A 907520-nucleotide genomic window follows, 5' to 3' on the forward strand; every position below is an offset into this window, starting at 1 on the left:
CGGTACGAGAACGGCTGTGCCATCAGCACCAGCGCTTCGTAGCACGCGCTGTCGCCATGCGGGTGGTACTTACCGATGACGTCACCGACGGTGCGCGCGGACTTCTTCGGCTTGGACGCGGCATTCAGGCCCAGCTCGCTCATCGAATAGATGATGCGGCGCTGCACGGGCTTCAGGCCGTCGCCAATGAACGGCAGGGCGCGATCCAGGACCACGTACATCGAGTAGTCGAGGTAGGCGCGTTCGGCGTACTCGCGCAGCGGCAGTTGTTCGAAACCGTGGAACACGGGGCGGGCAAGATCGGTCATGCGGCGTTGTTACCTATGTCGGGAGGCGGTGACGGCGGTCGCCGCTCTCAATCCAGTGATTATCCGGATGCGGCGGGGGATGCCAAGCCGCGTGCAGGGTCAAGGCCCGGTTCCAGGCCGTGGCCGGCCCGTGCCAGGTAGCGTCCGGGCGGTAGCCCGAAGTGTCGCCGGAACACGGTGACGAAGGCGCTGGCGCTGCTGAAGCCCAGTGCGTGGGCGATATCGGCCACGCTGCGGCCCTCGCTGAGCTGCCGCAGCGCCTCGGCCAGCCGCGCCTGCTGGCGCCATTGCGCGAAGCTGAGGGTGGTCTCGTCGCGGAAATGGCGGGTCAGGCTGCGCGGCGACAGGCCGGCCCAATGCGCCCACTGCGCCAGGCCGCGCTCGTCGGCCGGGTCGGCCAGCAGCTGCGAGGCGATCTTCAGCAGGCGCCGGTCACGTGGCATCGGCAGGTGCATGCGCTGGCGCGGCGCGGCGCGTATCTCGTCCAGCAGCACATTGATGATGTGCTGCCGTTCGCTGGTGCTTTCGTAGTCCTGCGGCCAGTCACAGATGCGTTCGGCCACGGCCTGCGCCAACCGCGAGATGCCCAGCACGCATGGGTCGGCGGGCAGTTCGGCGCACAGCGGTGCGGCCAGCACCATGCCCCAGCCGCGCAGGGGGCCATCGATGTGGACCGTATGCGGCTCGGCCGGCGGCATCCAGCCCGCCGAACCTGGCGCCAGCGACCAGGTGCCATGGGAGGTGCGGGTGGTCAGCAGGCCGCGTTCGACGCAGATCAGCTGCGCGCGGACGTGGTGATGCCAGTCCACTTCGCGGGCCAGCCCCTGCGGGCTGTCGAAGCGGAAGGCGATGACCGGCGGGCCGTCATTGCGCTCGAACCAATCCAGTGCTTCTTCGCGCAGCAGGGTGGCAGGGCCGGGTTCGCCCGCCTTTACGTGGGCCAGGGGTGGCTTGAATGTGACATTCATTGGCTGGATTGTACTACCGGGCCAGTTGGGGGCGCCATTAAGGTGGCGCCTTCACCTGATCCAGCCCACTGCTGCAACACAGCATTTGATGCCAGATCGAATATTTCCATTGAGAAATATTTTTTTTGGAAGAGAATGCTCCCCCATGATCTGTCCTGCAACCACTCCCCCCAGCTTCGGCCTGCTGCTGCGCCAGGTGCGCGACGGCCTGGTCCGCCAGCTCGACGCGTCCATGGCCGAAGAAGACCTCGGCATCGGCTTCACCCACTACATCGGGCTGAAGGTGCTCTCGAACATGGCGCCGTGCACGGCCAACGAGCTGGCCCAGGCCATCGACCAGGTGCCCAGCGCGGTCACCCGCCTGCTGGACAAGCTGGAAGCGCTCGGTTGCGTGCGCCGTGAGCCGCATGCGCAGGACCGGCGTGCACTGCAGATCGTATTGACCGATGAAGGCCGCGCGCTGTGGGCGCGGTTGAAGCTGCGCGGCGACGCGGTGATGGATTACGCCCTGCGCGATCTGTCCGCCGACGAACGCACGCAGCTGCTGTCCCTCCTGACCCGAATCCGCGATTCCCTGACAACCCCATGAACCCGATCCCGCATCCCACTCTCCGCCGCTCCGGGCGCGCGCTGCTGGTTTCAGCGCTGGCCCTGGCCTTGGCCGCCTGCGCAAGCAGCCGTGGCCTTGACCCGCAGGGCCACGTGCTCGACGTGGACAGCCTGCACAGCGAACGTACCCTGGCCGACAGCGACCTGAGCGCAGCCGGTTTTCCTGCCCAGGACTGGTGGAAGGCACTGGGCGATGCGCAACTGGATGCGCTGATCGCCGAAGGCCTGGCCGGCCATCCGAGCCTGGACGCCGCCGACGCGCGCCTGCGCCAGGCACAGTCGCAGGTCGGCACCGCGCGCGCCGATCGCCTGCCCAGCCTCTCCGTGTCCGGTGGTTACACCGGCCTGCGCCTGCCCGAATCGATGGCTGGCGATGAAATCGGCGGCCACTACGCTGGCAGCAGCCAGATCGCGTTCGACTTCAGCTACGGCATCGACCTCTGGGGCGGCAAGCGCGCCGCCTGGGAGGCTGCCGTGGATGGCGCCCACGCCGCGACTGTCGAAGCCCAGGCCGCGCGCCTGAACCTGTCCACCGGCATCGCCCAGGCCTATACCGACCTGGCCTACGCCTGGCAGCTCAACGACGTGGCCGAAGAAGAACTGGCGCGCTCGCAGAAGTCGCTGCAGCTGACCCGGCAGCGTCGTAGTGCCGGCATCGACAGCGATCTGCAGGTGCGCCAGGCCGAAGCCCGCGTGCCGGCCGCACAGCAGCAGTTGCTGGCGGCGCAGCAGCGCATCGATGCCGGGCGCACGGCGCTGGCCGCGCTGGTCGGCAAGGGCCCGGACCGCGGCCTGTCGATCGAACGCCCGCGGGCGATGAACCCGCTGGCCCTGCAGCTGCCGGGCGTAGTGCCCAGTGAACTGCTCGGCCGTCGCCCCGACATCGTCGCCGCGCGCTGGCGGGTGGAAGCGGCCGACAAGCAGATCAAGGTCGCCAAGACCCGGTTCTACCCGAGCCTCAACCTGACCGCGCTGGCCGGCGTGGTCGCACCGAATGTCGGCGACCTGCTGCAGAGCAGTTCCAGCTTCGCCTACATCGGCCCGGCGCTGAGCCTGCCGATCTTCGAAGGCGGCAAGCTGCGGGCCAACCTGGCCAACACCGATGCGCAGTACGACCTGGCCGTGGCGAACTACAACCAGGCGGTGCTCGATGCACTGCGCGACGTGGCCGACCAGGTCAACGCGGTGCGCTCACTGGCGCAGCAGGCGCAGTCGCAACAGCAGGCGGTGGATACCGCACGCGCTGCGTTCGACCTGGCCCAGCAGCGCTATCGCGCTGGCATCGGCAGCTACCTGGACGTGTTGACCGCGCAGTCCACCCTGCTGCAGTCGCAGCAGCAGCTGGCCGGCCTGCAGTCGCAGCAGCTGCAGACCTCGGTGCGCCTGAGCAAGGCGCTCGGCGGTGGTTTCCAGCCCAGTGACGCTGATGCCGCACCGCTTGCTTCCCATTCCGATTCCTCGCATTCCTGAAGACCCCTGCCATGAGCCAGACCCAAGACACTGCGGCCCCCGCCGCCCCCAACCGCCGCGGCAAGCTGTTGCGCGGCCTGTTCGTGATCGTCGTGCTGCTGCTGGCGGCACTGGCGCTGTGGTACTTCATGTTCGGCCGTTGGTTCGAAGAGACCGACGACGCCTACGTGCAGGGCAACCAGGTGCAGATCACCCCGCTGGTGGCCGGTACCGTGGTCGCGATCAACGCCGATGACGGCATGCGCGTGGAGCGCGGCCAGCTGCTGGTGCAGCTGGACCCGGCCGATACCTCGGTGGCCCTGCAGCAGGCCGAAGCCAACCTGGCCAAGACCGTGCGCCAGACCCGCGGCCTGTACCGCAGCGTCGAAGGTGCGCAGGCGGACTTGAACGCACGCCAGGTGACCCTGAAGCGCGTGCGCGACGACTTTGCACGCCGCAAGGACCTGGCCGCCACCGGCGCCATCTCCAACGAAGAACTGGCCCACGCCCGCGACGAGCTGGCAGCTGCCGAAGCGGCCGTGGCCGGTTCGCGCGAGACCGTCGAGCGCAACCGCGCACTGGTCGATGACACCGTGATCGCCACCCAGCCGGATGTGCAGGCTGCCGCCGCGCAGCTGCGCCAGGCCTTCCTCAACAATGCGCGTTCGGGCATCGTCGCGCCGGTCACCGGCTATGTCGCCCGTCGTTCGGTGCAGGTCGGCCAGCGCGTGCAGCCGGGCAATGCGCTGATGGCGGTGGTGCCGACCGAGCAGATGTGGGTCGAAGCCAACTTCAAGGAAACCCAGCTGCGGCACATGCGCCTGGGCCAGGAAGTGGAGCTGAAGTCGGACCTGTATGCCGGCGACGTCAAGTACAAGGGCCGCATCGACAGCCTGGGCCTGGGCACCGGCTCGGCGTTCTCGCTGCTGCCGGCGCAGAACGCCAGCGGCAACTGGATCAAGATCGTGCAGCGCGTGCCGGTGCGCATCGCCATCGATGCCAAGCAGCTGGCCGAACACCCGCTGCGCATCGGCCTGTCGATGAAGGCCGAGGTGAGCCTGCGCGACCAGAAGGGCGAAGTGCTGCCGAGCGCAGCCGCCAAGGGCACGGTGTTCGACACCGACGTGTATGCCAAGCAGCTGCACGATGCCGATGAGGTGATCCACACGATCATCCAGGGCAACCTGCCGCAGCAGTCCAAGGCGAGCTGAGGTCGGCCATGTCCGCACAAGCTCCAGCTGCGCCCGGCTCTCCGGGCGCACCGGCGGCGCCGGGTGCGGCCGCTGGCTTCCTGCCACCCAGCGTGGCCCTGTGCACCGTGGGCCTGGCGATGGCCTCGTTCATGCAGGTGCTCGACACCACCATCGCCAACGTCTCGCTGCCGACCATCGCCGGTAATCTTGGCGCCAGTTCGCAGCAGGCGACGTGGGTCATCACCTCGTTCGCGGTCAGCACCGCGATCGCGCTGCCGCTGACCGGCTGGCTCAGCCGTCGCTTCGGCGAGCGCAAGCTGTTCGTGTGGGCCACGCTGGCCTTCGTGATCACCTCGCTGCTGTGCGGTCTGGCCCAGAGCATGGGCATGCTGGTGCTGTCGCGTGCACTGCAGGGCTTCGTCGCCGGCCCGATGTACCCGATCACCCAGTCGCTGCTGGTCTCGATCTATCCACGGGAGAAACGCGGGCAGGCGCTGGCGCTGCTGGCGATGATCACCGTGGTGGCGCCGATCTGCGGGCCGATCCTCGGTGGCTGGATCACCGACAACTACAGCTGGGAATGGATCTTCCTGATCAACGTGCCGCTGGGCATCTTCGCTGCGCTGGTGGTGGGCAACCAGTTGAAGGGTCGCCCCGAGCACGTCGAGAAGCCGAAGATGGACTACGTCGGCCTGGTCACCCTGGTGATCGGCGTGGGCGCATTGCAGCTGGTACTCGACCTGGGCAACGACGAAGACTGGTTCTCGTCGATGAAGATCGTGGTGCTTGCCTGCGTGGCCGTGGTGGCGCTGACCGTGTTCCTGATCTGGGAGCTGACCGACAAGGACCCGATCGTCGACCTGAAGCTGTTCCGGCACCGGAACTTCCGTGCCGGTACGCTGGCGATGGTGGTGGCCTACGCGGCGTTCTTCAGCGTGGCCCTGCTGATTCCGCAGTGGCTGCAGCGCGACATGGGTTACACCGCGATCTGGGCCGGTCTGGCAACAGCCCCGATCGGTGTACTGCCGGTGATCATGACCCCGTTCGTGGGCAAGTACGCATCGCGTTTCGACATGCGCATGCTGGCCACCATCGCGTTCGTGGTGCTGTCGATGACCAGCTTCCTGCGTTCGGGTTTCAACCTGCAGGTGGACTTCCATCATGTGGCCGGCGTGCAGCTGATCATGGGCATCGGCGTGGCGCTGTTCTTCATGCCGGTGCTGCAGATCCTGCTGTCGGACCTGGATGGTCGTGAGATCGCGGCCGGTTCGGGCCTGGCCACGTTCCTGCGTACGCTGGGCGGCAGCTTCGCGGCGTCGCTGACCACCTGGCTGTGGGCACGTCGCACGCAGGTGCATCACGCGGACCTGACCGAACACATTTCGGCCTATCAGCCGGGCATGCAGGATCAGGTGGCGGCGATGGGGCAGGGCGACCTGCAACATGGCGCGGCGGTGCTGAACAACATGATCAACCACCAGGCATCGCAGATGGGCTTCAACGACATCTTCTTCCTGCTGGGCTGGATCTTCCTGGCGATCATCTCGTTCCTGTGGCTGGCCAAGCCGCCCTTCGGTGCGGGCGCGGGTGCTGCCGCCGGTGGCGGGCACTGATCGATCGCTGTTGCTGAAAAACAAAACCCCGCCGGAAGGCGGGGTTTTTGTTTGCAGTGCATCCACGCATGCATGCGAATTCCAGTAGATCCACGCCATGCGTGGATGGACTGCCGCGCAGGCGATCGCGTTTCGAATGCTGGACATGAAAAAACCCGCTTGCGCGGGTTTGATCATTGTCTGAGTCATGGTGCCCAGGAGAGGACTCGAACCTCCACGAAGTTGCCCCCGCTAGCACCTGAAGCTAGTGCGTCTACCAATTCCGCCACCTGGGCGACTCAGGAGGAGAATTCTGCAGGAAGGCTGGATATGTGTCAACACCATTTCACACATTTTTTTCTGCACCGGCTTCCGCGTCCACATCCAGATGCAGCAGCAGGCTACGCATCGGTGGCGAGAGCGATGTCCAGTCGGCGAACGCGGCGCACAGCCGGCGTTGTGCCCATGCGTTGCCGAGTGCAACGGCGACGATGCCGGTGGCCCGCCGATGTTGCCGCGCGATCGTGCGCGGCGCGATGCCCACACCGATGCCATGGCCCACCATCGTGCACAGGCCTTCAAAGGTCTTCATGCGAATGCGCACGTCGAGCGTGCGTCCGGCCTCTGCCGCCAGCTCTTCAATATAGGTCTGCAGCGCATTGCCGTCGGCCAGGGCAACGAAGGTCTCGCCCAGCACATCGCTGAAGTCGAGCGAGCGCCGCGCGGCGAAGCGGTGGCCGGCCGGCAGCAGCATCATCAGCGGGTCTTCGGCAACGACATGGCGGTGCAGTCCATCGGCGGGAACGGCATCACTGATGATGCCGGCCTCTGCCTGGCCGGCACGGATCGCGCGCACGACTTCATTGCTGGTGCGTTCGTGCAGTTCCACGCGCAGGCGAGGGCGCTCTGCCAGCCATGGGGCCAGCCGCGCGGGCAGGTAGTTGGTCAATGCCGCGGTGTTGGCGTACAGGTGCAGCGTGCCGCGCGCACCGTGGGCGAACGCCTGCAGTTCGCCGCGCAGCTGCGCCTGCTGCTGCAGGATCAATCGCGCGTGATGGGCCAGCGCGGCACCCGCTTCGGTGAGGCTGATGCCGCGCGGGTGACGGGTCAGCAGCGCCGTGCCAGCGTCGGTTTCGATGGCGCGCAGGCGTTCGCTGGCCGATCCCAGTGCCAGATTCGCCTCCACCGCGCCGGCGGTGATGCTGCCGGCTTCGGCCACCGCCAGGAACAGGCGCAGATCGGCAATGTCCAAGCGCATGTCGTTTGCTCCGCTCGGCCCTGCCTTCGGCTGGTCCGAAGGCGCAGGCGGGAAGACCGCATTGTGCGCGCCTGCGGCGCCGGCTCCAATGGCGGCATGAACGAGACGACATACTTCTATGGGTTGCTGGTGGTGGTGTTCGTGCTGGCCGGGGTGGTCAAGGGCGTGACCGGCATGGGCCTGCCGACGGTGGCGATGGGACTGCTGGGCGGCGCGTTGTCGCCGGTGGCGGCGGCCTCGATGCTGTTCATTCCCACCTTCGTCACCAATGCCTGGCAGTTGCTGTCCGGGCCATCACTGGGCCGCACCCTGCGGCGGCTGTGGCCGATGATGCTGGCCGTGGTGGTGGTGACGCTGGGTTCGGCCGCGCTGCTGGTGCGGGTGGATCGTGACGCCTCGCGCGCCGCGTTGGGCGTGGCGCTGGTGGTGTATGCGCTGTACGCACTGGTGGCGCCGGTGTTCCGCGTACCACAGCGGCGCGAGCGCTGGCTGGGGCCGCTGGTCGGGGCGGTGTCCGGCGTGGTCACCGGCGCCACCGGCGTGTTCGTCATGCCGGCGGTGCCGTACCTGCAGTCGCTGGGGTTGCAGCGCGAGGAGCTGGTGCAGGCGCTGGGCCTGGCGTTCACCGTATCGACGATCTCGCTGACCACCGGACTGGTGCTCAACGGTGCGTTTGGCGTGCAGCAGCTGGGGTTGAGCGCGCTGGCGGTGCTGCCGGCGCTGCTGGGCATGTGGCTGGGGCAGGTGATCCGCCAGCGCATCAGTGCGCGCGTGTTCCGCGCCTGCTTCCTCGGCTTCCTGCTGCTGCTGGGCCTGGAGCTGATGCTGCGTTCGTGGTGGTGATGCCGGCCGGACGCCAGACAAGAAAAAACCCGCTTTCGCGGGTGTTTTTCATTCTCGACATGGTGCCCAGGAGAGGACTCGAACCTCCACGAAGTTGCCCCCGCTAGCACCTGAAGCTAGTGCGTCTACCAATTCCGCCACCTGGGCGTCGAGGAGGAGAATTATGGGGTGCCGTGACGGAGGTGTCAACACCCTTCTGAAATTCCTGCGTCCAACGCGCTCAGTAGATCCACGCCATGCGTGGATGGGTGCGGCAGCCGGATTTCAGGCAAAAAAAATCCCCGCCGGAGCGAGGAGTTTTTTCGTTGGTGCCCAGAAGAGGACTCGAACCTCCACGGTTTTACCCGCTAGTACCTGAAACTAGTGCGTCTACCAATTCCGCCATCTGGGCGTTCCAGAGGCGCAATTGTGAAGATGAACACGCAGGCTGTCAACGATTTCGTGAACGTTTTTCACCCGATTGTTCAAAGACGGGCGCTGACCCGTTCTGCACGCCCACAGCGGCTACCATGGAGGGCGATGACTACCAAAAAACCAAGCAAGGGCGGGAGCAAGTCCCGCAGTGAAGCCCCCAACAAGGGCACCAAGCAGGGCACTGCCCGCAACAACAAGCCGGGCAAGCCGTTGCCGGGCTGGCTCCCCGCACTGGCCGAAGGCGGTGCACCGCCTCCGGGGCGTGGCCGCCGCAACGCCGAGCCGCCGGGCCCGGCAACGGGTCGCAAGCTGCCGCCGGCGGGCAAGGTGATCGATGATCCCTACGCCTCCCGCGAAGCGGAAAAGTACGAACAACCCATCGCCAGCCGCGAGGCCATCCTGGCCCTGCTGGAACGCTGCGAAGGGCCGCAGACGGCTGAGGAACTCGGCGCGCGCCTGGGCCTGACCGCACCGGACCGTGCCGAAGCGCTGTCGCGCCGGCTCGGCGCCATGGTCCGCGACGGCCAGCTGGTGCAGAACCGCCGCGGCGGCTTCGCGCCCATCCAGACGTTGAACCTGGTCACCGGCGTGGTGATCGCCAATCCGGAAGGGTTCGGCTTCCTGCGCCCGGTCGAAGGCGGTGACGATCTGTTCCTGCCGCCCTATGAAATGCGCAAGGTGATGCACGGCGACAAGGTGCTGGCACGTGTCACCGGCATTGACCACCGCGGCCGTCGCGAAGGCAGCATCGCCCGCGTGCTCGAGCGCGGCATGACGCGCCTGATCGGCCGCTTCAGCGTCGAGATGGGCATCAACTACGTGGTGCCCGATGACAAGCGCATCCAGCGCAACGTGCAGGTACCGCCGGACCAGACCGGCGGCGCGAACGATGGCCAGCTGGTCGTCTGCGAACTGACCCAGGCACCGGACAGCCGCCGTCCGCCGATCGGCCGCATCATCGCCGTGCTCGGCGACAAGCTGACTGCCTCGCTGGTGGTGGAAACTGCGATCCACGGCCACGAGCTGCCGTTCGAGTTCCCGCAGGAGGTGCTGGATGAAGCCGCCTCGGTACCGCTGGTGGTCGAGCCGGCGATGATCGGCGGCCGCGTCGACCTGCGCAGCACGCCGCTGGTGACCATCGATGGCGAGGACGCCAAGGACTTCGACGACGCGGTGTACTGCGAGCCGAACGCCGATGGCTTCCGTTTGGTGGTGGCCATTGCCGATGTCTCCAATTATGTCCGTCCGGGCACGCCGCTGGACGATGAAGCACAGAAGCGCGCGACCTCGGTGTACTTCCCGGGCTTCGTGGTGCCGATGCTGCCGGAAACGCTGTCCAACGGTATCTGTTCGCTGATGCCGAAGGTTGACCGCATGTGCTTTGTCTGCGACATGCAGATCGACCGTGAGGGCCAGGTGACCGGCTCGCGCTTCTACGAAGCGGTGATGAATTCGCATGCGCGCCTGACCTACACCCAGGTGTGGCAGGCGGTGGGCGAGGACGATGCCGGTGCCAAGGCCTTCATCGGCGACCTGCTGCCCCAGGTGCAGCGCCTGCACCAGCTGTACAAGGTGCTGTCCAAGGCGCGCAGCAAGCGTGGCGCGATCGAGTTTGAAAGCAGCGAAGTCCGCTTCGTGCTCGACAACCGCGGTGAAGTCACTCAGGCCGGCATGCTGGTGCGCAACGATGCGCACAAGCTGATCGAGGAATGCATGATCGCGGCCAACGTGGAGGCGGCCAAGTACCTGCTGTCGCGCCACGTGCCCGCGCCTTACCGCGTGCATGAGAAGCCGCCGGAGACCAAGTACGCCGATCTGCTGGAATTCCTCAAGGAGTTCAAGCTGAGCCTGCCGCCGTGGTCGAAGGTGCGCCCGGGTGATTACACCAAGCTGCTGAAGAAGATCCGCGACCGCCCCGATGCCACGCTGCTGGAATCGGTGTTGCTGCGCAGCCAGAGCCTGGCCGTGTACAGCCCCGACAACAACGGCCACTTCGGCCTGGCGCTGGAAGCGTATGCGCACTTCACCTCGCCGATCCGTCGTTACCCGGATCTGCTGGTGCACCGGGCGATCAAGCATGCGCTGTCGGGCAAGCCGCTGGACAAGTTCACCTACACCGCCCGCGAGATGGCAGCACTGGCACTGCAGTGTTCCGAGCGTGAGCGTCGCGCCGATGAGGCCGAGCGTGAAGTGGATGAGCGTTACCGCGCGGCGTGGATGGAAAAACACGTCGGTGGCCAGTTCGACGGCGTGATCAGCGGCGTGACCAGCTTTGGCCTGTTCGTGGAGTTGGCCGACTCGAAGGTGCAGGGCCTGGTGCACGTGACCCAGTTGCCGCAGGACTATTACAAGTTCGACGCGACCCGCAAGACGCTGACCGGTGAGCGCCGCGGCAGCAGTTACCGGCTGGGTGACCAGGTGCGCATCCTGGTGCTGAAGGCCAGCATGGAAGAACGCAAGATCGACTTCCGCCTGGTCGAGCACAAGGGCGAGGAAGAGGAAGCAGGCCCGGCCCCGCTGCCCGAGCGCGGCAAGCCAGCCAAGCGCGCGAAGAAGAAGTATTGAAAGCTGTGCCGACCAACGGTCGGCACCCACCTCACCCGGTAGGTGCCAACCGTTGGTTGGCACGAGGTTCCGGAGGAATGCAGCAATGCAGGGCCAACCCGAATACAGCGGCGGCTGCCAGTGCGGCGCGATCCGCTTCCAGGCGCGGGGCGAGCTGACCGACAGCTCGATCTGCCACTGCCGGATGTGCCAGAAGGCCTTCGGCGCCTACTACGCGCCACTGGTGTCGGTGCGCGGTGTGCAGTTCAGCTGGACCCGTGGCCAACCGCGCTATTTCCAGTCGTCCAACGTAGTGCGGCGCGGCTTCTGCGCCGATTGCGGCACGCCATTGACCTATGAGGCCCCCGATGGCGTGGCGGTGGCCGCCGGTGCGTTCGACCAGCCTGAACGACTGCCGCCAACCCTTCAGTACGGCGTCGAGCGCAAGCTGCCCTTCGTCGATGGGCTTGGCCGGCTGCCGGCACGCCGCACGGAACAGGACATGGCCGCGCTGGAATTCCTGGCCACGGTTGTTTCCCACCAGCATCCCGACCACGACACCCCGCACTGGCCGCCGCGCTCGCGCGGGTAGCGCCGGGCCTTGCCCGGCGGGGGCGACGGACAACGGTCGCCGGGCATGGCCCGGCGCTACCGGCCAGCCGCCGCAGCGCCACGTCCGCCGATGCTCTACCATAGCCACCCCCTTTCCGGTCCTGCCCGCATGAGCAAGAACAGCCAGTGGATCGTCGGCGTCAACGCCGTCGCCTCCTCCATCGAGAACGACGCCGAGAACGTCCGCGAAGTGCTGGTCGAGGCCGGTGCGAAGAACCCGCGCCTGGTCGAAATCGAGGAAAACGCCCGCCGCAAGGGCATCGACGTGCGCAAGGTCAACAGCCAGGCGCTGGACGGCGTGGGCGGTTCGGTGCGCCACCAGGGCGTGGCTGCACGCTATGCCGCCGCCCGCACCTACAACGAGAACGAGCTGGAAGGCCTGGTCACGGCTGCGGAAGGCAAGGCCCTGCTGCTGGTGCTGGACGAGGTGCAGGACCCGCACAATCTCGGCGCCTGCCTGCGTTCGGCCGCCGCTGCCGGCGCTACCGCCGTGATCATTCCCAAGGACAAGTCGGCCACGGTCAACGCCACCGTGCGCAAGACCTCGGCCGGTGCTGCCGACCTTATTCCGGTGGTGGCGGTGACCAACCTGTCGCGCTGCCTGAAGGACCTGCAGAAGCAGGGCGTGTGGATCTACGGCCTGGCCGGTGAGGCGACTGCGTCGCTGTACCAGCTGGACCTGAAGGGCAACATCGCCCTGGTGCTGGGCGGCGAAGCCGACGGCCTGCGCCGCCTCACCCGCGAAAACTGCGATGGCCTGGTCAAGATTCCGATGCCGGGCGAGATCGAGAGCCTGAACGTCTCGGTTGCTGCCGGTGTCAGCCTGTTCGAGGCCGTGCGCCAGCGCGGTTGATCGGCAGCGATCGGGGGCGTGTCACGCGCTCCCGGTAGCGCCGGGCCATGCCCGGCGATCGTGCAGCGCGGTACACGTTGTGCTGCCGCAGGGAATCGCCGGGCATGGCCCGGCGCTACCGGCTACATGCATGACGCAGCGCCTTACCCCGCACTGCCTCCCAGCGCCTTGAACAGCGTCACGTCGTTGTTCAACTGGCTCTGCCGCACCCGTGCCAGTGACAGTTCCGCGTCGCGCCGGGTCTGCTGCGCTTCCAGCCAGGTGCGCAGATCGGTGGCGCCCACGCGATAGCGCACTTCCTGCGCACGTTCCACTTCCACCGCTTCATCGTAGGACGCCTGCGACGCGGTTACCTGGCGCAGCAGCTGCTCGCGTGCGGACAAGGCGTTGTCCACCTCCGACAGCGCGGTGTACAGCGTCTTGCGGAAGTTGGTGGCGGCGATCTGGTAGTTGGTGCCGGCCACGTCCGTATCCAGCTGCGCGCGCTGCAGGTTGAGGAAGGGCAGCGACAGCCCAGCCCCCAGCGTCGCCACCGGATTGCGCAGCACATCGCCCAGCGAGGTGGCGCTGGAACCCAGGCTGCCGGTAAGACTCAGTGCCGGGTAGTACTGGGTGGCGGTCACCCGGATCGTCTTCAGGCTGTTGCGCAGCCGCAGTTCGGCCGCGCGCAGGTCGGGCCGGCGGCCGAGCAGGTCGGCGGGCAGGCCTTCGGCAATGCTCGGGCTCTGCACCTCCTGCAGGTTCTGCGGTTCGTCCTGCTGCGGCCACGGCGTGCCATCCAGCAGCACGGTCAGCGCGTTGCGCACCTCCACCCGCTGTTGTTCCAGCGCGCTCTGCGCCGAACGCTGCGACTGCAGGTTCTGCAGTGCCTGGCGTACTTCCAGGCGCGAAACCGCACCGGCATCGAAGCGCGCCTGTACCAGTTCGTGCGTGCGCTGCAGCCGCTCAAGGTTGGCCTGGCCGGTGGCGATGGATTGGTTGAGGTAGGCCAGTGCCCAGTACTGGTTGATGACATCGCCGATCACCAGCAGGGCGGTGTTCTGCCGGTCTTCTTCGCTGGCGTCGGCCTCCCAGCGGGCGATGTCGCGCTGGGTGCGCAGGCGGCCCCACAGATCGATCTCCCACCCCAGCGACACGCCGGTGGAATAGCTGCGGCGCCAGTCGTCGGCCTGGTCGGTGGCGCGGCTGCCGCTGCCGCTCACGCCGGACGACGAAGGCTGCGGCCACAACGCGTTGCTGGCCAGCCCGGCCTGCAGGCGTGCACGCTGCACCGCCAGCCCGGCCGCACCGAGGTCGCTGTTGGCGGCAAGCGCCTGCGCGACGAGGCGGTCGAGGCGCTCGTCGCCGAAGCCGGTCCACCAGTTGTCCTGGCGGACGTCACGGGCCGGGGTGTCCAGGCCACTGCGTGGGTCGTCGGCCGGTGCGTTGAGGGTCGCATCGCCACGACCATAGGTGGCGGCAACGCTGGGGTCTTCGACCGGATAGCGGCCCACGGAAGCGCAGGCGGAGAGTGCAAGCAGCACGGCGCCGGACAGCAGCAGGCGCGAGGGAGCGGGGAAGGGCAGTCGGGTCATCATCTTCATTCGCGGGCCAGGGCCTCCACCGGGTCGAGCTGGGCGGCACTGCGTGCCGGCAGGAAGCCGAACGCCACGCCGATCAGGGTCGAGCAGGCGAAGGCGGCAATGATGGAAGCGGTGGAGAACAGCACCTGGAAATCGCTGGCGAACCGGCCGATCAACACGCCCATCAGCAGTGCCAGGCCGATGCCAAGCAATCCGCCGAGCAGGCATACCAGCACCGCTTCGATCAGGAACTGCTGGCGGATGTCGCTCTGCCGCGCCCCCACCGCCATGCGCACGCCGATCTCGCGGGTGCGCTCGGTCACCGAGACCAGCATGATGTTCATCACGCCGATGCCACCGACCAGCAGCGCGATGGCGGCAATGGCGCCGATCAGCAGGGTCATCGTGCGCGTGGTCTGTTCGATGGTGTCGCGGATCTCGGCGCTGTTGCTGAGGAAGAAGTCCTCGGTGCCGTGGCGCATGGTCAGCAGCCGGGTGATCGCTTCCTGTGCCGCATCCATCGGCGTTTCATCGTTCACCCGCACGGTGATGCTGGAAACGTGGCTCTGCCCGAGCATGCGCGACATTACCGTGGTGTAGGGCACGAACACGCTCAGGCTGGTGCTGCCGCCGAAACCGAAGCTCTGCTTCTTGGCCACGCCGACCACCCGCACCGGCACGTTGCCAAGCAGGATCACCTGGCCGATCGGATCGCTATCGGGGAAGAACTGGGTCCGGGTGTTCTCATCGATCACCGCCACCTGGCCCAGCCCCTTCACCGCGTCGGTGTCGAAGAAGCTGCCGCTGAGCAGGCTCACGCCCTTCACCCGGAAGTACTGCTCGCCGACGCCGCTGATCTGCGCGGTGGCCGACTGGTTGCGGTAGCGCGCGGTGACCGAACTGGACACGCTGGGGGTGGCGCTGTCGACGTAGCTCTGCCGTGACAGGGCATCGGCATCGCTGGCCTTGAGGGTCTGCACCCGCGCCGAGCGCATGTCGCCGAAGCCGCGACCGGGGTAGACGTCGATGGTGTTGGTACCCAGCGCGCTGATGTTCTGCAGGATCTGCTGCTGCGAACCGTTGCCCAGTGCCACCACCGAGACCACCGAAGCGATGCCGATGATGATGCCGAGCATGGTCAGGAAGGTGCGCAGGCGATGGGCGTTCATCGCCAGCAGGGCCATCCGGAACGCTTCGGTGAAGCGGTCGCGGGCGGCCTGCCAGCTGCTGCCATGGGCCACGCCAGCGCTCGGCTCGCGTTGCGCACGGTAGCTGGGCGCGGCCGGATTGGCACGGTCGGCGATGATCTCGCCGTCGCGGATCTCGATGATGCGCTGTGCGTGCTCGGCCACGCTCATGTCGTGGGTGACGATGATGATGGTGTGGCCTTCGGCATGCAGTTCGCCGAGGATGGCCATCACCTCTTCGCCGGATTTCGTGTCCAGGGCGCCGGTCGGTTCGTCGGCCAGGATCACCTCGCCACCGTTCATCAACGCGCGCGCGATCGACACGCGCTGCTGCTGGCCACCGGACAGCTGCCCGGGTTTGTGGTGCATGCGGTCGGCCAGGCCCAGCCGTTGCAGCAGCTGCTCGGCACGGGCGGTGCGCACCGGGCCGGGACTGCCGGCATACACCGCCGGCACGGCCACATTGCCGCGTGCGTCGAGATCACCCAGCAGGTGGTAGCGCTGGAAGATGAAACCGAAGTGCTCGCGGCGCAGCTCGGCCAGCTCGTCGGGCGCCATCTTCCCGGTCTCGCGGCCCGCCACCTGGTAGCTGCCACGGGTCGGGCGGTCCAGGCAGCCGAGGATGTTCATCAACGTGGACTTGCCCGACCCGGACTGGCCGACGATCGCCACCATCTCGCCGGCATGGATGTCCAGGTTGACGTCGCGCAGCACGGCGATGACATCCTCGCCGGCCGGGAATTCGCGCCGCAGGTCGCGCAGGCGCAGCAGTGGCGCCGTCATGCTCATCGGCGCCCCATGCCCGGGCCGCCGACCCGCATCTGCATGCCGCCACGGTTGCCGCCGCCCGCGGCTGCCGCAGCGCCGCCTTCGCCGACCACCACGCGCTCGCCTTCCTTCAGGCCGGACAGCACCTCGACGTTGGCGCCGTTGTTGATGCCGACCTTGATCCTGCGCGGCTGCGGCTGGCCCTTGTCGTCGACCACCCGCACGATGCGCTCGCCATCGCGCGACTTCGGTCCCAGTGCAACGGCCGGCACCATCAGCACGCCCTTGGCCTGCTTGAGCAGCACCGATACCTGTGCGGTCATGTCGATGCGCAGGGTGCCATCGGGGTTTTCGACGTCGAACAACGCGTTGTAGTAGACCGCGCTGCTGGAGCTGGAACTGGACGAGCTGCTGGAACTGGACGAGCTTTCGTTGGCGATCGACGCCGGTGCCGGATTGATCTGCCGCAGCGTAGCGTGGTACTTGCGGTCCGGGTCACCCAGCGTGGTGAAGTACACCGGCATGCCGGCCTTGATCTTGACCACGTCGGCCTCGGACACCTCGGCATTGACGGTCACTACGTCCAGCCGTGCCAGCATCACGATGGTCGGCGCGGTCTGGTTGGCGTTCACCGTGCGGCCTTCCTCGGCCACTACCGCCACCACGGTGCCGTCCATCGGCGCGACGATGCGGGTATAGGCCAGGTTGGCACGGGCAGTGCCCAGCTCGGTTTCGCGGCCCTTGATCTGCGCCTCGTAGGACTGCAGCTGCGCACGCGCAGTCTTCAGCTGGGCCTCGGCGGCATCGTATTCCTGGCGCGAAGTGGCTTCGGCAGCCAGCATCTGCTGCTGGCGCGCGAACTCCAGTTCGGCCTGGCGCAGGGTGGCCTGCTGCACTGCGCGCTGCGCGGTCACCTGGTCCAGCGAGGCCTGCGCGTTGAGCACCTGGTTCTGCTGGGTGGTGGCGTCGATCTCGGCGATCAGGTCGCCTTCCTTCACCGTATCGCCCAGCTGCACCTTCAGCGACTTGATCTGGCCGGAGGCCTGCGCGCCGACGCTGACCAGCTTGTAGGCGTCGATCACGCCGGTAGCTTCCACCGTCTGCTCGATGTCGCCGCGGCTGACCGGGGTGGTCGCCAGCGCCGGTGCGGCCGGCTTGCGCAGCAGCCACCAGGCGGATACAGCGGCGATCAGGACAATCAGGGCGATCAACATCAGGCGACCCTTGCGGGTCGCGGGCAACAGTCGGGAGATCACGTGGCGGCTTCACTCTGGGGGCCGCAGCGGCGGCGTTGGTGGGCATTGTGAAGATCGAGCGACGCCGCGCTCAATCCTCGGGGTGTGTCTCTGTGTAACACTGTCTGAGAGACTGCGTATCGGCAGGTATCCCGCATTGCGGGGGATACAGTGGTACGCATTGGCCTGGATGCGGTTCAGCTGCCGACACGGGATGATTCGCGACATGGAGACTGAAAACCCGATGCACCGTTTGCTGATCGTCGATGACGATAACGATATCCGCACCCTGCTGGCCGAGCAGCTCGGCCGTGCTGGCTACCAGGTCAGCACCGCCGCCGATGGCACCAGCATGCGCCAGCTGCTGGAACGCGAACACGTGGACCTGATCGTGCTCGACCTCAACCTGCCGCGCGAGGATGGCCTGACCCTGTGCCGCGACCTTCGCGCGCGCTCGAACACGCCGGTGATCATGCTCACCGCGCGCGCCGAGCCGATCGACCGCGTACTCGGCCTGGAAATGGGCGCCGACGACTACCTGGCCAAGCCGTTCGAGCCGCGTGAACTGCTGGCGCGCATCCGCAACGTGCTGCGCCGTACCGAAGCGCTGCCGGCCAACCTGGAACCGCTGGCGGTGCGCCGTGCGCGTTTCTCACGCTGGATCTTCGACCTGGAGCATCGCCACCTGGTCGATCCGGACGGGCGCGTGGTGGTGCTGTCCGGGGCCGAATTCCGCCTGCTGCGGGTGTTCATCGCCCATGCCAACAAGGTGCTCTCGCGCGAGCAGCTGGTGGCCCTCAGCAGCGGCCGCAACTATGAAGCGCAGGACCGGGCGATCGACCTGCAGGTCAGCCGGCTGCGCAACAAGCTGGCCGATGACGGTGGCCCCGATGGCCTGATCAAGACCGTGCGCAACGAAGGCTATGTGCTGGCCTCGGCCGTCAACCTGGAATAAGCCGCGATGAAGCGCCTGCGCCACTTCCTGTCCTCGATGGTCGGACGGCTGTTCGTGATCCTGCTGCTGGGCATGAGCGTGGCCGCGATCGGCGCGACCATGCTGGCCAGTTCCAAGCGGCAGCAGGAATTCGAGCGGCAGAACCTGAACCGCATCGCCGACCGCCTGCAGGGCTACATCAACCTGCTCGACGGCAACCCGGAGCTGCGCGAGCGGCTGCTGGAGATCGGTGGCCCCAGCGTGCGGGCACTGCAGCCCGGCGCGCGCATCGGGCGGGCCGACAAGGCGCTGATGGAAGTACTGGAAGACCGCCCGGGCCCGGTGTCGCGGGCGCATGTGCACTTCGCCTCGTTCCGTTCGTGCATTCCCAAGCTGCAGGAACTGCTGCCGCCACCGCCGCCGGGTCACCGCAAGCCGCCACACGAGCGCGATCCCACCTTCATTCCGCCCAAGTGCCGGGCGGTGGACGTGGTGCTCAATGACGGCACGTTGCTGAAGCTCGCCCTGGATTCGCCGGCCATCGCGCACAACGGCATCCTTGCCGTGGACCCGCTGTTCCTGACCCTGCTGGTACTGGCCATTGCCGTGCTGGCCTACGTGGTTGCACGCATGGCCAGTGCGCCGCTGCAGGAGCTGGCGGCCGCCGCCGAGGACCTGGGCGATGACCTGCAGCGGGCACCCTTGCCGCTGCGCGGGCCGCGCGAAGTGCGGCGCGCCGCCGAAGCCTTCAATGCAATGCAGCACCGGCTGCAGCGCCACCTGGCCGAACGCACGCAGATGCTGGCGGCGATCACCCACGACCTGCAGACGCCCTTGACCCGGCTGCGCCTGCGCCTGGAAAACGTGACCGACGAGACGCTGCGCGAGCGCCTGATCGGCGACCTGGCTGCGATGCAGGCGCTGGTACGCGAGGGGCTGGAACTGGCCCGGAGTGCGGAGAGTGCCGAACAGCGCGCCGCGCTGGATCTGGATTCACTGCTGGAGAGCATCGTCGAGGACACCGCCGAGGACGGCGCCGACGTCGTTTTCGAAGGCCGCAGCGGCGCGGTACTGATGCTGCGCCCGTTGGCGATGCACCGCCTGTTCTCCAATCTGGTGGACAACGCGGTGATGTACGCGCAACGCGCCCGGGTACGCGTTGAACGCGGCGAGGACACGATTACGGTGGTCGTTGCCGATGATGGCCCCGGGCTGGCCGATGACCAGCTGGAAGCGGTGTTCGACCCATTCGTGCGGGTGGAGACATCACGTTCGCGCGAGACCGGCGGTGCCGGCCTGGGCCTGACCATCGCCCGCGCGCTGGCCGAGAAGGACGGCGCCCGGTTGTGGTTGCGCAACCGCCCCGAGGGTGGGCTGGAAGCGGTGGTGCAGTGGTCGGCCAGCGCCGAGGCGCGCTAGCAGCGTCGATCCCGGCCCGGGCCCGGTTGCGCCGGGCTGCCCGGGTGCGGTGACGCCGGCGACAGGGTTTGCCCTATCATCTGCGTACTTCCCCATTCTTCCTCCGATGAGCCTGCCTGTTCCTGCCGGCATGCCGCCCTGCGCGGTGCGGCTGTCCCTGTTCGCGTCTGCTGCCGCCACCGGCATCCGCAGCTGGCCGCCGCCGCCGCGCTGATGGGCGGGCAGGGGACGGGCAGGCGCCGGGCCGGGCGCCACGCGGAGAACATCGGTCGCCTGCTGCGGCTGGGTGTGCTGTGGCTGCTGCTGGCGGTTGCCGCGCCATTGGCCGCGCAAGGTGGCGCGCCGCCACTGCGTGACTACGCCATCGATGTGTGGACCTCGCGTAATGGTCTGCCGCACAACTCGCTGCGCGACATCGCGCAGACCCCGGAAGGCCATCTGTGGTTCGCCACCTGGGAAGGCCTGGTGCGCTACAACGGCCTGGATTTCACCGTGTTCGACCGCAGCACCCGGCCGGGGCTGCGCGACAACGGCATCGGCGCGCTGCTGGTCGACCCGCAGGGCGGTCTGTGGATCAGCGATTCGCGCGGCAATGTCAGCCACCGTGGCAGCGATGGCCGGTGGCGGGTCTGGGAACATCAACCGGATACGCCGCAGGTGCTGATCCAGTCCATGCAGATGGACAGCCAAGGGCGCCTGTGGCTGTTGTACGAGGGCAAGGGCATCGGCTATCTGACCCCGGACAAGGGCATCGTCTACCAGCGCCCGCCGCCGGACCTGCCGCTGGCGATGAGTTTCACCAAGATGGCGGTCGACGCGCAGGACCGGGTCTGGATCGGCACCCTCGACGGCCTGGTGCTGCGCGACAACAACGGCGTACTGCAGCGCGCGCCGGCGGTGTGGGGCGTGGACAAGGGCCTGTCGTGGCCCTATCGCGCACCCGATGGCGCGCTGTGGATCGTCGCGGGCGAGCGCCTGTACCGGGTGGAGGGCGATCGCCTGGTGCTGATGCATCGGCTGCCCGGACAGCTGCACTTGACCGCCATGCTGCAGGACCGCCATGGCGACCTGTGGCTGGGCACCGAGAACCAGGGCCTGCTGCGCATCTCGGCGCATGGCCTGGAGCGCCTGCCGGCAGGTCTGAACCTGCCCGGCGGGCGTGTGGTCAGCCTGCGCGAGGACGCTGAAGGCAGCATATGGGTAGGCGCCAACGGCGGTCTGTATCGCCTGCGCGAAACCCTGTTCAGCAGTTACACCGAACGCGACGGGCTCAGCGGCGACTACGTGCGCACGGTGCTCGAAGACCGTGACCGGCATCTTTGGGTGGGCAGCGCCAGCGGCCTGGACCTGCAGACCGCCGACGGTCGATTCCGCGCGATACCGCTGCACAACCGCGGTGGCAAGGCGCCCTCGGTACTGAGCCTGGCGCAGGATGCCGGCGGCGATCTGTGGGTGGGCACCTTCGGCGACGGCATCTACCGCTTGCACGCCGATGGACGGCTTCGCCACAACTACGCGGTGGCCGATGGCCTGCCCGGCGGCAACATCCGTGCGATCAGCATCGCGCCCGACGGCGTGGTCTGGGCGGGAACACAGAAGGGCGTGGTCCGCATCGAAGGCGACGAGGTGAGCGTGCCCACGATTGCGGGCATGCCGGCAGGCCTGACCACCGCGCTGGAACACGATCACCAGGGAAATCTGTGGATCGGCACCATTGAAGGCGTCCGCGTGCTGCGCGGTGACCGGGTACAGTCGATCGACCTGGCGCCGCTGGGCGGGGGCCGCAGCGTGTTCGGCTTCCATCAGATCGGCGATGCGATGTGGATCAGCAGCGACCGCGGGCTGTATCGCTGGCAGGCGGGGACGCTGGCACGGGTGGGCCTGGAGCAGGGCATGCCGGTGGACGCGGTGTTCCAGCTGGTGCCCGACCGCTTGGGCAATGTGTGGGTCAGCAGCAACCGAGGTGTGCTGCGCACCGACATGGCCACGCTCAACGCGGTGGCCGATGGGCGTGCACCGCGGGTGACGGTGGAGCGCTACAACGAGATCGATGGCATCGCCAACGCGCAGGCCAACGGCAGCTCCGGCCCGTCGGCGATCCTGCGCCATGACGGCACCTTCTGGGTGGTGACCGCCGGCGGCCTGAGCATGGTCGACCCGCAGCGGCTGCAGCGTTTCCGTGAACGCCCGGCACCGCCTGCGGCAATCGAGAACGTACAGGTCGACGGTGCGCCGGTGCACTGGGAAGGCCGCGAGCGCAACCTGATACCCGGTGGGCGACGGCTTGCGGTGAGCTACGTGGGTCTGAGCTACCTGATGTCCGACCGCATCCGCTACCGCACGCGGCTGGAGGGGCTGGACAACGGTTGGGTGGAGCGCGGCCCGCAGCGCAGCGTGGAATTCGTTGGTCTGCCGCCGGGTGATTACACGCTGCACGTGGCCGCCGCGCACCCGGGCGGCAGCTGGGGTCATCAGGAAGCGGTGTGGAACTTCACCGTCGAGCCGTTCTGGTGGCAGCGGCACAGCGTGCAGGCGCTGATCGGGCTGATGCTGCTGTCCGCGCTGGTGGCGCTGTACCGCTTCCTGCTGCAGCAGTACAAGGCCAGCAACCTGCGCCTGGCACAGCGCGTGGACGAGGCGACCTTCGACCTGCAGGCGCAGACCGTGCACCTGCAGGCCCTGAACCAGGAGAAGACCGAGCTGGCCGAGCGCCTGGCGCGGCAGGCCGAGGCGTTCGAACGGCAGGCCCGCGAAGACGCGCTGACCCGGCTGGCCAACCGTCGCGGCTTCGACGAGGCGCTGGCCCGTGACTTCGCCCGCGCCCAGCGCAGCGGCCATCCGCTGTGCCTGGTGGTGCTGGACATCGACCACTTCAAGGATGTCAACGACCAGCACAGCCACAGCATCGGTGATGCGGTACTGGTGGAAGTGGCCCAGGTGATCGCCGCCGCCAGCCGCGATTCGGACCTGCCGGCGCGCACCGGCGGCGAAGAATTCGCACTGCTGCTCAATGACACCCGGCTGGAGGAGGCGGCGCAGCTGTGCGCGCGCCTGCGTGGCCTGTTCCATGACCACCCGGACTGGGCCGGCATCCCGGGCCTGCGGGTGACCTTCAGCGCCGGCCTGGTGGAACTGGACGGCGACGACCGCACCCCGGCACTGCTGTACCAGCGCGCCGACCGCGCGTTGTACCGCGCCAAGAGTGACGGCAGGGATCGCACGAGCATCGGTTGATCCACTGCAAAGCATCCACGCATGGCGTGGATCTACTGGCATTGCCGTACCAACAGTCGGCACCCATCGAGCGCAGCGACCCGCTGTTGCTCCCGCTTTTCTGATCTTTCCGTGGCGCCCGGGAAACTGTCCGTGGCCGGGCGGGTGGGCTGCGCAGGGGCGTGAGCCGCATGGATGCGGCGACCGAGCTTACAGGGATGTACTTGCAGCGTCCCCTGCGCAGTCCACCCGTCCGGCCTGCCCAGGAATCGCTGTCAGCCCGCCACGAGGGGCTTCGCCGTTGGCTGCTTCACCGCGGCCAGGCGTTGGCGATCGTGCAGAACAACCGCGCCGTCTGCTCGGTGTCATACACCGCGCTGTGCGCCTCGTTGGCGTCCCAGCCCAGCCCGGCCGCCGTGGCCGCGCGTGCCAGCACCGTCTGGCCATAGGCGATGCCCGCCAGGGTGACCGTGTCGAACACGCTGAAGGGGTGGAACGGGTTGCGCTTGTGCCCGGTACGGGCCACCGCGGCGTTGACGAAGCCGAGATCGAAATGGGCGTTGTGGCCGACCAGGATCGCGCGCTGACAGCCGTACTTCTTCATCGCTGCGCGCACCGGGGTGAAGATGTGGTCCAGCGCGGTCTTTTCTTCCTTGGCCAGCCGGAACGGGTGGTCGAGGATGATGCCGGTCACTTCCAGCGACTTCGGGTCGATCTCCAGCCCCTCGGCCGGCACTACGTGGGCGCTGGCGGTCTGGCCGGGATAGAGCAGGCCGTTCTCGTCCATCTCGATCGGCACGGCGGCGATTTCCAGCAGCGCGTTGCGCTGGCTGTCGAAGCCGCCGGTTTCAACATCCACCACCACCGGCAGGAAGCCGCGGAAGCGTTGTGACATCGCGCGCTGCGCCTGGGGTACGTCGGAAGCAGGGAGGGCGGCAGGTGCGGAAGTGGGGTCGGTCATGCATGGATTCTAGCAGAGCGACCCTGAGCGCCCGGGATCGCGGTAGGTGCCAACCTTGGTTGGTACCCTGCGCGCCGACCAGGGGCGGCATCTACCGGACCGCGCGGCGTGCGCCGACCACGGCGCCCGGGATACTGGTAGGTGCCAACCTTGGTTGGCACACTGCGCGCCGACCAAGGTCGGCATCTACCGGACGGCGTGACGTGCGCCGACCAAGGTCGGCATCTACCGGACGGCGTGACGTGCGCCGACCAAGGTCGGCATCTACCGGACGGCGTGACGTGCGCCGACCAAGGTCGGCATCTACCGGACGGCGTGACGTGCGCCGACCAAGGTCGGCATCTACCGGACGGCGTGACGTGCGCCGACCAAGGTCGGCATCTACCGGACGGCATGACGTGCGCCGACCAAGGTCGGCATCTACCGGACGGCGCGACGTGCGCCGACCAGGGGCGGCATCTAGCGGACGGCGTGACGTGCGCCGACCAGGGCGCCCGGGATCCTGGTAGGTGCCAACCTTGGTTGGCACCCTGCGCGCCGACCAGGGTCGGCTTCTACCGGAGCACAGGCCGCGCCGTGGGGCCCGACGGATACCACCGCGCCAGCACCGCATCCACGCTCAGGCGCCCGGCGCCGGTGAACAGCAGCGGCAACAGCATCGCCATGAACAGCAGCGGCAGTTTGAAGTTGCCAAAGCCCTGGTCGCTGATCGCGTAGCCCATCGCCAGATCGCCCAGCGAGTTCCATTCGGCCGGCCAGTGCACCGCGTACGTTGCCACAACCGTCAGTACCAGCAGGCTGGCGGCGGCAAAACGGGTACCGAAGCCGAACAGCAGGCACGCTGCGCCCAGCAGTTCGAACCAGGTGGCCAATTGCCAGTTCAGAGCAGCGGGCAGCTGGTCGAACGGAAACGGGAAGGCATCCTGCAGATCGGCGAACCAGTTCTGCCCGTGCAGCTTCTCGCGCCCGGATTCGAAGAATTCCCAGGCAAGCAGCAGGCGCAGGCCAAGCGGGGCCAACCACGGGGCGAAACGGTCCAGCTGGCCGCGTGCGGCGGCCAGGGGCGGGGTCTTCATCGGTGTATCTCCTGGAAGGGGCGTCAGGGTGAAGCGGGGAGCGGACCGATCACGCCAGCACGCAGGAACTGCTGCAGCAGGTGCGCGCCAGGGGCGGCCAATGTGTCGGGATCGAGGTGGTGCAGGGCGGCCAGCTGCTGCAGATGTTGTTGGCCGGTGGCCCCGGGGGACTCGCCGATCAGGGTCAGCAGATGCACTGCGAGGCTGGTCAGGGTGGCAAAGCGCACCGCTCCATCGGCATCGCGCCGTACCAGCAGGCCGGTGGGCTCTGCCGGTGGTTGCGACGGTGCATCGTCGCTACCCAGTTGATGCACCGGCCAGCGATACAGCAGTGGCCAGGCCAGTGGCGCGCGGCGCAACGGCACCTGCAACGGATCAATGTCGCCCGGTTCCGGCATCGGATCGGCCTGCAGCTGGTACAGCGCGGTCTCCACCCACTCGTAGTGGGCCAGTTCGGCAAGCGCCGGATGCGGCAGCTCCGGTTGGACCTGCAGCCACTGCACGAACTCGGCAGCCAGTTCGGTGAACAACGGGGTGTGGCACTGGTGGCTGGCGAAATAGTGGCGCACCAGTGCACGCCAGTCCGGTTCGCCCAGCAGGCGCACGCAGACCGGGAAGCCATTGCCCAGCAATCCCAGCAGATTGTTGAACAGCAGGCGTTCGTACACGGCCACCCGGCGCGGGTCCATGCCGGGCGGCGCCGGTACCTGCGCCGGGTCGCGCAGGTGCGCGGTGAACGCGTGCTGTTGCGCACGCAGGCGTTCGGGGGCGTCAGCCATGGGCGGCTCCGGCATGCGCGGCCTGCAGGCGGTGGATGGTCTGCAGTTCGCCCCGCAGCTCGGCGTAGGGCGGGAAATTGAAGTCGCGTTCGAGCAGGGTAGGGCGTGGGCCGATGCGGGCGTAGGTGCGTGCCAGCAGGTCCCACACCGGGTCGATCACCGGGCTGCCGTGGGTGTCGATCTTCAGGTCCGGCGCCTCGTCCAGGTGCCCGGCTACGTGCAGGCAGACGATGCGTTGTGCGGGCAGGCCGGCGATGAAGGCATCGGCATCGTAGCCATGGTTGCAGGCATTGACGTAGACGTTGTTGACGTCCAGCAGCAGATCACAGTCGGCCTCGGCCAGTACGGCAGTGGTGAAGGCCAGTTCGTCCATCGTCGGATCCGGCGCCAGGTAGTACGACACGTTTTCCACGGCGATGCGGCGGCCGAGAATGTCCTGCACCCGGGCGATGCGGGCAGCGGTGTGGCGTACCGCTTCATCGGTGAATGGAATCGGCAGCAGGTCGTACAGGTGGCCCTCGTCGCTGCAGTAGCTCAGGTGTTCGCTGTACAGCGGCACTTGATGCTGGTGCAGAAACGCACCCACCTGCGCCAGCAGCTGGGTATCCAGGGGCGCACTGCCGCCCAGCGACAACGACAGGCCGTGGCAGCTCAGCGGATGGCGCGCCGCCAGTTCGGCCAACGCGTCACCTGCGGGACCACCGACACCGATCCAGTTCTCCGGCGCGCATTCGAGGAAATCGAAATCGCTGGCCGGTGCATCGCGCAGGTCCTGCAGCAGGGCACGGCGCAGGCCCAGGCCCACGGCCGCCGCAGGAAGCGGCGACCGCGGGTGGACGACGCCGGCGCGGACGTCAGTGCTTGCCACCGCACTTGCCTTCGCCGCACTTGCCTTCGGCCGACTTCTTGTCACCGCCGGTCTTGGCCTTGCTGTCCGCACCGGCCGCCGCCTTGCCCTTGTCGCCGCCGCACTTGCCTTCAGCACTCTTGCCGTCGGCGCCACACTTGCCTTCGGCATGCTTGGCTGCGTCGGCGGATTTTGCATCGGTCGCCTTCGCATCGGTGGCCTTGGCCGCCTGGCCGGCCACCAGGTAGCCCTGGGCGAGGTCGGTCATGCTCAGGGCCGAGGCGGAGGCGGTCATGCCGAGGCCTGCGGCCAGGGCGGTGGCGGTCAGCAGGGACAGCGTCTTGTTGGAGGTGCTCATCGGTCGTGCTCCTGGGTGGTGGGCGGGTGCCCGTGGTGAAGCGATGGTGCAGCGATCCTACTCAACGAATCCTCGCCGGGAATTCAAATTTTCGTGAGAAGTATTACAGCGCCAGCAAAAAGGCCGCTGTCACGAGGACAGCGGCCACCCTGGAGTCGAATCCGGTGTTGCAGTGCAGTATCAGATATCGCCCGCGCTGGAGGTCTCGTCGCGCTTCTGGCGCGGCGGCAGCGGCTGTTCGCCGTGCACCAGGAACCACACGTTCTCGGCGATGTTGGTGGCATGGTCGCCCACGCGCTCCAGGTTCTTGGCCATGAACAGCAGGTGGGTGCACGGGGTGATGTTGCGCGGGTCTTCCATCATGTAGGTCAGCAGCTCGCGGAACAGCGCGGTGTACTGCGCATCCAGGCGGGCGTCGTCCTCGCGCAGTTCCAGCGCGGCATCGGCGTCGTTGTCGCGGTAGGCGGCGATGGCGCGGCGGACCTGCTGTGCGGCCAGGCGGCCGAGGGCGCGCAGGCCCTGGATCTGCGGCAGCGGCGGCACCTTGCCCAGCGCGATCGAGCGCTTGGCGACGTTGGCTGCGTAGTCGCCGATGCGTTCGATGTCGGCCGGAATGCGCAGGCCGGCGAGGATTTCGCGCAGGTCGCGGGCCATCGGGCCACGCAGCGCCAGGCGCATCACGTCGTGGCTGATCTGCTGTTCCAGCGCATCGATCGCTTCGTCGTTGGCGATGATGCGATGGGCGGCGTTCTCATCGCGCTTCTCGATGACGTCCATCGACGCCTCCAGCTGGGCGACGGCCATCTCGCCCATGCGCACGATCTCGGCCACCAGGCGCTGCTGCTCTTCGTCGTAGCTTTTGACGATGTGGTCGTTGGGAAGGTTCATGTTCTGCAATCCAGGTAGAGCCAGGCGCGCCTGGCTGGGACAGGTGGCGAAGCGTCAGCGCCGATCAGCCGAACCGGCCGGTGATGTAATCCTCGGTCTGCTGCTTGGACGGCTGCGAGAAGATCACTTCGGTGCGGTCGTGCTCGATCAGGTCGCCCAGGTACATGAAGGCGGTGTAATCGGACACGCGCGCGGCCTGCTGCATGTTGTGGGTGACGATCACGATGGTGTACTCGTGCTTGAGCTCTTCCACCAGCTGCTCGATGCGGCTGGTGGAAATCGGGTCCAGCGCCGAGGTCGGCTCGTCCAGCAGCAGCACCGACGGGCGCAGGGCCACGGCACGGGCGATGCACAGGCGCTGCTGCTGGCCACCGGACAGGCCCAGCGCGCTCTGGTTGAGCTTGTCCTTCACTTCGTCCCACAGCGCGCCCTGGCGCAGCGCGTGCTCGACACGGTCGGCCATGTCCGCCTTGGACAGCTTCTCGTGGTGGCGGATGCCGTAGGCCACGTTCTCGAAGATGGTCATCGGGAACGGCACCGGCTTCTGGAACACCATGCCGACCTTGCTGCGCAGGCGGTTCATCGGGTACTTCGGCGACAGGATGTTCTCGCCGTCGAGGATCACCTCACCGCGCGCTTCCAGCTTCGGGTACAGCGCGTAGATGCGGTTGAAGATGCGCAGCAGGGTCGACTTGCCGCAACCGGAGGGACCGATCAGCGCGGTCACGCGCTTTTCCGGGATCTCCAGGTTGATGCCCTTCAGGGCGTGGAACTTGTCGTAATAGAAGTCCAGTCCACGCGCGGCGAGCTTGACCGGGGCCGGAGCGTGCAGGTTCTCGTGCGAGGCCGGCACGACGATGCGCTGCATCGGCACGGCGTTGGAAAGGTCGTTCATGGCGGTATCCACGGAAAGGTCAGTCATGGGAGATACGGTTGCGCAGCAGGATGCCGCGCGCAGAGAGGCTGACCAGCAGCACGAACACGGTCAGCACCAGCGCGCCGGCCCAGGCCAGCACCTGCCAGGATTCGTACGGGCTGCCGGCGAACTGGTTCATCACCACCGGCACCGAGGCCATCGGCTGGAACACGTTGCTGTTCCAGTACTGGTTGCCGAAGGCGGTGAACAGCAGCGGTGCGGTCTCGCCGGAAATGCGGGCCAGCGCCAGCAGGATGCCGGTGATGATGCCGGCCGAGGCACTGCGGTACAGCACCTGCACGATCACCTTCCACTGCGGAATGCCCAGCGAAAGCGCGGCTTCGCGCATCTGCGAAGGCACCAGGCGCAGCATCTCGTCGGTGGTACGCACCACCACCGGCAGCACGATGAAGGCCAGCGACAGTGCACCGGCGAAGGCGGAGAAGCTGCCGCCGGTCTGCATCACGTACAGGGTGTAGACGAACAGGCCCAGCACGATGGACGGGGCCGACAGCAGGATGTCGTTGACGAAGCGGACCACGGTGCCGGCCTTGCGGGCGTTGCCGTACTCGGCCAGCCAGGTGCCGGCCAGCACACCCAGCGGGGTGCCGATGCCGATCGCCAGCGCACACATCACCGCACTGCCGAAGAAGGCGTTGGCCAGGCCGCCTTCCTGCATCGGCGGCGGTGTCATCTTGGTGAACAGATCCAGGTTGATGCCGGCCAGGCCCTTGGCGGCCAGGGTGAACAGGATCCAGCCGAGGAAGAACAGGCCGAACAGCGCGGTGGCGCAGGACAGCGCGATGGCGATGACATTGCCGATGCGGCGGCGCAGGTACAGGGAGTCAGCGGTGCTGGACATCAGTTGCCCTCCTTGCGGGACAGGCGCATCAGCATCAGGCGGGCGATGGCGAGCACCACGAAGGTGACGATGAAGAGGACGAAGCCGAGCAGCAGCAACGCCGAGCGGTAGGTTTCAGTGGCTTCGCCGAAGTCGTTGGCGATCAGTGCGGCGATGGTGGTGCCCGGTTCCAGCAGCGACGGCGACAGGCGCACGCTGTTGCCGATCACGAAGGCCACTGCCATCGTCTCGCCCAGTGCGCGGCCGAGGCCGAGGAACACGCCACCGATCACCGCCGAGCGGGTGTAGGGCAGCACGATGTCCCAGCTCACTTCCCACTTGGTGGAGCCCAGCGCGTAGGCCGATTCCTTCAGGCGGGTCGGCACGGTCAGGAACACTTCGCGCATCACCGAGGAGATGAACGGGATGACCATGATCGCCAGCACGAAGCCGGCGGTGAGCATGCCGATGCCCAGCGGCGGGCCCTGGAACACCGGGCCGATGATCGGCCATTCGCCCAGGGTTTCGTTGAGGAACGGGGTGACGTACTCGGTCATCACCGGCACCAGCACGAACAGGCCCCACATGCCGTAGATGATCGAGGGAATGCCCGCCAGCAGTTCGATGGCGGTGCCGACCGGACCACGCAGCCAGCGCGGTGCCACTTCGGTGAGGAAGAAGGCGATGCCGAAGCTGACCGGTACGGCGATGACCATCGCGATCAGGGCGGTGACCAGGGTGCCGTAGATCGGGGCGAGGGCGCCGAACTTGTTTTCGACCGGATTCCAGTCGGAGGAGAAGAAGAAGCTCAGGCCCTGCATCTGCAGAGCGTGGCGACCACCCCACAGCATCGACAGTGCGGCGCAGGCCAGCGCGATCAGGACGAAGATGACGGTGCCGACCAGCACCCATCGGAACAGTTTGTCGTTGCGGGCATCACGCATGTCACGCGTGGACGGGCGGCTACAGGCTGGGCGATGGCATTCATGGGGACGGCAGGGCCAGGAAGGGGCGGGGCAGCACGATGTGCAGGAGACGGTGCCCGCACGTGGCGGGCACCGTCGGGTCCATCACTTCAGTTCGGTCGCCCAGTAGGCTTCGATCTGCTTGACCAGCTCGGCCGGCAGCGGCACGTAGTGCAGTTCGTTGGCCTGGGCCTGGCCGCTTTCGAAGGCCCACTTGAAGAAGGCCAGCGCATCCTGGTTGCGCTTGGCATCCTTCGGCTTCTTCTGCATCAGCATGAAGTTGGTGGCGGTGATCGGCCACGCCTGCTCGCCCGGGGCGTTGGTGATGACCAGGTTGAAGTCCTTGGCGCTGGCCCAGTCGGCGCTGGCGGCAGCGGCGGCGAAGGTTTCAGCGTTCGGCTGCACCCAGGTGCCGGCCGCGTTCTGCAGTGAGGTGTACGGCATCGCGTTCTGCAGGGCATAGGCCAGTTCGACGTAGCCGATCGAGCCCTTGATCTGCTTCACGTAGGAAGCAACGCCTTCATTGCCCTTGCCACCCACGCCGTCCGGCCACTGCACCGAGGTGCCTTCGCCGACCTTGCTCTTCCACTCCGGGCTGACCTTGGACAGGTAGTTGGAGAAGTTGAAGGTGGTGCCCGAACCATCCGAACGGTGGACGATGGTGATCTTGCCGTCCGGCAGGGTCACGCCCGGATTGGCGGCGACGATGGCCGGGTCGTTCCAGGTCTTGACCTTGCCCAGGAAGATGTCGGCGAGCAGGGCGCCACTGAGGCGAAGCTTGCCGGCTTCCAGGCCGTCGATGTTGACCACCGGCACCACGCCGCCGATGGCCGACGGGAACTGGGCCAGGCCGGCCTGGGCCAGCTCGTCGCTGCTCAGCGGCTTGTCGGACGAACCGAAATCAACGGTGCCGGCCTTGATCTGGGCGATGCCACCACCGGAACCGATCGACTGGTAGTTGATCTTCGCGCCGGTGGCGGTGTTGTAGTCGGCCGACCACTTGGACACCAGCGGGAAGATGAAGGAGGCGCCGGCACCGGAGACCTCAGCGGTCACCTTGTCGCCGGCAGCGGCCGGAGCAGCGGCGCCGTCAGCGGCCGGCTGCTGTGCGGCCTGCTTGTCGCCACCGCAGGCAGACAGGCCCAGGGCGATGGCCAGGGAAAGGGCGGCAAGGCTGGCCGAGTGCAGTTTCATGGTCACTCCATAGCGGGGTAGAGCCGACGGTGTCGGCGGATGCGGCTATGAAATGATGTTTTTGTTACAGCCGTATGACGTCCATGACAGAGGTGTCCTGGATCACGTTCTGGCAAGGGTTTCGCGGGATTCACGGTTGGCCGCCGGGTCGGCTGGCAGCGCCAACTGCGCGTCTGCGCGGTCCCCGGCGCGGCGGAGGGCCGGGCAACCGTTGCCCCCGCTCCTGCCTTCCATGACCCCAGCGCGCCCCCGATGAACCATCAGGCGGCGTTGGGCCGGGCTGCGCAGGACCGTCCACGGCATGGATGCCGTGGCCGAACCTGCAAGGACGTACTCGCGGCGTGTCCTGCGCAGCCCGGCCCATCGCCGCAACAACTCATCGAGGGAAGCGCAGCGCCTTTCACGACCAACCCTACAAAAAAAGAAGAGCGCCGGACCCCGAAGGATCCAGCGCCCGGTGGGGCCGGCGGGGAGAGAGGACCCGCCGGCCCCGTTCCTGCGGGGAACGCCTTGCAACGAACTCAGTACTTCAGGTTCTGCGTCCAGTAGGTCTCGATCTGGCGCACCAGCGCGTCCGGCAGCGGCACGTAGTCCAGCTGCTTGGCCTGCGCATCGCCATTCTTGTAGACCCAGCGGAAGAACTCCTGCGTGGCCTTGGCGCCCGCCACGTTCTTCGGCTGCTTGCGCACCAGGATGAAGTTGGTGGCGGTGATCGGCCACGCATCAGCGCCCGGGGCGTTGGTCATCACCAGGTAGAAGTCACGGGCGTTGGCCCAGTCGGCGCTGGCCGCAGCGGCCGAGAACGAGGCGTCCGACGGCTGCACGATCTTGCCGGCCGCATTCTTCATCGCCGCGTAGGACATCTTGTTCTGCAGCGCGTAGGACAGTTCGACGTAGCCGATGCCGCCCTTGATCTGCTTCACGTAGGCCGCAACGCCTTCGTTGCCCTTGCCGCCGATGCCGGCCGGCCACTGTACCGAAGTGCCTTCACCGACCTTGCTCTTCCACTCCGGGCTGACCTTGGACAGGTAGTTGACGAAGTTGAAGGTGGTGCCCGAGCCGTCCGAACGATGAACGATCGTGATCTTGCCGCTGGGCAGGGTCAGGCCACTGTTGAGGGCGGCGATGGCCGGGTCGTTCCAGGTGGTGATCTTGCCCAGGAAGATGTTGGCCAGGGTCGGGCCGTCCAGCTTCAGCGCGCCGGGGGCGACGCCTGCAACGTTGATCACCGGCACCACGCCACCGATCACCGACGGGAACTGGGCCAGGCCGGCGGCAGCCAGCTCTTCCGGCTTCAACGGCGCGTCGGACGAACCGAAGTCCACGGTCGCTGCCTTGATCTGGGCGATACCACCGCCGGAACCGATCGACTGGTAGTTGACCTTCTTGCCGGTGGCGGTGCTGTAGTCGGCCGACCACTTGGACATCACCGGGTAGATGAACGAGGCGCCCGCGCCGGTGACATCGGCGGCGTTGGCGGCGAACACGGACGACGCGGCCAGAATGGCGACGGCGGCGCGCGACTTGAAGGCGTGGATCACGGGAGAGACTCCTGGGGTGGTCGAGGGGCGGCTGCCCGACGTTTCGGTGCACATTCCATAACGGTTCCATGACACGCCCGCGTCTGTCATATGACGCGAACGTGACAGCCGTCATGGCGGTGCCCAAGTCCGCCCTTCAGAGCCCGCGCAGCGCCTCCGGAACGGCATAGCGACCGTCGCGGGGCTGCAGTGTCCAGCGCTGTGCGGGTGCCGTCGTTTCGGTGGCATGGCAGTCGTCACCGGCGGCGACGCTGATCGTATCGGTGCGTTTTTCGCGCACCACGATCGGCGCCAGGCCAGCGGCATGGGCATTGCCCATCTCCAGCGTGCGCTCGAAGCGGCTGAACTCGCCGGCGCACCGCGTATCCCATTCGCCGCGACTGCCACTGACGGCCAGCGGGGCAAGCACCCGGCGCAGCTGCCGGCCCTCGCGTACGAACAACTGCAGTTCGGTCTGCGCGAACGGGTTGGGGCCTGAGCTGCCGCTGTAGTCCATGCGCACGCCGAACGCGCGGGTGGCCCGGTCCAACTGCCAGCGTGCCGTGTCCAGGTGCAGGCCGGTAAAGCGCAGCGCATCACTGCTGACCGCATCGGCCACGCGGGTCCAGGCCAGCGGCTGGCCACTGGCGGTATCGATCAACAACAGGTCCAGGTCGCCACCGCGCACGTCTTCCGAGGCGGGGGCGGTCCATTGCGCGACGGCCAGCAGAGTCGTGCCGGGCTGTGCGGGCCACGCGCGGCAGGCCGTGCTGTCCGCATCGGTGAAACGTGCCGTGACCGGCAGGGCGCCGGCCGGCAACTGCCGATACGCGGCCTCGCGCACGGCCTGCGCATCGTCACAGGCGAACGCAGTGGCGGGCAGGGCAGCGAGCAGGACAGCGCAAAGCAGGCGGCGCAGGCGGAGCGAAGAAGGCATCCCGAAGGTCCTTGTCGACAGGGCCGGGCATCATCGCGCGGCCACCGCCTGCCCACAACGACGAAGGCACGGCCTGGGCCGTGCCTTCGTTCGAACGCGTGCTTCCGGACTTACCAGAAGAACTGCGCGCGGGCTTCCAGGATGTTCGGATCGTCGTTGACGAAGCCGCGGGCGGTCGAGCTGTACTTCTTGCTGTCGACCATCACGTAGTTGAGCATCAGCTTGAAGTTCGAGCGCCAGTACCAGTTCGCGCCGACGGTCCAGATGTCCATCTTGCCGCCGAGCACACCATCGACGATCGGCGGACGGCCGGCCACCGGATTGGCGGCGAGGTTGCCGTCGTTCAGATCCATGTGGTCATAGCGCACGCCCAGCTGCCACTGGCCGCCGGCCGGGTTGTTCGGCAGGCCGGTGCCCGGGGTGCCGCCCTTGTAGCTCCAGCTTTCGCCAGTGACATTCCACACGCCGCTGACGTAGTAGCCATCGCTGGTGTAGTTGTCATGGGCGTAACGCTTGGCCTTGCTGGTGTAGTACTCGGCCTGCGCCTTGAACGGGCCCTGGAAGTACATCGCTTCGGCGCCGATGGTGCTGACGCGGTCGGTGTCGGTCATGTTGCCGCCATCGACCAGGCGCGCGGTGGCCAGGTCGGCGTTCGGGCGGGCACGCACGCGCAGGGTGTCTGCGTCGGTGTCGTAGTCGACGTAGCTCAGGCCGAAGTGCAGGACCTGGCCCTTCTCGTTGATCGGGGCCCAGGTGCCACGTGCGCCGTAGCCGCTGCCGTGGGCCAGGTTGCGGGTCAGTTCGCGGCCGAAGGCGCTGGCGGTGACCGACCAGTTGTCCTGGCCGTAGCTGTAGGCACCGCCCAGGCGACGGGCGACAGCGTAGGTGTTGGTGACCGCAGCCTTGGAGATGAAGTCGTTGTTCTTGGTGCTGGACAGTTCTTCCAGGCTGTTGGGCTGCTTGAACTGGCCGACCTGGATGAAGTGGTTGGCGTTGCCCAGCAGCTTGTACTTCACGTTGGTGTCGAGGAACTTGTCGGCCTTGGCGTCGTAGCCCACGACCCATTCCACGTTGCCCGGGCCCTTGCCCTTCAGCACCAGCTCGGCGCGACGCAGTTCGAATTCGCTGTTCTTGCCGTTGCCGGCGTCACCGCCGTTGAGGTCCACGACGTCATTGTCGTACCAGTTGCCGTCGGCCTGGACCAGGCCTTCGAAGGTGATTTCCGAACCGCCGATCACATCGATGGCGACTTCGGCGTGAGCGGCCGGCACGTACAGCGCAGCAGCCACGGCGATCGTCAGGAGCTGGTGATGCAGTTTCATGGAGAGGAGCCTTGCAGGCAGGTGGGAAGATGCGCGCAGGCTAAAACGTGAAGATTGCGTAAATGTGACAGTTCGCGCACGGCCGCGATCCGCCGCAGGCCCCGTTACGGCTGGGCCCGCCATTGAAACCGGTTACGTATGACGCGCGGATTGCGCCCCGGTTGCAGTAGATCCACGCCATGCGTGGACGGATTTCCCGTAGATCCACGCCATGCGTGGAGGGCACGGTCACTCCGCGGGGGTCTTGTCCTTGAATCGGCACAGGTCGGCAATCACGCAGCCCGGGCAATCCGGCTTGCGCGCTTTGCACACGTACCGGCCGTGCAGGATCAGCCAGTGGTGCGCATCGAGCAGGAACTCGGCAGGAATCGCTTTGACCAGTCGATCTTCGACCTCGCGCACGTTCTTTCCGGGCGCAAGTCCAGTGCGGTTGGCGACACGGAAGATGTGCGTGTCCACTGCCATCACCGGTTCACCGAAGGCGGTGTTGAGCACCACGTTGGCGGTCTTGCGGCCGACACCGGGCAGGGCTTCCAGTGCGTCGCGATCGCGTGGCACCTCGCCACCGTGCTTCTCGATAAGCAGCGCGCAGGTGGCGATCACGTTCTTTGCCTTGGCGTTGAACAGACCGATGGTGGCGATGTACTTCTTCAGTCCCTCTTCGCCCAGGGCGAGGATCTTCGCCGGCGTGTTGGCAACCGGGAACAGGCGTCGGGTGGCCTTGTTGACGCCGACGTCGGTGGCCTGCGCGGACAGCGCGACCGCCACCAGCAGTTCGAACGGCGAGCTGTATTCCAGCTCGGTCTTCGGATGCGGGTTGAGCTCGCGCAGGCGGGTGAACATTTCCACCACGTCGGCACGCGGCATCGTACCGCCGCGGCGCGCAGGTGCGCGCGCGGTCTTCTTCGCGGTCGCCATTACTGGTCCTTGCCGGCGGCGCGGGCCTTGGCCCGGGCGAGGATGGCGGCCGCGGCGGCAGGCAGGGCGGGTTTGACGTCCGGTGCCGGCGCGGGCGTCCGCCGCGCATCACGCTCGGCCTCGCGGCGGGCAAGGCGCACGGCGCGTGCGCGGAAACGTTCGCGCGCCGCCCATGCACGCTGCAGTCGCAACTGCATCTGGCACAGGCGGTCGGGCAGGTCCGGATGATCGGGCAGCAGCCGCTCATCGCCAGCCCTCACGACGTAGTCCATCAGTCCAGCCTGCAGCGCACCATCGGGATCGTCTGCCTGGACCCGGGCGAACAGCAGCACGGGGTTGGGTCGGGATGCCATGGCGTCAGCGGTTCTGGAAGGCGGGGGGGCGGCGCTGCAGGAAGGCGCTGGTGCCTTCGCGCATGTCCTCGGTGGCGAACAGCAGGCCGAACTGCGCACTTTCGTATTCCAGGCCGGCTTCCAGGCTGCATTCGCCGCCCACGTGCACCGCGTCGAGCAGGCCACGCAGCGCCAGCGGCGCCGACTGTGCCAGCTGCCGGGCCAGGGCCTGCACGCGGGCGTCGAGCTCGGCGGCGGGTACCACTTCGTTGACGATGCCCAGGGCCAGTGCGCGTGCGGCGTCGATCGGGGTGCCCAGCAGGCACAGTTCCAGCGTGGCCGCACGGCCACACAGGCGCAGCAGGCGCTGGCTGCCGCCGAAGCCGGGAATCAGGCCGAGATTGATTTCCGGCTGGCCGACTTTGGCCGAATCAGCGGCGATGCGCAGATGGCAGGCCATGGCCAGTTCCAGCCCGCCGCCCAGCGCAAATCCGTTCACCCGGGCGATCACCGGCTTGGGCATGCGTTCGATGCGGCGCATCAGAGCCTGGCCGAGCAGGGAGAAATCACGTCCCTGAACCGCGCTCAAGGTGTTCATTTCCGCGATGTCGGCCCCGGCCACGAACGCCTTGGGGCCAGCCCCGGTCAGCACCACCACCCGTACCGCCGGGTCGGCGGCGGCGTCGCCAAACGCCTCGGCCAGGGCCTGCAGGGTGGCGGCGTTGAGGGCGTTGAGCTTGTCCGGGCGTTGCACGGTAATGGTGCGGACGGCGCCATCATCGCTGACGTCGACCGGGTGGGGAGCGGGGGCCTCGACCACGGGAAACTCCTGGAACGTTAAAAAAAAGTGAGATTGAACTCTGTAAACGCAGACAGGTCATAGCCTGCGTGGTGAGTAGCGGTTACACGTTGTGGCCGTTATCCTAACCCGTCGCCTCAGGGCGGCGCAGAACGTCCCTGAGTTACCACCCCTGGAGAACTGTTTGATGAAGTTGCGTTCTATCGCGGTCGCCGTCGCGGCCCTGGCCCTGACGGGCAATGCCTTCGCCCAGGACATCGCGTCCGAGAAGGGCAAGCTGAGCTACTACTTCGGTTACGACTACGGCAACAACCTGGCGGAGCTGACCGGTCGCGGTGAGCAGCTGGACATCAACTCGGTGGTGAAGGGCCTGCAGGACGCCTACGCCAAGAAGCAGCCGGCCATTACCGCCGAGCAGCTGAAGCCGGCCGTTGAAGCGTTCCAGAAGCGCGAGCAGGGCCGTGCCCAGGCCGCCAAGGCCGAGTACGAAAAGGCTGCTGCCGAAAACAAGACCAAGAGCGATCAGTTCATGGCGCAGAACAAGGCAAAGGCGGGCGTGCAGACCCTGCCGAGCGGCGTTCAGTACCGTGTGATCGAAGCCGGCAAGGGTGCCAAGCCGACCCAGGCCAGCACCGTGCAGCTGGAAGTGGCCGGTCCGTTCCCGTACGGCCAGCGCCCGACCGAAGCCCGCCCGGCCCAGCAGATTCCGTCGATCAAGGTCAGCGAAGTCGAAATGAAGGCCATGCGTGAGACCCTGCTGCAGATGCCGGCAGGCTCGAAGTGGGAAGTCTCGCTGCCGCCGGATCAGGCCTACGGCGCCGACCCGCGCACCCCGTTCCCGCCGAACGTGGCTGTGCAGTTCGAGATCAAGCTGATCAGCGTCAAGTAAGAAGAAACAGCGTCAACATCAACGCGCCGGTGAACCCACCGGCGCGTTTTTGTTTCTGCACCACGCTGCAGCCGCGCGGAGCCCATCCCAAATTCAGCCCATTCGCGCTACTGTTGACCGGTGCAAATAATGGAAGAAACGGCGCGTGCTGTCGCAAGCCCCTGCATCAACGTCTGCAAGCTGGATCGCAACCGGCTCTGCGCCGGGTGCGGGCGGCATATCGACGAAATCGCACGGTGGTCGTCGATGAGCGACAGCGAACGCAGTCATATCCTGCAGCGCGTGCTGCCCCTGCGCCAACAGCTGCAGCAGTCGCTGCGAGGGTCGTTGGCCGATCATGAGCGGCTGCTGCGCGCGCTGCATCCGCTGGCCGAGCCGCCGGCAGGTGACGGCTGGAACCGCAGTGAACTGCATGACCTGCTGCCCCCGGGCCCACCGGTCGAGGCGGCGGTGCTGGCTGGCATCGTGCCGCGCGCCAACGGTGCGCAGGTGATCCTGACCCGGCGTACCGAAACCCTGCGGCAACATGGTGGCCAGGTTGGCTTCCCCGGCGGCCGTACCGAGCCCGATGATCGCGATGCGCTGGCTGCGGCATTGCGCGAAAGCCAGGAAGAAATCGCGTTGGCGCCGACACAGGTGCAGGCACTGGGATATCTCGATCCGTTCGTGACCATCACCGGCTACCGGGTGACCCCGGTGGTGGCGGTGATCGATCCGGATTTCGTGGCGGTTCCGCAGCCCAGCGAAGTGGCCGAGGTGTTCGAAGTGCCGCTGGACTATCTGATGGCCGCCGACAACCTGCGCCAGGTCGAAATCAACCATCGCGGCCGCGTCCGCCATGTCCTTGAATATGGCTGGCCCGGCCAGCGCATCTGGGGCGCCACCGCGGCCATCCTGTACAACCTGCGTCGCCGCCTGGAGCAAGCGCAATGAAGCCGATCGACCCACCGTGGACCACCCTTGTCGATGTTGCGACCCTGGCTGCGGCCTTGGGCGATGGGGTACGCGTGGTCGATGCCCGCGCGACCGCCAGTACCGTGCGCGTGGTCGACGCGCGTGCATCGCTGGCCGACCCGCAGGCGGGCAACAGCCTCTACGCGCAGGGACACATTCCCGGCGCAGTGCATGCCGATCTCAACCGCGACCTGTCCGATCTGACGCGGGTGGGCCATGGCCGCCACCCCTTGCCCGACAGCGATGCGTTCGCCGCACGACTGGGGCAATGGGGCATCGGCACCGACACGCAGGTGGTGGTGTATGACGGCAGCGATGGCAGCATGGCCGCCGCGCGCCTGTGGTGGCTGCTGCGCCTGATCGGGCATGCGAACGTGGCCGTGCTCGATGGAGGCATCGCCGCCTGGCAGGCCGCCGGCCAGCCGCTGGCGACCGGCAGCAGCCAGGTCACCGCGTTGCCCGCGTATCCGGGGCGCTTCGATGGCAGCCAGGTTGCCAGCGCGGACGAGATCGAATCACGCCTCAAGCATGCACCGGGCTGGCTGGTCGATGCCCGCGCGGGCGAGCGGTTCCGCGGTGAGGTGGAGCCGCTGGACCCGGTCGCCGGCCATGTACCGGGCGCGGTCAATCGCCCGTTCGCGTTGAACGTGCTGGACGGCCGCCTGCGCGATGCACAGGAACTGCGTGCCGAGCTGCAGGGTGTGATCGGCAACCAGGACCCGCAACGCGTGGTGCTGATGTGCGGCTCGGGCGTGACCGCCTGCCACCTGCTGCTGGCGATGGAAAGCGCGGGCCTGTCCGGCGCACGCATCTACGCGGACTCATGGAGTGGCTGGGTCAGCGACAGCAGCCGCCCGGTCGCCACCGGCGCCTGAGCGAAGCGGGTTGGTCGATTTGCCGTTCATCCACGCATGGCGTGGATCTACGTGTCGACCAAGGTCGACACCTACCAACAGCCGCGGGCCCCACCCCGCCATCCAAGGATACCCAGCGTTTGCTGTTGCTTCGGCTGTTGCCTGTGCGGGTGCAGGGCGCAGCCCTGCCGGCGCTTACTCCAACCCCTGCAACGGCACCTTCGCCAGCACCCGCGCCCACGGGAACAACGGGCCCGGATCACGCTTGCGCGCCACGCTCACCGCCGGGTCATCACTGGCCGGCACCTGCTCCAGGTCCAGCTGGTCATGCCCGGCAATCCGCCGCAGCGACGGGTAACGAGCCACCAGTGCCTGCAGCAGCTGTTCCAGCGCCAGCAGCTGCGCTTCGGTGTACGGCTCGTCCATCGCCTGGTGGCGGCTGTCGAGCCAGTGCGGGTAGCGCCCCGAATTGACCAGTTCGATGCCCACGGTATCGGCATTCATGCCGCGCACGTGGTGGGCGATGCGCTCCGGCGCCACGTACTGCACCACGCTGCCGTCGCGGTCGATGTAGAAGTGCCCGCTGTTGCCGGCGCCGCTGTCGTACAGCACGCGCTCGCCGTACTCCCGGGCGGTCGCCAGGTCGGGCAGTTCGGTGCAGTGGATCACCACCATCGCCAGGCTGGATGGATCGCGCAGTGGCAGGCGGTCGTGGTAGGGCAACGGCTGCAGCTGCAGGCCGGGCAGGAGCGGTTTGGGCATGCGGCGATGCTAGCATTGCCGGATGAAACTGCCTTCCCTTCTGCTGTCGATCCGCTCCGTGGGAGCGCACGCATGAGCCGCGGTCACTGCATCCTGTCCCACGGCTTCGAGAGCGGCCCGGAGGCGACCAAGGTCACCGCGCTGGCCGAAGTCGCCGAGCGACTGGGCTGGACCCATGAGCGCCCCGATTACACCGACTTGGACGCGATGAGCCAGGTCAGCCGCGTTGGCGATGTGCGCACCCGCCTGCAACGCCTGATCGAGCGCACGGCCGCTGCCGCTGCGCAGGGGCCGGTGGTGCTGGCCGGCTCCAGCCTGGGCGCCTACATCTCCGCCATCGCCTCGCTGCAGGTGCCGGTGGCCGGCCTGTTCCTGATGGTGCCGCCCACCACCATGGGCCCGATGCCGGCGCTGGATGCCGCGCCGGTGCCGACCACGGTGGTGCAGGCCTGGCATGACGAGGTGGTGCCGGCCGCCGGAGTCATCGCCTGGGCGCAGGCGCGCTCGGCGCAGCTGCTGCTGGTGGACGATGGCCATCGCCTGGAGCACCACGTGGAAGCCTCTGCGCAGGCCTTCGAGCGCCTGCTGCGGCAGCTGTGAAGCCCGGGCGCACGGCGCGCCCGCCCGCATTGACTACAATGGCAGCCCCGCCGCCCCCGGCGCGGGCCTGCCGGCCGTGTCCACGGCCCTCCCTTCCGAATGGCCCGGCCCCCTGCCGTGCCTGACCACCTGCGAACCGATCCCGTGAAATTTTTTGTCTCCTGCGCCAAGGGCCTGGAATACCTGCTTGCCGATGAGCTGTCGGCCCTGGGCCTGGAAAAGGCCACCGCCACCATTGCCGGCGTCAACGCCGATGGAGAACTGGAGCAGGCGCTGCGGATCGTGATGTGGTCGCGGCTGGCCAGCCGCGTGCTGTGGCCGATCGACGAATTCGAATGCCCGGACGAGCAGGCGCTGTACGACGGCGTGCGTGCGCTGCCGTGGCACGAACACATCAAGCCGGAGATGACCCTGGCGGTGGACGCACATGTGTCCGGCGACAAGATCACCCATGCCCGTTTCGCCGCGCAGCGGATCAAGGACGCCATCGTCGACCGCATGCGTGACGAAGGCCTGGAGCGCCCTTCGGTCAACACCGACCTGCCGGACGTGCGCGTCAACCTGTCGCTGCGCAAGGGCCGCGCCTCGCTGTCGATCGACCTCGGCGGCGGCCCGCTGCATCGCCGTGGCTGGCGCGGTGCGGCGCATGACGCGCCGTTGAAGGAAAACCTGGCTGCCGCGCTGCTGATGCGCGCGCAGTGGCCGCGCCTGCACGCTGCCGGTGGCGGCCTGCTGGACCCGATGTGCGGCAGCGGCACCCTGCTGATCGAAGGCGCGCTGATGGCGGCCGACGTCGCCCCCGGCCTGATGCGCCATGGCAGCCTGCCGCCGAGCCGCTGGCTGGGTTTCGACAAGGCCGCCTGGAAAACCATCCAGAGCGAAGCGCGTGATCGCGAAGCGGCCGGCCTTGCCGCGCTCAAGCCGGTCATCCACGGCAGCGACATCGACCCGGTGGCGATCCAGGCCGCGCGCGAGAACGCCGAAGTTGCCGGCGTCGCCCATGCCATCCGCTTCACCCGCGCCGATGTGGCTGACCTGCCCACCCCGGAGCAGGAGATCGGCGCAGTGGTCTGCAACCCGCCGTATGACGAGCGCCTGGCCGCCGATCCGGCGCTGTACCGCAAGCTGGGCAATGCCCTGCAGAAGGCCGTGCCGCAGTGGCGCGCCAGCCTGCTGTGCGGCAATGACGAACTGGCCTTCGCCACCGGCCTGCGTGCGGGCAAGAAGTACCAGATGTTCAATGGTGCGCTGGAATGCGCACTGATCGTCTGCGATCCGATCGCGGTGCCGGGCCGCGACCCGGCACAGGTGCGCGAGCTGAGCGAAGGCGCGCAGATGGTGGCCAACCGCCTGCGCAAGAACCTGAAGAAGTTCAAGAGCTGGCGCGCGCGCGAAGGCATCACCTGTTTCCGTGCCTACGATGCCGATCTGCCGGAATACGCAGCGGCCATCGACGTGTACGAGGAGGATGGCGGCCAGCGCCGCACGTTCCTGCATGTGCAGGAATACGCTGCACCGGCCGCGATTCCCGAGAACGACGTGCGCCGCCGCCGCAATGAACTGCTGGCCGCTGCGCGCGAGGTGTTCGGCGTGCCGCCGGAACAGGTATCGATGAAATCGCGTGAACGTGGCAAGGGCGGCAGCAAGTACGGCCGTTTCGAGCAGCGCGATGAGTTCCTCGTGGTGCGCGAGAACAACGCGCTGCTGCAGGTGAACCTGTTCGATTACCTGGATACCGGCCTGTTCCTCGACCATCGCCCGCTGCGCCGGCTGATGGCCGAGCAGGCGCGTGGCAAGCGCTTCCTCAACCTGTTCTGCTACACCGGCGTGGCCAGCGTGCAGGCGGCGGTGGCCGGTGCGGCCAGCACCACCAGCGTCGACCTGTCGGCCACCTACCTGCAGTGGTGCTACGACAACCTGGCCTTGAACGGGCAGGGCGGCAATCAGCACCTGCTGGTGCAGGCCGATGCGATGGCCTGGCTGGAAGGCGATCGCGGCCAGTACGACGTGATCTTCTGCGACCCGCCGACGTTCTCCAACTCGGCCCGCGCCGAGGACTTCGACGTACAGCGCGAGCAGGTGAAGATGCTGCGTGCGGCCGTCGAGCGACTGGCGCCGAACGGCGTGCTGTACTTCTCCAACAACTTCCGCCGCTTCAAGCTGGAAGAGAACGCCATCGCCGAATTCGCCCAGTGCCGCGAGATCAGCGCCAGCACCATCGGCCCGGATTTCGAGCGCAACGCGCGCATCCATCGTGCGTGGGAGCTGAAGCGCCTGGCGTGACGCGTCGCCGGGCATGGCCCGGCGCTACCCACGTGCGCGCAGAACGGTAGCGCCGGGCCATGCCCGGCGAGCGTGGGTCCGGTAGATCCACGCCATGCGTGGATGCGGTCCACCGCACGGGTTACAACAGCGCCACCACCAGCCCGATCACCGGCAACGCGATCGCCAGCGGCGCGATCCATTGCGGCCGGTAGGGGTACAGCGCGAACGCCAGCACGATTCCACCCAGGGTGAGCGCGCCGAGCCACAGCACCGGGCCCATCGCCCAGCCGTGGTCGACCACGCACAGTGCGAAAGCCACCGTCAGCAGCACCCAGCCCAGCACCCGCCATTGCGTGCGCCGTGCCGGTGATGCCGCGGATTTGCCGTGCAGTTCCTGCTGGTGCTTTTCCATCGCCAGCGACAGCGCGGTGAACGCTGTGAACGACAACCCCAGTACCAGCAGCATCATGCGCTGGCCTCCGCTTCCACTGCATCGGCCGGTGCCTTCGTCGCTGCAGCGGCCGCCGCACGCTTCTTCTTCTCGGCGGCACTCAGCGGCGGCGTCCAGCGCTGCATGCGCCAGCCGCACAGGGCCAGCATCGCGCCGAAGGCGATCATCGACAGGTCGAAACCGGCCAATGCCCAGTCACCGTTGAACAGCGTCACGCCCAGGTGCGCGTGGGTGGTCAATGCGTTGACCACCGGAATCAGCGCGAACGCGGCCGCGCCGATGTACAGCTGCCAGGCCCACATCATCCGCTTGGGCCAGATGAAGGCTGCCAGCAGCGAGGCGGCCCACGCGTAGAAGAACACGTTCGCTTCAGCGTTGGAGCGCTCGGCCAGGCCCAGCGGCAGCAGCCGGTTGCCCCAGAAATAGGCGGCAAAGGCGATCGGCAGACCGGCGACGGCGCCGATGTTCAGCGCATCGACCAGGCGCAGGCCGAAGCCGGTGCGACCGCTCTTGGCATGCTTCGGCCGCTCCTTCACCGCCCACAGCACCACGCCGCTGGCTACCATCAGGCAGCCGGTCAGGCCGGACAGGAAGAACAACGCGCGCAGGCCCCAATCGGCGAAGCGGGCCAGGTGCAGGCCATACAGCACGCCACGGGTGGCGGTGGCGCCACCGGAAGGCGGCGTTTCCTGCAGCAGCGCGCCAGTGACCATGTCATAGCGCAGCGCCGGGGTATCGATGGACAGGCGTTTGCCATCGCGCTGGCGGATATCGATCACTGCATTGGCGGCACCGGGATTGGCAACGCTGAAACCGGCGACCTCGGTGCCGTGCCAATGCGTGCGGGCGCTGTCCAGCAGCTGCCGCAGCGGCAGGGGGGCTGCCTTGCCTTCGGCGGGCGCGGTGACCTCGGGCAGGCCACCAAAGGCCTCCGCGTAGAACGCATCCTGGTCGGTGCCGTAGGCCACGTTCACTCCCCACGGCAGGTACATGATCATCAACGTGACGATGCCGGTGTAGGTGATCATCGCGTGGTAAGGCAGGGCCATCACCGCGCTGACGTTGTGGAAGTCCAGCCAGGAACGCAGGCCCTTGTCCTTCCGGAAGGTAAAGAAGTCCTTGAAGATCTTCTTGTGGGTGATCACGCCGGTGATGATGGCCACCAGCATGAACATCGCGCAGAAGCCCACCAGGTAGCGCGCCCACAGCACGGGAATGTAGTGCAGGTCGAAATGCAGGCGGTAGAAGAAGTCGCCGCCACGTGTCTCGCGGGCCTTCAGCTCGGTGCCGGTGTTCGGGTCCAGGGTGGCATCACCGAAGGCGCCGCGTCGGCCCTTGCTGGGGTCGGCCAGCTCGGCCGGCAACCGCCAGAACATCTGCATGGCCGGATTGCGTGGCTGCGGCAGGGTGACGAACCAGCTCTCGGCCTGCGGTGCGTTGGCCAGCAGGTAGTCGGCCGCGCGCTGCGCCGCTTCGTCGGTGCTGACCGAGCTGCGCGGCAGCTCCGGGCGCATCCAGCGGCTGATTTCCTCGCGGTAGTAGCTGGCGGTGCCGGCCATGAAGATCAGCAGCAGCAACCAGCCGACCAGCAGGCCGGTCCAGGTATGCAGCCAGGCCATGGATTGGCGGAATCCATTCTTCATGCCCACGCCCCCAGCAGGCGCGAAATGCCGGCCATCAGCAGGGTGGGGGCAAGAATGCCGACCCAGGCACGCAGCGCGCTGCGCGTGGCGAACGCCCACAGCGCGGCGCAGGCGGCGACCAGGATCGCCAGCAGCATGCCGGTCAGCACGGCCTGGCCGCGCGCGCCCGGCAGCGCCAGCGCACAGAACACCGTGGTCATCGAGGCAAGCGCGTAGCCGCCGAAGATGGCGGCGAGGGATCGGGACAGCACGCCCCATCGCGGGTTGGCGAAGAAGGTGCTGAGGCGGGGGCTGGCGGTTGCGGGCGAGCGGTCCACGGCGGTCCTGCAGGTTGAATGAAGAGAAGGCCGGCGCACCGAAGCGCGCCGGGGTTGGCCATCCGTGGCCGGGTGCCGGTCGCAGAACCGGCACCATCCATCAGGTCATCAGAGTTTCCAGCGCAGCGTCACGCTGACGTTGCGGGGTTCACCCCAGTACACGCCCTGGTAGAAGCCGACGTTGTTGTAGTACTTCTTGTCCAGCAGGTTGCTGATGTTGAGCTGGGCGCTGAAGTTCTCGTTGAAGCGGTAGCCACCGGCCAGGTTCAGCAGGTAGAACGCGTCCTGGGTGATGCGCGCACTTTCGGTGCGGCCGGTGGTCAGGTAGTCGGCCGTCGGCTTGGTGCTGTTGTTCCAGATGCGGCTCTGCCAGGTCACGCCACCGCCCAGCCAGAAGCGGCCTTCGATGCCGCCCGGCCGCCAGCTGGTGTTGAGGCGGAAGGTTTCCTGCGGGGTGGTGGTCCGTTGCAGCACACCCGCGGCGTTGCGGATCCGGGTACGGGCGAAACCGGCCGAGATGTTCCACTGCTCGCCGATGCTGCCCTGGGTTTCCAGTTCCCAACCCTTCACCTTGTTGCCCTTGCCGGTCGAGCGATAGGCCTGGCCGCCATCGGGCAGCGAGTTCAGCGGCACCGAATCATCGATCTCGGCCACGTTGTCCTGCTTGCCCTCAAACACGGCGGCCGAGGCGTTCAGCAGGCCACCGAAGAATTCAGCCTTGACGCCCGCCTCGTACATGTCGCCGACCACCGGCTCAAGGTAGTTGCCGTTGCGGTCGCGGTAGTTCTGCGGCTTGAAGATGTCGGTGTAGCTGACATAACCGCTGAACATCGAATTGAAGTCGTAGACCAGACCGGCATACGGGGTCAGCGTGTCGTCGGGCTTGTAGCCGGTGCGGGTGGTGCGGTTGCGGTTGCCGTTGGTGTCGTAGCCGTAGCCCCACTGGCGGGTTTCCCAGCTGCCATAGCGGGCGCCGACCACGGCCAGCAGCGGGTCGGCCAGGCGCAGGCGCGCGGCGATGTAGGCGGCGCGCTGGCGCAGCTCGTTTTCCGAGGAAAGACGGCCGTAGCGTGTCACCGGCAGGACCGGCACCTTGCCGGTCCAGTTGCGCCAGTCGGGAACCTGCATGTAGCCCGGTGCGCTGGTGTCGAAGCTGGTCGCTTCGGATTCGCCCTTGCGCACGGACTGGCCCAGCCCGAACACCAGTTCATGCTCGCGGCCGAACAGCTGGAATGGGCCGCCGACGTTGACGTCGAACACGTCCATCGTGCTGTGCTCGTTGAAGTGCGAGACGTAGGCGGTGACGCCGGTGCCGTCCGCGCGCGGGTAGCCGGCTGCGCCGTACCAGACGCTGCCATCGGTATCACGCACGGCATGGCTGACGTTGCCCTTCAGCGACCAGCCGCTGCCCAGCTGCTGTTCGAGGCGGGCGAAGGTGGTCTTTTCAATGATCGGCCATTCGCTCCACGACGCCGACAGATTGGTCGAGCGCGGCAGGTTGGCCGGGTTGCCGTCAGCACCCCAGTAAGGCACCACGCCCCAGGTCACGCCCGTGGTGTGCGGTGACTGGTATTCATAGCCCAGCTCGAACAGGGTGCTGTCGGTCAGGTCGGCCTGGACGATGCCGTAGAACACGTCCTTGTCGAGCTTGTAGACATCGCGGAACGAATCGCTCTGCTGCTTGGCCGCGACCACGCGTGCGCGGATGCGCCCGTCCCACGCCACGGGACCGCCCAGGTCGGCTTCCAGGCGCTGGTTGCCCCAGCGCCCCACGGTCAGGTTGCTGCTCATCTGGAAGGTGTCGGTGGGGCGCTTGCGCACCATGCTGATGGTGCCGGACGGATCACCGGCGCCCGTGGTCAGGCCGGTGGCGCCGCGGATCACTTCGATGCGTTCGTAGATGACGTTGTCGGTGTTGGTCTTGATCGACCCACCGAAGGTGTTGAGCATCCCGTCGATCTGGAAGTTCTCGATCGTGTAGCCACGCGATACATAGCTGATGCGCTCGCTGTCGGTGACCGACACGCTGACCCCGGTGACCTGGCCCATCACGTCGGACAACGAGAACAGCCCCATGTCATCCAGCCGTTGCCGGGTGATGACGGTGACCGACTGCGGCGTCTCGCGCAGCGACAGATCCAGCTTGGTCGCGCTGCGGGTGTTCTTCACCGTGTAGCCGTTTGCGATCTCGCCGTCAGCGGTCACCTTCACCGTGTCCAGCGTGCGCGCATCGGCAGCGAGCGGTGCATCGGCGTGGGCCAGCGGAGCGATCATCACAGCGGTCAGGGCCAGGGCCAGCAGGGTTGGGCGGGGAGTAATCAGGGGAGAAGCCATCGGTGCGATTCCATGCAGGACAAAAAACAGGCGATGGCAAACGCACCCATGGCGGCCATGCGCTCCGCGCACGTCACCCAGCGTGATTCCCATCGACGGTGCGCCACCTGCGGCAGGCAGGCGACCCAGTGGTCGGGGGATGTACACGGGCGAAGGGGCGGGTGGGCGCGTGCTTCCGTGCCCCGCTTGGCTAAGCGTACAACCGATCAGTAAATGATAGGCATTCGCATTTCGTTAAGCAAGTGTGACAGCCCCATTCGTCCCCGAACATGTGGATCCAGGCAGATCGAGGGAAACGGTCGAAGGCGGGGCGCTGTGGGTTTGCGGGGTGTGAGCCGCATGGATGCGGCGACCAAGCCCCCAGGGACGGGTTCACGGCGGCCCCGCAAACCCACAGCGCCCTGCCATCCCGCAGGAAACCAGCTGTGGCTGTTGCTCTGGATCGGGCCTCTGCGGGTGCCGGGCGCAGCCCGGCCGGGAACCCCCTCAGAACCGGAACAGCACCGTAGCCGCATGCAGCAGCAGCCCGATCAGCCCACCCACCAGGGTGCCGTTGAAGCGGATGAACTGCAGGTCGCGGCCCACGCTCAGTTCCAGCTGCTCGACCAGATGACGCTCGTCCCAGCTCTTCACCGTCTGCGCGATATGGCTGGTGACGCCCTCGCGCAGGCGCCCGGTGAGCCGCTGCGCACCTTCCAGCAGGTGCTGGTTCAATGCCTCGCGCAACGCCGGGTCCGATTGCAGGCTGTCACCCAGCGAGGCCAGGCTGCGCTGCAGATGACCGACCAGTGCCGAATCCTCGCGCTGCAGATCGCCGCGCAGGCTGGCATGGATGCGCGACCACAGGCCCTGCACGTAGTCCTGCAGGGCGGGGTGGTCGATCATTTCCTGCTTGAGCTGCTCGATGCGCTCGGCCAGTGCAGGGTCTTCGCGCAGGCGCTGCACGTAGTTGCCCAGCCATTGTTCGTAGTCCTGGCGCAGCGGGTGCTGCGGCTCGGCCAGCACCTGCTGCAGTTCCTCAAGCACCGCGCGCGCCAGGCGTTCGGCAAGGCTGTCGCCGATCTCATCGATCGGCTTGACCCAGTTCACCGTGCTCGACAGCGTCGGCCATTCGCGCTGGATGTAGCGCACGATCAGCTGCGAGGCGCGTTCCTTCACTTCCGCCTGCTCCAGCCAGCGCCCCAGCCGTTGCAGGCCTTCGTCCAGCACCCGCTGGTGGCGGCCATCGGCGGTCAGCAGGCCCAGCAGTTCGCCGGCGGTGGCTGCGGCGTTCCACTGCCGCAGCTGCTGCACCACGAAGCTGTGCAGCTGCCGCCGCACCGCCGCTTCATCGAAGAAATCCAGCGCCTGCAATGCCCAGCCACGGGCCATGTCGGCCAGCATCCGTGAACGCGCGGGATCGGCCAGCCAGCTGCCGAGGCGGCTGGCTGGATCGAATACCTGCAGCTTGGCCAGCAACACCGTCGGTTCCAGGAACTGGTCGCGCACGAACAGGGCCAGGCTGTCGCCGATGCGTTCCTTGCTGCGCGGAATGATCGCCTTATGCGGAATCGGCAGGCCCATCGGCCGCCGGAACAGGGCAACCACCGCGAACCAGTCGGCGAGCGCGCCAACCGCGGCGGCCTCGCAGAAGGCCGAGACCCAGGCCCAGATGCCACGCTCGCCCTGCCAGTGGCTGACCGCGAAACCGGCCAGCATCAGCAGCAGCAGGCCAAGGGCGAGGGTTTTCAGGCGCCGCAGCTGGGCGCGGCGCGGATCGATGGCAGACGTCATGCCCGAAGTCTACCCGCAGGCCGGTGAGTACCCGGTAGTGCCGGCCGCTGGCCGGCAACCCATGGACGTTGGAAGCACCTTGCAGCTGCCGGCCAGCGGCCGGCACTACCGGGGGATGCTCAGAGCGTTTCCAGCTGCCTGCGCAGATGGGCCAGCTGTGCGCGCAGGGTGTCGTTCTCGCGGGTCAGGGCAACCACGCGGCGGCGCAGCGCCGGGGCATCCTCGCCAAGCTGCTCCAGCGCGGCCAGCACCTCGGCATCGCGGCTGGCGATCTCATCCTCGTTGGCCTCTTCGAAGTCCATTTCCGCCGACTCCGGTTCAGGCTTCGGCGCACGCGGCTTGCGCTTGGACTCACGCACGCGCTTTGCAGCCTGCTTCAGTTCATCCTTGCCACCGGCAGCCGCCGCGCGCTGCTCTTCTTCCGGCAGGTCGGCCACGGCGGCGGCGGCGCTGATCGAGATCACGCCGGCCTTCACCGCTTCCACCACCTCGGCCGCAGCCTGGGCGTGGATGCGCTCGATCATGCTCACCTGGCTGGTGCTCAGCTTGGCTTCGCGGGCCAGTTCGGCTCGGCTGATCTTCGGCGCCGGTTCCCACGGTGGGCTGTCTTCGCCGGCCTCGTCGGCAGGCTCGGCGGTGCCGTCGCTTTCGCGCTGCAGCTGCGCCTGTTCGACCTGCTTGCGCGCGGACAGGATGTCGCGCTTGCGCAGGGCCAGCACGCCGCGCTGGAAATCGGAAACGCTGCGCCGGCCCAGGTGCTGCTCGATCATCCACAGGTGCACGTCTTCCATGCTCTGGAAGCGGGTGTTCTGCACGGTGTTGAACGGCAGGCCATGCTTCTGGCAGATGCCGAAGCGGTTGTGTCCATCCACCAGCACGTCGCCCCACAGTACCAGCGCATCGCGGCAGCCTTCGGCGAGGATGCTGCGCTCCAGCGCCTCGTGTTCGTCGGCGGTGAGCGGGTCGATGTAGGCCTTGAGTTCTTCTTTGACGACGATGTTCATGGGCACGGCAACAGGCAGGAGCGGAACCGCCCATTGTACCCGCTCGCCAGCACCGGCCTGGCCTCAGGCGGTGGCCCGGATCATCTCGCCCAGGGTGCCGGTGATCTGGTCGATCTGTGCCTTGTCCACGATCAGCGGCGGTGACAGCGCGATGATGTCGCCGGTGCAGCGCACCAGCAGGCGCCCGTCGTGGAAGCAGCGGCGGAACACCTCGTAGCCACGGCTGCCGGGGGCATCCTTGCGCGGTGCCAGCTCCACCGCACCGACCAGGCCGAAGTTGCGGATGTCGATCACGTTCGGCAACCCCTGCAGGGCGTGCAGGCGCTCCTGCCAGTATTCGCCCAGCTCGATCGCGCGCTCGAACAACCGTTCCTCGGCGTAGATGTCCAGCGTGGCCAACGCCGCCGCGCACGCCAAGGGGTGGCCCGAATAGGTATAGCCATGGAACAGCTCGATGGCCTGTGGCGGACCCTGCATGAAGCTGGCATGCACGCTGTCGCCGACCAGCACGCCTCCCAGCGGCACCGCGCCGTTGCTGGCGCCCTTGGCGAAGGTCAACAGGTCCGGGGTGACCCCGAAACGCTGCGCGGCGAACGCCATGCCAACCCGGCCGAAGCCGGTGATGACCTCATCGAACACCAGCAGGATGCCGTGCTGGTCGCAGATCTCGCGCAGTCGTTGCAGATAGCCCGGCGCCGGCAGGATCACCCCGGCCGAACCGGCGATGGGTTCAACGAACACCGCGGCAATGGTGGACGGATCGTGCAGGGCGATCAGCCGTTCCAGATCGTCGGCCAGCTCGGCGCCCTGGCGTGGCAGGCCCTTGCTGAACGCATTGCGTGACAGGTCCAGGGTATGCCGCAGGTAGTCCACGCCGCCGAGCTGCAGGCCGAACTGGCGGCGGTTGTTGGGCAGCCCGCCCAGTGCCATGCCGCCGAAGCCGACCCCGTGGTAGGCCTTCTCGCGGCTGATGAATCGCGTGCGCTGGCCTTCGCCACGCAGCCGGTGATGGGCCAGCACGATCTTCATCGCTGAATCCACCGCCTCCGAACCCGAGCTGGTGAAGAACACGTGGTTCAGCCCGGCCGGGGCCAGTGCCGCCAATCGCTGCGCCAGGGCGAAGGCCGGCGGCGAACCCATCTGGAAGGCCGGCGAGTAATCGAGGGTGGCGGCCTGCTCGGCGATCGCGTCGACGATGCGTCGGCGCGCGTGCCCTGCATTGCAGCACCACAGGCCAGCGGTGCCATCGAGGATGGCGCGCCCATCGACGTCCTCGTAGTGCATGCCCTCGGCACGTACCAGCATGCGCGGCGCGCCCTTGTACTGGCGGTTGGCAGTGAACGGCATCCAGTACGCGTCCAGTGAATCGGGGCGCTGGGTGGCCAGGTCGTGCAGGTCGCTTGCAGGGGTTTTCATGCCGGCTCCGTCGGGTCCGATGGGTGCGACTCTAGCGCAGCCGCGTCACGGTTCTGTCGGCAGGCATGGCCCGGCGCTACCGTTCGGGCCTCGACCTTGTGGTAGCGCCGGGCCATGCCCGGCGAGCGCGCAGCGCGGTCGATCACGGTGGGGTCGCGGCCGCGCCGGTATAAACAAGGATCGTTGATTGCTGGAGCGACCCATGGCCGACTTCCCCGACCGCAGCCACTGGCAGGCCCTGCGCAGCCGCGTGGCGATTCCTGCGCAAGCGTTCATCGATGGCCGCTACGTGGATGCCGCCAGCGGCGCGCGCTTTGATTGCATCAGCCCGATCGACGGGCGCGTACTGGGTGCGGTGGCCGACTGTGATGCACAGGACGTCGAGCGTGCGGTGGCCTCGGCGCGCTGCGCGTTCGAGGCAGGCCACTGGTCGCAGGCCAGCCCCGCCCATCGCAAGCGCGTGCTGCTGGCGCTGGCCGCGCTGGTGGAGACGCACGCCGATGAGCTGGCCCTGCTGGAAACGCTGGACATGGGCAAGCCGATCCGCGATGCGCGTCGCATCGATCTGCCCGGCGTGGTGCGCTGCCTGACCTGGACCGCTGAAGCGGTGGACAAGCTGTACGGTGAAATCGCCCCCACCGGTCCGCACGAGTTGGGTCTGGTCACACGCGAGGCTGCAGGCGTGGTGGCGGCCATCGTGCCGTGGAATTTTCCGCTGCTGATGGCGTGCTGGAAGATCGCGCCGGCATTGGCGATGGGAAATTCAGTAGTGCTGAAACCCTCCGAGCGCTCGCCACTGAGTGCGTTGCGGCTGGCCGCATTGGCGGCCGAAGCGGGATTGCCGGACGGCGTGCTCAACGTGCTGCCCGGTCACGGCTCACGCGTGGGCGAGCCGCTGGCCCTGCACATGGACGTGGACGTGCTGGCCTTCACCGGCTCCACCGCTACCGGCGCCAGGCTGCTCGAATACGCGGGGCGCTCCAACCTCAAGCGGGTCTGGCTGGAATGCGGTGGCAAGAGCCCGCACGTGGTGTTCGCCGATGCGCCGGACCTGGATGCGGCTGCCAAGGGCGTGGCGCAGGGCATCTTCTTCAACCAGGGCGAAGTCTGCACCGCCGGTTCGCGGTTGCTGGTGCAGCGTTCGATCCGCGATGACTTCGTGCACCAGGTGATCGCCTACGGCCAACGCATGCAGCCCCGCCATCCACTGGAGGCCGATGCACCGATGGGCGCGCTGGTCGATGCCGCGCACGTCGACAAGGTACTGGCCGACATCGCCCGGGCCGAAGCCGATGGCGCGCGCCTGCTGCTGGGCGGCCAGCGAGCCGAGGTGGAGGCGGGCGGTTGCTATGTGCAGCCGACGGTGTTCGACCAGGTACGCCCGGAACAGGCATTGGCACGCGAGGAAGTGTTCGGCCCGGTGCTGGCCGTGCTCGGCTTCGATGACGAAGCCGAGGCCGTGCGCTTGGCCAACGACAGTCGCTATGGACTGGCCGCCGGCCTGTGGACGCGGGATCTTGGACGCGCCCATCGCGTGGCCCGCCAGCTGCGCGCGGGCAGCGTTTGGGTGAACGGCTGGGATGGCGGTGACATGACGGCACCGTTCGGTGGCTACAAGCAGTCCGGCAACGGCCGCGACAAGTCGCTGCACGCCTTCGACAAGTACAGCGAGATCAAGGCCACCTGGATCCAGCTGTAGGGCCAAGGCATGCCTGGCTGTCTTTGGTAGACGCCAACCTTGGTTGGTGCCAGGCAGATTCATCCACGCATGGCGTGCATCTACTGTAGAGGCGGGACCGGACGGATTCCTCCACGCATGGCGTGGATCTACCGGAAAAGCAGAGCCAAGCCATGCCTGGCTGCATTGGCCGATGGTGCAGCGTAGCGGCCCCCCGGAAAGAATTCGTTGGCCTCGGTGTCGCCTGAAACCATTGCCCCGGCGGGGCGGCCAAGCGTGGCAGAATCGGTCGATCCGCCGTTACCCGCCTTGCCGATGTCGACGATCACCGCTGCCGCGCCACCCGTGAATTCTCCCCGCCGTGTCCTGCTGGCCAGCCTGATCGGCACCACCATCGAGTTCTTCGACTTCTACATCTACGCCACCGCCGCAGTGCTGGTGTTCCCGCACCTGTTCTTCCCGGAAAGCAGCGACCAGGCCGCCTTGCTGCAGTCCCTGGCCACCTTCGCGGTGGCGTTCATCGCACGCCCGGTGGGCTCGGCGGTGTTTGGTCACTTCGGGGACCGTATCGGCCGCAAGGCCACCCTGGTGGCCGCGCTGCTGACCATGGGCCTGTCCACGGTTGCCATCGGCCTGCTGCCCACCCATGCGCAGATCGGCCTGTGGGCGCCGGCACTGCTGGCGCTGTGCCGCTTCGGCCAGGGTCTGGGCCTGGGCGGCGAATGGGGTGGGGCGGTGCTGCTGGCCACCGAGAATGCGCCGCAGGGCAAGCGCGCCTGGTACGGCATGTTCCCGCAGCTGGGTGCACCGATCGGCTTCCTGCTGTCAGCCGGCATCTTTCTGCTGCTCGGTCGCTTTCTGGGCCAGGACGATTTCCTGCAATGGGGCTGGCGCATTCCCTTCGTTGCCAGCGCGCTGCTGGTCGGCCTTGGCCTGTGGGTGCGGCTGAACATCCACGAGACACCGGATTTCAAGCGCGCACTGGAGCGCAAGGCGCCGGTGCGGCTGCCGATGTGGACCGTACTGCGCGACCATCCGCTGCCGATGCTGCTGGGCACGTTGGGTGCCTTCGCCACCTTCGTGCTGTTCTACCTGATGACGGTGTTCAGCCTCGGCCATGGCACCGCCGTGCTCGGCTACAGCCGCGAGCAGTTCCTGCTGATGCAGATGGTGGCGATGCTGTTCTTCGCCGCCGGCATCCCGCTGTCGGCGCGCTACGGCGACCGCTGGGGAACGCGCCGCACGATGGCCATCGCCAGCCTGCTGATCATCGGCTTCGGTGTGCTGTTCGCGCCGTTGTTCCAGGCCGGCAGCCCGTGGCTGGTGCTGACGTTCCTGTGCCTGGGCCTGTTCCTGATGGGGCTGACCTACGGCCCGTGCGGCACGTTCCTGGCCGAAATCTATCCGGTGGAAGTGCGCTACACCGGTGCCTCGCTGTCGTTCAACCTGGCCGGCATTCTGGGCGCAGCTCCGGCGCCGTACCTGGCGACCTGGCTGGCCGAGCGTTATGGGCTGGTCGCGGTCGGCTACTACCTGTGCCTGACCGCAGTGATCACCCTGTGCGCGCTGCTCGCCCTGCAGCGCCGCCAGCGCTGATCAGCCGAAGAAGCGCTTGAGCGTGCGGCCCAGCCAGCCGCCACTCTGGTGCTCGCGGGCAAACTGGTTCAGGTGCTGCTTGACCTGTTCGGCATAGGCCTGGTCGTCGCCGCGGATGTGGTTGAACAGCCAGCGCGAGAGCATGGTGCGCAACTCGTCACTGATGTCCTCACCGGCCTGGAAGCGCATGCGGTATTCCGATACCCGCTTGATGAAGACCTCATGCACACGCTTGTGCGCGGCACAGAATGGATAGCCCGCTTCTTCCATCAGCTCTTCTTCGAATGCGAAGTGCGACATGGTGTAGTCCACCACCTCGTCGATCACTTCGCCCACCGCTGCCCGCTGCAGGCTGGTCTGCGCCACGTGCAGGTGGTTGAGCATTTCGATGATGCGGCGGTGTTGCTGATCGATCACATCGATGCCGATGTTCAGATCGTCCTGCCAGACCAGTAGTGCCATCCCCGGCTCCCCTTCATGCTGATGTCGGGGCCGACTGTAGAGGCGCCGCCCACGGGCGGCGTTGATCTGGATCAAGGCATGCCTGTCAGGACAGCGCAGCCTCGCGCGGGCGCAGCGGGCTGGCCACCGTGGTGCAGCTGACCCGGTTGCGGCCTCCGGCCTTGGCCAGGTACAGCTGGCGATCGGCCTCGGAAATCAGCCGGTGCAGCGCATCACGCTGCGGCCGCAGGCAGCACAGGCCGATGCTGACCGTCATGCGCAGCGTGGCGGTGCCGATGTCCACTTCCAGCGCGGCGATGCGCTGGCGCAGCTCCTCGAAATAGAGCAGAGCTTCGTCCTGTTCCATGTCCGGCACCAGCAGGCAGAATTCCTCGCCGCCGAAGCGCGCGATCAGGTCCTGGCTTCGCGCGTGGTCGCCGACAGCACGGGCTACCGCGCGCAGCGCATCGTCACCCGCTTCGTGGCCGTGGGTGTCGTTGATGTGCTTGAAATGGTCGATGTCGATCATCGCCACCGCCACGCACTGGCCATGCAGCTGCAGTTGCGGCAGCTGGCGCTGGCTCTGTTCCAGGAAGCAGCGGCGGTTGGGCAGGCCGGTGAGGAAATCGCGGGTAGCGAGGTCCTGCAGCGTGCCGATCAGTTCCAGCTGGTCCACATTCTGCGAGACGCGGCAGAAGAACTCTTCACGCGAGAAGGGTTTGCGCAGGAAGTCATTGGCGCCGTTCTTCAAGAAGCGCGGAATCAGCGACGCATCGGTATTGCCGGAAATGCCGATCACCGCCACCTTGTCGCGCGAGCGCAGGGTGCGCAGGCGGCGGGTGAACTCCACGCCCTGCATGCCCGGCATCTCCTGGTCGACCACGGCCAGGCGGATCGCCGGGTGCGCCTCGATCGCTGCCAGGCCTTCGCTGCCATCGGCCGCCTCGTACACCTCATGACCGTACATGCGCAGCAGGGCGGCGGCATAGCCGCGTGCGGACGGCGAGTCGTCCACCACCAGCGCGGCGATGCGCCGGTTGCGTTCCAGACGCTGCACCAGCCAGACCAGATAGTCGATGCTGCCCGGAGTGTTCTTCAGCACGTAATCGATGATCTGCTGCTGCAGCACGCGCTTGCGCAGGTCCTCGTCGTACACGCCGCTGACCACCACGGTCGGCAGGTTGCGCTTGAGGAAGAACTCGACCACCGCGTCGCGGTCGCCATCGGCCAGTACCAGCCCGGTCAGCACCAGGAACCAGCCGCCTTCTTCACTGAGCAGGCGATCGGCTTCGGCCAGCGAGCTGGCCACCACCACCGGCAGTTCCAGGCGCTGTTCGATGGCTTCGCGCAGCATGCCGGTGAAGGCACGGGAATTTTCCACCAGCAGGATGCGCTGCGGCAGCGGATCGGCCAGGTCGCCATCGACAGCGGCCTGCGGCAGGACGGGCATGATGCGGTGGCTCACGTGGGAGGGCTCGGCACCGATAGCGGCGGTTTCAGGTGCAACTTTAGCCGCGCAGGATAACCGGCACGCAGCGGGTGTGTCAGGCCGACGTTGGAATCTGCGGCTGCACACTGGAAATCGAGTCGTATACCGCAAGGCGGAGCCGATTGCTGCGGCAATGTACCGCGCCACCGTAGGCCTGAATCCGTCCGCTCAGGCGCTCGACGGCCTGGTGGGTCGTGTCAGTGGACAGCGCACAGCCACGGTCCAGCAGTGCGACGACCGCGACGATGCCACGGCGGCTACCGGCCGTGCCACACCGGGTCCGTACACAGATCTGGCCCGCCTCCAGTTCCAGCAGCAGCGAGACCGCCAGCATGCATGGGTTTCCGGTCGAGAACTGGCGCCAGATGAGGCAGCTGGTAGCGCAGACGGCTGACGGCACAAGCCTGCCCGGCCACAGGTGGAAACTCAGCCCAATTGTCTTGTTGAATCGGTCCAAGGCTGAGCCTCACTTGCTCCGGGGCGTAATGCCAAGCTCCGGTGCGGACACAATCCGCGGAGGAAGGGACGTGCAATTGCTGCGATTGCATTGAGCGCCTGCAGATGTGCCGGTAGACGATGCCTGATCTTCAGCAGCGGACGAAATTATCCAGATCGCTTCCGGATGCGTGCTGCTCTGTATCAAGGGGGGGCAGTAGACATATAGTGGCCCTTGCTTGCCCGGGAGCGGCAAGAGGTCGTGTGGCGGGGCGTCGACGTGGGTGCTCGGCTCAACCAGGTGGGTGTTTCATCGCGCTCATCATTATTTTCTACCGAGGAGGAAAAAATGCGAGTAGCTAATGCTGGGGTGGCGTTGGGAGCGGTCATTGCCGCTTGCCTGCCGATGTCGGCCTGGGCGCAATCCGACGATCACGGTATCCGTATGAGTCAGCGGGGCCTGGGGGAGGCATTCCCTGCAACGGTCAATCTGAGCCAGGATCCTGCGTGGCAGGTTTACGGTTTCCAGCGTGATGGCATTTCCTATTTTCAGGTGAATGACCTCGCTGGTCGCGTGCAGCTCATCATCGGCAATGCCGGTGGCGTTTTCTGGGTACTCCCAGCCGGCGATGCGCGGTTGCCCGTATCACTGCCGGGCCAGTCGTTGCCCGTGCCAGGCAGTGCAGTCCGTTCGCTGGTCTATCGCGGCAACGGTTTCGTGCTGGTGCGCTACAGCGCTGGTACGAGCGTGGTCTGGGCTATCGAAACGCAGTAATCATGGGTCAGCAGGGGACGAGCGTCGCCTGCTGGTCGACTGGTTTCAGCCAACCTTTCGTCAGCTGCACCCATACACCGGGCACGCCGGGGTGACTGGGATCAGAGTTTTGCCTGCTGCTGTTTCCAGGCAGGAAAGGCTACGCGGGAGCCAAATGAATTCCCTTCGGGGATTCGCGCCGTGTCGTGGTGCCTGACTCTACCAATACCATCACAATGCGGTTGTGGCGGCAATGGACGGAGCCACCAAACGCCAGCGCACGCCCGGCCAACCGTTCCCTGACCAGGTTGGCGGTGGTTCCAGACAATGCGCGATGCCGATCCAGCAGCGAGGCTGTCATGACAATTCCACGCTGTTGCCCAACGCTGATGCAGCGCGCCCGCACGATGACCTGCCCGGATTCGCTCTTCAACAGCAACGACACGGCGTCGATGAGACTCCGGTATGCCGTCAGCTGCAGGTCGAGGCTGAGCCGGCAGGGGTCACCGGCTAGGCGCGGTTCGGTTACACGGTGCGTGTCTATCCATGCCGAGCGCACGCCTCCGGCCTGCAGTGCGACATACAGTCCCAACTGCTCAAGTGCGGTGGGATACACCAAACTAGCCTGTTCGCGGAACAGCCGGGAGTGCACATTGGCCGTGTGCGTAAGGCTGCTGGCGATCGCCGAATGCCCGTGGCTGTTGAGCCAGTTGATGACTTCCGAAAGCGACAGGTCGATGCCATCACCCAGTTTACGCAGGTGAATTGCGCGCTCGCGAAGATCTGATTCGCTCGCAAGGTGCGAGCTGCGTGCGAGCTTGATGGCGTTCTTTTCGCCCACCTCACGGAGCTGATAGCGCCTGTGGTAGTGGCTGATGCGGGAGCCGAGCAGCAGCAGCGCTACACCCGTAATGGCCATGATCTGCTGTGTCGTAAACGTTGAAGCATCGAAGGCCGCTGCATAGGGCTTCGGCGTAGTCAGGCCAATGATCAGATTCAACGCGGGCACCCCGATGGCCGCACCGCGCCAGCCGTGCAAGCACGTCAGAGCAATTGCTGGAAGGCCCATCAGCAGCTGCAGGGACGTCCTGAGTGTACTGGCCTCGGTTGGAATCAGGGATGCGGTAACGCCAAGAAGTGTCATCGTTGACAGTGCTACGGCGGTGGGTCCTGTGGAAATGGTCCTCCAGAGTGGTTCGGTGTTGCGTTTCGCCCAAAGCAGCGCGAGCGGAGCCACAGTAAGTATGGCAATGAAATCACCGACGCTGAAACGAACTGCACGGGAGAGGAACGCGAGCGCGGAATCTGCAGGTGGCATTGGCCAAAGCAGTTGGGAGAAGCTCACATTCAGAAGTGTGACCACGATGGAGGACAGCAATGCAATGGCGAGCAGGCGGGCATTGACCGAGTTCGCGATCATCCTGCGGCCCCAATAGGTGATGAACATCACCGCAGGCATCAGAGAGACCGAAGCAAGGACGGCCCAGGTCACACCATACTTCTCGATCATTGGATACCGCATCTGCGCGAAGTAGGCATACTCGCCCAGCAGGAGATAAGGCCAAAGCCGAGGTGGGCAGAGCAGTACCGCAGCAACGCGTACGCCGGCGGGAAGATAGAACTGATCAAGCGAGAGCTGCCGTGTGGCCCAGCAGGCAATCGCGTACAGCACAGCCAAGGCAAGTCCTGCCGGATGGATGCGCAACTTCAGCTGCAGGCCTTCATTCCACCAGTTCAATCGCACTACCCCTTCACAGTACGTTCCCTGTCAGCATCCATTCGCCGCGGGACCCGGTTCTTACCGACGGTATCGACACGCGTTCGATTATGCAATCGCCTCAGCGCTCGGCCCGGCAAGTGAGAAAGTCATCACAGGAATACCGGCGGCGACGAGTTTCACAGTTTTCGGCGGGCGGTAGATTCAGCTCGCTTCCTGATCAGCTCACCACAACGCATCCCGCAGCTTGTACCAGGACATGGCCGCCACCAGCAGTGGCATGCGCAGCAGGCGCCCACCGGGGAAGGGGCCATGGCGCAGGCGCTGGAACACGTCCAGCCGCTCGCTCTGGCCAACGATGGCTTCGGCGATCACTTCACCGGCCAGCCCGGCCGCTGCCACGCCGTGGCCGGAGAAGCCCTGCGCGAAGTACACATTCCCATCCAGCCGGCCCCAGTGCGGGGCACGGTTGCGGGTGATGTCCACATAACCGCCCCAGACCTGCTGCAGCGGGATGTCGGCCAGTTGCGGGAACACCTCGTGCATGCGCCGCTGCATCACCCGGTGCAGGCCCGGCGGCGGCAGCGCGGAATAGCTGGCGCGGCCACCGAACAGCAGGCGGTGGTCATGGCTGAGCCGGAAATAGTCCAGCGCCCAGGCCGTATCGGAGACCGCCATGTTGTTGCCGATCAGGGCGCGGGCGCGTTCGGCCCCCAGCGGTGCGCTGGCGCCGATATACGTACCGACCGGCATGATGCGCCGCTCGAGCTCAGGCACCAGCCCCTGCAGCAGGGCGTTGCCGGCCACCACCAGCTGCGGCGCGCGCACGCTGCCGTGGTCGGTATGCAGCACCGCATGTGCGCCGCGTTGAATGCGCGTCACCGGCGATTGTTCATGGATGACCACCCCGGCTGCGCGCGCGGCATCGGCCAGCCCGCGGGCGTAGGCCAGCGGATGCAGGTGGGCGCTGAGCGGGTCGAACATCGCCGCGCGGTAGCGCGGACTGTCCAGTTGCCCGCGCAGGGTATCGCGCTCCCACCACTGCATCGGGTAATCGTAGTGTCGCTGCAGGTGTTCGCAGTTGGCGCGCAGGTCGCGCTCGTGGCGTGCGCGGATGGCAACGCTGGCGTGACCCTCCACCCAATGGCACTCGATGCCATGCCGGTCGATGCGCGCACGCATCGCCTGTACCGCCTCGCGTGACCAGTCGAACAGGCGGCGCGCATCCTCGTGCCCGAGCTGGCGTTCCAGCTCGTCCACTTCGCAGCCGTAGCCGACCAGCGCCTGGCCACCATTGCGGCCCGAGGCTCCCCAGCCGATCCGCTGCGCTTCCAGCACCACCACCCGCTGGCCGCGCAGGGCCAGTTCCAGTGCGGCGGTGAGGCCGGTATAGCCGGCGCCCAGTATCGCCACATCGGCATGCAGTTCACCGCGCAACGGCGGCAATGCGGGCGGTTCGGGCAGGCTGCTGGCGTACCAGCTGGGCGGGAAGGCGGCGCTCACCGGCGGCCTCGCAGAAGCGGGAAAGGGCGTCGGAGCGGGGGAGGACGGTCGGGCTTCACGCCGATAGTTTGGCCCAAGCCGGGCGCCCGTGGTGTGAGGGCAGCGGCTTGCCGATGCCGATGCCGGGCGCGTACCTTGATGCCACGCCAAGGAGTTTCCCCATGCGCCGCCTGCCCTGGGTGGGCCTGCCCACCGACAGCACCGTGCTCGGCCATCATCGTTTCGCGGTGGCCGGGGAAAAATATGTGCGTGCGCTGGTTGACGCTGCGCAGGCAACACCGCTGGTGCTGCCGAGCCTGCAGCCGCCGCTGCCGGCGCGCGATTGGCTGCAGGGCCTGGATGGCCTGCTGCTGACCGGCGCGGTCAGCAACATCGAGCCGCAGCATTACGAAGGGGGGCGTACCTGGAACGGCAACCGGCATGACCCGGCGCGCGACGCCACTGCGTTCGCGCTGCTGCGCGAGGCACTGGCGATGGATCTACCCGTACTGGCGATCTGCCGCGGATTCCAGGAATTGAATGTGGCGCTCGGTGGCACGCTGCATCCGCAGGTGCATGCAGTGCCTGGCTTGGCCGACCATCGCGAAGACCCGCAGGCGCCGGTGGAGGTGCAGTATGGGCCGACCCACGCGATCACCTTGGCCGATGGGGGTTGGCTGGCGCAGTGGTGTGCCGCCGATCGGGTGCAGGTCAACTCAGTGCACGGGCAGGGCATCGCGCAGGTGGCCGACGGCCTGCAGATCGAGGCCTGGGCCGATGATGGCCTGGTCGAAGCAGCGCGCAGCCCGCGCCATCGATTCGTGCTCGGCGTACAGTGGCACCCGGAGTGGCGTGTCATGCAGACGCCGTTCTATCACGCTATTTTCCGTGCGTTCGGCCAAGCTTGCCGGCAGCACCAACAGAATCGACTGGAATCCCCATGAGCTCCCGAACGCGCCCGCGCAAGACGGCCACGCCCCCGCCCCCGCAGGAAAGCAGCCTGCTGCGCTGGCTGAAGGAGCGGCGCATCACCGAGGTCGAATGCCTGGTTCCGGACATCACCGGCAATGCGCGCGGCAAGATCATCCCGGCCGACAAGTTCTCGCACGATTACGGCACGCGCCTGCCCGAAGGCATCTTCGCGACCACCGTCACCGGTGAATTTCCGGACGATTACTACGACCTGACCTCGCCGTCGGACTCGGACATGATCCTGCGCCCCGACCCGGACACCGTGCGCATGGTGCCGTGGGCGACCGACCCGACCGCGCAGGTCATCCATGACTGCTACACCAAGAACGGCGAGCCGCATGAGCTGGCGCCGCGCAACGTGCTGCGCCGGGTGCTGGATGCCTATACCGAGCTCGGCCTGCGGCCGGTGGTCGCGCCCGAGCTGGAATTCTTCCTGGTGCAGAAGAACACCGATCCCGATTTTCCGCTGCTGCCACCGGCGGGCCGCTCCGGCCGCCCGGAAACGGCAAGGCAGTCGTACTCGATCGACGCGGTCAACGAGTTCGATCCGATCCTCGACCTGATGTACGACTACTGCGATGCGATGAAGCTGGACGTGGATACGCTGATCCACGAATCCGGCGCAGCGCAGCTGGAGGTCAACTTCACCCACGCCAATGCGATGGATCTGGCCGACCAGGTGTTCCTGTTCAAGCGCACCATGCGCGAATCGGCGATGCGCCATGGGGTGTATGCCACCTTCCTGGCCAAGCCGATGGAGAACGAGCCGGGCAGTGCGATGCACATCCACCAGAGCCTGCTGCGCATCAGCGATGGCCAGAACGTGTTCACCGGCGAGCACGGTGGTGAGGATTTCAGTCCGCTGTTCGCCCATTACCTGGCCGGCCTGCAGAAATATGTGCCGATGGCCATGGCGTTCTTCGCGCCGAACGTGAATTCCTACCGGCGCCTGGTGTTCGGTGAGGTCTCGCCGAGCAACGTGCACTGGGGCTTCGACAACCGCACCTGCGGCCTGCGGGTGCCGCTGGATACGCCGGAGAACATGCGGGTGGAAAGCCGCTTTGCCGGCTCCGATGCCAACCCTTACCTGGCGATGGCCGCGACCCTGGCCTGTGGCCTGCTCGGCATCCGTGAGCGCCTGGCGCCGGATGCGCCGGTGACCGGCAGCGCCAAGGAACTGGGCTACGACCTGCCGCGTTCGCTGGGTGAAGCGCTGGACGGGCTGGAGCAGTGCAGCGAGCTGCAGGCGCTGCTCGGCGAGCGCTTCTGCCGCGCCTACACCTCGGTCAAGCGCAAGGAATACGAGACCTTCTTCCGCGTGATCAGTTCGTGGGAGCGCGAGTTCCTGCTGCTGAACGTGTGAAGGCCGCGAATAGAAAAATCCCTCGCCGGGGGGTAGGCTGGCACCCGTCGCCGGCCCGGCCGGCCCCCATTTCCGCATTCTGGAGCACCCGATGAAGCTGCGTATCCTCACGCTCGGCCTGGCCTCCGCCATGCTTTCCGCCTGTGGCGGCGGCAACGGCGGCGGACAGGACAGCCAGGTCCTGAACGTCTACAACTACAGCGACTACATCGCCGAAGACACCATCCCCAACTTCGAGAAGCAGAGCGGGATCAAGGTCACCTACGATGTGTTCGACAGCGACGAGATGGTCGAGACCAAGCTGCTGGCCGGCAACAGCGGCTACGACGTGGTGGTGCCGACGCTGAACTTCTTCGGCCGGCAGATCCAGGCCGGCGTGTTCCTGCCGCTGGACAAGTCGAAGATCCCGAACCTGGCCAACCTCGACCCGGAGGTGATGAAGCGCATCGCCACCCAGGATCCGGGCAACCAGTATGGTGTGCCGTACATGATCGGCACCACCGGCATCGGCTACAACGTGGACATGTTGAAGGAGCGCTTCGGTGGCAGCACCGACATCGCCAACAGCTGGGACCTGGTGTTCAAGCCGGAAAACATCAGCAAGATGAAGGACTGCGGCGTGACCATCCTGGACACGCCGGCGGACATGATTCCGATCGCGCTGCATTACCTGGGCCTGGACCCGCACAGCGGCGATCCGGCCGACCTGCAGAAGGCGGCCGACCTGCTGAAGTCGATCCGCCCGTACGTGCAGAACTTCCACTCCTCGCAGTACGTGGGCTCGCTGGCCAACGGCGGCACCTGCCTGGTGGTGGGCTGGTCGGGTGACATCATCCAGGCCCGCGACCGCGCCGAGGAAGCCAGCAACGGCGTGCACGTGGCCTACTCGATCCCGAAGGAAGGCGCGCCGCAGTGGTTCGACATGCTGGCCATCCCGAAGGATGCCAAGCACCCGGAAGCGGCCTACGCGTTCATCAACTACCTGCTGGAACCGAAGGTGGCCGCGGCCAACACCAACTTCATCCACTACGGCAACCCGGTGCCGACCGCGACCCCGCTGGTGGACGAGGCGATCCGCACCGACCCGACCATCTACCCGCCGGCCGACGTGGCCGCGAAGATGTTCACCTATTCGATCAACACGCCGGAGACCGACAAGCTCTACACCCGGCTGTGGACCGAGGTGAAGACCGGCAGGTAAGCGGTCCTGCCCGCTGGAAGAAAGTGGTAGCGCCGGGCCATGCCCGGCGGATGGCCTCAGCCCTTCCCGGAAGCGGCACCACCGGCCCGGCCAAGGTGCCGCAGGATGGCGGGCAACAGGTCGCGCGCATCGCGACCGCCGTTGCACAGGAATGATGAGCTCATCCGCTGCAGGTTGTGCATGCCGATGAAGAACAGGCCAGGCTGCGGGGAGACACCGAACTCGCCGAGCGGGTACCCGTGTTCGTCCAGCACGCCGTCCACATCCAGCCACGGCCATTCGGCGACGAAGCCCGTAGCGAGGACAACCGAGCGGATGCCGGCAGCGTTCAGATCCAGTTCGCGCGGCGAGGCGTCCGGCTCCCAGTGCAGGTACACCTCTTCGGGAATGTAGCGGGCATCATCGGTGCGCGGTTCGGGCCGCGTGGCGTAGTACCCGCTTGCCAGTGAATCGAGATAGGCGTACTCGGCCCGCGTCGCCTCGACCGCCGTGCGCAGCTGTGGGCGGACATCGGCGAAGCGAGCGATGTCCGCGTCGAAGCCCTGCAGGCGGCCCAGCAGCGTGATGCCCTCGCGATGCATCGACAGCAGGCTGATCGAGCTGCCCAGGCCTGCGCGTCCCTTGCCGGAAATCAGCGGGAACTCCGCAGTGCGGGCCTTGCGCAGCGCGTCCGGCTCCCCGGCGAGTACCCCGGCCGATTCACTCACATGCTGGTGGATGCGTCCGGCCATGTCCCACCAGGTCATCGAATCCTTGCCGCGCAGCCGGCGCGTATGCGAATGGCGCTCGGCCAGCGACCAATACACGGTGCGGCCGCTGGCGCGGAGATCCTGGGCGATCTGCGCGCCGGACTGGCCGCCGCCGATGACCAGCACCGCGCCGTCGGGAAGCTGCCGGCAATTGCGGTAGTTGCTGGAGTGCAGTACCGCCAGTGCCGGCCCGGGCGCAAAGGGAACGCGGGGCATCCGGGGACGGCCGTATTCGCCGGTGGCCACCACCACCGCAGCGGCCTGGATCGGTCCGCGGCTGGATTCGATGGCGTAGCCGCCCGCCTTGGGCGTGACACGCAGGACCGCGCAGCCTTCGTGGATCGGCAGTGACCTTTCGCTGGCGTAGTCGCGGAGCCGCTGGATCACTTCCGGTGCAGCCATGAAGCCCTCCGGGTCGTCGCCCGCATAGGCGTGGCCATGCAGGGCCATCGTCGCGTTGGCGGTGTTGGTCTGGAAGGAATCCCAGCGCCGCCGCCAGCTGGCGCCCACGGTATCCGCCTCCAGTACGCGATGCGCGACGCCGGCCTCCTGCAGGACCGCGCTGAGTGACAGCCCGGCCTGGCCGGCGCCGATGATGGCCACCTCCAGCCGATCAGCTGACGAGGGCTGGGGGCGGGTGGGGCGAAGACAGAAGTGTCTGCGGATGTCACGCGTGTTCGTCCATGGTCGGCCTCGATCCTGGGGATTGCGACGGGTAGTGGCGGGCGATCAAGGCTCCCGGTTCTGAAAAACGTTGCAGATTCGGCGCGGCACCCGCAGGCCAAGGCGGAAACACCAGGCAACGGCCACGCAGGGGGCGCGTGTTGCGCCTGGAGTGCGCCATTTGCGGGCCAAACCCGACACCGGTCCGGTACTCCAGGACGGCCAGCGGCGCCTTCCCGCCCGCCGTCGTCATATCCCCATCGGCCCCCGGCCGGTAGAATGGCGGCCGCTGTCCACCGCCCGCTCCCGGAGCCCCCATGCCCGTTGAAGCCCAGCCGGAAGCCGCCGTCGTCGAAGCGACCGGTGTGCCCGGCTATCTCTCCATTCGTGATCTGCGCAAGGAATTCGATGGCTTCGTCGCCGTCGACGACGTCAACCTGGACGTCCGCAAGGGCGAGATATTCGCGCTGCTCGGTGGCTCTGGCAGCGGCAAGTCGACCCTGCTGCGCTGCCTGGGCGGCTTCGAGACACCCACCAAGGGCAGCATCACCGTCGATGGCCAGCGGATGGACGCGCTGCCGCCGTACCAGCGGCCGGTCAACATGATGTTCCAGTCCTATGCGCTGTTCCCGCACATGACCGTGGAGCAGAACATCGCCTTCGGCCTGAAGCAGGACGGACTCGGCCGCGAGGCCATCGCCAAGCGCGTGGGCGAGATGCTCGACCTGGTGCAGATGGGCCATCTTGGCAAGCGCAAGCCGCACCAGCTGTCCGGCGGCCAGCAGCAGCGCGTGGCGCTGGCGCGGTCGCTGGCCAAGGGGCCCAAGCTGCTGCTGCTGGACGAACCGATGGGCGCGCTGGACAAGAAGCTGCGCTCGCAGATGCAGCTGGAGCTGGTCAGCATCATCGAGTCGTCGGGCGTGACCTGCGTGATGGTCACCCACGACCAGGAAGAGGCGATGACCATGGCCACCCGCATCGCGGTGATGGACGCCGGCTGGATCCAGCAGGTCGGCAAGCCCGATGAGGTCTACGAGCAGCCGGCCAACCGCTTCGTTGCCGAGTTCATCGGTTCGGTCAACCTGTTCGACGGGGTGATCGACGAGGACCTGCCCGAATACGTGACCGTGCGCTCGCCGCTGTTCCCGGCGCCGGTCTACATCGCCCACGGCATCACCTGCTACGAAGGGCAGCCGGTCGCGTTCGCGCTGCGCCCGGAGAAGGTGATGATCGGCAAGGACGAGCCGGAAGGGCACACCAACAAGGCGCAGGGCGTGATCGAGGACATCGCCTACTTCGGCAGCCATTCGGTCTACCACGTGCGCCTGCCCAGCGGCGCCAAGGTGCTGGCCAACTTCGCCAACTCGCAGCGCTGGGCCAGTGATGGCCTGACCTGGGGCGACCAGGTGTGGGTGCACTGGCGCGACAACGACGGCGTGGTGCTGACCTCATGAGCGCCGCCGGCCTGAAGCGCTGGCTGCCGGGGCTGCGTGCCACGGTGATCGGCATTCCGTACCTGTGGCTGCTGCTGTTCTTCGCCGTGCCGTTCCTGATCGTGCTGATGATCAGTTTCTCGCACAGCCGGGTCGGCTCGCCGCCGTACACCTGGCTGTTGCAGTACGTCGATGGCGGGCTCTCGCTCAAGCTCAACCTCGAGAACTACCTGGCGCTGTTCCGTGATTCGATCTATGCGCAGGCGTTCCTGAGCTCGATCAAGATCGCCGCCATCTCGACCTTCCTCACCCTGCTGATCGGCTATCCGATGGCCTATGCCATCGCCCGCCTGTCGCCGGCCGCGCGCAACGTGGCGATGATGCTGGTGGTGCTGCCGTCCTGGACCTCGTTCCTGATCCGCGTCTATGCATGGAAAGCGATCCTGGACCGCAACGGCCTGCTCGACCAGTTCCTGCAGTACACCGGCCTGCAGTCGCTGATGACCTCGATGGGCCTGCCGAAACTGCAGCTGATCGACACCCCGACCGCGGCCTACATCGGCATCGTGTACTGCTATCTGCCGTTCATGGTGCTGCCGCTGTACGCCAACCTGGTCAAGCATGACCACCGTCTGCTGGAAGCAGCCTACGACCTCGGCGCCAAGCCGTGGCAGGCGTTCCTGCGCATCACCCTGCCGCTGTCGAAGGCGGGCATCATCGCCGGCTGCATGCTGGTGATGATCCCGGCGATCGGTGAATTCGTGATTCCGGAAATGCTGGGTGGCTCGGAAACGCTGATGGTTGGCCGACAGCTGTGGAATGAATTCTTCAACAACCGCAACTGGCCCGGTGCCTCGGCAATGGCGGCGGCGATGATCCTGTTGCTGCTGGTGCCGATCCTGCTGTTCAACCGATCCCAGCAGCGGTTGCTGGAAGGGAAGCAGGCATGAGCCCGCGTTCTGCCAAGGGCCTGGGCCTGGGCGTGCTGCTGCTCGGCTTCGCTTTCCTGTACCTGCCGATCCTGCTGTTGATGTTCTATTCGTTCAACAGCTCGCGGTTGGCCATGGTCTGGGCCGGGTTCTCCACCCGTGCCTACAGCGACCTGTTTGCCGACCGCGCGCTGATGGATGCGATGTGGACCAGCCTGGTGGTCGCGTTCTGGACCGCCTGTACCGCCACCGTGCTCGGCACGCTGGCGGCGATGGTGATGACCCGCTTCAAGCGTTTCCGCGGCAAGCCGTTCTTCGGTGCGCTGGTGACCGCGCCGCTGGTGATGCCGGACGTGATCCTCGGTTTCTCGCTGATGGCGCTGCTGGCCTCGATGGGCGCGATACCGGGCTTCCCGGCGCGCGGCCTGGCCACCATCTGGATCGCCCACGTCACCTTCACCCTGTGCTTCGTCACCGTGGTGGTGTCCTCGCGCCTGCAGGAGATGGACCTGTCGCTGGAAGAAGCGGCGATGGATCTCGGCGCGAGCCGGCTGACCGTGTTCACCCGCATCACCCTGCCGATCATCGCCCCGGCGCTGGTGGCCGGTTGGCTGCTGGCGTTCACCCTGTCGCTGGATGACGTGGTGGTGGCCAGCTTCGTTGCCACGCCGGGCTCGACCACGCTGCCGATGAAGGTGTTCGCCTCGGTTCGCATGGGCATCAGCCCGAAGATCAATGCGCTGGCCACGCTGCTGGTGTCTGCAGTGTCCATTGCTGCGGTGATCGGCTGGTACATCAATGCGCGTGCGGAGAAGCGACGCCAGCGCGACCTGCAGCTGGCCCGCCAGGACAACGGCTGAGCCGGCAACATCCGGCTCACGGCGACCGGCGCACAATGGGGGTCTACCTGATGGAGACCCCCCATGACCGTCGAGATCATCAACCCGGCCACCGGCCAGGTGACCTACCGCCATGAGCTGATGGATGCCGCTGCCATCGAGCAGCGCCTGCAGGCCGCAGCCGAGGCGTTCCCACGCTGGGCCGAGCGCTCGCTGCAGGATCGCGGGGCGATCCTCAAGCAAATTGCCGGCCAGCTGCGCTCGCGCCGCGATGACCTGCAGCAGGCCATGACCAGCGAGATGGGCAAGCTGAAGGCCGAGGCCCTGGCCGAAGTGGAAAAGTGCGCGACCACCTGTGAGTTCTATGCCGACCATGCCGCCGATTACCTGAAGCCGCAGCTGATCGATACCGAGGCCCAGCGCAGCTACGTGCGCTATGAACCGATCGGCTGCGTGTTCGCGGTGATGCCGTGGAATTTCCCGATCTGGCAGGTGTTCCGCTTCCTGGCCCCGGCGTTCATGGCCGGCAACGTGGCGCTGCTCAAGCACGCCAGCAACGTGCCGCAGTGCGCCGACCTGATCCTGGCGGTGTGCCGCGATGGCGGCCTGCCGGACGGTGTGTTCGACGTGCTGCACATCGACAACGACCAGGCTGCCGACGTACTGCGCGATGCACGGGTGAAGGCAGTCACCCTGACCGGCAGCGAGCGGGCAGGGCGCTCCATCGCGTCCAATGCTGGCAGCCAGTTGAAGAAGTCGGTGATGGAGCTGGGCGGCAGCGACGCCTTCGTGGTGCTCGATGATGCCGACCTGGACAAGGCGGTTGCCGCCGCGGTGAAGTCGCGCTTCGACAACAGTGGCCAGACCTGCATTGCCGCCAAGCGCTTCATCGTGGTTGAAGCGGTGGCCGATGAATTCACCCGGCGCTTTGTCGAGGCCGCGGGCGAGCGTCAGTACGGCGACCCGAACGAGCGCGGCACCACACTGGCGCCGATGGCCCGTGCCGACCTGCGCGACGAACTGCACAAGCAGGTGCAGGCCAGCGTCGCCAAAGGCGCGCGGGTGCTGATCGGCGGCGAACCGATCGCCGGTTCGCATGCGGGCTACCCGGCCAGCGTGCTCGACCAGGTGGGGCCGGGCATGCCCGCCTATGACGAAGAACTGTTCGGGCCGGTCGCTGCGGTCATCCGGGTCAAGGATGAATCCGAAGCGCTGCGCGTGGCCAACGACACCCGCTTCGGCCTCGGCGGCAGCGTGTGGACGCGTGACCCGGTGCGTGGCGAGTCCTTCGCCCAGCGCATGGAATGCGGCGCGGCCTTCGTCAACGCCATCGTCAAGAGCGATGCGCGGTTGCCGTTCGGCGGCAGCAAGGAGTCAGGTTTCGGCCGTGAACTGGCCGACCACGGCATCCATGAGTTCATGAACATCAAGACCATCTACGTGGCTTGATTCCCAACGGTAGTGCCGGCCGCTGGCCGGCATTGCCTGGTTGCCGGCCAGCGGCCGGCACTACCCAAGGCAGGTCATGTGCCACGACCAACGGTCGTGGCCTGCCGGTCCGGTGGGTATCGACCGTTGGTCGATACGTCCTACAACCACTTCACCCGCTTGAACAGCCGGTACAGGCCAACGCAGATGCCACCGACAGCGACAATCATCAGCGGGTAGGCCCACGGCTGGTTCAATTCCGGCATGTGGCTGAAATTCATGCCATACCAGCTGGTGATCAGCGTCGGTGCGGCCAGCAGCGCGGCCCATGCACCCAGCCGCTTCACCGTCTCACCCTGGGCCAGCGTTACCAGTGACAGGTTCACGCTCAGGGCCGTGCCCAGCATTTCGCGCAGCGTGTCGATGACATCGCTGATGCGTACCGCATGGTCGTGCACGTCGCGGATATACAGCTTCACTTCGTCCGGGAACAGCTCGCCCTGGTAGCGACGCAGCTGTGCCAGTACATCCTGCAGTGGCGCCACCGCCATCCGCATCTTGTTCAACTCGCGCTTGAGCTCATACAGGCGCACCACCGTGCTGCGCTTGTAGCTGTCGGCGAAGATGTCCTTTTCCAGCAGTTCCAGGGTGTCGCGGAAGCGGTTGGTGATGGGCAGGTAATTGTCGACCACGAAGTCGGCCACGGCGTACAGGCAGTACGAGGGGCCCATCTTCAGCAGCTGTGGTTCGCGCTCCACGCGCGCGCGCACCGGTGCGTACGAGAGCGAGGCGCCATGGCGCACGGTCACCAGGAACCGTGGGCCGAGGAAGGCGTGGGTCTCGCCGTACTGGATGCGCTCGTCAACCATCTGCGCGGTGGTCACCACCACGAACAACGAGTTGCCGTAGGCCTCCACCTTGGGGCGCTGGTGCGCGTTGCGCGCATCTTCGACGGCCAGGTCGTGCAGGCAGAATTCTTCCTGCAGCTTCAGCAGTACATCTTCGTTCGGATCGTACAGGCCGACCCAGACGAAACCATTGTTGCTGGCGATGACATCGCTGATGGCATCCAGGCTGATGTCGTGGCGTTTGCCGTCGTCATCGTAGTGGACGCAGTTGATGACGCAGGTGGGATTGGCTGCGGCGGAGGCGGCAGCAGGGGCGGGCAGTGGGGCGGGCAATGACATGCCCGCCATCGTGCGTCAGTGCTGCGTTTCCGACAAGTGAGGACGGCGCCCCAGCGCCCAGGCCAGCGCCGCGTGGACCGGCAGCAGCAGCACGATCCACTGCACGTTGTACTGCGCCTGCAGGCTCAGCCAGTGCAGCACCAGGGCAGCCACCGCCTGCACCGCCACCAGCCACAGCACGATCCTGAACATGCGGCCGGGCACGCGCCGCCGCAGCAGGCGGATCGCCCCCGGCAACAGCAGCACGCACAGCGGCGACAGCAGCAGCAGGTTGCGGTTGGCCCAGGCAGCGTAGTGCGTGCTGAAGCCCCACAGGAACACCAGCAGGCCACCGGCGATGGTGCACAGCAGCCACAGCGGCAAGGCCAGGCCGGCCAGCAGGCGCGTACGCCTGCGCAGCGCCAGCACGCCGACCGCAGTCACCAGGCCACACAGCAGCCACGGCCACCAGTGGCGCGCGAATTCCTTCGGTTCGGGATCGATGCGGTGCGGCAGCAGTTCCTGCTCGGACTGCACCAGCGGGCGGCCGTCGCTGTTGCGGGCCTGCCGCAGGGCATCGGCCAGGCGCATCGGCACGAAGGCTTCCTGCCAACGCGACAGCGGCTGGTCGGCAAACGGGCCCAGGCCGATATCGAAGCCCAGCCACATCCACGGGGCCGGGGACGCCAGCCGTACCGACTCGCTGCGATAGGTGTTGCCACGCGAACGGCCCGACAGCTGTGAATGCAGCCCGCCGCCCAGTGCCTTGTCCAGCGTGTCGCGCACCATCGTCGCGCAGTTGGCGGTGTAGTAATCGTAGTGGTAGCGCGCGTTTTCCGGCTTGGCCCGTTCGGCCAGGTCGGCGGCCAGCGAGCGTGCCTGGTCAGGGGTGATATCCAGCCACTGCACGCTGGCACCGCGGCCGGTCTCGTCGTAGTACGACAGGTCCTGCTGCAGTGGCAGCGCCACCAGGTAATACATCATGTCGCCACGCACGAAGCGGCCGATGAAATCCTGTTCGGACGGATCGAAGTAGCCGAAGTTGTACGAGATCGCCTCGCCGCTCACCGGGTCCAGCACGACGATGGCATCGTGGCCGAAGCGCTCGAAGAACACGGTGCCGGGCTGCATGGTGACCACACCAACGCGCGGGGCAGGGGCATCACTGGCCGTCGAAACGGCCGGTGGCGCCGCCTGCGCGAACGCGGTCAGTGGCAGGGTCGTGGCCAGCACGCACACCGCCAGCCACACCGTCAGGATCAGGCCACGGTGCTTCAAGCGTCGTCCTGCGCGTCCGGTGCCAGCACCGTTACATGGAAGGCCTGCACCCGGCGCGCATCGGCACGGGCCACACGGAACATGAAACGGTCCAGCGCCAGTTCGTCACCGACTTCCGGCAGATGGCCCACCGCTTCGGTCACCAGGCCACCGATGGTGTCGTAGTCCTCATCGGAGAAGGTGGCACCGAAGCGCTCGTTGAAATCGCCGATCGGCGTGAGCGCATCCACCACGTACTGGCCATCGGCCTGGATGGCGATCTGCGCGGAGAAATCCTCGGCCTCGTCGTGTTCGTCGTCGATCTCGCCGACGATCTGCTCCAGCACGTCCTCGATGGTGACCAGGCCGGCGACACCGCCGTACTCGTCCACCACGATCGCCATGTGGTTGCGCGACAGGCGGAATTCCTTCAGCAGCACGTTGAGCTTCTTCGCTTCCGGAATCAGCACCGCCGGGCGCAGCAGTTCGCGCACGTTGCCGGGACCGTTGTCGGCAACCACGCCGCGCAGCAGGTCCTTGGCCAGCAACACGCCGAGGATGTCGTCCTTGTTCTCGCCATGCACCGGGAAGCGCGAATGGCCGGACTCGACCACCTGCTTCATCAGCTCCAGGAAGGGCGCCTCGACCGGCAGCGAGACCATCTGCGAACGCGAGATCATCACGTCGCCCACGGTCAGCTCGGCCACCGAAATGGCACCTTCCATCATCTTCAGGGTATCGGCGGCGATCAACCCTTCTTCCTGCGCGGTGTGCAGGACAGCGACCAGCTCGTCGCGGGTGTGGGGTTCGCCGGAAAAAGCAGACGTCAGGCGTTCAAGCCAGCCGCGCTTCTTTTCACTGTGCTCCACGGGGGAGCTACTACTGTCGTCTTCTGACATCTCTGGAAAAAAGGCACCCGGCAGGCCGGGCGATGGCCCAAGTCTAGCAGGATGTGGGGCCCTGTCAGTGACCGTCGGCCGCCGGGGCGGTGGCGGCCGGGCCCTCGTCCTCGGCCGGCAGGTCCAGGCTGTAGGTACAGCCGGCCAGGGTCCTGCCGGGGTGGCTGGCGACGGTGGAGACGCTGAGGATGATCGACTCGATCTGTGCCTCCCCGGTCTTCGGGTCGGTCACGTCGCGGCTGACCAGCTCGCGCCCGGCCATGAACTTGCCGTCCTGGTCGTAGCCGATCTCCAGGGCCAGCTGCCTGGCCAGCGGCCGCGGATCGGCCTGGTCGAGCACGGCCATGATGCTGGCGCCGGCCACGGCCACACGCTCGGTCTGCTGGCCGAACACGGTGATCGGGCTGGCCAGCCGGTACTCGCTCATGAACTGGTTGCCCTGCGGCAGCGGCTGCAGGCCATGCGCCACGGCCTTCAGCGGATCGGCCAGCAGCGGTGCCAGCGCGGCGTGCTTGGCCACGCCCTGGCGGCATTCGATCAGGGCAGGCAGGTCCAGCGGCGCGGCGGAAGCGGTGGAGGCAACGAGCAGCAGGGGCAGGGCAGTACGCAGCAGCACAGGCAGAAGGTCCGCGATGGAAGGAAACCGGAGCATGGTAGCGGCCGTCGCCGTGTCCGGCGACCGCGCCGGCCGGTTCAGGGCGGGAACCGCTGCGAGCCGGATAACAGGGGCGCGCTCAGTCCTGCGAAGTGCGGCCTAGCCGCGCTTGCATGCGCCGTAGCGGCCAGCGGGCAACGGCGCGCAACGCCATCGCCGGCAGGGTGAGCATCGCCGAGAGCAGTGCCACGTGGACCAGTTGCATCACCGCGCGGACCGCAACCGGCAGTGCACCCGGTTCCAGCAGCCAGTCCGGCAGGTTCGTGCTCGCCAGGTGGATGATGCTCATGTACACCACAGAGAGCAGGAACAGCGCCCACAGTTGCGCGCGCGTTGCGTAAAAAAACGGCAGGCTGCCGCTTGCGCGCCCGAGGCGCTGATGCACGACCACGCGCCAGCTCACCGGTGCGGAGAGCGCGCCGATCAGGATCAGCACCATCGCGGTCATCCAGATCGCCGACGTACTGCTCACCGGCCCATTGCCGCTGAGCAGGAGCGGCCCGACCACGCCCACGGCTACACCTGCCAGCAGGCTGGTGGGCGACAACAAGGCCAGTGTGCCCAGCAGCCAGTGCCGGCCGTCGGGGTGGTTGGCGCTGACGTGGCGCACCACGTTGGCGGCCACGACCAGCAGCAGGGAGAAGACCGCACTTCCGGCCAGCAGCGGCCCCATGTCGCCCATCATCATCCATGTCTCCGTCGAGGTTGCAGGCGGAGGATAGCGCTGTCCCCGACTCAGCGCTCGCCCGCGTACGGGTCGTCGATGCCGAGCTCGGCCAGGATCTCGCGCTCCAGCTGTTCCATCGCCTCGGCTTCCTTGTCGTCCTCGTGGTCCCAGCCGAGCAGGTGCAGCACGCCGTGCACGGTCAGATGCGCGTAGTGGGCGTTGAGCACCTTGCCCTGCTCCTCGGCTTCACGCGCCACCACCGGTGCGCAGATCACCAGGTCGCCCAGCAGCGGGAACTTTACGCCCTTGGGCAGGCCCTCCGGCACGTCGGCCGGAAAGCTGAGCACGTTGGTGGCGTAGTCCTTGCCCCGGTAGTGCCGGTTCAACGACTGCCCTTCCTTGCTGTCGACCACGCGGATGGCCAGGTCGGCCTCGCGGATCCGGCCCTTCAGCGCCGCCGCCACCCACTTGCGGAAGCTGACGGCAGAGGGCAGCCCGGCACGGGGCAGGGCATAGCTGACGGCGACATCGAGGCGGACGGGACCCTTGGTCATGGCAACACCGGCATTTCAGATCGAACAGGAGGTCACAGTATCGCGCGTGTCGCCGTTCACTGCGACTTCCAGTCGCCGGCTTCGTAGGCGATTTCGATCACCGACGCCTTGGCCGCACGCCCCTGGATGTCGGCACCGCCGGTCGATGGGTGGCAGTTGTAGCCGTTCTGCAGCGTCACCTGTCTGGCCAACTGGATTGCCCCCTGCTCCGGCGCCGCATCGGGATCCACATACAGGGTGGCGTTGGCACAGCCGCCTACGTTGGCCACTTCCAGCGCCGGGATCAGGCCGCGCGTGGCGCGATCAGCGAGGACATCGAATGCCTCGCGCGGCAGGACGGACTGATTGGCCGAGATGCGCAGCTTGAAGAAATGCAGCTGCTTATAGAACAGATAGCCATTGGAATGCAGCGGCTGGTTGCTGGACACGTGCAGCAGGCTCAGGCGCAGCTTCTCGCCTCGGACCTGCTCGGCCTTGGCAATGGCCTGGATCACCGCTGCGTCGATGTCATTGGCACCTTCCGCAGCAACTGCCTCGGCCGACAACGGGAAGGGCTCCTGTCCCAGCTCCTGCAGGTCCGCGTAGACGCCGGACGCAACCGCCTGCCTGAGGTCCGCCTGCAAGGCCTGCATGCCGCGGTCCACGGCAACCTGCGGGTCCAATCGGCCCGCCGGATACACGAAAACACTGATCGCCGCCTCTGGGTGCAGGCGGCTGCGGTAACTGAACCCGGCCCCCGCCAATCGGTCGTCCGGGTTGTAACTGCTGCGTACGAGCGTGAAATCCTCCACCTGGTAGGGAGCAATCACATAGCTGGATTCAACATACGCCCGCGCTTCGGCGGCAGGCGGGGGAGAGGCGAGTGCATGGACCGGCCCGAGGGCCAGCAGGCACAACGACAGCAGCAGACCCGGGCGAACCATGACACGTCCTTATGTGCACAGGAGCCCGCAGTGTAGTGTCATTCCGCTCCAGGTTGGATCTCATGAAGGTCGCGGCGGTCGTAGGCACTGACGATGCGCGCCACCAGCGGGTGGCGGACCACGTCGCGGGCTTCGAAGAAGGTGAAGCTGACACCCTCCACATCGCGCAGCACGTCGATCGCATCGCGCAGGCCGGACTTCACATGCTTGGGCAGGTCGGTCTGGGTCAGGTCGCCGGTGACCACGGCGGTGGAGCCGAAGCCCAGGCGGGTCAGGAACATCTTCATCTGTTCGATGGTGGTGTTCTGCGCTTCGTCCAGGATCACGAATGCATCGTTGAGCGTGCGGCCGCGCATGTAGGCCAGCGGCGCGATCTCGATGACGTTCTTTTCCAGCAGCTTGAGCACCTTTTCCACGCCCAGCATTTCATACAGGGCGTCGTACAGCGGGCGAAGGTACGGGTCGACCTTCTGGCTCAGGTCGCCGGGCAGGAAGCCTAGCTTCTCGCCGGCCTCGACCGCCGGACGCACCAGGATCAGGCGCTGCACGCGCGATTCGTTCAGTGCTTCCACCGCGCTGGCCACGGCCAGGAAGGTCTTGCCGGTACCGGCCGGGCCGATGCCGAAGTTGATGTCGTGGCTGACGATCTGGTGCAGGTAGCGGCTCTGGTTGGAACCCCGGCCGCGCACGGTTCCGCGCTTGACCCTGATCGCCACGTCCTGCGCTTCGTAGGAGCGGTCGGCGATCTGTTCGATGTTGGCCGCGTTCAGCCGCAGGTGAATGGCGTGGTTGTCGAAGGTGATCTCGGCGGCTTCCTCGTACAGCGCCTCGATCAGCTTCTGTGCCTCGGCACTGGCTTCGGCCGGGCCACTGACGCGGAACACGAAGCCCCGGTTGGCGATTTCCACGCCAAGCTTCAGTTCGATCTGGCGAAGGTGGCCGTCGAACGGGCCGCACAGGTTGGCCAGCTGCGCGTTGTCTTCCGGCGACAGGGTGAAGTCTCGATGCTCGATGCTTTTCATTGCTTGGGGTGGGGCGGGGTCGCCGTCCACCGCGATGGAGTCAGGGACGACAAGGGTAACGCGCAAGCCGGCATGACAACAGTTCTCCACACCGGGTGTGGACCGGCGCCGAAGAAACCTGTGGATAGATCTTCGCAGGGCTTGTGCCACAAGGAAGATGATGCCGTGGTGAAAATTGTGCCAGTGCCTGCAGGGTTTTCCACATGCGGTGTGGACGGTGTTGCCACGAACCTGTGGATAGGTGGCAGCGAGCCTTGCGGCAGTGGCCTTGGCAGCGACTGATCAATTATTGGCCAGCGCTGATCTGGATCATTGCGGGTGCACAGGGAGCATGGCACCGTGGCGCCATCGCAGGAGGTGGCGCATGGCCGTGGGCACGTGGGTGCGCAGGATGGGATTGCTGGGCAGCTGCCTTCTGGCGGGTTGCGGCGAAGCACCACCAGCAGCACTGGGTACGCTTGAATGGGACCGGATCAGCGTGCCCGCACCGGCGGCTGAAGTGATCAGTACCGTTGACGTGCGCGAGGGGCAGGCGGTCAAGGCGGGCGCGCTGCTGATGCGCCTGGACCCTGCCCGCGGCGCAGCCCAGCTCGACGCCGCACAGGCCGAAACGGCCCGCACGCAGGCACAGCTCGAGGAACTGCAGGTGGGCCCGCGTCCGGAGCAGATCGCCCAGGCGCAGGCACAGCTCACCGCGCTGCGCGCGCAGGCGGCGGAAGCCACCGCTTACTACCGCCGGGTGCAACCGCTGGCCCGTCAGCGGTTGGTGGCTGCCGCTGATCTGGACCGGGCCCGCGCGGCCGCCGACAACGCCGTGGCCAGCGTGCGTGCTGCCGAACAGGCATGGCTGCAGCTGCAGCGCGGCAACCGTCGTGAGGACATCGCCCAGGGCCAGGCCGCCTCCAGGGCGACACAGGCACAGGAGGTCGTGCAGGCCGTCAACCTGCAGAAGCTGCAGCTGCGCGCACCGCGCGATGGCGTGGTCGATGCGTTGCCCTACAGGCAAGGCGACCAGGCACCGATCGGTGCACCGTTGGTGGTGATGCTGGTGGGCGAACGGCCGTATGCGCGCGTGTACCTGCCGCAGCCGTTGCGCCTGCAGGTGAAGGTCGGGCAGGCCGCGCTGGTGCAGCTGGACGGCGCCAACACCGTACTGAAAGGGCATGTGCGGTCGATCCGCAGCGAACCTTCCTTTACCCCCTATTACGCGTTGACTGGTGATGACGTCTCGCGCCTGAGCTACCTGGCCGAGATCGAGATCGACGACAGTGCCGACATGCAGGCGCTGCCCGCCGGGCTGCCGGTGCAGGTGCGTTTCTGAATCCGGTCGATGACATCGCCGTGCGTGCGCGGGGCCTGAGCCGCCGTTTCGGCGACCTGCTGGCGGTGGACAACGTCGATCTGCAGGTGCCGCGTGGGCACGTATACGGTTTCCTCGGCCCGAACGGCTCGGGCAAATCGACCACCATCCGCATGCTGTGCGGGCTGCTCGAGCCGAGCGCGGGCGAGATCGACGTACTGGGCCTGGCGATCCCGGCGCAGGCCGAGGCGTTGCGCCGCCGCATCGGCTACATGACCCAGCGTTTTTCGTTGTACGAAGACCTGTCGGTGCGGGAGAACCTGGAATTCCTTGCCGCCATCCAGGATCTGCCACGCGCGCAGGCACGGCAACGGGTCGATGCGCTGCTGCAGCAGTACCGCCTGCAGGATCGCCAGGTGCAGTTGGCCGGCACCCTCAGTGGGGGGCAGAAGCAGCGGCTGGCGCTGGCCGGTGCGGTGATCCATGCGCCGGAACTGCTGTTCCTGGATGAGCCGACCAGTGCGGTCGATCCCGAGTCGCGTCGTGATTTCTGGGAGGCGCTGTTCGAACTCGCCGATGCCGGTACCACGGTGCTGGTGTCCACCCATTACATGGACGAGGCCGAACGCTGCCACCGGCTGGCGATCCTTGATCGCGGTGCCCTGGTAGCCGATGGCACGCCGGCCGAACTGTGCGCGCAACTGCAGGGCCGCACCCTGGCCGTCACCACCGCGCAACCCCGGCAGGCCAGCCGCGCGCTGGCGGCGCTGCCGGGCGTGCTCAGCGTGGCGCAGATCGGCACCGAACTGCGCGTGCTGTGCAGCGAGGGCGCGGCCGATACCCGCGTGTTGGCGCAGGCCCTTGCCGACGCCGATCCGCAGGCCAGCATCGAACCGGTGGCGCCCAACTTGGAAGATGTCTTCGTTGCCGCCACTCGCGGCCGTGGCCGGGAGCCGGCGGCATGAGCCTGCGACGGCTGTGGGCGATCATGCTCAAGGAGCTGCGCCAGCTGCGCCGCGACCGGATCACCCTGGCGATGATCATCGGCATCCCGGTGATGCAGCTGCTGCTGTTCGGCTATGCGATCAACCTCAACCTGCGGCACCTGGATGCCGGCATCGCCGACCAGGCCAATAGTGCGGCGTCGCGCGCGCTGGTGCAGGACATGGTCGCCACTGGTGTGATCGCCCCGCGCGCGCAGGCCTATACGCCCGACCAGCTGATGGAAGCGTTGCGACGGGGCCGGATCAGCCTGGGCATCGTGATTCCCGCCGATTTCGAACGACGCCGCTACGAAGGCCGCGAAGCGGTGCAGGTGCTGGTCGACGGCAGCGATACGGTGGTGCAGAGTGCGGCGATCCAGTTGGCGCAGGTGCCGCTGGACACGCGGCCGACCAGCAACACACGGCCGCTGCGCGAGGGCAATATTGCCAGCGGGCCGGTAAGCGTCATCAGCTTCTATAACCCGCAACGACGGTCAGCGGTGAACATCGTGCCCGGCCTGATCGGGGTGATCCTGACCATGACCCTGGTGATGTTCACTGCAGTGGCGGTGGTACGCGAGCGCGAACGCGGCAACATGGAGCTGCTGATCGCCACGCCGGTATCGCGCAGCGAACTGATGGTCGGCAAGGTATTGCCATACGCAGCGATTGGTCTGCTGCAGACCACCCTGGTGCTGCTGCTGGGCACGTGGTTGTTCGAGGTCCCGATCCGCGGCAGCCTGCTGGATGTCTATCTTGCCGCCGTGCTGCTGGTGCTGGCCAACCTGGCGCTGGGCCTGTTGATTTCAACCCGGGCGCGTTCGCAGTTCCAGGCCATGCAGATGACCCTGTTCCTGTTCCTGCCCTCCATTCTGCTGTCGGGCTTCATGTTCCCGTTCGCCGGCATGCCCCGGCCGGTGCAATGGCTGGCTGAAGTATTGCCGCTGACCCATTTCCTGCGCCTGGTACGCGGCATCATGCTGCGCGGGGCTTCGCTGTGGGAGCTGTGGCCGGACGCGCTGGCACTGCTGGTGTTCATCGTGGCGATGATGACCCTAGCCATCCTGCGCTTCCGCAAACGCCTGGATTGAAGCACGCCGACCAACGGTCGGCATCCACCCCGGTAGGTGCCGACCGTTGTTCGGCACACCTTATTCCGTCACGACGCGCCCGCGCAGCGAGTTGGTCATCGCTTCCGTGATCACCACGTCCACGAACTGGCCGATCAGGCGCGGGTGCGCCGGGAAGTTCACCGAACGCATGTTCTCGGTCTTGCCGGTCAGTTCGTTCGGGTTCTTGCGCGAAGGGCTTTCCACCAGCACGGTCTGTACGCTGCCGACCATCGCTTCGGAGATCTGCGCGGCATGCGCGTTGATCCGTTCCTGCAGCCGCGACAGGCGCGCATGCTTTTCCGCGTCGCTGATCGTGTCTTCCAGGTCTGCAGCCGGCGTGCCCGGGCGACGCGAATAGATGAAGGAGAAGCTGTGGTCGAAGCCGATGTCCTCGATCAGCTTCATGGTCTTCTCGAAATCAGCATCCGTCTCGCCGGGAAAACCGACGATGAAGTCCGAACTGATCGAGATATCGGGGCGCACTGCACGCAGCTTGCGGATCTTCGACTTGAATTCCAGTGCGGTGTAACCGCGCTTCATCGCTGACAGCACGCGGTCGCTGCCTGCCTGCACCGGCAGGTGCAGGAAGTTGGCAAGCTGCGGCACGTCGCGGAACGCGTCGATCAACGAATCGCTGAACTCCAGCGGATGCGAGGTGGTGAAGCGGATGCGACCGATGCCGTCGATCTCGGCGATGGTGCGGATCAGCAGGCCGAGGTCGGCGAGCTCGCCGTCACCATAGGGGCCACGGTAGGCGTTGACGTTCTGGCCGAGCAGGTTGATCTCGCGCACGCCCTGTGCCGCAAGCTGTGCCACTTCCACCACCACGTCTTCGAATGGGCGGCTGACTTCGGTGCCACGCGTGTAGGGCACCACGCAGAACGAACAGTACTTGGAGCAGCCTTCCATGATCGATACGAATGCCGATGCGCCATCGGCACGCGGTTCGGGCATGCGATCGAACTTCTCGATTTCCGGGAAGCTGATGTCCACCTGCGGGCGCTGCTGCTCGCGACGGGCGCGGATCAGTTCCGGCAGGCGATGCAGTGTCTGCGGGCCGAACACCAGGTCGACGAACGGCGCGCGCTTGATGATCGCCTCGCCTTCCTGCGACGCCACGCAACCGCCGACGCCGATGATGACCTCGCGGCCCTGGTTCTTCAGGCTCTTCCAGATGCCCAGCTGGCTGAACACCTTCTCCTGCGCCTTTTCGCGGATCGAGCAGGTATTGACCAGGATGACGTCGGCGTCCTCCGGGCGATCGGTCAGTTCCAGGCCATCGCTGGCGGCGAGCACGTCGGCCATCTTGGCCGAGTCATACTCGTTCATCTGGCAACCGTGGGTCTTGATGTACAGCTTGCCCTTCACCTGGTCAGGCTTGCGCGGACCAGAGGGCAGGGCAACGAGCGGGGTGCCGCCCTGGGCGGCGGGCGGAAAGACGTCTGGCGTCCCGTTCATGGCGCTTAATCCATTCGGGTGGCGGGAAAGGGGGCGATTCTACCCGCATCCCAGGGCGTGCGCCCGGCGCAACGCCAGCGGTGCCACGCTGCGCGCTCGCGGGGCATGGCCCCGCGCTACCTGCATCCCGTGCCGTTCGGCAGCGCCGGGCCGGGTGCCTTACGCCGCGACCAGCTCCGCATCGATCTGCCGCGAGCGGTCGAACGCGGTCAGCGCACTCATCCGTGCGATGTAGGCGGCCGTCGCCGGTGCCGGCTGCACCAGGCCGAACGCACTGGTCCAGGCCAATGCATTGCCCCACAGCACGTCGGCCGCACTCATCACCTCGCCCAGCAGGTACGGCCCCTGCGCCAGCTGCGCCTCGATCACCTGCAGCACCGTATCGGCATCGTTGTAGGGCGACATCAGGCGCGGCGGCGGCTCGCGATGCATGGCCTTGTCGATCATCGCCGGCTCGAAACAGGCGCCATAGAAGGCCATCCAGCGCAGGTAGGGGCCGCGCAGGGCGTCGCCGATCGGCGGTGCCAGTCCGGCTTCCGGGTACAGGTCGGCCAGGTACAGATAGATCGCCACCTGCTCGGTCACCAGGGCGCCGTTGTGGACGATGGCCGGCACCTTGCCCATGGGATTGATCGCCAGATAGGCCGGGGCCAGGTTGGCGCCAGCCTTCAGGTCCAGCACCTGCATGCGGTAGTCGGCGCCCAGTGCTTCGAGCAGGGCCACCGCGCCGCTCGAGCGTGAACGGGCGGCGTGGTAGAGGGTGATCTGGCGTGACGTCATGGCATTGCTCCCTGCAGGTGGTGGTGAAGTGGGACCCATGCTGGGGCACAATTGCGGACGACTTCTGTCCGCGATCCGTCATGCGCCATACCGCCCATCGCCTGCTTCGCTTGATTTCCCTGCTGCAGGCCCGCCGTCACTGGTCCGGCGCCGAACTGGCCGAGCGCATGGGCGTGGATCGGCGCAGCATCCGTCGCGATGTCGAGCGCCTGCGTGAGCTGGGGTATCCGGTACAGGCATCGGCCGGTGTAGGTGGCGGCTACCGGCTGGGCGCCGGTGCGCCGGTGCTGCCGATGCTGCTGGATGAGGAGGAGGCCACCACACTGGCGATTGCCCTGCGCGCGGCGTCGGCCACGGTGTCCGGCATCGACGACACCGCACGCGGCCTGCTGTCCAAGCTCGACCCGCTGGTGCCGGCGCGTCGCCGCCAGCAGGCCGGCGAAGTACATGCCGCCACCGCAACCCTGTCCGACCTGCCATCCACCGATGCGCGCCTGCTCGGGAGGCTGGCCCAGCATTGCCGGCAGGCCGCGCGGCTGGCCTTCGAGTACCGCAGCGCGCAGGACGCGGTGACGCAACGCGAAGTCGAGGCTCAGCATCTGGTCAACTATGGGCGGCGCTGGTATCTGCTGGCCTGGGATCTGGGGCGGCAGGACTGGCGCACGCTGCGCGTGGACCGGATGGGCGCAGTGCGTCCGCTGCCCGAGCCTGGCCTGCATCGGCGCACTCCGGCGCCGCCGGATGTGATGGTGCGGCAGGCGGTCAGCCAGGCGCCGTTCGCGCTGCAGGCCGTCCTGCGCCTGGCCGGCAGCGAAGCGGAGCTGACCGGGCGCATTCCGCCCTGGTGCGGTGTGCTGGAGGCCGACGGGCCAGCGCATTGCCTGTTGCGGATGGGCGCGGAGAGCCGCGGCATGATGCTGGCGCAGATCCTCAGCCTGGATCGCCTGCCGGTGGCGCTGTGGACCACGCCGGCCGAGCTGCGCGAGGAGCTGGCCCAGCGCCTGACCGGGCTTGGCCAGGTCCTAGCCGTGCCCGTCGTCACGGTCTGAGCCGGCGCCCTTGGCAAGCCGCAGCGAAGCTGGGACACTCGCGGCCATGAAGGGGAGACTGGGGATAACGGCGATCATCATCGCTGCGCTGACCGCTGCGCCGGCCAGCGCCGGCACCCTGTACAAGTGCCTTGGCGCCGACGGTGTCACCAGCTATGTCAGCAAGCGGGTGGCCGGTGCCCAATGCAGCACCATCAGCTACACCCGCAGCGCGGGCAGGGCGGCGCGCGCCCCCGTTGCCACGCCGCTACCAGCACCTGCGGCACCTGCTGCAGTGGTGGCCAGCGCCGAGCGTAATCCGGTCGCGGTCGCCGCCGCTGCGGCCAGTCCTGCTGTCGCAGTGACCCCGGCACCCGCAACGAGCTCTACGCCGGCCAGTCCGCGCGGCGGCAGGTTGGTCAGCGGACAGGTCTATTCGTACATGCAGGACGGGGTGCGCCACTACACCAGCGCACGCCCGACCCAGGTCGCCAACCTCGGCCCGGTGCGGACGATCCGCTACAGCTTCATGGAGCGCTGCTACGCCTGTGGGGTCAATCCGCGCGTCGATTTCGGCAGCGTGCGCCTGAACACCACGGCCTTCCAGAGCGAGATCACCTCGGCCGCACGCGAATTCGGGGTGGAAGAGGCCGTGGTACGCGCGATCATCCATGCCGAATCGGCCTACAACCCGACCGCACTCAGCCGTGCCGGCGCCCAGGGCCTGATGCAGCTGATGCCACCCACCGCCGCGCGCTTCGGCGTCAGCGATTCCTACGACGCGGGACAGAACATCCGTGGCGGGGTGCAGTATCTGGCGTGGCTGTTGAAGCGTTTCAATGGAGACCTGACCCTGGCCGCTGCCGGCTACAACGCCGGCGAAGGCGCGGTCGATCGCCATCGCGGCGTGCCGCCCTACAGCGAGACCCAGTATTACGTGCGCCGGGTCGGCCAGCTGGCCGAGCGCTATCGCACCGCCCTGACCAAGCAGTAGGTGCCGACCGCTGGCCGGCACACCTTCGAACAGGTAGGTGCCGACTGTCAGTCGGCACGGATCTGAAAGAGTTGTTGCAATGCGTTGTGTGGCGCGCAACGGTTCCGCTACACTCGACCGAGATTCAATGCGGCTCTGGCCCCCACCGGAACCGCTGGCAGCCTTAAAGCTACCTAATCAATATCGGAGTGCCGGATGGCCAACGATGGGGTACACGATCCAGTCAACACCGGACGTCGGCGTTTTCTTACTGCCACCACGGCCGTGGTGGGCGCCGTCGGCGTCGGATTCACCGCAGTTCCTTTCATCAAATCCTGGAACCCCAGTGCCCGCGCCAAGCTTGCCGGCGCACCGGTGGTGGCCGACATCAGCGCTCTGCAGGAAGGCCAACGCCTGATCGTGGAATGGCGTGGCCAGCCGATCTGGATCGTCAAACGGTCCAAGGCGATCCTTGACGCGCTGCATGGGCTGGATGGCCGCTTGAAGGACCCCGAGTCCGGCGAGAAGGACCAGCAGCCGGAGTACGTGCTCAAGCAGAACCCGGAGCTGCGCTCGATCAAGCCCGAGATCTCGGTGCTGGTCGGTCTCTGCACGCACCTGGGCTGTTCGCCGGAAATGGTGGGTGAAATCCGCCCCGAGCCCTACGATCCGCAATGGAAGGGCGGCTATTTCTGCCCCTGCCACAAGTCGCGCTTCGACATGTCCGGCCGCGTCTTCAAGGACGTGCCCGCACCCATCAACCTGAAGGTGCCCGCGCACCACTACCAGGACGACAACACCATCATCATCGGTGTCGATCCGCAGGGGGCTGCCTGATGTCCAACATCCTCAGCCGTACCGCCACCGGCGTGGCCGACTGGGTCAATGCCCGCGCGCCGGGGTTGATGCCGATCTACCGCAAGCACGTCAGCGAGTACTACGCGCCGAAGAACTTCAACATCTGGTACTACTTCGGCTCGCTGGCGCTGCTGGTGCTGGTCAACCAGATCGTCACCGGCATCTTCCTGACCATGCACTACAAGACGAATGCCGCCGAAGCATTCGCCTCCATCGAATACATCATGCGTGACGTGGAGTGGGGCTGGCTGATCCGCTACATGCACTCCACCGGTGCCTCGCTGTTCTTCATCGTGGTCTACCTGCACATGTTCCGCGGGCTGCTGTACGGCAGCTACCAGAAGCCACGCGAACTGGTGTGGATCCTGGGCATGCTGATCTACCTGGTGTTGATGGCCGAAGCCTTCATGGGTTACGTGCTGCCGTGGGGCCAGATGTCGTTCTGGGGCGCCAAGGTGATCATCTCGCTGTTCGGCGCCATTCCGGTGATCGGCAACGGCCTGACCGAATGGATCATGGGCGATTACCTGCCCAGCGACGCCACGCTCAACCGGTTCTTCGCACTGCACGTGATCGCGCTGCCGCTGGTCCTGCTGCTGCTGGTGGTGCTGCACCTGGGCGCGCTGCATGAAGTGGGATCGAACAATCCCGATGGCGTGGAGATCAAGAAGGGTCCGAAGGGCAACCGCTGGTCACCGAACGCGCCGACCGATGGCATCCCGTTCCATCCCTACTACACACTCAAGGACGGCGTCGGTGCGGGCTTCCTGCTGATCATCGCGGCCTTCATCATCTTCTTCGCACCGGCCTTCGGTGGCCTGTTCCTGGAACACGACAACTTCACCGAAGCCAATCGCCTGGTCACCCCCGAGCACATCAAGCCGGTCTGGTACTACACGCCGTACTACGCCATGTTGCGGGTGGTGCCCAACAAGCTGGGTGGCGTGATCGTGATGTTCTCGGCCATCGCCATCCTGTTCCTGGTGCCCTGGCTGGACCGCGCACGGGTCAAGTCCTACCGCTACCGTGGCGTGCTCTCGCGGGTGCTGCTGGGGGTGTTCGCAGTGTGTTTCGTCTGGCTCGGCGTGATCGGCTCCGGCCCGGGCACCGATGCACACGAGACCTATGTCGGGCGGGTGCTGACCTTCCTGTACTTCGCCTTCTTCATCACCATGCCGATATGGACAAGGCTGGACAAGACCAAGCCGGTACCGGAAAGGGTGACCACGCATGACTGAGCGCTGGATGGTCCGGCTGGCCCTGGCGGCCGCCCTGATGCTGGGCAGTACCCTGGCCATGGCCGCCGAGGGCGGCACCAAGCTCCTGCAGGCCGGTAACGACCTGGGTGACCGGGCGTCGCTGCAGCGAGGCGCCCAGTTGTACATGAACTACTGCAGTGGCTGTCATGCACTGAAGTACCTGCGCTATTCGCGGATGGGCGAGGACCTGGGGCTGAGCGAGGAAGAGGTGATGAACAACCTCAACTTCACCGGCTCGGCGATCGGTGATCCGGTGCCGGTGGCGATGCCCAAGGAGCAGGCCGAAAAGTGGTTCGGCAAGATGCCGCCGGACCTGAGCCTGATTTCCCGGGTGCGCGGCAGCGACTGGATCTACACCTACCTGAAGTCGTTCTACCTGGACAGCAGCCGCCCGCTGGGCTGGAACAATGCGCTGTTCGCCAACGCATCCATGCCCAATCCATTGTGGGAGATGCAGGGCCTGCAGCATGCGGTGCATGGCAAGGCCGAAGCGGCGGGCATGGACCCGCCGGTGACGGGCCTGCGCATCGAAAGCCCGGGTTCGGTCGATGCGGCGCAGTACGACCAGGCCGTGCGCGACATCACCAACTTCCTTGAATACGCCGGCGAGCCGGCCGCGCTGAAGCGGCAGCAGCTCGGTGTCTGGGTGATCCTGTTCCTGGCCCTGCTGACCTTCCTGGTGTACCTGTTGAAGAAGGAATACTGGAAGGACGTGCACTGATCCAGGGCCGGCCATCGCAACGGGCCTATTGGCTTTTGTGATGGTCGGTTGCACACTCGGGGAGGAGTCGACCGTCAGCACGGTGCTGGCGGCGCCGATACGGCAGGCGGTCTCCTGTCGTAGGAGAGCCTTTGATGGCGGCGAGCGTACGCATGCGCAATACACTGACGCTGTTTTCCTCGAACGACGATGTACTGTGCCACCGTGTACGCCTGGTGCTGGCGGCCAAGGGTGTGAGTTTCGACTTCGTACCGGTCGATCCACAGAACCCGCCCGAAGATCTGATCGATCTCAATCCGTACCACTCGGTGCCGACCCTGGTCGAGCGCGAGCTGGTGCTGTATGCCGCGTCAGTGGTCAGCGAGTATCTGGACGAGCGCTATCCGCATCCGCCGTTGATGCCGGTTGACCCGCTGTCGCGTGCGCGCATCCGCCTGGCCATGCTGCGCATCGAACACGACTGGGTGCCGCAGGTGCAGGCGATCCAGCTGGGCAACAAGACCCAGGCGGAGGCAGGGCGCAAGCGGCTGAAGGAGTTGTTGACGTCCTCGCTGCCGTTGTTCAAGGCCAGCAAGTTCTTCCTCAACCCGGAAATGAGCCTGGCCGACTGCGCGATGGCCCCGATCATCTGGCGCCTGCAGTCGCTGGATGTACCGTTGCCGAAGGACGGCAAGGCGATCGAGGACTACGGCAACCGGATCTTCCGCCACCCCGGTTTCGTCCGCAGCCTGACCGAGCAGGAAAAGAAGCTGCGCGATCTGCCGGGCTGATCGGCCATCCGCTTTCCCGTCTGCACGCCGACCGGCGTGCAGGCGATACGCCCCGACCGGGGCGTCGGGCGCTACACTTCACGCATGACCGAAGACTTCTTCCACATGACCAGCCACCGACCGTACCTGTTGCGGGCACTGGTGGAATGGATCAATGACAACCAGCTGACGCCGCACATCCTGGTCGACGCCGGCGTTCCCGGCGTGCAGGTTCCACCTTCGGCCATCAAGGATGGCCGGGTGGTGCTCAACATCGCCGAACGCGCGGTGGTACGGCTGGTGATCGACAACGAGTCGGTGAGCTTCTCGGCGCGCTTCTCCGGCACCAGCTATCCGGTGCAGGTGCCGATCAGCGCCGTGCTGGCGGTATATGCCCGTGAAACCGGGCAGGGCATGGCGCTGCCGGATGACATTCCCGGTGGCGAGCCGGCGCCGGCCAGCGACGAGCTGCTGCACGACGGTGAGCAGACGCCGCCGGACGACACGCCGCCGGCTGGTCCGCCGCCGAAAGGCCGCCCGACCCTGCGCGTGGTCAAGTAATGGTGGGGCCGACCGCTGGTCGGCACACCTTCAGCCCCTACACGTCCTCGGCATCTTCGGTGCCCGCACGGATCTGGCTGATCCGCGCCGCGCCCGGGCCGGTGAATGAAACCAGCTGGTCGCCGCGCAGCACCATGCGGCCGACATGGCGATCGATGCCGTCGTAGGAATACTCGAACTTGAAGGTGCGTTCGAAGCCGAGGCGTCCGTCTTCCCCGCGCGACAGGCGCAGGCCCGTGGCGTGCACCGCCTGGTCCAGCCACTGCACATCGGCGGCACGGCAGGCGTTGCGGCCCAGCTCGATCGCACGTTCGGCGGCCGAACGCGCTGCGTTCCAGAAGAAGTAGACGATACCGCCGGCAATCAGCAGCAACAGCAGGGTGGGCATGGCGTCAGCCGTCAGGTGTCGATCCGCCAAAGATGGCGACGAATGGCGACCGGATCAAGCGGCATGTGCTCAGCGAACGCTGCCGGGCTCCACCGACTGCTGCGGCGGTGCAGCGGGAATCACTGTTGGAAGCGGTGCAAGCTGCGGCGCAGTGGCATTCAACTGCAGCAGCGCGGCCCAATCCTGCCGGTTGAAGCTGCATTCGTCCTCGCGGCCCGGCGTGCAGGTCGGGTCGATGCCGGTGGTGTCGCGCTCGCGCGGCGGCGGCAGCTTGATCGTGCCGGTGCGATCCAGTTGCAGCAGGCGCATCGCCACGGTGTTCATGACATTGCCACCCACCAGGTAAAGCGTCTGGTCGCCACCGAGGTTGGCCGCCACCACCACTTCGCAATGCGATTTCCAATGGCCGACCGAGCCGTTGCCCAGGGCCTGCACCAAGCCGCTGTAACTGAGCGTGCTGCTGCGGTCGCGCAGGAAGCACAGCAGATCGCCCGGCGCAGGCTTGGCGGTGGCCGGGTCCACCAGGCGGTAGGGCACGCCGGAAGGGCCTGCCTGGTAGGCGGCGCGGATGTAGTCGATATGGCGTGGGGAAGTATTGAAGCCGGGTACGCCGGCACGCACCATCACCCAGGAAATGAAGGCCGCCGACCACGGATTGTCGATCAGGAAGGCGCGGCAATCGCTGTCGGTGTAACGCGTGCCCAGCGGCGCCAGGCAGCTGCTGGCGCCGGGCTGGCTGCCCAGCGCGTTGAGCGTGCCGCTTTCGCGCCAGTAGCTGGTGACCCGTTGCCAGGCGATCAGGCCGTTGTCGGCCAGGTGATCGCCTTCGGCCTCGGTGACACTGAGGCTGGCGGCGCGGCCGTCACGGTCGATGAAGGGGCGATACCAGAGCCGATGCTCGTTGCAGGCGGTGGTGCGGATGGCGACCGCCAATGGGCTCAGGCCGAAACGCGGTGGGACATCGCAGGCTTCGGCAGCGGCGGCCGAGAAAGGCGTCGCGGCCAGCAGCAGGCAGGCAGGCAAGAGCATCCGGCGCATGCGCGGCTCCTGTGGGGGATGGCCGCAGCGTCGCAGCGCCGTTGTGAACGCCGGGTGTGAGAACGGTAGTGCCGGCCGCTGGCCGGCAACATCACGATCCGCCAATCCACCCTCAACCCGGTGGCGGACCCAGTTTCAACGACAGGTCGATTGCCTGCACGTGCTTGGTCAGGCCGCCGATGGAAATGCAGTCCACGCCATCTTCGGCGATCGAGCGCAGGCCGCCGAGGCCGACGCTGCCGGACACCTCCAGTGGAATGCGGCCTTCGGTGATGCGCACCGCTTCGCGCCGCAGTTCCGGGCTGAAGTCGTCCAGGAGGATGCGTTCACAGCCGGCTTCCAGCGCCTGCCGCAGCTGTTCCAGGTCCTCGACCTCGACCACCAGCGGCAGCTGTGGCCATTGCTGGCGGGCGGCCGACACAGCGGCAGCCAGTGAACCGGCCGCGCGGATGTGGTTCTCCTTCAGCATCACCGTGTCGTACAGGCCGAAGCGGTGGTTGTCGCCACCACCGCACCGCACCGCGTATTTCTGGGCCAGGCGCAGGCCGGGCAGGGTCTTGCGGGTATCAAGGATGCGCGTACCTGTGCCTTCCACCGCAGCCACGTAGCGGGCCGTGGTGGTGGCGGTGCCGGACAGGGTCTGCAGGAAATTCAGCGAGGTGCGTTCGGCGCTGACCAGGCTGCGGCTGCGCCCGTGCAGCAGGGCCAGCACGGTGCCGGCACTGACGCTGTCGCCTTCGGCCACCCGCCACTCGATCTGCACGTCCGCATCGAGTGCGCGATGGGTGGCGTCGAACCACGGGCGGCCCGCGATCACCGCATCCTGCTTGCACAGCAGGTAGGCGCTGTCGGGCTGGTCGGGCAGCAGGGCGGCGGTGACGTCACCGCTGCCCAGGTCCTCGGCCAACGCGCGGGCGACATCGGCCGCGACGACGGCTGCATCCGGCGTCGGCAGCGCGCTCATGCGGCCGGGAAGTCGGCGATCTGTGCGGTCGGGATGGCTTCTTCGGCCAGCAGCACCGGGATGCCGTCGTCGACGCGGAACACCTGCTTGCGGTCGCGGGTGACCAGGGCTTCGCGCAGCGGCTGCGCCAGCGGGTTGCCATCGGCGCGGTTGACGGAACCGGCGGCGATCGCCCGGTTGAGGGCTTCCAGGCCCTTGCCATCCAGCAGGGACAGGGGCTGGCGGGTGTCGGGCGATACCAGCAGGTCGAGCAGCTTGCGATCCATGGTTCTTCGTCTTGCGTGGAAGATGGCTAGAATACGTCTTTAAGGCAGGTGACGGCCAATGACCCCCAACCCGATCGCGCCGCTTGTCGGCATCGTCATGGGTTCCCGCTCCGACTGGGAAACCATGCAGCACGCCGCCCAGAAGCTTGAAGCTCTGGGTGTTCCGTTCGAAGTGAAGGTGGTGTCCGCGCATCGGACGCCGGATGTGTTGTTCAGTTATGCCGAGCAGGCCGGTTCGCGCGGGCTGCGCGCGATCATCGCCGGCGCCGGCGGTGCCGCGCATCTGCCGGGCATGATCGCGGCCAAGACCGCGGTGCCGGTGCTGGGCGTGCCGGTGCAGTCCAAGGCCCTCAACGGCATGGATTCGCTGCTGTCGATCGTGCAGATGCCGGCCGGCATCCCGGTCGCCACCTTCGCCATCGGCAATGCCGGTGCGTCCAATGCCGCACTGTTTGCCGCCGCGATGCTGGCCAGCGACCAGCCGGCCATCGGCCAGGCGCTGGACAGCTTCCGCGCGCGCCAGACCGAAGACGTGATGGCCCACGACGATCCGCGCCAATGAGCCTGACCGTCGGCATCCTCGGCGGCGGCCAGCTCGCCCGCATGATGGTCCTGGCCGGTGCGCCGCTGGGACTGCGCTTCGAACTGTATGATCCGGCGGCCGACGCCTGCAGTGGCCCGCTGGCACCGCTCACCGTCGGTGCCTTCGATGATCGCCAGGCACTGGCTGAGTTCGCCGCCAAAGTCGATGTGATCACCTTCGATTTCGAGAACGTGCCGGCGGACAGCGCGCAATGGCTGGCCGACCGCGTGCCGGTCTACCCGCCGCCGTCGGCGCTGGCGGTGGCCCAGGACCGGTTGAGCGAGAAGACCCTGTTCCAGCAGCTGGGCATTCCGCTGCCGGCCTTCGCCGATATCCGCAGCCGCGACGAGCTGGCTGCCAGGGCCGCCGAATTCGGCCTGCCATGCATCCTCAAGACCCGCCGCCTGGGCTACGACGGCAAGGGTCAGTTCCGCCTGCGCAGCGAAGCGGACATCGATGCGGCATGGCAGGCCCTGGGGGCGCAGGTCGAGCGCACCGGCCTGATCCTCGAGGGCTTTGTCGCCTTCCAGCGCGAAGTCAGCGTGGTGGCCGTGCGCGGCCGCGATGGCAGCTTCCAGGCCTGGCCAGTCACCGGCAACTGGCATATCGACGGCGTGCTGTCGGCCAGCGTCGCACCGGCGGTGCTGTCCGCTGCCGAGCACGAAGCGGCGATCGGCTATGCCCGTCGTGTTGCCGAACACCTGCAGTACGTGGGGGTGTTCGCGCTCGAACTGTTCTGCCGCGACGGTGAACTGCTGGCCAACGAGATGGCGCCACGCGTGCACAACTCCGGTCACTGGACCATCGAAGGCAGCGAGACGTCCCAGTTCGAGAACCATCTGCGTGCGGTGCTCGGCCTGCCGCTGGGCAGTACCCGCATGCTCGGCCATGCCTGCATGCTGAACTGGCTGGGGGCGATGCCCGATCCGGCGCCGGTGCTGCAGCAGGCCAGTGGCCATTGGCACGATTACGGCAAGGAGTCGCGTGACGGCCGCAAGGTGGGTCACGCCACCCTGCGTGATGATGATGCCGACGCACTGGCCGATGCGCTGGAGCAGGTAGGCCTGGAGCTCGACCGCCAGGCCCAGGTGGCCCCCGCGGTACACGCGCTGCGTAACGGCTGACCAAGGTGATGCCGGCCGTCGGCCGGCAGGCGCCGCTGAACCCGGTAGTGCCGGCCGCTGGCCGGCAACGCCCACCAAGGTGGGCATCTACCAGAGCAGGGCCGACCAGGATGAGCATCCACCACGGCCAGGCGTGATGCCGGTAGCGCCGGGCCATGCCCGGCGGATGCGGATGCCCGTCGGTCTCAGCGCAGCTGGCTCTCGGCGAACTCCCAGTTCACCAGTTGCCAGAATGCTTCCAGATAGCGTGCACGATCATTCTGGTAGTCGGTGTAGTACGCGTGCTCCCAGACATCGCAGCAGAGAAGCGGCGTGCTGTCGCCGGTCAGCGGCGTACCCGCATTGCGGGTGGCCTGCAGGCCGAGCTGCCCGCCGGGGTGCTGCACCAGCCACACCCAGCCGGAGCCGAACAGGCCAAGCGCGGTTCGATTGAACTCCTCGCGCAGGCGCTGGCCGTCGCCGAACTGGCGCTTGACCAGTTCGCCAAGGCGGGCCTGCGGCTCGCCACCACCGCGCGGGCGCAGGCACTGCCAGTAGAAGCCGTGGTTCCAGGCCTGTGCGGCGGCGTCGAACAGCGCGCCCTGGGCGTGGCGGACGATGTCCTCCAGCGTGGCTTCTTCCCATTCGGTGCCGACAATGGCGGCATTGACCGCCTCGATGTAGGCGCGATGGTGGCGGCCGTGATGCAGTTCCACGGTCTGTGCCGACAGGTGCGGCTGCAGGGACGAGGGCAGGTAGGGCAGGGCGGGCAGTTCGACGGGCATGGACGGGTTCGTGGCCAGGGGGCGGCGGCAGCCGGTACCATCGGCTTACAATGGCGGCTACCGTGGGCAGTCTAGCCGACCATCGCGGTTGGTTCGTCCGGCGAAGCAAGGAGTGAGGTGTGGCGGTAATGCAGCAAATCCAGGCCGAGGTGGATCGTTACCCGCTCGTGCTGTTCATGAAGGGCACCCCGCAGTACCCCATGTGCGGCTATTCCAGCCGCGCCGTGCAGGCCTTGATGGCCGCAGGCGCCGTCGCACTGCGCACGGTCAATGTGCTGGAAGAGCCGGAGATCCGCGCCAACCTGCCGCGCTTCTCCAATCTGCCCACCTTCCCGCAGCTGTTCATCAACGGTGAGTTGATCGGCGGCTGCGACATCGTCATGGAACTGTTCGAAGCCGGCGAGCTCAAGCGCATCGTCGAAGAGGCCGCGCAGGGATGAGCGCCTGGCCATCGACGTCACCGGCAGACGGGGCGCTCGATGGCCGCCCGTTGCAGGATCGTGTGGTACTCATTGCCGGTGCGGGCGGCGGGCTCGGCAGCGCTGCCGCTGTTGCCGCTGCCGAAGCGGGGGCGACCGTGGTCCTGTTGGGGCGCAAGCCACGAAGACTGGACAGGGTCTACGCCCAGGTGCAGGCGGTCGGGCCGGAGCCCCTGTTGTACCCGATGGATCTGGAAGGTGCCGGTCCCGACGACTATGCCGAACTGGCCCAGGCGGTGGCGCAGGAGTTGGGGCGCCTTGATGGCCTGCTGATCTGCGCAGCGCATTTTCCCGGCCTGACCCCGTTCGAGCTGGCCGACCCGGCCAGCTTCGCCCGCGCCGTGCACGTCACCCTGACCGCTCCGGCCTGGCTGGCCCAGGCCTGCCTGCCGTTGCTGCGCCAGCGTGAAGATGCGGCGCTGGTGTTCACCGTCGATGCCCCCCAACGGGTCGGGCAGGCGTATTGGGGCGGCTACGGTGCCGCCCAGTACGGCCTGCGCGGGCTGATCGGCAGCCTGCATGACGAGCTGGCCCGCAGCCCGGTGCGGGTAAGTGGCCTGTATCCCGGCCCCTTGCGCACCGCCCTGCGGGCGCGGGCCTACTCGATCGACCAGGATCCGGCCGCATGTGGTCCGGAGGCCGCTGCTGCAGCGGCCGTAACCCTCTTGTCCGCCGCTGGGCTGGCATGGCGTGGGCAGGTGTTCGATGCGGGCAATCCGCCATCGGCGGGTGAAGGCGTTCGTAAAGCGGAATGAAGGTTCCGTCACGATAGCGTTGCGATCCGGTGCCGTTTGTCGCACAACCGTCACATTCAAAGCGTAGCGTGTTAATCTAGTGTTAACCGTTGCGGCAGCTGCCGTTCACGGTAGGGAACCCCAGATAAATGTCCAGTCAGCCACCCGCAAGGCTGCTTGGATGCGCTTTTTTTCCGCCATCGCCCAACTCGCATCGAGGCTACCGAAAAATGACCCACCCACTCCGGATGTCCAAGCTTACCCTTGGTCTCGTGGCTGCGCTCGCCGCCGCTCCCGCCTTCGCCCAGAGCACCTCTGCCGGTGTCGGCGGCCAGGTCGTGTCCAACGCGGGCACCCCCGTGGCCGGTGCTGAAGTCACCATCACCCACACCGAGTCGGGCACTGTTTCGCGCGCGACCACCGATGCGTCGGGTCGTTACAACGCGCGTGGTCTGCGCGTGGGTGGTCCGTACACCATCACCATCACCAAGCCGGGTGAGGGCACCAAGACCGAAGAAGGTGTCTACCTGAACCTGAACCAGGTCAACACGGTCAACGCCAACCTGGCCGGCGATGTTGCCGCCACCAACCTGGATGCCGTGAACGTCGTCGCGACCGCGGGTGGCCTGGACATCTTCAGCGCCAACAAGATGGGCACCGGCACCAACGTGACCCGCGAAACGATGGATGCGTTGCCGTCGGCCAACCGCAACATCCAGGACTACGTCCGCCTCGACCCGCGCATCTCGCAGGTCAGCAAGGCTGACGGTGCGATTTCGGCCGGTGGCCAGAACACCCGTTACAACGCCATCCGCATCGACGGCATCAGTGCCTCCGATCCGTTCGGCCTGGGCTCCAACAACCTGCCGACCGAGCGTCAGCCGGTGTCGATGGACGCCATCCAGGAAATCAACATCGACCTGGCCAACTACGACACCACCATCGCTGGTGGTACCGGCGCGGTGATCAACGCCGTGACCAAGTCGGGCACCAATGAATTCCACGGCACCGTGTACGGTTCGTACCGCGACAAGGACATGGTCCGTTCGCGCCTGGAAGGTGACCGCCAGGACTTCAACGGCTTCGAGGACGAGAAGACCTATGGCATGACCTTCGGCGGCCCGATCGTCAAGGACAAGCTGTTCTTCTTCAGCAACTACGAAAAGTACGAGCGCTCGGCCGCCGGCATCAGCCTGAGCGACACCCCGATCGGCAAGGGCACCATCACCCAGCAGCAGATCACCGATGTCCAGAACTACCTGGGCAACCTGGGGTATGACCCGGGCAGCCTGGCTGCGCCGAACAGCAAGACCGAAATCGAAGAGTACGCGGTCAAGCTGGACTGGAACATCAACGAGAACCATCGTGCCGCCCTGCGCTACAACAAGATGGAGCAGAACGTCGTTCGCTTCCCGCAGGTCAGCAGCAGCGCGATCTCGCTGAGCAACTTCTGGTACCAGCAGCCGACCGAATACGAAACCTGGATGGGTGAACTGTTCAGCGACTGGTCCGAGAACTTCTCGACCGAGTTCAAGGTCTCGCACAAGGATTACTCGGCCAACCGCGTGCCGCTGGTCGACATGCCGCAGATCCGCATCCGCTCGGGCAACGATTCGCTGTACGTCGGTACCGAGCAGAATTCCCACGTCAACATCGTCGAGTCGAAGGAGCTGAGCGCCTTCGGTGCGGGTACCTGGTACGTCGGTGACCACACCGTCAAGTTCGGCTTCGATTATTCGAAGAACGAGCTGATGAACTTCTATGGCCGCAATCTCAACGGCGTCTACGAATTCGACAGCGTCAACGACTTCCTGGCGGGCAGGGCCGCGCGCTACCAGCTGCGTGCGCCGCGCGCCGACGGCAGCCGCAGTGACATCCCGGCCGACTTCACCCTGAAGAACACCGGCGTGTTCGTGCAGGACACCTGGGCGATCAACTACAACCTGAACCTGATGTTCGGCGTGCGCATCGACATGCCTGACTTCAGCAGCCAGCGCCTGTACAACCCCCGTATCGAGCAGCTGTACGGCTTCAACAACACCAAGCTGGTCGACAAGAACCTGGTGCAGCCGCGTGTCGGCTTCAACTACACCTTCGACAGCGAGCGTCCGACCCAGCTGCGCGGTGGCGTGGGCCTGTTCGGTGGCGCCGCCCCGAACGTCTGGCTGGCCGGTGCGTACCAGAACACCGGTCTGAACTACATCGAGTATGACCAGCGCAACCCGCCGGTGGGTTCCTTCACCCCGGACGGCAACAACCCGTATGTTCCGGCCGGTGGCCCGGCTTCGGCCCGTCAGAACGTGGACATCATCGCGCCGGGCACCCGCCTGCCGTCGGTGTGGAAGGCCAACCTGGCGTTCGACCATGAGCTGCCGTGGTACGGCATCGTGGCGTCGGCCGAACTGCTGGTGACCAAGGTCAAGGACGGCATCTACTTCGACCGCCTGGACGTGTCCGCGCCGACCACCTACGGCCCTGACGGCCGTGCCATCTACTGGAACGACGCGGGTCGCAACCCGGCCAACGCCCGTATCGAAAAGGGCACCAACTTCGGCATGTCCACCGGCACCAAGGGGGCGGGTGACCGCGCCAACCGTCCGAGCGACATGGGCGATGTGCTGGTCATGCGCAACACCGACAAGGGCCGTGGCAGCCAGGCGACCTTCTCGCTGGCCAAGCCGCTGACCGAGAACTGGGGCTGGTCGCTGGGTTACACCTACACCCAGTCGAAGGAAGTCAGCCCGCTGTCCAGCTCGCAGAACACCTCGAACTGGAACAACACGCTGATCTTCAATGCCAATGAAGACGTGGCCTACAATTCGCGTTACGCGATCAAGGACCGCATCACCGGCACCCTGGAATGGAAGCACAACTTCTTCGGTGATAACGCCACCCGCATCGGCCTGTTCTACGAAGGTCGCTCGGGCCGTCCGTACAGCTACATCTTCTACAACGATGCCAACGGCGATGGTGCAACCACCAACGACCTGTTCTACGTGCCGAATGCACCGGGCGACGTGCTGTTCACCGGTGGCGCGGCGATGGAGAAGAGCTTCTTCGACTGGCTCGCAAAGAATCCGGAGCTCGAGGCCTACCGTGGCAGCGTCGTTCCGGCCAACCAGCACCGTGCCAAGTGGATCAATTCCTTCGACGTCCGCATCAGCCAGGAGTTCCCGGGCTTCGTGAAGAGCCACAAGGGTGAGATCGCGCTGGACATCATGAATGTCGGCAACCTGATCAACAAGAAGTGGGGCCTGATCGACGATTACGGCTTCTACTCGACCCGCCGTGTTGCCAACTACGCCGGTATCGATCCGGCCACCGGCAAGTATGTGTACTCGTTCACCGGTGCTGACGATTCGTCGATCCAGGAAAACAACAACGACAAGGGCAACACCGCCGTGTCGCGCTGGTCGATGCAGCTGACCCTGAAGTACAAGTTCTGATCCTTCAGAGCCTGAAGCAGTAAAGGGAAACGGCCGGGGAAACCCGGCCGTTTTCCGTTCAGGTGATAATCCTTGCGAGGGGCAGGGCATCGGCGTAGCATCAGCCCGCGTGCGCGGCGCAGATGCCGCCGAAGCGGTCCCGGAGCGGCGAACGCGGGACGCACCTATCCAACGGTCGGGCTTCCCGGCCGTTTTGCTTTTTAAGGGGGCGGCAGTACAGTCGGAAACCTTGAAGGAAGCAGAAAAGTGGATATGACAACGAATGAAAAGGCAGCGCGGACGCTGCCGGTGCAGGACGCGCGGATCTACCCGCGTGGTGGCCTGGATGTGCTGTCGCGGGCCGAGGTTGCGCGCCTGCGCGACGCCTCCAGTGGTGGCATGCACGAGCTGCTGCGCCGCTGCGCGCTGGCCGTGCTGACCAGTGGCAGTGCCTCCGATGATCCGCGCGCCGCGCGCGATCTTTACCCCGATTTCGACATCCAGGTCGCACAGCAGGATCGCGGCGTGCGCATCGACCTGGCCAATGCGCCGGCGATGGCGTTCGTCGATGGCGAGATCATCCGCGGCGTGGCCGAGCTGCTGTTCGCGGTGGTCCGCGACCTGGCGTACATGGCCATCGAGATGGGCCCGGCCTACGCGGCCGAGCTGGAGTCGTCCGAGGGCATCACCAATGCGGTGTTCGGGCTGCTGCGCAATGCGCGCATCCTCAACCCGGGTGATCCGAACCTGGTGGTCTGCTGGGGCGGTCACTCGATTTCGCGCGACGAATACCTGTATACCAAGCAGGTCGGTTACGAGCTGGGCCTGCGCGGCCTGGACATCTGCACCGGCTGCGGCCCGGGCGCGATGAAGGGCCCGATGAAGGGCGCCACCATCGCCCATGCCAAGCAGCGCCGGACCGTGACGCGCTACATCGGCCTGACCGAGCCGGGCATCATCGCGGCCGAGTCGCCGAACCCGATCGTCAACCACCTGGTGATCATGCCGGACATCGAGAAGCGCCTTGAAGCCTTCGTCCGCATCGGCCACGGCATCATCGTGTTCGCCGGTGGCGTGGGTACCGCCGAGGAGATCCTGTACCTGCTCGGCATCCTGCTGCGCGAGGAGAACAAGGACCTGCCGTTCCCGTTGATCCTGACCGGCCCGACCGTGGCCGCGCCATATTTCGAGCAGATCGACCGTTTCATCCGCCTGACCCTGGGCGACGCTGCGGCCGAGCGCTACGAAATCGTCATCGGCGACCCGGTGGCGGTGGCCAAGAAGATGTCGGCCGGCATCAAGCGCGTGCGCGAGCATCGCCTGGCGCAGAAGGATTCGTTCTTCTTCAACTGGTCCATCGAGATTCCGTGGGAATACCAGCAGCCGTTCGTGCCGACCCACGAAGCGATGGCGGCGCTGGACCTGCACCACGGGCGTGCGCCGCACGCGTTGGCCGCCGACCTGCGCCGGGCCTTCTCGGGCATCGTCGCCGGCAACGTGAAGGAAGACGGCATGCGCCGCATCGAGGAGTTCGGGCCGTTCCAGATCCATGGCGACCCCGACATGATGCAGGCGCTGGACGCGCTGCTGCGGGCCTTCGTCGAGCAGCGCCGGATGAAGATCTCCGGTGAATACCAGCCCTGCTACCAAGTGCTGGCGTAAGCGAGGCGAGGGTGGCTGGACGGCGCGGCGGGGACCGCGCCGGACCGGTGGGGGAGGGCGGGATGTCAAGGCTTTGACGCCCGTCGCCCGGATCTGACCGTTCATCCTGCCGCCGCTTGCCGGCGGCAGGCCGGTGCGCCATCGTGGGCACCAACACGCTGGGGAGCGTCCAATGTCTTTGCGCCGGCAAAACGGCTTCACGCTGATTGAGTTGATGGTCACCGTTGCCGTAGTGGCGATCCTGGCCGCGATTGCCTTTCCAAGCTTCCAGGGCACGATCCGCTCAAGCCGGGTGAGCTCAACCAACAATGAGATCCTAGGCTTGCTCAGTCTCGCGCGCAGCGAGGCGATCCGGAGCAACCGCGGCGGTGGTGTGTGCGGCAGCAGCGACGGTGCGAGCTGTGACGGTGCCTGGTCCAGTGGCATGTTGGCCTTCGCTGATGCCAGCGGCGACGGTGTGATGTCTTCAGGCGAAACCGTCCTCCGCTTCGTCAGCGGCAACCCGAAGTTGAAGATCACCGGGCCGTCGGACGAAATCGCCTTCGATGGCCGTGGGCGCCGCCGCGCCAGCGCTGATCAGGATGTCCTGCTGGAACCGGATGTCTGCAGCGGGGGGGCACTGCACAAGCGCACAGTAACGGTGAACGCCTCAGGACAGATCCGCAGTGCCAAGGAAGCTTGCCCATGAAATCCAACTCTTTCCGCGCACGCCAAGCCGGGGGCTTCACCCTGCTGGAAGTGCTGATCGCCATCATCGTGCTGGCATTCGGCCTGCTGGGCTTCGCTCTGCTGCAGACCATGAATGTTCGCTTCGTGCAAAGCGCAAATTATCGAACCCAGGCTACCAATCTGGCGTATGACCTGACCGAGCAGATGCGCAGCAACCGCTATCAGGCGGCCTGGTACACCGGCGCATCGTTCGCGGCAGGCAGCAAGACCGCCGCCACCGCATGCACCAGCGATACTGGCGACGTCTCCATTGAAAAGAAGATCGTGCGCTGGCAGTGCCAGGTGGTGAGGGCGTTGGGAGATGATGCGGGGGCAGAAGTCACCTACAACGGTGGCGTCGTCAATGTGGCCATCACGTGGGGCGACCAGCGCTGGGATCCGGATGATCCGGACAAGGCCACCACCTTTGCACTGGCCACGGAGCTGTGAGCATGCGCCTGAACCGACGCGCCACCATGGCCGGCCTGTCGCTGGTGGAATTGATGATCGCCTTGGTGATCAGCCTGGTGCTGATGCTGGGGGTGGTGCAGGTCTTCATGGCCTCGCAGACCGCCTCGCGCCTGTCCGAGGGTGCCTCGCGCGTGCAGGAGAATGCACGCTTCGCGCTGGACTTCCTCGAGCGCGACATCCGCATGGCCGGGCACATGGGCTGTGTCAATGACCAGGCGCATGTGGTGAAAAACCAGGGCGATCCGGTATCGCATTTCACTGCAGCCACTGGAGATGGCAGCCCGCTGGACTTCTCGGTATCCATCCAGGGCTTTGATGCGCCGGAAACAGCGCCTGGTGGCAGCCTCACCCTGGGCGCGGCGTGGTCCGCTCCAGCGGCCCTGCCGGATGCGATTGCCGGGCTCAGCCCGACACCGGCCGGAGGCAGTGATGTCCTGGTGCTGCGCTATCTGGCGCCTGAAGGCGTGCCGGTGACGGGCATCTCCTCTGATGGTGGCAACGCCGTGCTGGACATGGACAGTTCCAGCGTTGCCCGGCTGACCCGTGATGGTGTCGGGGTGCCAACTCTGTTCGGCATCGCAGACTGTGGCCACGCCGATATCTTTGCTGGGGAGCTGGATGGTGCACGGGTAACTGCGAACTCGCTCGATCTGTCGCGGTATGCCGCGCAACCGACCGGACAGACCATGCTCTATCGCGCCGAATCGATGGTCTATTACGTGGGCATCAACCCGGACACGCAGCAACCCGGCTTGCGGCGTGCGCGTGCCAACAGTGGTGGGGCCTATGCGAGCAATGAAGAACTGGTGGAGGGTATCGAGAGCCTGCAGTTGATGTATGGCTTGGACACCACCGCCAACATTGGCTTGTCCACCCCGCCGGCCGGCAACATCACCAGGCTGGCTGCGGCGGGTGGTGTCAGCACCGACGCCAATGCCGACGGCGCCGCGCAATGGTTGCGCGTCGGACAGGTGCAGGTGGGCTTGTTGGCCCGCAGTCCGTCGCCTTCGTCGTCGACGGCACCCGCCAATGCGTTCTCCGTGCTTGGTGTCAGCTTCGCCAACGGCGACCGCTCGGACGGGCATTACCGTTCCAGCTATGAAGTCTCGATTGCACTGCGCAATCGCCTGTTCGGAAACTGACCATGACGACCTTCCCGCGTTCGTTCAGGCGCGTTGCCGCTCCCCGCCAGCAGCGCGGTGCCGTGCTCTATGTCGCGCTGATCATGCTCATCCTGCTGGCATTGCTGGGCATCGCCGGCATGCAGGTGGCGGGCATGCAGGAAAAGATGGCGGCCAATTACCGGGCAGCCAACCGGGCGTTCCAGAATTCCGAGGGCGTGGTACGTGCCGCCGAGCGCACCGTGGAGCAGATCGCCAATCGCAAGGATGTCAGTAGCGACAGCCTGGTGCAGGCCAGCGATCTGTCGCGCGTCTGCGATGATGGCTTCGACCCGGCCGATTGGGCCGAAGGCCGCCGCGACGATACCCGGCCGGCCGTCAACGTACGACAGATCGACAGCTGCGTGATCGGCGAATCGGCGCTGGAGATGGGCCGGCCGCTCGAAGACGTCACACCGATCTACCAGATTACCGGATTCGCCACCGACGATGCTGATGCCAGCTCGTCCGCAGTGGTCATCGATACCGTATTCAAACTCTGAGGATGCAGGCCATGGCTTCGCGCAAATTCCGCTTCATGGCCGCTGGCGGTGCCGCACTGGCGCTGGGGGGAGGCTACTTCATCTACAGCCTGATGGCGGCCCAGGCCCAGGGTACGCTGGCGCAGGCGCCGCTGAACATCCAGGTGCAGACGCCACCGGCATTCCTGATGGCACTGGATGATTCCGGCTCGATGCTGTGGGAAACGCTGAACAATACCCGTGATGGTGTCTATCGCTGGGATGGCAGCAGCTTCTACAACCAGGGCGTTGCCAACGGCTACGGTGATTCCGTGCAGCGCTATCTGTACGTATTTCCGAGTTATGGGCGTGATGGCCAGGTGGCCATACCGCCGCTCGACAATTTTGGATTCGCACGTTCCCCGGACGTCAACCCGTCGTATTACGATCCCCGCGAAACCTACCCCGGTTGGAAGACGGGCCTGTCGGGCGAGGCTGCCTCCAACTACATGGAGATCAAGTCGGCCAATGCGCCTCTTGATCCCCGACCGACTGGTGCACCCTCCAGAATCGGCGGTTCACTGAATCTGACTGTGGATTCCTTATTGACCAGCATGGCTACGGGGGCCAAGGATCCGGCGAACTGGCGCTTCCGCTTTCGTTCCGGCATGAAGCTGCCGGTAGGTACCCGTATCGAGAGCGGTCGGTGCAACTTGAGCGGTGGAGTTACCCAGAAGGAAGACCGATTCCTCAGGGTCACCCGCGAGGCCACCATCAGCAGCTCATCCTGCGATGCTGCTGTGGCCTTCTATCCGGCCACGTTCTTCCTGGCGGATCCTGCCACGTTGCCTGCCGAGTATGGTTATACCGCCACTCCGGTGGCGATTACCAATCCAGCTGGTGGGCGGCCAGGCACCCTCTACAAGTATGAAATCAAGCTGGAGAATTTCAACAAGGACGAGGGCAAGTACAACGCTGCCATGCAGAGCTTCGCAAACTGGTTCAGCCTGTACCGGACGCGTCGTGAGGCGTTGATCGGTGCCGCTACCAATGCACTGTACGACACCACCAATCTCCGCGTAGGCTGGTTCCGCATCAATGGTCAACGTCCGGTGACCATGTTCAACATGACCACTGAATCGGAAAGAGCACGGCTGCTGGGTGAGATCATCGGTGAGATGCGCGCCGGCAGCAGCACACCGAACCGTTCGGCTGCGGACTACCTCGGCAAGCAGTTCCAGCGTACGATCCAGGATACGGATAAGAATCCTCCCGTGCTGCTGTCCTGCCAGAAGAATGCAGGCATGCTGTTCACCGATGGCTACATCAATGAAGAAGAAAACAAGACATTGATGAGGGATCTGGTAGCGCCCTATTACAAGAACTCCCTGGTTCCCAGCCTCGATACCAAAGAAGGGGCAGTGCCGGTTCCTGCCGAGTGCAAGGGGCCCAATCCGGACCCTTCACTGGACTGCAACACGCATCTGCACATGAATTTCTATGGCGTGACGCTGGGTACGCTGGGCAAGGAGTTCGGCGTCAAGTACCTTCCGGATCCGAAGAGGCCTTGGGTGCTCAGCCCAGATCCCTATGTCGTCAAGCCCAATTTCCCGACCACGACGCAGGATCTCAAGCCGGAAGCGGTCGACGAGCTGTGGAACGCGGTATATGACACCCGCGGCGAGATGGTCAACGCCACGCGCCCGGGCGAAATCACCGCTGCCATGCGCCGGATCATCAGCAATGTTGCCCAGGGGGCCACGCCGTCCGGCTCGCGTTCGTTGACGGGGGCTCGTATCGGCGTCGGCTCGCTGTCGGTGGAGCCGTTCTACGAGGCAACCAACAACGGCACCGACTGGTACAGCAAGCTGCGCGCGTTCACGCTGAAGGTGGACGAATCGACACGCAAGGTCGTCTCGGAAGAGGCTTGGGAGGCGTCGGCTCGGATGCCGGCGGCAGCGTCGCGCCGTATCCGCTTCTGGCGTGACGGCGAACTCGTTGATTTCACCGATGGCAACGTCAGTCTTGCCAACCTGTGTGACAAGTCGGGGGAGATGTATCCGGGCATCCTGATCTGCAGCGCTTCGGAGCTGGAGGGATTGGCCAAGGACCCGGCGACGGCGGTTGCCTACCTGCGTGGAGAAACCGTCAGCGAAAAGCGCAATGGCGGCACGCTGCGCGACCGCAGCACGGTGCTGGGAGACATCATTACCTCCACGCCGGCGCTGAGTTCACCCCTGGATGACTACGGGTTCCGTCGCCTGCCGGGCACGATGGGCAGCAGTTATGCCGACTACATGGTCACCAAGCGCAATGACCGCCGTTACATGGTATATGCCGCTGCCAACGACGGCATGTTGCACGCATTCGATGGTGGCATGGGCGCGGACGGCAAGATGGACAGCGATGGTGGCAAGGAACTGTTTGCCTACATCCCGTCCACGGCGCTGGGCCACATGGGCAACCTGCTGCTGCCCAATGACCCCACCAACCAGAACGTCCAGCGCTTCCAGCATCGCTACTATGTCGATGGCCCGGTGACGATCAGCGATACCTACAGCGGCGGAAGCTGGACGACCTCGCTGGTCGGCACGGCGGGTGCCGGTGGGCGCAGCGTGTTCGCGCTGGATGTGTCTGATCCGGCCAGCTTCGGCGGCACCGGTTCGCTGCTGTGGGAGATCAGTGATCTCAATGCCTCGCTGGATGAGGACGTAAGGAGCAATATCGGCCACGTGCTGGGCAAGCCGGTCATCGTGCCGATGAAGAACTCTGATGGCTCGGTGAGCTTCCGCGCGATCTTCGGCAACGGCTATGAAAGCAAGAGTGGCAAGGCGGTGTTGTTCGTGGTCGACATGGTGGCCGGCAAGGCGCCGACCATCCGCATGATCGAGGCGGTAGAGTCGGGCCCGAACCTGCCCGCCGGCAGCAACGGGCTCGGCAACATTGTGGTAGTGGATCGCTGGGGCGGGTCTGCGCAGAACGACCGGGTGCGCGATGGCTTGGCCGATACCGTCTATGCCGCTGACAAGCGGGGCGCAATCTGGAAGTTCGACCTGCGCGCCGACGCGGCACCGACGGTTCCGCTGTTCACAACCGATACCCATGTCGATGCCAACGACCGGCGAACCTATCGCCAGCCGATCACCGGTGGCATGACGGTGACTACCGGGCCTTCCGGCGGTGTGATGCTGATCTTCGGGACCGGTAGCTTCTCCTACTACGGCGATGAAAATGATGCGGCGATGCAGGCGTTGTATGGCATCAACGACACTGAAATCGGGCAGCCAAGCGCCCCTCTGACGTCGGCGAACCTGCGTTCATTTGCTGCGCAGTTCGAGAATGATGTGCGGACGCTGCTCCCAGGCACCATACCGACGCTGAGTCGTGGCTGGACTGTGACACTTGCCGACAAGGAGCGCGCGGTAGGCAATCCACGCATCGTTTCCGGGGTGGTGTTCATACCGACCTATGTTCCATCTGAGTCTAACGGTTGTTCGGTGGATGGCTCGAACTGGGTGTTTGGCCTGCAGGCCAGTAATGGCGAAGCGGCGATGTCGCAGGTGCGCTTCGGAGCACCTGACGGCAAGTCTCCTGGCGCTGGTGCAGCCGGTGTACCCCTGAACACCGGCGGCAATGCGCCGGTCAGGGACGTCACGACCTCCGTGGCGCCCCGCTTGGCGCCGCCGGATCCGGGCAAGCCGGGCACACCGCCGCCCACGCCACCAGGCGAAGCGTGCGTGATGCAGATTTCGGTGGCGGGTGCGGAACCGATGTACCTGCCGTACCCCTGTGGCCGCCAGTCATGGAGGCAGATCCAGTGATCGCTGTCCGTTCTTCGTCGAGCCAGGGAGCTGTTGAAATGCGCACAACGCCAGCGGCGGGCCGCTTGGCCCGTGGGTTCACCCTGATTGAACTGATGATCGTGGTAGCGGTCGTGGCGATCCTCGCTGCGATCGCTTACCCGAACTACAGTGAGCACGTGCGCAAGTCGCGCCGGGCGCAGGCTAAGGCTGACCTGGTGGAATACGCCCAGCTTGCCGAGCGTTACCACACGATCAACAACACGTATGTGGGATTCACCTTCCCGGGCAATGCTGATTCGATCAACTCTCCTCGTGAAGGCGGTACGGCTGCCTACACGCTGTCAATGGAGACCGCGCAGTCCACGTTCACGCTTACCGCGACGGCAGCCAATGCGCAGGCCAAGGACAAATGCGGTAGCTTGACGCTCAACCAGGCCAACGTGAAGACCTCTGGGGGAGCGCTGTCCGAATGCTGGTAATGCGGGCGAAAGGGTATATGCGGATGCTGTGAACGGGAGTGTTGCACTCTCCGTTGGAGGTGATTACAATGCGCCTCCCCGCCCGAATAGCTCAGCCGGTTAGAGCACTTGACTGTTAATCAGGGGGTCGTTGGTTCGAGTCCAACTTCGGGCGCCAAGCATTACGCATCAAAGGCTTGCGGTTATCCGCAGGCCTTTTTTGTTGTCAGCAGGGTTGATCGGACCGTGTTCGTGTTGATCGGATACGTCCGCTGTTGCTGACAATTACGTGCGAGCGCTCACGGCCATCCGCACAGATGCGCAGCGTCAGGTTGGCTCCAGGGCTGCGGCCATCGGGCTGGAAATAGAGTTGTGCGCGACCGCTGTTGCTGGTCGCACGGATACTGACGTTGGGGAGACCTGACTGATGCAGCAGGACGGCATCGGCAGACGAGGGCGGTTGTCGTCGGCCACCCGTGCTGTACACGATCCATCCCTGGCTCCAATCATCGCTGCATCGCCGGCCGTCGGTGCTTGCACAGAGGCCGACCAAGGCGCGGCGCATGATCGCCTGGGTACGCGCGGTGGCCAGGCCGGAATGTAGGTTGAAGCGGGTGGCTTCCGAGCGCTGCTGCACCAGCAGTGCCTGGAACGTTGGCCAGCCCGCGGCGAGCAGTATCGCAAGCACCGCCACGGCCACCAGCAGTTCCAGCAGATGCATGCCGCGGTGCGTGTAGGGGCCGGGAGCGGGAGCGGGGGCACAGCGCATGCCTCCAGCTTCCGCCTGTCCCGGCGCGTCTGCCATCAGGCACCGCCGCGCCTGCCTGCCCGGAAACCCCTCAGCGGACCGTCACCAGACGCCCTCTATACTTACCTTTCCCCGAGACCTGGCAACACCATGAGCGACAGTTTCCAACTTGTCTCGCCGTATTCGCCGGCGGGCGACCAACCCGATGCCATCGCCAAGCTGACCAGCAATTTCGAGGCTGGCGTGGCCAAGCAGACCCTGCTGGGCGTCACCGGCTCGGGCAAGACCTACACCATCGCCAACGTCATCCAGCAGATCCAGAAGCCGACGCTGATCATGGCACCGAACAAGACCCTGGCGGCGCAGCTGTACGGTGAGTTCAAGGCGTTCTTCCCGCACAACGCGGTGGAGTACTTCGTCAGCTATTACGACTACTACCAGCCGGAAGCCTACGTGCCGTCGTCGGACACCTTCATCGAGAAGGACAGTTCGATCAACGAGCACATCGAACAGATGCGGCTGGCGGCGACCAAGACCCTGCTGTCGCGGCCGGATGCGATCGTGGTGGCGACCGTGTCGGCCATCTACGGCCTGGGTGCGCCGGAAGACTACCTGTCGCTGCGCCTGATCCTGTCCAAGGGCGAGCGCATCGACCAGCGCGACCTGATCAATCACCTGACCCAGCTGCAGTACACGCGCAACGAATACGAGCTGCAGCGCGGTACCTTCCGCGTGCGTGGTGAAGTGATCGACGTGTTCCCGGCGGAATCGGACAGTGAGGCCCTGCGCATCGAACTGTTCGATGGCGAGGTGGAAAAGATCACGATGTTCGATCCGCTCACCGGCGAGACCATGCGCAACCTCATGCGCTTCACCGTGTACCCGAAGACCCACTACGCGACCACGCGTGAACGGGTGCTGGCGGCGGTGGAGACCATCAAGGTCGAGCTGAAGGAGCGCTTGGAGCAGCTGTACGCGCAGAACAAGCTGGTCGAGGCGCAGCGCCTGGCCCAGCGCACCCAGTTCGACCTCGAAATGATGGCCGAAGTGGGGTTCTGCAACGGCATCGAGAACTACTCGCGGCATTTGACCGGCAAGAACGCGGGCGAGCCGCCGCCGACCCTGTTCGATTACCTGCCGGCTGATGCGCTGCTGGTGATCGACGAATCGCACGTGACCATTCCGCAGATCGGTGCCATGTTCAAGGGTGACCGGTCGCGCAAGGAAACCCTGGTCGAGTTCGGCTTCCGCCTGCCGTCGGCGCTGGACAACCGTCCGCTGCGCTTCGAGGAGTGGGAGGCGCGCTGCCCGCGCAGCATCTATGTGTCGGCGACACCGGGTCCGTATGAATTCCGCGAGGCCGGAGAGGACATGGCCGAGCTGGTCGTGCGCCCGACCGGCCTGATCGACCCCGTGGTGGAGATCCGCCCGGTCGGCACCCAGGTCGATGACCTGATGAGCGAGGCCAACGAGCGGATCAAGGCCGGTGACCGCGTGCTGGTCACCACCCTGACCAAGCGCATGGCCGAAAACCTCACCGAGTACCTGACCGAGCACGGCATCCGCGTGCGCTACCTGCACTCGGACATCGATACCGTTGAACGCGTGGAGATCATCCGTGACCTGCGTCTGGGCAAGTTCGATGTGCTGGTCGGCATCAACCTGCTGCGCGAGGGGCTGGACATGCCCGAGGTCTCGCTGGTGGCGATCCTGGATGCGGACAAGGAGGGCTTCCTGCGCTCGACCGGCTCGTTGATCCAGACCATCGGCCGTGCGGCCCGCAACGTGCGCGGCAAGGCGATCCTGTATGCGGACAAGATCACCCGTTCGATGCAGGCAGCGATCGATGAGACCGACCGCCGCCGCACCAAGCAGGTCGAGTACAACCTGGAGCACGGCATCACTCCGCGCTCCGTGGCGCGGCCGATCGTCGACGTGCTGGAGGGCGCACGCTCGGACGCCGCCGAGAAGGAGTCCCGCAAGGGCAAGGGCAAAGGCCGTTCCGGGGTGGCAGAGGACACGATCGACTACCGGTCGCTCAGTCCGGCGCAGCTGGCCGCTCGCCTCAAGGCCCTGGAGCAGCGGATGTACCAGCATGCCAAGGACCTGGAATTCGAGGATGCCGCCCGGGTGCGCGACCAGATCAGGCAGCTGAAGGAGGCCAGCCTGGGCTGAACGCGGTAAAGCGGCTTTTCTTCACAAAAGTATTGCGCTTGCCGGTCGTCGTCCGTAATATACGCGGCCTGCACCAACGCAATCGCGGCGCTGCAGAAGCAACAAACGGGCGGTTAGCTCAGCGGTAGAGCACTACCTTGACATGGTAGGGGTCACAGGTTCGAACCCTGTACCGCCCACCACGAAGTTCCCCAGGGGGCTGTCGTGAGGATCAAAAGCCCGGCCCTGGCGCCGGGTTTTTACGTAGAAGCACCAGCCTGCGGGCTGCACGGAATATTTGGGCGGTTAGCTCAGCGGTAGAGCACTACCTTGACATGGTAGGGGTCACAGGTTCGAACCCTGTACCGCCCACCACCGGTTCCCGGCATGGCCGGAGCAGCGGTGGAAACGATGAAAGCCGGCCCGGGGCCGGCTTTTTTGTGCCTGCGATCCGCGCTCGTTCCAGCCTGGCCGGCTTGCTGCCAGCGTCAACTGCGTTGCTCGACACTGGCGCTGCGCTGCAGCTGCCAATGACCATCCACGCGCTGCCACAGTTGCAGCATTCCCCGGGCGTGCGACTGCCCGCGCTGTATACCGTCGGCATCACCGTGCACGCGAGCGTGGGCCACCTGCAGTACGCGATCCGCACTCAGGCGCAGGATCTGCACGCTCTGGCTGTCCGTCTGGCCGTAGCTGGCATGCGCGCGGACGGCACGTTGGGCGTCGGCCTGCAGGATCTGCATCCGCAGCGAATCGCTTCCGGTACCGCCGTCGCGGTTGCACAGACCGGCCATCAACAGCAGCAGGGCAAGCATCGGCATGGCACGGTGCTCCGGAGAAGGGAGCCCAGCGTTGCACTGTGGCCTGCGCTGTGAAATCGGCATGCGACGAAGACCGGAAAAGCGCGTGCCAAGTGCCGTCTGCAAGGATGAATCCGGGCCGCAGAAAAAAGGGCCGCCCAATCGGACGGCCCGGTGCAACGCCCAGTGCAGACGGGGCGCCTCATCCATGCAGGAACTGTGGCCGGGAAGCCGAAGTCAGGTCCTGCGCTGGATGGGGTGGATCAGGGAACCTGGCAGCAGACGCGTCCGCCGCTCCAGCGGCCGTTGCCGCCGTAAGGACAGCCCGGCGTGTACTCACAGCCCGGTGCGAACCCGGTCTTGGCCGGGGTGGTCGCGAAGGCCTGCGCGGCGCCGAATGACATGGCGGCCACGACGACGAGGCCGGCAATGGACGAGAACAGCTTCTTCTTTCCGATCATCTGTATCTCCTTTGCAGCGCTTCGAGGCGGGTTACATGGGATCGCAGCAGGCCAGCAGGCCGTGGGAGCCTGCGTTGCCATAGGGGCAGCTCGGATGTTCCTTGCACCCCGGCGCGAAGCCGGTCTTCACCGGCGTGGCGAAGGCCTGTGCGGCCCCGAATGACATTGCAGCAACGATGACGATACCGGCGACGGACGAGAACAGCGTTTTCTTCCCGATCATGTGTATCTCCTTCAGTTGGTGTGGCTTCCCGGATTCATTGCGTTGGCGACGGCCTGGACAGTGCCGGCGTCGAGCTGGCCGACATGCTTGTAGGCGATGCTGCCATCTGCGGCCAGCACCATCAGCATTGGTGTCAGCGTGGCGCGGTAGCGCTTGGAGACTTCGCCCTGATCGTCCACGGCGATCGGAAACGCCAGCGCGTGCTTGCCTGCGTAGTCGGCAAGCTGGTCGTACGGTGGCAGGCCCACGCCCACCAGCTCGGCACTGCCTCGCGCAGCCGCGATCTGCTGCAGTTGTGGCACCGAGGCCAGGCAGTAACGGCAGGCGGTAGAGAAGAAGTAGAGGATCTGCGGCACGCCGCGCGCGCCACCGATATCGACATGGGTCTGCTGCGTCGTCCGCAGGGTCAACGGTTCAGGCCGGGTGCCGGTTGCAAGGCCATGCGCGTCCAGCTGCGTCTGCTGCAGCTGCGCCGCCATCTGTTCGTTGAGCTGCCGCAACTGGCGGTTCTGCCAGGAGAGCATGATGACCAGTGCGGCCAGCAGCAGGGCGACTACGGGAAACAGTGCACGCTTGAGCATCGATCATCCTTGAACGCCGCGTTGCATCGACCATACCGGAGAGAGCAACAGGAATGTCAAGCTTTTGTATCATCGGTGACGCAGTTCCCAAACCTCCGGACGCCACCATGAGTGACCATGCTCCCGTTTCCCGGCCTAACCCGATCATCGAACTGCTGTTCGGCGGCAACATGCTGGAAGGCACCTTCAAGGCCGTGATCTGGGTCGCACTGCTGTCTGCGGTGCTGGCCTGGACGACCTTCCGCTGACGCGACGCTCAGGCCGCAGCGAAGGCCTGGCGCAGGCTGCGCAGCGTCGCCTGGCGATATTCGGCCGCACACGGCTCGCCCATTTCCAGCTCCTGCAGGCGCAGGCCGACCAGGGTCATCGACAGTGCGTATCCGCGCGCAGCATCGGCAGCGCGTGACAGGCCGAGTGCACGTCGGGTCAACGCGTCCACATGAGCCATGTCCGGCAGCAGGCCCAGGTAGGCGCGCTCGGCGCTGTCCAGATCCGGCGCGCGCAGGATCGCGTTGGCATCGGCGGTGGGGGTGACAGCGGCCATGCGGGATCCTTGTTGTCCGTGGGGCGGATGCAGGTTCGGTCAGAACGCGCGCATCAGCGAGATGAAAGCGGAGGTCTGGCTGCTGCGCCGTGCCATCGGGCTGTCTTCGACGGCATCACCGAACCACTGGTTGGCGACGACGCCAGTTGCGCGCCATTTCGTACCCAGGGGCGTGCTGACCGCGATCTGCAGGCTCGGCGAGGTGGCACTGCCGGGCGTGTAGGCCGCCAGCCCGGAGCGCAGCGCTTCTTCGTCACTGATGCCGTAGTAGTAGTCGAGCAGGCGGGCGCTGGAATGCACCACGCCCACGCGCGGCACCCAGGTGAAACGGCCGGCCTGGATCGGATAGCTGTAATGCAGGCTGGATTCAACACCGCCGCCGTGCCCGCTTACTTCGCGCTTCACGCTGGCCGCCACCGCGCCCCAGTCGGCGCTGTAGTCGGCATTGATGCCGACCATCGCCGACATCTGCCGGCTATGCAGGCGGCGCAGCTGCGGATCGTTCACGTCGTCGGTCTTGAAGCGCAACGTGTAGGGCGTCGCCACCGCCGACAGGCGCAGGCCGTCGGCCTTGTAGAGGTTCATGCCAAGCGAACCGGGGCTGGCGAAGAAGCGCTTGCCCTGCCAGGACAGCGCCGGCAGCACCAGCGGCTTGTCGTCATAGTGCGCGTAGGCGCCAGTGGTCGCGCCGAAGGTGATGCCGGCCTGTACCCCCGGAGCCTGTTCCTGCGCGGTGGCCAGCAGCGGCGTGGAGAGAGCGACGGTGCACAGCAGGGGGCGCAGCAGGGCGGGGGACAGTGAGGTCATCGATGTAGTGCGTTGCAGGGATGGCGATGCATGCTGCGCGCGCAACATTGTCGGAACATTGCGCAGGCGCAATCTGCTGGCATCGCCGCCACCTGCACGCCGAAGGCACTATGATCGGCACCGTTTCCGGTTGCCGAGCCCCCGATGCGCATTCTCCTGGTCGAAGATGACCCCGATCTCTCGCGAGCCCTGCAGTCCGGGCTTGAGCGCCAGGGTGTGGTCGCCGACGTGGTCGGCAGCCTGGCCGAGGCTGCGCTCGCCCTGCGTGAGCCGGTGCATCAGCTGATGCTGCTCGATCGGCAGCTGCCCGATGGTGATGGCGTGGGCTTCGTGGCGACCGCCCGTACGCTGCGGCCGAACCTGGCGGTGATCATGCTCACTGCCAAGGGCGGGCTGTCGGACAAGGTGGAAGGACTGGACGTCGGTGCCGATGACTACCTGGTCAAGCCGGTGGCGATCGAAGAGCTGATGGCGCGCATCCGCGCCGTCTCGCGTCGACCGTCGGCGATGGTGACCCCCCGGTTGCGGCTGGGCCGGCTGGAGTTCGATTTCGAATCGCTGCAGGCGCAGGTGGACGGCCAGCCGGTTGCACTGCCGCGGCGGCAGGTGCTGGTGCTGCAGGCGCTGGCGATGCGGCAGGGGCGCACGGTCACCCGCAGCGCGCTGGAAGCGGCGGTGTACGGATTCGATGATGAGATCCAGTCCAATGCGCTCGATGCGCACATTTCAAAGCTGCGCAAGGCGCTGCAGCAGGCCGGGGCAGGCGTGGAGATCCACGTGATCCGCGGCGTTGGCTACCTGCTGGCGGAGGCCTGAGATGGCACGACCGATCCGTTCGATCACTCTTGGACTGGCATGGCGGCTGTTCCTGGCGCAGGCCTTCACGGTGTTGTTCGCCGTCGTCGCGCTGATCCTGACCTGGGGCGACAAGGACACCTGGGGCATGGACATGTTCATGGCCGAGAGCGCAGCCAATGCGGTGCACAGCGAAGGCGGCCGTCTGGTGCTGGACGAAGCGCGCTGGCAGAAGCTCGATGCGCGTGCCGGTGGCAACCTGTGGTTCGCGGCGGTGGACGATCGCGGTGCATGGCTGCAGCGCGGCACGCTGCCTGCCATCCACGCGCCGCTGCTGGCCCGCCTGCCGACACTGGGTGCCACCGAGCTGGGTTCGCTGGTGCCGCCGTACCTGGATGTGGCGCGGGTGATGATCCGCAACGAAGACGGCCGCCGCATCACGGTGATGGTGGGGGGGGCGCCGAAGGGCGGCCTGCTGGATGGCGCATTGATGGTGCTGCGGTTGATTGGCCTGTGGTTCTTCCTGCCGTTGATCGTGGTCACGCTGCTGGTGATGCCGACGGTGATCCATCGCGCCATGCGTGGCGTGCGCCGGTCCGCGCAGCAGGCCAAGGAGCTGGATATCGGCCAGCCCGGTGCGCGCCTGGATGCGCAGCTGGTATCGACCGAGGTCGCGCCTCTGGTCGAAGCGTTCAACGATGCGATCGACAAGGTGCAGCAGGGCTACGCAGCACGCGATAAATTCCTGGCCGACGCCGCCCATGAGCTGCGGGTACCGATTGCGGTGGTGCAGGCGCGCCTGTCGCAGTTGCCGCAGGGGGAGCTCAAATCGCAGCTGCTGACCGATGTCGCCCGTCTCGGCAACGTCGCCGAGCACCTGCTCGACCTGCAGCGCCTGGACCGGAACGTCGCAGCCTTGCAGCGCCTGGACCTTGCGCATGTCGTGCGCGAAGCGGCCGCCGACCTTGCGCCTCTGGTGGTTGGCGCCGGCTACGGCTTTGAAGTGGATGCGCCGGAGACGCCGGTGTGGATCCATGGCGATGGCCTCGCTCTGGGGCGGGTGATTGCCAACCTGGTGCACAACGCCATCGTCCATGGCGGCGGGCGCGGCACCATCTGCGTGCGTCTGGACCGGCAGGGCCTGCTGGAGGTCAGCGACCAGGGCGCCGGCGTGCCGGTCGGTGACCGCGAGGCGATCTTTGAGCCGTTCCACCGCCTGCGTGCTGCTGGCAGTGGCAGCGGCCTCGGCCTGCATCTGGTCAAGGAGATCGTGCAGCACCACGGCGGCACGGTGAGCGTGGGCGAGGCCGTCGGCGGCGGCGCGAGCTTCCGGGTCAACTTCCACCGCGGCAGCGTGCGTCGCTAGCCGAGCGCTGACAACGCCACACGGTGTTGCCTGATGGCTGGGTGAGGCCGCGCCTCGGCACGCTGTGTCGATGGCAGCCGATCGGACCTTGTCGCCCTTGTTTGGCCCCGCGTGCGCTGCCGCTCTGGTTGCCGGTGCGTTGGTCTGCGTGCTGCTGCCGGTGTTGCCACCGCTGTGGGCTTCTGTTGCGGCGACCGTCGTGGCCGCGTTGGGCTGGGTGTTGCGCTGGCGCGGACGCGCGGCGGCTGCGTTGTTGTTCGGCTTGGCCTGGACTTGCTGCCACGGGTATTGGGCAATGCAGACGCAGCTGCCGGCCGGTTCTGCTGCGCAGGATGTGCTCGTCCGGGGGCAGGTCATCGATCTGCCGAAGGAAACGCCTGCACACACCCGCTTCGAATTCCGGGTGGATGCGTCCGATGCGATGCCGACGCTGCGTGGAAAGCGGCTGCAGGTGCTCTGGCACGCGCCACGGGGTGGGCCGACCGACGCCGGGCTTGATCAGAGACGTCTCCTGCACGCCGGGGCGGATTGGCAGTTGTCGCTGCGCGTGCGACCACCACGTTCACGCATCAATCCGGGGGGCTTCGATGGCGAGCGGCATGCGCTGCTGCGTGGGCTGGCAGGGAACGCCAGCGTGCGCGACTTGAATTCCACGCGACAGCTGCGCCCTGCGCATGGTCTACCTGCGTGGCGCGAGCGCACCAGTGCCGCCATTGCCAGGCAGGTCGCACACCCGTCTGCACGGTTCATCCAGGCCCTGGCGCTGGGCGATACCCGTGGCCTGTCCGACGTCGACTGGGCGCAGCTGCGTGCGCTGGGCCTGACCCACCTGATCGCCATCTCCGGCTTCCATGTCGGTCTGGTCGCGGGCTTCGCCGCATTGCTGTGTTCTGCGCTCTGGCGATCCTGGCCGGGGCTTGCCAGGTTCTGGCCACGACCGCAGGCGGCGGCCTGTGCGGCAGCGGTGGCTGCGTCCGGCTATGCCGTCGTTGCAGGCAGCGAGCTGCCGACCGTGCGTACCGCACTGATGATTGCGGTGCTGGCCCTGGCGCGCGTCGCCCGCCGTCCGGTGACGGTAGCGCAGGGGCTGGCGCTGGCTGCGCTGGCGATGCTGCTGCCGGCGCCGCTGTCGGTGCTGTCTGCGGGCTTCTGGCTCAGTTTCGGCGGCGTTCTGTGGTTGCTGTGGTGCCTGCCGCAGGGGCGGCCGAAAGGGGGCGCCGCAATGCTGCGCGGCGCTCTGGCAGGGCAGGGGGTGGCCAGTGTCGCTCTGTTGCCGCTGGCAGTGGCACTGTTCGGTGGCAGCGCACGGCTGGGGCCGCTGGTGAACCTGCCGATCATTCCACTGTGGAGCCTGCTGGTGGTGCCTCTGGCTCTGCTGGGAACCGCTGTGGAGGCCCTGCGCACCGGGGCAGGGCAGTGGCCTTGGCGCACGGCTGCCTGGGTGTTCGAGGCCAGTTGGCAGCTGCTGCAACCCTTGGCCGAGCACCCGCAGGCGATGTGGTGGCTGGCGCAGGGGCCGGCCTGGGCGTTGCCGGCGGCCTTGCTGGGGGTGTTCTGGTGGCTGTTGCCACGCGGTGCTGGGGCCGGGCTTGCCGGTTCTCTGCTGTGCCTGCCGTTGCTGTGGCCGGCACGGTCGGGGCCGCAGCAGGGTGAGCTGGAACTGGTGGTGCACGATGTCGGCCAGGGCGCGGCGGTGCTGCTGCGGACCGCCCAGCACGCACTCTGGTACGACGTCGGCCCGCCGGCCGGCGGCGAAGGCGAGGAGCGGATGCTGCTGCCGACGTTGCGGGCGCTGGGACAGGAGCCGCCGGCACGGGTGATGATCAGTCACGACCACCTGGACCACAGCGGCAACCTTGCCGCGCTGCGCCGGCAATGGCCGGGTCTGCACGTACTGGCTCCACCGGGCAGTGCGATTGCCACGACCGGCAGCTGCCAACAGGGCCTGCGCTGGCAATGGGACGGGCTCGATTTCCAGGTGCTGCATCCGCCCGCCGCGTTCCCTGCCGCTGGCGGGAAGGGCGCCGACAACGAAGCCAGTTGCGTGCTGCGGGTTGCTGGCGCGCACGGGGTCGTGCTGCTGCCCGGTGACATCGGCCGGCAGGGCGAGCAGGCGCTGCTGGCGGGCGCCGCCGATATGCTGCGTGCGGACGTGGTGCTGGTGCCCCATCACGGCAGCGGAGGCAGTTCCACGCCGGACTGGGTGAAGGCGGTGGCGCCGCAGCTGGCGCTGGTCTCGGCCGGGCACCGGAACCACTTTGGCCACCCGAAACGTGACGTGGTGCGGCGCTGGCAGGCGGCGGGCGCCGAAGTGCTGTCCACCGCCGAGTCCGGCGCGATCCGCGTATGGCTTGGCGCACAAGGCCTGCAGCTGCGTGAACAGCGTATCCACGCCGCCCGGTGGTGGGATGCCGCTGGGCGGGCGCGGTCGGCTGCTATCCTATCGCCGATCGAACAAGCGGCCGCTGGGCCGGAGGGTTGAAACGTGTGGGAACTGGTCAAGGCCGGTGGCTGGCCGATGGTGCCGCTGCTGCTGTTGGGCGTACTGGCTTTGGCGATCGTCCTGGAGCGTTTCTGGTCCTTGCGGCGTAACGAGGTGCTGCCGCCTGGCCTGGGCCAGGAGGTGCGCAACTGGGCCGCGCGCGGCAAGCTGGACCCGGCGCACCTGCAGACCCTGCGTGCCAATTCACCGTTGGGTGCCCTGCTGGCCGCCGCGCTGGAAGCGCGCAACCGCCCGCGCGACCAGATCCGCGAGCGCATCGAGGACACCGGTCGCCATCTGGTGCACCGCATGGAGCGTTTCCTCAACGCGCTGGGCACCATCGCCTCGGCCGGCCCGTTGCTGGGCCTGCTGGGCACCGTGGTCGGCATGATCCAGATGTTCCTGGGCATCCTCGACCACGGCGTGGGTGATGTGAACCAGCTTGCCGGCGGTATCGGCAAGGCACTGGTGTGCACCGCCACCGGCATGATCGTGGCGATCCCGGCGCTGATGTTCCACCGCTTCTTCAAGGGCCGCATCCACGGCTACGTGGTGGAGATGGAGCAGGAAGCCAGCGCGCTGCTGGATACGCTGGATGGCCGCCCCGGGGTGATGACTCCGGCCCCCGCCACGCGCGCGCCCTCCGCCGCTACGGCAAAGGCCTGATCGATGCGTATCGGCAACGACCGGGCCCAGGATGAACCGCATATCGACCTGGTGCCGCTGATCGACGTCATCCTGGTGCTGATCATCTTCTTCGTGGTCACCACGACCTTCGACGCGCGATCGACCCTGCAGGTGCAGCTGCCGACCGCCAGCCAGCAGCAGACCAACGAGCCGCCGCGCTCGCTGAGCGTGCTGATCAACGCTGACGGCCGCTACTTCGTCAACGATCAGGAAGTGCTGCGCAGCGACGTCGAGTCGGTCAAGCAGACCATTGCCGCCGTTGCCGGCAGCGACCGCGAGCAGACCGTGCTGCTGCGCGCCGACGCGCGCACTCCCTACCAGGCCGTGGTGACCGCGCAGGATGCGCTGGGCCAGCTCGGTTTCCGTCGTATCGCCATTGCAACAGCGCCAGAGGTGCGTCCATGAGTTCCCATCACGCGCCGGTGTGGCCGATCTACAAACGACTGCTGGGCTATACCCGCACCTACTGGGTATTCATGGTGGCGGCGGTGATCGCCATGGTGGTCGAGGCCCTGGCCGGCTACCACTTCACCAAGCTGATGGAACCGCTGGTCAATGACGGCTTCGTCGACCCGCAGCCGCGCGCGGCCGTGGTGTTGCCGCTGACCATCCTCGGCCTGTTCCTGATGCGCAGCGTGGCCACCTGGGTCAGTGACTACACCCTGGCCAAGACCGGTCGCAGCGTGGTCCGTGACCTGCGTGAGCAGGTACTGCAGAAGTACCTGCACCTGCCGTCCTCCCATTTCGATGCCGAAGCGACGCCGGTGATGGTCAGCCGCCTGAACTTCGACACCGAGCAGGTCACCCAGGCCAGCGCCGATGCGCTCAAGACCGTGGTGGCCGACACCCTGACCATCATCGCGATGCTGGCGGTGATGCTGCAGATGAGCATCAAGGTGACCCTGGCCATGCTGGTGGTGGTGCCGCTGATCGGGGTGATCGTGTCCTACGTGGGCAAGCGCTACCGGCGCATCAGCCGCGGCATCCAGGACGGCATGGGCACCATGGCGCAGACCGCCGAGCAGTCGCTGGCCGCGCAGCAGGAAGTGAAGGTGCACGGCACCCAGCAGCACGAGATCTCGCGCTACTCGCGCCTGGCCAACCGCATGCTGGCGCTGAACATGAAGGTGGAGGTCACCCGTGCCGCCGCCTCCAGCGTCGTCCAGTTCCTGGCAGCGCTGGCATTGGCGGTGATCGTGTGGGTCGCCACCCGCGAAGCACTGGCCGGCAAGCTCAATGCGGGCCAGTTCATGGGCCTGATGACCTCGATGATGGCCATCATTCCGTCGCTGCGCCGGCTGACCAGCGTGCAGACCTCCATCTCGCGCGGCGTGGCTGCGGCCGAGCGCCTGTTCGGCATCATCGACATGCCCGTCGAGCGCGACGACGGCAAGCACGCGGTGCAGCGCGTACGCGGCGAGCTGGCCTTCGAGCATGTCATGCTGCGCTACCGCGAAGACAGCGGCATTGCCCTGGACGACATCAATTTCGTTGCCCGCCCGGGCACGGTCACCGCCATCGTCGGCCGCTCCGGCAGTGGCAAGACCAGCCTGATCCGGCTGGTGCCGCGTTTCTACGAGCCCAATGGCGGGCGTATCCTGCTCGACGGCGTGGCCCTGGATGAGTACCCGCTGGCCGATCTGCGCCGGCAGGTGGCCATGGTCGGGCAGAAGGTCATGCTGTTCGACGACACCATCGCGGCCAACATCGCCTACGGCATGGATGCCACCGACGAGCAGATCCGTGCAGCTGCCGAGGCGGCCAATGCGTGGGAATTCATTGCACGCATGCCGCAGCAGCTGCAGACGCCGGTGGGCGAGAATGGCGCGCTGCTGTCCGGCGGCCAGCGCCAGCGCCTGGCGATCGCCCGCGCCATCCTGCGCGACGCACCGATCCTGATCCTGGACGAGGCCACCGCGGCGCTGGACAACGAATCCGAGCGCCTGGTGCAGGATGCGCTGCAGCGCTTGATGCCCGAGCGCACCACGCTGGTGATCGCGCATCGCCTGTCGACCATCGAGCATGCCGACCAGGTGCTGGTGATGGACCATGGCCGTATCGTTGAGCGCGGCACCCACCAGGAACTGCTGTCGATGGGCGGCCTGTACCAGCACCTGCACAACATGCAGTTCCGCGAAAGGCAGGACTGATGGCGGGCAACGGTACCCAGACCCCGCCGTACTGGTACGACGGCAGCCCCGCTCCGTGGCCGATGCGACTGCTGGCGCCGCTGTATGCCGGCGTCACCGCGCTGCGCCGGCGCCTGTACCGGCGTGGCTGGCGCAAGCGCCATGCACTGGCGGTGCCAGTCATCGTAGTCGGCAACATCACCGCCGGCGGCACCGGCAAGACGCCGCTGACCATCGCCCTGGTCGATCGGCTGCGGGCCGCGGGCTGGAAGCCCGGCGTCGCCAGCCGCGGCTACGGCCGTGAGCAAGCGGACAGGGCACGTTGGGTGGAAGCCGATACGCCGACCGCCCTGGGGGGCGACGAGCCGGTGCTGATCGCCTGGAAGACGGGCGTGCCGGTACGCGTGGACAGTGATCGGGTGGCGGCGGGCAAGGCGCTGATCGCGGCCGGCTGCGACGTGATCGTCTGCGATGACGGGCTGCAGCACTACCGCTTGGCGCGCGACATCGAGATCGAGGTGGTCGATGCCCAGCGCCGCTATGGCAATGGCCGGATGATCCCCGCCGGACCGTTGCGGGAACCGGTCAGCCGTGCCGCTGAGTGTGATTTCCGGGTGGTCAACCTGGGCCAGGCGGATGAAGCGGCCGCTGCCCAGTCCTGCGGCTTCGGCCAATGGCCGATGTCCCTGCACATCGACAGTGCACAGCCGCTGGCCGGCGGGCGCGCACGTCCCCTTTCGTACTTCGCGGGCCAGCGCGTGCACGCCGTGGCCGGCATCGCCAATCCGCAACGCTTCTTCGACATGCTGCGCGCGCGTGCGATCGGCGTGGTGCCGCACGCCTTCGCCGACCATCATGCCTACCAGCCGCAGGATCTGTCCTTTGGCAGCCAGTTGCCGGTGCTGATGACCGAAAAGGACGCGGTGAAGTGCCGCGCGTTCGCCAACGACTGGCAGTACGCCGTGCCGCTGCGTGCCGAGATGCCTGCTGCTTTCTGGATCGCGTTGACTGACCGACTGGACAAGCTGCGTCCGAACTGAGGGGCCGTGCGACGCTTGCAAATGCACGTCGCCGGCCGCATTCCTGCTGTATCGCGCCTTCCGAGTACCGCCCGCATGACCGACTTCGTTGTTGCCATCCCGGCCCGCTATGCCGCTTCGCGGCTGCCGGGCAAGCCGCTGCGCCTGCTGGGCGCAGAGCCCATGGTGCTGCATGTGGCGCGCCGCGCGCTGCAGGCCGGCGCAGGTGAGGTATGGGTCGCAACCGACGACCAGCGTATTGCCGACGCATTGTCCGGCCTGGGGGAAGTGAAGGTAGCAATGACCGCTGCCTCGCATGCCTCGGGCACCGATCGCCTGGCTGAGTGTGCGCGCATCGCTGGCTGGGCCGATGACACCGTGGTGGTCAACCTGCAGGGTGATGAACCGTTCGCGCCGGCTGCCGGCATCCGCGCCGTGGCCGAGGCACTGGTGGCGGGCAACGCCCCGATGTCGACCCTGGCCACGCCGGTCGAGGATGCACACACGCTTTTCGACCCGAATGTGGTCAAGCTGGTGCGCAACGTACGCAACGAGGCCCTGTACTTCAGCCGTGCGCCCATCGCCTGGCATCGCGATGGCTTTTCCCGCAGCCGCGACACCCTGCCCGAGGGCCATCAGTGGCTGCGCCACATCGGCATCTATGGCTACCGTGCCGGCTTCCTGCAGCAGTTCGCCTCGATGCCGCCGGGAATGTTGGAGCAGGTGGAATCGCTGGAGCAGCTGCGTGTGCTGGAAGCGGGCTTCCCGATCGCCGTGGCGATTTCGCCCGAACCCTTCCCGCCGGGCATCGACACCCCTGAAGACCTGCAGCGCGCCGAAATGCTGCTGCAGGCGATGGCGGTGCGATGAGGCTGCTGGTCGTCTGCCTGGGCAACATCTGCCGCTCGCCGATGGCCGAAGGCGCGCTGCGCGCCCGCCTGGAGGGCTCTGCGCTGGCCGGGCGGGTGCAGGTCGATTCGGCCGGTACCGGCGACTGGCACGTGGGCCAGCCACCCGACCGGCGTGCCATTGCATGTGCGGCGGGCCACGGTGTGGATCTTGGCGGCTTGCGCGCGCGGCAGCTGCAATCGCATGACTTCGACGCTTTCGACTGGATCCTGTGCGCCGACGAGGCCAACCTGCGTGATGCCGCACGCCTTGCCACTGCCACCCAGCGCGAGCGCCTGGCGCTGTACCTGCCGTGGTCGGGCGGGCAGGGCGAACGTGCGATTCCCGATCCCTATACCGGTGGCAGCGATCATTTCGAACAGGTCTGGTCGCTGGTCGACGCTGCCGCCGAACGCACTGTGGCACGCCTGTTGCATCACGCCGACTCCGGCATAATCGGGCCATGAACATCCAGCCCGTTCCGGACCTTCCCGAGTTCGCCGCCTGGCTCAATGCCGCGCCCTGTACCCTGACCGAACTGCGTGGCCGGCCGGTCGCGCTGTTGTTCGTCAACGCGGCTTCCGCATGGAGCGCGCAACGGCTGGCCGAGTTCAGCCAGTGGCTGTCACGCCACCCCGGCAAGCTGCAACCTCTGGTGCTGCAGGTGCCGCGCTTCGACTTCGAGCGTGATGCCACGGCTGCGCTGAAACTGCTGCGCCGCCAGGGCCTGACCATGCCGGTGCTGCTCGATGCCGACTGGGATGGCTGGCGCCGCTTCGGCGTCAGCGCCTGGCCGACCATGGTGCTGCTGGACGCCCAGGGCCGCGAACAGCAGCGCTTGATCGGCCAGGGCGTGCCCGGCGAGCTGGAGCGGGCCCTGAATGCCCTCTGCGAGGGCGCGCCGTCGGCCCCTTCGCGCGGCGGCAGTGAACTGCACCCCGAGCCGCGCCAGGCGCTGCGGTTCCCGATGGGTCTGGCGGTGAACCAGGAACGGTTGTACATCGCCGACAGCGGCCACCACCGCATCCTGGAATGCAGTCATGGCGGCCGGGTGCTGCGCCAGTTCGGTCTGGGGACCGCCGACTTCATGGACGGCAACCTCGCCGAAGCCGCTTTCCACAGGCCACAGGCGCTGGCGCTGGAGCGTGAGTCGCTGTACGTGGCCGACACCGGCAACCATGCCGTGCGCCGCATCAACCTGCTGACCGGCCTGGTCGATACGCTGTGTGGCAACGGCCGTGCGGGCGCCCCCGTGGAAGGGCCGGTGACGCAGCCACGGCAGGTGTCGCTGGATCATCCGGTTGGCCTGGCCATCGCCGAAAACCAGCTGCACATCGCCATGGCCGGCGACAACCGCATCTGGAGCTACCACCTCGGCCAGCGCAGCCTGCAGTGGCGCGCCGGCAGCGGCGCCATCGACGAGCGCGACGGCAGCGGCCATCTGGCGGCGTTCGCTCAGCCCACCGCCGTGGCCGTGGTCCAGCAGGTGCTGTACGTGGCCGATGCGCTGGGCTCTTCGATCCGTTCATTGCAGTTGCGCGGCGACCTGGTGCAGACCCTGGTCGGGCAGGGCACCTGGCGTTTCGGCGAGGACGATGGCCCGCGTGCGCAGGCCAGCCTGCAGTTTCCACAGGCGATCGCACTGAGCCCGGATGCCCCGTTGCTGTGGATCGCCGATACCGGCAATGGCCGCCTGCGCACGTTGCGCCTGGGCGGCGGCGAACTGACCACCCAGCCCTTGCCGCGGCGACTGCATGGCCCGGCCGGGCTGGCCGTCGGTGCCGGCGCGGTGTGGATCGCCGAAACCGATTCCCACGCCGTACTGCGCCTGGACCCTGACAGCGGCGTGCTCAGCGAAGTGCCGATCAGCGAATGACCGTTGTTCCTGTCCCGACCTTCGATGGCAAGGCATTCGCGGCCCAGCTGAGTACCGCCCCGGGCGTGTACCGCATGTACGCGGCCGACGACACACTGTTGTACGTCGGCAAGGCCCGCGCGCTGCGCAACCGCGTGGGCAGCTATTTCAACGGCAGTCCGAAGAACGCGCGCATCATGTCGATGCTCTCGCAGATCGTGCGCATGGATGTGACCGTAACGCGCTCGGAAGCCGAAGCGCTGCTGCTGGAAAACCAGCTGATCAAGTCGCTGTCGCCGCGCTACAACGTGTCCCTGCGCGACGACAAGACCTATCCGCATGTGCTGCTGACCCGCGAAGACTGGCCGCGCATCGCCCTGCATCGTGGCCCGCGTGCCATTCCCGGGCGCTATTTCGGGCCGTATCCCGGCGTCACCGCGGTGCGCGAGACGCTGAACCTGATGCACAAGCTGTTCAAGCTGCGCAGCTGCGAAGACAGCGTGTTCCGCAACCGTTCGCGGCCCTGCCTGCAGTATCAGATCGGACGCTGCAGCGCGCCGTGCGTGGAACTGGTGCCCGCATCGGACTACGCCGAGTCGGTGCGCCGCGCGGCGATGTTCCTGGAAGGCAAGAGCGATGAGCTGACCCGGGAGCTGGGCGAACAGATGCAGGCGGCCAGCGAAGCGCTGGAATTCGAGCAGGCCGCGCGCCTGCGCGATCTGATTACTTCATTGCGCAGCATGCAGACCCGCCAGTACGTGGACGGCCGCGCGGCCGACCTCGACGTGCTGGCGGTGGCCATGCAGGGCTCGCAGGCCTGCGTGATGCTGCTGGCCTTCCGCGATGGCCGCAACCTGGGCACCCGCCCGTTCTTTCCCCGCACCAATGGCGAGGAAAGCCCGGATGAAGTGCTGGCGGCCTTTGTCTCGCAGTACTACATCGAATTCGAGCCGCCGCGCGAGATCCTGCTCGACCGCGAAATTCCCGATGCCGATCTGATCGGTTCTGCACTGTCGGCCTCGGCCGAGCGCAAGGTGCAGTTGAAATGGAACGTCCGCGGCGAGCGCGCCGGCTACCTGGAACTGGCCAGCCGCAACGCACAGTTGACCCTGGCCACCGAGATCAACAGCCGCACCGCGCAGCACGCGCGCAGCGAAGCGCTGCGGGTGATGCTGGGGCTGGCCGAACCGGTGAAGCGGGTGGAGTGCTTCGACATCAGCCATACCATGGGCGAAGCCACCGTGGCCTCGTGCGTGGTGTTCGATGCGGCCGGTCCGGTGCGCGCGCAGTACCGCCGCTTCAACATCAGTGGCATCGAGCCGGGCGATGACTACGCCGCGATGCGCCAGGCGATCGACCGCCGCTTCCGCCGTGCAGTGGAAGAGCAGGGCGTGCTGCCGGATGTGCTGCTGATCGACGGTGGCGCCGGCCAGCTGGCACAGGCCCAGGCGGCGCTGGCCGATCTGGGCGTGGAAGACGTGCTGCTGGTGGGCGTGGCCAAAGGCGTGGAACGCCGTGCCGGCCACGAAGCGCTGGTGATGCCCGATGGCCGCGAACTGCGCCCGGGTGCGGCCGATCCCGCCCTGCAGTTCATCCAGCAGGTGCGCGATGAAGCACACCGCTTCGCCATCACTGGCCATCGCGGGCGCCGGCAGAAGGCCCGGATGACCAGCAAACTGGAAGACATCCCCGGCATCGGGCCGCGACGGCGCGCCAGCCTGCTGAAGCATTTTGGCGGTCTGGTCGGCCTGAAAGCAGCCGGAGAAGCGGAAATTGCCAAGGTGGAAGGCATCAATGACGCCCTCGCAGCGCGCATCTACGCTAACCTGCACGGGTTGGCCGCGCCGGATCCGGCCGAGTAGAGAGAGAATAAAGCCGCATGACGTTGACCCTGCCCACCTGGCTGACCCTGTTGCGGATCGTGATGATCCCGGTGCTGGTGCTGGTGTTCTACCTGCCCTACACCTGGACCAACTTCGCATCGGCGGCGATCTTCGGCCTGGCTGCGATCACCGACTGGCTCGATGGCTGGATCGCGCGGCGCTACGGCCTGGAATCGGCGTTCGGCGCCTTCCTGGACCCGGTCGCGGACAAGCTGATGGTGGCGGTGGCGCTGTTCCTGATCGTGCAGGGCCACCCGACGCCGTGGATGGCGTTCTGGGCGGCGGTGATCGTCGGCCGCGAGATTGCGGTGTCGGCGCTGCGCGAGTGGATGGCCGAACTCGGCCAGCGCGCCAAGGTGCGGGTGGCGATGATCGGCAAGGTCAAGACCACCGCGCAGATGGTCGCGCTGCTGTGCCTGCTGTATTCGGTGGCGCCGAACGTTCCGGTCGACGACATCTGGATGGGCCCGCCGGTATTCCATATCGGTGACTGGACCCTGGCCATTGCCGCCGTGCTGACCCTGTGGTCGGGCCTGCAGTACCTGCACGCCGCCTGGCCCAGCCTGCGTGACGACGAGCGCGCCGCGCGCGAGCGTGCGCGGCAGAAGAAGCTGGGCAACTGAGTACCGGGGTCGGATCCCTTTCCGCAGGAAAGGGCTCTGACCCCATCGCTGTCACCATCCACGCATGGCATGGATCTACTGGGCATGTGTTCTACGCGGGATACCTCATCCACGCATGGCGTGGATCTACGGGAATGTGGGTCTGCGGTAGATCCACGCCATGCGTGGATACGCAATGTCGGCCACTCCCGCAAATCCCTGAAAAAAAGCGCTTGACGCAATCCTTGGAACAGGTAAAATTTCGCCTCCCAAGCGGGAATAGCTCAGTTGGTAGAGCGCAACCTTGCCAAGGTTGAGGTCGCGAGTTCGAGTCTCGTTTCCCGCTCCAGATTCAAGAAAAGCGCTCCCGAAAGGGGGCGTTTTTCGTTTGGCCGGAGCGGCTTCATCCCCACTTCACCGCCACTCCATCGCCTCACCATCTGCCGATCCCACGCTGTACTCCCGGATCCAGCAAGGTGATGCCGCGATGCCTCACACTCCCCCTGCCAACGACTACGACGTGGTCATCGTCGGCGCCAGCTTTGGCGGTGCCGCCTGCGCACTCGCCGCCGCTCAGTACGGCCTGCGCGTCTGCGTGCTCGAGCGCAAGGCCGACCCTGGCGAACGCCTGCACACCACCGGTATCGTGGTGAAGGAGGCGATGGAACAGACCTGGCTGGGGCGCATGCCCGATCATCTCGTGCAACGCGTCGCACGCGTGCGCCTGTATGCGCCGAACCTGCACAACGTGCTGCTGACCGCACCGGGTTACTACTTCCTCACCACCGATACGCCGAACCTGATGCGCTGGCTGGCCAGCGAACTGCGCGCCAGTGGCGTGGACCTGCGGCTGCAGCAGTCGTTCACCGACGCCTGCCGCGACGGCGACGCGTGGCAGGTTGAAGGGGTGGGGCGCACGGCCTGTCTGGTCGGCGCTGATGGCGCACGATCACGTGTTGCCCAGCGTACCGGCCTGGGCCAGGTGCGCGACAATCTGTATGGCGTCGAGCGCGAGTTTGCCGGCGTGCAGCTGCCGGAAGGCGATGCCTTGCACTGCTTTGTCAGCCGCCGGTTTGCACCCGGCTACATCGGCTGGGCCGCGCAGAACCCCACCGGCGTGCAGGTGGGATTGGCGCTGCGCCATGATCCAGCACATGCACGCGCGCCGGATATCGAGGGATTCCTTGAACACGTGCGCGACGTTGTGGGACTTCCGCACTCGGCCCAGGTTGCCGCCACCCGCGCGGGCCTGGTGCCCTGCGGGTTGCCGGATGGCCCGATCACCGCGCCGGGCGTGATCCTGACCGGTGATGCGGCAGGTGTCGTCTCGCCGCTGTCGGCCGGCGGCATCCACTCGTCATGGCGGCATGGCTGGGCGGTCGGTGATGCGATCGGGTTGCACCGGCGCGGCACGGGGCCGGCCGCAGAGCAGGTGGCGCGTCAGGCCGCCCCCACCTTTCACCGCAAGCGCATGCTGCGCTGGGCAATGGACCACCTGCAGCGGGACTGGCCGGTCAATGCGCTGCTGCGCACCGGCCCGATGCGCCGGCTGGCCGAGCAGATCTACTTCCATCGGCGGGGCGTGCGGATGTGATCCTGAAGCTGAACGCTGCTTCATGAGAGGGCAGCAGAATCCTGTTGACGCCGTGCAGCAATCCCGACACAATAGCGCTCCTTCGACGCAGGTCGAACGGAATCTGCGGGAATAGCTCAGTTGGTAGAGCGCAACCTTGCCAAGGTTGAGGTCGCGAGTTCGAGTCTCGTTTCCCGCTCCAGATTCAGAAAAACGCTCCCGCAAGGGGGCGTTTTTCGTTTGCGCACCGGAAAGGGATTGTGATCGCTAGCGCGGGCTGCCTCGGCCCGCACCGCACCAGGTTCGCACGTCCGCACGATCGAAGCCGGTGCAGGCGTTCTTCCGCGTGATGTACAGATACGGGGCGTCGGCCCGGTAGGTGAAGTGGTAGTAGTAGTTCCGGTCCTGGCCGTACAACCAGTAGTTCGACGAGCCCTCGTTGATCACGTAGGGCTCGAAGGAAAAGATCGACGACTGCGCGGGAATGAAGTTGCTGCGGTCCATCAGCAGCATGGCCGCGTTCGACGCCAACGGAGTGGTCAGGCAGATCGCCGTTGTGGCCACGATGAGCACGGTCGCGAAGATGCCGAGCGTACGGCGAAGGGCGGATTTCAAGCGTATTGCCTGCCGGTGGAAGCGTTCAGGACACTGTGCCGCAGCGCCCGCGGACAGTCCAGCGTTCAGCTTGGCGGCGCCGATGAAAGGCTGTGGAAAGGCCGAGGGTTCGCAATGCATGCACCGCACACGCGCTGTAACGCACCTCCGACCGATTCTCCATGTCCACTCCACAATCGCGGCGTAGCCTCCTCGGCTTCTCTCTCCACGAAGGCGGGCGGGTGGCCAGTCGCATCACTTTCCCGGCAGCGTTCGCGCGCCGGTATGGCGTCGTCCCACGCATCGTCCTGGGTACCGGGGCGCTGCTGACCAGCATGATGCTGGTGGGCTGCATGTCGGTGCCGGTTCCCGATCTGCCTGATCGCGTACCAGCAGTGTGGAGTCAGACCGCGGCAGGGCAGGGCGTAGCGGTCGACGCGCGGCAGTGGTGGAAGGTGCTGGCCGATGCGCGCTTGAACGCGCTGGTGGACCAGGCCGTCGCCGGCAATCTGGATCTGCGCCAGGCCACCCTGCGGTTGCAGGCGGTACGCCTGGTGTCGGGCACCTCCGATGCGCGCTTCCGTCCGGAAATCTCCGCCAGTGCCAAGCAGGTTCAGGACGCCGCCGCGGTCGACACGTACTTCCACGCCGGCGTTGAAGCGATCTGGGATCTTGGCCTGTTTGGCGCAGCGGAGAGTGCCCGTCTGAGCGCGCAGGCGGCCAACGGAAATGCCGAAGCACTGCGCGATGCGGCACAGGTGGCGGTCATCGCTGATGTGGTGCGCAGCTACCTGGATCTTTCCGTCGCGCAGGCGCAGGTGGATCTGCTGGGCAGGCAGCAGCCCGTTGACGCACGTGGCGAGCAACTGGGCCTGGTGCGGCAGCGCCTGCATCTGGACGAGCCCGGTGAACTGGATCGCCTGCGCGCGCGGCGGGCGGCCACGCGCGCGGCCATTGCACAGGCGAATGAAAACGCGGGCAACGCCGCGCGCGCGTTGGCGCTGCTGCTGGGTCGCGATGGTCCGGATCCGGCCTGGAATGCCTACCGCACGCCACCGCAGTTGAGCGCCTTCGCCCTGCAGCAGGTACCCGCCGATCTGCTGCGCCATCGCCCGCAGATCCTGCTGGCCGAGGCTGATGTGCTGCAGGCTGCTGCCGAAAAGGGCAGTGCGCGCGCGTCGATGTTTCCGAAACTGAGCCTGGGCGGTTCCATCCTGTACGCCTACAACCTGACCCAGAACGCTCGCTCCAATTCTGATTCCAGCCCATCGATCGGTCCCTACATCGATATCCCTTTGTGGGATTGGGGCCAACGTCGCGCGCGCTATCAATCCGACGACAAGCAGCTGGATGCAGCCTTGCTGGGGTATCGCAAGGCAGTGCTGCAGGGCGTGGCGGAAGTGGAGGGTGCACTGGGCAGCCTGGCCCGCCAGGACAGCAGCATCCAGTCGCTGCAGGTGGCCGACGAAGCAGCCCGGCAGCAGGTCGTACGACAGGCCCGGCAGGTGCAGCTTGGTCTTTCCAGTGAGTTCGACGGGCTGGAAACCCAGCGTGCCGCGCTGTCCGCGCAGGCCGACCTGATCGGCGCGCAGGGTGCTCGCGTAGTTGCATTCGCGTCGCTCTATCGCGCAGTGGGCGGCGCCCCCTTGCCGGCCGAGCCTGAAGGCGACGCGCAATGATCGCGCTTGCCCGCAAGACCCTGGTTTACGAGTGGCGCCGTTTCCTGCCGGTAGTGCTGGCCATGTGTTTCGCCGGCGTGCTGCTGATCGTGCAGGCGGCGCTGGTGCTGGGCATCTTCGGCACCGCCGCGATCTACGTGAAGGCGTCCAGCGCCGATGTCTGGGCGGGCTTTGCCGGCACGCAGAGCGTGAACTACGGTCATGCGATCAGTGCGGATGTAGAGAATCGCCTGCGGATGGATCCGGATGTCACCCGCGTCGAACCCTACGAGTGGGTCGATGGCGAGTGGCGCTCCAGCGCACAGGGTGCCGGCAACGTGTCGGTGTATCTGTCCGGCATCTCCACGGCAGGCAACGCGATGATGTTCTCGCGCATCCTGTCGCCCGATCTGCGCGCCCGGTTGCGCGAACCCGGTGCGGTGATCGTCGACAGCGCGGACCTGGATACGCTGGGCGTCGATCTGCACAGTAGCGGCGCGTGGATCAATGGCAAGGCCGTGCGTGTGGTTGCCGCGCAACCCGGCCTGCGTGGCCTTGGCGGCGTCAACGTGCTGGCGTCTTTGGATACCGCGCGTGCCATCGCCGGAACCGATCCGCATGAAGGCAGCACCTATTTCGTGGCGGGCACGCGCTCACCGGAGCTGGCCGCGCGCGTGCGCGATCGCCTCAGTGCATCGACGGGCCGCGCCACGCCCGTCGAGTTCTGGACAGCGCCGGAGTTCGCCAGTCGTTCGCAGCAGTACTGGCTGTTCGATACCGGCGCCGGCATCGCAGTGCTGTTCATGGCGGTCATTGTCTGCTTCGTCGGCGCGGTGATCACCAACCAGTCATTTGCCGCAGTGGTGGCCGGGTCGGTACGCGAGTACGCCACCCTCAATGCGCTCGGCGCAGGCCGCTACGCGCTGGCCCGCGTGGTGTTCGAACAGGCCGTGCTGATCGGTGGAGTCGGCATGCTGCTGGCCGCAGCCTTCAGCGCGGTGGTGCTGCTGGCCGCGCAGACCCAGCGCGTACCGGTACAGCTCACGCCGATGGTGGTTCTTGGCTGCGTGGCGCTGGTCGCGGTGATGGCCATGCTGTCGAGCATCATGGCGGTGCGCAGCGTCGTCCGTTCCGATCCATCGCTGCTGTTGCGTTGAGGGGCCACCGATGACGAATGCTCCCATCGCAATCCCGACCCTGCGTGCCGACGCACTCGAAAAGGGCTTCGTGTCCGGCGATGTGCATGTGCCCGTGCTGCGTGGCCTGTCGCTGGACATCTATCCCGGCGAATTGACCCTGGTATCGGGCCCGTCGGGCTGCGGCAAGAGCACGCTGCTGTCGCTGATGTCCGGGCTCTCAACGCCTGATGGCGGTCGCGTGCATGCGCTTGGCCAGGACGTCAGCCACATGACCCGCAGCGAGGTGGAGCGCTTCCGTCTGCACCACGTCGGTTTCGTGTTCCAAGGCTTCAACCTGTTCCCGGCGCTGACGGCGCTGGAGCAGGTGCAGCTGCCGTTGGGCTATTGCGGCATGCGCAACCGCGACAGCGAGCCGTTGGCGCGGCAGGCGCTGGACGAAGTCGGCCTCTCGCACCGCAGCCACATGCGCCCGGCACAGCTGTCCGGCGGCGAGAAGCAGCGCGTAGCCGTCGCCCGTGCGTTCGCCAAGTCACCCACGCTGATCTTCGCCGATGAGCCCACCAGCGCACTGGACGCCGAGAACGGCCAGCGCGTGATCGACATCCTGCACCGTTATGCACGCGCGCATCGGGCCACAGTGTTATGTGTAAGCCACGATCCACGACTGATCCGCCATGCGGATCGGGTGATCGCCATGGAAGACGGCACGGTCCGCGATGACCGCCGCCAGAACGAAACCGCAGAGCCCAGCCCATGACCAGAATGCCGCCATTGTTCTCCCTCAGCTTCTCCTTGGGCGCGGCATTGCTGCTGGGTGCCTGCAGCAAGGATGCACCCGTACCCGCGCAGCCGACCGCTGCCACGTCCGCCAGCGCGGACAACGTCGCCGTCGCCCGCGGCACCATCGATGTGGAAGGCGGGCTGATTGCACTGGTACCAGCGATGGAGGGTTCGGTCAGCAGCACGCCGGTGAAGGAAGGGGCGGTGGTGCGCAAGGGCGATGTCCTGCTCACCCTGGATGGCGCACTGCTTGAACAGGAGGTGGGCATGGCCAATGCCGATCTCGCGCTGGCCATCGACCGGCTGAAGGGCAGCCAGGCGCAACTGCGCGAACTGGAGCGCAACGCCGCCCGCCTGGTCACCGGCGCCAGCGAAGGCGTGTCGTCCAGCCAGCAGGCCGACGCAGCCAGGCAGCAGCTGGCCGGCGTTCGCGCCGATGTGGATGTGGCCGGAGCGCAGGTCGACATGGCCCTGCACAAGCTGGAGCACGCCAGGCTCAAGCTGCGACAGATGTCGCTGACCGCACCGGACGCCGGCACCGTGGTCGGCCAGGTGCCGGGCGTGGGTGCGTTCGTGCAGGCCGGCAAGCCGGCGATGTCACTGTTGCCGGCGCGACCGTTGCAGGTGCGTGCCGAGCTGAGTGCGGCCTACGCCGATGCCGTGCAGGTTGGCATGCGCGCGACGGTGGTGATCGATAGCGATGGCGCAGAGGGCAAGCCACTGCCGGTGGCACGTGTGGTCCGCATCAGCCCGGTGTTCGCGCAGGCACGATTGCCCGAAGACGCAGGGCGCGGCGTGGCCAAGGTGGTGGAGTGCGTTCTGGAATTCGATAGCGCCGCCAAGGCGCGCGTCGGCCAGCATGTGCGGGTGGAGTTCCACAGGTAGGGGCGTGCTTCGCTAGGCGCGCGCGCGTCGGGTCTGTTTCCGGGTCAACGCCCGCCACGCACTGGCCAGCGACACCACGCACAGCGCCAGCAGCACAGCCAGGTCGAGCAGCAGCAGGCACAGCAGATGCATGCCCTGCACCGGTGCCTGGTGCAGGGCAGCGGCCAGCCACGGGAACGACCAGGCCAGCAGCAGCACCAGGGCGATCAGCAGCCGCAACCACACGCGCCCTGGTTTCCAGGGACGCACGATCAGCACGGTGACCACCAGTTCCGCTCCGGCCAGTACAGCGAACTGGATGACCGCGCCGGTGGGGTAGGGCAGGGTGCCGCCTTCGAAGTGGCGCAGCATCCAGTAGTCCGGGGTGAAGCCCGCATTGATCAGTGCAGCAATCACCGCAAGCCAGGCCAGGGCGACAAGGCTCCAGCACAGGCGGGCGAAACGAGGTCTCGTGGGCGGGTTCATCGGTGCTGCGGACTGTTGACGGCGTGAAGGAATTTGGACACAATAGCGCTCCTTCGACGCAGGTCGGAGAATCTGCGGGAATAGCTCAGTTGGTAGAGCGCAACCTTGCCAAGGTTGAGGTCGCGAGTTCGAGTCTCGTTTCCCGCTCCAGATTGCACAGGGCCCCGGTTGGGGCCTTGTTTTTCTCCCGCCACGGCAAGGCGGGGCACGTTGCGCCACAAGGCTCTTCGCGCAGTCAGAAAAGTGAAAACTGTTGTGAAATGGCTGGTGTGTGTCCCGGGCTTCCGGTACCATGACGGCTTATGCGGGAATAGCTCAGTTGGTAGAGCGCAACCTTGCCAAGGTTGAGGTCGCGAGTTCGAGTCTCGTTTCCCGCTCCATGTTCCGACATGGCCCCATCGCGGGGTTTTGTCATGTCAGGGGCGTCGTTCCTGATCGCAGTACGTTGGCCTCATGGCAGAGTGGCTATGCACCGGATTGCAAATCCGTTTACAGCGGTTCGATTCCGCTTGAGGCCTCCAATTGAAAAGCCCTGACTCCGGTCAGGGCTTTTTTCTTTGTGCGGACCCCTGGCGCCAGCAGGGGTACCAGACTGCACATGCGACCCGGCGGAACCGCTGCTAACGTCGCCGCACTCCTCTTCAGCGGTGGTGACTGCAGTGCGGAACCTGGCCATCCAGCAGGCGGTGTACGTTCCCCTCGGCGCCATGCTGGCGCTGATCGCTTTTGCATTCACCGTGCCCGGCTACCACCCGCTCTCCCAGCATCTCAGCGAGCTGGGCCTGATGCCGGGGCTGCCAGCCAAGGCGGTGCAGGTCGGCGCAGTGGTCAGTGGCTCGGCCATCATCGTCTTCAGCCTTGCGTTGCTGGCGCAAAGCCGCCGTTTCGCGCTCACGGTGCTCACCTCCACCCTGTTCGGGGTGTCCATGGTCAGCAATGGCGTCTTCACCACGGGCAGCCCGCTGCATGGCCTCTATGGCATCGGCATCTTCTCGATCCTGACCCCGCTGCTGTTCCTGGCCGAGCTGGGCCCTGCTGCGTCGACGCGGATGGCCTGGATTGCGCGTGCCATCTCGCTGCTGGGGATGGCCTATCTGTGGCTGATGCTTTCCGGCTTCGACCCGGAGCCTTATCGCGGCCTCACCCAGCGCATCGCGGTGCTGCCGGCGTTCGGCTGGTACACCTTCGCCGCGCTGGAGCTGCGGAAACGCCCCGCTGGCACCTGAATTGCCCTTGCCCGCTACAATCACCGCATGAGCGCGATCGATCATTTCCGCGGCGGGCTGCTCGGGCTGGCGTGCGGCGACGCTGTCGGCACTACCGTCGAGTTCCAGCCACGCGGCAGCTTTGCCACGCTCACCGACATGGTGGGGGGCGGCCCCTTCAAACTGCAGGCAGGGCAGTGGACCGACGACACTTCGATGGCGATGTGTCTGGCCGAGAGTCTTGTGCGCTGCGAGGGGTTCGATGCACGCGACCAGATGACCCGCTACGCCAATTGGTACCGGCACGGCTACTGGAGCGCGACTGGCGAATGCTTCGACATCGGCATGGCCACGCGTGCTGCGATCGAACGGTTCCTGGCGAGCGGTGAGCCGCTCGCGGGCAACGACGATCCGCGCAGTGCAGGCAACGGTTCGATCATGCGCCTGGCCCCTGTGGTACTGCGCTACGCCGGGCTTCGGGAGCTTCCGGTCATGGCCGAGCAGAGTTCGCGCACCACCCATGCCGCGCAAGAGTGCCTGGATGCCTGCCGACTGCTGGCTGTTGCAATGGAGCGTGCACTGGCGGGCTTGCCGAAGCAGAAGGTACTGGCCCTGCATGATGTTCCCCTGCAGGGTGAGCGCCTCCAGTCCATTGCAGCGGGGGCCTACCAGAACACCACGCGCGATCGGATCCGCGGTAGCGGATACGTGGTCGACAGCCTGGAAGCGGCGCTCTGGTGCTTTCACCGCCATGAGACGTTTGCCGACGCAGTGCTGGAGGCTGCCAACCTGGGCGACGACGCGGATACGACTGCGGCGATCGTCGGCCAGTTGGCCGGTGCGTTCCATGGCGCGGCCGGTATTCCACAGCTCTGGCTGCAACGTCTGGCCCTGCGCGAGGCCATCGAAGATCTGGCCGATCGGTTGCATGCACGCAATGAGGCTGCGCGGGGCGGTCGCTGACCGGCGTGCTGACTGAAACGCTTCTGATTGCCGTGCTCACACCTGCGACGAGGCAGGTTCTGCGGCGCGGAAATTGCGCGCCACCGGCGTGGTGGTGCCCACATAGTGGCGGAACAGGTAGATCAACGGTGCCCAGCGCTGCACGTCGATGTGCTGGGTACCGGCAACGGTGATCGCCTCGTGCGCATGCACCCGGCAGATCCGTCCTTCGACGATCATGAAGCCCTGATCCTGCGTTCCGCTGGGCCGGTGCGAGGCGAGCAGCGCGACCTCCACCTGCAGCGGGCATTCGGCAATCGCCGGCGGTGCCACCTGCACCGAGTCGACGCGGCTGAAGCCACCCAATGCGAACTTGTCAGGCACATGCACGTAACCCATGGCGCGCTTCGACTCCGGCACCGGGGTACGAGCGGTGGCGCGGGCGATGGCCTCGACCTGCGCCGCCTGCGTGGCACCTGCGAAGTTCAGTACGCATTCGCCGCGTGCCAGAAGATTGCTGCAGCCCTGGCCCTGTTCGCCGATGCCGAGCACCACGCGGTCGCCCAGCGCCCAGAATGACGAAAGCGGGCTGATGTTCGCACTGCCGTCTTCATTCAACGTGGTCATCAGCACCACCGGTGTTCCCGGGTAGAGCACGGAGGGGGTGATGCAGCGGCGTTGGAAGTCTTGCGGTGGCATGCCTGGGCTCGTGGCGTTCGGGCGATGACTGTGCCCTGGGCAGGGGCGCGCATGCTTCGATCCGGGTCGAACGATGCGCGGAAAGCGGCATGCCACAATGCGGCCATGGTCCAGACGTCCCGCTCTTTCATCCATGTCGGCACGCTGGTCGGTGACCATGCACGCGCGGCCATGCTGTTGACGTTGATGGATGGCCGGGCGCACACGGCGTCCGAGCTGGCCGGCGTGGCTGGCATCTCGCCGCAGACGGCAAGCAGTCATCTACGGCGGTTGCTCGATGGCGGCATCCTGGCCGTGGCGGTGCAGGGACGCCACCGCTATCACCGGCTCGCCTCGACCGAGGTCGCCGACATGCTGGAGGGCATCCTGCGTTTCAGCGATCAACGGCCACCGCTTTCTCCACGAGCGGTACGAGTTGATGCCGGCTTCCGCCGGGCGCGCACCTGCTACCGGCACCTGGCGGGCGAATACGCCGTTGCCATCTGTGACCACCTGCTGACCATCGGGGCGATCTCCACGGCTGCAGACCATTGGCAGATGACGTCCCATGGCGCCGCCATCCTGAGCGCCGTGGGTCAGCCGCTGGAAGCGTTGATCGCGCGATCGCCACAGGTGACGCCCGCGCGATACTGCCGCGGCTGCCTGGACTGCACCGAGCGGCGCCCGCACATGGCCGGCATGGTGGGTGAAGCACTGCTGGAGAGTTTCCTGCAGAACCACTGGCTGCGTCGCCTCGCGGGGCGGCGCGACCTGCAGGTCACCCCTGCGGGGCAGGAGGCATTCCGCAGGCTGTTCGACGTACGCGCCTGAGGCCCGCCGCGCGCCGCCGGCAGTCTCAGCCGGCCACGACATTGCGACGGGGTATGGTCGGAGTCCTGGTCTTCGGGAGCAGCAATGGCAGGCAAGGACATGAGGGGCCGCATGCACGATGCGGCTGGTCGGCAATGAGCAGGTCAACCGCAGATGTGCGCTGGCTTACTTTCCGGCTGAAGAACGGGCAGTCCATCGGCCCCGATCAACTGAAGGATGGCTGGGTCGTCGCCTCGGAGAGCCGTCATTGCGATGTGCGCCGGGAGAGTATCGAGGGCGCTGGCGTGGTCTATGCCCTGTATGGTCCGCCGGATCTTCCGTCTCCGCGCCGCGCCGAACTGCGCATGCGCGACTTCCTCATGCGCTCCGGCTATACCTTCACCATGGGTACGCTCGGCCACTGATGCAGTCGGCTGCTCAGAAGGGAGCCGCGGCTGCCTTCAACGCCTCGACCACCTGTGAATCCGTAAAGCCGCAGTGGCCTTCGCCCACCGCGGGCAACACGCGCGGCAATGGCGTGGCGCCAGCGTGCTCGGCCAGCTGCGGATACACCGCCTGCATGCGCGGCACGATGCTCGGGTCGTTGTTGTTGAACTGGATCACCAGCGGTCGCTTGAGCGCGCCGGTCAACGCCAGCTTTTCGCGCACGTATCGCTGTGCCGGCGCAGCAGGTGCCAGCCGCTGCACGCCCGCGTTGAACGCCTTGTCGTCACCGAATCCGCGGTAGACGGTCGTAAGGTTGCCGACCGGCATGCCGCCGGCGCGCGTGGCCAGTTCGTGCAGGATCATCGCGTGCAGGCTGATCGTGCCCGGCAATGCCTCCACGCTTACCTGCAGCCGTGTGGCCAGTTGCGCAGCGACGGCCGGCCGGGTCTGAAGCGCGGCGGCGATGCCTTGATAGAGATCCATCTGCGGCAGTGCCGCAGCTTCCGCCGATGCCAGGCCCTGCCGGGGCAGTCCCTTGGCCCCGGGGAAGAAATAATCGAACGCCACCAGGGTGGTCAGCAGGTCATTGGCCAGTTGTTCGCCGGGCAGGTTGGCCCCGCACAGCGACACGCCGCCGTTGTAGTGCCGTGGCAGGCGTTCGAGGGTGGCGATGGCCACCGCACCGCCCATCGAAAAGCCGAGAATCCAGGTGCGACGCACGTCCTTCAATTCGGACAGGGCGTGCGCGCGCAGGCGTTCCATGTCCACGACCGCATCTGCCACTGCCCAGCCCTGGCTGGCATAGGCGCTCTGCGCCACGGCATAGCCCGCTGCAAGCAGGCTGGCGGTGCTGTCGTTGGCCGGCATTGGTGATGGCTGCGGCACGCCCACGGGTTCATAGCCATGCGCCAGCATTACCAGTTCGCCGTTCCAGCCAGCGGGCACGTCCAGGCGCCAGCGCGCGCCCTGCAGCTCACCACTGGAGGTGCGTGGCGGGGCGGGCGGCGCGGCGGCCTGCGACACGTGCGGCAGCAGCAGGACCAGTGCCAGGACCAGCCGGTGGAAGGTTCGCATCATGGTCTTTGCCCTGGCCGGTGCGGTCTGCGCGGAAGGTGCCGCCTGTATAGCGCTGCCCCTGCGCGGTGGCTAGCCCCTGACGCAATGCAATCGAATTCGATACGATCTGCCGTATCTGCTCCCTTCCATTTGATCTGGGGTCCCGCCATGGTCGATCGCCTCGCCATCCTGCTCGAACGCTTCGCGGTCACCGCCTCGGTGTTCCATGCCGGCGCGCTGTGCGGCATCAACAGCCTGGAGGCCGAAGGCGACGCCGGCCAGCTGCACCTGGTGCGGCGCGGTCCGTTGCAGGTCAGTCATGGCTCGCAGACGGTGCAGGTCGACGTTCCCAGCCTGCTGCTGTATCCGCGCCCGCTGCCACATCGCTTCCACACCGATCCTCAGCACGGCGCCGACATGGCCTGCGCCAACCTCCATTTCGAGGGCGGCAGGCTCAACCCGATCAGTGCCGCCCTGCCCGATTTCATCTGCCTGCCGTTGGCTGAACTGCATGGCGGCCATGCCGCCCTGGAGTTGCTGTTCGAGGAGGCATTCGAGCAGCGCTGCGGTCGCACGGTGATGGTCAACCGCCTGTTCGAGGTGGTGATGATCCAGGTGCTGCGGCAGTTGATGGAGGGGGGCGAGATGCGCGGCGGCCTGTTCGCCGGGCTTGGCCACCCACGGCTGCGGTTGGCGCTGGTGGCCATGCACCAGGCACCCGCCCAGGCTTGGACACTGGAAGATCTGGCCGACGTTGCAGGCATGTCGCGCAGCGTGTTCGCCGCCAGTTTCCGCGAGGCCATGGGAACCACGCCCGGGCAGTACCTGCAGGGCTGGCGGGTAGGCCTGGCGCAGCAGGCGCTGCGCCAGGGGCGACCGTTGAAACGGATCGCCGACGAGGTTGGCTATGGCAGCGAGGCGGCGTTGTCGCGGGCGTTCAAGGCGCACACCGGGCAATCGCCACGGCAGTGGCGGGGACAGGCGCGCGCTGCTGCCGGCTGAGTGTCACCCCAGCGCGAGCCGGGTCAGCTTCATGCCGGCGAACAGCCCGGCCAGGCCCAGGGCTACCGAGCCGCCGGCGTACAGTGCGGCCAGGCCGTGCTGACCGCGCTGCAGCAGCATGCCGGTTTCCAGCGAGAAGGTGGAGAACGTGGTGTAGCCACCAAGAACGCCGGTGGCCAGCAGCAGGCGCAGTTGTGGCGAAGCGCCATTGCGCAGCGCAAACGCCTCCACCACCACGCCCATCAGCACGGCGCCGCTGATGTTGACCAGGAACGTCGACCAGGGCCAGGTGCTGCCGGCGGCCACCCGGGCGCCGATCAGATTGCAGGCATGGCGCAGGCAGGCGCCGACACCGCCGCCCAGGAATACCAGCACATAGTTGTTGAACGTCTGCATTGCTTGCCTCGAGTGCGTGTTCGCAGGTTCGACGGCGGACGCAATGGCGGGCACGGCCTGCCATCGACGAACGCCGGGTTCGTCTCAGCAGGAGCCATCAGCCATCTCAGGCGGTTATCGGGGGAGCCCCATCCCCATCGACGGCCATGCTACCAGCCCGCGATGGGTCAGGGCAGGGCAGTCATCACCACGCGTGCGACCTTGCCGCGGCTGACGCCCTCCATCAGCAGGTCATGGGCCATCAATCCCAGCGTGGCTTCGCGACGGTAGCCCACCTCCAGGCCGCGCTCGTCAAGGATGTGGGCGACCAGCTCATAGGCCGCTTGCCAGACATCCAGATGGGCTTCGCTGGGCATGTGCATGTAGGCCGTGCCGCGCTCGCCCACTCCCTGTCCCAGCGGGCCGAACAGCAGCTCGCGTGGGTCCAGCTTCACCGCATCGGCAATGCGGAACAGCTGTTCGGCTTTCACGTGGTTGGCCTTGACGTGGTCGTTGAGCCAGTTGCTGACCGTTGCCGTCGTCGTTTCTGCGGCACGCGCCAGGTCGGCAGGGCGTGCATGCCCTGCGTCCTTCATGGCGACCGCGAGTCGTTGTCCAAGAGTATTCATCTATGCAAGCCAGCTTAACGCGTGGAAGCGAAAGAGGCCTTGGCGCAAGAATAAGTTTGATGATGAAAGGGATCGAAAATGGACGAATTCTGGAGCAAGCGGCAGGTCCGCACACGGCTGGGCTTTTCCACCGACGCAGAGCTCGCCAGGTTGTTTGGAATAAGCAGATCCGCTGTCTCGCAATGGCCCAGAGGCTTTCCCATCCCGCCGCTGAGGCGCTACATCCTGCAGCAGCGATACCCTGCGTTGTTCCCGATGGATGACGACTCGCACGACGAAACAGCATGAGATGCGTCGAGGGCTGTCGCAGACAGACCGCTAAAATCAATTTGCTAAGCATGCTTATCAACATTGACACAATCGATCGACGTGTCCCCAGCAATGGTCCGAACTGTGATGGCTACCCGGGTTCGCCGGCTGGCTTTGTCGACATCGGCACGGATTGTTCCGATCCCGATCGCCAGGGCTTTTCATGAACGATTAATAATTTCAATCGCGAAAGTCGCGGTCTGTAATTGACGTGTCGTGAAATCTATGACTAATTGGCATCAACCGGTTGTGAAGGCCGGGAGTCTTTCAGTAGCTCGCAAGTGAATCGGTCGACCGTCAACGATGCAGAACAAGTCCAACGGAGGTCGTATGGAATACGGCATGCATGGCTTGGCTGAACGGGTACGCCGCGAACTGGAAGCCAGTTATCACAAACACGGATGCGGTCCGGCGTTCTGGGATACCTACCAGCAGGTGCTTGATCGTCTGGTTCCGCAGGGGACCGGGCGAACCGATGTCACCAATGAAATGGCGCTGATCATCGAACAACTGGGCATCGTCCGTCGCGCCCAGCTGGTACCGCCGCGTCCGGGCGAGCCGGGCTGATCAGAGCAGGCGCCAAGCGCCGCACACCAGCAGCGCCAGCAGCAACGAAGCCAGGGCCGTGGTGCGGGGGCGCCACCACCGGCGCGGCTGGCCTGCCATCACCTGCGGGCTGCAGTAGCGCACCAGGCTGGGGCCGAAACCGGCCTGATGCTGCTGCTGCGTGCACGCTTCCAGGCAGGCACCGCAGGCCAGGCAGTCGGCCTGGGGCCATGGCGGATGTCCAGCTGCATCGGGCACGCGCGCACGCAGGCCATGCAATCGAGGCAGTCGCCCAGCCGATCCGCGCTGAAGGTGGGCATCGGTCCGGCCAGCAGCGGATGCGCGGCACGGAAGACATAGTCCTGCGCGGTGGTGGGGTCGAGCAGGCCGCGACCGCGGCTGAGCACGCCGCCCAATGCCGGTGGCGGGCGCCGCGCGGCTCCCCGCGGCGGGGGTCATACAGCATGCGCGGGGTGTGCGGGTCGGTCAGCAACGGCTGCATGCGCGCGAACGGACAGAGTGATCGGCACACCTGCTCGCGCAGGAACCCGGCGTTGCCCCACGTGGCGCCGGCATAGAACAGCACCCAGAAGGTCTCCCAGCCACTCCATGCGCCATCGAACGCGCCGGCGACCAGTTCGCGGATCGGGCTGAACAGCCCGACGAACGTGATCCCGGTCCACAGCGACAGCAGCAACCAGGCCAGCTGGGTGGCCGGCCGCGCCAGCTTCGCCGGCAGCACGCGGGCCAATGCCTGCGCAATTCCGTCGAACGCTCGTGTCCACAGCGTCTGCGGGCAGGCATGTCCGCACCACAGGCGACCGGCCAGATGGGTGAGCAGGGCCAGGGCCACCGCCATCACCGCCAGCAGTCCCAGCAACACACCGATGTCATCCGGCCACAGGGTCCAGGCGAACAGGTCGAAGCGGCGCGCGTTGAGGTCCAGCAGCAGGGCCTGCCGGCCATCCCACTGCAGCCACGGCAGCGCATGGAACAGGACCAGCAACGCAAGGCCCAGGGTGCGGCGCCAGCGCCATGCGCGCAGGGGCGAGGAGGCGGTGATGCTCATCCCAGTGGCAGCTCCTCATCCTCTTCGTCCGGCATCGGCCGCAGCAGGTAGCCGGTTACCGCGCTGGAAAGTGCGGTGACCGCCCAGAACATGAAGAAACCTGCGGTGTAGCCCAGCTCACGGCTGATGGCCGTACCCGGGAAGCTGATCGCCTGCAGCCGCAGTGGATCGACGAAGGCGAAGAACACCACGCAGGCCAGGCCGGCGGCGATGAAGCTGGGCCACAGGACTGCACCCCAATGCTGGATACGCCGCTGGCGGCTGGAAGTCGGTGTGTTCATGCGGGTTCGGTTTGAAGAAGAGGGCGGCGCGTATACTTCGCCGTGGTTGGCGCAGCATCCGCAGGGCATGCTTCCTGCAAGCGTGCCAGCCTAGGTGCGCCGCAGTGCGCTGACATTGATCTGGATCAACAGCGGTGGTGGCGGCATGCGGCACACTGCCGATCCGCACTTGGTGCCCTGATGAACGCAACGCCCACCACTGCCCTTCCCATTGCTTCGCCAGAGTTGTGCAGCGAGGAGGAAGTGACCCGGTTGGTCCACGATTTCTATGCGCGCGTGCGTGAAGAGGAGCGTCTGGGGCCGGTATTCGAAGGGCATGTGCGCGACTGGCCGGAACACCTGGCCCAGCTCGTCGATTTCTGGTCGGCGATGCTGCGCGGGACCCGCAGGTTCAAGGGCTCGCCGATGTCCAAGCACATGGCCATCGATCTGGAAAAGGATCTGTTCGACCGCTGGCTGGTGCTGTTCCACATCACCACGGCCGAATGCAACAACCCGCCCATGCAGGCGCTGGCCGACGATGTGGCCGCCCGCATCGCCGACACCTTCTGGCGCCGCTACCAGATGCTGCGCTGGCCGCAGGTCATGCTGCCGGTGCTGGGCGTGCCCACCAGGGATTGATCTGGGTCAAGGCGCACCTGCAGGCTTGGGGCGATGCTGGCGCCATGGACACGTTCTCTCCCGCTGCCGGTGGCCTGGCCTGGACCTTCGATCCCGATCTGCTGCGACGGCATGACCGACCCGGCCCGCGCTACACCTCCTATCCCACCGCGCCGCACTTCCATGACGGCTTCGATGCACCCGCGCTGCGCCAGGCGATCGCCGACAGCAACCCGTTGGCGCGGGCGTTGTCGTTGTACGTCCACGTGCCATTCTGCTCCAGCCCCTGCTTCTACTGTGGCTGCAACCGGGTGATCACCCGCGACCGCGGGCGTGGCCACAGCTACGTGTCACGCGTGCTGGCCGAGGCGGACCTGCTGGCACCGCAGTTCGCCGATGGTCGTGAAGTGATCCAGCTGCACCTCGGCGGTGGTACGCCGAATTTCCTCGATGCCGATGCGATGACCGCACTGGTCGAGGGCCTGCGCCGCCGCTTCGATTTCAGCGGTTCGTCGCAGCGTGATTTTTCCATCGAACTGGACCCGCGTTTCATCGACACCAGCGACGTAGCGATGCTGGCCCGGCTGGGCTTCAACCGCGCCAGCCTGGGCGTGCAGGATTTCGACCCGCAGGTGCAGGAATCGATCAACCGGGTGCAGGGCGTACGGCAGACGCTGGATATCCTGCGTGCGTGCCGCGACAGCGGCATGCGTTCGGTCAACGTCGATCTGATCTACGGCCTGCCAGGGCAGAGTCTGCAGGGCTTCGGCCGCACCCTGGAACTGGTGCTGGCGCTGCGTCCGGATCGACTGGCGGTGTATGGCTATGCGCATCTGCCTCACCTGTTCCGCGCGCAGCGGCAGATCGACGAAAGCCGGATGCCCTCGCCGGAAGACAAGCTTGCGCTGCTTGGCCTGGCGGTGGAGCGCCTGTCCGCAGCCGGCTACCAGTACATCGGCATGGACCACTTCGCATTGCCGGAAGAAGATCTGTCGCGTGCCCAGCGCGCCGGCCAGCTGCATCGTAACTTCATGGGCTACACCACCCACGCCGACACCGATCTGCTCGGCCTTGGCGTGAGTGCGATCAGCCATGTGGGTGCTACCTACAGCCAGAATCCGCGTGACCTGCCATCGTGGGAGCGCGCGGTGGACCAGGGGCAGCTGCCGGTCTGGCGCGGCGTCGCACTCAGTGCCGACGACCAGCTGCGCGCCGAGCTGATCCAGCAGTTGATGTGCCAGGGTGAGGTGGATGGCACGTCACTGGCCCAGCGCCATGGCATCGACTTCGAGACCTACTTCGCTGAAGACCTGCAGGCCGTGCAGCGCCTGCAACAGGATGGCCTGGCCGAATACCGCGATGGCGTGGTGCGTGCCAGCGAGCCGGGGCGGCCGTTGCTGCGCCTGCTGGCGATGTGCTTCGATCCCTATCTGCGCGCTGCGCAGGAGCAACCGCGTTATTCGCGGGCGATCTGAGCGCAGGCTGGCGCTGGGCCGGCTCAAGGCCGGCGAAATGAACAAGACCGAGGCCGCGGAATGTCGAACGACTCCGTGCGCTGCAGGCGCCTGGCGGACAACACCTTCTGCACATCGGACGTTGCCGTGATGCAGGCCGTCTGATGATCTTCCTCATTCCAGGACTGTTGAAGACTCAAGCGGCTGCGGCAGTTGCTAGACTTTGCGCCCGCTCCAATCGGAAGTTTGCAACCTTCATGCCTGTTCGCAAAAGCTTGTTGCCGGGTATCGCGCTGTCAACCCTGCTGTTCGCCGGTTGCGCCAACGCACGAGCGGCTGATGTGGTTCAGTCAGGGTGCCGGATGCTACCTGCCTCGCTCCGGTTTATTGATTCGAGGATAAGCGGGGTTCGCCTGCAGCAGGATCGATCTGGATGCTATTTCGAAGGCACGGCCAGTAGCCTGAGGGTTGCAGACGCTCAGAGGAACGTACTTGCCGCACTGGCTACCTCCCGCTGCGGCGGCACGACCGTGACGGATGCGATACCCCACACTGTGGAGGGCGTGGTGGAACCGAATGAAGGCGTGCAGATGCGTGTCAGCCTGGTTCCAAGTGCGGCGGATGGTCGCTGCCGTCCGGGCAGCTTCGTTGAGCCGGATCTTGGCGACGAATACGAAGTCCAGGTCGTGGACCAACCGTTCGCCCATTACCCACCTGCGGCGTACAGGCAGGATCGCGAAGGCGAAACTGTCGTGATCGTGCTGCTGGACGATAAGCTGGGAACCATCGGGGCGGTCGTGGAGAAATCCAGTGGATACGAGGACTTTGACGAGGCAGCACTGAGGGCGACGCGCCAGTGGCGTTTCAAGGGCATACCTCTCGCCCCGGGACAGTGTTCATCCGAACGCCAGTCGTCTTCAAGAAGAACTAGTTTTCCACCGCCGCCAGCGCAGGCCACTGCGGCCCTGGAGCGGATAGAGAGATCCAGGCGCGCGCCATATGGCGCGTCCCCCACACCATCGTGGTCTACAAGCGACTGGCCGCATCATGTGGGGTATCTTTGCGGAGAGCAGCGGGGCAAGTCCGGGCGAAGCTTCCCAGAACATGCCTTGGTGCCCGGAGCCGGGATCGAACCGGCATGACCTTGCGGTCGGCGGATTTTAAGTCCGGACTGAAATCGTTGTGTAGCAGGGCTTTCAGGTCGATTTCCGCTCCGCAATGGGTCGGTTTGTAGGCGCTTGAAACCGTTGCGGGACTTGGGGCCAATATGGATTGCGGAGCGCCATTTCAGCGCGTGGGCGTGGACTTATGTCCGCGGCGCTTGCGCGTGTAGTGCTCGGTCATCGACACCGTGGTGTGCCCGAGCTGGTGCTGGGCCTTGCGGATATCGCCCGATGAATCAGCCTTGTCGGTGGCTGCTTTGGCGCGAAGGTCGCGAAAGTGGATGCCGTCGACATCAGCGCCAACAGCTGCGCGCGCTGCTGCCCAGATTTCGCTCATCCGCCGGACGCTCACGGGCTTTCCTCGCTCGCCAATGATCAGGCTGTTACTTCGAACCTTCCGACCATCCTTCCGCCGCTTAAGTCGTTCCAGAAGCTGCGCCAGTTCGCCCTCAACTGCGATCCTAAGCTTCGTCCTGGTCTTCCCTTGCCGGATGTGAATTGCGCCATCCCGGACGTCCTGCTCGGTCAGGCTCAGCACATCGGCCGGCCGCTGGCCGATTAGGTATGCCAGGTCCATGGCGTCCTGAAGTGACCAGTGGGCAACCGCGCGCATCGCCTCGAACTGGTCGTCCTCGATATAGATGTCCCGGCCGGTTTCCTTGAATCCCTTGATGCCGGCGCATGGGTTTGGCAGTGCGGTGTAGCCCTTGTCGCGCGCGAAGTTCCAGATGTGCGACAGAAGCGCCTTCTCGCGATTCGCGCGGACCATTCCCTTGCCGCTCTTTGTGCGCCAAGTCATGTACTTCCGCACCGTCACCGGCTGTATTGCATCCAGCGGCGCCGGCGGGTCATCGAAGTATTCCAGCAGCTTGGTCAACTCTTTGGCGTTGTCCAGCTGCGTGCGCGGCGCCTTGTGGATGATCACCTCCTTTCGGTAGGCGTCGCTCACGTGGCGGAAAGTGATGACCGCCACGTCCTGTGCCTCGCGGGTGCCTTCCAGCTCGGCCCACTTCTTGATCGCCAGCGCGTAGTTGCTGCCCAACGGAAGCTCTTTCCGCGGCTTCCCGCCCAGGTCGTAGTAGTAGTGCACCACGCCCGACTTCTGCTTGCGCGGCCGGAACCTCGGAATCGCGCCCGGCTTGTTCGGCTTCCGCCCCATCGTCATGCCACCTTGTTCGATTGCCAGCCGGCGACGGCCGTAGCCTTTTCGGTTTCCACATCATCTCCACCTTCCAGGGTGGCCCACAGCACGCGTGGCCATCCGTCCAGGCCTTTGAAGTGCGGGATTCCGTTCAGCACCAGGAACTCCTGCTGCCGGTCCCGGTAGGGCGTGCCGCACAGCTCCCTCATCGAATGCCGGGACAGGCACAATGCGCTCGCGCTCGGGTTGGCCTGCTTCTTTGTGGCCATCGGGTCCTCCTTCAGAGCGACGCCAGCGCCGCGCGCTGGGTCTTCGGCTTGCGCTCGGACAAGCCGAGCTGGAACTGCACCACGTTGTCGGACGCCGTTGGTGCACGCGCGGTGCGCGCGCTGCGCACGGGCTGGTTCAGTCGGCGCCAGTCGCGCAGGGCCGCGTCGGCATCCGGGTGCTTACGGGTGGACCTGCATGCGCACTCGACCAGGTGACCACCACCGGCGGCTGGGCCCCGCAAGTCGTGGATGTGGCGCGCGCGGTGGCCTGCGGCGCAGTTGGGCAGGCCTTCGGGATGGCTGATCTGCTTCTGTGTCATGGCTTCTCGCACTCCTTGATGAAGGCTTCCAGCTGCTCCAGCAGGAAGGCAGCTTCTCTGGACCGGTGTTCCCGGTCGAAACGGTTGAGGGCAACGGGGCCGGCGTCACGCAGCCACTGCAGCGGCTGCAGCATCCAGCGCGGGTCGAACGGAAGCCGGCTGCGCGGATCTACCGGCGGCGCCGGCGGCATGCAGTCAGGGCCGGCCCAGTCTTCGGGATCGCCGCACTTGGTGCAGATGCGGTTCTGGAACACGTGCTCCTTCTCCGGCTGCGGCACGCGTGGCTTTTCGAACAGAGCGCGGATGACCAAGCCACGTTGCGGGCCGTAGTAGACCTGTTCGGCGTTCGCTTCGGCCCAGCAGCCCGGGGCGAAGTCGTTCGCGTGGCGGTACTCCCAGCGTGCCACGTGAGCCGAGTAAAGCTCGGCCATCAGTGTGTCGGCCCAGGCGCGGACCTGGTCGGCGGCGACAGGGCCGCCAGCCGGATCGATCCGGCGCATGGCGGCGACCACTGCGGCGACCGGGGACGATGCCTTGGTGGCGGCGACCACTGCGGCCGGGGAAACGGGAAGTGGCGCGGTCATGCGGATGCCTCGTGTGCTACGTGGATCTGCTTTCCGATCCACTGAATTACCGGCACGGCGAAGCTGTTGCCCAGCATCCGGTAGCGCGGTCCGTCTGCCATCGGCTTTCCCTGAGCGTTCGGCACCAGGGTCCAGTCATCCGGTGCGCCCTGCAGTCGTTCGCACTCACGCGGGGTGAGGCGGCGCACCTGGTTGGGAGTCAGCAGTGCCGGTGCCGGGCTGTTGGCATCCAGGCAAGTTGTCCGTTCCTTGAACAGTTTTCCTGCGTTGTTGCTGGCGGTGTTGTGGAGCTTGGTGGTGTAGGCGACAGCCTGGACCTCGGCGCGCGCCTCGATCGTGTACGCGTGATCGGCTTGCACGCCGACACCGTCCGGTCCGCTGGCCGGGTTGATTCTGGTCGCGCCGGCCTGAATCGCGTAAGCCACGGCTGCGTGACCGCCGCCGTGCTGTGCACGCAAAGTGCCCGGCACATCGCCGATCGAGAACGAAGTATCTCCAGCGGCCTTGCAGTCAAACGCGATCGCTGGCGCATGCGCACCTGCGCACAACGGGTGGCACGGGTCACCGGGCTTAGGATTGGACACGTTGGCTTTGCTTGTAATCTGGGTCGTGTCGAAGGCGACTGGAACCAGCGGTGTGCCTCGCCCAGTGCCATCCTCGCTGGCGTCGAAACCCTCTGCACGCAGGGTATGCGCGACTGCCGGGACCAACACCCCAGCGTGCGCGTCCTGCTGGGTCGCGCTGCCAGCGGCTTTCGGATTGGCACTCAACGTCCCAGCAACTAAGCCGCCCTGGCACTCGAAGTCGGTTCCAAGACCGCCGCCGCCTTGAGTGCGCGCGCTAAGGGTTCCGGTAACGCTTTCCCCCGTGACGCGGCGCGGCGCAGAATCCCCGCGCAGGCTGTCGGACTCAAGAAGTACCGGGGCGCGATCACTCCAGTTTCCAGTATCGAGGACAGCGAACACGCGACGGCGCCGCTGCGCCACTCCGAACCACTGCGCGTCAAGCACGGACCATTCGACCAAGCCGTTGTCACCCAGCGCAACGCCTTCGGATCCCCAGCCGCCCGTGGGGACAGGCAGGTCGGTTCCTGCCATTGAACCAACCACGACAGCAAAGTCTCTGCCCTCGTTGCTGCTGAAAGCGCCAGGGACGTTCTCCCAGACGAGCCAGCGGGTGCCGCAAAAATGTCGAGCTGCATTGAAGATCCTCATCTGGTGGTGGAACAGGCTTGAGCGCGCGCCAGCGAGGCCCGCGCGTCGACCGGCGACCGAAAGGTCCTGGCACGGGCTGCCACCGATCAAAACGTCGAACGCGCCAAGGGTCGCGATTCGCTCGTCCGTGATCTCGGTGACGCTTCCCAGATTGGGCACGTGAGGCAGGCGGCAGCGCAGCAATGCACAGGCGGCCGGTTCGATCTCAGCGACTCCAACGCATGTCCATCCCAGCGGCGCCCACGCAAGGTGGGCCGCTTCCATGCCGGAGAACAGAGACAGGTAGCGCATCAGGCGTGGTCCTTGGGGGCAATGGGGCCGGTGTGGCGGTAGTCACGCAGCGGGTCGGCGATGAATCGGCCGTGTTCCTTGCGCTGCACGCTGTACTCGGGGAATGCGCAGTCGGGGAGGCGCTCGTACGCCTCGGCCATCAGGGCGACGAAGCGTTCCTGCCATTCCTGTGGCATCGACTGCAGGGTGCGACGCGGCACCACCAGGTATGCGGCACGCGTGAGGCCAAACGCGTTCCAGATCGGGCCGTCGGAATAGGGCACCGATGCCTGGGCCGGGGTGGTGAGCAACTGGTCAGCCATAGGCCTTCTCCCAGCGATGTTCCGCCGTGGCAGAATGCCGACCAGTCCACAGGGGGATGAAGGGATGAGCGCTTTGGAGCAGTTGTGGAACGGAATCAGCCCGTGCATGGAACCCGGTGTCGGCGACTGCGTGGTCTGGTGGGATGCGTGGGCGGTTGTCGCAGGCGCAAGCGCCGTTGGAATCGCGATAGGGGCCCTGATCGTCGCTTGGGTGGGCGTCGGAGTTACTACAGCATCGGCATTTGCAGTCTGGAAACTCGGAATTGCTGCAAACGCTGCGAGTTCCGAAGCCACCCGAATTGCCGCCGCCGAGGCAACACGCAGTGGCGACGAATCGACCCGTCGCGCGTTTCGCGAGGAGACCGAGGAGCTTCTCGCGCTCATTCAAGTGCACGGCGAAGTGGCGCTCGCTCTCGGAATTGCTAAACATGTTGTGCACATAATCGAGGGTGGGGGGCTCGGCAAACAGCTTTTCCTGGATGAAGAGCGGTTTCGGCAGGCTGTTTTCGACGACGTCAGCCGGTTGGAATTCCCAATGGTCGCCTCGGCCATGGATCGAATGCACTTCCTTGACCGCAAAGTCTCGGGTTCCCTTTTGCGAGCTGTTGCGGTCGCAAAACTGGCCCAGGAGACCTACCGATTCCACCCAGTCAAGGGCGCAACACCGAACTACGCGGACGTGTATGAGAGCCTGTCTTCCCTGCTTCCGCCCGTCTGCCTTGACCTTGGGGTGGTGATGGTCGCGTGCGAGTTGGCCGTCAAACGGATGGGAATTTCTGTGTCCATGTTCCAGAGTGAGGGCAGTTCGGATCTGGAGCAGTGAAACTGCCGTAAGCGCTAGGCTCTCAGCCATTGCCCACCGCCTGGCTGTCGATCAGGGCGCGGCATACTGGGCAGTGGGGGGCGCGGGTGTCGTGGCCCTCAACCTGGTCAGGGCACAGGCCGTTGTTGGCGTGGTTGATCCGGCCGGTGGCGTGGTCGGTGAGAACACGCACCGCACCCAGGTCCACGGCCTGCGCGGTCAGCGCTTTGCATTGCTTCGAAGACTTGCGCCGGGGCTTCCGTCGACCCAGCTCTGCAGAGGCGTATTTGCCGAATCCCGCCAGCTCCCATTCCTCTGGCTCGATGAACGTGGCGTACTGCAGCAGGTCGTCAATCCCAACGGCAACAACAATTTCGCGCCAGAGTACGCCGCAGTCCTGTGCGGTAACGCACTGAAGGGCTACGCATATTCCGGCAAGGAAGTCGTCGCCTTCGCCTTGCTCCCCCACCGGCTGGCGGGCGGCAGCAATCAGCGCCTCAGCCGTGGCGTTGCTTTCGGCGCTGGCGGTCTGGCGCGAGGCAGCCGCACGGAACACACCTTCGCTTACTTCTACCGGCTGGCGGGCGGCGAGGGCGGCTATCAACTCTGCGCGCAGCTCGGCAACATCAGCTTCCAACTGCGGGCGCCGGTTGTCCTCGTTCCAACCGTCGGAGCGTTCCGCCGAGAGGTCTTCGACGGCTTGGTCATACGCTTCCAGCAACTCCAGCGCATCCCCCTGACCACCGGGGGAAGGGAAATCCTTCAGCTTCACGCATCCGCCGTGCTTCGCGGTCGCCAGGGTGGCGGGGGTCTTGTCGGTGGTCATGCGTGCTGCTCCTTGCGGTCGGTGGTGGCGCGCGCGCTGTGCGCGGCGAGGTTGTCCCAGCGGTCGGCCTCGGCCAGGTAGTAGGCGCGGCGTTCCAGCCGGACGGTTTCGGTGAACTGCACGTCGTGCAGTGCGCGCTCGGCGGCGGCGCGGTTTGCCGCTGCCATGCGGGCTGGGTCGTGATCGAAGATGTCGAGCTGGTTACGCACGCTGGACTCCTGGAATGGGTTGCCGGCTGGTGGAACCCGGCCGGCGCGGGTTCCCTGCGCTACAGGGGGAGAGCGCAGGGCAGGGGATCAGTGGGTGTCGTCTGCGGGCATCGGCGTACGCTGTCGCCCTGCCGCGCGCTGCCGCATTTCCTCGCGGAACGCTGGCCAGTTCCGCACCAAGTCGCGCACGCCGCACCAGGTGAAGAAGACGACGCCTGCAGCGAAGGGCAGGAGGAACGAGGCGGCGCCGGTGTAGATGGCGCGCGCGAGCAGCGCCAGCAGCAGGCCGACGATTACGGCGCAGTAGAAGGGCAGGGCCAGGTGGCGCATTACTCGGCGTCCTGTTCGGTGGTGGGCTCGGCCGGTGCTGGGCCGGCGGGCGGGGTGATGGGCGGGATGCCGACGGCCATGGCGGCGAAGAAGTCGGGATCGGTCATGCGGCACCGCCTTTGACGCGGGCGAGGGCAATGGCGCGCCGCCCCCAGGCTTCCCGCGCCGCCTCGAACGATTCGTGATCGCTCGGCGAGTTGAGCCACCGGTCTCGCGCTTGGTCGTAGTCCTGATCGGCCGCAACCAGCGCATCAATGGCCTCGGCAGCTTCCTGCAGCGCGTTGGCGTAGCGGCGGGTGTCTGCGCCGTCATCGGCTGCGCCATGAAGCGCGCTCACTGCGTGGCGGATGGCCGCGATCTTGGAAGGGGCGCTCATGCAGCACCGCCTTGGGCGCGCGCTGCGCTGCGGACGGCAGCGACCGCGCCTGCAGCGCTCTGGCCATGCCGCAGGACGGCATTGGCGGCGATGCTTGCTGCGACGACGACCTGATAAGGGAGCAGGCCCCAGCGCTTACCGGCACGGGCGACGATGCCTGCGGCGGCTGCCGCGCGCTGTGCCTGGGAGTGGTTGACGATGACGGCGCTCATCGGCTGGCCTCCGGAGTGGGGCAGCTGCTACCGGCGGGAGACTGATCCGCAACTGGCATGTGGTCTGCGACGAACGCTGCGAGGATGAATTCGATCTGCGCGGTGACGCTGCGGTTGTTCTCGCTTGCCAACTGCTTCAGCGCACCCAGCAGCGAATCTTCCAAACGGATCTTGAAGTGAGCTTTGCCGTCGCCGGCGTAGGTTGCTGGCATGGCAAGTCCTTCAAAAGTGCTGATCAGGCGCGCGATCATTTCTGCATTCACCGAGCGCTGGTTTTCTTGTGCTGCAACGCGCAGAGCGGCCATCAGCTCGTTTGGCGCCCTGAGCTGGGTTGCGGTGAATTCCTTGCGGTAGTTGACGAGGACGCGGCTCATGCGGCGGCGTCCTGGCTTTCGCCGCGCAGCTGCTGGGCAGCGCGCTGCAGCTCGACGGCCAACTGATCGGCCTCTGCCGGATCAAGGTAGAGGGATGCGAAACCGAGCTTTGCAGCGATCTTGCCCAGGTCGGGCATCGCGATGACGGTGGGCGCCACCTTGTTGGCGCCGAGGGACAGGCTGGCCATGTGTGATCTCCTGCGCCCGGCCCCGGGATGGGGTCGTGTTGGGCGACGGGAGTAAGATCACATATTGTGATTGTTGGTGCAACACGCAGCGTGATGTTTGCTGTGTCAATTTCTGAACGGAGCTATTTCCGTTCAGAAATTGGGTTTGTTTTCAGTCAAACGAGTGGCGAATCAGGCCGGCTTCTTCGAACGAAACGTCATCGCGGATGCACTCGCGGGCACGGTCCAGGTCACGATGGAGCGCGATGAGAGCGTCATCGCCGAGGTCTTCAATGCACGCATGGCCCAACGTTGCTTGGTCAATGATGATCTGCACGCCAAAGTGCCGGTAAGCGTTGGCCAAGCTGCGGATCATGCGAATGTGGCTCTCGCGAGCGACTGCATCAAAATGCGGTGAGCGATTGCTCGGCACTGCATAGAGCTTAGGCTTTCGATCAGGCGCTGCGTTTATGCGCTCGACCAGCTTGCTTAGCAGCGCTTCCGTTTTGCTCATCTGTTGTCTTTCCCTTGTGTAAATCGCGCTTCTCGCGCCATGCGGCGAAATCCACCAGGTTCCGCTGTTCTGCGGGGCGATCATCAGAGACGATCCATTCGTACACGTCCGCAAAGAGATCAGCCTCCGCCTCAATATCGAAGGCTTTGCCAAGCGTACCGAATGCCTTGTCGAGGAACCGGTGGGTTTCGGCAAGGATTGCAGGCTCGGGTCGCTGGGACTGAGACGCCGGCGCTTCTCCGAACAATGAAGCGATGCTGACGCCGAGAGCCTTTGCCAAGCGGGGCACCTCGGAGACTTTCGGTTCGCGCGCGCTGTCCGCAGACGACTCATAGTTCGCAATGCGGCTTTGCCCCGACCAGCCACAGGCCAAGGCCAAGGCTTCTTGGGTCAGGCCGGCTCGAAGCCGGGCGGCGCGGAGGTTGTCAGAGAAGGCCATGGGCCAATTCTTCACGGCCTGTGATGTGGTGCTAACACGAATTGTGTTGCAAGTAGGATCACGTTATGTGATTCTCCCCGATGGACGCACTCGACAGAGCCGTGAAAGCCGCCGGCGGGGTTACATCCCTTGCCTCCCATCTTGGTGTTCGCCAGAGCGCTGTCAGCAATTGGCGCTCCCGGGGGCGTGTGCCTCCGGCCATGGCCATTCCCATCGAATCCGTCACTGGCGTTTCCCGCCATGACCTTTGTCCCGACATTTTCGGCCCCTTGGGCGGTCTGGCCCCGGTGACCAAGCGGGAGTTGCTGGCAAAGCTCGGCCTCTCCAATGACGCACACCTGGCGGTCGTCTTGGCACTCCCGGTGGATCGCGTCGCATCGTGGGAGCTGGACGCCGCCGTCCCGGCTCTGCCCGGTGTTCTCGCCGTCCTGGGTGCTGCGCCAGGCGGTGCTGTTTCGCGGGTCGAATCCGATCCCGACGCGGACCGCATTGGCCCGGTCGACACCGCCTGAAAGGCCATCCCTGGCCGTCGTCCCTGAATTGTTGATCTCCATGGCGCCAATCCTGCGCCACCCGAGCCCAGCCCAAAACCTTGAAACACCGTCCCTCCCAAGGTGACCCCATGACCTGCCGCACATCCGCTCTCAACTGGCTCGACGTTCTCTACAACTCCGTGCGCAAGACGCCCGGCGGTGTGGTGGATGCAGCCGCATTCCTGGCCGACCGTCGTGGGAAGTCGATGCACCCGGAAACCCTTCGCGCGAAGTTGCGTGGGTTGGAGGGTGAGTCGGTAACGATGGAAATCGCCGAACTGCTCACAGAGTGGATGCAGGAGAAAGCGGGCGGCAGTGATTACGCCCTGGACTGGATGCAGGCGCTGGCCGGGCAGTTCGGCATGGCCGTAGCTACGGTTCCGCCGCCGCCTGAGGGCGGCTGGTCGGACGAGATCGGCGCCATCCAGACGAAGTTGCTGGAGATCACCACGCGGGTGGGGCGCTTGTCTGGCACTGCGGTGGAGGCAATGGCCGATCACCACATCGACAGCGACGAAGCCAAGTTGATGGTGGAAGAAGCCAACTCGCTGATCACGATGGCGCACCGGTTGATTCGCAACGTTTCGCGCGCTGCGGCGAAGGGGAGGGCACGAAATGTCTAACTACCCCCAAATTCCCTTGAGTTGGCCTACAGCGCTCGAGATTTATGCAATGACCATTGGAAGCCTCTCCAGCGAGGTGCATCCATGAACGTTCGAGCCCGATCAACTGATCCCCGCAGCAGCCACGCTGCTGCTGCCGACCTTATCGCCAGCGGCGCGCTGCATGCCCAGCATGCCAAGACCGAAGCCGCGGTGATCCGTCACCCCGGGCAGAGCAGCCTTCACCTATCGAAGTTGACTGGCCTGGACCGCCACATGCTGGGCCGCCGTCTGCCTGAACTGGCCAGAGCGGGACGCATTTGGCGCGGCCCGGTCGCGCCTTGCGAAATCACTGGCAAACCCGCCTGTACCTGGTGGCCAGTGGCGCCGGGCGAGAACATGTTGCTGGGGCTCTGACATGTCAACCATCATCATGTCGCAGTGCTGGCCGCTGCAGGGCCTGAGCGTCACGCAGAAGGCTGTCTTGATCTCGCTGGCTGACCAAGCCAACGACGATGGCGTGTGCTGGCCGGCGGTGGGCACCATCGCCGCGCGCTGCTGCATGTCGCCGCGCGCTGTCCGCACCGCCATGGATCATCTGGAAGTCGTGGGCCTACTGACCCGCGACCGGAGGTTCAACAGCAGCACTGTCTACAACGTCACCCCGGCCAAGTTCGACAAGGCCGCAGCGCCGTCGAAGGGCACTCGCAAGACCGGAAAAGCCGGTACTGCATCGGGCGCAGGTGCTGCGCCCCGTGCAGGGGTGCGCCCGTGCAGGTGGGATGCGCCCCGTGCAGGTGGGGATGCAGCGGGCGCAGGTCTGGAGGTGCGCCCCGTGCCGCCTAACCGTCATATAACCACCAATGAACCGTCAGAAGAACCGTCATCTCCGGCGGGCCTGTCGGCCGCGCCGCCGGTGGTGGATCCGGAAACGGAGTTGCAGGCCGCGTGCAGGGCGACATGGGCGGCATACGCCAGCGCCTACCGCATCCGCCATGGCGTGGCACCGGTCCGCAACGCGAAGGTCAACGCCAACGTGAAGCAGCTGGTGCAGCGGCTCGGGCATGCCGAAGCACCGGCCGTCGCCGGGTGGTTCCTGACCGTCAACGAGCGCTACGTGGTGCAGAACATGCACGACCTGGGCTCGCTGCTGTCGAAGTGCGAGGCCTACCGCACGCAGTGGGTCACCGGCAGGCAGATGACCGCGACCAGCGCCCAGCAGCAGGACCAGACCCAGAGCAACGCCAACGCCGCAGACGAGGCCAAGGCCAAGCTGCGCCAGCTGAGGGAGGCGACCAATGCTCACTGACGCCGAGCAGGATCAGCTGGTGGACATGCTGGCCTCTACTGCCGAGGTCATGGGCGAGAAGATCAGCCCCAACGCAGCGACGTACATGGTGCTGGATCTGGCCACCTATCCGCTGCGCGTGCTGGCTGAGGCGCTGACCGCCTGCCGCCGCGAGGTAAAGGGCCGGCTGAGCCTGGCCGCGATCATGGAGCGCATTGACGACGGGCACCCGGCACCGAACGAAGCGTGGGCTGTGGCGATCCGGGCCGCTGACGAGGCGGTGACCGTGGTATGGACCGAGCAGACCAGGGACGCATGGACGGCGGCGCTGCCGCTGGTCGAGGAGGGCGACAAGATCGCAGCCCGGCAGGCGTTTCTGGAGGTGTACGCCCGGTTGGTGAAGAGCGCGCGCGCCGTGGGTGGCTGCGCCGTCTATCAGCCGTCGCTGGGCCATGACGCGAGTGCCCGCGCCGCAGCGCTGCAGCTGGCGGTGGATGCTGGCCGCTTGGCGCACGACCAGGTAGCCGATCACCTGGCGCTGCCGCCGGCCACGCCCGCGTTCAATCCGCTGGCCCTGCTCGCCGGCCGAGTGGAGGCGAGCCCGGAAGCGAACGAGCGCACCAAGCAGCGCCTGGCAGAAATCGCCGAGCTGTTCGGTCCCACTCAGGACGCGGCGGCATGAGGCAGGACCACGTCGAACTGGAGGTGCGCCCTGTGTCCGAGCCGGTGGCGGTGGCCGGCTGGTATCTGGCCTATGGCTACGGGGTCAAGCCGCTGGTGCTGTACGCCACCCGTGGGGCGACCGTTTGGCGCGATGGTTGCCGGCAGATCCCGATCACCCGCTATGCCGGCCCGATCCCGGAGCTGCGCTGATGTGGTCCAACGATCCGGCGCCGACCAAGGAAGAGGCGGCACGCATCGAGTTGGCCAAGACCGGCCCGTGCATGGCCTGCCTGGTGCTGCAGATCCAGCGGCTGTTGGATCCGGAGTTGGTGGTCTACGGCTGCGACTACAACCACGCCAAGAGCGGCAACCGGCGGCGCGGCCACTTTTTCGGCTTCGCGCTCTGTGTATGGCACCACCGCCGCATACCGATGGAGGGGAACACCTTCGCGACGATGCGCCAGATCTACGGCCCGAGCCTGTTGGAAGGCTCGCGGACCTTCCACGAAACCTACGGATCTGATGACGACCTGATCGAGCAGCAGACCTATATCAACGAGCTGAGGGCGACGGCATGAAGAAGACGAAGGCATTGGCACCGAGGTTGAACCCCCAAATCGCGCCCAGGGAGCGGCGGATGGACCACAACACGGTGTCCCGGCCCAAGCGTAGGAAGCCAGGCACATTCGCTGCCGGTCAGGTTGAGACAGTAGAGCAGTTCGAGGCCCGTGGCGGCCAGGTGCAGCGCCTTCCGGCCAGCTGGGAGCAGGCAGCATGAGTGCGCTCGAGTTCACCGCGCGAAGCCTGTTGTGTGGCGCCATGAGGCTGCCACCGGACGGCGTTACTGCCGAGTTGATGATGGATCTCACAATCCCACAACTGGGCATCGTCCCAACCGCCGCCGCTCTCAGTGCGATCCGCACTGCCTTGGTCACGCACTGGAGGCCGATTGCCGAAGCACCGCAGGACGGCCGGCGGCTGATGCTGTGGGACTCGGTGAGCAAGCGGCCGGTGTTCGGCAGCTGGCGCGGGGACAACCCGAAGATCACGCACTACGCGGCCGAGCCGGCTGGCCCCGCGGCGGCCTGATGAACGCAACCAATAAGCCGGCGCGACCGCGCGCTGCACAAGCAAACCACCAAGGGGAAGGCGCATGCGAATGAGCAATGCACGGGAACTGCTGTCCAGCCGGACGGGCCCAAAGACCATGAGCATCGATGGGAGTGCGGGCGGCCCGACCACGCAGGAGATCGTGGCCGCACTGGCGTACGTACCGCACGGGCTGGGGCATGAGTTGCTGCAGGCAATGTGGTGGCCCGAGAGCGGTCAGCGCCGGCGCGAACAGCTGCGCCAGGCCGTCATCGCTTTGGTGGCACCGGAGTTCACCCGCCAGATGCACGAACTGGCCGATGCCCGAACGGAGTTTGGCATCGCCAAGGCCAGCATGGGCTGGTGCGGCGGGACGGTCACCGATGCACAGCGACGCGAGCTGCGCCGAGCAGAGAAGGCGCTGGATGATGCGCGCGCTGCGGCATGGCCGAACAACACGATGGAGCAGCTTGGGGTTCTGGCTGGGGCGGTGATCGCGGAGATGGTCGGGGCATGTGAGTGCGAGCGTTGCGGCGGCAGGAAGGTTGTTCCAGATCCGGCGGGCGCAGGTGTAGTGAACTGCGGAGACTGCGGCGGGAGTGGCTGCGAGCCCTTGAGCGGCCGAAAGCGCGCCGGCGCCATCGGGGCGGATTGGTCGGCCTACAGCCGGTTCTGGCGGCCTGTGTATGAGTGGATGCTTGCCAACTTCCGCGCGGCCGAGGCGCGCGCTGCAAGGCAGTTCAGCAAGGCACTCACGATGACGGCGTAACGATGACTTCCTAGGTCATCGAAATAGGCGGCAATATTGTCACCATCCAATCGCAAGCCCCGGCCCAGCCGGGGCTTTTTCTTTGCCCGCGTCCCAGCCGGACAAACTCTCGTGCCCAGCCGGCGCTAGGGGCGGGCACCCATTAACCGGGAGGGGCTTATGCCGAACCGGACAAGTCACGGGGCCACCATGAAGGACGAGATCATCAGCACTGCGGCCGGTGCCGTGGCCAAAGCCGCACCGCCGGTAACCGTCGCCGGCGCCGTCGCTGCGGGCGCGGATCTAGACCGCGTGGTGGTGGTGTTGACCATCGTCTATCTCGTTGGCCAGATCGCTTACCTCGGGTGGCGCTGGGTCCGCGAGTGGCGGCAGAGGGCGCAGGCATGAGGGCGAAAATCATCGGCGGGACTGCCGCGGCCGTTATTGCCCTGTCCGCCGCTGTGCTGGTCAAGCCGCGCGAGGGCTATGCACCGACGCCCTACATCGACATGGTCGGTGTTGCGACGTACTGCTACGGCGATACGGACAAGCCGGACAAGGCGCACTACACCGAGGCGGAGTGTGCTGCGCGGCTCAACAGCCGCCTGGGCGAATACCTCACCGGCATACAGGCCTGCATCCATGTCCCGCTGGAACAGCACGAGTGGGCAGCACTGCTGAGCTGGTCCTACAACGTCGGGACCACCGCAGCCTGTGGCTCCTCGCTGGTGGGCAAGATCAACAGCGGGCGACCAGCCTCAGCCTGGTGCGCAGAGCTGGACCGTTGGGTCTATGCAGGCGGGAAACGCGTGCAGGGCCTGGTGAACCGTCGAGCGGCTGAGCGTCGGATGTGCGAGGGGCGGTCGTGAATCGCATCGCTATCGCCATCGTCGCATTCGTCGTTTGGTCCGCAGCCATGTTCGGCGCTGGCTGGGCATGGCGCGGTGACCGATCTGAGGGTGTAGCCGCCAAGCAACGCGCGGCCGGTGCTCAGGCAATCGCCGACCAGGTGAATAAGACCCGTGCCACCGAGCAGAGCAAGGCCCTGCAGCTGGCCGACATTGGAGCCAAGCATGAAGAAGACCGGGCTGCGGCCGAGACCGTCCCTGCTGCTGTTGTGGCTGGCCTGCGCAGCGGCAATCTCCGCCTGCGCGACGACCTCGCCACCTGCCACACCGCTCGCCTGTCCGAAGCCGCCGCCGGCGCCATCGAACGTGATGCGCACGCCGAACTACGTCCAGAGGTTGTCGGAGCTGCTATTCGAATCGTCACCGATGCCGAAGACCACGTCCGCGCCTGCCAAGCCGTGATCCAAGCGGATCGCGATCAGCAGTAGCCACCACCAGAATCCCACTCTTACTTGAGGGCCGCCATGTGCGGCCCTCTGCCGTTTTGGTGCCCGGATAGGCCGTGGCACCGATTACCGCCGTAATGGCAACAACAAGGAGCAATTCAATGAGCAAGAACAAGCACATGGACGACAAAGTGATGCAGCGCGCAGGCGGCGGCACGATCGATCAACCGATGGACGAGAGTGGCTGGCAGGTCAGCGGCAGTGTCATCAATAAGGATGGCCGCCCGGTAGGTGCGAGCTTCTCCGGCAACATCAACGGCACTGCTGTCAGCGGGGAAGCAAAGAAGGGCAACGCATTCGTGAAGGTCGGCGCTGACGACTCCTTCCTGCGTCTGAACTACGAGAACGAGCGCGTTTCCGGCACGATCGGCTACGGCGTGGGCACCGAGGAAGCTCGTCTGAGCGGCACCTTCGACAGCAACGGAAACCTCTCCGGCTCCGCCAAGGTCCAGTTCAAGGACACCACGATCGACCTTTCGCCGGCAAGCGTCGGTGTCACTTACAAGTTCAACGAGCAGTGGTCCGGCAGCGTTCGCCAGGAGTTCGGTGGCGGTTTGGGCATCGATTTCAGGGGTAGTTCGTCTTTCGGCGCAGGCACGAGCTTCAGCCTTAGCCTGGGCGCGTCGAGCGGCGGTGGCGGCTCGTGGGGTGTGAACGCCAAGTTCCAGCTGATCCTTCTGGCGAACTAAGGCTGTGCCCGGTCAGCGAAGTCGCTGGCCGGGCAACTTCTTCCTAGCAGATCGAAAAGGGATGACCTGTGCTGATCGTGACAGCTGCCGAGGCCTCTGATGGGTAGCCCAGATGGCGCGAGGCGCCGCATCCTGGCGCTTGGCCGGTTGAAGACCGGCGAGATGAACAAGACAGAAGCCGCGTATGCCGAACGGCTGCGCGCGTTGCAGGCCGCCGGCGAGATCCTGTGGCACAGGTTCGAGGGGCTGAAGCTGCGCTTGGCAGACAACACGTTCTACACCCCGGACTTTGCCGTGATGGAGGCCGACGGTGTCATGGCCTGCCACGAAGTGAAGGGCCATTGGCAGGACGATGCAAGGGCCAAGATCAAGATCGCCGCGTCCATGTATCCGTTCCGCTTCATCGCGGTGAAGGTAAAGGCCAAGCGGGACGGCGGCGGCTGGGCAGTGGAGGAGTTCTGATGGCTGGAGCAGTGATGGCTTCCATCCGCATGCGCTGGTGGCTGCGGTGCTACCTGGCTGCGGTGGTGTGGTTTGCCAAGACGACGGGCATGGAACCGGACTGGGATCGGGTCGAGGGATGGATACGCCGTGGCTTGGTACTGCGAACGACGAGGGTTGCTGATGGACGTTCCACGGATTGAAGAGGTGGCGGCAGCACTGGCCGCTGAGCAGTCTGCGCGCGCTGCAGCAGTCGCCGCCTTGGCCGCGCGCATCGATGGCAGCACGGATGCTCGAATTGACCGCCTGGTCGGGATCATCGAGCAGCAGGGCAAGCAGATGGCCGAGCTGGCAACGCACGTCGGTCTGCTTGTCCAGGCGGTGGCCCTCCTCTTGGGCGAGGAGGCAGGCGCGCCGGTGCAGGACGAAGGTGCCGAGCCAGAGCGCGTCGACCTGGACGGGAACCGGTACTGATGGCGGGGCTGGCCGGTAACCGCCAAGCCAAGCGCGCGTTACCAACGAACAGCAGGGCGTGGCGCGCGCTGCGGGAAACCATCCTGCTGCGCGACCTGTACCGGTGCCAGGAACATGGCTGTGGCGTGCTGTGCGCCGGCAAGGGGCAAGCCCACGTCGACCACGCGGACGGCGATCCGAACAACAACTCTCCGGAGAATCTTCGGACTCTGTGCGTCAGCTGTCACAGCAGGAAGACCGCACGCGAGGATGGCGGCTTTGGCAACACCGAGCGCGTTCTGATTGGCTGCGACGCCGATGGATGGCCCTTGGCGGCGCTGCGGCAGGGCACAGCGCGGCCGAAGTAGAGTGTCTGTTTGCACACAGGTTATCCACAGAAACCTGAACGGGGGGCGAAAAAGTTTGGGTCGATTTGCCAGCGATACGTGCGCCCCCCCAAACGCACGCATCCACAGTTGGAAAGACGACCCTCATTCCTGAACAAAAGTTGCTTTGTTCAGTGAGCGATTCAGACGGTGAAACATGGCAAATCCCCGCACTCCAGCAGCAAAAGCAGCGGTGTCCGGTGCTGCGGCGAAGAATCCGCAGCGGCATCGGAATCGAAAGACGCCGAAGGGACCAAAAGCCATCGGCGCTCCCTACAAGGGAATGACCAAAGAACAGGTCGCCGTGTGGAAAGAACAGGTCGAGAACATGCCTTGGCTGCACGCCGGCCACCGGCTGCTGCTGCGCCAGGTGTGCATCCTCGCCGCGCGAATGGCGACCGACCCGGAGATGGGTGTTTCGGCGATGCAGGCTCTGGGCTCGCTCCTGTCGAAGCTCGGTGCCACGCCGGTGGACGAGACGAAAGTGAATCATGGCCCAGGCGAAGACGAAGACCCGGACGACAAGCATTTCTGACTGCCGGACCAGCGAGTATCCGCTGGCAGTGGTGGAGGGTCGGACCGTTGCAGGCCCGCACGTGCGCAATGCCTGCCGGCGACACCTGAAAGATCTTGAGGACGCTCACGAGAGAGGCTTGTACTTCGACCGCGAAGCGGCGGATAAGAAGATTGCCTTCTTCGAAGACGTGCTGCGGCTGAGTGAGGGGCAGTTCGAAGGGAAGCCGTTCAAGCTACACCCCAGCCAGGCGTTCAAGATCGGCAGCCTGTTCGGTTGGAAACAGGCGGATGGCACGCGTCGCTTTCGGCGCGCGTACATCGAGGAAGGCAAAGGCAACGGTAAGTCGCCGATGGCTGGTGGCATCGCGCTGATCGGGCTTTGCGCCGATCAGGAAGCCGGCGCTCAGGTGTACGCGGTGGCCTCGCACAAGGATCAGGCGGGCATCTTGTTCCGCGATGCCGTCAAGATGGTGAAGGCTTCGCCGGCACTGAAGAAGCGGCTGGAGTTCTCAGGCGGTGAGGGCAAGGAATACAACATCGCCCACCACAAGTCGCAGAGCTACTTCCGGCCGGCGTCCCGTGACGTTGGAAAAACAGGTTCCGGCTACCGCCCCCACTTTGTCCTGGCCGACGAAGTGCACGAGATGGCGGACGGCAAGATCATCGAAATGATGGAGAACGGGTTCAAGTTCCGTCGTTCGCCGCTGCTCTTCATGATCACCAATTCGGGCAGTGACCGGAACAGCGTTGCATGGGCAGAGCACGAGCATGCGGTAAAGGTCGCAGCCGGCCATACCGAGGCCGTCAATGATCCAACCTTCATCGGTGAACCCATCGATGACCGTACGTTCTCCCTTGTGTGCGGTCTGGATGAGGGCGATGACCCGCTGGAGGATCCGCGTTGCTGGTTGAAGGCCAACCCGATGCTGGGCATCACGATCACGGAGGAGTACCTAAAGGCCCGCGTTGACCTGGCCAAACAGATTCCCAGCAAGCTGAACGAGATCCTGCGGCTCAACTTCTGCATGTGGACGGACGCTGACCAGGCGTGGCTCAGCCGCGAGACGCTCGAACCGGCCCTGCAGTCGTTCGGCACATCCCAGCACCACGGCAAGCGCATCCACCTCGGGCTGGACCTGTCGCAGAACCGCGACATTACAGCGCTGGGCGCGGTTGTGGAGACCGGGGCGAAGGAAGTGCTGGTAGAGGTCGAGGGCAAGAAGACGCTGGTCAGCAAGCCGACGTTTGACGCGTGGGTAGAGGCATGGACCCCTGGCGATACGGTCAAGGCCCGCGAGCTACGCGACAAGCTTCCGTACAGCACGTGGATTGCCAAGAGCCACCTGCATGCGCCACAGGGCCAGACGATCAGCTACCGGCACGTCGCGCAAACGGTGGCCGAGTATGACCGAGACTTCGAAATCGCCCAGGTTGCCTACGACCGATACGCGTTCCGCCAGTTCGAAGAGGAAGTCAAAGAACTGGGCCTCTCGGTTTCGTTCGTTGAGCACCCGCAGGGCGGCCTGAAGAAGGGTAAGCCCACAGAGGCGGCCGTGAAGGCCGCTGCCGCAGCAGGTAAGCCGGTGCCGGAAGGTCTCTGGATGCCTGGATCCCTCCGATTGTTCGAAGAAGCACTGCTGGAAGGTCGCGTCCGCTTGCTTGGGAACCCAGTGCTGGTGTCGGCAATCATGTCGGCCGTCATCGAAAGCGATAAGTGGGAAAACCGGTGGCTGTCAAAGGCACGGTCAGTCAACAAGATCGACGCCGCGGTAGCGGTCGTGATGGCCTTCGGCTCCGCACATTCATCGGTCGCGCCCGCCTCTGTCTATGAGCAGCGGGGCATCCGATTCCTATAGGAAACGCAATGTCCAGGTTCAACGAAGAAGATATCAAGTCGCTGGACCGGATCTGGAATCCGCCGCCGGCGGCGCCCCAGGGCGCACGGGCTGAGGCCGGCCAGTTCACGGGGATGGATGACCCCGCGCTGTTGGAGTTCATCCGGGCGCAGAGCGGGCAGGGCGGTGGTGGCTATCAGCTGCGCAACATGGCGGTGCTTCGCTGCCTGTCTCTGATCTGCGGGACCATCGGCATGCTGCCGCTGAACGTGATCGAGTCTGGCGGGAAGAAGCGGATAGCCGCCGAGCACCCCGCGCACCGCCTGCTCAAGGTCAAGCCGAACCCGTGGCAGACGCCGTTGGAATTCAAACGGCAGATGGAGCTTGCCCGGCAGCGCCACGGTGACGCATACGCGCGGGTCGTATGGTCAGCAGGCCGGCCAATCCATCTCATCCCGTTGGACTCTCCCGCGGTGCGTGCTGAGCTTGGCGACGACTGGCGGATGATCTACCGCTTCAACAGCAAGAAGCGCGGCGAGGTGGTGCTGAAGCAGGAAGAGGTGCTGCACATCCGCGATATCTCCGTGGACGGTGTCACCAGCTTGTCGAGGATGAAACTGGCCGACCGGGCAATTCGCCTGGCGCTGGATGCGGAGCGGGCGGCCAGCCGCATCTTCGAAACCGGCAACATGGCCGGTGGTGCTATCGAAGTGCCGAACGCGCTAAGCGATATCGCCTACGGCCGCATGCGCGGGTCGCTGGACACCGAGTATGCCGGCGCTGCAGCAGCACAGAAATGGATGCTGCTGGAAGAGGGAGCCACGGCCAACAAGTTTGGCAGCACGGCGCAGGAGGCGCAGCACGTCGAGAACCGGAATGCCCAGGTGGAGGAGGTGGCCAGGCTCTACGGCGTTCCGCGCCCGCTGCTGTTCCTGAGCGATACCAGCTGGGGCACCGGCATCGAGCAGTTGGGCATCTTCTTCCTGCAGTACACGATGCTGGAGCACTTCACCAACTGGGAGCAGGCGGTGGCGCGATCGCTGATTCCAGAGCGCGACCTGGAGCGGTTCCAGCCAAAGTTCAATGTACGGGCACTGATGCGCGGGACGCTCAAGGATCAGGCCGAATTCTTCAAGGCCGCCCTCGGCTCCGGTGGCACCAAGCCGTTCCACACGCAGAACGAGATCCGCGACCTGCTGGACTACCCCGAATCGGACCAGCCAGGCGCCAACGACTTGATCAACCCCATGACACAGAAGGGAAAGAGCGATGAGCCTCCGGCAGCTGCCTGAAATTCGTGCCGAGCGACGGCTCGGCGCCGCCCAGTTCGACATGCGGCCCGATGCGCTGGAGCGCTGGGAGCCGGAAGTCCGTGCTGCCGGCAACGACGCAAACAGCATCTCCATCTACGATTCGATCGGCGAGAACTGGGAGGGCACCGGCGTTACCGCCAAACGGATCAGCGCCGCCCTGCGTGCGATTGGCAGCAAGGATGTGGTGGTAAACATCAACTCCCCCGGCGGTGACTTCTTCGAGGGCGTTGCGATCTACAACCTGCTGCGAGAGCACCAAGGCCGCGTGACGGTCCAGGTGATGGGGCTGGCTGCGTCGGCCGCATCGGTTATCGCCATGGCCGGCGATGAGATCCTGATGGGCGACGGGGCGTTCCTGATGATCCACAACGCGTGGGCGGTGGCCATCGGTAACCGGCATGACATGGCGGACGCGGCAAAGCTGCTGGAGCCCTTCGACGCTGCCATGGCAAAGGTCTACGCCGCTCGCTCGGGTGTCACCGAGGCGGAAGCGGCTCGCATGATGGACGAGGAAACGTGGATCGGCGCCGCCCAGGCCGTGGAAGATGGCTTTGCCGATGGCCTGCTCGACGGGGGCGCCGCCACGAAGGATGCCAAGCAGGCATCGGGCGGCCGCAAGGCGCTCGCCTTGGTGGAAGCCGCCATGGCAAAGGCTGGCCACTCCCGATCCATGCGACGCGACACCCTCAAATCGCTGTTCAACGGCAAGCCGAGCGCTGCCGACTCTGCCATGCCGAGCGCTGGCGGCAACGAAACCACGGCCCTGCTGCAGGGCCTTCTCGACAACATCAAAGGCTAAGAGGCCCAACAATGAACATGAACACCCACAGCCGCGTTCCGCGTGGCCTCGTTTCCGTGCGCGCCGATGGCAGCCAGCCCGAGGTGAAGGCGCTGGTGGATAGCCTGAACAAGGCATTCGACGACTTCAAGGCCGAGCACAACAAGCAGTTGGACGAGATCAAGAAGGGCAATGCCGATGCACTGCAGGCCCTGAAGGTCGACAACATCAACGCCGATATCACGCGTCTGCAGGCTGCGGTCGACCAGGCCAACACCCAGATGGCCGCGTTCCAGATGGGCGGTGGTGGTGCCGCCAGCGACGTGGCCGACGCCGAGTACACCGAGTCGTTCCGTGCTCACTTCCGCAAGGGTGAAGTGCAGGCTGCCCTCAACAAGGGCGCGGCCGACGAAGGCGGCTACCTGGCACCGGTCGAATGGGACCGCTCGATCACCGACCGCCTGGTCATCGTCTCGGACATGCGACAGCTGGCCAACGTGCAGCCCTGTTCGGGTGCCGGCTTGACCAAGCTCTACAACACCGGCGGCACGTCCTCGGGCTGGGTCGGCGAAGAAGACGCCCGCCCGGAGACCGCGACCTCAAAGCTGCGCCCGCTCAGCTTTGGCTGGGGCGAGATCTACGCCAATCCGGCCGCAACCCAGCAGCTGCTGGACGATGCCGAGATCGACCTGGAGGCATGGCTGGCCGGCGAGGTCGAGCTGGAGTTCGCCAGGCAGGAAGGCGATGCGTTCTTCTCTGGCAATGGCGTCAACAAGCCGTTCGGCCTCCTGACCTACGTGGAAGGTGGCGCCAACGCCGCCAAGCACCCGTTCGGCGCCATCAAGGCCGTGAACAGCGGTGTTGCAGCCGGCATCAACGGTGACAGCATCCTGGACCTGGTCTACGACCTGCCGTCCGCCTTCACCGCTGGCGCCAAGTTCGCGATGAACCGCAAGACCCAGGGAGTGGTGCGCAAGCTGAAGGACGCGCAGGGCAACTACCTGTGGCAGCCGTCGCTGGTGGCCGGTCAGCCTTCCACCCTGGCCGGCTTCGCCGTGCAGGACGTGGCGGCTACGCCGGACGTTGCGGCAAACGCGATTGCCGCGCTGTTCGGTGACTTCAAGCAGACCTACACCGTGTACGACCGCAAGGGCGTGCGCGTGCTGCGCGATCCGTACACCAACAAGCCCTACGTCATGTTCTACACGACCAAGCGTGTGGGCGGCGGTGTGCACAACCCCGAGCCGATGCGTGCCCTCAAGATCGCGGCTTCGGCCTGATCACCCACCCGTCGGGCGGCCTCGCGCCGCCTGGCTTCAATCCAGTGTTCGAGGAGCCGCAATGGCAAAGCTCATCAAGCCCTTCCGCGGGGTTCCGGAAGGCAAGATCTATCCCATCCAGTTCGCTGCCGGCGACGTTTGTCCGCCCGAACTGGAGGCCGGTGCACTGTCGGTGGGCGCGCTGAGCTTGATCGCTGACGCCCCGCCGCCGCTGGTGCTGTTGGGCTCCAGCCTGCAGCCGGCGCGTTTTGAGTTCGCCGATGGAAGCGAACTGTCTCTCGGTGATGTGGTCAGCAAGGCGCATGCGGCTTCGGGCCTGACGGTTGAAGCCTGGAACGAGCAGAGCGAAGAAGTCCGAGAGATGGCAATCGCTGAGACGGTGCAGGGCCTGATTGCCGAGACCGACGAGACCGCCAACAAGCAGCAGGCAGGCGGCGACAAGGCGGCCCTGATCGTCCAGCTGGAGGCGGCCGGGATTCCGTTCGATAAGCGCTGGGGTGCCGAAAAGCTGGCCGCAGCACTGGCCGAGGGGAAGAAGGACTGACATGCCCATCGTCTCGCTCGCACAGGCCCGCTCGCATGTGCGAGTCGAGGCCGACTACCCCGCAGAGCAGTTGCAGGGCGCGATTTCCGGCTCGCAGGATGCTGCGCAGGCATACCTCAATCGGCGGATCTACGAGGACGCCAACGCCTTGGCACTGGCAAGGAGTGGTTACCCAACCGCAGTGAAGGCCGCTGCGCTTGCGAGAGACCAGGCGTTGGCAGACGCGGTGTTCATTGAGGATGGGAATGAGCGCACCGCGACAATCCGCCTGTCGGAAATTGCGTACCGTGAGGCCATCGCTGAAGCGGAGGCCTGCATCCACGGAGTCGTTGCTAACCCAAGCATTTTCTCCGCCATCCTGCTGACGCTCGGCCACCTCTACGCGAACCGAACCGACGTCGTTGTGGGAGCGCAGGCGGTAGAGCTTCCCAATGGCGCCAAGAGCCTCCTGCGCCCATATCGAAGGGTGATGATGCCATGACGCTTCAGGACGGCGATCTGCAGAATCGCATCCGCTTCGAGCGGAAGACCCCTGTGCGCGATCCGCTCGGCGGCCAAGACAAGCCGGTATGGGCTGAGGTTGTGTCCGTGTGGGCCAAGGCCACCAACAACCTTGCGGCCACCACCGAGGCTGTGGCTGCCGGCGCCGACCGCTACCGCGAGCAAGTCAGGTTCGATATTCGCCCGCGGCAAGTCGACCCTCAATGGCGGATCGTGTTCCGTGGTCGCGTGTTCGATATCAAGAGCATCGCGCCCAGTAACGACCGTAGCGAGATGGCAATCATCGCCGTAGCGGGGTTGACCAATGGCTGAGCAGGTATCGATTCAAGGCCTGGCCGGCTTGCTGCGATCGCTGCGGGAGGCGCCCAGGGCAGTGCAGGGAAGTGCGGTCCGAGCTGGTATGCGCAAGGGCGGCAATGTGATCCGGGACGATGCGAGGCGCCGTGCGCCGAAGGCGTCGGGGTTCTTGGCCAGCCAGATCATCACGCGACGAGCCAACGCGCAAAGCAGGTCCCGCGCAGGCGTGGGCAAGGACGGGGAGTACTTCACGGTGGGGGTAAAGTCCGGCCGCCGACGCAAGTACGCCAACACCAAGCGCAACAAGCAACGAGGCCGGGCGGGGAAATCCTATGTTGATCGCGGCTGGGCCTACTACTGGCGGTTCCTGGAATTCGGTACGAAAAAGCAGCGGGCCTCGCCGTTCCTGACACCGGCCGGCGAAGCGAAAGGGCCCGAGGCGGCGCAGGTGATCATCGATGAGACTCGGGCCGTGCTCGACAAGCAGCTGAGGAAGGAGGGCTGGAGATGATGGTTCCCCTGATCCAATCCCTGCTGGAGGACGATGCAACCGTCCGGCAGGTGCTCGGCGACCCCGCCCGCCTATTCCTGGGCAGCGCGCCCCAGGACACCCCGCTCCCGTACGCAACGTGGGAAGTGGTCGGCGGCTCACCGACCGCGATGCTCTCCGAACCACCGCCGGCAGACGGCTGGCGGGTCCGCATGACCGTATGGGGCGAGGTCCTCAGCCAAGCCAACGGCGTTGCCGCCGCCATCCGCGATGTGGTTGAGCGCGTGGGCAGCATCGAGTCGTACAACCCGACGCCCGACAGCGACGGCACGGATGCGATAGGCATTTCGTTCGACGTACGGCTCCTGCAACTGCGCTAGCCTCTTCTGGGGAGGTGACTGATCAAAACTGGAACCACCGTGGAACCTGTGATCGATCCAGCGACAAGTGAGATTACGAGCTCGGTCGGCGTGAACGGGATCGTAAGGTAGTTTTGGGTTACCCATATCGCGATTCCGCCAGCGATAAGGAGGATCAATGCCAGACAGAAATAGAAGATCGGAGTCTCGAACTTGACCCAACGGAAGAAAGCCCGGAAGGGATGTGTGCCGGCATCAAAAAGCGCCCCGAACAAAAATCCTGGAACAAAGGAGCAGAGTGATCCAACCGCGATCGATAATTGGATGCTAGTGAGGGTATCTCTATCCTCGTCAATCGCGCCAGAAGAAATGGCCTCATAGGCCGCCCATGCAGTGACGATGATCATCAGTAGAGCAATTGATCCCTGCCATGATTCGCGCGCCCCGCGGTTGAGAGGGTAATCAATTTGAGTTCTTCGACTTGCGCAGGTCTTGCAGTGCGTTCCTTTATCTTCAGTAGCTTCATCGCGTACAGAGTTCATCCTTATTTTCCTGGCGCAATAGGTGAGGTGCAAAGATATCTCAGATGACAGCCCCCGGCGCAAGCCGGTTTTTTTATGCCCGTTTTAGGGCCCTAATGGAGGTAAACCGTGGGACAGGTAATCAAGTCGAAACACTCACAGCTGTTCGTCGCCATCGGCGCTGCCGAGGTCATCAAGGTGACCCGTCTGCGTTCGGTCGGCTTCCCTGACGGCCAAGCATCGGAGATCGATATTTCCGACTACGACGACGACTGGGATCAGTTCGTCGCTGGCCGCAAGCAGACCGGCAGTACCAGCATCGAGATCATCTACGACAGCGTGGATCACGAGAAGCTGGAGCAGCTGCACGAAACCGGCGCCGTCGTGAACTGGCTGGTGACCGCGCCGCTCTCGGAGACCGAGGGCGTGGAGAAGCCGGTGGCAGTGGACGGTAAGATCACCCCGCCGACCACGGTTCTGTCCAAGCAGTTCGACGGCTTCGTGCAGAACTTCGCCGTCACCAGCCAGGACAACGACGTGTGGAAAGCCACGATCACCATCCGCGGCTCGGGCGCCGTCACCACGCACCGCCCGACGCCCTGATCGGCGTAACGGCGCCTTCTCTCTTTTCGGCCCACTTCGGTGGGCCTTCTCTTTGGCAGAGCGCGCGGATCCTCCGCGTGTTAGCCGTGCGCGGCCCGCGCGCCCTGTCGCCATTCAAGGAAACGGCCAATGAGCAAGACCAACGACACCCCGGAAACCCAGCCGCAGCAGCCCGTGAACATTCTGGAGTCGTTCACCAGCCTGGGCATGTTCGCTTCGAAGGATGTGCACGCCGACACGATCACCCTGCCCAATGGCGACAAGGCGCAGTTCCACGTGCGCGAGCTGCCAGATGTGGAGTTCCGCAAGCTGTGGAGTGAAGGCGACCGCGCCAAGCTGATCGCGGCAGCTATCTGCGACGAAGACGGCAAGCCCGTTATGAACGTGAAGCAGGCCGCCCAGCTCAAGCCGCTCGTGGCCGCCGAACTACAGCGCGTCGCCATGAAGCACTCCGGGTTCGGTGAAGAGGCCGCGCAGGCCCAGGCCGACGCGGGAAACGACTAAGGCAGCGTGGCGAGGACTGGTTCTGGAAGGTCCTCGCCTGGCACCTGCGGCGCACGGTGTCCGAACTGCAGGCGACCATGTCGCGTCGCGAGTTCCTCGAATGGTGGGAGTTCCACAAGCGGAACCCCATCGACCCCGTGAGCCTGCACCTGAAGCCCGCTGCCTTCGTCGCGTACATCACTGCCTCGCACAGCCAGGGCGGCACCAAGCGTGGCATGCAGCACTACCTGGACGCCCTCGTGCCACGTTCCGATGAGGACGAGGCGGAGGAATGGTTCGAACGACTGGGATAACCATGATCGACACTTTCGGGCGCTTCGCCGCCACCCCAATCGGCCCGGTACTCGCCGCGCGTGATGGGGGGCTGACTCTGGCCACCACCGGTGCCACTGCGCTGGCCAGCCACGCACGCTCCGATTTCAGCCTCGATGCCGGCACGGTAGGCGTGGAGTTTGCTGTTTGGGGCGACGATCCCATCTCCGCTCTTGTCGGGTTCGCCTCCGCTTCGGCGGCGCTGAACAAGGCGCTTGGCGCAGAAGTTGCCAGCATTGGCTGGGACCTTGGTGCCGGGCGCCTGCTGCAGGCTGGTGGAGGGATCGCAACCGGGCTGCCGGTTGTCGCCCATGGCGACATTGTCGGGCTGCAGGTGGTGTTCGGCACCCCGCGTCAGCTGCGTCTGTTCCTCAACGGTGTGCAGGTGCATCTGCAGGAGCTTCAGCTGTCCGGCCCGCTTTACTTCGCCGCGTCGTTGGGTGCCACCAAGGCCGGCGGTCTTTGCTTGGCGGTCAATGCGGGGCAGTGGGGGCCGCGTAGCGAAGCGGCGGCGGCCGGTTGGCGGTTCCCTACTGCAGCTGCCACGGCCACGCGCCTGGCCGACGTTGACTGGCTTTCGGCCCCGGGCGATAGCCCCGCAAACGCCCGATATGAGGGGTTGGTGGCCGAGGGCGTCAACCTGATACAGGAACTGGCGTTCTGGCCATGGGGCGGTGATCCGGTGTCCCAGGCTGCGGCGGCCGAGTGTGTCGTGGTCGATGCAGATGGCCTGCTGGACGGAATGGCAGGAACGGGGGCCTCTGGCAGCTCGGTGCAGATCCTGCTGGCCTCTGAAAGCGGCATGCGAGCCGACGCCATGCCCGCGTTTCGCTGTGCGATCGAGCAAGTCGAGGTCAACGACGACGGCACGAAGACGCTGCACCTGCGCGATGCGCACGACTATCTGGACGAGACGATCAACCGGGGCGTGTTCCTGCCGAACATTGCCTCGCTGGCGTGGAAGCCGCAGCCGGTGGTGATCGGCGCAGTGGCCAGCATCCCGGCGATGGGGGCCAACTCGGATGCGACCTCCATGTTTGTGGCGGACGGCCGGGTGTACATCAACGCCGTGATGGATCGCGGCGACCTGATGGAGACCAACACCTATAACGAGGCGCCCGACGGTCAGCAGCTGCTGTTGAAGTCCCCGCCGGTGACGCCGGTCGTTGTTGACGCTTCCAGCATCGGCGGGGGCATGATGCCGGCCCGGCTGGAGCAGGCGGTGGGCGACATAATGGCGCGCCTCGGTCGCGCTGCCTGGTCATCGAGTGACTGCGCGGTGATTGACCTGGTCTCGGGCTATCTGGGCATCGGCTACTACGCGGGAACGGCCATCACGGGCCGAGCGGCGCTGAACGCGATCTTGCCCAGCTACGGGGCAGGTTGCTATCAAGATCCAGCGGGTGTGCTGCGCTTCGTGCGCGTGACCGCTCCCGAGGCGCACGTGGGCGAATTTGCCTTCGACCTGTCCGAGGCGGATCTGGCGGCAGATCTGGTCATGGTGCCCGACGATGCACCGAACCTGACCCGGCGCATGGCATACCGGCCCAATGGTCAGGCGCTGGCTGCATCCGACTTGGTCACCGACGTGGTCGACGTGCCGCAGCCCCGCCGCGACGAGCTGACCGGGCTTTTCCGGGGGCAGGTATACGGGGCAGGCCCGCTGCACGCTCACTACCAACGGGCTGAGGCTGCCGATCCTGTGGTCTCGCTGTTCTGGCATGCAGCCGATGCGCAGATTGAGATCGACCGCATCCTTGGCATGTACCAGGTGCAGCGCTACTTCTACCAGCTCGCGGTGCGTGGTGATCAGGATCTGGCGCCGCTGCCGGGGCAAATTGGCAGGCTCACCTACAGCCGCTACGGCCTCGAAGACGGCAAGCCGGTGCTGGTGCGGCGCGTGGAACGCAACCCTGCCACGGGGGACGTGGTGCTGACGGTGTGGGGATGAAGACGTGCTGATTGGATATGGAATGCCGGCTGTCCAGACAGTCACCCTCACCGGTGGAACCTGGCTGAGCGCGGATCAGGGCTCGGCGCTCTTCGATGGCAAGCCAGGGCGGGCATCGCGAATCCGGCGCACGGGTTCGCTGGCGATCACGATCACCCTCGCCGATGCCGTGGTGCCGGCCATCGTCGCCGTGCTCGGACTCAACCTGCCCCCGGGCGTGCCTGTCACCGCCGCCGGCGCGACCGGCACTACGGTGAGGTTGCCGGACGGCAGCGTGTGCGCCTGGCTGTTTCCCGAGGAGGCTCCACTGCTGTCGACGGTGTCGGTCGAGATTGCCACGACCGCAACGAACGTGGATGTAGGCGAGATCGCGATCTTTCAGGCTGTGGACGTGGGGATCACCGATGGTTGGGCGGTGGCCACGATCGATACCAGCGTGCACACGCGCACGAAGGGCGGCCAGGTCAACACGGTTCCAGGTGCGCTGTACCGCAGACTGACTTGCAACCTATCCGGCCGGGCAACGGACGTTGTGCGCGGAGGCGGTTTGAACGGGACCGATTGGGAGATGATCGGCGCGGCGCTGGCTGGCCGTCGCCGATCCTGTGTCATTCCGCAGTACCGGGACATGAGCACCAAGGCGTTCAATCCGCTGTTGGCCGCCCGATCAGCACTCTACGGCTACCCGACGCAGCTGCCTTCGGCCGAGAACATCAGCCGCCAGTACTTCTCCGGGTACATGGAGTTTGAGGAAGTCCCTGCGTAGCTGGCATGATCCCTGAAAATCTAGGGAGGTTCTATGAACTTTGGGAAGTTGTTCGCACCGTTGCTGCTTGTGGCGTTGGCTGGTTGTTCGTCGCCCAAGGATGACGGCTCAAAGAGAGCCTTGTTGAACTGCATGAGCGCAATTCAGTCGGCTTCGGATAATCCAAGTGCTACGAAGGTCCCGTATTCCAAGGACTGGGGAACGGCTGGAGAGCACTATTTTTCCTGGCCGGCAGGGTCAGGCCTGATCTTGGCTACAAAAGGCGGGGCCGCGCAGCCGGCCTCGGCGTCCTGTATCACGAACGCAGCTGGAATCGTGACCGACATGACCATCAACGGGTCGGAAATCCCGATTCGCTAAGCCCCCCCTCCATCAGTCTCAAAGCCCGCCCTGTGCGGGCTTTTTTTTTGGAAAAGCGATGAGCCTCTACACCCTTACCGTTGACCTGTTGCTGAAGTCCGGATCCTTCGAGCGCGACAGTGGGAAGGCTGCGCGTGTGGTTCAGCGCGATATGGCGACTATCCAAGCATCGATGTCGGACGCGTCCCGGCGTGGAGCCGATGAGGTCGCTGCCGGCTTCCGGCGCGTTGCGTTTGAGGCCGTGGGACTCACCTCCGCACTGGTAGCCGTCAAAGCCGCAGTTGGCAAGGCGGACGAATGGACGAATCTCAACAACCGGCTGCGGTTGGTCACTCAGGGGCAGGCGCAGTTTGCTGCCGCGCAGGCTGACGTGGTCCGAATCGCTGGTGCCGCTCGACAGCCTCTTGGGGCCACTGCAGAACTCTACCAGCGGATTGCGATGAACCAGGAAGCCCTCGGGCTGTCCGGTGGGGAGCTGGCGCGAGTCGTTGAAACGATCAGCAAGACGATGGTGATCAGCGGCACGTCCGCAGCAGGGGCCGACGCCGCGCTGGTTCAGCTCGGCCAGGCATTTGCCTCCGGAACGCTTCGAGGAGAGGAACTGAATTCGGTGCTTGAGCAGGCTCCCGCGCTGGCTCAGGCCATCGCTAAGGGCTTGAACGTACCGATCGGGAAACTGCGTGAACTCGGTGCGGCCGGCAAGCTGTCGTCACAACAGGTAATCACCGCGCTGCAAAGCCAAGCCGGTGCCGTTGACGAGGCGTTCGGCAAGATGGCCGCCACAGTTGGGCAGTCACTGACTCTGTTCAACAACAATCTACAGGTCATGATCGGTAGGGCCGACGAGGCGACCGGCGCATCGCAGGCGCTCGCCGCTGGTATTGGCGCGCTCGGCAACAACCTACAGATGGTCGCCGTTGCAGGTGCTGCAGTGGCATCGGGGCCACTGTTGAAGGCGCTCCTTGCGCGAGTGGCGGCCACAAACGCTGGGATGGCTGCTGACCGGGCGGCCGCGGCTCAGAACCTGGCTTCGGCACAGCAGCTGGAGCTCCGCGCTCGGGCCGCCATGCTTGATGCGCAGGCAGAAGTGCGCCGAATGGAGGTGATCGGCGGGAGCGTATCCGTTAGCGCCAAGGCTGCGGCTGCAACTCTCGAGCACCGGCAGGCGACGCTGCTGCTGGCCCAGGCGCAGACCCAGTCAGCGGCAGCAAGCGCTAGCTGGGCCGCACGAGCGGGAGCTTCCACCCTGGCAATGCTGGGCGGGCCTGCCGGCATTGTTACGATGCTGGCTACCGCTGCCGCCGGCTGGCTGATCTTCCGGGACAACACCAATACTGCGTCGGCAGCGCTGGTGGACTTCAACGCCACAGCCGACGTGGCTATCGAGAAGTTCCGAGAGCTAAATCGGCAGGAGCAAGCGGGCGAGATTCTCCAGCGGCAGAAAAAGATTGAGGAGGGTTACAAGCAGATCACTGCAACCATCCGCGACATGGCGCTGGAGTCGCAGAGGGGTATCACGAACTCCTACTCGGACGTATACGCAGCTTCGATTCGCGGTTTGGCTGACGAACTCAAGGCCGGCAAGATCAGCGCGGACGAGTTCAGTGCACGGCTCGAACAGGCGAATGCCAAAGTGCTCGAGGGTGCAACCGGCGCGGATCGATTCCGTGGCCGTATGGTGGAACAGACCGCAAGTGTCGCAACGCTCGCACGTGAAACCGAGCGGCAGGGCAGTGTTCTTGAATCGTTGAATGTCGCCACCACTCAGGCCAAGAGCGCGACCGATGCGCTGTCGGGCTCGTTCAACGTCCTGGGGGATTCGGCAGGTGCGGCAGGGAAGCGCATCGCATCGGCGATGCAGTCGCTGCCGGGACAGCTCGCGCGCGTTGGCAAGAGCGCGGGCGAGGTGGCGAAGCTGGACGTTGCGGATTGGTTCAAGGAGGCCCAAGCCGGCGGCGTCGATTTCTCCAAGCGCGATGACCCGAAGGTAAAGCAGTACATCGAGCAGGGTGCGCAGTACATCAGGTTGCAGACCGAGTTGGCTGCCGCGCAGAAGAGCTTCACCGAATCGCGCAAGGGTGCCGCTGCCGGTGAGCGCGCCGGCGCCAAGGACCGGAATGCCGACGCGGAGGCGACCAAGCGCTACAACGAGCAGGCGGCGATGGCCGCCGCGACCATGGCCGGGCCGCTGGCCGAAGCCACCGAGCGCCAGAAGCAACTGGAGGACAAGCTCAAGGAGGCGCTGAAGGAGGGGCGCATCGAGCGCGCGGCGTACAACACTCTGGTGCTGGAGTCGCAGAAGGCGCTCGAACTGTCCAGCGCTGAGATCAACAAGGCGCTGTCCAGCCCTGAAGCGCTGCTGGCGACCATGGACGCCGAGGTGGCCATGCTCGGTAAGGTTGGGCGCGCGAGGGAGTTGGCGCGCCGGCAGATGATGAATGAGCGCGACATGCGGCAGGAGCTGCAGCGAGCAGTGGAGGCGGCGGGCAGCAAGGAAGAACTGGCCAGGCGGAAGGGTGTCGCGTCCTACGAGGCGTACGAGCGGGCGATGCTGGCCGCGGCCGACGCGTCCGCAGCGCTGTCGATCCAGGTGGAAGAAGCAGCGGCCAATGCCGAGGCTTGGGCGAATGTGGTTCTGGACGGCGTGGATGGTGCTGCCGATGCACTGGCAGACTTCGCGGCCAGAGGCTTGCGCGATTTCAACGGTCTGTGGGACGACCTCAAGGACGTAGCCAAGCAGGGTTTGCGGGACATTGCCCGGGAGCTGCTGCAGCAGAAGCTGATTATCCCGATCCAGACCCAGATCATGAACGGGATCAGTGGGCAGGGCGGTGGTCTGAACCTGCAGAGCCTCATGGGCCTGTTCGGCGGCAACGGCTCGGCGGCGGGCGGTCAGAACGTGAGCACGGTGGCCGGCCTGCTCTCCAAGGGGCAGGGCCTGTTCGGTTTCGGCCGCTCGGCCGGCGCTTCGGCGGGCACCCTTACCGGCTTCGGCGATGTGACCAGCATGGCCGGGATGACTGGCTCCAGCTTCTCTGGGCTGGTTGGCGGCGGCAGTGCCGGCGCCGGTGCCGGCGCAGCTGGCGCTGCAGGCTCCGCGGCGGCGGCGGTCCCGATCATCGGCTGGATCGTCGCCGGCATGCTGAAGAATGCCGAGTTGTTCGATCAGGGGTGGGACATTGCCAACGGCGAAAGCTGGGCAGGCAAGATCGCCACCGCCGGCGCCGTCGGCCTGGCCGATAAGGGGTTCCGTGGGCTGGGCTTCAACGACAAGGTCGCCTCGATCCTGTCGGGCTCCAGCATCCACGCCAAGCTGTTCGGTCGGAGCGCGCCCAAGGTGACCGGGCAGGGCATCACCGGCGATTACGGGTTCGGTGGCTTCAACGGCCAGTCCTATGCCGATATCAAGGCCAAGGGTGGCCTGTTCCGCTCGGACAAGAAATGGACGCAGTACGGTGCGCTGGATCCGGGCATCGATCGCACGTTCGACATGGCGGCTCGCCAGGTGCGCGGCGCAGCCACTGACCTGGCCAAGCAGCTGGGCGTGGATCTCTCCGGGCAACTGGCCGGCGTGAAGGTGTCGCTGGGCAAGATGCAGTTGTCTGCCGATTCGGCCGAGGCCAAGGCGCAGCTGGAAGCCTATCTGGCCGACATGACGGACCGCCTGTTCACCGAGGCGGTGAAGGCAGCGGGCTTCGGCGGCCAGCTGGATGGCTACTTCGAAGCGTCGGATGTGTTTTCGGCCCTCAGTGCTTCGATCGCGCTGGCGGTGGGCAACGCCGACGAGCTGGGCCGCGCCCTCAACGGGATGGAGGTGGAGAAGGTCAACAAGGCCGTTGACTACTTCCAGGACTTGGCCAGCGTTGCCGGCACCGATCTTGCCACGCAGGTGCAGAAGGTGACCGGCCTGCTGGGGAACTACGCCAGCCTCATGGCCGACGTGAGCACCCAGCTGATGACGGCCAACCTGACGCAGTACCAGTCGCAGGCGCTGACCATCGAGCGCACGTATCGCCAGCAAGTAAAGGCGGCCAACGACTACGCCAAGGCGCTCGGCTTGTCCGGCGCCCGGGCGGAAGACCTGGCCAAGATCGAGGCTCTGCGCGCCACGAACATGGGCAAGTTGCAGGCGCAGATCGACAAGGACAAGAAGGCCATGCAGTACGGCCTGTCGATCAGTGACCTTTCGCCGCTGACGGACCAGGAGAAGCTGGGCGAGGCGATGAATGAGCTGCAGAGGGCGGTAGCCGGTGGTGACACCAGCGCCGCGCAGGCAGCCGCGCAGGCGGCTCTCGGCTTCGGTCGGAACCTCTACGCCAGCGGCCAGGACTACAACGGTCTGTACGGCCAGGTGACCGGCCTAATTGACGGGATGAAGGTCGGGGATCTCAACCAGCAGGACGGGACGAGCATGGGGGCGCTGGCAGACGCCATCGAGGCGCTGCCGGACAACTTCAGCCGTGCTGTGTTCGACCTGGTGGTGGACAACAACGCCCAGGCCCAAACCACCGCCGCAGTTCAGAAGGGCAACGACCTGCTCGCCGAGCAGAACCAGCTGCTCCGCCAGCTTGTTTCGACCACCACCCAAGGCGTACGCAACGCCAGCAGTTCGGCGCTGCGCGAAGCACTCAACGCGAGGTAATCAGCAATGCAAGCAAGGAAACTCACGCTGGTGGAAATCGGCGTGGGCGCGCTGCCGTCCGTGTCTCCGGTGGCGCCGCGCTTTTCGACCTGGTTTCCGGTGGCCTTCAAGGCGTCGGACGTGCCGCCGGCCAACGGCGTTACCCCCACCCCGGTCGCTGACGGTGTTGTCCTGGAATGGGATGCCGTCGACCTGGAGGGGGTGATCTACGTCATCTCGCGGAGCGAAAACGAGAACGGCCCGTGGACCGAGATCCACCGCACCACCGAAACCCGCTACGTCTACAGCGACGGCAGCGGGAACACGTGGTGGTTCCAGATCACGCCGACTGTGCGCGGCAAGACCGGTTCGGGGACCGTGGTGGGTGTCACCCCGCCGACCACTTCGGCCGACCTTGCAGAGCAGCAGGCCAAGCTGGCAGCGGAAATCAATGCGCGCATCCAGGCGATTGCGGATGAGGCAGCGGCGCGTGCCGAGGGCCTGGCACAAGCTGCACGGGACCTGGTGGCCGAGGCGCTGCTGCGGCAGCAGGGTGTGACCGAGGCCCTGCAGGCGGTCAGTGCAGAGGCGCAGGCGCGGATTGACGCCATCCTCAATGAAAAGCTGGCCCGCGAAGCGGCGATCACCCGGGAGGAGCAGCTGCGGCAGAGCGCCGATGAATCGCTGGCGCGCGCGGTTTCGGAGGTTGCGGCCGGCAGCGGGACGCAGTTCGACAGCATCAAGCTGTGGCCGTTCAATCAAACCACCGAAGGGTGGACTGGCAACGGTGCCCCGACCCTCGTGGATGGCTGGCTGCGGCCGGCCAACCACGCTACCGCGCCGTGGATTCAGTCGCCGGTTGCGTTGGCGATTGACGGCAGCGCGTATCGCTTCGTCAAGCTGCGCGTGAAGCGCGTAGGCACGCCGACGTGGGGCGGCTTCCTGCAGTGGATCACCGCAACCGACCAGGCATGGAACACCCAGAAGCGCGCAGCCATCCCGGAACCGGCGTGGGACGTGAACGGCGTGGCCACGGTGGACGTGCAGGACATTGCCTGGTGGCCGGCAACGGTCGACGCGATCCGCCTGCAGCTGGGAACCGCGCAGACGGTGGCCAACTATTTCCTGGTCGACTACGTCGCTGTGGGGCGTCCGCAGCCTGGCGCGTCGGTGGCTTTGGTGCAGGAGGAAACCCAAGCCCGTATCACCGCAGACGCCGCCGAGGCCACGCAGCGCAACACCCTGGCGGTGCAGATGCGCGGGAACTACACCGGGACGGATCCGGCCCAGCTTACCGCCGGCCTTGCCTACGAGGAGCTGCGCGCCCGCGTGGCTGCCGACTCGGCCCAGGTGCAGCGCATCAGCACCATGGAAGCGCGGATGCCGGCCGGGGCTGGATCACTGGCCACCGCGGCATCGGTGACGGCGCTGCAGGAGGCAACCGCGACGACCACCAACGCGCTGGCGCAGTCGATCACCAGCCTGAATGTGTCGCTCCAGAACATCGGTGGGGACAACCTCTTGCCGAACAGCAGTTTTGAGGAAAGTCCCAGCGCCATCACGGTGCCGACGGCCTGGAACGTCGAGACGGCGGCACCGACGGTCACGGTGGGATACGTTGCCTCGCCGCTGTCCGGAGGCGGTCGCGCTGTACGTCTGGAGGCAACCACCGGCGCCGCCAATCAGTGGATCGGCCTCAACAACGTCGACAGCGGGGGCGGATCGAACCTGCCGCGCATCCGTTCGAACACTGACTACGTCCTGTCCAGCTATGTGCGTGGTAGCGCCGGCTGCACTGCGCAGATCATCGTGCAGTGGCGCAACGCACAGAACGGCATCGTGGCCACAACCACATTACCGCCTACGCTGATGGACGGCACATGGCAGCGTCTCGTGCTGCCCGCGCGCACCAGCGTAGCGACTGCTGACCGCGCTCGGATCTATGTTGGCCGGTTGACGGCGCCAGCGTCGCAGAGCGTTTGGATCGAGATCGACAACGTGATGTTCCAGCAGGGATCCGTTGCAACCAATTGGATGCCTAGCGGCGCACAGCTGCAGGGCACGATCACCGCCACGGCCTCGGCGGTGTCCGGCCTCACCGCAACGGTCAGTGAGTTGGGTAACCGGGTCGATTCGCAGTCTGCATTGATCACCGGCCTGCGCAGTGACGTAACCGACGTGTCCACCTTGACCGCTGCCAACGCTCAGGCGGTGCAGCAGCTGACAACGCGCGCCACCACCGTGGAAGGGAAGGTGGAAACCTTGGGCACTTCGGTAACCAAGCTGCAGGCGGAGATGACGACCTCCCTTGCGGGAACCAGCAGTCTGTTCCCGTCGGGCTCGTTCGAGCAGTTCCCGGAAGGCCAGTCACTCGGCGCGGGGTACGGCACGACCTTCACCGCCAACGCGCAGGGAAGGCGCAACGGCAGTCGCGGCCTCGATATCAATGTGGTCGAGGACACCCGGCCGGACCTCAACGCGGACTGCTACCCGGTCCAGCAGTTCCAGCCAGTGAACGGCGTGCGCCGGCTGTACGTGGAGGCATATGCGGCCCTGCACGCCAGCAGCATGGATATCCCTGCCGACAACACGAGCATGCTGCGCATCGGCGTTCAGTCGTCGCAAGCCGGCGCAGGTGGCTCGGGCAACAGCTGGCCCACCGTCAATACGCCGGTGCGCACGTTGTCGAAGACGGCATGGACGCGTATCACCGGGTACATCACGACGGCGGCGGACAAGGCGCAGGCCCGCCTGTTCATCAGCATGCAGGGCGGGACCGGCACGGCGGTTCGCGTACCAGGCTGCCGCATCCGACTGGATGACATCACCATCACGGACGTTACCGAGGTGGACGCCGTAAAGACGGACGTGCAGGCGAACGCCACGGCGATCACCGGGTTGACCGGACGTGTGAGCCAGGCCGAAGGGAAGATCACCGCGCAGGCGGACCAGCTGACTGACCTGCAATCCAGCATCACCAGCAGCTTCAACCGTGGCGAGAACTTGAACGCAAACCCCATGTTCGACGGTGGCATTGCCCCGTGGGCCGTACTGGGAGCGAGCGCAACCAATGGGCAGATCACGTGGGTAGCTACCGGCGGCCAGCAAGGCGCAGCGGTGCAGATTGAGAACAAGGCAGCGACCACGACGAGCCCGACCATCCTCGCAAATGGGAATCGCTGGTCTCCAATCGCAACGGGCAAGCCCGGACGCAGGATGCGCACGGTAGTGGTCGCCAAGCTGGTGTCGGGTTCTGCGCGGGTCACCGCTCGCTGCCGTATGCGCTCCCTTGCGGGCGAGGGCAACAACGACCAGACCTCGCCGGATCTGACCACATCGTGGACGCGGTATGTGTTCGAGCACCCCATCGGCGATGACCGGACGGACGTCATGTCGCAGCTGTGGGTGGTCCGCCAGGGAACGGCGGACGCTGTCGTGTTGGTGGACCGGGTGGAGTTCTACGACATATCGCAAGAACTGGCCATCACCAGCAATGCCTCGGCGATCAGCGGACTGAGCACTACGGTTACCCAGCAGGGTTCGAAGCTGGACGCCACTGCTACCGACTTGACCAACCTGAAAACGCAAGTGGGCGATGTCAACGCCAGTGCCTTCAATCAGATGCAGGCGGCCGTGCAGCAGCACGACGGGAAGATCAACGCCAATGCAATCGCGATCCAAGGGGTGCAGGCGGGTCTCGGTGAAAAGGCTGACGCTACGGTGGTGGCGACCATGGAAGTCCAGGTCCGCAACCAGGGTTCAGGCGGCAACCTCCTGTCCAATTCCACGTTCCCGAACTGGGCGGCGACGCCGTGGGCATGGCTGGCACCGGAGGGGTTTGGCAACTTCGGAAACACTTCCGGCAATGCGAACTACATCCCGCAGGGTATGACCAGCGCGCTGTCGGCGATGCGGCCAGGGACGTGGGCAAATGGTTCGAACGCTTTTGCCACCGCTGGGGATACCTTGCCGGCAGAGGCGGGAAAGACGTACTGCATCTCAGCGGTGGTCAACTCGCACCGTTGCCGGGTGCTGTTCTATGCCGAGTTTCTCAACGGATTGGGGCAGATCATCGGCAGCGTCGGCACGCCGGACATGGAACCTGCAGGCTTGACCAGCGGGCCTATCTCAACCTTCCCGCGTGGGTTCGGCATCGCCAAGGCGCCATCGGGAACCGTGTCGATGGCGGTGCGGCTGCGCATCCAGGGAATGGGGCAGGCAGACCCCTTTTTCTGGATCATGCGGCCGATGTTGTCCGAAGTGGCTGAGGGTGCAACCCAGCCGCCCACGTGGTCACCGGGCGGCAACGAAGCCAGCGCCCGCTGGGGTGTGGACGTGCGGGCGGACAAGAAGATCGCAGGCATCGCCCTGGCAGCAACCGGAGAGACCAGCTCGTTCGATGTGCTGGCCGATGTGTTCCGCGTCTCGTCTCCTTCGGGTGGCCAGCGCACGGAGTACAGCGACGGTAACTGGCGTACCTACTACCCAAATGGGCAGCTTGCTACGCGCATGGGTTACTGGCCGTGACAACAGGCGGGAGGGGCTCCCTCCTGCCTGCCCATCTCTACTGGGACAGGAGCAGCTTCAATGCCAGCAGGCATTCAGACGTTCAATCCAGATGGTTCGCTGGAGATTGATTACACAACGCGCCTGGGCATCTTCCTTGGCACAGTCCAGACCGATGCAGTGCACGGAAACTCTGCATGGGTTGGGCCTCTGCCGCCTGGGGACTTCTTTTTCTACGTGGTGCCGCCGCCGGCACAGCCTGGCCGCACGCCAACCGTGTGGTACTCCGACGGCAGGGTGTACTGGGGCACGGATGTGGATGGCAACGGACAGCCCGTTTTTACGCTGGTTCCAGCCACTGTTTTCTACGGAGTTCACTGATATGCCGGCAGGCTTTGAGGCATACACCCCACAGGGGACGGTGCAGGTTCGCAGCGATCTGCTCAACTTCCACTTGCGGCACAAATTCGATATCAACGAGCCTGGTGCTGTCGCGCACGAGGTGTCCGGCGTCGTCGTGACCCGATACGTCACCAGGGACTTTCAGGCCAAGAGCCCCGTCGTTGCAGTCACAGGGCCGAACACCAACTTCGGGCTAAGCGTGGTGCTGACGAACCTGGGTGGTAACAACTGGCGCGTGACGGCCTACACCGGCGCCACCACGGTGTTTGGCACGGTGTGGGTGTATGACTCGGTGGTGACGGGGACGCCCGGCAAGACTGGCATCGAGGTCTACCGCGAGCACACCGGGGAGCTGGCGTTTGCCTCCTGGGCGAAGCCGCTGCGCATCGTGGGCGTGACCACGTCACCGTTTGATGCGGCCGGGGGCGCCTATGTGCAGGTTCCGACCGGGCGGCGCTACGGGGTGATCTCGTCGCGTTCGTGCCAGAGAATCGAGCGAAATGTCGGCTTCCGGCTCGCGGGGCCGCAAGGGAACGGAACCGGCTCCGGAAGCGCGGGGCGGTTCTACTACGCCGGAGCTGCGGCCCTCATCCCCCAAGCCGACAACGTGACGCAGTTCAGCGCGTCCGGGCACTTCGTCCTCATCGATGTGACCGGTCACTGAGGCTCGGCCTCACGCTGGCTAAACACGGGCTGCGGCCAGATTGCCGCCATGTGCTATTCCGCCCAGATCGAAGCCGCCTACCAGAAGCTGGTCCGCATGACCGGCGCCACCGTGTCGCTTCAGGAGTTCGCCGCGCTCTACGCCCACGACCCGGGCAAGAAGCGGCCCAAGACCCCGAAGGCGATGGATGACGCGTTCCGAGCCGGCACCAGCGCGGCAGAGCGGGCCGTGTGGGCGGAGATCCAGCAGTGGAACCTGGCCGAGGCCGCCATCCTGGAGCAGGAGCTTTTCGCCAACCGCAAGCGCCTGGCCGATGCGGAGCGATCGCTGCAGGCCAAGGAGACGAAGAAGGCCCGGGAGGACGTGCGGATCGCCGGCAACAAGATCGAGCGCGCCATGGGCAAGCTGGCCGACCTCAAGCGCGCCGAGGGCAAGGACCGGGACAGCCGGATATTCCCCGGGGTCTACGCCCCGGTGATTGTCTCCGACGGCGGCAAGCTGACGATCAAGCCGATGCGCTATCAGTGCCGACTGGCCGGCAAGCCGGCCAACTACGACCAGCGTTTCCCCGGCACCTACAACGCCCGCCGAGACAGCCTGGAGAAGTTCTGGGCGCCGGCCTTCGGCCACACCCACGGCTTGATGGTGGTCGATACCTTCTACGAGAACGTGGAGGGGCCGGACGGCAAGAACCAGGTGGTGCAGTTCACCCCGCGCACGCGCGAGCCGATGCTGGTGGCCTGCCTGTGGTCGCATTGGGTGGACCCGGCCGGCAAGGAGCCGGATCTACTGTCGTTCGCCGCGATCACCGACGACCCGGAACCCGAGGTGGCCGCCGCCGGCCACGACCGGACGATCATCAACATCAAGCCTGAGCACGTCGACGCCTGGCTGAACCCTGATCCTGCCGACCTGGCGGCGCTGTACCGGATCTTTGACGACAAGCGGCACCCGTTCTACGAGCACCGGCTGGCCGCGTAGGGAGAACCCTGAGCGTCAGTGGGTGGTTGCCCGATGGCGCCGGTCAGCGGCTGCGGGCAGTATTACTGTGCCGGATCCGGGGCCCCAGGCCGCTCGACCCGGAGGCGCCTGAGCAGCGCCGCGCCGGCACCTTCACGTAGGATGACTTGCCGATACAAGGCAATCGTGGCATATGGAGCTATGGCAACCTTCGGCAGATCGCACGCCTTTCAGGTGGCGACGACGCAGAAGCGTTAACATAGTAGGTCGGCCGGATTGGTCGGCCGTTCCCCCTGCACACTGGACGTTTGGGTGAGGAATCTATGCTAGTAGAATGCTCACAGCAGCCCGAGATGAACCAAGTCTCTGACTTTTCACTGTTTTCAGCTCCACCGATTGAGCTCCGTCGCGAGATGGCTGCTTACGAGTCGCTGTGGCTGGGACAAGGGGCTTGGTTCAAGAATATTGCGCACCTGTTCGCCAGTAATCCTGGACGAGTGCCGTCTGAGCTTGTTTCGAAGCTCGAGGTTCGTGATACCTGGAGGCGTCTGCTCGAAGAAGTTGGAGTGGAGCGGCTCAAAGAGGTCGGAGTTCGCGTTCACGGCGCCGGCGAGTACCCCGCGAAGTTGCGAGAGGCTGACCATCCGATAGAGCTCCTGTACTACAGGGGAGATTGGGAGCTTGTCGACACGCGTAGCGTTGCCGTCGTCGGAACTCGCAATCCGTCGCCCGAAGGGGCCGCCAATGCCCGACGCATCGCCCAGGCCTTGGTGAGGCACGGATACACGGTGGTGTCTGGGTTGGCGCGTGGTATCGACTCTGCGGCGCACGCAGGCGCACTGGAGGCTGGTGGCCGAACAATCGCGGTGATCGGGACCCCTCTTTTCGACTACTACCCCCGTGAAAACGCCGCTCTACAAGAGAATTTGGCCAAGGATCACCTCGTGATCTCGCAAGTGCCTTTCTTGCGTTACAAGCAGCAGCACTACAAGGCCAATAGTCTGTTCTTCCCCGCCAGGAACGTAACGATGTCAGCGCTGACAGAGGCGACGATCATCGTGGAGGCTGGGAATACGTCTGGCACGCTCGTGCAAGCGAGGGCAGCCTTGGCTCAGGGCAGAAAGCTGTTCATTCTCGACAGCTGTTTCCGCCGCGACGACTTGAGCTGGCCTAAGAAATACGAGGCGCAGGGTGCAATTCGCGTTCGCAACGTAACCGAGATCATGGAAGCTCTGGGTAAAAATGCGCCTACAGATTCTTGAGCCCCGATACCACACGCACTTGGCGACTGCCGATCGTTGTTGGCACTACGGTGAGTACACCAGTGAAGGCGGCTACGCGGCCAGCGACACCAATCAACGAATCCTGAATTTGAAGAAGAAGCCAACTGTCAGTGACGGTCAGCTCTACTACAAGAGGCAGGCGATTGAGTACTGGGGTAGCACGCTAGCCAAAGCAATCAACGTTCGGCAGACCGTCGGATCGCATACCTTTGTGCCGATGCCGGGCTCCAAGCCTGTTGGTCATGCCGAATACGACGATCGAATGTTGAAGGTTCTGACTAGAATGGCGTTGGGTGTGCCCAATGTCGATATCCGTCAACTGTTGATTCAGACAGAAGCGCGCGATTCGCAGCACTCAGGGTCGCGGTTAACGCCTGCCGAACTCTGCGAAACCCTGACGGTTGATCACAGTCTGATTCCTCCCCCTGTAGCACGGACCATTGTCGTGGTGGATGACGTGATCACGATGGGGGCATCCTTTGCAGCCGCAAAGAGCCTGCTGGTTGGGTTGCCGAACGTTGCGGAAGTTGTCGGGATCTTCTTGGCGAAGACAATCCGGCCTGCCCCGAATTCCCGCCGCTCACCGAAGAAGAGTTGGCGAAGATTCTGGGCAACATTCAGGTTGGCGGGTAGAGCTGAACCGTCGTCCCTTTCCTTTAGGATGAGTCGGAATCGTTCAGATCTCGCCCTTTAGGAATCGCGTCCTGTGAGACCGCCGGCCGTATCCTTCCGGCCATGCTTCCCATGCACGGCTATCAAGGTTTCCGCACCGCACCGCCACCCTCCGGCTGGGTCCAGCTGAGGGACACCTGGGTGCTGTGGTGGAGTGGCCGACAGATCGCCCAGGTTTCGCCGGCGAAGGAGCGCGGGGTGCGCGTGCACCTCGATGCCCGGAAGATGTGGCAGACCAAGGATGTATGGGCGGCGAGCGTCGACCAGGGCAAGCGCTACGCCGAGCGGTGGTGCGCGGCCAGGCTCTACCCAGAGATGCGGCTGCGAGCCGCTGTGGCTCGGATGGTGGACGACTCCCCGAGGGAACCCCTACCGCCGCTGCCTCGCCTGCCGCCGACACCCGAACAGCTGCAGCAGGCCCGGCGTCTGGCCGAGGCGGGGGCGAAGGAGCTGGAGCGGGTCAAGGAAGCGCTGGCGCCAATCCGCCCGCCGGCGGCAAAGAAGCCCAGGGCGAAGGACCCGCAGAAGACGCGGGTAAGGGCAGCGCTGCGGGATCTACGGCGTGGGGTGTGATCACGGCAAACTCGATTTTGCGGAGCGCGTCGAAAATTGCGGAGCGCTTGGGGCTGCAAGAAATCGCCCGAAACCGTTGGTGCCCGGAGCCGGAATCGAACCGGCATGACCTTGCGGTCGGCGGATTTTAAGTCCGATGCGTCTACCAGTTTCGCCATCCGGGCCTGCAGCGCGCGCCGATTGTAACGGAATCGCCGCCATCGCCGCCGGCTAACGCGGCTTTTACGCAACCGGGCGCGGCGCTGGGTACAGTCCGCCAACGTTCCCGGGAATGGCGATATGCGTGCACGTGGCAGGCGATGGGCCGGATGCAGTGCCGTGCTGGGGCTGATGCTGGCGATCGGCCCGGCCGCCGCGCAGCAGGTGCCTGCGCCCACCGGCGCGGTGGTGGACATGGCGACGGTGCAGGTGACCGGCGAACAACCCGGCCCCGGTCTCTGGAAGGTCACCGCTCCACAGGGGCATGTGCTGTGGATCCTGGGCACGGTCTCGCCGTTGCCGAGCGGTGTGCAATGGCGCTCCGACGAAGTGGAGCGGACCATTGCCAGCGTCGACCATGTGCTGGGCGATCCGGGTTTCGCCCTCGATGCGAAGATCGGTGTGTTCAAGGGCCTGACCCTGCTGCCACTGGCGTTGAAGACCGCGCGCGATCCGCAGGGGCGCACGCTTGACCAGATCCTGCCGCCGGCAACGCACGCGCGCTGGCTCGGCCTGAAACAGACCTATCTGGGCAATGACCGTGGCGTGGAAAAGGACCGTCCGCTGGTGGCTTCCGGCCGCTTGTACCAGGCTTTCCTCAAGCGCAACGGCCTGCGCGATGGCAAGCAGGTCAGGGAAGCACTCGGGCGCGCGTACAAGGCGCACGACCTGAAACCGGAAGACGTGCAGGTCAAGCTGAAGGTCGACGACATCCGTGGCACCTTGAAGGAGCTGCAGGCCACCGAAGTCGATGACCGTGCGTGCTTCGAACGCACGCTCGACACCGTGGAATTCCAGGCGCCGGTGCTGCGCGAGCGTGCCAATGCCTGGGCGCTCGGAGATGTCGCGGCACTGCGCCGGCTGTCGGGCTCGTCGATGGCCCAGGCCTGCCGCGAACTGCTGCAGGATTCGGCCTTCGTGCGCCGCCGCGGCTGGAGCGATATGCCGCAGCAGGTGCGCGCGCGCTGGCTGCAGGGCGTGGATGCGGCGCTGGCCCGTCACCCAGGCACCTTTGCCACGGTGCCGGTCAGCCTGCTGCTGGGCGAAGGCTACCTGGATGCGCTGATGCAGCGCGGCTATCAGGTGGAGTCGCCGCCGGAATAGCCAACGCTTGAAGTCCTCGTGCTTCCTGTCATATTCCTCTGCACTCAGGAGGGGAGTGATGGACATGCCGTTGCATGCGTACGCCTATGTCAGCACGGCCAGGGAGGGACTGGACGTGCCCGAGCTCGATGCATTGCTGGCCGATGCGACCGCGTTCAACCGCATGGCCGGGGTGACCGGGGCACTGATGTTCGATGGCAGCCGTTTCCTGCAGTACATCGAAGGCCCACGGGATGGGCTGGCTTCGGTGCACGCGCGGATCGGCAACGCGCGTCGCCACGGCAGCATCATCCAGCTTGCCGCAGGCCCGATCCCGAGCCGCTGGTTCCCGCGCTGGACGATGGCCAACCGACACGTGGATACGGCGACGCTGGGCAGCATCGTGGCGGCCCCGTGGCATGGTTTCAGCCTGGGGCAGTCGCCCCCGGAGCATGGCTTCTGCCTGCTGTTGCGGGCCTGGACGGGGCGGCACGGCGAACTCGAGCCGGCTGCCGTCAGCCTCGGATCCTGATCCGGGCGTGGTCTGGCGCCGCTGCCGCGGTTAACCTTGTCGGCACGTTTGCCTGCACCCGGACCCTCGCATGACCCAGTGGACACCGTTGCCGCCTGTTGGATGCCGCGCATGAGTGCGCCGATCGGCGCAGCACAGAGCCCGTCCCCGGCCATCATCGGCCTGGGATATGTCGGGCTGCCGTTGGCAGTGGCGTTCGGCCGCCAGCTGCCTACCCTGGGGTACGACATCGACGCTGCGCGCATCGCCGAACTGGCCGGCGGGCAGGACCACACGCTGGAAATGGAGCCGGACGAACTGGCCAGCGCGTCGCTGCTGCGCTACAGCGGCGATCCGGCGCAGCTCGACGCCTGCAACGTCTACATCGTCACCGTGCCTACGCCGATCGATGCCTACGAGCAGCCTGATCTGGAGCCGCTGCGCTCGGCGACGCGACTGATCGCCAGCCATCTGTGCGCCGGTGATCTGGTGATCTACGAATCCACCGTCTACCCGGGTACCACCGAAGAAGTCTGCGTGCCGCTGCTGGAACAGGGCTCGGGCCTGCGCTTCAACGAGGATTTCTACTGCGGCTACAGTCCCGAGCGGGTCAGCCCGGGTGACCGCCAGCGTCGCCTGGCCGACATCCGCAAGATCACCTCCGGCTCAACGCCGGACGTGGCTGCGGTGGTCGATGGCCTGTACCAGCGGATCATCACCGCCGGCACGTTCCCGGTGCCGTCGATGCGGGTCGCCGAAGCGGCCAAGGTGGTGGAGAACATCCAGCGCGACGTCAACATCGCGCTGGTCAACGAGTTGGCCCTGATCTTCGATCGCCTCGGCATCGACACCCAGGATGTGCTCGACGCCGCAGGCAGCAAATGGAACTTCCTGCCGTTCCGGCCGGGGCTGGTGGGAGGCCACTGCATCGGCGTGGACCCGTACTACCTGCTGCACAAGTCCGAAAGCATGGGCTACCACCCCGACCTCATCCACACCGCCCGGCAGGTCAACAACCGGGTGGGCGAACATGTGGCCAAACGCGTGCTGGCGATGCTCGCCGAACGTGGTCGCGTGCCGGCGCACTCGCGCATCCTGGTGCTGGGCGTGACCTTCAAGGAGGACTGCCCGGACCTGCGCAACAGCCGCGCGCTGGAACTGGCCCAGCGGCTGGCCGGCAGCGGCGCGCAGGTGGACGTCAGCGATCCGTGGGTGGGGCCGGCTGCCATGGCGGACGAGGGCGTGAACTGGCTGGCCGAGCCGGTGCCCGGCAGCTACGACGCGGTGGTGCTGGCGGTGGCGCATGAGAGCTTCAAGGCGATGGACGATGCCCATATCCGCAGCCTGTTGGCGCCCGGTGGGCTGGTGTATGACGTGAAGTCCGCCTGGCCGCGCAGCGTGGTCGACGATCGCCTGTAGATGCTTGCGCGGTAGACTCGGGGCAGTTGCAACCGAGGAACGCCATGCACCGGTATATCGTCTACCTGCTCGCCATCCTGATGTTTCCGATCTGCCTGTGGCTGGCCACGATCTGGCCGGCCTGGTACTGGGGGGTCGGCATCACCGCTGCGATGGTGGCACTGGGGACCTGGGACCTGCTGCAGAAGCGCAGCACCCTGCGCCGCAACTATCCGGTGATGGCGCACTTCCGTTATGGCCTGGAATCGATCGGCCCGGAGATCCGCCAGTACTTCGTGCAGAGCGATCTGGAGGATGTGCCGTTCTCCCGGCAGCAGCGCGCACTGATCTACCAGCGTGCGAAGAACCAGATGGACACGGTGCCCTTCGGTACCCTGCGCAGCACGTATGCGGTGGACTACGAATGGATCAACCATTCGCTGGCGCCGACCACCATCGCCAAGCACGATTTCCGCGTGCTGATCGGTCCGAACTGTGCCAAGCCCTATTCGGCCAGCGTGTTCAACATCTCGGCGATGAGTTTCGGTTCGCTGTCGGCCAATGCGATCCGCGCATTGAACGAAGGCGCACGCCTGGGTGGCTTCTACCACGATACCGGCGAAGGCTCGATTTCGCCGTATCACCGGGAGATGGGCGGTGACCTGGTCTGGGAGATCGGCTCGGGCTACTTCGGGTGCCGTGACGAGAAGGGCGGCTTCAGCGAGGAACGCTTCGTTGCCAATGCCAACCACGATCAGGTGAAGATGATCGAGATCAAGCTGTCGCAGGGCGCCAAGCCCGGGCATGGCGGGGTGCTGCCGGCGCCGAAGGTGACCGCCGAGATCTCGGTGACGCGTGGCGTGCCGATGGGCGTGGACTGCGTGTCGCCATCGCGCCATTCGGCCTTCTCCACGCCGGTTGAACTGCTGCAGTTCGTCGCCCGCCTGCGTGAACTGTCCGGTGGCAAGCCGGTTGGTTTCAAGCTGGCCATCGGCCACCCGTGGGAATGGTTCGGCATTGCCAAGGCGATGCACGAGACCGGCCTGCTGCCTGACTTCATCGTCGTCGATGGCGCCGAAGGCGGTACCGGCGCGGCACCGGCCGAATTCGTCGATCACGTCGGGGTGCCGATGCACGAAGCGTTGCTGCTGGTGCACAACACCCTGGTCGGCCTGGACCTGCGCGAGCACATCCGGATCGGCGCTGCCGGCAAGATCACCAGCGCGTTCGATATCGCCCGCACCATTGCGATGGGCGCCGACTGGTGCAATGCCGGGCGCGGTTTCATGTTCGCGCTGGGCTGCATCCAGTCGCTCAGCTGCCATACCGACAAGTGCCCGACCGGCATCGCGACCCAGGATCCGGCACGCTGGAAGCATCTGGATGCACCGGACAAGGCCACGCGCGTGTACAGCTTCCACGAGCACACCCTGCACGCGCTGAAGGAGTTGCTGTGCGCGGCGGGCTTGAACGATCCGGCCGAGCTCGGCCCGGAACACATCCTGCGCCGGGTGTCGCCGGTCGAGATCCGTTCGCTGGCCTCGTTGTATCGTTACCTGGAACCGGGCGAGCTGCTGCACAAGGTGCCCGACCACGCGGTGTTCCATTCGTTCTGGGCGGACGCACGCAGCGATTCGTTCCAGCCGCCACCGAAGATCCAGGCGCTGCGGGCCAGCAAGTCGCGGTGACCCGCGTTGCAGGACCGAGCCCAGGCTCGATTGCACGAAAACCATTCATACAAGGAGGCTGCATGCAGTTCAGGACGGGTACCGACGATGATGTGAGCACACTGTGGGCCCTGCGAACGCGCTGCGTACGTGAGCTGTGCAGCAGCCACTATCCGCCGGAGGTGATTGCACCCTGGTCGGCATCGCCGCCGCCGGTGCAGTATTCGCGGCTGCTGGGGCAGGGCGGCTGCGTCGTGGCCGAGGATGATCGGGGCAATGTGCTGGGGTTCGGTGTGCTCGATGCCGAGGGCAACGAGATCGATGCGCTGTTCGTCGATCCGGATCGGGGCGGGCAGGGTATCGGCCAGGCGCTGATGCAGCGGTTGCTGGCCCTGGCCGACCCGACGCGGGAGGTGGTGCTGTCGGCCTCGCTCAACGCCGTGCCGTTCTACCAGCGGCAGGGCTTCGTCGCCGAGCGCGAGGAACTGTATCCGCATCCCAGTGGCGTGGCATTGGCGTCGGTGAAGATGCGCCGGCCGGGGTGAAATTTCCGGCGCTATCGCGCGTTGATCAACGCGTGGCCAACCACGCGGTCACGCCCTCTGCCGCACGCAGTCCGCTGGCATAGCACGCCGTCAACAGGTAGCCACCGGTCGGTGCTTCCCAGTCCAGCATCTCTCCGGCGCAGAACACGCCGGGCAAGGCACGCAGCATCAGGCCCTCGTCCAGCGCGTCCAGGCGCACGCCGCCGGCCGTGCTGATCACCTCGGCCATCGGCCGCGGGCGCAGCAGGCGCAGTGGCAGGCGCTTCAACGTGGCGATCACCGCGGCCAGATCGTTGCCGGCATCCTTGCCCAGTGTTTCGAACACCAGTGCGGTCTTCACTGGGTCCAGTCCAGCCTGGCGACGCAGGTGCTCGCCGAAGCTTCGCCCCTTGCGCGGCTGCGAAAGGTCGGCCAGCAGCCGTGCCTCGTCGCGGCCCGGAACCAAGTCCAGCCACAGTGTGGCGTGGCCGTCGCGGTTGAGGGTTTCGCGCAGATCGGCCGACAGGGCGTAGATCAGGCTGCCTTCGATACCGTACTCGCTGGCCACGCACTCCCCTTGCAGGGCGCGGGGCTCACCGTCGAGGCCATGCCAATGTGCGACGACCGGCTTCAGGGGTGCGCCCGCATGGCGTTGCGCGAAGAACGGCGTCCATGCAACGTCGAATCCGCAGTTGGCCGATTGCAGCGGCGCGATGTCCACGGCGCGGGCCTGCAACGCCGGAACCCAAGCACCGTCACTGCCCAGCTGCGGCCAGCTTCCGCCGCCCAGTGCCAGTACGGTCGCATCGGCACGCACCTCCAGTTCGCCGTTGTCGGTGGCAAAACGCAGTGCGCCGTCGTCGCTCCAGCCCAGCCAGCGATGGTTGACGTGCAGGCGCACGCCCTGTTCCTTCAGCCGGCGGACCCAGCCGCGCAGCAACGGTGCCGCCTTGCGGTCGACCGGGAACACCCGGCCGGAACTGCCGACGTAGGTTTCCACACCGAAGCCAGCGGCCCAGTCGCGCAGCGCCTGCGCGTCGAAACCATCCAGCCAGCAGCCGACGCGGGTGGCCTGCTCGCGGTAGCGGCTGTCGAACAGTGGGCGCGGGTCGGAATGGGTGAGGTTGAGCCCACCCTTGCCGGCGATCAGGAATTTGCGGCCCGGCGAGCCCTTGGCCTCGTACAGATCGACATCCAGGCCTGCCGCGCGCAGACGCTCGGCGGCAAACAACCCTGCCGGGCCGCCGCCGATGACGGCGATGCGGTGCGGCGGGCGGACGTCACTGTTGGACATTGAGCAGCTCGACGTCGAACACCAGCGACGAACCTGCCGGAATCGGGCCGACCTGGCGGTCGCCATAGCCGAATTCCGGCGGAATCATCAGCGTGCGCTTGCCGCCGACCTTCATGCCGGCGACGCCTTCGTCCCAACCGCGGATGACCTGGCCCGCGCCCAGCGTGAAGGTGAACGGCTCGCTGCGCTCGACCGAACTGTCGAAGGTCTTGCCGTGCTTGTTGTCGGCGCGCTCGTCGTAGATCCAGCCGGTGTAATGCACGCTGACCTTCTGGCCCGGCACGGCCTCGGCACCGCTGCCCGGCTGGGTGTCGATGCGCTCGAACGTGGCAATGGTGCCTCCCGGCGGCGGGCCGGACGGTTTCGAGGAGCAACCGACGGCGGCGAGGGACAGCAGCAGGGGAAGCAGCAGGCGGCGCATCAGGCGTCTCCAGGGGCGATGAGTCGAGGGCGGCAAGGTTAGCGCATCGGCGCCGGGTATCATGGTGGCATGGCAAAACTCCTGCTCAATCTGCGCAATGTCGGCAACGACGAATATGCCGATGTCTGCACGCTGCTGGACCAGCACGGCATCGCCTGGTACCGCACCGAACCCAGTCCGTGGGGCATCTCCAATGGTGGCCTGTGGCTGCGCGAGGATGCCGACCAGCCGCGTGCCAAGGCGCTGATGGCCGACTACCAGGCGGCCCGCGGCGCGCGGGTCCGTGCCGAGCGCGAACAGGCCCTGCGCGACGGCACTGCCGAGACCTTTGGCAGCCTGTTGCGCCGCCGCCCTGTGTTCGTGGTGCTGGTACTGCTGGGCATGGCGGTGGCGGCGGCACTGGTGCTGCTGCCGTTCATGCTGCTGCGGGGGTAGGGGGTCGGCCGGGTTGCACCCGGCACCCGCAGAGGCAACGGCAACAGCAACAGCGGGCGTTCCGTCGTGGGCGGGGCGGTGTGGGCAGGCGGGGGACGGCAAAAGCTGCTCCTGCGTGCCTCGTAGAGCGCCTTGCTCGTGTGCGCTGTCCTGCGCGCACGGCAAGACCGGGGTTGGGCGTCCTGCCCAACCCGCCCGGCGCATGCCCCGGGCCCATGGCGCTCTGCGCCCCCGCCTGCCCACACCGCCCCGCCCCGGACGCGTTCCGGGTGCTGTCGGTAGATGTCGACCCTGGTCGACACTGTGGTAGATCCACGCCATGCGTGGATGAACGGTGGAGGCTGATACGGGGGCGGTCAGGCGCTAAAATGGCGGGATGATCGCCAATACCGCTGCCTATCATTTCGCCGTCATCGACGCTCCGCAGGCCCTGTGCGACCAGCTGCAGGCGCGTGCCGAGGCGTCCGGCCTGCAGGGGACGATCCTGGTGGCGGGCGAGGGGCTGAACCTGTTCCTGGCGGGTGCACCGTCCGCGATCGATGGCTTCTACGCGGAACTGCGTGCTGATGCGCGCTTTACCGAGATGCGGGTCAAGACCAGCTTCAGCGAGCACCAGCCGTTCGCGCGGCTGAAGGCCAAGGTCAAGGACGAGATCATCAGCTTCCGTCGTGACGATGGCCAGCCGCTGGACTACCCGCGCGCGCCGGCCATCGATCCTGCCACCGTCCAGCGTTGGCTGCGGCAGGGGCATGATGATGCTGGCAAGCGCGTGGTGATGCTCGATACGCGCAACCTGCAGGAGATCGAGTACGGCACCTTCAAGGATGCGCTGGTATTGCCCATCCACAAGTTCACCGATCTGCCCGAGGCGCTGGCGCCCCATCGTGAAGCGCTGAAGGACAGCACCGTGGTCAGTTTCTGCACCGGTGGCATCCGCTGCGAGAAGGCGGCGCTGTGGATGCTCAACGACGGCATGGACAACGTGCTGCAGCTCGATGGCGGCATCCTCGGTTACTTCGAGGAAGTCGGCGGTGAGGGCTACGAAGGTCGTTGTTTCGTGTTCGACGAACGGGTGGCGCTGGATGCCGAACTGAAGCCGTTGGTGGATGAGCCGTTGCCCGAGCCACGCCCCAGCGCGTTCTGACGCTTCCACATTGGCCTGCGGGCCTGAACCGGCCAGGCAGGAATCAGCGTCTCGCCACCGGCACTGGCCGTGGGGGCAGGGCGACCCCATCAAACGGGGATCCTGTGACGGAAAACCGCCTGATGATCCCGTTGTCGATTCTCGACCTGGCCCCGGTCTGCGAGGGCAGCGATACCACTGCCGCCTTTGCCAACATGCTTGAGCTCGCCCAGCATGCCGATGCGCTGGGCTACCGCCGCTACTGGCTGGCCGAACACCACAACATGCCTGGCATCGCCAGTGCCGCCACGGCGGTGCTGATCGGCCATGTGGCCGGTGGCACCCAACGCATCCGCGTCGGCGCCGGCGGCATCATGCTGCCCAACCATGCACCGCTGCAGGTGGCCGAGCAGTTCGGCACGCTGGCCTCGCTGTACCCCGATCGCATCGACCTGGGCCTGGGCCGCGCGCCGGGTACCGACCAGCCGACCGCCCGCGCCCTGCGCCGCTATTTCGACAGCGCCGACCAGTTTCCGCAGGACGTGCGCGAACTGCTGCATTACTTCGAACCGGTGCAGCCCGGCCAGGCCGTGCAGGCCGTACCCGGCGGCGGCCTGCGGGTGCCGACCTGGATCCTCGGTTCCAGCCTGTTCGGGGCACGCATGGCCGCCTCGATGGGCCTGCCGTACGCCTTCGCCTCGCACTTCGCCCCCGATTCCATGGATGAAGCGCTGGCGGTGTATCGCCGCGAATTCCGCCCTTCGGCCACGCTCAAGCAGCCGCACGCGATGCTGGCGTTGAACGTGGTGGCCAGTGACAGCGAGGCCGAATCGCGGCGATTGTTCACCAGCCAGCAGCAGAGCTTCGTCAACCTGCGTCGCGGCCGTCCGGGCAAGATTCCGGCGCCGATCGATGACATCGAAGCGTTCTGGGAACCCCACGAGAAGCTGGGCGTGGAGCGGGCGCTGGCGTGCACCGTGCTGGGTGATCCGCAGCAGGTCGCCGAAGGCATTGCGGCGTTTGTCGAGCGCCATCAGCCCGACGAACTGATGCTCACTGCCAACCTGTACGACCATCGCGCGCGCCTTCGCTCGTTCGAGCTGGCAATGCACGCCTGGCATGCCCGCCACGCGGGCTGAACAATTGCGTCACGGCAATTTGCGGTGCGGACGCGTCTGATGGGGACTCCCACTTCCGGAGTCCCCCATGGACGAATCGCGTACCGAGCACATTGCCCAGCTGGCTGAACTGATCAAGGACGTGGAGGTGGCGATGTTCACCACCCGTGGTGTCGATGGGCGCCTCTACAGCCGTCCGCTCGGCACCCAGCAGGTCGCCTTCGATGGCGACCTGTGGTTCGCCACTGCGGCCGACAGCCCGAAGGTGGCCGAGATCGCGCTCGACCCGCGGGTCAACGTGGCCTATGCCTCGCCCTCAAAGAACACGTATGTGTCGGTAGCTGGCGTGGCACGGATCATCGATGACCGCGCGAAGGTCGAAGAGCTGTGGTCGCCGGCGATGAAGCTGTTCTTCCCGGGCGGCCCGGATGACCCAAGCCTGCGCTTGATCCACGTGCGTGCAGAGACCGCCGAGTACTGGGACGGACCGGGCACGCTGCTCGGCTCGGCGTTGAGTTTCGTGTTGTCGGCGGTGCAGGATGAGCCGGCACGGTTGGGCGACAACGGATTCATCGATCTGCGTTGATTGCAGCAACCCGCCGGGCATGGCCCGGCGCTACCGGGCGGGGCTCAGGGGTAGCGCCGGGCCATGCCCGGCGAGCGCAGCGGCAGGCGCTCAGAACCAGCGCTGGAACAGGTCGACGGTGTAGCCCACCAGCTGCCCGGAACTGAAGCCGAAGAAGGCGATCGCCACCAGCGCAGCCACCCAGTTGAACAACATCAGCGCGCCGTCGCGTTCCAGCAGGGCCAGCGCGAACAGCAGCAACTGGAAGCCGAAAAGATAGTTGGTGAACGGAATCGGCAACGACAGCATCAGGCCCAGCAGCACCAGCAGCAGACCGCTGAAGGCGTGGGCGGGGGGCGGTGTCAGCAGTTGCGGCATGCGCGGCTTGAGCATGCGGTCGAGACGGCGCAGGGCACCATCGATGCGATCCAGGAACCGGTGCATGGTGCCGCGCTTCGGCCCGCGACGGGCAATGAAGCCGGGCAGCCAGGGCCTGCGCATGCAGAACAGCATCTGCAGGCCGATCAGGATCACCAGCGGACCGCTGACGGCACCCCCCAGCCCGGGGATGGGGATGAAGGCCGGCAGGATGGCGACGAACAGGAATACACCAAATGCACTCTGCTGCAGATCCTGCAGGATCTGCCCCAGCTTCATGTGCTGGGCCGGGTCACCGAAGGCGAACATCGCCAGCAGGGTGCGGATGCCCTCGTTGCGGTATTCCGGCGGTGCAGCGCCGGGGCCGGCGTCAGGCGGTGAGCTCATCGGCCTGCTCGTCGGACAGAGTGCGAAGCAGCAGCTTGTCCACGCGCGCACCGTCCAGATCGACCACCTCGAAGCGCCAGCCGGCCCAGTCGAAGTACTCGCCCGCGTGCGGGATGCGGCCGAAGAAGTGGATGCACATGCCGGCCAGGGTGTAGTAATCGCCATCCTCGGCGTCGGGCAGGTCGTTACTGCCGATCAGCTCGCGCAGGTCCTCGATCGGCAGTGAGCCGTCCACCAGCAGCGAGCCGTCCTCACGGGTCACCACCAGCGCGTCCTCGTCGGCATTTTCCGTTGCCTGCAGGCGGCCGACCACCGCGCCCATCAAATCGCTGATGGTCACCAGGCCCTGGATCTCGCCGTACTCGTCCACCACCAGCGCCATCGACTGCTGTTCTTCGCGGAAGATCTCCAGCAGCTTCATCGCATGGGTGGATTCGGATACATAAAGCGGTTCGCGCAACGTCTGGAACAGCGCGTTGTCGCCGCGTGCCATCCGCGTGGCCAGCGATTTCAGCTCAAGCACGCCGACCACGTCCATGTCGTTGTCGCGGTACACCGGATACCGCGAGAACTCGTGCTCGGCCATGATCTCCAGATTCTTGTCCAAGCCACCCAGCGTATCCAGCCAGGCGATCCGGTTGCGCGGGGTCATCAGGCTGTCGGCGGTACGGTCGCCCAAGCGCATCACGCGGTTCATCATGTCGCGCTCGTGGCTGTCGATCACGCCGGCCTCGTGGCTCTCGGCCACCAGCATGCGGATCTCCTCTTCGGTCACCGACGCGACCTCGTCCTTGCCCAGGCCGAACAGGCGCAGCACCAGCTGGGTGGTCTTGGACAGCAGCCAGACGAAGGGGAAGGCCAGCTTGGCCAGCCAGCTCATCGGCAGCGCCACCAGGCCGGCGATGTCCTCCGAGCGGGTCAGGGCCAGGCGCTTGGGCACCAGTTCGCCGAAGATCAGCGTGATGAAGGTGATGAAGGTGACCGCAAGGGCCTTGCCGATGCCGCCGGCGTAGGCGAAGCCCGGCATCAGCCCCTGGATCCAGCCGCCGATGGCTTCACCCAGTGCCTCGCCGCCGAGGAAACCGGTCAGCACGCCGATCACGGTGATGCCGATCTGGACGGTGGACAGGAAGGCTTCCGGCTTCTCCGACAGCTCCAGGGCCTTGGCCGCGCGCTTGGAGGTGCCGGCCAGCTGCTTCAGCCGGCTCTTGCGCGAGGTCATGACCGACATCTCGGACATGGCAAAGAAGCCGTTCAGCAGAACAAGCGCGAAAACAATCAGGATCATTTCAAACACGGGCATCGTCCCCGGTTGGTGGCAGGGAGGGCGGGTGCTTGCGATGGCGGCAGGCGCTCAGGAACGGGGTCCGGCGCGGCGCTGGGGGATAAGGGTCGTCGTCCATAAGGTGCGCCCGAAGGCGCGCTGGCATCTTAGCAAAGGGCCGTGGCTGGGTGGCAAATGCCTGTTCAGTTTTGGGCGTCCCGACCCCCGGAAAGGGGCAGGGATACCCGTGATGGTCATCTAGCCGTCATAATTCGCCCTGGTGCCGTCCTTCCCGCGACGGCTGACAGGTTTCTCAATGTTCTCTCTGCAGACCATTTTCGGTTCCGGCAAACAGTTCTACACCCTGCTCGATGAGGCTGCCGTCGCGGCTTCCGACGCCGCCAAGGCACTGCATTCGATGCTGCGCGACGCTGATCGCCAGCCCGCCCTGGATGCCTTCAAGCTGGCCCGTCTGCGCGAACGCGCGGCTTCGGACAAGATCAGCCAGGCGCTGGTGGACAGCTTCATGACCCCGATCGAGCGCGAAGACATCGAAGCGCTGGGCTCGGCCCTGTACAAGATTCCCAAGCAGATCGAGAAGTTCGCCGATCGCTATTCGCTGGCCACCACCCACCTGGAACACATCGACTTCGCGCCGCGCGCGGCGATGCTGGAGCAGGCCGCTGGCGTGGTGGTGGAGATGGTCGCCGACCTGCGCCACATGAACCTGGACCGGATGACCGCGCTCAACGAGCGCCTGCGCTCGCTGGAAAACGAGGCCGACCGCCTGATGCTCGAGCTGTACCGCGACATCTACTCCGGTCGCCTGGACAACCTGCAGATGTTCCTGCTCAAGGAATTCTTCGAGATCCTGGAGAAGGCCATCGACCGCTGCCGCGAGGCCGGTGTGGTGGCGTACCAGATCGTGTTGAAGAACAGCTGACGGGCCGGTACCGATGCTCACCCTAGTCCTGGTGGTGATCCTGGCCGCGCTCGTCTTCGAGTTCATCAACGGCTTCCACGATACCGCCAACTCCATCGCTACCGTGGTGGCAACCAAAGTACTGTCGCCCGGTTGGGCGGTGATGCTTGCCGCCTTCATGAACCTCATCGGTGCCCTGACCGGCACCGCGGTCGCACTGACCATCGCGTCGGGCCTGCTCAACACCAACGTGGTCGACGTGACCCCGCAGGTGATCCTGTGCGCGCTGCTCGGCGGCATCATCTGGAACCTGATCACCTGGTGGAAGGGCCTGCCGTCCTCGTCCTCGCACGCGTTGATCGGTGGCCTGTGCGGCGCCGGCCTGGCTGCAGCCCACAACAACTGGGACGCGCTGATCTGGTCCGAACGGCTTGGCAGCTGGGCGCAGAACAAGGGCCTGCTGTGGAAGGTGTTCGTGCCGATGATCACCTCGCCGATCGCCGGCTTCCTGCTTGGCATCGCCGTGATGGTGCTGTTGTGGGCGCTGATCGCAGGCCTGGCCAGGATCGGCGGCGCGATCGGCCGGCTGGCACGTCCGCGCATCGTCAATGCGTTCTTCGGCAAGGCACAGATCGCTTCGGCGGCCTACATGGGCTTTGCCCATGGCCACAACGATGCGCAGAAGACCATGGGCATCATCGCGATGACCCTGATCGGTGCCGAAGCGACCGGCGCGTTGAACGACCTGCCGTCGTGGCTGGCCTTCATGCATCCGGACGCGCACGCCGGCGACGGCATCGCCATGTGGATCGTGCTGACCTGTGCGGTGGTGATGGCCGCCGGTACCGCCTCGGGCGGCTGGAAGATCATCAAGACCCTGGGCCACAAGATGGTCAAGCTGCACCCGATCCACGGCTTCGCCGCGGAAACCAGCTCGGCCACCGTGCTGACCCTGGCGGCGCACTTCGGCATGCCGGTATCGACCACCCACAGCATCTCCACCGCGATCATGGGCGTAGGCTTCGCCAAGAACCCGCGTTCGCTGCGCCTGGGCGTGATCGAACGCATCGTCTGGGCCTGGATCCTGACCATCCCGGCGGCAGGCGGCTGCGCCTACCTGATCCTGAAGCTGTTCGAGCTGCTCGGCTGGACCTGAGTTCCACGCCAACGCTGGAAACAAAAAGCCCGCCGGATTCCGGCGGGCTTTTTCATTTGATGAAGCATCCGGTTTCCGTTATCCACGCATGGCGTGGATCTACAGTGTCGACCAAGGTCGACACCTACCAACAGCAGCAGGAAGTCGACACCCACCAACAGCAACCGGGCCCACCCCGCCAACCCACGGAAAGCCCGCTTTTGACGTTGCCGTTGTCGTTGCCTTTGCCGTCGATTCTGCGGGTGCCGGGCCGCAGGCCCGGCCGACAATCCCTCAATTGCGCTGGAACAACGCCTGCACATCCCTGCGGAACGCCGCCTGGCTGTCAGCCCGGCTGTAGAACATGTGCCCGCCCGGATAACTGCGCACCTGCACGCGGTCCGGGTTGCTGCCCATCGTCGGCATCTGGTCCACCGTCAGGATCGAGCCCATGAACGGGCAGGACAGGTCATTCCAGCCATGCACGATCAGCACCTGCAGGTGCGGGTCGATCGCCACGGCCTGGCGCAGCTGGGTCACCGCGCCCTCGCGCAGATCGCCATTGCGATCCCACAGACGGTTCACGTCGTAGTTCAGCGCCTGGTAGCGCGCATCCACCTTCCAGCCGACCTCGCGGGTAACGAAGTCGACCATCGCGGTGGTGGTCGGGGCGATGATGCTGTCCAGCAGCGGATCGTTGGCGCGCTGCTCCGGATCGTTCGGGAACGGATCGAACGCAGTGACGTTGGAATCGTAGCGGCTGCCCAGCGTGCCCTTGTCGCGGAACACCTCGCGCAGGTAGGCCTGGGTTTCCAGGCGACCGCCGGCGCGGCGCACGAACTGCGGGTCCAGCCCGGTGAGCTCGGTCACCCGGCGCAGCATCGCCTCGGTCGCCTGCGGATCGCTGCGGCCCTTCATCAACGCGGTGGCGTAGTCGCCGCGGGTGTACTCGACCACCTCGCGCATCGCCGCGTCGGTCAGCTTGCCCTGGCGCTCCAGGTGCGCGGCAGCGATCGACGGCAGGGTCTGCATCCACGCCATCGGCGAGACATCGGCGTTGTCTTCCAGGGTCGGGCTCAGGTAAGGCGACACCAGCACCAGGCCGTTCATCGCCACGCCCAGCCGCGTCTGCAGGAAGTGGGTGATGCGCGGGCCGCGATAGCCGCCATAGCTCTCGCCGGTCAGGTACTTGCGCGAGGCCATGCGCTGGTTGCGCAGCAGCCAGTCGTAGATCGTGCGCGAGAGGTACTCGACATCGGCACTGGGCGTATACAGCTGCTTCTTCGCCTCCTCATCGCCGATGCGGGCACGGCTGAAGCCGGTTCCGACCGGATCGATGAACACCAGGTCGGTGAAGTCCAGCCAGGTGCCGGGATTGTCGTGCAGCTTCGCCGGCGCCGATGCGCTGTCGCCTTCCGAACCGAAGGTCACCACCTTCGGGCCGATGGCGCCCAGGTTGAGGTACACAGAAGATGCGCCGGGGCCGCCATTGAGAGCGAAGGTCACCGGCCGGTCCTTGCCCGGCATCGTGTAGGCGGTGAACACCACATCGGCGATCACCTTGCCCTTCGCATCGCGTACCGGCAGGGTGCCGACGGTGGCGGTGTAGTCGAGGGTGCGCCCAGCCAGGCGCATGCTCTGGCGAGCCGACGCATCGGCCGGCAGGGGCGCGGCTTCGGTCTTTTCTTCTTTCGTTTCGGAGGCGCCGTCAGCAGCAGGCGCGGCCAGCACGCAGGCAGGGGCGATCAGCAGGCCGACGCAGAGCGCGGCAGAGTGCAGCAGGAACTTCATGGCACCGGAACGGCAGCGGAAGGGACCCCGATGCTAGGGCGGGGTGCCGCGCACCGTATGTGTCCAAAGGCATGGGCCGGCGTTGTGGCCTGATCCGGTCAAGCGACGGTGGCTGAGCGCACCGCGTCGTCGGCCAGCAGCCCATACACGGCCGAGTCGGCCAGTTCACCCTGGATACGCCAGCGCTGCCGCAGCAGGCCTTCGCGGTGGAAGCCCAGGCGTTCGAGCACGTGTGCCGAGGCGTGGTTGCGTGGATCGATCTCCGCTTCTACCCGGTGCAGTTGCAGGGTGTTGAACAGATAGGCCAGCACCTGCTGCAGCGCTTCATGCATGTAGCCGTGGCCCTGCCTGCCAGGTGCCAGCAGATAGCCGATTTCCGCGCGCGCCGCGTCCCAATCCAGCGCAAACACCACGCAGATGCCCAGCAGCTGGCCGTCCACCGATTCGCGCAGGGCCAGCTTCAACTGCGTGCCGGTGGCCTGTGCAGCCAGGTCGTCGTCGATCTGCGCACGTGCTTCGGCCGGACGCGTCCACGCCGGGTGGTTCCACCAGTGCATCACGTCCGGGTCGGACTGCAGGGCGAACAGGGCCGCGGCGTCATCGCGGCGAATGGGGCTCAGCACCAGGCGCGCGCTGTGCAGCGGCAGCCCGGGGAACAGCAGTGAGTTGGCGGGCAATGGGGTCGTCCACGCGGATGAACGCGCATTATGGACCCGCAGGGTTTGCCGATGGCGGCCGATCCATCGGCCTGGTAGTGCCGGCCGCTGGCCGGCAACCCAGGTATCCCGGTGGTTCAAGAAAAGCAGCCGGCCAGCGGCCGGCACTACCACCGGTTCGGGAATCAGACTTCCAGCGAAGCCAGATCGCCCGCGCCGAGTGAACAATGCCCGCACGGCGAGGTTGAGGGCCGTCGCCACGGCCCGTGCAATGACGCACCGGAATCAGACTTCCAGCGAAGCCAGATCGCCCGCGCCGAGTGAACAATGCCCGCACGGCGAGGTTGGGGCCGTCGCCACGGCCCCGTGCAATGACGCACCGGAATCAGACTTCCAGCGAAGCCAGATCGCCCTTGCTCTCCAGCCAGCCCTTGCGGTCCGACGCGCGCTTCTTGGCCAGCAGCATGTCCATCAGTGAATGGGTCTGCTCGCCATCGTCGATGGTCAACTGCACCAGGCGACGGGTGTCCGGATGGATGGTGGATTCACGCAGCTGCGGCGGATTCATCTCGCCCAGGCCCTTGAAGCGCGTCACGTTGATGGCGCCCTTGATCTTCTCGCGCTCGATCTTGTCCAGCATCGAGCGCTTTTCTTCCTCATCCAGGGCGTAGAACACCTGCTTGCCCACGTCGATGCGGAACAGCGGCGGCATCGCCACGAACACGTGGCCGGCATCGACCAGCGCCGGGAAGTGCTTCAGGAACAGTGCGGTCAGCAGCGTTGCAATATGCAGGCCGTCGGAGTCGGCGTCGGCTAGGATGATCACCTTGCCGTAGCGCAGGCCGCTGATGTCTTCCTTGCCCGGGTCACAGCCGATGGCCACCGCCAGGTTGTGCACTTCCTCCGAGGCCAGCACGCTGTTGGAGGACACTTCCCAGGTGTTGAGGATCTTGCCGCGCAGCGGCAGGATCGCCTGGAAATCCTTGTCGCGGGCCTGCTTGGCGCTGCCGCCTGCCGAGTCGCCCTCGACCAGGAACAGTTCGGTGCGCGACAGGTCCTGGCTGATGCAGTCGGCCAGCTTGCCGGGCAGGGCAGGGCCCTGGGTGACCTTCTTGCGGACGACCAGCTTCTCGGTCTTCAGGCGCGCACTGGCGCGCTCGATGGCGATCTGCGCGATCTTCTCGCCCAGCTCTACGTTCTGGTTCAGCAGCAGGCTGAACGCATCGTGCGCGGCGCCTTCGACAAAACCGGCGGCCTGGCGCGAGGACAGGCGTTCCTTGGTCTGGCCGCTGAACTGCGGGTCGGTCATCTTCAGCGACAGCACGAACGACACGCGGTCCCACACGTCTTCCGGGGCCAGCTTGACGCCGCGCGGCAGCAGGTTGCGGAAGTCGCAGAACTCGCGCAGCGCTTCGGTCAGGCCGGTGCGCAGGCCGTTGGCGTGGGTGCCATGCTGTGCGGTGGGAATCAGGTTGACGTAGCTTTCCTGCACCAGCTCGCCTTCCGGCAGCCAGGCCACGGCCCAGTCCACGATCTCGGTGTCTTTCTTCAGGTTGCCCACGAACAGATCAGCCGGCAGCGACTCTCGATCGCCCAGCTCCAGCTTCAGGTAATCGCGCAGGCCATCCTCGTAGTACCAGGTGTCGACCTCGCCGGTGGCTTCGTCGGTCAGCTTGACGGTCAGGCCCGGGCACAGCACGGCCTTGGCGCGCAGCAGGTGCTTGAGCGCGCGCACGGCGAACTTGGGCGTATCGAAGTACTTCGGGTCCGGCCAGAAGCGCAGGCGGGTACCGGTGTTCTTCTTGCCGACGGTGCCGACCACTTCCAGTGGCGAGGCGCGGTCGCCGTTGCGGAAGGTGATGCGGTGTTCGGCACCGTCGCGCTTGATGTGGATTTCCACCAGGGTCGACAGCGCGTTGACCACGCTGACGCCGACGCCATGCAGGCCGCCGGAGAAGGTGTAGTTGTTGTTGTTGAACTTGCCGCCGGCATGCAGGCGGGTCAGGATCAGTTCGACGCCCGGGATCTTCTCTTCCGGATGGATGTCCACCGGCATGCCGCGGCCGTCATCGCTGACCTCCACGCTGCCGTCCTTGAACAGGGTGATCTCGATCGAGCGGGCATGGCCGGCGAGGGCCTCGTCCACCGAGTTGTCGATCACTTCCTGCGCCAGGTGGTTCGGGCGCGCGGTGTCGGTATACATGCCGGGGCGGCGCTTGACCGGGTCAAGGCCGGACAGGACTTCAATATCGGCGGCGTTATAGCGGGCGTTCATCTGTCTTCGAAAGCGTGGAGCGACGGGCAAGTGTGCGGTCTGGACCGGGAATTTGCACGCCTGCGGTTCAGCCTCGTTGGCGGGGAGGGGGTAAAATGGCAACCGCTGGAACCGAACACCGGCGCCCCCCACATCCGAGCCATACCGCGAGGAGGACTCCATGAAGAAGTTGCTGACCATTGCGATCCTGGCTGCCGCCGCTGTTGCAGTGCCGATGGTGCTGGCGCAGAACGCCGGCCAGCCTGCCCCGCAGCAGGGTGACCAGGCCGACAAGGCGCAGTCCGAAGCCGAGGCCAAGGCCAAGCGCCGCGCGCAGGCCAATGCCGAGATGAAGGCCAAGGGCCAGCCGGTGCCGCAGCAGGAAGAAGAGGAAGAGGCACGCAAGAAGAAGTAATTCTTCTGCCCCTCCGAAGCCCTTGCCACAAGGGTTTCCCCCTCGAACGCCCCGCCCAGCGGGGCGTTTCTTTTTGCCGATGGCGCCATCTGCCCCTTGGGTTGGCGGCCATCTATCTGTAAACTATGGCTTTCCGGGAGTAAGTGCGTGTCCACCATTTGCGAATGGGCTGGCACGGCCAAGCGTGGCCTCCAGCAAAGCGGGTCGCAGGTGACGGTCGAAGTGACCGGCACGGCCGCCCCGACCTCGCAGGGTGGTTCCCCGCTGGCGCATTGCGCTGGCCGGGCCCGCGCCTCCCTCGCTGCTCCAGCGAACCGGAAAACCCCCTTTCTGCTCCACGCCCGCCCCCCGGGCAGGCGTGGCGCTGCCGTTTTCCATTTCCAGACAGGATGCTTGCAGCCATGACTCCCTTGATTTTCGTAACCGGCGGCGTGGTGTCCTCGCTCGGCAAAGGTATTGCCGCCGCGTCACTGGCCGCCATTCTCGAAGCGCGTGGCCTGAAGGTCACGATGATGAAGCTCGATCCGTACATCAACGTCGACCCGGGCACGATGAGCCCGTTCCAGCACGGTGAGGTGTATGTCACCGACGACGGCGCCGAGACCGACCTCGACCTGGGCCACTACGAGCGCTTCGTGCGCACCCGCCTGAGCCGCAAGAACTCTGTCACCACCGGTCGCATCTATGAGGAAGTGATCCGCAAGGAGCGCCGCGGCGACTACCTGGGCGCGACCGTGCAGGTCATTCCGCACATCACCGACGAGATCCGTCGCTGCATGGACGAAGCCACCGAGGGCTTCGACGTGGCCCTGGTGGAGATCGGCGGCACCGTCGGCGACATCGAATCGTTGCCGTTCCTGGAGGCGATCCGCCAGGTGCGCACCGAGCGCGGCCCGGAAAAGGCGCTGTTCATGCACCTCACCCTGGTGCCGTACATCGCCGCCGCGGGTGAACTGAAGACCAAGCCGACCCAGCACTCGGTGAAGGAACTGCGTTCGATCGGCATCCAGCCGGACGTGCTGCTGTGCCGTTCGGAACAGCCGGTACCGGATTCGGAGCGTCGCAAGATCGCCCAGTTCACCAACGTCTCCGAGCGCGCGGTGATCAGCGTGCCCGACGTCGATGTGCTGTACCGCATTCCGATGGGCCTGCACGCACAGGGCCTGGACGAAATCGTCATCAACCAGCTGAAGCTGGCCGACAAGGCCGGCCCGGCCGACCTGTCGATGTGGGAAGACGCCGTCGATGCCACCCTGCATCCGCTGGATGCGGTGACCATCGCGGTGGTCGGCAAGTACGTCGACCACCAGGACGCCTACAAGTCGGTGGGCGAAGCGCTCAAGCATGGTGGCCTGCGCCAGCGCACCAAGGTCACCCTGAAGTGGCTGGAAGCGCAGGACCTGGAAGGCAGCGACATGTCCGCGCTGGCCGATGTCGACGGCATCCTGGTGCCGGGTGGTTTCGGCGACCGTGGCTTCGAAGGCAAGGTGCTCACCTCGCAGTACGCCCGTGAGCACAAGGTGCCGTACTTCGGCATCTGCTACGGCATGCAGGCTGCGGTGGTCGACTACGCGCGCCACGTGGTGGGCCTGGAAGACGCCAACAGCACCGAGAACGATCGCCAGTCGCCGAACCCGGTGATCGGCCTGATCACCGAATGGCGCACGGCCACCGGCGACGTGGAAAAGCGTGACGATAAGAGTGACCTGGGTGGCACCATGCGCCTGGGCCTGCAGGAGCAGCGCCTGAAGCCGGGCACGCTGGCCCGCGAACTGTACGGCAAGGACGTGGTCGCCGAGCGCCACCGCCACCGTTACGAATTCAACAACCGCTACCGCACCCAGCTGGAAGACGCCGGCCTGGTGATCGCCGGCAAGTCGATGGACGACACCCTGGTGGAAGTGGTTGAACTGCCGCGCGACCAGCATCCGTGGTTCCTGGCCTGCCAGGCGCATCCGGAATTCCTGTCCACCCCGCGTGATGGCCACCCGCTGTTCATCGGCTTCATCCGTGCCGCGCGCGAGCGCAAGGCCGGTGGCAAGCTGCTGCAGGAAGTGCGCGCCTGACTTGTCATGGGGGCCGCCGGCCCCCAATCTTGCTCGCTTCTATTCCCAGCGCAGCGGCACTGCCGGTGTAGGGGACAACAAGGAAACACCATGAAACTGTGTGGATTCGAGGCCGGACCGGCGCAGCCCCTGTTCCTGATCGCCGGCTCCTGCGTGATCGAATCGATGCAGCTGCAGCTGGATACCGCCGGCAAGCTGAAGGAAGTGACCGACAGGCTCGGTGGGAACTTCATCTTCAAGTCCAGCTTCGACACGGCCAACCGTACCCCCTGCACGGCCCTCCGTGGCCTGGGCATGGAAGAGGGTCTGAAGGTGATGGCAGGGGGCACGAAGCAGATCGGCGTGCCGGTGCTTACCGACGTGCACGAATACACCGCGACGGATGAACTGGCCTCGGTGGTGGATGTGATGCGGCCCTTGGCGTTCCTGGGCCACCAGGCGCAGACGGGCTTCAACTGCTTCTCGCGCTTCCCGTGAGCCAGCACCCGCAGGCGGCGCTGGAGATCCAGCGTCGTCGCCGGCGCTGGCGGCAGTGGCCGTGGGGCCCGATCGCACTCGGCCTGGCATTGCTGTCGGTGTCGGGTGTATTCGCCATCGGCATGCTGTTCGGTGCCGGCATGCGCCCGTCGAGTGCCGGCGGTGCGGTAGTGAACCTGATGCCCTTCGTCATCGCCCTGGCGGTGGCCGAAGTGCTGACCATTTCCGCAGGGTTTTTCGCCGCGGTGCTCGGCTGGCGCCTGAACCGGGGCAGGGTTACCGCTGCGCTGGCGATGGTCGTGCTGTCGCTGTGGGCGGGCATCCTGCTGCACGATCTTCTTTGATGAATACGATGCCTGAACCCTCGCGCAGCTGGCCGTGGGGCCTGATCGCCCTGTTGCTGTCGGTGCTCGCCTGGGGCGGCTTGCTCGTGGGCGTGCTGGCCTTCGCCGCCAGCTTCCGTCCGCCGGGGGATGGCAACAACGGCGTGCAGGCCATGCAGTACTGGATGCTGGGCGCGCTGGTCACGCTGGTGCTGTCCTTCGTGGGCAGCCTGGTGGCGATGGTGATGGCCTGGCGGCGTCGGCGCGGGCCGGTGTGCGCGGCCATTGCCGGTGCCCTGCTGGTGATGCTGGTGTCGCTGCTGCTGATCGTGATCGGGTCCAGCTGGGGCTGATGCCCATCACGCCATTTGGCAAGTGAGGGGTAGCCGGGGATAATCACGCGGCATTCGTTTTTGTCGCCCCCTCTCCATACAGGTAACCGGCCCGACCATGAGTACGATCCGCAGCATCCATGCCCGTGAAATCCTCGACAGCCGTGGCAACCCCACGCTGGAAGCCGAAGTCACCCTGGAGGACGGTTCGTTCGGTCGCGCCGCGGTTCCCTCCGGCGCATCGACCGGCACCAAGGAAGCGGTGGAGCTGCGTGACGGCGACAAGACCCGTTACCTCGGCAAGGGCGTGCGCAAGGCCGTCGACAACGTCAACGGCGCCATCGCCAGCGCACTGAAGGGCTTCGAGGCTACCGACCAGGCCGGCCTGGACCGTCGCCTGATCGATCTGGATGGCACCGAGAACAAGGGCCGCCTGGGTGCCAACGCACTGCTGGGTGTCTCCATGGCCGCCGCGCACGCCGCCGCTGCCTCCAGCAAGCAGGCACTGTGGCAGTACCTGGCCGCCAAGACCGGCGCGACCCCGTCGCTGCCGGTGCCGATGATGAACATCATCAACGGCGGCGCGCACGCCGACAACAACGTCGATTTCCAGGAGTTCATGGTGCTGCCGGTCGGCTTCACCTCGTTCTCCGAAGCGCTGCGTGCCGGTACCGAAATCTTCCATTCGCTGAAGTCGGTGCTGAAGGGCCACGGCCTGAGCACGGCGGTGGGCGACGAAGGCGGCTTCGCGCCGGACTTCCGCAGCAACGTCGAAGCGCTGGACACCATCCTCGAAGCCATCGGCAAGGCCGGCTACACCGCCGGTGAAGACGTGCTGCTGGGCCTGGACGTGGCCTCCAGCGAATTCTTCGAGAACGGCAAGTACAACCTGGTCGGCGAGAACAAGCGCCTGACCTCCGAACAGTTCGTCGACTTCCTCGCCGACTGGGCCGCGCAGTACCCGATCATCACCATCGAAGACGGCCTGGCCGAGAACGACTGGGCGGGCTGGAAGCTGTTGACCGATCGCATCGGCAAGAAGGTGCAGCTGGTCGGCGACGATCTGTTCGTCACCAATCCGAAGATCTTCCAGGAAGGCATCGATTCGGGCACCGCCAACGCGATCCTGATCAAGGTCAACCAGATCGGTACCCTCAGCGAAACGCTGGAAGCGATCGCCATGGCCGACCATGCCGGCTACGCCGCCGTGGTCTCGCATCGTTCGGGTGAAACCGAGGACACCACCATCGCCGACATCGCGGTGGCGACCACCGCTACCCAGATCAAGACCGGCTCGCTGTGCCGCAGCGATCGCGTGGCCAAGTACAACCAGCTGCTGCGCATCGAGGAAGCCCTCGGTGCCGGCGCGCGTTACGCTGGTCGCGACGCGTTCGTGTCGCTGAAGCGCTGAGCCGATGCGCGACTGGCGCTGGCTGCTGTTGTTGCTGGCCCTGCTGCTGGCATGGCTGCAGTACCGTTTCTGGTTCGGCCCGGGCAATTCGGGTGAAGTGATGATGCTCGAAGCCCAGGTCGCCAACCAGGAGCGGGACAATGACGGTCTGCAGCAGCGCAACGATGCGCTTGCTGCCGAAGTGAAGGACCTCAAGGAAGGCCAGTCCGCCATCGAAGAACGCGCGCGCAGCGAGCTGGGCATGATCAAGCCCGGCGAGAAGTTCTATCGCGTCGTGGAAGATGCACCGACGCCTCCGGCGCAGCCTGCGCCGGTCGCGGCCCCGGCCGGTGACCATCCGGCGGACGTGCCATGAGCGCGGCGATCTGGGTGGTTGTTCCGGCCGCAGGGCGCGGCACGCGTTTTGGTGCGCCGTTGCCCAAGCAGTACCTGCAGGCGGGCGGGCAGACCCTGCTCGCCCACACCCTGGACGCACTGCTGGCACACCCGGCCGTGGCCGGGGCGATGGTGGTGATCGGTGCGGACGATGCCGACTGGCCGGGCTGGAGCGAATGGGCCGGAAAGCCGGTGTTGACCTGCACCGGTGGCGCCACCCGCGCCGCCTCGGTGCTGGCGGGGCTGCAGGCCTTGCCGGACAGCGTGCGTGCCGATGAATTCGTGCTGGTGCATGACGCGGCGCGTCCGAACCTGTCGCAGGCCGATCTTGGTCGCCTGCTGGAAGTGGGTCGCACCGATCCGGTCGGCGCCATCCTGGCCGCGCCGGTACGCGACACGCTCAAGCGTGCTGGTGATGATGGTGGCATCGACGGCACCGAGCCACGTGAGCGCCTGTGGCGCGCACTGACGCCGCAGCTGTTCCGCCGCCACCAGCTGATCCGCGCACTGTCCGAGGCCGCAGCCGCAGGTATCGATGTGACCGACGACGCCATGGCCATGGAGCGCCAGGGCCAGCGCCCGCTGCTGGTGGAAGGCAGCGAGGACAACTTCAAGGTCACCACCCCGGCCGATCTCGATCGTTTCGAATTCGTACTCTCCCGCCGCGCCGGCTGAACGCCCGCGCGGCCCTGCTGCAAGGGCTGCATCCATGAGCACCTCCCCGTTCCCGCCCGTCCGTATCGGCCAGGGCTACGACGTCCATGCCTTCGGTGAAGGCGACCACATCATGCTCGGTGGCATCGCGGTGCCGCACAGCTGCGGCGTGCTTGCGCACAGCGACGGCGACGTCATCCTGCACGCGTTGTGCGACGCCATGCTCGGTGCGATCGCGCTGGGCGACATTGGCCAGCACTTCCCGCCCACTGACGACCGCTGGAAGGGCGCGGACAGCAGCGAGTTCGTGCGCCATTGCGATGGCCTGCTGCGTGAGCGCGGCTGGCGTGTCGGCAACACCGACATCACCGTGATCTGCGAACGGCCCAAGGTCGGCCCGCATGCGCTGGCCATGCGCGAGCGCATCGGTGAACTGTTGCAGCTGCCGTTGGATGCAGTGAGCGTCAAGGCCACCACGTCCGAGAAGCTGGGCTTCACCGGCCGTGGCGAAGGCATCGCCGCGCAGGCGGTCGTGCTGCTGGTGGCCGCATGATCCCGTTGCCGCTCGCGTTCGGTGCGCCGCTGCTGCAGGCGCGCATCCGCACCACGCCGGAAGATTTCCAGGTCGATGAGCTGCCCGCTTTCGAGGCGACCGGTGAAGGCGAGCATCTGCTGCTGCATGTCCGCAAGCGTGGGGCCAATACGGTGCACGTGGCCAAGGTACTGGCCAAGTGGGCAGGCCTGCCGGAAATGGCGGTCAGCTATGCCGGCATGAAGGATCGCAATGCGGTCACCACCCAGCGTTTCAGCGTACATCTGCCCAAGCGCGTCGCGCCCGATCTGGCCGAGCTGGCCAGTGACGAGATCGAGGTGATCGACTCCACCTGGCACAACCGCAAGCTGCAGCGCGGTGCGTTGGCGGGCAACCGCTTCAGGCTGGTGCTGCGCGATGTGCAGGGTGACGCGGCGGCAATCGACGAGCGCCTTCAGCAGATCGCCGCGCGTGGCCTGCCGAACTGGTTCGGCGAGCAGCGCTTCGGTCGTGATGGCGGCAATGTGCCGGCCGCGCTGGCGATGTTCGGTGGCCGGCGCATGCGCAAGGACCAGCGTTCGCTGCTGTTGTCGGCGGCGCGTTCGGCCTTGTTCAACCGCGTGCTTGCTGCACGCGTGGAGCAGGGCAGCTGGGACCAGCCGCTGCAGGGCGAAGTGTGGATGCTTGATGGCAGCCGCAGCGTATTCGGCCCCGAGCCCTACAGCGACGTGCTGGCCGAGCGCCTGGCGCGCTTCGACATCCACCCCAGTGCTCCGTTGTGGGGCGAGGGTGAGCTGCGCAGCAGCGACGCCGCCCGTGAGCTGGAACTGGCAGCGCTGGATGATGACGAATCCAAGGCGCTGCGCACCGGCCTGGAAGAGGCGCGGCTGAAGCAGGAGCGGCGCGCGCTGCGGTTGCGTCCAGCGCTGCTGCAGCACCAGTGGCTGGCCGCGGACGTACTGGAGTTGTCCTTCGCGCTGCCGCCAGGCTGCTATGCCACCGCGGTTCTGCACGAGCTCGGCCCGGTCGAAGACGCGTCGCAGGCCTGACGGAAATGGTGGCGGAGGCGAAGAGCATCCACGCATGCCGTGGATCCACTTTCCTCCGCCCGCCACAGTAGATCCACGCCATGCGTGGATGCGTTACCTCAACGCCGCGCCAGCAGCACCAGCATGGCGCCGGTGCCGCCTTGCCCGGTCGGGGCGGAATGGAACGCCAGCACGTCGTTGCGCAGGCGCAGCAGGCGATCCACCAAGTTCTTCAGCACCGGTGCGCTGCCATCGGACTGCAGGCCCTTGCCGTGGATGATGCGCACGCAGCCGTACTCGTGGGCGTGCGCCTCCAGCAGGAACTGGCGCAGCATCATCTCGGCCTGCGCGGCGGTGGCGCCGTGCAGGTCCAGTTCGTCCTGCACCGAGTACTGTCCGCGCTTCAAGCGCTGGAACAGGCGTGGCGGCAGGTTGTCGCGCCGGTAGCTGGCAACGTCGCCCGCTTCCAGCGGAGCGTTGTCGCGCAGCAGCCGGGCGAACTCACCGGCGGCTTCCGCGTCGTCGCGCTCGGCCATGCGCGCACGCGGCCTGGGCCGCGGCGCAGCAGGCGCGGGCTCCACTTCCTTGCGCAGCGGCGTCACTTCGCCGATGGCGGCACGGAACAATGCAGCCGGATCTTCGTCTTCAGGGTGCGACATGCGCACAGGGTAAACCGCCTGCGCAGGTCTGCCTATGACCGTTGGATGTCGGCCGTGACCGCAGACAGGGTAGGACCCAGCGCCCGCTTGCGGCACAATAGTCGGCGCACTTGCGGAGCTGCCGCCTCCCTGGAGGAGACGGGCCGGCTTCGCCCACGTTGCAAGGTGACGGGATCGAATTCTTGGAAAATCAAGCGGTTAAATCGAAGATGCGCATCCTGGTCAGCAATGATGACGGTGTCGACGCGGCGGGCATCCGGATGCTTGCATCCGTGCTGCGCGAGGCCGGGCACGAAGTGACAGTGGTCGCACCCGACCGCGACCGCTCCGGTGCCAGCAATTCGCTGACCCTGGATCTGCCGATCCGGCTCAAGCGCATCGACCACTACACCGTGTCGGTGGCCGGCACGCCCACCGACTGCGTGCACCTTGCGCTGACCGGCCTGCTCGAATTCGAGCCTGACATTGTCGTGTCCGGTATCAACAATGCCGCCAACCTCGGCGACGACGTGATCTATTCCGGCACCGTCTCGGCGGCGATGGAAGGTCGTTTCCTCGGCCTGCCTGCAGTAGCGGTGTCGCTGGTGACCCGTAACCACGACCCGAAGCATTTCGAGACGGCGGCGCGTGCGGCGGTGGAGATCGTTGCCCGCCTCAAGGCCGATCCGCTGCCGGCCGACACCATCCTCAACGTCAATGTGCCGGACCTGCCGTGGAGCGAGGTCAAGGGCTTCGAAGTCACCCGCCTGGGCAACCGTCATCGCGCCGAAGGCTGCATCGCGCAGAAAGACCCGCGCGGCAACGAGGTGTACTGGATCGGTCCGGCCGGCCGCGAGCAGGACTCCGGCCCGGGCACCGATTTCCATGCGGTACGCACCGGCCACATTTCGATCACCCCGATCCAGGTTGACCTGACCCGCTACCAGGCACTGGAAAAGGTCGCCAGCTGGGTCGGCGGCCTCAGCGCCGCGCTGGACCGGCCGGCATGAGCCCACGCCTGCGCCTGCAGCCGGAAGCAGTCGGCATCGGCATGACATCGCAGCGCGTGCGCGACCGCCTGGTCGACCGCCTGCGCGAAGCCGGCATCGTCGACGAGTCGACGCTGAACGCGATCCGGGTGGTGCCGCGCCATCTGTTCATCGATGAGGCCCTGGCCTCGCGCGCCTATGAAGACACCGCGCTGCCGATCGGCCACGGCCAGACCATTTCCCAGCCGTGGGTGGTCGCGCGGATGACCGAGGCCGTGCTGCAGGTGGCGCCGAAGAAGGTGCTCGAAGTGGGTACCGGCTCGGGCTATCAGGCCGCCGTGCTCGGTGCGCTGGGGCTGGAGGTCTATACCGTCGAGCGCATCGGTGACCTGCTGCGGCAGGCGCGCAAGCGTTTCCGCGCGCTGGGCATGAACATCCGCACCAAGCACGACGACGGCCGCGTGGGCTGGGCCGAGCATGGCCCGTTCGACGCCATCGTGGTTACCGCCGCCGCCCCGGCACTGGTCGATGCGCTGGTCGAGCAGCTGGCCGCAGGTGGGCGCCTGGTCGCCCCGGTCGGTGGCGCGGGCGCACAGTCGCTGGTGCAGCTCGACCGCAAGGACGACGGCAGCATCGAACAACGCGTGCTGGCGCCGGTCACCTTCGTGCCGCTGCTGTCTGGCATGCTCGATTGAATCCACGGAGCAGGGTTGCATGAAGATTTTCGGGCCGCTGTACGAGCGGGCGATGAAGTGGGCCGCGCATGAGCGCGCGCCGACGTACCTGATGGTGCTGAGCTTTTTCGAAGCCATCATCTTCCCGGTGATGCCGGAAGTGATGCTGGCGCCGATGTGTGTGGCCCAGCCCAGGCGCGGCTGGTGGTTCGCCACCCTCAGCCTGGCCGGCTCGATGGTCGGCGCGCTGGTCGGCTACGCGCTGGGCCACTATGCGTTTGAAGCGGTCAAGCCGATGTTCGAGGCGCTGGGCATGCTGCCGGCGATCGAGCAGGGCATCGCTACCGTGCAGGCCAAGATGGTGGAGTCGCCTTGGGCGGTGTTCACCTTCCTGGTGCTGGGCGGCTTCATGCCGATTCCGATGAAGGTCTTCACGTGGGCATCGGGTATCGTCGGCGTGCCGATGCCGCAGTACCTGTTGAGCATGTTGATCGGTCGTGGCAAGCGCGTGTTCGTGCTGGCTGCGGTCATCCGTATCGGTGGTGCGCGCGCCGAAGCTGCGCTGCGCCGATGGATTGAACCGCTGGGCTGGATCGCCACCGCGTTGGTGGTGGTGCTGATCGCCTGGCTTGTATGGAGGTCGAAGTTCGCATGAGTGCAGATCGTCTGAGCAAGGGAGTGCGCATCGGCGCGCTGGCGTTGCTGGTATCCACCCTGGCCGCCTGTGGCACCGCCACCGTGGTCCGGCCCAGTGGCGGCGGCAGCAGTGGCGTCAGCACGCCGAAGACGTCGGTGCCCAAGCCGGGGCAGACGGTGGTCGTGCGCAAGGGCGACACCATCTATGCGCTGGCCCGCATCCACGACATCACGCCGGCCGACCTGATCGCCTGGAACAGCCTGGTCAACCCGTCGACCATTTACCCGGGGCAGGTGATCCGCCTGTATCCGGCCGGTTCCGGTGGCGGCCGTGCGCCGACCACCGTGGTCACCGCGCCGCGTCCGGCTGGCAGCACGTCTGGCGGCAGTACCGCGCCGACGCCGGGTCCGGCTGGTCCGGTCAAGAGCAACATCGCCTGGCGCTGGCCGGCCGATGGCGCAGTCGTGGGCCGCTACGTGGCCGGCGATGCGACCAAGCAGGGCGTGGACATCGCCGGCACCAGCGGCGCGCCGGTGAAGGCCACGGCCAATGGCGTGGTGGTGTATTCCGGCGCCGGCCTGGTCGGCTATGGCGAGCTGATAATCATCAAGCATAGCGATCAGTGGCTGTCGGCCTATGGCCACAACCGCAAGCGCCTGGTCAATGAAGGGCAGAGCGTGAAGGCCGGCGAGCAGATCGCCGAGATGGGCCGTACCGGCGCCAACCGGGACATGCTGCACTTCGAGATCCGCTACAACGGCAAGCCGGTCGACCCGCAGCAGTATCTGCCGGCGAAGTAACCGGCCGCTCTTTCTCCGGGCGGATCCCCGGCCCGGCGCAGCGCGCCGGGCGTTCGCCAAGGGCGCGTCCCATGGGCCGCAAGCGCCCTCGGCTCACCCGCTACAACGGCAAGCCGGTCGACCCGCAGCAGTATCTGCCGGCGCGCTAGCGCGGGCAGATACGGGTAGCGCCGGGCCATGCCCGGCGACCTCGGCCCTCAGCCTTCCAGGATGAAGGCGGCCGCCACCTTGCGGCCTTCGCCGGCAAGGATGTTGAAGGTGCGTGCGGCAGCCGGATTGTTCATCACTTCCAGTCCGATGCCGCGCGACAGGCAGGCGGCCATGACGACCGCCGGCGGGAACGCCTGGCGCTCGCCGGTGCCGAGCAGTATCAACGCCGGCTTCAGTGCCAGGATCGGCTCCAGGTCAGCCAGCTGCAGCGCCGCGACGTCGGTCACCGGCCACTGTTCGACCAGCTGGTCCGGGGTCAGGAAGAAGCTGTTGCCCAGAACGCGATCATTCACCCGTGCCGAGCGACCGTCAGCGGCGCGCAGGCTGTAGGCGTAGTCGGGCAGTTCGTGGTTGAGCTGCATGGCAGGGTCCGATCAGCCGCGCGGCAGCACGATCTTGCGGTGTTCCTTGCTCGGGCGATACAGCACGGCCACATGGCCGATACGCTGCACCAGCGCACTGTCAGTGGCCTGCACGATCTCGCCGATCATCACGTCGCGGGCGTCACGGTCTTCGGCGGCAACCTTCACCTTGACCAGTTCGTGGCGTTCCAGCACTTCGTTCAGCTCGGTCAGGAAGGCCGGCGTGACGCCCTTGCCGCCGGTCTGCAGCAGGGCCTTCAGGTCGTGGGCTTGGCCGCGCAGGAAACGGGTCTGGGAAGGGGTCAAGGCAGTGGGCATGCAGAAAACACGGTTGAATGGGACGATCAGGGTATCATGGCGACCCCATCAGCCCCTATTTCCAATGGCGACCCGCAGCAAAAGCAGCCAGCGCTGGCTCAAGGAACACTTCTCCGATCCCTTTGTGAAGAAGGCCCAGGCCGAAGGCATGCGCTCCCGTGCTGCCTACAAGCTTGAAGAACTGCTCGAACGTGACCGGCTGCTGAAGCCGCACATGGTGGTGGTCGACCTCGGCGCGGCCCCGGGTGGCTGGTCTCAGCAGGTGCGGAGACAGATCGGCGACACCGGCCGCGTGCTGGCCCTGGACATCCTGGACATGCCGCCGCTGGCCGGCGTGGAGTTCCTTCACGGTGACTTCAGGGAAGAAGCCGTCCTATCGCAGTTTGAAGCCATGCTCGGGGATCAGCCGGTAGACCTTGTGCTGTCGGACATGGCCCCCAATAAGAGTGGTGTGGGCGCGGTCGACCAGCCGCGGATGATGCACCTGGCGGAGCTGGCGCTGGATTTTGCCGACAACCACCTCAAGACCGGTGGGGCGTTCCTGATCAAGCTGTTCCAGGGCGAAGGCTTTGACGACTACGTGCGCGAGATGCGCCGCCGGTACGACAAGGTTTCCATCCGCAAGCCGGAAGCCTCGCGCAAGCGCTCTCCCGAGGTGTATGCCTTGGGTCAGGGAAAACGCGCCCACATGAAGTAAGCTCGACCCCGTAAGTTCGACCCCAACGCAACGCCAGCACTGAGAGGAACACCGGAGCCAATGAGGATGAACGACTTGACCAAGAACCTCCTGCTATGGGTGGTCGTCGCCGTCGTGCTGATGGTGGTCTTCCAGAGCTTCTCGCCCAAGACCTCCGGGGCCGGGGCGCAGGGCGCTTCGTATTCGCAGTTCCTGGACCAGGTGGATAGCGGCAACGTGCAGAAGGTCGCCTTTGGCGGCGATACGCGCGGCGGTACCAGCCAGATCACCTACACCACCCGTGGTGGGCAGTCGTCTACCATCACCGCGCCGTTCGATCGCGACCTGATCAACGTGCTGCGCACCAAGAACGTCGAGATCGTGCAGGAAGAGCCGTCCAGCGGCATCTCCCTCGGCGCGATCCTGATGAATTTCCTGCCGGTCATCCTGATCATCGGCTTCTGGCTGTTCATCATGCGGCAGATGCAGGGCGGTGGCGGCGGTGCCAAGGGCGCGATGTCCTTCGGCAAGTCGCGCGCCAAGCTGCAGGGTGAAGACCAGATCAAGGTCACCTTCGCCGATGTTGCCGGTTGCGACGAGGCCAAGGAAGAAGTCGGCGAACTGGTCGACTTCCTGCGTGACCCGTCCAAGTTCACCAAGCTCGGCGGCAAGATCCCGCGCGGCGTATTGATGGTCGGCCCGCCGGGTACCGGCAAGACGCTGCTGGCCAAGGCCATCGCCGGTGAAGCCAAGGTGCCGTTCTTCTCGATCTCCGGTTCGGACTTCGTGGAAATGTTCGTCGGCGTCGGCGCAAGCCGAGTGCGCGACATGTTCGAGCAGGCCAAGAAGCACGCGCCGTGCATCATCTTCATCGATGAGATCGACGCCGTCGGTCGCCACCGTGGTGCCGGCCTGGGCGGCGGTCATGACGAGCGCGAGCAGACCCTGAACCAGCTGCTGGTCGAGATGGACGGTTTCGAAGGCGGTGAAGGCGTGATCGTGATCGCCGCCACCAACCGTCCTGACGTGCTGGACCCGGCGCTGCTGCGTCCGGGCCGCTTCGACCGCCAGGTAGTGGTCGGTCTGCCGGACGTGAAGGGCCGCGAGCACATCCTCAAGGTGCACATGCGCAAGCTGCCGCTGGCCGACGATGTCGTGCCGATGGTGATCGCGCGTGGTACGCCGGGCTTCTCCGGCGCCGACCTGGCCAACCTCTGCAACGAGGCCGCCCTGTTCGCCGCCCGTGGCAACGAGAAGGAGGTCCGCATGGACCACTTCGATCGCGCCCGCGACAAGATCCTGATGGGTGCCGAGCGCCGCTCGATGGCCATGAGCGAGGAGGAGAAGACTCTCACCGCTTACCACGAAGCCGGCCATGCCATCGTTGGCCGCCTGGTGCCGGAGCATGACCCGGTCTACAAGGTCACGATCATTCCGCGCGGCCGTGCGCTGGGCGTGACCATGTACCTGCCGGAAGGCGACAAGTACTCGATGAACCGCGTGGCGATCCAGTCGCAGCTGTGCTCGCTGTACGGTGGACGCGTGGCCGAAGAACTGATCTTCGGTACCGACAAGGTCACCACCGGTGCGTCCAACGACATCGAGCGTGCCACCAAGATGGCCCGCAACATGGTCACCAAGTGGGGCCTGTCCGAGCAGCTCGGCCCGATCGCCTATGGCGAAGAGGACGATGAGGTGTTCCTGGGTCGTTCGGTGACCCAGCACAAGAGCGTGTCCAACGACACTGCCCGTCGCATCGACGAGGAAGTGCGCAACATCCTCGACAAGGCGTACGCCCGCACCACCGAGCTGCTGACCGAGAACATCGACAAGCTGCACACGATGTCGCAGCTGCTGCTGCAGTACGAAACCATTGATGCGCCGCAGATCGACGCGATCATGGAAGGTCGTGATCCGCCGCCGCCGATGGGCTGGAACAAGTCCAACAAGGATGGCGGCAACAACGACAAGGGCGGCGATGCCCGTCCGTTGCCGCCGATCGCCGGTCCGGCCGAATCGATCTGACGGCCTGCCGTACGCAATGCAAGACGAGGCCGGGGCAACCCGGCCTTGTTGTTTTCGGGCCCCGGCCCATCCGATCCCGACCGTCCGCTGGAGTCCGCATGTCCGCCCCCAAGCCTGAACCGATTTCCCACACCGCCGAGATGGTGATCGCCACCGTAGTCGGCGTCGCTGTCGGCCTGACCGTGGACAATCTGCTGCTGGGCTGTGGCGTGGGTATCGCGGTGGGTATCCTGCTGAGCATCATCAAGACGCTGTACGTGGACCGGAAGCGTCGCCGGCAGCGGTGAGGTTTGCCGGCAGGGCGGCGCCCTGCACCCGCCGAAGCGGTAGTGCCGGCCGCTGGCCGGCAACCTCAACAGCAAAAGCAACCGCAGCATTCCGTGGGATGGCGGGGTGGGTCCGGTTGCGGGGGGGCGCTGCAAGTACGTCCATGTAGGCTCGGTCGCCGCTTGCTCGTGTGCGCTGTCCTGCGCACACGGCAAGACCGGGGTTGGGCGTCCTGCCCAGCCCGCCCGAGGCATGCCTCGGGCCCATGCGGCTCACGCCCCCGCAATCGGACCCACCCCGCCTTCGAGAGTTTCCCGGTGGCCAGTAGATCCACGCCATGCGTGGATGAATCTCCATCGGAATCGAATATCTCGACAATTGAACGAAGAGCATCCACGCATGGCGTGGATCTACCGTGTCGACCAAGGTCGACACCTACCAACAGCGGCCCTACAGCAGCGGGAAATTGTCGAAGGCGGGGCCGTGTCGGATTGCGGGGTGTCCGCGGCACGGATGCCGCGGCCAAGCCTACAGGGACGTACTTGCGGCGTCCCCGCAATCCGACACCGTCCCGCCATCCCACGGATAGCCCGCTGTTGCCGTTGTTGCCGTTGTTGTTGAGGTTGCCGGCCAGCGGCCGGCACTACCGCCTCTGCGGGTGCAGGGCGCAGCCCTGCCGCCTTAAACTAACCTTCGTTGCCCGCAGGATCTGCCATGTTCGACATCTCGCCCCAGCTCGATTGCGCCGGCCGCATCCTGCGCCTGGACCGTGCCCGGGTCATGGGTATCGTCAACGTCACCCCGGATTCGTTCTCCGATGGGGGTGCCCATGACACCACCGAGGCGGCGGTCGCGCATGGCCTGAAGCTGGTGGAGGAGGGCGCCGACCTGCTCGACATCGGCGGCGAATCGACCCGTCCGGGCGCGGCGCCGGTGTCGATCGACGAGGAACTGCGTCGTGTCGTGCCGGTCATCGAGCAGCTGGCAGCGCGCACGGCGGTCCCGATCAGCATCGATACCTTCAAGCCGGAGGTGATGCGTGCCGCCGTTGCCTCAGGCGCCGGGATGATCAACGACATCTTCGGCCTGCGCCAGGACGGTGCGCTGCAGGCGGCGGCGGACGCAGGCGTGCCGGTGGTGCTGATGCACATGCAGGGCGAACTGGGTCACATGCAGGCCGACCCGCAGTACGACGACGTGGTCGCCGAGGTTCATGGCTTCCTGGTGCAGCGGCTGTTCGCCGCAGAGATGGCCGGTATCGCCAAGAAGAATCTGGTGATCGACCTCGGCTTCGGCTTCGGCAAGACCACGGCCCACAACATGACGCTGCTGGCCCGTTCGGAGCGTTTCCTTGAACTGGGCGTGCCGATGCTGGCCGGGCTGTCGCGCAAGCGCAGCTTGGGCGAGCTGACCGGTCGTCAGTCGCCGGCAGAGCGTGTCGCTGCGTCGGTGGCCGCACACCTGATCGCCGTCCAGCGCGGCGCCCGTATCGTGCGCGTGCACGATGTGGCAGCGACGGTCGATGCATTGAAGGTCTGGCAGGCGGTCGAGGCGGTACCTGCCGTGCGGGTGGACGCCAAGCCGACCCTCCGCTGGCCGGACGAAGACTGATGGCAGTGGATCAGCGGCCGCTGGCGATCGCCGTGATGGGGCCGACCGCCAGCGGCAAGACCGCCACCGCGATCGCGCTGGCGCGGCAGCTGGACGGTGAAATCGTCAGTGTCGATTCGGCGCTGGTCTATCGCGGCCTGGATATCGGTTCGGCCAAGCCGGATGCGGCCGAGCGCGCACAGGCACCGCACCACCTGCTGGACCTGCGTGATCCCTGGCACACCTATTCGGCGGCCGAGTTCGCTGCCGACGCCGCCCGCGTGGTGGCCGACATCGCCGCCCGAGGCAAGACTCCGATCCTGGCCGGCGGCACGGGCCTGTACTTCCGCGCGCTGTTGCAGGGTTTGTCGCCGATGCCGGAGGCCGACCCGGCGATACGTGCCGTGCTGAGCGCCGAGGCCGCCGAGCGAGGCTGGGCGGCGCTGCACGCCGAACTGGCCGCCGTTGACCCCGCCGCCGCGGCACGCATCCATGCCACCGACCCGCAACGCATCCAGCGGGCGCTGGAGGTCTACCGGCTGACCGGCACGCCGATCAGTGAATGGCAGCGCCGCCCCGGAGTGGCTCCGTTGCCGGTGCGCACGTTGAAGCTGATTCTGGCGCCGCGCGACCGCGCCGTCCTGCACCAGCGCATCGAGGCCCGCTTCGACGCCATGCTCGCGCAGGGCTTCCTCGACGAAGTGCGCGCCCTGCGTGCGTTGCCGGAGATGCGGGCAGTGGTCGCACCGCTGGACCTGCCCGCCGTCCGCGCGGTGGGGTATCGCCAGGCCTGGGAGTATCTGGACGGCGACGGGGACGCGGCCCGCTTCCGGGACAAGTCCATTTTCGCCACCCGGCAACTGGCCAAGCGCCAGCTGACCTGGCTGCGCGGTGAGCTTGATGCTCGCTGGTTCGACCCCCATATGGATGGGGAGCGCCTGGCGGGCGCGGTGTCGACCTTCGTTGCACGCTGAACCGGCGCTGGCCGTGTACCATCATGGGCCGGCAAGCGGCTCGGGGGCCGCAGCAACCGCCGGCTACCAATAAGAACAATAATCAGGAGTGTGCAATGTCCAAGGGGCAATCGCTGCAGGATCCTTTCTTGAATGCACTGCGGCGCGAGCGCGTGCCGGTTTCGGTGTACCTGGTCAACGGCATCAAGCTGCAGGGCACGATCGAATCGTTCGATCAGTTCGTCGTTCTGCTGCGCAACACCGTCAGCCAGATGGTCTACAAGCACGCCATTTCCACCGTGGTGCCGGCGCGCAACGTCAAGGTCGGCCCGGGTGGCGGGTACGTGCAATCAGGTGAGGATGGTCAGGCGGGTGATGAAGCAGACGAATGATGTTGGAGCGGTGAATGTTTGACCGCTCGAAAAAGGGCGAACACGCCCTGTTGATCCAGCCGCATTTCGGCAAGCTGGAAGACGATGTGCTGGAAGAATTCGGTGATCTGGCCCGCTCGGCCGGCGCCAGCATCGCGGTGACCATCACCGCGCGGCTGGACCGCCCCAACCCGTCAACCCTGATCGGCAGCGGCAAGCTGGATGAGATCAAGGCTGCGGCCGAGGCGACCGGAGCCGACCTGATCCTGGTCAACCATTCGTTGAGCCCGGGTCAGGAGCGCAATCTGGAACGTTTCCTGGAGCGCCGGGTGATCGACCGTACCGGTCTGATCCTGGATATCTTCGCCCAGCGTGCGCACAGCCATGAAGGCAAGCTGCAGGTCGAGCTGGCCCAGCTGCGCCATCTGGCGACCCGCCTGGTGCGGGGTTGGACCCACCTGGAGCGCCAGCGCGGCGGTTCGATCGGCCTGCGCGGCCCGGGTGAAACCCAGCTGGAAACCGATCGCCGGCTGCTGCAGAAGCGGGTCGAGCAGCTGCAGAAGCGGCTGGAGAAAGTCGAAGTACAGCGCACCCAGATGCGCCGTGCGCGTGTGCGCAGCGAACTGCCGCGCGTGGCCCTGGTGGGCTACACCAACGCCGGCAAATCGACCTTGTTCAATGCGATGACCGGCGCCGAGGCGTATGCGGCCGACCAGTTGTTCGCCACCCTCGATCCGACCGTACGCCGGATCGCCGTGCCCGGTGGCAACGTCGTGCTGGCCGATACGGTTGGTTTCGTACGCGACCTGCCGCATGACCTGGTGGCGGCCTTCCGCTCGACCCTGTCTGAAGCGCGGGAAGCGGACTTCCTGCTGCATGTCGTCGATGCCGCGGACCCGCATCGCGAGGAGCGCATCGCCCAGGTCGACGAGGTGCTGACCGCGGTCGGTGCCGGCGATCTGCCGCAGCTGCTGGTGTTCAACAAGATCGACCGCATCGAGGGTGCCGACGTGCGCCACGATGGCCAGGACGGCGTACCGGATGAATCGCGGCGCGAGCGGGTGTGGATTTCCGCACGCGACGGGCAGGGCATGGAGCTGCTGCAGGCCGTGCTCGGCAAGCGGTTGGGCCTGCAGCATGTCACCGGCGAGCTGCGCCTGCCGCCCAGTGCCGGCCGCCTGCGCGCGCGCCTGCATCAACTGGAAGTGATCCGCAGCGAGCAGGCCGATGAAGAAGGCTGGTTGCTGCAGGTCGATCTTCCCATCGCCGAGGCCGAGAAGCTGGCCGCCACAGCCGACGGCGAGCCGATCCGGGCCCTGCTGCCGGAGAAGCTGCCCGAATGGTGAGCGAGTGCTGGCCGCTGGCCGGCATGTCCTGCGGCCGCGACACCGCCCTGCCATCTGCGGTACAACGTGCAGGCTCTTCATCTTCCAGCTACCCCGATGGCCTTCCCGACCGACACCGAACTCAATGCCCAGGCCGCTGCCCTGGGCCAGCACCTGCAGCAGGCTTCGCTGCAGCTGGTCACCGCTGAAAGCTGCAGCGGCGGCTGGATCGCCAAGTGCATGACCGACATCGCCGGTTCCTCGGTGTTCTTCGACTGCGGCATGGTGGTCTACAGCTATGAAGCCAAGCAGCGCCTGCTCGGCGTGCGTGCGCAGACGCTGGAGCAGTTCGGCGCGGTCAGCCGTGAAACGGTGCTGGAGATGGTCTCCGGGGCGCTGGTCAATTCCGGTGCCGGCATCGCGGTGGCGGTGACCGGTATTGCAGGGCCGGGCGGTGGCAGCCCGGACAAGCCTGTAGGCAGTGTCTGGATCGGCTGGAAGCGCCGTGGCGGCTATGCCCGGGCCGAACTGTTCCAGTTCGACGGTGACCGTGAAGCCATCCGCCGGCAGACCGTAGCGGCGGCATTGCACGGCATCGACGCCCAGCTGTGACATGCTGCTCCGGCAATCAACCGGAGTAGGCAACGATGTGGGAGACGCTGGGCACCGTCCGTGACCTTGGCCGGCTGCAGGAAATCGCCGCCGTCCTGATCCGCTACGGCTTCGGCGACGTGGTGCGGCGCATCGGCCTGGCCGCGGTACTGGAACGTACCGGCCGCCTGCTGCACTGGAACGAGGAGCGGCAGGAAATGCTGCGGATGACCGCGCCGGTGCGCGTGCGCAGCGCCCTGCAGGACCTCGGGCCGACGTTCGTGAAGCTGGGCCAGGTGCTCGCCACCCGCGTCGACCTGCTGCCGCCGGACTGGATCGCCGAACTCTCCGAGTTGCAGAACGCGGTCCCGGCATTGCCCTACGAGAAGATCCGCGAACAGCTGGAGGCCGATCTCGGTGCACCGCCGTCGCAGGTGTTTGCCTCCCTTGATGAAACCCCGATGGCGGCCGCGTCCTTGGCCCAGGCCCATCGGGCGCGGCTGCGTGATGGCCGCGAAGTGGTGCTGAAGGTGCGTCGCCCTGGTATCCGTGACGTGGTTGAAGCCGATCTGCGCCTGTTGGCACGGCTGGCCGAAATCGTTGAGGCACGGCTGCCGGATCTGCGCCGTTATCGGCCCGCCGAGGTGGTGCAGCAGTTCACCGTGTCGCTGCGCCGCGAGCTGGATTTTGCCGCGGAGTGCCGCAACGCCGAGCGAATCGCGCGCAACTTCGAGGGCCGTGACGACATCCTGATTCCGGCGGTGCACTGGCAATGGACCTGCGAAAGCCTGAATGTCCAGGATTTCGTCGACGGCATTGCCGGACGTGATCTGGCCGGTGTCGATGCGGCCGGCATCGACCGCCGTGAACTGGCCCGGCGTGGCGCCGACATCGTATTGAAGATGGTGCTGGAGGACGGCAGTTTCCATGCCGATCCGCACCCGGGCAACATCATCTACCTGCGCGACGGCCGCATCGGCGTGATCGATTTCGGCATGGTCGGCGCGTTGTCGGAGGTGCGTCGCTTCCAGGTCGCGCAGCTGCTGCACGGTCTGGTTGAACAGGATCCGCAGGGCGTGGCCGATGTGTTGCTGGACTGGGCCGGTGGCGTGGAAGTGGACGAGAACCGGTTGCAGCACGACATCAGCCTGTTCGTCGACCAGTACCGCGGCGTGCCGCTGAAGGACCTGCGCATCGGCCTGATGCTGGGCGACATCACCCAGCTGCTGCGCAGCTACAACCTGACCCTGCCGGCAGATCTGGCACTGATGATCAAGGCCTTCCTGACGCTGGAGGGCATGGGCCGCCAGCTCGACCCGGATTTCGACATGGCCAGCGCCGCGCGCCCGTTCCTGGAGCGGGTGGTACTGCAGCGCTATGCGCCGCGGGCGCTGTTCAAGCGTGGCCGGCGCAGCCTGCTCGGCATGATCGACTTCGCCGGTGAGTTGCCAAGGGACCTGCGCAAGCTGGTGCAGGCGGCGCGCCGTGGCCGGCTGCAGCTGAAGGTCGAGACCAACGCGCTGCAGGGCTTCGGCGACCAGGTCAATCGCGCCGCGAACCGCTTGGTGATGGGGATCGTCACGGCAGCCCTGATCATCGGCTCCTCGATCGTGATGCACAGCGTAGGCGGCGTTTCCAGTCGTTGGCTGCTGGCGCTGGGCGTGTGCGGTTTCATCGGCGCAGGGTTCTGCGGGGTGTGGATCCTGTTCTCGATCTGGAGAAGCGGCAAGCACACGTAGTGTGCTTACCGCGGGTCGGCTGCTTCTGGCTTTGCCGCCCCCAACCTGCCACGCCGCATTCCCGGTAGCGCCGGGCCATGCCCGACGGCTTTCGCTCCTCCCGGAATCGCCCTCGGCACTTGCAGTTTCGGGAGTTAGTAGTAATACTACTAACCATGGACCTGACCGACACCCAGCAGGCGATCCTGCAGTTGATCGCCGAGCGTATCGAGAGCGAAGGCGCCCCCCCTTCGCAGACTGAAATCGCGCGTGCCTTCGGCTTCAAGGGCGTACGCGCAGCGCAGTATCACCTGGAGGCGCTGGAGCAGGCCGGGGCGATCCGTCGCGTGCCGGGCCAGGCCCGCGGCATCCGTCTGGTGCAGGCACCGCCGGTGGAGAAGCTTGCCGAACCGGGCCTGCCCGACAGCGTCCTGCGTCTGCCGATCCTGGGTCGGGTTGCTGCCGGTCTGCCGATCGGCGCCGACATCGGCTCGGATGATTTCGTGGTGCTGGACCGGGTGTTCTTCTCGCCGGCGCCGGACTACCTGCTGAAAGTGCAGGGCGATTCGATGATCGACGAAGGCATTTTCGATGGTGACCTGATCGGTGTTCACCGCACCCGCGATGCCCATTCCGGGCAGATCGTGGTGGCCCGCATCGATGACGAGATCACCGTCAAGCTGCTGAAGATCGCCAAGGATCGCATCCGCCTGCTGCCGCGCAATCCCGACTACAAGCCGATCGACGTGCTTCCGGACCAGGATTTCTCGATCGAGGGCCTGTACTGCGGGCTGCTGCGACCGAACCGTTGACGATTCACTCTGCAATTCCCCGCGGTCTTTTGTGGCGATTCTCTGGTTCCGCTGAGGTTGGTACGGATGTCCGATAATTTTTTTCCGAACGCCGGGCAGAATCTCAGCCTGTGCGATACGCCAGCCTTAAAGTGAACCCATGGCCAAGAAGACTTCCAAAGACAGCACCTCCAACGACGTGACCTCTGCAAGGACCAATCCGATGGACGAGAACAAGAAGCGCGCCCTCGCTGCAGCTCTGGGCCAGATCGAAAAGCAGTTCGGCAAGGGCTCGGTGATGCGCATGGGCGACCGCGTGGTCGAGCCCGTCGAGGCGATCCCGACCGGTTCTCTGATGCTGGATATCGCATTGGGCATTGGTGGCCTGCCCAAGGGCCGCGTGGTGGAAATCTACGGTCCGGAATCCTCCGGCAAGACCACGTTGACCCTGCAGGCCATCGCCGAGTGCCAGAAGCTGGGTGGCACCGCCGCCTTCATCGATGCCGAGCACGCGCTGGACCCGATCTACGCAGGCAAGCTGGGCGTCAATGTCGACGATCTGCTGCTGTCGCAGCCGGATACCGGTGAGCAGGCGCTTGAAATCGCCGACATGCTGGTGCGCTCTGGCTCGGTGGACATCCTGGTGGTCGACTCGGTCGCCGCGTTGACCCCCAAGGCCGAAATCGAAGGCGAGATGGGTGACCAGCTGCCGGGCCTGCAGGCGCGTCTGATGAGCCAGGCGCTGCGCAAGCTGACCGGCAACATCAAGCGTTCCAACACGCTGGTGATCTTCATCAACCAGCTGCGCATGAAGATCGGAGTGATGATGCCGGGCCAGAGCCCGGAAGTGACCACCGGCGGCAACGCGCTGAAGTTCTATGCCTCGGTGCGCCTGGACATCCGCCGTATCGGCGCGATCAAGAAGGGCGACGAGATCATCGGCAACCAGACCAAGATCAAGGTCGTCAAGAACAAGCTGGCGCCGCCATTCAAGCAGGTCATCACCGAGATCCTGTACGGCGAAGGCATCAGCCGCGAGGGCGAACTGATCGATATGGGCGTCGAGGCCAAGCTGGTCGAGAAGGCCGGCGCCTGGTACAGCTACGGTGAAGAGCGCATCGGCCAGGGCAAGGACAACGCCCGTGGCTATCTGCGCGACAACCCGCAGGTTGCCGCCAAGCTTGAGGCTGAGCTGCGCGAGAAGTTCCAGCCGACCGAAGCCGTCCGTGAGGAAGGCGAAGACGAAGGCGACGACGAGTAAAGGCTTGCTGTGGGGCAGGGCGGCGCCGTCAGTGACGTCGCCCTGCCCTGCAGATTCGGTTTCCCCGACGGGGGACGCGCCAGGGACGGCGCATTTGATTGAAGGCGAGAATGAACGATTCCGACGCCCCGGCACCCGGCCGTAAGCGCCGCGTACGCGAGCAGACGCCTGTCCAGCGCGCCCTGGGCCTGCTGGTCCGTCGTGAGCACTCGCGCAAGGAGCTGACCCGCAAGCTGACGTCCCGGGGCATCGAGGACGAGGCTGCGCAGGCGGCGGTCGACAAGCTGACCGAGGCAGGTTGGCAGGACGACACCCGGTTTGCCGAGAATCTGGTGCGCATGCGCGCCAATACGGGTTATGGCCCCATCCATGTACGTGCCGAGCTGGGAACCCACGGGCTGGACAGCGAGCAGATCACTGCTGCGATGGATACCTTCGAGGGCGACTGGACGGAGAATGCCCGGGATCTGGTCCGTCGCCGCTTTGGTGAGGCCGGTCCGCAGGACCTCGCGCAGCGCCGCAAGGCCGCCGATCTGCTGGCCCGCCGGGGCTTCGATGGCGACAGCATCCGCCGCGCGACCCGCTACGATCCGGACGACTGAGACTGATGGCGCCGGGCCTGATACCCTTTGGGGTTTCGGCGGTCCGTTCGACCCTGGCCACTGCGGCCGGCGGCACGGGCCCCGGCCCGCAGACTGCCAGCCCCCATGAACGCATCCGCCAAATTCACGACATCCCAGATCCGCAGCGACTTCCTTGAATTCTTCAAGGGCAAAGGCCACACCATCGTGCCGTCGGCGCCGCTGGTGCCGGGCAACGATCCGACCCTGCTGTTCACCAACTCCGGCATGGTGCAGTTCAAGGACGTTTTCCTGGGCGCGGAAAAGCGCAGCTACGTGCGCGCGGCCGACGTCCAGCGCTGCCTGCGTGCCGGTGGCAAGCACAACGATCTCGACCAGGTGGGCTACACCGCCCGCCATCACACCTTCTTCGAAATGCTGGGCAACTGGTCCTTCGGCGATTACTTCAAGAAGGATGCGATCGCCTGGGCCTGGGAGCTGCTGACCCAGGTCTGGAAGCTGCCCGCCGAGCGCCTGCTGGTCACGGTCTACCAGACCGATGACGAGGCCTACGCACTGTGGCGCGACATGATCGGCATTCCGGAAGACCGGATCGTCCGCATCGGCGACAACAAGGGCGCGCCGTTTGCCTCGGACAACTTCTGGCAGATGGCCGATACCGGTCCCTGCGGTCCGTGCACCGAGATCTTCTACGATCACGGTGACCATATCGCCGGTGGTCCGCCGGGCTCGCCGGACGAGGACGGTGACCGTTTCATCGAGATCTGGAACCTGGTCTTCATGCAGTTCGATCGCCAGCAGGACGGCACGCTGATGCCGCTGCCGGCGCCGTGCGTGGACACCGGCATGGGCCTGGAACGCCTGGCTGCGATCCTCCAGCACGTGCATACCAACTACGAGATCGACCTGTTCCAGGCGCTGATCCGCAAGGCATCGGAGCTGACCGGCACCGCTGATCTGGAAAACAAGTCGCTGCGCGTGATCGCCGACCACATCCGCGCCTGTTCGTTCCTGATCGTCGATGGCGTGCTGCCGTCCAACGAAGGCCGCGGCTACGTGCTGCGCCGGATCATCCGCCGCGCACTTCGGCACGGCTGGATGCTGGGCGTGCGCCAGCCGTTCTTCAGCAAGCTGGTGCCGACCCTGGTCGAGCAGATGGGCGAGGCCTACCCGGAACTGCCCGCACAGGCCGATACCGTGGTGCGTGCCCTGCAGGCAGAAGAAGAGCGTTTCGCCGAGACGCTGGACTCGGGCATGAAGATCTTCGACGACGTTGCGGCCAAGGTCAGCAATGGCGTGATCCCGGGCGTGGACGCGTTCCGCCTGTACGACACCTACGGCTTCCCGCTCGACCTGACCCAGGACATCGCCCGCGAGCGTGACCTGACCGTGGACATCGACGGCTTCAACGCCGCGATGGAGACGCAGCGCGAGACCGCGCGTGCCGCCGGCAAGTTCGGCGGTGGCGTGACGCTGTCGGCCGATCTGGTCGCCACGCTCAAGCCGACTGTCTTCCTGGGCTATGACCGCCTGCAGGCCGACGGCCTCGGCGTGGTCGCGATCCTCAAGGATGGCCGCCCGGTGGAAGCTGCCCAGGCCGGTGACGAGGTCATCGTGCTGACCAACCAGACCCCGTTCTACGCCGAGTCCGGCGGCCAGGTCGGCGACACCGGCACCTTGTCCGCTGCCGGCGTACAGCTGCAGGTGAGCGATACCCAGAAGTTCGCGGGCCAGTTCCATGGCCACGTCGGCAAGATCACCCAGGGCAGCCTGAAGATCGGTGACGTGCTGTCCGGCCAGGTCGATGGCGAGCGCCGTGGCGCCACCATCCTCAACCACTCGGCGACCCACCTGCTGCATGCTGCCCTGCGCGAAGTGCTGGGCACCCACGTGCAGCAGAAGGGCTCGCTGGTGGCGCCGGACCGCCTGCGCTTCGACTTCTCGCATTTCCAGCCGATCAGCGCCGAGGAACTGGCGATCATCGAGCGCAAGGTCAACCAGCAGGTGCGCGCCAACAACGCCGCCGAAGTGCACAACATGGGCATGCAGGAAGCACTGGACTTCGGCGCGATGGCCCTGTTCGGCGAGAAGTACGGCGAGAACGTGCGCGTGCTGAAGATGGGCGACTACTCCACCGAGCTGTGTGGTGGCACCCACGTCAACCGGACCGGTGACATCGGTCTGTTCAAGATCACTTCCGAAGGCGGCGTCTCGGCCGGTGTGCGTCGTATCGAGGCCGTCACCGGCCAGGGCGCGCTGGACTACGTGGATGCCGAGGAGGCCCGCCTGACCGAGGCCGCCGAGCTGCTGGGTGGCAGTGCTGCCGACGTGGTCGAAAAGATCCGTGCGCTGGGCCTGCGCCAGAAGCAGCTGGAGCGCGAGCTGGAGGCCGTGAAGGCCAAGGTCGCCGCCGGCGCCACTGCCGACCTGTCCGGCCAGGCCGTCGAGGTCGCCGGTGTGAAGGTTCTGGCTGTCCGCCTGGAAGGCTTCGACGCCAAGGCCCTGCGCGATGCCATGGACCGCCTGAAGCAGCAGCTGGGCGACGCGGTGATCGTGCTGGCCGGTGCCCAGGACGGCAAGGCGGCCCTGGTCGCGGGCGTGAACGGCAGTGCAATGGGCAAGGTCAAGGCCGGGGAACTGTTGTCCCATATCGCCGGTCAGATCGGGGGCAAGGGCGGCGGACGCCCGGACCTCGCCCAGGGTGGTGGCGAGGACGGGCCCGCCCTTGCTACCGCGCTGGCTGCGGTCGTCGAATGGGTCAGCCCCCGCCTGTGATGAACCCCTGCCGTCCCCCTCCTTGTAGGAGCGGGACGGCTGACGGTACCATTGCGAATCTTTTCCCTTTGTCGTGGGCGCGCTTCTTGACGGAGCGTCAAGCCGGTGGGGGATACCCTTCCACACGGTTCCATGGAGACTTAAAAAAATGTTGATCCTGACTCGCCGCGTCGGCGAAACCCTGATGATCGGTGACTCGGTGAGCGTCACCGTGCTTGGCGTCAAGGGTAACCAGGTGCGTATCGGCATCACTGCGCCGAAGGACGTCGCCGTGCATCGCGAAGAGATCTACCAGCGCATCCAGCGTGGTGACGAAGCCGGCAGCACCGGTGGTGAAAATTCTGCGGAATAAGGCTTTACCTTCGCGCGTGATTAACGTTATGATTCACGCCCCGCTGAGGTGCAACGCACCAGACGCGGAGAAAACCCCGGAGTGATGCCCGAGCGGCTGAAGGGGCTCCCCTGCTAAGGGAGTATAGGGTCAAAAGCTCTATCGAGGGTTCGAATCCCTCTCACTCCGCCAGATGCAAAAGAACGCCCGCAGATCCTGGATCCGCGGGCGTTTTCTTTTTGCTTCGCGTTGACCTGCGGCCTACGATCGCGGTGCCAGGTTCGCAGCATGACCGCCGAGCGGAGCACGTCTCCGTGACGGCAGGATGGTCACGCTGAGAGCCTTTGTTGTCGACCCCGGATCACCTGTCTGATGCAATAAGCGCCTGCGAAGGTCCTGCCAACGGGCCGCAGCTGGGTATGATCGACGCACCATGACGCCGCCTGATTCCCCGCAGGACCCGCTGCAGCGCTTCCATCCCGCGACGCAGGCCTGGTTCCGTGCTGCGTTCGACGCCTCCACGCCGGTGCAGGATCAGGCCTGGTCGTCGATCGGTGCTGGCCAACATACCCTGGTCATCGCGCCAACCGGATCGGGCAAGACACTTGCCGCATTCCTGCATGCCATCGACCAGCTGTTCGCCGAGCGTGATCGGCAAGCGCGTGCAGCGCCGTCGGCCAAGCCGGTGCGGCGCACCCGCGTGCTTTACCTGTCGCCGATCAAGGCGCTGGGCAGCGACGTGCAGCGCAACCTGCAGGTGCCGCTGCAGGGCATCATCGACGAGCGCGCCCGGCGCGGCGAGCCGGCGGTGCAGCTGACCGTCGCATTGCGTACCGGCGATACCTCCAGCAGTGAACGTGCAGGCCTGGTGCGGCGGCCGCCGGACATCCTGATCACTACGCCCGAGTCGCTGTACCTGATGCTGACCTCGCAGGCACGCGAGATCCTGCGCGATGTGCAGACCGTCATTCTCGATGAAATCCATGCAGTGGCCGGTGGTAAACGCGGTTCGCATCTGGCGCTGAGCCTGGAACGGCTGGATGCGCTGCTGCACGAACCGGCGCAGCGCATCGGCCTGTCAGCCACGGTGCGGCCGGTCGACGAGGTGGCGGCGTTCCTGGGCGGCGACCGCCCGGTGAGCGTGGTCCAACCCGGCTCGGCGCGGCAGCTGCAGATGCGCATCGTGGTGCCGGTGGAAGACATGTCCAGCCTGGCTACGCAGGGCACCCCCGGGGAGCGCGACGGCGGCGCGCGGATCGGCTCGATCTGGCCGCATGTGGAGGCAAGCATTCTCGACAACGTGCTGCGCCATCGCTCGACGATTGTCTTTGCCAATTCGCGAGGCGTAGCCGAAAAGCTGACCGCACGCCTGAACGAGCTGCACGCCGGACGCAGTGGCGAAGACGACGCAGCCCCGGGCGAGGCGGGCAACGGATTGGCCTACGGCTCTTTCACCGGCAGTACGGTCAACCGGGTCTCCGCTGCGCCGGCACTGATCGCACGCGCGCATCACGGATCGGTCTCCAAGGAGCAGCGCGGCGAGATCGAGCAGGCGCTGAAATGGGGTGCACTGCGCTGCGTGGTGGCCACGTCCAGCCTGGAGCTGGGGATCGACATGGGGCTGGTCGACCTGGTGATCCAGGTGGCCGCGCCGCCGTCGGTGGCCAGCGCCCTGCAGCGCGTTGGTCGCGCCGGCCACCAGGTGGGTGGCATGTCCCGCGGTCTGGTGTATCCGCGTACGCGGCGCGACCTGATCGATGCCGCCGTGGTGGTGGACAGCATGCTGGCCGGACGCATCGAGGCCATCGCTCCGCCGCGCAACCCGCTTGATGTATTGGCCCAGCAGACGGTGGCGGCGGTGGCGATGGAGCCGTTGCAGGCCGATGCCTGGTATGCGCGGGTACGCCGTGCGGCGCCGTACCGCTCACTCCCGCGCAGTGCTTTCGACGCGGTGCTGGACATGCTTTCCGGCCGCTACCCGTCCGAGGATTTCGCCGGCTTCCGGCCGCGGCTGGTATGGAACCGGCAGAGCGGTGAGCTCAGCGCTCGCCCCGGTGCGAAGCAACTGGCGGTTACCAGCGGCGGCACCATTCCCGACCGTGGCATGTACAGCGTGGTGCTGCCTGAAGGAGAAGAGCGGGCCGGATCGCGTCGCGTCGGTGAGCTGGACGAGGAAATGGTCCACGAGTCGCGGGTGAATGATGTGATCACGCTGGGCGCGACTTCATGGCGGATCGACCAGATCACCCACGATCAGGTGGTGGTGACGCCCGCACCCGGACGCTCGGCGCGCCTGCCGTTCTGGCGTGGCGAAGGTGTCGGCCGCCCTGCCGAACTGGGACAGGCCATCGGCGCGTTTCTCGCCGCGTTGGAGGCGCACATCGATGGCAGTGACACCCCTTCGACGGCGCTGCACGCACGCCTGCAGGCCAGTGGCCTGGACGCCAACGCGATCAGCAACATGCTCGGCCTGGTCGCCGAGCAGCGGCAGGCCACGGGCGTGCTGCCCACCGATCTGCGCCTGGTGGTGGAACGCTGCCGCGACGAGCTGGGCGACTGGCGGGTGATGCTGCATTCGCCGTATGGCCGTCGCGTGCATGATCCGTGGGCATTGGCGGTGGCAGCCCGATTGCGCGAACGCTGGGGCATCGACCCGGCCGTGGTCGCCAGCGACGATGGCATCATCGCGCGGATTCCCGACAGTACAGGGCGCGTTCCGGGGGCGGACATGTTCGTGTTCGAACCGGAACGGTTGCGCCGCACGATCACCGCGGCGGTCGGTCATTCGGCACTGTTCGCGGCGCGCTTCCGCGAGTGTGCCTCGCGCGCACTGCTGTTGCCGCGTCGCACGCCGGGGCGTCGATCGCCGCTGTGGCAGCAGCGCCTGCGCGCCGGCCAGTTGCTGGAGATCGCGCAGGCCCATGCGGAGTTCCCGATCCTGATCGAGACCGCCCGCGAGTGCCTGCAGGATGTCTACGACCTGGATGCGCTGGACGCACTGATGCAACGCGTTCAACGCGGCCAGGTGCAGTTGCTGGACGTCGCGACCGAGGTGCCTTCGCCGTTCGCGGCCAATCTGCTGTTCGGCTATGTCGCCGAGTTCATGTACGAGGCGGACGTGCCGCTGGCCGAGCGCCGCGCTTCGGTGCTGTCACTGGACAGTGGCCTGCTCGCCGAGCTGCTGGGCCAGGTAGACCTGGGCGAACTGCTGGATGCAGGGGTGGTCGATCAGGTTGAACGGGAACTGCAGCGGCTGGAACCTGCGCGCAGGGCCCATGGCATGGAGGGCGTGTCCGACCTGCTGCGCGAGCTCGGACCGTTGCCTGCATCGGACCTGGCGCTGCGCCTGTCCGATCCGGAATGCGTGGAAGTGCACCTGGCAGCGCTGCAGGCGCAGCAGCGCGCGATCCCGGTTTCCATTGCCGGCCACACGCAGTGGGTCGCCGTGGAGGACGCCGCACGTGTGCGCGATGCGTTGGGTACGGCGCTGCCGGGCGGGCTGCCCGAGGTGTTTCTTGCAGGCATGCCCGATCCCCTCGGCGATCTGCTGGCCCGCCACGCACGTACGCATGCGCCCTTCACCAGCAGCGCGCTGGCCAAGCGGTTCGGGCTGGGTGTGGCGGTGGTCGACGGCGCGCTGGAAAGGCTGCAGGAGCAGGGGCGGGTGCTGCGTGGCAGTTTCGGCGCAGCGCGGCGACAGCAGGGAAATGAGCGCGTGCATCCGTCGCCGGACGTAGTGCACGAATGGGTCAGCGAAGATGTATTGCAGCGTCTGCGCCTGCGTTCGCTGCAGGCGGCACGTGAAGCCACCCGGCCGGTGCCACCGGCAGCCTATGTGCGCCTGCTGCTGGAGGGGCAGGGGGTGTTGCTGGAAGGCGGCGCCGGGCGTGCCCGCAATGGTGCCGTTGCGGCCATGCTCGAGGGCAGCGACGGCGTTGCCCGTGTGGTCGAGCAGTTGGCGGGGTTGCCGCTGCCGGTTTCGGTCTGGGAACACCAGGTCCTGCCGGCCCGGGTGCGCGACTACGCACCGGCCCTGCTTGATGAACTGCTGGCGACCGGCATGGTGCTGTGGGCCGGGCACGGGCGGCTGGGTGACGACGACGGCCTGGTGTCGCTGCACCTGCAGGACCATGCCGCCGAAACGTTGCCGCTGCTGCCGGAAGCGGATCCGGCGCTGCGTACCCCGATGCAGGACGCCATCGTGCAGGTTCTGGCTGATGGCGGCGCCTACTTCGCGCGGCAGCTGGCCACGCAGGTGCAGTCGCGTCTGGCCGGCAGTGCGGCGGCGGCCGAGGACTTCCAGCTGGCGCTATGGCAGCTGGCCTGGAGGGGCGAAGTGAGCAGCGACCTGTGGTCGCCGTTGCGGGCCCTGGCCGGCGTGCGCCAGCAGCGGGCGCGCGTTGCGTCGGCCTCGCGGCGCACGCGGGGTTTCCGCTTCATGCCGATGCTGGACGCGCGGGCCACGGCGCTGGACCCGGCCATTGCCAGCGGGCCGACCCTGGCGGGGCGATGGTCGTTGCTGCCCCGCGAGCGCAGCAACGACACGGTGCGGGCGCTGGCGCTGGGCGAAGGCCTGCTTGATCGCTACCGGGTGGTGACCCGGGCGGCGGCAATGACCGAAGCGGTAACCGGTGGGTTCCCTGCACTGCAGCCTGTCTATCGAGGCATGGAGGATGCCGGGCAGGTCCTGCGCGGCCGCTTCGTGGCGGGGCTGGGCGGAGCACAGTTTGCAGAGCGCGGCACCATCGACCATCTGCGCGAGCTGTCCGAGCGTGTGCCGCGTGAGCTTTCGGTCGTCGCCCTGTCAGCGCTGGATCCGGCCAATCCCTTCGGCAGCCTGCTGCCGTGGCCGCAGCCGGTGGCCGGTGCACGTCCGCTGCGGCGCTCCGGCGCGATGGTGGTGATCGGCAACGGCCGGTTGCTGCTGTACCTGGCGCAGGGCGGGCGGCAACTGTCCAGCTGGATCGAGGGCGGGGCAGAGGATGCGGCCAATACTCTGGTTGCCGCTGCACAGGCCCTGGCGGTGGCATTGCGCCGGGGGCGGCGCCTGTCCTTCACCCTGGAACGGATCAATGATGTGCCGGTGCATCGCGGTGCGCTGGTGGACGCGCTGCGGGCCGCAGGCTTCAGCAACGAGCCGCGCGGGCTGGGATGGAACGGCTGAGCGCGGCGGAATCACCTCGATGAATGCTCACCCCGTGGGGCCTGGCCCCGGATCGGACTGCCGGACTGTGATGCAGTTCGTTACGCGCCTGCCCCGATGGCTGCAGAGTCCGGGTAGTGTGGCCACCGTGCACGTTGCGCAGACGGTTCTTCACTCGACAGGAGACTTACATGAAGCTGTTTTCTGCTGTGCTGCTGTCCCTTCTTTCGCTGCAGGCATCGACATCGACGGCGCAGGCGGCCGGCGCTCTGCCTTCGCCCCTGCTCGGCCGCTGGTCGCTGGAGATCGCCACTTCCGCTCTTCCCGAGGCGCAGCGGCCGCAACAGGTCGTGCTGGAATTCAAGGATGCCGGTGCGGGCAGGTGGAGCTCGCACGTGGACATCGTCCTGCATGACGGCAAGACCATGAAATCCGACGGTACGCTGGCACTGGATGGCACGCCCGCGGCGCTGACCGGCAGCTACGGTGCCAACCAGGCAACGCTGAAACTGCCGGCGCCGAACACGCTGGTGATGCAGCTGGTCGATCATGGCGCGCCGGCGTCCACCCGCGTGTACACGGTGGCCGCCGATCGTTCAACGATGACCGAGACCAAGGCCTTCTTCGGCCATGACGGCACGCCGATCCTGCAGACCAACCTGTTCAAGCGGCTGCCGTAGTGATGTGATGCAGCGGCACCCGCAGAAGCGTGCTCTGCGGGTGCCGTTGCTGTTCTGTCATGCCGCGGCGGGATCGCGCTTGCCGGTGTCGATGCCGTACCGGTCGATCGCCTGCTGCAGCAGGCCCCGTTCCACATGCCCGTCATCGGCCAGGGCCTTCAGTGCCGCCAGCACGATGAAGTGGCGATCGACTTCGAAGAACGTGCGCAGCGATTCGCGTGTATCCGAGCGGCCAAAGCCATCGGTGCCGAGTGCGATGAAGCGCCGGTCGTTGATGAAGGGGCGGATCTGGTCGCCGACGATCTTCATGTAGTCGGTTGCCACCACCACCGGGCCGGCATGGTCCTGCAGGCACTGCTGCACGTAGGGAACGCGCGGCTCGTCGGCCGGATGCAGCAGGTTCCAGCGCTCGGCAGCCAGGCCATCACGGCGCAGTTCGGTCAGGCTGGTGGCACTCCAGACATCGCTTGCGATGGCGAAATCCTGCTGCAGCAGATCGGCGGCGGCCAGCACCTCGCGCAGGATCGAGCCACTGCCCATCAGCTGCACGCGAGGCTGTGCCGTGCTGTCGGCAGCGGCGGGACGCAGCAGATGGAGCCCCTTCAGGATGCCGGCTTCGGCGCCGTCAGGCAGGGCCGGGTGCGGGTAGTTCTCGTTGAGCAGGGTGATGTAGTAGTAGATGTCTTCCTGGTCCACATACATGCGGCGCAGGCCGTCGTGGATGATCACTGCCAGTTCGAAGTTGTAGGTCGGGTCGTAGGACACGCAGCTTGGAATCACCGAGGACAGCACGTGGCTGTGGCCATCGTCGTGCTGCAGGCCTTCGCCCATCAGGGTAGTGCGGCCGGAGGTGGCGCCAAGCAGGAAGCCACGGGTGCGCGCGTCGGCCGCTGCCCAGGCCAGGTCGCCGACGCGCTGCAGGCCGAACATCGAATAGAAGATGTAGAACGGAATCGTGGCCAGGCCGTGGTTGCTGTACGCGGTGCCCGCTGCGATCCACGAACAGATCGCGCCGGATTCGTTGATGCCTTCCTGCAGGATCTGGCCGTCCTTGGACTCCTTGTAATAGCTCAGCTGGCCGGCGTCCTGCGGGGTGTACAGCTGGCCCAGGAAGGAATGGATGCCGATCTGGCGGAACAGCCCTTCCATGCCGAAGGTACGCGATTCATCGGGCACGATCGGGATCACCAGCCTGCCCAGTTCGGGATCCTTGAGCAGGGCGGTGAGGATGCGTACGAAGCCCATGGTGGTGGATTGGCCACGATCACCGCTGCCCTGCAACTGGACGTTGAACGTGGACAGCGGCGGCAGCGGCAACGGATCGACCTGGGGCAGCCGTGCCGGCAGCTGGCCGCCCTGCGCCTGGCGACGCTGCGCGAAGTAGAGCGCCTCGGCACTGCCCGGTTGCGGGCGCAGGTAGGGCATCTCTTCCAGCTGCCCGTCGCTGACCGGCAGGTCGAAGCGGTCGCGGAACGCACGCACCGCGTCGGCGCTCATCTTCTTCAGCTGGTGGTTGATGTTCTGGCCTTCGCCGGCCTCGCCCATGCCGAAGCCCTTCACCGTCTTGGCCAGCACCACGCTCGGGCGACCGCTGGTGTTCACCGCCTGCTGGTAGGCGGCAAATACCTTCTGCGGATCGTGGCCACCGCGTGCCAGTGCCCAGATCTCGTCGTCGCTCATGTGCGCCACCAGCGCCAGCAGTTCCGTGTAGCGCCCGAAGAAGTGCTCGCGCACGTAGGCGCCGCTCTGCGACTTGAAGGTCTGGTAGTCGCCATCCACGCACTCCATCATGCGCTGGCGCAGCAGCCCGCTGTGATCGCGTGCCAGCAGGTCGTCCCAGCCGCTGCCCCAGATCACCTTGATCACGTTCCAGCCGGCGGCGCGGAAGGTGCCTTCCAGTTCCTGGATCACCTTGGCGTTGCCACGCACCGGTCCGTCCAGGCGTTGCAGGTTGCAGTTGACCACGAACACCACGTTGTCCAGGCGCTCGCGCCCTGCCAGCGAAATGGCCGCCAGCGATTCGGGCTGGTCCATTTCGCCGTCACCAAGGAAGGCCCAGACCTTGCGGCCTTGGTGCTGCTTCAGCCCCCGGTATTCCAGGTAGCGCATGTAGCGGGCCTGATAGGCCGCCGTCAGCGGGCCCAGGCCCATCGACACGGTGGGAAACTGCCAGAACCCGGGCATCAGCCGCGGGTGCGGATACGAGGACAGGCCCTCGCGTCCGGCTTCGCGGCGGAAGTTGTCCATCTGCTCGGCACTGATGCGGCCTTCCACGTACGCCCGGCCGTAGATGCCCGGGGCCGAATGACCCTGGATGTAGATCATGTCGCCGTCGAAGGTTTCGGTCCGTCCACGGAAGAAGTGATCGAAGCCCACGTCATACATGACTGCTGCGGACTGGTAGGTGGCGATGTGGCCGCCGACATTGGAATGCCTGCCGGCACGCAGCACCATCACCATGGCGTTCCAGCGGATCATCGCGTTCAACCGCCGCTCGATGGCCAGGTCACCCGGGTACGCGGGCTGGCGTTCGAGCGGGATGGTGTTGGTGTAGGCGGTCCACGCGCGGGTGTGCAGGTCGCCATGCTGCTGCACATCGAGTGCATCGAGCTGGTCCAGCAGATAATGCGCGCGGGGGCGGCCGCCGGCCTCGATCACCGCCTGCAGGGACTCGCGCCATTCGCGGGTTTCCTGCGGATCGGCGTCGAGGGGGAAGTGTGCCTGGTTCATGCTGCGTCTCCAGAGAGCGCCGGTTCTGCACCTGCACGGCACCGCCGGCAGGGCGACAGCTCTGGAGCGGAGTCGCGCCGGCAGGTCCGTGGCGCGGGGGCGGCCGTGGTGGCTGCCGAGGAGACAAGCGTAGGCGCCGTATCGGCTGGCGGGTAGACGGGCGACGATTGGGTCTGCGCGAACCTTCGCTTGGCCATGCAGCGCTGCAATGCGGATGTCATCGTTGGTGTGCACCCTGCTGGGTTTTCCAGCCTCGGGGTGGTTGGTCGGTTGTGAACAGCGTCAGGATCTGGGAGAAGAGCTACGCCTTGCGGCGCCGCCTGCTGCGTGGCTTCTTCCTTCGGCGTGGTTCACAGGCTGCCGATGCCGAGGACCTGGCCCAGGAGGTCTACCTGCGGCTGCTGCGCAGTACCGGCGAAGATGCCCAGGCGATCGAGAATCCCGAAGCCTATCTGTTCACGGTGGCGGCGAACCTGGCGCGTGAACAGGCACGCTCGCGCTCCGGCCTGCCACAGATCGAGGACGTCGACCTGCTGGCCGAGGTGCTGCGCAGCGAGGAGGACATCGAAGCTGATTTCGAGCGGGCACAGCGCTGGAGCGGAATCCGCGGCGCCATCGCGCAACTGCCGCCGACAACGCGGCGGGTGATGGAGCTGCACTATCGCGATGGGCTGGATTGCCGGCAGGTGGGGGCACAGCTGGATGTGTCGGTGCACATGGTGCGCAAGCACATCGGAAAGGGACTGGATGCCTGCAGGAAGGCGCTCGGCGCCGGGAAGGATGGATGAACCGGCAGGAGCCTGCAGCAATGGATGACGAGGTGGCCGAGCAGGCCGCGCACTGGTTCCTGTGCAACCGCGAGGGTGACCTGAGCGCCGCTCAGCGCATCGAGTTCATGGCATGGATGAAGCGCTCTCCCGAACACATACGCGCGTACCTGCATGTCCTGCACGTGCACCGGCAGGTAGGCGCGGTGATGGTGGCGCATGGACAGGAGCACGGGGACAGGGCCGCGTTGCCGGAGCTGCCGGCAACGGCGAAAGTCGTGCCGTTGTTTGCCGTACCGGTGCCCGTGCCGCGCGCCGTGATCGCATCGCGATCACGCCGGCCACTCTGGAGGCGGGTGGCTGCGGTGGCGTGCTGCCTGCTGCTGGCGGCCGGACTGGTGCCGTGGCTGATGCCTCGCGAACAGATGCTGATCGCCGGCCACGGGCAACTGCGTGAGGTGGTGCTGGCTGACCGGACGCAGGTGCGCCTGAACGCAGACAGCCGTCTGCGGGTGAACATCGGCTGGTTCAGCCGTCGGGTTGAACTGCTGAGCGGCGAGGCCACGTTCGATATCGCAGCGGATCACCGGCCGTTCGAGGTGCAGGTTGGCGATCTGCAGATCCGCGACATCGGCACCGTGTTCGATGTCTCGCGCCGTTTGCAGAGTACGCGCATCGGCGTGGTGTCCGGCGAGGTGGAGGTCTGGAGCGCCGGCAGCGGGCAACGACGGCTGGCGCAGTTGCCTGCCGGGAAGGTGGTCCTGGTCGATCACCGCAGCCATGCGGTACAGCCATTGGAAATACCGGTGTCCATGCTGCTGGACTGGCAACAGCGCCGGGTGTCGTTCCGCGATGAGCGGCTGGACGAGGTGGCGGCTGCCTTCAACCGCCACAACCAGATACAGGTGCGGCTGACCGACGAGGCGGCGCGCGCGGCGCGCCTGTCAGGCAGCCTGGAGGCGCACCGGGTCGCAGCGCTGCAGGCATTCCTGCAGCGGGACGCACGCTTCGTCATCCGCCGCGAAGCGGACACGGTATGGGTGTCCAGCCGTTGATCGCGGTTCGGCGAAGGGCTGTCAGAAAAAATTCATCGAATCGGCGTTCTCCACTTCCGCCGATGCCGGCTCTTACTTGGGAGAAGCCGCCGTCGCATGCCGACGCGGTACCAGCAGTCCTCTCTCCTCCAAGGAACCGTGATGCGCAAGAAGCTCTATCTGTCGGTGGTACTGGCCTTGTCTCCCTGTCTGGGTGCGCATGCACAGGTGGCGTCGGCCAATGGGCTTGAGACCCGGGTCACCGCAGCGATCGCCGCGCAGCCGCTGAGCCAGGCGCTGGAGCAACTGTCTCGCAGTTCGGGCGTGCAGTTCCTGTATGCCGGCGCGGGTTCTGCACCCATGGCAGGCGCGGTACCGCGAGGGGCCACCGTCAAGCAGGCGCTGGACACGCTTCTGGCCGGCACCGGCCTGCGCTACACGGTGGTGGACGGCAACGTGATCGCCATCGACGCGGCACCGGTCCCGCGGGAAAGCCGGCCGGCCGCACCTGCACCGCGCCCACCGGAAGCGGTGGTGGCCCCGACCCTGGGCACGGTCAAGGTGATCGCCGCCCATGAGGTCATCGACCAGAAGAAGACCTCGCCGGTGATCAAGGATTCGGTGATCTACGACGAGATGGACAGCTATGGCGATGAGACGCTGGCCGAAAGCCTGATGGCTGCGCCCGGCCTGAGTGCGGTGGAAGATGCGGGTGAACCGCGTTACGTGACCGTGCGCGGCGTGCAGGCCAATCTCAACTACACGACCATCGACGGCATCGCGATCGCAAGCGTGGGCGGCAGTGGCTCCGGCGAGCGCATGAACAACCTGCAGCTGATTCCCAGCGACATCGGCACCCGCACCGACATCTACAAGAGCTTCAGCGCCGAGCAGGCACCGGATGCCATCGGTGGTGTGATCGACATCATCAGCCGCAGCGCCTTCGACCGCTCCGGCAAGTACGTGTTCGCCGACGTGGCCGGCATCCATTCCACGGCCGAGACCAATGTGGGGCGCAGCGCGGGTGGCGACCACAAGACCCTGGGCCACTTCGGCAAGAGCGCCAAGGCAGTGTTTTCCAACCAGTTCGGCGGCGACGATCAGTTCGGCATCGTTGCGGTCGCGCGCTACGAACAGCGCTCGCGCAACAGCGTCAAGCGCTGGGTGGAATCGAACTACTACTACAACGATGCCGGCAAGTACCTCACCGATGGAACCACCGGCCCCGACGAGGCGAAAGGCTGGAACGGCCTGCGCGCACCGGGCAACTTCAGCACCGGCACCTACACCAACTACATCACCAACTTCGGTGGCTCGGCCAAGCTGGAATGGAAGCCATCGGACGACCCGTTCTATGCCTCGCTGCTGTTGTACTCGTACCGGTTCTACGAGAACTCGACGATGAACAAGACCGATCTGTATGGCAACGCCAAGTTCCCGATACGCAACCAGAGCGAGGACGGCGGCACCAGCCAGATCAACAGCATCTACATCAAGAACCGCCACGACCGCTGGGACCGCAGCAACCGCGGCGCGATCGCCAGTTTCAACTGGGATATCGGTGATCTCTCGCGGCTGACCCTGCGTGCCGGCCACACCGAAGAGACCTTCCACAACAACCAGGTCTACTGGGGCGTGCGCGCCTACCCGAGCAACCTGTTCGTTGACTATGCCAACGACAGCCATGGCTTTCCGAACGCCGTGGGTGTTTCCGATTCCAGCCTGCTGACCAGTTCGGCGTTCAAGCTCAATCCGGCGCAGGCCTATATCTCGCCGCGCGATGCCAAGGAGAGCATCGACAACCTGCGCGCCGACTTCAGCTACAACATCGATGCCGATGCACGCGGTTTCGGTCTGGCTGCCGGTGCCGAGTATCGCCACCTGAAGATCTGGCAGGACATCGATTTCGATTACTACAAGACCAGCGCGACCTTGAATGACTATCTGTACCCGGGTTCGACCCTGCTTGGCAGCGTTCCCGGTTTCCCGTTGATCGACAACCGCAAGTGGCATGACGAGCTCTACCCGAAGCTGGGCAACAACGATGCGGCGTACCCGAATGCCGACTTCACCAGCGATTACAAGTACGTGGAAGACATCGCCAACGCCTATGTGTCGGCGCATTACGCCTGGGACCGGCTGCTGCTGATCGGCGGCCTGCGCTACGACCACACCACCTTCGATGCGTTCAGCCCGTTCAGTGAGGATGGTGGCACCACCTATACGTCGGCGTTCCGCAAGAGCAGTGGCGGCTACAACAACCTGCTGCCGTCGCTGAACGCCACCTTCAAGCTGAGCGAAGACCAGCGCCTGAGGTTCTCCGCCAGCCGCACGCTGGGCCGGCCGACGCCCAGCAACATCGCCCAGGCCACCAGCACCAGCTGCGGCGACGACGAGCTGGGCGGAGGCTTCTGCAGCATCAAGCAGGGCAACGCCTCGCTGCGGCCACGCCGCTCGACCAACCTCGATCTTGCCTGGGACCTGTACTTCAACGGCAACAACGGCCTGGTCTCGGTGGCGTTGTTCGACAAGGTCATCAAGGACGACATCTATACCCTGACCACGTTCGAGAACGTCGGCGACATCCGCTACCGGATCACCCAGCCGATGAACACCGATGAGTCGACGCTGCGCGGTGTCGAGTTCGCGGTAGCCAACCGCAACCTGCAGTGGGGCCGCCACCGCTTCGACATGTACCTCAATGCCACCCGCCTGGACGGGCAGACCAACTACCGCATCAGCGACGGCAGCGAGCGCCGCCTGGACCGCCTGCTGTACCAGCCGGACTGGTCGGTGAACGGCTCGGTGATCTGGCGCATGCCATGGAAGAACTCGCAGCTGCGCGTATCCGGCACCTACCGCAGCCGGATGCTGGTCGACTTCGGCGATACCCAGTGGCTGGATTCGTACTACGACCCATACATGACCTTCAACCTGGCCTTCAGCCACAAGGTCAGCAAGCACGTGACGCTGAAGTACGAGGCCAAGAACCTGTTCAACACCCAGCCGACCTACAGCACCGGTCCGAACGGCCGCTTCCGCACCGAGATCGATGACTACGGCCGCTTCTTCTACTTCCACATCATCTACAACTGAGGGCGGGCGTCTTGGATACGATCAATCGCAGGCGTTTCCTTGCCCTGTCCGGACTTTCCGCATTGGGTGCGTGGGCCGGAACGGCCCGCGCGCTGGCCGCGCAGAAGGATGTGGCAGCGCTGAATCCGCGCAATCTGCTCGCATCGCCGCGCTTTGCCAGTACACCGTTCACTCTCGGCGTGGCGTCGGGTGATCCGTCGGCCGACGGCGTGGTGTTGTGGACGCGGCTGGCCACCGAGCCACTGGTGTTCGGTGGCGGCATGCCAACCCGGCCGATGGCGGTGGCATGGCAGTTGGCCGCCGACGAGAGCATGCGCACCGTGGTGCGGCAGGGCACCGCGCTGGCCCACCCCGAGCTTGGCCATGCGCTGCACGTGGAACTGGACGGCCTGCTGCCGGGGCGGCCGTACTGGTACCGCTTCACCGTGGGAGGCCATGCCAGTGCGATTGGCCGCACCCGCACCCTGCCTGCGGCCAACGCACGGATCGACCGCGTGCGCTTCGCGGTGGCCGGTTGCCAGCACTACGAGGAGGGGCACTACAGTGCATGGCGACACATTGCCGAGGAGCCGCTCGACTTCGTGTTCCATTACGGCGACTACATCTACGAGGGCGAAAGCCAGCCAGGCGTGCGCAGGATGAACGGCCAGCCGTTCACCAACCTGCGCAACCATGTTGGCCCGCAGACCTACACGCTCGACGACTATCGCCGGCGCTACGCGCAGTACAGGACCGATTCGGACCTGCAGGCCGCGCACGCCGCGTCGCCGTGGTTCGTCACGTTCGACGACCATGAAGTGGACAACAACTGGGCCGGCGCCGAGGACCAGGACGGCACGCCCAGTGAAGTGTTCCTGCTGCGCCGCGCACAGGCATTCCAGGCCTACTACGAGAACATGCCGCTGCGTGCTTCGTCGTTCCCGCGCGACGGCCATATGCAGATGTACCGGCGCGCGCGCTATGGCACGCTGCTGGACCTGCACCTGCTCGATACCCGCCAGTACCGCAGCAAGCAGGTGGACATCGCGCAGCGCGGGCAAGTGGAATCTCCCGAACGCAGCATTGTTGGCGCAAAGCAGGAGCAATGGCTGTTCGACGGCCTGGCCGACGCCGCGCCGCGCTGGCACACCATCGCCCACCAGGTTTCGCTGGGCAACTACCTGCGCGAGAAGGACGGCGTGGTGCAGGCCTCCGACGACCAGTGGTCCGGTTATCTGTCCAGCCGCCGGCGCCTGCTCGATCACATCCAGAAGGTGGGCTTCGGCAACGTGGTAACCGCCTGTGGCGATGCGCACCGTCACTATGCCAGTGACCTGGTACAGGACAATGCCGATTCCGGGGTGATTTCCAGTGAGTTCCTGGCCACTTCGATCACGTCGGGCGCGGACGGGCAGGGCGTGGATGCCTATGCAGAGAACCAGCTGCGGCACAGTCCGCACCTGAAGGCGACGACGGACAAGCGTGGTTATGTGCTGTGCGACGTCACCCGTGATGCCTGGATCGGTGACATGAAGACGCTCGATACGGTCATGCAGCCGAACGGCGCGCTGCAGAGCTGGAAGCGCTATGCCGTCGAGCATGGCCGGCCGGGGTTGCAGGAGGCCTGAGCGGGATGTCCCACCCTGTGGAGCCGAGCACGCGCCCGGCTCCACAGAATCACTTTCAGCCGTGATCGAAGCGCAGCGGTTCGCTGCCCATGGCAGGGTCGCTGGTGCCAGGCCGGCCGTCTTCGGCCCGTCCGGCGAGGCGTTGCTCGACGCCCTGCGAGCGCACGATCAGGTCGTACCAGCCTGCGGTTGGCGCGGGATCCCAGGCCAGTACGGTTTCCGCGCCAGCCACCAGCTGTAGTTCGCGGGTGGGCATGTGGCCGGCGTAGGCGCCGGCCTGCACCTGGACCCTCCGCGCCGAAGGCGATGGATTGCGCAGTGTCAGGCGCATCTGGCCGTCCGCGCGCTCCACGTGCGCGTGCAGCGGCGCGAGCGTGCCATCGCCGCGATAATGGCGATGGAATCCATTCGGTCCCAGCAGCCAGAGATCGTAATGACCCTGCGCATCCAGCGGCCAGCGATCCTGCAACGGGGCACCCGGTACCACGGTGTAACGGCGCGGAACGGCGTCCAGGCGCAGGCGGTCGTAGACATGCAGCACCGCCGCGGCGCCATCGCTGGCCAGCTGCAGGGTGAGACCAGCACCATCCACCGATGTGGCCTGCACCTGCGGCCGATAGGGCAGTGCCCGTGCAGGACGTACGCCTGGCTCCTGGCGGGCCGGATGCAGGCCATCGGGCAGCGCGGGCACGGTACGGCCGGGCAGGGCGGCGGCGCGCGCGGCGACCGCGGTGACATCGGGCAGCGCCTTGGCGAAGGGGCGGGTGTCGCGCTGGGCGAAGTCGAAGGCGTTGCTCAGATCACCGCAGACCGCACGCCGCCACGGCGAGATGTCCGGCGCGGCCACACCGAAGCGGCGCTCGATCAGACGCAGCACCGACGTGTGGTCGTACACCTGCGAGTCGACCCAGCCGCCGCGGCTCCACGGTGAAATCACATACAACGGTACGCGCGGGCCAAGCCCATAGGGGCGCCCACGCAGCTCGGTGGCATCGTATTTCTCGTCGCCCGGTGCCGGGCGGTGGTGGTATTCGCCCTCGGTGCCGACCGCCGACGCACCGGCCCAGCCGGCACCAAGCGGGGACGGCGGTGCCGGTGGCGGCACATGGTCGAAGAAGCCGTCGTTCTCATCGAACATCAGCAGCAGGGCGGTACGGCTCCACACCTCTGGATCGGCGGTCAGTGCATCCAGCAGGTGCGCGGTATAGGCGGCGCCCTGCGCGGGGCTGGACGGACCGGGGTGCTCGCTGCCGGCTGCATCGGCGATGATGAAGCTGACCTGCGGCAGTCGGCCGCTGATCGCGTCCTCGCGCAGCTGTGCCAAGCCACGGGTACTGACCCCGCGCGCGCGCAGCTCCGGGTCATGCCCCGGGTCGCCGCGGTACGCCTGGCGGAAGGTCTCGAACCCGGCAAGCGGGTTGTCGGTGAAGTTGTCGGCCATGTCCTGGTAGATCTGCCAGGACACCCCAGCCTGCTGCAGCCGCTCGACATAGCTGGCCCAGCGGTACGAGTCCGGATGGCCGCCCAGCTCGGGGAAATTGTCGTGCGAATTGGCGATCACCGGGCCGCCTGCCTGGCCCTGGGCGTCGTTGTGGCCGGTCCACAGGAACACGCGGTTCGGGTTGGTGCCGGCCTGCATCGCGCAGTGGTAGGCATCGCACAGCGTGAACGCATCGGCCAGGGCGAACTGGAACGGCATGTCGCTGCGCTGGAAGTAGCCCATCGAATGGTTCTGCTTGGCCTTGGGCCAGTGCGCCATGCGCCCGTGGTCCCACGCCTGCTGTGCATCAGGCCAGGTGTGGGGCGTGCCTTCCACCCGCATGTAGCCGAAGTGCGCAGCGGTATCCAACGGAAAGGGGGCGATGGCGCGTTGTCCGCTGGCGTCGGGCTGCAGCCACAGGCTGCGCGGGCGGTCGCCACCGGGCAGCGGCGATGCCGGGGCAACGAAACGGTCACCGAAGCCACGCACGCCCGGCAACGTGCCGAAGTAGTGGTCGAACGAGCGGTTCTCCTGCATGAACACCACGATGTGCTGCAGGTCCTGCAGGCTGCGCGTGCGCGAAGCAGGGGCGATCGCTGCTGCCCGGGCGATGCTGGGCAGCAGCGGCGAAAGGCCGGCGGCGACGCCGGCCTGCAACAGTCGGCGTCGGCCGGTATCAGTCACAGGGTCACACTCACAGGTCCACGCGGAAGGAGATGCCGACGGTGCGCGGGGCGCCGATGAAGGCGTTGTCGCGGCCGTCCACCCCTGCAAGATAACGCTTGTCGGTCAGGTTGCTCACCACCAGGTTGGCGCCCATGCCCTTCAGGCGCGGCGACAGGCCCTGCAGGTCGAAGCCGATGTTGGCGTTGAACACGGTGGCCGAGGGCAGCTTGTTGACGTTGGCCGCATCCAGGTAGCGTTCGCCCAGGTAGCGACCGGACAGGCCGAAGTTCCAGTTCTCACCCTGCCAGTCGGCCGACACCACCAGGATCTGCTCCGGCTGGCCGATCACCTTGGCGCCATCGACGATGCCCAGCTGCGTGTCGCGCGCGTCGTTGCCGCTGCCCAGGTACTTGGAACGGTTGTAGGTGTAGGCCGCATTGATGCGCCAGCCATTGTCCCAGCCGTAGCCGAAGGCCGCTTCCAGGCCGTTGCTCTCCACGCCGCCGAAGTTCTCGTAGACGCCATCGGTCTCGCCGAGGTAGTCGATGCCGCTGACCAGGCCGGCCGGCAGATACACGATGCGGTTGTCGAACTTGATGTTGTACAGGGTGACCGAGGCGGTCAGCGGCCAGCGGCTGATGCGCATGCCCAGTTCGATGTTGTCGGCGGTCTCCGGTTCGACGTTGCGGAAGCGCTGGGGATCGGTTTCACCCAGCACCCCGGACGGGATAGCGGCGAAGTTCTGCGAGTAGCCGGCGAACAGTTCCATGCCCTCCACGCCCGGGGCCCAGGTGAAGCCGGTGGACAGCAGCGGATCGGACTTCGAGTCGGATTTCACATTCTCGGCGGCGCCGATCACGCGGCGGCGGGACTGGTCGACGAAGAACTGCTTTACGCCCAGGCGCGCGCTGAACGGGCCGAAGCGGGCCACGTCCTCGACGTAGTACATCTGCTCATCGACCTTGTACTTGTCCTCGAACTGCACCCAGTAGGGCTGGTGGTCGAAGGCGATGTCCTGGCCGACGTCGAGCAGGCGGTGCCAATCGCGGCGCACGGAACGGTCCAGCTTCTCCACCCACAGCCCGCCGCGCACGGTGTTGTCGATGGCGCCGAAGGTCTGCCGCCATTCAACGTCGGCGGTCACGCCCATGCGATCGTTGTCGTAGTGGGAGTGGCGGTAGGACTGCGCGCCCTGCACGTTGCCGGCGTAGCAGTTGGGGTCGTACTCGGCGCTGAAGCCGAGCCGTGGCGTGCAGCTGGCAAGACGTTGGGCGGAGCTGCCGTCGGGGTTCACGAAGTAGATCTGGCCGCGGTTGCTGCCACCGTAGACGGTCCTGCCGCCGAGGTACTCCGACTGCGGGCGACCGGCACCGTCGTCGTTGACGTCGGCCAGGTACGGTGGCAGCCAGTCACCGCGGCCCTGCATGCGGTGCCCGTAGGCGGCCATCGAGGCCTTGAAACCGTTGCCGCCATCGAAGGCGGCGCGCAGGTAGCCGAACGTGTTCTCGCGCAGTGCGCGCGAACCGGAGCGGTAGTTCTGGTCCAGGTACGGAATGCCGGTCAGGGTGCCGACCAGGCCGTCGCGGTCGGGGTTGGTGGCGAACCCCTTTGGCGAAACGCTGGTGTACTCCGGCTCGTCGGCATCGTTGTAAGACAGGTAGCCGGTCAGGGTCCAGCGGTCCAGCTCGGTGATGAACTTGCCGGCGATGTTGTCGTTGCTGGTGTGGCCGGTGCCGTCGATCCAGTCATGCACGCGCGCCGACGATGCGCTGATCCACGCGCGGGTGTGTCCTGCAAGCAGGCCGGTGTCGTAGCGCACGTAGTACTTGCGCGCTTCATTGTCACCGGCAGCTACCACCATGCGCAGTCGCTGCTCCTGCAGTGGGTCGCTGGTGAGGAAGTTCAGGGTGCCACCGAGTGCTTCGTTCGAGCGCGAGGAGATATCGGCCGTGCCCTGGCTCACTTCCACCGTTTCCAAGTCGAGCGTGTCGATGTAGCGGTTGGCCAGCGAGCCGCCGCCATAACCGGAACCACCACTGGGCAGGCCATCGATGGTGGTGCCGATCTGCTGGGTGTCGCGGTTGGTGACAAAGCCGCGCATGCTGATCTGCGTGCCCCAGACCGACGAACCGGTGGCATCGGCTTCGCTGACGACCACGCCGGGCACTTCGTTGAGCGCGCCATTGACGCTGCTCAACACGGTCTGCCGGTTCAACGTTTCCTGGCGCACCGAGGTCTTGGCATAACTGGTGGCCTGGCCGATCACCTGTACCTGGTCCAGGGTCCGCGCGTCGGCGCTTCGCGTATCGGCCACATCGCCCTGCGGTGCTTCAGCCAGGGCATCCAGTGCGGGAGCAATCAGCAGGGCAAGCAGCGAGATACGGGGAAAGCGCGCAATCGTTCGCATCGAAACCGGACCTTCAAGGGAGGAAAGTCCGGGAGTGTCGGCAGCGCCGATGACATGGCGGTGACGCGCAGATGCAGGGAGTGTGTTGTGTGACGGCCGGCAAGGCCGGGGCATTGCTCAGTAGCGCGCGTCCTTCGGTTTCGGATCGCGCGGCCAGTCCTTGGCTTTGCCGGCGAAGTCCGGGCGCGGCTGGTTGATGAAGTAGCTGGCGATATCCACCGCGTCCTGGTCGGGCATCACCTGCTGGCCCAGTGGCGGTTCACGGGTCATTGCAGGCGGCATGTTGTGCTTGACGAAGCCGGCGGCCTTGTACAGCCGCGCCATGCCGGCACCGATGTTGAAGCTGCGCTCGCCCCACAGCGGCGGGAACGCGATATCGCCGCTGGCGTCGCGCCGGCCTTCGCCGTTGTCGCCGTGGCAGGCGGCGCACTGCGCGGCATACAGCGCCTGTCCACGTATCGGGTCCGGTGTCAGCGTGCTGTCGATCGGCCCTTCGCTGGGCGCGGCCACGCGCGCACCCTCTGGTACCGGGCGGCTCAGCCACGCCATGTATTCCAGCATCGCACGCATCTCCGGCGCGTCCTTGGCCAGCGGTTTGCCGTTCATCGAACGCTGCAGGCAACCGTTGATGCGCTCGGCCAGGCCGATTTCCCTGCCCGGCCGCGGCATGTAGCGCGGGTAGCTGCCGCCTCCGGTGTTCAGGTAGTGGTTGCCGAACGGTCGCTTGCCCTCGGCCATGTGGCACGAATTGCAGTTCAGATCGTTGCCGACGTTGTCCGGCAGAAGGCGTGCGGTCTCGTTGAGCAGGCGACGGCCGAACATCACCGCGTCGGCGTTGCCGAGGCTGGCGATCTCCTCGGCACTGGGCACGTGGTACTGGCCCACCACCTGGCCGTGGCTGTCGAGGATGTCCAGGGTCCTCGCGACTTCCGCGTCCAGGTCCGGGTACAGGTGCTGGTACAGCAGCGTGCCAGCACCGGCCAGCAGCACCGCAACGACCGCGCTGGCGATCAACACTGTCGAACGCTTCTTCGAACGCCTCATTGCGCCGTCTCCTGCGGGACCACATGCGCCGGCTTGTCACGCACCACCCGGCGCATGCGCGCTACGTCCAGTTCAGTGACCGCGCTGGCCTGGTTGCCCCAGCTGTTGCGGATGAAGGTGAGGATGTCGGCGAGCTGCGCATTGGGCAGCTGTTCGAAGCCCGGCATGGTGAATGCCATGCGGTCGTGCGCGGTATGTGGCGTGCGCCCGCCGGTCAGGGTTACCTGCACCAGCGAGCTGGGATCATCGGCGAACACGATGGAGTTGCCCGCCAGGGCTGGGTAGACCCGTGGCATGCCGCGGCCATCTGCGCGATGGCAGGCCTGGCAGTGTTCGGCGTAGGCCAGCGAACCGGCCACCCGGTAGTCGCCGCCGCGCAGTGCGGCGGTAGTGGTGTCGGTGCCCGGCGTCCACTGCGCGCTGCGCCCTTCGCGGGCCGGCAGCTGCTTCAGGTACCGCGCCATCGCCAGCAGATCGGCGTCGGACAGGTACTGCGTGCTGTGCTCGACCACATCGGCCATGCCGCCAAAAGCCGCGGAGCGATCGGTGCGGCCGGTGCGCAGGAACTCGACGATTTCGGCTTCGCTCCAGCTGGCCAGGCCGGTCTGTTCATTGCGCAGGTTCTTCGCGTACCAGCCTTCCAGCACCGAGCCGGACAGGAACTGGCGGCTGCCATCGTCGGCCATCGCCTTTTCCTGGAAGGCCAGCCCGCGCGGGGTATGGCACGCGCCGCAATGGGCCAGGCCTTCAACCAGTTCGGCGCCGCGCTGCTGGCCGGCATCCAGGGTGGGATCAGGGCTGAAGCTGCGCGGGCGTGCGAACAACAGCTGCCACCAGGCAAGCGGCCAGCGCATGTTTGCCGGCCACGGAATCGTGCTGTCGGCGTTGTCCTGCCGGACCGGTTGCACCGCACCCATGAAGTAGGCATACAGCGCCTTGATCTCGGCATCGCTGGCGATCACGTACGAGGCGTAGGGCATGGCCGGATACAGCGGCTGGCCGTCATGGCGGATGCCACGCCGCACCGCGCGCTCGAAATCGGCGTACTCGTATGCGCCGATGCCGGTCTCCGTGTCCGGTGTGATGTTGGTCGAGTACAGCGTGCCCATCGGGGTCTGCATGCCAAGGCCGCCGGCGAACGGCCTGCCGCCCGGTGCGGTATGGCAGGCGGCGCAGTCGGCAGCACGCGACAGGTACCGGCCCTGTTCGATCAGGGCCGGGTCGTGGATGTCGACCTCGGCCTGTTGCGGTGGGGCGAACCAATACGGTGTACTGCGGGCGATGCCGTAAGCGGCGGCCAAGGTGGCGGCCAGGGCAATGGCGAGCTTGAACGGGGTGCGCATGCCGGCACTGTGGCCATTCATGCGATGGCGTTCATTGATCCGGATCAATGCTTTGGCCGGTCGCGACATTGTGACAAGCTGAATCGATCCTGCGCTGTCATCAACCCGTCATCCAGCTGCGATAGATGGCGCCGGGCGTGGCCGCTAACCTGCCACGCTGTCGCACTTTTCCCCTGACTGCCCATGAAGCGCCTGCTGCTGCTTTTGCTGGCGTGCGCCGGCCTGTGGCTGGCTGCATGCTCTTCCTCGATGACGGCCTCGTCCACCTCGCTCAGCGACCGCCTGATCGCGCCCGGTGGCGTCTCGACCCTGCTTGATCAACCGCGCATCGCCGCAGCTGTGGCCGCGCTGCCGAACCGGCATGGCTTCGCCCCGGGCCGTGATGGCGTGCCGATCTTCTGGCGTGCTTTCGATCCGGGCGACTACGGTGCGCGCTACCACTACCTGCCGCAGCAGCACCAGAACGGCCTGCCGCTGGATACCGGGTTGAGCCTGTCCGTACCGCAGCCGTTCCGCGCGCAGGCACCGCGCGGCACCGTGGTGCTGCTGCACGGCTGGATGATGAACGGTGATTCGATGCTGCCATGGTCGCTGCAGCTGGCCGAGTCGGGCTACCGCGTGATCACCCTGGACCTGCGCAACCATGGCCAGTCCGGCGCCGGTCCCTCCGGCTACGGCACCTATGAGTCGGACGATGTTGTGGATGTCATCGCCGAACTGCGCGCGCGCGGCGAAGTGACCGGCCCGCTGTACCTGTTCGGTGTTTCCTACGGCGCTGCCACCGCATTGTTCACCGCCGACAAGCTGGGCGACCAGGTCGCCGGCGTGGTGGCGATGGAATCGTTCGCCAATGCCGGGGTTGCGATCCGCACCATGATTCCGCATCTGATGGCCCTGCAGCCGGAAGGGTTGAAGGCACAGGCCATCGCTTCGTATGCACGCTGGCGCTACGGCAGCCAGGACATCAACCAGGTGGTGGCCGCCGCCAGCCGCCGCATCGACGTGGATCTGGACAAGGTGGATGTTGCCCGCGCGCTGGCCGATACCCGCGCCTGCGTGCTGCTGCTGCACGGGCAGGGCGACCAGCACATTCCGGTCAGCCAAGGGCGTGCGCTGGCGCAGGCCAATCCGCGTGCGCACTACATCGAGATGCGCGGCGAAGATCACATCACCCTGCCGCTGCGGCTGGACCTGCTGGCCGGGGTGGTCGATGACTGGATGGCGCGCGACGAGCACCATCCGAAAGCCGCGTGTCCGGCACCGCAGTTGCCGGCCCAGGCCGAATGGCTGGTGCATGGCGTCGACACACCCGCAAAAACCCCAGCACGCGGCTGAGCTTCAGGGCAGGCGGCGGGCCAGCGAACGTGCAGATGCCGCTACACCCAGCAGCATCGCTGACACGCACAGGAAGGCAAAGCCCAGGCTGGTGGCATGGGCGAGCGCGCCGATCGCGGCGGGGCCTGCAAGAATGCCGGCATAGCCCAGGGTGGTGACTGCGGTGATCGCAATGCTCTCCGGCATCGCGCGCTGCTGGCCGGCCATCGAGAACAGGGCGGGCACGATGTTGGCGCAGCCCAGGCCCACCAGCACGTAGCCGACCAGCGCCATGGCGAAGGAGGGCACCAGCGTGGCCAGCGCGAAACCGGCCGCAGCGGTGATGCCGCCAATGACGATGGTACGGGTTCGGCCGAGGCGCTCGACGATGCCATCGCCGAACAGGCGCATCGCCGTCATCGCCAGCGTGAACACGGCAAACCCGGCACCGGCCTGGTCGCGCGGCACGTGGCGTATTTCGGCCAGGAACACCGCGCTCCAGTCCAGCATCGACCCCTCGGCCAGGAACACCACGAAGGCGAGCACGCTGATGAACAGCACCACGCCGTGCGGCAGGGCCAGCATTGGGCCGTCATGCAGAATGCGCTGCGGGCGCCAGTGCGGTGCCGACAACAGGGCCACCAGCAGCATCGCCGCCACGGCAACCAATGACGCCAGCCACAGGGGCGTGCCGAGAACCAGCAGCCCGGTCATGCAGCCGGCGCCGATGAAGCCGCCGATGCTGTAGAACGCGTGGAAGCCGGACATCATCGGCCGCCCTGCATCGCGCTCGACGGCCACAGCCTGCATGTTCATCGTGCAGTCCATCGCCCCCACACCCGCACCGAACACGAACAGCGTTGCTCCCAGTGCCAGCGGCGTGGGGGCGAGCGTCAGCAGTGGCAGGGCGAGCAGGATCAGGGCCGTGGTCGCGATCATCAAGCGGCGCGAGCCCAGGCGCGCGGTCAACGCACCGGCCAGCGGCATCGCCAGCAGCGAGCCGAGGCCAAGGCAAAGCAGCAGCCCGCCCAGGCTGGCGTCGGACAACCCGGCCTTGGCCTTGGCGAAGGGCACCATCGGCGCCCAGGCAGCGGTGGCAAAGCCGGGAATGAAGAACGCAGCGCGGGTCGCGTGCTGCTGGGCGGGAGGGGAGGAAGGCGTCATGCGCGAGGAAGGCTCCAGAAGATCCTCTTCATGAAAACGTTTTCAGAAGCCATCGGCAAGTGCCATGGATGACATCGGGCGACGCATACGAATGCAGTGGTCCGGATGCGTCACCGTTGATCAATGCCATCGATCACACCGACCGCGTGGTTGCACTGATCCGGGAAGCGGTGGCTGCCGTCAGCGGCTGGCCATCGCGCGGAGAGGTGCCGATCGGGTCGCAACCGACGACAGCCCGGGGCCGGCAGAGTAAACTCCTGCGCCTGCGGCCCTTGGCCGCCATTCCCCGTCCCCTCCAGCCGCCGCCAGAGGATCCCACCCCATCGTGGAGGTCCCGTCGTGTCGTCTGTGCCTGTTCGTTTTTCCCCGCTCTGCCAGCGTCGTCGCCCGTTGGCGAACGCCCTTGCCCAGGGTCTTCTGCTGACCTCACTTGCCGCTGCCGGCACTGCCTCGGCGCAATCGGCACCCGCTGCAGAGGAGGTCAGGACAACCTCGCAGACCCTGCAGACCGTGCAGGTCACCGCCAACCAGTTGGGCACCATCACCGAGGGCAGCGGCGCGTACACGCCGGGTACCATCGCCACCGCCACCCGCCTGGTGCTGACCCCTCGGCAGACCCCGCAGACCATCAGCGTGATCACCCGTGCGCAGATGGACGACTTCGGTCTGGATGGTATCGATGACGTGATGCGGGTGACCCCCGGCATCAGCATCGTCACCTACGACAGTGAGCGCACCGAGTACTACGCACGTGGTTTTGCCGTGCAGAACTTCCAGTACGACGGCATTCCGATGTCACGCGACTCGGCGTACTCGGCCGGCAATACGCTCAGCGACACCGCGATCTACGACCGCATCGAAGTGCTCAAGGGCGCCACCGGCCTGCTGACCGGCATGGGCGACCCCGGCGCGACCATCAACCTGGTGCGCAAGAAGCCGGGCAGGGAATTTGCTGGCAGTGCGACGCTGGGCGTCGGCCGCTGGGACGACTACCGTGCCGAAGTCGATGTCGGCGGCCCGCTGACTGCCGATGGCCGCGTGCGTGGGCGTGCGGTAGGTGCCTGGCAGGACAAGCATTCCAATCTGGATTTCTACCAGCGCACCAGCAAGGTCGGCTATGCCGTGCTGGAAGCCGATCTGGGCGAACGCACGCTGCTGACAGTCGGTGGCGACGTGCTGGAGAGCGATCCCAAGGGCTCGACCTGGGGCGGTATTCCGCTGCTGGACAGCCGGGGCAATTTCAACGACATGCCGCGCTCGTTCAACAACGGCACCCACTGGAGCGGTTGGCGCCAATACGTGCGCACCGGTTTTGCCACGCTGGAACATACCTTCGACAACGACTGGGTAGCCAAGCTGCAGCTCAACCATCAGGTCAACGGCTACGATGCGGCACTGGCCGGTGCGGCCGGTGGCAATCCCGATCCGGTCACCGGCGAAGGCGTCTCGTTGTGGCTGGGCAAGTATGTCGGCAAGACGGTCAGCAACGCGGCCGACTTCTATCTGAGCGGCAATTTCGGCCTGTTCGGTCGCCAGCATGAACTGGTGGTCGGCGGCAGTGCCTCGCGCAAGCGCTGGACCAACACCGGCTATTCGCCGCAGCCCGGGTACCCGACCGCCGTTGCCGACTACAACAGCTGGAAGGGTGACATCCCGGAGCCGGAATGGCAGCGCGGTTATGGCAACAATGAGGTGACCCGTGAGAACGGCCTGTACGTGGTCGGTCGCTTCGACGTGGCCGACCCGTTGAAGGTGATCGTCGGCAGCCGCCTGGCCAGCTACCGTTCGCCGCAGACGCGCGAGACCGGCGTGTTCGTGCCTTATGCCGGCGTGGTCTACGACCTTGGCCAGCACTATTCGGTGTACGCCAGCTACAGCACCATCTTCAAGCCGCACAGCGAACGCGACGAACAGGGCAAGGCACTGGATCCGCTGGAAGGCCGCAGCTATGAAATGGGCCTGAAGGCGGAGTTCCTCGACGGCCGCTTCAATGCCAGCGCGGCACTGTTCCAGCTCGACCAGGACAATTTCGCCCAGCCTACAGGCGGCAAAACGCCCAACGGCGAAGACGCCTATCGCGCACTGATGGGCGTACGCACCAAGGGCTACGAACTGGAGATGTCCGGGCAGTTGGCCGAGGGCTGGCAGGTGCAGGGTGGCTTTGCGCACAAAATCGCCCGCCAGGCCGGCAGCAAGGTGACCACGCTGGAGCCGGAAAACCAGTTCAGCCTGCACACCAGCTACCGCCTGCGCGGCGACTGGCAGGGCCTGACTGTCGGTGGCGGTGCGCGCTGGCAGGACTCCACGTTCGGCGACATCACCAACCCGGCCAGTGGCACGTCGGTGGTTCATCGCACCCAGCCGTACTGGCTGCTGGATGCCATGGCCCGGTACCAGTTCAACGATCGCCTGTCGGCCACGGTCAACGTCAACAACCTGCTGGACAAGCGCTATTACACGATCTTCAGCTGGTACAGCACCTACACCTGGGGCGAGCCGCGCAACGTGCGGCTGGCAGTGACGTACAGGTTCTGATCGCGTTGCAACAGGACATGCCCGCGCTGCCGGATGGCATCGCGGGCATGCTGGTTACAGCTTCAGGTCGAACACCAGCACTTCGGCGTCGTTGCCGTTTTCCAGGGTCAGCTGTGCCTCGTCGCTGACCTGCAGTGCGTCACCCGCTTCCAGGGTGATGCCGTTGACCTGCAGCTGGCCACGCGCCACCTGCACATACGCGCCGCGGCCGGCAGCCAGGGCGTGGTGCAGCTTCTGCTCGCCATCGAGGATGGTGGCGAAGATGCGCGCATCCTGATGGATGTGCAGCGAACCATCGGCGCCATCCGGCGAGGCGATCAGGCGCAGCTGGCCGCGCTTGCTCTCCGGCGTGAAGTGGGTCTCCTCATACGACGGCGCGATGTTCTCGGCCTCCGGGAAGATCCAGATCTGCAGGAAATGCACCGGATCACTGGCCGAATGGTTGAACTCGCTGTGGCTGACGCCGCTGCCTGCGCTCATGCGCTGCACGTCGCCGTAGCGCAGCACCGAACCGGTGCCCATCGAGTCCTTGTGTTCCAGCGCGCCGCCCAGCACGTAGGAGACGATCTCCATGTTGCTGTGGCTGTGGGTGCCGAACCCCTGGCCGCCGATCACCTTGTCTTCGTTGATGACCCGCAGCGGGCCGAAGCTCACATAGCGGGGGTCGTAGTAGCTGGCGAACGAGAAGGTATGGCGCGAGGACAGCCAGCCATGCTCGGCCAGGCCACGGGTAGCGCTCTTGCGGATCTGCAGCATGATGGAATCTCCTTGTTCGATGGTTTCGATGGGGCGGGGTGGGCGGGTAGCCGCTGTGTTTCCCCGTTGAAGAGAAGTATCCGCTTGCACCTTGGGTTTGAAAAACGGATAGTTTTGACAGCCATCATCGAAAATTTCGAATGCTCAAGCTCAGCCTCGATGCCCTGCAGATCCTGGACGCGATCGACCGCCGAGGCTCCTTTGCCGGCGCCGGCAAGGCCCTGCACAAGGTGCCTTCGACCATTTCCTACACCGTGGCCAAGCTGGAAGAGGATCTGGGGGTGCAGCTGTTCGACCGGATCGGCCCGCGGGCGGAGCCGACCGAGGCCGGGCGCGCGCTGCTGGAGGAGGGCAGGCACCTGCTGCGTGCGGCCCGGGAGCTCGAGCTGCGGGTGCGGCGGGTGGCCTCGGGCTGGGAGGCGGAATTGACCCTGGCGGTGGATTCGGTGTTTCCGACCTGGCTGTTGGGGCCGGATATTGCCGCGTTCCGCGAGGTGGCGGCGCCCACCCGGCTGCGCCTGTTTGGCGAAGCACTGTCCGGTACCTGGGAAGCGCTGCTGGACCGGCGCGCCGACCTGTTGGTCGCGGCTCCCGGTGAGGGTCCCAGTGGCGGGGGCTACGTGGTCGAGCCGCTGGGCAGCGTTGATTTTGTGTTTGCAGTGGCACCCGGGCATCCGCTGGCGTCCGTACCGGGTGTGCTGGGCCGCGAGCAGTTGGCGCCGTATTGCGCGATCGCCGTGTCCGACTCGGCGCGGCGGCTGCTGCCACGAACGGTGGGCCTGTTGATGGGTCAGGAGACGTTGACCGTGCCGGACATGGCCAGCAAGTTGAAGCTGCAGTGCCAGGGGCTGGGATTCGGCTTCCTGCCCGAGCCCTGCGCGCGCGCGGCGGTGGCGCGCGGCCAGCTGGTGATCCGCGAGGTCGAGGAGCACAAGCCGGAAGAGACCTTCTGGTTGGCCTGGCGCACCGGCGAGGATGGCGCGGCCCTGCGCTGGTGGCGCGAGCGCCTGCGGCGGCCGGAGCTGCTGGCCCAGTGGTGGCAGGCGATGGCAGAGGGGTAGGGTTCGGCAGGGCTGCGCCCTGCACCTGCAGAATCGACGGCAACGGCAACGGCAACGGCAACGGCAATGGCAACGGCAATGGCAACGGCAATGGCAACGGCAATGGCAACGGCAATGGCAACAGCCAAAGCCAAAGCAACAGCGGGCATTCCGTGGGATGGCGGGGTGGGTCCGGTTGCGGGGACGCTGCAAGTACGTCCATGTAAGCTCGGTCGCGCCATCCATGGCGCTCACGCCCCCGCAACCGGACCCACCCCGCCTTCGACAGATCTGCGCAATCTGCCGGAATGGCTTGGCCTGCTCTTGGCCTGCTCTTGGTGGGTGTCGACCTTGGTCGACACGTAGATCCACGCCAAGCATGGATGTCCTTCGTTCAACTGTCGAAATATTCGAATTCAATGGAGTCATCCACGCATGGCGTGGATCCATCGGATCGCGAGAATCTGTCAGAGGTGGGGCGGTGTCGGAGTGCGGGGTGTCAGCCGCATGGATGCGGCTGCCAAGCCTACAGGGACGTACTTGCGGCGTCCCCGCAGTCCGACACCGCCCCGCCACCCCACGGAATGCCAGCTGTTGCTGTTGCTCCGGCCGTTGCTTCTGCAGGTGCAGGGCGCAGCCCTGCCGAAAAACACACATAAAAAAACAGCAGGCCGAGGCCTGCTGTTTCGGTGTAATGGTGCGCCCGGAGAGATTCGAACTCCCGACCGCCTGGTTCGTAGCCAGGTACTCTATCCAACTGAGCTACGGGCGCCAATTACATAAACTTGTTGTGTTGATCGTGTGTGGTGCGCCCGGAGAGATTCGAACTCCCGACCGCCTGGTTCGTAGCCAGGTACTCTATCCAACTGAGCTACGGGCGCGCGGTACACAATCAAATTTTACTGCACTTCCAGCGGCGGATGCTGGAGGTCTGTCGAGTGGTGCGCCCGGAGAGATTCGAACTCCCGACCGCCTGGTTCGTAGCCAGGTACTCTATCCAACTGAGCTACGGGCGCCCTGCGACAGGAGCGGAATTATGCGGATGTCGGCGCGCGTCGTCAACGCTTTTGTGAAAATTTTCACCCAACTGAATGAAAAACGCCTCTGCGACAGCCTCCGGGTGTTTCATCCACGCGAAGTGATCGGCCTGCGTACCCAGCTCCTGCGCAGAAAGCACGCGTAATTGCGAGGCGACATTCGGCAGTTTCGCCAGCAGCGCCTGCATTGATCCGGTCGGTGCCAGCCAATCGTCTTCCATCAGCACCGCCTGCGCACTGCCATGCACGCGCGCCATCCGCGCATCCAGGTCCTCGTCCATGCCTGCGGCGGCGTAGTGATTGCTCAGCCCTACGCGTGCCCAGTCGGCGATCAGTCCGCGTGCTTCGGTACCGCCGAAACCGAGCCGGCGCCCGTGCAGCACGCCCTGGCGTCGCGCGATCCACGGCAGGAAGCGATAGAACAGTGGCAGCAGCCAACCGCGTGGTGGCGGGAACGTGCGCCAGAACGGTGTGCCGCTGGCGGCCAGCCACAATCGATCGAACGCCTGTGGCTGGCGTCCGGCGTGCACGCAGGCCAGCTGCCCGCCCAGGCTGTGGCCACCGATGATCCATGGCAGCGCGTTCTGGCCAGCATCAGCGCCGGCGAGCAGGGCCTGGCTGGCCGGCAGATCGTGGTCGAGAATCTGCCGGTAGCCCCAATCCTGGCTGCGCGACGGGCGCAGCGAACTGCTGCCATTGCCACGCCATTCGTGCAGGTAGACCGCCACTCCCCTGGCTGCAAGTGCCTGCGCCAGCGGTACGTAGTGGCGCGCGGCCACGCCCAGCGCCGGCAGCCACAACAGCCGTGCCAGCGGCTGTGCGGGCACGCAGGCGATCACGTCGAAACGGTGGCCATCGCCGCTGTTCACGGTGAGCGCGCGTAGCGAATCGCTCATGCGTGGGGCGCCGCGCCGAAGTGGTCCAGTACCAGCACCTCGCTGCGGCCGGGCGCATAGCCCTGCTGCAATCCGCGCGCTACGTAGTCGATGCCGGCTTCGCAGGCGTTGGCCAGGCTCAGCCCGTTGCAGAGCTGCGCGGCGATGGCCGAGGCCAGCGTGCAGCCCGTGCCATGCGCATCCAGTGGCAGGCGGGCATGGATGAATTCTTCGCTGCTGACGCCATCGAAGTAGCGGTCGACCACGCGGTTGCCTTCGTGCAGGTGCCCCCCCTTCAGCAGTACTGCACCGGCGCCCAGATCAAGGAGCGAGGCGGCGGCCCGCTCTGCGTCGTTGCCATTGGCGATGCTGCGGCCGACCAGCAGCTCCGCTTCGGGTGCATTGGGGGTGACCAGGGTGGCCAGTGGCAGCAGCCGTTGGCGCATTGCCTGCAGCGCGCTGTCCTCCAGCAGGCGCGCACCGCTGGTGGCCACCATCACCGGGTCGAGCACCACGTGCGGTGGTCGATGGCGTTCCAGTGCATCGGCCACCGCGTGGATCACCTCGGCGTTGGCCAGCATGCCCAGCTTCACCGCGTGGATGTCGAAGTCGTCGAAGCAGGCTTCGATCTGCGCGCGCAGGAAGTCGATCGGTGGCACGTGCACGGCGCGCACACCGCGGGTGTTCTGCGCGGTCAGTGCGGCGATCACCGACAGCCCATGCACGCGATGCGCGGCGAAGGCCTTCAGGTCGGCCTGGATGCCGGCGCCGCCGCCGGAATCGGAGCCGGCGATGGTCAGGGCGGAAACGGGGGTGGTCGGGCTCATGCAGCGATTGTGCCGTGCTGCCTTGCCAGGGGGTAGTGCCGGCCGGGCTGCGCCCGGCACCGGCAGAAGCCGGGGCAACAGCAACAGCGGCTCTGGATTTCTGCGGGGAGGCGGGGCGGTGTCGGATTGCGGGGACGCCGCAAGTACGTCCTTGTAGGCTTGGCCGCGCCATCCATGGCGCGGACACCCCGCAATCCGACACCGCCCGCCTTCGATAGCTTCCTGGTGACGGTCAGTAGATCCACGCCATGCGTGGATATCGCGGAAAAGATCGGATGGACAACGTAGATCCACGCCATGCGTGGATGACGCCATGCTCAACGCCGCCAGCGTGCCCACTGCTGGTAGGACACATAGCCCAGCCCGGTCAGGCCGGTCAGCAGGGCAGGGGCCAGCAGGGCGTCGTACTGCCAGCGCACGAACAGCCAGGCGCCGATCACGCCGCCAGCAAGGAAGCCGCTGATGATCAGGCCGCTCAGGGTCAGGCGTCGTACCTGCAGCGGCAGCCCGCGCAGCAGGTGGCCCAGGCCGATGCCGAGATCGGTGAACATGCCGCTGAGATGGGTGGTGCGTACGACGGCACCACTGAAGGTGGTGGCCATCGCGTTCTGCAGTCCGCAGGCCATCGCGGCTGCCAATGCGCCCCATATCTGATGCTGCTTGAACAGCGGAATGGCCGCCAGCAGCAACAGCGATTCCAATGCCAGCGCCACGCCGTAGCGCCGGCCGAGCTGCAGTGCGCTGTCCTGGATAAGCAGTCCGCTGACCATCGCGCCCAGCGAAAACGCGATCAGCAGCCCCCACAGATGGCCGACCGCGCGCCAGTCACCTTGCGCCAGTGCCATGCCAAGCTGGCTGGTGCTGCCGGTCATGTGGCTGACCGCCTGGTGTTCAAAACCGAGGAAGCCAACCACATTGACCATGCCGGCCACGCACGACAGGGCGACCGCGCCGATCCAGACCCAGGTGGGCAGGCGGATTCCCATGGCAGGCCCCTCAGGGCCCGCCGAAGCCGCCGTTGAACTGCAGCTCGCTGAAGGTCCCGCTGGCCGGGTCGAAGACCGCGCCCCAGAACTGCGCGCCGCCATCGCAGACCCGCACCGCCTCGCGGGCGGGCCGCAGGCTGTTGTCTTCAGGCAGATGGAACGCGTTGATGTAGATCACCTGCTTTCCGTCCAGCTCGATGCCGACGTACTGGCGGTCGAAATCCAGCACGTGTGGCACCTGCGCTTCCAGCGATGCCAGCTTCGCTTCCAGCTGGTCCACCTGCTGCCGGCTCGGTGCCCAGTAGCCGCTGACCCGCCCGGCCTCGCGGCCGGGGCTGGGGCGCGAGCAGGTGTCGAGCACCTGCGCGGCGATGATCGGGCGGGTGACCACCCAGGACTGGCCACTGCGTTCTGTGGTCGGCACGCTGGCCGGTCCCTGCGTGGTCGCGCAGGCACCGAGCAGCGTGGCAATGGCGACCGCCAGCGATGGCAGCAGCAGACGGGTGCAGCGGTTCACAACACCTCCGAGGCGTAATCGGCCAGCCGCGAGCGTTCACCGCGACGCAGCGTGATGTGCGCGCTGTGTGGCCAGTTCTTGAAGCGGTCCACGGCGTAGGTCAGGCCCGACGTGGTTTCGGTCAGGTACGGGGTGTCGATCTGTTCGACGTTGCCCAGGCAGACGATCTTGGTGCCGGGGCCGGCACGGGTGATCAGCGTCTTCATCTGCTTGGGGGTCAGGTTCTGCGCCTCGTCCAGGATCAGGTAACGCGACAGAAACGTACGGCCGCGCATGAAGTTCATCGAGCGGATCTTGATGCGGCTGGCGAGCAGGTCGTTGGTGGCCTGGCGGCCCCAGGTGCCGCCTTCCTGGTTGTGCGTCAGCACTTCCAGGTTGTCGGTCAGCGCGCCCATCCAAGGCGTCATCTTCTCTTCCTCGGTACCCGGCAGGAAGCCGATGTCCTCGCCGACGCTGACCGTGGCGCGGGTCATGATGATCTCGCGGTAGCGCTGCTGGTCCATCGTCTGCGCCAGGCCGGCGGCCAGTGCCAGCAGGGTCTTGCCGGTGCCGGCTGTACCGAGCAGGGTGACGAAGTCGATCTCCGGATCCATCAGTGCGTTGAGTGCGAAGTTCTGCTCGCGGTTGCGCGCGCTGATGCCCCACACGGCATGGCTGCCGTGGCGGAAGTCATCGACCAGCGACAACACCACCTTGCCATCGCCGACGATCCTGCTGACGCGCAGCTCGACTTCGTCTTCGCCCGGCAGGTACACGTACTGGTTCGGGTACCACTCTTCGCCGTCCTGGGCGAGGATTTCGTAGTGCGTGCGGCCCTTGTCGCTCCAGCTGCGCAGATCCTCGCCGTGGCGCTTCCAGAAGTCTTCCGGCAGCTCGGTGGCGCCGGTGTAGAGCAGGCTGAAATCGTCCAGCGCGCGGTCGTTCTCGTAGTCTTCCGAGACGATGCCGGCGATGGCCGCCTTGATGCGCAGGTTGATGTCCTTGGAGACGAACACCACCGGGATCTCCGGCGTTTCTTCCTTCAGCGCCAGGATCGCGCCGAGGATGGCGTTGTCCGGGATGACCTTGCCAAAGCTCTTGCCCGCGTCGAAATGGCTGGTCTGGAAGCGCAGCAGGCCCACGCTCTGCTTGCCGCGCAGCTGCAGGCCCTGCGGCCGCTGCAGCGGAATGCCCTCGGCCAGGTTGTCCAGGCCCGAAGCCTGCACCAGCTCGTTGAGGAAGCGGCTGACCTGGCGCGCATTGCGGCTCGCTTCGGTCGTGCCCTTCTTGCCGTTGTCCAGCTCCTCGATCACCTGCATGGGCAGGTAGACATCGTGCTCCTCGAATTTGAACAGCGCGGTGGGATCGTGCATCAGCACGTTGGTATCCAGCACGTAGATGCGCTTGCCTCGGGTCATCATCGGTTCCTGGTTACGGACAGGGAAAAACCACCACGGCCTGCTGCAGGGCAGGGTGGTGGCGGACAAAGTGGGCGATGGGACTCACTTGGACTGATTGGCCTTCAGTTCGGCAAGGACGGCGTCGGCATGGCCGGCGACCTTGACCTTGCGCCATGACTGCACGATGCGGCTGTCGGGGGAAATCAGGAAGGTGCTGCGCTCGATGCCACGTACCTGCTTGCCGTACATGTTCTTCATCTTGATCACGTCGAAGGCGCTGCACAGCGCTTCGTCGGCATCACTGACCAGCGGGAACGCGAAGCCCTGCTTGGCACAGAAGTTGTCGTGGGACTTCACCGAGTCGCGGGAGACGCCAAGCACGACCGCGCCCGCCTTCTGGAAGTCGGGCAGCAGTGCGTTGAAGTCGATGCCCTCGGTGGTGCAGCCCGGGGTGCTGTCCTTGGGGTAGAAGTACAACACCAGCCACTGGCCGGCGTAATCGCCGAGGGTGGCCTGGGCGCCGCCGGACAGCGCCAGCGGCAGGGAAAGGGTGGTGCTGTCCAGGGTATCGCCGTTGTTCATGAGGTCCTTCTGTCGAGCCTGGGTTCTTTCTACGACAATTGCATGAAACGCCACGCGCCCGTGAGGAGCGCGCGAAGAATCAGGGTTTCAATCAGAACTTCATCGGGTCCATGATCGCGTCCAGGTTCAAGTGGTCGCAGAACTCGAGGAAATCATCGCGCAGGGCGGCGATATGCATGTTGGCCGGCACGCCGATGGTGACCTGTGCGCTGAACATTTCCGCACCGGTCTGCATGGCGCGGTAGCGCGTGCTCTGCAGGGTTTCGATGGTGATGCCCTGGCGGTCGAAGAAATCGGCCAGCTGGAACAGGATGCCCGGCTTGTCGGCGGCGATCACCTCGACGATGTACGGCAGCAGGTTGGACTGCGCCTGCTTGGCTTCGGTGCGATACCACACCAGCTTCAGGCCTTCCTCGCGCTCGAGCCGGGTCAGCATCGCTTCCAGCTTGGCGACCGAATCCCAGGAGCCGGTGGCCAGCGCGGTCACCGAGACATCGCGGCCCACGGTGGCCAAGCGTGCATCCACCAGATTGCACCCGCTGTCGGCGATGCGGCGGGTGACGGACAACAGGGGGGACTCCGGATGCGTCGTATAGGCGTTGATCAGGAGGTGGTTTTCGCTCGGCGCTGGGCGCGGGGTGGTGTCGGTCAAGGCGATTCCGGGTAATGCATGCGTTAGTCTGAATGCCCGCCAGAGGCGGGGATCCACCGGTGTCCAGCATACTTGCCCGTGCTTTCGCGCCGCAAGTAACATTCAGAACGCCCGCGCCCTTCCGTGGCGGACGTTTTCCCTCCCCAGCCAAGAGCAGCACGTCCTTGTCCCTTTCCGGCCTCATCACCGCGCTGGCGACCCCCTTCCGGGCCGACGGCGCACTCGACCCCGACGGTTGGCAGCGCCTGCTGCACCTGCAGCTGGAGGGCGGCGTCCAAGGCGTTGTCGTTGCCGGCTCCACCGGCGAGGCAGCCACCCTGTCCGATGCGGAGTACGACCAGCTGCTGGCCAGCGCGGTCGAACGCATCGCCGGCCGCGTTCCGGTCCTGGCCGGTACCGGCCTGTCCGGCACCGCCAAAACCATCGAACAGACCCGCCGTGCTGCCGCGCTTGGCGCCACCCACGCGCTGGTGGTCACCCCGCCGTACGTGCGGCCGACCCAGGCTGGCCTGATCGCGCATTACCGCGCGGTCGCCGACCAGGCCGGAGTGCCGGTGGTGCTGTACAACGTGCCCGGCCGCACCGGCTGCGACATGCTGCCGGAGACCGTGGCCGAGCTCGCCAGCCATCCGAACATCGTCGGCATCAAGGAAGCGGTGGGCGATACCGGCCGCGTGCGGGCACTGCTTGACCTGCGCAGCCCGACCTTTGCCGTGCTCACCGGCGATGACGGCACGGCCGCACGTTCGATCCAGGCCGGCATGGACGGTCTGATCTCGGTCGGTTCCAACGTGCTGCCCGGCGCCTATCGCCGGATGTGCGACCTGGCCGCTGCCCGCGACCATGAAGCCGTCGAATCCTGGGACGCGCGCCTGCAGCCGTTCCATGACTTCTGCGGTGTCGAATCCAACCCGATTCCGGTCAAGGCGCTGTTGCGTCGGATCGGCATCGGTCACGATCTGCGCCTGCCGCTGCTGCCGCTTTCGGCCGCACACGCGCCTGCCGCCGACCATCTCGCCGGCGATATCGCCGCCCTCGAAGCCCTTTCCAGCCACTGACCTTCCGTCTTGGTCTGATCCAGGAGATTCACATGCGCCAATCCGTTTCCGCCGTCCGCGTGCTGTCCTTCGCGCTCCTTGCCGTGGCCACCGCAGCCGGCACCACCGGTTGCTTCAAGCGCGGCGTCAAGGGCGACTACGCTCTGGCCCCGGAAGTGCGTCCGCTGGAAGTGCCGCCGGACCTGAACCTGCCGGCAGGCGCCGGCAACAACCAGGTGCCGACCCTGAGCTCGGCGACCAAGCCGGCCACCCCGGCCGCCGCTGCCCCCGCCGTCAGCGCCACCGGTTTCACCATTGCCGGCAGCAAGGATGAAGCCTTCGCCAAGGTCGGTACCGCGCTGGAAGGCGTGGAAGGCCTGACCATCGCTACCCGCGCGCAGCTGCTGGGTTCGTACGACGTGGCCTATGAAGGCAGCAACTTCCTGGTCCGCGTGGTCGCCGTCGACGCCGGCGCCTACGTCTCCGCGGTCGACCCGCGTGGCCTGCCGGCCACCGCCGAAGCCCCGGTGAAGCTGATTGCCGCGCTGAAGGCCAAGCTGGCCCCGTAATGGCCGGTTGGGCGGGTGCGGACCCTGCTGGTTCGCACCTGCCGTGGTAGAGGCCGGCCCGGGTCGGCGCCTTTGTGCCAACTAAGGTTGGCAGCTACCAGGGCCAGAACGGAAAAGGGCGCCCTGGGCGCCCTTTTCATTGCCTGCTGGTTCGTACCTGCCGTGGTAGACGCCGACCCTGGTCGGCGCCTTTGTGCCAACGAAGGTTGACAGCTACCAGGGCATGGTGCCTGCGCCTCAGCGCTCCAGCAGCTTCAGCTTGTCCGGCTTGCCATCCCACTCACCGGCATCGGCCGGCGGGTCCTTGCGCACGGTCAGCACCGGCCATTCCTTCGCCAGTTCTGCATTGAGGGCGACGAAACCTTCCTGGCCGGCGGGAACATCGTCTTCCGGGAAGATCGCGTTGACCGGGCACTCGGGTTCGCAGAGGGTGCAGTCAATGCACTCGTCCGGGTCGATCACCAGGAAGTTCGGGCCTTCGTGGAAGCAGTCCACGGGACACACTTCCACGCAATCGGTGTGTTTGCACTTGATGCAGTTTTCGGTGACGACAAATGGCATGGGTAGAGGGCGAATCGCTTTCTGAACCTGCCAATTCTAGAACAGGTTGGCCCCCGGTGTCGGTTGCCGTGTGAAAGTGGGGCGGATGGGTGGCCCGCAGGCCCATTTGGCGGCGTGCCCGCCCTGTGCGACGCTGCCAGGGCCGCCGGCCCGCTTCGGTCGGCCCCCTTCCTTGCAGGATCCTTCATGTCGCCAGTCCAGCCCGGTGCCGCCTCCAATGGCGGTGAGAACACTGCCTTCATCGTCCTGATCAGTTGCGCCGCCACCCTCGGCGGGTTCCTGTTCGGCTTCGATAGTGGCGTCATCAATGGCACCGTCGACGGCCTGCGCCAGGCCTTCAACTCGAGCGAGGCCGCGCTCGGCTTCGAGGTCGCCTCGATGCTGCTGGGGTGCGCGATCGGGGCGTTCGTGGCCGGTTGGCTTGGCGATCGGCTGGGACGTCGCGGCGTGCTGATCGTGGCGGCCGTGATGTTCCTGGTGTCGGCGCTGGGCGCCGGCGCTGCACATGCCTCCTGGTTGTTCGTCTGCGCACGCGTGCTCGGCGGGTTCGCTGTCGGTGCGGCCAGCGTGATGTCGCCGGCCTACATCGCCGAAGTCGCCTCTGCGCGCTATCGCGGCCGGCTGGCGACCGTGCAGCAGATGGCGATCATCTGCGGCCTGTTCGCCGCGTTCCTCAGCAACTATCTGCTGGCCCGGGCGGCGGGTGCGTCGACCGAGCCGCTCTGGCTGGGGCAGGAAGCCTGGCGCTGGATGTTCTGGATGCAGGCACTGCCGTCGCTGCTGTTCCTGCTGTTGTTGCTGGTGATCCCGGAAAGCCCGCGCTTCCTGGTGATGAAGGGCCGGCAGGCGCAGGCGAGGGCGGTGCTTGGCCGGTTGTACGGCGAACGTGCCGCGGTGAACAAGCAGGCCGAGATCGAAGCAAGCCTGGCCCAGGACCAGCACAAGCCGCGATTCGGCGACCTGCTCAACAAGGCCACCGGCAAGCTGCGCCCAATCGTCTGGGTCGGCATCGGCCTGGCGATGTTCCAGCAGCTGGTCGGCATCAATGTGGTGTTCTATTACGGCGCGGTGCTGTGGCAGGCGGTGGGTTTCTCGGAAAGCGATGCGCTGCTGATCAACGTCCTGTCCGGCGCGCTGAGCATCGGCGCCTGCCTGCTGACGGTGGTGCTGATTGATCGCATCGGCCGCAAGCCGCTGCTGTGGGTCGGTTCCGTCGGCATGTCGGTGGCCCTGGTGCTGATGGTGGTGGCCTTCGCCAGCGGCAGCCTGGCCGAGGGGCGCCTGCAGCTGTCCGACGGCATGGGCCGGTTGGCGCTGGTAGCGGCCAACGTCTATGTGGTGTTCTTCAACATGTCCTGGGGCCCGGTGATGTGGGTGATGCTGGGCGAGATGTTCCCGAACCAGATCCGCGGCCCGGCGTTGGCCGTGGCCGGTGCGGCGCAGTGGACGTCGAATTTCGCGATCACCGTGACCTTCCCGATGCTGCTGGCCGGCATCGGCCTGGCCGGTGCGTACGGCATCTACACCGTGGCCGCGATCCTCTCGATCATCTTCGTCATCCGCTACGTGCGCGAGACCAAGGGCAAGGAACTGGAGCAGATGGAAGGCTGATGGCTTGGCCTGAGTTTCAGCGCCTCCCTGTTCCGAGGGGAGGCGGCAGGCCAGCCGCTCCAGGACACGCCGTACACCCATCCATGGGGGCTCGATGGCGCCATCCATGGCGCCAACGGTCCTGGAGCGGCTGGCCTGCCGCCTCTCGACAGATCGCGGGTGCGGACACACGCAAGCGCGTCCGGGCTGATCTGCTGCGGAGGAGCGAGGCTGTTCTTGATCTTGCCGCCGGCGCGGGAATTGTCAGGAGGGGGCGGGCCACCCTGTCCTGGACCGTTGGCGCCATGGATGGCGCCATCGAGCACCATGGATGGGCTTTTGCGTGTCCAGGACAGGGTGGCCCGCCCCTCCCTCGCAGGAACAAGGAGGCGCTCAAGCGACCAGCCCAGTCGGCGACACGAATCCGGAAAACAGAAAAGCCCGCACAAGGCGGGCTTTTTCGGTTCCTGCTGCGGCGACTGGTGCTCCCTAGGGGACTCGAACCCCTGTTTTAGCCTTGAGAGGGCCACGTCCTAACCACTAGACGAAGGGAGCAGTGTGTCGCTGCCGGTGCAGGAGCGCTAGTATATGCACCTCGATGCCATTGGGCAATCCCGAAACTTCAACCGGAAGCGCCAACATCATTTCCTCTGCTACATCACCGTTCAGCCTGCGCGTCATCCCGCGCGACCAGCACACGATCTCCCGCAAGGACATCAGCCCGAACGCGTTGCGCGTGCTTTATCGACTGCGCGATGCCGGCTTCGGCGCCTACCTTGTCGGCGGCGCGGTGCGCGATCTGCTGGTCAATGGCCAACCCAAGGATTTCGACGTGGCCACCGATGCCACGCCCGAACAGGTCAAGCAGTTGTTCCGCAACTGCCGCCTGATCGGCCGTCGTTTCCGCCTGGCCCACGTTGTGTTCGGCCGCGAGATCATCGAAGTCGCCACCTTCCGTGCCAACATCGATGACGGCAGCGGCGACCGCGAAATGGAAAACGGCATGCTCGTGCGCGACAACGTGTACGGCAGCATCGAAGACGACGCCATCCGCCGCGACTTCACCTGCAATGCCCTGTATTACGCCATCGAGGACTTCTCGGTGCGTGACTACACCGGCGGCTTCGAAGACGTGCAGGCACGCCTGATGAAGCTCATCGGCGACCCGGTGCAGCGTTACCAGGAAGACCCGGTGCGCATGCTGCGTGCGGTCCGCCTGGCGGCCAAGCTCGGCTTCCAGATCGAAGAGGGCACCGCCGCACCGATCCCGCAGCTGGCCGGCCTGCTCAACGAAGCCGCACCGGCGCGCCTGTTCGAGGAAGTCCTGAAGCTGTTCCTGTCCGGGCATGGCGTTGCCAGCTTCGAAGGACTGGAACGCTACGGCCTGTTCGACGTGCTGTTCCCGGAAAGCGCCAAGGCGCTGAAGTCGAACCGCACCGGCGCGCTGCGTCGCATGCTGGTCGAGGGCCTGGCCAACACCGATGCACGCGTGGCCAATGACGAGCCCGTGTCGCCGGCGTTCCTGTTCGCGCTGTTGCTGTGGCCGGCTTACTGCCGCGCACAGGCAACGCTGCTCAAGCAGGGCGTCGCACCGGAAGAGGCACAGCGTCGTGCCGCCGACCGTGTCACCGTGCAGCAGCTGAGCACCATTGCATTGCCGCGCCGTTTCTCGCTGCCCATGCAGGAGATCTGGCTGCTGCAGGCGCGCTTCAGTTCGCGCCAGCGCAAGCGCGTGATGCGCACGCTCAGCCACCCCCGTTTCCGTGCCGCCTTCGATTTCCTGGCCCTGCGCCAGGTGGCATCGGCAGAGCACGAAGCCGACGTCGCGTTCTGGCGCGAAGCGCAGGCGCAGTCCGGGCATGAGCTGGATTCGTCGCTGGATTCCCTGCACAGCGAGGCCGGCGATGAAGAGGGTGGAGCGCCGCGCAAGCGTCGCCGTCGCCGTCGTCGTCCCGATGGCGCAGCTGCCGGTGCTGCCGAGTAATCCATGACCGGTGCCTGGATCGGGCTGGGCGCCAATCTTGGCGACGCAGCCAACACCGTCCGCGCGGCCATTGCCGCGCTGGACGAGCTGCCCGGAACCCGGCTGACGCAGGCCTCGCGGTTGTACGCGACGCCGGCATGGGGCAACGAGGACCAGCCACCGTTCGTCAACGCAGTGGCCTCGGTCGACACCGATCTGCCCGCCGTCGAGCTGCTGCAGGCCCTGCTCGCGCTGGAGCAGCGCTTCGGCCGCGTACGCGACCCCGCCGTGCACTGGGGGCCGCGTGCGCTGGATCTGGACCTGCTGCTGTTCGGCGAGCAGATGCTGGACCTGCCCGAGTTGAAGGTGCCGCATCCCTACCTGCACGAGCGTGCGTTCGTGTTGGTGCCGTTGGCCGAAATTGCCGCCGATCTGGCCATTCCCGGCCACGGTCGCGTGCGGGATGCAGTGATGCGGGTGGATGCCTGCGGGATCGCGCCGTTAGGGTGATAATGCCCGGGTTATCTCCCCCGGTTATCAGCACATGAGCACCCACGCAGACAGCAAGCCCTGGACCGTTCCCGCCCTGGCCGAGGCCAAGCGCAATGGTCAGAAGCTGGTCATGTTGACCGCCTACGACGCAGGCTTCGCCCGCACCTTCGATGCCAATGGCATCGACCTGATCCTGATCGGCGATTCGCTGGGCATGGTCGTGCAGGGGCACGATTCGACCCTGCCGGTGACCGTCGCCGACATGGTCTATCACACCCGCGCAGTCGCCCGCGTGCTGCAGCGTGCGCTGCTGATCGCCGACCTGCCGTTCGGCGCCGATGCCACCCCGGAACGCGCGCTGGATGCTTCGCTGCAGCTGCTGCAGGCGGGTGCGGAGATGGTCAAGATCGAAGGCGCCGGCTTCAAGGTCGACATCATCCGCTACCTGGTCGAGCGCGAGATCCCGGTCTGTTCGCACCTGGGGCTGACCCCGCAATCGGTGCTGCGCCTGGGTGGCTTCAAGATCCAGGGCCGTGGCGATGCCGCGCGCCAGCTGGTGGACGATGCCAAGGCCGTGGCTGAAGCCGGTGCCAGCATCATGGTCCTCGAATGCGTGCCGACCCCGGTTGCCGCCGCCGTCACCGCCGCGGTGCCGGTGCCGACCATCGGTATCGGTGCCGGTCCGCAGTGCGACGGCCAGGTGCTGGTGCTGCACGATTTCCTCGGCCTGGACAGCGGCCACCGTCGCCCGAAGTTCGTCAAGGACTTCCTGGCTGAAGGCGGTTCGGTGGCCGGCGCCACCCGTGCCTACGCCGATGCCGTGCGCGATGGCAGCTTCCCCGACGAAGAACACGCGTACGCCCAATGATCCAGACCTTCAACGAACTCGGTGCGCTGCGCGCGCAGATCGCGCAGTGGAAGGGCGAGGGCCTGCGCGTGGCGCTGGTGCCGACCATGGGCAACCTGCACGGCGGGCACCACGCGCTGGTCACCCTGGCAAAGCAGTACGCCGACAAGGTGGTGGCCAGCATCTTCGTCAACCCGACACAGTTCGGGCCGAACGAGGATTTCAGCCGCTATCCGCGCACCCCCGAAGCCGATGTGGCCGGGCTGGAGCAGGTGGGCTGCGATGCGGTGTGGCTGCCCAGCGTCGAAGCGATGTACCCACTGGGCGTGGACAAGACCACGCAGATGCATGCGCCCGGCGTCAGCGAGGTGCTGGAAGGCGCCAGCCGCCCGGGCCATTTCGATGGCGTGTGCACGGTGGTGGCGCGGCTGTTCCTGCAGGTACAGCCGGATGTGGCCGTGTTCGGCCGCAAGGACTACCAGCAGCTGGCGGTCATCAAGCAGATGGTGGCCGAGCTGTCGTTCCCGATCCAGATCGTCGGTGCCGAGATCGTGCGCGATGAGGATGGCCTGGCCAAGAGCTCGCGCAACCAGTACCTCAGCGCCGAGCAGCGCCCCTTGGCGACCACCCTTCACCGCACCCTGCTGGGCATGCGCGAAGGCTATGTGGCCGGGCACGCGCGTGAACGCATCGAGGCCGACGCCGTCGCTGCGCTGCAGGCAGCGGGCTTCCAGGTGGATTACGCGGTACTGCGCACTCCGGAGCTGGCCGAGCCGAGTTTCGATGGCGGAGGCCGCGTGGCCCTGATCGCCGCACGCCTGGGCACCACCCGGTTGATCGACAACCTGGAGTTCTGAACCGCCCCGCGCGGTTGTGCAGGGCGCCCGCAGTGGGCGCCCGGTGTTCGCCGGACAAGGACGACCTGCCGATATGACCTCGTTTCCAGCCAGCCCCGGCCGCCGCGCCGTGGCGGCGATCCTGGCGGTGTTCGCCGCCGCGCTGCTGCCTTCGCTGGTGATCGGTGGCCTGATTGCCGGTCTCAGTCTCGGCCAGGAAGTGGCCACGGCCGCGCTGGCGGCCGCATTGATGTTCGTGCTGGCCTTCGCCCACGCCGTGGCGGTGCTGCTGCCGATGGGCTTGGTCCTGCTGTCTTCCGGCCGCCTGCGCTGGGTGTGGTTCGCGCTGGTCGGGGCAGGGCTGGGCGCGCTGGCCATGGCCACCTGTGCCTGGCCCAGCGGCTCTGGCGGTGCTCTGATGAGCCAGCTGTCCTCTGCGGGCAACTTCGACTGGGCCAGCTATGCCTTCCCGGTACTGGTGGCGGCCGGATTCGGCCTGATGGCCGGACTGGCGTTCCATGCCGTGTTCCGGGCCGTGCTGGCCGGTGCCGCGGCGCCATCGCCGGGCGCACAGCAGCGCACCGGCTGAACGGTCTTCAGCATCCTGCGGCCGCTACCTGACGGTTGCCGCGTGGGTGCTAGAATCCGCTCTTTCCTTTGCCGTTGCAGCGCCCCCATGCACCTGTCCCTGCTCAAGACCAAGATCCACCGCGCCACCGTCACCCATTCCGAGCTGAACTACGAAGGCTCCATCGCCATCGATGACAACCTGCTGGCTGCCACCGGCATCCGTGAGTTCGAGCAGGTGCACATCTGGGACGTGACCAACGGTGCGCGCTTCTCGACCTATGCGATCCGCGCCGAAGCCGGCAGCGGTGTCGTCTCGCTCAATGGTGGCGCTGCGCGCCACGTGCAGGTCGGTGACATCATCATCATTGCCGCCTTCGCCAGCATGACCGAGCAGGAAGCCGACAGCTTCAAGCCGAAGCTGGTGTACGTGGATGGCAACAACCAGATTTCCCACACCAACGACACGATCCCGACCCAGGCCGCATGACAACGAACAACGGATTCGACTCGCTGCATTCCCACGCCCAGCGCCTGAAGGGCGCAAGCATTCCCGGCCTGCTCGCCGCCGAACCCGGCCGTGTACAGGACCTGGCGCTGCGGGTCGGTCCGTTGTATGTCAACTTCGCCCGGCAGAAATACGATGCCGCAGCGTTGCAGGCGCTGTTGGCGCTGGCTGCCGAACGTGATGTCGGCGGCGCCATCACGCGCCTGTTCCGTGGCGAGCAGGTCAACCTGACCGAAGGCCGCGCTGCGCTGCATACCGCGTTGCGCGGTGATGTAGTCGATGCGCCGGTGGCGGCCGAGGCCTATGCCACCGCGCGCGGCATCCGCCAGCGCATGGGCGTGCTGGTGCGCGCGCTGGAAGACAGCGGCGTGACCGATGTGGTCAGCGTCGGCATTGGCGGTTCCGATCTCGGCCCGCGACTGGTCGCCGATGCGCTGCGCCCGGTCACAGGCGCACGCCTGCGCGTGCATTTCGTGTCGAACGTGGACGGCGCCGCCATGCAGCGCACGCTGGCCACGCTGGATCCGGCGAAGACCGCCGGCATCCTCATTTCCAAGACCTTTGGTACCCAGGAAACCCTGCTCAACGGCCAGATCCTGCATGACTGGCTGGGCGGCAGCGACCGTCTGTACGCGGTCAGCGCCAATCCGGAACGCGCCGCCAATGCCTTCGCCATTGCCGCCGAGCGCGTGCTGCCGATGTGGGACTGGGTGGGTGGCCGCTATTCGCTGTGGTCGGCCGTCGGTTTCCCGATCGCACTGGCCATCGGCTTCGAGCGCTTCGAGCAGCTGCTGGAAGGTGCCGCGCAGATGGATGCGCATGCGCTGGACGCGCCGTTGGAGCGCAACCTGCCGGTGCTGCACGGCCTGACCGACATCTGGAACCGTAATCTGCTGGGCCACGCCACGCATGCGGTGATGACCTACGACCAGCGCCTGGCGCTGCTGCCGGCCTATCTGCAGCAGCTGGTGATGGAAAGCCTGGGCAAGCGCGTGCAGCGCGATGGCCAGCCGGTCACCACCGACACCGTGCCGGTGTGGTGGGGCGGTGCGGGCACCGATGTGCAGCACAGCTTCTTCCAGGCGCTGCACCAGGGCACCAGCATCATCCCGGCCGACTTCATCGGCTGCGTGCACAACGATGATCCGTATACGGTCAACCACCAGGCGCTGATGGCCAACCTGCTGGCGCAGACCGAAGCACTGGCCAACGGCCAGGGCAGCGACGATCCGCACCGTGATTACCCGGGCGGCCGCCCGAGCACGATGATCCTGCTCGACGCGCTCACCCCGCAGGCGCTGGGCGCCTTGATCGCGATGTACGAACACGCGGTGTACGTGCAGTCGGTGATCTGGAACATCAACGCTTTCGACCAGTTCGGTGTCGAACTGGGCAAGCAGCTGGCCAGTGGCCTGCTGCCGGCCCTGCAGGGCGAGGATGTCCAGATCAATGATCCGCTGACCCGTGAGCTGCTGGCTCAGCTGAAGGGCTGACGCGGGCGGGGAATGCCGGGCATGGCCCGGCGCTACCCTTCGTCATGCCGGAAGCGCCGGGGGCCATGCCCGGCGAACACGACGACGCATCACCGGCTCGGATCGCGTTCCGGGCTCGGCCGCTTGGCCAGCTTGCGCTGCAGCGAACGCCGGTGCATGCCGAGCAGGCGCGCGGCCGCCGACACATTGCCGCCGGTTTCATGCATCGCCTGCTGGATGTGTTCCCACTGCAGGCGGCTGATCGGGGTCATCGCATCGGGCACTTCCATCTCGCCGTCATCGGCGGGGCCATCGTCTTCCTCGCCCAGCGCACGCAGGATCATCGGCACCGTCGATGGCTTCGGCAGGTAGTCGTCGGCGCCCAGCTTGATCGCCTCCACCGCGGTGGCGATGCTGGCATAGCCGGTCACCAGCAGGATCCGCATATCCGCGCGCAGGGCGCGCAGCGGCTGTATCAGGGCCAGGCCGGAATCGCTGCCCAGCTTCAGGTCGATCAATGCGAACGCCGGCGGTTGCTGGCGGGCCAGTGCCAGCGCACTGGCCGCATCCTGCGCGGTCTGCGTCTCCAGCCCTTTGCGGGCCAGGCTGCGCTGCAGGGTGCGCAGGTAGAGTTCGTCGTCGTCGACCAGCAGGCCAAGGGTGGAAGCAGTCATGGTCATTCCTCGCGGGGGGCCAACGGCAGGCGGAAGCCGACGCGGCTACCGGCCCCTTGGGCCGGGCGCATCCACATCTCGCCGTCCAGGCGTTCGATGGTGGCATGGGACAGGGCAAGACCGACGCCCATGCCTTCACTCTTGCTGCTGCCGAACAGCTTGCCCGGCAGCACGGCGGCGCGGGCGTTGAAGCCATGGCCGTAGTCGCGTACTTCGCCGATCAGGTTGTCGCCTTCGATGCGCAGGCTGAGATCGACGCGCGGTCGGCCGGCCTGCTCGCCGGCATCGGCCGCGTTGTTCAGCAGCACCATCAGCAGGTGGCCGACGCCCGGGTCCAGCGGCAGGCGCAGCGGTGCGTCGTCGTTGCGGTGCAGGTCGATGGTCGGGCGCACCAGCCGCCATTGCTCCAGCACCTGCTGGGCCGTGGAGTGGGTGCGCCCGGGGCCGTCATTGGAGGCCGGCGCGGCCAGGGCCAGCACGCGCTCCCGGCACTGCACCAGCAGTTCGCGCAGGGTTTCCATGTCCTCGCGCACTTCCGGTTCTTCGCTGCGCTCGGCCACGTCGTCGGCGAGCAGGGTCATCGTCGCCAGCGGTGTGTTCAGTTCGTGCGCCACCGAGGCCGCATGCGTGGCCAGGGCGACGATGCCCTCGTTGCGCGCGAAGCGTTCGCGCAGTGCCGAAAGTTCCAGCTCGCGCTCGCGCAGCGCGATCGCCAGCCGGGTAGAGAAAATCAGGACGACCGCAGCGGACAGCAGGAAGGTGGCGATCACGCCCCAGCGGTTGAGGTCCAGTGCGTCGAAATAGCCCGCCGGCAGCGGTTGCCCGAACAGTCCGCTGGCGGCGTAGCCCAGCAGGCAGGCGCTGGCCACGGCCAGGGCCCAGCGCAGGGGCAGGGCGAAGGCCGCCAGGGCGATCAGGATCAGGAACAGCGAGCCGAACGGATTGGCGATGCCGCCGCTCCAGCTGACCATCCAGGTGAGGATGATCACGTCCACCAGGATGTGGCCGAAGGCGGTCAGCGGCGCGGTATCGGCCGGCTCCGGGCGCAGCTGCGTATACAGGTTGAATACGGCGAGCACGGCCACGCCCGACCACAGCGGCAGTTGCGGCAAGGGCAGTCCCAGCACCCAGGTCGCAACCAGAATGGTCGCCGCCTGGCCAGCCACGGCCAACCAGCGCAGGCTGCACAGGGTTCGGAGAAACGGGGCGTCGGGACCGGTCATTCGCGCCCATCGTATGCGTTCGCGGGGATGGCTGCCTGCGACAATCGGCCGCAGCCGGACTGTCGCCTGAATGGGACACACCCAGAAGGTCGGGGCGGGCGTTAGAATGCCCGCATGCATGACGCCGTCACCCGCCCTACAGTTCCCTCCGATGCCACTTCCTGGCCCCGTCGCCTGACCCAAGCGGTCCAGATCGGTGGAGTCACCGTGGGCGGTGGCAAGCCGGTCGTGGTGCAGTCGATGACCAATACCGACACCTCCGACGTGGCGTCCAGCGTCAAGCAGGTCGCTGAGCTCTGGCGTGCCGGCTCGGAAATGGTGCGCCTGACCGTCAACACGGTCGAAGCGGCCGCGGCGATCCCGCGCATCGTCGACAAGCTGGCGATGATGGGCGTCGACGTACCGCTGATCGGCGACTTCCACTACAACGGCCACCAGCTGCTGACGGCCGAACCGGCCTGTGCCGAAGCACTGGCCAAGTACCGCATCAACCCGGGCAACGTGGGCTTCGGCAAGAAGAAGGACCTGCAGTTCGCCCAGCTGATCGAGTTCGCCATCCGCTACAACAAGCCGGTGCGCATCGGTGCAAACTGGGGCTCGCTTGACCAGGCCCTGGCGGCGAAGCTGATGGACGAGAACAACCACCGCGAACAGCCCTGGGACGCCGGCCGCGTGCTGCGCGAGGCGCTGATCCGGTCGGCGCTGGATTCGGCCGAGCAGGCCGTGGACATCGGCCTGCCGCGTGATCGCATCATCCTGTCGGCCAAGGTCAGCGGCGTGCAGGAGCTGATCGCGGTCTACCGCGACCTGGCCCAGCGTTCGGACTTCGCCCTGCATCTGGGCCTGACCGAAGCCGGTATCGGCAGCAAGGGCATCGTCGCCTCGGCGGCCGCACTGAGCGTGCTGCTGCAGGAAGGCATCGGCGACACCATCCGCATTTCGCTGACGCCCGAACCGGGCCAGTCGCGCACGCAGGAAGTAATCGTCGCCCAGGAACTGCTGCAGACCACCGGCCAGCGCGCCTTCACGCCGCTGGTCACGGCGTGTCCGGGCTGCGGCCGTACAACCTCGGAGTTCTTCCAGGAGCTGGCCAAGGTGGTGCAGAACCACGTGCGCGAAAAGATGCCGCTGTGGAAGATCCAGCACCCGGGTGCGGAGAACATGACCCTGGCGGTGATGGGCTGCGTGGTCAATGGGCCGGGTGAGTCGCGGCATGCCAACATCGGTATCTCGCTGCCGGGTACCGGCGAAGCACCGTCGGCACCAGTATTCGTCGATGGCGAGAAGAAGGTGACCCTGCGTGGCGAGAACATCGCCCAGGAATTCGTCGCCCTGATCGATGATTACGTTGAACGCACCTATGTCCGAAGCGCCGGGTAAGCCGACGATCCTCGCTGCACCGGAGCCCGCCTCCGGCTTCCGCCACTGGATGGCGCGCAATGCCTGGCGGCTGCTGCTGCTGTTTGCCGGCGTGCTGCTGCCGCTGGCCGGATTCGTCGCCCTGGCCGACGAGGTGCACGAGTTCGAATCCTTCCATTTCGATGCGCCGCTGCTGTGGCAGATGCACGGCCTGCATTCGCCGTGGCTGGACCATGTGTTCGTGCTGCTGTCGAAGCTGGGCTACGAGTGGTTCCTGATCCCGGCCGATGTGCTGATTGTCGGTGCACTGGCCTGGCACCGGCGTTGGCGTGAAGCGACCTTCGTGGCCGTGAGCTTCGTAGGGTCGGCGCTGCTCAACATGGGCAGCAAGCAGTTCTTCCAGCGCGACCGGCCCAGCCTGTGGGAATCGATCGCGCCGGAATCCACGTTCAGTTTCCCCAGTGGCCACGCGATGGGCTCGATGACCCTGGCGGTCACCCTGGTGCTGCTGGCCTGGAATACCCGCTGGCGCTGGCCGGTGCTGCTGCTGGCGCCGTCGTTCAGCCTGCTGGTAAGCGTTTCCCGGGTCTATCTGGGGGTGCATTATCCGTCCGACATCCTGGCCGGGTGGTGTGCCGCGCTGGTTTGGGTGGTAGGGTGCTACCTGGTCATGTTCAGCCGCCGCCATCCATGGCGACGGCACGGTTCGCCGCCAGCGACGGCCAGCGAAGCGATCACGCAAGGGGAGTGACGTGGATGCCCTCCCAAGGGCGTCTGCCTGAGGGACGGGTTGTTTCGTTGTAACGGGTTCTGCAGGGCAAGGGGCACGATCAGTGCGTGAAGAATGTGATGCGCAAGGCAGAACGCCGGATTTGCGCAACTTCCGCGCTTGCAGTGGTCAGGTGCTCCTGCCTAGGTTGACCCGTATTGGCCGCATTCGAAGAGGTACGTGAATGACGATTCGAGTCTACCTGGTGGATGACCATGCGTTGGTCCGCACCGGGATGAAAATGATACTGTCGAGTGAAACCGACATTGAAGTGGTGGGCGAGGCCGAAACGGGCGAAGACGCGCTGCCCGCGATCCGCCAGCTGCAACCGGACGTGGTGCTGTGTGATCTGCACCTGCCCGGCGTGAGCGGGATGGAAGTGACCGAGCGCATCGTCCGTGGCCACCGCAGCACGCGGGTGGTGATCGTGTCGGTGCTGGAAGACGGTCCGCTGCCCAAGCGCCTGCTCGAAGCCGGGGCCGCCGGTTACATCGGCAAGGGCTGTGATGCGCAGGAACTGCTGCGTGCGGTGCGCGACGTAGCTGCCGGACGGCGCTACCTGGGCACGAGCATCGCGCAGAATCTGGCGTTGTCCACCGTGGAAGGCAATGGCTCGCCGTTCGACAACCTGTCGCCGCGTGAGCTGGAAGTGGCATTGCTGCTGACCCAGGGCCTGCGCCAGGAAGATATCGCCCGTCGTCTGAGCCTGAGCGCGAAGACGGTCAACACGCACAAGGCGCGGTTGTTCGAGAAGATGGGAATCCACGACAACATCGCGTTGGCGCGGATGGCCAGCCAGTACGGGCTGGTGGATCCGGCGCGGCCGCTGTAAGGATTTCAGCCAACGGCGCAGCCCCTCGCGGTGGTGCGACGGGATTCGTGGGTTGGCCGGACGGATGGGCTGCGCAGGGGACGCTGCAAGTACGTCCATGTAAGCTCGGTCGCCGCATCCATGCGGCTCACGCCCCTGCGCAACCCATCCGCCCGGCCACGGATAGTTTCCGTGCGTCGCCACCGCGGAATGAAGAAGGAACGGCAGGAGCGGGTCGCGCGCTTTGCGCGCTTGGGGGCGGATCCCTTCCCCGGCGGGGAAGGGCTCTGACCCCGCAGTGCGTCAGTGACCGCGTACGCGCTTGACGATCTTCGCGGCCTGCGCGGCGCTTTCGCGCACCTTATCCCACTGGCCGGCGTCGATCCAGCTGCCCGGCACCATCCACGAGCCACCGATGCAGACCACGTTCTTCTGCTCCAGGTACTCGGCGGCGGTGTTCTCGGTGATGCCACCGGTCGGGCACAGCTTGAGGTCGGCGATCGGGCCGGCTACGCCCTTGATCATCGCCAGGCCGCCCACGGCCGTGGCCGGGAACAGCTTGCACACGCGGAAACCGCGCGCGTAGAGCGCCAGCAGTTCGGTCGGCGTCGCCGCACCCGGCACTACCGGCAGCGGTGCGGCGGCCAGCGCATCGGCCAGCAGTGGCGGCGTGCCCGGGGTCACCAGGAAATCGGCGCCCGCATCGATGGACCGCTGCATCTGCTCCACCGTCAGCACCGTACCCGCGCCGACCACCACATCCGGCAGCTCACGCTTGAGCATCGCCAGCGCTTCCATCGCCACCGGCGTACGCAGCGTCAGCTCGATCGCCGGCAATCCGCCTTCCAGCAGCGCCGCGCTGACCGCACGTGCCTGGTCCAGCGTATGAATCGTCACCACCGGCAGGATGCCGGCCGCATGCAACAACTCCGCCGCCCGCACCTGATGTTGTTCGATACCCATAGCTCTGCTTCTGCCTTTGCTTTCGCTCTAGTTGTGCTTTCAATGATCACTTCGCGGCGTATCGGCGCCGGAAACTGTGATGCGGCGGAGGGCAGGGCGTCGCCAGGACCGTTCGCGCCATGGATGGCGCGATCGAGCCTACAGGGATGTATTTACGGCGTGTCCTGGCGACGGCCTGCCCTTCGCCGCCCCTGGAAACCAACCGCCGCCACATACCCGCAACGCGCTTCAATCCCTCAGGCGTCCTTCGCCTCATGCGGCGCCGCCGCCGCAGCAGCATCGTGCCCCAGCTCATACTCCGCGTCGTAGTCCCACGGCCCACCGTCAGCCGCCGCCGGACCGCACGAAATCGAGATCGCGCCCTGATCGGCCGGACCCACCACACGCCGGTTGATCGCGAACAGGTTGCGGCCCAGGTCATTGGCGGCCGGCGCCGTATTCGGCGCATGTGTACGCGCGGCCCATTCGGCTGCGTCCACCAGCACTTCAAGCGTGCCGGCCTCACCATCCAGGCGGATGATGTCGCCCTCGCGCACCTTGCCCAGCGGACCACCGCGTGCAGCTTCCGGCGTCACGTGGATGGCGGCGGGAATCTTGCCCGACGCACCGGACAGGCGACCATCGGTGACCAGCGCCACGCGCCGGCCCTGGTTCTGCAGCAGGCCCAGCAGCGGCGCCAGCGAATGCAGTTCCGGCATGCCGTTCGCACGCGGACCCTGGTAACGCACTACCGCGACGAAATGCTCGGGCAGCAGACCGCCGGCGTGCAGCTTGTTCAGCACCTGCGGCGCATCAACCACCACGGCCGGCGCTTCGATGGTGCGGTACTGCGGCTTCACCGCCGACAGCTTGATCAGCGACTTGCCGAGGTTGCCGCGCAGCAGGCGCAGGCCGCCCTGGCTCTCGAACGGGTTGTCGACACTGCGCACCACTTCTTCATCGGCGCTGCGCTCCAGGCCCGGCAGGTACACCAGCTTGCCATCGCGCAGCTGCGGCTCGCGGGCGTAGTCGGCCATGCCGCCACGGGCGACGCTGACCAGGTCACCATGCATCAGGCCAGCCTTGATCAGTTCGCCGAACACGAACGCCGGACCACCCGCCGCAGCAAAGCGGTTCACGTCGGCCTCGCCATTCGGATAGACGCGCGCCAGCAGCGGGATCAGCTGCGACAGCTCGTCGAAGTCGTCCCAGGTCAGCACGATGCCGGCCGCACGCGCCACCGCGATCCAGTGGATGGTGTGGTTGGTCGAGCCGCCGGTGGCCATCAGCGCGATGACCGCGTTGATGATCGCGCGCTCGTCGATGATCCGGCCCAGCGGACGGAAGTCGTCGCCCAGCGCGGTGATGTCCAGTGCGCGCTCGGTGGCTTCGCGGGTCAGTGCATCGCGCAGCGCCGTGTCCGGATTGACGAACGATGCGCCCGGCAGCTGCACGCCCATCGCTTCCAGCAGCACCTGGTTGGAATTGGCGGTGCCGTAGAAGGTGCAGGTGCCCGCGCCGTGGTAGGACGCCGATTCGGCTTCCAGCAGTTCTTCGCGGGTGGCTTCGCCGGCAGCGTAGCGCTCGCGCACTTCGGCCTTCTGCTTGTTGGGAATGCCCGGCGTCATCGGGCCGGCCGGTACGAACACGGCCGGGAGATGGCCGAAGGCGAGGGCGCCGATCAGCAGGCCCGGCACGATCTTGTCGCACACACCGAGGTACACGGTGGTATCGAACATGTCGTGGCTGAGCCCGATCGCGGTGGCCTGGGCAATGACATCACGCGAGAACAGCGACAGCTCCATGCCGCCACGGCCCTGGGTGACGCCGTCGCACATCGCCGGCACAGCGCCGGCAACCTGTGCCGTCGCGCCCAGTTCGCGGGCCACCGCACGGATCTGTTCGGGATAGATCTCGAACGGCTGGTGCGCCGACAGCATGTCGTTGTAGGCGGTGATGATGCCTAGGTTGGCCGTCACGCCGCCACGCAGGCGGCTCTTGTCGGTGCCGCCACAGGCGGCGAAACCGTGGGCGAGGTTGCCGCAGCTGAGGCGGCTGCGGAACGGGCCATCGCGCAGCGAGGCGTCGATCGCTGCCAGATAGGCGGCGCGCGAGGCGGCGCTGCGGCGGATGACGCGCTCAGTGATGGCTTGCAGTTGCGGATGGAGGCTCATGGGCTACCGGCGTTCGAGGTGGCGAGAGGCAAGCGGCAGCAGGGCGCCGCCGCCGACATCAATCAGCCCAGTGGACGCGCAGGCGCGCGCCCTCCAGGTTGATCGCGTTGAGGATCGGATACTGCTGCGGGTCGTTGCTGTCCAATGCCTGGCGCAGCACCTGCAGCTTCTGCTTGCCGCGCAGCAGCAGCAGGCGCTGGCGGCACTGGGCCAAGCCACGCGGGGTCAGGGTGATGCGCAGCGGCCACTGGTTGGCACCGGGGCATCCGGTGGCATCCAGCGCGGCGTACGGCAGGGTGCTTTCCAGCGCGCGGGTCAGGTCCTTCGAGCCCGGGAACAGCGAGGCGGTATGGCCGTCGTTGCCCATGCCCAGTGCGACCAGGCTTGGCGCCTGGCTGTGCTGGGCCTGAAGGTTGGCGGTGTACACGCATTCGGGCAGCGGCTTGCCGATCCGCACCAGCGGATCGAAGTGCGCACCTTCGGCACGCGTGAGCAGGTTCTCGCGCACCAGCCACGCATTGCTGTCGCGATCCTGCGGCGACAACCAGCGCTCGTCGGCCAGGCTCACTTCAACGCGGTCCCAATGCACGTCCAGCTCGGCCAGCGCCTGGTACACCGGTGCCGGCGTAGTACCGCCGGACAGCAGGATGCGTGCGCGGCCCAGTTCGGTGATGTCGTGGTTGATCGCCTGGGCCATTTCGGCTGCAACCGCTTCGATCCAGCCATCGGCATCGCCATGGTTGATGAAGTCGATACGGTCGTCCTGGAAGATGGGGGTCATGCGGCAACTCCTGGTGCGTCACGTTCGGCGTCGGCAGCATAGGCAGCGGCGCCCAGCAGTCCGGCGTGGGGATGCATCACGGCCAGCGACGGCACCCGCGCCATGATCGAAGAGAACCGGCCCTTGTGTTCGAAGCGCTGGCGGAAACCGGAGTGCTGCAATGAATCGAGCATCTTCGCAGTCAGCCCACCGGTCAGGAACACACCATCCCAGGCGCCCTGGGTCAGCACCAGATCACCGGCAATGGCGCCGAACACCGCGCAGAACACATCCACGGTACGCATCGCCTGTGGATCGCCGTGCAGGGCGCGGGCGGTCACGTCCACCGGTTGCAGTTGGCCCGGGTCGATACCCGCCATCTCGCAGATGGCGCGATGGATGTTGACCAGGCCGGGGCCGCAGATCAGCCGCTCGTTGGAGACGCGCCCGAACTGCTCGGACAGGATCTCCAGGATGCGGATCTCTTCCGGCGTTCCCGGCGGGAAGCTGACATGGCCGCCCTCGGTTTCCAGCGGGTAACAGCGGCCGTGGCGAAGGATCAGGCCGCCGACGCCGAGGCCGGTGCCTGGGCCGATCACTGCGTAGTTGCGCGGCTGACCCGGCTTGCCCGGAACCCAGGCGGCACCGCCGACCTGGACCACGTCATCGGGCTGCAGCAGCGAAATCGCCATCGCCTGCGCGGCGAAGTCGTTGATCAGGTGCAGTTCGTTGAAACCGAGCATCGCGGCTGTGCGGCTGCGCGAGATCACCCACGGATGGTTGGTGATGCGGGCTTCGTCACCATCGACACGACCGGCCACTGCGAACACGCCACGGCTTGCGGTGGCGCCGATCTGCTCCAGATGGTGGCGCGCGGCATCACCCAGCGACGGGAACTCCGCCACGGCGTACTCGCGGATGCTCTCTTTCAGCAGCGGGGCGTCCTGCGAGGTGTCGGCAAGGGCGAAGCGGGCATTGGTGCCACCGATGTCGGCGACCAGCACGGGCTGCGAGCTGGTACTCATTCCGACGCTCCGCTGTCCGGTGCATCCACGCCCTGCGGCAGGAAGTCGACCGCGTTGGCCGGGCCCCACTGGCCGGCAGGGTAGGGCTCCAGCGGCAGGTTGGCCGCCTTCCAGGCATCGGCAACGCTGTCGATCCAGGCCCAGGCGGCACGCACTTCGTCATCGCGCACGAACAGGGTGTGGTTGCCGTTGAAGGCGTCCAGGAACAGGCGCTCGTAGGCGATACGGCGATGCAGGCCGGTCGGCACCGACAGCTCCAGCTCCAGCGGCTGCAGTTCCAGCGCGCCCCATTCCGGGCCGGCCAGGCTGCTCATCAGGCCCAGCTCGATGTTCTCCTGCGGCTGCAGCTGGAACACCAGGCGGTTCGGTGCGGCCTGCGCACGCTGCGGACGCTCGAACAACCAATGCGTGACCGGCTTGAGGGTCACCACCACGCGGGTGGTGCGCTCGGGCAGGCGCTTGCCGGTGACCAGGTGGAACGGCACGCCGCTCCAGCGCCAGTTGTCGATGTGCGCGGTGACACCGGCGAAGGTCTCCACGTCGCTGCCTTCCGGCGGCTGGTAGGCCTGTGCGGGCTGGCCGTTGATGCTGCCGGCGGTATAGCGGCCGCGCACGCTGTCACGCGCGGCGTGCTTGGCATCCAGCGGGCGCAGTGCGCGCAGCACCTTGACCTTCTCATCGCGGATGCGGTCGGCTTCCAGCGACGCCGGCGGCTCCATCGCCACCATGCACAGCAGCTGCAGGATGTGGCTCTGCACCATGTCGCGCAGGGCGCCGGAGCGTGCGTAGTAGGCATCGCGGCCATCCACGCCTTCGCTTTCGGCGACCAGGATGTGCACCGATTCGATGTAATTGCGGTTCCACACCGCTTCCAGCAGCGTGTTGCCGAAGCGCAGCGCGATCAGGTTCTGTACCGCCGCCTTGCCCAGGTAGTGATCGAGGCGGAACACGCGGTCTTCGTCGATCCACTGGCCGATGGTGGTGATGATCTCCTCGGCGCTTTCGCTGTCGCTGCCGATCGGCTTCTCCAGCATCAGGCGCGCGGGTGCGGCCAGCGCGCCGCCCTTGGCCAGGCCTTCGCAGGTGGAGATGTACAGGCCCGGCGGGATCGCCAGGTAGCTCACGCAGCGGCGGTCGACCAGGTCGGACACGGCAGCGGCGACCGAGTCGACGTCGCGCAGGTCCACCGAGCGGTAGTCGATGCGGCGCAGCAGGGAGGCGATGTCCTCCTGGCTGGCCATCGGCATGGCCTGCTGCAGGCGTGGGCGCAGGATGTCATGGAAGGCTTCGGTGTCGTGGCCCGACAGGGCCAGCGCACGGATGCGGAAATCCTCCGGCAGCAGGCCGTCGCCGAGCAGGCGCAGCAGCGAAGGGAACAGGTAGCGCTGGGCCAGATCACCTGTGGCACCAAACAGGAAGAGTGTGTCGTGCATCGCTCGAGTTTCAGATCCGGGTGACATCGTTGTCAATCGCTTCATGGCTGGGTTCGGGGGACATCCGCGCAACTGCCTGTCCGAGGCTCATCTGGATCGGTTTTCCGGGTTGGCGGAGCACCGTTCCAATCGAAACCACTACAGCGGCAACCCTTCGTTCGGTCGACGATGCAGGTCGGTGCGCACCGACAGTCGGATAGTGCCACGTGAAAACGTTTACATGGCAGAATGGGCAACTGTATTCGATTGCAGTGGTCGCCGTCATGCGGCGACCGCGCAATCATCACTGCCATCGGGAGGGCCGAGGCAGTCCCAAAAGACAGCCCGGCGTCGGGCGCACTGGATGAGTGAAATGGCAAAAGTGCAGTTGCAGGGTGTGCGCAAGGTCTACGACAACGGCCAGGTTGCAGTGAAGGACGCCACCTTCGAGGTCGCCGATGGCGAACTGATGGTGCTGGTCGGTCCGTCGGGGTGTGGCAAGTCGACCCTGTTGCGGATGGTGGCCGGGTTGGAAGAGATCAGCGGCGGCACGTTGACCATCGGCGATCGCGTGGTCAACGACGTGGCGCCGAAGGATCGCGACATCGCGATGGTGTTCCAGAGTTACGCGCTGTATCCGCACATGACCGTGGCCGAGAACCTGGCCTTTGGCCTGAAGCTGCGCGGGCACGACAAGGCGACCATCGACAAGCGCATCAGCGAAGCCGCGCAGACGCTGGGCCTGACCGAGATGATGGACAAGCTGCCCAAGGCGATGTCCGGTGGCCAGCGCCAGCGCGTTGCATTGGGCCGTGCGCTGGTGCGTGAGCCGGCGGTGTTCCTGCTCGACGAGCCGCTGTCGAACCTGGATGCCAAGCTGCGCCACAGTGTGCGCACCGAGATCGCGCAGCTGCACCGCAAGCTGGGCACCACCATGATCTACGTGACCCACGATCAGGTCGAGGCGATGACCCTGGGCCAGCGCATCGTGGTGCTGAAGGACGGCATCATCCAGCAGATCGATACGCCGATGGCGCTGTACGACCGCCCGGCCAACCTGTTCGTGGCCGGCTTCCTCGGCAGCCCGGCGATGAACGTGCTGCGCGGCACGCTGCAGGGCGACGCCGGTGGCGTGACCGTGGTCGATGGCCAATGGCGTGCTCCGCTGGGGCAGGCGACGATCGATCCGGCGTGGCTGCAGAAGCCGATCGCCGTGGGCGTGCGCCCCGAGCACCTGCAGCCGGCAGGCAGCGAAGACACGCATGCGTTCACCGCACGCATCGAGGGCATCGAGCCGGTCGGCAACGAGATCTTCGTCAACATGAGCAGCGGCCAGCACGCGCTGACCATGCGCGTGGCGCCGCAGTCGCTGCCGGGCGTGGGCGAGGACATCCGGGTGGCGATCCACCCGCAGGGCCTGCATTTCTTCAACCCGGAAACCGGCGAGCGCCTGTAACCGGTAGTGCCGGCCGCTGGCCGGCAACCTCAACCCGGCGTGGTTGCCGGCCAGCGGCCGGCACTACCCATCCGGTGCGGACCAACGTTCCGCACCCACAAGGTCAGTGGTAGCGCCGGACCATGTCCGGCGGGCGCCTCAGCGCGCCAGGCCGTCCAGCAGTGGCATCCGCTGCGCGACCGCGTTGCCCACCTGCAGTTCGCTGTCGCCGGTCTCCAGCGGCAGCACGGCCAGTGCCAGATCGCCGGCCACGCTGGCCAGGGTGCCGAGCGCGACGCCGTCCTGCTGCACGCCATCGCCCGCCTGCGCAGGTGCAGCGGTATGCAGCAGCTGCACCGCGCGCTTGGCCTTGCCGAGGAAATGGGTGCGCGCGACGATTTCCTGGCCGGGGTAGCAGCCCTTCTTCACGCTGTAGCCATTGAGGCGGTCCAGGCCCAGCTGCTGCGGGGTCCACACCTCGCGCTGGCTCTCTGCCAAGCGTGGCAGGCCAAAGCGCAGGTCGGCCTGGCGCCAGGCCAGGGCGAAGGCGGCATCTTCGGCTTCGTCGCCGGCCGGGAAGGCCTCGACCGGGCCGATGCGCAGCGTACGGGGAAGTGCGTCGCTGCCCAGATCGAGCTCCCAACCCTGGCTGCCGGCCAGCGCGATGGCGGCGCCAGCGGCGGCTTGCGGCGCAGTAAAGGCACCGGCCACGGCCAGGTCTGCACGTACCTGCAGTTTCACTTTGCGGCGGAACACGAAGCGTTGCAGTTGCGACGCAATCGCATCGGCATCGCCGTCGGCGAGCACCAGCAGCACATGGTCATTGGCCAGGCGCAGCAGCTGGAACACCGCCAGGGTGCGGCCCTTGGCGCTCAGCCACGCGCTCCACTGCCAGTGCAGCAGGGGCAGGGCGGTCACGTCGTTGCTGAACTGGGCATGGGCAAAAGCCACTGCATCCACGCCCTGCAGGCTCAGCAATTGATGGCCGGGCAGGCGCGGATATGCGACGAAAGCAGGAGGAAGGTTGTCAGGCACGTGAACGAGGTCTAAAATTTGTGCGTTGCGAGACCCATCATGATAGGCCAAACAACCCCCACTCCCGACGCCGAAGCTGAAGCCCCGCTGGTCCCCCCGGTCCCTGTGCCCGTGGAACAACCAGAGGTGGAAGAGGAATTCGGTGGCCGCGGCGGACTTGATCCGGTGCGGTATGGCGATTGGGAAAAAAACGGACGCTGCATCGATTTTTGATCAGCATTGAGCCAACGCGGCCTTGTGCCGCCCAGCCGAGACAACGAGCCCAGCGAATGGCGACCAGACAACGTCCCCTTTCTCCGCACCTTCAGGTGTATCGCTGGCAGATTCAGATGGCCACCTCGATCCTGCATCGAGCCACTGGCGTCTTTCTGTCTGTTGGTGCCCTCATCATCGCCGGAGGCCTGTTGGCTCTGATGATGGGGCCCGAATCCTGGAACTGCTTCACCGGTCATGCCGGGGCCTGGTATGGCCGCGTGTTCCTGTTCGCGTGGACATGGTCGTTCGCCTATCACCTGTGCAATGGCATCCGCCATATCGTGCAGGACTTCGCGATCGGATTCCGCATTGCCACCTTCATCCGCAGCAGCTGGATGTCGGTGATCGGCAGCCTGCTGATCACCCTGGCGGTGTGGGCCTATGTGCTGTTCGGAGGTGCCGCATGAGCAAGTTCCGTACCCCGTTGAAGGGCGTGCGCGGTCTCGGTTCGGCCAAGACCGGCACCGAGCACTTCGTGCATCAGCGCCTGACCGCCGCCGCGCTGGTGGTGCTGGGCATCTGGTTCCTGGTGTTCGTGCTGGGCCTGCTGGGCTCGGATTACGTGACCGCCACCGCCGCGATCGCCAAGCCGTGGAACGCCGTTCCGCTGATCGGCCTGCTGATCGCCATGTTCTGGCATGCCCAGCTCGGCCTGCAGGTCGTGCTGGAGGACTACATCCACGAATCGCTGCTGGCCCTGGTGCTGCAGACCGCAGTGAAGTTCGTTGCCGTGCTCGGCATGATCGTCAGTGTGTTTGCGGTGGGCCGCATCGCCCTCGGCGTTGCCTGAGCCCAGGCGCCAAGACAGGAATCCAGACTAGATGTCCGCTTACAAGATTACCGAACACAAGTACGACATGGTCGTGGTGGGTGCCGGCGGCGCCGGCCTGCGTGCCACGTTCGGCCTGGCCGCCAAGGGCCTGCAGACCGTGTGCCTGACCAAGGTCTTCCCGACCCGTTCGCACACGGTTGCTGCCCAGGGTGGTATCTCCGCCGCGCTCGGCAACATGGGCGAGGACGACTGGCGTTACCACTTCTTCGACACCATCAAGGGTTCGGACTGGCTGGGCGACCAGGACGCCATCGAGTACATGTGCCGCGAAGCGATTCCGGCGATCATCGAGCTCGAGCACTACGGCGTGCCGTTCAGCCGCACCGCCGAAGGCAAGATCTACCAGCGTCCGTTCGGTGGCATGACCACCAAGTACGGCGAAGGCCCGGCGGCGCAGCGTACCTGCGCGGCGGCCGACCGTACCGGCCACGCGATGCTGCACACGCTGTACCAGCAGTCGCTGAAGCACGACGCACGCTTCATGATCGAGTACTTCGCGCTCGACCTGATCTTCGACGACGAAGGTGCCTGCCGCGGCGTGCTCGCGCTGGACATGTCCGACGGCACGCTGCACCTGTTCCGTGCCCAGGGCGTGGTGCTGGCCACCGGCGGCTACGGCCGCGCCTACTTCAGCGCCACCTCGGCGCATACCTGCACCGGCGACGGTGGCGGCCTGGCAATGCGCGCCGGCATCGCCATGCAGGACATGGAGTTCGTGCAGTTCCACCCGACCGGCATCTACGGCGCCGGCTGCCTGATCACCGAGGGTGTCCGCGGTGAAGGCGGCATCCTGCGCAACAGCAGCGGCGAGCGCTTCATGGAGCGTTACGCACCGCACTACAAGGACCTGGCTTCGCGCGACGTGGTCAGCCGTTCGATGACCATCGAGATCCGCGAAGGCCGCGGCGTGGGCGAGCACAAGGACCACATCCTGCTCGATCTGACCCACCTCGGCCCGGGCGTGATCGACGACAAGCTGCCGGGCATCGCCGAAAGCGCGCGCATCTTCGCCGGCGTCGACGTGCACAAGCAGCCGATCCCGGTGATTCCGACCGTGCACTACAACATGGGCGGCATCCCGACCAACTACCACGGTGAAGTGGTGCGCAAGGACGGCGAGAACCCCGATGCGGTCGTGCCGGGCCTGTACGCCATCGGCGAAGCGGCCTGCGTTTCGGTGCACGGTGCCAACCGCCTGGGTTCGAACTCGCTGCTGGACCTGGTGGTGTTCGGGCGTGCGGTGGCCAACCGTTGCGCGGCGACGATCACCCCGGGCGCGGCGCACAAGACCCTGCCGGCCGACGCCTGCGACAAGGCGCTGGGCCTGCTGGACAAGCTGCGCCACGCCAACGGCGATACCCCGACTTCGGTCATCCGCGATCGCATGCAGCGCACCATGCAGGCCGACGCGGCGGTCTTCCGTACCAGCCAGACGCTGAAGGAAGGTTGCGAGAAGATGGACAAGATCTTCGATTCGTTCCAGGACGTGAAGGTCTCCGACCGTTCGCTGGTCTGGAACTCGGACCTGATCGAGACCTACGAGCTGAACAACCTGCTGCTGAATGCAGTGGCGACGATCAACTCGGCCGAGCAGCGCAAGGAAAGCCGCGGCGCACACGCGCACGAGGACTTCCCGGACCGCGACGACGTCAATTGGCAGAAGCACACCCTGGTCAGCGTGGACGAGAAGGGCAAGTGCAGCTTCGACTACCGTCCGGTGCACATGTACACGTTGACTGATGACGTGTCCGTGGTGCCGCCGAAGCCGCGCGTGTACTGATCCGACCCCGCCTAACATGCAATCCGCGCCCTCGGGCGCGGGCCGCCTGAGCCAACGAGAGCAGCCATGGCCGAGTTTTCACTCCCCAAGAATTCCAAGATCACGAAGGGCAAGCACTTCCCCGCCAAGACCGGCGGCAAGAACGTGCGCACCTTCAAGATCTATCGCTGGAGTCCGGACGACGACAGCAATCCGCGCACCGACACCTATGACGTCGATCTGGACGCCTGCGGTCCGATGGTCCTGGACGCGCTGATCAAGATCAAGAACGAGATCGACCCGACCCTGACCTTCCGCCGCTCGTGCCGCGAAGGCATCTGTGGTTCGTGCGCGATGAACATCGACGGCACCAACACCCTGGCCTGCACCCGGGCCATCTCGGACTGCGGCAAGAAGGAAGTGCCGATCTACCCGCTGCCGCACATGAACGTGGTCAAGGATCTGGTTCCGGACCTGACCCACTTCTACGCGCAGTACGCCTCGATCAAGCCGTGGATCCGCACCCAGACCCCGGCACCGCCGGACCGTGAGCGCCTGCAGTCGCCGGAAGACCGCAGGAAGCTCGATGGCCTGTACGAGTGCATCCTGTGCGCGTGCTGCTCGACCAGCTGCCCGAGCTACTGGTGGAACGGCGAGCGTTACCTGGGCCCGGCGATCCTGCTGCAGGCCTACCGCTGGATCATCGATTCGCGCGACGAGGACACCGGTGCGCGCCTGGACGATCTGGAAGATCCGTTCAAGCTGTACCGCTGCCACACCATCATGAACTGCGCCCGGACCTGCCCGAAGGGCCTGAACCCGGCGCTGGCGATCGCCGAGATCAAGAAGCTGATGATGGAACGCCGCGCCTGATACGGTGCCGGGTAGTTGCATGACCCCAGCAGAGCCACGCCATGCGTGGCTTTGCTGTATCTGGAGAAACACAATGGATGAAGAAATCCTGCTGAAGAAGCTGCGCTGGCGGTGCCGGCGCGGCATGCGTGAACTGGACCAGTTGTTCGGTCGCTACCTGGACCGCGAATGGAGCAGTGCGCCGACCGAAGACCGCGAGGTTTTCCTGTTCCTGCTCGATTGCGAGGACGATAAGTTGTGGCGCTGGTTCATGGGCTACGAGGCCTGCCCGCATGCACACGCCGTCCCCCTCATGCACAGGATCCTCGCCCTCAAGCCTTGAGTGGCGCCCGTCGCGGCTGCAGGCCGGCGCCCAGCTGGCGGTACTGCTGGCCGCGCCATGGCTGCTGCGCGCTTCGGATCTGCCGTCCGCGCATCTGCTTCCGGCGTTGATCGCGGTCTGGGCGCTTGGCCTGGCTGAACTGGCCTGGCGCCTGCGGCGGCGCCCTGTCGTGCTGCAGCTGTCGCCCCTGCCAGCGCTGCTGCGGCTGGACGGCGGCGATATTGCCGAGCCCCGGCTGGTGGTGCGCGGGCCCTGGCTGCTGCTGCACTGGCGCGAGGGTTGGCGTCGCAGACGCCTGTTGTTCTGGCCGGACGTACTCGATCGTGCACAACGACGTGAACTGCGACTGGCCGTGGCCGCACGAAGCGTTTCCCGTCGGCCCCGGTCGGTGGCACCATAGGCTGAATCGACCGGCGTGCCTGCATGTTCAAACCCATTCCCGTGGCCATTGGCCTGCGCTACCTGCGCGCCAAGCGCCGCAACGGCTTCATCTCCTTCATTTCGATGGCATCGATCCTGGGCATCGCGCTCGGGGTGACGGTGCTGATCACCACATTGGCGGTCATGAGCGGTTTCCAGAAGGAAATCCGCAGCCGCCTGCTGCAGATGACCGCGCACACCACCATCAGCCGCGACGGCGAACCGATGCCGGACTGGATGCGCGTGGTCGATGTGGCCAGCAAGGATCCGCGCGTGGCCGGTGCTGCGCCGTATATCGAGATCCAGTCGATGATCAGCGGCCCGCGCGTGCAGGGTGCGATCATCCAGGGCATCGACCCGGCACTGGAACCGAAGGTGTCGGTGATCGACAAGAAGGTCACCAAGGGCAGCTACGGCAGCCTGACCCCGGGCAGCTTCAACCTGTTGCTGGGCAAGGAACTGGCCGTCTGGCTGGGCGTGGACGTCGGCGACCAGGTGCTGGTGACCTTCGCCGAAGTGCAGGGCACGCCAGCCGGCGCGGTGCCGCGGATGAAGCGCTTCACCGTCAGCGGCATCTTCGAGGCCGGTTACAACGAGGTCGATCGCGGTGTGGGTTTTGCCAACATGAAAGACCTGGAGCGCGTGCTGCGTTCGGATGGCGCCACCGGCGTGCGCCTGAAACTGCATGACATGGACCGCTCGCTGGAGGTGGGCGTGGACCTGGCGCAGAACCTCGGCGGTGCCTATCGGGTCAGCGACTGGACCCAGCAGAATGCCAACCTGTACCACTCGCTGCGCATGGAAAAAGTGGTGATGGGCATCCTGCTCTCGCTGATCATCGCCATGGGCGCGTTCAATCTGGTGTCCTCGCAGGTGATGCTGGTGACCGACAAGCAGGCCGATATCGCGATCCTGCGCACCCTTGGCTTGACCCCGGGCGGGGTGATGCAGGTGTTCATGGTGCAGGGCTCGCTGATCGGCATCTTCGGCACCCTTGCCGGCCTGATCGGCGGCATCACCCTGACCCTGAACCTGGAACGCATCCTCGGCGCCATCGAGTCGGTGTTCAACGTCAAGCTGCTGCCGGAGGATGTGTACTACATCACAGGCCTGCCGACCGACATGCAGACCAGCGACATCGTGGTGATCACCCTGGTCGCGTTGCTGATGAGCTTCCTGGCCACTCTGTATCCCGCCTGGCGGGCAGCACGCACCCAGCCGGCGGAGGCCCTGCGCTATGAATAAGGTCTTCAACCGCGGCGATGAAGTGATCCGTGCCGAAGGGCTGGGCAAGACCTACGCCGAAGGGCGCATGCAGACCCCGGTGTTCGACGGGCTGGACCTGACGGTGACTGCAGGTGAGACGGTTGCGATCATCGGTGCCTCCGGTGCCGGCAAGAGCACGCTGCTGCACCTGCTGGGCGGGCTGGATACGCCGACTGCGGGCGAGGTGTATGTCACCGGCCAGCGCATGTCGGCGCTGTCGGACACCTCGCGCGGCCTGCTGCGCAACCAGGCGCTGGGTTTCGTCTACCAGTTCCACCACCTGCTGCCGGAATTCACCGCGCTGGAAAACGTGATGATGCCGGTGATGCTGGCCGGTACTGCGGTGGCCGAGGCCAGCACGCGTGCGACTGCGCTGCTGGAATCGGTCGGCCTCGGCCATCGCCTGGACCACAAGCCCGGCGAACTGTCCGGCGGTGAACGCCAGCGTGCCGCGGTGGCGCGTGCATTGGTCAATCATCCGGCCTGCGTGCTGGGCGACGAGCCGACCGGCAACCTGGATGACCGCACTGCTGCGACCGTGTTCGAGCTGATGCTGGAGCTCAACCGTGCGCGGCATACCAGCCTGGTGCTGGTGACCCATGACCGCTCGCTGGCACGACGCCTGGACCGGGTGCTGGAGCTGCGCGAAGGGCGCCTGCACGCGCTGGCCCACGCCGACGTCTGAGCGGCCGGCCAGGCGCCAACCAAGGTTGGCGACTACCGGATTCGATGCAGGGCCTGAACGGGGCTGCCGGCCGTTGCGCCGGCACCACCTGGCGGGGCGCATGATGCACGCAGTTCCCTTGTGGAGATCGCCATGAAGACCCCGATTCTGTTGGCCAGCCTCTGCCTGGCCATGGCCGCCTGCGCGACTACCGGTCGGCTCAGCAGCGCCGAGAAACTCGACCTGTATCGTGCCCACGCTGGCGCGCCGCAGAACGACATGCAGTTTTTCGGCAGCCTCAATGGCTGGACCGAGCTGGGTGACAGCGCGCTGGCGGTGTGGACGCGGCCGAGCGAGGCCTACCTGCTGGAATTGAATGGTCCCTGCCAGGATCTGCCCTATGCGACCGCCATCGGCCTGACCAGCCGGATGAACCGCGTTTCGGCGCGCTTCGACAAGGTGCTGGTGCGCGATCCCACCGGCGGTCCACGCGTGCCGTGCTTCATCAACAGCATCCGCAAGCTGGACGTGAACTCGCTGCGGGCGGAGGAAAAGGAACTGCGGCAGGCGCAGGTGCAGGAACGCGAGGAATCCGCGAAGTAGAGCGGTAGCGCCGGGCCATGCCCGGCGGATGGCTGGACGCCGGGCATGGCCCGGCGCTACCGGCAGGTCAGGCTTCGGGGGTGAACCCGGCGGGCTTCTCCGCGTCCTTCTCGAACAGGAACTTCACCAGTTCCGTCTCCAGGAAGGCGCGATGCTCCGGCTTTCGCGGGGAAAGGCGGTTCTCGTTGATCAGCATGGTCTGGTGTGCCAGCCATGCGGTCCACGCCGGCTTGCCGATGTGGTTGAACACGCGCTGGCCCAGCTCGCCCGGGTAAGGCACGAAGTCCAGGCCCTCGGCATCGCGTTGTTCGTACTGGCAGAAGACGGTTCGGGGCATGGCACTCACTCGTGGTTGCGGGATTTTGCGGAAGTTCGCTTCGGGCTCTTGATGGGCGCGCCCTCAAGCAGTTTGCGGATGGGGGCAGGCAAGCCCAGTGCAGGCAGTTCGGCGGCGCCAACCCAGCGCAGCGTGGGTTCTTCCACGCGCAGGCCGTGCACCTGCCGTGACAATACCTGCAGGTGCAGTTTGTAGTGGCTGAAGGTGTGCTGCAGCACAGGCAGTTCCTCGGCATCTTCCAGCGAACCATCGACGTGGACGTCGAACCAGTCCTGCAGCTCGCTGCCCGCATCGGCCTGCGGAAGCGTCCACAATTGTGCCCAGATGCCGGTGTCCGGCCGCTTCTGCAGCAGCACGCGCTGCTGCTTGTCGCGCAGCAGCAGGGCCACCGCCTCGCGTTCGGGCAGCGTCTTGCCTGGCTTTGCGGTTGGCAGCTCGGCGGTGCGGCCTTCGCGACGTGCCACGCAATCGGCCTGCAGCGGACAGATCACGCAGGCCGGTCTGGACCGGCTGCAGACCGTGGCACCGAGGTCCATCTGCGCCTGGGTGTAGTCGGCCATGCGTCCAGCCGGCACCTGGGCGACCTGCGCTTCGGCGATGGCCCACAGCTGCTTTTCGATGGCGGGCAGGCCAGGGAAGCCTTCGACGCCGTGATAGCGGCTGAGCACGCGCTTGACGTTGCCATCGAGGATCGCGAACGGGTCGTTCCAGGCCTGGCTGAGGATCGCGCCGGCGGTGCTGCGGCCGATGCCGGGCAGGTCGTGCAGGGCATCGAAGTCACGCGGCAGGTCGCCGCCGTGCTCGGCCACGCAGCGCTTGGCGGCCGCGTGCAGATTGCGTGCGCGGGCGTAGTAGCCCAGGCCGGCCCACTGCGCCATCACCGCGTCGTTGCTGGCGGCGGCAAGTTCGGGCAGGGTGGGGAAGTGCTGCAGGAAACGGTGGAAGTACGGAATGACCGTGGCCACCTGGGTCTGCTGCAGCATGATCTCCGACAACCACACCCGGTATGGGCTGCGCGGATGCTGCCAGGGCAGGTCGTGGCGGCCGTGGCCGTCGAACCAGTGCAGCAGGCGGGCAACGAAGCCGTGCTCAGGGTCGGACGTGGCGCTGGCGTTCGGCTGGCGGGGCATCGGTACTCCAGGGGGCAGCCACCCATGGGTGGCTCTACTACGGCAGCGGCCGGTCACCCATGGGGTGGCTCTACCGGGTTGCAGTAGAGCCACGCCACGCGTGGCTGCACGGTGTATCAGGCACCCAGCGCTTCGGGCAACAGGGCGTCGACGAAGGCTTCCGGATCGAACACGCGCAGGTCCTCCGGGCGCTCGCCGATGCCAGCGAAACGGATCGGAATGCCGAACTCACGGGCCAGCGCGAACACCACGCCGCCCTTGGCAGTACCGTCCAGCTTGGTCACCACCAGGCCGGTCACCTTCACTGCGGCATTGAACTGGCGCAGCTGCGAAAGCGCGTTCTGGCCGGTGGTGCCGTCGATCACCATCAGCACTTCGTGCGGCGCGTTCTCGTCGATCTTGCCGAGCACGCGGCGGATCTTGCCCAGCTCGTTCATCAGCCCGGACTGGGTGTGCAGGCGGCCTGCGGTATCGGCGATCAGCACCGAGGTGCCGCGGGCCTTGCCGGCCTGCAGCGCATCGTAGGCCACCGAGGCGGCATCAGCGTTCTGCCCCTGCGCGACCACGGCCACGCCGTTGCGCTCGCCCCAGATCTGCAGCTGGGCGACGGCGGCGGCGCGGAAGGTATCGCCAGCGGCCAGCATCAGGCTGTGGCCCTCGTCCTTGAAACGCTTGGCCAGCTTGCCGATGGTGGTGGTCTTGCCGACGCCGTTGACGCCCACGGTCAGCACCACGAAGGGCTTGGCGTTGCGGTCGATGACCAGCGGCTTGGATACCGGCTGCAGGATCGCGATCAGGTCCGCGCGCAGTGCCGCCAGCAGGGCATTGGCATCGATGAACTCGCGCGCCTTCATGCGCTTGCGCAGGTCAGCAATCAGGTCGGTGGTGGCGGCAACGCCGACGTCGGCGGTCAGCAGCGCGGTCTCGATCTCGTCCAGCAGGTCGTCATCGAGCTTGGGGTTGCGCGAGAACAGGCCACCGAAACTGCGGGCGAACGCACTGTTGCGCAGGCGCTCGCGCCAGCCGGGCTTGCCCGCCGGGGCGGCCGGGGTATCGACCAGCACCGGCAGGTCGGCGGCGGGGGCGGCCGGTTCCTGCGCCGGGATGACCGGGGCCAGCGGGGCAAGCACCGCGGCGGCGGCGGCCGCTTCGGCTTCGAAGTTCTCCGGCGCCAGCACGCGGGCGGGCGTGGCTTCGGGGATGGTTTCCTGCGCCGTCTGCAGTGTTGCTTGCGGGGCCGGCGCGGTTGACGTTGCGGGGGCAACGACCTCGGGCGTGGCCGCTGGCACAGGCGCTTCCACCGTCGGCGGGGCTACCGGTGCGGCCGGGGCCTGCTCGGGTGGCGCGGCCGACGGGAATGCCGCCGCCAGCTCTTCAGCCGAGTAGTGCTGGGTCTTGGGCGCGTCCGGTGTGGCGGCGTCCTGGGGCTTCTTGCGGCGGAAAAAACTGAGCATTGGCAAAAGGCGCTGAAATCAGAGGGATATGCTACCACCCGGGCCTGTATGGCCGGCGTGGACTCAAGGTCGCAGCTGCGCGGCCGTTAACCGGTCCGGAGGGCTGCGTTGGGTGGCCTGGGAGACCGCCGATGAACGATGTGACAGGTGTTGCGCTCAGCGGGATGCGTGCGGCCCAGCAGGGCGTGCAGGTGGCTGCACACAATGTGGCCAACCTGGCGACCCCGGATGCGCCACGACTGCAGCTGCAGCGCGATGCCGCAGCGCAGGGCGGGGTGGACACCCGCGTGACGTCCCATGGCGACACCGATCCGACCGCACCGCTGGGCGACCTGTTGGCTGCCAAGTCCGAGGTGGTGGCCTTCGCCGCCAATGCTGCGCTGATCCGCCGCGAGGACCAGATGCTGGGCTCGCTGCTGGATCGGCAGGCCTGATCCGACCGGCTCTGGTAGGTGCCAACCTTGGTTGGCACGCTTTTGCAGTCAAGCCATGCTCGGCAGCTTTTCAAGCGCCAACCAAGGTTGGCATCTACCAGGCCAACAGCAGCGCCAACCAAGGTTGGCATTTACCAGGCCAATGGCGGCGCCAACCCAGGTTGGCATCTACCGGGGCAATGGCGGTGCCAACCGAGGTTGGCACCCACCAGGCCGGGCGATCCCGGCATCGGTCAGGCCGACAGCTCCAGCAGCAGCTTGTTCAGACGGGCCACATAGGCACCCGGGTCCTTCAGGCTGTCGCCGGCGGCCAGTGCGGCCTGGTCGAACAGCACCCGGCCCAGGTCGTCGAAACGTGCGCCATCGGCTTCGGCATCCAGCTTGGCGATCAGCGGATGACCCGGGTTGATCTCCAGTACCGGCTTGCTGTCGGGCACCTTCTGGCCGCTGGCTTCCAGGATCTGGCGCATCTGCAGGCCCAGGTCCTGTTCGCCGATGGCCAGCACCGCCGGCGAATCGGTCAGGCGGTGCGACACGCGCACTTCGGCCACGTCATCGCCGAGCACGTTCTTCAGGCGTTCGACCAGGCCCTGCTTGTCCTTGGCTGCGGCTTCCTGCTCCTGCTTGTCCGCTTCGCTCTCCAGCGCGCCCAGGTCGAGGTCGCCGCGGGCGATGTCGACGAAGCCCTTGCCGTCGAAATCGGTCAGGTAGCCCATCAGCCACTCGTCGATGCGATCGGTCAGCAGCAGGACTTCGATGCCCTTCTTGCGGAACACTTCCAGGTGCGGGCTGTTGCGCACCTGGCTGTAGCTCTCGCCGGTCAGGTAATAGATCTTGTCCTGGCCTTCGGCCATGCGGCCGATGTAGTCGGCCAGCGAGACGGTCTGTGCATCGCCGTCGCCACGGGTGGAAGCGAAGCGCAGCAGGCCGGCGACCTTCTCACGGTTGTTGTAGTCCTCGGCCGGGCCTTCCTTCAGCACCTGGCCGAATTCCTTCCAGAACGTGGCGTACTGCTCGGGCTTGTCGCTGGACAGCTTCTCCAGCATGTCCAGCGAACGCTTGGTCAGTGCGGCCTTCATCGAATCGATGACCGGGCCGGACTGCAGGATTTCGCGCGAGACATTCAGCGACAGGTCGTTGGAATCGACCACGCCCTTGATGAAACGCAGGTACAGCGGCAGGAACTGTTCGGCCTGGTCCATCACGAACACGCGCTGCACGTACAGCTTCAGGCCCTTGGGCGCATCACGGTGGTACAGGTCGAACGGCGCGCGGCCCGGCACGTACAGCAGCGAGGTGTACTCCAGCTTGCCTTCGACCTTGTTGTGGCTCCACGCCAGCGGGTCGCTGTGGTCGTGGGCGACGTGCTTGTAGAACTCGGTGTACTCCGCATCGCTGATCTCGGTGCGCGGGCGGGTCCACAGCGCGCTGGCGCGGTTGACGGTTTCCCACTCGATCGCGGCGCCTTCTTCGCCGCCTTCCCTGGGCATCTGGATCGGCAGGCCGATGTGGTCGGAGTACTTCTTGAGGATGCTGCGCAGGCGCCAGCCATCGGCGAAGTCGTGCTCGCCGTCCTTCAGGTGCAGGACGATGCGGGTGCCGCGCTCGGCCTTGTCGATGGTGGCGACATCGAAATCGCCTTCGCCACGCGAGGTCCAGCGCACGCCTTCATTGGCGGCCAGGCCTGCGCGGCGCGAAGTGACTTCCACTTCGTCGGCGACGATGAAGGCGCTGTAGAAGCCGACGCCGAACTGGCCGATCAGCTGCGAGTCCTTCTTCTGGTCGCCGGACAGCTGGCGCAGGAAGTCGCCGGTGCCGGACTTGGCGATGGTGCCGAGGTGGGTGATGGCATCGGCGCGGCTCATGCCGATGCCGTTGTCGTCGATGGTGATGGTGTGGGCGGCCGGATCGAAGCTGACGCGCACGCGCAGCTCGCTGTCGCCTTCCAGCAGCTCGGGCTGGGTCAGGGCTTCGAAGCGCAGCTTGTCGGCGGCGTCGGCGGCATTGGAGACCAGCTCGCGGAGGAAGATCTCCTTGTTGGAGTACAGCGAGTGGATCATCAGCTGCAGCAGCTGCTTGACTTCGGTCTGGAAGCCAAGGGTTTCGGTCTGGGTCGTCTCGGTCATCGGGTAGGGCTCCATGTGCGGTGCCGCGCAAGCGCGTGCGGCCTCGCCAAGGGGTAGGGGTGATTGTCCCGAAATCAAGGGGTTGTTCTGGCAGGGCTGCGCCCTGCACCCGCCGAGGCCAAAGCAACAGCAACAGCAACAGCAACAGCGGCATTCCGTGGGATGGCGGGGCACTGTGGGTTTGCGGGGACGCCGTAAACCCGTCCATGGGGGCTTGGTCGCGGCATCCATGCCGCTCACACCCCGCAAACCCACAGTGCCCCGCCTTCGACAGATCGTCGCGACCTGCAGTAGATCCACGCCATGCGTGGATGAAATCTCTCAGATATCGAAATCCCCCAAGAGCCGTTTGACAGATCGCGGAAAACTGTCGAAGGCGGGGTGGGTCCGGTTGAGGGGCGTGAGCCGCATGGATGCGGCGACCGAGCTTACAGGGACGTACTTGCAGCGTCCCCCTCAACCGGACCCACCCCGCCAACCCACAGGAAACCAGCTTTTGACGTTGCTTCGGCCTCTGCGGGTGCCGGGCGCAGCCCGGCCGAACTACAATCCCGCTCATGCTGAAATTCTCGAATGAACCTCGCCAGAGGCGCCTGTGAGCGGCCGCGGTGGCAACGAAGGCCAGGTGCGCATCATCGGTGGGCGCTGGCGCAATACCCGACTGCCGGTTCCGACCCTGCCGGGCCTGCGGCCCAGCAGCGACCGCGTGCGTGAGACCCTGTTCAACTGGTTGATGCCCAAGCTGGGCGGGGCGCGCGTGCTGGACCTGTTCGCCGGCAGCGGCGCGCTGGGGCTGGAGGCGGTCTCGCGGGGGGCCGCGCATGCCACCCTGGTCGAGCGCGACCCGCAGCTGGCGCGCAACCTGTCGGCGGCCGTGGCCAGACTGCAGGCGGGTGACGTCGTGACGGTCGCCCAGGCCGATGCACTGCGCTGGCTGCAGGCCGCGCCGGCACAGCAGGCGGATCTGGTGTTCATCGACCCGCCGTTCGCCGATGGCCTGTGGCAGGACGTTCTGGCCCAGCTGCCGCGGCACCTGGCCGCCGATGCCTGGCTGTACCTGGAATCGCCGGCCGGCCACGCGCCGGCGCTGCCCCCGGAATGGCTGCTGCACCGCGATGGCGGCACCCGCGAGGTGCGCTTTGCCCTGTACCGCCGCGCCGCTGCTACACTTTGACCTCATCTGAACATCTGCTACCGCCCATGACCGTGGCCAACCGCCGCATCGCCGTCTATCCCGGCACGTTCGACCCCATCACCAATGGTCATATCGACCTGGTGAGCCGGGCCGCGCCGCTGTTTGAAAAGGTCGTGGTGGGCGTGGCGCAGAGCCCCTCGAAGGGGCCGGCCCTGCCGCTGGAACAGCGCGTGCAGCTGGCGCGTGGCGCCCTGGGCCACCACAGCAACGTCGAGGTCATCGGCTTCGATACGCTGCTGGCCCATTTTGTACGTTCGGTGCAGGGCGGTGTGCTGCTGCGCGGGCTGCGCGCGGTGTCCGACTTCGAGTACGAATTCCAGATGGCGAGCATGAACCGCCACCTGATTCCGGAGGTCGAGACCCTGTTCCTGACCCCCGCCGAGCAGCACAGCTTCATCTCGTCCTCGCTGGTCCGCGAGATCGCACGCCTGGGTGGCGATGTGTCCGGCTTCGTGCCGGCCGCCGTGCTCGAGGCGCTGCGCAAGGTCCGCGAAGCGAAGTCGGCGCAGTCGTAAGCCCTGGCCAGCAGTAGATCCTGTAGCACCACGCAATCCATTACGCACACCAACACGCAACATTCCGGGAGGAAACCCATGAACAACACCATGCGCGCGATGCTGATCGCTTCGTTTGCCCTGGCTTTCACCGCCTGCAAGAAGGAAGAAGCCGCTCCGGTCGACGAAGCCAAGCAGGCGCTGGTCGCGCCGGCCAAGGAAGACGACGCAGGCTGGAAGAAGTACCTGCAGGAAGTGGCCATCCAGAACATGGGCAACATCACCAACAGCCCGTTCCTGTACTACCTCTCGCCGGAATCGGATCCGGACTTCCAGGCCAAGTACGAGCGCCAGACCGAAAGCGCGACCCAGGCCGTAGCCCGTGGCGTGCAGCCGGGCAACATGCTGGCCTTCGGTTCGTCGGCCTCCGGCAAGATGGCTGACATGATCCAGACCGTGTTCAAGGACGTCTCGCCGGATTCGATGAAGGGCGTGCGCGTCGTCTTCATCGGCCAGTCCGCCGACAACGCCCGCGTGCAGGCGGCTGTGCAGCCGACCGGCGCCGAGTACATCTTCGTCGAAGCCAAGTAAGACCGAGCCGAGGCGGTCGTGCTTCGGCACGGCCCGGGCGGCGCCCTGAGATGGGCGCCGCTGATGACCTGACCGGCCCGCGCGCCCGCGCAGGCCGGTCCTTGTCCCAAGGCGCGGGCGTGGAGTATCGCCATGTCGCTGAAAATCAATGAGCTCTGCGTCAACTGCGACGTATGCGAGCCGGCCTGCCCGAACCAGGCCATCACGATGGGTGAAACCATCTACGTGATCGACCCCGCCCGCTGTACCGAGTGCGTGGGCCATTTCGACGAACCGCAGTGCGTGGTCGTCTGCCCGGTCGAATGCATCGACCCCGATCCGGACATCGTCGAAACCGAAATCGAGCTGCTGGCCAAGTTGCGCCAACTGCAGCACGATCATCCCGAACTCTATGCGGAGCCCCCATCCGAATGAAGTCGTTCGCCCGCCCCCTGTTGCTGCTCGGCCTGCTGCTGAGTTCCGTCGCCTGGGCTGATGCCCCGGTCCGTGCCGAGCGCCCCGATGGCGCCGCCATCGCCAGCGGTCACGCCTTGGCCACCCAGGCCGGTGTCGACATCCTGGCCCAGGGCGGCAACGCCTTCGACGCGGCGGTGGCGGTGTCCTCCACCCTGGCAGTGGTCGAGCCGATCAGCTCCGGCCTCGGTGGCGGCGGCTTTTTCCTGCTGCATGATGCGGCCACCGGCAAGGACGTGATGCTGGACGCGCGCGAGACCGCGCCGGCCGCGGCCACGCCGCAGGCCTTCCTCGACAAGAAGGGTGACCTGGACCGCGACCGCTCGGTCAACGGCCCGTGGTCGGCCGGCATTCCGGGCCTGCCGGCGGCGCTGGTCGAACTGTCGGCCAAGCACGGCAGGCTGCCGCTGTCAGCGTCGTTGCAGCCGGCGATCCGCATCGCGCGTGAAGGCTTCCCGGTCTATGACCGCATGGCCAAGGGCTATGCCTCGCGCCGTGAAGTGATGGAGCGTTATCCCGGTACGCGCGAGGTCTACCTGCGCAATGGCAAGCCGATCGCCACCGGTGACCTGTTCAAGCAGCCGGAACTGGCGCAGACCCTGGAGCGCCTGGCGGCCGGTGGCTTCGACGGCTTCTACAAGGGCCAGACCGGCAAGCTGCTGCTGGCCGGCGTGAAGCAGGCGGGTGGCAAGTGGACCGCCGAAGAGCTTGCCGGCTACCGCGTCAAGCAGCGTGCGCCGATCGTCTTCAACTACAACGGCTGGAAGATCACCACCGCACCGCCGCCGTCCTCCGGTGGCATCGCCCTGGCCAGCATGCTGCAGATCCTGGAAGGCTGGGACATCAAGCAGATGGATGCCGCGCACCGCACCCACCTGGTGGTCGAGTCGATGCGTCGTGCCTACCGTGACCGCACCTTCTTCCTCGGCGACCCGGATTTCGTGCAGATCCCGCAGAAGGTGCTGGCCAGCAAGGATTACGCGCAGGGCCTGCGTGCGACCATCCACCCGGAAAAGGCGACCCCCAGCGACCTGCTGTCGGGCAACCCGACGCCGCTGGAGGATGACGAGACCACCCACTTCTCGATCATCGACCGTGATGGCAACCGGGTCGGCGCCACCCAGACCGTCAACCTGCTGTACGGCTCGGGCCTGATTCCGAAGGGCACCGGCGTGCTGCTGAACAACGAGATGGACGACTTCGCGCTGAAGCCGGGAACGCCCAATGCCTTTGGCGTGATGGGCTACGCCGCCAACGCGCCGAAGCCGGGCAAGCGCATGCTCAGCTCGATGACGCCCACCTTCATGGAAAACGACGACAAGGTGATCGTGCTGGGCACGCCCGGTGGCAGCCGCATCATCACCATGGTGCTGCTGGGTATCCTGGGCTACGACGCTGGCCTGGACGCGCAGCAGGTCGCCGCGCTGCCGCGCTACCACCACCAGTGGCTGCCGGACCTGATCGAAGCGGAAAGCAATGCTTTCGACGCTGGCACCATCAAGCAGCTGCAGGCGATGGGCCACAGGATCGACCTGCCGGGCGAGGTCGCTGCCGGCGGCCGCGGTTCCAGCCACGTGTGGGGCAACCTGCAGACGGTGGAATGGGACCGCAAGGCCAACAAACTGTTTGGCGGCAGTGACCCGCGCAACCCGGTCGGCAGTGCCCAGGTCGTGCCGGCGCGTTGACCGCTGCGTGCGCCGGGCTTCCCTGGAACCGCTGAAGGACCCCGCCACCCGGCGGGGTTTTTCGTTTTCCGGCTAGCGATTATTTAACGAGCGGCCACCGATAATTGCGTCATGAAACTATGGTCGATCCGCGGTAATACCCAACGCCTGGATGGCGGTGCAATGTTCGGCAACGCGCCGCGCGCGTTGTGGGAAAAGTGGGCAGCACCGGATGAGCTCAACCGCATCGAGCTGGCCTGTCGTGCGTTGTTGGCGAGCCCGCTGGAAGGCAGGACGGTGCTGTTCGAAACCGGCATCGGTGCGTTCTTCGAGCCGCGCATGCGCGAGCGTTATGGCGTGCAGGAAAGCCAGCATGTGCTGATCGATTCACTGCGCGAAGCCGGCTTCGAGCACGAAGACATCGACGTGGTGGTGCTCAGCCATCTGCACTTCGACCATGCCGGCGGCCTGTTGGCCGCGTGGCACGAAGGCCGTGAACCGGAACTGCTGTTCCCCAATGCGACTTACGTGGTCGGTGCGCAGCATTGGCAGCGCGCGCTGCAGCCGCACCCGCGCGATCGCGCCAGCTTCATTCCAGAACTGCCGGGCCTGCTGCAGGCCAGTGGCCGCCTGGAAGTGGTGGACGGCGAGTATTCGAAAGTGCTTGGCCACAGCGTGCGCTTCAGTTACAGCGACGGGCATACGCCGGGGCTGATGCTGGCCGAGATCGTGGGGCAGGCGCGCGCAGGCGAGCAGGCGCACGGCGGCGTAGTGTTCTGCGCCGATCTGATTCCGGGTCGCTCGTGGGTGCACGTGCCGATCACCATGGGGTACGACCGCAACGCCGAGCTGCTGATCGACGAGAAGCGGCAGTTCCTGGAAGACAAGCTGGCGCGCAACGTGCATCTGTTCTTCACCCATGATCCGCAGGTGGCGCTGGCGCAGGTCGGGCGGGATGAGAAGGGACGTTTCGTGACGCTGCATGAGCAGGACGAACTGAAGGCGCGGGCGTTGGGGTGAGGTTGGCCGGCAGGGCTGCGCCCTGCACCTGCCGAATCAAAGGCAACAGCAACAGCAACAGCAACAGCGGGCTGTCCGTGGGTGGAGGGGCGGTGTCGGATTGCGGGGACGCCGCAAGTACGTCCTTGTAGGCTTGGCAGCCGCATCCATGCGGCTGACACCCCGCAATCCGACACCGCCCCGCCTTCGACAGTTTTCCGGTGGTCAGTAGATCCACGCCATGCGTGGATGGGGCCTTTCTTCGCTGTTTTTACGATGCCTTGAGGCAGCTGCTCATGAAGGTCTTGCGGGCGTCGCCGGCGAGCTTTCTGGTGGCGGCATCTGCGTTGCACTTCTTCATGCGCTCCTGCGGTGTGGCAGGGGTTGCCGGTGCGGCTGCGTGCGAGCTCAGGCATGTGCTCTGCGCGGGCGTGTAGGCGTCGCCTTTCAGCCCTTTGTCCTTTGCCGAACAGTCGGCCATGCGCTGCTGTTGCGGGGTCGCTGCGTTGGCGGCAAACGGGAGGCTGAGCAGCAGGGCGGCGGCGAGCAGCAAAGAGGCATTCATGGTGGCTCCAGGGCGGCGCGGGTGCGCGGAGCATTCGCCCGTTGCCGCAAAGCCGGCGTGAAGGTGCCTGGAGCAGGTGGAGCACTTCCTTTCGAAAGCGCTCCGACCCGGTCGATCTCAGCCCACGCGGGTACCGAAGATGCGGTCGCCGGCATCACCCAGGCCCGGCAGGATGTAGCCCTTGTCGTTGAGCTGCGCGTCGATCGCGGCGGTGTAGATCTCCACGTCCGGGTGCACGGCCTTCACCGCTTCGATGCCCTCCGGTGCGGCAACCAGGAAGATGCCCTTGATCCGGCGGGCGCCGGCGCGCTTGAGCATGTCGATGGTGGCGATCAGGGTGCCGCCGGTGGCCAGCATCGGGTCTAGGATCAGCGCGTCGCGCTCTTCCAGGCGGCCGGTCAGGCGCTCGAAGTAGGGCACCGGCTGCAGGGTTTCCTCATCGCGCTGCAGGCCGACCACGCTGACACGGGCGGCCGGGATCAGCGAAAGCACGCCACTGAGCATGCCCAGGCCGGCGCGCAGGATCGGCACCACGGTGATCTTGGCGCCGGCGATGCGCTGCACGCTGACCGGACCGGACCAACCCGGCAGGGTGTGCGGCTCGGTTTCCAGGTCGGCGGTGGCCTCGTAGGCCAGCAGCGTGCCCAGTTCATTGGCCAGTTCGCGGAAATCCTTGGTGCTGAGCGCGGCGTTGCGCATCAGGCCGATCTTGTGCTGCACCAGCGGGTGGCGCACTTCGACGATCTTCATGGGAGGGTCTGGCAGAAGGGGAGGCCACCATTTTAAGCGGAATGCGCGGTGGTGCCGAGCCGGGTCCGGCAGGCCAGGCTCCACCGGTGTCATGCCCATGCAACCTGCCGGACATACCGTGCTGACCCAATCTTTACACCGTTGGGGATAGCTGTGCAGAAGAAGAACACGTTGGGCCTGGCAATCAGCCTCTCGCTGCTGGTGACGGCCAGCCCGTCAGTGGTGGCGGCCGAAAACGCTGCCGCTGCCGCGGCAGGGGGTGCCGCCGCAGCGACCGATCTGGACCGCATAGAAGTGCGTGCGCAGCTGGAATCGCAGGTACGCGCCGTCGACCTGAAGCGCAGCAGCGATGCCATCGAAGACGCCGTGTCTTCAGACGCACTGGGCCAGTACCCGGACAAGAACGTGGCCGAATCGCTGCAGCGCCTGCCGGGCATCAGCGTGACCCGAGACCAGGGTGAAGGCCGTTTCGTGGTGGTGCGTGGCCTGGATGCCAACCTCAACAGCGTCAGCGTCGACGGCATCGCCATCGGCACCCCGGAAGATTCCAGCCGCGCGGCGCCGCTGGATGTGATTCCGTCCGATTCGACCGAGCGCCTGCGCGTGGTCAAGTCGCCGACCCCGGACATGCCGGGCGACGCCATCGGTGGCGCGATCCTGGTTGAATCGGCCTCGGCCTTCGATCGTGACGGCCGCAGCCTGCGTGGCAAGATCGAAGCCAGCCACCAGCAGCTGTCCGGCGAAACCAGCCCGAAGGCGGCCTTCAACTACAGCGAAGTGTTCAACGACACCTTCGGCGTCGCGCTGGGCGTGAACTACCAGAAGCGCACGTTCGAATCGGACAACACCGAAGTGGAGTACGACGGCGAAGACGATGCCGCACCGGGCGACGTCACCGCGATCAACCTGCAGCACCGCAAATACGAAATCGAGCGCAAGCGCATCGGCGCCAACCTCAATCTGGACTGGCGCCCGAACGAGGACAGCAAGTACTACCTGCGTGCGCTGTACAGCCAGTTCGATGATGCCGAAACCCGCCAGCGGGTGATCTTCAACTTCGATGACGCGAAGATGGTGAAGACCGCTACCGACCAGTACCGGTTGGACGGCATGCCGAAGGATTCCATCGACAAGCGCATGCGCTACCGCACCAAGGAAGAGAACACCTTTGCGGCCAGCCTGGGCGGCGAGAACACGCTGACCAACGCCGTGGTCGATTACAAGGTGGGTTTCACCCGCACCGAAGAGCGGGTGAACGATGAAATGGAGGCGCGGTTCAAGCTCAACGGCAAGGCCTTCAACGGTACGCTGGACCAGAGCAGCCGCCTGCCCAGCTACAGCTTCGACAATCCGCAGTGGCTGGACAACGCGAACTACGCGTTCGACCGCTTCGTGGTTTCACCCAAGCAGGTGAACGACAAGGAGCACAGCGCACAGGTCAACGTGCGCTTCGATGGCGACAGCAGCAGCATCAAGTTCGGCCTGCTGGGGCGCTGGCGCGACCGCGATGTCAACGTCGACGAAAGCGAACTGCGCGTCGGCCCCAAGGTTGCCCTGTCCAGCTGGACCACCGGCTCTCCGGATCACCGCCACGGCAGCCTGGGTGACGGCATGGATTCGGACGCGATGCGCGCGTACTGGGCGGCCAATCGTGGCCAGTTCAGTGCCCGGCCGCAGGATGTCGGCGCCAACGCGATGACCTCGCTGGAAGAGGACTACACCGCCAGTGAAGACATCTTCGCCAGCTACGCCATGGGGACCTGGGATGTCGGTGCGCTGCGCATCATCGGTGGCGTGCGTGTGGAGAACACCCGCTTCAGGGCCGAGGGCAACCAGGTCGATGTGGCGGCCAACGGCCGCAGCTACACCGTAACCCCGCGCGTGGCCAACAGCAGCTATACCAACGTACTGCCGGGCCTGCACCTGCGCTACGACGCAGCCGATGACTGGGTGCTGCGCGCGTCGGCCAACAAGACCGTTTCGCGCCCGTCCTTCGGCGATATCTCGCCGCGCGTCGGCTACAGCCGCGGCGACGAGGAAGTGCGCCTGGGCAATCCTGAGCTGGACCCGTACGAGTCGAAGAACATCGACCTGTCGGTGGAGAAGTACCTCGGCAGTACCGGTATCGTTTCGCTCGGTCTGTTCCACAAGTCCATCGACGGCTATATCGTCGAGACGGTGCGCACCAATGATCCGGCCTACGGTGGTTTCGACGTGACCCAGCCGATCAATGGCCGCAAAGCCACCGTGCGTGGTGCGGAGCTGAACTGGCAGCAGCAGCTGGCCTTCCTGCCCGCCGGCCTGGACGGCCTGCTGGTGGGCGCCAGCGGCACCTGGCTGGATACCGGATTCGACGCTGGCATCGAGGATCGCGCCGGTGAGGATTTCACCCTGCCGCGTGCCTCCAAGCACGTGTACAGCGCCCACATCGGCTTTGAAAAGTATGGCCTGAGCACCCGTCTGGCGGCGGTGTACCGCAGCGAGTACCTGGACAGCATCGGCAAGGGCCGTGCGTTCGACATCTACGTGGCGCCCAACACCCAGCTCGACTTCTCGCTGGACTACAAGTTCAACGCGAACGTGAGCGTGTACTTTGAAGCGCAGAACCTGCTGGACAAGCCGTTGGAGCTGTACCAGGGCACGCGCTCGCGCACCCTGCAGATGGAAGAGTATGGCCGCACCTACGCCGTCGGCCTGAAGGTGGCGCTGTGATGGCGCGTTGCATGACCCTGATGGCGGCCTCGCTGGCAGCCGTTCTTGCCGCCGGCTGCACGCCGGCCGCGGACAAGGCGCCGGCAGCGGCTGCAGCGACCGGCGCTGTGGCACCGGTCGAGCGCAACGTGGCGACCATCGCCGAGGCCTTCCTGACCCCGATGACCCCGGCCGACAACATCGATTCGCCCGCGTCCTGGCAGGCGCCGGATGGCAGGACCTGGCTGATCGCCACGGCCAAGGCCACCGACAAGCTGGTGGTCTACGACGGCAGCAACGGCCAGCACCTGCGCGACGTCGGCAGCACCGGCACCGGCCTGGGCCAGTTCGATCGTCCCAACGGCATCGCGGTGATCGATGACCTGCTGTGGATCGTCGAGCGCGACAACCACCGTGTGCAGGTGCTTTCGCTGCCGGACTTCACGGCGTTGGCCACCTTCGGTGCCGACGACCTGCGCAAGCCCTATGGCCTGTGGGTGGACCGCCGTGCCGATGGCTACAGCGTCTACGTCACCGATTCCTGGGACAACGGCGAGGACGCGCAGGGCAAGGACATCCTGCCGCCGCTGGCTGAGCTGGACAAGCGCGTGCGCCAGTACCACGTGTCCCGTGACGGCACGAAGGTGCAGGCGACACTGTCGGCCAGCATCGGTGATACCAGCGAAGCCGGCGCGTTGCGCGTGGTCGAATCGATCTGGGGGGATCCGGCCAATGATCGCCTGCTGATCGCCGAAGAGGACGAAAGCTACGCCAGCGAATTCAAGGTCTACACCCTGGCGGGGCGCTTCACCGGTACCACCTTCGGCCGCGACGTGTTCAAGGCGCAGGCCGAAGGCGTGATGCTGCGCACCTGCGGCAAGGACGGCTGGTGGATCACCACCGAGCAGGGCAAGCAGCGCAGCGTGTTCCATCTGTTCGATCGCCATACGCTGAAGCAGGTGGGTGCGTTCCAGGGCAATACCGTGGCCAACACCGATGGCATCTGGATGATGCAGCAGCCGACGCCACGGTTCCCGCACGGCGCCCTGTATGCGGTGCACGATGACCAGGGCGTGGTGGCCTTCGACTGGGAGAGCATCGCCAAGCAGTTGGCCCTGCCGCTGGAGTGTGGCTCGTGAGCGCGCGTTTGGTGCGCCTGCTTGCGATCGGGCTGCTGCTGGCATTGCCATCGATGGCGATGGCTGCGGCCGAGCCCAATACGCAGGTGCCGTCGGGCAGCCGCTACTACGCGGCCACACCGGTGCCGGACCGCATCGTTGCCTCTCCATCGGTCGACCCCAGCCACGGCTTCGCAGTGGCCTGGCGCACCGATGGCAGCGTGCAGTCGCCGCTGCTGGAAATCGCACGGGCCGACGATTCGCCGGCCATCGAGGGCATCGTCCAGGTGCGCGCGAAGACCCAGGTGCTGCAGACCGAGAACGGCCTGTCGCATCATCATCGCGCCGACATCGATGGTTTGCAGCCGGACACCCTGTATGTCTACCGCGTACAGGGCAATGGCAGCTGGAGCGCGTGGAACCAGCTGCGTACGCTGGCCGCTGCCGACCAGCCGCTGACCCTGCTGTATTTCGGCGATACCCAGAACAAGAACGTCAGCCATGTAAGCCGCGTGGTGCGGGCCGCACAGAAGGCCGCGCCGGATGCACGGATCAGCCTGTTTGCCGGCGACCTGGTCAGCGGTGGCGACAACATGGACGACAGCGAATGGGGCGAATGGTTCGCCGCCACCAGCTGGCTGGCACAGGAGACGCTGGTGGCGCCGGCGATCGGCAACCACGAGTACTTCGAGGAATTCGAGGACACGCCACAGGAGCGCCGCGTGCTGGGCCGCCATTGGCCGGTGACCTTCGCCCTGCCGGGCAACGGTGCCAGCGCGGCGGCGGGTACCAGCTACTGGTTCGACGCACAGGGCGTGCGCGTGGCCGTGGTCGATGGCACCTCGGCGCTGGATCTCGGTACCGCCAAGGCGCAGGCACAGTGGTTGGACAAGGTGCTGGCCGGCAACCGGCAGCCGTGGACGATCGTGCTGCTGCACCAGCCGTTCTATTCGCCGCGCGAGGGCCGCGAGAATGCTGCCCTGCGCAAGGTGCTGCTGCCGGTGGTGCGCCGTCACAAGGTGGATCTGGTACTGCAGGGGCATGACCATACCTACGGCCGTCGCGGCGAAGGTCAGGCGGCAACACCGCAGTACGTGGTGACGGTGGCGGGACCGAAACAGTACCGCCTGTCGGACGAGGCACGCAGGACGATGGACCCTGTGGGCGAAGACACCCAGCTGTTCCAGGTGTTGCGCATCGATCCGCAGCGCCTTCGCTACGAGGCCCGCACGGTGACCGGGCGCCTGTACGACGCATTCGAGCTGAAGCGCGATGACAATGGCGGCAAGCAACGGGTGGAGCAGCGGAAGGGACGGATCACGCCGCGTGACTGCGCGCGTGCCCAGACCGCCAAGGGCCGCACCGACCGGTGCTGGGAGTGAGGAACGACCGATGAGCACGCGCCCGCGCCTCGTTCCGATGGCCGCCATTGCCGTTGCCCTGCTGCTGGTGGTGGGCGCGGTGGCTGCTGCCGATACCGTACTGCACCCGTTCCTGGCCGCTCAGCCGGAGCAGGTGCCGCAGGAAGGAACGACGGGCGGGTGATCAGCGAAGCGATGCAGCAGTCCAGAAGCAGATCCACGCCACGCGTGGATTGAACCTGTCCGTGCACCATCCGCGCATGGCGTGGCTCTACTGCATTGCGTCCAGGAACAGCTCTGCTTCATCCGTGCCGCCCATCACTGCGGCGACAGCGCGCAGCGCCGCGTCGCGATGAACCGGACGGATCCCGCCATCATCGTCATCGCTGTACAGATCCTCGTCGGCATCGAGGTAAACGCTGCCGGCGGCAGCCAACGCGGCCATCAGGGTCGGCACGTCGGCGGCGAAGTCATCGGCGTCCCAGTGGCCCGCACCATGCCGGGCGAACAGCACGCGCCCGTCGTCGATGTCGAGGATGAGGGGATCGGCGCCACGGTCGGCGATCACCAGCCACTGCGCCGGCCAGTCGCTGATCGGTTCGCCATCGTTGCCGTTCCAGCGATAGCCTGCCTGGTAGGCCCACAGGCGCTGCAAGGGCGGTATCCACACCTCAAGGCCTGGAATGGTGATGCCGCAGGGGCCTTTTGCAGGATTGAATACCTCGCCGAACGGGCCGACGTGCGCATAGAATCTGGCCAGCACGTCCGGCAGCGGGAACGGCCCTTGCCACGCGTCGGCAGATTGCGGTTGCAGGGAGCCGAAGCGGGCGAACGTGGCGCGAAGATCATCCATGAGGAGGGCCGGGCAGAAGCGGAAGAGTGCGCAGCCTAGCAGAGCCGGTCGCACGCATCGCCTTCACCGTCACTGGCTATCATGGCGGCCCAGCAACTGAGAGGCAGTGCACGTGTCGGTAGCGTTGGTATGGTTCCGTCGGGACCTGCGGTTGCAGGACAATCCGGCGCTGCAGGCGGCGCTGGAAGCGGGCCACGCTGTGGTGCCGGTGTACATCCACGCGCCGCACGAAGAGGGCGAGTGGGCGCCGGGCGCGGCCTCCAATGCGTGGCGCCATCGTTCGCTGGCGGCACTGGATGCCGGCCTGCGTGCACGGGGTTCATCGCTGGTGCTGCGTGCCGGTGACAGCCTGCCGACCCTGCTGGAGCTGGTGCAGCAGACCGGCGCTGAAGCGGTGTACTGGAACCGCAAGTACGAACCGGCGACGCAACCGCGCGATGCCGCCATCAAACGCACGCTGCGCGAGCAGGGCATCGATGCGCAGAGCTGCAATGGCAGCCTGCTGTTCGAGCCCTGGGACATCGCCACCCAGCAGGGGCAGCCCTACAAGGTATTCACTCCGTACTGGCGCAACGTACTCAGCCGCTGGCGTTTGCCCGCCTTGCAGGCCGCACCGGAGACGCTGCCAGCGCATACGGTCGACAGCCTCGCGCTGGATACGCTGCAGCTGGCGCCCACGCTTCACTGGGATACCGGGTTCTGGGAACACTGGCAGCCGGGCGAGACCGGTGCGCTCGAGGCGTTGTCCGTGTTCGAGGATGGTGCGCTGCGCGGCTATCGCGAGCAGCGCGACCTGCCGGATCGGGTCGGTACCTCGCGGCTGTCGCCGCACCTGCATTTCGGCGAAATCGCGCCGTGGCGCATCGCCCACGCGCTGGAAGGCCTGCGCAGCGCCGGTACCGATGCCGATATCGATGGCTACCTCCGCCAGCTTGGCTGGCGTGACTTCGCCCATCACCTGCTGCACCACTTCCCGAAGACGCCGACCGACAACCTCAATCCGCGTTTCGATCGCTTCCCGTGGGCCAGCCCCAGTGCTGCCCAGCTGCACGACTGGCAGCGCGGCAATACCGGCGTGCCCATCGTCGATGCTGGCCTGCGCGAGCTCTGGCATACCGGCTACATGCACAACCGGGTGCGGATGATCGTCGCCAGCTACCTGTGCAAACACCTGCGTGCGCACTGGCAGCACGGTGCGCGCTGGTTCTGGGACACACTGGTGGATGCCGACCTGGCCAACAACACGATGGGCTGGCAGTGGGTGGCCGGCACCGGTGCGGACGCGGCTCCGTATTTCCGCGTGTTCAATCCCGTCACACAGGCCGAGAAGTTCGATCCGCAGGCGCGCTACATCAGCCGCTGGGTGCCTGAGCTGGCGGCGCTGCCGGTGAAGGCGCGGTTCGCTCCATGGCAGCACCCGCAGCAGTTGGCCGAACTCGCGCCCGGCTACCCGCGCACACCGCTGGTGGACCTGGCGGCTGGCCGGGATGCTGCTCTGGCCGCCTACCGTCAGTCGGCGGCGGGGTAAAGCGCTGGCTGAGCGGTCCAGACAGCTAGCTGAACACGTCCCTGTCGACCGGTGTGATCATCATCCCGACATCGCGTCCGGCTGTTTATCCTCGTTTCCGCCCGCAAGCCGCCGGCCCGACCGGAAACCAAGGAGAACACCATGATCCGCAACACCACCCGCAACGTCGCACTGGCCCTGATGAGTGCGGCCGTCCTGTCGGCCTGCGCCACCGGCGGCTCCTATGTGCAGAGTGACCCGTATGGCAACCCGACCGAGCAGCAGAACCGCACCGGCCGCAATGCCCTGATCGGTACCGCCATCGGCGTGGCCGCCGGCCTGCTGACCGGCGACAGCGCGACCGAACGTCGCCAGCATGCGCTGATCGGTGCCGGTATCGGTGCCCTCAGTGGCGCTGCGGTTGGCCAATACCAGGATCGCCAGGAGCGCGCGCTGCGCGAGCGCACCGCCAACACCGGCATCGACGTCGAGCGCCAGGGCGACAACATCATGCTGAACCTGCCCGATGGCATCACCTTCGACTTCGGCAAGTCGGCACTGAAGCCGCAGTTCTACGGCTCGCTCAATGGCGTTGCCGGCACCCTGCGCGAGTACAACCAGACCATGATCGAAGTGGTCGGCCATACCGACAGCATCGGCAGCGACGCAGTCAACAACCGCCTGTCCAAGGAACGTGCCGATTCGGTGGCGCAGTACCTGATCGGCCAGGGCGTGCAGAGCGTGCGCATCGAGACCCTGGGCGCAGGCAAGTCCTATCCGATTGCCGACAACAGCACCGATGCCGGTCGCGCCAAGAACCGCCGCGTCGAGATCCGCGTGATTCCCCTCAAACAATAACGCGCAGCGTTGTTGCTGTTCCGGCGCAGCCGGAAGGAAAATGCCGCCCTGGCAGGCGGCATTTTCTGTAGGTGCCGAGCGTGCTCGGCACGCCGATTGCCCATGTGGAAAGCCGCGCCGACCAAGGTCGGCATCCACCGGAGGCGATCCAGGAGCAGGGTACAGGCGGCATCGCTGCAGCTTAAGCTTACGCCGCCGAAGCAGCCACCTTCTCCAGGATCCGCTTGCCGCTGCTCGCCAGCGCCGCTTCCTCCTGCTCCTGCTGCTGTCGCGCCAGCTTCGCACCGGGGCATTGCGCCAGCATGTAGTTGGCATCGAAGTTGAGCTTTTCCACCAGGAAATCGACGAACGCGCGCACCTTCGGCGAGACCAGCCGGCCACCGGCGAACACCGCGTTGAAATCCACTTCCGGGCCGGTCCAGCCGGCCAGAACACGGCGCACCATGCCCGACTCGACGAACGGTTTGGCCATCACGTCGCCGGTCAGAAGCAGGCCTTCGCCACACACCAGCGCGCCATTCAGCGCAGACATGTCGTTGGCCGTCATCAGCGGCGTCACCGGGAAGTCGCGCAGCTCGCCACCGTTCTCGCCCAGCTGCCAGGTAAAGCGTGGCGAATTGCCGGTGTGGTACGGCTTGCGCATGGCCAGGATGCGGTGGAACTGCAGCTCTTCCGGATGCAGCGGCTCGCCGTAGCGCTCGATGTAGGCCGGGCTGGCGAACACCTGCGTGCGCAGGCTGCCGAGCTTGCGCGCCACCAGGTTGGAATCGGGCAGGGCACCCACGCGCAGGGCAAGATCGGCCTCACCGGCGATCAGGTCCAGCTTCTCGTTGCCCATGTGCATGTCCAGGCGGATTTCCGGGTACTGCGCATGGAACTGGCCCAGCAGCGGTGCGATCCAGGTGATGCCGATCGAATAGGGCACGGTGAAGCGCAACCATCCGCGTGGACCGGACTGCAGCTGGCTGACCGCGCTTTCGGCTTCTTCAAGTTCGCGCGCGATGCGCTGGCAATGCTCGTGATAGATCGAACCGGCTTCGGTGAGGCCGAGGCGGCGCGTGGTCCGGTGCAGCAGGCGCGCACCCAGGCGCGTCTCAAGTTCCTGCACTTTGCGGCTGACCGTGGTCTTGGGCAGGCCGAGCGATTTGGCAGCCGCGATGAAGCTGCCTTGCTCGACCACTTTGACGAAGATCAGCGTCTCGTTGAGATCGTGGGACATGGTCAGGGATCCTGGACGTCGGGGATGGGGCAATCGTGACAGAACGATTGGACCGGGGACGGGATGATTATTCCCCTTAATCAGGACTAATCAAGTAGGGGTTTGAGGTCTATCGTGGCGCCATTCGCTAATTGGAGCCCGTCCGCCATGAGCCTGCGCAACATTCTTGCCCGCTTCCGGATTGCCGGCCAGAACGCCCTGGACCTGGCAATGACCGTTGAATCCCGTCCCAGTTCCTTGGTTAACAAGGATTTTCGGGAGTTTACCGCACCCATGCGTCAGCAGCGTGGCGGTGCCTTGCACCTTGCCTCGCACAAGGGTGACCGACTGCGTCGAATCGGGACTATCCCGGATTTGGGAGGAAATGTCCCGTGAATGGGATTCTGACGCCCGAGGTCCTGGTTCTCGGCGGCACCGGTGCCGTGGGCCAGGGTGTGGTCGGTGCATTGCTGGAGGCCGGCAGCCCCGTGCTGGTGGTCGGCCGCGATCCCGGCCGCCTGGCGGCGTTGCACGAGCAGTTCGCTGATGAGCCGGGCCTGCAGACGATGCTGGGCTCGCTCAGCGATGACAGTTCGGCACGTGCGCTGGCCGAACGCGTGGCACAGCGCCCGCGCCCGCTGGCAGCGGTGGTTGCCGCGATGGGCGGCCCGTACAACCGTGGCCGCGTGGTCGAGCGTGGCGGTGACGCCCTGTCGGCGGCATTGCAGGCGGACCTGATGCCGCATGTGCACGCAGTGCACCACCTGCTGCCGCTGCTGCAGGACAACGTGCACGCCCGCCGCTACGTGATGATCGGCAGCCCGGCCGGGCTCAAGCCCTGGGCAGGCTATGGCGAGACCTCGATCACCACCGCCGCGCTGCGCATGTACGCGCAGGTGGTGCACCAGGAAGCGCAGGCCGTGGGCGTACGCGCGCAGATGCTGGAAGTGTGCAGTCCGGTCTGCACGCCGGCCAACGCTGCCAACGCCTGTATTGAATGGCCGAGTTCACTGCTGGTCGGTCGCCGCGTGGTGTCCCTGCTCGACGGGTGCCGCGACAACCGCGCAATCGTCCGTTGCGACAGCAGTGATGCCGAACTGCCACGCGGCCTGCTGCACCTGGAAATACCGCCGCTGTGGCGCGACACCGCAGGCGTTGCTTGACCTCGACTTTGGTTGAGGTCGCAGGATACGCCGCCGAAAGTTGATAGCAATTCTCAAATAGCTGTACCACCCCTCCGTACGGATGCATGCCATGACTTCCCCCAATACCACTCCACATCGTTTCGGTCATCGCATCGCGATGGCTGGCGTGTCGATCCTCGCTGCCGCCGTCCTGGCGGCCTGCAGCGGTGGCCATGCCGAAGAAGCCGGCGCGCCGCCCCCGCCGCAGGTCTCAGCTGCCCCCGTGCTGCTCAAGCAGGTCAGCCAGTGGGACGAGTTCAGCGGTCGCGTCGAGGCCGTGCAGAGCGTCGAGCTGCGCCCGCGCGTGTCCGGCTACATCGACAAGGTCAACTACGTTGAAGGCGAAGAAGTGAAGAAGGGCGCCGTCCTGTTCACCATCGATGCCCGCAGCTACCAGGCCGAGTACGACCGCGCCAACGCCGAACTGGCCCGTGCGCGTACCCAGGCAGTGCTGGCCCGCAGCGAGTCCGAGCGTGCCAAGCGCCTGGCCGAACAGCAGGCGATTTCCACCGAGACCGCCGAACAGCGTCGTGCGGCCGCCGACCAGTCCGGTGCGGCGGTGCAGGCTGCGCAGGCCGCGGTGGATGCCGCCCGCCTCAACCTGGAGTTCACCAAGGTGCGTGCGCCGATCGACGGCCGTGCCGGCCGGGCGATGGTCACCGCCGGCAACCTGGTCACCGCCGGCGACAGCGCCAGCGTGCTGACTACGCTGGTCTCGCTGGATACGGTGTTCGTGTACTTCGATGCCGACGAAAGCACCTTCCTGCGCTATGCGCAGATGGCACGCAAGGGCGAGCGCCCGAGCGAGCGCGACAGCGAGCTGCCGGTGAAGATCGGCCTGTCCGGTGAAGAAGGCTACCCGCACTCGGGCAAGGTCGACTTCCTCGACAACCAGGTGACCCGCAGCACCGGCACCATCCGCGTCCGCGCGCTGCTGGACAACGCCGATCGCCAGTTCACCCCGGGCCTGTTCGCCCGCGTGCAGCTGCTCGGCAGCGGCCAGTTCCAGGCCATGCTGATCGACGACAAGGCCGTGCTGACCGACCAGGACCGCAAGTACGTCTATGTGGTCGACAAGGATGGCAAGGCCCAGCGCCGTGACATCCGCCTCGGCCGCACCGCCGAAGGCCTGCGCATCGTCGAGCAGGGCCTGGCCGCTGGTGACAAGGTGATCATCGATGGCGTGCAGAAGGTCTTCATGCCCGGTATGCCGGTGCAGGCGAAGGCGGTGGCGATGCAGCCCACCGCTGCGCCGGCGCCGGGTCGCGATGCAACTGCCGCACTGAACCACTGATCCGCCGGCTCCTGATCCGCGTCCCCGCTTAGCTGCCGGTGCCAGCGGCAGCCGTCACTGCCTTCGCCAGATTGGCGAGGGGCAGGGCGGCTGTTGCCCGCCGACGGCCTTTTCCAGGAATTCTTCCATGGACTTTTCCCGTTTCTTCATCGACAGGCCGATCTTCGCGGCGGTGCTGTCGATCGTGATCTTCGCCGCAGGCCTGATCTCGATTCCGATGCTGCCCATCGGTGAGTACCCCGAAGTGGTGCCGCCGTCGGTGGTCGTACGCACGGTCTACCCGGGCGCCAACCCGAAGGTGATCGCCGAAACCGTGGCCACCCCGCTGGAGGAGGCCATCAACGGCGTTGAGGGCATGATCTACCTCAAGTCGGTGGCCGGTTCCGATGGCGTGCTGCAGATGACCATCACCTTCCGCCCGGGCACCGACCCGGACGAAGCGGCGGTGAAGGTACAGAACCGTGTCGCCCAGGCCCAGGCGCGACTGCCCGAGGATGTGCGCCGGCAAGGCGTGACCACCCAGAAGCAGTCACCCACCTTCCTGATGGTGGTGCACCTGACCTCGCCCAACGGCAAGTACGACACCCTGTACCTGCGCAACTACGCCCGCCTGCACGTCAAGGACGCGCTGGCACGCATCCAGGGCGTCGGCGACGCGCAGATCTTCGGCGGTGGTGACTACGCCATGCGCGCCTGGCTGGACCCGGACAAGGTGGCCGCGCGCGGCCTGACCGCCAGCGACGTGGTGCGCGCCATGCGCGAACAGAACGTGCAGGTCTCGGCCGGCCAGCTCGGCGCCGAGCCGATGCCCAACAGCCAGTTCCTGACCCTGATCAATGCCCAGGGCCGCCTGCGCAGCGAGCAGGAGTTCGGCGACATCGTGCTCAAGAGCGGCACCGACGGTGAAGTGGTGCGGCTGGCGGACGTGGCCCGTGTCGAACTGGGTGCCGGTGACTACACGCTGCGCTCGCAGCTGGACGGCAAGAACGCGGTGGGTATCGGTATCTTCCAGGCCCCCGGCGCCAATGCGCTGGAAATCCGCGATGCGGTGATGGCCAGCATGGACGAGATGCAGAAAACCATGCCGGCCGACGTGAAGTACGAAGCGGTGTATGACACCACCATCTTCGTGCGCGACTCGATCAAGGCCGTGGTCTCCACCCTGCTGGAAGCCATCGCGCTGGTGGTGCTGGTGGTGATCCTGTTCCTGCAGACCTGGCGTGCTTCGATCATCCCGCTCATCGCGGTGCCGGTGTCGATCGTCGGTACGTTCGGCGCGCTGTACCTGCTGGGCTTCTCGATCAACACGCTGAGCCTGTTCGGCCTGGTGCTGGCGATCGGCATCGTGGTCGATGACGCGATCGTGGTGGTGGAAAACGTTGAGCGCAACATCGAAGAAGGCCTGACCCCGCTGGCCGCTGCGCATCAGGCGATGCGCGAAGTGTCCGGGCCGATCATCGCCATCGCCCTGGTGCTGTGTGCGGTGTTCGTGCCGATGGCGTTCCTGTCGGGCGTCACCGGTCAGTTCTACAAGCAGTTCGCGGTCACCATCGCCATCTCCACGGTGATCTCGGCGATCAACTCGCTGACCCTGTCGCCGGCCCTGGCGGCCCGCCTGCTCAAGCCGCATGGCGCGCCGAAGGATGCCCCGACCCGCATCATCGACCGTCTGTTCGGCTGGGTGTTCCGTCCGTTCAACCGCTTCTTCAAGTCCAGCTCGGAAAAGTACGAGCGTGGCGTGTCGAAGATCCTCGGTCGTCGTGGTGCGGTGTTCGTGGTGTATGCGGTGCTGCTGGTCGGTACCGGTTTCATCTTCAAGCTGGTGCCGCCGGGCTTCATTCCGACCCAGGACAAGCTGTACCTGATCGCCGGTGTGAAGCTGCCGGAGGGTTCGTCGATCGCGCGTACCGATGAAATGCTGCGCAAGGTCGCCAAGATCGCCCAGGAAACCGACGGCGTGGCGCACACCATTTCGTTCCCGGGCCTGAATGCCCTGCAGTTCACCAACACGCCCAACACCGGTGTTGCGTTCATTCCGCTCAAGCCGTTCAGCGAGCGCCATGGCCGTACCGCGGCGCAGATCAATGCGGAGATCAACCAGAAGATCGCAGGCCTGCAGGAAGGGTTCGCCTTCGCCATGATGCCGCCGCCGATCCTCGGCCTCGGTAACGGCAACGGCTACCAGATGTTCATCCAGGACCGTGGCAACCTCGGCTATGGCGCATTGCAGAACGCGGTGCAGTCGATGCAGGGTGCGGTTGCGCAGACCCCGGGCATGGCCTTCCCGATCACCAGCTATCAGGCCAACGTGCCGCAGCTGGATGCCGAGGTGGACCGTGTCAAGGCCAAGGCCCAGGGCGTACAGCTGACCGAGTTGTTCGACACGCTGCAGACCTACCTGGGTTCGGCCTACGTCAACGACTTCAACCAGTTCGGACGTACCTGGCAGGTGATCGCGCAGGCCGATGGCCAGTTCCGTGACAGCGTCGAAGACATCGGCAAGCTGCGGACCCGCAACGACCGTGGCGAGATGGTGCCGATCGGCTCGATGGTCACCGTCAAGGAAACCTACGGTCCGGACCCGGTGCTGCGCTTCAATGGTTACCCGGCCGCTGACCTGGCCGGTGAAGCCGACCCGCGTGTGCTGTCCTCGGCCGAAGCGATGAACAACCTCACCGCCATCGCCGCCAAGGTGCTGCCGGTGGGCATGGCGACCGAATGGACCGACCTGAGCTACCAGCAGGCGACCCAGGGCAAGGCGGCCTTCATCGTGTTCCCGGTGGCGATCATGCTGGCCTTCCTGGTGCTGGCCGCGCTGTACGAAAGCTGGTCGCTGCCGCTGGCGGTGATCCTGATCGTGCCGATGACCCTGCTGTCGGCGCTGTTCGGCGTGTGGATGACCGGCGGCGACAACAACGTGTTCGTGCAGGTCGGCCTGGTGGTGCTGATGGGCCTGGCGTGCAAGAACGCGATCCTGATCGTCGAGTTCGCCAGAGAGCTGGAAATGGGCGGCAAGGGCATCGTCGAAGCGGCACTGGAAGCCTGCCGCCTGCGTCTGCGCCCGATCGTGATGACCTCCATCGCCTTCATCGCCGGCACCGTGCCGCTGGTGCTGTCGCATGGCGCTGGCGCCGAAGTGCGCTCGGTGACCGGCATCACGGTGTTCGCCGGCATGCTGGGCGTGACCCTGTTCGGCCTGTTCCTGACCCCGGTGTTCTACGTGGCACTGCGCAAGTTCGTCACCCGCAACGGTGGTGGCCAGCTGGTGCAGCACGGCGAGCCGACCATCCATCACTGACATGGAAAACAGCGGCGCCGGCAATCACCGGCGCCCGCTTCCCCCTACCAAGGCAACGAATCCATGAACACCCATCAGAACAAGATCGCGCTGGTCACCGGCGCAACCCGCGGCATCGGCTTGGAAACCGTGCGCCAGCTGGCACAGGCCGGCGTGCACACGCTGCTGGCCGGACGCAAGCGCGAAACCGCAGTGGAACTGGCGTTGAAGCTGCAGGCCGAGGGCCTGCCGGTGGAAGCGCTGCAGCTGGACGTCAATGATGGCGCCAGCATCGCCGAGGCGGTCGAGCAGGTGCGTCAGCGCCATGGTCGTCTGGACATCCTCGTCAACAACGCCGGCATCATGATCGAAAACCCAGCGCAACTGCCGTCGGAGCAGTCGCTGGACACTTGGCGTCGCACGTTCGAGACCAACGTGTATGCGCTGGTGGCGGTGACTCAGGCCTTCCTGCCGCTGATCAAGCAGGCCAAGTCCGGCCGCATCGTCAACGTCTCCAGCATGCTCGGCTCGCAGACCCTCCATGCCGATCCGACCTCGGGCATCTACGACTTCAAGATCCCGGCCTACAACGCGTCCAAGGCCGCGGTGAACAGCTGGACCCTGGCCCTGGCCCATGAACTGCGCAGTACGCCGATCAAGGTCAACACCGTGCACCCCGGCTACGTGAAAACCGATATGAACGGTGGCAACGGCGAGATCGAAATCGCCGAGGGCGCGCGTTCCAGCGTGCAGATGGCGCTGATCGGCGAGTCCGGCGCCAGCGGCAGCTTCACCTACCTGGGCGAGGTGCTGCCATGGTGATCCGCACCCTGGCGATGGCCGTCTCCAGCCTGGTGCTGGCGGGCTGTGTCAGCGTCGGCCCCAACTACAAGGCACCGGTGCAGGAGCCCGTCGTCCTGCAGGGTGCACAGCAGCCGGTCTTCAGCACCGCCTCGCCGGTGGCCAGCTGGTGGGCGCAGTTCGATGACCCGGTGCTTGAAGAACTGGTGCACGGCGCGCTGTCGGACAACCTGGACCTGCGCGTGGCTGTCGCCCGTGTCAGTCAGGCCCGTGCCGTGTTTGTCGAGAGCCGCTTCGACCAGGCGCCACACGTTACCGCTGGCGGCAGCTACGACCGCCGCAAGCAACCCGATCCGCAGCTGGGTGGGCAGCGGGTGTTCAGTGAAAGCTACCAGCTCGGCTTCGATGCGGGCTGGGAGCTGGATCTGTTCGGCCGCAAGCGCCGTGCTGCAGAGGCTGCGCGTGCCGACCTGGACGCCGAGCAGGCCAACCTTGCCGACGCGCAGGTGCTGATCGCTGCCGAAGTGGCACGCAACTACTTCGAACTGCGTGGCACCCAGAAGCGCATCGCGGTGGCCCAGCGCACCCTGGTCAACCTGCGCGATACGCAGCGGCTGACCGAGGCGCGCTGGGAACTGGGGGCCGGCAGCGAGCTGGACGTGCAGAGCAGCCGCGCACGGTTGAAAGCCATCGAGGCCGACATCCCGCTGCTGGAAGTGGCCGAGACGCAGTCGCGCAACCGGTTGGCTGTCCTGCTTGGCCAGCGCCCGGAAGTGTTGACCGCCATGCTGGCGCCGCACGAAGTGCCGGCGTTTGCCAAGGCACTGCCGCTGGGTGATACCCGCGAACTGCTGCGCCAGCGTGCCGACGTGCGCGTGGCCGAGCGTCGCCTGGCTGCCGCCACCGCGCGTGTCGGCGTGGCCACGGCCGATCTGTTCCCGCGGCTGTCGCTGTCCGGTTTCGTCGGCTTCCTCGGCGGCGATGCCAGTGGCCTGGTCAACGGCAACAACAAGGCCTGGTCGCTGACCCCGTCGTTGAGCTGGGCGGCATTCGACTTCGGTACGGTCAAGGCACGCCTGCGTGCCAGCAAGGCCGAGGCCGAGGGCGTGGCGGCGCAGTACGAACAGGCGGTGCTGCTGGCGCTGGAGGACACCGAGAACGCGTTGACCCGCTACTCCAAGCAGCAGGCACGGCTGGCCATCGTGGTCGAGCAGGCGCAGGCGGCGCGGCGTGCCGAATCGCTGGCGCAGATCCGCTACCGCGAAGGGTCGGAGGACTTCCTGACCCTGCTGGACGCGCAGCGCACGCAGCTGGTGGCCGATGATGCACTGGCGGCAGCCGAATCAGAGGTCAATGTCAGTGTCGTGGGTGTGTACAAGGCACTCGGTGGCTGGGGCCAGTCACCGCAGGCGCCGAGCGTGGCGCAGGCGCGCTGATCAACGGGGGGACGGAAGCATCTGCTTCCGTCCCTTTTTTCATCATGGCCAGTGGTTGGCCGGAGCATCGTGATCACGCATGCGCACGATGCAGAATCGATGGCCGGTGGGCGCTTCCATCACCCACCAGCGTTTGACGAAACCGACCCGGCGCGCACCGAGTTTTTCCAGCCTTTCGGCTTCGGCATCGATGTCGTCGCTTTCGATATCCAGATGCACCCGCGACGGGTGATCGACCCGCTGCACCTCCACGTTCAATCCCGCCGGCGCGCCTGTCAGATCGGCATACTCTGCGTCGCCTTCGGCATAGGCGGGCTCGGCCTGCAGGCCCAGCGCTGCGGACCAGAAGCGCGCGCTGTCTGCGGCGGGCGTGTCCTGGCAATCGATGATGAACCCGGCCAGTCGGCTGCGATGGGTCATGCGTTGTCTCCGCTCAACGAGGATGCTGGCAGGGTAGCGCGTGGGCCGCCGTGGACGTTCTCGCCGCTGTGACGTTTCTGACTCTGCCGGAAGTGCCGCCCGCCGTGTAACTAGTGGGAAAACCACTGGAGGACAGGACATGAGCGAACAGAAGCCATCGGCGCAACGGGCGCTGCTCGGTGATCCCGGCCTGCCGGGGGCCGGGCTGTCGGTCGGGGTGGTGGTGTTGCTGGTACTGGCCGCGATGGCCGCGGTGATCGGCTTCGTGCGCCTGCCCGATTCAATGCTGGGTGCTGGCCTTGTCGGCATTGCGGTGTTCCTTGCCGTAGGCGCACGCATCTGCCAGGCGCGCGACCAGCACCAGGCGCTGTACCGCCTGCTGGGCAAGCGACCGTCGCCGTAGCGAGGGTCGCTGCATTGTTCAGTGCTTCGGCCAGTCCAGCTCAACCACCAGCGGGAAGTGGTCGGAGGGCAGTACGCCGTCGATGCGGCGGTCATCGGTCAGGAAGCTGCGCGCGTGGAAGCCACGTACCAGCACCCAGTCCAGCTCGGCGGTCGCCGTTCCTGTGAAGTTGTGGAAAGTCAGGCGCGGACCCTGCGGCGACTTGACCTGGCGACGGGTGTCCTGAAGCACCCGGGTGAAGGCCTGATAGGTGCCGCCGCCGGGCTCGCTGTTGAAATCACCGGTCAGTACCACCGGCAGGTCGGAAGGCAGCGCGGCCACGCGCGTGGCAATCAGTTCGGCTCCCTTGATCCGGCGCGGCTCGTCCTCGTCGCGGTAGGGCAGGTGGGTGTTCATGAAGTAGAAGCGACGGCCATCATCCAGGCGGCGGAACACGGCCCAGGTGACCATGCGCGGGAACAGGTTGCCCCAGCTGATGCTGCCTGCGACCTCGGGCGTATCGGACAGCCAGAAATTGCCTGACTCTTCCACCGCCAGCACCTTGCTGTCGTAGAACACGCCCATGTGTTCGTCGCCACTGCCACCGCGGCGGCCTTCGCCGAACCAGCGATAGTCGGGCAGGTGCTCGGCCAGGTAATCGGCCTGCTCCAGCACCAGCTCCTGGGTGCCGATCACGGCTGGGTGTGCCTGCTGGATCACCTTGACCATGGCATCACGGCGGTCTTCCCAGCGCTTGCCAGGGTCGGTGTCGGCAGGGGTGCGTACGTTGAAGGACATCACCTTCAACGGCGCGGGCGAGGCTGCCCAGGTGACGGCGGGCAGTGCAAAAGCCAGGAGTGCGCAGAGCGCGGTCGTGCGGAAGCGAGACAACATCGTGGAATCCCTCCATTCCATGAAAGCGGTTTCATGGAGGATGCCATGGAAGGCGAGGGCAGCGGTATGCCGGGATGGGCGGCTGCAAGGGCCGGGCGGGCGGCGTGCGACCGCCCGGCTGATACCGCTGGGCGATCAGGGGTCGTACATCATCCCGTTCCCGTCGCGGTTGTAGTGGTCGCTGGCCACGCGGGTGCCGTCGTCATGGACCACGTACGACGTGCAACGCTGGTGGACGCCGAAGCCGGCCCGGAAGGGCACGCACGCTTCCTGCAGGCCGACCTCTTCGGCGGCATCTGCCGGTGCCGAAGGCGCCGCACCTGCAGCAGAACACAGGCGCGGTCCTGTGCAGCACGCAGCCTGCGCCGGCAGGAAGTGCCTGTCCTCTCAGCGACCGGCCAACGCATCCAGCAGCGCGCGCGCAGCCAGCTTGCCCAGCGCATTGCCCGCCAGCGGGCTGTCGCCGGTCAACAGCAGGCGGTCCTGCATCACGCTGCCATCGATGCCCTCGTTGACGATCTGCACACCCTGCTGGGCCAGGCGCTCACCGAAGAACCACGGCAGTTGACCAGGCATGTAGCCGATATCCGGGGTCTGCCGGTCCATCGCATCGGGGAAGGCGCAGATCCGATGGCCGCGGAACAATGAACCGCCACCGGCTTCATCCACGCCGGCCGCCAGCAGCGCGGCAGGGCCGTGACAGAGGGTGATGATGTGACGTTGATTGTCCACCGCCCACTGCAGGGTGGCCTTCACCGCGCGGCTTTCCGGCAGGCCGATCAACGCACCGTGACCGCCGGGAATGAACACCGCGGCATAGTCCGAACCGGCATCGAGGGCGGCCGCCACGTCGTCCAGGTGCAGAGGCTGGCGGAAGCGGGGTTCGTAGTGCTCGTACAGGCCGCCGATCTCGCGGTCTTCGCGTGGGAACGCCCACCATTCAAACTTCACCGGGTTGCCCGACAGCGTCGCCACGTCGATCCCGAAACCGGCCCTGTGCAGGTGATACATCGGCAGCAGCGTCTCCACCGGATGGTTGCCGGTCGAGAACAGGTGGCCGTTGGCGGTCGGCAGATAACGTTCGTCGGCGGCGATCATCAGCACTTTCCAGCGTCCGTCACAACGGGCATCGGGATAGTCCGCGCCGGACAGATCGGTGGTTGCCGAAGTGAACTGGGACAGCGAGTACGGCGACGGGAAAAACGCATCCCGCTCGGCCGGATCGGGGCTGGGCTGACGGCTGGGTTCTGACGTGTTCATGCGGACCTCCTGCGGAAGAGAGTGGTCACCTTAGCCAGAGCGATGCGTACGCACGATGAGGGATTTCCCCCCAATGGGATCAGGCAGGGTGTGCTTGCTGGACCCGCTGGTAGGCGTCGTCCAGCATTGCCAGGAAAGCCTGTCGCTGCGCGGCATCAAGCACCACCGCGCGCTCGAACGCATCCACGCTCGCACTCCAGTCGGCCAGTGTGTCGTCGTTGTAGAGGGCCTGATGCCGTTCCCATGCTCCGCCTGCCTTCAGGTACAGCCACTTGTCGAACAGGTGCAGCGGGCTGCCGTTGTCCAGTTGCAGGGGGCGGGTGGTCCTGGTGTGGGCCAGCACGCTGCGCAGCGCAGGTGAATCGTGAAGCTGGCCTGCCCAGACGTGGTTGCCAAGATGTTGCTCGGCAAAGTGCAGGATCGCTTGGTGATCATCCTCCAACCCGGCCTCGTAGAGTGCCTGCGGCACCCGCAGGTGCCGGCGATCGAACAGCCACTTCAGTACCAGGGTTGCCGCCTGCGGGGTGGTGTTGTGTTCATTGCCAGGATCGAAATCATGATGGCCGATGAACTCGCGGTCCTCATGCAGATTGAGCTGGATGGTGTCCACGCGCTGCCTGCGCTTGCAGAACCAGAGCTTGATGTCGACCTCCCCGGTAAGCGGCTTTTCAAAGTAGGCGGTGTCGCCGAATTCTCCCAACCGGCCGTTGAAGTACGCCAGGCAGTCCTGGAGTGTGGCTGATGGCTGCACGTATCCGTCCCAGAAGCCTTCGGGCTTTGGCGGATTGCCCTTGGGCCGGCGACTGAACAGGGTGGCGGACTTGAAGTGGCTCAGCAGGCTGCCACGCGCTCCGACGGTGGGCGGATAGAAGCGATCGTTGATGATGTCGAAGGCAAAGTAGAACTCCATGTCGTGGAGCTTGTCCTTGACCGACTTCTGCCCTTGGTTCGCGCTGATCGTGGTCGGGGGCTTGCCGATGCCGTGCTGTGCGAACCATGCCTGCAGATGAGCATCCGAGCCCTTGCTTCCGAGCAGCTCGACCAGTGTTGAGATATGCATTCCATTGCCTCGTTGTCGGTGGCCCGGTCTGGAAAGCGCGGGCCATGGTTGCTGTAAGTCGTGCGCTACTTCGCCGGCAGAGGATGAGCCTCCATGTCCTCATGCAGGATGCGGCGAAGTTCAACGATGGCCGGGGTGGCTTCCTGCACGCTGTGCCCGGACACGATCACCTTTTCTGAAACGGCTTTCGGCAGGTGCGAGCTCCAGTAGGGGACCAGTCCGTCATCGGTCTTTTCCAGCGGACCCTCCGCCTTGGCCCGCGCGATGATCGAGTGGTAACGCACCTTCGGCGATATCGGCAGATCGGCCACGGCCTTGACGAAGGCGTCGTCCTTGTCCAGGTTCTGGATGCTGTTCATCTGGTAGCCGTGCTTGTCATCGTTGCGCTCGACCTTGCCGTCGTTTGCCAGCGTTGCAACGTCTTCCAGCACGGTCAGCGGCAGGCGCACGAAGCGGCCGAGCCAGCGCCCCAGGCGCGTGCCGGCAACATCGGTGCCGCGATGTGGGGTGGCGATGAACACCACCCGTGAGATTTCCGGTTCCGGCTGGAATGTCAGCACCGGCGCGCCCTTCGTACGCAGCAGTTCGCGCTGCGCCGGGGTCATCTGCGCAGTCGCCAGCAGGGTGTCGACCAGATGATCGCCGGAGGAGGACACCATCAGCCGCGAAATCACCCCGCCCATGCTGTGCGCGACCACCACCATGTCTCGCGATGCCAGCGCCTTGCCGGTTGGGTCGAAGTGCTGCAGTGCCTCGTGCAGGATCCGCCGGATCTCATCGTGGCTGAGGGCGATCGGCATGTTGGTCGGGTAGTAGAACTGCCAGATCTGGAAGTCGCTGCGGATCTCATCGTCACGCATCAGCTCGTTGGCCACGTTGACCCACGCCTCCGGGCTGCTGGCCAGGCCATGGATCATCAGCAGCACACGGCGGTCCGGATCGTACGGCTGCATCATGAACAGATGCGGCTTGTCGATGCCGCCCTTGCCGCCGAACAGTGTACGCAGCGATTGCCGGCTGAAGTTGGAGCGGGCCAGCCACAGCGCGTAACCGGCGGTGAAGTTCGCCGCCAGTGGCACCTGCTCGCCGTGCAGTTCCACCACCGCCACCTGGTAGGGGTCGTGGATCTCCAGTTCCGGCTCGTCGTCGTGCAGAACTTCCCACAGGTTGTTGCCGGAAAAACGCAACAGCACGGTCATCGACGGCGACGGCATCTCGCTCCAGTCGCGCTCGGCCGTCGTTACGGTACCCGCGGCGGCGGCCGCCAGGCCGGTGCTGGCCGGGTCTGCCATCACCGCCACCAGTTCGGCGCCGAAGCCATCGCGGCGATGCACGCTGCGCAGGGTACCGGTGAAGGACAGCGATGCGGCCGGTACCAGTTCCAGCGGCTCGCGCGTGTCCGCTGCCGGGCCATCGTCGGCAGGCGCCAGTACAAAGGTCCAGCGTCCCAGCTGGAACCGGCCGTTGTCGTTGCGCACCTGCTTGCTCGAATAGGCTTCGAACAGCAGCACGGCTGATTCCTGCACGGCCAGGTTGTAGTAGTCGCGCACCTGGGTCTGGCGGTCTTCGAAGCCACGCTGGTTGGCGGTGCGTTCGGTGAAGAACAGATATGCGTAGGATTGCCGCGCGATCTGCATCCACGCATCCAGGCGCGGCTGGAAGGTCGGGTCAGGCGGGGCGGTCGCGGCCTTGCTGCGGGCCACCGACGCCGACTCGCGCTTCGGCGCCGGCATCGCCATCGCATGCTGCACCCACAGTTCGGCCAGCGCCGAGCGCTTGTCTTCCTCGCGGACGACGATGCTGCCCTCCATCGCCTCGATGCAGGGCAGGCCGGGCTTGGCACAGGCGCCCTCGTCCAGGCCGGCCACGCGCAGGGTCTCCATGGTGGCCGCGCTGAGCTTGCCGCTGGTGAGAATGTCACCGCGCTTGAGCGCGATGTACTGTCCTGGCGTGACCGTGCCCACCTGCACCGATGGGCCGAACTGGCGCAGTGTCGCGCAGCCGCCCAGGGCGAGCAGGGCAATGAGGACGAAGGTGGAGCGGATGACGCCGATGCCTGTTCTTTCCATGTGGACTCCCTGCGCTGGCGCCACTCTAGCGGCAGGCGTGTCAACGCGGAAGCAGGCCTGCGGTGGCTCCATGCCGGCCGATGTGCGGACCCGGCATCGGCATGTGACACTGGCTCGGAGATCCGATGCCGGGACGGCCGATGCGATTGCTGGAAACCCGTGTTCCCCCACCTCTTGTAATGCTGCTGTGCGGTCTGCTCGGTCTCGGCCTCAGCCGCTGGCTGCCCGCAGCGGAATTGCCCACGCCATGGTGGGCTGCGGTGGCGGTGATGGCCGCGGGGCTGATAATGAACCTATTGCCCAAGTTGGCATTCCAGCGTGCGGGTACCACGGTCAATCCGATGCGGCCGGCATCATCCACGGCGCTGATCACCAGAGGGGTCTACCGCTATACGCGAAACCCCATGTATCTGGGGCAAGCGGCGTTCCTGCTGGGAGGCATGCTGTATCTGCAGAACCTCCTGGCACTCGCAGTGGTGCCGATGTTTGTCCTGTACATCACGCGCTTTCAGATCCATCCGGAAGAGCGCGTTCTTGGCGAGCGTTTCGGCGCCCAGTACAAAGCGTTCCGGCAGCAGGTCCGGCGCTGGCTGTAGTGCCTGCGCCGGCTCTTCCGTCGATCATTGGCCCGGTCACGGATGGACCTGGCCAATAGCCTGATGTAGACCAGTCCCGGCCGTTGTGCGCAAAAACGGCCAACAAAAAAGCCAGACCCCAATCGACGGGAGATCTGGCTTTTCGTGCCCCGAAGGGCGGTACAAATGGTGGAGGTGGGCGGAATTGAACCGCCGTCCGAAGGCACTCCATCCCCAGCACTACATGCTTAGCTCACCGTTGAATCTCATCCCCGAGCAGCACGGTGTGCAAAGCGCACCCGGGAACCAGCCTGTTGTGTTCTAGTGCCGGACTGACAGGCAGCCGCCCAGCGCGATTCCATGATAATGACTCTACGCTGCGAGCATGGACACAAGCAGTTTCGAGGCTCCGCCTAAGTCGGCAGAAGGTCACACACCGCAGTTTTTAGGCTGCGAGAGCGACCGGAGCGTAGTTGTCGTCGTTGGCAACTAGAGTTTTGCAGCTGGATTTACGAGGAAAGCTACCCCCTCGGCATGCGCCAGGCGACTTCACAACCCCCGTCGAAACCAATGCACCCCCGGTTTCTTCAAGTTCTGCAAGGTACGAGGCCTGTTCCGTGTCGCCACGGTCAGTACCTGCCCAACGCTGCGCATGCTACGCCAAAAAACCTGAACAGTCACCCGCTTCCGCAGGTCGCCTGCTAGCATCGGCGGTTCCGATAGTCGCCCAGGGAATGGACCGCATGCAGCTCGAAATCGCCGTGACCGACGCCCCCAGCCCGCAAGCACTGGAGCTGATTGCCGATGGCCTGGATCAGTTCAATCTGCAGGCGGCCGGCCATGCCGATCGACGCACCCTAGCGGTGCTGGCCACCGATCCGGCCAGCGGCGAAGTGGTGGGTGGCCTGAGCGGGCGCACCTCGCTGGGCCTGTTGTTCATCGACCTGTTCTACCTGCCGCCCGCACAGCGCGGCAATGGCCTGGGGTCGCAGATGCTTGCCGCTGCCGAAGAGGAAGCGCGCCGGCGCGGCTGCCGTTCCGCCGTGCTCTACACCATCAGCTTCCAGGCGCCGGACTTCTATGTGAAGCATGGCTGGACCGTATTCGGCCAGGTCCCCTGCGATCCGCCGGGGACCAGCCGCGTGTTCCTCAGCAAGGATCTCGGCGCGGCCTGAATGGCAGGCGTCGGCCGGTCGCCACGTCAATCCGCAACATGTTGTAGAGCTTCCGTCATAGCGGATTGCTAACGTCGTGGGCACGAATTTGCGACACACTGGCTACGACCATTCCAGCCAGCATAGATACGGAGACGGCCGGTGACCGAAGCAATGCAACAACGCAGCCTGCGTCAGCTGGTTGGCCCGGTAGGGGCCGATTACCAGCGGCGGGCACTGCCGCCCGGCTGGGTCTGGGCGGTGCTGGCGGTGTTGTTGGCTGCAACCTGGGCAACCGAGTTGCCGGCCACGGCTGCAGCCGCGCTGATCGCCAGTGCGGTGGTGGTGCATTGGCCTCGGCGTGGCCGCTTCCATTGGCTGGGCTGGCGGCTGCCGGCCCTGGCGGTACTGGCCGCACTCCTGTGGGGCCCGGATGTGCTGTCACAGTGGTTCGAACATGGCCTGGCCCTGACCCTGATGTCGCTGGCCAGCCTCAGCATTGGCGTGCACGTGTGGCAGTCGCGGCAACTGGCGCGGCAGCTGCAGGCCTCCGCCGATGCGCTGGACGACGCCCAGTTGCTGGCCCTGCTGCCCGTCGACGCCGCGCGGCTGGCGCAGCAGTGGCGTGCCGGTGATGATCGCCATGCCCCGGAGCTGTCGGTGGTGATGCACTTGGCGGTGATGCACGCGGCGCTGTCACCGCGTCTGCGCGGGCAGGGCCTGCTGGCGGGTTGAGTCGTTGCCCGTAACGGTGGGCGATGCCCCGTGCTGGGGCAGACTGGCGCAGTCCTTCGAAAGCCGACGGAAGTGCCGTGGGCTAAAGGCCTGGCAGCAGCTTGCGCAGATAGATCCGCTCGTGGCCCGGCGGGCAGTCGGGGAGCCGCCCGAACACTTCGTAGCCCTGTCGCAGGTAGAAGTGTTCGGCCTGCCAGTCGAAGGTGTCGAGCATCACTCCGCACGCGCCAAGGTCACGGGCCCGGGTCTCGGCATCCGCCAACAGGCGCTGGCCGATGCCACGACCACGAAGTTCCGGGTCGACCCACAGGACATGCACCTGCAGCCAACCTGCGCAGACATCGGCAAGCAGTCCGCCGCGCAGTTCACCTTGTTCATCGCGCCAGGCCAGCCGGACCGGTACGTCTTCGAAGTTGAAACCGCTGCTGGCGCGGTTGAACGCAGACAACCGCGCGCACAGCTCGCGCGCGTCTTCAGCATTGGCCGCCGCAGGAGCGTCGGCGCGCTCCATCAGGCGTCGCGGTTGCCGCGACGCATTACCCGCTGCTTCTCGATCGCCCAGTCACGATCCTTGGCGGCATCGCGCTTGTCGTGGGTCTGCTTGCCCTTGGCCAGCGCCACTTCCAGCTTGATCTTGTTCTTGCTCCAGTACATGGCGGTGGGCACGATCGTGTAGCCATCACGCTCGACCTTGCCAACCAGCTTGTCGATCTCGCTCCGGTGCAGCAGCAGCTTGCGCTCGCGCCGGTCGTTGGCCACCACGTGGGTGGAGGCCTGGATCAGCGGGGTGATCTGCGCGCCGATCAGGAAGATCTCGCCGTCCTTCACATAGGCGTAGGCGTCGACGATGTTGCCGCGGCCAGCGCGGATCGACTTCACTTCCCAGCCCTGCAGGGCCAGGCCGGCTTCGAAGCGGTCTTCGATGTGGTACTCGTGACGGGCACGCTTGTTCAACGCGATGGTCTTGTTGGCCGTCGCGCTCTTTGCTTTATCCTTGCCGGTGTTCTTGCTCATTTCCGTATTGTCTCCGATTCGGGCCCGCCCGGTCGATTGCCGAAGCGTCCTGTATTCATGCCTACTATCCGCCGCAGTGCCCTGGTCGAACATTCGGCCGCGCGCATGTTCGATCTGGTCAACGATGTCCAGGCCTATCCGCGCCGCTTCCGCTGGTGCTCCGATGCCCGCATCGTCGAGCAGGGCGAAGACCGGCTGGTCGCTCGCCTGGACCTGGGCCTGGGTTCATTCAGTACCTGGTTCCAGACCGAAAACACCCTGCACCGCCCGCACAGCATCGACATGCAGCTGCGCGAGGGGCCGTTCAAGCAACTGCATGGCCGCTGGGAATTCCATGCCCTGGCCGAAGATGCCTGCAAGGTCACCCTCACCTTGGACTTCGAGCCGAGTTCACGCCTGCTGGGTCCGGCGCTGGCCATCGGCTTCCAGGGATTGGCCGATCGCATGGTCAACGATTTCGTCCGCGTTGCCGACGAGGACTGAACGATGATCGAGGTCGAGGTCGTGCTGGCCTGGCCACCACGGGTGTTGTCGCGCCGGTTGCAGCTGGACGAAGGGGCGACCGTGGCTGATGCGATAGCAACGGCCGGGCTCGAAGGCAGTGCCGACTGTCCGGCCGCCGCCGTGCATGGCGTACTGGCGCGGCCGCAGCAGGTGCTGCTGGATGGCGATCGTGTCGAGCTGCTGCGCGTGCTGCAGGCCGACCCCAAGGACAACCGCCGGCGTCGCGCGCGCGGCGGATGATCCCCAGGCCCGTCCCGGAGGACGGGCAGGGTGGCTCAGCGGCCGCCCTTCTTCTTCTTGTCCTTCGGCAGATTGCGGCCGAACTGGCGCACGGTCTGCTGGGCAAGGGCCTTGTCGTTGGCCGGGAAGTAATCGCCTTCCCAACGGGTGACCACATCATTTTCGAAGTACACGACAAAATTCTTCACGTCGGTACGGCCCAGGCGGTTCACGCGCTCGGTCGAGGTGTAGTCCCAGCGCTGGGCGTGGAACGGGTCCGGCACCGATGGGGTGCCCAGCAGGGCGTTGACCTGCTGCTTGCTCTGCCCGACCTGCAGCTTGGCCACGGCATCTTCCCGGATCAGGTTGCCCTGGTAGATGGGTTGCTTGTAGATGATGCCGCACCCGGTGGTGGACAAGGCGACGGCGGCGACCAACAGGAGATTGCGCATCGGGACTGGCGGTTGGGGAAATCAATCCGATGATACACTCCCGGCGTGCCACCGCGACCCAATCCGAGGCAGCTGGCGCTAAATCGCCAATGAACGGAGACCTATGGAAACCCACGACCTGCGTAAAGTCGGCCTGAAGGTGACCCATCCGCGGATGCGGATCCTGGCGCTGCTCGAGCAGCGCAGTGCCCAGCACCACATGACCGCCGAAGACATCTACCGCCAGCTGCTGGAGCATGGCGACGAGATCGGCCTGGCCACGGTGTACCGGGTGCTGACCCAGTTCGAGGCCGCCGGCCTCGTGCTCAAGCACAATTTCGAAGGCGGCCAGGCCGTCTACGAACTCGACCGCGGCGGCCACCATGACCACATGGTCGATGTGGACAGCGGCAAGATCATCGAGTTCGAAAGCACTGAGATCGAAGACCTGCAGCGCAAGATCGCTGCCGATCACGGCTACGAGCTGGAAGAACACTCGCTGGTGCTGTACGTGCGCAAGAAGCGCAAGTAAGCCCCGCAGCCAGCTGATTGCGACGAAACCCCGGGCATGCCCGGGGTTTTTGTTTGTCTGGCCTCAGCGTCGCGGTAGATCCACGCGATGCGTGGATGGCCCCATCAGGACGTCCAGATCCACCGCCTCGGCCATCGCCCGGTTCCCCGCATCGCCCGGGTGCAGGTGGTCGCCGGAGTCGTAGGCAGCCGCCATCCGTGAGGGATCGGCCGGATCGCGCAGGGCCGCGTCGAGGTCGATCACCGCGTCGAACGGGCTGTCCGTGCGCAGCCAGGCGTTGAGCTGCTGGCGCAGGGCGTCCTTGTCCGCGGCGTAGTAGTCGTCCAGCGAGGTGCCGGGCAGGGCGCCGGCAAACGGCGTCAGGGTCGCGCCGAGGATGCGCAGGCCGCGCGCATGGGCGCGCTGGGCCAGATCGCGGTAGCCGGCCTGCAGTTCGGCCAGGCTGGGCCTGGCTTGCGTGCGGGCAAAGGCCGTGCCCGGCCAGCTGATGTCGTTGATGCCGATCAGCACGATCACACTGGCGACGCCTGGCTGGTCGAGCACGTCACGCTGGAAACGCCTGCGGGCCGATTCGCCCATGCCATCGCGCAGCAGGCGACCGCCGGATATGCCGGCATTGACCACCGCTACACCTTCAGGTGCCAGCCGCGCGGCGAGGTGATCGGTCCAGCGCTGGTCCTGGTCGAGGCTGGCGGTGGCGCCATCGGTGATTGAATCGCCGATCACCACCACGCTGCGCGCGATGGCCGGGACCTCGACGTCGATAGCCGACAGGAGCAGGCGGGCCGTGGTGCTGCTGGCGTCGTGCAGCGCCGGCCGTTGATGCTGGTCGCCTGGCGCAATCCAACTGGTCTGCCGCCCTTCCCAATGGAAGGTCTGCAGCGGCGTGCGGTCGGGCAGGTAAACGCTGACCTGCACCGCCTGCCGATCAGCGGTGGGAAGGGGGAGCGGATCGCTCAGGCGGTCCTGCCCGGGCGCAATCACGACTCCGGGCTGGCCGTCGAAGCGCAGCGGTTGCGGCGTGCCGCCCGCATGCGCGGCCACGCTGGCAGCGCCGATGCGCAACGGCTGGGTACCATAGGCATTGCTCAACCGGACCCGCAGGCGCGACCCGCCCAGGCTGATGCGAGCGCTCTGGCGGAAGGTCTGGTCCTGCAGTTGGCCGGGAATGAGGGTAGGAAACAGGAAATCGCTGCCCCACACCGGCTGCGGGCTGGCCTGCCAGCTGGCGACCCAGTGCGGGGCGGGTGACGCAGTGGCGGCGCCGGACAGGACAAGCAGGGCGGTGGCGGTCAGTTGGCTCAGGCGATTCATCGGGATGACCTGGTGGGAGGGACGGTCATGGTGCGTCCAGGGTTATCTGTGAACTAGACTGCGCATGGACAATCATCTGTGAATCGAATTCATTGGCATGGCACGCACCGACATCAACCGATCCGGCGAACTGGAAGTGTTCGTACGGGTGATCGAAACCGGCGGCTTTTCCGCCGCCGCCCGCAGCCTGGAGATGACGCCGTCGGCGGTCAGCAAGCTGGTTGCGCGGCTGGAGCAGCGGCTGGGTACGCGCCTGCTGCAGCGCTCCACCCGCCAGTTGCAGCTGACCCCGGAGGGCTGCGCGTTCTATGAGCGCGGCCTGCGGGTGCTGGCCGATCTGGAAGAGGCCGAACGCTGTGCCAGCGCCCACGCCGAGCCGCGCGGGCGGCTGCGGGTCAATGCCAACGTGCCGTTCGGCCAGCACTTCCTGCTGCCACTGCTGCCAGACTTCCTGCAGCGTCATCCGCAGGTCGGTGTGGACCTGACGCTGACCGACGAGGTGATCGATCTGCTGGAGCAGCGCACGGACGTGGCGGTGCGGGCCGGTCCGTTGAAGAGTTCCAGCCTGGTCGCGCGCCGGCTGGGTGCAACGCGGATGATGATCGTGGCGGCACCGGCCTATGCGGCACGACACGGACTGCCGGCCAATGCCGATGCGCTGCTGGCGCACAACCGGTTGGATATCGGCCATGCACGGTCGGTGCAGGGCTGGCCGCTGCTGCAGGATGGCCAGCAGCAGCGGGTACTGCCGAGCGGGAATGCGCGCGCCAGCAATGGCGACGCGCTGCGTCAGCTGGTGCTGGGTGGGCTGGGCCTGGCCCGGCTGGCGGCGTTCCAGGTGCAGGCCGACATCGCGGCAGGCCGGTTGCTGCCGGTGCTGGAGGACGCCAACCCGGGCGACCTGGAAGAGGTGCACGCGGTGTTCCTGGGGCAGGGGGGCTACCTGCCGCTGCGGGTGCGCGCGTTCCTTGATTTCCTGGTGGAGAACGTCGACCTGACGCAGCCGCGGGGTAGTGCCGGCCGCTGGCCGGCAGCGTCATGATCTTCGTCCACGTGCGTCGGGTTGCCGGCCAGCGGCCGGCACTACCAGGTCTTCGTCCGCGTGCGTCGTGTTGCCGGCCAGCGGCCGGCACTACCAGGTCCTCGTCCACGTGCGTTGGGTTGCCGGCCAGCGGCCGGCACTACCAGGTGTCAGGCCTGCAGTAGATCCACGCCATGCGTGGATGAATGGCCGCGATTCACGCGCGCCAACAGGCGTGCAGGGGCCTATACCTGCAGCAGCTTGCGCGCGGCGGCGCGGGCTTCCTTGCTCACTTCCACGCCACCCAGCATGCGCGCCAGCTCTTCCTCGCGGGCCTTTGCGTCGAGCTTCTCCACTGCGCTCTGGGTCATGCCTTCCACCGGTGCCTTGCTGACCCGGTAATGGGCGTGGCCCTTGGAGGCAACCTGCGGCAGATGGGTCACGCACAGCACCTGGCGCTTTTCGCCGAGGGCACGCAGCTTCTGGCCGACGATATCGGCCACCGCGCCACCGATGCCGGAGTCGACTTCGTCGAACACCATGGTCGGCACTGCATCCAGGTCGAGCGCGGCCACTTCGATGGCCAGTGAAATACGTGACAGCTCGCCACCGGAAGCGACCTTGCGCAGCGCACGCGGTGGCTGGCCGGCATTGGCTGCTACCAGGAACTCGACGCGCTCGGCGCCCTGCGGGTCCGGCTTGCCGTTGTCCTGCGGCTCCAGCTCGATCAGGAACTGGCCGCCGCCCATGCCCAGCTCGGCAATGATGCCGGTGGTGGTGGCCGACAGCTCGGCAGCAGCGGTGCGGCGGCTGGTGGTCAGTGCTGCAGCCTCGACACGCCAGGCCGCTGCGGCCTTTTCAATTTCGCCGGCCAGACGCTGCAGGCGCTCGTCGGCGCCGCGCAGCTGTTCCACTTCGGCGTGCATGCGCTCACGCTGCGCACCCAGCTCATCCATCGGCACGCGGTGCTTGCGGGCCAGGTCGTGCAGGCGGCCGAGGCGGCGCTCGTTTTCCTCGAACTGGTCCGGATCGGCGTCCAGGTCGTCATGCACCCGGTCGAGCAGGGCCAAAGCCTCGTGCAGCTGGATGGAGGCGCTGTCGATCAATGCATCGACATCGCCCAGCCGCGGGTCATGTTCGGCCACCCTGGCCAGTTCATGCCGCACCTGCTGCAGCAGGTCCAGCGCCGAGTGGCCTTCGTCGCCGTTGAGCTGGTCCGAAGCTGCCTGGCAGGCGGCCAACAGGGCGCTGGCATGCGCCTGACGGCGATGGCTGGCGCCGAGCGCGGTGATCGACTCCGGCTCCAGATCCTCGCGGTCCAGTTCGCGCAGCTGATGTTCGAGGAAGCCGATGCGGTCACTCACGTCGCCCTGTTGCGAAAGTGCCAGGGATTCATCGACCAGCGCCTGCCAGGTGGCGGCAGCGCGGCGCACCTGGCGGCGTTCGCTTTCGTTGCGGGCATAGGCGTCCAGCAGGGCCAGCTGCGACGGACGCGTCAGCAGGGCCTGCTGCTCATGCTGGCCATGGATCTCCACCAGCAGGCCGGCGAGGTCGGCCAGCTGCGCCAGGGTGACCGGGCGGCCGTTGATCCACGAGCGCGAGCCGCCGTCGGCGCGGATCACGCGGCGCAGCTGGCATTGGTCTTCATCGTCCAGCTCATTGCTGGCCAGCCACTGGCGGGCGGCCTGCAGCTGGTCCAGCGCGAATTCGGCCGACAGTTCGGCCCGGGCCGCGCCATGGCGGACCACGCCGCTGTCGGCGCGCAGGCCGGACAGGAAGCCCAGGGCGTCGACCATCAGCGATTTGCCCGCGCCGGTCTCGCCTGAAACCACGGTCATGCCCGGCCCGAACTCCAGTTCGGTGGCGCGGACGACGGCGAAATCCTTGATTGAAAGATGTCTGAGCATGGGTAAGGGGGTGTCTGCAGCCGCGCAACGCTAGCACGCGCGGCGGGGTCGTCCAATGACTTGCCAAGGGGATGCGCCGCCATTATCTAATGTCCCTGTCTCACAGGTTGATTCCATGCACGGTTCTCCCGACCAACTTGCCCCGCGCGCGCGGCACCTGCTGCGCACGCTGATCGCGCGCTACATCCAGGATGGCGAGCCCGTGGGTTCGCAGACGCTGGCGCGCGTGGCCGGCCTGGAGGTCAGTCCGGCCACCATCCGCAACATCCTCGGTGACCTGGAAGACCTGGGCCTGCTGGCCTCGCCGCATACGTCGGCGGGCCGGATTCCAACCGCGCATGGCTACCGGGTGTTCGTCGACAGCCTGTTGCAGATGCAGCCACCGGGCGAAGGCGAGCTGGCCCGGCTGCGTCAGGAGCTTGCCGGGGGCGGCAGTACCCAGGCGCTGCTCGGCAGTGCGTCGGAGCTGCTGTCGGCGATGAGCCACTTCGTTGGCGTGGTCAGCGCGCCGCGCCGCGAGCAGTTCGCCTTCCGCCAGATCGACTTCGTAGCGCTGGACGGGCGCCGGGTGCTGGCGATCCTGGTGTTTGCCGACAATGAGGTGCAGAACCGGGTGATCGAGACGCGCCAGGACTTCGCACCGGGGCAGCTGGAGCAGGTGGCCAACTACCTCAATGCCCACTTTGCCGGGCTGCCCCTGGCCGAGATCCGTACCCGCCTGCTGCTGGAGCTGCGCGACGCCCGTTCCGAGCTGGAACAGGTGCTGGCGCACAGCGTCGAGCTGGCCGAGCAGGCCCTGCAGCCGCCGGCCGACGACATGCTGGTGGCTGGCCAGACGCGTCTGATGGGGGTGCAGGACCTGTCCGACCTGGAGCGCCTGCGCGAGCTGTTCGAGCTGTTTTCCAGCAAGCGCGAGATCCTGCAGCTGCTGGAGCGGACCATCCAGGCCCCCGGCGTGCGCATCTTCATCGGCGAGGAAACCGGCGTGGTACCCCTGCAGGGCGTCTCGCTGGTCACCGCGCCGTACACCGCCAACGGCCAGGTACTGGGCGTGCTGGGCGTGATCGGGCCGAAGCGGATGGCGTACGACCGCATGATTCCGTTGGTCCAGGCCACCGCCGATGTGCTCGGCGCGGCCTTTTCGCCGGGCGGGCGAACTCCGGGTGCATCGGACGCTTGAAACGCAGCATCCCGCCCACACTAGGGTGGGTGGAGGCGGAGAGTGACCGCCAGGGACCCAGACATGAATCAAGATCAGCCAGACATCGCCGCCCAGCAGGCCGCCGCCGACGCGGCTGCCGCCGAGGGCGTCAACGAACAGATCGAACAGCTCCGTGCCGAAGTGGAGCAGGTCAAGGCCGAAGCGCTGCGTGAGCGCGCCGACCTCGACAACCAGCGCAAGCGCGTGGCCCGCGACATCGAACAGGCGCGCAAGTTCGCCAACGAGAAGCTGCTGGGCGAACTGCTGCCGGTATTCGACAGCCTCGATGCCGGCCTCAAGGCCGCCGGCGACGATGCCCATCCGCTTCGCGAGGGGCTGGAGCTGACCTACAAGCAGCTGCTGAAGGTCGCTGGTGACAACGGCCTGGTGCTGCTGGACCCGACCGGGCAGCCGTTCAACCCGGAACACCACCAGGCGATCAGCCAGGTCGCTGCCCCCGGCGCCGCCCGGGCAGCGTGGTGACCGTGTTCCAGAAGGGCTACCTGCTCAACGAGCGCCTGCTGCGGCCGGCGCTGGTGGTGGTTGCCGCCGACTGACCGCGGGCGCCGGGTCTGGCCTGGCGCGGGTTTTCCCGCCGCGACCGGGGCATCGGCACGACCGACGCTGAACGTGTTGGGCGAACGGAAACACAGCGTTCGGGGGATGGCTTGAATGTTCCACGAGCCTCCCCCACATCCCATTCATCCACCGGCCGAACGGCCGGACTGACAAAAACAACATCCTTCAAGGAGTCTCCCCCATGGGCAAGATCATTGGTATCGACCTCGGCACCACCAACTCGTGCGTGGCGATCATGGACGGCGGCAAGGCCCGCGTCATCGAAAATTCGGAAGGCGATCGCACCACCCCGTCGATCGTCGCCTACACCAAGGACGGCGAAGTCCTGGTCGGTGCCTCGGCCAAGCGCCAGGCCGTGACCAACCCGAAGAACACCTTCTACGCGGTGAAGCGCCTGATCGGCCGCAAGTTCACCGACGCCGAAGTGCAGAAGGACATCGCGCACGTCCCGTACAGCATCCTGGCCCATGACAATGGCGATGCCTGGGTGGCCACCAGCGATGCCAGGAAGATGGCACCGCAGGAAATCTCGGCCAAGGTGCTGGAGAAGATGAAGAAGACCGCTGAGGACTTCCTCGGTGAGAAGGTCACCGAAGCGGTCATCACCGTGCCGGCCTACTTCAACGACAGCCAGCGCCAGGCAACCAAGGACGCTGGCCGCATCGCCGGCCTGGACGTCAAGCGCATCATCAACGAGCCGACCGCGGCCGCGCTGGCCTATGGCCTGGACAAGGGCGACAACAAGGATCGCAAGATCGTTGTCTACGACCTGGGCGGCGGCACCTTCGACGTCTCGGTGATCGAGATCGCCAATGTCGACGGCGAGAAGCAGTTCGAAGTGCTGGCCACCAACGGCGACACCTTCCTGGGTGGCGAAGACTTCGACAACCGCGTCATCGAGTACCTGGTTGAAGAGTTCAACAAGGACCAGGGCATCGACCTGCGCAAGGACCCGCTGGCCCTGCAGCGCCTGAAGGATGCTGCCGAGCGCGCCAAGATCGAACTGTCCAGCGCCCAGCAGACCGAAGTGAACCTGCCGTACGTCACCGCTGACGCGTCGGGTCCGAAGCACCTGAACATCAAGCTGACCCGCGCCAAGCTGGAATCGCTGGTGGAAGAGCTGATCAGGAAGTCGATCGAGCCGTGCCGCGTCGCACTGAACGATGCCGGCCTGCGTTCGAGCGACATCAGCGAAGTGATCCTGGTCGGTGGCCAGACCCGCATGCCGAAGGTGCAGCAGGCTGTCACCGAGTTCTTCGGCAAGGAACCGCGCAAGGACGTCAACCCGGACGAAGCCGTGGCACTGGGTGCTGCGATCCAGGGCGGCGTGCTGGGCGGCGACGTCAAGGATGTGCTGCTGCTGGACGTGACCCCGCTGTCGCTGGGCATCGAAACCATGGGCGGTGTGTTCACCAAGATCATCGAAAAGAACACCACCATCCCGACCAAGGCCTCGCAGGTGTTCTCCACCGCCGAGGACAACCAGTCGGCGGTGACCGTGCACGTGCTGCAGGGTGAGCGCGAACAGGCCCGCTTCAACAAGTCGCTGGCCAAGTTCGACCTGTCCGGCATCGAGCCGGCCCCGCGCGGCCTGCCGCAGGTGGAAGTGTCCTTCGACATCGACGCCAACGGCATCCTGCACGTGTCGGCCAAGGACAAGAAGACCAACAAGGAACAGAAGGTCGAGATCAAGGCCGGTTCGGGTCTGTCCGAGGAAGAGATCGCACGCATGGTCGCCGACGCGGAAGCCAACCGCGAAGAAGACAAGAAGTTCCAGGAGCTGGTGCAGGCCCGCAACCAGGCCGATGCCCTGATCCACGGCACCCGCAGCGCGATCACCGAGCACGGCAGCAAGGTTGGTGGCGACGTGATCGGCAAGGTGGAAGCGGCCCTGGCCGATCTGGAAACCGCGATGAAGGGTGACGACAAGGCGCAGATCGAAGCCAAGTCGAAGGTGCTGGAAGAAGCTGGCCAGTCGCTGTTCGCTGCGGCTTCGGCCGACCAGGGCGGTGCCGCCCCGGGTGCCGACGCCGGCAATGCGGGCAAGGCGCAGGATGACGTGGTGGACGCCGAGTTCACCGAAGTCAAGGACGACAAGAAGTCCTGATCCGGACCGACACGGGACGCTGGTTGCCAGCGTCCCGTCGTCGTACCAGGGTCCTGACCGCCCTCTGGCGTGTCGGGGCGCCCGACGCAAGAGCGGACCTGGTTCCGCTCTTCCGCTTTGACGAATCCCGACTTTCCGGAATGCGATCCACGATATGAGCAAGCGCGATTACTACGAAGTGCTGGGCGTTGCCCGCACCGCCACCGACGAAGAACTGAAGAAGTCCTACCGCCGTTGCGCGATGAAGTTCCACCCGGACCGCAACCCGGGTGATGCGGCGGCCGAAGCCTCCTTCAAAGAGTGCAAGGAAGCCTACGAAGTCCTGTCCGACGGCAACAAGCGCCGCATGTACGACAGCCATGGCCATGCCGCGTTCGAACACGGCATGGGCGGTGGTGGCGGTGGTCCGGGCGGCCCGGACATGAACGATATTTTCGGCGACATCTTCGGCAACATCTTTGGTGGTGCCGGCGGTGGTGGCCCGCGCCAGGCGCGTCGCGGCGCCGACATCGGTTACGTGATGGAGCTGGACCTGGAAGAAGCGGTGCGTGGCGTCGAGCGCCGCATCGAGATTCCGACCCTGGCCGAATGCGGCGACTGCGATGGCAGCGGCTCGGAAGACGGCAAGGTCGAGACCTGCAACGTCTGCCATGGTCGTGGCCAGGTGCGCATCCAGCGCGGCATCTTCGCCATGCAGCAGGCCTGCCACAACTGTGGTGGCCGTGGCCAGATCATCGCCAAGCCCTGCAAGACCTGCCACGGCAACGGCCGTGTCGAAGAAGACAAGGTGCTGTCGGTGAAGGTGCCGGCGGGCGTGGATACCGGCGACCGCATCCGCCTGGCGGGTGAGGGCGAGGCCGGCCCTGCGGGGACGCCACCGGGCGATCTGTACGTGGAAGTGCGCGTGCGCGAGCACCACATCTTCCAGCGCGACGGTGACGACCTGCACTGCGAAGTGCCGATCCGCATTTCGCAGGCCGCACTGGGCGATACCGTGCGCGTGGCCACCCTCGGTGGTGAAGCGGAAATCCGTATCCCGGCCGAGACCCAGACCGGCAAGCTGTTCCGCCTGCGCGGCAAGGGCGTGCGTTCGGTGCGCAGCCGCAGCGAGGGTGACCTGTACTGCCGCGTTGTGGTGGAGACACCGGTCAACCTCACCAGCGACCAGCGCAAACTGCTTGAGCAGTTCGAAGCCACCTTCAACGGCGAGGATGCGCGCAAGCATTCGCCGAAGTCGGCGACCTTCATCGACGGCGTCAAGGGCTTCTGGGATCGGATGACGTCCTGATCCCTTGAGGGAAATGTTGAACGACAGCGCCGGGCCATGCCCGGCGTTTTCGTTTCCGGCGCAGCAGATCCGTGCCATGCGTGGACGCAGTGCGACGGATCAACGGAAGAATGCCGCCGGCGTCTGCCCCAGCTGGCGCTTGAACATGCTGGTGAATGCACTGGGGCTGTCGTAGCCCATCGCCAGCGCAACATCGATCACCTTCTCGCCGCGGGCCAGCCGTTCCATCGCGGCCAGCAGGCGCGCCTGCTGCCGCCACTGGCCAAACGTCATGCCCAGTTCGCTGGCGAAGTGGCGCTGGATGGTTTTCACGTCGATCACCAACGCCTGCGCCCAGTCCTGCAGGGTCGCCTCGTCGCCGGGATGTTTCTGGATGTGCTGGCAGATCCTGTACAGGCGCGGGTCGACGGGCTCGGGCAGGTGCAACGGCAGTACGTCCATGCGGTGCAGTTCGTCTAGCATCAGCCGCACCACGCGGCCATCGCGGCTGTCTTCTTCATGCGGCCCGTCGATCAGGATGGCTGCCTGCAGCAGTTCGCGCAGCAGGGGGGCCACCTGCACGGCGAAGGGCTCGGCGGGCAGCTGCGGGGCGAATGAGGGTTCGATGTACAGGCTGCGCATGTGCACTTCGGCGATGCAGTCCACCGCATGCGCCATGCCCGCCGGCATCCAGATGGCGCGGGTGGAGGGCACCACCCAGCGGCCGACCTCCGAGCGCACCACCATCAGCCCGGACATGGAATAGACCAGCTGGTGCCGCCGGTGCCTGTGCGCCGCGATGTGGGTGCCGGCGCGGTAGTCGCGTGCGCGGCAGGTGACCGGGCGATGCACCGGCACCTCGTTCCACGGCGCGGTTTCGCGGATGGTGCAGGGGGTGTCCTTTTTGCGATAGGCCATGACCAGAACGCGGCAGAAGGGAGCGGATGCCCACCGTAGCATGCACGGCTCGCCCCCATCCTGACCGTGCGCAATGTCGACTCTGGCTTCTCCCGCCGTATCTGCCCGCCCCGTATCGCCCGGAGTGCTGGCGGCGATCTCCAGCTCCCACATGGTCAACGACATGATGCAGTCGCTGATCCTGGCCATCTATCCGGTGATCAAGGGTGGCTTCAATCTCAGCTTCACCCAGATCGGCCTGATCACGCTGACCTACCAGCTCACCGCCTCGATCTTCCAGCCGCTGGTCGGCCTTGCCACCGATCGCCGGCCGGCCCCGTACTCGCTACCGATCGGCATGGCCTCGACTCTGTGCGGCATGCTGCTGCTCGGCTTTGCGCCCAACTACGCGATGGTGCTGCTGGCCGCCGCGCTGGTCGGCATCGGCTCGGCCATCTTCCATCCGGAAGCCTCGCGCATCGCCCGCCTCGCCTCCGGCGGCCGTCATGGCCTGGCGCAGTCGGTATTCCAGGTGGGAGGCAACTTCGGCACGGCGCTGGGGCCGCTGATCGCCGCAGCGGTGATCGTGCCCCATGGCCAGCATGCCGCATCATGGTTTGCCGGTGCAGCGTTGATCGGCATCGCGCTGCTGACCTATGTCGGTCGCTGGTATTCGCTGCATCTGGGCGCGCCCCGGCCAGCAGCCCACGGTGCGACTGCCGCGCGCCATCCGCCGCGCACGATCGCCCGGGTGCTGGCCATCCTGCTGGTGCTGATCTTCAGCAAGTACTTCTACATGGCCAGCATCAGCAGCTACTTCACCTTCTACCTGATGCATCATTTCGGCATTCCGGTGGCGCAGGCGCAGCTGCATCTGTTCGCCTTCCTGGTGGCGTCCGCCGCGGGTGGATTCTTTGGCGGGCCGCTGGGCGATCGTATCGGTCGCAAGCCGATCATCTGGGCCTCGATCCTGGGCGTGGCACCGTTCGCGCTGATGCTGCCGCATGCCGACCTGCTGTGGACGACGGTGCTGGCGGTGCTGATCGGTTTCGTGCTGTCTTCGGCCTTCTCGGCGATCGTGGTCTATGCGCAGGAAATGATGCCGCACCGCATCGGCATGGTGTCCGGACTGTTCTTTGGCTTTGCCTTCGGCATGGGCGGCCTCGGCGCAGCAGTGCTCGGTCTGCTGGCTGACAGGACCAGCATCGAATTCGTCTACCAGCTGACCGCGTTCCTGCCGTTGCTGGGCATCGTCGCGGCCTGGCTGCCGCCGTCCAGGCCTGCTGCGCACTGAGGGGTGTTCTTCGGCAGGGCTGCGCCCTGCACCAGCAGATGCCAGAGCAACGGCAACGGCAACGGCAAAAGCGTGCATTTCGTGGGATGGCGGGGTGGGTCCGGTTGCGGGGGACGCTGCAAGTACGTCCCTGTAAGCTCGGTCGCGCCATCCATGGCGCTCACGCCCCGCAACCGGACCCACCCCGCCTTCGACAGATCTCCGCAATCTGTCGGGATGGCATGACTTGCTGTTGGTGAGTGTCGACCTTGGTCGACACGTCGTGGATGCTCTTCGATTCGAATTCGAAATATTCGATTCCGATGGAGATTCATCCACGCATGTCGTGGCTCCATCACCATCCGTCACCGGGAAACTGTCGAGGGCGGGGCGGTATGGGGCTGCAGGACCGTTGGCGCCATGGATGGCGCCATCGAGCCCCCATGGATGGGTTTACGGCGTGTCCTGCAGCCCCATGCCGCCCCGCCAAACCAGAGAAAAGCCAGAGCCGGCTGTTGCTGTTGCCTCGGCTTTGGCTGTGGCTGTTGCCTCTGCAGGTGCAGGGCGCAGCCCTGCCGAAAACCCCCTTGGGCGTAGAATGCGGGCATGAGCGAATCCCTCGACAACCACCTGGTCCACGGCCGCCGCCAGCGGCCCGACGGCCCTTCGCCGATCGATGTCATTTCGGTCCAATCACAACTGGTCTACGGCCATGCCGGCAACAGCGCCGCGCTGCCCCCGATGCGTGCGCTCGGCGTGCGCGTGGCCTCGATCCCGACCACGCTGCTGAGCAATGCACCGTTCTACGAGACCACCCGTGGCCGTGTGCTGCCCAGCGACTGGTTTGCCGATCTGCTGCTCGGCACGAATGAACGGGGTCTTCCGCAGCGGGCGAAGATGCTGGTCTCCGGCTACTTCGGCAGCGCCGCCAACGGTGCGGCCTTTGCTGATTGGCTGGACGGGATCCTGCCGGCATGCCCGCAGCTGCGCTATTGCCTGGACCCGGTGATCGGCGATACCCACACCGGTCCCTACGTGGAGCCGGGGCTGGAAGCGATCTTCGCTGAGCGCCTGCTGCCGCATGCATGGCTGGTTACCCCGAATGCCTTCGAACTCGGTCGCCTGACCGGCATGCCGGCGCTGGCCGAAGCCGATGCCATTGCTGCTTCGCGCGCGCTGCTGGCACGGGGGCCGCAGTGGGTGCTGGCACACAGCGTCGGCGGCAATCCGGGCGAACTGGTGACGCTGGCTGTGGGTCGCGAGGAAACCTGGCGCTGGACCTCGCCGCTGCTGCCGGTGGATGTGGCAGGCACCGGCGACGTGCTGATGTCGCTGATGGTGTCCTTCCTGTTGCGCGGTGAGCCGATGCAGATGGCCATCTCGCGGGCCATCGCCGGCACCCATGCGGCGCTGGAGGCGACCCTGGCCCACGGCTTCGAAGAGTTCGACGTGATCGCGGCCGCACCGGCGGCACTGGCCGATGGCATGCGCTTCCGCGCCGAACGGCTGGCATGAGCGATCTGCACGAACGCACGCCGCGCACGGTCGGCATCGTCGGCAGTGCCGGCGCCTATGGACGCTGGCTGACCCGGTTCTTCGAACAGCACATGCAGGTGCGCGTGATCGGCCACGATCCGGCCGATCCGGGTTCGCATGCGCCGGAGCAGTTGCTGGAACAGGCCGACGTGTTGGTGTTCTCCGCACCGATCCGGCACACGTCCACGTTGATCGCCGAGTACGCGCGCCTGTCGGCGGGCCGCGAGCAGGAACGCTTGTGGCTGGACGTGACCTCGGTGAAGGAAGCGCCGGTGCAGGCGATGCTGGGCTCGTGCGCCGAAGTGGTGGGCCTGCATCCGATGACGGCGCCGCCCAAGGCGCCGACCCTGAAGGGCCGGGTGATGGTGGTCTGCGAGGCCAGGCTGCAGCATTGGCGGCCGTGGGTCGACGCGTTGTGCCTGACACTGCAGGCCGAATGCGTGCGCGCCACCCCGCAGCACCATGACCAGATGATGGCGCTGGTGCAGGCGATGGTGCATGCGACCCACTTGGCCCAGGCCGGTGTGCTGCGCGAGTACCAACCGCAGCTGGGCACGCTGGCGGCGATGCTGCCGTATAGATCGGCCTCGTTCGAACTGGATACCGCGATCATCTCGCGCATCCTGTCGTTGAATCCGGCGATCTACGAAGACATCCAGTTCGGCAATCCTTATGTGGCGCCGATGCTGCAACGCCTGATCGGCCAGCTGCAGACGCTGCAGGTGCAGGTCGGGCAGGGCGACGACGCTGCGCGGGGCGCGTTCCGCGATCACCTGCTGGAGGCCAACAGGAGTGCCTTCGGCGATCAGGCGCTGGCTGCGGGCAACTACACCTTCGAGCGCGTCGGCTATCTGCTGGCCGACCTGACCGAGCGCAATGCACTGTCGGTGCATCTGCCTGAAGACCGCGCCGGTTCGTTGCGTGAGTTGCTAAACGTGTTCGAGCAGCATGGCATCAGCCTCGCCTCGATCCACTCCTCGCGCACGCCTGCTGGCGAAGTGCATTTCCGCATCGGTTTCGTGGCCGGTAGTGAGCCAGGGGCTATCGCGGCAGCCGCGGCCGAAGTGGATGCCAGCGGGATCGGCCGGGTGCTGGCGTAACGCCATTCATCCACAGGGCGTGTGGATGGCTTCTGCGCAAACATGTGGATAACCGGCGGCAGGCCTTGGCGTGCAAGGCTGTCAAGATGGTTGGTCAAAAAATGACCAACCTTTTTTCTGGCCGGAACAGCAGTAGAGCCGGGGCATGCCCGGCTCTTCGGTGGATCGCTAGATCGACAACCTGACCTCGCCGCCGCTGGTGGTGAACTCGCGGCCGTTGCGTACCAGCTGGCGCCCGTCATCAAGCTCATAACGCGGCGTCGCTTCGGAGCCATGCCCACTGCCGCTGGCCTCGGGCTTGAACTCGATGATGATGTGGCTTTCGCCATTGCTGTCGACAGCAGGGAACTGACGGAACGACATGCCTGGCCTCCTTCACTGGTTCTTAGCTACGTCGCCAGAGTGATCCGGCCGGTGTTAGCCGGCCGTCATCAATCGATGAACTGCAGGCGTGCAAGCTCCGCATACAGGCCGCCTTCAGCCAGCAGCTGCGCATGCGTGCCTTCGGCCACGATACGGCCATGGTCCATCACCACGATGCGGTCGGCCTTCAGTACGGTCGCCAGCCGGTGGGCGATGACCAGCGTGGTGCGTCCCGCCATCAAGCGTTCCAGCGCCTGCTGCACGCCATGTTCGCTCTGTGCATCCAGCGCGCTGGTGGCTTCGTCGAGCAGCAGGATCGGTGCGTCCTTCAGCAAGGCACGGGCGATCGCAACGCGCTGCTGCTGGCCACCGGACAGGCGGGCACCGCGCTCGCCCAGTTCGCTGTCGTAGCCCTCTGGCAGCGCACGCAGGAAGGCGTCGGCCTCGGCGGCACGGGCTGCGTCCTCCACCTCGGCGTCACTGGCCTCCAGCCGACCATAGCGGATGTTGTCGCGTGCACTGGAGGCGAACAATGTCGGCTGCTGCGGCACCAGCGCCAGCTGCGCGCGAAGCTCGGCCGGATCGACCTCGCGCACATCGATGCCGTCCACGCAGATGCGGCCGCTTGCCGGATCGTGGAAGCGCAGCAGCATCGACAGCACCGTGCTCTTGCCGGCGCCTGACGGGCCGACCAGGGCGACGGTTTCACCCGGCCGCACGTGCAGGTTGAAATGATCCAGCGCGGCCTGGTCCGGTCGCTGCGGGTAGTTGAACACCACGTCGTCGAAATGGATCTCGCCACGCAGCGGCTGTGGCAGCGCACGCGGCTTGGCCGGCGCACGGATCTCGATGTCTTCCTGCAGCAGCTCGCCGATGCGGCCCATGCCGCCAGAGGCGCGCTGCAGTTCGTTCCACACTTCGGCCAGCGCACCGACCGAACCACCACCGATCAGTGCGTACAGCACGAACTGGCCCAACGTACCGGCGCTGAGCCGCCCGTCGATGACGTCGTGCGCGCCCAGCCACAGCACCCCGACAATCGCACCGAACACCAGCAGGATGGCGCTGGCGGTCACCAGCGACTGCGCGCCGATGCGCCGGCGCGCGGCACGGATCGCATCGCCCAGCGCATGGTCGAAACGGCCGCGTTCATAAGGCTCGCGCGCATGCGCCTGCACCGTACGCACGGCCCCCAGCGTTTCGCTGGCCAGGCTGTTGGCATCGGCGATGCGGTCCTGGCTGTTGCGGGCGACAACGCGCAGCTTGCGCGCGCCGATGATGATCGGCAGCACCGCCAGCGGGATGCCGAGCAGCGACCAGGCGGCCAGCCGCGGACTGGTGACGAACAACATCACCAGGCTGCCGACCACGGTGACGCTGCTGCGCAGCGCCACGGACATGGTCGAGCCGACCACGCTGCGCAGCAGTTCGCTGTCGGCGGTCAGGCGCGATACCAGCTCGCCGCTGCGGCTGCGGTCGTGGAAGCCGGCGCCAAGCTGGATCAGGTGCGCGTACAGCCGGCTGCGCAGATCCGCCACGACCTTCTCGCCGAGCAGCGAAACAAAGTAGAAGCGCGCCGCCGTCGCCAACGCCAGCACCACAGCGACCAGCATCAGCAATGCAAAGGCACGGTTGATCTGGCCACCGCTGCTGAAGCCGTGATCGATCATCTGCTTCACCGCCGGCGGCAGGCTCAGGGTTGCCGCCGAAGAAACGGCCAGGGCCAGCAGCCAGGCGCTGAACAATCCGCTGTGGCGGCGCACGAACGGCCACAGTGTGCGCAGGCTGCCGAGGCGGCGCAGCGGCGGGGAGGCCGGGCCGGTCGCCGGTGCGTCCTTGTCAGTCATCGAGGGGGTCATCTTGGATACGGATACGATCACGGGTGGCGTCGCGCAGGCGGATTTTCAATGCGTCGACCTGGTCTGCGGGCAATTCCACCCGCAATCTCACGCCATTGGCATCGAACCGTTCATCGCGCTTTTCGGCCGCGTGGGCCGGCAGCGCCGCATGCAGCGCGCCCAGGTCCTCGAATCCAGCGACCAGCTGCAGTCGCGCCATCGCCACCAGTGGCAGGCGCGGGGCGGTGCGCAGGCATTCGGCAGCGGCGCCGCCGTAAGCCCGCACCAGGCCACCGGCGCCCAGCTTGATGCCGCCGAACCAGCGGGTGACCACCACCATCACCCGGTCGAATCCCTGACCATCGATGGCGGCCAGGATCGGGCGGCCCGCGGTGCCGGCGGGCTCGCCGTCATCGCTGGAGCGATAGTCCTGGCCGTGCCGGTAGGCCCAGCAGTTGTGGGTCGCATCGGCTACCGATACGTCCTGCAGAAATGCCATCGCCGCAGACGCGCTCTCGATCGGCGCGGCATGCGCGATGAAGCGGCTGTGCTTGACGTCCAGGGTGTGGTTGACCGGTTGGGCGAGGGTGTCGGGCATTCCCTTCATTCTACGGGCTTGCCGCCGACGTGCTTCAGTCGTCCAGCAACGGCCGCACATCCTGTGGCAGGCGCGCCTCTGGATACGTCTGCAGGTAACGCTCCAGGCTCGCCCGGGCCAGGTCGCGCTGGCCGGCGTCGCGGCGCTCGCGGATCTTCTGCAGCCATTGCCGGCGTGGCAGCCGGGCATCGGCCTGCACTTCGGCCTGTACCGCGTCCGCGCTGAGGTTCGCGTCGCTTGCGCGGCGCATGACGCCAGGCGCGGTTCTGCCGGCCGCGTCCTGCTTGGCCGCGGTGAGCGCGACGCGGTCTTCGGCCGTGGCCTGTGCGGAGGGCATGGATTCGGCCGCCGCCGCAGTGGCCTTGCGCGCCCTCATCGTCGCGGCAGGTGCCGAATAGGCTTCGGCCGCGGGGGGCGCTGCCGCTGGCATCGGAGGCGGCGCAAACGCTGTGTCGGCTGCAGGCGCAGGTGGCGGTGCCGGCGCCATCATCGGAGCAGGTGCCTGCCGGGGTGCGGCAGGCGCGGGTTTCACCGCGTCCGCGATGGCCGGTGCCGGTGCTGCCTTGGCCGCCGCAGGTGCCGGTGCTGCGGCCGGTGCAGGTACCGGTGCGGCTTCGGTGGCCGCGACATCGGCGGTCGCGCTGTCGTAGGCCGTGCCTTCGGCGCTCGCATCGGCCGCCATTTCCTGTGCAGCCGGCGCGGTGGCAACTGCCTCGGCAGGGACCGAGGGCGGCTCTGGACGCATCTGCCAGGCGATGCCAACGGCGAACACCGTCGATGCGGCCACGCCGAATACGGCCGGCCAGCGGCGGCGCGGGCGCGGCGTGCCCGGTGCCACCGGCGCTGGGGCCGCCTCGCGTGCTGGCGTCTCCACGGCCGCACGCGCAGCGGCGAGGATCGCCGCATCCAGTGCCGGCGGAGGGCCCTGTTCGGTGCGGCGCCCAAGCAGGCGTGCCAGTTCGCGTTCTTCCGGCGTCAGTGCATCGTCTCGGTTCATGCGTTCAGTCCCGCACGCAGCTTGTCCATCGCATAGCGCAGCCGCGATTTCACGGTTTCCCGGCCAACGCCGGTGATCTGGCCGATCTCCTCCAGGCTCAGTTCCTGTTCCAGCCGCAGCTGCAGCACTTCGCGCTGTTCTGCGGGCAGTTCTTCCATCGCCAGCTGGATGCGGCGACGTTGCTCGAATTCGGACAATTCCGCTTCCGGTGTCTGCCCATCTTCCAGCGCGGCCAGGCGCAGGTCGGCATCGGCCGGTGCAGGGGGGCGGTGGCGGGCGGCGCGCCAGTGGTCGTTCAGGCGGTTGTGGGCGATGCGGAACAGCCAGGTGCTGAAGGCTGCATCGGCCTGCCAGCCTGCACGCGCGCTGATCACCCGCTGCCAGACGTCCTGGAACATCTCCTCGGCCAGCGCGGTGTCGCGCAGCTGCCGCAGCAGGAAGCCGAACAGGCGCTTGCGATGACGGGCATACAGGCTTTCGAACGCGTGCACTTCACCGGCGGCCCAGGCCAGCATCAAGGCTTCATCGGTTGGCAGGGCGCTGGCATCCACGCCGTACAGGGTAAGCCCTGCAGGCGGTGGCGCATAGCCAGCGATGGGGTGGGACAGGGCGACAGTCACGGCAGGAACCGGGAGGGGATCGACAGGAAAAACGCCCGAAGGCACGTTTCGGGGTTGCCGGGCTTCCATTGCCCCCCGGGTGGCGCGTTATGCTCGGTAATTCAGGGGAGGCGGCGCTCAGGCGGCGCCAAGAGAACGTCATTTGTCCACCGAAGCCGACCGCGCGCTGGAAGCGTCAAACAACGAGCCCGTGCTGAGCGCAGCGCTGGTGCGCGCGCTGCATGCGCTGCTGCCGGAAACGGCGATCGTGCGCGTCGGCTGGGACGATCCGCAGCTCGGCAGCGGGCAGGGCGGTTGGCCGATCGGCGGTGGCGAGGAGGACATCTGGCAGCCGCTGGCCGACCATGCTGAAGGCCGCCACGGCTGGGAATACGACGGCGCCCGGCTGCTGCTGTCGGTACGCGGCGCCACGCCTTCCCCGGCCTGGTGGGGACTGGCCCGGCAGGCCATGGAGCTGGCCCTGCAGCGGGGCCGCCAGGCGGGGCAGATCAAGGCGCTGGAAGAAGCTGAGCGGTTGCAGCAGGCCCTGTTCCAGATTGCCGACCTGGCCGGTGCCGACCTGGAAATGAGCGAGATGCTGCGCCACGTGCATGGCGTGCTGGGCACGCTGATGTATGCGCAGAACTGCTACATCGTCGAGTATGACGATGCCCGCCGGCAGATCCGCTTCCTGTACTTCGCCGACCAGGTCGATGACTTCGTCGCCGATCCGGCGCAGGGCTACGACATCGACCAGATGCCGCGCAGCCTGACAGTGGCGCTGCTGCGGCATGGCCGGCCGCTGAGCGGGCCGTCGCGCGAACTGCTGGCGCAGGTAGACCAGGAGCACGATCCGCAGCGCGGTCCGGAAAGCCTGGACTGGCTGGGCGTGCCGATGCTGCGCGATGGCCGGGTGTGTGGTGCGATCGTGGTGCAGAGCTACGAGCATGCCGACCGCTACGGTGAGGCCGAACGGGCCCTGCTGGGTTTTGTCGCCCAGCACGTGCAGACCGCCATGGACCGCCGCCAGGCGCAGGTGCGGCTGGAGCAGCAGGTGGAACGGCGCACGCAGGAGCTGCAGCGCGCCAATCTCAGCCTGCAGGATGAAGTGGCCGAGCGCCGCCGCGCCGAGCAGTTGCAGACCGCGCTGTACAACATCGCCGAAATGGCGATGTCCGCCGACAGCCTGGCGCAGTTCTACGGGCAGGTGCACGGCGTGGTCGGGCGCCTGCTGGATGCGCGCAATTTCTATATCGCGCTGGTCAATGCCGAGGGCGATGGGCTGGATTTCGTCTATTCGGTCGACGAGCACAACGCGAGTCGTGCGCCGCGCGCGTTCAGCCGCGGCCTGACCGAGTATGTGGTCCGCCATCGTCGGCCATTGCTGGCCTCGCGTGCGCAGATCGATGCGCTGCTGGAAACCGGCGAGGTGCGTGAATCCGGCGCACGTTCGCAGTGCTGGCTCGGCGTGCCGTTGCTGCGCGACGACGAAGTGGTCGGTGCGATCGTGGTGCAGAGTTACACCGAGCAGATCGCCTTCAGCGTGCATGACCAGCGCCTGCTGATCTTCGTTGCGCAGAACATCGGCACCGGTCTTGCGCGCCAGCGCGACCAGCAACGACTGCGCTCGGCGCATGCCGAGCTGGAAAAGCGGGTGGAGGAGCGCACCCGCGAGCTGGGCGAGGTGAACGAAAAGCTGCTGGGCCAGATCGCCGAGCGCCTGCGCGCCGAGCAGCGGCTGACCCACCAGGCGATGCACGACGCGCTGACCGGACTGCCCAATCGCCTGCACCTGCTGGACAGGCTGCAGGATGCGCTGGCGCTGGCCCGGCGCGAAGGCGGCCCGGTGTTCGCGGTGCTGTTCCTGGACCTTGACCGCTTCAAGCTGGTCAACGACAGCATCGGTCACGCCGCCGGCGATCGCCTGCTGGTGGAAGTGGCCAAGCGCATCGTGTCCATGGCCGGCGACAATGATGTGGTGGCGCGCCTGGGCGGTGATGAGTTCGCCGTGCTGCTGCACTGTCCGGAGGGCCTGGCGCAGGCGCTGGATTTCGGCCAGCGGCTGTTGCTGGCGCTGCAGGAATCGATGTGGATCGCCGGTCGCGAGCTGTTCCCCTCCGGCAGCCTGGGCATCGCCTTGTGGAACCCGCGCTATCGCACCGGCGAGGAACTGCTGCGCGACGCCGATGCGGCGATGTACCGGGCCAAGGCCCAGGGCCACGACCGCTGCTCGATCTTCGATGAGGAAATGCGCGAGCAGGCGCTGCGCAGCCTGGATCTGGAGGCCGACCTGCGGCGGGCGATCAACAACCGTGATTTCGTGCCGTTCTACCAGCCGATCGTGCGCCTCTCCGACGGCGAGGTGGTCGGCCACGAGGCCCTGCTGCGCTGGAAGCACGAGCGCCGTGGACTGCTGCTGCCGGGCGCGTTCCTGGAACTGGGCGAGGAAAGTGGCCTGATCGAACAGGTCGACTGGCTGATCTATGAGCAGGTCATTGCCGGCCTTGCCGACGGCGGGCGTGGCTATGTCTCGGTCAACGTGTCGCCACGGCATTTCCGCTCCGCCGAGTTCAGCGGGCGCCTGTATGGCCTGCTGGAGGCGAGCAACGCGGACCCGCGGCGGTTGCGCCTGGAAATCACCGAGGTGGCGCTGCTCGACGACGGTCCACACACGCTGCGCATCCTGAAGGGCCTGCGTGAACGCGGCATCCAGGTGCAGCTGGATGATTTCGGTACGGGCTTCTCGGCGCTGTCCTACCTGCACCGTTTCCCGATCAGCACGTTGAAGATCGACCAGAGCTTCATTGCCGGCCTGCACGGCCCGGAGGCGCAGAGCACGCGCGCGCTGGTCGAAGGCGTGCTGTCGCTGGCACGCACGCTGGGCATCGAGACGATCGGCGAAGGCATCGAGACCGAGGCGCAGCGTGACACGCTGTTCGAGCTCGGCTGCGACTACGGCCAGGGCTACCTGTTGGGCCGGCCGGCACCGTGGACGCGCGCGGCAGCCTGAGCCACCGCGCACGTAGTTTTCAACGCAGCGCCGCGCGGCGCTTCTCGTCGATCCACTTCGAGGCCTGGGCCGGCTGGTAGTTCTTCATCCAGGCCAGCATCTCCTCGATGTCCGAGCCGTACCACAGGTCCTGGCGCTGCTCGGGGTGCAGGAAGCGCTCTTCCACCATGCGATCGATCATGCCGATCAGCGGCGCATAGAAGCCGTCCACATCTAGGAACGCGCAGGGCTTGTTGCCGATGCCGAGCTGGCGCCAGGTCAGCATCTCGAAGATCTCTTCCATGGTGCCGAAGCCGCCGGGCAGGGCGACGAAGCCATCGGACAGATCGAACATGCGCGACTTGCGCTCATGCATCGAACCGACGATCTCCAGTTCGGTCAGGCCGCGATGGGCCACTTCCCAGTCGGCCAGCTGGCGCGGAATCACGCCGGTGACCTCACCGCCGGCGGCGAGCACGGCATTGGCCACGGTACCCATCAGACCGACATTGCCGCCGCCGTACACCAGGCGCATGCCGTCGCGGGCGATGCGATCGCCCAGCGCGATGGCGCGTTCGGTGTAGACCGGCTTGCTGCCAGCGTTGGAACCGCAGTACACACAGATCGACTTCATGGATCTTCCTGTCTTGGCCGGAAACGAAAACGCCCCGCGGTCAACCAGTGAAGCCGGTCGCAGGGCGGGGTGTCCGGGCAATTATGAGGCCTCGCCGTTGTTCTCTGTAGCGCCGGGTCATGCCCGGCGATATTTCGTTCAGATCACGGCCAGACCTTCAGCCGGGCAGCGCCCGGCTCTACGAGGGTCTGGGATTACGCGGCGGCAGCCTGTTCGCGGCGCGGCCCTTCACGCAGCGCACGGCCCACCATGCCCACCAGCAGGTCCAGCTCGCTGCTGTCCATGCCGAAGTGCGGGGTGAAGCGCAGCGAGTTCTCGCCACCATGGATCACGTTGATGCCGTGCTGGCGCAGCCATTCCTCGGTGGAATTGGCGCCATAGCACTTGAACTGCGGGGCCAGTTCGCAGGAGAACAGCAGGCCGGTGCCCTGCACCTTGGTGATCAGGCCGCCCAGTTCGTTCTTCAGCTGCTCCAGCTTGCGCACGGCCTCGGCACCGCGCTCGGCGATGTTGGTGCGGACCTGCGGGGTCAACTGGGCCAGGGTGGCGCAGGCCACGTCCAGCGCACGCGGGTTGCTGGTCATGGTGTTGCCGTAGATGCCCTTGCGGTACAGCTGCGCGGCGTGCTCGGTCACGGCCAGCACCGACAGCGGATACTGCGCAGCGTTCAATGCCTTGGAGTAGGTTTCCATGTCCGGCGCGTCCAGGCCTTCGAAGCCGGGATAGTCGACCACCGACAGCACACCGTGGGCGCGCAGGCCGGCCTGGATCGAGTCCAGCAGCAGCAGGCTGCCGTGGGCGCGGGTCAGTTCGCGGGCCAGGGCATAGAACGCCGGCGGCACGGAGCGGCCCGGGTCACCTTCGCCCATCACCGGCTCCAGGAACACCGCTTCGATGAACCAGTTGTTGTGCGCGGCATCCTCGAACACCTTGCGCAGGCCGGCCTCGTCGTACGGGGCGACGGTGATCACCGACTCCTCGCCACGGTAGCTGGCCAGGTGCTGCATGTAGGTCTTGCGGCTGGAATCGGAATACAGCGCCGGTCGGTCGGTGCGGCCGTGGAAGCTGCCCTTGATGACTACGCGCTTGATTGCCGCACCGGCGTGGCGGGCACCCGGGTCGGTCTGCAGCTTGGCGTTGACGTCGGCGATGCGCGCGGCCAGGCCAACCGCTTCAGAGCCGGAATTCAGGCACATGAAGCGCGTGAACGGGCAGCCGCCACGACGGTGGCCGATCTCGGCCCGCAGCGCGGTGATGAAGCGCTGCTGGGACAGGCTGGGGGTCATGATGTTGGCCATCACCTGCGGCCGTGACATCGCCTCCATGACGGCGTCCGGGGTGTGGCCGAAGCCCAGCATGCCGTAGCCGCCGGCGTCGTACAGCACCGCGCCTTTCAGGGTGACCACCCACGGGCCGCGCGCGGCCAGCGCCACGTACGGGGTCACCGCATCATCGGCGTAGAAATTGACGAAGCCGTCCTGCATGGCATCGATCTGCGCCTGCTCATCCTGTGCCAGCAGCGGCCCCAGCTCAGCCTGCACGCGCGCGAATTCGGCAGCGGCGGCATCGACCGCGGCGACCAGCTGCGGGTGGTTGGCGGCGAGGGCGGTCAGGGTTGCGTCATCCAGGCCGTTGGTGAGGCGGGTGCCGGGCTGGGCGCGGAGGGGGGCGAGGCGTTCGATGAAGCTCATTGCAGATCTCCTGAAACGTTGGGTCGCACGGGCCTTCAAAAGCAAAACGCGCGTCTTCACGCGCGCTTGGGGCGGGCTCGTGCAGCGGACTTCCTCGTCGATGCTAGCACTTGTTTTTTTGCGCGATAACCCCGCAAAAGACTGCTGCATAGCAGCATTTTGCGCGACGTTCGGTCTCGCTCGTGCCGGCTCGCAGACGCTGGACGTACAATGCGCGCCATTGTCGACCTGTTGCCGTCCACTGCCTTGAAGAAGTCCGATTTCCATTACGAACTGCCGGCCGAACTGATCGCCCAGGCCCCCTTGGCCGAACGCTCGGCGAGCCGCCTGCTGCTGGTGCCGCCGGCGCCGGCTGCCTTCACCGACCTGCAGGTGCGCGACCTGCCATCGCTGCTGCAACCGGGCGACCTGCTGGTGTTCAACGACACCCGGGTGATTCCGGCGCGCCTGTTCGGGCAGAAGGCCAGTGGTGGCCGCGTGGAGATCCTGATCGAGCGCCTGCTCGGCGGCCAGCAGGCCCGGGCCCAGGTCGGTGCCAGCAAGTCGCCGAAGGCCGGCAGCCGCATCGCCCTGGATGCCGGTGGCGAAGCCGAAGTGCTGGGGCGCGACGGCGAGTTCTACGTGCTGCAGTTCCATGTGCCGGAATCGCTGGAGCAGTGGCTGCTGCACGCCGGCCGGCTGCCGTTGCCGCCCTACATCCAGCGCGAGCCCGGCGTGGACGACCGCGAGCGCTACCAGACCGTGTTCGCGCGCGAAGTGGGCGCCGTGGCGGCACCGACCGCAGGCCTGCACTTCGATGAGGCGCTGCTGGCAGCACTGAAGGACAAGGGCGTGGATTTCGGTCACGTCACCCTGCACGTGGGCGCAGGCACGTTCCAGCCGGTGCGCGCCGACGACCTGAAGGACCACGTCATGCACCGCGAGTGGCTGAACGTCGGTGCCGAGCTGGTGCAGCAGGTGCGACGCACGCGTGCGGCCGGTGGCCGGGTGATCGGCGTCGGCACGACCGTGGTGCGCGCGCTGGAAAGTGCGATGCGTGAGGGGGAGTTGCTGCCGTTCGCTGGTGAAACGCAGATCTTCATCACCCCCGGCTACCGGATCCGCAGCGTCGACGCGATGGTGACCAATTTCCACCTGCCCGAAAGCACGCTGCTGATGATGATCTCGGCGTTTGCCGGCAAGGAGCGCGTGTTCGAGGCCTACCAGCACGCGATCGAGCAGCGCTACCGCTTCTTCAGCTACGGCGACGCGATGCTGCTGTTCCCGCAGGCGGGGTAGGGCGAGGCGGGTAGCGCCGGGCCATGCCCGGCGGGGCGCTGTTGCGGGTCATCCGCCGGGCATGGCCCGGCGCTACCGGAGCAGGAAAGGCGGTTTTGGGAGACAATGGGCGACTATTTGCCCGAACGACCGCTCCATGTCCCGATTGCAGTTCCAGCTCCAGACCCGTGATGGCCGCGCCCGCCGTGGCCGCCTGACCTTCCCGCGTGGCACGGTGGAAACGCCGGCCTTCATGCCGGTGGGGACCTATGGCTCGGTCAAGGGCATCCTGCCGGACCAGGTGCGTGCGCTGGGCGCCGAGATCATCCTCGGCAACACCTTCCACCTGTACCTGCGGCCGGGCCTGGACATCATCGCCGACCACGGCGGCCTGCACGGCTTCTGCCGCTGGGATGGCCCGATCCTGACCGACTCCGGTGGCTTCCAGGTGTTCTCGCTGGCCCACCGCCGCAAGATCACCGAGCAGGGCGTGACCTTCGCCTCGCCGACCGACGGTGCCCGGGTGTTCCTGGGCCCGGAGGAGAGCATGAAGATCCAGAAGGTGCTCGATTCGGACGTGGTGATGATCTTCGACGAGTGCACGCCGTACCCGGCCACCGAGGACGTCGCCCGCCGATCGATGGAACTGAGCCTGCGCTGGGCCCAGCGCAGCCGCAACGCGCATGACGAACTGGGCAACGATGCGGCTCTGTTCGGCATTGTCCAGGGCGGGGTGCACACCGACCTGCGCAGCCGTTCGGCCGAGGCCCTGCAGGGGATCGGCTTCGACGGCTATGCCATTGGCGGCCTGGCCGTGGGCGAACCGGAAGACGAGCGCAACGCCATGCTCGACCATCTGGACCCGGAGCTGCCGGCCGACCGTCCGCGCTACCTGATGGGCGTTGGCCGCCCTGAAGACCTGGTCGAGGGTGTCGCCCGCGGCGTGGACATGTTCGATTGCGTGATGCCGACCCGCAATGCGCGCAACGGCCACTATTTCACCTCGTTCGGCACCGTCCGCATCCGCAATTCGCAGTACGCGCGGGACATGGACCCGATCGAGCCGGGCTGTGGCTGCGTGGCCTGTGCCGGCGGCTATACGCGCTCGTACCTGCGCCATCTGGACCGCTGCAACGAGATGCTGGCGCCAATGCTTGGCACCCAGCACAACCTCTTCTATTACGAGAAGCTGATGGCCGACATCCGCGCAGCCATCGAGGCGGGAACCTTCCTGGCCTTCCGCGAGTCCTTCTACGCAGCACGCGGGGCGGTAGCGCCGCCCCTGTAAACCCGCAGCACCCCCTGCCAAACGGCCCAAGGACGAACGCCCGGGGCCGTGGCATACTTCAAGGCTGACCCAGATCCGCGGTCGACACCTCGTGCCCGTGAAACGGCCGAAGCGCCGCCCAACCAAAGGACCAACGATGAACCTGCTTGCCTTCCTGATTCCCGCCGCCCACGCCCAGGCCGCTGGCGGCCAACCGCAGGGCATGGGCCTGACCACGCTGCTGTTCCCGATCATCCTGATCGCCATCATGTACTTCCTGATGATCCGCCCGCAGATGAAGCGGCAGAAGGAGCACAAGGCCATGCTGGAGAAGATCAAGCGCGGCGACGAAGTGCTGACCAATGGCGGCATCGCCGGCAAGGTCACCGATATCGGCGACAACTTCGTCACCGTCGAAGTGGCCGAGAACGTGCGCATCCGCGTGCAGAAGGGCGCTGTCGGCAGCGTGCTGCCGACCGGCACTCTGGATTCGGCCAAGTAAGCCACTCCCTTTCTGAAGCACAACCGCGGCGCCGGGGATGGCGCCGCGCGGGACCCAAGCAATGCTCGAATTTCCACGCTGGAAGTACGTCGTCATCGTGATCGTACTGGCGCTCAGCACGCTGTACGCTCTGCCCAACATGTACCAGAAGGACCCGGCCATCCAGATCACCGCCAACCGTGGCGGGCAGATCGACGATGCGCTGCGCGACCGTGTGCTGGCCGACCTGAAGAAGGCCGGTGTCACCACGATCGGTGCAGAGAAGGAAGGGGACAGCCTGATCGTCCGCCTGTCGGACCTGAAGTCGCAGTCTGCCGCCAGCGATACGCTGCGTGACAGCGTGGGCGAGAACTACACGGTTGCCCTGAACCTGGCCTCGACCGTGCCGGACTGGCTGGCCAAGCTCGGCGGCCGCCCGATGGTGCTGGGCCTGGACCTGCAGGGCGGCGTGCACTTCGTGCTGCAGGTCGACCAGAAAGCCGCGCTGGACAAGCGCCTGGACGCCTACACCGAGGACGTGCGCAGCACCCTGCGTGATGCGCGCATCGCCTACCAGTCGGTCGAGCGTCGTGCCGACAACACCATCGTCGCCAACCTGAGCCCCTCGGCCGGCGAAGACGCCGGTACCCGAGCCCGCGCCGCGCTGGCCAAGGCGCAGCCGACCCTCGGCTATGACGTCAGTGGCAACCGCATCACGGTCTCCATTCCGGAAGCGGAGATCGCGCAGATCGCCAACGGCGCCATCGAGCAGAACATCAACACCCTGCGCAACCGCGTGAACCAGCTCGGCGTGTCCGAGCCGATCATCCAGCGCCAGGGTGCTGATCGCGTGGTGGTGCAGCTGCCGGGCGTGCAGGACACGGCCGAAGCCAAGCGCATGATCGGTGCCACCGCCACCCTGGAATACCGGGCCGTGGTGGAAGGCAACGCGCAGGACGCCATCGCGTCGGGTCGTATTCCGCCGGAAGCGAAGGTCTACCAGCGCCGTGACAACGGCGGCCCGGTGCTGCTGAACAAGCGCGTGATCGTCACCGGTGACCAGATGGTGGCCGCGCAGGCGGTGACCGACTCCACCAGCGGCACCCCGGCAGTCAGCGTGACGCTGAACAACGTCGGTGGCCAGCGCATGTTCGACTTCACCAGCGCGAACGTGAACAAGCCGATGGCGGTGGTCTACACCGAGCGCGTGCCGACCGTGACCGTCGTCGACGGTGAGGAAGTGCGTGGCTTCAAGGTCAACGAGGAAGTGATCTCGGTGGCCAACATCAACGGCGTGTTCGGCAAGAACTTCCAGACCACCGGTCTGCAGAAGAAGGAAGCCGAGGACCTGGCCAAGCTGCTGAAGTCGGGCTCGCTGGCTGCGCCGATGGACTTCGTCGAAGAGCGCGTGGTCGGCCCGAGCCTGGGCGCGGAGAACGTCAAGAACGGCATCACCGCGGTGGTCTACGCGTTCATGTTCACCCTGGTGTTCTTCACCATCTACTACCGCATGTTCGGCCTCATTACTTCGATCGCGATGTTGTTCAACCTGCTGATCGTGGTGGCGGTGATGTCGCTGTTCGGCGCGACCATGACCCTGCCGGGCTTCGCCGGCCTGGCCTTGTCGGTCGGTCTGTCGGTCGACGCCAACGTGCTGATCAACGAGCGTATCCGTGAAGAACTGCGTGCCGGCGTGCCCGGCAAGACCGCGATCGTGACCGGTTACGAACGTGCGTCGGGCACCATCCTCGACGCCAACCTGACCGGCCTGATCGTCGGTGTGGCGCTGTTCGCATTCGGTACCGGTCCGCTGAAGGGCTTCGCGCTGACCATGATCATCGGTATTTTCGCTTCCATGTTCACCGCGATCACCGTATCGCGTGCACTGGCGACGCTGATCTACGGCCGTCGCAAGAAGCTCCAGAACGTGGCCATCTGACGGGACGACACGCACATGAAACTGTTTCCGCTGCACATCCTCCCGAACGATACCAAGATCGACTTCATGCGCTGGCGCCATGTCGCGATGGTCGTCACGATCATCGTGTTCCTGGCCTCGATCGGCATCATCGGCTTCAAGGGCTTCAACTACGCTCTGGACTTCACCGGCGGCACCCTGATCGAAGCCCGCTTCGAACACGCGGTGGATGTCGAGGACGTCCGCAGCAAACTTGAGCAGAACGGCTTCGACGGCGCCCAGGTACAGAGCGTCGGTGGCAACACCGACCTGCTGATCCGCCTGGCCCCGCACGGTGAGCACGCCCCGGGTACCGGCGGCGCTTCGGCCGAGGACAAGGCGACTGCCGCGGCCGTGGTCAAGGCGGTCTCTTCGGCTGACAACCAGGCCACCGTGCTGCGCAACGAGTTCGTTGGCCCGCAGATCGGCAAGGACCTGGCGATGAATGGCCTGTACGCCACCATCTTCATGCTGGCCGGCTTCCTGATCTACATCGCGGTGCGTTTCGAATGGAAGTTCGCGGTCACCGCGAGCATCGTGGCGATGTTCGACCTGATCGTGACGGTGGCCTACGTGTCGCTGCTGGGCCGTGAGTTCGACCTGACCGTGCTGGCCGGCCTGCTGTCGGTGATGGGCTTTGCGATCAACGACATCATCGTGGTGTTCGACCGCGTCCGCGAGAACTTCCGCAGCCTGCGCGTGGAGCCGATGGAAGTGCTGAACCGTTCGATCAACCAGACGCTGTCGCGTACGGTGATCACCGCGGTGATGTTCTTCCTGTCCGCACTGGCCCTGTACCTGTACGGTGGCAGCTCGATGGAAGGCCTGGCCGAGACGCACATGATCGGTGCGGTGATCGTGGTGCTGTCCTCGATCCTGGTGGCGGTGCCGATGCTGACGGTCGGCGCGCTGCGCGTGACCAAGCAGGACCTGCTGCCCAAGGCCAAGGACGTCGAGGCCCTGGCGCGCCGTCCGTAAGCATCTGCTGCACGCAGTACACAGAAAACCCCGCGCAAGCGGGGTTTTTTGTTGGCAGGGCTGCGCCCTGCACCCGCCGAGGCAAGAGCAACGTCAACGTCCAAAGCGGAGCTGGCTTTCTGCTGGCTGGGCGGGGCCATGTGGGTTGGCAGGACACGCCGTAAACCCGTCCATGGGGGCTCGATGGCGCCATCCATGGCGCCAACGGTCCTGCCAACCCACATGGCCCCACCCCCGAAAGATTCCTGCGGCTGCCGGTAGGTGTCGACCTTGGTCGACACGTCTGTCAGATATCGAATGAACTCATCCGTGTCGACCAAGGTCGACACCTACCAGGGCCGGACGCTGTTCCAACAGATCGCGGGTAACTGTCGAAGGCGGGGTGGGTCCGGTTGAGGGGGCGTGAGCCGCATGGATGCGGCGACCGAGCTTACATGGACGTACTTGCAGCGTCCCCCTCAACCGGACCCACCCCGCCAATCCACAGGAACCCGGCTTCTGCCGTCGACGTTGCCTCTGCGGGTGCAGGGTGCAACCCTGCAGAACAAACTCCACCCTACGCCGCCGTCGGTTGTGCAATCTTCCCCCGCGCACTACGATCCTGCGGTTCGCGCGCACGCGCGCGCCACGTATTCCTGCTGAGCGCCCCGCGCGCCGCACCTGCCAACCCGAGGTCTTCATGGTCATCAAACCGCGCGTCCGCGGCTTCATCTGCGTCACCACCCACCCGACCGGCTGCGACGCCGCCGTCAAGCAGCAGATCGACTACATCCGTGCGCGCCCGCCGATCCAGAACGGCCCCAAGCGCGTGCTGGTGATCGGCGCCTCGACCGGCTATGGCCTGGCCGCGCGCATCACGGCCGCCTTCGGCAGTGGCGCGGCAACCCTGGGCATCTTCTTCGAGCGCCCAGGCAGTGAAACCAAGCCGGGCACGGCGGGCTGGTACAACTCGGCGGCGTTCCACAAGTACGCCGACGAAGCGGGTCTGTATGCCAAGAGCATCAACGGCGATGCGTTCTCCGATGAGGTGAAGGCCAAGACCATCGAGATGATCAAGGCCGATCTCGGCCAGGTCGACCAGGTGGTCTACAGCCTGGCTGCACCGCGCCGCAAGCATCCCAAGACGGGCGAGATCATCAGCTCCACGCTGAAGCCGATCGGCGAGCCGATCACCCTGCGTGGCCTGGATACCGACAAGGAAGTGCTGACCGAAACCCACCTGCAGCCGGCCACCCCGGAAGAAATCGCCGGCACCGTCGCGGTGATGGGCGGCGAGGACTGGCAGATGTGGATCGACGCGCTGGCCGATGCCGGCGTGCTGGCCAACGGCTGCACCACCACGGCCTTCACCTATGTGGGCGAAGAGATCACCCAGGCGATCTACTGGAATGGCTCCATCGGTGCTGCCAAGAAGGATCTGGACGACAAGGTGCTGGGGCTGCGCGAGAAGCTGGCCAGGATCGGCGGCGATGCGCGCGTATCGGTGCTGAAGGCGGTGGTGACCCAGGCCAGCTCGGCCATTCCGACCATGCCGCTGTACCTGTCGCTGCTGTTCAAGGTGATGAAGGAAAAGGGCACCCACGAAGGCTGCATCGAGCAGCTCGACGTGCTGTACGACATCCTTTACGGCGCAAAGGCCGATGGCGTGGCGGTCGATCGCCTGCGCCACGATCTGGTCGATGGCGATGGCCATACCGTTGCGCTGATCGATGAGGAAGGACGCCTGCGCGCCGACTACAAGGAAATGGCCGCTGACGTGCAGGGCAAGGTGCTGGCGCTGTGGCCGCAGGTGACCAACGAGAACCTGTACGAGATCAGCGACCTGGCCGGCTACAAGGCCGATTTCCTGCGCCTGTTCGGTTTCGGTGTCGAAGGCGTCGACTACGAAGCCGACGTCAACCCGGACGTGAAGATCGACAACCTGGTCGATCTGACCTGATCAACGGAGAAGGCCGGCGCAAGCCGGCCTTCTTTATGGGTAGCGCCGGGCCATGCCCGGCGAGCGCAGCGGTCTGCAGGCCACCCGCCGGGCATGGCCCGGCGCTACCGGTGAGGTGTCAGCCGAACTCGAAGTTCATCGCCGGCGCTGCCGGGCCGACGAAATCACCCTGCACGTAATCCACGCCGGCACTGAACAGCAGTGTCATCGAGTTGGCGTCGCTGACGAACTCGGCGATGGTGCGGATGCCCGCTTCCTGCGCGCGTGCGGTGATCTGGCTGACCCGGTCGATGTTCTCGCGGGTGGCGGCCAGGTCGCTGGTGAAACCGCGATCGAGCTTGAGGAACTGCGGCTGGAAGTGGGCCAGCAACTGGAACGAATCCAGGCCCGAGCCGAACTGTTCCAGGCCGATCCGGCAGCCGAGCGGTGCCACTTCCGTCAGGAACTGCTGGGCGCTGCGCAGGTGGGTGAACACCTTCGATTCCGGTGCATGCAGCCACAGGCGTTCGCCCGGCACGCCGTGCGCCTGCAGCTGCTGGCGCAGCGCGGCGATCATCTTCGGATCATCGAACGATTCCGGCGTGACCTTCACCAGCACCTGGGTGGGATGACCCTCGCGGGCACGCGCGCCCAGCACCGCGATTGCCTGCGACACGACCCAGCGGTTGATGTCCGCCAGCAGGCCATGTTCTTCGGCAATGCCGAGGAAGGCGGTCGGGCTCAGCAGCTCTCCGTTGTGTTCCAGCCGCAGGTAGGCTTCATACAGCTCCAGCGACTCGCCCTGCAGGTTCAGCACCGGCTGGTAATGCAACTGGAAGCCATCGCCTGCCAGGGCTTCGCGGATGCGCGCGACCCAGCGCTGCACGCGCTCTTCCTCCACGCGATCAACAGCGGCCGGGTCAAAGATGCGGCAGGTATTGCCGAGGGCGGCTGCGGCCTGCGTGCATTCGCTGGCGCGCGCCAGCACCTGGCCGATGCTGGCGATCTTCTCGCCCACCTGCACCCCGCCAATGCTGACGGTCACCGTGGCCGAGCGCGCGCCGATGCTGAAGACGTGTGCGGCGTAGGCCTCGCGGATGCGCTCGGCCAGTGCCACGGTCTGCGCATAGGGGCCGGACTGCAGTACGGCGAAACTGTGTTCGCCGAATCGGGCCAGCTGCGCATCGTCGCCAACGACGTCGGCCAGCAGGGCGGCGAGGGCGCCGATCAGGGCGTCGGCCGAGGCCAGTCCGATATCCGGGAGCAGGCGCGCGTAATGGTCCGGCTCGACCATCAGCAGGCCGAACTGGCCTTCGCTGCGCCCGGCCTGGGCAACCGCGTCCTCGACCTGCAGCATGAAGGTGGGGCGGTTGAGCAGGCCGGTGACCTGGTCGCGCTGGCGCAGGTCCTCGACCTCGCGCGCCAGCTCCGGGTCGAATTCCATGCGCCGGCGGAACACCACCTGCAGGCAGGATTCGCCCTCGTAGGTGGCTGCGGTGAATTCCATCGTCGCCGGGAAGGCGCTGCCGTCCTGGTGGCGGGCATCCAGCTGGTACTGCGGCGGCGGTGCTTCGCCGCGGCTGAGCGACTTCAGCAGCTGCTTGAAATCATCCACGTGCTGGGCGGCAACCATGTCCAGCAACGAGATGCCTTCGACCTCCTCGAAATCCTCGTAACCGAACATTTCCAGGTAGGCATCGTTGGCGCGGATATGCATGCCTTCGTGGACATAGGCGATCGGCTCGCGCGAAGAGGCGATCAGCGCGTCGCAGCGACGCTCGGTCTCGCGCATCTGCGCTTCGATCCGTCGCAGGCCGCGCCGCGCCTGCAGGTCGACCCACTGGTCGCGGACCACCGCCAGCAGGTGTTCGCCGCGCTGGCGCAGGGCGAGGGCGCGAACCCCGTTGCTGCTGGCCTGTACCAGTTCGTCCTCGTCGATGCGTTCGGCCAGCAGCACCAGCGGGATGTCCTTGCCGCTGGCGGCGATGTGCTGGGCCACCAGTGGCAGCGGAATGCTCTGCGAGGGCGCAGCCAGCACCAGGTCGATCGCCTGGCTGGCCAGCACCTGCGACAGCTCGGCCGAGTCCTGCGGGCGCCATGGGCGCACGGCGATGCCGCTGTTGCGCAGGGTGCTGACGATGGCTTCGGCGTTCTCGCCGCTGTCATCGACGATCAGCAGGCGGATGGTGATGTCGTTCGCGTTCTGCATGCACTGCTCCCCAATCTGCAAATCTAGATACACGATGCGTGGCGGCGCGTCCATGCGCGCAACGGTTGCGTGCATGGAACGGCGATGCGGTTCACACCACGCCGCCGGCCGCGTGCCCGCTGGCCCAGGCCCACTGGAAGTTGTAGCCACCCAGCCAGCCGGTCACGTCCAGCACCTCGCCGACGAAATGCAGGCCGGGTACGCGCTTGGATTCCAGCGTCGAGGAAGAGACCTCGTTGGTATCGACGCCGCCCAGGGTGACTTCGGCGGTGCGGTAGCCCTCGGTGCCGCTGGCCACCAGTGGGAACGCTGAAAGCACCTGTGCGGCCTTGCGCAGTTCCGGCTCGTCCAGCTGGCGTACCGGGCGGTCGGGCAGCCAGTGCTCGCACAGGCGCTGCGCCAGCCGCTTGGGCAGCACATCGCCCAGCACCGTGCGCAGTTCCGCGGCGGGGCGTTCGCGTTTCATCCGGCGCAGCCATTCGGCGGCATCCTGGCCGGGCAGCAGATCCAGCGACAGCGCGTCGCCGGGCTGCCAGAACGAGGAGATCTGCAGGATGGCCGGGCCACTGACGCCGCGATGGGTCAGCAGCATGAAGTTGCGGAAACTCGTGCCATTGCAGCTGGCCTCGACCGGCAGGGCGACGCCGCTGAGCTCGGCCAGGCGCTCCTGGTGGGTGCCGCTGAGGGTCAACGGCACCAGGCCGGCGCGGGTGGGCAGCACCTGGTGGCCGAACTGGCGCGCGATCTCATAGCCGAATCCGGTTGCACCCAGGCTGGGAATGGACAGGCCGCCGGTAGCGACCACCAGCGAGGCGCAATGGAACAGGCCGAGCGTGGTGTGCACGCGGAAGCCGTCAGTGCCGTGCTCGATGCGCTCCACGCTGCACTGCGTGCGGATCTGCACGCCGGCCTGCTGGCATTCGTCCACCAGCATCTTCACGATCTGCTTGGACGAGACATCGCAGAACAGCTGGCCCAGTTCCTTCTCGTGATAGGCGATGCCGTGGCGCTCGACCATCTCGATGAAGTGGTACGGCGAGTAACGCGCCAGCGCCGACTTGCAGAAATGCGGATTGGCCGACAGGAAGTTGGCCGGGGTGGTGCCGGTGTTGGTGAAGTTGCAGCGGCCACCGCCGGACATCAGGATCTTCTTGCCGATCTTGTTGGCATGGTCGATCACCTGCACATGCCGGCCTCGCTGGCCCGCCGTGATCGCGGTCATCAGCCCGGCAGCGCCGGCACCGATCACCAGTACGTCGCAGCGGATCGTGCTCATGCCTTGGCGCGCTTTCGCCAGTTGGGGATCACGTCCAGCTGCATCTGATCGTTGAGCAGCTGCACTTCGGCGTCCTGGATCAGCACGCTCCAGCGCATCGCACGCTGGATCTGCTGGCCCCACAGATCGACGAAGCCGCCGTCCAGGTCGATCACCGACAGGTTGTCGAAGCGGGCCAGGCCCTTGCCCTGCTTCTGCCACCAGATGTCCGATGCATTGCCGCCGTAGTTGACCACCTGCACCTGCCGGCTGCGGTTGCTGGCCTTGCGGATGCGCGACTCGTCCGGATGGCCGAGGTCGATCCACTGCAGGATGTCGCCGGTGTAGTCGTGTTCCCACAGGTCCGGTTCGTCGTCGGTGCTCAGGCCGCGGCCGAATTCCAGGCGGTCGCCAGCGTTCAGCGCGAAGGCGAGCAGGCGCACCATCAGGCGTTCGTCGGTTTCGGACGGATGCTGGGCCAGGGTCAGGTTGTGGGTCGCGTAGTAGCCGCGATCCATGTCGCTGATCTGTAGTTCGGCCTTGCGGATGGTGGCGGTGAGGGCCATGAAGATCCAGAGGGGTAAAGACCGTCAATGATAGAGGTTTGCCCCGGGGGTGTCCGGTATGGGGGTGTCGGCAGGGCGTGATCGGTGGCACGCTGGCCGCCCTGATGCTTCCGGCGTGCCCTGTCGTATGTCCCTGCCCAGCCGACTTCAGCTGCCGCCCGGTAACTGGGTTTCCCTGCTGGAGGGCCTGTGTGCGCGCTTCCCGCGCATCGACCGGCTGCAATGGGAGAGTCGCTTCGCACGCGGGCGGATACAGGACGCACAGGGCAGGGCGCTGGCACCGGACATGCCGTGGCAGGTGGGGCTGGAGATCCGCTACTTCCGTGAAGTGGCCGATGAGCCGGTGATTCCCTTCGAAGAGAACATCCTGCATCACGACGCTCACCTGCTGGTGGCCGACAAGCCGCACTTCCTGCCGACTGCGCCGGCCGGCGCATTTGTGCGCCAGACCCTGCTGGCACGCCTGGTCGAGCGCACCGGCAACGCCGACCTGGTGCCGTTGCACCGGCTGGACCGGCTGACGGCCGGCCTGGTGCTGTTTTCCACCCAGCCGCAAACGCGCGACGCGTACCAGAGGCTGTTTCGTGAGCGCCGCATCGAGAAGACCTACGAGGCGCTGGCGCCGGCCTTGCCGGACCTGCGGTTTCCGCTGGAGCGGCGTAGCCGGCTGCAGCCGGGGGAACCGTTCTTCCGTATGGCTGAAGTTCCCGGCGAGCCGAATGCGCTGACCCGTGTCGAGGTCATTGATGCGCACGGCCCGGTCTGGCGCTACCGGCTTGCGCCCGAGTCCGGGCGCAAGCATCAGCTGCGCGTCCATATGGCCGCGCTCGGGGCGCCGATCCTGGGGGACGAGCTCTATCCGCAGCTGCACGTGCGGCCAGAGGGTGCGGCCGAGCCGCCGTTGCAGCTGCTGGCGCAGATGTTGATCTTCGATGATCCGTTGACCGGCCAGCGACGCAGCTTCCGCAGCACGCGCACCTTGTGCGTTCCCGGCTGACGCACAGCCGGATTCACCTGCCCGGTCGTCGCGCCAGCCAGCGGTCCAGCTCGGCAGCGAACAACTGGCGGTCGCGCGCGCCGAGCGGCGGTGGCCCGCCGGTCTGGACGCCGGCGCCACGCAGTTCTTCCATGAAATTGCGCATCGACAGCCGCTCGGCCATGTTGTTGGGGGTGTACAGCTGGCCGCGCGGGTTCAGGGCCACGCCCTTCTTCTCCAGCACCAGGGCCGCCAAGGGGATGTCCTGGGTGACCACCAGGTCGCCGGCAGCCATCCGTTCGACAATGGCGCTGTCAGCCACATCCAGTCCCTGCGGAACCTGGATGGAGCGCAGCCAGCGCGAAGGCGGGGTGCGGATCCACTGGTTGGCGACCAGGGTCAGCTCCACGCCGACCCGTTCAGCTGCGCGGAACAGGATGTCGCGGATGACAACAGGGCAGGCGTCTGCGTCCACCCAGATGCGGGGGAGCAGGGGTTCAGCTCGGGTTTCAGCTTCAGTCATTTACCCAGTGTAGGGTAGGAAAAACCTGAATGGGGACCCGGGTTTAGCCTCGATCTGGTGCAACCCCTTGCCCTGCCTAGGGGCTGGCCGTTTGACGCTGAATATCATGGCTATCGCTTTTTGCTCAAAACACGCGTATCGTCTGGCCCACTGTGTTTGCTAGGGTCACCGTGAATCGTGGCCTGGTGCAGTTGATCTCACGATCCGCTCATCGATCCGCTTTACCAACGCCTGCAACTCAGTCTCGGCCCCGATACCCGGTGGCTGCGATTTTTTTCAACATGTGTTTCAGGAGTTAGTAAATATGTCTGATCGTCAGACCGGCACTGTCAAGTGGTTCAACGACGCCAAGGGCTTCGGCTTCATCACCCCGGAAAGCGGCCCGGACCTGTTCGTGCATTTCCGCGCGATCCAGGGCACCGGCTTCAAGACCCTGCAGGAAGGCCAGAAGGTTACCTTCGTCGCCGTCCAGGGCCAGAAGGGTATGCAGGCTGACCAGGTGCAGGCGGTCTAATCCGTCTGCTACCGTTTGGTAGCCAGAACGCCGGGAGCGAAAGCTCCCGGCGTTTTTCGTTTGCGTCGCACGACGGGTTCAACCCGCAGCCAGCGCTCGCTCCAGCAGCTGGGTTATTTCCTGGTACTCGGCGCGTTCGGCTGCCGGAATGCGCGACAGGATCTCGCGCAGGACATCAACCACCTCCGGACCCACCGGCACTTCCATCCATTGCAGGTGATAGGCCGCCAGTATCCGGCTGTCGTCATCGCTGGAATGGAGCTGACTGAACAGCAGCGGCAACGCTTCGGGCTTCATGCATTCACCCAGCGCGTCGGTGCAGCGTTGCTGCCAGAACGCGGGCTGCGCTGCGATCATCTTCTGCAGGCGCTGCCAATCGTGCGCTTCGAATCTGCGCAGGACGCCCTTGGCAACGTGTTCGCAGATGTACTGCGTCCAGTTGTGGTCCTCGGATTGCCCGAGGTAACCAAGCAGTGCATCGAACGGCGGGGTGTCCATGCTGGCAGGCCTTCCACGGCCGGGCAGGGTAGCAGACACCTGCGTGCACCAGGCCGCGCTACCATCGGGCACCTTTCTGCGGAAGCCGCCCATGCGCATCGTCCATCATCTGGAAAATTCCCGTTCGCTTCGCGTGCTGTGGATGCTGGAAGAGCTGGGGCTGGACTACGAACTGCGCCGCTACCCGCGCGACCCGAAGACCCTGCTGGCGCCGCCGGAACTGCGCCAGGTGCATCCGCTGGGCAAGGCGCCGGTGCTGCAGGATGGCGACCTCATCCTGGCCGAATCCGGCGCCATCCTTGACTACCTGGTTGACCGCTACGACGTGCATCGCCAGCTGTCGCCGTCGCCGGTACCGGCCGAAGGCAAAGAGCGCATCGATTACCGCTACTGGCTGCACTATGCCGAAGGTTCGGCCATGCCGCCGATGCTGCTGACCCTGGTGATCAGCCGCATCCGCAGCGCGCCGATGCCATTCTTCGCGCGGCCGATCGCCCGCAGCATCGCCGACAAGGCCGAGCGCGGTTTCATCGGCCCGCAGCGACGCCTGCATCTGGACTGGATGGAACGGCGCCTGGCCGAAAGCCCGTGGTTTGCAGGCGAACGCTTCACCGCTGCGGACATCCAGATGAGCTTCCCGATCCAGGCGGCGGCCGCACGCGGCGGCGGGCTGGACGACAAGCCGGCATTGCGTGGCTTCCTCAAGCGCATCGGCGAGCGCCCGGCCTACCGGCGCGCCGAGGCGCACGGCGGGGCATTGCAGGCCCTGCGCGGCGATTGAGGATGGCCGTCGCCGCCCCCATGCTTTGCCCATGGATACCACTGCCCCCCAGTTCGACAACCGCCTGCTGAATCTGCTGCCGGGCGATCCCGAGTCCGGTCCGCGCCGGCGCGAGGTGCTGGGTGCGGCCTGGTCGTCGGTGATGCCGACGCCTGTCGCAGCGCCGGTACTGCTGGCGTGGTCGCCGGAGGTTGCCGGGATGCTGGGGTTCGATCCTGCGCAGGTCGATGACGAAGGCTTCGCCGAGGTGTTCGGCGGCAACGCGCTGTATGCGGGCATGCAGCCGTGGGCGGCCAACTATGGGGGCCATCAGTTCGGCCATTGGGCCGGTCAGCTCGGTGATGGTCGCGCCATCTCGCTGGGCGAGGTGATCGCCCCCGATGGCCGGCACTGGGAGCTTCAGCTGAAGGGTGCCGGGCCGACCCCGTACTCGCGCGGCGCCGACGGCCGTGCGGTGCTGCGCTCGTCGATCCGTGAATTCCTGTGCAGCGAGGCCATGCATCACCTGGGTGTGCCGACCACGCGCGCCCTGTCGCTGGTCGGCACCGGCGAAGACGTGGTGCGCGACATGTTCTACGACGGTCATCCGCGCGCGGAGCCCGGCGCGATTGTCTGCCGGGTATCGCCCTCGTTCCTGCGCTTTGGTTCGTTTGAACTGCCTGCTTCACGTGGCGAGACCGCACTGCTGAAGCAATTGGTCGAGGCGTGCATCGCCCGCGATTTCCCGGAGCTGAAGGGGCAGGGCGAAGCGCTGTATGGCGACTGGTTCGCACAGATCGCCGTGCGTACCGCAGAGATGATCGCGCACTGGATGCGCGTGGGCTTCGTGCATGGGGTGATGAACACCGACAACCTTTGCGTGCTCGGCGTGACGCTGGACTATGGCCCCTATGGCTGGGTCGAAGACTTCGACCCGGACTGGACCCCGAACACCACCGATGCGCAGGGACGCCGCTATCGTTTCGGCACCCAGCCGCAGGTGGCGTACTGGAATCTCAACCGGCTTGCGCAGGCGCTGTCGCCGTTGTTCGCCGACGTGCAGCCGCTGCAGGCAGGGCTGGCCGCTTACCAGGCGACCTTTGTCGCCTGCACCCGTCGCGATGTTGCGGCCAAGCTGGGGCTGGCCGCGGCCGATGATGCCGATCTGCAGCTTTACCAGCGCTGGCAGCAGCTGATGCAGGACGGCGGCATGGACATGACCCTGGCATGGCGTGCGTTGATGCGCATCGATGCCAACGCACCCGATGCAAGCGTATTGGCCGAGGTCTTTTACGACGCCGAGCGCCAGCACGCGGTGCAGGAACCTCTGCAGCAGTGGCTGCGGGAGTACGCGGCGCGGCTGCGTGCCGATCCGCTGCCGGCAGCCGAGCGTGTCGCGAAGATGGGCGCGGCCAATCCACTGTATGTGCTGCGCAACTGGCTGGCGCAGGAAGCGATCGACCGCGCCGAGCAGGGCGACCTGGGCGGTGTGCATGCCCTGCAGGACGTACTGCGTGATCCGTACACCGAACGCCCGGGGCTGGAACATTACGCCGGCAAGCGGCCGGCGTGGGCTGACGACCGCGCAGGCTGTTCGATGCTTTCCTGCAGTTCGTAGGGTTTTCCTTTGCAGGGCTGCGCCCTGCACCCGCTGTAGTGCCGGCCGCTGGTCGGCAACCTCAGCAGCAGCAACAGCAACAGCAACAGCAACGTCGGGATTCCGAGGGATGGCAGGGCACTGTGGGTTTGCGGGGGCGCCGTGAATCCGTCCATGGAGGCTTGGTCGCCGCATCCATGCGGCTCACACCCCGCAAACCCACAGTGCCCCGCCTTCGACAGTTGGCCGCGATCTGCCGGATCTGACCCCGATCTGTTTCGAGATCTGTGGCTCTGGCTCCAGGCAGGTGCAGGGCTGCAAAGCCCTGCAAACACCTCGCCTACAACGATGGTAGTACCTATTCAGTGCGATATTCGCACACGCAGTCGATTACCGCACTTGAATGGTGCAGTGCGATAAACCTACTTTCATTTCCGCAGTTTCATAGCAGTCCAAGCGATCCACCCCTGGCGGGGCGAGGGCAGCAGCCGGTCCGGTGCTGATGCCAGGTGCAGGGGGAAGGCCGCCGGATTTTCCTTCCTCTGCGCGGAGTGATCGCATGCGCCGTCGTCTGTCCATTGTTTCCCTGTCCCTGCTTGCCGTGCTGCCGTCGCTGGCGCTGGCCTACCAGGCCGAACCGCCGCGCGAAGCACTGCAGGTGCTGCGCGTGGACCGCTACGCCGACGACGCCAACGCCGGCTCGCTGCGCTGGGCGATCACCACTGCCAATGCGGCGCCGGGTCGATACCGCATCGAGATCGCGGCCGTTGGCGCTGCGCCTTACGTCATCACGCCGGCCACGCCGCTGCCGGAGATCAAGGGACCGGTGCAGATCATCGGCACGTCCTGGCAACGCGATGGACAGTACGTCGCCATCGATGGCTCGGCCTACGTGACCGGCACCGGTACCGATGCCTGCCCAGGCGCCGAGCCGGGCCAGTCCGGCACCAACGTGCGCACCACCACGCTCCCGGGCCTGGTCCTGCGCGATACCCAGGGCGTGGAGCTGGCCGGCCTGGAGATCCGCAATTTCTGCATCGGCGTGCTGGTCAACCGCTCCAGCCACAACGAGATCCATGACAACCGCATCGTCGCCAACAAGGGCGGTGCCGGCATCATGCTCACCGGTGATGACGGCAAGGGCCAGTCCACCGCCACCACCACCGTGCACAACCGCATCGTGCGCAACGTATTCCTCGATAACGGCGACGGCCTGGAGTTGACCCGCGGCGCGGCCTGGAACCTGGTGGCCGACAACCTGTTCCAATCCACCAGGGCCAACCCGGAACCCTCACAGGGCATCGAGATCCTGTGGGGCAACGACAACAGCGTGGTCCACAACCGCTTCGTCGATTACTCCGATGGCCTGCAGATCAACTGGGGCAACCGCAACTACATCGCGGCAAACACCTTCACCGGCAATTCGCTGGGCCTGAGCATCACCGGCAGCGGCAACGTGGTCGACGGCAACACCATCACCGGCAATGGCATCGGCATCGGCGTGCGCCCGCAGCCGGTCAGTGCGCCGAACCGCTTCACCGGCAACCGCATCTACGGCAACGGCCTGCCGATCGAGCGCTGCGAAGCCGGCGGCGCCTGCGTGAAGGGCCAGCCGCGTGGCGCCATCGTGTTCGGTGTGCCGGGCCTGGAGCACGCCAGCTTCGTCGGCTCCCGTGGCCGTGGCGTGGACAACGATGCGTCCAAGCGTGCGCGCATCTGCACCGCTGCCGGCCAGGCCGGCTGCCAGCCGCTGCCGAACCTCGGCCAGGCCGCGCCGCAGCTGACCGCGGTGCAGGGCAAGGGTGCGCAGCGCCAGCTGACGGGTCGTTTCCAGGGCGTGCCTGATACCCGCTACCAGGTGGAAGTGTTCGGCAACCGCGCCGCCACCGGCAACGAGGCCGAGTGGGTGCTGGGCAGTGTGGAAGCACGTACCGACGCGCAGGGGCAGGGCAGCTTCACCTTCCCGCTCGGTGCAGGGACCGACGCTGCCGCTGCCGGCAGCCTGACCGCCACGGTTACCTCGGCGCAGGGCGCCACATCCCCCCTGAGTGCGCCACTGTCGCTGCGCTGATCACCTCCACGAGACCGCGATCATGAATCCTGCGAAACCTGTTTCCCTGGGCCTGCTGGCCGCCCTGCTGCTGCCAGCCGTGGCCAGCGCGCAGTCCAGCAACCGCTACGAAGGCAAGACGCTTACCGGCGACTGGGGCGGCACCCGCACCGAACTGTTCGAGCGCGGCGTTGCCTTCCGCGGCGATTACGTGGGCGAGGCCATGGGCGTGGTCGATGGTGGCTACGGTGAAACCGGCGCGCGCTATGCGCAGCAGGTGCGGGTGGGCGTGGACCTGGACATGGGCAAGCTGGCCGGCTGGGACGGCGGTGCGTTCCACTTCACCCTCAATGATCGTCGTGGCCGCAGCACCTCGGTGGACTTCGTCGGCAACCGCTTCCCGATCCAGGAGGCGTATGGCGGCCAGTACACGCGGCTGACCGAGCTGAGCTACGACCAGACCTTCAATGCGGGCCGGTCGTACTACAAGCTGGGGTACTACGCGATGGGCAACCAGTTCGGCCTGCACAGCCTGCTGACCCACTTCGTCAACGCCGCATTCTGCGCCCACCCGCTGGCGATGTCCGGCAACAGCGGCTGGTACAACTATCCGATGGCACGCTGGGGCGGTGAGTTCGCCCAGCAGATCAGCCCGGCGGTGAACGTGCGCACAGGCTGGTTCCAGGTCAACCCGAACCTGGGCGGCAACATCGAACGCAACGCATTCCGTCCGTTCGTTTCGGGCACCACCGGCTCGCTGTTTCCGGTGGAGGTGACCTGGACGCCGGCCAAGGGCAGCCGCTACGCCGGCGTCTACAAGTTCGGTGGCTACTACGACACGTCGCGCGTGGACAGGCGCGGCCTGGATACCTCGCCGACCACCGGGCGGCACGGCGCCTACGTGCTGGCAGAACAGCGCCTGACCCAGGAATCGGCCGACCCGAGCCGCGGCCTGACCGCCTTCGCGCAGTACATGGTGTCCGACACCGATACCGCGCAGATCAAGCGCTGGTACGCGCTGGGCGGCGTCTACCAGGGCATCGGCGCGCGTGCGCAGGACAGCATCGCGCTGGGCTACGTCGGCGCTGATATCAATGACCGCCTGGTCGATGCGCGGCGCGCCACGTTGGCCGCCGGGGGCGTGCCCACCGATTCGCCGCTGTACAACCTCAGCCAGGCCGAGGAGCTGTTCGAGCTGTCCTACAGCTTCCAGGTGAACCCCTGGCTGATGATCCGCCCGGACGTGCAGTACATCGTCAACCCGGGCACGTTCAATTACAGCGGTACCGACAACGCCTGGGCCGTAGGTGTCCAGGCCAAGGTGACCTTCTGATGGCCGCGCGCTCCTTCCATGCTGTGGTGACTGTGATGAAAATTCCGCTCGCTTCCGTTGTCCTCGCCGGCGTGCTCGCCTCCTCTCCCTTGCTGGCCCTGGCCGCGCCGCCACCGGCGGTGCTGCAGGTCGGCCAACTGCGCATCGGCGAGGGCAGTCCGCGCACCATCGTACCGATTACCGGTGCCACCGCGGACGTCGCTCTGCAGCAGGCCGCGGCCATCGCCGCCAGCAGATCCACCGACATCGCCGAGTGGCGCATCGACTACCTGGACATCGCCACCGATGGCAAGGCGCTGGTCGCGCTGGGCAAGCGCATCCAGGCCACGCTGGGGGGCAAGCCGGCCATCGTGACCTTCCGCACGAAGGCCGAAGGGGGCGCCAAGCCGATCAGCGATGCCGACTACGGCAAGCTCTACGCTGCGCTGCTGCGCGGTGGTGTCGCCCAGCTGATCGACGTGGAGATGTTCCGCGATCCGAAGGTGGTGCAGGCGCTGGTGGCGCAGGCCCACAAGGCTGGCGTGAAAGTGGTGATGTCCAGCCATGACTTCCACGCCACGCCACCGCGCGAGGAAATCGTCTCACGCCTGCTCAAGCAGCAGGCCCTTGGCGCGGACGTGCTGAAGATCGCGGTGATGCCGCGCGACGCTGGCGATGTGCTGGCGTTGCTCGATGCCACCTGGCAGGTGCGCCAGCAGAGCGACAAGCCGCTGCTGACCATGTCGATGGGTGGTACCGGCGTGGTTTCGCGCCTGGCTGGCGAAACCTTCGGCCAGGCTCTGACCTTCGGCATGATCGGCACTCCGTCGGCGCCAGGCCAGGTCGAGGTTGATCGCCTCCAGGACGTCCTGCAGGTCATCCATGCATCCAGCCAGGCCGGTCACTGAGACCTTCCCCGCCGGACGTTCCACCGCACCACGCTGTTGCAGGAAACCGCACCATGAGCCACGCCTCCGCCGCCGCACCGTCGCTTGTCCTTGAACGGATGAGTCCCTTCCAGTGGACCGCCATCGCCATCTGCGTGCTGTTGAACATGCTTGATGGCTTCGATGTGATGGTCATGGCCTTCACCGCGCCGCATGTTTCGGCGGACTGGGCGCTGTCGGGCAAGGTGCTGGGGCTGATGCTCAGTGCCGGGCTGGTCGGCATGGCGCTGGGTTCGTTCCTGCTGGCACCGCTGGCCGACCGCTGGGGGCGGCGGCCGATGATCGTCTGCTGCCTGCTGATCCTGACCAGTGGCATGGCGCTGTCCGCGCTGGCCGCCGACGCCTGGCAGCTGGGTGCGCTGCGCGTGTACACCGGCATCGGCATCGGCGGCATGCTGGCCGGCGTGGGGGTGATCACCGCCGAGTACGCCAACGCCAAGTGGCGCAGCACCGCTGTCGCGCTGCAGGCCACCGGCTACCCGATCGGTGCGACCGCTGGCGGTCTGCTGGCTGCGTGGATGCTGGAGCACTGGGCCTGGCACAGCGTGTTCCTGGTCGGCGCAGCGGCATCGCTGCTGTGCATTCCGCTGGTGCTCAAATGCCTGCCCGAATCGCTGGATTTCCTGGTCGCGCGTCGCCCGGCCAATGCCTTGCCACGCTTGAACGCGCTGCTCTCGCGCATGCGCATGCCAGAGCTGCAGGCGCTGCCGCCAGCGCCGGTGCGCGACGGCCAGCGCCAGGGCTATGCCGCGCTGTTCGTGGGTGACCTGCGCCGTGTCGCGCTGCTGATCGCGCTGGCGTTCTTCCTGCACATGTTCGCGTTTTATTTCGTGCTGAGCTGGACGCCGAAGCTGCTGGTCTCGGCCGGCGTGTCGGCGCAGCAGGGCATCACCGGTGGCGTGCTGTTGAACCTGGGCGGCATCGTTGGCGGCAGCCTGTTCGGCTGGCTGGCCTCGCGCTGGTCGCTGTCCAGGCTGACGGCCGGCGCGCTGCTGCTGGCGATGGTCTCGATGCTGGGCTTTGCGGCCTTCAGCACGCAGCTGGGCGTGGCCTTCCCGCTGGCCTTCGTGATCGGTGCGGCACTGTTCGCAGCGATGGCCGGCCTGTATGCGGCCGCGCCGGAGGTGTTCGCCGCCGAAGTGCGGACCACCGGCCTGGGCTGGGCCATCGGCATCGGCCGGGTCGGCGCGATCCTCTCGCCGCTCACCGTGGGTGTTCTGGTCGATGGTGGCTGGCAGCCGTCCTCGTTGTACGTGCTGTGCGCTGCGCCGCTGCTGCTGGCGGCATGGGCGTGCCTCGGCCTGCGCGTGGGCGTGGGTCAGAACCGGCGTTGAACCGATGGCCGGAGCACGTCACTCAATGTGCGATTATCGAATCGACTGGCCGAATATCGCATTGACCGGGCGGCGTGCCATGGCGACCATGTCCGGGTCATGTTTTCCCTTCGCAGTGGCCCTGCAGCGTGACGGTGATGACCGCCGGCAGGCAGGGCAAGGAGCAATGCAGTGATCGACAAGAGCGTAGCCAGCGTGGAAGCAGCGGTGGCCGATATCCATGATGGCGCGACCGTGATGATCGGCGGCTTTGGCACTGCCGGCATGCCCGACGAGCTGATCAATGCGCTCATTGCACAAGGTGCGCGCGAGCTGACCATCATCAACAACAACGCCGGCAACGGCGATACCGGCCTGGCTGCGCTGATCAAGCACAAGCGCGTGCGCCGCATCGTCTGCTCCTTCCCGCGCCAGGCCGATTCGCAGCACTTCGACGCGGCCTACCGCGCCGGCGAGATCGAGCTGGAGCTGGTGCCGCAGGGCAACCTGGCCGCGCGCATCCATGCGGCAGGTTCCGGGCTGGGCGCGGTCTTCACGCCCACCGGCTATGGCACCGAGCTGGCCCAGGGCAAGGAAACGCGCGAGATCGACGGTCGCCACTACGTGCTCGAGTACCCGCTGCATGCCGATTTCGCGCTGATCAAGGCCGACCGCGGCGATCGCTGGGGCAACCTGGTGTACCGCAAGACTGCGCGCAACTTCGGCCCGCTGATGGCGATGGCCGCACGCTGCACCATCGTGCAGGTGCGTGAGGTGGTGCCGCTGGGCGAACTGGACCCGGAGGCCGTGGTGACCCCCGGCATCTTCGTGCAGCGCATGGTGCCGGTGGCCGCAGAAGGAGTGCAGGCATGAACAAGCTCAGCCGCGAACAGATGGCCGCACGCGTGGCGCGCGATATTCCCGAAGGGGCCTACGTCAACCTGGGCATCGGCCTGCCGACCACGGTGGCCAACTTCCTGCCGGCGGACAAGGAGATACTGCTGCAGTCGGAAAACGGCCTGCTGGGCATGGGCCCGGCGCCGGCGCCCGGCCAGGAAGACCCGGACCTCATCAATGCCGGCAAGCAGCCGGTGACCCTGCTGACCGGTGGCTGCTATTTCCACCACGCCGATTCGTTCGCGATGATGCGTGGCGGCCACCTCGACATCTGCGTGCTCGGTGCCTTCCAGGTCTCGGCGCACGGTGACCTGGCCAACTGGAGCACCGGTGCCTCCAATGCGATTCCCGCCGTGGGCGGTGCAATGGACCTGGCCATCGGGGCCAAGCAGGTGTTCGTGATGATGGACCTGTTCACCAAGCAGGGTGAAAGCAAGTTGGTGGCCGAATGCAGCTATCCGCTGACCGGCCTGCGCTGCGTGTCGCGCGTGTATACCGATGTGGCGGTGTTCGACCTTGGCGCCGACGGTGCGACCGTGCTGGAAATGGTCGAGGGCGTGGACATCGATCAACTGCGTGAACTGACCGGCCTGCCGCTGGCACTGGCCGAGGGAGCCTGATATGCCCCTGCACGAGACCTATATCGTCGATGGCATCCGCACCCCGATCGGCCGCTACGGCGGCGCGTTGTCCGGTGTGCGCGCCGACGACCTCGGCGCGATTCCGCTGAAGGCACTGCTGGCGCGCCACCCGCAGCTGGACCCGGCGCTGGTGGAGGACGTCTACCTGGGCTGCGCCAACCAGGCCGGTGAGGACAACCGCAACGTCGCCCGCATGAGCCTGCTGCTGGCCGGCCTGCCGGTGAGCGTGCCCGGCAGCACGATCAACCGCCTGTGCGGTTCGGGCCTGGATGCGATCGGCACCGTGGCCCGTGGCATTGCTGCCGGCGAGCTCGGCCTGGCCATTGCCGGCGGCGTCGAATCGATGTCGCGCGCGCCGTTCGTGATGGGCAAGGCAACCTCGCCGTTTGCCCGTGACCAGCAGATCGAAGACACCACCATGGGCTGGCGTTTCATCAACCCGCGCCTGCGTGAACTGCACGGCGTGGAGACCATGGGCCAGACCGCCGAGAACGTGGCTGAGCGCTACGGCGTCAGCCGCGAGGACCAGGATGCGTTCGCCCTGCGCAGCCAGCAGCGAACGGCCGCCGCGCAGGCGCGCGGCTTCTTCGACGGCGAGATCGTGGCGGTGGACGTACCGGGCCGCAAACGCGGCGAAACCGTGACCGTCGACCGCGATGAACACCCGCGCGGCGATACCACCGCCGAAGCACTGGCCAGGCTGAAGCCGCTGTTCCGCCAGCCGGGCACGGTGACCGCCGGCAACGCCTCGGGCATCAACGATGGTGCCGCCGCGCTGCTGCTGGCCTCCGGTGCGCAGGTACAGGCGCTGGGCCTGACCCCGCGCGCGCGCATCCTCGGCTTTGCCAGTGCCGGCGTGGAGCCGGCGATCATGGGCATGGGCCCGGTGCCGGCCAGCCAGAAGCTGATGGTACGGCTGGGCCTGGCCATCGACGATTTCGATGCCATCGAACTGAACGAGGCCTTCGCCTCGCAGGGGCTGGCCTGCATGCGCCAGCTGGGCCTGGCCGACGATGCCGCGCACGTGAACCCCAACGGCGGTGCCATCGCGCTGGGCCACCCGCTGGGCATGAGCGGCGCGCGCCTGGCGCTGACCCTGCTGCGCCAGCTGGAGGCCAGCGGTGGCCGCCGTGGCCTGGCCACGATGTGCATCGGCGTGGGTCAGGGCGTGGCCCTGGCCATCGAGCGCGTGTGAACCATCCCCTGATTCCGTAATCTCAAGACAGCTGCGGCTTCCGGGCCGCTCGCCAACAGGAGTACGCCATGAGCGATCCCACCCCACTGCGCGGCTACCGCAAGCCGTACCCCGGCAGCCAGCCGCCGCGCATCCACCTGCCGTATGCCTCCACCGCGCTGCGCGGCCCGGGAACCGACCCGATCGCGATCCCGGTGACGCTCTCGGAAGTGACCGGCCCGAGCATCAACCGCATCACCCTCGGTGAGCATGCCGCCGACCTGACCGCCGGCTTCCCAGGCCAGCCGCAGGGTGAGCGCATCATCGTCAGCGGCCGCGTGCTGGACGAGAACGGCCGCCCGGCGCGCAACACCGTGGTGGAGGTGTGGCAGTGCAACGCCGCCGGCCGTTACCTGCACAAGGGCGACCAGCACGACGCGCCGCTGGATCCGAACTTCAAGGGCACCGGCCAGGTGCTGACCGACAGCGAAGGCCGCTACCGCTTCACCACCATCAAACCGGGCGCGTACCCGTGGCGCAATCACTACAACGCCTGGCGCCCGGCACACATCCACTTCTCGCTGCATGGCGAAGGCATCGGCCAGCGCCTGGTCACGCAGATGTATTTCCCCAATGATCCGCTGCTGGCGTTTGATCCGATCTACAACTGCGTGGACGACGCCAAGGCGCGCGAGCGCATGGTGTCCTCGTTCGATTGGGAAAACACCGCCAACGAATTCGCGCTGGGCTACCGTTTCGACATCGTGCTGCGCGGTCGCAAGATGACCGTCTGGGAGTAACACCATGAGTTTCCAATCCACTCCATGGCAGACCGTGGGCCCGTACTACCGCCTGGGCCTGGAACCGCTGTACCGCACCGACATCGCCCCGGCCATCGCGCAGGGTGAGCGCGTGGAAGTGCAGGGCCAGGTGTTCGATGGCAATGGCGTGCCCGTGTCCGATGCCGTGCTGGAGATCTGGCAGGCCGACGCGCAGGGCATCTATGCCCATGGCGAAGACCCGCGCCGTGACGACCACGACCCTGCCTTCGACGGCTGGGGCCGCGTGCCCGCCGACGACCAGGGCCGCTTCGCCTTCACCACCGTCAAGCCGGGCCGGGTGCCGGGCCTGCGTGGCGAGCCGCAGGCGCCGCACCTGGTGGTGCTGGTGTTCATGCGCGGCCTGCTGCAGGCCACCCGTGCACGCATCTACTTCAGTGACGAAGCCAGCAACGCCGAGGACGGCATCCTCGCGCTGGTGCCGGCCGAACGCCGCCACACCCTGGTCGCACAGGCGCAGGGCAAGGGCCTGTACCACTGGGACGTGCGCATGCAGGGCCCGGACGAGACGGTGTTCTTCGCATACTGATCGCGGCGCGCCCGACGCGCCTTCCGGCCATTCCACGCCCGCGTGCGGCGGGCGCGGGTAAGCTGTGATTACCCAGGATGGACTGCACCGATGAGCCACTTCCCAACGCTGCTGGGCGGTCTGTTCGGCGACCCCGCCGTCGACGCCGTGTTCCGCGATGAAGCACGCCTGCAGGCGATGCTCGATGTCGAACGCGCTCTGGCGCGCGCGCAGGTGCAGTGCGGGGTGATTCCCGCAGCCGCGCTGGCACCGATCGAAGCGGCCTGCAGTGCCGATCTGTATTCGTTGCCGGCGCTGTCGGCAGCCACCGCACTGGCTGGCAATCCGGCCATTCCACTGGTCAAGGCACTCACCGCGCAGGTCAAGGCGAACGATGCCGAGGCCGCGCGCTGGGTGCACTGGGGCGCCACCAGCCAGGACATCATCGATACCGGCGCGGTGCTGCAGCTGCGCGCGGCAGTCAGCCAGGTGCAGGCGCGCCTGCGCGTGCTGTGCATGGCGCTGGCGCGGCTGGCCGAGGCCGAGCGCGGCACCGGGCTGCCTGGACGCACGCTGCTGCAACAGGCAGTGCCGGTGACCTTCGGCCTGAAGGCGGCCGGTTGGCTCGACGCCCTGCAGCGCAGCCAGCGCAGGCTGGATGCGTTGGCCGCAGACACGCTGGTGCTGCAGTTCGGCGGTGCCGCTGGCACCCTGGCCTCGCTGCAGACGCGCGGGCTGGACGTGGCCGAAGCCCTGGCTGCCGAGCTGCAGTTGCCGCTGCCGGCATTGCCCTGGCACACCGCGCGTGACCGCATTGCCGAGTTCGGCAGCGTGTTCGCACTGCTGACCGGCAGCCTCGGCAAGATCGCCACCGACATCGTGCTGCTGATGCAGTCCGAGGTGGCCGAAGCCTTCGAGCCGGCGGGCGAGGGCAAGGGCGGTTCCTCGGCAATGCCGCACAAGCGCAATCCGGTGGGTTGCGTGGCCGCCATTGCCGCTGCTACGCGCGTGCCCGGCCTGCTGTCCACGCTGTTCACTGCCATGCCGCAGCCGCACGAGCGCGCAGCAGGCCAATGGCACGCCGAATGGGACACCGTGCCGGAGATCGTGCGCCTGTGTGCGGGCAGCCTGGCCCAGGTGGATGTGGTGGTGCAGGGCCTGCAGCTGGACCGCGAGCGCATGCGCCAGCACCTGGACAGTCATGGCGGCCTGCTTTACGCCGAAGCCGTTGCGGTCACCCTGGGCGAGCGCATCGGCAAGCCGGCCGCACATGCCTTGGTGGAACAAGCGGCCAGGCAGGCGCTTGCGCAATCGCAGCACCTGCGCGTGGCGCTGGGGCAGATGCCCGAAGTCACCGCGCAGCTTTCCGCCGCACAACTGGATGCCCTGTTCGCCGCAGACAGCTGGCGCGGCATGGCCGATACCTGGATCGACCGCGTGCTCGCGCGCGGCTGATCCTACGTTCAACGCTGGAGCACGCATGCCATTCCTCGACCTTCCGCAGCATCGCCTGCACTACCAGACCGAGGGCCGCGCCGACGGGCAGTGGCTGACCTTCTGCAATTCGCTGGGTACCGACCTGGGCATGTGGCAGCCGCAGGTGGATGCACTCGCCTCGCAGTACCGCATCCTGCGCTATGACCGTCGCGGTCATGGCCAGTCCAGCACGCCACCGGGGCTGTACAGCGTGGCCGAACTGGGCGCTGATGTGCTGGCCCTGTGGGACCACCTCGGCATCGCGCGCAGCCATTTCTGCGGGCTGTCGATCGGTGGCCTGACCGGGCAGTGGCTGGGCGTGCATGCTGGCAATCGCCTGCGCACGCTCACGGTGGCTGCCACCGCAGCGAAGATCGGCACGCTGGACGGCTGGCAGGCGCGCATCGCCCAGGTCCAGCTCGATGGCCTGTTGCCGCTGGTCGATGGCACCCGCGAACGCTGGTTCACCGCCGCTTTCGCGCAGACCCATGCCAGCCAGGTGGAAGACATCCTGCAGCGCTTCCTCGCCACCAGCGTGGCTGGCTATGCCGGCTGCTGCAACGCCGTGGGCACGGCCGACTTCCGTGATGCGCTGGGCCGCATTGGCGTGCCGTTGCTGGCCATTGCCGGAGATGACGACCCGGTATGCGCCCCGGCCGAGCTGCAGGCAATCGCCAACGGCGTGGCCCATGGCCACCATGCCGCTGTGCCGGGCCGCCACATCTGCAACCTGGAATCGCCGCAGGCGTTCACCTCCGCACTGGCCGCGCATCTTTCGGCGCAGCACTGATCCCGCACAACAGGTAGACCACGATGGACGAACAGGAACGCTATGAAGCCGGCCTTGCGGTGCGCCGCCAGGTACTGGGTGAGGCACACGTCGAACGCTCGCTGCAGGCGCGCACCGAGTTCACCACCGAATTCCAGGAATTCATCACGCGCACGGCGTGGGGCACGGTGTGGACGCGCGAGGGCCTGCCGCGGCATACGCGCTCGCTGCTGACCATCGTGATGATGGTGGCGCTGGGCCATGACGAGGAGTTCAAGCTGCATATCCGTGCCGCCCGCAACAACGGCGTGACGCCGGAGGAGATCAAGGAAGCGCTGCTGCAGGCCGCGATCTACTGTGGCGTGCCCGCGGCCAACCATGCGTTCGCGCTGGCCAAGCCGATCATGGAAGAGCAGTCCGCAGAGCGCTGACGCCGAACATCCGCCGGGCATGGCCCGGCGCTACCAGAGCGCGGTCCCGGTAGCGCCGGGCCATGCCCGGCGGCTGCACCTCAGTTCAACAACGTGCCCAGCCGCTGTGCGGCCTCGCGCAGGCGCGGCAACAGCTGGGTCTGCATCACGCCCAGGCCGATACGGCCCGCCTGGGTGCCGATGTTCAGCGCGGCCACGACATCGCCGCTGCGCGAACGCACTGGCACGGCGATCGAGCGCAGGCCGATCTCCAGTTCCTGGTCGACCAGCGACGCGCCTTCGCGGCGCACCTTTTCCAGCAGGTCGAGGAAGTCATCCATGCGGGTGACCGTGCGATCAGTGCGCGGCCGCAACGGGTTGCGTTCCAGGTAGCCTTCCAGCGTGTCGCGCGGCAACGAGGCCAGCAGCACGCGGCCCATCGAGGTGCAGTAGGCCGGCAGGCGGCTGCCTGCGCGCAGGCCGATCGACATGATGCGTACGGTTTCCGCGCGCGCCACGTACAGGATGTCATCGCCATCGAGCACGCCCAGCGAGCAGGATTCGTGCACGGCATCGCGCAGGGCATCCAGCACCGGTTGTGCAGCAGCGGTCATCGACGACGACGCGACATAGGCGCCGCCCATGCCCAGCACGCGCGGCAGCAGCACGAAGCCGCGGCCCTGTTCACCTACGTAGCCGAGCTTTTCCAGCGTGTACAGCACGCGCCGTACCGCTGCGCGGGAAATGCCGGTATCGCTGCTGATCTGCGACATCGTCACTTCGCGCGGGTGCTGCGAGAACACGCTCAGCACGGCCAGGCCGCGGCCGAGCGACGTCATGAAGTCCGGATCGCCCTGGTTGTCCTGGATCTGCTGCATCAGCTCATGGGCCAGGCCACGATCCTGCGGTAGGGCAGGGGGGCGCTTGGGTCGACGGCTGGGAGGAACGGCAGGCATGGCAGCAGCTTTCATCGGGTTCGACCTCGCATGGTAAGGGCTCGAACCAGCAACCGGTACCCACGCGGCGCAGCCTGCGAGGCTGCGCCGCGTGGCGCCGGTCACTTGCGCTCGGGCAGCGCGTAGGCGATCACGTAGTCGCCACGGTCCGGTGACTGGCGTGCGCCACCGGCGGAAATCACCACGTACTGGCGACCGGTCTTCGGCGAGACATAGGTCATCGGCGTGCCCTGGCTGCCCACCGGCATGCGGGCCTTCCACACTTCCTCGCCGGTGCGGCTGTCATAGGCGCGAAGGTAGTAATCCTGCGTACCGGCGAAGAACAGCAGGCCCGACTGCGTGGCCAGCGAACCGCCCAGGGTCGGCATGCCGATCGGAATCGGCAGGCCCATCTTGATGCCCATCGGCCCGGTGTCCTTCACCGTGCCCACCGGCACCTGCCAGACCAGCTGGCGGGTGGCCAGGTTGATCGCCGACATCGTGCCGAACGGCGGTTTCTGGCAGGGAATGCCCAGCTTGGACAGGAAGCGGTCGCGCAGCGAGCCGTACGGCGTACCGGTCTGCGAGGCCGCACCCATTTCCACGCCACCGTCGCCGCTGGTCATCTGCGCGCGCGGGATCAGCTTGGTCCACAGGCCCAGGCGCATGTCATTGACGAACAGGTAGCCGGTGGTGGGGTCGACCGAGGCGCTGCCCCAGTTCATGCCACCCAGCGAACCGGGCCACTGCAGCGCGAGGTCTTCGCCCGGCGGCGTGTACATGCCGTCGTAGCGGAACTGCTTGAACTGGATGCGGCACAGCATCTGGTCGATCGGGGTGGCGCCCCACATGTCCGACTCGGTCAGCGTCTGCGCGCCGATCTGCGGCAGGCCCACCGACAGCGGCTGGGTGGCGGCATAGCGTTCGCCCTGCGCATTGCCCTGCGGCGCGGGTATGTTGCGCACTTCGCTGATCGGCACGCCGGTCTGGCGGTTGAGCATGAAGATCTGCCCGGCCTTGGTGATCTGCAGCAGGGCCGGCAGCGTGCCGCCCTTGCCGTCGGGCACATCGGTCAGGGTCGGCTGCGCGGGCAGGTCGTAGTCCCACAGATCGTGGTGCACGGTCTGGTAGACCCAGCGCTCCTTGCCGGTGGCCACGTCCAGCGCAACCACCGCCGAACTGTACTTGTCATCCTGCGGGGTGCGCTCGCCGGCCCACTGGTCCGGGGTGGTGTTGCCGGTGGGCAGGTAGACCAGGCCCAGCTGCGGGTCGTAGGCCATCGAGGTCCACACGTTCGGCGTGGCGCGCGTGTAGTGGATCGACGGATCCAGCGGCACGTCCGGGGTTTCCCTGGAAAGATCCCAGACCCAGGCCAGTGCGCCGGTGCGCACGTCGTAGGCACGCACCACGCCGGACGGCTCACCCACTTCGATGTTGTCGGCCACGCGGCCACCGACCACGATCAGTTCGCCCGCCACCAGCGGTGCGGCGGTGAGGGTGTAGAAGCCCGGCTTGATCTCGCCCATGCCGGCCTTCAGGTCGACCACGCCGTTGCTGCCGAAGTCCGGGCACAGCGCGCCGGTCTTCGCATCCAGCGCGAACAGGCGCGCATCGATGGAGGTCATCAGGATGCGCTTCCCGCACAGCGCCGGACCCGTGCTGGCCGTTTCGGTGGCCGGCAGCGGCGCAGGTGCCGGAGCGGCTGCATCTGCCGCAGACGGTGCCGTGGTTGCGTCGAAATAGCCCAGACCGCGGCAGCGTTGCCAGTTCGGCGCGGTGGCCTTGGGGTCGAAGGCCCAGCGCTCCTTGCCGGAATCGGCATCGATGGCGATCACCTGGTTGTGCGGGGTGCACAGGAACAGGGTGTCGCCGATCTGCAGCGGGGTGTTCTGGTCCTCGGCACCGAAACCGTTGCTTTCCGGCACATCGCCGGTGCGCGCCGTCCAGGCAACCTGCAGTTCCTTCACGTTGGCCGGGGTGATCTGGTCCAGCGCGGCAAAGCGGGTGCCGGCGGTGGTGTTGCCCCAGTGCATCCAGTCGCGCTGTTCAGCGCCCTTGGCCACCGGCACCACCGGCGGCGTTGTGCCCTGTGCGGTCTGTACCGGGCGCGGCTGGAACGCCGACACCGCAGTGCCCAGCAGGCCAACCAGCAGCACGGCGGCCACGCCATAGGCGCCGCGACCGGCAACCTGGCCTCGGCTGCGGCGCAGCACCGGCCACGCCAGGGCGACCAGAAGGGCCAGCACCGCCGGCATCACCAGCCGCGATACCAGTGGCCAGAAATTCCAGCCGGCATCCACCAGCGCCCACAACAGCGTGGCCAGGAAGGCCAGGCCGTACAGCAGCGCACCGTTCGGCCGGCGCATCGCCAGCAGTACGCCGGCTACCGCCGACACCGCACCCATCAGCAGGAAATACCAACTGCCCCCCAGCTGCACCAGGCGTACACCGCCGACCAGCAGAGCCAGGCCGAACAGGGTCACCAGGATGCCGAGCAGGACCACCAGCACACGGCACAGGGCCGGAACTCTCGTCGTCTCGTCCACGTTGCATGAACCTCATTGCGAAAAACCCGCGCGGAGGCGGGGAAAGCCCCGCGCGCGCCAGGCGTGGCGGGGGCCAACGGCATCCCGGGCGGCTGCGGGCCGTGACGGCGGGCAGGCGTCGGCCTGCTTATGACGCAGGCTGGGTGAATGACCGGTTAGGGCGATTATCGCACGAGTGTGCGATTTTGGCGTGATGCCCCACGGCGCCATCGGTGGAACGCAGCGGCGCAGTGGTGCCGGGAACGGGCAGGGCACGGGCGAACCGGTTACCCTATGCCGCCATACAAGCTGGTAGCTGCAATGACCGACGCCACCGTGGCCGTCCCCGCCTGGGCCTCGCGCCTGCGCGACATCGCTGATTTCCCGAAGCCGGGCATCCTGTTCAAGGACATCATGCCGCTGCTCGCTCACAGCGAGGACTTCCGTGGCGCGATCGTGGCGATGGCCGATCGCTGGCGCGATCAGAAGCTGGACGCGGTGGTCGGCATCGAATCGCGCGGCTTCATCCTCGGTGCGGCCATGGCGCTGGAACTGGGCGTGGGCTTCGTGCCGGTGCGCAAGCCGGGCAAGCTGCCGGGCAAGGTGCTGCGCGAGGAATACACGCTGGAATACCGCAGCGACTGCATTGAAGTGCATGCCGACGCGCTGCCGGCCGGTGCGCGTGTAGCGATCATCGACGACGTGCTGGCAACCGGCGGTACGCTGGTGGCTGCGTTGTCGCTGGTGCGCCGCCTGGGCGTGGACGTGGTCGGCGCCGGCGTGCTGGTCGAGCTGGACGGCCTGGGCGGCCGTGGCCGCTGGGAAGCGGATCTGCCGCTGCACACCGAACTGGTGTTCTGATTGCGCAGGTGCCAACCAAGGTGGCACCTGCCCGAGCGAATCGCGGCGAACCGGTAGTTGCCAACCTTGGTTGGCACCGCATGGATGGGCCAACCAAGGTTGGCCACTACCAGGTCACCTCGCTGCCAACCGTGATCGGCAGCGCTCCTTCAATCACATCATCCGCACGCGGAAGCGACGGCCCTTGATCTTGCCGGCTTCCAGCTTCGCGACCGCCTTGTTGACCTGCTCACGGGCGATGGCCACGTAGGAGCGGGTCGGGAAAATCGCGATCTTGCCGATGTGCTTGGCCGACAGGCCGGCGTCACCGGTCAGCGCGCCGAGGATGTCACCGGCGCGCAGCTTGTCGGTCTTGCCACCATCGATCCGCAGGGTGCGCATCGCCGCCTGCGGCAGCTCGGCCGGGCGCGAGGTCGCCAGCGGCGTCTTCTGCCAGTCAAGCGGCTGGCCCAGGTGAGCCTCGACGGCCTCGGCGCGGGTCTTCTCGCGACCGGCCACCAGGCTGATCGCCAGGCCACTGGCACCGGCGCGGCCGGTACGGCCCACGCGATGCTGGTAGCTCTCAACGTCGGTCGGCAGCTCGTAGTTGATCACCGCCGCAAGGTCTTCCACATCCAGCCCGCGCGCGGCCACGTCGCTGGCCACCAGCACGTTGCAGCTGCGGTTGGCCAGCCGAAGCAGTACTTCCTCGCGGTCACGCTGTTCCATGTCGCCATGCAGGGCCAGCGCGGAGAAGCCGAACTGCTGCAGCGAGTTGGCAACTTCGTCCACGTCCTTGCGGGTGTTGCAGAACACCACCGCCGATTCGGGCGTGTACTTCAGCAGCAGGCCGGCCAGCGCCTTCTGCCGGTGCGCGGGTTCAACCTCACAGAACACGTGGCGGATGGCGGGCGCCTGGTCTGCGCCGTCCACCGTTACCTCCAGCGCGTCGCGCAGCAGGTCGCGGGCCATCGCGCGGATGGTGTCGGGGAAGGTGGCCGAGAACAGCAGGCTCTGGCGGTCCTTGTGGGTGCGGCCGGCGATCTCGCGGATCGGCTCTTCAAAGCCCATGTCGAGCATGCGGTCGGCTTCGTCCAGCACCAACGTGCGCACCGCGCCCAGGTTCAACGCGCGCTTGCGGGCCAGTTCCTGCACGCGGCCGGGCGTGCCGACCACCACGTGCGGGTCATGGCCTTCCAGCGATGCCAGCTGCGGGCCCAGCGGCACGCCGCCGACCAGCAGCAACAGCTTCAGATTTGGGATCCCGGTAGCCAGCTTGCGGATCTGCTTGGCAACCTGGTCGGCCAGCTCGCGGGTGGGGCACAGCACCAGCGCCTGTACGCGGATCAGGCTGGGGTCGATGGATTGCAGCAGGCCAAGACCGAATGCGGCGGTCTTGCCGCTGCCGGTCGGGGCCTGGGCGATCACATCGCGGCCATCAAGGATGGCGGGCAGGCTCTGCGCCTGGATCGGCGTGAGGGTGGTGTAGCCGAGGGCATCCAGGCCGGGCTGCAGGGCCGGGCTCAGCGGCAGGGTCGAGAAATCAGTCATGGCGCATTGTACCTGCGCGCGCGCCCAGTCCCGCCGTCGTTCACGATTGTGGGGGCGCCCGGTAGCGGGCGGCCTTGGTCGGCACCTTGGCCGAACATCTTCTCAGCCCAGCCCGATGGCCACCAGCCGCGCAGCCATCGCCTGCAACTGCTCCGGGGTGGCCGGTTTTCCAGCGGCCCGGGGCTCCAGCAGCAGCTGGTGGAACCACGGGTTGGCGTGCCGCGTGTCGAAGTCGAACGAGCAGGTCGCCTGCGCGCCCATCATCGCCTGAACGATCCCGATCAGCGTGCCTTCGGCCTCATCGACATTGCCCGGCCCATAGCGATCATCCAGAAGGCGCAGCGGGATCTTCAGCAGGGCGGGGGAGACTGGCACGCCTCAAGTCTAACGATCCACGTTGGACATGCGCAGCAGGAGGCTCAGGCCGCGTCAACATGGAACTGAATCAGGCCACAGTGCAGGCACTCGAACGTGTAGAAGCCGATATCTGCACCGGGTGCGTAATCGCTGACCAGCTCCGACCAAAGTGTTTCGTCGGCGTTGTTGGCCGCGCACCAGGCCGCGATGGTCGCTGCCGAGGCCTGACTCACCTGTTCCATCGTGGCGTCGCCCAGGAAACGGCAGACATCGCTGCAATGTGCCAGCCATTTTTCGCCTTGAAAACTGGCGTAGCCCGGTGTGCGTCGGGACAGCTCTTCCAGCGCGGTTTCGGGCACCACTTCGTCGATGTCCAGACTGCAGGCAAATTCGACATCCAGCGTCGATGCTGCACGGCCATCGGCAATGCACCAAGGGCAGATCTGTTCCGAAAAATCTTCGCGCCCTTCGTGGAGGGCATCGCGCAGGTACACGTATCCACGCGCCTGCTGGCAGACCCTGCAGGCAGAGCTGGAGGGTCCCACGTTGCCCGTCGCAACCGGGTCCGGATGGTAGCGGAAGTTTGGAAGGTGATTGACGCTCATGGTGTCCATGTAGTGCAGCGCAGGGTGCGTTCTTGTACGACCTGCGGATAGGCTCGGCAAGCTGGGGGGGGCGATCAGCCCAGCACCGCCAGCACACCGTGGTGGATCGCCAGGCCACCCAGCAGCAACCAGGCGAACAGGATCGATGCCAGCAGCAGCGGCTTCAACCCGGCCTGGCGCAGCGCAGACACATGGGTGGTCAGGCCCAGCGCGGCCATCGCCATGGCCAGCAGCACGGTATCCAGCTGCACCAGCCCGGCCTGCACACCCACCGGCAGCAGATGCAGCGAGTTGAGCCCGGCAACCGCCACGAAACCGAACGCGAACCACGGCACCACGATCCGGGTCTTGCCACCTTCCGCCGCTGCCTTGCCACCACGCGCCAGCCACAAGGAAAGTGCGATCAGGAACGGTGCCAGCAGCATCACCCGCACCATCTTGGTGATGACCGCGGTATCGGCGGCTGATTCACCCACCGCACGTCCGGCAGCCACCACCTGTGCCACTTCATGCACGGTGGCACCGGTGAACAGGCCGTACTGCCGCGCGTCCATCGCCAGCCAGCCGTGCGACTGCACCAGCGCATACAGTGCCGGGTACAGGAACATGGCCAGCGTGCCGAACACCACCACCGTCGATACCGCTACCGTCACCTGCGCAGCACGGCCGCGCACCACCGGCTCGGCGGCCATCACCGCCGCCGCACCGCAGATCGCGCTGCCGGCACCGATCAGCATGGCGGCCTCGCGCTCCATCCTGAACACCCGTACGCCCAGCCAGCAGGCCAAGCCGAAGGTGCTCGCCACCACCAGCACGTCCATCAGCACACCGGCCACGCCAACCTGGCCGATGTCCTGGAAGGTCAGCCGCAGGCCGTACAGCACGATGCCCGCACGCAGCAGCCAGTGCTTGGAGAAGCCCACGCCCGCCGCGCTGGCAGGGGCCAGTGGCGGGTACACGGTGTTGCCGACCACGATGCCGGCGACGATGGCGACGGTCAGCGCACTCAGGCCATGCGCCTGCAGCCAGGGCAGCTCGGCCAGGTACAGCGACGCCGCCGCCACCAGGCCGACCAGCAGCAGGCCGGGCAGGCGCGGTTGCCAGCGTTGGCGCAGGGCGGGCAGGGACCAGGGGGACAGGGCAGGCGCGTTCATGGCGGGTGGGATACGGGAGAGAGGCGTACAGCCTGCCTCTGTCCAATCGACCCGTAAAACGAATAATATAGCTGAAACCTACCCATAAAGCGGGTAATTGACATGCGCCTGACGCTCCGCCAGCTGCAGGTCTTCGTTGCCATCGCCGACCAAGGCAGCACCACCGCAGCAGGCCAGGCCATCGCACTTTCCCAGTCCGCCACCAGCGCCGCCCTGCAGGAGCTGGAAGCGCACTTCGGCACGCCGCTGTTCGACCGCATCGGCCGTCGCCTGGCGTTGAACGGCCACGGCCGGGCCTTGCTGGAGCCGGCGCGCGCGCTGTTGGTCAATGCCGCCGATCTGGAGCGGCAATTGGCGGCGGGCGGTGACCCGTCCCAAGGCGCGCCGCTGCGGCTGGTGTTGGCGGCCAGCACCACCATCGGCAACTACCTGCTGCCGCCGCGTATCGCCGAGCTGCTGCGGCAGGCACCACAGGCCGAGGTCGATCTGCGCATCGACAACAGCGCAGGCGTGGTGGCGGCCGTTCAACGGCTGGACGTGGATGCAGGACTGATCGAAGGCCCATGCCACGAACGCGGGCTGCAGGTGACCGCCTGGCAGCAGGACCCGCTGGTGATCGTCGCCGCCGCGGATGCGCCCCCGCGCTGGTCGCTGGATGAACTGCGCGCAGCGCGCTGGCTGCTGCGCGAACCCGGCTCAGGCACCCGCGAGGCTGTCGAACAGGCATTGCTGCCGCATCTGCGCGGCTTCGCCCAGACCCTGCAGCTGGGCAATACCGAAGCCATCAAGCAAGCCGCCATCGCCGGCCTCGGCCTGGCCTGCCTCTCGCGTCATGCGCTGGAAGAACCCTTGGCCCTCGGCCGCCTGCGCATCCTTGAAACGCCATTGCCGGCCCTGCACCGCACGCTGTGGCTGGTACGCCACCCCGGCAAGCGATGGTTGCCGGGTTTGCAGGCGTTGCTGGGGGAAGTGCAGTAGCCGGGACCCATCCCGCCATCCCACAGGAAGCCGGCTTTGGCTGTTGCCTCGGCGGTTGACGTTGCCTCTGCGGGTGCCGGGCGCCGCCCGGCCAGGCTCCGCAACCCGCTACAATGGCCGGATGCCTCTGATTACTCTGCAAAACGTCGACTTCAGCGTCGGCGGCCCCCTGTTGCTGGAAAAAGCCGAACTGTCGATCGAGCCGGGCGAGCGTATCGCCCTGATCGGCCGCAACGGCGCCGGCAAATCGACCCTGCTCAAGCTGCTGTCCGGCGACCACAAGCCCGATGACGGTGAAGTGCGCGTGCAGCAGGGCGTGCGCGTGACTCGCCTGGAGCAGGAGGTGCCGCATGGCGCCGCTGGCAGCGTGTTCGACGTCGTCGCCGATGGCCTGGGCGAACTGGGCCAATGGCTCGCCGAATTCCATCACCTCAGCCACGCCGACGTGTTCGATGGCGAAGCGCTGGGCAACGTCCAGGCCAAGATCGATGCCGCCAATGGCTGGGGCTTGGATCAGCGGGTCAGCGAGACCCTGACCAAGCTCGACCTCGATGGCGACGCGGAGTTCGCGCGCCTGTCCGGCGGCATGAAGCGCCGCGTGCTGCTCGGCCGCGCGCTGGTCTCCAGCCCCGACCTGCTGCTGCTGGACGAACCGACCAACCACCTCGACATCGAAGCCATCGACTGGCTCGAAATGTTCCTCAAAAACTGGAACGGCAGCGTGGTGTTCGTCACCCATGACCGCCGCTTCCTGCGTGCGCTGGCCACCCGCATCGTCGAGATCGACCGCGGCCAGGTCACCAGCTGGCCGGGCGACTGGGCCAACTACGAGCGCCGTCGCGAAGAACGCCTCAACGCGCAGGCCCAGGAAAACGCACGGTTCGACAAGCTGCTGGCGCAGGAAGAAGTGTGGATCCGCCAGGGCATCAAGGCACGCCGCACCCGCGACGAAGGCCGCGTGCGCCGCTTGAAGGCGATGCGCAACGAGCGTTCCGCCCGCCGCGACCTCAGCGGCAACGTCAAGATGGAAGCGGCCCAGGGCGTGAGCTCGGGCAAGAAGGTCATCGACATCAAGGACATTTCGTTCGCCTTCGGCGATCGCACGATGGTCCGCGATTTCTCCACCACCATCCTGCGTGGCGACCGCATCGGCCTGATCGGCCCCAACGGCAGTGGCAAGACCACGCTGTTGAAGCTGCTGCTGGGCGAGCTGCAGCCGCAGAAGGGTGAGGTCAACGCCGGCACCAACCTGCAGGTTGCGTACTTCGACCAGTACCGTGCAGTGCTGCGCGAAGACTGGAGCGCGATCGAGAACGTGGCCGAAGGCCGCGATTTCCTCGAGTTCAACGGCAAGCGCAAGCACGTGCACGCCTACCTGCAGGACTTCATGTTCACCCCCGAGCGCGCGCGCGCGCCGATCACCCGCCTGTCCGGTGGCGAACGCAACCGCCTGCTGCTGGCCAAGCTGTTCGCGCAGCCGTCCAACCTGCTGGTGATGGACGAACCGACCAACGATCTGGACGTGGAAACCCTGGAGCTGCTGGAAGAGCTGCTGGGCGAATACAACGGCACGTTGCTGCTGGTCAGCCATGATCGTGACTTCATCGACAACGTGGTGACCTCCACGCTGGTGATGGAAGGCGATGGCGTGATCGGCGAGTACGTGGGCGGCTACAGCGACTGGCAGCGTTACGCGGCCAGCATTGCTGCGCCTGCCTCGGCCCCCGTAGCCAAGCCGGTGGTCGCTGCCCCGGCGGCGGCTGCGGAACCGGCAGCGCCCAAGCGCAAGCTGGCCTACAAGGAAGCGCGTGAGCTGGAGCAGCTGCCGAAGACGATCGAGAAGCTGGAAGGCGACGTCGAAGGGCTGACCTCGGCGATGAACGACCCGTCGTTCTACACCCGCAGCAGTGCCGAAGTGACCGCGCACACCCAGCAGCTGGCCAAGGTGCAGGCCGAGCTGGATGCCGCGTACGCACGCTGGGAAGAACTGGAAGGCTGAGCCAGGGCGATGGCCGTCTCGCTTGGCGGGCGGCCACCGATTCACGTGCGTTCGGGCATTGTCACTTTCTTTGCTCGTGCAAAGAAAGTAACCAAAGAAACACGCCGCCAGATCGCGAGCCGGCGCTGTGCGCCGGTGCCCTCCGCTTCTCTGTGAATCAGGGGACGGTGCCGAACTCGCTGCGCTCAGACATCGGCACCTCTACGCCCTGATTCCCTTGCGATGCTCGGCTCGCTCAAGGCGGACCTGAGGCAAAATCCAAAGCGGTCGCTTCACTTGCCGGGCGCACTCGTGCGTTGGTGATGGTGATACCTGTTAGCGGCTGTCGCTTTTGATCTGTTTCCGCCTTGTAGCGAGCCGAGCACCGCAGGTCCGCCGAGGGCGAAGAGGTGCGGGTGTCTGAGCGCAGCGAGTTCCCACGCCGTCCCTTGGTGGACCGAGGAGCGCAGGGTACCGGCGCGTAGCATCGGCTCGCGGATGGCGGAGCGTTTCTTTTGGTTACTTTTCTTTGCGCGCACCGCACCGCACTGCAGGAGCAGGGCGGAACGGCATAGCCGGCCCGCAGGGTGACGCACAAGGATGTGCGTCATCAAGAGAAGTAACGCCCACCCACCGGCGGCCGGCGGTCATTTGACCCCGTGCAGATCCCGCAGCTGGCTCGGCCGGCTGCCGAAATACGCGGCCAGATCGGCAATGTCCTGATCGCTCAGGTCCTTCGCCTGCGGTGTCATCAGCGCATGCTGGCGATCACCGGCACGGTAGGCCTGCAGCGCATGCGCCAGGTAATCGCCATATTGCCCACCCAGCTTCGGATAGGTCGGATCGATCGGCGCATTGCCGTCGGCACCGTGGCAATCGATGCAGCTCTGGCTGGTGGCCTTGCTCTTGACCTTGGCGCGGGCCTCGCCGGCGGCTTCACGCCCGGCAGGCAGGCCCGCGGAGGAAGACGATCCGTGCTCGCCGCTGGCGTGGCCGGGATCGCCAGCGGATTTCTCGCTGTTCTCCACCTGTGACTGCGAGCAGGCCGCCAGCAGCAGGGCGACGGACAGGGCGATGGCGTGACGCAGTGGATGCGCGGCTTTCGACATGGGCGGGCCTTACTTGACGGTGGACAGGTAAACAGCGAGATCGGCGATCTCCTGTTCGCTGAAACTCATCGACTGCGCCTGCATCGTCGGATGCCGGCGCTTGCCCTGGCGGTACTCGGTCAGGGCCTGGGTCAGGTACTGCTGGGTCTGGCCACCGATCTTCGGTACCCGGTAACTGGGGTAGGCGTTCTTGTAACCGGTGATGCCGTGGCAACCCTGGCAGGTGTAGGCCAGCACACGGCCATTGTCGAAACTGCCGGTGGGCGTGGCAGCCGCCGGCACAGGGGCCGGAGCCGGTGCCGGGGCGGGTGGTGCTGCAGGAGCAGGTGCGGGCTGTGCGGCGGCCCCGAGGGGCAGGAGGACGGCCAGAGCGAGACAAGCGGCGAGCGGCTGCGGGCGCATGGTGTCTTTTCCGGGGATTCGGGTCTGGTCGTTCCGGCGTGGGGTACGGAACGACCCGAGTATAGCCTCAGGTTTCATCTAGCTGAAATGGGGTCGGCCCGACCGGCGGCGTGAAGACACCATGACCTTTGGGATATGGTGTTGCCGTGAAGTGGTGCATTACTTTGCTACCACACCTGCCCACGCATCCTCCAGGGATCTGACGATGTCGCACCAAACCTTCCTGCCCGGCCCCCGCAGCGGACTCTGCGCTGCCGCGCTGCTGCTCTCCACCTCCCTGCTGCTGAGCGGTTGCGCCGCTGGGCCCAACAACGAGGCCAAGGCGGCCGAGACCAAGGACGAGAAGAAGGTCGACGCGGTACCGGTTGAAGTGGCCGTGGCCAGCCATCGCGCGGTGGCCGCCAGCTACACCGGAACGGCAGCACTGGAGCCGCGCGCCGAATCGCAGGTGGTCGCCAAGACCTCGGGCGTCGCGCTGGCGGTACTGGTCGAGGAAGGGCAGCGGGTCAGCGCCGGGCAGCCTCTGGTGCGGCTGGATCCGGACCGCGCACGCCTGGCCGTTGCCCAGAGCGAGGCGCAGATGCGCAAGCTGGAGAACAACTACCAGCGCGCACAGAAGCTGGTCGGCCAGCAGATGGTCAGCGCTGCCGATGTCGACCAACTGCGCTACGACCTGGAAAACGTGCGCGCGCAGTACCGCCTGGCCACGCTGGAACTGTCCTACACCACCGTGGTCGCACCGATTTCCGGCGTGATCGCCTCGCGATCGATCAAGACCGGCAACTTCGTGCAGATCAACACGCCGATCTTCCGCATCGTCGACAACTCGCGGCTGGAAGCCACCCTCAACGTGCCCGAGCGCGAGCTGGCGACCTTGCGTGCGGGCCAGCCGGTCACGCTGTCGGCCGATGCGCTGCCGGGCCAGACCTTCACTGGCGTCGTCGACCGCATCGCACCGGTAGTGGATTCGGGCAGCGGCACCTTCCGTGTGGTCAGTGCTTTCGACGGTGCCGCGCAGTCGCTGCAGCCGGGCATGTTTGGCCGTATCCGCATCGACTACGACCAGCGTGCCGACGCACTGGTGGTGCCGCGCCTGGCACTGCTGGACGATGGTGAGCCGGCAGTGTTCCGCGTGCGCGAGGGCAAGGTCGCGCGGGTGCCGGTCAAGCTCGGCTACGCCGAAGGGCCTTGGGTGGAAATCCGTGAGGGACTGGCGGCAGGCGACCAGATCGTCACCGCCGGCAAGGTCGCCCTGCGCGACGGCACCGCGGTGCAGGTGATCGCCGATCCGAAGGCCAAGGCGAAGACCGTAACCGCCTCGGCCAAGCCGGCAGAGAAGGCCGGGAGCACGCAATGACCGCGCCCGGCCACGATCACGGTGCCTCGCCCGGGAGCGATGGCGCCGCCGCAGGCATGCGTGGCGGCCTGGTGGAGTTCGCCACCCGCCGCCGCGTCACCATCGCCATGTGCACGGTCACCCTGCTGCTGTTCGGCCTGATCGCACTGGGCAACCTCAAGGTCAACCTGCTGCCCGACCTCAGCTATCCGACGCTGACCGTACGCACCGAGTACACCGGTGCGGCGCCGACGGAAATGGAAACCCTGATCACCCAGCCGGTCGAAGAAGCCGTGGGCGTGGTCAAGAACCTGCGCAAGCTGAAGTCGGTCTCGCGCACCGGCCAGAGTGATGTGGTTCTCGAGTTCGCCTGGGGCACCAACATGGACCAGGCCAGCCTGGAAGTGCGCGACAAGATGGAAGCGCTGAACCTGCCCCTGGAAGCCAAGGCGCCGGTGCTGCTGCGCTTCAATCCCTCCACCGAGCCGATCATGCGCCTGGTGCTGTCGACCAAGGTCGCGCCTGCGACCGACGAAGAAGCGATCCGTGAACTGACCGGCCTGCGTCGCTATGCCGACGAAGACCTGAAGAAGAAGCTGGAGCCGGTTACCGGCGTGGCGGCGGTGAAGGTTGGCGGTGGCCTGGAAGACGAGATCCAGGTCGACATCGACCAGCAGAAACTGGCCCAGCTCAACCTGCCGATCGACACCGTCATCAAGCGCTTGAAGGAAGAGAACATCAACATTTCCGGCGGCCGCCTGGAGGAGGGCTCGCAGCGCTTCCTGGTGCGCACCGTCAACCAGTTCGCCGACCTGGAAGAAATCCGCAACCTGCTGGTCACCACCCAGTCCGCCAACGGCAGCGCGGCCGACTCGGCGCTGCAGCAGATGTTCAACATCGCTGCCTCTACGGGCTCGGCTGCAGCCGTCGCCGCCGCGTCCGCTGCACAGAGCGCTTCCTCGGGCGGCGCCTCCAGCGTGGTCGCCAACGGCGTGCCGGTGCGCCTGAAGGACGTGGCCACCGTGCGCCAGGGCTACAAGGAACGCGAAGCGGTCATCCGCCTGGGCGGCAAGGAGTCGGTCGAACTGGCGATCTACAAGGAAGGCGACGCCAATACCGTGGCCACCGCCGAAGCGCTGCGCAAGCGTCTGGAGCAGATCAAGGCAACGTTCCCGGCCGATGCCGAACTGACCACCATCGAAGACCAGTCGCGCTTCATCGAGCATGCCATCGCCGACGTCAAGAAAGACGCGGTGATCGGTGGCCTGCTGGCGATCCTGATCATCTTCCTGTTCCTGCGCGACGGCTGGAGCACGTTCGTGATCAGCCTGTCGTTGCCGGTCTCGATCATCGCCACGTTCTTCTTCATGGGCCAGCTTGGCCTGAGCTTGAACGTGATGTCGCTGGGCGGCCTGGCACTGGCCACCGGCCTGGTGGTGGATGACTCCATCGTGGTGCTGGAGAGCATCGCCAAGGCGCGCGAACGCGGCCTGGGCATCCTGCAGGCGGCGATCGCCGGTACCCGTGAAGTGAGCATGGCCGTGGTCGCCTCGACCCTGACCACCATCGCGGTGTTCCTGCCGCTGGTGTTCGTCGACGGCATCGCCGGCCAGCTGTTCCGCGACCAGGCGTTGACCGTGGCCATCGCCATCGCGATTTCGCTGCTGGTGTCGATGACCCTGATTCCGATGCTGAGCTCGCTGAAGGGCCGGCCGCCGCTGGCCTTCCCGGAAGAAGCCGCAGCCGAGCCGTGGCAGCCGCAGAGCCGCTGGCAGAAGCCGGTCGCACTCGGCCGTCGTGGTGTGGTGGCGACGATGCGCTGGAGTTTCTACGCGCTGGCATGGCTGGTGGTGCGCCTCTGCCGTGGCGTGGCTGCAGTGGTCGGCCCGGTGATGCGCAAGGCCAGCGACATCGCCATGAAGCCGTACGCCGGTGCCGAACGTGGCTACCTGCGGCTGCTGCCGGGTGCGTTGGCCCATCCCGGCAAGGTGCTGGGCCTGGCCGCACTGGCGTTCGTCGGCACGATGGCGCTGGTGCCGATGCTCGGCGCCGACCTGATCCCGCAGCTGGCGCAGGACCGTTTCGAAATGACGGTCAAGCTGCCGGCCGGCACGCCGCTGAAGCAGACCGATGCGCTGGTGCGCGAGCTGCAGCTGGCACACGGCAACGGCGAAGGCGTGGCCTCGCTGTACGGCGTCAGCGGCAGCGGTACCCGCCTGGATGCCAGCCCGACCGAGAGCGGCGAGAACATCGGCAAGCTGACCATCGTGATGGAAGGCGGCGGCAACCCGCAGACCGAAGCGGAGATCACCGAGCGCCTGCGCGACACCATGGGCCAGCACCCGGGGGCGCAGGTCGACTTCGCGCGGCCGGCATTGTTCAGCTTCTCCACGCCGCTGGAAATCGAACTGCGTGGGCAGGACATGGCAACCCTGGAAGTGGCTGGCCAGCGCCTGGCGGCGCTGCTGCGCGGCAATGCGCACTACGCCGACGTCAAATCCACCGTGGAAGAGGGTTTCCCGGAAATCCAGATCCGCTTCGACCAGGAGCGCGCCGGCGCACTGGGCCTGACCACGCGGCAGATCGCCGATGTGGTGGTGAAGAAGGTGCGCGGCGATGTCGCCACCCGGTACAGCTTCCGCGACCGCAAGATCGATGTGCTGGTGCGCGCGCAGGAAACCGATCGCGCCAGCGTGGAGAGCATCCGCCGGTTGATCGTCAATCCGGGCAGCAGCCGTCCGGTCACCCTGGATGCGGTAGCCGACGTGGTTGCCACCACCGGCCCCAGCGAGATCCATCGTGCCGACCAGACCCGGGTGGCCGTGGTCTCGGCCAACCTGCGCGACATCGACCTGGGCGCGGCCATGCGCGAAGTACAGCAGATGGTGTCCGAACAGCCGCTGGGGGCAGGCGTGGGCCTGCACATCGGCGGCCAGGGCGAGGAACTGGCACAGGCGGCGAAGTCGCTGATCTTCGCCTTCGGCCTGGCGATCTTCCTGGTCTACCTGGTGATGGCGTCGCAGTTCGAATCGCTGCTGCATCCGTTCGTGATCCTGTTCACCATCCCGCTGGCGCTGGTCGGCGCGATCCTGGCGTTGATGCTGACCGGCAAGCCGATTTCGGTGGTGGTGTTCATCGGCCTGATCCTGCTGGTCGGCCTGGTCACCAAGAACGCGATCATCCTGATCGACAAAGTCAACCAGCTGCGCGAGGCCGGCGTGGCCAAGCACGAGGCCTTGGTGGAAGGTGCGCGTTCGCGCCTGCGGCCGATCATCATGACCACCCTGTGCACGCTGTTCGGCTTCCTGCCGCTGGCGGTGGCGATGGGCGAGGGCGCCGAAGTGCGCGCACCGATGGCGATCACCGTGATCGGTGGCCTGCTGGTGTCGACCCTGTTGACCCTGCTGGTGATCCCGGTGGTGTACGACCTGATGGACCGCCGCGGCGATGCCTACTACCGCGAACGCGGTCGCAAGCATGCCGGTGAGGGCCTGCACGGTGCCGAGGGCAGTGCGTCGGGTGCGGAGGAGCCGGCATGAGCGTTGCCGAGTTCTCCATCCGCCGCCCTGTCACTACCATCATGTGTTTCGTGTCGCTGGTGGTGGTCGGCCTGATCGCCTCGTTCCGGCTGCCGCTGGAAGCGCTGCCGGACATCTCCGCACCGTTCCTGTTCGTGCAGATTCCCTACACCGGCTCCACCCCGGAAGAAGTCGAGCGGACCATCATCCGGCCGGTGGAGGAGTCGTTGGCGACGATGACCGGCATCAAGCGCATGCGGTCGTCGGCGACCTCCGAAGCTGCGTCGATCTTCATCGAGTTCAGCGACTGGGATCGTGATATCGCCATCGCCGCTTCGGACGCGCGCGAGCGCATCGACGCGATCCGCAGTGATTTGCCTGACGACATGCAGCGCTATAACGTGTTCAAGTGGTCCAGCAGCGACCAGCCGGTGCTGAAGGTGCGCCTGGCCAGCACAACCGACCTGACCACTGCCTATGACATGCTCGATCGCGAATTCAAGCGGCGTATCGAGCGGATTCCGGGCGTGGCCCGGGTCGAGATCACCGGCGCGCCGCCGAACGAGGTGGAGATCGCGATCGATCCAAACCGCCTGAACGCCCACGGCCTGAGCATCAATGAGCTGAGCGATCGGCTGCGCACGCTGAACTTCTCCATCTCGGCCGGGCAGATCGATGACAACGGCCAGCGCGTGCGCGTGCAGCCGGTGGGCGAGATCACCGATCTGCAGGAAATGCGTGACCTGGTGATCAATGCCAAGGGGCTGCGCCTGGGTGACATTGCCGATGTGCGGCTGAAGCCGGCGCGGATGAGCTATGGCCGCCGTCTGGATGGCAATCCTGCCGTCGGCCTGGACATCTACAAGGAACGCAGCGCCAACCTGGTGGACGTCTCGCGCGGCGCGCTTGCCGAGGTTGAGGCGATCCGCGCGCAGGCGTCGATGCGCGACGTGCAGATCAAGGTGATCGACAACCAGGGCAAGGCGGTGACCTCGTCCCTGCTGGAGCTGGCCGAGGCCGGCGGCGTCGGCCTGATCCTGTCGGTGACGGTGCTGTTCTTCTTCCTGCGCCATTGGCCGTCCACGTTGATGGTGACCCTGGCCATTCCGATCTGCTTCACCATCACCCTGGGCTTCATGTATTTCGCCGGCGTCACGCTCAACATCCTGACCATGATGGGCCTGCTGCTGGCCGTGGGCATGCTGGTCGACAATGCGGTGGTGGTGGTCGAGAGCATCTACCAGGAGCGTGAGCGGCTGCCGGACCAGCCACGTCTGGCCTCGATCATCGGCACCCGCAACGTTGCCATCGCGCTCAGCGCCGGCACCTTGTGCCACTGCATCGTGTTCGTGCCCAACCTGTTTGGTGAAACCAACAACATCAGCATCTTCATGGCGCAGATCGCGATCACCATCTCGGTCTCGCTGCTGGCCTCGTGGCTGGTGGCGGTCAGCCTGATCCCGATGCTGTCCGCACGCATGGCCACGCCGAAGCTGGTGCACTCGCAGACCGGCGTGATCGCGCGCCTGCAGCGCCGCTACGCGCAGCTGCTGGACTGGTCACTGCGCCATCGCGGCTGGAGCCTGCTGGGCATCCTGCTGGTGGTGCTGGTCAGCCTGGTGCCGATGAAGCTGACCAAGATCGACATGTTCGGTGGCGACGGCGGCAAGGACATCTTCATCGGCTACATGTGGAAGGGCGCCTACACCTACCGGCAGATGTCCGAGGAAGTGGCCCGTGTCGAAGCCTGGATCGAGCAGAACCGCGAGCGCCTGCACGTGCAGCAGGTCTATTCCTGGTACAGCGAACAGGAAGGCAGCTCCACCGTGGTCACCCTGGACGAGAAGTACGCCAAGGACATCAAGGCGCTGCAGGAGGAACTGCGCAAGGGCCTGCCGAAGTCCGCGCGCACCGACTACTTCGTCGGCAACCAGGGCGGTGATGGCGGCGGTGGCGGCAACCAGGGCGTGCAGGTGCAGCTGGTCGGCGACTCCAGCGCGATGCTGCAGGAGATCGGCCAGGAAGTGCTGCCGCTGCTGGCACAGCGCGCCGAGCTTCGCGATGTCCGCATCGACAACGGCGAGAAGGGCGGCGAGCTGAAAGTGCACGTCGACCGTGAGCGTGCAGCGGCGTTCGGATTCAATGCCGAGCAGGTTGCCAGTTTCGTTGGCCTGGCGCTGCGTGGTGCACCGATGCGCGAGTTCCGTCGGGGCGACAACGAAGTGCCGGTATGGGTACGCTTCGCCGGTGCCGAACAGAGCAGCCCCGAAGACCTGGCCGGTTTCAGCGTGCGCACCGGCGATGGCCGCAGCGTACCGCTGTTGAGCCTGGTCAGTGTCGACGTGGGTTCCTCGGCGACCCAGATCGGCCGCACCAACCGCCAGACCACGTTGACCATCAAGGCCAACCTGGCCGAGAAGATCACCGCGCCGGACGGCCGCAAGGCCATGGAAGCAGTGCTCAAGCCGATGAACTTCCCGGCCGGCTACGGCTTCACCTTCGATGGCGGTGACTACGGCGATGACAACGAGGCGATGCAGCAGATGGTGTTCAACCTGCTGATCGCGCTGGTGATGATCTACGTGGTGATGGCTGCGGTGTTCGAATCGTTGCTGTTCCCGGCGGCGATCATGAGCGGCGTGCTGTTCTCGATCTTCGGCGTGTTCTGGCTGTTCTGGATCACCGGCACCTCATTCGGGATCATGTCCTTCATCGGCATCCTGGTGCTGATGGGCGTGGTGGTGAACAACGGCATCGTGATGATCGAGCACATCAACAATCTGCGCCGGGGCGGGATGGGCCGTACCCGGGCGCTGGTGGAGGGCTCACGCGAGCGTCTGCGCCCGATCATGATGACCATGGGCACGGCGATCCTGGCGATGGTGCCGATCTCGCTGACCGATACACAGATGTTCGGCAACGGGCCGGAGTACTCGCCGATGGCGCGTGCGATTGCCGGTGGCCTGGCGTTCTCTACCGTAGTCAGCCTGCTGTTCCTGCCGACGATCTACGCGGTGCTTGATGACCTGCGCAATGCGGTGGTGCGGCTGATCCAGCGCGCTCGCGGCCGCGAGGTCGTGGCGGGAACCCCGGTGTAGGTGTAGCGGTCGAGCTTGCTCGACCGCAGGGGCGGAAACGTGTTGTGGTGGGGGGAGACCGGTCGTAGTGGGGCGGTCTCCCCTTTTTTTCGCCGGGCATGGCCCGGCGCTACCATCGCCGTGGGTGTAAATGACGTGCCAACCAAGGTTGGCACCTACCGGTAGCGCCGGGCTATGCCCGGCGAGGCAGCGATCAGCTCGCCACCTTGCTCCACACCTTTGGCACCTACCGGTAGCGCCGGGCCATGCCCGGCGGGGCAGCGATCAGCTCGCCACCTTGCTCCACACTTTGCCTGCGGTCAGCCACAGGCCCAGCATGCTGCCCAGGTTGGTCAGCATGAAGGTCAGCACCACGCGGGTGACACGGTTGCGGTACCAGCCCTTCAACGACTGTGCATCGTCACGCAGCTTGAGGAAATCCTCGTAGGTCGGCTTGCGCAGGCGCGCTTCCACCAGTGCCGCGAATGCGCCGGTGGGGATGCTCAGGCGGAACGGTTTGAACGGCGCCACCACGATCGCGGTGAGGATGCTCAGCGGGTGGCTGCCGGCCACCAGGCAGCCCAGGCCAGCCAGGCCGCCGGTATACATCGCCCAGGTCGCCAGCAGTTCGGTGCCCACGCCCAGCCCACCACGATAGAAGCCGACACCGATGCCGGTGGCCACGATGGCGAGGATCGCCAGGGTGAACCATGGGATGTTGCGCTTCTTCGGCACCGCTTCCAGCTGCTCGCGCAACGGCGCAGGCGCCTCGGTATCGGTTTCCAGGTAACGCGCCAGGCCCGCCAGATGGCCGGCGCCGACCACCGCCAGCACTTCGCGCTGCTGCGGATCATGCGCTTCACGCAGGCGCGTGGCCATGTAGCGGTCGCGCTCGCCGATGATGGTTTCGTACAACGCCGGGTTCTCGCTGGCGAACTCGCCGAAGCTCGATTCCAGCATGTCGCCCTGCTTCAGCTTCTCGATCTCGTCTTCGCCGACATCCTCGGACGAGAACAGGCCGGCGCCGAGCCCGGCGACCAGCTTCAGCTTGCCGAAGAAGCCCAGTCGCTGCGAAGCACGACGGAATGTCAGGCCGACTTCGCGGTCGATCAGGTGCACCGGCAGGTTGCGCTCGCGCGCCAGGTCCACCGCACGCTTGAGTTCGGCGCCCGGCTCGATGCCGAGCTGTTCGGCCAGTCGGCGCTGGTAGGCCGACAACGCGAGGTTGGCCGCGAACAACGCGACGCGGCCCTTGCGGATCACTTCCACCAGGTCCAGTTTGGCCAGCGTGTCCGGGTCGCTCAGCGCCTGCAGGCGCTGCGGGTCCAGCTCGACGGCCACCGCATCGAAACGTCCGCTGTCGATGGCTTTCTCCACCGCCTCGACGCTGGCATGGGAGACGTGGGCAGTGCCCAGCAGGGTGTAGCGCACGCCATCGCGCTCGACGACGCGCACGGGCTGGCCGGCAAACAGATCGTCGCCGGTTTCGGGAAGGGTTTCGGTCATGGAATCATTCATTGGAAGGAGCGGAATCGGCGCCATCGCCGAGCGCGCGCTGCATCTGTACGGTGTCCAGCCAGCGGCCATGCTTGCGGCCGAGGCCACGGAACACGCCCACCAGCTGGAAACCGAAGCGTTCGTGCAGCTTGATGGAGGCCGTGTTGGTCGGCTCGCCGATCACCGCCACCATCTGTCGATGGCCGCGCGCGGTGCACGCATCGATCAGTGCCTGCAGCAGGCTGGTGCCGACGCCACGGCCCTGAAAGCGGGCATCGACATAGACCGAGTTCTCAACGGTCCACTGGTAGGCGATGCGCGTGCGGTAGGTATTGGCATACGCATAGCCGGCAACCTGGCCGTCGACCTCGGCCACCAGGTAGGGGAAGCCGCGGTCGATGATGTCGCGCATGCGGCGCAGCATCTCGGCCTGGTCGGGAATCTCGTACTCGTAGGTGTTGACGAAGTCGGTCACTTCCACCGCGTAGATCGCGGTGATCGCAGCGATGTCGGCAGGGCCGGCATCACGGATGAGTACGGCCATGCGCGGGCTCCGGGTCAGTCGATGTAGCGCTTGAGCAGGTCGCCGTAGGCGTCGATGCGACGATCACGCAGGAACGGCCAGATGCGGCGCACGTGTTCGCTGCGCTGCAGGTCGACCTCGCACATCAGGATGGTCGCGTCGGTGCCGGCTTCGGCCAGGAACTCGCCCTGCGGGCCCAGCACGTGGCTGTTGCCCCAGAACTGGATGCCCGAGGCGCCCAGCGGCGAAGCCTCGTGGCCGACGCGGTTGCAGCTGAGCACCGGCACGCCGTTGGCTACGGCATGGCCACGGTGACTCAGTACCCAGGCGTCGCGCTGGCGGGTCTTTTCGTCCTGCACATCATCCGGGTCCCAGCCGATCGCGGTGGGGTACAGCAGCAGCTCAGCACCGGCCAGCGCCATCAGGCGCGCTGCTTCCGGGTACCACTGGTCCCAGCACACCAGCACGCCGAGGCGGCCGACCGAGGTGTCGATCGGCTTGAAGCCGATATCGCCCGGGGTGAAGTAGAACTTCTCGTAGAAGCCCGGGTCATCGGGAATGTGCATCTTGCGGTACTTGCCCAGCAAGGTGCCGTCCTTCTCGAAGACCACGGCGGTGTTGTGGTACAGGCCGGCAGCGCGGCGCTCGAACAGCGAGCCGACCAGCACCACGCCATGCTTCTTGGCCAGCGCGCCCAGGCGCTCGGTGCTCGGGCCCGGAATCGGCTCGGCCAGGTCGAACTCGTCCACCGATTCGTGCTGGCAGAAGTAGGGACCGTTGTGCAGTTCCTGCAGCAGCACCAGCTTCGCGCCCTGTGCCGCGGCGTCGGCAACACGCGCTTCGATCACCGCCAGGTTGGCGGCGGCATCACCGTGGTTGCGCTCCTGGATCAGGGCGACGGTAAGGGGGCTGCGCGAGTTCATGCGGGGCGATCCTGCGGGGGAAAACCCGCATGTTAACGCGGATGCGCCACGACAGCGTGTTGGCTGCTGAATGGTGCACGCAACCGGTAGCGCCGGGCCCTGCCCGGGCGGGATTTTCCAGATGCCGCCGCGCTCGCCGGGCATGGCCCGGCGTTACCGCGTGGCTTATGCCTTCAACAGCCCGGCCGGCAGCTGCATGGTGATGCAGTGCAGGCTGCCGTTCTGCCAGATCAGCGAGCGGCAGGGCACCTGCACGATCTCGCGGCCCGGGTGGGCCTGTGCCAGCACGTCGCGGGCCAGGTCATCGGCCGGGTCGCCATAGGCCGGCATCAGCACCGCACCGTTGACGATCAGGTAATTGGCATACGAAGCGGCCAGGCGGCGGCCTTCATCGATCACCGGCTGTGCCCACGGCAGCGGGAACAGGCGGTATGGCTTTCCGTCAGCCGTGCGCAGTGCGGCCAGCTCGGCGCCCATTGCCTGCAGCTCGGCGTAATGCGAGTCGCTGGCGTCGTCGCAGGCCTGGTAGACGATGCTGTCGGGCGAGGCGAAGCGGGCGAGGGTGTCGATATGGGCGTCGGTGTCGTCGCCTTCCAGATAGCCATGATCCAGCCACAGCACGCGCTTCTGCTGCAGCCAGTCGGCCAGGTCGGCGCTCAGGCTGTCGCGGTCGCGGTCGGGATGGCGCTCGTGCAGGCACTTCCAGGTGGTCAGCAGGGTGCCTTCGCCATCGGTCTCGATGCCACCGCCCTCCAGCGCGAACGGAATGCTGCGCACCGTCGCGTCGTTGAACACGCCCGCCTGGTCGAGCGCTCCGACCAGCTGGTCGTCCAGGGTGGCGTCGAACTTGCCGCCCCAGCCGGTGAAGCGGAAGTCCAGCAGCTGGAAGCTGCCGTCGGCGCGGCGCAGGGTGATCGGGCCCGAATCACGCAGCCAGGTATCGTCGTAGGCGGCGGTGGTGAAGTGGACCTTGTCCATGTCGATGCGGTTGGAGCGCAGCCGCATCTCGGCGTAGGTCTCCACGTCATCGTCGGCCACGCAGATCAGCACCGGCTGGAAGCGGGTGATCGCTGCAACCAGGGCGATGTAGGTCTCTTCCACCTGGCCCAGGCGGTCGGCCCAGTCGGTGTCGGCGGTGGGCCAGGCAATCAGGACGCCGCTCTGGGCTTCCCATTCGGCAGGAAAACGAAGGGTCTGGTTCATGGTCTCGCTACACGCGCCCGCCGGGGGCGGGCATGGGGGTCAACGGATCGGCGGCTTGGGGCCGATTTCGTTCGGATCCGCCTGGTTTGCCACCACGTCGATCACCTTCTGCTTCTCGAAGTAGACGGTGAACTGCGGGTACACCCAGCGGTGGATGGTCGGCCATTGCCGTTTCTGCCCGCCGCGCGGCTGCAGCTGCTCTGCCGGCGCGCCGAACTGCGACTGCACCTGCTGCATGCTCTGGCCGCGGACGGGCAGGGCGCCGGCCGGCTTTTCACGGGCGCGGTCGACAAGCAGGGTATCGGCCAGCGCCGGGTTGGCGGCAGCCAGGGTGGCCAGTACGGCCAGGGTGCACAGGTAACGCATCATCTCGATCTACTCCCCAGTGGTCAAGAACAGCGATTACAGCAAAAACGGCAGGAAAAAACCGCATAAACAAAAAACCGCCCGAAGGCGGCTTTTTGCATCGGGTCGGCCCCGCGTGGGGCCAGCCGCGGTCACAAGGACCGTTGGGCTCAGCGCTGACGCGCCTTGAAACGCGGGTTCGACTTGCAGATGACGAAGATCTTGCCACGACGACGCACGACCTTGCAGTCACGGTGACGGGCCTTCGCCGACTTCAGGGAGGACAGAACTTTCATGGCATACCTCGGCGTAAACAGTAGTTGTTCGGGTGGAGCGTGGCCGCGATATGCGAAAGACAATCGGCAGTGGACGCTCGTTCAAGCCCGCCATTCTACCGGGCTTTTCCCCATGGTTTCAAGTGGTTGCACAAAAGGCCCGTTGCGGGGTGTCCGGCAGGGGCTAGAATGCCCCCTTCACACGCGCAAGGACCCCCATGAATCCACTTGTTCCCGTCCTGACCATCGACGGCCCGTCAGGGGCCGGCAAGGGTACCATCAGCCGCATCGTGGCGCGCCGGTTGGGCTGGCACTATCTGGATTCGGGTGCTCTGTACCGCGCTGTCGGCGTGGCGGCCAGCTGGGCCGACATCGACACCTCCGATGCCTCCGCGCTGGTGCGCTGCACGTTTGACACCCATGTCCAGTTCGTCGAGCAGGGCGATGCCATGCGGGTGCTGGTCAATGGCACCGACGCTACCGACGAGCTGCGGCTGGAGACCACCGGGGCGCTGGCGTCGGCAATTGCCGCCATTCCCGAGGTCCGGGCCGCCCTGAAGGAGCGCCAGCGCGCATTCAGGATGGAGCCGGGGCTGGTCGCCGACGGCCGCGACATGGGCACGGTGATCTTCCCGGACGCCCCCTATAAGGTCTTCCTGACCGCCAGTGCCGAGGAGCGCGCCGAGCGCCGGCATAAGCAGTTGAAAGACAAGGGGGTTTCTGTTAACTTTGATGACCTCCTGCGCGAGATCATGGCCCGCGACGCCCGTGATGCTCAGCGTACCGTGGCGCCCCTGAAGCCGGCAGACGATGCTGTCCTCATCGACACCACAGGCATCGGCATCGAAGATGTCGTTGCCAGAGTGATGGATCTGCTTCCGGTTCCGGCTGCCTGATCCGTTCGCGCGGGAGCTCTGCCAGCAGCATCGGTGGAGGTCGCGTATCTGCAGTGCTGTAAAAGCTCCGTCGCGCAATGATGCGTGGCGGTTTTCCTACTTCCACACACGACCTGCATTTCCGGGGTCGACCAACAGGCGGGCGGTAGCCATTCCCTGAAGGGAAGCCAGCCGACCCATGTGTCCAACAGAGTAAATCTAATGACCGAATCATTTGCCGAACTGTTTGAAGCCAGCCAGGCCAACCTGGCCAAGCTGAAGCCGGGCGCCATCGTCAGCGGTACCGTTGTTGAAGTCCGCGGCGACGTCGTGGTGATCAACGCCGGGCTGAAGTCGGAAGGCATCGTGCCGATCGAACAGTTCCGTAACGACGCCGGCGAAATCGATGTTGCCGAAGGCGACATCGTCAAGGTCGCCCTCGACTCGATCGAGAACGGCTTCGGTGAAACCGTCCTGTCGCGCGAGAAGGCCAAGCGCGCGATGGTGTGGGACGAGCTGGAAGAAGCGTTGGAAAAGAACGAAACCATCACCGGTCGCATCAGCGGCAAGGTCAAGGGTGGTTTCACCGTGGACATCAAGGATGTCCGCGCCTTCCTGCCGGGTTCCCTGGTCGATGTGCGCCCCGTGCGCGATCCGGCCTACCTGGAAGGCAAGGAGCTGGAATTCAAGCTCATCAAGCTTGACCGCAAGCGCAACAACGTCGTGGTCTCGCGCCGCGCTGTCGTCGAAAGCGAGCACTCGGAAGAGCGCGAGCAGCTGATGGACAAGCTGCAGGAAGGCGCGATCCTGAAGGGTGTCGTCAAGAACCTGACCGATTACGGCGCATTCGTGGACCTGGGCGGCATCGACGGCCTGCTGCACATCACCGACATGGCATGGAAGCGCGTGCGCCATCCGTCCGAAGTCGTCAATGTCGGCGACGAGCTGGACGTGCGCGTGCTGAAGTTCGACCGCGAGCGCAACCGCGTTTCGCTGGGCCTGAAGCAGCTGGGCGAAGATCCGTGGGATAACATCGCCCGTCGTTACCCGGCCAACAGCCGCGTGTTCGGCAAGGTCTCCAACGTCACCGATTACGGCGCGTTCGTCGAGATCGAGCCGGGCGTCGAAGGCCTGGTGCACGTCTCGGAAATGGATTGGACCAACAAGAACGTCAACCCGTCCAAGGTTGTGCAGGTCGGTGACGAAGTTGAAGTCATGGTCCTGGACGTCGACGAGGAGCGTCGCCGCATCTCGCTGGGCATGAAGCAGGTTGCCGCCAATCCGTGGGAAACCTTCGCTGCCACCCACAAGAAGGGTGACAAGGTGTCGGGCCAGATCAAGTCGATCACCGACTTCGGCATCTTCATCGGCCTGGACGGCGGCATCGACGGCCTGGTTCACCTGTCCGACATCAGCTGGGCGACCACTGGCGAAGACATCGTTCGCAACTTCAAGAAGGGCGACAACCTGGACGCAGTGGTCCTGGCCGTCGATCCGGAGCGCGAGCGCATTTCGCTGGGCGTCAAGCAGCTGGAGCAGGATCCGTTCGGCCAGTACATGGCGACCAATCCGAAGGGCTCCAAGGTCGAAGGCGTGGTGAAGGAAGTCGACGCCAAGGGCGCGATCATCGAGCTGGCCGACGGCATCGAAGGCTATGTTGCAGCTCGCGACATCGCCAACGAGCGTGTTGACGACGCAACCCAGCACCTGAAGGTCGGTGACAAGGTTGAAGCCAAGTTCGTGGGCATGGATCGCAAGGGTCGTACCCTGCAGCTGTCGATCAAGGCCAAGGACGACGCGGAAATGCGCGAAGTGCTGGAGGAATACCAGTCCTCTTCGGCATCCAGCGGCACCACCCAGCTGGGCGCGCTGCTGCGTGCACAGCTGAACGGCAACAAGTCCGAGTAATATCGGCCTTACGCTGTTCGTTGTTTCCTGGACGGCCCGGGCAATGCCCGGGCCGTTTCAGGCTGAGATGCCCCTGATGTGAGCCGGTAATGACCAAATCCGAACTGATCGAAATCCTCGCGCGCCGGCAGGCGCACCTGAAGGCCGATGATGTCGATCTGGCGGTCAAGTCATTGCTGGAAATGATGGGGGGCTCACTGTCGGCCGGTGATCGCATCGAGATCCGCGGCTTCGGCAGCTTCTCGCTGCACTACCGTCCGCCGCGCCTGGGTCGCAACCCGAAGACCGGCGAATCGGTTGCCCTGCCGGGCAAGCATGTCCCTCATTTCAAGCCGGGCAAGGAATTGCGCGAGCGGGTCAGCAGTGTGCTGCCGCTGGACGCAGATCCGGCCTGAGCCATCCGTCGCGCGACTTCGTGCGAATCCCACCACGAGTCGGATAAGCTACGGCCTCCTGCCAATGGAGCTGTCGCATGAAAGTTTTTCGTCTGCTGGTCCTGCTGGCGGTTCTGATCCTTGGTCTGATCATCGGTGCGGTCAACATGACGGCCATGTCGATCAACCTGCTGTTTACCCAGTTGAACACGTCCGTCGGTGTGGCGCTGATCGCCGCCCTGCTGATCGGTGTCGTGGTCGGCGCTGGCCTGGTGCTGGTAAGCGTGGTCATTCCGCTCTACGGCCAGCTGCGCCGAGCCAACAAGTCGGCGGCTGCGCCACCGGCGCCGGTGGCCCCCTCCCAATCTTCTGATGGACGTTGATCGACGATGGAATTCGTTTCCGAGTGGTTCTGGTTCTTCCTGTGCCTGCCGTTGGCGGCCCTGGCCGGCTGGGTGATCGGACGCCGCGGCGGTCAGCGCCACGGTGACAACCAGGTCAGCCACCTGTCGAGCACCTATTTCCGTGGCCTGAACTACCTGCTCAACGAGCAGCCGGACAAGGCCATCGAACTGTTCCTGCACATCGCCGAGCTGGACAAGGAAACCTTCGAGACCCAGGTTGCGCTGGGCCACCTGTTCCGGCGCCGTGGCGAAGTGGACCGCGCCATCCGCCTGCACCAGGGCCTGGTCAACCGCCAGGATCTGAGCGACGCGCAGCGCGTGCAGGCCCTGCTGGCACTGGGCGAGGACTACATGAAGTCCGGCCTGCTGGACCGTGCCGAAACCGTGTTCACCGAACTGGCACAGCTGGACCAGCGCGCACCGCAGGCGCTCAAGCACCTGATCGGCATCTACCAGGCCGAGCGCGACTGGGAAAAGGCGATCGACAACGCCACCCGCTTCGAAGATGTCACCGGCGAGCCGATGGGCAAGCTGATCGGACAGTTCGAATGCGAGCTCGCCGAGCGCTTCCGTGGCGCGGGCAAGCTGGAAGAGGCGAGGGCGGCCATTGCCCGTGCCTACCAGGCCGATGCCATGTCGGTCCGTGCCGGCATCATCGAGGGACGCCTGGAAACCGATGCCGGCAATGCCGAGGCTGCCGTGCGCGCCTTCGAACGTGCCGCCCGCAACGATCCGGAGTACCTGCCGGAAGTGCTGCCGGCGCTGATGGACAACTACCGCAAGGTCGGCGACCTGGGCGGCGCGCGCGCCTTCCTGTCCGAGATGACCGAGCATTACCGCGGCATCGCCCCGGTGCTGGCCCTGACCCGCCTGATGGAAGAGCAGGAGGGGGTCGCGCCCGCCCGTGCCTACCTCGGTCGCCAGCTCAAGGACCGCCCGTCGGTGCGTGGTGAATCGGCACTGATCGACCTCACCCTGGCCGAAGGCGCCGATTCCACCGCGACCCTGCACGACCTCAAGCACATTACCGACCAGCTGCTGGTGCGCAACCCCGCTTACCGCTGCACCCGCTGCGGGTTCGGCGCGCGCACCCACCATTGGCAATGCCCCAGCTGCAAGGAATGGGGTACGGTCAAGCCGCTGCTGAACTACGCGGTGCTCTGAACCATGCCGTGGCTTGTGATGGCCGCGCTGCTGGGCCTGGCCCTGCTCAGCGCGGCATTGACCTGGGCCGCGCGCGTGTATGCGCTGCGCAGGCAGCTGCTGGATCAGCCCGGCGAGCGCCGCAGCCACAGTGTCGCAACCCCTCGTGGTGGTGGCATCGCCATCGTGATCAGTCTGCTGGTCGCGGCTGCCGTGGCCGCTTTCTGCTGGCCGGACGCCGCGCCCAGCCTGGCCGTGGCCAGCCTTGGCCTGCTGCTGGTGGCCGGCATCGGCTGGTGGGATGACCACCGGCCGCTGCCAGCCATGCGCCGGCTGCTGGTGCATTTCCTCGCCGCGGCATTGCTGGCAGGGCTGGTCAGGATGCACGGCGGCAGCTGGCTGTTGAGCCTGCTGGTGCTGTTGTTCACCGCCTCGCTGATCAACATCTGGAACTTCATGGATGGCATCAACGGGATTGCCAGCAGCCAGGCCGTCATCGTTGCGCTGGGCTTTGCCACCGTGCTGCCCTGGCCCTATTCGCTGGTGGCTGTCGTTCTGGGCCTGGCCTGCCTGGGTTTTCTGCCATTCAATTTCCCGCAGGCGCGCATCTTCATGGGCGACGTCGGCAGTGGTGCGCTGGGTTATGCCGTGGCCGTCGTGCTGGCGGTCGCCGCACTGCACACCGACATCAACTGGATCCTGCTGTTGCTGCCGTTGTCTGCATTCCTTGTGGACGCGGGCTTCACGCTGCTGGCGCGCATGCTTTCAGGGCAACGCTGGATGGAACCCCACACCCAGCATGTCTACCAGCGCGCGGTGCAGGCAGGAGCCAGCCATGCGCAGGTGACAGGGACGTATTTTGTTTTGGGCCTGTTCAGCATTACAGTGTTCAATATCTGCACCAATCTGCAGCCGAGGTGGGAGGCTGTCGTAGCGGTCGCGTGGTTTGCCGCGTTGACCCTGCTGTGGCTACTCCTGCGCAATGGATTGCGCCACCGATAAGGAATGACTCGATCTATGTCTTCACCCTGGCGGGACAGAATCCTCGGCCTGATGCCGCGTACGGCCATCGTCTGCCACGACTTGTTCATGGTATGGGCCTGCTGGCAGCTGTTGCATGCAGGTCGTTACTCGATCCTCGCCGACGCTCCCGCATTGCCGTTGTGGAACGTAGATACGACGCTGGTGCTGGCGCTGCAGGGAATGGTGTTCTGGCGCATCGGCCTTTATCGCGGGCTGTGGCGCTTTGCCAGCGTCAGCGACCTGTTGAACATCTTCAAGGCCAGCTTCATCGGCCTGATCGCCATTGTCCTCGTACTGGCCTGGAAGCGCTTCGACGGCGTGCCGATGTCGGTGCTGGTGATCTATCCGTTCGCACTGTCGGCACTGCTGGGCGCACCGCGCCTGCTGTACCGGGCATGGAAGGACTATCAGTCGCTGCAGTCCGACTCGACCGCGCGCCGCGTGCTGATCCTCGGTGCCGGCCAGGCCGCTGAGACCCTGGTGCGCGACCTGCGCCGGTCCGGCAATTTCGAGCCGGTCGGCCTGCTCGATGATGCACCGCACCTGCGCGGCGCCAAGCTGCAGAGTCTGCCGATCCTGGGGACGCTGGACGACGCACCGGCGGTGGCCCGCGAGACGGCGGCCAAGCTGCTGGTGATCGCCATGCCCTCGCTGGATGCGGTGGGCATGCAGCGGGTGGTGGCCATCTGCGAGAGCACCGGTATTCCGTTCCGGACCGTGCCCAAGCTCAGCGACATCCTGCAGGGACAGTCGCTGCCGGGCCAGTTGAAGGAAGTGGCGATCGAAGATCTGCTCGGCCGCAAGCCGATCATGCCGGACTGGAACCTCATCCGTGGCTGGTTGGGCGGCCGCACGGTGATGGTGACCGGTGCCGGTGGCTCGATCGGGTCCGAACTGTGCCGCCAGTGTGCGCGCCATGGCGCCGGTCGCATCGTGCTGCTGGAGATCAGCGAGCTGCTGCTGTTGACCATCGAGGGCGAGCTGCGCCGCAGCTTCCCTGATGTCGAGATCGAGGCCGTGCTCGGTGACTGTGGCGATCCTGCGGTGATCCGCCATGCGCTGTCGCTGCACCCGGTCGACACCGCCTTCCATGCGGCTGCCTACAAGCATGTGCCGGTGCTGGAGCGTCAGTTGCGCGAAGCCGTACGCAACAACATCCTGGCGACGGAGAATGTGGCCCGCGCCTGCCTGGAAGCCCGTGTCGAGCACTTTGTGTTCATCTCGACCGACAAGGCGGTGGACCCGGTCAATGCGCTGGGCGCCAGCAAGCGGTATGCGGAGATGATCTGCCAGAGCCTGGACCAGAAGTCCACGCACACCCGTTTCGTGACCGTCCGCTTCGGCAACGTGCTGGCGTCGGCCGGCAGCGTGGTGCCGCTGTTCCGCGAGCAGATCCTCAAGGGTGGTCCGGTCACGGTGACAGACCCTGAGGTCAGCCGCTATTTCATGACCATTCCCGAGGCCTGCCAGCTGATCCTGCAGGCGGCCGCGTCGGCCTCGCATGGCGCGATCTATACCCTGGACATGGGCGAGCCGGTGCCGATCCGGGTGTTGGCCGAGCAGATGATCCGCCTGGCGGGAAAACAGCCCTACAAGGAAATTCCGATCATCTATACCGGTCTGCGCCCGGGCGAGAAGCTGCACGAGACGCTGTTCTACTCCGACGAGGACTACCGGCCAACCGCGCACCCGAAGATCCTCGAGGCCGGCGTCCGTACCTTCTCGCGCGACATCGTGCTGGGCAATGTGCCGAAGCTGCGCGAGGCCATTGCCCGGTACGACATCGATACGATCCAGGAAATCCTGTTCGCGACCATGCCGGAATTTTCGCCAATCGAACAGGATGCTTACATTTCATCGGCTAAGGTTGTGCCCTTTCCGGCACGTGAGGCCAACAGGCACCAATGAGCAAGCGCATTCGCAAGGCGGTATTCCCGGTAGCAGGTCTGGGCACGCGTTTTCTTCCGGCAACCAAGACGGTGCCGAAGGAGATGCTGCCGATCATCGATCGGCCGCTGATCCAGTACGCTGTGGATGAGGCGATCGAAGCAGGCTGTGACACGCTGGTGTTCATCACCAATCGCTACAAGCACGCCGTCGCCGACTATTTCGACAAGGCCTACGAGCTGGAGCAGAAGCTCGAGCGGGCGGGCAAGCACGAACAGCTCGAGTTGATCCGCCATGTACTGCCGGAAGGCGTGCGCGCGGTCTTCGTCACCCAGGCCGAGGCCCTGGGCCTGGGCCATGCGGTGCTGTGCGCCAAGGCGGTCATCGGTGACGAACCGTTCGCCGTGCTGCTGCCCGATGACCTTATCTGGAACCGTGGCGCCGGTGCGCTGAAGCAGATGGCTGACCTCAACGAGGCCAGTGGTGCCAGCGTCATCGCGGTGGAAGACGTGCCCCACGACAAGACGGCCAGTTACGGCATCGTCGCCACCGAGGCGTTCGATGGCCGCAAGGGGCGTATCTCGCAGATCGTGGAGAAGCCCAAGCCGGAAGACGCACCGAGTGACCTGGCGGTGGTGGGGCGCTACGTGCTGAGCCCGAAGATCTTCGAGCTGCTCGAGCAGACCCGCACCGGTGCCGGCGGCGAGATCCAGCTGACCGATGCGATCGCCGAACTGCTGAAGACCGACGAGGTCGATGCCTATCGTTTCGAGGGCACCCGTTTCGACTGCGGCACCCATCTGGGGCTGGTCGAGGCGACGATCCGCTTCGCGCTGGACAACCCGAAGCTGGCCGGCCCGGCGCGGGAGAAGCTGGCGGCGATGCTGGCGGAATAAGGTTTATCAAGCGCTCCGTCAGCGCCTTCCTGCCAAAGTGGGGGAGGCGCGGGCAGGCCGCTGCAGGACACGCCGTAAACCCATCCCTGGGGGCTCGATGGCGCCTTGCCGTGTGCGCTGTCCTGCGCACACGGCAAGACCGGGGTTGGGCGTCCTGCCCAACCCGCCCGAGGCATGCCTCGGGCCCATGGCGCCAACGGTCCTGCAGCGGCCTGCCCACGCCTCTCGACAGTTTCCTGCGGTCGCGGCCGGGAAGGGCGGAATCAAGGGCAGAAGCAAAAGCAAAAAGGCAGCCACTGGCTGCCTTTTTTCGTAGGCCGGGGTCAGATCCCTTTGCGCAGCAAAGGGATCTGACCCCGGCCTTTGACCCTGCCTTTGCTCATCCCTCCGCCGCGGGGAGGCTGGAAGGGCCGGGTTGGCAGGGCTGCCCGGGACCGTTGGCGCCATGGATGGCGCCATCGAGCCCCCATGGATGGGTTCACGGCGTGTCCCGGGTAGCCCTGCCAACCCGGCCCACGCCTTGAAGCCCAACGAGGCAACGCTTTGAACCTTACAGCGCCTCGAAAATGCCCGCCGCACCCATGCCGGTGCCGATGCACATCGTCACCATGCCGTACTTCTGCTGGCGACGGCGCAGGCCGTGCAGCAGGGTCGCGGTACGGATCGCGCCGGTCGCGCCCAGCGGATGGCCCAGCGCGATCGCGCCGCCCAGCGGGTTGACCTTGCTCGGATCCAGGCCGCAGTCACGGATGACGGCCAGCGACTGCGCGGCGAAGGCTTCGTTGAGCTCGATCCAGTCCAGCTGATCCTGGGTCAGGCCGGCCTGCTTCAGTGCCTTCGGGATCGCGGCGATCGGGCCGATGCCCATCACTTCCGGGCGCACGCCGGCCACCGAGAAGCTGACGAAGCGGGCCAGCGGGGTCAGGCCGTAATCCTTGATCGCCTGTTCCGACGCCAGCAGTACCGCACCGGCGCCATCGCTCATCTGCGAGGAGTTGCCGGCAGTGACGGTGCCGCCGAACTGGCCGTTGCGGAACACCGGGCGCAGCTTGGCCAGGCCTTCAGCGGAGGAATCCGGGCGCGGGCCTTCGTCGGTGTCGGCCACCTTGTTGCGGGTGATGATGCGCTTGCCGTCGGCCAGGTCGGGCTGGTGCGAGACGATCTCGTACGGGCTGATCTCGTCCTTGAAGTCGCCGTTCTGGATGGCGGCCATGGCCTTCTGGTGCGAGGCCAGGGCGAACGCGTCCTGTTCTTCGCGCGAGACCTTCCACTCTTCAGCGACCTTCTCGGCCGTGATGCCCATGCCGTAGGCGATGGCGACGTGGTCGTTGTCGAACACGCTCGGGGCCATCGCGATCTTGTTGCCCATCATCGGCACCATCGACATCGATTCGGTGCCGCCGGCCAGCATCAGGTCGGCGTTGCCAAGGCGGATCGCGTCGGCCGCCTGCGCCACGGCCTGCAGGCCGGAGGAACAGAAGCGGTTCACGGTCTGCGCGGCGATGGTGTTCGGCAGGCCGGCCAGCAGCACGCCGATGCGGGCCACGTTCATGCCCTGCTCGGCTTCGGGCATCGCGCAGCCGATGATCGCGTCATCGATGCGGTTGACGTCCACGCCCGGCGCCTGTGCCACGACGCTGCGCAGCACGTGGGCGAGCATGTCGTCGGGGCGGGTGTTGCGGAACATGCCCTTGGGCGCCTTGCCAACCGGGGTGCGGGTGGCGGCGACGATGTAGGCGTCCTGGATTTGCTTGGTCATTGCAGTGATCTCTTGAATAGGGGTTGGAAGAGGTTGCCGGCCAGCGGCCGGCACTACCGATGTCTTCCGTCAGTTCCGCAGCGGCTTGCCGGTCTTGAGCATGTGCGCGATGCGGGCCTGGGTCTTTTCCTGCTGGGCCAGTTCGACGAAGTGCTTGCGCTCCAGGGTCAGCAGCCACTCTTCGTCGACCAGGGTGCCGCGGTCGACCTTGCCGCCGCACAGCACGGTGGCGATGCGCTCGGCGATCTCGTAGTCGTACGGGCTGATGAAGCGGCCTTCCAGCATGTTGACCAGCATCATCTTGAAGGTGGCGATGCCGACGTCACCGGCCACCTGGATGCGGCGTGCCGGCAGCGGCGGACGGTAGCCCGCTTCGGCCAGGGCGCGTGCTTCGGCCTTGGCGATGTACAGGGCCTCGTAGCTGTTGAACACCACCTTGTCGGTGCTGCGCAGCAGGCCCAGTTCCTGGGCGTTGACCGCCGAGTTGGACACCTTGGCCATCGCCACGGTCTCGAAGGTCTTCTTCAGTTCGGCGAACACGTCACCGCCCGGGCCAGCGGCCTGCGAGGCGCGCACGGCCAGTTCCTTCAGGCCGCCGCCTGCCGGCAGCAGGCCGACGCCGGCCTCGACCAGGCCGATGTAGCTTTCCAGGAAGGCCACGGTCTTGGCGCTGTGCATCTGGAACTCGCAACCGCCACCCAGCGCCAGGCCGCGCACGGCAGCCACCACCGGCACCAGCGAGTACTTGATGCGCTGGCTGGTGCGCTGGAAGTTGTGCACCATCGCTTCGAACTGGTCGACCTTGCCGGCCTGCAGCAGGCCGAGGGCGCCAGCCAGGTCGGCACCGGCGGAGAAGGGCTCCTTCTGCTGCCAGATCACCAGGCCCTGGAAGTCCTTCTCGGCGCGGGTGACGCATTCCTGCAGGCCATCCAGCACGTGATCGGACACGGTGTTCATCTTGGTCTTGAAGCTGACCACGGCGATGCCATCGCCGTCGTGCCACATGCGCAGGCCGTCGTTCTCGAACACGGTCTCGCCCGGCGCGAACTTCTCACCCAGCAGCGGATCGGGGAAGCGCTGGCGCTGGTATACCGGCAGCGACGAACGCGGCAGCTTGGCGTTGCGCGACGGGCTGTAGCTGCCCTCGGCGGCATGAACGCCATCCCGGCCGTCAAATACCCAATCCGGCAGCGGGGCGTTGCTCATGCTCTTGCCGGCGACGATGTCATCGGCAATCCACTGCGCGACCTGCTTCCAGCCGGCAGCCTGCCAGGTTTCGAACGGGCCCAGCGACCAGCCGTAGCCCCAGCGGATGGCCAGGTCGACGTCGCGCGCGGTCTCGGCGATGTCGGCCAGATGGTAGGCGCTGTAATGGAACAGATCGCGGAAGGTCGCCCACAGGAACTGCGCCTGCGGGTGCTGGCTCTCGCGCAGCTTGGCGAACTTCTCGGCCGGGTTCTTGATCTTCAGGATCTCGACCACTTCCGGTGCGGCGGCGCGGTCGGCCGGACGGTAGTCCTGCTTTTCCAGGTCCAGCACCACGATGTCCTTGCCGACCTTGCGGAAGATGCCGGCGCCGGTCTTCTGGCCCAGTGCGCCCTTGGCGATCAGCGCATCCAGCCACTTCGGCGACTTGAAGAATTCATGCCACGGGTCGTTGGGCAGGGTATCGCCCATGGTCTTGATCACGTGGGCCATGGTGTCCAGGCCGACCACGTCGGAGGTGCGGTAGGTCGCCGACTTCGGTCGGCCGACCAGCGGGCCGGTCAGGCCGTCCACTTCGTCGAAGCCCAGGCCGAATTCCTGGGTGTGGTGGATGGTGGACAGGATCGAGAACACGCCGATGCGGTTGCCGATGAAGTTCGGGGTGTCCTTGGCGTACACCACGCCCTTGCCCAGGGTGGTGACCAGGAACGCTTCCAGGCCTTCCAGCACGCTGGCGTCGGTGGTGGTGGCCGGGATCAGCTCGGCCAGGTGCATGTAGCGCGGCGGGTTGAAGAAATGCACGCCGCAGAAGCGGTGGCGCAGCTGTTCGGGCAGCACGTCGGCCAGCTTGTTGATGCCCAGGCCCGAGGTGTTGGAGGCCAGCACGGCGTGGTCGGCCACGTACGGGGCGATCTTCCTGTACAGGTCCTGCTTCCAGTCCATGCGCTCGGCGATGGCCTCGATGATCAGGTCGCAGTCCTTCAGCTGTTCCAGGCCGGTCTCGTAGTTGGCCGGGGTGATGGCTTCGGCCAGCGCCTTGCTGGCCAGCGGCGCCGGGCTCAGCTTGCCGAGGTTGGCGATCGCCTTCAGCACGATGCCATCGGCCGGACCTTCCTTGGCAGGCAGGTCGAACAGCACGGTGTCGACGCCGGCATTGGTGAGGTGGGCGGCGATCTGGGCACCCATGACGCCGGCACCCAGCACGGCGGCGCGGCGGACTAGCAGGGAATTGGACATGGTGTAGGGCCTTTGTTGGTCAGCAGTTACTGGGTGGAATCAATGGAGGCGGGCAGGGCGCTGCCGCTGCGGGCGGCGGCACGGAATCCGGCCTCGGCGAAATGGATCAGTTCATGGGCGGCATGGGCACGATGCGCCGTTTCGGTGACACCGGCAGGTCGCTTGATCAGCCCGAAATCGGCCATGGCATAGGTCAGCGAGCCAGCGAGGAAATCCAGGCGCCAATAGAGCTCTTCCTTGCTCAGGCCGGGCACGCAGGTGGCGATCGCCTTGCCGAACTCACGCAGCACGTGGCCGTAGTGGTCGGACAGGAACTTGCGCAGGTTGTCGTTCTTTTCAGCGTAGGCACGGGCGATCACGCGGACGAAGGCGCCGCCGTTCTGGCGGTCCTGGGCCAGCGCCAGGGCCGGCTCGACGAAGGCGGCGAGCACCGGCCGCAGTTGCCCGGGGTGTTCGTTGCGGGCACGCTCAAGTTGAGCCAGACGAGCGCCGGTCATCTCGTCCATGCGGCGGCGGAACACCTCGTTGACCAGGTTTTCCTTGGAGCCGAAGTGGTAGTTGACCGCAGCGATGTTGACGTCGGCCTGGCTGGTGACCTGACGCAGCGAGGTGCCGGCAAAGCCGTGCTGGGCGAACAGCTCCTCGGCGGCGCCGAGGATCCGGTCCTTGGTCGAGAAGTGGGCGGGCTTGGCCATCGGGCGGGCGGACCTTAATCAAACGATTGTTTGATACTAGAACCAGACGGTAGCGTATGGCATTTTGCAATGCAGCAAAAATGCCTCGGCTGGTCAGAATCCGCTCAGGTGGGTGAATGGGGTAGTGCCGGCCGCTGGCCGGCAGCCCCCCGAGGTTGAATGGCGCCCACTGCCGGCCGGCGGCCGGCACTACCACCCTGCCGCTTTATCTTTTACAATCCGCGCACGTTTATCAGGCTAAGCCCGCGTTTCGACGCGGCTTTTTTTTTGTTACCCTTCGGGCCATCAGCGGCCCGATTCCATTGGAGACATCCCATGGCGCTGGAGCGCACCCTTTCGATCATCAAGCCGGACGCCGTTGCCAAGAACGTCATCGGCGAAATCTACGCCCGTTTCGAAAAGGCCGGCCTGAAGGTCGTGGCCGCCAAGTACAAGCAGCTGTCGCGCCGTGAAGCCGAAGGCTTCTACGCTGTGCACCGCGAGCGTCCGTTCTTCAACGCACTGGTCGAGTTCATGATCTCCGGCCCGGTGATGATCCAGGCCCTGGAAGGCGAGAACGCCGTCCTGGCCCACCGCGACCTGCTGGGCGCCACCAACCCGAAGGAAGCCGCTGCGGGCACCATCCGCGCCGACTTCGCCGAATCCATCGATGCCAATGCCGCCCACGGCTCGGACTCGGTCGAGAATGCCGCGATTGAAATCGCGTACTTCTTCGCCGCCACCGAAGTCGTCTCGCGCTGAGAGTAATGCCGTGAACGAGGTCGTACAGAAAATCGCCATCCAGCCGCTGCCGAAGTCGGCACCCACGGCTGGCAAGCAGAACCTGCTCGACCTCGATCGCGCGGGCCTGGAGAAGTTTTTCGTCGAGGTTCTCGGCGAGAAGAAGTTCCGCGCCCATCAGGTGATGAAGTGGATCCATCATCGCTACGTCACCGAGTTCGATGAGATGACCGACCTCGGCAAGGTCCTGCGCGCCAAGCTGCAGGAGCATGCCGAGGTCCTCGTCCCGAACATCATCTTCGACAAGCCCTCCGCCGACGGCACCCACAAGTGGCTGCTGGCGATGGGCGTGGATGGCAAGAACGCCATCGAGACCGTGTACATCCCCGACAAGACCCGCGGCACGCTGTGCGTGTCCTCGCAGGTCGGTTGTGGCCTGAACTGCACGTTCTGCTCCACCGCCACCCAGGGCTTCAACCGCAACCTGACCACCGCCGAGATCATCGGCCAGGTGTGGATCGCGGCGCGCCACCTGGGCAACGTGCCGCACCAGATGCGCCGTCTCACCAACGTGGTGATGATGGGCATGGGCGAGCCGTTGATGAATTTCGACAACGTCGTGCGTGCCATGAGCGTGATGCGCGACGATCTGGGCTATGGCCTGGCCAACAAGCGCGTGACCCTGTCGACCTCCGGCCTGGTGCCGCAGATCGACCGCCTGTCCGCCGAAAGCGACGTGTCGCTGGCGGTGTCGCTGCATGCGCCGAACGATGAGCTGCGCGAGACCCTCGTGCCGCTCAACAAGAAGTACCCGATCGCCGAGCTGATGGCTTCGTGCGCACGCTATCTGCGTGCCAACAAGCGCCGCGAATCGGTCACCTTCGAATACACCCTGATGAAGGGCATCAACGACCAGCCCGAGCACGCCCGCCAACTGGCGCGGCTGATGCACCAGTTCGACAACGCGGTGCAGGCCAGGGACTCGGGCAAGGTCAACCTGATCCCGTTCAACCCGTTCCCGGGCACCCGTTACGAGCGCTCGGAAGAAGCGCATATCCGCGCCTTCCAGAAGATCCTGCTCGACAGCAACGTGCTGACCATGGTGCGCCGTACCCGTGGTGACGATATCGACGCCGCCTGTGGCCAGCTCAAAGGCCAGGTGATGGATCGCACCCGCCGCCAAGCCGAGTTCAACAAGACGCTGCAGGCGGGGAAGGGGAGCGATGCGGCGGCCTGACCGCTTCTGGCTGGCGCTGCTTGCAGGCGTGCTGGCCCTCTCGGTCACTGCTTGCAAGTCGCAGCCCAAAGCCAAGCTGGGCCCCAGCCAGGCGACGGTCTATTCGGTCCGCGACCCCGAAGGTGTTCGCCGGCAGGTCCGCGCCGCGGATCTGCTGGCCCTGGCTGTCCGCGACATGCAGAGCGGCAACCTGGATGCGGCCGAGCGCAAGACGCGCGATGCGATCAAGCTGGCGCCTGCCGACCCCGATGCACTGGTGCTGCTGGCCGGCATCGATGATCAGCGTGGCCGCACCCGACAGGCCGGGGAGGGTTTCCGCAGGGCTGCCGAGCTGGCGCCGCAGCGCGGCGATGTACTCAATAATTATGGTGCCTGGCTGTGCCAGAACGGGCAGGCTGCCGAGTCGTTGGCTTGGTTCGATCGTGCGCTGCAATCGCCCAACTACACCACGCCGGCCCAGGCGCAGGCCAATGGTGGCAGCTGTGCGTTGGACGCTGGCCAGCTTGAACGCGCCGAGCGCAACCTGCGTGCCGCTCTGGCGCAGGTGCCTGGCAACCCGGTCGCGCTGGAGGCGATGGCCCAGCTGAGCTTCCGTCGCGGCCAGTTCATGGAGGCCCGGGCCTTCGCCGAACGTAGGATTGCGGCTGCACCGGCCACGCGTTCCGTGTTACAACTTGCGTCTCAAATCGAGGCGCGGCTGGGTGATCAGGCAGCATCTGATCGCTATCTTCAGCGGATTCGACAGGAATTTCCGCAGGACGCGGGCTCCTAACTCCAGGGTTGATGCATTGTGATTGATGACCAGACTGTGAGCGATCTCGAGACCGTGGCCGGCTGCGGCACCCGCCTGCGCCAGGCCCGCGAGGCCGCCGGACTGACTCTCGAAGATGTCGGCCAGCGCCTGCGCATGCCGGTTCAAGTGGTCAAGTCGCTCGAGCAGGAGCAGTGGCAGAAGCTGGGGGCGCCGGTGTTCGTGCGCGGCCAGCTGCGCAGCTATGCCCGCCTGCTCGGCGTGGACGTCAGCGAACTGCTGGAACAGGCCCAGGTGGGCCCGGTGGTTCCGCCCACCCTGGTCAGCCACACCCATACCCCGCGTGCGCGCCGGATCGCCGAGAACCTCGGCCGCCGTGCGCTGTATGTCGGTATTACCGCTGTGCTGGCGGTCCCGGTCTGGTTCGCCACCCGTGGCCACTTCGATGGCGCCGCGCCTTCGCCGAGCACCGCCTCGCTGGACGTGATCCCGGCCGCCGTACCGGTTGCCCCGGCCGGCCCCGGGTCCGCCGCGGCGGCGCCCGCCGTGGTGGCGGCCGCGCCCGTCGCCAAGCCGGCCGCCACCCCGTACGTCGCCTCGCTGGCCCCGGTGCCGCGCGCTGCGCCGGCCCCTGCCGCCAATCTGGACATGCAGTTCAGCGGTGACAGCTGGGTCGATATCGCCGGCCCAGGGGGCGGTACCGTCGAGAAGGCGCTGATCAAGGCCGGCGAGAGCCGCAGCTTCACCCCGGGCCAGGTGACCCGCGTGACCCTGGGCAACGCCTCGGCGGTCCAGGTTCAGCAGAACGGCGCTATCGTCGATCTGACGCCCTACCAGCGAGCCAACGTGGCACGCTTTCAGGTATCCTCTGAAGGCTCCGTTGTCCCGGTTTCGCACTGAGACACGGTTTCACCACCTTCGATAATCCAATGGTCCCTCCCGATGGGCGGGGCGAGAGTACGCATGGCGATCGACGATCTGCTCGACGAGCACGAACAAAGTGAACGCGTCCGCAGCTGGCTGCGGAAGAATGGCGCCAGCATCCTCGGTGGCGTAGTCATCGCCATCGGTGCCATTGCCGGCTGGCAGTGGTACCAGAAGGATCAGGGCGGCAAGCTGGCCTCGGCCAATGTCGAGTACCAGAAGGCCCTGGTCGGCCTGCAGCAGAACAAGCTCGATGACGCCGCCAAGGCGGTCAAGGCGCTGGAAGCTGGCCCGTCCAGCATCTACGGCGACCTGGCCGCGCTGCAGCTGGCCAAGGCCCAGGTCGATGCGGGCAAGAATGAAGAAGCGCTGGCCACCCTGCGTGCGGTGAAGGTCGACGGCGACCTGCAGCGCGTGGTCGACCAGCGCGTGGCACGCCTGCTGGTGGCGACCGGCAAGGGCGATGAGGCGATCAAGCTGCTGGGCAGCGCCACCGACAGCAGCAGCCTGGAAATCCATGGCGATGCGCTGATGGCGCAGGGCAAGCGCGACGCCGCCCGCGAACAGTATGAGAAGGCGCTGAAAACGCTGGACGTGGCAGCGCCGCAGCGGCGCCTGCTGGAAACCAAGGTTATGGACGCCGGCGGCACCGTCGCCGCCCCTGCGGAGTCGGTTTGATGAGTCAGAAGGTCATGATCACCCGCGTCGCCTCCGTGCTCCTGCTCGGCATGGCACTGTCCGGCTGCAGCACCATGAAGGGTTGGTTCGCCGGTAAGGACGCTGAAGCCAAGAAGGCGCAGGAGCCGGCCGAACTGGTCAAGTTCGAGCCGACCCTGAAGGTCAACAAGGCCTGGTCGGTCGATCTGGGCAAGGGCGAGCGCCGCATCGGCGTGCGCCAGGGCCCGACGGTGGCCAATGGCCACGTGTTCGCTGCGGCCATCACCGGTGGCGTGCACGCCATCGACCTGCAGACCGGCAAGAAGGTCTGGACCTGGGAGCCGAAGAAGGAAAAGAAGAAGGCCAAGCTGCGGCTGTCCGGTGGTCCGGGCGTCGGCGAGAACCTGGTGGTCATCGGTACCCTCGATGGCCAGGTGATCGCGCTGGACATCAACGATGGCAGCGAGAAGTGGCGCGCACGCGTGCCCAACGAAGTGATCGCCGCGCCGGCCATTGCCCAGGGCATGGTCTTCGTGCGCAGCAATGACGGTCGCGTCACCGCGTTCGACGCCGGCAACGGCACCCAGAAGTGGTTCAACCCCAGCGAGCTGCCGGCACTGACCGTGCGTGGCAACGCGGCGGTGGTGACCGGTCCGGGCGTGCTGTTCATCGGCAAGGACGAGGGCAGCGTCGCTGCGCTGGCCATGCAGGACGGCCGCACGTTGTGGGACCAGAACGTGGGTACCGGCGAAGGCCGTACCGAGCTGGACCGCATGGCCGACGTCGATGGCGCCCCGGTGCTCGACGGTAACACTTTGTTCGTGAGCAGCTTCAAGAACCAGACCATGGCCATCGAAGGCCCGACCGGTCGCCCCCTGTGGGCGCGCGACCACGGCGGTGCCGGCGGCGTGGCGGTGTCTTCGGGCAATGTTTTCGTTACCGACAACAAGGGCGGCGTGTTCGGCCTGGACAAGGCCAGCGGCGCGGCGATGTGGTCGCAGACCGCACTGGCCCGGCGCTCGCTGACTGGTCCGGCGCTGCACGGCGACTACGTCGTGGTCGGTGACTACAAGGGATACCTGCATTGGCTGCAGGCCTCCGATGGCGCGATGGCGGCGCGGGCGAAAAGCGGCGGTGATGCGCTTCTGGCCCAGCCAATCGTCGTCGATGGGGTGCTGCTGGTGCAGAACGTTGATGGCAAGCTGACCGCATTCCGGTTGGCAAATTAATACGGAGTAATCGCGATGCTGCCTTTGGTCGCCCTGGTTGGACGGCCGAATGTCGGCAAGTCGACCATATTCAATGCACTGACCCGAACACGTGACGCCCTGGTCCATGACCAGCCCGGCGTCACCCGGGACCGCAACTATGGCGTCTGCCGGCTTGACGAGGACAACCATTTCCTCGTCGTCGATACCGGCGGCATCGCAGAGGAAGAAGAAGGCCTGGCTGGCGCTACCACGCGCCAGGCCCGTGCTGCCGCTGGCGAAGCTGACCTGATCCTGTTCGTCGTCGATGCCCGCGAGGGCACCTCGGCGATGGACGATGAGATCCTGGCCTGGCTGCGCAAGCTGTCGCGCCCGACGCTGCTGCTGATCAACAAGATCGACGGCACCGACGAGGACACCGTGCGTTCGGAGTTCGCCCGCTACGGCTTCAGCGAGATGCTGACCGTGTCGGCTGCCCACCGCCAGGGCCTGGACGACCTGTTGGACGAGGTCATCCAGCGCCTGCCGGAAGAGGGCAGCGGCGAAGAGCTGGACAACGATCCGAACCGCATCCGCATCGCCTTCGTCGGCCGCCCCAACGTGGGCAAGTCGACCCTGGTCAACCGCATCCTCGGCGAAGAGCGCATGATCGCTTCGGACGTGCCGGGCACCACCCGCGATTCGATCTCGGTGGACCTGGAGCGCGACGGCCGCGAGTACCGCCTGATCGATACCGCCGGCCTGCGTCGCCGTTCGCGCGTGGACGAGGTCGTCGAGAAGTTCTCGGTGGTCAAGACCATGCAGTCGATTGAGCAGTGCCAGGTGGCCGTGCTGATGCTCGATGCCACCGAAGGTGTGACCGACCAGGACGCCACCGTGCTCGGCGCGGTGCTGGATGCCGGCCGCGCGCTGGTGATCGCGATCAACAAGTGGGACGGCCTGACCGACTACCAGCGTGAGCAGGCGGAAACGATGCTGTCGCTGCGCCTGGGCTTCGTGCCGTGGGCCGAATCGGTGCGCATCTCGGCCAAGCATGGCTCGGGCCTGCGCGAGCTGTTCCGTGCGGTGCACCGCGCGCACGAATCGGCGAACAAGACCTTCACCACCAGCGAGGTGAACAAGGCGCTGGAAGTGGCCTACGAGACCAACCCGCCGCCGACCATCCGCGGCCACGTCTCCAAGCTGCGTTACGTGCACCCGGCTGGCGCCAACCCGCCGACCTTCATCGTGCACGGCACCCGCCTGAAGGAACTGCAGGAGTCGTACAAGCGCTACCTGGAGAACTTCTTCCGCAAGCGCTTCAAGCTGATCGGAACGCCGGTGCAGTTCATCTTCCGCGAGGGTGCCAACCCGTACGAAGGCAAGAAGAACGTGCTGACCGAACGGCAGGTCAAGGCCAAGCGGCGCTTGATGAAGCACGTCAAGGGCAAGTGATCCACGAGAAGGCGGCCGCAGGGCCGCCTTTTTCGTTGCATCGGCGGCGACGCCGCGCTCCTGGAATCTGTCGTCTCACACCAGCATCGATTGCTGCGCGGAAATACCTGCCGTCGCGCCTTGCCATATCGCGGTGGTGACGGAGGCCATGGCCGGGTTTGCAAGATCGCCGGCGGCGTAGATGCCCGGTACGCTGGTTTCCCGGCGCTCGTCGACCTTGATGGCAGTGCCGAGGGGCGTAGTGACCGTGGCCAGGCCCAAAGATTCATGCAGGCTTGCGGAGGGCCTGTTGCGCGGGTGCGCAAACAGCATATCGATCACTACATCGCCGGCGGTATCGAGCTTGATGGCGGTTCCATGTCCCGTGCGATGGTGGATCTCCGTGATCCGGCCATCGACCACCGGTATGTTGCGACGTGCCAGGTCTGCCCGTACATCGGGTGCGATGTCGTGACCATCGGCAAAGACCGTCAACGTGCCGGTCCAATCGTGGTAAAGCCTGACATAGGTATGCGACTGCGGGCCCGACCAGACTAGGCCCCAACGCTGGTCGGCGACTTCAAAGCCGTCGCAGTATGGGCACGGCACGATGGATGAGCCCCAGTTCTCGGCAAAGCCCGGGACGTCCGGCATCTGGTCGACAACGCCATAACTCAGGATCAGTCGGCGCGCGCCAAGGGACGCGCCATCGCCAGTAAAGACGGAGAAGTTGTCGATGGCGCCGGAAATGCTGTCGGCCCGCGCGTTCACCAGCCTGATCGTCGGATAGCGCGCGAGTTGTTGGCGTGCGTCGGTCAGGATGTTCTGCGGTGGCTTGTGATCGTGGCCGAGTACACCATGGGAGTGGCTGGCGAAGCGATTGCGCTGTAGACCGGTATCGAGAACGGTGACCCTGCGGCGGGCACGGCCGAGCTGCAGCGCGGCGGCGAGGCCGGCAAAGCTGCCGCCGATGATGATGACGTCATCCATGGTGTTCTGCTCTATGTCGTGGAAGGGAGCGGGACCGGGTCGGACGCGTAACATTGATCAGTTTGCGCGATTTATGGTACTGTCCGGTACCGTAATGTGTGCGCCGGGATACTGTCAAGTAGTGCAATCATGACCAGCAGAATCAGTCAGGCTCGCCGTGGTCGGCCGGCCAACGAGGCGCTCGGCCAATCAATAATTGATGCCGCAAGCGAACTCTTCGTGGAACTGGGCTTTCAAGCCACGACAATGGAAAAGGTCGCCCAGCGGGCGAAGATATCCAAGCTGAGCATCTATCGGAAATTCGAGAACAAGGAGGCGCTGTTCAGCGCAGCCATTGCGGCCCACTGCCATCAGTTCGCACCCCAGGCCCTTGTTGAAGGCGGCGACGGTTCGGCTGAAGATCAGCTGGTGGCAGTGGCCTCATCCCTGCTTCGCACTTTGTTGAGCCCGGACGTCCGAAGCGTCGAAGCCATGATCATGGCCGACAAGACCAATCAACAATCGTTGAGCAGGCTCCATTACCAAGCCGGCCCGGCCTACGTCATCGTCCAGATCGAGGCCCTGTTGCGACAGTTGCACGCCAAGGCGGCCCTGAACGTGCCCGATCCTCTCCTGTCTGCCCGCTTGTTTGGCGCGCTCATCAGAGGATCCGATCTCTTGGCAATCGCTCGCTTCGATGAAGCGATAGCAGGGAGCGACGACCAGATCGAATCCTACTGCCGGTCGGCTGTCGCTCTGTTCATCGCCGCACACGGTGGCAACACCCACGCCGTCGCATAGCTGTTTCGGGCGCGACCTGGTCCAGATGCGTGACGTCTGCGCGATAATGGCGGCATGAGCATTCCAGAGCTTTCCCCCGCCCAGGCACGTGAGCGCCTGGCCCACGGTGCCATGCTGATTGATGTGCGCGAGGCGCACGAACGGGCCGGGGGCATGGCCGAGGGCGCGCGTGGTGTGGCCAAGGATGAGCTGCTGACCGGCCCCGCGGCGTACCTGCCACGGCAGGAACAGGAAATCCTGCTGATCTGCCAGAGCGGCAAGCGCTCGGCCGATGCGGCGCAGGCGCTGCTGGATGCGGGCTATACCAACGTGAGCTCCGTGACCGGCGGCACCGTGGCCTGGCGCGAGCAGGCGCTGCCGCTGGTGCAGCCACTGACCAGCGCCGCTGACCGCGATTTCTACGACCGCTATTCGCGCCACCTGCTGCTGCCGCAGGTGGGCGAGGCTGGCCAACGCCGCCTGCAGCAGTCGCGGGTGCTGGTGCTGGGCGCGGGCGGCCTGGGCGCACCGGCCGGCTTCTATCTGGCGGCGGCCGGGGTAGGGCACCTGCGTTTCGCCGACCATGACCGGGTGGAGCGAAGCAATCTGCATCGGCAGATCGTGCATACCGAGGCCAGCGTCGGCCACTTGAAGGTGGATTCGGCGCGTGAGCGGCTGCTGGCATTGAACCCGTCGATCGAGGTCGAGGCCGTGCCCGAGCGGGTGACCTCGGAGAACGTGGACCGCCTGCTGCAGGATGTCGACGTGGTGCTGGACGGGTCGGACAACTTTCCGTTGCGCTACCTGCTCAACGACGCCTGCATCAAGCACGCCAAGCCGATGGTGTACGCCGCCATCGAGCGCTTCGACGGCCAGGTGAGCGTGTTCGATGCCGGCCGCCAGCGTGGCGTGGCACCGTGCTACCGCTGCCTGTTCCCGGAGCCGCCGCCGCCGGAGTTCGCGCCCAACTGCTCCGAGGCGGGCGTGCTGGGCGTGCTGCCGGGCCTGGCCGGGGTGCTGCAGGCCACCGAGGTGCTGAAGCTGTTGCTGGGCATCGGCGAACCGTTGGTGGGCCGCCTGCTGCGCTTCGATGCGCTGGGCATGCACTTCCGCGAGACCCGCATCAGCCCTGACCCGCAGTGCCCAGTGTGCGCACCCGGCGTGCCGTTCCCGGGGTATATCGATTACGCCGCGTTCTGCCGGGGCGGGTGAACCCGGTAGCGCCGGGCCATGCCCGGCGGATGTAGTATCTGCGCGCGCCGCTGCGCTCGCCGGGCATGACCGTTTATGGTTTCGGGATGATGCCCCGGGCCACTCCGGCTATCGTTCCATCTCCAAGACAATAAAACGCAACACACGTGCTATTGCCGTCATCGGTGTTGCTCTATCGTTGAGGCCGATTTCGATTTCCGGGGAACCCACCGCATGGCGGTAGAAGCAGCGACCAGCGAGCTGGTCAAGGTCGTCGCCCTGTTGGGCGCAGCGGTGGTGATGGTGCCGCTGTTTCGTCGGCTCGGCTTGGGTTCGGTGCTGGGCTACTTCGCCGCCGGCCTGGCGATCGGCCCGTTCGGGCTGGGCTGGTTCTCCGACCCGCAGGCGATCCTGCATACCGCCGAACTCGGCGTGGTCATGTTCCTGTTCGTCATCGGCCTGGAAATGCGGCCCTCGCACCTGTGGAGCCTGCGCAAGGAAATCTTCGGGCTGGGCACGCTGCAGATCGTCACCTGCGCGCTGGTGCTGACCAGCATCGCCAAGCTGTTCGGGCTGCCGTGGCAGATCGCCTTCATCGGCGCCACCGGTTTCGTGCTGACCTCCACCGCAGTGGTGATGCAGCTGCTGGCCGAGCGCGGCGACATCGCGCTGCCATCGGGGCAGAAGATCGTCTCGATCCTGCTGTTCGAAGACCTGCTGATCGTGCCGTTGCTGGCACTTGTCGCGTGGATGGCGCCGGCTGCGGGCAGTGCCGATGGCGAGGGCTCGCGCTGGATGTCGGTGGCGATCGGCGTGGGTGCCATCGTCGGCCTGGTGCTGGTGGGCCGCTTCCTGCTCAATCCGCTGTTCCGCGTGCTGGCCGAATCGAAAGCGCGCGAAGTGATGACCGCTGCCGCACTGCTGGTGGTGCTGGGCGCGGCGCTGCTGATGCAGCTGTCCGGGTTGTCGATGGCGATGGGCGCGTTCCTGGCCGGCGTGCTGCTGAGCGAATCGACCTTCCGCCACCAGATCGAAGCTGACATCGAACCGTTCCGCGGCATCCTGCTGGGCCTGTTCTTCCTCAGCGTGGGCATGGCGCTGGACCTGGGCGTGGTGGCCGGCAACTGGCCGATGATCCTCGGCTTGGTAGTGGCGCTGATGGCGGCCAAGGCGCTGTGCATCTACGTGGTTGCGCGGTTGATGGGCAGTGACCACGCGCAGGCGCTGGACCGTGGCGTGCTGATGGCGCAGGGCGGCGAGTTCGCCTTCGTGCTGTTCTCGGCCGCAGCCAGTGCCGGGGTGATCAGCCTGGACATCAATGCCAACTTCACCGCCGTGGTGGTGCTGTCGATGGCGCTGACGCCGCTGGTGGTGCTGGTCTACAAGCGCGTGGCGCCGACGCCGACCGTCAGCCTGGAAGGCGTGGATACCGCCGACGGCCTGTCCGGCAGCGTGCTGCTGATCGGCTTCGGCCGCTTCGGCCAGGTGGCCAGCCAGTCGCTGCTGGCCCGCGACGTGGACGTGACCATCATCGACAACGATGTGGAGATGATCCACAACGCCGAGCGCTTCGGTTTCAAGATCTATTACGGCGACGGCACCCGGCTGGACGTGCTGCATGCCTCCGGCGCGGGCAGTGCGCGGGCGATCGCGGTGTGCGTGAACAATGCCGAGGATGCCGACCGCATCGTCGAACTGGTGGCCCATCAGTTCCCGCAGGCCAAGCTGCTGGTGCGCTCGTTCGACCGCGAACATTCGCTGCGGTTGATCCATGCCGGCGTGGATTTCCAGATCCGCGAAACTTTCGAGTCGGCGCTGCTGTTCGGGCAGGCGGCACTGGTGGAGCTGGGCGCGGACGAAGACGATGCGCGCGAGATCGCCGAGCAGATCCGCGAGCGCGATGCCGAGCGCTTCGAACTGGAAATGGCCGGTGGCAGCCTGAGGGCCGGCGCGCACATGGTGTTCGGCAGCGCGCTGCCGGGTGTGCCGACGCCGACGCCGTTTACCGCGCCCAAGCGCAAGGCACGCACGCTCAATGCGGATGAAGTGCCGGAAGAAGAAGAGGAATGATCTGAAGCATGGTAGTGCCGGCCGCTGGCCGGCAGCTGCACGGTGCTTCCTGCGTTCATGAGGTTGCCGGCCAGCGGCCGGCACTACCGAAGCGGCGGCGGCCCGCATTCCCGGTGGGCGAGGGGCGTGAATCGGGGACAATAGCGTCCCCGCCGCCCCACGCCCGCACCCGATGACCGACTCCGCCCCCCAGCTTCCTGCCCGCATCCTCGATGGCCGCCGTATCGCCGAGGACCTGCTCGACAGCCTGAAGGTGCGGGTCGACGCCCGTGTCGCCGCCGGTGGCAGCCGCCCCGGCCTGGCCGTGGTGCTGGTGGGGGGCGACCCGGCCTCGACCGTGTACGTGCGCAACAAGCGCCGCGCGGCCGAGAAGGTGGGCATCGAAGCCTATGACTACGACCTGCCGGCCGGTACCACCGAGGCTGAGCTGCTCGACCTGATCGACCAGCTCAACGCCGACCCGAAGATCAACGGCATCCTGATCCAGCTGCCGCTTCCGGGCATCCCCGACGCGCGCCGGCTGATCCAGCGCATCGACCCGCGCAAGGACGTGGACGGTTTCCATCCGGAAAACGTCGGCCACCTGGCCCTGCGCGAGTTCGGCCTGCGCCCGTGCACCCCGCGTGGCATCACCACGCTGCTGGGCCACACCGACCAGCCGGTGCGCGGCCGCAACGCCACCATCGTTGGCGTCAGCAACCACGTCGGCCGGCCGATGGGCCTGGAGCTGCTGATTGCCGGCTGCACCGTGACCAGCTGTCACAAGTTCACCCCCAAGGACGTGCTGGAACAGGCCGTGCGCAACGCCGACATCCTGGTGGTGGCGGTGGGCCGGCCGGGCATCGTGCCGGGCGAGTGGGTGAAGCCGGGCGCGGTGGTGATCGACGTCGGCATCAACCGCTTGGATGACGGCCGGTTGGTGGGCGATGTCGGGTTCGAGGCCGCAGCGCAGCGGGCGAGCTGGATCACCCCGGTGCCGGGTGGCGTAGGCCCGATGACCGTGGCCACGCTGATGCAGAACACGTTGGAAGCGGCGGAAGCCGGGAACTGACCGCACCTGGGCTGCTTGCGGTGGGGCTTGGTAGCGCCGGGCCATGCCCGGCGGATTGCTGCGGCGCCGCTGCGCTCGCCGGGCATGGCCCGGCGCTACCGGGGGCGCGTCGATGCCCCGTAGTTCCCGCCGGTCCGCATGACCCGCTCCTGGTAGGTGCCAACCTTGGTTGGCACGAACAATCAGGCGCCAGCTCCCCATATGGGGCAAGGGCCTTCCGGTTGTGTGCCAACCAAGGTTGGCAGCTACCAAGGGCGGTGCGCCGGCGTCTGAACCAATTGCCGCCCGCGCGACACTGCGTCGCATCTACCCCCTGCCACAGGCCGCGAAAACAGGGTAAAATGTCGCGCTTCCCCACATCTCGGGTATGCCGATGCTGCGCATCCAGGCTGAAGCACTCACTTACGACGACGTCTCGCTCGTCCCCGCTCATTCGACCATCCTGCCCAAGGACGTCAACCTCGAAACGCGGTTGACGCGCGACCTGAAGCTCAAGCTTCCGATCCTGTCCGCCGCCATGGATACCGTCACCGAAGCACGCCTGGCCATCGCCATGGCACAGCTGGGTGGCATGGGCATCATCCACAAGAACCTGAGCGTGGAGCAGCAGGCCGCGGAAGTGGCCAAGGTCAAGAAGTTCGAGGCCGGCGTCATCCGTGACCCGATCACCGTCGGCCCGGAAACCACCATCCGCGACGTGCTGGCCCTGACCCAGGCGCACAACATCTCCGGCGTGCCGGTGGTGGGCAGCGACGGCCTGCTGGCCGGCATCGTGACCCATCGCGACATGCGCTTCGAGACCGAGCTGGACGATCCGGTCCGCCACATCATGACCAAGAAGGATCGCCTGATCACGGTCAAGGAAGGCGCCGCGTCTGATGAAGTGCTGCAGCTGCTGCACCGCAACCGCATCGAAAAGGTGCTGGTGGTCAACGATGATTTCGCCCTGCGTGGCCTGATCACCGTCAAGGACATCCAGAAGAACACCGACTTCCCGAACGCTGCCAAGGACATCGCCACCCGCCTGCTGGTCGGCGCGGCCGTCGGCGTTGGCGGCGATACCGACCGCCGCGTGGAAGCGCTGGTGGCTGCCGGCGTGGACGTGATCGTGGTCGATACCGCGCACGGCCATTCGCAGGGCGTGCTGGATCGCGTCAGCTGGGTCAAGAAGAACTTCCCGAACGTGCAGGTCATCGGCGGCAACATCTGCACCGGTGAAGCCGCGCTGGCGCTGCTGGACAGCGGCGCGGACGCAGTGAAGGTCGGCATCGGCCCGGGCTCGATCTGCACCACCCGCGTGGTGGCCGGCGTGGGCGTGCCGCAGATCACCGCGATCGACCTGGTGGCCGAAGCGCTGCAGGACCGCATCCCGCTGATCGCCGACGGTGGCATCCGCTACTCCGGCGACATCGGCAAGGCACTGGCCGCCGGTGCCTCCACCATCATGATTGGTGGCCTGCTGGCCGGTACCGAGGAATCGCCGGGCGAAACCGAGCTGTTCCAGGGCCGTTCGTACAAGAGCTACCGCGGCATGGGCTCGCTGGCTGCGATGGAGAAGGGGTCCAAGGACCGCTACTTCCAGGACGCCGCCACCGCCGACAAGCTGGTGCCCGAAGGAATTGAAGGCCGCGTGCCTTACCGCGGCCCGGTGGGCGGCATCATCCACCAGCTGATGGGCGGCCTGCGCGCCACCATGGGCTACGTGGGTTGCGCCACCGTCGAGGACATGCGCAGCAAGCCCAAGTTCGTGAAGATCAGCGGCGCCGGCCAGCGCGAGAGCCACGTCCACGACGTGACGATCACCAAAGAGCCGCCGAACTACCGCTCCTGATGCGGGACGAGCAAAGAGGAACGAGGAAGCTGATTCCCGTTCCTCTTTCTCCATCTGCCGCTGAAAAATTCTGACGTTTTCGTTTTCCCTACTGCATTGCCGGGGCGCCATGACCAACATCCATAACGACAAGATCCTCATCCTCGATTTCGGCGCGCAGTACACGCAGCTGATTGCCCGCCGCATCCGCGAGCTGGGCGTCTACTGCGAAATCTGGGCGTGGGACCACAACCCGGCCGAGATCGCCGGCTTCGGCGCCAAGGGCATCATCCTATCCGGTGGCCCGGAATCGACCACGCTGCCGGGCGCGCCCGCCGCGCCGCAGGAAGTGTTCGACAGCGGCCTGCCGATCTTCGGCATCTGCTACGGCATGCAGACCCTGGCCGCGCAGCTGGGCGGTGCCACCGAAGCGGCTGACCAGCGCGAATTCGGCCACGCCGAAGTAAACGTGATCAACCCCGATGCACTGTTCAAGGGCCTGAGCGACCACGGCGGCGAGCCGAAGTTGAATGTCTGGATGAGCCACGGCGACCACGTCTCCGTTGCGCCGCCGGGCTTCACCATCACCGCCACCACCGACCGCATTCCGGTGGCCGCCATGGCCAACGAAGAAAAGCGCTGGTACGGCGTGCAGTTCCACCCGGAAGTGACCCACACCCTGCAGGGCCAGGCGCTGCTGCGCCGCTTCGTAGTGGACGTGTGCGGCTGCCAGACCCTGTGGACTGCCGCCAACATCATCGACGACCAGATTGCCCGCGTGCGCGAACAGGTGGGCGATGACGAAGTGATCCTGGGCCTGTCCGGCGGCGTCGATTCGTCCGTGGTGGCTGCGCTGCTGCACAAGGCCATCGGCGACAAGCTGACCTGCGTGTTCGTGGATACCGGCCTGCTGCGCTGGCAGGAAGGCGACCAGGTGATGGCGATGTTTGCCGAGCACATGGGCGTAAAGGTGGTGCGCGTGAATGCCGCGGACCGCTACTTCAGCGCGCTGGAAGGCGTGAGCGACCCGGAAGCCAAGCGCAAGATCATCGGCAACCTGTTCGTTGAGATCTTCGATGAAGAGTCGAACAAGCTGAAGAACGCCAAGTGGCTGGCACAGGGCACCATCTACCCGGACGTGATCGAGTCGGCCGGCAGCAAGACCGGCAAGGCGCATGTGATCAAGAGCCACCACAACGTGGGCGGCCTGCCGGAGCACATGAAGCTGGGCCTGGTGGAGCCGCTGCGCGAGCTGTTCAAGGACGAAGTGCGCCGCTTGGGCGTTGAGCTGGGCCTGCCGCGCACCATGGTCTACCGCCATCCGTTCCCGGGCCCGGGCCTGGGCGTGCGAATCCTGGGCGAAGTGAAGCGCGAATACGCCGAATTGCTGGCCAAGGCTGATGCCATCTTCATCGACGAGCTGCGCAAGGCGGATCTGTACGACAAGACCAGCCAGGCGTTTGCCGTGTTCCTGCCGGTGAAGTCGGTGGGCGTGGTGGGTGATGCGCGGGCTTATGAGTGGGTGATTGCGCTGCGGGCCGTGGAGACGATCGACTTCATGACCGCGCATTGGGCGCATCTGCCGTATGAGTTCCTGGGGACGGTGAGCAACCGGATCATCAATGAGTTGCGGGGGTGTCGCGGGTGGTTTATGACATCTCGGGGAAGCCGCCGGCGACCATTGAGTGGGAATGAGTTGAAAGAACGAGGGCGCCGAGAGGCGCCCTTGTTGTTTGTATGTACTCAGCCCCACACTACGATATAGGTCTTGGAGAGGGCTCCCAGGGCACCAGTCCGATACTTTGTAGTGTCCTTGGCGAATCTTGAGGGGGGCTTAGATTTCAAATATTATTTGAATGAGTTTCATTAATATTTGCAATCGCGAGCCTTCTGAAGTGACGGAGGATGGAGTTCTAGCTCAATACGGCGCTGCTGCTTCAAGCGACCTCGCGCTAGTGCTAACTTCAACAATTTGCAGCGCACAAGTGGGCTGGGAGATCTAATGGCACCTTTTGGGGACTCTGTGGTCGATCTACTAAAGCGTGGGCACGTATGGATTCAGGAGCCGCCGAGTGGGCCCGAGCCTGGGGCGCCAGTTGAGACGCGTACGCAGAGTCTCCCCTTGGGAGAATTGTCTTGGCAAAACTTCGAACGTCTTGTGCTCAGGATCGTTCGCAGAGAAAGTCAAGTGATTGATTGCTCTATTTATGGCGCGCCGGGTCAATCGCAAGGCGGAATCGATATTATTGCGGTGCATTCTGGGGCTTCTTCTTCGAAAGTGTGCTACCAGTGCAAGAAGGTCAATGATTTCGATGCTTCTGATGTGGCCTCCGCAGTGGATAAATTTATTTCCGGACACTGGGCAAAGGAAGTGGCGGAATTCGTATTGTGCGTATCCTCGTCGCTTGAGAAAACTCAGCTGCAGGACGAACTGGATAAGCAGCGGAAAAAGCTGGCGGCTTTGGGTATAGGATTTTCGGTGTGGGATGGTGCTGCGGCAGGCGGGATATGCGAGCGCTTAAAAGCTCATTGCGATATCGTCGACGACTTCTTTGGGCGCTCTTGGGTTTCTAGTTTTAACGGGAAAGACGCTGCGGATAGTCTCGGCGATCGACTGAATGGTTATGAATTCGGAATGCTTCGATCTAAGCTTGCGAATCTATACTCAGTTTTGTTCTCACAGCACGATCCTGGCTTTAGGACAGATTGCAATGCAAATATGGACTATCGTGATCGATACGTGGTGCCCGATATTATCGAGCGCACTCAGATTGATACGGGTCTATTCAATCAGTCCGCGATGAGGGGTTTGAGTCAAGAGGAAGATGCTCTTGGGATCTCTAGAGGTCAGGAAGTGGTCGGGCCTCTGAATGCCAACTCTACAGTGTATGAGATCAGGAAGCCTGTCTTTGAATGGCTGCGTGATCGGGGAAGGTGTGTTGTTCTTGGTGAGCCCGGTTACGGGAAGAGCGCACTGCTCAGATACTTGGCCTTGTCAATTTTGAGGCCAGATAAGCTGCAATTCGATGTTTTGAACTTTGGTTACTTCTCACGCTTGCCTATATGGATATCGTTCTCCCGGCTCTCGGCCTCCATTGGTCGCGAGTCAGGTGTTAGCGTTGACGCATTCTTTAGAGAGTGGCTTCAGCAGTATGGTTTCGGTGATGTATACCCGCTCTTCAGGCGAGCTGTGAAGGGAGGGCAGGTTCTGCTCCTTGTCGACGGTTTGGATGAGTCAACCGAAGAATACACTGGTCGTGAGGCGCTTGATCGTGTTGTGACCTTCCTGGAGGCTAGCGATTCTTCAATCATCTGCACCGGTCGGCCTCAAAGCTACGGTAGCCTCGGCATACCGCCTTCTTGGGCAACGGCTACGCTTGCACCATTAAGTGAAAAGAAGATAGAAGAGTTAGCTACTCGTTGGTTTGAGTTTCTGGAGTCGGATCCAGAAGCGTCGTTGCAAGCTGCCTGTGAAAATGAAGATTTCGGCCGGCGTCGGGCACAAGCATTCCTGCGCGAGGCAAGTAGTAGCTCAAGGACTCTGGAACTGGCTCGCAATCCGCTACTTTGCATGTCGTTGATTCAGTTGTTTAGGTTCTCCCATCAGCTTCCTGAGGCTCGTGTGGAAGCATATAAACAAATTGTAGATCTGTTGCTATCAAAGCATCCTGCTGCACGAGCACAAGCGAGTGGCACCACCTTGCCGATCAGTTCTCTGGGGCTGAAGTCTGCAGATCTTAAAGAAATGCTTATTCGATTGGCTAGGGAGATGCAATCGCAACCGACGCGATCTCTCTCGGAAGAGCGATGCGAGCAAGTGTGTACAGATTTTCTGATGGACGACATGTATGGATTAGGCGAGCCTGTGGCGAGGGCAAGGAGAATCGCCGCGGAGGCGGTTATTCAATTGAATGATCAGTATGGAGTGCTTGTTGAGCGATCTCCCAAGGAGCTTAGCCTTCTTCATTTGAGTATTCAGGAGTACTTGGCTGCTGAATCGGTCGCGCGCGAGTCACATGAAGATCAGATTGCATGGATGACTGACATCTGGATTAGTCCTGCATGGCGAGAAACTCTGATTGCCTGGTTCGGTATTCTGGGGGCGCGTGGAGAAATGGTGCTCTCTGGTCGTGCATCACAACGATTGGAAGATCTGGGGGAGAGCAATGAATGGCTTCGTGCCCAATCTATCGAGCTTCGCATGGAAATAGCAGTATCGGACTTGGGACTTCCTATTGGCGAAGCACGTCGAATCGTTGAGCTTGCCGTCAGTGAGGTGGAAAACTCTCCCATCGTAGAGTTGCGTGTGTCCTTGGCCAAGAACATTGCAATTGGCGCACTGGGAACACGTGTGCGTTCAGAGTGTCGATCTGCCATCCGGCGTTGGCTACCTGGTCAGCCGAGTTATAAACGGAGAATGCTCATTGCGTCCTTTAAGGATTGGGCACCATCTACTGATCTGTGGTCCACTCTAGTTCGTGCCCTTAGAGACGAAGATGTCATGTGTCGACGCGCCGCTGCCGAGACCATTGCGCACGTCTTCATGAATACTGATGAGGCGTTGGCGGCCTTGGAGAGAATGGCAATCGTTGATGTGCGGCCTGAAGTGAGGGCCGCTGCGCTGTATGGATTGACCGCTAGATCGGAGTGGCGGACGCAAGCTATTGGATGTGCAGGTGCCAACAGAAGAACAGCCAATGTTGATCTGTTTCTGGGGACGGTGCGAACTCGTGTCAAGCAAGGACTACAAACCGCCGAAGACATCAATCGGATATTGATGCTGTGGGATGCTGATTCTCTGGAATTTCAAGAGCGACGTGATGCTGTTGGATTGCTGTGCGAAGGGTGGCCGCAGGATCTAAGGCTACGCAGATTTCTGTTGGACCGATTGAACGAACATGGGGCTGGATTTGAAGTCGAACTGCCACTTCAATATTTGGTCCGCTGTTGTCCGGGTGATGCTGAGGTGGCGGAGACGGTTGCGGCGATGGTTAGGCGGTTTGGTCGAATGCTAACGCTTGGTGATAATCAAGTGTGGGAAGACCTTTCTTCGGGATTTCGTGGTAATGCCAACCTGTCCTCGGCGATTAGAGATTCATTGAGTGCGGATCGGGAGAGGTACAAGAAGACTCTATGGGATCCTCGGACCGCCCATGCAATGGTTATAATTGGCGATGACGCAGCTAAGCGTGAGCTCTTGGAGTCTTATGAGTTGGCGGACAACCGAGGGCGATATTGGATCGCGTTCGCTCTTCAGCGCGGATGGGGAGATGACAGTGCGGTGCGAGAGAGGCTTCAGTACTGGGCAGATGGAAGTATTGAGATGGCTGCACCCTTGGGGTCATTGGCGCGAGTCCTTTTCTCTGAATCAACCAAACGACTCAAGTGGCTTCGCAGAATCGCGCGCGCTTCCGCTGTGACTAGAGAGGTCGGAGCCGCTATGGCTCTCCTGGAGGAATGCCCTGATGAAGAAACTAAGGAGTTAGTAAGAGATCTGTTGGATAACCCCGTTCTATGGTATTACCATAGAACGGACCTCCAGGCGCGGTTTGCCAGCGCATACCCGGACGACCCTAAGAGCTTGGAGATAATTGAGGATTCACTATCTAATATCGATGGTCCTAATTTCGGAAGAATTACTGCGATGTTCGAGGACGTTCCAGGCCTGCGGTCTCGACTTCTCGACGCCGCAGCGCCGGCGCCATCTGATGTAAGGATGGCTGTTGCAACCATTTTCCGTGAGCGAGCCATCGAGCTTGACTCCGTGGTTGAGTTGACTCCGTTGCCGCTAGCGGAAGAGGATAGTGCGGTTAGAGCGAGTTATCTGATGGCACGCGCGCGCGCTGCAAAAGGTGACTCCGTACTCGCTGATCAGTTGGAGCAATTCCTCATGCCCGAGTTCAACGCCACCGGCACGTATATGGACATGAGACGGCGGACAGCGTTGGCGGCGCTTCTGGAGCTTGGGGCGTATTCCAGGATAGTTTCTCAATTTGCAGGTGACGGTGGAATCAGATGGACTCACGGGCTTATCGACTGGCTTGGACATGATCTGGTTTCACCGGGTGCTGTGATTGAGCATTGGGAGGCGCTCAATCCATTGCTGATAGAAAATAATGCGCGGGAGAATGAGCTCCCTGTGGCGGAGTTTGTGCGTTCTGGATACGACGCACTTTTTGAACGAACCCCTGCATTAGAGCGCCTACTTGGGGACTACTTTGAGACACAAGTTCCGGATCTGATCGGAGCTGCCTACTTTGATGCTTTCGCGCGTCACCGTCCTAGAAGCAGATCATTGCGTCTGCTATTGGTTAATTCCATTGGAAGAAATGGTCGTTCTGACGTGGCATGCGCAGCCGCACGCGTGCTCGCTAGCCATTTTTCTGGGAATGACGACATTTGGGGCGAGCTTTCGACTGCGATCAGAAGCCCGCAGGACGTTTCGAGTGAGTTTGCCGATGGTGTACTTGGACATTTGGCGCTAGGTTGGCCGGAGGGAATCGCCGCCGCTTGGGCGCGTTCGCTGAAGTCAGCTGAGCTAGCCAAGCTTGGACTTCGAAATCGACTGCTTGTAGCGATACTCAAGGGTAGTTCAGTTGAAGCGGAGAGTGCCGTCATTGAGCTCATCGAGGAGCCCATGGAATCGTGGCGATATCGCACGGAGGATGTAAATGTTTTGCATATTTGGGCGAAATGGGATGGAGCAAAGGCGTCGCTTGATCGTTTGGCAAAGTCCGACAATTCTTCGCATTCAATCACGGCTATTTCGCTGCTGTCGATTGCGGGGAGGGATGTCGAAGGGCTTATTGGAACGCTGATAGATCGCTATAACCTCCAGTTTTCAAAATCTTTTGCGACGCCGGAGGATGGTCTCAATGCTGCACTGGGGCGACAGGCTTCTTGGGCAATTTCGGTGTACTCAACACTTAAGGCTTGGGCCGGCGTCTCTGGGAGAGTGGCTGCGACGGGCGCCGCAAGTAGCCATGGGTATCGCTTCCTGGCCAGTCATCCAGCTTGACTTGCTACTCCGGTCTCACCTCACGACAAGCCCACTCAGCCAACCCCCGGCAAGCCAGAAACAACCCATCAACCACCCCCTCATCCAAATGCCGCTCCGGCTCCGCTGCCACCCGGCAGCGGTCTGCCGAGTGCAGCACCTCCAGCACAGTGAGCAGCCCAACCAACGCGCGCTCGGTCCTCGCCAGACTCACACGCCGGCCGGGTGACACATCGGTTTCTGGCCAAGGCTGCCCATCTGCACCCTCGCAGCCGCGCATGCGCTTGAGGATGCCGAGGAGGTAGTTCAGGTCGGGAAGGGCAGTATCGTCGTTGATGGGCTCAACAGCGGCGTACGAGGAGAAGGTTTCGGATTCGCTCATGGCGTCGGTTTCCTTGGCTGTGCTTAACAGCGCCACCGCGTAAGCGGGGTGGCGGACGGTGCGGGTTCCAAACCGGGATGAAGTAGCGTCATAGACCGGCGGGCCCGAAAGCCCCCACGCACCGCCCGCCATAGGCCGACGGATTGCCCGCCGGCACCGGTTAAGGACGGTGCCGACGGGCAAGCGTAAACAACTGACGCGAACATCATCACGGGTTTGGACGCCCGGCCACCCGTTGTCGGTGGCGCGCCATGGTGTTTACGCTGTCGCTTCGAATGCAAATTGAAATTTGCGAAGAAATCGCGCGATTCGAGAGCGAAGAACTATTGTTGCACGCGCCCTTCGTGCAGCACGCGACGCCACAAGACGCATTCGCGCAGCCGCGATGTTGATTGCGAATCAAAGTGGCGCAATCGCCCGTCCCACAAGCGAATAGTGCGATGGCCTTCTTTGCAACAGTTCTTAGTCGGCCTCGGCAGGGAGCGGCGCCGGATCAGCCGCGTGGTCCGAAAATCGGTTCAAACCCGACACCGCAAGAAGGCATCGCATCCTTAGCCGACGCCGTACTCAGCCACCGACGTATTCTCCACCAGCAACTCAATCATCGCCCGCGCCGCAGCCGACTGCCGCCGATGCGGCGCATAGATCACCGAGAACGGCCGCGATCTGCCCCGCAGCTGCGGCAGCACTTCCACCAGCTGCCCACGTTGCAACCGCTCGCGCACGATGAACTCATAGCTCTGGCAGATGCCGATGCCCTGTTCGGCCAGCGACACCACGCCCAGCACATCGTCGGAGGTCTCGATGGACGAACGCGGCAGCCAGTCCACGTCGCGCCCGCCGTCGCGGAAGATCCACGGCGCCAGCCGCCCGGTGCGCGGCATAACAAACGGCAGGCACAGGTGCTGCTGCAGATCGTCCAACGTCTGCGGCGTGCCGCGGCGCTGCAGGTAGTCCGGCGCGGCCACCAGCAGCAGCCGGGCGTCTTCCAGCTTTCGCGCCACCAGCCCGCTGTCCGGCAGCTGGCCCAGGCGGATGGCCAGGTCGAAGCCTTCGGCCACCAGGTCCACGTTGCGGTTGGTGATGTTCAGTTCCACCTGCACCTGCGGGTACTGCTGCGCAAAGCGCGCCAGCACGCGCGGCAGCCGGTAGTGGCCATAGGTGGTGGGCACGCTCAGGCGCACGCGGCCGGCCAGCGCACCGTCCTGGGCCAGTACGTCGCGCTCGGCGTCGTCCAGCAGGCCGAAGGCGGTGCGCACCTGTTCCCGGTAGAGCCGCCCGGCGTCGGTCAGGCCCACGCGGCGGGTCGTCCGCTGCAGCAGCTGGCGGCCCAGCCGCGCCTCCAGACGGGTGACCGCGCGGCTCAGCACCGAGGGCGTGGTGGACAGCTCCACCGCGCCGGCCGTGAACGAGCCGTGCTCGACCACCGCCAGGAACACCTCCACGTCGCCTAGGTAGTCGAACTTGCGGCTCATTTGGCTCTCCGGGGAACAGATGTTTTGCGATGGGGCCAATTTATCGCCGCTGGGGCGATGAATAAAGTGGCGGCCATTCCCCAATAGGAGCTCCCCATGAACCTGATGACCCGGCTGGCCGCAGCGCTGGCCCTGACCCTGGCCGCCAGCGGCGCGCATGCCGCCAACGTGCTGGTGGTGCTGTCCGACGAAAACCACCTGGACCTGAAAGACGGCAAGGTGCTGTCCACCGGCTTCTATCTCAACGAGCTGATGCAGCCGGTCAAGCTGCTGCTGGACGCGGGCCACGAGGTGACCTTCGCCACGCCGCAGGGGCGGGCACCGACGGTGGATGCGTCCTCGGTGACGCCGGCGTACTTCGGCAACGATGCCGCGCAGTTGAAGGTGCACAAGGATCTGCTGGAGAAACTGGCGCTGACCTCGCCGACGGCCTCGCCGGTGGTCAGCCTGGCACGCGTGGAGCAGCAGGGTTACGCGCGTTTCGATGCGGTCTACATTCCCGGTGGCCACGCGCCGATGCAGGACCTGCTGAAGAGCCCGGCGCTGGGCCGGCTGCTGGCCGACTTCCACCAGCGCAACAAGACCACCGCGCTGGTCTGCCACGGGCCGATCGCGCTGCTGTCCACGTTGCCGGATGCGGCGGGTTTCGTGGCGAAGCTGGACGCGGGTGCGATGCCGGCTACGCCGAAGTGGATTTACAGCGGCTACCAGATGACGGTGATCAGCAACCAGGAAGAAGAGCAGGCCAAGCCGCTGCTTGGCGGTAGTGAGATGAAGTTCTACCCGCAGACCGCGCTGCAGCGGGCGGGCGCGCGGTTCAGTAGCAACAGCACGCCGTGGACGGGGCATGTGGTTGTGGACCGGGAGCTGATTACCGGGCAGAACCCGGCTTCGGCGCTGGAGGTGGGGCAGCGGTTGGTTGAGCGGTTGAGGTAAGGCAGACACCAACGCATCGGCTTTTCGGCGACTCCCGCGCGCGGTGCGCGGGCCGCCCCTGCAACTACTCAAAGGACAACCCACGTGGATCTTCAATTGGCGGGCAAGACCGCACTTGTGACCGGCGCGACCGCCGGCATCGGCCTGGCCATCGCGCGCACGTTGGCACGCGAAGGTGTAAGCGTGACCCTGACTGGCCGTGACCCAGCCAAGCTGCAGACAGCCGCGGCCGAGATCACCGCGGGCGCGCCGGACGCGCAGCTGGTGACGGTGGTGGCTGATCTGGCCAGCGCCGAGGGTGCGGCCACCGTGATCGCGGCACAGCCTGACACCGATATCCTGGTCAACAACCTGGGCTACTACGAAGCCAAGGCCTTCGCCGACATCAGCGACGATGACTGGATGCGCATGCTGGAGGTCAACGTGCTGTCCGGCGTGCGCCTGTCGCGGCACTACTTCCCGCGCATGCTGGAACGCAACTGGGGACGGGTGATCTTCATGTCCAGCGAGGTAGGCGCGTTCACGCCGCCGGACATGGTGCACTACGGGGTGAGCAAGTCGGCGCAGCTGGCGGTATCGCGTGGTATGGCCGAGCTGACCCAGGGCACCGGGGTGACGGTCAACAGCGTGCTGCCCTCAGCGACGCGCTCGGACGGCATCGTCGATTACCTGCGCCAGACGGCGCCGCGACCAGACATGACCGATGCGCAGATTGAAGCGCACTTCTTCCAGACCTACCGGCCCAGTTCGCTGATCGCGCGGATGATCGAGGCCGACGAGATCGCGGCGATGGTGGCACTGCTGGCCAGCCCGCTGGGCGCGGCCTCCAATGGTGCCGCGGTGCGCGTAGAGGGCGGGACGTACCGATCCATTCTGTGATGCTGCGGTTGGGCCGGTTTGGCACGTGACGGGGTGCATGGCACCATGGCGGACCGGCTCCGCCCTATGCGCGGGGCCGTTTTTCCAGGCAAGCGCTTCAACACGATATGCGAACGTCCATCCTCTTGATCTTCTCTGCTCTGTGCCTGGCGCTGCTGTCCGGCTGCGCCAGTGGGCCGGAAGAGCACACCTCAGGCCGCGAAATCACCGGTGCGTTCGTGGCCGAAGACGGCCAGCTGTACCTGCTGCCGCGCTATGACGAGCCGATGCGCTTCGACGCTGCGCCGTTCCGTGATTACCGCGCGCTGATGGACAGCCCGCTGCGCGGGGCGGTGGCCTGCGCGCAGATGTACTTCCATGAGGATTGGCGCGATCCGGCCAACAAGGCAAAGGTGCACGGCAGCTACGCCCTGCTGCTGCGGCCGGAGCAGGTGACGGCGGCGCAGGCCGCGCAGTTCAAGCTGGAGCGGATTGAGGTTACGCCGCGTGAGGCCAAGGTGGTGGACGAGCGAGCGCGCTACTACCTGCCGCTTGAGCGGACGCGCTACTCGCTGGCGTTTGATCGCGCCTGCACTCTTTCGAAGAAGGGCGGCAGCTATTACAGCGCGCTGTTCGAGGGCGATGGCGAGCGGGTGCGGTTGCCGGAAGCTGCTGCCTTGGCCGAGAAGGCGAAGCTGGCGCAGCCGATCAGTGCGCGGGCGGTGCGCATCCTGCCGGAGCGGGAGGATGCGCCGGGTGTGGGTTCGGCGGCGGGCAAGGTGCTGGGCGCGGCGTTGGTGCCTGTGGCCGTTCCGGTGTTTGTGTTGAGCCTGCCGTTCCTGGGGCCGGATCATTGGAAGTGATGGGGCGTTGAAGCCAGAGCATCCACGCGTGGCGTGGATCTACTGAGACTGCGGGGTAAGTTGAGGAAAGACCGTCGGTCGGGGCCATGACAGCCGCTACACTGGCTGCCTGTGCCCGATGGAAGCTCGCCGATGTTCAACGGAAAAGTCGCGGTGGTCACCGGCTCCACCAGCGGTATCGGTCTTGGCATTGCCACTGCGCTGGCGCGGCAGGGTGCCGATATCGTGCTGAATGGCTTCGGCGATGCGGCGGAGATCGAACGCATACGTACCCGTCTGGAATCCGAGTTCGGCGTGCGGGTGGCGCATGATGGCGCCGACCTGTCTCGCGGCGACGCCGTTCGGGACATGATCGACCACGCTGTGGCGACGATGGGGCGCATCGACATTCTGGTGAACAACGCGGGCATCCAGCACACAGCGTCGATCGAGGACTTTCCCGTCGAGAAGTGGGATGCGATCCTCGCGCTGAATCTGTCGGCGGTGTTCCACTCAACGGCGGCGGCGTTGCCCTATATGAAGCAGCAGGGGGCCGGTCGCATCATCAACATCGCGTCGGTGCATGGGCTGGTTGGGTCGGTGAACAAGTCGGCCTATGTGGCGGCCAAGCATGGCGTGGTGGGATTCACCAAGGTGACCGCGCTGGAGAACGCCGGCACGGGCATTACCGCCAATGCCATCTGCCCGGGGTGGGTGCGAACGGCGCTGGTCGAGCAGCAGATCACCGCCTTGGCCGAGCGCGAGGGGACGGACCAGGAGTCTGCCGCCCGTGCGCTGCTGGCCGAGAAGCAGCCGTCGTTGCAGTTCGTGACGCCTGAGCAGCTGGGCGAGATGGTGGTGTTCCTGGCCTCGGATGCCGCGGCGCAGATCACGGGCACGGCGCTGCCGGTGGACGGGGGTTGGAGCGCGCGGTAGCCACAGGTCATGTGCGTGTTTCTCTGCATTACCTGCCATCGCTTCGTGCCTGACGCCGGCGCGGCACACCGCTTGATGGGGCTGATGCAAATGCCCGGATTAACGAGCGGACGCGAAGAGACGGCCTGCTGGGTGCCCAGTTCAGTCCCGCTGGATTCGGCGCAACCAGGTGTCCCACGATTCAAGCCGCACTTGTGGTGACGTTCCGCGTTCGTAATCGTGGCGTTTGCGGCTCTCTTGCAGATCGTTCTGGGTTCGCCCGCCGATGATCACAGAGCGGATATTGATGTCCTTATCGGGATCTACCTCAAGAGGGGCGTTTGGGCCCAGGAATGCGTTATGGAGCGGGCTGCCGCGCTCGGCCTCGGCACGGATACGGTGCAGCTCGCGGCGCGTGGCTTCCGGATTGCGACAGAACAATCCGAGTCGCTTGCGGAGCTGGCCTGCGGCTTCCAGTACCTTGTGGTTGAACTCTTGGTAGTGGTTGACATTGACGAGGTTGAATTCGGCTCCCTTGACCTCGATCAGAATGATATCCATCCGCGACCGGCCGGTGAACACGGCAAAATCCACCGAGCCGTCGCCGAAGGGCAGTTCCGAAAAGCAGATGTACTCGCCGTCTGGCGACGCGAATGCTTCGGCGATGATGGAAAGATCGCTCTTGAGCAGACGTTGGAGCTCGCGTTCTCCACTTCCGGCTTCGACAAGTGCGCGTACGGAAGAGCGTGAGATCATCCCTTCCGCGATCTCGAGCTTGCGCTTGGTGATCTCGGGAGACTCGGGCCAGGGCGAACCATCAAAACGGCTTGTGGAGAGTCTGAGCGTTTCGGCTCTGCCGACGATCCGCTTGTTGGTCTCAGTGCGGTCTTCAAGCTCGTCCGGATCGCATCCGAGCAAAGCAATCGCTGCCTCTTTCGAGATCGAATGCCAGTTGACGCTGGGCGACACCCGTACCTGATCAAATGTGTCGCGTTCCGGGTCAGGATTTTCGTAGTGCTCGATGAAGATCGTTGCACCGAGGGCCAACCCGCTGTCCTCGATTCGGTCCACGATCATTTCAATGGCATTGGTGACGGAACGCCCATTATTGCAAGCGCCAAGATCTGTGATGAGAACGCGCGGGCCGCCCTCGCCAGAGAAAACCCGAAGACGGCACATGCCCTTGGATTGCGGATGATAGTCGCCTGCATAGCTGAGCACTGTATCTACAACTTTCATTCTGCGCTTGCCTTCGTTCCTTCTTGGAGTGGACAACAATGTGCGTCGAGCGTTTCACACGCAATCGGGATAATCCCTACAGTCTTCATAGGGCGAGCGACGGTTGAAGTTCAGCGGCCAAGGCTGCTCATATCGGACATTCATTGAGCCGGCTGTACCCGCTGCTGCAGAATCTGCGGCGCCGACAGGGTAGCGGGGAGAGTGAACAGCGCCAAGGATGGCTGCGAGCGATGCTGGAGTGGCCGGCGTCAGAACGCGGTCGGAAATGGTTTGGCGCGAATGAGTGGGGGCCGGTGTTCAATCGGTGCTGGCCGCACGCGTGGCAGCGGGACGTGATGGCTTGGGTCGAAGGCTGTGCTCAGCATGTCGGCTTCTGCATCTTTCGCTGACGCAAAGCACCCTATCTGCGGCGTGATCCGTGCGTCGATGCTGAGAAGGTTTCCTTTTCCTTCAGGCGCTTATCGAACCGGGGCGTTTCGCCAGGCGCGGTGCCTCTGGATACAGTCTTGGAAGCGCCGTTAGTTTCGTGTTGCTGGCGTTCGCGCCGGCGCTCGCCTCGCACGGAACGCAGATATGGGTCGATTGATCGTAGTGGTAGGAGACAGCACCAGTGGCGGTGGACGGGTCATTACCGGTTCGGCTTTCACCGATATCCATGGCAGCGCCGTCGCCCGCATCTCGGACAAGGCGACGTGCCCGAAGCATCAGGGCATCTTCCCGATCATTACGGGCGACGGCTCGTGGCTAGTGGACGGGCAGCCGGTCGCCCGCGATGGCGATCGCCTGTCATGTGGGTGCAGCTTGTTGGCAGGCACGCAGTTGACGACGCATATTGCAGCGGGGGGCGCGCCGGTGCCCGACCAGCCGAATGCGGTTGAGGCGGCTCAGTCGCCACCGAAGGCTGCCCCTGCGGTGACCAGTAAGCCGATCTGTAAGGCCTGTCTTCTGGCTGCAGCGGGACACGGCACGGCTTTCCTGCGGAGGTGATCATGGACTATGCCATCGTTGATGCCGCTCATTCTGCCGATACGGCCGCTGTTCTGCGTCGTTATGCGGCGACCGGCAGGGCGTGGTCGTTGTTTGCACGACAGCCAGAGAGCCCTCACGCGGATGCGGGGCCCTGGCTGATCCAGTTGAATGAGGATCAGGCACTACATCAGTGGTTGTTCAACCTTGAAGTGCTTCCCGGCGTAGTCTGCCGCTTTATCTGCGCGGAAGACGCCGACGATGTCGTTGCACATCTTCAGTCCCGTATGGAGCTGCAGTTGCAGGACGGAAACAGGGCCCTGTTCCGGTTCTGGGACGGGCGCGCGTTGTACCGGATGTGGGGCGTGATGACCTGGGCGCAGAGAGCGGCGTTCATCGCACCGTTCACGCGCTGGTCGGCGAGGTTGCAGGACCGGAACTGGGAGTTGGATCACGCGACTATGGAGAAACTTTGGTGCTGACACTGGATGCACGACAGGAGGCGCTGTTGCGCTTGCCGGATCCGTTCTCTTTCCTGCCCCGGCTTGCGGCTGAGATCCGGCGTGACCTGCCGGAACGGGTCATGGGGCTGGATGACGCTGCACTGCTGGCGGAGACTGATCGCTGCTACACCTATGCGGCCTATGAACTTGGCATCACCCACCTGCCTGTACTTGTGGCATGGACCAAGACGGATGTCGGCAGCGGCGGAGAGCTTCATCGCAATGCCGAGGTCGACATCGCCCTGCGTCACGCGGGCAAACCCAACATCCAGGCCGCAGATCTGCTGGGGGCCTTGGTCGCCCTGCATCGCTGGCCGAAGGGAAGTGTGTAATGGCCGCCATTCCGATTCGCTGGGGACTGGGAAAGCTGGCCGAGCGGGCTGCGGCTGCAGCGGCGGCCGCCGCTGCGGCGAATGCGGCGAAGGATGTGGTGAAGGACACACCTGGCGTGAGGGCTCGCGAGGCGGAGTGTGCCGATGCCCAGGACGCCAGTGACTGCAACGAGTGCCAGCTCGCCAATGGCAGGGTAGGGCAGCCGCCTACGCCCAGGTATCTGACCGCGCGTACACGCATCAACTATGACTACCAACTCCAGATTGCGAATATGCATGCCGACCCAGAGCGGTTTGGCTATGTGAGACGTGGCGATGGCTCGGACACTATCGTGAACATCGATCTTGAAACCGCCAAGAGCTTCTTCGGGCGAGGTGGCGAGTACACGACGCTGGAATGGCTGTATGCGGGCATCTCGTTTGATGGCTTCTGGAGGAGCCGATGCACGGTGGCGGAGGCGAAGGCGAACTTTGGTAGCTTCTTCAATGAATATGGTGATCCGGCGAAACCGTTCACCCCGATCATTGTCGGTGGATGGGTGGCAGGTTACATAGAGCAACTTGCAATAATTCAGCCAACCTCGCCGCGGGGCAGGTTGGAGTGGCATTTCATGGATGTAGCTGCCTACGAGGCGGCGTTGGCGGCCGGTATCCCCGCCACTAGCGCATTCCATACGCCGTACCTGCTCGGGAGATTTCCATGAATAGCACGCTGGTCTTCAGCTTCAGGCCATCCACCTTGAGCACAGTAGCGTTCCTGGATGAGACCAATTCATGGCTGGCACTACTGGGGCGTGCACACCCTGACTTTTCCGAGTGGTGGATTCCGCCGCAGGGGCCGGGCGGTGATTTTGTTTCCTTCCGAAACCGCAACAATATCATCGAGAGAATGGGGAGCGATGCGAAGCGCTTGGACGCAGAGTACGGTGTCGGTGCGGGGGAGGGCGGACCTCGGTTGCAAGCATGGTCTTGACGAATGCGGGCTGTGAGAAAGATTGGCATCGGAAAGGCAGAGTCGCGCTCTATGTCAATCTGGGCATGGGGCAGCTGCGCCTTGCAATAAGCGTGATCGATGGGGCGTATCGCGATCCAGGGGCGTTGCTGTGGAGCTTGCTTTCATGCACTGCGGAAGACAGTCGAGTGCAGTTTGCGCAAACAAATGTTCGTCAGAAGGTAGGGAGTGAGCTGGTGCTGTACAGCAGGGACCGTGTACCGTTTCCTCACCGTGATTACCTCGGCTGGATGGGCTATGTGAACGTTGCGCTGACACAGGACCAGCTTCCTGAGGCTGCTCGATTGGAACGGAGAGGCCAAGGGACGCTGATTCTCTCGACCGAAGTTCTTGATCTTTCAGATCCCCATGCGGTCATGCAGGCCAACCAGGTGGAGATGCGCCTGGTTGATCTGGAGCTGCTGCCGGTCATTGATCCTGCACTGAAATAGCAGCGCCAGCTGCTTGAACGGTTGGTATGAACATCTCTCTGATATGCCGGTTTCCCCCGATGGCTCGAATCCCCGGACAGGTATGGGAGGACATCTCGAGAATCACCTCCAATCTGTCGAAGGTGGATCCGAGTTTCGGGCTTTGGTGGGTTAATCCTCGGTCCGCAAAGGACCGCTACATCCCTGCTTGCGATCGTGAAGCATTTGCCACGCGCATTGCAGGAGATGACACCAGGATTGCCCGGAAGTATCCCAGTCAGCCTTCGATAGGAAGCAACGGTGCAATTCTCACAAATGCCGGAAATGATAAGGATTGGCTGAGGCGAGGGGGTGTAGGGCTGAGCTATCAGCCAGCGCTTGGGGTGCTTCGACTTCACGTGGATCGCATCGAGGAGGTATTCGCATCGCCATCCAGTCTTCTGCGATCCACTATTTCGGCGCTGCTGGATAGTCTCCCCATCACGTTTGCGCAGACAAACGTTCAGCAGCTCGTGGAGGGTGAACTGCTGCTCTACAGCGTTGATCGCGCGCCCTTCCCGCACCGCGAGTTCCTGGGTTGGATGGGCTACGTAGACGTCCCGTTGACCCGAGACCAGGTTCCTGCCGCGGCAAGGCTTGAGCGACGGGGCGGTGGCACCCTCATCCTCGCCACGGAGGTACTCGATCTTGCTGATGCGCATGCCATCAAACAGGCCAACCAGGTCGAGATGAGCCTGGTTGACCAGGGGCTGCTGCCGGTTACGGATCCCTTGCTGGGGTAGCGCGATCCATGCTGGCCGGTGAATCAACTCGGCTTTGCAAATACATCCAATCCTTTGCCCGTCTCCAACAACGACTTCAGGCTCGACAGCACGATCGGCCAGCCCTGGCGGATGCCAGTGTCCATGCCGCTGCCCGGTTCCAGCTCGTCGTGGGTAACGGTCAGCCGCACCATGTCCTGGTAGGGCATGATCTCGAACGTCACCCGGCTGTAGGCGGCCGGATCATCGGCCTGCGAGGCGCCGGCCCAGGTGATCACCAGCCGCGAGGGTGGGGTGCTTTCCACCACGTCGCCAACCAGTTCGACCGAGCGCGTTTCGTTGGCGCGCACATGTTGCCAGCGCGAGCCGGCTTGCCAGTCCGAGACGTTCTCGTGGCCCCAGTAGGTGCGGGCAGTCTCCGGGCGGGTGATGGCCTCGAACACCTTCTGCGGCGTGGAGGCGATATAGATCACGTGGATGAAACGGGTGGATTCAGCGCTCATCGTCATTGTCCTTCCAGTTCCTGTTTGAGGTCATGCAGCAGGCTCAGGCGCTGCTGCTCGAACTTGCTTACCCAGCGCGTATAGACATCGTGCAGCGGCACCGGGTTGATGAAGTGCAGCTTCTCGCGGCCACGCCTGACGGTACTGATCAGGTTGGCGTCTTCCAGCAGGCCCAGGTGCTGGGTGACCGATTGCCGGGCCATGTCCAGGTGCTCGCAGAGCTGGCCGAGGGTCTGGCCGTTGTCTTCGCAGAGCAGGTCCAGCAGCGTGCGGCGCGTGGGGTCGGCCAGTGCCTTGAACACCTTGTCTGCATCCATGGGGGCTTCAGTTCCAGTTGTCGATCTTGACGTCGTGCGGGCTGGGCTGGCCGCGCCCGGTGTCCAGCACAGTGCCGTCGGGGTGGCGGTCGCCGGTGGTGTCCTCGGCCCACCAGGCGGCGACGCCTTCGGCGGTGGCCAGGGCCTGGTAGACCTGGGCTGATGGGGCGTTGATGCCGACTCTGTGTGCAATATCCACCATGACTGCGGCTCCACGGTGGGCGGCGGGGTGCCGTCCGTGGGAGAACAATAGGCAGGTAAATGCCTGCATGTCAACTGTGTCCGATGGATTTTCAAGCGGGGTAGTGCCGGCCGCTGGCCGGCAGCCTGGGCGGAGTTGGGTGACTGCAGTTGCCGACCAGCGGCCGGCACTACCGGTCAATGCAGCGGCGTGGATCAACAGCGTGACGCTGATCGGCGATGCTGGACGCGTCGGATGTGGCACTGGCGGTACGCCATCGACAGGTTCCAGCGCTGGTTCACTGCCGTGGCGACGGCTGACGGCGGTTGAGGCCGTTGGAATCGCGGGGACAGCAAGCACCTGCGTCACTGCGTCGCAGCCTTCCTGCAGGATGCGGTACATCGGTTCGGCGCTAGAGTGGGGGCTACCCCATCCAGGAGGGAGACGCGCATGTACTACAGCAGTGGCAACTACGAGGCCTTCGCGCGCCCGCGCAAGCCGGCGGGCGTGGACAACAAGACGGCCTGGTTCGTGGGTTCGGGCCTGGCCTCGCTGGCCGGTGCGGCGTTCCTGGTGCGCGATGGAGGCATGCCCGGCGAGCGCATCACCATCCTGGAACAGCAGCAGATTGCCGGTGGCGCGCTGGATGGCCTGAAGGTGCCGGAGAAGGGCTTCGTGATCCGCGGTGGCCGCGAGATGGAAGACCACTTCGAGTGCCTGTGGGATCTGTTTCGTTCAATTCCCTCGCTGGAAATCGACGATGCCAGTGTGCTGGACGAGTTCTACTGGTTGAACAAGGACGACCCGAACTATTCGCTGCAGCGTGCCACGATCAATCGCGGCGAAGATGCGCATACCGATGGCTTGTTCACCCTGAGCGAGCAGGCGCAGAAGGACGTGATCGCGCTGTTCCTGGCCACCCGGCAGGAGATGGAGAACAAGCGCATCAACGAGGTACTGGGCCGCGATTTCCTCGACAGCAATTTCTGGCTGTACTGGCGCACGATGTTCGCGTTCGAGGAATGGCACTCGGCGCTGGAGATGAAGCTGTACCTGCATCGTTTCATCCACCATATCGGCGGGCTGCCGGATTTCTCGGCGCTGAAGTTCACCAAGTACAACCAGTACGAATCGCTGGTGCTGCCGCTGGTGAAGTGGCTGCAGGAGCGCGGCGTGCGGTTCCAGTACGGCACTGAAGTGACCGATGTGGACTTCGCGCTGCAGGCGGGCCGCAAGCAGGCCACGCGCATCCACTGGATGCAGGATGGACAGGCCGGTGGCGTGGACCTGGGCGCGGACGATCTGGTGTTCATGACGATCGGCTCGCTGACCGAGAATTCCGACAACGGTGACCACCACACCGCTGCGCGCTTGAATGAAGGCCCGGCACCGGCGTGGGACCTGTGGCGGCGCATCGCGGCCAAGGATGCGGCGTTCGGGCGCCCGGATGTATTCGGTGCGCATATACCGGAAACCAAGTGGGAATCGGCGACGGTAACCACGTTGGACGCGCGCATTCCGGCGTACATCGAGAAGATTGCCAAGCGCGATCCGTTCAGCGGCAAGGTGGTGACCGGCGGCATCGTGAGCGTGCGTGACTCGCGCTGGCTGATGAGCTGGACGGTGAACCGCCAGCCGCACTTCAAGAACCAGCCGAAGGACCAGATCGTGGTGTGGGTGTATTCGCTGTTCGTGGATACGCCGGGCGATTACGTGAACAAGCCGATGCAGGACTGCACGGGCGAGGAGATCACCCGCGAATGGCTGTACCACCTGGGTGTGCCGGTGGAGGAGATCGACGCGCTGGCGGCGACCGGGGCGCAGACAGTGCCGGTGATGATGCCGTACATCACTGCGTTCTTCATGCCGCGCCAGGCCGGTGACCGCCCGGACGTGGTGCCGGAGGGCGCGGTGAACTTCGCCTTCATCGGCCAGTTCGCCGAATCGAAGCAGCGCGACTGCATCTTCACCACCGAGTATTCGGTGCGCACGCCGATGGAAGCGGTGTACACGCTGCTGGGTATCGAGCGCGGCGTGCCGGAGGTGTTCAATTCGACCTACGACGTGCGCACGCTGCTGGCAGCGACCGGGCGTCTTCGCGATGGCAAGGAGCTGGACATTCCGGGGCCGGCGTTCCTGCGCAACCTGCTGATGAACAAGCTGGACAAGACCCAGATTGGTGGGCTGCTGCGCGAGTTCGGGCTGGTGCAGGACGACTGAGGTAGCGGGCGCAGGTAGCGCCGGGCCATGCCCGGCGTCTCGCGCTGCAGTGGCCGCTTCGCTCGCCGGGCATGGCCCGGCGCTACCGGGACTCAACACCCCACCAGCCGGTCGGCGCTGAGGCCACTGCGGTGCTGGTTGCGGTATTCGATGGGGCTGGCGTCGACCATGCCGCGGAAGTGCCGGCGGAACGATTCCTGCGAGCCGAACCCCGCCTGTTCGGCCACCCATTGCAGCGGGCGGTCGGTGGTTTCCAGCAGTTCGCGTGCGTAGGCCACGCGTTCGCGGATGAGCCAGTCGATGGGCGACAGGCCGGTGGCTTCGAGGAACTGCCGCTGCAGGGTGCGCTGGCTGAGTGCGGCCTGTTCGGCCAGGCTGCCCAGCGAATGCGGCTCGCGCAGGTTGCGGCGCATCCATTCCATCAGTTTCGCCAGCCGCGTGGGCTCGCCCAGCGGGATCGCGCGGCTGACCCGCTGGCTGCGTTCGGCATCACGCCAGGGTGCCAGCACCAGCCGTTCGGCCACCAGATTGGCCACGCGCGCGCCGTAATCCTTGCGCACCATGTGCAGCATCATGTCCATGCCGGTGGCCGAGCCGGCCGAGGTGATGATGCTGCCGGCGTCCACGTACAGCACATCGTCGCGCACATGGATGCGCGGAAATTCGCGCGCCAGCGTTTCGGTGAGGCGCCAGTGGGTGGTGGCCTGGCGGCCATCGAGCAAACCGGCCCAGGCGAGCACGAATGCACCGGAGCAGATGGACGTGATGCGTGCGCCGCGCGCATGGGCGCGGGTGAGGGCATCAAGCAACGCCTGCGGCGGGCGCTCGCTGGGTTCGCGCCAACCGGGAATGACGATGATGTCGGCGTCGTCGACGGCGCTCAGATCGTAGGGCAGCTGCACCTGCGCACTGCCGAGCATGCGCAGTGCACCGGGTTCGCCAGCGCAGAGCTGGGTGCGGTACCAGGCCACGCCCAGTTCAGGGCGGATGGGTGCGAACAGGCCGACCGCGCAGCCGAATTCGAACAGGCCCTGGCCGTGGCAGGCCACGATGGCGACGGTGGGCGCGGTCGGATCGGCGGGCAGGGTGGGCATGGCTTGATGCTACCGATGAAGGTGCCTGCGCCAGCGTGTCGTGGCGGCATGAGGTGATGCCAGTGCGGCATATGGCCGGTGGCCGGTTTCCGTTGGCACCGGACGCGCGCGCGTTGCTGCGTAAGGTCATTACCAGCAGTCATGTGGCTGGCGCGATGTGACGGTCACATGACGCGATATCCGCTGTTGCGTGTTGGGCGTGGGCTCTTGAATGGAGGCGTGTCTCCGGCCCACCCCCACGAGCCCCCATGCCTGCTGCCCACATTCCTGCGCTGTCCACGCTCTCCCTGCTGATTGCCGCCACGCTTGCCGCTGCTCCGGCGTATGCGGCTGAGGCCGATGCACCGTCGGCAGCCACGGCTGCATCTGCCAACCTTGCTGCGTCCACGCTGGATGCGGTGGTGGTGACCGGTTCACGCACCAGCACGCGCACGGTGAAGAACAGCTCGACACCGATCGACGTGATTTCCGCCGAGGACCTGGCCGCGACCGGCCAGGCCAACCTGCTGGAAGCGCTGCAGCGCAGCCTGCCATCGCTCAGCCAGATCGGCGGTTACCAGAGCGACCAGGAAAGCCTGATCCGCGGTTACCAGCTGCGCAACCTGTCGCCGGGTTACACGCTGGTGCTGGTGAACGGCAAGCGCCGCAACGCCAGCGCGTATGTCAGTGGCGCCAACGGTGGCGGCTATCCCGGCCACGCCTGGGCCGATCTGGCGCTGATTCCGGTGTCGGCCATCGACCATGTGGAGGTGCTGCGCGACGGCGCTTCGGCCATCTATGGTTCGGACGCGATCACCGGAGTGATCAACGTGATCCTGAAATCGCAGGCGCACGGTGGCGATGTGTCGGTGGAGAGCGGGCAGAGCACCGATGGCGACGGTAGCCGCACCAGCGTGCGCGCCAACATCGGCCTGCCGTGGGGCGAGGATGGCTTCATCAACCTGTCCGGCGAGAGCACGCGCCAGCACCATGCGATCCGCACGCGGCGCTACATCGACGACTACCTGAGTTATCCCGCCGTGGATGGCAACGGCAACCTGGTGGCGCTGCGTCCAAACAACCGCTTGCCGGCTGGAGCGACGCCGAACCCGGCCGAGGCCGGGCGCGATGCCGAGGCCAATATCATCCTCAGCTCGCCGTCGTATGCGCTGAAGGCCTTCGCGGTGAACGTGGGCCATGGCTTGGGCGAGAACGCCCAGTTCTACGCCAATGCGACCGCCAGCGACCGCACCGCGCAGGCGATCCAGAACTTCCGCCTGCCGGCAACGATCTTCACCACCTACAAGGCACCGGGCGTGCTGAGCGTGTTTCCCGATGGCTTTCTGCCGGTGCTGGAAACCAAGGAGAAGCAGTACACCGGCACGGCTGGGGTGAAGGGTCAGGTTGCGGGGTGGGACTACGACTTCAGCCTGACCGGCAACCGCAACACGGTGCGCACCTACACCCGCAATTCGGTGAACTACTCGCTGCCGTACCCCGGCTCGCCGACCGACTTTTATGATGGCAAGCTGGATTACCAGCAGGGCATCGCCAACCTTGATCTGCGTCGAGGCTTCGAGGTGGCGGCCTTCGCATCGCCGCTGGAAGTGAGTGCCGGTGCCGAGTACCAGCACGAACAATACGAACGCGGGGCAGGGCAGTGGGAGTCGTACACCGGCTTCGGTGCGGCCGCCTTCGTGGGCTATTCGACCGCCGATGCGGTGAAGGCCACCCGCAACAGCAAGGCGGTGTACGCCGGTGCAGCGACCAACATCACGTCGCGCTGGTACCTCGATGCCGCCGCGCGCTGGGAAGACCACTCGGACTTCGGCACGGTGTCGACCGGTCGGTTGACCACGCGCTTCGACTTCACCGATGCGCTGGGCGTACGTGCCACGGTCAGCAATGGCTTCCACGCGCCGAGCCTGGGCGCGCAGTTCTACCAGGCCACCGGCAGCTGCCCGTGCGGTACCACGCTGGTGGCGCAGGTCGCTTCGCCGGCAGCAGTGGCGCTGGGCGCTACGCCACTGAAGCCGGAGAAGGCCACCAACTACAGCCTCGGCGTGACCTGGGACCCGAGCCCGGCCTTCCATCTGGCGGTGGATGCGTACCAGATCGACATCCGTGGCCAGCTGGGCCAGTCCAGCCAGATCGGCTACAACGCGCAGGACCCGGCGCGGGTGACCGACAACAGTGGCACCGTGCTGACCGCCGCGCAGAAGAACACCATCGACGCGCTGCTGGGCACGGCCGGCATCAGCATCCTGCCCGGTGATGCGTTCTACGCCAGCTACTTCACCAACGTGGGCGACACCCGCACGCGCGGCGTGGAGCTGACCCTGGAAGCCAACCAGGAAACGCAGTGGGGCAAGCTGCGCTGGAGCTACGCGGCCAATGTGGGCCGCACCACCATCCAAAAAGTGAGCGCGATTCCGCAGGCGCTGCAGGGGCTGCCGAACATCAACCTGCTGACCAAATCCAGTGAGTACGCGCTGCGCTTCCGCACGCCGTCGTACACGCAGGTGGCGGGGCTGGGCTGGCAGAACGGGCGCTGGCGTTCGAACGTGGACTTCACCTACTACGGCCCGATCAAGCGCCTGAACAACGGCGTGGAGTACAAGCAGCCGCCGGTGCTGGTGACCAACCTGTCCGGTGGCGTAGAGCTGGGCGCGGGCTGGAGCGCGGCGCTGGGCATCAACAATCTGTTCGACAAGCGCACCCGCAAAGTGCCCGCGTACGCACGCAGCGCCACCGATGTGGCCAGCATCGAGACCACTTGGGACAGCGGTGATGTGCTGAGCAACGTCGGGACGTTCTGGTACGGGCGCGTCAATTACCGGTTCTGAGGTTCATGTGAAACGTCGCCGGGCATGGCCCGGCGCTACCGAGGAGGGGTCATGTCTTCTGCATTGAAGGTGGTTGCATTGGTGGGGTCGCCGACCAGTTCGGCGACGTCGCGCACGTTGCTGCTGGTGCGGCATCTGCTGGAAGAACTGCGCGAGCGGGTCAACATCAGCGTGGAGCTGGTCGAGCTGGCGCCGATCGCACGCTCGCTGGGGCAGGCGCTGCAGCGCAGTGAAGTAGAGCCGCAGGTGGAGCGCGCGCTGGCCACGATTGAGTCGGCGCAGCTGCTGGTGGCGGCCACGCCGGTGTATCGCGGGTCCTATCCGGGCCTGTTCAAGCACCTGATCGACTTCATCGGGCTGGACGCGCTGGTGGATACACCAGTACTGCTGGCGGCCACCGGTGGCAGCGAGCGCCACGCCCTGGTGATCGACCATCAGCTGCGGCCGCTTTTCAGCTTCCTGCAGGCGCATACGTTGCCGATCGGGGTGTATGCCACGCCAGCCGACTTCGACGGCGACCGGATCAACAGCGCTGCACTGCAGGCACGCATTCAACTGGCGGCCGAGCGTGCGGCGGGACATGTCGTGCCGCTGGCGGCATCCGCAGCACCGCCACTGCGACGGATTGCCTAGCGCCGCGCCATGACCTTATTGCCAACCTGCATCTGCATGGCCGGATCCGACCGTGGATTGTCGAGTTCCGGCGCTGGCATCGGGCCGTCCTTCTCTAGCATCGATATCGAAGCGGCAGTGCATTGCCGGCCCCTACGAGGACGATCCCGTGGCTGTAGACGCAACCCACAAACCCATCCTGTTCCTGCTGGACTGCGAGTTCGAGGACGGCCAGCTGCCCGGCCAACGCTTCTTCTGCCGGCACAGCCTGCTGCTGGAAGGTGCGCTGTCGAGCATCGATGGCCTGGACGCACAACTGGACGTGCGCCGCATCGGCTTCAGCCGGCCGCGCCGCGAGGTGATCGCCGAGATCGGTGAGCAGGACCAGTCGCTGCCGAAGCTGGTGCTGCCGCAGGGCGTGGTCAACGAGCACGCCAGTGGTGAGTACCAGCAGCGCCAGTACATCTCCGGTGCCGAGCCGATCCTGGCGGCACTGAATGGCCTGCTCGGCATTCCCGTGGCCCATCCCTGAGCGAGGACGTGACGATGAGCTACCTCACCAGCGTGTTGGACAAGAGCCCGGTGGCCGACGGCAGCACGCCGGAACAGGCGCTGCGCAACAGCCTGCAACTAGCGCAGCGCGCCGAGCAGTTGGGTTACCACCGCTACTGGTTTGCCGAACACCATGCCGCGCCGGCGCTGGCCAGCCCGGCACCGGAAGTGCTGGCGGCGTGGGTGCTGGCGCAGACCCGGCGCATCCGCATCGGCAGTGGCGGGGTGATGCTGCGCCACTACGCCCCCTACAAGGTGGCCGAGAATTTCAATCTGCTGGCCGCCCTTGCGCCCGGGCGCGTGGATCTGGGCGTGGGCAAGGCGCCGGGCGGTCTGCCGGCATCGACTGCCGCACTGGCCGCCGGTCGCCCGCCGTTCGCCGATTTCGACCAGCAGTTGCGCGACCTGGAAGGCTATCTGTCCGATGCGCAGGCCGACGCTCAGGCGCGGCCGATTCCGCAGACGCCGCCGGAGCGCTTCCTGCTGGGCGCGAGTCCACAGAGTGCGCGGCAGGCCGCAGAGCTTGGCTGGCGCTTCGTCTACGCCGCGCACTTCGATGGCGACCCGAAGCACATCGAGGCCGCCTTCGAGGCCTATCGCGCGGTGTCCGCGCACGCCCCGTTGCTGGCAACGGTGGCCTTCGCCGCGCCCACCAGCGAGGCCGCCGCCCGCCACATCGGCGCGCTGCGGGTCTACAAGTTGCACCTGGCGCCAGGGCAGACGGTGAACCTGCCCAGCCCCGAGGCCGCTGCCGAATATGCGCGGCAGATGGGGGTTGCTGATTTCCGCATCGAAGAGACACGCCCCAGCGTGCTCTCTGGCGATGCGCAGCATGTACACAGCGAGCTGGATGCGCTGCACCGCCGTTTCGGCGTCGGTGAATTCATCCTCGACGCGCCGGTGGCCGACCTCGACGCACGCCTGACGTCCCTTGAACTGCTGTCGCCCGCGCCCCGCGCGGCGGTGGCCTGACTGCTGGAGCCACTCCATGAGCACGACCCCGCGTCCCATCCCGTTCGGCATCATGCTGCAGGGCCCCGGCAGCCACATGCATGCGTGGAAGCATCCGTCCAACGTGCCCGATGCCAGCGTCAACCTGGGCTACTACATCGACATCGCGCGTACCGCCGAGGACAACGGCATTGCCTTCGGCTTCGTTGCCGACGGGCTGTACATCAACGAGAAGTCGATCCCGCATTTCCTCAACCGCTTCGAGCCGATCTCGCTGCTGTCGGCGCTGGCGACGGCGACGAAGAAGATCGGCCTGGCCGGCACGCTCTCCACCTCGTACAGCGATCCGTTCACCGTGGCGCGCCAGTTCGCTTCGCTGGATCTGCTCAGCGGTGGCCGTGCAGGGTGGAACGTGGTGACCTCGCCGCTGGAAGGCTCGGGTCGCAATTACGGGCGTCCGCATCCGGAACACGCGCTGCGCTACCAGATTGCTGATGAGTACCTGGAGGTGGTACAGGGGCTGTGGGATTCGTGGGATGACGATGCGTTCGTGCGTGACCGCGACAGCGGCACGTTTTTCGCGCCGGAGAAGTTCCGCCGCCTCGACCACAAGGGCCGCTTCTTCCAGGTGGAAGGCCCACTCAACATCCAGCGCTCGCCGCAGGGGCAGCCGGTGATTTTCCAGGCCGGATCGTCAGACGATGGCATTGCGCTGGCCGGCAAGTACGCCGATGCGGTATTCACCCACGCGCCGTCGCTGGAGGAGACCCGCGCGTTTACCCAGAAGGTGAAGAACTCGGCGATCGCCCATGGCCGCAGCGCCGGTGACGTCAAGATCTTCCCGGGCATCGGCCCGATCGTTGGCCGTACGGCGGAAGACGCCGAGGCCAAGTACCAGGCGATTGCCGCGCTGGCCGGGCTGGACGATGCCCTGGCGTATCTCGGCCGCTTCTTCGACCACCATGATTTCAGCCAGTACGATCCGGATGCACCGTTCCCGGAGCTGGGTGACATCGGCGCCAATTCCTTCCGCTCCACCACCGACCGCATCAAGCAGGACGCGCGCGAGCAGGGCCTGAGCCTGCGCCAGGTGGCACTGCAGGCGGTGAGCCCGCGGCCGAACTTCATCGGCACGCCGGAACATGTGGCCGACGAACTGATCCGCTGGTTCGACGCCGGCGCCAGCGATGGCTTCATCCTCGGCTTCGCCGCGCAGCGCGAAGGCCTGGATGATTTCGTCAGCCACGTGCTGCCGATCCTGCAGGCGCGCGGCTACCACCAGCGCGAGGTGGAGGGACAGACCCTGCGTGAGCATCTGGGCCTGCCGTACAAGGCCAGCCGCCATGCAAGCGACGCCGAGCCGGCGCGGAAGGCGGGGTAGGGCGATGAGCGGAGAAAACGCGGTAGCGCCGGGCCATGCCCGGCGGAGTTCCCCAACGACTGGCGTGCTGCCCGAAATCGCGGCACGTGCCGAACAGGCCATCGCGATCCGCCACGACCTGCACCAGCACCCGGAACTGGCCTTCGAAGAGCACCGCACCAGCGCCCGCGTGGCCGAGCTGCTGCAGCAATGGGGCTACGCGGTCAGCACCGGCATCGGTGGCACCGGCGTGGTCGGTACGCTGCAGCGTGGGCAGGGCCGTCGCCGATTGGGTCTGCGCGCCGACATCGATGCGCTGCCGATCCATGAAGAATCCGGGCTGGCCTATGCCAGCCAGCGCGAAGGCCTGATGCACGCCTGCGGCCACGATGGCCACACCGCCATCCTGCTCTCGGCTGCCCACTACCTTGCGCACCACGGGCGTTTCGATGGCACGTTGCAGCTGGTGTTCCAGCCGGCCGAGGAAACCGGCTCGGGTGCTTCGAAGATGATCGCCGATGGCCTGTTCGAACGCTTCCCGGTCGATGCCATCTATGGCCTGCACAACTGGCCGGGCGTGCCGGTGGGGCACTTCGGCTTCGTCGACGGACCGGCGATGGCCTCGGTGGACTGGGCGCGTCTGCGGGTGATCGGCAAGGGCGGCCACGGCGCCGAGCCGCAGGGCAGCGTCGATCCGATCCTGGCTGCCGCGCACATCATCACCGCGCTGCAGAGCGTGGTGTCGCGCAACGTCGATCCGCGGCAGATGGGCGTGGTCACCGTCGGCTCGATCCACGGTGGGCAGGCGGCCAATGTCATCCCCGATGTGGTGGAACTGAAGCTGACCGTGCGCGCCTACCTGCCGGAGGTGCGCGATACGCTGCGCCGGCGGGTCACCGACATTGCCGAGCAGACCGCCGCTGCTTTCGGCGCGCGTGCCGAGATCGAATTCCCGCGCGGCTTCCCCAGCGTGATCAACCACCCTGAGCAGACGGCCTGCATCCGCGAGGTGGCGATACAGGGGTTCGGTGCGGGGCAGGTGGTGGAGGCCTTCGCACCGCGTACCGCCAGCGAGGACTTCGCCTTCCTGCTGCAGGCGCGGCCGGGCAGTTTCGTGTTCGTCGGCAACGGCGACAGCGCGCCGCTGCACAGCCCGCGCTATGTGTTCAACGACGCGGCCATCGCCCCGGCGGCCAGCCTGTGGGCGCGTCTGGCTGAGCACTATCTGGTGGAGGACGTGGCATGAGCGTGCGGTACGACAACGATCGGTTCCTGTACACCTCGGTGGACGACCCGCTGGCGCGTCCGTTGTTCGACGGCCTGGAGCAGGAGTACGACCACCGCTATGCGGACGTGCGCCGGCGTATCGGTGGCAGTGCCCGCGAGGAGCTGCAGCGCTATCCGGCCGAAGCCTTCGCTGCCCCGGTCGGTGCATTCGTGCTGCTGCTGCGCGACGGCGTGGCGATTTCCGGTGGCGCGTTCATGCCGCATCGCGATGAGGACACCGCCGAGTTCAAACGCATCTGGACGCTGCCTGGCCTGCGTCGGCAGGGCATCGCCCGGCGCGTGCTGCAGGAACTGGAAGACCAGGCTGCTCGGCAGGGCTATCGGCGTGTGTTCCTGACCACCGGCTTCCGCCAGCCCGAGGCGGTCGGCCTGTACCTCAGCCACGGCTACACCGCGTTGTTCGATCTGCATGCGGACCCGGAAACCATCGCGCATCTGCCGTTCGAGAAACACCTGGTGCCACAGCCACAGGCGGGCGACGCAGCCGCCCTCGCACTGCATGGAGCGGCGGCATGAGTGCGCCTTCCACTGCCATCGAGGGCATTGTCCGCCAGCCGGCCACGGCGCTGAAGATCGTGCCGGCGCGGCATCCGTTGCAGGTGATCGGCACGGTGTTGGCACTCGCGCTGATCCTGATCGGCCTGCAGTCGGTGCTGGGCAATCCGCGCTGGGGCTGGGGCACGTTCGCCGAGTGGTTCTTTGCCCGGCCGGTACTGGAAGGGTTGGGGCGAACGCTGCTGCTGACCGCACTTGGTACCGGCCTCGGCTTCGCGCTGGGCACCTTGCTGGCCTTAGCCCGGGTCTCCGGTTCACCGCTGTTGTCGGCAGTGTCGTGGGGCTACGTGTGGCTGTTCCGTTCGATTCCGCTGCTGGTGCTGTTGCTGCTGCTGAACAACCTGGGTTACCTGTACAGCACCATCGAACTGGGCGTTCCATTCACCGGCATCAGCCTGTTCTCGTACCCGACCACGCAGCTGATCGGCGTGTTCACTGCCGCCGTGCTCGGCCTCACCTTGAACCAGGCGGCGTTCTCGGCCGAGGTGATCCGTGGTGGCATCCTGTCGGTCGACCACGGCCAGTACGAGGCGGCCGCCGCGTTGGGCCTGCCGCGTGGGCGCCAGGTGCGCCGCATCATCCTGCCGCAGGCGATGCGTTCGATCCTGCCTGCAGCGTTCAATGATGTGATCGGCCTGGCCAAGAGCACCTCGGTGGTCTACGTGCTGGCGTTGCCGGAGCTGTTCTACACCGTGCAGGTGATCTACCGGCGCAACCTGGAGGTGGTGCCGCTGCTGATGGTGGCCACGGTCTGGTACCTGGTGATCCTGACGGTGCTTTCGCTGCTGCAACGGCGGGTGGAGCAGCGCTTTGCCCGCGGCCAGCTGCAGCATGAGCGCAACGTGTCGCGGGTATCGTCTGCAGCTCCGCGGGCGGCGGCGACCGCTGCACGCGTGCCCAGCCGCGCGGCATTTGCCGTGCCGATCGAGGCCGGAACGGGCGCGGCTGTGTCCCTGCAGGGCGTGGGCAAGGCCTTCGGAGAGCAGACGGTGCTTGATGACGTGCACTTGGAACTGAGGGCCGGCAGCGTGACGGTGCTGATCGGTCCGTCCGGTGCGGGCAAGTCCACGCTGCTGCGGCTGATCAATCATCTTGAACGCGCTGACAGCGGCTTCGTCACCGTGGGCGGCCAGCTGATCGGTTACCGCCGCGACGGCGACACCCTGTACGAGCTGCCGGAAGGCGAGATCCGCCGTCGCCGCGCGGAAGTCGGCATGGTGTTCCAGGGCTTCAATCTGTTCCCGCACATGACCGCACTGGAGAACATCATCGAAGCGCCGATCGCGGTGCGCGGTATTTCGCGCGCCCAGGCCGAGCAGCAGGCACGCACCCTGCTGGAGCGGGTGGGGCTGGCCGACAAGGCCGATGCTTTCCCGCGCCAGCTGTCTGGCGGCCAGCAGCAGCGTGTGGCCATCGCCCGCGCGCTGGCCCTGCAGCCGAAGGTACTGCTGTTCGACGAGCCGACTTCCGCGTTGGACCCGGAGCTGGTGTCGGAGGTGCTGAGCGTGATCGAGGAACTGGCCAGTTCCGGCACCACGCTGGTGATCGTCACCCACGAACTGGGCTTCGCCCGCCGCGTGGCCGACCACGTGGTGATGATGGACCAGGGCCGGGTGATCGAGCAGGGCACGCCGGACGCGCTGTTTGAACACCCGCGCCAGCAACGCACCGCCGATTTCCTGGCCAAGACCCTGTAACTCCCCTTCGAGAACCGCCATGAGCCCAGCATCGCAGCGACGTCCCGCACGCAGCACCCTGTTGATCGTCGGTGTGCTGGTCATCGGCATTGCCGGCATCGTCTATTCGCGCGTGCGCCAGGACCCCGACGGCGTGCCCGTTGCGGCGACCTCGCTGGCCGCCAGCAATGCACAGTTACTGAAGGGCACGCCCGATCCGAAGGCGCAGGCGCTGATTCCGGCCGGCTATCGCTTCGTCACCCCGGGCGCGTTCACCATCGCCACCCATCCAGGCCAGCTGCCGTTGGCCGACTACGGTGCCGACAGCAAGGAAGTGGTGGGCGTGGAGCCGGACATCGCGCGATTGATCGCCGATGGCCTGGGCCTGAAGCTGGTGGTGGTGCCGGTGGCCTGGGCCGACTGGCCGCTGGGGCTGGAATCGGGCAAGTACGATGCGGTGCTGTCGAACGTGACGGTCACTGAAGAACGCAAGAAGAAGTTCGATTTCTCCAGCTATCGTTTCGACCTGCTGGGCATCTACACCCGCACCGATGGACCGATCCAGAAGATCGCCACACCGGCCGACGTGGCAGGGCTGAAAGTGGTGGTGGGGGCCAGCACCAACCAGGACCAGATCCTGCGCCAATGGGACAAGCAGAACATCGCCGCAGGCCTGAAACCGGTGGAGTACCAGTACTTCGATGATGCGGTGATCGGGCGGTTGGCAGTGATCACCGGCCGCGCCGACGTGTCGTTCGAGCCGAATGCCACCGGCGCCTATTCGGCGCGTGATGGCAAGGTGCGCCGGGTCGGCCTGTTCCCGGGTGGCTGGCCGGACGCAGCGGCGATTTCGGTGACCACGCGCAAGGGCAGTGGCCTGGCCGATGCGGTGACCCAAGCATTGAACACCCAGATCAGCAGCGGTACCTACGCGAAGGTGCTGGCGCGCTGGAACGTAGCCGAAGAAGCGGTGCCGCAGTCGCAGACCAATCCACCGGGGTTGCCAGGGTTCTAGCGATGCCGCTTGGTAGGCGTCGAGCTTGCTCGACGGAAGGCGTGCCGACCAAGGTCGGCATCTACCGGAGGGCGTGCCAACCAACGGTTGGCACCCACCGGAATGCGAGGAGGGGCTGCCGACCAAGGTTGGCACCCACCGGAATGCGAGGCGGGGCATGCCGACCAAGGTCGGCCTCTACCGGGGTCAGCGCTGCCATCGAGTAGAAGTTCGATCACTTCGCTTCCTGCATCGGCATTACTGCCAACGTGCCTCCAGGGTGCGGAACGGGCCATCGAGCAGCACGCCGTCCTTGTCGAAGTTCCGTACCGGTCGCCCATCCACGCGCACGTCCTTGGGCAGGGTACGGCTGGGCCACCACACGCGTACCGGCGTGCCCTTGCGCAGCCCCTTGCCGAGCGACACGGTCAGGTTGCCGTCGCGCTGCCGCGCCTGCATCTGCAGGGTGCCATAGGCGGTGGGCAGGCGGTCCACGGCCAGGCCCTCGCCAGCGACCCAGGAAGGGGGCGTGCCCGGCAGCAGCGACAACGCGTCGTCGTCCTCGCGCATCAGCATGCCGAACAGGGTGCGGCCGTATTCGGCGCCGATCCAGGTGTGTGGCATGTCGCCCAGGTAGCGCGGGAAGCGCAACCGCGAGTGCACGACCTCGGCCAGCACCTGCCATTCCAGCGGCCTGCGATCGTGCAGCAGGCCCTGCAGCAGTTCGTCGGCCGCTTCGGGCTGGCCCAGGTGCACGTAGCTCAGCACGTTGCGGATTTCATACGGCGTGTAGGCATACAGCGCACCGGGCTGGTTGCGCTTGCGCACACCGTCCAGGTAGCGGGAGAAGGTGGTGCGCAGGGCCTCGGCCGGCAGCACGCTCTGCGCACCGGTGGGATCCAGCGCGATCGATACACCGGTCGGGTCGCCATCGCCGAGATCAGCCGATGACGGAATGAAGTCGATGCCCTTCCATGCCATCGTCGCGCGGATCGAGGCATGCAGCGCGTCATACAGCGCCTTGTACTGTTCGCGCGCCCACGTGGCGGTTTCGTGGTCGCCCAGCGATTCGGCCAGCCACGCGCCGTCATGCCAGCCCTTCAGGCCCCAGTAGTCATCCCAGTAGCTGTGTGTGGGTGAGGGATAGCCCTCGTGGCTGATCGACGGCGCAAGGATGCCGGCGAAGCGCTCCGGCGATGGCTGGTCGGCCATGTAGCCCGGCACCAGCGTGCGTTCGCGCAGTTCCTGCAGGAAGCGCAGCGCGGCCTTCACCTTGGGCAGGTAGGCACGCACGCTTTCCGGCCCGCCATCGAGCCGGGCGACGTCGGCAACGAGGGTGACGTACTGGCCCTGGCTGTCGTACTCGATGTCCGAGCCGAAGCCGGTATTGACGCTGCCATCGTCGTTGAGGATGGGCGACACCAGGCCATTGCCGTGCACGCCGTGTTCGCTGTACCAGGCCAGGTAGTCGCGTGCCACCTTGGCTTCGCCCATGCGCAGCAGCACGGCCGAGGTGGCCATGCCATCGCGGATGAAGGAGCGGTTGTAGTTGCGCGGACCGGGCTGCATGGCCGGGCCGGTCTGGTTGATCAGCATGTAGGCGGCCTGTGCGCGCAGCATGTCCACCAGTGAAGGGTCGGGCAGGCGCAGGCCGACTTGGCCCAGCCGCGCCTGCCAATCAGCGGAGGCGCGGCTGGCCAGCGTGTCGAACGCCTTGTCGCCGTCGCGCGGCAGCGACGCGAGGTTGAGGGCTGGTGCTTCCGGCAGCACGCCATTGGCATCGGCGGTGGAGGTGCCGAGCGGGAAGGCCACCACCACCGCGTCGCTGGCACCGGGTGCCAGGGTGACCCGGTAGCTCAATGCCGCCGCTGCCAGGCCTGCGGCATCGCTGGACTGCTGTGCGGCGGGCAGTTGCCCGCTGGCGATGGCCGTGGTGATCTCGGTGTCGCCTTCGTTGCCGAAGGGGGCGGTGCCAGCGGCATCCACCGCGCTGAGTGACTGCAGCAGCGTGCGGCCATTGACGCGCACGCGGTTGCCTTCGACGGCCACCTGGCGGATCGGCGACAGGCCGCCGTTCTGCCACGGCGGGTTCATCTGCATCGGTCGCACTGCGAGGGTCAGCGTGCCTTCGATGGCCGCGCTGCCGGTGTTGCGCAGGCGATGGCGCACGAAGGTGACCGGTTGCCCGTCGCGCTCGATGGCGAAGGCTTCGCTGCGCAGTTCCAGCCCGGGCTGCGGTGACCACGTGGCAGACGGCATCGGCTTCCAGCCATCGCGCAGTGCGTGCTGCACCGGTTGTTCCGCAGCACCGGTCGCGCGGCCATCGGCACTGCGCCAGATCGGCTGCACCAGCGGTGCGCCCTTGTAGGCTTCGATGTTGCCGTATTCGTCGAAGATCGATTTCTGCCGGCCCGCATGCACGCCCACTGCGGTCCAGTAGGTCTGCTGCATGTGCAGCGAGGCCGGGAACAACGCGCGCTGCGCGCCGCTGGCGGCGATCTGGTACCGCTTCATCGGCGTCATCACCGCCTTCGGGCCGAGCAGGCGGATGCGTTTGACCTGGGGGGCATCGCCTTCCACGGTCAGCCGCAGTGCCTGGATGTCCAGTGGCGCGTCGGCCGCCAGCCAGCTCTGCTGCCGGGTCGCCGCCTGCGCATCGCGCGCCAGTTCGTGCCAGCGGCCCAGCGCGTCCTGCGCCTGCAGGCGTGCAGCGCCGTGCACGTTGGCCCAGTCCACCGCCAGCCCGGTGCTGGGCTGGGCGCGGGGCAGGGTGATGTCGAGCGTGTGGATGCCACCTTTGCCTGCGGGGATGGCAACCGTGCCGCCGCCCTGCCACAGCGCGGCGGACTGGGTGGCGTCCAGCCCGGTCACCCGTGCGCTGAGCGTGGTGTCGAGCGGTTCCATTTCGAAGATGGATACGCCCCAGTCGGAAGTGCGCTGCGGGCTGGCCAAGCGCAGGTAGCGGGCCTGTCGCGGCGCGAAGTACAGGGTTTCGATGCCGCCCAGCGAATCGCCCATGACGTAGGCGCTCTGCCACTGCTCGCCGTCGAGCGAGGTCTGCAGCGAATAGCCCTCGGGGTTGGAGACATCCCAGGTGAGGCGTGCACCGGCCAGCATCGCAGGCTTGCCGAGATCGACCTGGAACCAGTGGCCGGGACTGAACGCGCCGCCGGTCACCGTCTTCGGATCGTTGTCGATCAGGTGGCTGATCGCCATCGCTGGAACCTGCTGCGACGACGCGCTGGCCTGCCATTGCGCGCGCGGTGGCAGGTTCTGTGCGGTGGCGGTGGCGGCCAGTGACAGGCCGAGCAGCAGGGCCGCGGCAAGGCGCCGGTTCGGCAGGCGGGCAGCGGTCCAGCGGTCAGCGCACAACGTCATTGCGAAGGCCTCACATCGGCAGGGCCCGGGAACGGGCGGGCTTACGCTAGCAAGGGATGTAACCGGTTACATGACGCGTCGCAATATTTCCCGGGCGGGTCTTGGCACGAGGTTTCATGAATGCGCACAGATACGCTCGCGCAGCCAGCGATGTGCCGGATCGCGATGCACGCGTTCGTGCCAGAGCATCACCATCTCGAACCCGGGCACATCAATGGGCGCCGCAACCGCCTTCAAGGCCGGGTCCTGCGCGACCAGGCGCGAGGGCATCATCGCCACCAGGTCCGTGCGCAGCAGCACGCTGCGCAGGAACAGGAAGTGCGGCACCGACAGCACCACGTTGCGACGCGCACCAACATGCGCCAAAGCGCTGTCGGTGCCGCCATGGAAACCGCCGCCATCCGGTGACACGATCACGTGGTCCAACGCGCAGAACTGCTTGAGCGTCGGCCGCCGCTTCAGTCGTGGATGGTCGCGACGCCCGGCCAGCACGTAGCGTTCCTGGAACAGCGGGCGATGGTGCAGGGAGGCAGGCGCGTCGGCGGTGATGTGGAGGGCGAGATCGATCTCGCCGCGTTCGCTCTGCGCCACCATCTGCGCCGGCGCCAGGCTGACCACGGCCAGGCGCGTGCCGGGTGCGCGCGCGCGCAGGTCGGCCAATGCCGGCAGGACGATCGTGGTTTCGCCGAAGTCCGACGCCATGATCCGCCAGGTCTGCGTGGCCTGGGCCGGATCGAACGCCTGCACCGGTGCGACCGCACGCTGCAGTGCAGCCAGTGCGTCGGCCAATGGTTCGCGCAGCGCATCGGCCCGTGCGGTGGCACGCATGCCGCGTGGCCCCGGCAGCAGCAGCGGATCATCGAACAGGTGGCGCAGGCGCGCCAGCTGCACGCTGACCGTGGGCTGGGCCAGATGCAGGCGTTCGGCCGCGCGGGTGACGTTCTGCTCTTCCAGCAAGGCCTGCAGAGTTACCAGCAGGTTGAGGTCGATGCGACGCAGGGTATTGTCCATGGCAATGCCGGGGATTGCAGGAATTCATTTCAACTATAGCGTGTCGGCACCCAACATGGCCGGCATTCCCTCCCTGGTACCACCATGAACGTTCTGCTTGTCTACGCCCACCCCGAACCGACCTCGCTCAATGGCAGCCTGAAGGCCTTCACCGTCGAGCACCTGCAACGCGCCGGCCACACCGTGCAGGTGTCCGACCTGCATGCCATGCAATGGAAGGCGCAGATCGATGCCGACGATCACCCCGGGCGGGATCCTTCGGTGCCGTTCCACGCGTCACTGGATTCGCGCGACGCCTTCAGGACGGGCCGGCAGAGCGCCGACATCGCCGCCGAGCAGGAAAAACTGCGCTGGGCCGACGCGGTGATCCTGCAGTTCCCGCTGTGGTGGTTCTCGATGCCGGCCATCCTGAAGGGTTGGGTGGATCGCGTGTATGCCTATGGTTTTGCCTATGGCGTGGGCGAACATTCCGACCGGCATTGGGGCGACCGCTATGGCGAGGGCGCGATGTCTGGCAAGCGCGCGATGCTGGTGGTCACCACCGGTGGTTGGGAGTCGCATTACGGTCCGCGCGGCATCAATGGGCCGATCGACGATGTGCTGTTCCCGATCCAGCACGGCATCCTGTTCTATCCCGGCTTTGACGTGCTGCCCGCGCACGTGATCTACCGCAGCAGCCGTATCGATGAGGCGTCCTTGCCTGGCGTGCTGGAGGGGCTGGGCGCGCGGCTGGATGGGCTGGCGAGCGATCCGGTGATTGCGTACCGGCGGCAGAATGGTGGTGATTACCTGATCCCATCGCTTGAGCTGCGACCTGGGTTGGCCGAGGGTGAGGCAGGGTTTGGAGTTCACCTCGAACTGTGAGTGGCGCATTCGCCTCTGGAAACGCGACGGAGATTCTGTACTTTCGGCAGTCTAGCGGCGCTCGCGGTAGCCGCCCTTGCTGACTCAGGGAGACGCAGGTCCTTTGAAGACGGAATTCAACTTCACCCTGAGATACCGCCTGCTCGATACCTCGGGTGATCCTGGCGTCCTCGAACGGCACCTGCACGATGCTGGATGTGGAGATGCACTGCTGGGCGTAGGGAGCCCGGCGAGTCTGGCGCTGGAATTCTGTCGTGAGGCGAGCAGTGCCGCTGAGGCGATGTGCTCCGCGCTGGGAGATGTCCAGCGTGCCGTACCCGGTGCCGAGCTGATCGAAGTCAGTATCGATCTGGTTGGTCTGACGGATGTCGCTGATCTGCTGGGCATGTCACGGCAGAACATGCGCAAGTTGCTGCTCGCGCACCCGCAGACGTTTCCGGCACCGGTGCACGAAGGCAGCGCGTCGATCTGGCATCTGGCCGATATTCTTTCGTGGATGCAGGCGCGCGGCAGCCAGAAGGTCAGCAGCGAGCTGGCGGAGCTCGCTGCTGCGGCGCTGCAGATCAATGTGGCGAAGGAGCAGGAACGGCTGGTTCAGCATCCCGGTTGAGGGTCGCTGCGCGACAGGCCGTTACAGTTGCACACGCTCCCACCAGCGCGTACCAGCGGTCGGTGATTGCATGTCCAGCACCTCGCCCATCATCGGCGTGGCCACCGGCACGTTCTTTGCGGCAGCCAATGCGCTGATGCGTTCGAACGGTTGCTGCCACTCGTGCAGGGCCAGGTCGAAGGTGCCGTTGTGGATCGGCAGCAGCCACTTGCCACGCAGGTCCAGGTGCGCCTGCAGGGTCTGTTCGGGCTGCATGTGCACGAATGCCCAGCGTTGATCGTAGGCACCGGTTTCGATCATCGTCAGGTCGAAGGGTCCGTACTTCTCGCCGATGGCCTTGAAGCCGTCGAAATAGCCGGTGTCGCCGCTGAAGAAGATGCGGAAGTCACCGTCCTGGATCACCCACGACGCCCACAGGCTGCGATCGCTGTCACCCAGGCCGCGGCCGGAGAAATGCTGGCCGGGGGTTGCGGTCAGGCGCAGGCCAGTGGCTTCGGTGGACTGCCACCAGTCCAGTTGCTCGACCTTGGCTGCATCCACGCCCCAGGCGATCAGCTGGTCGCCCACACCCAGCGGCGCGATGAAGCGCGCGGTCTTGCCGGCCAGCTTCATTACCGCCGCGTGGTCGAGGTGGTCGTAGTGGTTGTGCGAGAGGATGACGCCGGCGATCGGCGGCAGTTCGTCGATGCTGATCGGCGGCGCATGGAAGCGTGCCGGGCCCATCCATTGCACCGGTGAGGCGCGTTCGGAGAACACCGGATCGGTCAGCCAGTACTGGCCGCGCAGCTTCAGCAGGATCGTCGAATGCCCCAGCCGGAACAGGCTGCGGTCGGGTGCCGCGTCCAGGGTGGCGCGGTCCAGCGCCTGCACCGGGATGGGATGGTCGGGCACGGTGCCCTTGGGCTTGTTGAACAGGAAGGTCCACCAGATCTCCAGGCCATTACGGAAGCCCATTGCCGGTTTCGGCAGGGCATTGCGGAACTTGCCTTCGCGGTACTGCGGCGAATCGGGGAAGTCGGGGAGGGACCAGGATTTGCAGAAGGTATAGGCGGTCACGGCGAGGATTCCGAGCAGGAGGACAAGGAGCAGGCGCTTCATGGGTGACGTCCGCAGGGTACACTGCACAGTGTAGTTTCCGGATTTCAGAAAGTACACTACCGGGTGTAAAATGGCGGCATCCGTTCAGCTGTCTGGCTCCGCCATGCCCCATGCCCCGCAACGCCTTACCGATCGCAAACGCGAGGCCATCGTCCGCGCGGCGGTGGAGGAGTTCCGATCAGCCGGCTACGAGGCGACCAGCATGGATCGCATCGCGGCGGTGGCTGGTGTCTCCAAGCGCACCGTCTACAACCACTTCCCGAGCAAGGAAGAACTGTTCGCGCTGATCCTGGAAGAGCTGTGGCAGAGCAGCGTGGCCAGCGTCGAGCTGCCGTACCGCGCCGACCAGCCGCTGGATGTGCAATTGCTGCAGCTGCTGCGGCAGAAGCTGGACCTGTTGGGCGACGCCAACTTCATCGACCTGGCACGGGTGGCGATGGCCGAGATCATCCATTCACCCCAGCGCGCGCAGGCGATCGTCTGCCGCATGGGCGAGAAGGAGAGCGGCGTCAGCGCATGGATCCGTGCGGCGATTGCCGATGGGCGGCTGCGCCAAGTCGATCCGGAATTCGCCGGCCATCAGCTGCAGGGCCTGGTGAAGAGCTTCGCGTTCTGGCCGCAGGTGACGATGGGTCAGGCGCCGCTGGCGCAGGCCGAACGCACGCGCGTGGCCGAGTCGGCGGTGGCGATGTTCCTGGGCTTCTACGCGGTGTAAGCCGCGTGGCGCAACAGTGTACGGTTCGGAGACAATCCAGGCCGCCGGCGCAACGGGAGCAGGGGGGATGGGAACAGCAGCGAATGTGGATGGGGCCATGCCCTTGCCGTCGCAGTGGCGGAACACGTGGCACGATGCCGACATCGAGATGCAGGGCATCGGCGTGTCGCGCGCCGATGTGGCACGGGTGCGGCGCCAGGGGGTGCCGGACGCGTTCCTGAAATCGGAAGTGATCGATGCTTTCAGCGAACTGGAGGGCGAAATCCTACGTCTGCGCTGGCTGCGGGCACAGGGACAGCCGGTGCCAACGGTCCTGGATACGGCAGAAGAGGGCGGGCGGCGTTGGCTGCTGATGAGCGCGTTGCCCGGCCATGACCTGGCATCGTCGCCGACGCTGGCGCCCGCTCAGGTGGTCGTGCTGCTGGCTGACGCGCTGCGCGCCCTGCATGCGCTGCCGGTTGCCGGTTGTCCGTTCGATCATCGCCTCGCATCGCGCTTGCCGGAGGTCGCTGCGCGCGTTGCCGCAGGGTTGATCGATGCGGATGATTTCGACGATGAACGAATGGGCCAGAGCGCCGAGCAGGTGCATGCCGAGCTGATCGCAACGTGTCCGGCGGATGAGGATCTGGTGGTGGCGCACGGCGATGCCTGCCTGCCGAATCTGATGGCGGTCGACGGCCGCTTCAGCGGTTTCATCGATTGCGGCCGGCTGGGTGTGGCTGATCGTTGCCAGGACCTGGCGTTGGCCGCACGCAGCTTGGTCCACAACTATGGCGACACCCGTTGGGTTGCACCCTTGCTGGCCCGCTATGGCATCGGTGCCGATGAGCGCCGGCTCGCGTTCTACCGCCTGCTGGACGAGTTCTTCTAGGTGCATGCAGGATCCGCAGTTGCAGCAGGGCGCGGCAGGATCGGTCTTCGACTCGGGACACCGATGTTGTGACCGGATTGCCTGTGCGGATGCAAGGCCATCTGCGATAGTAGGTGTCGTCACCAAAGCACGCCTGCATCCATGTCATTCGCTTCGGCGCAGCAGATCGTTGAAGTCCTGCAGCAGTCCTACGACATCAACGCGACGGCGGTGGTGCCGCGTCCGGTGGGCGCCGACGCCAATGCGTGCGTGTTCCGCATCGATGCCCGCCACGACCATTGGTGGTTGAAGTGCCGCAACTTCCAGGTGGCGCCCGCGGTGTGGGACAGCCTGCATTGGCTGCGTGGCACCCTGGGCATCGAAGAGATTGTTGCGCCGTGGCCGGCATTGACCGGCGGCGCATCGGTGCAGCGCTGGGGCCTGCAGTTCACATTGTTCCCCTACATCGAAGGGCAGTCGGGCTTCGAGGCACCCCTGAGCCGTGCGCAATGGCGCCAGCTGGGCGAAGTGCTGCGTCGCCTGCATGAGGCCGAGATTCCGCCGGCGCTGCGCCAGGCCCTGCCGACGTTGCGGCTTGAAACCGCAGCGGTCGACACGGTGGGGGCATGGTTGCGGGATCCGTCTACGCTGGCGCAGGCGCAGGATCGATCCGGCAGTGCGTTCCTGGCGCTGTGGCAGCAGCAGCGGCCGCGCATCGCCGAACTTCACCAGCGTGCCGAAGCGCTGCATCGCCAATTGCAGGGTGAAGCACCGGCGCTGCGCCTGTGCCACACCGACCTGCACGCGGGCAACCTGCTGATGGGGCAGGACGATGCGCTGCACCTGATTGACTGGGACGGCCTGGCACTGGCCCCACGCGAGCGTGACCTGATGTTTGTCGGCGCCGCGGTAGGTGGTCGCTGGGGGCGCGAGCATCCGCTGGGCTTCGCCGAAGGCTATGGCAGCGACCTGGGCGATCCGCGCTGGATTGCGTGGTATCGGCATTGGCGCATCCTGCAGGACCTGATCGAATTCGAGCAGATGCTGCTGGGCCCCGGCGCGGCGCAGCGCTCGTTGCAGCAGCACCGGCAAGCGCTGCATTACCTGGGCGAGCAGTTCGCGCCGGGCAATGTGTTCGATGCGGCCGAGCGCGCGTACCAGGTGCTGTAGGGGGGGGCGGCCGGGCTGCGCCCGGCACCTGCAGAGGCCGAAGCAACTGCAACTGCAACAGCCGAAGCAACAGCAACAGCAAAAGCAAAAGCAGGCCTCCTGTGGGATGGCGGGGTGGGTCCGGTTGCGGGGACGCTGCAAGTACGTCCCTGTAAGCTCGGTCACGCCATCCATGGCGCTCACGCCCCCGCAACCGGATCCACCCCGCCTTCGACAGATCTCCGTAATCTGTCGGGATGGCATGGCCTGCTCTTGGTGGTGTCGACCTTGGTCGACACGGTAGATCCACGCCATGCGTGGATGCTCTTCGATCATTTGATCAATTGTCGAAACATTCGATTTCGATGGAGATTCATCCACGCATGGCGTGGATCTACCAGACACCTGGAAACTGTCAGAGGTGGGGTGGTGTCGGATTGCGGGGTGTCAGCCGCATGGATGCAGCTGCCAAGCCTTATCTGATTGGAATCTGGCAACGTAGGTGTCGAGAGCCGGCGTGGGCCGCCGTGTAAGCCTGGATCTCGACGATCGCCATGTAGCTTGGCGCCCACGCCGGAATCTCCCTTGATCCGCCCGAACAGTTGCTGGAGCTGACACTCGCAGTGATAAGACTGGGCAAGCGGGGAGCTCTCGACCCTTCCAGACTATACGGAGTCCGGTGATGAACGGGATCGGGATTGATGTCAGCAAGCGCCGGCTCGACGTTGGCACGACAGACGGAAAGACCCTGCAGGTCAGCAATAGCCGCTCCGGCTTTGCTGAATTGGACCTCTGGCTGCAAGGGCATCCGGCCGTCCAGATCGTGCTGGAGGCCACTGGTGGCTACGAACAGCCTGTGCTGGACTTCCTGCACAACGCTGGTCATCCGGTGGTCCGCGCCAACGCGCTGCGGGCCCGAAGGCTGGCCCAGGGGATGGGGCAGATGGCCAAGACCGACCGCCTGGATGCCTATGCATTGGCGCAGATGGCGGCCTTGGTGAAACTGCCGTCCTATCAGCCATTGGAACCTTGGCAGCGGAAGATGCGGGAATTTGTGCGGGCACGTCGACAGGCGATGCACGCGCTGACCGTAGCGCGGCAGCAGCAGCAAATGGTGACTGATCGTGCATTGCGCCGACTGCTGCAGGCCAATATCACCCACCTGCAGACGATGGTTGAATGCTTGGGAAAACAGATTGCCGAGCAGGTTGCCCAGCAACCTCAACTGGCTGTCCTGAAGTCGATGAAAGGTGTTGGCCCGGGCCTGCAGGCCGTGTTGGCCAGCTATCTTCCCGAGCTGGGCAAGATCAGTGGCAAGGCCGTGGCCAGCCTGGTCGGTGTGGCACCCATGTCCCACGACAGCGGGACCCTGCGTGGCAAACGAAGCATCCATGGCGGCAGGGCTGAGATCCGTCAGGTGCTCTACATGGCCAGCATGTCGGCCATGCGGCATGAACCTCGCCTGCGGGACTTTTACCAGTCGCTGCGAGCGCGGGGCAAGGAAGGCAAAGTGGCCATCGTGGCGGTGATGCGGAAGATGCTGGTGATTCTCAACGCCCGTATGCGTGACGCTCAAGGCGGACCGATCCCCGCCTGAGCGCACCAGAGGGCGTTGCTCCTGAGGCTGCCGGCCAGCGGCCGGCACTACCGTGCCCGTCTGCAGGAGGGGCCCAGGCTCCTCCTGCAACACAGTTGCTACAGGGACGTATTTACGGCGTCCCCGCAATCCGACACCACCCCGCCATCCCCAGTCAATGCGGCTGTTGCTGTTGCTTCGGCTGTTGCTGTTGAGGTTGCCGGCCAGCGGCCGGCACTACCACGGGTGCCAGGCGCAGCCCGGCCGGAACCCTTATTCCGCCGGCTTGGCCGCTGCGCTCGCGGCGACGCTCGCTGCACGCCGTGACAGCACCGCTTCGCGATGGGCGATGTAGGCGTTGGCGGCGAGGATGATGCCGGCGCCGATGATCGTCCAGCGATCCACCGTCTCTGCGAACAACAGCCAGCCACACAAGGTCACCAGCGGCAGCTGCAGGAAGCTGATCGGGGTCAGCGCGGAGACTTCGCCCAGGCGCAGTGCGCGTGTCCACAGCAACTGGCCGATGGTGCCCAGCACGCCAGTGGCCAGCAGCCAGAGCCAGGCGATACCGGTGGGCCAGACCCACACGAACAAGGCCGGTATCAGCGACAGCGGCACCCAGAACACGTAGGTGTAAAGCACCACGGTGTCGGCGCTGTCGATCCGGGTGAGCTGCTTGATCTGGATCGCCACCAGCGAGCTGAGCACGGCGGCGGCCACGGCGATTAGGCTGCCGGACGTGAAGCCGGCGGTGCCCGGCCGCACGATCACCAGTACGCCGATGAAGCCGACCACCACCGCTGCCCAGCGCCGTACGCGTACCGTTTCGCCCAGCCACAGCACCGCCGCGATGGTGACGAACAACGGGGTGGAGTAGGACAGCGAAACGGCCTGTGCCAGGGGCAGGTGGCCCAATGCCCAGAACGCGCACAGCATCGAGCCCAGGCCGATCGCGCTGCGCAGGAAATAACGCGGCAGCTGCTGGGTCTTCAACGGTGCATGGCCTGGGCGCAGCAGCATCGGCAGCAGGGCAAGCAGGCCGAAGGCATTGCGGAAGAACGCCACTTCCTGGGTCGGCACGTAGCGGGTGGCGTAGCGGATCGCCACCGCCATCAGGCCGAACGCCATGGTGCTGCCGAGCATCAGCAGCGCCGCCCGCAATGGGGTGGCGCTGGCGGGTAGGGCGGGTGTGCTCACCACTGTGCGCCGAGCAGGCGGGGCTCCGGTTCGATCGGCACGCCGAACTTCTCCAGTACCGAGGCAGAGATCCGCCGTGCCAGCGCCAGCAGTTCAGTGCCGGTGGCGCTGCCGTGGTTGACCAGCACCAGCGCATGGCTGGGCGCAACACCGGCATCACCCTCGCGGAAGCCCTTCCAGCCACAGGATTCGATCATCCAGGCCGCCGAGACCTTGCGGCGGTCGTCGCGGTCCGCCGGAAACACCGGCAGCTCGGGGAAGTGCTGCAGCAGCACCTCCACCTGTTCCAGTGGCAGCACCGGGTTCTTGAAGAAACTGCCTGCGTTGCCCAGTACGTCGGGGTCGGGCAGCTTTCGGCGACGGATCGCGATCACCGCATTGGCCACGTCCACCGCGCTCGGCAGTTCCACGCCCTGCGCCTGCAGTTCTTCGCGGATGCCGGCGTAGCCCATGCGCAGGTCGTGCAGCAGCGGCAGTTTCAGTTCAATGGCGGTGATCAGGTAGCGGTCCGGCTGCTGCTTGAACACGCTGTCGCGGTAGGCGAAGCCACATTGTTCGTTGTCCAGCCGTACCCAGGTTTTTTCCTGGCAGTCCCAGGCCTCTACGGTCTGGATGAACTCGCCGACCTGCGCGCCATAGGCACCGATGTTCTGGATCGGCGAGGCGCCGGCGGTGCCGGGAATCAGTGCCAGGTTTTCCAGGCCGGACAGGCCTTCCTGCAGCGACCACATCACCAGCCCGTGCCAGGACACGCCGGCACCGGCGCGGATCACGGCGTGGTCCGCACGGTGTTCGAGGAAACTGATTTCGCGGTTGCCGAACACCAGCACGGTGCCGGGCAGGTCTTCGGCGATCAGCACATTGCTGCCGCTGCCGAGCACCAGCAGCGGGCCATTGGCCACTTCCGGCAATGCCAGAACCTCCGGCAGCAGCGCGGCGTCGTGCAGTTCCAGCAACTGCGCTGCGCTGGCCTGCACGTGGAACGTGTTCAGGGCCTGTAGCGGCGCGTTGTGGGTGAGGGTCCATCGCAGCGGTGCTGCAGCGTTGTTGGTGTCGTCCATGGGCGTGCTCACAGGGGGGCCACCGCGCCGCGGCTGGGCGCCTCGCGGCGGCGGCGGATCGCCTCCACGCAGTCGGCGACCAATGCCGGGCCCTTGAAGATCAGGCCGCTGTAGCACTGCACCAGTGCCGCACCGGCGGCCATCTTGGCCACCGCGTCGGCGCCGGACAGGATGCCGCCGACACCGACCAGCGGCACCGATTCGGGCAGGCGTGCACGCAGGCGGCGCAGTACCAGGGTGGACTGTTCCAGCACCGGTGCGCCGGACAGCCCACCGGCTTCATTGGCCAGCGGATCGCCGGCAACCCGGCTGTGGTCGATGGTGGTGTTGGTGGCGATCACGCCGTCCACCTGCAGTTCGCCAAGTACGCGCGCGGCGGCGTCGATGTCGCGCTCGCTGAGGTCCGGGGCCACCTTCACCAGCATCGGCACGCGCCGGCCATGCTGCGCGGCCAGCGCTTCCTGGCGTTCACGCAGCTGGCTGACCAGCTGCCGCAGCGCGGTCTCTTCCTGCAGCTCGCGCAGGCCGGCCGTGTTGGGCGAGGAAATGTTGACGGTGATGTAGTCGGCCAGCGGGTACACCTTGTCCATGCAGGCGATGTAGTCATCGGCCGCCTGTTCGTTGGGGGTGTCCTTGTTCTTGCCGATGTTGATGCCGAGCAGGCCGCGCCGGTTGCGCGCGCGTTCGACGTTGCGCACCAGCGCATCCACGCCGGCGTTGTTGAAGCCCATGCGGTTGATGATCGCGTTGTGCGCAGGCAGCCGGAACAGGCGCGGCTTGGGGTTGCCGGCCTGCGGTCGCGGCGTGATCGTGCCGATCTCCACGAAGCCGAAGCCCAGCGCGAACAGTGCATCGATGTGCTCGCCATTCTTGTCCAGGCCGGCAGCAAGGCCGACCGGATTGGGGAACGTCAGCCCGAACACCGTGCTGGGCATCGGCGCGATGCGTGCGGCCACCAGCGGCGTGGTGCCGGTGCGATAGGCCAGGTCCAGAGCGGACAGGCCGAGACCGTGGGCGCGTTCGGCGTCGAGCGAGAACAGGAAGGGGCGGGCAAGCGAATACATGCGTTGGTTTCAGTCCAGCGTGCCGAGGAAGGCTCGGGTTCGATATTCAAAAGCGACCTGGCCGTCGACCGCGTGGGCGGCGAACAGGTCCTGCAGCGCAGCCAGCATCGGCGCGTGGCGCCGATGGCCGGGCTGCGGCGCGTAGGAAGAAGACAGCAGGCGCCCGCGCAGGGCGTCCAGGTCCAGGTGCTGCACGTTCGGCAGCTGCACCATGCCGCGCAGGCCGGAGCCGAACCAGGCCTGCATGGTGGCGTCGTCCTGGTAGCGTTCGGCCACGGCGGTGTAGTCGGTGCCGTAGTCCAGCAGCAGTTGTTCGTAGCCGACCAGGAACGGGCTGGCATCGAGCAGGCGCGAATTCCAGTAGATCAGCGCCAGCCCGCCCGGGCGCAGGATGCGCTGCCACTCGGCGCGCACGGCCACGGTGTCGAACCAGTGGAAGGCCTGCGCGGCGCCGACCAGATCAACGCTGGCATCGGCCAGCCCGGTGGCCTCGGCGCGGCCATCGACGGCGGAGAACTGCCGATACTGCGGCGCCAGCCAGTGCTCGGCGGCGGCGCGCATCGCCGCGTTGGGTTCGACGGCGACCAGTGGATGGCCGGCGGCCAGGAACTGCCGGCTGGAGATGCCGGTTCCGGCGCCGATGTCAGCGACCTGTGCGCTGGTTGCCACGGCCATGGGGCCATGCAGCCAGTCCATCAGGGTAGGCGGATAGTCCGGCCGGTAGCGGACATAGTCCGCCACGCGGCTGCTGAAGCGTTCAGTGCTGTCGGAGGCAGTCATGGCGTCAGTTCGACACCGCCGCCAGCCACGCCAGGCCACCGAAGAACAGGATGATGATGAGAATGGCGGCAAGCACGGCGCCGACCATCACCCAGCCCAGTACCAGGCCGGTGACGGCCATGCCGTCGCCTTCCATTTCGTACGGGCGGCGGCGGATCTCGGCGCGGGCCATGTGGCCGGTGATGATGGCGACGATGCTGGCCACGAAAGGCAGGACGGTCCAGCTGGCGATGCCCATGACCAGGCTGACCACGGCCAGGGTGCTTGTCTGTCGGGGTGCCACGCTCATCGGGGTCCTCCTTGGCAGTGTGCACATGATAGTGCGTCTGCCCGGGCAATCCCATGCCTGGCGGATACGAAGGTAGGCGTCGACCATGGTCGACGAACGGCATTTCAGCCAGGTAGACGTCGACCTTGGTCGACGAACGGCATGCCAACCGAGGTTGGCAGTTACCGGGGTGCCGGTATCAGCCCATCAGCACCTGGCCGCCATCGACATTGAGCACGTGGCCGGTGATCCAGCGCGCCAGCGGCGAACACAGGAACAGCGCAGCATCGGCGATCTCGCGCGGCTGCCCGAAGCGGCCGAACGGAATCTTCGCCAGGGTGCCGTGGTACAGGGCGGGATCTTCGACACGACGTCGATCCCAGAGGCCATCGGCAAATTCGATCGAGCCCGGTGCGATGGCGTTGACCCGGATCCGGTCCGGCGCCAGCGCCAGGGCCTGCGACGTCGTGTAGTGCGACAGCGCGGCCTTGGCCGCCGCATACGGTGCGCCGCCGGGACGCGGTTGCTGCGCGGCGATCGAGGACAGGTTGAGGATGCAGGCGTCGGACGAGGCGCGCAGCCACGGCAGCGCAAGGCGCGAGGCGCGGACCGCCGCCATCAGGTCGATCTGCAGGCTGGCCGCCCAGCCGTCTTCGTCATCGGCCATGCCGTAGCCGGTGGCGTTGTTGACCAGCACATCGATGCCGCCGAGCGCATCGGCAGCGGCCTGCAGCCAGGCGCCGATGCGGCCGAGGTCGCCCAGATCGGTGGCGAAGGTGTGCAGCTGCGTGCCCTGGGCCTGCGCATCGGCCTGCAGGGCGTCAAGCCCGGCTTGGCCGCGGGCGCAGGCCGAGACCTGCGCACCGGCGCGGGCGAAGGCCAGCGCCAGTTCGCGGCCGATGCCCTTGCTGCCACCGGCGATCAGCACCCGGCGGCCGGTGAAATCGATCACCGGCTTGCCGTCGCGCAGGGGCGCGCGCTCTGCCATCACAGGTCGAATTTGATGCCCTGGGCCAGCGGCAGCGAATCCGAATAGTTGATGGTGTTGGTCTGGCGGCGCATGTAGACCTTCCATGCATCCGAACCGGACTCGCGACCACCGCCGGTGTCCTTCTCGCCACCGAAGGCGCCACCGATTTCCGCGCCCGAGGTGCCGATGTTGACGTTGGCGATGCCGCAGTCCGAACCGGCCGCCGACAGGAAGCGCTCGGCGGTCTTCAGGTTGGTGGTGAAGATCGACGAGGACAGGCCCTGCGGCACGCCGTTCTGCATGTCGATGGCTTCCTCCAGCGTGCTGTACTTCATCACGTACAGGATCGGCGCGAAGGTCTCGTGCTGCACCACTTCATCGCTGTTCTTCAGGCCGGTGACGATGGCCGGCAGCACGAAGTTGCCGGGGCGGTCGATGCGCGTGCCGCCGGTTTCGATGGTGCCGCCGCTGGCCTTGGCCTTTTCGATGGACGCCAGGAACTGCTGCACGGCGCCGTCGCTGTTGAGCGGGCCCATCAGGTTGGCCGGGTCGGTCGGATCGCCGATCTTGCCTTCCACCTGCTTGTACGCCTTGACCAGCGTGGCCAGCACGTCGTCATGGATGGATTCGTGCACGATCAGGCGGCGGGTGGTGGTGCAGCGCTGGCCGGCGGTGCCGACCGCACCGAACACGATGCCGGGAATCGCCAGCTTCAGGTCGGCGGTTTCGTCGAGGATGATCGCGTTGTTGCCGCCCAGTTCCAGCAGGCACCGGCCAAGGCGGTGGGCGACCTTCTCGGCGACCGTGCGGCCGACCTGGGTCGAGCCGGTGAAGCTGATCAGCGGCACGCGCTTGTCGGCCACCATCTTCTCCGACAGTGCCGTGCCGGCGTCGTTGATCAGGAAGAACAGGTCCGGGAAACCGGCATCGCGCAGCGCTTCATTGCAGATGCGCATCGAGGCGATGGCGGTCAGCGGGGTCTTGTTGGATGGCTTCCACAGGCAGATGTCGCCGCAGATCGTGGCCAGGAACGAGTTCCATGCCCACACCGCCACCGGGAAGTTGAACGCGCTGATGATGCCGACCAGGCCGAGCGGCTGGTACTGCTCGTACATGCGGTGGCCCGGGCGTTCGGAGTGCATGGTGTAGCCGTACAGCATGCGGCTCTGGCCCACGGCGAAGTCGGCGATGTCGATCATCTCCTGCACTTCACCATCGCCTTCGGGCTTGCTCTTGCCCATTTCCAGCGCGACCAGCGACCCGAGGGCGTCCTTGTTCCTGCGCAGCGCTTCGCCGCACAGGCGCACGGCCTCACCGCGGCGCGGAGCCGGGGTGGTGCGCCAGACCTTGAAGGCTTCCTGGGCGCGCGCGATGACCGTTTCGTACTCGGCTTCGGTGGTGGCGCGGACCTGCGCGATCGGCTCGCCGGTGGTCGGATTGATCGGGGTGATCAGTTCACCGCCGCTAGCGCTCGACCACTCCCCGTTGCCCAGGTAGGTGCCAGCGTTGATCGCGTCCAGACCAAGGGACTTGAGCAGCTCGGAAGACATGCAGACTCCTGTGTTTCGTTACGTTGTGTTTGGTGCCGTCGCGGGCAGGTGGGGGCGCGACGGACTGAGCCGGCGATGGTAGCAGAGGGGAGGGGCGACCCTTGGTGCAGTGCGGGGTGGTGCGCGCCAAAGGCTTGACGCGATCCGTCACGATTTGCAGGTGGGCGGTGCCGGAAAAGTGATAACTATCAGTGCGCTGCGTCTCGCTTTCCGGTCGCCCGCGCCGGAAGAACGTCGGGCTGTGTCTATCTTTTGTGACGGAGTTCGGACACAATCCCCCGGTAGTCAATCGAACCGCAACGAATTGCATGCGCCGGCAGGGGAGCCCAGCGCTGCTTTGGATCTTGCCCGGATCTGCGGAACTGTCAGAGGAGAAGTCGCGTGCTACATGGATCCGTAGAAGGGCTTTCCAGCCAACCCAGCAGAGCGCGGCGCCGCGTTGAGGCCCGTGCAGCACTCGAGCTGGCGTTGCGGCTGGGGGATATGTGCGTCATCCCCATCATGGCCATGGTCTCCCATGTGCTGTATTACAGGGCGGCAGTCCCGGATCCGTCGCAGCGTGTCGTATTTGGTGCCGTCCTGCTGAGCGCAATGGTCTGCTTCATGATCGGCCCGGTGTACCGCGGCTGGCGCGCGCGCGGTCTGGTGGTGGACCTCTGGGTGCTGCTGCTGGCCTGGTCATGCAGCTTCGGCCTGTTCTCCTTCTATGCCGTGCTGGTGGACATGGCGGGCGCCGTGCCTACCCGTTGGCTGCTCACCTGGTATGGATCCGGACTGCTTGGCATGGTCGGCCTGCGCGTGCTGCTGCGCGTGCAGCTGCACCGCCTGCGCTCGCGAGGCCTGGATCGCGAACGGGTGCTGCTGGTGGGTCTTCGCGCATCCGGGCTGAAGCTGCACCGGCTGCTGCGCGGCAAGCCTGAGCTGGGCAAGGAAGTGATCGGTTACTTCTCCGCCCAGGGCGACCTGGCCACGCGTCGCCGTGGCGATGCGCCGCGTTGCCTGGGCGCGCTGGAGGACCTGCCGCGCTACATGGACCTGCACCGCGGTGAGTTCGATCAACTGTGGGTGTCGATGGCGCCCGGCGATGCCGCCGATGTCAAGGCCATGCTCAAGCAGATCGAACGCTTCCCCGTGCCGGTGCGGCTGATCCCCGATACCACGGGCTGGGGTGCCCTGAATCCGGGGGTGTACCAGGTCGGCAACGTGCCGATGATCGGGGTCCGGCAGGGCTTGGCCGATCACAACTTCCGCCTGGCCAAGCGTGTGGAAGACATTCTGGTGGCCGGCGTGGCGGTGATCCTGCTGGCACCGCTGTTTGTGGTGCTGGCGCTCGGCGTAAAGCTGAGTTCGCCGGGCCCGGTGCTGTTCCGCCAGCGTCGCCATGGCCTGGGCGGCAAAGAATTCTCGATGCTGAAGTTCCGCTCCATGCGGGTCCACGCCGAGGGCAGTTCGGACAAGATCACCCAGGCCACCCGCAATGACCCGCGCGTCACCCGGTTTGGTGCATTCCTGCGCCGCAGCAGCCTGGATGAACTGCCGCAGTTCTTCAATGTCCTGGGCGGAAGCATGTCCGTGGTCGGCCCGCGGCCACATGCGGTGCAGCACAACAACCACTATGAACGGCTGATCGACCGCTACATGCACCGGCACTACGTGAAGCCGGGCATCACCGGCTGGGCGCAGGTGCACGGGCTGCGTGGGGAAACCCCGGAACTGCGCCTGATGAAGAAGCGTGTCCAGTACGACATCGACTACATTCGCCGCTGGAGCCCGACCCTGGATGTGCGGATCATCGTGATGACCGCATTCAAGGTGCTGGGGCAGAAGTCGGCATATTGACGCGGCGCGATGCGGGTGCCGTGCGTAATGTGATGAATTCCCTGACAATTTCGTCGATTGTCATGTGCATGTAAGGTATCCTGTAGGGCTGTCACCCTCCCGTTTCGGGTGGTGCCGCACGGAATGCCACAGGATCCGAGTCAGTGTTCAAGAACGTTCTCTTTGTTTGCGTCGGCAACATCTGCCGCAGTCCTTCAGCTGAAGTCATGCTCCGCCAGTCCGTGGAGGGCAAGGGCATTCAGGTGTCCTCCGCCGGCTTGGGGGCACTTGTGGGTCATGGCATCGACGCCACGGCACAGGCGTTGTTGATCGAACATGGCCTCAACGGTGATTCGCATCGTGCTCGTCAGATCGACGACGCCATTCTCGGCTCGGCCGATCTGGTGCTCACCATGGAGCGCAAGCATATCCATCGCATTGCCGAGGTCGCGCCGCAGGCCTCCGGTAAGACCTTCCTGCTGGGCAAATGGCAGCAGGACCGGGAAATTCCCGATCCGTACCGCCAGCAGCGCCCGGCGTTCGAGCATGTTTACAGGCTGATGGCCGAGGGTGTTGAGAGCTGGGCACGGCATCTCTGACTGCTGCTGCATGCTTCCCTGAGTCGACTAACTATTTTTCTTATCTGAACCTTACTGCACATGACCACTGACTCGCGCTCCATCATTCAGGACGATGCTGAAGAGATCGATCTCCGCCAGTTCTTAGGCACTTTGGTCGATCACAAGTGGTGGATCCTCATCATCACAGGCGTATTCCTGATTGCATCTGCTGCATATGCGTTTCTGGCAACGCCGATCTACCGTGCGGATGCCATTGTACAGGTCGAGCCGAAGACGCCTTCGCTACCGGGCTTGACCGATCTGAGCCAGTCGTTGGGTATCAATGCGGGCACCGCAGAAGCAGCAACCGAAATTGCGTTGATCAAGTCCCGAGCGGTGGTTGGTAGCGCCGTGAGTGCGCTGCGTCTGGACATCGAAGTTGTTCCGAGACGTTTTCCTGTGCTTGGTAGCTACTTTGCTCGTCGCGCGGAAAAGCAAGCTCCGGGTGAGCTGGCGCCGCCACTCCTGGGTCTGACCGGCTTTGGCTGGGGCGGAGAAGAGTTGCAGATCTTTCAGCTGGATGTTCCTGTCGCTTTGCTGGCTACAGAGTTGGAGCTGGTCGCCGGTGAGGGGGGGCGCTTTGAGCTCTTCAACGAAGACGGTGAACTGCTGCTGGCGGGTACGGCAGGCAAGCCGGCGACTGGCAATGGGGTGAAAATTCAGGTCGAGTCTCTTAAGGCTCACCCCGGCATGCAATTCAGCGTGATCCGCCATCGTCGGCTCAGTGTTGTAAGCGATCTTCAGCTGGAAGTTGGGGTTGGCGAGGCAGGAAAAGACTCCGGCATCCTTGCGCTTACTTACGAGAACGCGAATCCCGATCTCGCTCGCGACTTTCTGCAGCAGGTTGCGCAGGCCTATGTTAGGCAGAACGTCGAGCGGAACTCCGCCGAGGCGTCGGCGCAGCTGGTCTTCGTCAAAGAGCAGCTCCCCAATGTCCGCAATCAGGTCGACACTGCGCAGAAGGCATTGAGTGCCTATCAGATGCGCGCCAATTCCGTTGATCTGACCCTTCAAACAAAAGGGTTGCTGGATCAGGAAGTCGCGGTTGAAACCAGTATCCAGCAGCTACGCTTGCAGCAGGCGGAAATGGATCGCAAGTTCACTCGTGACCATCCTGCATATCAGGCATTGATGCGCCAGATCGGGGATCTGGAGTCACGCAAGAGTGGCTTCCAGGGCCAGGTAAAACAACTGCCGGAAGCACAGCAGGAGCTTCTGGGGCTGACCCGCGATCTGCAGGTCAGCAACGAGATGTATACCGCGATGCTTAACCAAGCGCAGCAATTGGATGTCGCGCGGGCTGGCACTGTCGGCAACGTGCGCATCGTGGATGCCGCAGAGGTGGATGCTACCGAGCCGGTGAGGCCCCGCAAGGTGATGGTGGTGCTGGTGGGGACGCTGTTGGGCGCGTTTCTTTCCATCGGCTTGATCCTTCTGCGCCAGTTGCTTAACCGTGGGGTCGAGGACCCGTCCCAGATCGAGGAGATCGGCTTGCCGGTCTATGCTTCGATCCCGGTCAGTCCTGGGCAACGTTCCGATTCGGTGCGTGGCAAGTTCCGTGCTGACGGCAAACTGCATCTGCTTGCGGTGAAGGATCCTGCCGACCTGGCCATCGAGGCGGTGCGCAGTCTGCGTACCAGTCTGCACTTCGCACGCCTGGAGGCAAAGAACAACATCGTCCTGATCTCCGGTTCCAGCCCGAACGCCGGCAAGACCTTTGTCTCCTCCAATCTGGCGGCGGTGATCGCGCAGGCTGGCCAACGTGTGCTGATCATAGACGCGGACATGCGCAAGGGCACGTTGCACAAAGCCCTCGGCGCGACCCAGACCCCCGGCCTGTCCGATGTGCTTGTTGGCAAGACCTCATTGGATGACGCCATTCGTACGGTTCCGGGCCTGGATAACCTGAGCTTCATTTCCCGAGGCGATGTGCCTCCCAATCCTTCGGAATTGCTGATGCACCGCAATTTCACGGAGCTTCTGGAACAGGTCGAGAAGCGCTTTGATCTCGTCATCATCGATACACCGCCGATTCTCGCGGTGACCGATGCGGCGGTCATCGCCCATCATGCAGGCACCTGTCTGCTGGTCGCGCGCTTTGGCTTGAACCAGCCTAAGGAACTGATGCTTGCCCGCAAGCGTTTCGAACAGAACAACGTTCAGTTGAAGGGTGCGATCTTCAATGCGGTCGAGCGTCGGGCAACCGGCTACTACAGTTACGGCTATTACGAGTACAAGTCGACCCGCTGAATGGGTCGAGGGGGGGCTCTAACCTATGCCCTCACCGACAGGGAAGTCTCGGCAGCTGCAGTGTGCAGGTCCGCGACGCAATTTGAGAGACTGCGGAGAAATACATGAAAGTTCTGATCACCGGTGGTGCGGGTTTCATTGGCAGTGCATTGGCACGCGCGCTTGTCGCGCGTGGAGACCAGGTTACTGTCCTGGACAATCTCTCGCCCCAGATCCATGGCGATAGCCCGGAAAACTCCGCGCTTCTGGCATCTCTGCCCACCGATGTCGTGGTGGTAAAGGGCGATGTCCGCCTGCGTGAGGATTGGTTGCAGGTGCTGCCCGGCCAGGACGTGGTGGTGCACTTGGCGGCCGAAACCGGCACCGGGCAGTCGATGTATGAGATCGATCGCTATGTCGATGTCAACGTGCGCGGTACCTCACTGTTTCTTGATCTGATCGGCAACAAAGTGCAGGGCTGCGAATCGGTCAAGCGCGTGGTGGTCGCGTCTTCCCGCTCGATCTACGGTGAAGGCAAGTACAAGGGCGCAAACGGCCCGGTGTACCCCGGCGCACGCGTTGATGCCGATCTGCGCGATGGCGTGTTCGAATGCCGCGACCCGCAGTCTGGCGAGCTGGTGGTGCCACTGCCGACGGATGAAGAGTCCCGCATCCATCCCAGCTCGATCTACGGCATCACCAAGCAGGTCCAGGAGCAGCTGGTACTGGTCGGCGCCTCCGCCATCGGCATCCAGGGTATCGCGCTGCGCTACCAGAACGTCTATGGGCCGGGCCAGTCGCTGAAGAATCCGTACACGGGCATTCTGTCGATCTTCTCTACCCTGCTGTTGCAAGGCAAGGGCATCAATATCTTCGAGGACGGCAAGGAAACCCGCGATTTCGTCTTCATCGACGACGTGGTGGCGGCAACGGTTGCGGCCATTGACGCCGATGTCAGCGGCCAGGCTTTCAACGTGGGTACCGGTGAAGCTACCGATGTGATCACCGTCGCCAGCGCGCTGAAGGAAGCGTATGGAAGGGGCGGAGAGATCAGCATCTCCGGCAACTACCGTATCGGTGATATCCGACACAATTTTGCCGACTTGAGCCGTGTCGAGGCTGCCCTGGGTTATCACCCGCGTGTCACCTTCGCCGAAGGTGTGAAGCGCTTCGCGGCCTGGGTTCTGACCCAGCAGATCGAAGACTCGGGCTACCAGCGCTCGGTAGACGAAATGCGTGCGAAGGGGCTGTTGAAGTGAATCCTCAGTGCGGCCTGGGCGAGCAGCATGAGTGAGTCACTCGCGGGAAAGCGCGTACTTTTCATTGCACCGATGTTCTTTGGCTATGAAAAGCTGATCAAAGCGGAGCTTGAAAGGCAGGGTGCGCACGTTGACTTTCAGCCTGATCGTCCCGGTGTGGACTTTCTTACCAAGGCGCTCATCCGTATTGATCGCCGTCTGCTAGCGAGGCGCATCGCGAAGCATTACTCCGACATCGTCGAGGCAAGTGCGGGCACATGCTATGACCATGTTCTGGTCATCCGCGGCGAAGCCATTTCGCCTCAGATCATCGCGCGTATTCGCGAGACGCAACCGGCGGCGAAGCTCACGCTGTATCTCTGGGATTCCATGCACTACAACCCGAATGCGCGCTTGATCAAGCGTCATTTCGATTCGGTGCTGTCGTTCGATCGCGCCGATGTAGCAGAGAATCCCGACATTGAGTTCCTGCCACTATTCTTCGCCAATGATTACGCGCGCGCCGCAGAGTGGACGGGAGGGTACATCTATGACGCCTGCTTCATCGGCACCATTCATACGGATCGTTACCGGATTCTGGAAAAACTGCTGGACTCGCTCGAGCGTGATGGACGCAGAACATTCGTTTACTGCTACTACCCATCGAAGGTCCTCCATCGCCTGCGCTCCCTCGTGGATCCTGGCTTCCGCAGGTTCTCAAGGAAGTATGTCAAGTTTGATGGCCTGCCGTTGCCAAAGGTTGTCGATTACATCTGCGCTTCGCGTTGCGTGATTGATATCAATCGTCCTGGCCAGAAGGGCCTGACGATGCGAACTATCGAAGCGCTGGGTTCGCAGCGGAAGCTGATAACCACAAACGAGGATGTCAGTTCGTATGATCTTTACGACGCATCCGGAGTGCAGATCGTGGATCGGAATGCACCTGTGGTGCCGGCAGAGTTCCTGGCGTCCAGTGACAGGCCTTTTGACGATGCTGTTCGAGAACGGTACTCGGTCGGGAATTGGGTGAGACAGGCGCTGTTGGGTCGGCATGTTGTGAAAGGTGTCTGAGAGCGCAGCTTGGAATGAGTACTTCAATGGCACCGACATCGATCCAGAAAGAGCTGAAGTCCGAGAGGCAGTGGATATCCCTGTTTGCCCTGTCCACGATCTTTATATCGGGGATCTATGTGCCGACGCCCGTCGGAAACTTGTACCTGTCCTATCTATGCATGATTGCAGCATACGTGTTGCTTGTGCTGAAAACCGGTAGTCTAGGCCTCCGGCAGGAGTATCTGGGGCTGGCTGCCGCGCTGACGCTCCTTTCCCTGCTGGGGGCGCTCATCAATGATGCAGCGGCGGGCGCTCGTGCATCCGTGTTTCTCATCTCAGTCGCGAAGATCATGCTCTTCATGTTCTTCATCGTGTTTTTTACGTCCATCTACAATCTACTTGGACGTTCAGTCAATCGGCTCTTCTCTGTCTATCTGAGGGTGGCCTACCTATTTGCGGTTCTCGGCGTGCTGCAGCAGGTGATCTTCGTTGCGACCGGAGTCGACATCCTGGCATCCCTGTCCCCCGGCTCGAAAAAGATGGGGGCGTACCTGGGCGTCGCTGGACTCAGTGTTGAGCCGGCGTTCTACGCATGTGCACTGTTGCCAGCCGGTGCATATCACGTATCAAAGTTCGTACAGAGCCTTCGCCTATCATTCCGAGGCGCGGTCACCGTACTTGCCATTGTTCTGTCAACTTCCGCACTTGGCTATATCGGTCTTTTCGTTGCGGCCGTAGCGACATTCGTTATCGGTTTCAGTGTTCGCCGATTCTGGATCCTGTTCTTCTCAGTGCCGATCGTCTTCGCTCTCGCCATCACGGTCAGCAATCTGGAGTTCTTCCAGTTGAGATGGAACGATACCGTTTCGGTGCTGCAGGGTGGGGAGCTGACCATGGAGGATGGCATGAATCTCAGCACCTACTCCAATGCGGTGAATTCGTTGATCTCGCTGCGTTCCTTTGCGGACAACTATGGCGTCGGCGTTGGCCTGGGAATGTACAGCTCCGTATTTGATCACTACATCTCCGGTTTTGAACTGCCCGCATATCGGGATGATATTCCCGGCCGCGGCTCCGCGACTTCACTGTTTGCACGCGTGACAGCTGAGCTTGGATTGGTAGGGTGGCTGCTACTATTGATGGTGCTGTACTGGGCGTGGAAGAACATGCGGGCGGTTGGTGACAGGGCTATGGCAGTTGCATACCTGTCTACACTCTCGATTATCCTGCTTCGAATGGGAGAGTACTACGCCAACGGTGTGATCCTGGTGTTCGTGATGATCTATCTCTCCCGTAACGCCAGCGCAGCGGATGCGCGGGCCCGGAAGGTTGGGGTGGATGTATCTCGATGAGTATCGGGCGCTTGATCTCCGTTCTCCGGACGTTGCTTCTGCGCGGCCTCGGTTCTGGCGTCTCCGTCCTCTTTACGGTACTGGTTTCTCGCCATCTGGTGACTTCTGAAGCTGCATTGTTCTTCATCCTGTTCAATGCCAGCGTCATTGGCGCCGTCTGCTTTCGTTGGGGCATCGATGAAGTTGTTATTCGACGAGTTGCGGCAGCGAAGGTCGGGGACCGCGAATCAATTGCCGGGGCGCTTGTGTTTCGAGCGCATCGCCGTGTGTTGTTTTGGGTGGGCGCTGCGTTGCTGCTTGGACTTGCGCTGCTATTGCCATGGGTGGGGCACCATTTTGGCGGCATGAGCTATCTGGACTTCAGTCTGATGGTCATTGCATCCGGACTGATTGCGTGTGCGGCAGTAGCTGCGCGAGTACTCCAAGGCGAAGGGAGGACCGATGCGGCAACCTTCTATCTGAACATCTGTGTGCCTGTCCTGGCTCTGGTTGGGCTTCTGTGCCTGACCTTCATTGGTGAAAAGATCAGTGCCCGGCAACTGCTCTGGTGTTACCTGCTTGCTGCCGTGGCGATGTATGCTGTCGTGGTTCCAGTGCGTTACGGACGCGAACTCAGTCTGTTGTTCTCGTCGAACTGGAAAGGGGTGAGTGCCGAAGCCGCCGATCTTGTCGCCGCCAATCGCTTGGGCATGGTGGTCTTGGCGCAACAAGCGCTTGGATGGAGCGCTGTAGCGATCATTCCAATCTTCTATGGAGATTCCGCATATGCCGGCTTCGTAGTCTCTCAGAAGCTCGCAACCCTTGTCAGCCTGCTGATGCTTGCGATCAACTTCACCTTTTCTTCCCGTTTTGCGGCGCTCCATGCCAAGGGAGAACTGCAGGAGTTGTGGCGATTGGTCCGACTTTCAGTCGGCGCGATCCTGATTGCCAGCGCTGCAATCCTCGCCGCGACTTGGCTATTCATGGCGTCGATTCTGGAGTACGCCCGAGTTCCTCGGAATTTCGGCAGCATTGTCATCATCATGATGATCGGTCAGATCGCATTCTCGATGGCTGCATTGTTCGCGGTGGTGCTCAGTATGTGTCAACGTGAAAAGTTCCTGCTAAGGGTGCAGGTGATTCTCGCAGCGGTCTTTATCCCACTGTTGACGGGCGCATGCGCGACCGTCAGCTTGCCTGTAGCGTCGTGGGTGTTCGTTCTAGCCTACTCGGTTCTTGCATTTACGCTCTTCGGCGGGCTTCGGCGAGCGGTCGGCGGTGAGGCGGGTCATATGGCTACGCGTTCCCGAGGGCTTGATGGTCCAACTTCTGTTGGTCAGCTGCACTTGGACATCCAGGCATTCAAAGAGTCCAAGAGCGCCTCCGAGGACGGGCTGAACTACGCACGCGTCGTAGCCCCTTACTTGTACGACACTTCGCTTAAGGGGCAGCTAAAACTCCTTGCGCTCTCGTTTGGGTTCGAAGTCCGAGTACTCGTGCAGACTGTAGCTGCCCCTACGCACTTGATCTTTTATGGGGCGCGGTCGAAGAATCGCGCTGACTATGACTACATCGTCGATTCGATCAGATCGGCTCTTGACGGATCTTCCGCTTACGCGGAGGCTCGAGACGCACTGTCTCCGGTGCAATGGTTCCGCACGTTGTGCAGATTGCCCGGCAGCTTCCGGATGACCCAAGGATTTTCGACGTCAGTGGTCAGACGTTTGGTGGTCGGATCGCTCATCGCGAGAATGAGAAGTGCCTGTCCTCGAGTCTTGGCTTCACTTCCTACTGGCCACAGAAGGATTATTACGTTCTGCGATGCTCATTCAGTTGAGAATCTGGTTACGCAGGCGCAGATGGCGCGGGGAATTTTTGCGATTACGAATCAACACGGCCAGTATCGCCTGCTGGATGATCGGAATATGAGTCCAGATGCGGAGGCATACGCGAATTTCATTAGTAATCGGATGATTGTGTGGGGAGAGGCCACGATCAGGGAGTTTGAGAAGGCTGGATACGCTACGGATCGCTTCGTTGTCGCTGGATGGATTAGAGCAAAACAGCAGTGCGATACTGGGCCAATCAAACGAGTGTTCGGCGTAATGTTGAACGGTCAAAACGGACAAGACTCCAATCTTGCATTGCTCTCGGCGGCTACGGCACTTGCCGAGGCCCTCGACCTTACATATGTTGTGAGACTCCATCCGTGGACTCCGCTGAGTGCTTACCGATCCGCTGTTGATGAGCGCTGCGAGAAGCTGATGCATGCATCTCTGGCGGAATACTGTGGCTGCGTTGACTTCAGCCTTGCGCATATGTCTGGCGCAGTTGTGGAGCTGCTCGATCAGCGTCGGGCAGTCTATCTATTGGATGATGGGCGGCTAGCAGATGTTTTCCGGAGACCCGGCCTTTCGTGGGGGTCGGCGCAGGCGATCATCGAGGCTGTAAAACGTGATACGGCGGATTCTGATGGGCTCTTTCGCAGGGTCGACAGTCTTGCCGTTTGGTATAACGACGATACAGATCAGCTGGACAAGCTGGCAGAGTTTCTAAGGAACTGACCCGAGATGCATCGAATATGGAAGATTTGCTGGGGAGTCAGGGCGATCTGCTACTCCGTCTTTCTTGGAGGGTTTCGATTCCCAGGGTATCTTGGGCCACCGATGTTCATGCTTGGCCTTGGAAATATGTTCTTCGGGCGCAGGGTTCGCGTGTTTCCGGGACTCCGCGCGGAATGCCATGGAGAAGGGCGCCTCATGGTTGGCGACGATGTAGCGATCGGGCAGGGGTTCCATGTAACAGCCATGGGGCCGATCAGTATCGGGTCAGGTACGCTGATAACCGGGTATGTGTCGGTCACGGACATTGAGCATGAGTACGCCGCAGTTGACGTTCCCATTCTTCAGCAGGCGTCGACATGGAAGGAAACGCGAATTGGTCGAAACTGTTTCCTTGGAATGGGGGCGCGGATCCAAGCGGGAACTATTCTCGGAGACGGTTGCATCGTTGGTGCGAACGCTGTCATTAGAGGCGAGTTTCCTCCCTATTCAGTAATAGTCGGTGCGCCAGGTAGAGTGGTGAAGCGGTACTTGCCTGAAAACGGCACTTGGCAGCGCGTCGTTTCAGCCCATTCAAACGAGAGTAATGTATGAACGTCTCCATCAATGAAACTGTTACCGTCGGCAACGACCTCCCCTTCGTTCTGTTCGGCGGCCTCAATGTCCTCGAGGACCTGGACTCCACCCTTTTCGCTGCTGAAAAGTACGTCGAGGTCACCAGCAAGCTCAGCATTCCCTACGTCTTCAAGGCCTCGTTCGACAAGGCGAACCGCTCGTCGATCAATTCCTTCCGCGGGGTGGGCCTGGAAGAGGGGCTGCGCATTTTCCAGGAAGTGAAGAGCCGTTTCGGCGTGCCGGTGATTACCGACGTCCATGAAGTGGAGCAGGCGGCCCCTGTCGCCGAAGTGGTTGACGTGCTGCAGATTCCCGCGTTCCTGGCGCGCCAGACTGATCTGGTGACGGCCATCGCGCGTACCGGCCGGGCCATCAACATCAAGAAGCCGCAGTTCCTCAGCCCGACGCAGATGAAGAACATCGCCAGCAAGATCCGTGAGGCCGGCAATGAGAAGATCATCCTGTGCGAGCGTGGCGCTCAGTTCGGCTACGACAACCTGGTAGTCGACATGCTGGGCTTCCGCGAGATGATCGAGGCCACCGGTGGTCTGCCGGCCATCTTCGACGTGACCCACAGCCTGCAGCGCCGCGAATCGGGTAGCGAGGCCTCGGGCGGCCGCCGTCGTCAGGTGGTCGAGCTCGCGCGGTCCGGCATGGCGGTTGGTCTGGCCGGCCTGTTTTTGGAGGCGCACCCGGACCCGGACAATGCGCGTTGCGATGGCCCGAGCGCGTTGCCGCTGAGCGCTTTGGAGCCGTTCCTGGCACAGATCAAGGCCATCGATGATCTGGTCAAGTCGTTCCCCAAGCTCGATATTGCCTGACATGGCATCGGCGGAGTACCAGGGACCGATCAGGTTGGTCCTGTTCGACGTGGACGGCGTCTTGACCGACGGCGGCTTGCATATCGATGGCAAGGGTGAGCAGTTCAAGACCTTCAACGTCCGCGATGGCCTGGCGGTCGCGCTGCTGCGGGTGCATGGCATCCGTTGTGGCGTGCTATCGGGTAAGGCGAGCCCGTCGCTGGACTTCCGCATCCAACAGTTGGGCATGGATATAGCAGTGACCGGACGCCTCGAGAAGCTCGACGCCCTGGCCGCCATCTGTGGCGATCTTGGCGTCCGCGAAGCCGAGATCGCCTACGTGGGAGATGATGTGGTGGACCTGCCACTGGCAGGAAGGGTGGGGCGCTTCTATGCGCCTGCCGACGCACATCCCCTGGTGTTGGCAGCCGCAGACGTGGTGGCAGATGCGCGCGGCGGGCGTGGTGTCGGTCGGGAAGTGGCCGAGCGCGTGCTTGCTGAAGGCGGTGTGGACCTGCAGAAAGCGTATGCGCCGCTCATTGCAGGATGGAGTGCCGCTGGCGCGGTGCAGTAGCCGGCGCAGGATTGCGCAGGTAAGCGTGGCGCACTCAGGTGCGGCGCGAATTGTCATCAGAAGGAAACAAGGTATGTCCTCTGTCGTATCAGTCGCCGATCACATCGCATCGGCCAAACGGGTCCTGCAAATTGAGGCTTCGGCTGTCGCCGCGCTTGCCGGCAGGCTAGATGGGCAGTTCACGCGCGCCGTCGAGCAGGTGCTGGGCTCGCAGGGCCGCGTCATCGTCTGTGGCATGGGCAAGTCCGGCATCATCGGGCGCAAGATCGCGGCGACGCTTGCAAGTACCGGTACGCCCAGCTTCTTCATGCACCCGGGCGAAGCCTTCCATGGCGACCTGGGCATGGTGACCGCTGCCGATGTATTCGTTGCGATTTCCTACTCTGGTGAAACCGAAGAAGTAGTGAAGCTGCTGCCGTTCCTGAAGGACAGCGGCAATTTCCTGGTGGCCATTACTGGCCGCCCGATGTCGACGCTGGCCCAGGCCGCCGATTGCCATCTGGACGTTGGGGTGTCACAGGAGGCCTGTCCGTTGGCTTTGGCGCCGACCGCATCGACTACGGCGACGTTGGCGATGGGGGACGCGCTGGCAGTGGCGTTGATGGAGGCACGAGGCTTCCAACCGGAGAATTTCGCGCGCTTCCATCCGGGCGGTTCATTGGGGCGGCGCCTGCTTTCCCGCGTGGAGCATGAGATGGTGGCCGGTGAACTGCCTTTGGTCGACGCGTCCGCGTCGATGATGGACGTCCTGCAGGTGATCACCCGCTCGAGTTTGGGCTTGGCGATCGTGCCGACCGGATCGGGGCACGCCATCATCACCGATGGTGACATCCGTCGGGCGCTCGGGCTTCACGGGCGCGAGGTGTTTGACAAGTCTGCTGCCGAGCTGATGACCGTGTCGCCAGCGCAGGTCAGCGTGGGGACACGCGTGGAAGATGCATTGGTGCTGATGGAGCGGCGCAGGATTTCGTCGCTGTTGGTGCTCGACGGCAACCGACTTGTCGGCGTTTTCAAGAAGTAAAGAAAGAAGGCGCCTGATGAGGGCGCCTTCTTTGCCTGGGTTACTTCCCGATCGCGTCGAAGTTCCTGTAGAAGATCTCTGAATCGCGTTCGGACGTCAGCTGATACAGGCTGTGCGAGTGCGCAACGCGCGCGCCGCCGTCCCTGTACAGCGGATTCCACAGGAAGTCGGCACGTGCGCGGGTCGAGCGCGGCAGCATGAAATCGAACGGCACCGAGAAATAGATGCCCTTGTCGAAGCTGCCTTCACCGAAGTCCTTGGACGAGACATCGGTCTTGGTCGCGTATGCGCCCATCGTCACGCCGTTGTCGAATGCGCGGGCTACCGACACGGTGGCGCCCCAATCCTTGGCCAGGTATCGGCCCGCACTGACCGCGCTGATGATGCGGCGCTTGTCACCCCAGAGGTAATAGAGCGTAGCGTGACCGGTAGTGACACTGTAGTCGCGGAAGCTGAAGCGCTGGTCGAAATCGCGTTGCTTGACCCAGTTCAGTTCTGCGCCCAACGCCCATCGCTGGTCCATCGGGCGGTACAGGATCTCGCCACCCACGCCGCCGTACATGTATTCGAGCAAGCCGGCGTAGGCCATGCCGTACAGGTCGCGACCGAGCTGCCTGGTGCCGGTCAGCTGCAGATTGGGCAGGGTAAAGTCCGACGTGGTGAGGTACTGACGCACATACGTGCGCACCCGGGGCAGGCGGCTGGGGGCGTCGTACCTGAATTTGTCGTAGTTGTTGTAGGCGTTGTAGCTGGCGGTGCCGCTCAACCACAGATTGTCGTTGAAGCGGAAGGTGGCGCCATACATGGCCGCGACCTGGAAGAGGATGAATCCATCCGGCCCGCCTACAGACTGGCGGTAGCCGACGTTGAATCCGCCGTCGAAATGCTTCAGCGGTGCCTCGTACAGGTTCTCCGACCGCCGTGCATAAGGCGCCGTCATTTCAACATGACGGCTGAGAGTTGCCTGGTCGATACGATCATCCAGATAGTCGTTGAACGTCTTGCGCTCGAGGCTGGTCTCGACAACAGGCAGACCCTGGCGGACGTTGCGCAGGGTCCACCAGCTGACATCCGCTGGCGTGTGCGGATCGAGGATGCGGGCGGCGCGGCCTATGCCTTGGGCGGGGTAGATGTAGCGGCGCTGTTCGGCACTGACGATCAGCTCCTGTCCATTGCGATCAATGCGCTTCACCCGCAACCCTGCGTTCTCCTCCAGCTCATCGGCGATGGCTGGCCAGTCAGCCGTGGCCAGGTCCGGGGCTGCCGGAAGGGCGGTGTCCGCATTGTCCTGCGCGCGGTGGCGTGCTGCTGGTGGCGGGTCCATGAGCTTGGGCATGGGTTTGGCCTGGGCCAGGTTCGAGCGCAGCGTGATGCCGACCATGGCGGTATTGCCGCGCTCCCAGCCCACGTGCAGCAGCACGCTGTTGTTGACCGTGAACACCGCACCGAGGTTGATCGGTGAAGATTGTTTCTGGTTGTTCCGCTGCGGCTCGTGGCGATAATCGTTGCCATCGTACTCAAGCTTCAACTGCAGACGGTCCCACGGAGTCTGATAGCTGATGCCACCAAACACGCCGAGACGACCACGGAACATCGCGCTGGTGTTGAAGTCGCCCGGTGTATTGACGCCTGGCCGTTCCTTGAATCGATCGTCAAGGGCGCCCAGGGGGTTGGCGAGGTCGCCGCGGTTGCCGATGTAACCGGTGGCCACGCCAAGGCTGGCGTCCACGGGTCCAAAGCGCTTGTTGGCGACAATGTACTCGCTGGAAAACAGCCCGGTGCCGCCCAGGTCGCGCGCGCCCACGGAGACTTCGGGCAGCCACCGCCCTTCCTGCCATAGGCGTAGCTTGAGATCGATGGATTTGTCTTTGTAGTTCTGGTCCCCGCTGAGCCATTCGGAGCCATAGCGGCGATTGGCGACCGAGATGTAACGGAACGAGCCCTCGACCCACGGCAACGGCTGCATCACAACTGTATAGCGGCTATACGGCGAGGTGTGACTCGCGGTGAGGCTCAGCTCCCCCTCTTCGCTCATGCGTGCGCTGGGCGTCTGCAGCAGGCCGATGCCGCCCCAGTCGCTGGCGGTGGGGGTCGGGCCTTCCTGGGCGTGCAGGGCTGCGCTGATGCTCAGGCTCAGTAGTGCGGCGCCGGCGCGGGCCAGCGGCAATCGGTTACGGCACATCAATCTGGGACTCCCGGCGCATCCAGCACCTGGGTGGCGAGGAAGCGCGCGGCCTCATCGTTGACATCGGGGGTGAGTGAACGCACGGCAGCCCCAGCAATGGGGACGTGGATGACCGCACCCGGTGCCAGCGTGGTGAGTGGGCTGCGGTTCCACAGGGCAATGCCGATCTTCATGACCCGTCCATCGGGTTGGATCACATACAGGTCGTCAGGGCTGGCGGCGGGCAGTGCCTCACACTGGTTGCGGTAGAGACGTGCGTCCTGCATGGCCACGTGTGGCAGTACGCACGGGTGGGCGACGGCGCCGGTTACGGTTACGGTCTCTGGCCGCGAGGGATAGATCAGGCGATCCCCGGCGTGGGCCGGGCGATCCTGCCTGCGGTCGGCTGCCAGTGAGCGCGGTTCCAGCAGTTGCGGTTCGCGGCCGGTGACGGGCAGATCGCCGAATTCGCGCGCCATCTGCGCGGCTGCGTTGGCGACGTCGGGCGCGGTCTGCAGTGCTGCCAGGGTCTCGAGATCGAACAGAAGTCCTGCCTTCAGGCGGGCTTGCGCCAGCACCGCATCCGAGCGCAGCAATGCTGCGCCAGCCATGAAGGCGCTTTCATCCGGGGCGGCAGCAATCGCCGCATCGCTGAGGCGCGCATCGCTGGCCAGCATGTGCGTCCCCGGTGAACGGACATGGCCGTAGGTCTCCACGGAGATCGGGGAGGACGCCCCGGCGGCACCGGCCAGCGCAACGCCAAGGGCCAAGGCGATCAATCGCTTCGTCATCGGGGCTGCAGGTCCGGCGAATAGGGTTTGAGCTGGGTGATGTCCAGATGCGTATCAGGTGCAATGGCCTGCCGGCTCTTCCAGATGAAGCCGTTGGACGGATCCACCCAGTAGTGGTTGTCCTGCTTCCAGCCCTCACCACGGAGCTGCTCGCGGACATGCATCAGCTGGCGCGACCGGCCGAGAATCTCCACGGTTTCCAGGCCTGTCGGATGCAACGTGCCGGTTATCTTCAAGCCGAAACGGTAGCCGGGCATGATGTCGTAGGCGCGTTGCACGACATCACCATCACGTGCCTTGCGCAGGTCCAGGAAGGGGTTGTGACCGGTGATACGCATCTGCTGCAGCTCTGGGCTGCCGCCATGGGTGGATTCGATCAGGCCGTTGCGCAGGAAAACAATGCTGCGCTCGCTGCTGTACCACGCCTGGCGGCCGTCATCGATCGCACCCAGCACAAGGATCGCGCCGCCGTTGGGGCCGTCGACCTTGATCTGCGGGTAGCGGTTGCGGGCAACGTCCTCTGGAGTGGGGTGGACGTCCGGCTTGCCTTGCACGGCAAGCTGGACGGCTTTGACGCTGCTGCGGCTGACCACGCCGCAGCCGGTCACTGCGGTGACGGTCAGCGTGGCCAGTAATGCGAGGCGAATACCCTGGAGAAAGAGAGGGGCTCGAGCGTTCCTGCTCATGCGCATCCCGTCAGTTGTCCAGATCGTTGCGCGCACTGGCCGCATTGCTGATGATGGCGGTGAACGGAAGCAGCTGGTTCACGAAGCGGCTCCAGCGGGTCACGCCGGCCGCGCCGACGAACACCACATCCCCCGGCTGCAGATTGAACTGGCTCGCCACGGCGAAGGCCGACGGTGACTTCGCCTCCAGGTGGAAGACCTGTGAAGGTGTGTCCTGCAGATCGTTCGAGCCACGAATCACATAGACCGCGTTGCCGTTGGAGGTGGTCTGCAACAGTCCGCGGGCACGCCCCAGCGCTTGGCTCAGAGAGATTTCACTGGTTTTGAAACTCATCGCGCCGGGCTGATTGACTTCGCCGACAACGAAGACTTCCTTGCGGTCGAGGTACGGCACATACAGATGGTCGCCCGCCTTGAGGAAGATATTTGTTTCGCCCCCGCCACTGCGACCCAGTCGATCAAGATCAATGGTGTAGGTGGTGCCGTCGCGGGTGAGGCGGACTCCTGACAGGTCGGCCTGCGCCGGGTCGAGCCCCGCTTGGCTGATGGCGTCACCCAAGGTCAGTGGGGTGACCGTCAGCGGAACCGTGGCCGCCTGGCGGGATGCACCGGTGACCCACACGCGCTGGCTGGCATAAGTCAACATCGAGACGTCAACCTGCGGCGCTTCGATGTAGCGCGCTAGGCGGGTGGTGATCTCTTCGCGCAGTTCGGCCGGTGTCTTGCCCGCCGCGGCGACCTTGCCGATATAGGGGTAGAACAGCGTGCCATCAGACTGCACAAGGCGGCCTGCCGCGCTGAGCTGCTGCTGGGGACCGGCCGGTACGGTCAATTCGGGATGGTCCCAGACCGTGATGTACAGGATGTCGCCTGCGCCGATCTGGTAGGGGCCGGGCTGGTACTGCATCAGCGTGCTGGGCAGGCCGGGGGCGTTCTGCGTCGCGCGCTCCATGGCAATCAGTTTGGGCGTGATCGGAATCAACTCGATCTGATCATTGCCAACCTGCTGGCTGTTGCCCATCAGCGCATTGGAGCGCATGTGCTGGCCCGGGGCCCACATGCAACCTGACGCTGTGAGGACGAACGCCATGACGGTGACGAGACGCTTGCAGTCCATCGTTAATCATTCCTGGCCCGAACGGGCATAAAAAAGCCCTCGCCGAACTACCGCCCGGCGAGGGCGTGGGTGCTACAACGGCAATCTGATCAGCGGGTGCCGGTGGTGCCGGTGGTGCCGGTCGAACCGGTGGTGCCACCCGGCGGGTTGGTGGTGCCGCCGTTGTCGTTACCTGCGTCATCCTTGCTGCTGTCAGCAGCGACGCTGTACACCACGGCAGCTGCAGCGACGCCGAGGCCGATGGTGGCAGCAGTGTTCAGGGTGCCGGTAGCAGCAGTGCCTGCGGTTTCAGTGCCAGCGACTTCAGCGCTGGTTTCGGTTGAGGCCGGAGCTTCCTGGGCAAACACCGGGGAGGACAGACCCAGCAGGGCCAGGGCAGCAATCATCTTCTTCATACGGGGTCTCCTACTCCGTGAGGGAAATTTTTCCACCCCTATGGTGGCCAATCCTCATTGCCCCTGTCAAGGAAGGTGAAGAATTCATGCTGTCTGATGCGCGGTTTTCAGAATGATTCAACGACCTCGGTCCGGCCTGAGAGCGCCTTTGCCAGCGCGATGACCAGCTGGTGGGTGGGCAGGTGTGGCAGGCTGAGCGGCAGCACCAGGCCAATGACAACTGCGGCCAGCACAGCGGCAGCTGCCGGCCGCTGCGGATGCGTGTCGGCGCGCAGGGTCCATGCGCTGGCGACCAACCCCAGTGTCAGGCCAGCGAAAATCTCCGACAGGCTGTGCGCCTGCAGGGGAATTCGTGACCATGCAATCGCAATCGCGAGCGCGCAACCCGACAGCAGCCCGATCGCACGCCCGTGGCGGCTGGCGCCGCCCAGCATCAGGCCGATGACGGGATAGGCAACGCTGGACATCGCGGCATGGCCGGAAAATCCCGTGAAGTGCAGGCGCTCGATACCTATCCCCCATCCCATGAAGGCCAGTTTGGATGCCAGCGTTACAGCGGCAGTGGAGCAGATCGCGGTCAACCACCGCCATTTCAGTCGCGCGCGGGAGGAGGGCAGCGCGCACAGCAGCACCAGGGTCATGGGCAGCAGCCAACGGCTGTCACCGGCTGCGGAGAGGAAAAACCAGGCGTTCTGCATCAAGACACGTGCGGAGATCGGGGTGGGCCAGCTTACGGGTGCTGGCCTGTCGCTGGCCTTTCAACCTCTTGGTCCGTTCAGCCAGACGCGGTATCCTCTACGGCTGCCAATGGCCCCGTAGCTCAGCTGGATAGAGCGTCCCCCTCCTAAGGGGAAGGTCGCCCGTTCGAATCGGGCCGGGGTCACCATTTATCAATGACTTAGGTTCAAGTCAGCAATGGCTAGGTGCCACATTTAGCCGTGGATTGGGGCTGAATTGGCACACTTGGCACAGGTGCCTTTGAACTCAGAGTAGGCCCTCAATGTTCAATGAGGGCCGTCCCCGGCGTCTATTTGGTGCAGATCAGGCGAAGAGGCCTAGCAGCGTGATCACGCAAGGTAGCTGCGGGTTAGCTCCCTTCAGCCTTGCTATGTCGTAGGCACCGCTGGCGATTGCTTCATGCGCCTCTGATCCAAACTCCTGCAGGAAACGCCTTTTGAACTCCGCAGTTGAGCCCTCCATTGCGCGGCCGGCGGATGCCAGCAGGACGGACTCAAGGCAAGGCTCATGGGGGACCGTAACAACACCGGCGCGCCTTGCTTTCGCTGCGACTCCATCGTCCCAGCAGGCGTCGGTGTCAAACACCGCTGCCCTTACGTTGTAGCTGCCCTGGCGCGCGTGGCGGATTGTTTCGTTTATCACATGCAGTGCACCTTTTCCTTTGGCGTTGCGCACTGTCACGGAAGGGCCTTGCTTTCCGGCGGTTAGCGTCGCCTTCAGTTTTCCAAGCAGCAACGCCTCAGCGTCGCCTTCACCAACTATCAAAAGAGTGCGTCGTACTTCCTTTACATACCTAGGCATTGGGTATTACCTGGGGGAGTCCGCCGAGTGCGCCGGATTCATATTTTGCTCGCAAATTATCATCGCTTCGAAGGCCTCGGATTTGATCGCCTCGATAGGCATGGCTCACACAATCTTCCTTTTCCACGAAGAAAACCTGCGACTTGCTCAGGAAGTCCATTACCTTGGTAGTGTGGCTTGTGAAAATTAGCTGGCTGTAATGAGGGTTCGTTCTTTCGGAGTCAAATAGCGCTAGGAGCGATTCCAGGAGGTGAGGGTGCAGGTCGCTCTCCATTTCGTCGATAATTGCTATGCCGCCAGCTGCAAGCACTGGCTTTAGCATTGCAAGCAGAACAAAGGCAGACTGTGTGCCATTTGATTCTTGCGAAATGGGAAGGCTGAACGTCGATCCATCGCTCCGCTTGTGCTTGAACGTTGTCCTAAGAGGGGCCTTTTTCTTGCCGTCGGCATCGCTCTGGACTTCTTCAATGACAATGTCCTCAAGGCCAATGTCCCATGACTGAAGCAGCTTGACCGCTTCTTTCCTTAGGTCGTCGAACTCATGGAAATAGGTGCTGGCATACGCAAGGTTTGTACTGTAGTGAGGGCGACCAAATATCTGAACGTTGCTAAGAGCAATTATGAGTCCAATGAATTCAACCGTATCACTGTTGTATTGAAGTGCTGTCGATATAAGTGAGGCATTCTGCCTGACCTTGCGAGACTCTGATGGCGCTAAATCAAGGCCTTGCTGGGTTATCTCATATGCGCCTGTAGACTCGCTCCAAGACCTTTTGAATATGTAATTGAATTTCAATTGCTTCTTATAGAGAGCTTCCCATAGCACTCGCTCTTCCGTGGCCAGAAGTTCGTACTTCCAAATGCTGCCGTCATAATCGTCAAAAATTAGCTCGATCTCGATTGGGTGCTCTGGATTTAGTATGCGTGCGGGGATCGGGATTCCACCGTCGAAGTCATAAGAAAAAGAATCTCGCATAAACCAGAAGACGAAAGTAAAAACTTTCAGTAGAGCGGTCTTGCCAGATGCATTTGCACCAAAAACAGAGCTAACCGTGGAAACGCGAGTTCCTTCGCGGGACATTCGCTCAAAGCCTCGGGAAGCTGCGTTTTTGGGTAGTTCAAACGAGAATTCAGTCTCGTCCTGAAAGCTCTGGAAATTTTTAAACTTAATGCTTCTGATCATGGCTATCCAAGATGTCGCGTTGCGTCATGCTGCCGCGGCGGGGTGCTACGTAGCGAATTGTACAAATTTTTGTTGAAAAAAGCGTGAGCCTTGCCTCAGAACCGAAGCTTGCCCACCGCCTGCTCGTCTCCGTCAGGAGTGAGATGGGCGTAGTACTTCTCCGTGGTGGCGTAATCGGCATGGCCGGCTAAGACCTGCACTCGCCTGAGTGGCACTCCAGCCATCACCATGTGAGCGCAGAACGTATGGCGTAGCCTGTGCAGGTGCCCGCCTACGCCAGCGAGGTGCGAATCCTTCTTGAACCAGTCTGAGACCGTATCCTTGTGCACCGTGACGAGAGGGTCAGGCAGGCGACGCAGCGCCCACTTCGCATACCGGTTGAGGGGAACCTCCCGCCACTTCCCTGACTTCGTTCGGCCTTCACCTCTCTCGTCCGGGTCGCTTTCCACCAGTAGCCGGCCGGCTACGACCGAGCTTTTTTCTAAGCCGATGATCTCGCCCCGCCGCAGCCCGGTGTGGGCCATGAAGAGCCAAAGAGGCGCCCGCCCAGGGTTCGCCCGATACAGTCGGCGCATTGCCGCCCGGTCATAGAACTTGACTGCCACGCTCCGCACGCCGCGAGGCGCCTTCACTGAGGCGAGCGGGTTCACGTCCAGCTCCTTCCATTCGACGCCGCGGTTGAACGCCGCCTTCAGCCGTCGAATCTCCTTCCCCACAGTTTCTTTTGCCGCCTTGTCATCCAGCAACCTGGCGCGCTTGTACTGCTCCACCTCGACCGCTCGGATGCTGTCGATCGGCCGGTGGCCGAAGCGCTCGATGAAGCGCTTCACCTCACTCCTGGCTTTCGAGATGGTGGTCGGGTGTTCGGCCTCGTACCAGTCCAGATACCACTCCAGGTAGTCGCGGACCTTGGGCAGGCGCGCCAAGATCCGGACCCCATGGGTCAGTTCTGCTTCTTTCGCGGCACGTACTCTCTCCGCCTCACGGGCGTCAGGTTGCCCAATGGACCTGCGAAAGCGCTCGCCGCCTGCCGCCGACACCCGAACAGCTGCAGCAGGCCCGGCGTCTGGCCTAGGCGGGGGCGAAGGAGCTGGAGCGGGTCAAGGAAGCGCTGGCGCCAATCCGTCCGCCAGCGGTGACGAAGCCCAGGGCGAAGGACCCCCTGAAGGCTTGGGTGAGGGCGGGGCGCCACCAGATGGGCCGCACCGTCTGAGCGCAGAGCCTCCAGAAAACTCGCCATCGAGCCCTTGCGCTGCAATGGCCAGCAGGCCCATGCTCCAGAAATGAAGTCAAAGCAAGTCTTTGATTCGCATCCAGAGTCAGGCAGACTTCTAAGCCGTCTGACGATTAATCACCCAGCGTCGGTCGCGGTAATTGCGGTGCCTCTTTGGGAAAAGTTGCGCCCTCTATTTTGATCAGTCCTGCCGTCAAATTGCGGTCCTGGAAGATCGTCTGTGGCTTCCCCCAGTAGAGCGACAGCAGGCTCTCCGTCGCGGTGTGGATTGGGGTCAGCTGTGCGGTGCCTGGCGCCGTGTACACGAAGATCCAGTCACCGGCATTGAGCATAGTGTTGCCCAACCAGAGGAAGTGGTCGCGCAGCGGTATGTTTGCGCCGTTCAGTTGCGCCTTAAATGCAACGATCAGGCAGTAAGACGCGAGATTGACGGTTGAGTTCGCCCGAAGCACCACTCGCTCGAGGTTCGGGACGCCGGCATCGTAGACGCCGACAATGCTGATGTCGTCGAACCCGCTCATTTTTCCTTCCCCTTCCGATTCGGAATCATCCATCCGCCAACAATCAGCACAGCGGCGACGGCCATGCAAATGAATGCAAGCCTCTCCGAACCGGACTTGTACCCGTCAACGGCGACGCCGACTAGGATCGTCGCGCCTGTCATTACTAGGCTGGAAAATGCATGGTTGCTCTTCATGCCATGCACCTCAGTTCGAAGGCGCGCATTTTCCTCGCGGGCGGATGACAGATCTTCCAGAAGCCTTTCGTTGGCCGCCTGAGCCCGGGTCGCGGCCTGCTTCGCGGCCCTGAGCTGATCTTGGAAGCTGATTAGCATCCCTTGCACCAGTTGCGCCGGAACTTCCCCGCCGAATGCCTTGGGTTTGCTATCAACAATTCCGTTCACGGCGTTCAGGAGACCGGCCAACGGCTCCGCCTCAATGCTGGCCAGGACCTCTGGGCCGGCTGTCTGACCCCCGCCTGGGCTTTGAGGAGTCGGGACGTCGATTTCATTGGGTAACGTCATCTGTCCTGCCTCGCGCGGATCGGGCAAATCCTACCCTACAAGTCAGGTTCGTGAATAGAAACAGCGATCCATTTGGGTGTTCGAAGGGCGCTGATCTGGCACAGGCTTGGCACAGTCCTTTCCAAATGCACTGCAATACATAGCCGGGTCGCCCCCCTCCTAAGGGGAAGGTCGCCCGTTCGAATCGGGCCGGGGTCACCACACTCAATGAACCGCACCGCCACGCTACGGACACCGCGCGGTGCCTGGGTTTCCGCCAGTGGGCTGAAGTCCAGTTCATTCCATTTGACGCCATGCCGGGACGCCGCCTGCAGCCTGCGCACTTCCTGGCATACGGTCTCCGGCGCAACCGTGTCCTTGGTCAGACGGTCCGTTTTGTAGGACTCCATTTCCATCCGCCGCAGGGTATCGATGGAGCGATGGCCAAACCGGGCAATCAACAACCGAACCTCGCTCTTGGCCTTGCCGCGCGTGGTCGGGTGCTCCGCCTTGTACCAATCCAGGTGAAGTGGCTTCCGGACACGCCGCAGAAATGCGCGGTCTCGTCCACGGTCAGCAAGCCTTTCCGGCGATGTCCAGCTTTTCGGCAGCACCCATCGGGTGCACGTGGTGCTCGGTGGATCGGCAACCGATTTCACGTCTCATTCATGCCGCGGAGGCAATGTTTGGACCATAGCGGAAGGGGGGCTGCTGAGTGCTCAATGCCCGAGTGCTCGGCGGTGCTTGCTCCCCATTGGTTTATAGGAATCCGCTTTGAATCTGCTCGTTTCACTAGCTGGCGCTGTGCTGGCCGCAGGCGCGCTGATGGCGCTGATCCATGTCGCCGTCCTCTGCTGCAAGGCTGCCATCAGCTGTCGATCAGCGCGACGACAGGGGCCGCAGTGATGGAGGCGTATCGTTACGCTTACCAGAAGGCGCGCGGCTGGCACGCGTCGGTTCTAACGTCGGCATGGGCTGGACTCAGGTATTCACTCACCGGGGATACCGGCTGTTTCAGGTCGCATGGCGGCTGGCGTCTATCAAGGATCCGAAAAGGCGTGGAGTCCTCCGAGTAGATCAGTCGCCATCAGGGAGGCGCTGAGAAATGGCGCCCGTCGATCCTGTGGCCATCTGCTCAACCCAGATCACCCTCATGTGCTGTTCCGCGCAGGTCGAAGCCGCCTGCCAGAAGCTGATCCGCATGATCGGCGCCACCCTGTCGCTGCAGGAGTTTGCCGTGCTCTACTCCCACGACCCGGACAAGAAGCGCCCGAAGGCAGCGAAGTTATGGATGACGCATTCCGAGCCGGCGCCAGCGCGGCAGAGCGGGGCGTGTGGGCGGAGATCCACTGGTGGAGCCAGGCCGAGGGCGACATTCTGGAGCAGGAACTTTTCGCCAACCGCAAGCGTTTGGCCGATGGGGTCGAAGTGCCCGCAGGTTGAATCCGCGCGCGGTAGTCGTCCCGGCAAGGGCTTTGACCTTCGCGAGGTTGAGCGACTGGGGTTACTGTGAGCGGACACCACATTGGGTGACGGCCTCGATGTAGCGAGCCTGTCGACGCTTCAGGAACCTGCTGTAGAACGTGATATCGCTTCCCCCTCCAGTTCGAGGGGCGGCCTCAACAAACTGCGCCGGGACGCCGCCGCTGGAGGCCGACATGGAGTAGCCATCGGCATGTCGCGGAAGCAGATCCGTCCATTCGGCACCCCGATGACTTCAATGCCAACGATGTCGCGCAGCGTGATTCCCTGCCGAAGATGGTTCACCATGGCCTACGTTCCTTCCGTCGCATGATCATGACCGAGCGCCTGCAGCCCGTGCAGTCATTGCACTACGCCAGCATCGCCAGCTGGCTTGACTCGGTCGTGTCCACCCGGCGCTGGGCAGGGCCCGGTGTCGCATTTCCGTTGGCGCCGGATTGCCTGGCCCATGCCCTGCAGCTGGAGGCCCGTCCAGGCTGGGTATTGCTGGACGCACACGACAACTGCCTGGGATTCGGCCAGTACTGGTTGACCGACGCCGATACAGCCCATCTCGGTCGCATCATTGTGTCTCCGCAGGCGCGGGGGCGCGGCCTCGGGCGTGTGCTGGTGCAGTCCTTGAGCGGGCAGGCGCTGAAAGAGGGCAGGGTGCGGCGCCTGACCCTGCGCGTGTATCGTGACAATGTGGCCGCGATTGCCCTGTATCGCACGCTCGGATTTGTCGCGAGCGAGCGGGACGCTACGGCGGAACTGTTGTTCATGGCGCGTTTCGCAGGCTGAGTGGGGCGGCAGCGCCTGCACTTCCGGTGCACATCGCCTGCACGCGGCGCTGCAAGCGGACTCGGCAGTCTGGTGCTGTCCCCCAACGGTTTGCCCAGGAGCGCCCCCATGAATACCCCCGGCACCCCCAAGCCTTCCTGGCGCCAGCGCAACGTGCTGCTGACTGTCGCTGCCGTCGTGCTGGTGATCGTGCTGATCCTGCTCTTCATCCCCTGGTAGTGCCTATCGGGGCAACCCGCTTGCCATTGATGGCCATCGTGGCCGCTGCCCCGGTAACGAACCAGGTGGTGGCTATCGAAGTGGCGGCAGCCGGGCAACGGGCAAGGCAAGGCCAGGCCATGCCTGGCGAATCACGACGGTCGATACGCGCGGGTAGTGCCCGGCCATGCCAGGCCAAGGCAATGCCGACTCATGCCTGCCTGAGCAGTTCCACCAGCTGCCGCAACCGGTAGGGCTTGGGCAGGAATTCGACCTGCTCCGGCAGCGGTGGCAATTGCGAGCGTGCGTAGCCGGAGGAAAGGATCATCCGCGCCTGCGGCTGGTCGCGTGCCACGTGCTCGCTCAGCTCGATGCCCGACATGCCGTTGGGCATGCTGATGTCACTGAACACCACATCGAAACGCGTATCGCCCTGCAGCAGCGCGACCGCTTCCTGCGCATCGGCCGTGGTAGCCACGTCGATGCCGAAGTCGCGCAGGGCCAGGCCGATCATCTCGCGCAGATCGGTCTGGTCCTCCACCATCAATACGCGGATCGGATCATCGGTCATGGGTTGGGTTCCTCTGTGGCGGGTAGCAGCAGGCTGACCGTGGTGCCAACACCGGGCGTGGTGGACACGTCTACGAAGCCGCCGCTCTGGGTGGTGAATCCGAACACCTGGCTCAGGCCCAGGCCGCTGCCCTTGCCGATGTCCTTGGTGGTGAAGAAAGGCTCGGTCGCGCGTTCGGCGATGTCCGGGGCCATGCCGTGGCCCTCATCGCAGACGCTCAACGTCACATAGGTCCGTTGCCGGGATGTGTCGGCGTCGGGGTCCATGCGGTGCTCCAGCGCGGTGGCGATCAATACCCGGCCGCCACCCACCGTGGCGTCCACAGCATTGCCGACCAGATTGGCGAGCGCCGTCTGCAGCTGCACGGTATCGCTGAGTATCGCAGGCAGGCCAGCGGTCAATGCGGTTTCCAGGGTGACGCCGGCAGGGCAGGTGGCCTGCAGTGCCGGCAGCCAATCGCGGATGCGCGCATTGATATCCAGCGTTTCGCGGATCAGGGTCTGCCCGGTGCTGAAGGCCAGCAGCTGCCGGGTCAGCAGCGCGCCACGATCGCTGGCCGCCTGCGCGGTGGTTAGCAGGGTGTTGGCACGCTCGTCATCGCCCATGCGTGCCGACAGCAGGTCCAGCGCATTGACGATGGTGGTCAGCAGGTTGTTGAACTCATGGGCAAGGCCGCGGCTTAGCTGGCCGACCGTCTCGAACTGCTGGGTCTGGCGCAGCGCCCGCTGCGCATCGCGCAGCAGCCGCTGCGCCTGCCACTGTTCGGTGATGTCGCGGGTGATCTTGACGAAGCCTACGAGCTCGCCGTTCTCGACCACCGACTCGATGACCACGCTGGCACGGAACGGCGACCCGTCACGGCGCACCCGCCAGCCTTCAGCGGCGTGGTGCCCGCATTCCGCCGCCAGCCGCAGCAGGCGCTGCGGCTCTCCAGCATCGCGATCAGCCGGCAGGTAGAAGCGTCCGAAGTGGGTGCCGATGACTTCTTCCGACCGATAGCCCTTGATGCGCTCGGCGCCGGGATTCCAGCTGCAGACGATGCCGTCGGGATCGAGCAGATACAGCGCATGATCGCGCACGCTGTCGATCAGCAATCGCAGCTGTCGGGAAGGGTCCGTCAACACGGACGGCGTCGAAGCGGCAGCGACCACGATGAAATGCGTATTACCTCTGTCAGGCACGAGACCGTAGGCAGTGGAGTGTGAAGAGGGTGTGCATGGGGCGCCTGTGCCATTGGTCGTATGCGGCTGAATGCGACAAGGAGTAACATCAGTCCCCTTTTCCAAACTGGAACCGACCTGCATGCGTCCTGGTGCGACTACGCGTGACCGCTGGATCTGGATGACGTCGGCGGCGCTGGTGGCGGCGACCGCCGCGCTGGAAATGGTGGTGCCCCTCGGCTATGCCGTGTGGCTGGCCTACTTCATGGCCATCGGCGTCACTGTGTTCCAGCGCAGTGCCCGGGTTCCTTTCGTGGTGGCTGCGGCTGCCTGCGTGCTGTTGGCGGTGGGCTACAACGTGGCCCCAGCCAGTTCCAACTCGGCATTCTCGTTCGTCAACCGTACCATCGGTGGCGCTGCCTTCCTGATGATCGCGCTCATCGCCTCGCGCGCCATCCAAGCCCGGCGTGAGGCGATGCGTGCGCTGTGGCTGCAGGAGGCCGAGAACGCAGTGGCGCTCAGCCTGCGCGGCGAGCTCGGGCCGGAACAGATCGCCGAAGCGGCGGTGTCGACGCTGGCGACCCAGCTGGGTGCCGATGTCGGTGCGCTCTACCGGCTGGAAGGCGGGCGCCTGCAGCTGACTGGTGGACTGGCGTTGCCCAACGGCATCCCGGCAACACTGGGCCTGCAGGAAGGGGTGGCAGGGCAGGTGGCCCGCGACCAGCGTGCGCGGCATCTGCAGGGGGACGAAGCGGCCCCGTTGGAGCTGCAGACCAGCCTGGGACGCGTGCCTGTGCGTGAACGGATCCTCGCCCCGGTCAGCAGTGACGGCGCGATCGTAGGCGTGCTCGAGCTGGGCCGGGCGGCTGTCGGTGAGCAGCGCGCGCTGGATGACGAACTGCTGCAGCGCTGCGCCGAGACCATCGGCATGGCCCTGCGTACCTCGATGCTGCGTGCACAGCTGGTGGTGCTGCTGGAAGAGTCGCAGCGCCAGGGCGAAGAACTGCAGGCACAGCAGGAAGAACTGCGGGTTGCCAATGAAGAACTGGAAGAGCAGAGCCGCAGCCTGATGCAGTCGCAGACGCATCTGGAACAGCAGCAGGCCGAGCTGGAGCAGAGCAACGTGCAGCTGGAAGAGCGCACCCACGAGCTGGAAGCGCAGAAGCAGGCACTGCTGGTCGCGCAGGGGCAGCTGGTGCGCAACAGCAATGAACTGGCCGCCACCTCGCGCTACAAGTCCGAGTTCCTGGCCAACATGTCGCACGAGCTGCGCACCCCGCTGAACAGTTCGCTGATCCTGGCCAAGCTGCTGGCCGACAACAAGGACGGCTCGCTCAGCGACGAGCAGGTCAAGTACGCCCGCGCCATCCTGTCGTCGAACAACGACCTGCTGGCGCTGATCAACGACATCCTGGACCTGTCGCGCATCGAAGCGGGCCACGTTGAACTGGCCGATGAAGTGGTGGTGGTCGACAGCGTACTGCAGCGACTGCGCGAGACCTTCGAGCCGATGGCGAGGCAGAAGGGCCTGACCCTGCAGATCGAGGCCGATGGCCTGGCCCCCAGTCAACTGGTGGCCGACAACCAGCGCCTGCAGCAGATCCTGAAGAACCTGTTGGCCAATGCGGTCAAGTTCACCGAGCACGGCAAGGTGAGCCTGCACGTTCGCAGCGGCGGCAATGGCCGGATCCGATTCGAAGTGGCCGACAGCGGCATCGGCATTGCACGCGACCAGCTGCAGCTGATCTTCGAAGCGTTCCGCCAGGCCGATGGCAGCACCCGTCGCCGTTACGGCGGCACCGGCCTGGGCCTGTCGATTTCGCGTGACCTTGCGGTGCGCATGGGCGGTGACATCCAGGTGGACAGTGAGCCGGGCCGCGGCAGCTGCTTCATTCTCGAACTGCCGCTGCAGGGCGCGCCGGCAGCCGAGGCCGCCACAGGCGCCGCAGCGCCGGTGCCCGTGCAGCCGGTACCCGCCACCACCGTGGCAGCAGCCCCCCTTGCCCAGCGGTCCAGTGCCGCGCCAGTGGCAGCGGTGGCCGATGACCGTGGCCGCCGCCGTCATGCGGGCCGCTTGATCCTGGCAGTGGAGGACGATGCGGTCTTCGCCGAAGCCTTGGTGACGCTGGCGCACGAGCTTGATTTCGACTGCGTGGTGGCCACCACGGCCGAAGAGGCGCTGGCGCTGGCGGCGGACCTGCGTCCCAACGGCATCCTGCTGGACATCGGCCTGCCTGACGTTTCGGGCCTGACCGTGCTCGAACGGCTCAAGCGCAACCCCGACACCCGGCACATTCCGGTGCATGTGGTCTCGGGCATGGACCGCGGCCAGGTGGCACGCGAACTGGGCGCGATCGGCTTTGCGATCAAGCCGACCACGCGCGAGCGCCTGGTGGCTGCCATCGAACAGCTTGAACAGACCAGCCAGCGCGACGTGCGGCGCCTGCTGATCGTGGAGGACGACAACGATCTGCGCCGCAACCTGGAACTGCTGCTGGGCCGCGATCAGCTGCAGATCGCGGCTGTCGGTACGCTGGCCGCAGCGGTGGAGCAGCTGAGCACGGTCACCTTCGACTGCATGGTGATGGACCTGTCGCTGCCCGACGGCAGTGGCTACGACCTGCTCGAGCACATGGCAGGCAACGATGATGTCGGCTTCCCGCCGGTCATCGTCTACACCGGCCGCGCCCTCAGCCGCGAAGAAGAGCAGCGCCTGCGCCGCTACTCCAAGAGCATCATCATCAAGGGCGCGCGCTCGCCCGAGCGCCTGCTCGACGAGGTGACGCTGTTCCTGCACAGCGTGGAGGCCAACCTGCCCAGCGACCAGCAGCGCCTGCTGCGCGAAGCGCGCCGCCGCGACACCGTGCTCGACGGACGCACCGTGCTGCTGGCCGAGGACGACGTGCGCAACATCTTCGCGCTGTCCAGCGTGCTCGAGCCGCTGGGGGTGACGCTGGAGATCGCCCGCAACGGCCAGGAGGCCGTCGACCGCCTGGCCCAGCGCGAGGTGGACCTGGTGCTGATGGACATCATGATGCCGGAGAAGGATGGCCTGCAGGCGATGCGCGAGATCCGCGCGCAGCGCCACCTGCAGGACCTGCCGATCATCGCGCTGACCGCCAAGGCCATGCCCGATGACCGTGAGCGCTGCCTGCAGGCCGGCGCCAACGACTACATCGCCAAGCCCATCGACGTGGACAAGCTGGTGTCGCTGTGCCGGGTCTGGTGCTCGCGGCAATGAACGAGCAGGCGCTGTTCGACCTGGAGCTGAAGGTGCTGCTGGAAGCGCTGTACCAGCGCTACCACTACGACTTCCGCAGCTATGCGGTGTCCTCGCTGCGCCGTCGCGTCAGCCAGGCCATGCAGCGCTACGAGTGCGAGCGCCTGTCGGACCTGCAGCATCGGCTGCTGCACGAGCCGGAGCTGTTCGCCCAGGCGATGCAGTTCTTCACCGTGCAGGTCTCGGAGATGTTCCGTGACCCGGAGTACTTCCGGCAGATGCGCGAACAGGTGGTACCGGTGCTGCGCACCTACCCCTCGGTGAAGCTGTGGGTGGCCGGCTGCAGTACCGGCGAGGAGGTATGGTCGCTGGCGATCCTGCTGCACGAGGAGGGGCTGCTTGAGCGCAGCATCGTCTACGCCACCGACATCAACCCCGCTGCACTGGCCACGGCCGAAGCCGGTGCCTATGGCATCGACCGCCTGGCCCAGTTCAGCCGCAATTATCTTGCCGCCGGCGGCACCGCGTCACTGTCGGACTATTACAGCACCGCCTACGACGGCGCGGTCTTCGACCGCCAGCTGCGCCGCAACGTGGTGTTTGCCGACCACAGCTTGGCCACCGACACGGTGTTTTCGGAGGTGCACCTGGTCTCGTGCCGCAACGTGCTGATCTATTTCAACCGTGACCTGCAGGATCGCGCGGTGGGCCTGTTCCGCGAAGCCCTGGTGCATCGTGGCTTCCTCGGCCTGGGCAGCAAGGAGTCGCTGCAGTTCGGTCGCCATCACGATGCGTTCGAAGCCTGTTCGCGGGAGCACCGCCTGTACCGGAAGGTGGCCTGATGGCGGCGATGTTCCGCCCTGACGTGGTGGTGATCGGCGCATCGGCCGGTGGCGTGGCCGCCCTGCAGATCGTGCTGGGTGCGTTGCCGGCCACCCTGCCGGTGCCGGTGCTGGTGGTGCTGCACCTGCCGCGTGACCGTTCCAGCCGCATCGCCGAGGTGCTGGCGCCGTACTGCACGTTGGTCCTGCGCGAAGCGGAGGACAAGCAGCCCCTGCAGGCCGGAACGGTGACGTTCGCGCCGCCGGACTACCACCTGCTGGTGGAGGACACGCAGGCCATCGCATTGTCGATGGACGAACCGGTGCTGTTCTCGCGGCCGGCCATCGATCCGCTGTTCGAATCGGCCGCAGTCGCGTTCGGCACGGGTGTGCTGGCGATCCTGCTGACCGGTGCCAGCAGCGATGGCAGTGATGGCGTGGCCGCCGTGCGCGCCGCTGGCGGCCAGGCCTGGTTGCAATGCCCCGAGGAGGCCGAGGCATCGATGATGCCGGCCTCTGCCCTGCAGCATGCCGGCGCCGACGCCGTGCTGCCCCTTGAACTGATGTGCCGCCGCCTGAAGGAGTTGTTTGCATGAACCTGCTGCCGCCGGACCCTGCCCAGTCGCAGGCGCCGGTCAACCTGCTGATCGTCGACGACGTGCCGCAGAACCTGGTGGCCATGCAGGCGCTGCTGCGCCGCGAGGGCGTCAACCTGTTGCTGGCGGACTCTGGCGCGCAGGCGCTGGAGCTGCTGCTGGAGCATGAGGTAGCGCTGGCGCTGCTGGACGTGCACATGCCGGAGATCGACGGTTTCATGCTGGCCGAGCTGATGCGCGGCTCGCAGCGCAGCCGGGATGTGCCGATCATCTTCCTGACCGCCTCGCCGGATGATCCGTTGCGGGTGTTCAAGGGCTACGAGACCGGCGCGGTGGATTTCCTGCACAAGCCGGTTGCACCGCAGGTGATCCTCAGCAAGGTCAATGTGTTCATCGAGCTTTATCAGCAGCGGCAGCTGCTGAAGGCGCGCAACGAAGCGCTGGAGCGCGCGTTGAAGCTCAACGAGACCATGGCGGCGGTGCTGACCCACGACCTGCGCACGCCGCTGTCGGCCATCCTGCTGTGTGCCGACAAGCTGTCGCTGGAACTGCCGGACGACAATGCCGGTGCGCAGCAGACACTGAGCTACCTGGAGGCCAGCACGCTGCGGATGGCACGCATGGTCGAGCAGCTGCTGGACTTCTCGCGGATCCGCAGCGGTGGGCTACGCCTGCAGAGCAGTGTCTGTGACCTGGCCGAGGTGACGCGTGCGGTGCTGGTCGAGGCCGGTGCCGGCCATCGAAGCGATCGGATCGCGCTGGATGTCCGTGGCGATTCGACCCTGCAGGGCGACATGGATCGCCTTGGGCAGATCGTCGCCAACCTGGTCGGCAACGCACTCACCCATGGCGCCGACGCGACGGTGCAGGTGCAGGTCGATGGTGGCGATGCACGGGTGGTCGCGCTGCGCGTACGCAACGCCGGCCATGTCGATGAGGCGTTGCTGCCGCGCCTGTTCGAGCCCTTCAAGGCCAGCTTCCACCAGAGCAACGGGCTCGGGCTGGGGCTGTACATCGTTGACCAGTTCGTGCGTGCCCATGGTGGCCAGTTGAGCGCGCGCAATGAGGCAGGGCACGTGGTGTTCGAGGCGCTGCTGCCGCGTCGATCCGATTTGCGCAGTCCGGCGGTTTCCTGAATTCTTCAGCTGGCGCGTGAGCGAACTGAGACGGGCTCGTCCGCAACTGCTACCGTGGCACCACTCTTGCAAAGGAAGCTCCATGCCACTGCGTGCCATCGCCTATGTCAGCCAGGCCAAGCCGGATCTGTCTGCCGCACGTCTGCAGACGCTGGTCGAGGATGCCGCGCGCTTCAACAAGATGGCAGGGGTGACGGGTGTGCTGCTGCATGACGGCGAACGCTTCCTGCAGTACATCGAAGGCCCGCCTGATGGCATCGATTCGGTCTATGAGCGCATCCTGCAGGCCGGCAGCCATGTCGACATCGTCGAGCTGGCGCGTGGCCGGCTGGGCCAGCGCCAGTTTCCGTACTGGGCAATGCGCGGGCTGCCGGTCGACGCCGCGATGCTGCGCCAGCTTTCCGCAGGCGACTGGTCGGGATTCGCCCGCTCGGTGAACGGTGACAGCATCGTGCTTACGGCGGTGGATCTGTTGGCCGAGGTCGTGCGGCCGGTACTCAGCGCGGGCTGACCGCTAACGCTGCGGGGCGCAGTACGCCGCGTGCAATGCCTGCAGCACCCCCAGCGCCGGACCCTCCAGCAGCCGATAGTGCAGTGTCTGTGCCTGCCGCCGCGTTGCCACCACATCCAGATTGCGCAGCACGGCCAGATGCTGTGACAGCGCCGATGCGCTCAGGCCAGTCAGGGCCTGCAGTTCCGGCACCGGTGCTTCGCCTTCCACCAGGCGACACAACACGCGCAGTCGCGCCGGGTGTGCCAGCGATTTCAGCAGGGCGGCCGCCTGTGCGGCATGCGTAGCCATCGCGGCACTGTCGGTGGTGATGCTGGGCACGGCTTGACCCGGTAGTTCAGGAAAGTCTAATTTAGAGAAAGCTAAATTGAAGGGCAAGCCGATGCGCGCGATGCAGAGGGGCAGGGCATGAACCTGCCATGGGCGGCAATTGCAGGCGGTGGCCTGATCGGTGCGTCGGCGGTGCTGCTGCTGGCCACGCTCGGTCGGGTGGCGGGCATCAGCGGTATCGCTGCCGGCGCCGCTGCCGCGCCGCGCGGTGATCGTGGTTGGCGCTGGGCTTTCCTGCTCGGACTGATGTTGGCTGCTGCGGCGGTGCTGAGCTGGCAGGCGGGTGCGGGACAACCACCACGCGCCTTGCTGCGCGACGCGCTGCCGGCCTGGCAATTGATCGCTGCCGGTGTCCTGGTGGGCCTGGGTACGCGGCTGGGCAACGGCTGCACCAGCGGCCACGGTGTCTGTGGCCTCGCCCGCGGATCGCGGCGATCGCTGATGGCGGTGCTGGTGTTCATGGCCTGCGCGATGCTCACCACGTTCCTGCTACGTCACGGCGGAGGCCTGGCATGAGCCGCAGGTTGTGGGCGGCAGGTGGGGCCGGCGGCCTGTTCGGTGCCGGCCTCGCGCTGGCCGGCATGACCGATTCGCGTCGCGTGCTGGGGTTCCTCGATGTGGCTGGCGACTTCGATCCCACGCTGGCCTGGGTGCTGGCGTCGGCGCTGCTGGTCAGCGCACTGGGTCAATTCTGGCTGCGGCGGCGGCAGCGGCCATGGTGCGCCGAACGTTTCGAACTGCCGACGGCGCAGGTTGTCGACACGCGGTTGCTGCTGGGTGCGGCGCTGTTCGGTGTCGGCTGGGGCTGGGTCGGCTATTGCCCAGGACCCGCGCTGGCCGCGTTGGCAGTGGGCGCGCGCGAAGCCCTGTGGTTCGTGCCAGCGATGGCTGCCGGTTTCTGGCTGCATGATCGCTGGCTGCGCTGAGGCTTCACGTTCGTCTCACCGTTGCGGGGTTCAGATCACCTTTCCCGGGGAACGGAGGACGACATGGCACGGATGAAATGGAAAGGTGGCGCATTGCTGGCGGCGGCACTGGCGACGGCGGCAATGCCGGCGATGGCCTGCACGCGCGCGGTGTATCTGGGCGACAACGGCGATGTCATCACCGCCCGCTCGATGGACTGGAAAGTGGACGTGGCGACCAATCTCTACGTCTTACCGCGTGGCATTGCGCGCACCGGGAAGGCGGGGCCGGGGTCGATCGCCTGGACTGCACGCTACGGCAGCGTGGTGGCCACCGGCTATGACATTTCCACCACCGATGGCATGAACGAGAAGGGCTTGGTCGCCAACCTCCTGTGGCTGGTCGAGTCGGAGTACCCGGCCCAGCGCAGCGGCAAACCCGGCCTGTCGATCTCGTTGTGGGCGCAGTATGTGCTGGACAATTTCGCTACGGTGGAAGAGGCGGTGACCGCGCTGCAGCGCGAGCCGTACTCGATCGTCACCGACAAGGTGCCTGGCGAGGACCGCCAGGCGACGCTGCATCTGTCGCTGTCCGATGCCAGCGGTGACAGCGCGATCGTCGAATACATCGGCGGACGCCAGGTGATCCACCATGATCGGCGCTACCAGGTGATGACCAATTCGCCGATCTTCGAGCAACAGCTGGCGTTGAACAGCTACTGGCAGCAGATCGGTGGCACGGTGATGCTGCCGGGCACCAACCGTTCGGCCGACCGCTTTGCGCGCGCGTCGTTCTACATCAACGCGATTCCGAAAGCGGAAGATCCGGTGGAGGCGCTGGCCAGTGTGTTCAGCGTGATCCGCAACGTGTCGGTACCGTTCGGCATCACCACGCCGGGCGAGCCCAACATCTCGTCCACCCGCTGGCGCACGGTCGCCGACCACAAGCGGCGCCTGTACTTCTTCGAGTCGGCGCTGACCCCGAATACATTCTGGGTCGATCTGAACAAGGTCGATTTCGGCGGCAAGGTGCTCAAGCTCGATCTTGGCCGTGACCAGCGCAATACGTTTGCCGGGGATGTGCTGCAGCACTTCGTGCCCAGCGCACCGTTCACCTTCCTCGGTATCAGCGACTAGTTCGACGCTTGGCTGGAGGCCGGGTAGACCGCCTGGATCGTGCAGGCGCCGCGGGTGTACTGCGGCAATGGCGCCAGCCCGTCGCTTCTCAGGTCGCCGTTTTCAAACCCGGCGGCGAGGACGTGATCGCCGGGATTGCCGCAGATCAGGCCGTTCTGCATGCCCGAGCGGAAGCTCAGCTGCGGCGCGCGGTCGAGCTGGCGGCAGTGGCTGCCCAGTTCGACGCGGTAGTAGCGATGGCCGCCATTGCGATGCGGATTGGTCTCCACCAGCATGCCCTGCGGATCGGACGACCAGGCACGCACGTTGCGGGTAGCGAAGCAGTACGAGGCCGAGCCGCCGAAGCCGCGGCGGACTTCCTTGCGTTGGCGGATCGTCAGGGCAGGCAGGGTGGCCGTGCGCAGGCGATCGCTGTCGCGGGCAACGCTGGCGTAGTCGCGGGCATGAACCGGGGTGACTGCACTGACGGCACAGCTGTGGCCATCGACCACCACGCGCTCGCTGGGACGACCGCAGGCCCAGCCGGCGGGTGCTTCCAGCTTCAACGTGGTGGCTGCGCGGACGCCGGGGCAATCCTCGGCGAAATCGATGCGATAGGCTTGGCCGGAGGCGGCACGCAGCGCGATCGAGCGCGGTGATGCCTGCTCCACTTCCTGGACGCCGACAGCGTCCATGCAGTGCGGGGCCGGTGGTGTGCGTTGCTGGGCCGAAGCCGTGGCGGCGAGGGCCAGGCCGAGGCTGGCGGCCAGCACCATGGATGCGTGCTTGTAAGTCATGTCCTGCACTCCCTGCGTTGGATGACGGATCGACTATAGCAGCGGTTTGCACGGCAAGTGTTACACGCGCACACTGCCGGAATGGGCGCGATTTTCCACATGCGGCACTACGGTCAGGCCACCGGACTGGATCGCCACGACTATGCGCAGTGGGTGCTGCCACTGCAGGGTGAGCTGCAGTTCGAGATGGAGGGCAGGGGCGGTCGCCTTGACCTGCTGCAGGGGGCATTCGTGGCGGCCGGCGAAGCGCACGACCAGATGGCCGAGGGTCCCAATGGTTTCGTGATTGTCGACTGCGGGCCGGGGGTGCTCGATGACGCGACCCAGGAGCACCTGCGCCGGCAGCGCTGGCTGCATCTGCCGCTGTCGCTGCGGCAGCGGCTTGCCCAGGTGCAGCCCGGCCGGCCTGTGCCAGCGCTGCTGCCGGAACTGCTGCGGAGCTTCGCACCTGCCGGTAGTGGTGCGCGCCTGCAGGGCCTGTGCGCTGCGGTCGAGGCGATGCCGGGGCAGGCGTGGTCGGTAGCGCGCATGGCTGCCTTTGTCGGCATCAGCGAAAGCCGCCTGCATGCGGTGTTCCGGCGTGAGTTCGGGCTCAGCCCGCAGGCGTGGCTCAGTGCCAGCCGCCTGCGCTGGGCCAAGCACCAGTTGCGGGTCAGCCCGGCATCGATCAGCGATATCGCACTGGCCGCAGGGTATTCCGAGCAGAGTGCACTGACCCGCGCGCTGCGCCGCGAATGCGGGCAGACGCCGGCGGCATGGCGGCGAGCCGCGCCCGCCGTTATGGAAGCGAACCGGCAGTAGCCTCGGTCAAGACCGGCCAGCAAGGGGCCGCTTACACTGCGCGGCCCGTTCCCGCTGTGAACCTGCAATGCGCAACAACCCGATTGCTCTGGGCATCGCCAATGGCATCGCCGCCGGTGCGCTGTGGGGCGTGGTCTTCCTCGCGCCGGCCGTGTTGAGCACGTTCAATGCCCTGCAGCTTTCCGCCGGCCGCTATCTGGTCTATGGCCTGATTGCCGTGGTCCTGCTGCTGCCGCGCTGGAAGCGGCTGGCGCCGAGGCTCGGTCGCGCCGAGTGGATCGGCCTGCTGTGGCTCAGCCTGGCCGGCAACCTGGTGTACTTCCTGCTGTTGGCCACGGCGGTGCAGTGGGCCGGTGGCGCCGCTGCTTCGTTGATTGTCGGCCTGATTCCGGTCGTGGTCACCGTGGTGGGGGTACGCGAGAAGGGCGCAGTGCCGTTGCAGCAGCTGCTGCCCGCGCTGGCGCTGTGCGTGCTCGGGGTGGCGATGGTCGGCTGGGAAGCATTGATGTCCGAGCACCTGGCCACGCCCTGGCGGCAGCGCCTGATCGGCCTGCTGTGCGCGTTCGGTGCGTTGTTCTCCTGGGCGCTGTATTCCATCGGCAACAGCCGCTGGCTGTCGCGGCGGCCCGACCTTTCCAGCCACGACTGGTCGCTGCTGACCGGCGTCACCACCGGTGGTCTGTCGCTGCTGCTGGTGCCGATGGCGTTCATCGGCCAAGGCGGGGCGCACACCGCCGCACAGTGGAGTGGCTTCTGGGCCATCAGCGCCGGCGTGGCGGTGGTCGCCTCGATCCTCGGCAATGCGTTCTGGAACCGGGCCAGTCGCCTGCTGCCGCTGACCCTGACCGGGCAGATGATCGTGTTCGAGACCCTGTTCGCGCTGCTGTACGCCTTCGCCTGGCAGCGACGCTGGCCGAGTCTGCTGGAAGCGTTGGCGATCATGCTGCTGGTGGGCGGGGTGCTGTTGTGCGCGCACGCGCATCGCACGCCGCGCGCAATCACCGAACATGTCGGCTGAATCGACGCATTGAGGCCGACGTTCACCGGTTTGTCTCATTTGCAACCAAATGCCAGCACGTTTGCCGATGATCGCTGCATGGAAATATTGCGCCGCAACACTTGACAGCGGCCATCGTGGCAGTGTTTTCTGTACGCCATGGTCCTTGATGCCGCCACTGCCTGTCTGATCGACCCCGCTACCGCGGGCCGTTCGACTGCGCCGGTCGCCATCACCACCATTACCACCACCACCGCCACCACTGCCCTGGTGCGGCCCGTCGTCTTCGTGTAACTCCCGAAAACAACGGCCCCGCACCATCCAGGTGACGGGGAAACTCGACCACCTGCATGCGACGGGGCCTCCAACCGAGGTCTGCATGTCCCCTAACGCCCCCAACCATTCGCCTGCTGCGTCCGCTCTGGCCGCGCCGTCCACTGTCGTGCACAAGTTCGGCGGTACCTCGGTGGCCGACGCCGAGCGCTATCGCCATGTCGGCGGCCTGCTGCTGGCCCGCCCCGAGTCGCTGCAGGTCAGCGTGGTCTCGGCCATGAAGGGGGTTACCGATGCGCTGATCGAACTGGCGCATCTGGCAGCCCGGGGCGATGCCGGCTGGCAGGAGGCGTGGCATGCGCTGCGCGCGCGGCATCGTGGTGCCGCGGTAGCGCTGCTGGGTGAGCAGGTGGGCGATACCGTGGACTGGATCGATGCACGCTTCGACCAGTTGGCCGAGGTGCTGGCCGCGCTGGCGGTGATCGGCGAACTGCCACGCGAGGTGCTCGACCGCGTGCAGGGCCTGGGCGAAGTGTTCTCCGCTCAGTTGCTTGGCACCCACCTGCGCGCGCTGGGCGAGGACTGCGCAGTGCTGGATGCACGAGATGTGCTGGTGGTCGGCCACGGCGAACTGGGCGTGGATGTCGACTGGGATGCCAGTGCCGGCCGCCTTGCCGCGTGGCGGCTGCAGCACCCGCAGTCGCGCGTGGTCGCCACCGGTTTCGTCGCCCGCGACCGCCAGGACCGCGTCACCACGCTGGGCCGCAACGGCAGTGACTACTCCGGCGCGATCTTCGCCGCACTGTTCGCCGCCGATGAACTGCATATCTGGACCGACGTCGACGGCGTGCTGTCGGCCGACCCGCGGCTGGTGCCGGAGGCCGTGCAGCTGCACGCGCTGAGCTACGACGAGGCCTGCGAGCTGGCCTATTTCGGGGCGAAAGTGGTGCATCCGCAGACGATGTCACCGGCGATCCGGCTGGGCCTGCCGATCTTCATCCGCAATACCTTCCAGCCCAGCCATCCGGGTACGCGGATCAGCGCCGAGCGCTCGCCACGTGGCCCGGTGAAAGGGCTGACGCTGAGCACGGATCTGGCCCTGCTGAACCTGGAAGGCACCGGCCTGATCGGCGTGCCGGGTACCGCCGAACGGGTGTTCGCCGCGCTGCGCCAGGCACAGGTGTCGGTGGTGATGATTTCGCAGGGCTCTTCCGAACATTCGATCTGCTGCGTTGTCCGCGCAGGCGAAGCGGCGCGTGGTCGCGATGCCGTGGTGCAGGCGTTCTCGCACGAACTGGCTGCCGGCCAGGTGCAGCGGGTGCAGGTCAGCGAGGGCGTCAGCGTGCTGGCCGCCGTGGGCGATGGCATGGCGGGCCAGCCGGGTGTGGCCGCACGGCTGTTCGAATCGCTGGGCCGGGCGCAGGTGAACATCCTGGCGATCGCGCAGGGGTCTTCCGAACGCAACATCTCGGTGGCGGTGGCAAGCGCCGATGCGCCCCGCGCGCTGCGTGCCGCGCATGCCGGGTTCTGGCTGTCGCCGCAGACGTTCGCGGTGGGGGTGATCGGTCCGGGCAATGTCGGCGCTGCGCTGCTGGACCAGCTGCTGGCGGCGCGCCCGCAGTTGCTGGCCAAGGCCAATGTCGATCTGCGCCTGCGCGCGCTTGCGTCACGCTCGCGCATGCGCCTGGAGGCTGATGGCCTGCATGAAGACTGGCGCCAGGCGCTGCAGGACGCTGGCCAGGCCAGCGATCTGGACCACTTCACCGAGCACCTGCTGGCCGCGCATCTGCCGCATGCGGTGGTGATCGACTGCAGTGGCAGTGCAGAGGTCGCCGAGCGCTACGAAGGCTGGCTGGCCGCCGGCATCCATGTGGTGACCCCGAACAAGCAGGCCGGCGCCGGTCCGCTGGCCCGCTACCAGCGCATCCGCGCGGCGGCGGCGGCCAGTGGTGCGCGCTTCCGCTACGAGGCCACGGTGGGTGCCGGCCTGCCGGTGATCACCACGCTGCGTGATCTGGTGGATACCGGAGACGAAGTACTGGCAATCGAAGGCATCTTCTCCGGCACGCTGGCCTGGCTGTTCAATCGTTTCGACGGCAGCCAGCCGTTCTCGGCACTGGTCGCGCAGGCGCGCTCGATGGGCTACACCGAGCCGGATCCGCGCGACGACCTGTCCGGGGTGGATGTTGCGCGCAAGCTGGTGATCCTGGCCCGCGAGGCCGGTCACGCGCTCAGCCTGGAGCAGGTGCAGGTGGAGAGCCTGGTGCCGGCGTTGCTGCGCGAAGGAAGCGTGGACGATTTCATGGCCCGCCTGAGTGCCTCCGATGAGGCGCTGCTGGCGCGTCTGCACGACGCCCGCCAGCGCGGTGCGGTGCTGCGCTATGTCGCGCGGCTGGGGCCGGATGGCGCGTCGGTCGGGTTGCAGGAGCTGCCGGCCGATCACGCGTTCGCCAACCTGCGGCTGACTGACAACGTGGTGCAGTTCCGTACCCGCCGCTACTGCGACAACCCGCTGGTGGTGCAGGGCCCGGGCGCGGGCCCGGAAGTCACCGCTGCCGGCGTGTTCGCCGATCTGCTGCGGGTGGCGGCCGGCGAAGGAGCGCGGCTGTGATCGCACGCGCTTTCGCACCCGCATCGGTGGCCAACGTGGCGGTCGGCTTCGACATCCTCGGCCACGCCGTCGCCGGTATCGGCGATACGGTGAGCGTGCGCCGCATCGACGAACCGTTGGTGCGCATCGATGCGATCCGTGGCAGTGCGGTCGAACTGCCGCTGGATGCGGCCGGCAATACCGCCGGCGCCGCGCTGATCGCGCTGCGTGCAGCGCTGGGGCTGGGCTTCGGTTTCGCCATCGAGATCGACAAGGGCATTCCGTTCGGCTCCGGCATGGGCGGATCGGCGGCTTCCTGCGTGGCCGCGCTGGTGGCAGCCAATGCACTGCTGGACGCACCACTGCCGCGCGACGCGCTGTATCCGTTCGCACTGGATGGCGAAGCCGTGGCCAGCGGCGGCCGCCACGGCGACAATGTCGGTCCGCTGCTGTTGGGCGGTGTGGCGCTGTGCACGGCTGATCGCCTGGTGCCGATTCCGGTGCCGGCCAGCTGGCACAGCCTGCTGGTGCATCCGCATGCGGTGCTGGAGACCCGGCGGGCACGACAGGCGCTGCAGGGCAGCTATGCGCTGGGCGAATTCGTCGCGCAGAGTGCCCACCTGGCGCTGGTGTTGAGCGGTTGCCATCGCAGCGATGCCTCGCTGGTGCGCGCCGGCCTGCGCGATGTGCTGGTGGAGCCGCGACGGGCCAGCCTGATCGTGGGCTTCGACGCGGCACGCGACGCTGCACTGGCCGCCGGTGCGATGGGCGCAGGCATTTCCGGCGCCGGGCCCAGCGTCTTTGCCTGGTTCGAAGATGCCGACCAGGCGCGCGCGGCAGCGCAGCCGGTGCGTGCGGCGTTTGCCGCTGCCGGCTTTGACAGTGATGCCTGGATCTCGCCGCTGGATGCACCCGGAGCCTGCTTGTGCTGAATCCTTCCTCCCTACCGGATATCGACCCCATGCAATTCGTTTCGACCCGCGGCCAGTCGCCGGCCGTTGGACTCAGTGCGGCCATCGCTGCCGGCCTTGCCCCCGATGGTGGCCTGTACGTACCGGAGGTGCTGCCGGCGCCGCGCGCGCTGCAGGCCGGCGCGAGCCTGGCCGATACGGCCGCTGACCTGCTGGCGCCGTTCTTCGCGGGCGATGTGCTGGCCGAGGCCTTGCCATCGATCTGCCGTGAGGCCTTCGATTTCCCCGTGCCATTGCGCGGGCTGCGCAACAGCGGTGACCATGTGCTGGAGCTGTTCCATGGGCCGACGGCGGCGTTCAAGGATATCGGCGCGCGCTTCCTCGCCGGTGTACTGTCGCGGCTGCAGACCGGCAAGGGCCGCGATCTGACCATCGTCGTGGCCACCTCCGGTGACACCGGTGCAGCCGTAGCGGCGGCCTTCCATCGGCAGCCCGGTATACGCGTGGTCGTGCTGTATCCCGACGGGCGGGTGTCGCCGCGACAGGCGCACCAGCTCGGCTGCTTTGGCGACAACATCCAGGCGCTGCGTGTGGCCGGTTCGTTCGATGATTGCCAGGCGATGGTGAAGCAGGCGCTGGCCGACCGCGATCTGCAGGCGCAGGTACCGCTGAGCTCCGCCAACAGCATCAGCCTGGGCCGGCTGCTGCCGCAGATGAGCTATTACGCGCACGCGGCGCTGACCCATCATGCGCAGCATCAGCGGCGCTTGAACCTGGTGGTGCCGACCGGCAACCTCGGCAATGCGATGGCGGCAGTGCTGGCGCGCGCGCTGGGCGTGCCGATCGGGCAGATCGTGCTGGCCACCAACGCCAACGCGGTGCTGCCGCGCTATTTCAGTGGCGATCCGTACCAGCCAGCGGCCAGCATTGCGACCGTGGCCAACGCCATGGATGTCGGCGCGCCCAGCAACTTCGAGCGGCTGCGCTGGCTGTACCAGGGCGATGATGCCGAGCTGCGGGCGGCGTTCCGCGCCTTCGCGGTGGATGACGTGACCATCCGCGCGACCATCGCCAGCGCCCATGCCAGCGACGGTGAACTGTTCTGCCCGCATACGGCCACGGCGGTGAAGGTGCTGCAGGATCTGCGCGCCGGTGGCGCCAAGGGTGACTGGGCGGTGGTTGCTACCGCGCACCCGGCCAAGTTCGAGGCGGTGGTGGAACCGTTGATCGGCGAAGCAGTGGCGGTGCCGCCGGCCTTGGATGCACTGCTGCAGCGTCCGGCACATGCCGAGCCATTGGCGGCGGACTACGCGGCATTGCGTGAGGTGTTGTTGCGTTGAGCGAAGATCCGGGTGGTTGCCGGCCAGCGGCCGGCACTACCCGTGGTGCGTGCTTCTGGTAGTGCCGGCCGCTGGCCGGCAACCCCATGACCGGCTGGGCGCTCAGCCCTGCACGTCACCGGCCAGCATGCGCAGGCCATCCTCGTCGAGGATCTCGACCACGTTCAGATGGGGCAGGGCGATCAACCCCTGCTGGCGCAGCTTGGTGAAGGTGCGGCTGACCGTCTCCATCGTCAGGCCCAGATGATCGGCGATGTCGCCGCGGCCCATCGGCAGGGAGACGCGCAGGCCATCTCCGCCCAGCTTGGCCTCGCGCGCGGCCAAGCGAAGCAGGAAATCAGCGAGTTTTTCCGCCGGCTGCAGGCGTGCCAGCGCCAGCGCGGCATCCTGCGCGGCATCCAGCTCCTGGCAGGCGCGCTGCAGCAGCTTGCGCTCCAGGTGCGGATAGCGGGCGCGCAGGCCCTTCATCTGCGGCAGGGCAATGCGGCACACGCGGCTGTCTGCAATCGCCTCGATGTCGTAGCGATGGTGGTCGCTGCCGCTCAGGCCCAGGTAATCGCCAGGCAGCACGAAGCCATTGATCTGGCGACGGCCATCGGCAAGCGTGCGCACCAGCCGCAGCGCGCCACCGGTCAATGTATATACATGCTGGCGTTCTTCGCCGCTGCGGGCGAGGGTGCTGCCCATCGCCAGCTGCTGCGACACGGTCACCTGTTCCAGCGCCTGCACCTCATCGGGCGACAGCGCAGAGCACACCGCCAGGTGGCGTACCGAGCAGTGCAGGCAGTCCAGCGTGGCGCAGGACGGCGCGGCGGGGTCGTTGGTGGCGGGCGGAGCGCCGGAAGGCCGGGACATGTTGCGTGGGCGTATCGCGGGCGGGGGAGGGCTTTATGATACTTCAAGCGGCCGTTGGACCCCTTATCTGCGGCTGAGCGATGCGGGGCGCTAGAATGTCGCCCCCTCCCACGTCCCCGATTCCGCAGGAGCTCCGCCCGTGATCAAGCCCCGTACCCCGCCCGGCACCCTTGAACTGCTGCCGCGCGAGCAGATTGCGTTCCAGCGCATGCTGGACGTCATCCGCCGCAACTACGAGCGCTTCGGGTTCCTGCCGGTGGAGACGCCGGTGTTCGAGCTGTCCGATGTGCTGCTGACCAAGTCCGGCGGCGAAACCGAGCGCCAGGTGTATTTCGTGCAGTCCACCGGCGCGCTGGCCAACGCTGCTGAATCCGGCGATCGTTCGCTGCCGGAGATGGCGTTGCGCTTCGACCTGACCGTGCCGCTGGCGCGTTACGTGGCCGAACACGAACACGAGCTGACCTTCCCGTTCCGCCGTTACCAGATGCAGCGCGTGTACCGCGGCGAGCGCGCCCAGCGCGGCCGCTTCCGCGAGTTCTACCAGTGCGACATCGACGTGATCGGCAAGGACAGCCTGAGCGTGCGTTACGACGCCGAAGTGCTGGCGGTCATCCATGCGGTATTTGCCGAACTGCGCATCGGTGACTTCAGCATCCAGTTGAACAACCGCAAGCTGCTGCGCGGCTTCTTCGAAAGCCTGGGCGTGGCCGAGGGCGAACGCCAGCTGGCAGTGCTGCGCGAAGTGGACAAGCTGGACAAGCGTGGCCCCGACTACGTGCGCGAGACACTGGTGGGCGAGGGCTTCGGCATTCCGGCCGAACAGGTCGGGAAGATCCTGGCCTTCGTCGCCGTGCGTTCGCAGGGTCATGCCGATGCGCTGGCACAGCTGGCAGCACTGGAAGACGGTGCGGGTTCCTCGGAGATCCTGCGTGCCGGCGTGGCCGAGCTGCGCGAAGTACTGCAGCTGGTGCAGGCACTGGGCGTGCCGGAAAGCGCGTACTGCCTGAACTTCTCCATTGCACGTGGCCTGGATTACTACACCGGCACGGTGTACGAGACCACGCTGACCGACCACCCGCAGATCGGGTCGATCTGTTCCGGTGGCCGTTATGAAGACCTGGCCAGCCACTACAGCAAGTCCAAGCTGCCGGGCGTGGGCATTTCCATCGGCCTGTCGCGCCTGTTCTGGCAGCTGCGCGAAGCTGGCCTGATCGAGGGCATCGAGGCCAGCAGCGTGCAGGCGCTGGTGGCGCTGATGGACGAGCAGGGCATGCCGCAGTCGCTGGACATCGCCCGCCGCCTGCGCGCCGGTGGCATCAACACCGAAGTGCAGATGGAGCCGAAGAAGATCGGCAAGCAGTTCCAGTACGCGGCCAAGGCCGGTATCCGTTTCGTGGTGCTGGCTGGCGAGGACGAACTGGCGCGCGGCGTGGTGGCGGTGAAGGACCTGCTGCGCGAGCAGCAGTTCGAAGTCTCCCGTGATGAACTGGCCAGCACCCTGCAGGTGGAACTGGAGCAGTCGCGGGTCATGCCGTGAAGTCCGCCGCCGCAGGGGCGCTGATGCTGCTCCTGCTGGCGGGCTGCCAGAGCGATCCGGCGTTGCGCAGCACCCGGATCGGCCCTGCGTATTACCAGTTGGTGGCTGATCGCTGCCATGTGATGGATCGAGCGCAGCTTGAGCAGGATCTGCAGGCCCTTGCGGAGCGGGCGTGCCCGGGCCGGGCAGGAGCGCTGCAGAACCTGCAGTCCCGTCCCAGCCGGCAGGGCAGCCTGTTCGGTGAATGCCTGCGGCGCGGCGCGCTGCAGGCAGAGGTCCGCTGCCTGCCCTGATCGAAGCCCTGTCCATTGCCGCATCCGAACGCCCACCGCACGGTGGGCGTTTTCGTTTCCGCTGCCTGAACGGGCCTGGCGGACCCTGGCCGTCCCTTTGACGCGGTGCGCAAGAATGCGTTAATGTACTAACACGCTATTACATTGATGCAAGAGCCCCGCCCGTGAAAGTCCGCCCCAACATCGCCGCCAAAGACCCGCAAGCCGATCTGGACGCCCTGGCCCAGGCCTTTGCCGCGCTGCGCGAGCCGGAGCAGGTGGCCGCCTTCCTGCGTGACCTGTGCACGCCAGCCGAGCTGGAAGCCATGGCCGACCGCTGGAAGGTGGTGCCGCTGCTGCAGCAGGGCGTGCCCTACCGTGAGATCCACGAGCGCACCGGCGTCAGCGTGACCACCACCGGACGGGTGGCACGCACGCTCGAGCATGGCCATCGAGGCTATGCCGCCGCTGTCGACCGCCTTGCTTCGCGCTGATCCGCGCCCCGTTCCAGACTTCGAGACCTCCCCATGAGTGCAACCCAGGCAGCGCCGGCGCGAGACCGGCTGCGTATCGCCATCCAGAAGAGTGGCCGGCTGGCCGAGCCCGCCCGCAACCTGCTCAGTGCCTGTGGCCTGAGCTGGCGCGAGAGCCGCGACAAGTTGTTCTGCTACGGCGAATCACTGCCGGTGGACCTGCTGCTGGTGCGCGATGACGACATTCCCGGCCTGATCGCCGATGGCGTCTGCGACCTGGGTATCGTCGGCCGCAATGAACTGGACGAACAGGCGGCCGCGCGTCGCCAGATCGGCCTGGCCGATGCCTACCAGGCATTGCGGGGGCTGGGCTTTGGACAGTGCCGCTTGATGCTGGCGGTGCCGGAAGACTGGCAGTGGCAGGGGCCGGCACAACTGGCCGGTACCCGCATCGCCACCAGCTACCCGGCCATCCTCAAGCAGTGGCTGGCCGCGCAGGGCGTGGATGCACAGGTGGTGGAGCTGTCCGGCTCGGTGGAGATCGCGCCGCGCCTGGGCACCGCCGACCTGATCTGCGACCTGGTCTCCAGCGGCGCCACGCTGCGTGCCAACCAGCTCACCCCGGTACACAACCTGCTCGACAGCGAAGCCGTGCTGGCCGGTGCGGTACGCGTTCCCGATGATGCGCGCGGCGCGCTGCGCAGCATGCTGCTGCGCCGCCTGGACGGCGTGGTGCAGCGGCAGGACCGCAAGCTGCTGATGTTCCGCGCCAGCGAGGACCGCGTCGACGCGTTGTCGCAGCTGCTGGCCGATGCCGAACCGTTGGTGCGTTTGCCTGCCGATGGCGGTGCATTGCGCCTGCAGACCATGTGCCCCGGTCCATTGACCTGGCAGCGCATGGAAGAGCTGGAGCGCGCCGGCGCCCAGGGCCTGATGGTACTGAGCGTGGAGCGGTCGCTGGCATGAATCGTCTGATCTGGTCGCAACTTGACGAGGCCGCACGCAGCGCGGCGCTGACCCGGCCGGTGCAGACCGTGGCGCAGCAGACCCGTGATGCGGTGGCCGCGCTGATCGCGCAGGTGCGCACGCAGGGCGACGCCGCGCTGCGCGCGATCACTGCGCGCTTCGATGGCGTGGATCTGCAGGATTTCGAAGTTTCCGCAGCCGAGTTCACAGCTGCCGATGCCGCGGTGCCGGCCGAGCTGCGCCAGGCCATGGTGGAAGCGGCCGAACGCATCACCCGCTTCCACGCGGCCGGCATGGGCCAGGGCTATACGGTGGAAACCGCGCCGGGCGTGGTCTGCGAGCGTGTGCTGCGGCCGATCGGCCGGGTTGGCCTGTACGTGCCGGCCGGTAGTGCGCCGCTGCCGTCCACCGCGCTGATGCTGGGCGTTCCGGCGCAGTTGGCCGCTTGCCCACAGGTGGTGCTGTGCACCCCGCCGCGTGCCGACGGTACGGCCGATCCTGCGGTGCTGGTGGCCGCGCGCCTGACCGGTGTGCAACGCGTGTTCAAGCTGGGTGGTGCGCAGGCGATTGCGGCGATGGCCTATGGCACCGAAAGCATCCCGGCCAGCGACAAGCTGTTCGGGCCGGGCAACAGTTTCGTCACCGAAGCCAAGCAGCAGGTGGCACAGGACGGTGCCGCCGCCATCGACATGCCGGCCGGTCCCTCGGAAGTGCTGGTGATCGCCGATGCCGGTGCCGACCCTGCATTCGTTGCCGCCGACCTGCTGTCGCAGGCCGAGCACGGCCCGGATTCCCAGGTGCTGCTGCTGACCGATGACGCGGCGATGCTGGCCGCGGTCGAGGCCGAAGTTGAACGCCAGGTGGCCCTGCTGCCGCGGCAGGACATCGCCCGCCAGGCGCTGTCGGCATCGCAGTTGATCCAGGTGGAATCGCTGGCCGATGCGTTTGCGATCAGCAACCGCTACGCCCCGGAACACCTGATCCTGGCCCTGCGCGAACCGCGCGCGTGGCTGGACCAGGTGCAGGCGGCCGGTTCGGTTTTCCTCGGCGACTACACGCCGGAAGCACTGGGTGACTACTGCAGCGGCACCAACCACGTGCTGCCCACCGCCGGCGCCGCGCGCGCCTACAGTGGCGTCAGCGTGGCCAGCTTCCAGAACCTGATCAGCGTACAGAGCGCGACCGCCGCTGGCTTGGCCGCGATTGGTGGCTGCGCGCGCATCATCGCCAGCGCCGAAGGACTGGATGCACACGAACGTGCGGTGGCACTGCGCATGGAGGTGACCGCATGAACGCGGACATCGACGGCGTGCTGGCACTTGTGCGCCCGGACCTGCAGGCCTTTGCCGGCTACAGTTCGGCGCGCAGCAGCGCGGTGCAGGGCGAGGTGTGGTTGAACGCGAACGAATCGGCGTGGGCCAACCCGGCCGACGCCACGGGGGGCAGCCGCCGCTACCCGGAGCCGCAGCCGGCTGCGCTGCGTGATGCGCTGGCGTCGCTGTACGGCGTGCAGCCGCAACAGCTGCTGGTAGGCCGTGGCAGCGACGAGGCGATCGATCTGCTGGTGCGCGCCCTGTGCGTGCCCGGCCGCGATGGCGTGCTGGTGACGCCGCCGGTATTCGGCATGTACGCGGTCTGCGCACGCTTGCAGGGTGCGCCGTTGATCGAGGTGCCGCTGATTGACGATGGTGAGGGGCTGCGTACGGATCTGGACGCGGTCATCGCCGTGGCCAAGGGGCAGGGCGCCAAGCTCGTTTTCCTGTGCGCGCCGTCCAATCCTGCCGGCAGCGATATCCCGCTGCCCGAGATCGAAAGGGTGGCTCGTGCCCTGCGCGGGCAGGCGCTGGTTGTGGTGGACGAGGCCTATGTCGAGTACGCGCAGCGCGCTTCGGCGACCACGCTGCTTGCCGCGCACGCCAACCTGGCGGTGCTGCGCACGTTGTCCAAGGCGCACGCACTGGCCGCCGCGCGTGTCGGCACCTTGATCGCCGCGCCGGAGCTGATTGCCGTGCTGCGCCGCTGCCAGGCGCCGTACCCGGTGCCGACGCCATGCGCCGAGCTGGCCGTGCAGGCACTGCAGCCGGCCGCGCTTGCGCGCACCGCTGAGCGGGTAGCCACGGTCATCACCGAGCGCCAGCGCCTGCACCACAGCCTGCAGGGCCTGCCTGGCATCGGCCGGGTATACGCCTCGGCCGGCAACTACCTGCTGGTCCGCTTTGCCGATGCGCAGGCGGCGTTCGACGCGCTGCTTGCTGCTGGCGTGGTGGTGCGCGACCAGCGCGCCGCACCGCAGCTGGGCGATGCACTGCGTATCAGCATCGGCAGCCCCGAAGAGAACGACCGCGTGCTTGCGGCCCTGTCGGCACGGAGGGCCGCGGCATGACGCCGATCCTGTTCATTGACCGCGACGGCACCCTCATCGAGGAGCCGGCGGATTTCCAGATCGACGCCTACGAGAAGCTGCGCTTCGTGCCGCAGGTGATCCCGGCGCTGCTGAAGCTGCGCGATGCCGGCTACCAGTTCGTGATCGTCACCAACCAGGACGGTCTGGGCAGCGAAAGCTACCCGCGCGCCAGCTTCGATGGCCCGAATGACCTGATGCTGCAGATCTTCGAAAGCCAAGGCATTGTTTTCCGTGACGTGCTGGTCGACTGCAGCTGGCCGCACGACAACGCGCCGACGCGCAAGCCGGGCATCGGCCTGATGACGGCCTACCTGCAGGACCGCAGCATCGACTGGGCGCGCTCGGGCATGGTGGGCGACCGCATCACCGACCTGCAGTTCGCCGACAACCTCAACATCCGTGGCTTCCAGCTGCGCACCGAACAGTTCGGCGGCGAGTGGGACTGGCCCGGCATTGCCCACGCACTGGCCGATGCACCACGCACGGCGGTGGTCCAGCGCAATACCAAGGAGACGAAGATCCGCGTCGAACTGGATCTGGACCGTGCCGGCGATGCGCACATCCACACCGGCCTGCCGTTCTTCGACCACATGCTGGAGCAGATCGGCAAGCACGGCGGTTTCGCCCTGGACATCCGCGCCGAGGGCGACCTGCACATCGACGAGCACCACACCATCGAAGACACCGGCCTTGCACTGGGCCAGGCCCTGCGCGAGGCGCTGGGCGACAAGCGCGGCATCGGCCGTTACGGCTTCACCCTGCCGATGGATGAAACCCTGGCCAGCGCTGCGCTGGATTTCAGTGGCCGCCCGTATTTCGTGTTCGAAGGCGAGTTCAAGCGCGAGCGCGTGGGCGACATGCCGACCGAGCTGGTCCCGCACTTCTTCCGTTCGCTGTGCGACGCCAGCGGGCTGAACCTCAACCTGCAGGTGCGTGGCGACAACGACCACCACAAGGTTGAAGCCTGCTTCAAGGCCCTGGCACGTGCACTGCGGCCGGCACTGGCGCGGCAGGGTACCGCCTTGCCGACCACCAAGGGGGCGCTGTGAGCGAGGTCGTGCTGATCGATGCCGGCGGTGCCAACCTGGGTTCGGTGCGCTACGCATTGGAACGGCTCGGTGCGACGGTGAAGCTGGTCCGCGATGCCGAAGGCCTGGCCGGCGCGCAACGGGTGATCCTGCCCGGCGTCGGCGCGGCCGGCCCCGGCATGCAGCGCCTGCATGCGCAGGGCCTGGTCGAGCCGCTGCGCCAGCTGCAGGTGCCCTTGATGGGCATCTGCCTGGGCATGCAGCTGTTGTTTGACCGCTCCGAAGAGGCCGGCGTGGATACGCTGGGATTGATCCCCGGCGTGGTACGCAAGCTGGTGCCGGCCTGTGGCATCCGCGTGCCGCACATGGGCTGGAACCGGCTGCTGCCGCTGCGCCCGTCGCTGCTGCTGCAGGGGGTTCCCGAGCGCGCCAGCGCGTACTTCGTGCACAGCTATGCCGCGCCGCTGAACAGCCATACCGTCGCCGCCTGTGATCACGGCGGCCTGTTCACCGCCGTGGTCGAGCAGGGCCGCTACTTCGGCGCCCAGTTCCATCCCGAGCGGTCCGGCGATACCGGTTCGCTGATGCTGCGCAATTTCCTCGAGGGCACCGCTGCATGAGTTTCATCGTCTACCCCGCACTGGATATCCGCGACGGCCGCGTCGTGCGGCTGCGCCAGGGCGACTACGCGCAGGAAACCCACTATGGCGACGACCCGCTGCCGCGTGCGCAGGCGTTCGCCAGGCAGGGCGCACAGTGGATGCACCTGGTCGATCTGGATGCCGCACGTGCCGGTGGCTACACATTGGCGCCGCTGTTGGCCGCGATCCGTGCGCAGACCCCGCTGCAGGTGCAGACCGGTGGCGGCGTGCGTGGCCGTGACGACGTGGCACGCATCCTTGATGCCGGCGCCAGCCGCGTGGTGATCGGCTCACTGGCGGTGCGCGAGCCGGCGCAGGTGATCGGCTGGCTGGGCGAGTTCGGCCCGGAGCGGCTGACCATCGCCCTCGATGCACGGCAGGACGCGCAGGGGCAATGGCAGCTGCCGGTGCATGGCTGGACCGAGAACGCGGGGGTGACCCTGGATGCGCTGGCCGAACGCTATGCACAGGCCGGCATGCGTCACCTGTTGTGCACCGACATCGCCCGCGATGGCATGCTCGCCGGGCCCAACATCAGCCTGTACCAGCACCTCGCAGCGTTGCTGCCGGGCGTGGCGGTACAGGCGTCAGGCGGTATCCGCGATGTGGCCGACGTGGCTGCGGCACAGGCCGCCGGTTGTGGTGGCGCGATCCTCGGCAAGGCGTTGCTGGAACAGCGCATGGATCTGGCGGAGGCGCTGGCATGCTGAGCCGCCGCATCATTCCGTGCCTGGACGTGCGCGATGGCCGCGTGGTCAAGGGCGTGCGTTTCCGCGATCACGTCGACATGGGGGACATCGCCGAACTGGCGCAGCGCTATCGCGACCAGGGCGCCGACGAGCTGGTGTTCTATGACATCGGCGCCAGCCCGGAGGCACGGTCGGTGGACGTGGCCTGGATCGAGCGCATCGCGCGCCTGATCGATATCCCGTTCTGCGTGGCCGGTGGCATCGACAGCGTGGAGACCGCGCGTCGCGTGCTGTTCGCCGGCGCGGACAAGATCTCGATCAACTCACCCGCGCTGGGCCGCCCGGAACTGATCACCGAACTGGCCGAAGAATTCGGCGTGCAGTGCGTGGTGGTCGGTGTCGACTCGGTACGCGAGGACGACGGCCAGTGGCGCGTGCGCCGCTTCAGCGGCGACCCGGACAGAACCCAGGCAGTGCCGCTGCGCACGCTGGACTGGATCGTCGAGGCGCAGCGCCGGGGTGCCGGCGAGATCGTGCTGAACTGCATGGACAGCGATGGCGTGCGCCATGGCTATGACGTCGAGCAGCTGCGCCAGGCACGTGCGCTGTGCCAGGTGCCCCTCATCGCATCGGGCGGTGCGGGTACGATGGAGCACTTCGCCCAGGCCTTTGACCAGGCCGACGTTGACGGTGCGCTGGCGGCCAGCGTATTCCACAGTGGCGCTATCGCCATTGCCGACTTGAAGCGCTACCTGCGCGAGCAGCAGATCGAGGTACGGGATGTCTATTGACGTGCGGCCGTCGCCGCAGGCGCTGGAAACGCTGGACTGGGACAAGGGTGATGGCCTGCTGCCGGCCGTTGTGCAGGACGCCGACACCCTGCAGGTGCTGATGCTGGGCTATGTCAGCGCCGAGTCGCTGGCGGCGACGCTGGCCATCGGCCACATGACCTTCTTCAGCCGCAGCAAGCAGCGTCTCTGGACCAAGGGCGAGCAGTCCGGCAATGTGCTGGCGGTGCAGTCGATCAGCGTCGATTGCGATGCCGATACGCTGCTGGTGCTGGCGCGCCCGGCAGGCCCGACCTGCCACACCGGCGCGGAAAGCTGCTTCGACGGCGCGCCGAAGGACTTCCTCGGTGGCCTGGACCAGCTGGTCGCCGTACGTGAGGCGCTGCGCCCCTCCGGCAGCTATACAACGTCCCTGTTCGAAGGCGGCATCCGCCGCATCGCGCAGAAGGTAGGCGAGGAAGGCGTGGAGACGGCGCTGGCCGCGGTGGCGCAGGACGATGAGGCCTTGCTGGGCGAGGCGTCGGACCTGCTGTACCACCTGCTGGTGCTGCTGCGCGCGCGAGGGCTGTCGCTGGAAGATGCCCGCGACGTGCTGGAAAAGCGCCATCGTTAGATGTGCGGCAGCGCCGGCCGCTGGCCGGCAACCCGATGATCAAGGGACGCCTCGTGGAATGCCGGCCAGCGGCCGGCACGACAGGAAAAGCCGCAATCGCGTGCGCGATGTCATCGCCGGAATCTACAATAGGCGGTCTCTTTTTCCCGGACCGCCCCCATGAAACTGCCTGCCGCCTGGCTGTGCTGCCTGTTGCTGACCTCGCCGGCCTGGGCCGCCGATACCGTGGTCAGCGGCAAGGTCTATCTGGAGCGTGACGGCAAGCCGGGCCGCGGTGCGACCGATCCGGGCCTGGCCGGCGTGCAGGTGTCCAACGGCGAAACCATCGTCAAGACCGCCGCCGACGGCAGCTACAGCCTGCCGGTGCGTGACGGGCAGACGGTCTTCGTGATCAAGCCCGATGCCTATTCCTTCCCGAAGGCTGCCGACGGCCTGCCGTCGTTCTGGCGGCACTACCGGCCGAATGGTTCTCCGGCGCTGAAGTACGGTGGCATCGCCGCGACCAGTGACGTTGCCCGCAACTGGGACTTCGCCCTGCAGAACGACCGGCATGACAGCCGCCGTGGTTTCCAGATGCTGGTGTTCACCGACTCGCAGACCGCCAGCCTGCAGGACATCGGCTACTACCGGCAGTCGATCGTGGCGCCGCTGGTTGGGCAGACCAAGGCCCGCCTGGGTACCACGCTGGGCGACATCGTCAACGACGACCTGACCCTGTACCCGGCGATCAACAAGGTCACCACCGAGCTGGGCGTGCCGTGGTTCCACGTACCCGGCAACCACGACCTGGATGTTGACGCGGCCAATGATGCGCATTCGCTGGACAGCTGGCGCAACATCTACGGCCCCGATACCTACGCAGTGGAAGAGGGCGGCGCCAGTTTCGTGTTCCTTGACGACGTGGTGTACGACCCCAACGCCAAGCCCAGGTATGTGGGTGGCCTGCGCGAGGATCAGTTCGCTTTCCTTGCTGCCTACCTGAAGGGCCTGCACAAGGACCGCCTGCTGGTGCTGGGCATGCACATCCCGCTGTTCGATGCGGCACCGGGGCGCGAGACCTTCCGCCATGCCGACCGCCAGCGCCTGTTCGACCTGCTGAAGGACTTCCGCAACGTGCTGGTGCTCAGTGGCCACAGCCACACCCAGCAGCATGTCTATTACGGTAAAGCCGACGGCTGGCAGGGCGCCAGGCCGCTGCACGAGTACAACGTCGGTGCCAACTGCGGTGCGTTCTGGTCGGGCGTGAAGAATGCCGCCGGCGTACCGGACAGCACCATGAGCGACGGCACGCCGAAGGGCTATGCGCTGCTGGACGTGGCCGGCAACGGCAGCTATCGCCTGCAGTACCGGGTGGCCGGTGCGGCCGCCAGCGAGCAGATCGGCCTGCATGCACCGAAGGTGCTGCGCAAGGGCGCTTACCCGGCGTGGGGCATCTATGCCAACGTGTACATGGGCGAGGACGCCAGCGTGGTCGAGTACCGCGTCGATGGCGGCGCCTGGCAGCCGATGAAGCAGGTCAGCCAGCCTGATCCGCGCCTGCTGGTGGAGAACGTGGCCGACGACCTGGCCACCACGCTGCGCGGTTACGACCGCTCGCCGGAAGCCACCGCCTCGCCGCACCTGTGGCGTGGCGCGTTGCCGACCGACCTGGCCGTGGGCAGCCACAAGGTCGAGGTGCGCTCCACCCAGCCCGATGGTGCGGTGTTCACCGCCAGCACCAGCTACAGCCTGCAGACCGCGCAGCCCTGAGCGCGGGCCGGGCTGCCATCACCAACTTCCATCGCGAAAGGACGCAGCATGGATATCCGCTTCATGGCCGGCACCACGCCGGTCACCCTCAGCCGCCACTGGTTCACCGGCGCGATGATGCTGCAGAGCGCCAGCGAGAAGGTCTGGGTGCAGCATCCGCTGCATCCGGGCACGCACTTCTCGTTCTCGCTGGTACAGTCGTGGCAGCGCCATATCGCCGGCCATGAAGTGCTGGTGGAGCGGACCCGGCCGCTGCTGTTCGCCGGGTTCCGCCCGCAGCGCCTGCGGGTGCTGGTGGACGGTGTGCAGGTGGCCGAGCAGGAAGGCATGTGACCCCGGGCGGCGCTGTCGCCGCGCTAGGCAAAGGCCGTCCAATGCCTGAGAATCGGCACGATTCAATCGATCCAAGCAGGCCAGCGTGAACGTTGCAGCAGTGTCCCCGGCGCCATCCGAGTCCGCCCGCAGCGGCGTCCCCCGCAGCCTGGTCGTCGCCGATGTCGGCGGTACCTTCGCCCGTCTTGCGCTGGCCGAGACCCTGCCGGGGCAGGCGCCGCGGCTGGGCAGCTACCGCACCTATGCCTGCGCCGACCACCCCAGCCTGGCGGCGATCCTGGCCGATTTCACCGCCAGTCTCGGCCAGCCGATGGCCAGTGCGGTGGTCGCCATCGCCGGCCTGCTCGACGGCGATACCCTGATCAATGCCAATCTGCCGTGGACGGTGTCGCTGTCGGCGACGCGCCGCGAGTCGGGCCTGCCCGACCTGCAGCTGATCAATGATTTCGAAGCAGTGGCGCTGGCCATTCCCTACCTGCAGGCCGACACGCTGGTGCCGCTGAATGGCGATGCCGATCCGGCCAAGACCTTCCCGGCACTGGTGCTGGGGCCGGGCACCGGCCTGGGCGCGGCGTTGCGCTTCGCCGATGGCGAGCGCCCGGTGCTGGCCAGCGAGATCGGCCACGCTGCGTTGGGCGCCGGCAATGCGCTGGAACTGCATGTGCTGGGCCAGCTGCTGCAGCGCTGGCCGCATGTGGACAACGAACGTGTGCTGTCCGGCAGCGGCCTGATGAACCTGTATCCCTGCCTGTGCGAACTGCGCGGCGTGGCTCCGCAATGGACCAGCACCGAGGCGCTGATCGCAGCTGCGCGGCAAGGCGACGACGCGCTGGCGGTGGAAACCCTGCAGGTGTTCTGCGCTTGGCTGGGCAGCCTGGCCGGCGACGCGGCGATCGCCGTAGGCGCGCGCTCGGTGTACCTGGCCGGCGGCATTTCCACCCATGTGCAGGACTTCCTGGCCGACGGCCGTTTCCGTGAGCGCTTCCTCAACAAGGGGGTGCTGACCGACGTGCTGCGCCAGGTGCCGGTGTGGCGGGTCGAACATGGCCAGCTGGGTGTGCTCGGTGCCGCAGCCTGGCACGCAGCGCGGACCCCCGCGCACGATTGATCGGCGCTGCCGGCATCGGGCCGGCGGGCGCAGCATGCAGACGGAGGCGAAGATGGTGGATCGCAGGCAGTTTTTGCAGGCCGGTGCACTGGCCGCAGGCGTGGCAGCGTTGCCGGCGGTGAAGGCGCGTACGCACGGTGGCGCCAAGGTGGTCTCGACCTGGGACTTCGGCGTGCCGGCCAACCAGGCCGCGTGGAAGGTACTGGCGCAGGGCGGCAGTGCGCTGGATGCGGTGGAAGCCGGTGCACGCTGGGCCGAAAGCGAGCTGTGCAATCCCACCGTCGGCCATTGTGGCAACCCGGACCGCGACGGCGTGCTGAGCCTGGACGCCAGCATCATGGATGGTGACGGCCGCTGTGGCGCGGTTGCTGCGCTGGTCGACATCCTGCACCCGGTGTCGGTGGCCCGCAGGGTGATGGAGAACAGTCCGCATGTGCTGCTGGTGGGCGAGGGCGCCCAGCAGTTCGCCGTGCAGCAGGGCTTCCAGCGCCAGCACCTGCTGACGCCGAAGGCTGAAGCGGCCTGGCGTGAGTGGCTGAAGACCGAAAAGTACGCGCCGCAGATCAATGCCGAGCGTCGCGGTCTTCCCGGCAACAGCGACAACCACGACACCATCGGCATGCTGGCACTGGACGCCAAGGGCAACCTGGCCGGTGCCTGCACCACCAGCGGCATGGCCTGGAAACTACACGGCCGGGTCGGCGACAGCCCGATCATCGGCGCCGGCCTTTACGTGGACAACGACGTGGGCGCGGCCACCGCCTCGGGTGTGGGCGAAGAAATGATCCGCAACGCGGCCTCGTTCCTGGTGGTCGAGCTGATGCGCCAGGGCCGTTCGCCGGCACAGGCCTGCCGCGAAGCGATCGACCGGGTGGTGCGCAAGCGCCCCGAGGCCAGCCGCACACTGCAGGTCTGCTTCCTTGCCATGAACAAGCAGGGCGACGTGGGTGCCTATGCACTGCATCGCGGCTTCGTCTACGCGGTGTGCGATGCGCAGCGCCAGGATGACCTGCGCGACTCACCGTCGATCTATACGAGCAGGCAGGCGTGAGCGCGGGCCTGACGCTGGAGATCGCCAGCAATTCGGTGGCTTCGGCGTTGGCCGCGCAGGCCGGTGGCGCAGATCGCATCGAACTGTTCGACAACCTTGCCGAAGGCGGTACCACGCCGTCGTTTGCCAGCATCGCCATCGCCCGCGAGCGGCTGCAGATACCGCTATTCGTGCTGGTGCGACCGCGTCCGGGGGATTTCCACTACGACGCGCTGGAAACCGAGCTGATGCTGCGCGACATCGCCCAGTGCCGCGCACTGGGCTGCGATGGCGTGGTGATCGGTGCGCTGGATGCGCAGGGCGATATCGACCTGCCGCTGTGCCGCGAACTGCTGCACGCGGCCGGCCCGTTGCAGGTGACCTTCCACCGTGCCTTCGACGCCGCGCGCGATCTGCCGGCGGCGCTGGAGCAGGTGATCGGGCTGGGCTGCCAGCGGGTGCTGACGTCCGGCGGCCAGGCCAGCGCCGACGCCGGTGCCGATGTACTGGCCGCGCTGGTCGCGCGGGCCGCCGGCAGGATCAGCGTCATGGCCGGCGCAGGGCTGGGCCCGGGCAACATCGCCGCCGTGGCGCGGAAGACCGGCTGTCTCGAACTGCATGCCTCGGCCAAGGGGCAACGACGTTCGGCCATGCAGTTCCAGAACCCGGCCCTGCGCGGGCTGGACCCGGACTGGAGCCAGACAGACACCGCCACGGTGAGTGCGCTGCGGAAGGCGCTGGACGGCTGAGCGAATCCGCCGGGCATGGCCCGGCGCTACCGGGACGGGTCAGCACCGCGATGGCTGCATCCGCGGTAGCGACGGGCCATGCCCGGCGAACGCGCAAACCCGATCACGGACAAAACTGTTCTGCGCGCGGGTGTAGCGATCGTGTCATCGACATCTGTGCCGCTTCCATAAAGATGTCGTGCAACCCATTGATTCGCTTGGCTGCCCTTCGGCGATAACGACGCGCGTCGCTTGATGCTGCGCCGCCGCATGCTGGGCGTGGTTCAGCTGTGCTTTAGTTTGGATCGATCCACAGGGGAGGGCGGTCGAATCGAGATGGATCGATTCAACGCCCGGGATCGCCATCCGACCGCGCGTCCACCATCCAAGAGCAACCACCCATGGCTCAGTCCGTCCGCAACCGCCGTCATCTGCTGTCCCACGCCCTCGCCCTGGCCCTGCTGCCATTTGCCGCTGGCGCACAGGAAGCGGCCCCGTCGCCCACCAAGGATCTTGATGCGGTCACCGTCACCGGTTCGCGCATCAAGCGTGCCAGCGTCGAGGGCCCGGCCCCGGTCAATGTGATCAGCGCCGCACAGATCCAGAAGGAAGGCTTCGTCACCGTCTACGACGCACTGAAGACCCTGACCGAGGCGACCGGCACCGTCGAGGCGGCGTCGCAGTGGGGCTCGCACACCCCCAATGCGAGCGGCCTGAACCTGCGCGGCATGGGCCCCAACCGCAGCCTGCTGCTGGTCAATGGCCGTCGCGTGGCCGACTATCCGCTGCCCTATGGCGGCGAGACCAATTTCTCCAACTACAGCAACATTCCGGCGGCGGCGGTCGAACGCATCGAAGTGCTGACTGGCGGCGCCTCGGCGATCTACGGTTCAGACGCCGTCGCCGGCGTGGTCAACGTCATCCTCAAGACCAACTACGACGGCGACGAAGTGCGCGTGCGCGGCGGTACCTCCACCGAAGGCGGGCGTGACACCTGGGATCTGTCCTGGGCGGGCGGCAAGACCGGCGACAACTGGAGCGTGACCTACGCCCTGCAGTACACCAAGCGCGATCCGCTGTTCGGCCGCGACCGGCCGCAGATGGACGACGCCGACGATGCGCTGTACCCGTCCTGGAACATGGAGCAGCGCAAAGTCGGTTTCCGTCCCACCGCTGGCCTGGCGTTGATCGACCCCAGCAACGGCCAGCGCCTGGCGCCGCCGGACGGCACCTGCGAGAAATTCGCTGGCGAGTACTACACCGCCGACCGTCTGGTCTACAACTACAACGCCAATACGGTGAGCAACACCGGCCGCCTCTGCGGCATGAGCGCCGACTACGCCAACTGGCTGTTGACCGGGGGCTCGGAGAACCTGTCGGGCAACCTGTATGCCACCTTCGATTTCGGCAACGATCTGCAGGCCTGGAGCAACCTGGCGGTATACCGTTCCGAAGCGATCTGGGGCACCAATCCGCCGAGCGTGTCGCTGATCGACGATGCCAACGGTTACTACTGGGATGCCAACCGCAATCGCCCGGTGCTCGGCGTGCGCCAGTTCACCCCGAACGAAGTCGGTGGCCTGGACACGCTGCGCAATACCAACCGCGAGTTGTCGTGGGATATCAGCGCAGGCCTGCGCGGGCGCCTGGCCGATCGCTTCGACTGGAGTGCCACGGTCGGCCGTTCCTACTACCGCGTCGAGGAGCGGCAGAACGTGGTCGACGAGCAGAAGTCGTACGACTTCTTCCTCGGCCCACGGCTGGGCACCACCGGCGATGGCGAGGCGATCTATGCATTGAACGAGTCGCGCTGGTGGAACCCGATCACCCCGGACCAGTACTGGCAGATGGGCACGGTAGCGAAGAACCGGGCGTCGTCCTACGTCAACCAGGCCTCGGCCGACATCACCGGTGAACTGTTCCAGGGCTGGGCCGGGCCGATCTCGTTCGCAGCGGTAGCCGAAGTGGCCAAGCAGGGCTATCACCTCAGCCCGGACCCGCGCGCGGGCATCGATTTCGATCTGCAGAACGTCGATCGCGGCGGTGGCGAGCGTACCCGCTACTCGGCCGGTGTCGAGTTCAAGATCCCGTTGGCCGACAGCCTGATCGCCACCGCGGCGGCACGCTACGACCGGTACGGCAGCTACAAGGCCGACGGCGGCGGCGAAGCGCTGGATATCGGCAGCCAGAAGGAAACCACCTGGAACGCCGGCCTGGAATGGCGGCCGTTCGAGTCGCTGCTGGTGCGCGGGTCCTACGCGACCAGCTTCCACGCGCCGGACATGCACTACCTGCTGGGCCAGGCCAGCAGTTCCGAAGTGCTGACCTACGACCGCCTGCGCTGCATCGAGAGCGGCGCTTATCTGGTCAACAACTGCGGCGTGGGCAATACCGATGTCTGGTACGCGTTCGACGTGAACCGCCGGGGTACGCCGCTGCTGCGCTCGGAAACCGGCGATTCGTGGACGGTCGGTTTCGTGTGGGACGTGCTGCCGAACCTGTCGATGAGCGCTGACTACTGGGCGATCAAGCTGGAAGACATGATCGTCGACGTCGGTGCCGACGAAGTGCTGGCGAGTGAGGCCGGCTGCCTGACCGGCAAGAACATGGACGGCACGCCGTGGGCGAACCCGGCAGGTGAGGCTTACTGCGCCGGCATCCTGGCTCGGGTGAACCGTGACGGCAGCGGCCGGCTGGTGTCGATCGAGCGCGGGCCGTTCAACCTGGCCAGCCGCGAAGTGCGCGGCATCGACCTGAGCGCGCGCTACCGGCTGGAGACGGCCGCATGGGGCAGCTTCCAGCTGGGGGTGAACTACACCAACCAGATTTCGACGAAAGAACAGCGTTACGCCAACGATCCGAACCCGGAGCGTCGCGACCGTGACCTGCGCAGCAAGCTGCGCGCCAGCCTGGCATGGCAGGGCGGCAACTGGAATGCGAACGTGTATGCCGACCGCATCGGTTCAGTGCCGGGCGTGCGCTACCACTGGGGCACCGACCGCCTGGACAACCCCGGCGGCTGCCTGCCGTTCGCCGATGGCTACGTGCCCAGCGACAGCCCGTCGCTGAACTGCCTGGAACCCGCCACGCGCCCGGATGGATCGGCCAATCCGAACCCGAATGCGGGGCAGCAGACGGCGCGCTATTACGGCCGGGTCGGGCCGTTCATTACCTGGAATTTCAACGTCGGCTACCAGGTGACCGAGTTCATGAAGGTCAATCTGTACGTGAACAACGCGTTCAATGCGACCAGCTGGAACCACAAGGACCCGTACAAGGTCGACTACGATTTCGCCCCGACCCGCCTGCTGGGTGCGGTGGGACGCGAGTTCGCGCTGGAGTATGTGTTCACGTTCTGAGGGAAAGGCGGCGCCGGGCATGGCCCGGCGCCAGCCACGCCATGCGTGGCAGGAACATTGGCGGGGTGGGGTGGATTTGACCTTCCCACGATGGCAAGGTCTAGGCTGGTCACCATCCTCCAGATGGAACCAGGGAAACCAGGCCATGAGCACCTCCAGCCCCACCGCCGTCCACGAGACGGCTTCCACCATCAGCCTGCCGATCGAAGGCATGACCTGCGCCAGCTGTGTTGGCCGCGTTGAAGCGGCCCTGGCCAAGGTCGAGGGGGTCGCCAGCGTGTCGGTCAACCTGGCCACCGAGCGCGCAGACATCCGTTCCTCTGGTCCGGTCGACCGCGATGCGCTGATCCAGGCAGTGGAGAAGGTGGGCTACGAAGTACCCGCCGCGACCACCGAACTGGCCGTGGAAGGGATGACCTGCGCGTCCTGCGTCGGCCGCGTGGAGCGCGCGCTGCTGGCCGTACCGGGCGTCAGCCACGCCAGCGTCAACCTGGCCACCGAGCGTGCGACCGTGCGCGGCGTTGCCGGCATCGATGCACTGGTGGCGGCGATCGACAAGGTTGGATATGCGGCGCGCGCGATCGATGGCGGTACCCAGGTCGACGAGGAAGCGGCGGAAAAGAAGGATGCCGAGCGGGTGGCGCTGAAGCGCGACCTGATCCTGGCCAGCGTGCTGGCGGCCCCGGTGTTCGTATTGGAAATGGGCTCGCACCTGATCCCCGGCATGCACCATTGGGTGATGTCCACGATCGGCATGCAGGCCAGCTGGTACCTGCAGTTCGTGCTGACCACGCTGGTCCTGGCCATTCCCGGCCGGCGTTTCTACCAGAAGGGCTTCCCGGCGCTGCTGCGCCTGGCACCGGACATGAACTCGCTGGTGGCGGTGGGTACCGCGGCGGCGTTCGGCTATTCGGTGGTGGCCACCTTCATCCCGCGCCTGCTGCCGCCGGGCACCGTGAATGTCTACTACGAAGCGGCGGCAGTGATCGTCGCGCTGATCCTGCTCGGCCGGTTCCTGGAGGCGCGCGCGAAAGGCCGCACCTCGGAGGCGATCAAGCGCCTGGTCAACCTGCAGGCCAAGGTGGCGCACGTCAGTCGCGAAGGGCGCATCGTCGATATCCCGATCAACGAGGTGCTGCTGGGCGACCTGCTGGAAGTGCGTCCGGGCGAGCGCGTGCCGGTGGATGCTGAGGTGACCGAGGGTCGCAGCTACGTCGACGAATCGATGATCACTGGCGAGCCGATCCCGGTGGAGAAGTCGGCCGGCAGCAGCGTGGTCGGCGGCACCGTCAACCAGAAGGGCGCGCTGACCCTGCGTGCGACGGCGGTAGGTGGGCAGACCATGCTGGCGCAGATCATCCGTCTGGTTGAACAAGCACAGGGTTCCAAGCTGCCCATCCAGGCCGTGGTCGACAAGGTGACGCTGTGGTTCGTGCCGGCGGTGATGCTGGCGGCGTTGGCCACCTTCCTGGTGTGGCTGATCTTCGGGCCGTCGCCGGCGCTGACCTTCGCGCTGGTCAACGCGGTTGCCGTGCTGATCATCGCCTGCCCCTGCGCGATGGGGCTGGCCACGCCGACCTCGATCATGGTCGGCACCGGCCGTGGCGCCGAGATGGGCGTGCTGTTCCGCAAAGGCGAGGCGCTGCAGCTGTTGAAGGACGCCAAGGTGGTGGCGGTGGACAAGACCGGCACCTTGACCGAAGGCCGCCCGTTGCTGACCGACCTGGAGATCGCCGAGGGCTTCGATCGTGCGCAGGTACTGGCGCGGGTGGCGGCAGTGGAGTCGCGCTCGGAGCATCCGATCGCACGCGCCATTGTCGAGGCGGCGACGGAGGAGGGCATCGCGTTGCCGGCGATGGTCGGTTTCGAGTCGGTGACCGGCATGGGTGTGCGTGCCAGCGTGGACGGTGCGCGGGTGGAAGTGGGTGCCGATCGCTTCATGCGTTCGCTGGGCGTGGACATCGGCATGTTCGCTGCGCTGGCCGACCGCCTCGGCAACGACGGAAAGTCGCCGCTGTATGCCGCCATCGATGGCCGCCTGGCGGCAATCATCGCCGTCTCCGATCCGATCAAGCCGAGTACGCCGGCCGCCATTGCCGCCCTGCACCAGTTGGGCCTGAAGGTGGCCATGATTACCGGTGACAACGCCGCCACCGCGCAGGCCATCGCCCGCCAGCTCGGCATCGATGAAGTGGTGGCCGAGGTGTTGCCCGAAGGCAAGGTGGAAGCGGTGCGCCGGTTGAAGGCGGCCTACGGGCAGATTGCGTTCGTCGGTGATGGCATCAACGATGCGCCTGCGCTGGCCGAAGCTGATGTGGGCCTGGCCATCGGTACCGGCACCGACGTCGCGGTGGAATCGGCCGACGTGGTGCTGATGTCCGGCAACCTGCAGGGCGTGCCCAATGCCATCGCGCTGTCGAAGGCGACCATCGGCAACATCCGCCAGAACCTGTTCTGGGCCTTCGCCTACAACACCGCGTTGATTCCGGTCGCGGCGGGTGCGCTGTACCCGGTATGGGGCGTGCTGCTGTCGCCGGTGTTCGCCGCCGGTGCCATGGCCCTGTCCAGCGTGTTCGTGCTCGGCAATGCGCTGCGCCTGCGGCGCTTCCAGGCGCCGATGGTCGAGGCGTCCCATGCGGCCCAGTAAAGGAGTGATGGCATGAACATCGGTGAAGCATCGAAGGCATCCAGCGTGTCGGCCAAGATGATCCGCTACTACGAGCAGATCGGCCTGATTCCGCCAGCTGACCGTACCGGCGCGGGCTATCGCGCCTATTCGCAGGCCGACGTGCACCGGCTGCGTTTCATCCGTCGCGCGCGTGATCTCGGCTTTTCGGTGGCCGAGATCACCGACCTGCTGGGCCTGTGGAACGACACCTCGCGGCACAGCGCTGACGTCAAGCGCCTGGCCGAGCAGCACATCGATGATCTGGAACAGCGCATCGAGAACATGCGGCAGATGGCCGATACGCTGAAATCACTGATCAGCTGCTGCGCCGGCGATGATCGTCCCGAGTGCCCGATCCTGCAGCGGCTGGGCGAAGGCGAGGAGGGCGCTGCGCCGGTGGCGGCGCCCACCGGGGCGGTACGCAGGCGCGCGCGCACGACCTGAAGACGACATACGGAAAAGAAAATGCCCGCCCCGGCAGTTGCACGGGGCGGGCATCGTTCATGCAGTGGGTCAGGCGATCAAGCCGGGCGCGGCGGGAAGCCCGCTTCGGTCAGCGCTGCAATGATCTGCGCCTCGCTGGCCGAGGTCTGCACCTGCACGCGGCGGCTGGGCGGGTCGGCCGACACCGTCGCCGCCGGGTCGACCAGCTCGATCGCCTTGGTCACGCTGCGCGCGCAGCCGCCGCAGGTCATGCCTTCCACATGGAATTCCATCTGTAGCTCCTTCGATGCACTTGGGGGTGGAGGCAGTGTGCACCTTGCAACGATGGCAGGGTCAAGGGTTCCCGCGGCGCAGGGCCCACGAAAAACGGCAGCCACCTGTACCAGCGCGGCTGCCGTGGAGGATCGTCCCCGCCCGCAGGCGGGGGTACTGCCTTAGAACTTCCAGTTCACGCCGAAGTACAACTGGCGGCCGGCGTAGATGTTGGACAACAGGCGGGCCTGGCTGTCGTTGCCCAGATAGCTGCGCAGCTCTGACTTGGTGGCGTTGAGCACCGAGGCAGTAACGGTCCAGTCCGGGGTCAGGTTGTAGGCGACGTTCAGGTCGAGCTGGTCGTAGGGCTTGGTGTAGGTGGTCAGGCCGTTGTTGAGGCCGCCGACCACTTCACCGCGACGGTTGTACGAGGCGCGTGCGAGGAACTTCTCGTTCTCGTAGAACACGGTCACGTTGGCCTGGTTCTTGGCGCTGCCCACCAGCGGCGAGGAACCGATCTCTTCGCCATCGAGCACGATCGAGGCCAGGTTGGTGTCGTTGTAGGTGTAGTTGGCCTGCACGCCCAGACCGAAGTCGAAGGTGTACTGACCGTACAGTTCCACGCCCTGCGAGACACCGTCACGGCCGTTGGCCTGGGTTTCGTACTTCTGCACTGTCACCGATTGCCCACCAACGGTCATCTGCTGGTCGCGCACCACCGGCACCGTGAAGTTGTCCACGTTCTTGCGGAACAGCGCCACGCCGGCCACCGAGCCCGGCTTGAAGTACCACTCCAGGCCCAGGTCGAACTGCACCGCCTCGAACGGCTCCAGCGCCTTGTTGCTGCCCGAGCCGTACCAGCCGGGGGTGTCGGTGCCGCCGGCGACGCGACGGTCGTTGCTGTATTCCTCGCTGACGTAGCGCAGGCCACCCGGATAGGCGATGGAGGTATAGCTCGGGCGGGCGATCACCTTCGATGCGGCACCACGCAGTACCAGGTTGTCGGTGATGTCCCAGGCGATGTTGAAGCTGGGCAGGAAGTCGGTATAGGTCTTGTCCAGCGAACTGAGCGTGTAGACCTTGTCGCGCACCTGGTTGTCCGGCAGGCGCACGAAGCCACCCTGGCAGCGCAGGTTCGGATCGGCGGCCGGATCATCGCAGCTCATCGGTGCGCCGCTGGCGTTGTCCACGAAGTAGTCGTTGAAGCGCTCGACCGAATCGCTGGACTGCGCGAACTGCTTGGTGCGCACCACGCGCACGCCGACGTTGCCGCGCACGCGGTCGGTACGGAAGTTGGCCTGGAAGTAGCCCGAGTAGATCTTCTCGTTGACGTCGTAGACGAAGTCTTCCTCGGTGCGGTTGTAGGAACCGCCGTAGGTCTTGTTGAGGTAGTCGATGTAGGCCGGGTAGTTGATGCCGGGGAACACGTTGGCATTGAAGCCCCCGGCGATGTTGCTGATCGGGTTGGACAGGAAGAATCCTGGCTGCGCGTTGCCTGCGGTCGGATCGCAACCGGCTTGGTAGCGGTTGTTGTCATAGTCGGCCGGATCCAGGCCCGGGCACACCCAGTAGGTGTTGCCGGTGTTGCGGTGGACCTTGCCGTCACGGTACTTGGTGCCGAACTGGATCGAGTCCAGCCAGCCGGCTTCGAACAGCTTGGTGACGTCGGCCTGGAAGTAGTTCTGCTCGACTTCGGTCTGCATCCACGACGAATCGGTCGAGCCGGTATCCACTTCGGCGACGCCGGCCATCAACTGCTGCTGCAGGTCCGGCGAGAACTGCACCGACGGCGTGCCGGTCAGGTCCCACGCCGTGTACTGGTTGCCCGACTGCCACTGATCGCCGACCTTGCGGCGCGGCTTGGCTGACATCCGGAAGTTCATCGACGGGCCGCCTTCAGACCAGGTACGGCCGCCGGTGAACGACGCCTTCCACAGTGGGCTGATGTCCCAGTCGATGGTCAGGTCGGCGGTCTGCGAGAGCGCCTTTTCCTTGCTGTAGCCGCCGGTCAGCTGCGGGGTGGGGATGGTGCAGTCGTCCGGGCCCCAGCCACCGGGCTGCATGCCGGCAGCAGCGGCTTCCTGTTCACTGCAGTAATAGGTCTTGCCGGCCAGCTTTTCATACTGGGCACCGGTGACGATGCTGCCGCTGGGGTCGAAGCTCAGCCCGTTGAGCAGGCGGCCACCGGCCCAGTTGCCATCCTGGTTGTAGCGGGCCAGGTTCCACTCCGGCACCTTCAGCATGTTCTGGGTGTAGTCACCCTGCAGCTCGAAGCGGAAGTAGTTGGCGGTCAGGGTCAGGTTGTCGATCGGCTTGAACTGGAAGGTCAGCTGGCCGCCCTTGCGCTCGCGCTTCTCTTCCTTCACCGCGAAATTCACCGAGGTCGGCATGAAGAACTCGCTGTAGTTCTTGCCGGTCTGGTTGTTGAAGCCGGACTCGCCCCACCAGTAGTGGATGCCGTCCTGTTCCAGCAGGTTGCCGTTGGCATCACGGGCGGTGGTGCCGTTGCCATACCACTGGTAGTCCTCGGTGCTGGCTTCCATGGTGCGGCTGGTGCGCTTCTGCTGGGTCACGCCGACCAGCACGCCGAAGCGCTCGTCCTTGCTGTGCCAGGAGTACAGCGCCGACACCTGCGGATCGACGTCGTGGCTGGTGTCCGACGAGGTGCCTTCCAGGTTGACGTAGCCGGAGTTGGCTTCCATCTCCAACGGTCGGCGTGTGTGCAGGATGACCGTGCCGCCGATGCCGCCTTCGTCGATACGTGCTTCCGGCGACTTGAACAGCTCGGCGCTGGACAGCATGTTCGACGGCAGCAGGGTGTAGTTGAACGAGCGGGTGGCTTCGTTGTTGGTTTCCGAAGACGCGACGAAGTTGCCATTCAACTGGGTCAGGGTCAGGTCGGGCGCGAGGCCGCGCACGCTGACCGACTTGCCTTCGCCACCGCTGCGGGTAATGACCACGCCGGGCACGCGCTGCAGCGCGTCGGCCACGTTCTTGTCGGGGAACTTGCCAACGTCCTCGGCGGTGATCACTTCGACCACGGCATTGGCGTCGCGCTTCTGCTGCAGGCTCTTTTCGATCGCGTAGCGGTAGCCGGTGACCTGGACGCTGTCCAGCGTGGTGGCGTCCTGCGCGCCGGTCGTTGCTGTCGCCTGCTGCGCGGAGGCGCCAAGCGGGGCGACGGCGGCGGCCAGGGCCAGCGCGATGGCCAGCGACAACGCGTCGTGGCCCTGCGTACGTGTTGAATGCTTCATTGCCATCTCTCCCTCTCTCCTGGATTGATCCGGTGACTGACTGACGCGGAAACTTGAATCGATCTAATTCGTGATGCCGATCTTGCCTTCGCCCTGCAGATGCAACAGCGCCTGGCAGATGGCCTGACACGTCCTGTCCTGCTCCCCAACTCCCGGGCCATCGCGATGTCGGCTTGGATCGATCTAAGCGATGGGCGGGGCGATTTTTAGCACGGCCAACGCGCCGACGCATGTTGCTGCGCAATATGGCAGCGACGTGTCGTGCAAATGACCCTTCGCGGAAAAATGCTGTAAGCGTTTACATGCGCAGACGGGGTGGACCGGCCGGGCTGCGCCCGGCACCCGCAGAGGCCTTCAGGCCAGGGCAGCAGCAACAGCAAAAGCAAAAGCAACAGCAAAAGCTGGCTTTCCGTGGATTGGCGGGGTGGGTCCGGTTGCGGGGACGCTGCAAGTACGTCCATGTAAGCTCGGTCGCCGCATCCATGCGGCTCACGCCCCCGCAACCGGACCCACCCCGCCTTCGACAGATTCCCGCTGCTGTTGGTAGGTGTCGACCTTGGTCGACACGTGGATCCATGCATGGCATGGATGAAATCCATTCGATGATTTCGAAATCGGTAGGAACATCCATCCACGCACGGCGTGGATCTACCAGGCAGCGGGAAACTGCCAGGAGCGGGGCGGTGTGGGTTGGCAGGACACGCCGTAAACCTCCAATCCGGCCCAGCCGCTGACGGCCGGGCGTTCGGGCGCTTGCGAAGCAGTGCTTCGCAAGCAAAGCGCCCTGACCCGTGCGGGCTCGAAGGTGCCATCCATGGCGGCAACGGACCTGCCTACCCGCACCGCCCCGCCCCCGACAGAGCTCCGGTGACGGACATCTATCCACGCCTTGCGTGGATCAAATTCATCGAAATCGAATATTTCGGTAGTTCATCGAACAGCATCCACGCATGGCGTGGATCTACGTGTCGACCAAGGTCGACACCCACCAGGATTCCGACAGATCGCCGAAAACCGTCGAAGGCGGGGTGGGTCCGGTTGCGGGGGCGTGAGCCGCATGGATGCGGCGACCGAGCTTACATGGACGTACTTGCAGCGTCCCCCGCAACCGGACCCACCCCGCCACCCCACGGAATGCAAGCTGTTGCCGTTGCCGTTGCCGTTGCCGTTGCCGTTGCCGTTGCCGTTGGCTTGGCTTGAAGGCCTCTGCAGGTGCCGGGCGCAGCCCGGCCGAGCCCCCCGCTCATGCTGCGCCGCAGAATGCATTGGGCGAAATTCCCATGCTCTACTTGAATCGATCTAAATCCGCCGGGGTGCGGATTTGTACCGATGGAAACGAGGGCTCGGCCTGTGCGGCCGGTTCTTCGCTGCCGCCCTGCCGCCAAGGAGTCCTGCCCGTGACCAGGTTGTCCCACCGTCGTCCCGCCCGCCGCCTGTCGGCATTGTCCCATCGGCCCCTGGCCCGCATCGCCTGCCTGCTGGCACTGGCGGTGACGCCCTGGCTGCAGGCCGCACCGGCCGCGCTGGAGCGCGAGGTCAATACCTTCATCGGCAGCAAGGATGACGGCAACACCTTCCCCGGTGCCTCGGCACCGTTCGGCCTGATCCAGGTCAGCCCGATCGGCAGCCACTATTCGGGCTGGCGCTACGACGACGACAAGATCCGCGGCTTCGGCCACTCCTTCCTGTCCGGCGCCGGTTGCTGGGAGCAGGGTGGGCAGGTCTCGGTGCTGCCGGTGACCGGTTCGATCGGCCCCGGCGGCGACTTCGATACCGCCGATGCGAAAGCCTTCAATCACAAGACCTATGCGTCGGCCTATACCCACGACGGTGAGATCGGCCAGGCCGGCTACTACAAGGTGCGCCTGACCAGCTACGGCGGCATCGACGCCGAAGCCACCGCACGCACCCGCGCAGCTGCCGAGCGCTACACCTTCAGCCAGCGCCAGGGTGATGGTCACGTGCTGGTCAATGTCGGTCAGGCCAACGAGCGCCACTCGGTGATCGGCAGCGTGGTCGATGTGGTGGGTGACCGCGTGGTGGAAGGCAAGCTGGTCACCAAGAGCTTCTGCGGCGGGCACCAGTACACCACCTGGTTCCGCATCGAGTTCGACCGCCCGTTCAAGGCGCATGGCACCTGGGGTGAGGGCGGCGGCCTGCCGGGCGCGCGCCACAGCATGGAAGGCGAGCAGAAGCCGAATGGCGCGTGGCTCAGCTTCGACCTGGCCAAGGGCCAGTCGGTCACCGCCGTCAGCGCGATTTCGCATGTGGATGCCGAAGGTGCGCGCACCAACCTGCGCGCCGAGGGCATGCAGGGCGGGGCGCTGCTGGGCTTCGATCGCATGCGCGCGCTGTCGCAGCAATCGTGGCGTGAGCAGCTGGCACGCGTGCGCGTGCAGGGCGGCAATGGCGATGACCGCACCGTGTTCTACAGCGCGCTGTACCACGCGCTGCTGCAGCCGCTCACCGGCAGCGATGCCGATGGCCGTTACCGCGGTTACGACGACGGCATCCATCGCGCCGATGGCTGGACCTACTACGAGTACTTCTCGCTGTGGGATACCTACCGTGCACAGAACCAGTGGCTGGCACTGACGCGCCCGGACGTGGCGCGCGATATCGGCCGCAGCCTGCTGGCGATCGATGAGCAGGGCGGCTGGCTGCCGCGCTGGGGCTATGCCAACTTCGAGACCAACATCATGACCGGCGACCCGGTCACCCCCTTCATGGTCGACCTGTGGCGCTTCGGTGCGCTCAAGGGCCGCGAAGGGCAGGCATGGGATGCGCTGCGCCGCAATGCGTTCGGTACGCCGCCGCTGAACTCGCGTGCTGCCGGTCGCTCCGGCAACCCAACCTACCTGGACAAGGGCTACGTGGTCTACGACCGCGCGTTCCCGTCCAAGGGCATGGATGTCGATCCCCATCATGGTGGTTCGGCAACGCTGGAGTACGCACTGGCCGACTGCGCGCTTTCGCAGATGGCCGATGGGCTCGGCCATGCCCAGGACGCGGCGACGCTGCGTGAGCGCGGCCGCAACTGGCGCAAGGTGTGGGACCCGCAGGTGCGCGACGCCGAGACCGGGTTCACCGGCTTCCCGCGCCCGCGCACCGAAGATGGCCAGTGGTATACCCCGGCTGACGGCCATTACAGCCCGCGCTCGCATCACGGTTTCCATGAAGGCACGGCGTGGCAGTACCAGTGGCTGGCGCAGCAGGACGTGCCAGGCCTGGTCGAAGCGATGGACGGCCGCGAACAGGCCGGCCGCCGCCTGGATGCTTTCTTCGCCATGGACGCTCTGCAGGCCGACCCCCTCAATGCCGCCCGCAAGGAGTGGGTGGTCGGGCCGTACAGCTATTACAACCAGTTCCGCTACAACCCGAACAACGAACCGGACCTGCACTCGCCGTGGCTGTACACGCTGATCGGCCAGCCGTGGAAGACCGCAGCGGTGGTGCGTGCAGCGCAGCAGCTGTTCACCAATGCACCCAACGGCGTGACCGGCAACGATGACCTCGGCACGATGTCGGCCTGGTACCTGTTCAGTGCGATCGGCGTGTACCCGGCGGTGCCGGGCAGCGGCGAGTTCCTGCTGCATACGCCGCGCTTTGCCAGGGTCGAGGTCGAGCTGGGCAATGGCCGCACCCTGCGTATCGAGGCACCTGGCGCCGATGGCCGCCGCCTGCAGTACGTGCAGGGCGTGCAGGTCGACGGCCAGGCACATGCCCCGGTATGGCTGGGCTGGAGCCAGCTGCAGCAGGGCCCGAAGCTGCGCTTCGCGCTTGACGGGCGGGCGCCGACCGAGGGCTGGGGCACCGCGGTCAAGGACCTGCCGGTGTCCTGGTGCGCGGCACCGGGCAGCCAGCTGCACTGAGCCGGGCTGTGCCGTTCGAGGCAACCCAGCGAACGGCACGGCACGACAGGGCCGCGATCCATTAGGCTTGAGCATCCATCGGAGTGCGGGAAGACGATGAACGACAACAGCGACAGTTCCAGCAAGCGTTCCGGCAAGGCGGTGACGGTGACCGACATCGCCCGTGCCATCGGCGTTTCGCGCGCGACCGTGTCGCTGGTGCTGCGCGGCAGTCCGCTGGTCAACGTCGATACCCGCGCCCGGGTCGAGGCTGAGCTGCGCCGCCAGCGTTACGTCTACAACCGCGCTGCAGCGAACCTGCGGCGGCGCACGTCCTCCAGCATCGCCCTGGTCATCAACGATCTGTCCAACCCGTTCTTCGCCGAATTCGCCTCCGGTGTGGACGAGGCACTGGGCGGGCGTGGCTACGTGACCCTGCTCGGCAGTACCGGCGAGTCGCCCGAGCGGCAGCAGGCGGTGCTGTCCACGCTGATGGAACACACGCCTGCGGGCTTGATCCTGTCGCCGGCCGAAGGCAGCGATGCCACGCTGCTGCGGCAGGTACTGGGCGCCAACGCCAACGTACTGCTGTTCAACCGCGAACTGGAAGGCGCCGACTGGGACTTCCTGACTCTGGACAACCAGCATGGTGCCTACCTGGCCACCCGCCACCTGATCGAGCGCGGCCATCGCCAGATCGCATTCTTCGGTGGCCACGCGGCATCGAGTTCCTGCCACCAGCGTCGTGCCGGTTTCCAGCAGGCCTTGGCCGAGGCCGGGCTGGCATTGCCGCCGGGCTGGATGATCGAATCTGCACCCAACCGCCTGGAAGCGGCCGCGCGCACCGATGAACTGTTCGTCGACGGCCATCGGCCGAGCGCAGCGGTCTGCTACAACGACACCGTCGCGCTGGGCCTGATGCTGGGCCTGAACTCGCGCGGCATCCGTCCCGGCGGTGACTTCGCGGTGACCGGCTTCGACGATATTTCCGAAGCGTCGGTTGCCGTGCCGCCGTTGACCACCCTGACGGCCGACCCGCGCGAACGCGGGCGGCAGGCGGCCTCGCTGCTGCTGCAGCGGCTGGAGGAACCGGATGCGCCACCACGGCGCACGGTCGCCCCGGTACAGTTGCGCATCCGCGAAAGCAGCGCCGCACGTCCGAATTGAATTGATGCTTCGCTCCTGAACTGATTGCACCCTTCCACGCACCAACGACCTTTCGCGCATCGAGGCGCGTACCGCATGCCGATCTCCGCAACGCCCCGCCCATCGGGTTCCCCGGGCAACCAGCCTGCCGTCACCAACGGCAAGGCGCTGGCCGTGGTCACCACCATCTTCTTCATGTGGGGCTTCCTGACCTGCCTCAACGACATCCTGATTCCGCATCTGAAGGCGGTGTTCGAGCTGAACTACGCCAAAGCAATGCTGGTGCAGTTCACCTTCTTCGGCACCTACTTCCTGATGTCGCTGCCGGCCGGGCGGCTGGTTGCAGCGCTGGGTTACAAGAAGGGCATCGTCGCCGGCCTGGTGATCGCCGGCATCGGTGCGCTGGGCTTCTGGCCGGCCGCTGAGCTGCGCGTCTATGGCGCCTTCCTCGGTGCATTGTTCGTGCTGGCCACCGGCATCACCGTGCTGCAGGTGGCGGCCAACCCGTATGTCGCGCTGCTTGGTCCGGAGCAGACCAGTTCCAGCCGCCTGACCCTGGCGCAGGCGCTGAACTCGCTGGGTACGGCCATCGCGCCGATCTTCGGCGGCATGCTGATCCTGTCCAACACGGCCATGAGCGGCGAGCAGATCGCCGCGCTGCCGGCCGCCGAGCAGCTCGCCTACCGTACCGCCGAGGCACACGCAGTGCAGGGCCCCTACGTCGGCCTGGCCGTGGCGCTGGTGCTGCTGGCCCTGTTCGTGTTCCTGTTCCGCCTGCCGGCGCTGAACGACACCACCGAGCAGGCTGACCAGGGGCATCAGCACAGCTATCTGGATGCGCTGCGCAAGCGCCACCTGCTGCTGGGCGTGCTCGGCATCTTCTTCTACGTCGGTGCTGAAGTATCGATCGGCAGCTTCCTGGTCAACTACCTGTCGATGCCCACCATCGGCGGTTTCAGCGAGCAGGAAGCCACCCACTATGTGTCGGCCTACTGGACGATGGCGATGATCGGTCGCTTCGCCGGTTCGGCGCTGCTGGCGCGCTTCTCGCCGAGCCGCCTGCTGGCGATCTTCGCGCTGGTCAACGTGGGCCTGCTGACGCTGACCATGATGACCTCCGGCAATGTCGCGCTGTACTCGGTGGTGGCGATCGGCCTGTTCAATTCGATCATGTTCCCGACCATCTTCGCGCTCAGCATCGAGCGCCTGGGCCCGCTGACCAGCAAGGGTTCGAGCCTGCTGATCATGGCCATCGTCGGTGGCGCGGTGGTGCCTTACCTGCAGGGCGTCCTGGCTGACCACATCGGTGTGCAGGCCAGCTTCATCCTGCCGCTGCTGTGCTACGGCTACATCATTTTCTACGGACTGGTCGGCGCGCGCGCGCCGGCTGCCGGCACGCAGGGAGGCTGAGTCGAAAATGGGTTCCATCGTCTGCTTCGGCGAAATTTTGATCGATCTACTAGCGCAACCGCCGGCCTCGGCCGATACCCCGCGCGCGTTCCTGCAGTACGCCGGAGGTGCACCGGCCAACGTCGCGGTGGCCGCCGCGCGGCTGGGCGCGAAGACCCAGTTCGTCGGCATGCTCGGCCGCGACATGTTCGGCGACTTCCTGGCGGAGAGCCTGAGCGAATTCGGCGTCGGCACCGACTACATCGTGCGTACCGACGCGGCCAAAACCGCGCTGGCCTTCGTTGCACTGGACGCGGGCGGCGAACGCAGCTTCAGCTTCTACCGTCCGCCTGCCGCCGACCTGCTGTTCCGTGACAGCGATTTCCAGGCGGGCTGCTTCGATGGCGCGCAGTGTTTCCACGTCTGTTCCAACAGCCTGACCGAAGCGGACATCGCCGAAGCGACGTTCGCCGGCATGGACCGTGCGCGTGCGGCCGGCGCGGTGGTCAGCCTGGATCTCAACCTGCGTCCGGCGCTGTGGCCGGCCGATGTCGACCCGACACCGCGCCTGTGGCAGGCGCTGGAGCGCGCCGACCTGGTCAAGCTGTCGCGCGAGGAACTGGACTACCTGGCCGCCCCGCTGGGCGATGACGGCGAGGCGCTGGTGCTGCGCCGCCTGCTGGCCGCGCAGGCACGCTGGGTGATCATCACCGACGGCGCCGCCACGCTGCATTGGTATACCCGTGAAACGCAGGGCAAGGTCAGCAGTTTCCGCGTCGCCACCGTGGACACCACCGCTGCCGGTGATGCCTTCGTCGGCGGCGTGCTGGTTGGCCTGCTGGAGCGGGGTGGGGCAGGTGCGGGCTTTGCCGCGTTCTGCCAGGACCCGCAGGCGATCGCCGCCACGCTGCGCTTCGGCGCCGCCGTTGGCGCACTGGCGGTGACCCGCAAGGGCGCGTTCGCTGCAATGCCCTCGTTCGATGAAGTGCAGCAGCTGCTGCAGCTACAGGATCTCCCCGCATGAGCACCTCGCCCGATTTCCGTTCCCCCGCGTTCCTGCGCGCCCACATCGCCGATACGATGGCGTTCTACCATCCGCGCTGCATCGACCCGGAGGGCGGCTTCTTCCATTACTTCCGTGACGACGGCAGCATCTACGATGCCAGCCATCGTCATCTGGTGAGCAGCACCCGCTTCGTCTTCAACTACGCCATGGCCTACCGTGAATTCGGCAACGCCGAGTATCGCGACGCGGTCGAGCACGGGGTGCGCTACCTGCGCGAGGTTCACCGCAACCCGGCCACCGGCGGCTACGCCTGGACCCTGCGCGATGGTGTGGTAGAGGACGACATGAACCACTGCTACGGCGTGGCCTTCGTGCTGCTCGCCTACAGCTGTGCGTTGAAGGCAGGCATCGAAGAAGCCCGCACGTGGATGGACGAAACCTGGCAGCTGCTGCAGGCGCGCTTCTGGGAAGCCGAGCACGGCCTGTACAGGGACGAGGCCGACGGCCAGTGGAACTTCACCGGCTACCGCGGCCAGAACGCCAACATGCACATGTGCGAGGCGATGCTGGCCGCGTTCGAGGCCAGTGGCGAGCAGCGCTATGTCGAGCGCGCGCTGCAGCTGGCCGACAACATGACCCGCCGCCAGGCGGCAAAGGCCGGCGGTCTGGTCTGGGAACACTACGACGTCAACTGGAACATCGACTGGGACTACAACCTGGACGATCCCAAGCACCTGTTCCGGCCGTGGGGCTTCCAGCCGGGGCACCAGACCGAGTGGGCCAAGCTGCTGCTGATCCTGGACCGACACGTGCAGGCCGACTGGCTGGTGCCGACCGCGCAGCATCTGTTCGATGTGGCCGTGGAGCGCAGCTGGGACGAGGCGCGAGGCGGCCTGTACTACGGCTTCGCCCCGGAGTCGCGCCGGCAGCCGGGCATGGACGGCGCGCCGATCGGCGGCGACAGTTTCGTCTGTGATGACGACAAGTATTTCTGGGTGCAGGCCGAGACCCTGGCCACCGCCGCGCTGATGGCCGCGCGCACCGGCGATGACCGCTATTGGCAGTGGTACGACCGTATCTGGGCATACTCGTGGGAGCACTTCGTCGACCATCGATACGGCGCATGGTTCCGCATCCTCGACGCCGACAACCGCAAGTACAGCGATGAGAAGAGCCCGGCCGGCAAGGTGGATTACCACACCATGGGTGCGTGCTACGAAGTGCTGAACCTCGTGCGTTGAGGTCTGCCGCGCTGCGCGCTCGCCGGACGTGGTCCGGCGCTGCCGTGGCGTGTGGCATTGGTAGCGCCGGGTCATACCCGGCGGAAAAACAGGAGCATCACGTGCATCGCCTTCCCCTCGCTGTCCGTCTGCTGCTGTTGATGATCGCCCTTGGCGCCTTCCCGGCAGGCGCCGCACCGCTGCAGGCGCAATGGGAGTTCCGGCTGCTGCCCGGTGACGCGCAGGGCGCGGCCCATCCTGGCCTGCAGCAGTGGCGCACAGCCACGGTGCCAGGCAGCGTGCACACCGATCTGCTGGCGCATGAGCTGATCCGCGATCCCTACGTTGGCGCGCCAGAAGCCGAGCTGCAGTGGATCGGTCTGGCCGACTGGGAGTACCGCGCCCGTTTCGATGTGGACGCTGCCACCTTGGCCAAGGCCCATGCCGAGCTGCGCTTCGACGGCCTGGACACCTATGCCGAGGTGACGCTCAACGGCAAGCCGCTGCTGCGCGCCGACAATGCCCACCGCACCTGGCGCGCCCGCGTTGAAGGTCGCCTGCGTGCGAAGGGCAATGAGCTGCAGATCGTGTTCCGTTCGCCGATCCGCACGCTGCTGCCCGGCGTGCAGGCGATGCCGCACAGGATTGCCGGCAATTATCCTTCGCCCTACGGCGATGAACCCAAGGACGCGATGGTCGGCAACTTCGCGCGCAAGCCGGCGTACCACTTCGGGTGGGACTGGGGCCCGCGCTATGTCACTGCCGGCGTCTGGCGGGGCGTTGACCTGCAGGCATGGGATGCGCATCGGTTGACCGACCTGGCCGTACGCACTGATGCGCTTGATGCAGAAAAGGCAAAACTGGTCGTAGTGCTGCAGGTGGAGCAGGACGCGGTCGCCGGTCCGGTGGCGGTGGACGTGGAGGTGCGGGATCCCGACGGCCGCAGCGTCGCACGGGTGCAGCGCACGGTCGAACTGAAGACCGGCCGGAACAGCGTGGACGTGCCTGTTGAACTGGCCAAACCGCGTCGCTGGTGGCCGGTCGGCCATGGTGCGCAGGACCGCTACACCGTGCAGGCGCGCCTGGACGGCAGTGTCGATGCGGTACTGGCACGCGAGCAGCGCATCGGCCTGCGCACCGTCGAACTGCGCCGCGAGCAGGACGACAAGGGAGGGCAGGGCTTCGCCTTCGTCATCAACGGGGTGCCGATCTTCGCCAAGGGCGCGAACGTGATCCCCTTCGACGCCTTCCCCGCGCGCGTTGATGCTGCGCGCCTGCGCCAGGTACTGGTCGCCGCGCGCGATGCCAACATGAACATGCTGCGCAACTGGGGCGGCGGCTACTATGAGGACGATGCGTTCTTCGACATCGCCGACGAACTGGGCCTGCTGGTCTGGCAGGACTTCATGTTCGGCGGTGGCATGCAGCCGGGTTACGACCCGGCATTCCGCGCCAGCGTGGTCGCCGAGGCGCGCGACAACGTGCGCCGGCTGCGCCACCATCCCAGCATCGTGCTGTGGTGTGGCAACAACGAGGAAGAAACGGCGTGGAAGGACTGGGGCCATGGCCGTGATCTGAAGTCCGCCGATCCGGCGTTCGCAGCGAAGGTCTGGCAGGGCTACGTTGACCTGTTCGGCAACGACCTGCGCCAGGTGGTGAGCGAAGATGGGTTGGGCGTGCCGTACTGGTCCAGTTCGCCCAGCAACGACCTGGACGAGAAGGCCAACGACTCCACCCGTGGCGACAAGCATTACTGGCAGGTGTGGGGCAATCCGGCATTGCCGGTGCAGGCGTATCTGCGCGAGACCCCGCGCTTCATGTCCGAGTACGGCCTGCAGGCCTGGCCAGCGGTGGCGACGGTGGACCAGATTGCCACCCGTGCCGAACAGCGAATCGACAGCCCGGTGATCCGTGCGCACCAGAAGTTCATGGCCGGCGAGGGCAATACACGCCTGCTGCACTACATCGAACTGGGCTACGGCACGCCGAAGGACTTCGAGGACTTCGTCTACCTGAGCCAGGTGATGCAGGCCGATGGCATCGCCCTGGCGGCGCTGCACCATCGCGCTTCGCGGCCCTACACGATGGGCTCGCTGTACTGGCAGCTCAACGATGTCTGGCCGGGAGCATCGTGGTCGAGCGTGGACTACTTCGGTCGCTGGAAGGCGCTGCACTATGCCGCGCGGCGCTTCTTCGCACCGGTTGCGGTGGCCGCACTGCGCGATGAAGGCAGTACCCGCGTCCGCCTGATCAACGATGGTGCCGCGCTGGATGCACGTTGGCGCCTGCGGGTGATGGACGTGGAGGGCAAGGTGCTGCGCCGTCGCGAGCAGGCGGTGACCCTGTCCGCCGCCGGGGTCACCGATATCGGCACCTACGCGGATGCCGAGCTGCTGGCCGGTGCCGATCCGACGCGGACGGTGGCGGTGTTCGAACTGCTGCAGGATGGCAAGGTGACGGCGCGGCAGGTGGTCGGCTTCGTCGAAGCCAAGGACCAGGTGCTGCCACGCCAGCAGTTGACGTCAACGCTGGCGATCGACGGTGACCACTATCGCCTGCGGCTGCACAGCGCTGCGCTGGTGCGCGCAGCCTGGATCGATTTCGGCGCGCTCGACGTGCAGGTGGAAGACAACCTGCTGGACCTGCTGCCGGGCGAAACCCGCGACATCGCCGTGCGTGGCCCGGTGGACTTGGCTGCGCTGCGCGAGGCGTTGAAGGTGAAGACCCTCAACGATCGATGAGCAGTGCCGTCTACCCGCCTTGGCAGGTGCCAACCTTGGTTGGCACGCTTCTGGCGCGGGGCCCCAATCGCCAACCAAGGTTGGCCTCTACCGGAGCCGGTGCCCGGTAGCGCCGGGCCATGCCCGGCGGGCGCAGCGGGGCGGCGCTTTACAGCTGGATCTGCTGGAAGTTCTCGACGCGATCATGGCCGTTGGCGGCGTCGCCGATGCGCGGCATCGGGTAGTCGTCCAGGCGATCGATCAGGCGTGTCTGCAGCCCGGCTTCGCGGGCGGCGTCCAGTTCCTCGACCACGTCGGACAGGAACAGGATCTCGCCAGCGGGAACGCCGATGGCCTGCACGATGTGGCGGTAGCTGTCGGCCTCGCGCTTGCCACCGACCTCGGTATCGAACCAGCCCGACACCAGCGGACTGAGGTCACCCGCGTCGCTGAAGCCGAAGAACAGCTTCTGTGCCGGCACCGAGCCGGAGGAGTACACATACAGCGGCAGGCCCGAGGCGTGCCACCCCTTCAACACCGGCGCTACCTCCGGGTAGAAGTGCGCGGTGTAGTCGCCACGACGGTAGCCTGCGTCCCAGATCAGCCCCTGCAGGGCCTTCAGTGCGGTGTGCTTGCGGTCCTGGTCGATCCAGCCCTGCAGCGTCTCGGCCACCAGGCTGTCCTGGCAGGCGCCGCCGATCTCGGTGGCGACTGCATCCAGCCAGCGACGCACCTCCGGTTGCTGGCCATGTTCGGCGACGAAGCCGGGCAGCGCCTGGCGTGCGTACGGAAACAGCACGTTCTTGACGAACGAGATGCTGCTGGTGGTGCCTTCGATGTCGGTCAGGATGACGCGGGGCTGCATTGATCAGGACGCCTGGGTCGGAATGTAACGGGGGAATTTCTGCGCGATATCGGTGCCGGTGAAGTGACCGACCCAGCCATCCGGCTCGGTGAAGAAGCGGATCGCCACGAAGCTGGGCTCATCGCCCATGTCGAACCAGTGGGTGGTGCCGTCGGGCACGGCGATCAGGTCATCCTTCACGCACTCGATCTCGTAGACCTTGTCGCCCACGTGCAGGGTGAACAGGCCCGAGCCGGCGACGAAGAAGCGTACTTCGTCTTCCTTGTGGAAGTGTTCGTCGAGGAATTTCTTCCTCAGCTCGGCACGGTTCGGGTTGTCCGGGGCGATCGAGGCCACGTCCACGCTCTTGAAGCCACGTTCGGCAACCAGGCGGTCGATGTCGGCGCGGTAGGCGGCGAACACTTCGTCCTGGCTTGCACCCGGGGCGACAGGCGCGGTGGCCTGCCAGCGTTCAAAGGTGACGCCGATCTTCTGCAGTTCGGCAGCGATGATCGCGCCGTCCTGGGTGTCCAGCAGCGGCGATTCGGGATGGGTATCGTCGTAGATGCGCAGTCGGCTCATGGCGGCAGCTTGAACGTCTCGGGGAAGGACAGGGTAGCAGGGTGGCATTGATGGCCTGATTCCGGATCGGCATCTGGCCGTGCCGGAAACTTCAGCTGCGCAGCTTGCGCAGCTCCAGCTCGCAGTGCAGCAGGAATTCGAACGCTTCCATGTGCCGCCGCGCCTCGGCCATGTCGCGGCCCCAGGCGTACAGGCCATGGCCGTCGATCAGGTAGCCCCAGAGGGTCTGCGTGTCGAGCAGGGCGTCGACCTGGGCCGAGAGCACGTCCATGTCCTGGGTGTTGGCAAACACCGGGATGTCGATGGCCATCTCGTGGGTGCTGTTGCCCGCGAAGGCCTTCAGCAGTTCGTAGCCTTCCACCCGGATATGGCCCTGCGGTGCATACAGGCGCGAGGCGATGGTCTGCACCGGCGAATGCGTATGCAGCACGCAGCCGATCTCCGGGAAGCGGCGATACAGCTGGGTATGCAGCAGGGTTTCGGCAGACGGGCGCAGCGGGCGGCCGACGGCCTTGCCGTCGAAGTCCACGACCATGATGTCGTCTTCGATCAGGCGGCCCTTGTCCTTGCCGGAGACGGTGATCGCGGCGTGGCGGTCATCCAGGCGGTGGGAGAAGTTGCTGCTGGTGGCCGGGGTCCAGCCGGCCTGGGCCAGTTCGCGGACGTTGTCGATCAGCAGCTGGGCCAGTTCGCTCAGGCGCGCGGTGTCGTAGGGGAAGGTGGGGGCGTTCATGGAGGCGATTTTACTGGATTCGGCCAACGGCTGAGCCCCTCGTGGCTGGTCGCGTAGAGCGGTTCATGGGGTGGGCGGGTCGGGTGGGCCGTGCAGGGGACGCTGCAAGTACGTCCCTGTAAGCTCGATGGCGCCATCCATGGCGCCAACGCCCCTGCACGGCCCACCCGACCCGCCCCTGACAGGTTCCTGCGGGCGGCCAGCCACGGAGTGGAGAAGGAAAAGCGAAAGCGAAAGCGGGTCGCTTCGCTGCGCGTGCTCGGAGCGGAGCATGGCTCCGCTCTACAGTAGATTCGTCCCCGAACATTCATTTCCCGGAACGCTTCATCCACGCATGGTGTGGATCTACCGGACGGGGCAGGAGACTGTCGGAGGTGGGGCGGGTTGGGTTCGCGGGGGTGTCCGCGGCATGGATGCCGCGGCCAAGCCTCCAGGGACGGATTCACGGCGTCCCCCGCGAATCCAACCCGCCCCGCCAAACCCTCAGCCCAGCTGTTGCCGTTGCTTCGGCTTCAACGGCGGGTGCAGGGCCGCAGGCCCTGCGATGCAGAAAACCCTACTTCCCGCGCAGGCGGCTGTGCCTGAACCCGTAGAAGAAGTAGATCACGAAGCCGACAAACGTCCACACGCCCATCAGCATCCAGTTGTGCAGCGTCATCGCCGACAGCAGCGCCAGGCAGCTGATCACGCCCAGGCTGCAGACCAGCCATGCACCCGGAATGCGGAACGGGCGCGGCAGGTCCGGCTGCGTGCGGCGCAGGATCAGTACGCCGGCACAGACCGCCGCGAAGGCGATCAGCGTGCCCATCGAGGTCAGTTCACCGAGGATGTCCAGCGGGAACAGCGCCGCCAGCAGGGCGATGCCGATGCCGGTGATGACGGTGTTGATATGCGGCGTGCGGTACGTCGGGTGGATCTTGGTGAACACCGGCGGCAACAGGCCGTCGCGGCCCATGATCATGAAGATGCGCGGCTGGCCGATGATCATCACCAGCACCACCGAGGACAGGCCGATCAACGCACCGATTTCCACCACCACCCGCAACCAGCCCAGCTGCGGATGCGCGGCCACGGCGGTGACCACCGGCTCATCGGTGCCCAGCAGCTGGTAGGGCACCAGGCCGGTCATGACTGCGGCCATCGCGATGTACAGCACCGTGCAGATCACCAGCGACAGCATCATGCCGATCGGCATGTCACGCTGTGGCTTGTGTGATTCCTGCGCGGCCACCGATACCGCTTCGAAGCCGATGTAGGCGAAGAACACCATCGCCGCGCCACGCAGCACGCCTTCCATGCCGTACTTGCCGGGGCCTTCGTTGGCCGGGATGAACGGGGTCCAGTTGCTGGTGTCCACGTACTTCCAGCCGACCACGATCACCAGCACGATCAGCCCGGTCTTGAGGATGACCATGGCCATGTTCATCGCCGAGGATTTGCTGATGCCGACGTAGCACAGCCAGGTCAGCAGCAGCACAAGGATCGCAGCGGGAATGTTGGCGATGGCGCCGGTGGGCCGCAGCTGCGCGTCCAAAGGGGCGCTGACCAGCGCCGCCGGTAGATGGATGTCGAAATGGCTGAGCAGGCTGAGGAAATACCCGGTCCAGCTGACCGCCACCGCCGAGGCGGAGACGCCGTACTCGAGCACCAGCATCCAGCCGATGAACCAGGCCGAGAGCTCGCCGAAGGTGGCGTAGGTATAGGTATAGGCGCTGCCGGACACCGGCACCATCGCCGCGAACTCGGCATAGGCCAGCGCGCAGAAGGCGCAGCAGATCGCGGCCAGCACGAACGAGAGCATGATGGCCGGACCGGCGTGGTTGGCGGCGGCCTGGCCGGTGATGACGAAGATGCCGCCGCCGATCACCGCGCCGATGCCGAGCGCGGTCAGGCCCCAGGGGCCGAGGTGGCGACGCAGGCTCAGGCCGTTGGCGTCTTCATGGGCGGCATGCGGATGCTTGGTGGCCCACAGTTGCTTGAACATGTGTGGTGGTCTTGTGCGATGCGCCCGGTGACCGGGCGCGGGCGGAAATGCTTGCGGATATCGACGGGCCGGCGCAGGGGCCGGCCCGTCGCGAGGATCAGGGCGACTTGGCCAGCTTGCTGTGGCGCATGCCGTAGCCGAAGTAGATCAGCAGGCCCAGCACGGTCCAGCCTACGAACAGGTGCCAGTGCACCACGAACGCCTGCCAGAACAGGAACAGGCACGACAGCGCGCCCAGCGGGCAGATCACCCACACCAGCGGCACGCGGAACGGGCGGTGCAGCTCCGGGCGGGTGTAGCGCAGGATCAGCACGCCGATGCAGACCGTGGCGAAGGCCAGCAGGGTGCCCATGGAAACCAGTTCGCCCAGCACGTTCAGCGGCACCAGGCCGGCCAGCGACGCGGCGATGACGCCGACCACGATCGTGGCCCAGTACGGCGTGCGGAAGCGCTTGTGGACCTTGCCGAACACTTTCGGCAGCAGGCCATCGCGCGAGATGGTGTAGGCGATGCGGGTCTGGCCCATCATCATCACCAGCACCACCGAGGACAGGCCGGCGATCGCGCCGATTTCCACTGCGGTCTTCAGCCAGGACAGGCTCGGGTAGGCTTCCAGCGCGGTGGCCACCGGCTTGTCCGTGCCCAGCAGGTGGTAGGGCAGCATGCCGGTCAGCACCGCGCAGACAATGATGTAGACCAGCGTGCACACCGCCAGCGAGCCGAGCAGGCCGATCGGCATGTTGCGCTGGGGGTCCTTGGTTTCACCGGCCGCGGTGGAGACCGCATCGAAGCCGATGTAGGCGAAGAACACGATGGTGGCCGCGCGGAATACGCCGCTCCAGCCGAACTCGCCGGACACGCCGGTGTTTTCCGGGATGAACGGGTGCCAGTTGGCTGGGTCCACGTGGGCCGCGCCGATGCCCACGAACAGGCAGATCACGAAGACCTTGATGGCGACGATGATCGCGTTGACGAACGCGGACTGGGTCACGCCGACGTACAGCAGGCCGGTCACCGCCGCCACGATCAGTACCGCCGGCAGATTGAAGAGCTTGCCGGAGGCGGCGAACTCGTGCCCGTTCCAGGCGATCGGCGCCGCGCTCAGCGCGTCCGGGAACGGCATGTGCAGCGTGGTGGTGATGAAGCTGATCAGGTACGCCGACCAGCCCACCGCGACCGAGGCCGAGGCGAACAGGTACTCCAGCACCAGGCACCAGCCGATGAACCAGGCCATGCCCTCGCCAAGCGTGGCGTAGGAGTAGGAGTAGGCGCTGCCGGAGACCGGCATCATCGCTGCAAACTCGGCGTAGCACAGGCCGGCCAGCGCGCAGGCGATGCCGGCGAACACGAACGACAGCATGACCGCCGGGCCGGCGTGGTTGGCCGCGGCCTGGCCAGTGAGGACGAAAATGCCTGCGCCGATCACCGCACCAATGCCAAGCATGATGAGGTGTTTCGCCGTGAGGGTCCGTTTCAACGTGGCTTCGCCATCCAGGCTGCCTTCGATGGGTTCGCCGGCATCGACGTGCCCGGCCGGTTCGACCGGCTTGACCCTCAACAGAGCTTTCAGCATGCAGTACTTCCTGATGATCGGATTGGGAGGGCCGCCAGTACATTGCCGGCGGCCTGGAATCGTGAAAGCCGTGCGAACGGCCCGCTGTACCTTAGCCAATGCTGAAGGCACCGCACAAGCGCAAACGCAACAATGAACGGCGATAATGGCAGGTATTTTTCCAGGCACCCCGCATTCATGAGCGAAACCACCGAATCCCTTGCCGCACTTGACGATCGCTTGCGCGGCCTGCTGCATGACTATGCGCGCAAAGAACCCGCCCACGACGCCCTTGCTGCCGAATTCGGCACATTGATCGACGATGCGGAAGATGCATTCCGCCGCGAACGCCTGGCCGGCCATTTCACCGCCAGCTGCTGGCTGGTCAGCGCCGATGGCCAACGGCTGCTGCTGACCCACCACCGCAAGCTGCAGCGCTGGCTGCAGCTGGGTGGCCACGCCGACGGCGACCGCGATCTGGCCCGGGTAGCGTTGAAGGAAGCCGAGGAGGAATCAGGCCTGACCGGCCTGGTGCTGGATGATCCGGCCATCTTCGATATCGACAAGCACTGGATTCCCGAGCGCAAGGAGGTGCCGGGGCACTGGCACTACGACGTGCGTTTCGTGATCCGTGCGCTGGGAGGGGAGGATTTCGTGCTCAGCGAGGAGTCGCTGGAGCTGGCCTGGCGCCCGGTGGGCGAGGTCGCCAGCGATCCGCAGTCGGACGAATCGATGCAGCGCATGGCGCGCCGGTGGCTGGCACGTTGATGCATTGCGCCGGGCATGGCCCGGCGCTACCGGTAGATCCACGCCATGCGTGGATGGCGCGGTGCCAGGGTCAATACAGAATGCGCGTCCTCAACGTGCCCGCGATCGCCGCCAGCTCGTCACGCACCGCGCTGGCCTGTTCCTCGCTGGCGGTGATGTCGATCACCACGTAGCCCACCTTCGGGTCGGTGCGCAGGAACTGGCCGTCGATGTTGACGTTGTGCCGCGAGAAGATCTCGTTGACCTTGGACAGCACGCCCGGCACGTTCTGGTGGATGTGCAGCAGGCGCAGGCTGTCGGCGTGCTCGGGCAGGGTCACTTCCGGGAAATTGACCGCCGACAGGGTGCTGCCGTTGTCGCTGTAGCGCACCAGCTTGGCCGCCACTTCGATGCCGATGTTGTCCTGCGCTTCCAGCGTGCTGCCGCCCACGTGCGGGGTCAGGATCACGTTGTCGTGGCGGGTCAGCGGCGATTCGAAGATATCGCCGTTGCCCTTCGGCTCGACCGGGAACACGTCCAGTGCGGCGCCACCGATGTGGCCGCTGGCCAATGCAGCATCCAGCGCATCGATGTCGACCACGGTGCCGCGCGCGGCGTTGATCAGGTGTGCGCCGCGGCGCATCTTCGCCAGCTCGGTGCTGCCGATCATCCACTGCGTGGACGGCGTCTCCGGCACGTGCAGGGTCACGATGTCAGCACGCGCCAGCAGGTCGTCCAGGCTGGCCGCCGCACGGGTATTGCCCAGCGACAGCTTGGTTTCCACATCGTGGAAGATCACCTGCATGCCCAGCGATTCGGCCAGTACGCCGACCTGGGTGCCGATGTGCCCGTAGCCGATGATGCCCAGGACCTTGCCGCGCACCTCATGGCTGCCGCTGGCCGATTTCGACCAGCCGCCGCGATGGCATTCGGCGTTCTTCTGCGGGATGCCGCGGGTCAGCATGATCGCTTCGGCGATCACCAGTTCGGCCACGCTGCGGGTATTGGAGTAGGGCGCGTTGAATACCGGAATGCCGGCCAGCTCGGCCGCATCCAGGTCGACCTGGTTGGTGCCGATGCAGAAGCAGCCGACCGCGATCAGGCGCTTGGCCTCGGCCAGCACCTCGGCACTGAGCTGGGTGCGCGAGCGGATGCCGACGATGTGGGCTTCGGCGATGCGCGCCTTCAGCTCGTCCTCGGGAAGAGCCTTGGTGTGCGCCTCGATCTGGCTGTAGCCGGCGGCGCTGAACACCTCCACGGCGGTCTGGCTGACCCCCTCCAGCAACAGCACGCGGATATCCTGCTTCGGGAACGAGGTCTTCTTCGGCGACATGGGGCGGCACGGCCAGTGGGACAGGGGCTGACCACTATGCCAGATCGCAACGCCCATGGTGCAGTGCGCAATTGGTTGCAACTGCAGCTATTGAAGGCTCTGCAGGGCTGGACGCTGGGCCCGGCCACTGGCACGCTTGCCCGTTCTTCACGCCCCGCGCTGGACCGTCATGACCGATTCCCGCATCGCCTCGTTGCAGCAGGCCTGTCCCGGCCTGAAGCTGAAGACCGACCCTGCCGACCTGGAGCATTACGGCCGCGACTGGACCCGGCGCTGGACACCGGCGCCGCTGGCGATCGCCTTGCCGGCCACGGTTGACGAAGTGCAGGCGGTGATGCGCTGGACCGCGGCCGAGGGCGTGGCGGTGGTTCCCTCCGGCGGTCGCACCGGCCTTTCCGGCGGTGCGGTAGCGGCCAATGGCGAGCTGGTGCTGAGCCTGGAGCGGATGAACAAGGCGCTGGACTACGATGCGGTCGACCGCACCCTGGTGGTGCAGGCCGGCATGCCGCTGGAGGCGCTGCACAACGCGGCCCTTGAACATGGCCTCATCTATCCGGTGGACTTCGCGGCGCGCGGGTCGTGCTCGATCGGCGGCAACATCGCCACCAATGCCGGTGGCATCCGGGTGATCCGCTACGGCAATACCCGTGAATGGATCGCCGGACTGAAAGTGGTTACCGCCACGGGCGAACTGCTCGAGCTCAACAAGGGCCTGATCAAGAACTCCAGCGGCTACGATTTCCGCCAGCTGCTGATCGGATCGGAGGGCACGCTGGGCGTGATCGTCGAAGCCACGGTGAAGCTCACCGACCCGCCGCCGGCCAGCAACGTGATGCTGCTGGCGCTGCCCAGCTTCGACGTGCTGATGCAGGTGTTCGCCGCCTTCCGTGCGCGGCTGCAGCTGCAGGCCTTTGAATTCTTCACCGACCGGGCGCTGGAACATGTTCTGGCCCATGGCGCGCAGGCGCCGTTCGATGAAGTGCACCCCTATTACGTGGTGACCGAGTTTGCTGCCGGTGACGAGGCGCAGGAGGCGGCGGCGATGGCGGCCTTCGAGGACTGCATGGGCAACGGCTGGGTCAGCGACGGCGTGATCAGTGCCAGCGATGCCCAGGCGGCGCAGCTGTGGCGCCTGCGCGAGGGCATCACCGAGGCGCTGGCGCGCTACAAGCCCTACAAGAACGATGTCTCGGTGCGGATCTCGTCGATGCCGGCGTTCCTGGCCGAGACCCAGGCGCTGATCGGCGAGGCCTACCCGCATTTCGACGTGGTCTGGTTCGGCCACATCGGCGACGGCAATCTGCACATCAACGTGCTCAAGCCGGACGGCACCCGCGATGCGGACTTCGTAAGCCAGTGCGAGCATGTCACCAAGCTGCTGGCGCAGGTGCTGACGCGCTTCAATGGCAGCATTTCGGCCGAGCACGGTATCGGCCTGGTCAAGAAGGGCTACCTGGACAGCACCCGTGGACCGGCCGAGATCGCACTGATGAAGGCGGTCAAGCGCGCGTTCGATCCCGAAGGGCGGCTGAATCCCGGCAAATTGTTCGACCTTTGACACGGGCAAAGTCTTCACCCAGCCGTTACGCTCCACCCACCCAATCGATGAACTCCCTGACCATGATCCGTCCGTTCCTGCTGCTTGCCCTGTTGTCCCTGCCGCTGGCCGGCATCGCTTCGAGTTTTGCCGGAACCTCGGCCGGTTCGGCGACGGGCGCCTCTTCGGGTTCCTCGGGCAGCAGTTCCGGCGATGACAAGGTGGTGCTGGCTGCCCGTGATGATGCGGCTGCGTTTGTCGCCAGCGATGGCCAGATCCGTGGCGCGCGCCTGCAGGCGGCACTGGTGCACCTGCGTGAGCAGGATGCAGCTGCACAGCAGCAGAGCGATCTGCAGCTGGCTCGCGCCCTGCTGGCGCGTTGATCCAGCGCCCGGGTAGTGCCGGCCGCTGGCCGGCAACCTCATGACATCTGCGTGGAACGCTGCCGGCCATGGCCCAACGCGACGGAGGCGGATGGGCTGGCTCGCTGCGTTGGCGTGGCTGGCCATTCCAGCAGCCCATGCCGCCGACCGCCTGCAGCTGGACCCGGCCGGGCTGAGCCCGGCGCAGGAGCAGGTCGCAATGCAGACACTGGCGGATGTGCAGTCGTTGCTGCCCGACGGCCTGCTGCGAGCCTTGCCCGCGCAGGTGCAGGTCGGCTGGCGTGACGACCTGCCCGCCAACGTGCATGGCCGTGCCTTCGCCGGGGGCATCGCGCTGCGCCGCGACCTGCTGGATGACGATGTGGCCGGTGCCCGACGCGCCCGGCGCAGTGCGCTGGTGCACGAACTGACCCATGTTGCCGACCGCACGTGGGCGCACTGGTCACGCAGCGCCCGTTGGCGTGATCTTGCAGGTTGGCAGCGAAAGCCCTGGCATCTGGGCCGCGGTGACAACGCCTTCCGCGACCGCATTCCCGATGCCTACGAACTGACCGACCCGGCCGAGTACCTGGCGGTGAACGCCGAACACTTTCTGCTCGATGCAGTGTTCGCCTGCCGTCGTCCGGCCTTGGCGCAGTGGTACCAGGCGCATTTCGGTACGCCGCCGTCGCTGCCCGCGCCGCACTGTGCGGGCACCGTTCCGCTGCTGCAGGCCGATGCGGAAGAGGGCGCTGCATCGCTGCTCGCACTGGACCCGGCGCGGGTGTATGCCGTGGACTACCTGTTCGCCGAAGGCAGTGCGCAGCCGATGAGCCGCTGGGGCCACAGCATGCTGCGGCTGGTGATCTGCCGTCCCGGCCGCGCGCCGGGCCCGGACTGCAGGCTGGACCTGGAGCATCATCGGGTGCTGTCCTTCCGCGCCTTCGTCGGCGATGTGCAGATTTCCAACTGGCGGGGCCTGACCGGTGGCTATCCTTCGCGCCTGTTCGTGCTGCCGCTGCAGCAGGTGGTGGACGAATACACCAAGGTCGAACTGCGCGGACTGGCCTCGCTGCCGCTGCAGCTGGACCGCAGCGAGATCGCCAGCCTGCTCGAGCGCACCGCCCAGGTGCACTGGAGCTATGACGGTCGCTATTACTTCGTCAGCAACAACTGCGCGGTGGAGACGGCGAAGCTGTTGCAGGCCGGTGTTCCGCGCCTGGGCGAAGCCGGCCTGGCACAGCTGAGCCCGCGCGGGCTGCGCCGCCGCCTGGCGCGCCTGCATGCGCTGGACGAGCAGGTGCTGGCCGATCCCGTGCGGGCCCAGGCGCAGGGCTACTACTTTGCTTCCGCGCGCGACCACTACCAGCAGTTGTTCACGGTTGCCGCCGCGCAGATGGCGTTGCCGGCGCGCGATGTGCGCGCATGGCTGGCGCTGCCGGCGCAACAGCGCGCCCCGTGGCTGCTGCGCGGTGATGTGCGTGCCAGTGCCGGCCTGCTGCTGTTGGAACAGGCGGCGCAGCGGCGCGCGGAGCTGCGTGCGCGCGATGCACTGAAGCGACGGTTGCTGGCCAACCCGGACAGCAGCGCTACCCGCTCGCTGCGCGCGTTGCTGGAACAGAGCGGGCAGTGGTTGCGGCCGGGCCAGTTGCTGGCCGACGCTGGCTACGGCCTGCCGCAGGCGGACGAGCAGGCGGAGGTGGCACGGGCCGCGGCCGCTGCCAGCGCACAGGCGGTACCCGCCTGGCAGGCACTGCGCGTGCAGCTGCGCGCGCAGTTGCCGCAATCGCAGCGACGTGAGCTGGATGAGATCGACCGCAATCTCGCTGCGCTGGGCGCGCACGTGCGCGAGCAGGCGGCCGCAGTGCCGCCTACTGGCGCGGCAGCTCGATGATGAAACGACTGCCGCCGCTGGTGCCCGGGGTGCAGTAGACCTGGCCGCCGTGCGCATCGGCGATGGCCTTGACCACCGCCAGGCCGAGGCCACTGCCACCGCCCAGGCGCGATCGTGAGCCGTCACCGCGCATGAATGGATTGAAGATGTCCGCATGCAGGGCCGGGTCGATGCCCGGGCCTTCGTCTTCGATCGCCACCTGTACATGGGCCACGGTGTCATGCACGGCGATGCGTACCTTGCCCGGGTTGGCATAGCGGCGCGCGTTTTCCAGCAAGGCCAGCAGCGCTTGCCGCAACCGCGTCGGGTCGCAATGGGCGGGGTGTTCCTCGCGGCTGGTTTCCAGCTCCAGCACGAAGCCGGCGCTGCGGAACGCGGGATCCACCAGGGTCATCACCGAATGCACCTCGGCCACCACATCGGTACGGGCGCGGCGCACGTCGAGGCGGGCGTTGTCGGCCAGGCTCAACACCCGCAGGTCCTCGATCAGCCGTGACAGGCCCTCGACCTGCGCCAGCAGGCTGCGGAACTGCGACTCATCGGGCTGGAACACGCCTTCGGCCAGGCCCTGCAGGCGGCCGCGCAGGATCGTCACCGGTGTGCGCAGTTCATGGGCGATGGCCGCGTGCCACATCACCCGTTCGCTTTCCATATGCTGCAGGCGGCGTGCCATTGCGTTGAAATCGTCCACCAGCGCTGCGACCTCGCCGGGCGAGTTGGCCTCGGCCGTGGCGCGCGCGCCGAGATCGCCGCCAGCCAGCGCGCGCACGCTGCCCACCAATGAATTGAGCGGCGACAGGATGCGGTGGGCCAGTCGGAACGAGGCAGCGATCGCCAGCGCCAGACCGGTCAGGATCACCCCGACCATCCACGCCAGCTCCGGTCCACTTGGCAGCCAACCTTCCGGCTCTTCGGCGCTGGCCGGGAAGAACTCGATCAGTACGGCGTACAGCAGCCAGGAAGAGAGGATCACCATCACGATGACGCCAACGACCATCAGCGACATCGACACGATGATGTGCCGGCTGAGCCCGGAGCGGCGCATCAGCGGTCGGCCATCAATCGGTAGCCGACACCGCGCACGCTGGCCGGAATCTGGGTGAGGCCCACTTCGTCCAGCTTGCGCCGCAGCTTGCTGACATGGCTGTCCACGGTGCGCTCCAGCGCTTCGCTTTCCGGCAGGCATTCGTGCATCAGCTCGCTGCGGCTGAAGATCCGTGACGGGGCCAATGCCATGCAATGCAGCAGCTTGAACTCGGTGAGGGTCAGCAGCAGCTCGTGGCTGTAGCCGTCGCCTTCCACATGCACCGCGTGGGTGGCGGTATCGATCAGCAGCGGGCCCACGCGCAGGGCGCTGGGGGCATCGGCACGCGAGCTGCGCAGCGTACGCCGTAGTACTGCACGGACGCGTGCCGCCACCTCCGCCGGGTTGAACGGTTTGACCACATAGTCATCGGCGCCCATCCGCAGCGCGGTCAGCTTGTCCAGATCCTGGTCCAGCGCGGTCAGCATGATCACCGGCGTTTCGCCGCGCTGGCGCAGCTGGGTCAGCACGCTCCAGCCATCCAGTCGCGGCAGCTGCACGTCCAGCAGCACAAGGTCCGGGCGCATGCTGCGATGCAGGTCCAGGGCGATCTGGCCATCGGCCGCACGCAGGGTGCGCAGGCCTTCGCGTTCAAGATAGGCAGTGAGGATGTCGGCGATCTCGGCTTCGTCCTCGACGATCAGGACCAGCGCCGCGAGGGCAGGGGAGGCGTGCATGGCAAGGCGAGGCCGGAAGGTGCTTGTCCTCCATCGTATCTCCACACTTCCTCCATCGAAACCCCATCATCGCCACGCACACTGCGCGCTTCATGATTCCTCAGCCGCGTCTGCGGCACTGTGCACAGCAATGAGAACCTTCAGGACTCCGGTCGCGCTGGTCGCGGCCTTCGCCTTGGCCATGACGGCCTGTTCCCGCCCCGAACCCGCCGTCGAAGCCGCGCCGCGTGTCAGCGTGGTCACCGTTGGCCCGCAGGTGGTGCAGCGCGATGATGAGCTGCCTGGCCGGGTGGCGGCGGTGCGCACCGCGCAGATCCGTGCGCAGGTCGGCGGCATCGTGCAGCGCCGGATGTTCGAGCAGGGGGCGGAAGTACATGCAGGTCAACCGCTGTTCCAGATCGACCCGGCGGCGTTCCGCGCCGACGTCGATTCGGCGCTGGCGGCCCTGCAGCGCACCGAGGCGGCGCTGGGTCGCAGCCGCGTGCAGTCACAGCGGCTGCAGGCATTGGCGGCCGCGCAGGCGGTCAGCCAGCAGCACCGCGACGATGCCAGTGCCGAGCATGAGCAGGCCCGGGCAGCGGTCAACGAGGCGCGCGCGATCCTTGCGCGGCGCCAGCTTGACCTGCGCTACGCCACGGTCAGTGCACCGATCGATGGCCGCATCGATCAGGCACTGGTGACCGAAGGTGCACTGGTCGGCGTCGCCGACGCCGAACCGATGGCGGTGGTGCAGCAGATCGACCAGGTCTACGTGGACGTGCGCCAGCCTGCTTCGCAGCTGCAGTCCCTGCAGCGCAGCGCGGTGGACGGCGAGTTGCCGGTGACGATCATCGCCGCGGCGGGTACGCCGCTGCCCGAGCGCGGCCGGCTGCTGTTCTCCGGTGTCAATGTCGATGCCCGCACCGGCGACGTGATCCTGCGCATCCTGGTCGACAACCCGGAGCGGCAGTTGTTGCCGGGCATGTACGTACGTGCCCGGGTGCCGCGTGGTGCGCCGGCCAGCGCGTTGCTGCTGCCGCAGCAGGCAGTGCTGCGCAGCGCCGGTGGCCAGGCCTATGCCTGGGTCATCGCCGCCGATGGCAAGGCGGTGATCCGCACGCTGGAGGTGGACGGCAGCGTCAACCGGCAATGGCTGGTGCGGCACGGCCTGAAGGCCGGCGAGAAGGTGGTGGTGGAAGGCCAGGAGCGCCTGCAGGAAGGCGTGCTGGTCGATCCGCGCGACTGGCAGGCGCCGGTCGCCAGTGCCAGCGCACCGCCGACATCCGAACGCCAGGGCTGAGCCCTTCCAGGAACCTACGACATGGCTCGCTTCTTCATCGATCGCCCGGTATTTGCCTGGGTGCTGGCGATCTTCGTCATCCTGTCCGGCGTGCTGGCCATTCCGCGGCTGGCGGTCGAGCGCTACCCGGCGGTCGCACCGCCCAGCGTCAGCATCTATGCCAGCTATCCCGGCGCCAGCCCGCAGACATTGAATGATGCGGTGGTCGGCCTGATCGAGCGCGAGCTGTCCAGCGTCAAGCATCTGCTGTACTTCGAATCGTCGGTGGACACCTCCGGTGAAGCGTCGATCACCGCCACCTTCAAGCCAGGCACCGACCCTGAGCTGGCGCAGGTGGACGTGCAGAACCGGATCAAGGCGATCGAGCCGCGCCTGCCGCGCAGCGTGCGCCAGAATGGCCTGTTCGTGGAGGCGGCCGACTCCGGGTTCCTGATGCTGGTGGGCCTGCGCTCACCCGATGGCAGTGTCAGCGAAGCGGCGCTGGGCGATTTCATGGCGCGCAACATCATCGAGGAGCTGCGGCGCATCGACGGCGTCGGCCGCGTGCAGCTGTTCGGCGCCGAACAGGCGATGCGGATCTGGCTGGACCCGACCCGCCTGACCGGCTACGGCCTGACCATGGGCGATGTCGCCAGCGCGATCGAGCAGCAGAACCTGGAGATCTCGCCGGGCCGCATCGGCGATTCGCCCGGTGTTCCCGGCCAGCGCATCACCGTGCCCTTGAGTGCCGAAGGCCAGCTGTCCACGCCCGGGCAGTTCGCGGCGATCGTGCTGCGCGCCGGTGCCGATGGTTCGCGCGTGCTGCTTGGCGATGTCGCCCGGGTCGAACTGGGCGCGCAGAGCTACGCTTGGGGCACGCGCGAAGATGGCTATCCGGCGACGGCCGCCGGCGTGCAGCTGCGCCCCGGTGCGAATGCGGTGCGTACCGCCACGGCGGTGCGCGAACGCATGGCCGACCTTCAGCCGCTGCTGCCGCACGGTGTCGAATCCAGCATTCCGTTCGATACCGCGCCCTTCGTGAAAGTATCGATCCAGAAGGTGCTGCAGACCCTGATCGAGGCGATGCTGCTGGTGTTTGCAGTGATGTACCTGTTCCTGCAGAACTGGCGCTACACGCTGATCCCCGCCCTGGTCGCGCCGATCGCGCTGCTGGGCACCTTCGCGGTGATGCTGGCGCTGGGTTTCTCGATCAACGTATTGACCATGTTCGGCATGGTGCTGGCGATCGGCGTCATTGTTGACGACGCGATCGTGGTGGTCGAGGGCGTGGAGCGGATCATGGCCGAAGAGGGACTGCCGCCGCGCGAGGCCACGATCAAGGCGATGCGTGAGCTGACCGGTGCGGTGATCGGCATCACCCTGGTGCTGACGGCGGTGTTCATCCCGATGGCGCTGGCCAGTGGTTCGGTTGGTGCGATCTACCGCCAGTTCAGCGTGGCGATGTCGGTGTCCATCCTGTTCTCGGCACTGCTGGCGCTGAGCCTGACCCCGGCGCTCTGCGCGACGCTGCTGCGGCAGGGCACACGTGGTCACCATGGCCGCGGCGGCGTGTTCGGTGCGTTCAACCGCGGCTTCGAGCGGATGACCGGGCGTTACCAGCAGGGCGTGGCGGCCGTACTGCGGCGCAGTGGCCGGGTGATGGGCCTGTTCGCGGCCTTGCTGGTGGCGCTGCTGATCGGCCTGCATTGGTTGCCGGGTGCGTTCCTGCCGGAAGAGGACCAGGGCTATTTCATGACTTCCATCCAGCTGCCGGCCGAAGCAACCGCCGAGCGTACGCTGGCGGTGGTCGAAGCCTACGAACAGCATGTCGCGTCGCGGCCGGCGATCGCGTCCAACCAGGCCATCCTCGGCTACAGCTTTTCCGGTTCCGGCCCCAGTGCGGCGCTGACCTACACCATGTTGAAGGACTGGGGTGAACGCGGCGGCAGCACCGCATCGGACGAGGTGAAGGCGGCGCAGCAGGCCATGGCAACGGTCCCGGAAGGCGAGGTGATGAGCGTGATGCCGCCGGCCATCGACAGCCTTGGCCGTTCCTCCGGCTTCTCGCTGGCGCTGCAGGCGCGTACCGGACAGGGCCAGGCCGAGCTGCGCGCTGCCCTGCAGCAGCTGCTGAAACTGGCAGAGGCAAGTCCGTTGCTGGCCGAAGTGAATGCCGATGGACTGCCGGCGGGCAGCAATGTCCGGCTGGACATCGATCGCGCCAAGGCCGAAGCGATGGGCGTGGCGTTCACCGACATCAGTGCCACGTTGTCGGCGGCAATGGGCTCGCAGTACGTCAACGATTTTCCCAATCGCGGGCGCATGCAGCAGGTGATCATGCAGGCCGATGCGCCGTACCGGATGCAGCTGGAGGACGTGTTGAAGCTGTATGTCCGCAACAGCCAGGGCGGCATGGTGGCGCTCTCCGAGCTGGTCACCCCGCACTGGACCGAGGCGCCGCTGCAGCTGCAACGTTACCTGGGGTTCCCGGCATTGAACCTGTCCGGCGCACCCGCAGGCGGGGTGTCCACCGGCCAGGCGATGGTCGAGATGGAGCGCCTTGCCCAGCAGCTGCCACCGGGCTTCGCCCTGCAGTGGACCAGCCAGTCGCTGCAGGAGCGTGAGTCCGGCGCGCAGGCGCCGTGGTTGCTGCTGCTGTCGATGCTGGTGGTGTTCCTGGTGCTGGCGGCACTGTACGAGAGCTGGTCGATCCCGCTGGCGGTGATGCTGGTGGTGCCGTTGGGCCTGCTCGGCGCTGTTGCTGCGGTGTTGCTGCGCGGGATGCCCAATGACGTGTTCTTCAAGGTCGGCATGATCACGGTGATCGGACTTTCGGCGAAGAACGCGATCCTGATCGTCGAGTTCGCCCGCCAACTGCAACAGCAGGGACGCGGTCTGGTCGAGGCGACCATCGAAGCAGCACGCCTGCGATTGCGACCGATCGTGATGACCTCGCTGGCGTTCGCGCTGGGCGTGGTGCCGCTGATGCTGGCGCAGGGGGCTTCAAAGGAAACGCAACAGGCCATCGGTACCGGTGTGTTCGGCGGCATGGTCAGTGCGACCGTGTTGGCCGTGTTCTTCGTGCCGGTGTTCTATGTGGTGGTGCAGGGGGCGCAGCAGTGGCTTGGGCAGCGCCTGCGCCGACGCCGGCCGGCGCCGGGAGGGAGCGTAGATGGAAGGCAGGTGGATGGAAAGCAGGAACCCTGAGGGCCTGTACGAGGCGCAGCTGCGCGTGTTGGAGCAGCAGCTGCGCGATGCGCTGCTGGACGGCGACCATGGCGCAGCCACTGCGCTGCTGTCACCGGTGTTGTTCATGATGGACGGGCAGGGCGGGCGGGTGCTCGACCTGCCCTGGTTGAGGGACTGGCAGCAAGGGCATCTGCAGATTCATGCGCTGCAGGCCCATGCGGTGGAGACGCTGCTGTGTGGTCGGCTGGCGTTGTTGTCCAGTGATGTTCAGCTGCATGTGCATTGGCGGGGACGCGAACACGTGCAGCGCCTGCGCCTGCTGCGCGTCTGGACAAGCGCTTCCGGTGTCAGCGGCGCGCAGCTGCTGTCGATGGCGGTGCTGGCAGGCTGAACAGGGTCATGCAGCTTTCAGGCCCCCTTCTGCATGCAGGTGGTACGTTTCCCGGTTCCTGAAGTGTCGACAAGGAGTCGAGCCATGCGTGTACTTCCCAGCCTGATGGCGGCTTCCCTGGGCCTGGTGTTGAGTGCCTGTCAACCGGCACAGACGCCGGCCGCCAGCAATGCAGGCGATGCGGCCGCAACGCCGGCGCCGGTGGCCGCCGCTGCTGATGGCGGCGGCGATGGCGCCGGCAACCAAACCCTCTATCGCTGCGGCGACCTTGATGCGCGCGCGACCTTCAACGGAGAGGAGGCAGCGACGGTTGTGATTGGCGGGCGCAGTTTCGCGATGTCCTCCGAACGTGCAGCCTCCGGTGCAAAGTATGCCGACGGCAAGGGCAACAGCTTCTGGACCCGCGGCAATGACGACGCGCTGCTCAGCCTGAAGGGCGAGGCGGACCGCGAATGCACCGCGGTGGAGGCAACCGAGGGCGATGGCAGTGCCGGTAACGCGGCGTTCCGTGCCACCGGCAACGAGCCGGGCTGGCTGGCCGTCGTCGACGGCGATACGCCGGGCCTGCAGGTGGATGTGGATTACGGCGAGCGCCGCTTCACCGTCGCCAAACCGACCGAGGGTGCGGATGGCTGGGTGGGCAAGGCGGCGGATGGCACCGACATCAAGCTGAGCTTCCAGCGCACCACCTGCCAGGACGACATGAGTGGCGAGACATTCGAGGCCAAGGCGATGCTGGCCGTGGGCACGCGCCAGTACCACGGCTGCGGCAACTTCGGCGGCAAATAAGAAAAAGGGGACGGAGGGGATGACGTCGTTTGTGCCATGAACGATGTAATCCCCTCCGTCCCCTTTTTTTCCGTCAGCCCTCGCAGGGCTTCAGACCCAGATCCGGAGACAGGTCGTAGCGCAGGTTCACGCCGATCAACGCCTGCCGGATCGCGCAGTCATCGCGATGGCGGGCCACCAGGCCGGCAAAGATCTTCTTTCGATCGTCGCAGAACCTGGCAGTTGCGGCCTCCAGCTCGCGACGGCGGGCGTCGTCGTAGGGTTCTTCGCCGGCAAAATGCTGGCAGCTGTTCTCCCGTGCGATGAAGGCCTGCACATCGGCGGGCATGTCGCAGTAGATGCGGATGTCCTGCAGGAAAGCGACGTCGTTGGGGACGCTGCAACCGGCCGCAGCCCGCGCCTGTTGCTCCTCCTCGGGGCTACCTGCCAGCGTCGCCGCAGCATCTGCTTCATCTGCAGCCGGTGCAACCGCAGCGGCAGGGGTGTCCGCTGCGGCGGGCTGCGTCACCGCGTCCGCGGCGACGTCACCGGTGCTGTCCGCTGCCTGCGGCGAGCACGCCACGAGCAGGGACAGGCAGGCGATCAGCGCAGCGCGGTTAATCGGCGCGGCCGGCAAATTCGCCGGTGGCGGTGTTCACCAGCACACGCTCACCGTTGACGATGTACTCCGGCACCATGATCTCGATGCCGGTGTTGAGTTTGGCCGGCTTCGGGCGCTTGGTGGCGGTGCCGCCCTTCAGTTCCGGCGGCGTCTCGATCACTTCCAGCACCACCGAGGCCGGCAGCTGGATGGCCACCGGCTGCTCGTCGATCACCTGCACGTAGATGCCGGTCAGGCCGTCGGTGATGTAGCCGGCGTCATCGCCGATCACGTCCGCGTCCAGGGTGTAGGGGGTGTAGTCCTCGTCGTCCAGGAACACGAATGCATCGCCGTCCTTGTACGAGTAGGTGGACTGGCGGCGCAGCAGTTCGACTTCGACCAGGTTGTCGTCGGCATCGAAGCTGGCGTCGAGCTTGTTGCCGCCCGGCACGCTGTACATGATGAAGCGGAAGCGGACGTTGCCGCCGCGACCCTGCGGCGAGCTGCGCTCGATGTCGCGGATCTGGTAGACGCCGTTGTTGAACTCGACGACGTTGCCCTTCTTGATGTCGTTGGCTTTCATGATGATGTTGGTCGTTGGGGGAGGGCGCCGTCCCGGCGCCCGGGGGGAATCACTTCGGAGCGAGCCGGGTGGCGCCGTCCAGGCGGATGGTCTCGCCGTTGATGTAGGTGTTGCCCAGGATGTGGCCGACCAGGCTGGCGAAGTCTTCCGGCTTGCCCAGGCGCGACGGGAACGGGATCGATGCGGCCAGCGATTCCTGCACGGCTTCGGGCATGCCATCGACCATTGGTGTCCAGAACACGCCCGGCGCGATGGTGTTGACGCGGATGCCGAAGCGCGACAGCTCGCGGGCCATCGGCAGGGTCATCGCCACCACGCCGCCCTTGGAGGCGGAGTAGGCGGCCTGGCCGATCTGGCCTTCGTAGGCAGCAACGCTGGCGGTATTGATGATGACGCCGCGCTCGCCGTCCACGCCGGCCTCGTTGTGCTGCATGCGGTTGGCTGCGGCCTTGGCGACATTGAAGCTGCCGACCAGGTTGACCATCACCGTGCCCTGGAACCCGGCCAGCGGCATCGGGCCTTCCTTGCCCAGCACGCGGCCAGCGCCGAGGATGCCGGCGCAGTTCATGGCGACATTCAGGCCGCCGAGGAAATCGCAGGCCTGGTCGATGGCCGCCGACACGGACGCTTCATCACTGACGTTGACGTTGAAATAGCGGGCGTTGTCCTGCCCCAGGCCGGCAACAGCGGCCGCGCCCTTGGCGTCGTTGAGGTCGAACAGGGCGACCTTGCCGCCCTCGGCAACCAGGTGCTGGGCCACGGCCAGGCCGAGGCCGGAGACGCCGCCAGTGATCACGGCACGTACGGAAGACAGCTGCATTGCACGGTCCTGCAGGTTCAAGAACCGCCGATTCTAACGGAAGCGACGGCAGCCGCCGTTGTGCACTGCGCCGCCGGCCTCAGCCCAGTTCGCGGGCGCGGCGCAGGCGGCGCTCGAAGTCGGCGGCGGGCAGGCCATGGGCGAACAGGAAACCCTGGCCGACGGTCACCCCCAGGTCGAGCAGGCACTGCCGTTGTGGCTCGGTCTCCACGCCTTCGGCGACCACGCCCAGCCCCAGGCTGCGCGCGATCGCGCAGACTGCCTCGCACACCGCCACATCCGAACGGTTGCGGGGAATGCCTTCGACGAACAGCTGGCTCAGCTTCAGCCCATGGATGGGCAGGCGCCGCAGGTAGTTCAGGGCGCTGTAGCCTTCGCCGAAGTCGTCGATGGTCAGCATCACCCCCATTTCGCGCAGGCGGGCGAAGGTGCGCAGGGTGTCCGGCGCATCCTCGATCAGCACCCGCTCGGTGAACTCCAGTTCCAGCACGCTGCCGGGCAGGCCGAACTCGTCCAGCACCTGCCGCACCCAGCGGGCGAGATCCTCACCAACGAACTGCCGCCAGGACACGTTGACCGCCACCCGCACCAGGCCGAGCCCGTCATCCTGCCATTGCCGTACCTGCCGGCAGGCTTCGCGCAGCGCCCATTGGCCGATGCGCACGATGTCGCCGGTGTGCTCGGCGTGGCGGATGAACAGGTCCGGGCGCATCTGCCCCAGCTGCGTGTTGTGCCAGCGCATCAACGCCTCGCAGGCGATGGTGGCGCCGCTGCGCAGGTTGACCTGTGGCTGGTACACCAGGTGGAACTCTTCCCCATCAAGGGCCTTGTGCAGCCGGCTCTCGATCTGCAGGCGGTCATGCTGGCGCTGCGCCAGTTCCGGGGAGAACACCTGCCAACCGTTGCGGGTGCGGCGCTTGCACTCGTACATCGCCGTGTCGGCGTTCTGGATCAGCTGCTGCGGCCGGTTGCCATCGCGCGGTGCGCGGGCGATGCCGATGCTGGCGGTCACCGGGAACTCATCGCTGCCCAGCTGGAACGGTGCCGAGAACGCCGCCGTGATGCGCTCGGCCAGCTGTTCGGCCTGGTCTGGCTGGTCGCGCAGGTCGCAGATCACCAGGAATTCGTCGCCGCCAAAGCGTGCAAGCAGGCCTTCGGTGCCGATCGCAGTGGCGATGCGCCGGGTCGCTTCGATCAACAGTTCATCACCGGCGTTGTGGCCAAGCAGGTCGTTGACCACCTTGAAGCGGTCCAGGTCGATATACAGCACCGCCACACGGTCGTGGCCGGGGCTGTGCATGCGCACGCCGAGGTCGCTCAGCACCGCATCGCGGTTCATGATTCCGGTCAGCGGGTCGGTGCGGGCCTGCACGCGCAGGGTTTCCTCGGCCTGCTTGCGCTCGGTGATGTCCTGCACGGTGCCGGTGATGCGTGCGGCATCGACATCGCCGGCCGGGACCTCGCCGATCATCCGTATCCAGAACGAGTGGCCATCGCGGCGCTGGCCCTGCAGCTCCAGGCCGAAGCTGCTGCGGTGTTCGATGGTGTCGGCCAGCGCCTGCTGCAGGGCGGCGCGGTCGTCGCTGCGCAGGCAGTCCAGCAGGTCGGGCATGTCCTCCAGGTCGGCCGGCTGGCCGACGATGCGCCGCGCTTCATCGGTGAGGTACAGGCGCTGCAGGCCGCGATCCCACTCCCAGCCGCCGATATGGGCCAGCGACTGCGCGCGCGCGAACAGGGTGTTGTTGCGCTTCAGTTCGGTGATGTCACTGAACATTGCATAGACATGGTCCGCCCGGTCGCAGCCGTTGCCGAACACCGGCACGTTGGTGGTGGACAACCAGAGCATGCGTCCGCGCGGGCGGTGGTACAGGCCGATGATGGTGCTGCGGATCACCCGCCCGGCCTGGAAGCAGCGGCTGGTCGGCCACTGTGACTGGGTCAACGGGTGGCCATGTTCGTCGACGATGATCCACGCTTCGGGATCGAGCATCGCGTTCAAGCCCACGCCGCCACCGGTGAGGCCGAGGATGCGATGTGCGGCCGGGTTGGCCGACAGCACGCGCAGGTCGCGGTCGAACAGGATCACGCCCTTGTCGATCGATTCCATCAACAGGCGATAGCGCGACTCGGCGCGCCAGCGCCCGCTCAAGTCGCGGGCGACGGCGACGATGCAGGGTTGGCCGCGGTCCTGGAAGCCGGCCGAGTGCACCTCCACCGGAAAGCGGCTGCCATCACCGCGCATGTTGGTTACTTCGATGACGTAGGTGTCGCCGCGGTTCAGCGCTTCCCACACCGGTTGCAGATGGTCGCTGGGCAGGTCGGGATTGAGCAGTTCGATCGGCTGGCCGACGATGTCCTCGCGCGGGCGGTCGTAGGCGACGATGCCGGCGCGGTTGACGTCCAGCACCACGCCTTCGGCGCTGAGGATGCTGACCGGGTCGGGCACGGCGTCGAACAACGCGGCATAGCGTGCCTGGGTATCCAGTTCGCGCTGCTGCGCATCGGCCAACGCCTGCCGTGCCTGGCGCAGCAGCCTGGCCTGGGCCGGCGGCGGCGAAGCAGCCAGCGCCGCGTCCAGAGCGGCCAGCGCGACGTCGGTTGCGGCGGGTGTATCGCCGATGGCCGGACGGTCGCGCGGGCCGCTGTCGTTCATGTCGCTGCCAGCGCCTGCCCGACGCGGCTGGCGGTCGCGCGGCCGAGCAGTCCGGCCAGCCAGCGGCCGGTCTCGGCCAGCGACGGCAGGTCGACCCCGCACTCCAGGCCCAGGCCCTGCAGCAGGTACACCACGTCCTCGCTGGCCACGTTGCCGCTGGCGCCCTTCGCGTACGGGCAGCCGCCGGCACCGGACACCGCACTGTCGACCACGCGCACGCCTTCTTCCAGGCAGGCGGCGATGTTGGCGATGGCCTGGCCGTAGGTATCGTGGAAGTGCACGGCCAGTGCGCTCATCGGGATCTCGGCAGCCACCGACTGCAGCATGGCGCGGGCCTTGCGTGGCGTGCCGACGCCGATGGTGTCGCCCAGCGAGATCTCATAGCACCCCATCTGGTGCAGGGCGCGGGCCACGCGCACCACATCGGCCAGCGGCACTTCGCCCTGGTAGGGGCAGCCGAGCACGGTGGACACGTAGCCGCGCACGCGCACGCCATCCGCCGCCGCACGACGCAGGATCGGCTCGAAGCGGGCCAGCGATTCATCGATGCCGGCGTTGGTGTTGGTGCGGTTGAAGGCTTCCGATGCAGCGGTGAACACCGCGATTTCCTGCACGCCGACGGCGCGCGCACGGTCGTAGCCCTGTTCGTTCGGCACCAGCACCGGATAGGCGATGCCCGCGCGGCGCTGGATGCCGACATAGACCTCGGCAGCATCGGCCAGTTGCGGGACCCAGCGCGGGCTGACGAAGCTGGTCGCCTCGATCGTACGCAGGCCGGTGGCCGACAGGCGATCGATCAGGGCGATCTTGTCGGTGGTGGCCACGGCCTGCTTTTCGTTCTGCAGCCCATCGCGCGGGCCAACCTCGACGATACGGACGAAATCGCTCACCGGGGCACCCCTGCGGCGGGCGGGACGGGAAGGGCAGGGCGGATGGGATCGGTTGGGGTCACGGCGGTTCCTGGGAAACGGGGGGGCGGCCCGGTCTTCGCCAGGCTGCCAGATGAGATACGCAGGCGGGTCGCACAAGCGGCCACGCCTGCGCCTGGTGGCGACGCAGGGGTCTACCCGGGCAGGTGGCAGACCGCCTCGATGTTGTTGCCGTCGGGGTCGATCACGAAGGCGGCGTAATAGTCCGGGTGGTACCAGGGACGCAGGCCGGGCGCACCATTGTCGCGTGCCCCTGCGGCCAGCGCGGCGGCGTGGAAGGCATCAACCTGGGCGCGCTCGGCGCAGACGAAGGCCACGTGCACGCCCTGGCTGAGCGGCGTTGCATTGCCCAGCCAGAAGAACGGCTTGCCGTGGTTGCCGAAACCCACGTGGTCGTGGGCGCCGGTCTGTTCGGCGCTGACCTCCATCACCACGCCGATCTGCAACGGTGCCAGCGCCTGCAGGAAGAAGGCCCTGCTGCGCGGCAGGTTGCTGCTGTTCAAGCCGATATGGTCCAGCATGTCAGGCCTCCGTGACCCAGTGCGGCGCGCGTTTGTCGAGGAAGGCACCCAGGCCCTCCTGGCCTTCGGCCGATACCCGCAGGCGGGCGATCAGGGCGGCATTGTCACGGTCCAGGCTGTCGCGATCATGAGCGTCGCGAACCTGCCGGACCAGCAGTTTGGCCGAAGCCGAGGCGATCGGTCCGGCCTTGTCGAGCAGGGCCAGCTGTCGCTGCACCGCCTCGTCCAGGCGTTCTGGCTCCACCAGCTGGTGGATCAGGCCGATGCGCAGGGCGGTGTCGGCGTCGAAGTGCTCGCCGGTGGCGAACCAGCGGCGGGACTGGCGACTGCCGATGGCCTCGATCACATAGGGCGAGATCACTGCCGGCAGCAGGCCCAGGCGGCTTTCGGTGAGGCCGAAACGGGCGGCGGTGGTAGCGATGGCGATATCGCAGCAGGCCACCAGGCCGACGCCACCACCGAAGGCAGCGCCGTGGACGCGGGCGAGGGTGGGCTTGGGCAGCTCGTCCAGGGTGCGCATCAGGCGGGCCAGGGCCAGGGCGTCGTCACGGTTGTCCGCCTCGCTGGCAGAGGCCATGCCGCGCATCCACTGCATGTCGGCACCGGCGGAGAAGGAGGCACCGTGGCCGGCCACCACCACCGTGCGCACGGTGTCATCGTGGCCGGCCGCTTCCAGGGCTGCGGTCAGCCGGGCGATCAGGCCGGCGTCAAAGGCGTTGTGCAGCTCCGGCCGGTTCAGCCAGAGGGTCAGGACAGCGCCGTTGCGCTCGATCTGCAAAGCATCGTTCATGGGATTCCGGGGGTTGCTCCATACCTGTATGGATCATAGCGGGCCATTGGTCATGGGCCATGACGCGACGCGGGAATGTTAGAATCGAGAACCATTTACATCCAGCAGAGAACACGCTAGATGACGCTGTCCGAACTGCCCCTGCACGCCTCGGCCGTGGTCGATTCCGTGCAGGACCTGCATGCCAACGATGCCATCGCCCGGCGCCTGCGCGAGCTGGGCTTCGTCAAGGGCGAGGAAGTGCGCCTGGTGGCGCGAGGCCCGGTTGGTGGCGAGCCGCTGCTGGTGCAGGTCGGGTTCACCCGTTTCGCGCTGCGTATCAGTGAGGCCCGGCGCGTGGTCATCGACCCGGCCAGCCAGGAGGGACGTGCATGAGCGCCACCGCAACCGCCGCCCCGCTGCGCATCGCGCTGGTCGGCAACCCCAACAGCGGCAAGACCGCGCTGTTCAACCAGCTGACCGGCAGCCGGCAGAAGGTCGCCAATTACACCGGCGTCACCGTTGAGCGCAAGGAAGGCCGCCTGCGTGCGCCGTCCGGCCGCGAGTTCGCCGTGCTCGACCTGCCGGGCGCCTACAGCCTGCAGCCGGCCAGCCTGGACGAGGCGATCACCCGCGACCTGTGCCGGGGGTTCTACCCGGGTGAGGCCGCGCCGGACGTCCTTCTGTGCGTGATCGACGCCACCAACCTGCGCCTGCACCTGCGCTTCGCCCTGGAACTGCGCGAGCTGGGCAAGCCGATGATCGTCGCCCTGAACATGGTCGACGCCGCGCAGCGCCGCGGCATCCAGATCGATGTGGCCGCGCTGGAGCGCGAGATCGGTGTGCCGGTGGTGGAAACCGTGGCGGTACGCAAGCAGGGCGCGCGTGCACTGGTGGAACGCCTGGATACGATGGTGCCGCACCTGGATGCGCCGCTGGCCGGCGTTGAGAGTGGCGCGGACTACCACGCGCAGGTGCGCGCGATCCTGGCCGCAGCCGTACGCATGCCGGCACGGACGGCGAAGATCGACGACACGCTGGACCGCTGGCTGCTGCATCCGGTGTTCGGCCTGATCACGCTGGTGGTGGTGATGTTCCTGATCTTCCAGGCGGTGTTCGCCTGGGCCACGCCGCTGATGGATGGCATCGAGGCCGGCTTTGCCTGGCTGGGTGAGCTGGCCGCCAGCGTGCTGCCGGCAGGTCCGCTGACCAGCCTGCTGACCGACGGCATCATCGCCGGCCTGGGCGGCGTGGTGGTGTTCCTGCCGCAGATCCTGATCCTGTTCGCCTTCATCCTGGCGCTGGAAGAGTCCGGTTACCTGCCACGCGCCGCGTTCCTGCTGGACCGCATGATGGCGGCGGCCGGCCTGTCGGGGCGGTCGTTCATCCCGCTGCTGTCCAGCTTTGCCTGCGCGGTGCCGGGCATCATGGCCACCCGCAGCATCCAGGACCCGCGTGACCGCCTGGCCACGATCCTGGTGGCACCGTTGATGACCTGCTCGGCAAGGCTGCCGGTGTATGCGCTGCTGATCGGTGCGTTCATACCGGCCGGCAGGATCGGCATCTTCAACCAGCAGGGCCTGGTGCTGTTCGGCCTGTACGTGGCCGGCATCCTCAGCGCGCTGGTGATGTCGTGGGTGATGAAGAAGTGGCGCCGCGACAAGAGCGAGCACCCGCTGATGCTGGAGCTGCCGTCATACCGCATTCCGCATCCGCGCGACCTCGCCGTCGGCCTGTACGAGCGCGGCATGATCTTCCTCAAGCGTGTCGGCGGCATCATCCTGGCGCTGACCATCCTGCTGTGGTTCCTGCTGTCGTTCCCGGGCGCGCCCGCCGACGCGACGATGCCGGCCATCGACTACAGCTACGCCGGCCAGATCGGCCACGCGATGACCGCGATCTTCGCGCCGCTGGGCTTCAACTGGCAGATCTGCATCGCGCTGATCCCGGGCCTCGCTGCGCGCGAAGTTGCGGTGTCCTCGCTGGCGACGGTGTACGCGCTGTCGGCCGCCGATGACGATGCGGCGATCTCCGCACTGTCGCCGGTGGTGGCTGATGGCTGGTCGCTGGCTACCGGCCTGGCCCTGCTGGTGTGGTTCATCTACGCGCCGATGTGCATTTCGACGCTGGCCACCATCAAGCGCGAGACCAACTCGTGGAAGCAGATGGGCTTTGCGGCGTTCTACCTGTTCGCCGCGGCGTACGTGGCCGCGCTGATCACCTACCAGGTGACCGTGGCGCTGGGAGGCGGCTGATGGACGCCGGCCTGCTGGTGCAGTACCTGATCATCGCGCTGGCCGTGCTGGTCAGTGCGTGGGTGGTGTTGAAGAAGCAAGCGCCCGGCACCGTGCGCAAGCTGCGCGGCGCGCTGGCACTGGCGCTGCTGAGGCCGGGCCGTGCGGCCTGGCTGCAGGCGCTGGGCCGGAAGATCGCGCCGCCGGCCACTGGCGGTGGCGGGGCGTGCGGCGGCTGCGACAGCTGCGGACCGACGCCGCCGAAGCAGCACTGAGCCCGGCTGGGTGAGAGCGAACTCCGGTCCGCTAGACGTCCTTGAGGATGATGGCGGAAAATCTGCGCTGCTGATAAAGGCGCCTCACCGATTCACGGGTCACTTGGGAGGTAACGAAGTCCAGCGTGTCGGCCAAGGCTTCGTTCAGTAGGTCTTCTATCCCAATTGCATCCTCCGCCTTGAGCAAAGCGTCGAGATCTTCCTGCGTGAACGGTCGACGGAGGTCGGGCGTATTCTCTATCCGCCAGCTTACGTGGGGGTGCGGAGTGATCGCGCGGTGCTTGAATGCATTTTCCACTTCATCGGGAGAAGGCGGTTGCGCTAGGAGGTCTGGGAAATACAAGCCGAGATTCACGTAGAAGCCTCGGCCCAAGCGGGACCCTTGGTGATTCAGGACGAGTAAGACGTCACCCAATTGCCGGTAGCGGGTTGCTGTAGTGCCGGCGAAGCCTGCCTGCTTTGCGCATCTGCCGAAAATGGTCGCGGATCTGATGTTCACTGGGATCTTCTGGATCGGGAAAGCTGCGCACAGCTTCGCGTGGCGGTCTCTTGCCAACAATGGGCAGATGCGACACCTGGGACGTCGGCTGAGAATTCCTCCACGCGCGGCGTGGATCTACCGCGCCTGCCTGCCCAGCTCCGCCACCCGCGCCAACCAGCGCTCCCGCTGTGCGGGCGTGCTGCTGCGCACCGGGCCCAGCCGGCTGACCCGCACCGGGCGGATGCCGCAGAACTCAAGGATGGTGGCGCGGATCTGGGTGATGCCCGGATCGCGGTAGATCCAGCGGTAGTACCAGGGCGGCGTATCCAGCGTGGTGATGACCCGCGCGCTGCGCCCCGCCAGCAGCCGGTCCCACCACACCGAATCGCGACGGTAGCGGAAGGCGAAGCCCGGCAGCAGCACGCGATCGAAGAAGCCCTTCAGCAGTGCCGGCATCGCGCCCCACCACGTCGGGTAGACCAGCACCAGATGGTCGCAGGCCTGGATCGCGTCTGCTGCATCCTGCAGGTCGGTTTCCAACGGCTGGATCTGGCGATAACCGTGGCGCAGCACCGGGTCGAACTGAAGGTCGCCCAAGGCGATCATGCGCACGTGGTGGCCGGCGTTGCGGGCGGCGGTCGCGTAGCGCTGGGCGAGGGCGCCGCACAGGCTGTCGCGGTCGGGATGGCCAAGCAGGATCAGGATGGAGCGGGGCACGGCAGTCTCGGGGGCTGGAAAGCATCCGACGTTGCGCTATGCCCCAAGGGCAGAGTCAAACCCCGCCAGGGCAGCCAGCGGGAGCCAGCACGCAGGGACCATCGCCCTGCTGCAGCCATTGCCGCAGCTCGTCACCCACCTGCTGCAGTTCGACCTCGACGCGGGCAAGCCGCTCGCGCTCGGCGGCAATCGCAGTGCGCTGGCGTTCCAACAGGGCGAGCACGGCTGGCCAGTCCAGCTGGCCGTCGCCGCGCTGCAGGCGGGTGATGGCGGCCAATCCGATGCCCAGCCCCAGTGCCTGCCGGATCAGCTGCACCCAGGCCACGTCCTGCTCGCTGTAGTCGCGATAGCGGTTCAGGCGCGGCACTGGCGGCAGCAGGCCGCGTGCCTCGTACAGGCGGATGGCCTTGGCGCTGGCGCCGGTACGGCGGGCGACTTCGGAAATGCGCACCGTTTCAGCCCTGCATCCGCGCAGGTGGCATGATGGCGTCAGCGCTTGGCGCGGGCGGTTTGCAAAGGTGCATGAGGTGCGGGCCAGCGCTTGAAGGGGCACGCAGCGTAGCAACGACAGTGCTTGCCGGACCATGCGTGCTGCCGCTAGCCTGCGTGCATGAACCAGACTCCCCTGCGATTGCTTATTCACGGCGCCTCCGGGCGCATGGGCCAGGCCCTGTTGCGACTGGCCGCCGAACATCCTGATTCCCTGCAGATCGTCGCTGCGGTGACCGGCCGCGCGCCGGCGCAGCGGGTGATCGACGGCGTGCCGTTCTTCGCGGCCAGCGAGTTGCCGGGGGCGCCGGTGTTCGATGTGGCGATCGACTTCAGCCTGCCCGAGGGCTTCGATGCGCTGCTGGCACTGTGCGTGGAGCGCGGTGCGGGACTGGTATCGGGCACCACCGGTATTTCCAGTGTGCAGCGCCAGGCACTGGAAGCAGCGGCGGCGAAGATCCCGCTGGTGTGGGCGTCGAACTTCAGCCTGGGCGTGGCGGTGCTCGATGAGCTGGTGGAACGTGCAGCGCAGGCGCTGGCCGGCTGGAACTGCGACATCGTCGAATCGCACCATACGCAGAAGAAGGACGCTCCCTCGGGTACGGCGTTGACCCTGGGGGCCGCGGCGCAGCGGGGCGGGGCCGAGCCGCAGTACGCCAGCCTGCGCGCCGGAGACATCGTCGGCGAGCATCTGGTGCAGTTCACCGGCCTGGGCGAGCGCATCGAGCTGGTGCACCGGGCCACCAACCGCGACATCTTTGCCCGCGGGGCGCTGTTTGCCGCTCGCCAGCTGCAGGGCCGGGCGGCAGGCAGCTACCGGGTAAGGGATCTGCTGGACGGCCCCTGTAAACGGTAGCGCCGGGCCGTGCCCGGCGTCGGTGGCAGATCCGCCGGGCATGGCCCGGCGCTACCCTTGGGGCCTGCATACGGCCCCGGATTGAAATGAATGCGCAATCGCCTGTTCATGAATGGCGATAACCGCTGGCGCGAGCGCCCCGGCACCGCTACAATTCGCACTCGCCGAATCACGAAAGCCGGACCGGTCCCAGACCGTACGTCCGCGCTTTTTTGCAACCGGATTTCCGTGAAGCGCAGGCGTGACTTCGGCACCCCCTCGGTAGCCAAAGTGAGAATTCCGTGACCCAAGCCGCAATCCTCGTCCTCGAAGACGGCACCGTATTCGAGGGCGAATCCGTAGGCGCGCCCGGCCTGTCCGTCGGTGAAGTGGTGTTCAACACCGCCATGACCGGCTACCAGGAAGTGTTGACCGACCCGTCCTACGCCCGGCAGATGGTCACGCTGACCTATCCGCACATTGGCAACACCGGCATGACCGACCAGGACGATGAAGCGTCCAAGGTGTGGTCGGCCGGCCTGATCGTGCGCGACGTGCCGCGCCGCCCGAGCAGCTGGCGCAGCCAGGTGTCGCTGCAGGACTGGCTGATCCAGCGGGGCGTGGTCGCCATCGCTGGCATCGACACCCGCAAGCTGACCCGCATCCTGCGCGAGAAGGGCGCCCAGAATGGCGCGCTGATGGCCGGCGACGGCATCGATGTGGAAAAGGCGCTGGAAGCGGCCCGCAAGTTCCCGGGCCTGAAGGGCATGGATCTGGCCAAGGTCGTGACTACCGACAAGACCTACGTCTGGACCGAGGGCCAGCTGGACCTGGACGCCAACGCCTTCGTCAGCGTGCCGGCCAAGTACAAGGTCGTGGCGTACGACTTCGGCGTGAAGACCAACATCCTGCGCATGCTGGCCGAGCGCGGCTGCGAGGTCACCGTGGTGCCGGCGCAGACCCCGGCCGCTGAAGTGCTGGCGCTGAAGCCGGACGGCGTGTTCCTGTCCAACGGCCCGGGTGACCCGGAACCGTGCGACTACGCGATCGCCGCGATCAAGACCTTCATCGACGTGAAGATCCCGACCTTCGGCATCTGCCTGGGCCATCAGCTGCTGGGCCTGGCCTCGGGCGCGAAGACGATCAAGATGGGCCATGGCCACCACGGCGCGAACCATCCGGTGCAGGACCTGGACAGCGGCCGGGTGATGATCACCTCGCAGAACCACGGCTTCGCGGTGGATGAAGCGACCCTGCCGGCCACCCTGCGGGTGACCCACCGTTCGCTGTTCGACGGCACCAACCAGGGCATCGCCCGCACCGACGTGCCGGCGTTCTCGTTCCAGGGCCACCCGGAAGCCTCGCCGGGCCCGCATGACGTCGGTCCGCTGTTCGATCGTTTCGTGACCCTGATGGCCGAGGCCAAGGCTTGATGCGCAGCGCCGCTCTGCTGCTGTCGCTGTGCTGCGGCGCGGGTGCTGCACAGGCTGCGCCGGCGTCCGACGTCGACGTGGCTGCGGTAGTGAAGACGCTGGGCATGGGCTCGCTTGGCGCCACCATGGCCAGCCTGGTGATCGACAGCACGCCGGCGTTGAAGGCGTTGCCGGATGCCGAGCAGGCATGCGTGCAGGCACCCGTGCGCGATCTGCTGGATGCGCAGTTCCGCCGTTCGATCATCCAGGGTCTGGGCAGCGATGGCGATGTAGTGATCGCCGAATGGTCGCGCTTCCTTGCCACGCCCGCGGGCCGGGCCCTTTCGACCACGTTCGCCAATTCCACCCCGGACAACACCGAGGCCAAGGCTGGCGCCGGTCTGGCGGGTGCCGACCGCGCACAGCTTGCCGCCTTCATGGCCAGCCCGACGTACCGTCGCATGGTGGCGTCGTTCGAAAGTGGGCCGGCGATTCCAGAGGATCTGGACGCGCAGTTGGCCAAGCCGTTGCAGGACCAGTGCGGGATTGCGCTGAAACCCGAAGAGATTTCCTGATCGACAGCGTGCGATCACTCCCCCTTGTCACGCTGTACTGACCTAGAGAAGAAAATGCCCAAGCGCACTGACCTCAAGACCATCCTCATCATCGGTGCCGGCCCGATCGTCATCGGCCAGGCCTGTGAGTTCGATTACTCCGGCGCCCAGGCCTGCAAGGCCCTGCGTGACGAGGGCTATCGCGTGGTGCTGGTCAACAGCAATCCGGCCACGATCATGACCGACCCGGAGATGGCCGACGCCGTCTACATCGAGCCGATCAACTGGCAGACCGTCGAGAAGATCATCGCCAAGGAAAAGCCCGACGCGCTGCTGCCGACCATGGGTGGCCAGACCGCGCTGAACTGCGCGCTGGACCTGGCCGACCACGGCGTGCTGGAGAAGTACAACGTCGAGCTGATCGGCGCCAAGCGCGATGCGATCCGCATGGCCGAAGACCGCGAACTGTTCCGCGTGGCGATGAGCGAGATCGGCCTGGAGTGCCCGACCGCTGCCGTTGCCCACACCCTGGACGAAGCGCTGGAGATCCAGACCCGCGTCGGCTATCCGACCATCATCCGCCCCAGCTTCACCCTGGGCGGCAGTGGCGGCGGCATCGCCTACAACCGCGAAGAGCTGATCGAGATCGTCAACCGCGGCCTGGAACTGTCGCCGACCACCGAAGTGCTGGTTGAAGAGTCGGTGCTGGGCTGGAAGGAATTCGAGATGGAAGTGGTCCGCGATACCGCGGACAACTGCATCATCGTCTGCTCGATCGAGAACCTGGACCCGATGGGTGTGCACACCGGTGACTCGATCACCGTGGCCCCGGCGCAGACCCTGACCGACAAGGAATACCAGCGCCTGCGCGATGCCTCCATCGCCGTGCTGCGCAAGATCGGCGTGGATACCGGTGGTTCGAACGTGCAGTTCGGCATCAACCCGGACACCGGCCGCGTGGTGGTGATCGAGATGAACCCGCGCGTGTCGCGTTCCTCGGCGCTGGCGTCCAAGGCCACCGGCTTCCCGATCGCCAAGGTCGCCGCCAAGCTGGCCGTGGGCTACACCCTGGACGAACTGAAGAACGAGATCACCGGCGGCCTGACCCCGGCCTCGTTCGAGCCGTCCATCGACTACGTCGTCACCAAGATTCCGCGCTTTGCTTTCGAGAAGTTCCCGGCCGCCGATGCACGCCTGACCACCCAGATGAAGTCGGTGGGCGAGGTGATGGCGATGGGCCGCACCTTCCAGGAATCGATGCAGAAGGCCCTGCGTGGCCTGGAAACCGGCAAGGTCGGCTTCGACCCGACCGGCCTGGACCTGGCCAGCGAAGACGACCTGCAGACCCTGCGCCGCGAGCTGAAGGCGCCGGGTCCGGAGCGCCTGTTCTTCGTCGCCGACGCGTTCCGCGCCGGCATGAGCGTGGAGGACATCTTCAAGCTGTCCTACATCGATCCGTGGTTCCTGGACCAGATCGAAGAAATCATCGCCGCCGAGACCCAGGTCGCGGCCGATGGCATCGACGCCCTGGATGCGGCGCGCCTGCGCAAGCTCAAGCGCGCCGGCTTCTCCGACGCCCGCCTGGCCCAGCTGACCGGCACCAACGAAGCCGCGGTGCGTGCGCTGCGTCGCGCGCACAAGGTGCGCCCGGTGTACAAGCGCGTGGACTCCTGTGCCGCCGAGTTCTCCACCAGCACTGCCTACCTGTACTCGACCTACGAGGACGAGTGTGAAGCCGCGCCGAGCAACCGCGACAAGATCATGATCCTCGGCGGTGGCCCCAACCGCATCGGCCAGGGCATCGAGTTCGATTACTGCTGCGTGCACGCGGCACTGGCGCTGCGCGAGGATGGCTATGAAACCATCATGGTCAACTGCAACCCGGAAACCGTGTCGACCGACTACGACACCTCCGACCGCCTGTACTTCGAACCGCTGACCCTGGAAGACGTGCTGGAAATCGTCGAGCTGGAGCAGCCCAAGGGCGTGATCGTGCAGTACGGCGGCCAGACCCCGCTGAAGCTGGCACGCGCGCTGGAAGCCAACGGCGTGCCGGTGATCGGCACCAGCCCGGACTCGATCGACCTGGCCGAAGACCGCGAGCGCTTCCAGCAGCTGGTGGACAACCTGGGCCTGAAGCAGCCGCCGAACCGCATTGCCCGCAACGACCAGGAAGCCCTGCTGCTGGCGCGTGAGATCGGCTACCCGCTGGTGGTGCGCCCGAGCTACGTGCTGGGTGGCCGCGCGATGGAAATCGTCTATGGCGAATCCGACCTGGCCCGCTATGTGCGTGACGCGGTGAAGGTGTCCAACGATTCGCCGGTGCTGCTGGACCGCTTCCTCGACAACGCCGTCGAGTGCGACGTGGACATCATCGCCGACGCCCAGGGCAACGTCCTGATCGGTGGCGTGATGGAGCACATCGAAGAGGCTGGCGTGCACTCGGGCGATTCCTCCTGCTCGCTGCCGCCTTACTCGCTGTCGGCTGAAACCCAGGCCGAGCTGCGTCGCCAGGTGGTCGAGCTGGCCAAGGCCCTGAACGTGGTGGGCCTGATGAACACCCAGTTCGCGATCCAGACCGATGAGGAAGGCAACGACACCATCTTCCTGCTGGAAGTGAACCCGCGTGCCTCGCGCACCGTGCCGTTCGTGTCCAAGGCCACCGGCATGCCGCTGGCCAAGATCGCGGCCCGCTGCATGGCCGGCAAGACCCTGGAAGAGCAGGGCGCCACCAAGGAAATCGTGCCGGACTACTACTCGGTGAAGGAAGCGATCTTCCCGTTCGCCAAGTTCCAGGGCGTCGACCCGATCCTCGGGCCGGAGATGCGCTCCACCGGTGAGGTGATGGGCGTGGGCCGCAGCTTCAACGCCGCCTTCGCGCGCGCGCAGGAAGCCGGTGGCATCAAGGCGCCGCCAGTGGGCAAGGCATTCGTGTCGGTGCGCGACCCGGACAAGAAGCGCGTGCTGCCGGTGGCCAAGGCCCTGCTGGCGCGTGGCTACAGCCTGGTTGCCACCCGTGGCACCGCAGCGTGGCTGCAGCAGCACGGCATGGACTGCGAGATCATCAACAAGGTGGTCGAGGGTCGCCCGCACATCGTCGATTCGATCAAGAACGGCGAGATCGTCTATATCGTCAACACGACCGAAGGCCGTGCCGCGATCAACGACTCGTTCTCGATCCGTCGCGAGGCACTGCAGCACCGTGTCACCTATTCGACCACCATTGCCGGTGCCAAGGCGCTGGTGGATTCACTGGAATTCCGCGGTACCGGCCCGGTCTGGTCGCTGCAGGAACTGCACAAGGAGTTGAACGCATGAGAGCACCCATTACGATGAAGGGCGCGCAGCGTCTGCGCGACGAACTGGATCACCTGAAGTCGGTCAAGCGTCCGAAGGTGATCGCCGCGATCGCCGAAGCGCGCGAGCACGGCGACCTGAAGGAGAACGCCGAGTACCACGCCGCGCGCGAGGAACAGGGCTTCATCGAAGGCCGCATCAAGCAGCTGGAAGGCGAGCTGTCGCACGCCGAGATCATCGACGTGAGCAAGCTCAATGCAGGCTCCAAGGTGGTGTTCGGCGCCAGCGTGACCCTGGCCGACGTGGAAACCGACGAAGAGAAGAAGTACCAGATCGTTGGCGACCTGGAAGCGGACATCAAGCAGGGCCTGATCGCCATTTCCTCGCCGGTCGCCCGCGCGATGATCGGCAAGCTGGAAGGTGACTCGATCGTGATCGATGCGCCGGCCGGCCAGCGCGAGTACGAGATCGTCAGCGTCAGCTACCAGGACTGATCCGTGGCGACGGCGACCCTGCTGTTGCCGGCACGCAGCCGCTTTGCGGTGGCTGCACTGCCGGATGATGTGGCGCGCGCCCTGGGCCGCGCCACCACCTCGCAGGGCGATGCCGGCGAACGCGCGCAGCTGCTGCGCCACTTCACGGTGGCCGCGTCGCACTGGCCGGTCGCTGCGTTGACCCGCCAGCGTGACGTCGGCGATGCCGCCGGCGCCTGCTGGCTGCGTGCCGATCCGGCCTGCATGGTGCCGGACATGCATGGCGCGCGGATGATGGGCCACGGCGAAACGCTGCGGCCCGGCCTGGCCGATACGCTGGCGTTGCTGCCCGTGCTGCAGCCGCTGTTTGCGGATGCAGGTTTCGTGCTGGATGCGCCCGATCCGTCACGCTGGTACCTGCGCCTGCCCATCGGTACAGAACTGCCGGAGTTCGACAGCCCCGACGAGGTGCTGGGTGATGACCTGTTCGCGCACCTGCCGCCGGGCGAGGCGGGCCGTCGCTGGCGCGCACTGATGACCGAAGCGCAGGTGCTGCTGCACACCCACTCGTGGAACCAGCAGCGCGCCGCGCAGGGCAAGCAGCCGATCAATTCGCTGTGGTTCTGGGGTGGTGGCGTGATGCCCGTATCGGTGGCTACGCCGCACGCGCAGGTTCGCAGCCGCGATGCGCTGCTGCAGGGCCTGGCCCAGGCCGCAGGTGTCGCGGTGGATGGCGAGCAGTCGGTCGATGCACTGGTCGACCTGCGCCAGCTGCGCTCGCTGCAGCAGCTGGGCAACGACGCGATCCGGCCGCTGCTTGCCGCGCTCAAGCGTGGCGAGCTGCAGCGGCTGGTGCTGGATTTCGAGGACGGCCTGCAGTTCCAGCTGGATCGCGGCCAGCGCTGGCAGTTCTGGAAGAAGCCTCGGCAGCTGCACGACGCCTGAGGTGGTGGTGGCGCCGAGCCATGCCCGGCGGATGCTAGCGCGATTCCGTAACGTAGGTCGGCAGTAGCCAGTGGCGCTGACCGGCGCCCAGGCAGTGCCAGCCGACGAAGGTTGCCGCCAGCACCAGGCGGGTTCCATCCCAGGCCCAATGCCGGTCTGTCCCGCAGCGGTCGGTAGGGCTTGCAAGGCCTTCTTCAAGGAACACGGCATGCGGGTAGAGCGGAAACAGCGTGGATGCGGTGATCGGCACGGGCGTGAAGGGCGGTCGGTCGCGGATCACCCAGCTGCCGGCTGGCCGGATGTAGCGGCCGGTCGTGCAGTTCAACATCGCCAGCACATGCGTTGCATCGATCCTTTCGATGCGTACGTGGCGGGAAGAGGCCGCAGCGCAACCCGCGCCGGCCTCGGCGCGCGGCAGCAGCGCTTGCAGCAGATCGTCACGTTCGGCCAGCGCGGCATCCTCGTCGTGGGCTTCAACCAGCAGTGGTGGCGGCACCAGGCGAGGTGCCACCCGTGCGACCGGCACCTGCGATTCCGGCCGCAAACCCTTGCCCACCAAAGCCCCGGGGGTGTGCAAGCGGCCCTGTACCTCGTCCATCTTCAGCAGCAGCGCGGCATTACCGCTCTCTGCCAATGGCCATGCCTGGCCCGCCGTGTCGGTCATCCTGACCGGCCGCCCGCGCACCAGTGCATCCAGCAGCGCCTGCGCATGTGGTGGTGCCAGAACCAGGCCGGCCTCAAGCGCATCCACCGGGCCGATATCACCCAGGTCCGCGCCATCCACATGCAGCCGCAGCCGGCCCTCTGGATGCACCCGCGGGCTGCGGGGCGCGCCGTCACTGCCATCAGCCAGCGACAATCGCGCCGTCACGGGGGTGTCTGGTCCAGCGGCACGCTCGATGAGCACGCCCAGCATCAACGCGGCCGGTGGGCCGAACGCCACCATCCGGCAGGTGCCGGTGTTGTCGCATGCCAGGTGCCCGTTCTGTTCAAGGAACGTGACCTGCGCGGGCGTGCCGGCGAAGCTGACAGGCGCCAGCGTCAGTGACGCCAGCGCCAGCAGAGGAAATCGAAGCGTAGCCATGTTGCAGGTTTCCGGGTCAGCGGACCGTGCTGACAAGCGTCGGCAGCGTCCAGTGCCCACCGGCCACGCCGCGGCATTGTCCGGTAGTGAAGTCGCTGCTGTTGACGAAGCGTTGGCCATCCCACACCCAGTCGTGGCCAGAGAAGCAGTCGCCGATGCCGCGACCACGGAAGCGACCTGACAGGGTTGCCTCCTGGCGCTCGAAATCTTCAGCGTCGGAGGTCACGAAACGCGCCTGGTAAGGGGCCTTGTCCTGCACGATCCAGTAGCCGCTGCTGAAGTTGTAGGCCCCCATGAAGCACGTCGTGCTCACCAGCAAGTGCTGTCCGTCCAGCCGTTCGACCTCGATCTCATCGTTGCCGCCTTCGCTCAGGCGCGTGCATTCGTCGGGCTTCGGAAGGCTGGCGATCAGGGCCTTACGCAGGCCGGGAGCCGTCGCCAGTGCCGCGTCGCCATTTCGTGTCGCCAGCAGCTTTCCGCGCACGATCACCGGCACCGGCAGGGCGGGCAGTACGCCGCTCTCGGCCTTGTCGCCGCGCCGCACCAGTGCACCCGGTGTACCCAGCCGACCTTGTGCTTCGTCCATCTTCAACAGTACCGCGGCCGCACCACTGTCCGACAGCGGCCACGCCTTGCCTTTGCCATCAACGATCTCGATGCGTGCCTGACGGGGGAGGGCGGCCACCAGCGCGTCGGTCTGTGCTTGTTTCAGCAGGATCTTTTCCTCGGCGCCGGTGTCCTGCACAGGTCCCAGGTCCTTGCCGTTCAGGCGCAGGCGCAGCGCGCCCTGCGGCGCCGGGCTGTCGCCTTCGCCGTTGCGCAGCCGCGCCACCACGTGGGTGCCCGGTCCGGCGGCGCGTTCGAGCATCAAGCTGAGCAGGTTGCCCGGCTGTTCGGGACTGTAGCCGGCGGCACGGCAGGTACGGGTGTTGTCGCAGGCCAACGACCAGTCGTTGTGCTGGAACTGCACACCGGGCTGCGGTGTGGGAGCGGCCGCCTGGGCTGCTGCGCTGGCGAGCGAGGTTGCCAGCAAGGCCGGCAGGAGGGTGCGATGCATGCGCTGACATCCATTTCAAAGACCGCCAAGCATGGAAGATGTTGCCGTGAAAACCAATGGGCTGCGGTCGGGCGCTCGCCCCCGCGCTATCATTGCCCGGTCTTCCGCAACCCGGCGATGCCGATGTCCCTTGCCGCCGATGCTGCGCTGCCGCCCTCTGATACACCGCTGATCCGCCGCCGCGATGCGGTCGTGCCCGGCAGCTGGCCAGAGGGCACGCTGCCATTGCTGGCGCGACTCTATGCCAGCCGCGGCGCGGGAACGCCAGAGCTGGCGCTGCCGAAACTGGGCAGCCTCCACGCGCCCGAGCTGCTGACCGGCATCGATGATGCGGTGGGCCTGCTGATCGAAGCCATCGCCGCCGACAAGCGCATCCTGGTAGTCGGTGATTTCGACTGCGACGGCGCAACCGCCTGCGCGGTCGGTGTGCGCGGTCTGCGCATGCTCGGCGCGCAGCACGTGTTCCACGCAGTCCCCAACCGCATGGTGCACGGCTATGGTCTGTCGCCGTCACTGGTGGACGAGCTGGCTGCGCTGCAGCCGGATCTGCTGGTCACCGTCGATCACGGCATTGCCTGCCATGCCGGCGTGACCGCGGCCAAGGCGCGTGGCTGGCAGGTGCTGGTGACCGATCACCATCTGCCCGGCCCGCAGCTGCCACCGGCCGATGTCATCGTGGACCCGAACCTGGACGGCGACGCCTTCCCCAGCAAGGCGCTGGCCGGCGTCGGCGTGATCTTCTACGTGCTGATGGCGCTGCGCCGGCGGATGCGCGAAGCGGGGGTATTTGCCGATGGCAAAGGACCGGACCTGACCACGCTGCTGGACCTGGTGGCGGTGGGCACAGTGGCCGACCTGGTGGTGCTCGATGCCAACAACCGCGCTCTGGTCAGCGCGGGATTGCGCCGGCTGCGCAATGGCCAGGGCTGCGTCGGCCTGAAGGCACTGATCGAAGCCAGTGGTCGCGACGCCGCACGCCTGACCGCCACCGACATCGGCTTCGGGCTCGGCCCGCGCTTGAACGCGGCCGGTCGGTTGGAAGACATGGCATTGGGTATCGCCCTGCTGCTCACCGAAGATCCGCGGCAGGCCCGCGACATCGCGCAGACGCTGGAACAGATCAACGCCGAGCGGCGTGCGGTCCAGCAGTCGATGACCGATGACGCCGAACACGCGCTGTCGCGGGTGGTGCTCGACACCGCAGGGCAGCGCCCGGTGGCGGCCTGTCTGTTCGATGCTGACTGGCACCCCGGCGTGGTTGGCCTGGTTGCGTCGAAGATGAAGGATCGCCTGCATCGGCCGGTGATCGCGTTCGCGCCGTCCGAGCCGGGCGCCGACACCCTGCGCGGTTCAGCGCGTTCGATCGCCGGCCTGCATATCCGTGATGCGCTGGCGCTGGTCGATGCGCGCCATCCCGGCTTGATCGAACGCTTCGGCGGTCACGCGATGGCTGCCGGGTTGAGCATGCGTCTGGATCATCTGGCCGCCTTCGAAGCCGCCTTCGTTGCCACCGTGCTGGAAATGCTCGACCCGGCTGCACTGCAGCAGCAGGTGCTCAGCGACGGCGAACTGGCCGCGGACGAACTCGATCATCGCCATGCTGATGCGCTGCGCTTGGCCGGGCCATGGGGGCAGGGTTTTCCCGAGCCACTGTTCGACGGCCATTTCGAAGTGGCCAACTGGCGCGTGCTGAAGGAACGGCATCTGAAGCTGGAGCTGCGCCTGCCCGGCGTACCAGGCACGATCAATGCGATCCACTTCGGTGGCTGGCACGGCAATGCGCCAGGCAAGCATGTTCATCTGGCCTATCGCCTGGCCTGCGATGACTACCGTGGTGGCGCGGCGATCCAGCTGATCGTCGAGCACCGCCTGCCGGCCTGAGCGATCGCCTCGCGCAGTCGCAGGCGCGAGGCAGTCATCGCTCCCAGCGCTGGATCCTGCTGACGACGGTGGGCATCTCCCATGCACCGCCGGGGATCAGCAGCCGGCACAGGCCGGAGGTAGCGTCACTTCCTCGCCGTACTGGCCCAGCATCCGTTCCGCCTCGACGCGTTGGCCGGGCCCGGCCGCGCGGGTCAGCAGCACGGACAGTGGCGCTGTGTCCCCTTCATCTTGCTGTAGCCGGCTGCGCGGCAGGTGCGGGTGCTGTCACAGGCCAGTGTCCAGTCGTGATGGGTGAACGGAAAGGCCGGCGCGGTGGCGGCACCGGCTGGCATTGACGCGGCCAGCAGGGTCAGCAGATACGACGGGCGCCTACAGGTCCTTCGAGAGCGGAGGCACAGGGTGCCCTGCTGCCGCGCGCCTGAGCAGCCCGGCGCAAAACCGGCCAATCTGTGACAGGATTTGCACTCTATTCAATTTTCTTAATGAATTCATCTCCTTATCCATGGGCAGGTGCGTCAAAAAGCTGGCGCATGTCACACGGCAATGGCAAAGTCGGCCCACGACCAACATGGGACGACGGAACGCCCGATGTACGCCGAATCACTGCTCCCTGGCGCCGCCCTGCAGCGCCTGCACCAGGACCGACGCCTGATCCGCGTCGAAACCGCTTTGGATCCGGACACGTTCCTGGTCAAGCGCTTCGATGGCAACGAGGCGGTGTCGAACCCGTTCACCTACCGCATCGACCTGCTCTCGATCCAGCCACGGCTGGAACTGAAGCAACTGGTCGGCCAGCCGCTGCGCCTGCAGCTGGGCGATGAGTTCGGCAACCGCAGCGTGCACGGCTACGTGCGCGAGTTCGCCAGTACCGGGCAGCAGGCCCAGTTCAGCGCCTATCGCGCCGAGCTGGCGCCCTGGTTCGCCTTCCTCGACTACACCTGCAACTGCCGCATCTTCCAGGACCGGAGCGTGCTGCAGATCATCGAGGAGGTGTTCGGCAGCTACGCGCAGCTGGCGAAGTTCCGCTACGACCTCAACGCCGGCAAGCTGCCGCCGTTGCCGTACTGCGTGCAGTACAACGAATCGGATTTCGCCTTCGTCAGCCGTCTGCTGGAGGACGCCGGGCTGTACTACAGCTTCGTGCACGATGACGAAGGCCACACGATGGTGATCAGCGATGATTCGACGCTGAGTACCGTGCACGGTGAACCACGGCCGATCGCCTTCGTGTCCGACCAGGGCACGCTGGCCAGCACCGGGTTGCACCGCTGGGGCGCACGCCGCCGGGTCGGGCCCAGCGTGCAGACCCTGCGCAGCTTCGACTTCAAGCAGCCCAGCCAGGCGTTGGATGGCAACCAGGGCAACCAGGTGCCGCTGGGCCTGCTGCCGCCGCTGGAGCAGTACCGTTACGATGGCGCGGCCCGCTTCACCAACAGTCGCATCGGCCAGGCCTTGGCGGCGGTGCGCAATGAAGAGGTGGCCTGGCCGACCAAGCTGTTTGAATGCGCCGGCAATGCCGGTGAGCTCGACGCGGGCTCCTGCTTCGAACTGGAGCGGCACCCGGATTTCATCGGCCGTGATGATACTGATCGCAGCTTCTTCGTGGTCAGCGTGCAGCGCGAAGGCCACAACAACTTCGCCGCCGATTTCGGCAGCGCCGAAGCCCCCAGCGTGGAGGTGCAGGCCGAAGTGCTGCGCCGACGCATTCCGTACCGCCCACTGCGACGCACGCCGTGGCCGCGCATGCCGGGCCCGCAGACCGCCACCGTGGTCGGTCCGCCGGGGGAAGAGCTGCATGCCGACCGCTACGGCCGGGTGAAAGTGCAGTTCCATTGGGACCGCCAGCTCGATCGCCGCGAGAATGCCTCGTGCTGGATCCGCAGCGCGAGTCCGTGGGCAGGCGCCGACATGGGCGGCGTGTCGCCGCCGCGCGTGGGCCAGGAAGTGATCGTCGATTTCCTCGATGGTGACCCGGACCGCCCGATCATCACCGGCCGCGTCTACAACGAAGACAACATGCCGCCGTTCGGCATGGAGGTCAGCGGCCTGAAGTCGAAGACGGTCAAGGGCGCCGGCTGGAACGAGATCACCATGCATGATGGCGCCGGTGGCGAGCTGCTGAACATGCGGGCGCAGCGTGACATGGTCACCACCGTGCTCAACGACCAGAACGCCAGCATCCAGAACAACAAATCGACTACGGTGGCGGTGAACCACACGATGGGCGTCGGCGCCAACCAGAACATCAGCGTCGGCGGCAACCGTGGCATCACGGTCACCGGCACCGACACGCTCGGCGTCACCGGCACCCGCACCACCAATGTGACCGGCGCGGTGACCGAGAAGTACGAAGCAGGGGAGACCAAGACGATCTCCGCGGCCGGCTATACCGAAACCATCACCGGCGACTTCAAGACCACCCTGACCGGCAACTTCACCAGTCAGCGCACCGGCACGTGGACCGAGACCGTCACCTCGACCTCCAGCCGCACGGTCGGCGGACTGATGACGGAGACGCTGAATGCCGCGCGGGAGGTGACCATTACCGGTCATGACAAGCGCAGCGTGCAGGGCAAGGTCGACGACAGCAATGTCGGCGAGCGGGTGATCGATGTCACTGGCAATTTCAGCCAGGACGTGACCGGTACTCACAGCCAGGGCTCGGACGGCGCGATGAGCCTGGAGTCGGCGGTCAAGCTGTCCACCAAGGTCGGTGGCTCGGTCATCGAGATCACCGACAGCGCCATCAAGATCACCGCTGGTGGTTCGGAGGTGGTGATCGATGCCGGTGGTGTTTCGGTCAATGGCAGCGAGATCAAGCTCAACTGCTGAGCCGCACGGGAGAAACACGATGCAGGACACCCCCATGCTGCGCGGCCTGAATGCATTGCGCGATGCCTGGCTGGAAGCCACCGCCGACAGCAGCCGGCGCCTGCTGGTCTGGCGCCTACCGGCCGCGGCCAGCCGGCTGCTGGCCGCATTCTTCGAGATGCAGCGCCACGATGCCGGACACGATACGCCGGACTACTTCCTGCGCATCGACAGCGCCTATGAACTCGGCTTCCGCTACAGCCGCCAGGTAAAGCAGGACCTGCTGGACCGCTACCTCGCCAGCCAGGATGAACTGCGCGCACAGCAGGTGCCGCTCGGCTGGCGCGGCCCGCATGAAGGGCATCCGGACAGCGCCCAAGGCGTGGTCGAGGTGCTGGAGAGCTTCATCGATCACCACGGCGAGCACCTGCGCCTGCTGGCGGCGGTGCTGGAGCCCGAGCGCTGCGTGCCCGGCGAAGGTTTCGAGCGCTGGATGGATACCGCGCTGGCCGCGGGCCCCGGCCCACGCCTGCGCCTGGTGCTGGTCGACACCGAGGAGGATCCGCGCTGGCAGCCGTTGCTGGAGCGTCATGGCAAGGCCGCACGGATCGTCACCGCGCCGATCGACATGTTCGGCATTGCCCGCGATACCGCCGCGCAGTCTGGCGGCCGTGGCCCGGAAGTGCTGTACCGCCAGCTGCTGGCCGACCTGATGCTGCTGCTCGAACGCGGCAGCCCCTCCCAGGTTGTTGCCCGTGCCGAACGTGCACAGGGACTGGCGATGCGGCACGGCTGGCAGGACCAGCAGTCGGTGGTGCAGATGATGGTGGCCGGTGCATGGTTGAAGCACGGCGATCACGGCCAGGCGATCAACAGCTACCGGCAGGCCCGCAGTGCGGCCGAGGGCGCACGGCTGGGCGGAAACCCGGCCGCGCCGGAACTGGTGATGCAGAGCTGGTTCGGCGAGGCCGGCTGCTGGTTGGCGGCCAAACAGCCCCAGCGCGCCGCGCAGACCTACCTTCAGGCCTCGGCGTCGGCAGCCAGCATTCCGCACCCGATGTTCGCGCTGGAGGGCCAGCGCATGGCCGGCTGGTGCCAGCTGCAGGCGGGCCAGCGCGAGGCCGCGCGCACGCAGCTGCTGGAAGCGATCCGCATCGCCAAGCCGCTGGCGCCGGCTGACCGCAAGGCCACGACGCTGCCCCAGGCATTGTGGGATCTGCTGCAGCTTCAGGACGCACGACGCTGCGAACAACTGCAGCAGGTCGCCACCGACTACCTGCAGGCCAGCACCGGCCTGCTGGAGAAAGCCGACGCGCAGGGGCGCGCCCTCGGCCCGCGTCCCCCGCGTCCGGCGCTGGATGCCATCGACGCCGAGCTCGATTCCACGCTGGAGCGTGGTTTCCACCGCGCCCAGCAGGAGCGCGAGCGCCTGATCCAGGGCGGCGACGAATTCTTCCGCAAGATCGTGGCCGTCGGCCGCGACTTTCTCGACCCGGGCTGGAACGGCCTGCCGGCCATCGAACACCCGCTCGATCATGAGATACCGGTGTGGAGCGAGCCACCGGCGATGCAGCCGTTGCCCGACCCCAGTGGCCTGCTGCAGCCGCCCGTGGTGGCGCCAGCCGGGCCCGCCGTTACAGGAGTGGCTGTTGCATGAAGTCGAAGAAGACCGTGTTGATGCTGGTGGCCATCGTGCTGGGCATCATCGTCGTGACCTGGATCAGCGCCGAATACCGTGACGAAGTAAAGGCGTTCCTGCGCGCGTTGTTCCGCGCTTTGTGAAGCAACAGGGAGTGTTGCCGTGAGCATCGCCGCCAAGCATTTCGATCCGCAGCTGGGCATCGACATCCACATGTACGCGGTGCCGCCGTGCCCGTTGCCGACCCCGCACATCGGCCTGGTGCTGGATCCGTTCGACTACATTCCGTTCATCGGCTCGACCATCAAGGTCAACGGTGTGCATCGCGGCACCGCCGGGACCGGCGGCCTGGACATCCACATCCCGCTGGGGGTGTGGGGCCCGCCACTGGCGGCGCCGATGGGCCCGCAGTTCGACGGCGAAGAAATCTTCATGGGCAGCCGTACCGTGTCGGCCGATGGCGAGCCGTTCTCGCGGCTGGCCATGCCAGTGCTGGACTGCAATCTGGCCGGCATGATCAACCCGTTCCGGATGAAGAAGCCGAAGAAGCCACTTCGGGCGATGTCACTGCCGACCGGCCTCAACGTGGCCATTCCCACCAGCGTCAAGGTGGGAGGGCCGCCGACAGTGTCATGGACCGCGCTGGCGTTCCGCGCGGCGTTCGCCGGTCTGGGCAAGCTGCGCAAGAGTGCGTTCTTCCGCAAGAAGATGGATGCCTTTGCCAATTGGCGGCGCGGCAAATGGGGGCATCTGCCGTCGGGCTTCCTGAAGTGCAAGGTGCTACGTGCCGAGCCGGTGGATATCCGCGATGGCAGCGTGGTGGTCAGCCACCAGGACTTCGATATTCCGGGGCGGCTTTCATTCGTCTGGCAGCGCAGCTACGGTTCGCGGCGGGCGGGCGAACCCGGCCAATGCGGCGCGGGCTGGCAGACGCCGGCCGACATCCGTCTGGAGCTGCTGGAAGACGGCAGCGTCTGGCTGTCCGGGCCGGACCAGGCCGCCTTCTTCCCGGAGCTGCCGCCGGCCGATGGCGAGGCCGGAGCGATCCTCGATTTCGTCGACGGCGCGCGCCTGCTGCGACGCCGGGGACAGTGGCAGGTCCGGTTCAAGAGCGGGCTGCGGTATGTGTTCGGCGGTGAACTGCCTGCGGGCGTGAGCGCGCTGCCGAACCCACAGTCCTGGCCGATCGAGCGCATCGAGGACGCGCACGGCAACCACTGGCGGTTCGAGCGTCGCGACGGCCATCTGGTGCGCATCGTCGAGAGTGGCATCGGTGACCTGCAGGGTCGCTTCATCGACGTGGAGGCGCGGCACGGTCGCATCGACCGCATGGCGCTGCATGACCCGGCCACCGGCCTGGTGCATCCGCTGGTGAGCTACCGCTACAGTGGCGAGGGTGATCTGTTGGCGGCGGTGGATGCGCTCGGGGCGCCGCGCACCTTTGCCTACGAACAGCACCGCCTGGTGCGGCACACTGACCGTGTTGGCCTGTCCTTCCACTACGCGTTCGACGCGCAGGGCAGGGTGGTGCATTCGTGGGGCGATGGTGGTCTCTACGATTATCACTTCGAGTACGACGAGCTGCTGCGCGAGACCCGGGTGACCGACTCGCTCGGGCACCTGAGCGTGGTCAAGTTCGACGAGAACCAGCTGCCGCTGTGCGAGATCGATCCGCTCGATGGCGTGACGCTGTTCGAGTACGACGATTTCGGGCGGACCGTGGCGGTGACCGATCCGGAAGGACTGCGAACGGCGTTTGCCTATGATGCGCATGGCAACCTGGTCTGCCTGACCCGCGCCGACGGCACCTCGATCCAGATGGAGTACGACCTGGACGACCACATGGTGTCGCTGCGTACGCCGGATGGCGTCGACTGGCAGCAGGCGTACGATGGCCAAGGCCTGCTGGTCAGCCAGACCGACCCGTTGGGTGCGATCACCCGGTTCGACTACGACAAGCAGGGCCAGTTGCAGTCGCAGACCAATGCCCGCCAGGCAGTGACACGCCTGCGCTATGACCGCCATGGGCTGGTGGCAGCGGTCATCGATGCCCTCGGCCATGAGAGCCGCTTTGAGCATGATCCGCTCGGCAATCTGCTGTGCCAGGTGGATCCGTTGGGACAGGCCAGCCGCTACGAGTACGACGCCAAGGGGCGACTGCTGGCCACTGCTGGCCCGGACGGCAATGGTGTGCGCTGCGAGTACGATGCTGAAGACCAGCTGGTGCGCTATACCGATGAGGCCGGCGCGCAGACGCGGCTGCAGTACGTGGGCATCGGCCAGATCGGCAAGCGCCTGCAGGCTGATGGCCACAGCGTGGAATACCGCTACGACACCGAAGAGCAGCTGGTCGCGGTCATCAACCAGCGCGGCGAAACCTACCAGCTGGTGCGCGATGCGCTGGGACGCATCGTCGAGGAGGTCGACTACTGGGGCCAGTCGCGGCGCTACACCTATGATGCGGCCGGACGACTGACGGCCACCGTGGATCCGCTTGGGCAGCGCATCGCCTTCAGCACCGACAAGCTCGGGCGCATCACCCGCAAGACGTTGCCCGACGTGCGTCATCCTGGACGACAGGTGCAGGAGCATTTCGTCTACGACGTGCAGGGACAGATTGTCGAGCTGCGCAATCCGGCGCGTACGGTGAAGCGCCGTTATGACCCGCTTGGCCGGCTGCTGGAAGAACTGCAGGACGGCTTCCGCGTGGGCTACGCCTATGATGAAGTCGGCAACCGCGTACTGCGCGAGACCTCGGCCGGCAACCGCGTAGCGTTTGGCTATGACCTGCGCGACCAGACCGTATCGGTGGCCATCAATGACGAATCGCCGATCTCGATGGAGCGCGATGCGCTGGGTCGTACCACGCGTGAGCAGTTGAGCCCGCAGTTGCAGCGCGAGTTCACCTACGACAGCCGAAACCTGCTGACCTCGCAGTCGATACTGAAGGACGCTGCGCCGCTGTTCGAGACCCGCTACGACTACGACCGCAGTGGCAACCTGACCCGGCGCAGCGACAGCGCGCAAGGCGTGGACGAGTACCGCTACGACGCGATCGGGCGCCTGCTGCAGCACATCGACCCGAAGGGGAAGGTGGAGCGCTACTTCAACGACCCGGCGGGCGACCGGCTGCGCACCGAGGTGAAGCAGGTGCAGGCGCGCAAGGTGGTGGGCGGCGACGACGATGACCTGACCACCTGGACGCGCGAGGGAACGTACCAGGGCGTGCACTACGTGTTTGATCGGGCGGGCGATCTGGTGCGCAAGGGCGCGCCCCATGGGGATGCGCCGGATGACCTGGCGCTGATCTGGGATGCCAACCATCGGTTGGCGGAGAGCCGCCGCAACGGACTGTCAACGTACTATGGCTATGACCCGCTGGGACGGCGCGTGTTCAAGCGCAACCCGACGCAGACGACGTGGTTCTTCTGGGATGGCAATGCGCTGCTGGGTGAAGTGCAGCAGGCCAACGATGCCGAAGAGGCGGCGCCGGTGTGGGTGGGGAATGTGGCCAGCCTGGTGGAGATGAGGCGGCGGCAGCGGCGGCTGGAGCGGTTGCATGAGCGGGTGCGGGAGTATGTGTACTACCCGGGGACGTTTGTGCCGTTGGCGCTGTTCAGTCAGTGCGGTCACGATGTGACCGGCCTGATGTCTATAGGTCCGCATAGTGCTGTGGGCGGGGAATCTTCAGACTCAGCTCCGCCCCGCCTGTCACCGCCTGCCGTAGTGGAGGGCCCTGTCATTCAGACGAGCCGTTCTGTCCAGCCTGTCAGCGAACTTCGAATTGGGGGCCTTTCAGGTGGCGCATTGGGAGCTGTGGTGCTTGGTGGATCTGCTGCAAGATCTCCAAGGTCAGCGCAACTCCCACTGCATCCTGGTAGCGAACAGTCCGTGGAAACCGGCAGCGCAGCGCGGACTGCAGGCTCCGGTCAGCATGCTGGGTGGTCGCAGCTCTATTTCTATCACAACGAACCCAACGGCGCGCCGACAAGGATCACTGATCGATACGGCATGGTCCTTTGGGCGGCGCGCTACAACGCATCAGGCGGAGTGGAGGCGACTGAGCCTGGGCCACTATGTAACCCGCTTCGTCTTCAAGGGCAGTACTTCGACGAAGAAACCGGACTGCACTACAACCGTTTCCGGTACTTCGATGCGACGTCGGCCAGCTACACCAGCCGAGATCCACTAGGTACGATACCGGGCGTAAACCTTCATGCGTTCGGGCCGAACACAACCAGCTGGATCGATCCATTGGGATTGACAGCACTGGACCACACCGGTGCAGATGGTCAGGGCTACACCATCTATGCTTTGGTTGATCGAAAAAGCGGCCAAGTGAAGTACGTTGGACTCACCGAGCACTCACGCTATTTCGAGCGAATGAATGAACATCAGACCAGCGGCCGCTTGCATGGTGCATTGGAAAGTATCGAGCTGGATGCTGCTGCAAACTATGCTGAGGCACGAGGCAAAGAGCAGTTCTACATAGACACGCATGGCACGATCAAGACATCGCAACGAGGCCAGCCATTCGGTCCAGGCGCGGAGGGCAATCGGCAAGTGGGGTTTGATATCAATCGTACGGATGATCGTGGCAAGGCATTTCGTGCGTACTACGATACCCTCAGTGCCGACTCGCCAGGGTCAAGTGTGAATTTGCCAGCATGCCGAGGGTAATTGAATGCCAAAGAAGTTCAAAGTTGAGGTTGGTGACGTGTTTGCCGTTCCGCTGCCCAAGGGCGGCTATGGAGTGGGTCGGATCATTCATATTTCCGATCGATGGAGGCTGGCGCAGTTCATTGACCTGCAATTGGGCGTCCCGGAAATGACGGATTCGGTTGTTGATTTTGATGAAGTGATGCCCGTTCACAATATCGTGACGCTTCGTATCGAGGATGGCAGTTGGCCTATTCTGCAGAAGGGCGTGATGGATGCATTGCCGGATCTGAAATCGCTGGTCTTCTATCGGGGACTTCCCGCAAAGCGTACTTACGTCAATCTCAGTGGAGAGGTTGTACCTGAATGCCACAGAAGAGATTGTGCCTCGTCCATGCCGCAGTTTGCGGAATACATCGCTGAAGTCCTTGAGGAAGCACTTGCAGGCCGGGTTTAGGCTTGTGTGTATGACTGACGAAGATGTGGAGTTTGTCGGTAGAAAGTCTCAGAGCTGGTGCAGCTCTGGCCTATTGATCTGTTTCCCTCCCGCCAGGTCTAACCTCGTGCTCTGTACGGACTGCTGGCGATTAGTTCGCGGTCTTGCTATCCGCGATGGTGGAAAGCTTCAACGGCCGACTGCGGCAGAAGTGTCTGAACGAGCATTGGTTCCGATCGCTGGCCGATGCAAGGAGCAAAACCGAAGCGTGGCGGCGCTCCTATAACGAGGAACGTCCCCACAGTGCACTAGGATGGAAAACCCCGGAGGAATTCGCCCTGAAACACGGGTCCCATGCGAACTCCAGGGTGCTGTAGCGTAAGCTCCCCCGTCAATTTGACACCTTCAGGGAGTCATATTGGAAGGCGAGAGCACAATCAATAATCGCCGGCTGTCGACAATGAGGTGTATTCATGTTCGATAATCTGGAAAGGTTGGTGGCACAACACCCGCGAGTCAAGGTATTTCCTGGGCGCCAGGTTGAACCTGGCCTTATCCGGGAGGCCGAAGCTGAGCTGGGGATTCCATTGCCTGATTCGTACAAGGAGTGGTTGCTCAAGTATGGGAATCTGAGGGTCGGCGCTTATCCTGTTCTGACCCTTGCGCCTCGGGATGTGCGTGACATTTCCGATAGTGATCTGATCTACAATTTCAGGTTGGATTCCCACGATGGTGAGCTGCCGGTCGGGTATATCTCAATTCATCTGCCGGATACGGATGAATCATTCTATTTCGATACCAGCAAGGGACTGGTTGGCGGAGAGTATCCCATTGTCAGGCGGGATTGGTCTGACGGATCATATGAGCCGTTTGCCAACAGTTTTGTGGGTTTTCTAGAGGAGATTGTCCGGCAGGCTTGATGTGACCTGATTAGCATGAACTTTCAGCACAGATTAGGCTCAACTTCCAAGCGCAATACCCCCATATCCTGATGTTGCCATGTCAACGACAAGAACCTATCACCACCTCAGTGCAGAAAAACGTGCTGTGATCATGATCGAGCGCCAAGATGGTGCCAGTATGCGCAGCATCGTCCGATGTCTCGGGCGCTCGCCGGCAACCATCATCCGTGAGTTACGCCGCCTGTAGATGCCGGCCTGCGACGCGACTGCGACTGGTCACAGGTATCGGCGCTGACGTGAACGATGCTGGCGCAGGCGTCTGCTGGCAGAGGGCACTGCGCTGTATCGGCACGTTTATGATCACTTGGTGCTCCTGCGCTGGTCGCAACGGTGGCAAAGCCGGGCGCGGCTCGGAGAATAAGCGCCCTTTCGTGATCGCCGTGGAGACCACTGAAGACGGTCGCCCACGGCATGCGGCGATCGACCCGGCGCCAGGCCTCACCAAGGCGGCCTTCTCGGACGGGATTCATCCGGGCAAGCGAAGGTAATCCTGCTGTACGTCAATGACACCAATGGGTGTGTTTGACTACATCGATTGACGCCACAACCCGAGGATGCGGCGAAGGGGCGTCAGGCAGGATCAGAAGGTTGCAGCTCTTTTAGAGCCGTCCGTGATTTCGGGGTAGAACCCATGCGCGCATGACAAATCACGTGCTGCGGGGGTACGAACAGGGAATTATGGATGCAGCAGACAACGTGCCCAAGGAGGGCGGATCACTGAATCAGATCCGCGCAGCCCGGGTGACCCGGGTGGATGAATTCGCCGGGGATGCGCTGCGGCATGGAGCAAGCCGCGGGGCTGGTACAGTGAGCACGCCTGCTTCAAGGGCCGCTGTTTCTGCGGCGAGAAACGCCTGCTGATTCAAAGAAGAGAGTATGAATAACAAAGTTGTTCTGATGCATGGCAGACACGAAGCAGCATTCCCGACTCCCGGTGCTGAGCTGGTGTTCTTCAACGCCCCTTTCAACACTGAGAGGCTCGCCCGGATCGAGCAGGTTCATCTCTGGTCACCTCCCGGCGACAAGCTCGAAGCGCTTCCAGAGATCCTCAAGGAAATGCGAGGTCTCAAGACGCTCAGCATAGGGCCGGGATCAATCGCACCGTCGATCATGGATGCGACGTCCCCCCAAGATTGAGTAGCGAAGCGGTTTGGAGTCCAATCCTCAATAACAAGGAGATTGGACGTGAAGAAGCGCTTTTCCGAAGAGCAAATCATCGGCTTCCTACGCGAGGCTGAGGCCGGCATGCCCATCAAGGACCTCTGCCGCCAGCATGGCTTCAGCGAGGCCTCGTATTACCTGTGGCGCAGCAGGTTCGGTGGCATGAGCGTGCCCGACGCAAAGCGGCTCAAGGACCTGGAGGCGGAGAACACACGCCTGAAGAAACTGCTGGCAGAACAGGTCTTCGAGAACGACGTCATCAAGGATGCGTTGCGAAAAAAGTGGTGACCGCGCCGGCGCGCAGGCTGCTGGTGCGGAGCATGGTCGAGAAGGGGCTGAGCGAGCGGCGAGCGCTCACGGTCGTACGGATGAGCGCGAGCGCACTGCGGTATGAGCCTCGGCCCGACCTCAACGTTGAGCTGCGCGAGCAGATCGCTGCGCTGGCGCACCGGCACAGACGCTACGGGGTGGGCATGATCCATCTGAAGCTGCGGCGGAAAGGACTTGTAGTGAACTACAAGCGAGTGGAGCGCTTGTATCAGGAAGCGGGCCTGCAGGTGCGTCGCAGAAAGCGTAAGAAGGTGCCGGCAGGCGAGCGCCAGTCCCTTCTGCGGCCGTCCGCCGCCAATGAGGTGTGGTCGATGGACTTCGTGTTCGACCGTACCGCCGAAGGCCGGGTGATCAAGTGCCTGACCATCGTCGACGACGCCACCCACGAGGCTGTGGCCACGAGTGATCAGGACAGACAACGGCAAGGAGTTTTGCGGTAAGGCGATGGTGGCCTGGGCTCACGAAAAGGGAGTTGCCCTGCGTCTGATCGAACCGGGCAAACCGAACCAAAATGCTTACGTCGAGTCCTTCAACGGACGGCTGCGCGACGAATGCCTCAACGAGCACTGGTTCCCGACATTGCTTCATGCCCGCACCAGCATCGAAAGCTGGCGGCGCGACTACAACGAAGAAAGACCCAAGCGAGCGCTTGGCGGGCTAACCCCCGCCCAGTACGCCGCGCAGTTGGCGGCGAAGAACGATAACATCAGCACCGGACTCTAAACCCGCCCACTACTCAAACCGGGGGACGTCGGTCATACCAAAAACGGTTGGAAACGTGTTCAAGGGAAATATTGAAATACAGTCTACGGAGTTTGAGAGAATGAGTAGGGAGATCGGATCGATCTATCGAGGGGCGGGGACAAACAAGCAGAAATCAGATCGAGCATGGGCCTTGTTGGAGGGCGCATGCAGAAGCTGATTTCTCCCTGTTCGTCTGTCTTCTCATACGATCCCCGATGGGCAGAGGTGCGCCTTGGGGCTGAGCCCGCGCTCTACTACATGGGCGCCAGTTCAAGCTTCTTTGTCGATCAGAATCCAATGGGAGATCGCATTTTGGCTCCTGCTGCAGGTATTGGGGTTGATCAGTCGGTCGGCGCTCTGAGATTGACGTCGACCGATAGGGGCGAGCCCGTCGAGTACGTGGTGTCTGCGGGGTGTGACTTCGACCGTCTCATCTTTGAGCTTGTGCATGCGCTGAAGGATTCAGGTCTAGCGGCAGGCGAGACCGATGACAAAATTGATGTGGCCTGTGAGGGCGGTCTGATCAAAACGTGCTACATCACTCGCGTGTTCGAGGGGGATGCGCCTAGATCGCTTCGTATCGTTCGTAAAGATGAGGGCATTCATGTCGTCATTCCTAGCCCACGATATCAAGCTCGCGTCACTTCCTTGGTGATGAGCGGCGCTGAGCTGCTCATTGGGACCGATGACGGAGCAACCATAAAGCGTAAACTCACTCTTCCTCAGTCCATTCTGATGTTCTTCGCAGGTGTGGCTGAAGAATTGCGAGAAGCTTCCGAGGGTGACTGCAGTTGACAGGATTGTTGATCGCGCTTTGTCGCAATTGGACCTATGGAGTGCAGATGGAAGTGACGTTGAGTGGAAGGATGGGCGGGCCAGAGGTGGGGGTGAAGTATCAAGCTGAAATCGTCCAGGCGCGAGCTAGTTTGAAGTCCGCGTTCGCAGAGCTGTCAATTGATGGTCTGGAAACGATCGATGTCGAACTGTGGATCAGTGGCAGTTTGACGGGATACTGCCCGGAACGGATTTCATCGTCGGCTAGATTCTCTGCCAAGAAAAAAAGTGGTCTGCTTGTTGTCTGTGTTGCAAAGGACGAGGCCTCGTCCATCGACGATGGTATCGCTGCATCGGCAATTGGAGATTGGCTGATCCGCGGTTTCTCAAGTGCGAAGCTGCCTCGAAGTGCCGGTATGATTGATTTCTCGGGTGCTGCTGGCGCCGTGAATCTCTGTTTCGCTTGATTGGTCCGGGAGGCCTGGTGTGTCCTGATTGGGGTTCCTGTTTTGAGCGCCTCGATGAGGTGATCGCTCGATCAGCGCGGGTAAGGGTGTTTCCTGGCCGTGCTGCTTCTCCGGAGCTTATGGAGGATGCAGAGAAGGAGCTTGGGTTGGCTCTGCCCGTTTCCTACAAGGCTTGGCTTGGTGAGTTTGGCAACCTTTTTGTAGGTCCAGATCCCGTTTTCGGTCTCGCAGATGCGGAGAACCGTGACGTGGCTGATGACGACCTTGTCTACAACGCTCGCTTGGTCGAGGAGAACGGCTTTCCCCCAGAAGGCCTGATTCCGATTTTCGTTCCGGAATCGGACGAAGCCTTCTACTTCGATACACGTGAAGGATTGAGGGATGGAGAGTATCCAATTCTGCGGTACGACTACAGTGCCGGGGAGTTCGAGTTCTCTTCGCCATCATTCTTTGACTTTCTGATGGAACTCGTGCGTCACTCAGGTTAAACACGTTCTTGCCTTCTAGTTCCTGGCCTTGCCCTGCCTGCTATGGTGTGGCTGTAGCGCTGTGCTCATACGTCCTGGGTAGCGTGGTAGCTCGGTTGGCGACCTCTCGCGTTGCGCAATCCGGTGCTGACGTTGAAGCGCCACTACGAGCGTGCATTAATTTACTTCATGTGCAGTGTCTTCATTGGTCTCTGTGGTGGTCTTGGATATGCGAAACATTGATGATCAAGAATTCAAGATGGTGTTTGATCGCGGTGGTAGCGTCTTCGAGGCGCTGCGAATAGCGAACAGTAGTTTTGACAATTGTGGAATGTCGTTGTCCAAGCGCCCTTCAAGGATGAGTTCCGTCCGCGATGTCAGAGTCTCGAACTGCAGGGTGATCAACTCTGAGATCGGGCCGACAGTGTTCGAGGATGTCCAGGTCGAAGGGTTGGATGTGAATCCAATTCTCCTTCTCTGGTCCTGCTTCTATAAGAGGGTATGCCTTGCCGGAAAAATTGGGAAACTCAGAGTCAATATCGAGCCCTTCGCGTTCTGCACAGATGCCGGAGTTCTCGCAGAATTTGCGGAACGGCGCGCGGCGTTCTATGCAGGCGTGAACTGGGCTCTGGACATCAGTCGGGCAAGGTTCGTCGACTTTGCCTGCAAAGGTGTCCCTCTCGCTTTGATCCGGAGAGACCCGGAGACTCAGGTGATAGTCCGGAAGCAGGACTTCTCCGGAGTCGATATGCTGGGATCTCAGTTCGCGAGTGCGTTCCCTGAGACGCACACGAGACTGGCCATCTTCGGTGAGTCGATTGCTGAGGAGGTGTTGCTTGTGGTGCCTTTGGCCGCACCAAGGAAGCGACGTGAAGACTGGGCAGGTGGGATCGCAGAGTTGAGGCGTTTGGGTATTGTCTCGGGTTAGGCGAGTTTCCGCTCATGCTCGGCGCTCCTCCCATTGGCTTGTAAAGAGTCTTGGGTGAGTGCCTGTTTCGACGGCATCTCCCCATCCAACCCCATTTGCCCCAGCCACGCGTTGAACCGTCCAACCTCCCGCTGGAGCAGTCCGATGCCCTTCGTCCGCCGCGTGATTTCATCCGTACTGGCCCTGCTGCTCTGCGCTGTCGCCGGGGTTGCCCAAGCGCAGTCCACCAAGGCCGTCCGGCCCGTCCGGTCGGTGCCGTTGCTGCAGGTTGCCGGCGCGGAGCAGCCCGTCGCACTGCGCCAGGCCAGCATCGAGGGCGACGTCCAAGCCGGCATCGCCCAGACCCGCATCACCCTGGAGTTCCACAATCCAAACCGCCGCGTGCTGGAGGGTGAGCTGCAGTTCCCATTGGCCGAAGGCCAGCAGATCACCGGGTTCGCCTTGGACATCGGCGGCGAGCTGCGCGATGCGGTGCCGGTGCCGAAGGATCGCGGCCGTCAGGTCTTCGAGGAGATCGCCCGCCGTGGCGTCGACCCCGGCCTGCTGGAGCAGACGGCGGGCAACCAGTTCCGCCTGCGCATCTACCCGCTGCCGGCCGGTGGCAGTCGCCGCGTGCAGCTGGTGCTGCGCGAGCCGCTGGCCTTCTCGGGCCAAGGCTGGCGTTGGACGCTGCCACTGCAGTTCGCCGCCGGAGCTGACTCGATTGAGCTGAGATTGCACGCGCCGGGCACGGTCACTGCTGGTACCGCGCCGTTCCAGATCACGGCGGGGCAGTTGCAGTGGCAGGGCCGGGGCGCGCAGCTGCCGGCACAGCTGCAATGGACCCTGCCGGCCGAACGCAAGCCGCAGGTGCAGGTGGCGCCGTGGCAGGACGGCCACTATCTGCTGGCGCAGCTGCCGGTGCCGATCAGTAGCGCTCCCCGCACGCTGCCCAGCGAGGTCGGCCTGCTGTGGGACGGTTCGGGGTCCTCCGGCCTGCGCGATCGCGCTCGCGAGTTCGCGCTGCTGGACCGCTACTTTGCCGCGATGGGCAATGGCACTGTCGCGCTGACCGTGCTGCGCGACCGCGCCGAGCCGGTCCGCCGATTCCGCATCCGCGGCGGAAACTGGAGCGGGCTCCGCGCGGCGCTGCAGGCGGTGCGCCCGGACGGTGCCAGTGCGCTGGCGCAATGGCAGTCGCAGCCGACGGTAAAGGAATACCTGCTGGTCAGCGACGGCCTGCTGACCTATGGACCGGAAACACTGCCGGCCTTGGCGCCCGACCAGCGCCTGTTCGCGGTCAGCAGCGCCGGTGCCCGCACGGACAGCACGCGCCTGCGCGGATGGAGTGAATCGCACAGCGGCCGCTTCGTCGCCCTGGGGCCGGACGTTGACGCGTCGGCTCGCGAACTGCTGTCTTCGCCACTGGACGTACAGGTTGATGCGGGGCGCGGGGTACAGGACGTGGTGATCGACCGCCGCAGCGAAACCGAAGGCTGGCTGTGGCTGCACGCCCGGTTGGCAGCGGACGGTGTGCCAATGCGGGTGCGCGTCGGCGGCGGCCAGTGGCAGGCGCTGCCGCCAACGCAGAAGGGCAGCGATGGAGCGCTGCTGGCTGGCTTGTGGGCTCAGGCACGCCAGCAGCAGCTGGCGACCGACCGCCGTGGCAACCGCGAGGCGATGCAGCGCCTGTCGCAGCAGTTCAGCCTGGTCGGCCCTGACACCTCGCTGATCGTGCTGGAAACCCTGGACGACTACCTGCGCTACGCAATCCGGCCAGCGGGCGCGTTGCGCGCTCAGTACGACCAGCGGTTCGCACGGCAGGTTGCAGACCGCGACGCCGCCGACCGTCAGCGCCTGGACGATATTGCTTCGCGCTGGAAGGAGCGGCAGCAATGGTGGAGCCGCCGTTGGCCCAAAGGCATGCGCGTGCAGGCGAAGGCGCTGGAGGTGGTCGGTCAGGACGCGCACGCGGCTGCGCCGGTGGCGATGCTCGCAGCGCCTCCACCCGCGCCAGCGCCGATGGCCGTTGCCGCCGGGCAACGGGCAGAGTCCAGCAGCGCGCGCGCCCGTCGGTCGCCACCGCGGCAGGCCCCTGCAGGCCTGGAGGCCGCGATGGATGCCGTTACCGTCGAACCCACGGCGTCCAATGCGCCGGCCGCTGCCAACGACGGTCAGCTCGGCATCCGGCTGGCGGCGTGGCAATCCGATTCACCGGTTGCTCGCCGTCTGCGCCAGGGGCCGTCGTCGCAGCTGTACGACCGCTATCTGGCCGAGCGCGCCGCGAACGCCGACAGCAGTGCGTTCTTCCTCGACGTGGCCGATCTGTTGCTTGAACAGGGGCAGCGCGATCTGGCCCTGCGCGTGCTGTCCAACCTGGCCGAGATGGAGCTGGACAACCGCCATCTGCTGCGCGTTCTCGGCTATCGCCTGCTGCAGGCCGATGCACCGGCACTGGCGGTGCCGGTGTTCGAGCAGGTGCTGGCGATGGGCCAGGAAGAACCGCAGAGCTTCCGTGATCTGGGCCTGGCGCTGGCCGCAGCGGGCAAGCCGCAGCAGGCGCTGGCGCCGCTGTACCAGGTGGTGGTGCGGCCTTGGGATGGTCGCTTCGACGGCATCGCGCTGATCGCCCTGGATGAACTGACCAACCTGGTTGCCGGTAGCACGCCGCGCCTGGATACCACCGGCATCGACCCGCGCCTGCTGCAGGCGATGCCGCTGGACCTGCGCGTGGTGCTGGCCTGGGATGCCGACAACAGCGACATGGACTTGTGGGTGACCGACCCGAACGGCGAGCGTGCGTACTACGGCAACCGCCTGACCTACCAGGGTGGGCAGATGTCGCAGGACTTCACCGGTGGCTATGGTCCGGAACAGTTCTCGCTGCGCAACGCCAAGCCGGGCAAGTACAAGGTGGAGGCGAACTACTTCGGCAGCCGCCAGCAGCTGGTAACCGGTGCGACGACGCTGATGCTGCGCCTGACTACCCATTGGGGCACGCCGAAGCAGAAGGACCGGATGATCACGATGCGGCTGAAGGATCGTGCCGAGACGGTGCTGGTTGGCGAGTTCGAGGTGCGGTAGCGCCGGGCCATGCCCGGCGGCCGGCGCTGTGATCCTGCGTGACGCTCACTGCGCCGTTGCGATCGGCACGCAGCCCGAACAGCGGCCGCAGCCAGCGCACACGGCGCACCAGCAGTTCGTGGATCAGCAGGCAGCCGGCGACGGTGCCGACAATCACCAGCGTCGGCTCCAGCCACGCGCCCAGCTGCAACGGCCGCAACCAGTACAGAAGCACGATCAGCACGGTCTGGTGCAGGATGTACCAGCTGAACACCGCTTCGCGGCAGTAGCCCAGGCCACGCCATGGCCGCGCCAGCAGGACCTGCGCCCAGCCGAAGAGGGTCAGCAGGGCGCACCAGGTGTACAGCGCTCGGCCAACGCGCTCGGTCTGCGCCCACGGCAGCGACAGCACCCACTGCGGCAGATCGCCAACATCGGGCATCCGCGCCAGTGCACGGATGCCCAGTTCGACAGTCAGCCCGGCAACGGCCAGCATCAGGGTCAACCGCCGGCCACGCACCAGCAGATCCCAACCGCGCTGCCACTGCGCGGCGATGAAGCCGCCGAGGAACAGGGGCAGTGATTCGGCGTGGACATACAGGTCATCGACCAGCGCGTGGGTTGGCGGGTGGGCGGGCAGGATCACCAGCAGCGCCCATGCCAGCCATAGCACCGGCAGCAGCAGGCCCAGCGTGGCCACCCAACGGTCGCCCGGATGCAGGCCCGGCAGGCGCTGGCGCAGCGGCCGCACTACGCTGGCCAACAGGATCGCCAACAGCGTGTAGGGGATCAGATAGGCCAGGTACCACAGGTGGTTCCAGGTGAATCCATACGCTGCACCGGTGAAGCTGGCACCCGGCCACGGCCGGAACTGCCAGTAGCGCCACAGGAATGCGCCGAGCCCTGGCGTGACGTCGCCCTTGTCCACCGCTTCACAGTAGGCCTGCAGCGAAACGACCGCGACGATGCCGAACACCAGCGGCAACAACAGCCGCCAGCCGCGCCGCAACGCGAACCGCCACCGGCCGTGCCCGGGCAGGCCCAGGCCCAGTGCAACGCCGGAGATGGCGAACAGCAGCGGCATGCGCCAACGATTCAACGCGATCATCGGCCACTGCAGCCACTCTGCCGTGTGCGCGCTCTTGAGGTGGAAGTCCCATCCGGCCACGTAGGCCATGGCCACGTGGTAGAGGATCAACAGGCCGAAGGCACCGATGCGCAGGGAGTCGAGGTCGTGGCGGCGAGTCATGGCGGTATCCGTGTTGGCGTCCTCGCAGAGTGGAAGTCCTTGCGGGTTGTCGCCAGCAGGAGGGGGCGGCTGGATGCCCTGCAGGGCCCAATGGCGGGGCGAGGGGACGAATGGCGTGCGTCAACAGGGCTGTGGTTGGCGATAATCCAGCAATGGATGAGCACAACCAGCAGGGCCCGCGCGTGCGTGGCGAATCGGTGGGCAGCAGCAGGCAAGGACGGCAGGCAGCCGTGTTCTGGGTCGTACTGTTCCTGGGGACGGCGACGGCCAATGTGCTGGCCAAGGCCATGATCGCGGCGCGCGATGGTCTGCCCTCCCAATGGATGGCGGCCACGATTGACGAGTTCAGCAGCGCGCTGGTGTCGCTGCTGCTGCTGGTGGTGCTGATCCGCGCGGCTTCACGCTGGCCGCTGCACACCGATACCTGGCGACAGCGCTTGGCACCGTACCTGTTGGGCGCGGTCGCGTGGTGGCTGTTGCACGTGAGCGCGATGGTCCTGCTGCGGAAGGCCGCACATGCCGTGCTTGGCAGCAGCTACACCTTTGGTGGCTGGCCGGCGCAATGGTTCTACGAATTCTTCAAGGACATCCAGACCTATGCGCTGCTGGTCTCGGCAGTCCATGCGCTGGCCTGGTTCGGCCGGCGCCGCCAGGGCGAAGCGACCCTGCTGGCCGCGCCCGACGACGGCCCTCCGGTCGAGCCGGTCGAGCGTCCGCAGCATTTCCTGGTGCGCAAGCTGGGCAAGGAGTTCCTGGTCGCCACCGGCGACGTGGAATATGCCCAGGCCGCCGGCAACTATGTGAACCTGCGCGTGCGCGGGCATGACTACCCGCTGCGGATCACCATGGCGGTGCTGGAGGCGCGGCTGGACCCGGCCCTGTTCCTGCGCAGCCACCGCAGCTGGCTGGTCAACAGGGACCAGCTGCGCTCGATCGAGCCGCTGGATGGGGGCGAGGCCTTGCTGCACATGGCCGATGGGGCCAAGGTACCCTGCAGTCGACGACAACTGCCGCTGCTGCGCCAGGCGCTGGCGGGCGGGTGAGCGGACGGACCATACGGTCCGCCCGCCGCCAGCTTACTTCTTGTCCTTCTTGATCATCCCGTCAATGCGCGCGGCGCGGGCTTCCGAGCCCGGGTGCGAGGACATCAGGCCGCCGTCGCTGGACAGCTTGCGGAACATGCTGGCCAGGGCGGCCGGGTCGTAGCTGTGGCGCTTCATGAACTGGTAGCCGTACTCATCGGCCGCGCTCTCTTCCTTCTGCGAGAACTGGGCATTGATGAAGCCTTCGGCCAGTTCGCCGAGCTGGCCCTGGCTGAGCTGGGTCAGGTTGCCGTTGCCGGAGGCGGCAAGGCCTTCGCGGCCGGCAGAGGCGAGCAGGGAGGTGCGCATCTTGGTCTTGCTGTGACCCAGCTTCACGTGGCCGATTTCGTGGCCGATCACGCCACGCACTTCGTCATCGCTGGCCATGTCCATCAGGCCGGTGTAGACGCGGACGCAGCCGTTGGCCATCGCCCAGGCGTTGACGTCGTCGGTGCGGTAGACCTTGAAATTCAGGTTCAGTCCGTCCTCGTTGGCCAGGCCCTGGGTGATCTTGGCCAGGCGCTGGGCGTACGGATCGTTGCCTGCCACCACCTGGTTTTCCTTGTCCATGTAGGCGCAAGCCTGGTCGGCAGCGGCCGAGACTTCCGCGTCGGACAGGGTCAGCGCCTTGCCGGCCTTCAGGCCGGTGCTGGTCAGGCCCTTCAGGTCGAGGGCAGACGCATTGGCGGCCAGCAGGCAGGCGGCCAGGCACAGGGTGGATCGCATGATCGTCATTGAATTGGTGCTCCTTGAATGGGAATGGGCCGCGCGTCCCCCTGTTGCCGCGGCGGTGGGGAAGTCTACCGGTATCGCGTGGCTGCGTGTCCAGACCGGTACGGGCGTGTCTCGCCGCCGGGTGGACGCCTGCGGTATCATTGCCAGTCATCTTTTGAATGCACAACCGCCGACATGATCGAACTGAATCCTGTCCGCCAGCGCATCACCGATCTGACCGATCGCGTGTTGTCGCTCCGGGGGTATCTTTGACTACGACGCCAAGAAAGAGCGTCTTGAGGAAGTAACGCGGGAGCTGGAAAGCCCCGACGTCTGGAACAACGCCGAGTACGCCCAGAACCTGGGGCGCGAGCGCTCGAGCCTGGAAAAGACCGTCGGCGGCATCGCCACGGTGCTGGAGGGCCTGAGCGACGCCACCGAGCTGCTGGAGCTGGCCGAGTCCGAGCAGGACGAGGACACCGCGCTGGCCGTGGTGGCCGACCTGGACAAGCACCAGGCGCACGTGGAGAAGCTGGAGTTCCAGCGCATGTTCTCCGGCGAGATGGACAATGCTGCAGCGTTCGTCGACATCCAGGCTGGCGCTGGTGGCACCGAAGCCCAGGACTGGGCCGAGATCCTGCTGCGCATGTACCTGCGCTGGTGCGAATCGCGTGGCTGGAAGACCGAACTGATGGAAGTGTCCGGTGGCGACGTTGCCGGCATCAAGTCGGCCACCCTGCGCGTTGAGGGCGACTACGCCTATGGCTGGCTGAAGACCGAGACCGGCGTGCACCGCCTGGTGCGCAAGTCGCCGTTCGACTCGGACAACCGCCGCCACACCAGCTTCACTTCGGTGTTCGTGTCGCCGGAGATCGACGACAACATCGACATCACCATCAACCCGGCCGACCTGCGCACCGACGTGTACCGGTCGTCCGGTGCCGGTGGCCAGCACGTCAACAAGACCGAGTCGGCGGTGCGCATCACCCATATCCCGACCAACATCGTGGTGGCCTGCCAGACCGGCCGCAGCCAGCACCAGAACCGCGACAACGCGATGAAGATGCTGGCCGCCAAGCTGTACGAACTGGAAATCCAGAAGCGCAATGCCGAGAAGGACGCGGTGGAAGCCACCAAGTCCGATATCGGCTGGGGCAGCCAGATCCGCAACTACGTGCTCGACCAGAGCCGTATCAAGGACCTGCGCACCGGCATCGAGCGTTCGGATACGCAGAAGGTGCTGGACGGTGACCTGGACGAGTTCGTCGAGGCCAGCCTGAAGGCCGGCCTGGCGGTCGGCTCCAAGCGCATCGATGCCTGATGCGTGCCCGGGCGACAGCGGAACCGTCCGCTGCCCGGGCCCTGCGTTGCGGGACGTCTTCGGCGTCCCGCAACGCCGTTGAAACCTGCAGGGCAGGGCGATGATGCGCAGTGAAGCCGAACGCAAGGAACTGGGAGGCTTTCTCAAGGCCTGCCGTGCCCGGGTCGACCCCGCAACGCTGGGGCTGCCCGCCGGTCGCCGACGCACGCCGGGCCTGAAGCGCGAGGAAGTCGCGCTGGCGATCGGGGTCAGCGTCAGCTGGTACACCTGGATCGAGCAGGGCCGCGAAGTGCGCGCCTCGCCCGAGGTGCTCGAGCGCCTGGCGCAGGTACTGCGGTTGAGCGACGACGAGCGCGCCTACGCGTTCGCGCTGTCCGGCTATGGCGTGCCGCTGGAATCGCCCGACGAGACGGTGACCGATGGCCTGCGACAGCTGGTGGAGGCGATGCAGCCGATCCCGGCCTACGTGCGCAATACCCGTTTCGACATACTGGCCTGGAACCCGGCCATCGCCGATCTGTTTGTCGACTACGGTCAGTTGGCGCCGCATGAGCGCAATACGCTGCGGCTGATGTTCCTGTATCCGCCGTACAGAACGTTGATTCTCAACTGGGAAGAAATGACCCGCGGGCTGCTGGCCAGCTTCCGCGCGGCGATGGCGCAGGCGCCGGACAAGGCGCCGTTCCTGGCGCTGGCCGAGGACATCGGCGCGCACAGCGAGCAGTTCCGCCAGTGGTGGCCGGAGCATGACGTGCGACGTTTCGACGAGGGTGCGAAGAAACTGAACCATCCCACGCGCGGGCTGCTGGACCTGCAGTACGTGGCGCTGGTGCCGGAGAGCCGGCATGACCTGTCACTGGTGACCTACCTGCCGCGAAGGTAAGGGGTTGTTTGGCAGGGCTTGCAGCCCTGCACCTGCTGTAGTGCCGGCCGCTGGCCGGCAACCTCAACAGCAACAGCAACAGCAACAGCGGGCTTTCCGTGAGTTGGTGGGGCGGTGTCGGAGTGCGGGGACGCCGCAAGTACGTCCGTGTAGGCTTGGCCGCGGCATCCATGCCGCGGACACCCCGCACTCCGACACCGCCCCACCTCTGACAGATCTCCGCGGCTGTTGGTAGGTGTCGACCTTGGTCGACACGTTGATCCACGCCATGCGTGGATGCTTTTCGGTTTCAATTCGAGATAGTCGATCTCGATGGAAATTCATCCACGCATGGCGTGGATCTACTGGAGGCGCCGGGTTGGGTCTGGAGAAGAGCCCCTGAGTCAGGGGCGGCCGCGAAGCGGCGGGGTATGGGGGCTGGTAAGTGGGGCCCGCGGTTCGCGTAGCGAAGCGTGGGAGCGGCAGCGCGCATGCGATGGCGCGTACCCGGGCGCAGCCCTGCCGGGAACTCCCAACCCCATTCAGGCAGGTAAGTACAGGTCACAGGATACGCAGACGCCTTGTTGCTGCCATCGATCGGGTCCACATTCGTTGTCAGGAAACGGGCAGCCGCCCGTTGTCGAGACAACAGGAGACCTGCATGTCCGCTTCCCCCGCAGCCCCCGCTGCCATTTCCCGCGATCCGGCCACCGGCCAGCAGATTGCCAGCCACCCCTTCGCCACCGACGCCGAGCTGGACGCCATCCTTGACCGCGGCCAGGCCGGTTTTGCAGCCTGGAGCGCGCAGTCACTGGAACAACGCGCCAGCGTGCTGCGTGCGATGGCTGCCGTGCTGCGCCGCGACCGTGGACCGCTGGCCGCGATGGCCACTGCCGAAATGGGCAAGGTCCAGGCCGAGTCGCTGGCCGAGATCGAGAAGTGCGCGGTGCTGTGCGATTGGTACGCCGACAACGGTGCGGCGTTCCTGCGCGATGAACCCACCCCGGTGGCCGACAACAAGGCCTATGTCTCCTACCTGCCGCTGGGCGTTGTGCTGGGCATCATGCCGTGGAATTTCCCGTACTGGCAGGTGATGCGCGCGGCCGTGCCGATCCTCATGGGCGGCAACGGCTTTCTGCTGAAGCCGGCCGAGAACATCGTCGGCACCGCCGGGCTGCTCGCCGCTGCGTGGCGCGATGCGGGCCTGCCGGACGGCACCTTCATCGCCGCCAACATCAGCCGCGAGGGCACCAGTGCCGCCATCGCCGATGACCGCATCGCGGCCGTGACTCTCACCGGGAGCGTCGCCGCGGGGCGCAGCATCGCCGCGCAGGCCGGGCAAGCGCTGAAGAAGGTGGTGCTTGAGTTGGGTGGCTCGGATCCGTTCATCGTGCTGGCCGACGCCGATCTCGATGCCGCGGTCGATGCGGCTGTTGCCTCGCGCTTCCAGAACACCGGGCAGGTGTGCATTGCCGGCAAGCGCATCATCGTCGAAGACGCCGTGTACGAGCGTTTCGTGGCGTTGTTCTGCGAGCGCGTACAGGCGCTGACCGTCGGCGATGGCCGCGAGGCCGGCAACCGGATCGGACCGATGGCCCGGCAGGACCTGCTGGAACAGCTTGATGCACAGGTACGCGCCTCGGTCGAGGCCGGTGCGCAGTTGCTGGTGGGCGGCAAGCAGCTCGATCGCCCCGGCAGCTTCTATGCCCCCACCGTGCTGGCCGGCGTCGAGCCGGGCATGCAGGCCTTCGACACCGAGACCTTCGGGCCGGTGGCGTCGATCAGCCGCGCGCGCGATGCCGACCATGCGGTGGAACTGGCCAACCAGAGCGAGTTCGGCCTGAGCGGCAATCTGTGGACGGGCGACCACGCCCGTGCGATGCAGCTGGCGCGCCGGCTGCAGACCGGTGGCGTGTTCGTCAACGGCTTCTCGGCCTCCGATCCGCGCGTGCCGATCGGCGGCGTGAAGAAGAGCGGCTTCGGCCGCGAGCTGTCGCACTTCGGCATCCGCGAATTCGTCAACGCGCAGACGGTGTGGTTCGACCGCCGTTGACGCGGGCCATCCAACCTTCCTGTCAGCATCCCTGCAACGTTCCATCATCACGCATTGCGAGAAGGACGTCATTCCATGTCCAAGGGTTCCGATCTGCTCGTCGCCGCACTCGAGAACGAGGGCGTCGAGCGCATTTTTGGCATTCCCGGTGAAGAGAACCTCGATGTCGTCGAGTCGCTTCGCCACTCCAGCATCGAGCTGGTCATCACCCGCCATGAACAGGCTGCCGTGTTCATGGCCGCCACCTACGGCCGCCTGACCGGCAAGCCCGGCGTGTGCCTGGCCACGCTCGGCCCGGGCGCGCTGAACTTCACCACCGGTGCCGCCTATGCGCTGCTCGGCGCGTGGCCGGTCATCATGATCACCGGGCAGAAGGGCATCGTGGCCAGCAAGCAGGCGCGCTTCCAGATCGTCGACATCGTCAGCACGATGAAGCCGCTGACCAAGTCGGCACGGCAGATCGTTTCGGCGCGCACCATCCCCACCATCGTCCGCGAGGCCTTCCGCACGGCGTTGGAGGAGCGCCCCGGGCCGGTGCTGCTGGAACTGCCCGAGGACATCGCGGCGATGGAGGTCGAGGACGTTGCACTGATCCCGCCACACCCGGTGGATCGGCCGATCGCCAGTCCCGAGGCGCTGGACCGTGCGGCGCAGATCATCCGCCAGGCCAAGCGGCCGCTGCTGGTGATCGCGTCGGCGGCGTCGCGACCGCAGTCCAGCGAGGCGCTGTCGGCCTTCGTGCTGCGGGCCGGCATCCCGTTCGTCACCACGCAGATGGGCAAGGGCGCGGTGGCCGGTGGCTCGGGCCTGTACATGGGCACGGCGGCACTGAGCGAGCGCGACTACGTGCACATGGCCATCGATCAGGCCGATGTGATCGTGACCATTGGCCACGAGGTGACGGAGAAGCCGCCCTTCGTGATGCGCCCGGGTGGCCGCACGGTCATCCACATCGGCTACTCGCAGGCTGCGGTGGAGCAGGTGTACTTCCCGCAGGTGGAGGTGATCGGCGATATCGGCCGCTCGCTGACCCTGCTGGCCGACCGTATCGAGGGCAAGGTGGACAACGCCGCTGCACTGCTGCCGCTGCGCGCGACGATCCTGGAGCACATCGCCGACCGCGCCGAAGAGGCTGGTTTCACGCCGCAGCGGCTGGTGCATGACGTGCGCCAGGTGATGCCGCCGGATGGCATCGTGGCGCTGGACAACGGCATGTACAAGATCTGGTTCGCGCGCAACTACCGTACCCAGGTGGCCAATACGCTGCTGCTGGACAACGCATTGGCAACGATGGGCGCGGGGCTGCCGTCGGCGATCATGGCCTCGATCCTGTACCCGCAGCGCCGCGTGCTGGCGGTGTGTGGCGATGGCGGTTTCATGATGAACAGCCAGGAGCTGGAGACCGCAAGGCGGTTGGGCCTGAATCTGGTGGTGCTGATCCTCAACGACGGCGCCTACGGCATGATCCGCTGGAAGCAGGCGGTGGATGGTTTTGCCGACTACGGCATGACCTTCGGCAATCCGGATTTCGTCAAGTACGCCGAGGCCTATGGCTGCCAGGGGCACGAGGTGACGGCGATCGAGCAGTTCATTCCGACCCTGGAAGCGGCCTTCACCGCGGGCGGCGTGCATCTGGTGTCGGTGCCGGTGGACTATTCGGAGAACCAGCGGGTGCTGGTGGATGAGCTGCGGCAGGCATTCCCGGGAAACGGGTAGGTGTCGCCCCCCCGAGCCCGGTAGGTGTCGACCCCCGAGCCCGGTAGGTGTCGACCTTGGTCGACACAGTAGATCCAGACCATGCGTGGATGCCTCCCCATGCCCGGCGCGGTAGAGCGCCAACCAAGGTCGGCGGCTACCAGGGCGGTGGATCGAGGTTGACCGACTGCGGCAGGCATTCCTGGGAGCCCGGTAGGTGTCGACCTTGGTCGACACGGTGGGCGCCAACCAAGGTTGGCGGCTACCGGAGCAGGGGCGGCCCGAGGCCGGGGCAGGGCGCTTTTGGTATGCTGGGCGACCGGCTGCGCCGGGCGCAACACTCCCCTCACTACACGATTCCCGCAGATCCATGAGCGAAGCTACCGATACCCCCCCCGTCGACGAAAACAAGTTGATCGCCGAGCGCCGTGAGAAACTCAAAGCGCTGCGCGGGCAGGGGATCGCGTATCCGAACGACTTCCGTCGCGAGGACTTTGCCGGCCAGCTGCAGGACGAGTTCGCCGATGCGGAGCAGTGGACCGCCGAAACCCTGGAAGGCAACGGCCGCCAGGTGAAGATGGCCGGTCGCCTGATGGCCAAGCGGGTCATGGGCAAGGCCAGCTTCGCCCAGATCCAGGACGAATCGGGCCGCATCCAGCTGTTCCTGCAGGGCAGCGTGCTGGGTGATGCCTACACCGCCTTCAAGGGCTGGGACGTGGGCGACATCATCGCTGTCGAAGGTGGCCTCACCCGCACGAAGACCGGCGAGCTGTCGGTCAAGGCCGAGTCGATCCGCCTGCTGACCAAGTCGTTGCGCCCGCTGCCGGACAAGTGGCATGGCCTGGCCGACGTCGAGCAGCGCTACCGCCAGCGTTACGTCGACCTGATCGTGACCCCGGAGTCGCGTGCGGTCTTCATCAAGCGCTCGAAGATCATCCGGGCGATGCGTGCGTGGCTGGACAACCGCGACTTCCTCGAAGTTGAAACGCCGATGATGCATTACATCCCCGGCGGCGCCGCGGCCAAGCCCTTCACCACCCACCACAACGCGCTGGACCTTGACCTGTACCTGCGCGTGGCGCCGGAGCTGTACCTCAAGCGCCTGACCGTCGGTGGCCTGGAACGCGTCTACGAAATCAACCGCAACTTCCGCAACGAAGGCGTCAGCACCCGCCACAACCCGGAATTCACCATGATGGAACTGTACGAGGCCTATGCCACGTACAACGAGATCATGGACCTTACCGAGGGCGTGATCCGTGACGTGGCGCTGTCGGTGAACGGCACCACCGTGGTGGAGTGGGACGGCGCCAACATCGACCTGGGTCCGGCGTTCCGCCGCTGGCGCATGGACGAGGCGGTGCGTCACCACAACCCGGAAATCTCCGCGGCCGACTGCACCGACCGTGACGCGCTGCTGCGTCATTGCGAGCGCCTGAAGATCCGCGTCAAGCCGTCCTACGGTTGGGGCAAGCTGCTGCTGGAGATCTTCGAAGCCACCGTCGAGCACACCCTGATCCAGCCGACCTTCATCACCGATCACCCGGTGGAGGTCTCGCCGCTGGCCCGCGCCAACGACAACGATCCCGGCTATACCGACCGCTTCGAACTGTTCGTCAACGGCAAGGAACTGGCCAACGGCTTCTCCGAACTGAACGACCCGGAGGACCAGGCCCAGCGCTTCCAGGCGCAGGTGGCGGCGAAGGAAGGCGGCGACGACGAGGCCATGCACTACGACGCCGACTACATCCGTGCGCTGGAGTACGGAATGGCGCCGACCGGCGGCCTTGGCATCGGCGTCGATCGGCTGGTGATGCTGCTGACCGGCAGCAGCTCGATCCGCGACGTGCTGCTGTTCCCGTACATGCGTCCGGAGCAGTAACCGTCGTTTTTGGCGTCCGTTTGTGCGCGTCGTCTCGGTTTGAGACGGCGCCATTGACGCGCCCCGCACTCGGCGTATCGTTGTTGCACAACCTTGACACTGGCTATGGCTTGATGGCGTCAGGGGAGGCCGCGATGTGGAGAATCCGCTTCACATTGTGACGACGATCATGAATCGGGGGGCTTGTGACGGGAGTCGAGCCGATGCAGGGTGCCAGCGTGCACAGCGGCGGGGTATCCTCGCCCGCTGACCTTTCAGCATGGTCGAGAAAGCAGGCAGAGAACGCCTTGAACATCGTCATCGTCGATGACCAGACTTCCGCACGGACGATGCTTCGTCACGTCATCGAGGACATCGCACCGGAACTGAGCGTGCATGACTTCGGCGATCCGTTGACGGCGTTGGCATGGTGCGAATCGTACCCGGTCGACCTGCTGCTTCTCGATTACCGCATGCCGGAGATGGATGGGCTGGAGTTCGCCCGCCGCTTCCGCCGGCTGCCCAAGCATCGCGATATTCCGGTGATCCTGATCACCGTGGTGGGTGACGAGCCGATCCGCCAGGCAGCACTGGAAGCCGGCGTGATCGATTTCCTGGTCAAGCCGATCCGCCCGCGCGAACTGCGCGCACGCTGCTACAACCTGTTGCAGTTGCGCCAGCAGACCGAGAACGTGAAGCAGCGCGCGCTGTCGCTGGAGCAGCGGCTGCTGGCCAGCATGCACGAGGTGGAGGAGCGCGAGCGCGAGACGCTTTCGCGGCTGGCGCGTGCGATCGAATTCCGTGATGCCGGCACCAGTGCCTACCTTGAGCGGATGGCGCGCGTGGCTGGCCTGATTGCCGAGCAGCTGGGCCTGCCGGAAGAGGACGTCAAGCTGATCGAGATGGCCGCACCGCTGCACGACATGGGCAAGATCGCCATTCCCGATGCGGTGCTGCTCAAGCAGGGCAAGCTCAATGATGAGGAGCTGGCGATCATGCGCCGGCATCCGCGAATCGGCCATGAACTGCTCAGCGGCAGCCAGAACCGTTTCATCCAGGTCGGTGCATTGATCGCGCTGCGTCACCACGAGCGCTACGACGGCAGTGGCTATCCCGATGGCCTGGTGGGCGATGCGATTCCGCTGGAAGCGCGCATCGTCGCGGTGGCCGACGTGTTCGATGCGTTGATCTCGCCGCGCCCCTACAAGGAAGCGTGGACGATGGAAGCCACCTTGGCCTACCTGTATGCCCAGCGTGGGCGCCTGTTCGATCCGCGCTGCGTGGATGCATTGCTGCGCGGCCGCGAGCAGCTGGAACAGATCTGTGCCGACCACTCCACCGCCTCTGCACGGCCGGGACTGGGCGCGTGAAACGACTGCTGTCGCGATTGCGATTGCGCCTGTCCCAGCGGCAGGACAGCGAGCACGGGCAGCAGATCGTCCGCATCGTCCTGATCAGCCTGATCATGGCTTACGTGCTGCTGCCTTCGGCGCGGCATGATCTGCCGCACACCCAGTATGTCGGTGTGCTGGCGATCGTGCTGACCGGCCTGAGCCTGTCGCTGCTGTTGTTCGGTTGGCTGCTGTGGCGGCCGGGGCGTTCCGATGCGCGCCGTGTACTGGGCATGCTGGCCGACTACGGCCTGATTGCTGCCGGCATGATCCAGATGGGCGAGCCGCTGTCGTGGGTCTACATCGTGGTGATGTGGGTGACGGTGGGCAATGGCATGCGCTTTGGCAACCACTACCTCTATGTGGCCGTGGCGATGGCGATGGTCAGCTTCGGCATTACCGCGCTGTCCACCCCCTATTGGCAGCAGAACGCACGCTTGGCCATTGGCCTGTGGCTTGGCCTTGCGGCGGTACCCCTGTATTTCTCCACGCTGCTGCGGCAGTTGACCGAGGCGATGGCCGAGGCGCGGCGCGCCAGCGAAGCCAAGAGTCGATTCCTGGCCAACATGAGCCACGAGTTCCGCACCCCACTCAATGGATTGAATGGCATGACGGAAGTGTTGGCGACCACGCGCCTGGACGACGAGCAGCGTGAGTGCGTGAGTACCATCCAGGCGTCGTCGCGCAGCCTGCTGGCGCTGGTCGAGGAAGTGCTGGACATCTCGGCGATCGAGGCCGGCAAGCTGCGCGTGGTCGCCGAGGATTTCGTGCTTTCCGACGTGATGCAGGCGATCGGCCTGATCCTGTTGCCGCAGGCCAAGGCCAAGCGCCTGGATTACAGGGTGAAGGTAGCCGAGACCGTGCCGCCGACCCTGCGCGGCGACGTCGGTCATCTGCGGCAGATCCTGCTCAACCTGGCCGGCAACGCGGTCAAGTTCACCGATCACGGCCGGGTCGAGATCCGTGTCAGTGTTGTCCACGCCGACACCCAGGGGGGAGTGCGGCTGCGCTTCGACATTCTCGATACCGGCATCGGCGTCGCTCCAGCCATGCGCCCACGCCTGTTCGAGGCCTTCGAGCAGGCCGACGTCAGCATGGCCCGCCGTCATGAAGGTACCGGCCTGGGCACGACCATCGCCAAGGGATTGGTCGAAGCGATGGACGGTGAGATCGGTTACCTGGACAACCCGCCGCAGGGCAGCCACTTCTGGGTGGAACTGCCGTTCGCGCCGCCGCAGCCGGTGGTCCCGGGCGCGGTGCCGACCCTCGCTGCTGGCGACGAAACCGGCGCCGGCGGCAACGTCATCGCCTTCGCCGATCCGTTCCTGCGCCATCGCGCGCGGGTGCGCAGCATGCAGATCCTGGTCGCCGACGACCACGAGGCCAACCGCATGGTGCTGCAACGGCTGCTGCAGAAGGCCGGACACAAGGTGCTGTGCGTCGATGGGGGCGAAGCGGTGCTGGATGCACTGGCTGAAAGTGAGTTCGATGCGGCCATTGTCGATCTGCACATGCCCGGCATGAGTGGCCTGGACATGCTGAAGGAGCTGCGGGTGATGCAGGCTGGTGGCGGCCCGCGCACGCCGGTGCTGGTGCTCAGCGCCGACGTCACTCCCGAAGCCATCCAGCGCTGTACCCAGGCCGGTGCGCATGCGTTCCTGGCCAAGCCGGTGGTGGCCGTGCGCCTGCTGGACACCCTGGCCGAGATCGCCAACAACGCCCAGCTCAAGGCCAGTGCTCCGCCGATCGTGCGCACCGTCACCAACCTCGATGGCGTGCTCGACACCGGCGTGCTTGATGAGCTGGCGTCGCTGGGAATGGGCGAAGGCTTCGAGCGCGAGTTCATCCGCCAGTGCCTGGACGATGCCGAGTCATGCCTGCGCAAGGCCGAAGGTGACGGTGAAGCGGCACGCTGGGGGGCTTTCCGCGAGCAGTCGCACGCGATCAAGGGCGTGGCCAGCAATCTGGGCCTGGTGCGTGCGTCCAACCGCGCCGGTGAGTTGATGCGGATGGCCGACTGGCAGCTCAAGGCCGAATGGCGGCAGCGTCTTGCGGTGCTGCAGGGGCTATCAAGGAAGGCCGGCAGGCGCTGGATGCACGCGCCCAACGCAAGGCGCGTGGCGTGGCCGATGACAGCGAGCGATAGAACGGGGGCCAGCCTGGCCTGTAATACCGGTTGTCGATGCTCGCACGCCCATAAAAAAAGCCCGGCGGCCAGCCGGGCTTGAACCCTGCGGGGAGGGGAAATATCAGGCCACGTCCAGATTGGCGCGTCGGGTCTGGGCCTTGATCAAACGGTCCATGGTGCGCAGCGAACGATCACCCAGGGCCAGTGCCGAATCGACCCAGACCTTGGTGATTTCCAGCAGTTCGTCGTAGCTGACCGCCTGCGCCAGGTTGCGCGCGGCATTCATTGCCAGGTACGACTGCGGCAGGCGCTGCTGCTGGCGGATCATCTCTTCGACCGCGCCGCGGCCTTCACCTTTCCTGACCAGCACGTCGACCACGCCCATCGCGTGCATCTCCTCGGCGCTGTAGATACGGCCGTCGAGGATGATCTTCTCGGCCAGCTGCGGCGACACCCGGCGGCACAGGAACGAGTAGGCGCCCATGCCCGGAAACAGGCCGAACAGCACTTCGGGCAGGCCCATGCCGCTGCCTTCCTCGGCAACGATGGTGTGGCAGGCCAGGGCCATTTCCAGGCCGCCCCCCAGCGCATCGCCCTGGATCAGGGCGATCGAGCGGACGTCGCCGCCGAAACCGGTGTGCAGATGGTGAACGCCTTCCACGCATCGCTGGGCGTAGGTCAGCAGCAGGTCGCGGTTACCTTCCCGGATCAGGCGGGTGAACAGGTCCAGGTCCCCGCCCAGGTTGTAGGCGGCGGCGTCGGAGGCCAGCACGAAATGGCGCAGCTGGCCGCTGTGGCGCTGCGCCGGCCCGCGGGTGATGGCGTTCATGTAACTCCACATCTCGTCCAGCATGTCCTTGCGGCAGCAGGGACGCACGCCGGTGGAGGCATCGGCGTGCATGAACAGCCAGTGTGCGGCGCCGTCAGCGCTGTCCTGGGTGCGGATGGTGGCATAGGGGGAGCTGCTGCTGGGCAGCTTTTCGATGGTGCTCATGGAAGGGTCCTCGGCGGTGCGGCCCGCAGTTGAAGGTGGTGGCCGGCGGGCCGAACGGTCCACTCACGCGGCGATGCTACACCGGGCCCGGCCCGCGCATGCGAAAAGGCCCGGGTCGTTGCCGACCCGGGCCCGAGCGCGTTCAACTTTCCGCAAACCCTTACTGAGCGGGTGTGTCGCGCAGTTCGCGACGCAGGATCTTGCCGACGTTGGTCTTCGGCAGCTCTTTTCGGAATTCAACGATTCTGGGGTGCTTGTAGCCGGTCAGGTTGGCCCGGGCGTGCTCCTTGACCATCTCGGCGGTCAGGTTCGGGTCCTTCTTGACGATGACCACCTTGACCACCTCGCCGGACTTCTCGTCCGGGACGCCGACCGCGGCCACTTCCAGCACGCCCGGCATCATCGCGATCACGTCTTCGACCTCATTGGGGTACACGTTGAAGCCGGACACCAGGATCATGTCCTTCTTGCGGTCGACGATGTAGAAGAAGCCGTGCTCGTCCATCTTCGCCATGTCGCCGGTGTGCAGCCAGTCGTCGGCGTCGATGGCCTTGGCCGTTTCCTCCGGGCGCTGCCAGTAGCCCTTCATCACCTGCGGGCCGCGGATGCACAGCTCGCCCACTTCGCCCAGCGGCAGGATGTTGCCGTTGTCGTCCTTGATGCAGGCATCGGTGGAAGGGATGGGCAGGCCGATCGAGCCGTTGTACTCGGCCAGGGTAAGCGGGTTGATGCAGGCCGCCGGCGAGGTCTCGGTCAGGCCGTAGGCCTCGACCAGGGTGACGCCGGTGGTCTTCTTCCAGCGCTCGGCGACTGCACGTTGCACGGCCATGCCGCCGCCCAGGGTCACCTTCAGCGAGGAAAAATCGACGGTGTCGAAGCCGGGGGTGTTGAGCAGGCCGTTGAACAGCGTGTTGACGCCGGTGATCGCAGTGAAGCGCACCGACTTGAGCTCCTTGACGAAGCCCTTCATGTCACGCGGGTTGGTGATCAGGTGGTTGCAGCCACCGAACTTCATGAAGACCAGGCCGTTCGCCGTCAACGCGAAGATGTGGTAGAGCGGCAGGGCGGTGATGATCCATTCCTTGCCCATCTCGATGCCCGATGCGCTGATCCAGGCCGAGGCCTGCTGCATGTTGGCAATCAGGTTGCGGTTGGTCAGCATCGCGCCCTTGGCCACACCGGTGGTGCCGCCGGTGTACTGCAGGAACGCCACGTCGTCATGGTCGATCTCGACCTTCGGCAGGGTGTGGCGGCTGCCCAGCCTGAGCGCCTGCTTGAAGCGGATCGCGCCGTTCAGATGGTAGTTGGGCACCATCTTCTTGACGTACTTGAGCACGAAGTTGACGATCGTGCCCTTGGCGCCGAGCAGGTCGCCCAGGCCGGTGGTGATGACCTGCTTGACCTGGGTATCGGCGATGACCTGTTCGACGGTGTCGCCGAAGTTGTCCACCACCACCAGCGCGGTCACGCCGGCGTCGACCAGCTGATGCTTCAGCTCGCGCGCGGTGTACAGCGGGTTGACGTTGACCACGGTCAGGCCGGCACGCAGCACGCCGAAGGTGGCGATCGGGTACTGCAGGCAGTTGGGCATCATCAGGGCGACGCGGTCGCCCTTCTTGAGCTTCAGCTCGCCCAGCAGGTAAGCGGCGAACTGTTCGACCAGGGCGTCGGTCTCACCGTAGGTGAGGGTCTTGCCGAAACTGGAGTAGGCCGGTCGGTCGCGGTACTTCGCGACGGAGGCGTCGAAGACCGAAACTACCGAATGGAACTCGTTGACGTCGATTTCGGCGGGAACGCCTTTCGGATAGCTCTGCAGCCAGGGACGATCCAGACTCATATTCCCCCTCCAGGAATCGTAATGATGGGTGCGGCGCGGACAGTATCCGCCAGAACCGCTCTCCGCAGCATACCGCCCCGTAGGGAAAACGCGAAGAGGGTGGACACTGCGCGGCCGTATGCGCCAAAAGCCGCCGGGCATGGCCCGGTGCTACCGAAGGCAAAGCCCGCCTGGTAGCGCCGGGCCATGCCCGGCGTCCGAAGGCAAAGCTCGCTTGGTAGCGCCGGGCCATGCCCGGCGGATGATTCCGATGGCCGGAGGCTCAGCCCTTGTTGCGCACCGGCGCGCCGTTGGCCTTGTAGTACGCAGCCGTGCTGCGCGGCAGCGGCGCGCGGCCACGGATCACATCGGCCAGCTTCTCGGCGATCATGATGGTCGGTGCGTTGAGGTTGCCGGTGACCACCTGCGGCATGATCGAGGCATCGACGATGCGCAGGGCTTCCAGGCCATGCACGCGGCCCTGGCCGTCGACCACCGCCATCGGATCATCGGCGTGGCCCATCTTGTTCGAGCATGACGGGTGGTAGGCAGTCTCGGCATGCTCGCGCACGAACGCATCGATCTGCGCGTCGGTCTGCAGCGCGCTGCCCGGCGAGATCTCGCGGCCGCTGTACGGTGCCAGCGCCGGCTGCGCGAAGATCTCGCGGGTGATCCGGATCGCCGAGCGGAACTCGCGCCAGTCCTGATCGTGCGACATGTAGTTGAACAGGATGCTGGGATCTTCGCGCGGGTCCTTCGAGCGCACGTGGATGCGGCCACGGCTGGGCGAGCGCATCGAGCCGACATGCATCTGGAAGCTGTGCGCCTTGATCGGGTTGGAGCCGTTGTAGTTGATCGCCACCGGCAGGAAGTGATACTGCAGGTTGGGCCAGTCGAATTCGGCATCGCTGCGGATGAAGCCGCCAGCTTCGAACTGGTTGCTGGCGCCGATGCCGGTGCCCAGGAACAGCCATTCGGCGCCGATCGCCGGCTGGTTGTACAGCTTCAGTGCCGGGGCCAGCGAGACCGGCTTCCTGCACTCGTACTGCAGGTACATCTCAAGATGGTCCTGCAGGTTGGCGCCGACGCCGGGCAGGTGGTGCACCAGGTCGATGTCCAGGCTGCGCAGCAGGTCGGCCGGGCCGACGCCGGAGCGCTGCAGGATCTGCGGCGAGGCGATGGCGCCGCCGCAGAGCAGTACTTCGCGGCGTGCGGTGGCGCGCTGCGGCTGGTCGTTGTGCAGCCACTGCACGCCCACCGCGCGCTTGCCCGAGAACAGGATGCGGTCGGTCAGCGCGTGGGTGACGATGGTCAGGTTCGGGCGCGGCTTGGCCAGATCCAGGTAGCCACGGGCGGTGCTGGAGCGGCGTCCCTTCGGCGTGACGGTGCGGTCCATCGGGCCGAAGCCTTCCTGCTGGTAGCCATTGAGGTCGTCGGTGCGCGGGTAACCGGCCTGCACGCCGGCCTCGACCATCGCCGCGAACAGTTCGTTGTTGCCGGCCTTGGGCGTGGTGACGCGCAGCGGGCCGTCGCCGCCGTGGTAGTCGTTCGGGCCGATGTCACGGGTTTCGGCCTTGCGGAAGTACGGCAGGCAATCCAGGTAGGTCCAGTCTTCCAGGCCCGGCATGCCGGCCCAGTTGTCGTAGTCCATCGCGTTGCCGCGGATGTAGCACATGCCGTTGATCAGCGACGAACCGCCCAGGCCCTTGCCACGACCGCAATCCATCCGGCGGTTGTTCATGAAGGGCTCGGGATCGGTCTTGTACGCCCAGTTGTAGCGCTTGCCCTGCAACGGGAAGGCCAGTGCGGCGGGCATCTGGGTACGGAAATCGAGCCGGTAGTCCGGGCCACCGGCTTCCAGCAGAAGCACGCTGACATCGGCATCTTCGGTGAGGCGGGTGGCCAGCACGTTGCCGGCCGAACCGGCGCCGATGATGATGTAGTCGTACTCGTTATGGGTGCTCATGGTTGCTCTCCTGCAGGCCGGGCGCGCTGCATGCAGGCGTCCCGGCGGAATGTCGGATCGGCGCGGTGGCCGGACGATGGGCGGTGCTCAGGGCGCGCCGGTCAGAACACGCTGGCGTAGTCGCCCAGCTCGACCTGCACCGACTTGATGCGGGTGTAGTGGCCGAGGGTGGAGATACCGTTCTCGCGGCCAACGCCGGACTGCTTGTAGCCACCGACCGGCATTTCCGCCGGCGACTCGCCCCAGGTGTTGATCCAGCAGATGCCGGCTTCCAGGCGATGGATGATGCGATGTGCGCGGCTGATGTCCTTGCTGACCACGCCTGCGGCCAGGCCGAAGGTGGTGTCGTTGGCGCGACGGATCACTTCGTCTTCGTCGTCGTAGGCAAGGATGCTCATCACCGGCCCGAAGATCTCTTCGCGGACAATCGTCATGTCGTCGCGGCAGTCGGAGAACACGGTCGGCAGCACGTAGGCGCCGTTGGCCAGGGCACCGTCGGTGGCACGACCGCCGCCGGTCAGCAGGCGCGCGCCTTCGCTCTTGCCGCTTTCGATGAAGCGCAGCACGTTTTCCATGTGCGGGAAGCTGGTCAGCGGGCCGAAGTTGGTCTCGGCGGCCATCGGGTCGCCGATGCGGATGCGCTTGACGCGCTCCACCACGGCAGCTTCGAACGCGGCCAGCATGCTGCGCGGCACGAACACGCGGGTACCGTTGGTGCAGACCTGGCCGGAGCTGAAGAAGTTGGCCATCACCGCGATGTCGGCGGCACGCTCCAGATCGGCGTCGTCACAGATCACCAGCGGCGACTTGCCGCCCAGTTCCATCGTCACTTCCTTCAGCGACGAGGACGCGGCGCTGGCCATGACCTTCTTGCCGGTGGCCACGCCGCCGGTGAAGGAGATCTTCTCGATCACCGGGTGCTCGGTCAGCCAGTTGCCGATCTCGCGGCCCGGGCCCTGCACGACGTTGAACACGCCGTCCGGCACGCCGGCTTCGGTGTAGATCTCGGCGAGTTTGATCGCGGTCAGCGGGGTCACTTCGGACGGCTTGAACACCATTGCATTGCCGGCGGCCAGGGCCGGGGCCGACTTCCACATGGCGATCTGGATCGGGTAGTTCCAGGCGCCGATGCCGGCGACCACGCCCAGCGGCTCGCGGCGGGTATAGAAGAAGCTCGATTCGCGCAGCGGCAGCTGGATGCCTTCGATGGCGGTGGCCAAGCCGGCGTAGTACTCCAGCACGTCGGCACCGGTGACGATGTCCACCGTGGTGGTTTCGGCCAGCGCCTTGCCGGTATCCAGGGTTTCCAGGTGGGCCAGCTCATCGTTGCGCTCGCGCAGGATCTCGACGGCACGGCGCAGGATGCGCGAGCGCTCCATGGCGGTCATCGCTGCCCACACCTTCTGGCCTTCGCTGGCGCTTTCAACGGCGCGTTCGACATCGGCCTGGCTGGCGATCTGAACTTCAGCCAGCACCTGGCCATTGGCAGGGTTGACGGTCTGGAAGGTCTTGCCGCTGGTGGCGTCGACGCGGCGGCCGTGGATGTACAGCTGTTGCACGGGCAGGGTGGTCATCGGCTTGCTCCTGGAAGGGATGGGGCGGGGTCGTGGCGCGCTCAGGGCGCGTTGGCCTGCAATTGGAAATCGATGTAGCCGTAGGCGATGCGGCGCGCCTTGTCGGCGTTGAAGTCACCGCCGACCAGGCTGCCGCGCAGCCACAGGCCGTCGATCATCGCGGCCAGCCCGCGTGCGGACAGGCGTGCCTGTGCATGCGGCAGCTGGCGGTTGAACTGATGGCAGAGGTTGGAGAACAGTCGCTGGTCGTTGGCGCGCTGCAGCCGCGCAAGTTCCGGCTGATGCATGCTGGCGGCCCAGAAGGTCAGCCATACGCGCATGGCGGTCCCGTTGGTCTGGCTGTCGTCGAAATTGCCATCGACGATGGCGCGAAGCTGTGAACGTGCGTCGCCGGCGGCGGCGTCGCGATAGCGGGCAACGGCTGCCTTCAGCTCGCGCAGGATCTGCCGCATCGCCGCATTGAGCAGGCCGTCCTTGTCGCCGAAGTAATGGGCGACGATGCCGCTGGACAGGCCGGCCTTTTTTGCGATGGTAGCGACGGTGGCATCGGCCATGCCGATCTCGTCGATGGTCTGGAAAGTGGCCCGGATCAGCTGCTCGCGGCGGACCGGTTCCACGCCTTTCTTCGGCATTGTCTCTCCACGGATTGCGACCCGGAATGCCGGGCTGGTGAAGATCATACTTTTTATTGATTGAACGTTCAATCAATAAACCCTACGATGCCGGTCGCGCCCCCACGCCATGGGCCCGGTTTCCGGTCCGGCCCCGCCCATGTGCCCCCTTGGACTGATGAGACGACCCCATGTCTTCCCTGGCTCATCCCAAGCGCTCGCCCCTGCGCTTGAACCGTTTCGTGTTCTTCAGTTCGTCGGTCTCCATCGGCATCCTCGGTGCGTTGACCGTCTTTTTCCCCGAGGCCAGCGAGCACTGGCTGCAATGGGCACAGGCCGAGGTCTCGGCGGCGTTCGGCTGGTGGTACATGCTGCTGATCGTGGCCTGCCTGGGCTTCGTGCTGTGGCTGGCGTTCTCGCCGTATGGGCGCATCCGCCTGGGCCATAACGAGGAATCGCCGGCGTTCGGCTACGTGGCCTGGGTGTCGATGCTGTTCTCGGCCGGCATCGGCATCGCGCTGCTGTACTACGGCGCCTACGAGCCGCTCGACCATTTCCTCAACCCGCCCGGGCAGCCCGGTGGCACCGTCGCCGCTGGCCGCGAAGCGATGGTGCTGACCTTCCTGCACTGGGGCCTGCATGGCTGGGCGCTGTACGCGCTGGTCGGCGTGGCGCTGGGCTACTTCGCCTACCGCCGCAACCTGCCGCTGGCCCTGCGTTCGGCGCTGTACCCGATCTTCGGCGAGCGCATCCATGGCCGCATCGGCGACATGGTCGATGGCTTCGGCATCCTCGCGACGCTGATCTCGATGGTCACCAACCTCGGCATCGGTGCGCTGGTAGTGCAGTCCGGCCTGGTCTACCTGTTCCACATCCCGGATACGCCGCAGGTGCTGGTGGCGATCGTGCTGGTGATGATGGTCGTGGCCACCATCGGCGTGGTTGCCGGCGTGGAGAAGGGCATCGCCTGGCTGTCCAACCTCAACGTGCGCCTGCTGTGCCTGCTGCTGCTGTTCGTGCTGGTGACCGGGCCGACCCTGCACCTGTTCGATGGCCTGGTACAGAACACCGGCGACTACCTGGGCGCGTTCGTGCGCAAGAGCTTCGACATGTACCTCAACGACCCGAAGGGGCGTGAGTGGATGGGCTCGTGGACGTTGTTCTACTGGGCGTGGTGGATTGCCTGGGCGCCGTTCGTGGGCCTGTTCGTGGCGCGCATCTCGCGCGGCCGCACCATCCGCGAAGTGATCATGGGCGTGCTGCTGATCCCGTTGGGTTTCACCCTGGCCTGGCTGTCGATCTTCGGCAACACCGCCATCGACCTGGTGCTGAACCACGGCCAGGCGGTGCTGGGCCAAGTGGCTCAGCACGATGCGGCGATGACCCTGTTCAAGCTGCTGGAATACTTGCCCGCAGCGCCGTACATCGCTGGTGCGGCAGTGGTCATTGGTTTCGTGTTGTTCCTGACCCCGGTCGATTCGGGCACGCTGATGATCGCCAACCTGTGTACCCGGCGTGTCGATGATGGCGTGGAGGATGGGCATGACGCGCCGATCTGGCTGCGCGTGTTCTGGGCGGCGGGCATCACCGTGGCCAGTGTCGGCCTGTTGCTGGCCGGCAACTTCAGCGCGATGCAGACGGCGGTGGTGCTGTGCGGCCTGCCGTTCTCGTTCATCCTGGCGTTCTACATGTGGGGCCTGCTGAAGGCGCTGCGTACCGACCCGGACGCGCCGCGGCGGTGATGACATTGGATTTCATCGGCTTCGTTTCATTGAATTCCTAGATACCTCGCAGGCCCTGGTGATCGAGCATAGGGGGCTCTGCAATCAGGAGAATCCGATGAAACACTGTGTCTGTGGTCTGTTGTTGATCGCCTCCGGTTCGGCGGGCGCCGAACCCCTGCCGCCGCCGATGCGCCAGCTGGATTTTCCGGTGCTGGCGATCGGAGATATCGGCCACTTCCGTGTCCAGGTACCTGCCTATGCTGGCGGCCAGGGTCGCGTGTCCTATGCTGCACACGCGCTGATGCCCGGCAGTGACGAGGATCGGGGCTACCGGTTCATTGCGGTGGCCTGCAGCGATGGCGGCTTTACGCCGGTGGTGCACTACGAAGAGCGGGGCGTTGCCTGCTCGCGCGTGGCCCAGTCGCCACATCCGGCGTTCGAGATGGTGATAACGGTGGTCAATACAGGAGCGGCCGAAGGCGAGGTGGTCATGCCCGATGGACTCCGCAGCCTGGTCTATGACGTCGGCCAGAGCCGGGCGCCGTGGCGGATCTACGGGGTCCGCCCATGAAGCGAGGGCCGGATCCCTGCGGGTCCGGCCCTTCGCTGTGTTGCAGCCAGGCATGAATCAAGCCCACTGCCGGGCGGCCGATTCCGCGCGCATGGCGATGCGCTTGCCACGATGGCGCCCACCTTTCATGGGGCGCGGCCTGGCTCTACCTGCGCAGTACGTTCGATCAACGTGCAGCCAGCTGGCGCAGCACGTACTGCAGCAGGCCACCGTGGTGGGCGAGGAGGCGCGCTTGCGAACCACGGGTTCGCGCGCCTCCGCAGCGCCCCGCGCTGGCGCGGGGCCGGGCTTCCGCCCATTGGGTCCACGGAAGGGTTCAGCGACCTGCCAGCTGGCGCAGCACGTACTGCAGCAGGCCACCGTGGTGGGCGAGGAGGCGCGCTTGCGAACCACGGGTTCGCGCGCCTCCGCAGCGCCCCCGCGCTGGCGCGGGGGCCGGGCTTCCGCTCATTGGGTCCACGGAAGGGTTCAGCGACCTGCCAGCTGGCGCAGCACGTACTGCAGCAGGCCACCGTGGCGGAAGTACTCCACTTCCTTCGGTGTCAGCAGCATCACCGAGACTTCGAAGGTCTTCTTCGTGCCATCGGCCTTGGTCGCGGTGACCGTGGCGCGCTTGCTGGCGCCATCCTGCAGGCCGGTGACATCGATCACTTCCGAGCCATCCAGGCCCAGCGACTGTGCGTTTTCGCCGTTGCGGAACTGCAGCGGCAGCACGCCCATGCCGACCAGGTTGGAGCGGTGGATGCGTTCGAAGCTCTCGGCGATGACCGCCTTCACCCCCAGCAGCAGGGTGCCCTTGGCGGCCCAGTCACGCGACGAGCCGGTGCCGTATTCCTTGCCGGCCAGCACCACCAGCGGCACCTTGTCGGCCTTGTACTTCATTGCCGCATCGTAGATCGCCAGCTTTTCCGGCTGGCCGCCGTTACCCGGGTAGTACAGGGTGTTGCCACCTTCTTCGCCACCGAACATCAGGTTCTTGATGCGGATGTTGGCGAAGGTGCCGCGGACCATCACGTCATCGTTGCCGCGGCGGCTGCCGTAGCTGTTGAAGTCGGCCGGCTGCACGCCGCGCTCCTGCAGGAAGCGACCTGCCGGCGAATCCTTCTTGATGTTGCCGGCCGGGGAGATGTGGTCGGTGGTGATCGAATCGCCGAACAGGCCCATCACCCGTGCGCCGTGGACATCATCGATGCTGCCGACCTGCATGGTCATGCCATCGAAGTACGGCGGGTTCTTGATGTAAGTGGATGCATCGCTCCATTCGTACAGGTCACCGTCCGGCGAGGCGATGGTGTTCCAGCGGGTATCGCCCTTGAACACGTCGGCGTAGTTCTGCTTGAACATTTCCGGGCCGACGGTGGCGGCGATGACGTCGCCGATCTCCTTGTTGCTCGGCCAGATGTCGCGCAGGTACACCGGCTGGCCATCGCTACCGGTGCCCAGCGGTTCGGTGGTCAGGTCGATGTCGGTGGTGCCGGCGATGGCGTAGGCCACCACCAGCGGCGGGCTGGCCAGGTAGTTCATCTTCACTTCGGGGTGCACGCGGCCCTCGAAGTTGCGGTTGCCCGACAGCACCGAGGTCACCACCAGGTCGCCACTGGCGATGCCGGCGCTGACTTCGGTCGGCAGCGGGCCGGAGTTGCCGATGCAGGTGGTGCAGCCATAGCCCACCACGTAGAAGCCGATCTTCTCCAGCTCGGTGAGAACGCCGGCCTTTTCAAGATAGTCGGTGACCACGCGCGAGCCTGGGCCGAGCGAGGTCTTGACCCACGGCTTGCGGTCCAGCCCCTTGGCGGCCGCGTTGCGGGCCAGCAGGCCGGCACCGATCATCACCGCCGGGTTGGACGTGTTGGTGCACGAGGTGATGGCGGCGATGACCACCGCGCCGTCCTTCAGCCGTACCTTCCGGCCGTCCATCTCGATGTCGGCGTAGCCCTTGGCCAGCTGCTCGTTGCCCACTGCGGCGCCGCCGCCTTCATTGACGAAGGTGGAGACATCCTCGCTGCGCTTGTCGCGGTTGGCGGTCATGCCGACCAGCGCGTCGCGGTAGTTCTTCTGCACGTCTTCCAGCAGCACGCGGTCCTGCGGGCGCTTGGGGCCGGCCAGCGAGGGCTTCACCGTGCCCATGTCCAGTTCCAGTGTGGTGCTGTACTGCGCATGCGGGCTGTTGGCGTCGTGCCACAGGCCCTGCGCCTTGGCATAGGCTTCGACCAGGGCGATCTGCTCTTCGCTGCGGCCGGACAGGCGCAGGTAGGTCAGCGATTCGTTATCGATCGGGAAGATGCCGCAGGTGGCGCCGTATTCGGGGGCCATGTTGCCGATGGTCGCGCGGTCGGCCAGTGGCAGATGCTGCAGGCCGTCGCCGTAGAACTCCACGAACTTGCCGACCACGCCGAGCTTGCGCAGCATCTGGGTGACGGTCAGCACCAGGTCGGTGGCGGTGGCGCCTTCGGGCAGCTTGCCGGTCAGCTTGAAGCCGACCACCTGCGGAATCAGCATCGACGAAGGCTGGCCGAGCATGGCCGCCTCGGCTTCGATGCCGCCCACGCCCCAGCCGAGCACGCCGATGCCGTTGATCATCGTGGTGTGGCTGTCGGTGCCGAACACGGTATCCGGATACGCAACGGCCTTGCCGTCCTTGTCCGCGGTCATCACCACGCGGGCCAGGTTTTCCAGGTTCACCTGGTGGACGATGCCGGTGTTGGGCGGCACCACCTTGAAGTTGTCGAAGGCCTTCTGGCCCCAGCGCAGGAAGCCGTAGCGTTCCTGGTTGCGCTGGAATTCAATCTTGCCGTTGAGGTCCAGTGCGTCGGGCTTGCCGAACACATCCACCTGCACCGAGTGGTCGATGACCAGTTCGGAGGGAATCAGCGGATTGATCTGTTCGGGGCGGCCGCCGAGCTTGACCACCGCATCGCGCATCGCGGCCAGGTCGACCACGCAGGGCACGCCGGTGAAGTCCTGCAGGACCACGCGCGCGGGCATGAAGGCGATTTCGGTATCCGGTTCGGCGCTGGGCTGCCAGCGGGCGACGGCTTCGATGTGGTCCTTGCCGACGGTGACGCCGCCATCCTCGTGCCGGAGCAGGTTCTCCAGCAGGATCTTCATCGAGTAGGGCAGGTGGGAGATGTCGAAGCGCTGGCCCAGCTTGGGCAGGCTGAAGTAGTCGTAGGTCTTGCCGCCGACGTCCAGCTGGCTGCGGGTGGAGAACGAATCGCTCATGCGGGATGACTCCTCTTGCGGATGGCTTGCAGTGGCTCGTGCGTGGACGGGCCTGCTTGCGGTCGCCGCGGGCCTGCTGGCCCCGGTGCTCCCAGTATGAACCCCAAACTGAATGGATTCACCCGGGCCGGGTCCGGCCTGCGGCATCGGTTCCAGACTACAGGGGAAGGTGTATGGCGTATGTCACGTGTGTGGCCGATCCTTTGCGAAGCAAGGGCTGGCAGAGTGCCGGTCCAGTTCAGGGTGGAAGTATGCCCGGGGAAGTATGTATAATTTGTGCATACTCTGGAGGGCCTACCGATGGAAGCCACTGTTGCAGAACGCGGACAGATCACCCTGCCCAAGGCGGTGCGTGATGCCCTCGGCCTGACCAAGGGCACCTTGCTGAAGGTCGAACTGGATGGCAGCCGCATCATCCTGCGCAAGAGTGTTGACGATGCCATTTCACGGGCGCGCGGCAAGTTCGCGCTGGATGGCTTCGAATCCTCCGACGCCGCCGTGCGTTCGGTGCGCGACGAGGAATAAGCCGTGATGATCGCCGTTGATTCACCGGTGCTGGTCGAGCTGCTCAGCAATGGTCCGCAGGCCGATGCCGTGGAAGCCATCCTCAGGCAGAGCCTGGTGGGTGGCCGCGTAGTGGTCTGCGGCGCGACCCTGGCCGAGGTCTGCGCATCGCTGCGCGGCGGTGCCGAGGTGCTCGAAGCGCTGGAAGAAATGGGCGTGCACTTCAACCCGATGGAAGCCAAGTCGGCGCTGCGCGCCGGCGAGATGCACCGCCGTCACCGCCAGCGCAGCGGCAGTCGCCGCAGCCTGGATGAATTCATGGTCGGCGCCCACGCACTGCTGCAGTGCGATGGCCTGATCACCTGGAACGACACGTTTTACCGCGACTACTTCAAGGGCCTGAAGCTGATCGTGCCGCAAGCCTGAGCCCGTCCAATCCTCAAATCGTATTACCCGGGAGTTGTCATGTTGGAAGCCTACCGCCACCACGTCGCCGAGCGCGCTGCGCTTGGCATCCCGCCCCTGCCGCTGACCGCGCAGCAGACGGCCGATGTCATCGAACTGCTGAAGAACCCGCCGCAGGGCGAGGCCGAGTTCCTGCTCGACCTGCTGACCCACCGCGTACCGGCCGGCGTCGATGACGCTGCCAAGGTCAAGGCCTCGTACCTGGCTGCGATCGCACTGGGCAGCGAGCAGAACCCGCTGATCAGCCGCGAGCGCGCCACCGAACTGCTGGGCACCATGCTGGGCGGTTACAACGTCGCGCCGCTGGTGCAGCTGCTGGACGATGCCAGCGTTGGCGCCATCGCTGCCGACGCGCTGAAGAAGACCCTGCTGGTGTTCGATGCCTTCCACGACGTGCAGGAAAAGGCCAAGGCGGGCAACGCCAACGCCCAGGCCGTACTGCAGAGCTGGGCCGATGCCGAGTGGTTCACCAGCAACCCGGAAGTGCCGCAGAGCCTGACCGTCACCGTGTTCAAGGTGCCGGGCGAGACCAACACCGACGACCTGTCGCCGGCACCGGACGCGACCACCCGCCCGGACATTCCGATGCACGCCCTGGCGATGCTGAAGAACAAGCGCGACGACGCGCCGTTCACCCCGGAAGAAGACGGCAAGCGCGGCCCGATCCAGCAGATCCTGTCGCTGAAGGACAAGGGCCACCTGGTTGCCTACGTCGGCGACGTGGTCGGCACCGGTTCCTCGCGCAAGTCGGCTACCAACAGCGTGCTGTGGTGGACCGGCGATGACATTCCGTTCATCCCGAACAAGCGCGCCGGTGGCGTCTGCCTGGGTTCGAAGATCGCTCCGATCTTCTACAACACCATGGAAGATGCCGGCGCACTGCCGATCGAGCTGGACGTGTCGAAGATGGAGCACGGCGATGTGGTCGAGCTGCGTCCGTACGAAGGCAAGGCGCTGAAGAACGGTGAAGTGATCGCCGAGTTCCAGGTCAAGTCCGAAGTGCTGTTCGACGAAGTGCGTGCCGGTGGCCGCATTCCGCTGATCATCGGTCGCGGCCTGACCGGTAAGGCGCGCGAGGCGCTGGGCCTGGCCCCGACCGACCTGTTCCGTCTGCCGGTGCAGCCGGTCGACACCGGCAAGGGCTTCTCGCTGGCGCAGAAGATGGTCGGCCGCGCCTGTGGCCTGCCGGAAGGCCAGGGCATGCGCCCGGGCACCTACTGCGAACCGAAGATGACCTCGGTCGGTTCGCAGGACACCACCGGCCCGATGACCCGCGACGAGCTGAAGGACCTGGCCTGCCTGGGCTTCTCGGCCGACCTGGTGATGCAGTCGTTCTGCCACACCGCTGCGTACCCGAAGCCGGTGGACGTGAAGACCCACCACACCCTGCCGGAGTTCATCTCCACCCGTGGCGGCGTCTCGCTGCGTCCGGGCGACGGCGTGATCCACAGCTGGCTCAACCGCATGCTGCTGCCGGATACCGTCGGTACCGGTGGTGACTCGCACACCCGTTTCCCGGTGGGCATTTCGTTCCCGGCCGGTTCGGGCCTGGTGGCCTTCGCCGCTGCCACCGGCGTGATGCCGCTGGACATGCCGGAATCGGTGCTGGTGCGCTTCAAGGGCAAGATGCAGCCGGGCGTGACCCTGCGTGATTTGGTCAACGCGATCCCGCTGTACGCAATCAAGTCGGGCCTGCTGACTGTGGCCAAGGCTGGCAAGAAGAACATCTTCTCCGGCCGCATCCTGGAAATCGAAGGCCTGCCGGAACTGAAGGTCGAGCAGGCGTTCGAGCTGTCCGACGCTTCGGCCGAGCGTTCGGCTGCCGGTTGCTCGGTGCGCCTGAACAAGGAACCGATCATCGAGTACCTGACCAGCAACATCACCCTGCTGAAGTGGATGATTGCCGAGGGTTACCAGGATCCGCGCTCGCTGCAGCGCCGTATCGAGAAGATGGAAGCGTGGCTGGCCAACCCGGAGCTGCTGGAGCCGGATGCGGACGCCGAATACGCCGCCGTCATCGAGATCGACCTGGCCGATATCCACGAGCCGATCGTGGCCTGCCCGAACGACCCGGACGACGTGAAGACCCTGTCCGAAGTCGCTGGCGCCAAGATCGACGAAGTGTTCATCGGTTCGTGCATGACCAACATCGGTCACTTCCGTGCGGCTGCGAAGCTGCTGGAAGGCAAGCGTGACCTGCCGACCCGCCTGTGGGTGGCCCCGCCGACCAAGATGGATGCGTCCGAGCTGACCAAGGAAGGCGTGTACGGCACCTTCGGCGCGACCGGCGCACGCATGGAAATGCCGGGCTGCTCGCTGTGCATGGGCAACCAGGCGCAGATCCGCGAAGGCTCCACCGCGATGTCGACCTCGACCCGCAACTTCCCGAACCGCCTGGGCCGCAACACCAACGTGTACCTGGGTTCGGCCGAACTGGCCGCGATCTGCTCGCGTCTGGGCCGCATCCCGACCAAGGAAGAGTACATGGCCGATGTAGGCGTGATCGCCGCCAGCGGCGCGGAGATCTACCGCTACATGAACTTCGACCAGATCGAGGAATACCAGGACGTGGCCAAGACGGTCGCTGCCTGATGCGGTAACTGAAAGCCCCCGGCTCGCGCCGGGGTTTTCTGTGAGTGGAAGACGCATGGTAGTGCCGGCCGCTGGCCGGCAACCCGTTGAAACGAAGAACCCCCGGTGAAAGCCGGGGTTCTTTGTGGCGGGTGCGCGAACGATTTGACTACAAGGATCCTGATGTGAAAGTAAATAATCTTTTTGAGATTGCAAAAGATAAGGTTTCTAGAACTGGCTTGATTGTGCGATCCCTTCTGGGAAAGTAGATCTCCTCATCTGTAATGGTTGGACGGCCATCTATGGGTTGGCTTGATGGCTCGCTGCGCGGCAGCGACTCAAGTGCCGGCATCTTGGCCCTCTTCAGAGATGTACTTTTCATTGAATTTTTCAAATTCAATTTTTGTGTCAAGAATCGAATCGAGATCAATCTCTGCGATTGCTGGTTGATTTTTAACAAACGCTTTCGCTTTGCTGAAGATTGCGGGTATCGATGCAAATTTCGTTCGGACAAGCGCCATGGCGGAGAAGGCGTTCCATTGTGCGGCATTCACAATTGATGCGACAATTCCGAACGATTGCTGTTCGGATAGGATTGGTCCGAATTTTCCGTCCAAGTCTTCTATGGATGACGAAAAATCATTAGCGGTATCCCAGTTGCTGGAGCTGGCTTTTGCCCGGACGATTTCATAGTAGATGTCAGCAGTCTTCGGGCGGTCCTTTAGTGAATTAAGAAGAATGCCGGAGTATGGCGATTTGTGGAACAGCTTTTCCAGCTCACTCTTGTAGAGGAGGATCGCTTGTTCGTCTGGAATGTCCCTTAGAATCGCTGCAAGGACAGACGTTGGATGAGCAAATTTGGTTTCGTTTTCGCCGTCTTTTATGGAGCTGATGCGATCCGAAATCAGTTGTTTAAATCGGCTTAAAGTGGCTCCCGACAAGTTGCGGACCACTGCCGCGTTCGAGGATACAAGGCTAAGGATTAGCCTTGAGTATCTGGAGTCGTCACATTTTTCTTTTACTATTCTCTCGGCAATTTGGCTTTCGACGTCTTTCCCGCCCGATCTGGCTAGTCCTATCAGGAAGTACTCGGAATTGCTTGCCGCTTTGCCTGAGGTTGACGCCACTCGGGCACCAAGTTTTGAAATTAGTTGCGGAAGCGCCTGAGCGTGCAGCTTTGTGACTTCTTCGTTGACAATGGTAGATATGTCAACAATCGAGCTTGTCGGAAAGAAATTCTCGTTATCTAAGCGATTCAGTATCTCATCCACTAGTTGCGTGGTAGATAGGATTGGCCTGCCGAGAAATCTGCTTATTGTTTCAAAAAATATGAATCTGGCCTCTTCCGGAGATGGCTGATGTCCTGAAGGGTGAGCTGACTTGTTTCTCAGTGTGCGCAGTGTTGTAAGAAATGCTGCATCCAAATGCGTTATTAGCGACTTAGATGCAAGCTGGTCAATGAGGAAGCTCTCAAAGACGTCTTGATCGTCCTTCTTCTTTGAAGCTTTATCGAAGATTTCCTTGGCGGCGCCATTGATCTTTCCCAGCTGCTCAAGCTTCGCCAAAATGTCGTCAAACAGCGCGATGTAGCTTAGGACAATGCACCCGCGATACGCTGATGCCATGTAGCAATTCATGGCCTCTCGCATGTATTCTCGGATTGTCTTTGAATCTATCAGTGATAGAAGCTCTTCCATATCAGTTAGATGGGCCATGCGTTCCTCGCTTTTCACTCGATCAACTTGTTGGGAAATTGTAGTGGCAATCAACCTCGCGCCAGGACCAGCAACCGCTCGGCAATCCGCTCCAGCGGCACCTGTTCCTCGGCAGCGCCGAGCTTGAACGCGGCACCGGGCATGCCCCAGACCACACTGCTGGCTTCGTCCTGCACCAGCGTCGGGGCGCCGGCCTGGCGCATTTCCAGCAGGCCGCGTGCGCCGTCGTCACCCATGCCGGTGAGGATGGCACCGATGGCATTGCCACCCGCACTCTGCGCGACCGAACGGAACAGCACGTCCACCGCCGGCTTGTGCCGGTTCACTGCCGGGCCGTCGTCCACGCGGCAGCGCCAGCGCGCACCGTCGCGGATGATGCGCAGGTGCTTGCCGCCCGGTGGCAGGTAAGCGTGGCCGGGCAGCACCGCTTCGCCGTCGCTGGCCTCGCGCACGGCCATGTCCGAGTGGCGGTCCAGGCGTTCGGCGAAGGCGCTGCTGAAGCTGGCCGGCAGGTGCTGGGTCATCACCACGGCCGGGCCATCGGCGGGCATTCCTTCCAACACCACGCGCAGGGCTTCGGTGCCACCGGCTGACGAGCCGATCGCGATCAGGCGGTCGGTGGTACGGAACTGCGGCGCGGCGGGGCGCATCGCAGGCGCGGCTTCCAGCAGGAGCTTCGGTGCGGCAGCGCGCACCAGCGGGCGCACCCGCGAGCGCGCCGCCATCTTCACTTTGGCGATGATCTCGTCGGCGTAGGCCTGCAGGCCGCGTGCCACGTCCAGTTTCGGCTTGGAGACGAAGTCCACCGCGCCCAGCGCCAGCGCCTGCAGGGTGGTGTCGGCGCCACGTTCGGTCAGCGAGGAGATCATCACCACCGGCAGCGGGTGCAGGCGCATCAGGTTCTCCAGGAACGCCAGGCCGTCCATGCGCGGCATTTCCACGTCCAGGGTGATCACGTCCGGGGCCAGGCGCTTGATCTTCTCGCGTGCCAGCAGCGGGTCGGCGGCGGTGCCGACCACGTCGATGGATGGATCGCTGGACAGTATCTCGGTGAGCATTTGGCGCACCACGGCGGAGTCGTCGACGATCAGGACCCGGCAGGGGGCGTTGCCGGTGAGCGTCATTCGAACAGCTCCACGCCGCCGGTGACCGGGGCCTTGGACAGGCGTGCACGCACTGCCGATTCAGTGGCGGCTACTTCGGCTTCGTGTGCGTGTGGCAGGCGCTGCACCACCACGCGGCCGGTATCGGCGAAGAACCAGATCTTGCGCGGATGGATGCCGCACAGGTCCTCGGCGATGATCGGAATGTGCTCGGCCTGCAGGTACTGGCGCACGAACTCGGCGTTGCGGGTGCCGACCGGATTGCTGGTGAAACCCTTGAGCACGTTGGCGCCGCCGAACACCTTGGCCTCGATGCGCTTGCGGTGCGCGCCGCGCTTTAGCATGTCGTTGATCAGCAGTTCCATCGCGTAACTGCCGTAGCGCGCGGGCGCGCCGTCGCCGGCGTTGCCTTCGGGCAGCAGGAAGTGGTTCATGCCGCCGATCTTCAGCACCGGGTCGCGCAGGCAGGCCGCCACGCAGGAGCCGAGCGTAGTGGTCAGCGCGGTGGTGTCGTCGACCACCAGATACTGGGTCGGCAGCAGCTTGGCTGCAATGGTCTTGAAGCGCGCGTCCTGGTAACGCATCACATCGTCGGTACGCAGCGATGCGTTCATGCGCCTGCCTTTGCCGCACGGCGGTACAGGGTGCGTCCGCAGGGCTGGATCAGGTCGGCGGCGTGCAGGTAGTTCTCCGAGTGGCCGGTGTAGAGCAGGCCATCGTCGGACAGGTGCTGCACCAGCCGGCCCAGGATCGCGCGCTGGGTCGGCTTGTCGAAGTAGATCATCACGTTGCGGCAGAACAGCGCATCGAACGGGCCGCCGACGTCGTAGCGCGGGGCGAGCAGATTCAATGGGCGGAACTCGATCAGCTCGCGCAGCGCTGGCAGCACGCGGCACTGGCCCTCGTTGGGGCCGCTGCCGCGCTGGAAGTAGCGGCGGCGCAGGTCCGGATCGAGGCTGGTGACGCGATCGATGTTGTAGACGCCACGGCCGGCGGTGGCCAGCACCTGGGTATCGACGTCGGTGGCGATGATGCGTACCGGTGGCTTCAGGGTACCGAAGGCCTCGCAGGCGGTAATCGCCATCGAGTAGGGTTCTTCGCCGGTGGAGGCGGCGCAGGACCACAGCAGCAGCGGCGCACGGCTGGCGCGCTGCTGCAGTTCTTCGCGCAGCTTGTCGAAGTGGTGCGGCTCGCGGAAGAACGCAGTGAGGTTGGTGGTCAGCGCATTGGTGAATGCCTGCCACTCGTCACCATCACCCTGTTCCAGGTGGTCCAGGTACTGCTGGAAGCTGCGCATGCCCAGCGTACGCAGGCGGCGCGACAGGCGTCCGTACACCATGTCGCGCTTGGCCGGGGCGAGGGCGATGCCCACGCGCTGGTAGATCAGGTCGCAGACGCGGCGGAAATCACGGTCGGCGAATTCGAATTCGCGCGTACCGCTGACGATGGGGGTAGGGCTCTGCACGGGTGACGTGTCCATCGGCGGGGCGGCGGCCGGAGCCGCCGCGAGGATCAGAATTCCTGCCAGTCGCCGTCGTTGGAGACGACGGTGCTGGAGTGGGTACGGCGGATCGGTGCGGGCGTCGACAACGGTCGCGAAGGCGCAGGGCTGGCAGCCTTCGGCGCGACCTTGGCGGTCACCGCCTTCACTGCGACAGCGACCTGGTTGTCGAGGCGGAAGATCGCCACGGCGTCGGCCAGCTGTGCGGCCTGGTCTTCCATCGCCCGCGCGGCGGCGGTGGCTTCTTCCACCAGCGCGGCGTTCTGCTGGGTGGTTTCGTCCATCTGCACCACGGTCTGGTTGACCTGCTCGATGCCGGCGGACTGCTCCTGCGAGGCGGCGGAGATCTCGGCCATGATGTCGGTCACGCGCTGCACCGAGGCGACGATCTCGCCCATGGTGCTGCCGGCCTGGTGGACCAGGCTGGAACCCTCGGCGACCTTGCCGACCGAGTCGTCGATCAACCCCTTGATCTCCTTGGCGGCGGCGGCCGAGCGCTGGGCGAGGGTACGCACTTCGCTGGCGACCACGGCGAAGCCACGGCCCTGTTCGCCGGCACGGGCCGCTTCCACTGCGGCGTTCAGCGCCAGGATGTTGGTCTGGAAGGCGATGCCATCGATGACCGAGATGATCTCGGCGATCTTCTTCGAGGATGCTTCGATGGCCGACATGGTGGTGACCACCTGGCCGACCACGCTGCCGCCCTGCGAGGCCACGCCATGCGCGCCGATGGCGAGCTGGTTGGCCTGGCGGGCGTGCTCGGCGTTCTGGCGCACGGTGGAGGTCAGTTCTTCCATCGAGGCGGCGGTTTCTTCCAGATTGGCGGCCTGCTGCTCGGTACGGCGCGACAGATCGCTGTTGCCCGACGCGATTTCGCCGGCTGACAGGGTGATGCTGGAGGCACTGGCCTGGATCTGGCTGACGATCTGGGTCAGCTGGCTGACCGTGGCGTTTGCATCGTCGCGCATGCGGGCGAACACGCCCTGGTAGTCACCGTGCATGCGTGCCGTCAGGTCGCCGTCGGCAATGGACGACAGCAGCTGCGAGAGCTTGCCGAGGTTGTCATCGCTGACTGCCATCATGGCATTGAGGTTTTCCAGCATGGTGCGGAAATCGTGATCGAAGCGCTGTGCATCGCCGCGCTGGCTGAAGTCGCCCGCGGCGGCGGCACTGGCCAGCTGCTTGATCTCGGCGTTGATGCGGCCGAGGTTGGCCTTGACCGTGTCGACGGTGGTGGTCATCGCCGCCTTTTCGCCCGGATAGCGCGCGATGTCGCTGCTGAGGTCGCCCACGGCGTACTGCTGCACGACATTCAGCACATCGTGCAGGGTCTGCACGTGGCTGCCGACCAGGACGTTGGTTTCCTGCACCATCAGTCCGTATTCGCCGGGGAAGCTGCTGGCGTCGATGCGGTAGCTGAGTTCACCGCCATCGTGGCGGCGCGCCATCTCGCGCTGGCCGCTGATGACCGCGTGCAGCTGCTGCTGCATGCGCGACATGGCTTCGAGCAGGCGACCGGTTTCGTCATGCGGCTGCGGGCCGATGTGGCTGTCCAGCTTGCCGCCGGCGATGCCTTCGGCCACGGCGGTGGCCAGCTTCAGTGGGCGTGCGATGCGGTTGCCGATGACCCAGCTCAATGCAAGCACGATCAGCACCAGCACGCCGCCGGCCAGGGTCATGATGGCGGTGAAGACCAGTGCCTGCTGTTGCACGTCATCCATGTACACGCCGCTGCTGACCACCCAGTTCCAGGGCTTGAACAGGCCGGCGTAGGCGACCTTTTCGACTTCGCCCTTCTCGCCGGGCTTGGCCCAGCGATAGGCGACGAAACCGCCGCCAGCCTTGGCCGCTTCGATCTGGTCGTAGTAGATGCGGATGCCATCGCCGGTACGGAAGTCCTTCATGTCCTTGCCCACCAGATCCTTGCGGAACGGGTGCATGAGCACGTGATAGCTGGTGTCGTAGATGTTGTAGTAATAGGTATCGTTATGCGCGCGCATGACTTCCAGCGCCTGCAGCGCGGCGGCCTTGGCAGCTTCTTCGCTGAGCTCGCCGGTTCCGGCCAGGCGATGGTAGTGGTCGAGGATGCCGTAGCTCAGTTCGACCTGGGTCTTCAGCGAAGACTTGCGGGTATCGGTCAGGTCCAGGTACTGCATGCGGGCAGCGATCACCGAGAGCGCGATCACGCCGAGTGCGATCAGCAGCGTGAGCAGATTGAGCTTGCGTCGGACGGAGAGATTGCTGAAGTAGTGTTGCCAGCGATGCAGGAGATTCATCGAGCAGTACCCGGGTGGTGGTGGGTGGAGGCGCCGGTGCTGATCGGGAGCAGCGGTGACATGACCGTTATCGGCCGCGGGGGCGGGGGATTGAGGTGGGCTGTTCGAACGTATTCAGGTTTGCTTGCAGCGGCGGCTGCGGCGCTGCCTGCGGCAGGCGTTTGAAGCAACAGCAATAGCAACGGCAACGGCAACGGCAACGGCAGGTTGGTCGGCTCTGTGTTGCTGCGTGCTGGGTCGGGCCGGGGTGGGGTGGCAGGACACGCATGAACCCATCCATGGGGCTCGATGGCGCCATCCTTGGCGCCAACGGTCCCGCCACCCCACCCCGGCCCAACCCTCGCGTCGTCCACTGTGTCGGACAGCAAGAGCGTTGGGTTTCCAATTGGAGAGAGGGGTCGGATCCGTTTTCCTGCGGAAACGGATCCGACCCCGGAAGCGGTGCGGCTGTTGCTTCTGCTCTTCTTTCTTCAATCCGGGGTGGACGCGCACGGAAACTGTCCGTGGCCGGGAGGGTGGGTTGCGCAGGGGCGTAAGCGCCATGGATGGCGCGCCCGAGCCTACAAGGACGTATTCACGGCGTCCCCTGCGCAACCCACCCTCCCGGCCAACCCTCAGCAGCCCAGCTTTTCGACCGACCACCCGAGGGGCTTCGCCGTTGGCTGGATATCCAGATGCCCCGTAAACGAAGACGCCCCAGCGCGGGGCCAGGGCGTTCTCGTGCCTCGGGTCAGGCAGGAATCAGAATTCCTGCCAGTCTCCATCAGCCAGTTCGGTGGCCATGGATCGGCCGCCGGTGCTGCGGCGGGCCGGCGGTGCGGCCGGTGCCGGAGCCGGGGCTGCCGGTGCAGACGCGCGCGGTGCCGGTGCGCGCGTGGCGACCACGGCTTCGGCTTCGTCTACCACGAAGATCGAGACCGCCTCGCTGAGGTGGCCCGCCTGTTCTTCCATCGCACGTGCGGCGGCGGTGGCTTCTTCCACCAGCGCGGCGTTCTGCTGGGTGGTTTCGTCCATCTGCACCACGGTCTGATTGACCTGCTCGATGCCGGCGCTCTGCTCCTGCGAGGCAGCAGAGATCTCGGACATGATGTCAGTCACGCGCTGCACCGAGGCGACGATCTCGCCCATGGTGGCGCCGGCCTTGTGCACCAGCGCCGAGCCGTCGTTGACCTTGCCGACCGAGTCGTCGATCAGGCCCTTGATTTCCTTGGCGGCGGCGGCCGAGCGCTGGGCGAGGGTACGGACTTCGCTGGCGACCACGGCGAAACCACGGCCCTGTTCGCCGGCACGGGCCGCTTCCACCGCCGCGTTCAGCGCCAGGATGTTGGTCTGGAAGGCAATGCCGTCGATGACCGAGATGATTTCCGCGATCTTCTTCGACGAGGCCTGGATGGCCGACATGGTGGTGACCACCTGGCCGACCACTTCGCCGCCCTGCGATGCCACGCCGTGCGCGCCGATGGCGAGCTGGTTGGCCTGGCGTGCGTGCTCAGCGTTCTGGCGCACGGTGGAAGTCAGCTCCTCCATCGAGGCGGCGGTTTCTTCCAGGTTCGCGGCCTGCTGTTCGGTGCGGCGCGACAGGTCACTGTTGCCGGAGGCGATTTCGCCGGCGGCCGAGCTGATCGCACGGCTGGACTGCTTGATGCGGGTGACGATCTCGCTAAGCTGCGCGGCGGTGGCATTGGCATCGTCGCGCATGCGGGCGAACACGCCCTGGTAGTCGCCGTGCATGCGCACGGTCAGGTCACCCTGCGACAGTGCGGCGAGCAGGCCGGAGATCTGTTCGATGCTGCCCGAGTTGGCGTCCAGCAGACCGTTGATCTGCTGGGCCAGCTGCAGGAAGAAGCCTTCCTTGTCGTTGGCATCGATGCGGCCGGACAGGTCGCCGGCAGCGGCCTGGGCGATCACCCGCGCCACTTCCGCCTCGACCTGCGCTTCCTGGGTGCGGTCGCGCCATTCCACCACGTAGCCGACGGTGTCGCCGTCTTCGTTGCGGATGGTCGACACGACCTGGGCGAACTGGGCATCGCCGTACTGCATCGGGCGGCGGGCAACGCCATGCTGCTTGAGGTTGGCCAGCAGGGTGTTGTCCATCTCGCCGCGGTGTTCAAGCACGGTGACCGGCTTGCCGACCAGCGAGGCGTGGACGTCGAAGTCGGGCAGGTCGCGGCGCAGCTCGTCCTGGTACTGGGCCAGGGTCTGCTGCAGGGCGCGGTTGCTGTAGACGATGGTGTTGTTGGGGTCGGTGAGGTAGACGCCGGTCGAGCTGTAATCCAGCGCGGTGCGGATGCGCAGGTTTTCGCGGGCGATGGCCTGGTCGGTTTCGGTGCGCTCGCGCAGGTCGCGCTGCATGCGCTGCATGGCCTGCATCAGTTCGCCCACTTCGTCCTGGCGGCTGACGTCGATATGACCATCAAGCTTGCCACCGGCGACGTCGTTGGCCACCGAGACGGCGCCACGCACGCTGCCGACCAGGGCACGGGCGAACAGCCACACCAGCACCAGGCCGAGCGCGGCGCCGCCGAGCAGGGCGATGACGGTCAGCACCGCCGAGGCGGAGTAGGTGGAGGCGGCTTCGTCGCGCGAGGCGCGGGCGAGGCGGTTGTCTTCGGCGATCAGCGCTTCAAGCGCGGCGCCGGCCTTGCGGTGTTTGGTGCGGGTCTCGCCGACGAAGGTGTCGATCGCATCGTCGGGCAGGTCCAGCTCCAGCATTTCGGTGACGCTGTCATAGGAGGCCAGCGCGTCCTTCCAGTCCTTGGCGAAGGTGTCGAACAGCTTCTTCTGCTGTGCGTTGTCGACCAGCTTCGGATAGTCCTTGATCGACTTGTCCATGCTGGTGCGCAGTTCCACGGCCTGCTTGCGGGCGTCGGCCTTGACGTCGTCGCTGGCGCGGATCAGCTGCTGGTAGGCGCTGTTGCGGTACTCGCCGAGCATGCCGCGCATCTCGCCGGCCATGCGGATGCTCTCCATCCGTGAACCGGCCAGTTCGGTGGTCACGTTGTTCAGCGAATGCAGGCCACGGTAGGCGACGATGCCCTGCAGCAGCATCACCAGCAAGAGGACACCGAAGGTCAGCATGAGCTTCGGCATCAGTTTCAGGTTGTTGATCCACGGCATGGGCGTTGCGATCTCCTAAGGCAGACGCGGCCGGGCGCGGGGCCCGGTTGCAACAGCCACGCCGGCACGCTGGCCGGCGCGGTCTGACGGACAGCGGATTACTTGATGTTGGCCAGCTTCAGGCTGGACGGCGAGCTGACTTCGATTTCCGCGCGCGAGGCGTCGCGCTGGATCTTGCCGATCACGCACACGGTCTTGCCTTCCAGGGTTTCCAGCGGGAAGGAGAACTTGCCGCGGTTCTCGCCGGCGATGCGTGCCGAGAAGGTGTGGCGCGGGAAGGCGCCGCCCATGTACAGGAAGGTCGGCTGGCCTTCGGAACCTTCTGCGAAGCGGGCCTTTTCAACCTTGCCGCAGACCATGCCGTCCTTGCCGACGGCACGCGGTGCCATCTCCGGCGGAATCATCTCGGCCGACTGCGCGAAGGCGGAGGAAGCGGTGGTGGCCAGGACGGCAGCCGAAACGAACGCAAGCAGGGACTTCATCGGGGTGATTCTCCGGGGATGGTGATGGTGGATCCGGCCTTGGCGCGTTCCTGCGCGACCGGCTTCTGTCCCCCTATCGGCGTGGATGAGGGGAACTGAAGGGCTGCGTAACAGAAACGTGAAGAGGGTCCGTTTGTTCAGGCAGCAGCGTCTTCGGCGACGTTGGTCTGGCCCATGTCGGCGCTGTCCAGCAGGGTTTCGATATCCAGCAGGATCAGCATGCGGTCGTCGTGGGTGCCGATGCCGGAGATGAAGCGGGTGTCGACGGCTGCGCCGAATTCCGGGGTCGGGCGGATCTGCTCGGCCGACAGCGGGATCACGTCGGAGACGCTGTCGACCACGATGCCGACCACGCGGTCTTCTACGTTGAGCACGATCATCACGGTGAAGGCGTCGTAGCGGGCGTCTTCCAGGCGCAGTTTCAGGCGCAGGTCGATCACCGGCACGATGGTGCCGCGCAGGTTGATGACACCCTTGATGTAGTCGGGCGCATCGGGGACGCGGGTGACGGCGTCGTAGCCGCGGATTTCCTGCACCTTGAGGATATCCACGCCGTAGTGCTCGGCGCCGAGGGTGAAGCTGAGGAATTCGCCATCGGCGCCGGCGGCGGAGCTGTTCTTGTCGTTCATCGAGGGGTCCTGGTTCTGCCGGAAGTGCCGGTGTCAGGCTCGATATCGGCCCCTGGGTGGGGGACTTTAGGCAGTTCCTGCATCCACGCATGGCGTGGATCCACCTGGGCGGGGTAGTGCCGGCCGCTGGCCGGCAATCCTGCATCCACGCATGGCGTGGATCTACCGGGGAGGCATGCATCCACGCATGGCGTGGATCTACCGGGGAGGCATGCATCCACGCATGGCGTGGATCTACCGGGGAGGCATGCATCCACGCATGGCGTGGATCTACTGGCACCGGTATCCACGCGGTTTCGAGGTTGCCGGCCAGCGGCCGGCACTACCCGCCGTGGGGGTGTCAGAGCTCGCCGTTGCGGCGTGCCTTGCGCTGGCGGTCGATGCGGAAGATGTAGCGCTGGATGGCGCTGTCGCCACCGCGAGGCAGGTCGTCGAAGCGCATGCCGACGCGCTTGACTTCGGTGCCGTTGGGCAGGCGTTGCGGCAGCAGGTTGCAGACCACCAGTTCGATCTGCAGGTCCGGGCCATCGGGCATCGACAGCTGCGCCCGGTAGCGCTGCTGCAGGCTGAAGATGGCGCAGTCGGTGGGAACGGTTACCGCCAGGCCGCCGCCACTGATGTCCACCACCCGCATCGAGAAGGCTTCGGCGCGGGCCTCGCCCGGTGGCAGCAGCAATTGCGGTGAGTCGGTGATGGGGGTTTCCAGCCGGTACAGCTCGCGCCGCTGCAGGTGCACCAGTTCATCGGGCAGCGGTGCACGGAACGCAACATGGCCCTCGTTGTCCACGCGCTGCAGGTCATGCAGGCGGAAACGCACCAGTACCCGTTCCAGCTGGGCGAAGCAGAGCAGGTGGTCGGACTGTTCGGCGGCGCGGTTGGAGGCCTCCTGCGGGCTGCCATCGAGCAGCAGGAAATCCTCGTCGTCGTCCAGTTCCAGCAGGGCGGTGGGGAAGGAGCGATCGCGGCCGTCGATATGGGCGTTGATCAGTGATCGCTGCTCGATCAGCGAACGCAGCAGCTGCCGCACCTGGCGCGGGTTGCGGACCAGAAAGCGATCATCCGCGGCGTCGGCCGCATGGACTTCGGGCAGTGCAGTGTCGTGGCCGTCGGACATGGAATCTGTGGTCAGGGGCGGGCGCCGACGCGTGTGGGCACGTGGCTCGAAAGAGGTATCGGCTGCGTTGCGGATTTATGTAGCACCGAACGCACTCGTTTGCTCCGTTGTGCCATGCCCGCGGCGGTCGGGCAAGCGTGGTGCCCGGGCCGGGCATGGCCCGGCGCTGCCTTTCCGCTGACGGGGTGGCGCGCGGCCACCCCGATGCTGCGATCAGAACTCCTGCCAGTCGCCGTCACCGGCCAGGGCCGGCTGCGCAACGGGCTTGCGTACGCGCGCAGGTGCGGCGATGGATGCGGGCGCCGCCTTGCGCGGAGCACTGCCGGCCACGGCCATGGCTGCGCGCGGGATCGCATTGCCCGCGCTCGGTGCGGCCAGGCGGAAGCGTGCGACGGCCTCGCCCAGCTGTGCGGCCTGGTCTTCCATCGCCCGTGCTGCAGCGGTGGCTTCTTCCACCAGCGCGGCGTTCTGCTGGGTGGTTTCGTCCATCTGCACCACGGTCTGGTTGACCTGCTCGATGCCGGCCGACTGTTCCTGCGAGGCGGCGGAGATCTCGGCCATGATGTCGGTCACGCGCTGCACCGACGCGACGATCTCGCCCATGGTGCTGCCGGCCTGGTGGACCAGGCTGGAACCCTCGGCGACCTTGCCGACCGAGTCGTCGATCAGCCCCTTGATCTCCTTGGCGGCGGCGGCCGAGCGCTGGGCGAGAGTGCGCACCTCGCTGGCGACCACGGCAAAGCCACGGCCCTGTTCGCCGGCACGGGCCGCTTCCACTGCGGCATTGAGCGCCAGGATGTTGGTCTGGAAGGCGATGCCGTCGATGACCGAGATGATCTCGGCGATCTTCTTCGAGGACGCTTCGATGGCCGACATGGTGGTGACCACCTGGCCGACCACTTCACCGCCCTGCGAGGCCACGCCATGCGCACCGATGGCGAGCTGGTTGGCCTGGCGCGCATGTTCGGCGTTCTGGCGCACGGTGGAGGTCAGTTCCTCCATCGAGGCGGCGGTTTCTTCCAGGTTGGCCGCCTGCTGTTCGGTACGGCGCGACAGGTCACTGTTGCCCGAGGCGATTTCGCCCGAGGCCAGGGTGATGCTCGAGGTGCTGGCCTGGATCTGGCTGACGATCTGGGTCAACTGGGCGACGGTGGTGTTGGCATCGTCACGCATGCGGGCGAACACGCCGTGGAACTGGCCGTCCATGCGTGCGGTCAGGTCGCCCGCGGCGATGGACTGCAGCAGCTGCGACAGCTGGCCAAGATTGCCGTCGGCGACCTCCATCATGCTGTTGAGCTGCTCGATCATCACGCGGAAATCGTGATCGAAGCGGTGTGCATCGCCGCGCTGGCTGAAGTCGCCGGCGGCGGCGGCCGATGCCAGGTGCTGGATCTGCGTGTTGATGGCCAGCAGGCTGGCCTTGGCCGCATCCATCGATTCGTGCAGGATCGCGCGGCTGCCCGGCAACCGGCGCGCATCGGGGGTGAGGTTGCCGGTGGCGTACTGGTTGAGCACATCGATGGCATCACGGATCGCATCGAGGTGTTCGAAGATCACCGTGTTGATGCCGCCGGCGAGCTGGCCATAGACGCCCGGGAAGTCTTCCGGAATGCGGTGGCTGATATCGGGGCCGGCATGCATCTGTGCCATCAGCTGGGTCTGCTCGGAGAAGCGACGCAGCATCGCGGTCATCTCCGCGGTAGCCGCCAGCATGCGGCCCGCCTCATCCTTGCCGGTGGCCTGGGTGGTGACGCTGAGATCGCCGCGGGCGACGGCTTGGATGGCATGCACGGCTTTGCCCAGCGGGCCGACCACGGCGCGCGAGATGATCACGGCCAGGGTCGCGGCGACCACCACCAGCAGCACGATGGCGGCGATGATGGCCAGCATGCTGTTGCGGTGGGTCGCGTTGGCGTCGTCGATCTTGCCCTGCATCTGGGTACCCAGCAGCGCACCCAGCGCCTTCAGGTCTTCGAACGCCTTGCGACGCAGTGGGCGGGACTGCTCGTCGGAAATCTGCCGGGCCGCTTCGCCATCACCGGCGGTAGCCGCTTCACGCAGCTTGGCATTGGCGGCGAAGTAGCCATCGACGTCGGCCTGCACGGTCTGGTACAGCGCGCGTTCCTTGTCGCCGGCCGGCAGCTTGGCATAGGCCGTCAGCTGCTCGCGCACCACTGCAGCGGTGTCGTTCATGCGCTTGTTGTAGTCGGCGACCTTCTCCGGCTGGTCCAGCATGCTGATCTGGGCCAGCTCATAGGTGCGGAACTCACCCAGCTGCGAGCGCACTTCACCCAGGTACTGCACCGATGGAATGTCGTTGGTCGCCATCGAGGTCAGCTTGGCGTTGGCTTCGGACAGGCGGACCAGGGCGAACGCACCCAGCACGACGGTCATCAGGGTGGTCAGGGTGAATCCCACAGCCAGCTTGCGGGCGATGGGCAGATCGTGGAACCACTTCATGCAGGGTGCTCCAAGGTGGGCAGAATACCGGCGGCGGCGCCGCAGGCAAAAGGTCGTTGCAGGAGGGAACGGTGGTGTCGGGTGAAGGATCGGTGACTGCCGTCAACCCGAGATAGCGGCGCAGCTGCGCCGTACTTTATGGACCGATGTCACATTCGCTGGCGTAGGGGAAACCAACGGAAAGCACGCAGCGGCGGGCCTTCTGCACTGATGGCGCGGTTTCAGGTGAAACCAAGCCGCCGATCGGGTTCACGGTGCAGCAAGACGGAGTTCACGGTTGTCGGCGCCGCCGCGTTGCGCGTGGGTACGATTGTTGCCGTGCCCGCGCGCAAACGAAAACCGCCGCCCCGGAGGGCGGCGGTCAGGTACAACGTGTAGCGCAGCTCAGGCGGCCTGCGGCACCCGCAGCGAACGCACCAGGCCGCCGATGTCGACGATCAGGGCGACGCGGCCATCGCCGAGGATGGTGGCACCGGAGACTCCGCCGATGCGGCGGTAGTTGTTCTCGATGTTCTTCACCACGACCTGCTGCTGGCCGACCAGTTCGTCCACTTCCAGCGCGATCTTCTGGCCATCGCCTTCAACCACCACCACCAGCGATTCACTGCCGGGTGCACGCTGGCCATAGCCGTAGTACTCGCTCAGCGACAGGATCGGCAGGTATTCGCCGCGCACGCGCAGCACGCGGCCTTCGCCGGCCATGCTGCGGATGTCGTCAGGCTGCGGCTGCAGTGCTTCAAGCACGTAGGCCAGCGGCAGGATCAGGGTTTCGCCGGCCACCGCCACGGTCATGCCGTCGAGGATGGCCAGGGTCAACGGCAGCCGGATCAGCGTACGGGTGCCGGTGCCGAGGCCACTTTCAATCTGCACCTCGCCACCGAGCGCCTGGATGTTGCGGCGGACCACGTCCATGCCCACGCCGCGGCCGGACAGGTCGGTGACCGCATCGGCGGTGGAGAAGCCGGGCTGGAAGATCAGGTCCCAGACCTGCGAGTCGGTGGGGTTGTCCGGTACGGCCAGGCCCCGTTCCTGCGCCTTGGCCAGGATCTTCTCGCGGTTCAGGCCGCGGCCATCGTCGCTGACTTCGATGACGATATGACCGCCCTGGTGCGAAGCGGCCAAGGTGATCGTGCCGGTCTCGTCCTTGCCGGCATCGCGACGCACGTCCGGCATTTCCAGGCCGTGGTCGATGGAATTGCGGACCAGATGCACCAGCGGATCGGCGATCTTCTCGATCAGGCCCTTGTCCAGCTCGGTGCCTTCGCCGATGGTGCGCAGGCGCACGTGCTTGCCCAGGCGGCCGGACAGGTCGCGGACCAGGCGTGGGAAGCGGCGGAACACTGCGTCGACCGGCAGCATGCGCACGCCGATCACAGCCTCCTGCAGGTCACGGGTATTGCGTTCAAGCAGGTCGAGGCCGGCGAACAGGCTCTCGGCATGCACCGGGTCCAGCGCGTGCGAAACCTGCTTGAGCATGGCCTGGGTGATGACCAGTTCACCGACCAGGTTGATCAGTGCATCGACCTTGTCGACGCTGACACGGATGGAGGTTTCTGCTTCCTGGCTGGCCCCGGTGCTGGCCGTCGGTGCGGCAGCGGCGGGCGCAGGGGCAGCGACCGGCGCGGCGGCCGGTGCCTGGGTGGCCAGGCTTGGCGGTGCGGCCGGACGGATGTCCAGTTCGCAGTCGTCCAGCACCCAGGCGAAGGTGTCTTCGATCTTGCTCCGCGGCACCTTGCCGACCAGGCCCAGGTCCCACGCCAGGTGGGCTTCGAGCGGGTCGAGCTGGGCGAAGCCGGGCAGGCGATCCATGCGCGCGGCCACCTGCAGCGAACCCAGGTGTTCCAGTTCGCGGATGATGCGCAACGGGTCGTTGCCACTCATGAACAGTGACGGCGCCGGGGTGAAGCCGATCTGCCAGGCTTCCGGCGTGTCGTCCACCTTGCTGGCGGCAGCGGGTGCAGCGGCGGCGGGTGCCTGGCCGGACAGCACCGCTTCCAGGCGCGCCTTCACCGCAGCGACCGCTGCAGGATCGGCGGGCTGGCCGTGCTCGGCCTCGCGCAACAGGGCGCGCAGTACGTCCACCGACGACAGCATCGCATCGACGGCGTTGCCTTCCAGTGCGCGCTTGCCGGCCCGCAGCTCATCGAGCAGCGTTTCCAGCACGTGGGTCAGCCCGGCGATGGCATCGAAGCCGAACGTGCCTGCGCCACCCTTGATGGAGTGGGCGGCACGGAACACCGAGTTGATGATCTCCGGGTCCTGTTGTCCCGATTCCAGGGCCAGCAGGCCAGCCTCCATGGCGTCGAGGCCTTCGCGGCTCTCCTCGAAGAAGGTGGCGTGGAAGCGTTGCAGGTCCATGCTCATGGCAGTGGCAATCCGGAAGCGAAGAGGGGGAGCAGTGCGGGGCGATCAGCCCAGCACTTTCTGCACGGTGGCGACCAGCTGTTCGGGATTGAACGGCTTGACCAGCCAGCCGGTGGCACCGGCGGCCTTGCCTTCGGACTTCTTGTCCGCTGCCGACTCGGTGGTCAGCATCAGCATCGGCGTGAACTTGTAGTCCGGCAGCTGGCGCAGTTCGCGGATCAGCGCGATGCCGTCCATGTTCGGCATGTTGACGTCGGTGACCACCGCATTGAAGCGCTGGCCCTTGGCACGTCCGAGCGCGACCGCGCCGTCTTCAGCTTCTTCGACGGCAAAACCGGCCGAGGTGAGGGCGAAGGAAACCATCTGGCGCATCGACGCCGAATCGTCCACCACCAAGATACGTGCGCTCATGCAGCGTTCTCCACAGATTTCAGGTTGTCATGGGGTACGTCCAGGCCCAGGGCCTGGGTGACGCCCAACAGGCGTGCAGCGTCACGGAAGGTTGCAGTGCAACCGTGGAAGCCGGTGCCCAGGCCTGCCTCGCGGCGGGCCTGCACGAAGGCGCACAGCACCTGCACGCTGGCGGTGTGGATGCGGCCGACCTGGCTTGCATCCAGGGTCAGCTCGCCTGCTTCCGCCACCAAGGGCGAAAGGCGGTTCTTGAGCTCGGTGCTGCTCTCGATGCCGAGATCCTCACCCAGTTCGACAGTGCTCATCGTTGCTCCGGACAAACGGTTCCAGCATTCATAACGGCACCGTGGGGCGGTTCTTTAGGGGTATCGGCGCCGTGCACCGATTCAGAGCACGGATTCACCCCAGCAGCTGCGTGGCGTCGAGCAGGATCATCGGCCGCTGGCTGATGCGGGCCACGCCACGGAACAGTTCATTGGAGATCTGGCAGATGCGGGCGGTATCGGGTGGCTCGATCTGCGAGTCGGTCAGGTTGGCCACGTCCTCCACGGCCGACACACGCAGGCCCAGGGTCTCGCCGTTCTCTTCAAGCACGACAATGCGGGTCTGTGCGTCATCCTCGGCGGAGGCCGCACCCAGGTGCAGGCCGAGATCCATCACCGGCACCACCTGGCCACGCAGGTTCATGATGCCGAGCATTGCCGGGGCAGTGCCGCGCAATGGCAGCAACGGCACCGGCAGCACCACTTCCTGCACCTTCAGCAGTTCCAGCGCGTAGGCCTGGGCGCCGCAGCGCAGGCGCAGCCAACGCGACGTGCGTTCAGCGGCGCGGCGGTTCTGCGGATGCGGGCTGCTGGCGGGCTGATGCGCCTGGGCCTGCAGCTCCTGCCAGGAGCCGGGGCGGTTGCTGGAGGGGGTGTCCACCGCGAGCCGTGGTGGCGGTGCGACGGCGGCGCGGGTCATCGATGGCATCGGTGCTGCTGCGGGGCGCGCGACGGCCTTGGCAACGGCCGGCGCAGCGATGTCAGCAACCACTTCGCCGTCGGCGGCGGCTTCGAAGGCGGCCTGCAATCCAGGGCTGTCGGTGTGCGCCAGGCTGTCGGCGGCGTCGGTTTCGTAGATCACTTCGTCCGGCAGGTCATCCCAGGTAGGTTCCGGCGCGGGCGGTGCGACAACGGCAATGGCCACGGGCGCGGCTTCATGGACGACCTCGGCCGGCAGGTCATCCCAGGTGGGCTCGCGGTCGGCGTCGGCGGCAGGTGCGGCAGCAGCATCGAAGGCGGCTTCGAGCGAAGCATCGTCGCTGGCCGGGGCCACTGCGACGGCGTCGGTTTCGTAGATCACTTCGGCCGGCAGATCGTCCCAGGTCGGCTCGCGTTCGGTGTCGACCGCAGGCAGGTTGGCGGCGTCGAAGGCGGCTTCGAGCGAAGCATCGTCGCTGGCCGGGGCGGCTGCGACGGCGTCGGTTTCGTAGATCACTTCTGCCGGCAGATCGTCCCAGGTCGGCTCGCGCTCGCCGTCGGCTGCTGCGCTCGTCGGGCGTGGCGCGGCGTCAGCGGCGACCGGTGCGACGGCAATGTCGCCGAGCAGCTCGTCCAGATAGTCGTCCAGCATGCCGGTGGTGTTCATGCCGCCTGCTCCAGGGCACGTGCGTCCTCACCGAGGATCCAGTTCAACGCACGCCGATAGGCCGCCAGGCCGCGTCCCGGATAGTCCTCGCCGATGCTCGGCAGGGTCAGGCCGGCCGCGTTGCTGATCCGGGTGTCGATCGGAATCGCGTCTTCCCAGACGCGGCTTGCGTGGCGGTCCTGCATGGCGCGCAGCGATTCATTGCCGGTGCGGGTGCGGCGGTCGAACAGCGTCGGCAGGATCGAGATCGGCAGCGGCCGGCGGCGCGAACGCTCGACCATCTCGCCGGTGCGGACCATGCCATCCAGGCCGTGCAGGGCCAACGGCTCGGCCTGGGTGGGAATGATCAGGCGATCGGCCGCGGCCAGCGCATTGATCATCAGCAGGCCCAGGGTCGGTGCGCAGTCCAGCAGGATGTAGTCGTGCTGGCCCTGGTGGCGGGCGAGCGCGTTCTGCAGGGCCAGGCCGAGGCCGGGCTGGTTGGCGCTGCGTCGTTCCAGCGTGGCCAGCGAGGCCTGCGCGCACACGTAATCGAGTCCGCCGATGTTGCTGGCATGGCTGAGCGCGGACAGGTCGGCTGGCGGTGCGCCGAACAGTTCCAGCACGCCGGCCGGTGCCGGCTCGATCGGCACGCCGAAGGCGCGGGTCAGCGAGGCATGCGGATCGAGATCGATCAGCAGCACGCGGTGGCCGAGCGCGGCCAGGCCGCGACCGAGGGCGAGGGTGGTGGTGGTCTTGCCGACTCCGCCCTTCTGGTTGGCGACTGCCCAGATGCGCATCGGATTACTCCTTCATTGCCGGGGGAACGGCGGCGCCGACACGGCTGCCAGCCGGCACCGGTGGCAACTGCACCGGTGCGATGGGGGAAGTGGGGGTGGTGACCGATGCTGCGGCGGCCTGTTCGCTGGCGCCGCCGGCAGCGCCAGTGGCGGCATTCAGGCGTTCGCCGAGCGGGTCCACCGAATGACTGGTGTCGGCCAGGATGATGACCATCACCCGCCGGTTGCGATTGCGGCCCTGTGCGCTGTCGTTGTCTTCGCGTGGGCGGAACTGGCCGTAGCCGACCATCGCCAGCCGCGACGGCTGCAGCCCCTGGTCGGCAAACAGATGCACCACGCTGGCCGCGCGCCCGGCCGACAGTTCCCAGTTGGACGGGAAGGTGGCGGTGGCGATCGGCACGTTGTCGGTGTGGCCTTCCACGCGCACGCTGTTGGGCACGTCGCGCAGCACGCCGGCCAGGCTGGCCAGGGTGTCGCGCGCATGCACGTCCAGCGCCGCCGAGCCGGTCGGGAACAGGATGTCGCTGTTGATCTCCACTTCGATCCACAGTTCGGTACGGCGCACGCTGATCATGCCGCGGTCGATCAGTGGCGCCAGCGCGGCGGTCAGGCGGTCGGCGATGCTGTTGAGCTGGCGCTCGGCGCGCGCGATCTGTTCCTGGTTGTGCACCGACACCGGCATGCGCATCTGCGAGGCCATCGCCGGCAGCAGGGTGGGGTCATGCGAGGGCGCGGGAGCGGACGGCCCGATCCTGGTGCCGGACTTGATCACCGACGGGCTGTCCCAGCCGCCGCCCTGCACCTGCTTGTTGCCCACCTGCACCGGATTGATGGTGCGCGGCGCACCACCGAAGGCGTCGGTGAGGGCGTCGGCCATGATCCGGTACTTGCCCTCGTTGACCGAGGAAATCGCGTACATGACCACGAAGAAGGCGAGCAGCAGCGTCATCAGGTCGGCATAGGGGATGGCCCATGCCTCGTGATTGGCGTGCTCTTCGTGGTGCTTGCGGCGGGCCATGTCAGTGCAGGAAGCCGGAGAGGTTGGTTTCGATGTTGCGCGGGTTCTCGCCCTGGGCAATCGAGATCAGGCCTTCGATGACCATTTCGCGGTCGCGGCTGGAATGGGCGATGACGCCCTTCAGCTTGGCGGCGATGGGCAGGAACAGCAGGTTGGCCGAGGCGATGCCGTAGATGGTGGCGGTGAACGCGGCGGCGATGCCGTGGCCGAGCTTGCTCGGGTCGGCGAGGTTCTTCATCACCGCGATCAGGCCGAGCACGGCGCCGATGATGCCCAGCGTGGGTGCATAGATGCCCATGCTTTCAAACACCTTGGCAGCGGCCTGGTCCTGGTGCTCCTGGCTGCCCAGTTCGATCTCCAGCATGTGCCGGATCGATTCGGGTTCAACGCCGTCCACCAGCAGCTGCAGGCCCTTGCGCAGGAACGGGTCCTGCTGTGCTTCCACCTGCGATTCCAGGCCGAGCAGGCCCTGGCGGCGGGCGATGTTGCTCCACTCCACGATCTGCTGGATCAGTTCACGACGGTCGCTGTGCGGCGGCCGCACGACCCAGCGCACGATCCTGAAGGCGTGCTTGAACACCGCTGGCGAGGTGTGCAGCAGGATGGCGGCGATGGTGCCGACGATGACGATCACGAACGCCGCAGGCGACCACAGCGACGCCAGGCCGGCGCCCTTGAGGATGCTGCCACCGACCAGCGAGGCCAGGGCGAGGAAAAGTCCAATGAGGCTGAGTCTATCCATGGGTCCGGTATCGGCTTGTATGAATGGGACTTGAGACACCGGGAGGTCGTGTACAGACGGTAGTCACAGTTTTCGGGTCGCCGGGCATGGCCCGGCGCTACCCTGCGGGGCCGTTTCCGGTAGCGCCGGGCCATGCCCGGCAGGCTTAGCGCAGTCCGTCCACGTCCAGGATCAGGGCCATGCGACCATCGCCGATCAAGGTTGCACCGGCATAACCACGCAGGCCGCGCAGCGCCTTGGGCAGGGGCTTGATGACCACTTCCTCACGCCCGCGCACCTGGTCCACCACCAGCCCGAAGCGCGCTTCACCGGCCTGCAGCACGACGATGGTCAGCAGGGGCGAGGCGGCCGGCGTCACATCCAGCCATTGCCGCAGGTCCACCAGCGGCAACGTGTGCGAGCGACGGTCCAGCACGGCACGACCATCGAACCAGCCCAAGGAGGTGCGCGGTGCATGCAGCACTTCCATCACACGGGCCAGCGGCAGCGCGTAGACGTCTTCGCCGGCCTGCACCAGCAGGGTCGGCAGGATCGCCAAGGTCAGCGGTACGCGGATCATGAAGCGGCTGCCGCGGCCCAGTTCCGACTGGATCTGTATCTGCCCGCTCAGCTCGCGGATGCGCGACTGCACCACGTCCATGCCGACGCCGCGGCCGGAAATGTCGGTGACCTGCTGCTTGGTCGAGAACCCCGGCAGGAACACCAGGTGCAGGCATTCCTCGCTGCTCAGGCGGGCGGCGGCTTCCGGGTCGATCAGGCCCTTCTCGCGCGCCTTGGCGCGCAGCTTTTCCGGATCGATGCCGGCACCGTCGTCCTGCACTTCGATGCTGACGTAGTCGCCTTCCTGCTGCGCCGACAGGCGCACGTGGCCCATCCGCGGCTTGCCCTGCGCTTCGCGCAGGTCAGGCATTTCCACGCCATGGTCGATGGCGTTGCGGACCAGGTGCACCAGCGGGTCGGCCAGCGCTTCGACCAGGTTGCGGTCGAGCTCGGTTTCGGCGCCGATCAGTTCCAGATCCACTTCCTTCTTCAGCGAACGCGCAACGTCGCGCGCCACCTTCGGGAAGCGCGAGAACACCTTGCCGACCGGCTGCATGCGGGTGCGCATCACCGCCGACTGCAGGCGCGCGGTGGCGATATCCAGCGTGGACACGGCGCGGTCCAGCTCTTCATCGCGCAGGCGTGCGCGCAGCGTCTTCAGCCGGTTTCGTGACAACACCAGTTCGCCGATCAGGTTGACGATGGCATCCAGGCGCTTGGTGTCCACACGCACGGTGTGTTCGGCTTCGGCGACAGGCTTGTTGGGTGCGGGCTTGGCAGCGGGCGGGGCCGGTGAGGGCGCCGGTCGCGGTGCCGGTACGGCGACAACCGCTGCGGTGGGGGTGCTGCCCGGGGCGGCGCCGCCATGCAGCTGGTCGAGCAATGCCTCGAACTCGTCCTCGCTGATCATGTCGTCGGCCTTCTTTGCCGCCGCCACGGTTGTCGGTGCCTTGCCGCCGTGCAGCTGGTCGAGCAGCGCCTCGAATTCGTCGTCGGTGATCAGGTCGCCGCCGCCCGCACTCGGCGTCGCGGCGGCAGGTGCGGCAGCGCCACCGCCATGCACGTCGAACTGGGCGACCAGCTCGGGCGGGGCAAAACCCGGTTCGGTGCCCGAAGATACCGCGTCAAGCATCGACTGCAGATAATCCAGTGACTGCTGGGCGGCATCGAAGTGATGCGCCTGCAGGACGGCCTGGCCGGCACGCGCAGCGCCCAGTGCTTCCTCGGCGGCGTGGCACAGCTCGACCATCGCGGTGATGCCGAGGAAACCTGCGCCGCCTTTCAGCGTGTGGTAGCCACGGAATACGGCGTTGAGCTGTTCATTGTCCTGCGGTGCCTGTTCCAGCGACACCAGCTGTTCGCCGAGGCGATCCAGGATTTCCTGGGCCTCGATGATGAAATCGGCAGTGATGTCGTCGGCTACTGCGCCCATGGTTACAGTCCCAGATCCGACAACAGGTCGTCGGCGTCGTTCTGCGAGACCGCATGGCGGTCCAGCCCCTTCAGTGCCGGCCCAGCCAGTTGCGGATCGGTGCGATGCTGTTCCGGCGGCAGGCCGAGCGCGCCGAAGCCTTCGTGAACGCGGCGGACGATGCCCACCACGCGGCGGATGATCTGCCCGGTCAGGTCCTGGTAGCTCTGGGTCAGGGCTATCTCGGTGAGGTTGTGGCGGATGCGGTCGAGCTGCACGTCCTGGCCCGGTTGCAGGCCATCGGCGCGCAGCTGTTCGGTCAGGCTGCGGCACTCTTCGGCCAGGTCCAGGGTACGGTGGGTGGCCTGTTCGGTCATCGCCACCACGTGGTCCAGGCGCGCGCAGGCATCGTCCAGCTCGCCGGCTTCATCGGGCACGGTCGGCAGTTCGCCCAGCGCCTGGCCCAGCTCGCGGGCCAGCCGCGAAAGGCCGCTCATCATCGGCTGGGTGCGCAGCGCCACCAGGCTGTCGATGCGCTGGCGCCATGCCGCCTCGTCGCCGGATTCCAGTGCATCCAGGGCTTCCTGCAGGCGCAGGGCGAGGGCGCTCTTGTCGACCGTGGTATCCATCAGGCGCTGGCCGCCAGGCGTTCGAAGATCTTGCCGAGCTTCTCTTCCAGCGTCTGTGCGGTGAACGGCTTGATGATGTAACCGTTCACGCCGTTCTGCGCCGCTTCGATGATCTGCTCGCGCTTGGCTTCGGCCGTCACCATCAGCACCGGCAGGGTCTTCAGCTTGGCATCGGCACGGATGGCCTTGAGCAGTTCGATGCCGGTCATCACCGGCATGTTCCAGTCGGTGACCACGAAGTCGAACGGCTGGCTCTGCAGCAGCGACAGCGCGGCATGCCCGTCCTCGGCTTCGGCGGTATTGGTGAAGCCCAGATCGCCCAGCAGGTTCTTGACGATACGACGCATGGTCGAGAAGTCGTCGACGATCAGGATGCGCATGTTCTTGTTCAAAGCAGAGTTCCTTTGTTGATCAGCTCTCGAGGCCGGCGTCGGCCGCCTCGAAAATCTTCAGTCGGCCACGCAGGCGCAGGACCGCCTGGCCGTGGATCTGGCAGACCCGCGACTCGCTCACGCCGAGCACTGCGCCGATCTCTTTCAGGTTCAGTTCCTGCTCGTAGTAGAGCGACAGCACCAGCTGTTCGCGCTCGGGCAGGTGGCCGATGGCATTGCCCAGCTCGCGGCCGAATTCACCGCGCTCCAGCACCTGCTGCGGGGTCGGGCCGCCCTGGGCGACGGTGTCCAGCTCGCCCTGGTCTTCAATGCGCGACTCCAGGCTCAGTACCTGGCCGCGCGAGGCGTCCTCCATCAGGCGCAGGTACTCGGGCAGCGGCATCTCCATCGCCGCGGCCACTTCGGTGGCACTGGCGGCGCGGCCGGTGCTCTGCTCCAGGCGGCGGATGGTGGCCGCAGCGTCACGTGCGCGGCGGTGCACCGAACGCGGTACCCAGTCGCCACGACGGATCTCATCGATCATCGAACCGCGGATGCGGATCGAAGCGTAGGTCTCGAACGAGGCACCCTGGTCGGCGTCGTAGCTGCGCGAGGCTTCGATCAGGCCCATCATGCCGGCCTGGATCAGGTCGTCCACCTCAACGCTGGCCGGCAGGCGTGCGGCCAGATGGTGGGCGATGCGCCGCACCAGGTCCGAGTGCTGGGCGATGACCTCGTTGGCCGCCGTGCGCTGGACCTCTCTGTACTGGGCGGCGCCTTTCATGCGGCCACCCCGCGCTGCTTGATGATGCGTTCGAGGAAGAACTCGACGCCGCCGCGCGGCTCGGTCGGTGCCTGCCAGCGGGCGGTGCGGCGGGCGATCTCGGTGATCGCCAGTGCCGACGGGCTGGACGGATAGGCCTTCACCACCGGCTGCTGGCGCTGCACCGACAGGCGCAGCCAGTCGTCCTGCGGCACGCAGCCGAGGTAGTTCAGCGAGACATCGGCGAGGAATTTCTCGCAGACGCGGGTCAGCTTCTCGTACAGCACGCGGCCTTCGTTGGGGTCGCGCACCATGTTGGCCACCACCTGGATGCGGTCCACGCCACGTTCGCGCGACAGCACCTTGATCAGCGCATAGGCGTCGGTGATCGAGGCCGGTTCATCACAGACCACCACCACGGTGTCCTGCGCGGCCTGGCAGAAGGTCAGCACGCCATCGGTGATGCCGGCGGCGGTGTCCACCACCATGATGTCCAGCTCGCGCTCCAGTTCGGAGAACACGTTGACCAGGCCGACATGCTCGGCCGGGGCCAGCTCGGCCATGTGCCGGCGGCCGGACGCAGCCGGCACCACCAGCACGCCGTTCGGGCCTTCGATGATCACGTCATCGAGGCTGCAGCGGCCAGCGACCAGGTCGGCCAGGGTGTTGGTGGGGCTCAGGCCCAGGATCACGTCGATGTTGGCCAGGCCCAGGTCGGCGTCCAGCAACAGGGTGCGTTTGCCCATTCCCGCAAGCGCCACGGCCAGGTTGGCCGATACGTTGGTCTTGCCGACGCCGCCCTTGCCGCCGGTCACGGCAATCGTGCGCACAGGGCCCAGCGGCTCGCTGCGGGTCGCCGTCAGCGGGAAGGTGGTGGTCAGCTTGGCGTACTCACGCGACGGCATGGTTCAACTCCGGGTTGCAGGGCATATCGGCCGCGCGGCGCAAATCTTCAAGGCGAAGTACAAGATTGGCTGCACTGGCCCGGTGCAGGTCGTCCGGGACGTCCTGGCCATCGGTCACCCAGGTGATCGGCAGCTTGTGGTCCACCGCCACCGACAGGGCGTTGCCGAAGCGGCCGGTCTCGTCCAGCTTGCTCAGCACCAGGCCCTGCAGGTTGGCCGCGCCGAAGCGGCGGACCACCTCGTCCATGTCGCCGAAGCTGGTGTTGGCCGGCAGTACCAGCAGGGTGCGGACCTGGCGGGCGGCGCGCAGCCACTGCAGCTGGGCGGCCAGCGCACGGTCGCGCGGGCCCAGGCCGGCGGTGTCGATCAGCACCAGCTTGTAGTCCTTCAGGCGTTCCAGCAGCTGGTCCAGGTCGGTGCCGCTGTTGGCCTCGTGCACGGCGATGCCGAGCTGGCGGCCGTAGCCGTACAGCTGTTCGCGGGCACCGATTCGCATCGTATCGGTGGTGACCAGGGCGACGTCGCGGGCGGCATGGGCTTCGGCAAAGCGCGAGGCCAGCTTGGCGATGGTGGTGGTCTTGCCGGCGCCGGTCGGGCCGACCAGGGCGATCACACCGCCTTCCTCCATCGGATCGACCGGGGCGATCGGCAGCTTGCGCGAGATCAGCCCCAGCATCAGGCCGCGGCCGCGATGCGCTTCGGTTTCCAGCGGGATCTGCATGGCCACGTCGCGGGCGATGCCGGCATCGAAGCCGTACTCGTCCATCAGGTCCAGTGCCGTAGCGCGCACCGGGCTGCCGCGCAGGCGCTCGTCGGTGAAGCGGTTCATCTCGCGCTCGATCACCTGGCGCATGCCAGCCACTTCCTGGCGCAGGTGGCGGATCTCAGCGTCATCGGCGATCAGGGTCAGCGCCGGTGCTGGCGCCAGCGCCGGCATCGGTGACGGTGCAGCCTCTTTCGGCTGTACGGCAACCGGCGCGTGTGAGGCTTGGTCCTCGGGTGCGGAGGTGGCCTGGACGGCAACCGGCAACGGCGGCGGCGACACGGCCGGCATCTGCGCGCTGTCTTCCAGCGGCGGATCGATCTGGAAGCGGGCGCGGTTCAGCGGCGCGGCTGCCGCAGGCGAGGGCGCCACGATGGCGTCGGCAAACGGGGCGAAGATCTGTTCCGGCAGCGTCGATTCATTGACGGCGGCACGCGCCAGGGTGGTGGCGAAGCCGGTGCTGCCACGCGTCGGCACGATCTCGTCGGCGCTGTCCAGGGTGCGGCCGGTAGCGCCGACGGCGGCGCGGGCGAGGGCGGCAACGGCCGAGGTGGTGGCGGCCACCGGCTCCGGTGCCGGGGTGCTGCTGCGACGGCGGGTGACTGCGGCGATCACTGCGTCGGCGGCGCTGCGCGGCTTCGGCGCGGGCGGCGCTGCCACGTCACGGCGCGATGCTTCCAGGGCGCGCTGCACGGCGCTCTCATCGTAGTTGGCGGCGGCCACGATCTCGATGCCTTCCTCGATCCGGCGGTTGGACAGGATCACGGCATCAGGACCATGTTCCTTGCGCACCAGGTTCATGGCCGAGCGCATGTCGGCGGCAACGAATCGTTTGATTTTCATGCTGTGGTCACGGGACGAAGTCGGCGGAGTGGCGGTCGGAGAACGCGGATGGTCGGTGGTCTGCACGGTTCGGGTTCCCCTTGGAATCTGTCTGTTGCGGGTGTTTGAAAGTGGTGTCTGTTTTCTGGCGCGTTGCAGGGCGGCGTCAGCTGATCGTTCCGACCAGCTTCAGGCGCTTGTCCTCCGGCACCTCGCTGTAGGCCAGGACCGACAGCGACGGAACGCTGTGGCGGACCAGGCGGGCCAGCGCGGCTCGCACCGGGCCAGGTACCAGCACCACCGCGGGCTCGTTGCGGGCTTCCTGCTTGCTGACACATTCGGCCAGGCTCTGGTGCAGTCGCTCAGCGAGTCCGGGTTCCAGCGCGGCGCCGTTGCCCTGCGTGGACTCCTGCAAGACACGTTCCAATTGCGGGTTGAGGGTGAACACCGGCAGCTCCGCCGACATTCCGGCGATCTCCTGCACGATGAAGCGGCCCAGTGCGGTGCGCACTGCGGCGGTCAGCGTGGCCGGGTCCTGGCTGTGCGGGGCGTGTTCGACCAGTGCTTCGGCGATCTTGCGCAGCTGGCGGATCGGAATGCGCTCGACCAGCAGGTTCTGCAGCACGCGCACCACCGCCGACAGCGGCAGCGCCTTCGGCGTCAGATCTTCGACGAGCTTGGGCGCGCTCTTGGCCAGGTTGGCCAGCAGGTGCTGCACTTCCTCGTGGCCGAGCAGTTCCGGTGCGTGCTCGCGGATCAGGTGCGAAAGGTGGGTGGCCACCACCGTGGCCGGGTCGACCACGGTATAGCCCAGGGTTTCGGCCTGGGCGCGCTGGTGTGGCTGGATCCAGGTCGCGTCCAGTCCGAAGGCCGGGTCCTTGCCGGCGATGCCTTCCAGCGGACCGAGGGCACTGCCCGGGTCCAGCGCCAGTTCGCGGTCGGGATGGATCTCGGCAGTGGCCACCGGCACGCCATGTACCAGTACCCGGTAGCCGTTGGCCGGCAGTTCCAGGTTGTCGCGGATGTGCACCGAGGGAATCAGGAAGCCGACGTCCTGGGTCAGCTTGCGGCGCACGCCCTTGATGCGCGGCATCAGCTCGCCGCCCTGGTTGCTGTCCACCAGCGAAATCAAACGATAGCCCACTTCCAGGCCCAGCGGATCGACCGGGCGCAGCTCGTCCCAGCTCAGTTCCGCGGTGGGTGCGGGGGCCGCGGGGCGGCCCAGCGCGTTCAGTGCGTTGGCGTCGCCTGCAGCGGTGTCGGCCTGCGCCGGCACCAGGCCCTTGCGGTACACCTTCCAGGCGATGAAGCCGAGGATCGCCGCCAGCGTCAGGAAAGCGACGTTGGGCATGCCCGGTACCAGGCCGACCACGCCGAGGATGCCGGCGGTGATGGCCAGCGCACGGTACTGGCCGAACACCTGGCCGGTCATCGCCTGCGCCATGTCCTGCGAGCGCGAGGCACGGGTGACCAGCATCGCCACCGCGCTGGAGACCAGCAGCGCCGGCAGCTGCGCCACCAGGCCGTCACCGATCGACAGCAGGGTGTAGGTGGCGGCGGCATCGCCGAACGGCATGCCATGCTGCAGCACGCCCACGGCCAGGCCGCCCAGCATGTTGATGAACAGGATCAGGATGCCGGCGATCGCGTCGCCGCGGATGAACTTGCTGGCACCGTCCATCGCACCGTAGAAGTCGGCTTCCTCGCGTACTTCCTCGCGGCGCAGCTTGGCTTCCTCGCGCGTCAGCAAACCGGCGTTGAGGTCGGCGTCGATGGCCATCTGCTTGCCGGGCATGGCGTCGAGGATGAAGCGCGCAGTCACTTCCGAAACGCGGCCGGCGCCCTTGGTGATGACCACGAAATTGATGATGGTCAGGATCGCGAACACCACGATGCCGACGGCGTAGTTGCCGCCGATCACGAACTCGCCGAATGCGGCGATCACCTTGCCGGCCGCTTCGTGGCCGTTCTGGCCGTTGAGCAGGATCACGCGGGTGGAGGCCACGTTCAGCGCCAGCCGCAGCATGGTGGTGATCAGCAGGACGATCGGGAAGATGGTGAAGTCCAGCGGGCGCTTCACGTAGACCACCGCCAGCAGCACCATCAGCGAGATGGCGATGTTGAAGGTGAACAGCGCATCGAGCACCGGTGCGGCCAGCGGCACCACGACCATGGCCAGCAGGGCCAGCACGATCAGCGGCGCGCCAAGGCCCTGGCGGATCATTTCAAGCGCGCGGCGGGTATTGAAGCTGGATGCCTGGGCGCTCATGGACGGCCCCCGTTGCCGAACTCATCAACCTGGATGTGCGGCGTGGACGGCATCGGGCCGGTCCGCCAGCTGCGCAGCTGGTAGACGTAAGAGAGGACCTGGGCGACGGCTGAATACAGTCTCACGGGGATTTCCTTGCCGAGTTGGCCTTCCCGATACAAGGCGCGTGCCAAAGGCGGGGCAGAGACGATGGCGACCTTGTTGCCGTCGGCCACTTCACGGATGCGCAGGGCGGTTTCATCCACGCCCAGGGCGACCACGGTGGGGGCATTCATGGCCCCGCCTTCGTACTTCAGGGCCACCGCGTAGTGGGTGGGGTTGACCACCACCACGTCGGCAGTGGGGACCGCCTCCATCATCCGGCGGTTGGCCATCTGCTGCTGCAGCTGGCGGATGCGGCCCTTCACTTCCGGGCTGCCTTCGCTTTCCTTCATCTCCCGGCGCAGCTCCTCGCGGGTCATCTTCAGCTTGCGCATCCAGTTCCAGCGCTGGTACGGCGCGTCGATGGCGGCCAGCACCAGCATCGCCCCGGCGGTGGCCAGCAACAGGCGCAGGGTGAAGCCCAGGCCGTCGCCGATGGCCGTTTCCAGCGGCTGGTGGATCAGCCCGCGCAGGGTGTTGAAGCTGGTCCAGACCACCATGCCGGCGGCGACGCCGACGAAGGCCACCCGCAGCAGCGACTTGATGAACTCGGCGATGGCTTCGGGGCCATACAGGCGCTTGAGCCCGCTCATCGGGTTCATGCGGTTGATGTCGGGCATCATCGCCTTGGCCGACCAGCGCAGGCCGCCCATCACCACCGGCGCCAGGAAACTGGCCAGCAGGCAGACCAGCACCAGCGGGGCGATCACCCACATCAGCTGCAGCAGCAGGTCGCCGAAGTGGCCGAACAGCGCCTTCGGGTGCTGGCGCAGGCTCTGTTCGGGGCTGAGCGCATGGCGCATCCAGGCGCTGGCGCCGCTTGCCATCGAGCCGCTCATGGCCATCACCGCGATCACCCCGGCACCGAACACGGCGGCCGTGCCCAGTTCACGCGAGCGCGGCAGGTTGCCCTGTTCACGGGCGTCGCGCAGGCGCTTTTCGGTAGGTTGTTCGGTTTTTTCGCCGGCGGATTCGTTCTCGGACATCACAGGCACTGCAGCAGGGGATGCCGGAGTGCGTGCAAGAACCGTGCCGCTATCCGTCAGCCGCGAACGGCAGCACTGTGTGTCTGCTCCTGCTCATTCTGGCGTTCGCAGTGCTGTATGCGCTGCCGCGCTATTGCATTTAGAGGACGAGGAAGATCGTTCAACTACTGCTGTATAGGGGGCAGCTAGCAGCTACATGAGGCATGATGGCAAGACACGCAGAAGAGAAGGGCGATGCTGAATGGATTGCAGGATGGGATATCGCAGCAATGAGCTTTGACATAGTCGTTTTGAAGCTGGAAGACCTCGGTGAAAAAGACCTGTCCAATGTTGAGGCTGTGCAGGATATCGGGTGTCCCCAGGCCATAATCGCATCATTGGAGTTGGTGTTCCCCGGATGTGTCCAAGGTGCATTCTCGGATGGTGAGCGCTACTCGCTCGAGTCCGCTCTGAATGGAGACCCGGTGAGCTCCATACACCTTACTCTTCGATTCGGTCGAGCATGGTCTGAGGCAGCCAATGCTGAGTTCATGGCCCTGCTTTCAACACTTTGCCAGCGGTTGCAGTCAGTCGCTTTTGCGGTCTCCGACAACTCGAGGCTCACTCCTCCCTACCCGGTCACGCTGGAGTGATTTGCTCACGCCGGGCTGGCCCAGGCGCGCGGCCGTGTGGGTTCATTTACCCCCACCTTCGGGTGCTTTGAAGCCATTGGCCAGTTCCACCCGTGGCCGCGGCAGGTCGTGCAGCTGCATGAAGCGGGTAGCGTCCACCGGGCGGCCCAGCAGGAAGCCCTGCAGGTAGTCGCAGCCGAGGCGCTCCAGGTAGGCGCGCTGCGCGGCGGTCTCCACGCCCTCGGCCACGATGTCCATGTCCAGCGCATGGCCCAGCGCAACGATGGCCGACACGATCACCACGTCTTCGGCGCTGTGTTCCAGGTCGCGCACGAATGCGTGGTCGATCTTGATTTCGGTGGCCGGCAGGCGCTTGAGGTACAGCAGGCTGGAGTAGCCGGTGCCGAAATCATCGATCGAGATGCCCACGCCCAGGGCGGAGAAGCTCTGCAGCAGGCGCAGGCTGGTATCAGTATCGCGCATCACCGTGCTTTCGGTGATCTCCAGCACCAGGTTGCGCGGGGCGATCGCGTAGCGCTCGATCACCTCGCGCACGTCCTGCAGCAGGTGCGGCGAACTGAACTGCACCGGTGACAGGTTCACCGACATCGTCCAGCTTTCATGGCCGGCATCGTGCCAGTGCCGCAGCTGCTGGCAGGCCTGGTCCAGCGCCCAGCGGCCGATCTCGTTGATCGCGCCACTGCGCTCGGCCAGGCGGATGAAGCGGTCCGGCGGAATCAGGCCCTGTTCCGGATGACGCCAGCGGATGAGTGCTTCGGCGCCAGCCACCTTCTGCGTAGCCACGCGGATCTTCGGCTGGTAATGCAGGAACAGCTGCTCGCTGCCGATTGCCCGGCGCAGGTCGGCCAGCAGGCGGAACTGCTGCTCGGCGCTGTCGTTCATCCAGTCGGCGAACAGCACGAACGCGTTGCGGCCCGACTCCTTGGCCTGGTACATCGCTGCATCGGCGAAGGCCATCAGCTGGCGTTCGCTGGCGGCATGGTCGGGGCAGATCGCGATGCCGATGCTGGCGCTCACCTGCAGCTCGTGGTCCGGCAGCAGCGGGCCGCTGCCCACCGCCTGCAGGATGCGCCGGGCCAGGGTCGGCAGGTCCTCGTCCTGTTCGATGCGCACCACCAGCACGAATTCGTCGCCGCCCAGCCGTGCCAGCATGTCGTGCGGCCGCAGCAGCTGGCGGGTACGTTCTGCCACGGCTACCAGCAGCGCATCGCCGGCCTGGTGGCCATAGGCATCGTTGACCTGCTTGAAGCCATCCAGGTCCATGAACATCACCGCGAAGCGGCTGCCGCCCTGTTCGGCCTCGGCCAGCGCCTGCACGATGCGCCGCTGCAGCAGCAGCCGGTTCGGCAGGCGGGTGAGCGGGTCGTGCAGCGCGGCCTGGGTCAGTTCCTGCTGGGCGTCGGTCAAGGAGGTGCTGAGCAGCGAATTGCGCAGGCGCAACAGTTGCGCTTCCACCCGCTGGTCCAGCCAGGAAACCACCAGCACCACCGCCAGGATCGCCACGGTCAGCACCACCACCAGCATCGCCAGCCAGTTGTTCTGCAGGCCATCGCCCACCGCTGCGCCGCAGACGCTGCCTTCCGGGAAGCGGGCGGCGGCCATGCCGGTGTAGTGCATGCCGACGATGGCCAGGCCGAGCAGGCCGGCGGCGGCCAGGCGGTCGCCGATGCGGGTGTGCTGCGCGCGCAGGCGGAAGGCCACGTACAAGGCAGTCCACGACGCGGCCACCGCGACCAGCAGCGACAGCAGCAGCCACACCGGCTGGTAGTCGATGCCCGGTTGCATGCGCATTGCGGCCATGCCCACGTAGTGCATGCTGGCGATGCCGCTGCCCATCAGCAGCGCTCCGCCGGCCAGGCGGGGATGGGGCAGGGTGCGCAGCGATACCAGCCAGAGCGCGAACACCGACGAGCCGATCGCCAGTGCCAGCGACAGCAGGGTGATGGGCAGGTCGTAGCCCAAGGGAATGGGCAGGTCGAAGGCGAGCATGCCGATGAAGTGCATCGACCAGATGCCCAGCCCCATCGCAAAACCGCCGCCCAGGCGCCACCACCAGGTCGCGCCCTTGCCGGGCGCGGTGACGGTGCGCCCGGCCATCGCCAGTGCGGTGTAGGACGCCATCACGGCAACCAGCAATGAGGTCGCCACCAGCCATGGGTTGTACGTGCCTACCAGCATTCGTCAGTCTCCCGGACCTGCCTGTCAACGGAAAAACTACGGTGGGGCATGCGCAAGGCGGGCGACCAGAGCCGCCGGTTGCAGCGTCCCCCCGGTCGCTGCGCATTCACTCTAACGCGGGCACCGGGGGGGACGGCAAGCAGCAGAACGTGACGGCCACGTCAGCGGGTCACCGCACCGGCCGCCTGGAAGGCAGCATCGAACAGGCGCTGCACCGGCGGCCCCATTTCACCAACCAGCAGGGTCAGCAGGAACAGGCCCAGCAGCAGCGAGACCGGCAGGCCCAGCTGGATCGGATTCAGTGCCGGCGCGGCGCGGGCCAGCACGCCGAAGGCCAGGTTGACCGCCAGCATCGCCACGGTCAGCGGGATGGCCAGGGTCAGCGCGCCACGCAGCACGGTCAGCAGGAAGGTCGGGGCGATGCTGAAGAACGCGTGCGGGTCGGGCAGGGGCGCGCCGATGGGCAGGGCGCGGTAGCTGTCCACCACCAGCGAGATCAACGCCAGGTGGCCGTTGGCGGTGAAGAACAGCAGGCCGAACAACAGATAGAACCACTGGCCGATGACACCGGAGGTGCCGCCGCGCAGCGGGTCGCTCATCTGCGCAAACGCCAGGCCGGTGCCCTGGGCGACCAGTTCGCCTGCCATGGCGCCAGCCTCGAACACCAGCCGCAGCATGAAACCGATGGCCACGCCGATCGCCAGCTCGCGGGCGATGGTCAGCACGGTAGCAGCGTCGAAACCGGTCCAGTCCGGTACCGGCTGCAGCAGCGGCGCCAACGCAATGGCCAGGGTGCCGGCCAGCATCACCCGCACCCGGCCGGGCACCGCGCGGGTACCGATCATCGGCATCGCCATGGCCACTGCGCCGATGCGCAGCATGGTCCACAGCACGGTGCCGATCATGCCGAAGGCGTTCAGGCCGTCGGCAGCCATCTGGGTGGCGGCGTCCATCTGCGTGCGCGTCCGTCTAGCCGATCAGGTGCGGGATGCGCTGGAACAGCAGCGTGGTGAATTCGACCAGATGGCCGATCAGCAGGCTGCCCAGTGCAAACAAAACGGCGGTGAGGGCTGCGGCCTTGGCAACGAAGGCGATGGTCGGCTCGTTGAGCTGGGTCGCCGCCTGCACCACGCCCACCACGACGCCGACCACCAGTACGGTCAGCAGCAGCGGGCCGGCCACCCAGAGCACGGTAATCAGGCCGCCACGCAGTTCGGTCAAGGCAAGTTCGGGGGACATCATGGTTCCATCGGTAGCGCCGGGCCACGCCCGGCGGTGGTCAATGCGGCGGCCGGCACTGCCCGGCGTCGCGTCTTTCAGGCCGGATTGAAGCTGGCCGCCAGCGTGCCGACGGTCAGCACCCAACCATCGACCAGCACGAACAGCAGGATCTTGAACGGCGCAGAGACCAGCATCGGCGACAACATCATCATGCCCATCGACATCAGCACGCTGGCCACGACCAGGTCGATGATCACGAACGGGATGAAGATCAGGAAGCCGATCTCGAAGGCGGTCTTCAGTTCGCTGGTGACGAACGACGCGACCAGCACCGGGAACGGAATCGCATCAGGGCTGGCGTAGGTGCCGTGACCGGCGATGCCGGCGAAGGTCATCAGGTCGGTCTCGCGGATCTGCGCCAGCATGAAGGCACGCAGCGGTGTGGTGGTCAGCGTCCAGGCGGTCTGGAAATCGATCTCGCCATTGAGGTACGGTGCCATGCCGGTGCTCCAGGCCTTGTCCCAGGTCGGCAGCATGATCATCGCGGTGAGGAACAGGGCCAGCCCCAGCAGTACCTGGTTGGACGGCGTCTGGCCGGTGCCCAGCGCCTGCCGCAGCAGGCCCAGCACGATGATGATGCGGGTGAAGGAGGTCAGCACCAGCAGCATCGACGGGATCAGGGTGATCGCCGTCATCAACAGCAGTGTCTGCAACGGCAGGCTGACCGGCGCACCGCCGATCTTGCCGACGTTGATGTCCGGCAGCGGCGTGGTCGGCGCGCCCGGGGCGGCGAACGCCAGTGCAGGCAGCAGGCACAGGGCGATCAGGGTCAGCCACGGCAGCAGGGTGGCAGGACGGGGACGGGTCACACGCATGTCAGGGGTCCTTGCGCAGCCGCTGTTGCAGCAGCTGGGCGAAATTCGGCAGGTTCTTCAGGTCGGGTACGCGTACCGGCGCAGGCGGTGGCAGCGGTTCGGGCAGGGTGTGCAGGGCGTTGATGCCACCGGCGGTGACGCCCAGCAGCAGTTGCTGGCCATTGACCTCGACCACCACCACGCGTTCCTTGGCGCCGACATTCAGGCTCGCCACCAGCTTCATGCCCTCGGCCGGGCGGAAGCCGCTGCCGGGCAGGCGCTTGAGCAGCCAGCCCAGGCCGATGACCAGGGCCAGCACTGCCAGCAGGGCCAGCACCGCACCGAACAGGCTCGGTGCGGCCGGCGCATGCTGGCCGATCTGCGGGGCCGTCCTGGCGACGGCCAGGGTGGTGGCTGCGAGCAGGCTCAACGCAGTCTCCGGATCCGCTCGCTGGGGCTGACCACATCGGTCAGGCGCACGCCGAAGCGGTCGTTGATCACCACCACTTCGCCATGGGCGATCAGCGTGCCGTTGACGAACACGTCCAGCGATTCGCCGGCACCCCGTTCCAGCTCGACCACCGAACCCTGGTTGAGCTGCAGCAGGTTGCGGATCGGCAGGCGGGCGCGGCCGACTTCCAGCGACAGCGTCACCGGCACATCGAGGATCACGTCCAGGTTCAAATCCGGGCCGGTCGCTTCATCGGCCTGCAGGTTGCTGAACTGGGCCGGGGTCGGTTCGAGGGCGTCGATATCGTTCATTGCGGGTCTTCCTGGATGACGGGTACGCGCGGACGGGTGCCCGGCGGATGGGTAGCGGTGATCTTTACGGCGTTCATGCCGTTGGCGACGCCGAACTCACCGGTGAACACCGGGATGTTCTCAACGCACAGCGGCACCTGCGGGCTCAGGTCGATCGGCAGGATGTCGCCGACCTTCAACCGGGTCAGGTCGCGCAGGGTCATGCGCTTGCTGGCCAGCACGCTGGACAGGGTTACTTCGGCCACATTGAGCTGCTCGCGCAGGGTGCGGCCCCAGCTCTCGTCGCGTTCGTTGCGGTCGCTCTGGATGCCGGCATCGAGCAGTTCGCGGATCGGCTCGAGCATCGAGTAGGGCAGGGTCACGTGGATGTCACCACCACCGCCGTCGAGTTCGACATGCAGGCGGCACACCACCACGTATTCGCGCGGCGTCACGATGTTGGCGAAGTGCGGGTTGATCTCCGAGTTGATGTACTCGAATTCCACGTCCATCACCGGTGCCCACGCTTCACGCAGGTCGGCGAAGGTCTGCTTCAGCAGCAGGTGGATCACCCGCATTTCGGTGGCGGTGAACTCGCGGCCTTCGATGCGCGTCGGGTAGCGTCCGTCGCCGCCGAAGAAGTTGTCGACGATGGCAAACACCAGGGTCGGTTCGAACACGATCAGGCCGGTACCGCGCAGTGGCTTGAAGCGGATCAGGTTCAGGTTGGTCGGCACATACAGCGAGTGCATGTAGTCGTTGAACTTGATCAGCTCGATGCCGCGCACGGACAGTTCGGCCGAACGCCGGATCAGGTTGAACAGGCCGATCCGCCACAGGCGCGCAAAGCGCTCGTGAACCATTTCCAGGGTCGGCATGCGACCGCGGATGATGCGGTCCTGGCTGGCGAAATCGTAGGAGCGTGCTTCGCCACTGGGGGCGTCCGGCTCGGTTTCGACCGCGCCACTGTCCACGCCATGCAACAGGGCATCGATCTCATCCTGGGACAGCAGGTCATTCATCGGGGAGCCCTTACTGGGTCACGAAGCTGGTGAACAGCAGGTCGTCGGCACCGTTGCTGCCGGTCTCGGCCTTCAGCACCTTCTGCACTTCGGCCAACGAATCGGCCTGCAGCTTCTGCTTGCCGGCGATGTCGGCGATCTGCTGCGGGCTGACCTGCGAGAACAGCATCAGCAGGCGCGCGCGGATGGCCGGGGCATGGGTCTTGATCGCTTCCAGCGCGGCCGGATCGCGGGTCATCAGCTGCACTTCCACCTGCAGGTAGCGCGGGCCGTCGATCGAGCCGTTGAGGTTGACCACGAATGCCGGTTCCAGCGCGAAGTACTGGGCCGGGGCCGGGGTGGTGGTCTTCTTCGGCGCCTGCGCGGTCTTGTCTTCGTGCTTGGACTGGGTGAAGAACCAGACGCCGCCACCGGCGGCACCGGCGGCCAGTACGGCGACCAGGGCGGTGATCAGGATCGGACTGCGCGGCTTGGCGGTCTTGTCCTTGTCGGCGGTCTTCTTGGTTTTGTCAGCGGCTGCGGCCACGGGGTGAAGCTCCTGAGGGTTGCTTCACCGGGATATGCAAGGGGTGTGCCGGAGCGGCCGGGGAGGGCGGCGACGGAATTCCGTCGGGTGTTCCTATCGGCAGCGCCGGGCCATGCCCGGCGGAATGTCGGGAATCCGCCGGGCATGGCCCGGCGCTACCCGTGTTCTGCCAGGTGCCGAGCTTGGTCGGCACGCACTGTCAGGCGTACGCGTCCAACAACCCGCGCTGGCGGATCAGCTGCGACGCCGACACCGTGGTGTCGCCCGGTGACGGTTCTCCGTCACTACCGCGAACGCCGCCGCCCGCCGGGCTGCCCGGAGTGCCGTCGCCACTGTGCTGCTGGCCGACATCGGCATGGGCCAGCTGGAAGCCCTGCTCGCCGAGCAGTTCACGCAGGCGCGGCAGGCTGCTTTCCAGCGCCTGGCGTACATCCACGTGCGGGCTGCTGAAGCTGGCATGGACCTTGTCACCGTTCATCTGCAGGCGCACGTCCACCGGCCCCAGGTCTTCCGGGTTGAGGCGGATGTGGGCATGGCCGATCTTCTGGTCGGCCAGCCAGCCGATGCGCGCGCCGATGGCCTGGTCGAAACCATCATCGCCCAGCACCGGCTTCGGGGTGGGTTCGCCATTGAAGACGGTATTGCTGGCCAGTGCGGCCTTCAAGTCCTGCAGGGCGGCGGGCAGGGGGGGCTGCAGCGGCGCCGGAGGTGCACGGTCGCCGATCTGCAGGCTGTCTCCGTCGTCGGCACGATCCAATGCCTTGCCACCCATCACCAGCTCCGGCAACGGCAGGCCACTGGCCTCATCATCGACGGCAGCGGATGCCGGGGCGCCGGTGCTCTGCGCGGCATTGGCGGCAATCGCGGCCGCCGCAGGTGCCAGCGCAGCGGAGGGCAGCGGGCCGCCTTCGGCATCGCCGGCCGCTGGCGGTGGCAGCACAGGCGCCGGATCGACACCGGTTGGCACGGCCAGCACCAGGCCGGCCAAGCCGAGCGGCGGCCAGGGCGGGTCGTCCGCGTGGGCCGGGGTGTCCTTGTCGTCGCTGGCTGCCGACGTTGCCGGTACAGCAGGTGTCGAAGTGCTGGCGTCCGTGGCGGCTGCGTCACCGTCGGTCGGCCGCGGCGTCGCCTTGGCCGGGTTGCCGTCGGGTGTTGATGCGGCCTTGGCCGGTGTTGCCGGATTGCTGGCGGTTGTGGCGGTACCGGGCGTGCCGGTCGAGGCGCTGCCGCCCTGCAGCATCTGGCCGAAATCCTTACCGGAATCGCTGCGCGAGGCGCGTGTGCTGCCGGCGTTGCCACTGCCGCCGGGCGTCGGTGCGCTGGCGTTGCTGCTCAACGGGGAGGGCATCACGACCGGCCTCCCTGCTCGCCATCGTCCTGGTCTTCGGTCTGCGCCAGGCGCGCGCGGCGTGCGCCGATGTCATCCATCTCGCGCTGGTCGCGGCGGTCGGTCACCACTTTTTCCTGCGCGCGGTAGCTGGCGGCCAGCTGCTCCAGCACGGCCTTGTCACGGCTGGCCAGGATCAGGCGCGCGCGTTCGGCCTCCACTTTTTCGAGGTTGCCGTTGACCGTCTGCTGCTGCTGTTCCACCGCGCTGTCCAGCCGGTCCAGGAATGCGCGCCGGTTCAGCAGCTGCGCCGGGCTGGTCGCGGCCATCTGCGCGTTGGCGTACTCCTCGGCGTAGCGGCGCAGTTCGTCCAGGCGCGACAGATGGGTGTCGAGCACGCTCTGGCGTTCGGCCAGGTCGCGGGCGACCGCGTCCTCGTGTTCCTGGGCCCGCTTTAGCAGGGGGTCGATGCGCTTGGACTGGATCATGTCAGCCTCTGGTTCTCTTGTTCCACCAGGCGCTGCAACGCCGCCTGGCTGTGCGGTAGATCTGCGGCCTTGGCCACGTCCTGGCCGAGGAATTCCATGATTTCCGGCCAGCGCTCAAGGGCTTCATCGGTCGCCGCGTCGTTGCCGCGCTGATAGGCGCCGATGGCGATCAGGTCGCGGTTGGCCGAGTACGCCGAGACCAGCCGTTTGAGCTTGCGGATGCGCAGGCGCCACGCTTCGTCGGCGATTTCCGTGACCACGCGGCTGACCGACGATTCCACGTCGATGGCCGGGTACAGGCCGCTGTCGGCCACGCGGCGCGAGAGCAGGATGTGGCCGTCAAGAATCGCGCGCGCTGCATCGGCGATCGGATCCTGCGGATCGTCGCCTTCGGTCAGCACGGTGTAGAAGGCGGTGATCGAACCGCGCCCCTTGGCGCCGTTGCCTGCACGTTCCACCAGGGCCGGCAGCTTGGCGAACACCGATGGCGGATAGCCGCGCGTGGTGGGCGGTTCGCCCACCGACAGGCCGATCTCGCGCTGCGCCTGCGCGAAGCGGGTCAGCGAATCCATCAGCAGCAGGACGTTCAGGCCCTGGTCGCGGAACCACTCGGCGATGGCCGTGGCGCGGTAGGCGCCATGCAGGCGGGCCAGCGGCGGCCGGTCGGCCGGGCTGGCCACTACCACCGCGCGGCGCAGGCCTTCCTCGCCCAGCGTGCTTTCAACGAAATCGCGTACTTCGCGACCACGCTCACCGATCAGGCCGACCACGATCACGTCGGCGGCGGTGTAGCGGGTCATCATGCCCAGCAGCGTCGACTTGCCGACGCCGGAGCCGGCGAACAGGCCCACACGCTGGCCGCGGCCGATCGGCAGCAGCGCATTGATCGCGCGCACGCCCACGTCCAGCGGCTGGGTGATCGGTTCGCGCGCCAGCGGATTGATCGACACGCCGGCCATGCCGACGTGGCCTTCAGCGCGGATCGGGCCCTTGCCATCCAGCGGTACGCCATCGCTGTCGATGACACGGCCGAGCAGGCCTTCGCCCACTTCCACGCCGCCGCGACGGGCCGAGGGCACCACCCGCGCATTCGGCAGCAGCCCGTGCAGTTCGGCACTGGGCATCAAGTAGGTGCGTTCGCCGGCGAAGCCGACCACTTCGGCATCGACCCAGCCGCCGTCAACCACTTCCACTTTGCAGCTGGCGCCGAGCGGCGCTTCGCAGCCGACCGCTTCCAGGGTCAGGCCGACCGCCCGCCGCAGCACGCCTTCGCGGATCAGCCCGCGACCGTGCGCGGTGTCGACCTTCAGGCCGTCGAGGCGGTTGGCCAGGCGCAGGTTGCGGGCCACGGCCCAGTCGGCCGGCGGCGACGGCTGCGAAGCGGTATTGGTATTCATGCGATGGCTCCGGTCTGGCGGATCACGGCGTCCAGCGCGCCGCGCAGGCGGGCTTCCAGGGTGCCGTCGATGCGTACCGCTTCGGCATGCACGCGCAGGTCGCCACGGCTCAGGCTGGTGTCAGGCACCAGGCGCTGCTGCGGCGACAGCGTCAGCAGCGGGGCGAGGGCGGTGATGTCATCGGGGTGCAGGCGTACTTCCACCTCGCGGTTGCTGCCGCCGACGGCGTCTATCGCCTCGCCGACCAGCTGCCCCAGCAGCGCCGGATCGGCCTCGTAGGCACGCCCTACCAGCGCACCGGCGATGCGCACCGCCAGTTCGCCAAGCGCGCCGACCACTTCATTTTCCAGGCGTGCCAGCGGCCGGCCGAAGTTGTCGAGGATGCCCTCGATCTGCGCGACCAAGCGGCGCACTTCGGCCTGGCCCTGGCTGAAGCCATCGGCATGGCCCTGGTCGAAACCTTCCTTCTCGGCGCTGTCCTGGATCGCCTGGATTTCCTCCAGGGTCGGCAGCTGCAGCGGCGGTTCCGGCTCATGCTCGGGATCCGGCTCGGTGAGCTCGAAGGCCTCGTCGTGGTCCAGCACCGGTTCGGGCTGGGCCAGCAGGTCCGGGGCAAGCCAGCGCACGACGTTGCTCACAGCATCGCCTCCGCGCTGCCGCCGATGGTGACAGTGCCCTCATCGGCCATGCGCTTGACGATGGCCAGGATCTCGCGCTGCGCCACTTCCACGTCGGACAGGCGTACCGGGCCGCGCGCTTCCATGTCTTCCAGCAGGATCTCGGCAGCGCGCTGGGACATGTTGCGGGTGATCTTGTCGCGCACCTTGATGTCGGCGCCGCGCAGGGCCAGGCCCAGTCGTTCGCCGCTGACTTCGCGCAGCACCAGCTGCATCTCGCGGTCGTCCAGGTCCACCAGGTCGTCGAACACGAACATCAGGTCCTGGATTCGGCCACTCAGTGGTGCGTCGATGCGTGCGATCTCGCCCAGGATCGCCTGGTCCTGGCCGCTGTCCATGAAGTTGAGGATGTTGGCCGCGCACTGCACGCCGCCGATGTTGGACGACTTCAGGTTCTGGTTGCCGGCGAACTGGCGTTCCATGATCTCGTTGAGCTCGTTCAGCGCATTGGGCGGAATGCCGTCGAGGGTGGCGATGCGCAGCAGCACGTCTACGCGGGTGCGGTCGGGCAGCAGCTTCAGCGCGTCGGCAGCCTGGTCGGTTTCCAGGTGCGCCATCACGATGGCGATGATCTGCGGGTGCTCGTTGCGCACCAGGTCGGCCACCGCACGCGGGTCCATCCACTTCAGTGCATCCAGGCCAGTGGTGTTGCGGCCGAGCAGGATGCGGTCGATCAGGTTGCCGGCTTTCTCGCTGCCAAGCGCCTGCACCAGCATGTTGCGGATGTAATCGTCCGAGCCCACGCCCAGCGAGGTCTTCGAGCCCAGTTCCTGGCTGAACTGGTCCATCACCCGTTCCACCTGTTCGCGGGTGATGTCGGACATGGTGGCCATGGCGATGCCGATCTTCTGCACCTCCTTCGGCTCCATGTGGCGCAGCACTTCGGCCGCGTCCAGTTCACCCAGCGACAGCAGCAGGACGGCGGCGCGCTGCACGCCGGTCAGGGGCGCGACGTCAGTCATTGGCCACCCAGCCCTTGACCACCTGGGCCACGCGCTTGGAGTCGGTCTTCACGGCTTCACGGGCCATCCGCAATCGTTCCTCATAAGAATCCACCGGCAGGGCCAGCGCTTCCGGCCCGCCCAGGCTGACCCGGTCGGCGCCCAGCGCCGGCAGCGGGGTGCCATCGTCATCGACCAGCTGCACGTCCGCGGTGTGCGGTTCCAGCGCCAGTTCTTCGTTCTTGCGGTTCTGCCCGGTGATGCCACGCAGTGCCGGGCGCAGCACGCCGAACAGCAATGCCATCACCACCAGTGCACCCAGCAGCATGCGCCCGGCATCGTGCACCCACGGCAGTTCCCACCAGTTCGGGCCCTCTACCGGCGTGGTGTCACGCACGAACGGGGCATTCATCACCGACACGGTGTCGCCGCGCTCGGCACTGAAACCGACAGCCTGCTTGACCAGTGCCTCGACCCGGGTCAGTTCGGCCGCCGACAGCGGTTGCGGCGCAACCTTGCCGTTGGCGCCGGCGCGCGGCACGTTGTCCACCAGCACCGCCACCGACACGCGCTTGATGCGGCCGGCCGGCTGCCGGGTGTGTTGCAGGGTACGGTCCAGCTCGTAGTTGCGGGTCGCGTTCTTGCTGCTTTCGGTCGGTGCCTGCGCGGTGGCCGGTGCGGCGGCCTGGCCTGGCGGGCTGTTGCTGGTGGCACCCGGTACGCCCTGCGGGCCCGGCGTGCTGCTGGTGTTCTCGCTCATCTGCTCGCTGCGCAGCTTCTGCGGCTCGCCGTTGTACAGCTCGCGCGCTTCCTCGGTCACCGAGAAGTCCATGTCGACACTGACTTCGGGGTTGACCCGGCCGGGGCCGGTCATCGGTTCCAGCAGCTCGCGGATACGCTGGTTGAACGAGGTTTCCTGGCGGCGCACCTGTTCGAACTGGGCAGCGTTGACGGCCGCTTCGCTGTTCGGGTCGCTGACGCTGAGCATGCGACCGCTCTGGTCGACCACGGTCACCCGTTCCGGTGCCAGATCGGGAATGGCTGCGGCGACCATGTGCACGATCGCATCGACCTGGCTGCGTTCCAGCTGCTGGCCGCCCCGCAGTTCCAGAGTGACCGAGGCACTGGCCACATCACGCTGGCGGGTGAACGCACTGGGCTTGGGAATGGCCAGATGCACGCGCGAATCGCGCACCGGGCGCAGCGTGTTGATGGTGCGCGACAGCTCGGTTTCCAGCGCGTGCTGGTAGCGCGCACTTTCCACGAACTGGCTGACGCCAAAGCCGGGGTCGCGCTCCATCAGCTCGAAGCCGAGCTTGCCGCTGTCGGTCAGGCCCGAGCCCGCCAGTTTCAGGCGGGCATCGTGCAGGTTCTTCTCCGGCACGGTGATGCCACCGGTGGCCGGGTCCAGCTGGAACGGGATCTGTGCGGCACGCAGCAGATCGGTCGCTTCAGCGGTGGCCTTCTGGTCCAGGCCGGTGTACAGCGGCACCATGCCCGGCTTCTGCGACCAGAAGAACACGAACAGCCCGGCCGCGACGGCCACGGCGATCATCGCCATCAGTCCGAGCCGACGGGTGATCTGCAGGCTTTGCAGCCGATCGAACCACTGGCCCGCCTTTTCGGCGTTCAGGGATTCCTTGGAGAGCGACAGGGCCATGCGGTTCTATCCTTACAGCGGCATGTTCATCACGTCCTGGTAGGCCTGGACGAGACGGTTGCGGACTTCCACGGTGGCGCGGAAGGCGATCTGGGACTGCTGCGAGGCGACCATCACCTTGGCCAGGTCGGCACCGGGTTCGCCCAGTTCGAAGGCCTTGGCCAGCGCGCCGGATTTCTGTTGCGCATCGTTGACGCCGGCGATGGCGCCGCGCAGGGTTTCGGTGAAGCTGGCAGGCTGGACCTGCGGCGCATCCAGCACCGTGCCCGGCAGGGCATTGCTACGCGGCGCTTCGGCCAGCGGGTTGAGCGCGGGCTGTCCCACCTGGGTCTGGTAGGAGCGGATCTGGGAAAGGATCGAAGTGACGGAGTGGGACATCTGCAACGGTTCCAGAAACAGGGATGGGGGTGTCTGCTGGAGCTAGTGCAAGTGCCGTGCCGAAATGGCTGATCGGTTCAGTGAAGTGAGGGGGTGGTGCTTTGCGGGGTTGCACCCCGCGCCCCGCGGTAGTGCCGGCCGCTGGCCGGCAACCTCAACAGCGACAGCCAAAGCGGGCTTCCTGAGGGATGGCGGGGTGGGTCCGGTTGCGGGGGACGCCGTAAACCCGTCCATGGGGCTTGGCCGCGGCATCCATGCCGCGGACACCCCCGCAACCGGACCCACCCCGCCTTCGACAGGTTCCCGCTGCTGTTGGTGGGTGCTGACCGTTGGTCGGCACGCTGCTCTTGGTAGGTGTCGACCTTGGTCGACACGCTTGATCCACGCCATGCATGAATGCTGCTCTCGAGGCGTGTGACGCGTCATTTCACCGGCGTCGGTTTTTTGGCCTATGGCTGCAGGGTCCAGCGGCCGGAATTCTGGCGCTGGCGTGGGGCGATGGGGCCGTCGTGCTGGGTGTAGATGAAGCGGCCCTGGTGGTCGGTCAGGCAGGTCAGCAGCAGGGTGTAGCGGGCAGCGCCGTCGGGGTGGGCTTCTGTCATCTGGATCTCCGCAATGTGCGGAGCCAGTTGCTGGTAACGGTAGCTGCCGCCGATGCGGAGGCCGGTGCCGAGGATGTGCAGCACGTACTGATTGCTGCCGAAGCTGACCTGCACCATGCGCCCGGCATTCGGATTATCTGGCTGGTACAGCGGATCGCTGAGGTTGGTGAACTGGCGCTGGTCGAGGGTGGTGGGCAGCGTGCAGTTGGATGCTGCGGCCAAGGCCGGGCAGAGCAGGGCGGCAAGCAGAGTCAGGCGATGCATGGCGGAACCTCGTTGGGATGTCCTTGCCATGCTCCGCGGTGCGGTTGCGTTGTCTGTAGGAAAACGTGCAAATGCAGCGAATATTCTCGGTACCGTCGCCCGTCATCCAGGCATGGCGTGGATCTACTGAGCAATCCGGCCGCTGCCATGGAACCGCCTGACCCGCCCGCGCATCAGGCGGACCCCCACAAACACCAACGCCCGGGCAAGCCCAGGCGTTCGTGCCCCCTTCATGCTGGCAACACGTGTCAGCTGGCCAGTTCGGCCGCTTCGCGTTCGATGCCGTACTTGCGCAGCTTTTCCACCAAGGTGGTGCGGCGCAGGCCGAGCAGCTGGGCGGCGTGGGCGACCACGCCCTGGGTGCGCTCCAGTGCTTCGTTGATCAGGCCCAGTTCGATGTTGGCCATGTGGTTGCGCAGGTCCAGGCCGTCGTCCGGCAACGCGGCCGGCGCTGCGGCGCGGTTGACGGCGATGCCATGCTCGAGCGACGGCTGGTTGCCGCTGCCCGGGGTGTGGAACGAGAAGCTGCGCAGGTCCAGGCGTTCTTCGCTGGCGACCACCGGAGCGGCCGCGACCACCGCGGGTACGGCCAGCGCGGCGTCGCCGCGGTAGCGTGCCGGCAGGTCCTGCACGCGCACCGAGCCACCCGGGTGCAGCACGGCCAGGCGCTCGACCAGATTGGTCAGTTCGCGCACGTTGCCCGGCCATTCGTAGCCGGCCAGCGCCTGCAGCGCTTCCGGGGTGAAGCGCACTTCGCCGCGACCGGTGCGGGCCAGCTGGGTGGCGATGGTTTCCACCAGCGCCGGCAGGTCTTCGCGACGTTCGCGCAGGGCCGGCACATCGATCGGGAACACGTTGAGGCGATAGAACAGGTCCTCGCGGAACTTGCCATCGGCAATGCGGCTTTCCAGGTCGCGATGGGTTGCGGCGATCACCCGCACGTTGCAGCGGATGGTCTGGTTGCCGCCGACGCGCTCGAAGCTGCGCTCCTGCAGCACGCGCAGCAGCTTGACCTGCATCGGCAGGCTCATGTCGCCGATCTCATCGAGCAGCAGGGTGCCGCCCTCGGCCATTTCGAAACGGCCTTTGCGCGCGGTCAGCGCGCCGGTGAAGGCACCTTTCTCGTGGCCGAACAGCTCGCTTTCCAGCAGTTCGGCCGGAATCGCGCCGCAGTTGATCGCCACGAACGGGCCATCGCGGCGCGGCGAGCGCTGGTGGATGCTGCGCGAGACCACTTCCTTGCCGGTGCCCGATTCGCCCAGCACCAGCACGGTGGTGTCGAACGCGGCGACCTGCTCGATCATCGTGCGCAGTGCGCTGACCGCCGGACCGTTGCCGGTCGGGCCCTGGTCCTGCACGGCACCGGCCTGGTGTTCGGCATCCAGGCGCTTGAGGCTGGCGCGGCGCAGCAGGGCTTCCATCTGTGCGTGACGCAGCGGCGCTTCCAGCGGCCAGATGTTGGCTTCGTGCAGGCCATGCCGCTGCGCGAACGCAGTCGCGTCACCGTCGGCCAGCAGCACCGGCGGCGGCAGGCTGCTGCCCCCCAGCCAGGCGTACAGGGCGGTGCTGGCGGCACTGTCGTCCAGGCTGCCGACGATCACCGCCATCCAGTCGTTCTGGCGCTGGCGCGTCAGGTCGAAATCGGCCGCGTCGGAAACCCAGCGCGGGTTGAAGTCCATGAATTCCAGCAGGGCCACGGTGCGCTCGGCACGCACCGCGTCGTTGTCCAGTACCAGGATGCGCGATTCGCTCACGACCGTTCCTCCCTGAGGCCTTCCAGGATCGGCATGACTTCCTGGATGTAGGACAGCTTGCTGACGAAGTTGTCGGCGCCGGCGCGCAGTGCGTGCTCGCGATGCTCGACGTCATCGAAGTGGCTGGCGATCACGATGTACGGGGCATCATCCTGCGACTTGATCAGCCGGGTGGCCTGCAGGCCGCCCATTTCCGGCATCGCCAGATCCATCAGCACCACCTGCGGGCGCAGGCTTTCCGAGCGTTCGATCGCTTCCAGGCCGTTGCCGGCGCTGCCGACGATCTGCAGCCAGTCGATCTTGCGGAAGTGGCGCATGGCCGCGTTGATGAAGCCCTCGTGGTCATCGACCAGCAGAACTGTGAGCTTGTTCATGTCCAACATCCTTTTCAGCCCACCCGGGCCAGCTGCGGTTGCCTGGCGTTGACCCGGCGCCGTTCGCGGGCCGGGGCGATATCCAGTTGTTCGCGGTATTTTGCGACGGTTCGACGGGCAATGTTCACCCCCTGGCGGGACAGCAGGCCAGCGATGGCCTCGTCCGCCAGCGGGCGTCCGGCCGGCTCGGCGTCGATCAGGCGGCGGACCATGGCCTTGACCGCTTGGCCGGACACGCTGGCCCCTTCCAGGCGCACGGCGAAGAAGTGCTTGAGTTCGAAGGTGCCGCGCGGGGTCTGCAGGTACTTGCCGGTGGTGATGCGCGAAACGGTGGATTCGTGCATGCCGATTTCTTCGGCCACTTCCTTCAGGGTCAGCGGTGCCATGGCTTCCTCGCCACGCACCAGGAAGGCTGCCTGGCGCTCGACGATCACCCGCGCCGTGCGCAGCAGGGTGTCGTAACGCATCGACAGGCCGCGGCTGAACCAGCGCGCCTCCTGCAGCATCTCGCGCAGGGCCGGCGCAGCCTCACCGCTGTCAGCCAGAGCCTGTTCGTACTGGCTGTTGATCGACACCCTGCGGCTGGTTGCCGGGTTCAGCGCGACCTTCCATTGTTCGTCGGCGTGCCAGGCGACCACGTCCGGCACCACCACTGCATTGCGCTCGGGCAGCAGGCTGTCGCCCGGGCGCGGCTGCAGCGACAGGATCAGGCGGACGGCCTCGCGCACGTCCTCGATCTCGGCATCGTGCTGGCGGGCGAGGGCGGGGTAGTCGTGCGCGGCCAAGGCATCGAGCGCGCCTTGCAGGATGCGCGCAGCCAGATGCCGGGCCGGCACCACGCCGTGCAGGCTGCACAGCTGGGCCAGCAGCGATTCGCGCAGGTCCTGTGCGGCCATGCCGGCCGGCTCGCCCTGCAGCAGGTGCTGGCGGACAGCTTCAACGCCGTCGGCATCGATGTCGAACTGCGCACTCGCCAGCAGCTGCAGCTGCGCCAGCGGTGCCTGCAGGTAGCCGGCATCGTCGCAGTGTTCCAGCCAGAAGGCGGCCACGGCCAGTTCGTGCTCGTCCAGGTCCAGCGCCAGGCGCTGCAGCACGCGCAGCTGCGGGTCGCTCGACTCGCCAGCGGCGATGCGCGCCATGCGGTCGTCGTCGCCGTCCTGCCAATTGGCGCCGGACACCTCCCACATCGAGGATTCGGGCAGTTCGTCGAACGCGGCCGTATCCAGCGTGGTGCTGGCCGGATCGGTGGCTTCGGCGGCGGGCGCTTCGGCGTCTTCGATTTCCAGCAGCGGATTGGAGTCCAGCAGGCGCTGGATTTCCTGTTCCAGGTGCAGGCCGTCGAGCTGCAGCAGCCGGATCGACTGCAGCAACTGCGGGGTGAGGTGAAGTTGTTGGCCCAGCTGGGTCGAGAGTGCAGCCTTCATCGTGGTTCCCCGGCGCCGCTCCCCGACGCCTTGTGGAACACATCTTGCTTTTGATCCGGCAAGGGCGGAATCGGGGGGTTCCTGAGGGCGTTGGTGGCGTTCCCGACACCTTGTAGGGAAAACCCCTACACAAGCGCGGGATTTTGACGATCATGCGCGCCAAGTCATTGATTCGTGGTCAGCGGCCATGGCGGCAGGTCGTGCGTGCTGTACGGAATCCCGTCGGGATGCGTGTGGGTGACGGTATTTCGGCGCCGGCCCTGCCAGTGGCGCTGCGGCGTTAGCGCCGACGCGGGGACGTCATTCCAGTTCGTGCTGGTGGCGCGCGGCCAGCAGCAGCAGATCATTGGCGCGACGGCAACCCAGCGATTCCATCATGCGTGCGCGATGGGTCTCCACCGTCTTGACGCTGATGCCAAGATCGGCGGCGATTTCCTTGTTGCTCTCGCCCTTGCCGATGCGGCGAAGGATCTCGCGCTGGCGCGGCGACAGTGCGGCAATGCCGGTCGGTTTTTCGCGACCGAGCATCGGCGCCAGCATCTTGGCCGAGATCTGCGGGCTCAGGAATACCTGGCCGGCATGCGCGGCACGCAGCGCCAGTTCCAGCTCCTGCGGTGCGGCATCCTTGACCACGAAACCGACGGCACCCCGATCCAGGGCGTCGCGCACGTGGGCGGCGTCGTCGTGCATGGTCATCATCACGATGCGAGTGCCGGGTGCGCGCAGGCGGATGTCGCTCAGCGCCTCCAGGCCGGTGCGGCCGGGCAGCGACAGGTCCATCAACACCACGTCCGGTGCGTGCTGCAGGGCCATCTGCAGTGCCTGTTCGGCATTGCTGGCCTCGGCGACGAGCTGCACGTCGGCAAACCCCTGCAGCAGCCGCGCCAGGCCGGCGCGAACCAGGGTGTGATCGTCGACGATGAGAACTCGCACAGGCACGCTGGAGGTTGGGGAGGGGGGGTCCACCTTAACTTAGCTGAACGGGCACGCCAAGGGCTGTCCGTCCGCCTGCATGGTGGCAGATTTCAGCGTGCGCGGCGGGCCTCGGCCACCTGCCGGCGGTGCAGCCGGAACAGATGCCGTTCCATCGCCATTTCCAGGCCATCGCTGAGGCGATGGAAGCGCAGCCACAGATAGTGACCACCACCGCCATCGGCCGCTTCGGCGATGACTTCCACCGGCAGGTCGATATGGTCGGGCAGCCAGTCGCTGGGTTGCAGGCGGACAACGCCGGCCTGGCCGGGCGTGCTGCCGCTGCGTGGGCCCAGCTGCAGGCGGATGCCGCGGCGCGACCAGCGCACCGGGCGCAGCGTCGGCTCCTGGCCCTGCTGGCGGATCAGGCGCCCGAGCAGGACCATGGTCAGGTCCACCTTGGCTTCCAGGCGCTGCAGCTGCAGGCTGGCTTCGCTGCGCTCTTCGTGTTCGTCGATGCGGCTGTCTTCGACCAGCGCCAGGCTGCGCAGCAGGCCTTCGGCACTGCTGGTGCGGCCCGTTGCACTGCCGGCCTGGAACTCGGCGGGCAACGCCAGTTCGCAGCTGAGTGTTTCGTCGAACAGCTCGCTCTCGGCCGGGTGGTGCAGGGACGTGGTCGGCAGGAGGGTCATGCCAGTGATTCTGCCTGCAGGTAAGCATGCGCGGCGCGAAGGGAGCGGCGGCCGTCCTGCATCTGCACGGAAACTGCATCGCGACGCTGGCGCAGCAGGCCAAGCAGGCTCTGCTGGCGCTCCAGCAGGGCCGACAGCGGCGCGTGGTCGGCGCTGCCCAGCGGCTGGCTCAGCAGTGCGTGCAGGGTGCTGTCATGGCCATCGAGCAGGCTGTCGGCCTGTTCGAAGGCCTCTTCGTCGAGGGCCTTCTCGAAGGCATCCAGCTGTGCGTTGAGCGCAAGCAGGCTCACGGCGACACCGCCGCAGGACGGCGCTGCTCGTACGGAATGGCATTCCAGGCGCCGTCGATCTCGCCCAGCAGCTGCAGCGATTCGTCCAGTGCGGCGCGGTCGTTGTGCAGGTTGGCTTCGGTCAGGCGCTGCAGCAGGTAGTCGTACAGCGCCGACAGGTTGCCGGCGATTTCGCCGCCGGCTTCATGGTCCAGCGAGCCGTTGAGGTGGGCGACGATCGCGCATGCTTCGCCGATCGCCTTGCCCTTGCCGGCCTGGTCGCCCTGGTCGAGGGTGGCCTGTGCACGGCGCACGCGCTCCAGTGCGCCGGACAGCAGCAGCGCCACCAGTTTGTGCGGATCGGCATCGGCGACCGCACTGGTCACACCCACCTGGCGGTACTGCTCGGCGTACTGACGGCTGGAACCGTACATTCGTGATTCTCCCTTGCGCGGGGTGCCGGGGGGCGGTCGAAGGGACCGTTGACGCCGGCACTGCGATGATTGCTGTTGCGTCCGTTATCGGTGCATGCGGCGCCAAACTTGAGCGCCGTGCGTGTTTCCTCAGCGGTTCAACTGGGCCAGCTGCTGCTGCAGGGCGGTGTTGCTCTGCTGCAGCTTGCCCATCAGGCTGTCCAATGCCACGAACTGCTTCTTGTAACGGGCCTCGACGCCGACCATGCGTGCGTCCAGGTCCTTGCGGCGCTTGTCGATGTTGTCCAGCGTGGTGTTCAGCCCCTTGGTGCGGGCGACGAAGGCGCCTTCCTTGCCCACCGTGGTGCTGACGTAGCCGTCAACCAGCGAATACAGCCGGCCGGCACCACCGGTATCGCCGGTAACTGCCTGGCGGATCTTCTCCGGTTGGGCGGCGAGGGCTGCGGCGAACTTGGTGCTGTCCAGCACCAGGGTGCCGTCGGCATTGGGGTAGCCGCGGGTCTGCAGGCCCAGCGCCTTGGCGTCCAGCTGGTCGCCTGCCAGGTCCTTGAGCACGCCGGACATCGTCGAACGCAGCTGCGCGATCGCGCCCCGCATCTGCGCATCGCCGGTCAGTGCAGCGGCTTCCTTGGTCTTCGCGTCGTACTTGGTTTCGGTGTTGATCGCCGCAATGGCCGCGTTGTAGGCGGTGACGAACTCCTGCATCACCTTGGTCGCGGCGGTGGTGTCGGTGCTGATGGTGACGGTGCTCAGGCCCGGCACTTTCAGGTTCAGGGTCAGGCCTGGCACCGCGTCGGTCACGGTGTTGCTGGCACTCACCACTTCCACGCCGTCAATGGTCAGCAGCGCATCCTTGGCGGGGCTGTTCTCCTTCAGGCTGCCGACCAGCGCGCCCAGCTTCGGATCGCTGCCGGCGTATTCCAGCTTGATCGCGCTGGCCGCGCCGGTCTTTTCCTGGGCGATGGACAGGTACTGGTTGTCGCCGGAGCTGATCAGCGTGGCCTGCACGCCCTCCTTGCGGCCGGCTGCGTCGATCTTGTTGCGGACGGTGGTAAGCGTGTCGCCTTCCTCCACCTGCACGTTCATCGTCTTGGCCTTGTCGCCCACGCCGACGGTCAGCGTCAAGGTTCCGGCACCGAAGGTATCGGTCTTGGGCACCGACGTGTCGGCGATCAGCTTGTGCGCCGACGCCAGGTTCTTCACCTCGATCTTGTGGGTACCGTTGGCTGCGGCCGCCTTGCTGGTGCCGAGGTCGTACAGCGCCACCGATGCGGTCAGCACGTCGTCGGCGTTGTTGGGGCCGGCCTTGCCGGTTGCGCTGACAGTGCGGGTGTCGAAGGCGGTGGTGGCCTTCAATGCGGTCAGGGCAGTCTTCAGCTTGTCGAAGGCCGAGGTGACCGTGCCGAGCGACGACAGCTGCATCTTGGTCTTGGACTGCTGCAGGTTCAGCGCATTGTCGGCCGGCTTGCGGTCCGCTGCGACCAGCTGGTTGACGATGCTGGAGATGTCCAGCCCTGAGCCAATGCCACCGTATCCAAAGTCTGCCACGTCGTTTCTCCTGGTATACGGGCCTGGCCGTCGTGCAGCGGCCCGTCGTCAACGAAAATAGCGGCCTGTGCCGCTGGGTCTTGAGGACTTCGTTGATGCATGCGCCGTGCCACCGGCCGCTGGGGCGGTTCTGGCACGCCGGTTGCAGGAGGTCCGGGGCAGGGTGCGGGTGGGTTCACCGCGGGCTGCCGGGGGTCTGTAAAAAACCCTCCCCCAATGCAGGGGAGGGATCAGGCTACTGACAATCGGGGGGAGACGAAGCCGCCCGGTACGTACAGTCAACATGCACAACGCTGAAAGAGAGGTCCGCAGGGGCGGGCGATGCCAAGCCGGTTCGGGAAGCTTCCCGGGCCGGGCATGGCCGGCACCTGAGTACGCCGTGGCTGTCGGGTTGCCGCTACCGTCGGTTCAACCCGACGGTAGCGGCGCCTTCTTGCCGTGGATCAGCGCAGCAGGCTGAGCACGCCCTGCGGCACCTGGTTGGCCTGGGCCAGCATGGCCGTACCGGCCTGCTGCAGGATCTGGGTGCGGGTCAGCTCAGCGGTTTCCTTGGCGAAGTCGGTGTCCTTGATGCGGCTGCGCGACGAGGACAGGTTCTCCGACGAGGTCTGCAGGTTGGCCACCACCGAGGTGAAGCGGTTCTGGATCGCGCCGAGGTCGGCGCGGGTGCTGTTGATCGCACCCAGGGCCTTGTCGACCACTTCCAGCGACTGCTGTGCGCCGAGCACGGTGCTCACGTCCAGCTTCTGCACGTTGGCCGCGGTGTCGGTACCGGCGGTGTAGGCGCCGGCTGCTGCTGCAGCGCCCCAGGTCTTGCCGGTGGCATCGTAGTCGCTGCGCATCAGGGCGATATCGGCTGCGGCAACGGCCTTGCCTTCCTTCACCGAGCTCAGCTTCAGGGTGCCATCGTCATTGGCTTCGGCGTAGATGCCGGCCTCGCCGATCTTGGCGTTGATGGCGGTGGCCACAGCCTTGGACGCGTCAGCGGTGGTGGCACCGGCCTTCACTTCAACCGTGCCGATGTCCACGCCCATCACGGTGCCGGAGAAGCGGGCGCCGTCGGTGCTGGCGGCCAGGGCAGCGGTCGCGCCGGTGGCGAAGGTCGAGGTACCCAGCGAGCCGGCCTTGGCATCGATGGTCTTGTCGATGGCGATGGCCTGGCCGGCGTTGGCACCGACCTGGAACAGCTGGCTGGAGAACGAACCGTCCAGCAGCTTGGTGCCGTTGAAGTCCGACTGCTTGGCAACGCGGTCGATTTCCGAAACCAGCTGGGTCACTTCGGCCTGCAGCGCCTTGCGGTCACTGGCCGAGTTGGTGGCGTTGGAAGCCTGCACCGACAGCTCGCGGACGCGCTGCAGGTTGTTGCCGATTTCGGTCAGCGAACCTTCGGCGACCTGGGCCAGCGAGATGCCGTCGTTGGCATTGCGGATGGCCACGTCGGTGCCGCGGATCTGGGTGCCGAAGCGCTCGGAGATCGCCAGGCCGGCCGCATCGTCCTTGGCACTGTTGATGCGCGAACCGGAGGACAGGCGCTGGATGGTGGTGGCCAGCGAGCTGCCGCTGGTGCTCAGGTTGCGCTGAGCATTCAGGGACATGGTGTTGGTGTTGATGACTTGTGCCATGGTGCTTTTTCCTTTGGCGAAGGTGGAACGTAGTTCAGGAGCCGGGCGGCAGCTCAGCTACCGCCCGATGGTCGATCAGGAAGCGGATCAGCGCAGCAGGCTGAGCACGCCCTGCGGCACCTGGTTGGCCTGGGCCAGCATGGCCGTACCGGCCTGCTGCAGGATCTGGGTGCGGGTCAGCTCAGCGGTTTCCTTGGCGAAGTCGGTGTCCTTGATGCGGCTGCGCGACGAGGAGAGGTTCTCCGACGAGGTCTGCAGGTTGGCCACCACCGAGGTGAAGCGGTTCTGGATCGCGCCGAGGTCGGCGCGGGTGCTGTTGATCGCACCCAGGGCCTTGTCGACCACTTCCATCGCCTGCTGGGCACCCTTCACGGTGCTGACGTCCAGATCGCTGGCGAACTTCGAGGCCGGCGCCGCCGTATCGGCAGTGGCGGTGAAGGTCGGCGCGGTGGCGCCGGTCCAGGTGCCCGGGGTTGCGGTGATGGCCTTGAACGAGCCGTCAGCGTTGGTGCTGTCCTTGACCGAGGTCAGGGTCACGCCGGTGGTGCCGTTCACTTCGGCATAGACGCCGGTTTCGCCGATCTTGGCGTTGATCGCGGTCACCAGTGCTTCGCGCGAGGCCTTGCCGGTGGCAGCGGCGTCGGCGCCCTGCTTGACCGACACGTCGGCGATGGCCACACCATTGATGGACAGGCCGGTGGTGCTGAAGTCAGCGTTGGTGCCCGGATCGGCCAGGGCCAGCGCGTTGGTGTCGAACTTGGCGCCGCCCAGGGCATTGGCCTTGGCATCGATGGTCTTGTCGATGGCAATTGCCTGACCGGCATTGGCGCCGACCTGGAACAGCTGGCTGGAGAACGAACCGTCCAGCAGCTTGGTGCCGTTGAAGTCCGACTGCTTGGCAACGCGGTCGATTTCCGAAACCAGCTGGGTCACTTCGGCCTGCAGGGCCTTGCGGTCGCTGGCCGAGTTGGTGGCGTTGGAAGCCTGCACCGACAGCTCGCGGACGCGCTGCAGGTTGTTGCCGATTTCGGTCAGCGAACCTTCGGCGACCTGGGCCAGCGAGATGCCGTCGTTGGCATTGCGGATGGCCACGTCGGTGCCGCGGATCTGGGTGCCGAAGCGCTCGGAGATCGCCAGGCCGGCCGCATCGTCCTTGGCACTGTTGATGCGCGAACCGGAGGACAGGCGCTGGATGGTGGTGGCCAGCGAGCTGCCGCTGGTGCTCAGGTTACGCTGAGCATTCAACGACATCGTGTTGGTGTTGATTACTTGTGCCATGAGGAGAGGTCCTTGAGCGGTTGCACGTGAGTTGGGTCAGACGCCCCCGACGTGCCCCGGGGGCGGCTCATGTCAGCGCTGCAACAGGCTGAGCACGTTCTGCGGTACCTGGTTGGCCTGGGCCAGCATGGCCGTACCGGCCTGCTGCAGGATCTGGGTGCGGGTCAGCTCGGCGGTTTCCTTGGCGAAGTCGGTATCGCGGATGCGGCTGCGCGATGCGGACAGGTTCTCCGAGGAGGTCTGCAGGTTGGCGACCACCGAGGTGAAGCGGTTCTGGATCGCGCCGAGGTCGGCGCGCACGCTGTTGACCGATTCGAGGGCCTTGTCGACGATCGACATCGCCTTCTGCGCGCCTTCGGCCGTGGTGACGTTCAGGTCCTTGACGAAGCTGGCCGTTGCACCGGTGAGCGTGCCGCCGTCGGTGCTGGTCTCGGTCAGGCCCAGGCCGGCGATGGTGGCGGCGGTGGCGCCGGCCGGCGGGGTGGCCGCGCTGACACCCAGGGCGAAGGTCTGGCCGTCCTTGACCGAGGCCAGGCTGACCACGCCGGCGCTGACGGAGGCGACCACACCGGTTTCGCCCAGCTTGTTGTTGATCGCGGCCGCGGTGGCCGAGGTGATCGATTCGCCAGCCTTCACGGTGAAGTCGCTGATGGTGACCGTGGTGGCTGTGCCGCCCGGCGGGGTCACCGAGATCTGCAGGCCGGAGTAGGTGGTATCGGCGGTGGCCTTGTCGACGGCCAGTGCGGTGCCGGTGTAGGCGTTGGCGAAGCTGGCCGCGCCCAGCGAATCGGCCTTGGCGTTGACCACGCTGTTGATGGCGATGGCCTGGCCGGCGTTGGCGCCCACCTGGAACAGCTGGCTGGTGAACGAACCGTCCAGCAGCTTGGTGCCGTTGAAGTCGGCCTGCTTGGCGACGCGGTCGATCTCGCTGACCAGCTGGGTGACTTCAGCCTGCAGCGCCTTGCGGTCACTGGCCGAGTTGGTGGCGTTGGAGGCCTGCACGCCCAGTTCGCGGATGCGCTGCAGGTTGTTGCCCACTTCGTTCAGCGAGCCCTCGGCCACCTGGGCCAGCGAGATGCCGTCGTTGGCGTTGCGGATGGCCACGTCCAGACCACGGATCTGGGTGGTGAAGCGCTCGCTGATGGCCAGGCCGGCGGCGTCGTCCTTCGCGCTGTTGATGCGCAGGCCGGACGACAGACGCTGGATGGTGGTAGCGAGCGAGCTGCCGCTGGTGCTCAGGTTGCGCTGAGCGTTGAGCGACATCGTATTGGTGTTGATTACCTGTGCCATGGGGTCGTCTCCTCTTATGTGGAACCCGTTGGTGAATGGAACGAAGCGCCGCCTGGTTTTTTTGTTTGGCTGTGTGCTTCGCCGTTGCCAAATGAATAACGGCGCTTTGTCAACAACCTTTAGCCGGGAATTTCGTTGCAGCCGAATTTCATCGCTGAAAGCTGTTTTTCCGGGGATTTCCGCCCTGGAGAAGCGTCAAGGCAACTCCTGGTAGGGGCGGTCGGGCATGCCCAACCCACGCTGATGAAGGTATCGGCGGGGGCCGGCTGGGCTTGATGGGCGATCCGGGAACATCCGCCGGACATGGCCCGGCGCTACCAAAACATCCGCCGGGCATGGCCCGGCGCTACCAGGGCGAAGCCTTCGGAACATCCGCCGGGCATGGCCCGGCGCTACCAGAGCGAAGCCTTCGGAACATCCGCCGGGCATAGCCCGGCGCTACCAGCGCCAACCCTTCGGTAGCGCCGGGCCATGCCCGGCGAGCGCAGCGGTACATGACCGCAGAAACGAAAAAGGCCGCGATGCAGGGCATCGCGGCCTTGGGCTCCAGTGCTGGCGCGTGGAATCAGCGTATCTTGTTGAACAGCGACATCGACTGCATCTGCGAGAACAGCGTCTGTGCCGCCTGCAGCGCGGTGCTTTCCAGCTGGTACTGGCTCAACGCATCGGCGTAGTCCAGATCGCGCATCTCCGACAGCGTGGTCTTCAGCGTCACGCCATTGGCCTCACGCATCTCCGCCGCGTTGTCCAGCGCCTTCAGCTGCGCGCCACCGGCAGCGCGCGAATCGATCATCCGTTCCGCCGCGCGGCCGACATCACGCAATGCGCTCTGCAGCTCGTTCTGCTGCGCGGCCATCTGCGCCGGGGTACCGGTATCGGCATCCAGTGCGGCGATCAGCTTGTCCATGGTGCCGAAGATGTCGCGGCTGCTGGCGGCCTGCACGTTGAAGCTGTCACCTGTTGCTGGCGCACCAGCGATCTGCAGGCGAACGCCATTGATCTCCAGTTCGCTGCCGGCCTTGTAGGTGCCGGTGCCGGTCACGTTGCCGGCACCGTCCAGCACTTCGTACTGGTCGGCCGCGGTGAAGCGTACGCTGAACGATTGCCCGTTCCAGCTGTCGCTGCCGTCGCGGGTGATGTTGGTCAGCACGCCGTTGCCGGCGTTGCCTGCCGCTGCGCTGCCATCGACGAAGCCATCGCCGGTGGGGATGCGCAGGAAGATCTCGCTGCCGGGCAGGGCGTCGCGCACGTAGGTATCCGGGCCGACTTCCACCTGGCGCTGGGTCTGGTCGCCGCGATAGACAACCTTGCCGTCAATCCTGGCGAACGGCGGATCGCTGTCGTTGGTGCCGCCGAACACGTAGCGGCCTGTGCCGTCGCTGCTGTTGGCCAGCGACAGCAGGCCCTCGCGGATCTGGTTCAACTCGGTGATCAGGGTCTTCTTGTCGGGCGCACTCAAGGCGGGATTGCTGGCCTGGATGGTCAGATCGTTGACGCGCGCCATCAGGTCGTTGACCTGGGCCAAGGTGTTTTCCTGCACGCCCAGGCGGTTCTGCACGTTGTTGCCATTGAGCTTCATGCGTTCCAGTGCGGCCAGGCTGCGGTCCAGGCCCACCGCAGCGCCTGCGGCGACCGGATCGTCCTTGGCGCTGACGATCTTGCTGCCGGTGGCGATCTGCTGTTCCAGGTGGCTGAGCTTGGCCTGCTTGGCCATCATCAGCGCTACCGACTGGCTGTACATCATTCCGGTGGAGATGCGGTTGCTCATCGGCGCACGGCTCCCAGGATGGTCTGGAACATGGAATCGGCGGTGGAGATCAGCTGCGAGGCGGCCTGGTAGGCCTGTTGCAGGCGCAGCATGTCGGCCGCCTCCTCATCGAGGTTGACGCCGGACACTTCGTCACGCGCTGCCTGTGCCTGGTCGGCGATCACCTGCTGCGCCCCCAGCGAATACTCTGCCGAACGCGCTGCCGCACCGACCTGGGTGGTCAGCCCGCCCAATGCGCCGCCCAGCGTCACCGTGCCGGCGTTGAACGCCTTGGCCGATTCCACCTTGGACAGCTTGGTGGCATTGCTGTTATCCGACGAGCCGGCCGGGGTCGGGGTGATGTTGAAGGTGTCGCCATTCTTCGGCACGCCATCGAGCACGAAGCTCCAGCCGTTGGCGCTGATGGTCTGCCCGGGCGTATAGGTCTGCGGCGGGCCGCCATCGATGGTGTAGGTGGTGGCCGAGGTGAACACGATCGCAGCCGGATTGCGCAGGTTGGCGTTGGCCGCATCGGTCACGGTCACGCCGCTCAGCTTGCCGGTGCCGGTGTTGGCCAGTGCGGCAGCGCCCTTGATGGCGGCGGCCGCGGCAATGCGCGACGGATCGGTGATCGCCATCTCCAGGCTGCCGGCCACGCCAGCCGTCGGCTGCAGCAGGAAGCGGTCGTTGGCCGCCGGGGTACCGCCCACCACCAGCTTCACGCCGTTGATGATCAACGGGTCGGCAGCGGTACCGGTGCCGGTCAGCGGCACGCTGGCGCCGGTGTCGGCGCGGCTGGCGGCCCAGTTGCTGCCATCGAACCGGAGCACGATGTTCTGTGCTTCCAGCTTGCCGAGGTCGCCGTAGCTGGCGGTGATCGTGCCGGTGCCGGTGTTGCCGGCATTGCCGGTGACACGCGGCGTGCCGATGTTGAAGAAGTCGCCGCCCATCTGTCCGTACAGGTCCACGCCCTGGCGATGGGTGCTGTTGAACGTCTCGGCCAGGCCCACAGCCAGCTTGCCCAGCTCTGCCTGGGCCGGTGTCAGCACGGTGTCGCGGAACTCGAGCAGGCCGCCGATCTGGCCGCCCACGGCCTTCGGGTCCAGGGTGATGGTGCCGCCCTGGGTCTGCAGTGCGAGCTGAAGGCGCTCGGGCTGGTACGGGTCGGCCACCGTGGTGACCTTCGATGCGGTGGTACCCACCACCAGCGCCTGGCCGCCGGCGGTGTAGACGTTCATGATGCCGCCATCCTGGATCACCGCGGTGCCGCCGGTGTAGCCCACCAGCTGCGAGATCAGCTGGTCGCGGCGGTCCAGCAGGTCGGGCGCGGCGTTGGCGATGTTGGTGCCGATGGCACCGTTGATCTGCGCGATCTCCGACGCCAGCCGGTTGACTTCGGTGGCACCGGCCATCAATCCATTGTTGACCTCGCCATTGAGGTTGTTCAGGTGGGTGTTGAGCTGGCTGAAGCGGTTGGCCAAGGCCTTGGCGCCATCGAGCATGTTCTGCCGGTCGGCGGTACCCGCTGCGTTGGAGGACAGGCCGCTGACGGTATCGAAGAAGTTCGACCAGACCCCGGCCACGTTGGTGGCCGCGTCGGAGAACAGGGCATTGACCCGGTCGGCCATGCCCGAGAGCTGCTTCAGGCGTGCCAGTTCGCCGCCGCTGTCGAGCAGGCGCGAGATCGCCAGCTGGTCGGCGGCGCGGCGGATGTCGACGATGCGGGTGCCGTTGCCAACGTCACCATAGCCGTAGTTCTGCGGGGTGGCGGTGGCGAAGTCGACCTTCTGCCGGCTGTAGCCGGGAGTGTTGAGGTTGGCCACGTTGTGGCTGGTGGTGGCCAACGCACGCTGGAAGGCGAGCAGGGCACTGGTACCGGTGGAAAGTACGCTGGACATGGGGTTCCTCAACGACGGGTGATACCCAGCGCCGCGGTTGCGGTGCTGGCGAAGGTCTGGCCGATGCGTGAGCCGGCGTCGGCCACGGCGGCCACGGCGCGCTCGATGGTCGGGCCGCCGGCGATCGCGGCGATCTTGGCCGCGTAGCGCGGGTCGGTGGCGTAGCCGGCGCGTTGCAGGCCGCGCGCGAAGCCCTGCACATCGGTGCCGGCCTGCAGTGCCTGCTGGTAGCGCGGGCTGGTCTTCAGCAGGCGCACGTAGTCGGCAAAGCTCTCTGCGGGCGAGGTGTAGGCGCGGAAGCTGGCGGTCTCGCTGCGGCGCACGCCATCGACGTACTCATGGGTGCCGGCGGTAGCGCTCTGGCCCTTCCAGCCGGTGGCCTTGATGCCGAACAGGTTGTGCGAGGTGCTGCCATCGGCATGCTTGATCTGGCGCTTGCCCCAGCCGGTTTCCAGCGCTGCCTGGGCAACCAGGGCGCGGGCGTCCACGCCCAGTTCCTTGGCCGCGCTCTGTGCGTGTTGCCAGATGCTGGCGACGAAGCCTTCCGGGGTGTGTGCGCCCAACTGGGCGACGGCGGTGCGCGTGGCCAGTGCATCGGCCGGGGTGCCGCTGCTGCCACGGTTGCTGGCGGTGGGCGCCCACTGGTCGCTGGCAGCGGCCCAATCGGCGCCACCGATGGCACCGGCATAGGGGTCGTCGGTACCCAGCGAACGGTGCATGCCGCTGCTTTCCCGGCCCGCAATCAGGTCCAGCGCCTGCTCCATCGGGGCGACGGCGGACTGCGCGCCATCCTGCACACCGGCCGCCATCTGCTGCAGCATGCGCACGGCCTGGCCGGCATCCTGCAGCGGCAGCGACGGCGCCGCCGGCGCATTGAGCTGGTAGGCACGGCTGGCCTTGGCCGGGTCCACCCGCGTGTCCAGCGCCGGGCCGCCGGCCTGCGCGCCGGACAACTGGCGGGTGATCATGCTCGACAGGCCCAGGCCCTTGCCGCGGGTCATCGCCTCGGCGATCTTCTGGTCGTACATCTCCCGGAACATCTTGTTTTCACCCGGGAACAGCGAATCGCCGAAGCTGGCGTCACGCATGCTCTTGACCAGCATCTGCGCGAACTGGCCTTCAAGCTGGCGCGCGACCTTGTCAATCCTGGCCGGGTCGTTCTGCTGGGCCGGGCTGAGTTCGAATGCGGGAGTGATGCGCATGTCAGATCACCTCGAGCTCGGCGCTCAGGGCGCCGGCCTGCTTCAGTGCTTCCAGGATCGCGATCAGGTCACCCGGTGCCGCGCCAACGGCGTTCACCGCATGCACGATCTCGTCCAGGGTGGTGCCGCCGTTGAACTTGAACATGCGGCTGCCATCGTTGGTGGCGGTGATGGTCGACTGCGGCGTGGCCACGGTCTGGCCACCGGCAAAGGCGTTGGGCTGGCTGACGTTGGTGTTTTCCTGGATGGTCACCGTCAACGAGCCATGCGAGATCGCGGCCGGGCCGACACGCACCTGCTGGCCGATGACCACGGTGCCGGTACGCGAGTTGACCACTACCTTGGCCGGTGCAGCGCCCGGGGTCAGTTCCAGGTTTTCGATACGGGCCAGCAGGCCGATGCGCGCACCGGCATCGGTGGGCGCACGCACGGCAACCGTGCCGCCGTCCACGGCACGCGCCGAACCCTCGCCGAAGGCATTGTTGAGCGCACCGACCATCCGCGAGATGGTGGTGAAGTCGCTGTTGTGCAGGTTCAGGGTGATCTCGCCGCTGGCGCCGAACACATCGGGCAGGGCGCGTTCAACGGTCGCACCGTTGGGGATGCGGCCGACGCTGGGCACGTTCACCGAGACGCGCGAACCGTCCTTGCCCTGTGCACCGAAGCCGCCCACGATCAGGTTGCCCTGGGCAATCGCGTAGACCTGGCCGTCGGCACCGCGCAGCGGCGCCATCAGCAGCGAGCCACCGCGCAGCGACACGGCGTTGCCGATCGAGGACACGGTGATGTCGATCGGCTGGCCGGGCTTGGCGAACGGCGGCAGCTCGGCGTGGATCGCCACCGCCGCCACGTTCTTCAGCTGCGGGTTGACGTTGGCCGGTACGTTGACGCCCAGCTCGCCCAGCAGGTTCTTCAGGCTCTGCACGGTGAAGGGCGCCTGGCTGGTGCGGTCGCCGCTGCCATCCAGGCCGACCACCAGGCCGTAACCCACCAGTGCATTGCCGCGCACGCCACCCACCTGGGCCAGGTCCTTGATGCGCTCGGCGCTGGCGGGGGCAGCCACTGCGAAGACCATGAACACGGCACAGTAGAGCGACGCTGCGCGTCGCTGCCAGGAAGAAGAGAAGGAGAGTTTCATGGCCATATTCAGAACGGCGTCAGGCCGGAGTTGAAGAAGCGGCTCAGCCAACCCATCGCGTTGGACTGCGCGACAGGGCCGCGGCCGCCATAGACGATGCGCGCTTCAGCCACGCGGCTGGAAGGCACGGTGTTGTCCGCGCTGATGTCGCCGGGGCGCACGATGCCCTGTACCTGCACCAACTCATCACCCTGGTTCAGGCGCAGGTTCTTCTGCCCCTGCACCACCAGGTTGCCGTTGGGCAGGCGCTGCACCACGGTCACGGTCACGTTGCCCTGCAGGCGGTTGCTCTGCGCGCTGTTGCCCTTGCCGGTGAAGTCGCGTGCGCCCTTGGCCGTTGCGCTCAGGATGTCCTTGCCACCCAAAGTGACCGGTGCACCGAGAATCGAAGGCGTGCCGAGGCTCAGGTTCGATTCCTTGTTGGTGGCGGTGTTGGCGCTGGTCTGCGCGGTGGTGTTTTCCAGCAGGGTGATGGTCAACAGGTCGCCGACATCGCGCGCACGGCGGTCCGAGTACAGCTGCAGGGTCGGGCCGGCGGCGTAGATCGCGCCTGCGGTCGGTTCGGCCTGCGGCGGCATGATCGGCTGCAGCGGCGCCATCGCCGGATAGGGGCGCACGTCGCCAGCGATCACGCAGCCACCGAGCAGGGCAGCCACGGCACAGGCGAGGACAGTACGGGCGAAGGAAGAAAGGGGCGACATGGCAGGTTCCCGGTGAGGGCGGTCAGAGCTTGTTGCTGAGGTAGCCCAGCATCGAGTCGGTGGTCGAGATCGCCTTGGCGTTCATTTCGTAGGCACGCTGGGTTTCGATCATCGACACCAGCTCTTCCACCACGTTGACGTTGCTGCCTTCCAGCGCACCCTGCACCACGGTGCCCAGGCCGTTCAGGCCGGGATTGCCGTTCTGCGCCGGGCCGGAGGCGGTGGTTTCCAGGAACAGGTTTTCTCCGCGTGCCTGCAGGCCCGCCGGATTGACGAAGTCGGTAAGGGTCAACGCACCCACTTCCACCGATGCCGCACCGTCGGCCATCTTCACGCTGATGGTGCCGTCGGTACCGATGGTCACCGACTGCGCGCCTTCGGGAATCTGGATGCCCGGCTGCACCGGGTAGCCGCTGTTGGTGACCAGCTCGCTGTCCTGGTTGATCTTGAACGAGCCGTCGCGGGTGTAGGCCGAGCTGCCGTCGGGCATCTGCACTTCGAAGAAGCCGCGACCGTTGACCATCACGTCAAGCGCGCGGCCCGTCTGCTGCTGGCTGCCCTGTTCGAAGTTCTTGGCGGTGGCCACCACGCGCACGCCGGTGCCGATCTGCAGGCCGGTGGGCAGCTGGGTCTGTGCCGAAGAGGAACCGCCGGGCTGGCGCACCTGCTGGTACAACAGGTCCTCGAAGCTGGCGCGGTCCTGCTTGAAGCCGGTGGTGTTGGTGTTGGCGAGGTTGTTGGAAACCACCGACATGCGCATCTGCTGCGCATCCAGTCCGGTTTTCGCGATCCACAATGCCTGGTTCATCTTCGGAGTCCTGTCTGGGTGAAGCCGGCCGCGTGGTGCGGCCCATGGGGGAGGGAGTGCAAGCGGCGTGCCAGCACCGGCGCGGGCCGGTGCCGGAATTCCGTCAGCTGCCCAGGCGCAACAGGCTGTTGGCGCTGCGCGCGTTGTCATCGCCGTGCTTGATCACCTGCACCTGCATTTCGTACTGGCGCTGCAGCTGGATCATCTGCACCAGCGCACCGGCGGCATCGACGTTGCTGCCTTCCAGCTGGCCGCTGTGCACCGCCGTGCCCTGTGCCTGGGCGAACGGCTGCAGCGGATCGGTATTGCGGAACAGGCCGTCCAGGCCACGTTCGAGGCGATCATCCGGCGCCTGCACCACCTTGATCCGGCCGATCATCGCCATCGTCTGCGGGCCTTCGCCCTGCGGGATGATCGAGATCGTGCCGTCGTTGCCGATCTCCATCGCCTGGTAGGGCGGAATCGCGATCGGGTTGTTGTTGTCGTCCAGCACCGGACGGCCGCTGGAGGTCACCAGTTGGCCGTTCGGGGTCACCGACAGCGCGGCGCCACGGGTGTAGGCCTCGCTGCCATCGGTCGACTGCACGGCAAGCCAGGTGCCGGTCTGCAATGCCAAGTCCAGCGGCTTGCCGGTGATGTGCTGCGCGCCGGCCGTGCGGTTGAAGCCCGCATCGACGTGCAGTGCATCCACCCGCGAGGCAAAGCCCGGGCCACGGATCGGGAAGGCTTCGGTGTTGGCCAGCGCTTCCTTGAAGCCGGGGGTGTCGGAGTTGGCGAGGTTGTGGCTGAGCGTTCCCTGCGCCTGCAGGGAGGCGCGGGCACCGGTCATCGCCACGTAAAGGGCTTTATCCATGCGGGGAGTTCCGTGACAGGGTCAGCAGGTCATCAACGGATGTTGATGACGGTCTGGGTGATCTGGTCCTGGGTCGTGATCATCTGCGCGTTGGCCTGGAAGTTGCGCTGCGCGGTGATCATGTTGACCAGCTGTTCGGTCAGGTCGACGGTGGAGGATTCCAGCGAACCGGCCTGGATCTTGCCGAGGTTGGAGGTGTCGGCGGCGCCGGTGCGCGGCGTGCCCGAATCGAAGGTCTCCACCCACAGGTTGTTGCCCTTCTGCTCAAGGCCCTGCGGATTGTTGAAGCTGGTCAGCGCAACCTGGCCCAGCGGCTTGTCGTCGCCGTTGGAGTAGCGCGCGTACACCACGCCGGTTTCCGAGACGGTGATCTCGTTGAGCTTGCCCGCCGCGTAGCCGTCCTGCTGGGTGTTGCGCAGGGCGAATTTCTCGCCGTACTGGGTCGAGCCGTTCACATCCAGGGTCATGTTGAGCACACCCGCGCCGGTGGTCGGGGTGAAGGTGCCCAGGCTGATCTTGCCGTCGGCCGGCGCGGTCAGTTTGCCGGCGTTGTCGAACGCCAGCGGGGTCGGCGTGCCGGCCGGCTGGCCGTCGACGTAGTTGTGCACCGTCCAGGCATTGGTGGCCGCTTCCTTGACGAAGTAGGACACCTGGGTGTGGCTGACGCCCAGCGAGTCATATACGGTGATGCCGCCGCTGGAGTGGCTGTAGCTGTTGGAATTTGTGGGGTCGAAGGGGGTCACCGTCGGTTGCTTGGCGTTGCCGGGCAGGGTGAAGCCGACCTTGACCTCGCTGGTCTGCTTGGGTGGGCTGTCGGTGGTCAGCAGCTGCAGATCGACCAGGCGGCCGGCGTCGAAGTTGGTGCCGTCGGCGTTCGGTGCCAGCACCTGCAGGCGTGCGCCCTGCGGGTTGACCACGTAGCCGCCGGCGTCGGTCTGGAAGTTGCCCGCACGCGAGTACACCCGTGCACCGTTCATGTTCATGGTGAAGAAGCCCTCACCGGAAATGGCCATGTCCAGGCTGCGGCCGGTCTGCTCGTTGTTGCCCTGGATGAACTGCTGGGCCACGTTGGAAACGCGTACGCCCGAACCGATCGCGTTCCTGGACAGGCCGTAGCTGGTGGCGGCGAACAGGTCGGCGAATTCCGCACGCGACTGCTTGAAGCCGGTGGTGTTGACGTTGGCCACGTTGTTGGCGGTGACGCTCAGGTCCGAGTTGGCAGCGTTGATGCCGGACAGGGAAATGTTGAAGCCCATGGGATGCTCCTGTTGGATGCGGTAGGTGCGGCTCAGCTGACGCGGAGCACGTAGTCGAGAGGGGCCGTGCCCAGGCCCTTGAGATTCAGGTAGAGGCCGTCGGAACCGACGGTCACGCTTTCCACCGGCGCCTGCACGAAGGTGGACAGCTTGGTGCTCTTGCCGGTGGTGTCGACGTGGTTGGCGACGATGTTGTACTTGCCCGGCTCCATGCGCTTGCCGTTGGCATCCTTGCCGTCCCAGGTGAACGCGGTCTCGCCGGCCGCCGTGGCCTCAACGCTGATCGAGGTGACCTTGGCCCCGTTGGCGTCAGTGACGTCCACGGTGACGATGCCGGCGGAAGGTGCGGCAACGGTGCCCTCCACCGAACCCTCCTTCTCCAGCACCAGCTTTTCCGACGGCACCAGCACCTGGTGGCCGACCAGCGCGGCGCCACGCAGCACCTGGTCGCTGGCCATCGACGCCTGGAAGCCCTTCACCGACGTGTTCAGATCGGTGATGCCCTGCACGGTCGACATCTGCGCCATCTGCGAGACCATCTGCGTGTTGTCCATCGGCTTCAGCGGGTCCTGGTGCTGCAGCTGCTCGGTCATCAGGCGCAGGAAGTCGGCCTGGTCCAGCGTGTTCTTCTTCTTGGTGGCGTTGCTGTTGGGGGCGTTCAGGCCGAGTGCGGCGTAGACGTCCTGGTTGCTCTGGTTGTTGACGGCAGTGGTCATGGCGGTGTCCGGTGCAGCGGGCCTCAGCGGCCCATGGTCAGGGTGGCCAGGGCCAGTTCCTTGGCGGTGGTCAGCATCTCCACGCCGGCCTGGTAGTTGCGCGAGGTGGAGATCAGGTTGACCATCTGCGCCACCGGATCGACGTCGGGCTGGTAGATGTAGCCATCGCCGTCGGCCAGCGGATGGCCCGGCTCATAGCGCTTGATCGGCGCCGCGTTGCTCTGGGTGATCTCCTTGACCTGCACCGAGGTGATGTTCGGATCGGTCTTGCTGGTCACCGCCTGGAAGATCGGTTCCAGCGGCTTGTACACCGCGTCGGCCGAGCCGGCGATGCTGTCAGCGTTGGACAGGTTGGAGGCGATGGTGCTCATGCGCACCGACTGCGCCTGCAGCGCGGAGCCGGCGATATCGAAGATCGGCAGGTTGCTCATGGCTTATTGCCCCGTGATCGCGGTGAGCATGGAACGCACCTTGCTTTCGACGAAGCTCAGCGAGGCGCGGTATTCCAGAGCAGCGCGGCCATAGGCGGCGCGTTCGGCATCGGGGTCGACGGTGTTGCCGTCGATGCTGGGCTGTACGCCCTCGCGGGCCACCTGGAACGGGTTGAGGCCACTACCGATCTCGTAGTGCTGCTCGTTGGTGGTGGTCATCAGGCCGTTGGCATCCAGCCCCTGCGCATGGCGAAGGGCCGAATCGAAGTCCAGGTCCTGGGCCTTGTAGCCGGGGGTGTCGGCATTGCCGAGGTTGCTGGCGATCAGCTTCATGCGCTGTTCGCGCAACGGCATTGCCTGGGCATGGACGCCCAGGTAGTCGGTAATCAGGTTGCGCACGGTGCACTCCCACGGGAACGTTGCCCGGGAAGCTGCAAGCGGTGTGCCAGAACCGTGGTGCGCAACATCGCGCTCGCCGGGCATGGCCCGGCGCTACCGTGGGTCGGAGCAGGTGTCTGGTAGCGCCGGGCCATGCCCGGCGCAGACGCGTGCGGCGGCCTTACGCCGCCATCGCCACCTTTCGCAGGCGGTCCAGCACGAAGTCGGCCAGCTCGTGCGGCGAATACTTGGCGACGAAGGCATTGGCGCCCACGCGCTCGACCATCGCATTGTTGAATACGCCCGACAGCGAGGTATGCAGCAGCACGTACAGCCCGGACAGGCCGGCATGGCGCCGGATTTCCGTCGTCAGCGTGTAGCCGTCCATCGCCGGCATCTCGATGTCCGATATCACCATGGCGTAGCGTTCGGCCGGGTTTTCACCCGAGGCATGGATCTGCAGCAGGTGGTCCAGCGCCTGTTTGCCGTCCGAGAGCAGGGTCGCGCCCACCCCCAGCTGGTCCAGCACGCTGCGGATCTGCTGGCGCGCCACCCGCGAATCATCCACCACCAGCACCTGCAGCTGCGGGGCGTCGGCGGGCATCGCCATGGCCGGGTCGAGCACGGCTTCACCGCGCACCTGGGCTATGTCGGCCAGCACGCTTTCCACGTCGATCACCTGGATCAGCTCGCCCTGGAAGCGGGTCACCGCGGTCAGGTAGCTCGATTCAGCGCCCAGCTCCGGCGGTGGGTGGATGTCCTCCACCGCGATGTTGACGATGCGCTCCACGCCGCTGACCAGGAAGCCCTGGATCGAGCGGTTGAACTCGGTCACCACCAGATAGCCGGGTGCGGTGTCCGCATCGGGCTCGCGCTCGGGGTGGCCGATGGCCAGGCCCAGGTCCAGCACCGGCACCGAGCGGCCGCGTACGTCGGCCACGCCGGCGAACTGGCCGGGCAGGCCGGGCACCTGGAACAGGTCCGGGCGGCGCAGCACTTCCTGCACCTTGAAGACATTGACGCCAAAAAGCTGACGTCCGCCGAGGCGGAACAGCAGCAGCGCCAGGCGATTGTGGCCGGCCAGTCGGGTTCGCTGGTCGATCCGGTTGAGCAGGTCATGGGACATGGCTGCTGTATCGGCGCGGGCAGGGTGGAACTTGAGGGCGAGTGCAGGGCCGGGCCCATTGAGATTTCCGTGGCGCGGCTGTGGCACGCAGCTTGCACGCGTCTGGGCCAGGTCTTACCGACAGGAGGCGCCATGCGCCGCATTGCTCTATTCCTTGCCACTGCCATGGCCGTAGCCGCGCCGTGGGCAACCGCAGCCGACTGGCAGCCGGTGGCCAGCATCCGTGCTGCCGCGCTGTCGACCCTGGCCGCCGGCACTGAAGGTGAGGCCGTGGTTGCCGATGCGCTGCGCCTTCCCAAATGCGGCGGCGCGTTGCAGGTGCAGCCCACGGCCAACACCACCGTGGAAGTGAGTTGTCCCGACGCCGGTGGCTGGCGCCTGTTCGTGCCGGTGAAGGTGCGCCGCAACCAGACCGTGCTGGTGCTGACCCGCGGCATCGGCACTGGAGAATCCATCGCCGCCGCCGATATCAGTACTGCCCAGCGTGACGCGGCACGGATTGCCGGTGCAGTGCTGGCCGATCCTGCCGCAGCGATCGGCCGCATCGCCCGTCGGCCGTTGCCGGCAGGAACACTGTTGTCGAGCAACGATCTGGTAGCACAGCGTCTCATCAAGCGAGGAGACAGTGTGGCACTGGTATCGCGGCGTGGTTCGGTCGAGGTCCGCATCGCCGGCCGCGCACTGGGCGATGCCGGCCAGAACGAGCGCGTCTCGGTGGAAAACCTGTCCTCGCGCCGTATCGTGCAGGGCACGGTGGACGCGACCGGTGACGTAATCGTGGCGCGTTGAAATAATGCAGAATTCCCCTAAAGATCACGGCCCTGCGGCCGTTATCCCTTGTGTACGGCAACTCCAGGACACCCCATGAGCCAGAAAATCGACGGCAACCTGCAGGTCCCCCAGGCACTGCGCAGCGTGACCACCCCGGCCGCCAAGCCCGGCGTCAGCACCGATTCGGCGGCACGTCCAGTCGAGGCGGCCGACAGCCTGCGCCTGACCGGCGAAGCCACCAACCTGCAGGCCATCGAGCGTGAGCTGAGCACCGCTCCGGCGATCGACGCCCAGCGTGTTGCAGCGGTGCGCGAATCGCTGCAGAACGGCACCTACAAGATCAATCCGGACGCGATCGCTTCGCGCATGCTTGAACTGGACCAGCAGCTGCAAGGATGACCGCGGCGATGAGCGAGCCGCTGCAGCGCCTTGCCCAGGCCCTGGACGTTGAACGCCAGGCCCTGGTCGAGCACGACGTACACGCCCTGATCCGTGCCACCGGTGCGAAGCTGGAAGCGCTGCGTGCGCTGGAAGGCGCGCCACCGGTGGGCGAGGGCGAGCAGCTGCAGGAACTGGCCGAGCGCAACCGCGCCAACGGCGTGCTGCTGTCGCGGCGCCGGCGCGAGGTCAACTGGGCGCTGCGCCAGATGGGCCGCACCGAAGAGTCCTCGGCATACGATGCCAAGGGCCAGTCGCATACCGTCACCGCGCGGCGGCCACTCGCCGTCGCCTGACAGGACCGGCGGTCGGCTGACCGCCCGATGGCGGCTGTAGGCCGCCGCATGAACGCGTATATTGGGCGCCTGTTTGATCGCCCCGAGCCGCCGTGTCTGCCGCCAACGTTCTGGTTACCGCCCCCCTTCCGCCGCAACCGGTGCTGCAGGCCCTGCTTGAGCGCCTGCGCGAAGGCCTGCTGCTGTTCACCGAAGATGGGCAGGTCGCCCTGGCCAACCCGGCCGCGCAGAGCCTGCTGGGCAGCGATGAAGGCACCTTGCCGCCGCCGCAGCGCCTGCGCCAGCTGCTGCCGCCGGATGCGCTGGAACATGCGCGCCAGCACGGTCACTGGAACGGCAGCCTGCCGTTGGGCGAGGGCGTGGTCATCGCCCATCTGTACTTCCATGGCGAACCCGGTTCAGGGCACTACCTGGCCTTGTTCCGCCATATCGAAGGCCAGGAAGACTACGAACGCGAACTGCAGCAGCGCCATGCCGAACTGCGCCAGGCCTACCTGCGCCTGAACGGCACCCAGGAAAAGCTGCTGCAGTCGGAGAAGATGGCGTCCATCGGTCAGCTTGCCGCCGGCGTGGCGCACGAGATCAACAACCCGATCGGCTACGTGCATTCCAACCTGGGCAGCCTGCAGGAATACCTGCGCAGCCTGTTCACGGTGATCGAAGCCTACGAGCGCGCCCTGCGTGCGCCCGACCCGAAGGCGCTGATTCCGGAAATCGACGATATCCGTGACCGCCTGGACATCGATTTCATCAGCCGCGACCTGCCGCAGCTGATGGCCGAGTCACGCGAAGGCATCGAGCGCGTCACCCGCATCGTGCGCGACCTGAAGGACTTCTCCTATTCCGGCCGCGACGAATCGTGGAAGCTGGTCGACCTGCATTCCGGCCTTGAATCGACCATCAACATCATCTGGAACGAGCTCAAGTACAAGGTGCACCTGGTGCGCGAGTTCGGCCAGCTGCCGCTGGTGGAATGCCTGCCCTCGGAGTTGAACCAGGTCTACATGAACCTGCTGCTCAACGCCGGCCACGCCATCGCCGAGCGGGGCACGATCACCGTGCGTACCGGCGTGGACGGCGACACGGTGTGGGTCGAGTTCGAAGACACCGGCGGCGGCATTTCGCCGGAACTGCGCCAGCGCATCTTCGATCCGTTCTTCACCACCAAGCCGGTGGGCAGCGGTACCGGCCTGGGCCTGTCGATCTCCTACAGCATCATCAACAAGCACCACGGCCGCATCGATCTGGACAGCACCCCAGGCGTCGGCTCGCGCTTCCGCCTGGTGCTGCCGATCAAGCAGCCGCGCTGATCGTGGTCGCCGGGCATGGCCTGGCGCTATCCCTGGTCCCCCGTAGCGCCGGGCCATGCCCGGCGGATGCGGTTACCGCAGCGGCGAACGATCCTCACCGCCGTCGGCCGGCTCGACAGCCGCCAGGCCACCGTTGCTGCGCCGCTGTTCCTCGTAGGTGCGGAAGGCCTGGTGGATGTGCTTGCGCAGCTCGTCGTCGTTCCATGGCTTGGTCAGGAACCGGTAGATCGCACCGCGGTTGATCGCATCGGTCACCGTGTTGAGGTCGGTGTAGCCGGACAGCACCAGCCGGATCGTGTCCGGATACAGCATCTTCACCCGGCCCAGGAACTCGGTGCCGCTCATGTCGCTCATGCGCTGGTCGGACAGGATCACCTGCACATCGTTGATGGCCAGCAGATCGAACGCATCGCGCACGTTGCCTGCCGCCAGGATGCGGTACCCATCGCGGCGGAACAGGCGCACCAGCGAGCGCAGCACGTTCTCCTCGTCATCCAGCAGCAGCAGGGTGCGGTCCGGCCGGGTTTCGGCGAACGCTTCGGGACGCAGGTAGCGGCGGCGCAGGGTCATGCCGGCGGCATCGGCGGACATCGGTTCGCCGAACAGGTAGCCCTGGAACACGTCGCAGTCGTTGCGGCGCAGGAAGCCCAGCTGTGCCTGCGATTCCACGCCGTTGGCGATCACCGTCATGCCCAGTTGGTGGCCCATCGCAATGATCGCGCGTGCGATCGCCGCTTCACGGTTGCCGGCCGGGGCGCTCTTGATGAAGCTGCGGTCGATCTTCAGCTTGTCCACCGGGTAGCGCACCAGCGCACTCAGGCTTGAATCGCCGGTGCCGAAGTTGTCCAGGCTCAGGCTGATGCCTTCGTTGCGCAGGTTGGCCAGCGTTTCGTGCACGAAGTTGACGTTGTTGGTCAGCGCGCTTTCGTTGATTTCCAGCGTCAGCATCTGCGCCGGCACGCCGGACGCCTGGATCACGCCCATCACTTCGGCGAAGAAGTTCGGGCGCAGCAGCTGCAGGGTGGATACATTCACCGCGATGGTGAAGTCATCAAAGCCCTGGTCGCGCCACAGCCGGGCCTGCTTCAATGCGCCTTCCAGCACCCACGTACCAATCTGCACGATGATGCCCAGGCGCTCGGCGGTGCGCATGAAACGCTCCGGCACCAGCATGCCCAGGGTCGGCGACTGCCAGCGCAGCAGCGCCTCCATGCCCACCACATGGCCATCGCGGGCACTGACCAGCGGCTGGTAACGCAGCTTCAGTTCGCCGTTGGGAATGGCATCGACGATCTGCCGCGCGATGATGCTCTCGCTGTGCGCGCTCGGCGGCGTGTCCACCGCATGGATGCGCACCGCGTTGCCGCCTTCGCGGGCGGCCTGGTACAGCGCGTCCTCGGCATGGTCGAGCAGGCGCGAGGCGTTGCTGGCGTGCTCCGGGCACAGGCTCACGCCCAGCTTGCCGGTCATGAACAGCGTATAGGGCAGTACCGACAGCGGCAGTTCCATCTGCTGGCGGATCTCTTCGGCGAAATCCTCGGCCAGGGGCAGATCGGCGGTGCGCGGCACGGCAATCAGGAACTCATCGCTGCCATGCCGCCACAGCATGCCGCGTCCGCGCAGGTAGGACTGCAGGCGCTGGGCCACCAGCACCAGGGCCTGGTCACCAACCTCCGCGCTCATGTTCTCGTTGACCGAGGCGAAGTGGTCGATGTCCACATGCATCAGCATCAGCGGGGTACCACCGGAGGCGGCTTCGGCGACCATCGCCTGCAGCTCGGGGTTGCCGGCGCCGAGGCGATCAGGCGCATCGTCGATGCTGACCGGGGGCAGGTTGGGGTTCCACATGGGCTCAGTATTCCGCTGACTCGACGGCCGCCGTAACAGCGGCCTGGTAAGGAAGGTGGACATCGACGAGGGTACCGGCGCCATGCGCCGACTCGATCCGCACGTGGCCGCCCACGCTCTGCGCGCGCTCGCGCATCACGATCAGGCCGAGGCCGCGCGGGCCATCCGGATCGAACCCTTCGCCATCGTCACGGATCATCAGGTGCAGCCCGCGCTGGTCGACGTCGCGCAGCTGCAGCACCACCTGGCTGGCGCGCGCGTGGCGCAGCGCATTGGTCAGGCTTTCCTGGGCGATGCGGAAGCAGGCCTGCTCGATGCTGTTGTCCGGGCGCGTGGGCAGCGATTCGATCTCGGCCTGCAGCTCGACGCTGGACGAGCGGAACAGCACGCGTGCCTGCCAGCTCAATGCCGCTTCCAGGCCCAGCGCATCCAGCTGCGGTGGCCGCAGCAGGGTGGAGATGTCGCGCAGCTTGGCAACGGTGGTATCGGCCAGGCTGACGATCTGCGCCAGGTCCTCGCCGCGCCGCTGCGCATCGTCCTCGTCCTGCGCCGCATAGGCCGACAGCTTGATCGCGGTGATCGCCTGGCCGATGTCATCGTGCAGGTCGCGCGAGATCGCCCGGCGCTCGTCCTCCTGCAGCGAGAACAGGCGGCCAGCCATCGCCTGCAGTTCGCGGTTGCTGGTCTCCAGCGCGCTGCGGGTCTGTTCGGATTCACTCAGGTCGCGCACGATCAGCAGCTTGCAGTCGCGCCCGCCGTAGCGCACGTCACCTACCGCAATGCCAGCCTGGAAGCTGCGGCCATCGGCGCGCTGCATGGCCACCACGCTGCTGTGGCCCGGGCTGTGCTGGGGCTGCCCAGCGCGCATCTGCGCGCGCATCCGGGCCAGGTCGCCGGCTGCCACCAGGGCTGACAGCGGCTCGCCCAGCAGCGTGTGGCTGCCGTAGCCGAACAGGCCGGCCGCCCACGCATTGGCATACAGCACATGTTCGTCGGACAGGATCACCACGCCATCGGGCAGCACTCGCACCAGCTCGCGGAACTGCTCTTCGCGTTCGCGCAGCAGGCGCCGCGACTGCTCACGCTCGGTCACGTCCTGCAACGTGCCCAGTATCCGGTCACGTCCGGCTTCATCCACGCCGCTGGCGGCGCGCAGGTGCACCATCAGCGCACGGCCATCCATTGCCAGTACCGGCAGCAGCACGTCCACCTGCACCTGCTCACCCGAGCACAGCTCGGCCAGCACCTGGTCGGTCTGTGCGGCCGTGGCCGGGTCGGCTGCCACCAGCAGCTCGTCGAAACGGTGCCAGCGTCGCGCCTCGGGCGGGCGACGGCCCAGCAGGCGATAGACCTGGTTGGAGTAACGGCCCTGGCCGGTGGACGGGTCCAGCTCCCACGCGCCGATCCGGGCCAGCTCGTGGGCTTCTTCCACGCGGGCCAATGCCTGGTCGCGCCGCAGCTGGGCCAGGTCTTCAGCGGTGCGGTCGATGGCGATCAGCAGGCGCGCAGTGTGGCCGTCGTAGTCGATTGCGTTCGAACGCAGTTCCATCTGCCGCAGGCTGCCATCACGCAGCTGCAACTGCGCGCGCAGGATGCACAGCTGCTCGGGCGCGCCGCGGATCTCCTCCAGCTTGGTCTGCAACGCCTGGTCCTGGCCGGGTGGCCAGAGCACGTCGATGGTCTGCGCCAGAAGCGCCTCGCGGTCCCAGCCGAAGGTGGTGCAAGCCGCCGGATTGGCATCGAGGATGGCCAGGCTGTCCAGGTCATACACCAGGATCGGGCCCGGGTTGCCCTCGAACATCTGCCGCAGGCGCAGTTCGGAGGCCTGCAGGCGGGCATGGGTGTGCAGCACGTGCTCGGCCAGCGGCCGCAGCAGCAGGTACAGCAGGCCGGCGCTGGCCAAAGCGAAGAACGCGCCCTTCATGCTCTGCCAGAGCGCCGCCTGCTGCGGGTCGGGCACCAGCGCGGTCACCGCGCCGTCGGTGGCGATCATCCAGGCCAGCGCCATCGCCAGGTAGCTCAGCACGATGCGCCGACGGTCGCGCCCCAGCGCCTGCGCCATCCGCGGGTCGGGAACAGGGGCGGTGCCGGTCGGTTCTACGGGCATGGACAGGGCAGGGAGGCGGGCGGGGAAGAAGGGGTGCTGGCCATCTTACCGCGCAGCTGTGCCCTGGCCACTCAATTATCCGCCGCAGGCGCCGTTAACCACTGCGTGCCCCGCTGTCGGGCGTTTCATCCGGAGCAAGATCGCGTGGACCAAGGGATCATCGCCAGCCTGCTGCAGCATCCGCTTGCCTCGGCGCTGGTCATCGTCGACCGCAGCGGGCGCCCGCTCGCGGCCAATCCGGCTGCGCGCGAGCATGGCCTGCCGGCCACCGTGGCCGCCTACGCGCCGATGCTGGAAGACCTGCGCCTGCTGGCTGCCGACGGTGGCATCGTCGCCTGCACGCTGCCGGGCGGCCCGCGCGGTCACTACGATGGCCACCTGCGCGCCGTGCACGACGGCAGCGGCAACCTGCTCGCCTTCACCCTCAGCGTGCCCGAGCCGGTACCGGTTGATGGGGGCGGTCGCTGGGAACTTGCACTGGACAGCGCCGGCCACAGCCTGTGGGACTGGGACATCCCCAGCGACCGGGTGGCGCGCACGCCGACACTGGGTGAGGAAACCGCCACGCAGATGCTGGCGCGCGTGCACGCCGACGACATCACCCAGGTGCGTGCCGCGTTGGATGAACACCTGCACGGCGACAGTGATCAGTACAGCGCCCAGTTCCGCTTCCGCCAGGCCGATGGCCAGTGGCGGTGGGTGCTGGACCGCGGCCGGGTGGTGGCCCGTACCGCCGATGGCCAGCCGCTGCGCATGGTCGGCACCCATACCGACATCGAGCAGCAGAAGCAGCTGGAAGCCCTGCTGCAGGAGCAACAACTTCATCTGCGCGAAGCCCAGCGCATCGCCAGCATGGGCAGCTGGTCGTTCGATCCGCACAGCCGCCAGTTCTGGTGGTCGCCGGAACTGCGCTCGCTGCTGGCGCTGCGACAGGACAGCATCCCGGGGCAGCGACGCTGGCTCAAGCAGCTGCACCCGCGCTCACGTGGTGCACTGCGTGCGGCCTGGCGCCGCCTGTGGCGCGATGGCCGGGCCGCCAACCTCGAACTGGAACTGACCCGCGGCAACGAACCCTCGCAGCATCTGCGGTTGTGGATGCAACCGTTGCTGGGCATGGACGGGCAGCCCAAGCGCCTGCTGGGGCAGGTGCAGAACATCACCGAACAGCATCAGACCGATGCCCTCATCCGCTGGCGTACCGAGCTGCTCAACCGCGTGTCCGCGCTGGGTCGCATCGGTGGTTGCGAGATCGAAGTGGCGACGCGCAACATGCAATGGACCGAGGAGTGTTATCGCATTCACGGCCTGCGCAAGGAACCGATCACCCTCGACCAGGCGCTCGCGTTGTATGCCGAGGATTCGCGTGCGGCGTTTGAAGCGGCGCTGGGGCGCATTGCCGGTGGCGGCCTGCCAGAGCAGCTGGATCTGTGCTTCTACCGCCAGTCCGGGTTGCGCGTATGGGTGCAGGTGCTGATCGAACTGGACCGTCGTGATGGCCTGCCGCCGCGCTTTGTGGTCCTGTTCCGTGACATCACCCGCGAGCGCGAAGCGAACGAGCGGATTGAACTGCTTGCCCACTACGACCTGCTGACCGGACTGCCCAACCGGGTGCTGCTGGGCGAGCAGACCTCCGAAGCCATCGAAGAAGCGCGCGATCGCGGCACCTCGCTGGCGATGCTGTTCATCGACCTGGACGGCTTCAAGAACATCAACGACAGCTTCGGCCACGCCACCGGCGATGCGCTGCTGAAGGCCGCCGCCACCCGGCTGCACCAGAACCTGCGCAACAACGACCTGTTCGGCCGCTTCAGCGGCGACGAGTTCATCGTGGTGCTGCGCGACCTGGCCGAACCGGAAGATGCCGGGCACGTGGCGCGCAAACTGATCAATTCGCTGGCCGAGCCGCTGCGCCGTGGCGACACCACCTTGAAAGTGGGTGCCAGCGTGGGCATCGCCATGCTCGGCGAGAGCCAGACCGACTTCGATTCGCTGCTGCGCGCTGCCGACGCAGCGATGTACGCGGCCAAGGAAGCTGGTCGCAATACCTATCAGTATTACAGCCAGGACGCGCTGGCGCGGATCCAGCGCCGGCTGGAGATCGAGCACGGCCTGCACGGCGCCATCGAGCGCGACGAGTTCAGCCTGGCCTACCAGCCACTGCTGCACGCCCATCACGGCGAGCCCCCGGCAATCGAGGCGTTGCTGCGCTGGCATCGCCCGGGCATCGGCTACTGCAGCCCGGCAGAATTCATTCCGATCGCCGAAAAGTGCGGCGAAATCGTCCGCATCGGCGACTGGGTATTGTCCGAAGCCTGTCGCCAGGCAGCCGCGTGGGATCGTGCCGGCCTGCAGTTCGAGCGCATCGCCGTAAACGTGTCGGCAGTGCAGTTGCGCGATCGTGGCTTTGCCGAGCGCGTGATCGAGATCTGCCACGCGCACGGCTGGCCGCCGCAGCGGCTGGAGCTGGAGCTGACCGAATCTGCGTTGATCCGTGACACCGACATCCTGCGCCACTGCTTCGATGTGCTGGAACGGCACGGCGTGCCGCTGGCGGTGGATGACTTCGGTACCGGCTTCTCCAACCTCAATTACCTCAACCGTTTCCCGGTCGGCCGCCTGAAGATCGACCGCAGCTTCGTGCAGGGCATGCTGCATGACTCGGGCACCGCCGAGGTGACCCAGGCCATCGTCCATCTTGGCCACGCACTGGGCATGAAGGTGGTGGCCGAGGGCGTGGAAACACACCAGGAAGAGGACATGCTGCGCCGCCAGGGCTGCGACGAGATCCAGGGCTACCTGTACTCGCGCCCGCTCACACCGCGCGACCTGGCGCAGTGGCTGCGCCAGCAGCACCTCGCCCCAGGCCGAACCGATGCCGCCAGCGAAGTGATGCTGGCGCGCTGAGGCGCCGCGACCCTGCTCTGGTGGGTGCCGACCGTAGGTCGGCACTGATGCCTGAGATCGCGATCAGCTATGCACAGCGCAGATTTACCTGTATTCAGCATCGGGCCGGAAGGACCGCCTCGCTGCTGTCTGCTCGGCAAGTGATTTCAGTTCAGCGAGACGATCCCGCTTGACCAGGTGCGCTGCCTCCCAGCCGCCTTCGACAACCGCGGGCGAGAAACTGTAAATCTCGTTCGGAGCCAGAGGCCCCAGGGAATCGAGTGCATGTGCATGCAAGGGCCGCTCCTCTTCGTCGGTGACGTCAAGATAAGGCCCATCCAAGACGTCCAGCAGGAACGCCAGTTTCCAGTAGCGTTCCGCCGCATCGGCGGGGCCCGGTACATCCGAGTCCGCCGAAACCTGTGCGCCGTGCGGGTCGATGTTGATCTGCACGGCGGTATTCTCCCCACACAACAGAATCTGGCCGAAAGCGGTCACTGCGTAGGCGTGAAATGTATCGGCGTGCTGCAGCGGATTGCCCTGCAGGTAAGTTTCGACAACCCCCGCATACAGGTGGGGATCGACCATGACGAGCCTGTCGTCGCGATAGCGTGCGAACCCGTCGCGTCGCCACAGCGCCAGCAGCAGGTCAGGCAAGACGCCTTCCCATGCCGCAAGTGTTGCCTCGGGAACCGCCTCGCCTTTGGAGCTCACAGTGAAGCTCTGCATGAACGCGTCGGATTCAATGCCCGCTGGTTGCGCTCCCATGGCTGGGGCGGCCAGCGCATTTCCGTCGAAGCCGATTGACAGATAGCCCAGGAACGTCAGCATCGCCTCGGCGTGTGCAAGCTGCGGGGTCGATTCGTGGGATGGAATGGCGGTTGCTTTGCTTCCTGAGACAAGCAACAAGGCGCCCGCTGGAAGGCCGTGCCACGACTCCTCCAGCACCAGATAGTGCTGCAGTGCCTCATCGGCATCATCGTCAAGGATGATGACTGGCGGACCGTCGTGCACGCACCCCGCGGCCACCTCGACCGCTGCGTCGATCACGCCTGCGTCAGGATCGTACGGATCGATCGGAGCGGAGTAGGGCTGTTGGAACTCTCCAAATGTCTGCAGGGCCCGCTGAAGCGCCTCGAGTGAATCGGGATCCATGGTCAATGGGTGAGGGGGTGCCGGAAGCTGCAAGGCAACTGAAAGGCAGAGGGCTGTGCTGGACATCGGGCGGCAGTCTGATCAGAGCCGGAATCGGCCTGTCACGATGAACGGCGGATTGGCCGAGGTCCATGCAAACAATCCGAAACTGTATGGCTCTGGTGGATCCATCCACGCATGGCGTGGATCTACTTCAAGGCTTCCCCATCCAGCCCCAGGTCCCACGCCAGGCCCAGCACGTCATCGCCGGCTGCCGGTGGGGCAGGGCGCGCGTCGGCCAGCTTCTGCAGCTCCTGGATTTCTTCGCGGGCCACCTCTTCCAGCTGGCGCAGCTGCTCACGTACGCCCGCATTGCGCGGGCGCTCGTTCTCGTTGATCGGGGGCAGGGCGCGGATCAGGGTCATGGTGCGCTTGCAGGATGCATTCAAAGGCGGGTCACACGCAAAGGCCCCGGCAGAACCGGGGCCTCGCACGCTGCCGGACGGGGCAGCGGACATCAGGATCAGAACAGCTCGACCGTACCGGCGCCCATGCTCTGCTGGGCAACCGGCTTGTGCGGCGGGCGCTCCCATTCGCTGCGCAGTTCGCGCAGGCGGTTGCCGGTGCGCTGCAGGGCAGAGGCGATTTCTTCGTCGAACACGCCGCCATTGCGATGCAGCAGTTCCTGCAGGGCCACCGCTTCGCGATTGATCGCGGTCAGGCGGTCCAGGTGGGTATGCACGCCACCCAGGGCCTGGGTGGCGATGTCCTCGAACTGCAGGGCACGCACGGCTTCGGCCACGCTGCCATCGATCGAGCGCGCGCAGTCGGACACTTCGCGCATGCCGTCACCCAGCGAAGCGTTGATCTGCGCCACGTTGTCCAGCATCGCCGCCGCTTCCTGGCGCGCTTCACGGGAGCGGTCCATATCGCGCGAGGCCATGTGCGAAACCGTCTCGCGGACCTTGGCGATGGCATCCTTGGAGCTGTGCGCCAGCTTGCGGATCTGCTCGTTGAAGGTGGTCGAACGCTCGGACAGGTTGCGGACCTCGTCGGCAACCACGGCGAAACCACGACCGGCTTCACCGGCACGCGCAGCTTCGATGGCAGCGTTCAGGGCCAGCAGGTTGGTCTGGTCGGCAATCGACTTGACGTCTTCCAGCAGCGCGAAGATGCCATCCAGGTGCTGCGCCATCTGGTCGATGTGCTGCACGGTGGTGCTGCTCTGGCCGCTGACCTGCTCCAGCGCTTCCACCAGCTGTTCCATGCGGTGGCTGGCGTGCTGGGCGAAACGGGCAACGTCGAGGCCGGCGCCGCCTTCGTCACCGGCGCGGTCGACGATGCGTGACAGGGCCTGGCTCTGCTGGCGCGACTTGCGGTTCATGGCATCGAAGCTGCCGCCGAGGCTGGAGACGGCCTGGCGGATCAGGTCGCGGGCGCGTTCCACTTCACCACGCGAACCGTCGATCTCGTTGCCGACGAAGTTGCGCAGTTCGGTCAGCAGCTGGTCCTGCTCACGCAGGACACGGGCATGTTCCGGGGAACGGTGCGCCTGGGCGCGGGCGGTCCACCACGCAAAGCCGAGCCAGCTCAGCGTCATCGTGGTCAGGATCGCCCAGCGCAGGGCGGCCGGCCATTCGAAACCGATGGCGAAGGGGAGCAGCAGGGTCAGGGCCAGGGGGGCGGCCAGACGGATGAAAATGCGTGAGTACATGGACGTTCTCGGGAGGTGCACGGAGGATGTATCGGCCGTACCCCCTTTCTCTTTAACGTCGATGTGCTCTCTGAATGCGCCGGATTTCCGGCGCCGTCCGCCGGGCATGGCCCGGCGCTACCCTCGTGGCGCGCGGTCGGTAGCGCCGGGCCATGCCCGGCGGGCTCGTGGCGCTCGGTCGATAGCGCCGGGCCATGCCCGGCGGCTCCTCGCCCTCAGGCCAGCTGCCGGTCCACGGCCTCGACCATCGCCTTGCGGCTGAGCAGGAAGTCCCAGTAGCTGCCACCCAGCTGCCGCCACAGCACGGCGGCGCGCACGGCGGCCAGCAGCAGCGCGCGGATCTCGGCCACCACGCCGGCCTGGCCCAGGTAATGCGGGTTGCCCTGCACCATGACCCGCGGCTTGAGGTGGCTGATGGTGTCTGCATACAGGCCGCCCAGCGCAGCCAGAACATCCGGGTGGCCGCTGTCGCCGAGCTCGGCGGCCTGGCGCTGGGCGCGCTCGATGCCTGAGGCGACCTTGTTCACAGTGGCGCCGTCCTGCACGAAGCGGCGCTCCAGCTGCAGTACCGACAGGGCCAGCTTGGGCAGGATCGGGTCCTGGCCCTGGCTGCGGAAATAATTGTGCAGCAGGCGCAGGCCGGATTTCAGGGCGTGCCGATCGCCAAAAACCGCCTGCGGCGAGGCCGCATCGATGCGGAACACGCTGTCCACGGCAGTGCGCACGGCAGCGGCGTCGGAGTGGCCGGTATCGGCGATACGGCGTACCTGCTGCAGGGCCTGGGCAATGCCGGCCAAAGCCAGAACGCGGTCGTCGACAGTGAAACTCATGCAGCGATTACCTCAAAAGGAGAAGGGGTGGTGCGCAGGCGCTGTTCCAGCGGCGCGTCGGTGGCGGCGATCACCGCGCCACCCAGGCAGACCTCACCGTCATACAGCACCAACGATTGCCCGGGGGTGACTGCACGCTGCGGCCGGGCGAAGGTGACCTGCACGCTGCCGTCGTCCAGCACATCCACCGTGCACGGCTCATCGGGCTGGCGGTAGCGGGTCTGCGCGCTGCATTCAAAACGCCGTGCCGGTGGTGCGCCGGCAATCCAGTGCGCGGTCTCCGAGCGCAGCCGGCTGGACAGCATCCACGGGCTGTCACGGTCCTGGTCCACGTACAGCACGTTGCTGGCCACGTCCTTGCCGACCACATACCAGGGCGCGGCAGGGCGGCCGCGCACGCCGCCGATGTTCAGGCCTTCGCGCTGGCCCAGGGTGAAATAGAAGACGCCAGGATGTTCGGCGATCACGCTGCCATCGCCGGGGTCGAGGATCTGCCCGGCCTTGGCCGGCAGGTAGCGTCCAAGGAACTCGCGGAAATCGCGCTCGCCGATGAAGCAGATGCCGGTGGAATCCTTCTTGGCGTGGGTCGGCAGGCTGACGTCGCGGGCAATCCGGCGCAGGTCGCTCTTTTCCAGGTCACCAATGGGGAACAGGGTGGCCGCCAGCTGCTCCTGCCCCAGCTGGTGCAGGAAGTAGCTCTGGTCCTTGGAACGGTCGGCGCCGCGCAGCAGCAGCCACTGATGGCCGCGCTGGGCAATGCGCGCGTAATGGCCGGTGGCGATCCGCTCGGCGCCCAGTTCGCGGGCCGCATCGAGGAAGTGCTTGAACTTCACTTCGCGGTTGCACAGCACGTCCGGGTTCGGCGTGCGGCCGGCGGCGTACTCGGCCAGGAAGTGCTCGAACACCCCCTGCCAGTATTCGTTGGAGAAGTCGCGGAAATGGAACGGAATGCCCAGCAGTCCGCAGACCGCTACCGCGTCGCGGCGGTCGTCCTCGGCGCGGCAGTCACCGCTGCCGTCGTCGGCCCAGTTCTGCATGAACAGACCGGCCACGGCCTCGCCCTGCTGCACCAGGCGCCAGGCAGCCACGGAAGAATCCACGCCGCCAGACACGCCAACCATCACCCGTGGGCTGCTCATGCGACCTCCCGGACCAGTGCAAGCGGATAGCGCTGGCCGGCCAGGTAGTCGGCCAGCACCTGCCAGACCAGCGGGCTGCGCTGGCGTCCGGCGGCGGCCTGCAGTTCGGCCGGGGTCATCCACAGCGCCCGGTCGATGCCGGCATCCAGCGGCCGCGCCGGGTCGTGCGAGACCGGGCGCGCGGCATAACAGAAGCGCAGGAACGGGGTGCCGTCACCGGCGGTCCACTGGTAGCAGCCGATGAAGGCGGTCAGTTCCACCGTCCAGCCGGTTTCCTCGACGGTCTCGCGCAGGGCGGCCTCGGCCAGGCTTTCACCCGGCTCCAGATGCCCGGCCGGCTGGTTCAGCACCTGCCGGCCCTCGATGGTTTCTTCCACCAGCAGCACCCTGCCGCCGTCGACCACCACGGTGGCGACGGTTGCATGCGGTGCCCAGCGCGGGTCCGGCGAGGTGTTCAACTCAGAGGTCGTCCTTCTTGGTCAGCTCCAGCTCCATCGCGTCGGCGGTGCGGATGGCCGCATCGATGGCGTCGCTGAGCTGGTCGGCGGTGGCATCGGCATCGATCTTCACCACGAACATCGCGGTCGACTCCTGCTTCACCCAGCCGCCCATCTTGGCGTCCTGCGAATCCTCCAGCAGGCGGTTGGCCACGGCCACCGGGAACTGCTTGGTCTGCGCGGTGTAACCCGGCGACCAGATCTCGCGGATGTTGTGGGTGCCGAAGTCTTCCACCGCCGAGCGCACATAGACGATCTGGGTGCGGTCCCCTTCAACGTCGAACACCATCTGGTAATCGCCGTCTTCATCCACCTCGTAGGTGTAACCCAGCTTTTCCAGGTGACGGGCAATGGCCTTGTCGGCCTTCGCGCTGTCAGTGGTGGTCGCGGCGCCAGCAGTACCTGCGGCAGCCAGGGCGATCAGCAGGGCGGAGAGAAGGGTCCTTTTCATGAAGATCCTGTGAAACCAAGAGTGTGGGAAGGTGCAATTGTGACGGCGGGCGCCCGTGCCGTCCATTCCGCGCAGGGCCTGCGCACGGCCGTCGCACCCTTTATAATCGGCAGATGCCTCGCGAGTCCGCCCCCGATTCCCACCACGAGCACGGCGTTGCCGTGGAGCCCGCGCGCCCGGAAGTGGCGCCGCCGCCGTTCTACCAGGTCATGCTGCTCAACGACGACTATTCCCCGATGGATTTCGTCGTGGACGTCCTGCAGCAGTTCTTCAACATGGACCTGGACAAGGCCACCCAGGTGATGCTGCACGTCCATACCCGTGGCCGAGGCGTCTGCGGTGTATTCACCCGCGAAGTGGCCGAAACCAAGGTAGCCCAGGTCAACGAGTACGCGCGGATGAACCAGCACCCGCTGCTGTGCACGATGGAGAAGGCCTGACACCGGCGCGGCGTGCCCACCAGGGTGGGCGCCTGCCAGGTTCCAGTCACGCCTCCGCCAGCGCCTGCAGGGCCATCACGGCCACCGCCTCATCGATGTCGGCCGGGTCACCGTCATCCCTGAACCACACCGCTGACAGGCCGGCACTGGCCGCGATCCAGCGCAGCAGCCGCGTGCGCTCGAGATCGGCCAGCCGGCAGACTTGTTCCACCCGGGCATGGAAGCGCTCAGGCCGCGTTGCCACATGGATGCCCGGCCCGCACAGGTCCGGGTTGCTGAACATCGTGGTGTAGTCGAACGCACGGTCGCCCAGCAGTCGTTTCGGGTCGATCGCCAGCCAGCCGCGCGCGCCGAAATCCAGCACGTTGTCGTGGTGCAGGTCGCCATGCAGGGGCCGGATCTCCTGCTCGCCCTCCAGCAGTGCCATCGCCAGCGATCTGCACTGTTCCAGCAATGGCGGCAGCGGTGCCCTTGGTTGCAGCAGATCGGCGAACCATCTACGCAGGCAGACCAGATCTTCTGGTGGCGCGCTCCGTGGCCGGTGCAGCTGCTGCAGGACCTGGCACAGGATCATGGTGCAGGCGTCGTCCTCGCCCTTGATCGAGCGTGGCCGCAGCGAATCGCCGTGCGCCCGTTCGATCAGGATCGCCGGCCCCTCGTGGGCCAGCAGGCGTGCGGCACCGTCGCCGTTCCACCAGCGCAGCAGGCGATGGCCGTTCTGTTCCTCTGTCTCCGTGCTCACCTTCAACATGGCCGCCTCGCCGGAGGCGGTCAGTACTGGCCAGAGCCGGGCATGGGGGGTACGGATCGAAGGACCATCACGTCGCAATCGCCAGCGGCTCAGGTAGGGTTCGCTCATGTGGGTGGGCTGTCCTGGAGTGAACGATGATCAAGCGTTTGGTAGTGCTAACGCCATCTGAACGTCGCAATCCGCTAGGGTGATGGAAATCGTGTAGTCAGGCCGCATATTGTCTCCAACTGCCGCCGGAGTAATCCATGTTCAGCAAAGACCTCGAACACACCATCGGCCAGTGCTACAAGCGCGCCCGTGAGGCCCGACATGAGTTCATGACGGTCGAACACCTGCTGTTGGCACTGCTCGACAACCCGTCCGCCCAGGCCGTATTGAAGGCGTGTGGCGCCGACGCCGACCGCCTGCGCCAAGAGCTGGAGCAGGCCATCGAGGCCTCCGTGTCCCGCCTGGCCGAAGATGACGGCCGCGATACCCAGCCAACCCTGGGCTTCCAGCGCGTGCTGCAGCGGGCCGTGTACCACGTGCAGTCCTCCGGCAAGAAGGAGGTCACCGGCGCCAACGTGCTGGTCGCCATCTTCGGCGAGAAGGACTCCCACGCGGTCTATTACCTCAACCAGCAGGATGTCACCCGGCTGGATGTGGTCAATTACCTGTCCCACGGCATCGCCAAGCTGGGCGAGGAAGGCGAGCAGCCGTCCTCCTCCGACGGTGAGGGCCGCATGGAAGGGGGCGAGGGCGAGCCCAAGGGCGATGCCCTGACCGAGTTCGCCAGCAACCTCAACGAGCAGGCTCGTGCCGGTCGCATCGACCCGCTGGTCGGTCGTGCCGACGAGATCGAGCGCACCATCCAGGTCCTGTGCCGCCGCCGCAAGAACAACCCGCTGTACGTGGGCGAAGCCGGCGTCGGCAAGACCGCGATTGCCGAGGGCCTGGCCCGACGCATCGTTGAAGGCTCGGTGCCGGACGTGCTGGCCGATGCGGTCATCTATTCGCTCGACCTCGGCGCGCTGGTGGCCGGTACCAAATACCGTGGCGACTTCGAAAAGCGCCTGAAGGGCGTGCTGACCGCACTGAAGAAGGTGCCCAATGCAGTGCTGTTCATCGACGAGATCCATACCATCATCGGCGCCGGTTCGGCGTCGGGTGGCACCATGGACGCCTCCAACCTGATCAAGCCGGCACTGGCGTCGGGCGAGCTGCGCTGCATCGGCTCGACCACCTTCCAGGAATACCGCGGCATCTTCGAGAAGGACCGGGCGCTGGCCCGTCGCTTCCAGAAGATCGACATCGTCGAGCCGACCGTGGGCGAAACCTACGAGATCCTGCAGGGCCTGAAGTCCAAGTACGAAGCCCACCACGGCGTCACCTACGCCGATGAAGCGCTGCAGGCCGCCGTCGACCTGTCGGTCAAGCACATCGCCGATCGCCTGCTGCCGGACAAGGCCATCGACGTGATCGATGAGGCCGGTGCCCGCCAGCGCCTGATGCCGGAAGACCAGCGCAAGGAGCTGATCGACGTCGAGGAGGTCGAGGCCATCGTCGCCAAGATGGCGCGCATCCCGGCCAAGCAGGTCAGCGCCACCGACAAGGATGTGCTGCAGCACCTGGAGCGCAACCTGAAGATGGTGATCTTCGGCCAGGATCCTGCCATCGGCACCCTGGCGTCGGCCATCAAGCTGGCACGCTCGGGCCTGGGCAATCCGGAAAAGCCGATCGGCAACTTCCTGTTCGCCGGCCCCACCGGTGTCGGCAAGACCGAGGTGACCAAGCAGCTGGCGCTGCAGCTGGGCATCGAACTGGTCCGTTTCGACATGTCCGAATACATGGAGCCGCATTCGATCAGCCGCCTGATCGGTGCCCCTCCGGGCTACGTCGGCTTCGACCAGGGCGGCCTGCTGACCGAGAAGATCGTCAAGACGCCGCACTGCGTGCTGCTGCTGGATGAAATCGAGAAGGCGCACCCGGACATCTTCAACATCCTGTTGCAGGTGATGGACCGCGGCGTGCTGACCGACACCAACGGCCGCGAAGCCAACTTCAAGAACGTGGTGCTGGTGATGACCACCAACGCCGGCGCGGCGCAGGCCTCGCGGCGCTCGATCGGTTTCACCAAGCAGGACCACGCCACCGATGCGATGGAGACCATCCGTCGTGCCTTCACCCCGGAATTCCGCAACCGCCTCGATGCGGTGGTGCAATTCCAGCCGCTGGGCTTCGAGCACATCCTGCGCGTGGTGGACAAGTTCCTGATCGAGCTGGAGATGCTGCTGCAGGAGAAGCACGTCAGCCTGTCGGCCACGCCGACCGCGCGCGACTGGCTGGCCCACCACGGTTTCGACCCGCTGATGGGCGCCCGCCCGATGGCGCGGGTGCTGCAGGACAAGGTGAAGCGTCCGCTGGCCGACGAACTGCTGTTCGGCAAGCTGGTCAACGGCGGCAAGGTCAGCATCGACGTGCGCAACGACGAGCTGGTGGTCGAGGCGCAGGCCGAGCCGGAACGGCTGTTGCCGGCCACGGTGGAGTAAGGATGTGCCGGGCATTGCCCGGCACTGGCAGCAACGACAGGGCGGCGCAGGCCGCCCTTGTCGTGTCAGCGCCTTACCGGCTGCGTTGGCGGGCCATGCGCTGGAAGGTGGCAGCTTCGAGGGGTTCGATCCGCTCGACCGTGCAGCTGGCACGGTCGGTCTTCAGTACGCTGCGGGAGCCGGCGCACAGCTGGTTGCCTTCACCCTGGGTTTCAAACGCCAGCCGGCGCGAGGTCACGGCGCTGCTGCAGGAGGCTTTGAACACCACACGGTAGTGCTGGTCACCATTGCGCAGCAGCACATCGCGATCGGCGCCGGCGCGGACGATCTGCTGATCTTCGCTCAAGGCAATGCAGCTGTCACCGGCGCTTGCCGACGGCGTGTCGGCGGCCTGGGCGGCGGGTGCGATCAGGGCGGCAGTGCTGAGTACCAGGGCGGCGAAGCCAGCGGGCAGGGAGGTCACGTTCATGGCAGGGGCAGGGGATGGCGATCCGGACTGGATCGGATGCCACGATGACGCCGCCGCTGCGAATGCGAATCTGCCGCAAGCATGGCTGACCGATGTCACGGTGCATTCGGTCAGGGTGCCGTCCGGCAGGGCCGGATTGCAGGCATGACAAAAGGCCAGCGTCCAGGGCTGGCCTTGTCGAGGTGGCGCAACGCGCCAGCCGCTTACTTCATTCGGTAGGTGATACGACCCTTGGTCAGGTCGTACGGGGTCATTTCAACCTTGACCCGGTCACCGGTGAGGATGCGGATGTAGTTCTTGCGCATGCGGCCGGAGATGTGGGCAATGATTTCGTGCCCATTTTCCAGACGAACGCGGAAAGTGGTGTTCGGCAGCGTCTCGCTGACGGTGCCCTCGAACTCGATGGAATCGTCTTTCGACATGTAGTCCTGTGCGGTTCAGAAAACGGCCACGCTGGGCCTAAGGCGCAGTATTTTACGCGTCAAACGCCCAGCTTGCAAAGATTGTGTTATTCCCCGGCAAAATCCGCTGCCTGCACGCGCCCGACGAGCCGGGTCCAGGCGCCTTCCCGGGCCGGCGCCTGTACCGCGCTGCGGACCTGCTGCAGAAACGGAGCGCGCGGCAGATGCTCGGCGCCCATGCGCAGCAGATGCGGATTCTCCACCTGCGCGTCGATCAGTGGCCAACCCCAGCCGTGCAGCGTGCGTGCCAGTGCGGCCAGCGCCACCTTGGAGCCGCCACTTTCGCCACTGAACATGCTTTCACCAAAGAACATCGTGCCGATGGCCACGCCATAGATGCCGCCGACCAGTGTCTGCCGATCCCACACCTCGAAGGAATGTGCGAAACCCAGGTCGTGCAGCTGGCTGTAGGCATCCACCATCGCCGGGCTGATCCAGGTGCCGTCCTGGCCGGGGCGGGGCGCGCTGGCGCAGGCACGCATCACCTGGCTGAAGGCGGTATCGGCGGTCACTTCCCAGCGGTTGCCGCGCAGTTGCCGGCGGAACCTGCTGCTCAGGTGCACGCCGTCGGTACGGAACACCATGCGCGGGTCCGGCGACCACCACAGGATTGGCTCGCCTTCACTGAACCACGGAAAGATGCCGCCGGCATAGGCATTGAGCAGGCGCAGCGGGTGCAGGTCGCCGCCCACTGCAAGCAGGCCATCGGGTTGGCGCAGCGCTGTCTCGGCCGGCGGGAAGGGGGCATCCGGCGCATCGGCCAGGCGCCAGGGCAACTGACGGGTCATGCCGGCATTGTATTCGTCGTGGCGATGCGCGATGTCTGGCACCATCACGCACTACCGGCAAGGAGCCCCGCATGAGCGATCCGATCACCGCCATCCTCGATGCGCACGATGCGCCGCGCACACGCAATGACAGCCTGGCCATGCTGTTGACCCTGGCCAGCGAAGACCGTCCCCAGCTTGGCGCGCTGCTGCTGCGGGCGCTGGACCGCCGCTCGCCCAGCTCCACCTTCCTCGACACCGCCCTGGATCTGCTGCCGGACGAGGCTGTCGCCCCGGTCTGTATTGACGCCTGGCGGCGCTATCGTGACGGCGAGCGCGGCGAGCTGCTGACCAGCGTGCTGGAGTTTGCCAGCTACCAGGCGCTGCACACGCTGCAGGACGAGTGGGAGGCGCTGCTGGAGGTCGCCATCGAGGATCACATCCAGCTGGCCTCGCAGGTCTGGCAGGCATTGCCGCCGTCGGTTGCGACTGACTGGGCGCATCGGTTGACCGAGGCAGACGACGATCGCGAACTGGAGCGGGCCAAGGCAGTGCTGCTGGCCACCCAGCCGGAGACCCATGCCGCCGCCCGTGGCTACCTGGCCGACTGGAGCGATCTGGATGCCGAGGTCTGGGCGCACTGGGCGGGCTTGGCCGATGGCCCGCGTCTGCGCCATCTGCATGGCCGGCAACCGCTGCACCTGCGCTTCGGGCGCGAACAGCATCGTGCACAGGTGGCCGAAGAGCCTGCCTGGCGCAAGCGGATCTGGCGGCTGCATCCCACCTGGAATGGCGGGCAGGTGCTTCACGCCGGGCGCATGGGCGGACTGCTCGATGCGCTGTGCGGCAGCTGCCATGCGCCGCTGCAGCGTCTGCTGCAGTCAGATGCTGCGGCGCTGCAGCGGGACGCGGAGGGTGAGGTCACGCTTGGGCTGTGCCTGGACTGCTGTGGCTGGGAAGACCCGCCCGTGCGTTTCTATCGGCACGATGCAGAAGGCATGCCGAGCTGCCACCCCAGCCAGCACTGCCAGGTGCCGATCAATCCCACCGACAGCGGCGACCTGATGCAGGCCGAGGTGGGTCTTGCCGCGATGAACGGCCATCGCTGGCAGCAGCAGGACTGGGGCCAGTCCAATCACCGGCAGAACCTGTCGCGGGTGGGTGGCGCACCGAGCTGGGTGCAGAGCGCGCACTACCCGGCGTGCATCGATTGCGGCGAGCAGATGCCTTTCGTGATGCAGCTGGACTCAACGTTGCCGACCACCAATGAAGGCATGTTGCTGTGGGGTAGTGGCGGCATGCTGTACAGCTTCTGGTGCGCGAAGTGCCGGGTGAGCGGGCACTTCTGGCAGTGCACCTGAGCGCAGCACCCCTGCCGTTGCCGTGGTAGATGCCAACCTTGGTTGGCACGCTTCTCCGATGCTACGGTTCCGCGCGGAACGGGCCATGCCCCTGCAGCTCCTGCTGGTAGCGCCGCACATCCCGCCGCTCCTGCCGGCACCAGTCGCGCAGTGCCTCGGCAAATTCCGCATCGGCCACCCAGTGCCGGCTGCGCACGATGGCGGGCAGGAAGCCACGTGCCAGCTTGTGCTCGCCCTGCGCACCCGGCTCGAAGCGGGCCACGCCCTCGCGCAGGCAGTACTCGATGCCCTGGTAGTAGCAGGCCTCGAAGTGCAGGCCGGGCAGGGTGGCACCGCCCCAGTAGCGGCCGTACAGCGTGTCGCCACCGCGCAGGCACAACGCGCCGGCGATGGGGGCGCCGTCCTGTTCGGCCAGGAACAGCACCAGCCCGCGTCCCAGTGAGATCGCCAGATGGCGCAGGAACGCTTCGGTCAGCGCCGGCGCGTTGCCGTATTCGAGGAAGGTCTGCAGGTAGAAGCGGTACATCGCCTGCAGATCGGCGCGGGTGGCCTCATCGCCATGCACCACCCGGAAGCTGATGCCCTGGCGGCCGACCTTGGCGCGCTCCTGGCGGATGTTCTTGCGGTGTTTGTGGTCCATCGCGCCCAGGAACTGTTCGAACGTCACCCAGTCACCCGGGTTCTGCCACTGGAACTGGATGTCCTCACGCAGCAGCCAGTCGTCGTCGAAGATCGTTTCGTCAGCCGCCGTGTGGAAGTTGATGTGTGCTGATGACACATCCAGCGCGGGCAACTGTTCGCGCAGTGCCGTCAGCAGGGCGGTGCGCTGCGCATCGTCGCGGGCCAGCAACCGCGGGCCGGTCACCGGCGAGTACGGCACCGCGCCGAGCCACTTCGGATAGTAGTCGCGCCCGTGCCGCGCATAGGCATTGGCCCAGGCGTGGTCGAACACGAATTCACCATGGGAATTGGTCTTCAGGTAGCCGGGAATGGCGCCGACCAGGGCATCACCGTCCCACAGGGTGAAGTGCTGCGGCTGCCAGCCCCAGTCCTCGCGCAGGCAACCGTAGGTTTCCAGGCCGGACAGGAAGGCGTGGCTGACGAATGGATTGCGGCCATCGTGCAGGGCGTCCCAGGCCGTGGCGGGAACGGACTGCAGGGAGTCGAGGAAGCGGGCGGTGGGCATGGGAGAAAGGATAGGGCAGGTGGGATGCGAGCTGGGTTTGCGTAACCGGTCCGGTTTGTTGCGGGCTCGATCGTGCTTGCCAGGCATGGCCTGGCACTACTGAAAAGAAAAGGCCGACGCTCTCGCGTCGGCCTTCCCGGTCAACCACGCCTCGACGCTGCAGAAGCCAGCCTCAGCTGGCCTTGCCCTGTGCATCCAAGTAACGCTCTGCGTCCAGTGCGGCCATGCAGCCGAAGCCGGCCGAGGTGATCGCCTGGCGGTAGTGCTGGTCGGCCACGTCGCCGGCGGCGAACACGCCTTCCACCGAGGTCTGGGTGGCGTTGCCGCCCAGGCCCGAACGGATTTCCAGGTAGCCGTTGTTCATCGCCAACTGGCCGTCGAACAGCTGGGTGTTCGGGTGGTGGCCGATGGCCACGAAGAAGCCGTGGGCATCGATGTCGCGGGTGCTGCCGTCCAGGGTCGACTTCACGCGCACGCCGGTCACACCGGCCTCGTTGCCCAGCACTTCCTCCACCTGGTGGTGCCAGACGGTTTCGATCTTGCCGGCTTCAACCTTGGCGAACAGCTTGTCCTGCATGATCTTTTCCGCCTTCAGGGTGTCGCGGCGGTGGACCAGATAGACCTTGCGGGCGATGTTGGACAGGTACAGCGCTTCTTCCACGGCGGTGTTGCCGCCGCCGACCACGACCACGTCCTGGTCGCGGTAGAAGAAGCCGTCGCAGGTGGCGCAGGCGGACACGCCGCGGCCCTTGAACTCGTCTTCGGTCGGAATACCCAGGTACTTGGCGGTCGCACCGGTGGAGATGATCAGGGCGTCACAGGTGTACTCGTGGCTGTCGCCGATCAGCTTGAACGGGCGCTGCGACAGGTCTGCGGTATGGATGTGGTCGAAGATGACCTCGGTCTCGAAGCGCTCGGCGTGGGCCTGCATGCGCGCCATCAGGTCCGGGCCCATCAGGCCATGGGCGTCACCCGGCCAGTTGTCCACTTCGGTGGTGGTCATCAGCTGGCCACCCTGCTGCAGGCCGGTGATGACGACCGGCTTCAGGTTGGCGCGGGCAGCGTAGACGGCGGCAGTCCAGCCGGCCGGGCCGGAACCGAGGATGACAAGACGCTGGTGGCGGGAGGGCAGGCTGGTGCTCATGTAGACTCGCGAAAAGGTAGATGGGACAAGGCGCGGCGATGTTTGCACGGCATCCTTGGCTGGTCATAGAGTGGCGGCTGGGGCAGGGCGATTCAAGCCGATGAACAGAACGCCGTCATCCATGGGCGGTTTTGGGGCTTGTCCCTGCCCATGCGGCAACGGATAACTGAAAACTGACGCCGTCTCGTTTATTATCAAACACTAACAGCGCATTCCAAAGGTATGGTCTAAGGTGGCGAAGCAGGTCCCCGAACGCTCCAGGTCCGACGACAAAAAGGCATCGCGTCGCTCGGCGGCAGCGGCCACGACCGACAACCCACGCCGTCAGCGCCTGTGGCGCGACCTGGGTCTGATCGCCATCGCGCCGGCGCTGCTGTATCTGGCCGCCAGTCTTTTCACCTATTCAGCGACAGACCCGGGCTGGTCGCACACCGGCAGCGTGGTTGCGCCGGTACACAACATGGGCGGCCGCGCGGGCGCGTGGATCGCCGATGTGCTGCTGCAGCTGTTCGGCTACATCGCCTTCCTGCTGCCGGTGGTGCTGGGCGCGCTGGCCTGGATCGCGATGTTCGGCCTCAAGCGTGAGAGCAAGGGCGAGAACGATCTGGACCCCGCGTTGCGGCTGGTCGGTCTGGTCGGCTTCCTGATCGCCGGCACCGGCTTCCTGCACGTGCGCCTGTTCAGTGGCGATGTCTCCAGTGCCGGCGGCATTCTCGGCAAGCTGGTCGGCAATTCGCTCAGCGTGGGCTTTGGTGCGCTGGGCGCGAACCTGTTCGTGCTGGTGCTCCTGCTGGCCTCGATCACCCTGGCCACGGGCCTGTCGTGGTTCGTGGTGATGGAGAAGATCGGCCGCGGCGTGATGTCGCTGGCGCCGTTGCTGGAGCGCAAGAAGGAGCAGGCCACCGAATGGCAGCAGACCCGTGCGCTGCGCGAGGAGCGCCAGGAAGTGCGGAAGGCCGATGCCGAAGTGCGTGCCAAGCGCGAACCGGTGAAGATCGAGCCGCGCCCGGAGCCGGTGATCGAAAAGAGCGACCGGGCCAAGCGCGACAACCAGATCCCGATGTTCCGTGGCGTCAATGGCGACGGCTCGGACCTGCCGCCGCTGGCCCTGCTGGATGATCCCAAGCCGCAGCCGATCGGCTACGACAAGGATACTCTCGACGCGCTGTCGCGGCAGATCGAGTTCAAGCTCAAGGACTTCCGCATCGAAGCGCAGGTGGTCGGCGCCAACCCCGGCCCGGTCATCACCCGCTTCGAGATCGAGCCGGCACCGGGCATCAAGGTCAGCCAGATCAGTTCGCTGGACAAGGACATCGCCCGCGGCCTGTCGGTCAAGTCGGTGCGCGTGGTCGATGTGATTCCGGGCAAATCGGTGATCGGCCTGGAAATACCCAACGTCACCCGCGAGATGATCTACCTGTCCGAGCTGCTGCGCTCGAAGGAATACGACAAGTCCGCCAGCGTATTGACCCTGGCGCTGGGCAAGGACATCGCCGGCCGCTCGACCGTGGCCGACCTTGCGCGCATGCCGCACCTGCTGGTGGCCGGTACCACCGGTTCGGGCAAGTCGGTGGCGGTCAACGCGATGGTGTTGAGCCTGCTGTTCAAGGCGTCGCCGAAAGACCTGCGGATGCTGATGATCGACCCGAAGATGCTCGAACTGAGCGTCTACCAGGGCATCCCGCATCTGCTGGCGCCGGTGGTCACCGACATGAAGGAGGCCGCCAACGGCCTGCGCTGGTGCGTGGCCGAGATGGAGCGCCGCTACAAGCTGATGAGCGCGGTGGGCGTGCGCAACCTGGCCGGCTTCAACAAGAAGGTGAAGGACGCCCAGGACGCCGGCCAGCCGATGATGGACCCGCTGTTCAAGCCGAACCCGGAGCTGGGCGAGGCGCCGCGCCCGCTGGAGACCCTGCCGTTCATCGTCATCTTCATCGACGAATTCGCCGATATGATGATGATCGTCGGCAAGAAGGTCGAAGAGCTGATCGCGCGACTGGCGCAGAAGGCACGTGCGGCCGGCATCCACCTGATCCTGGCCACCCAGCGCCCGTCGGTGGACGTCATCACCGGCCTGATCAAGGCCAACATCCCCACCCGCATCGCCTTCCAGGTCAGCTCGAAGATCGATTCGCGCACCATCCTCGACCAGTCCGGCGCCGAGACGCTGCTGGGTCACGGCGACATGCTGTACCTGCCGCCGGGCACGGCGATGCCCGAGCGTGTGCACGGCGCCTTCGTGTCCGATGAGGAAGTGCATCGCGTGGTCGAACACCTCAAGGCAATGGGGCCGGCCGACTATGTCGACGGCGTGCTGGACGAAGTACAGACGATGGGCGATGGCGTGGTGGTCGGTGCGACCGGCCTGCCGGAGACCAGTTCCGGCGGCGGCGATGAGTCCGACCCGCTGTACGACGAAGCGCTGCGCGTGGTCACCGAGACCCGCCGCGCGTCGATTTCCGGTGTGCAGCGTCGCCTGAAGATCGGCTACAACCGCGCGGCGCGACTGATCGAGGCCATGGAAGCGGCCGGTGTGGTCAGTCCGCCCGAGCACAACGGCGACCGCACGGTGCTGGCACCGCCGCCGCCGAAGTAAGCCAAGCCCTGCCGCACTCCCGACGTCCAAGGAACCGACGCATGCTTCAACCCGTTTCCTGCGCGCTGGCGCTGGCGCTGGCCTGCCTGCTGGCAGCCGGCCCGGCGCTGGCCGACGCCGCCGCGACCGCTGTACCCGCAGTCGCGCCGCCATCCACCGGCGGCGATGCCGAGGCCAGCAACAACTTCAGCTTTGTACGTTATCGCGCCGACTACCAGGTGCGCGCCGATGCCGGCAACGTGCAGACCGAAACCTACGAGATCCTGCTCAAGACCAAGGCAGCGGTGGAGCAGTTCAGCCAGGTGCGGCTGAGTTACAGCGAGAAGATGGAAACGCTGGATGTGGTCAACGCCTATACGCTGACCGCCGACGGCCAGCGCCGCGAAGTGCCGGCCGACCGCATCTACACCCAGGAAAGCTATTCCAGTGCCTCGGCGGCGATGTATGCCGACCGCAAGGTGCGGGTGATCGTGTTCCCGAACCTGGCGCCGGGTACGCGGCTGTTCTACCAGGTGCGCCGGACCCAGCTGACGCCCTATTTCCCGGGCTACTTCGGCCTGTGGGAAACCTTCAATGTGTTCACCCAGTACGACGATGCCGAAGTGACCCTCAGCGCGCCGGCCAATCTGCCCATGTTCGTGGACAGCCGTGGCGTGCAGGGCAGTGACCGACCGGTGGTGAAGAACGGCCAGGCGCAATGGCGCTGGCGCTACCAGCGCCGCGAGCCGATGCAGGCGCAGAACTGGTCGGCGGCGGTGTGGGAGTTCGGGCCGAACATCATGGCCAGCACCTATCGCGACTGGGCGCAGATGGGCCGCGCCTACCAATTGAAAGCAGGGCCGGCCGCGCAGGTCACCCCGGAGATCCAGGCGCTGGCCGATGAAGTCACCGCCGGCATCAGCGACCGTCGCGCGCAGGCCGATGCGCTGTACCGCTGGGTGGCGCAGAACATCCGCTACGTGGCGGTGTACCTGGGCAATGGTGGCCTGGAGCCGAACACTGCGCAGAGCATCCTCGACAACCACTATGGCGACTGCAAGGACCACGTAACGATCCTCGAGGCGCTGCTGGCGGCCAAGGGCATCACCAGTTCGCCGGTGCTGATCGGTGCCGGTGGCGGCCCGACGCTGCCGAAGATTCCGCTGCTGGGCCGCTTCAACCACGCCATCACCTACCTGCCCGAGTTCGACCTGTACCTGGATTCGACCAGTGCCTGGGCGCGCTTCGGCCAGCTGCCCGATGGCGACCTCGGTGCGCCGGTGCTGCACACCCGCGATGCCACCCTGGCGCGCACGCCGGCCAATGATCCGCAGCGCAATGCCACGGTGATGGAGGTGCGCTTCACCTTCGACGCGCAGGGCAACCTGCGTGGCGAGACAGTGCCGCAGCTGAGCGACAACGCCGAGATCGGCATGCGCGCGCAGTTCGCCCAGCTCAATGCACAGAACCGGGCGCGCGCTGAAGAATCGATCATGGCCGCGTCCGGTTTCGATGGCCGCGGCCAGCTGCAGCTGCAGGGGGTGCCGGTCGACCTGACCCGGCCGTTTGGCTATCGCATGGCGTTCCAGGCCGAGGACTACGTGGACTTCGACGTGGCCGGCGGCATGGCCGTGCCCGATCCGCCCGGTGGTGAATCGGTGCGCGGGCTGTATGCCAGCGCCTCGGCACCGGACAACGAGACGCCGTTCTACTGCAATGCCAGCCTGCGCGAGGAAACCTATCGCCTGCAGTTCCCGGCCAATGCCCCGATCATCGCGATTCCGCGCAGCCAGCGCTTTGCCAATGCGGCCGGCGAGTACCGGGTCGACTGGAGCCGGCAGGGCCAGGAGGTTACCGTGCATCACCGCCTGCAGCAGAACGCGGTGCGCGGCGCCGAGGCGTTGTGCCAGCCGCAGGACTATGCCGCGTTCCGCGCACTGTTCCGCGAGGTACGCCGCGGCTTCCGTGGCCAGGTGCTGTACGGCAAGCTGCCGGCCGCTGGCAGCTGAATCGCCGATCAGCGATCAGGGCGTCATAATGGCGTCCTGATCGCCCATTCATCTTTCGCCGGGCACACTGGCACCCAACTTTCCTGGCCGCGCGCCCACAGGATCCCTGCATGAACCTTCGCCTCCGCCGTTTCCTTGCCACCACCACCCTGGCCGTGGCCTGCGCCGCTGCCGGCAGCGCCTGGGCCGGCGCCCGTGATGACCTGAAAACCTTCACCACCGGCCTGAAGGGCCTGGATGGGCAGTTCAGCCAGCAGGTGTTCGACAGCCGCGGCAAGGTCAAGGAATCCACCAGTGGTCGCGTCGCTTTGTCGGCACCGCGCCTGTTCCGTTGGGAATACGTGCGCCCGCACGAGCAGCTGATCGTGGCTGACGGCAAGAAGGTGTGGATGTTCGAGCCGGATCTGGAGCAGGCGACCGTGCGCGAGCAGGGCAAGGAAGAGCAGAACAGCCCGCTGACCGCGCTGATCAACCCGGCACTGCTGGAGCAGCAGTACGACGTGAGCGAAGAGGCTGCCACCCGCGATGGCCTGCAGTGGCTGTCGCTGTCGCCGAAGCGCGAGACCGAAGCCAGCTTCCAGTACGCCGCGCTGGGCTTCAACGCGCAGGGCCTGGCGAAGATGGAGATCACCGATGCCGTGGGCCAGCGCACTGTGATCAGCTTCAGCGGCTGGAAGCGCAACCCCAGCTTCGTCGCCAACACCTTCCGCTTCACCCCGCCGGCCGGTACCGACGTCATCGGCAACTGATCGCGGTCGCCGGGCATGGCCCGGCGCTACCGCTTTTGGTAGGTGTCAACCTTGGTTGACATGCTTTTGATCTGCCGGCCAGCGGCCGGCACTACCGATTGCCGCAGATTTCCGATCCGCCGAGCATGGCCCGGCGCTACCGCCCTTGGTAGGTGTCAACCTTGGTTGACATGCTTTTGATCTGCCGGCCAGCGGCCGGCATTACTGATCGCCGAAGATCTCCGGTCCTCCGGGCATGGCCCGGCGCTACCGTCCTTGGTGGGTGCCAACCTTGGTTGGCACGCTCTCGCGGTACAATGACCGCGTGCCAAGACATCGCTCCACTTCATTCCCCGGCCCCGATCTGCTGAGTGTCGATCGGGAACACATGCGCCCGCTGGCCGAGCGCATGCGCCCCCGCACCCTGGATGAGATGGTCGGGCAGAAGCGTCTGCTCGCGCCAGAGAGCGCGCTGCGCCGCGCCGTCGAGTCCGGGCGCGTGCATTCGATGATCCTGTGGGGGCCGCCCGGCTGCGGCAAGACCACCCTGGCGCTGTTGCTGGCGGAATATTCCGATGCCGAATTCCGTGCCATTTCCGCCGTGCTGTCCGGCCTGCCGGAGGTGCGCCAGGTGCTGGCCGAGGCCGCGCAGCGCTTCGCCGAAGGTCGCCGCACGGTGCTGTTCGTCGACGAAGTGCATCGCTTCAACAAGGCGCAGCAGGATGCGTTCCTGCCGCACATCGAGCGCGGCACCATCCTGTTTGTTGGTGCAACCACCGAGAACCCGTCGTTCGAGTTGAACTCGGCGCTGCTGTCGCGTTGCCGCGTGCACGTGCTGGAAGGTGTTTCGCCAACCGACATCGTCGAAGCGCTGGAACGTGCGCTCGGTGATCGCGAGCGCGGGCTGGGCGAGGAACGCATCGAAGTCGCGCCCGAGCTGCTGCTGGAGATCGCCACCGCCGCTGATGGCGACGTCCGCCGTGCGCTGACCCTGCTGGAAATCGCCGCCGAGCTGGCGGGCGGGGAGGGTGGTCGCATCACCCCGCAGACACTGACCCAGGTGCTGGCCGACCGCACCCGCCGCTTCGACAAGGGCGGTGAACAGTTCTACGACCAGATCTCGGCGCTGCACAAGTCCGTGCGCAGCTCCAATCCCGATGCCGCGTTGTACTGGCTGACGCGCATGCTCGACGGTGGCTGCGATCCGTCCTATCTGGCGCGCCGGCTGACCCGCATGGCCATCGAGGACATCGGCCTGGCCGATCCTCGCGCGCAGAGCATGGCGCTGGAAGCGTGGGACATCTACGAGCGGCTGGGCAGCCCGGAAGGTGAGCTCGCCTTCGCGCAGCTGGTGCTGTACCTGGCCAGCACCGCCAAGTCGAATGCTGGCTATGCCGCCTTCAACCAGGCCAAGGCCGATGTGCGCGACAGCGGCACCGAAGAAGTGCCGCTGCACCTGCGCAATGCACCGACCAAGCTGATGAAGGAGCTGGGCTACGGCGCCGAGTACCAGTACGACCATGATGCCGAGGGCGGCATCGCGCTGGACCAGACCGGTTTCCCCGACGCGATGGGCGAGCGGGTGTATTACAACCCGGTGCCGCGCGGGCTGGAGATCAAGCTGAAGGAAAAACTGGATCGCCTGCGCGCCGAGCGCGAGGCGGCGAGGGCGGCCAAGGGCGCGTAGTCGTCTGCGTGTGGCAAGGCGGCGCATTGCTCCGCCCGCATGCATTTGGCAGACTGCGCGGCTTGTTTTTCAAGGAACGATGCCGTGCAGGAAATGATTCTGCCGTTGAAGCGCTACGCCCAGTTCGAAGGCCGCGCCAACCGCCGCGAGTACTGGATGTTCCAGCTGTTCCTGCTGCTTGCGGGAGCCGCGGTATGCGTGATTGCGCTGACAGTGGCGCTCGTTGCCGGCCTCGTGCTGGACGCCGATTCCAGCTGGATGGCCGGGATCACGATCGGCGCGGTGGCACTGGTGGGTGCGCTCTGGCTGGCCACGATCGTGCCGCTGATCGCGGTGACCGTGCGCCGCCTGCATGACTGCAACCAGTCAGGGTGGCTGTACCTGCTGGCGCTGGTGCCGGGCGGTGGCGTGGTGATCCTGATCTTTGCGCTGCTGCCGGGTACGCCGCAGGACAACCCGTACGGTCCGGTGCCCGCCGGCCCCTGAGTCAGCGGGTTTCGGCCCGATGCAACGAAGCCGGCCCAGGGCCGGCTTCGTCGTTTCTGCGGTGCTGTCGGCGGTGCCAAGCTGATTACTGCAGAACGCAGTCGCCCAACGCCAGATAGTCCGATCCCGAACTGAACTGCAGCGTGCAGCTGGCGGTGAAGGTGACGCCGTCCTCCATCGCTGCAAGCTTGGCGTTCTGCTCGTCGTCGGAGGCGGTCAGGCGGGCCAACACCTGGCCATCCTCATCGCCCGCCTCAAGGACCGGCTCGCCCTGCAGGTTGCTGGAGGCGCCCAGGCTCACTGCCGTGAACTGTACGGTCTGGTTGAGTTCTTCCAGCCCGAGGGAGGAATAGCCGGCCTCTTCATAGGCCGAATACAGCCCGGCCAGGCTCGGCGCGGCATGGCCGGCCAGCGGGGCGAGAAGGCCGGCGACGAGTGCGATCAGTGCTTTGTGCTTCAAGGGGTTCTCACAATCATGGGATCCGATCCCATGGCGGTTGTGGAGCTGATGGGCAGGGACCAGGCAGGCACCCGCAAGGGCGGGGCGATTCCTGCGCCCCGATGGCAGGCAAAGTAGATGAACCCGGACTTCCGGTGCAAGCGCTGGCGTACGCACTGTCGCGCGCGTGATACATAGCGTGACGTTCGATCGATGTGATAATCATTCGCGTTTAAGGTAGACTGCGGTCCCTTGTGAACCGGTGGTCGTGTGCCGCTTTCGCCGTCGCTGATGAAGTCTTCCGTCCTGCCTCCGTGCCGCGGCCCGCTGCTGTCCGGCCTGGCCGCCTTGATGATGGGCCTGCTCCTGGCTACCCCGTACGCATACGCGCAGCAACGCAATCCGCTGCAGAAGATGGGCCAGACCGTGCTCGATGCACCGGCGGCCAGCTATCGCTTCGAGCGTTTCGTGATCGACAGCCCCGACCAGCAGCGCCGCTGGCGGGTGAATGTGGCGATTCCGGCCAAGGTCCCCAGGGCGCCATCGCCGGTGCTGTACGCACTGGACGGCAACGCCGTGGCGATGGTGCTGGACCAGCCGCTGCTGGCCGAGCTGGCCGCACGCAAGGCGCCGCCGGTGCTGGTGCTGATCGGCTACGACAACGACCTGCGCATCGATTCGGCGTCGCGCACCCGCGACTACACCGCATGGATCGATCGCGCCGATGATGAAAGCGGCAGGACGCAGGTTGTCGGCGGCGGCGCAGCGGCCTTCCTGGACATGATCGAGCGTCGCATCAAGCCCGAAGTGGAACGCCGCGCCAACATTGATCGCCAGCAGCAGGCCCTGTGGGGCCATTCGCTGGGCGGCCTGTTCGTGCTCAGCAGCCTGTACACCCGTCCGGCCGCCTTCCAGTACTACCTCAGTGCCAGTCCGTCATTGTGGTGGAGCCAGGGTGCGCCGCTGGGTGATATCGAGCAGCAGTTCGTGCAGAACGTGCATGGCCAGCCAGCAAAGGTGTGGCTGATGCTGGGCGGTGCCGAGCGCGTCGGCGACCGTGGCAAGCGCGACATGAGCAATCCGCGCGTGGTCGCGCATCTGCGCCGCATTGGTGGCGCCACCCCGGATGCGGCGATGCAGCTGTCCGAGCGCTTGGGCAAGGTGCCGGGGCTGAGCGTGCGGTACCGCGAGTTCCCGGGCCTGGGCCATGGCCCGATGCTGCCGGCGTCCTTCCACGCGGCGCTGCACGAGCTGTATGGCGTGAGCGACCGCAGCGCCGCCGACGACCAGCCGGCCGGTGGAGACAACGCCGCCGAATGACCCCCTCGCACGGCAGTGTCGTGCGACCCCACTACCCAGGCGGACTGTCGATGTGCAGCGGCCAAGGCAACCGATGAATCCCGCGCCACCAGGCGCGGCCTAAGTGTGCAAGGAGCCTTCCATGTCATTCCGTCCGTCTTTCCGCCTCACTTCCCTGGCCGCCGGCCTGCTGCTGGCAGTGACCGCCAGCGCACAGCCGGTGTTCGACCAGCCGGCCAGCGCTACCTTCAAGGGCCAGGTCGTCTCACGCGGTGAGAACGTGGTTCCCGGCAGCACCGCCGATGTCACCGGCCGCGGCTTCGTGCCGGGCCAGCAGGTCAGCCTGCTGCGTGGCGATACCGTGCTCAACAGCCAACCGGTGGTGGTCGATGCCGATGGCAACTTCAAGACCCAGCTGGCCATTCCGGCCGACGCCGTGCCGGGCACCCATCCGGTGGTGGTGCGCGCCAGCCAGCCGGCCGCCGCAGCCGTGCTGAAGCTGCGTGTGTCGCCGCAGCTGCCGCTGTCGGGCCAGGCGAAGTTCGCCACCCAGTCCAACAAGCTGGTACCCGGCCTGTACCAGTCGGCCTACAGTGCTGCCAGCAATGCCGTGTTCGTAACCTCGGCCGTCGGCCGCCCGCCGGTCACCCAGTCGCAGCTGCTGAAACTGGACCCGAAGTCGCTGAAGGTGACCAAGGCCATCACCCCGGCGCAGGTGCCGGGCAGCACCAACGGTGCGGTGTTCGCGGTGTATGGCGTGGGCGTCGATGATGCCAATGGCAATGTCTGGGTCAGCAACACCCGCCAGGACACCGTGGCTGTCTATCGCCAGGCGGATCTGTCGCTGGTCCACCAGTTCCCGGTCGGCGCCGTGCCGCACGCCCGCGACGTGGTGGTCGACAGCACGCACGGCAAGGTGTTCGCCTCGGCCGCCGGTGAAGACCATTTGTCGGTGTTCGATGCGAAGACGCTGAAGGCACTGGAGCCGATCACCCTGGCCTCCGGCGTGGACGACGAGAAGTTCGTGCCGATGAGCCTGGTGCTGGATGAGCCCAGCGGCAAGCTGTTCACGGTCAGCATCGGTACGCCGGAAGCGGCGGTGATCGATGTGGCCAGCGGCAAGGTCGACAAGGTCATCGACCTGGGCAATTCGATCAGCGCTTCGGGTGTTGCCTTCGATGCCGAGCGCAACCGCCTCTACGTGGCCTCGCAGGGCACCGACAACCTGCTGATCGTCGACGTGGCCAGCGGCAAGGTCGTGCACGACGTGCCGGTCGGCGCCGGCGCACTGAACGTGGCCTTCGATGCGAAGAGTGGCCTGGCCTACGTCACCAATCGCGGTGCCGGCACCGTCACTGCCGTCGACCGTGATGGCAAGGTGGTCGGCAACCTCGATGGCGGCACCTTCCCCAATCACGTCCGCGCCGATGGCAAGGGCAATGTCTTCGCCGTGAACAAGTCGCGTGGCGCTGAAGATCCGAAGGGTGACCGCATCACCCGCATCAGCCTGCGTCAGCTGTAAGCCACAGGGCAGGGCGGCACCCCGCCGCCCTGCCAGCAAGGAGAATCTGCATGAACATCGCTTCCCGCCTGCGCCAGTGCGCGCTCCCGATTGCCGTTTCATTGGTGCTGGCCGCCTGTGGCGACAAAGCGCCGCCGTCTGCCGGCAACCCAGACGCAGCAGCACCGGCGGCCGCCACCGCCAAGGCGGGAGCACTTCCCGCAGGTTGGCAGCGGGTGGCAGGCAGCGACGTGCCGACACTGCCGGGGCAGCAGGCGGTGCTGCCGAGCAAGGTGCACTCCGACGATGGCGCCGATGTGGAGGTGGATGACAGCAGCCGGATCATTGCCGGCGGTGACGACATCATCGCGGTGATCGAGGCGCTGGGCCTGGGCAAGCAGGTGTTCGCCGCGCCGACCAACACCACCACCGAGGCAGGCCTGGCCGCACCGCACCAGTTCCTGTTCAACCGGACGACCGGCGTGGAGGGGGTTCTCAGCCTGCAGGGGTCGCTGTTCATCGGCAACAGCCTGCGTCGCCACACCGAACTGGCAAAGAAGCTGCGCGAAGTGGGCGAGCCTGCAGTGGTGATCGATGACCTGCAGCCGGCGCCTGACAAGGTGCGCAAGATCGCCGCCGTGCTCGGCGTGGCCGACGCAGGGCAGACCCTGGCCACGCAGGTGCAGCGCCAGCTGGATGAGGCCGCCGCGATCGGCAAGGGCCTGGCGCATGCGCCGCGGGTGATCCATGTGTCGGCGACGGGAGCGGGCGGTTCGCCCACCGTGGCCGGTGCCGACAGCGCATCGGCCAAGCTGATCGCCCTGGCCGGCGGCCTCAACATCGGCACCGAGGCCGGCGTGGCCAACTATTCGCAGCTGAGCAACGAAGGTGTGGTCGCGGCGGCACCGGACGTGATCCTGGTGACCGAGCACGACCTGCAGCTGTTCGGTGGTGCCGAAGGCCTGTGGAAGGCGTACCCGACGCTGAAGCAGACCCCGGCCGGACAGGCCAACCGGGTCTGGGTGATGCCGGATGCGCAGCTGAAGTACGCCAGCATCGGTTCCGGCGCGGGTGCATTGGCCCTGGCGCAGGCGCTGGCGGCGCTGCCGAAGGCATGAGCCCTGCGGATCGACGCCGCCGTCGCGGGCGGACGATGTTGTTGATTGCGCTGCTCGCGCTGCTGGGCGCGGTGCTGGCATCGTTCGCCGTGGGCCCGCTGCGGCTGCCGCCATTGGAAGTGATGCAGGCGCTGGCGGTGAAGCTGGGCTTGCTGGATCCGCAATCGGTCAGCAGCCGTGACCTGGCCGTCGTATGGCAGCTGCGCATTCCGCGTGCGTTGCTGGGGGCGATGGTCGGCGCGGCGCTGGCGATGGCCGGTGCCAGCCTGCAGGGACTGTTCGGCAATCCGCTGGCCGATCCGGGCATCGTCGGTGTCAGCCAGGGCGCCGCGCTGGGTGCCGTGGCGGCGATCGTGCTGGGCGCTGCGGGCGCAGCCGGTTGGCTGGTGCCGGTGGCTGCCTTCGGCGGCGGTGCCGCCGCGATCGGACTGACCTACGCGCTGGCGCGGCCGGGCAAGGGCAGAGGCAATGCTACGCTGTTGCTGGTGGGCATTGCGATGGCCGCGTTCTGTTCGGCACTGATCGGCTTCCTGACCTACATCGCCAACGAAAGCGAGCTGCAATCGCTGGTGTTCTGGCAGATGGGCTCGCTGGCGCGCGCGAACTGGGCCGACGTGGTGGCGGTGCTGCCGCTGTTCGCCATCGGCGCGTTCGCACTGCATCGCCTGGCCACGCCGCTGGACATGCTGGCGCTCGGCGAGCGCCAGGCACAGCATCTGGGGCTGGACGTGGCGCGTACACGGCGCCTGCTGGTGGCCTTCAGTGCGTTGCTGGTCGGCGCTGCGGTAGCGTTCGCCGGCTCGATCAGTTTCGTCGGCCTGGTGGTGCCGCACGTGGCGCGCCTGCTGGTTGGCCCTGGCCACCGCTGGCTGCTGCCGTTGTCGGGGCTGCTGGGTGCACTGCTGATCGTGGTGGCCGACACTGCGGCGCGCACCCTGGACCCGCCTGCCGAGATTCCGCTGGGCCTGTTCTCCGCCGCGCTGGGTGCGCCGTTCTTCCTCTGGCTGGTGCTGCAGCAGCGCCGCAAGGCGGCGGCATGAGCGCCTTCCTGCAACTGCGCGACGTGGTGGTGCGTCGCCAGCAGCGCGAGATCCTGCATGGCATCACCCTTGCGTTCCAGCCGGGCACGGTGACGGCGCTGGTGGGGCCCAACGGTGCCGGCAAGTCGACCCTGCTGGGGGTGGCGGCCGGCGATCTGCGTGCCGACGGTGGCGATGTGCAGCTGCATGGACGTCCGCTGCGCGACTACAGGGCCGGACCGCTTGCGCGCGAACGTGCGGTGATGCCGCAGGAGCACGGCGTGCGCTTCGCCTTCAGCGTGGAGGAAGTGGTGGCGATGGGGCGCCTGCCGCACCCGCCGGATCCGCAGGTGGATGATGCTCAGGTGGAGCGGGCGATCGATGCTGCCGAGCTGCAGGCGCTGCGCCTGCGCGAAGTGCAGCAGTTGTCCGGCGGCGAATCGGCGCGCACCACGTTCGCGCGCGTGCTGGCACAGGACACGCCGTTGCTGCTGCTGGATGAGCCTACGGCTGCCTTGGATCTGCGCCACCAGGAGCGCACCCTGCGCAGCGTGCGTGCCTGCGCCGAAGCCGGTGCGTGCGTGATCGTGGTGCTGCATGACCTCAACCTGGCGGCCGGATACTCCGATCGCATCGTATTGCTGGAGCAGGGCAGGGTGGCCGCTGACGGCACGCCTTCGCACGTACTGACCGAGGCCAACCTGCAGCGCGTCTACCAGCAGGACGTGGTGGTGCTGCAGCATCCGCGCCGCGGTGTGCCGTTGGTGGTGGTTACCTGAGACGAAGCGGCACCCCGGGTCTGGCCGCGTATCATGTGCGGTTCGTTTTTTCAAAGGAATGGCCTGATGACTCTCTCCCGCACGCGTTGCGCACTGTTCGCTGCCCTGATCGGCGTTATCGGTACTGCAGGTGCCGCCGCGACCACCAAGGTCTCGCTGATGACAGCGTCCGAAGAGGCGTCGCTGATTGAGACCCGCCATTCGACCGGCGAGGGTGCAGCGGTTTCATCGTTCACCACCGAGTACTTCGCCAATGGTGAGATCTCGATGGCCTGGGAGGACAAGCGCGTGCTGCTGTTGTGCAAAAAGGCGGCCTATCTCAACCTGCCAGGCATGAAACCGGACGCCAGCAAGCTGTCGGTCGAGCAGCGGCAGATGGTGGCCTACGAGGCGATGATGGCCGGCTTCGGCGGCATTGCTGCGCTGGGCTCGGTCACCGGCGAGTCGGTCGAGGTTGCCGATGACGGCACTGAGACACGTCGCCCCGGCGAATCAAAGTGGGCCTACGGCGTGGAGCGCTACGAGGTGGCCACCCAGCGCATGCCGGATGGCGCCCTGCGTGTGCGCGTACGCAAGCAGGCGACGGTCAACAACGCAAAACCCTCCTCGCCTGACGACACCTTCAGTACCGACGAGGACCAGGCCGCACGCCTGGCCGAACTGGCGCCGACCGGCAGCTGGACCGAAGTGCTGATCCATGGCGGTCCGCGCAAGCAGGGCAACGACCCGGCCATGTCGCTGAAGGGCTGGGTGTCGACCGTTGAGCAGCACGCGGCGACCGTGGGCGATGCCCGCCGGCTGCACGACTGCAAGTAATGCGCCTGACGACCTGGGTTGCAGCCACCCATGGGGTGGCTCTACTTCGGGGCTCATCGTTCCATCCATGTGCGCAATATTCACTTGCGCGCCAGATTGACAGGTCTAGAATGCGCCACATGAACCGGATGCCGCTCCTGAAGTTTTTCACCCTGACCCGCGCAAGCGCGGAACGGGCGTGTCTGCCTGGAGCCCTACGAGGCCGCTGATCGCGGCCTTCGCTGGACCATCCACAGAGCGCCCTCCGGGGCGCTCTTTTCGTTTCCGTCCCCATCCCTCAACCCGCTCCACCGCAAGGAGAACGTGCCATGCACCAGATCGCCGAGACCGAACGCTAGCCGCACACGCCGTTGCCAACCGGCGTGTGCGGCCCCCGAAGTTGGCCCAGCAGGAACCTTTCTCATGAACACCAACACCCAGACGCTGTCGCGTCTCCGCAACCTCGGCATCATTGCCCACATCGACGCTGGCAAAACCACCCTTACCGAACGCCTTCTGTGGAAGACCGGCGAGATCCATCGCGTCGGCGAGGTGCATGACGGCAACGCGACCACCGACTTCTCGGCGATCGAGCGCGAACGTGGCATCACCATCGGCGCGGCCGCCGTGCACGCGCAATGGGCGCCACGCGATCTGCCGCTGCACCAGCTGACCCTGATCGACACGCCCGGCCACATCGACTTCGCCATCGAGGTCGAGCGCTCGCTGCGCGTGCTCGACGGTGCCGTGGCCGTGTTCTCGGCCGTGGACGGCGTGCAGCCGCAATCGGAAACCGTGTGGCGCCAGGCGCGCCGGCATGGCGTGCCGTTGATTGCGTTCGTCAACAAGATGGATCGCATCGGCGCTTCTTTCGAGCGGGTGCTGGAGCAGCTGCAGGACAAGCTGCGGGCGCGACCGTGGGCGCTGGGCGTGCCGCTGGGCAGTGAGGGCGACTTCCACGGCTGGGTCGACCTGGTCGATGGCCGCGTACTGCAGTGGCAGGACGCGGGCGCGGCGACGGTGACGGCATGGAGCGAGGCCGAGCGCGCGCAGTGGCAACCGCAGCGCAATGCGTTGGTCGAAGCCGTGGCCGACCATGATGATGTGCTGGCAACGGCATGGCTGGAAGGTCGTGACATCGACGCGGCGACGCTGCGCGCAGCGATCCGTCGCGCGACGCTGGCGGGCGCCGGCGTACCGGTGCTGGCGGGTGCTGCCTTCAAGGACAAGGGCATCGAAACGCTGCTGGATGCGGTGGTCGATTACCTGCCGTCGCCGCTGGATCGTCCTGCGGTCACTGCCGAAGGCGAGGGCGGCGACGTCCTGCTGCCGCCGGACCCGGACGGTCCGCTGGCTGGCCTGCTGTTCAAGATCACCCACCAGCAGCACGGTGCGTTGAGCTTCGTACGGCTGTATTCGGGCACCTTGAAGGTAGGCGACAACGTGGCCAGCTCGCAGCACCCGCAAGGGCGTCGCATCAGCCGGCTGGTGCGCGTGCAGGCTGACCAGACCCAGGACATCGGGCAGGCGGTGGCCGGCGACATCGTGGCGGTGCTGGGCTGGAAGGATGCCGTCAGCGGTGAAACGCTGAGCGGGCGAGGGCAACCGCTGCGCCTGGAGAGCATCCAGGCACAGGCCCCGGTACTGGCTTGGCGGTTGGAGCCGGCACGTGCGGCCGACCTGATCCGGCTGGCGCAGGGCCTGGCAAGCCTGGCCCAGGAAGATCCCTCGTTCCGGGTGGAAACCGATCGCGAGACCGGTGAAACCCTGGCCTGGGGCATGGGCGAGCTGCACCTGGAGGTGATGGTCGAGCGGCTGCGCAGCGAATGGAAGCTGGACATCGGCATTGGCGCGCCGCGCGTGGCTTACCAGGAAACACCGCAGCGTGCCGTGGAAGGCGTCGTGGGCCGCCTGGTCAAGCAGACCGGTGGCCAGGGCCAGTTCGCGCACGTGGTGCTGGATGTGGTGCCGCGCGACGACGGCGAGGTCGTGTTCAATGACCGCATCGTCGGTGGCGTGGTGCCGCGCAACTTCATCGCTGCGGTGGAGAAGGGCGTTCGTGCCGCGCTGTCGGAAGGCCCGCAGGGCCATCCGGTAGTCGGCATCGAAGTCAGCCTGGTGGATGGCCAGACCCACGCGAAGGATTCGTCGGAGATGGCGTTCCATCGGGCTGGCAGCGAGGGCATCAAGGCCGCGTTGGCGGCCAGCGGCACGCAGCTGCTGGAGCCGGTGATGGCGGTGACGGTGCATTCGCCGTCCGCCTCGGTGGGGGACGTGGTGGGCGATCTGAATCGCCGCCATGGACGCGTCGCCCGCATCGACGACCAGGACGGTCGCGCCGAAGTCAGCGGGTTCGCGCCGCTGGCGCAGCTGGTCGGGTATACGACCTCGCTGCGTTCGCTGAGCCAGGGACGGGCCAGCAGCGAATCGCACCTGCATGGCTACGAGCCGGTGCGTGCAGCGTAAGGTGGATGCAGGGAGCCCGTTCGCGGGCTCCCTTTTTTTGTATTGGTGAGGGGGCATGCACGCATGGCGTGGATCTACTTCCTGCGCCAGGCGTGGATGGGGGCCATCCGTGCGCCACGCACCTGCATTGCATTGCATTGCATTGCAACAAAACTGCAGAAAAAGCTGGATTAAAGTGATGCCTCACGATAAATTGCGCACCCCCCGTTGCTTGCCGCCGCCCGCACCCTGCCCATGCGTGATGACAATGATCCCGGAACCCTGGAGCTGACCCTGCCGCGCAAACGCGGTCGGCCGCCCAAGTTCGGGTACGCAATGAGCGACGCACAGCGGGCTGCACGCTATCGGGCACGGCGCGCTGGCCAGGCCAACCACGCCGATGTGCGGCATTGCAGCGACATGGTCCTGCTGGACAAGATCCGCGCGGCGGTCAGTGCGCGCGATACCGAACTGGCAGGCTTCCTGGTCCACGTACTGTGGCAGCGCTACCCGTTGCAGCTGAAATAACTGAGCGGCGGGGTGGCCGTTGTCACCTGCCTTGTTGATAATGCGGGATTCAGGTTGTTCCCGCTGGCGCGCCCGGGATGGAAGGCGCGCATGATCGACATGGTTTCCACGATGACCACCACCAGCGACACCACCACCGAAGCTGCGCCGAGCAGTGCGCCCCTGTTCTACACCCGCCCGGTGCCGCTGCAGGCAGACCTGCACGCCGATCTGCGCATCCTGCCGGGCAAGCTCGAGTTCGCTGCCGCCAGCAACTCCATCCCGCTGGTGCTGGGCGAATTCTCGCTGGCGCTGCACCACTTCCCGATCCTGTTCGCAGGCCCGAGCGCGGTGCCGATGGCCGCCGTGGGCGTGACCACCGACAACCTGTTCATCACCGATGGTTTGTGGGACGACGAGACCTACATTCCGGCCTACCTGCGCCGCCATCCCTTCATCTTCATCGACACCGGCGCGGAGAATGACTTCCTGCTCGGCATCGACGAAGACAGCCCGCGCATCGTCCGTGGCGGCGAAGAAGGCCAGCCGCTGTTCGTCGATGGCAAGGCCACCGAGATGGTGCAGCAGGCGCTTGAGTTCTGCGGCCAGTTCACCCGCGAGCACGAACAGACCCAGGCATTCTCCAAGGCACTGGTCGACAACGGCCTGCTGGTCGAGCGCAATGCAACCGTGCGCCTGCCCGATGGTCGCGAGTTCAACCTCAACGGCTTCTTCGTGGTCGACGTCGAGAAGTTCATTGCGCTGCCGGATGCGACCGTCATCGAATGGCACCGCAACGGCTGGTTGGCGCTGATCCACCAGCACCTGATGTCGCTGGGTCGCTTCAACGACCTGACCCGCCGCCAGGCAGGCCGCAACGCCGCCTGATTCAGGGCGACGGCGCGGTTCCCGCACCCCGGGAGCCGCGCCACGACTGCAGCTCGGCCAGCAGCTGGCGCGCATCGTCCCAGCTGGGCGGCACGCGATCGCCCAGCTCCCATAGCTCGCCGGCGCGTGCATCCATGCCGCCCGCGTTGAGCATCTGCAGCACGCCCTGCAGGCGATGCGCATGATGGCGCAGCTGCGCGGCATCGCAACGAGCGATCGCTTCGTGCAAGCATTGCAGTTCGCGATCGATATCTTCTTCGTAGGCGGCCAGCAGTTCGCGGGCAGTGCTTTCGAAAGCACTGCCGGGCACAGGCTGGTCCAGCGCCTGCAGCAGCGCATCGGCCTGCAACGGCTTGAGCAATACCGCGTCGATGCCGGCGACCTGGCAGCGCATCGTGTGATCGTCGCCAGTGAAGGCGGAAAGCGCGATCAGCCGGGCGCGCGGCGCGCCCTCTGCTTCATGCAGCCGCAATTGCCGGGCCAGCGCGTACCCATCCATTCCCGGCAGACCGATGTCCAGTATCACCAGCGGGCAGGGCGCCTGCATCTGGGCCGCCAAGGCATCTTCGGCATTGGCAGCCTCCTGCACCGTCGCGCCCCAGCGCCGCAGCTGGGCGGCAATGACCTGCCGGGTCAGCGCGTGATCCTCCACCAGCAGGATGCGCGTGCCGGCCAGCCGGGGCAGGGCGGGCGCAGCGGCAGTGGCAGGCGCATCCTCCTGCACCTGCTGCACGGGCAGGCGAAGAATGAAGCGGCTGCCACGGCCATGCACGCTATGGACGTCCAGGGTGCCGCCCATGGCTTCGGCCAGCGTGCGACAGATGGAAAGGCCCAGACCGCTGCCGCCGCGCTGCCTGCCTGCATCGGCCTGCCGGAAGGGCTCGAACAGGGCGCTCATCTGCGCTGGCGCGATGCCGATGCCACTGTCGATGACCTCTACCAACAGTGATGCGTTCTTCGTGGGCGCATCCAGCTGCAGGCGCAGTTCAACGCCGCCCACGTCGGTGAACTTGACGGCATTGCCGAGCAGGTTGTCGAGCAGCTGGCGCAGGCAGTCCGGGTCCGTTGCCAGCATCGGGAACGGCAACTGCGGTGCGCAGAGCTGCAGGCTGAGCGCCTTCTTCTGCGCGAGGGGTGCAATGGCCTGCAGCGCCTGCGTGCAGATCGCAGGGACGTCGCAGGGCACCCGCTTTGGCCGGAACGTGCCGCTGGCCAGGCGGGAGAAGTCCAGCGTGCGGTTGAGCAACCCGCGCAATCCCTGGCTGGCGGTGGCCGCAGCGGCTACCAGTTCGCGTTGCCCGGCTGGCAGTGGTGCCTGGCCCAGCAGGTCGATCGATGCCATGACGGCCTGGGCGGAATTGCGCACCTCATGGCTGATCATGCCCGTCATCTGCGCCTGCTTCTGATCAAGACCCTTCTGCCGCCGCAGTCTGCGTGCAGCCAGCAACGGAAATGCCAGCAGCACGGCGAGGACTGGCAACATCCAGAGCACGGTGCCATCGAGGCCTTGGCGCACTTTCTGGTCGAGCGCGGCCGGCAGCGTCTGCCGGGCCCAGCGTTGCAGCAGCTGGGCATGCTCTTCAATGGTGATGTCATCCAGTGCCGCCTCGATACGATCAAGCAGCGCCTGGTCTTCGCGGCGGGCAAGCAGATGCAGCTGGGTCGAAAGATCGGCGTCCACAGTCTGCAGCCGCAGACTGTGGGAGAAGTGGCGCCGTGCTATCGCACCTGCAGTGGATTCCAGGCCGATCGCCGCGTCGGCAATGCCGGCATCCACGGCGGCCAATGCCGCGCGCATGCTGGGGTGCGGCAGCACAGGCACTTCAGGGTAATGCTGTGCCAACCATTCCGGATAGGGGCCTCCTGCAACAGCAGCGATCCGCAGCGTGCCCAGATCGGCAATCCGCCTCGGCAAGCGCTCGCCAATGCGGCCGGCAAGCACGCTGGCACCGCCAGGAAAACTGCGCGAGGGCGCCACGCTGGGGCAGGGCAGGCGTGCTCCAGCGCCAGCACCCATCGCCAGCACAAGATCAGCCTGCCCCTCACAGACCGCGGTCATCGCTGCGAGCGTGCTGGGAAAAGGGACTTCGACGAAGGTCAGGCCGGAGTGGCGGGCGACGAGCGCGGCATAGCCATGCGCCAGGGTCTGCAGTACCTCGGGGTCGGCAGCATCTTCGGGCACAGGATGCAGCGTGGGGGCCGCGGCCACCCGGACAACGCGGCCCGCTGTCCACTTTCCGTGCGGGATGTCCCCCGCGGACGTACAGGGAAGCAGGGTAAACAGCGCCAGCAGCATGACTCTGCGAACGCGCTTCAACCGCACGGTCACAGCGCCTCCAGCTGCTGCCGCATCGCGAAGATCTCGGCATCATTGCGCAGCCCCAGCTTGCGCTGCGCGGCGATCTTCTGTGTGCTGACGGTCTTGACGCTGCGGTGTCGATGCAGGGCGATCTCGGAAACGGTCAGCCCATCCAGGACCAGTCGGATGACCTCGCGCTCGTTGCGGCTCAGGGCATCGCAGGGCGTCAGCAGCCTGCACGACGGCGGAATGCGGCAGAGCCCCTGGGCCACGCGTACGATCGCATCGGACAGTTCCGCCAACGGCTCGGATTTGCCGACAAAGCCACTGATTCCTGCATCCAACAGGTGGTTGATGATCGCTACCGATGACTGCCCGGCAAAACCAAGCAGCGTCACCTGCGGCAACGCTTGCCGCAGGTGCTCGACGAGCGTGGTGCCGCTGATATCTCCTGGCGCCAGAGTGATGTCGATGATGGCCACATCGGCATGACGCTGCTGCACAGCCTGCACGAACGCCTGGCTGTTGCTGTGGCTGGCGATGATCTCGAAGCGGCTGTCGTTGCCCAGATGGAAGGCCGTGCCGCGGCGGACGACGTCATGGTCGTCAAGCAGCGCCAGGCGAAGCCGGCGCGGTGCAGGGAATCCGTTCATGCGCAGGAGTGTTGTCAGCGCGAGTAGCGTGGTGCTCATTCTGGCGCCGCTGTCGCGTCGAGCATCGAAAACGTTCGATTTTTGAGACTTTTCCTAGGGCGGAATCAGGGGAAGTTGGTGGATGGTGTCGAGATCTGCGCGGTGTGGGCGCAGCGAAGTAGTCTGTTGCGTCTGGCAATTCTTGAATCGTGCATGCATCGAGTGCGCGGACTGCGTGTGCCGCGCTGGCCGGGTGCGCGTTCCACTGGCGAGAGGCCAGCTTCGACGCCCGGTCAAGGACTGTTCCCGGCACAAGGCCTTCAAAATCAGTGCGATCGACGGGTCGGCGGACCCGATTACCGTGACGCGTCACGGTGGTTGTGGGGCTGCCTGGCGTTGAATTCTACGGGGTTGAGGGCTTGGGGTTCCCTTAGAATTTGAACGTTGGTTCGGCGAGATGGCCGGTGTCGTAGACTGTGATGATGTCCGGAGGGTTGCCAGTCGGGCTTGTTGGCGGAGTCGACGCCCCTCCTGTTGCGAACATAATATACATTATGCGAAATACCATATCCGCCGTGGTTGGGTTCGTCGGCTCCGCATGGCCTTGCCTCCCTGTTCGTTCCCCCGACAAGGACGAACTCGCAGCATGATCAAGATTGATCCCCACGAACGCATAGACCTAGCCGGCCCTTGGGCCGGCTTCGGGTTTCAGGCCGGCCACATGTTCACCCCCGAAGGTCACCAGCTTGAACCCTGCGATATGGCCTGGTGGTCGCTGACCTGCAATATCGCCCGGGAATGGCGACTGATGATGGCCGAGGCCCACATCGAGGCGGCCACCCGATCGGCACCGCCCCGAAAGGCTTGTGCCACAACGAAATCCAGCGTGATCTACCTTGCCGAAGCGCTGAGAATTCGCCGAGAACGGCGTTTGGGCGTGAGTGGACCCGGCTCCGACGCCGAACCGTCCAATGTGGTCTACATGCGCCGTGGGCCGAGGCCGCACCAGCGCGTGTGAGGCGCTTTCCGTAGGGGCGTTGCCCCTACACCCCGACTCACTTTTCTCGGCAACGGAGCCATTCCCCCTTCGCGTTTCGCAACTGCTCCCAGCCGTTACTGAGTCGTCGCATCGCTGTGCCTCCCATGCACGCGGCGCCAAGCTGCTTGGATTCTGAGGTGCCGTAGGCCGGCAGATGGATCATTTCGCTCGATGGTGTCGGCAAACCTTGGCGGCGCGCCTCACTCTGGATGTACCAGCGCTCAATTTCGGCGCAGTACGCCCGAACACCAGGATGGGCGTGCTGTTGGCATTTCAGTGGCTCAGTTCCGGGGTTGTAAGCCTTCGGCGTAGCTGGGCCGTGCTTGGGCACTGGCGGCGGCCCAGCGGCGGAACGGATCTGTTGAGCCTTCAGATGTTACGCCATTACAAGTAGCGCCAGAAACGCACCTATTCGAATATCCATACTCGCCTCCAAGAACTTAGAGGGGATTCTAGCTAAGCCGCTGCCAAGTCACGCCAGGGGGCGGGGCACAGCAGCGCCATCCTCCCCCCCCCCCGCCTCCGTATACTTCACCCGCGACCATCGCAGGGACTCATATGAATCGTGACTTTGCTGCGACACTTGATACGTACCTTGAGATGTCATCGGCTTGGCTAGTGGACACCATGCGTGCCCACGACATGGCGATCGCTACAGCAAAAATCGTAGACAGTCAGCGATTCACGTCTATCTCTCATCACCCCAAGGTCGAGGATGGCCCGCTACTGACCACTCCAGTTATGGTGGCAGAAGTGTCGATCCAAGCATGCCTCTTTACAGGAAATGAGTTCGCTCGCGCAGTACATTTGGCGACTGGGCGGCCAATCTTCGAAAATGAAGGAGTTCGCCTTCCCGGGGTCGGGGTCGGCATCCAGCGGATCGAGGCCATTATTGCCAGATCAGGAATGATTTCGCAGTTTGAACTTTGGAAGAAGTTCGCAAAGCCAAGACGATATCCCGCAGACGGCGCGGCCGCTAAAGCACATGCCAAACTCGGCCGTTTCTACTCCGACGACGAGCGTCAGATGCTGGAGGAGGTAATGAAGATTCGCAATCGGATGACGCACGAGCCTAACCATCTTGATGACCCCACGGCCCGCAACTTGGTCGATTACACCAACAAGCTCCACCATCTAGCGAAGTATGTGGACCGGCTCCATGGTGCCGGTGTCACTGCAACGTGGCGCTCTGCCTCGGCGCCTACCTGCAGCTGCAAGGATGCGTAGTTAGAAAGTGGACGGATATGGCGGCGTCTCAGGGAACGTACCCAGCGGGCGCTTACCAACTGCAATCAACGTGCTTCCGTTCGCCGCGGCGGTGGTCGGCTGTGTCTCGCTCGCGCTCGTCACAGGCGACCCCGCCGCAGCCCTTATGCGCTCGGTGGTCGAATCGGACTGTTCGCCGAATGGATCTACTGGCCATGTTGTCGCGCCAATAAAATTCAGACTAGCAGCACGCCAGTCCAGGAATGAGGCAGGACATCCAAGAAGGTCTATCGGGTCGTCGTCAGGGCTTAGCAAATGCCACGAGGTGGACACCCGGTGCGAGACGAAGCTGAGCCCCTACCCCCGATAAATCTTCCTAATCCCCTGCCCCGCCCATGCGCACCCGCCGGACGGCAATCCGCGCGACCAACGCGCCATTTGCTCATGCTTTGGACCGCTCAAAGCCGGAGGATGCACCGTTCTGCCTTGGGCGCGAGCGAGCCCTACTCCGCTACTGCCTGAGGCGATTAGCGGCCCCTTGGATCACTGCTGGAGCGTCGAGTGGGGCTCGGCAAGCCATAACATGTTGTTCCAGAAGCATCTTTCGCGTTTCGGGCTTGCCGTTGTCGGCAACAATGTCGCCAACCACTTGGCTGATCGGCACCTGCAGCGTGTTCGCTAGCGCCACGATGGATTCAAATTCGAACGCACTGGGAAAGAGCATACGTGCTGGCGTAAGCACGTTCGATTCCCAACGTGGATGCGCCCATTCGCCCGTACCGGCTGTGAGCTCCCTCAGTGCAACGCCATCGGTGACAACGACCTGCTTGAAGGTTACGCAAAGGAAGTAGACGTCGTTTCGCTGAAGATCGGCAGGAAGTCGATCCACCGTGGCAATGGCCTGGTCGACTGCGCGCAACAGGGACGTTCTGAGTCGGGCTGCCAGTTCCTCGGGCAGGTTATGGTAGAGCTCGTCGTAGTGCCCCTCAATGCCCTTTGCATCAATCAGGACCAGCGCCTCCTCAGAGACTACGGCGAAGTCGACCACCTGCCCGGGGCCGACGAGGCGCTGACTGAGCTCGTCTTCCCGAATCACCTGTGCGTTCAAATCGTCCAGCACCTCTGCCAGGTAGTTCTCGAATGCCGGCCCGAACTCGTTCATGAAGGGACGGGCATCGATGGCACGAGCCAGGTCGAACAACACCGTCTCCAACATCCGGAACAGAAGGATGGGGTGGATGCACACAGGGCCCAGGTTGCGGCTTGCGAGGAAGGGAGTACGAACCAAGGGTGATTGCTCGCACACCTCGACTTCGGCAAGCGTGTTCCTAGCCTCCATTTCGGCACAGTCGCGATGCAGCTGGGGTACCGTCCGGTCGAGGATCCTTCGCATGATCGTCCAGTGCTCAGGTATCCGAGGGGTGCCGGGCCGCAGCGCCGATAATGCCGGCCGATCAAGCAGGTCGCCTGCATCGGCCGCCATGTGCATCATGACTATGGCGAACTGTGCAGGCGTGAGACCGTATTGCTGCCGAAAGCGCTCTGTAGTCGCAGCGCCTGCCATGAGTTCCCCGAGAATTCGAAATTGCCGCGGTATAGCACTGGTATCGAATGACCGTTGCAGCCAGATTTGCTGCAGCGCCATTCGACGCATGAAGATCGCCGGCCGCCCTTCGACGCCAACCAGATGCCCGATCGCATCCCATGTGACTTGCGTTATGAAGCCAGTGTCTTCGTCGGTGGGATCAGGCCGATCATCATCCGGGCGCCAGCCTGCCAACGCCCATTTCACGATCAGCAACCAGACATGGGGGAGCCGCTGGAGCCACGGCATCCCTTCGTTGGGCTCGCGATTCAATTCCCTGTGCGCCACATCAATGAAGCCAAGGGCGCGGCACGCGCCGATGCGATCCTTGACCTGTCGCAGTAGCGCCCGTCCTTGCTCGACCGGCATCGGATAGCTCCTTTGGATTCCAACATAAACTGTAGAACAAGCTCGAGCCGCACACTCTCAGCGTGACAGGAAGTTCGAGGGAAGCAAAGAGTGCTTCTTTGCCCTCCGCGAGTAACTGCTTTGGGTCAAGGCTACCTTCCCTCCCCCGATAAATCTTCCTAATCCCGCTCCGTCCCGATGTCCTTTACTGGCCCGAAGCGGAAGCTCCGCAAGTCGCCCTAGTCTCGCTCTTACTCAAGGCCTTTCTCCGCCGGCGCTAACATCCCGCTCTGCCTTGAGAGATAAGGCATGCTTGAGTTGGTGGTGGAAGTTGTAGCTTTGATATGTCAGGTTTCTTAGAAACCCGAGTCGCTCGAAGAATTCGGCCGGCCCCTCGATCCCATCGAGCAAGCCAAAAAGCTGCGGGGCACTCAGGAACCAGTTGCCGAAGGAGAAGGGGTCCTCCCCCTGAAAGCCAAGCTCTTCCCAAATCTGCAGGTGTCCGGTGAGCTTTGGCAGCACCTTTTCGTTCAACTTTTTAAACTGACCCTTGAAGATGTTTTGGATTGCAGGGTCGATCGCTCCGTAGCGAGCATTCAACATCGGCCACATCAGCTTTGAGATCGCAGTGTGGTCCTGGAAAAAACCAAAGTCGTACAGGGACAAAGCGATGCGATCGACGGTCTGGCCTGTCCACGTCAAGGTGTGATTCACCTTGCGAGTTTCCTTATCGTAGAGCTCAATCTCGCCGTGCTTTCGCAACTGCATCTCATGCCCAAAAGACTGCTCCATCGCCGCAACCACGCTGCCGGCGAGCGAGAGCAGCACGTCGACGTCATTGCCGTTGGCGGCGTTTCGAGTGAGGGCCTTGGCCTTGGACTCAATGAAAGCCAGATTGCCAGGCTCGTCGATAACGATGTCGCACTCGCCATGAACCTTTGGCGTGTCGTAGTCGCCGGTGTGAATCGCAATGCCGTGCTGTGCGAACTCAAGTCGAATGAGCGCCTCGGCCCCTGCGCCAATCACCTTACCCTGGAACGTGTCGGCACCTTCGTACCCGCGCACGGCACTGAGCACCGCCTCCACCATGCCCGGCCCGGCCACGGAGCGATCTATGACGATAGCGCGCTTGCCATCCAGCCGGATCAATGGGCGCAGGTACAGACTGTTGCCTGGGCCAGTTAGCGGATCTGCGCCCCGCACGGTCTGGTCGGTGGGACGGAAGAACTGCGAGTTTGGGCCCGTGGAAGGGTGCGATAGCACGTCAAACAGGATGTGCTTGGCTAGCAGAGGCGCCACGCCCGGAACGGTCTTGGCGATGTGCCGAAGGTCAAGAGTGACCGGACCGCGGCAATCTCCTATGGCCCGGTATAGCTGCTCGATGACGGCGAATACGTCATTTTTCGTCCAACCGGGACCGTACGCTTTGTCAGAGGGAATCTCGGCCAGCAACGGCCGAAGCATGCGCAGCACATCGCTCGAGCGTAGTTGCGGAAAGGCGTAGATCGAGTCGTAGAGCGCTCGCCTCGTCAACGTGGCAACGAGCTTGTCGGTCGGGATCTGCGCAAAGATCGGCGGCGTGTAGTCCTGGACGTCATGAAGGGCGGCAAAATCCGTTGCTAGGCCGATAAGCTCTTCCCAAGCCTCGTTGGCAGGTCTGCGACCGTTGCGGCGGCAGGCGTGCTTGGCGCTCAAGGCGATGAGGTAACCCCAAGGGAAGTCTGGTTCACGCGGGCGCCCAACCCTCGTATCCCTGACGATCATGTAGCGCTCCGAGTTGGCGTCATACGTTGCAATGGCCTTTCGGAATAACTCTCGGAGCAAGTTTAGTCCGCCTAGATCGCCGATCAATTCCTCTAAGCGCGCGATCAACCGACCGTTAGTTTGCTGCGCGAGGCGAAGTTGCGTGCGCTCCTGCTCCACCGGGAAACCGCGGTCAGCTAGGCGGCGCGCGGCGCGCGCAACCGCGAACTCGCGCGGGTAGTGCATGTCCAAGTTGTCAGCGTACCACTGGGTCAACAGCGACTGCACGCGCGCGGCCTGGATCAAGGCTGTCCAGTCGATCGGTTTCGCGGTCTTGCGAGTATCGGGCGGCGCGGAGATCGAGCTAGCCGCCCCCAAGGTTTTCAATGCCGGCTCGAGCGGTTGATCAAATAGCGCGTGCGCATATACGACTTCGGTTTTGAGGTCGCGCAGATGCTCTCGCACCCCGTATTGGTCGGGAGCGCTCAAAGTGCCCAAGCGCTTGTGGACAAGGTCTGACCACTGCGAAAGGCCTTTGCCGTGCGTCGCGATGCCGATGGCCTCCGCTGCGGCACCCACGTCTTGTGGCGGGTATAGTGCATCGAAGTCCTCGATGATGCGTTGGACGTCGCCCAGCGTGGGCTTACCTTGTACGTTTGACGCTATCGTTTCAGACATTACTCGGTTAGCCCAGTCTTAATTCAAGACAAACGATACCGCATCCGGAGATCGGTCATTCCACTGGTTCGCACGCGGAGCGAGTTAGCTAGTTCACCGACGCGAGGAGTCGTCGCTGGAGTGCATCCAAGGAAGCGCTCGGCCACCGCGCACGGCAATGTAGGGCAACAATGCCAAGCACGAACGGGCACTCGATGTCTCGGTCGATCCAGGGCCGGCTAGGCCTTAGTGCCGCGCAGATACCCATCAGCTTCGCACCCTCAGCCAAGCGACCCAGCGCGTAGCGAGGTCCAGGACCAAGAGCGCGGATAGTTTCCAGCAACATCACCGCGGACGCCAAGTCCGCGACCGAGCGGAGACCCATTCTTTCGACCAAGGCGATCGAGTCTGCCATCGGCTCGCGCATTTAGCCGTACGCGATGCCCAGCGGCTTGGGTAGCCCTCTGGTGAGCGAGTCCGCACCAAATCCGACATATTCCCGATTCGGTCTCTGAGCGAGCGGGTCGCTTGAGCTACGGGTATTGATGTCCGCTTCGGATCGGAAGGAGCCCTTTCCTACCCCCGATAAACATCCCTTATCACCGCCCCAGAAAAGATGCACTGAAGCTCACTGCGGGATGCATCCCAAAACCCAGCCCTAATTCGCAGCAGGGCCAGGCATCACACCCTTTCGCACAATCTCCAACCTCCCAACATCGCCAACAGGCACGAGCACGGCAGCCTTCCGCGCCGGGTCCCACAGCGCATAGCTATCACCAAGCCGACCAATCAGGCTAAGGCCGCCCTGCACCTTTCCATCAACAGTCACAGCCGTCACGTGCTTGCCGCCCCCAGAGGAAATCGTCGCGGCACGCCCGGAACCAAGCATGCTTGACACTATCGAGACATAGACCAGCATTACCAAGGCATAGATCAGCCAAGGGGAATCCTTCACCGTCGCTGGCACCACCGGCGAAAGTTGCACGATCAGCGCACAGATGATCGTCAGAAGAAGCCCTATCAGAAGAGGCCACGTGTTCGACCACCAAAGCAGCAGCCCCAGGCCCGTGAAGAAGAGCAGCGGAAACAGCCATGCGAACAGCTTGCTTTTGGCGCTGCCGCTCGTCACCTTTATCTCCACCCAGCCGCCAAACAGCGAGGCCACCAGCATGAGAAACAACACCATGCCGATGCCGGCCAGGCCAGCCAGGGCCAGTTCGCTCACGGCAACAAACTGAAAGGGATCAAGGCCAAAGTGCCCCAGTACGCCTTCAGATAAAGCGCGCCTTGAATCAAGCCAAACGTGACGACAGCCGAACCCCAGCCGGCCACATCGGCCATCGTTAGTCCTTTTTGCGTACTTTCCATGTACTCCCCCTTTCAAGCGCCCCTGACGCATTCCGGATAGTGCCATGGCGTGGAGCGTGGCGTCAGCCACGCAGTGCACTCTGATTGCAGCGGATAGGGGCAGACCTAAAAGGGGCATCGAGGGTTCGCCCCGTCCATCCATTTGTCGCGTCTGCCCCACTCCCGGTCAGAGCATGTCGGTACCGGCACGAAATATGCGGGCCAATCGGCACCGCCGGTAGCCCTTGCAGCCCAAGCCTCCAGCGCCCTTCCCCGCCATACAACGATTCTGAAAACGTCGAAAACGGTGACGGCATTGCCCTTACTGTATTGGCATCGCGCACGACCGGGCGTATTCCTTGCCATGCCACCGAACACCGGTGGTCGGGCCTCGAAATCCCGGTTGTACGATTGATGTTTACGCTTGCCAGCCGGCACCACCACCACCGCGTGGTGCCGGCTGGCAATCCGTCTGCCGGCTATGGCGGGCGGTGCGTGGAGGCCTTGTGCCTGCCGGTCTAATCGTACGCCGGATTTCGAGCCACGCATCGTCCGCCACCTTTATCGGTGGCGGCTTCTGCCTGCACGCAAGGAGCCCTGCCATGACCACGCCCTACTCCCCTGCCCCACAGCCCATCCACGAGGCACCCTCGGCCGCGCCTGCCGTGGATCCCAACACCCTCATCGCGCTGCTGCACAGCATCGGCTCGGGCGTGGCCGCCAACGGCCAGCCCTGGCCAGAGCGACATCAGTTGCGTGGCCGGCAGATGGCACTGGCCGATGCCGACTGCTCGCTGACGGGCCTGCGCGTGGTGCTGGAAGTGCTGCTGGCGGCAGAACGCACGCGCCAGAACGGCGAGCCGGAGCAATACGTCGGCGACCGGGTGATGGAAGGGCTGATCATGGCCGGCCTGGGGCTCGCAGCCCACGCAATCGAACGGCTGCAGCCGGCAGACTGAAGGATCACCTCGGTGGAGCCTGAAATGAAGGTGCGCCATGGGGTGCTGTGGGCGGTCTTTATGGCGCTGGTCGTTGCCGTACAGATGCACTTGCCCGAGCCTGTTGAGCCGGAAGTGCTCGCGTACCGTGATGTGCCCGATGAGACATTCTGGACGCTGCGTCGCCACGCGCTTCGATTCGCAGAGGCGCGGGCGCGGGAGGGTTTCGCGTTCCTGGAGGGGACGCCCGCTTCGGCTTCCTTCCAGATCCTGTGCAACGGTGTGCCGGTGCTGCACGTGGAGAGGCAGCCGCCGCTTCTGCTGATCCGGGTTGCGCTGGGTACCGAGCATCGGGCGCCTGCGATCTACCCCCTGCAGGCTACGCTGCAGTGGTCACTGGTGCCGTTGACCTATCTGGAGCAGGTCCTGTCTGGCGTGCAGGAACCTACGCTGCAGGACCGCCTGCTACTGACGCTTGCTGGCGATGTGCCTGAGGATGAGCGGTGTGGCGTGCGGAAGTAGGAATACAACCTCGGCGACGCCCCGCCTCACCCACCCTGCCCCAGCTCGCGCGCAAGGAACGGCGCCGTCCTGCTGCCCTTGGCGCGCGCCACCTGCTGCGGCGTTCCCTTCGCGACGATGGTGCCGCCCGCAGCGCCTGCGCCAGGCCCGACGTCAATCACCCAGTCCGCCTGCACGACCGCGCGCATGTCATGTTCAATCATCACCACCGTATTGCCCGCGTCCACCAGTCGCTGTAGCTGCACCAGCAGCCTGTCCGCGTCCGATGCATGCAGGCCGGTGGTGGGTTCGTCCAGTACGTAGAGCGTGCGCCCGCGCTGGCTGCGCTGCAGCTCGGTCGCCAGCTTGATGCGCTGGGCTTCGCCGCCTGAAAGCTCTGTGGCCGGCTGGCCCAGCCTCAGATAGCCCAGGCCGATCTCCTGCAGCAGCTGCAGCGGACGGGCAATGGCCTCTTCCTCGATGAAGAACGCGTGCGCCTGGTCCACCGTCATCTGCAGGACTTCGGCGATGTTGCGGTCATTCCACAGCACCTTCAGCGTGGCCTCGTTGTAACGCGCGCCGTGGCAGGTGGGGCACGGCGCATAGACGCTGGGCATGAACAGCAGTTCGACGCTGACGAAACCTTCGCCTTCGCAGGTCTCGCATCGGCCCTTGGCCACGTTGAACGAGAAACGGCCGGCATCGAAACGCCGACGGCGCGCGGCGGGCGTAGCGGCGAACAGCTTGCGCACGTGGTCGAACAGGCCGGTATAAGTGGCCAGGTTGGAGCGTGGGGTGCGGCCGATGGGCTTCTGGTCCACCTGCACTACCCGCTGGATAGCGTCCACATCGCCAGCCAGCCGGCCCCGGGTCGCTTCGATCACGGTCGGCGCGTCGGTGGGCCCACTCTCGGCACTGTTGTCCTCGGGCTCATGCCCCAGGTGCAGCAGCACCAGCTCGGGCAGTGCCTGCGCCATCAGGCTGGATTTGCCCGACCCCGAAATGCCGGTCACTGCGGTCAGCAGCCCCAGTGGCACCTGCGCATCCACACCCTGCAGGTTGTGGCGGTGGATGCCCTTCAGCTCCAGCCAGCTGTTGGCGCTGCGCTGCCGGCTGGCGACCGCAGGCACCTGATCGAACAGATACCGGGCGGTGCGCGATTCCTGGACCTTGCGCAGGCCCTCGGGCTCGCCACTGTAGAGAACGCGCCCGCCGTGCTCACCCGCCTCCGGGCCAACATCCACCAGCCACTGCGCGCGGCGCATCAGCTCCAGGTCGTGCTCGACAACGAACACCGAGTTTCCGCCGTCGCGCAACCGGTCCAGCGCGTCGTACAGCGCCTGGCTGTCGGCGGGGTGCAGGCCGGCCGAGGGCTCGTCGAGCACGTACAGCACGCCAAACAGCAACGAGCTGAGTTGGGTGGCCAGCCGCAGGCGCTGCAGTTCACCGGCCGACAATGTTGGCGTGGCGCGATCCAGCGAGAGGTACCCCAGGCCCAGGCCTCGCAGCTGGTGTACACGCGCCATGACGCCGCCTGCCAGCCGCTGCGCGGCCAGGCGCTTCTCTTCCGACAGGGCCGAGGTCAGCCGCACGTCGGGGGCTCCAGCATGGACAGGGCGGCCGCTTGCAGCCCGCTGCGTGCGATCGCGTTTCGTGGCGCTGCCGCTGGTACGCGCGCCGCGGCTGTGCGCGCTGAAATCACCCTGCGCGATGGGCTCCAGCAGGTCCGCCAACTGGTCCAGTGGCAGCCGCATGAACTCGCCGATATCCACACCGGCAAAGGTGACCGAAAGCGCTTCCGGCTTCAGGCGCTTTCCGTGGCAGGCCGGGCACAACCTGCCTTCCATGTAGCGCGAAACGCGCTTGCGCATCAGTGCGCTCTGGGTGTTGGCAAAGGTGTGCAGCACGTAGCGGCGCGCACCGGTATAGGTACCCATGTAGCTGGGTTCCAGCTTGCGCTTCAGTGCGGCACGGGTCTCTGCGGGCGTGAAGCCGGCATAGACCGGCACGGTTGGCGTTTCCTCGGTGAACAGAATCCAGTCGCGGTCCTTCTTCGGCAGCTTCTTCCACGGCACGTCGATGTCGTAGCCCAGCGTGACCAGGATGTCGCGCAGGTTCTGGCCATGCCATGCCGGCGGCCACGAGGCGATGGCACGTTCACGGATGCTCAGCGACGGGTCCGGCACCATCAGCGCTTCGGTCACCTCGTACACATGCCCCAGGCCGTGGCAGGTGCTGCAGGCGCCCTGCGGCGTGTTGGGCGAGAAGTCCTCGGCGTACAGCATGGGCTGGTTGGCCGGGTAGGCCCCGGCGCGCGAGTACATCATGCGCACCAGGCTGGACAGCGTGGTGACACTGCCCACCGAGGAACGTGCATTGCTGGCGCCGCGCTGCTGCTGCAACGCCACCGCCGGCGGCAGGCCGTCGATGGCATCCACATCGGGTACGCCCGCCTGGTCGATCAGGCGCCGCGCGTATGGCGCTACGGACTCGAAGTAGCGCCGCTGCGCTTCGGCGAAGACGGTACCGAAGGCCAACGACGACTTGCCCGACCCCGACACCCCGGAGAACACCACCAGTGCATTGCGCGGAATGGAGACATCGACATTCTTGAGGTTGTGCTCGCGCGCGCCGCGCACCTCCACGCAACCGCTGGCTGCGGCAGCGCATGAGGATTCACCGAAAGGGTTGTTGGACATCGTTGCGTTCCTGCAGGCAGTGATCGGTGCGCCCTGGAGCGCGCCCAAGGACGCATTTTCGCTGCTGCGAGGTGAATGTGGTGAGGGCACGGCCGAAGCGCGTGCACCGCCCCCCATTCTTGGGCTGGACTCAGCCCGCAGGCTGCATCCCGCTGGACGTTGCCCGGCGCGACGCCGCCAGATAGCGACAGTACTTGCCGATGAAGATGCCGGTGAATCCGCCAGACAGCAGGAGATAGGCGGCGCTGAAACCTGCGTTGCTGCTCAGGCCGGGCGCCACGGCGAGCGCCGTTTCAAAACCGTACTTGATGACGAACGTGACCAGCAGCAGTGGCAGCAGGCTGTAGTCGGCACTACGCCACAGCGTGCCCGTGGAGGCGTCCACGGTCAGCGTTGCCCGGCGCAGCAGCAGGCAGCCCACTGCTGCGCCCGCGCAGATGCCGGCCAGCCATTCGCCCCACGCCAACGGCGAGCCGCCATAGCGGTGGCTGATCGACCAGATGCCCCAGGCGCTGAACAGCGCCGGCACGATGGCCAGCTTCCGCAGCGAGGTCTGCCCCGGCCGCATGCCCGCGATGCCGCGCGAGACCAGGAACGCCAGAAGCACCCAGACCCAGATGGGGGTCTGCCAGAGGAGTTGCTGCAGCAGGTTCACGGGAGGTCCTTTCGGTGAGTGCCGGCCAGGCAGGCGGCGGTGGCGCTCACTATTGGCGGTACGCATTGCCCGGACAAGTGACAGGTGTCAGCGATGCAGCCTGCACCCTGTCCTCTGCGCGGCGCTCGGCGATGTACGCGTGTCCTATCGTGTCACCGTGACCAGCGAACGGATGAATCGAATTCGGTTCCTGTCCGCATGTCGATTGCACCCCTGCTCCACCGGCGTTGTGCCGCTCACCGAATCGTAGCCGAGGCGGCACCACATGGCGTCTTGCCGGCCAGCGGCCGGCACTACCCTTGCGATGCGGATGTCCGGAATCGGAATTACCGTGATGCGTCACGGTGAATGGCATGCGCCTTCAATCGGGCGCACGCCGGGTTCTGATACGGCCCTTTGCTGGCGGGGCCGGCGCTGCAGCCGGCACGGTATGATGCCGACTTTCTCGCACTTGCCATCGTTGCAGCGCGCGTTGCTGTTGGCTACGCGCCGGTGCAACTGAGACCCCACCCACTCCATGCTCGCTTCCTCTTCCCCCTTCATCATCTGGGCGGCCGTGGCCGTTGCCACCGTCGGCCTGCTGTTCCGGCCGTTCCGCATTCCGGAGTACGTGTGGGCGCTGGGCGCGGCCGCGCTGCTTCCGCTGCTTGGGGCGGTGTCGCTCGGCACGACCTGGCACGCGGTTGCTGAAGGCCGGGATGTCTATCTGTTCCTGGTCGGCATGATGGTGCTGGCCGAGCTGGCGCGGCGCGAGGGCCTGTTCGACTGGCTGGCGCTGTATGCGGTACGGCATGCGGGCGGCTCGGGTCGGCGGTTGTTCGATCTGGTGTTCCTGGTCGGCACGGTGGTGACGGTGTTCCTGTCCAACGATGCCACGGCGGTGGTGCTGACGCCCGCGGTCTATGCCGCGTGCAAGGCGGCCCGCGCCAACCCCCTGCCCTATCTGTTTGTCTGTGCGTTCATCGCCAATGCGGCGAGCTTCGTGCTGCCTATTTCCAACCCGGCCAACCTGGTGGTGTATGGCAACCACATGCCGCCGCTGCTGCAGTGGCTGGCGCAGTTCGCGCTGCCTTCGCTGGCCGCGATCGGTGCCACGTATCTGGTGCTGCGCTGGGTGCATCGCCGCGAGATCGCGCAGCCGTTGGCAGCGTCGCCCGAGCATCGCCCGCTTACCGAGGGTGGCCGGCTGAGTGCGCTGGGTGTGTTGTTCACCGGCACCGTGCTGCTGGTGACCTCCGCACTGAACGGCCCATTGGGCCTGACTACGTTCTGTGCGGGCGCGCTGAGCGTAGCGGTGGTGGCGATCCGCCAGCGCCGCAGCCCGCTGCCGCTGTTGCGCCACGTCTCCTGGGGCGTGCTGCCGCTGGTGGCCGGCCTGTTCGTGCTGGTTGAAGCGGTTTCGCAGACCGGTGTCATCCAAGCAGCGGCCAGCAACCTGCAGGCGCTGGCGCAGACCTCGCCGCATCAGGCGGGCTGGCTGGCCGGAGGCGCAGCCGCACTGCTCAGCAACGTGGCCAACAATCTGCCGGTGGGCCTGGCTGCGGGCTCGCTGGGCCAGATGGCCGAGCTGCCGGCGCAGACGCGCGCGGCGTTGCTGATCGGCGTGGACCTGGGCCCGAACCTGTCGGTGACCGGCTCGCTGGCCACCATGCTGTGGCTGGTGGCGCTGCGCCGCGAAGGCGAGCATGTCAGCGCGCTCGACTTCCTGCGTGTCGGCGCGCTGGTGATGCCGCCCGCGCTGATCGGGGCGTTGCTGCTGCTCTGATCAGGCGCGGGCTCAGTATTTGCCTAGAACGCCACCTGCAAACGGGTGTTGAAGGTGGTGCCTTCGTCCCTGCCCGGCCCGGTACCGCTGCGGTTGTGGGTCTGCCAGCGGATGGCCTCGAACATCACGCGGCTGAAATCGTTGAGGTACCAGTTCGTGCCCAGCGTCCACGCATGGCCGGTACCGCCGCTGGGCAGTTCGGCGTAATCCACGTCTTCATAGCGCGCCTTCAGCTCCCACGCGCCCCTGCCGCCGCGTGTGACCGGGTCGGCCACCTTCACCCGGCTCCAGGTGCCGGCCTTGCCCGAATAGGCTGGCATGGCACCGGCCAGGAACCAGCCGGCCGAGACAGCCCAGGCCTGGTGGTCGAGGTCGTAGCGACCGCTGGCATCGGCACCGCGCAGGTTGCGGGTGCCCCATTCGCCCGTCGCCCATGCCGGGCCGAAGAAGCCCGCCAGCTCCGCGCCATAGGCGGTGCTGCGCTCGGCGCCGAGCAGCGTGCCCGGCGTGATCTTGACCAGATCGTTGAAATGCCCGGCGATGGCCGAGCTGCGCACCACGCTGCTGGCACCGGCGGCGATCTCCTCGTGGAAGGCCCATGCGCCCAGGTGCACCGTCGCGGCGGAACTCTCGATGGGATTCCAGTGCACGCGCGTGGCCCAGGTCTGGCTGTCGTTGTCGGTACCGGCGTTGTTGAGGTCATTGCCCGCCACCGAGAGGCTGGCGTGCCAGCCCTTGCCATACACCCGCTCGGTAAGGCCGACACCGAACAGCCCGCGCTGCGGCAGCATCAAGGTGCCCACGACATTTCGGTCCTGGAAGGGCGTGTTGGAGGTGCTGCTGGAACCGTCGATGCCGCGGTCATTGAGGCGGTTGCCGACGGTAAGATCGGCAGGCAGGCCGAACAGGCGGTGATCGACAGTGGCATAGACCGACTTCCAGGCCACGTCGTTGTCGGCGAAATCGCCTTCGACGGCCCAGCCCAGAATCCCGTATCGCCCTTCGGCGCCCAGGCGCACCGAACGGATTTCGGTACCGGACAGGTTGCGGTCGCTCACCGAGGATCCGTCGGTACTGGATGCGTCGACGAACAGGCGCCCGCGCGGCCGGAAGGCTGCGTTGCCGTCGGCGCTGCTGAACTCCGGCGCCCCCTTGGACCAGGACACCTTGGGCTGTTTGGACTGGCCCGATTCCAGCGCGGCGACCCGGGTTTCCAGCGCAGCGGCGGGCGTTGCCGCCGGTACCGCTGCAGGGCCCTGCCCGCCTTCGACAGCGCGCAGGCGCGCCTCCAACTGCTGGATCTGCACGGCTTGCTGCTGCACCAGTTGCGAGAGCTCGGCCTGGCTCAATGGTGCAGGCGGTGACGAAGTGGACTGAGCGCCGGCATGGCCACTGGCCAACAGCAGGCCGAGCGCGACCGACAGCGCTGCCGGCGGCAGCACGGTGGAATGGTTCATGGTCTCTCTCCGGCCAGCCGGCCCCTTGGCCTGGCGCTGGCCTGTTGCGGTGGTGCGGGGGAAGATCAGGGAAGGAGGCGCGCGCCGCCGATCAGTCCGGCGGCGCGGCAAGCGGGCTCAGGCGGCCGCGCTCAGCTGGTGGCCTGCGTCTGCGCGTTCGGGCGCCAGGTGATCAGCTTGTTCTCGACCACATCCAGCAGTGCGTCGATGACCAGCACGAAGGCGGCCAGGATGATGATGCCGGCGAACACGCCCACGGCATTGAAGTTGCCCTCGGCCTGGGCGATCAGGTAGCCCAGCCCTGCCGAGGCACCGAGGTACTCACCGATGATCGCACCGACCACCGCGAAACCGACGGACGTGCGCAGCGAGGACAGGATCCAGCTGGCCGCCGCCGGGAAGTACACGTGACGCAGCAGATCGCTGCGGCCCGCCCCCAGGATGCGTGCGTTGGCCAGCACCACCGGGTTCACTTCACGCACGCCCTGCATGGCGTTGAAGAACGTGGTGAAGAACACCAGCGTGACCGCCAGCGCCACCTTCGACCACAGCCCCAGGCCCAGCCACAGCACGAAGATCGGTGCCAGCACCACGCGTGGAATCGCGTTGAAGCCCTTGATGAACGGGTCCAGGATGCGTGCCGAGCGTCGGCTCAGGCCAAGCCACACGCCACCGGCCACGCCCAGCCCGGTGCCGATGATGTAGCCCAGCGCGGTTTCGGTCAGGGTGATGTAGACGTGCTGGTAGAACGAGGTGTCGGACAGCCAGGTCCAGGCCTGCTGCACGATTGCCGTTGGCGAGGGGAAGAAGAACGGATCGATCACGCCCAGCGCGATGCCGCCTTCCCAGCCGCCGAATACGGCGACCACCAGGGCCAGCTGGATGAATTTGTCAGTCTTGGCGTGCATAGCTCTTCTCCACTTCGCCGCGCAGGCAGGCCCAGATGTCGCGGTACAGGTCGGTGAATCGTTCGTCCAGCTTGATTTCGGCCACGTTGCGCGGCCGTTCCAGGTCCACGTCGAAGCTGCGCACGACGCGGCTGGCGGGGCCGGAGGACAGCACCACCACGCGGTCACCCAGCGCGATGGCCTCTTCCAGGTCATGGGTGATGAGGATCACCGAGCGCCGGTCCTCCTGCCACAGCCGCAGCAGTTCGTTCTGCATCAGGTGACGGGTGTGGATGTCCAGCGCCGAGAACGGTTCATCCATCAGGATCACCTTCGGCTCGACGATCAACGCCTGTGCCATCTGCACGCGCTTGCGCTGTCCGCCGGACAGCTGGTGCGGGTAGCGATGCTCGAAGCCGGCAAGGCCGACCTTGGCCAGCCAGGCATTGGCCTTGGCCTTGCGCTCGGCTTCGGGCACGCCACGAAAGCGCAGGCCCAGTTCGACGTTCTGGTACGCGGTCTTCCATGGCAGCAGCGCATCCTGCTGGAACAGATAGCCGACAGATTCCTGCACGCCGCTGACCTTGCGGCCGTCGATGGCCACCTCGCCGGACGATGGCGTGAGCAGACCTGCCACGGAATTGAGGATGGTGCTCTTGCCGCAGCCGGTGGGGCCGACGATGGCGAGGAACTCGCCGTCGCCCACCTGGATGTCGACGTCACGCACGGCGGTGAATTCGCCGAAGGACATGGTCACCTTGTTGATGGCGACCATGGTCTGTGCAGGCTCCAGCTGCGGCGCACCATTGAGCTGGCGCACGGTGGCATTGAGGGCCATGGGGTTACCTCCGCTTAACGTTGGGCTGCCGGCGCCGCAGCGTGGGCACGCTCGACGAAGGCATTGGTATAGGTCCTGGACAGATCGATGTTGGCCTTGGCCACATCCGTGTTGAATTCGCGCAGCACCTTCAGCGGCGTTTCCAGGTCGGCCGCGGTGAAGTGGCCATCGGTGGTGAAGATCGCGCGGGCGTTCTCCACGGCGCGGGCATAGGTGGCGCGGTCGCCGGAGACATAGCTGTCAGGCAGGGCTGCGACGATGTCCTCGGCGCTGTTGTCGGCGATGAACTTCAGCGCCATCTGCTCGGCACGGGCAATCTTTTCGGCTGCTTCCGGGCGCTTGTCCAGGAAGCTCTGGTTGGCGTACATCACCGAGGTCGGGTACAGGCCGCCATAGACCTGTCGTGCGCCGTCATCACTGCGTGCGTCGAGAATGATCTTCCCTACCTTGCGTTCGGTGATCAGGGTGGCGGCAGGATCGTAGTTCACCAGCAGGTCGATCTTGCCCTGCTCCAGCGCGGCGACCGCAGCGGCACCGGAACCCACGCCGATCAGCGAGATGCTGTCGACCGGGATGTCATGCTGGGCCAGGAAATGGCGAACGAAGAAGTCGGACGAGGAGCCCGGCGCGGTGATGCCGACCTTCTGGCCCTTGATGGTCTGCGGGCGCGCCGGATCGAACGTGGCGTCTTCGCGGCCGGCCATCACCAGGCCGGAATTGCGCGAGAGCAGTACGAAGGCGACCACGTCCTTGCCCTTGGCCTGCATCTGGATGGTGTGGTCGTAGAAGCCGACGGCCACGTCGGTGGAGTTGGCAACCAGCGCCTGCAGTACCTTGGAGCCGCCCTGGGCGAAGTTCTCGGTCTTCACTTCCAGGCCGACGTCCTTGAAATAGCCCTTGGCGTCGGCGATGAAGAACGGCAGGTTGTTGAGGTTGTAGGAACCGACGCTGATGCGTACCGGGGCATTGTCGCCGCCGCGTGCGGAACCACCGGCCGCACCGGCGTCCGGCTTGCTGCATCCGGCCGCGGCCAGGCCGACCGCGCACAGCGCGGCCATGAAGAACTGCTTGTACATCATCCCTCCCAGGAGTGAAGCATCTACGTTGTGGTGGCGGGCAAGCACAGCCGTGCCGGCCCGACCGGTTTCAGATCATGCCGCTGACGTCCATTGGCGGGCTTGGGTAGCACTGGCCCTGGCGGGCGCTGGCGAAGTGGCGAACACACGACCTTCAAACAGACGACGTGCGGTGCGCACCACGCTGGCGATCACCGGCGCGTCGTCCGCGCTGCGACTGAGGCCCACCTCCAGGGCCCCACTCGGATGTTCGAGGGTAATGCTGCCGGGCAGCGGCAGGCATCCGACCAAAGTGTGGGCCAACGTGCCCGAGGTGACGGCGGCGGTCGCGATGCCCACCGCGCCGGTAATGGCCAGCGCGGTGTGGCACTGGTGCGGCATGAAATAGCGCACCTGCAGCTGCCCGCCATGTTGCGGTGCGGACAGCAGCACCGGCTTGGGAATGACCTTGCTGCCGGCGTCAGCGATGCCCATTCGGGCGCCGGCCTCGATACGCAACGCCTCCAACCGCGCCATGAACGCGGCATCCGCATTCAGTTCGGCAGGTGACGCATCACCGTGTACGCCCAGGTCCTCAGCGTGCACCAGCATCATCGGCATCGCGCAGTCGATCAGGCTGACCGGCACGCCGTCGATGGTTTCCTGCGCATGGCCACTGGGCAGCAACTTGCCGGTCCGTGCGCCTGCCGCATCCAGGAAGGACAACCGGACCGGAGAGGCCGAGCCCGGCGCTCCGGCAATGCGGGTGTCGCCCCGGTAGACCACGTTGCCGCCCGGCGTTTCCACCGTGGCGATGATCAGCTTGCCGGTGTTGACGTTGTGGACGCGCACTTCGGTCTGCGGGTCCTGGGCCTGCACCAGTCCGCGCTCGATTGCATACGGGCCCACCGCCGCCAGCATGTTGCCGCAGTTGGGCGAGGTATCCACCACCTGCTGTTCCACCCGCACCTGGGCGAACAGATAGTCCACGTCGGCATCGGGGTGGCTGGAGCGGTCGATGATGGCCACCTTGCTGGTCAGTGCGTTGCCGCCGCCGATGCCGTCGATCTGCAGCGGGTGGCCCGAACCCATCACCTCCAGCAGCAGGCGGTCGCGTTCGGCGGTGTCCGCCGGCAGGTCGCTGGCCAGGAAGAAGGGGCCCTTGGAGGTGCCGCCACGCATGAGCACGCAGGGAATGCTGAGCAGATCGTTGGACATACGTGTGTTAGATTGATGCGTATAGGGGATGAATGACCCCTCTGTGATTCGATACTGGCATGACCCCAATTTATCTGTGAATTGCTGATTTTTGGATGATTGATACCTGATGAGCATCAATTGCGAGATTCTCGATCTGCGCGCCTTCCTGCTGGTATCGGAAACTCGCAGCTTCCATCGCGCGGCAGAGATCCTGCACGTCTCCCAGCCGGCGCTGAGCCGTCGCATCCAGAAGCTTGAGCAGGCCGTGGGCTCACCGTTGCTCGAGCGCACCACGCGCAGTGTCAGCACTACGGCCGTAGGCGAGAACCTGCTGCCGCTGGTGCGGCGCATGCTGGAGGAATTCGATGGCTCGCTGTTCTCGCTGCGCGGCCGCGAAGACACCCGCGGCGCCACGGTGACCATCGCCTGCCTACCCACGGCGGCGTTCTACTTCCTGCCGAGCGTGATGGCGCGCTTCCACGAGGCGCATCCGAACGTGCGTTTCCGCATCCTGGATATTCCGGCCACCGAGGGCCTGCAGGCGGTGGAGCGCGGCGAGGTCGAATTCGGCATCAACTTCATGGGCGCCAATGATCCCAACCTCGATTTCGACGTGCTGGCCGAGGATCCGTTCGTGCTGGCATGCCGGCGTGATCATCCGCTGGCCCGCAAGCGCACGGTGGAATGGGCTGATCTGGCCGAGCACCAGCTGATCACCGTGCATCGCACCAGTGGCAACCGCACACTGCTGGACGGTGCATTGGCGCGCGAGAACCTCAAGCTGAGCTGGCATTACGAAGTGACTCACCTGTCCACTTCGCTGGGCATGGTCGAGGCCGGCATCGGGGTATCGGTGCTGCCGAAAATGGCAACCCCTGATGGCGATCATCCGACGCTGGTGACACGTTCGATCGGCAACCCGGTGGTGTCGCGCACCATTGGCATCGTGCGCCGTCGGGGTGCCCTGCTCTCGCCCACCGCAGAGCGGTTCCTGCAGATGCTGATGAGCCAGTGGCGCGTGGAGAACTGAGCGCGCCCTGGTGCGTATGGGGTGTAATGGCAGCCTGCTCTCCAGCCATATGAGCAGTGCAGCGGCCCCGGTGCAGATTACTCGGCGTAGCTGGCGGTGTTCTTGCCGTGCCGTTTGGCGTGATAGAGCGCCTTGTCCGCCTTCGCCAACCAATCTTCTGCGCTGCCCGTGCCAGCCGCTGCGGCGATGCCGATACTGACGCTGAACTGGATATGGGCTGTTTCAGGGGCGCCCGGCTCCTGCAGGTAGTGCCTTATCTGATCGGCCACATCCATGGCCTCTGCCGGTATCCGCTGGCGCAGCAGGACGGCGAACTCATCACCGCCCAGACGCGCCGGCATGTCGCCCGGCTGGGCCAGTTGGCGTAGCACCACGGCGATGCGGCGAAGCACCTCATCGCCGGCACGATGGCCATGCGAATCATTGATCCGCTTGAAATCATCAACATCGAGCATCAGCAGGCACGCGTCGCCGCCGTGGTGCTGCCCCGTCTGCAGCACCTGCTGGGCGCGCTGGATCAGGAAGCCGCGGTTGGCCAGCTCCACCAACGGATCCATCCGGCTCAGGCGCTGCAGTTGGCGATTCTGTGATTTCACCCGGCGCGCCAGCCGCCAGCTCAGCACGCTCAACCCGATGCCGTAGACGAACAGGAAAGGCAGGCTGAGGACAACCGTGCGCTGCGAGGTGATGGGTTGATAAGGCAGGCCCAGGGCAAGCCAGGTGGCGGCGAACCCGATCACCAGGGCCAGGGTTGCCCTCGTTGCCAGGCGGATGCCGCCGGCGGCGATCTTGTCGGCCACCAGCAGCGCGGCAAACAACGCACTGGGCACCGTGCTGAGGGCCATGAAGGCGACCCATGCGCCTCCAAAGAGAGAGTCGACGATCATGCAGCGGAACTGCGCTGCTGCAGGTTCGCGGGCGCGACGTGTCAGGAGCATCGCCAGCGCCGGCCATGCGAGGGCGTTGAGCAACAGCAGCACCCAGGGGGCAGCATCCGTCTGACGCTCCAGAATGATCGAGGCAATCGGAAGCGCGCCCAAGCCGTTTCCCACGAAGCGCATCCAGCTGATGCGCCGGGCTGCACCGACGCCCTCGACGGCGACTTCTGTTGAGTCAGTGAAGAACGGCATTGCCAGCTCTCCTGATGATCACTCCCCTGCAATGCACCCGGACACCCCTTTGTGCGCGAGTCTGACATCTATGCGTCAACGACAGGTCAATGACGCAAGGAGTGCTGCCATCGCAGCCGCATGCCGAGGCTGCGCACATGGGTTGATGGGCCGTGCGGTGGCCCTTCATCCGCCTGTGTTGCAGCGTTAACGCCCCGTGGCAGAGGCTGGTCAACACGCCCGAGGAGCACTCCAGTGAACGAGAAGAAGCTGCAGGATGACCTGCCTTTCAACCCTGGCGCCGACGTGGACGATGCGTCGAAGAGCCATACCCCGGACAGGCTCAGGAATGACAAAGCGACATGGAAGGAGCACGACATGCCCGATGATGGTGATGACCCCAAAGCTACGCCCGACGACTACGAACGGCCTGATCCCGATCCGACCGGGTAGGCACGGCCAATTGAAGCCAACGGTGCGTGCCACGCGACATGGCGGGCCTCCTTGCTGAAGGTGCGCCCGCAGAGCGCGCTGTAAGCGCGCGCCGGATCGCGTGTTGCCGGCCAGCGGCCGGCACTACCGGACGCGACGCATGGGTAGCGCCGGGCCATGCGCGGCGGACGCGAAGATGGGTAACGCCGGGCCATGCGCGGCGGACGCGAAGATGGGTTGCGCCGGGCCATGCCCGGCTGACGCAAAGATGGGTAGCGCCGGGCCATGCCCGGCGGACGCGAAAAGCAGAATGGCCGGCAGGCATTCGATACGGCAGAGCTGCCGCGGACGATTGCATGGCGCTGCGAGGAAGCGATGATCAGCTGGCGTCGACGCCAGCCAGATCGCCATCGCTGCCGATCTCCCAACGCAGCTCGAAGTTCAGTTCCAGCTGTTGTCCCGGCTGCAACCGGGTTGGCGCCAGCGTGAATCCGTCGGGTGGGCCGGTCTGCGGCTCCACGCAGGTGGCGTGCGCTGCCCCGTCGTAGACCACCCAGTGATCGGTGTCGGCGCTCAGCCGCAGCCGCTGGCCGGCGGCAACCAGCATCACTTCGGCCGGGTTGATGAAGCAGTCATCCCACGGCCCCTGCGTTGGATGCACGCAGGGCAAGGTGGCGATGCCCTCCCCGTCGCGCGGGTACATCGCGCTGGGTGCGAACAGCAGTCGATCCGGCTTGCGGAACCAGGGATGCCAGCCAAGCACGGCTGGCATTGCCATGGCACCGGCCTGCACTGCGAGGCGCAGCTTCAGGCGGTCGGGCTGCACGAGGAGATGCTGCGATGCCCTGCCCCCGAAGGGCCAATAGGCATCCTCAGGGAGGTCCAGCGACAGCGAGGCGCCGTCCGGTTCAAGGCGGTCGATGCGCCAGGGCCGTGAGAAGCCGACGCCATGGATCGCGTGCATTCCGAAGTTCACCGGCAGCTGATAGGGCCTGCCGTCGAAGGCGAAGCGCCCCTGCCGGATGCGCCCGGCCCAGGGCAGCATGGGATAGCACCCCCACGCAATGCTTGCCTGCCCAGCGTCATGTTCGCCGACGAGCCAGTCCACACCGTCGCAGCGTAGTTGGGCGATGCGCCCACCGGCTTCCGGTGCAAGCGCCACCTCCAGCCTGCCTGCCTGCAACCAGTGCAGTGGGCCGGCAGGCAGTGCCGCCTGCGCATCATCCGTGGGCGAAGTCGGCTCAGGTGCCATAGGGATGGATCGTCCGGATGCTGCCATCTGCTTCCATGTGCAGCGGTGTGCACTTGACCGAACGCAGGTGGGTGACCCCGCCGGACAACAACGCGTCGTGATAGAACAGGTACCACCGCCCCTGGAACGCACAGATGGAGTGATGGGTGGTCCAGCCCACCACGGGGGTGAGGATCACGCCGCCATAGGTGAACGGCCCGTACGGGCTGTCGCTGGTGGCATAGCACAGCAGGTGCGTATCACCCGTGGAGTACGACAGGTAATACCGGCCCTGGTACTTGTGCAGCCACGGCCCCTCGAAGAAGCGACGGGCATGGTCGTCGGCGCGCAGCGGCTGCCCGTGCTCGTCCAGGATGATGATCTCCCGGGTGGGTTCGGCAAGCCGGGTCATGCAGGCGTCCAGTCGCCCGATACGCGGGCCCAGTGCCTGCGCGTCGCCGGCAGGTTCTTCATGCGCCGGGTCGTAGCGGTTGTCGCGGTACTTCTGCAGCTGGCCACCCCAGATGCCACCGAAACAGAGGTAGTGCGTGCCGTCGTCGTCCTCGAACACGGCCGGGTCGATCGAGTACGCGCCCTTGATGGGTTCGGGCTCTGGAGTGAACGGGCCCTCCGGCCGATCCGCCGCCGCAACGCCGATGCGGAACATGCCGTGGGCGTCCTTGGCCGGGAAGTACAGGTAATAGCGGCCATCGCGGGAGGCGGCATCCGGTGCCCACATCTGCTGGCTGGCCCAGGGCACGTCGCGCACATGCAGCGCCACGCCGCAGTCGGTGGCCTCGCCCTCCGGCGTGTCCATCCGCAGCACGTGGTAGTCCTGCATGCCGAAGTGGCCGCCCTCATCGTCGAAGGGTGTGCCGCTGTCGATGTCGTGCGATGGATAGATGTACAGCCGTCCCTCGAACACATGGGCCGAAGGGTCGGCCGTGTAGATGTGGCTTACCAGGGGCTGGGAGATGGCGTGCGCTGCCAGTTGCTGCAGATCGCTGCCCTGGCGCCGCGACTGCAGGTCCTGCTCGATGCGGGTCTCCATGCGCTTGTTGATCTCGTAGAGGAAGAGCAGCGCTACTGCAGCCAGGAACGGCAGGGAGCAGTACACGCTTACCGTCAGGCGGATGCCATCCACCACGGCTTCGGGCTGTTGCGGTGCGCCTGCCTGGTAGCCGTGATGGGCGAGGATGCCGGCGACCAGCGCGCCACCGATGCTGAGCCCGATCTTCAGGCCACACAGCATCGCCGAGAAGACGATGGCGGTGGCACGGCGATGGTTCTTCCATTCGGAGTAGTCGGCGACGTCGGCGATCATCGCCCACAGCAGCGGGATGGTGATGCCGTAGCAGAATCCGTGCAGCATGAAGGCAGCGAAGGCCACGGCGACCGCCGTGGGCGGGAAGAAATAGAACGCCAGCAGGAACACGGTGGACACCAGCAAGGCACCGCCAAAGACATCACGCTTGCCGAAACGGTCGGCCAGGCGGCGCGATACGCCGATGCCCAGGATCATGCAGACGATGCCGCAGGCGTTGAACAGGCTGAATGCTGATGTTGCCGGATCCTTCGGCCAGGCGAAGCCGGCCAGGCCCAGACCGCTGAGTGCCGCGTTGATGGCGCCGATGCAGCGGTTGAAGCCGGAGCTGTCGAGGAAGCCCGCCAGGGCGGTCTCGCTCATGTAGTACTGGAAGTAGTAGACGTAGGTGCCGCCCTTCAGCGACAGGTTGATGAAGACCAGGATGGTCAGCGCCAGCATCACCTTCCACGGGCGGTTGCGCAGCAGGTCGGACAGGTCCTGCAGCACACCGGCAGTCTGTTCCTTCGCCGGTACGATGCGCTCGCGCGTGGTGGCGAAGGTGATCAGGAAGAACACCGTTCCCACCACCGCAAATACCGTCATGACCCGCTCGAAGCCCAGCACCCGGTCGCCGTCGCCGAGGATCAGCACCAGCGGCAGCAGCAGGACCTGGATGATGAACTGCGCGATCATCACCGCCACGAAGCGGTAGGCCGACAGGCTGTTGCGCTGGGCCATGCTGCCGGTGAGCACGCCACTGAGTGCCGAGTACGGCAGATTGTTGGCCGCATACACGAGCATCAACAGGCCGTACGTGGCCAGGGCGTAGACGACCTTCGCGCGCGGCGCCAGGTCGGGGGTGCTGAAGGCCAGCAGTGACAGCACCCCGAAGGGAATGGCCGTCCACAGGATCCACGGCCGGAACTTGCCCCAGCGGCTGACCGTGCGATCGGCGGCGATGCCGATCAACGGCGTGAACACGAAGGCACCGAGCACGCCGATCACGAAGATGATCGTGGCGGCCGTGGCGGGCGGCAGCCGGTACACATCGGTGTAGAAGAACGCAAGGTAGGTGATCAGCGTCTGGAAGATCAGGTTGGCGGCCAGGTCGCCCAGGCTGTAGCCGAGTTTCTCCCGGGTGGACAGCGTGTGCCCGGTGCTTTCCATGCGGCGCGCATCAGTCACGGTTGGCCTCCACGGTGAATCCGGCCTTCGCGCGGATGTCGGCGCTGGAGGTGCCCACCCATGCCTCGTACGCGCCCGCCGGCACGGCATAGCCGCCGCGCGCGTCGTCATAGTGGCGCAGGGCCTGCTGCGCTTCCAGGTTGAACACCACGGTGCGCCGCTCGCCTGCGGCCAGGTGCACACGCTGGAAGCCGCGCAGTGTCTGGCGTGCGTCGCCGGGGCCGGCCTGCAGCCGTCGCACATACAGCTGGACCACTTCGTCGCCGGCGCGCTTGCCCGTGTTGGCGATCTCGACCTGCACCTTGAGTGTCCCGTCGTTGGCGATGCGCGTTGAATCGAGCTGCAGCCTGCCGTAGTCGAAGCGGGTGTACGACAGCCCGTGCCCGAACGGATACAGCGGGGTACCGCGGAAGTAGCGGTAGGTGCGTCCTTCCATCGTGTAGTCGTCAAAGGCCGGCATCGCCTCGTCCGCCTTGTAGAAGGTCACCGGCAGGCGCCCGCCCGGATTGACGTCGCCGAACAGCGCCTGGCCGACGGCAGTGCCGCCGCGTTGCCCGGGATACCAGCTCATCAGGATGGCGGACAGATTCTGCTCCGCCCAGTCCACCGCCATGGCCGAGCCGCCGGTGAGGACCATCACCACCGGTTTGCCGGTGCCATGCAGCGCTTCCAGCAGCGAGCGCTGGGGCGCGGGCAGGCGCAGGTCGGTACGGTCACCGCCGGCGAAGCCCGGGTAGTTGACCTTCATCTCTTCGCCTTCGACGTCGCCGGTGAGGCCGCCCACGAACACCACCACATCGGCGCTGCGCGCGGCCTCCAGTGCCGCTTCGAACGGCGGCTTGGCACCGGGCATGCGCCAGCCCAGGCGGACGCCGGCATCGCGCTCGGCGTCGAAGTACTCAAGCCTCAGGTCATAGGCGCGGCCGGCCTGCAGGTCCAGGTCCACGCCATCGCCGTGCAGGCGATCACTGTTGGCCCAGTGGTCCAGCACACGCTTGCCGTCCACGTAGAGGCGGAAACCATCGTCGGCGGCCGCCTCGATCCGGTAGCGCCCCGAGACGGGCGGCAGCAACTGGCCAGTCCAGCGGATGCTGAAACCATCGCTGGGGATGCCCTGCCCCGGCGCTGCTTCACCACGGGCCAGCAGGTTGTCGGTCGGGGAACCCCGATCCCAGCGGAATCCGATCTGGGCATCGGTGCGGACCAGGGCCGGAGTGCCCGAAAGATCGGCGGTACGGAAGTACTCGCCGCGCAGCCCGCGCTCCGGCGAGTCAGCCGACGGGCGCAGGTAGGTCGCTTCGATCAAGGGTGTGGCGCTGGGATCGTCGCGCCCTTCAACCAGGTCCACGCCGCGTGCGTAGCTCACCTCGATTCCCTTGGCGGCATCGCGGATGCCCTGCAGGAGGGTGACCGGCGCGGCCGGGGTGCCGAAGTAGTTGCCGAGCAGTGCCATGGTGTCATCGGCCGTGGGGCCGATCACGGCGATGCGTTTGAGGTTGCGCGACAGCGGCAGCACGCCATCGTTCTTCAGCAGCACCAGCGATTCCTGGGCGGCCTTCAGGGCCAGCACATCATGCGCCGGAGCCTGGTTGACCGACGCGGGAATCTGCGCCCAGCGCACGCGCTCGGGTGGGTCGAACATGCCCAGCCGCATCCGCGCGGCAAACAGGCGGGTCACCGCATCGTCGATCTCCGCCTCGCTGATCAGGCCCTGCCGCACTGCCGCCGGCAGCGTGGCGTATTCCTGGCCGCACTCCAGTTCGGTGCCGTTGCGGACCGCCAACGCGGCAGCCGCCTCGCGGCTGGGAACGATCCGGTGATGTTTCCAGATGTCGACGATGGCCCAGCAGTCGGACACCACGTAGCCCTTGAAACCCCAGTCGCGGCGCAGCACGTCGCGCAGCAGGAACCGGCTGGCGCTGGCGGACTCGCCGTACACCCGGTTGTAGGCGCCCATCACCGCGTCCACCTGCCCCTCTTTCACCAGCGCCTCGAACGCGGGCAGGTAGGTGTCGTACAGGTCGCGCTTGCTCGGGCGCGCATCGAAGTGGTGGCGGTCGGCCTCGGGGCCACTGTGCACGGCCAGGTGCTTGGCGGTGGCGTCGAGCTTGCGGTACACCGGGTCATCGCCCTGCAGGCCGTGCACGAAGGCCACGCCCATGCGGGCGGTGAGGTACGGGTCCTCGCCGTAGGTTTCCTGGCCGCGGCCCCATCGCGGGTCGCGGAAGATGTTGATGTTCGGCGACCAGTAGGTCAGCCCCTGGTAGCGGCCATGCGAGCCCTCACGGAGGAACTGGTGGTGCTTGGCACGGGCCTCGTCGCTGATGGTGCTGGCCACCTGTCCCATCAACGGCACATCGAAGGTGGCCGCCAGGCCGATGGCCTGCGGAAACACGGTGGCCTGCCCTGCCCGCGCCACGCCATGCAGGCCTTCGTTCCACCAGTCGTAGGCGGGAACGCCCAGGCGCTCGATCGCGGGCGCGGCGTTCTGCATCTGCGCTGCCTTCTCCTCCAGGGTCATCCGGGCGACCAGGGCAGCGGCGCGGTTTTCGAAGCTGGCCGAGGTGTCGAGCCAGGGCGCGGGCTCGGCTGCATAACCCGTGCCCGCCAGCGCGATGGCAGCGCCCAGGGCCAGCGTGCGGAAGATGGCAGTGCGCGTCATCATTTGCTCCTCAATGCACGCTCGTCGCGCGCGAATGGTCCCAGCAGGGCGCCGACGAAGCCGCCTGCACGATCCGTACTCAACACCGTTCCGTCCACGTCATCGGCCAGTGTCTGCCAGCCACGCCCGTCGCCGCTGTCGAAGGCGAACGCATAGCGGCCTTCGTCACCGGCGATCTTCAGGCGCAGCGATGTCGCTGCCGTTGCCTGGCGCGTCGCCAGGGTGCGGGTGACACCGCCGCCGTCGCGCGCTTCCAGGAAGACCGCCACGCGGTCACCGCCGAGGCTGCGCACGCCAAGGAAATACCAGTGGGTCTCGCTCTGGAACGCTGCCAGGCCTGCGGCCACGCCCGCCGCCGGTCGGGTCATGGCCGTGCTGGATTCGAAGCGCAGGTGCTGCTGGCGCCGGCCGAGGAACGCGGGGTTGCGCAGCGTGTCCAGGTTCTCCGCCAGCGGATGCACGGCCAACGCCCCCGGTCGCTCGCGCAGGTCCGCCCACGGCTGCCTGGGGACGCGCACGCGCAGCCAGCCGCTGCCGAGTGTGGGCGCATCGAATTCGTCGCGTTCGGTGAAATTACCGGTGGACGGCGCCTGCGCCGCTTCGCCCTGCATCCAGGAGGGCGCTCTGGCCGCATACGGAATGGCCTGGTTGGCCGGCAGGATCACCGGCCAGCCGTCACGCCATTGCACCGGCAGCAGATAGGTCTCACGCCCGGTGTTGTAGTGGCGCGTGTCGTAGTTGCGGCTGGCAAGGAACACCGCCCACCATGAGCCGTCCGGCCCCTCCACCAGATCCGCATGCCCAGCATTGGTGATCGGCAACGGCCTGTCGGCGGGCAGGTCGCGCTGGGTGAGAATCGGATTGCCCGCATACGGCACGTAGGGCCCCCACACATCACGGCTGCGCAGCACCACCTGCGAATGTTGCGGCCCGGTGCCGCCTTCCGCGTCGGAGAGGTAGTACCAGCCATCGCGTTGGTAGATGTGCGGCCCCTCGATCCAGATCGGGTTGCTGGCCGGCTCCACCCCGCCGTCGATCAACACCTTGCGGGGGCCTACCGGGGTGAAGGTCGCCAGATCCATCTGCTGCATCCAGATGGCACGGTGGCCCTCGTAACGTGGCGGGCCAGGCGGTACATCGTTGTTGAGCAGATACACGGTGCCGTCGCTGTCGAAGAACAATGACGGATCGATCCCATCGATGCCAGGCAGCCAGTGCGGGTCGGACCAGGGACCGGCAGGATCACGGGCGGTAGCGATGAAGTTGCCGCCGCTGTCGACGGCCGTGGTGACCACGTAGAACATGCCGTCGTGGTAACTGATGGCCGGTGCGAAGATGCCGCGCGACACGCCCAGTCCGTCGAAGTCCAGCTGCGACGGTCGGTCGATCACATTGCCGATCTGCTTCCAGTGCACCAGGTCCACGCTTTCGAATACCGGGATGCCCGGGAAGTAGGTGAAGCTGGAATTGACCAGATAGAAGCGCCCGTTTGCGGCGACGATGCTGGGGTCGGCATGGAACCCGGCAAGGATCGGGTTGCGATAGTGCCCGGCCGGCAACGGCGCATCGAAGGCCGCGTCGCGACCGCTGTACTCGAACCAGTCGAAGTAGACCGGCGGCGCGGGCGGCGCTGCCCACGCCTGCGGCAGCAACGACATCAACATGAGTACTGGAGCCAGCAGCAGACGCATCAGGGAACCTCCGCAGGGGTGATGGAAAGCTCGAACGGGCCGGCGGGCGCCCCACTGCTGTCGCGCAGGGTGCACACCGGGCCATCGGCCCAGCAGTAGCGCACGCGCCCGCCCGCGTCAGCCAGCGGGCTGCGCAGCACGACGTCGTGCCCGTCCAGCACCGCGTCGGCGTAGCGGCAGTGGTGCGCATCGGCGTCGCACAGCTCGAAGCCGATGGGGCCGTTCGCGCCGGTCGTGACCAGGGTGCCGGTGATCCCGTTGAAGCGGATACGCACGCCGGCGCGCGTGGCCGATGCTGTGTGTGCAGTTGGGCCGGCGGGCGCCAGGCTGCGCTCGCCATAGACCACATGGCGCGCTGCCCGCGCCAGCCGCCGGCCCAGTTCCTGCTTGTTCGGCGGGTGGATGTCGTAGGCATCGCCGATGTCGATGGCCACGGCCAGCCCGGTGCGCGGGTCTTCCGCCGCAGCGAGCCGCTGCGCTTCGCGCACCCGCGCCCAGCCACTTTCAACCGGAGCCACGGGTGGCTGGCCATAGCCGGCCAGCTGCACCAGCAGCAGCGGCGTGTGCGCGCCGAATCGCCCCCGCCAGTCGTCACGCAGGCTGCGCAGGCGTGCGAGGTATGCCGGTGCGTCACCGGTGTTGGATTCACCCTGGTACCACAGCATGCCGCGCAGGCCAGAGGCACCCAGCGGCGCGATCATGCCGTTGTACAGCGTCGACAGTCCCGTGGCGGCGTGCCACGGTGCCAGCGGCGGCGCCTGTGCGCCGGGCGCCACCCGGTACTGCCAGCGGGCATCCAGCTCGATGCGCGTACCGTCATCCAGGCCGATGGCGTGCGTGCTCGCGGGCCCTGCAAGGCCACCCTCACCGTAGGTGTCCAGCACATTGATCACCACGGTGTTGGCGCCGGCTTTCAGCAAGCCGGCTGGCAGCGCATAGGTTCGCCGCTCGCCCGCACCGTACTGGCTGCCCACGGCCACGCCGTTCACCCAGGTCATGTCCGTCTCGTCGATGGGGCCGAGCTCAAGCTGTGCGCGCTTGGCTGCCTGGTCGGCGCTCAGTGTCACCTGGGTGCGGTACCAGACCATGCCGTTGTAGCCGGCCAGCGCTGGCACACCCCAGCGCTCCCACGCCCCGAACCTGGCGGGTGCGCGTTGCCATCCACGGCTGTCGTTGCCTGGCTGCCAGGGTGCATCGGCGGCGACGGCATCGGCGCGTGTTGTCCACCAGTGTTGCCACTGCTGGCCCCAACGTTCGTTTGCCGCCGCCGGATCACGCGCGTACAGCGCGAGCACGTCAAGCGCTGGGCCCAGGCCACCCTGCATGCGCAGGGCATTGCTGCTGGTCCAGGCCTCGATGCGCGAGCCGCCCCACGCTGCCTGGATCAGCCCCATCGGAACGTCGACGGTCCTGCGCAGTTCACGCGCAAAGTAGAAACACGCGGCGGAAAAGTCACGCACGGTGTCCGGTGACGCGGGGCGCCATGCCACAGACGCGGGAAAATCACTCCGTGGTGAAACCGCCGCGGCCTTCGGCACGGTGAACAGGCGGATTCCCGGTTCCGTGGCGGAGGCGATCTCGCTGCCTGCATCAAGCGCACGCCACACCGGAAGCTCCATGTTCGACTGCCCGGAACACAACCAGACATCGCCGATCTGCACGTCGCGCACGATCTGGCTGGCATGCCCGGACCGGACCGACATTTCGTAAGGTCCGCCGGCTGCGGCAGGCGGTAGCGTTGCGTGCCAGCGGCCATCGCCAGCCGCGTGCGTGCTGACAGTGCGCCCTGCAAACGCCACGGAAACCGAGGCGCCCGGCGTGGCCTGGCCCCATACCGGAATCGGCCGGTCACGCTGCAGCACGGCGTGATCCTGGAACAGCGGATGCAGCAGCGCCATCGTTGGTTCCTGTGCCGCTGCACGCGTGGCGCAGCCGCCCATGGCAACCAGCAGCAGCCATCCCACCCACGACGTCGGCTTCATCGGCCATCTCCTGGCGCGGAGGGAAACTGCAGGGCCTGGTACCAGGCCAGCGGATGCGGCGGCGCGGCTTCGCCTGCGGGCAACGGCCTACCGCTCACCGACTGGAAGTACGCCACGCTGGCATCGCGCCACCACTGTGCTTCGCGCTGCTGGATACGCAGGAAGGCCGTGACCTGCGCATGTCGTTGCGCATCCACCTTGCCCTGCAGCCCCGCCCAGGTGGCCTGCATGCCCTGCACCTGCCGTACCCCCTGCGAGTAGCGCCCGACCAGTTCGTCCCACAACGTCCGCCCAGAGGCCATGCGGTGATCCCACGGCACGTGGTGGAACCACAGCAGCAGCGGCTCCGGAACCCGCGCCAGGTCGCCGTACTGCTCGGCCACGCCGGGGGAATACTGGGCCACGGCGTTGCTGCCGCGCGCGGTGCGGTCGAAGCCGATGCCGTTGCGATCCGCACGGTGGTAGTACACCGACGTCCAGTCCGCGCGCGGGCCACCATCGACCCAGGGACCGGGACCATGGTGGTGCCCCCGCGCCATCAGGTGGTGCAGGCCCAACGGCGTCATGTAGTTCACCGCGGCCTCGCGCGAGGCCATCATCATCCCGACGATGGGCTGCACCACGCCGGGATCGGCCGAGAACGTCAGCGCCGCCCAGTCCGCCGCGATGTCCTGGGCCGATTGCCGTGGATCCCACGCAAGACGCCCGAAGGCGTACCAGTTGGCCTGGTCGAAGTGCGATCCACTCCAGGTGCGGTCGGTGCCGATGTTGGCGACCCCGGCCATGCCGGCCAGGGACTGCGCCACGATGGCCCCCCTGCCGCGTGTGCGGGTGTCGGCCCGCAGCACTTCCTCGTACAACGGCCCCAGGTAAACCAGATGCGTGGCAAAGCCCAGGTACTCCTTGGTGATCTGCACTTCCATCACCAGCGGCGTGCGCGGCATGGCCCCGAACAGCGGATGGAACGGCTCGCGTGGCTGGAAGTCGATGGGCCCGTTCTTCACCTGCAGCACCACGTTCGGGCGGAACGCGCCATCCAGGCCGGCGAATTCGCTGTAGGCCTGCGTGGCCCGGTCCGCAGGAACGTCGTGCGCATAGACGAAGGCGCGCCACATCACCACGCCGCCGTGCGGGGCCAGCGCATCGGCCAGCAGGTTGGCGCCGTCGGCGTGCGAGCGGCCGTAGTCCTGCGGGCCGGGCTGCCCTTCCGAATTGGCCTTCACCAGGAAACCACCGAAATCGGGAATGCGCGCGTAGATCTGCTCGGCTTTGTCGCGCCACCAACGTTGCACGGCCGGGTCGAGCGGATCGGCGGTGTCGAGCCCGCCCAGCTCGATGGGTGCGCTGAAGCGTGCACTCAGGTAGACACGGACGCCGTACGGACGGAAAAGATCGGCCAGTGTTGCCGCTTTGTCGAGATAGTCCGGCGCAAGACTCTGTGCGTTTGCATTCACGTTGTTGAGCACGGTGCCGTTGATGCCTACGGATGCGTTGGCGCGTGCATAGTCGGTGTAGCGCGGGTCGCGCCACTCCGGCAACGTCTGCCAGTCCCACAGCGAACGGCCTGCGTAGCCACGTTCGACATGGCCATCCAGGTTGTCCCAGTGATTGAGCACGCGCAGCCGGAGCCGCGGCGATTGACGCACATCGAGGGCGTCCAGTGCCGCGCCCGTCTGCAGCAGCCGCAGCAGGTGGAACACCCCGTACAGCACGCCGATATCCCGCGGTGCGGCGACCAGCAGCACATCGCGTCCGCCCACCTGTGTGCGCTTGAGCAGGTAGCCCTCCTCGCCCAGCGACTGCATCTGCGCACGCAACGGCGCGATCAACGCCGACGACTGCGGCGTACCCAGCACCAGCATGGGGCCGGTGGCTGCCGTACCTGCCAACTGCGGAGCGCTGCCGAGCAGCCCGGCCAGTCCACGCTGCAGTTCATCGCGCGCGGCGCGCTGCGTGGCTGTGTGATCAGGGGCCACCACCTGCCCCAGGCGGGTGCGGTAGCCGGCAGCGAGGGCCGGCTCAAGCGGGACGTAGCGCATCCACAGGGCATGGCCATCCTCTGCGCGCGCGTCGCCGATGCAGGCCAGCAGCACCAGCACAGCAGCAAACATCCAATGACACCGCTCGCCATCCAGACCGGACCGTTGGGCGGCCAGCAAACCTTGTAAGCTCCTGACGTGCGCGGGCTTCGGCAGCGTCACAGAGAAGAACGGGAGCGCGTATTGGACAAGCCGAAGAAATCGGTCCGCCGCAAAACCAGTGGCGTGACGATCGACGAGGTGGCGGCCCTGGCCGGAGTGTCGCCGATGACGGTGTCGCGGGCGATCAACCAGGGCAAGGTGCGCGACGTCACCCGCGAGCGCGTGATGCGCGCAGTGCGTGAACTGGGCTATACGCCCAACCTCGCCGCCAGTTCGCTGGCCGCCGCGCAGCACACGCGTATTGCACTGATCTACACCGACCCCAGCGGTGCCTACCTGCGCGAACTGCTGGTCGGCCTGCTGCGCGTAGCGTCCAACGCTGCCATCCAGCTGGTCATCGACTACTGGGACGAGCCGGGCCCCGCGGCCCAGCGCAAGGCCGCGCGTGCCCTGGCCGGACGGGTGGACGGCGTCATCCTGCCGCCGCCGCTGTGCGAATCGAAGCCCGTGGTGACCGAGCTGGTCAAGGCCGGCATCCCGGTGGTGGCGATCGCGCCGGGTCACCTCGGCAATGACATTTCCTGCGTGCGCATCGATGACTTCCACGCCGGCAGGGAATTGGCTGAACACCTGATCCAGCACGGCCACCGCCGCATCGGCTTCATCTGCGGGCGCACCGACCTCAGTGCCAGCACGCGGCGCTATGACGGCTTTGTCAGCGCGCTGCACGACGCCGGGCTGGAGGTCGACCCCGCCCTGGTCGAACAGGGCGACTACACCTACCGCTCCGGGCTGGCCGCTGCCGAGAAACTGCTGTGCCAGCCCAGACCGCCCACGGCGATCCTGGCCAGCAACGACGATATGGGCGCGGCGGCGATCTCCGTCGCGCACCGGCGTGGCCTGGAGGTGCCCCGCGACCTGTCGGTAGTGGGTTTCGATGACAGTTCCGCCGCCACCACGGTCTGGCCCGAGCTCACCACCATCCATCAGCCCATCGCCTCGATGGCCGATGCCGCCATCGAGATCCTGCTGCGCACCATCCGCCGCCGCAGCGAGGGCGTGCGCGTGTTGACCGACCACGTGGTGCCGCACCGGCTGGTGGTGCGCGATTCGGTCACGCGCCCACCCGGTTCCCGATAGCGCAGGACGCAGCGTCACGGTCACGCGCCTGCGCACCCGATGCTGGTCTCCGCCTCGTTCAGGGCGCCCAGCGCGACACGTGACACCGACAATGTCATCGCCCCCGCCGTTCCGATCGACCACGGGCGATCCAGCTTGCCGACGTCCGCACCTGCGGCTGCAAGGCACTTCAGCGGCACGCCCACGCGCGTCCATTGGCCCACCGGCAGTTTTGCCAGCGTCGGCGTGAGCGCAATGCGGGCCGAGCAGCCCGTGCCGCAGCCCACCGCCAACCAGGCCTCGCCACGGGGTGCAGACTCCACCCGCAGCGTGGTCAGCAGCATCAGATCGCCGTTGCTTTCGCGCTGCAGGTCCAGTGCCGTGTGCGACTGCAGCGCGGCAACTGCCTCAGCCTTGCCCGACCAGGCCAGGCGGCGGCCATCTTCCTGTGCCAGGTGGTCCACGCCGGTGACCTTGAGCAGATCGCCCTCCAGGGCCTCCGGCACCTTGGTGACCGTAACGCCCTGCCCCGTGCTGTTCTGCAGGCGCAGAGCCATGCCTGAACCGGCTTCGCCGCGCGCGAAGAACACGCCGGCGGCACCTTCATTGCCGGTTACCCCGGAGACTTCCGGCAGCGCCGGCAGATCGCCGTTGTCGGCGTAGGACAGGCCGAAGCCAAAGGCGAACTGCGGGTTGTAATCCTTCTGCCCCACATTGTTGGCGTACTGCGTCGCCGTGCGCGGCCAGCTGAAGCTCAACCTGCCCTTGAAATCGTGCTGCACGCTGCCATCAGGCCCGCGCAGCAGCACGTCGGCAACGCCGGCACCTTCCGAGCCGGGCAGCCACGCCGCCACGAACGCATCAGCGGCGTTGATCTCGCGGTTGACCCACAGCGGGCGTCCGCTCAGGAACACGGCCACCACCGGAATGCCGTCGGCCTTCAGTCGTTTGATCAGGTCAAGGTCGGCATCGTCCCCCGGCTTGTAGGCCAGCGTCGGCAGATCGCCCTGGAACTCGGCATACGGGCTCTCGCCGAATACCACCACGGCCACATCCGGCTTCGTCACATATTTCCCATCGACCGCCAGCACTGCCTCGCCACCCGCGGCCGACGCCTGCTGGGCGATGCCCTCGTAGATCGTGTCCGCATTGGGGAAGTCCTTGCGGATCGTGCCGGTGCCCTGCCAGTTCAGCGTCCAGCCGCCGGCCTGCTTGCCCACGTCGTTGGCACCGTCACCGGCCACCAGGATCCGTTGCTTGGGCGACAGTGGCAACACGCCCCCCTGGTTCTTCAGCAGTACCAGCGATTCGCGCACCGCCTGCCGTGCCAGCGCACGATGTTCCGGTGCGCCGATGAGGGCGAACTGGCCGCCGACCGCACGTGTGGACGGCTTGCCCGCCTCGAACAGACCCAGCCGCATCTTGACGCGCAGGATCCGGCGCACCGCCTCGTCCAGCCGTTGCTGGCTGATGGTGCCGCTCTTCACGGCGGCCAGCGTGGTTTCGTAGAAGCCCTTCCAGCTGTCCGAGGCCATGGCCATGTCCAGGCCCGCATTGATGGTGGCCGGGCAATCGGTGGTCGTGCAGCCCTTGACCTGCCCGTGGCCGTTCCAGTCGCCCACCACGAACCCACCGAAGTGCATGCGGCCCTTCAACGCATCGGTCAGGTACTGCCTGTGACCATGCATTTTCTCGCCGTTGACGCTGTTGAAGGAGGCCATGACGGTCTGTGCGCCTGCGGCGATCGCCGGCGGATACCCGGCCGCGTGGATGCGCACCAGGTCCGCTTCGCTGATCCGTGTATCCCCCTGGTCCTTGCCATCGATAGTGCCACCGTCGCCGAGGAAGTGCTTCACCGAGGCGATCACATGACGACCATCGAGGAACGCGGGCGTACCCACTTTGCCCTGCAGCCCTTCGACCATTGCACCGGCATAGCTGGCCACCACCTCGGGCGATTCGGAATAGCCCTCATAGGTGCGCCCCCAGCGGTCGTCCTGCGGTACCGCCACGGTTGGTGCGAACGCCCACTCCATCCCGGTCGCACGGGTCTCCAGCGCGGTCACCTCGCCGATCCGGCGCAGCAGATCCGGGTTGCGGGCCGCGCCCAGGCCGATGTTGTGCGGGAACAGCGTCGCGCCGATGATGTTGCTCTGCCCGTGCACGGCATCGATGCCGAACAGCACCGGGATGGCTTTGCCTCCGGTGGAGGTGTCCATCGACGCTGTGTAGAACGCATCGGCCAGCGCCAGCCATTCGGCCGGCGCGGCATCGTAACGGCCACCGGGATCGGAATTGCCACCGGCCAGGACCGAGCCCAACCGATAGCGGCGCACGTCGTCGGGCGTAATGCTGGCGATATCGCCCTGCACCAGCTGGCCGACCTTCTCCTCCACCGTCATGGTGGCCATCAGGTCGGTGATGCGCTTTTCCAGCGCGGGGTCCTCGGCCAGTGGCCAGGCGACCTGCGGCCACGGGTCCGGCGTCGCGGCTGCAGTTGCGGCAACGTTTTCATCCTTGCCGCAGGCCGCCAGTGCCAGCAGCAGCGTGGTCAGCAGCACGCCAGCGTGGGCGCGGCCAACGTGTCGATGGGTCATCGCGTTCATCCTTCCATCTGCTCCAGTTCCTTGCCCTTGGTTTCGTGCACGTACCTGAGCACGAAGAACACCGAAATGACCGCCGCCACCAGGTAGATGCTGTACGTGGCCGCCAGCCCGGTGGCGGCCAGCAGAATCGGGAAGGTCACGGTGACGGCGAAATTGGCGGTCCACTGCGCCGCACCGGCCACCGCCAGGCCCGAACCGCGGATCTGGTTGGGGAACATCTCGCCCAGCATCACCCACATCACCGGGCCCCACGAGATGTTGAAGAACACGACATAGGCATTGGCCGCCACCAGCGCCAGCGTGCCCATGCCCGCAGGCAGCTGCAGGTGCGTATCGACCAGCGAGCCGCTGGCGAATGCGGCCACCAGCAGTGCCAGTGACACCGCCATGCCGGCCGAGCCCACCCACAGCAATGGCTTGCGCCCGATGCGATCGATCAGCAGCACGGTGACGATGCAGGCGCCGATGCTGAGCGCACCGGACAGCACATTGATCAGCAGCGCGTCGTTCTCGGAGAAGCCGACGGCCTGCCAGAGCACGGCACCGTAGTAGAACACCACGTTGATGCCGACCAGCTGCTGGAAGGTGGCCAGGCCGATGCCGACCCAGACAATCGGGCGGATCCTGCCGGTGGCCTTGTTACGCAGGTCCGACAGCCGCGGCCGATGGTGGTCGGTCGACAGCGAAGCGTCGATCTCGGCAAGCTTCGCCTGCGCCTCGACACCGCCGTACAGCCGCGCAAGCACCTGCAGCGCCTCGTCCTTGCGGCGCTTCACCATCAGGTAGCGCGGGCTTTCCGGAATGGTCAGCAGCAGTGCCAGGAACAGCAGCGAGGGCACGGCCTGCATCCAGAACATCCAGCGCCACGCTGCGTGCCCGCCCCACAGTGCCTCGGTGGACGCACCGGCGGTGGCCGCCAGCAGATAGTTGGACAGGAACGCGACGGTCAGCCCGCTGATGATGGCGATCTGCTGGACCGTGGCGAGCCGGCCACGGTAGCGCGCCGGCGCGACCTCGGCGATGTAGGCCGGGGAGATGACACTGGCGGCCCCCACCGCAAAGCCCCCCAACACCCGCGCGACGATGAACATCGCCGAGGAGGATGCGGCGCCGGCGCCGATCGCCGACAGCAGGAACAACACTGCCGAGACGATCAGCACGTTGCGGCGGCCGAGACGGTCGGCCAGCCGGCCGGCGCTGAAGGCACCGACAGCGCAGCCCAGCAACATCGAGGCGATCTCGAACCCCTGCATCCACTCGCCGGATCTGAACGCCTGGTGCAGGCCGTCCTGGGTGCCGTTGATCACGCCGCTGTCGAACCCGAACAGGAATCCGCCAATCGTCGCCACCACGCTGATCAATACGATCAGCCGGGTGTTCTCTCCACCGCTCATTGCCTGCTGCATTGCCGTGCCCCTCCCCGGTTCGGTGTCATCGATGCGAGCCGCTGTGCTCAACGCAGCAGGTACTGGTTGATCAGGTTCTCGTAGCGCTCCTGCTTGCCGCTGATCTGCCTGGGCTCGCCGCCCTTGGCACCCAGCGCAGCCAGTTCTGCCAGACTGAGCGCGCCGCCCGCGAAGTCCTTGCCGGCACCACTGTCGAAGCTGGCGTAACGCTCCTTGCGCCACTGCTCCAGCGGCGAGTCGTTCAGCAGCGCATGGGCCACTTCCAGCCCGCGGGCGAAGGCATCCATGCCGCCGACGTGGGCAATGAACAGATCTTCCAGGTCGGTCGATTCACGGCGCACCTTGGCGTCGAAGTTCAAGCCGCCTTCCAGCCCACCCTGGCGCAGCACCACCAGCATCGCGCCCACGGTGTCGTACAGGTCGGTGGGGAACTGGTCGGTATCCCAGCCGTTCTGGGCGTTGCCGCGGTTGGCGTCGATGCTGCCGAGCAGGCCGTGGTCCGAGGCGACCTGCAGATCGTGTTCGAAGGTATGGCCGGACAGTGTCGCGTGGTTGGCCTCGATGTTGAGCTTGAAATCCTTGTCCAGCCCATGTTCCTTCAGGAACCCCACCACGGTGGCGCTGTCGAAGTCGTACTGGTGCTTCATCGGTTCCATCGGCTTGGGCTCGATCAGGAAGTTGCCCTTCAGGCCGATGCTGCGGCCATGGTCGCGCGCCATGGTCAGGAACCGCGCGAGGTGGTCGACTTCGCGCTTCATCTGGGTATTGGCCAGCGCGGCATAGCCTTCGCGGCCGCCCCAGAACACGTAATGCTCGCCGCCCAGTTCAACGGTGGCCTCCAGCGCCGCCTTTACCTGCACGGCGGCACGCGCCACCACTGCGAAATCCGGGTTGGTCGACGCACCGTTCATGTAGCGCGGGTGCGAGAACAGGTTGGCCGTGCCCCACAGCAGCTTCATGCCGGTTGCATCCTGGCGCGCCTTGGCCAGGCCCACCATGTGCTTCAGGTTCTTTTCGTACTGCCCGACATCCTCGGCGTCCGGCGCCAGGTCGATATCGTGGAAACACCAGTACGGCACGCCCAGCTTGGTGAAGAACTCGAATGCCGCGTCCACCTTCGCCTCGGCGGTCGCCATCGGCGAGCCGGCCTCCCAGGGGAAATGACGGGTACCCGGACCGAACGGATCGTGCCCGGCATTGCAGAAGGTGTGCCAGTAACAGACTGCAAAGCGCAGATGTTCCTGCATGGTCCTGCCGCCGATGACCTTGTCGGCGTCGTAGACCTTGAACGCGAGCGGGTTGTCCGAGCCCCGGCCTTCGAAGGGAATGCGGCCGATGCCGGGGAAGTATTCCTTGGCGCCGATGAAAGGTTGCGTGCTCATGGTGCGTCTTCCTGTCGTTGTGCGAGGTGCGGAAAGGAGATCAGCCGCGGTACAGCGGCGTGATCGCGTCGAGATGTCGAAGGAAACGGGCGTAGGCCGTGGCGTAGGCTTCGGCGCGTGCGGGGTCCGGGCGTGCCGAACGCAGCGGGTCAAGCGCAACGTGGCGGTCGGCGACGTCGGCGATGGAGGCGGCATCGCCACGGTCGTGGCCCAACGCCCACAGGGCCTGCAATGCCGCACCGAATGCCGCGCCTTCGGACTGGGCCGGCACCTCCACCGGCAGGCCGAACACATCGGCCACCAGTTGCCGCCACTGCGCGCTGTTGCTGCCGCCGCCGGTCAGCACGATGCGTTCGAACTGCATGCCCGCGCCGACGAATGCGTCGTAGCCATACTTCAGGGCGTACGTGGCCCCTTCCATGGCCGCGCGGTAGATGTGCGCCGGCGTCATGTTGGTCGTGTCCAGGCCCGCCAGCACCCCCTTGCCCTGCGGCAGGTCCGGCGTGCGTTCGCCGTTGAGGAACGGCAGCATCACCAGGCCGTCGGCACCGGGCGGCGTGGCCTGCAGGTGCCGGTCGCCCTCGCGGCTGCTGAAGCCGAAGGCGTCGGCGACCTGTCCGGTCACCACGGTGCAGTTCATCGTGCAGATCAGCGGCAGCCAGCCGCCGGTCGACGAGCAGAACGCGGCCCATGCTCCGCCCGGGTCGACCACGGGCGTGTCCGAGAAGGCAAACAGGGTGCCGGACGTACCCAGGCTCATCACCAGGCGACCGGGTACGACGCAGCCGGTACCCACGGCCGCCATCATGTTGTCGCCACCGCCGACGGCCACCTTCACCGATGCGGGAAGGCCCAACGCCGCCGCTGCGGCGGGGGTGATGCCGAACATCTCTTCGGGCGCGGCGATGCGCGGCAGGCAGTCGGTGAGATCGCGCTGCGGATCGGTCGCGTGCAGCAGCTCGGCCGACCAGGTTCGGGTGCGCACATCCAGCCAGCCGGTGCCCGACGCATCGCCGTATTCGCAGAAGCGCTCCCCGGTCAACACGAAATTGAGGTAGTCGTGCGGCAGCAGGATGGTGGCAAGCCGCGCGTAGGTGTCGGGCCGGTGCGTTTTCGTCCACGGCAGCTTGGAGGCGGTGTAACCGGCAAGCACCGGGTTGCCGGCCAACGCGATGGTGCGCGCCGTGCCGCCTGCGGCGTCCATGATCTGCACGCATTCGGCCGAGGTGCTGGTGTCGCACCACAGCTTGGCCGGTGCCAGCACCTCCCCGGCCGCATCGACCGGCACGAACCCATGCTGCTGTCCTGAGACTGCCAGCGCGGCAATCCGCGAGCGCACCGCCGGATCGATCTCAGCAAAGCAGGCGTGCAGTGCCGTCACCCAATCGGCCGGCCGCTGTTCCCGGCTGCCGTCTGCGGCACTGGTCAGCTGCAATGGCGCGCTGGCGCTGGCCACGAGACTGCGCCCTTCAGGATCGTAGACAACCACCTTCAGGCTTTGCGTACCAGCGTCGATTCCCGCAACCAATTCCATTCACTGCACCCCGTAGTGGTTTGAAGGTAGCGCTACCAATTCGATGCAACAGCGCGCACTGCGGCTACGCCACGGCCCTGCCCCTTTGCCATGCGTCCGGTGCCGCACTGCAGTAGCGCTCGATGAACGCTGCCTGCGTCGGCATCTTCGCCACCGTTTCCTGCACCGGCTGCCGGATGCGATGCAACAGGGTGCGCAGGTCCGCATCGCCGATGGCCCGCGCAAGCGGGTGCGGCGGTCCGGGCTGGATGCCCTGGCCCATCAGGACGCTGGTCCAGGAGTCGACCCGGAACAGCTCGCCAGGGTCCTGCCAGGCATGGGCCCGCTCGCGCCACGCGCGCAGGCGGACCTGCAGCGATTCAGGCAGCGCCATCTCGCGGCAGGCCTTCCACATCGGCTCGTCGCGCTGGTTGGCGTGGTAATGCAGGATGATGAAATCGCGCACGTGCTCCATCTCCTGGCGGCTCACGTCGTTGTACAACGCCACCAGCGAAGGGGTGATGCCGTCGGACGGGAACAGCTGGATCAGGCGCACCACGGCGCTGATGGTCAGGTGGATGCTGGTCGATTCCAGCGGCTCGATGAAGCCACTGGCCAGCCCGAGCGCCACCACGTTCCTGTTCCAGGCCTGCAACCGGCGCCCGCTGCGGAACGGCACCAGCCACGGATCGCGCAGGGGCTGCCCGTCGACATCACGCAGCAGTTTGGCCTGCGCCTCGTCATCGGACATGTGGCGGCTGGAGAACACCAGCCCGCAGCCGACCCGGTGCTGCAGCGCGATGTGCCAGCGCCACCCGGCCTCGTGCGCGATGGCACGGGTGTAGGGCACCGGCGGCGCGGCCGAGTCGGTCTGCACGGCAACGGCGCGATCACTGGGCAACCATTCGTTCCAGTCTTCATAGCCGGTATGCAGGGTCTGCTCGGTCAACAGGCCGCGGAAGCCGGTGCAGTCGATGAACAGATCGCCTTCGATGACCTGCCCGTCGTCCAGCACCAGCGACGCAACCGAGCCGTCATGGGGATGCTGGCGGACTTCGCGGATCTTGCCTTCCACCCGCCGCAGGCCGTTTGCTTCGGCCTTGCCGCGCAGGAACCTGGCATAGAGCCCGGCGTCGAAATGGTAGGCGTAGTTGACCTGGGGTTGGGTCTGCAGCGAGAACCTGTCGGCCAGGGACGCGGCACTTTCCAGGCAGAAGTCGCCCAGCTCGGAAGGCATGCCGCGGCGCAGGCTGTCCAGCCAGAAGTGATGGAACGGCGTGGCCCAGGTGCCCTGCCCGATCGTGCCGAAAGGATGGATGAAGCGTTCACCGGGGCGACGCCAGTTCTCGAACGAGATCGACAGCTTGAACGTGCCGGCGACCGCACGCAGGAACTCCTGCTCATCGATCTGCAGGAAACGGTGGAACGTGCGGATGGGCGGCACGGTGGATTCGCCCACACCCACCGTACCGATCTGCTCGGACTCCACCAGGGTGATGTCCAGCTGTTGGCGGAACTGGTGCGCCAGTGCGCAGCCGGCCAGCCAGCCGGCGGTGCCGCCACCAGCGATCACCACTCTCCGGATCGGCCCTTGTGTAGTGTCCGCAGCGTTCAATGCGATGCTCCCCATCAGCGGTTGAGTCGACCCAGCAGCTGCGCGCGCATGCGCCGCGCCTGCGTCTCGTCGAACGGTGCCAGCTCACCCCGGGCCGCCTCGGGCAGGTGTTGCCCTGCCTGCTCGCCGGGACCAAACACGTAGTACTGGAAGATCTTTGCCCAAGCCTGCTTCTCGCGCGCCGGTAGATCGCGCAGGGCCCACATCGCATGCTGCAGCGCCGGCAGGGGTGAGCCGAGATGGGCAGGCGCACTGCGCCACCAGTAGTTCACCAGCACGTTGAACGGCTCCAGGCTGCGCACGTGGTGCCACCACAGGCCCGGGATGAAGATGGCATCCCCCGGTTCAAGCGTGGCGGTCTGCGCGCTTGCCAATGCATCACGGAAGCGCGGATGGCGGTCGAAGTCCGGCTGGTCGACATCCACCACGCTGACCACCTGCCCACCCGGGGTGGGCTCCATCGGCCCCGGGTAGAGGTTGTCGATCTGCTCCGGCGGAAACAGGGTGAAGCGGCGCCGGCCCACCGCGCAGCACGCCAGGTTGTCCGGAATGTCGTAATGGCAGGAAGCCGTCACCCGGTTGCCGACCCAGATGCTGGCCGAAGCATCGATGCCCTGCCCCGCCAGTCCGGCGTCGTTGTGCTGGGCGAACCCGGGCAGCGCACGCGCGATCAGCAGCGAAGCGACGTAATAGGTGGGCGGGCTCGGCGAATCGAGATGGTCGGCGATTGCGTCCAGCACCTCCGTCAGCAGGCCACGCCGGACCTCGAAGTTCAAGCGGGTGAAGTCCGCGTTGTAGAACGGACGCCCTTCGATCTCGGGGCCGCCGAAGGAATAGGGAACAGGCACGCCTGCTTCGAACCCGCGCAGGTAGGCCATGGCCTCCTGCGGGGAACGCGACCCGGCCTGCACCAGTCCCCAGTCGCGCGCGATGCCGCGCAGCACCACCGGCTCGCCGGCAGCCACCAGTGCCTGCAGCGGCAGCGCCGTGGGATCCAGCCCTTCCAGTGTGCGCATGGCGACGCCGTCCAGCACCGGTCAGTTCCTGCCGGCCGCGACAGCGGTATCCGCTGCGCGCAGGCGTCGCTGCTTCTCGGCGATCAACCGGCGCATGTTGTGCAGCGATGCCAGCATCAGATAGGCACCCTCCAGGTAGCCGGCGCGGTTGAGTTCGGCCAGCGCCGCACCCTCCAGCAGCGCGAGGCGGTCACGATCGACCGCATGCAGGCCGTTGACGCCGATCCGATGCTCAGCGTCGATCCGCACGTCCAGCGTGATCGGTTGGATCAACCCTTTCGCATCGAGCGTGGCGAACATGTCCGCGGCAAAGGCATGGCCGTCGTGGATGCCGCGCAGCACCCCGGCGATATGGTCCAGATAGGGCGAGTTACCCCCCTGTGGCAGGAACACCGGCTCGCCGTGCATCGCGGTCACGCGCGGATGATCCAGATCCACGTGCAGCACCGCTTCCCGGGTAAGCGCACCATCGATGTGGCCTTCCTGGAAGCCGATCAGGAATGGCCCTTTCGCCGCGGCACCGGGCAGGTAGGAGGCGTTCCAGCGACCGTCCTGCAGGAACAGGTTCTCGTGCTGTTCGAACCCAAGCAGGGCCACCGCCTGCCAGCCGCCCGCGGCGGGGTCCTTGCGCAGGAAGATGGGATATTCCCGCTGCAGTTCGGCGAACTCGCTCGGATAGGCCGGCACCATGCCCACCGCGTCGCCGAACTCGGCGCCGAAGCCGGTGGCCACACGCAGGTCCCGATGAGCGATGTTGTTGAGCATTTCGTAACGCGACATGGTGTTGTCCAATCCGCCAGCAGCCTTGAACGGGTGCCGCTGCCGTGGCAGCGGCACCCCACGGTTCAGAACCTGTAACGCACACCCAGCATGTAACGCGGGCTCTGGTCAGCCAGCTTCACGATCATCTGCGAGGTGCGCGAACGCCAGCGCACGTCCTCACCGGTCAGGTTGATCGCCTCCAGGCCGAACGACCAGTGGTCATCCAGGGTGTAGTTCACGCTGAGATCCCACTGTTCGTACGCCTCCACGTAGTACGGATTGCGGCTGGCGCCCTGGTTGGCCAGGATCAGGTACTGGTCACGCCAGTTCCACGCCAGCCGTACCGACCAACCGTATTTTTCGTACATCAGCATCGCATTGGCCGTGTCGCTCAGTCCCGTGAGCGAGAACTGGTCGATGCCCGGGTCACCGCCGTTGTCGTAGCCGACATCGCCATTGACGATGGTGTAGTTGGCCAGGACGCCGAACCCGGTGTCGCCGAAGAAGTACTGCCCGCCGATCTCCCAGCCATTCAGTTTGGCCTTGTTCTGGTTGATGGGGCGGTTCACGTTGAACTGGTATAGCGGGTCAGCGGCGGTACCGTACAGATCATAGGCCGCTTCGGTCGCCAGCACCTGTGCGTCGGTGCCATTGTAGGCACCCAGCCCGGCCGGATTGTTGCGCAGCAGGGCCAGCGCGGTGAACAGGGAGGTGTCGTTGGCCGAGCACGCCGCTGCATTGGCTGCACCGACCTGGGTGAGGCAGGCACCACTTGTGAGGAACGCCAGGGCCGCCTGCGCATCCGGGCCGGAGGTGGGGTCTCTCAGGCCGTACAGGTTCTCCTGGACGATGGTGTTGCCGATGAAATTGTTGACCGACTTGTTCCAGTACGTCAGCGACACGTAGCTGGCATCAGCGAAGTACCACTCCAGCGCAAGGTCCAGGTTGTCCGATTCCAGCGGCTTCAGCTGCGGGTTCTGGGCGGTGCCGCTGGCCCGCGACGACGGATCGATCAGCACCGAGCCGAACGGCTGCTGCGCACCCGGGCCGGCATAGAGATTGCCGATCGGCGCGCGTGCGATGCTCTTGCCGAACGAGACGCGCCCCTTCAGGTCGTCCATCAGGTCGATGCTGAAGTCGAGGTTGGGCAGGATGTAGCTGTAGCTGTTCTTCTCGGTAAACGGCTGTTGCTCGTTGGACAACACCACGCGGAAGTCGTTGTTGGACTGCCACTCGATGGCTTCAGGAATGGCGATGACCGAGGTCGACACCACATCGGTGGTCTCATAGCGCACGCCCAGACGGGTACTGGTGCGTCGGCCACCCAGCTCACCATCCAGCTCGACCTGGAAGTAGGCCGACTTCGTCTTCTCTTCCACCAGGTTGTCGGCGGCGCGCTGCGGGCTCACGCCGAGGTTGGCCCCATAATTGTCCGCCGCCCACTGCGCCAGGCGACCGGCATCGCCGCGCCAGGCCGTAAAGCTGTTGGCATTGAAGTCGTTGAACAGCCCGACGATGTTGACCGGCTGCAGCAGGTCCATCAGGCCGTTGGCAACATCCCCGTCAACATTGGCCACGCCCCAATCGCCCAGGGTGTTGTAGTTCTCTGCTGCCTGGATGCGGTGGGTGGTCTGCTTGCTCGAGTCCACACCAAACTGGAAGCGCCCCTTGTCGAAGCTCCACTCGCCGTCGACACGGCCCTGCTTGATCTCGCTGATCTGGGTCTGCGAGTTGATGCGCAACACCTGCGAACCAATCTCGCCCGGCGCGAAGCCCGGATTGACCACGCCATTGGTGTTGGCGATGGCATCGGCCGTGCTCGGGAACCAGACCTGGGTGCCGATCGGCAGGCCATTGTTGAAGACCATTTCCTGCACCCATGAGCCGCCGCAATGCGGCCCGGTGGTGCAGTTGTTGGTGCCGGCGATGCTGCTGAAGATGGAGCCGCCACCGGTGAGCGGATCGTTCGGGCGGCTTTCGTTCTTCGAGTTGTGCGCATCGAAGCTGAGCTTGAAGCGGTCGGTCACATTCCAGACCGCGTTCAGGCCGAGCGAACCCAGCTTGTACTTCTGCATGCTGCGCTGCTGCTCAAGGCCGAAATCCTTGGTGCCGGCGATTTCACGGATGTAGATCGGCGTGGCAACCGCACCGCTGGTATCGAATTCGACGTCGGTGTAGTTGCTGTTCTGCAGCCACATGCCCTGCTCGCCACGATTCTCAGTGATCTCGTTGGTCGAATAGGTGTAATCCAGGGTCAAGGTCACCGCATCGGTCGGCGCGAACTGCAGCACGGCCTGGCCGTTGATGCGCTCACGCTCGAATTCGGAGAAGGCATAGCGCAGGTCGTTCGGCCGCGCATACAGCGCACCGATGGCCGGTGCATTGACCACCCTCGGGTTGCCCGGCATCGTGCCGGTCCACGGCTGCACGTTCCAGTAGTTGTCGGTGGCCTGCACCGAACCGCCCTTGCGCTTCTGGTAGCTGGCGCTCACGCCAACACCGAGAGTCTTGTCCGGGTTGGTGTAACTGAAGATGCCGGACAGTTCCGGCGTCAGATCGTCGCCGAACGGCTGGCTGCGGTCGGAGACGGCCTTCGCCCCGGCACTGGCGACGATGCCCTCGTGGTCGAACGGCCGCGAGGTCAGGATGTTGATGGTGGCACCGATGCCACCGCTGGGGACATTGGCCTGGCTGGTCTTGTAGACCTCGATGCCATTGATGGCTTCAGCGGCCAGCTGGGCGAAGTTGAAGGCACGGGTGCCGCCGTCGACACCACCGATGGCGACCTGCCCCGACGCACCGAACGCATCGGCGCCCGGCATCTGGCGGCCGTTGAGCGTCACCATGTTGAACTGAGGGCCGAAACCACGTGCCGTTACCTGTGCACCCTCACCATCACGGCGTTCGATCGAGATGCCGGTGATGCGCTGCAGGGATTCGGCCAGGTTGGTATCGGGGAACTTGCCGATGTCCTCCGCACTGATCGCATCCACCACGCCGGCCGAATCACGCTTGATGTCCATGGCCTGGCTGAGGCTGTTGCGGATGCCGGTGACCTGCACGGTGTCCAGCTGTGTCGGGCTGGGCGGGTTCTGCTGCCCGGCGACGGGTGCCGGCGTTGACGCCTCCTGTGCGAATGCGGGATTGATGACCAGGACGCCACCGACAAAGGTGAACATGGCCCGGGATGTGAACTTCGCCAGCCTCCGGCTCATGGACGAGCCCTCCGGCCTGGGGTACGACGGAAAGTAGCAGCGCTCATGACTCTCCCCTCTGACATACGATCGAATGGATGTACCGCCCCTCCTGGGGGCACGTACGGGCGACGCCCGTCTTCCACACCGAACATCGCAGTGCGCTTTGCATTCACTGCGACTCAAACTCGCTTTCAGACTTGCCGGAACAGCCGCGCGGTAAAGGGGGGGCATCCGCTGGCCTTACAGCGGCCAAGTGGTAGCGCTACCATCGCGTCAGGGCGCAGACTACTCATCCGCAATCGCGCTTGTCATCATGCAGCGCAGCAAAGGAATCCAGCCTTGAAAAACCGCCATAAAGCGGTCCGTCGGAAAGCAAACGCCATCACCATCGATGACGTCGCTGCCCATGCAGGTGTTTCCGCCATGACGGTGTCACGCGTCATCAACGGCCATGCCGGGGTACGCGAAGGCAACCGCGAACGCGTCCTGCGCAGCGTACTGGCGCTGGACTACCGGCCCAACCCTGCTGCCTCCGCCCTGGCTGCGGCGCAGCACACCTGCATCGCCCTGATCTACACCAACCCCAGCTCCAGCTACCTGCGCGAACTGCTGGTCGGCGCGCTGCGCGGTTCCACCCGGTCGGCGGCGCAGCTGGTCATCGCTGCCTGGGATGAGCTGGGCACCCCGGCGCGTCGCGAGGCGGCACGGCAACTTGCCACCACCGTGGCAGGCGTGATTCTTCCGCCGCCGCTGTGTGAATCGAAGGACATCGTCGAGGTATTCGTCAACGCGGGCGTTCCCGTCGTCTCCATCGCCTCCAGCCGCTTCAGCGACAGGATCTCCTGCGTGCGCATCGACGACCGCCAGGCCAGCCATGACATGGTGTCGCACCTCATCGCCCACGGGCATACCCGCATCGGCTATATCAAAGGCGACCCGAACCAGACTGCCAGCGCACACCGCTGGCAGGGCTACCGGGATGCACTGGCCAACGCCGGCATCGGCTACGACGACGCGCTCGTGCAACCCGGCTGCTTCACCTACCGTTCCGGCCTGGAGGCAGCCGAGCGGCTGCTGGCCCAGGGCCCGCCACCCAGTGCGATCTTCGCCAGCAACGATGACATGGCATCGGCGGTTGTTTCAGTGGCCCACCGCCGCGGCCTGCAGGTGCCGGGGGATCTTTCGGTGGTTGGCTTCGACGACACCTCCGCCGCGACCATGGTGTGGCCGGAACTGACCACCATCCATCAGCCTGTCGCAGAGATGGCGGACAACGCGATAGACATCCTGCTGCGGGAAATGCGCCGCCCCGCGTCTTCAAGGCGCGCCAGCGTCAACCACGTGCTTGCGCATCAGTTGATCACGCGCGCCTCGGTATCGACACCGCAGCGGTCCTCTGCACGCCGGGCATCCCGGATCGCGACGCGGCAAGCCCCGGACATCGATGGACAAGGGGGCTGAAGCACCCGCCGGGTCCCGGCCGGCCTACAGCCGACGCATCATCAGCTGGGCCGAGCCTGGGCACAGTTCACTGAACTGCGTCGACGCAGCGATGAATCCCGGTGCTGCATCGCGCGCGACACGCTCATAGCCAAGCTGCTCGAAGAACGGTGCTGCCGTGGTCGTGAGAAGGAACACGGTCCTGCCACCCGCTGCCTTGGCATGCCGCTCCAGCTCCACCACCAGTTGCCGCCCCAGGCCCCTGCCCTGCGACATCGGATGGATCGCCAACGAGCGCAGGAGCACGACGCCGCGGCTCGACTCATAGCCCACGCAACCGAGCAGCTCTCCGTTCAACGACGCTGCCAGAAAGGTGATCGGCCTGCCTGCACGCAGATCCTCCGTAGGCAGGCCGCTGGCCTCCAGCAGGGCCAGCACGTCGGCAGACAACGCTGTCTCCATCACTCGCACGCGGCAGCTCTCGCTTTGTTCCGGCCAGGCGACCTGAAGCGGCGGCAGGGGCTCATCGCCCACTCCGCGCGGCGTGGGCGCGGTCGCCGCTGGACGCTGCCTGCTGGCAGGGAAACGCAGTCTCCAGCGCCTCAATGACCAGAGATGCGGCATCCTGATGCAGTCGTTCGGCGGGTAGCTGCCGGATGTGCGAAGACACACGGTCGACCAGTTCATGGGGAAGAATATGTCCCTGGCCACACCACTGCCCTCGGCCTGTATCCGCAACGCCCTGGATGTAGGCGCCCGCGCGGGCGCTCGACAGGTTCCGGCACTGATCGCCGTCGCAGAATCCGTCTTCACCCCTGCCCTGCAGGAGCTTGGCCAACTCTGCTCCGCTCACGAACCAGGTGCGCGTGACCGGCGCTGTCTGCGCCAGCGCAGATCCGGCCAGCATGCAGAAGCAGAGAACGAGGGCGCCGTGCAAGCAGCGTGCTCTCCTGCTGACTGGATCCCTGCGGGTGCCTGTGCTTGTCATCTAGTTCTCCTGGGCCGCATGGCCGCGCTCCTGGATACGGTCGAACTGATTGCGTGGAGTGAACTGCGGGTCGTCCGCTCCGTCCAGCATGAGCTCGACCATTGCATCGAAGGTCGCAGCGGTCTCACCGGACTGCGCCGGCGTCATGAAGCTGGAATCGCCCTTGCCGGCGAGCTGGACCGCAGCAACCGTCTCCCGCTCACCGTCCTCGGCCCATAGGTAGTCGTGCACCAGTGCCACGCCGTGCTCGCCAGGCTCAAGAAAATCGGCAGCGCCCCGCGCCATCGCCAGAAACACGACCAGATCATAGAGGTTCTCGGAATACGTCAGCGATCCTGCCACGAAGTACGCGCCAGCCTGATCGTAGGCCGCAACCTTGATGTTCTCCGCCTGCGCCGATTCCAGGAGGGCGGCCAACGCTGCGCGATTGTCCGCGTGCCGGGCCAGCATTGCAGTGCAATCGGAGAGGAATTCACCGAGCTCCACATCACTGGACGCAGCCAGATCGACGCCGCCGGGCAGGCGCCACCGGCCGGCGATGGATCGCCAGTCATTCCACCTCGATGCTGCAGGCACCGGGGCCGCCAACCAGCGTGCAAGACGCTCGCGCGGCAGCTGCAGCCTGAGCAGGGCCGAATAGGGTTCGGACATGGCTCGCGCCCATTCTCTGATCTTCGACAGCTTGGCTTGTACCAAACAACGTCAGCCAAGCCAACTGCGGCAACCGGGCACGTGCTGTTAACGCTCCCGCATTATGCTGACCGCCTCATTGGACTTCCGCGAGGTGCACCCCTTGACCAAGCTGCATACCCTGGTGATCGCCGGCTGCCTGTGTGCCTTCAGCCCCTTGGCCCTGGCTGAAACCGTGAACCTGACCAACAGCGCCGACGGTGCCAACCGCGAGGCCGGCATTGCCGCAGTCAAGAAAAGACTCCACGACGCGTGCACCGATCGCAAGGGCTCGCCCGACGCAGCGTCGTTCGAAGTGGTCTTTGAGAAGACCAGCGACAACCCGAACGTACCCAAGCCGTATTACGTGGACGGCAAGATGAAGTGCGAGTTGCCGGGGTGAGAGCGCGATGCCACCGGCGGTCGTGCCGCCATTACCCCCGCGGCGGCTGCGTGCCGCCCGGGGGCCCGTGCCGGAATCCCTAGCGACGCAAGGCGTCGATGATCACGCCGGTGGCGATCTCCACCAGCAGGTATTCCGTATCCGACTGCCGCACCCAACGCTGACCGCGACCGGGGTCGCGCAGACGGTAATGCGCGTAGTCGTCCACCCAGTAGCGGCGGTCAACCTCGGCCCAGGGCAAGCGGTCACCGCGGCGCCATGCCTTTTTCTGCCAGCCCGGCGGGGGTGCGTCGCGGTTGTGGGGGCCGCCTGCATGGGGCGGCGGTCCGTTGCCCCGTGCATGGTGCGGCGGATCGGCCCAAGCGGGGGCGGCCACCAGGGAGACTGCCGCACCCAGGGCAATGCCAAGCAAACGTCCGGTTTTCATGGGGATACTCCCGGTCCAGCCGCGGTATGCGGCGTCGTGGCTCGGAATATAGAGCAGCGCCTGTGAACGAATCCATGCGCCCGGCCGGTAACGGTTCAGCGTGCCCCCGCCTCGTTCGCTGGTCCGAAAAGGCGCCTGCAATCAGCTACATCGGGACTGTGTATCCTCGGCCCGTGACCGGATCGCCGCCCCCGCCCGAAGCTGATGCCGCTGACGCGATGAAAGGCCGCGGCAACGCTATGGAGGTGTTCTCGGTCTTCCTCAAGCTGGGGCTGACATCCTTTGGTGGGCCTATCGCCCATCTCGGCTATTTCCACCGTGAATTCGTGCAGCGCCGTCGCTGGCTCGATGATGCCGGCTTCGCCCAACTGCTGATGGTCTGCCAGTTCCTGCCGGGACCGGCCAGCAGCCAGATGGGCCTCGCCATCGGCCTGTTCCGGGGCGGCTGGCGGGGCGCGTTGGCGGCATTCGCCGCATTCACCCTGCCCTCTGCGCTGCTGATGCTTGGTTTTGCCGCCGCGGTCTCTCGATTGCATCATGGGGTCTACCCGGCGGTCGTCCACGGTCTGAAACTGGTGGCCGTTGCGGTGGTTGCCCACGGCTTGGTGGGCATGGCGCGGCAACTGCTTCCCGATGTGCGGCATGCGTTGATTGCCTGCCTCGCCCTGGCCGTAGCGGTACTGGCAGGCAATGGATGGGGATCGCTGATCGCGGTGGGGCTGGGCGGCCTGCTGGGCATGTGGCTGTGCACGCACGCAAGGGCGCCTGTTGCTGCGGTGTTTCCGGTCCGGTACGGCGCACGTGGTGCCGCCATCAGCCTGGCACTTTTTGTCGCCGGATTGGCGGCTTCCCTGGTGCTGCCCCTCTCTACCGTGCCGACGGCACCACGCATTGCAAGCGCGTTCTATCAGGCAGGGGCCTTGGTCTTTGGTGGAGGCCATGTCGTACTGCCGCTGCTGCAGCATGCGGTGGTTGACAGCGGCTGGGTAGGACCAGACACGTTCCTTGCCGGCTACGGTGCCGCGCAGGCGATGCCCGGCCCGATGTTCTCGCTCGCGGCGTTTCTTGGTGCAGAGGCGTCATCGGGTCTGCCAGCGGTGGTAGGCGCAGGGATTGCGTTGCTGGCCATCTTCCTGCCGGGATTCCTGTTGCTGCTGTCGGTACTGCCGATATGGAACCAGTTGGTGTGCCGACCGTGGGCGGCCAGAGCAGTGGCCGGGGCCGGTGCGGCCGTGGTCGGTCTGCTGGCCGCCGCGTTCCATGATCCAGTGTGGACGGAAGGCGTGCGCGCGCCGATCGATCTTGCGATCGCCGCGGTGGGCTTTGCGCTGCTGGCGGTTGCGCGGATCTCGGCGGCGTGGGTGGTGCTGTGGTGCGTCGCTGCTGCGCTGGCCGTACAGCGGCTCATGTAGCACTCTGTGCCTGAGCTTGGCGGGGTCGTGCGGCACCTCCCTGCACTTGGCAAACCACAGGTGATCGTCCAAAGTCCGCTGCTCATGCACGGATGCACGTAGCCCATGACACGACTGCTCATCATTGAAGACAACCCCGAGCTGGTTGCCAACCTTTACGCGTTCTTCGAGCCACTGGGCTACGTACTTGACGATGCACGGGATGGTGCCAGCGGCCTGCGCAGGGCAACGCAGCATGATTACGATGCCATCCTGCTGGACCTGATGCTGCCCCGCCTCGATGGCATGGCACTGTGCCAGACACTCCGCGAGAAGTTTCAGAACCCGGTGCCGATCCTGATGCTGACCGCCCGTGATCCGGTGGAAGACCGCGTGCAGGGGCTCGCGCTGGGTGCGGATGATTACCTGGTCAAACCCTTTTCCCTGAAGGAGCTGGACGCGCGCATCAAGGCGCTGGTCCGCCGTGCCCAGGGCCGGCAGGTGCAGAGCGTGCTGGCCTGGGCGGACCTGCGGGTCGACACCCGTTCGCCACAGGCATGGCGCCAGGGCCAGGTCCTCAACCTGACACCGACCACGCACAAGCTGCTGATGTGCCTGATGCGTGCCGCGCCGGCGGTGGTGCGCAAGCAGGAGATGGAGTACCTGATATGGGGCGACGAGCCGCCGGAGAGCGGCGCGCTACGTACACATATCCATGAGCTGCGCCTTCAGGTGGACAGGCCGTTCGACCCTGCACTCATTGCGACCGTGCACAGCGTCGGCTGGCGCCTGGGCACGCCGGCGCCAGCACACGCGGAATAGTCGCCACCCATGAATGCCCGCTCGCTGAAGTCCCTCTATCGAAGCTTGACCCTGAGAACGCGCATCACCGTTGCCTTCGTGCTGCTGATGGCCGGTGCCATGGGCTTCATCGTACTGGTCGAACTGGTGGACTATGACGAAGTAAGGGCCTCTGTGGTTTCGATGAGCCAGGACCGGGAGGTCCGCAGGCTGCAGGTGGCCTTGGCTCAGGGCGTGCAACCGGACCTGCCGGAAGGCAGCCAGCTGTTTGATCCGCATACGGTTCCGCAGGTGCTGCGCCGGTACGGGCTGGGTTACCACGGTGAAGCCGCACCGAACGAATGGCACCTTCGGGTCTTCGAAAGCAACGGGCAGCGCTACTACCTGCTGCAGCACGGTGATCACTACGCCTACCTCGAGCACCTGATCAACGCCTTTGCTGCGCTGGTCATCCTGACCTGCGTGTTCTGTGCGTTCTGGATTGGTCGGCGGACGTCGGCCCACGTCATCGCGCCCATTACGCGCCTGGCTGATGCCGTGCAGAACAAGCACAAGCCCTTTCCCTTCCAGGACGCGCGCGACGAGATCGGCGTTCTGGCGCGCGCCTTTGCCCAGCACAGCGACGAACTTGAGCAGTTCCTGCAGCGTGAACAATGCTTCGCCGGCGACGCCAGCCATGAACTGCGCACACCACTGGCGATCATCGGTGGCGCCGCCGAAACGCTGCAGCACCAGCTGCCGGCCGACAGCCGGCTGCTGGCCAGTGCCGAGCGCATTGTGCGGACCACGCAGGAAATGCAGCGCCAGCTGACCTGCCTGCTGCTGCTTTCCCGCGACCCCAGGACGGTGCCACGCAGCAACCTGCTGCTGCGCCCGGTGATCGAGGAATGCATGGCGCGATGCGTGCCGTGGCTGGCAGGAAAGCCGGTGCGCCTGACCCTTGATGCTGCACAGGACGAGCAGCTGCTGACCAATGACGTGCTGGCACAGAGCGTGATCTGGAACCTGCTGCGCAATGCGTGCCAGTACACGGAGGAAGGCGAGGTACGGGTGGAACTGCGTGGCACCACGCTGCGGGTTGCCGATACCGGCCCGGGGCTGCCGTCCAGCATCGACGCGCAGCAGTTCCAGCGCTTCGTGACCAGCGCCCGGCAGAGCGGCGAAGGTCTGGGCCTGTCCATCGTGCAGCGCGTGGTCGAGCATCTTGGCTGGCAGATGACGGTCGAGACCTCGGTGCGAGGCTGCTGCTTCACCCTGCAGATGCGCCCAGCCGCAGCCGATACCCTGACAGCTTCCTGACATTGCTCCTTCCACCCTTGCCGGATCTCTTCATGAGGGCAGGTACGAAATGCAGCCAGGGCAACCCAAGGGCAACGGCAAGTACGCGCACGGCAAGACCGGGCTGCGCCGCATCCTGCATACCGTGATCCATTCCCGCGACGGTTTCGTCGCGACATTCAAGGGTGAGGCCGCGTTCCGGCAGCTGCTGTTGCTGCATGCCGCGCTGGCAACCGTCGCGCTCCTGCTGGAGGTCAGCCGCAGCGAGCGCGCCCTGATGCTGATGGTCTGCTTCATCAGCCTGCTGGTGGAGCTGCTCAACTCGGCCATCGAAGCGGTGGTCGATCGCATCTCTCTGGAACACCATCCGCTTTCCAAGAACGCCAAGGACATGGGCAGTGCCGCACAGAGCACGGCCCTGCTGATGGTGGCTACGGTGTGGGCCGTGGTCCTGATGGGATGAGCAAGGAACCTGACAACTTCCTGATGAACGCGTCCAGATACTGCGCGCACTTCTGGCTCAGCGGATTCTGCACGTGCGTTCATGCTTCAGGTCTGTCCCGCAACATCCGATCATGCTTGTCTGGTGCACGGCATTGTTCTTCACCACGCTGGGAAACATCGCTCTCTGGAAGACGCTCTGGTCTCTCATCGATATCCATGATCTGCGCAGCGCTTTGTTCTTCTGCAGCCTTCCGGTGCTGCTGCTGTGCCTGTTCAATCTGCTGTTCACGCCCATCGGCATGCTCCCCTATGCGCGCAAACCGGTGCTGGCGTTGCTGGTTGTCGCCAGCGCTGCGTGCACCTACTTCATGCTGCATTACAACGTACTGATCGACCGCGACATGGTGCAGAACGCGCTGGAGACCAACCAGGCTGAGATGACCTCCTACCTGTCGCTGCCGTTGCTGTTGACGGTGCTGTTGCTGGGCGCGCTGCCCACATGCGTTCTGCTGATCATGCGCAGTGGAAACAGCGGGCGTCCTTTGCGGGCGGCGCTGGTGTGGTTGGGGAATGTACTGGCGACGCTGATGGTGCTGGCAGCGGTAAGCCTGGCGTTCTACAAAGAGTATTCGTCGCTGCTCCGCAACAACCGCTACATCCGCGAGCAGGTGCTGCCGCTGAACGTCCTGCGTCACACCTATGGCTACCTCCGGAGCAGCTACAGCGCCAAGGCACAGCCGCTGCGCACGATCGGCGAAGACGCCGCGCGCACGCCCGGCGAGCGCCCTCGCCTGGTCATCCTGGTGGCCGGCGAGACGGCACGTGCAAAGAACTTCCAGCTCAACGGCTATCCGCGCCCGACCAACCCGCAGCTGTCACGCAGGGACGGCGTCATCAGCTTCCGGGACGTTGCATCCTGCGGCACATCAACAGCCGTGTCACTGCCGTGCATGTTCTCGCAGATGCCACGATCGCAGTACGAGGGCGTCGCTGCGGCATCGGAAGAGAACGTACTGGACATCCTGCAGCGCACCGGCGCCAGCGTGCTCTGGCGCGACAACAACAACGGTGGCTGCAAGGGCGTGTGCAACCGCATTCCCACCGACGACATGCCGCCGCTGAAGGTGCCTGGGTTGTGCGTGAACAAGGACGGCACCTGCCATGACGAGATCCTGCTGCACCAGCTGGACACGCGCATCGCGGCCATGCAGGGTGATGGTCTGATCGTGCTGCACCAGCTGGGCAGCCATGGCCCCACCTACTTTGAACGCTATCCCGCCGACTCCAGGGCATTCAGCCCTACCTGCGACAGCAACCAGATACAGAAGTGCAGCAACGAAGCGCTGACCAACACCTATGACAATACCCTGGTCTATACCGACCGGCTGCTGGGCAAGGCCATCGACCTGCTGCAGACCTATTCGGAGCAGCGTGACGTTGCACTGATCTATGTCTCCGATCACGGCGAGTCGCTTGGCGAGCACGGTCTGTATCTGCACGGAACGCCCTACTTCATTGCGCCACGCGAGCAGACCCAGGTGCCGATGGTGATGTGGTTCTCCCCGGGCTTTGCGACCCATGCCCGCCTTGATCTGGCCTGCCTGCGCCATGCTGCAGGCACCGATTCCTACAGCCACGACAATCTCTTCCACTCCCTGCTGGGACTGTTCGCCATCAGCAGCGGTATCTACCAGCCGGGACTGGATGTGTTCGCGGGCTGCCGCATTCCCTAGCGTGCTGGCCGGTCACAGCGTCTCTGCCAGCCGCAGCACATCCATGGGAAACGCGGCGTAATCGTCGAGCGGGGCGCGGTGGCTCTCCCGCCGTTGAATCTGCCTTACCGCCACCACGCCCTTGTCGGGAACAATGACCAGGTGCTGGCCGAGGTAGCCGTTGGCGGCGTAGGCCGCCACCGGCCCTCGGTCGATGTCGAAGATATCGCCGAGCTTCAGTCCACGCCCGGTGATTTCCGCAGCGTAGCGCTGTGGCCAGCTCGGTCCCAGCCGTTCGGCCAGAAAGCTGATCAGCGCTGACTTGCTGTCAAATACCTGGCCGTCGGCGGCCAGCAGCGCGTCCAGCATCACGGCATCCATGCTGCGAGCGCTCAGAAGCGTGGCTGCACCGGCCTTCAATCGGTAGTGCTCCCATGCGGGGATGCGCCACCACAACAGGCCGACGTCGGGGGAACGCGCGCTTTCGGCGGTCATCAACGCCACCGAGCGTTCGCTCAGCAACCGCTTGCCGCCCGGGGTGACGCCGCCGTCCAGCATCAATCGTCCGATCGCTGCAAGATCAACCGCCGACAACGACAGCCCGGCCATGCCCATGGGCGTCCCGGCCTGGTCCTTCATCCATGGATGGCCGGTGATGCCAAGCGGCTTGAACAACCGTTCGTCCAGATAGACATCCAGTGGCTTGCCGGCAAGCCGCTGCACGATGTCCGGCAGAAGATTGGTCGCCTTGTTGTTGTAGGCGAAGGTGGTGCCTGGATCGCTGGAAATTTCGGCCGCCAGCGCCAGCTTCACCAGATCCGGCGCGCCCTCCAGTTCCACCCCCGCGTTGGCCACGTTCTGCAGGCCGGAGGTGTGGTCCATCAACATCCGGATCGTGATGTCCCGCTTCCTGCCCTGGCGCCATTCCGGGTACACCGTGCTGACCGGTTCGTCGATGGATGCGAGCTTGCCGTCATCGAGCAGCAGCCCGATGGCCAGGGCGACGACGGACTTGGTCGCCGACATCAGGTGGATGCGGTCTTCACCGGCTGCCGGCGCGATCTGCAGCAGCACCCCGCGCCCGCTTTCAATGTAGACCGCGTCGGAATGCGCGTTGCGGGCATTCCGCTCTATCGCTGCCAAGGCATCAGGCGTGTTGGCTGCGGCCACAAACGGGTGTAATGCCAGGAAGACTATGCAGGCAAGCAGACGTGCTCTCATGGCGGGCTCCTTCAATGGATACAGAAACAATGACTACATTTGTAGTCAATCTGCAGTGCATGAAGTCATGCTTCCTGGACTGGAATCGAGCGTGCGCTGAATGCCTGGTCGGGCCATGGCGAAAGCCGGATGGCCTTGAGGCATCGACTCAATGTTCCCGGAGAGTCTTTCAGGCCTGCGGGCGCGTCATCCCATAGGCGCGCATGAAGAGCGCCACGGTTGCTTCACTCCCGGACACGGGCATCGCCCCATGAGGCAGGCCATGTTCTGTAAGGATGAGCCTGAGGAACTTCTCACTGTCATCCGAGTGGCTCGAGCGGACCGGGGCGCTCGCCATCGCTCGTGTCGCAAGCTCCAGATACGGTTCCAGTTTCGTGTTCCAGTGTTCCATGTAGACATCACGCGCATGATCAGAACGCGACAGCGTCCGGCAGAAGGCCTGGCATGCCGGGTCCGCTGCCAACCGTTCGATGCCGTCACTGATGCGCATCAGCACATCACCAAGATCCATTGCTCCGTGCGCGTCGAGCCGGGCATCCGGTATCGATGCCAGATGGCCGTCCATGACCGCCCTGTAGAGCCGCGCCTTGTCACGATAGTGCGCATAGATCGTGACCTTGGTAACGCCACAGACCTCGGCAATGCGCTTCATCGTCGCGTTCTCGAACCCTTCTTCCGCAAACACAGTGCCGGCGGCATCCAGCATCCAGCGCCGGCTCAACGCCCGTGCACCTTCCCAGCGCAGGGCGGTTTTGCTTGGGAAGCCGCTGGAGGCAGCCACGCTCACATGCACCTGAACAGTGCACTGGCATTGACGCCGCCAAAACCGAATCCATTGGTCAACGCGAACTCGATGCCAGCCGTGCGCGGCACGCCGGCGACGATCGAAAGCCCTTCGGCCAACGGATCGGGGCGGCCGAGGTTGAGTGTCGCTGGTGCGACCTGATCGCGCAAAGCAAGCACGGTAAAGATGGCTTCGATGCCGCCAGCTGCCCCGAGCAGGTGTCCGGTGCTGGACTTGGTGGCAGAGATCAGAAGATCTGGGCGGGCACCGAACAGGGCACGCATGGCCGCAAGCTCTGCCCGATCCCCCACCTGGGTCGAGGTTGCGTGCGCGTTGATGTGGTCGACCTGCCCCGCGGCAATGCCCGCCTGCGCCAGCGCGATCTCCATCGCCCTGCGCGCACCACTGCCGTCGTCGGGGCCCGAAGTCAGATGATACGCATCGGAGGTGGTGCCGTAGCCGACCAGCTCGGCCAGCGGGGTGGCGCCACGCGCCAGCGCATGATCCAGCCGCTCGATCACCAGCAGCCCTGCCCCTTCGGACATGACGAAGCCGTCCCGCTGCTCATCAAACGGGCGGGACGCTGCCTGTGGCGTGTCGTTGAACGACGTGCTCAGTGCCTTGGCCGCCGCAAAGCCGCCCAGGCTGACCCGATGCATCGCAGCTTCCGCGCCACCACACAGTGCAATGTCCGCCTCGCCGGACCGGATGAGGCGCGCCGCATCACCAATGGCTTGGACGCCCGCCGCGCATGCCGTGACGGGTGCGCTCTGCGGCCCCTTGAACCCGTACCGGATCGACGCCTGCCCTGCCGCCATATTGGCCAGGAAGGTAGGCGCAGTGAAAGGCGACAACCGGCCAGGCCCACGGCTTTCGGTGGTGTGCACCGCATTGACGATGGATCCAAAGCCACCGATCCCCGTCGCAATCACGGTCGCCGTTCGCAGCAGGCCACGCTCATCAGCCTCACGCCACCCGGCCTGCGCAAGCGCTTCGTGGGCGGCCACCAGCGCAAACTCGACAAACCGGTCCATCTTCTTCAGATCTTTCGGCGCGATGATGTCGCTGGAGTCGAAGCCCGCCTCAGGATCCTGCACCCGGTCGGGCACGCGGCCGCCTACGTCGCAGCCCGTTCCGGCGGAAAGCGCATCGCCCAGCGGGCCAATTCCGGAACGTCCCGCCAGCAGGCGGGACCACACCGTTTCTACGCCGCAGCCCAGCGGGCTCACCACACCCATTCCGGTCACTACGATGCGATCTTTGTCGGCAATGTTCAAGACTCACTTCCCATGTAAAAGAGATCCAGGCCACTTTCAGGCAACGCGGGTCTTGTCCGCTCGGACCTTGAACCAGATGGCATACATCGCCGGGAGGAAGACCAGCGTCATCACGGTGCCGGCGATGGTGCCGCCGATCAACGTGTAGGCAAGCGTTCCCCAGAACACCGAATGGGTCAGCGGAATGAAGGCCAGCACCGCTGCCAGGGAGGTCAGGATCACCGGGCGCGCCCGGTGAACCGTCGCCTCGATGATCGCGTGGAAGGTTTCCATCCCGGCTTCTTCGTTTTCGTGGATCTGACCGATGAGGATGAGCGTGTTGCGCATCAGGATGCCCGACAATGCAATCAGTCCAACCAGTGCGTTGATGCCAAACGGCTGCTGGAACAACAGCAGGGTCGGGACCACGCCGATCAGGCCGAGGGGGCTGGTCATGAAGACCATGATCATTGCGGAGATGGAGCGCACCTGCAGGATGATGATCAGCAAGGTGATCGCCAGCATGATCGGGAACAGCGGCAGCATGGCGCTCATCGCCTTGCCGGACTCTTCAATGGCGCCGGCCTGGGCAATGGCATATCCCTCGGGAAGCGAGGCGATGAGTGGCTGAAGCTGCCTGCTGATGGCCGCCGATACGTCCGGTGGCTGCAGGGCATCGTCGATATCACCGCGCACGGTGATGGTCGGCACGCGATCGCGCCGCCGCAGTACCGGCTCTTCCATGCGCACTTCGACAGCGCCGATCTGGGACAACGGCACGCGCTGGCCACCGGCGCCGACCAAAGTGAAATCGGCAATGCGCGCCGGGTCCAGGCGCGTATCCCCGCCAGATCGGGCAACCACTTCGACGGTGCGGATGTCCTCGCGAACGGCAGTGACCGGCACCCCGCTGAGGAAGAACTGCAACTGCTGCGAGACAGACGCAGAGGTCATGCCCATCGCCTGCAGGCGGTCCTGGTCCAACGTGAAGTGCAACGTTGGCGTGCGAACGCCCCAGTCGGTGTTCACGGTGCGCATCATCGGGCTGGCGTGCATGATCTGCTCGACCTTGGCCGCAATGCCGCGGATGACATCCGGATCCGGGCCACTGACCCGATAGGCCACCGGATAAGGCGAGTAAGGCCCGAACACCAGCTGCGTGACGCGCACGCGTGCTTCAGGCGCCAGTCCCTCCGCCACTGCCTGGCGGAGCCTTGCCTTCAGCGCATCGCGCTGTTGCTGGCTGTCGGTGCGGACGACGATCTTGGCAAACGCGGGATCGGGGAGCTCCGGCGAAATGGCGAGGTAGAAGCGCGGCGCGCCCTGGCCGATGTAGGCCGTGACGATCTTCGACTCCTCCTGCGCGGACAGCCACTTCTCCACCTTGCTGGCCGCCAGGCTGGTCTGTTCGATGGCGGTGCCGTAGGGCATCTGTACCTCGACCAGTACCTCCGGGCGATCAGAGATGGGGAAGAACTGCTTCTTCACCAACCCCATGCCTGCCACCGAAAGCACGAACAGGCCGATCACCGAACCGGCGGCCAGCCACTTGCGCGCAATCACGCGCGCCAGGATCGACCGGAAGCGGTTGTAGCGCGGCGTATCGTAGAGACTGCTGTGGCCGCGCTCCACGGCCTTCAGTTCAGGCAGAAGCTTCACGCCGAGATAGGGCGTGAAGAACACCGCGACCACCCACGACACGATCAGCGCGATGCCGACGATCCAGAACATGTTGCTGGTGTATTCGCCGGCAGTTGAGCGGGCAAAGCCATTGGGCATGAAACCCACGGCCGTGACCAGGGTGCCGGCCAGCATCGGCGCCGCGGTATGGCTCCAGGCATAGGCCGATGCCTTGATCCGGCTGTAGCCCTCTTCCATCTTCACCACCATCATTTCGATGGCAATGATCGCGTCATCGACCAGCAAGCCCAGCGCCAGGATCAGCGAACCGAGCGTGATGCGATCAAAGTTCTTTCCGGTGGCGGCCATCACCATGAACACCGCGGCCAGCGTCAACGGTACGGCAGCTGCCACCACGATGCCGACGCGCCAGCCCATGCTGACGAAGCACACCACCATCACCACCAGCAGTGCGACAAAGAACTTCATCATGAACTCGTCGACCGACGCGCTGATGTTCACCGCCTGATCGGTGACTTTCTCCAAGACCATCCCCACCGGCAGGCCGTCGTTGATCTTCCTGACCTCAGCGTCGAGCGAGGCGCCCAGATCCAGGCCGTTCCAGCCGTCGCGCATGACGATCCCGAGCAGCATGGCGGGCTCGCCCCCGTTGCGGATCATGAAGGTCGACGGATCTTCATAGCCGCGCTTGACGGTGGCGATGTCCTGCAGCTTCAGCGTCCTGCCCTGTGCAACGATGGGGGTATCCCGGATCTTCTGCAGCTGATCCAGCGCGCCGTCGAGGCGGATGAAGATCTGCGGGCCCTTGGCCTCCACGGAGCCGGCGGGCGTCAACGCGTTCTGCCCGTTCAGCGCGGCGAACACTGCCTGCGGCGTGATGCCCAGGTTGGCCAGACGTTGGTGGGAAAGCTCCACATAGATCCGCTCGGACTGCTCGCCGATGATGTTGACCTTCTTTACCCCCGGGACATGCAGCAGGCGCTGGCGAAGGGTTTCGGCGTCGCGTGCAAGCGCGCGGAACGGCTCGCCCTTGGCTTTCAACGCGAACAGCGCGAAGGTGACATCGGCGTATTCGTCATTGACCATCGGGCCGATGACACCTGCGGGCAGGTTTGCGGCTTCGTCGGCCATCTTCTTGCGCGCCTGGTAGAACTCTTCCTGCACCTCGGAAGGAGGCGTACCGTCCTGCAGGGTCAGCGTGGTGAAAGACAGGCCGGGACGCGTATATGTTTCGCTGCGGTCATACCAGCGCAGCTCCTGCAGGCGTTTTTCCAGCTTCTCGGCCACCTGGTCCTGCATCTCCGTGGGCGTGGCACCCGGCCACGCCGTGATCACTGTCATCACCTTGACAGTGAACGCCGGGTCCTCTGCGCGGCCCAGCTGGAAGAACGACACGATGCCGGCAACCGAGACCAGGAAGATCAGAAAGACGGTAATCGCGCGCTCGCGCACCGCAAGCGCCGACAGGTTGAACCCACTCACGGGTGGGCTCCCTTGCCAGCGGTAGTCGTGGCGGTATCGGCCAGACGAACCACCTGCCCTTCGCGGAGCAGGTGCGCGCCCAGCGCGGCCACGCGGTCGGATGCACTCAACGCGCCCTCAACCAGGGCCTGGTCGTCACCCAATCGCTTGACCACTACCGGCGTCCAACGGGCTTTGAGTGGCTCGCCCCCGATGACCCAGACACCGGCCCCGTTGCCGGGATCGAACACCGCGCCCAATGGGACCTCAACGCCCCCCACCCTGCCTGCAGCTGCGGTGCCTTCAACCGCTACCGCCACGGTGGACCCCAACGGCAATGCCGTGCTGCCGTCCTCCAGGGTGTAGCGGGCTTCAAAGGTGCGGGTTGCGGGGTCTGCCGATTCAGAGAGCACACGCAACCGTGCCGGAATCCTGCCACTTGCCCCGAACAGGGAAGCGGACGCCGCCGAGCCGATCTGCGGCCGAAGTGTCTCGGGCAGCTGGACGACGGCCTCGCGACTGCCTGCACGGGCAAGCCGGGCGACGATCTGCCCCGCTGCAACGACTTGGCCGGGCTCGGCCAGAATGTTCATGACCACCCCATCGGCATCGGCAACAAGCGCCGTGTACTGACTGGCATTGCGCGCGACACGGGCTTGGGCTTCGGCTGCCTTGAGCTGCGCGGACGCCGCGTCTGCGGCAGCCTTGATCTGATCGTAGGCCGACCGGGATACAACGCCCTTGGCCGCCAGGTCGCGATAGCGCGCCTCGTCCGCGGTGGCTTGCACATTCTGCGCACGGGCTGCGATGACGGCCTGCTGCTGGGACGCTGCGGCCAGGTTCAGATCGATGGGATCAATTCGATACAGCACGTCGCCGCGCTTGACCGTCTGCCCCGTCTCGACCAGGCGCTCGGTGATCTTGCCCCCCACCCGGAAGGCCAGATCGCTCTGCACCCGTGCGGCGACGATGCCAGTGAAGGTCCGCGCGTTTCCCGTGTCCGGCTGCACCTGGGCGACCCGGACGATGGGCGGCGCGGTTCGGGGGTCGCTATCACCCGCCCTGCTGCAGGCCACAAGGAGCAACGGAACAACACAGGAAATGGCTGGGAGTACAAAACGGCGACGCATGCGGCCTTCCGGAGTGGGGTGTCCGGCCGCATTGTGTTCCTAGTGACTCATTGCGTCAATAGTCACTACCGGTGTCGCTGCAAGCTCCTGAGGACCAGCTCCTGCAAGGCTTTGGGCGCTTCTTCGTGCAAGGGCGCCAGGTGCGGCAGCGTCACCGGGTTCAGATAAGGAAGCAGGACCTGATAGACCGCGCGGCCGGTCTCTTCAAGTGATGTCCGGCTCTCGAAGGCTCCGCAGGCACGTCCCTCCTTGATGATGTCTTCAACAAGCTGCCCGATCCGGTCTTGATACGCCTTCGCTGATGGCCATTGATCCGTCGCGGCGGCGACGGCGATTTCATACAGGCGCCGATCCTGCAGAAACAGGCGAAGACCGGCCTCCACAATGACGGTGAACAACACACGCAGCCTATCGTCAGGCGCTTGCACCCCCTGCAGGGCCTGACGAACCTCGCTTTCGATCTGACCGAGGCAATTGGCGCAGATCACCTCACCAATGGCCTGCTTGGAGGCAAAAAACTTGTAGATGTAAGCCTTGGAAAAACCGATGGCTTTGGCAAGGTCGGACACCGTGGTCTTGTCGTAGCCGTAATGGCTGAAATGCGCGGTGGCGGCCACGATGATCTGGGTGCGCACGTCGTGCTCGGCGGGGCCGCGCCCGCCGTCGAATGCTGCGGAGGTCGAAGTAGACATCGTGGAAGCGTAGCGCCGCGCCATCACGCCGGCAAATGGTGACCGTTTGGGTATCGGTCCACCAACCACCCGGCGGCTGTTTGATTTTCAGCTTCGGCAGGACGCTCAGGACAGATGACGGCTAGATGTGAAACGCCGGACCCGCCGACAACGTCGCCGAACTCACCCTGACACGGAACGCAATGAGCAGGCTCGCGATGAGCATCACCGCCGCAGCAACGGTGAGCACGGCAACAATGCCCCCGAACCCGAACACCAGGCCGCCCAAAGCGGCACCCGCGGCGATGGAAGACTGCACAGCAGCGACCACCATCCCGCCGGCGCTCTCGGCCTGATCGGGCACCGCACGTGCAACCCAGCTCGACCAGGCCACGGGCACGCCACCAAAGGCCAGGCCCCAGAGCGCGACCAGGACCGACAGCCCGCCAACGCCCACCGGCAACAGGAGCATGCCCAGCGCGGCTGCGCCAACCAAGGCGGGCATGATCACCAACGTGACTTTCAAGCTGCGCTCCATGAGCCAGCCGGCCAGCAGGGTGCCAACGAAATTCGCCACACCGAATCCGAGCAGAATCAGCGCCAGGCCATCCGCGCTCATCTGCCCCAGGCTCTCCAACGTTGGGCGGATGTACGTAAAGAGCGAGTACTGACCGGTGTGCGCCAGAACGCAGCCCAGCATGCCGACCGCAACGCCTGGCCGGCGCAGGAGCCCCACCACCGACTCTGGGACTGCCGCCTTGCGCGGGGCCATTCGGGGCAGCGTGAACCACTGGAACGCAAACGTGAGTCCACCTACCGCCGTCGCAGCCCAGAAGGCGCTGCGCCAGCCCAGCAGACCTCCCAGGTAGCTCCCCAAAGGAACGGAAACCACGGTGCCGACCGCAATGCCGCTGAAGATGATGGAAAGCGCGCGAGGCACGCGCTGCGGCGGCACCAACCGCATGGCCACGGCCGCTGCCATGCTCCAGAAACCGCCCAGCGCGATGCCCAGAAGGACGCGCATCACCAGCAGGACGCCCATGCTGGACGACAATGCCACCAGGGCGTTGGAGAGGATCATCAGACCCGTGAAACTCAACAGCACCAGGCGCCGGTCTATCGAACGGGTCAGCCGCGGCACCAGCAGGCCAGCGAACAGGGCCACTACAGCGGTGACCGTCACTGCTTGACCAGCCAGCGCCTCCGACACCGCCAGGTCCGCCGCCATCGGCGTCAACAGGCTGGCAGGCAGATATTCGGCCGTGAGCAGCCCGAAGACACCCATGGCCAGCGAAAACACCGCTACCCATGCCGACGAAGAAGGTTCCCCGCTACTCCAGGCCACAGAATCAGGTGCGTCTGCGGCATCAGCTACGTCATTACTCATCAAAGATCCCAGTGCAATCGTGCAGCCGAGAGTCTAGGGAGCCACGCCCGGATGATCTATGATTGCCTGACCTATATTTTTGATCGAAACCCCGGGTCGTCTCATGAGCCACGCTCCATCCCAGCCCACCGATCTGATCAGCGAGCTGCTGACCGGCATGCGGCTGCATGGCGTTCAATACCGACGCATTCAGACCGGGCCGACCTTTGGGCTTGGATTTTCTCCGAAGCCAGGCCATGCCTACTTCCATTACCTGGCAGTGGGCACTGCCATTCTTCGTGGCGCGGACGGTAGCCAACACCGCCTTTCTGCCGGGGATGTCGTGCTTCTTCCCCGCGGAGAAGAACACGCGTTGCTGTCGGGCGACGACCACCCCGTCCAGTGCCTGGAAACGATAGACGCAGCCCCGCTGGGTGACGCGGTGAGCGGCATAGACACGTGCCCGAGCACGCACGCCGTGCCGAGCGCAGTGCTCTTCCACGGCTGCATGGTGTTCGATCTGGGCGGCATGCAAGGGTTGAGCAAGGTGATGCCGGCGGTGATGTTGGCCGATGGCAACGGCACGCAGTTCCCTGGGCTGTTGCCCATGGTCGACGCGATGAAGCGCGAGGTGTGCTCCGGACGTATCGGATATGCAGGAATACTCTCCCGGCTGGCGGATGCAGTGGCCGCCATGATCGTTCGTGACTGGGTCGAGCGCGGTTGCGACGGCGCATCCGGCCTGGTCATGGCCATGCGCGACCCGCGTCTATCGCTGTCGTTGCTTGCCCTGCACAGAGACCCCGGGCGTGACTGGACCGTCGAAGCGCTGGCCGCAGAATCCAACATCTCACGCTCTGTCTTTGCAGACCGGTTCCAGACCGTTGTTGGAACCGCGCCCCTGCGGTACGTGACTGAGCTGCGGATGCAATTGGCAAGTCAATGGCTGACCCACCAGAGCCTACCGATCGAGGTAGTGGCAGAGCGCCTCGGCTACGCGTCGCAGGCCGCTTTCAGTCGCGCCTACAAGCGCGTCATCGGGCACTCGCCTGGCACGACCCGGCGCGGGCGCGCCTTGGCCTCGACATAGAAAGACCTGCCGCCCTGCTTCCGAACAATCGTCTCGCACTGTGCGGTTCATCGCCGCTGCAGCTCTGCAGCGCGCTTCATCATCAATGCGCGCTACGTTCTCGAAGACCAGCAGTGCGCCGGGCAGGCTGACATCCATCGTAGCCGAGGAGCGCGATGGATGGCGCGTTGCCGGCCAGCGGCCGGCACTACCCTTGCCTTGCTGACTCCGGGTCGCCTCAGGATCAGACCGCATTGAGCGGCAAGCACGCCAACCGGGCCCGGCCTTCACAGCTACCACGGCCCCTGCAATGCAACCATGCAGGACGCGCCCTGCCCCATCGGTAACCTATGCCCCACCTTCGTCGTCTTTTTGGCCGCTGGCTGCGCCTGCGTCGTCGTGTGCGTTGGCGCTGGCGTGAGCACCAGGCCTCGGCCCCGGCCATCGAGGCCACCGAGGGCCCACTGCGTGCCGCGCTGTACAACGTTGAACAGATGGAGGAGTACGGCCGCGCGCTTGCGCGACAGCATCGCGTTCGGTTGCGCCCCAGCCCGGAGCGCCTGCTCGAACGGCTGCAGGCCAACGAGCGCGTGCTGGAAGACGCCAACACGCTGCTGAGCAGCGTGGTGCGCGAACAGCGGCCGGTGACCCCGGCGGGGGAATGGCTGCTCGACAACTACTACCTGGTCGAAGAACAGATCCAGACCGCGCGACGCCACCTGCCGCGTGGCTACAGCCGCCAGTTGCCTTCACTTGCCTCCGGCCCATCGGCCGGGTTGCCACGGGTGTATGAGCTGTCGATGCAGGCGATCGCGCACGGTGACGGCCGCATTGACGCCGATACGCTGGGCCGCTTCATCGCCTCGTACCAGTCGCTCGCGCCGCTGAGCCTGGGCGAACTGTGGGCCGTTCCGATCATGCTGCGCCTGGCGCTGCTGGAGAACCTGCGGCGCATGGCCGCGCGGGTGATGCGCGATGGGACCGACCGCCGCCTGGCTGCGCAGTGGGCCGACCAGCTCAATCGCGCGGCGTCCGACACCCCTACTGATGTGGTCCTGGTGGTTGCCGACATGGCGCGGTCCGCGCCGCCGCTGACCGGCGCGTTCATCGCCGAACTGACGCGCTCGCTGCAGGGGCGCGGCGGCGCGTGGGCCATGCCCATCGCGTGGCTGGAACAGTGGGCGGCAGCGGCTGGGCAGCGCATCGACGAACTGGTTGCCGCCGAGGGGCAGCAGCAGGCGGCCGACCAGGTCTCCATCGGCAACAGCATCGGCAGCCTGCGCTTCCTCTCCACCATGGATTGGCGCACCTTTGTCGAAGACATGAGTGTGGTCGAGCAGCGGCTGCGGGAAGACCCCATGGCCGTCTATGCGCAGATGGATTTCGGCACCCGCGATGCCTACCGCCACGTGGTGGAGAAGATTGCCCGCGGCAGCCGCATCGCCGAGGAGCGGGTTGCGACCATCGCGCTGGACCTGGCACGGGCGGCTACGCCGGCGGACGGCCCACGCACGCACGTGGGCTACTGGCTGGTCGGCGAAGGCCTGCAGACCACTGTTGCGGCGGTGGCCGAGGCAGCACCGCGCCACCGCAAGGCACGGCGGCTGGCGCATCGCGTGCCGCTTGCGCTGTACCTGCTGCCGATCGGCCTGCTGGCGGTGCTGGCCACCAGCGGCCTGCTGGCAACCGGCAGCGGCTCGGTACCTGTCTGGCTGGCCGCGCTGCTCGGGCTGCTGGTGTTCAGTGAACTCGGCATCGTGCTGGTGAACTGGACTGCAACGGTGCTGGTCGCGCCCAGGCCGCTTCCCAAGCTTGATTTCAGCGAAGGCATTCCTGCCGCGTGCGCCACCGTGGTCGCAGTCCCCTCGATGCTGTCCAGCGTCGACGGCATCGACGTTCTGGTCGAAGCGCTGGAGGTGCGCTTCCTGGCCAACCGCGATCCCCAGCTGCGCTTCGTGTTGTTGACGGATTTTCTCGACGCGCCAGCCGCACAGGCGCCGATGGACGACGCCCTGCTTGCGCACGCCGTGGCACGGATCGAGGAATTGAACCATCGTTACGCGCCCGAGCGCGGCGACCGCTTCTACCTGCTGCACCGGCCCAGGCAGTGGAACCCGGGCGAAGGTGTGTGGATGGGCCACGAGCGCAAGCGCGGCAAGCTGGCCGCGCTCAACGCCCTGCTCCGCCAAGGCGATGCGGCGGCGTTCATGCGCATCGTTGGAGACGCGGCGGCCCTGATCGGCGTCCGTTACGTCATCACGCTGGACTCGGACACGCAGCTTCCGCGGGATGCGGCACGCGCGTTCGTCGCCACCTTGGCGCACCCGCTCAACCGCCCGCGCTTCGATCCGCAGCTGCAACGCGTGGTGGAGGGCTACGGCATCCTGCAGCCCAGCGTCGGCACCAGCCTGGGCAGGCGCCGCACCTCGCGTTTTGCCAGGATGTTCGGCAGCGAGCCCGGCATCGATCCGTACACGCGCATGGTTTCCGACGTCTACCAGGACCTGTTCGACGAAGGCTCGTTCGTGGGCAAGGGCATCTATGACGTCGACGCCTTCGAGCATGCGCTGGAGGGCCGCCTGCCCGAGAACCGCATCCTCAGCCACGATCTGCTGGAAGGCTGCTATGCACGCGCAGGCCTGGTCAGTGATGTGCGCCTGTACGAGGACTATCCCGAGCGCTACGCCGCCGACGCCAAGCGCCGTGCGCGCTGGATCCGTGGCGACTGGCAGCTGCTGCCGTGGTTGTTGCCGTGGACACCGCGCCCGGGCCCGGGGTGGGAACGCAACCGGCTCAGCCTGCTCTCGCGCGGCAAGTTGCTGGACAACCTGCGCCGGAGCGTGGTGCCGATCGCTGCCCTTGCGTTGTTGGTAGCCGGTTGGCTGTACGCGCGCAACCCTGCTGCGTGGACCGCGTGGGTGCTGGCGCTGTGGTTCGCGCCTCCGCTGATAGGCATGCTGCGTGATGGCCTGAGCGTTCCGGAAGACACCCCGCTGGAAGCGCATTACATCAAGGTCGGGCGCGGTACGTTGCAGTCGTTGCTGCGCGCGTCCACCCAGATCGCGTGCCTGCCCTACGAAGCACTGCTGGCCAGTGACGCCGTGCTGCGCACGCTCTGGCGCATGGCCGTCACGCGCCGTCACCTGCTGCAATGGAACCCCTCCAGCGAAGTCGAGCGCCGCCTTGGCAGTGATCGCGGCGCGGAGTGGCGGGTGATGGCGCCGGCCTCGCTGCTGGCGCTCGCGCTGGTGGCTGTGGTGGCCGGCGTGCGTCCGCAGGCACTGCCGATCGCCCTGCCCCTGCTGTTGGCATGGACCTTTGCGCCGGCATTGATGGCGTGGCTGGGCCGCCCGCCGGCGGCAAGCGTGGCCGAGTTGTCCGTCACGCAACGGGCGTTCCTGGGCCGGCTTGCGCGGCGCACCTGGTCCTTCTTCCAGGCCTGGGTGCGCGAGCAGGATCATTGGCTGCCGCCGGACAACATCCAGGAGCATCCGGCGCTGGTGGTCGCGCGACGCACCTCGCCGACCAACATCGGCCTGTCCCTGCTGGCCAATCTGTCTGCGTGGGATTTCGGCTATCTGCAGCAGGGCGCGGTGGCTGAACGTACCGCCCGCACGTTCGATACGCTGGACCAGCTGCCGCGCCATCGCGGCCACTTCCTCAACTGGTACGACACCGAAACCCTGGCGCCGCTGCCGCCGCGCTACGTCTCCACGGTGGACAGCGGCAACCTTGCCGGCCACCTGCTTACCCTGCGCCAAGGCCTGCTCGCGCTGGTGGACGCCCCGGTGCTGGCGCCGCACACGTTCGATGGCCTGGCCGATACGCTGGGCGTGCTGGAAGAGGAGCGGCAGCGTCATCGCGCCGACGATGCGTCGCTGGTCGAGGCGCTCAATCATCTTCGCCAGCGCCTGGCGTCTACGCGTGTCGACCGCCCGGTCGGGACGGCGCAGTCGCTGGCCCGCCTGCAGGAGCTGGCCGGCCTGGCCGACGACGTGCTGCTGCAATGGCCGGCACCGCCCTCGCCCGAGGACGGTGAGCTGCATTGGCCGGCCCTGTTCGCCGCCGAATGCCATGCCGCCCACGCCTCGCTTGCCGATATCCCTGCCGATGCCAGCGCGGCCGTCGACGCACCGGTGCCAAGCCTGCGTCAGTTGGCCGCCCTGCCCGGTACGGCCGGCGCGGACGCGCGCGCGCGCATCGAGCAGCTGCAGGACCTGGCGCACCGCGCGGGGCAGTTCTCGCTGATGGAATACGGGTTCCTGTTCTACCGTACCCGCAACCTGCTTTCGATCGGCTACAACGTAGACGACCACCGCCTCGACAACAGCTTCTACGACCTGCTGGCTTCCGAAGCGCGGCTGGGCGCGTTCGTTGCCATTGCGCAGGGCCAGCTGGCACAGGAAAGCTGGTTCGCGCTCGGCCGCATGCTCACCGAGGTCAACGGCACGCCGACACTGCTGTCATGGAGTGGCTCGATGTTCGAGTACCTCATGCCGCAGCTGGTGATGCCCAGCTATCCGGACACGTTGCTGGACCAGACCGCACGGCACGCGGTCGAGGCGCAGATCGTCTACGGCCGTACGCTGAACCTGCCATGGGGCGTGTCCGAGTCCGGCTACAACGCCGTCGATGCCCGCCTGAACTACCAGTACCGGGCGTTCGGCGTGCCCGGACTGGGGCTCAAGCGCGGCCTTGGGCAGGATCGGGTCATCGCGCCCTATGCCAGCATGATGGCACTGATGGTGGCGCCGGAAGCGGCCTGCCAGAACCTCCAGGTGCTGGAAGGATTGGGGTTCTGCGGGCGTTTCGGCATGTACGAGGCGATCGACTACACGCCCACCCGGGTGCCGCCGGGACAGGATCACGTCCTGTTGCGTTCGTTCATGGCCCACCACCAGGGCATGGGCCTGCTGTCGCTGGATTACCTGTTGCGCGACCAGCCGATGCAGCGCCGCTTCCTTGCCGATGTCGAGTTCCAGGCGACCTTGCTGCTGCTGCAGGAACGTATCCCGCGCGTGGGCGTGTTCCATCCCCATGAGGTCGAAGCGCTTGGCGAGCACTCGGCCCTGGCCGAGCACGAGACGTCCCTGCGCGTCCTGCGCGACCCGGGTGGGCCGCGCCCGGAAGTGCAGCTGCTGTCCAACGGTCGCTACCACGGCATGCTGACCCATGCCGGCGGCGGCTACAGCCGCCACGGCGACCTGTCGCTTACCCGCTGGCGCGAGGACGGTACCACCGATGCATGGGGCACGTTCTGCTACCTGCGCGATGTGGACAGCGGCGAGTTCTGGTCTGCCGCCTACCAGCCCACCTGCGTGGCAGTGGACAATTACGAGGCGATCTTCTCTGACGCCAAGGCGGAATTCCGCGGTGTGCGCCGCGGCTGCGAGAGCCACCTGCAGGTCGCCATCTCCGCCGAGGACGACATCGAGCTCAGGCGCCTGCGCCTGACCAACCGCAGCCGTCGCCCGCGCACGGTGGAGATCACCACCTATGCCGAAGTGGTGCTGGCACCCGCCGCGGCCGACGATGCGCACCCGGCCTTCAGCAACCTCTTCGTGCAGAGCGAGATCCTGGCCGCCAAGCAGGCGGTGCTGTGCACGCGCCGGCCACGTTCGAACGATGAGGTACCGCCGTGGATGTTCCATCTGGTGGCGGTGCACGATGCGGAAGTGGTGGCGATCTCCTATGAAACCGACCGTGCGCGCTTCCTGGGCCGTGGCAACACGCCGCGGACGCCGCAGGCATTGACCACCGATGCCGACCTGTCCGGCACCGATGGCTCGGTGCTGGACCCGATCGTGGCCATCCGCGTCCGCGTGGTGCTTGAGCCCGAGCAGACCGTACAGCTGGACATGGTGTATGGCATCGGCGCCAGTCGCGGCGGTTGCGAAGCACTGGTGGACAAATACCGTGATCGTCGCCTGGCTGACCGCGTCTTCGACCTGGCCTGGACACACAGCCAGGTGGTGCGCAGGCAGATCAACGCAAGCCAGGCCGAGGCATCGCTGTACGAGCGCCTGGCCAGCCACGTCCTGTATGCCGGTCCGCTGCTGCGCGCCGGTGCAGGCGTCCTGCAGCAGAACCAGCGAGGACAATCCGGGTTGTGGGGCCATGCCATCTCCGGTGACCTGCCCATCGTGCTGCTGAAGGTCACCGACGCGGACAACGTGGAACTGGTCCGGCAACTGGTGCAGGCGCATGCCTACTGGCGCCAGAAGGGCCTCAACACCGACCTGGTCATCTGGAACGACAGCAAGGCCGGCTATCGGCAGGAGCTGCAGGACCAGATCCTGGGGATGGTGGCCGCCAGTTCGGAGACCGGCCTGCTCGACCGCCCCGGCGGCATTTTCGTGCGGCCGGTGCAGAACATGACCCACGAGGACCGCATTCTGTTGCAGGCGGTGGCACGGGCAGTCATCAGCGACGAAGACGGTACGTTGGTCGCGCAGGTGGGGCGTCAGCCGTTGCCTCCGCGACGGATCCCGGCCCTGGTGCCGCAAGCGCTGCAGCAGGAGCTGGCCCTGTCGATGGAGGCGACGCCCGGGCTGCCCATCGTTGCCGACCTGGGCCCGGAGCCCGGACTGCCGCCGAGCGCCGAGCACGACGAAGAAGTGGACGACCCGTGGCCTTTCCTTCCCTACCGCGGCACCGGCCGATTCGACAACGGCACCGGCAGTTTCAGCGAGGACGGCCGCGAGTACGTGGTGGTGGTCCGCGAAGGCGCGCCGACGCCGGCGCCATGGGCCAACGTGATCGCCAACGCCCGCTTGGGCACGGTCGTCAGCGAGAGTGCACCGGGCTACACATGGTTCGAGAATGCACACGAATTCCGCCTGACGCCCTGGCTCAATGATCCGGTGTCGGACACTGGCGGCGAAGCCTTCTACGTGCGCGACGAAGACACCGGTCGTGTCTGGTCGCCGATGCCGCTGCCGCGCCGTGGCACCGGCGCGTACCGTACGCGCCATGGCTTCGGCTACACGGTCTACGAGCATGTTGAAGACGGCATCTCCAGCGAATTGTGGGTCTTCGTCGACGTCGCCGCGCCGCTGAAGTTCTCGGTCCTGCGGCTGCACAACCTGTCGGGCCGGCCACGGCGGTTGTCGGCCATCGGCTACGTTGAATGGGTGATGGGTGACCTGCGCGCGAAGTCGCGCATGCACGTACTCACCGAGCGTGACCCGCAGAGTGGCGCGCTGCTGGCGCGCAACACCTACAGCACCGACTTCGGCGGCCGGATGGCCTTCTTCGACACCGATGCCGATGGCTGCGGCTGGACCTGTGACCGACTGGAGTTCATCGGCCGCAACGGCAGCCTGCACGCACCGGCGGCGTTGCGTCGCGAGCGCCTGGATTCGCGGCTGGGTGCGGGCCTGGATCCGTGCGCGGCGATCCAGGTGCCGTTGCTGCTGGCTGCAGGCGACCGCAGCGAAACGACGTTCCGCCTTGGCGCCGGGCGCAACCGCAAGGAAACGCTGGCGTTGGCACGAAGCCGCCAGGGCGCCCATGAGGCCATCGATGCGCTGGACGCGGTGCGCATCCACTGGCGCAACGTGCTGGCCACGGTGCAGGTGCGCACGCCAGACCCGGCGCTGGACGCACTGGCCAACGGCTGGCTGGTCTACCAGACGCTGGGCTGCCGCTACCTGGCGCGCAGTGGCTACTATCAATCAGGCGGGGCGTTCGGTTTCCGCGACCAGCTGCAGGATGCACTCGCCCTCGTGCACGCTCGTCCGGACCTGACCCGCGAGCACCTGCTGCTATGCGCTGCACACCAGTTCACCGAAGGCGATGTGATGCACTGGTGGCACCCTCCGCAAGGTCGCGGCGTGCGCACCCGCTGTTCGGACGATTACCTCTGGCTGCCGCAGGGCGCATGCCGCTACCTGGAGGTTACCGGCGACGCCAGCGTGCTGGACGAAGTGGTCGGCTACATCGAGGGGCGCGCGGTGACACCCGAAGAGGAAGGGTATTACGACATGCCCACGCCTTCGACGCAGCGCGGCACGCTGTATGCGCACTGCGTGCTCGCGCTCGAGCGCGGTTGCCGCTTGCTCGGCGAACGTGGCCTGCCACTGATGGGCAGCGGGGATTGGAACGACGGCATGAACCGCGTCGGCGACCAGCAGCGCGGTGAAAGCGTGTGGCTCGGCTTCTTCCTGCATGACACGCTCCGCCGCTTCATCGGGCTGGCCAGTGCGCATGGCGATGCACCGCGTGCGGAGTGGTGCCAACAGCAGGCCGAAAGCCTGCGCCAGAACCTGGAACAGCATGCCTGGGACGGGGCATGGTATCGCCGCGCCTGGTTCGACAACGGCGCCCCGTTGGGCTCGTCACAGAACGAAGAATGCCGCATCGATTCGATTTCGCAGAGCTGGTCGGTGCTGTCAGGCGTCGCCGCGCCTGAGCGTGCCTCGCAGGCGCTGGATTCGCTGTACACGCACTTGGTGCGAAAGGACGCCAAGCTGATCCAGCTGCTCGATCCGCCCTTCGACCAGACCCCGGAAGACCCCGGCTACATTCGTGGCTACGTACCGGGCGTGCGCGAGAATGGCGGCCAGTACACCCACGCGGCCGTGTGGGCGGCCATGGCATTCGCACAGCAGGGCGATGCGGTGCGTGCCTGGGAGCTGGCCGGCATGATCAACCCGCTCAGTCACACGCTGGACCCGGAGGCGATCCAGACCTACCGCGTCGAGCCCTATGTGCTGGCAGCCGACGTCTACGCCGTGCCTCCGCACGTCGGGCGAGGCGGCTGGACGTGGTACACCGGCTCGGCCGGTTGGATGTATCGCCTGCTGGTCGAATCGCTGCTTGGCATACGTCGGCAAGGCGATCGTCTTTCGTTGGCACCGTGCCTGCCCGATCACTGGCCGTCATTCGAACTGAGCTACCGCTTCGGCCGCAGCTTCTACGAGTTCGTGGTGACCCGCACTGCGCAGGACCAGCCCACGCTGCACGTGGATGGCGTGCTGCAGCCGGACCTCACCGTCCTGCTGCGCGACGACGGCCATCACTACCGCGTCGCGCTTGATCTGGGTGCGGCCCCAGGATGAACGTGCGCCCTGAAATACAGGTGCAGCTTGATGCGCTGGCCGAGATGCTGGTGCACTGGTTGGCGCGGTCGCGGCATCCGGCGCAGTTCTGGCCGCAGTTTGAAACGCTGGCTGCGGAGATTCTGGACCAATGCGAGCACGCAGAAAGGGGCCAGGCGCACGCGTGCATCCAGGCCATGCTCAAAAGCCACGCGCTGGAGCTTCCGTCCTGGTACGAACGTGATGACAGCCTGCCACCAGGGACATCAGGAGAGTGATGGCCAGCTCTGTACGGTACGATGCCTGGCCAACTGACCAGAGATTCGCATGCTCGTCTCCACTCGCCTGTTGCTTGCCATCGCCGCTTCCCTGCTGCCGCTTTCCGGGACGATCGCAGCACCGTCCTCACAGCCCGCTTCCACCGCCCCGGCCAGCAGCTGCCAGGACGACGCCTCCCGCTGCCCCGCATGGATGCCCTCACAGGCCGAGGCGCGCAATGCCGTCGCCGATTACTTCTGCGAGCTCGCCGACCAGGGGCGCATCCAGCCTCGGGTAAAGCCGTTGGTCCGCGCCGAATCCTCGCCACTGAACTGTGGCGCGCTGGGAGAGCAGGCCGGTTCGAACTTTGTCTGCGGCGGTGAAATGCGCTTCGTCGGCAAGCGCGGCGAAATGGATACCATCACGTTCAGTCCCACACTTCGCCGCGAGGAGAATGGGCGCATCGCGTTCTACGTGGGCGACGACGAGGATGGTGAACAGGTGTGGCGGGTGCCCGCCCCGCGCGCCACCTCAGCGACATGCGCGGTGCGCTGAGCGCGGCACATCCTGCGCGCGCACCGCTTCGGAACAGTTTGTGGGGGATTTCACGATCGAACCTGTTACGGGCGTCCATTTCCAAGTGAGCCATTGGCGCGTCCGGTTTTACGGGGCGGCAGGCTATCGTCCCCCTGCCGCATGACGGCCTCGATCCAGTCGACGTAGCGTGACACGCGAACGTTGTGGACCATCTGGCCATAGAAGCCCGCTTCAAGGGCATGCTCGGGTACGGCCGTGATCCAGGACCCCAGTCCCACCAATTGCCAGCTGCCGTGGTCGTTGACCACAAGCGGACCACCGCTGTCTCCGCTTCCCAGTACGCCCTCAAGCGGCAGGCCCTGCGGCGGCGGATCGAACCGGTACCAGAGATACCGCTGATTGCCGCCGGTGATCGTGTTGTGGGCCCGCCGCAGGGATGTACGGTGCGGCGCATCCGGCAACTGGCCAACCGCACCGTTGCCGGTGGCGCCCTTCCCTATCAGGACGGCGACCTGCGTGACCTCTGCTGAACCCCGATACAGCGCCACGGGCGTGGCATCGGTCACCGGCGCGGCAAGCTTGATCAGCGCGATGTCATCCGAGGCCGCCAGGAAGGCATGGATCCGGGAAGGACTTCCTGTTGCCATCGCCTCCTTGCCCAGCGCCTCGGGCATCCTCCGGTAGCCGGGATGCAGGAATACGCGTTCAACGCCATACGCGTTGCCATTGACCGCGATCGTTGCTCCCATCCCTTCCATCGGCGCTGCATGCGCTGCGGTCAGCACCCAACGCGGGGCGATGAGAACGCCGTGCCCCTCTCCTGGCATGTCCGCCAGCGCCGGGAAGTCAGATCGGTCGATGCGGTACCTGCCATCGTCGACGTCATCACGGATGACGATGGCCCCGGCAGCAAACGGGAGCGCGGCAAGCAGCAGAAAGAGCCAGCGATTCATCGAAAGCATTCATCCTTGGGGTCGATCGATCCAGCCTAGCCAAACGCATCGACACTGCTGATGGACGCGCGACCAATTCCCGTGGTGGCCGACGAAGGGATGGAAACCACGTCTGAAACCGGGAAGCGCCGAGACGTTTAGTGTTCACCGCGCAAGGCGAGCCTGGCATTCCTGCGGATCGAACAGCCCGTACGTGCGCAGGGTTTCCAGATTGGCACGCCCTTGAATTCCTCTGCTCACAGCCCCGGAGCGAAGATCGGGAACCAGGAAGGCCCCCCGTCCATGAGAACGTCGCGCACTTCACCGGGTGAAGTACAGACACCCGGCCACGGCGATCGGCATCGGGTCGGCCTCGATGCGCTGGGCCACCAGTGCCATCACTTCGATGCCATCGCCCTGGGCTTCGGGTGCTGACTGGACCACCCGCATTCCTCCGGGTTCGCCCTGCGTCCCCGGCCCATCGAGGGAAAGCGCTTTGGTGAGGTCTGCAGCAAGGGCTGCATCGAAGACAGCCACCACGGAACTGCGCGACAGTATCAGCCGCGTGGACGGATGACCGAAGACCAGAGCCGGTGCTGGAAGCTTCATTTCCGCGACAACGCCGGGCATGTCGCCCAGTGCATTGCTGTAACCCCCACCCTTGCCGGCGATCGGCTGCCAGCCACCCGATGGCTTCCCGCGGGTTGCGATGTCACGCAATTGATAGGCCAACTCCCGGAATGCGGTGCGATCCGCCTTGCAGGACACGAGCGCCAGCGCCTGATCGATTTCATCCTGCCTGGGAACGGTGTTGCGGATCGATTCTGCTGCCGGGGCGTTCGGCGCAATGACAAGCCCCAAGCCTGCGAGCAGTAGAATCCTGTTCAACGTACGGGTGATCAATGCGCAATGCTCCTGCCTGGGGTGCCAACACTGTTCGGCACCACACCGGACAGCTGGGAAACACCCTCATTTTGATCATGCAGGGCAATCTCGACCGATTGCCATTCGGCCACGCTCAGCTTCTGGCGCCCTGAACGATGCAGGGCCAGATCATCCTGCTTGCCAAACACTTCGCCCGAAGGCCCCACAAAGATCAGGGCGTCTGCAATCAGGCCATCCAGCGCGGCCACGTCGCTGGTGAGCATCGCGATGCGCAGCGCTTCTTCGAGCTGCCGTATTTCAGTGTCCATGCCGGCTCCATGGTAGTTGGGCGATTGCTGCTTCAGTGACAACCTGCCATCACTGCCGATGGGCTGCGGGCAGTGTGTTCGATTCATGGGTTCTCCCAGGGCCAGGATTGATTCAGGCGCGTATACGGGACTACGCCGGCCATGTCAGCCACGCGCCCGGCTCGACGACCTGCACGGCCACGGCACGGTCACCGGCTGCCTTGCGAAGCCGCCCGAGCGGGTCGTCCACTTCCGCATGGTTGTCCATTCCGCTGATGCCATAGTGAATGGGCGCCAGCGTGCGGGATTGCGCCAGAGGCGTACGGTGATCGGCCATGACAGGCCCATGCGTCTCATGACGGTTCATCGGCAACAGGTGAGCCGGTCGCGTGCGCATCGCCTGCACGCATCCGGTAGTGCTCCACCCACTCCATGGTTGGTGCGATACCGCCGAAGGGAAACAGATGCGGGCTGACCTGCCCATGGGCTTCGGTCAAGCCCTCTACCAAGCGATCCACGAACACGTCCGGCCCGGCTCTTCCCAGCAGGCGGCCGATGGAGATGCCGTAGCGGGACAGCATCGAGGTGCTTGCAGCGACGCCGCACATGGCCGCATAGCGTACAAGCCGCGCGATGCTGGCCGGCCCGGGAACGCCCACCAGCACCGGATGGGTGATGCCACGGGCGCGTAGTTCATTCAACCAAGCCAGCACGATATCGGCGTCGAATGCGAACTGGGTGATGACCAGCGGTGCCATGCCTCGCTCTTCGATACGCTGGCACTTGCTTTCAAGCACGCGCCACCTCTCGGCGCTGGTCATCACCGGATGGCCTTGCGGATGCCCGCCCACCCCTACGACCTTGATGCCGGCGCGCTCGAGAATGCCGCTCTCGATGATCGATGTGCTGTCGGCGAACGGCCCGGCAGGCGTGGCAAGATCGCCTGCGATCACGAAACAGCGCTCAATGCCGGCGTCGATGACGGCACGCTCGATGAAGTGCTCAAGCGCCGCCCGCGAGCCGATGCGGCGTGCGGAAAGGTGCGGCATCGGCTCGAACCCCAGTTCGCGCACCCTGCGTGCCGCCGCCAGTCGCGCAGCATCGTCCTCGCTCGGCAGGTAGGGAATGGAGATCGTCGTCCCCCGTGCAATGCGGTCGGCTTCGGCGCGCAGCGCAGGCATGGCCTTGGCACTGACTTCCAATGAAAAGGCGTTGACGAAGGTCTGCGCCAGTGCCTCCATGCGGCCAACGCCTGCTGACATCAGCCGGCTCCACGCAGGTTGCCGGCGCGTGTGGAGCTGTTCCGTGCCAGTTCGACAAACGCCTGCAGGTAATCGATACCGGTATCGGCCTCACGCGCGCCCAGGTAGATCTGCTTGGGAATGCCTTTCGCACCCAGACGCACCGGTACCACGTCCATGCGGGCGGCATATTCCTCCACCAGCCAACGTGGCATGGCGGCCACGCCGCGACCGCTGGCCACCATCTGCATCATGATGTCGGTGGTTTCGATGACCTTGTGGCGCCGGGGCGTGACCCCGGCAGGCAGCAGGAACTGGTTGTAGATATCCAGCCGCTCGAACGGCACCGGATAGCTGATGAGTACTTCATGGCTGAGCTGGCGGGGCTTGACGTGCTCGACCGGCGCCAGCGCATGGCCCTTGGCCACCACCAGCACCTGCTCGTAGTCGAAGACGGGGACGAACTTCAGGCCCGGCTTCAACAGCGGGTCGGGCGTGACCAGCAGGTCGATCTCATAGCCGAACAAGGCGCCGATGCCACCGAACTGGAACTTCTGCTTGACGTCCACATCGACGTCGGGCCAGCTGGCCAGATAGGGCGAGACGATCTTCAGCAGCCACTGGTAGCAGGGGTGGCATTCCATGCCGATGCGCAGCGCGCCACGCTCGCCCTGCGCGAACTGGCCCAGACGTTCCTCGGCCAGGTCCAGCTGCGGCAGCACCCGGTTGGCCACCGCCAACAGGTACTGGCCCGCCTGGGTCAGGCGCAGGCTGCGGCCTTCGCGCAGCCAGACGTTGGTGCCCAACTGCTGCTCCAGCTTCTTCATGCTGTGGCTCAGGGCTGATTGGGTCAGGTTCAGCACACCGGCGGCGGCGGTCAGCGAGCCTTGCTGTTCGACCTGCTGCACGATGCTGAGATGGATCCGCTCCAACATGACGATGAATCTCACTCATGGATTGGTGAAGTAATACCATTTTACGTCATGGGAAGGGCTGGCTAGCATCGGCTCATGCCTTCGGATCCCTGCCAGCGCGGCTACCCAGCCGGCACGCAGAACTGCGCCCCAGCAGGTCACCCCGAAGCAGCCCCTCCCCTGCTGAAGCGAAGAGATGACCCGCCCCCTCCGTATCGTCGCCGTTTCCGGCGGGCTGCAGCGCCCCTCAAGGGCCGCGACCCTGGCCGAGCACCTGCTGGACCTGATCGGCGAAGGCGTCCCCTGCGATCAGTACCTGATTGAACTGGGTGAACTGGCGCCACAACTGGCCGGTGCGCTCCGGCGCTCGCAGTTGCCCGAAACCGCGGAGCGGCAGTTGGCCGCTGTCGAGCGGGCCGATGTGCTGGTGGTGGTTACGCCGGTCTACCGCGGTTCGTACACCGGCCTGTTCAAGCACTTCTTCGATTTCATCGACCAGGACGCGCTGGTCGATACCCCGATCCTGCTGGCCGCCACCGGCGGCAGCGAACGCCACGCGCTGGTGATCGATCACCAGCTGCGACCGCTTTTCAGCTTCTTCCAGGCGCGAACCCTGCCCTTGGGTGTCTACGCAACCGACAAGGATTTCGCAGACGGCTGCGTGCATAACGAGGCCCTGATGCAGCGGGCGCGGCTGGCGGTGCAGCGAGCGATGCCCCTGCTTGCCCTCTCCCATCGTGCAGCCCCTGCCGCTACCGAGGCCGCTGCAGTCCTCTGAATGCCGAATGCCAGCGACCTGCATTCGGATGTCACCCCGCAACCCGGAACGCCGCCCATGACGACCGAGAACTTCACCTTCAGCATCACCCGTATTCCGTTCAACGAGGACTACCAGCCCGCTGACGGCACGCGAATCACCACCAACTTCGCCAACCTGGCCCGCGGCGAATCCCGCCAGGAAAACCTGCGCAACACGCTCGGCATGATCAACAACCGCTTCAACGATCTGGCGCACTGGGACAACCCCAGCGCGGATCGCTACGCGGTCGAGCTGGACATCATCTCGGTGGAGATGCACATCGATGGCAGCGACGGCAGCGATACGTTCCCGTTGATCGAGGTACTGCGGCCGACCATCGTCGACACGCGTACCGGCGTGCGTACGGAAGGCATCGTCGGCAACAATTTCTCCTCCTACGTCCGCGACTACGATTTCAGCGTCGTGCTGCCCGCCAGCAACGAAGGCAAGGCCACCTTCGGCATTCCCGAAGATTTCGGCGATCTTCATGGCAAGCTGTTCAAGCACTTCCTGGCGTCCGACGCCTACCGTGCGCACTTCAGCAAGCCGCCGGTGATCTGCATCAGCGTGTCCAGCAGCAAGACCTACCATCGCACCGAGAACCACCATCCCATCCTGGGCGTCGAGTATCGGCAAGGCGAGTTCTCCACCACCGACCAGTACTTCGACAAGATGGGGCTGCAGGTGCGCTACTTCATGCCGCCAGGCAGCGTCGCGCCACTGGCGTTCTACTTCCAGGGTGACCTGCTGGGCGACTACTCGAACCTGGAACTGATCGGCACCATCAGCACGATGGAGGCCTTCCAGAAGATCTACCGCCCCGAGATCTACAACGCCAATTCCGTAGCGGGCAAGGTCTACCAGCCCAGCCTGAAGCACCAGGACTATTCGTCCACCCGCATCGTCTACGACCGCGAAGAGCGCAGCCAGCTGGCGGTCAAGCAAGGCCGGTTCACCGAAGAACACTTCATCAAGCCGTACCGCGCCGTGCTTGAGCAGTGGGCCGCCCGCTGATCAGTCGATTCCCCCTTTCCCACCTGGACACAAGAAACAGCCCGATGAAGAAACTACTGCCCACCTCGACCGCCGGCAGCCTGCCCAAGCCGTCCTGGCTTGCACAGCCGGAAAAGCTCTGGTCGCCCTGGAAGCTGCAGGATGAAGAGCTGCTGGAGGGCAAGCAGGATGCCCTGCGCCTGTCCCTGCAGGAGCAGCAGCATGCCGGCATCGACATCGTCAGTGATGGTGAGCAGACACGGCAGCATTTCGTCACCACGTTCATCGAGAACCTCAGTGGTGTCGATTTCGAAAAGCGCGAAACCGTCCGCATCCGCGACCGCTACGACGCCAGCGTGCCCACCGTGGTGGGTGCGGTGAGTCGTCCGAAGTCGGTGTTCGTGGAGGACGCGAAGTTCCTGCGCAGGCACACCACGCAGCCGATCAAGTGGGCGCTGCCGGGCCCGATGACCATGATCGACACGCTCTACGATGCGCACTACAAGAGCCGCGAAAAGCTGGCATGGGAGTTCGCCGGGATCCTCAACCAGGAAGCCAGGGAACTGGAGGCGGCCGGCGTCGACATCATCCAGTTCGACGAACCAGCCTTCAATGTGTTCTTCGACGAAGTGAACGATTGGGGTGTCGCTGCACTGGAACGCGCGGTCGAAGGGCTCAAGTGCGAAACCGCAGTGCATATCTGCTACGGCTACGGCATCAAGGCCAACACCGACTGGAAGCAGACGCTGGGTTCGGAATGGCGCCAGTATGAAGAATCGTTGCCGAAGCTGCAGACGTCCAGCATCGACATCATCTCGCTGGAATGCCACAACTCGCACGTGCCGATTGACCTGATCGAGCTGGTGCGCGGCAAGAAGGTGATGGTCGGTGCCATCGATGTGGCGTCCAGCACGGTCGAAACGCCGGAAGAAGTGGCCAACACGCTGCGCAAGGCCCTGCAGTTCGTGGATGCCGACAAGCTCTACCCCAGCACCAACTGCGGCATGGCGCCGCTGTCGCGTGACGTGGCGCGAGGCAAGCTGCGCGCGCTCAGCGCGGGCGCACAGATCATCCGCGACGAGATTCTGGCCCGCGGCTGAGCAGGACGGCGCGCCTGCGGGCGCCCTGCCCAGCGCGCGTGATCTCTAGTCAATGCAGGTGGGGGGTGCCCCCACCTTATTGCAATTCATCTTCAACTCGGCTGCCGGCGAGCGTGCACCACTGACGTGCAACCGTACCCCCGCCTCACCTGCGCCCACGATAGGGCTCACACCCCACCCCATCATTGTCACGATCAAGGTGGGGCCCATATCCAGGCTCTCCACGGCGCACAGGTGCCGCACCGGCTGCGCGGGCTTCGGCGCAGTTTGCGAATGCACCTGATCTGCGCGCACGCCCTGGAGTGAAATTGTTGCGGGGTGCGTCGAAGTTGCGAGGTGCAACCGGGCCACCTCGATGGCAATGGTAGTCGCCCGTTGTGCGATTGGTATGGCAGCCGTTCTTGTCGAGACCGCCGCTGTGCGCTAACGCCTCGACAGGTAACGCCAATGCGATCACGACCGCAAAAGTGAGATTCGCGTGGATGACAATGCCCCCTGTCAGGCGTGTTTCCCGCTGACAAGGCTAGCACGCGGCCTAGCCGTCCCGTCGGCTCGACGCTACAAGGCAAAGGCCGCACGCCAGTGCGGGAGCCGACCGCTCCCACACTGGCGCCGCCTCCCCTGCTCCTGTGCCTCCACACTCAGCGCTGCTGATCCTTCAGGAACAGCCAGGTAATCAACGTGGCATCCGGCCCCGTGGGATCGGTGAACGGCAAACCGGACTGGCTGCCGCTCCAGGCATGCCCCATCCCCTGCACCACGTAATGCTGCACCAGCGTCCTGCCGCCATAGGTGTAAGAGTCAACCGTGTAGGCGCGCCCACCCGGCACCTGGCCGTGGAAGGTGCTGGTCGGCACGTACTTCACCGAGTCGTTGTCCACGCCATCGTCAGCCAGGTCATTGGTCTGCAGGAACTGGCGCACGGCCTGCTGCCCGTTGATCGGGTTCACCGTGGCGTCGGCGGTGCCATGGAAGACCAGCACCGGGATCGGCCGCGGCGACGGCGAGCCCGAGCACTGCCAGGCCAGCCGCCCGTTGCTGTCCGGTGAGTAGATGCTGCCGGCCAACAGCGCATAGGCGCTGCCGGAGATCGTGGTCGCGCCCTTGTACATGCCGCCGGAGTGGATCGCGCCCGCCGCGAACACATCCGAATAGCAGGCCAGCATGATCGAAGTCATCGCCCCGCCGGCGGAAATGCCGGTGACGTACACGCGATGCGGATCGATGCTGTAGCCCGCCTTCACCTTGTCCACGATGCCGGCCAGGATGGAGGCTTCGCCACTGTCGCGCGCCTGGTTGATCGGCAGCTGCCAGTTCCAGCAGCGTGTGGGGTTGGAGGTCACGTTCTGCCGCGGGTAGACCACGATGAAGCCTTCGGTGTCGGCGACCTCGTTGAAGCCGGAGGCCTCGCCCATCAGGTTCGGCCCGGTCACGCAGCCGTGCAGCACCAGCAACAGGGGCAATGGCTGGGTTTCGTCGTAGCCGGCCGGCACCCACACCTGGTACTCGCGGGCGCCGAACAGATTGCCGTACAGGCCGACATCCCAATGCCCGGATGGGTCTGCCGCAGAGGCGGTACCCGTGGTCGCCAGCCAGGTGCACAGCAGCAGCAACAGCGCCTTGATTGAATCGATTCCAGATTTCATGACCAGATCCTCATGCGTGAGTCGTGGATGAAGTGGTACCGGAAATCCTCGTGGACCGACCTTCCAGAGGGTGCTGCGACGCCGCTGTCAAACCCAGCCGGTGGCGTAGTAGATGCCGATCACCACGAACACCGCGAGGGTCTTGATGATGGTCACTGCGAAAATGTCCTTGTAGGCCTGCCGATGGGTCAGCCCGGTGACCATCAGCAGGGTGATGACCGCACCGTTGTGCGGCAGGCTGTCCATGCCGCCCGATGCCATCGCGGCAACACGATGCAGCACCTCCATCGGGATGCCGGCAGCCTGCGCGTTGGCGATGAAGGTCTCCGACATTGCCGCCAGGGCGATGCTCATGCCGCCCGATGCAGAGCCGGTGACACCGGCCAGACCGGTTACGGTGACCGCTTCATGCAGCAGGGGGTCCTTGATCGCCCCCAGCGCGTTGGCCACCACCATGAAGCCGGGCAACGCGGCGATGACCGCGCCGAAGCCATATTCCGAGGCGGTGTTCATGGCTGCCAGCACGGCACCACCGATCGCCGCCTTGGTGCCTTCGGCAAACTGGGTGACCACCGGGCGCCAGGCCAGCGCCAGCACCGACAGGATGCCAACCAGCAGCGCCCCCAGCACGGCCCAGACTGCGGTGATCTTCGCCACGCCCTGCACCACCGGCGCGGCACTGCCCATGATCGACGGCACGAAGCTGTGTTCGGCGCCGTACCACTGCGGTATGCCCAGGGTGAACAGCTTGTTGGACACAAACACCAGCAGCAGCGGCAGCACGGCAATGCCCGCGTGTGCCAGATGGGTGCCTGCGAACGGCGCCGGCTCGTTCACCAGGGTGGCCGGGTCTCCGTAGCCCTCGCCACTGCGCACCGCCGCGCGACGGCGCCACTCCAGGTAGGCCATGCCCACCGCAAGCACGAACACACTGCCCAGCGTACCCAGCACCGGAGCCGCCCAGGTATCGGTGCCGAAGAACGTGGTCGGGATGATGTTCTGGATCTGCGGCGTACCCGGCAACGCGTCCATGGTGAAGCTGAAGCCGCCCACCCCCAGCGTGGCCGGAATCAGGCGCTTGGGGATGTTGCTCTGGCGGAACATCTCGGCCGCGAACGGATAGACCGCGAACACCACCACGAACAATGACACGCCGCCATAGGTCAGCAGGCCCGACACCAGCACGATCGACAGCATCGCCCGCTGCGGTCCGAACAAGCGGATCGCTGCACCCACGATCGAGCGGGAGAAGCCGGAAAGTTCGATCAGCTTGCCGAACACGGCGCCCAGCAGGAACACCGGAAAGTAGAGCTTGAGGAAGCCGACCATCTTGTCCATGAACAAGCCGGTGAACATCGGTGCCACCAGCGAGGGATCGGTGAGCAGCACTGCGCCAAGCGCGGCGATGGGCGCGAACAGGATCACGCTGTAACCGCGGTAGGCCACCAGGATGAGGAAGGCCAGCGCTGCAAGTACGATCAGTAACGACATACGGCGCTTCCGGGTGGGGACGCGCCCAGTATCCGGATCTGGCGACCGCTGCCGACTGGACCTAGGTCCACTCGCCGGTGCGCAACCGCGCCGCTAGCCTAGCGTCCATGGGTGGCAATGGGCCATTCGCCGCGTACATGCCTTGGGGGAGGACCGAATGAAACGGAATTGCTTGAGCCTGATGATCGGCACGCTGTTGGCCACCGGGCCGGTCCTGGCGCAGGACGCACCGCAGGGCGCGCCAGCAGCGGCCCGCGCCGCTTCGGCCACCAACCTGGACAGCATCACGGTGACCGCACGCAAGCGCGAGGAGACCCTGCAGGAGGTGCCGGTTGCCGTCACCGCCTTTACGTCCGAAGCCCTGGACAAGATGAACGTCCAGGACATCAGCGACCTTGATGGCCAGGTCCCCAACCTGACCATCTACGCGGCGCGCGGCGCCAGCAGCACGGTCACCGCCTACATCCGCGGCATCGGCCAGTCCGATCCCACCTGGGGCGCTGACCCGGGCGTGGGCATCTACCTGGACGACGTCTACATCGCCCGTCCGCAGGGTGCGTTGCTGGACGTGTTCGACGTCTCGCGCATCGAGGTGCTGCGCGGTCCGCAGGGCACGCTGTACGGCAAGAACACCATCGGCGGTGCCATCAAGTACATCTCGCGCGGCCTGCCCACCCAGACCGAAGGCTTCGCCCAGATCACCGTCGGCAACTACAGCCAGCTGGACGCCAAGGCGGCGATCGGCGGCCCGATCGGCGGGGCCGACAGCGGCCTGCGCGCGCGCGTGGCGGTGGCCAGCATGAATCGTGACGGCTTCGGCGAGAACACCTTCACCGACCAGCCGGTCAGTGACAAGCAGATCAATGCTGCGCGCTTCAACCTGGGTGCGTATGCGGGCGATGATTTCGACGTGCAGTTCGCCCTGGACTGGATCGACGACCAGTCGGGCATGCGTGGCTCGAAGATGCTGGCACCCAACCCGTTCGTGCGCGCCTACCCGCCGATGGATGACCGCTACGACATCCGCTCGGGCATGCGCAACCTCAACAGCGTGGAGACCAAGGGCGCCTCGGCCACGGTGAACTGGCGGCCCAGCGAAGACGTTGCGCTGAAATACGTGGTGGCCAAGCGCGAATCGGACAGCGACGCGAACATCGACTTCGACAGCACGCCGGTCAAGCTGGCCGATGTGGGTGGCACTTACCATGACGACCAGGTCAGCAACGAGCTGCAGCTGAACTACGATGCCGGCGGCCGCGTGCGGGGCGTGGTGGGCCTGTACCAGTTCAGTGGCGAGGCCGGTGGACAGATCCGCAACAACTTCTTCAACCTGCAGTTCGGCGACACCCGTGGCAAGGTGCTCACCGACAGCATCGCGCTGTATGCCGATTGGACGTTCGACCTGACCAGCAGGCTGAAGCTGGACGTCGGCGCCCGCTACACCGACGAGGACAAGCGCGCGATCGTGCTCAACCGCTTCTACTCGGATGCGACGTTCACCCGTCCGATCGCGGTCGCCGCCGATTTCGACAAGAAGACCAATTTCAAGAACGTCTCGCCCAAGGTGTCGCTGGATTACCAGATCACCCCGGACATCATGGTCTACGGCCTGGCCACGCGTGGCTTCAAGTCCGGCGGCTACAACATCCGCGCCAATGCCGTTGCCGTGCCACGCTCGGCCGAGCCGTTCGATGACGAGACGGTCGACAGCTTCGAGATCGGCAGCAAGATGGCCTTCCTCGACCAGCGCCTGTTCCTGAACCTGTCGGCGTTCCACAACAAGTACAAGGACATCCAGCTGTCGGTGTTCACCGGCATCGATACCAACGGCGACGGTGTCGACGATGCCTTCTTCGGCGATTTCACCAATGCCGGCGCCGGCACCATCAACGGCCTGGAAATCGAGTACCAGTACCTGCCCAGCCAGCACTGGCTGATCTCCGGCAACCTGGCCTGGCTGGATGCCAAGTATGACGAGTACATGGACCGTGGCGTCAACGTGGCCAAGCAGATGAAGTTCACCAACGCACCGGACTTCTCGGGCGCGTTGAACGTGGAGTACCGCACCGACCTGGCCAATGGCAGCAACCTGTCCGCACGGGTGAGCTACAGCTACCAGAGTGAAGTGTGGCCGACCACCGATCTGAGCCCGGTGATCCGCCAGGACGGCTACGGGCTGGTCAATGCCGGCGTGACCTGGAAGCTTGACGACGCCTGGACCTTCTCGCTGCAGGGCACCAACCTGGCCGACAAGGAGTACCGCACCACCGGTTACAACATTCCGGCGGTCGGCACGCTGATTGGTTTCTATGGGCCGCCGCGCCAATATGGCCTCAGTGTCCGTTACGATTTCTAGGAAGCTTCTGCATGACACCGTCTTACGATGATCTGTACTGGAAAAGTGACGATGGCCTGCGCCTGCATGCGCGTGACCATGCACCTGCAGGCGCGCAGCCGGCGCGCGGCACCGTGGTCTGCATCCCCGGCCTGACCCGCAATGGCGCCGACTTCGATGCGCTGGCCGCATCGCTGACCGCCGTCGGCTGGCGGGTGATCGCGGTTGACCTGCGAGGACGCGCAGGTTCGGAACGCGCATCGGACCCGTCCAGCTACAACCCGCGCACCTATGCCGACGACATGGTGGCGCTGCTGCGGTCGCAGAACATCGACAAGGCGGTATTCGTCGGCACATCGCTGGGGGTGCTGGTCACCATCACCCTGGCCTCGCGTGCGCCCGGGCTGATCGCCGCAGCAGTTCTGAACGATGCCGGCCCCAAGGTGCCGCGCGAAGCACTGGCGCGGATCGGCAAGTACGCCGGCAAGCCCGTGCCACCGATGGACCTGGCACAGGCCACGACCTATGTGGAATCCATCGGCAAGGCCGCGTTTCCGCGCTTCACCGTCGACGACTGGCGGGCGATGGCCGTACGCACGTTCCGCCAGCGCAGCGATGGCCTGCTGGAGCTGGACTACGACCCGGCGGTGATCCGTACCACGCGGCCGTGGGTGCTGTGGCTGCTGCGCCCGGTGCTGTGGCGCGCTGTGCGTGGCCTGACCTCGCGGGTGCCGGTGCTGGTGGTCCGCGGAGCGTTGTCGGACATCCTGCCTGCCGATGTCGCGCAGCAGATGGCCGCCACGTCGCCCAACGCCCGCCTCGTTGAGGTACCGGAGGTAGGCCATGCGCCGATGCTGTCCGAGCCCGAGGCGCGTGACGCGATCCTGGCATTGCTGGAGCGCGTGCGATGAGTTCCGGCGTGTCGAGGGATGCGCTGCCTGCCGCCCTGCAGGCCCTGCACCAATGGGCGGCAAGCGAGCGGCTGAGCGGCAGCACGCGCATCGCGCAGTCGCGCATCAATGCCTTCGCCGAGGCCACCGGTGACCACAACTGGATCCACACCGATCCGGCCCGCGCACAGACCGGCCTGCCGGGCGGGCTGACCATCGCCCATGGCTTCCTTCTGCTCTCGCTTACCGTAGAGGACGACGTGGCGGCCCTGGCCGGTTTTCCCGGCATCGCCCACGTACTGAACTACGGCTTGAACAAGGTCCGCTTCCTGGCGCCGGTGCCGAGCGGTTCCGATGTACGGGTGCGCTCGCAGCTGATGTCCTTGGAAGCGCGCAGGTCCGGGCAGTGGCTGCTGACCCAGCACAAGACCGTGGAAGTGGTTCCCGCCGGCGAGACAGCCGTGGTCGCCGAACAGTTGTCGCTGATCGTGCTCGCCGACTAGCGCCGCACCGTCCTCCCGCGCGGGGCGGGCCGGCTGCCCGCCGGCCGCGGTTCTCTCTACACTGGAGCGATGTTGACGCCCTCCATCGTCCTGTTCGCCTGCATCGCGTGGACCGTGCTGCTGTTCGGCGTCGCCCTGTGGGGGGAACGCCAGGGGCATCGGCTGTCGAAGGTATGGCCAGCCATCTACGCGCTGTCATTGGGCGTGCACTGCACGGCGTGGACCTACTACGGGGCTGCCTCGCAGGGCGTGCAATGGGGCTTCCCGATTCCGCCGACACTGATCGGCATGGCCCTCATTTTTGCCTTCGGCCTGCCGTTCCTGGTGCGGCTGGGGCGATTGGCCAAACAGCACAACAGTGCCACCATCGCCGACCTGGTGGTCGCGCGCCTGCGCGCCGACCAAGGGCTGGGCATCACCATCACCCTGGTCGCGCTGTTCGGCATCATTCCCTACATCGCGCTGCAGCTGAAAGCGGTCAGCCAGGGCCTTGCCGCCCTGCTCGGTGATCAGTTCGCACCGGTTGGCTGGCAGCTGGACGTGTCGTTCTGGTTCGCGCTGACGATGGCGGCGTTCACCACCCTGTTCGGCGCACGCAAGGCATCGGCGACCGAACACAACCGCGGCATCGTGGTCGCGCTGGGCCTGGAATCGCTGTTGAAGCTGACGGCACTGCTGGCCATTGGCCTGTATGCCGCGCTATCGGTGCACAAGGCCGGCACGCCGCTGCTTGAGAAAATGGCGCACCTGCCGCCGCCGGCGGTGGTGCCGGATTACCTGACCATGGTGGCGCTCGGTGCCATGGCCGCGTTCACCCTGCCGCATCAGTTCCATGTGGGCGTGGTCGAGCTGCGCCAGTCATCGGACCTGAAGACGGCGCGCTGGCTGTTCCCGGTCTACCTGCTGTTGATCGGCCTGCCGTCGGTGCCGATGGCACTGGCCGGTGCCGCGCAGCTGCCGCCCTCGATGACGCCGGATCTGTACGTGCTGGCCCTGCCGCAGGAGCGCGGCCATCACCTGCTGGCACTGCTGGCATACCTGGGCAGCCTGAGTGCCGCCACCGGCATGATGATCCTGTCCGGGCTGACCCTGTCGATCATGCTCGGCAACCACGGTGTGGGCTCGCGCCTGCTGAGCGGCGTCAATGGCTTCAACACCGGCGCGGATCTACGACCGCGGGTGCTTGCCTTCCGGCGCGCCGGCATCCTCGCCGTGTTCCTGATGTCGTGGCTGTACAGCCGCGCGATGAGTGGCACCGAGGCACTCAGCGATTTCGGCCTGATGTCATTCACCGCACTCTCGCAACTGGCACCGGCGGTGCTGCTGGCGGTATACCGTCCGCGCACGCCCTCCCCGGCCATCATTGCCGGCATCGTGCTGGGCTCGCTGGTCTGGTTGTGGCTGGTGCTGCTGCCCATGGTGCTCCCTGCCCCGCTGGCGTCGGCCGGTCCCGACGGACTGCACTGGCTGGCGATGTTCTCGCTGCGCATGCAGCCGGGCCATATCGCCATCAGCATGGGCGCCAGCCTGGCCGTCAACCTGGTAACCGTGGTGCTGGTGTCGCGTGCGGTGCGTCCACCGATGCCTCGCCAGCGGGACGCGGTGGCCGCGGCGTCGTTGCGCAAGACGGCTGGTCGTTTCCTCGGCCAGGAACGGGCACGCCAGCTGATGGACGGGCACGCCGGGCAGATGCTGGACGACGACCGGGTGACCGCCATCGAGCGCGAACTGACCGCCGTGGTCGGTGCAGGCATGGCGCGGCTGCTGGTGGAGGCGGCACGCGATGGTGGTGCTGCGCCGCTGGACGCTGTTACCCGCGCGGTCGGTGAAGCCACCCAGGTGCTGCGCTTCAACCAACGCCTGCTGGAGGCCGCCCTGGAGAACATGAGCCAGGGCATCAGCGTGGTCGATGCGCAGCTGCAGCTGGTGGCCTGGAACAGCCGCTACGCCGCGCTGTTCAAGTTCCCGCCGGAACTGCTGCAGGTGGGGCAACCGGTGTCGAACCTGACGGCGTGGGCGTTGGGACAGCTGAAGATCGGCGACACCCCTGGTGACTCGCGCGACAAGGCGTTGCAGCGGCGGGTGGTGCACATGCGACGCGGCACGCCGCACCTTTCCGAGCGGATTTTCCCGGACAACACCATCGTTGAGATCCGAGGCAACCCGATGCCCGGTGGCGGCTACGTGGCCACCTTCACCGATGTCACCGCGTTCCGGCGGGCAGAGGACGCGCTCAAGCGCAGTAACGAAACCCTGGAGCGCCGCGTGCAGGACCGCACCGCCCGGCTTGAACAGGCCGTGCATGAAGCCGAGCGGGCCAACGTGGCCAAGACCCGCTTCCTGACCGCAGTCGGCCATGACCTGATCCAGCCCCTGCATGCGGCGCAGCTGTTGACCGACGCCATGTCGCAGCACATCGAATCGGAATTCCTGGACAGTTTCCTGCGCCAGATTCGCGGCGCGCTGGATTCCACCGACGATCTGCTGTCGGGCCTGCTGGATATTTCGCGACTGGAAGCCGGTGGCCTGGTGGCCGATCCGCGCCCGTTCGCCTTGTCGACCGTGCTGGAGCCGCTTGCGCAGGAGTTCGCGGTGCTGGCCGCGGCGCGCGGCCTGCAGTTCCGCCATGTGCGCACCCGCGTGTGGGTGCACAGCGACCCGTTGCTGCTGCGCCGCGTACTGCAGAACTTCCTGGCCAACGCCATCCGCTACACCCGCCGTGGCGGCGTACTGCTGGGCGTTCGCCGGCACGGCCAGGCACTGTCGATCGGCGTGCATGACAGCGGCCCCGGCATCGCGCCGGAGCAACAAGCCGTGGTGTTCGAGGAATTCCACCGTGGCGACCGCAGCAATGGCCAGGGCCTCGGTCTTGGCCTGACCATCGCGCACCGCATTGCCGACCTGCTGCATGCACCGTTGGAACTGCAAAGCGAACTGGATCGCGGCTCGGCCTTTTCCATCACCGTGGCGCGTGCAGCGCCGCCTGAGGCGCCACGCACTGAGCCCGCCGCTGGCAACAGCAGCATCAAGGGCATCCGCGTGCTGGTGGTCGACAACGATGCGGAGGCGCTGGAGGCAATGCGGCTGATGCTGCTTGCCTGGGGCTGCGATGTCATCGCCGCGCGCGATGTCGCTGCGATGGGCGCGTCCGCACATGAGGCGGCACTGTGGCTGTTCGACTACCACCTTGATGAGGGCGATACCGGCGTCGCACTGTGGAAGCGCCTCGTCGCCGTGCATGGCGCGCGGCCGACGGTGATCCTCAGCGCCGATACCGGCAATGACACGCGCGAGGCGGTGCGCAGTGTGGGCCTGTCACTGCTGAACAAACCGTTCAAGCCGCTGGCGCTGCGCTGGGCGATCAACCATCTGCTGGCAACGGCCAGCACGGAAAGGACCTGACGAAGGATCAGCCGTCCTGCGCGTCTTCGATCTGCCGGGATGGGTCGGTCAACCCCATCTCGTGCAGCACGCGGATGGCCTGCGCGCGATTGCGCACGCCCAGTCGCCCCATGATGCGGGTCATGTGTGCCTTGACCGTGCGCAACTGCACGCCCAGCCGGTCGGCGATCTGCTTGTTGAGCAGCCCTTCGGCCACCAGGCTCAGCACCTTGTACTGATGCGCGGACAGGCTGGACAAGCGCGCGGCAAGATCGGCGTCCTTGCTGAAGGGAGCCACCCGCGCCACCGGCTCGCGCAGCAGCGCCGGTATCCAGCGCTCACCTTCCAGCACGGTCTGCAGTGCGGACTGCAGGTCAGTCAGGCCGGAGCTCTTGGGCAGGTACCCGGCTGCGCCCAGGTCGATGGCGCGGCGGATCACGTGCGGCTCTTCATTGGCCGAAACGATGATGATCGCCAGCCCCGGTTGCAGCGCACGTATGGTCGCCAGTCCGGCCAGGCCGTGGTTGCCCGGCATGTGCAGGTCCAGCAGCATCAGATCGATCTGCTGGCTCTCGATCGCTTCGAGCACGCCGTGCAGCGAATCGGCCTCGCTGATCTGCAGGTCAGCCACCGCCTCTTCGGCGGCGCGATGCAGCGCCGCGCGGAACAGGGGGTGGTCATCGGCGATAAGCAGGGTCGGCATGTCCAGCCGAGGTTAGCAAATCGCCTGCGCCTGGGCACGGGTACCAAGGTACGCTGGCGTGCGCCGCCCGGATGGTTAGGGTGGAGCAATGAACATCCACCGCCCCGTCATGCTGCTGTGCGCCGCGCTGCCATTGCTTCTGGGCAGCATCTCCAGCACTCACGCCGCCCCGCCCCGCCCCACCACCGCTGTTCCGGTGTTCGAGCAGTGGCGGGAAACCGTGCATCGCGGCAGCGACGAACTGCTGACCGCAGGCCTGGGCATCGACGCCCTGCGCTCGGCCACCGCGCCGGCGTTTGCCAACCCGGCCCAGCCCACGGCCGAGGAAGCACGGCGTCGTGCGATCTGGAGCAGCTGGCGCGGCATCGCCGACCTGACACCCGGCGGCGGCTTTGGCGGTGTCTACGGCAGCCTGCAGGCGGTACCCGGCCGCGAGTTCTCCGCCTATGCGCGCGTTCCCGGCGCCCGCCATCCCCATCGGGTACTGGTGCAGGTGCCCGACAGTTTCGACGCCGCGCGGCGCTGCCTGGTCGTCGCGGCATCTTCCGGTTCGCGTGGCATCCATGGCGCGATCGCGGTTGCCGGCAGCTGGGGCCTGGCACATGGCTGCGCGGTCGCCTATACCGACAAGGGCGCCGGCAGTGATTACTACGATCTGGACGCCAAGGCCGGCTTCCAGGCAGACGGCACGCCAGCCAGCCAAGGCGCGTTGGCCTTCATTCCTGCGGGTGCGACAGCCGCGCAGGGAATCGCCTTCAAACATGCCCATTCCGGTGACAACCCGGAAGCAGACTGGGGCCGCCATCTGCTGCAGGCGCTGCAGTTCGGCCTGCAGGCGCTGGACCGCGCCTATCCGCAATCGGCCCCGTTCACTGCGGCCAATACACGCACGCTGGGCGTGGGCGTATCCAATGGCGGTGGCGCCGTGCTGCGCGCGGCGGAGATCGAAGGCGACTGGTTCGATGCGATGGTGGCCGGCGAACCCAATGTCTCGGTGGCCGGCGCTCCGCCGCTGTACGACTTCGTCACCCAGGCCGCGTTGCTGATGCCCTGCGCCCTGCTGACCGAGGACGATCTACCACAACCGCCGATGCGGGCGCAGGCCGTGCCAGGGTGGACCCAGCGATGTGCCACGCTGAAATCCGCTGGGTTGGTGCAAGGCGATGACACTGCAGCACAGGCACGGTCGGCACGGCAGCAGCTGCTCGACGCGGGTTTGAGCGCCGATGCACTTCGCGCCGGTGCATTCTCCACCGGTTTCGATCTGTGGCGCGCCATCGCAGCGACTTATTCGTCAGCCTATGGACGCTACGCCACGGGTGAACATCCCTGCGCGTACAGCTTCTCGGCCGCCGGCACCGACGGCAGACCCCACGCGGCCACGGCCGAGGTTCGTGCAACCTGGTGGAGCGAGGGCAGTGGCATCCCGCCGGGCAGCGGCGTGGTTCTGGTGGACGGCAATGCCACCGGGGCAGCAGCTGATCCGCTGCGTGGCCTGCGCTGCTTGCGCGCACTTGGCGAGAGTGACAGCGCCGATGCCCGACGGGTACGCGCCGGCATCACCGCAGCGACTGCCAAGGCGCCGCGTCGCGGCCTGCCGATCGTGGTCATCCATGGCCTGGACGACGGGCTCGTACCGATCAGCATGACCAGTGATCGCTACGTGCCACTTGCCCGCAAGGCCGGGGCGCAGATCGCCTATTGGCGGGTGAACAAGGCACAGCACTTCGACTCGCTGCTGGCCTTCCCGGACTACCGGAAGCGCTACGTCCCGCTGCTGCCCTACCTGTTCGCGGCGATGGACCAGGTGTGGGAACACCTTGAAGATCCAGCGCGAGCGCTGCCGCAGGATACACTCATCCAGCCGAGCCCACGCGCGGAGGCGCCGCTGCTGCGCGAGCAGCTGTCCATTCCCGCGGCCCGCGGCCGCTGACGCGCCGCCCCATCAGGAAGATCACATGTCATTCGCCACCGCCGCAGACGCGCCCGCCGCCGAGCCTCAGGCCTACCCCCTGCTGATCAAGCAGCTGCTGCTGACACCTCTGGCAGTGCGTCCACGGCAGGAAATCGTCTACGGCGACAAGGTCCGCTTCGACTACCGCACCCTGCAGGCGCGCATCGGCCAGTTGGCCGGGCTGCTGACCTCGCTCGGGGTAAAGCGCGGCGATACCGTGGCGGTGATGGACTGGGACAGCAACCGCTACCTGGAGAGCTATTTCGCCGTGCCGATGATCGGAGCGGTGCTGATGATGGTGAACATCCGCCTGGCGCCCGAGCAGATTGCCTATACGCTCAATCACAGCGGTGCGCGGGTGATCCTGGCCAACCGCGAGTTCCTGCCGGTGCTGGACGCCATCGAAGAACAGCTGCCGGACATGCGCACGCGCATCCTGCTGGATGATGATGAGGGCCCGCTGCCAGCGGGTTTCGCGACCGAGTATGAGGCCGGGCTGCGCGAGGCCACGCCCATCACCCGCTTCCCGGACTTCGACGAGAACACCCGCGCCACCACGTTCTATACGACCGGCACCACGGGCCTGCCCAAAGGCGTGTACTTCAGCCATCGGCAACTGGTACTGCACTCGCTTGCGGCGATGGCAGCCCTCGGCAGCGCGTCCAGCCAGGGCCGCCTGCACCGCGACGATGTCTACATGCCGATCACGCCGATGTTCCATGTCCATGCCTGGGGCATGCCGTACGTGGCCACGCTGCTGGGCATCAAGCAGGTCTACCCCGGCCGCTACCTGCCGGGCACGTTGCTGGCGCTGATCGCCCGCGAGAAGGTGACGTTCTCGCACTGCGTGCCGACCATCCTGCATATGCTGCTGGGCCATCCCACCGCTGCCGATACCGACCTGCGCCGCTGGAAGGTGATCATCGGCGGCGCGGCACTACCGCGGGCACTGGCGCAGCAGGCACTGGCCCGTGGCATCGACATCTTCGGTGGCTACGGCATGTCCGAAACCTGCCCGCTGCTCACCCTCGCGCAGATCGATGCCGACGCCGTGGACGGCCCGGACGAGGAGCTGTCCCTGCGCACCAAGGCCGGCATTCCGGTGCCGCTGGTTGACCTGCGCATCGTCGACGAACGCATGAATGATGTTGCCCACGATGGCATCGCCACCGGGGAAGTGGTGGTGCGCACGCCCTGGCTCACCCAGGGCTATCTGCACAATCCGGACGCTTCGACGGCGTTATGGGCCGGCGGTTACCTGCACACCGGGGACATCGGCAACATCGATGGCAGCGGCTACCTGCGCGTGACCGACCGCATCAAGGATGTGATCAAGACCGGTGGCGAGTGGATCTCCTCGCTCGCCCTGGAGGACATCATCGCCCTGCATCCGGCGGTCAACGAGGTCGCGGTCATCGGCATCAGCGATACGAAATGGGGCGAACGACCGCTGCCGTTGGTGGTCCGGCAGCATGGCAGCGATGTGACCGAGGCGGAGATCATCGAACTGGTCGCAGCACGCAGCCGCTCCGGTGATATCTCCCGCTACGCGATCCCCGACCGCGTCAGCTTCGTCGATTCGCTGGAACGCACCAGCGTGGGCAAGATCAACAAGAAGAAGCTGCGCAGCCTGCATGATGTGGGCGCAGCCACCGACGCAGGTTGACGCTGCGGCCTGCGGCCAACGGAGGGTCACTTCATTCCTCTACGTGGTCGCCCTGCGCGCCCGTCCCGCTGGCGCCGTGGAGGATCCAGCAGATCCATCAGCCTGAGCTGGTTGTCGGTGCAGGAAATGCCCTCAGGGCGTTGGGTGACACCCTCGATGATGCCCAGCAGGCGCGCTTCGTTCTCCTGCAGTTGCAGGATCAAGCGCCGGATCTCGGCCAGGCGCCTGCCCAGCGACTCGACCAGGCCTTGGTGATCGCACGCCTGCGTGCCCCCAGGCAGGAAATGCCGGATCTCATCAAGTGAGAAGCCGACGCGTTGCGCGTTGTCGATGATCTGCAGCACGCCCAATACGTCCGGGGAATAGATCCGGTAGCCGTTGCTCCCCCTGGGCGGCGCGCTGATCAGGCCTTCGGCCTCATAGAACCGGATGCGCGATGGGGCCAGGCCCGTGGCCTTGGCCAGATCCCCGATTTTCATCTTGACACCGCCCCTTGACCTTCAAGTTGACTTTAAACATACACTGCCGCGACCGTCAGCGTGAGAGGTTGCCGACGGCGGTCTGGCGAGCACCCGCGCGGCACTGTGGCGCCGGCGCCCTGGGCTGAACTTCCACCCCGGGCGATCAGAGGCCCAGACGCCCAAGGAAAAGAGATGCAGACCATTCTGGGAGCAAACGGCCAGATCGCCCAGGAACTGGCGCGCGCGCTGAAGCGCACCTACACCGACGACCTTCGCCTGGTGAGCCGCACGCCGCGGCCGGTCAACACGGGCGACCAGCTTGTGCCGGCGGACCTGCTGGATGCAGAGCAGACGCTGAAAGCCGTTGAAGGCAGCGACATCGTCTATTTCACCGCAGGGCTGCCGCCGGATTCAGGGCTCTGGGAGCGGCAGTTTCCTTCCATGCTGAAGAACGCGCTGGATGCCGCCGTCGCCACCGGCGCTGCATTTGCGTACTTCGACAATACCTACATGTATCCGCAGACGGCGGCTGCGCAGACCGAGGACACCGTGTTCGCGCCGGCCGGCAGGAAGGCACGCGTGCGCGCAGAGATGGCGCGCATGGTCCTGGATGAGATGGCAGCCGGGCGCATCGCCGTCACCATCGCCCGAGCACCGGAATTCTATGGCCCGGGCAGCACGCAGAGCTTCACCAATGCCCTGATCATCGACAGGCTGAAGGCTGGCAAGTCGCCGCGCGTGCCACTGCGCGACGATACCCTCAGAACGCTGATCTGGACGCCCGACGCCAGTCGCGCGCTCGCACTGCTGGGCAATACGCCCGACGCGCAGAACCAGACGTGGCATCTGCCCTGCAGTGAGCCGAGATTGACCTATGCCCAGTTCGCCACCCTGGCCTGCACTGTGTTCGGCAGGCCGGACACCCATGCCACCCTCGGCAGGACTGCGCTGTACATCGCCGGCCTGTTCTCGAAAGGTGCGCGCGAGATTCGGGAGCTGCTGCCGCGCTATGAGCATGACAATCGCTTCGAATCCGGAAAGTTCAAGCAGCGCTTTCCCGACTTTCCCGTAACCAGCTACGACGCAGGACTGCGGCAGATCAAGCACGAATGGGAAACCCGAAAATGAGCCAGAGGCGTATCCGATGAACCGTCGCATCCTCCATGTTGTCACCAATGTCGCGCATTACGATGACCCCAGCCACAGGACCGGGCTCTGGTTGTCGGAACTGACGCATGCCTACGACCTGTTCGCCGGGCAAGGCCATGAACAGCACCTGGTCAGCCCACGTGGCGGGCACTCACCGCTTGAGCCGCGCTCGCTGAAATGGCCGGCGCTGGACCATTCGGCGAAGGCATGGCTGCAGGATCCGGCGCGCATGGCACTGCTGGACAACACGCTCGCCCCCGACAACGTCGACGCTGCCGCGTACGACGCGATCTACTTCACCGGTGGGCATGCGGTGATGTGGGATTTCCCGGACAGCGAGGGCATCCAGAAAATCACCCGGGACATCCATGAGCAGGGCGGAATCGTCTCGGCGGTCTGCCACGGCTATTGCGGCCTGCTCAATACCCGGCTGAGCAATGGGCAGCTGCTGGTGCAGGGCCGGCGGGTAACAGGATTCTCCTGGACCGAGGAAATCCTGGCGGGTGTTTCCAGGCAGATGCCGTACAACGCGCAGGCGGAAATGTCCCGGCGAGGAGCCCTGTACGAGAAGGGACTACTGCCGTTCGTGCCGAAGGTGGTTGTCGATGGCAGGCTGGTCACCGGCCAGAATCCGCAGTCGGCCAAGGCGACGGCAAAGGCGGTTGCGGCGCTGCTGCGGACGTCCGGCTAGCACCGACCATTGCCTTCCAGCGCAGCGTCTTCCAGCACGTCCTGGCGCTGGAAGGCGCAGCTCAGCGGCTGGACGCAGCTGGCAACCGGGCCAGCAGATCCGCCCGGCATGCATCCAGGATTTCGTCCGCCAGCGGCGATTCGTCCGGGCAGGACCTCGACAGCACCAGCGCGCCGACCGCTTGAGCCATCAGCGCAATCCTGCGCGCACGCGCCGCATCGTCCGGATCGCGCTGCGCCTGCCCCTCCTGCGTGGCCCGTGTTGCCAGCCTGGCCTCGATGCCGGCCGCAAAGGCAGCCTTGACCGCGTCCGTCTGCCGCGCCGCGTCGGTGCACAGCGCCGCCAGCGTGCAACCCTGGCCGGGCCCGTCGCGGTGCGCGCGGGACAGGTACTCGCTCACGAATGCCTGCACATCCAGATCAGCCACCGCTGCGGCCGAGCTGGTCAGGCCGCAGGCGGCTGCTTCGGCCATCAGGTCGGCCTTCGAGCCGAAATGCTTGTAGAAGCCGCCATGGGTGAAGCCAGCGGCGGCCATCAGGTCGGCCACGCCAACGCCGTCGTAGCCGCGCTCGCGGAACAGCGTGGAGGCGGTTTCGACGATGTGTGCCCGGTTGGCCTGCGCCTGTGCCTTGGTGACCTTCATGAGCCTTCGCCCTTGGGAGTCCTGTCGCGTGTGGAGGGCACTTTAACACACATAGATTATATTCATCATCAAACCATTGACATCAATGATGATGGTCATCATCATTGATCCAGACCCCTCCTCCGTAGACGAGCCCACCCTCCCATGTCCGACGCCACGCTTTTCCAGCCCTATCCCCTCGGCCCGCTGACGCTGGCCAACCGCATCGTGATGGCACCGCTGACACGCAACCGCGCCGGCGAAGGCCTGGTACCCAGTCCGCTGGCCAGCACCTACTACGCCCAGCGCGCATCAGCCGGCCTGATCATCACCGAAGCCACCCAGGTCTCGGCGCAGGCGCAGGGCTACCAGGACACCCCGGGGCTGTACACGCAGGACCAGATCGACGGCTGGCGCACCGTCACCGATGCGGTGCACGCACGCGGCGGGCACATCTTCGTGCAGCTGTGGCACGTCGGCCGCATCTCGCACGTCGACCTGCAGCCCGGCAACGCCGCGCCGGTTTCCGCCTCGGCCCTCCGCGCGCAGACCAAGACCTTCGTCAACAATGGTTTCGTCGATGTGTCCGAGCCGCGCGCCCTGGAAATCGACGAGCTGCCCGCCATCGTCGACGATTTCCGCCAGGCCGCTGCCAACGCCATCGCAGCGGGTTTTGACGGCGTGGAGATCCACGGCGCCAACGGCTACCTGCTCGAACAGTTCATCAAGGACGGGGCCAACCAGCGCACCGACGCGTATGGCGGCTCGGTCGAGAACCGTGCCCGCCTCCTGCTTGAGGTGACCGCTGCGGTGGCGGGCGAAATCGGCGCTGACCGCACCGGCGTGCGCATTTCGCCGGTGTCGCCGGCCAATGCCATTTCCACCGTCAGCGATCCGCAGCCCCAGTACGACTACATCGTCGATCAACTCAGCGCGCTGGGCATTGTCTACCTGCATGTGGTCGAGGGCGCCACGGGTGGCCCGCGCGATGTGGCACCGTTCGACTTCGATGGGCTGCGCCGTCGCTTCAACGGCACCTACCTGGCCAACAACGGCTACGACCTGCAGCTGGCCAGCGCCCGAGTATCCGAAGGCAGGGCCGATCTGGTCGCCTTCGGTCGCCCGTTCATCAGCAACCCCGATCTGGTCGAGCGCCTCAAGCGCGGCGCAGCGCTGGCGGCACTGAACCCGGCCACGCTGTATGGCGGTGGCGCCGAAGGCTACACCGACTACCCCACCCTGGCTGAAGCGCACGCGCAGTAACGCGGCCGCCCGCATCCGACACGTCCCCCGTCCAGAGAAGCCCATCATGTCCGTCCTCCCTTCCGTCCTCATCACCGGCGCTTCCAGCGGCATCGGTGCCACCTATGCCGACCGCTTCGCGCGGCGCGGGCATGACCTCGTCCTGGTCGCGCGTGACAGCGCCCGACTGGAAGCACTCGCCGCGCGACTGCGCCAAGAGACCGGCGTGGCGGTGGACATACTGCCGGCCGATCTCACCCAGGCTGACGCGCTGGCCACGGTCGAGGCACGGCTGCGCGACGATGCGCGCATCGGCATCCTCATCAACAATGCCGGTATCGCCCAGTCCGGCGACTTCCTCGCACAGTCGGCCGACGCCATCGAACGCCTGGTCACCCTGAACACCACCGCGCTCACGCGCCTGGCCGCCGCCATTGCGCCGCGGCTGGTCGGTGCCGGCAACGGCGCGATCGTCAACATCGGATCGGTGGTTGGACTTGCACCGGAGTTCGGCATGTCCGTGTACGGCGCGAGCAAGGCATACGTGCTGTTCCTGTCGCAGGGCCTGAGCCAGGAACTGGCCCCGAAGGGCGTCCATGTGCAGGCGGTGCTGCCCGCTGCCACGCGCACCGAGATCTGGGAACGCGCCGGTATCGACATCACCACGCTTGCTGAAGTGATGGACGTTGGCGAACTGGTCGATGCAGCGCTGGTCGGCTTCGATCGTCGCGAAACGGTGACCATTCCGCCGCTGCACGTGGCCGAACGCTGGGACACGCTGGATGGCGCACGCCAGGCCCTGCTCGGCGACATCCGCCAGGCGCACGCCGCAGAGCGCTACCGCACCGGCGCCTGAGGCCGGCCTCCGTTGCATCCACCCGGCCCCATCACTGCAGGAACCGTCCGCCATGAAAGCCTTCATCATTGACCGCTACAGCAGCAAGGACGTCGGCCGCATCGCCGACGTGCCCGAGCCGCATGTGGGCGACGACGATGTCCTGATCCGGGTTCATGCCGCAGGCGTGAATGCACTGGACAGCAAGATCAGGCACGGCGAGTTCAAACAGATCCTGCCCTATCGCTTTCCGTTGATCCTGGGCAACGATGTGGCCGGGACGGTGGTGCGGGTCGGCGATCGCGCAGGCCGGTTCAAGCCGGGCGACCAGGTGTATGCCCGCCCGGACGATGATCGCATCGGCGGATTTGCGGAGTACATCGCGGTCAAGGCCTCCTCGGTCGCACCAATACCGAAGAACCTTGGCATGGTCGAGGCTGCCGCCCTGCCACTGGTGGCACTAACCGCCTGGCAGGTGCTGGTCGAAACCGCAGCATTGAAGAAGGGACAACGGGTCTTCATCCAGGCCGGCTCCGGTGGCGTCGGCACGATTGCGATCCAGCTTGCCAAGCACCTTGGCGCCTTCGTCGCCACCACCACCAGCACGGCCAACGTTGCCTGGGTGAAGGCACTGGGTGCGGACGTCGTCATCGATTACCGGCAGCAGGACTTCGCTGCCGTGCTGCGTGACTACGACGTGGTCCTCAACAGCCTCGGCAGCGCCGAACTCGATCGATCCCTCGGCATCCTCAAGCCCGGCGGTCACCTGATTTCCATTTCCGGGCCACCCACGCCGGCATTCGGTGCGGCAAGAGGATTGGCCTGGCCGCTTCGGCAGGTGCTGCGCCTGTTGAGTCTTCGCATCCGCCGCAAGGCCGCGCGCAGGAACATCCGGTACAGCTTCGTGTTCATGCGTGCTGATGGGCAACAGCTGGAACAGGTCACGGCACTGGTCGAATCAGGCGCCCTGCACCCGGTGGTCGACACGGTCTTTCCCTTCGAGGAAACCGGCAGAGCATTGGCCTACATGGACGGCGGCCGCGCCAAGGGCAAGGTGGTGGTGCAGATGGTGCAGACACAGCACGTGCAGCCCTGAGGAGTACGCTGAGCGGACAGGGGCGTCCCGATACAGGACGGCCGGCAAGCGTTGACTCCAGCACGTGCACGTGGGGGCGACCGTGCGCACAGGGAGTGCCCGTGCCCGCAACGGCGGGCACGGGATCGATTCAATGCAACGGCACCTTCAGCACAGATGGTGCGGACGCGGGCGAACTGAAGGTCACCGCCCCGCCCAACTGGCTGATGCCTGCATAGCGCAGGTCCACCGTATCGACCACCAGCGTCAGCCGGCTGCCCGCCGGAATGTTCCAGCTGCTCGCTTCCAGACGCAGATCGAGGGTGGTCGCCTGGCCGGGCGCAACGCCACGCAGGGTGTAGGGCTTGTGGCTGATCAGCTGGCCATTGCCCAGCACATCTTCCGCGTACAGATAGGCATACAGCGTGGTGTTGGCGCGGCTGGGGGTAACGGTCACGCGCACTTCCGGCGCGCCGTCCAGGCGGCGTGCGTTCCAGTACACCGGCCCCTGCCAGACGCCGGCGGCGTTGCGCCCGATGAAAGGCACGTACGCACCCGGCGGAAGGTTGATCATCTGCAGCGAGCCGGACACCATCGCCACGCCGGAATTGGCGGCGGTAGCCAGGCCACTGCCGATGCGGTAGTTCCAGCCGTTGCTGCGCCCGTTTTCAACCAGCCCCCCGGTGGGCAGAAGCAGGCCGCCGGGTGCGGTCAACGCGTAGCTGACCGCACCACTGTTGGTGGCCTGCCAGTTCGGGTAGCTGCTCCAGCTGCCCTTCTGCGACTTCAGCTGCACCGCCGGCTCGCGGTCGATGCCGTTGGCCACGCCCTTGAGGTAGTGGTCGAACCAGTCGCCCGCCGAGTCGTAGACCTCGTTGGGAATGCCCAGTGCGCCCAAGGCCTCGTTGAGGGCATGGTCGCCGTGGCGCAGTTGCAGCTGCTTGGGGCCTTTCAGCTGGTTGAAGAAGTCCACCAGCTGACCCGGCGGGAACAGGCTGTCGTTGAAGGCGTTGGCCAGGAACACGGCCGGCTGGTTGGCGTTGATCTCGCTGATGCTCGCAGCAGGGCTGCGGATCGCGGCCACGGGCAGCAGCGATTCCACTGCACCCTGGTAGTTGCCGACCACCACGTTGCGGTTGATCGTGGCCAGCTCTGCCCCGGGTCGGCCGGTGACCAGGCCGGCGGCCACCAGCAGCGCGATTCCCTGTGCGCTGGGGGTGTCGTTGGCGTACAGCGACGCCTGCAGGTCGGCCCATCCGCTGAGGGCAGCCACCGCCTTGATGCGGGGATCGCGTGCCGCCGCCAGCAGGCTGGTGCCGGCGCCGTAGGAGATGCCCGAGACGCCGATCCGCGCCGGGTCGGCCTGGGTGTTGTCCAGCGCCCAGTCGATCAATGCGCTGACATCCTCGACCGTGGCCGGCCCGGCAATATCGATGGCCCCGCCGGACTCCCAGAAGCCGCGCGAGCTGTAGCTGATGACCACGTAGCCGCGCTTGGCCAGCGCCTGTGCCACCCCTACGTACTCCACGCTCGGTACGGCCCAGCTGCTGGGCATCACCAGCAGCGGGTACTTACCGCCACCTGCGTCCTGGGGTTCGATGACAAAGACCCCGAGGGGCGTGCCGTCCCAGCTGGCAAGGGTGCGGTGGGTGGTCTTGACCGTGGCGGCCCAGGCGGTGGGCGACAGTCCGGTCAGCAGGATCAACAGCAGCAATACCTTGCGCATCGTCGTCTCTCCCCGTCGTTGGTGGTGCAACGGGCAGGACCGTACCAGTGCGAATGGTGGCTTACACCTTGCGTTGCAGCATGGGGCGCACGTTCGGCACCCCATGCTGCGGGCCCTGATGCGCCTACAGCGTCGCCTGCGCCTGCAGGGTGAACACCCAGCTGTCGGGTCGGCTGGCATAGGCGCCGGGCCGTGCCACGTACTGCACCGCCGGCCGCAGCACCAGCCACGGGGCGACCTGCACGCCGTAGTTCAGCTCGACGAACTGCTCGTTGCTCTGCACATCCTTTCCGGTCAGCTGCTGATGGCGGGCGAGCCGGTCGGAGATGTCCAGCCGGTTCCAGGCCAGGCTGAGCACATCATCCTCGCGCGATGCGATCACGCCGCGCCAGCTCACGCCCGCCTCCCACGAGTAGCGCATCAACCCGGTCTTTGCATCCGCCCGGGTGGCCACGCCGAACACCGAAATGCCGCGCACCGTGTCACCCTCGGGCTTCCACACCCGCTGCGCGGCCTGCACGTACGAACCGCTGCGATGCGAAGCGCGAGGTGCCGTCGGGTCACCGATGTCATCGGCGTTGGAGGTATCCAGGTAGTAGCCGACCTTGTAGGTACCGCCATAGTCCTCGCCGGACTTGCCATGGCTGTAGCCCAGCTCGACCGGCAGGAACAGGCCGGTCTTTCCCTTCGTCGAAACACGGAAGCCACTGTTGGCCTGCTTGCGCGTCGGGTTGACGTCATAGATGCCGGTTTGTGCGTACCAGCCCGAGGGATCGTTCCACTTTACCCGCAGGCCCCATTGGCCCGTCGGGTTGTCCAGCCACCCGGAGCTGTAGATCGGGCCCAGCGGATGCCCGCACTGGCCGTTGTTGTTGAAATTGCAGGTGTAGGGCAAGCCACCGAAGTCGTTGCCCATCGAGTAGAAGCCACCCTTCAGGCTCAGCCGCTTGTCCAGCAGCAGCCGTTCGTAGGAGAGTTCGTTGAAACGCAGGTTCTGGCCCTGGCCATAGAAGGCCTGGTTCTGGATGTAGGAACCGGTGGATCGTTCGTTGATGGCGTTGCCGAAGCGATCGGAGAGCACCACGCGCAGGGTGCCGTCGAAGCCGAATGCCTTGCCGGTGTCGATCGTCGCGCCCAGGTCCATGTGCTCGGCGGTGGACCAGCCGCTGCCCTTGTATCCATCGCTGTTGACACCGCTGCCGATCACGATGCGCGCACTCGGCGTGACACCGCGGTCCTGCAGCCAGAGGCGCGCCGCCCAATCTGCGCTCAGCGGCGTCTGCGCGACGCTGTCGACCGATTTGGGCTTGGCGGTGGCACTGGATTCGGCAGCCGACACCGACCCGTTGACGATGAAGGCAAGCAGCCCGATGCCGGTCAAGGATACGAAATTCATGCGGCCGCCCTCCGCGCCTTTCGGGTCTTCCAGGCGCGTCGCACCAGCAGCACGATGCCTACCAACGCCAGCACGGCAAGGATGAGCATCGGCAGCCACAAGCGTGCAATCTTCGCCAGAAGTGGCTTCTCGCCGCCGGCACGGGTCAGCGCAACCTGCGCCTCGGTGACCTGGTCGCCCGGCCCGAACTGCGTGCGCACGTAGGTCGCAACCGCTGCGATATCGGCGTCACTCAGGTCCTGTACGAACGAGCCTTTCGAGAAGTGCGGCATCAACGCGTGTTCGCCGTGCACATCGCGGTCAACGCCGCCGATGATGGTGGCGATCAGGTTCTGCGGGCGGGTCATGCCAACGGTGGTGTTGTGCACCAGGGAGGGATAGTACCCGTCCCTGCTGCCCTCGCCGCGCGATCCGTGGCAGCTTGCGCACAGGCCCGAATACAGCACCCCGCCCGAGGCCAGTGCAGCACTCGTTCCGCGTACCGGCTGCTCACCCGGCGCCGTGGCGGCGTCGCCCCACGCGAAGGCTGGCCGGGTGGCCTCAGGATCGGCCACGGCCGGCACCGTGCGCAGGTAGTCGACGATGGCGGCGATGTCCTCGTCCTGCAGCTTGGACAGGCTGTTGCTCACCGCTTCGGCCATGCCGCCACCGGCCTGCGCCTTGCCGGCGACGCGGCCGGTCTTCAGGTACTGGGCCAGCTCGGCATCGCTCCAACCACCGATGCCGCTGGTGGGGTGGGAGGTGATGTTGGGGGCGTACCAGTCACCCAGCGATCCGCCGGCAAAGGCCTTGCCGCCCACTTCCTGCATCATCAGCCCGCGCGGGCTGTGGCAGCTGGAGCAATGCGCCAGGCCCTCCACCAGATAGGCGCCGCGATTCCACTGCGCGCTCCTGCCCGCATCGGGGGTGAACGTTTCCTTGTCCAGGAACAGCAGGTTCCACACCGCCATGGACTGGCGGATGCTGAAGGGGAACGGCAGCTCGGTCGCGTGAGCTTCCTCATCGACCGGCGCCACCTCCTTCATGAAGTAGGTATACAGCGCGTGGATGTCCTCGTCGGTCAGCTTGGCATAGGAGGTATAGGGCATCGCCGGATAAAGATGGGCGCCATCCTTGCGCACGCCTTCACGTACCGCCCTGGCGAAATCACTTTCGCTGTAGAGGCCGATGCCATGGCTTCTGGAGGGCGTGATGTTGCTTGCCCATATCTCACCCAGCGGCGAGGCAATCGCGTAGCCGCCTGCGTAGGGTTTGCCCTGCCTGGGGCTGGTGTGGCATGCCACGCAGTCCGCAGCGACCGAGAGGTAGCGCCCACGTTCGGCAACCTCGTCGGCGCGCGCGGATTGACTGGCTGCGGCCAGCAGCATCAGCAGAGCCGAGGCGAAGGTCTTCATGCGGCACGCTCGATGGCATCTGCCGCCTTCAGCGCAAGCGCGGCCATGGTCAAGGTGCTGTTGACCACGCTGGCCGACACCATGGGGCCGCCGCCCGGGAGCCACAGGTTGGGATGATCGTGTGCGCGGCAATCGCCATCGACCACCGAATCGCGCGGGTCAGCGCCCATGATGGTCGAGCCCATGATGTGGTTGTTGGCGTTGAGCGCCGTGGTGATGACGAATTCCTCGGCGTTGAACAGCGAGCCGATGTGACGCAACTGCTTGCAGGACTCGTCATAGCCCTTGCGGGCGTAGTCGCCCAGCGAGTAGTGGATATCCGGGCAGGCCAGGCCGTGGCCATCCACCCGCGTTTTCGACAGCGTCAACCGGTTGCTGGGATCCGGCAAAGGTTCCAGGCTGATCGAAAGATCCACGCCGAAGACCGCACGGCGGCGGATCTCCGCATCCAGCGCGTCGCCGACCAGGCCTTTCTTCAGCGCCTGGTCGGTGGCGATCGCCACCCGGCTGATGTTGTTGAGGATGATCTTGGTGGCCGAGTACTGCGAGCGGAAAGCGCCGTCTCGCGGGCCAACCATGCAGCTGGACTGCGCCGGTCCACGGCCCAGCCAGATCGGCCTGTCGGCAATGAACGAGCAGTGGAAACCGGAATGGTCGAGCATGTTGCGCCCCACCTGGTCGGAACTGTTGGCGATGCCGTTCGGGTTCTGCTCATTGGCGGCAAGCAGCAGCAGACGCGGCGTCTCCAGTGCGTTGCACGCAATCACGAAACTGCGGCCGGTGGCCTTGTGGCTGACCTTGTTGTTGTCATACCAGTGGATGGCCGTGACCCGGTTCTGCGCGTCGGTATCGATCTTGTAGGCCACTGCTTCGGCCAGCACCTGCGCACCCAGTTTCTCGGCCGCTTCGATGGTATGGATGCCGTTGTACATCGCGCCGATCGGGCAGATCGGCTGGCAGTTGTTGTTGCCGCAGCAGGCGGGCCGGTCGTTCCAGGGCGTGACCATGCGACCCTGCGGAATGGGTACCAGGTTGTAGCCGTGCGGATTGACCACCTCGGCGAACACCTTGTCACCGTTGCCCCAGGGAATCATGTCGGCGAGGTAGGGCCTGGATCGCTCGGAGGGGCTCTGCTTGTCCGGATCATTCGGCCCGGAGACGCCCATCGCCTCCTCGGCGCGGCAGTAATAAGGCTCGATGTCGTCGTAGCTGATCGGCCAGTCGCGCCCCACCCCGTAGGTGCTCTGCATCCTGAAGTCCACCGGCAGGTGGCGCCAGCAGGAGGCGGCCCAGTGCCAGGTGGTGCCACCGACGGCCTTGATGAAGCCCTGATGGAAGCTGCTGGCGTCGGGGCCGGTCAGGCCCACGTAGTCATTGGCCGGGAAGTACAGCGGCGCGGTGGCAAGCGGTGACTGCGGATACGGCCCCTGGAAATCACTGCCGATGCGCCGTTCGAAGCTGGCGTTGCGCCAGTTCTCGACCACGTCGGAACGATGCAGGCGGGGGCCCGCCTCCAGCACAAGAACCGATTTTCCGGCACGAACCAATTGGTGGGCGATCAATGCGCCGACGACGCCCGAACCGACGATCACAACATCGGCATCGGCGTCGCCATCACGGAAAACCGGAGCTTTCATGAGGGGAATCCATAACAATTACGGGAAAAGAGCTGGAAGCGCAGGCTCAGCCGTGCGCGCGTACCGCCGCCGGCGGTTCGGCCGTCCACCATGCGGGACCGCCTTGTGCGTAGGTGGGCGGAAACAGGCCATCGTCCACCGGGCGCTGCATCAGCGCATCGCGATAGGAAACGGTGATGGCCTGCGGCCCCTTGCCTATGCTGCCGGTGTACCAGGCAGTGATGATGGCCAGCGCTGTCGGCCGTGCATCGCCAACAGCCGCCAGCAGTGCTTCAGCGCCCTGCACCTGTTGCGCCTTGGCCGCGAGTGCGGGGAACTGGGCGTGCATGTCGGGATGCAGCTTGGCGAAGGCGGCTTCGATGCGCGCGGCGGTTGCCGGATCAAGGTCGGACTTCCCGGTCAGTGCCTGGGAGAGCTGCAGAAAGCGCCCGTCCGCCCGTTTCGCTGGCGTGGCACCGGCATGGGTTGCTGGCGCCTTGCCGTTGCAGGCAACCAGCAGCGAAGCGGAGCCAACGGCCAGCAGGAAGGTTCTGCGCGTCAGGCCTTGCCCACTCCCTTCCAATCCCTCGGGAAAACTCATGATGTGGACTCCTGATGCGTCACTTCTTCGGCTGCCCCTGACCGCGACGCGGGGGGCACCTACGCGGCCAACTTTAACGCACCTGAACGTCGTCGCGGAGTGAGCAGGAAGCGCCGCAGCGCGGCGAAGCGCCCTTCTTCCCGGCACCAGCAGAGGCAGATTTCAGCCGGTGCGCTACCGCCCCCGTCACGCCCGCACAACGCGCTCAACGCTAGAAACAAGGGGTTTCCTACTCCGGAGAGTGTCCATGCGGGTACTGCTGCTGTGTGCCGTGGCGACGCTGGCATTGTCGGCCTGCAAGCAAGGCGAACCGACCGATAAGGCACAACATGCCCATGCGGTTCGGCAAACCCCACCAGCGGCCAGCGCGCCGGCGCGCAACGTGCCCGGCGGCGGCAGCGGCACCGCCGCTTCCGAAGACCAGGCCTCGGGGCCGGAGGCCGAACGTGGGAAAGAAGGCGCGCCCCCGCCGCCCAAGCGCTAGGGGCGGCCAGCCGCGAAGCCCCCGATCCGGGGGCGCCTGCGGAACAAGCGAATCTACTTGGCCCGTTCAAGCACGATGCGGACGAACGGGATCCAGTCATCGCCGACCCGATGCTCCCATTCCCCGGTCAGCAACTGCCGGTCGCTGCTGATCACGCCGTCGAACCGCTGGGACTGGCCCTGGATGGTGTACCTGCCGCCATCAAGTCGTGAAGTGAAATCGCTGGTGCCACCATCAGCGTCGTAGCTGCGGCTGAAGAAACCACCGGATTCAACATCGACGCCGATGATTTCCGTGGAGCGCACACGCTGCCCGTCCATCATCGCGTCGACCTCATGCACCAGGAAGTGACCATTGGGCATCCACGTGTAGACGTCCGATGCGAACGACACCCCGCCCGTGCTGCCGTCGGGTTGCAGCGCGATGAGAGTGGTCTCCCACGCTCCGGCAAGAACGTCCAGCCGGCGGTGGTGTCCGCTGTGGAAAGTGGCTTGTGTCATGGCGACTCCGTACGGGGTGAGGTGGAGGGACCGATGCTGGCGGAAGGCTGCAATCGAAGCCTGCCGCTTTCCGTGGCCTCCGGCAATACGGCTGCCACCTCGTCGGGTGCCGTGCCCTCCACCATCCATTGCGTGCCGATGCGGAGTGTACTCACAACGCTGCGGTATAGGGTTCAACCAGGGCGCGCAGCAGCTCCATGCCCGTGGCACTGGTGGACGCGCCGGTGCCTTCGCGCTGGACGAAACCGGTCCAGTCCGCGCCGGCCACCCGCCTCAGCTCCGTCGGTTCCACCGGCAGCCAACGCATCGGCCAGAAAGGTAGCCGTCTCTGCCCCACCCTGCCGCGCTGCAGTTCGATCAGGCCGCTGTGGCTGCTGGCACCCAGCACCCGGGAATATGCCACCTGCAGGCCATCTTCCGGGCCCTCCATGTATTGCACAAAGCGCGCGCCATCGAACAGCAGTACGCCGGTGACGCCGGCATCACGGTTGAAACGTGCTGCGTCATCCACGATTCCGCACAGCCTGCCCCCGGTCTGGCCGAGCCGGCTGGCAGCAATATCCGCTGCCGCCTCGCTGGTATACACAACGGCTCTGATGGGCACGCTCGACCTCCCTGCAATGGGCTCCCAACCCTAGCAGAAGGCCGGTTGAGGCAGCGCAGCAGGCGCAGCCTGAAACAGAACAATTCATTGAAATGTGAAAATGAACCCGAAGAGGGTTCACGCCATGCACTGCTGCCCCATGGCATGAAACAGGTCCGCCCGCGAGATCGACTTCATGCCTGACACCGGACTCTTCTACGTCTTTTCAGTGGACTACGCGACCGATGCACGAGGCTGCATCGATCAGGTCACCGCTATCGCCTTCCGCTGCAACCAGTGCCACCACGTGTCCCGCGCCGACGCGGAGCTCAAGCGGATGACGGGGGGCACGCTGCTGACCTGCGGAAGGTGCGGGTCGCACCAGGCCGTCAGCAATGCGCGCCTGGTGGACGGCGAACATCTGGCGGCAACCGGCCACTCTGCAGCAGCGGCCGACCCACGCTGAGCTTGGTTCCGACGCGCGCCCAGTGCCCGGCGTGAGGGGAATGCATGCATCTGCGCGCTCGATGCGCATCCGCCGTTCACTGCATCTACCCCGCACCCCAACACCGGCCGGGATAGCCTCGTCGCTCCTTCCCCGCTGGAGCGCACCATGGCCATCAAGACCGCTGAAGACCTTTTCATCCACGAACTGTCCGACATCTACAGTGCCGAGAAGCAGCTGACCAAGGCCCTGCCGCGGCTCGCCCGGGCCGCAGAGAACCCCGCACTTGCCGCCGCGTTCGAGACCCACCTGGAGGAGACCCAGGGCCAGATCGAGCGCATCGACCAGGTCGTGGAGGTACTGGGCATCCGCCTGAAGCGGATCAAGTGCGCGGCGATGGAGGGCCTGGTGGAAGAAGGCAAGGAAGTCATCGAGAGCATTGAAAAGGGCCCGGTGCGCGATGCAGCACTGATTGGCGGCGCGCAGAAGGTCGAGCATTACGAAATCGCTTCCTACGGCACCATCGCCGCGCTGGCCAAGCAGCTCGGATACAAGGATGCTGTGCCGTTGCTGCTGGAAACGCTGGAAGAAGAAAAGGCCACGGACGAGAAGCTGACCCTGCTGGCCACGAGCGGCGGCAACGCCAAGGCCGCCCAGGCCGCGTGATCGCAGGTGCACCGCAGATCAGCGTACGCGTCGCTCCTTCAGGGGGGCGGCGCGCTTCTGCACGAGGATGACGTATGCACCCTGATCTTCTTGGTTGGACCGCCACGGCCGTACTGATGGCCACGCTGATCCGGCAGATGGTCAAGCAATGGCAATCACCTCACCCGGAAACCGTCTCGAAGTGGCTTTTCATCGGGCAGATGACCGCGTCTACGCTGTTCACTATCTACAGCGCGCTGCTGGGCGCCACCGTGTTCGTGGTCACCAACCTGCTGTTG

General features: G+C 66.0%; 809 protein-coding genes, 19 tRNA genes, 1 other RNA gene, 14 pseudogenes and 1 riboswitch (2 of these 844 running past the window's edge). Of the genes and pseudogenes, 467 read left to right on the forward strand and 376 right to left on the reverse strand.

Annotation, left to right across the window (positions count from 1 at the left end; all coding sequences use genetic code 11):
- Together parC and D0Y85_RS06625 are read right to left on the reverse strand one after the other, a co-directional pair.
- Positions 1 to 308 carry the 5' portion of a DNA topoisomerase IV subunit A gene (gene parC / locus D0Y85_RS06620; protein ID WP_117309918.1) on the reverse strand. It extends 1936 nt beyond the left edge of the window, so 308 of the gene's 2244 nt are visible here — the first part of the coding sequence; its start codon is at positions 306 to 308; its stop codon lies beyond the left edge, outside the window.
- A 59-nt stretch (positions 309 to 367) separates the two neighbouring features.
- Positions 368 to 1276, reverse strand: a complete 909-nt coding sequence (locus D0Y85_RS06625) for a helix-turn-helix transcriptional regulator (RefSeq protein WP_117309919.1) — start codon at positions 1274 to 1276, stop codon at positions 368 to 370.
- A 145-nt stretch (positions 1277 to 1421) separates the two neighbouring features.
- Here D0Y85_RS06625 and emrR point away from each other — a divergent pair, with 145 nt between their 5' ends.
- From emrR to emrB, 4 genes are read left to right on the forward strand one after another with little or no spacing between them, the layout of a single operon-like run.
- Positions 1422 to 1865 (forward strand): multidrug efflux system transcriptional regulator EmrR, encoded by a 444-nt coding sequence (emrR, locus tag D0Y85_RS06630; protein WP_025877626.1) that lies wholly within the window; start codon positions 1422 to 1424, stop codon positions 1863 to 1865.
- Positions 1862 to 3355, forward strand: a complete 1494-nt coding sequence (gene emrC, locus D0Y85_RS06635; RefSeq protein ID WP_032975811.1) for a multidrug efflux transporter outer membrane subunit EmrC — start codon at positions 1862 to 1864, stop codon at positions 3353 to 3355. Before emrR ends, emrC begins: the two co-directional genes overlap by 4 nt.
- 11 nt (positions 3356 to 3366) lie before the next feature.
- Positions 3367 to 4545: a multidrug efflux MFS transporter periplasmic adaptor subunit EmrA gene (gene emrA / locus D0Y85_RS06640; protein ID WP_099783412.1), complete on the forward strand. Its 1179-nt coding sequence runs from the start codon at positions 3367 to 3369 to the stop codon at positions 4543 to 4545.
- A gap of 8 nt (positions 4546 to 4553) precedes the next feature.
- Complete coding sequence (gene emrB, locus D0Y85_RS06645) at positions 4554 to 6140, forward strand: multidrug efflux MFS transporter permease subunit EmrB (RefSeq protein ID WP_025877622.1); 1587 nt, start codon at positions 4554 to 4556, stop codon at positions 6138 to 6140.
- A 188-nt stretch (positions 6141 to 6328) separates the two neighbouring features.
- On the opposite strand, the gene D0Y85_RS06650 is transcribed toward emrB, so the two are convergent.
- Both D0Y85_RS06650 and D0Y85_RS06655 read right to left on the reverse strand, forming a co-directional pair.
- Positions 6329 to 6415: transfer RNA gene (locus D0Y85_RS06650), tRNA-Leu, on the reverse strand.
- 50 nt (positions 6416 to 6465) lie between these two features.
- Positions 6466 to 7377 (reverse strand): LysR substrate-binding domain-containing protein, encoded by a 912-nt coding sequence (locus tag D0Y85_RS06655; RefSeq protein WP_117309920.1) that lies wholly within the window; start codon positions 7375 to 7377, stop codon positions 6466 to 6468.
- Positions 7378 to 7473: 96 nt separating this feature from the next.
- Between D0Y85_RS06655 and D0Y85_RS06660 the strand changes: the two genes are divergently transcribed.
- Complete coding sequence (locus tag D0Y85_RS06660; RefSeq protein WP_025877620.1) at positions 7474 to 8220, forward strand: sulfite exporter TauE/SafE family protein; 747 nt, start codon at positions 7474 to 7476, stop codon at positions 8218 to 8220.
- A gap of 60 nt (positions 8221 to 8280) precedes the next feature.
- Here D0Y85_RS06660 and D0Y85_RS06665 read toward each other — a convergent pair.
- Together D0Y85_RS06665 and D0Y85_RS06670 are read right to left on the reverse strand one after the other, a co-directional pair.
- A tRNA-Leu gene (locus D0Y85_RS06665) sits at positions 8281 to 8367 on the reverse strand.
- Between the two features lie 159 nt (positions 8368 to 8526).
- Positions 8527 to 8611, reverse strand: a tRNA-Leu gene (locus D0Y85_RS06670).
- 128 nt (positions 8612 to 8739) lie between these two features.
- Here D0Y85_RS06670 and rnr point away from each other — a divergent pair.
- The 3 genes from rnr (at position 8740) to rlmB (ending at position 12643) form a co-directional block, all read left to right on the forward strand.
- Entirely contained in the window at positions 8740 to 11199 is a 2460-nt protein-coding gene (rnr, locus tag D0Y85_RS06675; RefSeq protein ID WP_025875411.1) for a ribonuclease R, read from the forward strand.
- Between the two features lie 85 nt (positions 11200 to 11284).
- The gene (locus D0Y85_RS06680) at positions 11285 to 11770 is read left to right on the forward strand and encodes a GFA family protein (protein WP_117309921.1); all 486 of its coding nucleotides are present in this window, start codon (positions 11285 to 11287) and stop codon (positions 11768 to 11770) included.
- Positions 11771 to 11899: 129 nt separating this feature from the next.
- Entirely contained in the window at positions 11900 to 12643 is a 744-nt protein-coding gene (rlmB, locus tag D0Y85_RS06685) for a 23S rRNA (guanosine(2251)-2'-O)-methyltransferase RlmB (protein WP_025875407.1), read from the forward strand.
- A 143-nt stretch (positions 12644 to 12786) separates the two neighbouring features.
- Here the strand turns inward: rlmB and D0Y85_RS06690 are convergent, their stop codons facing one another.
- From D0Y85_RS06690 to D0Y85_RS06700, 3 genes are read right to left on the reverse strand one after another with little or no spacing between them, the layout of a single operon-like run.
- Positions 12787 to 14226, reverse strand: a complete 1440-nt coding sequence (locus D0Y85_RS06690; RefSeq protein ID WP_117309922.1) for an efflux transporter outer membrane subunit — start codon at positions 14224 to 14226, stop codon at positions 12787 to 12789.
- A complete protein-coding gene (locus tag D0Y85_RS06695; protein WP_032975817.1) occupies positions 14223 to 16181 on the reverse strand; it encodes a MacB family efflux pump subunit in 1959 nt (652 codons plus the stop codon). Before D0Y85_RS06695 ends, D0Y85_RS06690 begins: the two co-directional genes overlap by 4 nt.
- On the reverse strand, positions 16178 to 17416 hold the full coding sequence (locus tag D0Y85_RS06700) for an efflux RND transporter periplasmic adaptor subunit (RefSeq protein ID WP_117309923.1): 1239 nt from the start codon (positions 17414 to 17416) through the stop codon (positions 16178 to 16180). Before D0Y85_RS06700 ends, D0Y85_RS06695 begins: the two co-directional genes overlap by 4 nt.
- A gap of 205 nt (positions 17417 to 17621) precedes the next feature.
- Here D0Y85_RS06700 and D0Y85_RS06705 point away from each other — a divergent pair, with 205 nt between their 5' ends.
- From D0Y85_RS06705 to D0Y85_RS06715, 3 genes are all read left to right on the forward strand, one after another.
- Entirely contained in the window at positions 17622 to 18350 is a 729-nt protein-coding gene (locus D0Y85_RS06705; protein ID WP_025875399.1) for a response regulator, read from the forward strand.
- Positions 18351 to 18356: 6 nt separating this feature from the next.
- A complete protein-coding gene (locus D0Y85_RS06710; protein ID WP_117309924.1) occupies positions 18357 to 19748 on the forward strand; it encodes an ATP-binding protein in 1392 nt (463 codons plus the stop codon).
- Positions 19749 to 19961: 213 nt separating this feature from the next.
- Positions 19962 to 22982, forward strand: a complete 3021-nt coding sequence (locus D0Y85_RS06715) for a ligand-binding sensor domain-containing diguanylate cyclase (protein ID WP_117309925.1) — start codon at positions 19962 to 19964, stop codon at positions 22980 to 22982.
- Positions 22983 to 23271: 289 nt separating this feature from the next.
- Here the strand turns inward: D0Y85_RS06715 and rnt are convergent, their stop codons facing one another.
- The 16 genes from rnt to D0Y85_RS06795 form a co-directional block, all read right to left on the reverse strand.
- A complete protein-coding gene (gene rnt, locus D0Y85_RS06720; RefSeq protein ID WP_117309926.1) occupies positions 23272 to 23856 on the reverse strand; it encodes a ribonuclease T in 585 nt (194 codons plus the stop codon).
- Positions 23857 to 24476: 620 nt separating this feature from the next.
- Complete coding sequence (locus D0Y85_RS06725) at positions 24477 to 24998, reverse strand: DoxX family protein (RefSeq protein ID WP_117309927.1); 522 nt, start codon at positions 24996 to 24998, stop codon at positions 24477 to 24479.
- Positions 24999 to 25021: 23 nt separating this feature from the next.
- The gene (locus tag D0Y85_RS06730; RefSeq protein WP_117311866.1) at positions 25022 to 25777 is read right to left on the reverse strand and encodes a putative DNA-binding domain-containing protein; all 756 of its coding nucleotides are present in this window, start codon (positions 25775 to 25777) and stop codon (positions 25022 to 25024) included.
- Positions 25770 to 26645 (reverse strand): DUF692 domain-containing protein, encoded by an 876-nt coding sequence (locus tag D0Y85_RS06735; protein WP_117309928.1) that lies wholly within the window; start codon positions 26643 to 26645, stop codon positions 25770 to 25772. Before D0Y85_RS06735 ends, D0Y85_RS06730 begins: the two co-directional genes overlap by 8 nt.
- Positions 26632 to 26982 carry a hypothetical protein gene (locus D0Y85_RS06740; protein ID WP_117309929.1) on the reverse strand — a complete coding sequence of 117 codons (351 nt, stop codon included), beginning with the start codon at positions 26980 to 26982 and terminating at the stop codon, positions 26632 to 26634. The genes D0Y85_RS06735 and D0Y85_RS06740 overlap by 14 nt, the downstream gene beginning before the upstream one ends.
- A gap of 180 nt (positions 26983 to 27162) precedes the next feature.
- Positions 27163 to 27870 carry a phosphate signaling complex protein PhoU gene (phoU, locus tag D0Y85_RS06745; protein ID WP_049465163.1) on the reverse strand — a complete coding sequence of 236 codons (708 nt, stop codon included), beginning with the start codon at positions 27868 to 27870 and terminating at the stop codon, positions 27163 to 27165.
- A gap of 64 nt (positions 27871 to 27934) precedes the next feature.
- The gene (gene pstB / locus D0Y85_RS06750; RefSeq protein ID WP_025875381.1) at positions 27935 to 28765 is read right to left on the reverse strand and encodes a phosphate ABC transporter ATP-binding protein PstB; all 831 of its coding nucleotides are present in this window, start codon (positions 28763 to 28765) and stop codon (positions 27935 to 27937) included.
- Positions 28766 to 28784: 19 nt separating this feature from the next.
- Positions 28785 to 29648 carry a phosphate ABC transporter permease PstA gene (gene pstA / locus D0Y85_RS06755; RefSeq protein WP_117309930.1) on the reverse strand — a complete coding sequence of 288 codons (864 nt, stop codon included), beginning with the start codon at positions 29646 to 29648 and terminating at the stop codon, positions 28785 to 28787.
- Entirely contained in the window at positions 29648 to 30571 is a 924-nt protein-coding gene (gene pstC / locus D0Y85_RS06760) for a phosphate ABC transporter permease subunit PstC (RefSeq protein ID WP_117309931.1), read from the reverse strand. The genes pstA and pstC overlap by 1 nt, the downstream gene beginning before the upstream one ends.
- A gap of 126 nt (positions 30572 to 30697) precedes the next feature.
- Positions 30698 to 31786, reverse strand: a complete 1089-nt coding sequence (gene pstS, locus D0Y85_RS06765) for a phosphate ABC transporter substrate-binding protein PstS (protein ID WP_100464372.1) — start codon at positions 31784 to 31786, stop codon at positions 30698 to 30700.
- Positions 31787 to 32307: 521 nt separating this feature from the next.
- On the reverse strand, positions 32308 to 33327 hold the full coding sequence (gene pstS / locus D0Y85_RS06770) for a phosphate ABC transporter substrate-binding protein PstS (protein ID WP_025875374.1): 1020 nt from the start codon (positions 33325 to 33327) through the stop codon (positions 32308 to 32310).
- A gap of 136 nt (positions 33328 to 33463) precedes the next feature.
- The gene (locus D0Y85_RS06775; protein ID WP_117309932.1) at positions 33464 to 34243 is read right to left on the reverse strand and encodes a hypothetical protein; all 780 of its coding nucleotides are present in this window, start codon (positions 34241 to 34243) and stop codon (positions 33464 to 33466) included.
- Between the two features lie 110 nt (positions 34244 to 34353).
- Positions 34354 to 35565 (reverse strand): OprO/OprP family phosphate-selective porin, encoded by a 1212-nt coding sequence (locus tag D0Y85_RS06780; protein WP_117309933.1) that lies wholly within the window; start codon positions 35563 to 35565, stop codon positions 34354 to 34356.
- 228 nt (positions 35566 to 35793) lie between these two features.
- Positions 35794 to 36483, reverse strand: a complete 690-nt coding sequence (gene nth, locus D0Y85_RS06785) for an endonuclease III (RefSeq protein WP_117309934.1) — start codon at positions 36481 to 36483, stop codon at positions 35794 to 35796.
- Entirely contained in the window at positions 36483 to 36836 is a 354-nt protein-coding gene (locus D0Y85_RS06790) for a hypothetical protein (RefSeq protein WP_117309935.1), read from the reverse strand. Before D0Y85_RS06790 ends, nth begins: the two co-directional genes overlap by 1 nt.
- Positions 36837 to 36840: 4 nt before the next feature.
- The gene (locus D0Y85_RS06795; RefSeq protein WP_025875367.1) at positions 36841 to 37635 is read right to left on the reverse strand and encodes an enoyl-CoA hydratase-related protein; all 795 of its coding nucleotides are present in this window, start codon (positions 37633 to 37635) and stop codon (positions 36841 to 36843) included.
- A 166-nt stretch (positions 37636 to 37801) separates the two neighbouring features.
- On the opposite strand from D0Y85_RS06795, the gene D0Y85_RS06800 reads away from it, so the two are divergent.
- The 3 genes from D0Y85_RS06800 (at position 37802) to D0Y85_RS06810 (ending at position 40332) form a co-directional block, all read left to right on the forward strand.
- Positions 37802 to 38503 (forward strand): FKBP-type peptidyl-prolyl cis-trans isomerase N-terminal domain-containing protein, encoded by a 702-nt coding sequence (locus tag D0Y85_RS06800; protein WP_025875366.1) that lies wholly within the window; start codon positions 37802 to 37804, stop codon positions 38501 to 38503.
- Positions 38504 to 38632: 129 nt separating this feature from the next.
- Positions 38633 to 39436, forward strand: coding sequence for a CoA pyrophosphatase (locus D0Y85_RS06805; RefSeq protein WP_117309936.1), 804 nt, complete (start codon positions 38633 to 38635; stop codon positions 39434 to 39436).
- Positions 39433 to 40332, forward strand: coding sequence for a sulfurtransferase (locus D0Y85_RS06810; protein ID WP_117309937.1), 900 nt, complete (start codon positions 39433 to 39435; stop codon positions 40330 to 40332). Before D0Y85_RS06805 ends, D0Y85_RS06810 begins: the two co-directional genes overlap by 4 nt.
- Before the next feature lie 174 nt (positions 40333 to 40506).
- Here the strand turns inward: D0Y85_RS06810 and D0Y85_RS06815 are convergent, their stop codons facing one another.
- Positions 40507 to 41073, reverse strand: coding sequence for an N-acetylmuramoyl-L-alanine amidase (locus D0Y85_RS06815; RefSeq protein ID WP_117309938.1), 567 nt, complete (start codon positions 41071 to 41073; stop codon positions 40507 to 40509).
- Positions 41074 to 41145: 72 nt separating this feature from the next.
- On the opposite strand from D0Y85_RS06815, the gene D0Y85_RS06820 reads away from it, so the two are divergent.
- Positions 41146 to 41673, forward strand: coding sequence for an alpha/beta hydrolase (locus tag D0Y85_RS06820; RefSeq protein ID WP_025875362.1), 528 nt, complete (start codon positions 41146 to 41148; stop codon positions 41671 to 41673).
- A 144-nt stretch (positions 41674 to 41817) separates the two neighbouring features.
- Positions 41818 to 43956, forward strand: coding sequence for a bifunctional 23S rRNA (guanine(2069)-N(7))-methyltransferase RlmK/23S rRNA (guanine(2445)-N(2))-methyltransferase RlmL (gene rlmKL / locus D0Y85_RS06825; protein ID WP_117311867.1), 2139 nt, complete (start codon positions 41818 to 41820; stop codon positions 43954 to 43956).
- A 121-nt stretch (positions 43957 to 44077) separates the two neighbouring features.
- Here the strand turns inward: rlmKL and D0Y85_RS06830 are convergent, their stop codons facing one another.
- From D0Y85_RS06830 to D0Y85_RS06860, 7 genes are all read right to left on the reverse strand, one after another.
- Positions 44078 to 44407 (reverse strand): DUF3325 domain-containing protein, encoded by a 330-nt coding sequence (locus D0Y85_RS06830; protein WP_117309939.1) that lies wholly within the window; start codon positions 44405 to 44407, stop codon positions 44078 to 44080.
- Complete coding sequence (locus D0Y85_RS06835) at positions 44404 to 46032, reverse strand: PepSY-associated TM helix domain-containing protein (protein ID WP_117309940.1); 1629 nt, start codon at positions 46030 to 46032, stop codon at positions 44404 to 44406. The genes D0Y85_RS06830 and D0Y85_RS06835 overlap by 4 nt, the downstream gene beginning before the upstream one ends.
- On the reverse strand, positions 46029 to 46349 hold the full coding sequence (locus tag D0Y85_RS06840; RefSeq protein WP_025875358.1) for a DUF3649 domain-containing protein: 321 nt from the start codon (positions 46347 to 46349) through the stop codon (positions 46029 to 46031). The genes D0Y85_RS06835 and D0Y85_RS06840 overlap by 4 nt, the downstream gene beginning before the upstream one ends.
- 108 nt (positions 46350 to 46457) lie before the next feature.
- Positions 46458 to 48683, reverse strand: coding sequence for a TonB-dependent siderophore receptor (locus D0Y85_RS06845; protein ID WP_099842209.1), 2226 nt, complete (start codon positions 48681 to 48683; stop codon positions 46458 to 46460).
- Positions 48684 to 49169: 486 nt separating this feature from the next.
- Positions 49170 to 50456 carry a DUF445 family protein gene (locus D0Y85_RS06850; protein ID WP_117309941.1) on the reverse strand — a complete coding sequence of 429 codons (1287 nt, stop codon included), beginning with the start codon at positions 50454 to 50456 and terminating at the stop codon, positions 49170 to 49172.
- A gap of 119 nt (positions 50457 to 50575) precedes the next feature.
- Positions 50576 to 51460 (reverse strand): plasmid replication/partition related protein, encoded by an 885-nt coding sequence (locus D0Y85_RS06855; RefSeq protein ID WP_117309942.1) that lies wholly within the window; start codon positions 51458 to 51460, stop codon positions 50576 to 50578.
- A 63-nt stretch (positions 51461 to 51523) separates the two neighbouring features.
- Complete coding sequence (locus tag D0Y85_RS06860) at positions 51524 to 52876, reverse strand: aspartate aminotransferase family protein (protein WP_059063656.1); 1353 nt, start codon at positions 52874 to 52876, stop codon at positions 51524 to 51526.
- Between the two features lie 202 nt (positions 52877 to 53078).
- Here D0Y85_RS06860 and D0Y85_RS06865 point away from each other — a divergent pair, with 202 nt between their 5' ends.
- Positions 53079 to 54575, forward strand: a complete 1497-nt coding sequence (locus D0Y85_RS06865; protein WP_032975672.1) for an aldehyde dehydrogenase — start codon at positions 53079 to 53081, stop codon at positions 54573 to 54575.
- A 294-nt stretch (positions 54576 to 54869) separates the two neighbouring features.
- The gene (locus D0Y85_RS06870; RefSeq protein ID WP_117309943.1) at positions 54870 to 56150 is read left to right on the forward strand and encodes an MFS transporter; all 1281 of its coding nucleotides are present in this window, start codon (positions 54870 to 54872) and stop codon (positions 56148 to 56150) included.
- On the opposite strand, the gene D0Y85_RS06875 is transcribed toward D0Y85_RS06870, so the two are convergent.
- The 3 genes and pseudogenes from D0Y85_RS06875 to D0Y85_RS06885 form a co-directional block, all read right to left on the reverse strand.
- Positions 56151 to 56612, reverse strand: coding sequence for a bacteriohemerythrin (locus D0Y85_RS06875; RefSeq protein WP_025875341.1), 462 nt, complete (start codon positions 56610 to 56612; stop codon positions 56151 to 56153).
- Between the two features lie 85 nt (positions 56613 to 56697).
- The gene (locus D0Y85_RS06880) at positions 56698 to 58041 is read right to left on the reverse strand and encodes a diguanylate cyclase (protein WP_117311868.1); all 1344 of its coding nucleotides are present in this window, start codon (positions 58039 to 58041) and stop codon (positions 56698 to 56700) included.
- Positions 58042 to 58135: 94 nt separating this feature from the next.
- A pseudogene (locus tag D0Y85_RS06885) lies at positions 58136 to 58414 on the reverse strand (hypothetical protein); the annotation flags it as partial.
- 450 nt (positions 58415 to 58864) lie between these two features.
- On the opposite strand from D0Y85_RS06885, the gene D0Y85_RS06890 reads away from it, so the two are divergent.
- Positions 58865 to 59290, forward strand: coding sequence for a hypothetical protein (locus tag D0Y85_RS06890; RefSeq protein ID WP_117309944.1), 426 nt, complete (start codon positions 58865 to 58867; stop codon positions 59288 to 59290).
- A 139-nt stretch (positions 59291 to 59429) separates the two neighbouring features.
- Here D0Y85_RS06890 and D0Y85_RS06895 read toward each other — a convergent pair whose 3' ends face one another.
- Both D0Y85_RS06895 and D0Y85_RS06900 read right to left on the reverse strand, forming a co-directional pair.
- The gene (locus tag D0Y85_RS06895; RefSeq protein ID WP_117309945.1) at positions 59430 to 61013 is read right to left on the reverse strand and encodes an MASE1 domain-containing protein; all 1584 of its coding nucleotides are present in this window, start codon (positions 61011 to 61013) and stop codon (positions 59430 to 59432) included.
- Between the two features lie 198 nt (positions 61014 to 61211).
- Positions 61212 to 62450, reverse strand: a complete 1239-nt coding sequence (locus D0Y85_RS06900; RefSeq protein ID WP_223482671.1) for an FAD-binding oxidoreductase — start codon at positions 62448 to 62450, stop codon at positions 61212 to 61214.
- Positions 62451 to 62650: 200 nt separating this feature from the next.
- Between D0Y85_RS06900 and D0Y85_RS06905 the strand changes: the two genes are divergently transcribed.
- The 3 genes from D0Y85_RS06905 to D0Y85_RS06915 all read left to right on the forward strand — a co-directional run bounded on the left by D0Y85_RS06905 (position 62651) and on the right by D0Y85_RS06915 (position 66004).
- Entirely contained in the window at positions 62651 to 63412 is a 762-nt protein-coding gene (locus D0Y85_RS06905; protein WP_117309947.1) for a gamma-glutamyl-gamma-aminobutyrate hydrolase family protein, read from the forward strand.
- Entirely contained in the window at positions 63409 to 64803 is a 1395-nt protein-coding gene (locus D0Y85_RS06910; protein WP_025875326.1) for a glutamine synthetase family protein, read from the forward strand. The genes D0Y85_RS06905 and D0Y85_RS06910 overlap by 4 nt, the downstream gene beginning before the upstream one ends.
- Before the next feature lie 91 nt (positions 64804 to 64894).
- Complete coding sequence (locus D0Y85_RS06915; RefSeq protein WP_117309948.1) at positions 64895 to 66004, forward strand: polyamine ABC transporter substrate-binding protein; 1110 nt, start codon at positions 64895 to 64897, stop codon at positions 66002 to 66004.
- A gap of 56 nt (positions 66005 to 66060) precedes the next feature.
- On the opposite strand, the gene D0Y85_RS06920 is transcribed toward D0Y85_RS06915, so the two are convergent.
- Positions 66061 to 67356 (reverse strand): NAD(P)/FAD-dependent oxidoreductase, encoded by a 1296-nt coding sequence (locus tag D0Y85_RS06920; protein ID WP_240329353.1) that lies wholly within the window; start codon positions 67354 to 67356, stop codon positions 66061 to 66063.
- A 377-nt stretch (positions 67357 to 67733) separates the two neighbouring features.
- Between D0Y85_RS06920 and potA the strand changes: the two genes are divergently transcribed.
- From potA to D0Y85_RS06940, 4 genes are all read left to right on the forward strand, one after another.
- Positions 67734 to 68870 carry a polyamine ABC transporter ATP-binding protein gene (gene potA / locus D0Y85_RS06925; protein ID WP_093817806.1) on the forward strand — a complete coding sequence of 379 codons (1137 nt, stop codon included), beginning with the start codon at positions 67734 to 67736 and terminating at the stop codon, positions 68868 to 68870.
- Positions 68867 to 69799: an ABC transporter permease subunit gene (locus tag D0Y85_RS06930; protein WP_032975682.1), complete on the forward strand. Its 933-nt coding sequence runs from the start codon at positions 68867 to 68869 to the stop codon at positions 69797 to 69799. Before potA ends, D0Y85_RS06930 begins: the two co-directional genes overlap by 4 nt.
- Positions 69796 to 70638 carry an ABC transporter permease subunit gene (locus D0Y85_RS06935; protein WP_025875316.1) on the forward strand — a complete coding sequence of 281 codons (843 nt, stop codon included), beginning with the start codon at positions 69796 to 69798 and terminating at the stop codon, positions 70636 to 70638. Before D0Y85_RS06930 ends, D0Y85_RS06935 begins: the two co-directional genes overlap by 4 nt.
- Before the next feature lie 63 nt (positions 70639 to 70701).
- Positions 70702 to 72066 carry an NAD-dependent succinate-semialdehyde dehydrogenase gene (locus D0Y85_RS06940; protein ID WP_117309949.1) on the forward strand — a complete coding sequence of 455 codons (1365 nt, stop codon included), beginning with the start codon at positions 70702 to 70704 and terminating at the stop codon, positions 72064 to 72066.
- A gap of 140 nt (positions 72067 to 72206) precedes the next feature.
- Here D0Y85_RS06940 and D0Y85_RS06945 read toward each other — a convergent pair whose 3' ends face one another.
- The 8 genes from D0Y85_RS06945 to D0Y85_RS06980 form a co-directional block, all read right to left on the reverse strand.
- Positions 72207 to 73241, reverse strand: a complete 1035-nt coding sequence (locus D0Y85_RS06945) for a magnesium and cobalt transport protein CorA (protein WP_051501564.1) — start codon at positions 73239 to 73241, stop codon at positions 72207 to 72209.
- A gap of 6 nt (positions 73242 to 73247) precedes the next feature.
- Positions 73248 to 74489 carry a DUF4105 domain-containing protein gene (locus D0Y85_RS06950; protein ID WP_117309950.1) on the reverse strand — a complete coding sequence of 414 codons (1242 nt, stop codon included), beginning with the start codon at positions 74487 to 74489 and terminating at the stop codon, positions 73248 to 73250.
- Positions 74486 to 75367, reverse strand: coding sequence for a transporter associated domain-containing protein (locus D0Y85_RS06955; protein WP_117309951.1), 882 nt, complete (start codon positions 75365 to 75367; stop codon positions 74486 to 74488). The genes D0Y85_RS06950 and D0Y85_RS06955 overlap by 4 nt, the downstream gene beginning before the upstream one ends.
- Before the next feature lie 64 nt (positions 75368 to 75431).
- A complete protein-coding gene (locus D0Y85_RS06960; protein WP_117309952.1) occupies positions 75432 to 76019 on the reverse strand; it encodes a hypothetical protein in 588 nt (195 codons plus the stop codon).
- 82 nt (positions 76020 to 76101) lie between these two features.
- Positions 76102 to 76710: a hypothetical protein gene (locus D0Y85_RS06965; RefSeq protein WP_117309953.1), complete on the reverse strand. Its 609-nt coding sequence runs from the start codon at positions 76708 to 76710 to the stop codon at positions 76102 to 76104.
- Positions 76711 to 76757: 47 nt separating this feature from the next.
- Positions 76758 to 77243: an rRNA maturation RNase YbeY gene (gene ybeY / locus D0Y85_RS06970; protein WP_117309954.1), complete on the reverse strand. Its 486-nt coding sequence runs from the start codon at positions 77241 to 77243 to the stop codon at positions 76758 to 76760.
- 56 nt (positions 77244 to 77299) lie between these two features.
- A complete protein-coding gene (locus D0Y85_RS06975; protein WP_229291143.1) occupies positions 77300 to 78166 on the reverse strand; it encodes a hypothetical protein in 867 nt (288 codons plus the stop codon).
- Between the two features lie 38 nt (positions 78167 to 78204).
- The gene (locus tag D0Y85_RS06980; protein ID WP_117309955.1) at positions 78205 to 79188 is read right to left on the reverse strand and encodes a PhoH family protein; all 984 of its coding nucleotides are present in this window, start codon (positions 79186 to 79188) and stop codon (positions 78205 to 78207) included.
- A gap of 364 nt (positions 79189 to 79552) precedes the next feature.
- Here D0Y85_RS06980 and D0Y85_RS06985 point away from each other — a divergent pair, with 364 nt between their 5' ends.
- The 3 genes from D0Y85_RS06985 to D0Y85_RS06995 are packed head-to-tail and all read left to right on the forward strand — an operon-like array spanning position 79553 to position 82562.
- Positions 79553 to 80509 carry an HlyD family efflux transporter periplasmic adaptor subunit gene (locus D0Y85_RS06985; protein WP_117309956.1) on the forward strand — a complete coding sequence of 319 codons (957 nt, stop codon included), beginning with the start codon at positions 79553 to 79555 and terminating at the stop codon, positions 80507 to 80509.
- A gap of 20 nt (positions 80510 to 80529) precedes the next feature.
- Entirely contained in the window at positions 80530 to 81453 is a 924-nt protein-coding gene (locus tag D0Y85_RS06990) for an ABC transporter ATP-binding protein (RefSeq protein ID WP_117309957.1), read from the forward strand.
- Positions 81450 to 82562 carry an ABC transporter permease gene (locus D0Y85_RS06995; RefSeq protein ID WP_117309958.1) on the forward strand — a complete coding sequence of 371 codons (1113 nt, stop codon included), beginning with the start codon at positions 81450 to 81452 and terminating at the stop codon, positions 82560 to 82562. The genes D0Y85_RS06990 and D0Y85_RS06995 overlap by 4 nt, the downstream gene beginning before the upstream one ends.
- A gap of 60 nt (positions 82563 to 82622) precedes the next feature.
- Here D0Y85_RS06995 and miaB read toward each other — a convergent pair whose 3' ends face one another.
- Positions 82623 to 84041: a tRNA (N6-isopentenyl adenosine(37)-C2)-methylthiotransferase MiaB gene (gene miaB / locus D0Y85_RS07000; RefSeq protein ID WP_117309959.1), complete on the reverse strand. Its 1419-nt coding sequence runs from the start codon at positions 84039 to 84041 to the stop codon at positions 82623 to 82625.
- Between the two features lie 159 nt (positions 84042 to 84200).
- Positions 84201 to 84821, reverse strand: a complete 621-nt coding sequence (locus tag D0Y85_RS07005; protein WP_117309960.1) for a glutathione S-transferase family protein — start codon at positions 84819 to 84821, stop codon at positions 84201 to 84203.
- An 80-nt stretch (positions 84822 to 84901) separates the two neighbouring features.
- On the opposite strand from D0Y85_RS07005, the gene D0Y85_RS07010 reads away from it, so the two are divergent.
- From D0Y85_RS07010 to D0Y85_RS07040, 7 genes are all read left to right on the forward strand, one after another.
- Positions 84902 to 85870 (forward strand): WYL domain-containing protein, encoded by a 969-nt coding sequence (locus D0Y85_RS07010; protein WP_117309961.1) that lies wholly within the window; start codon positions 84902 to 84904, stop codon positions 85868 to 85870.
- 46 nt (positions 85871 to 85916) lie between these two features.
- A complete protein-coding gene (locus tag D0Y85_RS07015) occupies positions 85917 to 86843 on the forward strand; it encodes a lytic transglycosylase domain-containing protein (protein ID WP_117309962.1) in 927 nt (308 codons plus the stop codon).
- A 195-nt stretch (positions 86844 to 87038) separates the two neighbouring features.
- On the forward strand, positions 87039 to 87659 hold the full coding sequence (petA, locus tag D0Y85_RS07020; protein ID WP_025875286.1) for a ubiquinol-cytochrome c reductase iron-sulfur subunit: 621 nt from the start codon (positions 87039 to 87041) through the stop codon (positions 87657 to 87659).
- The gene (locus D0Y85_RS07025) at positions 87659 to 88918 is read left to right on the forward strand and encodes a cytochrome bc complex cytochrome b subunit (RefSeq protein WP_117309963.1); all 1260 of its coding nucleotides are present in this window, start codon (positions 87659 to 87661) and stop codon (positions 88916 to 88918) included. Before petA ends, D0Y85_RS07025 begins: the two co-directional genes overlap by 1 nt.
- Positions 88911 to 89660 carry a cytochrome c1 gene (locus D0Y85_RS07030; protein WP_025875282.1) on the forward strand — a complete coding sequence of 250 codons (750 nt, stop codon included), beginning with the start codon at positions 88911 to 88913 and terminating at the stop codon, positions 89658 to 89660. Before D0Y85_RS07025 ends, D0Y85_RS07030 begins: the two co-directional genes overlap by 8 nt.
- A 134-nt stretch (positions 89661 to 89794) precedes the next feature.
- Positions 89795 to 90430 carry a glutathione S-transferase N-terminal domain-containing protein gene (locus tag D0Y85_RS07035; RefSeq protein WP_117309964.1) on the forward strand — a complete coding sequence of 212 codons (636 nt, stop codon included), beginning with the start codon at positions 89795 to 89797 and terminating at the stop codon, positions 90428 to 90430.
- A gap of 84 nt (positions 90431 to 90514) precedes the next feature.
- The gene (locus D0Y85_RS07040; RefSeq protein ID WP_117309965.1) at positions 90515 to 90970 is read left to right on the forward strand and encodes a ClpXP protease specificity-enhancing factor; all 456 of its coding nucleotides are present in this window, start codon (positions 90515 to 90517) and stop codon (positions 90968 to 90970) included.
- 37 nt (positions 90971 to 91007) lie between these two features.
- Here the strand turns inward: D0Y85_RS07040 and D0Y85_RS07045 are convergent, their stop codons facing one another.
- From D0Y85_RS07045 to D0Y85_RS07060, 4 genes are all read right to left on the reverse strand, one after another.
- Complete coding sequence (locus D0Y85_RS07045) at positions 91008 to 91358, reverse strand: DUF3301 domain-containing protein (RefSeq protein ID WP_117309966.1); 351 nt, start codon at positions 91356 to 91358, stop codon at positions 91008 to 91010.
- A gap of 69 nt (positions 91359 to 91427) precedes the next feature.
- Positions 91428 to 92396 carry a DUF2272 domain-containing protein gene (locus tag D0Y85_RS07050; RefSeq protein WP_117309967.1) on the reverse strand — a complete coding sequence of 323 codons (969 nt, stop codon included), beginning with the start codon at positions 92394 to 92396 and terminating at the stop codon, positions 91428 to 91430.
- Between the two features lie 112 nt (positions 92397 to 92508).
- Entirely contained in the window at positions 92509 to 93360 is an 852-nt protein-coding gene (gene nadC, locus D0Y85_RS07055) for a carboxylating nicotinate-nucleotide diphosphorylase (protein WP_117309968.1), read from the reverse strand.
- The gene (locus D0Y85_RS07060) at positions 93357 to 93626 is read right to left on the reverse strand and encodes a Trm112 family protein (RefSeq protein ID WP_025875269.1); all 270 of its coding nucleotides are present in this window, start codon (positions 93624 to 93626) and stop codon (positions 93357 to 93359) included. Before D0Y85_RS07060 ends, nadC begins: the two co-directional genes overlap by 4 nt.
- Before the next feature lie 58 nt (positions 93627 to 93684).
- Here D0Y85_RS07060 and purE point away from each other — a divergent pair, with 58 nt between their 5' ends.
- Together purE and D0Y85_RS07070 are read left to right on the forward strand one after the other, a co-directional pair.
- Positions 93685 to 94188, forward strand: coding sequence for a 5-(carboxyamino)imidazole ribonucleotide mutase (gene purE, locus D0Y85_RS07065; protein WP_025875268.1), 504 nt, complete (start codon positions 93685 to 93687; stop codon positions 94186 to 94188).
- A complete protein-coding gene (locus D0Y85_RS07070; protein WP_117309969.1) occupies positions 94185 to 95333 on the forward strand; it encodes a 5-(carboxyamino)imidazole ribonucleotide synthase in 1149 nt (382 codons plus the stop codon). Before purE ends, D0Y85_RS07070 begins: the two co-directional genes overlap by 4 nt.
- Positions 95334 to 95518: 185 nt before the next feature.
- On the opposite strand, the gene D0Y85_RS07075 is transcribed toward D0Y85_RS07070, so the two are convergent.
- On the reverse strand, positions 95519 to 96097 hold the full coding sequence (locus D0Y85_RS07075) for a superoxide dismutase (protein WP_117309970.1): 579 nt from the start codon (positions 96095 to 96097) through the stop codon (positions 95519 to 95521).
- Positions 96098 to 96216: 119 nt separating this feature from the next.
- On the opposite strand from D0Y85_RS07075, the gene grxD reads away from it, so the two are divergent.
- From grxD to D0Y85_RS07130, 11 genes are all read left to right on the forward strand, one after another.
- Complete coding sequence (grxD, locus tag D0Y85_RS07080) at positions 96217 to 96537, forward strand: Grx4 family monothiol glutaredoxin (protein WP_025875264.1); 321 nt, start codon at positions 96217 to 96219, stop codon at positions 96535 to 96537.
- The gene (locus D0Y85_RS07085; protein ID WP_117309971.1) at positions 96534 to 97331 is read left to right on the forward strand and encodes an SDR family NAD(P)-dependent oxidoreductase; all 798 of its coding nucleotides are present in this window, start codon (positions 96534 to 96536) and stop codon (positions 97329 to 97331) included. The genes grxD and D0Y85_RS07085 overlap by 4 nt, the downstream gene beginning before the upstream one ends.
- A gap of 209 nt (positions 97332 to 97540) precedes the next feature.
- Entirely contained in the window at positions 97541 to 100756 is a 3216-nt protein-coding gene (locus D0Y85_RS07090) for a TonB-dependent receptor (protein WP_117309972.1), read from the forward strand.
- A 252-nt stretch (positions 100757 to 101008) separates the two neighbouring features.
- Positions 101009 to 102397: a nucleotide 5'-monophosphate nucleosidase PpnN gene (gene ppnN / locus D0Y85_RS07095; protein WP_025875258.1), complete on the forward strand. Its 1389-nt coding sequence runs from the start codon at positions 101009 to 101011 to the stop codon at positions 102395 to 102397.
- A gap of 172 nt (positions 102398 to 102569) precedes the next feature.
- Complete coding sequence (locus D0Y85_RS07100) at positions 102570 to 103085, forward strand: GspH/FimT family pseudopilin (RefSeq protein ID WP_117309973.1); 516 nt, start codon at positions 102570 to 102572, stop codon at positions 103083 to 103085.
- Complete coding sequence (gene pilV, locus D0Y85_RS07105; protein WP_117309974.1) at positions 103082 to 103555, forward strand: type IV pilus modification protein PilV; 474 nt, start codon at positions 103082 to 103084, stop codon at positions 103553 to 103555. Before D0Y85_RS07100 ends, pilV begins: the two co-directional genes overlap by 4 nt.
- A gap of 2 nt (positions 103556 to 103557) precedes the next feature.
- Positions 103558 to 104718, forward strand: a complete 1161-nt coding sequence (locus tag D0Y85_RS07110) for a PilW family protein (RefSeq protein WP_117309975.1) — start codon at positions 103558 to 103560, stop codon at positions 104716 to 104718.
- 2 nt (positions 104719 to 104720) lie between these two features.
- Positions 104721 to 105239, forward strand: a complete 519-nt coding sequence (locus D0Y85_RS07115; RefSeq protein WP_117309976.1) for a PilX N-terminal domain-containing pilus assembly protein — start codon at positions 104721 to 104723, stop codon at positions 105237 to 105239.
- A gap of 11 nt (positions 105240 to 105250) precedes the next feature.
- A complete protein-coding gene (locus tag D0Y85_RS07120; RefSeq protein WP_117311870.1) occupies positions 105251 to 109018 on the forward strand; it encodes a PilC/PilY family type IV pilus protein in 3768 nt (1255 codons plus the stop codon).
- Between the two features lie 38 nt (positions 109019 to 109056).
- Positions 109057 to 109479, forward strand: a complete 423-nt coding sequence (locus tag D0Y85_RS07125; RefSeq protein WP_117311871.1) for a type IV pilin protein — start codon at positions 109057 to 109059, stop codon at positions 109477 to 109479.
- An 80-nt stretch (positions 109480 to 109559) separates the two neighbouring features.
- A tRNA-Asn gene (locus D0Y85_RS07130) sits at positions 109560 to 109636 on the forward strand.
- A gap of 48 nt (positions 109637 to 109684) precedes the next feature.
- Here the strand turns inward: D0Y85_RS07130 and D0Y85_RS07135 are convergent.
- The gene (locus D0Y85_RS07135; RefSeq protein WP_117309977.1) at positions 109685 to 110179 is read right to left on the reverse strand and encodes a GspH/FimT family pseudopilin; all 495 of its coding nucleotides are present in this window, start codon (positions 110177 to 110179) and stop codon (positions 109685 to 109687) included.
- A gap of 177 nt (positions 110180 to 110356) precedes the next feature.
- Here D0Y85_RS07135 and uvrB point away from each other — a divergent pair, with 177 nt between their 5' ends.
- The 3 genes from uvrB (at position 110357) to D0Y85_RS07150 (ending at position 112735) form a co-directional block, all read left to right on the forward strand.
- The gene (gene uvrB / locus D0Y85_RS07140) at positions 110357 to 112381 is read left to right on the forward strand and encodes an excinuclease ABC subunit UvrB (protein WP_117309978.1); all 2025 of its coding nucleotides are present in this window, start codon (positions 110357 to 110359) and stop codon (positions 112379 to 112381) included.
- Between the two features lie 107 nt (positions 112382 to 112488).
- Positions 112489 to 112563, forward strand: a tRNA-Val gene (locus D0Y85_RS07145).
- A 97-nt stretch (positions 112564 to 112660) separates the two neighbouring features.
- A tRNA-Val gene (locus tag D0Y85_RS07150) sits at positions 112661 to 112735 on the forward strand.
- Positions 112736 to 112848: 113 nt separating this feature from the next.
- Here the strand turns inward: D0Y85_RS07150 and D0Y85_RS07155 are convergent.
- The 4 genes from D0Y85_RS07155 to D0Y85_RS07170 form a co-directional block, all read right to left on the reverse strand.
- Complete coding sequence (locus D0Y85_RS07155) at positions 112849 to 113181, reverse strand: hypothetical protein (protein ID WP_117309979.1); 333 nt, start codon at positions 113179 to 113181, stop codon at positions 112849 to 112851.
- A gap of 242 nt (positions 113182 to 113423) precedes the next feature.
- Positions 113424 to 113621 (reverse strand): hypothetical protein, encoded by a 198-nt coding sequence (locus D0Y85_RS07160; protein WP_117309980.1) that lies wholly within the window; start codon positions 113619 to 113621, stop codon positions 113424 to 113426.
- A 31-nt stretch (positions 113622 to 113652) separates the two neighbouring features.
- Complete coding sequence (locus D0Y85_RS07165; protein WP_117309981.1) at positions 113653 to 113844, reverse strand: hypothetical protein; 192 nt, start codon at positions 113842 to 113844, stop codon at positions 113653 to 113655.
- 11 nt (positions 113845 to 113855) lie between these two features.
- Complete coding sequence (locus tag D0Y85_RS07170; protein ID WP_117309982.1) at positions 113856 to 114425, reverse strand: TlpA disulfide reductase family protein; 570 nt, start codon at positions 114423 to 114425, stop codon at positions 113856 to 113858.
- A 107-nt stretch (positions 114426 to 114532) separates the two neighbouring features.
- Here D0Y85_RS07170 and D0Y85_RS20530 point away from each other — a divergent pair, with 107 nt between their 5' ends.
- On the forward strand, positions 114533 to 114673 hold the full coding sequence (locus tag D0Y85_RS20530; RefSeq protein WP_162887621.1) for a hypothetical protein: 141 nt from the start codon (positions 114533 to 114535) through the stop codon (positions 114671 to 114673).
- A gap of 8 nt (positions 114674 to 114681) precedes the next feature.
- On the opposite strand, the gene D0Y85_RS07175 is transcribed toward D0Y85_RS20530, so the two are convergent.
- Together D0Y85_RS07175 and D0Y85_RS07180 are read right to left on the reverse strand one after the other, a co-directional pair.
- A complete protein-coding gene (locus D0Y85_RS07175) occupies positions 114682 to 114969 on the reverse strand; it encodes a hypothetical protein (protein WP_117309983.1) in 288 nt (95 codons plus the stop codon).
- 39 nt (positions 114970 to 115008) lie between these two features.
- Positions 115009 to 115776, reverse strand: coding sequence for a MipA/OmpV family protein (locus D0Y85_RS07180; protein WP_117309984.1), 768 nt, complete (start codon positions 115774 to 115776; stop codon positions 115009 to 115011).
- 144 nt (positions 115777 to 115920) lie between these two features.
- Between D0Y85_RS07180 and D0Y85_RS07185 the strand changes: the two genes are divergently transcribed.
- The 15 genes from D0Y85_RS07185 (at position 115921) to D0Y85_RS07255 (ending at position 131257) form a co-directional block, all read left to right on the forward strand.
- The gene (locus D0Y85_RS07185) at positions 115921 to 116592 is read left to right on the forward strand and encodes a response regulator transcription factor (protein ID WP_093817843.1); all 672 of its coding nucleotides are present in this window, start codon (positions 115921 to 115923) and stop codon (positions 116590 to 116592) included.
- A 1-nt stretch (position 116593) separates the two neighbouring features.
- A complete protein-coding gene (locus D0Y85_RS07190) occupies positions 116594 to 117937 on the forward strand; it encodes a HAMP domain-containing sensor histidine kinase (RefSeq protein ID WP_032975720.1) in 1344 nt (447 codons plus the stop codon).
- A gap of 70 nt (positions 117938 to 118007) precedes the next feature.
- Positions 118008 to 120419 (forward strand): DNA internalization-related competence protein ComEC/Rec2, encoded by a 2412-nt coding sequence (locus tag D0Y85_RS07195; RefSeq protein ID WP_117309985.1) that lies wholly within the window; start codon positions 118008 to 118010, stop codon positions 120417 to 120419.
- A 3-nt stretch (positions 120420 to 120422) separates the two neighbouring features.
- Entirely contained in the window at positions 120423 to 121085 is a 663-nt protein-coding gene (locus tag D0Y85_RS07200; protein ID WP_117309986.1) for a MotA/TolQ/ExbB proton channel family protein, read from the forward strand.
- 3 nt (positions 121086 to 121088) lie between these two features.
- A complete protein-coding gene (locus tag D0Y85_RS07205) occupies positions 121089 to 121511 on the forward strand; it encodes a biopolymer transporter ExbD (RefSeq protein WP_117309987.1) in 423 nt (140 codons plus the stop codon).
- Entirely contained in the window at positions 121508 to 123256 is a 1749-nt protein-coding gene (msbA, locus tag D0Y85_RS07210; protein WP_117309988.1) for a lipid A export permease/ATP-binding protein MsbA, read from the forward strand. The genes D0Y85_RS07205 and msbA overlap by 4 nt, the downstream gene beginning before the upstream one ends.
- Positions 123256 to 124275, forward strand: coding sequence for a tetraacyldisaccharide 4'-kinase (gene lpxK / locus D0Y85_RS07215; RefSeq protein ID WP_117309989.1), 1020 nt, complete (start codon positions 123256 to 123258; stop codon positions 124273 to 124275). The genes msbA and lpxK overlap by 1 nt, the downstream gene beginning before the upstream one ends.
- Positions 124276 to 124350: 75 nt before the next feature.
- Positions 124351 to 125124: a 3-deoxy-manno-octulosonate cytidylyltransferase gene (kdsB, locus tag D0Y85_RS07220; protein WP_117311872.1), complete on the forward strand. Its 774-nt coding sequence runs from the start codon at positions 124351 to 124353 to the stop codon at positions 125122 to 125124.
- Positions 125121 to 125609, forward strand: coding sequence for a low molecular weight protein-tyrosine-phosphatase (locus D0Y85_RS07225; RefSeq protein WP_117309990.1), 489 nt, complete (start codon positions 125121 to 125123; stop codon positions 125607 to 125609). Before kdsB ends, D0Y85_RS07225 begins: the two co-directional genes overlap by 4 nt.
- Entirely contained in the window at positions 125606 to 127018 is a 1413-nt protein-coding gene (locus D0Y85_RS07230) for a hypothetical protein (protein WP_117309991.1), read from the forward strand. Before D0Y85_RS07225 ends, D0Y85_RS07230 begins: the two co-directional genes overlap by 4 nt.
- Positions 127015 to 128859: an excinuclease ABC subunit UvrC gene (uvrC, locus tag D0Y85_RS07235; protein ID WP_117309992.1), complete on the forward strand. Its 1845-nt coding sequence runs from the start codon at positions 127015 to 127017 to the stop codon at positions 128857 to 128859. Before D0Y85_RS07230 ends, uvrC begins: the two co-directional genes overlap by 4 nt.
- Positions 128860 to 128876: 17 nt before the next feature.
- Positions 128877 to 129503, forward strand: coding sequence for a CDP-diacylglycerol--glycerol-3-phosphate 3-phosphatidyltransferase (gene pgsA, locus D0Y85_RS07240; protein WP_093817847.1), 627 nt, complete (start codon positions 128877 to 128879; stop codon positions 129501 to 129503).
- Between the two features lie 252 nt (positions 129504 to 129755).
- Positions 129756 to 129831, forward strand: a tRNA-Gly gene (locus D0Y85_RS07245).
- Positions 129832 to 129969: 138 nt separating this feature from the next.
- Positions 129970 to 131076, forward strand: coding sequence for an NAD(P)/FAD-dependent oxidoreductase (locus D0Y85_RS07250; RefSeq protein ID WP_117309993.1), 1107 nt, complete (start codon positions 129970 to 129972; stop codon positions 131074 to 131076).
- 105 nt (positions 131077 to 131181) lie between these two features.
- Positions 131182 to 131257: transfer RNA gene (locus tag D0Y85_RS07255), tRNA-Gly, on the forward strand.
- Between the two features lie 65 nt (positions 131258 to 131322).
- Here the strand turns inward: D0Y85_RS07255 and D0Y85_RS07260 are convergent.
- On the reverse strand, positions 131323 to 131670 hold the full coding sequence (locus tag D0Y85_RS07260) for a hypothetical protein (RefSeq protein ID WP_240329355.1): 348 nt from the start codon (positions 131668 to 131670) through the stop codon (positions 131323 to 131325).
- 314 nt (positions 131671 to 131984) lie between these two features.
- On the opposite strand from D0Y85_RS07260, the gene D0Y85_RS07265 reads away from it, so the two are divergent.
- Genes D0Y85_RS07265 through D0Y85_RS07280 form a run of 4 tightly spaced genes read left to right on the forward strand, consistent with a single transcriptional unit; the run spans position 131985 to position 136111 of the window.
- Entirely contained in the window at positions 131985 to 133328 is a 1344-nt protein-coding gene (locus tag D0Y85_RS07265) for a TolC family protein (RefSeq protein ID WP_343202873.1), read from the forward strand.
- A complete protein-coding gene (locus D0Y85_RS07270; RefSeq protein WP_117309995.1) occupies positions 133325 to 134464 on the forward strand; it encodes an ABC transporter permease in 1140 nt (379 codons plus the stop codon). Before D0Y85_RS07265 ends, D0Y85_RS07270 begins: the two co-directional genes overlap by 4 nt.
- A 10-nt stretch (positions 134465 to 134474) precedes the next feature.
- Complete coding sequence (locus tag D0Y85_RS07275; protein WP_117309996.1) at positions 134475 to 135203, forward strand: ABC transporter ATP-binding protein; 729 nt, start codon at positions 134475 to 134477, stop codon at positions 135201 to 135203.
- A complete protein-coding gene (locus D0Y85_RS07280; RefSeq protein WP_117309997.1) occupies positions 135200 to 136111 on the forward strand; it encodes an HlyD family efflux transporter periplasmic adaptor subunit in 912 nt (303 codons plus the stop codon). Before D0Y85_RS07275 ends, D0Y85_RS07280 begins: the two co-directional genes overlap by 4 nt.
- 12 nt (positions 136112 to 136123) lie before the next feature.
- Here D0Y85_RS07280 and D0Y85_RS07285 read toward each other — a convergent pair whose 3' ends face one another.
- A complete protein-coding gene (locus D0Y85_RS07285) occupies positions 136124 to 136576 on the reverse strand; it encodes a hypothetical protein (protein WP_162887622.1) in 453 nt (150 codons plus the stop codon).
- A 74-nt stretch (positions 136577 to 136650) separates the two neighbouring features.
- On the opposite strand from D0Y85_RS07285, the gene D0Y85_RS07290 reads away from it, so the two are divergent.
- From D0Y85_RS07290 to D0Y85_RS07310, 5 genes are all read left to right on the forward strand, one after another.
- Positions 136651 to 136726 (forward strand) — tRNA-Gly (locus D0Y85_RS07290).
- 154 nt (positions 136727 to 136880) lie between these two features.
- Positions 136881 to 136956: transfer RNA gene (locus D0Y85_RS07295), tRNA-Gly, on the forward strand.
- A gap of 67 nt (positions 136957 to 137023) precedes the next feature.
- Positions 137024 to 137097: transfer RNA gene (locus D0Y85_RS07300), tRNA-Cys, on the forward strand.
- A 186-nt stretch (positions 137098 to 137283) separates the two neighbouring features.
- On the forward strand, positions 137284 to 137802 hold the full coding sequence (locus D0Y85_RS07305) for a DUF998 domain-containing protein (protein WP_162887623.1): 519 nt from the start codon (positions 137284 to 137286) through the stop codon (positions 137800 to 137802).
- A 27-nt stretch (positions 137803 to 137829) separates the two neighbouring features.
- Complete coding sequence (locus tag D0Y85_RS07310) at positions 137830 to 138744, forward strand: ADP-ribosylglycohydrolase family protein (protein WP_117310000.1); 915 nt, start codon at positions 137830 to 137832, stop codon at positions 138742 to 138744.
- Positions 138745 to 138780: 36 nt separating this feature from the next.
- Here the strand turns inward: D0Y85_RS07310 and D0Y85_RS07315 are convergent, their stop codons facing one another.
- Positions 138781 to 139422 carry a flavin reductase gene (locus D0Y85_RS07315; RefSeq protein ID WP_229291150.1) on the reverse strand — a complete coding sequence of 214 codons (642 nt, stop codon included), beginning with the start codon at positions 139420 to 139422 and terminating at the stop codon, positions 138781 to 138783.
- 105 nt (positions 139423 to 139527) lie between these two features.
- Between D0Y85_RS07315 and D0Y85_RS07320 the strand changes: the two genes are divergently transcribed.
- Both D0Y85_RS07320 and D0Y85_RS07325 read left to right on the forward strand, forming a co-directional pair.
- A complete protein-coding gene (locus tag D0Y85_RS07320; RefSeq protein ID WP_117310001.1) occupies positions 139528 to 140232 on the forward strand; it encodes a winged helix-turn-helix domain-containing protein in 705 nt (234 codons plus the stop codon).
- A 134-nt stretch (positions 140233 to 140366) separates the two neighbouring features.
- On the forward strand, positions 140367 to 140636 hold the full coding sequence (locus tag D0Y85_RS07325) for a hypothetical protein (RefSeq protein WP_025875177.1): 270 nt from the start codon (positions 140367 to 140369) through the stop codon (positions 140634 to 140636).
- Between the two features lie 13 nt (positions 140637 to 140649).
- Here D0Y85_RS07325 and D0Y85_RS07330 read toward each other — a convergent pair whose 3' ends face one another.
- Entirely contained in the window at positions 140650 to 141732 is a 1083-nt protein-coding gene (locus D0Y85_RS07330) for a hypothetical protein (protein WP_117311875.1), read from the reverse strand.
- 150 nt (positions 141733 to 141882) lie between these two features.
- Between D0Y85_RS07330 and D0Y85_RS07335 the strand changes: the two genes are divergently transcribed.
- Positions 141883 to 142716, forward strand: coding sequence for an AraC family transcriptional regulator (locus D0Y85_RS07335; RefSeq protein WP_117310002.1), 834 nt, complete (start codon positions 141883 to 141885; stop codon positions 142714 to 142716).
- A 3-nt stretch (positions 142717 to 142719) separates the two neighbouring features.
- Here D0Y85_RS07335 and crcB read toward each other — a convergent pair whose 3' ends face one another.
- Positions 142720 to 143112 (reverse strand): fluoride efflux transporter CrcB, encoded by a 393-nt coding sequence (crcB, locus tag D0Y85_RS07340; protein ID WP_117310003.1) that lies wholly within the window; start codon positions 143110 to 143112, stop codon positions 142720 to 142722.
- Positions 143113 to 143193: 81 nt separating this feature from the next.
- A riboswitch (Fluoride riboswitch) is annotated at positions 143194 to 143257 on the reverse strand.
- Positions 143258 to 143279: 22 nt separating this feature from the next.
- Positions 143280 to 143720, reverse strand: a complete 441-nt coding sequence (locus D0Y85_RS07345) for a helix-turn-helix domain-containing protein (RefSeq protein ID WP_229291152.1) — start codon at positions 143718 to 143720, stop codon at positions 143280 to 143282.
- A 78-nt stretch (positions 143721 to 143798) separates the two neighbouring features.
- On the opposite strand from D0Y85_RS07345, the gene D0Y85_RS20840 reads away from it, so the two are divergent.
- Both D0Y85_RS20840 and D0Y85_RS07355 read left to right on the forward strand, forming a co-directional pair.
- Entirely contained in the window at positions 143799 to 144008 is a 210-nt protein-coding gene (locus tag D0Y85_RS20840; protein WP_025875167.1) for a transcriptional regulator, read from the forward strand.
- 351 nt (positions 144009 to 144359) lie between these two features.
- Positions 144360 to 144596: a hypothetical protein gene (locus D0Y85_RS07355; RefSeq protein WP_093817858.1), complete on the forward strand. Its 237-nt coding sequence runs from the start codon at positions 144360 to 144362 to the stop codon at positions 144594 to 144596.
- On the opposite strand, the pseudogene D0Y85_RS07360 reads toward D0Y85_RS07355, so the two are convergent.
- Positions 144597 to 145644: pseudogene (locus D0Y85_RS07360) on the reverse strand (4Fe-4S dicluster domain-containing protein). It abuts the gene before it with no gap.
- The gene (locus D0Y85_RS07365) at positions 145641 to 145925 is read right to left on the reverse strand and encodes a hypothetical protein (RefSeq protein WP_105163816.1); all 285 of its coding nucleotides are present in this window, start codon (positions 145923 to 145925) and stop codon (positions 145641 to 145643) included. The pseudogene D0Y85_RS07360 and the gene D0Y85_RS07365 overlap by 4 nt, the downstream one beginning before the upstream one ends.
- A 180-nt stretch (positions 145926 to 146105) precedes the next feature.
- Here D0Y85_RS07365 and D0Y85_RS07370 point away from each other — a divergent pair, with 180 nt between their 5' ends.
- From D0Y85_RS07370 to D0Y85_RS07380, 3 genes are all read left to right on the forward strand, one after another.
- A complete protein-coding gene (locus D0Y85_RS07370; RefSeq protein ID WP_093817860.1) occupies positions 146106 to 146546 on the forward strand; it encodes a group III truncated hemoglobin in 441 nt (146 codons plus the stop codon).
- Between the two features lie 44 nt (positions 146547 to 146590).
- Positions 146591 to 148000, forward strand: coding sequence for an oxygen-independent coproporphyrinogen III oxidase (gene hemN / locus D0Y85_RS07375; protein ID WP_117311876.1), 1410 nt, complete (start codon positions 146591 to 146593; stop codon positions 147998 to 148000).
- A 143-nt stretch (positions 148001 to 148143) separates the two neighbouring features.
- A complete protein-coding gene (locus tag D0Y85_RS07380) occupies positions 148144 to 149121 on the forward strand; it encodes an energy transducer TonB (protein ID WP_117310005.1) in 978 nt (325 codons plus the stop codon).
- A 145-nt stretch (positions 149122 to 149266) separates the two neighbouring features.
- Here D0Y85_RS07380 and D0Y85_RS07385 read toward each other — a convergent pair whose 3' ends face one another.
- Genes D0Y85_RS07385 through D0Y85_RS07410 form a run of 6 tightly spaced genes read right to left on the reverse strand, consistent with a single transcriptional unit; the run spans position 149267 to position 153263 of the window.
- Positions 149267 to 150301, reverse strand: a complete 1035-nt coding sequence (locus tag D0Y85_RS07385; RefSeq protein WP_117311877.1) for a tyrosine-type recombinase/integrase — start codon at positions 150299 to 150301, stop codon at positions 149267 to 149269.
- A 2-nt stretch (positions 150302 to 150303) separates the two neighbouring features.
- Entirely contained in the window at positions 150304 to 150552 is a 249-nt protein-coding gene (locus D0Y85_RS07390; RefSeq protein WP_117310006.1) for a DUF4224 domain-containing protein, read from the reverse strand.
- Positions 150553 to 150563: 11 nt separating this feature from the next.
- Positions 150564 to 150872: a hypothetical protein gene (locus tag D0Y85_RS07395; RefSeq protein ID WP_117310007.1), complete on the reverse strand. Its 309-nt coding sequence runs from the start codon at positions 150870 to 150872 to the stop codon at positions 150564 to 150566.
- Positions 150869 to 151456: a hypothetical protein gene (locus D0Y85_RS07400; protein ID WP_117310008.1), complete on the reverse strand. Its 588-nt coding sequence runs from the start codon at positions 151454 to 151456 to the stop codon at positions 150869 to 150871. The genes D0Y85_RS07395 and D0Y85_RS07400 overlap by 4 nt, the downstream gene beginning before the upstream one ends.
- Positions 151453 to 152961, reverse strand: a complete 1509-nt coding sequence (locus tag D0Y85_RS07405) for a DNA cytosine methyltransferase (RefSeq protein ID WP_117310009.1) — start codon at positions 152959 to 152961, stop codon at positions 151453 to 151455. Before D0Y85_RS07405 ends, D0Y85_RS07400 begins: the two co-directional genes overlap by 4 nt.
- Complete coding sequence (locus tag D0Y85_RS07410) at positions 152961 to 153263, reverse strand: hypothetical protein (protein ID WP_240329357.1); 303 nt, start codon at positions 153261 to 153263, stop codon at positions 152961 to 152963. Before D0Y85_RS07410 ends, D0Y85_RS07405 begins: the two co-directional genes overlap by 1 nt.
- A gap of 64 nt (positions 153264 to 153327) precedes the next feature.
- On the opposite strand from D0Y85_RS07410, the gene D0Y85_RS20745 reads away from it, so the two are divergent.
- Positions 153328 to 154086, forward strand: coding sequence for a hypothetical protein (locus D0Y85_RS20745; RefSeq protein WP_205420744.1), 759 nt, complete (start codon positions 153328 to 153330; stop codon positions 154084 to 154086).
- 22 nt (positions 154087 to 154108) lie between these two features.
- Here the strand turns inward: D0Y85_RS20745 and D0Y85_RS20750 are convergent, their stop codons facing one another.
- The 9 genes from D0Y85_RS20750 to D0Y85_RS07460 form a co-directional block, all read right to left on the reverse strand.
- Positions 154109 to 154891: a hypothetical protein gene (locus D0Y85_RS20750; RefSeq protein WP_205420745.1), complete on the reverse strand. Its 783-nt coding sequence runs from the start codon at positions 154889 to 154891 to the stop codon at positions 154109 to 154111.
- Complete coding sequence (locus tag D0Y85_RS07425) at positions 154888 to 155100, reverse strand: hypothetical protein (protein ID WP_117310010.1); 213 nt, start codon at positions 155098 to 155100, stop codon at positions 154888 to 154890. Before D0Y85_RS07425 ends, D0Y85_RS20750 begins: the two co-directional genes overlap by 4 nt.
- A gap of 87 nt (positions 155101 to 155187) precedes the next feature.
- Positions 155188 to 155430, reverse strand: coding sequence for a hypothetical protein (locus D0Y85_RS07430; RefSeq protein WP_117310011.1), 243 nt, complete (start codon positions 155428 to 155430; stop codon positions 155188 to 155190).
- A gap of 103 nt (positions 155431 to 155533) precedes the next feature.
- A complete protein-coding gene (locus D0Y85_RS07435) occupies positions 155534 to 155806 on the reverse strand; it encodes a hypothetical protein (RefSeq protein ID WP_117310012.1) in 273 nt (90 codons plus the stop codon).
- Positions 155803 to 156018 (reverse strand): hypothetical protein, encoded by a 216-nt coding sequence (locus D0Y85_RS07440; RefSeq protein WP_117310013.1) that lies wholly within the window; start codon positions 156016 to 156018, stop codon positions 155803 to 155805. The genes D0Y85_RS07435 and D0Y85_RS07440 overlap by 4 nt, the downstream gene beginning before the upstream one ends.
- Positions 156015 to 156392 (reverse strand): Arc family DNA-binding protein, encoded by a 378-nt coding sequence (locus tag D0Y85_RS07445; protein ID WP_117310014.1) that lies wholly within the window; start codon positions 156390 to 156392, stop codon positions 156015 to 156017. The genes D0Y85_RS07440 and D0Y85_RS07445 overlap by 4 nt, the downstream gene beginning before the upstream one ends.
- A complete protein-coding gene (locus D0Y85_RS07450; RefSeq protein ID WP_117310015.1) occupies positions 156389 to 156580 on the reverse strand; it encodes a hypothetical protein in 192 nt (63 codons plus the stop codon). The genes D0Y85_RS07445 and D0Y85_RS07450 overlap by 4 nt, the downstream gene beginning before the upstream one ends.
- Positions 156581 to 156731: 151 nt before the next feature.
- The gene (locus tag D0Y85_RS20845) at positions 156732 to 157073 is read right to left on the reverse strand and encodes a hypothetical protein (protein ID WP_240329398.1); all 342 of its coding nucleotides are present in this window, start codon (positions 157071 to 157073) and stop codon (positions 156732 to 156734) included.
- The gene (locus D0Y85_RS07460; RefSeq protein WP_117310017.1) at positions 157015 to 157512 is read right to left on the reverse strand and encodes a helix-turn-helix transcriptional regulator; all 498 of its coding nucleotides are present in this window, start codon (positions 157510 to 157512) and stop codon (positions 157015 to 157017) included. The genes D0Y85_RS20845 and D0Y85_RS07460 overlap by 59 nt, the downstream gene beginning before the upstream one ends.
- 80 nt (positions 157513 to 157592) lie before the next feature.
- Between D0Y85_RS07460 and D0Y85_RS07465 the strand changes: the two genes are divergently transcribed.
- From D0Y85_RS07465 to D0Y85_RS07600, 26 genes are all read left to right on the forward strand, one after another.
- On the forward strand, positions 157593 to 158024 hold the full coding sequence (locus tag D0Y85_RS07465; RefSeq protein ID WP_117310018.1) for a YdaS family helix-turn-helix protein: 432 nt from the start codon (positions 157593 to 157595) through the stop codon (positions 158022 to 158024).
- Between the two features lie 110 nt (positions 158025 to 158134).
- A complete protein-coding gene (locus D0Y85_RS07470) occupies positions 158135 to 158668 on the forward strand; it encodes a phage regulatory CII family protein (RefSeq protein ID WP_117310019.1) in 534 nt (177 codons plus the stop codon).
- Positions 158669 to 158752: 84 nt separating this feature from the next.
- Entirely contained in the window at positions 158753 to 159064 is a 312-nt protein-coding gene (locus D0Y85_RS07475; RefSeq protein WP_117310020.1) for a winged helix-turn-helix domain-containing protein, read from the forward strand.
- Between the two features lies 1 nt (position 159065).
- On the forward strand, positions 159066 to 159956 hold the full coding sequence (locus D0Y85_RS07480) for a helix-turn-helix domain-containing protein (protein WP_117310021.1): 891 nt from the start codon (positions 159066 to 159068) through the stop codon (positions 159954 to 159956).
- Positions 159946 to 160617, forward strand: coding sequence for a hypothetical protein (locus tag D0Y85_RS07485; RefSeq protein WP_117310022.1), 672 nt, complete (start codon positions 159946 to 159948; stop codon positions 160615 to 160617). Before D0Y85_RS07480 ends, D0Y85_RS07485 begins: the two co-directional genes overlap by 11 nt.
- Complete coding sequence (locus D0Y85_RS07490) at positions 160614 to 160808, forward strand: hypothetical protein (RefSeq protein WP_117310023.1); 195 nt, start codon at positions 160614 to 160616, stop codon at positions 160806 to 160808. The genes D0Y85_RS07485 and D0Y85_RS07490 overlap by 4 nt, the downstream gene beginning before the upstream one ends.
- A complete protein-coding gene (locus D0Y85_RS07495) occupies positions 160808 to 161176 on the forward strand; it encodes a Ref family recombination enhancement nuclease (RefSeq protein WP_117310024.1) in 369 nt (122 codons plus the stop codon). The genes D0Y85_RS07490 and D0Y85_RS07495 overlap by 1 nt, the downstream gene beginning before the upstream one ends.
- 196 nt (positions 161177 to 161372) lie before the next feature.
- Positions 161373 to 161687 carry a hypothetical protein gene (locus D0Y85_RS07505; RefSeq protein WP_117310026.1) on the forward strand — a complete coding sequence of 105 codons (315 nt, stop codon included), beginning with the start codon at positions 161373 to 161375 and terminating at the stop codon, positions 161685 to 161687.
- A gap of 70 nt (positions 161688 to 161757) precedes the next feature.
- The gene (locus D0Y85_RS07510; RefSeq protein ID WP_240329359.1) at positions 161758 to 162456 is read left to right on the forward strand and encodes a hypothetical protein; all 699 of its coding nucleotides are present in this window, start codon (positions 161758 to 161760) and stop codon (positions 162454 to 162456) included.
- 189 nt (positions 162457 to 162645) lie between these two features.
- Positions 162646 to 162843, forward strand: coding sequence for a hypothetical protein (locus tag D0Y85_RS07515; RefSeq protein WP_117311878.1), 198 nt, complete (start codon positions 162646 to 162648; stop codon positions 162841 to 162843).
- Positions 162840 to 163304: a lysozyme gene (locus D0Y85_RS07520; RefSeq protein ID WP_117310028.1), complete on the forward strand. Its 465-nt coding sequence runs from the start codon at positions 162840 to 162842 to the stop codon at positions 163302 to 163304. Before D0Y85_RS07515 ends, D0Y85_RS07520 begins: the two co-directional genes overlap by 4 nt.
- Positions 163301 to 163771 (forward strand): lysis system i-spanin subunit Rz, encoded by a 471-nt coding sequence (locus D0Y85_RS07525; protein WP_117310029.1) that lies wholly within the window; start codon positions 163301 to 163303, stop codon positions 163769 to 163771. The genes D0Y85_RS07520 and D0Y85_RS07525 overlap by 4 nt, the downstream gene beginning before the upstream one ends.
- Positions 163772 to 163890: 119 nt before the next feature.
- The gene (locus tag D0Y85_RS07530) at positions 163891 to 164478 is read left to right on the forward strand and encodes a hypothetical protein (RefSeq protein ID WP_117310030.1); all 588 of its coding nucleotides are present in this window, start codon (positions 163891 to 163893) and stop codon (positions 164476 to 164478) included.
- Positions 164479 to 164640: 162 nt separating this feature from the next.
- The gene (locus D0Y85_RS07535; RefSeq protein WP_205420746.1) at positions 164641 to 164940 is read left to right on the forward strand and encodes a DUF1064 domain-containing protein; all 300 of its coding nucleotides are present in this window, start codon (positions 164641 to 164643) and stop codon (positions 164938 to 164940) included.
- Positions 164941 to 165102: 162 nt separating this feature from the next.
- Positions 165103 to 165393, forward strand: a complete 291-nt coding sequence (locus tag D0Y85_RS07545; protein ID WP_117310033.1) for a hypothetical protein — start codon at positions 165103 to 165105, stop codon at positions 165391 to 165393.
- Positions 165393 to 165740, forward strand: a complete 348-nt coding sequence (locus tag D0Y85_RS07550) for an HNH endonuclease (RefSeq protein WP_117310034.1) — start codon at positions 165393 to 165395, stop codon at positions 165738 to 165740. The genes D0Y85_RS07545 and D0Y85_RS07550 overlap by 1 nt, the downstream gene beginning before the upstream one ends.
- Positions 165741 to 165915: 175 nt before the next feature.
- Entirely contained in the window at positions 165916 to 166293 is a 378-nt protein-coding gene (locus tag D0Y85_RS07555) for a hypothetical protein (RefSeq protein WP_227417098.1), read from the forward strand.
- A complete protein-coding gene (locus D0Y85_RS07560; protein WP_240329360.1) occupies positions 166250 to 168130 on the forward strand; it encodes a terminase TerL endonuclease subunit in 1881 nt (626 codons plus the stop codon). The genes D0Y85_RS07555 and D0Y85_RS07560 overlap by 44 nt, the downstream gene beginning before the upstream one ends.
- 8 nt (positions 168131 to 168138) lie before the next feature.
- Positions 168139 to 169401: a phage portal protein gene (locus D0Y85_RS07565; protein WP_117310036.1), complete on the forward strand. Its 1263-nt coding sequence runs from the start codon at positions 168139 to 168141 to the stop codon at positions 169399 to 169401.
- On the forward strand, positions 169379 to 170221 hold the full coding sequence (locus D0Y85_RS07570) for a head maturation protease, ClpP-related (protein ID WP_117310037.1): 843 nt from the start codon (positions 169379 to 169381) through the stop codon (positions 170219 to 170221). The genes D0Y85_RS07565 and D0Y85_RS07570 overlap by 23 nt, the downstream gene beginning before the upstream one ends.
- Positions 170222 to 170238: 17 nt before the next feature.
- Positions 170239 to 171480 (forward strand): phage major capsid protein, encoded by a 1242-nt coding sequence (locus D0Y85_RS07575; RefSeq protein WP_240329362.1) that lies wholly within the window; start codon positions 170239 to 170241, stop codon positions 171478 to 171480.
- 61 nt (positions 171481 to 171541) lie between these two features.
- Positions 171542 to 172024: a hypothetical protein gene (locus D0Y85_RS07580; RefSeq protein WP_117310039.1), complete on the forward strand. Its 483-nt coding sequence runs from the start codon at positions 171542 to 171544 to the stop codon at positions 172022 to 172024.
- Between the two features lies 1 nt (position 172025).
- The gene (locus tag D0Y85_RS07585) at positions 172026 to 172505 is read left to right on the forward strand and encodes a head-tail connector protein (protein ID WP_117310040.1); all 480 of its coding nucleotides are present in this window, start codon (positions 172026 to 172028) and stop codon (positions 172503 to 172505) included.
- Positions 172502 to 172837 carry a phage head closure protein gene (locus tag D0Y85_RS07590; protein WP_117310041.1) on the forward strand — a complete coding sequence of 112 codons (336 nt, stop codon included), beginning with the start codon at positions 172502 to 172504 and terminating at the stop codon, positions 172835 to 172837. Before D0Y85_RS07585 ends, D0Y85_RS07590 begins: the two co-directional genes overlap by 4 nt.
- On the forward strand, positions 172830 to 173333 hold the full coding sequence (locus D0Y85_RS07595; RefSeq protein ID WP_117310042.1) for an HK97-gp10 family putative phage morphogenesis protein: 504 nt from the start codon (positions 172830 to 172832) through the stop codon (positions 173331 to 173333). Before D0Y85_RS07590 ends, D0Y85_RS07595 begins: the two co-directional genes overlap by 8 nt.
- Complete coding sequence (locus D0Y85_RS07600) at positions 173330 to 173692, forward strand: DUF3168 domain-containing protein (RefSeq protein ID WP_117310043.1); 363 nt, start codon at positions 173330 to 173332, stop codon at positions 173690 to 173692. Before D0Y85_RS07595 ends, D0Y85_RS07600 begins: the two co-directional genes overlap by 4 nt.
- Here the strand turns inward: D0Y85_RS07600 and D0Y85_RS07605 are convergent.
- Positions 173689 to 174213 (reverse strand): hypothetical protein, encoded by a 525-nt coding sequence (locus tag D0Y85_RS07605; RefSeq protein ID WP_162887624.1) that lies wholly within the window; start codon positions 174211 to 174213, stop codon positions 173689 to 173691. The two genes, D0Y85_RS07600 and D0Y85_RS07605, sit on opposite strands and share 4 nt — an antisense overlap.
- Positions 174214 to 174321: 108 nt before the next feature.
- Here D0Y85_RS07605 and D0Y85_RS07610 point away from each other — a divergent pair, with 108 nt between their 5' ends.
- From D0Y85_RS07610 to D0Y85_RS07665, 12 genes are all read left to right on the forward strand, one after another.
- Complete coding sequence (locus D0Y85_RS07610; RefSeq protein WP_117310045.1) at positions 174322 to 174795, forward strand: phage tail tube protein; 474 nt, start codon at positions 174322 to 174324, stop codon at positions 174793 to 174795.
- 129 nt (positions 174796 to 174924) lie between these two features.
- Positions 174925 to 175299, forward strand: coding sequence for a hypothetical protein (locus tag D0Y85_RS07615; protein WP_117310046.1), 375 nt, complete (start codon positions 174925 to 174927; stop codon positions 175297 to 175299).
- Between the two features lie 56 nt (positions 175300 to 175355).
- Positions 175356 to 175592 carry a hypothetical protein gene (locus D0Y85_RS07620; RefSeq protein ID WP_240329365.1) on the forward strand — a complete coding sequence of 79 codons (237 nt, stop codon included), beginning with the start codon at positions 175356 to 175358 and terminating at the stop codon, positions 175590 to 175592.
- Between the two features lie 2 nt (positions 175593 to 175594).
- Complete coding sequence (locus tag D0Y85_RS07625) at positions 175595 to 177562, forward strand: hypothetical protein (RefSeq protein WP_117310047.1); 1968 nt, start codon at positions 175595 to 175597, stop codon at positions 177560 to 177562.
- 22 nt (positions 177563 to 177584) lie between these two features.
- The gene (locus D0Y85_RS07630) at positions 177585 to 178328 is read left to right on the forward strand and encodes a hypothetical protein (protein WP_117310048.1); all 744 of its coding nucleotides are present in this window, start codon (positions 177585 to 177587) and stop codon (positions 178326 to 178328) included.
- A 418-nt stretch (positions 178329 to 178746) separates the two neighbouring features.
- Positions 178747 to 183330 carry a tape measure protein gene (locus tag D0Y85_RS07635; RefSeq protein WP_117310049.1) on the forward strand — a complete coding sequence of 1528 codons (4584 nt, stop codon included), beginning with the start codon at positions 178747 to 178749 and terminating at the stop codon, positions 183328 to 183330.
- A 6-nt stretch (positions 183331 to 183336) separates the two neighbouring features.
- Positions 183337 to 187836, forward strand: coding sequence for a hypothetical protein (locus D0Y85_RS07640; protein ID WP_162887625.1), 4500 nt, complete (start codon positions 183337 to 183339; stop codon positions 187834 to 187836).
- A gap of 298 nt (positions 187837 to 188134) precedes the next feature.
- A complete protein-coding gene (locus D0Y85_RS07645; RefSeq protein WP_162887626.1) occupies positions 188135 to 188881 on the forward strand; it encodes a hypothetical protein in 747 nt (248 codons plus the stop codon).
- A gap of 48 nt (positions 188882 to 188929) precedes the next feature.
- Positions 188930 to 189862, forward strand: a complete 933-nt coding sequence (locus D0Y85_RS07650; RefSeq protein ID WP_117310052.1) for an SOS response-associated peptidase family protein — start codon at positions 188930 to 188932, stop codon at positions 189860 to 189862.
- A gap of 332 nt (positions 189863 to 190194) precedes the next feature.
- Positions 190195 to 191103 (forward strand): DNA-processing protein DprA, encoded by a 909-nt coding sequence (locus D0Y85_RS07655; protein WP_117310053.1) that lies wholly within the window; start codon positions 190195 to 190197, stop codon positions 191101 to 191103.
- A 19-nt stretch (positions 191104 to 191122) separates the two neighbouring features.
- Entirely contained in the window at positions 191123 to 191818 is a 696-nt protein-coding gene (locus D0Y85_RS07660) for a phosphoribosyltransferase (RefSeq protein ID WP_162887627.1), read from the forward strand.
- Between the two features lie 41 nt (positions 191819 to 191859).
- On the forward strand, positions 191860 to 192369 hold the full coding sequence (locus tag D0Y85_RS07665; RefSeq protein ID WP_117310055.1) for a hypothetical protein: 510 nt from the start codon (positions 191860 to 191862) through the stop codon (positions 192367 to 192369).
- A gap of 77 nt (positions 192370 to 192446) precedes the next feature.
- Here the strand turns inward: D0Y85_RS07665 and D0Y85_RS07670 are convergent.
- A tRNA-Leu gene (locus D0Y85_RS07670) sits at positions 192447 to 192533 on the reverse strand.
- 154 nt (positions 192534 to 192687) lie between these two features.
- Between D0Y85_RS07670 and D0Y85_RS07675 the strand changes: the two genes are divergently transcribed.
- The 5 genes from D0Y85_RS07675 (at position 192688) to D0Y85_RS07695 (ending at position 197771) form a co-directional block, all read left to right on the forward strand.
- Entirely contained in the window at positions 192688 to 193671 is a 984-nt protein-coding gene (locus D0Y85_RS07675; RefSeq protein ID WP_162887628.1) for a TraB/GumN family protein, read from the forward strand.
- Between the two features lie 58 nt (positions 193672 to 193729).
- The gene (locus D0Y85_RS07680) at positions 193730 to 194182 is read left to right on the forward strand and encodes a BLUF domain-containing protein (protein WP_240329367.1); all 453 of its coding nucleotides are present in this window, start codon (positions 193730 to 193732) and stop codon (positions 194180 to 194182) included.
- 111 nt (positions 194183 to 194293) lie between these two features.
- Positions 194294 to 195580 carry a nucleotide sugar dehydrogenase gene (locus D0Y85_RS07685; protein ID WP_117311881.1) on the forward strand — a complete coding sequence of 429 codons (1287 nt, stop codon included), beginning with the start codon at positions 194294 to 194296 and terminating at the stop codon, positions 195578 to 195580.
- A gap of 44 nt (positions 195581 to 195624) precedes the next feature.
- Complete coding sequence (locus tag D0Y85_RS07690; protein ID WP_025878880.1) at positions 195625 to 197247, forward strand: FMN-binding glutamate synthase family protein; 1623 nt, start codon at positions 195625 to 195627, stop codon at positions 197245 to 197247.
- 62 nt (positions 197248 to 197309) lie between these two features.
- Positions 197310 to 197771, forward strand: coding sequence for a GNAT family N-acetyltransferase (locus D0Y85_RS07695; protein ID WP_117310057.1), 462 nt, complete (start codon positions 197310 to 197312; stop codon positions 197769 to 197771).
- Between the two features lie 25 nt (positions 197772 to 197796).
- Here the strand turns inward: D0Y85_RS07695 and D0Y85_RS07700 are convergent, their stop codons facing one another.
- Entirely contained in the window at positions 197797 to 199044 is a 1248-nt protein-coding gene (locus D0Y85_RS07700) for a TIGR03862 family flavoprotein (protein WP_117310058.1), read from the reverse strand.
- The gene (locus D0Y85_RS07705) at positions 199031 to 199465 is read right to left on the reverse strand and encodes an FKBP-type peptidyl-prolyl cis-trans isomerase (protein ID WP_117310059.1); all 435 of its coding nucleotides are present in this window, start codon (positions 199463 to 199465) and stop codon (positions 199031 to 199033) included. Before D0Y85_RS07705 ends, D0Y85_RS07700 begins: the two co-directional genes overlap by 14 nt.
- A 69-nt stretch (positions 199466 to 199534) precedes the next feature.
- Between D0Y85_RS07705 and D0Y85_RS07710 the strand changes: the two genes are divergently transcribed.
- The 4 genes from D0Y85_RS07710 (at position 199535) to D0Y85_RS07725 (ending at position 202727) form a co-directional block, all read left to right on the forward strand.
- Positions 199535 to 199900 carry a DUF6164 family protein gene (locus tag D0Y85_RS07710; protein WP_117310060.1) on the forward strand — a complete coding sequence of 122 codons (366 nt, stop codon included), beginning with the start codon at positions 199535 to 199537 and terminating at the stop codon, positions 199898 to 199900.
- Positions 199901 to 200276: 376 nt separating this feature from the next.
- Entirely contained in the window at positions 200277 to 201044 is a 768-nt protein-coding gene (locus tag D0Y85_RS07715; RefSeq protein WP_117310061.1) for a sulfurtransferase, read from the forward strand.
- Positions 201045 to 201166: 122 nt separating this feature from the next.
- Positions 201167 to 202162 (forward strand): LLM class flavin-dependent oxidoreductase, encoded by a 996-nt coding sequence (locus tag D0Y85_RS07720; RefSeq protein WP_117310062.1) that lies wholly within the window; start codon positions 201167 to 201169, stop codon positions 202160 to 202162.
- Between the two features lie 67 nt (positions 202163 to 202229).
- Positions 202230 to 202727 carry a pyridoxamine 5'-phosphate oxidase family protein gene (locus tag D0Y85_RS07725; RefSeq protein WP_025878887.1) on the forward strand — a complete coding sequence of 166 codons (498 nt, stop codon included), beginning with the start codon at positions 202230 to 202232 and terminating at the stop codon, positions 202725 to 202727.
- Between the two features lie 90 nt (positions 202728 to 202817).
- On the opposite strand, the gene D0Y85_RS07730 is transcribed toward D0Y85_RS07725, so the two are convergent.
- Both D0Y85_RS07730 and D0Y85_RS07735 read right to left on the reverse strand, forming a co-directional pair.
- Positions 202818 to 203471: an exopolysaccharide biosynthesis protein gene (locus tag D0Y85_RS07730; RefSeq protein WP_117310063.1), complete on the reverse strand. Its 654-nt coding sequence runs from the start codon at positions 203469 to 203471 to the stop codon at positions 202818 to 202820.
- Entirely contained in the window at positions 203455 to 204759 is a 1305-nt protein-coding gene (locus D0Y85_RS07735) for a hemolysin family protein (RefSeq protein WP_032952108.1), read from the reverse strand. The genes D0Y85_RS07730 and D0Y85_RS07735 overlap by 17 nt, the downstream gene beginning before the upstream one ends.
- A 292-nt stretch (positions 204760 to 205051) precedes the next feature.
- On the opposite strand from D0Y85_RS07735, the gene D0Y85_RS07740 reads away from it, so the two are divergent.
- A complete protein-coding gene (locus D0Y85_RS07740) occupies positions 205052 to 205678 on the forward strand; it encodes a DUF47 family protein (protein WP_025878890.1) in 627 nt (208 codons plus the stop codon).
- Between the two features lie 13 nt (positions 205679 to 205691).
- A complete protein-coding gene (locus D0Y85_RS07745) occupies positions 205692 to 206813 on the forward strand; it encodes an inorganic phosphate transporter (RefSeq protein WP_049464876.1) in 1122 nt (373 codons plus the stop codon).
- Between the two features lie 273 nt (positions 206814 to 207086).
- Here the strand turns inward: D0Y85_RS07745 and D0Y85_RS07750 are convergent, their stop codons facing one another.
- The 3 genes from D0Y85_RS07750 to parE form a co-directional block, all read right to left on the reverse strand.
- The gene (locus D0Y85_RS07750) at positions 207087 to 208583 is read right to left on the reverse strand and encodes a S10 family peptidase (protein WP_117310064.1); all 1497 of its coding nucleotides are present in this window, start codon (positions 208581 to 208583) and stop codon (positions 207087 to 207089) included.
- Between the two features lie 98 nt (positions 208584 to 208681).
- Entirely contained in the window at positions 208682 to 209260 is a 579-nt protein-coding gene (locus D0Y85_RS07755; RefSeq protein ID WP_117310065.1) for a GNAT family protein, read from the reverse strand.
- A 364-nt stretch (positions 209261 to 209624) separates the two neighbouring features.
- The gene (gene parE / locus D0Y85_RS07760; RefSeq protein ID WP_025878894.1) at positions 209625 to 211514 is read right to left on the reverse strand and encodes a DNA topoisomerase IV subunit B; all 1890 of its coding nucleotides are present in this window, start codon (positions 211512 to 211514) and stop codon (positions 209625 to 209627) included.
- Between the two features lie 160 nt (positions 211515 to 211674).
- On the opposite strand from parE, the gene D0Y85_RS07765 reads away from it, so the two are divergent.
- From D0Y85_RS07765 to truD, 10 genes and pseudogenes are all read left to right on the forward strand, one after another.
- The gene (locus tag D0Y85_RS07765; RefSeq protein WP_025878895.1) at positions 211675 to 211908 is read left to right on the forward strand and encodes a hypothetical protein; all 234 of its coding nucleotides are present in this window, start codon (positions 211675 to 211677) and stop codon (positions 211906 to 211908) included.
- A 401-nt stretch (positions 211909 to 212309) separates the two neighbouring features.
- A complete protein-coding gene (locus D0Y85_RS07770) occupies positions 212310 to 213974 on the forward strand; it encodes a CTP synthase (protein ID WP_117310066.1) in 1665 nt (554 codons plus the stop codon).
- A 90-nt stretch (positions 213975 to 214064) separates the two neighbouring features.
- Positions 214065 to 214403: pseudogene (locus D0Y85_RS07775) on the forward strand (3-deoxy-8-phosphooctulonate synthase); the annotation flags it as partial.
- Between the two features lie 44 nt (positions 214404 to 214447).
- Positions 214448 to 214795 (forward strand): hypothetical protein, encoded by a 348-nt coding sequence (locus tag D0Y85_RS07780; protein ID WP_117310067.1) that lies wholly within the window; start codon positions 214448 to 214450, stop codon positions 214793 to 214795.
- Positions 214795 to 215127, forward strand: coding sequence for a hypothetical protein (locus tag D0Y85_RS07785; RefSeq protein ID WP_117310068.1), 333 nt, complete (start codon positions 214795 to 214797; stop codon positions 215125 to 215127). The genes D0Y85_RS07780 and D0Y85_RS07785 overlap by 1 nt, the downstream gene beginning before the upstream one ends.
- A 97-nt stretch (positions 215128 to 215224) precedes the next feature.
- Positions 215225 to 216517: a phosphopyruvate hydratase gene (eno, locus tag D0Y85_RS07790; RefSeq protein WP_117310069.1), complete on the forward strand. Its 1293-nt coding sequence runs from the start codon at positions 215225 to 215227 to the stop codon at positions 216515 to 216517.
- Between the two features lie 4 nt (positions 216518 to 216521).
- Positions 216522 to 216872, forward strand: a complete 351-nt coding sequence (gene ftsB / locus D0Y85_RS07795) for a cell division protein FtsB (RefSeq protein ID WP_117310070.1) — start codon at positions 216522 to 216524, stop codon at positions 216870 to 216872.
- Positions 216869 to 217567 carry a 2-C-methyl-D-erythritol 4-phosphate cytidylyltransferase gene (gene ispD, locus D0Y85_RS07800; protein ID WP_033830799.1) on the forward strand — a complete coding sequence of 233 codons (699 nt, stop codon included), beginning with the start codon at positions 216869 to 216871 and terminating at the stop codon, positions 217565 to 217567. Before ftsB ends, ispD begins: the two co-directional genes overlap by 4 nt.
- Positions 217568 to 217601: 34 nt before the next feature.
- Positions 217602 to 218099 carry a 2-C-methyl-D-erythritol 2,4-cyclodiphosphate synthase gene (gene ispF, locus D0Y85_RS07805; protein ID WP_025878902.1) on the forward strand — a complete coding sequence of 166 codons (498 nt, stop codon included), beginning with the start codon at positions 217602 to 217604 and terminating at the stop codon, positions 218097 to 218099.
- On the forward strand, positions 218096 to 219127 hold the full coding sequence (gene truD / locus D0Y85_RS07810) for a tRNA pseudouridine(13) synthase TruD (RefSeq protein ID WP_117310071.1): 1032 nt from the start codon (positions 218096 to 218098) through the stop codon (positions 219125 to 219127). Before ispF ends, truD begins: the two co-directional genes overlap by 4 nt.
- Before the next feature lie 98 nt (positions 219128 to 219225).
- Here truD and D0Y85_RS07815 read toward each other — a convergent pair whose 3' ends face one another.
- Complete coding sequence (locus tag D0Y85_RS07815; protein ID WP_032976509.1) at positions 219226 to 219765, reverse strand: Smr/MutS family protein; 540 nt, start codon at positions 219763 to 219765, stop codon at positions 219226 to 219228.
- A 209-nt stretch (positions 219766 to 219974) separates the two neighbouring features.
- Here D0Y85_RS07815 and surE point away from each other — a divergent pair, with 209 nt between their 5' ends.
- The 4 genes from surE to D0Y85_RS07835 are packed head-to-tail and all read left to right on the forward strand — an operon-like array spanning position 219975 to position 222844.
- Positions 219975 to 220754, forward strand: a complete 780-nt coding sequence (surE, locus tag D0Y85_RS07820) for a 5'/3'-nucleotidase SurE (protein WP_025878905.1) — start codon at positions 219975 to 219977, stop codon at positions 220752 to 220754.
- Positions 220751 to 221428, forward strand: coding sequence for a protein-L-isoaspartate(D-aspartate) O-methyltransferase (locus D0Y85_RS07825; RefSeq protein WP_025878906.1), 678 nt, complete (start codon positions 220751 to 220753; stop codon positions 221426 to 221428). The genes surE and D0Y85_RS07825 overlap by 4 nt, the downstream gene beginning before the upstream one ends.
- A gap of 19 nt (positions 221429 to 221447) precedes the next feature.
- Complete coding sequence (locus D0Y85_RS07830; protein ID WP_117310072.1) at positions 221448 to 222062, forward strand: DedA family protein; 615 nt, start codon at positions 221448 to 221450, stop codon at positions 222060 to 222062.
- On the forward strand, positions 222059 to 222844 hold the full coding sequence (locus D0Y85_RS07835; RefSeq protein ID WP_117310073.1) for a peptidoglycan DD-metalloendopeptidase family protein: 786 nt from the start codon (positions 222059 to 222061) through the stop codon (positions 222842 to 222844). The genes D0Y85_RS07830 and D0Y85_RS07835 overlap by 4 nt, the downstream gene beginning before the upstream one ends.
- 197 nt (positions 222845 to 223041) lie before the next feature.
- Here the strand turns inward: D0Y85_RS07835 and D0Y85_RS07840 are convergent, their stop codons facing one another.
- Positions 223042 to 223416: an Mth938-like domain-containing protein gene (locus D0Y85_RS07840; protein ID WP_117310074.1), complete on the reverse strand. Its 375-nt coding sequence runs from the start codon at positions 223414 to 223416 to the stop codon at positions 223042 to 223044.
- 12 nt (positions 223417 to 223428) lie between these two features.
- Entirely contained in the window at positions 223429 to 223734 is a 306-nt protein-coding gene (gene yhbY, locus D0Y85_RS07845; protein WP_117310075.1) for a ribosome assembly RNA-binding protein YhbY, read from the reverse strand.
- 64 nt (positions 223735 to 223798) lie between these two features.
- Between yhbY and rlmE the strand changes: the two genes are divergently transcribed.
- The 17 genes from rlmE (at position 223799) to D0Y85_RS07940 (ending at position 244812) form a co-directional block, all read left to right on the forward strand.
- Positions 223799 to 224431 (forward strand): 23S rRNA (uridine(2552)-2'-O)-methyltransferase RlmE, encoded by a 633-nt coding sequence (gene rlmE, locus D0Y85_RS07850; RefSeq protein ID WP_006431652.1) that lies wholly within the window; start codon positions 223799 to 223801, stop codon positions 224429 to 224431.
- A 66-nt stretch (positions 224432 to 224497) separates the two neighbouring features.
- Complete coding sequence (gene ftsH, locus D0Y85_RS07855) at positions 224498 to 226435, forward strand: ATP-dependent zinc metalloprotease FtsH (RefSeq protein WP_162887629.1); 1938 nt, start codon at positions 224498 to 224500, stop codon at positions 226433 to 226435.
- Between the two features lie 98 nt (positions 226436 to 226533).
- Entirely contained in the window at positions 226534 to 226722 is a 189-nt protein-coding gene (locus tag D0Y85_RS07860) for a hypothetical protein (RefSeq protein WP_025878913.1), read from the forward strand.
- Between the two features lie 694 nt (positions 226723 to 227416).
- The gene (gene folP, locus D0Y85_RS07875) at positions 227417 to 228313 is read left to right on the forward strand and encodes a dihydropteroate synthase (RefSeq protein WP_117310078.1); all 897 of its coding nucleotides are present in this window, start codon (positions 227417 to 227419) and stop codon (positions 228311 to 228313) included.
- Positions 228313 to 229266, forward strand: a complete 954-nt coding sequence (miaA, locus tag D0Y85_RS07880) for a tRNA (adenosine(37)-N6)-dimethylallyltransferase MiaA (protein ID WP_117310079.1) — start codon at positions 228313 to 228315, stop codon at positions 229264 to 229266. The genes folP and miaA overlap by 1 nt, the downstream gene beginning before the upstream one ends.
- A 95-nt stretch (positions 229267 to 229361) precedes the next feature.
- The gene (hfq, locus tag D0Y85_RS07885; protein WP_025878916.1) at positions 229362 to 229637 is read left to right on the forward strand and encodes an RNA chaperone Hfq; all 276 of its coding nucleotides are present in this window, start codon (positions 229362 to 229364) and stop codon (positions 229635 to 229637) included.
- 14 nt (positions 229638 to 229651) lie between these two features.
- Positions 229652 to 230962: a ribosome rescue GTPase HflX gene (gene hflX / locus D0Y85_RS07890; RefSeq protein ID WP_117310080.1), complete on the forward strand. Its 1311-nt coding sequence runs from the start codon at positions 229652 to 229654 to the stop codon at positions 230960 to 230962.
- Positions 230963 to 231058: 96 nt separating this feature from the next.
- The gene (locus D0Y85_RS07895) at positions 231059 to 231553 is read left to right on the forward strand and encodes a CinA family protein (protein ID WP_117310081.1); all 495 of its coding nucleotides are present in this window, start codon (positions 231059 to 231061) and stop codon (positions 231551 to 231553) included.
- 35 nt (positions 231554 to 231588) lie between these two features.
- On the forward strand, positions 231589 to 233271 hold the full coding sequence (gene ubiB, locus D0Y85_RS07900; protein WP_117310082.1) for a 2-polyprenylphenol 6-hydroxylase: 1683 nt from the start codon (positions 231589 to 231591) through the stop codon (positions 233269 to 233271).
- Positions 233272 to 233426: 155 nt separating this feature from the next.
- Complete coding sequence (lexA, locus tag D0Y85_RS07905; protein ID WP_025878920.1) at positions 233427 to 234062, forward strand: transcriptional repressor LexA; 636 nt, start codon at positions 233427 to 233429, stop codon at positions 234060 to 234062.
- A 202-nt stretch (positions 234063 to 234264) separates the two neighbouring features.
- Positions 234265 to 235302, forward strand: a complete 1038-nt coding sequence (gene recA, locus D0Y85_RS07910; RefSeq protein WP_117310083.1) for a recombinase RecA — start codon at positions 234265 to 234267, stop codon at positions 235300 to 235302.
- Positions 235303 to 235412: 110 nt separating this feature from the next.
- A complete protein-coding gene (gene recX, locus D0Y85_RS07915) occupies positions 235413 to 235904 on the forward strand; it encodes a recombination regulator RecX (RefSeq protein ID WP_025878922.1) in 492 nt (163 codons plus the stop codon).
- A gap of 105 nt (positions 235905 to 236009) precedes the next feature.
- Positions 236010 to 238658 (forward strand): alanine--tRNA ligase, encoded by a 2649-nt coding sequence (gene alaS, locus D0Y85_RS07920; protein WP_117310084.1) that lies wholly within the window; start codon positions 236010 to 236012, stop codon positions 238656 to 238658.
- A gap of 148 nt (positions 238659 to 238806) precedes the next feature.
- A complete protein-coding gene (csrA, locus tag D0Y85_RS07925) occupies positions 238807 to 239010 on the forward strand; it encodes a carbon storage regulator CsrA (protein WP_025878924.1) in 204 nt (67 codons plus the stop codon).
- A 78-nt stretch (positions 239011 to 239088) separates the two neighbouring features.
- Positions 239089 to 239181: transfer RNA gene (locus tag D0Y85_RS07930), tRNA-Ser, on the forward strand.
- A 241-nt stretch (positions 239182 to 239422) separates the two neighbouring features.
- Entirely contained in the window at positions 239423 to 244153 is a 4731-nt protein-coding gene (locus D0Y85_RS07935) for an ATP-dependent helicase (RefSeq protein ID WP_117310085.1), read from the forward strand.
- A 170-nt stretch (positions 244154 to 244323) separates the two neighbouring features.
- Positions 244324 to 244812, forward strand: coding sequence for a LuxR family transcriptional regulator (locus D0Y85_RS07940; RefSeq protein WP_117310086.1), 489 nt, complete (start codon positions 244324 to 244326; stop codon positions 244810 to 244812).
- Between the two features lie 57 nt (positions 244813 to 244869).
- Here the strand turns inward: D0Y85_RS07940 and aceE are convergent, their stop codons facing one another.
- Complete coding sequence (gene aceE / locus D0Y85_RS07945; protein ID WP_117310087.1) at positions 244870 to 247542, reverse strand: pyruvate dehydrogenase (acetyl-transferring), homodimeric type; 2673 nt, start codon at positions 247540 to 247542, stop codon at positions 244870 to 244872.
- A 272-nt stretch (positions 247543 to 247814) separates the two neighbouring features.
- Between aceE and D0Y85_RS07950 the strand changes: the two genes are divergently transcribed.
- From D0Y85_RS07950 to D0Y85_RS07965, 4 genes are all read left to right on the forward strand, one after another.
- Positions 247815 to 248330: a sigma-70 family RNA polymerase sigma factor gene (locus D0Y85_RS07950; protein ID WP_117310088.1), complete on the forward strand. Its 516-nt coding sequence runs from the start codon at positions 247815 to 247817 to the stop codon at positions 248328 to 248330.
- A 20-nt stretch (positions 248331 to 248350) separates the two neighbouring features.
- Positions 248351 to 249364, forward strand: coding sequence for a FecR domain-containing protein (locus tag D0Y85_RS07955; RefSeq protein WP_229291163.1), 1014 nt, complete (start codon positions 248351 to 248353; stop codon positions 249362 to 249364).
- 141 nt (positions 249365 to 249505) lie between these two features.
- The gene (locus D0Y85_RS07960) at positions 249506 to 252439 is read left to right on the forward strand and encodes a TonB-dependent receptor (RefSeq protein WP_117310090.1); all 2934 of its coding nucleotides are present in this window, start codon (positions 249506 to 249508) and stop codon (positions 252437 to 252439) included.
- Between the two features lie 11 nt (positions 252440 to 252450).
- A complete protein-coding gene (locus tag D0Y85_RS07965) occupies positions 252451 to 254046 on the forward strand; it encodes an alkaline phosphatase D family protein (protein ID WP_117310091.1) in 1596 nt (531 codons plus the stop codon).
- A 55-nt stretch (positions 254047 to 254101) separates the two neighbouring features.
- Here D0Y85_RS07965 and D0Y85_RS07970 read toward each other — a convergent pair whose 3' ends face one another.
- The 4 genes from D0Y85_RS07970 to D0Y85_RS07985 all read right to left on the reverse strand — a co-directional run bounded on the left by D0Y85_RS07970 (position 254102) and on the right by D0Y85_RS07985 (position 260986).
- The gene (locus D0Y85_RS07970; RefSeq protein ID WP_117310092.1) at positions 254102 to 256210 is read right to left on the reverse strand and encodes a phospholipase C, phosphocholine-specific; all 2109 of its coding nucleotides are present in this window, start codon (positions 256208 to 256210) and stop codon (positions 254102 to 254104) included.
- Positions 256211 to 256220: 10 nt separating this feature from the next.
- On the reverse strand, positions 256221 to 258599 hold the full coding sequence (locus D0Y85_RS07975; protein WP_117310093.1) for a TonB-dependent receptor: 2379 nt from the start codon (positions 258597 to 258599) through the stop codon (positions 256221 to 256223).
- Positions 258600 to 258716: 117 nt separating this feature from the next.
- Entirely contained in the window at positions 258717 to 259643 is a 927-nt protein-coding gene (locus D0Y85_RS07980) for a c-type cytochrome (RefSeq protein ID WP_033830818.1), read from the reverse strand.
- Positions 259640 to 260986, reverse strand: coding sequence for a cytochrome c (locus D0Y85_RS07985; RefSeq protein WP_117311882.1), 1347 nt, complete (start codon positions 260984 to 260986; stop codon positions 259640 to 259642). Before D0Y85_RS07985 ends, D0Y85_RS07980 begins: the two co-directional genes overlap by 4 nt.
- 183 nt (positions 260987 to 261169) lie before the next feature.
- On the opposite strand from D0Y85_RS07985, the gene D0Y85_RS07990 reads away from it, so the two are divergent.
- The gene (locus D0Y85_RS07990; protein WP_032976526.1) at positions 261170 to 262321 is read left to right on the forward strand and encodes an alpha/beta fold hydrolase; all 1152 of its coding nucleotides are present in this window, start codon (positions 261170 to 261172) and stop codon (positions 262319 to 262321) included.
- A gap of 3 nt (positions 262322 to 262324) precedes the next feature.
- Here the strand turns inward: D0Y85_RS07990 and D0Y85_RS07995 are convergent, their stop codons facing one another.
- The gene (locus tag D0Y85_RS07995) at positions 262325 to 263464 is read right to left on the reverse strand and encodes an MFS transporter (protein ID WP_117310094.1); all 1140 of its coding nucleotides are present in this window, start codon (positions 263462 to 263464) and stop codon (positions 262325 to 262327) included.
- Positions 263465 to 263803: 339 nt separating this feature from the next.
- Between D0Y85_RS07995 and D0Y85_RS08000 the strand changes: the two genes are divergently transcribed.
- Complete coding sequence (locus tag D0Y85_RS08000; protein WP_117310095.1) at positions 263804 to 265999, forward strand: TonB-dependent siderophore receptor; 2196 nt, start codon at positions 263804 to 263806, stop codon at positions 265997 to 265999.
- 54 nt (positions 266000 to 266053) lie between these two features.
- Here the strand turns inward: D0Y85_RS08000 and D0Y85_RS08005 are convergent, their stop codons facing one another.
- On the reverse strand, positions 266054 to 266755 hold the full coding sequence (locus D0Y85_RS08005; RefSeq protein WP_025878940.1) for a pirin family protein: 702 nt from the start codon (positions 266753 to 266755) through the stop codon (positions 266054 to 266056).
- Between the two features lie 140 nt (positions 266756 to 266895).
- Here D0Y85_RS08005 and D0Y85_RS08010 point away from each other — a divergent pair, with 140 nt between their 5' ends.
- Positions 266896 to 267816: a LysR family transcriptional regulator gene (locus D0Y85_RS08010; RefSeq protein WP_025878941.1), complete on the forward strand. Its 921-nt coding sequence runs from the start codon at positions 266896 to 266898 to the stop codon at positions 267814 to 267816.
- A 674-nt stretch (positions 267817 to 268490) separates the two neighbouring features.
- Here D0Y85_RS08010 and D0Y85_RS08015 read toward each other — a convergent pair.
- The 10 genes from D0Y85_RS08015 to D0Y85_RS08060 all read right to left on the reverse strand — a co-directional run bounded on the left by D0Y85_RS08015 (position 268491) and on the right by D0Y85_RS08060 (position 274650).
- Positions 268491 to 268567, reverse strand: a tRNA-Arg gene (locus D0Y85_RS08015).
- A gap of 32 nt (positions 268568 to 268599) precedes the next feature.
- A tRNA-Arg gene (locus D0Y85_RS08020) sits at positions 268600 to 268676 on the reverse strand.
- Positions 268677 to 268734: 58 nt separating this feature from the next.
- Positions 268735 to 268811, reverse strand: a tRNA-Arg gene (locus D0Y85_RS08025).
- Positions 268802 to 269728: an alpha/beta fold hydrolase gene (locus tag D0Y85_RS08030; RefSeq protein ID WP_117310096.1), complete on the reverse strand. Its 927-nt coding sequence runs from the start codon at positions 269726 to 269728 to the stop codon at positions 268802 to 268804. Before D0Y85_RS08030 ends, D0Y85_RS08025 begins: the two co-directional genes overlap by 10 nt.
- Positions 269725 to 270534, reverse strand: a complete 810-nt coding sequence (thiD, locus tag D0Y85_RS08035; RefSeq protein WP_025879449.1) for a bifunctional hydroxymethylpyrimidine kinase/phosphomethylpyrimidine kinase — start codon at positions 270532 to 270534, stop codon at positions 269725 to 269727. Before thiD ends, D0Y85_RS08030 begins: the two co-directional genes overlap by 4 nt.
- A 317-nt stretch (positions 270535 to 270851) precedes the next feature.
- A complete protein-coding gene (locus tag D0Y85_RS08040) occupies positions 270852 to 271520 on the reverse strand; it encodes a YoaK family protein (RefSeq protein WP_059063786.1) in 669 nt (222 codons plus the stop codon).
- Between the two features lie 10 nt (positions 271521 to 271530).
- Positions 271531 to 272037 carry a hypothetical protein gene (locus D0Y85_RS08045; RefSeq protein ID WP_025879447.1) on the reverse strand — a complete coding sequence of 169 codons (507 nt, stop codon included), beginning with the start codon at positions 272035 to 272037 and terminating at the stop codon, positions 271531 to 271533.
- Complete coding sequence (locus D0Y85_RS08050) at positions 272034 to 273434, reverse strand: PhoH family protein (RefSeq protein WP_025879446.1); 1401 nt, start codon at positions 273432 to 273434, stop codon at positions 272034 to 272036. Before D0Y85_RS08050 ends, D0Y85_RS08045 begins: the two co-directional genes overlap by 4 nt.
- A gap of 84 nt (positions 273435 to 273518) precedes the next feature.
- A complete protein-coding gene (locus tag D0Y85_RS08055) occupies positions 273519 to 273998 on the reverse strand; it encodes a peroxiredoxin (protein ID WP_025879445.1) in 480 nt (159 codons plus the stop codon).
- 91 nt (positions 273999 to 274089) lie between these two features.
- Positions 274090 to 274650 (reverse strand): glycine cleavage system protein R, encoded by a 561-nt coding sequence (locus tag D0Y85_RS08060; RefSeq protein WP_025879444.1) that lies wholly within the window; start codon positions 274648 to 274650, stop codon positions 274090 to 274092.
- 164 nt (positions 274651 to 274814) lie between these two features.
- Here D0Y85_RS08060 and dapA point away from each other — a divergent pair, with 164 nt between their 5' ends.
- On the forward strand, positions 274815 to 275708 hold the full coding sequence (gene dapA, locus D0Y85_RS08065) for a 4-hydroxy-tetrahydrodipicolinate synthase (RefSeq protein ID WP_025879443.1): 894 nt from the start codon (positions 274815 to 274817) through the stop codon (positions 275706 to 275708).
- A 32-nt stretch (positions 275709 to 275740) separates the two neighbouring features.
- A complete protein-coding gene (locus D0Y85_RS08070) occupies positions 275741 to 276256 on the forward strand; it encodes a hypothetical protein (RefSeq protein ID WP_117310097.1) in 516 nt (171 codons plus the stop codon).
- Between the two features lie 237 nt (positions 276257 to 276493).
- Here the strand turns inward: D0Y85_RS08070 and fdxA are convergent, their stop codons facing one another.
- The gene (gene fdxA / locus D0Y85_RS08075) at positions 276494 to 276817 is read right to left on the reverse strand and encodes a ferredoxin FdxA (protein ID WP_005409054.1); all 324 of its coding nucleotides are present in this window, start codon (positions 276815 to 276817) and stop codon (positions 276494 to 276496) included.
- Positions 276818 to 277003: 186 nt separating this feature from the next.
- Here fdxA and D0Y85_RS08080 point away from each other — a divergent pair, with 186 nt between their 5' ends.
- On the forward strand, positions 277004 to 278428 hold the full coding sequence (locus D0Y85_RS08080; protein WP_117310098.1) for a sugar porter family MFS transporter: 1425 nt from the start codon (positions 277004 to 277006) through the stop codon (positions 278426 to 278428).
- 459 nt (positions 278429 to 278887) lie between these two features.
- On the opposite strand, the gene D0Y85_RS08085 is transcribed toward D0Y85_RS08080, so the two are convergent.
- Positions 278888 to 278962: transfer RNA gene (locus D0Y85_RS08085), tRNA-Glu, on the reverse strand.
- Positions 278963 to 279011: 49 nt separating this feature from the next.
- Between D0Y85_RS08085 and pcnB the strand changes: the two genes are divergently transcribed.
- The 7 genes from pcnB (at position 279012) to pgi (ending at position 285113) form a co-directional block, all read left to right on the forward strand.
- Entirely contained in the window at positions 279012 to 280391 is a 1380-nt protein-coding gene (gene pcnB / locus D0Y85_RS08090; protein WP_117310099.1) for a polynucleotide adenylyltransferase PcnB, read from the forward strand.
- Between the two features lie 3 nt (positions 280392 to 280394).
- Positions 280395 to 280880: a 2-amino-4-hydroxy-6-hydroxymethyldihydropteridine diphosphokinase gene (gene folK, locus D0Y85_RS08095; RefSeq protein ID WP_117310100.1), complete on the forward strand. Its 486-nt coding sequence runs from the start codon at positions 280395 to 280397 to the stop codon at positions 280878 to 280880.
- A gap of 34 nt (positions 280881 to 280914) precedes the next feature.
- Positions 280915 to 281730 (forward strand): 3-methyl-2-oxobutanoate hydroxymethyltransferase, encoded by an 816-nt coding sequence (panB, locus tag D0Y85_RS08100; RefSeq protein WP_117310101.1) that lies wholly within the window; start codon positions 280915 to 280917, stop codon positions 281728 to 281730.
- Positions 281727 to 282566 carry a pantoate--beta-alanine ligase gene (gene panC / locus D0Y85_RS08105; protein ID WP_032977891.1) on the forward strand — a complete coding sequence of 280 codons (840 nt, stop codon included), beginning with the start codon at positions 281727 to 281729 and terminating at the stop codon, positions 282564 to 282566. The genes panB and panC overlap by 4 nt, the downstream gene beginning before the upstream one ends.
- A gap of 73 nt (positions 282567 to 282639) precedes the next feature.
- Positions 282640 to 283134: a hypothetical protein gene (locus D0Y85_RS08110; protein WP_117310102.1), complete on the forward strand. Its 495-nt coding sequence runs from the start codon at positions 282640 to 282642 to the stop codon at positions 283132 to 283134.
- Positions 283135 to 283221: 87 nt separating this feature from the next.
- A complete protein-coding gene (panD, locus tag D0Y85_RS08115) occupies positions 283222 to 283602 on the forward strand; it encodes an aspartate 1-decarboxylase (RefSeq protein WP_004153087.1) in 381 nt (126 codons plus the stop codon).
- Positions 283599 to 285113, forward strand: coding sequence for a glucose-6-phosphate isomerase (gene pgi / locus D0Y85_RS08120; RefSeq protein WP_117310103.1), 1515 nt, complete (start codon positions 283599 to 283601; stop codon positions 285111 to 285113). Before panD ends, pgi begins: the two co-directional genes overlap by 4 nt.
- An 89-nt stretch (positions 285114 to 285202) precedes the next feature.
- Here pgi and D0Y85_RS08125 read toward each other — a convergent pair whose 3' ends face one another.
- Together D0Y85_RS08125 and D0Y85_RS08130 are read right to left on the reverse strand one after the other, a co-directional pair.
- Positions 285203 to 285772, reverse strand: coding sequence for a response regulator transcription factor (locus D0Y85_RS08125; RefSeq protein WP_117310104.1), 570 nt, complete (start codon positions 285770 to 285772; stop codon positions 285203 to 285205).
- The gene (locus D0Y85_RS08130; protein WP_117310105.1) at positions 285769 to 286989 is read right to left on the reverse strand and encodes an ATP-binding protein; all 1221 of its coding nucleotides are present in this window, start codon (positions 286987 to 286989) and stop codon (positions 285769 to 285771) included. Before D0Y85_RS08130 ends, D0Y85_RS08125 begins: the two co-directional genes overlap by 4 nt.
- A gap of 114 nt (positions 286990 to 287103) precedes the next feature.
- Between D0Y85_RS08130 and ispG the strand changes: the two genes are divergently transcribed.
- The 3 genes from ispG (at position 287104) to D0Y85_RS08145 (ending at position 289949) form a co-directional block, all read left to right on the forward strand.
- Positions 287104 to 288369, forward strand: a complete 1266-nt coding sequence (gene ispG / locus D0Y85_RS08135) for a flavodoxin-dependent (E)-4-hydroxy-3-methylbut-2-enyl-diphosphate synthase (protein ID WP_117310106.1) — start codon at positions 287104 to 287106, stop codon at positions 288367 to 288369.
- A complete protein-coding gene (locus D0Y85_RS08140) occupies positions 288350 to 289099 on the forward strand; it encodes a phosphatase PAP2 family protein (RefSeq protein WP_117310107.1) in 750 nt (249 codons plus the stop codon). Before ispG ends, D0Y85_RS08140 begins: the two co-directional genes overlap by 20 nt.
- A 202-nt stretch (positions 289100 to 289301) precedes the next feature.
- On the forward strand, positions 289302 to 289949 hold the full coding sequence (locus tag D0Y85_RS08145; protein ID WP_025878804.1) for a response regulator: 648 nt from the start codon (positions 289302 to 289304) through the stop codon (positions 289947 to 289949).
- Between the two features lie 282 nt (positions 289950 to 290231).
- Here D0Y85_RS08145 and eda read toward each other — a convergent pair whose 3' ends face one another.
- The 5 genes from eda to zwf all read right to left on the reverse strand — a co-directional run bounded on the left by eda (position 290232) and on the right by zwf (position 296262).
- Complete coding sequence (gene eda, locus D0Y85_RS08150) at positions 290232 to 290891, reverse strand: bifunctional 4-hydroxy-2-oxoglutarate aldolase/2-dehydro-3-deoxy-phosphogluconate aldolase (RefSeq protein ID WP_117310108.1); 660 nt, start codon at positions 290889 to 290891, stop codon at positions 290232 to 290234.
- A gap of 236 nt (positions 290892 to 291127) precedes the next feature.
- Positions 291128 to 293044: a phosphogluconate dehydratase gene (gene edd, locus D0Y85_RS08155; protein ID WP_117310109.1), complete on the reverse strand. Its 1917-nt coding sequence runs from the start codon at positions 293042 to 293044 to the stop codon at positions 291128 to 291130.
- Between the two features lie 58 nt (positions 293045 to 293102).
- On the reverse strand, positions 293103 to 293825 hold the full coding sequence (gene pgl, locus D0Y85_RS08160; RefSeq protein WP_025878807.1) for a 6-phosphogluconolactonase: 723 nt from the start codon (positions 293823 to 293825) through the stop codon (positions 293103 to 293105).
- Positions 293822 to 294829, reverse strand: a complete 1008-nt coding sequence (glk, locus tag D0Y85_RS08165) for a glucokinase (RefSeq protein WP_093819988.1) — start codon at positions 294827 to 294829, stop codon at positions 293822 to 293824. Before glk ends, pgl begins: the two co-directional genes overlap by 4 nt.
- On the reverse strand, positions 294826 to 296262 hold the full coding sequence (gene zwf / locus D0Y85_RS08170; protein ID WP_025878809.1) for a glucose-6-phosphate dehydrogenase: 1437 nt from the start codon (positions 296260 to 296262) through the stop codon (positions 294826 to 294828). Before zwf ends, glk begins: the two co-directional genes overlap by 4 nt.
- A gap of 352 nt (positions 296263 to 296614) precedes the next feature.
- Between zwf and ugpC the strand changes: the two genes are divergently transcribed.
- Positions 296615 to 297697, forward strand: coding sequence for a sn-glycerol-3-phosphate ABC transporter ATP-binding protein UgpC (ugpC, locus tag D0Y85_RS08175; protein ID WP_117310110.1), 1083 nt, complete (start codon positions 296615 to 296617; stop codon positions 297695 to 297697).
- Between the two features lie 138 nt (positions 297698 to 297835).
- Here the strand turns inward: ugpC and D0Y85_RS08180 are convergent, their stop codons facing one another.
- On the reverse strand, positions 297836 to 298711 hold the full coding sequence (locus tag D0Y85_RS08180) for a folate-binding protein YgfZ (RefSeq protein ID WP_117310111.1): 876 nt from the start codon (positions 298709 to 298711) through the stop codon (positions 297836 to 297838).
- A 39-nt stretch (positions 298712 to 298750) separates the two neighbouring features.
- Here D0Y85_RS08180 and D0Y85_RS08185 point away from each other — a divergent pair, with 39 nt between their 5' ends.
- The 10 genes from D0Y85_RS08185 to D0Y85_RS08230 all read left to right on the forward strand — a co-directional run bounded on the left by D0Y85_RS08185 (position 298751) and on the right by D0Y85_RS08230 (position 305705).
- A complete protein-coding gene (locus tag D0Y85_RS08185; protein ID WP_080149151.1) occupies positions 298751 to 298924 on the forward strand; it encodes a DUF1674 domain-containing protein in 174 nt (57 codons plus the stop codon).
- Positions 298925 to 298980: 56 nt separating this feature from the next.
- Positions 298981 to 299373: a succinate dehydrogenase, cytochrome b556 subunit gene (gene sdhC, locus D0Y85_RS08190; RefSeq protein ID WP_025878812.1), complete on the forward strand. Its 393-nt coding sequence runs from the start codon at positions 298981 to 298983 to the stop codon at positions 299371 to 299373.
- Positions 299370 to 299756, forward strand: a complete 387-nt coding sequence (gene sdhD / locus D0Y85_RS08195) for a succinate dehydrogenase, hydrophobic membrane anchor protein (protein ID WP_025878813.1) — start codon at positions 299370 to 299372, stop codon at positions 299754 to 299756. The genes sdhC and sdhD overlap by 4 nt, the downstream gene beginning before the upstream one ends.
- Before the next feature lie 31 nt (positions 299757 to 299787).
- The gene (sdhA, locus tag D0Y85_RS08200) at positions 299788 to 301578 is read left to right on the forward strand and encodes a succinate dehydrogenase flavoprotein subunit (RefSeq protein ID WP_080149147.1); all 1791 of its coding nucleotides are present in this window, start codon (positions 299788 to 299790) and stop codon (positions 301576 to 301578) included.
- A gap of 66 nt (positions 301579 to 301644) precedes the next feature.
- Positions 301645 to 302430: a succinate dehydrogenase iron-sulfur subunit gene (locus tag D0Y85_RS08205; RefSeq protein WP_117310112.1), complete on the forward strand. Its 786-nt coding sequence runs from the start codon at positions 301645 to 301647 to the stop codon at positions 302428 to 302430.
- A 73-nt stretch (positions 302431 to 302503) separates the two neighbouring features.
- The gene (locus D0Y85_RS08210) at positions 302504 to 302752 is read left to right on the forward strand and encodes a succinate dehydrogenase assembly factor 2 (protein WP_025878816.1); all 249 of its coding nucleotides are present in this window, start codon (positions 302504 to 302506) and stop codon (positions 302750 to 302752) included.
- The gene (locus D0Y85_RS08215) at positions 302703 to 303152 is read left to right on the forward strand and encodes a hypothetical protein (protein WP_117310113.1); all 450 of its coding nucleotides are present in this window, start codon (positions 302703 to 302705) and stop codon (positions 303150 to 303152) included. Before D0Y85_RS08210 ends, D0Y85_RS08215 begins: the two co-directional genes overlap by 50 nt.
- A 23-nt stretch (positions 303153 to 303175) precedes the next feature.
- Positions 303176 to 304417, forward strand: a complete 1242-nt coding sequence (locus D0Y85_RS08220) for a lipoprotein-releasing ABC transporter permease subunit (RefSeq protein WP_093819978.1) — start codon at positions 303176 to 303178, stop codon at positions 304415 to 304417.
- A complete protein-coding gene (gene lolD, locus D0Y85_RS08225) occupies positions 304410 to 305123 on the forward strand; it encodes a lipoprotein-releasing ABC transporter ATP-binding protein LolD (protein WP_032977862.1) in 714 nt (237 codons plus the stop codon). The genes D0Y85_RS08220 and lolD overlap by 8 nt, the downstream gene beginning before the upstream one ends.
- Positions 305124 to 305255: 132 nt before the next feature.
- On the forward strand, positions 305256 to 305705 hold the full coding sequence (locus tag D0Y85_RS08230; protein ID WP_117311883.1) for a DUF6491 family protein: 450 nt from the start codon (positions 305256 to 305258) through the stop codon (positions 305703 to 305705).
- 67 nt (positions 305706 to 305772) lie between these two features.
- On the opposite strand, the gene D0Y85_RS08235 is transcribed toward D0Y85_RS08230, so the two are convergent.
- From D0Y85_RS08235 to ftsY, 3 genes are all read right to left on the reverse strand, one after another.
- Entirely contained in the window at positions 305773 to 306042 is a 270-nt protein-coding gene (locus tag D0Y85_RS08235) for an oxidative damage protection protein (RefSeq protein WP_025878821.1), read from the reverse strand.
- 5 nt (positions 306043 to 306047) lie between these two features.
- Entirely contained in the window at positions 306048 to 307172 is a 1125-nt protein-coding gene (mutY, locus tag D0Y85_RS08240) for an A/G-specific adenine glycosylase (RefSeq protein ID WP_117310114.1), read from the reverse strand.
- 116 nt (positions 307173 to 307288) lie between these two features.
- Positions 307289 to 308626 (reverse strand): signal recognition particle-docking protein FtsY, encoded by a 1338-nt coding sequence (ftsY, locus tag D0Y85_RS08245; protein WP_117310115.1) that lies wholly within the window; start codon positions 308624 to 308626, stop codon positions 307289 to 307291.
- Between the two features lie 131 nt (positions 308627 to 308757).
- On the opposite strand from ftsY, the gene D0Y85_RS08250 reads away from it, so the two are divergent.
- Positions 308758 to 309060 (forward strand): hypothetical protein, encoded by a 303-nt coding sequence (locus D0Y85_RS08250; RefSeq protein ID WP_117310116.1) that lies wholly within the window; start codon positions 308758 to 308760, stop codon positions 309058 to 309060.
- Between the two features lie 233 nt (positions 309061 to 309293).
- Here D0Y85_RS08250 and htpG read toward each other — a convergent pair whose 3' ends face one another.
- Positions 309294 to 311186 carry a molecular chaperone HtpG gene (gene htpG / locus D0Y85_RS08255; protein WP_117310117.1) on the reverse strand — a complete coding sequence of 631 codons (1893 nt, stop codon included), beginning with the start codon at positions 311184 to 311186 and terminating at the stop codon, positions 309294 to 309296.
- Between the two features lie 595 nt (positions 311187 to 311781).
- On the opposite strand from htpG, the gene rsmD reads away from it, so the two are divergent.
- From rsmD to D0Y85_RS08290, 6 genes are all read left to right on the forward strand, one after another.
- Positions 311782 to 312360: a 16S rRNA (guanine(966)-N(2))-methyltransferase RsmD gene (gene rsmD / locus D0Y85_RS08265; RefSeq protein ID WP_117310118.1), complete on the forward strand. Its 579-nt coding sequence runs from the start codon at positions 311782 to 311784 to the stop codon at positions 312358 to 312360.
- 26 nt (positions 312361 to 312386) lie between these two features.
- Positions 312387 to 312896: a pantetheine-phosphate adenylyltransferase gene (coaD, locus tag D0Y85_RS08270; RefSeq protein WP_008267036.1), complete on the forward strand. Its 510-nt coding sequence runs from the start codon at positions 312387 to 312389 to the stop codon at positions 312894 to 312896.
- A gap of 78 nt (positions 312897 to 312974) precedes the next feature.
- The gene (locus D0Y85_RS08275) at positions 312975 to 313466 is read left to right on the forward strand and encodes a hypothetical protein (RefSeq protein ID WP_117310119.1); all 492 of its coding nucleotides are present in this window, start codon (positions 312975 to 312977) and stop codon (positions 313464 to 313466) included.
- Between the two features lie 132 nt (positions 313467 to 313598).
- Complete coding sequence (locus tag D0Y85_RS08280) at positions 313599 to 313880, forward strand: YfhL family 4Fe-4S dicluster ferredoxin (RefSeq protein ID WP_025878828.1); 282 nt, start codon at positions 313599 to 313601, stop codon at positions 313878 to 313880.
- Positions 313877 to 315604, forward strand: coding sequence for a gamma-glutamyltransferase (gene ggt / locus D0Y85_RS08285; RefSeq protein WP_117310120.1), 1728 nt, complete (start codon positions 313877 to 313879; stop codon positions 315602 to 315604). Before D0Y85_RS08280 ends, ggt begins: the two co-directional genes overlap by 4 nt.
- 111 nt (positions 315605 to 315715) lie before the next feature.
- Positions 315716 to 316603, forward strand: coding sequence for an MBL fold metallo-hydrolase (locus D0Y85_RS08290; protein ID WP_117310121.1), 888 nt, complete (start codon positions 315716 to 315718; stop codon positions 316601 to 316603).
- A gap of 250 nt (positions 316604 to 316853) precedes the next feature.
- Here D0Y85_RS08290 and D0Y85_RS08295 read toward each other — a convergent pair whose 3' ends face one another.
- Complete coding sequence (locus D0Y85_RS08295; RefSeq protein WP_117310122.1) at positions 316854 to 317147, reverse strand: PsiF family protein; 294 nt, start codon at positions 317145 to 317147, stop codon at positions 316854 to 316856.
- 117 nt (positions 317148 to 317264) lie between these two features.
- Entirely contained in the window at positions 317265 to 317897 is a 633-nt protein-coding gene (gene upp, locus D0Y85_RS08300; protein WP_049470437.1) for a uracil phosphoribosyltransferase, read from the reverse strand.
- A 153-nt stretch (positions 317898 to 318050) separates the two neighbouring features.
- Here upp and D0Y85_RS08305 point away from each other — a divergent pair, with 153 nt between their 5' ends.
- From D0Y85_RS08305 to D0Y85_RS08320, 4 genes and pseudogenes are all read left to right on the forward strand, one after another.
- Entirely contained in the window at positions 318051 to 320609 is a 2559-nt protein-coding gene (locus tag D0Y85_RS08305) for a TonB-dependent receptor (protein WP_117310123.1), read from the forward strand.
- Positions 320609 to 321727, forward strand: a complete 1119-nt coding sequence (locus D0Y85_RS08310; RefSeq protein WP_117310124.1) for a phytase — start codon at positions 320609 to 320611, stop codon at positions 321725 to 321727. The genes D0Y85_RS08305 and D0Y85_RS08310 overlap by 1 nt, the downstream gene beginning before the upstream one ends.
- A gap of 53 nt (positions 321728 to 321780) precedes the next feature.
- Positions 321781 to 323088, forward strand: a complete 1308-nt coding sequence (locus D0Y85_RS08315; protein ID WP_117311884.1) for a metallophosphoesterase family protein — start codon at positions 321781 to 321783, stop codon at positions 323086 to 323088.
- A gap of 10 nt (positions 323089 to 323098) precedes the next feature.
- Positions 323099 to 323233 (forward strand): annotated as a pseudogene (locus tag D0Y85_RS08320) (inorganic diphosphatase); the annotation flags it as partial.
- Between the two features lie 105 nt (positions 323234 to 323338).
- Here D0Y85_RS08320 and D0Y85_RS08325 read toward each other — a convergent pair.
- Positions 323339 to 323974 (reverse strand): hypothetical protein, encoded by a 636-nt coding sequence (locus D0Y85_RS08325; RefSeq protein WP_240329369.1) that lies wholly within the window; start codon positions 323972 to 323974, stop codon positions 323339 to 323341.
- A gap of 58 nt (positions 323975 to 324032) precedes the next feature.
- Between D0Y85_RS08325 and D0Y85_RS08330 the strand changes: the two genes are divergently transcribed.
- Together D0Y85_RS08330 and D0Y85_RS08335 are read left to right on the forward strand one after the other, a co-directional pair.
- Positions 324033 to 325448 carry a deoxyribodipyrimidine photo-lyase gene (locus tag D0Y85_RS08330; protein WP_117311885.1) on the forward strand — a complete coding sequence of 472 codons (1416 nt, stop codon included), beginning with the start codon at positions 324033 to 324035 and terminating at the stop codon, positions 325446 to 325448.
- Between the two features lie 141 nt (positions 325449 to 325589).
- Positions 325590 to 326285: an OmpA family protein gene (locus tag D0Y85_RS08335; protein ID WP_117310126.1), complete on the forward strand. Its 696-nt coding sequence runs from the start codon at positions 325590 to 325592 to the stop codon at positions 326283 to 326285.
- 187 nt (positions 326286 to 326472) lie between these two features.
- Here the strand turns inward: D0Y85_RS08335 and D0Y85_RS08340 are convergent, their stop codons facing one another.
- On the reverse strand, positions 326473 to 327504 hold the full coding sequence (locus D0Y85_RS08340; RefSeq protein ID WP_025878839.1) for a LysR family transcriptional regulator: 1032 nt from the start codon (positions 327502 to 327504) through the stop codon (positions 326473 to 326475).
- Positions 327505 to 327651: 147 nt separating this feature from the next.
- Between D0Y85_RS08340 and D0Y85_RS08345 the strand changes: the two genes are divergently transcribed.
- From D0Y85_RS08345 to D0Y85_RS08370, 6 genes are all read left to right on the forward strand, one after another.
- On the forward strand, positions 327652 to 327879 hold the full coding sequence (locus D0Y85_RS08345; protein ID WP_025878840.1) for a hypothetical protein: 228 nt from the start codon (positions 327652 to 327654) through the stop codon (positions 327877 to 327879).
- Positions 327876 to 328646, forward strand: coding sequence for an SDR family NAD(P)-dependent oxidoreductase (locus D0Y85_RS08350; protein ID WP_025878841.1), 771 nt, complete (start codon positions 327876 to 327878; stop codon positions 328644 to 328646). The genes D0Y85_RS08345 and D0Y85_RS08350 overlap by 4 nt, the downstream gene beginning before the upstream one ends.
- Positions 328647 to 328737: 91 nt before the next feature.
- On the forward strand, positions 328738 to 329961 hold the full coding sequence (locus tag D0Y85_RS08355; RefSeq protein WP_025878842.1) for an efflux RND transporter periplasmic adaptor subunit: 1224 nt from the start codon (positions 328738 to 328740) through the stop codon (positions 329959 to 329961).
- Between the two features lie 127 nt (positions 329962 to 330088).
- On the forward strand, positions 330089 to 333259 hold the full coding sequence (locus D0Y85_RS08360; RefSeq protein WP_025878843.1) for a multidrug efflux RND transporter permease subunit: 3171 nt from the start codon (positions 330089 to 330091) through the stop codon (positions 333257 to 333259).
- 63 nt (positions 333260 to 333322) lie between these two features.
- The gene (locus tag D0Y85_RS08365; protein WP_025878844.1) at positions 333323 to 334060 is read left to right on the forward strand and encodes an SDR family oxidoreductase; all 738 of its coding nucleotides are present in this window, start codon (positions 333323 to 333325) and stop codon (positions 334058 to 334060) included.
- Complete coding sequence (locus D0Y85_RS08370) at positions 334054 to 335475, forward strand: efflux transporter outer membrane subunit (RefSeq protein ID WP_117310127.1); 1422 nt, start codon at positions 334054 to 334056, stop codon at positions 335473 to 335475. The genes D0Y85_RS08365 and D0Y85_RS08370 overlap by 7 nt, the downstream gene beginning before the upstream one ends.
- A gap of 42 nt (positions 335476 to 335517) precedes the next feature.
- Here D0Y85_RS08370 and D0Y85_RS08375 read toward each other — a convergent pair whose 3' ends face one another.
- Positions 335518 to 335895 carry a VOC family protein gene (locus D0Y85_RS08375; RefSeq protein ID WP_117310128.1) on the reverse strand — a complete coding sequence of 126 codons (378 nt, stop codon included), beginning with the start codon at positions 335893 to 335895 and terminating at the stop codon, positions 335518 to 335520.
- 139 nt (positions 335896 to 336034) lie between these two features.
- On the opposite strand from D0Y85_RS08375, the gene D0Y85_RS08380 reads away from it, so the two are divergent.
- Entirely contained in the window at positions 336035 to 336298 is a 264-nt protein-coding gene (locus D0Y85_RS08380; protein ID WP_117310129.1) for a hypothetical protein, read from the forward strand.
- Positions 336299 to 336316: 18 nt separating this feature from the next.
- On the opposite strand, the gene D0Y85_RS08385 is transcribed toward D0Y85_RS08380, so the two are convergent.
- The 5 genes from D0Y85_RS08385 to D0Y85_RS08400 form a co-directional block, all read right to left on the reverse strand.
- Positions 336317 to 337171, reverse strand: a complete 855-nt coding sequence (locus tag D0Y85_RS08385; RefSeq protein ID WP_117310130.1) for an endonuclease/exonuclease/phosphatase family protein — start codon at positions 337169 to 337171, stop codon at positions 336317 to 336319.
- A gap of 135 nt (positions 337172 to 337306) precedes the next feature.
- On the reverse strand, positions 337307 to 337432 hold the full coding sequence (locus D0Y85_RS20970) for a hypothetical protein (protein ID WP_275897139.1): 126 nt from the start codon (positions 337430 to 337432) through the stop codon (positions 337307 to 337309).
- 126 nt (positions 337433 to 337558) lie between these two features.
- Positions 337559 to 338431: a glyoxalase III HchA gene (gene hchA, locus D0Y85_RS08390; RefSeq protein WP_117310131.1), complete on the reverse strand. Its 873-nt coding sequence runs from the start codon at positions 338429 to 338431 to the stop codon at positions 337559 to 337561.
- A 79-nt stretch (positions 338432 to 338510) separates the two neighbouring features.
- Positions 338511 to 339491, reverse strand: a complete 981-nt coding sequence (locus D0Y85_RS08395; RefSeq protein ID WP_117310132.1) for a hypothetical protein — start codon at positions 339489 to 339491, stop codon at positions 338511 to 338513.
- Positions 339492 to 339556: 65 nt separating this feature from the next.
- Positions 339557 to 341560, reverse strand: coding sequence for an alpha/beta hydrolase (locus D0Y85_RS08400; protein WP_117310133.1), 2004 nt, complete (start codon positions 341558 to 341560; stop codon positions 339557 to 339559).
- A 140-nt stretch (positions 341561 to 341700) separates the two neighbouring features.
- Between D0Y85_RS08400 and D0Y85_RS08405 the strand changes: the two genes are divergently transcribed.
- Positions 341701 to 342156, forward strand: a complete 456-nt coding sequence (locus D0Y85_RS08405; protein WP_117310134.1) for an isoprenylcysteine carboxylmethyltransferase family protein — start codon at positions 341701 to 341703, stop codon at positions 342154 to 342156.
- A gap of 166 nt (positions 342157 to 342322) precedes the next feature.
- On the opposite strand, the gene ssrA is transcribed toward D0Y85_RS08405, so the two are convergent.
- Positions 342323 to 342715, reverse strand: a transfer-messenger RNA (tmRNA) gene (gene ssrA, locus D0Y85_RS08410).
- Positions 342716 to 342878: 163 nt separating this feature from the next.
- Between ssrA and D0Y85_RS08415 the strand changes: the two genes are divergently transcribed.
- Both D0Y85_RS08415 and D0Y85_RS08420 read left to right on the forward strand, forming a co-directional pair.
- Complete coding sequence (locus tag D0Y85_RS08415) at positions 342879 to 343310, forward strand: GNAT family N-acetyltransferase (RefSeq protein WP_117310135.1); 432 nt, start codon at positions 342879 to 342881, stop codon at positions 343308 to 343310.
- A 141-nt stretch (positions 343311 to 343451) separates the two neighbouring features.
- Positions 343452 to 344024, forward strand: coding sequence for a hypothetical protein (locus D0Y85_RS08420; protein WP_117310136.1), 573 nt, complete (start codon positions 343452 to 343454; stop codon positions 344022 to 344024).
- A gap of 82 nt (positions 344025 to 344106) precedes the next feature.
- Here the strand turns inward: D0Y85_RS08420 and D0Y85_RS08425 are convergent, their stop codons facing one another.
- Together D0Y85_RS08425 and smpB are read right to left on the reverse strand one after the other, a co-directional pair.
- Positions 344107 to 344535 carry a GNAT family N-acetyltransferase gene (locus D0Y85_RS08425; RefSeq protein WP_117310137.1) on the reverse strand — a complete coding sequence of 143 codons (429 nt, stop codon included), beginning with the start codon at positions 344533 to 344535 and terminating at the stop codon, positions 344107 to 344109.
- The gene (gene smpB, locus D0Y85_RS08430; RefSeq protein WP_025878861.1) at positions 344535 to 345038 is read right to left on the reverse strand and encodes an SsrA-binding protein SmpB; all 504 of its coding nucleotides are present in this window, start codon (positions 345036 to 345038) and stop codon (positions 344535 to 344537) included. The genes D0Y85_RS08425 and smpB overlap by 1 nt, the downstream gene beginning before the upstream one ends.
- A gap of 57 nt (positions 345039 to 345095) precedes the next feature.
- Here smpB and D0Y85_RS08435 point away from each other — a divergent pair, with 57 nt between their 5' ends.
- Positions 345096 to 345521, forward strand: coding sequence for a type II toxin-antitoxin system RatA family toxin (locus D0Y85_RS08435; RefSeq protein ID WP_049468448.1), 426 nt, complete (start codon positions 345096 to 345098; stop codon positions 345519 to 345521).
- A gap of 3 nt (positions 345522 to 345524) precedes the next feature.
- Positions 345525 to 345782: an RnfH family protein gene (locus D0Y85_RS08440; RefSeq protein ID WP_117310138.1), complete on the forward strand. Its 258-nt coding sequence runs from the start codon at positions 345525 to 345527 to the stop codon at positions 345780 to 345782.
- A 35-nt stretch (positions 345783 to 345817) separates the two neighbouring features.
- On the opposite strand, the gene bamE is transcribed toward D0Y85_RS08440, so the two are convergent.
- A complete protein-coding gene (gene bamE, locus D0Y85_RS08445) occupies positions 345818 to 346213 on the reverse strand; it encodes an outer membrane protein assembly factor BamE (protein ID WP_049468453.1) in 396 nt (131 codons plus the stop codon).
- Between the two features lie 103 nt (positions 346214 to 346316).
- On the opposite strand from bamE, the gene fur reads away from it, so the two are divergent.
- Entirely contained in the window at positions 346317 to 346724 is a 408-nt protein-coding gene (gene fur, locus D0Y85_RS08450) for a ferric iron uptake transcriptional regulator (RefSeq protein WP_117310139.1), read from the forward strand.
- Between the two features lie 63 nt (positions 346725 to 346787).
- Here the strand turns inward: fur and D0Y85_RS08455 are convergent, their stop codons facing one another.
- Positions 346788 to 348038 (reverse strand): SGNH/GDSL hydrolase family protein, encoded by a 1251-nt coding sequence (locus tag D0Y85_RS08455; protein WP_117310140.1) that lies wholly within the window; start codon positions 348036 to 348038, stop codon positions 346788 to 346790.
- A gap of 97 nt (positions 348039 to 348135) precedes the next feature.
- On the opposite strand from D0Y85_RS08455, the gene D0Y85_RS08460 reads away from it, so the two are divergent.
- Positions 348136 to 349080: a LysR family transcriptional regulator gene (locus tag D0Y85_RS08460; protein ID WP_117310141.1), complete on the forward strand. Its 945-nt coding sequence runs from the start codon at positions 348136 to 348138 to the stop codon at positions 349078 to 349080.
- A 224-nt stretch (positions 349081 to 349304) separates the two neighbouring features.
- Here the strand turns inward: D0Y85_RS08460 and recN are convergent, their stop codons facing one another.
- Positions 349305 to 350966 (reverse strand): DNA repair protein RecN, encoded by a 1662-nt coding sequence (gene recN, locus D0Y85_RS08465; RefSeq protein WP_032977644.1) that lies wholly within the window; start codon positions 350964 to 350966, stop codon positions 349305 to 349307.
- Between the two features lie 115 nt (positions 350967 to 351081).
- Here recN and hrcA point away from each other — a divergent pair, with 115 nt between their 5' ends.
- The 4 genes and pseudogenes from hrcA (at position 351082) to dnaJ (ending at position 356141) form a co-directional block, all read left to right on the forward strand.
- Complete coding sequence (gene hrcA, locus D0Y85_RS08470) at positions 351082 to 352146, forward strand: heat-inducible transcriptional repressor HrcA (RefSeq protein WP_025878869.1); 1065 nt, start codon at positions 351082 to 351084, stop codon at positions 352144 to 352146.
- Between the two features lie 63 nt (positions 352147 to 352209).
- Positions 352210 to 352724: pseudogene (gene grpE, locus D0Y85_RS08475) on the forward strand (nucleotide exchange factor GrpE).
- Between the two features lie 203 nt (positions 352725 to 352927).
- Positions 352928 to 354853 carry a molecular chaperone DnaK gene (dnaK, locus tag D0Y85_RS08480; RefSeq protein ID WP_117310142.1) on the forward strand — a complete coding sequence of 642 codons (1926 nt, stop codon included), beginning with the start codon at positions 352928 to 352930 and terminating at the stop codon, positions 354851 to 354853.
- Positions 354854 to 355007: 154 nt separating this feature from the next.
- The gene (gene dnaJ / locus D0Y85_RS08485) at positions 355008 to 356141 is read left to right on the forward strand and encodes a molecular chaperone DnaJ (RefSeq protein ID WP_025878872.1); all 1134 of its coding nucleotides are present in this window, start codon (positions 355008 to 355010) and stop codon (positions 356139 to 356141) included.
- 99 nt (positions 356142 to 356240) lie between these two features.
- On the opposite strand, the gene D0Y85_RS08490 is transcribed toward dnaJ, so the two are convergent.
- Positions 356241 to 357038, reverse strand: coding sequence for a helix-turn-helix transcriptional regulator (locus tag D0Y85_RS08490; RefSeq protein WP_117310143.1), 798 nt, complete (start codon positions 357036 to 357038; stop codon positions 356241 to 356243).
- Positions 357039 to 357111: 73 nt separating this feature from the next.
- On the opposite strand from D0Y85_RS08490, the gene D0Y85_RS08495 reads away from it, so the two are divergent.
- From D0Y85_RS08495 to D0Y85_RS08505, 3 genes are all read left to right on the forward strand, one after another.
- A complete protein-coding gene (locus tag D0Y85_RS08495) occupies positions 357112 to 358311 on the forward strand; it encodes an MFS transporter (protein WP_117310144.1) in 1200 nt (399 codons plus the stop codon).
- A 585-nt stretch (positions 358312 to 358896) separates the two neighbouring features.
- Entirely contained in the window at positions 358897 to 359805 is a 909-nt protein-coding gene (gene pdxY, locus D0Y85_RS08500; RefSeq protein ID WP_117310145.1) for a pyridoxal kinase, read from the forward strand.
- On the forward strand, positions 359802 to 360926 hold the full coding sequence (locus D0Y85_RS08505) for a prephenate dehydrogenase (RefSeq protein ID WP_117310146.1): 1125 nt from the start codon (positions 359802 to 359804) through the stop codon (positions 360924 to 360926). The genes pdxY and D0Y85_RS08505 overlap by 4 nt, the downstream gene beginning before the upstream one ends.
- Positions 360927 to 361094: 168 nt before the next feature.
- Here D0Y85_RS08505 and D0Y85_RS08510 read toward each other — a convergent pair whose 3' ends face one another.
- The 5 genes from D0Y85_RS08510 to D0Y85_RS08530 all read right to left on the reverse strand — a co-directional run bounded on the left by D0Y85_RS08510 (position 361095) and on the right by D0Y85_RS08530 (position 365237).
- Positions 361095 to 361289, reverse strand: coding sequence for a hypothetical protein (locus D0Y85_RS08510; RefSeq protein ID WP_025875144.1), 195 nt, complete (start codon positions 361287 to 361289; stop codon positions 361095 to 361097).
- Between the two features lie 68 nt (positions 361290 to 361357).
- On the reverse strand, positions 361358 to 363136 hold the full coding sequence (locus D0Y85_RS08515; protein WP_117310147.1) for an ABC transporter transmembrane domain-containing protein: 1779 nt from the start codon (positions 363134 to 363136) through the stop codon (positions 361358 to 361360).
- On the reverse strand, positions 363129 to 363725 hold the full coding sequence (locus D0Y85_RS08520) for a YigZ family protein (RefSeq protein WP_117310148.1): 597 nt from the start codon (positions 363723 to 363725) through the stop codon (positions 363129 to 363131). The genes D0Y85_RS08515 and D0Y85_RS08520 overlap by 8 nt, the downstream gene beginning before the upstream one ends.
- A 34-nt stretch (positions 363726 to 363759) precedes the next feature.
- Positions 363760 to 364722: a hypothetical protein gene (locus D0Y85_RS08525; RefSeq protein WP_117310149.1), complete on the reverse strand. Its 963-nt coding sequence runs from the start codon at positions 364720 to 364722 to the stop codon at positions 363760 to 363762.
- On the reverse strand, positions 364719 to 365237 hold the full coding sequence (locus D0Y85_RS08530; protein ID WP_229291374.1) for an RNA polymerase sigma factor: 519 nt from the start codon (positions 365235 to 365237) through the stop codon (positions 364719 to 364721). Before D0Y85_RS08530 ends, D0Y85_RS08525 begins: the two co-directional genes overlap by 4 nt.
- Positions 365238 to 365484: 247 nt before the next feature.
- On the opposite strand from D0Y85_RS08530, the gene D0Y85_RS08535 reads away from it, so the two are divergent.
- Positions 365485 to 368331, forward strand: coding sequence for an EAL domain-containing protein (locus D0Y85_RS08535; RefSeq protein WP_117310150.1), 2847 nt, complete (start codon positions 365485 to 365487; stop codon positions 368329 to 368331).
- A 19-nt stretch (positions 368332 to 368350) separates the two neighbouring features.
- On the opposite strand, the gene D0Y85_RS08540 is transcribed toward D0Y85_RS08535, so the two are convergent.
- Entirely contained in the window at positions 368351 to 368944 is a 594-nt protein-coding gene (locus D0Y85_RS08540) for a TIGR00730 family Rossman fold protein (protein WP_025875132.1), read from the reverse strand.
- Positions 368945 to 369138: 194 nt separating this feature from the next.
- A complete protein-coding gene (locus D0Y85_RS08545; RefSeq protein WP_117310151.1) occupies positions 369139 to 370635 on the reverse strand; it encodes an aminotransferase class III-fold pyridoxal phosphate-dependent enzyme in 1497 nt (498 codons plus the stop codon).
- A 210-nt stretch (positions 370636 to 370845) separates the two neighbouring features.
- Here D0Y85_RS08545 and queA point away from each other — a divergent pair, with 210 nt between their 5' ends.
- The 6 genes from queA (at position 370846) to fabV (ending at position 378514) form a co-directional block, all read left to right on the forward strand.
- Positions 370846 to 371913: a tRNA preQ1(34) S-adenosylmethionine ribosyltransferase-isomerase QueA gene (queA, locus tag D0Y85_RS08550; protein ID WP_093819902.1), complete on the forward strand. Its 1068-nt coding sequence runs from the start codon at positions 370846 to 370848 to the stop codon at positions 371911 to 371913.
- Positions 371914 to 372049: 136 nt separating this feature from the next.
- Positions 372050 to 373180: a tRNA guanosine(34) transglycosylase Tgt gene (gene tgt / locus D0Y85_RS08555; protein WP_025875126.1), complete on the forward strand. Its 1131-nt coding sequence runs from the start codon at positions 372050 to 372052 to the stop codon at positions 373178 to 373180.
- A 136-nt stretch (positions 373181 to 373316) separates the two neighbouring features.
- Entirely contained in the window at positions 373317 to 373661 is a 345-nt protein-coding gene (gene yajC / locus D0Y85_RS08560) for a preprotein translocase subunit YajC (RefSeq protein WP_025875124.1), read from the forward strand.
- A gap of 61 nt (positions 373662 to 373722) precedes the next feature.
- Positions 373723 to 375579 carry a protein translocase subunit SecD gene (secD, locus tag D0Y85_RS08565; protein ID WP_162887630.1) on the forward strand — a complete coding sequence of 619 codons (1857 nt, stop codon included), beginning with the start codon at positions 373723 to 373725 and terminating at the stop codon, positions 375577 to 375579.
- 15 nt (positions 375580 to 375594) lie between these two features.
- Positions 375595 to 376575, forward strand: coding sequence for a protein translocase subunit SecF (secF, locus tag D0Y85_RS08570; protein WP_025875120.1), 981 nt, complete (start codon positions 375595 to 375597; stop codon positions 376573 to 376575).
- Positions 376576 to 377254: 679 nt separating this feature from the next.
- A complete protein-coding gene (fabV, locus tag D0Y85_RS08575; protein ID WP_025875119.1) occupies positions 377255 to 378514 on the forward strand; it encodes an enoyl-ACP reductase FabV in 1260 nt (419 codons plus the stop codon).
- A 118-nt stretch (positions 378515 to 378632) separates the two neighbouring features.
- On the opposite strand, the gene D0Y85_RS08580 is transcribed toward fabV, so the two are convergent.
- The 3 genes from D0Y85_RS08580 to D0Y85_RS08590 all read right to left on the reverse strand — a co-directional run bounded on the left by D0Y85_RS08580 (position 378633) and on the right by D0Y85_RS08590 (position 382523).
- Complete coding sequence (locus D0Y85_RS08580; protein ID WP_117311886.1) at positions 378633 to 380702, reverse strand: EAL domain-containing protein; 2070 nt, start codon at positions 380700 to 380702, stop codon at positions 378633 to 378635.
- A gap of 91 nt (positions 380703 to 380793) precedes the next feature.
- Positions 380794 to 381978, reverse strand: coding sequence for an NAD(P)/FAD-dependent oxidoreductase (locus D0Y85_RS08585; RefSeq protein ID WP_117310153.1), 1185 nt, complete (start codon positions 381976 to 381978; stop codon positions 380794 to 380796).
- Positions 381975 to 382523: a YaeQ family protein gene (locus D0Y85_RS08590; RefSeq protein WP_117310154.1), complete on the reverse strand. Its 549-nt coding sequence runs from the start codon at positions 382521 to 382523 to the stop codon at positions 381975 to 381977. Before D0Y85_RS08590 ends, D0Y85_RS08585 begins: the two co-directional genes overlap by 4 nt.
- 127 nt (positions 382524 to 382650) lie before the next feature.
- On the opposite strand from D0Y85_RS08590, the gene D0Y85_RS08595 reads away from it, so the two are divergent.
- Complete coding sequence (locus tag D0Y85_RS08595; protein ID WP_117310155.1) at positions 382651 to 383520, forward strand: pseudouridine synthase; 870 nt, start codon at positions 382651 to 382653, stop codon at positions 383518 to 383520.
- 13 nt (positions 383521 to 383533) lie between these two features.
- Here D0Y85_RS08595 and D0Y85_RS08600 read toward each other — a convergent pair whose 3' ends face one another.
- The gene (locus tag D0Y85_RS08600) at positions 383534 to 384022 is read right to left on the reverse strand and encodes a YaiI/YqxD family protein (protein ID WP_025875110.1); all 489 of its coding nucleotides are present in this window, start codon (positions 384020 to 384022) and stop codon (positions 383534 to 383536) included.
- A 304-nt stretch (positions 384023 to 384326) separates the two neighbouring features.
- Between D0Y85_RS08600 and D0Y85_RS08605 the strand changes: the two genes are divergently transcribed.
- On the forward strand, positions 384327 to 384536 hold the full coding sequence (locus D0Y85_RS08605) for a cold-shock protein (RefSeq protein WP_025875108.1): 210 nt from the start codon (positions 384327 to 384329) through the stop codon (positions 384534 to 384536).
- Between the two features lie 78 nt (positions 384537 to 384614).
- Here D0Y85_RS08605 and D0Y85_RS08610 read toward each other — a convergent pair whose 3' ends face one another.
- Complete coding sequence (locus tag D0Y85_RS08610) at positions 384615 to 385034, reverse strand: hypothetical protein (RefSeq protein WP_051585111.1); 420 nt, start codon at positions 385032 to 385034, stop codon at positions 384615 to 384617.
- A gap of 91 nt (positions 385035 to 385125) precedes the next feature.
- Between D0Y85_RS08610 and D0Y85_RS08615 the strand changes: the two genes are divergently transcribed.
- From D0Y85_RS08615 to pcaC, 14 genes are all read left to right on the forward strand, one after another.
- Positions 385126 to 385815 carry a glutathione S-transferase gene (locus tag D0Y85_RS08615; RefSeq protein ID WP_025875105.1) on the forward strand — a complete coding sequence of 230 codons (690 nt, stop codon included), beginning with the start codon at positions 385126 to 385128 and terminating at the stop codon, positions 385813 to 385815.
- Positions 385816 to 385846: 31 nt separating this feature from the next.
- Positions 385847 to 387412 (forward strand): YdiU family protein, encoded by a 1566-nt coding sequence (locus tag D0Y85_RS08620; protein WP_117310156.1) that lies wholly within the window; start codon positions 385847 to 385849, stop codon positions 387410 to 387412.
- 538 nt (positions 387413 to 387950) lie between these two features.
- Entirely contained in the window at positions 387951 to 389462 is a 1512-nt protein-coding gene (locus tag D0Y85_RS08630) for a right-handed parallel beta-helix repeat-containing protein (RefSeq protein WP_117310158.1), read from the forward strand.
- Positions 389463 to 389484: 22 nt separating this feature from the next.
- A complete protein-coding gene (locus tag D0Y85_RS08635; RefSeq protein WP_117310159.1) occupies positions 389485 to 390774 on the forward strand; it encodes a carbohydrate porin in 1290 nt (429 codons plus the stop codon).
- Positions 390775 to 390809: 35 nt separating this feature from the next.
- A complete protein-coding gene (gene aroD, locus D0Y85_RS08640) occupies positions 390810 to 391661 on the forward strand; it encodes a type I 3-dehydroquinate dehydratase (RefSeq protein WP_240329371.1) in 852 nt (283 codons plus the stop codon).
- Between the two features lie 53 nt (positions 391662 to 391714).
- The gene (locus D0Y85_RS08645) at positions 391715 to 393034 is read left to right on the forward strand and encodes an MFS transporter (protein ID WP_162887631.1); all 1320 of its coding nucleotides are present in this window, start codon (positions 391715 to 391717) and stop codon (positions 393032 to 393034) included.
- Between the two features lie 171 nt (positions 393035 to 393205).
- Positions 393206 to 393886 (forward strand): 3-oxoacid CoA-transferase subunit A, encoded by a 681-nt coding sequence (locus tag D0Y85_RS08650; RefSeq protein WP_117310162.1) that lies wholly within the window; start codon positions 393206 to 393208, stop codon positions 393884 to 393886.
- Positions 393883 to 394530, forward strand: a complete 648-nt coding sequence (locus D0Y85_RS08655) for a 3-oxoacid CoA-transferase subunit B (RefSeq protein ID WP_117310163.1) — start codon at positions 393883 to 393885, stop codon at positions 394528 to 394530. The genes D0Y85_RS08650 and D0Y85_RS08655 overlap by 4 nt, the downstream gene beginning before the upstream one ends.
- Positions 394531 to 394537: 7 nt before the next feature.
- Positions 394538 to 395746 carry a 3-oxoadipyl-CoA thiolase gene (gene pcaF / locus D0Y85_RS08660; protein ID WP_117311887.1) on the forward strand — a complete coding sequence of 403 codons (1209 nt, stop codon included), beginning with the start codon at positions 394538 to 394540 and terminating at the stop codon, positions 395744 to 395746.
- A 68-nt stretch (positions 395747 to 395814) separates the two neighbouring features.
- Positions 395815 to 396525, forward strand: a complete 711-nt coding sequence (gene pcaH, locus D0Y85_RS08665) for a protocatechuate 3,4-dioxygenase subunit beta (protein WP_117310164.1) — start codon at positions 395815 to 395817, stop codon at positions 396523 to 396525.
- 4 nt (positions 396526 to 396529) lie between these two features.
- Positions 396530 to 397093: a protocatechuate 3,4-dioxygenase subunit alpha gene (pcaG, locus tag D0Y85_RS08670; RefSeq protein WP_117310165.1), complete on the forward strand. Its 564-nt coding sequence runs from the start codon at positions 396530 to 396532 to the stop codon at positions 397091 to 397093.
- A gap of 90 nt (positions 397094 to 397183) precedes the next feature.
- Positions 397184 to 398527: a 3-carboxy-cis,cis-muconate cycloisomerase gene (locus tag D0Y85_RS08675; RefSeq protein ID WP_117310166.1), complete on the forward strand. Its 1344-nt coding sequence runs from the start codon at positions 397184 to 397186 to the stop codon at positions 398525 to 398527.
- Positions 398528 to 398552: 25 nt separating this feature from the next.
- Complete coding sequence (pcaD, locus tag D0Y85_RS08680) at positions 398553 to 399338, forward strand: 3-oxoadipate enol-lactonase (protein WP_117310167.1); 786 nt, start codon at positions 398553 to 398555, stop codon at positions 399336 to 399338.
- Between the two features lie 23 nt (positions 399339 to 399361).
- Positions 399362 to 399748: a 4-carboxymuconolactone decarboxylase gene (gene pcaC, locus D0Y85_RS08685; RefSeq protein WP_117310168.1), complete on the forward strand. Its 387-nt coding sequence runs from the start codon at positions 399362 to 399364 to the stop codon at positions 399746 to 399748.
- 80 nt (positions 399749 to 399828) lie between these two features.
- Here the strand turns inward: pcaC and D0Y85_RS08690 are convergent, their stop codons facing one another.
- A complete protein-coding gene (locus D0Y85_RS08690) occupies positions 399829 to 400683 on the reverse strand; it encodes an IclR family transcriptional regulator C-terminal domain-containing protein (protein ID WP_117310169.1) in 855 nt (284 codons plus the stop codon).
- A gap of 101 nt (positions 400684 to 400784) precedes the next feature.
- The gene (locus D0Y85_RS08695) at positions 400785 to 403208 is read right to left on the reverse strand and encodes a membrane-bound PQQ-dependent dehydrogenase, glucose/quinate/shikimate family (protein ID WP_117310170.1); all 2424 of its coding nucleotides are present in this window, start codon (positions 403206 to 403208) and stop codon (positions 400785 to 400787) included.
- A gap of 300 nt (positions 403209 to 403508) precedes the next feature.
- Between D0Y85_RS08695 and D0Y85_RS08700 the strand changes: the two genes are divergently transcribed.
- Positions 403509 to 404048 (forward strand): adenine phosphoribosyltransferase, encoded by a 540-nt coding sequence (locus tag D0Y85_RS08700; protein ID WP_032951771.1) that lies wholly within the window; start codon positions 403509 to 403511, stop codon positions 404046 to 404048.
- Between the two features lie 153 nt (positions 404049 to 404201).
- On the opposite strand, the gene dbpA is transcribed toward D0Y85_RS08700, so the two are convergent.
- From dbpA to D0Y85_RS08720, 4 genes are all read right to left on the reverse strand, one after another.
- Complete coding sequence (gene dbpA / locus D0Y85_RS08705; RefSeq protein ID WP_117310171.1) at positions 404202 to 405578, reverse strand: ATP-dependent RNA helicase DbpA; 1377 nt, start codon at positions 405576 to 405578, stop codon at positions 404202 to 404204.
- A 102-nt stretch (positions 405579 to 405680) separates the two neighbouring features.
- A complete protein-coding gene (locus D0Y85_RS08710) occupies positions 405681 to 405953 on the reverse strand; it encodes a hypothetical protein (protein ID WP_117310172.1) in 273 nt (90 codons plus the stop codon).
- Positions 405954 to 405997: 44 nt separating this feature from the next.
- Positions 405998 to 406540, reverse strand: a complete 543-nt coding sequence (locus D0Y85_RS08715; protein WP_162887632.1) for a CbrC family protein — start codon at positions 406538 to 406540, stop codon at positions 405998 to 406000.
- Between the two features lie 74 nt (positions 406541 to 406614).
- Positions 406615 to 407694, reverse strand: a complete 1080-nt coding sequence (locus D0Y85_RS08720; protein WP_117310174.1) for a YeiH family protein — start codon at positions 407692 to 407694, stop codon at positions 406615 to 406617.
- A gap of 102 nt (positions 407695 to 407796) precedes the next feature.
- On the opposite strand from D0Y85_RS08720, the gene D0Y85_RS08725 reads away from it, so the two are divergent.
- Complete coding sequence (locus tag D0Y85_RS08725; RefSeq protein WP_117310175.1) at positions 407797 to 408672, forward strand: LysR family transcriptional regulator; 876 nt, start codon at positions 407797 to 407799, stop codon at positions 408670 to 408672.
- A gap of 121 nt (positions 408673 to 408793) precedes the next feature.
- Positions 408794 to 410671 carry an ATP-binding cassette domain-containing protein gene (locus tag D0Y85_RS08730; protein ID WP_117310176.1) on the forward strand — a complete coding sequence of 626 codons (1878 nt, stop codon included), beginning with the start codon at positions 408794 to 408796 and terminating at the stop codon, positions 410669 to 410671.
- Positions 410672 to 411297: 626 nt separating this feature from the next.
- On the opposite strand, the gene D0Y85_RS08735 is transcribed toward D0Y85_RS08730, so the two are convergent.
- Positions 411298 to 411759 carry a cytochrome c gene (locus D0Y85_RS08735; protein ID WP_032977578.1) on the reverse strand — a complete coding sequence of 154 codons (462 nt, stop codon included), beginning with the start codon at positions 411757 to 411759 and terminating at the stop codon, positions 411298 to 411300.
- A gap of 9 nt (positions 411760 to 411768) precedes the next feature.
- Positions 411769 to 412161, reverse strand: a complete 393-nt coding sequence (locus D0Y85_RS08740) for a c-type cytochrome (RefSeq protein WP_025875058.1) — start codon at positions 412159 to 412161, stop codon at positions 411769 to 411771.
- A gap of 205 nt (positions 412162 to 412366) precedes the next feature.
- On the opposite strand from D0Y85_RS08740, the gene D0Y85_RS08745 reads away from it, so the two are divergent.
- The 3 genes and pseudogenes from D0Y85_RS08745 to D0Y85_RS08755 all read left to right on the forward strand — a co-directional run bounded on the left by D0Y85_RS08745 (position 412367) and on the right by D0Y85_RS08755 (position 420113).
- Entirely contained in the window at positions 412367 to 413518 is a 1152-nt protein-coding gene (locus D0Y85_RS08745) for a MexH family multidrug efflux RND transporter periplasmic adaptor subunit (protein ID WP_025875055.1), read from the forward strand.
- 62 nt (positions 413519 to 413580) lie between these two features.
- Positions 413581 to 417036 (forward strand): annotated as a pseudogene (locus D0Y85_RS08750) (efflux RND transporter permease subunit); the annotation flags it as partial.
- A complete protein-coding gene (locus tag D0Y85_RS08755; RefSeq protein ID WP_117310178.1) occupies positions 417033 to 420113 on the forward strand; it encodes an efflux RND transporter permease subunit in 3081 nt (1026 codons plus the stop codon). The pseudogene D0Y85_RS08750 and the gene D0Y85_RS08755, both read left to right, overlap by 4 nt.
- 264 nt (positions 420114 to 420377) lie before the next feature.
- On the opposite strand, the gene D0Y85_RS08760 is transcribed toward D0Y85_RS08755, so the two are convergent.
- The 6 genes from D0Y85_RS08760 to ykgO all read right to left on the reverse strand — a co-directional run bounded on the left by D0Y85_RS08760 (position 420378) and on the right by ykgO (position 424879).
- A complete protein-coding gene (locus tag D0Y85_RS08760) occupies positions 420378 to 421610 on the reverse strand; it encodes a TraB/GumN family protein (RefSeq protein ID WP_032951769.1) in 1233 nt (410 codons plus the stop codon).
- Positions 421603 to 422133, reverse strand: a complete 531-nt coding sequence (locus D0Y85_RS08765; RefSeq protein ID WP_025875048.1) for a GNAT family N-acetyltransferase — start codon at positions 422131 to 422133, stop codon at positions 421603 to 421605. The genes D0Y85_RS08760 and D0Y85_RS08765 overlap by 8 nt, the downstream gene beginning before the upstream one ends.
- 14 nt (positions 422134 to 422147) lie before the next feature.
- On the reverse strand, positions 422148 to 423035 hold the full coding sequence (locus D0Y85_RS08770) for a carbon-nitrogen hydrolase (protein WP_025875046.1): 888 nt from the start codon (positions 423033 to 423035) through the stop codon (positions 422148 to 422150).
- A 165-nt stretch (positions 423036 to 423200) separates the two neighbouring features.
- Positions 423201 to 424238 (reverse strand): agmatine deiminase family protein, encoded by a 1038-nt coding sequence (locus D0Y85_RS08775; RefSeq protein WP_117310179.1) that lies wholly within the window; start codon positions 424236 to 424238, stop codon positions 423201 to 423203.
- Between the two features lie 39 nt (positions 424239 to 424277).
- Positions 424278 to 424604 carry a hypothetical protein gene (locus D0Y85_RS08780; protein WP_229291377.1) on the reverse strand — a complete coding sequence of 109 codons (327 nt, stop codon included), beginning with the start codon at positions 424602 to 424604 and terminating at the stop codon, positions 424278 to 424280.
- Positions 424605 to 424753: 149 nt separating this feature from the next.
- Entirely contained in the window at positions 424754 to 424879 is a 126-nt protein-coding gene (ykgO, locus tag D0Y85_RS08785) for a type B 50S ribosomal protein L36 (RefSeq protein WP_005409283.1), read from the reverse strand.
- A 197-nt stretch (positions 424880 to 425076) separates the two neighbouring features.
- Between ykgO and cmk the strand changes: the two genes are divergently transcribed.
- The 8 genes from cmk (at position 425077) to galU (ending at position 433368) form a co-directional block, all read left to right on the forward strand.
- Complete coding sequence (cmk, locus tag D0Y85_RS08790) at positions 425077 to 425754, forward strand: (d)CMP kinase (protein WP_049466145.1); 678 nt, start codon at positions 425077 to 425079, stop codon at positions 425752 to 425754.
- Positions 425755 to 425955: 201 nt separating this feature from the next.
- On the forward strand, positions 425956 to 427641 hold the full coding sequence (gene rpsA / locus D0Y85_RS08795; protein ID WP_049466147.1) for a 30S ribosomal protein S1: 1686 nt from the start codon (positions 425956 to 425958) through the stop codon (positions 427639 to 427641).
- Between the two features lie 89 nt (positions 427642 to 427730).
- On the forward strand, positions 427731 to 428036 hold the full coding sequence (locus tag D0Y85_RS08800) for an integration host factor subunit beta (protein WP_005409286.1): 306 nt from the start codon (positions 427731 to 427733) through the stop codon (positions 428034 to 428036).
- 77 nt (positions 428037 to 428113) lie between these two features.
- Positions 428114 to 428398 (forward strand): lipopolysaccharide assembly protein LapA domain-containing protein, encoded by a 285-nt coding sequence (locus D0Y85_RS08805; protein WP_117310181.1) that lies wholly within the window; start codon positions 428114 to 428116, stop codon positions 428396 to 428398.
- Positions 428399 to 428404: 6 nt separating this feature from the next.
- Entirely contained in the window at positions 428405 to 429583 is a 1179-nt protein-coding gene (lapB, locus tag D0Y85_RS08810) for a lipopolysaccharide assembly protein LapB (RefSeq protein ID WP_049466151.1), read from the forward strand.
- A 3-nt stretch (positions 429584 to 429586) separates the two neighbouring features.
- On the forward strand, positions 429587 to 430564 hold the full coding sequence (locus tag D0Y85_RS08815) for a glycosyltransferase family 4 protein (protein WP_117310182.1): 978 nt from the start codon (positions 429587 to 429589) through the stop codon (positions 430562 to 430564).
- A 15-nt stretch (positions 430565 to 430579) separates the two neighbouring features.
- A complete protein-coding gene (locus D0Y85_RS08820; protein ID WP_162887633.1) occupies positions 430580 to 432493 on the forward strand; it encodes a nucleoside-diphosphate sugar epimerase/dehydratase in 1914 nt (637 codons plus the stop codon).
- Positions 432490 to 433368: a UTP--glucose-1-phosphate uridylyltransferase GalU gene (gene galU / locus D0Y85_RS08825; RefSeq protein ID WP_117310183.1), complete on the forward strand. Its 879-nt coding sequence runs from the start codon at positions 432490 to 432492 to the stop codon at positions 433366 to 433368. The genes D0Y85_RS08820 and galU overlap by 4 nt, the downstream gene beginning before the upstream one ends.
- A 550-nt stretch (positions 433369 to 433918) precedes the next feature.
- Here the strand turns inward: galU and D0Y85_RS08830 are convergent.
- The 3 genes from D0Y85_RS08830 to D0Y85_RS08840 all read right to left on the reverse strand — a co-directional run bounded on the left by D0Y85_RS08830 (position 433919) and on the right by D0Y85_RS08840 (position 438264).
- Positions 433919 to 435127, reverse strand: a complete 1209-nt coding sequence (locus D0Y85_RS08830; RefSeq protein WP_025875015.1) for an acetyl-CoA C-acyltransferase — start codon at positions 435125 to 435127, stop codon at positions 433919 to 433921.
- Positions 435128 to 435196: 69 nt separating this feature from the next.
- A complete protein-coding gene (locus D0Y85_RS08835) occupies positions 435197 to 437569 on the reverse strand; it encodes a 3-hydroxyacyl-CoA dehydrogenase/enoyl-CoA hydratase family protein (protein ID WP_117310184.1) in 2373 nt (790 codons plus the stop codon).
- 26 nt (positions 437570 to 437595) lie between these two features.
- On the reverse strand, positions 437596 to 438264 hold the full coding sequence (locus D0Y85_RS08840) for a TetR family transcriptional regulator (protein ID WP_025875011.1): 669 nt from the start codon (positions 438262 to 438264) through the stop codon (positions 437596 to 437598).
- Between the two features lie 315 nt (positions 438265 to 438579).
- Here D0Y85_RS08840 and ndk point away from each other — a divergent pair, with 315 nt between their 5' ends.
- From ndk to der, 7 genes are all read left to right on the forward strand, one after another.
- The gene (gene ndk / locus D0Y85_RS08845; RefSeq protein ID WP_008265389.1) at positions 438580 to 439005 is read left to right on the forward strand and encodes a nucleoside-diphosphate kinase; all 426 of its coding nucleotides are present in this window, start codon (positions 438580 to 438582) and stop codon (positions 439003 to 439005) included.
- Positions 439006 to 439015: 10 nt separating this feature from the next.
- Positions 439016 to 440221, forward strand: coding sequence for a 23S rRNA (adenine(2503)-C(2))-methyltransferase RlmN (gene rlmN / locus D0Y85_RS08850; protein WP_093819808.1), 1206 nt, complete (start codon positions 439016 to 439018; stop codon positions 440219 to 440221).
- Complete coding sequence (pilW, locus tag D0Y85_RS08855; protein WP_117310185.1) at positions 440208 to 440993, forward strand: type IV pilus biogenesis/stability protein PilW; 786 nt, start codon at positions 440208 to 440210, stop codon at positions 440991 to 440993. The genes rlmN and pilW overlap by 14 nt, the downstream gene beginning before the upstream one ends.
- 18 nt (positions 440994 to 441011) lie before the next feature.
- Entirely contained in the window at positions 441012 to 441872 is an 861-nt protein-coding gene (locus D0Y85_RS08860; protein ID WP_117310186.1) for a RodZ domain-containing protein, read from the forward strand.
- A gap of 63 nt (positions 441873 to 441935) precedes the next feature.
- Complete coding sequence (locus D0Y85_RS08865; RefSeq protein WP_093819802.1) at positions 441936 to 442574, forward strand: tetratricopeptide repeat protein; 639 nt, start codon at positions 441936 to 441938, stop codon at positions 442572 to 442574.
- Positions 442574 to 443782, forward strand: a complete 1209-nt coding sequence (gene bamB / locus D0Y85_RS08870) for an outer membrane protein assembly factor BamB (protein ID WP_117310187.1) — start codon at positions 442574 to 442576, stop codon at positions 443780 to 443782. Before D0Y85_RS08865 ends, bamB begins: the two co-directional genes overlap by 1 nt.
- 15 nt (positions 443783 to 443797) lie before the next feature.
- Positions 443798 to 445195, forward strand: coding sequence for a ribosome biogenesis GTPase Der (gene der / locus D0Y85_RS08875; protein WP_093819797.1), 1398 nt, complete (start codon positions 443798 to 443800; stop codon positions 445193 to 445195).
- Between the two features lie 75 nt (positions 445196 to 445270).
- Here the strand turns inward: der and D0Y85_RS08880 are convergent, their stop codons facing one another.
- The gene (locus tag D0Y85_RS08880) at positions 445271 to 446164 is read right to left on the reverse strand and encodes an NAD(P)/FAD-dependent oxidoreductase (RefSeq protein WP_117310188.1); all 894 of its coding nucleotides are present in this window, start codon (positions 446162 to 446164) and stop codon (positions 445271 to 445273) included.
- Between the two features lie 129 nt (positions 446165 to 446293).
- Here D0Y85_RS08880 and D0Y85_RS08885 point away from each other — a divergent pair, with 129 nt between their 5' ends.
- From D0Y85_RS08885 to D0Y85_RS08915, 7 genes and pseudogenes are all read left to right on the forward strand, one after another.
- Entirely contained in the window at positions 446294 to 446944 is a 651-nt protein-coding gene (locus tag D0Y85_RS08885; protein ID WP_117310189.1) for a TetR/AcrR family transcriptional regulator, read from the forward strand.
- A 54-nt stretch (positions 446945 to 446998) separates the two neighbouring features.
- On the forward strand, positions 446999 to 448135 hold the full coding sequence (gene moeB, locus D0Y85_RS08890; protein WP_117310190.1) for a molybdopterin-synthase adenylyltransferase MoeB: 1137 nt from the start codon (positions 446999 to 447001) through the stop codon (positions 448133 to 448135).
- Between the two features lie 213 nt (positions 448136 to 448348).
- Positions 448349 to 450184, forward strand: coding sequence for a monovalent cation:proton antiporter-2 (CPA2) family protein (locus D0Y85_RS08895; protein ID WP_059063917.1), 1836 nt, complete (start codon positions 448349 to 448351; stop codon positions 450182 to 450184).
- A 172-nt stretch (positions 450185 to 450356) separates the two neighbouring features.
- A complete protein-coding gene (gene folD, locus D0Y85_RS08900) occupies positions 450357 to 451235 on the forward strand; it encodes a bifunctional methylenetetrahydrofolate dehydrogenase/methenyltetrahydrofolate cyclohydrolase FolD (RefSeq protein WP_117310191.1) in 879 nt (292 codons plus the stop codon).
- A 373-nt stretch (positions 451236 to 451608) separates the two neighbouring features.
- Positions 451609 to 453066, forward strand: coding sequence for an IMP dehydrogenase (gene guaB, locus D0Y85_RS08905; RefSeq protein WP_032976170.1), 1458 nt, complete (start codon positions 451609 to 451611; stop codon positions 453064 to 453066).
- Positions 453067 to 453175: 109 nt separating this feature from the next.
- A pseudogene (gene guaA / locus D0Y85_RS08910) lies at positions 453176 to 454740 on the forward strand (glutamine-hydrolyzing GMP synthase).
- 427 nt (positions 454741 to 455167) lie between these two features.
- Complete coding sequence (locus D0Y85_RS08915; protein ID WP_162887634.1) at positions 455168 to 460063, forward strand: HEAT repeat domain-containing protein; 4896 nt, start codon at positions 455168 to 455170, stop codon at positions 460061 to 460063.
- A gap of 4 nt (positions 460064 to 460067) precedes the next feature.
- Here D0Y85_RS08915 and D0Y85_RS08920 read toward each other — a convergent pair whose 3' ends face one another.
- Entirely contained in the window at positions 460068 to 460424 is a 357-nt protein-coding gene (locus D0Y85_RS08920; protein ID WP_117310193.1) for a hypothetical protein, read from the reverse strand.
- Between the two features lie 551 nt (positions 460425 to 460975).
- On the reverse strand, positions 460976 to 461899 hold the full coding sequence (locus D0Y85_RS08925; RefSeq protein ID WP_117310194.1) for a LysR family transcriptional regulator: 924 nt from the start codon (positions 461897 to 461899) through the stop codon (positions 460976 to 460978).
- A 96-nt stretch (positions 461900 to 461995) separates the two neighbouring features.
- Between D0Y85_RS08925 and D0Y85_RS08930 the strand changes: the two genes are divergently transcribed.
- From D0Y85_RS08930 to D0Y85_RS08945, 4 genes are all read left to right on the forward strand, one after another.
- Complete coding sequence (locus tag D0Y85_RS08930) at positions 461996 to 462835, forward strand: type 1 glutamine amidotransferase domain-containing protein (RefSeq protein ID WP_117310195.1); 840 nt, start codon at positions 461996 to 461998, stop codon at positions 462833 to 462835.
- Positions 462836 to 462919: 84 nt separating this feature from the next.
- Positions 462920 to 463714 (forward strand): SDR family oxidoreductase, encoded by a 795-nt coding sequence (locus D0Y85_RS08935; RefSeq protein ID WP_117310196.1) that lies wholly within the window; start codon positions 462920 to 462922, stop codon positions 463712 to 463714.
- A 107-nt stretch (positions 463715 to 463821) separates the two neighbouring features.
- Positions 463822 to 464556 carry a hypothetical protein gene (locus D0Y85_RS08940; protein ID WP_117310197.1) on the forward strand — a complete coding sequence of 245 codons (735 nt, stop codon included), beginning with the start codon at positions 463822 to 463824 and terminating at the stop codon, positions 464554 to 464556.
- A gap of 132 nt (positions 464557 to 464688) precedes the next feature.
- Positions 464689 to 465471 carry a 3-hydroxybutyrate dehydrogenase gene (locus D0Y85_RS08945; protein WP_117310198.1) on the forward strand — a complete coding sequence of 261 codons (783 nt, stop codon included), beginning with the start codon at positions 464689 to 464691 and terminating at the stop codon, positions 465469 to 465471.
- A 141-nt stretch (positions 465472 to 465612) separates the two neighbouring features.
- On the opposite strand, the gene D0Y85_RS08950 is transcribed toward D0Y85_RS08945, so the two are convergent.
- Positions 465613 to 466689: a Shedu immune nuclease family protein gene (locus tag D0Y85_RS08950; RefSeq protein ID WP_117310199.1), complete on the reverse strand. Its 1077-nt coding sequence runs from the start codon at positions 466687 to 466689 to the stop codon at positions 465613 to 465615.
- A gap of 573 nt (positions 466690 to 467262) precedes the next feature.
- On the opposite strand from D0Y85_RS08950, the gene D0Y85_RS08955 reads away from it, so the two are divergent.
- The 7 genes from D0Y85_RS08955 (at position 467263) to D0Y85_RS20540 (ending at position 470694) form a co-directional block, all read left to right on the forward strand.
- Positions 467263 to 467676, forward strand: coding sequence for a PAAR domain-containing protein (locus D0Y85_RS08955; protein WP_117310200.1), 414 nt, complete (start codon positions 467263 to 467265; stop codon positions 467674 to 467676).
- A 2-nt stretch (positions 467677 to 467678) separates the two neighbouring features.
- Complete coding sequence (locus D0Y85_RS08960) at positions 467679 to 468137, forward strand: DUF4123 domain-containing protein (RefSeq protein WP_117310201.1); 459 nt, start codon at positions 467679 to 467681, stop codon at positions 468135 to 468137.
- Complete coding sequence (locus D0Y85_RS08965; RefSeq protein WP_117311889.1) at positions 468131 to 468490, forward strand: hypothetical protein; 360 nt, start codon at positions 468131 to 468133, stop codon at positions 468488 to 468490. Before D0Y85_RS08960 ends, D0Y85_RS08965 begins: the two co-directional genes overlap by 7 nt.
- The gene (locus D0Y85_RS08970) at positions 468490 to 469194 is read left to right on the forward strand and encodes a Tox-REase-5 domain-containing protein (protein WP_117310202.1); all 705 of its coding nucleotides are present in this window, start codon (positions 468490 to 468492) and stop codon (positions 469192 to 469194) included. The genes D0Y85_RS08965 and D0Y85_RS08970 overlap by 1 nt, the downstream gene beginning before the upstream one ends.
- A complete protein-coding gene (locus D0Y85_RS20535) occupies positions 469191 to 469463 on the forward strand; it encodes a hypothetical protein (RefSeq protein ID WP_162887635.1) in 273 nt (90 codons plus the stop codon). Before D0Y85_RS08970 ends, D0Y85_RS20535 begins: the two co-directional genes overlap by 4 nt.
- Positions 469454 to 469933 (forward strand): Imm52 family immunity protein, encoded by a 480-nt coding sequence (locus tag D0Y85_RS08975; protein ID WP_117310203.1) that lies wholly within the window; start codon positions 469454 to 469456, stop codon positions 469931 to 469933. The genes D0Y85_RS20535 and D0Y85_RS08975 overlap by 10 nt, the downstream gene beginning before the upstream one ends.
- A gap of 377 nt (positions 469934 to 470310) precedes the next feature.
- Positions 470311 to 470694, forward strand: a complete 384-nt coding sequence (locus tag D0Y85_RS20540; protein ID WP_162887636.1) for an Imm52 family immunity protein — start codon at positions 470311 to 470313, stop codon at positions 470692 to 470694.
- 23 nt (positions 470695 to 470717) lie between these two features.
- On the opposite strand, the gene D0Y85_RS08985 is transcribed toward D0Y85_RS20540, so the two are convergent.
- From D0Y85_RS08985 to D0Y85_RS08995, 3 genes are read right to left on the reverse strand one after another with little or no spacing between them, the layout of a single operon-like run.
- Positions 470718 to 471176, reverse strand: a complete 459-nt coding sequence (locus D0Y85_RS08985) for an SRPBCC family protein (protein ID WP_117310205.1) — start codon at positions 471174 to 471176, stop codon at positions 470718 to 470720.
- A 2-nt stretch (positions 471177 to 471178) separates the two neighbouring features.
- A complete protein-coding gene (locus D0Y85_RS08990; protein ID WP_117310206.1) occupies positions 471179 to 471493 on the reverse strand; it encodes a metalloregulator ArsR/SmtB family transcription factor in 315 nt (104 codons plus the stop codon).
- A 7-nt stretch (positions 471494 to 471500) separates the two neighbouring features.
- Positions 471501 to 471695 carry a hypothetical protein gene (locus tag D0Y85_RS08995; protein WP_117310207.1) on the reverse strand — a complete coding sequence of 65 codons (195 nt, stop codon included), beginning with the start codon at positions 471693 to 471695 and terminating at the stop codon, positions 471501 to 471503.
- 429 nt (positions 471696 to 472124) lie between these two features.
- Between D0Y85_RS08995 and D0Y85_RS09000 the strand changes: the two genes are divergently transcribed.
- Complete coding sequence (locus D0Y85_RS09000; protein ID WP_117310208.1) at positions 472125 to 473894, forward strand: oleate hydratase; 1770 nt, start codon at positions 472125 to 472127, stop codon at positions 473892 to 473894.
- 92 nt (positions 473895 to 473986) lie between these two features.
- On the opposite strand, the gene D0Y85_RS09005 is transcribed toward D0Y85_RS09000, so the two are convergent.
- Positions 473987 to 474988 (reverse strand): helix-turn-helix domain-containing protein, encoded by a 1002-nt coding sequence (locus D0Y85_RS09005; protein ID WP_032976126.1) that lies wholly within the window; start codon positions 474986 to 474988, stop codon positions 473987 to 473989.
- 248 nt (positions 474989 to 475236) lie between these two features.
- On the opposite strand from D0Y85_RS09005, the gene D0Y85_RS09010 reads away from it, so the two are divergent.
- From D0Y85_RS09010 to D0Y85_RS09050, 9 genes are all read left to right on the forward strand, one after another.
- Positions 475237 to 477813, forward strand: coding sequence for a TonB-dependent receptor (locus tag D0Y85_RS09010; protein ID WP_117310209.1), 2577 nt, complete (start codon positions 475237 to 475239; stop codon positions 477811 to 477813).
- Between the two features lie 51 nt (positions 477814 to 477864).
- Positions 477865 to 478446: an FMN reductase gene (gene msuE / locus D0Y85_RS09015; RefSeq protein WP_117310210.1), complete on the forward strand. Its 582-nt coding sequence runs from the start codon at positions 477865 to 477867 to the stop codon at positions 478444 to 478446.
- A gap of 148 nt (positions 478447 to 478594) precedes the next feature.
- Positions 478595 to 478957 carry a DUF3088 family protein gene (locus tag D0Y85_RS09020; RefSeq protein ID WP_117310211.1) on the forward strand — a complete coding sequence of 121 codons (363 nt, stop codon included), beginning with the start codon at positions 478595 to 478597 and terminating at the stop codon, positions 478955 to 478957.
- Positions 478958 to 478971: 14 nt separating this feature from the next.
- The gene (locus D0Y85_RS09025) at positions 478972 to 479949 is read left to right on the forward strand and encodes an MsnO8 family LLM class oxidoreductase (RefSeq protein WP_117310212.1); all 978 of its coding nucleotides are present in this window, start codon (positions 478972 to 478974) and stop codon (positions 479947 to 479949) included.
- A gap of 16 nt (positions 479950 to 479965) precedes the next feature.
- Positions 479966 to 481309 (forward strand): LLM class flavin-dependent oxidoreductase, encoded by a 1344-nt coding sequence (locus tag D0Y85_RS09030; protein ID WP_117310213.1) that lies wholly within the window; start codon positions 479966 to 479968, stop codon positions 481307 to 481309.
- A gap of 4 nt (positions 481310 to 481313) precedes the next feature.
- On the forward strand, positions 481314 to 482534 hold the full coding sequence (locus D0Y85_RS09035) for a M20 aminoacylase family protein (protein WP_117310214.1): 1221 nt from the start codon (positions 481314 to 481316) through the stop codon (positions 482532 to 482534).
- Positions 482531 to 483091, forward strand: a complete 561-nt coding sequence (locus D0Y85_RS09040) for a GNAT family N-acetyltransferase (protein ID WP_117310215.1) — start codon at positions 482531 to 482533, stop codon at positions 483089 to 483091. Before D0Y85_RS09035 ends, D0Y85_RS09040 begins: the two co-directional genes overlap by 4 nt.
- Complete coding sequence (locus tag D0Y85_RS20975; protein ID WP_117310216.1) at positions 483088 to 484827, forward strand: amino acid ABC transporter permease/ATP-binding protein; 1740 nt, start codon at positions 483088 to 483090, stop codon at positions 484825 to 484827. Before D0Y85_RS09040 ends, D0Y85_RS20975 begins: the two co-directional genes overlap by 4 nt.
- A gap of 19 nt (positions 484828 to 484846) precedes the next feature.
- Positions 484847 to 485821 (forward strand): ABC transporter substrate-binding protein, encoded by a 975-nt coding sequence (locus D0Y85_RS09050; protein ID WP_117310217.1) that lies wholly within the window; start codon positions 484847 to 484849, stop codon positions 485819 to 485821.
- A gap of 237 nt (positions 485822 to 486058) precedes the next feature.
- Here D0Y85_RS09050 and D0Y85_RS09055 read toward each other — a convergent pair whose 3' ends face one another.
- Complete coding sequence (locus D0Y85_RS09055) at positions 486059 to 489178, reverse strand: discoidin domain-containing protein (protein ID WP_117310218.1); 3120 nt, start codon at positions 489176 to 489178, stop codon at positions 486059 to 486061.
- Positions 489179 to 489292: 114 nt separating this feature from the next.
- Complete coding sequence (locus tag D0Y85_RS09060; protein ID WP_117310219.1) at positions 489293 to 490189, reverse strand: LysR family transcriptional regulator; 897 nt, start codon at positions 490187 to 490189, stop codon at positions 489293 to 489295.
- 84 nt (positions 490190 to 490273) lie between these two features.
- On the opposite strand from D0Y85_RS09060, the gene D0Y85_RS09065 reads away from it, so the two are divergent.
- A complete protein-coding gene (locus tag D0Y85_RS09065; RefSeq protein WP_117310220.1) occupies positions 490274 to 491053 on the forward strand; it encodes an NAD(P)H-dependent oxidoreductase in 780 nt (259 codons plus the stop codon).
- A 103-nt stretch (positions 491054 to 491156) separates the two neighbouring features.
- Entirely contained in the window at positions 491157 to 491663 is a 507-nt protein-coding gene (locus D0Y85_RS09070) for a DNA-binding protein (protein WP_117310221.1), read from the forward strand.
- 21 nt (positions 491664 to 491684) lie between these two features.
- Here D0Y85_RS09070 and D0Y85_RS09075 read toward each other — a convergent pair whose 3' ends face one another.
- A complete protein-coding gene (locus D0Y85_RS09075; RefSeq protein WP_117310222.1) occupies positions 491685 to 492761 on the reverse strand; it encodes an MBL fold metallo-hydrolase in 1077 nt (358 codons plus the stop codon).
- A 103-nt stretch (positions 492762 to 492864) separates the two neighbouring features.
- Here D0Y85_RS09075 and D0Y85_RS09080 point away from each other — a divergent pair, with 103 nt between their 5' ends.
- From D0Y85_RS09080 to D0Y85_RS09100, 4 genes are all read left to right on the forward strand, one after another.
- Entirely contained in the window at positions 492865 to 493476 is a 612-nt protein-coding gene (locus D0Y85_RS09080) for a TetR/AcrR family transcriptional regulator (RefSeq protein WP_117310223.1), read from the forward strand.
- 97 nt (positions 493477 to 493573) lie between these two features.
- A complete protein-coding gene (locus D0Y85_RS09085) occupies positions 493574 to 494347 on the forward strand; it encodes an APH(3')-II family aminoglycoside O-phosphotransferase (RefSeq protein ID WP_117310224.1) in 774 nt (257 codons plus the stop codon).
- Positions 494348 to 494488: 141 nt separating this feature from the next.
- The gene (locus D0Y85_RS09090) at positions 494489 to 495496 is read left to right on the forward strand and encodes an aminoglycoside phosphotransferase family protein (RefSeq protein ID WP_117310225.1); all 1008 of its coding nucleotides are present in this window, start codon (positions 494489 to 494491) and stop codon (positions 495494 to 495496) included.
- A gap of 661 nt (positions 495497 to 496157) precedes the next feature.
- The gene (locus D0Y85_RS09100; RefSeq protein WP_117310227.1) at positions 496158 to 497072 is read left to right on the forward strand and encodes an IS110 family transposase; all 915 of its coding nucleotides are present in this window, start codon (positions 496158 to 496160) and stop codon (positions 497070 to 497072) included.
- Positions 497073 to 497324: 252 nt separating this feature from the next.
- On the opposite strand, the gene D0Y85_RS09105 is transcribed toward D0Y85_RS09100, so the two are convergent.
- From D0Y85_RS09105 to D0Y85_RS09135, 7 genes are all read right to left on the reverse strand, one after another.
- Complete coding sequence (locus D0Y85_RS09105) at positions 497325 to 498194, reverse strand: DMT family transporter (protein ID WP_051584984.1); 870 nt, start codon at positions 498192 to 498194, stop codon at positions 497325 to 497327.
- Between the two features lie 50 nt (positions 498195 to 498244).
- Positions 498245 to 499309, reverse strand: coding sequence for a UDP-N-acetylmuramate dehydrogenase (gene murB / locus D0Y85_RS09110; protein ID WP_117310228.1), 1065 nt, complete (start codon positions 499307 to 499309; stop codon positions 498245 to 498247).
- 8 nt (positions 499310 to 499317) lie between these two features.
- Positions 499318 to 500373 (reverse strand): quinone-dependent dihydroorotate dehydrogenase, encoded by a 1056-nt coding sequence (locus D0Y85_RS09115; RefSeq protein ID WP_033830956.1) that lies wholly within the window; start codon positions 500371 to 500373, stop codon positions 499318 to 499320.
- 9 nt (positions 500374 to 500382) lie between these two features.
- Positions 500383 to 501153, reverse strand: coding sequence for a class I SAM-dependent methyltransferase (locus D0Y85_RS09120; RefSeq protein WP_117310229.1), 771 nt, complete (start codon positions 501151 to 501153; stop codon positions 500383 to 500385).
- A gap of 4 nt (positions 501154 to 501157) precedes the next feature.
- Positions 501158 to 501442, reverse strand: a complete 285-nt coding sequence (locus D0Y85_RS09125; protein WP_117310230.1) for a DUF4190 domain-containing protein — start codon at positions 501440 to 501442, stop codon at positions 501158 to 501160.
- 178 nt (positions 501443 to 501620) lie between these two features.
- The gene (locus D0Y85_RS09130; protein ID WP_117310231.1) at positions 501621 to 502409 is read right to left on the reverse strand and encodes an SDR family oxidoreductase; all 789 of its coding nucleotides are present in this window, start codon (positions 502407 to 502409) and stop codon (positions 501621 to 501623) included.
- Positions 502409 to 503941 (reverse strand): aldehyde dehydrogenase family protein, encoded by a 1533-nt coding sequence (locus tag D0Y85_RS09135; protein WP_117310232.1) that lies wholly within the window; start codon positions 503939 to 503941, stop codon positions 502409 to 502411. The genes D0Y85_RS09130 and D0Y85_RS09135 overlap by 1 nt, the downstream gene beginning before the upstream one ends.
- 381 nt (positions 503942 to 504322) lie before the next feature.
- On the opposite strand from D0Y85_RS09135, the gene D0Y85_RS09140 reads away from it, so the two are divergent.
- The 10 genes from D0Y85_RS09140 to D0Y85_RS09190 all read left to right on the forward strand — a co-directional run bounded on the left by D0Y85_RS09140 (position 504323) and on the right by D0Y85_RS09190 (position 517801).
- A complete protein-coding gene (locus D0Y85_RS09140; protein WP_117310233.1) occupies positions 504323 to 505780 on the forward strand; it encodes an undecaprenyl-phosphate glucose phosphotransferase in 1458 nt (485 codons plus the stop codon).
- A 143-nt stretch (positions 505781 to 505923) separates the two neighbouring features.
- Complete coding sequence (locus D0Y85_RS09145) at positions 505924 to 506358, forward strand: low molecular weight protein-tyrosine-phosphatase (RefSeq protein ID WP_117310234.1); 435 nt, start codon at positions 505924 to 505926, stop codon at positions 506356 to 506358.
- Between the two features lie 60 nt (positions 506359 to 506418).
- Positions 506419 to 508629 carry a polysaccharide biosynthesis tyrosine autokinase gene (locus tag D0Y85_RS09150; RefSeq protein WP_117310235.1) on the forward strand — a complete coding sequence of 737 codons (2211 nt, stop codon included), beginning with the start codon at positions 506419 to 506421 and terminating at the stop codon, positions 508627 to 508629.
- 104 nt (positions 508630 to 508733) lie between these two features.
- Positions 508734 to 509867: an NAD-dependent epimerase/dehydratase family protein gene (locus tag D0Y85_RS09155; protein WP_117310236.1), complete on the forward strand. Its 1134-nt coding sequence runs from the start codon at positions 508734 to 508736 to the stop codon at positions 509865 to 509867.
- Between the two features lie 27 nt (positions 509868 to 509894).
- The gene (locus D0Y85_RS09160; RefSeq protein ID WP_162887637.1) at positions 509895 to 510917 is read left to right on the forward strand and encodes a hypothetical protein; all 1023 of its coding nucleotides are present in this window, start codon (positions 509895 to 509897) and stop codon (positions 510915 to 510917) included.
- 14 nt (positions 510918 to 510931) lie between these two features.
- A complete protein-coding gene (locus D0Y85_RS09165; protein WP_162887638.1) occupies positions 510932 to 512251 on the forward strand; it encodes an O-antigen ligase family protein in 1320 nt (439 codons plus the stop codon).
- A complete protein-coding gene (locus tag D0Y85_RS09170) occupies positions 512248 to 514794 on the forward strand; it encodes a hypothetical protein (protein ID WP_117310239.1) in 2547 nt (848 codons plus the stop codon). Before D0Y85_RS09165 ends, D0Y85_RS09170 begins: the two co-directional genes overlap by 4 nt.
- Before the next feature lie 587 nt (positions 514795 to 515381).
- Positions 515382 to 516227: a 3-deoxy-8-phosphooctulonate synthase gene (gene kdsA, locus D0Y85_RS09180; RefSeq protein WP_117310241.1), complete on the forward strand. Its 846-nt coding sequence runs from the start codon at positions 515382 to 515384 to the stop codon at positions 516225 to 516227.
- 34 nt (positions 516228 to 516261) lie between these two features.
- Positions 516262 to 516780, forward strand: coding sequence for an HAD hydrolase family protein (locus tag D0Y85_RS09185; RefSeq protein WP_205420750.1), 519 nt, complete (start codon positions 516262 to 516264; stop codon positions 516778 to 516780).
- A gap of 73 nt (positions 516781 to 516853) precedes the next feature.
- On the forward strand, positions 516854 to 517801 hold the full coding sequence (locus tag D0Y85_RS09190; RefSeq protein ID WP_117310243.1) for a KpsF/GutQ family sugar-phosphate isomerase: 948 nt from the start codon (positions 516854 to 516856) through the stop codon (positions 517799 to 517801).
- A 40-nt stretch (positions 517802 to 517841) separates the two neighbouring features.
- Here the strand turns inward: D0Y85_RS09190 and D0Y85_RS09195 are convergent, their stop codons facing one another.
- The 6 genes from D0Y85_RS09195 to D0Y85_RS09220 all read right to left on the reverse strand — a co-directional run bounded on the left by D0Y85_RS09195 (position 517842) and on the right by D0Y85_RS09220 (position 523652).
- Positions 517842 to 519983, reverse strand: coding sequence for a YjbH domain-containing protein (locus tag D0Y85_RS09195; protein WP_117310244.1), 2142 nt, complete (start codon positions 519981 to 519983; stop codon positions 517842 to 517844).
- On the reverse strand, positions 519983 to 520756 hold the full coding sequence (locus tag D0Y85_RS09200; RefSeq protein ID WP_117310245.1) for a capsule biosynthesis GfcC family protein: 774 nt from the start codon (positions 520754 to 520756) through the stop codon (positions 519983 to 519985). The genes D0Y85_RS09195 and D0Y85_RS09200 overlap by 1 nt, the downstream gene beginning before the upstream one ends.
- Positions 520753 to 521442, reverse strand: coding sequence for a YjbF family lipoprotein (locus tag D0Y85_RS09205; protein WP_117311890.1), 690 nt, complete (start codon positions 521440 to 521442; stop codon positions 520753 to 520755). The genes D0Y85_RS09200 and D0Y85_RS09205 overlap by 4 nt, the downstream gene beginning before the upstream one ends.
- 10 nt (positions 521443 to 521452) lie before the next feature.
- On the reverse strand, positions 521453 to 522559 hold the full coding sequence (locus tag D0Y85_RS09210) for a polysaccharide biosynthesis/export family protein (protein WP_117310246.1): 1107 nt from the start codon (positions 522557 to 522559) through the stop codon (positions 521453 to 521455).
- A gap of 89 nt (positions 522560 to 522648) precedes the next feature.
- The gene (locus tag D0Y85_RS09215; protein WP_117310247.1) at positions 522649 to 522954 is read right to left on the reverse strand and encodes a hypothetical protein; all 306 of its coding nucleotides are present in this window, start codon (positions 522952 to 522954) and stop codon (positions 522649 to 522651) included.
- Between the two features lie 107 nt (positions 522955 to 523061).
- Positions 523062 to 523652, reverse strand: coding sequence for a phosphatase PAP2 family protein (locus tag D0Y85_RS09220; RefSeq protein ID WP_117310248.1), 591 nt, complete (start codon positions 523650 to 523652; stop codon positions 523062 to 523064).
- A 111-nt stretch (positions 523653 to 523763) separates the two neighbouring features.
- On the opposite strand from D0Y85_RS09220, the gene D0Y85_RS09225 reads away from it, so the two are divergent.
- A tRNA-Arg gene (locus tag D0Y85_RS09225) sits at positions 523764 to 523840 on the forward strand.
- A gap of 155 nt (positions 523841 to 523995) precedes the next feature.
- On the opposite strand, the gene D0Y85_RS09230 is transcribed toward D0Y85_RS09225, so the two are convergent.
- The 5 genes from D0Y85_RS09230 to D0Y85_RS09255 all read right to left on the reverse strand — a co-directional run bounded on the left by D0Y85_RS09230 (position 523996) and on the right by D0Y85_RS09255 (position 527934).
- Positions 523996 to 524493 (reverse strand): hypothetical protein, encoded by a 498-nt coding sequence (locus D0Y85_RS09230; protein WP_162887639.1) that lies wholly within the window; start codon positions 524491 to 524493, stop codon positions 523996 to 523998.
- Complete coding sequence (locus D0Y85_RS09235; RefSeq protein ID WP_117310250.1) at positions 524486 to 525676, reverse strand: ATP-binding protein; 1191 nt, start codon at positions 525674 to 525676, stop codon at positions 524486 to 524488. The genes D0Y85_RS09230 and D0Y85_RS09235 overlap by 8 nt, the downstream gene beginning before the upstream one ends.
- Positions 525677 to 525771: 95 nt before the next feature.
- Positions 525772 to 526602 (reverse strand): tyrosine-type recombinase/integrase, encoded by an 831-nt coding sequence (locus D0Y85_RS09240; RefSeq protein ID WP_240329375.1) that lies wholly within the window; start codon positions 526600 to 526602, stop codon positions 525772 to 525774.
- Between the two features lie 421 nt (positions 526603 to 527023).
- Positions 527024 to 527431 (reverse strand): hypothetical protein, encoded by a 408-nt coding sequence (locus D0Y85_RS09250; RefSeq protein ID WP_117310252.1) that lies wholly within the window; start codon positions 527429 to 527431, stop codon positions 527024 to 527026.
- The gene (locus D0Y85_RS09255; protein ID WP_117310253.1) at positions 527428 to 527934 is read right to left on the reverse strand and encodes a hypothetical protein; all 507 of its coding nucleotides are present in this window, start codon (positions 527932 to 527934) and stop codon (positions 527428 to 527430) included. Before D0Y85_RS09255 ends, D0Y85_RS09250 begins: the two co-directional genes overlap by 4 nt.
- An 86-nt stretch (positions 527935 to 528020) precedes the next feature.
- Here D0Y85_RS09255 and D0Y85_RS20545 point away from each other — a divergent pair.
- The 3 genes from D0Y85_RS20545 to D0Y85_RS09270 all read left to right on the forward strand — a co-directional run bounded on the left by D0Y85_RS20545 (position 528021) and on the right by D0Y85_RS09270 (position 530175).
- Positions 528021 to 528135 (forward strand) — tRNA-Arg (locus D0Y85_RS20545).
- Positions 528136 to 529200: 1065 nt separating this feature from the next.
- Positions 529201 to 529356 (forward strand): hypothetical protein, encoded by a 156-nt coding sequence (locus D0Y85_RS20860; protein WP_240329399.1) that lies wholly within the window; start codon positions 529201 to 529203, stop codon positions 529354 to 529356.
- A gap of 354 nt (positions 529357 to 529710) precedes the next feature.
- Positions 529711 to 530175, forward strand: coding sequence for a GNAT family N-acetyltransferase (locus tag D0Y85_RS09270; RefSeq protein WP_117311891.1), 465 nt, complete (start codon positions 529711 to 529713; stop codon positions 530173 to 530175).
- Positions 530176 to 530584: 409 nt separating this feature from the next.
- Here the strand turns inward: D0Y85_RS09270 and D0Y85_RS09275 are convergent, their stop codons facing one another.
- Positions 530585 to 530944 (reverse strand): response regulator, encoded by a 360-nt coding sequence (locus D0Y85_RS09275; protein WP_025874874.1) that lies wholly within the window; start codon positions 530942 to 530944, stop codon positions 530585 to 530587.
- Positions 530941 to 532068 carry a PAS domain-containing sensor histidine kinase gene (locus tag D0Y85_RS09280; protein WP_117311892.1) on the reverse strand — a complete coding sequence of 376 codons (1128 nt, stop codon included), beginning with the start codon at positions 532066 to 532068 and terminating at the stop codon, positions 530941 to 530943. The genes D0Y85_RS09275 and D0Y85_RS09280 overlap by 4 nt, the downstream gene beginning before the upstream one ends.
- A gap of 178 nt (positions 532069 to 532246) precedes the next feature.
- Between D0Y85_RS09280 and D0Y85_RS09285 the strand changes: the two genes are divergently transcribed.
- The 5 genes from D0Y85_RS09285 (at position 532247) to D0Y85_RS09305 (ending at position 538388) form a co-directional block, all read left to right on the forward strand.
- Positions 532247 to 535345 carry a response regulator gene (locus D0Y85_RS09285; RefSeq protein WP_117310254.1) on the forward strand — a complete coding sequence of 1033 codons (3099 nt, stop codon included), beginning with the start codon at positions 532247 to 532249 and terminating at the stop codon, positions 535343 to 535345.
- Positions 535342 to 536166: a CheR family methyltransferase gene (locus D0Y85_RS09290; protein WP_032951761.1), complete on the forward strand. Its 825-nt coding sequence runs from the start codon at positions 535342 to 535344 to the stop codon at positions 536164 to 536166. Before D0Y85_RS09285 ends, D0Y85_RS09290 begins: the two co-directional genes overlap by 4 nt.
- On the forward strand, positions 536166 to 536741 hold the full coding sequence (locus D0Y85_RS09295; protein WP_117310255.1) for a chemotaxis protein CheB: 576 nt from the start codon (positions 536166 to 536168) through the stop codon (positions 536739 to 536741). Before D0Y85_RS09290 ends, D0Y85_RS09295 begins: the two co-directional genes overlap by 1 nt.
- The gene (locus D0Y85_RS09300) at positions 536738 to 537877 is read left to right on the forward strand and encodes a hybrid sensor histidine kinase/response regulator (protein ID WP_117310256.1); all 1140 of its coding nucleotides are present in this window, start codon (positions 536738 to 536740) and stop codon (positions 537875 to 537877) included. Before D0Y85_RS09295 ends, D0Y85_RS09300 begins: the two co-directional genes overlap by 4 nt.
- 82 nt (positions 537878 to 537959) lie before the next feature.
- Positions 537960 to 538388 (forward strand): BLUF domain-containing protein, encoded by a 429-nt coding sequence (locus D0Y85_RS09305; protein ID WP_117310257.1) that lies wholly within the window; start codon positions 537960 to 537962, stop codon positions 538386 to 538388.
- Positions 538389 to 538391: 3 nt separating this feature from the next.
- Here the strand turns inward: D0Y85_RS09305 and D0Y85_RS09310 are convergent, their stop codons facing one another.
- A complete protein-coding gene (locus D0Y85_RS09310) occupies positions 538392 to 538679 on the reverse strand; it encodes a metalloregulator ArsR/SmtB family transcription factor (protein WP_088100709.1) in 288 nt (95 codons plus the stop codon).
- Between the two features lie 117 nt (positions 538680 to 538796).
- On the opposite strand from D0Y85_RS09310, the gene D0Y85_RS09315 reads away from it, so the two are divergent.
- The 3 genes from D0Y85_RS09315 (at position 538797) to D0Y85_RS09325 (ending at position 540760) form a co-directional block, all read left to right on the forward strand.
- On the forward strand, positions 538797 to 539234 hold the full coding sequence (locus D0Y85_RS09315; RefSeq protein ID WP_117310258.1) for a YeeE/YedE family protein: 438 nt from the start codon (positions 538797 to 538799) through the stop codon (positions 539232 to 539234).
- Positions 539231 to 539644 carry a DUF6691 family protein gene (locus tag D0Y85_RS09320; protein ID WP_117310259.1) on the forward strand — a complete coding sequence of 138 codons (414 nt, stop codon included), beginning with the start codon at positions 539231 to 539233 and terminating at the stop codon, positions 539642 to 539644. Before D0Y85_RS09315 ends, D0Y85_RS09320 begins: the two co-directional genes overlap by 4 nt.
- A gap of 63 nt (positions 539645 to 539707) precedes the next feature.
- On the forward strand, positions 539708 to 540760 hold the full coding sequence (locus tag D0Y85_RS09325; RefSeq protein ID WP_117310260.1) for a linear amide C-N hydrolase: 1053 nt from the start codon (positions 539708 to 539710) through the stop codon (positions 540758 to 540760).
- On the opposite strand, the gene D0Y85_RS09330 is transcribed toward D0Y85_RS09325, so the two are convergent.
- Positions 540757 to 541536: a DUF6491 family protein gene (locus tag D0Y85_RS09330; RefSeq protein WP_117310261.1), complete on the reverse strand. Its 780-nt coding sequence runs from the start codon at positions 541534 to 541536 to the stop codon at positions 540757 to 540759. The genes D0Y85_RS09325 and D0Y85_RS09330 overlap by 4 nt on opposite strands.
- An 81-nt stretch (positions 541537 to 541617) precedes the next feature.
- Between D0Y85_RS09330 and D0Y85_RS09335 the strand changes: the two genes are divergently transcribed.
- From D0Y85_RS09335 to thrC, 5 genes are all read left to right on the forward strand, one after another.
- Complete coding sequence (locus tag D0Y85_RS09335) at positions 541618 to 542337, forward strand: AraC family transcriptional regulator (RefSeq protein ID WP_117310262.1); 720 nt, start codon at positions 541618 to 541620, stop codon at positions 542335 to 542337.
- Positions 542338 to 542404: 67 nt separating this feature from the next.
- Entirely contained in the window at positions 542405 to 543355 is a 951-nt protein-coding gene (locus D0Y85_RS09340; protein WP_117310263.1) for a DMT family transporter, read from the forward strand.
- A gap of 358 nt (positions 543356 to 543713) precedes the next feature.
- A complete protein-coding gene (gene thrA, locus D0Y85_RS09345; protein WP_117310264.1) occupies positions 543714 to 546218 on the forward strand; it encodes a bifunctional aspartate kinase/homoserine dehydrogenase I in 2505 nt (834 codons plus the stop codon).
- Entirely contained in the window at positions 546215 to 547129 is a 915-nt protein-coding gene (locus D0Y85_RS09350; RefSeq protein WP_117310265.1) for a homoserine kinase, read from the forward strand. Before thrA ends, D0Y85_RS09350 begins: the two co-directional genes overlap by 4 nt.
- 29 nt (positions 547130 to 547158) lie before the next feature.
- Positions 547159 to 548448 (forward strand): threonine synthase, encoded by a 1290-nt coding sequence (gene thrC / locus D0Y85_RS09355; protein WP_117310266.1) that lies wholly within the window; start codon positions 547159 to 547161, stop codon positions 548446 to 548448.
- Between the two features lie 102 nt (positions 548449 to 548550).
- Here thrC and D0Y85_RS09360 read toward each other — a convergent pair whose 3' ends face one another.
- Positions 548551 to 549303: a helix-turn-helix domain-containing protein gene (locus D0Y85_RS09360; RefSeq protein ID WP_117310267.1), complete on the reverse strand. Its 753-nt coding sequence runs from the start codon at positions 549301 to 549303 to the stop codon at positions 548551 to 548553.
- Between the two features lie 139 nt (positions 549304 to 549442).
- On the opposite strand from D0Y85_RS09360, the gene hisS reads away from it, so the two are divergent.
- The 19 genes from hisS to cueR all read left to right on the forward strand — a co-directional run bounded on the left by hisS (position 549443) and on the right by cueR (position 570133).
- Complete coding sequence (hisS, locus tag D0Y85_RS09365) at positions 549443 to 550840, forward strand: histidine--tRNA ligase (protein ID WP_117310268.1); 1398 nt, start codon at positions 549443 to 549445, stop codon at positions 550838 to 550840.
- A 23-nt stretch (positions 550841 to 550863) separates the two neighbouring features.
- A complete protein-coding gene (locus D0Y85_RS09370) occupies positions 550864 to 551133 on the forward strand; it encodes a hypothetical protein (RefSeq protein ID WP_093819868.1) in 270 nt (89 codons plus the stop codon).
- Positions 551134 to 551297: 164 nt separating this feature from the next.
- A complete protein-coding gene (locus D0Y85_RS09375; RefSeq protein WP_117310269.1) occupies positions 551298 to 551606 on the forward strand; it encodes a YerC/YecD family TrpR-related protein in 309 nt (102 codons plus the stop codon).
- Between the two features lie 33 nt (positions 551607 to 551639).
- Positions 551640 to 552551, forward strand: a complete 912-nt coding sequence (hisG, locus tag D0Y85_RS09380) for an ATP phosphoribosyltransferase (RefSeq protein WP_033830971.1) — start codon at positions 551640 to 551642, stop codon at positions 552549 to 552551.
- Positions 552548 to 553843, forward strand: coding sequence for a histidinol dehydrogenase (gene hisD, locus D0Y85_RS09385; RefSeq protein WP_117310270.1), 1296 nt, complete (start codon positions 552548 to 552550; stop codon positions 553841 to 553843). The genes hisG and hisD overlap by 4 nt, the downstream gene beginning before the upstream one ends.
- On the forward strand, positions 553840 to 554934 hold the full coding sequence (gene hisC, locus D0Y85_RS09390; protein ID WP_117310271.1) for a histidinol-phosphate transaminase: 1095 nt from the start codon (positions 553840 to 553842) through the stop codon (positions 554932 to 554934). Before hisD ends, hisC begins: the two co-directional genes overlap by 4 nt.
- Positions 554931 to 556004: a bifunctional histidinol-phosphatase/imidazoleglycerol-phosphate dehydratase HisB gene (gene hisB / locus D0Y85_RS09395; RefSeq protein ID WP_025874831.1), complete on the forward strand. Its 1074-nt coding sequence runs from the start codon at positions 554931 to 554933 to the stop codon at positions 556002 to 556004. Before hisC ends, hisB begins: the two co-directional genes overlap by 4 nt.
- The gene (gene hisH / locus D0Y85_RS09400) at positions 556001 to 556603 is read left to right on the forward strand and encodes an imidazole glycerol phosphate synthase subunit HisH (RefSeq protein ID WP_025874829.1); all 603 of its coding nucleotides are present in this window, start codon (positions 556001 to 556003) and stop codon (positions 556601 to 556603) included. The genes hisB and hisH overlap by 4 nt, the downstream gene beginning before the upstream one ends.
- Positions 556600 to 557334, forward strand: coding sequence for a 1-(5-phosphoribosyl)-5-[(5-phosphoribosylamino)methylideneamino]imidazole-4-carboxamide isomerase (gene hisA, locus D0Y85_RS09405; RefSeq protein ID WP_117310272.1), 735 nt, complete (start codon positions 556600 to 556602; stop codon positions 557332 to 557334). The genes hisH and hisA overlap by 4 nt, the downstream gene beginning before the upstream one ends.
- A complete protein-coding gene (hisF, locus tag D0Y85_RS09410; protein WP_117310273.1) occupies positions 557328 to 558104 on the forward strand; it encodes an imidazole glycerol phosphate synthase subunit HisF in 777 nt (258 codons plus the stop codon). The genes hisA and hisF overlap by 7 nt, the downstream gene beginning before the upstream one ends.
- Positions 558094 to 558714 (forward strand): bifunctional phosphoribosyl-AMP cyclohydrolase/phosphoribosyl-ATP diphosphatase HisIE, encoded by a 621-nt coding sequence (gene hisIE, locus D0Y85_RS09415; protein ID WP_025874822.1) that lies wholly within the window; start codon positions 558094 to 558096, stop codon positions 558712 to 558714. The genes hisF and hisIE overlap by 11 nt, the downstream gene beginning before the upstream one ends.
- A 159-nt stretch (positions 558715 to 558873) precedes the next feature.
- Positions 558874 to 560463 carry a calcineurin-like phosphoesterase family protein gene (locus D0Y85_RS09420; protein ID WP_117310274.1) on the forward strand — a complete coding sequence of 530 codons (1590 nt, stop codon included), beginning with the start codon at positions 558874 to 558876 and terminating at the stop codon, positions 560461 to 560463.
- A 48-nt stretch (positions 560464 to 560511) separates the two neighbouring features.
- A complete protein-coding gene (locus D0Y85_RS09425) occupies positions 560512 to 560796 on the forward strand; it encodes a hypothetical protein (protein ID WP_025874818.1) in 285 nt (94 codons plus the stop codon).
- An 85-nt stretch (positions 560797 to 560881) separates the two neighbouring features.
- On the forward strand, positions 560882 to 561904 hold the full coding sequence (locus D0Y85_RS09430) for a glucokinase (protein ID WP_032975527.1): 1023 nt from the start codon (positions 560882 to 560884) through the stop codon (positions 561902 to 561904).
- Positions 561905 to 561956: 52 nt separating this feature from the next.
- Entirely contained in the window at positions 561957 to 562955 is a 999-nt protein-coding gene (locus D0Y85_RS09435) for a N(4)-(beta-N-acetylglucosaminyl)-L-asparaginase (RefSeq protein ID WP_117311893.1), read from the forward strand.
- Entirely contained in the window at positions 562952 to 563683 is a 732-nt protein-coding gene (locus tag D0Y85_RS09440) for a copper homeostasis protein CutC (RefSeq protein WP_117310275.1), read from the forward strand. The genes D0Y85_RS09435 and D0Y85_RS09440 overlap by 4 nt, the downstream gene beginning before the upstream one ends.
- 380 nt (positions 563684 to 564063) lie before the next feature.
- Positions 564064 to 567021 carry a TonB-dependent receptor gene (locus D0Y85_RS09445; protein ID WP_117310276.1) on the forward strand — a complete coding sequence of 986 codons (2958 nt, stop codon included), beginning with the start codon at positions 564064 to 564066 and terminating at the stop codon, positions 567019 to 567021.
- A gap of 145 nt (positions 567022 to 567166) precedes the next feature.
- The gene (locus D0Y85_RS09450; protein ID WP_117310277.1) at positions 567167 to 569668 is read left to right on the forward strand and encodes a heavy metal translocating P-type ATPase; all 2502 of its coding nucleotides are present in this window, start codon (positions 567167 to 567169) and stop codon (positions 569666 to 569668) included.
- 12 nt (positions 569669 to 569680) lie between these two features.
- Positions 569681 to 570133, forward strand: a complete 453-nt coding sequence (gene cueR, locus D0Y85_RS09455; RefSeq protein ID WP_117310278.1) for a Cu(I)-responsive transcriptional regulator — start codon at positions 569681 to 569683, stop codon at positions 570131 to 570133.
- A 77-nt stretch (positions 570134 to 570210) separates the two neighbouring features.
- Here the strand turns inward: cueR and D0Y85_RS09460 are convergent, their stop codons facing one another.
- On the reverse strand, positions 570211 to 570405 hold the full coding sequence (locus tag D0Y85_RS09460) for a heavy-metal-associated domain-containing protein (RefSeq protein WP_025874804.1): 195 nt from the start codon (positions 570403 to 570405) through the stop codon (positions 570211 to 570213).
- Positions 570406 to 570567: 162 nt separating this feature from the next.
- Positions 570568 to 573645 (reverse strand): TonB-dependent receptor, encoded by a 3078-nt coding sequence (locus D0Y85_RS09465; RefSeq protein ID WP_117310279.1) that lies wholly within the window; start codon positions 573643 to 573645, stop codon positions 570568 to 570570.
- A gap of 1427 nt (positions 573646 to 575072) precedes the next feature.
- Here D0Y85_RS09465 and D0Y85_RS09470 point away from each other — a divergent pair.
- The 6 genes from D0Y85_RS09470 (at position 575073) to D0Y85_RS09495 (ending at position 584992) form a co-directional block, all read left to right on the forward strand.
- On the forward strand, positions 575073 to 577511 hold the full coding sequence (locus D0Y85_RS09470) for a GH92 family glycosyl hydrolase (RefSeq protein WP_162887717.1): 2439 nt from the start codon (positions 575073 to 575075) through the stop codon (positions 577509 to 577511).
- 96 nt (positions 577512 to 577607) lie between these two features.
- Complete coding sequence (locus tag D0Y85_RS09475; protein WP_025874798.1) at positions 577608 to 578657, forward strand: LacI family DNA-binding transcriptional regulator; 1050 nt, start codon at positions 577608 to 577610, stop codon at positions 578655 to 578657.
- Between the two features lie 75 nt (positions 578658 to 578732).
- Positions 578733 to 580046 carry an L-fucose:H+ symporter permease gene (gene fucP, locus D0Y85_RS09480; protein WP_025874796.1) on the forward strand — a complete coding sequence of 438 codons (1314 nt, stop codon included), beginning with the start codon at positions 578733 to 578735 and terminating at the stop codon, positions 580044 to 580046.
- Between the two features lie 7 nt (positions 580047 to 580053).
- Positions 580054 to 581049, forward strand: coding sequence for a carbohydrate kinase (locus tag D0Y85_RS09485; protein WP_117310280.1), 996 nt, complete (start codon positions 580054 to 580056; stop codon positions 581047 to 581049).
- Positions 581046 to 582272, forward strand: coding sequence for an AGE family epimerase/isomerase (locus D0Y85_RS09490; protein ID WP_117310281.1), 1227 nt, complete (start codon positions 581046 to 581048; stop codon positions 582270 to 582272). Before D0Y85_RS09485 ends, D0Y85_RS09490 begins: the two co-directional genes overlap by 4 nt.
- Before the next feature lie 101 nt (positions 582273 to 582373).
- The gene (locus tag D0Y85_RS09495; RefSeq protein ID WP_117310282.1) at positions 582374 to 584992 is read left to right on the forward strand and encodes a glycoside hydrolase family 2 protein; all 2619 of its coding nucleotides are present in this window, start codon (positions 582374 to 582376) and stop codon (positions 584990 to 584992) included.
- A 148-nt stretch (positions 584993 to 585140) separates the two neighbouring features.
- On the opposite strand, the gene mtnC is transcribed toward D0Y85_RS09495, so the two are convergent.
- The 5 genes from mtnC to D0Y85_RS09520 form a co-directional block, all read right to left on the reverse strand.
- Positions 585141 to 585836 carry an acireductone synthase gene (gene mtnC / locus D0Y85_RS09500; RefSeq protein WP_033830989.1) on the reverse strand — a complete coding sequence of 232 codons (696 nt, stop codon included), beginning with the start codon at positions 585834 to 585836 and terminating at the stop codon, positions 585141 to 585143.
- A 3-nt stretch (positions 585837 to 585839) separates the two neighbouring features.
- Entirely contained in the window at positions 585840 to 586397 is a 558-nt protein-coding gene (locus D0Y85_RS09505) for an acireductone dioxygenase (RefSeq protein WP_025874787.1), read from the reverse strand.
- A 91-nt stretch (positions 586398 to 586488) separates the two neighbouring features.
- Entirely contained in the window at positions 586489 to 587130 is a 642-nt protein-coding gene (locus D0Y85_RS09510) for a methylthioribulose 1-phosphate dehydratase (protein WP_117310283.1), read from the reverse strand.
- 556 nt (positions 587131 to 587686) lie between these two features.
- Positions 587687 to 589114 (reverse strand): amino acid permease, encoded by a 1428-nt coding sequence (locus tag D0Y85_RS09515; RefSeq protein WP_117310284.1) that lies wholly within the window; start codon positions 589112 to 589114, stop codon positions 587687 to 587689.
- Positions 589115 to 589211: 97 nt separating this feature from the next.
- The gene (locus D0Y85_RS09520) at positions 589212 to 590687 is read right to left on the reverse strand and encodes an amino acid permease (RefSeq protein ID WP_117310285.1); all 1476 of its coding nucleotides are present in this window, start codon (positions 590685 to 590687) and stop codon (positions 589212 to 589214) included.
- Between the two features lie 132 nt (positions 590688 to 590819).
- On the opposite strand from D0Y85_RS09520, the gene D0Y85_RS09525 reads away from it, so the two are divergent.
- The gene (locus D0Y85_RS09525) at positions 590820 to 591434 is read left to right on the forward strand and encodes an NUDIX hydrolase (RefSeq protein WP_117310286.1); all 615 of its coding nucleotides are present in this window, start codon (positions 590820 to 590822) and stop codon (positions 591432 to 591434) included.
- Positions 591435 to 591504: 70 nt separating this feature from the next.
- On the opposite strand, the gene serA is transcribed toward D0Y85_RS09525, so the two are convergent.
- A complete protein-coding gene (gene serA, locus D0Y85_RS09530) occupies positions 591505 to 592746 on the reverse strand; it encodes a phosphoglycerate dehydrogenase (protein WP_117310287.1) in 1242 nt (413 codons plus the stop codon).
- A gap of 169 nt (positions 592747 to 592915) precedes the next feature.
- Between serA and D0Y85_RS09535 the strand changes: the two genes are divergently transcribed.
- The 3 genes from D0Y85_RS09535 (at position 592916) to D0Y85_RS09545 (ending at position 596539) form a co-directional block, all read left to right on the forward strand.
- A complete protein-coding gene (locus tag D0Y85_RS09535) occupies positions 592916 to 594304 on the forward strand; it encodes an FAD-binding oxidoreductase (RefSeq protein ID WP_117310288.1) in 1389 nt (462 codons plus the stop codon).
- Positions 594305 to 594366: 62 nt separating this feature from the next.
- Positions 594367 to 594666, forward strand: coding sequence for a DUF2388 domain-containing protein (locus D0Y85_RS09540; protein ID WP_117311895.1), 300 nt, complete (start codon positions 594367 to 594369; stop codon positions 594664 to 594666).
- A gap of 40 nt (positions 594667 to 594706) precedes the next feature.
- Positions 594707 to 596539 (forward strand): DUF4105 domain-containing protein, encoded by a 1833-nt coding sequence (locus D0Y85_RS09545; protein ID WP_117310289.1) that lies wholly within the window; start codon positions 594707 to 594709, stop codon positions 596537 to 596539.
- On the opposite strand, the gene D0Y85_RS09550 is transcribed toward D0Y85_RS09545, so the two are convergent.
- Both D0Y85_RS09550 and D0Y85_RS09555 read right to left on the reverse strand, forming a co-directional pair.
- Positions 596517 to 597584, reverse strand: a complete 1068-nt coding sequence (locus D0Y85_RS09550) for an ATP-binding protein (protein ID WP_117310290.1) — start codon at positions 597582 to 597584, stop codon at positions 596517 to 596519. The two genes, D0Y85_RS09545 and D0Y85_RS09550, sit on opposite strands and share 23 nt — an antisense overlap.
- Positions 597584 to 598300 (reverse strand): response regulator, encoded by a 717-nt coding sequence (locus tag D0Y85_RS09555; RefSeq protein WP_117310291.1) that lies wholly within the window; start codon positions 598298 to 598300, stop codon positions 597584 to 597586. The genes D0Y85_RS09550 and D0Y85_RS09555 overlap by 1 nt, the downstream gene beginning before the upstream one ends.
- Positions 598301 to 598430: 130 nt before the next feature.
- Here D0Y85_RS09555 and D0Y85_RS09560 point away from each other — a divergent pair, with 130 nt between their 5' ends.
- The 4 genes from D0Y85_RS09560 to D0Y85_RS09575 all read left to right on the forward strand — a co-directional run bounded on the left by D0Y85_RS09560 (position 598431) and on the right by D0Y85_RS09575 (position 603927).
- Positions 598431 to 599579 carry an efflux RND transporter periplasmic adaptor subunit gene (locus D0Y85_RS09560; RefSeq protein ID WP_117310292.1) on the forward strand — a complete coding sequence of 383 codons (1149 nt, stop codon included), beginning with the start codon at positions 598431 to 598433 and terminating at the stop codon, positions 599577 to 599579.
- A gap of 21 nt (positions 599580 to 599600) precedes the next feature.
- Positions 599601 to 602765, forward strand: coding sequence for a multidrug efflux RND transporter permease subunit (locus D0Y85_RS09565; protein WP_117310293.1), 3165 nt, complete (start codon positions 599601 to 599603; stop codon positions 602763 to 602765).
- Positions 602746 to 603138 carry a nuclear transport factor 2 family protein gene (locus D0Y85_RS09570; RefSeq protein ID WP_117310294.1) on the forward strand — a complete coding sequence of 131 codons (393 nt, stop codon included), beginning with the start codon at positions 602746 to 602748 and terminating at the stop codon, positions 603136 to 603138. The genes D0Y85_RS09565 and D0Y85_RS09570 overlap by 20 nt, the downstream gene beginning before the upstream one ends.
- An 84-nt stretch (positions 603139 to 603222) precedes the next feature.
- Positions 603223 to 603927: an MliC family protein gene (locus tag D0Y85_RS09575; protein WP_117310295.1), complete on the forward strand. Its 705-nt coding sequence runs from the start codon at positions 603223 to 603225 to the stop codon at positions 603925 to 603927.
- Between the two features lie 73 nt (positions 603928 to 604000).
- Here the strand turns inward: D0Y85_RS09575 and D0Y85_RS09580 are convergent, their stop codons facing one another.
- The 7 genes from D0Y85_RS09580 to D0Y85_RS09610 all read right to left on the reverse strand — a co-directional run bounded on the left by D0Y85_RS09580 (position 604001) and on the right by D0Y85_RS09610 (position 610803).
- On the reverse strand, positions 604001 to 604543 hold the full coding sequence (locus D0Y85_RS09580; protein ID WP_229291266.1) for a hypothetical protein: 543 nt from the start codon (positions 604541 to 604543) through the stop codon (positions 604001 to 604003).
- Positions 604524 to 605090 carry an elongation factor P-like protein YeiP gene (yeiP, locus tag D0Y85_RS09585; protein ID WP_006363947.1) on the reverse strand — a complete coding sequence of 189 codons (567 nt, stop codon included), beginning with the start codon at positions 605088 to 605090 and terminating at the stop codon, positions 604524 to 604526. Before yeiP ends, D0Y85_RS09580 begins: the two co-directional genes overlap by 20 nt.
- A 49-nt stretch (positions 605091 to 605139) precedes the next feature.
- Positions 605140 to 605910 (reverse strand): SDR family NAD(P)-dependent oxidoreductase, encoded by a 771-nt coding sequence (locus D0Y85_RS09590; protein ID WP_032975499.1) that lies wholly within the window; start codon positions 605908 to 605910, stop codon positions 605140 to 605142.
- Between the two features lie 79 nt (positions 605911 to 605989).
- The gene (locus tag D0Y85_RS09595; protein ID WP_117310296.1) at positions 605990 to 608563 is read right to left on the reverse strand and encodes an EAL domain-containing protein; all 2574 of its coding nucleotides are present in this window, start codon (positions 608561 to 608563) and stop codon (positions 605990 to 605992) included.
- Positions 608560 to 609453, reverse strand: a complete 894-nt coding sequence (locus tag D0Y85_RS09600; RefSeq protein ID WP_117310297.1) for a hydroxymethylglutaryl-CoA lyase — start codon at positions 609451 to 609453, stop codon at positions 608560 to 608562. The genes D0Y85_RS09595 and D0Y85_RS09600 overlap by 4 nt, the downstream gene beginning before the upstream one ends.
- A 173-nt stretch (positions 609454 to 609626) precedes the next feature.
- Positions 609627 to 610013, reverse strand: a complete 387-nt coding sequence (locus D0Y85_RS09605) for a VOC family protein (protein ID WP_117310298.1) — start codon at positions 610011 to 610013, stop codon at positions 609627 to 609629.
- Position 610014: 1 nt separating this feature from the next.
- Positions 610015 to 610803, reverse strand: a complete 789-nt coding sequence (locus D0Y85_RS09610) for an enoyl-CoA hydratase-related protein (protein WP_117310299.1) — start codon at positions 610801 to 610803, stop codon at positions 610015 to 610017.
- Positions 610804 to 610923: 120 nt separating this feature from the next.
- Here D0Y85_RS09610 and D0Y85_RS09615 point away from each other — a divergent pair, with 120 nt between their 5' ends.
- Genes D0Y85_RS09615 through D0Y85_RS09625 form a run of 3 tightly spaced genes read left to right on the forward strand, consistent with a single transcriptional unit; the run spans position 610924 to position 613291 of the window.
- On the forward strand, positions 610924 to 611178 hold the full coding sequence (locus tag D0Y85_RS09615; RefSeq protein WP_025874743.1) for a FeoA family protein: 255 nt from the start codon (positions 610924 to 610926) through the stop codon (positions 611176 to 611178).
- A complete protein-coding gene (gene feoB, locus D0Y85_RS09620; protein ID WP_117310300.1) occupies positions 611175 to 613037 on the forward strand; it encodes a ferrous iron transport protein B in 1863 nt (620 codons plus the stop codon). The genes D0Y85_RS09615 and feoB overlap by 4 nt, the downstream gene beginning before the upstream one ends.
- The gene (locus D0Y85_RS09625) at positions 613037 to 613291 is read left to right on the forward strand and encodes a DUF6587 family protein (RefSeq protein WP_117310301.1); all 255 of its coding nucleotides are present in this window, start codon (positions 613037 to 613039) and stop codon (positions 613289 to 613291) included. The genes feoB and D0Y85_RS09625 overlap by 1 nt, the downstream gene beginning before the upstream one ends.
- A gap of 31 nt (positions 613292 to 613322) precedes the next feature.
- Here D0Y85_RS09625 and D0Y85_RS09630 read toward each other — a convergent pair whose 3' ends face one another.
- The 3 genes from D0Y85_RS09630 to D0Y85_RS09640 form a co-directional block, all read right to left on the reverse strand.
- Positions 613323 to 613790 carry a DUF4304 domain-containing protein gene (locus D0Y85_RS09630; RefSeq protein ID WP_229291269.1) on the reverse strand — a complete coding sequence of 156 codons (468 nt, stop codon included), beginning with the start codon at positions 613788 to 613790 and terminating at the stop codon, positions 613323 to 613325.
- 117 nt (positions 613791 to 613907) lie between these two features.
- Positions 613908 to 614489, reverse strand: a complete 582-nt coding sequence (locus D0Y85_RS09635) for an NAD(P)H-dependent oxidoreductase (protein ID WP_117310302.1) — start codon at positions 614487 to 614489, stop codon at positions 613908 to 613910.
- Positions 614490 to 614544: 55 nt separating this feature from the next.
- Positions 614545 to 614940: a MerR family transcriptional regulator gene (locus tag D0Y85_RS09640; protein ID WP_088100897.1), complete on the reverse strand. Its 396-nt coding sequence runs from the start codon at positions 614938 to 614940 to the stop codon at positions 614545 to 614547.
- A gap of 159 nt (positions 614941 to 615099) precedes the next feature.
- Here D0Y85_RS09640 and dapB point away from each other — a divergent pair, with 159 nt between their 5' ends.
- The 6 genes from dapB (at position 615100) to D0Y85_RS09675 (ending at position 622494) form a co-directional block, all read left to right on the forward strand.
- Entirely contained in the window at positions 615100 to 615834 is a 735-nt protein-coding gene (gene dapB, locus D0Y85_RS09650) for a 4-hydroxy-tetrahydrodipicolinate reductase (protein ID WP_117310303.1), read from the forward strand.
- Positions 615835 to 616115: 281 nt separating this feature from the next.
- Complete coding sequence (carA, locus tag D0Y85_RS09655) at positions 616116 to 617246, forward strand: glutamine-hydrolyzing carbamoyl-phosphate synthase small subunit (RefSeq protein ID WP_117310304.1); 1131 nt, start codon at positions 616116 to 616118, stop codon at positions 617244 to 617246.
- Positions 617246 to 617800, forward strand: a complete 555-nt coding sequence (locus D0Y85_RS09660; RefSeq protein WP_117310305.1) for a hypothetical protein — start codon at positions 617246 to 617248, stop codon at positions 617798 to 617800. Before carA ends, D0Y85_RS09660 begins: the two co-directional genes overlap by 1 nt.
- A 54-nt stretch (positions 617801 to 617854) precedes the next feature.
- The gene (gene carB, locus D0Y85_RS09665) at positions 617855 to 621097 is read left to right on the forward strand and encodes a carbamoyl-phosphate synthase large subunit (protein ID WP_059064103.1); all 3243 of its coding nucleotides are present in this window, start codon (positions 617855 to 617857) and stop codon (positions 621095 to 621097) included.
- Positions 621094 to 621570, forward strand: a complete 477-nt coding sequence (greA, locus tag D0Y85_RS09670) for a transcription elongation factor GreA (RefSeq protein ID WP_049464691.1) — start codon at positions 621094 to 621096, stop codon at positions 621568 to 621570. Before carB ends, greA begins: the two co-directional genes overlap by 4 nt.
- A gap of 3 nt (positions 621571 to 621573) precedes the next feature.
- Positions 621574 to 622494 carry a phosphoglycerate mutase gene (locus tag D0Y85_RS09675; RefSeq protein ID WP_117310306.1) on the forward strand — a complete coding sequence of 307 codons (921 nt, stop codon included), beginning with the start codon at positions 621574 to 621576 and terminating at the stop codon, positions 622492 to 622494.
- A 34-nt stretch (positions 622495 to 622528) separates the two neighbouring features.
- On the opposite strand, the gene D0Y85_RS09680 is transcribed toward D0Y85_RS09675, so the two are convergent.
- Both D0Y85_RS09680 and D0Y85_RS09685 read right to left on the reverse strand, forming a co-directional pair.
- Positions 622529 to 623578: a DUF1176 domain-containing protein gene (locus D0Y85_RS09680; RefSeq protein ID WP_162887640.1), complete on the reverse strand. Its 1050-nt coding sequence runs from the start codon at positions 623576 to 623578 to the stop codon at positions 622529 to 622531.
- A 16-nt stretch (positions 623579 to 623594) separates the two neighbouring features.
- Entirely contained in the window at positions 623595 to 624635 is a 1041-nt protein-coding gene (locus D0Y85_RS09685) for a DUF1176 domain-containing protein (protein WP_117310308.1), read from the reverse strand.
- 123 nt (positions 624636 to 624758) lie between these two features.
- On the opposite strand from D0Y85_RS09685, the gene recJ reads away from it, so the two are divergent.
- Positions 624759 to 626516, forward strand: coding sequence for a single-stranded-DNA-specific exonuclease RecJ (gene recJ / locus D0Y85_RS09690; protein WP_117311898.1), 1758 nt, complete (start codon positions 624759 to 624761; stop codon positions 626514 to 626516).
- Positions 626517 to 626627: 111 nt separating this feature from the next.
- Here the strand turns inward: recJ and D0Y85_RS20865 are convergent.
- A pseudogene (locus D0Y85_RS20865) lies at positions 626628 to 626851 on the reverse strand (DUF1176 domain-containing protein); the annotation flags it as partial.
- Positions 626852 to 627107: 256 nt separating this feature from the next.
- Here D0Y85_RS20865 and tssI point away from each other — a divergent pair.
- From tssI to D0Y85_RS09770, 14 genes and pseudogenes are all read left to right on the forward strand, one after another.
- On the forward strand, positions 627108 to 629351 hold the full coding sequence (tssI, locus tag D0Y85_RS09700) for a type VI secretion system tip protein TssI/VgrG (RefSeq protein ID WP_117310309.1): 2244 nt from the start codon (positions 627108 to 627110) through the stop codon (positions 629349 to 629351).
- A gap of 19 nt (positions 629352 to 629370) precedes the next feature.
- Positions 629371 to 630987: a hypothetical protein gene (locus D0Y85_RS09705; RefSeq protein WP_117310310.1), complete on the forward strand. Its 1617-nt coding sequence runs from the start codon at positions 629371 to 629373 to the stop codon at positions 630985 to 630987.
- Positions 630984 to 631112 carry a hypothetical protein gene (locus tag D0Y85_RS20980; protein ID WP_267491786.1) on the forward strand — a complete coding sequence of 43 codons (129 nt, stop codon included), beginning with the start codon at positions 630984 to 630986 and terminating at the stop codon, positions 631110 to 631112. The genes D0Y85_RS09705 and D0Y85_RS20980 overlap by 4 nt, the downstream gene beginning before the upstream one ends.
- 19 nt (positions 631113 to 631131) lie before the next feature.
- Positions 631132 to 635649, forward strand: coding sequence for an RHS repeat-associated core domain-containing protein (locus D0Y85_RS09710; RefSeq protein ID WP_229291277.1), 4518 nt, complete (start codon positions 631132 to 631134; stop codon positions 635647 to 635649).
- Between the two features lie 4 nt (positions 635650 to 635653).
- A complete protein-coding gene (locus D0Y85_RS09715; RefSeq protein ID WP_117310311.1) occupies positions 635654 to 636085 on the forward strand; it encodes an Imm26 family immunity protein in 432 nt (143 codons plus the stop codon).
- Between the two features lie 149 nt (positions 636086 to 636234).
- Positions 636235 to 636441: pseudogene (locus D0Y85_RS09720) on the forward strand (transposase); the annotation flags it as partial.
- Between the two features lie 96 nt (positions 636442 to 636537).
- Positions 636538 to 636984, forward strand: a complete 447-nt coding sequence (locus D0Y85_RS09725) for an SMI1/KNR4 family protein (RefSeq protein ID WP_117310312.1) — start codon at positions 636538 to 636540, stop codon at positions 636982 to 636984.
- Between the two features lie 918 nt (positions 636985 to 637902).
- Positions 637903 to 638163, forward strand: a complete 261-nt coding sequence (locus D0Y85_RS20550; RefSeq protein WP_162887641.1) for a hypothetical protein — start codon at positions 637903 to 637905, stop codon at positions 638161 to 638163.
- A gap of 30 nt (positions 638164 to 638193) precedes the next feature.
- A pseudogene (locus D0Y85_RS09745) lies at positions 638194 to 639240 on the forward strand (IS3 family transposase).
- 186 nt (positions 639241 to 639426) lie between these two features.
- A complete protein-coding gene (locus D0Y85_RS09750; RefSeq protein WP_162887642.1) occupies positions 639427 to 640056 on the forward strand; it encodes a hypothetical protein in 630 nt (209 codons plus the stop codon).
- A 47-nt stretch (positions 640057 to 640103) separates the two neighbouring features.
- The gene (locus D0Y85_RS09755; RefSeq protein WP_117310317.1) at positions 640104 to 640502 is read left to right on the forward strand and encodes an Imm12 family immunity protein; all 399 of its coding nucleotides are present in this window, start codon (positions 640104 to 640106) and stop codon (positions 640500 to 640502) included.
- 17 nt (positions 640503 to 640519) lie between these two features.
- Complete coding sequence (locus D0Y85_RS09760) at positions 640520 to 640990, forward strand: SMI1/KNR4 family protein (RefSeq protein WP_162887643.1); 471 nt, start codon at positions 640520 to 640522, stop codon at positions 640988 to 640990.
- Positions 640991 to 641327: 337 nt separating this feature from the next.
- On the forward strand, positions 641328 to 641897 hold the full coding sequence (locus D0Y85_RS09765; protein WP_205420751.1) for a hypothetical protein: 570 nt from the start codon (positions 641328 to 641330) through the stop codon (positions 641895 to 641897).
- A gap of 144 nt (positions 641898 to 642041) precedes the next feature.
- Complete coding sequence (locus tag D0Y85_RS09770; RefSeq protein ID WP_117310319.1) at positions 642042 to 644960, forward strand: VIT domain-containing protein; 2919 nt, start codon at positions 642042 to 642044, stop codon at positions 644958 to 644960.
- Between the two features lie 67 nt (positions 644961 to 645027).
- On the opposite strand, the pseudogene D0Y85_RS09775 reads toward D0Y85_RS09770, so the two are convergent.
- A pseudogene (locus D0Y85_RS09775) lies at positions 645028 to 646188 on the reverse strand (acyltransferase family protein); the annotation flags it as partial.
- Between the two features lie 152 nt (positions 646189 to 646340).
- Between D0Y85_RS09775 and D0Y85_RS09780 the strand changes: the two are divergent.
- Positions 646341 to 647231 (forward strand): LytTR family DNA-binding domain-containing protein, encoded by an 891-nt coding sequence (locus D0Y85_RS09780; protein WP_117310321.1) that lies wholly within the window; start codon positions 646341 to 646343, stop codon positions 647229 to 647231.
- 33 nt (positions 647232 to 647264) lie between these two features.
- Here D0Y85_RS09780 and D0Y85_RS09785 read toward each other — a convergent pair whose 3' ends face one another.
- Positions 647265 to 648005, reverse strand: coding sequence for a M48 family metallopeptidase (locus D0Y85_RS09785; RefSeq protein WP_117310322.1), 741 nt, complete (start codon positions 648003 to 648005; stop codon positions 647265 to 647267).
- Between D0Y85_RS09785 and D0Y85_RS20555 the strand changes: the two genes are divergently transcribed.
- The 8 genes and pseudogenes from D0Y85_RS20555 (at position 647995) to D0Y85_RS09825 (ending at position 659313) form a co-directional block, all read left to right on the forward strand.
- Complete coding sequence (locus D0Y85_RS20555; protein ID WP_162887644.1) at positions 647995 to 648183, forward strand: hypothetical protein; 189 nt, start codon at positions 647995 to 647997, stop codon at positions 648181 to 648183. The two genes, D0Y85_RS09785 and D0Y85_RS20555, sit on opposite strands and share 11 nt — an antisense overlap.
- Positions 648180 to 649305, forward strand: a protein-coding gene (gene prfB, locus D0Y85_RS09790) for a peptide chain release factor 2 (RefSeq protein ID WP_117310323.1) whose coding sequence is annotated in 2 segments (ribosomal slippage) — positions 648180 to 648254 and positions 648256 to 649305 — 1125 coding nt in all. Because the reading frame shifts where the segments join, the coding sequence is not laid out codon by codon here. Before D0Y85_RS20555 ends, prfB begins: the two co-directional genes overlap by 4 nt.
- Positions 649306 to 649405: 100 nt before the next feature.
- On the forward strand, positions 649406 to 650188 hold the full coding sequence (locus D0Y85_RS09795; protein WP_025874707.1) for a helix-turn-helix transcriptional regulator: 783 nt from the start codon (positions 649406 to 649408) through the stop codon (positions 650186 to 650188).
- Between the two features lie 640 nt (positions 650189 to 650828).
- Entirely contained in the window at positions 650829 to 652220 is a 1392-nt protein-coding gene (locus D0Y85_RS09805) for an NAD-dependent succinate-semialdehyde dehydrogenase (RefSeq protein ID WP_117310325.1), read from the forward strand.
- Positions 652221 to 652295: 75 nt separating this feature from the next.
- Positions 652296 to 653936 carry an acetolactate synthase large subunit gene (locus tag D0Y85_RS09810; RefSeq protein WP_117310326.1) on the forward strand — a complete coding sequence of 547 codons (1641 nt, stop codon included), beginning with the start codon at positions 652296 to 652298 and terminating at the stop codon, positions 653934 to 653936.
- A 349-nt stretch (positions 653937 to 654285) separates the two neighbouring features.
- Complete coding sequence (lysS, locus tag D0Y85_RS09815; RefSeq protein ID WP_117310327.1) at positions 654286 to 655797, forward strand: lysine--tRNA ligase; 1512 nt, start codon at positions 654286 to 654288, stop codon at positions 655795 to 655797.
- Positions 655798 to 656000: 203 nt separating this feature from the next.
- The gene (locus tag D0Y85_RS09820; protein WP_117310328.1) at positions 656001 to 657146 is read left to right on the forward strand and encodes a two-component system response regulator; all 1146 of its coding nucleotides are present in this window, start codon (positions 656001 to 656003) and stop codon (positions 657144 to 657146) included.
- Positions 657143 to 659313: pseudogene (locus D0Y85_RS09825) on the forward strand (response regulator). Before D0Y85_RS09820 ends, D0Y85_RS09825 begins: the two are co-directional and overlap by 4 nt.
- A 103-nt stretch (positions 659314 to 659416) precedes the next feature.
- Here the strand turns inward: D0Y85_RS09825 and D0Y85_RS09830 are convergent.
- The 5 genes from D0Y85_RS09830 to betI all read right to left on the reverse strand — a co-directional run bounded on the left by D0Y85_RS09830 (position 659417) and on the right by betI (position 666277).
- Positions 659417 to 660289, reverse strand: a complete 873-nt coding sequence (locus D0Y85_RS09830; RefSeq protein WP_117310329.1) for a crotonase/enoyl-CoA hydratase family protein — start codon at positions 660287 to 660289, stop codon at positions 659417 to 659419.
- A 160-nt stretch (positions 660290 to 660449) separates the two neighbouring features.
- Positions 660450 to 662126, reverse strand: coding sequence for a long-chain fatty acid--CoA ligase (locus D0Y85_RS09835; RefSeq protein ID WP_117310330.1), 1677 nt, complete (start codon positions 662124 to 662126; stop codon positions 660450 to 660452).
- Positions 662127 to 662388: 262 nt separating this feature from the next.
- Positions 662389 to 664071 (reverse strand): choline dehydrogenase, encoded by a 1683-nt coding sequence (gene betA, locus D0Y85_RS09840; protein WP_117310331.1) that lies wholly within the window; start codon positions 664069 to 664071, stop codon positions 662389 to 662391.
- Between the two features lie 101 nt (positions 664072 to 664172).
- Positions 664173 to 665645, reverse strand: coding sequence for a betaine-aldehyde dehydrogenase (betB, locus tag D0Y85_RS09845; RefSeq protein ID WP_117310332.1), 1473 nt, complete (start codon positions 665643 to 665645; stop codon positions 664173 to 664175).
- Positions 665646 to 665686: 41 nt separating this feature from the next.
- A complete protein-coding gene (gene betI / locus D0Y85_RS09850) occupies positions 665687 to 666277 on the reverse strand; it encodes a transcriptional regulator BetI (protein ID WP_032975469.1) in 591 nt (196 codons plus the stop codon).
- Between the two features lie 170 nt (positions 666278 to 666447).
- Between betI and D0Y85_RS09855 the strand changes: the two genes are divergently transcribed.
- Together D0Y85_RS09855 and D0Y85_RS09860 are read left to right on the forward strand one after the other, a co-directional pair.
- Positions 666448 to 667998: a BCCT family transporter gene (locus tag D0Y85_RS09855; protein WP_025878952.1), complete on the forward strand. Its 1551-nt coding sequence runs from the start codon at positions 666448 to 666450 to the stop codon at positions 667996 to 667998.
- 97 nt (positions 667999 to 668095) lie between these two features.
- The gene (locus D0Y85_RS09860; RefSeq protein WP_162887645.1) at positions 668096 to 668551 is read left to right on the forward strand and encodes a hypothetical protein; all 456 of its coding nucleotides are present in this window, start codon (positions 668096 to 668098) and stop codon (positions 668549 to 668551) included.
- A gap of 468 nt (positions 668552 to 669019) precedes the next feature.
- On the opposite strand, the gene acnA is transcribed toward D0Y85_RS09860, so the two are convergent.
- A complete protein-coding gene (gene acnA, locus D0Y85_RS09865; RefSeq protein WP_099842411.1) occupies positions 669020 to 671773 on the reverse strand; it encodes an aconitate hydratase AcnA in 2754 nt (917 codons plus the stop codon).
- Positions 671774 to 672073: 300 nt separating this feature from the next.
- Here acnA and D0Y85_RS09870 point away from each other — a divergent pair, with 300 nt between their 5' ends.
- From D0Y85_RS09870 to acnB, 3 genes are read left to right on the forward strand one after another with little or no spacing between them, the layout of a single operon-like run.
- A complete protein-coding gene (locus D0Y85_RS09870) occupies positions 672074 to 672298 on the forward strand; it encodes an AbrB/MazE/SpoVT family DNA-binding domain-containing protein (protein ID WP_006364928.1) in 225 nt (74 codons plus the stop codon).
- A 6-nt stretch (positions 672299 to 672304) separates the two neighbouring features.
- Entirely contained in the window at positions 672305 to 672703 is a 399-nt protein-coding gene (locus D0Y85_RS09875) for a type II toxin-antitoxin system VapC family toxin (RefSeq protein ID WP_008267153.1), read from the forward strand.
- A gap of 39 nt (positions 672704 to 672742) precedes the next feature.
- Positions 672743 to 675334, forward strand: coding sequence for a bifunctional aconitate hydratase 2/2-methylisocitrate dehydratase (acnB, locus tag D0Y85_RS09880; RefSeq protein WP_117310334.1), 2592 nt, complete (start codon positions 672743 to 672745; stop codon positions 675332 to 675334).
- Positions 675335 to 675651: 317 nt separating this feature from the next.
- On the opposite strand, the gene D0Y85_RS09885 is transcribed toward acnB, so the two are convergent.
- The 25 genes and pseudogenes from D0Y85_RS09885 to flhB all read right to left on the reverse strand — a co-directional run bounded on the left by D0Y85_RS09885 (position 675652) and on the right by flhB (position 706253).
- Entirely contained in the window at positions 675652 to 677046 is a 1395-nt protein-coding gene (locus D0Y85_RS09885; RefSeq protein ID WP_162887646.1) for a hypothetical protein, read from the reverse strand.
- A 32-nt stretch (positions 677047 to 677078) separates the two neighbouring features.
- The gene (locus D0Y85_RS09890; protein WP_117310336.1) at positions 677079 to 678152 is read right to left on the reverse strand and encodes a chemotaxis response regulator protein-glutamate methylesterase; all 1074 of its coding nucleotides are present in this window, start codon (positions 678150 to 678152) and stop codon (positions 677079 to 677081) included.
- Positions 678149 to 678745 (reverse strand): chemoreceptor glutamine deamidase CheD, encoded by a 597-nt coding sequence (gene cheD, locus D0Y85_RS09895; RefSeq protein ID WP_008264676.1) that lies wholly within the window; start codon positions 678743 to 678745, stop codon positions 678149 to 678151. The genes D0Y85_RS09890 and cheD overlap by 4 nt, the downstream gene beginning before the upstream one ends.
- Positions 678742 to 679611, reverse strand: a complete 870-nt coding sequence (locus D0Y85_RS09900) for a CheR family methyltransferase (protein WP_117310337.1) — start codon at positions 679609 to 679611, stop codon at positions 678742 to 678744. Before D0Y85_RS09900 ends, cheD begins: the two co-directional genes overlap by 4 nt.
- 32 nt (positions 679612 to 679643) lie before the next feature.
- Entirely contained in the window at positions 679644 to 681908 is a 2265-nt protein-coding gene (locus D0Y85_RS09905; protein ID WP_117310338.1) for a methyl-accepting chemotaxis protein, read from the reverse strand.
- Between the two features lie 741 nt (positions 681909 to 682649).
- The gene (locus D0Y85_RS09910; protein ID WP_117310339.1) at positions 682650 to 685025 is read right to left on the reverse strand and encodes a methyl-accepting chemotaxis protein; all 2376 of its coding nucleotides are present in this window, start codon (positions 685023 to 685025) and stop codon (positions 682650 to 682652) included.
- Between the two features lie 98 nt (positions 685026 to 685123).
- Positions 685124 to 685507 carry a hypothetical protein gene (locus D0Y85_RS09915; protein WP_025878966.1) on the reverse strand — a complete coding sequence of 128 codons (384 nt, stop codon included), beginning with the start codon at positions 685505 to 685507 and terminating at the stop codon, positions 685124 to 685126.
- 137 nt (positions 685508 to 685644) lie between these two features.
- Entirely contained in the window at positions 685645 to 686136 is a 492-nt protein-coding gene (locus tag D0Y85_RS09920; RefSeq protein ID WP_117310340.1) for a chemotaxis protein CheW, read from the reverse strand.
- 340 nt (positions 686137 to 686476) lie between these two features.
- Positions 686477 to 687250: a flagellar brake protein gene (locus D0Y85_RS09925; protein ID WP_117310341.1), complete on the reverse strand. Its 774-nt coding sequence runs from the start codon at positions 687248 to 687250 to the stop codon at positions 686477 to 686479.
- Between the two features lie 213 nt (positions 687251 to 687463).
- Positions 687464 to 689710: a methyl-accepting chemotaxis protein gene (locus D0Y85_RS09930; RefSeq protein WP_117310342.1), complete on the reverse strand. Its 2247-nt coding sequence runs from the start codon at positions 689708 to 689710 to the stop codon at positions 687464 to 687466.
- A 384-nt stretch (positions 689711 to 690094) separates the two neighbouring features.
- The gene (locus tag D0Y85_RS09935) at positions 690095 to 692074 is read right to left on the reverse strand and encodes a chemotaxis protein CheA (RefSeq protein WP_025878970.1); all 1980 of its coding nucleotides are present in this window, start codon (positions 692072 to 692074) and stop codon (positions 690095 to 690097) included.
- Between the two features lie 45 nt (positions 692075 to 692119).
- On the reverse strand, positions 692120 to 692485 hold the full coding sequence (locus D0Y85_RS09940) for a response regulator (protein ID WP_025878971.1): 366 nt from the start codon (positions 692483 to 692485) through the stop codon (positions 692120 to 692122).
- Complete coding sequence (locus D0Y85_RS09945) at positions 692482 to 692790, reverse strand: STAS domain-containing protein (RefSeq protein ID WP_059064119.1); 309 nt, start codon at positions 692788 to 692790, stop codon at positions 692482 to 692484. The genes D0Y85_RS09940 and D0Y85_RS09945 overlap by 4 nt, the downstream gene beginning before the upstream one ends.
- A 94-nt stretch (positions 692791 to 692884) precedes the next feature.
- Complete coding sequence (locus D0Y85_RS09950) at positions 692885 to 694114, reverse strand: chemotaxis protein CheW (protein ID WP_117310343.1); 1230 nt, start codon at positions 694112 to 694114, stop codon at positions 692885 to 692887.
- Positions 694111 to 694893, reverse strand: coding sequence for a ParA family protein (locus D0Y85_RS09955; protein WP_032974847.1), 783 nt, complete (start codon positions 694891 to 694893; stop codon positions 694111 to 694113). Before D0Y85_RS09955 ends, D0Y85_RS09950 begins: the two co-directional genes overlap by 4 nt.
- A 133-nt stretch (positions 694894 to 695026) precedes the next feature.
- Positions 695027 to 695911: pseudogene (gene motD, locus D0Y85_RS09960) on the reverse strand (flagellar motor protein MotD); the annotation flags it as partial.
- Between the two features lies 1 nt (position 695912).
- Entirely contained in the window at positions 695913 to 696653 is a 741-nt protein-coding gene (locus tag D0Y85_RS09965) for a flagellar motor protein (RefSeq protein WP_049469710.1), read from the reverse strand.
- Positions 696654 to 696798: 145 nt separating this feature from the next.
- Entirely contained in the window at positions 696799 to 698625 is a 1827-nt protein-coding gene (locus D0Y85_RS09970; protein WP_117310345.1) for a chemotaxis protein CheA, read from the reverse strand.
- 2 nt (positions 698626 to 698627) lie between these two features.
- Positions 698628 to 699233 (reverse strand): protein phosphatase CheZ, encoded by a 606-nt coding sequence (locus D0Y85_RS09975; protein WP_117310346.1) that lies wholly within the window; start codon positions 699231 to 699233, stop codon positions 698628 to 698630.
- Positions 699233 to 699625: a chemotaxis response regulator CheY gene (gene cheY, locus D0Y85_RS09980; RefSeq protein WP_005413247.1), complete on the reverse strand. Its 393-nt coding sequence runs from the start codon at positions 699623 to 699625 to the stop codon at positions 699233 to 699235. Before cheY ends, D0Y85_RS09975 begins: the two co-directional genes overlap by 1 nt.
- A 19-nt stretch (positions 699626 to 699644) precedes the next feature.
- Positions 699645 to 700388 carry an RNA polymerase sigma factor FliA gene (locus D0Y85_RS09985; RefSeq protein WP_025878979.1) on the reverse strand — a complete coding sequence of 248 codons (744 nt, stop codon included), beginning with the start codon at positions 700386 to 700388 and terminating at the stop codon, positions 699645 to 699647.
- A complete protein-coding gene (locus tag D0Y85_RS09990) occupies positions 700385 to 701272 on the reverse strand; it encodes a P-loop NTPase (protein WP_025878980.1) in 888 nt (295 codons plus the stop codon). Before D0Y85_RS09990 ends, D0Y85_RS09985 begins: the two co-directional genes overlap by 4 nt.
- Positions 701259 to 702878, reverse strand: coding sequence for a flagellar biosynthesis protein FlhF (gene flhF, locus D0Y85_RS09995; RefSeq protein WP_117310347.1), 1620 nt, complete (start codon positions 702876 to 702878; stop codon positions 701259 to 701261). Before flhF ends, D0Y85_RS09990 begins: the two co-directional genes overlap by 14 nt.
- A gap of 145 nt (positions 702879 to 703023) precedes the next feature.
- On the reverse strand, positions 703024 to 705126 hold the full coding sequence (gene flhA / locus D0Y85_RS10000; protein ID WP_032974843.1) for a flagellar biosynthesis protein FlhA: 2103 nt from the start codon (positions 705124 to 705126) through the stop codon (positions 703024 to 703026).
- Positions 705123 to 706253 carry a flagellar biosynthesis protein FlhB gene (gene flhB, locus D0Y85_RS10005; RefSeq protein ID WP_033831035.1) on the reverse strand — a complete coding sequence of 377 codons (1131 nt, stop codon included), beginning with the start codon at positions 706251 to 706253 and terminating at the stop codon, positions 705123 to 705125. The genes flhA and flhB overlap by 4 nt, the downstream gene beginning before the upstream one ends.
- Positions 706254 to 706459: 206 nt before the next feature.
- Between flhB and D0Y85_RS10010 the strand changes: the two genes are divergently transcribed.
- Positions 706460 to 706885 carry a hypothetical protein gene (locus D0Y85_RS10010; protein ID WP_240329376.1) on the forward strand — a complete coding sequence of 142 codons (426 nt, stop codon included), beginning with the start codon at positions 706460 to 706462 and terminating at the stop codon, positions 706883 to 706885.
- A gap of 42 nt (positions 706886 to 706927) precedes the next feature.
- Here the strand turns inward: D0Y85_RS10010 and D0Y85_RS10015 are convergent, their stop codons facing one another.
- The 39 genes from D0Y85_RS10015 to D0Y85_RS10210 form a co-directional block, all read right to left on the reverse strand.
- Complete coding sequence (locus tag D0Y85_RS10015) at positions 706928 to 709063, reverse strand: bifunctional diguanylate cyclase/phosphodiesterase (RefSeq protein WP_117310349.1); 2136 nt, start codon at positions 709061 to 709063, stop codon at positions 706928 to 706930.
- A gap of 161 nt (positions 709064 to 709224) precedes the next feature.
- Positions 709225 to 710016: a flagellar biosynthetic protein FliR gene (gene fliR / locus D0Y85_RS10020; RefSeq protein ID WP_117310350.1), complete on the reverse strand. Its 792-nt coding sequence runs from the start codon at positions 710014 to 710016 to the stop codon at positions 709225 to 709227.
- Between the two features lie 16 nt (positions 710017 to 710032).
- Positions 710033 to 710302: a flagellar biosynthetic protein FliQ gene (locus tag D0Y85_RS10025; RefSeq protein WP_005413254.1), complete on the reverse strand. Its 270-nt coding sequence runs from the start codon at positions 710300 to 710302 to the stop codon at positions 710033 to 710035.
- A gap of 77 nt (positions 710303 to 710379) precedes the next feature.
- Positions 710380 to 711159, reverse strand: a complete 780-nt coding sequence (gene fliP, locus D0Y85_RS10030) for a flagellar type III secretion system pore protein FliP (protein WP_117310351.1) — start codon at positions 711157 to 711159, stop codon at positions 710380 to 710382.
- 1 nt (position 711160) lies between these two features.
- A complete protein-coding gene (gene fliO, locus D0Y85_RS10035; protein ID WP_093818248.1) occupies positions 711161 to 711568 on the reverse strand; it encodes a flagellar biosynthetic protein FliO in 408 nt (135 codons plus the stop codon).
- Positions 711565 to 711900, reverse strand: coding sequence for a flagellar motor switch protein FliN (gene fliN / locus D0Y85_RS10040; RefSeq protein ID WP_025878988.1), 336 nt, complete (start codon positions 711898 to 711900; stop codon positions 711565 to 711567). The genes fliO and fliN overlap by 4 nt, the downstream gene beginning before the upstream one ends.
- Positions 711897 to 712901: a flagellar motor switch protein FliM gene (fliM, locus tag D0Y85_RS10045; protein ID WP_100465290.1), complete on the reverse strand. Its 1005-nt coding sequence runs from the start codon at positions 712899 to 712901 to the stop codon at positions 711897 to 711899. The genes fliN and fliM overlap by 4 nt, the downstream gene beginning before the upstream one ends.
- Positions 712902 to 712911: 10 nt before the next feature.
- On the reverse strand, positions 712912 to 713427 hold the full coding sequence (locus tag D0Y85_RS10050; RefSeq protein WP_025878990.1) for a flagellar basal body-associated FliL family protein: 516 nt from the start codon (positions 713425 to 713427) through the stop codon (positions 712912 to 712914).
- 199 nt (positions 713428 to 713626) lie between these two features.
- Complete coding sequence (locus D0Y85_RS10055) at positions 713627 to 714775, reverse strand: flagellar hook-length control protein FliK (RefSeq protein ID WP_117310352.1); 1149 nt, start codon at positions 714773 to 714775, stop codon at positions 713627 to 713629.
- Positions 714775 to 715242: a flagellar export protein FliJ gene (fliJ, locus tag D0Y85_RS10060; protein ID WP_117310353.1), complete on the reverse strand. Its 468-nt coding sequence runs from the start codon at positions 715240 to 715242 to the stop codon at positions 714775 to 714777. The genes D0Y85_RS10055 and fliJ overlap by 1 nt, the downstream gene beginning before the upstream one ends.
- Positions 715239 to 716639 carry a flagellar protein export ATPase FliI gene (fliI, locus tag D0Y85_RS10065; protein WP_117310354.1) on the reverse strand — a complete coding sequence of 467 codons (1401 nt, stop codon included), beginning with the start codon at positions 716637 to 716639 and terminating at the stop codon, positions 715239 to 715241. Before fliI ends, fliJ begins: the two co-directional genes overlap by 4 nt.
- Positions 716636 to 717244 carry a FliH/SctL family protein gene (locus D0Y85_RS10070; protein ID WP_170919592.1) on the reverse strand — a complete coding sequence of 203 codons (609 nt, stop codon included), beginning with the start codon at positions 717242 to 717244 and terminating at the stop codon, positions 716636 to 716638. The genes fliI and D0Y85_RS10070 overlap by 4 nt, the downstream gene beginning before the upstream one ends.
- Positions 717245 to 717273: 29 nt before the next feature.
- Complete coding sequence (fliG, locus tag D0Y85_RS10075; protein ID WP_099818764.1) at positions 717274 to 718260, reverse strand: flagellar motor switch protein FliG; 987 nt, start codon at positions 718258 to 718260, stop codon at positions 717274 to 717276.
- 10 nt (positions 718261 to 718270) lie between these two features.
- Positions 718271 to 719917, reverse strand: coding sequence for a flagellar basal-body MS-ring/collar protein FliF (gene fliF, locus D0Y85_RS10080; protein WP_117310355.1), 1647 nt, complete (start codon positions 719915 to 719917; stop codon positions 718271 to 718273).
- Between the two features lie 12 nt (positions 719918 to 719929).
- Positions 719930 to 720295 (reverse strand): flagellar hook-basal body complex protein FliE, encoded by a 366-nt coding sequence (fliE, locus tag D0Y85_RS10085; RefSeq protein WP_025878997.1) that lies wholly within the window; start codon positions 720293 to 720295, stop codon positions 719930 to 719932.
- Positions 720296 to 720744: 449 nt separating this feature from the next.
- The gene (locus tag D0Y85_RS10095) at positions 720745 to 721161 is read right to left on the reverse strand and encodes a hypothetical protein (protein ID WP_117310357.1); all 417 of its coding nucleotides are present in this window, start codon (positions 721159 to 721161) and stop codon (positions 720745 to 720747) included.
- 248 nt (positions 721162 to 721409) lie between these two features.
- Positions 721410 to 722915 (reverse strand): sigma-54 dependent transcriptional regulator, encoded by a 1506-nt coding sequence (locus D0Y85_RS10100; protein WP_025878999.1) that lies wholly within the window; start codon positions 722913 to 722915, stop codon positions 721410 to 721412.
- Positions 722912 to 723289 (reverse strand): response regulator transcription factor, encoded by a 378-nt coding sequence (locus tag D0Y85_RS10105; RefSeq protein WP_025879000.1) that lies wholly within the window; start codon positions 723287 to 723289, stop codon positions 722912 to 722914. The genes D0Y85_RS10100 and D0Y85_RS10105 overlap by 4 nt, the downstream gene beginning before the upstream one ends.
- A gap of 14 nt (positions 723290 to 723303) precedes the next feature.
- Positions 723304 to 724713 (reverse strand): RNA polymerase factor sigma-54, encoded by a 1410-nt coding sequence (rpoN, locus tag D0Y85_RS10110; protein WP_049466895.1) that lies wholly within the window; start codon positions 724711 to 724713, stop codon positions 723304 to 723306.
- A gap of 300 nt (positions 724714 to 725013) precedes the next feature.
- Positions 725014 to 725646, reverse strand: a complete 633-nt coding sequence (locus tag D0Y85_RS10115) for a response regulator transcription factor (RefSeq protein WP_025879002.1) — start codon at positions 725644 to 725646, stop codon at positions 725014 to 725016.
- Positions 725647 to 725738: 92 nt separating this feature from the next.
- Positions 725739 to 726317: a PilZ domain-containing protein gene (locus D0Y85_RS10120; RefSeq protein ID WP_117310358.1), complete on the reverse strand. Its 579-nt coding sequence runs from the start codon at positions 726315 to 726317 to the stop codon at positions 725739 to 725741.
- A complete protein-coding gene (locus tag D0Y85_RS10125; RefSeq protein WP_117310359.1) occupies positions 726314 to 726607 on the reverse strand; it encodes a hypothetical protein in 294 nt (97 codons plus the stop codon). The genes D0Y85_RS10120 and D0Y85_RS10125 overlap by 4 nt, the downstream gene beginning before the upstream one ends.
- Complete coding sequence (gene fliS / locus D0Y85_RS10130) at positions 726604 to 727020, reverse strand: flagellar export chaperone FliS (RefSeq protein WP_117310360.1); 417 nt, start codon at positions 727018 to 727020, stop codon at positions 726604 to 726606. Before fliS ends, D0Y85_RS10125 begins: the two co-directional genes overlap by 4 nt.
- A 129-nt stretch (positions 727021 to 727149) precedes the next feature.
- On the reverse strand, positions 727150 to 728568 hold the full coding sequence (fliD, locus tag D0Y85_RS10135; protein WP_117310361.1) for a flagellar filament capping protein FliD: 1419 nt from the start codon (positions 728566 to 728568) through the stop codon (positions 727150 to 727152).
- 443 nt (positions 728569 to 729011) lie between these two features.
- On the reverse strand, positions 729012 to 730190 hold the full coding sequence (locus tag D0Y85_RS10140) for a flagellin (RefSeq protein ID WP_117310362.1): 1179 nt from the start codon (positions 730188 to 730190) through the stop codon (positions 729012 to 729014).
- Positions 730191 to 730277: 87 nt separating this feature from the next.
- Positions 730278 to 731468: a flagellin gene (locus tag D0Y85_RS10145; protein ID WP_117310363.1), complete on the reverse strand. Its 1191-nt coding sequence runs from the start codon at positions 731466 to 731468 to the stop codon at positions 730278 to 730280.
- 72 nt (positions 731469 to 731540) lie between these two features.
- Positions 731541 to 732758, reverse strand: a complete 1218-nt coding sequence (locus D0Y85_RS10150; protein WP_117310364.1) for a flagellin — start codon at positions 732756 to 732758, stop codon at positions 731541 to 731543.
- Positions 732759 to 733323: 565 nt separating this feature from the next.
- On the reverse strand, positions 733324 to 734526 hold the full coding sequence (gene flgL, locus D0Y85_RS10155) for a flagellar hook-associated protein FlgL (protein WP_117310365.1): 1203 nt from the start codon (positions 734524 to 734526) through the stop codon (positions 733324 to 733326).
- Positions 734523 to 736403, reverse strand: a complete 1881-nt coding sequence (flgK, locus tag D0Y85_RS10160) for a flagellar hook-associated protein FlgK (protein WP_117310366.1) — start codon at positions 736401 to 736403, stop codon at positions 734523 to 734525. The genes flgL and flgK overlap by 4 nt, the downstream gene beginning before the upstream one ends.
- A gap of 8 nt (positions 736404 to 736411) precedes the next feature.
- Positions 736412 to 737605, reverse strand: coding sequence for a flagellar assembly peptidoglycan hydrolase FlgJ (gene flgJ, locus D0Y85_RS10165; RefSeq protein WP_117310367.1), 1194 nt, complete (start codon positions 737603 to 737605; stop codon positions 736412 to 736414).
- A 1-nt stretch (position 737606) separates the two neighbouring features.
- Positions 737607 to 738743 (reverse strand): flagellar basal body P-ring protein FlgI, encoded by a 1137-nt coding sequence (locus D0Y85_RS10170; RefSeq protein ID WP_032952134.1) that lies wholly within the window; start codon positions 738741 to 738743, stop codon positions 737607 to 737609.
- Positions 738744 to 738751: 8 nt separating this feature from the next.
- Positions 738752 to 739444, reverse strand: a complete 693-nt coding sequence (gene flgH, locus D0Y85_RS10175) for a flagellar basal body L-ring protein FlgH (RefSeq protein ID WP_117310368.1) — start codon at positions 739442 to 739444, stop codon at positions 738752 to 738754.
- A gap of 22 nt (positions 739445 to 739466) precedes the next feature.
- A complete protein-coding gene (flgG, locus tag D0Y85_RS10180) occupies positions 739467 to 740252 on the reverse strand; it encodes a flagellar basal-body rod protein FlgG (RefSeq protein ID WP_025879105.1) in 786 nt (261 codons plus the stop codon).
- Positions 740253 to 740355: 103 nt separating this feature from the next.
- Complete coding sequence (locus D0Y85_RS10185; RefSeq protein ID WP_117310369.1) at positions 740356 to 741105, reverse strand: flagellar basal body rod protein FlgF; 750 nt, start codon at positions 741103 to 741105, stop codon at positions 740356 to 740358.
- A gap of 32 nt (positions 741106 to 741137) precedes the next feature.
- Positions 741138 to 742361: a flagellar hook protein FlgE gene (gene flgE / locus D0Y85_RS10190; RefSeq protein WP_117310370.1), complete on the reverse strand. Its 1224-nt coding sequence runs from the start codon at positions 742359 to 742361 to the stop codon at positions 741138 to 741140.
- Between the two features lie 32 nt (positions 742362 to 742393).
- Positions 742394 to 743077 (reverse strand): flagellar hook capping FlgD N-terminal domain-containing protein, encoded by a 684-nt coding sequence (locus D0Y85_RS10195; protein WP_117310371.1) that lies wholly within the window; start codon positions 743075 to 743077, stop codon positions 742394 to 742396.
- 23 nt (positions 743078 to 743100) lie between these two features.
- On the reverse strand, positions 743101 to 743508 hold the full coding sequence (flgC, locus tag D0Y85_RS10200) for a flagellar basal body rod protein FlgC (protein ID WP_025879109.1): 408 nt from the start codon (positions 743506 to 743508) through the stop codon (positions 743101 to 743103).
- A gap of 3 nt (positions 743509 to 743511) precedes the next feature.
- Complete coding sequence (gene flgB / locus D0Y85_RS10205) at positions 743512 to 743907, reverse strand: flagellar basal body rod protein FlgB (protein WP_025879110.1); 396 nt, start codon at positions 743905 to 743907, stop codon at positions 743512 to 743514.
- 160 nt (positions 743908 to 744067) lie between these two features.
- The gene (locus D0Y85_RS10210; protein WP_117310372.1) at positions 744068 to 745012 is read right to left on the reverse strand and encodes a chemotaxis protein; all 945 of its coding nucleotides are present in this window, start codon (positions 745010 to 745012) and stop codon (positions 744068 to 744070) included.
- A 132-nt stretch (positions 745013 to 745144) separates the two neighbouring features.
- Here D0Y85_RS10210 and flgA point away from each other — a divergent pair, with 132 nt between their 5' ends.
- From flgA to D0Y85_RS10230, 4 genes are all read left to right on the forward strand, one after another.
- Positions 745145 to 745801, forward strand: coding sequence for a flagellar basal body P-ring formation chaperone FlgA (gene flgA, locus D0Y85_RS10215; protein ID WP_117310373.1), 657 nt, complete (start codon positions 745145 to 745147; stop codon positions 745799 to 745801).
- A gap of 75 nt (positions 745802 to 745876) precedes the next feature.
- The gene (gene flgM / locus D0Y85_RS10220; RefSeq protein WP_025879113.1) at positions 745877 to 746182 is read left to right on the forward strand and encodes a flagellar biosynthesis anti-sigma factor FlgM; all 306 of its coding nucleotides are present in this window, start codon (positions 745877 to 745879) and stop codon (positions 746180 to 746182) included.
- Positions 746179 to 746517 carry a flagella protein gene (locus tag D0Y85_RS10225; protein ID WP_025879114.1) on the forward strand — a complete coding sequence of 113 codons (339 nt, stop codon included), beginning with the start codon at positions 746179 to 746181 and terminating at the stop codon, positions 746515 to 746517. The genes flgM and D0Y85_RS10225 overlap by 4 nt, the downstream gene beginning before the upstream one ends.
- A 92-nt stretch (positions 746518 to 746609) precedes the next feature.
- Complete coding sequence (locus D0Y85_RS10230; protein ID WP_025879115.1) at positions 746610 to 747827, forward strand: ATP-binding protein; 1218 nt, start codon at positions 746610 to 746612, stop codon at positions 747825 to 747827.
- Between the two features lie 72 nt (positions 747828 to 747899).
- Here the strand turns inward: D0Y85_RS10230 and D0Y85_RS10235 are convergent, their stop codons facing one another.
- The gene (locus tag D0Y85_RS10235) at positions 747900 to 749675 is read right to left on the reverse strand and encodes an EAL domain-containing protein (RefSeq protein WP_025879116.1); all 1776 of its coding nucleotides are present in this window, start codon (positions 749673 to 749675) and stop codon (positions 747900 to 747902) included.
- 4 nt (positions 749676 to 749679) lie between these two features.
- Positions 749680 to 751782 carry a PAS domain-containing sensor histidine kinase gene (locus D0Y85_RS10240; RefSeq protein WP_117310374.1) on the reverse strand — a complete coding sequence of 701 codons (2103 nt, stop codon included), beginning with the start codon at positions 751780 to 751782 and terminating at the stop codon, positions 749680 to 749682.
- Between the two features lie 144 nt (positions 751783 to 751926).
- On the opposite strand from D0Y85_RS10240, the gene D0Y85_RS10245 reads away from it, so the two are divergent.
- Positions 751927 to 754686: an EAL domain-containing protein gene (locus tag D0Y85_RS10245; protein ID WP_117310375.1), complete on the forward strand. Its 2760-nt coding sequence runs from the start codon at positions 751927 to 751929 to the stop codon at positions 754684 to 754686.
- Positions 754687 to 754770: 84 nt separating this feature from the next.
- Here D0Y85_RS10245 and D0Y85_RS10250 read toward each other — a convergent pair whose 3' ends face one another.
- The 7 genes from D0Y85_RS10250 to D0Y85_RS10280 form a co-directional block, all read right to left on the reverse strand.
- Positions 754771 to 755820 carry a GAD-like domain-containing protein gene (locus D0Y85_RS10250; RefSeq protein WP_162887647.1) on the reverse strand — a complete coding sequence of 350 codons (1050 nt, stop codon included), beginning with the start codon at positions 755818 to 755820 and terminating at the stop codon, positions 754771 to 754773.
- A gap of 188 nt (positions 755821 to 756008) precedes the next feature.
- The gene (locus D0Y85_RS10255; protein WP_033831055.1) at positions 756009 to 756224 is read right to left on the reverse strand and encodes a hypothetical protein; all 216 of its coding nucleotides are present in this window, start codon (positions 756222 to 756224) and stop codon (positions 756009 to 756011) included.
- Positions 756225 to 756322: 98 nt separating this feature from the next.
- On the reverse strand, positions 756323 to 757513 hold the full coding sequence (locus D0Y85_RS10260; protein ID WP_093818271.1) for a methyl-accepting chemotaxis protein: 1191 nt from the start codon (positions 757511 to 757513) through the stop codon (positions 756323 to 756325).
- 215 nt (positions 757514 to 757728) lie between these two features.
- Complete coding sequence (hflD, locus tag D0Y85_RS10265) at positions 757729 to 758343, reverse strand: high frequency lysogenization protein HflD (RefSeq protein WP_117310377.1); 615 nt, start codon at positions 758341 to 758343, stop codon at positions 757729 to 757731.
- Positions 758340 to 759482 carry a tRNA 2-thiouridine(34) synthase MnmA gene (gene mnmA / locus D0Y85_RS10270; protein ID WP_117310378.1) on the reverse strand — a complete coding sequence of 381 codons (1143 nt, stop codon included), beginning with the start codon at positions 759480 to 759482 and terminating at the stop codon, positions 758340 to 758342. The genes hflD and mnmA overlap by 4 nt, the downstream gene beginning before the upstream one ends.
- A complete protein-coding gene (locus tag D0Y85_RS10275) occupies positions 759479 to 759940 on the reverse strand; it encodes an NUDIX hydrolase (RefSeq protein WP_025879125.1) in 462 nt (153 codons plus the stop codon). The genes mnmA and D0Y85_RS10275 overlap by 4 nt, the downstream gene beginning before the upstream one ends.
- 1 nt (position 759941) lies before the next feature.
- Positions 759942 to 760430 (reverse strand): hypothetical protein, encoded by a 489-nt coding sequence (locus D0Y85_RS10280; RefSeq protein ID WP_117310379.1) that lies wholly within the window; start codon positions 760428 to 760430, stop codon positions 759942 to 759944.
- Between the two features lie 113 nt (positions 760431 to 760543).
- On the opposite strand from D0Y85_RS10280, the gene clpS reads away from it, so the two are divergent.
- Positions 760544 to 760870 (forward strand): ATP-dependent Clp protease adapter ClpS, encoded by a 327-nt coding sequence (gene clpS / locus D0Y85_RS10285; RefSeq protein WP_025879127.1) that lies wholly within the window; start codon positions 760544 to 760546, stop codon positions 760868 to 760870.
- A gap of 46 nt (positions 760871 to 760916) precedes the next feature.
- On the opposite strand, the gene D0Y85_RS10290 is transcribed toward clpS, so the two are convergent.
- Complete coding sequence (locus tag D0Y85_RS10290) at positions 760917 to 761729, reverse strand: APH(6) family putative aminoglycoside O-phosphotransferase (RefSeq protein ID WP_117310380.1); 813 nt, start codon at positions 761727 to 761729, stop codon at positions 760917 to 760919.
- A gap of 137 nt (positions 761730 to 761866) precedes the next feature.
- Here D0Y85_RS10290 and clpA point away from each other — a divergent pair, with 137 nt between their 5' ends.
- A complete protein-coding gene (gene clpA / locus D0Y85_RS10295; RefSeq protein WP_117310381.1) occupies positions 761867 to 764149 on the forward strand; it encodes an ATP-dependent Clp protease ATP-binding subunit ClpA in 2283 nt (760 codons plus the stop codon).
- A gap of 73 nt (positions 764150 to 764222) precedes the next feature.
- On the opposite strand, the gene D0Y85_RS10300 is transcribed toward clpA, so the two are convergent.
- From D0Y85_RS10300 to aat, 3 genes are all read right to left on the reverse strand, one after another.
- The gene (locus D0Y85_RS10300) at positions 764223 to 764618 is read right to left on the reverse strand and encodes a hypothetical protein (protein WP_117310382.1); all 396 of its coding nucleotides are present in this window, start codon (positions 764616 to 764618) and stop codon (positions 764223 to 764225) included.
- A gap of 203 nt (positions 764619 to 764821) precedes the next feature.
- Positions 764822 to 765040 carry a translation initiation factor IF-1 gene (gene infA, locus D0Y85_RS10305; protein ID WP_005409596.1) on the reverse strand — a complete coding sequence of 73 codons (219 nt, stop codon included), beginning with the start codon at positions 765038 to 765040 and terminating at the stop codon, positions 764822 to 764824.
- Positions 765041 to 765126: 86 nt separating this feature from the next.
- Entirely contained in the window at positions 765127 to 765867 is a 741-nt protein-coding gene (gene aat, locus D0Y85_RS10310) for a leucyl/phenylalanyl-tRNA--protein transferase (RefSeq protein WP_117311900.1), read from the reverse strand.
- 71 nt (positions 765868 to 765938) lie between these two features.
- Here aat and D0Y85_RS10315 point away from each other — a divergent pair, with 71 nt between their 5' ends.
- The gene (locus D0Y85_RS10315; protein ID WP_117310383.1) at positions 765939 to 767207 is read left to right on the forward strand and encodes a hypothetical protein; all 1269 of its coding nucleotides are present in this window, start codon (positions 765939 to 765941) and stop codon (positions 767205 to 767207) included.
- Positions 767208 to 767268: 61 nt separating this feature from the next.
- On the opposite strand, the gene D0Y85_RS10320 is transcribed toward D0Y85_RS10315, so the two are convergent.
- Together D0Y85_RS10320 and trxB are read right to left on the reverse strand one after the other, a co-directional pair.
- A complete protein-coding gene (locus tag D0Y85_RS10320; RefSeq protein WP_117310384.1) occupies positions 767269 to 768393 on the reverse strand; it encodes a GNAT family N-acetyltransferase in 1125 nt (374 codons plus the stop codon).
- Between the two features lie 172 nt (positions 768394 to 768565).
- Positions 768566 to 769537 carry a thioredoxin-disulfide reductase gene (trxB, locus tag D0Y85_RS10325; RefSeq protein ID WP_099818427.1) on the reverse strand — a complete coding sequence of 324 codons (972 nt, stop codon included), beginning with the start codon at positions 769535 to 769537 and terminating at the stop codon, positions 768566 to 768568.
- A gap of 232 nt (positions 769538 to 769769) precedes the next feature.
- Here trxB and D0Y85_RS10330 point away from each other — a divergent pair, with 232 nt between their 5' ends.
- The 5 genes from D0Y85_RS10330 (at position 769770) to D0Y85_RS10350 (ending at position 777022) form a co-directional block, all read left to right on the forward strand.
- Positions 769770 to 772133 (forward strand): DNA translocase FtsK, encoded by a 2364-nt coding sequence (locus D0Y85_RS10330; RefSeq protein ID WP_117310385.1) that lies wholly within the window; start codon positions 769770 to 769772, stop codon positions 772131 to 772133.
- A gap of 41 nt (positions 772134 to 772174) precedes the next feature.
- Complete coding sequence (locus tag D0Y85_RS10335) at positions 772175 to 774121, forward strand: DUF3857 domain-containing protein (RefSeq protein ID WP_117310386.1); 1947 nt, start codon at positions 772175 to 772177, stop codon at positions 774119 to 774121.
- Positions 774122 to 774231: 110 nt separating this feature from the next.
- Entirely contained in the window at positions 774232 to 774870 is a 639-nt protein-coding gene (lolA, locus tag D0Y85_RS10340; protein WP_117310387.1) for an outer membrane lipoprotein chaperone LolA, read from the forward strand.
- A 367-nt stretch (positions 774871 to 775237) separates the two neighbouring features.
- The gene (locus tag D0Y85_RS10345; protein ID WP_223485498.1) at positions 775238 to 776536 is read left to right on the forward strand and encodes a replication-associated recombination protein A; all 1299 of its coding nucleotides are present in this window, start codon (positions 775238 to 775240) and stop codon (positions 776534 to 776536) included.
- Between the two features lie 84 nt (positions 776537 to 776620).
- Positions 776621 to 777022 (forward strand): DUF805 domain-containing protein, encoded by a 402-nt coding sequence (locus D0Y85_RS10350; protein ID WP_080148804.1) that lies wholly within the window; start codon positions 776621 to 776623, stop codon positions 777020 to 777022.
- An 85-nt stretch (positions 777023 to 777107) separates the two neighbouring features.
- Here D0Y85_RS10350 and D0Y85_RS10355 read toward each other — a convergent pair whose 3' ends face one another.
- The gene (locus tag D0Y85_RS10355) at positions 777108 to 777482 is read right to left on the reverse strand and encodes a hypothetical protein (protein WP_088099885.1); all 375 of its coding nucleotides are present in this window, start codon (positions 777480 to 777482) and stop codon (positions 777108 to 777110) included.
- 270 nt (positions 777483 to 777752) lie between these two features.
- Between D0Y85_RS10355 and D0Y85_RS10360 the strand changes: the two genes are divergently transcribed.
- The 9 genes from D0Y85_RS10360 (at position 777753) to D0Y85_RS10400 (ending at position 787812) form a co-directional block, all read left to right on the forward strand.
- The gene (locus D0Y85_RS10360) at positions 777753 to 778781 is read left to right on the forward strand and encodes an alpha/beta hydrolase-fold protein (RefSeq protein WP_117311901.1); all 1029 of its coding nucleotides are present in this window, start codon (positions 777753 to 777755) and stop codon (positions 778779 to 778781) included.
- Between the two features lie 121 nt (positions 778782 to 778902).
- Entirely contained in the window at positions 778903 to 780282 is a 1380-nt protein-coding gene (locus D0Y85_RS10365; protein ID WP_117310388.1) for an ATP-binding protein, read from the forward strand.
- 50 nt (positions 780283 to 780332) lie between these two features.
- Positions 780333 to 781379, forward strand: a complete 1047-nt coding sequence (locus D0Y85_RS10370; RefSeq protein ID WP_033831068.1) for an ABC transporter substrate-binding protein — start codon at positions 780333 to 780335, stop codon at positions 781377 to 781379.
- Positions 781376 to 782419 (forward strand): iron ABC transporter permease, encoded by a 1044-nt coding sequence (locus D0Y85_RS10375; RefSeq protein WP_117310389.1) that lies wholly within the window; start codon positions 781376 to 781378, stop codon positions 782417 to 782419. Before D0Y85_RS10370 ends, D0Y85_RS10375 begins: the two co-directional genes overlap by 4 nt.
- Complete coding sequence (locus tag D0Y85_RS10380; RefSeq protein WP_117310390.1) at positions 782416 to 783177, forward strand: heme ABC transporter ATP-binding protein; 762 nt, start codon at positions 782416 to 782418, stop codon at positions 783175 to 783177. Before D0Y85_RS10375 ends, D0Y85_RS10380 begins: the two co-directional genes overlap by 4 nt.
- A gap of 66 nt (positions 783178 to 783243) precedes the next feature.
- Positions 783244 to 783993 carry a hypothetical protein gene (locus D0Y85_RS10385; RefSeq protein ID WP_117310391.1) on the forward strand — a complete coding sequence of 250 codons (750 nt, stop codon included), beginning with the start codon at positions 783244 to 783246 and terminating at the stop codon, positions 783991 to 783993.
- Between the two features lie 402 nt (positions 783994 to 784395).
- Positions 784396 to 786438: an elongation factor G gene (gene fusA / locus D0Y85_RS10390; RefSeq protein ID WP_025877212.1), complete on the forward strand. Its 2043-nt coding sequence runs from the start codon at positions 784396 to 784398 to the stop codon at positions 786436 to 786438.
- Positions 786439 to 786672: 234 nt separating this feature from the next.
- A complete protein-coding gene (locus D0Y85_RS10395; protein WP_025877210.1) occupies positions 786673 to 786945 on the forward strand; it encodes a hypothetical protein in 273 nt (90 codons plus the stop codon).
- A 111-nt stretch (positions 786946 to 787056) separates the two neighbouring features.
- Positions 787057 to 787812 carry a SapC family protein gene (locus D0Y85_RS10400; RefSeq protein WP_100436616.1) on the forward strand — a complete coding sequence of 252 codons (756 nt, stop codon included), beginning with the start codon at positions 787057 to 787059 and terminating at the stop codon, positions 787810 to 787812.
- Position 787813: 1 nt separating this feature from the next.
- Here the strand turns inward: D0Y85_RS10400 and D0Y85_RS10405 are convergent, their stop codons facing one another.
- Positions 787814 to 789994, reverse strand: a complete 2181-nt coding sequence (locus tag D0Y85_RS10405) for an ATP-binding protein (protein WP_343202872.1) — start codon at positions 789992 to 789994, stop codon at positions 787814 to 787816.
- Positions 789995 to 790137: 143 nt separating this feature from the next.
- Entirely contained in the window at positions 790138 to 790764 is a 627-nt protein-coding gene (locus D0Y85_RS10410; RefSeq protein ID WP_117310393.1) for a response regulator transcription factor, read from the reverse strand.
- A 625-nt stretch (positions 790765 to 791389) separates the two neighbouring features.
- On the opposite strand from D0Y85_RS10410, the gene D0Y85_RS10415 reads away from it, so the two are divergent.
- On the forward strand, positions 791390 to 791761 hold the full coding sequence (locus D0Y85_RS10415) for a DUF3653 domain-containing protein (RefSeq protein WP_306431518.1): 372 nt from the start codon (positions 791390 to 791392) through the stop codon (positions 791759 to 791761).
- A 648-nt stretch (positions 791762 to 792409) separates the two neighbouring features.
- Positions 792410 to 793009, forward strand: a complete 600-nt coding sequence (locus D0Y85_RS10425; RefSeq protein WP_162887648.1) for a hypothetical protein — start codon at positions 792410 to 792412, stop codon at positions 793007 to 793009.
- 490 nt (positions 793010 to 793499) lie between these two features.
- On the opposite strand, the gene D0Y85_RS10435 is transcribed toward D0Y85_RS10425, so the two are convergent.
- The 3 genes from D0Y85_RS10435 to D0Y85_RS10450 form a co-directional block, all read right to left on the reverse strand.
- Entirely contained in the window at positions 793500 to 794942 is a 1443-nt protein-coding gene (locus D0Y85_RS10435; protein ID WP_117310395.1) for a hypothetical protein, read from the reverse strand.
- A 234-nt stretch (positions 794943 to 795176) separates the two neighbouring features.
- A complete protein-coding gene (locus D0Y85_RS10440; protein WP_117310396.1) occupies positions 795177 to 797342 on the reverse strand; it encodes a hypothetical protein in 2166 nt (721 codons plus the stop codon).
- 637 nt (positions 797343 to 797979) lie between these two features.
- On the reverse strand, positions 797980 to 798546 hold the full coding sequence (locus D0Y85_RS10450) for a hypothetical protein (protein ID WP_240329377.1): 567 nt from the start codon (positions 798544 to 798546) through the stop codon (positions 797980 to 797982).
- A 724-nt stretch (positions 798547 to 799270) separates the two neighbouring features.
- Here D0Y85_RS10450 and D0Y85_RS10455 point away from each other — a divergent pair.
- Entirely contained in the window at positions 799271 to 799627 is a 357-nt protein-coding gene (locus D0Y85_RS10455; RefSeq protein ID WP_117310398.1) for a hypothetical protein, read from the forward strand.
- A gap of 24 nt (positions 799628 to 799651) precedes the next feature.
- Positions 799652 to 800128, forward strand: a complete 477-nt coding sequence (locus tag D0Y85_RS20870; RefSeq protein WP_240329378.1) for a hypothetical protein — start codon at positions 799652 to 799654, stop codon at positions 800126 to 800128.
- Between the two features lie 26 nt (positions 800129 to 800154).
- Here D0Y85_RS20870 and D0Y85_RS10465 read toward each other — a convergent pair whose 3' ends face one another.
- Positions 800155 to 802806: an excinuclease ABC subunit UvrA gene (locus tag D0Y85_RS10465; RefSeq protein WP_117310399.1), complete on the reverse strand. Its 2652-nt coding sequence runs from the start codon at positions 802804 to 802806 to the stop codon at positions 800155 to 800157.
- A 130-nt stretch (positions 802807 to 802936) separates the two neighbouring features.
- Positions 802937 to 803461, reverse strand: a complete 525-nt coding sequence (locus tag D0Y85_RS10470; protein WP_117310400.1) for a DUF6622 family protein — start codon at positions 803459 to 803461, stop codon at positions 802937 to 802939.
- A 517-nt stretch (positions 803462 to 803978) separates the two neighbouring features.
- On the opposite strand from D0Y85_RS10470, the gene D0Y85_RS10475 reads away from it, so the two are divergent.
- Positions 803979 to 805226, forward strand: a complete 1248-nt coding sequence (locus D0Y85_RS10475; protein ID WP_117310401.1) for an arsenic transporter — start codon at positions 803979 to 803981, stop codon at positions 805224 to 805226.
- Between the two features lie 23 nt (positions 805227 to 805249).
- On the opposite strand, the gene D0Y85_RS10480 is transcribed toward D0Y85_RS10475, so the two are convergent.
- The 5 genes from D0Y85_RS10480 to D0Y85_RS10500 all read right to left on the reverse strand — a co-directional run bounded on the left by D0Y85_RS10480 (position 805250) and on the right by D0Y85_RS10500 (position 810681).
- The gene (locus D0Y85_RS10480; RefSeq protein WP_117310402.1) at positions 805250 to 806683 is read right to left on the reverse strand and encodes a porin; all 1434 of its coding nucleotides are present in this window, start codon (positions 806681 to 806683) and stop codon (positions 805250 to 805252) included.
- Positions 806684 to 806814: 131 nt separating this feature from the next.
- Entirely contained in the window at positions 806815 to 807591 is a 777-nt protein-coding gene (locus D0Y85_RS10485; RefSeq protein ID WP_032974771.1) for an ABC transporter permease, read from the reverse strand.
- Complete coding sequence (locus D0Y85_RS10490) at positions 807575 to 808408, reverse strand: ABC transporter ATP-binding protein (RefSeq protein WP_032974770.1); 834 nt, start codon at positions 808406 to 808408, stop codon at positions 807575 to 807577. The genes D0Y85_RS10485 and D0Y85_RS10490 overlap by 17 nt, the downstream gene beginning before the upstream one ends.
- Positions 808409 to 808422: 14 nt before the next feature.
- Entirely contained in the window at positions 808423 to 809484 is a 1062-nt protein-coding gene (locus tag D0Y85_RS10495) for an ABC transporter substrate-binding protein (protein WP_032974882.1), read from the reverse strand.
- A 75-nt stretch (positions 809485 to 809559) separates the two neighbouring features.
- Entirely contained in the window at positions 809560 to 810681 is a 1122-nt protein-coding gene (locus D0Y85_RS10500; protein ID WP_117310403.1) for a 4-oxalomesaconate tautomerase, read from the reverse strand.
- A 109-nt stretch (positions 810682 to 810790) separates the two neighbouring features.
- Here D0Y85_RS10500 and D0Y85_RS10505 point away from each other — a divergent pair, with 109 nt between their 5' ends.
- Complete coding sequence (locus D0Y85_RS10505) at positions 810791 to 811693, forward strand: LysR family transcriptional regulator (protein ID WP_033831088.1); 903 nt, start codon at positions 810791 to 810793, stop codon at positions 811691 to 811693.
- Between the two features lie 77 nt (positions 811694 to 811770).
- Here D0Y85_RS10505 and D0Y85_RS10510 read toward each other — a convergent pair whose 3' ends face one another.
- On the reverse strand, positions 811771 to 812823 hold the full coding sequence (locus D0Y85_RS10510) for a sensor domain-containing diguanylate cyclase (protein ID WP_117310404.1): 1053 nt from the start codon (positions 812821 to 812823) through the stop codon (positions 811771 to 811773).
- A gap of 249 nt (positions 812824 to 813072) precedes the next feature.
- On the opposite strand from D0Y85_RS10510, the gene D0Y85_RS10515 reads away from it, so the two are divergent.
- Positions 813073 to 813255, forward strand: a complete 183-nt coding sequence (locus D0Y85_RS10515) for a hypothetical protein (protein ID WP_117311905.1) — start codon at positions 813073 to 813075, stop codon at positions 813253 to 813255.
- A 358-nt stretch (positions 813256 to 813613) separates the two neighbouring features.
- Here D0Y85_RS10515 and D0Y85_RS10520 read toward each other — a convergent pair whose 3' ends face one another.
- The 7 genes and pseudogenes from D0Y85_RS10520 to D0Y85_RS10545 form a co-directional block, all read right to left on the reverse strand.
- Positions 813614 to 814486: an aldose epimerase gene (locus D0Y85_RS10520; RefSeq protein ID WP_117310405.1), complete on the reverse strand. Its 873-nt coding sequence runs from the start codon at positions 814484 to 814486 to the stop codon at positions 813614 to 813616.
- The gene (locus D0Y85_RS20875; RefSeq protein WP_343202874.1) at positions 814476 to 815492 is read right to left on the reverse strand and encodes a glycoside hydrolase family 43 protein; all 1017 of its coding nucleotides are present in this window, start codon (positions 815490 to 815492) and stop codon (positions 814476 to 814478) included. The genes D0Y85_RS10520 and D0Y85_RS20875 overlap by 11 nt, the downstream gene beginning before the upstream one ends.
- Positions 815466 to 816938 (reverse strand): annotated as a pseudogene (locus tag D0Y85_RS20880) (MFS transporter); the annotation flags it as partial. The pseudogene D0Y85_RS20880 and the gene D0Y85_RS20875, both read right to left, overlap by 27 nt.
- A gap of 10 nt (positions 816939 to 816948) precedes the next feature.
- Positions 816949 to 819618, reverse strand: coding sequence for a glycoside hydrolase family 3 C-terminal domain-containing protein (locus tag D0Y85_RS10530; protein ID WP_343202869.1), 2670 nt, complete (start codon positions 819616 to 819618; stop codon positions 816949 to 816951).
- Positions 819618 to 821309: a glycoside hydrolase family 43 protein gene (locus D0Y85_RS10535; RefSeq protein WP_117310408.1), complete on the reverse strand. Its 1692-nt coding sequence runs from the start codon at positions 821307 to 821309 to the stop codon at positions 819618 to 819620. Before D0Y85_RS10535 ends, D0Y85_RS10530 begins: the two co-directional genes overlap by 1 nt.
- Positions 821309 to 823291, reverse strand: coding sequence for a sialate O-acetylesterase (locus tag D0Y85_RS10540; protein WP_117310409.1), 1983 nt, complete (start codon positions 823289 to 823291; stop codon positions 821309 to 821311). The genes D0Y85_RS10535 and D0Y85_RS10540 overlap by 1 nt, the downstream gene beginning before the upstream one ends.
- Complete coding sequence (locus tag D0Y85_RS10545; protein WP_117310410.1) at positions 823288 to 825402, reverse strand: alpha-glucuronidase family glycosyl hydrolase; 2115 nt, start codon at positions 825400 to 825402, stop codon at positions 823288 to 823290. The genes D0Y85_RS10540 and D0Y85_RS10545 overlap by 4 nt, the downstream gene beginning before the upstream one ends.
- 111 nt (positions 825403 to 825513) lie before the next feature.
- Between D0Y85_RS10545 and D0Y85_RS10550 the strand changes: the two genes are divergently transcribed.
- A complete protein-coding gene (locus D0Y85_RS10550) occupies positions 825514 to 826572 on the forward strand; it encodes a LacI family DNA-binding transcriptional regulator (protein ID WP_117310411.1) in 1059 nt (352 codons plus the stop codon).
- 20 nt (positions 826573 to 826592) lie between these two features.
- On the opposite strand, the gene D0Y85_RS10555 is transcribed toward D0Y85_RS10550, so the two are convergent.
- The 8 genes from D0Y85_RS10555 to D0Y85_RS10590 form a co-directional block, all read right to left on the reverse strand.
- On the reverse strand, positions 826593 to 829157 hold the full coding sequence (locus tag D0Y85_RS10555) for an exo 1,3/1,4-beta-D-glucan glucohydrolase (protein WP_117310412.1): 2565 nt from the start codon (positions 829155 to 829157) through the stop codon (positions 826593 to 826595).
- Entirely contained in the window at positions 829154 to 830563 is a 1410-nt protein-coding gene (locus D0Y85_RS10560) for a sugar porter family MFS transporter (RefSeq protein WP_100436295.1), read from the reverse strand. The genes D0Y85_RS10555 and D0Y85_RS10560 overlap by 4 nt, the downstream gene beginning before the upstream one ends.
- Positions 830564 to 830610: 47 nt before the next feature.
- Positions 830611 to 831945 carry a xylose isomerase gene (gene xylA / locus D0Y85_RS10565; protein WP_025877150.1) on the reverse strand — a complete coding sequence of 445 codons (1335 nt, stop codon included), beginning with the start codon at positions 831943 to 831945 and terminating at the stop codon, positions 830611 to 830613.
- 40 nt (positions 831946 to 831985) lie between these two features.
- Entirely contained in the window at positions 831986 to 833479 is a 1494-nt protein-coding gene (gene xylB, locus D0Y85_RS10570; protein ID WP_117310413.1) for a xylulokinase, read from the reverse strand.
- 64 nt (positions 833480 to 833543) lie between these two features.
- Positions 833544 to 835088, reverse strand: a complete 1545-nt coding sequence (locus D0Y85_RS10575; RefSeq protein WP_117310414.1) for a tryptophan halogenase family protein — start codon at positions 835086 to 835088, stop codon at positions 833544 to 833546.
- Positions 835088 to 836107 carry a cupin-like domain-containing protein gene (locus D0Y85_RS10580; RefSeq protein ID WP_117310415.1) on the reverse strand — a complete coding sequence of 340 codons (1020 nt, stop codon included), beginning with the start codon at positions 836105 to 836107 and terminating at the stop codon, positions 835088 to 835090. Before D0Y85_RS10580 ends, D0Y85_RS10575 begins: the two co-directional genes overlap by 1 nt.
- 3 nt (positions 836108 to 836110) lie before the next feature.
- Positions 836111 to 836869, reverse strand: a complete 759-nt coding sequence (locus D0Y85_RS10585; RefSeq protein WP_117311906.1) for a SapC family protein — start codon at positions 836867 to 836869, stop codon at positions 836111 to 836113.
- A 65-nt stretch (positions 836870 to 836934) separates the two neighbouring features.
- A complete protein-coding gene (locus D0Y85_RS10590) occupies positions 836935 to 840066 on the reverse strand; it encodes a TonB-dependent receptor (RefSeq protein ID WP_117310416.1) in 3132 nt (1043 codons plus the stop codon).
- A 405-nt stretch (positions 840067 to 840471) separates the two neighbouring features.
- Between D0Y85_RS10590 and D0Y85_RS10595 the strand changes: the two genes are divergently transcribed.
- On the forward strand, positions 840472 to 841509 hold the full coding sequence (locus tag D0Y85_RS10595) for a LacI family DNA-binding transcriptional regulator (RefSeq protein WP_343202875.1): 1038 nt from the start codon (positions 840472 to 840474) through the stop codon (positions 841507 to 841509).
- Positions 841510 to 841533: 24 nt separating this feature from the next.
- Here D0Y85_RS10595 and arsN2 read toward each other — a convergent pair whose 3' ends face one another.
- The 3 genes from arsN2 to D0Y85_RS10610 are packed head-to-tail and all read right to left on the reverse strand — an operon-like array spanning position 841534 to position 843127.
- On the reverse strand, positions 841534 to 842112 hold the full coding sequence (arsN2, locus tag D0Y85_RS10600) for an arsenic resistance N-acetyltransferase ArsN2 (protein WP_343202870.1): 579 nt from the start codon (positions 842110 to 842112) through the stop codon (positions 841534 to 841536).
- Positions 842012 to 842476 (reverse strand): Rap1a/Tai family immunity protein, encoded by a 465-nt coding sequence (locus D0Y85_RS10605; protein WP_162887649.1) that lies wholly within the window; start codon positions 842474 to 842476, stop codon positions 842012 to 842014. Before D0Y85_RS10605 ends, arsN2 begins: the two co-directional genes overlap by 101 nt.
- Positions 842477 to 843127 (reverse strand): hypothetical protein, encoded by a 651-nt coding sequence (locus D0Y85_RS10610; protein WP_117310419.1) that lies wholly within the window; start codon positions 843125 to 843127, stop codon positions 842477 to 842479.
- Between the two features lie 142 nt (positions 843128 to 843269).
- Here D0Y85_RS10610 and D0Y85_RS10615 point away from each other — a divergent pair, with 142 nt between their 5' ends.
- A complete protein-coding gene (locus tag D0Y85_RS10615) occupies positions 843270 to 843548 on the forward strand; it encodes a hypothetical protein (protein WP_117311908.1) in 279 nt (92 codons plus the stop codon).
- Between the two features lie 79 nt (positions 843549 to 843627).
- Here the strand turns inward: D0Y85_RS10615 and D0Y85_RS10620 are convergent, their stop codons facing one another.
- A complete protein-coding gene (locus D0Y85_RS10620) occupies positions 843628 to 843975 on the reverse strand; it encodes an RcnB family protein (protein WP_117310420.1) in 348 nt (115 codons plus the stop codon).
- A gap of 218 nt (positions 843976 to 844193) precedes the next feature.
- Between D0Y85_RS10620 and chrA the strand changes: the two genes are divergently transcribed.
- From chrA to D0Y85_RS10645, 5 genes are all read left to right on the forward strand, one after another.
- Positions 844194 to 845387, forward strand: a complete 1194-nt coding sequence (chrA, locus tag D0Y85_RS10625; protein WP_117310421.1) for a chromate efflux transporter — start codon at positions 844194 to 844196, stop codon at positions 845385 to 845387.
- 105 nt (positions 845388 to 845492) lie between these two features.
- Positions 845493 to 846188 (forward strand): response regulator transcription factor, encoded by a 696-nt coding sequence (locus D0Y85_RS10630; protein WP_117310422.1) that lies wholly within the window; start codon positions 845493 to 845495, stop codon positions 846186 to 846188.
- 9 nt (positions 846189 to 846197) lie between these two features.
- Positions 846198 to 847466, forward strand: coding sequence for a HAMP domain-containing sensor histidine kinase (locus D0Y85_RS10635; RefSeq protein ID WP_117310423.1), 1269 nt, complete (start codon positions 846198 to 846200; stop codon positions 847464 to 847466).
- A gap of 49 nt (positions 847467 to 847515) precedes the next feature.
- Complete coding sequence (locus D0Y85_RS10640) at positions 847516 to 847908, forward strand: diacylglycerol kinase (RefSeq protein ID WP_117310424.1); 393 nt, start codon at positions 847516 to 847518, stop codon at positions 847906 to 847908.
- A 112-nt stretch (positions 847909 to 848020) separates the two neighbouring features.
- A complete protein-coding gene (locus D0Y85_RS10645) occupies positions 848021 to 849622 on the forward strand; it encodes a phosphoethanolamine--lipid A transferase (RefSeq protein ID WP_117310425.1) in 1602 nt (533 codons plus the stop codon).
- A gap of 12 nt (positions 849623 to 849634) precedes the next feature.
- Here the strand turns inward: D0Y85_RS10645 and D0Y85_RS10650 are convergent, their stop codons facing one another.
- The 7 genes from D0Y85_RS10650 to D0Y85_RS10680 form a co-directional block, all read right to left on the reverse strand.
- Positions 849635 to 850852, reverse strand: a complete 1218-nt coding sequence (locus tag D0Y85_RS10650; RefSeq protein WP_240329194.1) for a serine hydrolase domain-containing protein — start codon at positions 850850 to 850852, stop codon at positions 849635 to 849637.
- A 139-nt stretch (positions 850853 to 850991) separates the two neighbouring features.
- Positions 850992 to 851603, reverse strand: a complete 612-nt coding sequence (locus D0Y85_RS10655; protein WP_162887650.1) for a TetR/AcrR family transcriptional regulator — start codon at positions 851601 to 851603, stop codon at positions 850992 to 850994.
- A 2-nt stretch (positions 851604 to 851605) separates the two neighbouring features.
- The gene (fabF, locus tag D0Y85_RS10660) at positions 851606 to 852883 is read right to left on the reverse strand and encodes a beta-ketoacyl-ACP synthase II (protein WP_117310428.1); all 1278 of its coding nucleotides are present in this window, start codon (positions 852881 to 852883) and stop codon (positions 851606 to 851608) included.
- Between the two features lie 36 nt (positions 852884 to 852919).
- Positions 852920 to 855985: an efflux RND transporter permease subunit gene (locus D0Y85_RS10665; protein WP_117310429.1), complete on the reverse strand. Its 3066-nt coding sequence runs from the start codon at positions 855983 to 855985 to the stop codon at positions 852920 to 852922.
- Entirely contained in the window at positions 855982 to 857094 is a 1113-nt protein-coding gene (locus D0Y85_RS10670; RefSeq protein WP_117310430.1) for an efflux RND transporter periplasmic adaptor subunit, read from the reverse strand. The genes D0Y85_RS10665 and D0Y85_RS10670 overlap by 4 nt, the downstream gene beginning before the upstream one ends.
- A gap of 65 nt (positions 857095 to 857159) precedes the next feature.
- The gene (locus D0Y85_RS10675) at positions 857160 to 857786 is read right to left on the reverse strand and encodes a TetR/AcrR family transcriptional regulator (protein WP_117310431.1); all 627 of its coding nucleotides are present in this window, start codon (positions 857784 to 857786) and stop codon (positions 857160 to 857162) included.
- A 121-nt stretch (positions 857787 to 857907) separates the two neighbouring features.
- Complete coding sequence (locus tag D0Y85_RS10680; protein ID WP_205420698.1) at positions 857908 to 859065, reverse strand: MFS transporter; 1158 nt, start codon at positions 859063 to 859065, stop codon at positions 857908 to 857910.
- Between the two features lie 190 nt (positions 859066 to 859255).
- On the opposite strand from D0Y85_RS10680, the gene D0Y85_RS10685 reads away from it, so the two are divergent.
- From D0Y85_RS10685 to D0Y85_RS10700, 4 genes are all read left to right on the forward strand, one after another.
- Positions 859256 to 860221 carry an AraC family transcriptional regulator gene (locus D0Y85_RS10685; protein WP_117310433.1) on the forward strand — a complete coding sequence of 322 codons (966 nt, stop codon included), beginning with the start codon at positions 859256 to 859258 and terminating at the stop codon, positions 860219 to 860221.
- Positions 860222 to 860550: 329 nt separating this feature from the next.
- Positions 860551 to 869262, forward strand: a complete 8712-nt coding sequence (locus D0Y85_RS10690; protein ID WP_117310434.1) for a glycoside hydrolase family 94 protein — start codon at positions 860551 to 860553, stop codon at positions 869260 to 869262.
- Positions 869259 to 869519: a hypothetical protein gene (locus D0Y85_RS10695; RefSeq protein WP_117310435.1), complete on the forward strand. Its 261-nt coding sequence runs from the start codon at positions 869259 to 869261 to the stop codon at positions 869517 to 869519. Before D0Y85_RS10690 ends, D0Y85_RS10695 begins: the two co-directional genes overlap by 4 nt.
- Positions 869520 to 869568: 49 nt before the next feature.
- Positions 869569 to 870054 carry a hypothetical protein gene (locus D0Y85_RS10700; protein ID WP_240329196.1) on the forward strand — a complete coding sequence of 162 codons (486 nt, stop codon included), beginning with the start codon at positions 869569 to 869571 and terminating at the stop codon, positions 870052 to 870054.
- A 65-nt stretch (positions 870055 to 870119) separates the two neighbouring features.
- Here the strand turns inward: D0Y85_RS10700 and D0Y85_RS10705 are convergent, their stop codons facing one another.
- The 6 genes from D0Y85_RS10705 to D0Y85_RS10725 form a co-directional block, all read right to left on the reverse strand.
- Positions 870120 to 870989 (reverse strand): trypsin-like serine protease, encoded by an 870-nt coding sequence (locus tag D0Y85_RS10705; protein WP_117310436.1) that lies wholly within the window; start codon positions 870987 to 870989, stop codon positions 870120 to 870122.
- Between the two features lie 300 nt (positions 870990 to 871289).
- Positions 871290 to 871871 (reverse strand): hypothetical protein, encoded by a 582-nt coding sequence (locus D0Y85_RS10710; protein ID WP_162887651.1) that lies wholly within the window; start codon positions 871869 to 871871, stop codon positions 871290 to 871292.
- A complete protein-coding gene (locus D0Y85_RS10715) occupies positions 871868 to 872248 on the reverse strand; it encodes a nuclear transport factor 2 family protein (protein ID WP_205420699.1) in 381 nt (126 codons plus the stop codon). Before D0Y85_RS10715 ends, D0Y85_RS10710 begins: the two co-directional genes overlap by 4 nt.
- A gap of 43 nt (positions 872249 to 872291) precedes the next feature.
- Positions 872292 to 872477 (reverse strand): hypothetical protein, encoded by a 186-nt coding sequence (locus tag D0Y85_RS20560; protein ID WP_162887652.1) that lies wholly within the window; start codon positions 872475 to 872477, stop codon positions 872292 to 872294.
- A 16-nt stretch (positions 872478 to 872493) separates the two neighbouring features.
- Positions 872494 to 873402, reverse strand: a complete 909-nt coding sequence (locus tag D0Y85_RS10720) for a methylenetetrahydrofolate reductase (RefSeq protein ID WP_117310439.1) — start codon at positions 873400 to 873402, stop codon at positions 872494 to 872496.
- On the reverse strand, positions 873402 to 874316 hold the full coding sequence (locus D0Y85_RS10725) for a LysR family transcriptional regulator (protein WP_117310440.1): 915 nt from the start codon (positions 874314 to 874316) through the stop codon (positions 873402 to 873404). The genes D0Y85_RS10720 and D0Y85_RS10725 overlap by 1 nt, the downstream gene beginning before the upstream one ends.
- A 175-nt stretch (positions 874317 to 874491) precedes the next feature.
- On the opposite strand from D0Y85_RS10725, the gene msuE (D0Y85_RS10730) reads away from it, so the two are divergent.
- The 3 genes from msuE (D0Y85_RS10730) to D0Y85_RS10740 are packed head-to-tail and all read left to right on the forward strand — an operon-like array spanning position 874492 to position 877187.
- The gene (msuE, locus tag D0Y85_RS10730; protein ID WP_117310441.1) at positions 874492 to 875073 is read left to right on the forward strand and encodes an FMN reductase; all 582 of its coding nucleotides are present in this window, start codon (positions 874492 to 874494) and stop codon (positions 875071 to 875073) included.
- Between the two features lie 57 nt (positions 875074 to 875130).
- Entirely contained in the window at positions 875131 to 876108 is a 978-nt protein-coding gene (locus D0Y85_RS10735) for a DUF1852 domain-containing protein (RefSeq protein WP_117311910.1), read from the forward strand.
- Positions 876109 to 876152: 44 nt separating this feature from the next.
- Positions 876153 to 877187 carry a methionine synthase gene (locus D0Y85_RS10740; RefSeq protein WP_117310442.1) on the forward strand — a complete coding sequence of 345 codons (1035 nt, stop codon included), beginning with the start codon at positions 876153 to 876155 and terminating at the stop codon, positions 877185 to 877187.
- 145 nt (positions 877188 to 877332) lie between these two features.
- Here the strand turns inward: D0Y85_RS10740 and D0Y85_RS21025 are convergent, their stop codons facing one another.
- The 3 genes from D0Y85_RS21025 to D0Y85_RS10755 all read right to left on the reverse strand — a co-directional run bounded on the left by D0Y85_RS21025 (position 877333) and on the right by D0Y85_RS10755 (position 880324).
- The gene (locus D0Y85_RS21025; RefSeq protein ID WP_205420700.1) at positions 877333 to 877644 is read right to left on the reverse strand and encodes an excalibur calcium-binding domain-containing protein; all 312 of its coding nucleotides are present in this window, start codon (positions 877642 to 877644) and stop codon (positions 877333 to 877335) included.
- Between the two features lie 184 nt (positions 877645 to 877828).
- Positions 877829 to 878833 carry a PHB depolymerase family esterase gene (locus D0Y85_RS10750; RefSeq protein ID WP_117310444.1) on the reverse strand — a complete coding sequence of 335 codons (1005 nt, stop codon included), beginning with the start codon at positions 878831 to 878833 and terminating at the stop codon, positions 877829 to 877831.
- Between the two features lie 87 nt (positions 878834 to 878920).
- The gene (locus tag D0Y85_RS10755; RefSeq protein ID WP_117310445.1) at positions 878921 to 880324 is read right to left on the reverse strand and encodes a GntP family permease; all 1404 of its coding nucleotides are present in this window, start codon (positions 880322 to 880324) and stop codon (positions 878921 to 878923) included.
- Positions 880325 to 880505: 181 nt separating this feature from the next.
- On the opposite strand from D0Y85_RS10755, the gene D0Y85_RS10760 reads away from it, so the two are divergent.
- From D0Y85_RS10760 to D0Y85_RS10775, 4 genes are all read left to right on the forward strand, one after another.
- Complete coding sequence (locus tag D0Y85_RS10760) at positions 880506 to 882680, forward strand: TonB-dependent receptor (protein ID WP_117311911.1); 2175 nt, start codon at positions 880506 to 880508, stop codon at positions 882678 to 882680.
- 11 nt (positions 882681 to 882691) lie between these two features.
- The gene (locus D0Y85_RS10765; protein WP_117310446.1) at positions 882692 to 883570 is read left to right on the forward strand and encodes an alpha/beta hydrolase; all 879 of its coding nucleotides are present in this window, start codon (positions 882692 to 882694) and stop codon (positions 883568 to 883570) included.
- Positions 883567 to 884052, forward strand: coding sequence for a MaoC family dehydratase (locus tag D0Y85_RS10770; RefSeq protein ID WP_227416492.1), 486 nt, complete (start codon positions 883567 to 883569; stop codon positions 884050 to 884052). Before D0Y85_RS10765 ends, D0Y85_RS10770 begins: the two co-directional genes overlap by 4 nt.
- Positions 884053 to 884121: 69 nt before the next feature.
- Positions 884122 to 887454, forward strand: coding sequence for a PAS-domain containing protein (locus D0Y85_RS10775; RefSeq protein WP_117310447.1), 3333 nt, complete (start codon positions 884122 to 884124; stop codon positions 887452 to 887454).
- 7 nt (positions 887455 to 887461) lie between these two features.
- Here the strand turns inward: D0Y85_RS10775 and D0Y85_RS10780 are convergent, their stop codons facing one another.
- On the reverse strand, positions 887462 to 888136 hold the full coding sequence (locus D0Y85_RS10780; protein WP_117310448.1) for a response regulator transcription factor: 675 nt from the start codon (positions 888134 to 888136) through the stop codon (positions 887462 to 887464).
- 88 nt (positions 888137 to 888224) lie between these two features.
- On the opposite strand from D0Y85_RS10780, the gene D0Y85_RS10785 reads away from it, so the two are divergent.
- Together D0Y85_RS10785 and D0Y85_RS10790 are read left to right on the forward strand one after the other, a co-directional pair.
- Positions 888225 to 890069 carry a 3-hydroxybutyrate oligomer hydrolase family protein gene (locus tag D0Y85_RS10785; RefSeq protein WP_117310449.1) on the forward strand — a complete coding sequence of 615 codons (1845 nt, stop codon included), beginning with the start codon at positions 888225 to 888227 and terminating at the stop codon, positions 890067 to 890069.
- 25 nt (positions 890070 to 890094) lie between these two features.
- Positions 890095 to 891756: a fatty acid--CoA ligase gene (locus tag D0Y85_RS10790; RefSeq protein ID WP_117310450.1), complete on the forward strand. Its 1662-nt coding sequence runs from the start codon at positions 890095 to 890097 to the stop codon at positions 891754 to 891756.
- A 26-nt stretch (positions 891757 to 891782) separates the two neighbouring features.
- Here D0Y85_RS10790 and D0Y85_RS10795 read toward each other — a convergent pair whose 3' ends face one another.
- Positions 891783 to 892235 carry a MerR family transcriptional regulator gene (locus tag D0Y85_RS10795; protein WP_117310451.1) on the reverse strand — a complete coding sequence of 151 codons (453 nt, stop codon included), beginning with the start codon at positions 892233 to 892235 and terminating at the stop codon, positions 891783 to 891785.
- 174 nt (positions 892236 to 892409) lie between these two features.
- Here D0Y85_RS10795 and D0Y85_RS10800 point away from each other — a divergent pair, with 174 nt between their 5' ends.
- Positions 892410 to 893345 carry an NAD-dependent epimerase/dehydratase family protein gene (locus D0Y85_RS10800; RefSeq protein ID WP_117310452.1) on the forward strand — a complete coding sequence of 312 codons (936 nt, stop codon included), beginning with the start codon at positions 892410 to 892412 and terminating at the stop codon, positions 893343 to 893345.
- Between the two features lie 16 nt (positions 893346 to 893361).
- Positions 893362 to 894057: a type 1 glutamine amidotransferase domain-containing protein gene (locus tag D0Y85_RS10805; RefSeq protein ID WP_117310453.1), complete on the forward strand. Its 696-nt coding sequence runs from the start codon at positions 893362 to 893364 to the stop codon at positions 894055 to 894057.
- Positions 894058 to 894118: 61 nt separating this feature from the next.
- Here D0Y85_RS10805 and D0Y85_RS10810 read toward each other — a convergent pair whose 3' ends face one another.
- Positions 894119 to 894700 (reverse strand): TetR family transcriptional regulator, encoded by a 582-nt coding sequence (locus tag D0Y85_RS10810; RefSeq protein ID WP_025874512.1) that lies wholly within the window; start codon positions 894698 to 894700, stop codon positions 894119 to 894121.
- A gap of 144 nt (positions 894701 to 894844) precedes the next feature.
- Here D0Y85_RS10810 and D0Y85_RS10815 point away from each other — a divergent pair, with 144 nt between their 5' ends.
- From D0Y85_RS10815 to D0Y85_RS10825, 3 genes are read left to right on the forward strand one after another with little or no spacing between them, the layout of a single operon-like run.
- Positions 894845 to 895942 (forward strand): alkene reductase, encoded by a 1098-nt coding sequence (locus D0Y85_RS10815; RefSeq protein ID WP_117310454.1) that lies wholly within the window; start codon positions 894845 to 894847, stop codon positions 895940 to 895942.
- A 46-nt stretch (positions 895943 to 895988) separates the two neighbouring features.
- Positions 895989 to 896777, forward strand: a complete 789-nt coding sequence (locus tag D0Y85_RS10820) for an SDR family oxidoreductase (RefSeq protein WP_025874510.1) — start codon at positions 895989 to 895991, stop codon at positions 896775 to 896777.
- 52 nt (positions 896778 to 896829) lie between these two features.
- A complete protein-coding gene (locus D0Y85_RS10825; RefSeq protein WP_117310455.1) occupies positions 896830 to 897852 on the forward strand; it encodes an NADP-dependent oxidoreductase in 1023 nt (340 codons plus the stop codon).
- A 130-nt stretch (positions 897853 to 897982) separates the two neighbouring features.
- Here the strand turns inward: D0Y85_RS10825 and D0Y85_RS10830 are convergent, their stop codons facing one another.
- The 5 genes from D0Y85_RS10830 to D0Y85_RS10850 form a co-directional block, all read right to left on the reverse strand.
- Positions 897983 to 899557, reverse strand: coding sequence for a CocE/NonD family hydrolase (locus tag D0Y85_RS10830; protein ID WP_117310456.1), 1575 nt, complete (start codon positions 899555 to 899557; stop codon positions 897983 to 897985).
- Between the two features lie 124 nt (positions 899558 to 899681).
- A complete protein-coding gene (locus D0Y85_RS10835) occupies positions 899682 to 900953 on the reverse strand; it encodes a carbohydrate porin (protein ID WP_117310457.1) in 1272 nt (423 codons plus the stop codon).
- A complete protein-coding gene (locus tag D0Y85_RS10840; protein ID WP_117310458.1) occupies positions 900950 to 902347 on the reverse strand; it encodes a cytochrome c in 1398 nt (465 codons plus the stop codon). Before D0Y85_RS10840 ends, D0Y85_RS10835 begins: the two co-directional genes overlap by 4 nt.
- Complete coding sequence (locus D0Y85_RS10845; RefSeq protein ID WP_117310459.1) at positions 902344 to 903984, reverse strand: GMC family oxidoreductase; 1641 nt, start codon at positions 903982 to 903984, stop codon at positions 902344 to 902346. The genes D0Y85_RS10840 and D0Y85_RS10845 overlap by 4 nt, the downstream gene beginning before the upstream one ends.
- A gap of 46 nt (positions 903985 to 904030) precedes the next feature.
- Entirely contained in the window at positions 904031 to 904564 is a 534-nt protein-coding gene (locus D0Y85_RS10850; RefSeq protein ID WP_117310460.1) for a sugar dehydrogenase complex small subunit, read from the reverse strand.
- A 247-nt stretch (positions 904565 to 904811) separates the two neighbouring features.
- On the opposite strand from D0Y85_RS10850, the gene D0Y85_RS10855 reads away from it, so the two are divergent.
- A complete protein-coding gene (locus D0Y85_RS10855; protein ID WP_117310461.1) occupies positions 904812 to 905048 on the forward strand; it encodes a hypothetical protein in 237 nt (78 codons plus the stop codon).
- A 53-nt stretch (positions 905049 to 905101) separates the two neighbouring features.
- On the opposite strand, the gene D0Y85_RS10860 is transcribed toward D0Y85_RS10855, so the two are convergent.
- Positions 905102 to 905548, reverse strand: coding sequence for a DUF1579 family protein (locus D0Y85_RS10860; RefSeq protein WP_162887653.1), 447 nt, complete (start codon positions 905546 to 905548; stop codon positions 905102 to 905104).
- Between the two features lie 151 nt (positions 905549 to 905699).
- Positions 905700 to 906152, reverse strand: a complete 453-nt coding sequence (locus tag D0Y85_RS10865) for a BLUF domain-containing protein (protein WP_117310463.1) — start codon at positions 906150 to 906152, stop codon at positions 905700 to 905702.
- 175 nt (positions 906153 to 906327) lie between these two features.
- Here D0Y85_RS10865 and D0Y85_RS10870 point away from each other — a divergent pair, with 175 nt between their 5' ends.
- The 3 genes from D0Y85_RS10870 to D0Y85_RS10880 all read left to right on the forward strand — a co-directional run.
- Positions 906328 to 906597: a hypothetical protein gene (locus D0Y85_RS10870; RefSeq protein WP_025874499.1), complete on the forward strand. Its 270-nt coding sequence runs from the start codon at positions 906328 to 906330 to the stop codon at positions 906595 to 906597.
- Positions 906598 to 906744: 147 nt separating this feature from the next.
- Complete coding sequence (locus tag D0Y85_RS10875; protein WP_117310464.1) at positions 906745 to 907242, forward strand: DUF892 family protein; 498 nt, start codon at positions 906745 to 906747, stop codon at positions 907240 to 907242.
- A gap of 74 nt (positions 907243 to 907316) precedes the next feature.
- A protein-coding gene (locus D0Y85_RS10880) for a hypothetical protein (RefSeq protein WP_117310465.1) crosses the window boundary here: on the forward strand, positions 907317 to 907520 show its 5' portion. 84 nt of this gene lie beyond the right edge of the window; 204 of the gene's 288 nt are visible here — the first part of the coding sequence; it begins with the start codon at positions 907317 to 907319; its stop codon lies beyond the right edge, outside the window.

The organism is Stenotrophomonas sp. G4 (genome assembly GCF_003428825.1).
Taxonomy (GTDB): Bacteria; Pseudomonadota; Gammaproteobacteria; order Xanthomonadales; family Xanthomonadaceae; genus Stenotrophomonas; species Stenotrophomonas indicatrix.

Excerpts from the sequence above, each read along its gene's own strand:
- D0Y85_RS09550 (WP_117310290.1), bottom strand. The coding sequence starts at position 597,584 with ATGCGCCGCTCCGGGCTCAGCCGGCACATCATCGTGTCGATGTCGCTG.
- D0Y85_RS06820 (WP_025875362.1), top strand. The coding sequence starts at position 41,146 with ATGAGCCGCGGTCACTGCATCCTGTCCCACGGCTTCGAGAGCGGCCCG.
- D0Y85_RS06845 (WP_099842209.1), bottom strand. The coding sequence starts at position 48,683 with ATGGCTTCTCCCCTGATTACTCCCCGCCCAACCCTGCTGGCCCTGGCC.
- D0Y85_RS06880 (WP_117311868.1), bottom strand. The coding sequence starts at position 58,041 with ATGCCCGTCCTGCCGCAGGCCGCTGTCGATGGCGACCTGGCCGATCCG.
- D0Y85_RS09235 (WP_117310250.1), bottom strand. The coding sequence starts at position 525,676 with ATGATCAGAAGCATTAAGTTTAAAAATTTCCAGAGCTTTCAGGACGAG.
- D0Y85_RS10105 (WP_025879000.1), bottom strand. The coding sequence starts at position 723,289 with ATGAACAAGCTCACAGTTCTGCTGGTCGATGACCACGAGGGCTTCATC.
- D0Y85_RS08620 (WP_117310156.1), top strand. The coding sequence starts at position 385,847 with ATGGATACCACTGCCCCCCAGTTCGACAACCGCCTGCTGAATCTGCTG.
- D0Y85_RS06890 (WP_117309944.1), top strand. The coding sequence starts at position 58,865 with ATGCGAGTAGCTAATGCTGGGGTGGCGTTGGGAGCGGTCATTGCCGCT.
- carB (WP_059064103.1), top strand. The coding sequence starts at position 617,855 with ATGCCCAAGCGCACTGACCTCAAGACCATCCTCATCATCGGTGCCGGC.
- eno (WP_117310069.1), top strand. The coding sequence starts at position 215,225 with ATGAGTACGATCCGCAGCATCCATGCCCGTGAAATCCTCGACAGCCGT.
- D0Y85_RS07730 (WP_117310063.1), bottom strand. The coding sequence starts at position 203,471 with ATGAGCTCACCGCCTGACGCCGGCCCCGGCGCTGCACCGCCGGAATAC.
- D0Y85_RS07560 (WP_240329360.1), top strand. The coding sequence starts at position 166,250 with ATGGCCCAGGCGAAGACGAAGACCCGGACGACAAGCATTTCTGACTGC.
- D0Y85_RS07230 (WP_117309991.1), top strand. The coding sequence starts at position 125,606 with ATGAACATCCAGCCCGTTCCGGACCTTCCCGAGTTCGCCGCCTGGCTC.
- fliM (WP_100465290.1), bottom strand. The coding sequence starts at position 712,901 with ATGAATGACCTGCTGTCCCAGGATGAGATCGATGCCCTGTTGCATGGC.
- D0Y85_RS09535 (WP_117310288.1), top strand. The coding sequence starts at position 592,916 with ATGACCGATTCCCGCATCGCCTCGTTGCAGCAGGCCTGTCCCGGCCTG.
- D0Y85_RS07335 (WP_117310002.1), top strand. The coding sequence starts at position 141,883 with ATGGTCGATCGCCTCGCCATCCTGCTCGAACGCTTCGCGGTCACCGCC.
- D0Y85_RS07665 (WP_117310055.1), top strand. The coding sequence starts at position 191,860 with ATGCTTCCCATGCACGGCTATCAAGGTTTCCGCACCGCACCGCCACCC.
- hflX (WP_117310080.1), top strand. The coding sequence starts at position 229,652 with ATGTTTGACCGCTCGAAAAAGGGCGAACACGCCCTGTTGATCCAGCCG.
- D0Y85_RS07365 (WP_105163816.1), bottom strand. The coding sequence starts at position 145,925 with ATGAACACACCGACTTCCAGCCGCCAGCGGCGTATCCAGCATTGGGGT.
- lolA (WP_117310387.1), top strand. The coding sequence starts at position 774,232 with ATGAACCTTCGCCTCCGCCGTTTCCTTGCCACCACCACCCTGGCCGTG.
- D0Y85_RS09475 (WP_025874798.1), top strand. The coding sequence starts at position 577,608 with ATGAACGACAACAGCGACAGTTCCAGCAAGCGTTCCGGCAAGGCGGTG.
- D0Y85_RS10835 (WP_117310457.1), bottom strand. The coding sequence starts at position 900,953 with ATGAATTTCGTATCCTTGACCGGCATCGGGCTGCTTGCCTTCATCGTC.
- D0Y85_RS09420 (WP_117310274.1), top strand. The coding sequence starts at position 558,874 with ATGAAACTGCCTGCCGCCTGGCTGTGCTGCCTGTTGCTGACCTCGCCG.
- D0Y85_RS08830 (WP_025875015.1), bottom strand. The coding sequence starts at position 435,127 with ATGACCAAGCAAATCCAGGACGCCTACATCGTCGCCGCCACCCGCACC.
- D0Y85_RS09795 (WP_025874707.1), top strand. The coding sequence starts at position 649,406 with ATGATGCGCAGTGAAGCCGAACGCAAGGAACTGGGAGGCTTTCTCAAG.
- D0Y85_RS08395 (WP_117310132.1), bottom strand. The coding sequence starts at position 339,491 with ATGCATATCTCAACACTGGTCGAGCTGCTCGGAAGCAAGGGCTCGGAT.
- D0Y85_RS07490 (WP_117310023.1), top strand. The coding sequence starts at position 160,614 with ATGAGGCAGGACCACGTCGAACTGGAGGTGCGCCCTGTGTCCGAGCCG.
- msuE (WP_117310441.1), top strand. The coding sequence starts at position 874,492 with ATGACCCGCCCCCTCCGTATCGTCGCCGTTTCCGGCGGGCTGCAGCGC.
- D0Y85_RS09990 (WP_025878980.1), bottom strand. The coding sequence starts at position 701,272 with ATGCCGTCGCGTGAGTACGCCAAGCTGACCACCACCTTCCCGCTGACG.
- D0Y85_RS09985 (WP_025878979.1), bottom strand. The coding sequence starts at position 700,388 with ATGAAAGGCGCCGCCCAGTACAGAGAGGTCCAGCGCACGGCGGCCAAC.
- msuE (WP_117310210.1), top strand. The coding sequence starts at position 477,865 with ATGTCTTCTGCATTGAAGGTGGTTGCATTGGTGGGGTCGCCGACCAGT.
- D0Y85_RS07380 (WP_117310005.1), top strand. The coding sequence starts at position 148,144 with ATGATCTTCCTCATTCCAGGACTGTTGAAGACTCAAGCGGCTGCGGCA.
- D0Y85_RS10210 (WP_117310372.1), bottom strand. The coding sequence starts at position 745,012 with ATGTCCCATGACCTGCTCAACCGGATCGACCAGCGAACCCGACTGGCC.
- D0Y85_RS08280 (WP_025878828.1), top strand. The coding sequence starts at position 313,599 with ATGTCGCTGAAAATCAATGAGCTCTGCGTCAACTGCGACGTATGCGAG.
- D0Y85_RS08800 (WP_005409286.1), top strand. The coding sequence starts at position 427,731 with ATGACCAAATCCGAACTGATCGAAATCCTCGCGCGCCGGCAGGCGCAC.
- lolD (WP_032977862.1), top strand. The coding sequence starts at position 304,410 with ATGAATAAGGTCTTCAACCGCGGCGATGAAGTGATCCGTGCCGAAGGG.
- D0Y85_RS07110 (WP_117309975.1), top strand. The coding sequence starts at position 103,558 with ATGCGCCTGAACCGACGCGCCACCATGGCCGGCCTGTCGCTGGTGGAA.
- D0Y85_RS06955 (WP_117309951.1), bottom strand. The coding sequence starts at position 75,367 with ATGTCAGAAGACGACAGTAGTAGCTCCCCCGTGGAGCACAGTGAAAAG.
- D0Y85_RS08585 (WP_117310153.1), bottom strand. The coding sequence starts at position 381,978 with ATGAGCACGATCCGCTGCGACGTACTGGTGATCGGTGCCGGCGCTGCC.
- flhF (WP_117310347.1), bottom strand. The coding sequence starts at position 702,878 with ATGAAAATCAAACGATTCGTTGCCGCCGACATGCGCTCGGCCATGAAC.
- D0Y85_RS10280 (WP_117310379.1), bottom strand. The coding sequence starts at position 760,430 with ATGAAAAGGACCCTTCTCTCCGCCCTGCTGATCGCCCTGGCTGCCGCA.
- D0Y85_RS07785 (WP_117310068.1), top strand. The coding sequence starts at position 214,795 with ATGAATACGATGCCTGAACCCTCGCGCAGCTGGCCGTGGGGCCTGATC.
- acnB (WP_117310334.1), top strand. The coding sequence starts at position 672,743 with ATGTTGGAAGCCTACCGCCACCACGTCGCCGAGCGCGCTGCGCTTGGC.
- D0Y85_RS08340 (WP_025878839.1), bottom strand. The coding sequence starts at position 327,504 with ATGTCCCACGATCTCAACGAGACGCTGATCTTCGTCAAAGTGGTCGAG.
- D0Y85_RS06680 (WP_117309921.1), top strand. The coding sequence starts at position 11,285 with ATGCAGGGCCAACCCGAATACAGCGGCGGCTGCCAGTGCGGCGCGATC.
- D0Y85_RS10095 (WP_117310357.1), bottom strand. The coding sequence starts at position 721,161 with ATGCATCGCCTGACTCTGCTTGCCGCCCTGCTCTGCCCGGCCTTGGCC.
- D0Y85_RS06705 (WP_025875399.1), top strand. The coding sequence starts at position 17,622 with ATGGAGACTGAAAACCCGATGCACCGTTTGCTGATCGTCGATGACGAT.
- D0Y85_RS10635 (WP_117310423.1), top strand. The coding sequence starts at position 846,198 with ATGAATGCCCGCTCGCTGAAGTCCCTCTATCGAAGCTTGACCCTGAGA.
- D0Y85_RS09120 (WP_117310229.1), bottom strand. The coding sequence starts at position 501,153 with ATGACTGCCTCCGACAGCACTGAACGCTTCAGCAGCCGCGTGGCGGAC.
- D0Y85_RS10315 (WP_117310383.1), top strand. The coding sequence starts at position 765,939 with ATGAGCGATCCGATCACCGCCATCCTCGATGCGCACGATGCGCCGCGC.
- panC (WP_032977891.1), top strand. The coding sequence starts at position 281,727 with ATGATCCAGACCTTCAACGAACTCGGTGCGCTGCGCGCGCAGATCGCG.
- D0Y85_RS07005 (WP_117309960.1), bottom strand. The coding sequence starts at position 84,821 with ATGACGTCACGCCAGATCACCCTCTACCACGCCGCCCGTTCACGCTCG.
- D0Y85_RS09055 (WP_117310218.1), bottom strand. The coding sequence starts at position 489,178 with ATGACGTTGTGCGCTGACCGCTGGACCGCTGCCCGCCTGCCGAACCGG.
- D0Y85_RS09575 (WP_117310295.1), top strand. The coding sequence starts at position 603,223 with ATGCGTGTACTTCCCAGCCTGATGGCGGCTTCCCTGGGCCTGGTGTTG.
- D0Y85_RS09290 (WP_032951761.1), top strand. The coding sequence starts at position 535,342 with ATGAACGAGCAGGCGCTGTTCGACCTGGAGCTGAAGGTGCTGCTGGAA.
- D0Y85_RS10255 (WP_033831055.1), bottom strand. The coding sequence starts at position 756,224 with ATGACCCTGATCCGCGCCCTGCCCCCGATCAACGAGAACGAGCGCCCG.
- D0Y85_RS09505 (WP_025874787.1), bottom strand. The coding sequence starts at position 586,397 with ATGAGCCGACTGCGCATCTACGACGATACCCATCCCGAATCGCCGCTG.
- D0Y85_RS08360 (WP_025878843.1), top strand. The coding sequence starts at position 330,089 with ATGGACTTTTCCCGTTTCTTCATCGACAGGCCGATCTTCGCGGCGGTG.
- D0Y85_RS08415 (WP_117310135.1), top strand. The coding sequence starts at position 342,879 with ATGCAGCTCGAAATCGCCGTGACCGACGCCCCCAGCCCGCAAGCACTG.
- ybeY (WP_117309954.1), bottom strand. The coding sequence starts at position 77,243 with ATGACCAAGGGTCCCGTCCGCCTCGATGTCGCCGTCAGCTATGCCCTG.
- D0Y85_RS08835 (WP_117310184.1), bottom strand. The coding sequence starts at position 437,569 with ATGTCCAATTCCCTGCTAGTCCGCCGCGCCGCCGTGCTGGGTGCCGGC.
- D0Y85_RS09190 (WP_117310243.1), top strand. The coding sequence starts at position 516,854 with ATGTCCTCTGTCGTATCAGTCGCCGATCACATCGCATCGGCCAAACGG.
- D0Y85_RS07715 (WP_117310061.1), top strand. The coding sequence starts at position 200,277 with ATGATCGCCAATACCGCTGCCTATCATTTCGCCGTCATCGACGCTCCG.
- D0Y85_RS10670 (WP_117310430.1), bottom strand. The coding sequence starts at position 857,094 with ATGCGTCGCCGTTTTGTACTCCCAGCCATTTCCTGTGTTGTTCCGTTG.
- D0Y85_RS08250 (WP_117310116.1), top strand. The coding sequence starts at position 308,758 with ATGAACGATGTGACAGGTGTTGCGCTCAGCGGGATGCGTGCGGCCCAG.
- D0Y85_RS09780 (WP_117310321.1), top strand. The coding sequence starts at position 646,341 with ATGGATGAGCACAACCAGCAGGGCCCGCGCGTGCGTGGCGAATCGGTG.
- hrcA (WP_025878869.1), top strand. The coding sequence starts at position 351,082 with ATGCACGGTTCTCCCGACCAACTTGCCCCGCGCGCGCGGCACCTGCTG.
- D0Y85_RS09115 (WP_033830956.1), bottom strand. The coding sequence starts at position 500,373 with ATGTATTCGCTTGCCCGCCCCTTCCTGTTCTCGCTCGACGCCGAACGC.
- D0Y85_RS06690 (WP_117309922.1), bottom strand. The coding sequence starts at position 14,226 with ATGAAGATGATGACCCGACTGCCCTTCCCCGCTCCCTCGCGCCTGCTG.
- D0Y85_RS07225 (WP_117309990.1), top strand. The coding sequence starts at position 125,121 with ATGAGGCTGCTGGTCGTCTGCCTGGGCAACATCTGCCGCTCGCCGATG.
- D0Y85_RS20550 (WP_162887641.1), top strand. The coding sequence starts at position 637,903 with ATGAATAACAAAGTTGTTCTGATGCATGGCAGACACGAAGCAGCATTC.
- D0Y85_RS07650 (WP_117310052.1), top strand. The coding sequence starts at position 188,930 with ATGTGCTATTCCGCCCAGATCGAAGCCGCCTACCAGAAGCTGGTCCGC.
- upp (WP_049470437.1), bottom strand. The coding sequence starts at position 317,897 with ATGAAGATCGTCGAAGTGCGCCACCCGCTGGTGCAGCACAAGATCGGC.
- D0Y85_RS10755 (WP_117310445.1), bottom strand. The coding sequence starts at position 880,324 with ATGTCGTTACTGATCGTACTTGCAGCGCTGGCCTTCCTCATCCTGGTG.
- D0Y85_RS09000 (WP_117310208.1), top strand. The coding sequence starts at position 472,125 with ATGTACTACAGCAGTGGCAACTACGAGGCCTTCGCGCGCCCGCGCAAG.
- D0Y85_RS09210 (WP_117310246.1), bottom strand. The coding sequence starts at position 522,559 with ATGGACTGCAAGCGTCTCGTCACCGTCATGGCGTTCGTCCTCACAGCG.
- ggt (WP_117310120.1), top strand. The coding sequence starts at position 313,877 with ATGAAGTCGTTCGCCCGCCCCCTGTTGCTGCTCGGCCTGCTGCTGAGT.
- D0Y85_RS10605 (WP_162887649.1), bottom strand. The coding sequence starts at position 842,476 with ATGACAAGCACAGGCACCCGCAGGGATCCAGTCAGCAGGAGAGCACGC.
- D0Y85_RS07090 (WP_117309972.1), top strand. The coding sequence starts at position 97,541 with ATGACCCACCCACTCCGGATGTCCAAGCTTACCCTTGGTCTCGTGGCT.
- D0Y85_RS10535 (WP_117310408.1), bottom strand. The coding sequence starts at position 821,309 with ATGCGTCTGCTGCTGGCTCCAGTACTCATGTTGATGTCGTTGCTGCCG.
- D0Y85_RS10455 (WP_117310398.1), top strand. The coding sequence starts at position 799,271 with ATGACCACGCCCTACTCCCCTGCCCCACAGCCCATCCACGAGGCACCC.
- betA (WP_117310331.1), bottom strand. The coding sequence starts at position 664,071 with ATGAGCACCCATAACGAGTACGACTACATCATCATCGGCGCCGGTTCG.
- D0Y85_RS07740 (WP_025878890.1), top strand. The coding sequence starts at position 205,052 with ATGTTCTCTCTGCAGACCATTTTCGGTTCCGGCAAACAGTTCTACACC.
- D0Y85_RS10150 (WP_117310364.1), bottom strand. The coding sequence starts at position 732,758 with ATGGCACAGGTAATCAACACCAATACGATGTCGCTCAACGCTCAGCGC.
- D0Y85_RS07765 (WP_025878895.1), top strand. The coding sequence starts at position 211,675 with ATGAAGAAGTTGCTGACCATTGCGATCCTGGCTGCCGCCGCTGTTGCA.
- murB (WP_117310228.1), bottom strand. The coding sequence starts at position 499,309 with ATGGACGACACCAACAACGCTGCAGCACCGCTGCGATGGACCCTCACC.
- pilV (WP_117309974.1), top strand. The coding sequence starts at position 103,082 with ATGAAATCCAACTCTTTCCGCGCACGCCAAGCCGGGGGCTTCACCCTG.
- D0Y85_RS09525 (WP_117310286.1), top strand. The coding sequence starts at position 590,820 with ATGAACGGCGATAATGGCAGGTATTTTTCCAGGCACCCCGCATTCATG.
- D0Y85_RS09040 (WP_117310215.1), top strand. The coding sequence starts at position 482,531 with ATGAGCGTGCGGTACGACAACGATCGGTTCCTGTACACCTCGGTGGAC.
- lexA (WP_025878920.1), top strand. The coding sequence starts at position 233,427 with ATGGACCTGACCGACACCCAGCAGGCGATCCTGCAGTTGATCGCCGAG.
- D0Y85_RS08080 (WP_117310098.1), top strand. The coding sequence starts at position 277,004 with ATGTCGCCAGTCCAGCCCGGTGCCGCCTCCAATGGCGGTGAGAACACT.
- miaA (WP_117310079.1), top strand. The coding sequence starts at position 228,313 with ATGGCAGTGGATCAGCGGCCGCTGGCGATCGCCGTGATGGGGCCGACC.
- D0Y85_RS06830 (WP_117309939.1), bottom strand. The coding sequence starts at position 44,407 with ATGATGCTGCTGGTACTGGGGTTGTCGTTCACAGCGTTCACCGCGCTG.
- kdsA (WP_117310241.1), top strand. The coding sequence starts at position 515,382 with ATGAACGTCTCCATCAATGAAACTGTTACCGTCGGCAACGACCTCCCC.
- D0Y85_RS20530 (WP_162887621.1), top strand. The coding sequence starts at position 114,533 with ATGAGTGACCATGCTCCCGTTTCCCGGCCTAACCCGATCATCGAACTG.
- smpB (WP_025878861.1), bottom strand. The coding sequence starts at position 345,038 with ATGAGCAAGAACACCGGCAAGGATAAAGCAAAGAGCGCGACGGCCAAC.
- D0Y85_RS10410 (WP_117310393.1), bottom strand. The coding sequence starts at position 790,764 with ATGAACGGATTCCCTGCACCGCGCCGGCTTCGCCTGGCGCTGCTTGAC.
- D0Y85_RS09445 (WP_117310276.1), top strand. The coding sequence starts at position 564,064 with ATGGCTCAGTCCGTCCGCAACCGCCGTCATCTGCTGTCCCACGCCCTC.
- D0Y85_RS09155 (WP_117310236.1), top strand. The coding sequence starts at position 508,734 with ATGAAAGTTCTGATCACCGGTGGTGCGGGTTTCATTGGCAGTGCATTG.
- D0Y85_RS07135 (WP_117309977.1), bottom strand. The coding sequence starts at position 110,179 with ATGCATCTGCTGGAACTGCTGGTGGCCGTGGCGGTGCTTGCGATACTG.
- rlmB (WP_025875407.1), top strand. The coding sequence starts at position 11,900 with ATGAGCAAGAACAGCCAGTGGATCGTCGGCGTCAACGCCGTCGCCTCC.
- D0Y85_RS08815 (WP_117310182.1), top strand. The coding sequence starts at position 429,587 with ATGCCGTGGCTTGTGATGGCCGCGCTGCTGGGCCTGGCCCTGCTCAGC.
- D0Y85_RS08995 (WP_117310207.1), bottom strand. The coding sequence starts at position 471,695 with ATGGTGGATATTGCACACAGAGTCGGCATCAACGCCCCATCAGCCCAG.
- D0Y85_RS08955 (WP_117310200.1), top strand. The coding sequence starts at position 467,263 with ATGGGTCGATTGATCGTAGTGGTAGGAGACAGCACCAGTGGCGGTGGA.
- feoB (WP_117310300.1), top strand. The coding sequence starts at position 611,175 with ATGAGCGCCACCGCAACCGCCGCCCCGCTGCGCATCGCGCTGGTCGGC.
- D0Y85_RS08145 (WP_025878804.1), top strand. The coding sequence starts at position 289,302 with ATGACGATTCGAGTCTACCTGGTGGATGACCATGCGTTGGTCCGCACC.
- D0Y85_RS08610 (WP_051585111.1), bottom strand. The coding sequence starts at position 385,034 with ATGGACACCCCGCCGTTCGATGCACTGCTTGGTTACCTCGGGCAATCC.
- D0Y85_RS07015 (WP_117309962.1), top strand. The coding sequence starts at position 85,917 with ATGAAGGGGAGACTGGGGATAACGGCGATCATCATCGCTGCGCTGACC.
- D0Y85_RS09160 (WP_162887637.1), top strand. The coding sequence starts at position 509,895 with ATGAGTGAGTCACTCGCGGGAAAGCGCGTACTTTTCATTGCACCGATG.
- D0Y85_RS20560 (WP_162887652.1), bottom strand. The coding sequence starts at position 872,477 with ATGGCCGATCACCGTACGCCTCTGGCGCAATCCCGCACGCTGGCGCCC.
- D0Y85_RS10480 (WP_117310402.1), bottom strand. The coding sequence starts at position 806,683 with ATGAACCATTCCACCGTGCTGCCGCCGGCAGCGCTGTCGGTCGCGCTC.
- D0Y85_RS07325 (WP_025875177.1), top strand. The coding sequence starts at position 140,367 with ATGAGCAGGTCAACCGCAGATGTGCGCTGGCTTACTTTCCGGCTGAAG.
- D0Y85_RS09100 (WP_117310227.1), top strand. The coding sequence starts at position 496,158 with ATGAACGGGATCGGGATTGATGTCAGCAAGCGCCGGCTCGACGTTGGC.
- D0Y85_RS08760 (WP_032951769.1), bottom strand. The coding sequence starts at position 421,610 with ATGAATGATTCCATGACCGAAACCCTTCCCGAAACCGGCGACGATCTG.
- D0Y85_RS06940 (WP_117309949.1), top strand. The coding sequence starts at position 70,702 with ATGACCGTCGAGATCATCAACCCGGCCACCGGCCAGGTGACCTACCGC.
- D0Y85_RS07995 (WP_117310094.1), bottom strand. The coding sequence starts at position 263,464 with ATGACGCCTTCCTCCCCTCCCGCCCAGCAGCACGCGACCCGCGCTGCG.
- dnaK (WP_117310142.1), top strand. The coding sequence starts at position 352,928 with ATGGGCAAGATCATTGGTATCGACCTCGGCACCACCAACTCGTGCGTG.
- miaB (WP_117309959.1), bottom strand. The coding sequence starts at position 84,041 with ATGAACGGGACGCCAGACGTCTTTCCGCCCGCCGCCCAGGGCGGCACC.
- D0Y85_RS09685 (WP_117310308.1), bottom strand. The coding sequence starts at position 624,635 with ATGCATCGCACCCTCCTGCCGGCCTTGCTGGCAACCTCGCTCGCCAGC.
- D0Y85_RS09570 (WP_117310294.1), top strand. The coding sequence starts at position 602,746 with ATGGAAAGCAGGAACCCTGAGGGCCTGTACGAGGCGCAGCTGCGCGTG.
- D0Y85_RS07390 (WP_117310006.1), bottom strand. The coding sequence starts at position 150,552 with ATGGCCACAAAGAAGCAGGCCAACCCGAGCGCGAGCGCATTGTGCCTG.
- D0Y85_RS06965 (WP_117309953.1), bottom strand. The coding sequence starts at position 76,710 with ATGATGATGGGCGACATGGGGCCGCTGCTGGCCGGAAGTGCGGTCTTC.
- D0Y85_RS08690 (WP_117310169.1), bottom strand. The coding sequence starts at position 400,683 with ATGCCTGCCGTTCCTCCCAGCCGTCGACCCAAGCGCCCCCCTGCCCTA.
- D0Y85_RS08440 (WP_117310138.1), top strand. The coding sequence starts at position 345,525 with ATGATCGAGGTCGAGGTCGTGCTGGCCTGGCCACCACGGGTGTTGTCG.
- D0Y85_RS10520 (WP_117310405.1), bottom strand. The coding sequence starts at position 814,486 with ATGGCACCTGAGCCGACTTCGCCCACGGATGATGCGCAGGCGGCACTG.
- D0Y85_RS07725 (WP_025878887.1), top strand. The coding sequence starts at position 202,230 with ATGGACGAATCGCGTACCGAGCACATTGCCCAGCTGGCTGAACTGATC.
- D0Y85_RS09965 (WP_049469710.1), bottom strand. The coding sequence starts at position 696,653 with ATGGATAGACTCAGCCTCATTGGACTTTTCCTCGCCCTGGCCTCGCTG.
- D0Y85_RS06710 (WP_117309924.1), top strand. The coding sequence starts at position 18,357 with ATGAAGCGCCTGCGCCACTTCCTGTCCTCGATGGTCGGACGGCTGTTC.
- xylB (WP_117310413.1), bottom strand. The coding sequence starts at position 833,479 with ATGGAATTGGTTGCGGGAATCGACGCTGGTACGCAAAGCCTGAAGGTG.
- D0Y85_RS07895 (WP_117310081.1), top strand. The coding sequence starts at position 231,059 with ATGGCCTTCCCGACCGACACCGAACTCAATGCCCAGGCCGCTGCCCTG.
- D0Y85_RS08720 (WP_117310174.1), bottom strand. The coding sequence starts at position 407,694 with ATGAACGCGCCTGCCCTGTCCCCCTGGTCCCTGCCCGCCCTGCGCCAA.
- D0Y85_RS07305 (WP_162887623.1), top strand. The coding sequence starts at position 137,284 with ATGCTGGCGCTGATCGCTTTTGCATTCACCGTGCCCGGCTACCACCCG.
- D0Y85_RS10440 (WP_117310396.1), bottom strand. The coding sequence starts at position 797,342 with ATGTCTGAAACGATAGCGTCAAACGTACAAGGTAAGCCCACGCTGGGC.
- hflD (WP_117310377.1), bottom strand. The coding sequence starts at position 758,343 with ATGAGTTTCACTGTCGACGACCGCGTTCTGGCTTTGGCCGGCATTGCC.
- nth (WP_117309934.1), bottom strand. The coding sequence starts at position 36,483 with ATGGCGACCGCGAAGAAGACCGCGCGCGCACCTGCGCGCCGCGGCGGT.
- D0Y85_RS08010 (WP_025878941.1), top strand. The coding sequence starts at position 266,896 with ATGCTCAAGCTCAGCCTCGATGCCCTGCAGATCCTGGACGCGATCGAC.
- galU (WP_117310183.1), top strand. The coding sequence starts at position 432,490 with ATGAGCAAGCGCATTCGCAAGGCGGTATTCCCGGTAGCAGGTCTGGGC.
- emrA (WP_099783412.1), top strand. The coding sequence starts at position 3,367 with ATGAGCCAGACCCAAGACACTGCGGCCCCCGCCGCCCCCAACCGCCGC.
- infA (WP_005409596.1), bottom strand. The coding sequence starts at position 765,040 with ATGTCGAAAGACGATTCCATCGAGTTCGAGGGCACCGTCAGCGAGACG.
- D0Y85_RS07570 (WP_117310037.1), top strand. The coding sequence starts at position 169,379 with ATGAGCCTCCGGCAGCTGCCTGAAATTCGTGCCGAGCGACGGCTCGGC.
- D0Y85_RS10540 (WP_117310409.1), bottom strand. The coding sequence starts at position 823,291 with ATGAAGCCGACGTCGTGGGTGGGATGGCTGCTGCTGGTTGCCATGGGC.
- D0Y85_RS10645 (WP_117310425.1), top strand. The coding sequence starts at position 848,021 with ATGCTTGTCTGGTGCACGGCATTGTTCTTCACCACGCTGGGAAACATC.
- D0Y85_RS10870 (WP_025874499.1), top strand. The coding sequence starts at position 906,328 with ATGCCTGACACCGGACTCTTCTACGTCTTTTCAGTGGACTACGCGACC.
- D0Y85_RS07195 (WP_117309985.1), top strand. The coding sequence starts at position 118,008 with ATGGCAGCCGATCGGACCTTGTCGCCCTTGTTTGGCCCCGCGTGCGCT.
- htpG (WP_117310117.1), bottom strand. The coding sequence starts at position 311,186 with ATGACCGAGACGACCCAGACCGAAACCCTTGGCTTCCAGACCGAAGTC.
- D0Y85_RS10790 (WP_117310450.1), top strand. The coding sequence starts at position 890,095 with ATGTCATTCGCCACCGCCGCAGACGCGCCCGCCGCCGAGCCTCAGGCC.
- D0Y85_RS07470 (WP_117310019.1), top strand. The coding sequence starts at position 158,135 with ATGACCTGCCGCACATCCGCTCTCAACTGGCTCGACGTTCTCTACAAC.
- pcaD (WP_117310167.1), top strand. The coding sequence starts at position 398,553 with ATGCCATTCCTCGACCTTCCGCAGCATCGCCTGCACTACCAGACCGAG.
- D0Y85_RS10750 (WP_117310444.1), bottom strand. The coding sequence starts at position 878,833 with ATGAAATCTGGAATCGATTCAATCAAGGCGCTGTTGCTGCTGCTGTGC.
- fliF (WP_117310355.1), bottom strand. The coding sequence starts at position 719,917 with ATGGCCCTGTCGCTCTCCAAGGAATCCCTGAACGCCGAAAAGGCGGGC.
- purE (WP_025875268.1), top strand. The coding sequence starts at position 93,685 with ATGACCCCCAACCCGATCGCGCCGCTTGTCGGCATCGTCATGGGTTCC.
- rpsA (WP_049466147.1), top strand. The coding sequence starts at position 425,956 with ATGACCGAATCATTTGCCGAACTGTTTGAAGCCAGCCAGGCCAACCTG.
- bamB (WP_117310187.1), top strand. The coding sequence starts at position 442,574 with ATGAGTCAGAAGGTCATGATCACCCGCGTCGCCTCCGTGCTCCTGCTC.
- D0Y85_RS10820 (WP_025874510.1), top strand. The coding sequence starts at position 895,989 with ATGTCCGTCCTCCCTTCCGTCCTCATCACCGGCGCTTCCAGCGGCATC.
- D0Y85_RS06870 (WP_117309943.1), top strand. The coding sequence starts at position 54,870 with ATGTCGACGATCACCGCTGCCGCGCCACCCGTGAATTCTCCCCGCCGT.
- D0Y85_RS20555 (WP_162887644.1), top strand. The coding sequence starts at position 647,995 with ATGATCGTCATTGAATTGGTGCTCCTTGAATGGGAATGGGCCGCGCGT.
- D0Y85_RS06800 (WP_025875366.1), top strand. The coding sequence starts at position 37,802 with ATGAAGTTGCGTTCTATCGCGGTCGCCGTCGCGGCCCTGGCCCTGACG.
- flgC (WP_025879109.1), bottom strand. The coding sequence starts at position 743,508 with ATGAGCAACCTGCCGATCTTCGATATCGCCGGCTCCGCGCTGCAGGCG.
- D0Y85_RS10240 (WP_117310374.1), bottom strand. The coding sequence starts at position 751,782 with ATGCCCGTAGAACCGACCGGCACCGCCCCTGTTCCCGACCCGCGGATG.
- D0Y85_RS09030 (WP_117310213.1), top strand. The coding sequence starts at position 479,966 with ATGAGCACGACCCCGCGTCCCATCCCGTTCGGCATCATGCTGCAGGGC.
- betI (WP_032975469.1), bottom strand. The coding sequence starts at position 666,277 with ATGCCGAAGAAAGGCGTGGAACCGGTCCGCCGCGAGCAGCTGATCCGG.
- D0Y85_RS10690 (WP_117310434.1), top strand. The coding sequence starts at position 860,551 with ATGCCCCACCTTCGTCGTCTTTTTGGCCGCTGGCTGCGCCTGCGTCGT.
- D0Y85_RS07990 (WP_032976526.1), top strand. The coding sequence starts at position 261,170 with ATGAAGCGCCTGCTGCTGCTTTTGCTGGCGTGCGCCGGCCTGTGGCTG.
- D0Y85_RS10620 (WP_117310420.1), bottom strand. The coding sequence starts at position 843,975 with ATGAAAACCGGACGTTTGCTTGGCATTGCCCTGGGTGCGGCAGTCTCC.
- dapB (WP_117310303.1), top strand. The coding sequence starts at position 615,100 with ATGAACCAGACTCCCCTGCGATTGCTTATTCACGGCGCCTCCGGGCGC.
- D0Y85_RS10235 (WP_025879116.1), bottom strand. The coding sequence starts at position 749,675 with ATGTGGAACCCCAACCTGCCCCCGGTCAGCATCGACGATGCGCCTGAT.
- D0Y85_RS10320 (WP_117310384.1), bottom strand. The coding sequence starts at position 768,393 with ATGCCCACCGCCCGCTTCCTCGACTCCCTGCAGTCCGTTCCCGCCACG.
- fliN (WP_025878988.1), bottom strand. The coding sequence starts at position 711,900 with ATGAACGATATCGACGCCCTCGAACCGACCCCGGCCCAGTTCAGCAAC.
- D0Y85_RS09950 (WP_117310343.1), bottom strand. The coding sequence starts at position 694,114 with ATGAACACCACCGGCATGCTGGACGACTATCTGGACGAGCTGCTCGGC.
- fdxA (WP_005409054.1), bottom strand. The coding sequence starts at position 276,817 with ATGCCATTTGTCGTCACCGAAAACTGCATCAAGTGCAAACACACCGAT.
- D0Y85_RS08385 (WP_117310130.1), bottom strand. The coding sequence starts at position 337,171 with ATGTTGTCTCGCTTCCGCACGACCGCGCTCTGCGCACTCCTGGCTTTT.
- fliI (WP_117310354.1), bottom strand. The coding sequence starts at position 716,639 with ATGAATACCAATACCGCTTCGCAGCCGTCGCCGCCGGCCGACTGGGCC.
- D0Y85_RS09805 (WP_117310325.1), top strand. The coding sequence starts at position 650,829 with ATGTCCGCTTCCCCCGCAGCCCCCGCTGCCATTTCCCGCGATCCGGCC.
- D0Y85_RS08055 (WP_025879445.1), bottom strand. The coding sequence starts at position 273,998 with ATGAACAACGGCGATACCCTGGACAGCACCACCCTTTCCCTGCCGCTG.
- D0Y85_RS08780 (WP_229291377.1), bottom strand. The coding sequence starts at position 424,604 with ATGCGTTACCTGTGCACCCTGGCCGTACTGGCCACCCTGGCTGCCGCC.
- D0Y85_RS07185 (WP_093817843.1), top strand. The coding sequence starts at position 115,921 with ATGCGCATTCTCCTGGTCGAAGATGACCCCGATCTCTCGCGAGCCCTG.
- D0Y85_RS08355 (WP_025878842.1), top strand. The coding sequence starts at position 328,738 with ATGACTTCCCCCAATACCACTCCACATCGTTTCGGTCATCGCATCGCG.
- D0Y85_RS09035 (WP_117310214.1), top strand. The coding sequence starts at position 481,314 with ATGAGCGGAGAAAACGCGGTAGCGCCGGGCCATGCCCGGCGGAGTTCC.
- D0Y85_RS08185 (WP_080149151.1), top strand. The coding sequence starts at position 298,751 with ATGATAGGCCAAACAACCCCCACTCCCGACGCCGAAGCTGAAGCCCCG.
- thiD (WP_025879449.1), bottom strand. The coding sequence starts at position 270,534 with ATGAGCCCGACCACCCCCGTTTCCGCCCTGACCATCGCCGGCTCCGAT.
- emrR (WP_025877626.1), top strand. The coding sequence starts at position 1,422 with ATGATCTGTCCTGCAACCACTCCCCCCAGCTTCGGCCTGCTGCTGCGC.
- D0Y85_RS07745 (WP_049464876.1), top strand. The coding sequence starts at position 205,692 with ATGCTCACCCTAGTCCTGGTGGTGATCCTGGCCGCGCTCGTCTTCGAG.
- D0Y85_RS20870 (WP_240329378.1), top strand. The coding sequence starts at position 799,652 with ATGAAGGTGCGCCATGGGGTGCTGTGGGCGGTCTTTATGGCGCTGGTC.
- rpoN (WP_049466895.1), bottom strand. The coding sequence starts at position 724,713 with ATGAAGGCTGCACTCTCGACCCAGCTGGGCCAACAACTTCACCTCACC.
- D0Y85_RS07285 (WP_162887622.1), bottom strand. The coding sequence starts at position 136,576 with ATGAACCCGCCCACGAGACCTCGTTTCGCCCGCCTGTGCTGGAGCCTT.
- D0Y85_RS07480 (WP_117310021.1), top strand. The coding sequence starts at position 159,066 with ATGTCAACCATCATCATGTCGCAGTGCTGGCCGCTGCAGGGCCTGAGC.
- D0Y85_RS20750 (WP_205420745.1), bottom strand. The coding sequence starts at position 154,891 with ATGACCACCGACAAGACCCCCGCCACCCTGGCGACCGCGAAGCACGGC.
- D0Y85_RS09625 (WP_117310301.1), top strand. The coding sequence starts at position 613,037 with ATGGACGCCGGCCTGCTGGTGCAGTACCTGATCATCGCGCTGGCCGTG.
- D0Y85_RS09930 (WP_117310342.1), bottom strand. The coding sequence starts at position 689,710 with ATGAAGTGGTTCCACGATCTGCCCATCGCCCGCAAGCTGGCTGTGGGA.
- D0Y85_RS20860 (WP_240329399.1), top strand. The coding sequence starts at position 529,201 with ATGGATGACGCATTCCGAGCCGGCGCCAGCGCGGCAGAGCGGGGCGTG.
- D0Y85_RS08985 (WP_117310205.1), bottom strand. The coding sequence starts at position 471,176 with ATGAGCGCTGAATCCACCCGTTTCATCCACGTGATCTATATCGCCTCC.
- D0Y85_RS08455 (WP_117310140.1), bottom strand. The coding sequence starts at position 348,038 with ATGAATCGCCTGAGCCAACTGACCGCCACCGCCCTGCTTGTCCTGTCC.
- csrA (WP_025878924.1), top strand. The coding sequence starts at position 238,807 with ATGTTGATCCTGACTCGCCGCGTCGGCGAAACCCTGATGATCGGTGAC.
- uvrC (WP_117309992.1), top strand. The coding sequence starts at position 127,015 with ATGACCGTTGTTCCTGTCCCGACCTTCGATGGCAAGGCATTCGCGGCC.
- D0Y85_RS08930 (WP_117310195.1), top strand. The coding sequence starts at position 461,996 with ATGAACCTGATGACCCGGCTGGCCGCAGCGCTGGCCCTGACCCTGGCC.
- D0Y85_RS09705 (WP_117310310.1), top strand. The coding sequence starts at position 629,371 with ATGCAGGACACCCCCATGCTGCGCGGCCTGAATGCATTGCGCGATGCC.
- D0Y85_RS08545 (WP_117310151.1), bottom strand. The coding sequence starts at position 370,635 with ATGAGCTTCATCGAACGCCTCGCCCCCCTCCGCGCCCAGCCCGGCACC.
- D0Y85_RS07595 (WP_117310042.1), top strand. The coding sequence starts at position 172,830 with ATGGCTGAGCAGGTATCGATTCAAGGCCTGGCCGGCTTGCTGCGATCG.
- D0Y85_RS07510 (WP_240329359.1), top strand. The coding sequence starts at position 161,758 with ATGAGCAATGCACGGGAACTGCTGTCCAGCCGGACGGGCCCAAAGACC.
- D0Y85_RS09465 (WP_117310279.1), bottom strand. The coding sequence starts at position 573,645 with ATGGCAATGAAGCATTCAACACGTACGCAGGGCCACGACGCGTTGTCG.
- flgJ (WP_117310367.1), bottom strand. The coding sequence starts at position 737,605 with ATGCGCATCACTCCCGCATTCGAACTCAGCCCGGCCCAGCAGAACGAC.
- D0Y85_RS10760 (WP_117311911.1), top strand. The coding sequence starts at position 880,506 with ATGATCGGCACGCTGTTGGCCACCGGGCCGGTCCTGGCGCAGGACGCA.
- D0Y85_RS09770 (WP_117310319.1), top strand. The coding sequence starts at position 642,042 with ATGCCCTTCGTCCGCCGCGTGATTTCATCCGTACTGGCCCTGCTGCTC.
- mutY (WP_117310114.1), bottom strand. The coding sequence starts at position 307,172 with ATGCCCCGCCAGCCGAACGCCAGCGCCACGTCCGACCCTGAGCACGGC.
- D0Y85_RS06905 (WP_117309947.1), top strand. The coding sequence starts at position 62,651 with ATGCGCCGCCTGCCCTGGGTGGGCCTGCCCACCGACAGCACCGTGCTC.
- trxB (WP_099818427.1), bottom strand. The coding sequence starts at position 769,537 with ATGAGCACCAGCCTGCCCTCCCGCCACCAGCGTCTTGTCATCCTCGGT.
- D0Y85_RS10250 (WP_162887647.1), bottom strand. The coding sequence starts at position 755,820 with ATGGATCCCGATTCACTCGAGGCGCTTCAGCGGGCCCTGCAGACATTT.
- D0Y85_RS09935 (WP_025878970.1), bottom strand. The coding sequence starts at position 692,074 with ATGAGCATGGACCTGCAACGCTTCCACGCCACCTTCTTCGAGGAGAGC.
- yajC (WP_025875124.1), top strand. The coding sequence starts at position 373,317 with ATGAACCTGCTTGCCTTCCTGATTCCCGCCGCCCACGCCCAGGCCGCT.
- D0Y85_RS09250 (WP_117310252.1), bottom strand. The coding sequence starts at position 527,431 with ATGAGCGGGTTCGACGACATCAGCATTGTCGGCGTCTACGATGCCGGC.
- D0Y85_RS09515 (WP_117310284.1), bottom strand. The coding sequence starts at position 589,114 with ATGTTCAAGCAACTGTGGGCCACCAAGCATCCGCATGCCGCCCATGAA.
- D0Y85_RS07085 (WP_117309971.1), top strand. The coding sequence starts at position 96,534 with ATGAGCGCCTGGCCATCGACGTCACCGGCAGACGGGGCGCTCGATGGC.
- D0Y85_RS07655 (WP_117310053.1), top strand. The coding sequence starts at position 190,195 with ATGAACCAAGTCTCTGACTTTTCACTGTTTTCAGCTCCACCGATTGAG.
- D0Y85_RS08745 (WP_025875055.1), top strand. The coding sequence starts at position 412,367 with ATGTCGCACCAAACCTTCCTGCCCGGCCCCCGCAGCGGACTCTGCGCT.
- D0Y85_RS08655 (WP_117310163.1), top strand. The coding sequence starts at position 393,883 with ATGAACAAGCTCAGCCGCGAACAGATGGCCGCACGCGTGGCGCGCGAT.
- D0Y85_RS08755 (WP_117310178.1), top strand. The coding sequence starts at position 417,033 with ATGAGCGTTGCCGAGTTCTCCATCCGCCGCCCTGTCACTACCATCATG.
- D0Y85_RS09255 (WP_117310253.1), bottom strand. The coding sequence starts at position 527,934 with ATGACGTTACCCAATGAAATCGACGTCCCGACTCCTCAAAGCCCAGGC.
- D0Y85_RS07565 (WP_117310036.1), top strand. The coding sequence starts at position 168,139 with ATGTCCAGGTTCAACGAAGAAGATATCAAGTCGCTGGACCGGATCTGG.
- D0Y85_RS08645 (WP_162887631.1), top strand. The coding sequence starts at position 391,715 with ATGAGCCACGCCTCCGCCGCCGCACCGTCGCTTGTCCTTGAACGGATG.
- D0Y85_RS07035 (WP_117309964.1), top strand. The coding sequence starts at position 89,795 with ATGGCGGCGAGCGTACGCATGCGCAATACACTGACGCTGTTTTCCTCG.
- hisG (WP_033830971.1), top strand. The coding sequence starts at position 551,640 with ATGAGTGCAACCCAGGCAGCGCCGGCGCGAGACCGGCTGCGTATCGCC.
- D0Y85_RS08040 (WP_059063786.1), bottom strand. The coding sequence starts at position 271,520 with ATGGGAATCCGCCTGCCCACCTGGGTCTGGATCGGCGCGGTCGCCCTG.
- fusA (WP_025877212.1), top strand. The coding sequence starts at position 784,396 with ATGAACACCAACACCCAGACGCTGTCGCGTCTCCGCAACCTCGGCATC.
- D0Y85_RS08130 (WP_117310105.1), bottom strand. The coding sequence starts at position 286,989 with ATGACCGGTCCCGACGCCCCGTTTCTCCGAACCCTGTGCAGCCTGCGC.
- D0Y85_RS08050 (WP_025879446.1), bottom strand. The coding sequence starts at position 273,434 with ATGACCCGAGGCAAGCGCATCTACGTGCTGGATACCAACGTGCTGATG.
- D0Y85_RS06850 (WP_117309941.1), bottom strand. The coding sequence starts at position 50,456 with ATGACGTCTGCCATCGATCCGCGCCGCGCCCAGCTGCGGCGCCTGAAA.
- D0Y85_RS08765 (WP_025875048.1), bottom strand. The coding sequence starts at position 422,133 with ATGGCCGTACTCATCCGTGATGCCGGCCCTGCCGACATCGCTGCGATC.
- D0Y85_RS07400 (WP_117310008.1), bottom strand. The coding sequence starts at position 151,456 with ATGACCGCGCCACTTCCCGTTTCCCCGGCCGCAGTGGTCGCCGCCACC.
- D0Y85_RS09285 (WP_117310254.1), top strand. The coding sequence starts at position 532,247 with ATGCGTCCTGGTGCGACTACGCGTGACCGCTGGATCTGGATGACGTCG.
- D0Y85_RS06960 (WP_117309952.1), bottom strand. The coding sequence starts at position 76,019 with ATGCTCCGGTTTCCTTCCATCGCGGACCTTCTGCCTGTGCTGCTGCGT.
- D0Y85_RS06875 (WP_025875341.1), bottom strand. The coding sequence starts at position 56,612 with ATGGCACTACTGGTCTGGCAGGACGATCTGAACATCGGCATCGATGTG.
- lysS (WP_117310327.1), top strand. The coding sequence starts at position 654,286 with ATGAGCGAAGCTACCGATACCCCCCCCGTCGACGAAAACAAGTTGATC.
- hisD (WP_117310270.1), top strand. The coding sequence starts at position 552,548 with ATGAATCGTCTGATCTGGTCGCAACTTGACGAGGCCGCACGCAGCGCG.
- D0Y85_RS07605 (WP_162887624.1), bottom strand. The coding sequence starts at position 174,213 with ATGAACTCTGTACGCGATGAAGCTACTGAAGATAAAGGAACGCACTGC.
- D0Y85_RS08380 (WP_117310129.1), top strand. The coding sequence starts at position 336,035 with ATGAGCGAACAGAAGCCATCGGCGCAACGGGCGCTGCTCGGTGATCCC.
- D0Y85_RS09105 (WP_051584984.1), bottom strand. The coding sequence starts at position 498,194 with ATGCTCGGCAGCACCATGGCGTTCGGCCTGATGGCGGTGGCGATCCGC.
- thrC (WP_117310266.1), top strand. The coding sequence starts at position 547,159 with ATGCAATTCGTTTCGACCCGCGGCCAGTCGCCGGCCGTTGGACTCAGT.
- D0Y85_RS07495 (WP_117310024.1), top strand. The coding sequence starts at position 160,808 with ATGTGGTCCAACGATCCGGCGCCGACCAAGGAAGAGGCGGCACGCATC.
- panD (WP_004153087.1), top strand. The coding sequence starts at position 283,222 with ATGCACCTGTCCCTGCTCAAGACCAAGATCCACCGCGCCACCGTCACC.
- cheD (WP_008264676.1), bottom strand. The coding sequence starts at position 678,745 with ATGAACGCATCGCTGCGTACCGACGATGTGATGCGTTACCAGGACGCG.
- D0Y85_RS07280 (WP_117309997.1), top strand. The coding sequence starts at position 135,200 with ATGACCAGAATGCCGCCATTGTTCTCCCTCAGCTTCTCCTTGGGCGCG.
- D0Y85_RS07615 (WP_117310046.1), top strand. The coding sequence starts at position 174,925 with ATGAGCAAGACCAACGACACCCCGGAAACCCAGCCGCAGCAGCCCGTG.
- ykgO (WP_005409283.1), bottom strand. The coding sequence starts at position 424,879 with ATGAAAGTTCTGTCCTCCCTGAAGTCGGCGAAGGCCCGTCACCGTGAC.
- D0Y85_RS08070 (WP_117310097.1), top strand. The coding sequence starts at position 275,741 with ATGCGCCAATCCGTTTCCGCCGTCCGCGTGCTGTCCTTCGCGCTCCTT.
- D0Y85_RS07955 (WP_229291163.1), top strand. The coding sequence starts at position 248,351 with ATGGATGACGAGGTGGCCGAGCAGGCCGCGCACTGGTTCCTGTGCAAC.
- msbA (WP_117309988.1), top strand. The coding sequence starts at position 121,508 with ATGAGTTCCCATCACGCGCCGGTGTGGCCGATCTACAAACGACTGCTG.
- D0Y85_RS07825 (WP_025878906.1), top strand. The coding sequence starts at position 220,751 with ATGAGCCCACGCCTGCGCCTGCAGCCGGAAGCAGTCGGCATCGGCATG.
- D0Y85_RS07385 (WP_117311877.1), bottom strand. The coding sequence starts at position 150,301 with ATGGGGCGGAAGCCGAACAAGCCGGGCGCGATTCCGAGGTTCCGGCCG.
- pdxY (WP_117310145.1), top strand. The coding sequence starts at position 358,897 with ATGAGCGAATCCCTCGACAACCACCTGGTCCACGGCCGCCGCCAGCGG.
- D0Y85_RS09765 (WP_205420751.1), top strand. The coding sequence starts at position 641,328 with ATGAGTTCCGTCCGCGATGTCAGAGTCTCGAACTGCAGGGTGATCAAC.
- D0Y85_RS10805 (WP_117310453.1), top strand. The coding sequence starts at position 893,362 with ATGAACCGTCGCATCCTCCATGTTGTCACCAATGTCGCGCATTACGAT.
- recA (WP_117310083.1), top strand. The coding sequence starts at position 234,265 with ATGGACGAGAACAAGAAGCGCGCCCTCGCTGCAGCTCTGGGCCAGATC.
- flhB (WP_033831035.1), bottom strand. The coding sequence starts at position 706,253 with ATGTCCGAGAACGAATCCGCCGGCGAAAAAACCGAACAACCTACCGAA.
- D0Y85_RS09860 (WP_162887645.1), top strand. The coding sequence starts at position 668,096 with ATGAAACACTGTGTCTGTGGTCTGTTGTTGATCGCCTCCGGTTCGGCG.
- hisF (WP_117310273.1), top strand. The coding sequence starts at position 557,328 with ATGCTGAGCCGCCGCATCATTCCGTGCCTGGACGTGCGCGATGGCCGC.
- D0Y85_RS10195 (WP_117310371.1), bottom strand. The coding sequence starts at position 743,077 with ATGACCACTGCCGTCAACAACCAGAGCAACCAGGACGTCTACGCCGCA.
- D0Y85_RS08730 (WP_117310176.1), top strand. The coding sequence starts at position 408,794 with ATGCCTCTGATTACTCTGCAAAACGTCGACTTCAGCGTCGGCGGCCCC.
- ftsH (WP_162887629.1), top strand. The coding sequence starts at position 224,498 with ATGAACGACTTGACCAAGAACCTCCTGCTATGGGTGGTCGTCGCCGTC.
- phoU (WP_049465163.1), bottom strand. The coding sequence starts at position 27,870 with ATGAACCTTCCCAACGACCACATCGTCAAAAGCTACGACGAAGAGCAG.
- D0Y85_RS07060 (WP_025875269.1), bottom strand. The coding sequence starts at position 93,626 with ATGGATCGCAAGCTGCTCGACCTGCTGGTATCGCCCGACACCCGCCAG.
- D0Y85_RS08230 (WP_117311883.1), top strand. The coding sequence starts at position 305,256 with ATGAAGACCCCGATTCTGTTGGCCAGCCTCTGCCTGGCCATGGCCGCC.
- D0Y85_RS09785 (WP_117310322.1), bottom strand. The coding sequence starts at position 648,005 with ATGACGATCATGCGATCCACCCTGTGCCTGGCCGCCTGCCTGCTGGCC.
- ftsB (WP_117310070.1), top strand. The coding sequence starts at position 216,522 with ATGCGCGACTGGCGCTGGCTGCTGTTGTTGCTGGCCCTGCTGCTGGCA.
- D0Y85_RS06740 (WP_117309929.1), bottom strand. The coding sequence starts at position 26,982 with ATGAGCACCTCCAACAAGACGCTGTCCCTGCTGACCGCCACCGCCCTG.
- D0Y85_RS09025 (WP_117310212.1), top strand. The coding sequence starts at position 478,972 with ATGAGCTACCTCACCAGCGTGTTGGACAAGAGCCCGGTGGCCGACGGC.
- D0Y85_RS10385 (WP_117310391.1), top strand. The coding sequence starts at position 783,244 with ATGACTCTCTCCCGCACGCGTTGCGCACTGTTCGCTGCCCTGATCGGC.
- D0Y85_RS06915 (WP_117309948.1), top strand. The coding sequence starts at position 64,895 with ATGAAGCTGCGTATCCTCACGCTCGGCCTGGCCTCCGCCATGCTTTCC.
- D0Y85_RS07860 (WP_025878913.1), top strand. The coding sequence starts at position 226,534 with ATGTCCGCCCCCAAGCCTGAACCGATTTCCCACACCGCCGAGATGGTG.
- flgA (WP_117310373.1), top strand. The coding sequence starts at position 745,145 with ATGCGCCGCATTGCTCTATTCCTTGCCACTGCCATGGCCGTAGCCGCG.
- D0Y85_RS07030 (WP_025875282.1), top strand. The coding sequence starts at position 88,911 with ATGACTGAGCGCTGGATGGTCCGGCTGGCCCTGGCGGCCGCCCTGATG.
- D0Y85_RS09750 (WP_162887642.1), top strand. The coding sequence starts at position 639,427 with ATGCAGAAGCTGATTTCTCCCTGTTCGTCTGTCTTCTCATACGATCCC.
- D0Y85_RS10475 (WP_117310401.1), top strand. The coding sequence starts at position 803,979 with ATGCTCGCTTCCTCTTCCCCCTTCATCATCTGGGCGGCCGTGGCCGTT.
- emrC (WP_032975811.1), top strand. The coding sequence starts at position 1,862 with ATGAACCCGATCCCGCATCCCACTCTCCGCCGCTCCGGGCGCGCGCTG.
- D0Y85_RS10495 (WP_032974882.1), bottom strand. The coding sequence starts at position 809,484 with ATGTACAAGCAGTTCTTCATGGCCGCGCTGTGCGCGGTCGGCCTGGCC.
- D0Y85_RS09170 (WP_117310239.1), top strand. The coding sequence starts at position 512,248 with ATGAGTATCGGGCGCTTGATCTCCGTTCTCCGGACGTTGCTTCTGCGC.
- D0Y85_RS06775 (WP_117309932.1), bottom strand. The coding sequence starts at position 34,243 with ATGCCTTCTTCGCTCCGCCTGCGCCGCCTGCTTTGCGCTGTCCTGCTC.
- pcaC (WP_117310168.1), top strand. The coding sequence starts at position 399,362 with ATGGACGAACAGGAACGCTATGAAGCCGGCCTTGCGGTGCGCCGCCAG.
- guaB (WP_032976170.1), top strand. The coding sequence starts at position 451,609 with ATGCTGCGCATCCAGGCTGAAGCACTCACTTACGACGACGTCTCGCTC.
- D0Y85_RS07835 (WP_117310073.1), top strand. The coding sequence starts at position 222,059 with ATGAGTGCAGATCGTCTGAGCAAGGGAGTGCGCATCGGCGCGCTGGCG.
- D0Y85_RS07025 (WP_117309963.1), top strand. The coding sequence starts at position 87,659 with ATGTCCAACATCCTCAGCCGTACCGCCACCGGCGTGGCCGACTGGGTC.
- D0Y85_RS10850 (WP_117310460.1), bottom strand. The coding sequence starts at position 904,564 with ATGAGTTTTCCCGAGGGATTGGAAGGGAGTGGGCAAGGCCTGACGCGC.
- D0Y85_RS09230 (WP_162887639.1), bottom strand. The coding sequence starts at position 524,493 with ATGCCTAGGTATGTAAAGGAAGTACGACGCACTCTTTTGATAGTTGGT.
- D0Y85_RS08495 (WP_117310144.1), top strand. The coding sequence starts at position 357,112 with ATGTCGACTCTGGCTTCTCCCGCCGTATCTGCCCGCCCCGTATCGCCC.
- D0Y85_RS10015 (WP_117310349.1), bottom strand. The coding sequence starts at position 709,063 with ATGCTGGTAGGCACGTACAACCCATGGCTGGTGGCGACCTCATTGCTG.
- pstB (WP_025875381.1), bottom strand. The coding sequence starts at position 28,765 with ATGAACGACCTTTCCAACGCCGTGCCGATGCAGCGCATCGTCGTGCCG.
- D0Y85_RS10360 (WP_117311901.1), top strand. The coding sequence starts at position 777,753 with ATGAAGTCTTCCGTCCTGCCTCCGTGCCGCGGCCCGCTGCTGTCCGGC.
- D0Y85_RS08960 (WP_117310201.1), top strand. The coding sequence starts at position 467,679 with ATGGACTATGCCATCGTTGATGCCGCTCATTCTGCCGATACGGCCGCT.
- potA (WP_093817806.1), top strand. The coding sequence starts at position 67,734 with ATGCCCGTTGAAGCCCAGCCGGAAGCCGCCGTCGTCGAAGCGACCGGT.
- D0Y85_RS07460 (WP_117310017.1), bottom strand. The coding sequence starts at position 157,512 with ATGGCCTTCTCTGACAACCTCCGCGCCGCCCGGCTTCGAGCCGGCCTG.
- D0Y85_RS06695 (WP_032975817.1), bottom strand. The coding sequence starts at position 16,181 with ATGAGCATGACGGCGCCACTGCTGCGCCTGCGCGACCTGCGGCGCGAA.
- D0Y85_RS20745 (WP_205420744.1), top strand. The coding sequence starts at position 153,328 with ATGAGCGCTTTGGAGCAGTTGTGGAACGGAATCAGCCCGTGCATGGAA.
- D0Y85_RS09565 (WP_117310293.1), top strand. The coding sequence starts at position 599,601 with ATGGCTCGCTTCTTCATCGATCGCCCGGTATTTGCCTGGGTGCTGGCG.
- D0Y85_RS07530 (WP_117310030.1), top strand. The coding sequence starts at position 163,891 with ATGAGCAAGAACAAGCACATGGACGACAAAGTGATGCAGCGCGCAGGC.
- hisC (WP_117310271.1), top strand. The coding sequence starts at position 553,840 with ATGAACGCGGACATCGACGGCGTGCTGGCACTTGTGCGCCCGGACCTG.
- D0Y85_RS10780 (WP_117310448.1), bottom strand. The coding sequence starts at position 888,136 with ATGCCGACCCTGCTTATCGCCGATGACCACCCCCTGTTCCGCGCGGCG.
- D0Y85_RS08345 (WP_025878840.1), top strand. The coding sequence starts at position 327,652 with ATGAGCCTGCGCAACATTCTTGCCCGCTTCCGGATTGCCGGCCAGAAC.
- D0Y85_RS09215 (WP_117310247.1), bottom strand. The coding sequence starts at position 522,954 with ATGAAGAAGATGATTGCTGCCCTGGCCCTGCTGGGTCTGTCCTCCCCG.
- D0Y85_RS07600 (WP_117310043.1), top strand. The coding sequence starts at position 173,330 with ATGATGGTTCCCCTGATCCAATCCCTGCTGGAGGACGATGCAACCGTC.
- D0Y85_RS07720 (WP_117310062.1), top strand. The coding sequence starts at position 201,167 with ATGATCCCGTTGTCGATTCTCGACCTGGCCCCGGTCTGCGAGGGCAGC.
- cueR (WP_117310278.1), top strand. The coding sequence starts at position 569,681 with ATGAACATCGGTGAAGCATCGAAGGCATCCAGCGTGTCGGCCAAGATG.
- D0Y85_RS09005 (WP_032976126.1), bottom strand. The coding sequence starts at position 474,988 with ATGCCCACCCTGCCCGCCGATCCGACCGCGCCCACCGTCGCCATCGTG.
- D0Y85_RS10810 (WP_025874512.1), bottom strand. The coding sequence starts at position 894,700 with ATGAAGGTCACCAAGGCACAGGCGCAGGCCAACCGGGCACACATCGTC.
- D0Y85_RS08400 (WP_117310133.1), bottom strand. The coding sequence starts at position 341,560 with ATGGAAAGAACAGGCATCGGCGTCATCCGCTCCACCTTCGTCCTCATT.
- D0Y85_RS10120 (WP_117310358.1), bottom strand. The coding sequence starts at position 726,317 with ATGACCCTCCTGCCGACCACGTCCCTGCACCACCCGGCCGAGAGCGAG.
- D0Y85_RS07575 (WP_240329362.1), top strand. The coding sequence starts at position 170,239 with ATGAACACCCACAGCCGCGTTCCGCGTGGCCTCGTTTCCGTGCGCGCC.
- D0Y85_RS09065 (WP_117310220.1), top strand. The coding sequence starts at position 490,274 with ATGAACGTTCTGCTTGTCTACGCCCACCCCGAACCGACCTCGCTCAAT.
- D0Y85_RS06625 (WP_117309919.1), bottom strand. The coding sequence starts at position 1,276 with ATGAATGTCACATTCAAGCCACCCCTGGCCCACGTAAAGGCGGGCGAA.
- yeiP (WP_006363947.1), bottom strand. The coding sequence starts at position 605,090 with ATGAAAGCCAACGACATCAAGAAGGGCAACGTCGTCGAGTTCAACAAC.
- D0Y85_RS07475 (WP_117310020.1), top strand. The coding sequence starts at position 158,753 with ATGAACGTTCGAGCCCGATCAACTGATCCCCGCAGCAGCCACGCTGCT.
- D0Y85_RS09810 (WP_117310326.1), top strand. The coding sequence starts at position 652,296 with ATGTCCAAGGGTTCCGATCTGCTCGTCGCCGCACTCGAGAACGAGGGC.
- D0Y85_RS10185 (WP_117310369.1), bottom strand. The coding sequence starts at position 741,105 with ATGGATAAAGCCCTTTACGTGGCGATGACCGGTGCCCGCGCCTCCCTG.
- D0Y85_RS09915 (WP_025878966.1), bottom strand. The coding sequence starts at position 685,507 with ATGAAGTCCCTGCTTGCGTTCGTTTCGGCTGCCGTCCTGGCCACCACC.
- D0Y85_RS10630 (WP_117310422.1), top strand. The coding sequence starts at position 845,493 with ATGACACGACTGCTCATCATTGAAGACAACCCCGAGCTGGTTGCCAAC.
- clpA (WP_117310381.1), top strand. The coding sequence starts at position 761,867 with ATGTTCAGCAAAGACCTCGAACACACCATCGGCCAGTGCTACAAGCGC.
- D0Y85_RS08880 (WP_117310188.1), bottom strand. The coding sequence starts at position 446,164 with ATGGATGACGTCATCATCATCGGCGGCAGCTTTGCCGGCCTCGCCGCC.
- eda (WP_117310108.1), bottom strand. The coding sequence starts at position 290,891 with ATGGGTATCGAACAACATCAGGTGCGGGCGGCGGAGTTGTTGCATGCG.
- D0Y85_RS09075 (WP_117310222.1), bottom strand. The coding sequence starts at position 492,761 with ATGAAGCGCCTGCTCCTTGTCCTCCTGCTCGGAATCCTCGCCGTGACC.
- xylA (WP_025877150.1), bottom strand. The coding sequence starts at position 831,945 with ATGAGCACGCAACCTTTCATCGGCGCCAAGGAATACTTCCCCGGCATC.
- D0Y85_RS09610 (WP_117310299.1), bottom strand. The coding sequence starts at position 610,803 with ATGAACGATGCTTTGCAGATCGAGCGCAACGGCGCTGTCCTGACCCTC.
- D0Y85_RS10685 (WP_117310433.1), top strand. The coding sequence starts at position 859,256 with ATGAGCCACGCTCCATCCCAGCCCACCGATCTGATCAGCGAGCTGCTG.
- aroD (WP_240329371.1), top strand. The coding sequence starts at position 390,810 with ATGAAAATTCCGCTCGCTTCCGTTGTCCTCGCCGGCGTGCTCGCCTCC.
- D0Y85_RS10505 (WP_033831088.1), top strand. The coding sequence starts at position 810,791 with ATGAGCATCAATTGCGAGATTCTCGATCTGCGCGCCTTCCTGCTGGTA.
- D0Y85_RS10815 (WP_117310454.1), top strand. The coding sequence starts at position 894,845 with ATGTCCGACGCCACGCTTTTCCAGCCCTATCCCCTCGGCCCGCTGACG.
- D0Y85_RS10400 (WP_100436616.1), top strand. The coding sequence starts at position 787,057 with ATGACCACCACCAGCGACACCACCACCGAAGCTGCGCCGAGCAGTGCG.
- D0Y85_RS10735 (WP_117311910.1), top strand. The coding sequence starts at position 875,131 with ATGACGACCGAGAACTTCACCTTCAGCATCACCCGTATTCCGTTCAAC.
- D0Y85_RS10465 (WP_117310399.1), bottom strand. The coding sequence starts at position 802,806 with ATGTCCAACAACCCTTTCGGTGAATCCTCATGCGCTGCCGCAGCCAGC.
- hisA (WP_117310272.1), top strand. The coding sequence starts at position 556,600 with ATGAGTTTCATCGTCTACCCCGCACTGGATATCCGCGACGGCCGCGTC.
- D0Y85_RS09150 (WP_117310235.1), top strand. The coding sequence starts at position 506,419 with ATGACCACTGACTCGCGCTCCATCATTCAGGACGATGCTGAAGAGATC.
- D0Y85_RS10435 (WP_117310395.1), bottom strand. The coding sequence starts at position 794,942 with ATGCCGGTCGAGCAAGGACGGGCGCTACTGCGACAGGTCAAGGATCGC.
- D0Y85_RS09830 (WP_117310329.1), bottom strand. The coding sequence starts at position 660,289 with ATGAGCACCATCGAAAAGCTGCCCAGCAGCAGCTCCCCCTATGCCACC.
- D0Y85_RS09560 (WP_117310292.1), top strand. The coding sequence starts at position 598,431 with ATGAGAACCTTCAGGACTCCGGTCGCGCTGGTCGCGGCCTTCGCCTTG.
- D0Y85_RS07580 (WP_117310039.1), top strand. The coding sequence starts at position 171,542 with ATGGCAAAGCTCATCAAGCCCTTCCGCGGGGTTCCGGAAGGCAAGATC.
- D0Y85_RS09330 (WP_117310261.1), bottom strand. The coding sequence starts at position 541,536 with ATGACTTACAAGCACGCATCCATGGTGCTGGCCGCCAGCCTCGGCCTG.
- D0Y85_RS09855 (WP_025878952.1), top strand. The coding sequence starts at position 666,448 with ATGTCTTCCCTGGCTCATCCCAAGCGCTCGCCCCTGCGCTTGAACCGT.
- pgsA (WP_093817847.1), top strand. The coding sequence starts at position 128,877 with ATGACGTTGACCCTGCCCACCTGGCTGACCCTGTTGCGGATCGTGATG.
- D0Y85_RS10700 (WP_240329196.1), top strand. The coding sequence starts at position 869,569 with ATGCTCGTCTCCACTCGCCTGTTGCTTGCCATCGCCGCTTCCCTGCTG.
- D0Y85_RS08525 (WP_117310149.1), bottom strand. The coding sequence starts at position 364,722 with ATGAACCGAGACGATGCACTGACGCCGGAAGAACGCGAACTGGCACGC.
- recX (WP_025878922.1), top strand. The coding sequence starts at position 235,413 with ATGAACGATTCCGACGCCCCGGCACCCGGCCGTAAGCGCCGCGTACGC.
- D0Y85_RS07485 (WP_117310022.1), top strand. The coding sequence starts at position 159,946 with ATGCTCACTGACGCCGAGCAGGATCAGCTGGTGGACATGCTGGCCTCT.
- D0Y85_RS10510 (WP_117310404.1), bottom strand. The coding sequence starts at position 812,823 with ATGCCGTTCTTCACTGACTCAACAGAAGTCGCCGTCGAGGGCGTCGGT.
- fliE (WP_025878997.1), bottom strand. The coding sequence starts at position 720,295 with ATGTCCCACTCCGTCACTTCGATCCTTTCCCAGATCCGCTCCTACCAG.
- D0Y85_RS10785 (WP_117310449.1), top strand. The coding sequence starts at position 888,225 with ATGAACATCCACCGCCCCGTCATGCTGCTGTGCGCCGCGCTGCCATTG.
- fliR (WP_117310350.1), bottom strand. The coding sequence starts at position 710,016 with ATGGACGCCGCCACCCAGATGGCTGCCGACGGCCTGAACGCCTTCGGC.
- D0Y85_RS08220 (WP_093819978.1), top strand. The coding sequence starts at position 303,176 with ATGTTCAAACCCATTCCCGTGGCCATTGGCCTGCGCTACCTGCGCGCC.
- D0Y85_RS08595 (WP_117310155.1), top strand. The coding sequence starts at position 382,651 with ATGTCCCTGCCCAGCCGACTTCAGCTGCCGCCCGGTAACTGGGTTTCC.
- D0Y85_RS09680 (WP_162887640.1), bottom strand. The coding sequence starts at position 623,578 with ATGGCTACGCTTCGATTTCCTCTGCTGGCGCTGGCGTCACTGACGCTG.
- D0Y85_RS07445 (WP_117310014.1), bottom strand. The coding sequence starts at position 156,392 with ATGAGCCGCGTCCTCGTCAACTACCGCAAGGAATTCACCGCAACCCAG.
- D0Y85_RS07010 (WP_117309961.1), top strand. The coding sequence starts at position 84,902 with ATGCGCCATACCGCCCATCGCCTGCTTCGCTTGATTTCCCTGCTGCAG.
- D0Y85_RS07405 (WP_117310009.1), bottom strand. The coding sequence starts at position 152,961 with ATGCGCTACCTGTCTCTGTTCTCCGGCATGGAAGCGGCCCACCTTGCG.
- queA (WP_093819902.1), top strand. The coding sequence starts at position 370,846 with ATGCGCGCCATTGTCGACCTGTTGCCGTCCACTGCCTTGAAGAAGTCC.
- D0Y85_RS07205 (WP_117309987.1), top strand. The coding sequence starts at position 121,089 with ATGCGTATCGGCAACGACCGGGCCCAGGATGAACCGCATATCGACCTG.
- D0Y85_RS09270 (WP_117311891.1), top strand. The coding sequence starts at position 529,711 with ATGACCGAGCGCCTGCAGCCCGTGCAGTCATTGCACTACGCCAGCATC.
- surE (WP_025878905.1), top strand. The coding sequence starts at position 219,975 with ATGCGCATCCTGGTCAGCAATGATGACGGTGTCGACGCGGCGGGCATC.
- D0Y85_RS09320 (WP_117310259.1), top strand. The coding sequence starts at position 539,231 with ATGAGCCGCAGGTTGTGGGCGGCAGGTGGGGCCGGCGGCCTGTTCGGT.
- D0Y85_RS08735 (WP_032977578.1), bottom strand. The coding sequence starts at position 411,759 with ATGTCGAAAGCCGCGCATCCACTGCGTCACGCCATCGCCCTGTCCGTC.
- D0Y85_RS08805 (WP_117310181.1), top strand. The coding sequence starts at position 428,114 with ATGAAAGTTTTTCGTCTGCTGGTCCTGCTGGCGGTTCTGATCCTTGGT.
- D0Y85_RS07050 (WP_117309967.1), bottom strand. The coding sequence starts at position 92,396 with ATGCGCCGGATGCTCTTGCCTGCCTGCCTGCTGCTGGCCGCGACGCCT.
- D0Y85_RS08615 (WP_025875105.1), top strand. The coding sequence starts at position 385,126 with ATGCGCATCGTCCATCATCTGGAAAATTCCCGTTCGCTTCGCGTGCTG.
- D0Y85_RS07700 (WP_117310058.1), bottom strand. The coding sequence starts at position 199,044 with ATGTCCAACAGTGACGTCCGCCCGCCGCACCGCATCGCCGTCATCGGC.
- edd (WP_117310109.1), bottom strand. The coding sequence starts at position 293,044 with ATGAGCCTCCATCCGCAACTGCAAGCCATCACTGAGCGCGTCATCCGC.
- D0Y85_RS08515 (WP_117310147.1), bottom strand. The coding sequence starts at position 363,136 with ATGACTGACAAGGACGCACCGGCGACCGGCCCGGCCTCCCCGCCGCTG.
- D0Y85_RS09010 (WP_117310209.1), top strand. The coding sequence starts at position 475,237 with ATGCCTGCTGCCCACATTCCTGCGCTGTCCACGCTCTCCCTGCTGATT.
- D0Y85_RS09200 (WP_117310245.1), bottom strand. The coding sequence starts at position 520,756 with ATGACGAAGCGATTGATCGCCTTGGCCCTTGGCGTTGCGCTGGCCGGT.
- truD (WP_117310071.1), top strand. The coding sequence starts at position 218,096 with ATGATCCCGTTGCCGCTCGCGTTCGGTGCGCCGCTGCTGCAGGCGCGC.
- D0Y85_RS07075 (WP_117309970.1), bottom strand. The coding sequence starts at position 96,097 with ATGCCCGTCGAACTGCCCGCCCTGCCCTACCTGCCCTCGTCCCTGCAG.
- rnt (WP_117309926.1), bottom strand. The coding sequence starts at position 23,856 with ATGTCACAACGCTTCCGCGGCTTCCTGCCGGTGGTGGTGGATGTTGAA.
- D0Y85_RS06780 (WP_117309933.1), bottom strand. The coding sequence starts at position 35,565 with ATGAAACTGCATCACCAGCTCCTGACGATCGCCGTGGCTGCTGCGCTG.
- aat (WP_117311900.1), bottom strand. The coding sequence starts at position 765,867 with ATGACCCGTCAGTTGCCCTGGCGCCTGGCCGATGCGCCGGATGCCCCC.
- D0Y85_RS07940 (WP_117310086.1), top strand. The coding sequence starts at position 244,324 with ATGAAGCTGTTTTCTGCTGTGCTGCTGTCCCTTCTTTCGCTGCAGGCA.
- D0Y85_RS09275 (WP_025874874.1), bottom strand. The coding sequence starts at position 530,944 with ATGACCGATGATCCGATCCGCGTATTGATGGTGGAGGACCAGACCGAT.
- ispD (WP_033830799.1), top strand. The coding sequence starts at position 216,869 with ATGAGCGCGGCGATCTGGGTGGTTGTTCCGGCCGCAGGGCGCGGCACG.
- pstS (WP_100464372.1), bottom strand. The coding sequence starts at position 31,786 with ATGAAACTGCACTCGGCCAGCCTTGCCGCCCTTTCCCTGGCCATCGCC.
- D0Y85_RS07310 (WP_117310000.1), top strand. The coding sequence starts at position 137,830 with ATGAGCGCGATCGATCATTTCCGCGGCGGGCTGCTCGGGCTGGCGTGC.
- D0Y85_RS10720 (WP_117310439.1), bottom strand. The coding sequence starts at position 873,402 with ATGTCAGCAGGCGTTGGCCGCATGGAGGCACTGGCGCAGACCTTCGTC.
- D0Y85_RS20975 (WP_117310216.1), top strand. The coding sequence starts at position 483,088 with ATGAGTGCGCCTTCCACTGCCATCGAGGGCATTGTCCGCCAGCCGGCC.
- D0Y85_RS07705 (WP_117310059.1), bottom strand. The coding sequence starts at position 199,465 with ATGCGCCGCCTGCTGCTTCCCCTGCTGCTGTCCCTCGCCGCCGTCGGT.
- mtnC (WP_033830989.1), bottom strand. The coding sequence starts at position 585,836 with ATGCAGCCCCGCGTCATCCTGACCGACATCGAAGGCACCACCAGCAGC.
- D0Y85_RS09875 (WP_008267153.1), top strand. The coding sequence starts at position 672,305 with ATGATCGCCGTTGATTCACCGGTGCTGGTCGAGCTGCTCAGCAATGGT.
- D0Y85_RS07165 (WP_117309981.1), bottom strand. The coding sequence starts at position 113,844 with ATGATCGGGAAGAAAACGCTGTTCTCGTCCGTCGCCGGTATCGTCATC.
- D0Y85_RS07160 (WP_117309980.1), bottom strand. The coding sequence starts at position 113,621 with ATGATCGGAAAGAAGAAGCTGTTCTCGTCCATTGCCGGCCTCGTCGTC.
- clpS (WP_025879127.1), top strand. The coding sequence starts at position 760,544 with ATGCCTCGCGAGTCCGCCCCCGATTCCCACCACGAGCACGGCGTTGCC.
- D0Y85_RS08920 (WP_117310193.1), bottom strand. The coding sequence starts at position 460,424 with ATGAGCGAATCCGAAACCTTCTCCTCGTACGCCGCTGTTGAGCCCATC.
- D0Y85_RS10705 (WP_117310436.1), bottom strand. The coding sequence starts at position 870,989 with ATGAATCGCTGGCTCTTTCTGCTGCTTGCCGCGCTCCCGTTTGCTGCC.
- nadC (WP_117309968.1), bottom strand. The coding sequence starts at position 93,360 with ATGAGCGCGCTGCCGACGCCGGATGCAGCCGTCGTCGCGGCCGATGTC.
- pgl (WP_025878807.1), bottom strand. The coding sequence starts at position 293,825 with ATGACCCCCATCTTCCAGGACGACCGTATCGACTTCATCAACCATGGC.
- D0Y85_RS08530 (WP_229291374.1), bottom strand. The coding sequence starts at position 365,237 with ATGCTGGCCTGGGCCGCCGGTGAAGTGCACGCGTTCGAAAGCCTGTAT.
- D0Y85_RS10875 (WP_117310464.1), top strand. The coding sequence starts at position 906,745 with ATGGCCATCAAGACCGCTGAAGACCTTTTCATCCACGAACTGTCCGAC.
- D0Y85_RS07625 (WP_117310047.1), top strand. The coding sequence starts at position 175,595 with ATGATCGACACTTTCGGGCGCTTCGCCGCCACCCCAATCGGCCCGGTA.
- mnmA (WP_117310378.1), bottom strand. The coding sequence starts at position 759,482 with ATGAGCAGCCCACGGGTGATGGTTGGCGTGTCTGGCGGCGTGGATTCT.
- D0Y85_RS08140 (WP_117310107.1), top strand. The coding sequence starts at position 288,350 with ATGTCCGAAGCGCCGGGTAAGCCGACGATCCTCGCTGCACCGGAGCCC.
- fliJ (WP_117310353.1), bottom strand. The coding sequence starts at position 715,242 with ATGATCCAGTCCAAGCGCATCGACCCCCTGCTAAAGCGGGCCCAGGAA.
- D0Y85_RS09125 (WP_117310230.1), bottom strand. The coding sequence starts at position 501,442 with ATGAGCGTGGCACCCCGACAGACAAGCACCCTGGCCGTGGTCAGCCTG.
- D0Y85_RS09975 (WP_117310346.1), bottom strand. The coding sequence starts at position 699,233 with ATGGATACCACGGTCGACAAGAGCGCCCTCGCCCTGCGCCTGCAGGAA.
- D0Y85_RS08865 (WP_093819802.1), top strand. The coding sequence starts at position 441,936 with ATGGCGATCGACGATCTGCTCGACGAGCACGAACAAAGTGAACGCGTC.
- D0Y85_RS10415 (WP_306431518.1), top strand. The coding sequence starts at position 791,390 with ATGATCAAGATTGATCCCCACGAACGCATAGACCTAGCCGGCCCTTGG.
- D0Y85_RS07120 (WP_117311870.1), top strand. The coding sequence starts at position 105,251 with ATGGCTTCGCGCAAATTCCGCTTCATGGCCGCTGGCGGTGCCGCACTG.
- uvrB (WP_117309978.1), top strand. The coding sequence starts at position 110,357 with ATGAGCGACAGTTTCCAACTTGTCTCGCCGTATTCGCCGGCGGGCGAC.
- D0Y85_RS08295 (WP_117310122.1), bottom strand. The coding sequence starts at position 317,147 with ATGAATGCCTCTTTGCTGCTCGCCGCCGCCCTGCTGCTCAGCCTCCCG.
- D0Y85_RS09615 (WP_025874743.1), top strand. The coding sequence starts at position 610,924 with ATGACGCTGTCCGAACTGCCCCTGCACGCCTCGGCCGTGGTCGATTCC.
- D0Y85_RS08335 (WP_117310126.1), top strand. The coding sequence starts at position 325,590 with ATGATCCGCAACACCACCCGCAACGTCGCACTGGCCCTGATGAGTGCG.
- cmk (WP_049466145.1), top strand. The coding sequence starts at position 425,077 with ATGAATCCACTTGTTCCCGTCCTGACCATCGACGGCCCGTCAGGGGCC.
- D0Y85_RS07750 (WP_117310064.1), bottom strand. The coding sequence starts at position 208,583 with ATGAAGTTCCTGCTGCACTCTGCCGCGCTCTGCGTCGGCCTGCTGATC.
- D0Y85_RS07190 (WP_032975720.1), top strand. The coding sequence starts at position 116,594 with ATGGCACGACCGATCCGTTCGATCACTCTTGGACTGGCATGGCGGCTG.
- D0Y85_RS08975 (WP_117310203.1), top strand. The coding sequence starts at position 469,454 with ATGGTCTTGACGAATGCGGGCTGTGAGAAAGATTGGCATCGGAAAGGC.
- D0Y85_RS07430 (WP_117310011.1), bottom strand. The coding sequence starts at position 155,430 with ATGCGCCACCTGGCCCTGCCCTTCTACTGCGCCGTAATCGTCGGCCTG.
- flgK (WP_117310366.1), bottom strand. The coding sequence starts at position 736,403 with ATGTCCAGCGTACTTTCCACCGGTACCAGTGCCCTGCTCGCCTTCCAG.
- D0Y85_RS10675 (WP_117310431.1), bottom strand. The coding sequence starts at position 857,786 with ATGTCTACTTCGACCTCCGCAGCATTCGACGGCGGGCGCGGCCCCGCC.
- tgt (WP_025875126.1), top strand. The coding sequence starts at position 372,050 with ATGTCCCGATTGCAGTTCCAGCTCCAGACCCGTGATGGCCGCGCCCGC.
- D0Y85_RS20980 (WP_267491786.1), top strand. The coding sequence starts at position 630,984 with ATGAAGTCGAAGAAGACCGTGTTGATGCTGGTGGCCATCGTGCTGGGC.
- D0Y85_RS10770 (WP_227416492.1), top strand. The coding sequence starts at position 883,567 with ATGAGTTCCGGCGTGTCGAGGGATGCGCTGCCTGCCGCCCTGCAGGCC.
- ugpC (WP_117310110.1), top strand. The coding sequence starts at position 296,615 with ATGGCAAAAGTGCAGTTGCAGGGTGTGCGCAAGGTCTACGACAACGGC.
- petA (WP_025875286.1), top strand. The coding sequence starts at position 87,039 with ATGGCCAACGATGGGGTACACGATCCAGTCAACACCGGACGTCGGCGT.
- D0Y85_RS08365 (WP_025878844.1), top strand. The coding sequence starts at position 333,323 with ATGAACACCCATCAGAACAAGATCGCGCTGGTCACCGGCGCAACCCGC.
- D0Y85_RS10695 (WP_117310435.1), top strand. The coding sequence starts at position 869,259 with ATGAACGTGCGCCCTGAAATACAGGTGCAGCTTGATGCGCTGGCCGAG.
- flhA (WP_032974843.1), bottom strand. The coding sequence starts at position 705,126 with ATGAGCGCCCAGGCATCCAGCTTCAATACCCGCCGCGCGCTTGAAATG.
- fur (WP_117310139.1), top strand. The coding sequence starts at position 346,317 with ATGGAAACCCACGACCTGCGTAAAGTCGGCCTGAAGGTGACCCATCCG.
- pstA (WP_117309930.1), bottom strand. The coding sequence starts at position 29,648 with ATGTCCAGCACCGCTGACTCCCTGTACCTGCGCCGCCGCATCGGCAAT.
- D0Y85_RS08885 (WP_117310189.1), top strand. The coding sequence starts at position 446,294 with ATGACCAGCAGAATCAGTCAGGCTCGCCGTGGTCGGCCGGCCAACGAG.
- D0Y85_RS10290 (WP_117310380.1), bottom strand. The coding sequence starts at position 761,729 with ATGAGCGAACCCTACCTGAGCCGCTGGCGATTGCGACGTGATGGTCCT.
- crcB (WP_117310003.1), bottom strand. The coding sequence starts at position 143,112 with ATGCAGACGTTCAACAACTATGTGCTGGTATTCCTGGGCGGCGGTGTC.
- fliS (WP_117310360.1), bottom strand. The coding sequence starts at position 727,020 with ATGTACGGTTCCAGCCGTCAGTACGCCGAGCAGTACCGCCAGGTGGGT.
- der (WP_093819797.1), top strand. The coding sequence starts at position 443,798 with ATGCTGCCTTTGGTCGCCCTGGTTGGACGGCCGAATGTCGGCAAGTCG.
- D0Y85_RS07410 (WP_240329357.1), bottom strand. The coding sequence starts at position 153,263 with ATGGCTGACCAGTTGCTCACCACCCCGGCCCAGGCATCGGTGCCCTAT.
- D0Y85_RS06855 (WP_117309942.1), bottom strand. The coding sequence starts at position 51,460 with ATGAACATCGTCGTCAAAGAAGAACTCAAGGCCTACATCGACCCGCTC.
- D0Y85_RS09955 (WP_032974847.1), bottom strand. The coding sequence starts at position 694,893 with ATGCGCATCTGGGCAGTCGCCAACCAGAAGGGCGGAGTCGGCAAGACC.
- D0Y85_RS10830 (WP_117310456.1), bottom strand. The coding sequence starts at position 899,557 with ATGCGCAAGGTATTGCTGCTGTTGATCCTGCTGACCGGACTGTCGCCC.
- D0Y85_RS07180 (WP_117309984.1), bottom strand. The coding sequence starts at position 115,776 with ATGACCTCACTGTCCCCCGCCCTGCTGCGCCCCCTGCTGTGCACCGTC.
- D0Y85_RS10825 (WP_117310455.1), top strand. The coding sequence starts at position 896,830 with ATGAAAGCCTTCATCATTGACCGCTACAGCAGCAAGGACGTCGGCCGC.
- flgM (WP_025879113.1), top strand. The coding sequence starts at position 745,877 with ATGAGCCAGAAAATCGACGGCAACCTGCAGGTCCCCCAGGCACTGCGC.
- D0Y85_RS07550 (WP_117310034.1), top strand. The coding sequence starts at position 165,393 with ATGGCGGGGCTGGCCGGTAACCGCCAAGCCAAGCGCGCGTTACCAACG.
- D0Y85_RS09540 (WP_117311895.1), top strand. The coding sequence starts at position 594,367 with ATGATCCGTCCGTTCCTGCTGCTTGCCCTGTTGTCCCTGCCGCTGGCC.
- dnaJ (WP_025878872.1), top strand. The coding sequence starts at position 355,008 with ATGAGCAAGCGCGATTACTACGAAGTGCTGGGCGTTGCCCGCACCGCC.
- D0Y85_RS09090 (WP_117310225.1), top strand. The coding sequence starts at position 494,489 with ATGTCATTCGCTTCGGCGCAGCAGATCGTTGAAGTCCTGCAGCAGTCC.
- D0Y85_RS10590 (WP_117310416.1), bottom strand. The coding sequence starts at position 840,066 with ATGAGCCGGAGGCTGGCGAAGTTCACATCCCGGGCCATGTTCACCTTT.
- D0Y85_RS09435 (WP_117311893.1), top strand. The coding sequence starts at position 561,957 with ATGGTGGATCGCAGGCAGTTTTTGCAGGCCGGTGCACTGGCCGCAGGC.
- D0Y85_RS07435 (WP_117310012.1), bottom strand. The coding sequence starts at position 155,806 with ATGAGCGCCCCTTCCAAGATCGCGGCCATCCGCCACGCAGTGAGCGCG.
- dbpA (WP_117310171.1), bottom strand. The coding sequence starts at position 405,578 with ATGACTGATTTCTCGACCCTGCCGCTGAGCCCGGCCCTGCAGCCCGGC.
- D0Y85_RS07250 (WP_117309993.1), top strand. The coding sequence starts at position 129,970 with ATGCCTCACACTCCCCCTGCCAACGACTACGACGTGGTCATCGTCGGC.
- fliP (WP_117310351.1), bottom strand. The coding sequence starts at position 711,159 with ATGCGTGTGACCCGTCCCCGTCCTGCCACCCTGCTGCCGTGGCTGACC.
- D0Y85_RS09870 (WP_006364928.1), top strand. The coding sequence starts at position 672,074 with ATGGAAGCCACTGTTGCAGAACGCGGACAGATCACCCTGCCCAAGGCG.
- D0Y85_RS09300 (WP_117310256.1), top strand. The coding sequence starts at position 536,738 with ATGAACCTGCTGCCGCCGGACCCTGCCCAGTCGCAGGCGCCGGTCAAC.
- D0Y85_RS07450 (WP_117310015.1), bottom strand. The coding sequence starts at position 156,580 with ATGGCCAGCCTGTCCCTCGGCGCCAACAAGGTGGCGCCCACCGTCATC.
- moeB (WP_117310190.1), top strand. The coding sequence starts at position 446,999 with ATGAGCATTCCAGAGCTTTCCCCCGCCCAGGCACGTGAGCGCCTGGCC.
- D0Y85_RS09510 (WP_117310283.1), bottom strand. The coding sequence starts at position 587,130 with ATGAACGCCCCCACCTTCCCCTACGACACCGCGCGCCTGAGCGAACTG.
- D0Y85_RS10225 (WP_025879114.1), top strand. The coding sequence starts at position 746,179 with ATGACCGCGGCGATGAGCGAGCCGCTGCAGCGCCTTGCCCAGGCCCTG.
- D0Y85_RS08580 (WP_117311886.1), bottom strand. The coding sequence starts at position 380,702 with ATGCAGAACGCGAACGACATCACCATCCGCCTGCTGATCGTCGATGAC.
- D0Y85_RS10840 (WP_117310458.1), bottom strand. The coding sequence starts at position 902,347 with ATGAAGACCTTCGCCTCGGCTCTGCTGATGCTGCTGGCCGCAGCCAGT.
- sdhA (WP_080149147.1), top strand. The coding sequence starts at position 299,788 with ATGTCCGCTTACAAGATTACCGAACACAAGTACGACATGGTCGTGGTG.
- D0Y85_RS07630 (WP_117310048.1), top strand. The coding sequence starts at position 177,585 with ATGCCGGCTGTCCAGACAGTCACCCTCACCGGTGGAACCTGGCTGAGC.
- hemN (WP_117311876.1), top strand. The coding sequence starts at position 146,591 with ATGGACACGTTCTCTCCCGCTGCCGGTGGCCTGGCCTGGACCTTCGAT.
- D0Y85_RS08775 (WP_117310179.1), bottom strand. The coding sequence starts at position 424,238 with ATGAACCAGACCCTTCGTTTTCCTGCCGAATGGGAAGCCCAGAGCGGC.
- D0Y85_RS09605 (WP_117310298.1), bottom strand. The coding sequence starts at position 610,013 with ATGCTGGACCATATCGGCTTGAACAGCAGCAACCTGCCGCGCAGCAGG.
- D0Y85_RS07345 (WP_229291152.1), bottom strand. The coding sequence starts at position 143,720 with ATGAATACTCTTGGACAACGACTCGCGGTCGCCATGAAGGACGCAGGG.
- D0Y85_RS06725 (WP_117309927.1), bottom strand. The coding sequence starts at position 24,998 with ATGAAGACCCCGCCCCTGGCCGCCGCACGCGGCCAGCTGGACCGTTTC.
- ppnN (WP_025875258.1), top strand. The coding sequence starts at position 101,009 with ATGACAACGAATGAAAAGGCAGCGCGGACGCTGCCGGTGCAGGACGCG.
- ubiB (WP_117310082.1), top strand. The coding sequence starts at position 231,589 with ATGTGGGAGACGCTGGGCACCGTCCGTGACCTTGGCCGGCTGCAGGAA.
- D0Y85_RS08275 (WP_117310119.1), top strand. The coding sequence starts at position 312,975 with ATGAACAACACCATGCGCGCGATGCTGATCGCTTCGTTTGCCCTGGCT.
- D0Y85_RS08205 (WP_117310112.1), top strand. The coding sequence starts at position 301,645 with ATGGCCGAGTTTTCACTCCCCAAGAATTCCAAGATCACGAAGGGCAAG.
- D0Y85_RS09205 (WP_117311890.1), bottom strand. The coding sequence starts at position 521,442 with ATGAGCAGGAACGCTCGAGCCCCTCTCTTTCTCCAGGGTATTCGCCTC.
- D0Y85_RS08895 (WP_059063917.1), top strand. The coding sequence starts at position 448,349 with ATGGCGGTAGAAGCAGCGACCAGCGAGCTGGTCAAGGTCGTCGCCCTG.
- glk (WP_093819988.1), bottom strand. The coding sequence starts at position 294,829 with ATGAGTACCAGCTCGCAGCCCGTGCTGGTCGCCGACATCGGTGGCACC.
- D0Y85_RS09835 (WP_117310330.1), bottom strand. The coding sequence starts at position 662,126 with ATGAGTCTGGATCGTCCCTGGCTGCAGAGCTATCCGAAAGGCGTTCCC.
- D0Y85_RS07815 (WP_032976509.1), bottom strand. The coding sequence starts at position 219,765 with ATGTCGCACCCTGAAGACGAAGATCCGGCTGCATTGTTCCGTGCCGCC.
- D0Y85_RS10345 (WP_223485498.1), top strand. The coding sequence starts at position 775,238 with ATGCGCCCGCTGGCCGAGCGCATGCGCCCCCGCACCCTGGATGAGATG.
- D0Y85_RS08990 (WP_117310206.1), bottom strand. The coding sequence starts at position 471,493 with ATGGATGCAGACAAGGTGTTCAAGGCACTGGCCGACCCCACGCGCCGC.
- D0Y85_RS08315 (WP_117311884.1), top strand. The coding sequence starts at position 321,781 with ATGGCGATGGCTGCGGCCGAGCCCAATACGCAGGTGCCGTCGGGCAGC.
- D0Y85_RS08540 (WP_025875132.1), bottom strand. The coding sequence starts at position 368,944 with ATGAAGTCGATCTGTGTGTACTGCGGTTCCAACGCTGGCAGCAAGCCG.
- D0Y85_RS08740 (WP_025875058.1), bottom strand. The coding sequence starts at position 412,161 with ATGCGCCCGCAGCCGCTCGCCGCTTGTCTCGCTCTGGCCGTCCTCCTG.
- D0Y85_RS07125 (WP_117311871.1), top strand. The coding sequence starts at position 109,057 with ATGCGCACAACGCCAGCGGCGGGCCGCTTGGCCCGTGGGTTCACCCTG.
- D0Y85_RS09310 (WP_088100709.1), bottom strand. The coding sequence starts at position 538,679 with ATGGCTACGCATGCCGCACAGGCGGCCGCCCTGCTGAAATCGCTGGCA.
- D0Y85_RS06975 (WP_229291143.1), bottom strand. The coding sequence starts at position 78,166 with ATGGTTCGCCCGGGTCTGCTGCTGTCGTTGTGCCTGCTGGCCCTCGGG.
- D0Y85_RS07315 (WP_229291150.1), bottom strand. The coding sequence starts at position 139,422 with ATGCCACCGCAAGACTTCCAACGCCGCTGCATCACCCCCTCCGTGCTC.
- D0Y85_RS09715 (WP_117310311.1), top strand. The coding sequence starts at position 635,654 with ATGCCAAAGAAGTTCAAAGTTGAGGTTGGTGACGTGTTTGCCGTTCCG.
- D0Y85_RS07370 (WP_093817860.1), top strand. The coding sequence starts at position 146,106 with ATGAACGCAACGCCCACCACTGCCCTTCCCATTGCTTCGCCAGAGTTG.
- D0Y85_RS10485 (WP_032974771.1), bottom strand. The coding sequence starts at position 807,591 with ATGCACGCCAAGACTGACAAATTCATCCAGCTGGCCCTGGTGGTCGCC.
- D0Y85_RS07170 (WP_117309982.1), bottom strand. The coding sequence starts at position 114,425 with ATGCTCAAGCGTGCACTGTTTCCCGTAGTCGCCCTGCTGCTGGCCGCA.
- D0Y85_RS07735 (WP_032952108.1), bottom strand. The coding sequence starts at position 204,759 with ATGATCCTGATTGTTTTCGCGCTTGTTCTGCTGAACGGCTTCTTTGCC.
- D0Y85_RS06655 (WP_117309920.1), bottom strand. The coding sequence starts at position 7,377 with ATGCGCTTGGACATTGCCGATCTGCGCCTGTTCCTGGCGGTGGCCGAA.
- D0Y85_RS10860 (WP_162887653.1), bottom strand. The coding sequence starts at position 905,548 with ATGACACAAGCCACTTTCCACAGCGGACACCACCGCCGGCTGGACGTT.
- D0Y85_RS07045 (WP_117309966.1), bottom strand. The coding sequence starts at position 91,358 with ATGCCCACCCTGCTGTTGCTGCTGATTGCCGGCGGTATCGTCTACTTC.
- flgE (WP_117310370.1), bottom strand. The coding sequence starts at position 742,361 with ATGGGCTTCAACATTTCCCTGTCCGGCATCAACGCTGCCAACTCGGAC.
- pgi (WP_117310103.1), top strand. The coding sequence starts at position 283,599 with ATGACAACGAACAACGGATTCGACTCGCTGCATTCCCACGCCCAGCGC.
- D0Y85_RS10610 (WP_117310419.1), bottom strand. The coding sequence starts at position 843,127 with ATGTCCGAACCCTATTCGGCCCTGCTCAGGCTGCAGCTGCCGCGCGAG.
- D0Y85_RS10055 (WP_117310352.1), bottom strand. The coding sequence starts at position 714,775 with ATGCCCTCCCCGTTGAGCAGCAACGCCAGCGCACCGACGCCCGGCGGC.
- D0Y85_RS09555 (WP_117310291.1), bottom strand. The coding sequence starts at position 598,300 with ATGCACGCCTCCCCTGCCCTCGCGGCGCTGGTCCTGATCGTCGAGGAC.
- D0Y85_RS07100 (WP_117309973.1), top strand. The coding sequence starts at position 102,570 with ATGTCTTTGCGCCGGCAAAACGGCTTCACGCTGATTGAGTTGATGGTC.
- rlmE (WP_006431652.1), top strand. The coding sequence starts at position 223,799 with ATGGCGACCCGCAGCAAAAGCAGCCAGCGCTGGCTCAAGGAACACTTC.
- flgG (WP_025879105.1), bottom strand. The coding sequence starts at position 740,252 with ATGAACCAGGCATTGTGGATCGCGAAAACCGGACTGGATGCGCAGCAG.
- lapB (WP_049466151.1), top strand. The coding sequence starts at position 428,405 with ATGGAATTCGTTTCCGAGTGGTTCTGGTTCTTCCTGTGCCTGCCGTTG.
- D0Y85_RS06985 (WP_117309956.1), top strand. The coding sequence starts at position 79,553 with ATGGCCGTGGGCACGTGGGTGCGCAGGATGGGATTGCTGGGCAGCTGC.
- D0Y85_RS07440 (WP_117310013.1), bottom strand. The coding sequence starts at position 156,018 with ATGAGCGCCGTCATCGTCAACCACTCCCAGGCACAGCGCGCGGCAGCC.
- D0Y85_RS08925 (WP_117310194.1), bottom strand. The coding sequence starts at position 461,899 with ATGAGCCGCAAGTTCGACTACCTAGGCGACGTGGAGGTGTTCCTGGCG.
- D0Y85_RS09910 (WP_117310339.1), bottom strand. The coding sequence starts at position 685,025 with ATGCCGTGGATCAACAACCTGAAACTGATGCCGAAGCTCATGCTGACC.
- D0Y85_RS10395 (WP_025877210.1), top strand. The coding sequence starts at position 786,673 with ATGCGTGATGACAATGATCCCGGAACCCTGGAGCTGACCCTGCCGCGC.
- D0Y85_RS07505 (WP_117310026.1), top strand. The coding sequence starts at position 161,373 with ATGAGTGCGCTCGAGTTCACCGCGCGAAGCCTGTTGTGTGGCGCCATG.
- D0Y85_RS08310 (WP_117310124.1), top strand. The coding sequence starts at position 320,609 with ATGGCGCGTTGCATGACCCTGATGGCGGCCTCGCTGGCAGCCGTTCTT.
- D0Y85_RS10300 (WP_117310382.1), bottom strand. The coding sequence starts at position 764,618 with ATGAACGTGACCTCCCTGCCCGCTGGCTTCGCCGCCCTGGTACTCAGC.
- flgH (WP_117310368.1), bottom strand. The coding sequence starts at position 739,444 with ATGTCGCCCCTTTCTTCCTTCGCCCGTACTGTCCTCGCCTGTGCCGTG.
- D0Y85_RS06935 (WP_025875316.1), top strand. The coding sequence starts at position 69,796 with ATGAGCCCGCGTTCTGCCAAGGGCCTGGGCCTGGGCGTGCTGCTGCTC.
- alaS (WP_117310084.1), top strand. The coding sequence starts at position 236,010 with ATGAACGCATCCGCCAAATTCACGACATCCCAGATCCGCAGCGACTTC.
- emrB (WP_025877622.1), top strand. The coding sequence starts at position 4,554 with ATGTCCGCACAAGCTCCAGCTGCGCCCGGCTCTCCGGGCGCACCGGCG.
- D0Y85_RS10490 (WP_032974770.1), bottom strand. The coding sequence starts at position 808,408 with ATGGCCCTCAATGCCACCGTGCGCCAGCTCAATGGTGCGCCGCAGCTG.
- D0Y85_RS09305 (WP_117310257.1), top strand. The coding sequence starts at position 537,960 with ATGCCACTGCGTGCCATCGCCTATGTCAGCCAGGCCAAGCCGGATCTG.
- D0Y85_RS10170 (WP_032952134.1), bottom strand. The coding sequence starts at position 738,743 with ATGAAACTCTCCTTCTCTTCTTCCTGGCAGCGACGCGCAGCGTCGCTC.
- D0Y85_RS09900 (WP_117310337.1), bottom strand. The coding sequence starts at position 679,611 with ATGGACACGTCACCCGTGCAGAGCCCTACCCCCATCGTCAGCGGTACG.
- D0Y85_RS06930 (WP_032975682.1), top strand. The coding sequence starts at position 68,867 with ATGAGCGCCGCCGGCCTGAAGCGCTGGCTGCCGGGGCTGCGTGCCACG.
- D0Y85_RS10425 (WP_162887648.1), top strand. The coding sequence starts at position 792,410 with ATGCGTGCCCACGACATGGCGATCGCTACAGCAAAAATCGTAGACAGT.
- D0Y85_RS07535 (WP_205420746.1), top strand. The coding sequence starts at position 164,641 with ATGAACAAGACAGAAGCCGCGTATGCCGAACGGCTGCGCGCGTTGCAG.
- D0Y85_RS08630 (WP_117310158.1), top strand. The coding sequence starts at position 387,951 with ATGCGCCGTCGTCTGTCCATTGTTTCCCTGTCCCTGCTTGCCGTGCTG.
- pcaG (WP_117310165.1), top strand. The coding sequence starts at position 396,530 with ATGAGTTTCCAATCCACTCCATGGCAGACCGTGGGCCCGTACTACCGC.
- D0Y85_RS07710 (WP_117310060.1), top strand. The coding sequence starts at position 199,535 with ATGGCAAAACTCCTGCTCAATCTGCGCAATGTCGGCAACGACGAATAT.
- D0Y85_RS08700 (WP_032951771.1), top strand. The coding sequence starts at position 403,509 with ATGACCGACGCCACCGTGGCCGTCCCCGCCTGGGCCTCGCGCCTGCGC.
- D0Y85_RS08820 (WP_162887633.1), top strand. The coding sequence starts at position 430,580 with ATGTCTTCACCCTGGCGGGACAGAATCCTCGGCCTGATGCCGCGTACG.
- D0Y85_RS09195 (WP_117310244.1), bottom strand. The coding sequence starts at position 519,983 with ATGTGCCGTAACCGATTGCCGCTGGCCCGCGCCGGCGCCGCACTACTG.
- D0Y85_RS10640 (WP_117310424.1), top strand. The coding sequence starts at position 847,516 with ATGCAGCCAGGGCAACCCAAGGGCAACGGCAAGTACGCGCACGGCAAG.
- D0Y85_RS07395 (WP_117310007.1), bottom strand. The coding sequence starts at position 150,872 with ATGACACAGAAGCAGATCAGCCATCCCGAAGGCCTGCCCAACTGCGCC.
- D0Y85_RS10260 (WP_093818271.1), bottom strand. The coding sequence starts at position 757,513 with ATGTACTCACGCATTTTCATCCGTCTGGCCGCCCCCCTGGCCCTGACC.
- D0Y85_RS07275 (WP_117309996.1), top strand. The coding sequence starts at position 134,475 with ATGACGAATGCTCCCATCGCAATCCCGACCCTGCGTGCCGACGCACTC.
- D0Y85_RS10335 (WP_117310386.1), top strand. The coding sequence starts at position 772,175 with ATGCTTCAACCCGTTTCCTGCGCGCTGGCGCTGGCGCTGGCCTGCCTG.
- D0Y85_RS10530 (WP_343202869.1), bottom strand. The coding sequence starts at position 819,618 with ATGACGCGCACTGCCATCTTCCGCACGCTGGCCCTGGGCGCTGCCATC.
- D0Y85_RS10365 (WP_117310388.1), top strand. The coding sequence starts at position 778,903 with ATGTCATTCCGTCCGTCTTTCCGCCTCACTTCCCTGGCCGCCGGCCTG.
- D0Y85_RS07640 (WP_162887625.1), top strand. The coding sequence starts at position 183,337 with ATGCAAGCAAGGAAACTCACGCTGGTGGAAATCGGCGTGGGCGCGCTG.
- D0Y85_RS10595 (WP_343202875.1), top strand. The coding sequence starts at position 840,472 with ATGACGGTGTCACGCGTCATCAACGGCCATGCCGGGGTACGCGAAGGC.
- D0Y85_RS09920 (WP_117310340.1), bottom strand. The coding sequence starts at position 686,136 with ATGAACGACAAGAACAGCTCCGCCGCCGGCGCCGATGGCGAATTCCTC.
- D0Y85_RS08215 (WP_117310113.1), top strand. The coding sequence starts at position 302,703 with ATGCACACGCCGTCCCCCTCATGCACAGGATCCTCGCCCTCAAGCCTT.
- D0Y85_RS08460 (WP_117310141.1), top strand. The coding sequence starts at position 348,136 with ATGGCACGCACCGACATCAACCGATCCGGCGAACTGGAAGTGTTCGTA.
- D0Y85_RS10800 (WP_117310452.1), top strand. The coding sequence starts at position 892,410 with ATGCAGACCATTCTGGGAGCAAACGGCCAGATCGCCCAGGAACTGGCG.
- hchA (WP_117310131.1), bottom strand. The coding sequence starts at position 338,431 with ATGAACACGTCAGAACCCAGCCGTCAGCCCAGCCCCGATCCGGCCGAG.
- D0Y85_RS09450 (WP_117310277.1), top strand. The coding sequence starts at position 567,167 with ATGAGCACCTCCAGCCCCACCGCCGTCCACGAGACGGCTTCCACCATC.
- D0Y85_RS08405 (WP_117310134.1), top strand. The coding sequence starts at position 341,701 with ATGCGATTGCTGGAAACCCGTGTTCCCCCACCTCTTGTAATGCTGCTG.
- D0Y85_RS09590 (WP_032975499.1), bottom strand. The coding sequence starts at position 605,910 with ATGCAGCTGTCTTCCGTACGTGCCGTGATCACTGGCGGCGTCTCCGGC.
- D0Y85_RS08030 (WP_117310096.1), bottom strand. The coding sequence starts at position 269,728 with ATGAGCGATTCGCTACGCGCGCTCACCGTGAACAGCGGCGATGGCCAC.
- D0Y85_RS08590 (WP_117310154.1), bottom strand. The coding sequence starts at position 382,523 with ATGGCCCTCACCGCCACCATCCGCAAGGCCGAACTACAGATCAGCGAC.
- D0Y85_RS08125 (WP_117310104.1), bottom strand. The coding sequence starts at position 285,772 with ATGACCATGACTGCTTCCACCCTTGGCCTGCTGGTCGACGACGACGAA.
- D0Y85_RS09315 (WP_117310258.1), top strand. The coding sequence starts at position 538,797 with ATGAACCTGCCATGGGCGGCAATTGCAGGCGGTGGCCTGATCGGTGCG.
- D0Y85_RS10545 (WP_117310410.1), bottom strand. The coding sequence starts at position 825,402 with ATGTTTGCTGCTGTGCTGGTGCTGCTGGCCTGCATCGGCGACGCGCGC.
- D0Y85_RS07645 (WP_162887626.1), top strand. The coding sequence starts at position 188,135 with ATGGCAACGGACAGCCCGTTTTTACGCTGGTTCCAGCCACTGTTTTCT.
- D0Y85_RS09905 (WP_117310338.1), bottom strand. The coding sequence starts at position 681,908 with ATGAATCTCCTGCATCGCTGGCAACACTACTTCAGCAATCTCTCCGTC.
- D0Y85_RS08970 (WP_117310202.1), top strand. The coding sequence starts at position 468,490 with ATGGCCGCCATTCCGATTCGCTGGGGACTGGGAAAGCTGGCCGAGCGG.
- ftsY (WP_117310115.1), bottom strand. The coding sequence starts at position 308,626 with ATGCTCAGTTTTTTCCGCCGCAAGAAGCCCCAGGACGCCGCCACACCG.
- D0Y85_RS07635 (WP_117310049.1), top strand. The coding sequence starts at position 178,747 with ATGAGCCTCTACACCCTTACCGTTGACCTGTTGCTGAAGTCCGGATCC.
- D0Y85_RS07590 (WP_117310041.1), top strand. The coding sequence starts at position 172,502 with ATGACGCTTCAGGACGGCGATCTGCAGAATCGCATCCGCTTCGAGCGG.
- D0Y85_RS07330 (WP_117311875.1), bottom strand. The coding sequence starts at position 141,732 with ATGCGAACCTTCCACCGGCTGGTCCTGGCACTGGTCCTGCTGCTGCCG.
- pilW (WP_117310185.1), top strand. The coding sequence starts at position 440,208 with ATGCGGCGGCCTGACCGCTTCTGGCTGGCGCTGCTTGCAGGCGTGCTG.
- D0Y85_RS10795 (WP_117310451.1), bottom strand. The coding sequence starts at position 892,235 with ATGAAAATCGGGGATCTGGCCAAGGCCACGGGCCTGGCCCCATCGCGC.
- flgL (WP_117310365.1), bottom strand. The coding sequence starts at position 734,526 with ATGAGCAACCGCATCTCCACCGGAATGATGTACAGCCAGTCGGTAGCG.
- D0Y85_RS10140 (WP_117310362.1), bottom strand. The coding sequence starts at position 730,190 with ATGGCACAAGTCATCAACACCAACACCATGTCCCTGAATGCTCAGCGC.
- D0Y85_RS07465 (WP_117310018.1), top strand. The coding sequence starts at position 157,593 with ATGGACGCACTCGACAGAGCCGTGAAAGCCGCCGGCGGGGTTACATCC.
- D0Y85_RS06790 (WP_117309935.1), bottom strand. The coding sequence starts at position 36,836 with ATGGCATCCCGACCCAACCCCGTGCTGCTGTTCGCCCGGGTCCAGGCA.
- folD (WP_117310191.1), top strand. The coding sequence starts at position 450,357 with ATGACCGACTCCGCCCCCCAGCTTCCTGCCCGCATCCTCGATGGCCGC.
- D0Y85_RS07555 (WP_227417098.1), top strand. The coding sequence starts at position 165,916 with ATGGCAAATCCCCGCACTCCAGCAGCAAAAGCAGCGGTGTCCGGTGCT.
- D0Y85_RS08505 (WP_117310146.1), top strand. The coding sequence starts at position 359,802 with ATGAGCGATCTGCACGAACGCACGCCGCGCACGGTCGGCATCGTCGGC.
- D0Y85_RS10500 (WP_117310403.1), bottom strand. The coding sequence starts at position 810,681 with ATGTCCAACGATCTGCTCAGCATTCCCTGCGTGCTCATGCGTGGCGGC.
- D0Y85_RS10375 (WP_117310389.1), top strand. The coding sequence starts at position 781,376 with ATGAGCCCTGCGGATCGACGCCGCCGTCGCGGGCGGACGATGTTGTTG.
- recN (WP_032977644.1), bottom strand. The coding sequence starts at position 350,966 with ATGCTCAGACATCTTTCAATCAAGGATTTCGCCGTCGTCCGCGCCACC.
- D0Y85_RS07830 (WP_117310072.1), top strand. The coding sequence starts at position 221,448 with ATGAAGATTTTCGGGCCGCTGTACGAGCGGGCGATGAAGTGGGCCGCG.
- D0Y85_RS09940 (WP_025878971.1), bottom strand. The coding sequence starts at position 692,485 with ATGAGCGCACGTATCTTGGTGGTGGACGATTCGGCGTCGATGCGCCAG.
- D0Y85_RS10765 (WP_117310446.1), top strand. The coding sequence starts at position 882,692 with ATGACACCGTCTTACGATGATCTGTACTGGAAAAGTGACGATGGCCTG.
- D0Y85_RS07695 (WP_117310057.1), top strand. The coding sequence starts at position 197,310 with ATGCAGTTCAGGACGGGTACCGACGATGATGTGAGCACACTGTGGGCC.
- D0Y85_RS06945 (WP_051501564.1), bottom strand. The coding sequence starts at position 73,241 with ATGGCGGGCATGTCATTGCCCGCCCCACTGCCCGCCCCTGCTGCCGCC.
- D0Y85_RS10845 (WP_117310459.1), bottom strand. The coding sequence starts at position 903,984 with ATGAAAGCTCCGGTTTTCCGTGATGGCGACGCCGATGCCGATGTTGTG.
- D0Y85_RS10740 (WP_117310442.1), top strand. The coding sequence starts at position 876,153 with ATGAAGAAACTACTGCCCACCTCGACCGCCGGCAGCCTGCCCAAGCCG.
- D0Y85_RS09890 (WP_117310336.1), bottom strand. The coding sequence starts at position 678,152 with ATGACGCTCACCGGCAACGCCCCCTGCCGGGTCCTGATCGTCGACGAC.
- D0Y85_RS07585 (WP_117310040.1), top strand. The coding sequence starts at position 172,026 with ATGCCCATCGTCTCGCTCGCACAGGCCCGCTCGCATGTGCGAGTCGAG.
- D0Y85_RS09970 (WP_117310345.1), bottom strand. The coding sequence starts at position 698,625 with ATGGGCGCAGTAGCCGACGACATCACTGCCGATTTCATCATCGAGGCC.
- D0Y85_RS09135 (WP_117310232.1), bottom strand. The coding sequence starts at position 503,941 with ATGTCTTCCGAGCTGCTCAAGTCCCTTGGTCTGGACGCGATCAACGCT.
- D0Y85_RS09725 (WP_117310312.1), top strand. The coding sequence starts at position 636,538 with ATGTTCGATAATCTGGAAAGGTTGGTGGCACAACACCCGCGAGTCAAG.
- betB (WP_117310332.1), bottom strand. The coding sequence starts at position 665,645 with ATGACCACCCTGCCCGTGCAACAGCTGTACATCCACGGCCGCCGCGTC.
- hisB (WP_025874831.1), top strand. The coding sequence starts at position 554,931 with ATGACGCCGATCCTGTTCATTGACCGCGACGGCACCCTCATCGAGGAG.
- pstC (WP_117309931.1), bottom strand. The coding sequence starts at position 30,571 with ATGCGTGATGCCCGCAACGACAAACTGTTCCGATGGGTGCTGGTCGGC.
- D0Y85_RS10145 (WP_117310363.1), bottom strand. The coding sequence starts at position 731,468 with ATGGCACAAGTAATCAACACCAACACGATGTCGTTGAATGCTCAGCGT.
- D0Y85_RS07070 (WP_117309969.1), top strand. The coding sequence starts at position 94,185 with ATGAGCCTGACCGTCGGCATCCTCGGCGGCGGCCAGCTCGCCCGCATG.
- D0Y85_RS09085 (WP_117310224.1), top strand. The coding sequence starts at position 493,574 with ATGCCCTTGCCGTCGCAGTGGCGGAACACGTGGCACGATGCCGACATC.
- D0Y85_RS08370 (WP_117310127.1), top strand. The coding sequence starts at position 334,054 with ATGGTGATCCGCACCCTGGCGATGGCCGTCTCCAGCCTGGTGCTGGCG.
- D0Y85_RS07175 (WP_117309983.1), bottom strand. The coding sequence starts at position 114,969 with ATGGCCGCTGTCACCCCCACCGCCGATGCCAACGCGATCCTGCGCGCG.
- D0Y85_RS08435 (WP_049468448.1), top strand. The coding sequence starts at position 345,096 with ATGCCTACTATCCGCCGCAGTGCCCTGGTCGAACATTCGGCCGCGCGC.
- D0Y85_RS10855 (WP_117310461.1), top strand. The coding sequence starts at position 904,812 with ATGCGGGTACTGCTGCTGTGTGCCGTGGCGACGCTGGCATTGTCGGCC.
- D0Y85_RS06980 (WP_117309955.1), bottom strand. The coding sequence starts at position 79,188 with ATGAAAAGCATCGAGCATCGAGACTTCACCCTGTCGCCGGAAGACAAC.
- fucP (WP_025874796.1), top strand. The coding sequence starts at position 578,733 with ATGCCGATCTCCGCAACGCCCCGCCCATCGGGTTCCCCGGGCAACCAG.
- hisIE (WP_025874822.1), top strand. The coding sequence starts at position 558,094 with ATGTCTATTGACGTGCGGCCGTCGCCGCAGGCGCTGGAAACGCTGGAC.
- D0Y85_RS09080 (WP_117310223.1), top strand. The coding sequence starts at position 492,865 with ATGCCCCATGCCCCGCAACGCCTTACCGATCGCAAACGCGAGGCCATC.
- yhbY (WP_117310075.1), bottom strand. The coding sequence starts at position 223,734 with ATGCCCACTGCCTTGACCCCTTCCCAGACCCGTTTCCTGCGCGGCCAA.
- arsN2 (WP_343202870.1), bottom strand. The coding sequence starts at position 842,112 with ATGCCGCATCTCTGGTCATTGAGGCGCTGGAGACTGCGTTTCCCTGCC.
- D0Y85_RS09755 (WP_117310317.1), top strand. The coding sequence starts at position 640,104 with ATGGAAGTGACGTTGAGTGGAAGGATGGGCGGGCCAGAGGTGGGGGTG.
- D0Y85_RS06995 (WP_117309958.1), top strand. The coding sequence starts at position 81,450 with ATGAGCCTGCGACGGCTGTGGGCGATCATGCTCAAGGAGCTGCGCCAG.
- D0Y85_RS09335 (WP_117310262.1), top strand. The coding sequence starts at position 541,618 with ATGGGCGCGATTTTCCACATGCGGCACTACGGTCAGGCCACCGGACTG.
- D0Y85_RS09360 (WP_117310267.1), bottom strand. The coding sequence starts at position 549,303 with ATGTCCCGGCCTTCCGGCGCTCCGCCCGCCACCAACGACCCCGCCGCG.
- fabV (WP_025875119.1), top strand. The coding sequence starts at position 377,255 with ATGGTCATCAAACCGCGCGTCCGCGGCTTCATCTGCGTCACCACCCAC.
- D0Y85_RS10380 (WP_117310390.1), top strand. The coding sequence starts at position 782,416 with ATGAGCGCCTTCCTGCAACTGCGCGACGTGGTGGTGCGTCGCCAGCAG.
- folP (WP_117310078.1), top strand. The coding sequence starts at position 227,417 with ATGTTCGACATCTCGCCCCAGCTCGATTGCGCCGGCCGCATCCTGCGC.
- D0Y85_RS08635 (WP_117310159.1), top strand. The coding sequence starts at position 389,485 with ATGAATCCTGCGAAACCTGTTTCCCTGGGCCTGCTGGCCGCCCTGCTG.
- D0Y85_RS10725 (WP_117310440.1), bottom strand. The coding sequence starts at position 874,316 with ATGTTGGAGCGGATCCATCTCAGCATCGTGCAGCAGGTCGAACAGCAA.
- D0Y85_RS07115 (WP_117309976.1), top strand. The coding sequence starts at position 104,721 with ATGACGACCTTCCCGCGTTCGTTCAGGCGCGTTGCCGCTCCCCGCCAG.
- D0Y85_RS08605 (WP_025875108.1), top strand. The coding sequence starts at position 384,327 with ATGTCTGATCGTCAGACCGGCACTGTCAAGTGGTTCAACGACGCCAAG.
- D0Y85_RS10025 (WP_005413254.1), bottom strand. The coding sequence starts at position 710,302 with ATGTCCCCCGAACTTGCCTTGACCGAACTGCGTGGCGGCCTGATTACC.
- D0Y85_RS09925 (WP_117310341.1), bottom strand. The coding sequence starts at position 687,250 with ATGTCCGACGGCCACGACACTGCACTGCCCGAAGTCCATGCGGCCGAC.
- acnA (WP_099842411.1), bottom strand. The coding sequence starts at position 671,773 with ATGAGCGATTCGTTCTCCACCCGCAGCCAGCTGGACGTCGGCGGCAAG.
- D0Y85_RS09370 (WP_093819868.1), top strand. The coding sequence starts at position 550,864 with ATGCTGCTCCTGCTGGCGGGCTGCCAGAGCGATCCGGCGTTGCGCAGC.
- D0Y85_RS09660 (WP_117310305.1), top strand. The coding sequence starts at position 617,246 with ATGCGCAGCGCCGCTCTGCTGCTGTCGCTGTGCTGCGGCGCGGGTGCT.
- D0Y85_RS07270 (WP_117309995.1), top strand. The coding sequence starts at position 133,325 with ATGATCGCGCTTGCCCGCAAGACCCTGGTTTACGAGTGGCGCCGTTTC.
- tssI (WP_117310309.1), top strand. The coding sequence starts at position 627,108 with ATGTACGCCGAATCACTGCTCCCTGGCGCCGCCCTGCAGCGCCTGCAC.
- D0Y85_RS08675 (WP_117310166.1), top strand. The coding sequence starts at position 397,184 with ATGAGCCACTTCCCAACGCTGCTGGGCGGTCTGTTCGGCGACCCCGCC.
- bamE (WP_049468453.1), bottom strand. The coding sequence starts at position 346,213 with ATGCGCAATCTCCTGTTGGTCGCCGCCGTCGCCTTGTCCACCACCGGG.
- D0Y85_RS09325 (WP_117310260.1), top strand. The coding sequence starts at position 539,708 with ATGGCACGGATGAAATGGAAAGGTGGCGCATTGCTGGCGGCGGCACTG.
- lpxK (WP_117309989.1), top strand. The coding sequence starts at position 123,256 with ATGGCGGGCAACGGTACCCAGACCCCGCCGTACTGGTACGACGGCAGC.
- rnr (WP_025875411.1), top strand. The coding sequence starts at position 8,740 with ATGACTACCAAAAAACCAAGCAAGGGCGGGAGCAAGTCCCGCAGTGAA.
- D0Y85_RS09130 (WP_117310231.1), bottom strand. The coding sequence starts at position 502,409 with ATGGCAGAGCGCGCGCCCCTGCGCGACGGCAAGCCGGTGATCGATTTC.
- D0Y85_RS09820 (WP_117310328.1), top strand. The coding sequence starts at position 656,001 with ATGCAGGGTGCCAGCGTGCACAGCGGCGGGGTATCCTCGCCCGCTGAC.
- coaD (WP_008267036.1), top strand. The coding sequence starts at position 312,387 with ATGACCGTGGCCAACCGCCGCATCGCCGTCTATCCCGGCACGTTCGAC.
- D0Y85_RS10585 (WP_117311906.1), bottom strand. The coding sequence starts at position 836,869 with ATGTCGCGTTACGAAATGCTCAACAACATCGCTCATCGGGACCTGCGT.
- aceE (WP_117310087.1), bottom strand. The coding sequence starts at position 247,542 with ATGAACCAGGCACACTTCCCCCTCGACGCCGATCCGCAGGAAACCCGC.
- D0Y85_RS09060 (WP_117310219.1), bottom strand. The coding sequence starts at position 490,189 with ATGGACAATACCCTGCGTCGCATCGACCTCAACCTGCTGGTAACTCTG.
- D0Y85_RS09485 (WP_117310280.1), top strand. The coding sequence starts at position 580,054 with ATGGGTTCCATCGTCTGCTTCGGCGAAATTTTGATCGATCTACTAGCG.
- D0Y85_RS09425 (WP_025874818.1), top strand. The coding sequence starts at position 560,512 with ATGGATATCCGCTTCATGGCCGGCACCACGCCGGTCACCCTCAGCCGC.
- D0Y85_RS06865 (WP_032975672.1), top strand. The coding sequence starts at position 53,079 with ATGGCCGACTTCCCCGACCGCAGCCACTGGCAGGCCCTGCGCAGCCGC.
- D0Y85_RS09050 (WP_117310217.1), top strand. The coding sequence starts at position 484,847 with ATGAGCCCAGCATCGCAGCGACGTCCCGCACGCAGCACCCTGTTGATC.
- D0Y85_RS08235 (WP_025878821.1), bottom strand. The coding sequence starts at position 306,042 with ATGCCCCGAACCGTCTTCTGCCAGTACGAACAACGCGATGCCGAGGGC.
- D0Y85_RS07685 (WP_117311881.1), top strand. The coding sequence starts at position 194,294 with ATGAGTGCGCCGATCGGCGCAGCACAGAGCCCGTCCCCGGCCATCATC.
- D0Y85_RS10560 (WP_100436295.1), bottom strand. The coding sequence starts at position 830,563 with ATGCAGCAGGCAATGAGCGGTGGAGAGAACACCCGGCTGATCGTATTG.
- D0Y85_RS09295 (WP_117310255.1), top strand. The coding sequence starts at position 536,166 with ATGGCGGCGATGTTCCGCCCTGACGTGGTGGTGATCGGCGCATCGGCC.
- D0Y85_RS09340 (WP_117310263.1), top strand. The coding sequence starts at position 542,405 with ATGCGCAACAACCCGATTGCTCTGGGCATCGCCAATGGCATCGCCGCC.
- pcaH (WP_117310164.1), top strand. The coding sequence starts at position 395,815 with ATGAGCGATCCCACCCCACTGCGCGGCTACCGCAAGCCGTACCCCGGC.
- D0Y85_RS09945 (WP_059064119.1), bottom strand. The coding sequence starts at position 692,790 with ATGAGCACTGTCGAACTGGGTGAGGATCTCGGCATCGAGAGCAGCACC.
- thrA (WP_117310264.1), top strand. The coding sequence starts at position 543,714 with ATGTCCCCTAACGCCCCCAACCATTCGCCTGCTGCGTCCGCTCTGGCC.
- secF (WP_025875120.1), top strand. The coding sequence starts at position 375,595 with ATGAAACTGTTTCCGCTGCACATCCTCCCGAACGATACCAAGATCGAC.
- D0Y85_RS07690 (WP_025878880.1), top strand. The coding sequence starts at position 195,625 with ATGCACCGGTATATCGTCTACCTGCTCGCCATCCTGATGTTTCCGATC.
- D0Y85_RS08425 (WP_117310137.1), bottom strand. The coding sequence starts at position 344,535 with ATGGAGCGCGCCGACGCTCCTGCGGCGGCCAATGCTGAAGACGCGCGC.
- folK (WP_117310100.1), top strand. The coding sequence starts at position 280,395 with ATGACCGGTGCCTGGATCGGGCTGGGCGCCAATCTTGGCGACGCAGCC.
- D0Y85_RS06730 (WP_117311866.1), bottom strand. The coding sequence starts at position 25,777 with ATGGCTGACGCCCCCGAACGCCTGCGTGCGCAACAGCACGCGTTCACC.
- D0Y85_RS07355 (WP_093817858.1), top strand. The coding sequence starts at position 144,360 with ATGGAATACGGCATGCATGGCTTGGCTGAACGGGTACGCCGCGAACTG.
- D0Y85_RS08940 (WP_117310197.1), top strand. The coding sequence starts at position 463,822 with ATGCGAACGTCCATCCTCTTGATCTTCTCTGCTCTGTGCCTGGCGCTG.
- D0Y85_RS07265 (WP_343202873.1), top strand. The coding sequence starts at position 131,985 with ATGATGCTGGTGGGCTGCATGTCGGTGCCGGTTCCCGATCTGCCTGAT.
- D0Y85_RS09165 (WP_162887638.1), top strand. The coding sequence starts at position 510,932 with ATGAGTACTTCAATGGCACCGACATCGATCCAGAAAGAGCTGAAGTCC.
- D0Y85_RS08210 (WP_025878816.1), top strand. The coding sequence starts at position 302,504 with ATGGATGAAGAAATCCTGCTGAAGAAGCTGCGCTGGCGGTGCCGGCGC.
- kdsB (WP_117311872.1), top strand. The coding sequence starts at position 124,351 with ATGACCGACTTCGTTGTTGCCATCCCGGCCCGCTATGCCGCTTCGCGG.
- D0Y85_RS09490 (WP_117310281.1), top strand. The coding sequence starts at position 581,046 with ATGAGCACCTCGCCCGATTTCCGTTCCCCCGCGTTCCTGCGCGCCCAC.
- D0Y85_RS08770 (WP_025875046.1), bottom strand. The coding sequence starts at position 423,035 with ATGAACTCGCGCAGCCCCCTTACCGTCGCCCTGATCCAGGAGCGCAAC.
- D0Y85_RS06810 (WP_117309937.1), top strand. The coding sequence starts at position 39,433 with ATGAAGCCGATCGACCCACCGTGGACCACCCTTGTCGATGTTGCGACC.
- D0Y85_RS08375 (WP_117310128.1), bottom strand. The coding sequence starts at position 335,895 with ATGACCCATCGCAGCCGACTGGCCGGGTTCATCATCGATTGCCAGGAC.
- recJ (WP_117311898.1), top strand. The coding sequence starts at position 624,759 with ATGTCCCTTGCCGCCGATGCTGCGCTGCCGCCCTCTGATACACCGCTG.
- serA (WP_117310287.1), bottom strand. The coding sequence starts at position 592,746 with ATGTCGCCGAAGAAGACCTCGTTCCCGAAGCAGGATATCCGCGTGCTG.
- D0Y85_RS07545 (WP_117310033.1), top strand. The coding sequence starts at position 165,103 with ATGGACGTTCCACGGATTGAAGAGGTGGCGGCAGCACTGGCCGCTGAG.
- D0Y85_RS06815 (WP_117309938.1), bottom strand. The coding sequence starts at position 41,073 with ATGCCCAAACCGCTCCTGCCCGGCCTGCAGCTGCAGCCGTTGCCCTAC.
- D0Y85_RS07770 (WP_117310066.1), top strand. The coding sequence starts at position 212,310 with ATGACTCCCTTGATTTTCGTAACCGGCGGCGTGGTGTCCTCGCTCGGC.
- D0Y85_RS08950 (WP_117310199.1), bottom strand. The coding sequence starts at position 466,689 with ATGAAAGTTGTAGATACAGTGCTCAGCTATGCAGGCGACTATCATCCG.
- D0Y85_RS07155 (WP_117309979.1), bottom strand. The coding sequence starts at position 113,181 with ATGCCGATGCTTGCCCTGCTGCTGTTGATGGCCGGTCTGTGCAACCGC.
- D0Y85_RS07680 (WP_240329367.1), top strand. The coding sequence starts at position 193,730 with ATGGACATGCCGTTGCATGCGTACGCCTATGTCAGCACGGCCAGGGAG.
- D0Y85_RS20840 (WP_025875167.1), top strand. The coding sequence starts at position 143,799 with ATGGACGAATTCTGGAGCAAGCGGCAGGTCCGCACACGGCTGGGCTTT.
- D0Y85_RS07985 (WP_117311882.1), bottom strand. The coding sequence starts at position 260,986 with ATGCGCACCCCGTTCAAGCTCGCCATTGCCCTGGCCGCCACCTTGGCC.
- D0Y85_RS07975 (WP_117310093.1), bottom strand. The coding sequence starts at position 258,599 with ATGCGAACGATTGCGCGCTTTCCCCGTATCTCGCTGCTTGCCCTGCTG.
- ndk (WP_008265389.1), top strand. The coding sequence starts at position 438,580 with ATGGCGCTGGAGCGCACCCTTTCGATCATCAAGCCGGACGCCGTTGCC.
- D0Y85_RS06835 (WP_117309940.1), bottom strand. The coding sequence starts at position 46,032 with ATGAAGAATGGATTCCGCCAATCCATGGCCTGGCTGCATACCTGGACC.
- D0Y85_RS09545 (WP_117310289.1), top strand. The coding sequence starts at position 594,707 with ATGACATCTGCGTGGAACGCTGCCGGCCATGGCCCAACGCGACGGAGG.
- D0Y85_RS10555 (WP_117310412.1), bottom strand. The coding sequence starts at position 829,157 with ATGAACGCGATGACCCATCGACACGTTGGCCGCGCCCACGCTGGCGTG.
- D0Y85_RS07040 (WP_117309965.1), top strand. The coding sequence starts at position 90,515 with ATGACCGAAGACTTCTTCCACATGACCAGCCACCGACCGTACCTGTTG.
- sdhD (WP_025878813.1), top strand. The coding sequence starts at position 299,370 with ATGAGCAAGTTCCGTACCCCGTTGAAGGGCGTGCGCGGTCTCGGTTCG.
- panB (WP_117310101.1), top strand. The coding sequence starts at position 280,915 with ATGAGCACCCACGCAGACAGCAAGCCCTGGACCGTTCCCGCCCTGGCC.
- D0Y85_RS08290 (WP_117310121.1), top strand. The coding sequence starts at position 315,716 with ATGAAACTATGGTCGATCCGCGGTAATACCCAACGCCTGGATGGCGGT.
- D0Y85_RS06860 (WP_059063656.1), bottom strand. The coding sequence starts at position 52,876 with ATGAAAACCCCTGCAAGCGACCTGCACGACCTGGCCACCCAGCGCCCC.
- secD (WP_162887630.1), top strand. The coding sequence starts at position 373,723 with ATGCTCGAATTTCCACGCTGGAAGTACGTCGTCATCGTGATCGTACTG.
- D0Y85_RS09220 (WP_117310248.1), bottom strand. The coding sequence starts at position 523,652 with ATGCAGAACGCCTGGTTTTTCCTCTCCGCAGCCGGTGACAGCCGTTGG.
- greA (WP_049464691.1), top strand. The coding sequence starts at position 621,094 with ATGAGAGCACCCATTACGATGAAGGGCGCGCAGCGTCTGCGCGACGAA.
- D0Y85_RS08005 (WP_025878940.1), bottom strand. The coding sequence starts at position 266,755 with ATGCTGCAGATCCGCAAGAGCGCTACCCGTGGCCTGGCCGAGCATGGC.
- D0Y85_RS08600 (WP_025875110.1), bottom strand. The coding sequence starts at position 384,022 with ATGACTGAAGCTGAAACCCGAGCTGAACCCCTGCTCCCCCGCATCTGG.
- D0Y85_RS08110 (WP_117310102.1), top strand. The coding sequence starts at position 282,640 with ATGACCTCGTTTCCAGCCAGCCCCGGCCGCCGCGCCGTGGCGGCGATC.
- D0Y85_RS09460 (WP_025874804.1), bottom strand. The coding sequence starts at position 570,405 with ATGGAATTCCATGTGGAAGGCATGACCTGCGGCGGCTGCGCGCGCAGC.
- D0Y85_RS10775 (WP_117310447.1), top strand. The coding sequence starts at position 884,122 with ATGTTGACGCCCTCCATCGTCCTGTTCGCCTGCATCGCGTGGACCGTG.
- parE (WP_025878894.1), bottom strand. The coding sequence starts at position 211,514 with ATGAACGCCCGCTATAACGCCGCCGATATTGAAGTCCTGTCCGGCCTT.
- D0Y85_RS08715 (WP_162887632.1), bottom strand. The coding sequence starts at position 406,540 with ATGAGCGTCAATCACCTTCCAAACTTCCGCTACCATCCGGACCCGGTT.
- D0Y85_RS07935 (WP_117310085.1), top strand. The coding sequence starts at position 239,423 with ATGACGCCGCCTGATTCCCCGCAGGACCCGCTGCAGCGCTTCCATCCC.
- D0Y85_RS07320 (WP_117310001.1), top strand. The coding sequence starts at position 139,528 with ATGGTCCAGACGTCCCGCTCTTTCATCCATGTCGGCACGCTGGTCGGT.
- D0Y85_RS06805 (WP_117309936.1), top strand. The coding sequence starts at position 38,633 with ATGGAAGAAACGGCGCGTGCTGTCGCAAGCCCCTGCATCAACGTCTGC.
- D0Y85_RS10010 (WP_240329376.1), top strand. The coding sequence starts at position 706,460 with ATGGCAAGACACGCAGAAGAGAAGGGCGATGCTGAATGGATTGCAGGA.
- sdhC (WP_025878812.1), top strand. The coding sequence starts at position 298,981 with ATGGCGACCAGACAACGTCCCCTTTCTCCGCACCTTCAGGTGTATCGC.
- D0Y85_RS10370 (WP_033831068.1), top strand. The coding sequence starts at position 780,333 with ATGAACATCGCTTCCCGCCTGCGCCAGTGCGCGCTCCCGATTGCCGTT.
- D0Y85_RS09595 (WP_117310296.1), bottom strand. The coding sequence starts at position 608,563 with ATGAACGACAGCGGCCCGCGCGACCGTCCGGCCATCGGCGATACACCC.
- D0Y85_RS20535 (WP_162887635.1), top strand. The coding sequence starts at position 469,191 with ATGAATAGCACGCTGGTCTTCAGCTTCAGGCCATCCACCTTGAGCACA.
- D0Y85_RS08840 (WP_025875011.1), bottom strand. The coding sequence starts at position 438,264 with ATGGCCAAGCCCGCCCACTTCTCGACCAAGGACCGGATCCTCGGCGCC.
- D0Y85_RS08490 (WP_117310143.1), bottom strand. The coding sequence starts at position 357,038 with ATGGCCTATCGCAAAAAGGACACCCCCTGCACCATCCGCGAAACCGCG.
- ispF (WP_025878902.1), top strand. The coding sequence starts at position 217,602 with ATGAGCACCTCCCCGTTCCCGCCCGTCCGTATCGGCCAGGGCTACGAC.
- D0Y85_RS07980 (WP_033830818.1), bottom strand. The coding sequence starts at position 259,643 with ATGAGGCGTTCGAAGAAGCGTTCGACAGTGTTGATCGCCAGCGCGGTC.
- D0Y85_RS07515 (WP_117311878.1), top strand. The coding sequence starts at position 162,646 with ATGAAGGACGAGATCATCAGCACTGCGGCCGGTGCCGTGGCCAAAGCC.
- D0Y85_RS08510 (WP_025875144.1), bottom strand. The coding sequence starts at position 361,289 with ATGTCGTTCCGTCAGTTCCCTGCTGTCGACAGCAATGGCGAAAGCCAC.
- D0Y85_RS06660 (WP_025877620.1), top strand. The coding sequence starts at position 7,474 with ATGAACGAGACGACATACTTCTATGGGTTGCTGGTGGTGGTGTTCGTG.
- D0Y85_RS09520 (WP_117310285.1), bottom strand. The coding sequence starts at position 590,687 with ATGCTGAAAGCTCTGTTGAGGGTCAAGCCGGTCGAACCGGCCGGGCAC.
- hfq (WP_025878916.1), top strand. The coding sequence starts at position 229,362 with ATGTCCAAGGGGCAATCGCTGCAGGATCCTTTCTTGAATGCACTGCGG.
- D0Y85_RS07840 (WP_117310074.1), bottom strand. The coding sequence starts at position 223,416 with ATGCAGCTCAACCACGAACTGCCCGACTACGCCTACAGCCTGCGCGCC.
- ispG (WP_117310106.1), top strand. The coding sequence starts at position 287,104 with ATGCATGACGCCGTCACCCGCCCTACAGTTCCCTCCGATGCCACTTCC.
- D0Y85_RS10575 (WP_117310414.1), bottom strand. The coding sequence starts at position 835,088 with ATGGGGAGCATCGCATTGAACGCTGCGGACACTACACAAGGGCCGATC.
- D0Y85_RS07520 (WP_117310028.1), top strand. The coding sequence starts at position 162,840 with ATGAGGGCGAAAATCATCGGCGGGACTGCCGCGGCCGTTATTGCCCTG.
- D0Y85_RS20845 (WP_240329398.1), bottom strand. The coding sequence starts at position 157,073 with ATGAGCAAAACGGAAGCGCTGCTAAGCAAGCTGGTCGAGCGCATAAAC.
- zwf (WP_025878809.1), bottom strand. The coding sequence starts at position 296,262 with ATGCACGACACACTCTTCCTGTTTGGTGCCACAGGTGATCTGGCCCAG.
- D0Y85_RS07960 (WP_117310090.1), top strand. The coding sequence starts at position 249,506 with ATGCGCAAGAAGCTCTATCTGTCGGTGGTACTGGCCTTGTCTCCCTGT.
- D0Y85_RS10715 (WP_205420699.1), bottom strand. The coding sequence starts at position 872,248 with ATGAATCGAACACACTGCCCGCAGCCCATCGGCAGTGATGGCAGGTTG.
- D0Y85_RS06910 (WP_025875326.1), top strand. The coding sequence starts at position 63,409 with ATGAGCTCCCGAACGCGCCCGCGCAAGACGGCCACGCCCCCGCCCCCG.
- D0Y85_RS08725 (WP_117310175.1), top strand. The coding sequence starts at position 407,797 with ATGCGCCTGACGCTCCGCCAGCTGCAGGTCTTCGTTGCCATCGCCGAC.
- D0Y85_RS08945 (WP_117310198.1), top strand. The coding sequence starts at position 464,689 with ATGTTCAACGGAAAAGTCGCGGTGGTCACCGGCTCCACCAGCGGTATC.
- chrA (WP_117310421.1), top strand. The coding sequence starts at position 844,194 with ATGAAAGGCCGCGGCAACGCTATGGAGGTGTTCTCGGTCTTCCTCAAG.
- D0Y85_RS08520 (WP_117310148.1), bottom strand. The coding sequence starts at position 363,725 with ATGCCCGACACCCTCGCCCAACCGGTCAACCACACCCTGGACGTCAAG.
- D0Y85_RS06715 (WP_117309925.1), top strand. The coding sequence starts at position 19,962 with ATGGGCGGGCAGGGGACGGGCAGGCGCCGGGCCGGGCGCCACGCGGAG.